At 56.5% G+C, this 695458-nt stretch carries 615 protein-coding genes, 2 tRNA genes, 4 pseudogenes and 3 riboswitches (1 of these 624 only partly in view); of the genes and pseudogenes, 265 read left to right on the forward strand and 356 right to left on the reverse strand.

Annotated features, from left to right (window positions below):
- The 3 genes in view from rnr to dapE are tightly spaced (at most 57 nt apart) and all read right to left on the reverse strand, a layout consistent with a single transcriptional unit that may run on beyond the window.
- Nucleotides 1-458: the 5' portion of a ribonuclease R gene (gene rnr, locus ACR0JG_RS05405; RefSeq protein ID WP_170465552.1), read on the reverse strand. The gene continues 1801 nt to the left of window position 1, outside the view; 458 of the gene's 2259 nt are visible here — the first part of the coding sequence; it begins with the start codon at nucleotides 456-458; its stop codon lies off the left edge, out of view.
- A 57-nt stretch (nucleotides 459-515) separates the two neighbouring features.
- Nucleotides 516-1091, reverse strand: a complete 576-nt coding sequence (locus ACR0JG_RS05410; protein WP_480567960.1) for a TIGR04282 family arsenosugar biosynthesis glycosyltransferase — start codon at nucleotides 1089-1091, stop codon at nucleotides 516-518.
- Between the two features lie 3 nt (nucleotides 1092-1094).
- The gene (dapE, locus tag ACR0JG_RS05415; protein WP_480567962.1) at nucleotides 1095-2234 is read right to left on the reverse strand and encodes a succinyl-diaminopimelate desuccinylase; all 1140 of its coding nucleotides are present in this window, start codon (nucleotides 2232-2234) and stop codon (nucleotides 1095-1097) included.
- A 207-nt stretch (nucleotides 2235-2441) separates the two neighbouring features.
- On the opposite strand from dapE, the gene ACR0JG_RS05420 reads away from it, so the two are divergent.
- Nucleotides 2442-3500 carry a transporter substrate-binding domain-containing protein gene (locus tag ACR0JG_RS05420; RefSeq protein ID WP_480567964.1) on the forward strand — a complete coding sequence of 353 codons (1059 nt, stop codon included), beginning with the start codon at nucleotides 2442-2444 and terminating at the stop codon, nucleotides 3498-3500.
- Here ACR0JG_RS05420 and ACR0JG_RS05425 read toward each other — a convergent pair.
- The 3 genes from ACR0JG_RS05425 to ACR0JG_RS05435 are packed head-to-tail and all read right to left on the reverse strand — an operon-like array spanning nucleotide 3497 to nucleotide 4714.
- The gene (locus tag ACR0JG_RS05425; protein ID WP_170399025.1) at nucleotides 3497-3841 is read right to left on the reverse strand and encodes a hypothetical protein; all 345 of its coding nucleotides are present in this window, start codon (nucleotides 3839-3841) and stop codon (nucleotides 3497-3499) included. The two genes, ACR0JG_RS05420 and ACR0JG_RS05425, sit on opposite strands and share 4 nt — an antisense overlap.
- A gap of 37 nt (nucleotides 3842-3878) precedes the next feature.
- Complete coding sequence (locus tag ACR0JG_RS05430) at nucleotides 3879-4472, reverse strand: TetR/AcrR family transcriptional regulator (protein WP_480567966.1); 594 nt, start codon at nucleotides 4470-4472, stop codon at nucleotides 3879-3881.
- Nucleotides 4472-4714, reverse strand: a complete 243-nt coding sequence (locus ACR0JG_RS05435; protein WP_480567968.1) for a hypothetical protein — start codon at nucleotides 4712-4714, stop codon at nucleotides 4472-4474. The genes ACR0JG_RS05430 and ACR0JG_RS05435 overlap by 1 nt, the downstream gene beginning before the upstream one ends.
- 130 nt (nucleotides 4715-4844) lie before the next feature.
- On the opposite strand from ACR0JG_RS05435, the gene ACR0JG_RS05440 reads away from it, so the two are divergent.
- On the forward strand, nucleotides 4845-6038 hold the full coding sequence (locus ACR0JG_RS05440) for an aromatic ring-hydroxylating oxygenase subunit alpha (protein WP_480567970.1): 1194 nt from the start codon (nucleotides 4845-4847) through the stop codon (nucleotides 6036-6038).
- Nucleotides 6039-6090: 52 nt separating this feature from the next.
- On the opposite strand, the gene dapD is transcribed toward ACR0JG_RS05440, so the two are convergent.
- From dapD to ACR0JG_RS05465, 5 genes are all read right to left on the reverse strand, one after another.
- A complete protein-coding gene (dapD, locus tag ACR0JG_RS05445) occupies nucleotides 6091-6918 on the reverse strand; it encodes a 2,3,4,5-tetrahydropyridine-2,6-dicarboxylate N-succinyltransferase (RefSeq protein ID WP_480567972.1) in 828 nt (275 codons plus the stop codon).
- Nucleotides 6919-7010: 92 nt separating this feature from the next.
- Nucleotides 7011-7976, reverse strand: coding sequence for a biotin synthase BioB (gene bioB, locus ACR0JG_RS05450; RefSeq protein ID WP_170407866.1), 966 nt, complete (start codon nucleotides 7974-7976; stop codon nucleotides 7011-7013).
- Nucleotides 7969-8556 carry a biotin transporter BioY gene (locus ACR0JG_RS05455; protein WP_170663290.1) on the reverse strand — a complete coding sequence of 196 codons (588 nt, stop codon included), beginning with the start codon at nucleotides 8554-8556 and terminating at the stop codon, nucleotides 7969-7971. Before ACR0JG_RS05455 ends, bioB begins: the two co-directional genes overlap by 8 nt.
- Before the next feature lie 122 nt (nucleotides 8557-8678).
- Nucleotides 8679-9278 (reverse strand): GntR family transcriptional regulator, encoded by a 600-nt coding sequence (locus tag ACR0JG_RS05460; RefSeq protein WP_480567974.1) that lies wholly within the window; start codon nucleotides 9276-9278, stop codon nucleotides 8679-8681.
- Nucleotides 9279-9322: 44 nt separating this feature from the next.
- Nucleotides 9323-10234 carry a threonine/serine dehydratase gene (locus tag ACR0JG_RS05465; protein ID WP_170514917.1) on the reverse strand — a complete coding sequence of 304 codons (912 nt, stop codon included), beginning with the start codon at nucleotides 10232-10234 and terminating at the stop codon, nucleotides 9323-9325.
- 78 nt (nucleotides 10235-10312) lie between these two features.
- Between ACR0JG_RS05465 and ACR0JG_RS05470 the strand changes: the two genes are divergently transcribed.
- Together ACR0JG_RS05470 and ACR0JG_RS05475 are read left to right on the forward strand one after the other, a co-directional pair.
- Complete coding sequence (locus ACR0JG_RS05470; protein ID WP_170399048.1) at nucleotides 10313-11155, forward strand: LOG family protein; 843 nt, start codon at nucleotides 10313-10315, stop codon at nucleotides 11153-11155.
- A gap of 3 nt (nucleotides 11156-11158) precedes the next feature.
- Nucleotides 11159-12256, forward strand: coding sequence for a cystathionine gamma-lyase (locus tag ACR0JG_RS05475; protein WP_480567976.1), 1098 nt, complete (start codon nucleotides 11159-11161; stop codon nucleotides 12254-12256).
- Here the strand turns inward: ACR0JG_RS05475 and ACR0JG_RS05480 are convergent, their stop codons facing one another.
- Nucleotides 12257-12640 (reverse strand): hypothetical protein, encoded by a 384-nt coding sequence (locus ACR0JG_RS05480; protein ID WP_170399056.1) that lies wholly within the window; start codon nucleotides 12638-12640, stop codon nucleotides 12257-12259.
- Between the two features lie 157 nt (nucleotides 12641-12797).
- On the opposite strand from ACR0JG_RS05480, the gene ACR0JG_RS05485 reads away from it, so the two are divergent.
- The 3 genes from ACR0JG_RS05485 (at nucleotide 12798) to ACR0JG_RS05495 (ending at nucleotide 15778) form a co-directional block, all read left to right on the forward strand.
- The gene (locus ACR0JG_RS05485) at nucleotides 12798-13715 is read left to right on the forward strand and encodes a DnaJ C-terminal domain-containing protein (protein WP_480567978.1); all 918 of its coding nucleotides are present in this window, start codon (nucleotides 12798-12800) and stop codon (nucleotides 13713-13715) included.
- On the forward strand, nucleotides 13712-14056 hold the full coding sequence (locus ACR0JG_RS05490; protein ID WP_170406831.1) for a hypothetical protein: 345 nt from the start codon (nucleotides 13712-13714) through the stop codon (nucleotides 14054-14056). The genes ACR0JG_RS05485 and ACR0JG_RS05490 overlap by 4 nt, the downstream gene beginning before the upstream one ends.
- Before the next feature lie 63 nt (nucleotides 14057-14119).
- Entirely contained in the window at nucleotides 14120-15778 is a 1659-nt protein-coding gene (locus ACR0JG_RS05495; protein ID WP_480567980.1) for a U32 family peptidase, read from the forward strand.
- A 3-nt stretch (nucleotides 15779-15781) separates the two neighbouring features.
- On the opposite strand, the gene ACR0JG_RS05500 is transcribed toward ACR0JG_RS05495, so the two are convergent.
- The 5 genes from ACR0JG_RS05500 to ACR0JG_RS05520 form a co-directional block, all read right to left on the reverse strand.
- Entirely contained in the window at nucleotides 15782-16405 is a 624-nt protein-coding gene (locus ACR0JG_RS05500; protein ID WP_170425939.1) for a cytochrome P460 family protein, read from the reverse strand.
- A gap of 225 nt (nucleotides 16406-16630) precedes the next feature.
- Nucleotides 16631-17818, reverse strand: a complete 1188-nt coding sequence (gene rlmN, locus ACR0JG_RS05505; protein ID WP_170425941.1) for a dual-specificity RNA methyltransferase RlmN — start codon at nucleotides 17816-17818, stop codon at nucleotides 16631-16633.
- A 77-nt stretch (nucleotides 17819-17895) separates the two neighbouring features.
- Nucleotides 17896-18216, reverse strand: coding sequence for a lysozyme inhibitor LprI family protein (locus ACR0JG_RS05510; protein ID WP_170425943.1), 321 nt, complete (start codon nucleotides 18214-18216; stop codon nucleotides 17896-17898).
- A gap of 157 nt (nucleotides 18217-18373) precedes the next feature.
- Complete coding sequence (locus ACR0JG_RS05515; RefSeq protein ID WP_170399076.1) at nucleotides 18374-18544, reverse strand: hypothetical protein; 171 nt, start codon at nucleotides 18542-18544, stop codon at nucleotides 18374-18376.
- A gap of 176 nt (nucleotides 18545-18720) precedes the next feature.
- Entirely contained in the window at nucleotides 18721-19254 is a 534-nt protein-coding gene (locus tag ACR0JG_RS05520) for an invasion associated locus B family protein (protein WP_480567982.1), read from the reverse strand.
- 179 nt (nucleotides 19255-19433) lie between these two features.
- On the opposite strand from ACR0JG_RS05520, the gene ACR0JG_RS05525 reads away from it, so the two are divergent.
- On the forward strand, nucleotides 19434-20432 hold the full coding sequence (locus tag ACR0JG_RS05525) for an asparaginase (protein WP_480567984.1): 999 nt from the start codon (nucleotides 19434-19436) through the stop codon (nucleotides 20430-20432).
- 3 nt (nucleotides 20433-20435) lie between these two features.
- Here the strand turns inward: ACR0JG_RS05525 and ACR0JG_RS05530 are convergent, their stop codons facing one another.
- The 8 genes from ACR0JG_RS05530 to hutI all read right to left on the reverse strand — a co-directional run bounded on the left by ACR0JG_RS05530 (nucleotide 20436) and on the right by hutI (nucleotide 27723).
- Nucleotides 20436-20756, reverse strand: coding sequence for a YciI family protein (locus tag ACR0JG_RS05530; RefSeq protein ID WP_170406852.1), 321 nt, complete (start codon nucleotides 20754-20756; stop codon nucleotides 20436-20438).
- A gap of 22 nt (nucleotides 20757-20778) precedes the next feature.
- Nucleotides 20779-21207 (reverse strand): SRPBCC family protein, encoded by a 429-nt coding sequence (locus ACR0JG_RS05535; protein ID WP_170399086.1) that lies wholly within the window; start codon nucleotides 21205-21207, stop codon nucleotides 20779-20781.
- Nucleotides 21195-21524, reverse strand: coding sequence for an ArsR/SmtB family transcription factor (locus tag ACR0JG_RS05540; RefSeq protein ID WP_480567986.1), 330 nt, complete (start codon nucleotides 21522-21524; stop codon nucleotides 21195-21197). Before ACR0JG_RS05540 ends, ACR0JG_RS05535 begins: the two co-directional genes overlap by 13 nt.
- A 39-nt stretch (nucleotides 21525-21563) precedes the next feature.
- Nucleotides 21564-22442, reverse strand: a complete 879-nt coding sequence (gene serB, locus ACR0JG_RS05545; protein WP_480567988.1) for a phosphoserine phosphatase SerB — start codon at nucleotides 22440-22442, stop codon at nucleotides 21564-21566.
- Between the two features lie 68 nt (nucleotides 22443-22510).
- Nucleotides 22511-24193 (reverse strand): urocanate hydratase, encoded by a 1683-nt coding sequence (hutU, locus tag ACR0JG_RS05550; protein ID WP_170399092.1) that lies wholly within the window; start codon nucleotides 24191-24193, stop codon nucleotides 22511-22513.
- A gap of 1 nt (nucleotide 24194) precedes the next feature.
- A complete protein-coding gene (hutG, locus tag ACR0JG_RS05555) occupies nucleotides 24195-24986 on the reverse strand; it encodes an N-formylglutamate deformylase (protein WP_480567990.1) in 792 nt (263 codons plus the stop codon).
- Nucleotides 24986-26521, reverse strand: coding sequence for a histidine ammonia-lyase (gene hutH, locus ACR0JG_RS05560; protein WP_480567992.1), 1536 nt, complete (start codon nucleotides 26519-26521; stop codon nucleotides 24986-24988). The genes hutG and hutH overlap by 1 nt, the downstream gene beginning before the upstream one ends.
- Nucleotides 26518-27723: an imidazolonepropionase gene (hutI, locus tag ACR0JG_RS05565; RefSeq protein WP_480567994.1), complete on the reverse strand. Its 1206-nt coding sequence runs from the start codon at nucleotides 27721-27723 to the stop codon at nucleotides 26518-26520. The genes hutH and hutI overlap by 4 nt, the downstream gene beginning before the upstream one ends.
- Nucleotides 27724-27804: 81 nt before the next feature.
- Between hutI and ACR0JG_RS05570 the strand changes: the two genes are divergently transcribed.
- From ACR0JG_RS05570 to ACR0JG_RS05580, 3 genes are all read left to right on the forward strand, one after another.
- Nucleotides 27805-29160, forward strand: coding sequence for a formimidoylglutamate deiminase (locus ACR0JG_RS05570; RefSeq protein WP_480567996.1), 1356 nt, complete (start codon nucleotides 27805-27807; stop codon nucleotides 29158-29160).
- Nucleotides 29161-29166: 6 nt separating this feature from the next.
- Nucleotides 29167-29871, forward strand: coding sequence for a GntR family transcriptional regulator (locus ACR0JG_RS05575; protein WP_170399103.1), 705 nt, complete (start codon nucleotides 29167-29169; stop codon nucleotides 29869-29871).
- A 78-nt stretch (nucleotides 29872-29949) separates the two neighbouring features.
- Entirely contained in the window at nucleotides 29950-31467 is a 1518-nt protein-coding gene (locus ACR0JG_RS05580; protein ID WP_480567998.1) for a malonate--CoA ligase, read from the forward strand.
- Nucleotides 31468-31470: 3 nt separating this feature from the next.
- On the opposite strand, the gene ACR0JG_RS05585 is transcribed toward ACR0JG_RS05580, so the two are convergent.
- From ACR0JG_RS05585 to glyA, 11 genes are all read right to left on the reverse strand, one after another.
- Nucleotides 31471-32199, reverse strand: coding sequence for a metallophosphoesterase family protein (locus ACR0JG_RS05585; protein ID WP_480568000.1), 729 nt, complete (start codon nucleotides 32197-32199; stop codon nucleotides 31471-31473).
- Between the two features lie 124 nt (nucleotides 32200-32323).
- The gene (serA, locus tag ACR0JG_RS05590; RefSeq protein WP_480568002.1) at nucleotides 32324-33919 is read right to left on the reverse strand and encodes a phosphoglycerate dehydrogenase; all 1596 of its coding nucleotides are present in this window, start codon (nucleotides 33917-33919) and stop codon (nucleotides 32324-32326) included.
- A 58-nt stretch (nucleotides 33920-33977) separates the two neighbouring features.
- Nucleotides 33978-35132 (reverse strand): phosphoserine transaminase, encoded by a 1155-nt coding sequence (locus tag ACR0JG_RS05595; protein WP_170406887.1) that lies wholly within the window; start codon nucleotides 35130-35132, stop codon nucleotides 33978-33980.
- A 198-nt stretch (nucleotides 35133-35330) separates the two neighbouring features.
- A complete protein-coding gene (gcvP, locus tag ACR0JG_RS05600; RefSeq protein ID WP_480568004.1) occupies nucleotides 35331-38186 on the reverse strand; it encodes an aminomethyl-transferring glycine dehydrogenase in 2856 nt (951 codons plus the stop codon).
- 111 nt (nucleotides 38187-38297) lie between these two features.
- Nucleotides 38298-38663: a glycine cleavage system protein GcvH gene (gene gcvH, locus ACR0JG_RS05605; protein WP_170393732.1), complete on the reverse strand. Its 366-nt coding sequence runs from the start codon at nucleotides 38661-38663 to the stop codon at nucleotides 38298-38300.
- Between the two features lie 17 nt (nucleotides 38664-38680).
- Nucleotides 38681-39775 carry a glycine cleavage system aminomethyltransferase GcvT gene (gene gcvT, locus ACR0JG_RS05610; protein WP_480568006.1) on the reverse strand — a complete coding sequence of 365 codons (1095 nt, stop codon included), beginning with the start codon at nucleotides 39773-39775 and terminating at the stop codon, nucleotides 38681-38683.
- Nucleotides 39776-39791: 16 nt separating this feature from the next.
- Nucleotides 39792-40214 carry a universal stress protein gene (locus ACR0JG_RS05615; protein ID WP_170393736.1) on the reverse strand — a complete coding sequence of 141 codons (423 nt, stop codon included), beginning with the start codon at nucleotides 40212-40214 and terminating at the stop codon, nucleotides 39792-39794.
- 75 nt (nucleotides 40215-40289) lie between these two features.
- A complete protein-coding gene (locus ACR0JG_RS05620; protein WP_170393738.1) occupies nucleotides 40290-41663 on the reverse strand; it encodes an alanine/glycine:cation symporter family protein in 1374 nt (457 codons plus the stop codon).
- A gap of 25 nt (nucleotides 41664-41688) precedes the next feature.
- Entirely contained in the window at nucleotides 41689-42633 is a 945-nt protein-coding gene (gene lipA, locus ACR0JG_RS05625) for a lipoyl synthase (RefSeq protein WP_480568008.1), read from the reverse strand.
- A gap of 14 nt (nucleotides 42634-42647) precedes the next feature.
- Nucleotides 42648-44027: a dihydrolipoyl dehydrogenase gene (gene lpdA / locus ACR0JG_RS05630; RefSeq protein WP_480568010.1), complete on the reverse strand. Its 1380-nt coding sequence runs from the start codon at nucleotides 44025-44027 to the stop codon at nucleotides 42648-42650.
- 11 nt (nucleotides 44028-44038) lie between these two features.
- The gene (glyA, locus tag ACR0JG_RS05635) at nucleotides 44039-45292 is read right to left on the reverse strand and encodes a serine hydroxymethyltransferase (RefSeq protein WP_480568012.1); all 1254 of its coding nucleotides are present in this window, start codon (nucleotides 45290-45292) and stop codon (nucleotides 44039-44041) included.
- Between the two features lie 147 nt (nucleotides 45293-45439).
- Here glyA and ACR0JG_RS05640 point away from each other — a divergent pair, with 147 nt between their 5' ends.
- The 4 genes from ACR0JG_RS05640 to ACR0JG_RS05655 all read left to right on the forward strand — a co-directional run bounded on the left by ACR0JG_RS05640 (nucleotide 45440) and on the right by ACR0JG_RS05655 (nucleotide 48502).
- Nucleotides 45440-46042, forward strand: a complete 603-nt coding sequence (locus ACR0JG_RS05640) for a helix-turn-helix domain-containing protein (RefSeq protein WP_170393747.1) — start codon at nucleotides 45440-45442, stop codon at nucleotides 46040-46042.
- A 62-nt stretch (nucleotides 46043-46104) separates the two neighbouring features.
- Nucleotides 46105-47064 (forward strand): dihydrodipicolinate synthase family protein, encoded by a 960-nt coding sequence (locus ACR0JG_RS05645; protein WP_480568014.1) that lies wholly within the window; start codon nucleotides 46105-46107, stop codon nucleotides 47062-47064.
- Nucleotides 47055-47987, forward strand: coding sequence for a 4-hydroxyproline epimerase (locus tag ACR0JG_RS05650; RefSeq protein WP_480568016.1), 933 nt, complete (start codon nucleotides 47055-47057; stop codon nucleotides 47985-47987). Before ACR0JG_RS05645 ends, ACR0JG_RS05650 begins: the two co-directional genes overlap by 10 nt.
- Nucleotides 47984-48502, forward strand: a complete 519-nt coding sequence (locus ACR0JG_RS05655) for a putative molybdenum carrier protein (RefSeq protein ID WP_480568018.1) — start codon at nucleotides 47984-47986, stop codon at nucleotides 48500-48502. The genes ACR0JG_RS05650 and ACR0JG_RS05655 overlap by 4 nt, the downstream gene beginning before the upstream one ends.
- On the opposite strand, the gene ACR0JG_RS05660 is transcribed toward ACR0JG_RS05655, so the two are convergent.
- From ACR0JG_RS05660 to thiB, 3 genes are read right to left on the reverse strand one after another with little or no spacing between them, the layout of a single operon-like run.
- Entirely contained in the window at nucleotides 48490-49182 is a 693-nt protein-coding gene (locus tag ACR0JG_RS05660; RefSeq protein ID WP_480568020.1) for a thiamine ABC transporter ATP-binding protein, read from the reverse strand. The two genes, ACR0JG_RS05655 and ACR0JG_RS05660, sit on opposite strands and share 13 nt — an antisense overlap.
- Nucleotides 49169-50716, reverse strand: a complete 1548-nt coding sequence (locus ACR0JG_RS05665; protein WP_480568022.1) for a thiamine/thiamine pyrophosphate ABC transporter permease ThiP — start codon at nucleotides 50714-50716, stop codon at nucleotides 49169-49171. Before ACR0JG_RS05665 ends, ACR0JG_RS05660 begins: the two co-directional genes overlap by 14 nt.
- Nucleotides 50692-51672 carry a thiamine ABC transporter substrate binding subunit gene (gene thiB / locus ACR0JG_RS05670; protein ID WP_170422511.1) on the reverse strand — a complete coding sequence of 327 codons (981 nt, stop codon included), beginning with the start codon at nucleotides 51670-51672 and terminating at the stop codon, nucleotides 50692-50694. Before thiB ends, ACR0JG_RS05665 begins: the two co-directional genes overlap by 25 nt.
- Before the next feature lie 32 nt (nucleotides 51673-51704).
- A riboswitch (TPP riboswitch) is annotated at nucleotides 51705-51810 on the reverse strand.
- A 179-nt stretch (nucleotides 51811-51989) separates the two neighbouring features.
- Between thiB and ACR0JG_RS05675 the strand changes: the two genes are divergently transcribed.
- Nucleotides 51990-52220, forward strand: a complete 231-nt coding sequence (locus ACR0JG_RS05675; protein ID WP_170511663.1) for a type II toxin-antitoxin system CcdA family antitoxin — start codon at nucleotides 51990-51992, stop codon at nucleotides 52218-52220.
- Nucleotides 52220-52519, forward strand: coding sequence for a CcdB family protein (locus tag ACR0JG_RS05680; protein WP_480568024.1), 300 nt, complete (start codon nucleotides 52220-52222; stop codon nucleotides 52517-52519). Before ACR0JG_RS05675 ends, ACR0JG_RS05680 begins: the two co-directional genes overlap by 1 nt.
- A 70-nt stretch (nucleotides 52520-52589) precedes the next feature.
- Here ACR0JG_RS05680 and ACR0JG_RS05685 read toward each other — a convergent pair whose 3' ends face one another.
- The 4 genes from ACR0JG_RS05685 to ACR0JG_RS05700 form a co-directional block, all read right to left on the reverse strand.
- Nucleotides 52590-53000, reverse strand: coding sequence for a universal stress protein (locus ACR0JG_RS05685; RefSeq protein ID WP_170511668.1), 411 nt, complete (start codon nucleotides 52998-53000; stop codon nucleotides 52590-52592).
- A 13-nt stretch (nucleotides 53001-53013) separates the two neighbouring features.
- Nucleotides 53014-54321, reverse strand: coding sequence for a TRAP transporter large permease (locus tag ACR0JG_RS05690; protein ID WP_480568026.1), 1308 nt, complete (start codon nucleotides 54319-54321; stop codon nucleotides 53014-53016).
- Between the two features lie 160 nt (nucleotides 54322-54481).
- Nucleotides 54482-55531, reverse strand: a complete 1050-nt coding sequence (locus ACR0JG_RS05695; RefSeq protein ID WP_480568028.1) for a TRAP transporter substrate-binding protein — start codon at nucleotides 55529-55531, stop codon at nucleotides 54482-54484.
- Nucleotides 55532-55599: 68 nt separating this feature from the next.
- Nucleotides 55600-56100, reverse strand: a complete 501-nt coding sequence (locus tag ACR0JG_RS05700) for a TRAP transporter small permease subunit (protein ID WP_170393772.1) — start codon at nucleotides 56098-56100, stop codon at nucleotides 55600-55602.
- A gap of 616 nt (nucleotides 56101-56716) precedes the next feature.
- Between ACR0JG_RS05700 and ACR0JG_RS05705 the strand changes: the two genes are divergently transcribed.
- A complete protein-coding gene (locus ACR0JG_RS05705) occupies nucleotides 56717-58198 on the forward strand; it encodes an aminotransferase-like domain-containing protein (protein ID WP_170393774.1) in 1482 nt (493 codons plus the stop codon).
- Between the two features lie 310 nt (nucleotides 58199-58508).
- Here ACR0JG_RS05705 and ACR0JG_RS05710 read toward each other — a convergent pair whose 3' ends face one another.
- The 7 genes from ACR0JG_RS05710 to ACR0JG_RS05740 form a co-directional block, all read right to left on the reverse strand.
- Nucleotides 58509-59783: a hypothetical protein gene (locus ACR0JG_RS05710; protein WP_480568030.1), complete on the reverse strand. Its 1275-nt coding sequence runs from the start codon at nucleotides 59781-59783 to the stop codon at nucleotides 58509-58511.
- Between the two features lie 45 nt (nucleotides 59784-59828).
- Nucleotides 59829-60071 (reverse strand): hypothetical protein, encoded by a 243-nt coding sequence (locus ACR0JG_RS05715; RefSeq protein WP_170393778.1) that lies wholly within the window; start codon nucleotides 60069-60071, stop codon nucleotides 59829-59831.
- 144 nt (nucleotides 60072-60215) lie between these two features.
- Nucleotides 60216-61454, reverse strand: coding sequence for an AGE family epimerase/isomerase (locus ACR0JG_RS05720; protein WP_480568032.1), 1239 nt, complete (start codon nucleotides 61452-61454; stop codon nucleotides 60216-60218).
- 161 nt (nucleotides 61455-61615) lie between these two features.
- Nucleotides 61616-62647 carry a putative sulfate exporter family transporter gene (locus ACR0JG_RS05725; RefSeq protein WP_170596697.1) on the reverse strand — a complete coding sequence of 344 codons (1032 nt, stop codon included), beginning with the start codon at nucleotides 62645-62647 and terminating at the stop codon, nucleotides 61616-61618.
- A 69-nt stretch (nucleotides 62648-62716) separates the two neighbouring features.
- Nucleotides 62717-63724 (reverse strand): phosphate acetyltransferase, encoded by a 1008-nt coding sequence (gene pta / locus ACR0JG_RS05730; protein ID WP_480562262.1) that lies wholly within the window; start codon nucleotides 63722-63724, stop codon nucleotides 62717-62719.
- A 193-nt stretch (nucleotides 63725-63917) separates the two neighbouring features.
- Nucleotides 63918-64628, reverse strand: coding sequence for an aspartate/glutamate racemase family protein (locus tag ACR0JG_RS05735; protein ID WP_170509055.1), 711 nt, complete (start codon nucleotides 64626-64628; stop codon nucleotides 63918-63920).
- Nucleotides 64625-65329 carry a GntR family transcriptional regulator gene (locus ACR0JG_RS05740; RefSeq protein ID WP_480568034.1) on the reverse strand — a complete coding sequence of 235 codons (705 nt, stop codon included), beginning with the start codon at nucleotides 65327-65329 and terminating at the stop codon, nucleotides 64625-64627. The genes ACR0JG_RS05735 and ACR0JG_RS05740 overlap by 4 nt, the downstream gene beginning before the upstream one ends.
- Nucleotides 65330-65440: 111 nt before the next feature.
- Between ACR0JG_RS05740 and ACR0JG_RS05745 the strand changes: the two genes are divergently transcribed.
- On the forward strand, nucleotides 65441-67135 hold the full coding sequence (locus ACR0JG_RS05745; protein ID WP_480568036.1) for a thiamine pyrophosphate-binding protein: 1695 nt from the start codon (nucleotides 65441-65443) through the stop codon (nucleotides 67133-67135).
- On the opposite strand, the gene ACR0JG_RS05750 is transcribed toward ACR0JG_RS05745, so the two are convergent.
- On the reverse strand, nucleotides 67096-68016 hold the full coding sequence (locus ACR0JG_RS05750) for a LysR family transcriptional regulator (protein WP_480568038.1): 921 nt from the start codon (nucleotides 68014-68016) through the stop codon (nucleotides 67096-67098). The genes ACR0JG_RS05745 and ACR0JG_RS05750 overlap by 40 nt on opposite strands.
- 96 nt (nucleotides 68017-68112) lie before the next feature.
- On the opposite strand from ACR0JG_RS05750, the gene ACR0JG_RS05755 reads away from it, so the two are divergent.
- The 6 genes from ACR0JG_RS05755 (at nucleotide 68113) to ACR0JG_RS05780 (ending at nucleotide 74381) form a co-directional block, all read left to right on the forward strand.
- Entirely contained in the window at nucleotides 68113-69246 is a 1134-nt protein-coding gene (locus ACR0JG_RS05755) for an enolase C-terminal domain-like protein (protein WP_480568040.1), read from the forward strand.
- Nucleotides 69243-70493 (forward strand): NAD(P)/FAD-dependent oxidoreductase, encoded by a 1251-nt coding sequence (locus ACR0JG_RS05760; RefSeq protein ID WP_480568042.1) that lies wholly within the window; start codon nucleotides 69243-69245, stop codon nucleotides 70491-70493. Before ACR0JG_RS05755 ends, ACR0JG_RS05760 begins: the two co-directional genes overlap by 4 nt.
- 52 nt (nucleotides 70494-70545) lie before the next feature.
- Complete coding sequence (locus ACR0JG_RS05765) at nucleotides 70546-71520, forward strand: TRAP transporter substrate-binding protein (protein WP_010441591.1); 975 nt, start codon at nucleotides 70546-70548, stop codon at nucleotides 71518-71520.
- Between the two features lie 70 nt (nucleotides 71521-71590).
- Nucleotides 71591-72124, forward strand: coding sequence for a TRAP transporter small permease subunit (locus tag ACR0JG_RS05770; RefSeq protein ID WP_170509064.1), 534 nt, complete (start codon nucleotides 71591-71593; stop codon nucleotides 72122-72124).
- A gap of 4 nt (nucleotides 72125-72128) precedes the next feature.
- A complete protein-coding gene (locus ACR0JG_RS05775; protein ID WP_170393803.1) occupies nucleotides 72129-73442 on the forward strand; it encodes a TRAP transporter large permease subunit in 1314 nt (437 codons plus the stop codon).
- Between the two features lie 6 nt (nucleotides 73443-73448).
- Nucleotides 73449-74381 (forward strand): hypothetical protein, encoded by a 933-nt coding sequence (locus ACR0JG_RS05780; protein ID WP_480568044.1) that lies wholly within the window; start codon nucleotides 73449-73451, stop codon nucleotides 74379-74381.
- A 30-nt stretch (nucleotides 74382-74411) separates the two neighbouring features.
- Here ACR0JG_RS05780 and ACR0JG_RS05785 read toward each other — a convergent pair whose 3' ends face one another.
- The gene (locus ACR0JG_RS05785; RefSeq protein ID WP_480568046.1) at nucleotides 74412-75728 is read right to left on the reverse strand and encodes a UDP-glucose dehydrogenase family protein; all 1317 of its coding nucleotides are present in this window, start codon (nucleotides 75726-75728) and stop codon (nucleotides 74412-74414) included.
- Between the two features lie 581 nt (nucleotides 75729-76309).
- Here ACR0JG_RS05785 and ACR0JG_RS05790 point away from each other — a divergent pair.
- The gene (locus ACR0JG_RS05790) at nucleotides 76310-79312 is read left to right on the forward strand and encodes an ATP-binding protein (protein WP_480568048.1); all 3003 of its coding nucleotides are present in this window, start codon (nucleotides 76310-76312) and stop codon (nucleotides 79310-79312) included.
- Here ACR0JG_RS05790 and ACR0JG_RS05795 read toward each other — a convergent pair.
- Complete coding sequence (locus ACR0JG_RS05795) at nucleotides 79309-80970, reverse strand: peroxidase family protein (RefSeq protein ID WP_480568050.1); 1662 nt, start codon at nucleotides 80968-80970, stop codon at nucleotides 79309-79311. The genes ACR0JG_RS05790 and ACR0JG_RS05795 overlap by 4 nt on opposite strands.
- Before the next feature lie 18 nt (nucleotides 80971-80988).
- A complete protein-coding gene (locus ACR0JG_RS05800; protein ID WP_480568052.1) occupies nucleotides 80989-82056 on the reverse strand; it encodes a catalase family protein in 1068 nt (355 codons plus the stop codon).
- A gap of 258 nt (nucleotides 82057-82314) precedes the next feature.
- Nucleotides 82315-82523, forward strand: a riboswitch (cobalamin riboswitch).
- A gap of 102 nt (nucleotides 82524-82625) precedes the next feature.
- Between ACR0JG_RS05800 and ACR0JG_RS05805 the strand changes: the two genes are divergently transcribed.
- Genes ACR0JG_RS05805 through ACR0JG_RS05820 form a run of 4 tightly spaced genes read left to right on the forward strand, consistent with a single transcriptional unit; the run spans nucleotide 82626 to nucleotide 85745 of the window.
- Nucleotides 82626-82982, forward strand: a complete 357-nt coding sequence (locus ACR0JG_RS05805) for a DUF1636 family protein (RefSeq protein WP_480568054.1) — start codon at nucleotides 82626-82628, stop codon at nucleotides 82980-82982.
- Nucleotides 82979-83764 (forward strand): ABC transporter ATP-binding protein, encoded by a 786-nt coding sequence (locus ACR0JG_RS05810; protein WP_480568056.1) that lies wholly within the window; start codon nucleotides 82979-82981, stop codon nucleotides 83762-83764. The genes ACR0JG_RS05805 and ACR0JG_RS05810 overlap by 4 nt, the downstream gene beginning before the upstream one ends.
- An 18-nt stretch (nucleotides 83765-83782) precedes the next feature.
- Complete coding sequence (locus tag ACR0JG_RS05815) at nucleotides 83783-84730, forward strand: ABC transporter substrate-binding protein (protein ID WP_480568058.1); 948 nt, start codon at nucleotides 83783-83785, stop codon at nucleotides 84728-84730.
- A 1-nt stretch (nucleotide 84731) separates the two neighbouring features.
- Complete coding sequence (locus tag ACR0JG_RS05820) at nucleotides 84732-85745, forward strand: FecCD family ABC transporter permease (protein WP_480568060.1); 1014 nt, start codon at nucleotides 84732-84734, stop codon at nucleotides 85743-85745.
- A gap of 54 nt (nucleotides 85746-85799) precedes the next feature.
- Here the strand turns inward: ACR0JG_RS05820 and ACR0JG_RS05825 are convergent, their stop codons facing one another.
- Nucleotides 85800-86693 (reverse strand): LysR substrate-binding domain-containing protein, encoded by an 894-nt coding sequence (locus tag ACR0JG_RS05825; protein ID WP_480568062.1) that lies wholly within the window; start codon nucleotides 86691-86693, stop codon nucleotides 85800-85802.
- A 255-nt stretch (nucleotides 86694-86948) separates the two neighbouring features.
- Between ACR0JG_RS05825 and ACR0JG_RS05830 the strand changes: the two genes are divergently transcribed.
- From ACR0JG_RS05830 to ACR0JG_RS05845, 4 genes are read left to right on the forward strand one after another with little or no spacing between them, the layout of a single operon-like run.
- Entirely contained in the window at nucleotides 86949-89402 is a 2454-nt protein-coding gene (locus ACR0JG_RS05830) for a GcvT family protein (RefSeq protein ID WP_480568064.1), read from the forward strand.
- 15 nt (nucleotides 89403-89417) lie between these two features.
- Entirely contained in the window at nucleotides 89418-90938 is a 1521-nt protein-coding gene (locus tag ACR0JG_RS05835) for a trimethylamine methyltransferase family protein (protein ID WP_170393827.1), read from the forward strand.
- Nucleotides 90939-90998: 60 nt separating this feature from the next.
- The gene (locus ACR0JG_RS05840; RefSeq protein WP_170625709.1) at nucleotides 90999-92012 is read left to right on the forward strand and encodes an Ldh family oxidoreductase; all 1014 of its coding nucleotides are present in this window, start codon (nucleotides 90999-91001) and stop codon (nucleotides 92010-92012) included.
- A gap of 11 nt (nucleotides 92013-92023) precedes the next feature.
- Entirely contained in the window at nucleotides 92024-93268 is a 1245-nt protein-coding gene (locus ACR0JG_RS05845; RefSeq protein WP_170625708.1) for an FAD-dependent oxidoreductase, read from the forward strand.
- Here ACR0JG_RS05845 and ACR0JG_RS05850 read toward each other — a convergent pair.
- Genes ACR0JG_RS05850 through ACR0JG_RS05860 form a run of 3 tightly spaced genes read right to left on the reverse strand, consistent with a single transcriptional unit; the run spans nucleotide 93243 to nucleotide 95821 of the window.
- Entirely contained in the window at nucleotides 93243-94631 is a 1389-nt protein-coding gene (locus tag ACR0JG_RS05850; protein WP_480568066.1) for an MATE family efflux transporter, read from the reverse strand. The genes ACR0JG_RS05845 and ACR0JG_RS05850 overlap by 26 nt on opposite strands.
- A 12-nt stretch (nucleotides 94632-94643) precedes the next feature.
- On the reverse strand, nucleotides 94644-95231 hold the full coding sequence (locus tag ACR0JG_RS05855) for a helix-turn-helix transcriptional regulator (protein ID WP_170393837.1): 588 nt from the start codon (nucleotides 95229-95231) through the stop codon (nucleotides 94644-94646).
- Between the two features lie 11 nt (nucleotides 95232-95242).
- Nucleotides 95243-95821 (reverse strand): carboxymuconolactone decarboxylase family protein, encoded by a 579-nt coding sequence (locus tag ACR0JG_RS05860; protein WP_480568068.1) that lies wholly within the window; start codon nucleotides 95819-95821, stop codon nucleotides 95243-95245.
- A gap of 287 nt (nucleotides 95822-96108) precedes the next feature.
- On the opposite strand from ACR0JG_RS05860, the gene ACR0JG_RS05865 reads away from it, so the two are divergent.
- Genes ACR0JG_RS05865 through ACR0JG_RS05880 form a run of 4 tightly spaced genes read left to right on the forward strand, consistent with a single transcriptional unit; the run spans nucleotide 96109 to nucleotide 99486 of the window.
- Entirely contained in the window at nucleotides 96109-96837 is a 729-nt protein-coding gene (locus ACR0JG_RS05865; RefSeq protein WP_170395038.1) for an amino acid ABC transporter ATP-binding protein, read from the forward strand.
- Between the two features lies 1 nt (nucleotide 96838).
- Nucleotides 96839-97681, forward strand: coding sequence for an amino acid ABC transporter permease (locus ACR0JG_RS05870; RefSeq protein WP_170393841.1), 843 nt, complete (start codon nucleotides 96839-96841; stop codon nucleotides 97679-97681).
- 36 nt (nucleotides 97682-97717) lie between these two features.
- Complete coding sequence (locus tag ACR0JG_RS05875; RefSeq protein ID WP_480568070.1) at nucleotides 97718-98551, forward strand: transporter substrate-binding domain-containing protein; 834 nt, start codon at nucleotides 97718-97720, stop codon at nucleotides 98549-98551.
- 53 nt (nucleotides 98552-98604) lie between these two features.
- Nucleotides 98605-99486 carry an amino acid ABC transporter permease gene (locus tag ACR0JG_RS05880; protein WP_480568072.1) on the forward strand — a complete coding sequence of 294 codons (882 nt, stop codon included), beginning with the start codon at nucleotides 98605-98607 and terminating at the stop codon, nucleotides 99484-99486.
- 7 nt (nucleotides 99487-99493) lie between these two features.
- On the opposite strand, the gene ACR0JG_RS05885 is transcribed toward ACR0JG_RS05880, so the two are convergent.
- The 3 genes from ACR0JG_RS05885 to ACR0JG_RS05895 all read right to left on the reverse strand — a co-directional run bounded on the left by ACR0JG_RS05885 (nucleotide 99494) and on the right by ACR0JG_RS05895 (nucleotide 102023).
- Nucleotides 99494-99811, reverse strand: coding sequence for a non-heme iron oxygenase ferredoxin subunit (locus ACR0JG_RS05885; protein WP_170407016.1), 318 nt, complete (start codon nucleotides 99809-99811; stop codon nucleotides 99494-99496).
- 3 nt (nucleotides 99812-99814) lie between these two features.
- Nucleotides 99815-100759 carry a fatty acid desaturase family protein gene (locus tag ACR0JG_RS05890; RefSeq protein ID WP_170407019.1) on the reverse strand — a complete coding sequence of 315 codons (945 nt, stop codon included), beginning with the start codon at nucleotides 100757-100759 and terminating at the stop codon, nucleotides 99815-99817.
- A gap of 154 nt (nucleotides 100760-100913) precedes the next feature.
- On the reverse strand, nucleotides 100914-102023 hold the full coding sequence (locus ACR0JG_RS05895) for a hypothetical protein (RefSeq protein WP_480568074.1): 1110 nt from the start codon (nucleotides 102021-102023) through the stop codon (nucleotides 100914-100916).
- A gap of 71 nt (nucleotides 102024-102094) precedes the next feature.
- Here ACR0JG_RS05895 and ACR0JG_RS05900 point away from each other — a divergent pair, with 71 nt between their 5' ends.
- From ACR0JG_RS05900 to ACR0JG_RS05930, 7 genes are all read left to right on the forward strand, one after another.
- Nucleotides 102095-103024, forward strand: coding sequence for a LysR substrate-binding domain-containing protein (locus tag ACR0JG_RS05900; RefSeq protein ID WP_170511717.1), 930 nt, complete (start codon nucleotides 102095-102097; stop codon nucleotides 103022-103024).
- 96 nt (nucleotides 103025-103120) lie between these two features.
- On the forward strand, nucleotides 103121-104170 hold the full coding sequence (locus ACR0JG_RS05905) for an aromatic ring-hydroxylating dioxygenase subunit alpha (protein ID WP_480568076.1): 1050 nt from the start codon (nucleotides 103121-103123) through the stop codon (nucleotides 104168-104170).
- A 543-nt stretch (nucleotides 104171-104713) separates the two neighbouring features.
- Nucleotides 104714-105964 carry an FAD-dependent oxidoreductase gene (locus ACR0JG_RS05910; RefSeq protein ID WP_480568078.1) on the forward strand — a complete coding sequence of 417 codons (1251 nt, stop codon included), beginning with the start codon at nucleotides 104714-104716 and terminating at the stop codon, nucleotides 105962-105964.
- 14 nt (nucleotides 105965-105978) lie between these two features.
- Nucleotides 105979-106236, forward strand: coding sequence for a sarcosine oxidase subunit delta (locus ACR0JG_RS05915; RefSeq protein WP_170625702.1), 258 nt, complete (start codon nucleotides 105979-105981; stop codon nucleotides 106234-106236).
- Nucleotides 106223-109093 carry a 2Fe-2S iron-sulfur cluster-binding protein gene (locus tag ACR0JG_RS05920; RefSeq protein ID WP_480568080.1) on the forward strand — a complete coding sequence of 957 codons (2871 nt, stop codon included), beginning with the start codon at nucleotides 106223-106225 and terminating at the stop codon, nucleotides 109091-109093. The genes ACR0JG_RS05915 and ACR0JG_RS05920 overlap by 14 nt, the downstream gene beginning before the upstream one ends.
- A 1-nt stretch (nucleotide 109094) precedes the next feature.
- Nucleotides 109095-109583: an aminomethyltransferase family protein gene (locus tag ACR0JG_RS05925; RefSeq protein WP_170562093.1), complete on the forward strand. Its 489-nt coding sequence runs from the start codon at nucleotides 109095-109097 to the stop codon at nucleotides 109581-109583.
- A gap of 291 nt (nucleotides 109584-109874) precedes the next feature.
- Nucleotides 109875-112667: a bifunctional aconitate hydratase 2/2-methylisocitrate dehydratase gene (locus tag ACR0JG_RS05930; RefSeq protein ID WP_480568083.1), complete on the forward strand. Its 2793-nt coding sequence runs from the start codon at nucleotides 109875-109877 to the stop codon at nucleotides 112665-112667.
- Between the two features lie 198 nt (nucleotides 112668-112865).
- Here the strand turns inward: ACR0JG_RS05930 and ACR0JG_RS05935 are convergent.
- Nucleotides 112866-112982: pseudogene (locus ACR0JG_RS05935) on the reverse strand (IS5/IS1182 family transposase); the annotation flags it as partial.
- Nucleotides 112983-113206: 224 nt separating this feature from the next.
- On the opposite strand from ACR0JG_RS05935, the gene wecB reads away from it, so the two are divergent.
- Entirely contained in the window at nucleotides 113207-114280 is a 1074-nt protein-coding gene (gene wecB / locus ACR0JG_RS05940; protein WP_480568085.1) for a non-hydrolyzing UDP-N-acetylglucosamine 2-epimerase, read from the forward strand.
- Here wecB and ACR0JG_RS05945 read toward each other — a convergent pair.
- Nucleotides 114277-115779 (reverse strand): glycosyltransferase family 4 protein, encoded by a 1503-nt coding sequence (locus ACR0JG_RS05945; RefSeq protein ID WP_480568087.1) that lies wholly within the window; start codon nucleotides 115777-115779, stop codon nucleotides 114277-114279. The genes wecB and ACR0JG_RS05945 overlap by 4 nt on opposite strands.
- A gap of 163 nt (nucleotides 115780-115942) precedes the next feature.
- Between ACR0JG_RS05945 and ACR0JG_RS05950 the strand changes: the two genes are divergently transcribed.
- Nucleotides 115943-116896, forward strand: coding sequence for a Gfo/Idh/MocA family protein (locus tag ACR0JG_RS05950; RefSeq protein ID WP_480568089.1), 954 nt, complete (start codon nucleotides 115943-115945; stop codon nucleotides 116894-116896).
- 232 nt (nucleotides 116897-117128) lie between these two features.
- Complete coding sequence (locus tag ACR0JG_RS05955) at nucleotides 117129-118211, forward strand: DegT/DnrJ/EryC1/StrS family aminotransferase (protein WP_480568091.1); 1083 nt, start codon at nucleotides 117129-117131, stop codon at nucleotides 118209-118211.
- 55 nt (nucleotides 118212-118266) lie between these two features.
- On the opposite strand, the gene ACR0JG_RS05960 is transcribed toward ACR0JG_RS05955, so the two are convergent.
- From ACR0JG_RS05960 to ACR0JG_RS05980, 5 genes are all read right to left on the reverse strand, one after another.
- Nucleotides 118267-119280, reverse strand: coding sequence for an NAD-dependent epimerase/dehydratase family protein (locus tag ACR0JG_RS05960; protein WP_480568093.1), 1014 nt, complete (start codon nucleotides 119278-119280; stop codon nucleotides 118267-118269).
- A 140-nt stretch (nucleotides 119281-119420) separates the two neighbouring features.
- Nucleotides 119421-120869, reverse strand: coding sequence for a phosphonoacetaldehyde dehydrogenase (gene phnY / locus ACR0JG_RS05965; protein WP_480568095.1), 1449 nt, complete (start codon nucleotides 120867-120869; stop codon nucleotides 119421-119423).
- A gap of 41 nt (nucleotides 120870-120910) precedes the next feature.
- Nucleotides 120911-121246, reverse strand: coding sequence for a carboxymuconolactone decarboxylase family protein (locus ACR0JG_RS05970; RefSeq protein WP_480568097.1), 336 nt, complete (start codon nucleotides 121244-121246; stop codon nucleotides 120911-120913).
- Nucleotides 121247-121256: 10 nt separating this feature from the next.
- On the reverse strand, nucleotides 121257-122018 hold the full coding sequence (locus ACR0JG_RS05975) for an amino acid ABC transporter permease (RefSeq protein ID WP_170646909.1): 762 nt from the start codon (nucleotides 122016-122018) through the stop codon (nucleotides 121257-121259).
- Between the two features lie 10 nt (nucleotides 122019-122028).
- Nucleotides 122029-122769: an amino acid ABC transporter ATP-binding protein gene (locus ACR0JG_RS05980; RefSeq protein WP_170407352.1), complete on the reverse strand. Its 741-nt coding sequence runs from the start codon at nucleotides 122767-122769 to the stop codon at nucleotides 122029-122031.
- Between the two features lie 121 nt (nucleotides 122770-122890).
- On the opposite strand from ACR0JG_RS05980, the gene ACR0JG_RS05985 reads away from it, so the two are divergent.
- Nucleotides 122891-123661, forward strand: coding sequence for a transporter substrate-binding domain-containing protein (locus ACR0JG_RS05985; protein ID WP_170393886.1), 771 nt, complete (start codon nucleotides 122891-122893; stop codon nucleotides 123659-123661).
- Nucleotides 123662-123706: 45 nt separating this feature from the next.
- The gene (locus tag ACR0JG_RS05990; protein ID WP_480568099.1) at nucleotides 123707-124444 is read left to right on the forward strand and encodes a creatininase family protein; all 738 of its coding nucleotides are present in this window, start codon (nucleotides 123707-123709) and stop codon (nucleotides 124442-124444) included.
- A gap of 31 nt (nucleotides 124445-124475) precedes the next feature.
- On the opposite strand, the gene ACR0JG_RS05995 is transcribed toward ACR0JG_RS05990, so the two are convergent.
- The 6 genes from ACR0JG_RS05995 to ACR0JG_RS06020 all read right to left on the reverse strand — a co-directional run bounded on the left by ACR0JG_RS05995 (nucleotide 124476) and on the right by ACR0JG_RS06020 (nucleotide 134017).
- Nucleotides 124476-126188, reverse strand: a complete 1713-nt coding sequence (locus ACR0JG_RS05995) for an ABC transporter ATP-binding protein (RefSeq protein WP_480568101.1) — start codon at nucleotides 126186-126188, stop codon at nucleotides 124476-124478.
- A gap of 4 nt (nucleotides 126189-126192) precedes the next feature.
- Nucleotides 126193-127143: an ABC transporter permease gene (locus ACR0JG_RS06000; RefSeq protein ID WP_480568103.1), complete on the reverse strand. Its 951-nt coding sequence runs from the start codon at nucleotides 127141-127143 to the stop codon at nucleotides 126193-126195.
- Complete coding sequence (locus ACR0JG_RS06005) at nucleotides 127140-128117, reverse strand: ABC transporter permease (protein ID WP_170393893.1); 978 nt, start codon at nucleotides 128115-128117, stop codon at nucleotides 127140-127142. The genes ACR0JG_RS06000 and ACR0JG_RS06005 overlap by 4 nt, the downstream gene beginning before the upstream one ends.
- 88 nt (nucleotides 128118-128205) lie before the next feature.
- A complete protein-coding gene (locus tag ACR0JG_RS06010) occupies nucleotides 128206-129771 on the reverse strand; it encodes an ABC transporter substrate-binding protein (RefSeq protein WP_480568105.1) in 1566 nt (521 codons plus the stop codon).
- A gap of 149 nt (nucleotides 129772-129920) precedes the next feature.
- Nucleotides 129921-131501: an ABC transporter substrate-binding protein gene (locus ACR0JG_RS06015; RefSeq protein ID WP_480568107.1), complete on the reverse strand. Its 1581-nt coding sequence runs from the start codon at nucleotides 131499-131501 to the stop codon at nucleotides 129921-129923.
- A 209-nt stretch (nucleotides 131502-131710) separates the two neighbouring features.
- Nucleotides 131711-134017, reverse strand: a complete 2307-nt coding sequence (locus ACR0JG_RS06020; RefSeq protein ID WP_480568109.1) for a Tex family protein — start codon at nucleotides 134015-134017, stop codon at nucleotides 131711-131713.
- A gap of 166 nt (nucleotides 134018-134183) precedes the next feature.
- Here ACR0JG_RS06020 and ACR0JG_RS06025 point away from each other — a divergent pair, with 166 nt between their 5' ends.
- The 4 genes from ACR0JG_RS06025 to ACR0JG_RS06040 all read left to right on the forward strand — a co-directional run bounded on the left by ACR0JG_RS06025 (nucleotide 134184) and on the right by ACR0JG_RS06040 (nucleotide 139682).
- Nucleotides 134184-135650 (forward strand): DUF4153 domain-containing protein, encoded by a 1467-nt coding sequence (locus ACR0JG_RS06025; RefSeq protein WP_480568111.1) that lies wholly within the window; start codon nucleotides 134184-134186, stop codon nucleotides 135648-135650.
- Nucleotides 135628-136305, forward strand: coding sequence for a response regulator transcription factor (locus ACR0JG_RS06030; protein ID WP_480568113.1), 678 nt, complete (start codon nucleotides 135628-135630; stop codon nucleotides 136303-136305). Before ACR0JG_RS06025 ends, ACR0JG_RS06030 begins: the two co-directional genes overlap by 23 nt.
- Nucleotides 136293-137258 (forward strand): sensor histidine kinase, encoded by a 966-nt coding sequence (locus tag ACR0JG_RS06035; protein ID WP_480568115.1) that lies wholly within the window; start codon nucleotides 136293-136295, stop codon nucleotides 137256-137258. The genes ACR0JG_RS06030 and ACR0JG_RS06035 overlap by 13 nt, the downstream gene beginning before the upstream one ends.
- Nucleotides 137259-137468: 210 nt before the next feature.
- Entirely contained in the window at nucleotides 137469-139682 is a 2214-nt protein-coding gene (locus ACR0JG_RS06040; RefSeq protein ID WP_480568117.1) for an NADP-dependent isocitrate dehydrogenase, read from the forward strand.
- Nucleotides 139683-140067: 385 nt separating this feature from the next.
- Here the strand turns inward: ACR0JG_RS06040 and ACR0JG_RS06045 are convergent, their stop codons facing one another.
- From ACR0JG_RS06045 to ACR0JG_RS06100, 12 genes are all read right to left on the reverse strand, one after another.
- Nucleotides 140068-141174, reverse strand: a complete 1107-nt coding sequence (locus ACR0JG_RS06045) for a transporter substrate-binding domain-containing protein (RefSeq protein ID WP_170393909.1) — start codon at nucleotides 141172-141174, stop codon at nucleotides 140068-140070.
- Nucleotides 141175-141217: 43 nt separating this feature from the next.
- Complete coding sequence (locus ACR0JG_RS06050; protein ID WP_170509290.1) at nucleotides 141218-142480, reverse strand: transporter substrate-binding domain-containing protein; 1263 nt, start codon at nucleotides 142478-142480, stop codon at nucleotides 141218-141220.
- 22 nt (nucleotides 142481-142502) lie between these two features.
- Nucleotides 142503-143282, reverse strand: a complete 780-nt coding sequence (locus ACR0JG_RS06055) for a PP2C family protein-serine/threonine phosphatase (protein WP_480568119.1) — start codon at nucleotides 143280-143282, stop codon at nucleotides 142503-142505.
- Nucleotides 143282-144265 carry an FHA domain-containing protein gene (locus ACR0JG_RS06060; RefSeq protein ID WP_480568121.1) on the reverse strand — a complete coding sequence of 328 codons (984 nt, stop codon included), beginning with the start codon at nucleotides 144263-144265 and terminating at the stop codon, nucleotides 143282-143284. The genes ACR0JG_RS06055 and ACR0JG_RS06060 overlap by 1 nt, the downstream gene beginning before the upstream one ends.
- Nucleotides 144266-144465: 200 nt before the next feature.
- Nucleotides 144466-146634 (reverse strand): serine/threonine protein kinase, encoded by a 2169-nt coding sequence (locus ACR0JG_RS06065; protein ID WP_480568123.1) that lies wholly within the window; start codon nucleotides 146632-146634, stop codon nucleotides 144466-144468.
- 340 nt (nucleotides 146635-146974) lie between these two features.
- On the reverse strand, nucleotides 146975-148264 hold the full coding sequence (locus ACR0JG_RS06070) for a dynamin family protein (protein WP_480568125.1): 1290 nt from the start codon (nucleotides 148262-148264) through the stop codon (nucleotides 146975-146977).
- Nucleotides 148261-150303 carry a dynamin family protein gene (locus ACR0JG_RS06075; protein WP_480568127.1) on the reverse strand — a complete coding sequence of 681 codons (2043 nt, stop codon included), beginning with the start codon at nucleotides 150301-150303 and terminating at the stop codon, nucleotides 148261-148263. Before ACR0JG_RS06075 ends, ACR0JG_RS06070 begins: the two co-directional genes overlap by 4 nt.
- Before the next feature lie 68 nt (nucleotides 150304-150371).
- Nucleotides 150372-151235: a hypothetical protein gene (locus ACR0JG_RS06080; protein ID WP_480568129.1), complete on the reverse strand. Its 864-nt coding sequence runs from the start codon at nucleotides 151233-151235 to the stop codon at nucleotides 150372-150374.
- A 22-nt stretch (nucleotides 151236-151257) separates the two neighbouring features.
- Nucleotides 151258-151659 carry a hypothetical protein gene (locus ACR0JG_RS06085; protein ID WP_170511880.1) on the reverse strand — a complete coding sequence of 134 codons (402 nt, stop codon included), beginning with the start codon at nucleotides 151657-151659 and terminating at the stop codon, nucleotides 151258-151260.
- A gap of 25 nt (nucleotides 151660-151684) precedes the next feature.
- The gene (locus tag ACR0JG_RS06090; RefSeq protein ID WP_480568131.1) at nucleotides 151685-153334 is read right to left on the reverse strand and encodes a dynamin family protein; all 1650 of its coding nucleotides are present in this window, start codon (nucleotides 153332-153334) and stop codon (nucleotides 151685-151687) included.
- Nucleotides 153335-153342: 8 nt separating this feature from the next.
- The gene (locus ACR0JG_RS06095; protein ID WP_480568133.1) at nucleotides 153343-155343 is read right to left on the reverse strand and encodes a dynamin family protein; all 2001 of its coding nucleotides are present in this window, start codon (nucleotides 155341-155343) and stop codon (nucleotides 153343-153345) included.
- A gap of 2 nt (nucleotides 155344-155345) precedes the next feature.
- Nucleotides 155346-155759 carry a hypothetical protein gene (locus tag ACR0JG_RS06100; protein WP_170393931.1) on the reverse strand — a complete coding sequence of 138 codons (414 nt, stop codon included), beginning with the start codon at nucleotides 155757-155759 and terminating at the stop codon, nucleotides 155346-155348.
- Between the two features lie 767 nt (nucleotides 155760-156526).
- On the opposite strand from ACR0JG_RS06100, the gene ACR0JG_RS06105 reads away from it, so the two are divergent.
- Nucleotides 156527-156611, forward strand: a tRNA-Leu gene (locus tag ACR0JG_RS06105).
- Nucleotides 156612-156661: 50 nt separating this feature from the next.
- Here ACR0JG_RS06105 and ACR0JG_RS06110 read toward each other — a convergent pair.
- Nucleotides 156662-157279 (reverse strand): TetR/AcrR family transcriptional regulator, encoded by a 618-nt coding sequence (locus tag ACR0JG_RS06110; RefSeq protein ID WP_170393933.1) that lies wholly within the window; start codon nucleotides 157277-157279, stop codon nucleotides 156662-156664.
- Nucleotides 157280-157440: 161 nt separating this feature from the next.
- On the opposite strand from ACR0JG_RS06110, the gene ACR0JG_RS06115 reads away from it, so the two are divergent.
- From ACR0JG_RS06115 to ACR0JG_RS06135, 5 genes are all read left to right on the forward strand, one after another.
- On the forward strand, nucleotides 157441-158370 hold the full coding sequence (locus ACR0JG_RS06115; protein WP_480568135.1) for an AEC family transporter: 930 nt from the start codon (nucleotides 157441-157443) through the stop codon (nucleotides 158368-158370).
- A gap of 102 nt (nucleotides 158371-158472) precedes the next feature.
- A complete protein-coding gene (gene fghA / locus ACR0JG_RS06120) occupies nucleotides 158473-159306 on the forward strand; it encodes an S-formylglutathione hydrolase (RefSeq protein WP_170562027.1) in 834 nt (277 codons plus the stop codon).
- Between the two features lie 3 nt (nucleotides 159307-159309).
- The gene (gene sthA, locus ACR0JG_RS06125) at nucleotides 159310-160770 is read left to right on the forward strand and encodes a Si-specific NAD(P)(+) transhydrogenase (protein ID WP_480568137.1); all 1461 of its coding nucleotides are present in this window, start codon (nucleotides 159310-159312) and stop codon (nucleotides 160768-160770) included.
- Nucleotides 160767-161222, forward strand: a complete 456-nt coding sequence (locus ACR0JG_RS06130; RefSeq protein ID WP_480568139.1) for a YaiI/YqxD family protein — start codon at nucleotides 160767-160769, stop codon at nucleotides 161220-161222. The genes sthA and ACR0JG_RS06130 overlap by 4 nt, the downstream gene beginning before the upstream one ends.
- 142 nt (nucleotides 161223-161364) lie before the next feature.
- Entirely contained in the window at nucleotides 161365-161985 is a 621-nt protein-coding gene (locus ACR0JG_RS06135; RefSeq protein ID WP_480568141.1) for an HAD family hydrolase, read from the forward strand.
- Nucleotide 161986: 1 nt separating this feature from the next.
- Here the strand turns inward: ACR0JG_RS06135 and ACR0JG_RS06140 are convergent, their stop codons facing one another.
- Nucleotides 161987-163228, reverse strand: a complete 1242-nt coding sequence (locus ACR0JG_RS06140; protein ID WP_480568143.1) for an MFS transporter — start codon at nucleotides 163226-163228, stop codon at nucleotides 161987-161989.
- A 148-nt stretch (nucleotides 163229-163376) separates the two neighbouring features.
- On the opposite strand from ACR0JG_RS06140, the gene zapE reads away from it, so the two are divergent.
- Complete coding sequence (zapE, locus tag ACR0JG_RS06145) at nucleotides 163377-164435, forward strand: cell division protein ZapE (RefSeq protein WP_480568145.1); 1059 nt, start codon at nucleotides 163377-163379, stop codon at nucleotides 164433-164435.
- A 31-nt stretch (nucleotides 164436-164466) separates the two neighbouring features.
- On the opposite strand, the gene ACR0JG_RS06150 is transcribed toward zapE, so the two are convergent.
- The 4 genes from ACR0JG_RS06150 to ACR0JG_RS06165 are packed head-to-tail and all read right to left on the reverse strand — an operon-like array spanning nucleotide 164467 to nucleotide 170714.
- Nucleotides 164467-165741, reverse strand: coding sequence for a bifunctional folylpolyglutamate synthase/dihydrofolate synthase (locus tag ACR0JG_RS06150; RefSeq protein WP_480568147.1), 1275 nt, complete (start codon nucleotides 165739-165741; stop codon nucleotides 164467-164469).
- The gene (gene accD, locus ACR0JG_RS06155) at nucleotides 165738-166670 is read right to left on the reverse strand and encodes an acetyl-CoA carboxylase, carboxyltransferase subunit beta (protein ID WP_170393952.1); all 933 of its coding nucleotides are present in this window, start codon (nucleotides 166668-166670) and stop codon (nucleotides 165738-165740) included. The genes ACR0JG_RS06150 and accD overlap by 4 nt, the downstream gene beginning before the upstream one ends.
- Nucleotides 166671-166729: 59 nt before the next feature.
- Complete coding sequence (locus ACR0JG_RS06160) at nucleotides 166730-167629, reverse strand: CPBP family intramembrane glutamic endopeptidase (RefSeq protein WP_223118637.1); 900 nt, start codon at nucleotides 167627-167629, stop codon at nucleotides 166730-166732.
- Nucleotides 167619-170714, reverse strand: coding sequence for an ABC transporter transmembrane domain-containing protein (locus ACR0JG_RS06165; protein WP_170407253.1), 3096 nt, complete (start codon nucleotides 170712-170714; stop codon nucleotides 167619-167621). The genes ACR0JG_RS06160 and ACR0JG_RS06165 overlap by 11 nt, the downstream gene beginning before the upstream one ends.
- 233 nt (nucleotides 170715-170947) lie before the next feature.
- On the opposite strand from ACR0JG_RS06165, the gene ACR0JG_RS06170 reads away from it, so the two are divergent.
- The 3 genes from ACR0JG_RS06170 (at nucleotide 170948) to ACR0JG_RS06180 (ending at nucleotide 173675) form a co-directional block, all read left to right on the forward strand.
- Nucleotides 170948-171709: a DUF6478 family protein gene (locus ACR0JG_RS06170; protein ID WP_170511855.1), complete on the forward strand. Its 762-nt coding sequence runs from the start codon at nucleotides 170948-170950 to the stop codon at nucleotides 171707-171709.
- A gap of 10 nt (nucleotides 171710-171719) precedes the next feature.
- Complete coding sequence (locus tag ACR0JG_RS06175) at nucleotides 171720-172085, forward strand: hypothetical protein (RefSeq protein ID WP_480568149.1); 366 nt, start codon at nucleotides 171720-171722, stop codon at nucleotides 172083-172085.
- A 63-nt stretch (nucleotides 172086-172148) separates the two neighbouring features.
- Entirely contained in the window at nucleotides 172149-173675 is a 1527-nt protein-coding gene (locus tag ACR0JG_RS06180; protein ID WP_223118634.1) for an MFS transporter, read from the forward strand.
- Nucleotides 173676-173723: 48 nt separating this feature from the next.
- On the opposite strand, the gene ACR0JG_RS06185 is transcribed toward ACR0JG_RS06180, so the two are convergent.
- From ACR0JG_RS06185 to ACR0JG_RS06215, 7 genes are all read right to left on the reverse strand, one after another.
- Entirely contained in the window at nucleotides 173724-175067 is a 1344-nt protein-coding gene (locus ACR0JG_RS06185) for a S41 family peptidase (protein WP_170393963.1), read from the reverse strand.
- A gap of 6 nt (nucleotides 175068-175073) precedes the next feature.
- Nucleotides 175074-176207, reverse strand: a complete 1134-nt coding sequence (locus ACR0JG_RS06190) for a peptidase M23 (protein WP_170625670.1) — start codon at nucleotides 176205-176207, stop codon at nucleotides 175074-175076.
- The gene (gene gpmI, locus ACR0JG_RS06195; protein ID WP_480568151.1) at nucleotides 176204-177721 is read right to left on the reverse strand and encodes a 2,3-bisphosphoglycerate-independent phosphoglycerate mutase; all 1518 of its coding nucleotides are present in this window, start codon (nucleotides 177719-177721) and stop codon (nucleotides 176204-176206) included. Before gpmI ends, ACR0JG_RS06190 begins: the two co-directional genes overlap by 4 nt.
- A gap of 86 nt (nucleotides 177722-177807) precedes the next feature.
- Entirely contained in the window at nucleotides 177808-179478 is a 1671-nt protein-coding gene (locus tag ACR0JG_RS06200) for a sulfatase-like hydrolase/transferase (RefSeq protein WP_480568153.1), read from the reverse strand.
- A 15-nt stretch (nucleotides 179479-179493) separates the two neighbouring features.
- The gene (nqrM, locus tag ACR0JG_RS06205; RefSeq protein WP_170393970.1) at nucleotides 179494-179724 is read right to left on the reverse strand and encodes a (Na+)-NQR maturation NqrM; all 231 of its coding nucleotides are present in this window, start codon (nucleotides 179722-179724) and stop codon (nucleotides 179494-179496) included.
- A 15-nt stretch (nucleotides 179725-179739) separates the two neighbouring features.
- Entirely contained in the window at nucleotides 179740-180765 is a 1026-nt protein-coding gene (locus ACR0JG_RS06210) for an FAD:protein FMN transferase (protein WP_480568155.1), read from the reverse strand.
- A 67-nt stretch (nucleotides 180766-180832) separates the two neighbouring features.
- Nucleotides 180833-181018: a hypothetical protein gene (locus tag ACR0JG_RS06215; RefSeq protein WP_170511840.1), complete on the reverse strand. Its 186-nt coding sequence runs from the start codon at nucleotides 181016-181018 to the stop codon at nucleotides 180833-180835.
- A gap of 120 nt (nucleotides 181019-181138) precedes the next feature.
- Between ACR0JG_RS06215 and ACR0JG_RS06220 the strand changes: the two genes are divergently transcribed.
- Complete coding sequence (locus tag ACR0JG_RS06220; protein WP_170393976.1) at nucleotides 181139-181663, forward strand: CBS domain-containing protein; 525 nt, start codon at nucleotides 181139-181141, stop codon at nucleotides 181661-181663.
- A gap of 4 nt (nucleotides 181664-181667) precedes the next feature.
- On the opposite strand, the gene ACR0JG_RS06225 is transcribed toward ACR0JG_RS06220, so the two are convergent.
- The 7 genes from ACR0JG_RS06225 to ACR0JG_RS06255 all read right to left on the reverse strand — a co-directional run bounded on the left by ACR0JG_RS06225 (nucleotide 181668) and on the right by ACR0JG_RS06255 (nucleotide 188442).
- Nucleotides 181668-182447, reverse strand: a complete 780-nt coding sequence (locus tag ACR0JG_RS06225; protein WP_480568158.1) for a metallophosphoesterase — start codon at nucleotides 182445-182447, stop codon at nucleotides 181668-181670.
- A 134-nt stretch (nucleotides 182448-182581) separates the two neighbouring features.
- Nucleotides 182582-183805 (reverse strand): NADH:ubiquinone reductase (Na(+)-transporting) subunit F, encoded by a 1224-nt coding sequence (gene nqrF / locus ACR0JG_RS06230; RefSeq protein ID WP_170393981.1) that lies wholly within the window; start codon nucleotides 183803-183805, stop codon nucleotides 182582-182584.
- A gap of 10 nt (nucleotides 183806-183815) precedes the next feature.
- On the reverse strand, nucleotides 183816-184424 hold the full coding sequence (nqrE, locus tag ACR0JG_RS06235) for an NADH:ubiquinone reductase (Na(+)-transporting) subunit E (protein ID WP_050603817.1): 609 nt from the start codon (nucleotides 184422-184424) through the stop codon (nucleotides 183816-183818).
- The gene (locus tag ACR0JG_RS06240; protein ID WP_152460184.1) at nucleotides 184424-185077 is read right to left on the reverse strand and encodes an NADH:ubiquinone reductase (Na(+)-transporting) subunit D; all 654 of its coding nucleotides are present in this window, start codon (nucleotides 185075-185077) and stop codon (nucleotides 184424-184426) included. Before ACR0JG_RS06240 ends, nqrE begins: the two co-directional genes overlap by 1 nt.
- Nucleotides 185077-185892, reverse strand: a complete 816-nt coding sequence (locus ACR0JG_RS06245) for a Na(+)-translocating NADH-quinone reductase subunit C (protein ID WP_480568161.1) — start codon at nucleotides 185890-185892, stop codon at nucleotides 185077-185079. Before ACR0JG_RS06245 ends, ACR0JG_RS06240 begins: the two co-directional genes overlap by 1 nt.
- On the reverse strand, nucleotides 185885-187093 hold the full coding sequence (locus tag ACR0JG_RS06250) for an NADH:ubiquinone reductase (Na(+)-transporting) subunit B (RefSeq protein ID WP_170393985.1): 1209 nt from the start codon (nucleotides 187091-187093) through the stop codon (nucleotides 185885-185887). The genes ACR0JG_RS06245 and ACR0JG_RS06250 overlap by 8 nt, the downstream gene beginning before the upstream one ends.
- 5 nt (nucleotides 187094-187098) lie before the next feature.
- Complete coding sequence (locus tag ACR0JG_RS06255; protein ID WP_480568164.1) at nucleotides 187099-188442, reverse strand: Na(+)-translocating NADH-quinone reductase subunit A; 1344 nt, start codon at nucleotides 188440-188442, stop codon at nucleotides 187099-187101.
- A gap of 299 nt (nucleotides 188443-188741) precedes the next feature.
- Between ACR0JG_RS06255 and ACR0JG_RS06260 the strand changes: the two genes are divergently transcribed.
- The 3 genes from ACR0JG_RS06260 (at nucleotide 188742) to ACR0JG_RS06270 (ending at nucleotide 190889) form a co-directional block, all read left to right on the forward strand.
- Nucleotides 188742-189857 carry a THUMP domain-containing class I SAM-dependent RNA methyltransferase gene (locus ACR0JG_RS06260; protein ID WP_480568167.1) on the forward strand — a complete coding sequence of 372 codons (1116 nt, stop codon included), beginning with the start codon at nucleotides 188742-188744 and terminating at the stop codon, nucleotides 189855-189857.
- 126 nt (nucleotides 189858-189983) lie between these two features.
- Nucleotides 189984-190060 (forward strand) — tRNA-Pro (locus ACR0JG_RS06265).
- A gap of 121 nt (nucleotides 190061-190181) precedes the next feature.
- A complete protein-coding gene (locus tag ACR0JG_RS06270) occupies nucleotides 190182-190889 on the forward strand; it encodes a hypothetical protein (protein WP_480568170.1) in 708 nt (235 codons plus the stop codon).
- 436 nt (nucleotides 190890-191325) lie between these two features.
- On the opposite strand, the gene ACR0JG_RS06275 is transcribed toward ACR0JG_RS06270, so the two are convergent.
- From ACR0JG_RS06275 to ACR0JG_RS06285, 3 genes are all read right to left on the reverse strand, one after another.
- Nucleotides 191326-192222 carry an EamA family transporter gene (locus ACR0JG_RS06275; protein ID WP_480568173.1) on the reverse strand — a complete coding sequence of 299 codons (897 nt, stop codon included), beginning with the start codon at nucleotides 192220-192222 and terminating at the stop codon, nucleotides 191326-191328.
- A gap of 58 nt (nucleotides 192223-192280) precedes the next feature.
- Nucleotides 192281-192904: an NAD(P)H:quinone oxidoreductase gene (gene wrbA / locus ACR0JG_RS06280; protein WP_480568176.1), complete on the reverse strand. Its 624-nt coding sequence runs from the start codon at nucleotides 192902-192904 to the stop codon at nucleotides 192281-192283.
- Between the two features lie 106 nt (nucleotides 192905-193010).
- Nucleotides 193011-193880: a LysR family transcriptional regulator gene (locus ACR0JG_RS06285; protein WP_480568179.1), complete on the reverse strand. Its 870-nt coding sequence runs from the start codon at nucleotides 193878-193880 to the stop codon at nucleotides 193011-193013.
- A gap of 845 nt (nucleotides 193881-194725) precedes the next feature.
- On the opposite strand from ACR0JG_RS06285, the gene ACR0JG_RS06290 reads away from it, so the two are divergent.
- Nucleotides 194726-199843 (forward strand): RecQ family ATP-dependent DNA helicase, encoded by a 5118-nt coding sequence (locus ACR0JG_RS06290; protein WP_480568182.1) that lies wholly within the window; start codon nucleotides 194726-194728, stop codon nucleotides 199841-199843.
- Between the two features lie 240 nt (nucleotides 199844-200083).
- On the opposite strand, the gene ACR0JG_RS06295 is transcribed toward ACR0JG_RS06290, so the two are convergent.
- Together ACR0JG_RS06295 and ACR0JG_RS06300 are read right to left on the reverse strand one after the other, a co-directional pair.
- Entirely contained in the window at nucleotides 200084-200485 is a 402-nt protein-coding gene (locus tag ACR0JG_RS06295; protein ID WP_480568185.1) for an XRE family transcriptional regulator, read from the reverse strand.
- A gap of 140 nt (nucleotides 200486-200625) precedes the next feature.
- Nucleotides 200626-201081: an Lrp/AsnC family transcriptional regulator gene (locus tag ACR0JG_RS06300; RefSeq protein ID WP_170423874.1), complete on the reverse strand. Its 456-nt coding sequence runs from the start codon at nucleotides 201079-201081 to the stop codon at nucleotides 200626-200628.
- A gap of 115 nt (nucleotides 201082-201196) precedes the next feature.
- Here ACR0JG_RS06300 and ACR0JG_RS06305 point away from each other — a divergent pair, with 115 nt between their 5' ends.
- Nucleotides 201197-202396, forward strand: a complete 1200-nt coding sequence (locus tag ACR0JG_RS06305; RefSeq protein WP_480568189.1) for a methionine gamma-lyase — start codon at nucleotides 201197-201199, stop codon at nucleotides 202394-202396.
- Between the two features lie 14 nt (nucleotides 202397-202410).
- A complete protein-coding gene (locus tag ACR0JG_RS06310; RefSeq protein ID WP_480568192.1) occupies nucleotides 202411-204783 on the forward strand; it encodes a 1-deoxy-D-xylulose-5-phosphate synthase N-terminal domain-containing protein in 2373 nt (790 codons plus the stop codon).
- Between the two features lie 303 nt (nucleotides 204784-205086).
- On the opposite strand, the gene ACR0JG_RS06315 is transcribed toward ACR0JG_RS06310, so the two are convergent.
- The 7 genes from ACR0JG_RS06315 to ACR0JG_RS06345 form a co-directional block, all read right to left on the reverse strand.
- Complete coding sequence (locus tag ACR0JG_RS06315; protein ID WP_480568195.1) at nucleotides 205087-206145, reverse strand: aldolase/citrate lyase family protein; 1059 nt, start codon at nucleotides 206143-206145, stop codon at nucleotides 205087-205089.
- A 12-nt stretch (nucleotides 206146-206157) separates the two neighbouring features.
- Entirely contained in the window at nucleotides 206158-206958 is an 801-nt protein-coding gene (gene hpaH / locus ACR0JG_RS06320) for a 2-oxo-hept-4-ene-1,7-dioate hydratase (protein ID WP_170422690.1), read from the reverse strand.
- Nucleotides 206955-207809, reverse strand: a complete 855-nt coding sequence (locus ACR0JG_RS06325; protein ID WP_170422688.1) for a fumarylacetoacetate hydrolase family protein — start codon at nucleotides 207807-207809, stop codon at nucleotides 206955-206957. Before ACR0JG_RS06325 ends, hpaH begins: the two co-directional genes overlap by 4 nt.
- Before the next feature lie 63 nt (nucleotides 207810-207872).
- Nucleotides 207873-208856, reverse strand: a complete 984-nt coding sequence (hpaD, locus tag ACR0JG_RS06330; protein WP_480568199.1) for a 3,4-dihydroxyphenylacetate 2,3-dioxygenase — start codon at nucleotides 208854-208856, stop codon at nucleotides 207873-207875.
- Nucleotides 208857-208868: 12 nt separating this feature from the next.
- Nucleotides 208869-209720 carry a 3,4-dihydroxyphenylacetate 2,3-dioxygenase gene (gene hpaD, locus ACR0JG_RS06335; RefSeq protein WP_480568202.1) on the reverse strand — a complete coding sequence of 284 codons (852 nt, stop codon included), beginning with the start codon at nucleotides 209718-209720 and terminating at the stop codon, nucleotides 208869-208871.
- A 51-nt stretch (nucleotides 209721-209771) separates the two neighbouring features.
- Nucleotides 209772-211283 (reverse strand): 5-carboxymethyl-2-hydroxymuconate semialdehyde dehydrogenase, encoded by a 1512-nt coding sequence (gene hpaE / locus ACR0JG_RS06340; protein WP_480568205.1) that lies wholly within the window; start codon nucleotides 211281-211283, stop codon nucleotides 209772-209774.
- A gap of 2 nt (nucleotides 211284-211285) precedes the next feature.
- Nucleotides 211286-211669, reverse strand: a complete 384-nt coding sequence (locus ACR0JG_RS06345; RefSeq protein WP_480568209.1) for a 5-carboxymethyl-2-hydroxymuconate Delta-isomerase — start codon at nucleotides 211667-211669, stop codon at nucleotides 211286-211288.
- A 105-nt stretch (nucleotides 211670-211774) separates the two neighbouring features.
- Between ACR0JG_RS06345 and hpaR the strand changes: the two genes are divergently transcribed.
- A complete protein-coding gene (gene hpaR / locus ACR0JG_RS06350; protein ID WP_170394006.1) occupies nucleotides 211775-212215 on the forward strand; it encodes a homoprotocatechuate degradation operon regulator HpaR in 441 nt (146 codons plus the stop codon).
- 34 nt (nucleotides 212216-212249) lie between these two features.
- On the opposite strand, the gene ACR0JG_RS06355 is transcribed toward hpaR, so the two are convergent.
- Entirely contained in the window at nucleotides 212250-213602 is a 1353-nt protein-coding gene (locus ACR0JG_RS06355; RefSeq protein ID WP_480568212.1) for an aminotransferase class III-fold pyridoxal phosphate-dependent enzyme, read from the reverse strand.
- 32 nt (nucleotides 213603-213634) lie between these two features.
- Nucleotides 213635-214414 (reverse strand): IclR family transcriptional regulator, encoded by a 780-nt coding sequence (locus ACR0JG_RS06360; RefSeq protein WP_480568214.1) that lies wholly within the window; start codon nucleotides 214412-214414, stop codon nucleotides 213635-213637.
- Nucleotides 214415-214523: 109 nt separating this feature from the next.
- Between ACR0JG_RS06360 and ACR0JG_RS06365 the strand changes: the two genes are divergently transcribed.
- The 11 genes from ACR0JG_RS06365 (at nucleotide 214524) to ACR0JG_RS06415 (ending at nucleotide 229093) form a co-directional block, all read left to right on the forward strand.
- Complete coding sequence (locus ACR0JG_RS06365) at nucleotides 214524-215453, forward strand: tripartite tricarboxylate transporter substrate binding protein (RefSeq protein WP_480568217.1); 930 nt, start codon at nucleotides 214524-214526, stop codon at nucleotides 215451-215453.
- A gap of 62 nt (nucleotides 215454-215515) precedes the next feature.
- Nucleotides 215516-216052, forward strand: coding sequence for a tripartite tricarboxylate transporter TctB family protein (locus tag ACR0JG_RS06370; protein ID WP_170394014.1), 537 nt, complete (start codon nucleotides 215516-215518; stop codon nucleotides 216050-216052).
- Nucleotides 216053-216062: 10 nt separating this feature from the next.
- Nucleotides 216063-217595 (forward strand): tripartite tricarboxylate transporter permease, encoded by a 1533-nt coding sequence (locus ACR0JG_RS06375; protein WP_480568220.1) that lies wholly within the window; start codon nucleotides 216063-216065, stop codon nucleotides 217593-217595.
- A 5-nt stretch (nucleotides 217596-217600) separates the two neighbouring features.
- Complete coding sequence (locus ACR0JG_RS06380) at nucleotides 217601-219085, forward strand: aldehyde dehydrogenase (RefSeq protein ID WP_480568223.1); 1485 nt, start codon at nucleotides 217601-217603, stop codon at nucleotides 219083-219085.
- Between the two features lie 73 nt (nucleotides 219086-219158).
- On the forward strand, nucleotides 219159-220391 hold the full coding sequence (locus tag ACR0JG_RS06385) for a Tm-1-like ATP-binding domain-containing protein (protein WP_170732663.1): 1233 nt from the start codon (nucleotides 219159-219161) through the stop codon (nucleotides 220389-220391).
- Between the two features lie 331 nt (nucleotides 220392-220722).
- Nucleotides 220723-221091, forward strand: coding sequence for a putative quinol monooxygenase (locus tag ACR0JG_RS06390; protein ID WP_170561940.1), 369 nt, complete (start codon nucleotides 220723-220725; stop codon nucleotides 221089-221091).
- Nucleotides 221092-221299: 208 nt separating this feature from the next.
- Entirely contained in the window at nucleotides 221300-224659 is a 3360-nt protein-coding gene (locus ACR0JG_RS06395; protein WP_480568226.1) for an adenylate/guanylate cyclase domain-containing protein, read from the forward strand.
- Nucleotides 224660-224702: 43 nt separating this feature from the next.
- Entirely contained in the window at nucleotides 224703-225644 is a 942-nt protein-coding gene (locus tag ACR0JG_RS06400; RefSeq protein ID WP_170511785.1) for a hypothetical protein, read from the forward strand.
- Nucleotides 225631-226107, forward strand: coding sequence for a hypothetical protein (locus ACR0JG_RS06405; RefSeq protein WP_170511783.1), 477 nt, complete (start codon nucleotides 225631-225633; stop codon nucleotides 226105-226107). The genes ACR0JG_RS06400 and ACR0JG_RS06405 overlap by 14 nt, the downstream gene beginning before the upstream one ends.
- Nucleotides 226104-228008 (forward strand): GMC family oxidoreductase, encoded by a 1905-nt coding sequence (locus tag ACR0JG_RS06410; protein WP_170611518.1) that lies wholly within the window; start codon nucleotides 226104-226106, stop codon nucleotides 228006-228008. Before ACR0JG_RS06405 ends, ACR0JG_RS06410 begins: the two co-directional genes overlap by 4 nt.
- Nucleotides 228005-229093 carry a ferritin-like domain-containing protein gene (locus ACR0JG_RS06415; protein ID WP_480568229.1) on the forward strand — a complete coding sequence of 363 codons (1089 nt, stop codon included), beginning with the start codon at nucleotides 228005-228007 and terminating at the stop codon, nucleotides 229091-229093. Before ACR0JG_RS06410 ends, ACR0JG_RS06415 begins: the two co-directional genes overlap by 4 nt.
- Before the next feature lie 444 nt (nucleotides 229094-229537).
- Here the strand turns inward: ACR0JG_RS06415 and ACR0JG_RS06420 are convergent, their stop codons facing one another.
- The 7 genes from ACR0JG_RS06420 to ACR0JG_RS06450 form a co-directional block, all read right to left on the reverse strand.
- Nucleotides 229538-229882: a RidA family protein gene (locus ACR0JG_RS06420; RefSeq protein WP_170394035.1), complete on the reverse strand. Its 345-nt coding sequence runs from the start codon at nucleotides 229880-229882 to the stop codon at nucleotides 229538-229540.
- Nucleotides 229883-229998: 116 nt separating this feature from the next.
- A complete protein-coding gene (locus tag ACR0JG_RS06425; RefSeq protein WP_480568232.1) occupies nucleotides 229999-231015 on the reverse strand; it encodes a D-cysteine desulfhydrase family protein in 1017 nt (338 codons plus the stop codon).
- 16 nt (nucleotides 231016-231031) lie between these two features.
- Nucleotides 231032-231784 (reverse strand): TSUP family transporter, encoded by a 753-nt coding sequence (locus ACR0JG_RS06430; protein ID WP_480568235.1) that lies wholly within the window; start codon nucleotides 231782-231784, stop codon nucleotides 231032-231034.
- A 76-nt stretch (nucleotides 231785-231860) separates the two neighbouring features.
- The gene (locus tag ACR0JG_RS06435) at nucleotides 231861-232610 is read right to left on the reverse strand and encodes an aspartate/glutamate racemase family protein (RefSeq protein WP_480568238.1); all 750 of its coding nucleotides are present in this window, start codon (nucleotides 232608-232610) and stop codon (nucleotides 231861-231863) included.
- Between the two features lie 24 nt (nucleotides 232611-232634).
- Complete coding sequence (locus ACR0JG_RS06440) at nucleotides 232635-233873, reverse strand: NAD(P)/FAD-dependent oxidoreductase (RefSeq protein ID WP_480568240.1); 1239 nt, start codon at nucleotides 233871-233873, stop codon at nucleotides 232635-232637.
- A gap of 4 nt (nucleotides 233874-233877) precedes the next feature.
- On the reverse strand, nucleotides 233878-236091 hold the full coding sequence (locus ACR0JG_RS06445) for a TRAP transporter permease (protein WP_480568243.1): 2214 nt from the start codon (nucleotides 236089-236091) through the stop codon (nucleotides 233878-233880).
- A gap of 80 nt (nucleotides 236092-236171) precedes the next feature.
- Nucleotides 236172-237179 (reverse strand): TAXI family TRAP transporter solute-binding subunit, encoded by a 1008-nt coding sequence (locus ACR0JG_RS06450; RefSeq protein WP_170394045.1) that lies wholly within the window; start codon nucleotides 237177-237179, stop codon nucleotides 236172-236174.
- A 127-nt stretch (nucleotides 237180-237306) separates the two neighbouring features.
- Between ACR0JG_RS06450 and ACR0JG_RS06455 the strand changes: the two genes are divergently transcribed.
- The 8 genes from ACR0JG_RS06455 to ACR0JG_RS06490 all read left to right on the forward strand — a co-directional run bounded on the left by ACR0JG_RS06455 (nucleotide 237307) and on the right by ACR0JG_RS06490 (nucleotide 244155).
- Entirely contained in the window at nucleotides 237307-238269 is a 963-nt protein-coding gene (locus ACR0JG_RS06455) for a LysR family transcriptional regulator (protein ID WP_480568246.1), read from the forward strand.
- Nucleotides 238270-238623: 354 nt separating this feature from the next.
- On the forward strand, nucleotides 238624-238860 hold the full coding sequence (locus ACR0JG_RS06460; RefSeq protein WP_480569027.1) for a glycosyltransferase: 237 nt from the start codon (nucleotides 238624-238626) through the stop codon (nucleotides 238858-238860).
- Nucleotides 238814-239536 carry a glycosyltransferase family protein gene (locus ACR0JG_RS06465; RefSeq protein ID WP_480568249.1) on the forward strand — a complete coding sequence of 241 codons (723 nt, stop codon included), beginning with the start codon at nucleotides 238814-238816 and terminating at the stop codon, nucleotides 239534-239536. Before ACR0JG_RS06460 ends, ACR0JG_RS06465 begins: the two co-directional genes overlap by 47 nt.
- The gene (locus tag ACR0JG_RS06470) at nucleotides 239529-241205 is read left to right on the forward strand and encodes a hypothetical protein (protein WP_480568252.1); all 1677 of its coding nucleotides are present in this window, start codon (nucleotides 239529-239531) and stop codon (nucleotides 241203-241205) included. The genes ACR0JG_RS06465 and ACR0JG_RS06470 overlap by 8 nt, the downstream gene beginning before the upstream one ends.
- Nucleotides 241206-241414: 209 nt before the next feature.
- Complete coding sequence (locus ACR0JG_RS06475) at nucleotides 241415-242386, forward strand: glycosyltransferase (RefSeq protein ID WP_170394051.1); 972 nt, start codon at nucleotides 241415-241417, stop codon at nucleotides 242384-242386.
- Nucleotides 242387-242399: 13 nt separating this feature from the next.
- Entirely contained in the window at nucleotides 242400-242804 is a 405-nt protein-coding gene (locus ACR0JG_RS06480; RefSeq protein WP_480568254.1) for a class I SAM-dependent methyltransferase, read from the forward strand.
- Between the two features lie 27 nt (nucleotides 242805-242831).
- On the forward strand, nucleotides 242832-243233 hold the full coding sequence (locus ACR0JG_RS06485; RefSeq protein ID WP_480568257.1) for a hypothetical protein: 402 nt from the start codon (nucleotides 242832-242834) through the stop codon (nucleotides 243231-243233).
- A 4-nt stretch (nucleotides 243234-243237) separates the two neighbouring features.
- Nucleotides 243238-244155, forward strand: coding sequence for a hypothetical protein (locus tag ACR0JG_RS06490; protein ID WP_480568260.1), 918 nt, complete (start codon nucleotides 243238-243240; stop codon nucleotides 244153-244155).
- A gap of 204 nt (nucleotides 244156-244359) precedes the next feature.
- Here the strand turns inward: ACR0JG_RS06490 and ACR0JG_RS06495 are convergent, their stop codons facing one another.
- From ACR0JG_RS06495 to ACR0JG_RS06520, 6 genes are all read right to left on the reverse strand, one after another.
- The gene (locus ACR0JG_RS06495; RefSeq protein WP_480568263.1) at nucleotides 244360-246273 is read right to left on the reverse strand and encodes a heparinase II/III domain-containing protein; all 1914 of its coding nucleotides are present in this window, start codon (nucleotides 246271-246273) and stop codon (nucleotides 244360-244362) included.
- A 432-nt stretch (nucleotides 246274-246705) separates the two neighbouring features.
- Entirely contained in the window at nucleotides 246706-249300 is a 2595-nt protein-coding gene (locus tag ACR0JG_RS06500) for a hypothetical protein (RefSeq protein WP_480568265.1), read from the reverse strand.
- A 354-nt stretch (nucleotides 249301-249654) separates the two neighbouring features.
- On the reverse strand, nucleotides 249655-252549 hold the full coding sequence (locus tag ACR0JG_RS06505) for a hypothetical protein (protein ID WP_170736169.1): 2895 nt from the start codon (nucleotides 252547-252549) through the stop codon (nucleotides 249655-249657).
- Between the two features lie 308 nt (nucleotides 252550-252857).
- Nucleotides 252858-253520 carry a hypothetical protein gene (locus ACR0JG_RS06510; RefSeq protein WP_480568268.1) on the reverse strand — a complete coding sequence of 221 codons (663 nt, stop codon included), beginning with the start codon at nucleotides 253518-253520 and terminating at the stop codon, nucleotides 252858-252860.
- A gap of 322 nt (nucleotides 253521-253842) precedes the next feature.
- Nucleotides 253843-255174: an HlyD family type I secretion periplasmic adaptor subunit gene (locus tag ACR0JG_RS06515; protein ID WP_480568271.1), complete on the reverse strand. Its 1332-nt coding sequence runs from the start codon at nucleotides 255172-255174 to the stop codon at nucleotides 253843-253845.
- A 39-nt stretch (nucleotides 255175-255213) separates the two neighbouring features.
- Nucleotides 255214-256989, reverse strand: a complete 1776-nt coding sequence (locus tag ACR0JG_RS06520) for a type I secretion system permease/ATPase (protein WP_170635766.1) — start codon at nucleotides 256987-256989, stop codon at nucleotides 255214-255216.
- Nucleotides 256990-257289: 300 nt separating this feature from the next.
- On the opposite strand from ACR0JG_RS06520, the gene ACR0JG_RS06525 reads away from it, so the two are divergent.
- A complete protein-coding gene (locus tag ACR0JG_RS06525) occupies nucleotides 257290-258666 on the forward strand; it encodes a sensor histidine kinase (RefSeq protein WP_480568274.1) in 1377 nt (458 codons plus the stop codon).
- On the opposite strand, the gene ACR0JG_RS06530 is transcribed toward ACR0JG_RS06525, so the two are convergent.
- The 15 genes from ACR0JG_RS06530 to ACR0JG_RS06600 form a co-directional block, all read right to left on the reverse strand.
- The gene (locus ACR0JG_RS06530) at nucleotides 258645-259367 is read right to left on the reverse strand and encodes a response regulator (protein WP_170561885.1); all 723 of its coding nucleotides are present in this window, start codon (nucleotides 259365-259367) and stop codon (nucleotides 258645-258647) included. The two genes, ACR0JG_RS06525 and ACR0JG_RS06530, sit on opposite strands and share 22 nt — an antisense overlap.
- A gap of 463 nt (nucleotides 259368-259830) precedes the next feature.
- Nucleotides 259831-260535 (reverse strand): alpha/beta fold hydrolase, encoded by a 705-nt coding sequence (locus ACR0JG_RS06535; protein WP_480568277.1) that lies wholly within the window; start codon nucleotides 260533-260535, stop codon nucleotides 259831-259833.
- Entirely contained in the window at nucleotides 260532-261656 is a 1125-nt protein-coding gene (locus ACR0JG_RS06540) for a cobalamin-independent methionine synthase II family protein (RefSeq protein ID WP_170596434.1), read from the reverse strand. Before ACR0JG_RS06540 ends, ACR0JG_RS06535 begins: the two co-directional genes overlap by 4 nt.
- Nucleotides 261657-261758: 102 nt before the next feature.
- Entirely contained in the window at nucleotides 261759-262721 is a 963-nt protein-coding gene (locus ACR0JG_RS06545) for a cupin domain-containing protein (protein ID WP_480568280.1), read from the reverse strand.
- Between the two features lie 152 nt (nucleotides 262722-262873).
- Complete coding sequence (locus ACR0JG_RS06550; protein ID WP_480568283.1) at nucleotides 262874-263863, reverse strand: nuclear transport factor 2 family protein; 990 nt, start codon at nucleotides 263861-263863, stop codon at nucleotides 262874-262876.
- Nucleotides 263860-264879 (reverse strand): LacI family DNA-binding transcriptional regulator, encoded by a 1020-nt coding sequence (locus tag ACR0JG_RS06555; protein WP_170465610.1) that lies wholly within the window; start codon nucleotides 264877-264879, stop codon nucleotides 263860-263862. The genes ACR0JG_RS06550 and ACR0JG_RS06555 overlap by 4 nt, the downstream gene beginning before the upstream one ends.
- Complete coding sequence (locus ACR0JG_RS06560; protein ID WP_480568286.1) at nucleotides 264879-265646, reverse strand: SDR family NAD(P)-dependent oxidoreductase; 768 nt, start codon at nucleotides 265644-265646, stop codon at nucleotides 264879-264881. The genes ACR0JG_RS06555 and ACR0JG_RS06560 overlap by 1 nt, the downstream gene beginning before the upstream one ends.
- Before the next feature lies 1 nt (nucleotide 265647).
- Entirely contained in the window at nucleotides 265648-266700 is a 1053-nt protein-coding gene (locus ACR0JG_RS06565) for an ester cyclase (RefSeq protein ID WP_480568289.1), read from the reverse strand.
- Nucleotides 266697-268028, reverse strand: a complete 1332-nt coding sequence (gene hisD, locus ACR0JG_RS06570; RefSeq protein WP_480568292.1) for a histidinol dehydrogenase — start codon at nucleotides 268026-268028, stop codon at nucleotides 266697-266699. The genes ACR0JG_RS06565 and hisD (ACR0JG_RS06570) overlap by 4 nt, the downstream gene beginning before the upstream one ends.
- A 4-nt stretch (nucleotides 268029-268032) precedes the next feature.
- Nucleotides 268033-268569: an ester cyclase gene (locus ACR0JG_RS06575; protein WP_480568295.1), complete on the reverse strand. Its 537-nt coding sequence runs from the start codon at nucleotides 268567-268569 to the stop codon at nucleotides 268033-268035.
- A gap of 132 nt (nucleotides 268570-268701) precedes the next feature.
- A complete protein-coding gene (locus tag ACR0JG_RS06580) occupies nucleotides 268702-269691 on the reverse strand; it encodes a nuclear transport factor 2 family protein (protein WP_170663392.1) in 990 nt (329 codons plus the stop codon).
- Between the two features lie 178 nt (nucleotides 269692-269869).
- Nucleotides 269870-270751, reverse strand: a complete 882-nt coding sequence (locus ACR0JG_RS06585) for a carbohydrate ABC transporter permease (RefSeq protein ID WP_170394093.1) — start codon at nucleotides 270749-270751, stop codon at nucleotides 269870-269872.
- 1 nt (nucleotide 270752) lies between these two features.
- Nucleotides 270753-271781, reverse strand: coding sequence for a carbohydrate ABC transporter permease (locus ACR0JG_RS06590; RefSeq protein ID WP_170394095.1), 1029 nt, complete (start codon nucleotides 271779-271781; stop codon nucleotides 270753-270755).
- Nucleotides 271782-271844: 63 nt separating this feature from the next.
- Nucleotides 271845-273071, reverse strand: coding sequence for an extracellular solute-binding protein (locus ACR0JG_RS06595; RefSeq protein ID WP_170394097.1), 1227 nt, complete (start codon nucleotides 273069-273071; stop codon nucleotides 271845-271847).
- An 85-nt stretch (nucleotides 273072-273156) separates the two neighbouring features.
- The gene (locus ACR0JG_RS06600) at nucleotides 273157-274206 is read right to left on the reverse strand and encodes an ABC transporter ATP-binding protein (RefSeq protein WP_480568299.1); all 1050 of its coding nucleotides are present in this window, start codon (nucleotides 274204-274206) and stop codon (nucleotides 273157-273159) included.
- Between the two features lie 157 nt (nucleotides 274207-274363).
- Here ACR0JG_RS06600 and ACR0JG_RS06605 point away from each other — a divergent pair, with 157 nt between their 5' ends.
- On the forward strand, nucleotides 274364-275362 hold the full coding sequence (locus ACR0JG_RS06605) for an ester cyclase (protein ID WP_480569030.1): 999 nt from the start codon (nucleotides 274364-274366) through the stop codon (nucleotides 275360-275362).
- On the opposite strand, the gene ACR0JG_RS06610 is transcribed toward ACR0JG_RS06605, so the two are convergent.
- Complete coding sequence (locus ACR0JG_RS06610; protein ID WP_480568302.1) at nucleotides 275359-276249, reverse strand: SMP-30/gluconolactonase/LRE family protein; 891 nt, start codon at nucleotides 276247-276249, stop codon at nucleotides 275359-275361. The genes ACR0JG_RS06605 and ACR0JG_RS06610 overlap by 4 nt on opposite strands.
- A gap of 200 nt (nucleotides 276250-276449) precedes the next feature.
- Between ACR0JG_RS06610 and ACR0JG_RS06615 the strand changes: the two genes are divergently transcribed.
- The 6 genes from ACR0JG_RS06615 (at nucleotide 276450) to ACR0JG_RS06640 (ending at nucleotide 283452) form a co-directional block, all read left to right on the forward strand.
- Nucleotides 276450-277211, forward strand: coding sequence for an HpcH/HpaI aldolase family protein (locus ACR0JG_RS06615; protein WP_480568305.1), 762 nt, complete (start codon nucleotides 276450-276452; stop codon nucleotides 277209-277211).
- 224 nt (nucleotides 277212-277435) lie between these two features.
- Nucleotides 277436-277645: a hypothetical protein gene (locus tag ACR0JG_RS06620; RefSeq protein WP_480568308.1), complete on the forward strand. Its 210-nt coding sequence runs from the start codon at nucleotides 277436-277438 to the stop codon at nucleotides 277643-277645.
- Nucleotides 277646-277902: 257 nt separating this feature from the next.
- Nucleotides 277903-279999, forward strand: a complete 2097-nt coding sequence (locus tag ACR0JG_RS06625; RefSeq protein ID WP_480568312.1) for a hydantoinase/oxoprolinase family protein — start codon at nucleotides 277903-277905, stop codon at nucleotides 279997-279999.
- Nucleotides 279999-281651 carry a hydantoinase B/oxoprolinase family protein gene (locus ACR0JG_RS06630; protein WP_480568315.1) on the forward strand — a complete coding sequence of 551 codons (1653 nt, stop codon included), beginning with the start codon at nucleotides 279999-280001 and terminating at the stop codon, nucleotides 281649-281651. The genes ACR0JG_RS06625 and ACR0JG_RS06630 overlap by 1 nt, the downstream gene beginning before the upstream one ends.
- Nucleotides 281648-282715, forward strand: a complete 1068-nt coding sequence (locus ACR0JG_RS06635) for a pyridoxal phosphate-dependent aminotransferase (protein WP_480568318.1) — start codon at nucleotides 281648-281650, stop codon at nucleotides 282713-282715. The genes ACR0JG_RS06630 and ACR0JG_RS06635 overlap by 4 nt, the downstream gene beginning before the upstream one ends.
- Nucleotides 282712-283452, forward strand: coding sequence for a maleate cis-trans isomerase family protein (locus ACR0JG_RS06640; RefSeq protein WP_480568321.1), 741 nt, complete (start codon nucleotides 282712-282714; stop codon nucleotides 283450-283452). Before ACR0JG_RS06635 ends, ACR0JG_RS06640 begins: the two co-directional genes overlap by 4 nt.
- Nucleotides 283453-283494: 42 nt before the next feature.
- Here ACR0JG_RS06640 and ACR0JG_RS06645 read toward each other — a convergent pair whose 3' ends face one another.
- The 7 genes from ACR0JG_RS06645 to ACR0JG_RS06675 are packed head-to-tail and all read right to left on the reverse strand — an operon-like array spanning nucleotide 283495 to nucleotide 292266.
- Complete coding sequence (locus tag ACR0JG_RS06645; RefSeq protein ID WP_480568324.1) at nucleotides 283495-285033, reverse strand: trimethylamine methyltransferase family protein; 1539 nt, start codon at nucleotides 285031-285033, stop codon at nucleotides 283495-283497.
- A 4-nt stretch (nucleotides 285034-285037) separates the two neighbouring features.
- Nucleotides 285038-286003, reverse strand: coding sequence for a D-2-hydroxyacid dehydrogenase (locus tag ACR0JG_RS06650; RefSeq protein ID WP_480568327.1), 966 nt, complete (start codon nucleotides 286001-286003; stop codon nucleotides 285038-285040).
- Entirely contained in the window at nucleotides 286000-286548 is a 549-nt protein-coding gene (locus ACR0JG_RS06655; RefSeq protein WP_480568330.1) for a hypothetical protein, read from the reverse strand. The genes ACR0JG_RS06650 and ACR0JG_RS06655 overlap by 4 nt, the downstream gene beginning before the upstream one ends.
- A 2-nt stretch (nucleotides 286549-286550) precedes the next feature.
- Nucleotides 286551-289388 carry a 2Fe-2S iron-sulfur cluster-binding protein gene (locus ACR0JG_RS06660; RefSeq protein ID WP_480568333.1) on the reverse strand — a complete coding sequence of 946 codons (2838 nt, stop codon included), beginning with the start codon at nucleotides 289386-289388 and terminating at the stop codon, nucleotides 286551-286553.
- On the reverse strand, nucleotides 289388-289651 hold the full coding sequence (locus ACR0JG_RS06665) for a sarcosine oxidase subunit delta (protein ID WP_170407402.1): 264 nt from the start codon (nucleotides 289649-289651) through the stop codon (nucleotides 289388-289390). Before ACR0JG_RS06665 ends, ACR0JG_RS06660 begins: the two co-directional genes overlap by 1 nt.
- Nucleotide 289652: 1 nt before the next feature.
- Nucleotides 289653-290894, reverse strand: coding sequence for an FAD-dependent oxidoreductase (locus tag ACR0JG_RS06670; RefSeq protein WP_480568336.1), 1242 nt, complete (start codon nucleotides 290892-290894; stop codon nucleotides 289653-289655).
- Between the two features lie 16 nt (nucleotides 290895-290910).
- Entirely contained in the window at nucleotides 290911-292266 is a 1356-nt protein-coding gene (locus tag ACR0JG_RS06675) for an MmgE/PrpD family protein (RefSeq protein ID WP_170394129.1), read from the reverse strand.
- Between the two features lie 203 nt (nucleotides 292267-292469).
- Here ACR0JG_RS06675 and ACR0JG_RS06680 point away from each other — a divergent pair, with 203 nt between their 5' ends.
- Complete coding sequence (locus tag ACR0JG_RS06680) at nucleotides 292470-293357, forward strand: LysR substrate-binding domain-containing protein (protein WP_480568339.1); 888 nt, start codon at nucleotides 292470-292472, stop codon at nucleotides 293355-293357.
- A 16-nt stretch (nucleotides 293358-293373) separates the two neighbouring features.
- Here the strand turns inward: ACR0JG_RS06680 and ACR0JG_RS06685 are convergent, their stop codons facing one another.
- From ACR0JG_RS06685 to ACR0JG_RS06710, 6 genes are all read right to left on the reverse strand, one after another.
- Nucleotides 293374-295818: a GcvT family protein gene (locus ACR0JG_RS06685; RefSeq protein WP_480568342.1), complete on the reverse strand. Its 2445-nt coding sequence runs from the start codon at nucleotides 295816-295818 to the stop codon at nucleotides 293374-293376.
- Nucleotides 295819-295839: 21 nt separating this feature from the next.
- Entirely contained in the window at nucleotides 295840-297090 is a 1251-nt protein-coding gene (locus ACR0JG_RS06690) for an aminotransferase class V-fold PLP-dependent enzyme (protein WP_480568345.1), read from the reverse strand.
- An 839-nt stretch (nucleotides 297091-297929) separates the two neighbouring features.
- Nucleotides 297930-298874, reverse strand: a complete 945-nt coding sequence (locus ACR0JG_RS06695) for a substrate-binding domain-containing protein (RefSeq protein ID WP_480568348.1) — start codon at nucleotides 298872-298874, stop codon at nucleotides 297930-297932.
- Between the two features lie 47 nt (nucleotides 298875-298921).
- Nucleotides 298922-299929: an ABC transporter permease gene (locus tag ACR0JG_RS06700; protein WP_170394139.1), complete on the reverse strand. Its 1008-nt coding sequence runs from the start codon at nucleotides 299927-299929 to the stop codon at nucleotides 298922-298924.
- Nucleotides 299926-301464, reverse strand: coding sequence for a sugar ABC transporter ATP-binding protein (locus ACR0JG_RS06705; protein ID WP_480568351.1), 1539 nt, complete (start codon nucleotides 301462-301464; stop codon nucleotides 299926-299928). The genes ACR0JG_RS06700 and ACR0JG_RS06705 overlap by 4 nt, the downstream gene beginning before the upstream one ends.
- 29 nt (nucleotides 301465-301493) lie before the next feature.
- On the reverse strand, nucleotides 301494-303047 hold the full coding sequence (locus tag ACR0JG_RS06710; RefSeq protein ID WP_480568354.1) for a UxaA family hydrolase: 1554 nt from the start codon (nucleotides 303045-303047) through the stop codon (nucleotides 301494-301496).
- Nucleotides 303048-303131: 84 nt separating this feature from the next.
- Here ACR0JG_RS06710 and ACR0JG_RS06715 point away from each other — a divergent pair, with 84 nt between their 5' ends.
- From ACR0JG_RS06715 to ACR0JG_RS06750, 8 genes are read left to right on the forward strand one after another with little or no spacing between them, the layout of a single operon-like run.
- Nucleotides 303132-303869 carry a GntR family transcriptional regulator gene (locus tag ACR0JG_RS06715; protein ID WP_170596357.1) on the forward strand — a complete coding sequence of 246 codons (738 nt, stop codon included), beginning with the start codon at nucleotides 303132-303134 and terminating at the stop codon, nucleotides 303867-303869.
- Nucleotides 303866-304918: an aldo/keto reductase gene (locus tag ACR0JG_RS06720; RefSeq protein ID WP_480568357.1), complete on the forward strand. Its 1053-nt coding sequence runs from the start codon at nucleotides 303866-303868 to the stop codon at nucleotides 304916-304918. Before ACR0JG_RS06715 ends, ACR0JG_RS06720 begins: the two co-directional genes overlap by 4 nt.
- A complete protein-coding gene (locus tag ACR0JG_RS06725) occupies nucleotides 304908-305336 on the forward strand; it encodes an RbsD/FucU family protein (RefSeq protein WP_480568360.1) in 429 nt (142 codons plus the stop codon). The genes ACR0JG_RS06720 and ACR0JG_RS06725 overlap by 11 nt, the downstream gene beginning before the upstream one ends.
- The gene (locus tag ACR0JG_RS06730) at nucleotides 305333-306163 is read left to right on the forward strand and encodes an amidohydrolase family protein (RefSeq protein WP_480568363.1); all 831 of its coding nucleotides are present in this window, start codon (nucleotides 305333-305335) and stop codon (nucleotides 306161-306163) included. The genes ACR0JG_RS06725 and ACR0JG_RS06730 overlap by 4 nt, the downstream gene beginning before the upstream one ends.
- A gap of 1 nt (nucleotide 306164) precedes the next feature.
- Nucleotides 306165-307277, forward strand: a complete 1113-nt coding sequence (locus ACR0JG_RS06735; protein ID WP_480568366.1) for a fumarylacetoacetate hydrolase family protein — start codon at nucleotides 306165-306167, stop codon at nucleotides 307275-307277.
- 12 nt (nucleotides 307278-307289) lie between these two features.
- Nucleotides 307290-308792 (forward strand): aldehyde dehydrogenase (NADP(+)), encoded by a 1503-nt coding sequence (locus tag ACR0JG_RS06740; RefSeq protein WP_480568369.1) that lies wholly within the window; start codon nucleotides 307290-307292, stop codon nucleotides 308790-308792.
- Between the two features lie 8 nt (nucleotides 308793-308800).
- Nucleotides 308801-309556 carry an SDR family oxidoreductase gene (locus tag ACR0JG_RS06745; protein WP_480568371.1) on the forward strand — a complete coding sequence of 252 codons (756 nt, stop codon included), beginning with the start codon at nucleotides 308801-308803 and terminating at the stop codon, nucleotides 309554-309556.
- 17 nt (nucleotides 309557-309573) lie between these two features.
- Entirely contained in the window at nucleotides 309574-310416 is an 843-nt protein-coding gene (locus ACR0JG_RS06750; protein ID WP_480568374.1) for a fumarylacetoacetate hydrolase family protein, read from the forward strand.
- A gap of 881 nt (nucleotides 310417-311297) precedes the next feature.
- Here the strand turns inward: ACR0JG_RS06750 and ACR0JG_RS06755 are convergent.
- Together ACR0JG_RS06755 and ACR0JG_RS06760 are read right to left on the reverse strand one after the other, a co-directional pair.
- On the reverse strand, nucleotides 311298-312404 hold the full coding sequence (locus ACR0JG_RS06755) for a ParB/RepB/Spo0J family partition protein (protein WP_480568378.1): 1107 nt from the start codon (nucleotides 312402-312404) through the stop codon (nucleotides 311298-311300).
- Complete coding sequence (locus ACR0JG_RS06760) at nucleotides 312401-313708, reverse strand: AAA family ATPase (protein WP_480568381.1); 1308 nt, start codon at nucleotides 313706-313708, stop codon at nucleotides 312401-312403. The genes ACR0JG_RS06755 and ACR0JG_RS06760 overlap by 4 nt, the downstream gene beginning before the upstream one ends.
- Nucleotides 313709-314298: 590 nt before the next feature.
- Between ACR0JG_RS06760 and ACR0JG_RS06765 the strand changes: the two genes are divergently transcribed.
- From ACR0JG_RS06765 to ACR0JG_RS06775, 3 genes are all read left to right on the forward strand, one after another.
- The gene (locus tag ACR0JG_RS06765) at nucleotides 314299-314862 is read left to right on the forward strand and encodes a DnaA N-terminal domain-containing protein (RefSeq protein ID WP_480568384.1); all 564 of its coding nucleotides are present in this window, start codon (nucleotides 314299-314301) and stop codon (nucleotides 314860-314862) included.
- A gap of 137 nt (nucleotides 314863-314999) precedes the next feature.
- Nucleotides 315000-316748 carry an ABC transporter ATP-binding protein gene (locus tag ACR0JG_RS06770; RefSeq protein ID WP_480568386.1) on the forward strand — a complete coding sequence of 583 codons (1749 nt, stop codon included), beginning with the start codon at nucleotides 315000-315002 and terminating at the stop codon, nucleotides 316746-316748.
- On the forward strand, nucleotides 316738-317667 hold the full coding sequence (locus ACR0JG_RS06775; protein ID WP_480568389.1) for a glycosyltransferase family 2 protein: 930 nt from the start codon (nucleotides 316738-316740) through the stop codon (nucleotides 317665-317667). Before ACR0JG_RS06770 ends, ACR0JG_RS06775 begins: the two co-directional genes overlap by 11 nt.
- Nucleotides 317668-317925: 258 nt before the next feature.
- On the opposite strand, the gene ACR0JG_RS06780 is transcribed toward ACR0JG_RS06775, so the two are convergent.
- The 13 genes from ACR0JG_RS06780 to ACR0JG_RS06840 all read right to left on the reverse strand — a co-directional run bounded on the left by ACR0JG_RS06780 (nucleotide 317926) and on the right by ACR0JG_RS06840 (nucleotide 328334).
- A complete protein-coding gene (locus tag ACR0JG_RS06780) occupies nucleotides 317926-318669 on the reverse strand; it encodes an ABC transporter permease (protein WP_480568392.1) in 744 nt (247 codons plus the stop codon).
- Complete coding sequence (locus tag ACR0JG_RS06785; RefSeq protein ID WP_480568395.1) at nucleotides 318666-319319, reverse strand: TenA family protein; 654 nt, start codon at nucleotides 319317-319319, stop codon at nucleotides 318666-318668. The genes ACR0JG_RS06780 and ACR0JG_RS06785 overlap by 4 nt, the downstream gene beginning before the upstream one ends.
- Nucleotides 319316-320041, reverse strand: a complete 726-nt coding sequence (locus tag ACR0JG_RS06790; RefSeq protein ID WP_170423093.1) for an ABC transporter ATP-binding protein — start codon at nucleotides 320039-320041, stop codon at nucleotides 319316-319318. Before ACR0JG_RS06790 ends, ACR0JG_RS06785 begins: the two co-directional genes overlap by 4 nt.
- Nucleotides 320038-320709 (reverse strand): thiaminase II, encoded by a 672-nt coding sequence (tenA, locus tag ACR0JG_RS06795; RefSeq protein ID WP_480568398.1) that lies wholly within the window; start codon nucleotides 320707-320709, stop codon nucleotides 320038-320040. The genes ACR0JG_RS06790 and tenA overlap by 4 nt, the downstream gene beginning before the upstream one ends.
- Nucleotides 320706-321614 (reverse strand): ABC transporter substrate-binding protein, encoded by a 909-nt coding sequence (locus ACR0JG_RS06800; RefSeq protein ID WP_480569033.1) that lies wholly within the window; start codon nucleotides 321612-321614, stop codon nucleotides 320706-320708. The genes tenA and ACR0JG_RS06800 overlap by 4 nt, the downstream gene beginning before the upstream one ends.
- Before the next feature lie 42 nt (nucleotides 321615-321656).
- Nucleotides 321657-322625: a ThiF family adenylyltransferase gene (locus ACR0JG_RS06805; protein WP_480568401.1), complete on the reverse strand. Its 969-nt coding sequence runs from the start codon at nucleotides 322623-322625 to the stop codon at nucleotides 321657-321659.
- On the reverse strand, nucleotides 322622-323218 hold the full coding sequence (locus tag ACR0JG_RS06810; RefSeq protein ID WP_480568404.1) for a thiamine phosphate synthase: 597 nt from the start codon (nucleotides 323216-323218) through the stop codon (nucleotides 322622-322624). Before ACR0JG_RS06810 ends, ACR0JG_RS06805 begins: the two co-directional genes overlap by 4 nt.
- Complete coding sequence (locus ACR0JG_RS06815; RefSeq protein WP_170625590.1) at nucleotides 323215-323985, reverse strand: thiazole synthase; 771 nt, start codon at nucleotides 323983-323985, stop codon at nucleotides 323215-323217. The genes ACR0JG_RS06810 and ACR0JG_RS06815 overlap by 4 nt, the downstream gene beginning before the upstream one ends.
- Before the next feature lies 1 nt (nucleotide 323986).
- Nucleotides 323987-324184, reverse strand: a complete 198-nt coding sequence (gene thiS, locus ACR0JG_RS06820) for a sulfur carrier protein ThiS (protein WP_170394182.1) — start codon at nucleotides 324182-324184, stop codon at nucleotides 323987-323989.
- Complete coding sequence (locus tag ACR0JG_RS06825; protein WP_480568408.1) at nucleotides 324181-325209, reverse strand: FAD-dependent oxidoreductase; 1029 nt, start codon at nucleotides 325207-325209, stop codon at nucleotides 324181-324183. Before ACR0JG_RS06825 ends, thiS begins: the two co-directional genes overlap by 4 nt.
- Nucleotides 325206-325994 carry a bifunctional hydroxymethylpyrimidine kinase/phosphomethylpyrimidine kinase gene (gene thiD, locus ACR0JG_RS06830; protein WP_480568411.1) on the reverse strand — a complete coding sequence of 263 codons (789 nt, stop codon included), beginning with the start codon at nucleotides 325992-325994 and terminating at the stop codon, nucleotides 325206-325208. Before thiD ends, ACR0JG_RS06825 begins: the two co-directional genes overlap by 4 nt.
- A gap of 79 nt (nucleotides 325995-326073) precedes the next feature.
- A riboswitch (TPP riboswitch) is annotated at nucleotides 326074-326174 on the reverse strand.
- 396 nt (nucleotides 326175-326570) lie between these two features.
- Nucleotides 326571-327266, reverse strand: a complete 696-nt coding sequence (locus ACR0JG_RS06835) for an FkbM family methyltransferase (protein WP_480568414.1) — start codon at nucleotides 327264-327266, stop codon at nucleotides 326571-326573.
- A gap of 72 nt (nucleotides 327267-327338) precedes the next feature.
- Nucleotides 327339-328334 carry a glycosyltransferase family 2 protein gene (locus ACR0JG_RS06840; RefSeq protein ID WP_480568417.1) on the reverse strand — a complete coding sequence of 332 codons (996 nt, stop codon included), beginning with the start codon at nucleotides 328332-328334 and terminating at the stop codon, nucleotides 327339-327341.
- Between the two features lie 588 nt (nucleotides 328335-328922).
- Between ACR0JG_RS06840 and ACR0JG_RS06845 the strand changes: the two genes are divergently transcribed.
- The 3 genes from ACR0JG_RS06845 to ACR0JG_RS06855 all read left to right on the forward strand — a co-directional run bounded on the left by ACR0JG_RS06845 (nucleotide 328923) and on the right by ACR0JG_RS06855 (nucleotide 332944).
- Nucleotides 328923-329681: a glycosyltransferase family 32 protein gene (locus ACR0JG_RS06845; RefSeq protein ID WP_480568420.1), complete on the forward strand. Its 759-nt coding sequence runs from the start codon at nucleotides 328923-328925 to the stop codon at nucleotides 329679-329681.
- 522 nt (nucleotides 329682-330203) lie between these two features.
- Nucleotides 330204-331334: a glycosyltransferase family 61 protein gene (locus ACR0JG_RS06850; RefSeq protein ID WP_480568423.1), complete on the forward strand. Its 1131-nt coding sequence runs from the start codon at nucleotides 330204-330206 to the stop codon at nucleotides 331332-331334.
- On the forward strand, nucleotides 331334-332944 hold the full coding sequence (locus tag ACR0JG_RS06855) for a glycosyltransferase family 2 protein (RefSeq protein WP_480568426.1): 1611 nt from the start codon (nucleotides 331334-331336) through the stop codon (nucleotides 332942-332944). Before ACR0JG_RS06850 ends, ACR0JG_RS06855 begins: the two co-directional genes overlap by 1 nt.
- Nucleotides 332945-333064: 120 nt before the next feature.
- Here the strand turns inward: ACR0JG_RS06855 and ACR0JG_RS06860 are convergent, their stop codons facing one another.
- The 4 genes from ACR0JG_RS06860 to ACR0JG_RS06875 are packed head-to-tail and all read right to left on the reverse strand — an operon-like array spanning nucleotide 333065 to nucleotide 337289.
- Nucleotides 333065-333847, reverse strand: a complete 783-nt coding sequence (locus ACR0JG_RS06860) for a dimethylarginine dimethylaminohydrolase family protein (RefSeq protein ID WP_480568429.1) — start codon at nucleotides 333845-333847, stop codon at nucleotides 333065-333067.
- 3 nt (nucleotides 333848-333850) lie between these two features.
- Nucleotides 333851-335455, reverse strand: coding sequence for a 5-guanidino-2-oxopentanoate decarboxylase (locus tag ACR0JG_RS06865; protein WP_480568432.1), 1605 nt, complete (start codon nucleotides 335453-335455; stop codon nucleotides 333851-333853).
- Nucleotides 335452-336636 carry a pyridoxal phosphate-dependent aminotransferase gene (locus tag ACR0JG_RS06870; RefSeq protein WP_480568435.1) on the reverse strand — a complete coding sequence of 395 codons (1185 nt, stop codon included), beginning with the start codon at nucleotides 336634-336636 and terminating at the stop codon, nucleotides 335452-335454. The genes ACR0JG_RS06865 and ACR0JG_RS06870 overlap by 4 nt, the downstream gene beginning before the upstream one ends.
- On the reverse strand, nucleotides 336633-337289 hold the full coding sequence (locus ACR0JG_RS06875; protein WP_480568438.1) for a TetR/AcrR family transcriptional regulator: 657 nt from the start codon (nucleotides 337287-337289) through the stop codon (nucleotides 336633-336635). Before ACR0JG_RS06875 ends, ACR0JG_RS06870 begins: the two co-directional genes overlap by 4 nt.
- A gap of 77 nt (nucleotides 337290-337366) precedes the next feature.
- Between ACR0JG_RS06875 and ACR0JG_RS06880 the strand changes: the two genes are divergently transcribed.
- The 4 genes from ACR0JG_RS06880 to ACR0JG_RS06895 are packed head-to-tail and all read left to right on the forward strand — an operon-like array spanning nucleotide 337367 to nucleotide 340526.
- Nucleotides 337367-338164, forward strand: a complete 798-nt coding sequence (locus tag ACR0JG_RS06880; protein WP_170561701.1) for an ATP-binding cassette domain-containing protein — start codon at nucleotides 337367-337369, stop codon at nucleotides 338162-338164.
- Between the two features lie 41 nt (nucleotides 338165-338205).
- Nucleotides 338206-338970 carry a transporter substrate-binding domain-containing protein gene (locus tag ACR0JG_RS06885; protein WP_480568441.1) on the forward strand — a complete coding sequence of 255 codons (765 nt, stop codon included), beginning with the start codon at nucleotides 338206-338208 and terminating at the stop codon, nucleotides 338968-338970.
- Nucleotides 338971-338979: 9 nt separating this feature from the next.
- The gene (locus ACR0JG_RS06890) at nucleotides 338980-339732 is read left to right on the forward strand and encodes an ABC transporter permease (protein ID WP_170423024.1); all 753 of its coding nucleotides are present in this window, start codon (nucleotides 338980-338982) and stop codon (nucleotides 339730-339732) included.
- Nucleotides 339729-340526, forward strand: a complete 798-nt coding sequence (locus ACR0JG_RS06895) for an ABC transporter permease (RefSeq protein WP_170625582.1) — start codon at nucleotides 339729-339731, stop codon at nucleotides 340524-340526. The genes ACR0JG_RS06890 and ACR0JG_RS06895 overlap by 4 nt, the downstream gene beginning before the upstream one ends.
- A 182-nt stretch (nucleotides 340527-340708) precedes the next feature.
- Here the strand turns inward: ACR0JG_RS06895 and ACR0JG_RS06900 are convergent, their stop codons facing one another.
- The 5 genes from ACR0JG_RS06900 to ACR0JG_RS06920 all read right to left on the reverse strand — a co-directional run bounded on the left by ACR0JG_RS06900 (nucleotide 340709) and on the right by ACR0JG_RS06920 (nucleotide 345271).
- Complete coding sequence (locus ACR0JG_RS06900) at nucleotides 340709-341695, reverse strand: zinc-dependent alcohol dehydrogenase family protein (protein WP_480568444.1); 987 nt, start codon at nucleotides 341693-341695, stop codon at nucleotides 340709-340711.
- Nucleotides 341696-341777: 82 nt separating this feature from the next.
- On the reverse strand, nucleotides 341778-342623 hold the full coding sequence (locus ACR0JG_RS06905) for an enoyl-CoA hydratase/isomerase family protein (protein ID WP_170394211.1): 846 nt from the start codon (nucleotides 342621-342623) through the stop codon (nucleotides 341778-341780).
- Between the two features lie 91 nt (nucleotides 342624-342714).
- Nucleotides 342715-343503, reverse strand: coding sequence for an SDR family NAD(P)-dependent oxidoreductase (locus ACR0JG_RS06910; protein ID WP_480568447.1), 789 nt, complete (start codon nucleotides 343501-343503; stop codon nucleotides 342715-342717).
- 12 nt (nucleotides 343504-343515) lie between these two features.
- Nucleotides 343516-344481, reverse strand: a complete 966-nt coding sequence (locus ACR0JG_RS06915; RefSeq protein ID WP_480568450.1) for an LLM class oxidoreductase — start codon at nucleotides 344479-344481, stop codon at nucleotides 343516-343518.
- Nucleotides 344482-344494: 13 nt separating this feature from the next.
- Nucleotides 344495-345271, reverse strand: coding sequence for a CmcJ/NvfI family oxidoreductase (locus ACR0JG_RS06920; protein ID WP_480568453.1), 777 nt, complete (start codon nucleotides 345269-345271; stop codon nucleotides 344495-344497).
- 107 nt (nucleotides 345272-345378) lie between these two features.
- On the opposite strand from ACR0JG_RS06920, the gene ACR0JG_RS06925 reads away from it, so the two are divergent.
- Nucleotides 345379-346290, forward strand: coding sequence for a LysR family transcriptional regulator (locus ACR0JG_RS06925; RefSeq protein ID WP_170663445.1), 912 nt, complete (start codon nucleotides 345379-345381; stop codon nucleotides 346288-346290).
- Between the two features lie 287 nt (nucleotides 346291-346577).
- Here the strand turns inward: ACR0JG_RS06925 and ACR0JG_RS06930 are convergent, their stop codons facing one another.
- Nucleotides 346578-347462 (reverse strand): LysR family transcriptional regulator, encoded by an 885-nt coding sequence (locus tag ACR0JG_RS06930; protein ID WP_480568457.1) that lies wholly within the window; start codon nucleotides 347460-347462, stop codon nucleotides 346578-346580.
- Between the two features lie 95 nt (nucleotides 347463-347557).
- On the opposite strand from ACR0JG_RS06930, the gene acdA reads away from it, so the two are divergent.
- Both acdA and ACR0JG_RS06940 read left to right on the forward strand, forming a co-directional pair.
- Nucleotides 347558-348775, forward strand: a complete 1218-nt coding sequence (gene acdA / locus ACR0JG_RS06935) for a 3-sulfinopropanoyl-CoA desulfinase (protein ID WP_480568460.1) — start codon at nucleotides 347558-347560, stop codon at nucleotides 348773-348775.
- A gap of 341 nt (nucleotides 348776-349116) precedes the next feature.
- Nucleotides 349117-349470, forward strand: coding sequence for a hypothetical protein (locus ACR0JG_RS06940; protein ID WP_480568463.1), 354 nt, complete (start codon nucleotides 349117-349119; stop codon nucleotides 349468-349470).
- Nucleotides 349471-350035: 565 nt separating this feature from the next.
- Here ACR0JG_RS06940 and ACR0JG_RS06945 read toward each other — a convergent pair.
- A complete protein-coding gene (locus ACR0JG_RS06945; protein WP_480568466.1) occupies nucleotides 350036-351733 on the reverse strand; it encodes a tetratricopeptide repeat protein in 1698 nt (565 codons plus the stop codon).
- A gap of 293 nt (nucleotides 351734-352026) precedes the next feature.
- On the opposite strand from ACR0JG_RS06945, the gene ACR0JG_RS06950 reads away from it, so the two are divergent.
- The 5 genes from ACR0JG_RS06950 to nadC all read left to right on the forward strand — a co-directional run bounded on the left by ACR0JG_RS06950 (nucleotide 352027) and on the right by nadC (nucleotide 359285).
- Nucleotides 352027-354090: an alkyl/aryl-sulfatase gene (locus tag ACR0JG_RS06950; RefSeq protein WP_480568469.1), complete on the forward strand. Its 2064-nt coding sequence runs from the start codon at nucleotides 352027-352029 to the stop codon at nucleotides 354088-354090.
- A gap of 865 nt (nucleotides 354091-354955) precedes the next feature.
- Entirely contained in the window at nucleotides 354956-355837 is an 882-nt protein-coding gene (locus ACR0JG_RS06955) for an NrtR DNA-binding winged helix domain-containing protein (RefSeq protein ID WP_170509435.1), read from the forward strand.
- Between the two features lie 77 nt (nucleotides 355838-355914).
- Nucleotides 355915-356886, forward strand: a complete 972-nt coding sequence (nadA, locus tag ACR0JG_RS06960) for a quinolinate synthase NadA (RefSeq protein WP_480568472.1) — start codon at nucleotides 355915-355917, stop codon at nucleotides 356884-356886.
- Nucleotides 356883-358421 carry an L-aspartate oxidase gene (locus ACR0JG_RS06965; protein WP_480568475.1) on the forward strand — a complete coding sequence of 513 codons (1539 nt, stop codon included), beginning with the start codon at nucleotides 356883-356885 and terminating at the stop codon, nucleotides 358419-358421. Before nadA ends, ACR0JG_RS06965 begins: the two co-directional genes overlap by 4 nt.
- A 12-nt stretch (nucleotides 358422-358433) precedes the next feature.
- The gene (gene nadC / locus ACR0JG_RS06970) at nucleotides 358434-359285 is read left to right on the forward strand and encodes a carboxylating nicotinate-nucleotide diphosphorylase (RefSeq protein WP_480568478.1); all 852 of its coding nucleotides are present in this window, start codon (nucleotides 358434-358436) and stop codon (nucleotides 359283-359285) included.
- A gap of 289 nt (nucleotides 359286-359574) precedes the next feature.
- Here the strand turns inward: nadC and ACR0JG_RS06975 are convergent, their stop codons facing one another.
- From ACR0JG_RS06975 to ACR0JG_RS06985, 3 genes are read right to left on the reverse strand one after another with little or no spacing between them, the layout of a single operon-like run.
- A complete protein-coding gene (locus tag ACR0JG_RS06975; RefSeq protein ID WP_480568481.1) occupies nucleotides 359575-360231 on the reverse strand; it encodes a sulfotransferase in 657 nt (218 codons plus the stop codon).
- Nucleotides 360232-360243: 12 nt separating this feature from the next.
- On the reverse strand, nucleotides 360244-361527 hold the full coding sequence (locus tag ACR0JG_RS06980; RefSeq protein ID WP_480568484.1) for a glycosyltransferase family 2 protein: 1284 nt from the start codon (nucleotides 361525-361527) through the stop codon (nucleotides 360244-360246).
- The gene (locus tag ACR0JG_RS06985) at nucleotides 361517-362464 is read right to left on the reverse strand and encodes a hypothetical protein (protein ID WP_223118519.1); all 948 of its coding nucleotides are present in this window, start codon (nucleotides 362462-362464) and stop codon (nucleotides 361517-361519) included. The genes ACR0JG_RS06980 and ACR0JG_RS06985 overlap by 11 nt, the downstream gene beginning before the upstream one ends.
- A 339-nt stretch (nucleotides 362465-362803) precedes the next feature.
- Between ACR0JG_RS06985 and ACR0JG_RS06990 the strand changes: the two are divergent.
- Together ACR0JG_RS06990 and ACR0JG_RS06995 are read left to right on the forward strand one after the other, a co-directional pair.
- A pseudogene (locus ACR0JG_RS06990) lies at nucleotides 362804-363518 on the forward strand (IS5 family transposase).
- A 153-nt stretch (nucleotides 363519-363671) separates the two neighbouring features.
- On the forward strand, nucleotides 363672-364628 hold the full coding sequence (locus ACR0JG_RS06995) for a Gfo/Idh/MocA family oxidoreductase (protein WP_170407569.1): 957 nt from the start codon (nucleotides 363672-363674) through the stop codon (nucleotides 364626-364628).
- A 29-nt stretch (nucleotides 364629-364657) separates the two neighbouring features.
- Here ACR0JG_RS06995 and ACR0JG_RS07000 read toward each other — a convergent pair whose 3' ends face one another.
- Genes ACR0JG_RS07000 through ACR0JG_RS07010 form a run of 3 tightly spaced genes read right to left on the reverse strand, consistent with a single transcriptional unit; the run spans nucleotide 364658 to nucleotide 368570 of the window.
- Nucleotides 364658-366175 (reverse strand): hypothetical protein, encoded by a 1518-nt coding sequence (locus ACR0JG_RS07000; RefSeq protein WP_480568487.1) that lies wholly within the window; start codon nucleotides 366173-366175, stop codon nucleotides 364658-364660.
- 5 nt (nucleotides 366176-366180) lie between these two features.
- Nucleotides 366181-367335 carry an aminotransferase class I/II-fold pyridoxal phosphate-dependent enzyme gene (locus ACR0JG_RS07005; RefSeq protein WP_480568490.1) on the reverse strand — a complete coding sequence of 385 codons (1155 nt, stop codon included), beginning with the start codon at nucleotides 367333-367335 and terminating at the stop codon, nucleotides 366181-366183.
- A 2-nt stretch (nucleotides 367336-367337) separates the two neighbouring features.
- Nucleotides 367338-368570, reverse strand: a complete 1233-nt coding sequence (locus ACR0JG_RS07010) for a polysaccharide biosynthesis protein (RefSeq protein WP_480568493.1) — start codon at nucleotides 368568-368570, stop codon at nucleotides 367338-367340.
- Nucleotides 368571-368712: 142 nt separating this feature from the next.
- Between ACR0JG_RS07010 and neuC the strand changes: the two genes are divergently transcribed.
- From neuC to ACR0JG_RS07035, 5 genes are read left to right on the forward strand one after another with little or no spacing between them, the layout of a single operon-like run.
- Nucleotides 368713-369879, forward strand: coding sequence for a UDP-N-acetylglucosamine 2-epimerase (gene neuC / locus ACR0JG_RS07015; protein ID WP_480568496.1), 1167 nt, complete (start codon nucleotides 368713-368715; stop codon nucleotides 369877-369879).
- 12 nt (nucleotides 369880-369891) lie between these two features.
- Complete coding sequence (gene neuB / locus ACR0JG_RS07020; protein ID WP_480568499.1) at nucleotides 369892-370977, forward strand: N-acetylneuraminate synthase; 1086 nt, start codon at nucleotides 369892-369894, stop codon at nucleotides 370975-370977.
- The gene (locus ACR0JG_RS07025; RefSeq protein WP_170422970.1) at nucleotides 370970-371716 is read left to right on the forward strand and encodes an acylneuraminate cytidylyltransferase family protein; all 747 of its coding nucleotides are present in this window, start codon (nucleotides 370970-370972) and stop codon (nucleotides 371714-371716) included. The genes neuB and ACR0JG_RS07025 overlap by 8 nt, the downstream gene beginning before the upstream one ends.
- Nucleotides 371713-372762, forward strand: a complete 1050-nt coding sequence (locus ACR0JG_RS07030) for a nucleotidyltransferase family protein (RefSeq protein ID WP_480568502.1) — start codon at nucleotides 371713-371715, stop codon at nucleotides 372760-372762. The genes ACR0JG_RS07025 and ACR0JG_RS07030 overlap by 4 nt, the downstream gene beginning before the upstream one ends.
- A 2-nt stretch (nucleotides 372763-372764) precedes the next feature.
- A complete protein-coding gene (locus tag ACR0JG_RS07035; protein WP_480568505.1) occupies nucleotides 372765-373784 on the forward strand; it encodes a Gfo/Idh/MocA family protein in 1020 nt (339 codons plus the stop codon).
- Here the strand turns inward: ACR0JG_RS07035 and ACR0JG_RS07040 are convergent.
- The 10 genes from ACR0JG_RS07040 to ACR0JG_RS07085 all read right to left on the reverse strand — a co-directional run bounded on the left by ACR0JG_RS07040 (nucleotide 373781) and on the right by ACR0JG_RS07085 (nucleotide 387162).
- The gene (locus tag ACR0JG_RS07040; RefSeq protein ID WP_480568508.1) at nucleotides 373781-375475 is read right to left on the reverse strand and encodes a hypothetical protein; all 1695 of its coding nucleotides are present in this window, start codon (nucleotides 375473-375475) and stop codon (nucleotides 373781-373783) included. The two genes, ACR0JG_RS07035 and ACR0JG_RS07040, sit on opposite strands and share 4 nt — an antisense overlap.
- 150 nt (nucleotides 375476-375625) lie before the next feature.
- Nucleotides 375626-376261 (reverse strand): acetyltransferase, encoded by a 636-nt coding sequence (locus ACR0JG_RS07045; protein ID WP_480568511.1) that lies wholly within the window; start codon nucleotides 376259-376261, stop codon nucleotides 375626-375628.
- Nucleotides 376262-376628: 367 nt separating this feature from the next.
- Nucleotides 376629-378134 (reverse strand): M81 family metallopeptidase, encoded by a 1506-nt coding sequence (locus ACR0JG_RS07050; RefSeq protein ID WP_480568513.1) that lies wholly within the window; start codon nucleotides 378132-378134, stop codon nucleotides 376629-376631.
- Between the two features lies 1 nt (nucleotide 378135).
- Nucleotides 378136-379779, reverse strand: a complete 1644-nt coding sequence (locus tag ACR0JG_RS07055) for an amidohydrolase (RefSeq protein WP_480568516.1) — start codon at nucleotides 379777-379779, stop codon at nucleotides 378136-378138.
- A 3-nt stretch (nucleotides 379780-379782) separates the two neighbouring features.
- On the reverse strand, nucleotides 379783-380727 hold the full coding sequence (locus tag ACR0JG_RS07060; protein WP_480568519.1) for an oligopeptide/dipeptide ABC transporter ATP-binding protein: 945 nt from the start codon (nucleotides 380725-380727) through the stop codon (nucleotides 379783-379785).
- A complete protein-coding gene (locus ACR0JG_RS07065) occupies nucleotides 380724-381704 on the reverse strand; it encodes an ABC transporter ATP-binding protein (RefSeq protein WP_480568522.1) in 981 nt (326 codons plus the stop codon). The genes ACR0JG_RS07060 and ACR0JG_RS07065 overlap by 4 nt, the downstream gene beginning before the upstream one ends.
- On the reverse strand, nucleotides 381701-382558 hold the full coding sequence (locus tag ACR0JG_RS07070) for an ABC transporter permease (RefSeq protein ID WP_170422952.1): 858 nt from the start codon (nucleotides 382556-382558) through the stop codon (nucleotides 381701-381703). The genes ACR0JG_RS07065 and ACR0JG_RS07070 overlap by 4 nt, the downstream gene beginning before the upstream one ends.
- An 11-nt stretch (nucleotides 382559-382569) precedes the next feature.
- Nucleotides 382570-383508, reverse strand: coding sequence for an ABC transporter permease (locus tag ACR0JG_RS07075; RefSeq protein ID WP_170422950.1), 939 nt, complete (start codon nucleotides 383506-383508; stop codon nucleotides 382570-382572).
- Nucleotides 383509-383594: 86 nt separating this feature from the next.
- The gene (locus ACR0JG_RS07080; protein ID WP_480568525.1) at nucleotides 383595-385160 is read right to left on the reverse strand and encodes an ABC transporter substrate-binding protein; all 1566 of its coding nucleotides are present in this window, start codon (nucleotides 385158-385160) and stop codon (nucleotides 383595-383597) included.
- 25 nt (nucleotides 385161-385185) lie between these two features.
- The gene (locus ACR0JG_RS07085; protein ID WP_480568528.1) at nucleotides 385186-387162 is read right to left on the reverse strand and encodes a CocE/NonD family hydrolase; all 1977 of its coding nucleotides are present in this window, start codon (nucleotides 387160-387162) and stop codon (nucleotides 385186-385188) included.
- Between the two features lie 131 nt (nucleotides 387163-387293).
- Between ACR0JG_RS07085 and ACR0JG_RS07090 the strand changes: the two genes are divergently transcribed.
- A complete protein-coding gene (locus ACR0JG_RS07090) occupies nucleotides 387294-388097 on the forward strand; it encodes a helix-turn-helix domain-containing protein (RefSeq protein WP_170407624.1) in 804 nt (267 codons plus the stop codon).
- Between the two features lie 65 nt (nucleotides 388098-388162).
- Here ACR0JG_RS07090 and ACR0JG_RS07095 read toward each other — a convergent pair whose 3' ends face one another.
- Nucleotides 388163-389200 carry a zinc-dependent alcohol dehydrogenase family protein gene (locus ACR0JG_RS07095; RefSeq protein WP_480569036.1) on the reverse strand — a complete coding sequence of 346 codons (1038 nt, stop codon included), beginning with the start codon at nucleotides 389198-389200 and terminating at the stop codon, nucleotides 388163-388165.
- A 383-nt stretch (nucleotides 389201-389583) separates the two neighbouring features.
- On the opposite strand from ACR0JG_RS07095, the gene ACR0JG_RS07100 reads away from it, so the two are divergent.
- Together ACR0JG_RS07100 and ACR0JG_RS07105 are read left to right on the forward strand one after the other, a co-directional pair.
- Nucleotides 389584-402795, forward strand: a complete 13212-nt coding sequence (locus ACR0JG_RS07100) for a hypothetical protein (protein WP_480568531.1) — start codon at nucleotides 389584-389586, stop codon at nucleotides 402793-402795.
- 18 nt (nucleotides 402796-402813) lie between these two features.
- A complete protein-coding gene (locus ACR0JG_RS07105) occupies nucleotides 402814-403293 on the forward strand; it encodes an invasion associated locus B family protein (protein ID WP_170407630.1) in 480 nt (159 codons plus the stop codon).
- Nucleotides 403294-403466: 173 nt separating this feature from the next.
- On the opposite strand, the gene ACR0JG_RS07110 is transcribed toward ACR0JG_RS07105, so the two are convergent.
- Genes ACR0JG_RS07110 through ACR0JG_RS07125 form a run of 4 tightly spaced genes read right to left on the reverse strand, consistent with a single transcriptional unit; the run spans nucleotide 403467 to nucleotide 409612 of the window.
- Nucleotides 403467-404828 (reverse strand): aminotransferase class III-fold pyridoxal phosphate-dependent enzyme, encoded by a 1362-nt coding sequence (locus ACR0JG_RS07110; protein ID WP_480568534.1) that lies wholly within the window; start codon nucleotides 404826-404828, stop codon nucleotides 403467-403469.
- Nucleotides 404829-404857: 29 nt separating this feature from the next.
- The gene (locus ACR0JG_RS07115) at nucleotides 404858-405961 is read right to left on the reverse strand and encodes a mandelate racemase/muconate lactonizing enzyme family protein (protein WP_480568537.1); all 1104 of its coding nucleotides are present in this window, start codon (nucleotides 405959-405961) and stop codon (nucleotides 404858-404860) included.
- A 13-nt stretch (nucleotides 405962-405974) separates the two neighbouring features.
- Complete coding sequence (locus ACR0JG_RS07120; protein ID WP_480568540.1) at nucleotides 405975-407090, reverse strand: mandelate racemase/muconate lactonizing enzyme family protein; 1116 nt, start codon at nucleotides 407088-407090, stop codon at nucleotides 405975-405977.
- 47 nt (nucleotides 407091-407137) lie between these two features.
- Nucleotides 407138-409612 (reverse strand): FAD-dependent oxidoreductase, encoded by a 2475-nt coding sequence (locus ACR0JG_RS07125; RefSeq protein ID WP_480568543.1) that lies wholly within the window; start codon nucleotides 409610-409612, stop codon nucleotides 407138-407140.
- Nucleotides 409613-409826: 214 nt separating this feature from the next.
- Here ACR0JG_RS07125 and ACR0JG_RS07130 point away from each other — a divergent pair, with 214 nt between their 5' ends.
- Nucleotides 409827-410918 carry an aromatic ring-hydroxylating oxygenase subunit alpha gene (locus ACR0JG_RS07130; RefSeq protein WP_480568546.1) on the forward strand — a complete coding sequence of 364 codons (1092 nt, stop codon included), beginning with the start codon at nucleotides 409827-409829 and terminating at the stop codon, nucleotides 410916-410918.
- Between the two features lie 198 nt (nucleotides 410919-411116).
- Nucleotides 411117-411503 (forward strand): carboxymuconolactone decarboxylase family protein, encoded by a 387-nt coding sequence (locus ACR0JG_RS07135; RefSeq protein WP_480439003.1) that lies wholly within the window; start codon nucleotides 411117-411119, stop codon nucleotides 411501-411503.
- 86 nt (nucleotides 411504-411589) lie between these two features.
- On the opposite strand, the gene ACR0JG_RS07140 is transcribed toward ACR0JG_RS07135, so the two are convergent.
- Nucleotides 411590-411883, reverse strand: coding sequence for a hypothetical protein (locus ACR0JG_RS07140; protein WP_480568549.1), 294 nt, complete (start codon nucleotides 411881-411883; stop codon nucleotides 411590-411592).
- 218 nt (nucleotides 411884-412101) lie between these two features.
- On the opposite strand from ACR0JG_RS07140, the gene phnC reads away from it, so the two are divergent.
- From phnC to ACR0JG_RS07165, 5 genes are all read left to right on the forward strand, one after another.
- Nucleotides 412102-412917, forward strand: coding sequence for a phosphonate ABC transporter ATP-binding protein (gene phnC / locus ACR0JG_RS07145; protein ID WP_170422930.1), 816 nt, complete (start codon nucleotides 412102-412104; stop codon nucleotides 412915-412917).
- A gap of 58 nt (nucleotides 412918-412975) precedes the next feature.
- Nucleotides 412976-413887, forward strand: coding sequence for a phosphonate ABC transporter substrate-binding protein (gene phnD / locus ACR0JG_RS07150; protein ID WP_170509511.1), 912 nt, complete (start codon nucleotides 412976-412978; stop codon nucleotides 413885-413887).
- A 65-nt stretch (nucleotides 413888-413952) separates the two neighbouring features.
- On the forward strand, nucleotides 413953-414828 hold the full coding sequence (phnE, locus tag ACR0JG_RS07155; RefSeq protein ID WP_170509514.1) for a phosphonate ABC transporter, permease protein PhnE: 876 nt from the start codon (nucleotides 413953-413955) through the stop codon (nucleotides 414826-414828).
- Nucleotides 414825-416150, forward strand: a complete 1326-nt coding sequence (gene phnE, locus ACR0JG_RS07160) for a phosphonate ABC transporter, permease protein PhnE (protein WP_480568551.1) — start codon at nucleotides 414825-414827, stop codon at nucleotides 416148-416150. The genes phnE (ACR0JG_RS07155) and phnE (ACR0JG_RS07160) overlap by 4 nt, the downstream gene beginning before the upstream one ends.
- Complete coding sequence (locus ACR0JG_RS07165; RefSeq protein ID WP_480568554.1) at nucleotides 416150-416767, forward strand: DapH/DapD/GlmU-related protein; 618 nt, start codon at nucleotides 416150-416152, stop codon at nucleotides 416765-416767. Before phnE (ACR0JG_RS07160) ends, ACR0JG_RS07165 begins: the two co-directional genes overlap by 1 nt.
- Here ACR0JG_RS07165 and phnF read toward each other — a convergent pair.
- Nucleotides 416764-417483, reverse strand: coding sequence for a phosphonate metabolism transcriptional regulator PhnF (gene phnF, locus ACR0JG_RS07170; RefSeq protein WP_170422919.1), 720 nt, complete (start codon nucleotides 417481-417483; stop codon nucleotides 416764-416766). The two genes, ACR0JG_RS07165 and phnF, sit on opposite strands and share 4 nt — an antisense overlap.
- Before the next feature lie 81 nt (nucleotides 417484-417564).
- Here phnF and phnG point away from each other — a divergent pair, with 81 nt between their 5' ends.
- From phnG to phnN, 7 genes are read left to right on the forward strand one after another with little or no spacing between them, the layout of a single operon-like run.
- Entirely contained in the window at nucleotides 417565-418020 is a 456-nt protein-coding gene (gene phnG, locus ACR0JG_RS07175) for a phosphonate C-P lyase system protein PhnG (protein ID WP_170646972.1), read from the forward strand.
- Entirely contained in the window at nucleotides 418020-418583 is a 564-nt protein-coding gene (gene phnH / locus ACR0JG_RS07180) for a phosphonate C-P lyase system protein PhnH (protein WP_480568557.1), read from the forward strand. Before phnG ends, phnH begins: the two co-directional genes overlap by 1 nt.
- Nucleotides 418583-419671 (forward strand): carbon-phosphorus lyase complex subunit PhnI, encoded by a 1089-nt coding sequence (locus ACR0JG_RS07185; RefSeq protein ID WP_170509529.1) that lies wholly within the window; start codon nucleotides 418583-418585, stop codon nucleotides 419669-419671. Before phnH ends, ACR0JG_RS07185 begins: the two co-directional genes overlap by 1 nt.
- Nucleotides 419668-420519 carry an alpha-D-ribose 1-methylphosphonate 5-phosphate C-P-lyase PhnJ gene (locus tag ACR0JG_RS07190; protein WP_170509531.1) on the forward strand — a complete coding sequence of 284 codons (852 nt, stop codon included), beginning with the start codon at nucleotides 419668-419670 and terminating at the stop codon, nucleotides 420517-420519. The genes ACR0JG_RS07185 and ACR0JG_RS07190 overlap by 4 nt, the downstream gene beginning before the upstream one ends.
- Nucleotides 420516-421286, forward strand: coding sequence for a phosphonate C-P lyase system protein PhnK (gene phnK, locus ACR0JG_RS07195; RefSeq protein WP_170394315.1), 771 nt, complete (start codon nucleotides 420516-420518; stop codon nucleotides 421284-421286). The genes ACR0JG_RS07190 and phnK overlap by 4 nt, the downstream gene beginning before the upstream one ends.
- A gap of 3 nt (nucleotides 421287-421289) precedes the next feature.
- Nucleotides 421290-421973 carry a phosphonate C-P lyase system protein PhnL gene (gene phnL, locus ACR0JG_RS07200; RefSeq protein ID WP_170818200.1) on the forward strand — a complete coding sequence of 228 codons (684 nt, stop codon included), beginning with the start codon at nucleotides 421290-421292 and terminating at the stop codon, nucleotides 421971-421973.
- On the forward strand, nucleotides 421970-422521 hold the full coding sequence (gene phnN, locus ACR0JG_RS07205; protein WP_480568561.1) for a phosphonate metabolism protein/1,5-bisphosphokinase (PRPP-forming) PhnN: 552 nt from the start codon (nucleotides 421970-421972) through the stop codon (nucleotides 422519-422521). Before phnL ends, phnN begins: the two co-directional genes overlap by 4 nt.
- Here phnN and ACR0JG_RS07210 read toward each other — a convergent pair.
- Complete coding sequence (locus tag ACR0JG_RS07210; RefSeq protein WP_170596221.1) at nucleotides 422497-423168, reverse strand: DUF1045 domain-containing protein; 672 nt, start codon at nucleotides 423166-423168, stop codon at nucleotides 422497-422499. The genes phnN and ACR0JG_RS07210 overlap by 25 nt on opposite strands.
- Here ACR0JG_RS07210 and ACR0JG_RS07215 point away from each other — a divergent pair.
- From ACR0JG_RS07215 to ACR0JG_RS07225, 3 genes are all read left to right on the forward strand, one after another.
- Nucleotides 423167-424360, forward strand: a complete 1194-nt coding sequence (locus ACR0JG_RS07215) for an alpha-D-ribose 1-methylphosphonate 5-triphosphate diphosphatase (protein ID WP_480568564.1) — start codon at nucleotides 423167-423169, stop codon at nucleotides 424358-424360. The genes ACR0JG_RS07210 and ACR0JG_RS07215 overlap by 2 nt on opposite strands.
- Before the next feature lie 445 nt (nucleotides 424361-424805).
- Nucleotides 424806-425954, forward strand: coding sequence for a TolC family protein (locus ACR0JG_RS07220; RefSeq protein WP_170732767.1), 1149 nt, complete (start codon nucleotides 424806-424808; stop codon nucleotides 425952-425954).
- A gap of 371 nt (nucleotides 425955-426325) precedes the next feature.
- On the forward strand, nucleotides 426326-426799 hold the full coding sequence (locus ACR0JG_RS07225; RefSeq protein ID WP_480568566.1) for a hypothetical protein: 474 nt from the start codon (nucleotides 426326-426328) through the stop codon (nucleotides 426797-426799).
- A 335-nt stretch (nucleotides 426800-427134) separates the two neighbouring features.
- On the opposite strand, the gene ACR0JG_RS07230 is transcribed toward ACR0JG_RS07225, so the two are convergent.
- Nucleotides 427135-428244, reverse strand: a complete 1110-nt coding sequence (locus ACR0JG_RS07230; protein ID WP_480568569.1) for a zinc ABC transporter substrate-binding protein — start codon at nucleotides 428242-428244, stop codon at nucleotides 427135-427137.
- A gap of 56 nt (nucleotides 428245-428300) precedes the next feature.
- Here ACR0JG_RS07230 and ACR0JG_RS07235 point away from each other — a divergent pair, with 56 nt between their 5' ends.
- From ACR0JG_RS07235 to ACR0JG_RS07245, 3 genes are read left to right on the forward strand one after another with little or no spacing between them, the layout of a single operon-like run.
- Complete coding sequence (locus ACR0JG_RS07235) at nucleotides 428301-428813, forward strand: transcriptional repressor (RefSeq protein WP_480568572.1); 513 nt, start codon at nucleotides 428301-428303, stop codon at nucleotides 428811-428813.
- A gap of 2 nt (nucleotides 428814-428815) precedes the next feature.
- On the forward strand, nucleotides 428816-429562 hold the full coding sequence (locus ACR0JG_RS07240; RefSeq protein ID WP_480568576.1) for a metal ABC transporter ATP-binding protein: 747 nt from the start codon (nucleotides 428816-428818) through the stop codon (nucleotides 429560-429562).
- A complete protein-coding gene (locus ACR0JG_RS07245; protein ID WP_480568579.1) occupies nucleotides 429562-430359 on the forward strand; it encodes a metal ABC transporter permease in 798 nt (265 codons plus the stop codon). Before ACR0JG_RS07240 ends, ACR0JG_RS07245 begins: the two co-directional genes overlap by 1 nt.
- Before the next feature lie 14 nt (nucleotides 430360-430373).
- Here ACR0JG_RS07245 and ACR0JG_RS07250 read toward each other — a convergent pair whose 3' ends face one another.
- The 4 genes from ACR0JG_RS07250 to ACR0JG_RS07265 form a co-directional block, all read right to left on the reverse strand.
- Nucleotides 430374-430955 (reverse strand): XRE family transcriptional regulator, encoded by a 582-nt coding sequence (locus tag ACR0JG_RS07250; RefSeq protein WP_170801715.1) that lies wholly within the window; start codon nucleotides 430953-430955, stop codon nucleotides 430374-430376.
- A gap of 147 nt (nucleotides 430956-431102) precedes the next feature.
- Nucleotides 431103-431882: a carnitinyl-CoA dehydratase gene (locus ACR0JG_RS07255; RefSeq protein WP_170407705.1), complete on the reverse strand. Its 780-nt coding sequence runs from the start codon at nucleotides 431880-431882 to the stop codon at nucleotides 431103-431105.
- A gap of 3 nt (nucleotides 431883-431885) precedes the next feature.
- Nucleotides 431886-433901, reverse strand: a complete 2016-nt coding sequence (locus tag ACR0JG_RS07260; RefSeq protein WP_480568582.1) for an acetate--CoA ligase family protein — start codon at nucleotides 433899-433901, stop codon at nucleotides 431886-431888.
- Between the two features lie 7 nt (nucleotides 433902-433908).
- Nucleotides 433909-435069 carry an acyl-CoA dehydrogenase family protein gene (locus ACR0JG_RS07265; protein ID WP_480568585.1) on the reverse strand — a complete coding sequence of 387 codons (1161 nt, stop codon included), beginning with the start codon at nucleotides 435067-435069 and terminating at the stop codon, nucleotides 433909-433911.
- Nucleotides 435070-435164: 95 nt separating this feature from the next.
- On the opposite strand from ACR0JG_RS07265, the gene ACR0JG_RS07270 reads away from it, so the two are divergent.
- Nucleotides 435165-436082, forward strand: coding sequence for a GlxA family transcriptional regulator (locus ACR0JG_RS07270; RefSeq protein ID WP_480568588.1), 918 nt, complete (start codon nucleotides 435165-435167; stop codon nucleotides 436080-436082).
- An 8-nt stretch (nucleotides 436083-436090) separates the two neighbouring features.
- On the opposite strand, the gene ACR0JG_RS07275 is transcribed toward ACR0JG_RS07270, so the two are convergent.
- A complete protein-coding gene (locus tag ACR0JG_RS07275) occupies nucleotides 436091-438526 on the reverse strand; it encodes a GcvT family protein (protein ID WP_480568591.1) in 2436 nt (811 codons plus the stop codon).
- A gap of 189 nt (nucleotides 438527-438715) precedes the next feature.
- Between ACR0JG_RS07275 and ACR0JG_RS07280 the strand changes: the two genes are divergently transcribed.
- The gene (locus ACR0JG_RS07280; RefSeq protein ID WP_480568594.1) at nucleotides 438716-440233 is read left to right on the forward strand and encodes a trimethylamine methyltransferase family protein; all 1518 of its coding nucleotides are present in this window, start codon (nucleotides 438716-438718) and stop codon (nucleotides 440231-440233) included.
- 14 nt (nucleotides 440234-440247) lie between these two features.
- Here ACR0JG_RS07280 and ACR0JG_RS07285 read toward each other — a convergent pair whose 3' ends face one another.
- Both ACR0JG_RS07285 and ACR0JG_RS07290 read right to left on the reverse strand, forming a co-directional pair.
- Nucleotides 440248-441222: a LysR family transcriptional regulator gene (locus tag ACR0JG_RS07285; protein WP_480568597.1), complete on the reverse strand. Its 975-nt coding sequence runs from the start codon at nucleotides 441220-441222 to the stop codon at nucleotides 440248-440250.
- Between the two features lie 100 nt (nucleotides 441223-441322).
- A complete protein-coding gene (locus tag ACR0JG_RS07290; protein ID WP_170394376.1) occupies nucleotides 441323-442009 on the reverse strand; it encodes a GntR family transcriptional regulator in 687 nt (228 codons plus the stop codon).
- 102 nt (nucleotides 442010-442111) lie between these two features.
- Between ACR0JG_RS07290 and ACR0JG_RS07295 the strand changes: the two genes are divergently transcribed.
- From ACR0JG_RS07295 to ACR0JG_RS07315, 5 genes are read left to right on the forward strand one after another with little or no spacing between them, the layout of a single operon-like run.
- A complete protein-coding gene (locus tag ACR0JG_RS07295) occupies nucleotides 442112-442714 on the forward strand; it encodes an amino acid synthesis family protein (RefSeq protein WP_170394379.1) in 603 nt (200 codons plus the stop codon).
- Nucleotides 442686-443498: an alpha/beta fold hydrolase gene (locus tag ACR0JG_RS07300; protein WP_480568600.1), complete on the forward strand. Its 813-nt coding sequence runs from the start codon at nucleotides 442686-442688 to the stop codon at nucleotides 443496-443498. The genes ACR0JG_RS07295 and ACR0JG_RS07300 overlap by 29 nt, the downstream gene beginning before the upstream one ends.
- On the forward strand, nucleotides 443495-444415 hold the full coding sequence (locus tag ACR0JG_RS07305; RefSeq protein ID WP_480568603.1) for a flavin reductase: 921 nt from the start codon (nucleotides 443495-443497) through the stop codon (nucleotides 444413-444415). Before ACR0JG_RS07300 ends, ACR0JG_RS07305 begins: the two co-directional genes overlap by 4 nt.
- A gap of 1 nt (nucleotide 444416) precedes the next feature.
- A complete protein-coding gene (locus ACR0JG_RS07310) occupies nucleotides 444417-445454 on the forward strand; it encodes an LLM class flavin-dependent oxidoreductase (protein WP_480568606.1) in 1038 nt (345 codons plus the stop codon).
- A 9-nt stretch (nucleotides 445455-445463) separates the two neighbouring features.
- Nucleotides 445464-446930 carry an aldehyde dehydrogenase gene (locus ACR0JG_RS07315; protein ID WP_480568609.1) on the forward strand — a complete coding sequence of 489 codons (1467 nt, stop codon included), beginning with the start codon at nucleotides 445464-445466 and terminating at the stop codon, nucleotides 446928-446930.
- 33 nt (nucleotides 446931-446963) lie between these two features.
- Here the strand turns inward: ACR0JG_RS07315 and hisD (ACR0JG_RS07320) are convergent, their stop codons facing one another.
- The 4 genes from hisD (ACR0JG_RS07320) to ACR0JG_RS07335 all read right to left on the reverse strand — a co-directional run bounded on the left by hisD (ACR0JG_RS07320) (nucleotide 446964) and on the right by ACR0JG_RS07335 (nucleotide 451184).
- Nucleotides 446964-448238: a histidinol dehydrogenase gene (hisD, locus tag ACR0JG_RS07320; RefSeq protein ID WP_170818187.1), complete on the reverse strand. Its 1275-nt coding sequence runs from the start codon at nucleotides 448236-448238 to the stop codon at nucleotides 446964-446966.
- Nucleotides 448239-448246: 8 nt separating this feature from the next.
- Complete coding sequence (cuyB, locus tag ACR0JG_RS07325) at nucleotides 448247-448942, reverse strand: cysteate racemase (RefSeq protein WP_480568613.1); 696 nt, start codon at nucleotides 448940-448942, stop codon at nucleotides 448247-448249.
- Between the two features lie 35 nt (nucleotides 448943-448977).
- Nucleotides 448978-449991, reverse strand: coding sequence for a D-cysteate sulfo-lyase (gene cuyA / locus ACR0JG_RS07330; protein WP_480568616.1), 1014 nt, complete (start codon nucleotides 449989-449991; stop codon nucleotides 448978-448980).
- Nucleotides 449992-450209: 218 nt separating this feature from the next.
- Nucleotides 450210-451184 carry a LysR family transcriptional regulator gene (locus ACR0JG_RS07335; RefSeq protein ID WP_170394403.1) on the reverse strand — a complete coding sequence of 325 codons (975 nt, stop codon included), beginning with the start codon at nucleotides 451182-451184 and terminating at the stop codon, nucleotides 450210-450212.
- A 176-nt stretch (nucleotides 451185-451360) separates the two neighbouring features.
- Here ACR0JG_RS07335 and ACR0JG_RS07340 point away from each other — a divergent pair, with 176 nt between their 5' ends.
- From ACR0JG_RS07340 to ACR0JG_RS07350, 3 genes are all read left to right on the forward strand, one after another.
- Nucleotides 451361-452356 carry a taurine ABC transporter substrate-binding protein gene (locus ACR0JG_RS07340; RefSeq protein WP_170394406.1) on the forward strand — a complete coding sequence of 332 codons (996 nt, stop codon included), beginning with the start codon at nucleotides 451361-451363 and terminating at the stop codon, nucleotides 452354-452356.
- Nucleotides 452357-452430: 74 nt separating this feature from the next.
- Complete coding sequence (locus ACR0JG_RS07345) at nucleotides 452431-453237, forward strand: taurine ABC transporter ATP-binding protein (protein WP_170394409.1); 807 nt, start codon at nucleotides 452431-452433, stop codon at nucleotides 453235-453237.
- Nucleotides 453234-454499, forward strand: coding sequence for an ABC transporter permease (locus ACR0JG_RS07350; RefSeq protein ID WP_170394412.1), 1266 nt, complete (start codon nucleotides 453234-453236; stop codon nucleotides 454497-454499). Before ACR0JG_RS07345 ends, ACR0JG_RS07350 begins: the two co-directional genes overlap by 4 nt.
- A 136-nt stretch (nucleotides 454500-454635) precedes the next feature.
- On the opposite strand, the gene ACR0JG_RS07355 is transcribed toward ACR0JG_RS07350, so the two are convergent.
- The 12 genes from ACR0JG_RS07355 to ACR0JG_RS07410 all read right to left on the reverse strand — a co-directional run bounded on the left by ACR0JG_RS07355 (nucleotide 454636) and on the right by ACR0JG_RS07410 (nucleotide 468805).
- Nucleotides 454636-455562, reverse strand: coding sequence for a carbohydrate kinase family protein (locus ACR0JG_RS07355; protein WP_480568619.1), 927 nt, complete (start codon nucleotides 455560-455562; stop codon nucleotides 454636-454638).
- Between the two features lie 39 nt (nucleotides 455563-455601).
- Nucleotides 455602-457446, reverse strand: coding sequence for a family 1 glycosylhydrolase (locus ACR0JG_RS07360; RefSeq protein ID WP_480568621.1), 1845 nt, complete (start codon nucleotides 457444-457446; stop codon nucleotides 455602-455604).
- Between the two features lie 67 nt (nucleotides 457447-457513).
- Nucleotides 457514-459427 (reverse strand): beta-galactosidase, encoded by a 1914-nt coding sequence (locus ACR0JG_RS07365; RefSeq protein WP_480568623.1) that lies wholly within the window; start codon nucleotides 459425-459427, stop codon nucleotides 457514-457516.
- On the reverse strand, nucleotides 459424-460284 hold the full coding sequence (locus tag ACR0JG_RS07370; RefSeq protein ID WP_170511969.1) for an SMP-30/gluconolactonase/LRE family protein: 861 nt from the start codon (nucleotides 460282-460284) through the stop codon (nucleotides 459424-459426). The genes ACR0JG_RS07365 and ACR0JG_RS07370 overlap by 4 nt, the downstream gene beginning before the upstream one ends.
- On the reverse strand, nucleotides 460281-460886 hold the full coding sequence (locus ACR0JG_RS07375) for a 2-dehydro-3-deoxy-6-phosphogalactonate aldolase (RefSeq protein WP_480568625.1): 606 nt from the start codon (nucleotides 460884-460886) through the stop codon (nucleotides 460281-460283). The genes ACR0JG_RS07370 and ACR0JG_RS07375 overlap by 4 nt, the downstream gene beginning before the upstream one ends.
- Nucleotides 460883-461776 (reverse strand): 2-dehydro-3-deoxygalactonokinase, encoded by an 894-nt coding sequence (locus ACR0JG_RS07380; protein WP_480568628.1) that lies wholly within the window; start codon nucleotides 461774-461776, stop codon nucleotides 460883-460885. The genes ACR0JG_RS07375 and ACR0JG_RS07380 overlap by 4 nt, the downstream gene beginning before the upstream one ends.
- A 4-nt stretch (nucleotides 461777-461780) precedes the next feature.
- On the reverse strand, nucleotides 461781-462548 hold the full coding sequence (locus ACR0JG_RS07385; RefSeq protein WP_480568630.1) for an SDR family NAD(P)-dependent oxidoreductase: 768 nt from the start codon (nucleotides 462546-462548) through the stop codon (nucleotides 461781-461783).
- Nucleotides 462548-464257: an IlvD/Edd family dehydratase gene (locus ACR0JG_RS07390; RefSeq protein ID WP_480568632.1), complete on the reverse strand. Its 1710-nt coding sequence runs from the start codon at nucleotides 464255-464257 to the stop codon at nucleotides 462548-462550. The genes ACR0JG_RS07385 and ACR0JG_RS07390 overlap by 1 nt, the downstream gene beginning before the upstream one ends.
- 54 nt (nucleotides 464258-464311) lie before the next feature.
- Complete coding sequence (melA, locus tag ACR0JG_RS07395; RefSeq protein ID WP_480568634.1) at nucleotides 464312-465652, reverse strand: alpha-galactosidase; 1341 nt, start codon at nucleotides 465650-465652, stop codon at nucleotides 464312-464314.
- Nucleotides 465653-465674: 22 nt separating this feature from the next.
- Nucleotides 465675-466523: a carbohydrate ABC transporter permease gene (locus ACR0JG_RS07400; protein WP_170394442.1), complete on the reverse strand. Its 849-nt coding sequence runs from the start codon at nucleotides 466521-466523 to the stop codon at nucleotides 465675-465677.
- A 1-nt stretch (nucleotide 466524) separates the two neighbouring features.
- Nucleotides 466525-467451 (reverse strand): carbohydrate ABC transporter permease, encoded by a 927-nt coding sequence (locus ACR0JG_RS07405; RefSeq protein ID WP_170394445.1) that lies wholly within the window; start codon nucleotides 467449-467451, stop codon nucleotides 466525-466527.
- Nucleotides 467452-467545: 94 nt separating this feature from the next.
- Entirely contained in the window at nucleotides 467546-468805 is a 1260-nt protein-coding gene (locus ACR0JG_RS07410) for an ABC transporter substrate-binding protein (protein ID WP_170394448.1), read from the reverse strand.
- A 140-nt stretch (nucleotides 468806-468945) separates the two neighbouring features.
- Between ACR0JG_RS07410 and ACR0JG_RS07415 the strand changes: the two genes are divergently transcribed.
- From ACR0JG_RS07415 to ACR0JG_RS07425, 3 genes are all read left to right on the forward strand, one after another.
- The gene (locus ACR0JG_RS07415) at nucleotides 468946-469740 is read left to right on the forward strand and encodes an IclR family transcriptional regulator (protein WP_170611666.1); all 795 of its coding nucleotides are present in this window, start codon (nucleotides 468946-468948) and stop codon (nucleotides 469738-469740) included.
- Nucleotides 469737-470795: a sn-glycerol-3-phosphate ABC transporter ATP-binding protein UgpC gene (locus tag ACR0JG_RS07420; RefSeq protein WP_170732739.1), complete on the forward strand. Its 1059-nt coding sequence runs from the start codon at nucleotides 469737-469739 to the stop codon at nucleotides 470793-470795. Before ACR0JG_RS07415 ends, ACR0JG_RS07420 begins: the two co-directional genes overlap by 4 nt.
- 63 nt (nucleotides 470796-470858) lie before the next feature.
- Nucleotides 470859-471881, forward strand: a complete 1023-nt coding sequence (locus ACR0JG_RS07425) for a trans-3-hydroxy-L-proline dehydratase (RefSeq protein WP_480568638.1) — start codon at nucleotides 470859-470861, stop codon at nucleotides 471879-471881.
- Nucleotides 471882-471918: 37 nt separating this feature from the next.
- On the opposite strand, the gene ACR0JG_RS07430 is transcribed toward ACR0JG_RS07425, so the two are convergent.
- Nucleotides 471919-472500: a YceI family protein gene (locus ACR0JG_RS07430; protein WP_480568641.1), complete on the reverse strand. Its 582-nt coding sequence runs from the start codon at nucleotides 472498-472500 to the stop codon at nucleotides 471919-471921.
- Between the two features lie 98 nt (nucleotides 472501-472598).
- Here ACR0JG_RS07430 and ACR0JG_RS07435 point away from each other — a divergent pair, with 98 nt between their 5' ends.
- Genes ACR0JG_RS07435 through ACR0JG_RS07445 form a run of 3 tightly spaced genes read left to right on the forward strand, consistent with a single transcriptional unit; the run spans nucleotide 472599 to nucleotide 474996 of the window.
- Nucleotides 472599-473123, forward strand: a complete 525-nt coding sequence (locus ACR0JG_RS07435) for an RNA polymerase sigma factor (protein ID WP_255612221.1) — start codon at nucleotides 472599-472601, stop codon at nucleotides 473121-473123.
- A complete protein-coding gene (locus ACR0JG_RS07440) occupies nucleotides 473120-473857 on the forward strand; it encodes an anti-sigma factor (protein WP_480568644.1) in 738 nt (245 codons plus the stop codon). The genes ACR0JG_RS07435 and ACR0JG_RS07440 overlap by 4 nt, the downstream gene beginning before the upstream one ends.
- Before the next feature lie 59 nt (nucleotides 473858-473916).
- Nucleotides 473917-474996 carry a helix-turn-helix domain-containing protein gene (locus tag ACR0JG_RS07445; protein WP_480568647.1) on the forward strand — a complete coding sequence of 360 codons (1080 nt, stop codon included), beginning with the start codon at nucleotides 473917-473919 and terminating at the stop codon, nucleotides 474994-474996.
- Between the two features lie 172 nt (nucleotides 474997-475168).
- Here ACR0JG_RS07445 and ACR0JG_RS07450 read toward each other — a convergent pair whose 3' ends face one another.
- The 8 genes from ACR0JG_RS07450 to ACR0JG_RS07485 all read right to left on the reverse strand — a co-directional run bounded on the left by ACR0JG_RS07450 (nucleotide 475169) and on the right by ACR0JG_RS07485 (nucleotide 486062).
- Nucleotides 475169-476245, reverse strand: a complete 1077-nt coding sequence (locus tag ACR0JG_RS07450) for a DUF2793 domain-containing protein (protein ID WP_480568649.1) — start codon at nucleotides 476243-476245, stop codon at nucleotides 475169-475171.
- 180 nt (nucleotides 476246-476425) lie between these two features.
- Nucleotides 476426-477856, reverse strand: coding sequence for a mannose-1-phosphate guanylyltransferase/mannose-6-phosphate isomerase (locus ACR0JG_RS07455; protein ID WP_480568652.1), 1431 nt, complete (start codon nucleotides 477854-477856; stop codon nucleotides 476426-476428).
- Between the two features lie 77 nt (nucleotides 477857-477933).
- On the reverse strand, nucleotides 477934-478827 hold the full coding sequence (gene galU / locus ACR0JG_RS07460; RefSeq protein WP_170407796.1) for a UTP--glucose-1-phosphate uridylyltransferase GalU: 894 nt from the start codon (nucleotides 478825-478827) through the stop codon (nucleotides 477934-477936).
- 242 nt (nucleotides 478828-479069) lie between these two features.
- Nucleotides 479070-480875 carry an ABC transporter ATP-binding protein gene (locus ACR0JG_RS07465; protein WP_170596175.1) on the reverse strand — a complete coding sequence of 602 codons (1806 nt, stop codon included), beginning with the start codon at nucleotides 480873-480875 and terminating at the stop codon, nucleotides 479070-479072.
- Between the two features lies 1 nt (nucleotide 480876).
- Nucleotides 480877-481806 (reverse strand): ABC transporter permease subunit, encoded by a 930-nt coding sequence (locus ACR0JG_RS07470; RefSeq protein ID WP_480568655.1) that lies wholly within the window; start codon nucleotides 481804-481806, stop codon nucleotides 480877-480879.
- 10 nt (nucleotides 481807-481816) lie between these two features.
- The gene (gene oppB / locus ACR0JG_RS07475) at nucleotides 481817-482740 is read right to left on the reverse strand and encodes an oligopeptide ABC transporter permease OppB (RefSeq protein WP_170394485.1); all 924 of its coding nucleotides are present in this window, start codon (nucleotides 482738-482740) and stop codon (nucleotides 481817-481819) included.
- A 66-nt stretch (nucleotides 482741-482806) separates the two neighbouring features.
- Entirely contained in the window at nucleotides 482807-484435 is a 1629-nt protein-coding gene (locus tag ACR0JG_RS07480; RefSeq protein ID WP_480568659.1) for a peptide ABC transporter substrate-binding protein, read from the reverse strand.
- Between the two features lie 391 nt (nucleotides 484436-484826).
- Nucleotides 484827-486062, reverse strand: a complete 1236-nt coding sequence (locus ACR0JG_RS07485; RefSeq protein WP_170394492.1) for a lytic murein transglycosylase — start codon at nucleotides 486060-486062, stop codon at nucleotides 484827-484829.
- Nucleotides 486063-486194: 132 nt separating this feature from the next.
- Between ACR0JG_RS07485 and ACR0JG_RS07490 the strand changes: the two genes are divergently transcribed.
- The 6 genes from ACR0JG_RS07490 to ACR0JG_RS07515 are packed head-to-tail and all read left to right on the forward strand — an operon-like array spanning nucleotide 486195 to nucleotide 492719.
- Nucleotides 486195-487157 carry a cytochrome ubiquinol oxidase subunit II family protein gene (locus ACR0JG_RS07490; RefSeq protein WP_480568662.1) on the forward strand — a complete coding sequence of 321 codons (963 nt, stop codon included), beginning with the start codon at nucleotides 486195-486197 and terminating at the stop codon, nucleotides 487155-487157.
- Nucleotides 487154-489244, forward strand: a complete 2091-nt coding sequence (locus tag ACR0JG_RS07495; RefSeq protein ID WP_170422823.1) for a cbb3-type cytochrome c oxidase subunit I — start codon at nucleotides 487154-487156, stop codon at nucleotides 489242-489244. Before ACR0JG_RS07490 ends, ACR0JG_RS07495 begins: the two co-directional genes overlap by 4 nt.
- On the forward strand, nucleotides 489241-489873 hold the full coding sequence (locus ACR0JG_RS07500) for a cytochrome c oxidase subunit 3 (protein WP_170422821.1): 633 nt from the start codon (nucleotides 489241-489243) through the stop codon (nucleotides 489871-489873). Before ACR0JG_RS07495 ends, ACR0JG_RS07500 begins: the two co-directional genes overlap by 4 nt.
- Nucleotides 489866-490192: a cytochrome o ubiquinol oxidase subunit IV gene (locus ACR0JG_RS07505; protein WP_255612219.1), complete on the forward strand. Its 327-nt coding sequence runs from the start codon at nucleotides 489866-489868 to the stop codon at nucleotides 490190-490192. Before ACR0JG_RS07500 ends, ACR0JG_RS07505 begins: the two co-directional genes overlap by 8 nt.
- Before the next feature lie 35 nt (nucleotides 490193-490227).
- Complete coding sequence (locus tag ACR0JG_RS07510; RefSeq protein ID WP_480568665.1) at nucleotides 490228-491205, forward strand: HlyD family secretion protein; 978 nt, start codon at nucleotides 490228-490230, stop codon at nucleotides 491203-491205.
- Complete coding sequence (locus ACR0JG_RS07515; protein ID WP_170407819.1) at nucleotides 491202-492719, forward strand: DHA2 family efflux MFS transporter permease subunit; 1518 nt, start codon at nucleotides 491202-491204, stop codon at nucleotides 492717-492719. The genes ACR0JG_RS07510 and ACR0JG_RS07515 overlap by 4 nt, the downstream gene beginning before the upstream one ends.
- Here the strand turns inward: ACR0JG_RS07515 and ACR0JG_RS07520 are convergent.
- A complete protein-coding gene (locus ACR0JG_RS07520; protein ID WP_170465759.1) occupies nucleotides 492716-493078 on the reverse strand; it encodes a fluoride efflux transporter FluC in 363 nt (120 codons plus the stop codon). The genes ACR0JG_RS07515 and ACR0JG_RS07520 overlap by 4 nt on opposite strands.
- Entirely contained in the window at nucleotides 493075-493482 is a 408-nt protein-coding gene (locus ACR0JG_RS07525; protein ID WP_480459525.1) for a fluoride efflux transporter FluC, read from the reverse strand. The genes ACR0JG_RS07520 and ACR0JG_RS07525 overlap by 4 nt, the downstream gene beginning before the upstream one ends.
- A 216-nt stretch (nucleotides 493483-493698) precedes the next feature.
- Here ACR0JG_RS07525 and ACR0JG_RS07530 point away from each other — a divergent pair, with 216 nt between their 5' ends.
- Nucleotides 493699-495279 carry an FMN-binding glutamate synthase family protein gene (locus ACR0JG_RS07530; RefSeq protein WP_480568669.1) on the forward strand — a complete coding sequence of 527 codons (1581 nt, stop codon included), beginning with the start codon at nucleotides 493699-493701 and terminating at the stop codon, nucleotides 495277-495279.
- Nucleotides 495280-495285: 6 nt separating this feature from the next.
- On the opposite strand, the gene ACR0JG_RS07535 is transcribed toward ACR0JG_RS07530, so the two are convergent.
- Genes ACR0JG_RS07535 through ACR0JG_RS07550 form a run of 4 tightly spaced genes read right to left on the reverse strand, consistent with a single transcriptional unit; the run spans nucleotide 495286 to nucleotide 499202 of the window.
- Complete coding sequence (locus ACR0JG_RS07535; protein ID WP_170596158.1) at nucleotides 495286-495942, reverse strand: ABC-type transport auxiliary lipoprotein family protein; 657 nt, start codon at nucleotides 495940-495942, stop codon at nucleotides 495286-495288.
- The gene (locus ACR0JG_RS07540) at nucleotides 495939-497255 is read right to left on the reverse strand and encodes an MlaD family protein (RefSeq protein ID WP_480568672.1); all 1317 of its coding nucleotides are present in this window, start codon (nucleotides 497253-497255) and stop codon (nucleotides 495939-495941) included. The genes ACR0JG_RS07535 and ACR0JG_RS07540 overlap by 4 nt, the downstream gene beginning before the upstream one ends.
- A 5-nt stretch (nucleotides 497256-497260) precedes the next feature.
- A complete protein-coding gene (locus tag ACR0JG_RS07545) occupies nucleotides 497261-498076 on the reverse strand; it encodes an ABC transporter ATP-binding protein (protein WP_480568675.1) in 816 nt (271 codons plus the stop codon).
- 1 nt (nucleotide 498077) lies between these two features.
- Nucleotides 498078-499202 carry an ABC transporter permease gene (locus ACR0JG_RS07550; protein WP_170422810.1) on the reverse strand — a complete coding sequence of 375 codons (1125 nt, stop codon included), beginning with the start codon at nucleotides 499200-499202 and terminating at the stop codon, nucleotides 498078-498080.
- A 396-nt stretch (nucleotides 499203-499598) separates the two neighbouring features.
- On the opposite strand from ACR0JG_RS07550, the gene aspT reads away from it, so the two are divergent.
- The 4 genes from aspT to ACR0JG_RS07570 are packed head-to-tail and all read left to right on the forward strand — an operon-like array spanning nucleotide 499599 to nucleotide 505578.
- The gene (gene aspT, locus ACR0JG_RS07555; protein ID WP_170407834.1) at nucleotides 499599-501284 is read left to right on the forward strand and encodes an aspartate-alanine antiporter; all 1686 of its coding nucleotides are present in this window, start codon (nucleotides 499599-499601) and stop codon (nucleotides 501282-501284) included.
- An 18-nt stretch (nucleotides 501285-501302) separates the two neighbouring features.
- A complete protein-coding gene (locus ACR0JG_RS07560) occupies nucleotides 501303-502919 on the forward strand; it encodes a bifunctional aspartate transaminase/aspartate 4-decarboxylase (protein ID WP_480568679.1) in 1617 nt (538 codons plus the stop codon).
- A gap of 55 nt (nucleotides 502920-502974) precedes the next feature.
- The gene (locus ACR0JG_RS07565; RefSeq protein WP_480568682.1) at nucleotides 502975-504876 is read left to right on the forward strand and encodes a PAS-domain containing protein; all 1902 of its coding nucleotides are present in this window, start codon (nucleotides 502975-502977) and stop codon (nucleotides 504874-504876) included.
- A complete protein-coding gene (locus ACR0JG_RS07570) occupies nucleotides 504877-505578 on the forward strand; it encodes a response regulator transcription factor (RefSeq protein WP_170394537.1) in 702 nt (233 codons plus the stop codon).
- Nucleotides 505579-505652: 74 nt separating this feature from the next.
- Here ACR0JG_RS07570 and ACR0JG_RS07575 read toward each other — a convergent pair whose 3' ends face one another.
- The 5 genes from ACR0JG_RS07575 to ACR0JG_RS07595 form a co-directional block, all read right to left on the reverse strand.
- Nucleotides 505653-506963, reverse strand: coding sequence for an HlyD family type I secretion periplasmic adaptor subunit (locus ACR0JG_RS07575; protein ID WP_480568685.1), 1311 nt, complete (start codon nucleotides 506961-506963; stop codon nucleotides 505653-505655).
- The gene (locus ACR0JG_RS07580) at nucleotides 506947-509079 is read right to left on the reverse strand and encodes a type I secretion system permease/ATPase (protein ID WP_480568688.1); all 2133 of its coding nucleotides are present in this window, start codon (nucleotides 509077-509079) and stop codon (nucleotides 506947-506949) included. The genes ACR0JG_RS07575 and ACR0JG_RS07580 overlap by 17 nt, the downstream gene beginning before the upstream one ends.
- The gene (locus ACR0JG_RS07585; RefSeq protein ID WP_480568691.1) at nucleotides 509076-509258 is read right to left on the reverse strand and encodes a hypothetical protein; all 183 of its coding nucleotides are present in this window, start codon (nucleotides 509256-509258) and stop codon (nucleotides 509076-509078) included. The genes ACR0JG_RS07580 and ACR0JG_RS07585 overlap by 4 nt, the downstream gene beginning before the upstream one ends.
- A gap of 367 nt (nucleotides 509259-509625) precedes the next feature.
- A complete protein-coding gene (locus tag ACR0JG_RS07590) occupies nucleotides 509626-510432 on the reverse strand; it encodes a SapC family protein (RefSeq protein WP_480568694.1) in 807 nt (268 codons plus the stop codon).
- A 64-nt stretch (nucleotides 510433-510496) separates the two neighbouring features.
- Nucleotides 510497-514330, reverse strand: coding sequence for a beta strand repeat-containing protein (locus tag ACR0JG_RS07595; protein ID WP_480568697.1), 3834 nt, complete (start codon nucleotides 514328-514330; stop codon nucleotides 510497-510499).
- Nucleotides 514331-514679: 349 nt separating this feature from the next.
- On the opposite strand from ACR0JG_RS07595, the gene ACR0JG_RS07600 reads away from it, so the two are divergent.
- A complete protein-coding gene (locus tag ACR0JG_RS07600) occupies nucleotides 514680-516593 on the forward strand; it encodes a dockerin type I domain-containing protein (protein WP_480568700.1) in 1914 nt (637 codons plus the stop codon).
- A gap of 20 nt (nucleotides 516594-516613) precedes the next feature.
- Here ACR0JG_RS07600 and ACR0JG_RS07605 read toward each other — a convergent pair whose 3' ends face one another.
- The 3 genes from ACR0JG_RS07605 to ACR0JG_RS07615 form a co-directional block, all read right to left on the reverse strand.
- Nucleotides 516614-517921, reverse strand: a complete 1308-nt coding sequence (locus tag ACR0JG_RS07605; RefSeq protein WP_480568703.1) for an HlyD family type I secretion periplasmic adaptor subunit — start codon at nucleotides 517919-517921, stop codon at nucleotides 516614-516616.
- Nucleotides 517921-519660 carry a type I secretion system permease/ATPase gene (locus tag ACR0JG_RS07610; RefSeq protein WP_480568706.1) on the reverse strand — a complete coding sequence of 580 codons (1740 nt, stop codon included), beginning with the start codon at nucleotides 519658-519660 and terminating at the stop codon, nucleotides 517921-517923. The genes ACR0JG_RS07605 and ACR0JG_RS07610 overlap by 1 nt, the downstream gene beginning before the upstream one ends.
- Before the next feature lie 360 nt (nucleotides 519661-520020).
- A complete protein-coding gene (locus ACR0JG_RS07615) occupies nucleotides 520021-521352 on the reverse strand; it encodes a nucleotide sugar dehydrogenase (protein WP_480568709.1) in 1332 nt (443 codons plus the stop codon).
- A gap of 355 nt (nucleotides 521353-521707) precedes the next feature.
- Between ACR0JG_RS07615 and ACR0JG_RS07620 the strand changes: the two are divergent.
- Both ACR0JG_RS07620 and ACR0JG_RS07625 read left to right on the forward strand, forming a co-directional pair.
- Nucleotides 521708-521921: pseudogene (locus ACR0JG_RS07620) on the forward strand (hypothetical protein); the annotation flags it as partial.
- A 144-nt stretch (nucleotides 521922-522065) separates the two neighbouring features.
- Nucleotides 522066-524045 (forward strand): bifunctional 2',3'-cyclic-nucleotide 2'-phosphodiesterase/3'-nucleotidase, encoded by a 1980-nt coding sequence (locus ACR0JG_RS07625; RefSeq protein ID WP_480568712.1) that lies wholly within the window; start codon nucleotides 522066-522068, stop codon nucleotides 524043-524045.
- Nucleotides 524046-524134: 89 nt separating this feature from the next.
- Here the strand turns inward: ACR0JG_RS07625 and ACR0JG_RS07630 are convergent, their stop codons facing one another.
- From ACR0JG_RS07630 to ACR0JG_RS07660, 7 genes are all read right to left on the reverse strand, one after another.
- Nucleotides 524135-525283 (reverse strand): amidohydrolase, encoded by a 1149-nt coding sequence (locus tag ACR0JG_RS07630; protein WP_480568715.1) that lies wholly within the window; start codon nucleotides 525281-525283, stop codon nucleotides 524135-524137.
- Nucleotides 525284-525391: 108 nt separating this feature from the next.
- Nucleotides 525392-526408 carry a GlxA family transcriptional regulator gene (locus ACR0JG_RS07635; protein WP_170394570.1) on the reverse strand — a complete coding sequence of 339 codons (1017 nt, stop codon included), beginning with the start codon at nucleotides 526406-526408 and terminating at the stop codon, nucleotides 525392-525394.
- Nucleotides 526409-526725: 317 nt separating this feature from the next.
- Nucleotides 526726-527721, reverse strand: coding sequence for a helix-turn-helix domain-containing protein (locus tag ACR0JG_RS07640; protein WP_480568718.1), 996 nt, complete (start codon nucleotides 527719-527721; stop codon nucleotides 526726-526728).
- 96 nt (nucleotides 527722-527817) lie between these two features.
- Nucleotides 527818-530673 (reverse strand): aminomethyl-transferring glycine dehydrogenase, encoded by a 2856-nt coding sequence (gene gcvP, locus ACR0JG_RS07645; RefSeq protein ID WP_480568004.1) that lies wholly within the window; start codon nucleotides 530671-530673, stop codon nucleotides 527818-527820.
- Nucleotides 530674-530784: 111 nt separating this feature from the next.
- Nucleotides 530785-531150 carry a glycine cleavage system protein GcvH gene (gene gcvH, locus ACR0JG_RS07650; RefSeq protein WP_170393732.1) on the reverse strand — a complete coding sequence of 122 codons (366 nt, stop codon included), beginning with the start codon at nucleotides 531148-531150 and terminating at the stop codon, nucleotides 530785-530787.
- Nucleotides 531151-531167: 17 nt separating this feature from the next.
- Entirely contained in the window at nucleotides 531168-532265 is a 1098-nt protein-coding gene (gcvT, locus tag ACR0JG_RS07655) for a glycine cleavage system aminomethyltransferase GcvT (protein WP_480568721.1), read from the reverse strand.
- A 291-nt stretch (nucleotides 532266-532556) separates the two neighbouring features.
- Complete coding sequence (locus ACR0JG_RS07660) at nucleotides 532557-533744, reverse strand: Zn-dependent hydrolase (RefSeq protein WP_480568724.1); 1188 nt, start codon at nucleotides 533742-533744, stop codon at nucleotides 532557-532559.
- 129 nt (nucleotides 533745-533873) lie between these two features.
- Between ACR0JG_RS07660 and ACR0JG_RS07665 the strand changes: the two genes are divergently transcribed.
- The 4 genes from ACR0JG_RS07665 to ACR0JG_RS07680 are packed head-to-tail and all read left to right on the forward strand — an operon-like array spanning nucleotide 533874 to nucleotide 537365.
- On the forward strand, nucleotides 533874-534524 hold the full coding sequence (locus ACR0JG_RS07665; protein WP_170513888.1) for a histidine phosphatase family protein: 651 nt from the start codon (nucleotides 533874-533876) through the stop codon (nucleotides 534522-534524).
- A 10-nt stretch (nucleotides 534525-534534) separates the two neighbouring features.
- Nucleotides 534535-535149 carry a glutathione S-transferase family protein gene (locus tag ACR0JG_RS07670; protein WP_170426208.1) on the forward strand — a complete coding sequence of 205 codons (615 nt, stop codon included), beginning with the start codon at nucleotides 534535-534537 and terminating at the stop codon, nucleotides 535147-535149.
- Nucleotides 535150-535163: 14 nt separating this feature from the next.
- Entirely contained in the window at nucleotides 535164-536219 is a 1056-nt protein-coding gene (locus ACR0JG_RS07675) for a saccharopine dehydrogenase (protein WP_170408473.1), read from the forward strand.
- Between the two features lie 3 nt (nucleotides 536220-536222).
- Nucleotides 536223-537365 carry a saccharopine dehydrogenase family protein gene (locus tag ACR0JG_RS07680; protein ID WP_480568727.1) on the forward strand — a complete coding sequence of 381 codons (1143 nt, stop codon included), beginning with the start codon at nucleotides 536223-536225 and terminating at the stop codon, nucleotides 537363-537365.
- Between the two features lie 66 nt (nucleotides 537366-537431).
- On the opposite strand, the gene ACR0JG_RS07685 is transcribed toward ACR0JG_RS07680, so the two are convergent.
- The 4 genes from ACR0JG_RS07685 to ACR0JG_RS07700 form a co-directional block, all read right to left on the reverse strand.
- Nucleotides 537432-537632, reverse strand: coding sequence for a DUF1127 domain-containing protein (locus ACR0JG_RS07685; RefSeq protein ID WP_223117180.1), 201 nt, complete (start codon nucleotides 537630-537632; stop codon nucleotides 537432-537434).
- Nucleotides 537633-537689: 57 nt separating this feature from the next.
- The gene (locus ACR0JG_RS07690) at nucleotides 537690-537926 is read right to left on the reverse strand and encodes a DUF1127 domain-containing protein (protein WP_480568730.1); all 237 of its coding nucleotides are present in this window, start codon (nucleotides 537924-537926) and stop codon (nucleotides 537690-537692) included.
- A 130-nt stretch (nucleotides 537927-538056) separates the two neighbouring features.
- Complete coding sequence (locus ACR0JG_RS07695; RefSeq protein WP_170408475.1) at nucleotides 538057-538374, reverse strand: DUF3775 domain-containing protein; 318 nt, start codon at nucleotides 538372-538374, stop codon at nucleotides 538057-538059.
- A gap of 87 nt (nucleotides 538375-538461) precedes the next feature.
- Entirely contained in the window at nucleotides 538462-539232 is a 771-nt protein-coding gene (locus tag ACR0JG_RS07700) for a DUF1365 domain-containing protein (RefSeq protein WP_170802569.1), read from the reverse strand.
- Nucleotides 539233-539379: 147 nt separating this feature from the next.
- Between ACR0JG_RS07700 and ACR0JG_RS07705 the strand changes: the two genes are divergently transcribed.
- The 3 genes from ACR0JG_RS07705 to ACR0JG_RS07715 all read left to right on the forward strand — a co-directional run bounded on the left by ACR0JG_RS07705 (nucleotide 539380) and on the right by ACR0JG_RS07715 (nucleotide 541151).
- Nucleotides 539380-540036 carry a sigma-70 family RNA polymerase sigma factor gene (locus ACR0JG_RS07705; RefSeq protein WP_170408600.1) on the forward strand — a complete coding sequence of 219 codons (657 nt, stop codon included), beginning with the start codon at nucleotides 539380-539382 and terminating at the stop codon, nucleotides 540034-540036.
- A gap of 10 nt (nucleotides 540037-540046) precedes the next feature.
- Nucleotides 540047-540697: a ChrR family anti-sigma-E factor gene (locus tag ACR0JG_RS07710; RefSeq protein ID WP_170408477.1), complete on the forward strand. Its 651-nt coding sequence runs from the start codon at nucleotides 540047-540049 to the stop codon at nucleotides 540695-540697.
- A gap of 112 nt (nucleotides 540698-540809) precedes the next feature.
- Nucleotides 540810-541151 carry a hypothetical protein gene (locus tag ACR0JG_RS07715; RefSeq protein ID WP_255611950.1) on the forward strand — a complete coding sequence of 114 codons (342 nt, stop codon included), beginning with the start codon at nucleotides 540810-540812 and terminating at the stop codon, nucleotides 541149-541151.
- Between the two features lie 3 nt (nucleotides 541152-541154).
- Here the strand turns inward: ACR0JG_RS07715 and ACR0JG_RS07720 are convergent, their stop codons facing one another.
- The 6 genes from ACR0JG_RS07720 to ACR0JG_RS07745 all read right to left on the reverse strand — a co-directional run bounded on the left by ACR0JG_RS07720 (nucleotide 541155) and on the right by ACR0JG_RS07745 (nucleotide 548465).
- Nucleotides 541155-542384, reverse strand: a complete 1230-nt coding sequence (locus ACR0JG_RS07720; RefSeq protein ID WP_170426200.1) for a DNA recombination protein RmuC — start codon at nucleotides 542382-542384, stop codon at nucleotides 541155-541157.
- Nucleotides 542385-542436: 52 nt separating this feature from the next.
- Nucleotides 542437-544287 (reverse strand): DNA mismatch repair endonuclease MutL, encoded by a 1851-nt coding sequence (gene mutL, locus ACR0JG_RS07725; RefSeq protein ID WP_480568733.1) that lies wholly within the window; start codon nucleotides 544285-544287, stop codon nucleotides 542437-542439.
- 283 nt (nucleotides 544288-544570) lie between these two features.
- Nucleotides 544571-545500, reverse strand: coding sequence for a metal ABC transporter permease (locus ACR0JG_RS07730; RefSeq protein ID WP_170426196.1), 930 nt, complete (start codon nucleotides 545498-545500; stop codon nucleotides 544571-544573).
- Nucleotides 545497-546702: a metal ABC transporter permease gene (locus tag ACR0JG_RS07735; protein WP_170626787.1), complete on the reverse strand. Its 1206-nt coding sequence runs from the start codon at nucleotides 546700-546702 to the stop codon at nucleotides 545497-545499. The genes ACR0JG_RS07730 and ACR0JG_RS07735 overlap by 4 nt, the downstream gene beginning before the upstream one ends.
- A gap of 2 nt (nucleotides 546703-546704) precedes the next feature.
- Nucleotides 546705-547508: a metal ABC transporter ATP-binding protein gene (locus ACR0JG_RS07740; RefSeq protein WP_480568736.1), complete on the reverse strand. Its 804-nt coding sequence runs from the start codon at nucleotides 547506-547508 to the stop codon at nucleotides 546705-546707.
- A 3-nt stretch (nucleotides 547509-547511) separates the two neighbouring features.
- Nucleotides 547512-548465, reverse strand: a complete 954-nt coding sequence (locus ACR0JG_RS07745; protein ID WP_170408483.1) for a metal ABC transporter solute-binding protein, Zn/Mn family — start codon at nucleotides 548463-548465, stop codon at nucleotides 547512-547514.
- 199 nt (nucleotides 548466-548664) lie between these two features.
- Here ACR0JG_RS07745 and deoC point away from each other — a divergent pair, with 199 nt between their 5' ends.
- The 3 genes from deoC to ACR0JG_RS07760 are packed head-to-tail and all read left to right on the forward strand — an operon-like array spanning nucleotide 548665 to nucleotide 552849.
- The gene (gene deoC / locus ACR0JG_RS07750; protein ID WP_170394626.1) at nucleotides 548665-549663 is read left to right on the forward strand and encodes a deoxyribose-phosphate aldolase; all 999 of its coding nucleotides are present in this window, start codon (nucleotides 548665-548667) and stop codon (nucleotides 549661-549663) included.
- A gap of 11 nt (nucleotides 549664-549674) precedes the next feature.
- Nucleotides 549675-552008 carry an aldehyde dehydrogenase family protein gene (locus ACR0JG_RS07755; protein WP_480568740.1) on the forward strand — a complete coding sequence of 778 codons (2334 nt, stop codon included), beginning with the start codon at nucleotides 549675-549677 and terminating at the stop codon, nucleotides 552006-552008.
- A 25-nt stretch (nucleotides 552009-552033) separates the two neighbouring features.
- Complete coding sequence (locus ACR0JG_RS07760; RefSeq protein ID WP_480568743.1) at nucleotides 552034-552849, forward strand: SDR family oxidoreductase; 816 nt, start codon at nucleotides 552034-552036, stop codon at nucleotides 552847-552849.
- Between the two features lie 69 nt (nucleotides 552850-552918).
- Here ACR0JG_RS07760 and ACR0JG_RS07765 read toward each other — a convergent pair whose 3' ends face one another.
- The 8 genes from ACR0JG_RS07765 to ACR0JG_RS07800 all read right to left on the reverse strand — a co-directional run bounded on the left by ACR0JG_RS07765 (nucleotide 552919) and on the right by ACR0JG_RS07800 (nucleotide 561838).
- The gene (locus tag ACR0JG_RS07765; protein WP_480568746.1) at nucleotides 552919-553068 is read right to left on the reverse strand and encodes a hypothetical protein; all 150 of its coding nucleotides are present in this window, start codon (nucleotides 553066-553068) and stop codon (nucleotides 552919-552921) included.
- A gap of 307 nt (nucleotides 553069-553375) precedes the next feature.
- Nucleotides 553376-554680, reverse strand: a complete 1305-nt coding sequence (locus ACR0JG_RS07770) for a M16 family metallopeptidase (RefSeq protein ID WP_480568749.1) — start codon at nucleotides 554678-554680, stop codon at nucleotides 553376-553378.
- Nucleotides 554677-556017 (reverse strand): M16 family metallopeptidase, encoded by a 1341-nt coding sequence (locus ACR0JG_RS07775; RefSeq protein WP_480568752.1) that lies wholly within the window; start codon nucleotides 556015-556017, stop codon nucleotides 554677-554679. The genes ACR0JG_RS07770 and ACR0JG_RS07775 overlap by 4 nt, the downstream gene beginning before the upstream one ends.
- 85 nt (nucleotides 556018-556102) lie before the next feature.
- Nucleotides 556103-556618: a DUF3035 domain-containing protein gene (locus ACR0JG_RS07780; protein ID WP_170408488.1), complete on the reverse strand. Its 516-nt coding sequence runs from the start codon at nucleotides 556616-556618 to the stop codon at nucleotides 556103-556105.
- A 50-nt stretch (nucleotides 556619-556668) separates the two neighbouring features.
- Nucleotides 556669-557139, reverse strand: coding sequence for a signal peptidase II (gene lspA / locus ACR0JG_RS07785; protein ID WP_170394647.1), 471 nt, complete (start codon nucleotides 557137-557139; stop codon nucleotides 556669-556671).
- The gene (purH, locus tag ACR0JG_RS07790; protein WP_480568755.1) at nucleotides 557139-558728 is read right to left on the reverse strand and encodes a bifunctional phosphoribosylaminoimidazolecarboxamide formyltransferase/IMP cyclohydrolase; all 1590 of its coding nucleotides are present in this window, start codon (nucleotides 558726-558728) and stop codon (nucleotides 557139-557141) included. Before purH ends, lspA begins: the two co-directional genes overlap by 1 nt.
- Nucleotides 558729-558750: 22 nt before the next feature.
- Nucleotides 558751-560490 carry a heparinase II/III family protein gene (locus ACR0JG_RS07795; RefSeq protein WP_480568758.1) on the reverse strand — a complete coding sequence of 580 codons (1740 nt, stop codon included), beginning with the start codon at nucleotides 560488-560490 and terminating at the stop codon, nucleotides 558751-558753.
- Nucleotides 560491-560578: 88 nt separating this feature from the next.
- Nucleotides 560579-561838 carry an RsmB/NOP family class I SAM-dependent RNA methyltransferase gene (locus ACR0JG_RS07800; RefSeq protein WP_480568761.1) on the reverse strand — a complete coding sequence of 420 codons (1260 nt, stop codon included), beginning with the start codon at nucleotides 561836-561838 and terminating at the stop codon, nucleotides 560579-560581.
- A gap of 90 nt (nucleotides 561839-561928) precedes the next feature.
- Between ACR0JG_RS07800 and ACR0JG_RS07805 the strand changes: the two genes are divergently transcribed.
- The gene (locus ACR0JG_RS07805; RefSeq protein ID WP_170394659.1) at nucleotides 561929-562111 is read left to right on the forward strand and encodes a DUF1674 domain-containing protein; all 183 of its coding nucleotides are present in this window, start codon (nucleotides 561929-561931) and stop codon (nucleotides 562109-562111) included.
- Here ACR0JG_RS07805 and ACR0JG_RS07810 read toward each other — a convergent pair whose 3' ends face one another.
- A complete protein-coding gene (locus ACR0JG_RS07810) occupies nucleotides 562112-562972 on the reverse strand; it encodes a LysR family transcriptional regulator (RefSeq protein ID WP_480568764.1) in 861 nt (286 codons plus the stop codon).
- A gap of 99 nt (nucleotides 562973-563071) precedes the next feature.
- On the opposite strand from ACR0JG_RS07810, the gene tmpA reads away from it, so the two are divergent.
- Together tmpA and tmpB are read left to right on the forward strand one after the other, a co-directional pair.
- Nucleotides 563072-564208 (forward strand): 2-trimethylaminoethylphosphonate dioxygenase, encoded by a 1137-nt coding sequence (gene tmpA, locus ACR0JG_RS07815; protein WP_170733900.1) that lies wholly within the window; start codon nucleotides 563072-563074, stop codon nucleotides 564206-564208.
- The gene (gene tmpB, locus ACR0JG_RS07820) at nucleotides 564205-564795 is read left to right on the forward strand and encodes a (R)-1-hydroxy-2-trimethylaminoethylphosphonate oxygenase (RefSeq protein ID WP_480568768.1); all 591 of its coding nucleotides are present in this window, start codon (nucleotides 564205-564207) and stop codon (nucleotides 564793-564795) included. Before tmpA ends, tmpB begins: the two co-directional genes overlap by 4 nt.
- A 72-nt stretch (nucleotides 564796-564867) precedes the next feature.
- Here tmpB and dapB read toward each other — a convergent pair whose 3' ends face one another.
- On the reverse strand, nucleotides 564868-565677 hold the full coding sequence (gene dapB / locus ACR0JG_RS07825; RefSeq protein WP_480568771.1) for a 4-hydroxy-tetrahydrodipicolinate reductase: 810 nt from the start codon (nucleotides 565675-565677) through the stop codon (nucleotides 564868-564870).
- Between the two features lie 90 nt (nucleotides 565678-565767).
- On the opposite strand from dapB, the gene rbfA reads away from it, so the two are divergent.
- Genes rbfA through truB form a run of 3 tightly spaced genes read left to right on the forward strand, consistent with a single transcriptional unit; the run spans nucleotide 565768 to nucleotide 567863 of the window.
- Nucleotides 565768-566163: a 30S ribosome-binding factor RbfA gene (gene rbfA / locus ACR0JG_RS07830; protein ID WP_170408494.1), complete on the forward strand. Its 396-nt coding sequence runs from the start codon at nucleotides 565768-565770 to the stop codon at nucleotides 566161-566163.
- A 14-nt stretch (nucleotides 566164-566177) separates the two neighbouring features.
- Entirely contained in the window at nucleotides 566178-566900 is a 723-nt protein-coding gene (locus tag ACR0JG_RS07835; RefSeq protein ID WP_480569039.1) for a phosphodiester glycosidase family protein, read from the forward strand.
- Between the two features lie 54 nt (nucleotides 566901-566954).
- The gene (gene truB / locus ACR0JG_RS07840) at nucleotides 566955-567863 is read left to right on the forward strand and encodes a tRNA pseudouridine(55) synthase TruB (RefSeq protein WP_480568774.1); all 909 of its coding nucleotides are present in this window, start codon (nucleotides 566955-566957) and stop codon (nucleotides 567861-567863) included.
- 7 nt (nucleotides 567864-567870) lie between these two features.
- On the opposite strand, the gene ACR0JG_RS07845 is transcribed toward truB, so the two are convergent.
- Entirely contained in the window at nucleotides 567871-569319 is a 1449-nt protein-coding gene (locus ACR0JG_RS07845) for a pyridoxal phosphate-dependent decarboxylase family protein (RefSeq protein ID WP_480568777.1), read from the reverse strand.
- Nucleotides 569320-569425: 106 nt separating this feature from the next.
- On the opposite strand from ACR0JG_RS07845, the gene ACR0JG_RS07850 reads away from it, so the two are divergent.
- The 3 genes from ACR0JG_RS07850 to rpsO all read left to right on the forward strand — a co-directional run bounded on the left by ACR0JG_RS07850 (nucleotide 569426) and on the right by rpsO (nucleotide 571473).
- A complete protein-coding gene (locus tag ACR0JG_RS07850) occupies nucleotides 569426-569929 on the forward strand; it encodes a DUF1643 domain-containing protein (protein WP_480568780.1) in 504 nt (167 codons plus the stop codon).
- Between the two features lie 96 nt (nucleotides 569930-570025).
- Entirely contained in the window at nucleotides 570026-571060 is a 1035-nt protein-coding gene (locus ACR0JG_RS07855) for a calcium-binding protein (RefSeq protein WP_480568783.1), read from the forward strand.
- Between the two features lie 143 nt (nucleotides 571061-571203).
- Complete coding sequence (gene rpsO, locus ACR0JG_RS07860) at nucleotides 571204-571473, forward strand: 30S ribosomal protein S15 (RefSeq protein WP_050605082.1); 270 nt, start codon at nucleotides 571204-571206, stop codon at nucleotides 571471-571473.
- Nucleotides 571474-571860: 387 nt separating this feature from the next.
- Here rpsO and ACR0JG_RS07865 read toward each other — a convergent pair whose 3' ends face one another.
- Nucleotides 571861-573108: an MFS transporter gene (locus ACR0JG_RS07865; RefSeq protein WP_480568786.1), complete on the reverse strand. Its 1248-nt coding sequence runs from the start codon at nucleotides 573106-573108 to the stop codon at nucleotides 571861-571863.
- A gap of 449 nt (nucleotides 573109-573557) precedes the next feature.
- Here ACR0JG_RS07865 and ACR0JG_RS07870 point away from each other — a divergent pair, with 449 nt between their 5' ends.
- On the forward strand, nucleotides 573558-573767 hold the full coding sequence (locus tag ACR0JG_RS07870; RefSeq protein WP_480568789.1) for a hypothetical protein: 210 nt from the start codon (nucleotides 573558-573560) through the stop codon (nucleotides 573765-573767).
- 116 nt (nucleotides 573768-573883) lie between these two features.
- Here the strand turns inward: ACR0JG_RS07870 and ACR0JG_RS07875 are convergent, their stop codons facing one another.
- Complete coding sequence (locus ACR0JG_RS07875; RefSeq protein ID WP_170513982.1) at nucleotides 573884-575485, reverse strand: BCCT family transporter; 1602 nt, start codon at nucleotides 575483-575485, stop codon at nucleotides 573884-573886.
- A gap of 268 nt (nucleotides 575486-575753) precedes the next feature.
- Between ACR0JG_RS07875 and ACR0JG_RS07880 the strand changes: the two genes are divergently transcribed.
- The 4 genes from ACR0JG_RS07880 to pnp all read left to right on the forward strand — a co-directional run bounded on the left by ACR0JG_RS07880 (nucleotide 575754) and on the right by pnp (nucleotide 579250).
- On the forward strand, nucleotides 575754-576107 hold the full coding sequence (locus ACR0JG_RS07880) for an ArsR/SmtB family transcription factor (protein ID WP_170426150.1): 354 nt from the start codon (nucleotides 575754-575756) through the stop codon (nucleotides 576105-576107).
- The gene (locus ACR0JG_RS07885) at nucleotides 576088-576510 is read left to right on the forward strand and encodes an SRPBCC family protein (RefSeq protein WP_223117202.1); all 423 of its coding nucleotides are present in this window, start codon (nucleotides 576088-576090) and stop codon (nucleotides 576508-576510) included. The genes ACR0JG_RS07880 and ACR0JG_RS07885 overlap by 20 nt, the downstream gene beginning before the upstream one ends.
- Complete coding sequence (locus ACR0JG_RS07890; RefSeq protein WP_170802591.1) at nucleotides 576507-576875, forward strand: DUF1761 family protein; 369 nt, start codon at nucleotides 576507-576509, stop codon at nucleotides 576873-576875. Before ACR0JG_RS07885 ends, ACR0JG_RS07890 begins: the two co-directional genes overlap by 4 nt.
- Before the next feature lie 224 nt (nucleotides 576876-577099).
- The gene (pnp, locus tag ACR0JG_RS07895) at nucleotides 577100-579250 is read left to right on the forward strand and encodes a polyribonucleotide nucleotidyltransferase (RefSeq protein WP_170515055.1); all 2151 of its coding nucleotides are present in this window, start codon (nucleotides 577100-577102) and stop codon (nucleotides 579248-579250) included.
- Nucleotides 579251-579543: 293 nt separating this feature from the next.
- On the opposite strand, the gene ACR0JG_RS07900 is transcribed toward pnp, so the two are convergent.
- Nucleotides 579544-580044 carry a helix-turn-helix transcriptional regulator gene (locus tag ACR0JG_RS07900; protein ID WP_170394711.1) on the reverse strand — a complete coding sequence of 167 codons (501 nt, stop codon included), beginning with the start codon at nucleotides 580042-580044 and terminating at the stop codon, nucleotides 579544-579546.
- 36 nt (nucleotides 580045-580080) lie between these two features.
- The gene (locus ACR0JG_RS07905; protein ID WP_170802594.1) at nucleotides 580081-580593 is read right to left on the reverse strand and encodes a hypothetical protein; all 513 of its coding nucleotides are present in this window, start codon (nucleotides 580591-580593) and stop codon (nucleotides 580081-580083) included.
- A 250-nt stretch (nucleotides 580594-580843) separates the two neighbouring features.
- Between ACR0JG_RS07905 and ACR0JG_RS07910 the strand changes: the two genes are divergently transcribed.
- Nucleotides 580844-581473, forward strand: coding sequence for a TIGR02466 family protein (locus ACR0JG_RS07910; protein ID WP_480568793.1), 630 nt, complete (start codon nucleotides 580844-580846; stop codon nucleotides 581471-581473).
- Nucleotides 581474-581849: 376 nt separating this feature from the next.
- Nucleotides 581850-582785, forward strand: a pseudogene (locus ACR0JG_RS07915) (Hint domain-containing protein).
- A gap of 39 nt (nucleotides 582786-582824) precedes the next feature.
- Here ACR0JG_RS07915 and ACR0JG_RS07920 read toward each other — a convergent pair.
- On the reverse strand, nucleotides 582825-583475 hold the full coding sequence (locus ACR0JG_RS07920) for a peroxiredoxin (RefSeq protein WP_170408508.1): 651 nt from the start codon (nucleotides 583473-583475) through the stop codon (nucleotides 582825-582827).
- A gap of 218 nt (nucleotides 583476-583693) precedes the next feature.
- On the opposite strand from ACR0JG_RS07920, the gene ACR0JG_RS07925 reads away from it, so the two are divergent.
- Nucleotides 583694-585133 carry an aldehyde dehydrogenase family protein gene (locus tag ACR0JG_RS07925; RefSeq protein WP_480568796.1) on the forward strand — a complete coding sequence of 480 codons (1440 nt, stop codon included), beginning with the start codon at nucleotides 583694-583696 and terminating at the stop codon, nucleotides 585131-585133.
- 55 nt (nucleotides 585134-585188) lie between these two features.
- Here the strand turns inward: ACR0JG_RS07925 and ACR0JG_RS07930 are convergent, their stop codons facing one another.
- Together ACR0JG_RS07930 and ACR0JG_RS07935 are read right to left on the reverse strand one after the other, a co-directional pair.
- Nucleotides 585189-585623 (reverse strand): glyoxalase superfamily protein, encoded by a 435-nt coding sequence (locus ACR0JG_RS07930; protein ID WP_170426134.1) that lies wholly within the window; start codon nucleotides 585621-585623, stop codon nucleotides 585189-585191.
- A 175-nt stretch (nucleotides 585624-585798) separates the two neighbouring features.
- Nucleotides 585799-586650: a bifunctional helix-turn-helix domain-containing protein/methylated-DNA--[protein]-cysteine S-methyltransferase gene (locus ACR0JG_RS07935; protein ID WP_480568799.1), complete on the reverse strand. Its 852-nt coding sequence runs from the start codon at nucleotides 586648-586650 to the stop codon at nucleotides 585799-585801.
- Nucleotides 586651-586770: 120 nt separating this feature from the next.
- On the opposite strand from ACR0JG_RS07935, the gene ACR0JG_RS07940 reads away from it, so the two are divergent.
- From ACR0JG_RS07940 to ACR0JG_RS07960, 5 genes are all read left to right on the forward strand, one after another.
- The gene (locus ACR0JG_RS07940; protein WP_480568802.1) at nucleotides 586771-587220 is read left to right on the forward strand and encodes a MarR family winged helix-turn-helix transcriptional regulator; all 450 of its coding nucleotides are present in this window, start codon (nucleotides 586771-586773) and stop codon (nucleotides 587218-587220) included.
- A gap of 1 nt (nucleotide 587221) precedes the next feature.
- Nucleotides 587222-587863 carry a cysteine hydrolase family protein gene (locus tag ACR0JG_RS07945; protein ID WP_480568804.1) on the forward strand — a complete coding sequence of 214 codons (642 nt, stop codon included), beginning with the start codon at nucleotides 587222-587224 and terminating at the stop codon, nucleotides 587861-587863.
- Between the two features lie 96 nt (nucleotides 587864-587959).
- A complete protein-coding gene (gene nth, locus ACR0JG_RS07950) occupies nucleotides 587960-588604 on the forward strand; it encodes an endonuclease III (protein ID WP_480568807.1) in 645 nt (214 codons plus the stop codon).
- Entirely contained in the window at nucleotides 588601-589590 is a 990-nt protein-coding gene (locus tag ACR0JG_RS07955; RefSeq protein ID WP_480568810.1) for an adenosine kinase, read from the forward strand. The genes nth and ACR0JG_RS07955 overlap by 4 nt, the downstream gene beginning before the upstream one ends.
- Nucleotides 589591-589672: 82 nt before the next feature.
- Nucleotides 589673-591010: a serine hydrolase domain-containing protein gene (locus ACR0JG_RS07960; RefSeq protein WP_480568813.1), complete on the forward strand. Its 1338-nt coding sequence runs from the start codon at nucleotides 589673-589675 to the stop codon at nucleotides 591008-591010.
- Nucleotides 591011-591016: 6 nt separating this feature from the next.
- On the opposite strand, the gene ACR0JG_RS07965 is transcribed toward ACR0JG_RS07960, so the two are convergent.
- A complete protein-coding gene (locus ACR0JG_RS07965; RefSeq protein WP_170426121.1) occupies nucleotides 591017-591502 on the reverse strand; it encodes an RNA pyrophosphohydrolase in 486 nt (161 codons plus the stop codon).
- Nucleotides 591503-591639: 137 nt separating this feature from the next.
- Between ACR0JG_RS07965 and ACR0JG_RS07970 the strand changes: the two genes are divergently transcribed.
- The 3 genes from ACR0JG_RS07970 (at nucleotide 591640) to ACR0JG_RS07980 (ending at nucleotide 594401) form a co-directional block, all read left to right on the forward strand.
- A complete protein-coding gene (locus ACR0JG_RS07970) occupies nucleotides 591640-593667 on the forward strand; it encodes an FAD-dependent oxidoreductase (protein WP_480568816.1) in 2028 nt (675 codons plus the stop codon).
- Between the two features lie 96 nt (nucleotides 593668-593763).
- Nucleotides 593764-594015, forward strand: coding sequence for a hypothetical protein (locus ACR0JG_RS07975; protein WP_170408518.1), 252 nt, complete (start codon nucleotides 593764-593766; stop codon nucleotides 594013-594015).
- Entirely contained in the window at nucleotides 594012-594401 is a 390-nt protein-coding gene (locus tag ACR0JG_RS07980; protein WP_480568819.1) for a hypothetical protein, read from the forward strand. The genes ACR0JG_RS07975 and ACR0JG_RS07980 overlap by 4 nt, the downstream gene beginning before the upstream one ends.
- A gap of 26 nt (nucleotides 594402-594427) precedes the next feature.
- On the opposite strand, the gene ACR0JG_RS07985 is transcribed toward ACR0JG_RS07980, so the two are convergent.
- Nucleotides 594428-594868: a DUF4399 domain-containing protein gene (locus ACR0JG_RS07985; RefSeq protein ID WP_170648822.1), complete on the reverse strand. Its 441-nt coding sequence runs from the start codon at nucleotides 594866-594868 to the stop codon at nucleotides 594428-594430.
- A 228-nt stretch (nucleotides 594869-595096) separates the two neighbouring features.
- On the opposite strand from ACR0JG_RS07985, the gene ACR0JG_RS07990 reads away from it, so the two are divergent.
- Nucleotides 595097-596002: a LysR family transcriptional regulator gene (locus ACR0JG_RS07990; protein ID WP_170394766.1), complete on the forward strand. Its 906-nt coding sequence runs from the start codon at nucleotides 595097-595099 to the stop codon at nucleotides 596000-596002.
- 67 nt (nucleotides 596003-596069) lie between these two features.
- Here the strand turns inward: ACR0JG_RS07990 and ACR0JG_RS07995 are convergent, their stop codons facing one another.
- The 5 genes from ACR0JG_RS07995 to ACR0JG_RS08015 form a co-directional block, all read right to left on the reverse strand.
- Nucleotides 596070-596885, reverse strand: a complete 816-nt coding sequence (locus ACR0JG_RS07995) for a DUF2189 domain-containing protein (RefSeq protein WP_480568822.1) — start codon at nucleotides 596883-596885, stop codon at nucleotides 596070-596072.
- A gap of 148 nt (nucleotides 596886-597033) precedes the next feature.
- A complete protein-coding gene (locus ACR0JG_RS08000) occupies nucleotides 597034-597933 on the reverse strand; it encodes an OmpA family protein (protein ID WP_170514039.1) in 900 nt (299 codons plus the stop codon).
- Complete coding sequence (locus ACR0JG_RS08005; protein ID WP_170394773.1) at nucleotides 597930-598502, reverse strand: peroxidase-related enzyme; 573 nt, start codon at nucleotides 598500-598502, stop codon at nucleotides 597930-597932. Before ACR0JG_RS08005 ends, ACR0JG_RS08000 begins: the two co-directional genes overlap by 4 nt.
- A 10-nt stretch (nucleotides 598503-598512) precedes the next feature.
- Entirely contained in the window at nucleotides 598513-599223 is a 711-nt protein-coding gene (locus tag ACR0JG_RS08010; RefSeq protein ID WP_170426109.1) for a GNAT family N-acetyltransferase, read from the reverse strand.
- Entirely contained in the window at nucleotides 599220-599942 is a 723-nt protein-coding gene (locus tag ACR0JG_RS08015) for a molybdopterin-binding protein (protein ID WP_170394779.1), read from the reverse strand. The genes ACR0JG_RS08010 and ACR0JG_RS08015 overlap by 4 nt, the downstream gene beginning before the upstream one ends.
- Before the next feature lie 51 nt (nucleotides 599943-599993).
- Here ACR0JG_RS08015 and sfsA point away from each other — a divergent pair, with 51 nt between their 5' ends.
- The 3 genes from sfsA (at nucleotide 599994) to map (ending at nucleotide 602275) form a co-directional block, all read left to right on the forward strand.
- Nucleotides 599994-600692, forward strand: a complete 699-nt coding sequence (gene sfsA, locus ACR0JG_RS08020; protein ID WP_480568825.1) for a DNA/RNA nuclease SfsA — start codon at nucleotides 599994-599996, stop codon at nucleotides 600690-600692.
- Between the two features lie 66 nt (nucleotides 600693-600758).
- Nucleotides 600759-601328 carry a proton-conducting transporter membrane subunit gene (locus ACR0JG_RS08025; protein ID WP_170514054.1) on the forward strand — a complete coding sequence of 190 codons (570 nt, stop codon included), beginning with the start codon at nucleotides 600759-600761 and terminating at the stop codon, nucleotides 601326-601328.
- Between the two features lie 134 nt (nucleotides 601329-601462).
- Entirely contained in the window at nucleotides 601463-602275 is an 813-nt protein-coding gene (gene map, locus ACR0JG_RS08030) for a type I methionyl aminopeptidase (protein ID WP_170394785.1), read from the forward strand.
- Here the strand turns inward: map and ACR0JG_RS08035 are convergent.
- From ACR0JG_RS08035 to ACR0JG_RS08050, 4 genes are read right to left on the reverse strand one after another with little or no spacing between them, the layout of a single operon-like run.
- Nucleotides 602263-602442, reverse strand: a complete 180-nt coding sequence (locus tag ACR0JG_RS08035) for a hypothetical protein (RefSeq protein WP_480568828.1) — start codon at nucleotides 602440-602442, stop codon at nucleotides 602263-602265. The two genes, map and ACR0JG_RS08035, sit on opposite strands and share 13 nt — an antisense overlap.
- Nucleotides 602443-602467: 25 nt before the next feature.
- Entirely contained in the window at nucleotides 602468-603103 is a 636-nt protein-coding gene (locus ACR0JG_RS08040; RefSeq protein WP_480568831.1) for an HAD family hydrolase, read from the reverse strand.
- 1 nt (nucleotide 603104) lies between these two features.
- Complete coding sequence (gene rsmD, locus ACR0JG_RS08045; RefSeq protein ID WP_480568834.1) at nucleotides 603105-603662, reverse strand: 16S rRNA (guanine(966)-N(2))-methyltransferase RsmD; 558 nt, start codon at nucleotides 603660-603662, stop codon at nucleotides 603105-603107.
- Nucleotides 603659-604870 carry an NAD(P)/FAD-dependent oxidoreductase gene (locus ACR0JG_RS08050; RefSeq protein ID WP_480568837.1) on the reverse strand — a complete coding sequence of 404 codons (1212 nt, stop codon included), beginning with the start codon at nucleotides 604868-604870 and terminating at the stop codon, nucleotides 603659-603661. Before ACR0JG_RS08050 ends, rsmD begins: the two co-directional genes overlap by 4 nt.
- Before the next feature lie 99 nt (nucleotides 604871-604969).
- Here ACR0JG_RS08050 and ACR0JG_RS08055 point away from each other — a divergent pair, with 99 nt between their 5' ends.
- The 4 genes from ACR0JG_RS08055 to ACR0JG_RS08070 all read left to right on the forward strand — a co-directional run bounded on the left by ACR0JG_RS08055 (nucleotide 604970) and on the right by ACR0JG_RS08070 (nucleotide 606500).
- The gene (locus ACR0JG_RS08055; RefSeq protein ID WP_170408529.1) at nucleotides 604970-605455 is read left to right on the forward strand and encodes a peroxiredoxin family protein; all 486 of its coding nucleotides are present in this window, start codon (nucleotides 604970-604972) and stop codon (nucleotides 605453-605455) included.
- A 103-nt stretch (nucleotides 605456-605558) separates the two neighbouring features.
- A complete protein-coding gene (locus ACR0JG_RS08060) occupies nucleotides 605559-605804 on the forward strand; it encodes a glycine zipper 2TM domain-containing protein (RefSeq protein WP_170466621.1) in 246 nt (81 codons plus the stop codon).
- Nucleotides 605805-605815: 11 nt separating this feature from the next.
- Complete coding sequence (locus tag ACR0JG_RS08065) at nucleotides 605816-606163, forward strand: CREC-EF hand family protein (RefSeq protein ID WP_170566910.1); 348 nt, start codon at nucleotides 605816-605818, stop codon at nucleotides 606161-606163.
- A 28-nt stretch (nucleotides 606164-606191) separates the two neighbouring features.
- Nucleotides 606192-606500, forward strand: a complete 309-nt coding sequence (locus ACR0JG_RS08070) for a hypothetical protein (protein WP_170394808.1) — start codon at nucleotides 606192-606194, stop codon at nucleotides 606498-606500.
- On the opposite strand, the gene ACR0JG_RS08075 is transcribed toward ACR0JG_RS08070, so the two are convergent.
- The 4 genes from ACR0JG_RS08075 to ACR0JG_RS08090 are packed head-to-tail and all read right to left on the reverse strand — an operon-like array spanning nucleotide 606483 to nucleotide 609240.
- Entirely contained in the window at nucleotides 606483-606788 is a 306-nt protein-coding gene (locus ACR0JG_RS08075; protein ID WP_170394812.1) for a 4a-hydroxytetrahydrobiopterin dehydratase, read from the reverse strand. The genes ACR0JG_RS08070 and ACR0JG_RS08075 overlap by 18 nt on opposite strands.
- Complete coding sequence (locus tag ACR0JG_RS08080; protein ID WP_480568840.1) at nucleotides 606785-607972, reverse strand: GNAT family N-acetyltransferase; 1188 nt, start codon at nucleotides 607970-607972, stop codon at nucleotides 606785-606787. The genes ACR0JG_RS08075 and ACR0JG_RS08080 overlap by 4 nt, the downstream gene beginning before the upstream one ends.
- Nucleotides 607973-608017: 45 nt before the next feature.
- Nucleotides 608018-608788 carry a glycerophosphodiester phosphodiesterase family protein gene (locus ACR0JG_RS08085; protein WP_170515125.1) on the reverse strand — a complete coding sequence of 257 codons (771 nt, stop codon included), beginning with the start codon at nucleotides 608786-608788 and terminating at the stop codon, nucleotides 608018-608020.
- Nucleotides 608785-609240: a RidA family protein gene (locus tag ACR0JG_RS08090; protein ID WP_170514071.1), complete on the reverse strand. Its 456-nt coding sequence runs from the start codon at nucleotides 609238-609240 to the stop codon at nucleotides 608785-608787. Before ACR0JG_RS08090 ends, ACR0JG_RS08085 begins: the two co-directional genes overlap by 4 nt.
- Before the next feature lie 297 nt (nucleotides 609241-609537).
- Here ACR0JG_RS08090 and ACR0JG_RS08095 point away from each other — a divergent pair, with 297 nt between their 5' ends.
- Nucleotides 609538-610353 (forward strand): MlaA family lipoprotein, encoded by an 816-nt coding sequence (locus ACR0JG_RS08095; protein WP_170408533.1) that lies wholly within the window; start codon nucleotides 609538-609540, stop codon nucleotides 610351-610353.
- The gene (locus ACR0JG_RS08100) at nucleotides 610343-610951 is read left to right on the forward strand and encodes a Tgt2/MlaC family protein (RefSeq protein WP_170648838.1); all 609 of its coding nucleotides are present in this window, start codon (nucleotides 610343-610345) and stop codon (nucleotides 610949-610951) included. Before ACR0JG_RS08095 ends, ACR0JG_RS08100 begins: the two co-directional genes overlap by 11 nt.
- Nucleotides 610952-611010: 59 nt before the next feature.
- On the opposite strand, the gene ACR0JG_RS08105 is transcribed toward ACR0JG_RS08100, so the two are convergent.
- From ACR0JG_RS08105 to ACR0JG_RS08125, 5 genes are all read right to left on the reverse strand, one after another.
- Complete coding sequence (locus tag ACR0JG_RS08105) at nucleotides 611011-611820, reverse strand: methyltransferase domain-containing protein (RefSeq protein ID WP_480568843.1); 810 nt, start codon at nucleotides 611818-611820, stop codon at nucleotides 611011-611013.
- 106 nt (nucleotides 611821-611926) lie between these two features.
- Nucleotides 611927-613024, reverse strand: a complete 1098-nt coding sequence (locus tag ACR0JG_RS08110) for an ABC transporter ATP-binding protein (RefSeq protein ID WP_480568846.1) — start codon at nucleotides 613022-613024, stop codon at nucleotides 611927-611929.
- Nucleotides 613025-613029: 5 nt separating this feature from the next.
- Nucleotides 613030-613929, reverse strand: a complete 900-nt coding sequence (locus ACR0JG_RS08115; RefSeq protein WP_480568849.1) for a carbohydrate ABC transporter permease — start codon at nucleotides 613927-613929, stop codon at nucleotides 613030-613032.
- The gene (locus tag ACR0JG_RS08120; protein WP_480568852.1) at nucleotides 613922-614794 is read right to left on the reverse strand and encodes a carbohydrate ABC transporter permease; all 873 of its coding nucleotides are present in this window, start codon (nucleotides 614792-614794) and stop codon (nucleotides 613922-613924) included. Before ACR0JG_RS08120 ends, ACR0JG_RS08115 begins: the two co-directional genes overlap by 8 nt.
- Nucleotides 614795-614851: 57 nt before the next feature.
- Nucleotides 614852-616096 carry an ABC transporter substrate-binding protein gene (locus ACR0JG_RS08125; protein ID WP_170514081.1) on the reverse strand — a complete coding sequence of 415 codons (1245 nt, stop codon included), beginning with the start codon at nucleotides 616094-616096 and terminating at the stop codon, nucleotides 614852-614854.
- A 217-nt stretch (nucleotides 616097-616313) separates the two neighbouring features.
- On the opposite strand from ACR0JG_RS08125, the gene ACR0JG_RS08130 reads away from it, so the two are divergent.
- Both ACR0JG_RS08130 and ACR0JG_RS08135 read left to right on the forward strand, forming a co-directional pair.
- On the forward strand, nucleotides 616314-617051 hold the full coding sequence (locus tag ACR0JG_RS08130; protein ID WP_170408540.1) for a response regulator transcription factor: 738 nt from the start codon (nucleotides 616314-616316) through the stop codon (nucleotides 617049-617051).
- Nucleotides 617048-618490, forward strand: coding sequence for a sensor histidine kinase (locus ACR0JG_RS08135; protein ID WP_480568855.1), 1443 nt, complete (start codon nucleotides 617048-617050; stop codon nucleotides 618488-618490). The genes ACR0JG_RS08130 and ACR0JG_RS08135 overlap by 4 nt, the downstream gene beginning before the upstream one ends.
- Here the strand turns inward: ACR0JG_RS08135 and fliP are convergent, their stop codons facing one another.
- The 4 genes from fliP to fliF are packed head-to-tail and all read right to left on the reverse strand — an operon-like array spanning nucleotide 618491 to nucleotide 621681.
- Nucleotides 618491-619219, reverse strand: a complete 729-nt coding sequence (gene fliP / locus ACR0JG_RS08140) for a flagellar type III secretion system pore protein FliP (RefSeq protein WP_170566903.1) — start codon at nucleotides 619217-619219, stop codon at nucleotides 618491-618493.
- Nucleotides 619216-619503 (reverse strand): FliM/FliN family flagellar motor switch protein, encoded by a 288-nt coding sequence (locus tag ACR0JG_RS08145; protein WP_170394848.1) that lies wholly within the window; start codon nucleotides 619501-619503, stop codon nucleotides 619216-619218. The genes fliP and ACR0JG_RS08145 overlap by 4 nt, the downstream gene beginning before the upstream one ends.
- Complete coding sequence (locus ACR0JG_RS08150) at nucleotides 619496-620092, reverse strand: ABC transporter ATP-binding protein (protein ID WP_480568859.1); 597 nt, start codon at nucleotides 620090-620092, stop codon at nucleotides 619496-619498. The genes ACR0JG_RS08145 and ACR0JG_RS08150 overlap by 8 nt, the downstream gene beginning before the upstream one ends.
- Nucleotides 620092-621681: a flagellar basal-body MS-ring/collar protein FliF gene (gene fliF, locus ACR0JG_RS08155; RefSeq protein WP_480568864.1), complete on the reverse strand. Its 1590-nt coding sequence runs from the start codon at nucleotides 621679-621681 to the stop codon at nucleotides 620092-620094. Before fliF ends, ACR0JG_RS08150 begins: the two co-directional genes overlap by 1 nt.
- Nucleotides 621682-621800: 119 nt before the next feature.
- On the opposite strand from fliF, the gene ACR0JG_RS08160 reads away from it, so the two are divergent.
- The 5 genes from ACR0JG_RS08160 to ACR0JG_RS08180 are packed head-to-tail and all read left to right on the forward strand — an operon-like array spanning nucleotide 621801 to nucleotide 626470.
- Nucleotides 621801-622298, forward strand: coding sequence for a flagellar basal body-associated FliL family protein (locus tag ACR0JG_RS08160; RefSeq protein WP_170394857.1), 498 nt, complete (start codon nucleotides 621801-621803; stop codon nucleotides 622296-622298).
- Nucleotides 622299-622307: 9 nt separating this feature from the next.
- Nucleotides 622308-622820: a hypothetical protein gene (locus tag ACR0JG_RS08165; protein ID WP_480568867.1), complete on the forward strand. Its 513-nt coding sequence runs from the start codon at nucleotides 622308-622310 to the stop codon at nucleotides 622818-622820.
- Nucleotides 622817-623410 (forward strand): MotE family protein, encoded by a 594-nt coding sequence (locus ACR0JG_RS08170; protein ID WP_480568870.1) that lies wholly within the window; start codon nucleotides 622817-622819, stop codon nucleotides 623408-623410. Before ACR0JG_RS08165 ends, ACR0JG_RS08170 begins: the two co-directional genes overlap by 4 nt.
- A gap of 46 nt (nucleotides 623411-623456) precedes the next feature.
- A complete protein-coding gene (gene motA, locus ACR0JG_RS08175) occupies nucleotides 623457-624326 on the forward strand; it encodes a flagellar motor stator protein MotA (protein WP_170408548.1) in 870 nt (289 codons plus the stop codon).
- On the forward strand, nucleotides 624323-626470 hold the full coding sequence (locus ACR0JG_RS08180; RefSeq protein ID WP_480568873.1) for a tetratricopeptide repeat protein: 2148 nt from the start codon (nucleotides 624323-624325) through the stop codon (nucleotides 626468-626470). Before motA ends, ACR0JG_RS08180 begins: the two co-directional genes overlap by 4 nt.
- A gap of 680 nt (nucleotides 626471-627150) precedes the next feature.
- Here ACR0JG_RS08180 and betB read toward each other — a convergent pair.
- Nucleotides 627151-628605 (reverse strand): betaine-aldehyde dehydrogenase, encoded by a 1455-nt coding sequence (betB, locus tag ACR0JG_RS08185; protein WP_170514112.1) that lies wholly within the window; start codon nucleotides 628603-628605, stop codon nucleotides 627151-627153.
- Between the two features lie 191 nt (nucleotides 628606-628796).
- Between betB and ACR0JG_RS08190 the strand changes: the two genes are divergently transcribed.
- The gene (locus ACR0JG_RS08190) at nucleotides 628797-629126 is read left to right on the forward strand and encodes a hypothetical protein (RefSeq protein ID WP_170394874.1); all 330 of its coding nucleotides are present in this window, start codon (nucleotides 628797-628799) and stop codon (nucleotides 629124-629126) included.
- A 6-nt stretch (nucleotides 629127-629132) separates the two neighbouring features.
- On the opposite strand, the gene ACR0JG_RS08195 is transcribed toward ACR0JG_RS08190, so the two are convergent.
- Nucleotides 629133-629633: a potassium channel family protein gene (locus ACR0JG_RS08195; protein WP_170394876.1), complete on the reverse strand. Its 501-nt coding sequence runs from the start codon at nucleotides 629631-629633 to the stop codon at nucleotides 629133-629135.
- A gap of 64 nt (nucleotides 629634-629697) precedes the next feature.
- Entirely contained in the window at nucleotides 629698-630603 is a 906-nt protein-coding gene (gene trhO / locus ACR0JG_RS08200) for an oxygen-dependent tRNA uridine(34) hydroxylase TrhO (protein WP_480568876.1), read from the reverse strand.
- A gap of 96 nt (nucleotides 630604-630699) precedes the next feature.
- Here trhO and pncA point away from each other — a divergent pair, with 96 nt between their 5' ends.
- Nucleotides 630700-631293: a bifunctional nicotinamidase/pyrazinamidase gene (gene pncA / locus ACR0JG_RS08205; protein WP_170408552.1), complete on the forward strand. Its 594-nt coding sequence runs from the start codon at nucleotides 630700-630702 to the stop codon at nucleotides 631291-631293.
- Nucleotides 631294-631296: 3 nt separating this feature from the next.
- On the opposite strand, the gene ACR0JG_RS08210 is transcribed toward pncA, so the two are convergent.
- The gene (locus tag ACR0JG_RS08210; RefSeq protein WP_170466668.1) at nucleotides 631297-631827 is read right to left on the reverse strand and encodes a hypothetical protein; all 531 of its coding nucleotides are present in this window, start codon (nucleotides 631825-631827) and stop codon (nucleotides 631297-631299) included.
- 164 nt (nucleotides 631828-631991) lie between these two features.
- Between ACR0JG_RS08210 and pncB the strand changes: the two genes are divergently transcribed.
- Nucleotides 631992-633284, forward strand: a complete 1293-nt coding sequence (gene pncB / locus ACR0JG_RS08215) for a nicotinate phosphoribosyltransferase (RefSeq protein WP_170394888.1) — start codon at nucleotides 631992-631994, stop codon at nucleotides 633282-633284.
- On the opposite strand, the gene ACR0JG_RS08220 is transcribed toward pncB, so the two are convergent.
- The 5 genes from ACR0JG_RS08220 to ACR0JG_RS08240 form a co-directional block, all read right to left on the reverse strand.
- Entirely contained in the window at nucleotides 633281-634732 is a 1452-nt protein-coding gene (locus ACR0JG_RS08220) for an aldehyde dehydrogenase family protein (protein ID WP_480568879.1), read from the reverse strand. The two genes, pncB and ACR0JG_RS08220, sit on opposite strands and share 4 nt — an antisense overlap.
- Before the next feature lie 36 nt (nucleotides 634733-634768).
- Complete coding sequence (locus tag ACR0JG_RS08225) at nucleotides 634769-636367, reverse strand: ABC transporter ATP-binding protein (protein WP_480568882.1); 1599 nt, start codon at nucleotides 636365-636367, stop codon at nucleotides 634769-634771.
- On the reverse strand, nucleotides 636364-637179 hold the full coding sequence (locus tag ACR0JG_RS08230; protein WP_170408556.1) for an ABC transporter permease: 816 nt from the start codon (nucleotides 637177-637179) through the stop codon (nucleotides 636364-636366). The genes ACR0JG_RS08225 and ACR0JG_RS08230 overlap by 4 nt, the downstream gene beginning before the upstream one ends.
- Nucleotides 637176-638123: an ABC transporter permease gene (locus ACR0JG_RS08235; RefSeq protein WP_480568885.1), complete on the reverse strand. Its 948-nt coding sequence runs from the start codon at nucleotides 638121-638123 to the stop codon at nucleotides 637176-637178. Before ACR0JG_RS08235 ends, ACR0JG_RS08230 begins: the two co-directional genes overlap by 4 nt.
- 155 nt (nucleotides 638124-638278) lie before the next feature.
- The gene (locus ACR0JG_RS08240; RefSeq protein ID WP_480568888.1) at nucleotides 638279-639766 is read right to left on the reverse strand and encodes an ABC transporter substrate-binding protein; all 1488 of its coding nucleotides are present in this window, start codon (nucleotides 639764-639766) and stop codon (nucleotides 638279-638281) included.
- Between the two features lie 171 nt (nucleotides 639767-639937).
- On the opposite strand from ACR0JG_RS08240, the gene panB reads away from it, so the two are divergent.
- From panB to glpK, 3 genes are all read left to right on the forward strand, one after another.
- Entirely contained in the window at nucleotides 639938-640777 is an 840-nt protein-coding gene (gene panB, locus ACR0JG_RS08245; protein WP_170515177.1) for a 3-methyl-2-oxobutanoate hydroxymethyltransferase, read from the forward strand.
- Entirely contained in the window at nucleotides 640774-641625 is an 852-nt protein-coding gene (gene panC, locus ACR0JG_RS08250) for a pantoate--beta-alanine ligase (protein WP_480568891.1), read from the forward strand. The genes panB and panC overlap by 4 nt, the downstream gene beginning before the upstream one ends.
- Nucleotides 641626-641695: 70 nt before the next feature.
- Nucleotides 641696-643174, forward strand: a complete 1479-nt coding sequence (gene glpK, locus ACR0JG_RS08255) for a glycerol kinase GlpK (RefSeq protein ID WP_480568894.1) — start codon at nucleotides 641696-641698, stop codon at nucleotides 643172-643174.
- On the opposite strand, the gene smpB is transcribed toward glpK, so the two are convergent.
- From smpB to ACR0JG_RS08305, 10 genes are all read right to left on the reverse strand, one after another.
- Nucleotides 643171-643653 carry an SsrA-binding protein SmpB gene (gene smpB, locus ACR0JG_RS08260; protein WP_480568897.1) on the reverse strand — a complete coding sequence of 161 codons (483 nt, stop codon included), beginning with the start codon at nucleotides 643651-643653 and terminating at the stop codon, nucleotides 643171-643173. The genes glpK and smpB overlap by 4 nt on opposite strands.
- Before the next feature lie 44 nt (nucleotides 643654-643697).
- Nucleotides 643698-644240 (reverse strand): isopentenyl-diphosphate Delta-isomerase, encoded by a 543-nt coding sequence (gene idi / locus ACR0JG_RS08265; RefSeq protein ID WP_480568900.1) that lies wholly within the window; start codon nucleotides 644238-644240, stop codon nucleotides 643698-643700.
- A 144-nt stretch (nucleotides 644241-644384) separates the two neighbouring features.
- Nucleotides 644385-644798 (reverse strand): c-type cytochrome, encoded by a 414-nt coding sequence (locus ACR0JG_RS08270; RefSeq protein WP_170394920.1) that lies wholly within the window; start codon nucleotides 644796-644798, stop codon nucleotides 644385-644387.
- Between the two features lie 112 nt (nucleotides 644799-644910).
- Entirely contained in the window at nucleotides 644911-645924 is a 1014-nt protein-coding gene (locus ACR0JG_RS08275) for a P1 family peptidase (RefSeq protein WP_480568904.1), read from the reverse strand.
- A gap of 82 nt (nucleotides 645925-646006) precedes the next feature.
- Nucleotides 646007-646753, reverse strand: a complete 747-nt coding sequence (locus ACR0JG_RS08280) for an SDR family oxidoreductase (protein ID WP_480568907.1) — start codon at nucleotides 646751-646753, stop codon at nucleotides 646007-646009.
- A gap of 60 nt (nucleotides 646754-646813) precedes the next feature.
- The gene (gene arfB, locus ACR0JG_RS08285) at nucleotides 646814-647233 is read right to left on the reverse strand and encodes an alternative ribosome rescue aminoacyl-tRNA hydrolase ArfB (RefSeq protein WP_170394928.1); all 420 of its coding nucleotides are present in this window, start codon (nucleotides 647231-647233) and stop codon (nucleotides 646814-646816) included.
- Nucleotides 647234-647496: 263 nt separating this feature from the next.
- Entirely contained in the window at nucleotides 647497-648144 is a 648-nt protein-coding gene (locus ACR0JG_RS08290; RefSeq protein ID WP_170648883.1) for a queuosine precursor transporter, read from the reverse strand.
- A gap of 91 nt (nucleotides 648145-648235) precedes the next feature.
- Nucleotides 648236-649120, reverse strand: coding sequence for an esterase-like activity of phytase family protein (locus ACR0JG_RS08295; protein WP_480568910.1), 885 nt, complete (start codon nucleotides 649118-649120; stop codon nucleotides 648236-648238).
- A complete protein-coding gene (gene mepA, locus ACR0JG_RS08300; RefSeq protein ID WP_170515195.1) occupies nucleotides 649093-649956 on the reverse strand; it encodes a penicillin-insensitive murein endopeptidase in 864 nt (287 codons plus the stop codon). The genes ACR0JG_RS08295 and mepA overlap by 28 nt, the downstream gene beginning before the upstream one ends.
- The gene (locus ACR0JG_RS08305) at nucleotides 649953-651320 is read right to left on the reverse strand and encodes an MFS transporter (protein ID WP_480568913.1); all 1368 of its coding nucleotides are present in this window, start codon (nucleotides 651318-651320) and stop codon (nucleotides 649953-649955) included. Before ACR0JG_RS08305 ends, mepA begins: the two co-directional genes overlap by 4 nt.
- A 133-nt stretch (nucleotides 651321-651453) precedes the next feature.
- Between ACR0JG_RS08305 and ACR0JG_RS08310 the strand changes: the two genes are divergently transcribed.
- The 3 genes from ACR0JG_RS08310 to yaaA all read left to right on the forward strand — a co-directional run bounded on the left by ACR0JG_RS08310 (nucleotide 651454) and on the right by yaaA (nucleotide 654663).
- On the forward strand, nucleotides 651454-651741 hold the full coding sequence (locus tag ACR0JG_RS08310; RefSeq protein ID WP_170394943.1) for a YggT family protein: 288 nt from the start codon (nucleotides 651454-651456) through the stop codon (nucleotides 651739-651741).
- A gap of 78 nt (nucleotides 651742-651819) precedes the next feature.
- Nucleotides 651820-653859 (forward strand): DNA helicase RecQ, encoded by a 2040-nt coding sequence (gene recQ / locus ACR0JG_RS08315; RefSeq protein ID WP_480568916.1) that lies wholly within the window; start codon nucleotides 651820-651822, stop codon nucleotides 653857-653859.
- 33 nt (nucleotides 653860-653892) lie between these two features.
- Nucleotides 653893-654663, forward strand: a complete 771-nt coding sequence (gene yaaA, locus ACR0JG_RS08320; protein ID WP_480568918.1) for a peroxide stress protein YaaA — start codon at nucleotides 653893-653895, stop codon at nucleotides 654661-654663.
- Here yaaA and ACR0JG_RS08325 read toward each other — a convergent pair.
- The 6 genes from ACR0JG_RS08325 to ACR0JG_RS08350 all read right to left on the reverse strand — a co-directional run bounded on the left by ACR0JG_RS08325 (nucleotide 654660) and on the right by ACR0JG_RS08350 (nucleotide 664083).
- The gene (locus tag ACR0JG_RS08325; protein ID WP_480568921.1) at nucleotides 654660-655115 is read right to left on the reverse strand and encodes a VOC family protein; all 456 of its coding nucleotides are present in this window, start codon (nucleotides 655113-655115) and stop codon (nucleotides 654660-654662) included. The two genes, yaaA and ACR0JG_RS08325, sit on opposite strands and share 4 nt — an antisense overlap.
- A 9-nt stretch (nucleotides 655116-655124) precedes the next feature.
- Nucleotides 655125-657338 carry a response regulator gene (locus ACR0JG_RS08330; protein ID WP_480568924.1) on the reverse strand — a complete coding sequence of 738 codons (2214 nt, stop codon included), beginning with the start codon at nucleotides 657336-657338 and terminating at the stop codon, nucleotides 655125-655127.
- Between the two features lie 67 nt (nucleotides 657339-657405).
- On the reverse strand, nucleotides 657406-659448 hold the full coding sequence (locus ACR0JG_RS08335; protein WP_480568927.1) for a hypothetical protein: 2043 nt from the start codon (nucleotides 659446-659448) through the stop codon (nucleotides 657406-657408).
- Entirely contained in the window at nucleotides 659445-662207 is a 2763-nt protein-coding gene (locus ACR0JG_RS08340; RefSeq protein WP_480568930.1) for a DUF4159 domain-containing protein, read from the reverse strand. Before ACR0JG_RS08340 ends, ACR0JG_RS08335 begins: the two co-directional genes overlap by 4 nt.
- Nucleotides 662204-663079: a DUF58 domain-containing protein gene (locus tag ACR0JG_RS08345; RefSeq protein ID WP_480568933.1), complete on the reverse strand. Its 876-nt coding sequence runs from the start codon at nucleotides 663077-663079 to the stop codon at nucleotides 662204-662206. The genes ACR0JG_RS08340 and ACR0JG_RS08345 overlap by 4 nt, the downstream gene beginning before the upstream one ends.
- Nucleotides 663076-664083 carry an AAA family ATPase gene (locus tag ACR0JG_RS08350; RefSeq protein WP_170394959.1) on the reverse strand — a complete coding sequence of 336 codons (1008 nt, stop codon included), beginning with the start codon at nucleotides 664081-664083 and terminating at the stop codon, nucleotides 663076-663078. The genes ACR0JG_RS08345 and ACR0JG_RS08350 overlap by 4 nt, the downstream gene beginning before the upstream one ends.
- 64 nt (nucleotides 664084-664147) lie before the next feature.
- Between ACR0JG_RS08350 and ACR0JG_RS08355 the strand changes: the two genes are divergently transcribed.
- Complete coding sequence (locus tag ACR0JG_RS08355; protein WP_255611964.1) at nucleotides 664148-664726, forward strand: DUF1285 domain-containing protein; 579 nt, start codon at nucleotides 664148-664150, stop codon at nucleotides 664724-664726.
- On the opposite strand, the gene ACR0JG_RS08360 is transcribed toward ACR0JG_RS08355, so the two are convergent.
- Complete coding sequence (locus tag ACR0JG_RS08360; RefSeq protein ID WP_480439074.1) at nucleotides 664651-665658, reverse strand: DMT family transporter; 1008 nt, start codon at nucleotides 665656-665658, stop codon at nucleotides 664651-664653. The genes ACR0JG_RS08355 and ACR0JG_RS08360 overlap by 76 nt on opposite strands.
- Before the next feature lie 179 nt (nucleotides 665659-665837).
- Here ACR0JG_RS08360 and ACR0JG_RS08365 point away from each other — a divergent pair, with 179 nt between their 5' ends.
- Complete coding sequence (locus tag ACR0JG_RS08365) at nucleotides 665838-666593, forward strand: hydroxypyruvate isomerase family protein (protein ID WP_480568937.1); 756 nt, start codon at nucleotides 665838-665840, stop codon at nucleotides 666591-666593.
- Nucleotides 666594-666666: 73 nt separating this feature from the next.
- The gene (locus ACR0JG_RS08370; protein ID WP_170408576.1) at nucleotides 666667-666897 is read left to right on the forward strand and encodes a DUF2798 domain-containing protein; all 231 of its coding nucleotides are present in this window, start codon (nucleotides 666667-666669) and stop codon (nucleotides 666895-666897) included.
- A 45-nt stretch (nucleotides 666898-666942) separates the two neighbouring features.
- Here the strand turns inward: ACR0JG_RS08370 and polA are convergent, their stop codons facing one another.
- From polA to ACR0JG_RS08385, 3 genes are all read right to left on the reverse strand, one after another.
- Complete coding sequence (polA, locus tag ACR0JG_RS08375; RefSeq protein ID WP_480568940.1) at nucleotides 666943-669744, reverse strand: DNA polymerase I; 2802 nt, start codon at nucleotides 669742-669744, stop codon at nucleotides 666943-666945.
- A gap of 104 nt (nucleotides 669745-669848) precedes the next feature.
- The gene (locus ACR0JG_RS08380) at nucleotides 669849-670511 is read right to left on the reverse strand and encodes a YrbL family protein (protein WP_480568943.1); all 663 of its coding nucleotides are present in this window, start codon (nucleotides 670509-670511) and stop codon (nucleotides 669849-669851) included.
- 44 nt (nucleotides 670512-670555) lie between these two features.
- Nucleotides 670556-670741, reverse strand: coding sequence for a zinc-finger domain-containing protein (locus ACR0JG_RS08385; protein ID WP_170426216.1), 186 nt, complete (start codon nucleotides 670739-670741; stop codon nucleotides 670556-670558).
- A gap of 87 nt (nucleotides 670742-670828) precedes the next feature.
- Between ACR0JG_RS08385 and ACR0JG_RS08390 the strand changes: the two genes are divergently transcribed.
- On the forward strand, nucleotides 670829-671821 hold the full coding sequence (locus ACR0JG_RS08390) for an ABC transporter ATP-binding protein (RefSeq protein WP_170395098.1): 993 nt from the start codon (nucleotides 670829-670831) through the stop codon (nucleotides 671819-671821).
- Here the strand turns inward: ACR0JG_RS08390 and ACR0JG_RS08395 are convergent.
- Nucleotides 671818-672285, reverse strand: coding sequence for a DUF1203 domain-containing protein (locus ACR0JG_RS08395; protein WP_170566845.1), 468 nt, complete (start codon nucleotides 672283-672285; stop codon nucleotides 671818-671820). The two genes, ACR0JG_RS08390 and ACR0JG_RS08395, sit on opposite strands and share 4 nt — an antisense overlap.
- A gap of 196 nt (nucleotides 672286-672481) precedes the next feature.
- On the opposite strand from ACR0JG_RS08395, the gene ACR0JG_RS08400 reads away from it, so the two are divergent.
- Nucleotides 672482-673420: a DMT family transporter gene (locus ACR0JG_RS08400; protein WP_170408579.1), complete on the forward strand. Its 939-nt coding sequence runs from the start codon at nucleotides 672482-672484 to the stop codon at nucleotides 673418-673420.
- A gap of 54 nt (nucleotides 673421-673474) precedes the next feature.
- On the opposite strand, the gene ACR0JG_RS08405 is transcribed toward ACR0JG_RS08400, so the two are convergent.
- A complete protein-coding gene (locus ACR0JG_RS08405; RefSeq protein ID WP_170408580.1) occupies nucleotides 673475-674587 on the reverse strand; it encodes an S-(hydroxymethyl)glutathione dehydrogenase/class III alcohol dehydrogenase in 1113 nt (370 codons plus the stop codon).
- A gap of 129 nt (nucleotides 674588-674716) precedes the next feature.
- Here ACR0JG_RS08405 and ACR0JG_RS08410 point away from each other — a divergent pair, with 129 nt between their 5' ends.
- On the forward strand, nucleotides 674717-675004 hold the full coding sequence (locus ACR0JG_RS08410; protein ID WP_170394986.1) for an I78 family peptidase inhibitor: 288 nt from the start codon (nucleotides 674717-674719) through the stop codon (nucleotides 675002-675004).
- Between the two features lie 2 nt (nucleotides 675005-675006).
- Here ACR0JG_RS08410 and ACR0JG_RS08415 read toward each other — a convergent pair whose 3' ends face one another.
- Nucleotides 675007-675732, reverse strand: a complete 726-nt coding sequence (locus ACR0JG_RS08415; protein WP_480568946.1) for an SDR family NAD(P)-dependent oxidoreductase — start codon at nucleotides 675730-675732, stop codon at nucleotides 675007-675009.
- Between the two features lie 185 nt (nucleotides 675733-675917).
- Here ACR0JG_RS08415 and ACR0JG_RS08420 point away from each other — a divergent pair, with 185 nt between their 5' ends.
- Genes ACR0JG_RS08420 through ACR0JG_RS08440 form a run of 5 tightly spaced genes read left to right on the forward strand, consistent with a single transcriptional unit; the run spans nucleotide 675918 to nucleotide 680118 of the window.
- On the forward strand, nucleotides 675918-677246 hold the full coding sequence (locus ACR0JG_RS08420; protein WP_480568949.1) for an NAD(P)/FAD-dependent oxidoreductase: 1329 nt from the start codon (nucleotides 675918-675920) through the stop codon (nucleotides 677244-677246).
- Nucleotides 677203-677742, forward strand: coding sequence for a hypothetical protein (locus tag ACR0JG_RS08425; RefSeq protein ID WP_480568952.1), 540 nt, complete (start codon nucleotides 677203-677205; stop codon nucleotides 677740-677742). Before ACR0JG_RS08420 ends, ACR0JG_RS08425 begins: the two co-directional genes overlap by 44 nt.
- A complete protein-coding gene (locus ACR0JG_RS08430; RefSeq protein ID WP_480568955.1) occupies nucleotides 677742-678965 on the forward strand; it encodes an MFS transporter in 1224 nt (407 codons plus the stop codon). Before ACR0JG_RS08425 ends, ACR0JG_RS08430 begins: the two co-directional genes overlap by 1 nt.
- Nucleotides 678962-679579, forward strand: a complete 618-nt coding sequence (locus ACR0JG_RS08435) for a DUF3833 domain-containing protein (RefSeq protein ID WP_170566832.1) — start codon at nucleotides 678962-678964, stop codon at nucleotides 679577-679579. Before ACR0JG_RS08430 ends, ACR0JG_RS08435 begins: the two co-directional genes overlap by 4 nt.
- Complete coding sequence (locus tag ACR0JG_RS08440; RefSeq protein ID WP_170566830.1) at nucleotides 679576-680118, forward strand: DUF3833 domain-containing protein; 543 nt, start codon at nucleotides 679576-679578, stop codon at nucleotides 680116-680118. The genes ACR0JG_RS08435 and ACR0JG_RS08440 overlap by 4 nt, the downstream gene beginning before the upstream one ends.
- A 36-nt stretch (nucleotides 680119-680154) precedes the next feature.
- Here ACR0JG_RS08440 and ACR0JG_RS08445 read toward each other — a convergent pair whose 3' ends face one another.
- From ACR0JG_RS08445 to ACR0JG_RS08455, 3 genes are all read right to left on the reverse strand, one after another.
- On the reverse strand, nucleotides 680155-680943 hold the full coding sequence (locus tag ACR0JG_RS08445) for an ATP-binding cassette domain-containing protein (RefSeq protein WP_170395006.1): 789 nt from the start codon (nucleotides 680941-680943) through the stop codon (nucleotides 680155-680157).
- Between the two features lies 1 nt (nucleotide 680944).
- Nucleotides 680945-682069, reverse strand: coding sequence for an ABC transporter permease (locus tag ACR0JG_RS08450; protein WP_170408588.1), 1125 nt, complete (start codon nucleotides 682067-682069; stop codon nucleotides 680945-680947).
- A gap of 87 nt (nucleotides 682070-682156) precedes the next feature.
- Nucleotides 682157-683107: a sugar ABC transporter substrate-binding protein gene (locus tag ACR0JG_RS08455; protein ID WP_170395010.1), complete on the reverse strand. Its 951-nt coding sequence runs from the start codon at nucleotides 683105-683107 to the stop codon at nucleotides 682157-682159.
- 187 nt (nucleotides 683108-683294) lie between these two features.
- Here ACR0JG_RS08455 and ACR0JG_RS08460 point away from each other — a divergent pair, with 187 nt between their 5' ends.
- A complete protein-coding gene (locus ACR0JG_RS08460; RefSeq protein ID WP_170395012.1) occupies nucleotides 683295-684299 on the forward strand; it encodes a LacI family DNA-binding transcriptional regulator in 1005 nt (334 codons plus the stop codon).
- Here the strand turns inward: ACR0JG_RS08460 and ACR0JG_RS08465 are convergent.
- Genes ACR0JG_RS08465 through ACR0JG_RS08475 form a run of 3 tightly spaced genes read right to left on the reverse strand, consistent with a single transcriptional unit; the run spans nucleotide 684296 to nucleotide 687459 of the window.
- The gene (locus tag ACR0JG_RS08465) at nucleotides 684296-685429 is read right to left on the reverse strand and encodes a Gfo/Idh/MocA family protein (RefSeq protein WP_480568959.1); all 1134 of its coding nucleotides are present in this window, start codon (nucleotides 685427-685429) and stop codon (nucleotides 684296-684298) included. The genes ACR0JG_RS08460 and ACR0JG_RS08465 overlap by 4 nt on opposite strands.
- A 13-nt stretch (nucleotides 685430-685442) precedes the next feature.
- Nucleotides 685443-686336, reverse strand: coding sequence for a TIM barrel protein (locus ACR0JG_RS08470; RefSeq protein WP_480568963.1), 894 nt, complete (start codon nucleotides 686334-686336; stop codon nucleotides 685443-685445).
- Nucleotides 686337-686355: 19 nt separating this feature from the next.
- Nucleotides 686356-687459, reverse strand: a complete 1104-nt coding sequence (locus ACR0JG_RS08475) for a Gfo/Idh/MocA family protein (RefSeq protein WP_170566823.1) — start codon at nucleotides 687457-687459, stop codon at nucleotides 686356-686358.
- 129 nt (nucleotides 687460-687588) lie between these two features.
- Here ACR0JG_RS08475 and iolD point away from each other — a divergent pair, with 129 nt between their 5' ends.
- The 6 genes from iolD to iolG are packed head-to-tail and all read left to right on the forward strand — an operon-like array spanning nucleotide 687589 to nucleotide 693958.
- Nucleotides 687589-689457 (forward strand): 3D-(3,5/4)-trihydroxycyclohexane-1,2-dione acylhydrolase (decyclizing), encoded by a 1869-nt coding sequence (gene iolD / locus ACR0JG_RS08480; protein WP_480568967.1) that lies wholly within the window; start codon nucleotides 687589-687591, stop codon nucleotides 689455-689457.
- On the forward strand, nucleotides 689457-690296 hold the full coding sequence (locus ACR0JG_RS08485) for a phytanoyl-CoA dioxygenase family protein (RefSeq protein ID WP_170395022.1): 840 nt from the start codon (nucleotides 689457-689459) through the stop codon (nucleotides 690294-690296). The genes iolD and ACR0JG_RS08485 overlap by 1 nt, the downstream gene beginning before the upstream one ends.
- Nucleotides 690293-691270, forward strand: a complete 978-nt coding sequence (iolC, locus tag ACR0JG_RS08490; protein ID WP_170425988.1) for a 5-dehydro-2-deoxygluconokinase — start codon at nucleotides 690293-690295, stop codon at nucleotides 691268-691270. Before ACR0JG_RS08485 ends, iolC begins: the two co-directional genes overlap by 4 nt.
- A 12-nt stretch (nucleotides 691271-691282) precedes the next feature.
- Nucleotides 691283-692140: a 5-deoxy-glucuronate isomerase gene (locus ACR0JG_RS08495; RefSeq protein ID WP_170408595.1), complete on the forward strand. Its 858-nt coding sequence runs from the start codon at nucleotides 691283-691285 to the stop codon at nucleotides 692138-692140.
- On the forward strand, nucleotides 692137-692967 hold the full coding sequence (locus ACR0JG_RS08500) for a class II fructose-bisphosphate aldolase (protein WP_480568970.1): 831 nt from the start codon (nucleotides 692137-692139) through the stop codon (nucleotides 692965-692967). The genes ACR0JG_RS08495 and ACR0JG_RS08500 overlap by 4 nt, the downstream gene beginning before the upstream one ends.
- 1 nt (nucleotide 692968) lies before the next feature.
- Nucleotides 692969-693958, forward strand: a complete 990-nt coding sequence (gene iolG, locus ACR0JG_RS08505; RefSeq protein ID WP_480568973.1) for an inositol 2-dehydrogenase — start codon at nucleotides 692969-692971, stop codon at nucleotides 693956-693958.
- Nucleotides 693959-695458 lie beyond the last annotated feature (1500 nt).

Consider the following 695458-nt stretch of genomic DNA (forward strand, 5'->3'; position numbering starts at 1 on the left):
GCCCCTTTGCGGAAAATGCCGACGATCTTGCGCGGGTTGGTGCCGATGCGGCGGATCAAGCGGGCTTCGTAATTGTGATCTTCCTCATGCACCACGGTCAGGCGGGCCAGAATGCGGTCACCCTCACCCAGCGCCGGATCGCTGGCACGCGTTACGAGCAGAACGATGGGCTCGACTCCCTCACCGTGCCATTCCAACGGGCGCGCAAACAGGTCGCCATCTACGTTCGGGGCCTTCACCTGCAACACGCTGACCGGCGGCAGACGATCCGGATCGCGATAGCTGCGGTTGCGTTTTTCCAGATGGCCGTCGGCCTCAAGCTCTTTCAGGATACGCTTCAGATCGATCCGATCCGCGCCTTTGATGCCAAAAGCCTTGGCGATATCACGTTTCGAGGTCAGGGTAGGGTTCGCCGAGATCCAGTCGAGGACCTCTTGCTTGGTCGGAATGCGTGTCATGAGTTTGGCCTAGCACGGGCATGCGACCGCGTCATGACCAAAAAGCGGTCTGTCGGGTCAGCCGTGCAGATCGGCCACGGTATCCACATCGCTCAGGTGATCCAGCAACGTTACTCGGCACCCGCGAACCGAATTCAGTGTGTCTTTCAACGCGTGTTCCGTTGACCAGCGCACATCGCGGAATAACCCCGAAGGCAACGCGCCATAACGCTGAGCACCAACCAACCAATAGCCGCCATCCGGGGATGGCCCGAACACCATCTCAGCCCGGCCCAACGCGCGAAAGGCCCGCGCAATGTGACCCCTTGTGATGCCCGGAATATCCGCACCGATCAGGCACACCGGACCATCGGGAGCACCGCGCAACATCCGCCCCATACGATCGCCCAGATCTCCGCGCCCCTGAGGCTTCCGGGGTAAATCAACAGGCCAGACCCGACTGTTCATTCCCTCCCTATCCGGAGAGACCGCCAGTACAATCTGCCAGCGCGGATCGCGCAAACGCAGGATCAGGGAACGCGTTTGGTGCCGAAACCACCAAGCAGCCCCAACCATGCCGATATCGCGCCCCAAACGGGTCTTGACCCGCCCTGGACGTGGCTCTTTCACCATGATGACCAGCGTTTTCTGCATGGATCAGGCGAAGTAATCCGTCAGAATACGGGTGTAGATCGCCTTGAGTTGATGAATTTGCGCCACTTCGACACATTCATCGACCTGATGCATGGTGCGCCCGACCAGACCAAACTCGACCACCGGGCAATGATCTTTGATGAAGCGGGCATCCGAGGTCCCGCCGGTGGTCGAAAGCTCGGGGCGGATATTTGTTTCTGCTTCGACAGCGCAAGCTACCAGATCAGACAATGTCCCCGGAGGGGTCAGAAAGCTTTCACCCGAAATCTTGACCCGGGTCTCGACATCGACGCCGAACGCCTCGGCAACGGCGGCTGCCTCGGATTGCAACCAATCGCTCAAACTGGCCCCGGAATGCAGCTCATTGAACCGGATATTCACTGTCCCTGAACATTGCGCCGGGATCACATTTGTCGCCGAATTACCGGTGTCGATCGTGACAACTGCCAAGGTCGAGGCGTCAAAGTGATCGGTCCCCTGATCCAGCTCGTGGCTGGCCAGCCGATCCATCAGTCGCGCCATCGCGGGCACCGGGTTCTTCGCCCGATGCGGATAGGCCGAATGCCCCTGCACTCCGCTCACAGTGAACCACGCAGTCATCGAACCGCGCCGGCCGATCTTCATCATTTCGCCCATCGTGTTCGGGCAAGTGGGTTCGCCCACCAGACAAACCGACATCCGCTCATCCGTTGCGGCCATATGATCCAGTAAAGCAACAGTGCCATCCAGTGCGTCGCCTTCTTCATCACCTGTGATCGTCAGGATCACCGCCCCATCCGGGGGCGTGTCACGTACAAAATCGATTGCAGCTGCCGCAAAGGCTGCCACGCCCGATTTCATATCCGTCGCGCCCCTGCCGTACATCACCCCGTCCCGGACCTCAGCGCCAAAGGGAGGCATGGTCCAGGCTGCTTCATCCCCTACCGGAACCACATCCGTATGACCATTAAAGCCAAAGCTGCGCGCGTGACCCTTCTGCCCCCACCGGGCGAAGACGTTGCAGATTCCACCACGATCTACGCGAGTGCAATAAAACCCGGCCTCCTCCAGCACCTGCTGCAGCAAGACCAATGCCCCGCCTTCATCAGGTGTGACTGATGGGCAACGGATCAGATTTGCTGTCAGCTCAACTGGATCGGTCATATTGGGCCTCTTGTCCTTAGGGGTGCCTGTGTTCGTGCACAGATTCAACGAATTGCCCGGATTGCCAACCCCGAATAGTCGAATTCCGAGACCGAATGCCCAAGCGGCTTGATTTTGCACCCCAACAAAACATGAGCGTTGACCCAGCGGCTGCCTTGCCGCGCTGCCCTTAAGTGAGTTAGAGGGCCGCGAAACAGGTGATTCCACATGAAGCGTGTCTTCTTCGCATTGATCTGCCTGACTTTCGCGACTCTTGCGCAGCAAAGCCAGGCCCAGTCTCTTACGGTTACAACGGTAACCCGTCCTCCGTTCTCATTTGTCGAGGACGGTGCCCAGACCGGTTTCTCGATGGATCTTCTGGCGGCACTGTCTGAATCACTCGGCTGGGAATACTCGGTCAACCGCGTCGAGACATTTGGAGAAATGTTGGGCGCGGTTCAGGATGGTTCTGCCGATCTGGCGATCGCTAATATATCGATCACCGCCTTGCGCGAAACCCGAATGGATTTCACGCAACCGATATTTGAGGCCGGATTACAGATCATGGTCCCGTCAGAGGCCGCTCGCCAGCCATCGCTGTTGCACGCTTTGCTGTCTCGGGAATTGTTCATCGCCATCGGGCTGGCCTTTGCGATCCTGCTTGGTGGCGGCATGCTGATGTGGAGTTTTGAGAAACGCGCGCAGCCCTACTTTGATCGCAAATTGAATGAGGCGTGGTTCCCGTCGTTCTGGTGGGCCCTCAACCTGGTGGTGAACGGTGGCTTCGAAGAGCGGATGCCGCGCACCCCGTTTGGCCGCCTGTTGGGTGTAGTACTGGTGGTGTCATCCCTATTCATCGTCTCCGTTTTCACGGCCCGGATCACCTCGGTGATGACGGTGGACGCAATCACCGGCAGCGTCAATTCGGTCAACGACCTTTACGGCAAACAGGTCGGGACGATTTCCGATTCAACCGCCGCCAGTTTCCTGAACCGGCGCGAGATCGACTATACCGGCTATGGCGATCTGCAGAACATGCTGAACGCGTTTGAGAATAAGGATTTGGATGCGGTCGTTTTCGACGCTCCGATACTGTCCTATTATGCCAGCCACGAAGGGCGCAGAATGGCGACAATGACCGGGGGCATCTTCCTGCGTGAAAACTATGGGATCGCATTTCCAACCGGATCACCATTGGTCGAAGACGTCAATCAGGCGCTGCTGTCCCTGCGCGAAGACGGCACCTATGACGAAATCTATCGCAAGTGGTTCGGGGTGAGAAACTAAGCAGTTTCCTCGTCGCCGAAGAATGGTGTCATCTGTGCCACGATAACCGCGTTTTCATCCAGCGCCCGTTGCATCAATGCCCGCTCATCCGGATCGATATCATGTCCTTGCGCCTCACGCTCGGCCAGGGTGCCATAGCCGGTGACATCCAGCGGTGCAGTATCGGCCTGCTTCAGGATCGCTACTGTCTCGCGCACGGCTTCGGCCTCGTCCACGCCGCTGGCAAAACACATCAACGCCGCCCCGGTCGCGCCTTCGGGCAGGCCGTCGCCATCTTTGCGACCGATCTGAACCAACAACGTATAGACTTGCTGGCGCGAAGGTTTTTTCTGCTTTTCCATAGTGCCCGCAATACGCTGGCCCGATGGCACGGTCAACTCAGTCGCAGGTGCTGTCGTGTAGGTGGTCCAACAGCATCTGCGCTGCCACGCGCTGCGTGTCGCGCCATTCCGCCCGGGGTCGCAATGGCATCACAGCATCCGTATTGAAATAAATTGCGGACATACCCGCTGCCACGGCTTGGACCCCTTGCATATTGGCAGCAGGCAGTTCGTTCATGATTTCAGCAGCGATCCTTGCCTCGAAGTCATAGACAAACCCAAGCAAGGGTTCTCGCAAATCCGCGTGTCTTTCTGAGGCTGCGACCAAAGCGGCAAAAACCGCAGCACTTTCCGAAGAATATGTGCCGCGTCCGAACAAAGCGTCCAGCATCGCTGCAACCCGACTAGCGCACGGCAGAGTGTCGAAGAGCGCCTCAACCTGATCCGCGAAGACTTTCAGGACGTGATCCAGCAGCTTGCGAACCATCTCATCCCGGTTGCCCAGATAGTGGCGCAGCAATGGCCGCCCGACGCCCGCCTCTTCTGATATGCGCGCCAGGGTCGAGCCATCCAGCCCGTACCGCGCGACACAACGCATAAATGCGTTCAGGATTTGCTCGGATCTGGCGTCTTTCATACTGGGACGGGGCATCAGAATCCGTTCGAAACTGGTGGAAAAACATCCGCCAGAACGTAGAGAACGCCCAAACCGATCCACAAAACCGTCAGCGACCAGAACAGTGCCGGATCTGTCGCACGGTTTATCGGTTCGATCAAGAAGGCCTGCCCCGAGCGCACCGCCAAGAGCCCCCAAAATATGAACAACAGACCCCAAAGGCCGTAATACCCGGCGAAGGTCGAGACAAGAAGCGCCGCCAGAATTAGCAGTGTCATCCACCTTTGATTCCTCAGGGTTTGAATAAAAGTCATCCTGCCTCCAAGCGGGTTCAGAAAAATCTTAAGGTGAAATCTGGACATTCGAAGGTTTATTGTCAATATTGATGATTATCATTTTTGACAATAAATGGACTCGACAATGCCGCCTGACGCACTTCCGGATCAACCCAAGCAACAACTGCCGCGTGAGGCATATGTCTCTGACAGTTGGTATGAGGCCGAACAGAAAACCCTGTTCAGCAAGTGCTGGAGTTTTGCCGGCGTGACTATGGATTTCACCGAACCCGGCGATTTTAGGACAATTCAGGCCGGGGCCTACGCTCTGATCGTCATACGGGACGCAAATGGCGACTTGCGCGCCTTCCACAACCAATGCCGCCATCGCGGAACCGAGTTGTTGGAAGGTTGCGGCAACGCAGGCAAAACCATTGTCTGCCCTTATCACAACTGGGTCTACAATCTGGATGGCGCTTTGCGCGGAGTACCAGCCCAGCGCGAGTGCTTTCCGGATCTGGACAAGAAGGAAACCGCGTTGTTCGGTGCCTCAGTCGGTGTCTTCCGCAACCTTGTTTTTGTTCACCCAGAACCGGATCAAAGCTTTGACGCGTGGCTTGGCGATCTGGCTCAAATACCTTGGCCTCATGATCTGGCATCAAGCGAGCTACAAGAAAACCCCGACGACGTGGTCTATGAGATCAACTGCAATTGGAAGGTCTTCTTTGAAAATGCAATCGACGGCTATCATCTGGCCTATCTGCACAAAGACACGTTGGGCGGGCCAACCCATGACAAGAATCTTTGGGAGGTTTTTGGCCACAACATGGTTTGGTGGTCGACCGAGCGCGAAGGAGTCAAACACCGTATCCCGCAGTTTGTTGAAAACTCGGCCAAAGGGTCCGGCCTGAAAACGGTACGGAATGCAGACACGCCGGGCTATGGCGGGGTCTACATGCTGTTTCCGACCACGATCCTGACGCCAAACCCCTGGGGGTTTTCGATATCGACCATGGAACCGGTCGACGCCAACACAACACTTCTGCGGGTCAGAAACTGGTCGCCTAAAGGCTGGTTCACCTATACGCATCGCGCGGCGGACATACCCGGATACGACCCGGAATCCGGTCGGATCAAATCCTCTCACTGGACCCAGCACCCACTGGAGACGGGGGATTTTCAGACCGAGGATGTCTGGGTGTGCGAAAAGATGCAGCGCGCCCTTCAATCGCCCCGATATCAAGTCGGCCCTCTGGCCAAAGGGGCCGGAGGTGAGGCGGCGATTGATTTCTTTCAGCAGACAGTGCTGGAGTTCATGCCAAAATAAGAAAGGCCGCAGAGCATGCACTCTGCGGCCTATTCAGACTGAAACGACGGGATCAATCGCGCAGTAGCTCATTGATCCCAGTTTTCGAACGGGTCTTTTCATCGACGCGTTTCACGATGACCGCGCAATACAGGCTTACATTGTTCTTGGACGGCATCGAACCCGCAACAACCACCGAATAGGGCGGAACCTCGCCATACATGACTTCACCGGTTTCGCGGTCCACGATCTTGGTGGATTTACCGATGAACACGCCCATGCCCAGAACCGAACCCTCGCGGACGATGCAGCCTTCGACCACTTCCGAACGCGCACCGATAAAGCAGTTGTCTTCGATAATGGTCGGACCGGCCTGCATCGGCTCCAGTACGCCTCCAATGCCTACGCCGCCCGACAAGTGCACGTTCTTGCCGATCTGCGCGCAGGAACCAACGGTGGCCCAGGTATCAACCATCGTGCCTTCATCGACATAAGCGCCAAGGTTCACGAACGAGGGCATCAGCACCACACCCGGTGCGACATAGGCCGACTTGCGGACCACACAGTTTGGCACGGCGCGGAACCCTGCCGCGCGCCACTGGTTCTCTCCCCAGCCGGCGAACTTGCTGTCAACCTTATCCCACCAGCCGCCGTCTTGCGGGCCTCCGGTCTGGATTTCCATGTCCTTGATGCGGAACCCCAGCAGAACTGCTTTTTTCGCCCACTGGTTCACGTGCCAATCACCACTGTCGAGCTTTTCAGCCACTCGCAGCGAACCGCTGTCCAGCGCGTTCAGCGTATCTTCGATTGCTTCTCGTTGCTCGCCAGTGGTCGCAGGGGTGATTGTGTCACGTACTTCCCAGGCGGCTTCGATGGCGGCTTCCAGTTGCGCATTGGACATGGGGCGTCTCCCTAGAGAATCTGTTCACGTTGATGTGGCCTATACGCAAGCGAGACCCATGGCGCAATGCGACGCGGATACCTCGGTTTGCGTCAATCATCGGTAAGTGCGCTGAGTGCGGCAAACATATCCCGGTCATTTTGGGTTCCGGCATTGGGTGCGGTCAGCAACACATCGCCGTAGAAAACCGAATTTGCGCCAGCCAGAAAGCACAAAGCCTGCTCGGCAGTTGAAAAATCCGACCGCCCTGCGGACATACGCACCCGTGTTTGCGGCATGGTGATCCGCGCGGTCGCAACCATGCGCACCAGATCAAAAATGCCCACCTTTTCTAGATGCGCCAGCGGCGTGCCTTTGATCGGGATCAGCGCGTTTATCGGTACGCTTTCGGGATGCGGGTCAAAATTCGCAAGGACCTGCAACAGCGAGGCACGATCCCGCAGGCTTTCACCCATACCGATAATGCCGCCGCAGCACAGATCAATGCCTTCGTCCCGGCAATAGCTGAGGGTCTCAAGACGATCCTGATAGGTACGAGTTCCAATAATCTCGCCATAGAATTCCGGCGAAGTATCCAGGTTATGATTGTACGCCGTAAGTCCCGCCTCCGCCAATCGTTTGGCCTGATGTGGCTTGAGCATGCCCAGGGTGACGCAAGCCTCCATGTCCAGATCGCGCACGCCCCGCACCATGTCCAGCACATTGTCGAATTCTTCGCCGTCGCGCACCTGACGCCATGCAGCACCCATGCAAAACCGTTCAGCCCCCGCATCGCGCGCCCGTTTGGCAAGCGAGATGACATGCGCAGGGTTCATGAGCTTTTCCTTGGTCAGCTCGACCTCGCGATGATGGGCGGATTGCGGGCAATAGGCGCAATCCTCGGGACAGCTTCCGGTTTTTATCGACAGCAGGCTGGCTTTTTGGATGTCGTTTGGATCGTGATACGTCCGGTGAATTACATTTGCGCGACCTACCAGATCCAACAGTGGGAGGCGCATCAGCGCCTCCACTTCATCCACGGTCCAATCGCTGCGGATATCTTGCCCGGTATCAAGCATCTGGCTGCGGCCCACGGATTTTCTGCATCAGACCCGTCGGCAGGCCAATCACGAGAACGGCTGCCAATGCAATCTTCACGAGATCACCCAGGATGAAAGGGCTGAAACCGTAAACCAGAACCTTGTCTGCAGGCACGAACTGAGCCAACCAACCCAGACCCAGCGCATAGATCACCGCTAGTCCAGCCAGCATCGCCGGAACCAGAAACAGTTTGCGCAGATTGTCCGCGGCCCATCCAACCATGACCGAGGCGACCACGAAACCCAGCAAATAACCTCCGGTTCCGCCCATCATATAGGCCAGCCCGATGCCTTTTTCGGGCGTTCCGGCAAACACGGGCAAACCCACTGCCCCGGCGACCATGTAGCCAATCACGGTTGCAGAACCGAGACGCAGCCCAAATGCCGCGGCGATAGCCATGACAGCGGCGACTTGAAGGGTCATGGGCACAGGCCAAAATGGCACTTGGACCTTGGCGCTGGCGGTCAAAAGAAGAATACCCATCGCGACACGAAGGATCTGACCCGCAGGGGTTATTGCTCCGGCGGCCGGAAGGGTGGATTGCAGAGTGGCTTTCATTGTCTTTCTCTTTTTTATAGATAATATTTCATCGATTCGAAGATGATCATCATTTTTATCTATTAAAAATCAAGTCAAATCTGTACGGGATGCACAGATTGTAGTTTCAAAGGCAGAAAGTATCAGCTTGCACGACGGATATGGCGCACAAGTATCGAGGTTGCGGCGGAAATGTCTTTGCTCTTCAGTGCCTGAATGATCGCAGCGTGATCCGTATCGACGCGCTGCACCCATTTGGGCCGCCAATGTGCAAACAGGTGCCTGGCACTGGCAATGTGCAGATCATCGACGGCATGCAAAAGACGGGGCAACCCGCAAGGTGTCAGGATGGCACGATGAAACACCCTGTTCCGCGCCTCCCACTGAGGCATGCTCTCTGCCTCATCACACGCCTTTCGTGCATCATCAGCGGCCTTCAGAGCAGATGGAGTCATGTTTTGCACGGAATGCTGCATTGCCAGTGTTTCCAGCGCGACACGCATTTCGATCACCTCACGCACTTCGGCAGGGTCCAACGCGGTGACGCGCATGCCCTTTCGCGGCTCGCTTTTGGCCAATCCATGCGCCTCAAGCCGCAGCAGTGCTTCGCGCACCGGAACATGGCTGGTCTCAAAGTCGCGCGCGATATGGTCCTGACGCAGCTTTTCACCGGCAGGAAGATCGCCGGTGATGATTTTCTGGCTCAGGGCATTATAGATTGTGTCGGCAATGGTCGCGGTCATGAATTATAGATAAAATCCATGAACAACATCTACAAGCCGTATTCTCAACCTGTTAGCGGATCTGGCGCGATGTTCCCGCCGCAAATCAGCACTGCGACACGCTCACCCGGCTCCGGCTGGTAAGCGCCCGAAATCAGTGCGGCAAGCGCAGCAGCCCCTGCCGGTTCAACCAGTATTCGATGCGTCTGCCACAGAGCATTCTGGGCTTGCGATATCGCATCGTCAGAAACCAGAACCGAACTCATGCCTTGGGCCAGCCGAAAGCAAATATCACCAATTCTCCGTGCGCCCAGTGCGTTCGCTGCGATGCCCGAAACGGAAACATCAACCGGTTCGCCCGTAGCCAACGCCGCATTCAGCGCGCAAGAGGTTTCCGGTTCGACCGCCACGACTTTGCGCGCACCCTGAAACCATGCCAAAGCTCCGGCAATCAGCCCACCGCCGCCCACGGCCACCAATACTGTGTCCGCCTGCAAGCCCTGCGCGTCCCATTCAGCAAAACATGTCCCCTGCCCTGCCACCGTCGCTGGCGCATCATAGGCATGGATTTGCATGGCGCCGGTGCTTTCCTCATGCGCCTGCGCCATGGTCAGTGCATTGGCGTATTCACCCGAAACAACACTCAGATCAGCCCCGATCCGCTTGATCAGCGCAATCTTGGAGGGACCTGCAAGTTCGGGCACAAAAATCTTCGCTGGATAGCCCAGTGATTGCGCGGCATAAGCCGCTGCCGCACCGTGGTTGCCACCGGAAGCCGCCACGACGCCTGCCGCAGGCACATCCATGCTGAGCAGGGTATTGAACGCCCCGCGCGCTTTGAAGCTGCCGGTGTGCTGCATATGTTCAAGCTTCATTTCAATCGGATAGCCCGGAATATGGCTTTCCATCACCGGTGTGACCTGCGCGTGTCCGGCAATGCGATCCCGCGCTGCCAATATTTCACTTTTCCAATCCATTCTTGTCTTTCCGTGACTGGCACTCTGCCCGCGAACCCTATAGCTGTTTTGGAAACACGCAAGCAGGGAACCCCGTTTATGAGAGAAGATCGCCTCAGCCCCTTTCGCGACGCACAGACCGACCGCTCGACCGCAAGCGAGGTACCAGATACCCCGCAGACGCGGTCTTCGGCCTATCGCCTTGCCTTCGCTGATGATGACTTCCTGTGCCGGGATGAGCTGCGCCCCGTACGACTGCAACTGGAGCTGCTGAAGCCCGAGATGATCATGACAGAGCGTGAGATCACCTCGACCATCGTCATGTTCGGTGGCGCGCGCATTCCGGAACCCGCTCAGAAACACACGGCGCGGACCGAGACCTTGGCCGGGCTGTCGAAATACTACGATGAAGCGCGTGAGTTTGCGCGGCTGATGACCGAGAAGTCAAATCAGACAGGCTGCCGCGAAAATGTGATCGTCACCGGTGGCGGCCCCGGCGTGATGGAGGCGGGTAACCGTGGTGCACAGGATGCGGGCGGGTGTTCGATCGGCCTGAACATCGTGCTTCCGCACGAGCAGGCTCCGAACCTATACGTGACGCCTGATCTCAGCTTCAATTTCCACTACTTCGCCATCCGCAAGATGCACTTCCTTATGCGCGCCCGCGCCATCACCATCTTCCCCGGTGGCTTCGGCACCATGGATGAGCTGTTCGAATCCCTGACCTTGATCCAGACCGGCCGCATGGATCGCGTCCCTTTCCTGCTGTTCGGGCGTGAGTTCTGGGAGAAGGTTATCAACTGGGAGGCTCTGGCTGATGCGGGCACCATCTCGGACGAGGATCTTGACCTGTTCCGCTTTGTCGACACTGCGCAAGAGGCAGTCGAGATCATCGAGAACTGGGAACCCGCGCCCCCACGCGATGAAATACCGGGGCGCTGAGCCATGCGCCCGAAGACCGGAGAAATGTTGCACCTGCGCGGGAATGCTCTGAACAAAGGCGAGCCTGTGGCCCTGCCGTTGACCCAAAGCAGCATGTACCATCTGCCCGGCGCGCCGGATGGGCATGCCAGCTATGGCCGGGTCGATAACCCGACCTGGGTGCATCTGGAACACGTTCTGTCGCATCTCGAAGATGCACCCTGCCTCAGCTTTCCTTCGGGTATGGGTGCGATTTCGGCGGCCTTGTTTGCGACGGTCCAAGCCGGGTCGCGGCTGCTGATCCCGTCCGACGGGTATTATGTGACGCGCCTTTTGGCTGATCGGTTCCTGTCAAATCTGGGCGTCTCGGTTATCGAACGCCCAACCACCGACTTTGCCGAAGGTGGCTTTGATGAATTCGATGCGGTGTTTCTGGAAAGCCCCTCGAACCCCGGTTTGGACATGCTTGATCTGCCAGTAATCGCCGAGGCCGTGCGCGAGGCCGGCGGCATCACCATCGCCGACAACACAACGATGACCCCATTGGGCCTGCGCCCACTGGACCTTGGCATCGATGTGGTTGTGAGTTCAGACACCAAAGCGATGGGTGGGCATTCGGACCTGTTGATGGGTCATTTAGCCAGCCGCAATCCGCAAATCATGGAGCGAGTTGAGGAATGGCGCCGCGTCTCCGGTGCGATCCCGGGGCCACATGAAGCGTGGTTGCTACATCGGGGTTTGGAGACTCTGGATGTGCGGTTTGATCGGATGTGTAGCTCAGCACAAATACTGGCTGAACGGCTGGCGGCGCACCCGGCCGTGAAACAGATCCGCTATCCCGGACTGACCGATGATCCGGCGCACACATTGGCGACGGCTCAAACCACGCGCTTCGGGTTTCTGCTAAGCATCACGCTTGAGACCGAAACCAAAGCCGAACAGTTCATCAACAGCTGCCCACTGCTGCGTCCGGCTACATCCTTCGGCGGCGTCCACAGTTCGGCCGAGCGGCGCGCCCGTTGGGGGGATGCTGTCGATCCTGCTTTCATCCGCCTGTCCGTGGGGTGCGAACCGGTGGACGAGTTGTGGCAGGCCATCGAGGCCAGTTTAGACGCGATATGACTATTTCTTAGGGTCGCGCAGTTCGGGAAACACGTAGATCGGCAGCACAATACTGCCGATCAGAGCGCCCAACCATACCAGCAAGGTTGCGGCCAACAGATTTGAGATACCGCCAATGGTCAGACCGGATGTGATCAGATCGGTGACCAGAAGGCCAACAAAGGTCACGATCAAGGCAATTCCGCCCTTCAGCGCCGGTGCCTTCTTTTCCCCCAGCTTCAGGATCAGCGGTTCGGCTATCACCTGGACCAGGGTGAACACGACTACCACCACGATGAAGGAAATCGGTCGGATCGCAAACTCTGACAGCAGCAAACTGGCCAACAACAGCCCGATGGCGTTCCCAGCCAGCAATGCCAGCACCGATTTGAGCCTGCGCGTCATGGGGTGATCTCCGTCAATGATCAATCTGAAACATCTTAATATTAGCAGAGCTTGACAGATTTACGAGACAATTTAGCCGCCTCTTCTTTTTGACCTGTTGAAATCAATTGATAAAATACCTTCATCAAGGCCAAACCCCACATCGACGAGAGGCAAGATGAGCGACGACCCCTATTCCGTACTTGGCGTCGCCAAAGACGCCAGCGATGCCGAGATCAAGAAAGCCTATCGGAAGATCGCCAAAGAATGCCACCCGGACCTCAAGCCGGGCGATGCCGAGGCAGAGGCCAAGTTCAAAGCCGCTGCTGCTGCTTATGACCTGCTGAAAGACCCCGAGACGCGCAAACGCTACGACAATGGCGAAATTGATGCGTCGGGTCAGGAACGTCCGCAGCAGCAGTATTATCGCGAATATGCCGAGGCTGCTGGCAACCCTTATCGCGGTCACGCGGCTGAACAGGACGATATGTCCGACATCTTTGCCGAATTCATGCGCGGGCGGGGTGGATATGGACAGCGCACGCAGGAGTTCCATGCACCGGGCCACAACCTGAACTACTCGCTGCAGATCAGCTTTCTTGACGCCGTTTTCGGAGCCAGCCAGAAATTGACCCTGCCAGATGGGAACCGGATTGAAGTGAAGATACCTGCGGGTATCACGACCGGGCAAACCATCCGCCTGCGTGGCAAAGGGGCCCCGGGGTACGGCGATGGGCCTCCCGGCGATGCGCTTGTGACGATCTCGGTTGCGGATCACCCGGTGTTCGACCGTCAGGGCGATGACATCCACATGACGCTGCCCATCACCATTGATGAGGCCGTTCTGGGTGGCAAGGTTCCCGCCCCCACCATCGACGGTGGCGTCAATGTCAGTGTCCCAGCGGGGACCAGCAGCGGCAAAACCCTGCGCCTGCGTGGCAAAGGGGTCAAGAAACGCGGCTCGTCCGAGCGGGGCGATCAGTTCATTGAACTGACCGTCGCAATGCCAGACAAGGTAGACGATGAATTGAAGCACTTCATGGAGTCATGGCGCGAAACCCACGGCTATGATCCGCGCAAAGGAATGCCGTCATGAGCCGCACATTGACCGAAGCCGAACTGATCGACGCCATCGCCCGCCTGACTTCGGATCGCCTGACCGAATATCTGGCCGCTGAGATCGTGATCCCCGAGCAATCGGAGCAAGGGCTGCGATATCAGCGTATCGACGTTGCTCGTCTGGAACTGGCATGCGAACTGCATGACCAGTACGACATGGAAGCCGATGCACTGTCGATGATGATCTCTCTGATCGACCAGATGCATGGGCTGCGCGCCGAACTGCGCGAGGTTTTGAACGCGGTCGAGGCGCAACCGGAACCGGTTCGCCAACAACTGATCGAAGTGATCGGAACAGCGCGATTCCGTCGCAGTTAACGGGGTTTTGGGAGCCGGGAATTTGGCGTAGAAGGCGCCCTTGATCCTTAGCCCGGTATCCCCATGACCCAGTCCAGATCCGAATTGCTGATGCCTGCGGGCAATCTGCGTAAGTTGAAACTCGCTATCCTGTATGGCGCGGATGCGGTCTATCTGGGCACACCGGATATGTCGCTGCGCACTAAATCCGAGTTCTCGCTGGAAGAGGTGATCGAGGGGGTCGAGTTCTGCCACAACCATGGCCGGCGCGCGTACCTGACACTGAACCTGTTCTCGCACAATAAGGACATTCCGAAGCTGGACGAATACATCGACACTGTCCGCACGGTGAAACCTGACGGGCTGATCATCGCCGACCCCGGAGTGTTCCAATACGTCCGCGAACGCGCGCCGGAACTGCCGCTGCATATCTCGACGCAAGCCAATATCTGTTCGTGGTTGTCGGTGAAGTTCTGGCAGGATCAGGGGGCCGAGCTTGTGGTTCTGGCCCGCGAAGTCTCATACCCCGAATTGGTCGAGATTCGCGAGAAATGCCCCGATATCAAGCTTGAGGCGTTTGTGCACGGGGCCATGTGCATGACCTATTCGGGCCGCTGCCTACTGTCGAACTTCATGGCCGAACGCGGGGCCAATCAGGGCAACTGCGCCAATTCCTGCCGCTGGAACTATGGTCTGAAACTGCGTCTGAAAGACGGAACGCATCAGGAGCTGCGCATTACCGATGAAAACGCCGACCTATTCGAATTCCTGCTGGAAGAAGGCTGTCGCCCCGGTGATTTGATGCCCATCGAAGAGGATGATCGGGGATCCTACATCCTCAATTCCCGCGACCTGTGCATCATGCCCAAGCTGGATGAATACTTGAAGATCGGTGTCGACAGTCTGAAAGTCGAAGGGCGCGGCAAATCGGAGTATTATGCCGCCATCGTCGCGCGCGCCTATCGTATGGCCATCGACGACTATCACGCCGACCCCGAGAACTGGGACCCGAAGCCCTATATGCGTGAACTCGAAACAGTCGGGAACCGCGGCTACACGCTGGCTTTCCACGAAGGCCGCCTGACCAATTATGCACATGATTACGAACACACAGCCTCGATTGCGCAGTGGGAATATGCCGGGATCGTCACCGAGGTGACCGAGGATGCCTTTCTGGTCGAGGTGAAAAACAAGCTGGAACCGGGGGATGTATTGGATTTCGTCTCTCCGATTTCGCGCGAGACGGTTCTGCTGCGGGTCTATGACTTTGAACGCGCTCATGATGGGGCGCGGCTGAACGTTGTGCATGGCAGTACCAAAACCATAATCCGCCTTCCCTTCACCCTGTTCGATCACGAGGATATCGACGATCTGCGCGCCCGTTTCCCGGTCTACTCCGTCCTGCGCAAAGAACGTGCCCTGACCGACGAACACTGGAGTCGCATTCGGTTTGACAAGCTGGTGCAGGGGCTGGAAACCTCAGGTCGCGACAACCCTAAGGCCTATACCCGCCGTCGTGACGAGCTGGTCGAGAAAATCGGCGAAGACGGCAATGAGCGCCGCTTCAAAACCAATCGTATCGGAACCGAGGGATGTTGCGGCAAAGGCTGCAACGGCTGTTTGATCTTCTGGCAGGATGAGAAATACGCGCTCGCCCGCGAGGTCCTATCCAAACGCAAACAGGGTGAGCAGCTGAGCCGTCAGGAAGCGACTGAGCTGAAGCTGCCTGATCCTGCGGCCTGAAGATCACTCTGCGACACGATACTCTTCGGGTACGTAAAACGTATAGTCCCGGTCCGCGACGGCCTCGTGGCAGACATGGCAATAATCGACCTCTGACGCGCGAAAGCCCATCGTATCACCGAACAGCGAACCGTCCGGCATCACCATGATATAACGCCAATCGGCTGTTTCCGGGTTGGTGCCTTCTGGCAGTTTCTCCATCACGAACAGGGCACCGGGATGGATATTGCCCTCATCTGTGACAGTCATGCTGTCTTTGGCCAGGACCGAGCCCGCAGGCAGCTCTTCGCCTTCTTGCAATGTGCCGTAGTTGTGGGCCATGCGGTTCGCATAGCTGTTGACATAGCGCTGCCCATGCGTGGCCGAGATGTAGGGCGCATCGTTGAACAAAGGCCAGTTCTGATAGTTTCGGATCAAGTCCATCTGTGCCGCCGCATAACCCCGCGACATGCGTCGTATCAATGACTGATAGTGTTTCTGCGCTTGCTCCTTGGTCAGATCGGCTGGGTTTTCAATCGCCAAATGCGCATCCTGATCTTTGGTCTGAGCAGATGCCGCGTGGAGAACAAATCCCGAGATCGCCAGAACAGCTGCAATACCCAAGACTTGCCGGTGACTTACAATCATATTGTGGCCTCCCTGACTGATCAGTTCGCCTAAATGCCGCTTTGCTTCAGAAAAATGGTAGCGGCCTTAATTGGTGTTACCAGCACCGCCCCGGCAATCTCACCACCTTGTGTCTGTCGGTGAGTTCCCCATCCAGAGCGGGTCTGCGCCGAAGATACCAAATTTTGAACAAGGAAACAGCACTCAATTCATTAAGTTTTTCGCGTGAAGCCACGGCGCATGCCCTTAGCGGTTCAGCCCGGCTTCAGCCTCGATCTGCTTTCGCGATTTCCGGGCCCGTTCGGTGGCCGATTTTAACTGGCCGCAGGCCGCCATGATATCCTCACCCCGCGTTTTGCGGATGGGTGAGGCATAGCCCGCCTGATAGATGATGTTGGCAAAGGCGCGGATGCGATTGTTCGAGCTGCGCTTGTAGGGCGCGCCCGGCCATTCGTTGAACGGGATCAGGTTGATCTTGGCCGGGATGTTATGGCGCTTGATATGAGCGATCAGGCGATGCGCGTCTTCGTCGCTGTCGTTCACGCCATCCAGCATCACGTATTCGAACGTGATCCGTTCAGAATTCGAGGCGTTGGGATAGCTGGCCAACGCCTGCAGCAGTTCCTCGATATTCCAGCGCTTGTTGATCGGAACAAGTACGTCGCGAGTTTCATCAGTGGTAGCGTGGAACGAGATCGCCAACAGGCATCCAATTTCTTCAGCCGTGCGCGCGATCTCGGGTACCACACCCGAGGTCGACAGCGTGATGCGGCGACGGGACAGAGAAATCCCCTCGGGGTCCATCGCAATCTTCATTGCGTCACGGACGTTTTCAAAGTTGTAAAGCGGCTCGCCCATACCCATCAGCACAATATTTGACAGCAGGCGTGTTTCATCTTTGGGCGCACCCGGTGTTGGCCATTCCTCAAGATCGTCCCGCGCCATCATGACCTGCCCGACAATTTCGGCCGCTGTCAGGTTGCGCACCAATTTCTGCGTGCCCGTGTGGCAGAAGGAGCAGGTCAGAGTACAGCCCACCTGAGATGAAATGCATAGAGTTCCGCGATCATCTTCAGGGATATAGACAACCTCAACCTCATGCCCGCCCGCGATGCGGCACAGATACTTGCGGGTGCCGTCCTCTGAAACCTGACGGGTCACGACTTCGGGGATTTCGATTACGAACTGCTCGGCCAGTTGCGTGCGATAGGCCTTGGCCAGATTGGTCATCTCACCAAAATCACGCACACCCCATTGGTAGATCCATTGCCAAATCTGCCCTGTGCGCATCTTCGCCTGCTTTTCGGGCGTGCCGTGTTCAATTAGCGCCTCACGCAATTGATCGCGGGTCAAACCGACAAGGTTCATCTTCCCGTCGGGCAGTTTGCGGGGGATGGTCATGACGTCTTGAGTGATCGGCGCTTTGGGCGACATTGGCGTATCTCGGTGGATTCTGGCTTGGGATGCGCCTCTATATAGGAACACACGTAAAGATCAAAAGAATTCGTGCTTCAATTTGCGTAACGCAACAATTCGTCAACCCGCGCCCGGCCAAGGTCAACCCGACAGGCTGTGATGGCGATCCCCGTACCCGATCCTCCGCCGAACGAAGCACCTACCGCTTCGCACTGCGCATCGCGATAGGCCACCCACGCGTTTTGCGAGGCCTCCAGCGCAGGCACAGCCACGACCCGTCCGGTGACCTCGTCCAGTTCTTGTGCGGAGCCGAGCGCTAGCGAATAGCTGGAGTCTATCGCAGCGTTTACCCGCAATTCCATATCCGAAACACAAGATCCAATTTCCACCTGCGAAGCGGCGTCAATACACTCCATAGTTGGATCCGCACTTGCGGATATCGGAAACATCAAAAAAACAAACGCCCATCGCATCCATCAATCCTCCAGACAGAGATATCTGTCTATCACAGATCAAGATGCGCGCCCAATCAAGATGGGCCACTAAAGCAGAAACTTAAGCGGCCCATTGTTGTTAGTTTACTGCGGGCGGGATGTAGCAATCTTCTGCATCCAGGGTCTTTACGGGATCTTCCGGACCACATTGCTCACCCGTTATCGGATAGGTTTCCGATCCTTTCTCACAACCTGCAAGGATCACCGCAGACGCCATCAAGAGCACTGCCAGGTTTTTGCTTAAGTTCATTGCCGACTCCTCAACAAATTCTGAACTAATTAGTTCAGAAAACGGGGACGCAGGCTTTGACACGGATCAAGAAACACCGCTCTACGTGGCGTAAATTTCTGAAAACACACTGGATCGGACCAAACAAATAAAACCCCGCCGGAAAGCGGGGTTTCGGAATTTGATCTGCTTGTGGCTTAGTTCGTGCAGCGCGTTTCCGCGTCTTCAATCGCGGCCGTAAAGCCCAGCAACGAGAAGGTGTCCTTGGTCTGCGTACCACGTTCCGAACGGGCGGTCAGCACCGCCTCACTTCCGCGCTTCATCGCTGTGACGATCTTGGCATCGTCCGAGGCGGTCGCAGGCCATGCCCACTCACCATCGGTGAACAGCTCGAACTCGCTGCCATCGACAACCAGATTGACAGTAGAACCAGACGCAAACGGATAGCCGCCGGTAAAGGTCACCTGCCCTTTAACCTCGGCATTCGGGCGATAGAACACAAACAGCAGGATATCGCTGCGCCGAACGGAAACGACCCGGCCACCGCGTGTGTTCACGGTCTCTTTCGGGGCAGATACGCTCCAGCATTCGGTTGGGTCGTCCTCGACAAACACGCTCCAGTCCGTTTTTGCAGCGACGCGATTGGTACTGGTCGCCTGCTGCGCAATTGCCGTTGTCGCCATTCCTGCCATGCACAGGCCCGCGATCACGCGGACGAGCTTTATTCCCATCGGTTCAGCCTCCTAGCCCGACCTATTACCTCATACCCATCGGAAATACGTGCGAACTCTGCCGGTTCGTCTGTTCAGTTGCGTATTCCGATGATTGTCGACATACACACACTAACGCAGGTTTCGCCACAGGCGAAAGAGCGATTGGCAGATTTTTGCGCATGATTGATGGGGTGGACATGACACAAGCCGTACCGATGACAGAACTCAGGCGCGGGTCACTGTTGGAAAGCCTGCATATGGGCCATGCAGTGATCTGTGACGATAGTGGTCAGATCGTGCGCAGCTGGGGTGATCCAAACGCGGTGATCTATCCCCGTTCCTCGGCCAAAATGATCCAGGCCCTGCCGCTGATCACCTCGGGAGCAGCTGCAAAATACGGTTTGAACAGCGAACATCTGGCCTTGGCCTGTGCTTCACATAACGGGGCGCATATCCATACTGACCGCGTGTCCGCATGGCTCGATCATCTCGGTCTGTCCGAGCCCGATCTGCGCTGCGGCCCACAGGAACCTGCCGACATGGCGGCCCGCGACGGGTTGATTCTTGCGGACGATACACCCTGCCAGATTCACAACAATTGCTCAGGCAAGCATTGCGGTTTCCTGACTTTGATGCAGCATATGGGGGCCGGGCCGGAATACTTGGAAATCGACCATCCAGTTCAGCAGGCCTGCCTGTCCGCCATCGAGGAAACCACTGGCGAGACCAGCCCAACCTATGGGATCGATGGTTGCTCCGCCCCAAATTTTGCGACGTCTCTGGTGGGACTTGCGCGATCGATGGCTTGGTTTGCCTCTGCCGCAGACCGTTCGGACCGCTCCAGCGAAGCAGCGGTGCAGCTCACAGAAGCGATGGTGAAACATCCCGAACTTGTCGCAGGTGAAACTCGCGCTTGTACCGAGTTGATGCGAGCGATGAACGGGCGCGTTGCAATCAAGACAGGGGCCGAGGCCGTCTTTGTTGCCATCATCCCTGAACAGCGAATGGGCGTTGCGCTAAAAATCACTGACGGCACTACCCGCGCCAGCGAATGCGCCATCGCCGCGATTCTAGTGCATTTAGGTGTGCTAGAGGCCGATCACCCGGCCACCCGCAAATTCATGAACGCCACGCAATACAGCCGCCGCAGGTTGGAATGTGGTGTAATCAAACCCTCACCGGGATTCCCCGGCTGAGGCTTACATCTCGATCTCGTGCACCTCGGCCACTTCGACCGAGCCCGAGCCATTCACGACCATCGGGCAGCCTTTGGCCATCTCGGTTGCAGTCTCAATGCTGTCGGCCTTCACCACCGTGAAACCTGAGGCCGGATTTGATCCGCCATTGTCTTCAACCCCTCCGCTGCTGACCGTGTAGGACTGGCCTACAGGATTTCCCGGAATCTCTAATGAGCCGCCGATTTCTTGAAACCAAGCGCCCCAAGCGGCCATGGTCGCCTCGATCTCGGCGGGATCGGTTGGGGTGTGACCCCCGTGATAAACAAACAAATATTGGGGCATATCGCTCCTCCCTGATGAAAACCTATTTGCAAAGTGCTTCGAGTTTGCGCAGCGACGATGTCCAGCCTTCGTTGTGGTTCGTGGCCGATTCGGCATCGACAAGTTCACGGTGATCAACCACCAGTCGTGATCCGCTGTTGGTCGCGGTAACCGAAAAAGTCACATGGCTTTCCGCACCGCGCTGGTCCTGATCGTCATGCCAAGCCCACGTAAATCCAACAGATTTTGGTCGATCGATATGGGTAACGTGACCCGAGACTTTGAACTGCTGACCCTCGCCATTCTGCATAACCGAATACCACGGACCAATGCGCGAAAAGTCGAGATCATGTTCCGGTACATGCAACCCTTCGGGCCCCCACCACTGCAGAAGTTTAGCACCATCGCTGACCCATGCGAACAGGACCTCGGGACTAACGGGAAAATCTCGTTCCAGTTTCAGATCGGCCATGAATTTTCCCTTTCAATAAGCTCTTCCAAACGGTCGAGGCTGCTTTCCCAGAAATGTCGTTTCGAAATCGTCCATTCGGCTATCGCGCGCAGCCCCTCGGGCTGCACCGAATACATCCGTTGCGTGCCGTGTACCCGCTGCTGCACCAACCCGGCCTCGCGCAAAACCTTCAAATGGCGCGAGATCGCGGCCCCTGACATGCCCTTGCCTTCTATCAAATTACCGACGGGCAGTTCGCCTTCGTCCATCAGTTGCTCGACAATCGAGAACCGAGTGGCATCAGACAAGGCGGAGAATGTGACCAGAAGCGTATTCATGGCTTTATTTAACACAATAGTTAAATTAAAGGAAGCCCCTTAAAGGCCTTGAAATTCTGACCTGCCATAGCCCTGCAGATACAACAACGCTGTCAGATCGCCGTGATTTATTCGGACATCACATTCGGCAGCGACCGAAGGCTTGGCGTGCAACGCGACACCCGTCCCCGCCCGACCCAACATTCCCAGATCATTTGCTCCATCGCCGACGGCAATCACGTCAACCTCGGAGATACCTAGGCGTGTTGTGATCTGCTCCAATGCCTCTATTTTGGCCTGTCGCCCAAGAATGGGCCGCTTCACGTCGCCGGTAAGCTTGCCATCCTCAGCCAGCAATGTATTCGCCCGGTTCTCATCAAACCCAAGCGCTTCGGCGACCTTAGCCGTAAAAGCCGTGAACCCACCCGACACCAGCGCTGCATAGGCCCCATTCGCGCGCATCGTGGCAAGTAGCACCTTACCACCGGGCATCAATGTGATCCGTTCATCCAGAACCTTGCCGATCACGCTTTCATCCAGCGCCTTCAAAAGGCCAACCCGCTCGATCAATGCACCTTCGAAATCCAGCTCGCCGTTCATTGCTCGCGCGGTGATATCCTTGACCCGATCACCGACACCAGCCTCATCAGCCAGTTCATCGATGCATTCCTGTTGGATCATGGTGCTGTCCATATCGGCCAGCAGCATCTTTTTCCGGCGACCGTCGGCTTTTTGCACAACCAGGTCCACGCCAATCTGTTGCAACTCGCCCCAGACGTCCCAGCGATTGTCGGGAGTTTCTGGCAGGGAAAACTCGGCCGCCTCATCGAGGCTCAGCCAGTTCGCATCACCCCCGCCCCATGCATTCCGCAACGACTCAACCAGCGTCGCCTCTAAAGAAGGGGCCGCAGGGTTGGTCAGCAGAGTAGCTACATACATATCAGGCCTCCGATTAGCGCACCTGCGGGATATCGCAGGTGCAGCATTTTCACCAGAGGCAGATTGATCTAACCCAGAATACCCGGCAGGCGCAGCCCATGTTCGCGAGCGCAGTCTTTCGCGATCTCATACCCCGCATCTGCGTGACGCCAGACCCCCGAGGCAGGGTCGTTCCACAAAACGCGCTCCAATCGCCGCGCGGCATCATCGGTCCCATCGGCGCAGATCACAACACCCGCGTGCTGACTAAAGCCCATGCCCACGCCGCCGCCATGATGCAGCGAGACCCAGGTCGCACCGCTGGCCGTATTGATCAGAGCGTTCAACAGCGGCCAATCCGACACCGCGTCCGAGCCGTCCAGCATCGCCTCGGTCTCGCGGTTCGGGCTGGCGACCGAGCCCGAGTCCAGATGGTCTCGGCCAATGACAACAGGCGCTTTCAACTCGCCATTGGCAACCATTTCGTTGAAGGCCAACCCCGCGCGGTGGCGATCTCCAAGGCCGATCCAGCATATACGTGCGGGCAGACCCTGAAACGCAATGCGTTCCTGCGCCATATCCAGCCAACGATGCAGATGCTCGTTCTCGGGGAATAGCTCCTTCATCTTGGCGTCGGTCTTGTAGATATCCTCGGGGTCACCCGACAATGCACACCAGCGGAACGGGCCGATGCCCTTGCAGAACAGCGGCCGGATATAGGCGGGTACAAAGCCGGGGAAGGCAAAGGCATTCTCCAAGCCTTCATCCTGCGCCACCTGACGGATGTTGTTGCCGTAATCCAACGTCGGAACGCCCGCGTTCCAGAAATCGACCATTGCAGCGACATGCTGTTTCATTGAGGCACGGGCGGCCTTTTCAACTGCTTTAGGATCAGTTTCGCGCTTGTCCTTCCACTGCGCCATGCTCCAGCCAATCGGCAGATACCCATTGATCGGGTCATGGGCGCTGGTTTGGTCAGTGACGATATCGGGGCGCATACCACCGGCCTGCATCCGCGCATAAATTTCGGGGAACACCTCAGCCGCATTGCCTAGCAGACCCACAGATTTCGCCTCGCCCGCCTTGGTCCAGCGGTCGATCATCTCAAGCGCTTCATCGAGAGTCTCGGCTTTTTCGTCCAGATACTTGGTGCGCAGGCGGAAATCGATAGAATCCGGATTGCACTCGACCGCCAAACAACTGGCCCCGGCGAACACTGCCGCCAGAGGCTGTGCGCCACCCATGCCGCCCAGACCGCCAGTCAGAATCCACTTGCCAGTCAAGTCGCCGCCATAGTGCTGACGGCCAGCCTCGGCAAAGGTTTCATAGGTGCCCTGTACGATGCCCTGCGTACCGATATAGATCCACGAACCGGCCGTCATCTGGCCGTACATCATCAGCCCCTTCTTATCGAGCTCGTTGAAGTGATCCCAATTGGCCCAATGAGGCACGATGTTTGAGTTGGCGATCAGAACCCGAGGCGCATCCTTATGGGTGCGGATGATCGCCACCGGTTTGCCCGACTGGACGATCAGGGTTTCATCCTCTTCCAGATCTTTCAGCCCCGCGACGATCCGGTCGAAATCGTTCCATGTCCGCGCCGCGCGACCGATGCCGCCATAAACCACCAGCTCGTGCGGGTTTTCGGCCACATCCGGATGCAGGTTATTCATCATCATCCGCAACGGCGCTTCGGTCACCCAGCTTTTTGCGTTCAGTTCGGGGCCGGTGGGCGGATAGATATCGCGGGTATTCTTGCGAGGATCGGTCATGTCAAAGCTCCAATGCAGTGTCTTGGATGGCGTCGAGAATATCCACCAACCAGCGACGCAGGCGCTTGGCTTTCGCCTCGTCAAACGCCCACGGAGGGGTTTCGGCGGACAGATAGGTAGATTGCGCCAACTCCATCTGGATCGCGTGTTGGCCTTCATCAGGACGGCCATAGTGGCGGGTCGTCCAACCCCCTCGGAATCGCCCGTTCAGGACGGTGCTGTAAGGGGAGGAATGCGAAAAATCATAGGCCGCGGCCTCAATGCCGGGGGCACAGGTCGCGCCACCATCGGTGCCGATGTTCATATCCGGCAGGGTGCCTTCGAACAGGAACGGGATCTTGCTTCGGATCGAGTGGCAGTCAAACAGGATCGCAACACCGTGTATTGCCCGCACCCTTTCAAGCTCTTGCTCAAGCGCGTTGTGATAGGGCGCGTGGTAGGCGGTTCGACGTACCTCGATCTCATCGACTGAGGGCTCCTGCCCCTCGGTCCAGATCGGCTGACCGTCAAAATCGGTCAACGGCACCAGAGTTGTTGTGTTCTGCCCAGGATACAATGATACGCCCGCAGGGTCTCGATTAGCGTCAATGACATAGCGGTGGATATGGGATTGCACGACCGTCGCGTTGGCAACGAGCCCATCGTAGAGCTGATTGATATGCCAATCCGTATCCGCCAGCGCCTGCCCATTCGCATTCAGTCGCGCAGCAATGTCGTCGGGCACATACGTGCCGCCATGCGGCTGTCCCAGCACGATGGGCCCATCGCCACGCTGAACACTGAAAACCTGCATCACGACAGCTCCGGCATGGGCATTGCAGCTGCCTGCAAAATAGTTCCGCTTTCGACTAGGGACTTCGCGGTTTCCAATTCAGGCGCCAGATAGCGATCATCGCCAAGCGACGGGATATCGTCGCGCAAACGCCCAACCACGCTGGTCAGCGCTTTGCTGGTCGCAAGAGGTGCGCGGAACTCGATGCCTTGCGCGGCGCAGAGCAGTTCGATCCCCAGAATATAGTTCAAATTATCAACCATCCGGCCTAAACGCCGCGCCCCGTGGGCAGCCATCGAGACGTGGTCTTCTTGATTGGCCGATGTAGGTGTGCTGTCGGTCACACATGGGTTGGCCAGATGTTTGTTCTCGCTCATCAACGCAGCCGTCGTGACCTCGGCGATCATCAGACCCGAGTTCAGCCCCGGCTCGGGCGTCAGGAAGGGCGGCAGATCAAAGCTAAGCGCCGGGTCGACCATTAATGCGATCCGACGCTGTGCGATCGCCCCGATCTCTGACAGGGCCAAAGCAATCATATCGGCGGCAAAGCCTACCGGCTCAGCGTGGAAATTCCCGCCCGAAACAATTGCATCCGGATCGGTCAGAACCAGCGGATTATCAGTGGCCGCGTTGGCCTCAGTTACAAGAGTTGCGGACGCCTGCCGGATCACATCCATCGCTGCGCCGGTCACCTGTGGTTGGCAGCGGATGCAATATGGATCCTGCACTCGCGTATCCCCATCACGGTGACTTTCGCGGATCTCAGAGCCCTCCAGAGTGGCCCGCATCGCCGCCGCCGCTTCGATCTGCCCACGATGCCCGCGCAGCGCGTGAATCTCAGGTTGCAGAGGGGCGGTGGATCCCATGATCGCATCAGTTGAAGCCGCCGAAATCACCAGCGCATTTTGTGCTGAACGCCAACCTTCGAACAATCCGGCCAGAGCAAAGGCAGTCGAAAATTGCGTCCCGTTGATGAATGCAAGGCCCTCCTTGGGACCAAGTTGAATCGGCTCTAGCCCAGCTGTTTTCAGAGCCTCTGCACCCGGCATAACAACACCGTTCACTTCTGCCTCGCCCTCACCGATCACCACAGCGGTCATATGGGCCAGTGGCGCAAGATCGCCAGACGCGCCGACTGAACCCTGTGCCGGGATCACAGGTGTCACACCACACGCCAGCATCTGTAGTAGCAATTCGACAAGTTCCCAGCGGACACCCGAAGCACCTCGGCCGAATGACAGCAACTTCAGTGACATCATCAGCCGCGCCAGACGACGCGGCACTGCCGGACCCACCCCGCAACAATGGCTGAGGATCAGGTTGCGCTGCAGGGTTGAGGTATCTTTGGCCGCAATCTTATGACTCGCCAGTTTGCCAAAGCCGGTGTTGACGCCATAGACGGGCTCGGTCCCTTCGGCAGCCTGCGCAATGCGGGCAGCAGCGACCTCAACCTTGGGTTGGCAGGTGGCGTCCAGCGAAATGGCGGCTTCGGTCCAGTAGATCTGAGCAAGCTGATCCAGCGAAACCTGACCGGGGACAAGCAACAGAGGTGTCATTCCTGACCTCCAAAAATACGTTTATGCAGAGGGTTGAAACCGATGCGATAGGACAGTTCTGCAGGATGAGTAGCATCCCAGACGGCCAGATCAGCGCGCAATCCGGGCGCGATCACGCCGGTATCATCCAGACCCAAAGCTCGGGCCGCGACGCGGGTAACACCTGCCAATGCTTCCTCAGGCGTCATGCGAAACAAAGTGCACCCCATGTTCATTGTTAGCAGCAGAGAAGTCAGGGGTGAGGACCCCGGATTGCAATCGGTCGCCAGTGCCATGGGAACATTCTTCTGGCGCAACAATTCAATCGGCGGAGCTTGCGTTTCATGCAGCGTATAAAACGCGCCGGGCAGCAGGACCGCGACCGTTCCGGCCCCAGCCATGGCGGTAACGCCGTCGGCGTCCAAATATTCGATATGATCAGCGGATAGCGCTCCGTAAGCTGCCGCCAGCTTAGCCCCACCTAGATTTGAAAGTTGCTCAGCATGCAGCTTCACCGGTAGGCCAAGCTCTTGCGCGACAACAAAAACCCGTTCGATCTGTGTGGGATCAAATGCAATGCCTTCGCAGAACCCATCCACCGCGTCCACCAGCCCTTCGGCATGGGCCGCGCGCAGTGTCGGAATGCAGATCTCGTCAATATAGGCTTCATCCCGACCCGCATATTCTGGCGGAACGGCATGTGCGCCAAGAAAACTGGTGTTGACCCGAATAGGGCGCTCCCGCGCAATACGGCGCGCCGCGCGCAACATACGCAGTTCGGTTTCGGCATCGAGCCCATAACCCGACTTCACCTCGATGCAGGACACACCTTCGGCCAGCAATGCGTCCACGCGCGAAAGCGCGCCTGCAAGCAGCTCTTCTTCTGTTGCTGCCCGCGTGCCGTTTACGGTCGACAGGATGCCTCCACCCGCGCGAGCAATTTCTTCGTAGGTCGCGCCCTTCAGGCGCATTTCGAACTCAACCGCACGGTTGCCGCCAAACACAACATGAGTATGAGCATCAATCAGAGCGGGCGTGATCAAGCGGTCACCATAGTCGTTCTGCGGCCACTCGGCATATGACGGCGGCATTGCCGACCGAGCGCCAACCCAAACGATTTCCGACCCATCGATGGCAATCGCACCATCCTCGATCATCCCATAGGGTTGGTCGCCCCCCATGGTGGCTACATGTTTGCTACGAAGAACAGTTTTTTTCGTCATGGCGATTCTTTTGGGCTCCCCCTGCGCTTGATTTTTTCGTATACGGCTAAAAATATAAAGTCTACACAAAATGGAATTACGATGACGGTTCATGCCAAAACGGCCCTGTTAGGCTCTGAGTGGGTGCACAACCTACGAGTCGAAATCGAGGACGGTCGGATCGCTGCGCTGAAATCAGGGACCGAGCCAAATCCCGAAGACACTCGGGTCGACGTGTTGCTGCCCGCTTTGGCGAACCTGCACAGCCATGCCTTTCAACGCGCCATGGCGGGCATGACCGAAACGCGCGTAGCAGGGCGCGAAAGCTTCTGGACCTGGCGTACCTTGATGTACCGATTTCTGGACCGCCTCACTCCTGCACAGATCGAGTCCATTGCTGCATTGGTCTATATGGAGATGCAGGAAGCCGGGTATGCTGCGGTCGGGGAATTCCACTACGTCCACCACCAACCCGGCGGCACGCCTTATGCGCAGTTGTCTGAGCTGAGTCAGCGCATCTTCTCGGCAGTCAGCCAAACCGGGATTGGATTGACACATCTACCGGTGCTCTACACCTATGGCGGCGTCGCGCAAGAGCCTCTGACCGGTGGTCAATTGCGGTTCGGCAATGATGTGGAAAGGTTCCTGCAGCTTGTCGAGGACTGTAAGCCGCTGATGCCTTATGCAGACAGCCAGATCGGCATCGCGCCGCACTCTCTGCGTGCGACCTCGCCTGATGATCTACGGCAAGTGCTGAACGCTACCCCGCGAGACCCGGTGCACATCCACATCTCTGAACAAGAGAAGGAGGTCACGGATGTAGAAGCCGCTCTGGGTCAGCGACCGGTAGATTGGCTGCTGAGCAACGTGGATGTGAACGAACGATGGTGCCTGATCCATGCCACTCATATGACAGACGATGAAACCCGCGCTCTTGCCCGATCCGGGGCTGTGGCCGGTCTGTGCCCGATCACAGAGGCCAATCTGGGGGATGGTATTTTTAGTGGTGCCGTTTACATCGAGCAGGGCGGTGCCTTTGGTGTCGGTTCAGACTCGAATGTGCGCATTTCACTGCCCGAGGAATTGCGTACGCTAGAGTATTCTCAACGTCTGCGCGACAAGGCCCGCACTGTGCTGGTACGTGGCGAAGGCTCGGTCGGTCAAACGCTGTATACCGGAGCCGCCCGCGGTGGCGCACAGGCGCTGGGGCGCGACGCCGGAGAGATCGCAATAGGTCATCTGGCCGATCTGGTTGCGATCGATCGAAGTCACCCCACTCTGTGTACTTTGCGCGACGATCAATTGATTGACGGCCTGAGCTTTGCCGCGCCTGACGGAACAGTGACCGACCTTTGGTCTGCCGGGCGACATCAGGTGCGCGGCGGGCGCCATATCGCCCGCGATGCGATCCTGAACAATTATCGTGCCGCGATAAATGACCTTTTGGAAGACATCTGAACTGATATGACCCAAACTAGCGACACAACCAGCTACAAAGACATTAAGCAAACCGTCCTGCGCCGCATCCGCTCGGGCGAGTTGCAGCCCGACGCTCTGCTTCCCAATGAGCAAGAATTAGCGGTCGAGTTTTCGTGCACCCGCACCACAGTCAACAGAGCACTGCGGGAACTGGCGGATGAAGGGTTTCTTGAACGGCGCCGAAAGGCAGGCACCCGGGTTCTTAGCGCACCGCAGCGACAGGCGCGTTTCACAATTCCACTGGTCCGAGATGAAATCGAAGCGGCGGGCGGAACCTATCGCTACGCTCTTGTGTCATGTGAAACGCAGATCGCCCCAGACTGGCTGGCGGCCCGGTTGGCCCTACGTGCTGATCAAAGTGTGATGCACGTGCGATGCATGCATTTCTCCGGCAATTCGCCGTTTCAGTTCGAAGACCGCTGGATCGTGATAGACAGCGTACCTCAGGTCACGCAGGCAGATTTCTCTAGCGTCGGACCTAATGACTGGCTGGTGCAAACTGTCCCGTTCACCAATGTCGAGTTGACCTTTCTGGCCAGCCGCGCCGATACCACTTTGGCCGGTTTTCTGGACGTTCCCGAGGGTGAACCCGTTTTTACTGCCGAGCGTATCACATGGCTGCAGGGTCAGCCGGTAACGTTTGCCAAGATGTATTTTGCGGCCGGATATCGGATGACAACCGAGTTCTGATTGTCCGGGCTTTACGCTTCCCCAATTCCACGACAGATTTGCTGCAGAATGTGCGCGTCTGCTGGAAAGGATATCGGGATGGGCAACCCGCTTTATGATCGTTTGCTGGGCATCCATGCAGGCAAGGATACGCCATTTTTGCACCTTCCGGATGGTCAGACTCTGACCCATGCCACGTTTCTGGACACGGCGGCCCGTCTGGCCAACACCATGACAGGACTGGAAATGGAACCGGGCGACCGCGTCGCGGTGCAGGTGGAGAAATCCGTTGAGGCACTGGCGCTTTATGCCGCCTGTGTCCAAGCGGGGCTGATCTTTCTACCTCTCAATACGGGCTATACGACGCAAGAGCTAAGCTATTTCATCGAAAACAGCGGAGCCTCACTGGTGGTGTGCGATGAGGCAAACGAGGCAGGGCTTGCCGAGATCGTGCAAAAGAACAATGCCCGGCTTGAAACGCTAAACGCCGACGGTTCAGGCAGCCTTATGCGGCGTGCTCTGGGGATGCTTCCGGCCTTTCAGCCGGCCCACCGATCCGAAGATGATCTGGCTGCGTTCCTATATACTTCAGGCACGACGGGGCGTTCGAAAGGGGCAATGCTGACGCAGGCGAATCTGCTGTCGAACGCGGAGACCCTTGTGCAGGAATGGCGTTTCACAGATGATGACGTGCTGTTGCACGCGCTGCCTATCTTTCACACGCATGGACTGTTTGTTGCGACAAATGTCGTCCTCGCATCGGGCGGGTCGATGATATTTCTGCCGAAGTTCGACCTGGAAGATATATTACGCCTGATGCCACAGGCAACGGCGATGATGGGGGTGCCGACGTTTTACACCCGCCTGCTAAGCGACGACCGCTTCGCCCAAGATCTGACTCAGGATATGCGGCTGTTCATCTCAGGTTCAGCGCCTTTGCTGGCAGATACCCACGTTCAATTTGAAGACCGTACAGGTCATCGCATTCTGGAACGCTATGGCATGACCGAGACGAACATGAACACTTCTAACCCCTATGACGGCGAACGCCGGGCGGGAACGGTCGGATTTCCCCTGCCGGATGTTGAACTGAAGGTCACAGACCCCAAAACAGGTCAAACCCTAGCAGATGGTGAGATCGGCATCATCGAGGTACGCGGTCCCAATGTGTTTCAGGGCTACTGGCAAATGCCCGACAAAACCGCCGCAGAACTGCGCGAAGACGGGTTCTTCATCACCGGTGATCTGGGGCGGATCGATGAAGATGGCTATGTCCATATCGTCGGGCGTGGCAAAGACCTGATCATCTCGGGCGGGTATAATATCTACCCCAAAGAGATCGAGCTGCTGCTAGACGAACAACCCGGCGTGCTGGAAAGCGCGGTAATTGGCGTCCCGCATCCGGATTTCGGAGAAACCCCGGTTGGCATTCTGGTCCCTACCCCTGGTCACACGCCAGATATCGAGGCCATCATGGGTGCGGTTCGGGACGCGCTCGCCCGGTTCAAACATCCCCGCCAGTTGATCCTGCTGGACGAGCTCCCCCGCAACACAATGGGCAAGGTGCAAAAGAACATCCTGCGTGACCGCTGCAAAGACCTTTTCACCAAGACCTGATATTCAAGGCAAAAGCGCAACGCGACCCTTGTCCGTCAACAACCAGCAATCCTGTCCTTCGAACACCACAACGCCAACCTGGCGGCCATACCCTGCGCCGCTATCCAGGTTGATGCGATTGCCGTAATGCGTTGATTGATCCACCGGCGTATGCCCATGGACGATCAGTTTCGGATGCGGACCTCGGTGGTTGTGAAAGGTTTGCCTGATCCAGACCAGATCATTTTCCCGTTGTTCGCTCAGGGGAATACCGGGCCGAATGCCCGCATGGACAAAAGCAATCTCGCGCGTTTGATGCATGGCGATGAGCCCTTGCAGAAATATCCGATGCGCATCGGGAACCGCACCCCGCGCCGTTGCATGCAGATCCTCGAGCCGTGTCTGCTGATCGAAGAACACGCCATAGCTTTGTAGTGTTTCGACACCACCCAACCGCTCGTGCAGCCAATGATACCCGACCAACATATGCGGATCGTGACGCGGGACATCTTCGAGGAACCATGAAAACATCCGGTCATGGTTGCCCAGCAGAGTGATCCACCGCTTGCCCGCATCGCAACCAGCGATCAGCCGATCCAGAACGCCCCGGCTGTCGGGGCCCCGATCAACGTAATCGCCCAGATACACGATCTCGGCATCGGGGCCGCCATCGCGTTCGATCAGCGCCAAGGAGCGCTCGAACTCATCCACGCGGCCGTGCAAATCTCCAATTGCGTAGATCGGATTGGTCATCAGCTTCCCCTCGGGCAATGGTGATTGCCGCATTTCTGGCGCAAAATCAGCACTTTGAAAAGGCGATGCCCACGCTTTGGACAAGCGCGGGCATCAATCTGTCACAGAAGTTCAACAGCGACTGTCAGGCCACGTCAAACTCCAACGGTTTGATCTGAGTAAACAGACCTGTCTCGGCGAGTTTGGCGCGCGCCTCGGCTGGTACCGGTTCATCAACATAAAGCAACGCAATCGCCTCACCTCCGGCTTCGGATCGTCCAAGAGTAAAGTTCGCGATGTTCACATCGTTCTCGCCCATGGTCTGTCCTAAAGCACCAATGATGCCCGGCACGTCTTCGTTAGTCGTATAGAGCATATGCGCCCCGATCTCGGCATCGATATTGATGCCCTTGATCTGAATAAACCGCGGCTTGCCGTCGCTGAACACCGTGCCACCGATTGAGCGTTCACGCTTTTCAGTCACCACAGTGACCTTGATATAGCCTTCGAATGCACCCGATTTGTCCTGATTGGTGGTCGAGATCTGGATGCCACGCTCTCTCGCGACAACCGGGGCCGAGACCATGTTCACCTCGGGATTGAATTTCTTCATGATTCCGGCAACGACCGAACAATTCAACGCAGCCAGATTCATGTTCGCAGCGACACCGTCATAAAGGATGTTGATTGCCTTGATCGGCTCTTCCGTCATCTGACCAATGAAGCTGCCCAGATGCCCGGCCAGCTTGATCCACGGCCCCATGACCTTGGCCTCCTCTGCCGTCACACTGGGCATGTTCAGTGCGTTCTCGACCGCTCCGGTCAGCAGGTAATTCGAGATCTGTTCGGCCACTTGCAGCGCAACATTCTCCTGTGCTTCAGTGGTCGCCGCTCCTAAATGCGGGGTGCAGACTACGTTGGGCAAGTTGAACAGTACGTTGTCCTTGGCCGGCTCTTCGCTGAAGACGTCAAATGCCGCCCCGGCCACATGGCCAGATTGCAACGCCTCGGCCAGCGCATCTTCGTCAACCAGGCCACCACGGGCACAGTTGATGATGCGCACGCCTTTTTTGGTCTTGGCCAGGTTCTCACGGCTCAGGATATTGCGGGTCTGTTCCGTGAGAGGCACGTGAAGAGTGATGAAATCCGCCCGCGACAGCAGCTCATCCAATTCGACCTTTTCCACACCCATCTGCGCGGCTTTCTCTTCGCCAAGGTAGGGATCATAGGCGACGACCTTCATCTTCAGACCCAAAGCACGCTCGCATACGATGCCACCAATGTTGCCCGCGCCGATCACGCCCAGGGTCTTGTTGGTCAGCTCAATCCCCATGAACTTGGACTTTTCCCACTTGCCCGCATGGGTCGAGGTGCTGGCTTCGGGGATCTGCCGCGCCACGGCAAACATCATCGCGATGGCATGCTCGGCGGTGGTGATCATGTTACCGAACGGTGTGTTCATCACGATCACGCCTTTTTTCGAGGCCGCATCCTTGTCGATATTGTCGGTGCCGATCCCGGCACGACCAATGACTTTTAACTTGTCTGCCTTCTCCAGAATGGTTGGCGTGACTTTGGTGGCAGAACGGATGGCGAGGCCGTCATACTGACCGATCACCTCGGCCAGCTTGTCTTTGTCCTTTCCCAGATCGGGCATGAAATCCACTTCGATGCCACGGTCGCGGAAGATTTGAACGGCGGTTTCGCTCAGCTTGTCAGAGACGAGTACTTTGGGAGCCATATTTTTGGTCCTTGAACATTGTGGAAGGTCCGGGCCGGATGCGGCCCGGTAGAAAAGGTCAGGCAGCTTCGGTTTGCGCTGCAATCTCGGCTTCAAAAGCCCATGCAAGCCAGGGCAGCATCGCCTCGATATCTGATGTCTCAACCGTGCCGCCGCACCAGATGCGCAGACCCGCAGGAGCGTCGCGATAGGCACCGATATCAAGCGCAATGTTTTCGGCCTCAAGTCGTTTGGCGACGGCTTTGGCAAAAACGGCACCATCTTGAATGCGCGTATCGGTGAACTTCAGACAGACCGACGTATTTGATTGAGTTGTCGAGTCTTCGGCCAGATTGGCGATCCAGTCATTTTGGTCGCAGAACGCATGAACCGCGCCAGCATTGGCATTCGCACGAGCAATCAGCCCCTGCAAGCCTCCGACTGAACGCGCCCAGTCCAACGCGAAAAGGTAATCCTCAACCGCGAGCATTGAGGGTGTGTTGATCGTCGCGCCGGTGAATATCCCATCAATCAGCTTGCCACCTTTGGTCAGGCGGAAGATCTTCGGCAATGGCCATGACGGGGTGTAACTCTCCAAGCGCTCGACCGCGCGCGGAGACAGGATCAGCATCCCATGAGCCGCCTCTCCGCCTAGTACCTTCTGCCAGCTGAACGTTGTCACATCCAACTTGTCCCATGGCAAGTCCATCGCGAACGCAGCGGATGTCGCGTCACAGATCGTCAGACCCTGACGATCATCGGCAATCCAGTCGCCATCTGGGACCCGCACACCCGAAGTCGTTCCGTTCCATGTGAACACCACATCGTTGGCGAAATCGACGGACGCGAGATCGACGATCTGCCCGTACTCGGCGGTTTTCACTTCAGCGTCGATTTTCAGTTGCTTGACCACATCAGTCACCCAACCCGCGCCAAAGCTTTCCCAGGCCAGCATTTCAACTTTGCGCTCACCCAGCAAAGACCAAAGCGCCATCTCAACCGCACCGGTGTCCGAGGCTGGTACAATGCCGATGCGATAATCCGCCGGTATGCCTAGAATCTCTCGCGTGCCTTCAATGGCCGCCTTCAGCTTGTCCTTGCCGACAGCAGCCCGATGCGAGCGGCCCAAGGCGGCATCCGCCAGTTTGGTCAGATCAAATGTGGGGGGTTTGGCACAGGGGCCCGAGGAAAAACGCGGGTTGGCCGGCCGCGTCGCCGGTTGTTCGATAGTCATGTGTATTACCCTTCCAGATACACGCCCCTCGTTGGGGAGGGGTGTCCCACGCACAGAGGTATGGGTCGTTTGCACCTGCAGCAAGCGTAAAAGACGCTTCATCAGCGGAAAACGACACTGGAAATAGGCTCAGATCGGAACACAGGTTTCCGATGGGCGAAAACCCCCGCCAGTTGGCGGGGGTTTATTGATTGAGGTTTATTCAGCTGCGTCCATGTATTCGGTCATTGGCGGGCATGTGCAGATGAGGTTTCTGTCGCCGTATGCGTTGTCGACGCGGTTGACGGGGGACCAGTATTTGTCGACGCCCATGGAGCCTGGGGGGAAGCAGGCCTGTTCACGGGTGTAGGGACGGTCCCAGTCGCCGACCAGATCGCGCACCGTGTGGGGGGCGTTTTTCAGCGGGTTGTTTTCCGCGTCGATCTTGCCGTCGATGATGTCCTGTGCCTCGGAGCGGATGGACAGCATGGCGTCGCAGAAGCGGTCCAGCTCATCCATGGGTTCCGATTCCGTGGGCTCGACCATCAGGGTGCCGGCCACCGGCCAGGACATGGTGGGCGCGTGGAAGCCGCTGTCCACCAGACGTTTGGCAATGTCATCGACGCTGACATGGGCCGCCTCGTCCAGCGGGCGGGTGTCGAGGATGCATTCATGCGCCACGCGACCCGTTTCCGAGGTGTAGAGGATCGGGTAGGCATCCTTGAGCCGCGCCGCGATGTAGTTGGCGTTCAGGATCGCCACTTTCGTGGCCTGGGTCAGACCCGCGCCGCCCATCAGCAGCACATAGGCCCAGCTAACCGGCAAGATCGAGGGCGACCCAAAGGGCGCCGCCGAGACCGGACCCACGGCGGTGCCGTATTCCGGGTGGCCGGGCAGATGCTCGGTCAGATGCGCTTTGACGCCGATCGGACCCATGCCGGGGCCGCCGCCGCCATGGGGGATGCAGAAGGTCTTGTGCAGGTTCAGGTGGCTGACGTCACCGCCGATGTCTCCGGGACGCGACAGGCCGACCATGGCGTTCATGTTGGCGCCGTCGATATAGACCTGACCGCCGTGATCATGAGTGATCTGGCAGACCTCCTGCACGGTGGTCTCAAACACGCCATGGGTCGAGGGGTAGGTGATCATGCAGGCGGCCAGATGATCGGAGTGCTTTTCGGCCTTGGCGCGGAAGTCATTCAGATCAATGTTGCCCTTCTCATCCGCCTGCACAGGCACAACCTGCCAGCCCACCATCTGGGCCGAGGCCGGGTTGGTCCCATGCGCCGAGGTCGGGATCAGGCAGACATTGCGCTGCCCTTCGCCCCGGGCGAAGTGATAGTTGCGGATGGTCAAGAGGCCTGCGTACTCACCCTGCGCGCCCGAGTTGGGCTGCTGGCTGATCGCGTCATAGCCGGTGATCTGGCACAACTTGTCGTTCAGATCATCGATCATCTCATGATAGCCCTGCGCCTGATCTTCGGGGCAGAACGGGTGCAGGTTGCCGAACTCGGGCCAGGTGACCGGGATCATCTCGATCGTGGCGTTCAGCTTCATGGTGCACGAGCCCAGCGGGATCATCGCCCGGTCCAGCGCCAGGTCGCGGTCGGCCAGACGGCGCATGTAGCGCGTGATCTCGGCCTCGGCCCGGTTCTTGTGGAAGATCGGGTGGGTCAGGTACTCGCTTTCGCGCAGCGCGTAATCCGGCAGGCGATAGGCCACGTTCGAGCTGTCATCCTTGCGGTCGATGCCGAAGGCCCCCCAGACCGCCTCGATGGTCTCGGGCCGGGTCTGTTCGTCCAGGCTGATGCCCACTTTCGTGTCGCCGACCTTACGCAGGTTGACGCCCCGGGCCACAGCGGCCTCCATGACCGTTTTCTGCAGATGGCCAACCTCAACCGTGATCGTGTCGAAGAACACTTCCGGCTCCACAGCAAAGCCTGCCTCTTCCAGACCGGCAGCCATACGCGAGGTCTTGCGGTGCACCGATTGCGCGATGGCCTTGATGCCGTCGGGGCCGTGATACACGGCATACATCGAGGCAATCACCGCCAGCAGCGCCTGCGCCGTACAGACGTTCGAGTTGGCTTTCTCACGCCGGATGTGCTGTTCGCGGGTCTGCAGCGCCAGGCGGTAAGCCTTGTTGCCCCGGCTGTCGATGCTGACACCGATGATCCGGCCCGGCATCGAGCGCTTCAGCTTGTCGGTGGTCGCCATATACGCGGCGTGCGGGCCACCATAGCCCATCGGCACACCAAAGCGCTGGGTCGAGCCGATGGCGATATCCGCGCCCATCTCACCGGGCGACTTCAGCAGCGCCAGCGACAGGATATCGGCGGCGACGATGGCAATCGCCTTGTGTTCATGCAGGGCCGCAATCTCGGCGGTGAAGTCGCGCACATGGCCATGGGTGCCGGGGTACTGGAAGATGGCACCAAAGACCGCGCCCGCATCCAGCGTGTCCGGATCAGCCACCTGCACCTCGATGCCCAGAGGCTCGGCGCGCGTTTTAATCACCGCGATGGTCTGCGGGTGGCAGTTCTTGTCGACAAAGAAGGCCGCGTTGTTGGCCTTGGACCGACCGCCGCGCTTGGCCATGGCCATCGCTTCGGCGGCAGCTGTGGCTTCGTCCAGCAAGGACGCGTTGGCCACGTCCAGCCCGGTCAGGTCGCTGACCATGGTCTGGAAGTTCAGGAGCGCCTCAAGTCGGCCCTGGCTGATCTCGGGCTGGTAGGGCGTGTAAGCCGTGTACCAGGCCGGGTTTTCCAGAATGTTGCGCAGGATCGGCGCCGGCGTGGTGGTGCCATAATAGCCCTGACCGATCAGCGAAGTCAGAACCTTGTTCTTGCTCGCCACTTCTTTCATGTGAAAGAGCGCATCGCGCTCGGTCATCGCCGGACCCCAGTCCAGCGGCTCTTTCTGCCGGATCGCCGGCGGGACGGTGGCGTCGATCAGCTCGTCCAGCGTCTTGAAGCCGATCACCTTGAGCATGTCGCGCATCTCGGTCGGGCTGGGCCCGATATGGCGGCGGTTGGCGAAGTCATAGGCTTCGTAATCGGTCAGTTTGAAGGCCATGTGTGCGCTCCTCAAGGATAGGTCAGGCCCGGCGGAGACGGCAGGAGCCTCCGGCGGAAGTATTTGGAAACAGATGAAGGGGCGGGGCCGCGCACGGACCCGCCGCCTGAGTTAACCGATGAAGGCCTTGTAGCCGGCCTCGTCCATCAGGTCTTCGAGCTGCGAGGCGTCCGCGATCTTGATCTTGTAGATCCAGGCCTCGCCTTCGGGGTCTTCGTTCAGCGCGCCGGGATTGTCGGCCAGTGCCTCGTTCACCTCGGTGATCTCGCCGTCGACCGGTGCGTAAAGCTCGGACGCCGCCTTGACGGATTCAATCACGCCGATCTCGCCGCCTTTTTCGAACTCGTCGCCTGCTTCCTGCTGTTCCACGAACACCACGTCACCCAACTGCTCGGCGGCGTGTTTGGTGATGCCCAGCGTGGCGGTGTCGCCGTCAACGCTCAGCCATTCATGCTCTTCGGAATAATAGGTTGCCATGTCTCTCTCTCCTGACTTCAACGCTTGTAATTCTGTTTGACGAAGGGCAGCGCCACGATCTCAGCCGGTTGCGGCTTGCCCCGGATGATCAGGTTCACCTTCTCGCCCGGCTCGCCATGGCCTTTGCTCACATAGCCCATCGCCACCGGTCCACCCACCGTGGGGCCAAACACGCCCGAGGTGATCTGACCGATGCTGTTGCCCTCAAGGCACTGCACTTCCACGCCCTGACGCGCTGGCGCACGGCCTTCGGGCTTGATGCCCACCAGCTTGCGCGCGGGACCTTCGGCCAGTTCCTTCTGCACGCGGGCCGCGCCCGGGAAACCGCCCTCTTCCTTGCGGCGCTTTTGCATCGCCCAGCCCAGCGAGGCCTCGACCGGCGAGGTGCTCTGGTCGATGTCATTGCCATAAAGGCACAGACCTGCCTCAAGCCGCAGGCTGTCGCGCGCGCCCAGACCGGCCGCTTCGCAATCCTCATGCGCCAGGAAGGCTTTGGTGATCTCAATCGCCTTGTCCTCGGGGATCGAAATCTCGTAGCCATCCTCGCCGGTATAGCCCAGCCGCGAGATACGGCACTCAACACCGTTGATATCGGCCACCGTGGTTTCCATGAACTTTAGATCCCGCGCGGCGGGGCACAGTTCGCCCACAACGTTTTCCGCCGCAGGGCCCTGAACCGCCACCAGCGCGCGGTCGAAAATCTCGATCACTTCAACGCCTTCGAGGTGCTCACGCATATGCGGAATGTCCTGATGCCGCAGCGCCGCGTTCACCACCACAAAGTAATGATCGCCCGCATTCGACACGATCAGGTCATCCATGATCCCGCCTTCGGCATTGGTGAAAAACCCGTACCGCGCCTTGCCTTCCTTCAGCGTCGCATAAGCCTGCGGGCACAAAGCTTCCAGCTTCTCGCCCACATTCTCGCCCCGCAAAATCACCTGACCCATATGGCTCACATCAAACACCGCCGCCTTCTCACGGCACTGCTTATGCTCCCCCATAATCCCCAACGGATACTGAACAGGCATCTCCCAACCCGCAAAATCAACCAACTTACCCCCCAACTCAACATGCAAAGCGTGAAGAGGCGTGCGTTTTAATTCGGTCATCAGACTAACCTTTCAATCAGCGGGACTGGTCGCGAACAACCGTGACGGTGCAATGCGCGTTGCGCACGACACGGGCCAGGTTCGGGCCAATCTCGTAGTTCGGAAAATCGCCTTTGGTCGAAGCCATGACGATCAGATCAAAGCCCTCTTTGTAGGCGAGCTTCAGTATCTCACGATAGACGCTGCCTTCTTCGATATGGATCGCCACATCAGATGCACCGTTGTGATCCAGTATGGCCTGCACCGCATTGCGCACGTGGTCTTTTGCGCCTGCGCCATAGTTGGCGGGCAGGTTCGGCAACTGGATGATCTCAGGAATGACGGCAATCGCGTGCAATTCGGCGCCGTAGAACTTTGCCTGTTCCTGTGCGAGCGGCAGGGCGTTCTTCCACGAACGGTCGTCAGTGTGATCAATCGGCAGCAGGATTTTCGTGGCCATCACGTCTCTCCTCGAGAAATGGAATTCTGTTTGAAGCCGGGGGGCCGGGATGGCCCCCCGTATTTTCATCCGAGATTATTCGGCGGGTGTGCCGCCTGGCTCTTCGGACTTGCCACCTGAGGCAAAGAACTCTTTCGTCAGTTTGAAGACGATCGGGCTCAGCAGCGCCAGGGCGATCAGGTTCGGAATGGCCATCATCGCGTTCAGCGTATCAGCCAGCAGCCAGATGAAGCCCAGATCCGCTGTTGCGCCAAAATAGATCATGACGATCCACAGGACGCGGTAGGGCATCAGGGATTTCACGCCTAGCAGGAACTCAACACATTTCTCGCCATAGAAGGACCAGCCTAGAATGGTGGTAAAGGCAAAGATCGACAGAGCGATGGCGATCAGATACCCACCGATACCCGGCAGCGACAGTTCGAACGCGTGACTGGTTAATGCTGCACCGGATTCACCCGATGTCCAGGCACCCGACGAAATGATAGCAAGACCGGTGATGGTGCAGACGATGATCGTGTCGATGAACGTGCCCAACATCGCGATCAGGCCCTGGTTGACCGGACCTTTGGTCTCGGCTGCGGCGTGTGCGATCGGAGCGGAACCCAGACCGGCTTCGTTCGAGAAGACACCACGTGCCACACCAAAGCGGATCGCGGCCCAAACGGCAGCACCCGCGAAACCACCTTCGGCGGCCGACGGGGTGAAGGCGTAGGTGAAAACAAGCGACAGAGCGGAGCCGATGTTACCGATGTTGATCAGTAGAACCAGCAGGCCTGCGACGATGTAGGCAATCGCCATGAACGGAACCAGTTTACCTGCAACCGCACCGATGCGGGTGATGCCGCCCAGGATCACGGCCGCGGTCAGAACCATCAGGACAACGCCGGTAACCGAAGTGTTCAGGCCGAAGTTCGACTCCAGAACCTGTGCAACACCATTGGCCTGTACACCGTTGCCGATGCCGAACGCCGCGATTGCGCCGAACAGAGCAAATGCAACACCCAGCCAGGCCCATTTCGCGCCGAGGCCGTTTTTGATGTAGTACATCGGGCCGCCGACATAGTTACCAAGCTCGTCTTTTTCGCGGTATTTCACCGCGCAAACAGCTTCGGCATATTTGGTGGCCATGCCCACCAGGGCGGTCATCCACATCCAGAACAAGGCGCCCGGACCGCCCAGGAAGACAGCAGTGGCCACACCAGCGATGTTGCCCGTACCGATAGTCGCAGATAGCGAGGTCATCAGCGCGTTGAACGGGCTGATCTGGCCCTCGCCCTGACCTTCGCGGCCTTTGAACAGCAGGCTGAAGCCTGTGCCAATGCGCAGGATCGGCATGAACTTCAGGCCGACCTGCAGGAAGAAGCCAACGCCGAGAATGAGAACCAGCATCAGCGGCCCCCACACGACGCCATTGATGGCCCCTACGATTGAATTTAACGCTTCCATGGTTTCCCTCCCATTTGCGTTAGGTTTATGCCCTGTTCGCCAAAGCCCGCTGGCGGGCCTGCTTGAGGGCGGCAAAGTCTTCGTCCGCGTGGAACGATGATCGGGTCAGCGGCGTTGCCGACACGTGCAAAAAGCCCTTGGAACGCGCGATCTGTTCCAGTTGGGCAAAATCTTCCGGTGTCCAGAACCGGTCAATCGGATGGTGTTTAGGGGTCGGTTGCAGATATTGGCCGACGGTCAGGAAATCGACATTGGCCGCGCGCAGGTCGTCCATGACCTGACGGACATCGTTCAGACTTTCGCCAAGCCCGACCATCAGGCCAGATTTGGTAAAAAGCTCCGGGTTCGCGCGTTTGGCATCATCCAGCAGACGCAGCGAGGTGTAATAGCGTGCACCCGGTCGCACAGTTGGATAAAGGTGCGGCACAGTTTCCAGATTGTGGTTGAAAACGTCTGGCGCCGCTTCAAATACGATCTCTGACGCAGTGCCTTTTCCAAGAAAATCGGGTGTCAGAACCTCGACAGTCGTACCGGCGTTCTGATGGCGCACGGCACGGATGGTCTGAGCGATATGCTCGGCCCCACCATCTGCCAGATCATCGCGATCGACCGAGGTGATCACCACATGACGCAGGCCCAGTTTCTTGGCGGCGGCGGCGACTCGCCCGGGTTCAAACACATCCAGAGCATCCGGGCGACCCGTTGAGACATTGCAGAACGAACAACCCCGCGTACAGACCTCACCCATAATCATCATGGTCGCGTGACGCTTGGACCAGCATTCGCCGATATTGGGGCAAGCGGCTTCTTCGCAGACCGTCGCCAGATCATGCTCGCGCATGAGGCGTCGTGTTTCATAGTATTCAGCGCTGTCGCCCTTTTTCTTGCGAATCCACTTGGGCTTGCGCGGGATGACACTGTCGGCCTTTTTGGCTTTTTCCGGGTGGCGAGGACGAAGCTGGATGGTCATCTGGCTGGTCTCCGTTATGCGTGGATCGCGCGGCCCAGGGCGTCGAGGCAGGCTTCTTTGACGGCCTCGCCCATGGCAGGGTGCGCATGGCAGGTTGCAGCGACTTCGGACACCGTTGCGCCCTTTGTCATCGCCAGAACCAGTTCAGCGATCAGATCGCCGCCATGGGCTCCGCATATATGCGCACCCAGGATCTGGCCGTTCGGGTCTGCCAGAACCTTCACTGCACCGTCTGTTTCACCGGTCGAACGCGCGCGCGAGTTCGCCATGAAGGCGAATTTGCCGACCGAATACTCGGCACCGGATTCTTTCAGTGCTTCTTCGGTCAAACCAACCGAGGCGACTTCGGGGTCGGTGTACACCACGCCGGGGACGGTGTTGTAATCGACGTGGCCAGCTTCGCCTGCCAGCATCTCAACACAGGCGACACCATCTTCTTCGGCCTTGTGCGCCAGCATAGGTCCGGGAACGCAATCACCGATGGCGTAGATGCCCTGGACAGATGTCTGAAATGCGCCATCAACTTCAATGAAACCGCGTTGGTTCACGGCCACGCCCAGCTCTTCCAAGCCAAGGCCACGTGTGACTGGGCGGCGACCCACGGCGATCAACACCTTGTCGGCCTCGATCACTTCTTCTTTGTCCTTGCCGACGCGGTCCACAGTTAGTGTCCGACCAGTATCCGTTTTGTCGACGGATTTCAGTGCCCGGCCCAGCTGGAATTTCAGGCCACGTTTTGACAGCGCGCGTTGCGCCAGTTTGGCAATTTCACCATCCATGCCGGGCAGCACGCGGTCCAGATATTCGACGACCGTAACTTTAGCTCCGAGACGCGCCCAAACTTGCCCAAGTTCCAGTCCGATGACACCGGCACCGATCACCACCAGATGCTCGGGCACACTCTCCAGCGCAATCGCGCCCGTCGAACTGAGGATATCTTGCTCGTCAATCTCAATCCCTGGCAACGGGGTAGGTTCGGAACCAGAGGCAATGAGGATGTTCTTGGCCTCATGGACTTCGTCACCCACCTTGACCTGACCAGCGGCCGGAATTCTGGCCCACCCTTCGATCAGATCTACGCCGTTTTTTTTGAACAAAAACGCAATGCCCTTGGTCAGGTCGCCTACGATCTTGTCCTTGCGTCCCATCATTGCGGGCACATCGATGCTGGCCCCCTCGACCGCAATACCGTGGGAGGAGAGATGTGCAAGTTCGGCATATTTGGCCGAGGAGGTCAGCAACGCTTTGGAGGGTATGCACCCCACATTCAAACAGGTCCCGCCAAGTGCGCCACTTCCTTCGACGCAGGCAACTTTCAGGCCCAGTTGTGCCGCGCGGATCGCGGCGACATAGCCGCCCGGACCGCCCCCGATGACAATAAGATCGTAAGTCATTTGGTCTTCTTTCAGTAGATCGGGTGGCTTGCGCAGAGCGCGCGGACCTTTTCACGGGTTTCCTTTTCGACGGTCTCGTCACCGTCAGACGATTGTGCCAGCGCGTCCAACACATCACCGATCATGTGGCCAATCTGTTTGAACTCTTCTGGTCCAAACCCACGGCTGCAGCCTGCGGCCGTACCAAGACGGATGCCGCTGGTGACAGTGGGCTTTTCGGGATCACCCGGAACGCTGTTTTTGTTGCAGGTGAATCCTGCACGCTCTAGCGCGGCTTCGGCGTCTTTGCCAGTTACGCCGACTGGGCGCAGATCAACCAGCATAAGGTGGTTTTCAGTGCCGCCCGAAACGATGTCGCACCCGCGCGCCATCATCACGTTGGCCAGTGCCGAGGCACTGTCGACAACGCGCTGCATATATTCTTTGAATTCAGGCTGCAGCGCTTCACCAAATGCGACTGCCTTGCCTGCGATCACATGCATCAGGGGGCCGCCCTGCAGACCCGGGAAAACAGCCGAGTTGATCTTTTTTGCCAGCGCTTCATCGTTTGTAAGAATAATCCCACCGCGCGGACCGCGCAGCGTCTTGTGCGTAGTCGACGTAACAATGTGTGCGTGCCCGATGGGCGAGGGATGCAGGCCAGTCGCAACCAAGCCGGCGATGTGGGCCATGTCTGCCAGAAGCCACGCGCCTACTTCGTCGGCAATGGCGCGGAAGCGTGCGAAATCGATCTTTTGCGAATAGGCCGATGCGCCTGCAATGATAAGTTTGGGCTTTTCGGCTTTCGCCAATTCTTCAACCTGATCATAGTCAATCAGCCCGGCCTGGGTCAGGCCATATTGAACCGGACGGAACCACTTGCCGGACTGGGCAGGTTTTGCGCCATGGGTCAGGTGACCCCCAGCATCCAGCGACATACCAAGAATCGTGTCACCTGGGCTGAGTAGTGCCAGCTTAACCGCTCCGTTGGCTTGCGCGCCTGAGTGCGGCTGGACGTTTGCATATTCACAGCCAAACAGCTTCTTCAATCGATCAATGGCTTCGGCCTCAACCTCATCCACATATTCACACCCGCCATAATAGCGGTGACCCGGATAACCCTCGGCGTATTTGTTTGTAAGTACGGAACCCTGCGCATCGATCACTGCCTGAGAGACGATGTTCTCGGAAGCGATCAGTTCGATCTGTTCAGCTTGGCGTATGCCCTCGCGTGCGATCGATGCTGCGATGACGGGATCAGCCTCGGTGAGCGGTTTTGTGAACATGATCTCCTCCTGTAATCTCGTTTCCAGTGTACGAAATTTTGTTTCCTATAGTGGAATTAGTGTACGCAAGGCAACAAAAATTTCATCACAGTAAAGTTGTTTGGCTCGGGGGAAATGAGTAAGCTTTGATAAAACAAGGAGATTCCCATGTCTGAGGACAACCTGAAAGATGGTGCCGGACCGGAAGAACAGGACGAGGGGGCGGCTTTGGGTCGGTCGATCCGGGATGCACGCCGCGCAAAAGGCTGGACATTGGAGGAGGCCGGGCGCGAAGCGGGAATCGGTCGATCAACACTTTCAAAGATCGAAAACAACCAGACACGTCCAAGTTTCGAGATCGTGCGGCGGCTGACACAGGCCTTGGACATGAATACGCCACAGCTGTTCTTGCAGTCCGCCCAATCGGGAATTTCGGGGCGACGTGATTTTACGCCGAAAGGGCAAGGCGAGATAAGAAATACGCCGACCTACATGCACGAATTGCTGTGCTCGGACCTGACCAGTAAGCGAATGCTTCCTTATATCGCGACGATAAAAGCGCGTGACATATCAGAATATGAGAACTGGATCAGGCACACAGGCGAAGAATTCATGTACGTTATCAGTGGCGAGTTGATATTCGTATCCGAGCATTACCGCCCCTTACCGATGAAACCCGGAGATTCTCTGTACTACGATAGCGGTATGGGGCATGGCTGTATTTCTACGAGTAAGGAAGACGCCAGGGTCTTGTGGGTTTCGCTGGAATGACACGTTAGGCCACGGCGCTTTCGCGCAGAATACCAATACCAACCTGAGCAAACGGATATCTCATGGACCGGACTATTTTCACTGGAACTATGCCTGCCCTTATGACGCCGTGTAAGGCCGACAGGACACCTGACTTTGACGCGCTGGTCAAAAAGGGCAAAGAGATGATTGCGGCCGGCATGTCCGCTGTCGTCTATTGTGGCTCGATGGGGGATTGGCCGCTTCTGACGGATGCCCAACGGATGGAGGGCGTGGAACGACTGGTCGACGCTGGCTTGCCGGTTGTCGTGGGGACGGGTGCCATCAACTCGAATTCCGCTGTGGCGCACGCAGCACATGCGCAGAAGGTCGGCGCGGCAGGGTTGATGGTTATCCCTCGGGTTCTGTCACGAGGCTCATCGGTTGCCGCGCAAAAGAACCACTTCAAGGCTATTCTTTCTGCGGCACCGGACGTGCCTGCGATCATCTACAACAGCCCTGTCTATGGGTTTGCCACCCGTGCGGATTTGTTTTTTGCACTGCGGGCCGAGCATCCGAATTTGGTTGGCTTTAAGGAGTTCGGGGGTAAGAATGACCTGCGCTATGCCGCCGAACATATTACATCGCAGGACGATCAGGTCACTTTGATGGTAGGCGTCGATACAGAAGTCTACCATGGGTTTGTGAATTGCGGCGCCACCGGATCGATCACCGGGATAGGAACGGCACTGCCCAAAGAGGCATTGTTGCTTGCGGCGCTTTCGAAAAAGGCAGCAGAGGGACATGCCGAAGCACGGTTGCGCGCGCGGGAGTTGGACGAGGCATTTGGCGTTCTGGCAAGCTTTGACGAGGGCACAGACCTCGTTCTTTATTACAAGCATTTGCTGGTGCTGAACGGCGAAGAAGAATACCGCCTGCATTTCAATGAAACCGACGTGTTGTCTGACGCCCAGCGAAATTACTGCGAGCAACAGTACAACTTGTTTAAGTCGTGGTTTACCGATTGGGTTCGTCAGGGTGGGGTCATTGCGGTATGCATGTGATTGACAGCCATACCGGTGGAATGCCCACACGGGTCATTCTGGACGGGGGGCTTGATTTGGGTTCAGGATCACTGGCTGAACGGGCCAAGCGACTGGCAACGGAACATGAGCGGTTCTACAAGTCTGTTCTACTGGAGCCACGCGGCCAGCCCGGCATGGTCGGGGCGCTCCTTGTCGAACCGGTCAGTGCTGAATGCAAAGCGGGCGTGATCTACTTTGACGCGGATGCGGTACTGGGCATGTGCGGCCATGGGACGATCGGGTTGGGCGTAACATTGGCGCATCTTGGACAGATCGAGGTTGGCGCGCACCGAATCGAAACTCCGGTAGGTGAGGTTAAGATTGATCTGCTGGACGCCAACACCGTGCAGGTCACCAACATTGAAAGCCGCCGCGTACATCAGTCCGTGACGGTCGAGACTGCAGAGTATGGCCCCGTCACCGGCGATGTCGCTTATGGCGGCAATTGGTTCTTCATTGTCGAGCCAAGCCCGATCCCGGTTGCGCCTGAGAACATTCGCCCGCTGACCGACATGGCTATCGCAATTCGCGAAGCCTGCATTGCGCAAGAAGTTGGTGGCGAAAATGGCGAGCCGGTTGATCATGTGATCTTTCAGGGCACCTCACCGAATGCAGGTATCCATAGCAGAAACTTTGTTCTGTGCCCCGACGATGACTATGACCGTTCGCCATGCGGCACCGGCAGCTCGGCCCAGCTGGCCTGCCTCGCGGCCAGTCGGCGCTTGTCCGCTGGGGAAGAAATCGTTCAGGAAAGCATCATCGGAAGTTCGTACAGGCTGTCCTATCAGCCGGGGCAGGGCGGGGGCATTGTCCCTCAGCTAACTGGCCAGGCGCATGTGATGGCAGAGGGTAAGCTTTTCTTTGCGCAGAATGATCCGTTTCAATTTGGTATTGCGCGTTGACGCAGGGAGAGGAGCAAGACGGAATCCCATTCGGGCGTCGTGTTCAGAAAATCGTATCAGGTGGACAAACCGGCGTAGACACTGCCGCATTGGAGTTTGCCCGCGCAAACGGCATCCCTTACGGTGGCTGGGTGCCGAAGGGTCGAACGAATGAGGATGGGTTGATTCCGGCGCATCTCAGCGGGCTTGTTGAAACGAAGTCTGAAGATGTCGCTGAACGGACAAGGCTCAACGTCTTTGCCAGTGACGCCACGCTTGTTTTTATCGACGGATCAGACAGTCCCGGCACGCGGAAAACGGTTGAGTTTGCAGTTGATGCTGAAAAACCGCATCTGGTGGTGGATATAAGAAAAGGAAAGGCCGATTGCGCGCAACAGATGCGGACTTGGCTGAGCGCCATCCCTGTAACTGTTCTGAACATTGCAGGCCCGCGCGCTTCTGAGGCCCTCGAGATTGGTCCGCGTGTGCACGAGGTGCTGGACGCTTGTCTGGATCAGTTCATTCAGCCCAAGTAATCGCGCAGCGCTGGCGGAGGATTGTTGAAGAGTGTCTCAGTCTCAGCAGGTGGATGTGCGATTTGATCCGCAACCAATACGGTTTGGTCGGTTATCCGAAGCGCATCCCGCGGGTCGTGGCTGACCATAAGCAGGGTGGTTTTGGTCTCGGCGACTAATTCAGCGACCAGATCGAGCATCTCTGTTTTCAGGGCAGGGCCAAGGGCGGCGAAAGGTTCGTCGAGCAATAACACCTGACGCTTTTGCACGAGGATTCTGGCCAGCGCCACGCGGCTTTGCTGACCACCTGATAATTCAGCGGGCTTTCTGGCCGCCATTCCCTGCAGGCCAACGCGGCCGAGGGCCGATTGAATGTGGTGTTGGTCGTCTGCAGTCAAACCTCCATTGGGCCTTAGGCCCAGGGCAACATTCTGTTCGGCGCTCAGGTGAGGAAACAGGTTTCCGTCCTGAAACAGCATTGCAATCGGTCGACTGCCTGGTGGTAATGTCGATAGGTCATGATCCTTCCAGTGGATGTGCCCACTTCTCAGGTCTCGAAAACCGGCGATAGTTTCAAGAAGCGTTGATTTTCCCGCCCCCGACGGACCGATGATCGCAACGCTGGATCCGGCCTTGACCTCAAAGTCAGCGCTTAACTGGAAATTGCCATTTGCAATGATGCAATTGTCAAGCTTCAGCATGCCAGCGCCCCCCTCGATCCAGAACCCAGAAAACACCCATCGATAGTATAAGCAGCAGCAGCGCGCCTCCTGCTGCGGCCTGCATCTGGTATGCGCCCATAAGTCGATAAATCTGCAGAGGCAACGTCGCGATCTGCGCATCCGCAAACAGAGCGATCACACCCAGATCACCCATGGACAGTGCCGCCGTCAGGCCCGCGGCAAAACCGATCTGGGGGCGCAGGCGTGGAAGCATGACACGCAAGAAAAAGGACCAGTTGTTCATGTTCAGGGCCAGTGCCAACCGCCCGTGCCGTTCCAACACATCGCGCGCTGCGGGAACCAAAATTCGAAGGGCGAAGGGCAAGGCCATGACCGCGTTCACAAGCGCGGTTACCGGCAACGCAAGAGTTGTAGGATTGGCCAGCGGGCGGATCAGAATAAAGAGACCCGTACCAATGACCAAGGGCGAGGCGGCGAGGCCAAGAAGTCCGCCAAGTTCGACGATGCCGAACCGGCCTGTCGCGACGGCTGTCGCCATGGGCAGGGCCAGCAGTAATAGGAGGATGGTACTGGCGGCGGCAACACAGATTGAAATTATAGCGGCACGGAACACCAAAACCGGCATCTCAAACAGCCCAGCGATACCCGAAATCGTGACGGATGCCAGAGGTAGCAGCAGGAACGCGGCGGCGGTGATAATCCAAAACGCATCCAGCAGCGGTCCTCGGCCATCCCAGCGCCGGATCTCACGATTCAGGCCGGTACCGAACCCGTCGCCGCGCGAGAACTTTAAGGCTGCCAACGCAGCCGCTGCAGTCAGGACAAGTTGCAAAGCGGATAATAAGGCGGCGCGCCCTAAGTCAAAATCATATGTAAAGGCCTGATAGATCGCGAGTTCAATCGTGGTGGCGCGCGGCCCTCCACCCAGCGTCAGGGCAACAGCAAAACTGGTCAGGCAAATGGCGAAGATCACGGCCAACACTCCGGGCAGAATGCGGCGAAGCATTGGCAGTTCGATCAAACGGAACATTGCCATTCCTTCGCACCCAAGTTGGGCCGCTAGCCGGAAACGCTCGGCAGGGATCTCCTGCCAACCCTGCAAGATCAGGCGTGTTGCCAGAGGTAGATTAAAAAATACGTGGGCCAGAACGACACCGTGCAGCCCATAGATTCGAATGGGCGGCAGACCGAAATAGCCCAACGCGTCCGAGATCCATCCTGCCCGGCCAAAGACCTGAAGCAATCCCAGAATGGCGACGATGACCGGCAGGATGAAAGGTGCACCCAACAGCGTGATCAGGACGCGCCTGCCGGTGAACCGGCGGCGGGCCAGCGCGCGGGCGACCGGAATAGCCAGACCAGCGCTGAACACTGCAGAGAGTGTTGCTTGCAACAGGGTGAAGCGTAAGGCTGCCCAGTCGGCTGGACCAAACCCGCCGCCTGCATCTGCCCGCACCGCCACCATGAACAACGTGCCCAATATCAGTGCGGCAACGATGGCCGCCGCACTGACACCGGGGAGTGGGTTTACTGGCTGAGTGCGCCCAACCATTCCGAAAGCGCCTGTTCCCGCGCAATGGCGGCTTGGTCCTGATCAAACAGCAGAGACTTCTGAGGGATCGTTAGAGTTTCAAAACCTTCGGGCAGACCGGAAGATGGAGTTACGGCAGGGTACATCCAGTTGGTCGTTGGAATGATCGTCTGAAACGCGTCAGACACCATGAAGTTCAGAAACTGATCTGCCAGCTCGGGCTGATCGGAATTGGCTAGCTTGGCCGCAACCTCGACCTGCATATAATGGCCTTCGTCAAAGGCTGCCGCTGCTTTGCTGGCATCTTCCTCGGCAATCAGGTGATAGGCTGGCGAGGTCGTATAGCTTAGAACCATGTCGGCCTCACCTTCAAGGAACAAGCCATATGACTCGGACCAGCCCTTGGTCACCGTCACGATATTGTCAGCAAGGTCAGCCCAGATTTCTTGGGCTTCATCGCGATACGCGGCCTTGACCCACAGCAGAAGACCCAGCCCCGGTGTCGATGAACGCGGATCCTGAATGATGATCTTGATGTCACTATCTGCCAACTCTCGGAAGCTGGTAGGAGCGGCAAAATCTGCATTGTGAACAAATGCAAAGTAACCCCAGTCGTAGGGGGCAAAAACTGTGTCGGTCCACTCGATGGGCAGTGCATACTCGGCAGTGACTGAATGAGGTGCAAACAGGCCGGTTTCTTTAGCTGCCGATATCAAGTTGGTATCCAAACCCAATACAATATCGGCGTCGCTGTTTTCGCCTTCCAGCCGAATGCGTGACAGCAGTGCCGCGCCATCTTCGACGCCGACAAGGTTCAGGTCGCATTCGCATTGCGCTTCAAACGCCTCTTCGACCTTCGGGCCGGGGCCCCAGTCCGAAACGAAGCTGTCGTAAGTATACACGGTCAACGTGGGCTTATCGGCTGCCACAGCCGAAGTCGCAGTCAGTATTCCCGCAGCAATTGCCAGATGTTTCATATCATCCTCCAATGCGGCGAGAGGGTAAGGATGGATGAAACCTGTACCTTTCCCTCCGCCGGTTCTAGCCGGTTCAGGTTCAACGGGTTTGCCAATTGGCATCTCAGCGCGGTCTTTAGCGCACCCCGAGGTAGGGTCGTGATTAGGGGGATGAGAGGACGATTTCAACCGAAATCGTTAGGTTCTCGTTCAATAAGCATTGAATGAAATACCATAAGAACGAGCCACGAAGCCAGAGAATTCCTTTAGGAGATATGCGCATATTTGACGCGCATGTAGTATATTGATATTCTCAGGCACATGGAGACCAAGACAGAATGAACGCTCAACCACGCAAACCGACCAATCTATCACTTGATAGCGCTTTGCTCACCGAGGCCAGAGCGCTGAACGTGAACCTGTCGCGTGCCGCCGAAGAAGGAGTGCGTGCCGCCGTTGCCGCTGCGAAGGCCGCGCAGTGGAAGGCTGAAAATGCCGAAGCGCTGCAAAGCTCAAATTCATATGTTGAACAACACGGGTTGCCCTTGGACGGCTTTCGCCAGTTCTGATGCCGAAATACGATGTATTCCCCAACCCATCCGGCGATGGCTATCTTCTGGATGTGCAAACCGATCTTCTGAGCGATCTGAATACCCGCATGGTGGTGCCGCTTTTGCCAAAAGCACATGCGCCGAAACCAGCGACCCGCCTCAACCCTGAGTTCCTGATAGATGGTGAGCTGGTTGTAATGGTGACCCAGTTCATGGCTGCTGTTCCTGTGGGACTCCTCAAATCACCCGTGGGTCATCTGAAAGATGATTTCGAGCAGATCACCGTGGCCGTAGACATGCTGATGCAAGGGTTCTGAACGACAATAGCTGGCCTCATTGGCCAGCCACTTTGCGCGCATAACACCTGTCAGGTGTTATGCTTCTGCTCTACTTGTCGCGCAGTACCACGACACTGCAATGTGCATGACGGACCACACGTGCAGCCGTTGAACCGATCAGATAGTCCGAAAGGCCCGGTTGGTGTGACGCAACCACTATGCAGTCTACTTTATGTTCCTCGGCCCAATCCAGAATGGAATTTGTTGGATGACCTGTAACAACATGAGTGCCGATCTTCGGAGACTCCATCGATGCGTTCAGTTTGTCCTCAAAATCAGAAACGCTTTTCTGAACCTGCTCAGGTGGAAAGTACGACCCGATATACGAAGGTAGTTCTTCGAGAACGGACAGCACCGATACTGTCCCGCCATCCAACAGCAAGCGGCTTGCGGCATCCAGAGATTTGGCACAATCGTTGATGTGATCAGGGGCGACTGGAACGAGGATATGGTTATACATCTGTACCTCCGGATTATTTCAGGATGTTGGGCAACCAGGTGGCGATCTGCGGGAAGATGAAGATCAGGGTCAGGCCAATGAACTGGAGTGCCACAAACGGGCCAACCGAATTGTAGACATCCCCCATGCTGACATCTTTGGGCAGAACCCCTTTGATCCAGAACAGTACAAAACCGAACGGAGGTGTCAGGTAAGCGATTTGGATGTTCACGATGAACAGCGCGCCAAACCACAGCTTGTCGATCCCCAATTCGTCGATAATCGGGATGAACAGTGGTGTGCACAGCATGATGATGGCCCAATCATCCATCACCATACCCAGGACGAGGATGATCAGCATCATCATCAGCAGGATGCCGGTTGCACCGCCGGGCATGGAAAGAACCAGATTGGTCAGCAGGTCCTGGCTGCCAAGCGTGTTGAACACATTAAGATAGACGGTGGCACCAATCAGAATCCAAAGCCCCATACCGCTGAGCTTCAAGGTGGACACCAACGATTCCCTCAGCACCTCCCAGGTCAGTTTGCCGTAGATCAAGTTGATGACAAAGGCGCCTGCGGCACCAAATGCGGCAGCTTCCGCCGGCGTCGCGATACCGCCCCAGATGACGCCCAGAACGATGATGATGAGTAAGGCAAACGGCCAGATGCTGAGAACGGCGGTCAGTTTTTCGGTGCGGGTGAATTTCTGATCGGCGGGCAGGGCGGGGCCCAGCTCGGGCTGGATTTTACAACGTACGCCGATGTAGATCGTGTAGAACGTGGCCAGCATCAGGCCGGGCAGCAACCCCGCCATGAACAGGTCACCGATCGAAACCTTGGCCAGCAATCCATAGAAGATGAACGGAACGCTTGGTGGGATCAGAGCACCCAACGCACCGCCTGCCGCGATACAACCGATCGCGATACGGCGATCATATTTGTAGCGCATCATCGAAGGATAGGCGATCTGACCCATCGTGGTGGTCGCCGGCGGTGTGATGCCGGTGATTGCGGCAAAAACAGTACAGACCTGAACTGTACCCATCGCGAGACCACCATGAATGTGGCCGATCAGCTTGTAAACGGCGTCATAGGCCGTTTCGGCTATCCCCGAAAATCTTATGAGCGAGCCCATGAACAGGAACAAAGGCACTGTGACCAGTACCGAATTCCAAGGCGTTGAATAGAATGCACTGGGTACGGACAACAGCGCGCGAGGTTCGAAAACCAGGGCAAATAGAACCGCTGTTCCGCCCAAGCCGAACGCAACCGGCAGCCCCATGAAAAGGATCCCAAACAGTATTAAGAAATACAGCGCTGTAATTAGTTCGAGGCTCATGATCTTTAGTTTCCCTACCTAGTGGCCGTTCGCGCGGTCTTTGCCGGGTTGTGTGTCAGCAGTGCTTTTAACACTGACATGCGCCCGTCTGGTCCGCTGGCCCGACGATCAGGCCAGCGAAAGAGTTTTAGCTATATTGGAAAGATGACATTGCGCGGGATTATTGCGCGTTCACCTTGTCTTCCAGGAACCTCTTGAAGATTTCCACGCCTTTGGCGTTGCCCTCGGATGCGGCTGCAACCTGCGGCCACACTTCGGCAATGGATTTCTCGCGCATACGAGCAACTTCTTCATCGCTCAGCTCGATTACTTCACCACCGGCATCGCGCAGGATTTGAAGCGCTTCTTCGACACCTTCCGCATGCATGCGGCTGGTTTCGAAATAGGTTTCTTCGAAAACTCCGTTGATCTTTTCGCGCTGCCAGTCGGTCAGGGCGTTCCAGCTCTGCAGGTTGATAAAGATCTCCTGGTGCTGAGCAGGGTTCCAGCCGGGCATGATCGCATAGTCGATAACCTCCTGGAACGACATGTCATCGATGCCGCCTGTATCCCAGTAGGTGCCTTCGATGGTGCCCAGTTTGATTGCGGTGTAAATCTCACCACCGTTCATCGAGACCGGCGCGCCGCCCATGGTCGAGTGGAAGATGGCCTGGGGTCCACCGGCGCGCATCTTGCGGCCTTCCAGATCTTCCAGTTTTTCGACCCGGAACTTGGTGAACATTGCGTTCGGTCCCTGGTTGGTCCAGCCTGCCCATTGCAGGTTCCGCGCGTTGGCGGCCTCTTGCACGATGTCCCCAACGCGGTAGTCGGGGTTGCCCCACATCACTTCCCACGCTTCTTCGGTGTTGTCGGCGCCCATGGCCATGCCAAACGCCAGCATGCCTTCGGGCATGTCGCCACCATAGACTGAACCCCAGCCCGCGTAGCCATCGGTCAGACCAGCCGCCGCTGCGCCAAAGGCCTCTGCACCACTGACCAGCGCCCCTGCGGGCTCAACACGGATTTTGACCGTGCCTTCAGTCGCTTTTTCAACTGCTTCAACCCAAGGGATCAGGCCATTGTCCCAGCCGGCATCGGTCTGGTCAAATGCGGGCTGGAAGGTCCACTCGGTTACTTCATCCGGCGGCCCATCTTGTGCGACGGCAATGCTTGCGGTCACGGCTATGGCGCCTGCCCACATGGTTGTGTGCACAAACCTGTTTGGTTTCATGTTAATTCCTCCTCGTTAGTGGATCAGTCTATTTTCGTTTGTATTTGCGGGCGCCCAGAACAGCGTGTCTAACTGCGCCCGAAGATCGTTTGCAGATCGCGGAGCAAGTGTTTCAGGACCACCAAGAGAACCATTGCGCCGCTGAGCGGGATCGCAAATTTGATCGGATAAATCGGGATCGGAATGGATGTCGGGGTCTTCTGATTAAGCATCAGAGACAGCGATGCGGCTTCGTAACCCTTCCAGATCAATGCGACCAGAAACAGGATTGCAATCGGTGCCGTCAGGACATCCAAAATCGCCTTTGACCGCTTGCTGGCGTTTGCATAAAACAGGTCGAGTTTGACGAAACTGTCATGCTGCAATGCATAGACGCCGCCGGTGCAGGCCAACAACACCATCGCAGCTTGCAATGTGGTGCCGATCCACTGGGAGGGCGCGTTCAGTACATAGCGCATGAATACGTCCGACACGCCAAACGCCATGCAATACAAGATGAGAAACCAGCCGATGCGGCCCATGACTTCTGAGATTGCGCTTGTCAGCTTTTCCAGACCACGCATCAGCATGCCAACCTCGTTGTGTTTTTCATGGATCTGGTTCTCCCTCAAAAAATCTGTGCGCTGAATTGATGTACCGGACCCTTCGCGTCGGGGTTCGGACGGACATCAGAGAAACGTCTGCTGAATCGCTGTTCACAGAGTCGACGCATATCCCACTCCTGCAAAACCATGCGAACGGTCTCCCTCCCTAGTCGCATCGAACGGCCCGGGTGATCCCTAATTTCGACATGGAACTTCCCGGATCGCTACAGCAAACGCGAAGGAGTTCGACTGAGAAAGATACAGTTGTTTGTAATAATGGGTACAGATTTCATCGCGCCAAGTGACTGTTCGATGCCGCGATTCAGTCCCGCGCGTTAAGATGTTTCAAGTTCAACAATGGCAGCGCAGGTTGCTTAAGCACATCTCAGGTCAGTATAAGTACTTTAAAAACATAGCGTTGGCTGAAGTCTCTTTTTTGAGTTATCATCAACCCGCTTTTAGTAAGAGCGCTATTGCTTTCAGCATTGCCAGTACAGAATTAGGGAATTTGGCGTCGTTTCCACTTTGCATGGAGCACTTGAAAACATGGATACAGTTTGCAAATCGCGTCGCAGAATTTGCGACTAGAGCCTGACAGGACATGACACAACGGTTGAGCATCGACAAAACTCAGTCCAGCGGTTTGCGAGATCAGATCGTCTCGCAGATTTCACGACTCATTTTTGAAGGTTTGATGCCGTCTGGACTAAAGCTTGCCTCATGTCGGGGGTTGGCGCGGGATCTCGATGTTTCGATCAATACGGTCGTCGCGGCTTATCGAAAGCTTGAAGAAGAGCAACTGATCGAGGCCCGGCCCCGCTCGGGTTATTATGTCTGCTCTGACGTAGGGATTCGCACGGACGGTGATGCGATTGGGCGAACCAGCACCAGACAGCGCACATCGATTGGCCAGAAACTGAACAAATTGCGCCGCACCGAAGAGATCGAAACCATCCAGCGCCCAAATGACTGGTACAAGTACGACTATCCGTTTGTGTGCAACCAAATCGATGATGGCGCATTCCCGGTTGCGGATTGGCGCGAATGCACTCGGTTGGCCATGAATCGAAAGCACCTGAAAATCTGGTCTGCGGACGGGCTGTACGAGGATTGCTTTGAACTTATCGAGCAGGTCCGGCAGCGCATCCTGCCCCGTCGCGGTATTTTTGAACCCAGCGATTCAATCCTGATCACATTGGGTTCGCAAAACGGGTTATTTATCACCAGCCTGTTGTTCGGCGGGCGCGATAAAACTGCGGTTATGGAGGATCCGGGATATCCGGATGCACGCAAGATCCTTCAGGCAAATTTTGGGAATGTAAGGTTTCAACCCATTGATAGCGAGGGTCTGATCGTCGATGAACGTCTGCGCGAGGCTGACCTGGTATTCGTAACCCCTAACCGCCAGCACCCAACCACCGTTACGATGTCCGAGCGCCGCCGCAAGGCCTTGCTGCAGGCCGCTGAAGAGTATGATTTTTACATAGTCGAAGACGATTACGAATGCGATGTGGATTACCGGCATTCTACTTTGCTGCCGCTGCGCAGTCTGGATGACACGGATCGACTGATCTATTTGGGCAGCCTTTCCAAAGGTCTTTCACCAGGTTTGCGCCTGGGGTATCTGGCGGCTGCGCCAGAATTTATTGACGCCGCGCGCGATTGCCGGGGAATGATGATGCGCCATCCGCCGATGATTCTTCAGCACACTGCTGCCGCGTTTATTAACTTGGGGTACTATGATGGCTTGTTGCGCAGGGTTCGCCAGAATTATGAGCTGCGCTGGCATCTGGCTGATACGACGATCCGTGAAAAGCTACCCCATTTCCTGAAAACGGGCGAATTTGGCGGAACGGTTTTTGTGCTTTCTGATCCCGAGGCCCGGTTGGATGCCATGACGATATGTCAAGCCGCCCTAAAACGCGGTGTTATTGTGGAGCCGATCGGGCCCTGTTTTTCAAATAAAACCGCAGGGAGATACCACTTTCGTCTTGGCGTCTCGTCAATCCAACCCGGTTCTATCCGAAAAGGGATTGAGCTGTTGTCCGAAGTGATTTCAGACCTACGCGCAACAAACTCGTAATGTACCAGGGCGGGAGGCAAACCAATAGTCCGCAAGCTTAAAAAGATTGATCGATGGTTCAATCTCCGACAGCTGAGTTTTCCCCCCACAGCATACGTGACACCAGGCTGGCTAGAAGGCTCAGGACGTACCAAGTCAGCAGAAAGCCGACGCATTCCAGGGCGAATGACCCCCATTTGTAGAATAGGTCAGCAATAACAAAGGCGATAAGTAGCCAGGGGGCTTCCTGCCGCAAGAATGACTTTACGCCTTGTGATTTAATCGCTCTGTGCATGATGTATATCCCTGAATTATAAATGGTTATAATGTTTTAGACGATAACGGGCGGATGGCGACGTGGTGCGTCATAGCGCTGCTGTGCGAACCAGGTCATGGTTGGTTCGATGTCAGTTTGGGTGTTCCCGCCCTGCAGCGTGTACCCGGCTGCCAGCCAGGTGAAGCCATCATCGGCAACCTCGGAACAGTTGGTGTAGTCGCCCCATTTTCCCAGACCCGGAGTGTCTGTGCCACGTCGAGCGAGGGCCAGCCGCCAAGTCAGATCGATATCGTCGTATGAGCCAACAACATGGCTCGGATGCAAATTCCCACCACCCGCAAAGACCGAAAGCCCTACATCACCAACCCGGTTTACAGCTGTTGAGGGGTAGGCGAACGCGATCTGACTGTTCCAGATATCTGGTTCGTCAATCAATGACATGGTTGCTTCGTCAATGCGGACGGTCCTGACGAAAGGGAGTGGCCTGTTGGTCTGACGATTAGCTGTCCACATAAAGCCCAGAACGCCGCGTCCCAGCCAACCAGCCATAATGCGTGGATCAGTGCGCGACATCCAGTCGCCACCGGTGGTCAGCGCGGAATAATTGCCTGCGGACCAAGGCGTGACATCGATGTCGAATTCATCTACGTCCGAGGCGTTCTCGGCCCATCTGAATACGCGGATCTGCGAGTTCGTGTTGTGGCTGGCAAAGTACATCGCGCCGCGTGCGCCTTGTACGCAGCGCAGAGAGAAGTTGTCTTCTGTTTCGAATATGTCGAATGATAGCGTTGCCGCGGTCGCCAGTTCGTCCAGTGAAATCCGCAGAATGACCGAGCGGGTAAACTGGTTAGCCCCGGCCGAGAACACATTGGTGCCCGCATACATATAGTTTTCGGACAACGAAACGTGGTTATAGTCGAACCACTCATTGTTCCACGCGGGATCAAGCCCGGCGGGGGTGAAATCCCAAATGTTCCATGTGTCGTTCCCCAAGGTGCGCCCTTGTTTGACCGCAACCCGCAGTGTGTTGGTGCCCCCCTGTTCGATATATTGAAGCAGCCAGATAAGCAGATCCCGGCTTGGGTCGTAAATCGTGGTCTGGTCGCAGCAAAACCCCCCGTCAACAGGTGGGAACAACGTGAAAGGGCTCATGTGAGACCAGCTTTGGCCGCCGTCCAGTGACCGACTTGCATACCAGTTGCCAGTGGCCAGAATCTGACCTCCGTTGCTGGAAACTGTCGGCTCGCCCACAGTAGAGGTTTGGCCGTTAGTATCGAAATCCGTAAGGTTTATTGTGTTGAAAATCCTGGGCTGATGGGTCGAGGGCATAGCAGCCTCCGTAATCTATTCATGTCAAAAAATGCGCGTAATTGATTAGTAATCCAGTTCTGTCGGATCAGCGTCATTGCCGGATTGATCCGAATTATCTTCTTCCAAAGCAGGCCCGCCCTTTTTGCGAGTTTTTGAGACGCGCTCATCGCGTTCGCTCAGCATTTGCGGGGTCATGAGGCCTGACGCCCCGGCCCGTTCGCTCAGGGCGGAATGGGCCGATGGTTGTGGTCTCACCTCAAGTGTGCCCTTTCGGGTCGTTCGCTTTCCACGTGCTTGATTTGCCATTCAACTCTCCTATCCGTTCGTCAAGAAACGCATCCGAATTCGCAGGTCGTCGGATGGTGTTGAATGTATTTAACATAGCAGATTTGCCCCGACTCTTCAATTGAGCCGGCTCGATGCGGGTCTCGCTTTGCTTGAATACGCGCGCTAAAGCGGCACCATCCGCGATAAGCGCCCCGATAGCGGGAACAGGCAAGCCTGCAATGAATGATAGATATCCGGTTTGCCGCCAAAGATGGATGTCACGATGTCACCGGATTCATCCACCGCCGGGAACCAGCCGCCATGTTGGTGATCCACGAACGTTTCATTCGCAAAGGTCCAGAGTTTTCTGTACCAAATTTCATCCTCTTGCCTTTTATCCAGTGCGATCAGGGCTCCAACCGCACCAATGGCTTCAGCTACTGGCCACCAGAACCGCGACGCATTTGCGACCCGACCCCCAAAATCCAGCGTATATGCCATGCCGCCGCCGGGCAGCCATGCATCCTTGAGGGCCTGCTCAATCAATCGTCGCGATGACTCGGGCGCGCCCGAGTTTGGTCGGCCCGATAAATCCCAATGCTGCAGCTGAAGTCGCCCAAGCTCGAATGAATGGCCCGGGGTCGTGCCTGCGGGACGAAACATCGGGTCACCGGCATAGCCTCGGTCAATCTGCCAATCTGAAGTGAAATGCTCGGGCAAGCGCCAGTTTTCAGCAGGTGCGATCCGGCCGATAAAGAAATCCAGAATACGACCGGCGCGGGTAAGATAGATTTCGTCGCCTGTCGCCTCAAAGGCTGCAAGCAGTGCCTCAACTCCGTGCATATTCGCGTTCATTCCGCGATATGTGGAAAACGGCGTCCAATCGCGGTTCCATTCGTCGCGGAACAACCCGGTCTCATCATCCCAGAAATGTGTATCAAGGATATCCCGGATTTCGGCCAGCAGTTTGTCAGCTTCCGAGTGCCCTAACTGTTTTGCGCTTGAGGCAGCGAGCAGAACAAAGACATGCCCGTAGGCAAGTTTGCGATCATCCTTGATGTTGTCGCCATCCAAAGCCCAAAGGTATCCGGCGTGATCCCGGTCTTTGTGGTGGCTGTTGAGGTAGGCCATACCGTGATCGATGATCCGCTCTGCGCCTTGAAATTCAATCAGATGCCCCAGAGCGTAAGAATGCACTAGGCGTGTAGTCGTGTGCAGTTCCTGCAATGTGTTTGGCAGCGGGCTGCCATCATGGTCGAGGATGAAAAATCCTGGCTCGGTCCGACAACTTGCGCTGAAAAACGCCAACTGTCGCATAGCCTGATCTTTCAACCACGTGCGGTGTTCAGATGTATCAAGCCAAAAGCCCGGTTCGGAATGCGGGCCGGGTGGCAGAGGCAAGGTGTTGTCCATATTCTTCATCTCGCTTGAGGGACCATTCGGAATCGAACGAAAAAGCGCTGCAAAGCGCCAGTCGCCAATGAACCAAACACCGCGCACGAAGGCAATCGGCAAACCCGCACCGGACTGTCAGGGGTTGCCGTTCAGCCGTCGCAGTTGGCGGAAAACTCTTGGTAACTGCTTCAGGTTAATAGGTTAATCCCGGCCAGAATTACCACGGCGATGAACAACGTCTCCACTATGATGAGGGCGATTGCGGCTGCACCGACCGACAGGATCTGTTTAAGGTTTGTCTTCATCCCAACAGCTGCGATCGCAACAAGCAACAACCATCGAGAGCATTGGCTTAGAAATTCTGAAATCGCTGGCGGGATCAATCCGAATGAGGATGCCGCAGCGAGAACCAGAAATCCTAACACGAATCCCGGCAACAGCGGTGGACGTTTCCCGTCTTCGTCCATTTCAGCAAAGCCACGAATAATCAGTGAAGCGACCAAAACCACCGGTGCCAGCATCGCCACGCGGAACAATTTTACCAGCGTCGCTGTATCTCCGGTTTGTTCCGAGATCGAAAATCCCGCGCCGACAACCTGAGCCACATCATGGATGGTGCCACCCAGAAACACACCGCCCGCAATCTCGTTCATCCCCAATGTGCGTACCAGGATCGGATAGGCGATCATGGCGATGGTGGACAAAACGGTCACGCCCATGACCGTAAAAATCAGACGCTCTTCCGAGCGTTCGTCCTTGGGCAGGATTGCACTGATCGCCATTGCCGCCGATGCACCGCAAATTGCAACCGAACCGGCGGTCAGAAAGGCAAAGCGCCATTTGTGGCCAAAAAAACGAGCTACGGACAGGCCAAATCCTATGGTCAACAGCACTCCGACGATCACAAGGGCAATCAGGTCCCAGCCCAGACCCAGCATCAGGGTCATCGACACGCGCACACCCAGCAAGGCCACGCCAAGGCGCAGAAGTGTGCGTGCGGCGAATCCGATCCCCTCAACGGTTTTTCCTTCTTCGCCCAGAAAGCTGACCGCAATCCCCAAAAGAAGGGCAAGCAGCATGGCCGGGGTAGCATAATGCTCGGACAGGAACTTGGCGGCGACGGCAACGGTTACGGCGATCATGACGCCGGGAAAGAGCGTGCGAACACGCTCCTTGCTCCGCTCGGTGAGGGATAGGGCTGAAGGATCGGCGGACGCCATAACGGATGGTCCTTTGTTTGTAATGAATGGGTCGCGGGCCTGCGCGATAAAGCAGGCGGGCTGCCGAGTTTAGGGTTCGCGCGCCTGCAGGATGGTCACCGCGATGATCTGCGTCACATCTTCCGCGCTGCATCCGCGCGATAGATCATTGGCCGGTTTGGCGAGCCCCTGCAAAACCGGACCGATCGCCAGATAACCGCCCAGCCGTTGAGTCATCTTGTACCCGATATTTCCGGCATCCAGATTTGGGAAAATCTTGACGTTCGACTGACCCGCGACCGAGGACCCGGGGGATTTTCGCTCACCAATCGACGGCACGAAGGCGGCATCGAATTGCAGCTCGCCATCCACATTCAACTCTGGGTGTTTCGCCCGCAGTATTTCTGTCGCGTTGACGACCTTGTCCACCGCTGGGTGTTGGGCGCTGCCTTTTGTTGAGAAACTCAACATCGCGATCTTTGGCTCTTCCTGCAGCAATGCCCGCGCGGACACCGCTGAAGCGGCCGCAATGTTTGCCAGTTCTTCGGATGTCGGATCGATCACCAAGCCGCAATCTGAATAGAGCATGGCGCGAGCGCCCTCAGCGGCGGCCTCGGGTGGGTACATCAGGAAGAACGAGGATACCATTCCAACATCGGGCTTCATTCCAATAACCTGGATGGCAGTTCTGACCACATCGCCTGTGGTATGGACCGCCCCGCCCACGGTTCCTGTTGCGTGCCCCATTCGCACCAGCATCGCGGCATAGACCAGCGGCGATTCTGCGGCTTTGCGTGCCTTGGCTTCATCGACACCTTTGTGTTTGCGCAGAGAATAATACTCGGCCGCAAAAGCGTCAGTCAGTTCCGAATGCGCAGGATCATGGATGGCAATACCGTCCCCGGTTGAGCCACCCTCTGCCGCGAGCGCCGCTTTAACGTCGGCCTCAGGTCCAACGAGAATAATATTGGCCAGACCAGCCTTATGGGCGGCTAATCCTCCGGCAACAATGCGGGGATCGGTGCCTTCGCTCAGCGCTACAATTGGGCGGGTTTCCGAGGCACTGGCCGCCAACAGCTCGATCGGTGTTTTCGTCATGCGTCTCGGTTCCTGAACTGTTGTTAATCGGCGTCAGAACAGGTGCCTTGAGGTTAACGATGATCGTTTTGGCGCTGTTCTGATTTCGTTTCTTGATTGCTTGGTTCTGGTTCACCGTCAAGCTGTTGCCGATAGGTCCAGAATCGCCATCTGGCTATAGGCGGCGGCTACTCTGGACTTACTGTTCACTTGATCAGAACCTTGGCGGGTTTAGTCCGGCCTGAAACCAGTTGATGAAAGTAACAATAGAAAACACTGGCAAACCAGTCGCCTGCTGTATGTCCGCCGCGTAAGGGCACATGTTTGTACATTCCAGTACAATTGCACCAAGGTCGGGATTGCCCGCTTGCAGCGCAAGCGCTGCTTCGACATTGTCGTCGCGGGCTTTGTCCACATCCAGCGTCAATGCGTTTTCGAGAATAGCGGTTGTGAATTCGCTGCCGCCTTCGGTGGTGCCAATTGGAGTTCCGTCGGGGACCTGTGCCTTTCGCAGGTGCTCATCCGTAAGTGTTGAGGCGGAGATGGTTAGAATGCCGGCGCGCTTTCCTGCAGGAAGGATACGGTTCACCATATCGACCTGCATCATCGAGGACGTCGCGACCGGAACAGGAACCGCCTCGGCCAGTTCATCCTGAAACAGCGAAAGAAAGCCGCAATTGGTGGTGATCCCGTCTACTCCGTCTTTGACAAGTTCCCGTGCGGCATCGATGAACGCTCCAAGCATTCCTTCAGCACCTTGTCGGACCACAAGATCAGGCGAGGCGTTGCGCACGATGCGATAGAGCACGGGAAACGGCCATGTCCGAGCGTTGCCCATATCACCGGGAATACGTGGAAACTGTGCGTCCAACATCAGGATGCCGACAGATGCGCCGTATATGGATTTTCCGCCCTGCGCGATCATGACTGCGCCTCCTGAATGATGCGGGTCGAGATATCGTCCGACCCTTCCATATAGATGCTTGATATCCCATGGCGCACCGCGTCCTGCACCTGATCCATCCGCTTGTTGATATGGGTGCCCAAAGCCTGCGCGGCCTCATCAGCGTCGCGGTTCATCAAGGCCTGCATGACGCGCTTATGTTCGTCTTTTGAGCGTTGGACCCGGTCCAGACTCATGGAAATCCATCGGATATAGCGAATGCGCTCATTAATCCGCATCAGGGTTTGCAGCAATTCCATGTTGCCAGACAGCCGGGCGATGCCCAGATGAAACGCTTCATCTCGCGTGACGGCCTCTTCAACGGTAAGCCCGGTGATATCGATACCCGTCGCATAAAGCTCATCGCAGAGCGCCTGCAGTTGTTCTGCTGAAGCCTTGGTGCAAGCAGCGCGGACCGCAGCGGTTTCGATGATCTGGCGCAGCTCGAAAAGATCGAACACAGTTTGTGCATCCAGTGGGCGGCAAAAGAAACCCTGACCCGGACGGAAGTCGAACAAACGCTCGGCGACCAGTCTGTTCAGAGCTTCGCGTAGTGGTGTGCGGCTGACACCCAAGTCCTTTGACAGTGCCACCTCGTTCAAACGATCGCCAGGGCGCAGTCGAAATGAAACCGCCATGGCCTTCACCTTTTCATAGATATCATCAACGCGTGGACCCGCCATTGGTACTGCCTTTTGATCGCTTGCTCACAGGTGCCACAGCCAAGTCTTGAAATCAATATACAAAACTGTATACAGATCTGTGTGCAGAGTTAGTTAAAGGAATCGCAGACCATGACGGGAACGAATTATCTGTCCGGCGCCGAGGCAATGGTGCGCATGCTTGAGGCGCATAGCGTGAAGCACATGTTTGGCCTGTGCGGAGATACAACTTTGCCATTCTATGATGCGCTGGCTCGCATGGATCACGGTATTCAACACATTCTGACGCGGGATGAACGTCATGCGGCCTACATGGCGGATGGTTATGCAAGGGTGACAGGTAAGCCGGGTGTCTGCGAAGGCCCGTCTGGAGGCGGGGCGACATACATCCTACCTGGGGTGGTCGAAGCCAACGAAAGCTCGGTTCCTATTCTTGCGATCACCTCGGATGTGGCGACAACCAGCCGGGGAAAGTACCCGCTGACCGAATTGGACCAACCCGCGCTGTTCAAGCCGCTGGCCAAGTGGAATGCGTCGCTGGATGACGCCACACGATTGCCGGCCATGGTTCGGGCGGCATTCCGTGCAATGACCACCGGTACACCTGGGGCCACACATCTTGCCTTGCCCTTCGATACTCAGAAAGCGCCGGTGGACGAGGCAGAGATCTGGGCGGATGCAAGACATCGCAGCTATCCGGCGGAACGTGCAGGCCCCGACATGGATGCGGTCGAGGCGGCAGCAGAGATACTTTCAAAGTCTAAATCCGCTGTAGCCGTTTGTGGCGGTGGACCCGTTCTATCAGGGGCAAGCGACGCACTGCGCCGGGTTGCGGGACTGTTGGATATGCCTGTCGCCACGACCGTGTCGGGGCAGGGCTCGATTGCCGAGACAGACTCGCTCGCGCTTGGTGTTGTCGGATCGAATGGCGGGGTGCCTGCCACCCGCGCTGTGGTAGATGCGGCGGATGTCGTTCTGTTCATCGGATGTCGCGCAGGATCCGTCACGACCGAGCGCTGGAGAAGCCCTGCGCGCGATGCCACCATCATTCATATCGACAGTGACCCGATGGTGATCGGAGCCAACTATCCGACCGAAGTCGCTATTTGTGCCGACGCGCGTCTCGCGCTGGAGGCATTGGCGGACGCATTGGCGGCACGCCAAGACCTGTCCAGGCTGGGCGGGGCGGCCAAATCAAACGCGGCATGGGCGGCCAAATTAGCTGCGTTCGCCCCGCTTGCAGCCAGCCGAGAAACGCCGATCCGGCCCGAGGCTGTCATGGCTTCGCTAATGGATATCCTGGATGACGATGCAATTGTTGTCGCTGATCCCGGCACGCCGTGCCCCTATTTCAGCGCGCACTACCGCTGGCGGAAACCGGGGCGGCATTTCATCACCAACCGGGCGCATGGGGCGTTGGGGTATTCATTGGGTGCTGCAATGGGTGCGCATATTGGACGGCCTTCGGTCAAGACCTTGTCGGTGATGGGTGACGGTTCATTCGGCTTTACCTGTGGTGAGTTCGAAACCATGGTGCGGCACAACATGCCGATCACCTCGATAGTATTCTCGAACTCGGTCTTTGGCTGGATCAAGGCCGGACAGGACGCAGGGTTTGGGCAGAGATACTACAATGTTGATTTCAACCGCACCGACCACGCCGCTGTTGCAAGCGCCTTTGGTGTGAAATCATGGACTGTCAAAGATCCCGAAGACCTGTCCAAAGTTCTGAAACAGGCTATCGAGCATGATGGCCCGACATTGGTCGACATTCACTCACAACCGCTTCACGAGGCCGCTGCACCGGTTTCGGAATGGGTGGCATAAGAGGCGATCGAAGGGGTTAGCTGCGCCAGAAAATCCTGTGCAATCGTTGATAGTGGTCGCCCTTTCGCGGTGATAATGGCCAGATCAAGCATCACAGCCGGTCGGAAGGGGCGGGTTTGATACCCGCTCTCGTCGTCAAAGGTGACAGTGAAGGGATCGATCATCGCGACCCCCATACCCTGCTTGACGAAACTCAGCAGGTTTTCTGACAGATGGGTGTGAATCTGGGTCCGCCAGGCGCGCCCTGCAGATTGGAAGACGTCCCGAGTTCGTCGGTGGGTTTGATGCTCTGGCCCCATCACGATGAATGGTTCGTTTTCTAGAATTTCAGGTGTGAGTACATCATAATCTGCCAAAGGGCTGGTTTCCGGAAAGGTCGCCAGCGTTTCGAACTCAAAGACCTGATAGTTCAGTGTGTCATGCAGAATGGGCATCTCGACAATGCCGATCTCAAACAGGCCAGAGATTACCCATTCTTGAATCTTCGAGGAATACTGCGACTGAAAACTCACCGACAGGTTCGGGCGGCTTTCTGCGAAGCGAGCGATCTCACGCGGCATGAAGCCGAAGGATAGCAGATGTGGTGCGGCGATCTGCAATTGACCCGGATGCTTGTTCTGCAGATCCGTGACCGCCTGCGCTACGTGATCCAGCCCCCGAACAACCGTATCAACCTCGCGGTATAGAAGTTCAGCTTCTGGCGTAGGCAGCAACCGGCCTTTGTTGCGTTCAAACAGCGGCAAACGCGCTTCGCGCTCTAGCTGTGCCAACAGATTGCTGATCCCGGGCTGTGAAATCCCAAGCACCGAGGCCGCACCCGTGACAGTGCCGGTTTCCATGATGGCGTGAAAAGCCTGTAGCTGACGAAATCGCAGGGACATCGCTATAGTATCATTTTTCCTGATGACCTCTAGATAATATAGTATTTGAAATGATATCCTCGTCAAGGCAGGCTTCGGCCATTGGCAGGGGGTGCAATGGGCGATCTGACACAGAAAATCATCGGCTATGATCTCTGGCACCTTGAGTTGCCCGTGACGTCTCGCCGTGATCATGGCATCGGGTCCGTCGAAGGAACATGCGAAGTCGTTGTCCTGCGGCTGAGATCCGAGGACGGCAGTGAAGGATTTGGAGAGGCCTCTCCCTGGTCTGTCTTCACGGGCACCCCAGAGGCCACTTATGCAGCCCTTGATCGCTATTTGCGCCCACTTGTGGTTGGGGCCAGAGTGGGTGACCATTCAGCGATCATGGCACAGGCAGCTTATGCCGTGGCTCATTGCACCGAGGCAAAGGCTGCATTGGAAACCGCTTTGCTGGATCTTGCGGGCAGAATCAGCAAGGTTCCTGTTTGGTCTCTGCTGGGCGGGAAGTGCCGGGGAACCATTCCACTCAGTTGCTCAATTGCGAACCCGGATTTTGCTCAGGATGTTGAGTTGCTGGCACAATTGCAGGCCGATGGCGTTCGGATTGTAAAGCTCAAGACCGGGTTCAAAGATCACGCCTTCGATATCATGCGATTGGAATATCTCGCACAGAACCACCCGGATTTCAGGGTTCGTGTAGATTACAATCAGGGGCTCAGTATCGAGGACGCACCGGCGCAGGTTCGCGATGTTGCGCAATTCGCTCCGGATTTCATTGAGCAACCTGTCCGCGCTCATCAATTCAGCATGATGGGCAAGTTGCGACAGATGATTGACGTCCCACTTCTGGCTGATGAGAGCGTCTTTGGCCCCGAAGACATGGAACGGGCAGCGCGTGACGTTATCTGTGACGGGGTTTCAGTGAAAATCATGAAATCAGGTGGCCCGACGCGAGGCCAGACTGTGGCCCGTATCGCTGCTGCACATGGTTTGACAGCCTATGGCGGTGATATGTTCGAGGCCGGATTGGCGCATCTGGCAGGCACACATATGATTGCTGCAACACCTGAGATAACGTTGGGCTGCGAGTTCTATCAAGCCTCCTACTTCCTGAAAGAAGACATTCTTGAAAGCCCCTTCCAAGTAAGCAGCGGCGAAGTTGTAGTTCCTGACGCACCCGGGCTAGGCAACAGGCCTGATGTAACCAAGCTTGAGCATTATGCAGTGACCAAGGCGGTGGGGGCATGAGCGAGAAGAAGACCATAGCAATCATCGGCGCCGGGATCGTTGGCGTGTCTGCTGCGGTATGGCTGCAGCGGGATGGTCACGAGGTAATCCTGATCGACAAGGCCGGACCGGGAGAGGGCACCTCACATGGCAATGGGGGCGTGCTGGCGTCATGCTCGATTGTTCCGGTGACTGTTCCAGGGCTGCTCCGGAAGGCGCCCAAAATGCTGCTCAGCCCGTCTCAGCCGTTGTTCCTGAGATGGGGGTATCTTCCAAAGCTGATCCCTTGGCTAACCCGCTATCTGAGTCATGCGAATGCATCAGATGTGGAACGCATAGCATCAGCTTTGACGCCAATTGTTGGCGATAGCCTGAACGACCACAAAGCGTTGACCGAGGGCACAGGCGCTGAAAAGTGGATCGTGCCGTCTGACTATCTGTTCCTGTACAAGGACCGCGCGCATTTCAATGATGATGCGTTTGGCTGGGACATTCGGCGCAGGAACGGATTCACATGGGACGAATTGGAAGGCCCGGGCTTTCACGCCTACGACCCGGTCTATAGTGAAGATATCGGTTTTGCGGCGAAACTTTCGGATCATGGCCATATCACGGATCCAGGTCGGTACGTCAAAGATCTGGCGGCGTATGTCGAGGCACATGGGGGCACAATCCTACGTGCGGCGGTCGATGACGTTGTTCAGGAAAATGGTCGCGTAACCGGTATACGGGCGGCAGGCGAAACCATCGCGTGCGATACGGCAATTGTAACTGCGGGCGTTTGGTCGGGGCCTTTGGCCAAGCGTTTAGGCATTTCTGTTCCCCTTGAAACCGAACGCGGCTATCATCTTGAATTGGTGGAGCCTTCTGCCATGCCGCGCAGTCCGGTCATGGTGGTTTCCGGCAAATTTGTCGCCACACCGATGGATGGCCGCATTCGTTTGGCTGGCATCGTGGAATTTGGCGGTCTTGATGCGCCACCCTCACGCGCGCCGTTTGAATTGATGCGCAAGAATGCCCGGATGGCCTTCCCGGGTTTGACATGGAAGGAGGAAGTGGAATGGATGGGGCACCGCCCAGCACCAACCGACTCGATCCCGATTATCGGTGAGGCTCCGGGGATCAGCGGTGCGTATATGGGCTTTGGGCACCATCACATTGGCCTGACAGGCGGGCCGAAAACGGGGCGACTTCTGGCCCAGATGATTGCGGGCAGAACACCGAACACTGACATGAGCGTCTATGCGCCCTCACGTTTCGCAACATAGAAATGACTGGCGAAGAACGCCGGCACCTCAAAACTCAACAGGGAGAAACATGATGAAAAAACTGACAAGCCTTCTGGCGGCAACCGCTCTGACAGCCGCCGCGGCCGCACCTGCAATGGCTGAGAAATGGGACATGCCGATGGCCTATTCGGCATCAAACTTCCACTCAGCCACCGGCGCGGAATTTGCCAAATGCGTGACCACCGGCACAGGTGGTGAGATTGAGATTGTTACGCACCCTTCCGGTTCGTTGTTCAAAGGTGCAGACATCAAACGTGCGATCCAGACCGGGCAAGCCCCGATTGGTGAGCGACTGCTGTCTGGGCACCAGAACGAAAACGCGCTGTTCGGCTTTGATTCCATCCCGTTCCTGGCCACGTCATTTGATGATAGCGCCAAGCTTTGGGATGCCGCCAAACCTTCGATTGAAAAGCTGTTGGCTGAACAGAACCTGACCCTGCTTTATGCAGTGCCGTGGCCTCCGCAAGGGCTTTATTTCAAGAACGAAGTGAACTCGGTTGCGGATATGGAGGGGATCAAGTTCCGCTCCTACAACAACGCCACCTCACGCCTGGCCGAACTGACTGGGATGCTGCCCGTCACCATCGAGGCGGCTGAGATTAGCCAGGCCTTTGCCACCGGAGTAGCGGATTCCATGGTATCGTCCGGGTCGACCGGCTATGACCGGAAGGTCTGGGAAAGCCTGAACTACTTCTATGAAGTGGATGCCTGGCTGCCGCGCAACTACGTGATGGTCAACTCAGACGTCTGGGCCGGTGTCTCGGATGCGAACAAGAACGTCATCAAAGGCTGTGCGGAACTGGCCGAGTATGCAGGTAACTGGCGTGCCAAGGAATATACCGGCTTTACGCTTCAGGGTCTGCGCGATGGCGGCATGACCGTTGGTCCTGCGTCCGAACAGATGACGAATGAGCTTAAAGAAATCGGTGTCACCATGACCAACGAATGGCTTGAGGCCGCCGGTGACGAAGGCAAAGCCATCGTCGACGCGTTTAACTCTCAATAATCGTTCGAATGCGGGCGGCAGTTCATCCTGCCGCCTGCTCCCAATCCACAAAAAGCACAGCGGGGACAGCATGACGGCAATGCGAGGGCTCAGGTCCGTACTGGATTTCATTTATCTGGCAGCAGGGGTTCTGGCGGCGCTCAGCCTGATTGCCATTCTGGTGCTCATTGTGGTGCAAATGCTGGCCCGTTGGACCGGCGAAGTTTTTCCTGGCGCGCCGGATTATGCTGGATACGCGATGGCCGCTGCGTCTTTTCTGGCCTTCGCCAACGCCCTGAACCGAGGCAGCCATATTAGAGTCTCCATTCTCCTGAATGCGGTTCCCGATGGCTTTCGCAGAATTCTGGAAATCTGGTGCTTTGCGATTGGTTCGGCGGTCATGTGGTATTTCTGCTGGTATGCCTATCGCTTTGTGTACTGGAGCTGGAAGTTCAACGATATCAGCCAGGGACAAGACAAAACCGCCCTTTGGATACCGCAATCTACCATGCTGATCGGAGCGGTCATTCTGGCCATCGCGCTGACCGATCACCTGTTCCATGTCCTGTTCAAGGGTGATCACCGCATCACCCGTGATCTGGCCGATCAGAGCCACGGAGAGTAAGAGCATGGAAAATATATCCGTTATTATCCTCTTCCTCTTTGTCCTTTTCACCTTGCTGGGCACCGGTGTCTGGGTCGGGCTGGCCCTGATGGGCGTCGCCTGGGTCGGGATGGAGCTGTTCACGACGCGCCCCGTAGGCGATGTCATGATCACCACGATCTGGTCGGCGTCCTCTTCCTGGACCCTGACTGCCTTGCCTATGTTCATTTGGATGGGCGAGATTCTCTACCGAACGCGATTGTCCGAAGACATGTTCAAAGGCCTGTCGCCGTGGATGGCACCTTTGCCCGGCGGGCTGGTTCACACGAATATCGTAGGCTGTACGGTGTTTGCCGCGGTATCGGGGTCATCTGCCGCGACGTTGACCACGGTTGGCAAGATGTCGATCCCGGAACTGCGAAAGCGCAACTATCCCGAACGCATGGTCATCGGCACGCTGACCGGCGCGGCAACACTTGGGCTAATGATCCCTCCGTCACTGACGTTGATCGTCTACGGCGTTACGATCAACGAGTCCATCACCAAGCTGTTCTTTGCAGGCATCCTGCCCGGTCTTGTGCTGGCTGCAATGTTCATGGGCTATGTCGCCATCTATTCCAAAGTTGGCAAAGACTGGAACCCCAACGATGAGAGCAAGTTGACCTTTTCCGAAAAGGTTAAGAACTCTCGCTTTCTGTTGCCAGTGATCCTGCTGATCATGGTGGTAATCGGATCGATGTATCTGGGTTATGCTACGGCGACCGAGGCGGCGGCTTTCGGTGTGATTGGCGGACTGCTACTGGCAGCAGGGCAGGGATCGTTGAACTGGAAGACCTTCACTGAAAGTTTGATGGGCGCGACCCGCACCAGCGCCATGATTGCCCTGATCCTTGCAGGCGCTGCGTTCCTGTCACTATCGATGGGCTTTACCGGCCTGCCGCGCGGGCTTGCGGATTTGATCGCGGGCTGGGAACTGACCCGGTTCGAGCTGCTCATGGTTCTGCTGGTTTTCTACGTCATTCTGGGCTGCTTCCTTGATGGGATTTCTTCGGTCGTGCTGACTATGGCTGTTGTCGAGCCTATGATCCGGGACGCCGGGATCGATCTGATCTGGTTCGGGATCTTCATCGTGGTCGTTGTCGAGATGGCGCAGATCACACCGCCTATTGGTTTCAACCTGTTCGTGATGCAGGGCATGACTAACCATGAAATGAGCTATATCGCCCGCGCTGCGATCCCGATGTTCCTGATCATGGTGCTGATGGTGTTCGTTCTGATCTGGTTCCCCGAGTTGGCGACGTGGCTGCCCGAAAACCTGCGTCAAAGCCCCGGTGGGTAGACTCCGTTGAACCCTCTTCACCTCGCAGCGCGTCACGGCCCATATGTGTTAGTATCGGGCCTTGCCGCAGGCCTTCTGCTGCCGGGGCTGGCCGCACCGATGCGGCCTCTCTTACCGCCCTTGGTCATGCTCCTGCTGTTTTTGACGCTGCTGCGAATGCAGCCGGGGGCCATTGTGGGTTCGCTGGTTGACCTGCGAAAAGTTGCGGGAACGATTGCCGCCTTTCAATTGGTTTTGCCGTTGTCTGTCGTTGGGATTGGAATTGCCTGCGGATGGACCGGTTCGCCAGTTTTTTTGGCATTGCTTGTCATGGCTGCAGCGCCATCAATATCCGGCAGCCCCAATATGTGTCTGATGATGGGCTATTCTGCGGAACCGGCGATGCGACTGGTCGTGGTTGGAACGGCTGTTTTGCCGCTGACCGCGTTGCCGATCTTTTGGCTGATGCCGGAACTGGGTGATCTCAGGGCGGTCCTGATGACCGCGCTTCGGCTCTTTATTACCATCACAATAGCGATTCTCGCGGCTGTCATATTGCGCCGCACGGTGCTGCGCCAACCTTCAAAGTCTACGCTTTTGAACGTGGAAGGTGCGGCAACGATTACTCTGTCCGTTTTCGTTGTTGGCCTGATGCCATCATTGAGCGCAACCGCACTGGTGGACCCGCGTGTCGCGCTGTTCTGGATCGCGTTTGCCTGTCTGATCAACTTTGGGGCTCAGGTTGTCTCATTCCAATTCACACGAACTCGAATGCCCGGTGCCGAGGCTACGGCGGTGTCTCTGATCGCCGGAAACCGGAACATCGCGATATTCTTCGTGGCACTGCCACCTGAAGTGACCGCGCCGATCATGGTGTTCATCGGGGCCTATCAGATACCGATGTATCTGACGCCGCTGATCATGCGCCGACTGTATCAGACGGCTGCCACAACCAGCTGATTTGGGCCAGAGGCATTGGCGGTGCCAGCCCTAACGCTGATCCCCAACCCCGACGCCGACATAGGTCTCAAATCCCGATCCGAGAACCATCGTGGACGAGTAGATATTACGCAAGTCGACCATGCGGGGGGATCTCATAGTCTCTGCCAGCTCGCTCAGGTTCAGGGCGCGGAACTCGTTCCATTCTGTCAGCAAGACAACAACGTCCGCATCTTTGGCCGCGGCGTAGGGGTCATCCATCCACTCGACGCCGGGTAGTAGGGCTTCGCCTTCGGCACGGCCTTGCGGATCGACAACGCGGACCTGGGCACCGCCGCCGATAAGGGCGGGAACGATGGTCAGGGAAGGTGCGTCGCGCATGTCATCGGTGTTGGGCTTGAAAGTCACACCCAGAACCGCCACGGTCTTGCCATTGAAGCTGTCATTGCAGGCATCCCGGATCTTCTCGATCATCCGCTTCTTGACCTCATCGTTTACACGAATGACGGTTTCGGTGATCTGCATCGGGTGGGCAAAATCCTGTCCGATCCGGGCAAGTGCAGCGGTGTCTTTCGGGAAACACGAGCCGCCATAGCCAGGGCCTGCGTGCAGAAACTTGTTGCCGATCCGCCCATCCAGACCAATACCGCGCGCCACCTCTTTGACATCGCCGCCTGCCCGCTCGCAAAGACCGGCGATTTCATTGATGAACGTGATTTTGGTCGCCAGGAATGCGTTCGCCGCGTATTTGATCATCTCGGCGCTTTCTAGATCAGTGGTCAGGATCGGAAAGTCACGCAGATAAAGCGGGCGGTAAATCTCGGCCATGACATCCGCCGCTCGTTCGCTTTCGACCCCTACAACAACACGATCCGGGCGCATAAAATCATCAATTGCAGCGCCCTCGCGCAGGAATTCGGGGTTCGATGCGACGTCGAATTCCGCCTTCGGATTTGCACCCGAGACAACTTCATGAACCTTGCGGTTGGTGCCGACCGGGACAGTCGATTTGGTTACGACAACCGTATAGCCGGTGATGGCATGAGCGATTTCTTCGGCGGCGGCCATCACATAAGTCAGATCAGCATGTCCGTCCCCGCGTCTCGTAGGTGTGCCAACCGCGATGAACACCGCGTCCGCGCTGTCGACCGCAGCGGTCAGGTCGGTGGTAAAGGTCAGGCGGCCAGCAGCCACGTTCTTGGCCAAAAGCACATCAAGACCCGGCTCGTAGATCGGTACCTCTCCATCCTGAAGCATCTTGATCTTGCGATCGGATTTATCGACGCAAATCACGTCATGGCCAAAGTCCGAGAAGCAAACCCCGGACACCAAACCGACATATCCCGTGCCAATCATCGCAATGCGCATTTATCGAATTCCTTCTTTTAGGTTTAGCCAGTGGCGTATTTCATGGTCTCTTTCAACCGCTGAATTGAGAGCTTTTAGGGCTCGATAGTTACAACCGCTTAGGCATTGCCGGCTTGCTTTCAACAACAGCTCGGCACTTCTGAGGTGTTGCGGGCGATAGGGCAAAATCATCAGACTGTTTCTTGGCGACCGAATATGCTTGTTGTGGTGAATTGTTCAAGTGCTGTTCGTGGCTTGCGTTGAACTGGCTATCTGGTCTCGGCGAAGAAGGGCGTGTTACGATCAAGATTCGTTGCCAGATCGGATTTCCGACGATGACATTCGTTCGACCGCAGGCGCGCATTCTCAATCCTAAACGTAATATCAGGCACTTCTTCGCTTCAGCAGGCGTTGGGCATAGCCAGAATGCGAAGCTTCATATAGTCTCACAATCAGTTTTCGTGGTGTCGAGCGGCGGCGCGTGCAATCTGTTAATTATTTTAAGGCTTCGCGATGGGGGGCATGTTCTCGTTTTTGGGTTCCGGAGAAGGCGTTGGCCTTAAATCTCCACGCCGCATGAGCGCCGGTCGCGGAGCGCGCTGATGGTGCTGCACCCCACCGGCCCGGAAACTGATCTTGGCGCGATGGAGCACCGCCATCTGACTGTCATGATGGTGGATCTTGTCGAGTCCACGGTATTGGCTCAAATGCTTGAGCCCGAAGATTTGCTGTCCACGACATTACGTTATCATAAACTGGTCGAACAAATTGCCGATGAGTTCGGGGGCAGGGTGCTGCAGATCGTGGGCGACGGTATCCTCGTCGCCTTTGGTTGGCCTGCTGCGTCTGAAAATAATGCCGAGCGCGCTCTACGCGCTGCGCTGCGCATCCATACTGATCTGCCTGCAATGGCGGGTCCGCTCAATCTCAGGTGTCGGATTGGGATCGCATCCGGCGTAGTTCTTGTCGGGGACATCGCGCTTGGGACCAATATTCAGCCCGACGCGATTTTTGGATCGACGCTAAATCTTGCGGCACGTCTTCAGTCGTTGGCGATCCCCGGTGGAACAATGGTTTCTGCGGCAACACGGGCGCTTGGGGCCGAGCAAATGGAGTTCGAGCCGCAAGGCGTTCAGAACCTCGCGGGGTTCGACCGGCCTGTTCCAGTTTATCGATTGACCGGTGAAGGCAAGGATCAAGCACGCCGCCATAACCGCACCCCGTTGCTTGGCCGCAAAGCCGAACGCGGACAACTCCGCCGCGCGTGGAAAGATGTGGAAGCCGGAAGAGGGCGGGTGATTCACATATTGGGTGAGGCAGGGATTGGCAAATCGCACCTGATCCGTGATCTGCGTTCGTCGGTCGGGCCGCAGGCATGGGTGACCTATCACTGCAGCCCGTTCCATGTCAGCACACCGTTCTTTCCCTTCATATCACAGGTCGAACGGTGGTGCGGCACCCGCAATCAGGACGATATTGCCGCGCGTCGCAACCGGTTGTCAGAACATCTGAGCGATATTCTGGACGACGCGCAACTTCGCACGCTGTATTTCATTCTTGCCCCGGGCCCTGGCGACAGCGGGACGACCAGTGAGGACGAACTGCGCGCGCAACTGAGTGACATATTCATCCGCGTCTACCAAAAACTCAGCCGAGAGGGGCCGGTGCTTGTCGTGGTTGAGGATATGCAATGGGTCGACCCATCGACCCTTTCGGTGCTGCGCGACGTGGCCGAGCATCTGACATCACTTCCCGTCCTGATGTTGATGGTTTCGCGGATGCCGGCGCCATCAGCGATCAAAGAGAGCATACCGTCTCTTGAGCAATTGTCGCTTCCACCGCTCGATGATGCGACATCGTCAGAACTGGCCAAGGCGGCCTCGGGTGAGCGCCTTGACGACCGCACCACGGCGCAGATTTTGGCGCGGGGCAATGGCGTGCCCCTTTTCATCAAGGAGTGCTCTGCCGCCATCGCTGCGTCGCCTGAACGTATCGTGGACAACATTCCCGCCACGTTGCATGACCTCCTGGCGCAACAGGTGGACGAGGTCGGAGAACTCCGACGCGCCGCGATCGAGGCCGCTGTTATTGGTGGTGCCTTTGGGGCACCTTTGCTGGCTCAGATCAGTGAACTGACTGAAGACGAGTCCGAAGACGCTATCTTCGGGCTCGCCGCCACGGGTATTTTGCAACATCTGCCCGGCGCGAATGACGACGCAGAAATGATCTGGCGGTTCCGCCATGAATTGGTGCGCGAGGCGGCATATCAAAGCCTTGTGCGGGACCGTCGCATTCATTTGCATCGACGCACGGCAGAAGCCCTTGCCGCCCAACCGGAAGCCGCCCGACAGCCTGAACAAATAGCGCGGCACTGGGAACTGGCCGGTGAAACAACGAAGGCGGTGGCCGCCTGGTCGGAGGCCGCGCGGCTGAACCTGAGGCGCCACGCAAATCGCGAAGGGGCTCAGCATGCCCGAAACGGATTGCGGCTGTTGGACGAGTTGCCAGCAGACCAACGCGATGAAGCTGAATTGAACCTGCAATTCCTTCTGGCCGCTGCCGAACGCGTGCATGTCGGTTATGGTGCCAAGCCCGCAATCGATGCCTTTGGGCGCAGTTTTGAACTGGCTGAAAAGCTGGGCGACAGGCGTACTCTTGTGCGCGCGGGCAGGGGTCTGTTTACCGCTGCAATGGTCAAAGGTGATTACCAGAACGCCGAGCAATGGGGGCAAGCGATCATCGATGCGTATGACGATCACCACACCCGAATGGTCGGAAACTACATCTGTGGGGCCGCGCTGTCCCCGCGCGGTCGGTTTCAGGATGCGGCAGCAGCTCTGGAACAAGCGGCGTCTCATGCGGATGCGCATCGCGCCGAAGCTGGAAACAGCCCCGATATTGCAGCCGTGATACAAATCGAGAGTATGAGCGCGCTGGTCGACAGCTTTCAGGGCAAAACTGAAGTGGCACTCGCCAAAGCCAAGCGGGCAGTTGACGCCGCGATGGCGTCGGGCCAGCCCTTGATCATTGCAAATGCAATGCACTGGTTGACCGAAATCCACATGCAGATGGACCACCCGGATTATGCGCGTATGGCCAAGGCGCTGAGCGCGGCTGTTCAGGACAAGGGCGGCCCTTATTACCAAGCTGTTGCGACGGCCCATCTTGCCGGGGCTGCCATCAGAACCGGCGAGGCCACAGAGGGCGTGGCCATGCTGCAGGCCGCTTGGGGAAGGATGCACGCAACGGGTGCCGAGGCGGCTGGCGTGCTCGTCAACGCCGAGCTCGCACGGGGCTATCTTGCTCTGGGTGAGATTCAGAAAGGGTTGGATGCGGTGGAGGCTGGTCTGACATGTGCAGAAAACACTGACGAGCGGAACTATGAGGCTGAAATCCACCGGATCAAGGCAGCCCTTCTACTGGAACAAGGTGGTCCGTTCGACGCGGCTGAGGCGGCTTTGCGTGAAGCTATAGCCGTGGCAAATAATCAGGGCGCGGCGCTGTATGAATTGCGCGCGCTGAGTGATCTTGCCTGCATCCGGCCAGCCGATACGGAAGTTGCCGCGCGGATTACTGAGCTGGAAGAGCGCGCGGTCGCGTCTTAGGTCCCGCCGGGACGTCGACCTAAAGTGCAGTCTTCGGGTTGCAGGTCCAAGCCAACAAAACGCGCCACCTGCGAGAATGACGAAGTTTTCTTCAACAACTGAAAACCTTTCTCTGAAAAAGTCTCAGCTGAGTACAAGTTTTTGGACACCATCGGGTTGTTCATAAGCTGCGTGATCGCGTCATACGCCACCATCGATGTCATCAGATCGCCCATGATCACATCGCCCTTGTGCTGTTCCGCAAAGAGACCAGGGAACAACTCGACCCTATTGACGTCGCAATAGAGCCGGCTCAGGTCGGCAATCAATTCGTCCGCAAACGGCTGATCACCAACCATCTCAGTAAAGCTTGAATGCGGTTTGCGGCAGAAATGATGACGATAAGTGTTCAGCGACGGAAGACGGGCCTTACGCGTCAGGGCAATTGTAGCTTCGACAGGGGCAGGAGCACCGGGCGCAGGCCTTTGGAACAGGAAATCGGGCGTGTTGCGCAGCGACATGCGGGCCGCAGGTTGGCGCGACAAAGATCGGATCATTTCCGCCAAGCCCGTTTGTTCGACCAGTCGTGGATTGAACCTGAAGCCTTCTGGGCCAACCTGTGCGCCGTCGATTATGAATCGCTCGGGGATCATCGAATGCCAGCGGTAGAGCAAATTGAACTCAATCGCGATCTGGTTGGAGTGATGCCAGGGTTGCCAGCGATTTACGCCAACGGGCAGTTTGAATGGCATATTGGCGATGTGGGCGATGTAGTCCTCAAGCACAAGCTTGATCAGCAATGCGATCAAGGTGCAGCGTGTAGTCTGGAACACACGCTCTTTATCCCAGCCCGAAATGCCGCGCTTTTCGCGCCACAACAGATCGGCAAAGGTGTTATGGGCACGCAACATCAGTGTATTGATCGCGATATAGCCTATCGTACCATTGCCATTATCGAGCCCAGTTGCATGAAAATCGAGCAGTAGCTGGTCGATTGCGTGATCGCTGAGACCCGGATGCGCCCGTTTCACCGCATTCCACAGCTTGCAGGGATCGTGCAACGGCTTTCCGCGATTCTCGCCAGTGGCGAGACTGCCATCAAAAGGGGGTGCTAGCTTAACACCACCGGATTGGTTTTTTTGAAACAGCTTCGGAGCCCACATCTCGCCCTGTGTATCCAGACGAAAGGCCAGCCGGTGGGTTAGTTCATTGGTATCGGGATCGCGTTCGCGCAGCATGTCGGTCTGAAAATCGTTCAGCCCGTAGATTTGGCACAGATCGACCTCGTGGTTCGAATCCGTCTGATCAACCGGTCCTTTCGCCCCAAAGGTGCGAAGGAAACTGTCGGTAAACCATTGTGCGGCCGAGATAAACAATAGTGTCGATCCTTGCGGGCACATCAAGGTAAGCGGGCTGCCATCCATTTGTGTCCGTCGGCGAAAGAGATCAGCAACTTCGCTTTCCGACGGCAGGACGGGTGAGAGGTCCTCTGGCGTCGTATGCCGACCGATCCAGCGATGGGAAAACACGCCGGGCCATGTCGTGTAGTCTGCGCCCATTGTATAGGGCCGCGGTCGGTGGATCTTCGCGGCGTTTGCAAGCCTGATCGCGGCCAAATAACTCGTAACGGGTGGGGAGATCTTGAATCCGAGTTTGATCAGATCATCAACGTCCAGCATCAATACATCTCCGTTTGGTCATCGGTTCGGGAACCGGGCGCGGGCCAGGCTCAGATAGGTTCTGAGCCGGATCGCATTAATCGGTCCTAAAGGTTCGTGATCTGCCGTGACACGCCAGGGCGAGAAGCTCATCGCGTCGCCAGTCTGCGGATCAAATTCTGCACCTTTGGGAATCGTGATATCCGCCACGGGCGTGACGGTATGATGGTACGGATCAAGAGGTGCATCTGGTTGCGGATCGCATGCCCACCGGATGCGATTGTCTAGCACATCGAATTCGTCGGCCGGGCGCGGGGGCTCAATCACACACAGCTCGAAGTGATTATCTCCATCGGCCACGTCTTGCCGCAAACACTGCCCGATCCCATCTGGGTCGTCTACCGGATGTGCCGGAATTTTTGGTTTAGCGCTGCGGGCCAGGTATCGGACTGTTAGATCGGGGCCCAGCCGATACGGTGTTGTCGACCAGAAATGGACCTCAAAAGGCGAGTGCATATAGTTCGAGGCAAAATCACTCGCGACGCGAAACTGACGCTTGCCTTCACGAGTTAGGAGGGCGCGAAATCCTGCGCGCAGCCCTTTGGTGATCAACCTAAGGCTCCATTTTCGTCGCCCTTTGATCGCGTGCTGGACCGCTTGTAATGTGGCGACAAGCCTGCCCAATCGCTCATATTCATCGGGGACGTAGCTGGGAAACACATCCTGATCGACCAATACGAAATCGAACTCGTCGCTGAGTTGTGTGGTCCCCAGATGCGCAAGTGCCTCGGCGTCGATCAGCTTGGGGCCTGGCACGTCAAAAAGCTTGATCGCCATCCCGTGGGCATCCGATTTCCGGTCATCCAGATGCGCGCCGTTGGAAAAGCGAAGTGCGGCTGAATAGGCAGCGGGCTGTTCAAACAGGCCGTGACGGAACTGTTCTGGTAGATCGTTTCTGACGGTGAATGTTGCAGCCACGCACCCGTGACTGCGCCCATGCTGAGCCCTTAAGCGATGGCCTTTCCACCGTGCAACGGCCTCGAGATTGTGGTCAATGACATCATCAACAATATCCGGCGGCAATGCGTTTTGCGAAACATGCGTCAAAGAACCGTCTCCTTGGATAAACCCAGGCAATGATCAAACAGGGGTAAGGTGCTGACAAAGCTAAACCTCTAAATTTGTTCAGCTTACCTCAGATTGTCTAATTTCCAAACACACCAACTATGGACAGCCGTGGCCAGACAAATTCGGCGCGCAGCCCAACCCATTCGGTTGGTGCTACGGACACGTGGTTGCCCGCGCTCGATCCTCGACCAGAGTTGAGCGCCTTCGACTTTATCATTGACGTGTCCGGTGTTCTCGGGCACTCAGTCGATTGATGGTTCCCGGTGGCGTTGCCGCGGGATGAAAAGGGAATACGGTGAGGTTTGCCAAAATGGTGCCAATTCCGTAACTGCCCCCGCAACTGTAAGCGGTGAGCAAGGCCAAACAGCCACTGGTCCACAGGATCGGGAAGGTTGGCCGAGCGCGGACCCGCAAGTCAGGAGACCTGCCATCAGATGTTTAACCAACCCGGGGCGGGGCGTCCTGGAAGGAGGCTTTGATGGCGCGTCAATCGCGTGTTTACATTGTCGGCAGCTTCCGCATGCGCTTGGAAACAAGTGGAGTGGACCATGCCAGATACGCCTGATCATTTCATTCTAGTCTGCGAAAGCTGCACTGAAGGGCTGCCCCTTGATGAAATTTGCGATGCGTTGACTGGGAAATTACCTCGCAGTTTTGCGATCCGCGCGTCGTCTTGCATGGCAGGCTGCGATAGTCCCAGAACGGTTGGGTTCCAGGCCGTAGGAAAGGCGCAATACCTTTTTGGTGGCATTCAGACCGCGGATGAGGTGCAGGCGCTGGCTGAGTTTGCAGCGCAGTATCGTGAAAGCCCGGATGGCTGGACAAATGCCACTGATCGCCCGCAGGCGTTGTTCAATAAAACCCTCTCGCGCATGCCGCGGATCGAACACGGGGCATCGCAATGACGTTGCCACCCTTTCTGATTGCCGAAAACCTTGAGTATTATGCCCTTAACGGAGATGTCCTGTTGCAGGGCGTCTCGTTCGAGTTGTACGAGGGTTCCATTCTAGCCATCGCCGGCCCGAACGGGGCGGGGAAAACGACGCTTCTCAATCTGTTGTGCGGCGCTGAGCCGCTGGCACTTGGTGATGTTCGGATCAAAGGACGCAGTCTAAAAAAGCTCACGGCCAAAGCGCGTGCGCGCATGATTGCAGTGGTAGGTCAGCAGGAACTGCCCGATGGACGCTTGGCGTTACGCGATTATGTTGCGCTGGGGCAAATACCCATCCGTGCGGACCGCTCTGCCGAAGGCCACGCGCAAGAGCTGGACCGGATTTTAGACCTGACCGGTCTCGCCAATCTCGCGGACAAGCGCATGGCCCAACTGTCTGGAGGCGAACGTCAGCGTGCCCATATCGCACGTGCTTTGGCGCAGAACCCTTCGTTGCTGTTTCTGGACGAACCGACCAACCATCTGGATCCTGATGCAAAAGGGCGGATGCTGTCTTTGGTCGCCGAGCTTGGGATCACCGTGGTCATGATCGTACACGATCTGGTCATGATCCCCGAATTCGCCACACACGTGGCGCTGATGAAATCGACCCTCATGATCGAGTTTGGGTCGGTGGACAAGGTGCTGACACCCGAAAGAGTCCGCGAAACTTTTGGCGTTGATTTCCTCTGCTTTCTCCACGAAGGCCGCGTGATCCCGGCGCTTGATATTCGAAGAACCACAGTCTCAACTTAGTCGAAGGAACACACTGAGATGAAATACATCTGGCCCGTGGCGTTGGCCACCGCCATGGCAAGCGGTGCTGCTGCGCAAGAAGTCACCGTAGACAACTGCGGCGAACCGCTGGTTTTTGATACCGCGCCCAAGCGCCTGGTTGTGCATGACATGAACATGACCGATATGGCCTTTGCATTGGGTCTGCAGGACAAGATCGTCGGCCTGACCGGCATCACCGGCTGGTACAAGACCAGCCCTGATTTTGATGCCCTGCGCGGCGACATCCCCGAGCTTGCGCCGAAATATCCGACCGTCGAAAACCTGGTGGCGGTTGAACCCGACCTGTTCTTTGCAGGTTGGTACTATGGCATGAAGCCGGGTGGTGATGTGACCCCAGATACATTGGAACCGTTCGGAATCAAGACCTTGGTTCTAACGGAAAGCTGTGTCCATCTGGACAAGGATCGCCCCGAAGCCAGCATGGATCTTCTGTTTGGCGATGTGTTGCGCTTGGGCAAGGTGATGCAAGTCGAAGACAAGGCCGAGGCTCTGGTCTCGGGCTGGAAAGAGCAGCTGGCAGCGATCGAAGCCAAGACTGCTGAACTGCCCAAGCCCCGCGTCTTTCTTCTGGATGGTCCTGCAGATGCTCCGTTTACCGCCGGTAAATTCGCGATTCCCGATGCGATGATCACAGCCGCCGGTGGTGAAAACGTCACTCATGACATGGACACGAGCTGGGGCCGCACCTCGTGGGAAGCCGTTGCCGCATCGAACCCGGAATTACTGGTTTTGTTGGATTATCAGACCGGCAATGGCGCCGAGGACACCTTCAAGTTCCTGCAGGAACATCCCGTCATGTCGCAGACTGATGCCGTCAAGAACGAACGCTGGATCGGATTGCGCTACGAAGAGCTAACGCCGGGACCGGCAAATATCGAAGCGATCTCGAAGATGGCGCGCGCGATGCATCCGGGTCAGAGCTGATATGGGCCGATTGGGCCTGACGTTGTTGCTGGGGGCGGTCGTTCTGACCGCCCTTTTGCTGATTTCCACGATCTACGGCACAACCTCGATTCCTTTGTCCGGCACCTTCACCGCGATATTGCGCGGTACCGGGTTGCAGGACGGAGAGATGTCGCCGCTGCATAGGATCGTATTCGACCTGCGATTGCCCCGCGCGTTGTTTGCAGCCGTGATCGGTGCCGGGCTGGGCATCGTTGGCGTGGTGCTGCAAACGACCACACGTAATGACCTTGCCGATCCATTTCTGTTCGGCCTGTCCTCGGGCGCGGCAGCGGGGGCGGTGTTTGTAATTACAGTGACCGGAGATATTCTGGGTTTCTGGACTCTGCCTCTGGCTGCCTTTTGCGGCGGTCTTGTGGCGTCGGTCATCGTGCTGGCGCTGGTTCATGGGCTTCGCACCAGCGCACCGGAGAAGCTGATCCTTGCGGGTCTGGCTGTGTCGTTTTTGTTTTCGGCCATCACCAACTATCTGATCTTCGCCGGTGATAGCCGCGCCGCCCATTCTGTCATCTTCTGGATGCTGGGGGGGCTGGGCCTGGCCCGTTGGGAGACGTTCCCGCTGGTGTGCATCGGTCTGCTGCTGATCCTGAGCTATTCGCTTTATCGCAGCCGCTGGTTGGATGCGCTGCTGACCGGGGATTTGACTGCCGCTACTCTGGGTGTGCCGGTTCGGGGTCTGCGGTTCAGCATGTTTTTCACCGCAGCTTTGGCAACGGCCGTGTTTGTTTCCGTAGCCGGTGTGATTGGTTTTGTCGGTCTGATGGTGCCGCATATTGCACGCGGGATCGCAGGTCCCCTGCACAAAAACCTTCTACCTACCGCCGCTATGGTTGGTGCTGCCTTGTTGACCGGCTCTGACATTCTCAGCAGGCTTCTGCTGGCTCCGCAGGAATTGCCGGTGGGGATCGTCACAACTTCAATCGGATCGGTGTTTGTGTTCTTGCTTTTATTCAGGACAGCGAGAAATCAACGGTAAGGCCCTCGATCTTCGCTCCCAAGATATTTCGTCCTGATCAGGTCTGAGCCGAGTTTAAACCTTTCCGTCAACCGCTTGGCCGAGCCACTTGAACACAAGCTTGGCTCGGTCGGATGAGGTGTTGTGTAGTTTCACGTAGAAATCCAGTTGCGATGAGATGGTTTGCGGCAACAGTCTGACCAGTTTTCCGGATGCGGTCAGCTCCGAGGTCAGTCCCTCCCATCCCAGCACTGCGCCCATATCGTCCTGAGCGGCCTGAAGCGCGATCGTGTAATTGTTGACCCGATGCGCGGAATTCAGCGGGCCTTCATAGCCGAGTTTCTGGGTCCAGGCACGCCAGTCGGTCCAGCCGGTATCCGGAGCGTCGAGATGAATGAGGGGGACCCTGGCAATATCTTCAACGCGTTCGATGGGATTTTGTTGCGCAAACCTTGGGCTGCAAAGCGCCATGATCTTGTCGTGAAATAGTGTCTTGAAGATGCCCGTTTCGCGACTGGAATCGCCGTAATGGATACTTAGGTCGCATTTTGACGTGTCGATGCCGAGGTCAGTCACGACCTGCGTCACGGAAACATGTCCGTATTGCTTCCAGAATTGCGCAAGGCGCGGGGTGAGCCAAAGTGAACTGACAGCCGTGGTTGAGCGGATCGTCACACCTTTTCTGTCATATTGACGCCGCAACTGCCCAAGTGCTTCGCTGATGCCTTCCAGACCACGTTGAAGGGCAACAAGAAGATAAGCACCGCTTTCAGTAAGTTCCACGCCGCGATGATGGCGCAGAAACAGCGCGCATTGCAGCTCGTTTTCCAGCGCTTTGACCTGATGGCTGATTGCGGCCGGCGTGACGTTCAGCTCTTCTGCAGCGGTCTTGAAGCTTACATGCCGCGCAGCAGCCTCAAAGCTGATAAGCGAACTTACAGGTGGAAGATCGTAGGGCCTATTGAGCAAGGTGATTTGACCTGTGATGGTTTGTACATCCAATATTATATAAGCACTATCCAAAGATTAGGCTTAGCTGATCTTATTCAAAGTGAATCTTTTTGCAATTGCCCGCCAGCAGTTCAATATGAAAATTCGCCACAACCGTTTGAGACATGATCAAGGGATGTGCCAAGGGTCCTCAAGCCCCTTGGACATCATATCGATCTTTCCTCATGCAATGCGATCCCCGGTTGGTCGTGCACAATTTGAAGGAGTTGCAGAATGCAGTCACATGCAAAAGTCGTGGTTGTCGGAGGTGGGTGCGTCGGGGCGTCAATTCTATATGGGCTGACCGAACATGGATGCTCTGATGCCGTTATGCTTGAACGCACCACACTGACCTCGGGTTCGACGTGGCATGCGGCTGGTTTGCTAGTGACCTTTGTGCGGTCGCACAACGTGTCGAAGATGACGATGGAAACCATCCGCATCTACACCGAGGTGGAAGAGAAGATGGGCAGTTCGGTCGGACTGCGTAAGGTAGGACAGCTGCGGGTCGCCAATACCGAAAAGCGCTGGGATGAGTTCCAGTCCTATATCTCGATTGCCGAAGCTGCGGGCGTGCCCTGCCAACTGCTGACGCCGGAGGAGATTGCCGAGGTTCATCCCTTGCTGAACCAAAGTCCAGATATTCGGGGTGGTATCCTGCACACTGAAGACGGCTATGTGAATCCCGCCGACATTACCATGGCATTGGCCAAGCTCGCGCGGGATGCCGGCGCCAAGGTATACCAGAACACCGAAGCGCAGGCTTATGAGAAGCTGGACGATGGCCACTGGAAAGTGACCACCAATCAGGGTGAGATCACCTGCGAGCATCTGATCTTTGCCACCGGCAACTACGCCCGCGAAAACGCGCGCCGCGTGGGGCTGGACCTGCCATGTATCCCGATCGTTCACCAGTATTGGACGACCGAGACGGTGCCGCTGTTGAAAGAGCGCCGGGCGCAAGGCTTGCCCGAATTCCCAATCCTGCGGGATGAGGACTACGGCGCTTATCTGCGCGAAGATGTGGGCGGGATCCAGTTCGGGCCGTATGAATTCACCAAAGACCTCAAACTATTCGCCGAGGATCGTGTCCCGCCCGAGTTCGGGGCCGATCTGTTGCCCGAGGATTTTGATGCCGTGGAAACCCAATGGGAACGCGCCATCGAACGTGTGCCGACCTTGGGTGAAGTTGGGATCAAGGCCAACACCCGTGGCCCGTTCCAGATGACCCCGGACGAGCTGCCTCTGGCCGGACCCGCACCGGGGCATGAGAACCTTTGGCTGGCCGAAGGCATGCCTGGTGGCATCCTCTGGGGCGGCACCGTTGGTAACCGTTTGGCCAAATGGATCGTCGATGGCGATCCGGGCATGGATATGTCGGAGCTCGACCCGCGTCGATTCTCGGACTACGCCTCAAAACGTTGGACCATGGATAAGGTGCGCGAGACATGGGGCACCCATATGGATGCGCATGTTCCGGGTGAGGACTTCCCGGATGCGCGCCCGATGAAGACCATGGGGTCATATGATCTTTTGACTGCTCAGGGCGCGGTTTGGACCAGCTTTAACGGCTACGAATTTCCTCGCTGGTTTGCCAAATCGCCCGAAGAGGCGATCCCCGAACACAGTTTCCGCCGCACCAACCATATGGAGCGTGTTCAGGAAGAGGTGCGCACCACCCGTGAAGAGGCTGGCTTCATCGAAATGTCGCCGATGACCAAGTTCACAGTGCGTGGACCGGGTGCAGCCAAATGGCTGGATAGCCTGATGGCCAACAAGCTGCCCAAGGTGGGCCGCATGACCTTGTCGCTGATGTTGAACGATAAGGGCGGCATGGATGCGGAGTACACAATCGTGCGCTATGCCGACGACGATTTCTACCTGATATCGACGCCGAACTGGCGAGCCTACAATTGGGATCAGTTACAGCGCGTGCTGCCAGGTGATGGCTCGGTGGTGATCGAGGATATCTCAGAACAGCTGGGCGTGATCGCACTGGCTGGACCCAAGGCACGGGACATCCTGCAACCATTGACCGATAATGATTTGTCGAACGAAGCATTCCCATGGCTGTCGGCACAGATGGGCGAGGTGGGCTATGCCAAAGGTGTGCACTTGTTGCGCGTCTCCTACACCGGTGAGTTGGGATGGGAACTGCACCACCCGGTCGGGTACAATCGCCACCTCGTTGATTTGCTGCTGAAATCGGGTGTGAAACCTTTCGGGCTTGAAGCGTTGGAGTCGATGCGGCTTGAGAAATCCTATCGCGCAATCAACCGCGAAATCTGCAAGGACCTGACCCCATATGAGGCCGATTTGGGCCGTTTCGTTGCAATGACCGAGAAGATCGGCGGGCAGGTGGCCGAACGTGATTTCATCGGCAAAGCCGCGTTGCAACAGCAGCAGGAGCAGGGTGGATACAACACACTGGTCACACTGAAACTGCCATTCTGCGACACCTCGGTGATGTTTGACGAAGGCGTCTATGCCGATGGCAAGCTGATCGGACGCGTCACTTCGGGCGGGTTCTCGTATTACTGCAACCACGACATTGCGATGGCGCTGGTTCCACACGAGATGACGGCACCCGGCACCAAAATGCAGGTGCTCATCCACAATGAAATGCGCGAGGCCGAAGTGATCGATACCTGCGCCGTTGATCCCACCAGCGCCCGCGCGCGCGCCTGATCCGGAGGATTTGAGATGGCAGAAGTCAAAGCACGCTCGGGCCGTGGCGGTGGACGTGCCGCGCGGGTCAAGGCTCGCACCAACCCGCCCCCAGTCTACTTGTCGACGCTGAACCGCAAAGTTGGCCCGATTGATCTGCTTGGTCCCGAAGGCGTTGAGAAAATCCACAACGCGGCCATGACTATACTTGAAACCACAGGGATTGAGTTCCGCGATCCGGTGGCATTAGCGGATTGGAAGAAGTACGGTGCGGATGTGCAGGGTGAGCGGGTGCGCATCGGACGCGAGATGCTGATGGACCTGATCTCGGCCGTTCCCTCGGAATGGGGCTATGCCGCGCGCAACCCGGAACGCTCGCTGCGGGTGGGCAATCGGCATTCGGTCTTTGCCAATGCGTATGGTGCGCCGTTTGTCTATGGTCTGGATGGTGTGCGCCGCCCTTCGATGCTGGAGGATGCGCATAACTTCTTCAAACTCAGTCAGATGAGTCAGTCGATGATGGTGCCGGGTATTTTGCCGGTTGAGCCGCAGGATGTCCCCGTGCCGCAACGCCACTTGGAGCTGGTTCATGCCGCGCTGACGCTGACCGACAAACCGATCAAGGGTTCAGTTCTATCCGAACAGGCAGCGTTGGACTCGGTAGAGATGACTCGCATCGTGTTTGGTGAGGAGTTTGTTGACAACAATGTGGTGATGGCAGCCCTGCTGAACTGCAACACACCGTTGGTCTGGGATGAGACCATGTTGCAGAGCCTACGCGTCTATGCCGCCGCCAACCAGCCCTGCCTGCTGTCGCCCTTTGTTCTTGCCGGGGCGAGCACACCTGCAAGCCCGCAGGGTGGTGTCGCGCTGCTGATTGCAGAATCTCTGGCCGGTATGGCCTACAGCCAGATCATCCGGCGCGGAGCCCCGATGGTGCTGGGGGTGGCAATCATGGGCGTTTCGATGAAGACAGGTGCACCGATGATGGGCTCTCCGGAACCCGGGCTGATGAACCTTCTGGTGGGTCAGATGGCTCGGTTTTATGGTGTGCCATGGCGGACCTGTACCATGTGGACCGGATCGAAATCCCCGGATATGCAGGCTGCGTTCGACACCGCAAACACCATGTGGCCGGTGCTGCTGGGTGGCGCAAACTACATCGTACACTCAGCAGGCTTCCTTGAAGGCGCGCTTGGGGTCAGCTACTCAAAATGGGTGCAGGACGCGTTGCAGTTGGAAAACTTCCACCGTTTCTTCAGCGGCCTGCAAGAGGAAAATCTGGACACGTTGCTGGGCGACATTGACAAAATCGGACCGGGTGGGCACTTCCTTGGTACTGACCACACGCGCGAAAACCCAATGCATATGAACCACTTGCAAAACAATGACAGTTTTGAACAGTGGGAAGCAGAAGGTGCTAAAACCGCAGAAACCGTTGGCACGGAAGAGGCGCAGCGTATGCTGAACACCTACGTCCAGCCACCAATGCCGGACGATCAGCGCGGGGCGTTGGATGAGTTCGTCGCTAAGAAGCGGGTGGAATACAGCGCCTAAACAGATCTGCAAGCGGGCACTTATGTGCCCGTTTCCTCAACCAACGACAGGATTAGGCACATGGCCGATAACTCGACGATCGCTCTCTCACTCGACGAAGTAGAGGAATTGGCAAAATCTGTCCTTGTGGCTGCAGGCATGGATGAACATGGCAGCACGGTTCTGGCCGGGCTTGTGCGGATGAGCGAGCGCGACGGCCCGCGTAGCCATGGGTTAAGGATGTTACCTGTTTATGCGCAGAGCTTTTCTTCGGGATATGCCAACCCCGAGGCCGACCCGAGTGTCGAACGGATCGCACCGGGGGTTCTGCGCGGAGATGGTGACAATGGCTATTACCAGATCGTGGCCGCCAAAGCGCGAGACGAGCTTATTGAAATGGCGCGCGCGAATGGTATTGCCGCGTTTACTTGTGCCAATTGCCACCATCTGGGGGCACTACGTTTCGATACAGGTCCGCTGGCGGACGCTGGGCTGGTCGCGCTAGGTGTTGTGAACTCGCTCTCGATGGTGGTGCCGCAAGGCGGCACCCGCCCTGTTTTTGGCACCAATCCGATGTCCTTTGCTTGCCCGCGACCGGGTCGTGCGCCGGTTGTTTGGGATCAGGCCTCGTCAATGGTTGCGCTGATGGACATCCGGATGGCCGCGGCTGAAGGGCACGAATTGCCGCGCCCTGCGGGGCTTGACCCGAACGGTCAGCCAACCAGCGATCCCAACGCGATTTTGGAGACCCGCAGTCTGTTGCCGTTTGGCGAGCACAAAGGCGCGGCGATCGCCTTCCTGATCGAAGTTCTTGGCGCGGCACTGGCCGGTGGAACATTGTCCGTGGACAATGCCAACCGCGAAGCGCACGGTGCCTTGAATATCAAGGGCGGCTCAACGTTGATCGCGATTGATCCGGCGCGTTTCGGGAATGCCGCATTTGAAGGCTATGTCCAACGCATCTGCGCTGAGATTGAAGGTAACGGGGATGCTCGCGTTCCCGGAGATGGCCGCTTGAAGAACCGTGCTGCGGCCGAAGCGGATGGTGTTCGCGTCACGGCGGACTTGATGAAACAACTTCGCGAACTTCTGTAGGGGTCCCAGTAATGGCACGGGTGGTTGTAATTGGCGGCGGCATCGTCGGAATATCCTGTGCGCTGACATTGCAGTCGCAGGGCCACGAGGTCACCGTCGTAGAACCGGGTCCGGTTGGTGAGGGCGCGAGTTGGGCTTCCTGCGGGTGTATCGCAGTCGGTGAGATCGTGCCGTTGTCGCAGCCGGGGATGCTGATGAAAGTGCCGGGCTGGTTGCTGGATGCCGAGGCCCCGTTGACACTGCGACCGGCCTCAGCGGTGAAATTGCTGCCGTGGTTTGCACGGTTTACGGCCAATGCGCGTCGCTCGAAAATGCGCGCAATCGCCTCCGATCTGGCAAGACTTACGTTTGCTGCAACAGCGGATTTCAAGGCTCAGCTTTTAGATGTAGGCCATCCTGAGGTTTTGGTCGAACGGCCGGTAATCAAGTTGTTTGACGACGACAATGACCTTGCGACCATGCGCCCAGCTTTTGAGTTGGCGCGTGAGTTGGGCTGCACGATTGATCAAGTTACAGGTCAGGAAGCGCATGAAATCGATCCTGCAATAGCATCTGATTTCAAACATGCAGCTTTGCTTAGAGACTGGAGTTTTGTGACGGACCCTAAGGTATTGGTTGAAACGCTGACGCAGAGTTTTAGCAGCCGCGGCGGGGCAGTCGTCGCAGGAAGAGCAATCGGTTTTACGCAGGACGGACAACATGTGAAAAGCGTGAAGCTGAGCGATGGGCGATCGATCAGCGCAGATGATTTCGTCATCGCTGCGGGAACGCCGTCTAGAATCTTGGCCAAGACGCTGGGCGTTCAACTGAGGATGGAAGGGGTGATCGGATATTCGACTGCGTTGAAAGATAGCGGGGTCGAGCTCCGCCATACGGTGTTTTATGCCAAAGGCGGGTTTGGCATTACACCGTATCAGCAGGCGCTGGCAGTGGCCGGTACCGCAGAATTTGCCGACCTGAACGCGCAGCCGAATTGGAACCGAGCCGATGTGCTGGTCAGGCGTGCATTCCGCGTATTACCGGGTTTGAAGACCGATAATGCGGAACGCCGGATGGGTCGCCGCCCGTTTACACCGGACACACGTCCGATCATTGGCCGCAGCAGGCGACTGGCTAACGTCGCCTTTGCGACGGGTCACGGACAGCTTGGCCTGACACTAGGCGCGACGACGGCGCGTATAATCGCAGATGTAATTGCTGGCAGATCACCGGACATCGATATAGAAGCCTTCAGTCCAGATCGGTTCTCGTCCTGAGCCAAAGCTCGCCCAGCTCTTTTTGAGCCACATGGGACGTCATCAGCAACGCGATCATCCAGCCAGTCACCACGGCACCTGCGGTGCCGAACCAGACACCAATTTCGTTAAAGCCGAGCAGGCCGACGAAAATCCAGACAAAAAAGGCGACGCCAAATCCTTGACGATATAGGCTGATCCACACGGTCCAGATCGGTCGCTTCAAGGCTTGCAATAGCGAGTTGATGGAAAACAGCATCATGTAGATCGGGAGGATCAGACTATCGACACGTAGATAGCTAAGTCCGACGCGGATCACTTCGGGATCGTCGGTGAAAAAGCCCATCATAAGGCGGCCAAAAATCCACAATATGGGGGCTGCGATGGCGGTCATGATGAACCCGACTTTCCAGCAATAAAACAGTGCCTCGCGTACCCTTTCGTAGTCGCGGGCACCGAAATTCTGGGACGCGATGGGCAGCAGTGCCCCCGTGACCCCCAGCACCGGCAAAAGCAAAATCTGCTCAAGCCGAATGGCAATGCCAAAGCCAGCGATTGCGTGCTCTCCAAAGATCTTCAGGGCGAACTGCATGACGAAACCTGACAGCAGCATCACGAAGAAAGATGTCGCTGTGGGAAGTACCTGAACCGAGATCTCCTTGAACTTCTGTAGACGCGGAATGAAGTTTCGGGGGCGCATGCGCCTCATCCTGCGGCGCCTGAGGACCTGACGGATCAGAAACACCATCACACCGGTCTGGCTGATCACCGTCGATACAGCGAGGCCATCAAATCCGATGCCCGGGATCATGCCCGGAATGCCGTAGATCAAGAGGGGGTTCAGACCGATATTGGCAAAAAACGCCACCATGAGGGCGCGTTGCATCGATACCGCGTCACCATGTGCCTGAAGAATGCCATTGCAACCGAAGGCCAGTAGAAATCCGGGCAAGGCCAATAGGAGCCAGTGGAAATAACGTAAACCTGCATCGCGATAAGGTCCCGGTTCCGAAACCAGATTTATCAGCGCAGGGCCGTACCAGAGACCCGCCGCCGCCAGGACACAGGCTGCAATGAAACCATAGATCATTCCCTGTGCTGCAAAACGCCGCGCTGCGCGAGTGTCTCCAGCGCCTAACGCGTTGCCGACCAGCGCGCTCATCGCGGCACCCAACCCGACCCCGACCGAAATGGCAATGAAAAAAGCCTGAAACCCTAATGCCAATCCAGCCTGTGCGCTGGTCGAGAGAAGGCCGGCGAAGAACATGTCGACAACGTTGTAGAGAGTGTTGAACAACATCCCGATTGCGCCCGGGATCGCCAGGGTTCGGAAATGGGTCGAGATTGGCCCGCGCGTCAGATCAATTTCAGTTGGGATGGCCATATCAACTGGCCACTACGGACGTTCGGCCTGAACGGTCAGGAATACGAACTCTGGCGTTAGGACTTCTTCGAAGCCGTGATTCAGCTCCGCATCGACGCTGATGCTGTCTCCTGCTGAAAGAGTAAATCGGGCCTCGCCATACCGATAGATGGCCTGCCCTTCGAGAACCTGAACAAACACGACGCCATGGCCGACATAAGTGGGTGGCTGCCCCTCGTCGCGCAACAACGTGACACGACGGGCCTGAAAGCGCAGGTCCTTCCGGGAATGCAGCGCAAGGTTGACGTATTCGTGCGAATGGCCGCCCGCCAGTCGCGTAGACTTTAGCCCTTCGCCATGGCGAACCAGCGTATAGTCGGTGTGGTCTGTCCGCGCTTCGCGAAATAGCGATACGATTGGTACCTCTAACGCTTCGGCAAGTGCAGCCAGCGTATCGATTGACGGAGAGACCAACCCGTTTTCGATACGGCTGACCATAGCAGCTGAGATACCAGACTGTTCTGCCAACCGACGGGCGGATTGCTTGCGGCTTTGGCGCAGCTCCCTGAGCGAGGCACCAATAGCGCGATCAATCTGTCTTCCCGGCGTGTCATCGTGCATGATTCAATCCGTCAATCCTCGGCGTAGTAGCCCACCACGTCCCCTTCCGTTGTGACACCCAGACCATTCAGCAATCGGTTGGCATAATTGAAATATCCGACGATCTGGTTGATCTCGAGAATCTCTCCGTCTTCCCAGCCGGCATCTTTCAATGCGCGAACTTCGGATTCCTCCATTGCACCCGGCGACAGGGTCAGCTTTTGCGCATAGATCAGCGCGGCCAGATGCGCACCCTCAAATGCGTCTTGCGGACGATGGGCCTTTAACGCGGCCTCGATTGCGTCGGCGCGTGCGTCGTCACCGATCAGATGTCGGGCGTTTGCCCAGTGGTTGGCATAAGAATAGGGGCAGGTGTTCAACGTCGATACGTAAGAGCTGATGACTTCCTGAAACCACATGGGTATGGAATTGGCTTCATCATGCAGGCACGCGCGATACAAAATGACGTGACCTTTCATGGTGTTGGGACGCAGCGAATGCACACGCATCACGTTGTCCACGGTCCCGTGTGGTGTGCGCGCCAGATCCAGAGTCGCTCTCAGGTGCTCGTCGGCATCTTCGTCAGATATCATCCGAATCCAGGCGGACATTCACGTTTCCTCTCGTGTTTTCTGTTTCTATTTTCGCGGCGTGTGCCGTTCGGCTGAGTTTTTTATTGACGAATATTGCACATTAAGCAACCATATTGAACAGCGCGCAACGAATTTGAGGATTCTGAAGCTTTGCCAGATCTCTCCACACTGCCTGAATCCCCTCGAATGACCTCGTGCCCATGCGTGCATGACCTCATGTTGCGATCGCACCACCACAGCGTCATAGATCAGCGACGCCAGCTGATCCGCATCTTGACAGGTTCGGCATGACACAGCTCTCCCCCATGATCGAAGTGACCAATCTGGATAAGTTCTATGGGACTTTCCATGCGCTCAAGAACATCGATCTGACCGTTCATCAGGGCGAGAAGGTGGTAATCTGCGGCCCGTCCGGATCGGGAAAATCCACGCTGATCCGCTGTTTCAACGGGTTAGAGTGGCATAATTCCGGGCGTCTCGTGATCGATGGGATCGAAGTCTATGAAGGTGCCAAGGAAATCCGTGAACTGCGACAGGAAGTCGGCATGGTCTTCCAGCAGTTCAACCTGTTTCCGCACCTGACTGTGCTTGAAAACCTGATGATCGGACCGATGAAGGTGCGCAAGCTATCCAAGGCGCAGGCCGAGGAAACCGCGCGCAACTATCTTGATCGCGTTCACATCCCCGAGCAGGCCGACAAGTACCCGGCGCAATTGTCGGGGGGGCAGCAACAGCGCGTCGCGATCGCGCGGTCCTTATGCATGGAAACACGGATCATGCTGTTTGATGAACCGACATCCGCGCTTGATCCCGAAATGATCAATGAGGTGCTGGATGTGATGGTTGAACTGGCCGATACGGGCATGACCATGGTGGTTGTCACGCATGAGATGGGGTTTGCGCGCAAGGTCGCCGACACGATGGTCTTTATGGAGTCGGGGCAGATCGTTGAAATCTCGCCGCCCGATCAGTTCTTCACCAACCCGTCAAGCGAGCGCTGCCGTCTATTCCTGAACCAGATATTGGAACACTAACGTGACCGATCTGGGCATATCACAGGGACGCGGGCAAGCGCTGCCGAAGCCACCACTATACAAGCGGTTCTTTGGTTCGGTGTTAGTGTCCGTCGTGATCTATGCGGTTATTGTCGGGTTGATCGCCTACGGGTCATATGTTGGCGCGCAGGGTATGGGCTATAACTGGCAGTGGTATCGCGTGCCCCAATTCCTGTACCGCAACACCGAGATTGGGTTCGAGTGGGGCGAAATCCCCATCGGACTGGTTGCCACGATCAAGCTGTCAGTTACCTCGTTTCTGCTGGCCACAGCTATCGGGTTGCTAGTGGCGTTACTGCGCTTGTCCGGCTTGGTAGTTGGCACTGCTGTCGCGGTTGCCTACCTTGAACTGATCCGCAATATCCCGCTGCTGGTTCTGCTTTACCTGTTCTATTATGTCCTGGGTCCTATCTTTGGATTTGATCGATATACCGCCAGCATCCTGACTTTGGCGGTGTTTCATTCAGCCTTGATTTCAGAAATCCTACGGGCGGGTATCAACGCCATCCCATCTGGTCAGTGGGAGGCGGCCAAGTCTATCGGTATGACCCCCTATCAGACCTACAGATATATAATTCTGCCGCAATCTGTTCGCTTTATGCTACCGCCCATGACGGGCGAGGTCGTCCACCTGATCAAATCCTCGGCTATTGTCAGCGTCATTGCAGTGGCCGAACTCACCACCTTCGGGCGCAACATTATATCCGACACGTACATGAGTTTTGAAATCTGGTTCACCATCGCGCTGGTCTATCTGGTGGTGACCCTGATTCTGTCGATTGGCGTTAGCTATCTGGAGAAGAAATATGCCGTCGACCAATAACCACAAGAACTTAACCGGACAACAAGGAGAACCAAGATGAAGCTATCTCGCAGAATGCTCGGGGCGGCCCTGGGCGCGGTCGTGGCAACAGGCATGGCGACCTCAGGCTGGGCGCAAAGTGCGACTCAGGAACTGTCCCGCGAAAGTGTGATTGAAACGATCAAACAGGATGGGGTAATCCGGATTGGTCTTTCGCTGTTCGTGCCGTGGTCGATGCGCGACAAGAATGGTGATCTGATCGGGTTCGAACTGGATGTCGGTCGCAAGCTGGCCGAGGACATGGGTGTAGAGGTCGAGTTTGTACCGACCGCCTGGGATGGCATCATCCCGGCGCTCGTATCCGGCAATTTCGACGTGATCATCTCGGGCATGTCGGTGACTGCGCAGCGAAACTTGACGATTAATTTCACCGATCCTTACGCGTATTCGGGCCTGGCTATTATGGCTAACAAACAGTTGACCGATGGTATGTCTTTGGAAGATTACAATAAACCTGAGGTCACCTTTGCCGCTCGTCGCGGGGCGACACCAGCTACAGTGATCGCGGAAAACTTCCCCAACGCGACGCTGCTGTTGTTTGATGAAGACGGTGCATCAACGCAAGAAGTGCTAAACGGAAACGCGCATGCTTCGATGGCGGCTCAACCTACGCCGAACCGCGAGGCCGGTCGTCATCCGGAAACTCTGACCGTTCCGTTCGATAACCTCTATGATCCGCGTGGCGAAGCGTTCGGAGTACGCAAGGGCGATCCGGACGCCATGAATTTTTTCAACAATTGGATCGCTCAGAACTGGCGGTCGGGTTGGTTGGAAGAGCGTCACAACTATTGGTTCGCAACTGAAGAGTGGGCAGACCAGGTTGCCCAATAACCAATTAGCCGGGGGCGGGTCAGCCGCCCTCGGGCCTGAAGCGGAGCGCCCAGGTGCCTGAATTTCTTAGAAAACTCAGATGGCCAGATTATCTGATCGTGGCGGTATTGATCGCCTTCTTCGGATATATCTGGCTGTCGATCGAAGGCACGCTGAACTATAAATGGCGGTGGGAATTGATCCCCGGCTACATCGTCGGCTGGCATACTGGGCGAGAAGAGTATTTTGCCAATCTATTGCTGCAAGGCTTGGTGGCGACGGTTCGTATCAGCATCTATTCCGGCATTTTGGCGCTCATTCTGGGTACAATTCTGGGGATCGCGCGCTGTTCCGCGAACCTGACCATACGCATGCTGGCACGCACTTATCTTGAATTTCTGCGTAATGTGCCACCGGTTGTTGTTGTCTTTATTTTCTTTTTCTTCCTTTCGCAGCAACTGATCGACGCACTAAACCTTGAACGCTGGGCGCGTGGAATTGCGCGGCAGGAAGACAACCAGATCTGGACATTTTTCTTTGGTGAGATGCGGCGCTTTCCGTCGCTTGTCTCAGGTGTCATCGTTCTGGCGCTGTTTGAAAGCGCATTTGTCGGCGAAATTGTCCGAGCAGGTATCCAGTCGATCCCGAAAGGTCAGCGCGAAGCTGCACGCTCGATCGGTATGAGCCGCATACAGGAATTGCGCTATGTCGTTCTCCCGCAGGCGATGAAAAAGGTTGTGCCACCGTTAGCGAACCAGTTCATCTCATTGATCAAGGACAGCTCAATCCTGTCGCTGATCTCGGTTCAGGAACTGACCTACAAGACCGTCGAGTTGGTCGCTTCGTCCCGGATGATTTTTGAGGCATGGATCACAACGGCTGCATTCTATTTTGTCGTCTGCTTCGGCCTCAGCCGCATCTTTGCGCGGCTAGAGAAACGATCTGACAAGCGCTAGGTTCAGGTCACATTCGGACCTGAACCATTCCATCCTGAATCCGTGTCTCAAAGACCCGCATTGCTCGGGTCGCAGGCGCTGAAACGGGCTTGCCATCACGCACATCGAACGCGCCCTGGTGCAATGGGCATTCGATAACATGCCCATCAAAATAGCCGTCACACAGATCAGCCCCACCATGGTTGCACAATGCCAGCGAGGCATAGACACCGCTGGGTGTATCATAAACTGCAATCAATCTCGGCCCGATCTGAACCCGCGTGACCCAGTTTTCTTCCAGCTTCGATGCCTCGATCACATCGCGCCAAGATTTGTCTGCCACCATCTCTCAGGCCTCGGCTTTGCGTTGCATGATCTGCCGCAGAATGTCGCGATGCGCAGCCAGATATCCACCTTTCTCGACGAAGATATGATCCTTTAACTTCTCATGCAGACGGGGCAGAGCGTGAAAGGGAACTGAGGCGACATAGTGATGTTCGGCATGATAGTTCATATTCCAGCATAAAAATGACATCGGCTTTGACACCAGATTGGTGCGCGTGTTTTCTGACATCTGCGCCACGGTGGGACGTCCGACATGCTCGGTCATTCGTATGAATCGCATCACCGGCTCACCCAGAAACAGGGGTATGATCCAATACCAGATCAATCCCCACCATCCGGTGAAGGCCATAGCCAGAAAGATCAAAGCGTAAATGGCCAGCATGCGGCGCGCGTCCCAATAGACCGACTGATGCTCCTCTTTGGGAATGAAACTCAACTCGGCCTTGCTGAGCTTCCCAAAGGCATGTCGGAACAGCTCAGTGAACTTACCGCGCCAATAAGGCAGGGCTGACAGGTACAGAAAGTACTCGCGAAGAGATTTGGGCAGCGGGATTAGTTCGGGATCCTCTCCGTTCAATTGCGTATATGTGTGATGATCACAATGTTCGTATCGGAAGAACCGATGGGGCAGAATGATGATCAGCCCGCAAATCTGACCAACCAGATCATTCAACCACCGGGTGCGAAACACGGTATAGTGCACACACTCATGCTGAAGCGAGAAATGATGCACCAAGACGACCCCTTGCAGAAACATCGCGGGCCAAATCAGCCAACTGTTCCAGGCTAGGGTGATCAATGTTGTCGTGCAGGCCAGCACTAAAATCCACATTGCAAGATGACGTAACCCGTGCGCGTTCGAGCGTTGCATGAATCCCTTGAGTTCTTCGCGCGTCAGTTTTCCTTCGGCCAGAGCCTGAGTCAGCGGCGTAACAATAGCTTTTGACATGTGATTTCCATGATTTTGCCGGAGCGGGGGTCTTGCCCTCTGCGCATATTCCGGCACCGGAGACGGGAGTGCTCCGCACCATAGGGCCAACTCGAACAGACCCTATTATCTAAGAGTATTTCCACAGCTCGTGATTCGATCAAGCCGCTATTGATCAGCCAACTGCACGCAGACCGATATCCGGATCGGGATGGGCGAACAGGGCGGCCGCGCAAGGGTGCCGATCTAGGATTGATTGGCCGCAAGGCAACCGTTCGGCATGGAATGTACCGTGGTTCCAATAAGTTACGCCATCGATTTCGATGGAAGGATCAATAACGTTCCAGCTGATTTCACCGGGGGCGTACGCCCCGCAGGTGTGGAAATGCAGGATGCGTGGATTTCCGAAAGCGGAGCCGCCCCAGCGTTCATAGTTTTCGCGCATATCCCAGGGGTAGCCGCAGCCCGGATGGATACCTGCATGCCAAGAGTGCACGAAATTGCGATCAATTCCCAACTGGTTGGCTACCCGGTCATAATGCGCCTCGGCCCGTGCGGCGTTGGCGGGATCGCCGTCAAAACGCTGCAGCCGTCCATTCTCCATCATCGCAAAGACAGGGTGGTCGAATTCGATGGTGTAGTCATCGTAATACTTCGACCCCGTTCCCGTCAGAAAACTGATCGCCACACGGCCCGAGAAACTGTGGGCAGGAACCGGAGTAAAGACTGACATCGGAAAGCGCAGGATCGAGGTGTCGCCCGAGGGTTGCAGGTTCATCACCGGCCGACCGCTTACATCAGTGCCCAACGGGCAGGTGATCCGCACCTCGCTGGCCGCGTCCAAGACCGCGTTGATATCGGCCTTAAGCTCCATGAACGCATCGTGGTGGCCGTTGGAGAAACCAGATCCCAGCATTTCTTTGGTTAAAGCAAAGCTAACGATGACTTTCTTACCCTGCGGCATGTCCGAGAACCGCAACTGATCCCCAAGTCGGGCCAGAAATAGAATGATGTCTGCCGCTTCGAACCGGGCAAGCAGATCGGGCGATAGTTGCGGATTGTCCGGATTGAAGCCCACATCAATCGTGTCGACCCCCAGCCCAAGTTGACGGGCCGCCTGACGGACAACATTCACGCTGTCGGCGTCGAAATATCCAAACTCTGCAGGTTCATAGGCAATCAGCAGCCTTTCACCCGCCGCCGCGCGGGCGCAATTGACCAGCAGATTGTAAGCGCCCCGCTCTGGCGTCATGTCGGACATCGACATCTCCTGATTACTTGACATTATCAACTTACGGCCTAGGGCCGCCGGCAATCCATTTGAAAGTGATAATGGCTGACATTAGGATGACTAATATGATCTTGAATCTGCCATACTCCGCGCTGCGAGCCTTTGAGGCAGTTGTACGCCATTCCGGCTTTTCACCTGCCGCCGAGGAACTGGGGGTCAGCCAAAGTGCCGTCAGCCAGCACGTCAGATCGCTCGAGGAATGGCTTGGGCGGGATTTGCTGGTGCGCGGTGCGCGGCAATCGCGACCTACCCGCGAAGGTGAGCAATTGGCGCAGGCAATCTCGGATGGGTTGGGGCGCATTTCAGATGTGTGTGCGCAACTTCGCGATCGAACGCGTGCGGACCGGACCATCGTGATTTCATGCTTGCCGGGGTTTGCATTCAACTGGCTGTTTCCAAGGCTTCTGCACTTTGATTTGGCCCACCCGGACCTGTCTATTTCGATCGCGACGGATACGGGATACTATCCGTTTTCCGGCGCAGATTCCGATATCGGCATTCGATATGGTCTTGGTGAATATCCCGGGTTTGAAGTGGATTTGCTTATGCGGGAAAGGCTGTTTCCCGTCTGCGCGCCCGCGCTGTTGCCTGAACTGAAGCGCATTGAAGATTTGTCACAGCACACACTGCTGGTAGATGAAAATCTGCACCATGGTACGTCCAGCCCAACATGGGAGTTCTGGGCGCGGCAATCCAATCTGACATTGCCGTCTGGAGTGCGCACGCGCCGATTGGGCCAATCAAACATGGTCATACAGGCAGCGATTGAGGGGCTGGGGGTGGCGCTTGGGCGCGAACCGCTGGTTATTGATGCGTTGTGCGATGGCCGTCTGGTGCGACCGTTTCAGCAACTGACCCAATCGCCACTTTCCTATTGGCTCGTCCGGCGCCCTGATAGCAAAGACAGCCAAAAAGTCAGCGAGTTCCTGAACTGGATCAAGGCCGAAGTTGCTTCGCAGCCCGATCTGCCCCCGTCGGTAATGCTGCCGAATTAGCTTGCCTTATATGTATCATTACAAATCCGGAATGGTGTATTGCACTGACGCTGCCATAATGGCGCTAAGCCAACTGATCAAATTGGAGAGCAAACCATGTACCTCAGAAATTGCTGGTATGTTGCCGCCTGGAGCAAGGATATCGGGCGCGAACTGAAGGCTGAGACATATCTGGGTGAGAACATTGTGCTCTATCGTCAGCAGGATGGGACGCCCGTTGCGCTTGAGAATGCCTGCCCGCATCGCAAGCTCCCGCTATCCGATGGCAATCTGAAAGGGGATCTGGTCGAATGCGGCTACCACGGGCTGACATTCGATTGTTCGGGCAAATGTACGGACAGCCCAACGCAGCGGGGGATGACGCCTCGACGCGCGATGGTGAAGTCTTATCCAGTTGTCGACCGCTATCGCCTGCTCTGGATCTGGATGGGCGATCCTGAACTGGCTGATCCGGACCTGATTTTCCCAATCGAAAACTTTGATGACACGAGCTGGGGCCTGACCGATGGCGGGGTGATGGATATCGATTGCCATTATCTTTGGGTTTGCGACAACCTGCTTGATCCCAGCCACGTGGCCTGGGTACATGTCTCGTCATTCGCCGGCGCGGGAACGGATGAAGAGCCTCTGGACGTCAAAAAGACAGATCGCGGCGTGATTGTCTCGCGCTGGATCGAAAACAAACCACCATCGCCTTACTATGCCAAACTGGTCTCGTTCGACGGCGATTGCGACCGCTTGCAGCATTACGAAATGTGCATGCCCGCAATCGGGCTGAATAAGTCCATCTATACTCCGGTTGGCACGGGTGGATATGACAAAGATCCTGTCGATGAGACATTCATCAACATCTCTTACAACTTCATGACGCCAATCAACGAGGATCAGACCAGGTATTTCTGGTTCCAGCATCGCAACTCTGATCCGGACAATGCCGAGGTTTCGAAATTCATGAATGATGGTGCGCGGATGGCGTTTCTTGAAGACAAAGATGTGCTGGAAAAAGTGCACAAGGGCATGAAAAACGCTCAGACACCGCATATTGATCTAGGTTTGGATGCCGGGGCAAAAACATACCGACGCGTGCTCGACCGAGCGATCGAGGCCGAGGCCGCTGTGCCAGAGGGTGCAATTCGGCAAGCCTAAAACTTGAACAGGGGCCGGTTCTCAACCCCTTATCTTAGGTAGTGCTGTAGATAATAGGGAAGTGCCCTCCGGCAATGGGTACGCTCGGTTTCAGGTCGTCGTCATGCAGCCATTCGGCAACGGTATCGCGCGCTCATAAGCGGCATCTTCAAAGGTAAAACGTAGCGCATACCCGCGCCTGCGACGCGTCGAGGTTCGATTGTCCATCGCCGAATGCTAAGTTATTCCGTCGAAGGCAATGGCATCGCCGGGTTCCATTTGTTCATGGTGGAATATGTCATATTTGGTGCGATCCGCTTCGAAATCAGGCGTAAAGCGACAAGGTCTGCTTGGAGCTAGAGAACGGGTGGGCTACGGCAGTTTAAGATGAAGCATGGCTGACGGGAACGGGCCGACCATTTGCCAGCAAGATTCCAATGAAACTGTTCAATTCAGAAGGACACGTCCCATAGTACCCGAGATCATTGTTTACCCAAGAATTTTTGCTTAACGGTAAATATATTTATTGATGATAGATTACTTTTAGTAAATATTATGATTGCTATGCAAAAATATTCGGCATTCTCACTCGCGCGAAACGCACTTTCGGGCCACAAAAACTGGGCTCGGGCTTGGCGAAGCCCTCCGCTCAAAGATCAATACGAAGTCGTGGTGATCGGGGCAGGGGGTCACGGGCTGGCCACGGCTTATTATCTGGCCAAAGAGTTTGGCATAACCGACGTCGCCGTGCTGGAACGGGGCTGGTTGGGTGGCGGAAACATAGCGCGCAATACGGTTACGATCCGGTCAAATTACATGCGTGACGAGTCGATCCCGTTCTACGTCAAATCCGTCGAGATGTACGAAGGGCTGACGCATGAGTTGAACTTCAACATGATGCATTCCAAGCGCACCATGGTGGATGTGGTGCAGACCTGGCCCAAACTGCGAGAGTTGCGGCGTCGGCAATTGGTCATGGACATCTATGGCTCGACATATGAACAAATCACGACAGAAGAATTGCGCAAACGCATACCTGCGCTAACAGGCGGTGGGCCAGATGCGCGCCTGCCGATCATCTGCGGAATGGTCCACACGGACGCAGGTGTAAACCGTCATGATGCGGTGGCCTGGGGCTATGCCCGCGCGGCGGATGCGATGGGGGTGGAGATGCACCAACAGACCGCCGTGCAAGCATTGATCCGTGGCGCTGATGGGCGCATCGAAGGTGTCGAGACCAATCGCGGCACCGTGCGGGCGAAAAAGGTTGTGGTGGCCGTATCGGGCCATACCACGACATTGACCGAGACAGCGGGGCTCAAGCTGCCATTGCGCACGATGAACCTGACGGCCTTTGTGTCCGAACCAGTGAAGCCCTTGGTGGATGTCATTGTAAATTGCCCGGACAGTGGGTTCTATTTCAGCCAGTCTGACAAGGGCGAGATGGTGATCGGCGGCGCTCCTGATATGGGGCAAAGCTTTCGTCGCGACATCAAGCAACATGTGTTCGAAGACACTGTGACCGCGATGCTGTCGCTTTTCCCGAGCTTCAAGAAACTCAAACTAATGCGCCAATGGGGTGGGCATCTTGATATTGCCCATGATGCCTCGTCCATCATGGATCAGACTGAGGTACCGGGGCTGTTCGTGACCGCTGGCTGGTGGGGCGGATACAAAGCCATTCCTGCGGGCGGACTGACGCTTGCGCATCTGGTCGCCAAAGGCGAGCCGCATCCGCTGATGGCCTCGTTCACTTTGGACCGCTTCCGCCATCTAGAATTTGTGATGGAAGCCGGCACCACAACGGCGAGATAGGAAGGGACAGGATCATGATGCTCATCCCCTGCCCATTCTGTGGCAAGCGCAATGAAAGCGAGTTCGTCTATGGCGGCCCGGTCGGAGCTGCTCGACCCGATACCAACGCCGTCAGCGATGCTGATTGGGTCGAATACCTGACCATAACGCCCAACCCGATGGGGCCTGTGCAAGAGCGGTGGTGGCACGCACGGGGCTGCGGCGAGTGGCTGACAATCTGGCGGGATACCGTGAAACATGACATTGTGGAGGTGCCCGATGGCTCAGATTAATCGCCGCGCAGTGGGTGGTCGTGTTGATCGAAGCCGCCCACTAACGTTCCAGTTCAATGGGAAAACTTACGAAGGGTTCGAAGGGGACACTCTGGCCTCGGCCCTGCTGGCGAACGGGGTGCGAGTAACAGCCCGTAGTTTCAAGTACCACCGCCCACGCGGCATTGTCGGACACGGTCCCGAAGAGCCAGGAACGCTTGTGGAGCTGGAAGGCGAGGACGCCTCGGGCAACCGTCCAGCGACCACGGTTCCATTGCGCGAAGGGCTGAATGCACGCTCGGTCAATTGCTGGCCATCGCCCGAGTTTGATCTGGGCGGGATCAATCAATTGATTGGCCGTTTTATTCCTGCGGGCTTCTACTACAAAACTTTCAAATGGCCTAACTGGCATCTGTTTGAACCATACATCCGCAGGGCGGCGGGGCTGGCAGCAGCGCCTGCGCAACCGCCTTCATCGGGGCATTTCGAAGCGCGCTACGCTCATGCAGATGTCTTGATTGCAGGTGCAGGTCCCGCCGGCCTGCAAGCTGCACTTGAGGCTGGTCGGGCAGGCAAGCGAGTCTTCCTCGCAGACGAGGGAACCGAAGCGGGCGGCAGCCTCCTGAACCGCACCCTGACCATTGGCGGGCGTCCGGCGATGGATTGGGTGGGCGAAGCGATTCAAGAACTAAGCCAAATGGCAAACGTCACCCATCTTCAGAACGCGACCGTATGGGCCTATCGCGAACACAACCTAATGATCGTCAATGAACGCGAGCCGGATCAGGCCAGCATTCTAGAACGCAACTGGCGGGTCCGTGTTGCTGAGGTGGTGATCGCCACCGGGGCTACGGAACGGTCGATAGTGTTTGCCAGTAATGACAGGCCGGGCGTCATGTTGGCCTCATCCGTGCAGGCCTATGTTAATCGTTGGGGCGTGACACCCGGTCAGAGTGTGGTTCTGTTCACCAACAACAACAGCGCTTACGCAGTGGCCGCCGATCTGGTCGCAGCTGAGGTAACGGTTAACGCGATCCTCGATAGCCGCGACACGGTTCCAAGGGAAGCTCTTGATCTGGTGTCGGGGATAACCGTCCATGCCGGAACAGTAGCCGCCGATATCCGAGGGTACAAAAGCATCCGTGCTGTCAAGGCCGTTCCCAAGTCCGGGGGCGCAGGCACCTGGATCGACTGCGACTTGCTGGCTCATTCCGGCGGTTGGAATCCGACGGTGCACCTGTGGTCTCAATCCCGCAGCACACTTCGGTTTGATGAAGAACTCGCTGCGTTTTTGCCCGATCAACCGATTCAATCCTGTCGGGCCGTCGGCGCGGCGGCGGGGGATCTCACACTGGATCGGATCATCGATGACGGTTCAGAGCTGCCTTATTCGATTGAACCGCTATGGCGCGTAGATGTGCCAGGGCAACGCGGAAAGGCATTCCTGGATATTCAGAACGATGTTGCAGTCAGCGATGTGCATCTGGCGCTGCGTGAAGGATATGACAACGTCGAACATGTCAAACGCTACACCACTGGGGGGATGGGCGTAGATCAGGGCAAGACGGGCAATATCAACATTATTGGCACCGTTGCTCTGCAAAAGGGCGTTCCATTGCAAGATGTTGGCACGACGACTTTCCGCTCTCCCTACACACCGGTCTCATTCGGTGCGATTGGGGGGCTGCGCGAGGACTCGGTGTTGTTCCCCTACCGGCACACGCCGGTGACCCAATGGAACAAGGATTATGGCGCAGTGATGTATGAGGCTGGTGCCCGATGGCGCCGTCCGGGGTTTTTTCCCAAACCCGGTGAGGGCCTGCAAGAGGCGGTGAACCGGGAATGCCGCGCGGTGCGTGAAGGCGTTGGCGTATACGACGGTTCGCCGCTCGGCACGTTCGAGCTTAAAGGGCGCGATGTTCCGCGCTTTCTGGATTTTCTGTATTCGAACATCATGTCCAGCCTGAAGCCCGGCGATGGTCGCTATGGTCTTATGTTGTCGGATGACGGTCTGATCATAGATGACGGGGTGGCCTTTCGGCTGGATCAGCACCGCTGGATGATCTCGACCTCAACAGGTCACGCGGACGCCATCAACCAGCACATGGAAAAGCTGCTTCAGACCGAGTTTCCTGACTGGCAAGTCATGATCACAACTGTGACAAGCCAGTGGAACAACGCCACCATTTGTGGTCCCCGCGCGCGCGATGTCATGCACGCGCTGTGTACGGATATCGATCTGTCGCCCGAGGCATTCCCCTTCATGTCGTTCCGGGACGGTACGGTTGCGGGGTTCCCTGCGCGGGTTGTGCGCGTCAGCTTCACCGGTGAGCTATCCTATGAGGTCAACGTTGCCCCACGCCACATGGCCGCCTTGTGGAACAAGGTGATGGAGGCAGGCGCGCCTTTTGGCATTCTGCCTGTCGGATCGGAATCCAGTCATGTCTTACGCGTGGAAAAGGGGTTTCTGTCGCTAGGGCATGAGGTCGACGGCACCGTGGACGCCTATGACCTGGGCATGGGCTGGGCAATGTCGAAGAAAAAGCCCGACTACCTAGGCAAGCGCTCGGTCCACTTGCGCCGTGAAGCGGAAGGGAAACGCCGGGAATTGGTCGGCATCTTGCCCGAAGACCCTGACAAGCAAGTGCCCGAAGGCGCGCCACTAACCCCTGAAGGTCGCAAAGAAGCGACCGAAGGATTGGTTACCGCCTGTGTCTGGAGCGTCGTCAACAATCGCTGGGTTGGCCTGGCGTTGCTGAATAACGGGCAGGAGCGACACGGGCAAACTGCGCATGTTCGGTTGAAAGACGAGGTGATCCCGGTGACCATCACAAAACCTGTATTCCATGACCCCGAGGGTCAGCGCCTGAGGTCCTGAGATGAGCTACGACGTCAAGATCGAACGCCAAACCCTGAATGCACTGCTTGACCTCAAAGGGGATCCCGAGGTCGTTCAAAATTGGGCCGAATTTTCTCTGCCAAACCGGCCCAACACAAGGGCGATGCAGGAAGCGTTTGAGGTATATCACATTGGACGCAATCACTGGATTGTACGTGCTTCGCTGGAACTGGAAGAGGCACTGGAAGCACAGCTCAAACCAACGGATTGCCCTGCGGACATCAGTATAGTGCGGATATCGGACACTCTTACCTTCTTTAGTGTCGCCGGACCCCAAGCCGCTGAAGTGATGGCTATTGCCTGCCCGCTTGATCTGCATGTCACTGCTTTTGATGAAGACGCAGTAACCTATTCCGAGTTGTTTGGCCTAAAAGCACTTGTGATGCGCTGCGAGGCTGGTTTTGAGTTTGCGGTTGAACAGAGTTTTGGCGACATGGTTCAGGATTATCTGACCCGAGCAACTGCCTGACGCAATTCGAAGCAGGGGCGGTTTACGACTTATGGCTATTCATTACCTCGCCGGTCTATATGCATATCGTCCGGGAACAGGGTTCAGATAAGGACATAGCGGACTTATCGAAAGTCATTGGCTGGCACAAAATCCTTTGTGAAGTGTTGCTTTTAGACGGGACATCGCGCCACAGGTGCAAGGCTTGCAAGTTCCGATCATTTAGTATACCGCCGCATACAATTAGGATCCTCGGGCGTTCATAACGTCTTTGAGCCCCTGCTAATCGAGCCACATATACCGGAACGAGCCATGAGCCTTTACACCAACTACCTCGACGAAATTGAAGCCCGCAAAGCGCAGGGTCTGCATCCGAAACCGATTGATGATGGCGCGCTTGTCAAAGAGCTTGTTACACAGATCAAGGACGTCGATCATGCGCATCGTGCGGATTCTCTAAACTATTTCATCTATAATACGCTGCCCGGCACGACCAGCGCCGCTGGCGAGAAGGCACGTTTTTTGAAAGAGATCATTCAGGGCGAAGCGCTGGTTGACGAAATTTCAGTACCCTTTGCCTTTGAACTGCTGTCGCACATGAAAGGCGGTCCTTCGGTTGAGGTTCTTCTTGATCTGGCTTTGGGTGGTGATCCCGAGATCGCAGGGCAGGCGGCTGAAGTGCTGAAAACACAGGTCTTCCTATATGAGGCTGATACGGATCGTTTGAAGGAGGCGCTTTCTGCCGGAAATCCGGTCGCACGCGACATTCTTGAAAGCTATGCGCGGGCCGAGTTCTTCACCAAGCTGCCCGATATCGAGGAAGAGATCAAAGTTGTCACGTATATCGCTGCCGAGGGCGATATTTCGACTGACTTGCTGTCGCCGGGCAACCAGGCACACTCGCGCTCTGATCGGGAGCTGCATGGCAAGTGCTTAATCTCGCAGCAAGCGCAAGACGAGATTCAAGAATTACAGCGCCAGCACCCAGATAAACGCGTGATGCTGATTGCTGAGAAAGGGACAATGGGAGTTGGCTCGTCCCGGATGTCGGGTGTCAACAACGTGGCGCTTTGGACCGGCAAGCAGGCCAGCCCATATGTGCCATTCGTAAACATTGCCCCGATCGTGGCCGGCACGAACGGTATCTCTCCGATCTTTCTGACCACCGTTGGTGTGACGGGCGGGATTGGTATCGATCTGAAAAACTGGGTCAAAAAAGTCGATTCCGAGGGGAATCCGATCCTCAACAATGACGACAGCCCTATCCTGGAGCAAAAGTACTCGGTCGAAACCGGGACAGTGCTCACGATCAATACGAAAGACAAAAAGCTTTATGACGCCGATGGCGCCAATGAGCTTGTTGATATTGCCTCGTCCTTCACTCCGCAAAAGCAGGAGTTCATGAAGGCCGGCGGATCCTACGCCATCGTGTTCGGCAAGAAGTTGCAAACATTTGCAGCACAGACACTGGGAGTCGAGCTGAAGTCGGCATTTGCGCCGTCGAAAGAGATCAGCCGAGATGGACAGGGCCTGACCGCGGTCGAAAAGATCTTTAACCGCAACGCTTTGGGAGTAGCGGAAGGCACGGTCTTGCACGCCGGGTCGGACGTACGGGTCAAGGTCAACATCGTAGGATCGCAGGACACCACTGGCCTGATGACCTCGCAAGAGCTTGAGGCGATGGCGGCGACCGTGATTTCTCCAACCGTCGATGGTGCGTATCAGTCCGGTTGCCACACCGCCTCGGTCTGGGACAAGAAGGCGCAAGCCAACATCCCCAAACTGATGGCGTTTATGAACAATTTCGGCCTGATCACAGGGCGCGATCCCAAGGGTGAATATCACTCGATGACTGACGTGATCCACAAGGTTCTGAACGATATCACCGTGGATGATCGCGCCATCATCATTGGGGGCGACTCGCACACGCGCATGTCCAAAGGTGTGGCTTTCGGGGCGGATTCGGGCACCGTTGCCTTGGCACTGGCCACGGGCGAAGCAACCATGCCCATTCCGGAATCCGTGAAGGTGACGTTCAAAGGCAAAATGGCCGATCACATGGATTTCCGCGACGTGGTCCACGCGACACAAGCTCAGATGCTGAAGGCTTTCGGCGATAACGTGTTCCAGGGGCGTATTATCGAAGTTCATATCGGAACCCTGCTGGCGGATCAGGCTTTTACCTTCACCGACTGGACGGCCGAGATGAAGGCGAAGGCTTCGATCTGTATTTCCGAAGACGAGACCCTGATCGAGTCACTGGAAATCGCCAAAGGTCGGATTCAGATCATGATCGACAAGGGAATGGAGAATGAGGCGCGGACCCTGAAAGGCCTGATCGACAAAGCCGACGCACGTATAGCCGAGATCAGATCCGGCGCAGTTCCAGCCCTGAGGCCGGATGAAAATGCCGAGTATTTTGCCGAGCTGGTCGTTGATCTGGACGAGATCAACGAGCCCATGATCGCCGACCCTGATGTGAACAACGCGGATGTCTCCAAGCGTTATACGCACGATACGATCCGGCCTGTTTCCTACTACAAAGGGGAAAAGAAAGTGGATCTGGGATTTGTCGGATCTTGCATGGTCCACAAGGGTGATCTGATCATCGTATCGCAGATGCTTAAGAACCTTGAGAAGAAGGAGGGCAAGATTGAATTCAAGGCCCCTCTGGTCGTCGCGGCGCCAACCTACAACATCGTTGATGAGTTAAAGGAAGAAGGTGAGTGGAGCATTCTTCAGGAATATTCCGGTTTCGAATTCGACGATCTTTTCCCCAAGACATCAGCGCGAACCGAATATGAAAATACGCTGTATCTTGAGCGTCCGGGCTGCAACCTTTGCATGGGTAATCAGGAAAAGGCTGAGAAAGGTGATACTGTTCTGGCGACATCTACCCGCTTGTTCCAAGGGCGTGTTGTCGAGGACTCGGAAGATAAGAAAGGTGAATCCCTTCTGGCTTCCACACCGGTAGTTGTACTGTCTGCCATCCTCGGGCGAACTCCGAAAATCGAGGAATACAAGGCCGCTGTCGAAGGGATCGACCTGACCCGCTTTGCACCTCCGGTCGCCAAGCCCGCAAATTCCAATTCGGCACATTTCTGATTGGAAAAGGCCGGTCGCCGCTCAGGCGCACCGGCCTTATGCTGTCTAATAGAACCCATTCTGAATCGATAAGTTTGGCAATGCTTGTATTGTGGTAAGAGATTTTGGCCATTTCAGTAGGGTCATGATCCCCAACCAATAGAGACGGTTTCCGCGAGAGCGATGTCTGCGAGAAAGACCTTTGGACAGCCTTCATAGCGCGTTGCGCCAGCGCAAACCATAGCGGGCGAAGAAGACTATTCCGCTCGACACCCACCTGTCATCGCCCCGGGGTTTTCCAGGTGACTTCGGAAAGAAGGGTCCTAGATGTGCCATCTGCTCGTCGGTCAACCAGAAAAGATCACGCGTGTCAAAGCTTCGATATCAGAGGCGCGAAGCATGCAGTACGATTTAGTTCGATAGGTCCGAGCGCTAGCGCGCTGGCATCTAACGCCAAGCTAGTCTGAACCTGCGTGAGCAAAACAGTCACAAGATATCACGTGGAATTTATATTGGCCGTGTGTTAGCGCAGTTTTAGATCATCACTTAATGGAGTTACCGTGAAAATCGCAGTTGTAGTCGGCGCGCGCCCTCAGTTTATTAAATTGGCTCCGGTGAGTAGAGCACTTCGTTCGATGCCGGGTGTAACAGAGCTGCTGATTCACACAGGACAGCACTATGACGATTCGATGTCTAAGATTTTTTTCGACGAACTAGAAATTGCAAAACCCGACATCAACCTATCGGTGAACTCAGGCAGTCATGGTGCCATGACAGGACTGATGATGCAGAAACTTGAACCCGTCATTCAAGAACATGAACCAGATGCGCTACTTGTTTTTGGAGATACGAATTCAACATTGGCGGGTGCATTGGTCGCCTCAAAACTTCATATCCCGGTGGCGCACGTAGAGGCCGGGCTGCGCTCATTTAATCGAAAGATGCCCGAAGAAACGAACCGAGTTCTAACGGATCACATTTCCGACCTTCTGTTCACGACTTCCAGCGACGCTGTGGAAAATCTTCGAAGAGAAAGCATTTCGGAGAGCAAAATTTTTGAAGTCGGTGACGTGATGTTCGACGCAGCACTACACTTTGGTGAAAAGGCCAAGCAGAAATCAACAATTTTGGTTGACATTGGGGTAGACGCAAACGGTTTCATACTTGCGACGATCCATAGAGCTGAAAATACGGATTCGCCAGAAACGCTAACAAACATTGTTGATGGTCTGGAGGCGGTTGCGAAACAACATCCGGTTGTCTTGCCATTGCATCCACGTACTGCCGCAAGGATAAAAGGAATCGGTCGTAAATTCGAACATGTCCAAACGATAGACCCAGTCGGTTACTTGGATATGGTCGCTCTAGAAAGCAATGCGGTGCTGGTTGCTACGGACTCTGGCGGAGTGCAGAAAGAAGCGTATTTCTACGGCGTCCCTTGCGTCACTCTTAGAACGGAAACAGAATGGGTTGAGCTTGTTGAAAGCGGCTGGAATCGTATCGTTTCGCCCATAGAAGGGGATATCGAGGATGGTATCCTCAGTGCGATAGGGACTAGCGGAAATCAGATAGAAATCTATGGTGATGGAACCGCCTCGCAACAAATCGCACAGATACTAGCCGCGCGAGTTTAAATACCTTCATAGAGCGCCGCCAACTTCTTGGCTTGCGCAGACCAGCTGTAGGTCTCCCAAAGCTTCCTTCTGTTGGCAGCGCTTAACGTAAAGCGTTCGGGATGATCCAAGACATCCCGAATAGCTTCAGCAATGCTCAGAGGATCTGTTTCGTCCATTGCTCGTCCGAAACCGAGAGACTCTGCAAACCGACGCATCTCTGGAAGATCTGAAACACAAATTGGTACGCCAGCAAATGCTGCCTCAAAAAGCTTGTTGGGCATTGCGTAGCGGTGATTGAGCGATACGTCCTGAAACGGGCATATAGCGAGGTCTGCTGTACTAATTGCGACTGGTACATCTGGAGCTGCCACAGGTGGAAGCAAGGTAACGCGATCATCCACACCTAGGTCATGAGCGACACTCATGAACCACTTGTCGTTTCGGAGGTGCCGTGGGCCCATCGTAGCTAACTTGACTTCGGGAAGATGAACCAAAGCCTCAAGAACTTTATCTAGCCCACGATGTGACATTTGAATGCCGCCAGTAAAAATAATCAAGGGCGCCCCGTCAGCAACGTTTGCCTGAGCACGGATAGAAAGCTGATCCAACGCCTTTTCTTTACGACTATCCATGTAATCAACATCTATCTCTGGAGCATTGAGGATAAGTGTCGGACTATCTTTGAAGCGTTTGGCATACAAATCTGCGATGGACGACGATACGGTGATCATATAATCGACGAAGGGGAGACAATCGTCTTCTAGGTTTTCTGCAAAGTTCGATCCATCAGTTGGATTCTTCGTCGCCCGCGCTGGTTCGTATTCATGTGCGTCGTATACAAGCTTCGCCCCAAACTGTTTTGCAAGCACAACGCCTGCCGGGAGACAATAGATGTCATGAGCATGAATGACGTCCGGGGTATCATCAAATCTGAGGTTGCAGAGGTTTTCAGCGAATAAGAGAGAGTTTAGTTGATAGAGTTTGAAGAACCCTTCCCTGACCTCTCTGGCGTCAGAACTAAACAGCTTCAGATCTCTCCGAGCGTCACCAATTCCGGATGTCAGCTTAATCTTCCAGAGAAGCCGTTTGTGAGCAAACTTACGTTTCCGTCGTTCTCGGCCACTGTAGTTTTTGTAGTACATCGGGTCGAGCTTCAGAACTTCTTCATCTGACAGAAACTCTCGAAACTTGGATTTGAGTCTATTCAATCTCGCTGCAGACTTAATATAGGGCAGAACGCGCTTATCTACTTCATCCGAAACACGATCCACAAAAAAGAAACGCTTTAGCATGTCGCTGGTAATATGTTCGGAAGATTGCCAATTGAATCGCGTGATCCGAATGCCATCGATGCTGTCTTCTTGCGGCATGCCCCCTGGCCAGTCGCAGAAGATATGTACGTTATGGCCCGCTGCTTGAAGCGCGCGCGCTTCTTTTAGAACGCGCGCATCCGCCGTTATCTCGTGGTAGGTAAGACAGAAAACGGTTTTTCGAGATTTGGGGCGGGTGTCTGACATCGGTCGAAGATCAATCTAGCTCTGACAATTTCGAACCGCTCTAACAGAGGTTGATCGGGGTTTCCAGCATGATCGGCGATGCTTGAAATGCCTTCCTCTCTTGACTTCCCAAAGAAATTCTTGGAAGCGCTGTAGCACAATTTGAGCACTTGGGACGCACCGAATGAGCAACTTTGCATTGATAGGAACCGCAGGATACATCGCGCCGCGCCACATGAAGGCGATAACGGATACCGGAAACACGTTGTTGGCTGCTCTGGACACAAGCGACTCCGTTGGGATTATCGATAGCCACTTCCCCGATGCACATTTTTTCACAGAGTTTGAGCGTTTTGATCGCTATGTTGACATGTTACGTCGCAGCGAAGCGGGCAAAATTGATTATGTCTCGATCTGCTCGCCGAATTACCTCCACGACAGCCACATGCGGTTTGCATTGCGTTCTGGCGCCGATGCGATCTGTGAGAAGCCGCTGGTGTTGAACCCAGAGGAAATCGATGGCCTGGAAGCGATTGAGCAAGCGACTGGACAGACCATAAACACGATCCTGCAGTTGCGCGTACATCCCTCGATCATTGCTCTGAGGGACAAGATTCGAAACAGCCCCAAGGATACCAAGTACGAGGTCGATCTGACTTACATCACATCCCGTGGACGTTGGTATCTGGAGAGCTGGAAAGGAGATGTCCGCAAATCTGGCGGTATTGCCACCAACATCGGCGTGCATTTCTTTGACATGCTGCACTTCCTCTTCGGAGATCTTCAGGCGAACCATGTGCATCTCAATGCCCCGACCAAGGCAGCGGGCTATCTTGAATTTGAACACGCTCGGTGCCGTTGGTTCTTGTCGCTGGACGTAAATGACGTTCCGGCAGAGGCGCGAGAAACCGGAGCCAGAACCTATCGCTCCATCACTATTGATGGGGAAGAGATCGAATTCTCAGGCGGATTTGCCGACTTGCACACGCGAAGCTACGAAGAGATTCTGAACGGGAACGGGTTTGGATTAAATGAAAACCGGCCTGCAATTGGCATGGTCAGTCATATCCGCAATGCCTCGATCGAAGCAAGCAAAGGTGAGCAGCATCCGAAGCTGATGAGCAGCACGGTACTCTGACCAAACGGATTGTCTGCATGTCGTCCCACCACCCATGACGTTTTTGGCACTGGGCAATACAGGGAAACGGTCCGCCCAGTTATTAGTACTGCGGTAATCCGTGCCAAACAGACCCGGTGTATTAAGTCTTTGCCGACGAATAAACATGGTCGAGCGGTGCCGGATTATGTATGGGAAACTGCAGAGGTACAGCTTGCAGAAATTCCTCAAGAACCAATAGGGCGTTTTAGCGATGCAATTTATTGACCTGGCGGAACAACAGAAACGTATTAAGGATCAGCTTGATGCTGGCATTGCCAATGTGTTGGCGCATGGAAAGTACATTCTTGGCCCAGAAGTGGCTGAACTAGAGGCACGGCTGACTGCCTTTACGGGAGCTAAACATTGCATCACTTGCGCCAATGGAACGGATGCATTGCAAATTGCCTTGATGGCGCTTGAGGTCGGGCCGGGGGATGAGGTCATCACGCCCGGATTTTCATATATCGCCACGGCTGAAGCCGTCAGATTGCTGGGCGCAAAGCCGGTTTATGTCGATATTGACCAGACTAGTTATAACCTTGATCCCAACAAGCTTGACGCTGCGATCACACCCCGGACAAAGGCAATTATACCGGTGTCGCTGTATGGCCAACCTGCTGATTTCGAACGAATTAACGAGGTAGCTGTGGCAAACGGCTTACCTGTCATCGAGGATGCTGCTCAGAGCTTTGGCGGATCTTTGCGTGGAAAACGGTCAGGAAACCTGTCAACGATTTCCTGCACCAGCTTTTTCCCATCGAAACCCCTTGGCTGCTACGGCGATGGTGGTGCGATCTTCACCTCGGACGATGATCTGAGCAGCATTCTTCGCCAGATTGCCCGGCACGGGCAGGACCGGCGTTATCACCATATCAGGGTTGGCGTTAACAGCCGTCTGGACACGTTGCAGGCTGCGATCCTGCTGTGCAAGCTGGATATTTTCGAGGATGAACTGGTCCTGCGAGACACCGTCGCGGACCGTTACAAAGTGCTACTGAAGGAAACCAATATCGCCGCTCCAACGCTGATGGAGGGAGCGACTAGTGCCTGGGCGCAGTACACGATACGCGTGGACAATCGTGAGGATGTGCAAGCTAAGCTCAAAGACGCCGGGGTTCCGACCGCTGTGCATTATCCACTGCCGTTGAACAAGCAACCAGCTGTTTCTGACCCAAATGCCGACTTGCCTGTTGGCGATCAGGCCGCCGCAACAGTGATTAGCCTGCCGATGCACCCGTATCTGAAGGAGAATTCGCAAGAGCAGATAATCGAGGCACTGAAAAAAGCGATCTGATCGCGCTGACGGTTTAATCGGTGCTGTGGCCGGCGAATTCAGGTTTAGGCAGGTTCTATTTACCGTAATATACGCGATACCAGTCCACGAAGGCCTGAATGCCGTCCTTGATTTCGGTTTTTGGGCGATAACCGGTCAGGCGGTGCAGCAGATCGGCATTGGCCCAAGTTGCAGGCACATCGCCCAACTGCATCTCCATATAGTTTCGGATCGCGGGTTTGCCGAGGCTTTCTTCGATGGCGTCGATGAAATCCAACAAACGCACTTTGTCTGAATTTCCAATGTTCACTATGCGATAGGGAGCGACCGGGCTCAGGCTGTCACCTTCGGCGATGTCTTCGGGGGCTTTGGGGCGAACAGGCACAACGTCGATCAGCAGAGAGATTGCGCGCACCAGGTCATCCACATAGGTGAAATCACGATACATGTCGCCGTGGTTGTAGATGTCTATCGGGCGGTCGTTGAGGATAGCGTCCGTGAATTTGAAGAACGCAAGGTCCGGGCGCCCCCAAGGACCGTAGACTGTGAAGAAGCGGAACATTGTCGTCGGAATATCCCAAAGATGGGCATAGGAATGCCCCATCGCTTCATTTGCCTTTTTGGTGGCTGCGTACATAGTGAGTTGATGATCTGCTTTTTCGCACTCGTCGAAGGGCATGTCAGGATTTGCCCCGTAGATCGACGAAGTCGAAGCCATCAGCAGATGCCGCACTTTGTGCCGCCGCGCAGCTTCCATCACGTTGAACGTCCCGACAACATTGCTTTCGACATAGGCGCGCGGGTTTTCCAGGCTATATCGGACGCCAGCTTGCGCCGCGAGGTGGATGATCACGTCCGGTTCAAAAGCATCAGCGATCTGGTCGAACTTGGCGGTATCTTCCAGCATCCCTTCATCGCACGAAAAATTTGGGTTCTCCTGCAACAGCGCATGTCGACTCTGTTTGAGGCGGACATCGTAATAATCAGTCATCCCGTCAAAGCCATGAACCCGGCAACCGTTCTCCAGTAAAAGTTTGGCAAGATGGAACCCGATAAATCCGGCAGTACCTGTGATCAGAACCTTTTGCATGAGGTATTTCCTTGTTTCGGGGCATCGCGCGTGCGTTCGAAGGCACATATGACGCCAAGAGCCGAAGGGCTCAAGCGGTCATTTCATGGCTGAGTGAGCATGAATCTCTAGTGGTGTGCATTGCAATCTTCAACAAGTCTTCAACCGGGCCAAGGAAGCGAGTAGGTTTTGACATTCGTAAAGAACCTCATGGCCTCGATGACCCCTTCTTTGACACCATTGCCCGAATCCTTGATGCCGCCAAAGGGGGACATTTCGATACGGTATCCGGGTTGTTCCCAGATATTGCAGGTGCCCACGTTCAGCCCATTGATATAGGCAATTGCGCGGTTCAGGTCATTGGTACATACCCCCGACGACAGGCCGTACACAGTAGAGTTCGAGATGCGCATGACCTCGTCATCGTCGTCGGGCACGCGAATGATGGGAATAATGGGGCCGAAAGTTTCCTCCATCACTAACGCAGAGTCGTGGGGAACGTCGTCGACCACGATCGGCGGCAGCAGCGCGCCCTGACGTCCAGGGTGGTAAAGGACTTCTGCTCCCGCTTTCTGGGCCAAGTGAACACGATCTTCGAAAAGCTTGGCCGCTTCCTCGTGGATTACGCAACCCAGCTCGGTCTCAGGATCCTGCGGATCTCCGAACCTGATCTTTTTGGCCTTCTCCAGCACCAAAGGCACAAAGGTGTCCGCGACACTCTCTTGCACCAGTATTCGCTTGATCGCAGTGCAGCGTTGTCCCGAATTGCCGGTGGCCCCGGCTACGGCGATCGTTGCGGCCCTGTCTAGATCGGCATCGTTGAGGTCATTCAGAACAATCAGTGGATCGTTACCGCCCAACTCCAGCGCCTGACGTTTGTAAACCGCCTTCTCTGCGATCATCTTGCCCACGGGAGCACCACCGGTGAAGGTTATGATGTCGATGTTCTCATTGACGATCATTTCATCCCCAAGGTCCTGTGGCCAGCCAGTGACCACCTGAAACATCTCAGGCGGCAGTCCTGCCTCATAAAGGATATCGGCCAGCGTCAGGCAGGTCAGAGGCGTCAACTCGGTCGGTTTGCAGACCATGCAGTTATTGGTGGCGATCGACGGAGCAACCTTGTGGCTGACCATGTTGAGTGGATGGTTGAATGGAGTGATCGCGCTGATTGCGGTCACAGGCTTGCGCATCGTGAAAATCTTGCGGGCTTTACCGTTTTGGGTCAGATCGCACGCAAAGATTTCGCCGTCATCTTTCAGTGCCTCGGCCGCCGCAAATTGAAAGACATCCTGCGCGCGCTTGGTCTCGTAGATCGCGTGTTGATGGCAGATGCCAAGCTCAAGCACCAGCCATTTGGCGAGGTAATCGCGACGTTCACCAATCAGCTCTCCAGCCCGTTGCAGGATCTGGCTGCGTTCATAGCGGGTCAGTTCGGGCTTGTAGTGGGCCGCAATTTCGAAGGCACGGCGCGCGTGTTCAGCCTGCCCTGCGGGCACATGGCCCACGACCTCATTGGTATAGGGGTAGTGAACCGGGATGGTCTCAGCGGTAAAGATGATCTCGCCACCAATTCGCATCCCTTCATTACGGATTTCGGTGACTGCCATGGCAAGAACCATCCAATGAAATCGGACCGCGTACTGGTCTATTACTCTGAAAACACATCAAACGCCTTCAACGCCTTGGCGCTGTAGGCGTAAGACGGGCCGCCGCCCATATAGGTGGCCATAGCCAGCGCTTCGCACAGCTCTTCGCGGGTCGCACCCAGCCGCACCAATGAGCGGACATGGAAGCCGATGCAGCTGTCGCAGCGCGTCGCGATGGCAATCCCCAACGCCATGAATTCCTTTGTCTTTTCACTCAGCGCACCATCTGTTTTGGCGGTCTTACCCATGATGCCAAAACCACGGACGGTTTCGGGCACTTCTTTCGAGAATGCACCAATATTGGCCTCGGTCTCGGCCATGAAGTCTTTCCAGTCCATCTTATGCTCCTTATCCGCGCTCATCTGCGCCCATCCGGCGCTCGAGCCAACGCACACCGGCGCTGATGATCAGTACCAGCACCAGATACTCGAAGATCAACAAGGTATAGATCTCAAGCGGGCGGTATTCCGTCACTACCAGCTCATTCGCACGGCGTGTCAGTTCTTGCATGCCGATGACGCTGGCGAATGCGCTCATCTTCACGATGTAAATGAACTGGTTGGCCAGCGGCGGCAGAATGCGCCGGATCGCTTGCGGCAGGATCACGTAGCGCATGGTCTGAAAATAGTTCAGGCCAATCGTTTGCGCCGCCTCGCTTTGCCCTTTTGCGATAGATTGTATACCGGCACGGTAGATCTCGGCGGTAAAGGCGCTGTCCGATATCGCAAGGGTGATAATTGCGCCCCAGAAGGGATCGATTGGGATGTCCATACCCATCGACTGAAAGACAATCGGCAACCCGTAGAACACCCAAAACAGCATAGGCAACAGAGGGATCGAGCGGACAAATTCGACATATACCCGGTTTACCAGCCGCCAGCCGCGCTTTTCCGACAGACCCGGCAGGGCGACCAGCAATCCAATGACAATCGACAAAATCGCCGCAATCAGCGAAATCTGAATGGTCGCACCCATGCCCGAAATCAGGAATTTTACATTGGTCCAGCCTGAAGCCGTGGTTGGATCGATGACGTACCAACCCCAGGTCTGCGAGGACGAACAGCCCGTGATCAGCAAGAAAAGGGGGAGGAAGAGAAGTGTTTTTTTCATCGGACCCAACTCAATGCTGCAGAATTTGGCTCAGGAATTTCTGACACCGCTCAGACTTTGGATTGGTGAAGAAATGCTCGGGCTTACCTTGTTCGACAATCTCGCCTGCATCCATGAACACCATGTTGTCGGCCACTTTTCGGGCAAATCCCATCTCATGGGTCACCACAACCATGGTCATGCCTTCCTCGGCAAGTTCGACCATCACGTCGAGCACCTCGGAGATCATCTCAGGGTCGAGCGCCGAGGTGGGTTCGTCGAACAAAAGGACCCGGGGTTCCATGCAAAGCGAACGGGCAATTGCCACTCGCTGCTGCTGTCCACCCGAAAGCTGTATCGGGCGCTTGTCGGCCTGATCGGGTATATGAACACGCTCAAGGTAGTGGCGCGCTTTGTCCTCGGCTTCTTTTCGGCTCAACCCGCGGGCCTTGATGGGGCCAAGGGTCAGGTTTTCCAGCACTGTTAGATGCGGGAACAGATTGAATTGCTGGAACACCATGCCAACTTCTGACCGGATGGTGGCTGCAGATTTGGCATCATCGTTCAGTTCGACCCCATCGATGCGGATGGTGCCCTTTTGATGTTTCTCAAGCTGATTGATGCATCTTACGACCGTTGATTTACCCGATCCGGATGGGCCGCAGATCACAACCTTTTCACCACTGTTTACTGTCAGGTTGATGTTCTTGAGCACGTGAAATGTGCCAAACCACTTGTCTACGTCGACAAGCTCGATCGCTGCGTTTGGCATCTGCTGGCCCACTTGTGATTACTATGAGTTAATTAGTTGCTTGAGGTTATCTTTTTCTTTACGCTTAAATCAAGAAGCAATGTCGTGATAAAAAGACTAACGCCACCAACGGGAGAACCACATGAAACGTTTTGTTAAAGTCGCGGCTGCGGCTGCGCTCGGTCTTGTGATCAGCGGCGCTGCGCAAGCTCAGTCGGCTCTGAATGAGATTTTGGATGACGGCGTGCTGAAAGTGGGGACAACCGGTGACTGGAATCCGATGTCACTGCGCGATCCGGCGACTAACAGCTATAAAGGCTATGATATCGACATCATGAACGCGCTGGCCGCTGATCTGGGTGTTGAGGTCGAATATGTGCCCACCGACTGGAAAACATTGGTCAATGGTGTGGTGGCGGGGAAGTACCACATCACCGGTTCGGCTTCGATCTCACCTCCGCGCATGAAAGTTGCAGGGTTTTCCGACAGTTACATCGCGGTTGAGTTGTTTCCCTACACAACCAAGGAAAAGGCCGACAAATTTGATGGCTACGACTCGATCAACAAGCCGGACGTGAAGGTTGCTACTACTCTGGGCACCACCTTTGAAAAGCGCGTGCGCGAATGGTTCCCCGATGCGGATATCAAAGTGGTCGAAGCCCCCGCGCGTGGTTTTCAGGAGGTCTTGGCCGGTCGTGCAGATGTGTTCATAACCTCGAATATCGAGGGATCGACCCTTGAAGCAAAGTTCCCGGTCGTCCGCGTCAAGAATGCCGGTCCACGTTCTCCTTCTCCCATCGCGATGCTCTTGCCGCAAAGCGATCAGGTCTGGATCAACTATGTGAACAACTGGATTGAAGTGAAAAAAGCCCAAGGCTTCTTTGACGAAAACCGGGAACGCTGGGGCCTCTGATCAGAGGCCCTAGTAACTGGAGCGCCTGCGAGAGTTTTCAAAGTCATGAAACTTGAGCACATGACATGGTACGAGGTTGACACTCGTATCAATGCCGGTACGGCCGTGTTGCTGCCGGTTGGATCGACCGAGCAGCACGGCCCGATGGGTCGCATTGGCACCGACACGATTTGCGCCGAGGCTGTCGCGCTCGCTGCTGCCAGGCAATGCGAGGGTATCGTCGCTCCGGCGCTGGCCTACACGCCAGCGCCTTTTAACACGGGATTTCCCGGAACGGTGTCTATTTCAGCCGAAACCTTTCGCACCATCGCAGATGAGGTGATCCGGGGGCTTTTGCAGCAAGGTTTCGTTGGAGTGTTCATAGTGAACGGACACGGGGCCAATCTGGCGCCTCTTCGGCAGATCGAAAGCGAAATTGCCGGTGGTCAATTGCTGATCCGTAGCTGGTGGGAGCCGAACGCTGTGAACGTTTTGCGGCAGCGGCTCTATGGTGATTGGGAAGGGATGCACGCCACCCCCTCGGAGATTGCCATAACCCAGTCTTTGCTTGGACCATTGCCTGCCAATCAGGCCGCTGAGCCGCCCCAGAAACTCAGCGCCGAATACATCCGGGATCACGCAGGGGATCGCCATGGTCCACCCGACGAGCATCGCGCGGACTTCCCGGATGGCCGCGTTGGATCGCATTCAGCTTTGGCCAATCCTCAGGATGGCGAGCGTCTGCTGGCGATAGCAGCTGCGGCTATCGCTGCCGAGTTCCGGGCATTCGAACAAGGCCTCTAGTCACGGAGCGCCTGCGATGGGTGTCGCGGCCCTATTCTGCTCCGACCCCAAGCCCGTCAGTCGACAGGTCATCGAGTTTCGGCATCAACCGCAACAGCTCTTGCGCGTATTCTGTTTTCGGACTGGCAAACAGATCGCTGGTGTCCTGAACCTCGACGATTTGTCCCTGTTTCATGACCGCAACTCGGTCACACATCTGGCGCACCACAGGTAGGTCGTGGCTAATGAACAGCATGGTCAGGCCCAGATGCTCTTGCAGGTCTTTCAGGATGTTCAAAATCTGCGCCTGGATCGAAACGTCGAGCGCGCTTGTGGGCTCATCGCAGATCAGGAACCGGGGTTGTGTCGCCAATGCGCGGGCAATCGAAATACGCTGGCGCTGACCGCCCGAGAACTCATGCGGATATTTCAGCCCGGCCTCTGACCCCAAACCCACTTGATCCAGCAATTCGTCCACGCGGCGCTTGACGTCGGCACCTTCCATCAGGCGGTGATGGCGGATCGGCTCCGCCACAATTTCATCCACCCGCATACGCGGATTGAGAGATGAGTAGGGGTCCTGAAAGATCATCTGGATGTTCTTGCGGTACTCTTCCTGCACCGTACGATTACTCAGATCGCTTACCAGTTGCCCGTCAAAGGTGATGGCACCACCATCCACAGGATAGAGCCCTGCAATCATCCGCGCGACGGTGGACTTGCCCGATCCGGACTCACCAACAACCCCAAAGACCTCACCTGCGCGAATGTCAAAGCTGACGTTGTCGACAGCGGTGAAGTAGCTACGATCCCAAGGCAGTAATCCACGCTTTTGCAGGAATTTCTTCGTCAGGTTGCGGATTTCAAAGATCGGTTTGCTGGCGTCGTTATCCACCTTGGGCCAGTGGCGTGCCATATCCTCGATCGCGAAACGCGTTTCACGCCCGCCATAGCTGATCTGAGGGAAGCGATGCAGTTTCAGCGTCGGGCGTGGTACGGCGGCGATCAGGGACTTGGTGTATTCGTGTTGCGGCTGGCCCATCACCTGTGCCGTGGTGCCGCTTTCAACCACCTTGCCCGCATACATCACGGTCACGCGGTCAGTTGTATCGGCGATCACGCCCATGTCATGGGTGATCAGGATGACACCCACCTGACGCTCTTGTGCTAGTTCCTTGATCAGGTCCAGAATCTGGGCCTGAACCGAAACATCCAAAGCCGTCGTGGGTTCATCGGCGATGATCACATCCGGTTCGGTGCAAAGTGCCAGAGCAATCACCACGCGTTGTCGCATGCCGCCCGAGAATTGGTGCGGATACTGATCCAGCCGAGTATCCGGGTCTGGGATGCCAACGCGGTCGATCAAATCACGGGCGCGCTTGCTTGCTTCGGCCTCGGAACCACCCAGATGGGCCTGGATCGTCTCGACCAGTTGCTCGCGCACTGTAAATAGCGGGTTCAGCGACGTAAGCGGGTCTTGAAAGATCATCGAGATCTTCTTGCCGCGCAGCCCGCGCATCGCCTCGGCATCGATGCCGCTGATCTTATCGCCGCCCAGCTTAATCTGACCGCTGGCAATGCGACCTGGGCGTTCCAGAAGGCCCATCACCGCAGCGCCGATGGTGGATTTACCTGCCCCGGATTCGCCCACAAGTCCGTGGATTTCACCGGGTTCTACAGAAAGGCTGGCGTGGTCCACTGCGGTAAACAGCTGGCGGCGGGTCGGGAATTCGACGGTGAGGTCTTGGATGGTCAGAAGGCTCATGAAATCACCGCAGTTTTGGGTTCAGCGCGTCGCGCAGCCAGTCGCCCAACAAGTTGACCGACAGGGCGAGTGCCAGAAGCGTGCAGGCCGGGAAGAACAAAATCCACCATTCGCCCGAGAACAGGAAACCCTGCCCGATCCGGATTAGTGTCCCCAGCGACGGCTGGGTCGGGGGAGCGCCCACACCCAGAAAACTCAATGTGGCCTCAGCAATGATCGCCAGCGCCAGCGAGATGGTGGCGATGACCAGAACCGGGCTAAGGACATTGGGTAGGATGTGACGGAACATGATCGGGAACGATCCACGCCCGATCAGGCGCGCGGCTTGTACATATTCTTTGTTTTTCTCGACCAGAGCAGCACCACGGACGACGCGTGCGAACTGCACCCAGTCCGACAACGCAATCGCGATGATCAGAACATAGATTGCCATCTCATCGCGGTATTCCGGCGGAGTGATTCCTTTGGCAATCCCAAAGATTAGCATTGCGACCAGAATGGCCGGGAACGTCAGTTGCACGTCTGCGATACGCATGATCAGCGTCTCGATCCAACCTCCGAAATACGCAGCGATCAGACCGAGGATCACGCCGATGATCAAGGCAAGAAGCACAGCAGAGGCACCTACGAACAATGAAATGCGCAACCCGTAGAGGATGGTCGAGAACACATCGCGCCCTTGGTCATCCGTGCCTAGCAAAAAGGTCTCTTGCGTGAACGCATTGGGCGTACCTGGCGGTGTGAACCCGTTCATCAGGTTCAGTGTTGCTGGATCGAACGGGTTATATGGCGCGATCAGCGGGGCAAAGATCGCCGCCAGCACCAGAACGACCACGACCAAAGATGCGATCATGGCTACCGGAGAGTGCCGGAAAGACCAGGCGAAATCGCTGTCCCAGAATTTAGCCATACGCGATTTAGGCGCGACTTTCGGGGTTTCCATCGTTTCGGTCATGTGGCCCTCGCGTCGACACGCAGGCGCGGGTCAATGGCATAGTACAGAAGGTCGACAATCAGGTTGATTGTCACGAACATCACTGAGATCAGCATCAGATAGGCAGCCATAACGGGGATATCCACGAACTGGATCGCGTTGATGAACAGCAAGCCGACGCCCGGCCATTGGAACACCGTTTCGGTGATGATGGCAAAAGCGATGATCGACCCCAGCTGAAGGCCCGTGATGGTGATCACCGGCACAAGAGTGTTCTTCAGCGCGTGGCGGAAATTGATCACCCGGTCCGACAGCCCTCGGGCGCGGGCAAAGCGGACATAGTCAGCGCGCAGAACCTCCAGCATCTCGGACCGGACAAGCCGCATGATCAGCGTCATTTGATAGAGGCCCAGCGTGATTGCAGGCAATATCAACGCCTTGAGCCCCGAGGTCGTCAGAAACCCGGTGGACCAACTGCCAATCATAACGGTCTCGCCCCTCCCGAAACTGGGCAGTAGGTCAAGTTCAACCGAGAAAACATAGATCAGCAGGATACCTATGAGGAACGTCGGCAGCGAAACCCCGATCAAGGAAACAGTCATGATCACATTGGCAGCGATCCCTTGTCGTCGGATTGCAGTAAAGACACCGAGGGCAATGCCCATCGTGATCGCAAGAAAGCCGGATACAAAGGCCAATTCCAACGTCGCCGGAGCGCGCTCCACCAGGATGGTCGAGACCGGTCGCCCCTGGCGATAAGACACACCGAAATTGCCCTGAACGGCGCCTTGCAGGAATTTGGCGTATTGCACCACAAAGGGTTGGTCCAACCCAAGCTCGGTCCGTAGGCGGTCAATGTCGGCCTGCGTGCGCTCTTGCCCCAGCATGTTGTCGATCGGGTCGCCAACAAATCGGAACATCGAAAAGGCGACCAACCCCACGACCAACAGCACTATGACGGACTGGAACATCCGTCTGACGATATATGCGAACATATGTTTCCCTCGTAGATCGGTCTCTCTAGGCCGACCTTGACCAGATGGTCAAGAGAGTGCTGTCAACCCAACGCGACGTTGCCGCCGATCAATTCACATTCACCCAACGCAGCAGAAAGAAGTTGTCCGGACGCTGCGTGACCTCGACATTGCTGCGTGTGCCCCAAACCAACGGCTGGACATACATCGGCACATAAACGTGTTCGTCCTGATAGATTTGGGTAACCTCGTCCAGCATCGCCTGACGCTTGGCCTCATCCAGTTCTGACTGGATCATCGGCAACAGCTCATCGACACGTGCATTCGAGAAGCCGCCGAAGTTCCAGCTACCCAGCTTTTTCTCTTCGTTCGGGGTTGCGACAAGGAACCGGACCGGATGCTCGGCGTCGAACGTACCGGGGCTCCAGCCCAGAAGGTACATGTCGTAATTATCTTCGCGCAGTTCCGGCCAATAGTTCCGCACTGGCATCGCGTCCAGCTCGGCGGTGATCCCGATCTGAGCCAGCATACCAACGACGGCCTGACAGACGGCCTCGTCATTAAGATAGCGGTCATTGGGGCATTTCAGGCCAAATGAGAAACCATCTGCATATCCGGCCTCGGCCAGCAGGGACTTGGCAGCTTCCACATCAAACGCGGGGCGTCCGGCGTTGGCTTCGGAAAACCCGCTCATGGCTGGGCTGACGAGCTGCGATGCGGGCTCGGCATTTCCGCGCATGATCGTGGCCAGAATGGCGTCGACATTCACCGCTTGCGCAACTGCCTGCCGCACGCGCGCGTCACGGAACGGGTTGGGTTTGCCCGCATCGTCTGTGTATTTCAGCGTGTCAGCCTCGTGGTCGAAGCCCAGCATGATCACACGCGCTTCAATGCCCTGGATGACATCGACCTCTGCGTTCTGCTGCAGCCGTGCGACGTCCTGAATGGGGACCGGGTTGATCATGTCCACATCGCCCGATAGAAGCGCCGCTACGGCCGTGGCAGGATTTTGGATCGGATTAAATTCTGCACGGGTGATGTTGTGTTCAACATCCCCCCACCAGCCTTCATAAGGTTCCAACACGGTCTTAAGACCCGGCTCGCGCTCGGTCACCTTGAACGCGCCGGTGCCGTTGGCGTTGATGGTGGCGTAGTTTCCGGTTTCTTTGTCGGGGACCACGGCGTCGTTGGCCTCAGTCCAGTCTTGATCCATGATCATCCAGTTGGCAATCGATGACGGAAACAGCGGGTTAGGTGCTGTGGTCATGATATCAACGGTGTAGTCATCAACTACAATGACGTCACTGACAGGAGCGAACCAACTGCGCGTGTCCGCCGCCTCACCCGAGGCGCGTTGGTAGCTGAACAGCACATCTTGCGCGTCAAAGCTGCTTCCGTCGTGAAAGGTCACGCCCTGACGCAGATTGAACCGCCATCCTTCGCCGTCGCCGATCGACTCCCAACTGACAGCCAACGCGGGCTCAACGCTCATATCCTTACCGCGGCGGACCAGCCCTTCGTAGACGTTGTTCAGGAACCCGAGAACTGGGGCCGAGTTGACAGCGTGAGGGTCCATGGTCTGCGGATCGGTGGTCGAGGCCCACTTAAATTCGGCCGCCTGCGCGGCGCTTGCAAGCAACATGGTCAGGCCGATTGCACTGTTTCTGAGGATCATGGCGAAATCTCCCTGTTAGCGCTGAAACAATCCAGCTTTTTCGCTGCCACGTAAAGCCGTTCCTGCGCCGAGATCACAGGTCCGTTACCGACGGCGCAAACAAGAACAGGGCGCGTTTCCGCGCCCTGCATACCATCACAGAGGATAGTTTAGTTCATCTCAAAGTATTTGATCTTCGGTGAATCTTCCGGCTCGACGATGGTGCCCACGCCCGATTTCATGCCCCAGTTCAGCACCTGATGGTGGATCGGGATATAAAGCTGTTCATCCTGAACAACCTGCCAGATATCACCGATCTGCTGATCACGTGCGGGTAAATCAGTTTCAGAGGCAAGGGCCACGATTTTGGCATCCAGATCCGGGTTGGAGTAGCGTGTGCCATTCCACGAACCATACTTTTCGCCCTTCGAATGGACGAGGAAGTTGAAGATGTACTCCGAGTCATAAGTCGGAACACCCCAGCCCAGCATGTAGAAATCTGTTTCTAGGTTGTTGATCAACGGGAAGTGCTGGGCTTTCGGTTTGGCGTCCAGGTTAACTGTGACGCCGATCTGGGCCAGCATTCCAACCGCTGCCTGACAGATCGCCTCATCATTGATGTAGCGGTCATTCGGGCAGTTCAGGGTCAGCGAGAATCCATCAGGATAGCCTGCTTCGGCCATCAACGCCTTGGCCCCTTCGATATCGGTTGACGAGGACGCATCCATATCTTCATCCCAACCATTCACAAATGGAGGTGAGATCATGCCAGCAGGAGCAGACTGACCACGCATCACGACCTGTTTGATCGCATCACGATTGATCGCCTTTGACATCGCCTGTCGAACGCGGACATCAGCCAGCGGGTTCTTACCATCCACATTGTCCGAGGTCAGATCAGCATCGCCCATGTTCATGCCAAAGAAAATCACCCGGTTCTGCGGCGCGGTGCGTACGTCCAGACCATCGGTTCCGGCTACACGCTCGAGGTCCTGTACGGGCACGTCCTGAATAAAATCAACCTCACCCGACAGCAGCGCGGCAACACGGGTCGCGGCGTTCTGGATCGGCGTATAGATGATCTCGGTCACCTGCAGCGGGAACTCATCCTTGCCCCAATAGCCGTCATAGGCGGCCAGGACGGTTTTCACGTCCGGCTCGCGGCTGACCAGCTTGTAGGGACCGGTGCCATTGGCGTTCTTGGCCGCAAACGTGTCTTCGCCGCCCTCATAGTCCTGAACCTTGACAGCGTTGTTTGCCTCGGCCCAACCTTTGTCCATCATGAACATGTTGGTCAGGTTGTTGGGCATGATCGGGTTCGGTCCGTCAGTTTCGATCTCGATCGTGAACTTGTCGGGCGCACGCACCTCTTTCACAGAGGCCAACAGTTCCTTGTAATCCGAATCCGGCGTCATCGCGCGATTCAGCGAAAACACGACATCCTCGCTGTCGAACTCGGCACCGTCGTGGAAGGTAACGCCCTCGCGCAGTTTGAACACCCAGACATTCGGATTTTCTTCCGATGGTGCCCATTCGGTCGCCAGCGATGGAACCAGTGCACCTGAGTGATCACGCATCACCAGCGTTTCCATGATCTGGTGCGCCATGGCCGAGGTCGGGCCTTCGTTTTGTGCATGCGGGTCCAGCGTAAGCGCGTCACCTGCACGGGCCCATCGCAGCGTCTCCGCCGAAGCGCCCGCCGCGATCATCGCCGTTGCACTGGCGGCAAGCATCAGAGTTTTGAATGACATAAGTCGTCTCCCCATTTTTTGTTGTGGCCGCATTTTCATACGGTTGGCCGAATTTTTCGGCCATCATGGGCCAGCATCATCCAGATCATGGTGCGAGTTGCAACACCCGAATGTTAGCGCCCTGCTTTTCTTTCTGTCTGCCGGGGCTTAGGTGAATGTAGGTCTTGCAAAAACACGCCTCGTATTTAGCCCTATGACAGGGTTGCCGCCTAACGTTTATTGAAGGCGTCTCTAAGAGCGTCACCAAAGGCCCCGTTCTGGGTGCTCTGACCCCCATGGCTGCGCCGCTGTTCCCCTGGCTTGGGTGTTCGTGCCGGTTTGCCCTTGCCACGGAGTGCATTGCCCTCGCGTGCCGAAGCACCACCGTCCTTGCGCATGGACAGCCCAATGCGCTTACGTGGAACGTCGACTTCGACCACCGTCACTTTGACAACTTGCCCGGTTTTGACCACCTCATGCGGGTCCTTCACGAACCGATCGGCCAGTTGGCTGACATGAACCAACCCGTCCTGATGCACGCCAATGTCGACAAACGCGCCGAAGGCGGCGACGTTGGTGACGGTACCCTCCAGCACCATGCCGGGCTTCAGGTCCGTGATTTCCTCAACCCCGTCCGTAAACGACGCCGTTTTGAAACTGGGTCGCGGGTCTCGGCCGGGCTTCTCCAATTCGGTGAAAATGTCGCGAACCGTTGGCAAGCCGAAGGTTTCACTCACAAACTGCTCGGCGCGCAGGTCTTTCAGCGCGCCTTCATGCCCCATGATTTGGCGAATGTCGCGCCCACATGCTGCCACTACCTGACGGGCGACATCGTAAGCCTCGGGGTGAACCGAGGAGGCATCCAGAGGCTCTGAACCGTCACGAACTCGCAGGAAACCTGCACACTGCTCGAAGGCGCGCGGACCAAGGCGGGCCACCTTCAGCAAATCCTTGCGAGACGCAAAGGCACCATGAATATCTCGGTGCGTGACGATCGCCTCGGCCAATCCCGGTCCCAGACCCGAGACGTGAGAAAGCAAGGGGGCTGAAGCGGTATTCAGATCCACGCCCACAGCGTTCACCACATCTTCGATCACCGACTCCAGTGACTGTGACAAGCGGTGCTGATCCACATCGTGCTGATACTGGCCGACGCCGATGCTCTTGGGTTCTATCTTGACCAGTTCAGCCAAGGGATCCTGCAGCCGGCGGGCAATCGAGACCGCTCCACGTAGCGAGACGTCGAGGTCGGGAAATTCGCGCGCGGCAAGCTCGGATGCCGAGTAGACCGAGGCTCCAGCCTCGGAAACGACGACCTTGGTGGGCGCTTTGACGGTCTTGGGCAGAAGCGACAGCGTATCGGCCACCAAACGCTCAGTCTCGCGGCTGGCTGTGCCGTTGCCGATGGCAATAAGCTCGATTTTATGTGTAGCGATAAGGTTCAGTATTGCCGCTTGTGCACCACGCAGATCATTCTTGGGCTGAAACGGATATAGCGTATCCGTTGCAACCACCTTACCGGTTGCATCCACCACGGCGGCTTTGACCCCGGTGCGAATGCCGGGATCCAACCCAAGCGTCGGACGTGCCCCCGCCGGAGCAGCGAATAGCAGATCCTTTAGGTTGCGCGAAAACACTTGAATTGCCTCGTCTTGTGCGCGGCTGCGCAGGTCGGCCATCAGTTCGACCATCATCGACAGCGACAGCTTGACCCGCCATGTCCAGCCCGCGACCTTGCGTAGCCACTTGTCACCAGGAGTATCACCGCGCGTGTTCAGATGAGCCGCAACCATGGCCTCGGCCCGCGCGGCGCCCGCTTCGGGTTCGGGAGCAATGTCTAGCGTTACGATCCCTTCCTTCGAGGCGCGCAGCATTGCCAGCGCTCGATGCGACGGGGTTTTCGACCAAAGCTCGGAATGATCAAAGTAATCGCTGAACTTGGCACCTTCCTGTTCCTTGCCCTCGACGACCTTTGCGCTCAGCAACGCCTCACGTTGCATGAAGTTTCGGAGCTCTCCCAGCAAAGCGGCGTTTTCGGTAAGCCGCTCTGTGATGATGTCCCGTGCACCATTCAGCGCGTCTTTGGTCGTGGGGACAGCCTCAATCAGATACCCTTCAGCCAGCCCTTCTGGTTCAGCCAACCGGTCCGACAGAATCGCATCGGCCAGCGGCTCCAGACCATTCTCGCGGGCAATCATCGCCTTGGTCCGGCGTTTGGGCTTGTACGGCAGATAAATGTCTTCCAACTGCGCCTTGGTTTCGGCTTGGGCGATCGATTTCACCAGATCGTCCGTCAGTTTCCCCTCATCCTTGATCGAGGACAGAATCGCCTCGCGCCGGGCCTCAAGCTCACGCAGATAATTCAGTCGCTCGGAAAGGGTGCGCAATTGGGTATCATCCAGGCCGCCGGTCACTTCCTTCCGATAACGGGCGACAAAGGGCACGGTCGCACCTTCATCCAACAACCTGACCGCGGCCCCAACCTGTTCCGCGCGGGCGTTAATCTCGGTGGCGATGGTGCGGGCGATACGGTCCAAAGGGGCCTCCTGACTTGCGGTTGGAAGATCGTCTTAGCCACCGGCACGCGCAAGGGGAAGAGGCTGCACCGCTAAAAGCATCTCTGCACAAAAAATGCACGACCCTTACGCGGTGATCTGCAGCTGCCTAGGCCAGACAGAACCAACACAAACAAGGAGCAGTTAAATGGGACAGTTCATCGTGCACGGCGTACCGGCATCAGTTTTACAAGATAGTTGGTGGCTGGACACCCCTGATCGAGGCCCAAACCGTGCCGATGGCTTAGCGGAACCAGGCAATCGCCACGCTTTTTTGGGTTTGGTGTTTCTGGTTGCGCTCGCCGATTTTCTGTTTTTCGACCATTCTCCTGGCCTTTCAATCGCACTCTTTACGTTGGCGGTTTCCGCTGTAGTGTTTGCCTTGCTGCGCCGCCGTGGTGGACTTGTCGGGCCAACCCTTCTTTTGCTGCTTAGCATTCTTCCAGTGGTGGAATATGTTCAGGCCCTGTCCGTAGCTTTCTTGCTGGGTGGATCGACCATTGCGCTGTGTTGGGCCGTGCAGGGCAATCATGAGGTCGCTTCGGTTCGCCGGTTTCTGTCTCTGTTTCCAATATTGGCGCTCAGACACGGGATAGAGGCGGTTCAGAAAGGTCATTCGGTTTCCCGCGTTGACGGGGTTGCCCTTCGTGCACTGCGCAACTGGAGTTTCCCGATCGGAGGCGCACTGATCCTTGCTTCGCTGATGGTTGCGGCCAATCCGGTCTTGTCTGATTGGATCGATCGGGTTTGGCGAATTGATTTGCGGTTCGACCGACTGCTATTCTGGATCGGGGCGGCAATCACGATCTGGCCCTTTCTTGCGGTCACCTTGCGGCCTGACTTGCTTGCCCCCCGATTTGGCCCCGGACGCAAGCGCCCATTGCCTGCTTTTGGCCTGAATGCCCAATCCGTTGCAAATGCGCTAATGGTGTTCAACTTGCTGCTGGCGGTGCAAACGGGGATGGACATGGTTTATCTCTGGGGCAGCGCCAAGTTGCCCGAGGGGATGACCTATGCTGAATATGCTCATCGCGGGGCATACCCACTCTTGGTCACAGCTTTGCTGGCGGGCGCATTTGCCTTGGCCGCGCGACCCTATCTGAACGAGCGGCAGGGGCTGACAAGATGGATGATGCTCTGGCTGGCGCAGAATGTACTGCTGGTGATCTCATCGCTGATGCGCCTGTCGCTTTACGTTGATTTCTACGGGCTGACCTATTTGCGTGTTCATGCGGCAATATGGATGGCGCTGGTTGCTGTGGGCTTGTGTCTGACCGGTTGGCAAATTTTGCAGGGTAAATCGAACCGTTGGTTATTGCTGCGATCTGCGATCCTGGGGATTGGCGTGCTCTATGCATGCTGCTTCGTGAATTTTTCATCCTTAATCGCCCGTTGGAATCTGGAAAATCCGATACGGTTTGATACCTACTACGCATGTCAGCTCAATGAGATGGCGGCGGCAGAGTTGCTGAAGGACAAACGGGTACGCGCTTGCGCAACCCCTCCGGTCGTCGACAATTGGAGGAATTGGGGCTTTCGCGCAGATCGGGTGATCCGTAATCTGGCCGTCGAACCCATGCCGGAGAAGGTAGATGAGAATCCTCGTCGTGGATGATGATCCACGCCTGCGAGAGCTGGTCTCGATCACGCTTGAGCGCGCGGGCTACCAGACGGTTACCGCCCGCGATGGCCAAATGGCGCTAACCCACGCGATGCGGGAAGCGCCTGATCTTGTCGTGCTGGATGTCGGCCTGCCTGAGATCGATGGGCTTGAGGTTTGCCGCCGCTTGCGGGCACGCTCGGACGTACCAATCTTGTTCCTGACCGCGCGTGATGACGAGATTGATCGCATTTTGGGCCTCGAGTTGGGAGCGGATGATTACGTGACCAAACCTTTCAGCCCCCGAGAGTTGGTTGCGCGGATCAAAGCCATCCTGAAACGCAGCAAACCGGGTGCTGCAGAGCTTCTCCTGCGGCATGGCCCGGTTGAAATGGATGTGTCGGCGCATTCGGTTCGGGTCGACGGCAATGCGCTTGCCTTAACCGCAACCGAGCTGTCGATTTTGCGTCGCCTGATGCAAACGCCCGCCGCCATCGTCTCGCGACCACAATTGGTTGATGCGATTTATGGCGCAGGCAGTCCGGTCTCGGATAGGACACTGGATAGTCATTTGCGGAACTTACGACGCAAGTTGGGGGATCAGGGCTGGGCCGGTGCCATCGAAACCGTGCATGGGATCGGATTGCGGATGGGTGCATGGCCGGGCTGAGACACAAGTGGCGCCCTTCGCTGGGTTTTGTTCTTGGCGGAGGTCTCGCGGGTACGCTCGCACTGTCTCTGCTGGGTCTGATAGCGCTGCGCTATCTTGGACCTGAGATCGGGTTTCGAAACGCTGCGGGCCTGCTGGCGATCGTGATCGGTTGTGCGACCGGAGTGGTCGGATACCTAATGGTTCGGCTTCTGCTCCGCCCCATAACGTCGCTGGCGACCTATTCAGTGGCCATTGAACAAGGGCAACGCGCCGAGCCGCCCGATCACTACGGTACACAAGAACTGTCGCGCCTCGCCGGTTCGGTTCTGAGCATGGCGGATACGCTGCAACGGCGCGAAGCTTCGATCCGCGTCTTTGCAGATCATGTCACGCATGAGTTGAAAACCCCTGTCACCGCGATCCGTGCGGCAGGAGAGTTGTTGGCCGAGGCCGAAACGCTCTCGGACCAGGATCACGCATTGCTGCAACAGATATTGGGCGCAAGCGATCAGATGCAAACGCAGCTCAGCGCTCTTAACACGGTTGCACAGGCACGAGTGCCGGAACATCATGGGGAGGCAAGCCTGAACGATCTTGCCGATCAGTTGCGCGCTTCGTTTCCCGAACTGGACATCAGCATAGAAGGCGGCGATCAGGCATTGAACCTTGCAGCCTCTGGCCTGAAAATTGCCCTGCAACATCTTCTGGACAATGCATGCCGTCACGGGGCAAGGCAGGTGGTCCTGCACGCAGAACTCGGTCGATTGGTTGTCCAAGACGATGGTTCCGGCATATCCGACGGTAATCGGGACCGCATCTTCAACCCATTCTTCACAACCGCGCGCGAGAAGGGAGGGACCGGGATGGGCCTGACCATCGTTACAAACCTGTTGGGGGCACATGGCGGGCGGATTTTGCTGGGGCCTTCCAAGACCGGTGCGCGATTTGAGTTGGTGTTTCCGGGTGCGTGATATCACTCAACAGCCCAAACTAATTCGTCCCGTGTCAATTTGCGCCGCTCAATACGATTGATCCCAAGCCAATCCTCATTTAAGGGAGGCCCTGTCAAATCAGAGTCACCCGTGGGGCCGTCATGTCCCCTTTGGGATTGGTGCCTATGTCACGGCGGCACATGCTCTTGGATCGCACGCCCCTGAAAGGCTTAAAAAAGGTAAGGGAATATGGCAGAAAAATCGAACTTCGACGTATTGTATACCATTGTAGACGAAGCGCCCGAGCTGGCGAGCGCCTCGTTCCTGCCCATTATCCGCAAGTTTGCGTTAGCAGCCGGTGTCAGCGTCGGAACCAAAGACATTTCGCTGGCCGGGCGTATTATCGCGACCTTCCCCGAAAAGCTGACAGACGAACAGCGTATTACTGATGATCTGGCTGCTTTAGGTGAGCTGGTGAAAACACCGGACGCAAATGTCATTAAACTGCCCAACATCTCGGCGTCGGTGCCCCAGCTGGTGGCAGCCATCGAAGAGCTGCAATCACAGGGTTATGACATTCCGAACTACCCCGAAGAGCCTTCGACGGACGACGAAAAGGCGATCCGTGCGCGTTATGACGCCATCAAGGGTTCGGCCGTGAACCCGGTCCTGCGCGAAGGCAACAGCGATCGCCGCGCAGCGCGCGCTGTGAAGAAGTATGCCCAGAAGAACCCTCATTCGATGGGAGAGTGGAGCGCGGACAGCAAGACCAAAGTGTCTTCGATGCCGGGCAATGATTTTTACGCCAATGAGAAATCGGCAACGATCACTGCGGCGCAAGCCGGCGATGCCAAGATTGAGTTTGTGGGCAAAGATGGCAGCGTTACGGTTCTGAAAGACGCTTGGCCACTGGCCGAAGGCACCGTGGCCGACGCAACATTCATGTCGGTCAAGGCGCTGTCGTCGTTCCTGACCGAAGCCATTGAGGACACCAAGAAAGACGGCACCATGTTCTCGCTGCACATGAAGGCGACGATGATGAAGGTCAGTGACCCGATTATCTTCGGCTATGCAGTCAAGGCGTGGCTTGCCCCCGTGTTCGAAAAATTCGGTGCAGAGCTGGACGCGCTGGGTGTAAACCCGAACTCGGGTCTAGGGGACCTGCTTGAGCGGGTTCAGGGCAACGCAGACATCGTCGCCGCAATCAATGCGATTAAAGGGGATCGTCCGTCGATGTATATGGTGGACTCGGACCGTGGCATCACCAACCTGCATGTCCCGTCTGATGTTATCATCGACGCCTCGATGCCCGCAGTGATCCGTGCTGGCGGCAAGGGTTGGGACGAAACCGGCGCCAAGGGCGATGCCAACTGTGTGATCCCTGACCGTTGCTATGCACCGGTGTATGATGAGGCCATCAATTTCTTCAAAGCCAATGGTGCACTGAACCCAGCCACCGCAGGAGCCGTCGCCAACGTTGGATTGATGGCGCAGAAGGCCGAGGAGTACGGATCGCACCCGACGACGTTTGAAGCGCCCGCAGATGGTACAATCCGTATCGTTCTGGCCAATGGCGAAACGCTGCATTCCCATGACGTCGAAAAGGGCGACATCTGGCGCGCCTGCACCGTCAAGAAGGCCCCGATCGAGAACTGGATCCAGCTGGCGATGGACCGTCAGCGCCTGACCGGGTCCGAGGCGATCTTTTGGCTGGATGCCAACCGCGCACATGACGCCGAGCTGATCAAGTATGTCAAACCAGCGCTTGAAGCTGCAGGCGTGGCCGACAAGTTCTTGACTATGGCCCCGCGTGAAGCAACCCGCCAGTCGCTGGAAACTATCACGGCGGGCAAGGACAGCATCGCCATCACCGGTAACGTATTGCGGGATTATCTGACCGACTTGTTCCCGATCCTCGAACTGGGGACGTCGGCCAAGATGCTATCAATCGTTAAACTGATGAATGGCGGCGGTCTGTTCGAAACCGGTGCAGGTGGTTCGGCGCCGAAACATGTTCAGCAACTGGTTGAAGAAAACCACTTGCGCTGGGACTCCATGGGTGAATTCTGTGCGCTCGGAGAATCCCTGAACTTCCTTGCTGACAGCAAGGGCAACGCCAAAGCGGGCGTCCTGGGTGCCGCTGCCGAGGCTGCCACGCAGGGAATTTTGGATAACAACAAGTCACCCAGCCGCAAAGTCGGCCAGCCGGATAACCGCGATAGCCACTACTGGTTCGCTCGTTACTGGGCCGAAGCTTTGGCGGGGCAATCCGATGATGCTGGGCTTGCCGCCGAGTTTGCACCGCTCGCGAAAGAGTTGGCGGACAAAGAAGAACAGATTTTGTCCGAGTTGGCGGCAGCGCAGGGCGCACCCGCCGATCTGGGTGGATACTACCACACTGATCCGGCCAAAGCGGCTGCGGTGATGCGTCCAAGTGCGACCCTGAATGCGATCATCGGATAAGCCAAGGGTTGCATAAACGCCTAAAAAGAAACCGGTCCGAAGAGGGCCGGTTTTTTCATGCCCTGAAAAAGAAAAAGGCCAGCCCCCATAGCCAGCCTCTTTCTGAGTGAGTGGCGGGGCTTACGCCTCACCGGTGCAGTTGAGTTCATCCTACGCTTATCGTTCACGCTGAATATTCGGGGATTCCCGTAGACGGCCGCCTTTTATGAGCGATTAAGGATAAAAATAATCATTATGTATGTACAAATAAGACCAAATGCTGACTGCGCCACGTCTGAGGCCTAGTCAGTTGGCTTTGCCGTTATCATTGAAGATTCTGACCCACCGACAAAAAAAGGGCCAGTCCGAAGACCGGCCCCTAAGAAAGGTCATAACGACCGAGGGATTAGTTTGATGCTGCGTTCAGCTTTTCATTTTGTTCGCGCAGCGTGTCGGAAATAATCGCGTACCATTCGCCGGATTCGCGCATCTCGATCAAACCCTTGTTCATCATCGCGATGTACTCGCGCGCGAATGGATTGGTGCGGTGTGCAAGGAAGCTCATCGAAGACAGTGTCGAGACATACGGGTTCTCAACAATATCTGCCGAGGTCAAACCCATGTCTTTCATTGTCGAGGCAAACAGATCGACTTCGAATGCAGCCACGTCTGCCGTGCCGGTCAATACGGCATCGAGACATTCGCGGGCCGAATTGGGTTGGACCACGGTTGTGTTCTCGCGGTTCAGCCCTTGTTCTTCCAGCACCACCATGCTCCAGCCTGCCATGCGGCAAACGGTCGAGCCCTCAAGGTCGGAGAAATCTGTCGCCTTTGCGTATTCGCTTTCAGGCAAAGTGAAGAAACCTCCGACAATGTCATACACCGGAACAGAAGCGACAAATTGGGTACACCGGGCTTCGGTCTCTGCAGACCACTCATAGGAGCGGTTGGTACAATCCGGTACAGTCCACGCGATCGAAATATCAAACGCACCCAATGGCAACAGTGTGTCCAGATGCGAACTCCAGTCATCTACAAAGCTGACCGAGAAATCGCGGCTGTTACCAGCACGCTGAAGGCTTGTCGTCGCCAGACGGGTCATGATGCCACCGCCGCTCAGATCTTCAGTAGTGAACGGTTCCCAACCGTTGCCAGCGACCATCTTGATCGGAGGCGCGTAGACATTCGAGCGCTTGACGCTTGCAGCACGTTGTTCTTCTGCCGCGATCAGTTCTTGCGCGCTCTGACCGTTGGGCAGGCTGCCATCCTCACAGGGCAGCGCCAGTACCAGACCGGGGGTTAGCGAACCGGGATTGGTGATTGCGTTGCGGTTAGCGTTAAAGATCGGCTGATAGTTTGAGGTGCCGTAGGCGGCAATGGCGATGGTCGCCAAGGTGTCACCATCCTGAACCGTATAGTTGGAGCAGGCCTCTTGAGCGGCGGCTGCACCTGCGCTCAGGGCGGTGAAGGCTGATGCCGACAGTACTGCTTTCTTCAATTTCTTGTTAAACATGTCCACTTCCTCCAGACTTTGTTTCGTTGGGCCAATCAAGGCCTTAGCCATTTTCCATTTGATAGCGCAGTGCGGTAGATACGATGTCGCGCCACTCGCCTGATTGCTGCATGATCGCCAGACCCTGGTTGAGCGTCTCAAGGATCGCTTCCCCATCCGGATTATCTTTGTGGGTCATGACGTTAAGCGACTTGATTGCCGCTAGGTTGGGGTTTTCGATGATCTGATGTTCGTAGCCCAGACGCCCGATTGCTTCGACCGCCAGATGCGCTTCGATCGCGACGATATCGGCTGTGCCATCCATGACTGCGCGAAAACAATCATCGGGTGAAACGGGGCGCATAAGATTGATTGCAGGCTCGTAAAGACCAACTGCATCCATATGCGACAGTGACCAACCTTCCGGCCTACAAATCGTTGTGCCCGCGAAATCTGCATAAGTCAGAGTCTCTTCGTAACCCGAACCGCTTTTTGCGAAGAACGTATCAACGACCTCGTAGAATGGGTTTGAGAAATTATAGGTTTCGCACCGTGAACGATCATTTTCCGACAACGTAGCGGCTTGTTCACAGTTCGGCCGCGACCAAGGGAATGTGGCGTCGAAGGCGAGAGTCGGCATCAATAGGTCCAGATGCGACGACCAGTCATTAACGAACTGAATCTTGTAGGACTGCTCGGGCGCGGCCCGCAGCATCGCGGTTTCAACCAGGTTGGTATAAAGCCCACGATTTGGCAGCGCTTCATCCGTAAACGGGGCGTAGTTACCACCCGTGATCAACAAAATCTGACGGTCACGAATTTCAGGGCTTTCGCCACCATCCGCGTTGCGGATCAATGCCGCTCCTTCCGCACGCGCTGCTTCGATCTCTTTCTTGGCCGCAGCCTTGGCCGCGATTACTGCTTCTTCGCTGGTCTTTTTAGCTTCGGCCTCTGCAGCGGCCACGCGGGCTTCGGCCTCAGCAATGGCTTTTTCAGCCCGTTCCTCGGCAGCTTTGACCAGTTCCGAGGCCATTTCGGCAGCCATGCGGCCAGCTTCGGTATCCGGCAGTTGCGCCGCGCGCCCGATATCTTCAAGACAAGGGAAAGTCAGGACATCACCGACGCGAATGATATTGGGGTTCGACCCGATCGTATCCCGGTTCGCATCATAGATGATCCGGTAATCTTCCGTCGCGTAGACGGCAATTGCCAGTTCCCGCAAGCTATCACCGGGCTGGATTTCATAAGTCGAACACGCCTCTTGCGCCGATGCTGCACCTGTTGCAGCAGCAAGAGCGAGGGTGGATATGATAAGATGGTTTCGCATTTTGTCCTGTTTCACTGCCTGTCTAAGTCTGTGCCGGTTTGACCACGGCGATTGAAATGTTGTCCTGATCCGGGTCTGCCTTTGCATGCAGTGCTTGAAGCAGCGCATCAGCAATATCGCGAGCCGGGGAATGAATATGCGTGCGCACCAGCGTTTCGATCTCGGAATTGCCGAGATATTGCAGGCCATCACTGCCAAGGATCAGTACATCTGCCGCAATCAGCGCCAATGGTTGTTCCGGACAATCCACTTTTGGAATCGCAGCCCCCATGATCACCGAAGTCAGTTGGTTGCGATCCGGATGGCCCTGCGCCTCTTCCGCGCTCAGTAATCCTTGTGCGAGCTGTTCGTCGATCACCGGGGCCATCGAGTGATCTTCGTTGACCTGTGACAGGGCATCATCGCGGAACAGGTAAAGTGGACTGTCACCGATCGAGATCCAGAATACGCGTTGATCCAGCATCAACATGCCCAGAAGGGTGGAGCCCAGATTGACCTCGTTTTCCTCACTATGGCTCGCCATAGCGGCATTGGCCTGCATTGCGGCCAACGGCAGAGCGTCGAGCAGTGCGCTCTCAGCAAGGTCGGGCCCATCCAACTGGGCATCCATCGCATCGCGCCAGGCTGAAATGACCAACTGCGAAGCGACTTCACCCGCTTCATGACCACCCATACCGTCGGCAATCACAACATAACCCGCGTCTGCCGCGTCAGAGACCCGCGCAGCAATCGCGTCTTCCTGCGAGTCGCGCTGACCCTGGTCCAGGATCAGGGCAATATCATATGCAGGGGTCGCCAGCATTAATCGGCATCCCGCCAGTCAAAGCCGTCATCACAGAAAGCGGTGAAGCGGATCGAGGTTTCGCTGATCCGGATCAGATCGCCACTGGACAAGGCTATGGTGCTGAGCACAGGCTTGCCATTCAGGCGCACCAAGTTGGCCTTGCCGCCATGGCCCAGATAGCATTTCCGGTCCTCAGGGTCATATGCGATGACGGCGTGATTGCTGCGAGAGATCCCGGTGTCGCCGAAATCCAGCTGAATAGCCTGATCGTCGTTCCGACCGATCTGCATCAATCCCTCGGTCAAGGTAATCGCGGCACCCCGGCCCGGTCCGGCGGTCACAACCAGCCAGCCAACCGGGAATGTCTGTTCGGCCGCTTCTGTCTTTTCAACAGGCTCAGCTGTTTCCATCAGCTCCTGAACATGCGTGTCTGCACGCTCGAAACCCAAAAACGTCGTCTTCACACGAGAACGCCGATCTTCAGCCGGTGCAGGTGCAGGTGCAGGCGCAGGTGCGACCATGGCGGGTTCCGGGGTTACATCAACAGGCTCCGGTTCCGGTGTGGGTTCTGCGGTGATTTCCACCTCGCCCGCAACTTCGGATACGACTTCAGGTTCGATGGCCTCTGGTTCTTCTACGGTGACTTCGGGTTTATCGTCCTGAACCTCGTCTTCCGCAGTCAGATGAAGCGTGACAATCTGTTCATCTTCTTCGACCTCTTGAACCTCGGCCACTTCTTCTTCGGTCGCCTGATCTTCGATCTGGTCTTCCGTAAACTCGGGCATCGGTTCTTCGGGGATCAGTTCGTCTGCTTCCTCGTAGCTGTCCGAGCTAACGTTTCCACCCGCAAGGGCCGCGCGCAGGGCGTTGAAATCCGCAATCGGAGCAGCGCTTTCTGTTTCGACCGCTTCCGCAACGGTTTCGGTTTCCACCGCATCTTCTTCTTTCGGTTTTCCGGCACCTTCTAGAAGCCGGCTCAGAGGGCTTTTGTATTTGAACATGGTGTCGTCACCTTCTTTGATTTCTGATGCGGGGTTTTACCCGCGGGACTGCTACAAACCGCTTCGCCGTAGGCGCAGGGCACTGATGAAGAGGAAACAGAGAAACATTTACGTCGCGACGGGTTGGTCCCCGACGGGGTGGCGCGATGGGCGGCACCCCCAGCACACTGAAACTGGCGATAGTCACATCAACTGGGCGATCACTCCTGCGTTAGTTGCATGACCGCAGTACTTTCAGCTCCGTTGCGCAGAATGCTTAGGCGCGCCTCGGGTTGGTTGTCGGAAACAAGTTGAGCAAGGATGCCGTCCAGACTTTCGGGCTCATTGATCGAGACACCAGTCTGTGTTTCGCGCAGCAGCACATCCCCCCGCTGCAAACTGCCAGCAACTTCTTCCGGAACAGATGCGACGACGGTTTGCCAACCTGCCTCGCCCGCATGAGCCACATCAAACGAATAACCGTTCAGAAGGCCAAAACTGCGGAAGGCGGGCAGGGCCAGCAATCCATTCTGCGCGCGTGTTTCGCCCAGACTGCGATAGCGCGCTGCTACACGGATATACCCGTCTGGATCGACCGAGAAATTATCTAGAACATACGATGCAAGCGTTGTGTCCGGACGAATAGGTTCACCATTCAGAGTAAAAATCGTAGCGCCCCGTTCGACCCAATCCCCGATCACCGACCTATCTTGCCCGGCGTTCAATGCATTGATGGCAATGACACTCCCGGTCGAGCTGCGACGCTTGGACATCGTGAATGGAATCTCAATATCCCAGTGCCCAAATGCGACCTGGTTTTCGGCGAGATTTACCGGCGTCGCAGGTGCGATGGGTGTGATGTCTTCAACCGCAGGTTCCGCCACTTCAGGTTCCACCAAGGCGATTTCTTCGGGTTGCTGCTCTGACACAATGGCGGCTTCCGGCACCTCATTAGCCTGCTCGACAGGTTGTTCCTGCGCCGCTTCTGGTTCTGATGCCAAAGCGACTTCGGCCTGTTGCGGCTCTGTTGTGGCTTCGGCGGTCTGCTCGACGGGTTCCGGAGCTGCTTCTGCGGGCACCGGAGTAGTCGGAGCCTCTGCAGTCACCGGAGTTGCCTCGGGCGATTGCTGATCGCCCGTCATTACGAAGTATCCACCTCCTGCCAGAGCCGCCAATACAATCGCGATACCCGCGATCATCTTGCCACTGCCGCCCGAGCCGCTTTTTACAACGGTGTCGACTGCAGCAACGGCCTCGTCCTGAGGTGCAAATTTAGCAAGAGTGTCTTCCGTTTTTTCCTCGTTCCCGAGGGCCAGATCAGAGTTCCCGGCCAGCAGCGCGGTCACGACGGCCTCCGCATTCTCGCTTTCGGCTTTGATCCGTTCTTTTTCGGCCTCTTCGTCTTTGCGATCCATGCCAACAATGACCGAAACAGGGCGATACGCGAAACTGTCGAACATCACACCGGGACCACGGAACATACGCAGCCAGTCCAATGCGGTTTGTACACGGTCAGTGGCGTGCACTTCCATTGCTTTGTCGATCGCCTCAAGGAACCCGTCAGGATAACCTTTGAATCGCCCTGTCAGCGGTTCATAAGGATCGTCTTGGCCGTTGTTGAACGCATTCAAACGTGTCTGGCCATCAATCGGTCGCTCGCCGCTGATCGCATGATACAGCGTTGCAGCCAGGACATAGAGGTCACTGCTGGGGCCCTGATCCGCGCCACGCACATAAAATTCGTGTGGCGAATACCCGTCCTTAATCACGCGCAGCGTCAATAGCGCCGCTGACTTGTGTGCCGCCTGCTCGCGTGCTGCACCAAAGTCGATCAGGATGGGTTCGCCATTCTCATCGATCAGGATATTGTCGGGTGAAATATCGCGATGTAGCATGCCGCTTTGGTGAATGAACGACACCGCAGACAGCATTTTTTCGGTGACCTGAACGATAAAGTCCGGTCCGCTCTTATTTTCGGGGTTTTCGACATAATCCAGCAGATCGCATCCGCGGATCAGGTCCATCGCGATATAAGCGGTGTCGTTGTCCTCAAACACCTGATGCACGTCGACGATGTTGGGATGAACCAGCCGCGCATGGTTGCGTGCTTCCTGAATGAACAGGTCGATAATGGCGCGCAGGTCTTCTTTGTGGTCAGGGTTGGCAGGTTCGACCAGATCACCATTCCGCTGGCAGAGCGCCCCCGGATAGCATTCCTTGATGACCACATCGCGATCCAGACTATCGCGCGCGAGATAGGTGATCCCAAACCCGCCGTTGCTTAGGAACCGGAGGATTTCATACTGTCCGCGCAGCAGCTTTGCGCCTGGCTGCAATCCTTCGATCTGAGGTTCGTCGTGCGTTGCGCCGACCGCCTGGTTGTGGCTCATTTCTTCCCGCCCATTCTACTCGTTTATTGCGGCATAGATAACCAGGGCTTCAGCCCGCGAACTCACAACCAAACACAACCGCAGGACACTTAAGACGGTTAGACGTTTCAAATTTGACTTTATTGGGGCCGCCTGATGGCTTCACTATGGATCACAAAAATCGAAATCGCCTATATAGTGAGTCCAGACCCTCATCCCACAATATGTTGTGTTTGCCTGATGGAAGAAATGGATTCTATACCGCCGAAATAGACGCTTGGTCCACGAATTCGAAACAATATCGCGCTGATTCCGAACGCTTCGAATCGCTGCGATGCGGCTCAATTCAAGCGGGAAAAACTTATGTGCCGGTTTTTGGGGGCGCCGACGCAACAGAGCTGCCCGCCCAAGCCAGATTGTCGCTGAGTTGTGCGAGAATGCCTATTGCATCCTTCAGCGGTGCGTCCCCGGTTTCAAACTGCAGCAACAGCAACAGGTCAGTGGCCTTTTCAAACTCGGCCGGAACCCAGTCTGCTTTGGGATCGATTTCGGTACCAGATTCTAACCTTTCGGCAAAATCCTCGACGATTTCCTGACAGCTTTGCAGGAAGGCCGCCGGTTCAATATCCGAGCTTTCACGCAGGTCGTTGTAAATGCTGGCGATGGCCGCAAGCCAGTCTTCAAGGATCGGATTGTCCAGGGGGGGCAGGGCGGCCTCTAGGCTTGCCTGCACAGTATTGCCGTCGGCCTCAGCGCCATCTGTCGAAGCCGCACCAGTAAGGTTCTCCAGATAAGGCATAAACTCTTCAGCCAGATCTTTTTGGGCGGCCTCAAGATCATGGCGACGGTGATCAGAGGCTATGTGCAAAACCTGTTCTGCCAAGTTCTGCCCGCCACAGGTTTCCCACAAAGCAAAGTCGGGTTCAGGCTCTTGTTCCATGGCCCGTACCGCTACCGGGGTGCCGATGGTCACAACCGCGCGAAACAAATCGCCCTTCTCCTTGTTCAGGCGTGCGACTACCCGATCCAGAGCATCCCGCACCGGAGGCAAATCGGCATGTGTTACAGCCAACAAGCTGTTATTGCGCAGTTTTTGAGGGACCTGCGACCACAAATGGCGTTCGGTTTCACGCCAGGCGTTGGTGCCATTGGTGCACCAGATCGCACAATCCACATAGTCGAGCAAATTTAGAGTCTGTTTGTAGGTATCATCCAGTGCACCGGCACCGGGCAGATCAAACAGCGAAATCTCCTGCAGGGCAGGGGTGTTCAACCCGACCGAGATGAAATCGGGTTCGTCCGCCGCTGCCTTTTCCAGCGCTATACCCGAATAGACTTTGGGTTCCTTGTCCCACCAACCAACGGTTGTCTCAGGCGTATCAGCATAGGCCACGATCACCAGGGGCAATTTCAGATGCTGCGGCCCGGTGGGCAGAATGTCTGCCCCCGCCAGCATGTTGGCAAGGCTGGACTTTCCGGCTCCAAACTCTCCGGCAAAACCAATGGAAACCGCGTTCGAAAGCCGCTCGGCATGGGCCAGCGCGCGGGCGCGCATATCATCCAGCTCTGCCGATGAGGGAGCATTTTCGGTGGCGGTCAGGAAACGCTCTAGCTGGCGCACTTCCTTCTCGGTTCCGGGGAATTCAATCATTCTGCGGCCTCTGCCTGTCGAGTGTCCACGGGTGCAGTTCCGTGCACCGCCCCTAGTTCATCGCTGATGCGCCGCGCTTGGTCAACCGCACGTTGCGCTTCGGCGCGCGCGTTCGACCCATCGGGGCCTGCGCGATGTTCCAGATGCCCGGCCAGCAGCGCCATATAATGGTCAAGAACGGTTTTCATCCGTTCGATCAGGTCGCTTCTGGCGGTATCTACAAGATCGTCTCCGATCATCTCAAACTCTTGAACGATCATCCGTTCGGCGCGGTTCAACACACTGCGACGCGATATCAGTCGCGACAGCCATGTCACACGCAACTCAACCGTGATGCCACGCGTCAGTGCGCTTGTATTCGGACGGAACCAACGCACCGCGCTGGTATTCATGCGATTGTCCGCGGGTTCCTGCCATCCGGGCAGGGCGCGCAAAGCAGCATTGGTCTGCATATCGATCGCGTAAAGCTCACTAAGCATGCGCTGCCGCACCACCTGGGTCGCGCCCTGGACAAGCTCGCGCATCCGCTCACGCAGAGGCGTAAAGTTCAGCTCGGTATCTCCGTCTTTGGCCAGCAAAGGCGATTGCCCATCAGGTCCGCGCACAACGATCGAGACAGCCTCGGCGACGGTGTCATCCATAACACCCCGCAAATTGGCCAATACATCGTCCATATCATTGGTGATGGCCTTGGATTTATCTTCAACTAGCGCGCGCAACTCAGAAAGCGTTTTGTTGTTTTCTTCGACATCCGCTGTGTCGGGACCATCCTTTTCCTCAATCGCACGAAGCCGCGCAGTGCTGCGCTCAAGCTCACCTTGGGCAAAACTGTTGAGGTGCTGCCACGCAATATTAAGCTGTTCTTGGCGCGGTCCTTCGGTCAGGGCTTTGGTCACATGACGGCGCAGATCGGGCAGGCCCGACGCGATCATCGCGGCAAATCGCAATACACCTTCGCGGCTGATGGGGCCGGGGCCTTGTTTGATCTCTTCGACGCCGTCAAGATATTGCTTCATCTGTTCGGGATGCGCCCTCAGCCACGCCAATATCTGATCATGGTCGATTCCGGTTTCATCCCCGGTCAGCGCATAATGGGCCCATTGGGCGCTGCCCATCAGAACGTCAATCTCCGAGTTGCCAAGCGCCTGTTCGAGCCCGTCCAATACGTCTGTGCGCACCTTGCCGGCATCTTCGGCGCCACCGCCCAACTCGTCCACGCGGTTGATGAAGACCACGATCTGACCAAGCTCTAGCGCTTGCATCAGGCGGAATAGCTTCAGATCAGCCCGCGACAACGCCTGATGCGCAGACAGCACGACGACGAAAAAGTCGGATTCCTTGAGATACTGGCGCGAGATCTCTTCACGGATCAGCAGCGGGTCATTGACACCGGGTGTGTCTGTGACTGTCACCGGATACGGAAAATGGCCAATGTCAAAATAGACCTCGGCCTTACGGGTGATGTCGCTGTAAAGGCCCCGATCTGAACCGGGGTCATACTGGTCTTCATCCGTCGGGTCATCCCCGGCACAGACATAGCGCGCCAGGTCATCCGAGGTCAGTTCATCCAGATCGTGATGCTCGCCAAGAAGGTGTTTGTAGCTTTCCCCCAAGCGTAGCTTGGCGCGGGTTTTCATTGCCTCGACCTGCTCTTCGATCATCTCGCGCTTGTAGCTGTCCTCTTCATCAGGGAACATGTTGCGCAACTCTTCACCTTCGGCGATCAGGGCCTGCCATTGGCGATTGTCGAAGAAATGAAACTCGGCGCCCGACGTCCGACCGGACGGATGACCGAAATGCATGTCGGTGATCACTGTCGTCCATGGGTTCACGTCCGAGGGTAGATATTCTGCATGCCCGGTGAAACCGTTGATCAAGCGCGATTTTCCGGCCTTGATTTGACCTACGAATGCTATCGAAGGCTTGAGGTTCGACAAGTCGTCAACGATGCGCGAGATGAAGTGACGCGTTTCGTCATTGCTCGTCCCGTTCATGTCTTCTGCGATGCGAATAAGCTCGCGGCGATTTAACTCACTCATAAGATTTACCCTGGTAACTCGTATTTTGTTTAACTTTGCAAAGTGGACACTATTTGGCAGGAACGCGGTTATTCAACGGCGCTATTCAATGTTTTCCATAGGTTGACGACAGCGCCCAGCTTGCGGGCGTCATGAACGGCGGCGGCGGTTTCCTGACCGTCGCATAAGATGGCGAGACCCGCGCCTTGTCCACCTGTCGGGCGAATGACGATCAGCTGTGGATCAGTTAAAGCATCGGAACCATCGGCCTGCCATCCCGCCAGATCTCGGGTGAATCGGGCCAATATATCCGTGTCCGGATGTGCGTCTTGGCCCTGCGCACACAACCCGTCAAATTGCATCTCGTCTTCAGTCGACCCAATCAGTATTCGACCTAATGCGAACCGATTCGCGCCCTCAAAGAATTTTCCGGCAATACTGGTGGCGCCTTGTGACGCAGTTTCTGGCTGGGCTTCTGGTTCTAAGGTCTGGTCGGAAACGATGGCCATGCGCGGCTCTTCGATTAGTTCAATCCGCGCGCAGGCCGCTTCGACCTCCGAAAAGGTAACCCCTACGTCATCAGCCTCAAGCGCCGTATCCGGGCGCAGAGAAACCAACTCAAGCGGGCCGGGTGCCGTTGCAATTTCCGACACCACTTGCGCCAGTCGTTCGATCAGTTTTTCGCGTGCTTCGGTTTCAAAATCCGGGACAGGGCCCGAAGCACAGCGGAATACGTCGGTGACCCGAGAGCTGTTGACTTCGATAGCCAAAGTTGCCCCGTCAGCCGCCGTAAATTCCAAACGCCGAGGCAAGATCGTGCCCCGGATGGCCCCCAGCACCTCATTCCGGCGTAACAGTGCGCTGCTACCCGATAGGTAGATTGCAGGCGATAAGCGCGCGATCGAAGTCCGCCCGATCCCTTCGAGCATATCCAGTATTTCACTATCCATCATGCGTGACCCCCTCTGGTCCCGTCTACACCGCGGCCGCCACCGGCCCGAGGCTGAGATGTGATTTCGTAAGCGCCAGCCCGACATTCGCGCTGTCGCGGCAGATATAGCATACCACGTGATCAGGATATTCTGTTGTCCTGAGAAAGATGTGCAGCCGGTCGTTTGAGAACACCGCGATTTCCCCAAATCCGGGGTGTTCAGTATCGTCGATTTTTGCCGCACGCAGGAGTTCTTCGAATCCCTTCATACCGCGTCCCTGAAACAGATTAGCTACTGCAAGTGCGAGATTTTCGAGCGCATCAGCGCTGTCTTGGTCCGCCGCGTCGACGCCCAATAACATGCCGGTCTCCATGTCGACATACCCGGCTGCGATGCAGTCGGGTATGGTTTCGATGGCCGAAGCCAGAGCAGAGTCAATCGACATTCAGATGCCCACCTTCGGGTTTAATCTAAATCGCATGCCACTCCGCTCCGCCGTTCTTGCGAGCCTCAGAAACGGCGCGCGGTATGTCTTGATTCCGCTTAGAGTCATGTTCCAACGCAATCTGGTCAAACTCGGACAAGAATGCTGCAAAGGCGCTTTTCAGGCCATTTGCATCGTCAGGCAGGTTCTCACGCGCCACGATTTCACCCCACATTGCTGCAGCACTGAGTGGCGTTTCTATGAGGCGATCGCCCAAATCATCTGCCTTGTCATCGGCTGCATCTTCAATCTCTTCGGCAACAGCTTCACCCACCATTGATACGACGCGGTTTGGAGCAAGCGCATTCGATTCGGGCTCCGGTTCATATTCGTCTGCCGAGTTTTCCGACTGTTCCGCCAGCAGGGCCGTAATCGACGAAACCGATACTTCGATATCTGATGATTCTTCGGCGTCTTCCGACGGCTCTTGTTCGGTGTCCGCAGCTTCGACTGCTTCCGCTTCGTCCTCTTCTTCACCCAAGACGATCAGTTCGGCATCTTCCTGCTCTTCCTCATCATCGTCATCCATGAAATCAAACTCATCCACGTCGGTGATGGGGTTTGCCAAGAGGTTCAAATCCAGCGGATCTTCCGTCTTGTCAGAGAACAAGGCACGTAAGTCTTCATCAGCAGGCTCCGCTTCGGTCGCCATTTCCGCGCGCATCCGCTCGGCTTCTTCTGCATCAATTCGCGCCTGTCCGGATTCCTCGGTGCGACGCTCCACGCGGGCAGGGCGTACCGGGAAACTTGTAACCACATCATTCTCGGCAGAGTCATCTTCCATCGGCGTGACAAGTTTCAGCGGTGCATCGCCAGAGGTTTTCTCGGGCCGCGATGGCTGAACTTTGGGCGCGTCTGACAGGGATTTGTCAATTTGATAGCGCGACAGCATATCCGCACGGCTGTCCATGATCTGCTCAGTGATCTCAAGGAAACTGTCGACCATCTTGCCGCCGCCGCTGCGTGACCACAGCTCGGCGTCGCCGGTTTTGTCACGGGCCATGATGGCATCACGGGCCGAGAACAGGATCGTGCGATTGAACAAATGACCCGCTTCCCGATTTACACGGCGTAAGACCTTTTGACGGTCTTTCTGATTCAAAGCATCTGCGCGCGTCACCAACAACAGCGACTTGTGCTGCAGACGTTCTGGCAGCGAAACCCAAGTGGCACGTTCAGTCTCCCGCCAAGCTTGGGTCGAGTGCGTGCACCACAACACACCATTGGCCTGGCCAACTGCGCGTTGCCAGACATCCGTCGAAATCTTCGGGTCCGAAATGCCGGGTGTGTCGATCAGGTCGACCGCCTCAAGAATATCGGCTTCAAGGAAGATGCGAATGAACTGGGCGTCGTTGACACCAACCTGTTCAAGCTGATCCAATTCGATATTCTGCGTACTACCATCATGGCGTTTGATATAGGCGGGTCGATTGCCCCAGCTGAACCAGATCGGCGGCAGTTGCGTCGCTGTGACCTGCGTCGGCAGTGCCTGTTTGCGCAGCAGGAAATTCATCAACGTCGATTTGCCTGCACTGAATTCCCCCATGAGCGCAAACACAGGTTTGCGGCGGGACCACTGCTCGATGCGGTTCCAAGCCTTGGGAGAGACGAAGCGGGTTTGTGATTCTTTTACCATAACTCTTCTTATGCTGCTTCGTTACTAAGGTCTTTCAGGATATCGCCCAGAATATCGTCACGTGATTTCTGCGGCTTCTGCTCGGCCATCTGGGCCGCAGCCCTTTCAGGCGATTGCGAGATACTGAGCAGCGTGTCCTTCTGTTCGGCAATAAAGTCGGTCAACGTGGCCCGCACGTTCTCTAGTACGGCGGCGATCTGGTTTTCCTCGATGTCTTTGGTGATCGAGTTCGCCTCGGACGCGATCAGTCGCGTATAATCTGCGGCATAGGCTTCGAACCCTTTGCGGCGTTGCCACCAACGTCGCCACCATGTGCTCTGCAGGTCCAGTGCGATTGTGCGGCCAATCCCTAATGGCGGGGGTACACGAGGCACGATCGGAGCTTCAATGTTGAATTCACCCAAGTGGTTGCCCAGCAGCTTTTGATACAGAGCCTCCACGTCCGCCGCAGCAGCCGAATACAGAGCACCGGCATCCTTACGCATGGATCGGGCAAAGCTGAAATATGCCGCCTTCTGCAAGGTGCGCAGACCTGCCGGATCATATTGCCATGTACCCTGCTCACCATTCTGTTCCAGATGTGAGATCAGAGAATCCGTCGCACGTTTGACAAAATTTGCTTCTGCAGACGCAAGTCGCTCTAATACCTTGCCGCGCAGCTTGGTTGTCAGTTCCGAGGCTTTCTTTTCGTACTCAGCCGAAACCTTTGCGATCGCTTCTTCGGGCGACGCACCGTCCAGATCCCGAACGATACCGTCAGAGTTAGACAGCGTCTTGGCCACTGCAGTAGCCCGGATCTGGCTGGCGATGTTGCGCGCCCGATGGCGAACGCGATCCAAAAGACGCGTTCCTGCACCCTCAGCGATACGCTCATTCATGGCGAGCAGCAGATCAGGCAATCCTGATAGCGCCCAGATCTTATCCAGCGATGCAGCCTGATCGCCAAATCCAGCCGCCAGGTAAAAGGTGTTCAACGCCTCGCGCGATTCCTCAGTTAGAATGTCCGGGTTTCCGGTCAGCGCAGCCTCGGCCCACAGAGCGCTGCCAAAAACAACGCTGGTGTTGGCGTCTATGTTGTTCTGTTTCAGTGTGTCTTGAATACGATCACGTATCTCAGGCACTTGATTGACCGGGTCTGACAATTCATCGATGCGGTTCACGAACAGGATGATCTGGCGGTTCTCGAACTGTGCGATGATCCGCATTAGCGCCATGTCCATCGTGGTCAGCGCCTGGCTGGCAGCCAGAACAACAACACACACCTCTGATCCACGCAGGCTGCGTAGGGTGATTTGTTCGCGTACCATAAAGGTATCGTTCACACCTGGGGTATCGCAGAGCTTGAGCGAGATCGGATATTGCGGGATATCCATGAACAACTCGGCCGATTTAGTCACATCGGCGAAACGGCCCGTCTTGGGGTCGATATCCGGGTCATCCTCATCCCCGAGGCAGACATATCGCTGAATCAGTTCATCGTCGAAATAATCATACTGGTGGCTCTGACCGAGAATCAGGTCAAAGTGCTTCCCAAGCCGCTCTTCTGATTTGGCCTTCATCTCGCCGATTTGACGGCGAATATCGTCCATCTCATCATCGGCACCGGCTCGATTGGCCAACTCGCCCAGACGACCGCCGCCAACCATCAGATTGTCCCATTCTTCCTGCTCGAAGAATGTGAATTTGGAACGGGTGTCGCCTTCTGTGCGGGTGTTGATGTTCAGCGTTGTAACCACCGAGGTCCACGGGTTCACATCCGAAGGCAAAAGATTTGGCCGCCCGGCCAATATGTTCACGATCGAGGATTTGCCGGCCTTCACCTGCCCCACCATCGTGACACTGGCGGTAAAATTCTCCATTTTGGTCTTGAGCGCAGCCAGCCGTGCGGAAGACCGTGCATCCGCCACCTCAGTCAGTTGGTCGATCTGTGTCGTCAACGAGGTCATTGCCTCTGTCATCTCAGACAGGGACTCGTTTCCGACAGACAGAAGGTGGTCGTTACGCGCCATGGTCAGCCTCCGGTACCAGTTGCAGCGATGTGGTTCCCTGCCCCGTCAGGCAGGCTTGCAAGCGTGTCGATTCGTGCGATCAGGTCCAGCGCGTTGCCGAGGATTGCGGCCTCGGTTCGCGGTGAAATCGATTCATATGCGAAAGAATCAGCCAGAACTTCGATTGAACTGAAGCCTTCACCATTTTCCAAACAAGCCACACGGCGTCCGGTCGGAAAATCATCTGTTTTGTTGGCAGGCAGCGGCATGCGGGCATTAGCCAGCAAGTAGCGATTGCCCGAATGCGTACGGAGAGCGACGCCGAATCCTGTGCCAGGGTGCTGACGGTTCAGGGTTTTCAGTTCGCCAATAAAGCTTTCACGCGCAAGGCTGACAGCGTCTTGCTCGGAAGCAACGGATTTGATCTGGTTGGTCACGACAGAGACCCTTGTTCTGGAGTTGAGCAGAAACTCGCACGGTGCCAGAAGGCAAAAAGACTCATTAACTCCTGCGCCCAATCAATTACGATTACCGCGGTGTTATTTTGACGCGAATAGGATATTTTGGCGTTTGAAATGTGGCACAATTATGATGGCGTCTCATAGAAATACTTCAACCTATGAGAGTGTAAGCCACGACGTTGACGAGTTGCCCAAGTTTTTATGGCTTTGATTGCTTGTTAAAAAGTCCGAGATTCCGTGGCGTCAAGGATTTACATGCTGCTTCTTACGTTTTGAAATATATAAAAATAATTTCTATTTCTGTGATCGAAGGAACCTCTGATTGAAATTCAATACGAAACCACTCACCTCAAGTTACACTTTTTTGAAATGTGCCCCACACAAAGTAGTCTTTCAGCGACTCAACGTATGCGAGTTTAAGATAAAGAGAAAAATTGCGATAAATGTTCGCTAAATGGAAACAAAAAGAAGGACCAGAGAACGGGCCTTCACACAGGTGAAATTACGACCAAAACCAGCACCTGAGCACTGTTCGTGCTGGAAAGACTGGCCAAACCGCATTCTCACTGTCCAAGGCACGTTCTTTAACATTTGGCACATGCGAGTTCTGGTTAAACTTACTTGGGCAAAAGATTGTTTCCAGCGAGACGATAATAAACTGCCCTCTCGCTTGATTTTACCTCTCGCACTCATTCAAAAGCTTTGCTATTCAGCGCGTCGTCGCGGTGCTTCGGCATCGGGTTGCGGGTGTGGCGAAATTGGTAGACGCACCAGATTTAGGTTCTGGCGCCGCAAGGCGTGGGGGTTCAAGTCCCTCCACCCGCACCAACACGACTTCTTACCATCAATGTGATTGATCGCCGGCGAACTTACGCAGTTCATACGCCGTAGCGGGCCATAAACATGTCGACGGCCTGCAATGCAACCTCGTCTATCTCGTTCTGGTCAAATCGATTTTGGATACCGAAAGCCGCGCGGCCCCATAGTCGGACTTTGCACAGTTCAGAAAACTGCTCGGCCGCGATGTTGACGTCTTCAACCGCCAACTCACCTTTACCAACCGCCTTGGTCAGATATTCGGCCATCTGGCGTTGGCCGTTCTTCGGTCCTGCTTCATAAAACGCTTTACCAAGCTCGGGGAATCGGTCGCGCTCGGCCACACATATGCGAAAGACTTGCTGCGCGAAGTCCGAGACGAGAAAAGCCGTAAGCTGAGTGGCTGCTATCGTCAGCACCTCGCGGGCTGGCTTGGTCTCATCGATCATCGAAAGGATGCGTTCAGACATCAGGCGACATTCGGTCTGGGCAACCTCGGTGAACAACAGTCGCTTGTCGGGGAAATAGCTGTATAGCGTTGCCTTCGAAACACCCGCCGCACGCGCGATGTCATCGACGCTTGCGCCTTCAAACCCATCCGCCATGAAAACCTCTCGGGCCCCACGTAACACCTGGTCGAATTTACGGCCTGTACGCAGGATGGTGGCGGCTTGGGTCATGGTGTCTCCGGATTGCGATATCCTGCAACACTATAAACCGTTCGGTTCAGTTTCAACGCTTTTCACTCCGATAGCGGTTTTGGCACAACGTTACGGCTTCAATCGTACCGCCGACCGTGCGTCAACCTTGCGAGCCTGACCAGCCATGTTAACACGTTGCCATGGTCGAGATATTTCTGCGCACTCTCCCCTTTTTCGCAATCATCGGCCTGGGGTTCTGGGCCGGACGCAGCCGGTTTTTCCCTCCCGAGGCGACAGCATATCTAACCAAGTTCGTGTTTTTCTTTGCTTTGTCGGCTATGCTATTTCGGTTTGCCGCCACCCTGCCCTTTGCCGAAATTTTCAACGGTCGGCTGGTGATCGGGTATCTGATCGGCACTGCTGGCGTCTATGCGCTGGCGACGGCTATCGCTTATCTCCGAGGGCTGGACATCCCCACCGCCGCGGTCGAGGCGCAATGTGCTGCTATTGGCAATGTTGGGTTTCTGGGCCTGCCCATGCTTGCGCTGTTATTCTCCGAAGCCGCCATTGGTCCCGTGATGTTGGTGCTGACAGTTGATCTGGTTGTGTTTTCCTCATTGATCGTGATTCTGATCAACGGTGGCCGCGATGGTCGGCTCAGCCTGGGGACGATGCGCCTGATCGGGATTGGCCTGCTGAGAAACCCCATGATCTTGTCAATCTCCGCCGGATTGATCTGGTCTGCGTTAGAGGTGCCTGTACCAGCCCCGCTTAATGATTTTCTGACAATTCTGGGCGGTGCGGCTACGCCGGGGGCGCTGTTTGCCATCGGGGCGTCACTGGCAGACAAATCGGCCGAGCGCATCCAGATCGCGGGTTGGTTAAGTTTTTGCAAACTGGTGCTGCATCCGCTTTTCGTGGCACTTATGGTGATTTGGCTGATCCCGGTTGCCTCATTCCCTGCGATGGTCGCAATCGCGGCGGCGTCTTTACCAGTTGCAGGCAATGTTTACATGCTGGCCGCGCACTACGGTGTGGCCCCGCAACGGGCATCTGCTGCCATCCTGTTATCTACCATCGCCAGCATTCTGACCGTCCCGCTGGCGATAGGATGGGTCAGCGGATTCTGATCTTCACCTTTTCGAAAAATGAGCTTTCCAGAGGTGGCTGCACTTTACGCCGACGCTGCAGAGCGGTAGCCATGGCCCGGACACAACGTAAGGATCAGCTTGATGGAAACCCTTTCGGAAAATGCCTGTTTTGGTGGTGTGCAGGGCGTTTATCGCCATGCTTCCTCGGCCTGCAAATGTGATATGACATTTGGCCTTTTTCTTCCAGCCGAAGCCAAGGACGGCCCCGTTCCTGTTCTGTGGTATCTGTCGGGCCTGACCTGCACCCATGAAAACGCCATGACGAAGGCGGGTGCCCAGGGTTGGGCGGCCGAACAGGGCATTGCGCTGGTGTTCCCCGACACTTCACCACGCGGCGAAGGCGTGGCAGATCACGAAGACTATGACCTTGGCCAAGGCGCAGGGTTCTATGTCAATGCCACGCAAGGCCCTTGGACGCCTCACTTCAACATGTGGGATTATGTTGCCGAGGAGTTGCCGGCCCTTCTGGCCGAGAACTTTGCGATTGATCCTGATCGTCAGGCCATCACCGGGCATTCGATGGGTGGGCATGGCGCATTGACGCTGGCGATGAACCTGCCCGGGCGTTACCGGTCTGTTTCGGCCTTCTCGCCGATCTCGAACCCCATGGGGGCGGATTGGGGTCGCAAGCAACTCAGCGCGTATTTAGGCGATGATGAGACCGCATGGGCCAAGCATGATGCGTCGGCGATGATGAAAAGCACAGGCTTTGACGGACCGGTCCTGATCGACACCGGTGCAAACGATCAGTTTATGGATCTGTTGCGCCCGGAGGCACTGGCGCAGGCAATTGCCGAGCGTCGCCAGCAGGCCACCTATCGCCTGCAGCCCGGCTATGACCATTCCTACTATTTCGTGTCCACCTTTATGGAGGATCACATCACCTTCCACGCCGAAGCGCTGTATGGGGACTGAGGCATGAGCAAATATGACTATGACCTGATCATCATCGGCTCGGGCCCTTCAGGCCGGGCGGCGGCGATTCAGGCAGGCAAATTGCAGCGCCGGGTGCTGGTGATTGACCGCAAAGATCGTTTTGGTGGTGTCTCTGTTCATACCGGAACGATCCCATCGAAAACCTTGCGAGAGACGGTGCTGAACCTGTCAGGCTGGCGCGAGCGCAGTTTTTATGGGCGTTCCTACCGGGTCAAGGATCAGATCAGCGCCGAGGATCTGAAAGCACGGCTGCACATGACACTCGATCATGAGGTCGATGTGCTTGAGCATCAGTTCAACCGCAACCATGTTGAAACGCTGAACGGGTTGGCGACGTTCACGGGGCCACACGAGATCGAGGTGGCCACGGATGCAGGCGAATCCACGCGTCTGACAGCAGCCAAATTCCTGATCGCCACCGGCACCAAGACCTACCGGCCAGATTACGTGCCTTTCAATGGCAAAACTGTCGTCGATGGGGATGATTTCCTTGAGATGGAGGAAATCCCGCGTTCGCTCTGCGTGATCGGTGCGGGCGTGATCGGCGTTGAATATGCAACCATGTTCTCGGCGCTTGATGTCCGGGTGACGTTGATCGAACCGCGCGAGACGTTTCTGGATTTCATCGACAAGACACTGATCCACGATTTCACGCATCAGATCCGTGAAAATGGCGTCGATCTGCGGTTGGGGGCAGCCGTCGAGAAAATAGAAGACGCCGGTAGCCATGTTGAGATCACGCTGGACAATGGGCGACACGTCCGGGCCGAGATGCTGCTGTTTGCAGCCGGCCGGATGGGGGCGACCTCGGCGCTGAACTTGGACGCGGTTGGCATTGATACGGATCATCGCGATCGTATCAGCGTGGACCGCAAGACCTATCAGACCTCGGTGCCGCATATCTATGCCACCGGAGACGTCATCGGGCATCCGTCGTTGGCCTCAACTTCGTTGCAACAAGGGCGGGTCGCGGCCTGTCATGCGCTGGAGACTCCAACCCTGCCGGAAAGCCCCTGGTATCCGTATGGGATCTACTCGGTCCCCGAAATCTCAACCTGCGGGATGTCCGAGGAAGAACTGCAGGAGCGTGGTATTCCCTACGAAGTGGGCGTGGCCCGTTTCCGAGAAACCTCACGCGGGCACATCATGGGGTTGGAGCATGGCATGCTGAAAATGCTATTTTCGCTCAAGACCCGGCGGGTTCTAGGTGTGCAAATCGTTGGCGAAGGGGCAACTGAGCTGATCCATATTGCGCAGGCAGTGCTGAACCTGAAAGGCACGGTGGACTACTTCGTGCAGAACACGTTCAACTATCCGACCCTTGCCGAAGCTTACAAAATCGCGGGGCTGGATGCCTTTAACCGGATGCCCATTCCGGACGAATTCAAGGTGCGCAAATCGACCCCAAAGGCAAAGTCAGCGCCAAAGGTCAAAGAGGCGTGACGACGCTATACATCGACGGGGATGCCTGCCCGGTCAAGGCCGAGGCTGAACGGGTGGCAACCCGGCACAAGGTGCCGATGGTTCTGGTCTCAAACGGAGGGCTACGCCCCTCTGCCAACCCGTTGGTGCAGGTAGTGATCGTCGCCTCGGGAGCAGATGAGGCGGATAAGTGGATTGCCGAACGCTGCGGCACCGGCGATATTGTCGTTACCTCTGATATACCGCTGGCCGCCAAGTGTATTGAAGCCGAAGCACGTGTGCTTCGGCCCAGTGGTGAGGCTCTCACTGCGGCCAATATCGGTCAGCAATTGGCAATGCGCGATCTGATGGCGGACCTTCGCGCGGCAAACCCGCTGGGGACAGGTGGCGGGGGAAAACCATTTAGCAAAGCCGACCGGTCGCGTTTTCTAGATGCGCTTGAGCGCGAGATACGCGCTGCCCTTCGCAGGTAGTGCTGCCGCCGGTCAGAGACGCATCAAAGATGCATATCCTTCCGTTGGGCTGGGCAGCGCGTGCCGCGTTGCGGTTGGCGCTTGCATCTCTGACCTGCGCTTGGTTCAGTCGGTGGTGATTGAACTGGTATGGGATTAAGTCATGGCCGTTGAAGCCGTCATCTTTGACATCGGAAATGTGCTGATCGAGTGGCAGCCCGAGCGCTATTATGATCGGGTAATCGGCGAGGATCGTCGTCGCGCCATGTTTGACGAGGTCGATCTGCATGGGATGAATGATCTGGTGGATCAGGGCCATCATTTTACGGATACTATTTACAAATGGGCGGACAAGTACCCGGATTGGCGCGATGAAATCCGGATGTGGCATGACAACTGGATCGAACTGGCCGCGCCCGAGATCCCACATTCAGCGCGACTGCTGCGCGCGTTGCGGACCAAGAAGATCCCGGTCTTTGCCCTGACGAATTTTGGGGTTCAGAATTTTGACTATGCCACTACTGTTTATCCGTTTCTGAATGAGTTTGATCGTCAATATGTCTCGGGTCGGATGAAGACGGTCAAGCCTCATATGCCAATTTACGAAATGGTTGAGGCCGACTGCGGTATTTCGCCGTCCAATCTCTTATTCGCAGATGACAGGATCGAGAATATCGAAACAGCGAAGGTGCGCGGATGGCAAACGCACCACTTCATCGATCCGCAGGGTTGGGCGGATCGATTGGTTTCAGAGGGGCTGCTGACCGCTGAAGAGGCCGCATAGCTCAGGCTGTCACGCTGGTTGGTGATCGGTTTTCGCGGATGGGCAGGTGAATGATGGCGCTGAATGCTCCGATTGCGACGCCGATCCACCAAACCATGGTGTAATCACCGAATTGGTCGTACATGCGCCCGCCTAACCAGATGCCCAGAAAACTGCCGATCTGATGGCTCAGGAATACGATCCCGTAGAGCGTGCCCATGTACCGCAGGCCATAGAGATGTGCGACAAGGCCAGATGTTAGCGGTACGGTCGCCAACCAGAGCGACCCCATCACAAGCGAGAATGCGATCACGGACAAGGGCGTGATTGGGAACACGATGAAGGCACCTGCGGCAAGCGTTCGGCCGGTGAAAACCGCCGCGAGAAGGTACTTCTTCGGAAAGTGATTTCCAGCCCATCCGGCCAAAAGGGTTCCGCCGATATTGGCCAACCCAATCAACGAAATCGCAATCGCCCCCAAGGCTGAAGTTGTGGTGATCCCCATCGAATGTAAGACGCCTCCGGGTTGGATCGGGCCGCACATCTCGGTGACGAAGGCGGGGAAATGGGCTGTGACAAAGCCCAGTTGATAGCCGCAACTGAAAAAGCCGATCGCAATCAGCGAATAAGACGGGTCGCGGAATGCCTTGGACAGGATCTGCCCCATACTCTCTTCTAGCTCCGTCCTGCTGACGGGCTGAGGCGCGCGCATGAATGGCAATGTCAGGATCAATGCAAGGATAGCCACTGCAAAGATCAGGAACACTTGCTGCCAGGGTAAGAAAGTCAGCAACCACTCTGCTGTGGGTGCGCCAATGACTTGCCCGAAACTGCCCGCTGCGGTGACAATCGCCAATGACATCGAGCGGTTCGCATCCGATGAGGCACGACCTACGACCGCAAGGACCACGCCAAACCCCGTCCCAGCGATCCCGAAACCCACGAGCCAGGCATACATCTGATGTTCAAACGGGGTAACGGACCATGCCGTCAGCACCATTCCCGCCGTATAGGTCAGAGCGCCCAGAACGATGGCGCGCCGATCACCTATCTTTTCCGCTATGGCACCAAAGATCGGCTGACCGATCCCCCAAGCCAGGTTTTGTATGGCGATCGCCATCGAAAAATCGCTGCGCAGCCAGCCGAACTCATCCGCAATCGGTATCTGGAACACACCAAAAGAGGCGCGTACAGCAAAACTGACTGTAATTACGATGCAGCCGACGATCAGGATCGGGTTCAGCAAACGGGTGGATTGCGACATTAAGGCTCCGAAGATTGGTTCCAGCAGACGTTAGCGGTACAACTCGGCGCGTCAATTCAGGAGTTTTGTGACGCCAGTTCAGCAAAATTGATGTGTCTGGAAAAAAGGTTTCTTTTCAACCCACGAAGCGATCGGTATGGCTCAACTCATGACGGTTCTAATTTCGCACTATGAAGATCTTATTGCTGATGGGACACTGACCCGGGACGACGCGCAAGAGGCTGTGCTGCCCCGGTTTGAGCGCATTCGAGCAGCCTTGGCCGAACCGGTTAAGCGTGGATTTTTCCGCAAAGCGCCGCCGCCACCCAAGGGTTTGTATCTTTGGGGAGGTGTTGGGCGCGGCAAGTCGATGTTGATGGACATGTTTGTCGAGACATTAGGTGAAATCCCAGTTCGACGGGTGCATTTTCATGCGTTCATGCAGGAAATCCATTCCGGTCTGCACAAGGCGCGTGAAGACGGCGTTGAGGACGCGCTGGTCCCTGTGGCCGATGCAGTCATCAAATGGGCGCGGGTGCTGGCCTTTGATGAGATGCAGATCGTCGATATCACCGACGCGATGATCGTGGGGCGGTTGTTCGATCTGCTCCACAAGGGTGGTGTCGTTATCGTTACGACTTCGAACAGGCATCCGGATGATCTATATAAGGATGGGTTGAACCGGCAGCTTTTTCTGCCTTTCATTCAGCATATCAAAGAGCAACTGGAAGTGTGGGAGTTGGTTTCACCCACGGATTACCGGCAGAACCGACTTGAAGGCTCGTCGGTTTACTTCACCCCCATCGGGCCCGAAGCGCGGGAAAAGATTCGTGAGGTGTGGAATGATCTGTCGGGTGGACCGGCAGAAGAGCTGGCCCTTCAGGTGAAGGGTCGCGAAGTTGTCCTGCCCGCCTTTCGCAACGGCGTTGCACGGGCCTCGTTTTATGACCTCTGCGGACGAATGTTGGGTCCAGGAGATTACCTGGCTATCGCAGAAGCGCTGAAGGTACTGGTTCTTGAAGACATCCCGCGTTTGTCACGCAATAACTTCAATGAGGCAAAGCGCTTCGTCACCCTGATCGATGCGCTTTATGAGGCGAAAGTTCGGCTGATTTGTTCCGCCGCCGCCGAGCCCGAGATGCTCTATGTCGAAGGGGAAGGAACTTTTGAGTTTGAGCGTACGGCCTCGCGCCTGCGGGAGATGCAAGACAAGGATTGGGGCAGATAGGGGCTGCTGCCCTGGCGCAGGATCTTTTTCATCAGGCGTTTTCTCTAAGGATGTTTCCCGCAAGATAAAGCGACCCGCAGATCAGAATGCGTGCATCAGGGGTTTGAGCGGTGATTGCGGCGAGCGCGTCTGTGACGCTGTCTGCTGTCGTGGCGGCCAGATTCACCTTAGCAGCAGCGGCGGCGGTTTCGTCCGCGCTCAGCGTATTCTGCTCACCCGGGATCGATACGGCCGTCAGGCTGTCTGCCCTTTGGGCCAATGGCGCGAGATAACCGGTGACATCTTTGGTATTCAGCATACCACAAATCAAATGCGTGGGACGTTCTGGTAGTGACGCTAAAACCTCGGCCAAAGCAGTGCCTGCAGCCGCGTTGTGACCACCATCCAACCACAACTCAGCTTGAGGGGCCTGCTCAACCAGAGGACCGATTTTTAGCCGCTGCATACGCGCGGGCCATTCGGCCTTGGCCACAGCGGCCTCGTAGGCATCATCGCCCATTTGCAGGTGGCGCAACGCAGCCAACGCCGCGCCTGCATTTTCGATCTGATGAGCACCCAGTAGGTTTGGCATAGGCAGATCGCGCAAACCGGTTTCGTCCTGATAAATAAGGCGACCGTTCTCAGTATGAACATGCCAGTGCTGCCCGTGGACCATTAGCGGAGCGCCCAGACGGGCTGCGGTATATTCGATGACTTCCAGCGCCTCATCCTGCTGCGGGCCGACGATGCAGGGAACGCCCGGCTTGATGATTCCGGCTTTTTCAGCGGCGATCTTGCCCAAAGTGTCGCCCAGGAACTGCTCATGGTCGATCGAGACGGGGGTGATGACCGTCAACTCGGGCCGTTCGATCACGTTGGTGGCGTCCAGCCGCCCGCCCAGCCCGACTTCGAGCAGCGTATAGTCAGCTTTGGTGCGGGAAAATGCCAGCAGCGCGGCGCAGGTGGTGATTTCAAAATAGGTGATGTTCTCACCGCCATTGGCGGCGTAACACTCATCCAGCACGGCGGTAAGGTCGGGTTCGGAAATCAGCTCACCTGCCAGTCGGATTCGCTCGTGAAACCGGGCCAGATGAGGTGAGGTATAGGCATGGACCGCATGCCCTGCCCCTTCAAGCCCCGCCCGGATCATGGCCTGGGTCGAGCCCTTGCCATTGGTCCCAGCGATATGAATGACCGGAGGCAGCTTAACCTGAGGATTGTCTATTGCCGCCAGCAAACGCCATACCCTGTCCAAGGTCAGGTCGATGATCTTGGGGTGCAGCGCCATCATCCGGTCTAGGATGGCATCCGAAGATGGGGAGGTCATTTTTCGACCGCGTCCTCGGTGGGTGCCTCGGTTGGGGCTTCTTCCGGCTCGGGCGCAGGAAGGTCGCCTTTGACCGCAGGGGGCTGCTTCATCAGCATTCGGGTGATGGTGATCAGCTCATCCCGCATCTCGGTGCGTTTGGTCACTCGGTCGAGCATCCCGTGATCCAGCAGATATTCAGCGCGCTGGAATCCTTCGGGCAGTTTCTCACGAATGGTCTGTTCGATCACACGGGGTCCGGCGAAACAGATTAGGGCATTGGGTTCCGAAATATGAACGTCACCCAGCATCGCGTACGAGGCTGTAACGCCGCCTGTAGTCGGGTGGGTCAGGACAACAATATAGGGCAGGTTTGCTTCTTTAAGCATCTCCACTGCGACCGTCGTACGCGGCATTTGCATCAGGCTCAGAATGCCTTCCTGCATCCGCGCGCCGCCGGCTGCCGAAAACAGGATCAGGGGCCGCTGTAGCCTAACAGCCTCCTGTGCTGCAGCAATGATGGCATTGCCTACATACATGCCCATCGATCCGCCCATGAACGAAAAATCCTGCGCGGCTGCCACGATCGGGGTACGGCCGATTTCGCCAACGGCGACCAGCATCGCTTCTTTCTCGCCGGTCTTTTTCTGGGCCGCCTTCATACGGTCAGGGTATTTTTTCTGATCCCGAAACTGCAGGGGATCGTCTTTCGGTGCCGGGACATCAACCTCGGAAAAAATACCGCCATCAAACAGATGTTGGAACCGATCGCGCGGCGTGATTGCCATGTGATGGTCGCACTGGGTGCAGACATTCTGGTTTTCCGCCAATTCGCGGTGGAACAGCATGGTTCCACACTCATCACACTTGTGCCAAAGGTTTTCGGGCACTTCGCGGCGCGAGAAGATCGAATTGATCCGGGGGCGGACGTAGTTTGTGATCCAGTTCATGTCGGAACCTTGATAATGCGGCGTTGACGTCAAATAAGACGCAAAGCCGGGAAATGCAATCAGCGCCTGAGGACCAATCTTGCGGTGAGCCACCCCACGATCATCAGCGCAAAGTCGACTAGCAACCAAGGTCGCAACGCTTCGGCGTCCGATGCCTCATAAGGAAGATGGAACAAGGCCAGGCCACCAAGGTTGTCGGGAAACGAAATGACAAGCAGAGCCGCGATGTTATTGAAAAAATGCAGCGCAATGGCGGGGCCCAGCGTACCCGCTCGCGCGGTCAGATCGGCGGTCAAAAGCCCAAATGTCAGCGCCCAGATGGCAATCAAGACCGCATTGTCTCCGACCGTCGCGGGGCTGTAGTGGCCAGCTGCGAACAAGATTGATGGCAGACCCATCCAGATCAGCGGAGACCGAAACCGCGCGGCCAGGCCCTGTTGCATATAGCCTCGAAACAGGATTTCCTCGGCGCTGGTCTGAATCAGCACCGCAACAGCGGATAAGGGAAGCAGCAAAAGCCATTTGGTTAACGCGAGATTCGCCACCAATGGTGCACCAAGGTCATAGGGGGGGAGTATGAATATGACTGCACCCAGCAGAAGCAATGCACGAACAACGCGCCAAAACTGCCAGATTGCGATGGATTGTTCGCCCAGGACCGAGGCAAGTGACCGGTGCTGAAATAATCGTGCCCCCAACGCCACGCCAATAGTGACAAAAATAAAGCTGGAGAGCACAATAAGGAGCGCTGTTGGCGACGATCCATTCAAGAATGTGACCGCCGACCCTGATGAGCCAAGACTGGCAACGATTGCGAACAAGATTGCATTGAGCGTGACCACAACCACTGAGACCAGCGCAAGACCAGCCAACAAGCGCCATATCTCGGGATATCTGCGGGCGGCACCTAGCAATTGCTGATGACTTGAATAGGCACCGCGCCTTTCGTTAGTGCTCATCGGATTGCTCAGCACTTACCGAAGGCAGGTCATCCCCAATTGGAGTGTTGGGGTCACGCAACCGCTCGGACACCGTGGACAGGTATCCGGCCACGGTTTCAAGCAGCCTCATCGCAACGCCCGCGTCACTTTCAATCACAGCACGCAATTCCTCCGCGCCGATCCGCAGGAACGAGCAATCCGTGAGGGCCACCAAATCCAATTGTCGCGGCTCATTGGTGATAATCGCAAGATCGCCGATAAGGCGCCCGGGTTCTACTATCGAGAGCGAACGCATTTCACCGTGTTCATTCAGCCAATTCAGGCTTGCCGAACCTGAAATACACAAATACGCCGCATCGGGAGCCTGGCCACGTGCGAAAATGGTTTGACCTGCCGCGACCTCGTACCATTGGGCCGAAAACGCCAGAAGACGCTGGTTGCGCCCATCGACTCGTGAAAACAACTCGGTCGAAGAAATGATCTTGAGTTTCCGGCTCAGGTCGTCCGTCCCGGTGTCTTCGGCATCGGTGGACACGCGTGAGACACCATCGATGCGACCGTCCTTTATTTCAACAAACAAATCATAGGCTTCCGGATGGGCAAAATGATCCTCCATAAAGATCATAATCGAGTCGGGTAATAACTCGCGCAGCTTCAGACGGGTCCGCAGGCGGCTTTCAGAGTCGTGGCTGGCCAGTGCCTTGTCGAGTATCAGGATATCGGGGCGTTTGATGCCGGCACGAGAAAAGGCAGCACGCTCCTGAAACACTGTCGGAAGGTTGTTCCCACCTAACCCGGACGGCAGGTCGTAGATGATCGCGGCGGCCCTTCGGCGCAGCCCGGCCTCGTTCAGAACCTCCGCGACCAGATCTTCGATCTCTTCTGCATGAGCACCAGCCATGATGGATACCCGACCATACAGAGCGTTTTCCATTGCTGTCAGGCGGGGAACGTAGACGTCCGGTGACACCGGCACGAACATCGCACCCATAGCGCCCCGCAGCCGTTCGGCCTGACTGTGACGAATGGAAAGGATTTTGTCCTTGTACTCCTCAGGGAAACTTGGGCCGATTTGTTCAGCGGTCAGCATGAATGGGACGGTCAACAGCAGCGCACGTTCCTGATCGCCGATGGCTTCTTCGCCCTTGGTTTTGCGGCGCTCTTCGATATCAAGCAGACGGTGGTACATGTCTTTTGACATGCCAAGCCGCAAGAACAATGGGTGATCGGCCCCATCTCGCCCGAAAGTCTGGTTTAGGGTTTCCAGAACGGCCTGAGCGATGCTGAGCGCGTCATCATCCAGGCCATTGCCCGTAAGCAACGACAGAAAGCGGTGGTCCCCCGCCAGAATGTCCGGTGCGATATCATGCGTCGGTGAAGCGAACAGCAGGTTCCCGCCCAAGGGCACGGCGGGATTGAACTGGTCAGGATCGAACCGATAGACATACTTGTCCAAACCGCGCTCTTGCAGGCGTGTGGCAACGGTATCTCGCAGATCGACTATTTCTTTCGCCAACACCGGGTGTACTTCCGGGTCGAACTGAGAGCGCAAAGTGCGCCGGAACATAAATTCATCAATGCCCATCGCTTCGACAAGCTGGAACCACCAATCGCGAATATCCTCGATGTCATCAAGACCCGCGAGGCTTGGATCGATCCATTCATCGGACAGTGAATCGGGTGGGTTCCCGGCGCGCACGGCTTCGATCTGGCGGCGTGAGGGGGCCTGCAATGCACCACTTTCGTGTTGAGGATGCGTGCGCAGCGGCATTAGCAGGTTATCACCCAATGTTCCGTCGAACAGGTAAGGGCGTGAATAGGCATAGCCGATCCGCGCCGCAATCACCGCCTGATGCAGGCTGTTGAGGTTGTGGCCAGCCATCAGAACCTCGCCTTGAACCGGCAGCACTTCGCGCGTCAGCAACTGCGCAAGCGCACTGCGTTCCGAAGCGTGTTTCGACTGAATCGCAACCCGAGCGCCTTGGGGAATGGTAAGATCAATATCCTCAAGGATGGTCTTGCCGTCATCATCACGAACGGTCACGTTGCGCAGTTCGATATCGCCGGTCAGGTGCGGGATTGCCTCGGGGACGCCCTCAAACAACTGTTCGGGTATCATATTCGATGGGGCAAACCGTTCGGTCACAATTTCCCAGCGCAGTGACATGTCCTGTACTTGGTTGTAGTAGGTCAGAAGATCCTTCCAAGGGCCGCTGAGGTCTTTATATGCGCCCAACGCGGCGACCAATGCGCCTACTGTCACCTCGCCCGTGATCGCCAGATAGCCGCCTACTGAATAGAACAGGAAGGGTGTCATCTGAGTGATCAGATTGTTGAGGAACTTCATGAAGAACTTCTTGTTGTAGATCTTAAAGCGGATCTCGAACAAGGTTCCTAGCCGATGGCTGAATTGCGCCAGACGATAGCGCCAGCCGCCATTGGTGCGCAGATCGCTGATACCAGCAGCACTTTCGCCAATCTCAGAGCTCAGCCGCCGGACCTCCTGAATGCGATCCTTGTTCAGAAGGTTGATCTGACGCTGCAATTTGGGAATCAGCCAAGCCTGCAAAGGGATCAATGCAATACTGGCCAGACCAAACCACACGCTTTGCATGAAAAGAAACGTGACAATCGTCATCATCTGGCCGAACTGAAAAACGGGCTGCGCGATGGCGTCTCCCATCAACCCGCCCATTGGTTCGGCCTCGGACGTGATCATCGATACCAGTTCACCTTGGCTGGTGGTGGCGAAATAGGATTTGGGGAAGCGCATCGAGCGGCTGATCAAGGTAAAGCGCAGGCGACGCAACATCCGTTCAGCGAGAATGCCTTTCATGGTATTGATGCGCATTTTCATCACGCCACTGGCGATGACAGTTGCCAAAAAGGCAAAGCACAGAATCAGCAGGTACTGCACCTGCGTCACGGTGATACCGAGTACCGTTACCGTGTCTGCGGGCGCACCAATCGCGTCATTGATGATCTGCTTAGGAAGCTCCAACGAAGCGTAAAGGAACGGAAATGACAAAACGGTCAGCAATAGCAGGACCAATTGCTGTTTTTTCGAATGCTTCCATATGAATGAAAATAGGGTGGGTTCCATTCCCCTGCCTCATGATGAGCCTGTATGATCCGGGACAAATGCCGATTGTCCGAGCGCCGACGGTAAGCCTCGGCCCGAGCTATTGCAAGAATGGCGGCTCTTTGCGACGCAGAAACCAGCTGGATAGGAGATCACATTTAGGATTCGGGAAGATTTATCCGCTAATCAAGTAAGACTGGTTTGTCCCCTGCCCCGACTTTGACTAAAGAGGGGCTGTCTTGAAAGATGGGGCGATGGGCAGATTACTGGATCGATATGTTCAACTAAAGGCTCTCGGGCGCTGGCAGCGTGCCGCGCAGCAGTCTGACCACCTCGCACTGCCTGAGCTTCGCCGCCAACGTGATGACGCCCGGCGGTTGCGCGGCAAACTTGAACAAGCAATTCAAAAAGCTGATGCTCGCCTGATCCAACCCTTGATTGGGGCGACGCAGTTTCCAAAACCCCTGGGAACGGATTGGTCGTGGCGACCGGACCTGTGGCGGACGCCACTGATCCGCAAAGGTATAGCCTCGGCCCCGCGCAAGGCGCGGATGGATGGGCAGGTCATCCTGTTTCACGATTGCAGCCAGGTCGAGATCGGGCTGCAGCAAATCCGAAATCGGCGAGACAAGGATTTGGCGCCTTTCAGTCTGGCCGTTGAGGTATTTGATTTTCAGGGATCTTTCCTGTCGCTTTCCATTGATCTGCCCACGGATGCCGCCATAAATCTGTCCCGCCAGCATCTGATGAGGGTCGACACTCTGGTTGAGTGCGAGCGTTCTACCGTTGTCTTCGCCCGCCTGAACATTCAGCATGGCCCAAATACCGAGCAGGTTCTGCGCGAACTTGATCTTTCAACACCTGCGGCGACTGTGGATTTTGATCTGGCCCATCTGAACGTGAATGAGCGTCGAATTGAAAAACTCTGGTTGGATCTGATCATTGATCAACCCGCGATGAACCGTGTGGTGTTTCGTGACCTGACATTCTGCCGTTACCACCGGGCTGATCTGTAAAGGGTAATCAATGTCTCATACCACCCTGACACCAATCCGTTTCGAAAACGGCCTGTGGGAAGGCCACGTGACCAGCGAAAGCCCTCCGCAGATCGAGGTTCTGTTTCTTGGTGAGCCCGTGCCTGATGTTGAGCTGGCACCAGAAACGGATGGCTGGGACTTGCGTATCCCGGTGCCGCCCACTGCCCTGTCCGAAGGTGTCCACACCGTCGTGATTCACGATGCAACAACGGGCCAGAAGCTGGGGGATTTCACCATCATCGCCGGTTCACCTGCTGCAGATGATCTGAGGGCCGAGGTCGCTTTGCTGCGCGCCGAGTTGGACATGTTAAAGCGCGCGTTTCGCCGCTCTCAGACATCTCAGAGCGGATCCTGACCACAGCATCGTTAGGCTTCTCTCTATCTTTTCAGGTCCATACGTGCATCATTGAATTGGTCTATGGATCGCAACAGCATCATAAAGGTCATCGCGCTTATGGTGACCGGTTTCGGGATCGGGATCGATTTTACCGGAGCCCTGATGCTGGTCCCGGCGATCGAAAACAGCTTTGACGCCGACATCACCAGCACCCAGTGGGTTCTGAATATTTACGCTTTGTTCTTTGCAATGACGATGGTGGCCGGAGGTCGCCTGGGTGACATGTATGGTCATCGCAAGATGATGATCATCGGTCTTTCGATCTTTCTGTTTGCGTCGGTTTTATGCTTTGTCTCACCCGGTTTGGACTACCTGATCGGCGCACGCGCCTTGCAGGGGATCGGGGCGGGATGCGTGTGGCCCTGCACACTGGCATTTGGAGCCACCAAAGTGTCGAAAGAAGAACACCGCGCATTGGTGATGGGGCTGATACTGGCGGGTGTCACCACGGGTAATGTCTTTGGACCGATGATTAGCGGCGCGGTGGTCAATCTGGGTGATTGGAGGTTGTTTTTCCTCGCCAATGTGGTGTTTTCCAGCATTTCGATGACGACTGCGATCCTGCTGATGGAGCGTGAGACCGAGCATAAGAAAGGTGAACACATCGACTTTGCCGGGATGGGCATCCTGTCTTTTGCAGTTTTGCTCTTGCTTTACGGTTTGGATGTTGGTGCCGATTGGGGCTGGACTTCGCTGCCGCTTTTGCTGCTGTTTTTTGTCAGCGCCGTTTTGTTCTTCCTGTTTCCGAAAGTCGAAAAGAGGGTCAAGGAACCCTTGCTAATGCCTCAGTTGATGCAGAACCGAGAGTTTCTGATTACCTTGGGTCTGAATATGTTCAACGTCTCGGCAGCTTTTGTCGGGCTGCTTTATTTTCCGCAGTATATGCAAAAAGTCTTGGGATGGTCTGTGTTCCAATCGGCGCTGGGTTTGGCACCGCTGACGGTGTTGCTAGCGGTCGGATCAATCGTCTCGGGTACGCTGTATAACGATTTTGGGCCCAAGCGACTGCTGTTTTGGGGGTATATTTGCGCCACAGTCGGGGCGGCAAGCGTTGTCATCATGCCTTCCGGGACCGGATATTTTCAGATTCTGCCCGGAATGGCGCTGATTGGTTTGGGCGCAACGCTGACGGTCGGGCCTTCGGGAACAGCCGCTGTATGCGCGGTTAAGCCGGAACGCGCCGGACTGGTTGGCGGCCTGAGTTTCATGACCCATCTCGTCTATGGGGCAATCGCGGTCGCCTGTGCGACGGCGGTCATGTATGTGACAAGCCTGTCCAGCCTGAAAACCCGATTGACCGCGTCAGGCATCAAAATGTCCGAGGCTGATCAGAAAGCGATCAATGGTGGAACGCTGAACACAGACTCGGCAAAAGCAGTGCTTGAAAAGTTGAATTCAGGTGAAACTGAAAAGGTTCAGGCCGCCATTGCGGCGGCCTTTGATACCGGAATGAATATGGCTTTTGTATTCGCCACGATCTCAGTCGCTGCTGGAATCGTCCTGGCGCTGATGCTGGATGAGAAAAAACTGCACAAGGTCGAAGGGTAACGCTTCAGGGTGCGAGAATAGGGCCGCTGATGGCGGCCCCCCTCCCCTTTATTGTGACGGCCCGGTCGGATTGAACGCGGACAGGCCTTTGAGGATATCGATGGCATATGCCAGTTGATAATCCTCTTCGCGCAGCTCTGCGGTGGCTTCGGCTTTGGCGCGATCCTCTTCGATCTGGCGAATCTCGTCCTCGCTGAGGCTGTCATTATTCAGGCTGCCGCGCAGATCGGCCTCGGACCGGGTGCGGGTGTTTGTATCTTCTTCTTCCTCGTCAACCGGGTTGTTGCGTGGTTGTTCGACGATGATGTCCGGGCTGACGCCAAGCGCCTGAATCGAACGACCCGAGGGCGTGTAGTAGCGAGAGGTTGTCAGACGCATAGCCCCGTCACCCCGAAGCGGCATGACCGTCTGCACCGATCCCTTGCCGAAGCTCTTAGTGCCAACCACGATGGCGCGGTTGTGATCCTGCAAGGCGCCCGCGACAATTTCCGACGCCGAGGCCGAACCACCGTTGATCAGCACAACGATGGGCTTGCCTCCGGTCAGATCGCCGGGTGTTGCGTTGAATCGTTCACCATCTTCGAGATTGCGACCCCGGGTCGAGACGATTTCGCCCTCATCCAGGAATGCGTCAGAGACCTTGATGGCCTGAGTCAACAACCCGCCGGGATTGTTACGCAGATCCAGAACGATCCCATTGACGTTTTCGATGCCCCCGGCCTCTTCAATCTGTTCTTCCAGTCCTTCCTTAAGGTTCGGATAGGTTTGGTCATTGAAGGTCGTGACACGCAACACGACACTTGTACCTTCGGTACGTGCACGAACTGCGGTCAGCTTGATCGTGTCGCGAACGATCGTTACGTCGAATGGCTCTTGCTCGCCTTCACGCACGACTGTGATCACGATTTCCGATCCCACCGGGCCGCGCATCAGGTCCACGGCTTTATCCAGCGTCAGCCCCAAAATGCTCTCGCCATCCACATGAGTGATGAAATCGCCCGCTTCGATACCAGCAGCATCCGCTGGGGTGTCATCGATGGGCGATACAACTTTGACAAAGCCTTCTTCCTGCGTGACTTCGATACCGAGCCCGCCAAACTCGCCACGTGTCTGCACGCGCATCTGCTCGGCATCATCAGGCGACAGGTAGCTGGAATGTGGGTCTAGCGAGGTCAGCATCCCGTCAATCGCAGCCTCGATCAGCTCGTCGGTTTCTACCTCTTCGACATACTGGGCGCGAATACGTTCGAAAATGTCACCGAACAGATCAAGTTGTTCATAAACGCTTGCCTTGTTCTCGGCCTCTTGCGCAAGCAGAGGGCCTGCGATCTGTGTTGTTGCGACTATCCCTGCCACGGTGCCGGCCAGTCCGGCCATCACAAATTTCTTCATACTCGTTTATCCATCCTTGTCCGTCCGGAACCATGATTCCGGGTCCACTGGGCTGTTATCCTGTCTTACTTCTATATAGAGCGTTTCTGACCAGTCAGTTCCAGTGCCATCACCGCTTGTTGACATAATAGCGCCGATTTCCGGAGTTTCACCCGGCATCAAACCTACCGGAGTACCCTCGGGTATCACTTCCCCGGTCAGACCATATACCTCTTGCAGACCTGAGAACACGAATAGCAATCCGGGCTGGGGTTCAAGGATCACAAGATTCCCGAGATCCAGCAAGGGCCCGCGGTAACGGATCGTGGCAGCCGTTGGCGCGGTGACCAATGCGCGGGGTCGCGTGCCCAGCACCAGCCCGGGGCGCGTTACCCCCGCTGCGTCCGTTTCGCCCGCCCGGTGCAGCATGACCCCTTGTGCGGGCAAGGCGATTTGACCTTTCCGGCCCGAGACATCTGCATTTGTATCTTCAATCTCACCATCGGTGATCTCGGATAACCCACTGGCAAACCCATCCAGCGTTTCGGTCGAGGATATCAGGATCGCTGTACGCACAGGATCTTCTACGAAACGGCGCGGCAGATCGGTCCGGTCCGCTATCGCCTCACTAAGCTGCGTGCGGGCATCCTGAACACCCTCCAACCCTTCGGTCAGCGTATTGGCAGCGTTTTGTTGAAGCTGTCGCAGTGTCTGTACCTCTTGCAATTCGTTTGCAAGCGCCTGAGCCTGCGCGTTCAACCCAGGCGTGACTTCGGACAACATCATACCAGTGCGCGCGGCCCCAAGTGGGCCGGACGGGTGCAGCATAAGTACCGGAGGCGCGGTGGTTTCGATCGTCTGCAGAACACCTAACAGCTGCGCCACCTCCTGCTCTTGTACCTGCAATTCTGCAGTCAATTGCGCCTCGCGCAAGGCCGCGCGGCGCAGGCCGTCGCGCATAGCGCTCAGACCGGCCTCGTAGGCTTTTATGGTTTCGGTCAGGGCTTTGACCCGGTCGCGGGCAGATTCGGCCTCAGTCAACGCGATCGAGGCTTGCTCCAGCATCTCGGCCGCTTCTAGTGCCGCCTTTGACGGGCTGGTTTGGGCGACGACAGGGGTGGCCCAAATCAGCGCTGCAGCAACGATCGGGTGCAATCTCATGTCAGCAAGCTTTCCCCTGTCATTTCAACGGGTTTCGGCAATTCCATAAGCTGCAACAAAGTTGGAGCAAGATCGGCCAAGCGCCCATCGCGCAGGCTTGCCCCTACGGGGCCGCCGACCAGAACAACAGGCACGGGATTCAGCGTATGCGCCGTATGTGGACCGCCCGTTTCCGGGTCAACCATCATTTCACAATTACCGTGATCTGCGGTCAAAATCATCGCACCCCCGACCTGCTTCAGCGCTGCAACCACCTGCCCCAGCCCTTGATCAACAGCTTCACAGGCTTCAATCGCAGCTTGCAGATCACCGGTATGACCAACCATATCTGGATTGGCGTAGTTGGTGACGATCAGATCATATCCGCCGTGGATCGCCTCGACGAACTTTTCTGTCACTTCGGCCGAGGACATCTCGGGCTGCAAATCATACGTCGCCACTTTGGGCGATTTGGGCATGAAGCGATCCTCGCCACTCTCGGGCTGCTCTTTGCCACCGTTCAGGAAGAAAGTGACATGAGGGTACTTCTCGGTTTCGGCCAAACGGAACTGGCGCAGGCCTTGCTTAGCAACCCATTCGCCCAGCGTATTCACGCTATCCCGCTTGGGAAATACGGTCGTCATATAATCGTTGTGGCCATCGGAATACTCAACCATGCCCAGTAACGCCGACGACTGCGGGCGCGGACCGGAGTCGAACTCGGCAAAACCGGGCTCCCCAATTGCCCGCAGGATTTCTCGGGCACGGTCGGCGCGGAAGTTCAGGCAAAAGAACCCGTCACCGTCCTTAATACCGGAATAACCAGCAAGAACCGTGGGCGCGATAAACTCGTCGGTTTCGGATTGGGCGTAGGCATGGTCGACGGCCTCATGGGCCGAGGCCACGGTGCGCCCCTGACCTTTGACTATTGCGTCATAGGCCTCGGAAACGCGTTCCCAGCGATTATCGCGGTCCATGGCAAAGTAGCGCCCACAGACGGTGACAACCTTTGCACCATCGGGCAACCGGTCTTCGAGTTCGGCGATGTAGGTAAAGGCCGATTTCGGGGCCACATCGCGCCCGTCGGTGATCGCATGTAGCGCCACGGGCACGCCCGCATCGGTAACCGCTTTGGCGGCAGCCACGATGTGATCCAGGTGCCCGTGCACGCCCCCATCCGATACCAGCCCCATCAGATGCGCTGTCCCGGCTACAGCTTTCACCTTAGCGATGAAGCTCTGCAGCGCCTCATTGTGAAAGAAAGAACCGTCTTCTATGGCCAGGTCAATCTGCCCCAAATCCATCGCAACCACGCGCCCAGCCCCGATATTGGTGTGACCAACCTCGGAATTACCCATCTGACCACTAGGTAGACCCACATCCGGCCCGTGCGTTATCAGTTGCGCATGAGGACCTTCAGCCATGAGAGCATCAAAGGTTGGCGTATTTGCCAGATAAGGCGCATTGGCCTTGGTATCGTCGGATAGGCCCCAACCATCAAGGATACAAAGGACAACGGGCTTTGGGGCGGTCATGAAAGCTCTCCGATTGAGGCGGCGTTGCTGTCTTCTACCCCCTGCCCGCTCAAGGTTGAACCGTCATTAGGGCCGCGAATGAAGAATTAATCTGTCTTGTAGTACCCAAAGGGTCGCGCTTTGCGGTTGCGGTATTTAACGGTCAGCTCAAGCGGCATCTCGTTTTCGTCGTAAATACCGATCACCACGCCTGTTCCTCGGCTTGATCCACGCATGTTTAGCAGTTGTTCTTCCGACCGGGTCGTGCGCTGCGACTGGCGCCGTGTCCAGGTGAACAGGTGATCATACATCTCGGCGATGATGTCTGCATGCTCATCGCTTTCGCCCAGGTCCGTCAGCTCGCTCGGATCATTCTCTAGATCAAACAAAAGCGGGCGATAGCCCCCTTCACAATGGATCAGCTTCCATTTCTCGTTTGCAACCATGAACATGACCGCATACCGAACCGAGGCGTTCAGTGACTGCGCAATGGGGGATGCGGAGTAGTCGTACTCACAAATCACCACATCGCGCGGAGTGCTTTCGGCCTGACCGTGCAGGATGGGCAGCAATGAATGCCCTTCCAGAATGTGCCCTGCGGGTTCACCGCCTGCAACCTCCAGAAACGTGGGCGCTAGATCGATGGATTCGACCAATGCATCGCATGTGGTGCCGCGCGTGGCATCAGCCTCGGGCGATGGATCATAGATGATCAGCGGCATTTTGGTCGAGGCGTCATGGAAGAAGGTCTTCTCTCCCATCCAGTGATCGCCCAGAAAATCCCCGTGGTCCGAGGTCAGCACGATCATCGTGTCCTGCATTCGTCCGGTCTGTTCCATCCAGTCAAACAGCCGCCCCATTTGGTCGTCAGCCTGCTTGATCAGGCCCATATAGGCTGGAATCACGGCCTCGCGTACATCCTGACGCGAGAAGGTCTGGCCGATTTTCGTATCCATGAACGCTTTCAGCACCGGATGAGCGTTCTGCCGTTCAGCTTCGGACCGAATGACAGGCAGAACGTGTTCGGGACCATACATCGAGGCGTAGGGTTCTGGCACAATATAGGGCCAATGCGGTTTGATATAGCTGAGGTGGCAGCACCACGGCCCCTCATGGTTTTCAATGAACTCCATGCCGCGAGAGGTGAGATAAGGCGTTTCGCTGTCTTCCTCGGCGATATTCGCGGCCTCTGACGAATTCTTCAGGAACCAACCTGAAAGTACATTGCCCTCTTCATCCAGCCCCGAATTGGCGAAGTCGTGCCAGGGGTTGTCACTCTCATAGCCTTTGTCTTTCAGATACTCGTTGTACCTTTTGGCGCCATCCGGGTCATAAAACCCATCCGGCCCTTCGGGGCGCATCCCGTCATCGCGCTCAAAGACATCAAACCCGCATTCAGCGACGCGTGCCCCGATCAGGCTGTCGGGCTCAAGCCCCAAACGGGCCATACCCTCGGCATCTGCACGCATATGAGTCTTGCCGACCAACCAGCAATCCATCCCTGCCTTGCGTAAGTGATCGCCCATGGTGATCTCACCAACTTTCAGCGGGATTCCGTTCCATGACGCGCCGTGCGAATGCACATAGCGGCCGGTATAGGTCGACATACGGGAACTGCCGCAGATCGGTGACTGGATGTAGGCCCGTGTGAACCGCATACCCATCGAGGCGAGACGGTCAATATTTGGCGTATGCAGATGTGGATGCCCGTAGCAGCTGAGATAGTCCCAGCGCAATTGGTCGAACATGATGAAGAGGACGTTCTTGGCTTTGTTCATGCCAAGAGGGTTATCCTAGCCTTCCATCTGTTGCAGCATCTTTTTCGCACGCTTGCACTGCAACTGGTCGCGCAGAGGGCTGTCGGGATCGATATCCTTTTGACAGACCACACATTTATCGGCACCCGAGATCGCGTTCAGGCCACCGCAGCTGCCTTTGATGGTTTTGCCCATCAACATCACACCCAGCGCCATGCCAACCATGACGATCAGCAACAGGAAAAAGGCTAGAATAAAGGTGCTCATAGCGGTTCCTACCGGTCAGTTGGTCCCCAGCGCATCCTTGAAGGCGCTGCTTTGTACGGTGATATAGGCTTCTTCTCCGCTTGTCACATCCCGAGAGATGAAGAACACGGCAAGTTTATGCTCTTCGGCCAGTTCCAGACCCTTTTCCAGACCCAATGCTAGCATCGCCGTTGCCCACGCATCCGCCATCATGGCGTTGTCTGCTAAAACAGTAACCGAAGTGGTGCGATGAGTAATCGGGCGGCCCGTCGTCGGGTCAATGATATGCGAATAGCGCACCCCGTCCTGTTCGAAGAAGTTCTTGTAATCACCCGAGGTCGCCATTCCCAGATTGTCGAGCGGCACGATCAACTGGATTGATTGCGCGCCAGTCTCGGGTTTTTCGATCCCGATCCGCCAGCTTTCGCCTTTGTCATTCGCGCCCATGGTCACCAGATCACCACCGATCTCGACCATATAGTTCTCGATCCCGGCCTCGCGCAGCTGTGCGGCAACCGCATCGATGCCATAGCCTTTGGCGATCGCAGACAGGTTGATCCCGACTCCGGCCTCTGACTTGGCCAAAGTGCCCGCTCCGCGATCCAAGTCTAACAGCCGCGCTTGCCCCACTTGCCCAAGCGCTGTCGCGATCTCGTCATCTGCCGGAATTGGGTCTTCAGGTTTTCGCGGCCCAAACCCCCACAATTCGATCAGCGGACCAAGGGTAACATCAAACGTACCACCGGATTTCTCGTGAACCTCATTTGCGGCCTCAATGACGAAGGCAAATTCGTCTGACACTTGCATGGGGTCCGTGCTGCTTGAGGCCGAGAAGGTCGAGACCTCGGAATTCGGGTCCCAGTTGGACATCTTGGCATTGACCTGCGCCAGGGTCTCCTGAATCGCTTGTCTCAGCGCTGCTTCGTCCAAATCATCGCCGATTGCGGTGATGTTGAACGTGGTGCCCATCGTCTCGCCGGACAGGCGTACCACGTCAGGCTCTTTGCCAAACAAGCAGGCCGAAACAGTCAAAAGTAAGGCCAGTGTGATCAGTGGGCGCATGGTGCAATCTCCCGGGAGTGTTCTTGCCCGGCATATGCCAGTGAGCCTGTTCAGAGTCAAACCGGCCTCAAATCTCGAGCGGCAAAAACGCCAATGCGAAAAGCCCGATTGCTGCCGGGACGCCAAACAGCCAAGCGCGCTTTTGCCAACCTTCCGGTTGCTGTTTCCAAGCCATGCGAAAATTATGGCCGCAGACCACCACGATAAAGAATATCAGCGCGGCAACTGGTGGTGTCAAATACAGGTTGCTCAAAAGCAATTTCCTTTTGAAGTGGCCAAGTTACGCCGGTTTTCGAAATTGCACCCTATACAGGGCCGGTCCCTGCGGTAAGGTAGGTTGTAAGGACAATACCGGTGAAAGAGGAGACCGCCCATGGCCCCAAGCTCTTACCAGCCTCCGACACGCGGCGACAAGGCCGCGGCGACAACCCGCAGTCAATCAGTTGAGACCAATCTGTCGCATACCCAGACAACGGTTGCGAAACTGATGGAAGGCAAAGGGGATGCCGTTTTTTCGGTGCGGCCCAACGACACGATTCACTCGGTCGTGGATATCTTGCGCGAAAAACGCATCGGGGCCGTTGTTGTGACGGATCAAAATGGTGCCCTGCAGGGTATCCTGTCCGAACGTGACATCGTGCGCCGTATGGCGGAAACGCCCGGCCAGACCCTACCCCAATCAGTGGCCGATCTGATGACGACCGAGGTCAAAACCTGCAGCCCCGAAGACTATCTGAACGACGTGCTGAAAACCATGACCGAGGGCCGGTTCCGGCATATGCCGGTATTGAGTGATGGGAATCTGCGCGGGGTGATCACCATTGGCGATGTGGTTCATTTCCGCTTGAAAGAACTGGAATACGAAGCACTTAGAATGAAGCAAATGATCGTCGGTTAGCGACTTACGCTGATACGCGCTCGATTCCGGTGCGCGCTGTCGAGATAAATCGGACAAAACCAGGCGAGATTTCCGCAGCCGTCAACTTATCAGTGATGAACGCACCTGTATCGATCGAAATGACATCATGCTCGACCCGAGCTTCGTCGACGATGGTATGGCCATGCACCACCCATTGCTCGTCTTTCCTGCGTTTCTTGCGGAACTGAGGATGCCCCCAAAGGCAAGTTCTGTCCTGTTGCCGATCGACCGGCTGCGAAGGATCAAGCGCGGCATGAACAACCGTTACATTCCCGCTCGTCCAGGTCAGCGGCCGATCTTGTAACCAGTCCAGAAGCGGTTGTCCCATCGCTTGCTGCAGTTGTTCGGCAACGGCTTGCGGGTTGGACTGGTCAATATCCGCAAGCCCAAACGAAGCCAAAGTCTGAGCACCGCCATTATACAGCCAGACACGCGCCATCCGTGTTGGATCGGACAAAAACCCAAGCAGCATATCTTCGTGATTGCCTTTCAGGCAGATCGCTCGGGTTTCGGGGTTCGTGTCGAGGTGATGTAGCTGACGCAACACCTGCGCGCTGTATCCGCCCCGGTCAACATAGTCGCCTACAAACACCACCGGACAGTCGTTATCCAGCGCAGGTAGCAGCCGTTGTAAAAGATCCAACCTCCCATGTATGTCTCCGATTGCGTAGAATTTTTCTGTAGGCGCCAATGAATGCAGAATCACCGTCTGATCAGGCGGTGTTTGAGATGCGATAAGCCTTTTGATCCATCCGGTGAACATAAGACCTGCTGTCCAATGCGGCAAATTATGAAACGGAATTCGCCAAATGCAGACGTTGATATTGGCAGCCTGCCCAACATCAGACCCAAAAATGAAAATGGTCGGCCCCAAGGGTTGGAACCGACCGATTCTGTTTATCCGCCGAAATCGTCGAGCATGATGTCTTCGCGGTCCACGCCCAGATCCAGCAGCATGTTGATGACCGACTGGTTCATGATTGGCGGACCACACATGTAGTATTCGCAATCCTCGGGTGCGGGGTGGTTCTTCAGATATTCCTCGAACAGAACGTTGTGAATAAAGCCAGTGTAGCCTTTCCAGTCATCCTCGGGCTGGGCGTCCGACAACGCAACGTGCCATTCGAAATTGTCGAATTCCTTGGCCAGCGTGTCGAAATCTTCGACAAAGAACATCTCTTTCTTCGACCGCGCTCCATACCAGAAGCTGATCTTGCGGTTGCGGTTTTCAAGGCGTTTGAGCTGGTCAAAGATATGGCTGCGCATTGGGGCCATACCAGCACCACCACCGATGAAGACCATCTCTTTTTCAGTCTCGCGAGCAAAGAACTCGCCAAAGGGACCAGAGATTGTGACCTTGTCGCCCGGTTTCAGGTTGAAAATATACGACGACATCTGACCCGGAGGAATGCCTTCGGATCCAGGAGGGGGCGAAGCCACGCGGACGTTCAGCATGATCATGCCTTTTTCATCCGGATAGTTTGCCATGGAATAGGCGCGTTCGATCGGTTCGGCGACGACGGATTTGTACTGCCATAGATTGAAGCGATCCCAATCCTCGCGGTATTCTTCTTCTACGTCGAAATCCGTATAGGCGAGCTGGTGTGCAGGCGCTTCGATTTGGATGTAACCACCAGCGCGGAAATTCACATCCTCGCCTTCCGGGAGGTCCAGCGTCAGAGCCTTGATAAAGGTCGCCACATTCTCGTTCGAGCGAACTGTGCATTCCCATTTCTTGACGCCGAAGACCTCTTCGGGAACTTCGATGTCCATATCCTGCTTGACTGCAACTTGACAGGATAGCCGGTCACCACAAGACGCCTCTCGCTTGGTGATATGGCTTTCCTCGGTCGGAAGGATCGAGCCACCGCCGGAATGCACGCGCACGCGACATTGCGCGCAGGTGCCACCGCCACCACAAGCGGAGGGCACGAATAGCTTCTCTGCGGCAAGCGTCTGCAGCAGCTTGCCACCCGCCGGAACCGAGATTGTTTTCTCACCATTGATGGTGATGTTCACGTTACCGGTTGAAACCAGCTTGGACCGCGCCGCCATGATGATGGCAACCAGACCAAGAACGATAACGGTGAAAAGGGCTACACCTAAGCCAAAGGTTTCCATTCCGCCCTCCTTACAGTTTCACGCCCGAGAAGGACATGAAGGCCATCGCCATCAGCCCAGCGGTGATGAAAGTGATGCCCAGGCCTTGCAGACCATCGGGAATGTCCGAATACTTCAGCTTTTCCCGAACACCCGCCATCGCGGTAATCGCCAGAGCCCAGCCAAAGCCAGAGGACAGACCGTAAGTCGCCGCTTCGGCAAAATTGTAGTCACGTTCCACCATGAACAGTGAACCACCCAAAATGGCGCAGTTCACTGTGATCAGCGGCAGGAAAATCCCCAGCGCGTTGTAGAGTGGGGGGAAATACTTATCCAGCACCATCTCTAGGATCTGAACCATCGCTGCGATCACGCCGATATACGAGATCAGTCCAAGGAACGTCAGGTCCACATCCGGGAAACCTGCCCAGGCCAGCGCACCTGGTTTCAGCAGATAATTCAGCAGTAGATTGTTGGCCGGCACAGTGATGGCCTGAACAACCATGACCGAGATGCCCAGACCAAGCGCGGTCGAGATCTTCTTGGACACGGCGATGAAGGTACACATCCCCAAAAAGAAGCTCAGCGCAAGGTTTTCGACAAAGATGGCCTTTACGGCCAGTGAGATCAGACCTTCCATCAGTGGGCCTCTACCTGCTGAATTTTGTATTCACGCTCTTCCACCTGGTTCGGCTTCCATGTGCGGAAGGCCCAGATGATCAGACCGATGATGAAGAACGCCGACGGCGGCAGCAGCAACATGCCGTTGGGCACATACCAGCCGCCGTTGTTGACGGTCTCTAGAATGGTCACACCGAACAGTGAGCCCGCGCCGAACAGCTCACGAATGAAGCCGACCAGCAGCAGGATCAGACCATAGCCCATCCCGTTGCCCATGCCGTCGATGAACGAAGCGACCGGGGGGTTTTTCATGGCAAACGCTTCGGCCCGGCCCATCACGATGCAGTTGGTGATGATCAGGCCGACGAAGACGGACAGCGTTTTGGAAATTTCAAACGCATAGGCCTTGAGGATCTGGTCCACCAGGATCACCAGTGAGGCGATAATCACCATCTGCACGATAATCCGGATCGATCCCGGGATCTGGTTGCGCAGGCATGAGATAAAGAAGGACGAGAACGAGGTCACGAAGATCACCGCCAACGCCATCACCATCGACACCTGCAGTGATGAGGTTACCGCCAGCGCCGAACAGATGCCCAGCACCTGCAACGTGATCGGGTTGTTGTCGACAAGCGGGTCGACCAACATCTCTTTCTTGGTCTGGGACATCAGAGCTCTCCTGCTTGCAGTTTGGCCAGGAACGGGGCGTAGCCCGCGTCGCCCATCCAGAATTTCACCAGGTTATCGACACCAACCGACGTCAGCGTGGCACCAGCCAGCGCATCGACATAGAAATCGGGGCCTGCCGCAGGCTGCGACTTGGCAACTGTGATTTGCAGATCGCCTGCATCATCGCGCAGCTTTTTGCCATTCCACAGCGCCTTCCACCGAGGATTGTCCACCTCGGCGCCAAGGCCCGGTGTCTCACCGTGCTGATAGAACTGCAGGCCGTAGATATCGTTGCCGTTGTTTTCCAGCGCGATGAAACCATAAAGCGTGGACCACAGGCCATAACCGTGCAGCGGCAGGATTACCTTATCAAGCGCGCCTGAATCATCACGCAGCAGATAAATCACGCGGTACTTGGACTTGCGCCCGATCCCAGCCGGGTCATCGTCCAAAGCGACGCTCAGTTCTGGATCGCTGGCAGCAGCGATATCATCAAAGGTGGTCGCGTCGAACTGATCGTCAACGAATTCACCTGTAGACAACTCCAGTACATGCGGCTCAAACGCAGCGAATGCCTCGGTCACATCAATGCCCGGTTCGTAGATGCCGGCAACCTGCAGAACGTTGACTTGCTTATCCTTCAAACGGTTGATTTCCTGCACCGGGCGCAGGCTGACCGCAGCAGCAGACACGACCATCGAGGCTACAAGGCAGACGGCAACGGCAACAAAAATAGTCTTGCCAACCGAGTCTGGCGAAGCAGCCAGAAACTTGCCAATCGCTCCCTTGGGTTCATTGGATTGCGTATCAGACATGGCGACGCGCCCTCCGTTTGATGTTTGCCTGGACGACGAAATAGTCGATCAGCGGCGCAAAAACGTTTCCGAACAAGATTGCCAGCATCATACCTTCTGGGAAAGCGGGGTTAATGACGCGGATCATCACAACCATGATACCAATCAGCGCGCCATAGATGTAGCGGCCCATATTGGTGTGGCTGGCCGAAACGGGCTCAGTTACCATGAACGCCAGACCAAAGGCGTAGCCCCCAAGAACGATATGCCAGTACCAAGGCATCGCGAACATCGGATTTGTGTCCGATCCGATCAGATTCAGCAGAAGCGTGAAGCCTATGGTGCCCGCAAGACAGCCCACAATCAGGCGATAATTGGCAATCTTGGTCGTCAGTAGGAAGGCCAGGCCGATCATGCAAGCCAGCGTCGATGTCTCTCCAAAGCTACCCTGAATTTGCCCGAAGAACGCATTGGCCCAGGTGATCCCGTCGGCCGCCAGTGCTTGAACGCCTTCAGCAGCGGAGATGCCCAATGCAGTCGCACCGGAAAATCCGTCCACCGGGGTCCAGACTGAATCCCCCGACATTTGCGCGGGATAGGCGAAATATAGGAAAGCACGCCCGACCAGCGCTGGGTTGAGGAAGTTCTTGCCCGTGCCGCCAAATACTTCCTTACCGATCACGACACCGAAAATGATGCCTAACGCGACCTGCCACAATGGCGCTGTCGCAGGCATAATCAGCGTGTAAAGCATCGAGGTTACTAGAAAACCCTCATTGACCTCATGGCCGCGCACAGTGGCGAAGATGACCTCAAAAATACCGCCCGCAACCAGTGTGGTGATGTAGATCGGAAGGAAATACATCAATCCATGCATCACATTGGCGAAAATGCTGTCAGGGTTCAGCGAGATGCCGAACACCTGCAGGATCGCAATCCGCCATCCTGTTGCCGAATCCGGTCCTAGCGTGGCGATGGCCGAGTTTGCCTGATAGCCGGTGTTATACATCCCCCAGAGGATTGCGGGGATCGTAGCAATCACGACGTAGGTCATGATCCGCTTCATATCCACGTAAGAGCGCGCATGCGGCGCGACGGTCGTGACGGTTTTCGGAGTGTAGATAAAACTTTCCACCATCTCGTAGATGGGGAAATATTTTTCGTACTTGCCGCCCTTGGTAAAGTTCGGCTCGATCCGATCGAAGAAGCTGCGCAAACCCATGTGGATCAGCCCTCCTTTTCAATCTTGGTGAGGCAGTCGCGCAGCGCCAGCCCATATTCATATTTCGCAGGGCAGGCAAAGCCCACAAGGCCCAGATCTTCTTCGTCCAGTTCCAGTGCACCCAGCGCCTGCGCGGTGTCGGTGTCCATCACCAATAGCGCCCGCAGCAATTGCGTCGGCAGATAATCCTGGGGCATAAGCTCTTCGAATACACCCGTCGGCACCATCGCGCGGCGACCACCGTTCAGGTTTGACGTGAATGAATAGAGCTTCTTGGCAAAAGCCGATCCCAAAACAGGCTGTACCGCATATTTCGAAGGCATAGGAAGAATCCAGCCCAGTGTGTGCTGATCATGATCTTCGCGAATAATGCTGATCTGGCGCGCAAAACGGCCCAGATAGGCAGTCGGACCATCGGCATGCTGCCCCGACAAGATCGACCCCGAGATGATCCGCGCGATCCCGTCGACGTTCACTTCATCCCGGGTCAGGTCATCCGTCGACGCGCCCATCACGGTGCGGATCAGGCGCGGCTGGCGCGCGCCCGGTCCAGACAAAGCAATCACGATGTTTGAGTCCAGATGACCGGTCTGCATCAGACGACCGATCGCGATCACGTCCTGGTAGCCAATGGTCCAAACCTGCTTGTCCCCTCCCAGCGGCTCAAGGAAGTGAATATGAGTTCCAGCGAGGCCCGAGGGGTGTGGGCCGGAAAACGCAGCCGATTCTATACCGGGCAGATCGGAACCGGGGATGGATGCCCCCTCTTGCTGGCACAGATAAGTCTTGCCATCGGTCAGATTTGAGACAGCTGTAAGACCAGCCGCAAATGCCTCGCCCGCATCCGCAATAACCAATGCCGCATCACCTGCCAGTGGATCGCTGTCCATGGCTGTCACGAAGATTGCTGTAGGCTTGGAGCCTGGTTCGGGCATCTTTGAATAAGGACGTGTCCGGAAAGAAGTCCACAGCCCGGCCGCGCATAGCTTGGCCGTAACACCTTCGGCGGTCTCGGCATCGCCGGTGCCCGAGAAATCTATGCCGGCGTCATTGGCATCCGAAACCTCGATCACCACGCTCTGCAATACACGCCGCGCCCCGCGATTAATTGCCACGACCTTGCCGGTCAGCGGCGCGACCATCATCGCGTCGGGCGCATCCTTGTGGCAGAACAACGGCGTTCCTCGCTGGACCGCGTCGCCCTCTTGCACCAGCATCTTGGGCTTTAATCCGATATAATCACTGCCCAGAACGGCAACCGACGAGAATTCAGGCCCCGGCTGGATTTTCTGTTCGGGCGCGCCTTCAACCGGCAAATCCAACCCTTTTTTTAGTTTGAAAGTTTGCATGTTGCTACGTTCTTCCAAGCCTTTGTCCTGCGCCTGCTGCGCGCCATCTTACAATGATGCCAGGAAATAACACGAAATTTCCCGTCTGTCCGGTCGCGAAAGCGCCATTATCCGACCAGAATCCGCAGGCGTATTTCCGATCACGGCTCCTTTACGCGGGGATGAGTGCAAACGCAAACCTGTTACCGCCCAAAATCGAAAAGGAATGTCACATTCTTTTGAGCTTACGGTCGTTCAGAACAATTTGCCCATTTAATTTGCGTGTCGCACAGGCTGATCAACCGGTGTAAGCAACCACAATGGACAACAATGATAAATTCGAGATTTTTCTGATTGCCACTCCAGGGCTCGAAACGCCTTTGTGTGCCGAGGTCATCGAGCGCGGATTCTCAGGCGCCAGGATCGTTCCAGGTGGTGTCGTGTGCCGTGGCGATTGGCCGGAAGTCTGGCGCGCCAATCTGGAATTGCGCGGTGCCAACAAGGTTCTGGTGCGACTGGGCAGTTTCCCCGCCGTGCATTTGGCGCAATTGGACAAGCGCGCCCGAAAATTCCCGTGGGCGAGTTATCTCAGTCCAGACATTCCCGTGAAGGTCGAAGCAACCTGCCGCAAATCTCGTATCTATCATGCAAGAGCGGCGCGACAGCGCATCGAACAAGCCATATCCGAGGGGCTCGGCACCTCAGTCTCACCCGATGGCAAAGTCCGCGTGCTGCTAAGAATCGAAAAAGACATATGCACGATCTCCGTCGACACATCCGGCGAGCCCTTGCACAAGCGCGGTCATAAGCCTGCAGTCGCCAAGGCCCCGATGCGGGAAACAATGGCTTCGATGTTCCTGCGTGAGTGTGGGTTTGACGGGTCTGAACCGGTTCTGGACCCGATGTGTGGCTCTGGAACATTCGTTATCGAAGCGGCTGAAATTGCACTTGGTCTGCCCCCAGGCCGCTCACGTCAGTTCGCATTCGAAGATTTGGCAAGCTTCGATCCAGATGTCTGGCAAAAAATGCGCACTCGTACCGGTCGACCCGAAACAGAGCTGAGATTCTTTGGCTCAGATCGCAATACAGGCGCAGTCGAGGCTTCACGCTCTAACGCCCGACAGGCACAAGTGGATCATGCCACCCGATTTCAGCACTGTTCGGTCAGTGATATCAAGCCGCCAGAAGGCCCAGCTGGGCTGGTCATCGTCAATCCGCCCTACGGGGCACGCATCGGTGATGAAAAGCGCCTGCGGTCGCTCTATGGCAGTTTAGGCAAGTTATTATCCAGTCGTTTCCAGCGATGGCGTGTGGGCATCATCACCACCACACCCGGACTTGCCCGCGCAACGCGATTGCCAATGCTTCCCCCCGGCCCAATCGTTGATCACGGCGGAACAAAAATCCGACTGTATCGAACCGATCCGTTGCAGTGACTCAGCGAATTCGCAGATCAGGCGAAGGGTTAAAACCACCCCTCGAATCCAGCGACGACATATGTGTGTACGCCCAAAATCCCTCTTGCACATCGATATGACGAGGTATAGATCACGCGCCACGGTCGGAGTGTAGCTCAGCCTGGTAGAGCACTGTCTTCGGGAGGCAGGGGTCGGAGGTTCGAATCCTCTCACTCCGACCAATAAAACAAGGCGCCCGAGGGCGCCTTTGTTGTATTTAAGACAGTGATCCGAGGTTCGTTGAACCTGCGCGTTAGTCGAACTCCAACGCACTGGCAGCCTTACGCAAGTGCTCGGGGCTATATGCCTCGTTCGACCGCAGCCATCACCGCACAACCTGGTAGTGCTACTACAACTGAATATTTGCCGCCCGTAATGGGAGAAAAGCGTGGGGACTCGCTCACAGTGAGGCCCAGTCCGGAAGAGTTTCGCAGCCCGTTTTTAGATGGCACGATGTATATGGGAGAAAAAGGAACGAGCGGTATGATCCGCATCCAAAACAAGGAGAAAGATCAGCAAAACCCCTCGAAGGGCGCATTCAAGCAGCTGACTGAAGATCAGAAGAGAGCCCGCGTCGAGGTCACGCTCAAATGCCGAGACCTTCACGACCTTGGGCTTTACGAATTGCCCGATCTAAAAGGTTTCAAATATACAAAATTACAGAAGAAATTCTTCCAATTCATGCTGCCTACATTCGCCAGCCTTAACAGTAAACGAAGCCCAGCAATCCACGCAGCTAACGGTCTGGAAGAAGAGAAACGTGCTGAAATTTTCCTAAAATCTGGCTTACTTGCGCTCATGAGAAGAGACGAGGTGTGGGAGGAGCATGTTCGCTCAACAAGACCGGAAGTTAAGAAGGTATTTCGGCGTAATGAATGGCCTATCATACAGAACCGGGTTGGCCGCGGCGCGACTTCTAATATGATTGCATATGAGGCCTTGAATAAGGAAGTCCACACCGCTTTTCGACATCTTGGTGAGCGGGAATACAGAGCGTGGCTTAAAAGGTAGGGTGTTGGCGACGTCTTAGTCATTTGGACTAATGCTGAAGGATACGGTTAACAGTAAGTGCTTACTTATAAGTAATTAGGTATTGTTAAGAGAGAAAACGGTGCCTCCCTATGCCAGCAAAGGTATTGTAGCGATAGGCGCATATCTTCTCGTGACCTGAAATAGTAGAAAAAACTTGTGATTTTCAGATATCGCCCTGCCCGGTCCAACGGCCTGAGTTGGCTTAATTGTTGTTTTGATCGTCTACAATTTCACCATCTCAATAGGAGGATTGGAACACCCAATCACGGTGGCCCCAGAAGGCATCCCATTGATCACTCGGAAGGATACCTAGGACTTCAATACTATAGGGATCCGACGAACAGGCTTGAACGAATTGTTGAGCCATTCCTCGCCCACTTGCGTGATCGGGCCCATTGTTTGCGACTCAAACCCATCAAGCAGATCCAGCTGTTGCTGGTCTCCATTTTTTCAAACTCGAATTGTCCCTTCGACTCACGCTCTGGCCGACCACAACAGAGCCAATAACTATGACTGCTCCTATAGACTGAGTGAGGCTAAGCGTTTGTCCCAAGTATACCCAGCCGAGCACGACAGCTGTAACAGGACTCATCATGCCGAGCATCGAGACCGCACTAGGGTCCAGGCGCGCTATGCCACGAAACCAAAGAGCATAGGTAGCTGCAGCACCAATCAACCCAAGCCAAATCAGGCCGGCGACATTTGTCGCGCTGAGCGCAGGTAGAGGTGGCTCAAGAAACAGAGCGACTGGCAGCAGTATCAAACCTCCGGCTGTTAATTGCCACGCAGTGAAACTCAGCGCCGAGACCGGAGGTTGCCATTTCCGGCTGAGAACGGTGCCAGCAGCCATTGACGCAGCTCCTCCCAAACCCGCTGCTATACCGATCCAATCAAGTTGTGCTTCTGGTCCGATCAGCAGCAGAGACACACCCATTACGCCAGTCGCGGCGGCGCCAAGTGCACCAAGTCGGATTGGGGTTCCCAGCCATCCCCACGCCATCAAAATCACGATCATTGCTTGCAACGATCCTAGGGTGGCGGCCACACCACCAGGTAACCTATACGCAGCAACGAAGAGGAACACCCAGAACAGAGCGAAATTGAGGCTGCCTAAGACGAAAGTTCGACCGAGCCATTCGCGTGGTGGAACGCAGCGCGTCACTGCAAGCAACAACAAGCCAGCAGGCAGAGCTCGTAACGCAGCCAGGGTAATCGGATAGCCAGCCGGGAGCGCTTCCGTAGTTACCAGATAAGTGCTTCCCCATACCGCTGGGGCGAGCGAAGTGAGAAGAATATCGGTTGAGCGTGACATTGTATGTCTCCCGGCTGAGGCGTTTGAGAATTTGAGTGAGACGTCAGAGGCGCGCGGGTTACGCTGCTTCCGCTTGAAGGTTTGATCCAGCGAGGCAAGCTGTAATCGTTGCAACATGAGCACCCTGGAACCGCGCCCCGGCTAGGTCGGTTTCGGTAGGCGTGCGGGAACCATCAGCACCAGCGATCGTTCCGGCACCATATGGTGCGCCGCCAATGATTTCTTCTGATGTAGTCTGGCCAGCAAATGTGTAGGGCATTCCGGCAATCAGCATCCCAAAGTGTTGAAGCGGGACTTGCGTTGTCAGAAGGGTCGCCTCGTGTCCGCCATGTTGCGAACCCGTAGATGCAAAGACCGCCCCGACTTTACCAACCAGAGCATTCCTGGCCCAAAGCCCGCCAGCCTGATCCAGAAACGACTTCATTTGACCGGCCATCATGCCAAATCGGGTCGGCGTTCCTAAAATTATTGCATCATAGTTTTCCAAATCTGCCGGCACGGCGACAGGCGCATCATCCACGACATAGCCAGCCTGCTGGCGGATTTCCTCAGGGACAGTTTCGGGCACACGCCGAACGTCAACTTCGGTGCCGGGAACACTTCTGGCGCCTTCAGCTTCGGCATCGGCCAATGTGCGGACATGGCCATAGCTTGAATAGTAGAGAACGAGAATACGTGACATAGGATACCTCTCAGGGCTGTGACTTGTTTCCTGAGAGAATGGAATTTGTTGCGCCGCCAATTAAGTCGCGCTCTTTGACATCACTCTTTACCTGTATTGAACAATGTCACGACCTGAGAGCCAGGCGCAGATGATCAAGAAAGGCTGTGACCTTTGCATCCATTCCCAAGCGAGATGCTGTAACCGCGAATACTTCTGGCGCGGGCAGTTCGTGGTCAGGTAGAACTCTCACCAAGGCCCCGCTAGCTTCAGGAGCATCAGAAACGAACTCGGGCAGAGTTCCGATGCCTTGCCCGGCTATCAGCAGATCACGCAAAACGAGGCTATTACCAACCCTCACACGCGGATCAAGTTCCAATGATGTGACGCCGTTCGCGGCCGAGAGCTTCCAGCTCGTCAAATGATCAGCAAGCAAAAAGCCGATGATTGCATGGTTTTTCAGATCCGCCGGCTGGGTCGGCGTCCCACATCGCTCCAAATAGTCAGGAGACGCAAATATTCTTTGCCGCATCACGCCGATCCGTCGGGCAACAAGTGCCGAATCCGGCATGGCAGCACGGATACGTATCGACAGATCGAACCCGCCCTCGACCATATCGATCACCTTGTCGTCCATCGAAAGAGTAAATCGCAGATCAGGATAGGTTTTCAAGAACTCTGGAAGCATCGGTGCGATAATGGTTTGGCCGAAGGAACTCGACGCATTCACCCGAAGGTGCCCACGCATCGCTTTTGCACCTTCCCTGATGGTCTGTTCCGTTTTTTCGACCGCGTCGAGAATTCCAATTGCATCTTGGTAGTAGAGACTGCCGGTGTCAGTTAGTGACATGGATCGGGTCGTTCTGGTCAGAAGGACGGTTCCCAGACTTTCTTCCAGAAGCTTGATTTCTCTGCTGAGAAGCGCAGGAGAAACACCAAGGTCTTCCGCCGCACGGGCAAAGCTACCGCGTTCAACGATACGGCGAAAAGCTTGCATGACTGACAGTTTGTCCAAGTTATCACCCTTCGAAAAAGCTGCTTTTGATGTGTTACGCGATAGATCGGGTCTACGACATGCCCAAACTCACATTCTTTCAGGTCGAGCTGATCCAGTTCAATTCTGTTTGCGGAGCATCCACCACACCTCTGAACTTGAGCTCGGGAACAGTTTTCGGTTCTGAGAGCTCCTCCCTACAATCTCCCGTCACCAGCCTCCCTATTAAATTACCAGCTTTAGGACGGACCTAGCACTACTTTGCATATCTAGGCACAGTCAGCTTCTATACGGTGCAGCTCACTTTTCACGACTAATCCCCACTATTAGCAATCGTCGGTTTCTACTCTCCGGAGTAGCTCAATACACTGCCTGGCATAGACGTGTGCTTACGCTCTCAATGTGGTTCTCTCTCAGGAGCGTCGTGAGCAGGCCTGAGTTACGTCCGTTCTCTTATGTGTGTCTGGGTCGTCTGGCCTGTGTTTTGTCGCTTTGCGCGCTTTTCTGGCCTGTCTTCGGATATGTGTTTTCCGAGAACCGTTGTTTTTATGGGTTTGTCTGATTCAAAGGTTTACAATTCTCCGGAAAAATCCCGATTTCGGTTCGGATCTGTCAACTTAATGTAAACTTAGTGTAAACCTTTGGCCTGATTTTGGGGTGTTTTTGAGGTCGAAAGGTTTACATCCGTCGATCCCGCGAGGGGCTGATGTAAACCTTTGTCAACCTTATGCAACCATTGAGGAGTGCGGGGAATCCACATTACGAAGAGCAATTTGAAACGCACCTTCTCTTTTGTCTGTAATCCGGTAGCTATCAAGGAGACACTAAAAGAGAAAATTTGGCGAGCAATGATAACGAACGGTCAGGTGGACATTTCGCGCTTTCTTGAGCGCTGTGTATCGATTGACCTAGAAGTGGACCCTAAATCCGCTCGGATATTCGCATTCGCTGCCACAACGAACGATGACTCCCGACCGGCTCTAGTTGAAAAAAGCAGCTCCGCCTCAGCACTGTCGCAACTCGACACATATTGTAAAGGTTTCGACAGTGTCATCGGCCACAACATCTTGCACCACGACCTGCCCCACCTAGCCGCTGCTGCGCCCCGCTTTGCCGCCTTGGCAGAGGCACCAATCGACACACTCTGGCTCAATCCTTTGGCCTTCCCGCGCAACCCCTATCACCATTTAGTCAAACACTATCAAGACGGACGGTTGCAAACGGGTCATGTCAACGATCCCGAAAAGGATGCACGTCTGGTCTTCGAGGTTCTGCAAAACCAGATCGAGGCGTTCGCCAAGCTAAATACAACGACCCCGGATGCGCTGACAGCCTATCATTTCCTTGCCACACGCCCCCCACGCAGCGGAGGGTTTGACGCACTTTTTACTGCTGTGCGTTGCACTAGCAGACCCAATAAACAAGAAGCCTTTGACGCCGTTCGCCGCCTTTTGGCTGGACAAGTCTGCTTGCATCGGCTCGAACAGACTCTTAGCCGGATGAAAAACCCGAACCTTGCCTGGCCTTTGGCCTATGCATTGTCGTGGATTTCTGTTGCTGGCGGCGACAGCGTCATGCCTCCCTGGGTTCGCATGCAATTCCGCGAAGCTTCTCTGATTGTGCGTCACTTGCGAGAGGCTGCTTGTAATGAGGACTCTTGCCAATGGTGTGTCGAACACAACGATCCTAAAAGGGCGCTGGATCGCTGGTTCGGCTTTCCGTCCTTCAGACCCGAACCCGTGGACGAATTCGGTCAACCCTTGCAGGAACGCATTGTGGCTGAAGCGATGGCAGGCAAAAGCGTTCTGGGCATCCTTCCGACCGGAACTGGCAAGTCAGTCTGCTATCAGATTCCAGCCCTTTCACGGTTCGACAAGACCGGTGCGCTAACCGTCGTTATCTCACCGCTAGTCGCACTCATGGCAGATCAGGTGCAGGGCCTGGCGAGAGCCGGGATATCCTCCGCCGTCACGATCAACGGCCTTCTGTCGCTGCCTGAACGTCACGATGCTCTGGACAAAGTGCGCATGGGCGATGCTGCGATCTTGATGATTTCACCCGAACAGCTTCGCAACAAGTCAGTTCGCAGCGCTCTGACACAACGCGAAATTGGCCTTTGGGTGCTAGACGAAGCACATTGCATCTCAAAATGGGGCCATGATTTTAGGCCCGACTACCGCTACGTCAGCCGCTTCATCAAAGAAAACTCCGGCGATGCCCCCGCTCCGATACTTTGCCTTACCGCCACTGCCAAACCCGAGGTAGTGCGCGATATAAGAGAGCATTTCAAAACACGACTGGATCAGGATCTGATCCTGCTGGACGGTGGTGCGTCGCGCACGAACCTTTCTTTTTCGGTGCGTGAAACCCAGCGCGCGACGAAACTCGCAGATATTCTGAACGCGATCGAGCAGGGCTTGCCCGCCTCTGGGGTCTCCGGAGCCGTTGTCTATTGCGCGACCCGAGGTGCGACAGAACGCGTGGCCGAATTCCTGAAACAACAGGGTGTCAGCGCCGAACGTTTCCACGCTGGCCTACCTCCCGAAGAAAAGCACGAGATCCAGGAGCAATTCCGGACCGGCGAATTGCGCGTGATTGCTGCGACCAACGCCTTTGGCATGGGCATCGACAAACCTGACATCCGCCTAGTAGTCCACGGCGACGTGCCAGGCTCGTTGGAGAACTACTTACAAGAGGCAGGACGCGCGGGACGCGACCGCGACCCCGCTAGCTGCGTGTTATTGTTCAACATAGAGGATGTTGAACGCCAATTCAGCCTTTCGGCCCGCTCCCGCCTTGCGCGGCATGAAATAGGTGCCATCCTTAAAGCGCTGCGTCGCTTGGACATTCGCACTCGAGACGAAGGTAAGATCGTCGCCACTCCTGGCGAGATTGTGCGAGAGGAAAAGGACTTTGAATTTCTGCGCGATAACAACACTGAAGACACGCGCGTAAAAACAGCTATTGCTTGGCTCGAGGAGGCGAGCCTGTTGCGGCGTGAAGAAAACAGCGTGCAAGTCTTCCCCGCCTCCTTACTCGTGCGCGATGTGAATACCGCAGCCGCGTTGTTGGAAAAGGCAGATATCTCGGGCACTCGGCGCAAACAACTGCTGGCAATAGTGCGCCATATCGTAAACACACCAGTGGGAGAAGGTGTTTCCACCGACGAATTAGCAGGAACTAGCGGGCTCTCCTCCGCTGAGTTGCGCAAAGCGCTGACCGATCTGGAGGCGATTGGAATTGCCAGCGACGACACCAATATAACCATTTTTGTGCACTATGGCGTGACCGACGCATCGCAAGCCCGCCTGGATCGGGCCGCGCGACTAGAAGAAGACCTAATCGCCGTGATGCGCGAAATTGCCCCAGATGCCGATCAGGCTGAACCGATTCCGCTCAACCTCTCCATTGCCTGTCAGGAATTGCGAAAGCGCGGCCATGGCGAGGTGCGTCCGGATCTGGTGGAGACTCTGCTGCGCGGTATGGCACAGGATGGACGTGATACGGAGGGAGGGCGTGGCAACCTTTCTCTGCGTAAATCAGTGCACGGTAGCATCCTTGTGCGACTTCAACAGTCTTGGCGCTTTGTCGCTCAAACCGCTGAGTTGCGCCATCAGGGTGCACAACGCCTGCTGGCGCATCTTCTGACCCTGGTGCCAAAAAGCACGCACGGCAAGGACATTCAGGTCGAGACCACTCTGGGAGCGATGCTGTCCACGATTACCGGCGACACGCTTTTGCGCACCAGCATCAAAGACCCAAACCGCTTAATGGACCGAGCACTTTTGTGGATGCATGAACAGCAGGTGGTTACGCTGGGACGCGGACTGTCCATCTTTCGCCCTGCCATGACGGTGCATCTTGGCTCCAAAGGCGGTGGTTTCACCGTCCAGCATTTCGCACCACTCGAGGAACACTATGACGAACAGACCATCCAAACCCATGTGATGGCAGCCTACGCGGAAAAAGGACTGGAAAACATTGAGACAGCGCAGCGCTTGTCCGACGACTATTTCGTGCTGGAGCAAGACGCCTTCATGCGCCGATGGATGCCGGGGCGCGGGACCGAATTCCGGCGTCAGGCCACTGGTGCCACCTATAAGGCAATTGTCGACAACCTGGGCAATCCGGTGCAGCAAAAAATTGTGCGTGACAACCGGGAACAAACCAACGTCCTTGTGCTGGCAGGACCAGGCTCGGGCAAAACACGAGTCCTGGTTCATCGCATCGCTTATCTGCTGCGCATCAAACGCGAGGATCCCCGCGGTATCCTCGTGCTGGCCTACAACCGTCACGCAGCCGCTGAAATACGTGAACGCCTGCGCCGGTTAGTTGGAGATGACTCAACCTTAGTAACCGTCTCAACGGTGCATTCACTGGCTATGCGCCTGATCGGAGCTAGTTTCGCGGGCATTCAAACAGCCGACATCCCCGATTTCAAAGGTCTATTGCAAAAGGCCGCAGCACTGCTACGGGGTGACGGTCTAAGCAAGCAAGAGGCCGAGGCGCTGCGTGAAACACTGATACAGGGGTATCGCTGGATTTTAGTGGATGAATATCAGGATATCGGTCCAGATGAATACGCGCTGATCGCTGCTGTGGCAGGGAGAACTTTGGATGATCCCGATCTGCGACTCAGTCTCTTTGCCGTGGGTGATGACGACCAGAATATTTATGCTTTCTCTGGTGCATCGATCCGCTACATCCGCCAGTTTGAACAGGACTACGCCGCAAAACCGGTTTTCTTAACCGAGAACTACCGCTCTACCCGTCATATCGTCGCCACCGCCAACGCCGTGATCTCAGGTGCCGCCGCGCGCATGAAACTTGGCCATGATATTACCGTAGATCAGGCCCGGACGAAGGCTGACGCTGGTGGATCTCTGGCCAGATTGGATCCAGTAGCTCAGGGCCGTGTGCAGATCATTGAGTGCCCCGCTGGTAATGAAGAGCAGGCTATGGCCGCACTAGACGAGTTGATCCGCCTCTCTCGTCTCGACCCCGATTGGACATGGTCACGCGCCGCAATTATCTCGCGCGATTGGCGAAAGCTGATACCGGTGCGCGATTTTGCCGAAAACCTCGGGATACCGGTTGAAATGGCTAATGAAAACATGCCTAGCCTATGGCGGATGCGCGAGATGCAGACGTTTGTCAAAGCCCTACGCGAGACCCCCTCAGAGCTTTACTCGATCAATCAGTTGACCGAAGTGCTGAACACACTTTCGCATTCGCGCTGGACCGATCGTATTGGTGAAGGACTGGGCCTACTGGCACGCGAGGTTGGATCGCGCAGCCTACCCGTCCCAGACATTGTCGAATGGTTCGCGGAATGGTCCCGTGATAGCTGGGATGAACAAAGAGGGTTAAAGCTGCTGACGGCCCACCGCGCAAAAGGCCTGGAATTTGACGATGTAGTTATACTCGATGGCGGGTGGGAGCGGCCCTCGCGGTCCGAAGATCAGGACGCACCCCGTCGACTGTTCTATGTGGCTATGACACGTGCCCGCCGCAGCCTTGTAGTAATGAGCAACGACAACCATGAATACCTACCAACAGGAGCACCTTCAGTTCTCACCCGTAGCGTGACGCCTGACATGAACGCGTTGCCTGGTCCCCGTCGTTTTTTTCAGGCGGCTGAGGCGCGGATGGTTGATCTTTCCTATGCTGGACGCCTGCATCCAGGCCACTCTTCTCTGAGTGCTGTTAATGCGGCACGCGTCGGCGATGCAGTGTTATTGGTAAAGGACGGCGACCGCTGGTTGCTACACAACGAAAAAGGGCAAGTGCTGAGCCGCATGTCCAAATCCTTCACACCCCCGCCAAATACCAGGTTTGATCGGGGTGAAGTCGCCGCTATCCTTACATGGCGAAAGGAAGACTCAGGTGAAGCCTTCCAGCACACTCTCCGCCGCGATGCATGGGAGGTGGTTTTGCCGGAGCTCGTTTTCGTGTCCGTCAACTAGGACATCACCAACAGTTTTCATGCCTCCAGAGGGATCCAACGAAGCTCAGCACTTCAATCATTTCTCACCGCCGTCATGCTATGGATTTTCATCGAGCCGCCTGAGGCCCGCATAGACGCCGAAGTAACTGCACCCGGTGCAAAGTAATGCCGGGATCACTTTCATTGCTAACATCGCGCAGGAAGCGCAGCCAGGCGAGTTCGTTAGGAGTCAAATCGTCAGTCTTATCACACATGGTTTTTATCTCCCGAAGATCGCGTTGATCGCAGCCTGGGACCTGCTCGTCAGCCTTGGATCGGTATTGTTGGAAGCCTCACGGATCGCTTGCAGCCAGCCAACTTCATTTGCCGTAACGGGCTCCCCGAATACCTCCACGACTGCTTCAGCTGTCGTCCGACCAATTGCCTGCTCCAGAGCGAGCTGCATCACGAAAGCAGGGTCCGCCTCAAGCGCAACCGCCAGCGCCGGGACGCGATCGAGCGCCACTTTGGAGCTACCCTGCTTGATCATCGTGATCATGTTCTGGTTCACATAGCCGGCCAGGGCGGCAATCTCAGCCTGGCTCTTGGTCGGTTTCAATTCGAGCACCCTGCGCTCGACGTATTTTGCCAACCTTGTTTTTTCGTGTGGTTTCTTGGTCATCGCTATCCTCTCAGAAGTGATGCAGCAAGCGCTGCATGTCTTTGATATAGCGACGGTGAGAATGGGAAATTGCGGAGGGAAAAAATGAATCAACTAAAATGTTTAGCCGATTGGCAACAACTCATTCTAACTGGGTCGATCTATCCGGGCGGAAAAATTGCGGTCTTTTTTACCGTTCCATAGACAAAGCTGGTATCGATCGAGGCGATCCCACCGATAGGATGAATTCGGTGACGAATAAATTCCTCGTAGGCTTCGAGATCCGATACCAAAACCCGCAATTGGTAGTCCATTGCACCGGTCAGCACGTGGCATTCAAGAACTTCATCGATCATCCGAACGCGTTTCTCGAAGTTCTGAACGTCCGTTTCGTTGTGTCGCTCCAATCTGATACGCACGAAGACGGTAATGGCCATCCCATAGGCAGCAGCGTCAACGTCGGCGCTGTATCCCTTTATCACTCCGTTGGCTTCTAGGTTTTTGACCCGGCGCAAACACGGTGAGGGAGACAGGTTCACCTCGTCGGCAAGATCCTGGTTCGTCATGCGCCCGTCCCGTTGTAGCGCTCGAATGATCTGCCTATCCTTAGCGTCCATTTATCCCTCTTGCTTAGCAGAATATGCCAATATCAACACTCGTGTTGGTATATTTCGCAACCATTAGCCCAAAGTAAAGGCGCAAACTGGCTTCAACATGAATCAGGAGCTTGCAATGACTCGTTCAACCGGATTTGCCACCCGCGCCATTCACCATGCTTATAACCCTCAGGAAAATGACGGCGCTCTGACACCACCGCTACACTTGACGTCTACGTTTACCTTTGAAACCGCAGAGGCTGGTGGAGAGATGTTCGCGGGCGAGCGTGAGGGTCATATCTACAGCCGTATTTCAAACCCCACTTGCGACCTTCTTGAACAACGCATTGCCGTGCTTGAAGGGGCAGAGGCCGGACTAGCTCTCTCAAGCGGCATGGGGGCGATCACGGCAGTGCTTTGGACCCTGCTGTCGCCTGGTGACGAAGTCATCGTGGATAAAACGCTCTATGGCTGCACCTTCGCCTTCATGCGTCACGGTTTGGCGAAATGGGGGGTCACGATCACACACGTCGACATGACAGACCCTGAGAACTTGAAAGCGGCCGTTTCTGACAAAACCCGCGTTGTCTATTTCGAAACTCCGGCCAATCCGAACATGCGCTTGGTGGACATCGCCGCAAGCGCCGCAATTGCGCATTCGTTTGGTGCAACGGTCGTCGTCGATAACACTTATGCCAGCCCTTATCTGACCCGCCCGATCGAGCATGGGGCAGATATTGTTTTGCACTCCGCCACCAAATACCTCGGCGGGCATGGCGATGTGGTTGCCGGTCTGGTGGTAGGAACCGCCGAACAGATTGCAGAGATTCGCCTTGTTGGGATGAAGGATATGACCGGCGCGGTAATGGCGCCTTTCAACTCGATGCTAATCCTGCGTGGTCTAAAAACACTGAACCTGCGTCTGGATCGTCATTGTGACTCTGCCAAAGTCGTCGCGGACTTCCTCGAAGCGCACCCTGCCGTCGGTGAGGTTTATTTCCCCGGTCTTGAGAGCTTCGCACAGCACGATGTAGCGCAGCGACAGATGTCCCAACCGGGCGCTATGATAGCGTTCGAGATCAAATCCGGTCTGTCCGGAGGAATTGAATTCATGAACCGCCTGAATATGATCCAGCGTGCGGTGTCGTTGGGCGACGCGGAAACACTGATCCAACACCCAGCCTCCATGACTCATTCGACGTATACCCCGGAAGAGCGGGCTGAGCATGGGATAAGCGATGGCCTGATCCGTCTGTCTGTCGGGCTAGAGGATGTCGAAGATATCCTTGCAGACCTAGAGCAGGCTTTGCCCTACCCTGCTCGCAGCGCCGCCTAAACCCGGAGACCACCATGAACATTGATCCCACCCAACTAAAGATCGTCGAACAGCGCTTGCTGTGGTTGTCTCATTGGATGATCCACCATGCCAACCATGTCCGACCAAAGGTGGATGGGATCAAGATTGGTGGCCATCAGGCTTCGTCTGCGTCGATGGTATCGATCATGACCGCGCTCTACTTCTCAGCCTTACGCCCTGAGGACCGGGTTGCAGTAAAACCGCATGCGTCGCCGGTGTTTCATGCGATGCAGTATCTCATGGGTAATCAGACCCGCGAGAAGATGGTGAATTTCCGCGGATTTGGCGGTGTGCAAAGTTATCCCAGCCGGACCAAGGACATTGACGATGTTGATTTCTCGACCGGGTCTGTAGGTTTAGGTGTCGCGATCACCTCGTTTGCCTCGATCATTCAGGACTACATCAAGGCCAAAAGCTGGGGTTCAGACGCCCCGATGGGGCGTATGGTGGCACTTGTTGGCGATGCCGAACTGGACGAAGGCAACGTCTATGAGGCGTTGCAGGAAGGCTGGAAAAACGACCTACGAAACACGTGGTGGATCATCGACTATAACCGACAGTCGCTGGACGGTATCGTCCGAGAAGGACTGTTCGAACGGATCGAGAAAATCTTCGATGCATTCAGTTGGGATGTCGTGCGCGTAAAATACGGAGTTCTTCAACGCGCGGCCTTTGAAGAGCCCGGCGGCAACCGCCTGCGTGATTGGATCGACGCTTGCCCCAACCAGGACTACTCGGCGTTGACTTTCATGGGTGGTGCGAATTGGCGGCAGCGTCTCATGGACGATCTGGGGGATCAGGGGGATGTGACTGCCTTGATTGAAAGGCGGACGGATGCAGAGCTTGCAGCCCTTATGGAGAACCTCGGCGGCAACTGCGTCGAGACCATGGCCCAGACATTTGCCGCCATCGATCATGATCGCCCGACATGCTTCCTGGCCTACACCGTCAAAGGATGGGGCACCCCTATTGCAGGCCACAAGGACAATCACGGCGGGCTGATGAACAACAGCCAGTTCGTTGCATGGCAGTCGCATATGGGTGTGCCGAAGGGCGAAGAATGGGAGCCGCTCGCGACGGTGCAAGATCCAGACGCATTCAAAGATTTTCTGGCCAGCACCCCGTTCTTTGCCAAAGGTCTGCGCCGCTATTTTGATGACAAATTGGATGTGCCGCCAATCGAAATCGACTCCAGTCGCGAAATCTCGACCCAGATGGCGTTTGGCAAGATCCTAGACGATCTATCAAAAGGCGACAGCCCATTGGCTGAACGCATAGTGACAACCTCTCCGGATGTGACAGGCACGACAAGCCTTGGTCCTTGGGTGAACAGGCGCAAACTGTTCGCCCGATCCGAGCAAGCCGACGCCTTCATAGAGCACCGGATCCCTTCGACGGCGAAATGGGAATTCACGCCGGAGGGGCAGCATATCGAGCTTGGTATCGCCGAAATGAACCTCATGTTGCTTCTGGGAGCGGCGGGCCTGTCGCATTCCCTGTTCGGTAAGCGGCTGATCCCAATTGGCACCGTATATGATCCATTCGTCAGCCGCGGTCTCGATGCGCTAAACTACGCCTGTTATCAGGACGCGCGCTTCATGCTGGTTGGCACACCATCGGGTGTCACACTCGCACCCGAAGGTGGAGCACACCAATCCGTTGGAACACCGCTGATCGGGATGAGCCAAGACGGGCTGGCCGCATTTGAACCCGCCTTTTCCGACGAACTGGCGGTGATCATGGAATGGGCCTTTGATTACATGCAGCGCGACGGCGAAGGGCAACCGGATGAGCGCACATGGCTGCGCGATGAAACCGGAGGCTCCGTCTACATGCGCCTGACCACCAACCCGATTGAACAGCCCGGAATACGTGTCGACCAAGAGTTCCGCCAAGGTGCCATTGATGGGGCCTATTGGTTACGAAAACCCGGGCCCAATTGCGAAGTTGTAGTCGCCTATCAAGGAGCAGTCGCGCCGGAGGCAATCAAGGCTGCCGGTATGATTGGTGAAGGCCGTCGCGACATAGGTGTATTGGCCGTGACATCCGCAGATCGCCTGAATGCTGGATGGACCGCCGCTCAACGAGCGCGTTCGCGCGGCAATCGAGCGGCACGCTCTCACATCGAAACCCTGATGTCCGACCTTCCGTCACACTGCAAGCTCGTCACCGTTATCGATGGTCATCCTGCAACTCTATCCTGGCTCGGGGCAGTGCTTGGACATCAGACTATCCCAATGGGTGTCGAGCATTTTGGTCAGACCGGAACAATCGGCGATCTATATCGCCACCACAGCATTGACGCAGACGCAATCTTGGAGAAAGTGAACGGCCTGACTCACGGCAAAGCTCTTCACCGTGCATAAGTAGGCTGGATCTGGGCAATAATGTAGAGAACAAACTAGCACTGAACATAGACCACGATAACTAGCGGACCATGTAGACAGTGCTCTGAGGTTCAATGAACCTGCCGAACCTGAACTTGGCTGGTTTGATTGGCGACAACGCCTAGAAAACAGGGCGCCTTTGACTAAAATTCAATAACTTGGCCCTCTGCACCGGTCTTCGGGAGGCAGGGGTCGGAGGTTCGAATCCTCTCACTCCGACCAAAAACAAAGTTCCTGAAGGGCCTCTTTGTTTTTCTGCGATATCCAGCTTAGCAAAAGTCGCTAGTCATCCCAGTTCAGTTCAAACTCTTCGCGAAAGGCAAACCGTTTCAGGTGATCGGAAATCACTGTCTTCCAACTGTCCAGGTCATCGCGTGGCTGCACCGAGGCGCGAACTTCCAGTGCTACTGGCGTCGCCTTTAGTTCGACGGCATTGCCACTGTCAAAAAAAACGGTTCCAGTATTTGCATCGAACTCGACCTGTCCCTTATGTGACCAATGTTTGCACAATTGCTGTAAGTACTTGCTGGCATTTTCTGTTGTCGCCGATCCGATAGCGTTTTGTCGCGGCAAAAGCGCGAGGCCGTTTTGCGCTTTTGCGCGCATACTCTTTGCGAAAAGGGTGACGTCAATTTCAGTGGCCAGAAAGGTCACGCCGATCTCAAGACACCTACGCTGCATTGCAGGGTCCAGTGTTAGGATACCCGCGGCTTTACCTGCCGCGACGATGCGGGTCAGCGCGTCTTCAATGGCCTCCACAACATCTGGATGCTCGGCGTTGCCGATATGACCCATGTCGGCGGCCAGATCTGCAGGTCCGACAAAAACTCCGTCTACTCCATCAATCGTCAGAATGTCGTCCAGAGCGGCCATGCCCGCGTTGTTCTCAACCTGTAGCAGCAGACAAATCTGCTCATCCGCCGTATCGAGGTAGTCCGGGATCTCGGCAAATTGCGAAGCCCGCGCAAGGGATGATCCCACACCTCGCACGCCGTGTGGGGGGTATTGCACCGCGCGTACCAGTTCGCGCGCCTGATCAGCGCTTTCGACCATCGGCACCAGAATACTCTGAACACCCGCATCGAGATATTGCTTGATCATCCATGTCTCACCAATCGGTAGACGTGCAACTGGCGCGCTGCCCGAACTTTCGATCACTCGCACCTGTTCAAGGGTCGAGCGCAGGTCGTTTGGTGCGTGTTCGCCATCGACCAACAACCAATCGAACCCTGCGGTCGCGGAAATTTCTGCTGCATATGCGTCGGCCATTCCGATCCAGCACCCGACCTGAGGCTTTCCAGCCTTTAATGCGGCCTTAAAGGTGTTCTTTGGTGCGGGCATGTCGCTGCTCCTTTAGGCAAAATTGATGTCGACGGATCCGAACGATCCGAAATCGGCGTGGATTTCCGCACCCGATGGGCATTCGATCGGGCGAATGAAGCTGCCGGACAGGATCACGTGGCCGGGTTCAATGCTCTGGCCGTATTGCGCCATGCGACGGGCCAACCAGACCATACTTTCGACCGGATCATTCAATACGCCCGCACCCAGGCCGGTTTCCTCGATTTCACCGTTGCGGAAGGTTAGGGCCCCTACCCATCGCAGGTCAAACGCATCCGCTGGGTGGCGTTCCGCCCCTAGTACAATGCCGGCATTTGCGGCGTTGTCGCTGATCGTGTCGAATACTGTGCGTGACTTTCCAGTCTCAGGGTCTGCCCGCTTAATACGAGTGTCGAGGATTTCGATGGACGGAGTAACATAGTCGGTCGCCCGCAAAACCTGATCGCGGCTCACATCGGCGCCACCAATGGCCTCCTTCATGACAAAGGCGATCTCGGCTTCGATACGTGGTTGGATGAAACGACCTGCGGGAACGGTCCCGCCATTTTCAAAGGCCATGTTGTCAAACAGGATACCACTATCAGGAATGTCGATATTCAAAGCATATTGCATCGCTTTCGAGGTCAGCCCGATCTTCCAGCCGATGACCTTGCGCCCTTCCGCCAGCTTGGCCCGATAGATGGCATTCTGCACTTCATAAGCGTCATCCATCGCCATTTCGGGATACCGCAATGTCAGTAGACCGATCTGCTGTCGCGTCCTTTCCGCGTTCAGCAGATCGGCGGCAGCGCGCGCATGGTCTTCGGGGGTCATATCTGCTCATCCTCGATGGTGTTGCGCAGGGTGCCTATCCCATCGACGGATACCTCAACCACATCGCCGGGAGCCAAGTATTTTGGCGGATCAAATCGTGCACCTGCGCCGGTTGGGGTGCCGGTAACGATGATATCGCCCGGTTGAAGCGTCATAAAGGTTGATATGTATTCAATCTCGCGCCGGATCGGAAACATCATTCGGTTCAACGTATCGTCCTGACGCAACTCACCATTCACATGGGTCTGGATGCGGGCGCCATCCAGTTGCGCGGCATCAGTGAAAGGGACCAGCCAAGGGCCGATGGCACCCGATTTGTCCCAGTTCTTGCCTTGGGTGACGTTGAACTTGGCGTGCCGAACCCAATCGCGGATCGTACCTTCGTTGCACAAGGTCAGGGCTGCAATATGGCCATAAGCATCGTCCTGCGAAATCCGGCGGCCTGCTTTGCCGATCACGATGGCCACTTCACCCTCGTAGTCCAGAGTGTGATTTTCAGGCGGTCGGATCAGCGGGCGATTATGACCAGTAAATCCGCTGGAGAAGCGCGGAAATAGCGACATGTATTTCGGCTGGGCGCTTCCATCTTTGTATTCCGCGTTGCGATCGGGGAAGTTCACACCAACGCACAGAATGCGACGAACGTCCGGCATCACCATCTCAAAGGTGAAATCCGTATGGGTTACCGGCTTTCCTTCGGCAGCCTCGGCCAATTGGCCAAACGCCCCAGCGGCGACAACCTCGTAGAGGCTTTTGAACTCTGCAAATTCGCTGTTTAGTGCGACCGCGCCTTCATCAGTGATCGCACCAAAAAATGTTTCACCGTTGGCAGTGTAGGTTGCAATGCGCATCAGGCCTCCTCGGCGTTATGGAACCCGCCCATACTAAGATGTTTTAGATCAAGCATACTTTGCTTACGGTGCGATGATGGGAGACGCAGACAGGTCTGGCTCGTTTACATCCACACCGACAAAGGATGTGCCGTGTTCAAACCAACTGCGCGGCGCCGGAGCGCCCCAGAGCGTCTGACGCTGCGGGTCCTTCAGGTCCCATTTGATCGGCTCCAGATCGGGGTCAACGGTCTGATAATCCGAGCAATAAATCTCAATCCGGTGTCCGTCGGGATCGAGTATATACAGGAAGAAAGCATTCGAAATACCATGTCGCCCCGGGCCGCGTTCGATGTTGTCCACATAGCCGGTGGTGGCCATTAGATCGAGCAGATCGATGATGTTCAGCGGTGTTGGCACCCAGAAGGCCACGTGGTGCATACGTGGGCCTTTGCCATTGGTGAAGGCCATATCATGCACCCCACCCTTGCGGTGCATCCACGCGGCCCACAGTTTCTTGCTGTCTTCGTCTTCCGTATACTCGGTCACGCGGAACCCGAAATCACTGTAGAATGCGACACTGTCATCGACATTGGTCGAGAAGCAGTTGAAGTGATCGATCCGCAACGGTTTCACACCACGATAGAGCGCGTATTTCTGATGGATCGGCTCCAGGCGATCCATCTTGTGATAGAACTCTAGCGGTATGCCCATATTGTCCGAAGTTAACAGAGTCCGGCCCTGATAAGGGCGATCAACCCATGAGGTCGGTCGGCCTTTGGATATAAAATACGCCTCGGCCCGATCCAAATCATCCTCGTCGAATGTTTTGAAGCCCATGACCTCGACAGTCGCCGGCTGATCGGATTTCTGCAGGATCACACAATGATGTCCACGTTCCTCCATAGCGCGCAGGTAGACATGTGTGTCGCTTTCGTCCGAGACCTGCAAACCCAGAATATCCGAGTAGAATTTGCGCGAAGCAACAAGATCGCTGACGTTCAGGCAAACATGGCTCAGCCGGATCGTGTTGAAGTCGGGGTACAGGTTGGGGGCTGGAACGGGCATTGAAACCTCCTGTTAAACGGGGAAGATGACGTTGGTCTGACCAGTGCCGGAGCTTGGGAAATACTCAGTCACAACCTCGCATTTCTTGTCATAGGTATCCCACCCCAGCGCGCCGTAAAGCATCGACGTGTCGTGCATCGAGCCTTCGCCGCAGCAGAAATTGGCATAATCGCCCAGCATCTTCAGGAACGTGGCATGATCGCCGTTCTTCCACATCTCAAGCACATGCAAGTCCATCTGACGGTTGAATTCCGAGCTGATGGTGAAAGTGCCGTTATTGGCGGCATAATCCTTGTTCGCCCAGATCTTGTGCGACAACGAGCCTGACGCGACCAACAGCACCTTTTCATTGCTGGCCTCGACCGCTTCACGGATGGCCTCACCAATGACCCGGCTTTCGTCATGGCTATGCACCGTGGCCCAGGCCGCGACTGAGACGACTTTCATATCATGCTCGCGGCTCATGAAGCGCATCGGGACCAGCGTACCGTATTCCAGTTCGAGACTGTCCAAGTGATGCGCTAAAGTGTAGACGCCTTTGTCCGACGCGATCTTTGCGATGGCATCACCCATTTCAGGATTGCCCTCATAGGAATAGGGCAGGTCCTGGATGAACTGCGGGAACTCGTTCGACGTGAACAGACCTTCGAATTTTTCATTGGCGTTGATGTGGAACCCGGCATTGATCACCCAATGCGTGTCGCAGATGATCACCGTGGTCGCCCCCAGCGCTTTTGCACGGCGCGCGATCTCGCGGTGGCCATCAATGGCAGGCTGGCGTTTACCTTTCACCTGGCCTTCCTGCTCGGACATGAGCAATGTCGGCACATGGGTCATTTTGGCGGCAAGAACGATTTCTCCCATGGTCTGCTCCTGGAGTTAAGGTTTTTCGCGCGATTGTCGTCTGAGGGGCCGCTAGAGCTTGCCCAGTTGCATGATCTTGTGCTGGCCCGTGGCAAAGCCGACATGCTTTTGTTCCATATAGAACTCAAAGCTCCAGTCGCCGCCATCGCGACCGATGCCAGACGCTTTGACCCCGCCAAACGGTGTGGGCAGATGGCGCACGTTTTCCGAGTTCACCCAGATCATTCCGGCCTCAAGCTTGTCCGTGAAACGTAACGCGCGGGTCAGATCGTTGGTCCAGACATAGCCGGTCAGACCATATTGCGTGTCATTTGCGATCTGCAGCGCCTCCTCCTCAGTCGAGAACGGGATCACGGTCAGGACAGGGCCAAAGATTTCCTCGCGTGCGATGCGCATTTGATTGTTAGCGTTAGTAAACAGGGTGGGCCGTACGAAGTACCCCTCTTCGCCCACCTTGACGCCACCGGCCGCGACGGTCGCGCCGTCTTCCTTGGCGATGTCGAAGTATGAAGTGACCTTGTTGTAATGCTCTTCCGTTACAAGAGGGCCAATCTCGGTTGCAGGGTCCAACGGGTGGCCGACTTTGATATTGTTCACGCGCTCGATCAGCTTGGCTTCGAACTCTTCCTTGATTGTATCTTGTACCAGCAACCGCGAAGAAGACGTGCAGCGTTCACCGTTGATCGAATAGATCATGAAGATCACCGCATCCAGCGCGCGATCCAAGTCGGCGTCGTCAAAGACGATTACCGGGTTCTTACCGCCCAACTCCAGATGCATCCGTTTCAGCGTATCTGCGCCTTGCTTGGTTATGATGCTGCCCGTACGGCTTTCACCGACAAAGGCAATGGCTTTGATCAATGGATGTTCGGTCAGCCGCTTACCTGCGTCTGGACCAAAACCGTTGACAGTGTTCAGCACACCCTTGGGCAGACCGGCTTCTTCCGCGATTTCGACCAATAGCCGCGCAGACAGCGGTGAATCTTCAGCTGGTTTGTGGACGACCGTACAGCCAGCGGCCAGTGCCGGCGCGATCTTCCATGTCGAAAGCATGAACGGGGTGTTCCACGGCGTGATGACACCAACGGGCCCGATTGGGACGCGGGTGGTTATGTTCATCAGTGTCGGTGATTTCAGGTGTTGACCATCCCGCGCCTGAACCACCTGATCGGCAAAATAGCGAAAATTCTCAGCCCCTCGCAGGGCGGCTTTGGACATAAAGCGCAGGGTCTGGCCGGTATCCCAGCATTCGCACAGCGCGATCTCTTCGGCTCTTGCCTCAATGCCATCTGCAACTTTAAGCAATATCCCGCGGCGCTCCGTAGCGGGCATGTCGCGCCAGTCTGCAAAGGCATTATGCGCGGCCTGTGCCGCCGTATCGATATCTTCCGCCGTGCCATGGGCAACGTCGCAGATCACCGATTTATCCACCGGAGAGATCGACTGAAACACCCCTGCTGACCCATCTTGATCTCCTCCTGCGATCCGGTTCTTTATCCCAGTCCTCTTGAAACGAGCAAGGAAACCATCAAGCCGTTCAATATTCTTGTGTAGGTCACTCATGGTCAGGCCTCCAGATGGTCGCGGATCGTGCCGGTTTTGGGGGAGAGGTCGGGATCGATGTCGCGCATCTCAAGCGACAGCGCGATGGAATGCTGGCTCATGGCGGGCTCCAGATAGGTTCGGGCCGCCTCGAAGATGCGCTGCGTTGCGTCCTTCTTGACGGCCTGCGAACGACCGGCCCGCAGCCGGATCGAGATATCGATGAACCCATGCTTTGGATTTCCGTCTGCGATGGCATAGTGATCAACACGGATCGTTCGGACGCGAATGCCTGCTAGCGGAAAGGTGTCAATCTCAGCGGCCGTTGCACGGATGCAATCGCACAGACCGCCCATGTCGATCCTGTCTTCCAGATTCCCGGAATATTCGACGTGAAAATGCGGCATGATTCCTCCGTTATTAATTAACATGTTTAGCATTATGAGATTATGTCGTCAAGAAGTTGCGTTGTTAATCTTTGCATTTCCTAGGGCAGCACACTAGAAGGCGGCATGAACACTCAAAGCCATACCAAGAGCACCTCAAGGTCGCTTCCCATTGCATTATTGCGCGCCCGCGAAACGATCATGGCCCCCATCAGGGACATGCTGCAGGATATACAGATATCTGAGCAAAAATGGCGCGTCCTGCGCGTACTGGATGAGCTTGGCGAGGTCGAGCAAAGCGCTATCGCCAAAGAAGCTTGTCTGTTACTGCCCAGCCTGACGCGAATATTGCGCAGTATGGAAGCCGATGGGCAGGTCACACGTCGTCAGGACAGCCAGGACAAAAGGCGGACGATGGTGATGATTACAGATGCGGGTCGGCAGATTTTGAAAGACAACCTTCAAGCATCATTGGCCATTTCAAATAGTATTGAGGCGCAGATGGGGCGAGAGAAGCTTGATGAGCTACTGGACCTACTTGAAGAGCTGCAAGCTGTTAAGGTTTGACCCCGCCAGTTGGCAAGCGGGGTCTGCGCGACGACTACAAACTCGACAATCCTGTATCCAGCGCTGACAGGATCTTGGCAACATCGTCGGATGTGACAATCAGAGGTGGGGAAATGATGATGTTGTTGCCAGATACGCGCACCATCACACCATCCTCATAAGCTGCCTTTTGCACCTGTATTGGCAGTTGTTTGGCAATCGGTGCTTTGGTTGCGCGGTCCGAGACCAGTTCCAGCGCGCACATAAGGCCCTCGCCCCCTCGGACGTCACCGATCACCTCGTGCTTTTCAGCCAGTTTCTTCAAGCCCTCGAACAGCTCATCCCCGCGTGCTGCAGCGTTTTCCCAAATCCGCAGACGATTGATTTCCGAAAGAGCTGCCAGTGCCGCCGCCGCGCCGACGGGGTGACCAGAATAGGTGTATCCCTGATCAACGGATGCCAAGCCGGTTGTGTCATTTTCAAACACCTCTGCAACTGCCCCCGAGATCATCGCGGCGCCAAACGGGAAATAGCCATTGGTGATCGCCTTGGCCGTCGTCATAATGTCAGGCTGGACGCCCCAATGTCTCGCTCCGCTTTCACTACCGGTTCGACCAAACGCCGTGATGATTTCGTCTGAAATCAGCAGAATACCGTTCTTCGAACAAACCTCACGCACCATGGGCATAAAGCTTTTGTGCGGCGGAATTACGCCGCCTGCGCCCAAAATCGGCTCCATGATGAAGGCGGCAACCGTGTTGGACCCCTGGAACGCAATCTCGGCTTCAAGCGCTTTGACGCAAAGCTGAGCCAGGCGTTCAGGGTCGGTTTCGTCAAACGGGTTGCGATAGGTCCAAGGCGCAGGCACATGAAAACAGCCTGGCATCATGGGTTCATACACGGCGCGGAACTTCTGATTGCCGTTAACCGAAGCGGCAGCGAAATGGGTGCCGTGGTATCCCTGCTTGAGACTAATGAACTTGGTGCGACCGGCCTCACCCCGAACTTTGTGGAACTGACGCGCAAGCTTTAGTGCGATTTCCACAGAATCCGATCCGCCAGAGGTGAAAAAGGCGCGTGTCAGCCCATCAGGAGCAAAGAACTGTGCCAACTCGTAAGACAGCTCGATCGCCTTGTCGTTGCTCGTACCCCGGAAGGTCGAATAATACGGCAGCGCATTTAGTTGATCAGTGATCGCCTGTTTCACCGGATCGCAGGAATAGCCCAGATTGACGTTCCAAAGGCCACCCACGGCGTCGATGGCCTTGTGCCCGTCCACATCGATGATGCTAACCCCTTCCCCGCCGGTCAGAATGGTCGGAGGGTTGTTCCGGCTGTCGGCCGGGTGCGCCATCGGATGCCAGAAATGGCGGGCGTTGTTCTCCTTGAGAAAGTTGGAGTCTTTCATGTCGCGGTTCTCCGGGGGTTGTCCACTTTCGCTTATGGGTGGAACTCAGTTGGAAAAGTTTCGGGCATCTGGCCGCCGAAATTTGCGGTCAGATCGCGCGAGAGGGATTGAAGGGATTTCAGAATCACGGGCAGGCGTTCACGGGTAGCTCTGATTTCTGGGACCGCGATCGAAATGGTCCCAAGGGCGACTTGGTCGATGCCAAAGATTGGCGTTGCAAAACCAAAAACGCCCTCTTCATAGCTGCCATTGCTGTTGGCCCAACCAGCCTGCTGGATCAGAGCAACTTTTTCCCTTATCAGATCCGGGTCTGTCAGAGTGGATTCGGTGAAACGTACCTGCGCGTCCTGATCCAGACGATCCAGCAGGAAAGGTGGGCCAAAGCTGAGCATACATAGACCCGCCGCAGTCGCGTTGACCGGGATGATCTCGCTTGGATCAAGGCTGACACGAACGCTGTGCTTTGTTGTCTCAACCACGATGGCGGTTTGCAGGCTGCCCTGTTCCAGCAGCGTTAGATGCAGGCTTTCGCCAACCTCCTGCATGGCCAAGTGCATTTTCTGGCGCGCGCCTTCAAGGCCGGGTTTGGCAATCTCGCGCAGTGCCGCAAGCCGCAGCGCAGCCGGTCCGATGGTATAGGTTTTGGACTGCGGGTTTTGTTCGATCAACCCGAATTCTTCAAGCGTTCGTAGGTGACGCAGGGCTGTCGCCTTATTCAACCCTGACAGGCGCGCGGCCTGACTCAGGCCAATTTCGGCCATCGTATTTGAGAATAAGTCCAGCATTTTTAGGGCATTAAGCGCGGCACCCATGTGTTTTGCCTCCTTCCGCTGAGGTTATCCTTGACAGAATGAACTTAACAAAGCAAGATTATTATTGTTAACACGGTTCAAATAATGAACCATACACTGGGAGGTGTAAATGAAAAAGTTTATTGCGGCAGCCGTGATGGCCGCCTCGGCAACGGCCGCTTTGGCAGAATACCCCGAAAAGCCGGTATCCTTTGTGGTTCCTTGGCCTCCGGGTGATCTTGAAGATGTCCTGACCAGAATGATCGCAGATGAATTTCAGGCGATGTACGGGGTACCGGCAGCTGTTGTGAACAAGCCCGGCGGCGGTGGTGGTCCTTTCCCCGGCGCAGTCGAAGTCGCCACAGCACCGGCGGATGGCTATACGATCGGGTCGTTTGTGATTGGTGTTCCGGTCATCGGGCCCGAGATTGGTATTCCTGAATTGAACCCGAACCCGTTTGAACCGGTCGGCATCTTCCTGACCTACCCGTTCGTAATCGCGTCGAGCAAAGACGCCCCGTTCCAAAGCTGGGATGAGTTGGTGGAACACGGCAAGTCAAACGACGTGGCACTCGGCCACTTTGGCTCGGTTCTGCCACCCACGCAGGTTACTTTTGCCGCCGCTGTCAGCAGCGGTTTCGACTTTGCCAGCGAAGCCGCGTTCGATGCGCTGGACTGCAACACCTTGGCGTCCGGTGACGTTGATGTCATCAACACCACGCTCCAGCTTATTCTGCCCTGTCTGGATGAAGTGAACGTGCTGGCCAGCATCGGCGGCGACCGGATCGCTCTGGTACCGGATACGCCGACAGTGGTTGAGCTTAACCCAGACCTGCCATTGGCGCTGTGGAACGGATTGTTTGTTCACAAAGACACGCCGCCCGAGGCTCGCGAAAAAATCACCGCCGCAGCCCAAAAAGCACTGCAATCGGACAAGGCTAAAAAGCTTGCCGAAGAAACCGGTGCGCTGATCTATTGGCAGGATCCCGATGCTTCGAATGCCCAGATCGAGCAAGATAAAGCGTCATTCGCCAAAATAGAAGAGATTCTAGGCGAGTAACACCCCGGATCGAGGCGCGGGCAGTGATTTCCGCGCCTTCTTCATAGGGCTGGGAGGATGAAATGATCGCAAGAACGCTTCAGGACATGTTCAAACGGTATCGCCGTCCGGGTGATATTGTCTTTGCCGTATTGTTCCTGGCTTTCTCGGTGTTTCTGCTGTCTCAGCTTGGGGAGCAGACACAGGTCGTCAAGCGGACCAAATGGTTTGCTCAACCCGGTCTGTGGCCCACCGTTGCCGTGTGGTGCATGGTCTTGTTCAGCTTTTTACATTGGCTCAGCTCTGCCTTATCCGATCGGATCGATGGTCGTTGGGCCGAGGTCGGGTTTTGGGTCCGGTCTCTGGAATATGTGGCTTATTTCCTGATTTATGTCCTACTGGTGCCACAGCTTGGCTATCTGCCGTCCACCATGTTGTTCGCGGTGTTTCTGACGCTGCGCTCAGGGTTTCGAGGCTCGGGCGCGATCGGCATCGCAGCCCTGTTCGGCTTCGTCGTCACCATCGTGTTCCGAGCGTTTCTGCAAGTCAAAATCCCGGCAGGGGCTGTCTATGAATACCTTCCCGACTCGATCCGCGCCTTTGCGCTGACATATTTGTAGGGAGGCACGTATGGATACCCTTCTGTCCGGTGTTTCAATCCTGCTGCAATGGCAGGTCATCGTGGCCTTGTTCATCGGCTCGATCGGTGGTGTCATCATCGGCGCGCTGCCCGGTGTGGGCGCTGCCGTTGCCATCGCCATCCTGTTGCCCGCAACCTTTGCCTTTGAGCCCATCGTCGGTCTGACCTTGTTGTTGGGGATTTACGGATCATCCATGTATGGCGGCGCGATCCCGGCCATCCTGATCAACACGCCCGGCACGGCGGTCAATGCGCTGACGACCTATGATGGCTATCCAATGACCAAGCGCGGCCAAGGCCACAGGGCGTTATCGCTGGCCTATTCAGCTTCATTCTTCGGGGGGGTCTTTGCCATCATCTGCCTGATGGTCCTCTCGCCCGTGTTGGCCATGATCGCCCCGCATTTTGGCAGCCGCGAGATTTTTCTGGCCGCGTTGCTAGGTATTGTTCTGGTCGTTTTAGCCCATCGAGGACAGATCTTTGCAGCAGGTATGCTGGCTGCCTTTGGCATCTTTTTGAACACGGTCGGACTGGAGCCCGTCAAATATACGCGCCGCTATACATTCGATCAAAGTTGGCTGGCGTCAGGCGTTGACCTGATCGTGGTTGTGCTGGGCCTGTTTGCGCTCAGCCAGGCTTTTCTTTTGCTGTTGGAAAAGAACCACGCTCCAGAGGACACCCATGTCAGCGGGAATATCTTTGCAGGTTTGAAGGAACTGTTGGGCCTGAAACGGATCGCTACCGTTTCTTCAAGCATCGGGGTATTCATGGGCATGGTGCCGGGAACGGGTGAGTTCACTTCGCAGTTTCTGTCCTACACCTATGCTCAGAAAAGCTCGAAAAATCCCGACAAATTCGGCGATGGCTCGCCCGAAGGGTTGGTGGCATCCGAAGCCGCGAACAATGCCGTGCCGGGGGCAGCAATGATCCCCCTACTCGCCCTCGGTATACCCGGCGAAGCGCTTACGGCGATGATGCTGTCGGTCTTCTATGTTCACAACGTGATCCCCGGCCCGCAACTGTTTGAGAACCAGATGGATTTCGTCATGGCCCTATATATGGCGCTGATCCTGCTGAATGTGATCGTTCTGGTCTTTCTGCTGTTCTCTACAAACCTGCTGCTTAAGATCATTCAGATTCCCACACGCTTCCTGGGTGTGATGATCCTGATCTTAGCCTTTGTCGGGGTTTATAGTTTACGCAACTCAATCACCGATTGCGCGATCGCTACTGGGTTTGGTGTCTTTGGCCTAATCCTCAAACGGCTTGATCTGCCAATTGTTCCAATCATCCTGGGTATGGTTTTGGGCGGAATCATGGAAACCAAGCTTCGCAGCGCAATGGCTCGGGTCAAGACGCCGCTGGACTTCATCGACCGGCCCATCGCAGCCATTCTGTTCGGCCTGATTGTGCTGATCCTGATCCTGCATTTCCGCACGCTGTACTACGAGTTCAAAAACAAGCTGCGCCCCGAACCCCATGTCCCAGCCGTGGATTCCGACCACCCGAACCAACAAGGATAGCTTTCATGGATCAGTCTTCCATCGATGCCTTGCGCGTGCAGGAGATTGCCCCACGCGGACACTTTATCAATGGCGATTTCCTTGCCGGTGAAACTGGCGCCCTGCATGAGGTGCTGTCGCCCATCGACGGCCAGCCTCTCGCTCAAATCGCCGAGGGCAACCCGGCGGATATTAATGCAGCGGTACATGCCGCGCGGGCAGCGTTTGAGGATGGCCGGTGGTCGCGCATGGCTCCAGCAGGACGCAAGAAGGTTCTGCTGAAACTGGCGGATCTAATCGAATCCCGCGCGCTTGAAATCGCGGTACTGGGTGTGCGTGACAATGGCACAGAGATTAACATGGCGTACAAGGCCGAAGCGCTCTCGGCTGCCGCCACCTTCCGGTATTATGCCGAAGCCATCGACAAGGTTTACGGTCAGGTTGCCCCGACCAGCCATGACGTTCTGGGCCTCGTGCATCATGCGCCTGTCGGTGTTGTCGGGGCGATTGTGCCCTGGAACTTCCCGCTGATGATCGGCAGCTGGAAAATCGCCCCTGCCCTTGCAGCGGGCAACTCCATCGTCTTGAAACCGGCAGAAAGCGCATCGCTCAGCCTGTTGAAAATCGCTGAACTGGCTGCCGAAGCCGGAGTTCCGGATGGCGTCTTCAATGTGGTGACCGGGCGTGGTTCGGTCGCGGGCGAAGCTTTGGCCTTGTCGATGGATGTGGACATCATGGTCTTCACGGGATCCGGCGCGACAGGTCGGCGACTGCTGGAATACTCGGCGCGGTCCAATCTGAAACGCTGCTATCTGGAATTGGGTGGCAAGTCTCCAAATATTGTTTTCGCTGACGCGCCCGATTTGGCGGAAGCTGCAAAGGTCTCGGCCGCCGGGATTTTCCGCAACTCCGGACAGGTCTGTATCGCGGGCTCGCGCCTGCTGGTGCAGCAGGACATCTACGAGGATTTTGTCGCCGAGATCACGCGCTACGCCGCAGCCTTTCGCGTTGGTGATCCGTTGAACCTGAACAGCCAGATTGGTGCCGTGCATAGCCTGCCCGAGTTAGAGGCCAATTTGGAGTTCGTTACCAAGGCCGAAGCTGAAGGTGCCGAACGTCGTACGGGCGGAAACCGCATTCTGCCCGAAACCGGGGGCTACTATATGTCCCCTACAGTAATGGCAGGTGTCAAAGAAACGGATCATCTGTTTCAGAACGAAGTCTTCGGCCCAGTCTTGGCCGTGACCCCGTTCAATGACGAAGCCGAGGCGATCCGGCTTGCCAATGCCACAATCTATGGGCTCGCAGGCGCAGTCTGGACTTCGAACCTCAGTCGCGCGCATCGCATGGTGGCCGAAGTGCGGACCGGGGTCATGCATGTGAACACCTATGGCGGCTCGGACCTGACCGTTCCGCTTGGGGGCGTGGGTCAATCCGGGAACGGGCATGACAAATCTTTGCACGCGCTTGAGAAGTACTTTGAATTGAAAACCGCCTGGATAAAGCTCTGACTGCGGGGTGTCTGTACGACATGTTTTCACCGCTTTGTCTGGGGCCCATAGGTCGCATGAATAGGAGGAACCAATGACCACAAAGACAATCCTGCTGATTGGGACCTACGACACGAAAGAACCCGAGATGCGGTTCATCGAACAGGCGATCAAGGCGCAGGGCGCGGATGTGTTGACGATGGATGTCTCGGTATTGGGCGACCCTTTGGAGCCAACCGACATCTCCAAGCACGACGTCGCCCAAGCGGCTGGAATGACCATCGAAGATGTCATCGCACAAGGGGACGAGAACAAAGCCTTTCGCGTGATGTCAGATGGTGCCTCGAAGACCGTGGCCCAAGCCTATGCGGATGGCCGATTTGATGGGATGCTGGCTACTGGAGGGACCATGGGTACCGATCTGGCCCTGGATTGTGCGCAGGCCTTGCCAATGGGGGTGCCGAAATACATCGTGTCTACCGTCAGTTTTTCTCCGTTGATCCCGCCGCACCGACTGGCTCCGGACATTCAGATGATCCTGTGGGCCGGGGGGCTCTACGGTATGAATTCGATCTGCCAATCTTCGCTTGCGCAAGCGGCCGGCGCTGTTGTTGGTGCCACAAAAGCTGCCACAATACCGGATCGCAGCAAACCGCTGATCGGGATGACCAGCCTTGGGTCCTCGTGTCTGCGCTATATGAAAACGCTCAAACCAGCGCTGGAAGAGCGCGGGTTCGAGGTTGCCGTTTTTCATTCCACCGGAATGGGCGGCATGGCATTCGAAAAACTGGCGGGTGAAGGGGCGTTTGCCTGCGTCATGGACTTTTGCATGCAGGAATTCGGGAACCTGATGGCGGGTTCCGTGGTCTCCAGCGGTGAGGATCGCGTGACAAATGCCGGGCGTGTGGGCACACCACAGCTGGTTGCGCCAGGCGCGCTGGACCTTTTGGACTTTGCCGGATGGCAGGACATCCCTGACCAGTATGCCGACCGTCCATTTCATGAACACAACCGCCTGATAAAAAGCTCGGTCTTCAATGGCGATGAACGCCGTGCCTGGGTGCGGGAGCTTGCCAACCGATTGGAGGCCGCAACTGGCCCGGTTCACTTTTTTCTGCCCGTTCACGGGGTCGAAGCCTGGGACAAGGAGGGTGAAGAGGCGTATGATCCCGAAGCCCTGGCCGAGATGATGGATGAGGCCCGTAAAGTCATGCCCGGGCGCGTTCCTATGACCGAAATAGACGCACATATCAACGATGCCGCGTTTTGCGATCATGTATTGGCCCAGTTCGACGAATGGGTCGCAGAAGGCGTGGTCGCAACATAAATTCGGGATTTACGCCCGTCTTTATGATATACACGCAGGTCAAACACAGCCTCGGTGGGCGTGAGTTCGGGCGCATTCTTCCACGTGCGGCCGACTTGCAGTTGGATGCATAACCATCACCGCTTGGATACTTGTTAAAGACTATTTTTCGGCGGAACCGTGTCACCGGTTCAAGGTGGCCAAAGACCTGCGCAGTAAGTGAAGAATTGAACTCAACAAATGCCCAGGATTAGCGACCCGTTCCGCCGGTGACGTTGCCAATATTGAGCGGCAACCAAACCGTTGGACCCGCATTTAGACGATCGGTCCAACCCATGAAAGGAGCGAGGAAATGCTAACCACGATTGCGATTTGGTATCTGAACCCAGAAACCCGGTCCGAAGGTATTGCTGCACTCCGGCGGCTTGCTAGGGACGTCAAGAAAAACGAACCTGATACCTGGGGTTACCTTGTGCACTCAGGTGGCGCGGACTCGGTCCCGCCATGCGATGACGATAAGATTGTGTTCGTGGAAATCTACAAAAACGAAAAGGCATTCAAAAAACACCTGAGCAAAGGATCGGATTTTTCGAAGTTCCTGAAAAAAAGTGGTCACCTTTTTCTTTCTGCCCCAGGGAGCAAGAGCCCATTCTTTCAGGTCATGAACGTGGATCGCATTCAGGGATTCGTGCGCCCCGAAGCTGGGTCGAGCAACGGCTAAAGGTAGGTCGGGCGATCCCGGCCGCCCCAAGGAAACCCTGTAATTTTGTTGATCCACGGGGCTTTGCGCCGGGTAAAGTTGCAGCCTGGTTCATCCATCAGGAATTGTTGGGCGACGCATTGTTGATATTATGTTATAAGAAGCCGTGATTTCGTTCTATCGTTTCTAATTTTGACCTGATCTATCTAAACTTACGAAGGCGACCATTTTGGTAAGTCCTGACGTTAATTGCCCAAATTGTGGTTCGGCCAATCCTGCCGGATCGAAGTATTGCCAAAGCTGTGGAAACGCCCTGTCCCTTACGTGTACAGCGTGCGGAGCCCCAGCTTTGCAAAAGGCAAAGTTCTGCACGGCCTGCGGTGCGTCTGTGGTCGGATCAGCGCCGGTCAAAAAGTCAGAGCAAGACAATTCACCGCCACTAACGCCCGCACCTGAAAATGTTGCGGAACGGCGGCAACTGACCGTCATGTTCTGCGATCTGGTTGGTTCTACCGCGTTGTCCGAAAAATTTGATCCCGAAGACTATCGTGAGCTTATCACCCAATATCGCGATCTGGTCGGTAGCACGGTTGCGAAATTTGGCGGTGAGATCGCAAACTATGCAGGTGATGGTGTTGTGGCTGTCTTTGGTTACCCCGTCGCGCAAGAGGCGAGTCACTATTCGGCCGCGCTGTGCGCGCTTGAAATTACCCAGATGGCAGAGGGTATTGAAGTTGGATTTTCCAGCCAGCCGGTTGCGACCAACGTTCGCATCGGAATGCATACCGGACCCGTTGTTGTTGGCACCGCCAACAGCTCGTCATTGGACGAAAAGATGTGGCTGTTCGGAGACACACCGAACGTGGCGGCCCGTATTCAGTCCGTTGCCGAGGTCGGGCAAGTCGTGATCTCCGAGGTGACGCGACGCCTGATTGGTGAACGGCTCGACTTTGTGTCTTTGGGCGCGCCGAAATTGGCAGGGATTAGCGCTCCGCTAGAGCTGTTTGAGGCCCGGCAGAAGGTTTTGGGGTTCGAAACGGGGCGCAAAGACTTTTCACACGACAAAACACCAACCATCGGTCGGACGGCGGAAATTGCCTTGGTCCGATCTCGGTGGGAGGGTGCGCTGGAAGGTGAAGGGCAAGTGCTGTTGCTGACCGGCGATGCGGGTGTCGGAAAATCTAAGATCGCCTTTGGGTTGAGCGATGATCTGGCCGAAGAAGATGCGTCGCAATTCATTCTGTTCGGCTCACCGCTTCATCAAAGCAGCGCATTTTACCCGATAAAAAACGCGCTTACGGCGTTGACCGGAATGACACCTGATGAGACTCCAGAACAGAACCGGGCTAAGATCATCGGGTTTTTGTCTGAACTCGGTCTCGATGATCCTGACTGTGTTATGCCCATTCTGCGCCTAGTGGCGCTGGAAGACACTTCAATCCCGGCTGAACCAATGGCGCCTGAACGGGAAAAGGGTGCGTTGATCGAAGCGTTGCTGCGGCTTTGCGCAGGATTAGAACAATCTTCACCGCTAATGTTGTTGCTGGACGACGTACATTGGTTCGATGCTTCCACGCTTGAGTTTGTCGACGGATGGGTTGAACAACTGTCAAACCGGCGCTGCCTGGTCTTGATGACGGCCCGCAGTGAATTCCAGTCACCCTGGCGAAACCAGTCACATGTCACCACCTTGGAGCTGAACCGTCTGGTCCGGCGCGATATCTTCAAACTGGTTGAAAGCATTTCGGGGATCCGGCCTTCGGATGAGGTTCTGACCCAGTTGGCAGACCGAACCGATGGCGTGCCGCTGTTTGTCGAAGAACTGACTAAAATGGCGATGGAATCCGGTCTGCTGGCAAGCCGGGGGCAAAGCAAGGCCGAGTTGTCCATGGCAATTCCGGAGTCTCTGCAGGATTCCTTGATGGCCCGGCTGGACCGGTTATCCGCCAGCCGCGAGATCGTGCAGGTCGCTGCTGCAATCGGGCGCAACTTTGAAAGAAACCTGCTTAGCCACGTTTTGAAATGGAGCGACCAGGAAATCACCAGAGCGTTGGAGCAGCTACTTGAAACAGAGTTGATTGTTCCCGCCGGGCTGAGAGGCGTGGAAGACACATATCGGTTCCGTCACGCCTTGGTACAGGATGCGGCGTATCAATCCATGCTGCGTTCGACGGCGTCCAGATGGCACGGTCAAATCGCGGCGGTTCTTGAAGAGAACTACAAGGAAATTGTTAAACACGAGCCAGAGATTCTGGGCCATCACTATTGGCGGGCCGGTGATTATTTGGCGGCCGAGCTCAACCTTATGCGGGCCGCGCGCCAGGCATTGGATCATTCTGCAAATGTTGAGGCCATCACCCATCTGCAGCACGCCCTGGAATGTCTGCAGGAACTGCCTGCGTCGCAAGACCGCGACCGGCGCGAGATTGATCTGCAAATCACCATCGCGGTTCCTTTGGCGTTTGTACGAGGATACGCACACAATTCGGTCCTTTCCGCATATGCCCGGGCACAAACCTTGTGTCGTGAATACGGCGAAACAGAGCGGTTGTTCAAAGTCGTCTATGGCCAGTTCCGATCGACAATGCTGGGGGGCGAATATGCTGTATCGAAACAGAATGCGGATCGCCTGGTGTCGCTTTGTCAGGATCTGAAAAGCCCTCTTGCCATTGTATCCGCCGAGAGATCACTTGGCTCGCTGCAGACATATCTTGGCCAGCCGCAGGACGCCCTAACGCATCTGCAGGCAGGGATTGATGTCAATCTGTCGCTTGAGCACCGGTTCATGGGGCTGGATTTTGACGTCGTTGATCTATCCGTCGCGCTTCAGGGATATCGTGCGCTGTCTTGCTGGTTGTCGGGCGACACGAAAAGCGCTTTGGACGCGATCGAAAAGGCCGTGCTTCACGCGGAAGAAACAGCGCATCCCTTCAGTCAATCCTTTGCAAATGCATTTCTGGGTTGGATCTCGCAGTTCCGCGGTGATGAAGACCTTGTACTGGAAAGCTCGGCCAATCTGATTGCGCTGTCAGAGGAGTACTCGTTTCAGTTCTGGCGTGGATGGGCGCGGATCATGAACGGATGGGCACGCCGGAACGAGTTGGGCGACGGCGCGCTGAAGGAAATCGAACTTGGTCTTCAGGAATGGCGGGATACCGGCTGCCGGCTGGGGTTGAGTTTCTTTCTGTATCTTTATGCAGACGCGGCCATCCTGCACGGACATCTCGAACTCGCAGAAGAGCTTTTGGACGAAGCCGAGCAGATCACGTTGGGTGGGGGGGAACAATTCTGGATTGTCGGTTTGACCCGGCTAAGAGGACGTCTGGCGCTTACCCAAGGTCATGAAGAAGCGTGTATCGATCATTTCGAGCAGGCTGTCAGTTTGGCGCTGGACCGCGGGCATTTTGGTCCGCTGCTGCGTACGATCAAAGAGCTGGCAAAGCTTGATCCAACCCCCGATTGCCTGAACCGGATCAAAAAAGCGGTTGAAGAAGTCGCCGGGTTCGATGGTCCGGATTTGGCCGAGACACGCTCTATTCTGAGAAAACTTGGAACTGCAAAAACGGAGAGCTCATCACAGGACATTTGAAACATACGAGATAGTCAAAGCCAGTCGGGAGGACATAGCCATTATGACTAAGAAGAAATCAAAAGGTGACCGCTGCCATCAGACGAATGTCACCGGTGTCATGCCAAAACTGCCCAAGCAGTTTGATACGTTTCCCTTCTATTATGCCTCTCTGCAATGCCAATGGATGTATTGGTATACCTCGGTCGAAGCCGCCAAACCCTTCGTCAAGGGTACAGGATTGTGCGTGGCGGAGTTCCCCGATGAAAATGGAAAGAACAAAGCTGTCATTCTATTGAATTTTCAACGCTACACCGCCCACTATGACAATTCCTTGGGCTTTGTGAACGAGGTTGAATTTAACCTTCTGGCTTACCCTTCGAACCGGGTGCCCGGCGTTCCGAAGATGTCCCTGACCGAGTATCTGCACGGCCGCGATCAGACCAAGACCATCGGGCATCTGCGAATACACGTAGCCGCAGACAATGCGGTTGCTGTCAAGGCTGGGCGTCAGGCCTTTGGCGAGCCCAAGTTTCTGGGGCAGTTCAATTACAAAGTGCCGTCGCTGAACGCCAAGATGAAAGGCCATCCGCCAATCTCTCCGAAATCCTGGTGGATTCAATTGGTCAACCCCGACGACCCGCAAACCATCGTCTACGATTTGACCGCCGATTTGGGAAAGCTTAGTGGCAATCAGTGGACGACAACAAATTGCACTCCGATCCCAGAATTCGCGACCGGTCTTGGCCGCACTGTTTGGACCCGCTGGACAATCTCGGGCCTCTTCGAAACTGCAATGCTGGACAACAAGGACGGCAAGCGCATCGCCAAGACATTCAAACTGAAACTCGGCAACAACGATTTCCCGATGACACGGGACATGCATCGGTTGTTCACCGACTTCACCCCTGTCGCCGTACAGGTTTTTGAAAGCCCCCCCGCCTGCTTCGAGCCTCGCGGGTTCTACGTGGATGCCATTGATGGAGACCGCCATGTCACAGCATGACAACAGTCCCGCCCATCAAGCCTTCCTGACGGTCAGCGCGGCATTGACGGGTTACAATAGTGCCGAGTTGCAAGGGACCGGGTGCACCGGGGAATACTGGCATCAATTCCGACAGGTTCTGCCAGAAGAGATTTTGAGCCGGTTTCTGTCTCACGCTCAATCCCTCGGGCAAGGGGACGATGATCAGATTATCCGCCAAACTTATCTGTCGGACAGGTGCCTTGGCCCGATTGCGCGTTCGCTGATTCAGCTTTGGTACACGGGTCAGTGGGTCCCGCTTTCGCAAGAATGGCGCGAAAGCTACGGCGCTTCTCGCTTTGATGTGGTCAAGATCATCTCGACACGCTCGTACAAGGAAGGGTTGGTCTGGGACGCCATCGGTGCCCATCCCATGGGGGCAAAGCAGCAGGGTTTTGGTGCTTGGGCGCTTGAACCTCCTCGGAAACGGGAGGCGGGCCAATGAACGCGATTACAGACGACGACAGAACCTATGATGTGGTCATTGTCGGCGCTGGATTTTCTGGTGCCATTCTGGCGAAAGAGCTTGTGTCAGCAGGGCATACAGTTCTGATCCTCGAGGCCGGTGCAGATCACGGTAAAACGTGGGAGACCTACCGATCCTATCTGGATCAGTACTACCTCTCGTTGGCGAAAACACCGAACTCACCCTACCCGGATCTGCCGACTTTGCCGTCACCTTCGGTGCTGGACATTACGGCGGTTCGCGGCACCGAACCGGACACGAACGGGTACTTTGTTCAACGTGGCCCGTTGCCCTTCGGCAGCAACTATCTGCGTGCCTATGGCGGAACCTCCTTGCATTGGCTGGGCACCAGCCTTCGGATGATGCCCGCAGATTTCGAAATGCAGAGCAGGTTCGGCCAAGGGGTCGATTGGCCATTTGGCTACAAGGATATTCGATCCGACTATGAAAGAGCCGAGTGGGAAATCGGCGTCTCTGCGGACGCCGAGGAACAGACACCCAGAGCATTGGGAATAAAGACCTCGGGCAAGCATGATAACCGGGGGTACTTTGCTAAAGGATATGACTTCCCCATGCACTCGATACCCTCGTCTTATATCGACGGGTTCTTTGCCCGGGCAGACGGCATGCCCATTGAAATTGGCGAAGACCCTAAAGATACAGTTAGACTGAAAGTCTCACGCACTCCACAAGGCCGCAACTCAACCCCGCGCAAGCCAAAAAATGCCAATGGCATACCTGTGGGCCGTAAGATGAGGCCCCAATTCCGACCGCGCGGGTCAACCGGCCCGTTTGCTTATATGGGCCAGCGCTGCGAGGGCAACTCAAGCTGTATCCCGATCTGCCCAATCCAGGCAAAATACAATGCAATGAAAACGCTGGATGATGCCAGGCATCTCCGCAAACATCACATGCAGACAATCACGCAAGCCGTGGCGTCCAAGGTCGAACTTGCCGAAAGCGGTCGCGTTTCGGGTATCGTTTACAAGAAGTACCCTTTCCCCGGCGTCGCGCAATACGAACTGCGCCGTGCCAAGGGCAAACAATACGTCCTTGCTGGTGGAGCGGTGGAAAACGTAACTCTTGCGCTGGCTTCCGAGATTTGTCGGACCAGCGGCGAACTGGGCCGCAACCTGATGGATCATCCCTACATGATGACTTGGGGTTCCGCGCCCGAGCCGGTTGGTCCGTTTCGTGGGCCGGGATCGACGTCAAGCTACGCCAATTTCCGGGACGGGACCTTTCGTGATAGAACTGCCGCACATAGGCTCGAGATCGGAAACTGGGGCTGGAACTTTGCCACCGGGGCCCCAAACACGGATGTGGCGCGCTTTGTTGAACAGGAGAACCTCTTTGGCAAAGCGCTTCGTGACAAATTATATCACGATGTTCAAAGACAGGTTCGCATCGGCACGATGGTCGAACAACTGCCCCGCTCGACCAACCGAGTCACGATTGATCCCGCCTATCGCACACCGATGGGTGAATATCGCCCTGTGATCAGCTATGATCTGGATGACTATTCGCGGGCCGGTTTGGCAACTGCCTATGACACTTGCACCCAGATTTTTCAGCGCCTGGGTATTCGAAACCACACGGCCTACAACCCATCTGACGCCGGATATTTCACCTATGACGGCCGGGGATACACGTTCTTTGGCGCAGGTCATCTTGTCGGAACCCATCGGATCGGAACGCACCCGCGCAATTCGGTGACTAATGACGTAATGCGAACCTGGGATCACGACAATTTGTGGATGGTAGGCGCCGGATCGATGCCAACAATCGCAACATCGAACCCGACACTCACGATGTCGGCAATGGCTTACCGAGCCTCCAGAGCAATATCGGATGCTGTTCGGAAAGGGGGTGCAAAATGACCTCGAAAGACAAACTGGAGAAAGAGCGCGCGACACTGTGTAAACTGTTTCAGGACGCGCTTATTCTTGAACTCACTACTATTCCTCCCTATGCGACTGCGTGTTATTCGATCCTCGAACAAGGCCAGTATGACCGGTCTGAGCCTACAATCGTAAACGCCGAACCCATCGAAGTGATCCGGCAGGTTATGGTCGAAGAAATGCTGCACATGGTTCTTGCGGCGAATGTCATGAATTCGATTGGCGGAACTCCGGAGCTGAACAATCCTAAGCTGCTGCCCAAATACCCCCAGCCACTGCTAAACGGGCGCGGTCCAACTGTTTATCTGCGCAGGTTTACGCCAGACCAAATCAAGAGCTTTCGTGCGGTTGAAACGGCACCAAAAGATGAAAGAGCTGCGAAAAGCGGTGATTATCATACGATCGGAGGTTTTTACATCTACATCCGGGAAAGGTTGCGCAAAGCCTGTGATACTTATGGGGATGCCGCGATTTTTACTGGTAATGAGGCACGACAAATCACCGACGCCGACTATTTCGGTGCTGGAGGTGAGGTGATCGAGGTGATTGGCACCCCGTCGCAGCGCCGTAAGGCCGCGCTGAAGGCGATAAAGAAAATCATGGATGAAGGGGAAGGCGCAGACCTTGGTCACAGAGCTGGCGACAATGACATTATCCCTGGCCCTGATCACCGCGAGGATGTTGCGCACTATTTCAAATTCAACGAAATCCTGCACAGCCGGTATTATAAACCAGATGACAGCATAGACGGCCCGCCCACCGGTGGCGACCTCATCGTCGATTGGAGCGCGGTATCCCCGATGCGGGATGATCCGTCCGAAAAAGACTTCAAGAACGCGCCAGAGATCGAAGAAATATCTGCAGAATTTAACGCGGCCTGGTCCGGCCTGCTTGATGGTCTGCACATTGCGTTTAATACGGACAAGACTGCGCTAAGGTCACTGGTCCCAGCAATGTATGACATCAAGTCTCTGGCGCAGAAATTGATGCGTATTCCTTTGCCGGATGGATCAGGGGAAACCGCCGGGCCAACTTGGACGTATCTTGCAAAGACAAAGAGTTGATCGCTCGTTTCGTTGCAAGTCGATTAATACGCGGCAGCTATTTGGTCAAATTCGGAGAGCAAAAATTTGCTGTATTAGCAGCAGCTTAGCGCAGCCCTGAATTGGCCAAAATGATCTGAAATAGCACTCGAATAGCGCTATTTATCCTGTGTTGTTTCTTGACCCACCCAAGATGCGTAAGGATTTGAATCCACTACAGTGACTTTGGGCAATCGATATGAACCCACCGGGCGCGCATCACATGCCAGTTGGTGGTGAAACTGCGAAACTAACGCATCGCCGTCATCTCCCGTCAGCAATCGCTTTCAGAGACGCAAATGTGGGCACGCGAACGCAGACGCGAAGACCTAGGGTGTTTTCTGGACCGTGAATAGCTCAATCTCCGAGGGATTGGACTTGCAAAGGTCCAGAAAACCTACCCTATTAACCGCAATCAGCCGCCGCTCAGTCGTAAGCTGCCGTCACGATCATTTCGACCTTCAATACATCACGGGCGAGCTTGGATTCTCCGCAGGCGCGGGCGGGCGCGTGGCCTTCGGGCACCCAAGCGTCCCAAACGGCATTCATCTCGGCAAAGTCTGCCATATCCGCCAACCAGATTTCGCATTTTAGGATGCGGGTCTTGTCGCTGCCTGCCTTTTGCAAAAGATCCTCAACCTTGGCCAGAATGTCCTGCGTCTGATCTGCCACGGTCGGCGCGTCCGAAGTCTGACCGCACAGGTAGGCAACGCCGTTGTGTTTCACGATCCGGCTCATGCGCTGACCGGTTTCGATGCGGGTGATTGTCATAACTTGTACTTTCTCATTGTTGAATTTAGCAGTGATTTGAGCTGCCCACGGCACAAGCGTTGAAATGCCAATGGGAGCCATAGATCAGAAGCCGGCACTACGAGGCCGAGTTTCCTTCAAGTCAGATTGTCCGCCAGTTCATTTTGATATCCAAAAAGGGCCGGCAGCCCGCCGGTGTGCAGCAGAATAACTTTCTGACCCGGTTTAATCTTCTGGCTTTCAACCAGATGCATCAAACCGGCGAATGTCTTGGCGGAATAAACCGGGTCGAGGAAAACCCCTTCGGTCCGTGCCATTTTTTCCAGTGCGGCACGCGTTCTTGCGTTCACTTTGCCGTAACCTGGCGGCAATGCATCGTCATAGACATCGATCCGCGCCTGCAATAGAGCGGCATCAACATCCAGCAAGTTTGCAAGTTTCTGTAGAACGATCATCATGCGGGCGTGTTGCTTCTCGCGATCTCTGCGCACGCATATTCCAAATACCGGGGCCGTGCTGCCTTCCAGTGCTAGACCGGTTAGCAAACCGCCATGCGTAGCACCACTGCCTGACGGCACAACCACCGCATCGAAATTGGGCATCTGGGCGCACAATTCCTGTCCGCCAACGACATAGCCCAACGCCCCCAGAGGTGGATGATTCAAGCCCAGATGAATGACGTATGGCGTGCGGCCTTGGGCCTTCAATTCGTCAGCACGCGCGTGCAATGCCGCGTCGGCCCCGGCTTCGTCTTCGCCCTCGGGATAGCTCATATGCTCGGCACCCAGAATCTGTGCCAAAAATACGTTCCCGGACCTGTAATACTCATCGTCCATATCTGGGACACGCTCTTCTAATTGAAGCACGGATTGCATGCCCAGCTTAGCGGCCGCCGCGGCTGCAGATCGGACAAAATTGGACTGAACAGCACCGGTGATTAGAATGGTATCGGCACCTTGTTGCTGAGCATCGCCGAGGTAGAATTCGAGCTGCCGTGTTTTATTGCCGCCAAACACAAGCTCCGTCAGATCATCGCGCTTGAGCCAGAGGTCGATCCCCAATTCCGCCGACAACCTGTCTAACCGTTCCAGAGGTGTCGGGCCCGACAAAAGCCGGGCGCGAGGAAATCTCTCCAGATTGTCGTTTCGTTGCATCGTGCACCTCCCGGGATTATGCAATCATATAGGCGCGCTGGAACAGGACACAGCAAGCGATGAAAGAAACCACGCGGATCGCGGCTATGACGACCGATTGCGGCAAGTAAGGGCCCCCTGCCCGTCCAAGCAGGCTGCCTACCAGCGTGATTATGACAAAGCCGAGCAGTTGCGGCCCGTATGTGATGGCCTGCGTTTCGGACAGGCTGTGCAACAGGAATGCAATGCCATAAGCCACCAGCGCGATGGGTTGCACCAGCTTGGCCACCTCTTTTGCTGAACGGCCCTTTGCGATCAAACCAAACACCATAAGTGGGCCCGGTGTTGCTGCCCAGACTGTCGCAAGCCCGGACAGTCCTGTAATGGCTGAAAACCCAAAACGCCCGATTGTGCCGCGCAAGGGAAGCAGGGTGGTGATTATACCGATCAACAACAAGCAGGCCGTCAAGGCCAGAACAAACGCCTCGTTCAACAACGGATAAACAGTAAGACCGGCAGCTACACCGACACAACATGCGATGATCGCATTAAGAATGAGTGGCTTGTTGTTCTTTAGTACATGACGGTCCGTCGCGACTATCGACACAAGGGTATTCAGCAACAGCAATATGGGAACTGCCGTCGAGGTGCCGAGCAGGATCATCATCGGGGGACCCGCGATGATACTGAAACCGATGCCCACGCCAACCTGCAGCATTGCCCCGAGGCAAATGGCGGCCATCAAAATGGACAGATCAATGGTCACATAGCACTCCTGCAGCTTTGGCATTTTTGCAAGACCTCAGATATCCTGAGGTTACGGCCATGGTCCATGTCATTCCTTCATTCGAATTGATTGGCACGCACTAACGCTGCCAGGGCATCAATCCAGAGTATAGCTCGCGGGCCGCTACGGAATGTGCCATTTGCGCAAGTGTCGTCAGATCATACACGGGAAGGCGCAGTTCTTCCTGAAGGCGCGATGCGTAGGGCGGCAGGTCTGTACACTCCAAAACCAGCGAGCGGATATCAGGGGCATCAAGCATCAGGCTACGGGTCGCGTTCAGGACCTCGGCCTCGATCAGGTCTGTGTCCATACGGGTGCGGGTATTCCGCAAGATCACTTCTGCAAATTCACTAGTGTCCTCCAGTCCCTTCACCGCCACCGGAACACCGGCGGCACCGACGCCTTCAAAATGCCGGGCGGTCAAAGCAGACGCGTCTGCAGTCAAAACACCCACCGGAGCGTTCGCGCCGGTCATGTGATAAGCCAGCGGCACTTGGATCAGGCTGGAGGCAAAGACGGGAACAGAAACCGCTGCCGCGAGTTCCTTTTGAAACAGCGCAAGAAAGCCACAGCTGCCGGTAATGGCGCGCACGCCTTCGGCCTCAAGCCGTCTGGCACCTTCGATGAAGGGTTCAAGCAATTCCGGCGTAGGGTTGTTCAGAAGTGTCGGGACAGTCACCCCGTCGATCATTTCATACAGAACCGGAAATGGCAGGCTGGACGGATTCTTGATATGGCCCGGTGGCTTTGGGAAATAGCTTTCAAGGCAAAGCACACCGATTGAGGCCCCGCAGATATTCTGGCCGCCTTGATAAATTGGCATTGTCATCAGGTCCTTTTTTGATTTGAAAGTTCAAAACCGGGTTGGTGTATACGGTGCTAGATCGATATTCGGGATGCGATCCAAGACGATATCCGCCACTAGCTCGCCGGTTTTCGGGGCCATCATCAGCCCGTAATGAGAATGCCCGAACGCTGCATAGAGCCCCTCTTGGTCCTTTAAATGCCCGATTGCCGGCAAGCTGTCCGGGAATGACGGGCGCCGACCCATCCAAAACCGCGCCTCACCTGTATCAAGCTCGGGCATCATGGCCTTGGCCTGTCGGGACAGGATTTGCTTCTTCCGTGGGTCAGCGGGTGCATCGGCGCTGCCGAATTCAGCCGTACCGGCGACCCTAAGCCCCCCAAGCATCGAACTTGCGACCACCTTTGCATCCACATCCATGACCGAGTTGTTCAGTTCGACCGCAGGGGTTGGGAATTCGACATGATAGCCCCTTTCGGCCACGAGAGGCATAGGCAATCCCAATGGTTTCAACAGGTCGGAAGACCATACGCCTGCCGCAAGAACAACATGGCTGGCGGTTAGCGTATCCTGCGCAGTTGCAATCTGCCAACCACCCTCTTCTGCGGGGGTAAGCTTGGTGACTTCGGTTTGCACAATTTCAGCACCTTGCACTTGCGCCTTTTCGGCCAAAACCGCTCCCACACGTCCCGGAGCGGTTACACGCGCTTGCCCTTTGATCACAATCGCACCTTTGAACGCTTCGGACATAGCGGGCTCCAATCGGCGCAGTTCGTCACCGTCGACGCGTTCCAGATCGCCGCCTTTTTCGCGGCGGATAAGATATCCAAGCCCGTCCAGATCAGCCTGTTCTGGTCGGCGAAAGGCGTGGATGTAATAGCTATCGGTGATCAGGTTCTCGTGCCCGGTACCATGTAAATGACGCCGGTACAGATCGACGGAGGGGCGACAAAGAACCTCCATCGCGTCCGAGACTTCGCGAACAGTTTTTTCTCCTGAGTTTCCGAGAAATCGCAACCCCCAAGGAATCATTTTGGGCCAGAAGCTGGGCCTGACTGACAGCGCGCTCTTAGGGTCTAGCAGCATTTTGGGCAGCATTTTCCAGATACCGGGCATTGCTTGCGGAATGATCGACCAAGGCGAAACCACACCAGCATTCCCGAACGAGGTTTCCTGACCCGGCTCACCTCGATCGATCAGCCGAACCTGAATGCCCCGTTCCTGCAGCGACAAAGCGCAACAGATGCCGACGATTCCTGCGCCGATGATGGTCACTTGTTCTGTCATCAGTTCAGGCCGGAGATTGACTGCGGTTGCGCGCGATCAATTGGGTGACGATGACAGGCGAGGCAACGGCCAGCGCGATCAGGTCTGCCGTCAGGCTGGGCGCGACAAAGATAATCCCCGCAAGGGCCATCAGAATCCGCGCCGCAACATTCATCGGTTTCAGCCAGTAGCCCACAACCGCAGCCGACAGGGCGATGACCCCGGCGATACAGCTGGCGGCGGTGTAAGTGAACTCCCAGAAATTGAAGCCGGTTGAGGATACGAACAGCAGAACTGGCGCATATACGAAAGCCATCGGCGCAATCACCTTGCCCAATCCAAGAGTGAATGCCGACAGGCCAGTGCGGAACGGATTCGAGTTGGCAATTGCAGCAGCCGCGTAGGCCGACGTACAGACCGGTGGTGTGATTTCTGACACCACGCCGTAATAGAGCACGAACAGGTGGCTGGCGATGGGAGGAACGCCGAGCTGCGCCAAAGCAGGCTGTGCGACCGATACCAGCATGATGTACAACGCTGTGGTCGGGATACCCGCGCCCATCAGGATACAGACGATGGCTATGAAGACCAGTGAGATGAATAGCTGCAGGTCTTCCATGGCAAACAGCTGGAAGCTGCCGAACGAGATCATGTTGTAGATATCTGACGCCAGATTGCCCGCGCCCTGTGTCACCATGAAGCCAATGCGAAAGCCGATGCCAGTGGTGTTGATCACTCCGACCACGATGCCAACCGCAGCCGCTGCGGCACCAACGGCCAGCGAGTACTTCACGCCCAGTTCGACCGCCTGCAGCATCTCGGGCACTTCAATCCGTTTCTGTGGATTCAGCGTGGCAATAACCGACAGGCCACAGAGGATTGCGGTCATCGTCAGGTCGAACCCGCCATCCGAGAATTTCCAAAGCACAAAAGCCAGGAAAGCCGCGGCATAGACCAGCGTTGGCGGCTGTTTGATCCGCGACATGCCCGCGATGACCGCCAGAGAAATACCGCAAAAAGCGGACATGAATGGCGTGTAGCCCGTAAACAGCACCACCAGCAGGCCGATCAGTGGCACGATATTGGCCCAGCCTTCCGCCCAGACGGCTTTGAGTTGCGGCAGTTGCTCTTTCGCCAGACCCTTCAGGTTCAGCTTGCGTGCCATCAGGTGCACCACAGCGAAGACGCCGACATAGTGCAGAATTGCTGGGAAGATCGCCGCGATCACAATGGTGGTGTACGGAACCTCAAGGAACTCGGCCATGATGAAGGCCGCAGCGCCCATGATCGGCGGAGTAATCTGGCCGCCGGCCGAAGACGCAGCCTCAACCCCGCCCGCAAAATGGCCCGGGTATCCGAGGCGCTTCATATTGGGGATAGTCAATGCTCCGGTCGATACGGTGTTGGCCACCGATGAGCCCGAGATCGTGCCAAAGAAAGCTGAGGACACGACTGATACCTTTGCCGGACCGCCAGTATAACGGCCCGCAAGTATAGTCGCGTTGTCGATGAACAGCTGCCCCAGACCGGTGCGTTGCGCGATGACGCCGAACAAAACAAAGTGAAAGACGATAGTCGAAACCACCCAGAGCGTGACGCCGTAGATACCTTCCTGCGGAAAATACATCGACGATACGAAGGTTTTGAAATTCACGCCGGGATGCTGCAGCAGTCCGGGGAAGTACGGCCCCAGCAGGGCGTATGAGATGAAAACACAGATGATAAGGGGCAGCACCCAGCCCAGCGTGCGCCGCGCAATGTCCAGCACCAAAAGGATGATGACGACGCCCAGAAATACATCATAGTTGTTGGGGTTGCCCATCCGGAACGTCTGTTCCTCGATCCCAAGGAACGGAATGCCGCGCCAAGCTACGCCAACATAGAGCGCGGCAATGATGCCAAGCGCCATGAAAACCAGATCATAGAGCGGGATGTTACCGATGCGGAACCGGCTGACCTTAAGGGCATAAAGGCTTTTGGCCCCGACAATCGGGATTGTGGCGTAGACCAGAATGAACAGCAGGGCGAGGTAGATGCCCATGTGCCAGTGGTCTGCGGGCAGGCCGAATCCGGCCGTGAAGAATTCGTAGAACGCTAAAATCAGGGCCACAACACGGAGAACTTTTCCTGTGGTGGGCGTCACCTGCCGGACCGCGGCCCCTTCATCGAACTGTTCTTCGATGGCCGCTAGTTCCTCGGCTGTCAATTCGTGGTCATCAAGTTTCTGGGTCTCGGACATGATGGCCTCCCGATTTCGCATAGTTCCAGTGTGCGGTGCCCCACATAGGGGCACCGACGATACGGTTCAGTTTGTTGCGTTTACTGAAGAAGTCCGGCTTCTTTGTAGAACTTCTCGGCACCCGGATGCAGTGGAACACCCAGCGCCTCTACACCATCCAGCGCGGTATCGGGCGTGATCTGCTTACCCTTGGCATGGCCGTTGTCCAGTAGCTTGCGGGTGTTGTCGTTCCACAGGGCTTTGGTCAGCTGATAGACCAGATCTTCAGACAGATCCGAGGACACGACCAACATAGCACTGACCGCAGGGGTCTTGGTTTCCGCGTCTATGCCTTCATAGACACCACCCGGAATGGCCGAAGGGATATAGGCCGGAATGATCTCGTTGATCTTGGCCAGATCTTCATCGCTGAACGAATGCAGGTTCATGCCTTTGGTCGAGGACAGTTGTACCATCGCAGCAACTGGCCAGCCCGCAGCGTAGAAATAGGCGTCTAACTGACCGTCAGCCAAACGCTCGGCGCTTTGACTGTTGTTCAGTTCGGCTTCATCCATATTGTCGCGGTTTACACCCCAGGCGTCGAGCATCTGCAGAACAGCAACCTGCGTACCCGATCCAGCCTGTGCGATACCGACGCGCTTGCCTTCCAGATCACCCAGGTCGTTGATCGTCTGACCGGCGGGCAGCACGAGATGCAGGTCCTCGGGGAACAGATTTGCAACGATGCGAAGGTTGGGATGAGGTTTACCCTCGAACTTGCCTTCGCCCAGATACATTGAACGGGTCACATCGGCTGCGGCCAGACCGGCCTCAAGTTCACCATTCTGCACTGCGGCATTGTTGAACACCGACGCGGTCGTGGATTGCGCGATTGCGATCAGGCCCGGGACGCCACATTGGCCACCTTCTTCGCACGGGCGAGATCCCGGAGGGGCAGAAATTCCGTTGGCGATGGTGCCGCCGATGGGGAAGTAGGTTCCGCCTGCGCCACCGGTCCCGATGCGGAAGAATGTTGGATCCTGCGCCAGCGCAGGGGCGGCAAGCGCGCCTGCCAAGGCCAGTCCGGTCAAACATTTCACGAATTTCATAATCATCTCCGTTGTTGGATCGCTGGATTCGGTTTTCCCGAATTCGATCTCCTCAGCGTAGAGACGATTCGCATAAATGCAAATTTTTTATACTTCACAAAACTAAGGTTTTATTTATACATTAACCATGAACCTTATGCAGCTCACAGTGTTTCGCGAAGTGATGGAGACCGGCTCTATCTCGCAAACTGCCAAGAAACTGAATCGCACTCAGCCGGCGATTAGCCTTGCGTTGAAAAACTTGGAAAAAACGCTGGGACTGACCCTGTTTGAACGCAAGGGAAGACGCCTGGTTCCGGTTCCTGAAGCGCACTACCTTCTGGCCGAAACCACAGGCATTCTGGACCGTCTCGCCACCATCTCCAGCACAATGGAAGGGTTGATCAAAGGGCATGCAGGCAGCCTGAACATCGCAACGATGCCCGGCCCGTCCGCCTTTTTGTTCCCGCGTTTCATCAGCCAGTCGGTCGGAGAAAACCCCGATATTCGCATCACTCTTTCGACCCGCAGTTCACCTCAGATTATGGAGCTTGCAGGGACCCAGAACATAGACTTCGGCTTTGCTGATTTCGAACATTCGGCGGGCAAGGAACCGCAGTACTCTGCCGAACTAATCAAAGCAGATTGCTTCTGTGCCATTGACCGCACCCACCCACTTGCTTCGCGTAAGAGGCTGACACTGTCTGATCTGAACGATACGCCCATGGGCGGCTTGCATGCGTCACACCCATTCCAGCGCAAAATCCGGCAGGAATTCGAGGAGGTCGGTGCTGAGTACAATCCGACAGTGACCTGCCAGTATTTTCAGCCCCTCATCCCCTTCGTCAGCTCCGGGCAATGTTGCAGCATCGTTGATCCGCTGACCGTCGTGACCGAGCAAGAATTGAACCTGTCCGACGGAAAGGTCGCTTTTTTGCCATTCAAGAAACCGCTCAGATATGAATACGCGATCCTTGAACCCAACCATCGGCCGCCGTCTCAACTGGCTTTAAAGATCAAAGCTGGATGGAAAGCCGAGGTCTTAAAAATGTTGGAAGACGTGAAGGCGAACCCTCACACAGAATGGATTTTCCAGGCCGGGCGTGAGTAAAACTGATCGGCCCCAATGAGTTGATCTCTTCATCGCTCGAAGCGATTTACAGCGTCGAGCTGATTTGAGCAGATCGACGGCTGGTCGCAATCCACTGATTTAGAGTAAAGCAGTTTTCGGTCGACTCCGATGATGCCCCAACCATCGAGATTTCATACGAATCGTCTAAAGGAGCGTGCAACCGTTTCAGGTGGCTCAACAATTACCCCTTATAGACACAATTTTGTCCCAAAACAAAATGTAATTGCACTCAATAGTTGTCAATATGGCATGATCAGGATGCTTGTCGTCTAAATACCGGCGCTTAACGAGGAGGAAACCCTTGCTGAAGCGATCGCGGCAATTCCCCGATCGATTCCTGGCGTCAGTAAAGTTGAAGTACTGGTCATCGACGACGGCTCCACCGATCGGACCGTTGAAGTCGCCTGGAACGCCAAAGCTGATCACGTTCTTGAAATGAGCAGCCATGTCGGCCTCGCCCGTGCGTTCAGTGCCGGCATCGAGTATGCGCTTTCATTGGGCGCCAATGTGATCGTCAACACCCATGAAGACAATCAGTATTGCGCTGACGACATTCAGCGCCCTGATTGATCCGATACTGAAGCGTAAGGCACAAATCGTGGTCGGCGCTCGCCCGATCAGAGAGTTCGAGGGCTTCTCGCCGTTGAAGAAAACCCTTCAACGGCTGGGCAGTTGGGTCGTGCGACTGGCTAGCAAGTCAGAAATCCCTGATGCGCCCAGCGGATTTCGCGCCTATTCCCGAGATGCCGCTGCCCGACTCTGTGTTGTCAACACTTATACCTACACTCTGGAAACCATCATTCAGGCCGGACGCAAACATATCCCGATGACCTCGGTGCCTGTTCGGGTCAACAAGGTAACACGCCCGTCTCGTCTGTTCAGAGGTATCGGAGAGTACGTCACCCGCTCAGCAAGAACTATTCTGCGCGTTTTTGTGATCTACGCGCCATTGAAGTTCTTCCTGACGCTTTCGGCAGTATTCGCCTTGCCTGGCTTAATCGGGGTTGGGCGATTTCTCTATTATTACGCGACAGACGGGGGGGCCGGGCATGTTCAGTCGCTGGTTCTGTCCGGTGTGCTGCTGGCAATGGCCACGATACTGTTCGCCGTTGGTATCCTGGCCGATCTTATCGCCACCAACCGTAGTCTGCTGGAAGACATCCGGGCCCGAGAGTTACTGCGCGCGCCGATTAGACCTACTGAAGTAATTACCCTCGACCCAGTCAGGGCGGTAGAGAATGGATAATCCGGCGCTAGGCGATCAGCGAAACGCCGGATTGGTAGGGGCTATCACTCTTGATCGAGTGGTACGAGCGAGCATTGTCGTTGTCTTCGTGTTAATGCTGGTGCTGGCGTATACTCACAATGTGAATTGGGACGAATTCTATTTCCTGTCACATGTCCATGCCTTCCTCGATGGTCGATTGGACCGTCCAATGCAGACCTTCTTCGTGCATGGTTTCACATGGCTCGATGCGCTGCCGGGTCATGAGATGGAACAGATATTTGCAGCCCGGCTTGTGATGGTTGCATGCGTCGGGCTGACCACAATTTCTGTGCACCGTATCGCCCTGTATTTTACCGAACAGCGATTTGCCGATATCGCTGCTCTGGGTTTCCTGACTTCGGGCTACGTTTTGGCCTATGGCGCCAGTTTCCGTGCCGATCCCATTGCTGCGGCATTACTGACTTCTTCGATTGCAATCTTGCTGACCACGCGCCTGTCTGTCTGGCAAACACTGGCGGCAGCGCTTCTGAGCGCTCTAGCCGTACTGGTTACGATCAAATCGGCACTCTATCTGCCCGCATTTCTGGCCGTGCTGATATGGAGGATCGAAGATCGAATAGCGGTACGGCGCATCATTATCACGGGTATATTGGCGGCTGGCATTTGCGTGTCATTCTACCTCTGGCATGCGTCTGGCCTCCGCGTCGCCGAAGGCAACCAGACGGCAAACAATGCAAAGGACGCGCTGAATACGACGCTGTTGAAAAGCGGCATATTCCCACGATCAACTGAATTCATGAGTTGGGCTATGCTCAGTCTCCCACAGATCATTCTTGTGGGGATCGGACTGTGTGCCGGTCGGAATGCTCGGCGGGTTATGTTGATTGCGCTCTTTGCTGCACCGCTCCTCTCGGTGGTGATCTATCGCAATGCCTTTGTCTATTTTTACCCCTTCGCTACCCCACTCCTGATGGTAGCCGTCGCGATCGGAGCACAGCGGCTTGGATCATCACGACGCTCGGCACAACTGGTGATGGTGATGCTTGCGGGGCTTTTTGTCCAGGCAGCCCTAGCACTGCAAGATCGTGCAGGAAACCAGCGCGCCACTATTGCGGAAATTCATCGCCTGTTCCCAGATCCGGTCGCCTATATTGATGACAGCCACATGATCGCAAGTTTCCCGAATCCTGGTTTCTTCATGTCAGGCTGGGGCGTTGCACGCTATCACGCGGCGGGCCAGCCCGTATTTGCCAAAATCATCGCAGAACAACAGCCGCCTCTACTTATCGCCAACAAAACTGCTCTGACGCTGACGATGGACCCAAGTTCGGCCAATGGAGCCGAGCCTGTGCTGCTGCCTGAGGACCACAAGATATTACGCGAGTCATATGTGCACTATTCGGGATCGATCTGGCTTGCCGGTGGATCAGTGACGCTGACCGGCGAACCGGTTGAATTGGCACTTCCGTTCCCCGGACGGTATCGGGTCGAAACCAGCCAGCCAGTACAGATTGATACAAGTGCCGTCGCATCTGGAGACATTCTCAGCATTGGCGCCGAGGCAGTAACAATCAACGGACCGAAAGGTGTTGCTGTCAGGCTGATCTGGGATACTGGTGTGGCTCCGGTTGCGCCAGAAAGCTTGGATCGAGAGGTTTATACCGGCTTCCGGATGCTTTCGCCATGAATGCCGATATGCCTCTTTCCCCTCCGGTGGTCAGCACCACTCCGATACCATCTGAGCCCGGCAACAAGCGTGTGATTTTTTGGGGAACATATGATCTCAGCAAACCGCGTACTCGAATTCTCCGAACTGGATTGCAAGAGCTCGGCGTAGAAGTAATTGAAATCCACGCAGAGATTTGGCCCAAACACGCGGATAAAAGCCAATTGAACATGGCTGTGATGATCCGTGTGTTGTTCAGCGCGCTCTTGGCCTATCCGCTTCTGATCCTGCATTATTTGCGTGCGCCTCGTCATGATGCAGTGATGGTTCCCTATCTTGGCGCGCTCGATACATTGGTGTTGTGGCCCTTTGCCCTGCTACGTCGGCGGCAGATCACCTGGGACATGTTCCTTTCGCTTTACGACACTGTCGTTAACGATCGAAGTATGGTTGGGGCCAAGTCACTGCCGGGCCGGATGCTTTGGGTCACTGAATGGCTGGCTTGCCGGGCAGCGCATCATGTCTTGCTCGATACGAAGGCGCATGCCGAGCATATTGCACGGATCTTCAATTTGCCTGAATCCAGGATTGGAGCAGTGCCGGTGGGAGCTGAGCCGGGATCCTTCCAGCGTCTGCCTCCTCCTGCGCGCCACGACGGTCCCACTAGAGTGTTGTTTTACGGACAGCTCATCCCGCTGCATGGGCTTAAAACGATATTGACGGCAGCTACCTCGGATCGAGGTCGCGATATCAATTGGCACCTGATTGGCACCGGGCAAGAGCGCCTATTGCTCGAGACAGCTCTGGTGGATGCGGGGCATAATCATATCTCCTGGCAGAAATGGGTTCCCTATGAGGAACTGAACGAGGCAATTTCAAATGCCGACATTTGCCTCGGCATTTTTGGCGCCTCTGGCAAGGCTGCGTCAGTGGTGCCGAACAAGGTTTATCAGGCGCTGTTGTCAGGGCGTTCAGTGATCACCCGAAGCTCACCTGCCATGATCGAAACTTTCGGCACCGAAGCTCTCGGGGTGAAGCTTATCCCTCATTCAAATCCCGAAGCGCTGCTGGATGCCATCGCTGAATTGAGGCACGAGGGCTATCCGGTAATGCCTGAAGACAAACTGAAAATGGCCCAGCCACATGAGATCGCGCGGACTCTTTGCGGATACCTGTTTCATTGTGCACCTCAAGCCGGATAAAACTGTGGTCGACATGACTGATACCGCCATTAATTCCGCAGAGCATAGTGCTTCTGCCATCTATCACAGGCACTTTGGCCCGGCCCTGCCGCAATCCAATTGGGTGCCCGCGCCGCGGTATCTTCTAAGGCGTGATCGGGTTATGCGGCATCTCAAAAATCTGATGCCTTGCAGAGTGCTTGACATTGGGTGCGGACCGGCTGCGCTATTGTCAGAACTGGCAGAACAGGGTTTTGAAGCTTATGGCGTAGATCGTTCGCAGCAAGCCCTTGAACTGGCAGATAAACTCAACACTCAAGCCAGCCCTATGACACTCTTGGCCGAGCTTGACCCGGATTGGAAAAACTCCTTCGACCTGATCATGTCATTTGAAGTGATTGAGCACTTGGAGCAAGATATTGAGGCCATGAGAGAATAGCAAACTTATCTGAAACCAGGTGGAACAATGATCTTGTCGACGCCTGCGCACCCATCCCGCTGGAATGCGGCCGACGTTTGGGCCGGGCATGTTCGGCGCTACAGTAGAGAACTTTTAATACACTCGGTTCAGGACGCCGGCTTCACCGTCGAAACTATTGAGTGCTACGGTTTTCCTTTGGCCAATATTATGGAGTATTGGCGTGCTCGGGCCTATGGGCAGATATTGGAAACCAACGCCAAATCTGGTAAAACAGCGAACGACCTTACCAACGAGAGCGGTAGCGATCGTTCCATTGAGCGGCGCTTCTGGCCTGTGTTTTCTTCCATACCCGCAGTCACGGTCATGCGGCTTTTTTTCCGGCTACAACGCCCGTTCCTTAACACCGAATTTGGAAATGGTTTTCTTGTAGTGGCGCGCAAAACGTAAACACATGGCTACCGCCCTGCGCTATATCGGCACCGCTGCTGCCCTGATCTTCATCGGAATCATTCTGGTTCGACACGCAGGAGACATTGCAGTGCTCGACCTCGGGTCAGGCCGCGCCCGTTATGCACTGCTAGGTGGGTTTACCCTTTATGTGCTGTCGCAGCTCGTAGGTGCTGTGGCTTGGGGGGTGACGCTAAACATCTATGACGTTGCCCTACCGCGCACACGCGCTGAAAGTCAGTTAATGGTATCGCAGATCGGGAAATACATCCCCGGCAATGTTGCCCACCTTTTGGGACGTTTCGCCCTCGCACGGAATGATGGAGTGCCATCCGCAATTATTGCGTCATCTCTTTTGCTCGAGATCGGTTTTCTGCTCGCCAGCGGTGCTCTGGTCGTCGGAATTGTGCTCCTGACCATGCCCGATCTTGTCGCCGCAGTAATTGCAGACCTTCCAGGATCCTGGCTCGATGGACAGATGACAATCATCTTCTTCGGAATTCTGGCCTGCATCATGATTGGCCAGATTGTAATCTGGCGCAAAGCGGGAAAACCGAAGCTCACAATTTCAAAATGCCTGATCCTGTTGTTTCTGCATAGCTTCAACTTTTTGATGCTGGGTTTGTCACTTTGGTGTGTCGCACGGGCGATCTACCCTCAGGGTGGTGCCGGTATATTGCAATGCATCGCAATCTTTTCGACAGCCTGGGTCATCGGTTTTCTGATGCCGGGCGCACCCGGTGGTATCGGTATTCGAGACGGAATTATTGCTCTCGGACTTGGCCTTTTCACTGATCAGGGAGTCGGTCTAAGCGCTGCGATCGCGCATCGCGCGCTCTCGGTTCTGGGGGATGTAGCTGTGTTTGGGCTTGGCGTAACCCTGCGCCGATATCTAAGCAGTGGTGAGCACGAAGGTGTATAGGCTTAATAATTTGGATCGGGTCAGCCAGACAACTTGAAACGGAGTCTATCGTATCTGAAGGTCGCCATGCGCTGCTTCAGGCGCTAGGGTGCCGTCTTCTATTCGTTTCCAAACATAGTGCGACTTCTGGTGCGTACTACATTCCTTGAGCGCACCCAGCATCGCCCAAAGCCAGGGTTGAGGTCGTTCAAGTTTGACCCAAACCTATCGTGAGTTTTCAGCAGGCAACCGATCAATGTGCTTTTTTTCAACATCGTTCGAGAGGGTCGCGTTCAATCGCCACTCACCTAACGGGATGACCGGCTTGTTTGCGGCCTGTGCGTCAGGTTCAAAAGTAACGGCAATGATTTCACGCTTGTCGCTTTCATCAAGATCAAGTTGGATCATGAGCCGTGTAACGTTTGAATTCGGATTCTGCATCGCACATTCAGAATTGAATGCCGTTTCGCAAGGATTGGCTGAAAGTTGAGAGAAGGTGGCGTTTGGCGGCGACAGTATGCGCGCGGTTAGTTCTTTCCCATCCTGACGCAATGTGGCCTTGGAGCCATCAACTGTTACCTGCGCTTCGGTATGCATTGCCCACGCCACCCGCCCCCGTTGATCAGGGCTAATTTCATCCTGAACCAACACTGTCGTTCCATCGACAAGAGCTATGCCTCGTCTGACCGTTCCCTTTGGCTTTCCATAGGCGTCTGAAAGATCGGCGATTGCAAAATCGAAACCCGGAAACTGCGCCAACTCCTCAACATAGGCCCGCCCCGTTTCGATTTGATTTGCCATGTCAAAGGTCAGTGTATTCTGCCCGATCGTGGCCGTTCGATAATAGTCAAAACGTTTGTCAATAAAGTAGCCGGGCAATTGGTAATTTCCGAGCCCAAGATCCACCCCCCAACGTACACCGTCGGCTTCAAGCACAAAGGTGCCCGCATCAAGGTCATTGTGATGGCTGCTAAGCGGCCCAGCCTTGAGGCCGATATAGCTGGCCTTAGGGTCATTCCAACCAGACCGCATGGTTACGATCCCAAGCCCTCCAGACCAATAGGATGTTGATCGGGCAGTGATTGATTCACTATTGCGACGCTGCTGCCAGATCAGCTCGAATGCTGGATGGGAAGACCGCATTTTGCTATTTATCTTAGTGCCGTAGCCCGGACGATTGAACCGCGACGCCAACCAGGTCAACACAACAAGGTCAGTGCTTGTATCGCTGTCTCCAAAGTTAAACAGCATGCCAGTTGGCCCAGACGCATGGATCAGGAACTCCCCAAAATCCTCCAACCCTACCATTCTAGAGAGATCAAAATCATGCCCGAGGACGGAAACAAGCGCATCAAACGCCACCGCCGCGTCCCGGGCGGACAAAGCCCCGTACATCGGTCCTTCTGGCCAAGCCCCATCCGGAGCAAACATTGCCAACCCATTTCTAAGTGAAACCTGAGCCTGCTCAATAATATGATCGGCCAGTTCCGGTTCTGTTTCTGACACAACCAGAGCAGCGACGATCATTCCCGCATTGCAAACGATGTTCCAGTTGAAGGATGCAACGGGCCAGGCGATATCCGCAGTAGCCGTCCCATCAGGAAGCGACGCGGGAACAGACACTGGGTTCACCCAGCGTTGGGGGGCGACCCAACCCTTGTCATAATAAAGCGTATCCAGATCGTAGATTTTGGCGGCTTCTTTCAACCCCTTCTCGACAAGTGCCGATCGAATGATTTGATGATCCTCTTCGTCCAGATTGTCACTAATCCAACTGTATCCGAGCGACACCGCCAATGTGACACGGCTTAATCCCAGAAAGTGTGCGGGCTGCCATGTTTCCAGTTCCGAAAATTGCAAGAGTTCGGTTCTGGCGCGATCGGCATAGCGACTATCACCGGTCAATCGCCAAGCCAAAGCCAGTGTGGTGAGGCGTTCGACCGGACGTTGTCCAAATCCACGAAAAGCTTCGTGAAGCTGACCATCTCCATTCCGAACTGCCTCAACAATAGTAGGCGACTGCAAATGCGCTTCTGCACTGTCAATCAATGCCTGATAGTCAGCCGCGAATACCTGATCGGCTGCGCGCTGTGTTTCTATGCGCTGGACGATCTCATCCGTTAGAACGACTTGCGGCACTGAGTTTTGGGACAAAGCGCTTGTAGCGCAAAAACAAGCGAAGGACAAAACGAACAAAAAGAAGGCTTTAATCGGATTCACACTTCTAACGGTTGCGATCATGGGTTTCTTCCGCACTGGAAACGCCTGCAACCCGACTCTGCAGCGGTGGCCAAATTCTGTCAAAGACATCCGATTAGTTTGGCTTAGCAAATTGATATGCTAAACGCTCCGTCCGGCAGCCTATTGGAGTATTGTTTAAGTAGAGCCGGAAGGACAAACGATAAGAAAGCCAGCCACGAGAACCTAGCGCAAGCGATCCGAGCATTAATATTATGGTCGCATGGCTTAATCACGGAACCGAACCGGAAACGAGGCCAGTGTCTATCGATTTTCATGTGTTTGTTTTCGTTCCCGGCCTAGCGCAGACCGGGAACCACTTATTGGAGTGCCTCAGGCGATGGACATGCCGAGCGCTTCAAGTTGGTCTGTCAGGGCGCGTTCTGCTTCGGCAACACTGTTCCAATCATCAGCCGTCAGGTTACCAAGATCTAGATCCTCGGCCTGAACATCCTGAAGTGTAACGGTATGGCCGCCATTTCCGACAACTTCAAAGATAAGATCGCCATCAATTTCGGTGACCGACACATCGCTTTCGCTCAAAGCGTTGAAATCGATGATATCTTCATCGGCATTAAAACCGATGATCTGGGTCTTCACCCCCCAGTTCCAGGTAAGCTCTGCCACATCCGCTTCAGCGCCGAAGGTCACAACTCCTGGTGTTTGGTTGTTTCCGGGTTCGTTGGTTCCACTACCGATATCTGGTTGGGTCGATCCCCCTGTCAGATCTCCGACCCGTGTCTGATGACCGTCTGTCGTCGCCCCGACAGGAGCCTGTGGGGTCAGCAGTATGGTGCGATCAACCAACGTCACATCGTTCTGGTCAAAGCCAAATGGCACCTCGAGATTGTCTTCCATCACCTGATCAAAATGGAATTCGACCAGACCCGGGATCAGGTCAGCCTTGGTCACGCCGGTCAGCGTGATGCTTTGTCCGGTCGGCAAGGATGAGATCACCAGACCATCGCTACTGTCCTCGACGCTAAGCCGCTCGCGGGTTCCGAAATACAGGAAGCTGATCTTCATCGTTGAAGGATCAAAGCCGTCAATAACTTCGTGCACGCCATATTCGTGGCTGCGAACATAGACTGTGTCAGCATCGCGAGGTCCTACGCCCTGCTCCCAACTAAGAACGCCGCCCATATCCTGACGGAGGTGTTCGTTGCCGACCACACCAAAGCTGTCGATGGTCACGTCCTGGAAGGTGACACCTTGCACGATTTGCGCCGCGTCCGACCATGGGCTGTCGATAACAATCTCGCCGGCCTTGGATTTGGTGACGATCATGCCGTGAACCGACGTACCGCCAAAGTCCAACTCGTCCACACCGGGGCGGAATCCGGTTATGTCGTCAGCGTTGCTATCGGCCCGGTATTTCACCCCGCCCGTGTCTGTATTGCCGGTGATCGCGGGCGGGTTTGACCCGTCTGCATCATAACTGACGTCATAGCCCTCTCCGTCTCTCGGCGAGACGATAACTTGCCCCAAAGCTGTGGACACTTCGTTCAACACCGTCTGATCCGTGATAGAGAAATTGCTGAGCGAAAGATCGGACAGGCCAAAGCCAGTGAATACGATCTGCTTGGTTACATTGCCCGAGGTCAGCTCAATTCTAACGGTCTGCCCCAGAGCGTCCCCACTCTCTTCGAAAATCGAGAAGTTATCAGCCCCAATGTCCGGTCCGATTTCAATGACATCTCCCATCGCGGGCAGGAAGCCTTCGACCGTCTGTGCATCGCTGGCAAGGCCCAGCATGATGTGCATATGTTGGTGGCTATGGCCACCGCCACCACCATCTCCGCCACCATCGCCACCGCTGGTCGGCATTGAACCATCAGTGCCTATCAGCCCAAGCACTTCAGCTGCGGCGGTATTGTCCAGAATAGTGAAGTTTGCCGGGCTCAGCTCAGCAAGTGTCACACCGCTGAGGGTCGTGGCCTGTTTATTGGACGGGATCGAGAACACAACCGCGCCATCAACCTCGGCAACCTCCAACGCGTCTGCACCGACCCATGCGATGAAGATCGTATCGGTCGTAGGGTCGAAATCCGGGATCGTTGCATTCGTGCCCCAAGCCCAGTTAATCACCACATCCGCAGTATCTTCTGTGGTGTCAGAAGTCCCGTTGCCGGTTGGTTCCGTGGGTTCCGGATGTATGACCGGTGGGACAACGGGCGGCGACGTATTCCCGTTATCGGTGCCGCCATTTGTATCCGTGGGCAAGACACCGTCGGTGTATACCTTGATAGCGTCTTCGATACTCGGCGCGTCATAACCGCCGAATTGCGAGACATACCGCAGGATCGAAGTACCGTATTCATCGGTGGATACACTTCCACCCTGAAGCAGAGCCAACGTACCCCATGCCCCCCGCAGGTGCGCGGCGGCCATTATGCCAGTAAGACTGAGCGTGACAGAGACGGCCTGGCCATTTTCCAGATAAGTGCGTGTCGTGCCGAGATAGTCGGACAGGCTCTCTCCCTGATAGCCCAGCCCGGTTTCGATGACTTGAAGATTGTAGCCAAACGCTTCTTGAATAGCGCGCTCCTGCGCTTCGGCGGTTGTGAACTCTGCCAGCGAATTCACCCCGTTCTTACCGGTCCATGTGCCATCCCAGGTGTTCGAAGCCGCGCCATTCCCATAATAGACATCATCGGTGTAATACCCGAGGTCAATTAACAGCGCCTCGCCGAACTGATATCCAACAAAACCAAGCGAGTTCATCGAGCGATAGGACATCGCGTCCCATTCATCACTGCTTAGATCAGACCAGCTGGAATAGCTTGGATAGAAGTCGGCAACGGCCCCTCCCGCCCATTGGTTCAGCTGCCAATCCTGAATGATTCCTGCGTCGAATCGATCTCGATCCCAACCAGATTCAAATGCACGCAAAGCGTCGCGAAATTCTTCATATGTTCCATTACTCATCTTGAAACAGTCTCCCATCTTGTCGTTGTTTCAGCCCAAGTATTTCGGCTTTATTAGCCCGATGAATTCAGGCCCAACTTGCGTAACAAGTCAGAAGTTCAGGACACGTTAAGAGTTCATTAACGAATTAATCTGAGCGGATGCGGGCCTAGGCCAACCTTTTGATGCGCTAAAAAACGCTGTACGTCAGTGGGTTATAGCGGGGTTTGAGCAAAAGATCGGTGCAGTTGCGCGAGTCTTCGCCAAATTTGGAATGTCGCAATAATTAACTTTGCATTATTGCCAGATCGAACTGTTAAGAAAGCCTCAGCCGATCCAGACCGGCTGAGGCGTTTTTTGGTAATCAGGCGATGATCAGAGACCCCAATCCTGTGATTGCTGAGCCGTCAGCTCGCTGATGTGCTGCATGACATCGAAATGCTCATCAACACCCTGTACGCTGATCACCTTTTGGCCATTTGCCGTGACCCAGTGAGTGCTGGAACGCCATTCGATCTGAAGTTGATCCAGAGACGAGATCCCGAACCCTTCCAGATCGATAACAATCGAGTCGTCAGCCTCAAAATCCCGGATCACCTGACCACCATACTGGCTGCCCGGGCCGGTAATGACAAAAGTATCGCTGCCTTCGCCACCGAACATATTGGCAAACCCGGCTTCTGAAGACTGGTCTGCATCAAGGATGATGACGTCGTTGCCGTCTCCACCATTTGCATTGGTGATCATCGCGCCTTTGCGGATCACGATGGTGTCATTGCCGTCGCCGCCGTTCAGAGTAGCGAACTGATTGAGCGCACCGCCAACAATGTAGTCATCACCAGCACCACCATTCAGGGTCAATCCACCACTGCCGGTGTCGCCGATCATGTAGTCCCAACTATCGGTGCCATCTACGGTAACGAGCTCTTCGCCGACCTCGGCATCAATCCGGTTGCCATACTTCTCGAACCACTCCAGCGTGTTTGCACCAAAGGGCGGTTCGTAGACAACCTGATAGCCTTCTTCATCGTTGCCAACCAAGCTGCGCAGGTCGATGTATGACGGGTCAAATCCGTTCCCGTCATCGTCATAGCGCACGATGATCTCGTCTGTCAGCTTATTGAACAGAACGATCTGACCGTTTTCGATGCGGTGATCCAAATCGAACCAGCCGGACATCCCGTAAGCGTCGAGGTCGATCTCGATCCGATCGCCTTCGCTGGCGTCGAAATCGGTGATCGTGTTCTCGCCGCCGTTCAGAATGAAGGTGTCAGCTCCTCCGTTACCGGTCAGCACGTCTTTGCCATCACCCGAGGTGAAGACGTTATCGCCGTCGTCGCCGATGATCACATCATCATGGTCGCTGCCATAGATGTTCTCGACGCTCCAGAGCAGATCATAGCCTTCCTTGTCGCGAATCTCGTCATTGAGATCGAACGGATTGGCGCTGTTGCCATGCCAGGCCCAGTAATACTCACCGCTGGCATCTTCCGCCTTGTTGTTCATGTCGACATAGATGCCGCTCAGACTGTCACCATACCAGGCCGTGTCATTGCCTTCTCCACCATACAGCTTATTAAAGCCGCCACCGCCAGCCATGATATCGTCACCGCCAAAGCCGTAGAGAACATCATTGCCGTCATTGCGGATTTCGGCCTCGTTTCCGCCGTGGGTATCGCGCTCGGACGTATAGGCTTGCAGAACGTCGTTGTGGTTTGTTCCCAACTGACGATCCTCGTCATGAAAGCCGACCATCGAAACACCGCCGAACGCCCCGAATGTGACGAACTTGCTGGTTCCAAGACCTGCAAGGTCTTCACTACTCAGGCCAAGGTCGATCTTTTGGCCCAAGCCATAATGCGCACCATCCGGCCCCGTGATCAGAGCAGTTTCTTTCAACCGTTGAATGAAGGCATCTGTGTTCTGCTGCGAGATACTTGTTGCGCCCGGAAATATGTTCGACGCCTCATCCCAATAGAAGGTTGTAATCACCTTGAACTTGTTGTCGGCCGGATCAAGCGCGACCAGATCGAATGCCGCGCCATCAACGATCGATGCTTGCAGGTCCAGCGTTACTGGCCCCTCCACGTTGACTGGTACAATGATCTTGTCTTCAAGCGGGTTGAAGTCGAGGATCTCGACCAGAGACACCTTCGGCGGGTTGACGGTTTCGACAACCTGCTCCTCGGTCTTGAACATGTTCTTGATCCCGTCGATCAGGCCTCTGGCAAGGTTGATGAACAGCTTCGCGCCCGGCAGCATCTTGGCGAGTGCCAGATTACCTGCCTCTTCCAGCCACTCTTCGCCCAGACCATTCGATTGGTTATGGTTGGGATCATGAGTTGTTGGTTCAGGCACAGAGCCAATAACGAACGTGTCGGCCCCTTTTCCACCGTAAAGCGTGTCGGCAGAGGTTTCGTCGATATGCCCGGTAAACAGGACATCATCACCGTCACCGCCGACAAGAAGGTCGTTACCAGTACCACCGTACAGTTTGTCGCCTTCATTCCCGGCAATCAGGATGTCATCGCCTTCGCCGCCAACAAGGATGTTCTTGCCTCCGCCGCCAATGATCTTGTCGTTGCCGGATTCGCCGAACAGCTGATCATCACCTTCACCTCCATCGATGTAGTCGTGGCCGCCGCCGCCGTAAATCACATCATTACCAGCATCACCGAACAACTGGTCGTTCCCACGATAAGCGATGATGATGTCGTCACCGTCACCGCCCGAGATATTGTCCCGATGATGATAGTTGGAATAGTAGTTCTTGATCGAGGTGCCGCCATCATAGTTATCCCAGTTTTCGGGGTTCCAACCGTGGATGACGTTATCCCCATCATTCCCTTCGATACGGGTGTAAAGATATGTCCCCTTGCTTTGCCCACTTGAGAGACGGTGCATCAGGTTTTCAAAGCTCACCTCACCGTCTGCCATTTTGTATTCACCACGGGCTTTGACATCGCGGCCGACATAGGTGCCGCTGGTGTCATGCAGATGGGTCCCATAGTTATCCCACCAACCGCTGTGGCCATCGCCAGGTGATTTACCACCGGTCCAGACGGGAATATCAGGTTTGTTGCTGGCTACAGTCTCGTCGTCCGAGGCTGAATCTTCCCAGACGTAGTCCTGCAATTCGCTGCTTTCTTCCGACAGCAGACTAACCGGCGGGATCACGATAGGATCGTCATCCGTTTCACCAAGACCAACCGATATGTTGAGCGTGCTCGCCGAGTTGGGCTGGAATTTTGATTTGCTAACATGTTTCATTTCTTTCCTCCTGTTTCCTGGATGGTCGACACCCGAGGTTCGGGCCCATACGCATCACAGATCATAGGAAAGATGTGGTTTTTCAGGCTGTTGATCTCAACAGGCGAAAGCCAGTTAAGTTGTTACAAAGTATGACAAAAATGGAATCCACGGCCTGAGAAAACCAGCAATCCGGCTGGCGCCTGTTTCAGGCCCCAGCCGGTGAGTTTGGTTTTCCCTTTGTTTGCCCGGGCGTCCGTTTCAACAGGAACTAAGACGCCCGGATTTTGGTTGTGCAGCGATAGATGATCGCTGAGTTTTCGCCCCACTTAGGCGACCATATCGAAAAAGAAGCTGTCGGTCGGAACGGGGGTTCCGCAGATGTCTTCGCCGCCTGCAGTCGGTACGATCTCGCACAGCGGCGGAGGCGCCATTTCCGTCAGGTCATACTCATCCTCCGGTACTTCGGTGCCGCATTTGGGCAGCGGCAGGATCGGGGGTACAGCGATGACGTCATCACCCTGATCCAGAACGATCGGATCAAAGGGCAGCGGATTCACTGCAATCAGATCTTCACCGTCCTGAGGCACTTCGGTGCCGCAACGGGGATCAGGCATGATCGGCGAAACTGCGGTCACATCGTCACCTTCACCAGCAGGAACCGCTCCATAAGGCAGCGGGGCTACTGCGATCAGGTCTTCACCATCCTGCGGAACCTCGGTACCACACCGGGGGTCAGGCATGATCGGGAAAACTGCGGTGACGTCGTCACCTTCACCGGCAGGAACCGCACCAAAAGGCAGCGGGTTCACGGCAACCAGATCTTCGATGGGATCGGCAACCAGCGGATCAATCGGCAACGGATTTACAGCCACCAGGTCTTCACCATCATTTGGCACCTCGGTTCCGCACTTTGGAAAAGGCTGAATCGGGGGCACGGCGATGACATCGTCGTTGGCTTTCTCGAAGCTCGTAGTGGTTACATGTTTCATTGTATTTCTCCTTGTTACACACTTTGTTTAGCACCCAAAAAATCTTAGAAACTTCCTCCTCGGGTATAACAAAAAGGTGGTTATCCGGCCCCTTCATTACAACGCGAAAAAGGGGGCTAAATTGTTACAAAGTATGACAAAAATAGGCTCCCAAGCCGAACATCATCTCTTTTCACACAGGAGCGCCTCCAAGATGTGAACCAGCACCCGCTCAGGTACCACCAACGCCCCTCCTCGCCTTCAGGATCGAAAAAACCAGCGCCATTTCTGGCGCTGGTTTTAGCTGTTTCTTCCTATTGGGCAGCTCACATCATGCGGTCGATCAGACCTCCCGGAACGTGGTCCGGATTTGTTTACTGAGAGGATCAAGAAGGTACTGGAACAAGGTACGTTCGCCGGTTTCGATGAAGACGTCAGCCGGCATACCCGGCAGCAGGCTCAACTGGCGGTCAGACAAAAGTCCGACAGCCTCCTCGCTTAGTGCAACCCGCGCCTCGTAGTAGGGTAAGCCAGTCATCTGATCTGTTTTCAAATCAGCCGAGACAAACTCAACGTGCCCATCCAACCGAGGGGCAACATGTTGATCGAACGCCCCGATCATCACGCTCGCAGCCTGGCCCAAGGCGACATTGTTGATGTCCTGTGGCATGACACTAGCGGTCACCACCAACCCGTCATCCTCGGGCACGATCTGCATCAGCGTTTCGCCCGGAGACACTACGCCGCCGACTGTATGCACCCCCAATTCATGCACGATGCCATCCGCCGGAGCCCGAAGGTCAACCCGCGCCAGCTGCAACGCGGCCGCGCTCCGACGTTCTTTCAAGCCATCCAGTTCGACCTCCAGCGAGGAGATCTCGTTCATCACCTGCTCGCGGAAAGTCTTTTCCAGTTGCAGGATATGGATACGCGTCTCGCTGATACGACCACGGGCGACTGCGATCCGAGAGGTCAGGCCGCCACTATTACCGACAAGACTGCTTCTTTGACGCTGCAAAGTCGTCACCCGGGTACCAGGTACTAAACCCTTTTCAAAGAGCTGCGTCAGACCCTCCAATTCGCTGTCGATCAGTTTGATCTCTTCTTCGGAAGCTTCGCGCTGCGCCTCCAGGCCCACAATTTCCTGCTCTGCCTGTTCAATTTTCTCTTCCAAGGCCGCGACCTCACCATCCTGCGACAGACGACGTGCTTCCATCACCGCGCGCTGCGTTGCGAGTGCGCGGTCAACTTTGTCTTCGTCTTTTCGGGCCGCAAGCTCCTCGGACAGTACGAGATCGTCCAGACCATCGCGCTCGGCCGTCAGACGAACTAACTGCGCTTCAAGCGCCACGAGCCTGTCATCGACCAAGGCTTGGCTGCCTGACAACAGCTGATCATCAAGTGTCAGAACAACATCGCCAGCCTCAACCCTATCTCCGTTTTTGACGTGAATGGCGCCGACAATACCTCCGTCGGGATGTTGCACAGCTCTGAGGTCGGACGAGACCACCACACTACCAGCCGTCACGACCGCCCCGGACATCGGGGCTTTCATCGCCCAACCACCGAAACCTATGGCGAGCACAGCAATTGCGACCAGACCAAAGCCGATGGATTGGGCAGAACAATCCCTAAACCCTTTGGTGTTCGTGCTGGAATTCTTGTTGGTATTCATGACTTCCTCCATTCATTCTGTTTACAGCGCGGGACTGAGTCAGCCCGTGGCGGCAACGATTTCTGTTTGTTGGGGTTGTTCGACGGTCTTCTGTTCAGCGGCAGGCTGTGCAGCTCCGGCGGCGGCCTGATTGCGTTGACGCAACCGCTCCATCACTTCTGTTCGAGGACCAAAATCTCCGGCGCGACCGTCTTCCATGATCAGAATCTTGTCGACTGAACCCAGCACGCTCGCCCGGTGCGCGATGACGATCACAATCGCCCCGCGTGCCTTGGCGGCGAGAATGGCATGGTTCAGTGCGGCCTCACCCACGGCATCCAGATTCGAGTTGGGCTCGTCCAGAACCACCAGAAATGGATCACCATAAAGCGCTCGTGCAAGGGCAACACGCTGTCGCTGACCACCGGACAAGGCCGCGCCACGCTCGCCAACCGAGGTGGCATAGCCGTCTTTGAAGCTAGCGATCAGTTCGTGAACACCCGCTGCCTTGGCGGCGGCAATCACCAACTCGTCCGTCGCCTCGGGATCAAAACGCGCGATATTCTGGGCGATCGTTCCGTCAAAGAGCTCAACATCCTGCGGCAGAAAGCCGATCTGGGGGCCAAGCTCCTCAGGCAGGTACTGGTCGATCGGCACACCGTCGAGACTGATGCTGCCTTTGGCCGCCGACCATGCACCAACAAGTGTGCGCGCCAAGGTTGATTTTCCGCTGCCGGTCGTCCCAATCACAGCCAGTGCCTCGCCAGCTTTCATATCGAAACCAACACCTTTGAGAACAGCGGCAGTGGCCATCGGAGGGGCAGCGATCAGGCCGTCAACGGTCAGCGACTTCTGTGCCTTGGGCATGGAAATACGACGGACAGCTTCGTCACCAGAAAGAGTTTGCTTCAGCTGAGCCCATGCTTGCCGGGCAGCAACCAGATTGCGCCAACTACCGACCAGAGTCTCGATAGGCTGCAAGCCACGGGACATGATGACCGATGCCGCAACGATTGAGCCAGCCGATATATGTCCATGGATGGCAAGATAAGCGGCGACCGCAAGAACGGCGGACTGAAGTGCCAGGCGGAACACCTTGGTAAAGCTACCAGACACTCCGACAGTAGTGGCCGCCTTAGCACTCGCACCAAGGTGGAGATCGTTCACATCCTGCCAGGTCTTGCCCAGATTGGACTGCATCCCCATCGCGCGAACCATTTCGGCATTCCGGCGGCCGGCTTCTGCCAGACGATTGCGCTTGGCTGAATGCTCAGACTGAACGCACGCGGCAGCGCGGACCTTGATATCCGTAACGATGGCAATGGCAACCAATGCCAGCGCGCCAATTACACCGACCATACCCAGCCACATGTGCATGGCAAAAACCAATCCCAGATAGACCGGGATCCACGGCAGATCGAACAAAGCTCCGGCACCCTGACCCGACAGGAAACCGCGAATTTTTTCGACATCTTGAATTGCCGCCGCAGGGTTGCCACCCGGACGGTTGCGCGACGGCTCGGACAAAGTGCAATCAAACGCTGTGCGGGCGAGCCTTTGTTCAAAGCGATGCCCCATGGCAACCAGCACACGGGTCCGCGCGCCGTCAATCAAGGCCATGAACAAGTACAGACCGGCGACAAGTGTGCTGAGCGCGACAAGCGTATTCACGCTTTGGCTAGACATCACGCGATCATAGATCTGAAGCATGAAAATCGGCCCTGTCAGCATCAATAGGTTCACAACACCGCTGAAAACGCCGGTGGCAATCAGATTGCCCCTCAGCGCGCGCCGGGCGCTGGCAAGTTGTGGATGAACGGATGAATGCTTTGACATAGCTGGCTCCCAATAAAAACTCTGTGGGTGATACTTGGAGACCAGCCGCCGATGCCCCAAGGGCTTGTCACACTTTGATTCAATTGACGAATTTGGCCGGTTGTTTACCGAGCTGGCGAAACCGAGTGCCCCGAAATGCGGTACCGGTGGGTGAAACCCCTTTGCGTCATCAGCGGCATGGTGGTTGCAATTTCCGCTTGGGAATGCGGCGGTATTTGAACTAGCGTCCCAAGTGAGGGGGATGGGACAGGGAGCTTACGCGCAATGCGCTGGAATGATCTGACACTTCGAACACAAGTTATGAGCATCGTGCTTATCAGCTGGACGATTGTCGGCGTGTTCTCGGTAGTCACCGACGTGGTCCAGATCCGAAACTCTCGCGCTGAAGAGATCCGAAACAGGGGCGATGCCTTTCTTGCGCAGGTGGTTTCAACCCTGGCCCGCGTGCCCCCTGACAGCCGCTCCGAAGCAGCGCTTGGTTTCTTTCCTGCAGAATGGAGTGTCAGGGTCGGCACGCAGGATGCAGCAACCACTTTGGCCAATGGCCGCGACCGCCCGAATCTGGCTAACTGGCTGACGGCGCGGCTGGAACACCGTGGGATCGCCGTCGCGGAACTGTCCGTGGCAGACACGGTCGTTGACGCCAAACACGACCAAAGCGCGCTGTTGCAACTGTTCAAGAGCCACTCGGGCGAACCTATCGATGCAGAAAGCGTTGACGCGTTTCTGGTGAGCGTTTTTTCGGTCCGGCTCAAGGATGATGACGAATGGCTGAACTGCTATTTGCTCATGAAAAACAAAAACATTGTACCTTTGGTCATCGTTGGCTCAATCGACAGTCTGGTCGCGCTTACCCTGCTTTGCGCACTTGCGTTTCTTATTCAGAAAGTGATGCGACCGCTGAGCGCGATGGCCGTCAATGCCGAGTTGATCGGCCGGGGTGAAGAAGTCGGCCCACTCGTCGAGGCGGGTGCCATTGATATCCGCCACACAATTATTGCGTTCAATCGCATGGAAGCCCGGATTGTTCTGGCGCTTGAGTACAAGACAACCCTGCTTCGTAGCCTCGGGCATGACCTGAAGGGACCGATTGCACGGATGCACGATGCGATCCAGAAATTGGAACCAACAGCACCCAAAGAGCAACTGCTCAAGCGGTTGGAAACCATCAGCGATATTGTAAACTCCGTCACCAACCTCAACCGCGAAACGCATCACGATGGAGAGCTTGCACGCCTGGATTTGCGCTCACTGGTTGAGGCGTTGGTAGACGAGCAGGTTGAGGCGGGTCGCGATGTGACCTGCACCATCGAACAATCTGCGGTGGTCAAAGGAAGATACAACGCGCTAACCCGGGTTCTTAGAAACTTGTTGGAAAATGCGGTCAAATACGGGGGCCGAACAAGTGTCTCTTTGACCACCTCGAATGATATGGCCGCAATTCACATAGACGATGAAGGACCAGGTATCCCAGCCGAACAACTTGAAACAGCGTTTGAGCCTTTCCAGAGACTTGGAGCCACCGAACCCGGCACAGGCCTCGGCCTTGCTATTGTCCGGGCGATCGTTGTCGATCAGGGGGGCACTGTTACGCTTGAAAACCGCCCTAGCGGGGGCCTTAGGGCTAATGTGCTTTTGCCGCTTGATTCCGGAGTTCAGCCTGGACGAAAGATGTAACCCTGCCCCCAGACCGTTCGAATATATTCCGGATTTGATGGATCGTTCTCGATCTTCGACCGCAACCGTTTGATCAGAGCATCAACGCTCCTGTCCCCTGCTCCGCCATGCTGCCGCGTTCGAGCGACGGCAAGAAGGTCTTCTCGGGTGCACAACACGTCCGGATTTTCAGCAAAAAACCGCATGACGCGCACTTCACTTGAGGTGAGGGTGATGAGGCGACCATCCTCGCTTTTGAGATGCCGCTCGTTTTCAACAAGCTCCCATTCTCCAAACCGGGTAACCCGGGATTTTCCCTGCGTTCCACCAGCACGCCTGCGCAGCACAGCACGCACGCGCGCGAGGAGTTCCAACTCGTTGAATGGTTTAATGATGTAATCATCCGCGCCCAGTTCCAGCAGGGAAATCCGCTCGGCGTCGTCATCAATCGAACTGATCATGATGATCCCGGCATCTATGCGCGAAGCGATCTCGTGACATAACACCTTACCACTAGTTCCTGGCATCACGAGGTCCAGCAGAAACAAGCTGTAGGTTTCATCAGCCATCATCAACCGCGCAGCGGGTACATCTTGCGCGTGTTCGATTTTGTACCCTTTGTCAGTCAGAAATGCACAAACACCCTGAGCAAACTCGATGTCATCGTCACAAATCAGAATGTGCTCATCATAGCCAGCGGATTGATCCGCGACGTCTTGCATAGCTCTTCTCCTCGGGACGATGCCTGTCGTTACGATAACAACATTTGCTATTCGAAGCTGTCAATGTTGCAGAGAACGATCAAACTGTCTGGTACGCGGCGACCGCAATCGCCACTCATGGCTAAACCAGACAATCATCCACCGGGGCATTCCGGACGATTGAATAATTTGTCACTCCAAACAGCAAATTCCTCCAACTTCCGCCACCTTCCGCAGGTGGCTGCGTGCAACAAAGCAATCTTCGTCAGAGACTTGGTAGCAGGCTTTGTATTTGGTGTATCGCGTGTGCCCCGACTTAAGTGCAGTTTTGATCGCGACAGCAGGCTCTGAACCAGATTTGGGTGCTTCTGAAACCCTTAAACGTTACTGCTGCATCCACGCTACGAAAGAGGCTCCAAGTCCGACAGAGTAATATCGTAGTCAGTTTCCGCCAGAGCTATCTACGGCCTTGCGGAAATCCGGCTTAGATTGTTTCGATTGTCTCCAGCCAGCGCAGCAGCGCCGCCGCGGTTTGCCGCGGTTGTTCCAGAGTTGGCAAATGCCCCGCGCGTTCGATGACTTCCAACCGGCTTTGCGGCAACAGGTCATGCATCAATTCGTGGCGTTCGACTGGGCATAACGCGTCATGACGGCCGCAAAGGACCAGCGCAGATCCCTTGAAAGCGCGCAATGTGTGACTTTGATCCGGGCGATCTCGTAGGGCCTTGGATTGATTAACAAAAATCTCCGGCCCCAAGGCCATAGCCATATCCATGCATAGGTCCAGAATTGCCTGTCGATCAGGGCCATCGGTCAGATAGTTGGGCTTCATTTCCTCGGCCATCACATCGCGTAGCCGACCGTTTTTAACCGCCTCAATCTGGGGCTCACGCCTCGCCTTGACCTGATCCACCTCTGCCAGCGGGTTGGTGTCCATCAACGCCATCCCCGCTACACGCCCCGGTGCTTGCCGCAGTATTTCCATCGCAACAATGCCTCCCATGGAAAGACCGGCCAATGCGAACCGGTCGGGCGCATGACTTATAACCTCGGCGGCCAAAGCCTGCATCGTATCATGCGCACCAATGGGGGCGACAAATATCGGATATCTGCCAGACAATGCACCAATTTGCGGCGAGAATAGCCGAGCATCGCACATCATGCCCGGCAAAAAGACAAGTGGTGTCATTTGACCAGAGCAGCCCCTTCGGCCAGCGCGCCCAGTTTGGCATAGGCGATATCAGGATCGACAGCGCCAAACCCCGCAAAAGTGCCAAAACCGCAATCCGATCCGCCAATCACCCGCTCCGCTCCCACGATGTTCACGAACCGCTCAAGGCGTTGCACGACCAGTTCGGGGTGTTCGACAAAGTTTGTGGTGGTATCGACCACACCCGGCACAAGTACCTTGTCATCCGGTATCTCGGACTTGCGGTCGCGGAACACCGTCCATTCATGTGCATGGCGCGGGTTCGAGGTTTCAAACAGCACATAGCGCGACTTGGTTGACATCAAAGTCGAGAACACCTTGTCCATTCCGATATCGCAGCAATGCGGACCTTCGTAATTGCCCCAGCAGATGTGAATCCGAACCTTGTCGGCGGGCACATCCTGCAATGCATGGTTCAGCGCTTCGACATGCATTTCGGCAATACTGACAAATTCCTCGTCAGAAAGGTCGGTGAACAGCATATGGCGCGACAGGGCAAGATCGGGACAATCCAATTGAAGATCCAGGCCCGCCGCGACGATGGTTTCATATTCGGATTTCATCGCATCGGCCAGCGCGGCCAGATACGCCTCGCGCGTCGGGTAATAGTCGTTCTGCAGAAAAAGAGAGATCACACCCGGGCTGGCAGCATTCATAAATCCGCGCTCAATCCCGTGCTCAACCATGGCTCTTTTGAGGTTGTCGATATCCTTCTGCAACTCTCCCTGCCCTTTCGAGCGCACATCGCCTACGCACATGGGCCGCGCGTATTGCGGAGTTCCGCCATCATTCGCCAAACGTTGAAGAAAGCCCGGAAACATCTTCAGATCAGCCGGAGCGTTGCGCGGGCTGTCGCCTGCAAACCCGGTGTAGCGGTCCTTGACGTAGGTCGCGTAAGAGATTTTCGAAGTCTCGCCATCCGATACAATATCGATCCCCGCTGCAGCCTGTTTGCCTACGGTCTCGGACACCGCGTTCGTCATGCAGGCATCAAAATCTGTCTGATCGAACGGTTCCTCCCGCTCACGCGCGAAGATGAAATCGACGACTTCCTGACTACGCGGCAGACTTCCCACATGGGTGGTTGAAATTCGGGTCATCTTGTCATCTCCAATTCAATTACTTCCCTGTGCCGAATCCAAAGTGAAGCACGGGTCACATACTGCGCGCCCCGAAAAAGATCGGAGCGCGCAACTTTGCCTTTATGCTCCGGTCCAGGTAGCACCGGCGGGATCGTCAGTTGCCATGATACGATACAGACCGGCCTCTCCGGTCATTGAGGGCACGATACTGTAGCTTTCACCTGACAGAACCAGCGCTGTATCGCCTGCGGACAAAGTTGTTTCATAGCCATCGACTGTAATCCGCCAATGACCACTCGCAGGCATGAGGACGACGGGCATATGCGCCGCGACGGGTTCGTTCAAACAAGAGCCGCGTCCGAGGAAATCGACCTCAAACCCCGGCTTATCCTTGATCAGGGCATCTTCGCCAATCACTTTGGCTGGCTTGTTAGCGGAAAGCGCCATCAGATCCCAATAGCGTGCCACATATTTGCCGATAACATTTTCGACCGGAACTTCCGGATAGCTCTTAAGCTCTTCTTCGGTCAGCAGCGGCATGGGGCGCACGTTGTGGGGCAGTTCCTGACCCTTCTTGCTGTCATACAGCACGCCATTGTCGCCCAGCATCAGCCCATGCGCCTGCGCGTCTTCGATCACCTGTGGTGCCCAGGTGACACCGCCACCCGCATCATCGCCGCCCAGGATCGACATGATCATCCCATAATCCTGCCCGACATTTTCGAAACCGCGAAAGATGCCAGTTGGAATGTTAAATATGTCACCTTCCTCGGCAATAAACTCACCCGCAGTGCCATAGCGACCCCAGAAGAACCGCCAACGTCCTTTGGCGACAAAGAACACCTCGGCCGTGGTGTGGCTGTGCAGCGAATTCCGGCATTTCGGAGGTTGCCCCGCCGCGCCAATATTGAAGCCGATTTTGTCGGTGATGTGGACATGCTGATCGGGGCTTTCGGATACGCCACCGCCTACGATGGTAAAGTTTTCCTTCTGGTCCGAACCGGGCGTGTGCGCGTCAATAAATGCGGTTTTACAAGGCTGCAGTTCGCCGTAGCGGACAATGCGTTGTTGGATCGTGCTCATAATGGTCTCCGTTCATTGAATTGGTACAAGAGGTCTCGATCCTCATGCACCCGGAGGGCGATTATTCAGCCGCCGCGCCCGCAAGGACGCCCGGTGGCCGTGGTACCGCCGAGTTCCTTCACTGGCATCCAATGCGACGCGCGTTTGAGGCATCAGAGATCCCCGGTTTCCAACAGAAGCTGTTTCCAGACTGCGGTTTCATCGAACAAGGTCCATTCGCGTCGCAGCCTGATGTTGCCTCCAACCAACTCGCCCCATTCGGCATGGCTGATCCCCAACACATACAACTCAGCGCCTGTGGGTTTGCCGAACACGCCCCAACCGTCATGCTTGCCATGCAAGCTCCAGCGCAGGGCCGAGCGGGGTGGCATATTCGGATCATCGCGCCCGATCTGATGATGGATGGTGAAGGTTGCGCTTGGCATGGCTGCACGCAAAGACATCCAGAACCGATCAGCCGAATCCCAGCCATGGCCCGTGACACCGCCGGGATATTCGGTCTGCACGCCTCGGTCATACTCTCGTTCTATCGCGCCCATATCTGCATTCATTATCCGTGTCAGCAGATCCGCGTGGCGGTGTCCCCATTCATTGTCATTGCCGTACCCCTTGTAGGGGCCTTCGATGTCGTTCTTGGGTGACAGAGGCTTCACACTGGCCTCGACCCCACCTTCACGCGCTATCAGATCGGCGGCATATTCCTTGGGATCCCAGCCCATTTGCCGGACAATCGCACCCTGATCTCGGATCAGCCATTCGTCATCGATCATGTTGTCGATGGCGTGGCAGTCGGCCAGAATTCGGTATCGCAAGCGTGTTCCGGTGGCTTTGCCATAGACACCATTGCCCCGATGCGTGGCGGTCGACAGGATACGATGCGAGCTCAGCATGCCTTCTTCCGGGGTGCCCGACCAGATCACATCCTCGCCCAGCAGCTGACGGTCGGGGAACTCGGCCAACGTGGCCATTGTTGCACCAATGACATTCTGGTTACCCAACACAACCGAACCGGGCGAGCGGACGACGATGTCTGGGCTGTAATATTGATGCAGAGTCGCAATGCCACGGTCTTCCCAAATCTCTTTGGTGATGCCGATGATATAATCCGGGAAATCTTTGAATTTGGGATCAAATCCCTTCATGTCTTCCATCCTTCAGGTATGCGGGCGGAGCCGCGAACGATCAAAGGTCCGTCAATCTCGGTGCGGCGCGGGGCAGCAGCGGGATTTTCGATCTTGCTAAGTAGAATATCGACGGTTTCGGCAACCATCCGATTGGCAGGCTGACGAATAGTTGTCAGATTGTAGGCTGGCCAAGAGGCAACGGCGACATCGTCATATCCCAGAACCGAGACGTCGGCCGGAATTTGCAGGCCCAACTCGAACCGCAGCGTGTCCATCACAGAGATCGCCATGTGATCATTGGCCACGAACACAGCGTCCGGTGGATCGGACGCGAACATGCGTAGCGTTGCCTCACGCGCCTGTTCTGCGATGAAGTTTCCGGCTCCACGGGCGTGCAGTTTGACACCCGCCTCTTGCAGGGCCGCTACGAACCCCGCTTCACGATCGCGCTGGGTCGAAGCGCCCTCCCACCCGGCGATATATCCGATCTTCTCATGACCGCCAGCCAGCAGAAACTCGGCTGCCTTTCGGCCACCGGCGACATTGTCGGATGTAACCGATGACATAGTGAGGTCATCCTGTGCCCGATTGAACAACACCATCGGTACACCCACGGTCCGACAACGTTCATACAAGGTCGACGACAGGGCCACCGATGCCGCGATTATGCCGTCGACTTGAAAGTCGAGCAATTCCTCGACTACGCTATCGACGTTTTCGGCTTGGTTCGACGCCATGAATATCATCACATGGTAGCCGCGCTCCTGCAGCGTATTCGTCAACCTTTCCAGTGCTTCAGGATAAAACTGATTATTCAGATACGCCACAACAAGCCCAATGATCCGGCTTTTGCCGGACACTACGGCACGCGCAAGGACGTTCGGCCGATAGCCCAGTTGCTTGGCGGCCTGACGCACCTTTTCAATCGTTTTCTTCGAGGCTGACGCCCCCGGAGTGAACACACGGCTAACGGCAGACTGGCTGACCCCGGCGAGGCGGGCGACCTCCATGGATGTAACTTTTTGCGCCGCCATCAGTCTGCTGTCCAACCTCCGTCTATCATCAACGCGGTGCCCGTCACCAAAGCCGATGCATCCGAGGCAAGATAAACCACTGCCCCCATGATGTCTTCGATCTCGCCCGGGCGGCCCAACTTGATCTTGTCCAATATCCATGCGCGCTTGTCCGGGTCATCAAAAGTCGACCTGGTCAAATCGGTCAGAATAAAGGTTGGGCAGATCGTGTTGACCCGAATTTTTGCAGGACCGAACTCCAGCGCCATCGCCTTGGAAAAGCCTTCGACTGCGAATTTTGACGCGCAATAGACCGCCCTTTCCCGCCCGCCCACATGGCCCATCTGGCTGGAGATGTTCATCAGCGATCCGGGGCGCCCAGCTTCCAACAATCCTTTTGCCACCGCTTGGGTCAGAAAATAGGCCCCCCGGACATTGACATCCATTACCGCATCAAAATCATCGGGCCGCGTGTCCACGGCCCTGCTGTGTCGGGCCAGACCGGCCGAGTTCAGCAGGATATCAAATGGCCCGTTTTGCGCCACCGCATCAGCAGTGCCTGCAACGTCAGAAACATCCAGTTCAAGTATATTCGCCAACCATCCCCGAGCGGTCATCTCTGTTGCCAGATTCTGCAACGCATCCTTGCGCCGCGCCGCCAGTGTCACTTCGGCACCATGCTCTGCCAGTGCTACGGCACAGGCCATGCCGATACCGGACGACGCGCCCGCGACCAATGCGCGTTTGCCGTTAAGATTGAAACTTGGGGTGCTGGGAAATTGGGACATATCAGACCTCGCCAACCGGAAATGGAATGCGGCCCGGAACGCGCGCCTTGTTGAACTCTCGCAAACGGGCAAAGACGTCAACACCTAGCTGGCGATAGGTATCCAGCAGATCAACTAAAACCCAGTTCTCGCGAGTCTTGCCATTTTCAAGCCGCCAGAAATCGAGGCTGCGCAGCGTGATCTTCTTGCCCGACGGTGCGATCCCCATCCAGCCATCATTGGTGACAGTCTGGATCATGTTGGGCCAACCCGTAACAGCCGCATAGTCACCGTCGCCAAAGAAATGACAGGTGATGTTATCTACCTCCTGCCCGCGATCCGGCATTGCGTTGAGGAATGGAATCTGATGCCAATTACGGAACCCCGCAATACCCCGCCCTGTGCCGATCCCCGAGGGGCCGTACCAGTTCATCCGAGGATGCCAGAACCGCTCCATCTCCATCACCTCCGGACCACCTTCTGCGGGATGTTTGGTCAGATGATTCAGCATGTCGACAATGTGCTGGCAAGTCTCTTTGCCCTTGGCCTCGTCATACGGGCCGGGCACCAGCCCGTCCTGCGTCGCGGGTCCCGGAACATGCCATTCCCGCCCCAAACCGGGTGCCATGGGCCAGGCCTGCGCTTGCATCATCACTTCGGGGATATCCCAAAGCGCCTGCACCTCGGCGACTTTGCCTTTTTCGATCCGGTAAAACTCGTGAAACCGCATGGTGACCTGATGGCCTGTCGGCGGAATCTCCAGCCATGGCCCCGCGAAAGTGCCGGTATAGTACCCGCCGCATCCAACCCAATCGGCCCCGAATTCATCAGGTCCAGCCATGACGATATAATCGCGGCGCTCAAGATCGGGCCATGCGGTCAGAAGATCGCGATAGCAACAATCGTAATAAGCATTACTCCCTTTGGTGTCGTCAAACGGATAGCCCAGATGGAACACAGCGTCGGGAGAACAAATCTTATCCAACGCCTGCCGGACACCGGCTTCGGTAAAGTCATACATCGCAGCCCTGACCTGTGCGATCAGGGTCTTGTGCTCAGTATGCCTGTCACTCATTCTGCGGCGTCCCTGTAAGGTGCAGGCGCGCCGTAGGGGACATTGATGCCGCCGTAACGCCGTACGCGGACGTTACATTGCTCGGCGTGCCCCACAAAACCTTCGAGCATACATAGGCGCGAGCCATATTCGCCGATCAAGGTTGCCGCCTCATCAGTCAGAACCTTTTGATAGCTATGTGTTTTCAGATATTTACCCACCCATAGACCACCAGTATAGCGGCCAGCTTTTTTGGTAGGTAGCGTGTGATTGGTGCCAATAACCTTATCACCGTTCGAGACATTGGTACGCGGTCCAAGGAACAATGCGCCATAACAAGTCATGTTCTCAAGGAACCAGTCGTCGCGATCGGTCATGACCTGCACATGTTCAGATGCAATGTCATCGGCGACCTGCAGCATCTCGTCATACGTATCGCAGACGATCACTTCGCCATATTCCTCCCACGACACTTTTGCAGTGCCCGCTGTCGGCAGAATGCCCAGCAGCCGGTCGACCTCGGCCATCGTGTCCTCGGCCAGTTTGCGCGAGTTGGTCAGCAAAACGCAGGGGCTGTTATAACCATGTTCGGCCTGACCCAGAAGATCGGTCGCGCATAGCTCGGCATCAGCGGCGGTCTCATCTGCGATTACCATGGTCTCGGTCGGGCCGGCGAACAGGTCGATACCGACGCGGCCGAAAAGCTGTCGCTTGGCTTCTGCGACAAACGCGTTGCCCGGACCGACAAGCATATGAACCGGATCAATCGTCTCGGTTCCCAACGCCATGGCGCCGATAGCCTGAATGCCGCCCATCACGTAAATCTCATGCGCCCCACCCAAATACATGGCGGCGATCACCGCTGCATTGGGTTTGCCCTGAAACGGAGGGGTGCAGGCGATGATGCGCGGCACGCCCGCCACCGAGGCCGTCGCCACCGACATATGCGCCGAGGCCACCATCGGGAATTTGCCGCCGGGCACATAACAGCCCACCGATTGAACGGGGATGTTCTTGTGGCCCAAAATGACGCCCGGCAGAGTCTCAACTTCGATATCCAGCATCGAATCGCGCTGAGCTTGTGCAAAGTTGCGCACTTGCTCCTGCGCGAATTTGATGTCCGCCAGCTCTCGATCTGTTAGCTGATTGATCAGGTCGTCGATCTGGTCTTGAGACAACCGAAACGATGCTGGCGAATAGTTATCGAACTTCTCGCTTAGCTCGCGTACCGCAGCATCGCCATGTGTTTCGATGTCTTTCAGTGTCGCTTCGACGACAGCGCGTGTTTTGGCGTCATCCTCGGCTCGGTCAGCATCGGACTTACCACGTTTCAGATACTCGATTGTCATTGTCCTAATCCTTAGTTTCAGGCCGGGGCGGAGACTTCTCACCCCGGTCAAATGCTTCCCAGCCTTCGCCGTTAAACAGATCGACACCCAGCTGTGCCGCTACATGCGCGAAATCCACATTCACCCAATTGTCGACGATCTTGCCTTCGACCACTTTCCAGAAATCCATATATCGGATCTCGACCCGCTTTCCGGTGGGGGCGATCCCCAGGAACTCACCCGAATGGGTTGCTTCCTGTCGGCCAAACGCAGCCGCCCATTCGCCCATGTAAAGGCGCGCTTCGTCGATGCAGGTCTTGTCCGAAAAAGCCGCCTGAAACGGGCGTTGCCAATTGTCCTGAAACTGTTTCAGGCCAGTTTTTGTGCCACAGCCCTGATTGCCCATCCAGCGGAAGCCTTCCGAGAAGAATTCGCCGATGTCATCTATGCGGTGATCGTTCAGACCATCCACCATGGTTTCAATCACACGGCGGGTGTCTTCTGTTTTGTCGAGGTCCGTATCACGTGTCAGCACGGCCTGTTCCGGGCGGGAACCCTTCATCTTTCTCATCCTTGTATTGGTGCCAATAGAAATTCTGTCTTCATCGGGTAGCTCAATCAGCTGACAGAAAATCCCTCGGCATCCGGTTGAGCGCCGGGTGGCGGCCAACGGCGTTATGTCTTGCAGAGCTGCTCATGCGGCTTGCTCGGCGATGTCGGCAAAAAGGTCATATCCCAGCTGCAACAACACATGCGGGATGTCGACGAAAACCCAGTTTTCGACCAACAGATCGTCCTCTCGACGCCACCAGTCGCAGACCCGCATGAAGACGCGTTTTCCGCTTGCGGGCTGGTCGAGGAAGGGTTTCACCTGGACACCAGTCAAGGAAGGCCAGCCACCCGAGCATACGTAATTGCCTTCGCCGAAGCGGGTGAAATGCGCAGTCATGCCATTTCCCGCACTACCTCCGGACCAACCTTCGAAGGTGGCCTCGAAAGGCACCTGGAAGCTTGCAAAACTCTCGAGCCCGACGAAAGAACCGAAGGCGCCGGGGCCGTACCAGACCATGTTGTCATGCCAGAACGGGCGCCAGGCCTCGTTCTTGGTGGCAAGCTTGGCCAGCATTTCTGTGACCATACAATAGCTCTTGGCCCCCTCGACTGGGTCTTGCGGCGTGGTCAAGATGCCATCATGGCTTGCTGGACCCTGAATCATCCCGGTGAAGCCACGGGTCTTGCCCGGGCTATCGGTGATCGGCCATTGCCCTGCAGCCAGCATCAGTTCTGGGATATCGAAGAAGATATAGCTCTCCACCGCCTTGCCATCCTGCATGCGGTGGAACTCGCCGAAGCGCAGATAGGCAAGCTCACCTGTGGCGCGGATACCAAGCCAGTCGCGCGAGAACCGACCGACGAAATAGCCGGTGGCGCTGATCCAGCCCTGTCCTTCAAATACACCGGCCATGACGATATCATCGCGCCGAAAAAGCCCATCGAAGGAGGCTGCGAGCGGGGCGATGACGTGATCGTGCAGCCCGAGGCCACCCGCGACCTCGTTGAAAGGATGCACCACGTTGACATGTGCACCGGGGGCGAAGAATCCCTCATAGGCTGGCCGGAAATTGCCTGGATGGCGTTGCGCGGCGGTGAAATTCAGAAAGGGTTTACGGTCGAGGCGTTCCATTAACTTTGTCTCTATAGGATCTGTTCAAGGCGTCTGCGGAGAAACGCCCCGCAAGGCCCTGCGCGCATCAAAGCAAAAGGAATTCGCCCTGGTCGCCTTGCCCGGCACGCAGCCATATTCAGGCTGACTGCGTGCGCATGGGCAAATACGGACTGAGGATGCGTGCGTCCCATCAGCGTCAGCCTTTCACAGCCCCGGCGGTCAAACCGCCCACAATCTGACGCTGGAAGAACATCACCAAGATGAACAGCGGAACCGTCGCAGAAACCACGGCCGCAACGGCGAACATTACGTTGCCCTCGGTTTGCGTTGTACCAAGGAACGCGGCGATGGCTGGAACCATTGTGCGGTTGCTTTCTGACAACAGCATCGCCCCAACGGCAAAGTCGTTATAGGCCAGAAGAAACGAGAACAGCCCCGTGGTGATCACACCCGGCCACATCACCGGAATGATCACGCGGCGGAAGGCCTGAAACTGGTTGCAGCCGTCGACCTTTGCGCTTTCGTCAAGCTCGCTGGGGATGTTCTTGAAGAAGGCGTGTAGCATCCACAGGGTGAACGGCTGGTTGATCGCGACAAGTACGATAATTGTCGTCGGAAGTATCCCCCAGATATTCCATTCAAAGAAGGGCAACAGATAACCCGAAACCAACGTGATCGGCGGCATCGCGCGGAAGATCAGCGCCGTGATCAAAAGCCAGAATGTGTAGTTATAGCTCGACCGCGAAAGCGCATAGCCCCCCAGCGTTCCGATGGTCAGCGAGATGGCGACCACAAAGACGCAAACGATCCCCGTATTCAGAACATTCCGCCAAAATTCTTCCTGAATCCAAGCCCCTTCGTAACCGGTGGTGGTAAAGGGTGAGCCATAAACTGCCTCGGTCCGCGCGCCGGTTAAGGCGTTGGTCCAATCGGCGATCGAGAAGAAATCCAGCTCTACCTTGAACGACCCCCAAACCGTCCAGAGGAACGGGAAAGCGGCCAGGATGAACCAAAGGATCACAAAAAGCGACGAAGCAATCCGAAGGCTTTTGGGCATTCTTTGCGCACGACTGGCCATGTTATCTTGCTCCTTTGAAGTCACGCCAGGTGCGGACAAGCACGGGCGACAACAGAATGGCGACCCCGATAATCGTGATCACAGACGTAGCGGCCGCAGAGGACAGCTGTCGCGTTTCACCGCCGAGGTCGTTGAAGATGAAAGTGCTGAGCGATTGCGCATGGGCACCGGCGCTGAAGCCAATAATCGGTTCAAACACCTTGAAATTATCCATCAACTGGATCAGCGCAACAAACGTAACCAGGGGCATGAGATGGGGAACAACCACGAATTTAACCTGTTGCCAGCGGGTTGCCCCATCGATCTGGGCAGCCTCGATCTGATCTTTGGGTAAAGTTTGCAAACCGGCGTAGAACACCACGAAGGCAAAGGGGGCCGAGCTCCAGACGCCATAAACCATCAGCGCCACCCACATCAGCCCGGTCGAAGCCTTTAGACTGAAATCCGGATCTCCGGCCAAGTTTACAAGGGCGTTGCCGATGACGCCACGACTGTCAATCATCCAAAACAGAATGAGCGAGCCGATCAGCGGTGTCACAATCATGGGCAAGAGCGAGAAGAAGATCATCAAACCCTTGAGGTGCCGGTGCAGTGAGTTGACCGCCAGCGCAATCACCAGCCCCAGAATGATCGTGAGGGGTGTCACAATGAATGTGAAGGTCAGCGTAAAGGCCATGGCCCGATAGAAGGGCAAGTTTCCGACCTCTGAGAAAAGGTCACCCCACGTGTCACTCGCCGCCCAGATTTCGCCAACCTCCTGTATCGCCAGGTGGCCGCGATCAAAGTAGATATCCAGCCCGACAAATCTGCCCAATGGTTGTTCGGCACGAAGCGCTGCGGTGGCTTCCTGATCGATGGTGGTCTCGGTTGTGCACCCGACAAGCGGAGTACAGTTTTCGACTTCCACCAGAACCGCCGGGTGTGGGGCATAAATGGATTGGATCACCACCGAGACGATGGGCATTGCAATGAACAGCAGCATTGCAAGTCCTGTGGGCAGGAAAAACCAAAGGAATGTCTTATGGCGCATGTCGCAATTCCCGTGTCGGCTTGATTGGGCGGGTGCCCGAATTGGGCACCCGCGAGGGGCGTTTTACTGTAGGAAGCCCTGTTCGATTGCCGCGGCGCGATAGGCGGCCTCGACATCGGCCAGCGCCTGTTCAGCGCTTTCCTTGCCCTGCATGAAATCGGCAAGTTCATTGCCAAGTGCACTGTGCATCAAACCCATGTAGGGCAGCATCGGATAAGGCGTCGTGCCCATTTTGGCAGCGTCAAATACACCCTGCGCGTCGTCTGCAGGTTCGTACCCTTCGATCAACCAGACTGCCAGCGGCGTGGTTTCATCGTTCAACATTTCGGGGCGGACGCCATGCGTCATCGCGACAAAAGTCGCCTCAGCCTCTTCATCCGAGATGTTCTTGCCGACGGTCCATCCGTCCCACCAAAGGGTCGAGGCCGGAGTCGTGCCGCCACCCACGGTCAGCGGCGCCGCAATTGCATGGCCATCGATTACTTCCTGCAAGACACCTTCGGTTGTGGTCTGCTGTGACGCCCGTGACCCCCACATATTCATGATCGCCACATTGCCCGCGCGGTATTCCGCGTTGGTGGCATTGGAATCATGGGTCAGAAAGTCGGGGTTCATATACTCGGACAAAGCCTTCATCATGTTCAGCGCTTTGACACCGGCCTCGGTATTGACGTTGGGCTCTGCGCTGCCGGGCTTGAAATGAGTACCTCCATAGCCAAGGAACATGTTGTTGAATTCCTGCGCCAGATTCCATCCCGCAGCGTAAGCACCACCAACCGGGTTTTGCATTATGCCCTGCGCGCGAATGGCTTCGGCCGCCTCGAGCAGTTCTTCATACGTGGTTGGCACTTCGACGCCTGCCTGTTCCAGAACGTCCTTGCGGTACATCAGGTGCTGAGCGTTGGCCATGAAGGCGATGGCCATGATGTCATCGCCGATCTTGATCAACTGTCCCGGCTGCAGGTTCTGACCATGTTTTTCGACCAGGTCATTGAGCGGTCGGATAACGTCTTCATTCATCAACGCCACAATCGAGCTGTTGGCGATGATGGCTGAGGTGTATTCCGACGGATTGCCCGACAGACCGGCCACGTTGATGGTTTGGTGTTCGGATGTCAGGTTGGATTCAACAGATGCGCCCGTGCATTCCTTTGCGGCAGCGGCCACAGCCTGAATGGCGGCAAATTCGTTGCCGACGATGTTGACCCGATCCGTGATCTCGCAGGCATAACCCGCGCTCGCAGCAAAGGCGGTCAGTGACCCGGCCAATGCGATTTTCTTTAGAAACATTTTTGATTCCTCCCTAGGTGATTGGGTGCATCTTCGAAGCCTGCACCCGAGATTGTCCCGTCATTGCGGGATTGGTTTTCGTCTCTCAGATCTCAAGGCGTGCGCCGGTTTGCGCATCGAATAGGTGGCAGTGATCGGTATGGATATGAATCGACACCTGATCGTCGATTTCTGCACGATAGGTTTTGTCGGCCTTGACCGAGACCAGCGCTCCGCCGATCCGAACCGAGACCATGGTGCTGTCGCCCAGCAATTCCTGCGTATAGATGGGCGCGTTAATCTCGCCCCCGCTTTCTACGACACTGGCGTCCTCGGCGCGGAAACCCAAAGTTATTGGGCCATCCGGAGCATTCAGACCATGCACTTCGGTATTCTGCGCGCGGAACACACCGCCCTGAACATCGCCATCAACCAGGTTCATCGCCGGGTTGCCGATAAAGCTGGCGACAAACGTGTTCGCAGGCTCGTCGTAGATCGCCGTCGGAGAGCCAACCTGTTGGACAACACCCTGCTTCATGATCACCACGCGATCGGCCAGTGTCATCGCCTCGATCTGGTCATGTGTCACATAAATCGTAGTCACGGCTAGTTCATGGCTGAGGTTCTTGATCTGCGCGCGAGTCGAAACGCGCAGTTTTGCGTCAAGGTTGGACAACGGCTCATCCATCAGGAACACGTTGGGCTCGCGTACAATCGCACGCGCCAGCGCCACCCGCTGACGTTGCCCACCTGACAGCTCTGCCGGCTTGCGATGCAGAAAGTCGTCCAACTCTACCATCGCCGACGCTCGGCGCACTTTTTCGTCATGGGTGGAAGCGTCGATGCCACGTACCCTCAGCGGGAAACGAATGTTCTCGTAGACATTCATGTTCGGATACAAAGCGTAAGACTGGAACACCATCGCGACGTCGCGGTCTTTGGGCTCCATATCGTTGACGCGGGTACCGTCGATCAGAATATCACCCTCGCTTGCGTCTTCCAAACCTGCGATCATGCGCATCGTCGTGGTCTTGCCACAACCCGACGGGCCGAGAAGCACCAGAAATTCCTTGTCGGATATTGTCAGGTCGAAATTGTCCACTCCAACAAACGAACCCCAACGTTTTCCAACATTGCGCAGTTGAATCTCGGCCATACTGTCCTCCCAGTTGCACCTGAGTGCATACGTTTGCAAAAGCATAGACATCCAAAGGAACATCTGGCAAGTATTTTTTGCAAGCGAATGCAAAAGCGCCCGCAATCTTGCTAAAGACTGACGCTTCCCTCCGGGCAAAGCATTGAAAGTAAAAGATATGTCTTACGAAGCCGAGAAAGAAATTGTCCTGAACTTCTACAAAGCTCTGAGCGATGAAGAGGAATCAGCCCACTCTGATGTGATCGCTGAGTATTGCGACGAGGACCTCCTGTGGCGCGGCTTTCACCCGTTCAACGAGCTGCGTGGCGCTAGCAACGTGGCGCAAAAATTCTGGCAGCCGCTGAATCACAGCCTAACTAACTTGCAGCGTCGGATGGACGTGTTCATGGCTGGTCAAAATGAAATCGACGGGTTCAATTCAGTCTGGGTTGTTTCGATGGGCCATCTCATGGGGCTGTTCGACAAGGACTGGCTGGGCATTGCGCCAACCGGAAAAATGGCCTTGCTGCGCTATTGCGAGTTCAACAGGATTGAGAAAGGTAAGATTGTCGAAACCGCGATGTATTTCGACATCCCGCATTTCATGATGCAGGCCGGGTTGCAGCCCTTCCCGCCGCAGACCGCCGCACAACTTGTCCAGCCCGGGCCCATGACCCATGACGGCCTGATGTTCACGCCTCAACCCGCCGAAGACGGCCAAAAGACATTGGCCGCTATCAACGCGATGATCTCCGATCTTGGGCGGTGGGACAGCGGGCTCAGCCTTGAAGATGAGTTGCGCCGCACATGGTGCGAAGACATGATCTGGTGGGGGCCCTCCGGTATCGGTGCAACCTACACAATCGAACGTTACGCCAAACAACACGCTGGCCCGTTCCGTGCTGGGTTTGCCGACCGGTCAAAAACCAACCATATCTGCCGCATGGCTGAGGGTCACTATGGCGGCTTTTTTGGCTGGCCGAACTTTACCGCTCGACCAACCGGCGGGTTCATGGGGATGCCTGCCACTGACAAAGCCGGTGAGTTCCGGGTGATAGACATTTATCGTCGCAAAGGTGATAAACTGGCCGAGAACTGGATTTTCATCGATCTGCTTCATTTCTGGAAGCAACAGGGTGTCGATATTCTGGACCGCATGGCGCGAGTGGGCCTTTAGATCATGGCCAGACCCGTCATGTTGGTCGGAATACGGTAAACGGACGTGCAGGCAGTGATGTACAGCATGCTGAACCCGGCCCCACCAAAGCAGAAGTTGGTAGATTTCTGCGGCGTCAGAATGACACCAAGGCAGTGCGCTTGGGCATCAAACAGATGTACACCGCCGGGACCATTGCACAAAATCTGGCCGTCGCGGGTGCACTTCATACCGTCCGGTACCCCTTCCCCATCGCCAACAACATCGGCCCAGACCACCCCACCGGTCAGTGAGCCATCAGTGGCGACATCAAAGACGCGGATATGGCCACCCCAACTGTCATTGACAAACAGCCTTGTTTCGTCAGCTGACAAACACAACCCGTTGGGTTGCTGAAAATCATCCGCGACAAGGTGTAACGTGCCGTCGGGATCCAGCCGGAACACGCCTTGCACCGGCAGTTCCTGCTCTCTCAGAATGCCAAGATCCTCTCGGATACGACCAAAACTGGGATCAGTGAACCAAATCCGACCGTGCGAGTCGCAGATAACATCGTTGGGGCTGTTGAGTTCTTTGCCATCAAAATGCGTGGCGATCGAAGTAACCCGCTTGCCGCCGTGATCATGGCGTACCAAATGCGAACTGGCGTGCTCGCAAGAGATCACTGCCCCGCTTTTGTCGAAGCAATTTCCGTTTGCTTGGTTGGATGGGGTGCGAAAAACGCGGACTCCCTCACCCTCGCTCCACTTGTATTGATGGCTCTCCTGAATGTCCGAGAAAACCAGCCAATGCTCTTCGGGGTGCCATATTGGCCCTTCGGTAAACCCCAGACCGCTAGCGATTTCTTCCAGTTGAGCGTCAGAGTGCACCAGATCTGTGAAGCGTTTGGAACGGATATCGAATACCATGAGAACACCTTTTCAGAGTTGCGCCTGCCAACACTAACGGCAAGTCCCGACAAGAACAGCGTTTCGGGCGAAAACGCAATAACGACTGTTCGATAGTCTGGCCCTGCCAACTTCAATGCTCTACGCTATGGCCGATGTTTCCAAACCGCTTGGCTGCCAATTGCCATGTGCCGCCCAAACAAAACCGTCAGGACTTTCCCATGAATTTCAAACAACGCATGCTTTCTGGCGAGCCTCTCGTCGGAACGTTTCTCAAGACACCAGCCCATGAACTGGTCGAGATAATTGCCAAGTCAAAACTGGACTTCTTGTGCCTGGATGCAGAACACGCACCCTTTGACCGGGGTCGGTTGGATGTTTGCCTCGCCGTCGCCCGGGCTCTGGGGTTGCCGACGTTGGTGCGGGTGCCGACTGGGTCGGCGGACGAAATTCTCAAGGCGCTCGACAGTGGCGCGACAGGTATTGTTGTGCCGCATGTCGACAGCGCCGAAAAGGCCCGTCGCATTGCGCGCGAGGGCCGTTTTGGCCATGGTGGTCGCGGCTATGCCGGATCAACCCGGTGGGCAGGGTTTGCGACCCGATCCATGGCTGATGTCCTCAAGCAAAGCGAAGAGGAGACGATTATCATTGCCCAAATCGAAGAACCAGAAGGCGTCGCAGAAGTTGATGATATCGCCGCGACCGAGGGCATCGACGGGATTTTTGTAGGACCTGCGGATCTTGCGGTGTGCTACGGCGTGACTGATCAGTCCGACCCACAGGTTCTTGATGCAATGCGACGCTCGGGCGATGCAGCCAAAGCACATGGCAAGACGCTGATGACCTTTGCAGCCAGCGCAGAAGCCGGACTCAAGCTGCGCGACTATGGGGTGACCATGATCTTCGTCGCTTCGGAACACGCCTTCATGCTTCGCGCTGCAAACGCGGAAGCAGAGAACTTCCATGGCACCGCAGGGACGTGAAACGCACTGGGCCTTTTAGTGGAAAGGGCCTTGGTATCGAAGTGGTTCGCCAACCCTCGGATGGCTACTAGTCGAATGTCTGGAACAAGAAACCCTGGTCATTTTCGTACTGGTCGGGCCGCCCGACCGAGGACTGGATGTTTGCTTCGGCCTATACCAACGACACCAAATTGAACGAGACCGCCTGACGCACAGGCGAAGCCGCCGATCGCTTCAACGCCATCGTGGTCGAGGCCCGTGCAGAGCTGGACGACGCCAAACGCCGCACGCTGTATGCCGAGGCGCAGACATTGGTTCATGATGATGGTGGTGCGATCGTTCCGATGTTCGCCAATCATATCATGGGTGTTGCCAAAACCGTCGCCCAGGGCGAGATCGCCGCGAATTGGGAAATGGTTGGTGCCAAAGCCCCTGAACGCTGGTGGCTTGCCTGATCGCGCGCTCGCCGTCTGACGGCCCGTTTCGGCAGATTTCTGGCCTGCTACGACGATAGATGTCGCTTGCAGGCCTTTCTGTCGCAATCCAGCTTGCTGCGGCTATCTTGAAACTGCACATTTCGCCCATGACACAGACTGATATTCCGAATCCTACGGACCGCCGCGCAACCGGCTGTGATCTTGTGATCCTTGCATAAAGCAGGGCCTCGGGCCTTTTGCTTCACGCTGCGATTACAGAAATTTCGGAAGACCTCATGACAACTCAAACGCTGCGCCTGGCCATCGATATTGGCGGCACCTTTACCGATACGGTCCTTGTCTCTGGCGAAGAGACAATCCTGGCCTCCACCAAGACCCTGACCACCCATCAGAACCCTGCCGACGGCGCCATGGAAGGGGCCGCGCGAGTAATGCAGCAATCGGGCCGGACGCAGGATCAGGTGACCGGCTTTATCCACGGCACCACCCTGGCGACCAATGCGCTGATCGAACGTCGCGGCGCGGTGGTGGCGACGGTGACCACCGAAGGCTTTCGCGACATCCTGGAAATCGCGTATGAGCGGCGTTATTCGCAATACGATATCAACCTCGAGAAGCCTGACCTACTGGTGCCGCGCGAGCGTGCTCTGACCGTGCGCGAACGCATGTCGGCGGGTGGTCAGATATTGATCGAGCTCGAAGACTCGGCCATCGACGCACTGCTGGCCGATATCGACGCGAGCGGCGCAGAGGCCATAGCGATCTGCCTGATGCACGCTTATGCCAACCCCGCCCATGAACGCCGCCTACGCGATGTGCTGGCTGAGAAGCGGCCCGATCTGACCGTCTCGATCTCGTCCGAGGTCAGCCCCGAGGCGCGCGAGTTCGACCGGCTGTGCACCACCGTCGCCAATGCTTATATCCAGCCGCTGATGCAGACCTATCTGGCCCGTTTCGTCGACCGGTTCGAGGCCGAGGGCGTGACCTGTCCGATCCTGATGATGACGGCGGGCGGCGGCATGTGCACCGTGCGCACCGCCGCGCGTTTTCCGATCCGGCTGGTGGAATCCGGCCCCGCCGGAGGGGCCATTCTGGCCGCCCGCATCGCCGCCCGCACCGGGCTGGATCAGGTGCTGTCCTTCGACGTTGGCGGCACCACCGCTAAGCTGTGCCTGATCGACAAGGCCCGCCCGCAGACCTCGCGCCAGTTCGAGATCGCCCGCGCCGCGCGGTTCATAAAGGGCTCGGGCATGCCAGTGCGCATCCCGGTGATAGAGATGATCGAGATCGGCGCGGGCGGTGGATCCATCGCCGGGGTTGACCGGCTGGGACGCCTGACCGTGGGTCCGAAATCGGCGGGGTCTGAACCCGGACCCGTGGCCTTCATGCGCGGCGGCACCGAGCCCACGGTGACAGACAGCGACATTACGCTGGGCTACATCGTGCCCGACACATTTGCCGAGGGGCATATCAAGCTGGACCCCGAAGGCTCCAAACAGTCGCTGAGCCGGGTGATCGGGTCGAAACTAGATCTCGATGCCGTTGGCTCAGCCGACGGCGTCAGCCGCATCGTCGACGAAAGCATGGCCAGCGCGGGCCGGATGCACGCGGTGGAATCGGGCAAGGATCTTGGACCGCGCACGATGATTGCCTTTGGCGGCAACGGGCCGTTGCATGCCAGCCGGGTGGCACGATCCGCCGGGGTCAGCCGCATTGTAATCCCGCCCAATCCGGGCGTGGGGTCTGCCGTGGGCTTCCTGTTCGCACCCGTGTCGTTCGAAATCGTCCGCTCGCGCTATTCGCTGTTGGACAGCATGGACATGGATGAGATCAACACGATGTTCGACGCAATGATTTCCGAAGCCAAAGGCGTGGTTGCCCAGGGCGCGGGCGATGCCCCGACCGAAACACAGCGCACCGCCTTCATGCGCTACAACGGTCAGGGTCACGAGATCGAGATCACTCTGCCCGACCGGCATCTGACGGCAGACGATATTGCACCGCTGACCACCGCCTTTGAGGAAGAATATCGCAAGCAGTTCTCACGCCCGGTGCCGGGGATGCAGATTGAGATTCTCAACTGGGCGGTGCGCGTCGCGACCCTTGACAGCGCCGTGCCACCAGTGCCCGCTACACCTGCATTGACGACCTTCACCGCACCCGACACTCGCCCGATCACCTGCGATGTGGACGGCGCGCTGAAACAGGCCGCCTTCGTGGCGCGGGCCGATCTGAAGTCCGGCGACCATGTGCGCGGCCCGGCGCTGATCCACGAGCCGCAGACCACCACGCTGGTCTCGACTGATTTCTCGGCCCATGTGGACGCCATAGGAAACCTCGTCCTGGTTCAGGACCAGAAAGGAGGCGCATGATGGCGACCGATCTTTCCCCCGCCCGCCTACAAGTGATGTGGAACCGTTTGCTGGCAGTGGTCGAAGAACAAGGCCAAACCCTGATCCGCGCCGCCTTTTCGCCCATCGTGCGCGAATGCGGCGATATCTCCGCCGGGATCTTCGACGTCAACGGCCGGATGCTGGCACAGGCGGTAACCGGCACGCCGGGCCATATCAACACCATGGCCGAAGCGGTGCAGCATCTGCGCGCCGCCTTCCCGGTTCAGACCATGAAACCGGGCGATATCTACATGACCAACGATCCGTGGCTGGCCTCGGGGCATTTGAACGACTTTCTGCTGATGATGCCCGCGTTCAAGGATGGCAGGGTGGTGGGCTTCACCTCATGCACCTCACATCTGGTCGATCTGGGTGGCTTGGGCATGGGGCCCGAAGGGTCCGACATCTATGACGAGGGGCTGCTGATCCCGCCCTGCAAACTGGTCGAGGAAGGTACCCCCAACGCGCTGCTGCTGGACATCATCCGCGCCAACAGCCGCGAGCCCATCGCCAACGAGGGCGACATCTATGCCCTGATTGCCTGTTGCGAGGCCGGGGTGAACCGGCTGGTCAGTATGATGGAAGAGTTCGGCCTGACCGATCTGGATGCGCTGGGGTCCTACATCATCGACACTTCGCGCCGTGGCACGCTTGAGGCCATCGCCGAGGTGCCCAAAGGTATCTACAAAAACGTCCTGAAAATGGATGGCTATGAGAATGAGCTGGAGTTGCACGCAGCCCTGACCGTCAGTAAATCGGGGATGCATGTGGATTTCACCGGCACCTCGGGTTGTTCGCGCAAGGGCATCAACGTGCCGCTGAACTATGCCACCGCCTATACCGTGTTTGCGCTGCGCTGCATCGTCGGCTCGGACATCCCCAACAATGCCGGATCGCTGGAGCCGTTCACCGTGGACGGCCCCAAAGGTTGCATCCTGAACGCACAGCGCCCGGTGCCGGTGGCGATGCGGCACACGCTGGGTCAGGTGACACCCGATCTGGTGCTGGGCTGTCTGCATCAGGCACTACCTGATGAAGTGCCCGCCGAGGGCGCAAGCTGCATGTTCGACCTGCCCATGCGCCACGCCCCCGAGGTGGCCCGCGATGGTGGGCGCGAATTCGCAGTGGAACCGGTACATAATGGCGGCACCGGCGCACGGCCGCATGCGGATGGTCTGTCAGCCACCGCCTACCCCTCGGGCGTGTTCGGTTCGCAGGTGGAGATCACCGAAAGCGTCGCGCCGGTGACCATCTGGCGACGCGAGCTGCGCGCGGATTCCGGTGGCGCGGGCAAGTATCGCGGCGGGCTTGGGCAGCGGATCGAGATGACATCGGCCAACGGCGCGCCCTTCATCGTGTTCCTGTCGGTCGAGCGGCTGAAATTCCCCGCCCTGGGCCGCATGGGCGGTCAGCCCGGCGCGCCGGGGCGCATCCGGTTCCGTGATGGCGACAGCGACATTCCCGGCAAGGGAGAGCTGCGGGTCGAAGGCGGCGATTATCTGATCTTCGACACTCCCGGTGGTGGCGGTTTCGGCGATCCGGGCGACCGCAACTCGAATGCGCTGGCGCTGGACCTCAAACGCGGTTTGGTCAGTGCCGAGGGGGCCAAAGCTTACGGAGGTGACACATGATCCGTCCGGTTTCTTATGTCGGCGCCATGGCCGCCTACGCGCTGGCCGATCTGGGTGCCGAAGGCACAATCTCGCTGGCGCAGAACGAAAGCGCCTTTCCGGCCAGTCCTTCCGCCGTGGCGGCCGGGCAGGCGGCGCTGGCTGATCTGACGCTATACCCCGATCCCGAATGGCCCGACATGCGCGCGGCCATTGCCGAGGTACACGGGCTCGACCCGGCGCGGGTGCTGTGCGGCGCGGGCTCGATGGAGCTGATCGGCTGCCTGATCCGCGCCTTTGCCGGGCCCGGCGATCAGGTGCTGGGCACGCAATATGGCTATGCCTTTGTCACTTCGGCCACGGCACAGGCGCAGGCCGAATACGTGGCCGCGCCCGAGGTCGATCTGACCGTATCCGTCGACGCGGTTCTGGCCGCCGTCACCCCGGCGACCCGTATCGTGTTCGTCTGTAATCCGGGCAATCCCACCGGCACCCTGATCCCGAATTCCGAGATCCTGCGCCTGCGCAACGCGCTACCCGGCGACGTGCTGCTGGTGGTCGATCAGGCCTATGCCGAGTTCGCCGACCAAGCCAACGATCCAGCAGAGATTTTCGCGCTGGCTGATCGGGGGGATACCGTGATCACCCGCACCTTCTCCAAGGCTTACGGGCTTGCCGGGGCGCGCGCCGGGTGGGGCCATTTCCCCATGGGTATCGCCGGAGAGCTGCGCAAGCTGCTGAACCCCAATAATATCTCGATTGCCTCGCAGGCTGCGGCAGCGGCGGCGATGCGCGATCAGGCGCATATGCGGGACGTGGTCGCGAAAACGGCAACCATTCGCGATCGGTTCGCGGAGGACTGCCGCGATCTGGGGCTGATCGTGCCGGACAGCCACACCAATTTCGTGCTGATCCGCTTTGCCTCGACCGAGCAGGCGCAACAGGCCGACGCCGCGCTACGGGCCGAGAAACTGCTGATGCGCGGTATGGGCGGCTATGGTCTGTCCGACTGCCTGCGCGCCACGATCTGCAACACACCGTTGATGGATCGCTGTCTGGCCGTTCTGAGAAAGGTAACGTCATGAGCCACGAAACGCGTACCCGGGCCAAGATCGGCGTTCTGGTGCCCTTCACCAACACCAACCTCGAGGCCGATATGGCCTTGATGCGCTGCCCGAACACCACCGTGCATTTCCAGCGCATGGGTGGTTATGATGTCGATGAAATCCCCGGTTCTGACCAGATGGCGGGGCTTGGGGCCTCGGACATCAGCCACGATCTGCGGATGATTTCGGGCGTGCGGCCAGATGTGGTGCTGTACGGCTGCACCTCGGCCACGCTGACCCATGGACCGTCTTTCGACGCCGATCTGGCGCAGCAGATCAAGGCCGGATCGGGAGCGCAATCGCTGACAGCCGCCGGATCGCTGATCGCTGCCATTCAGGCGCTTGGGGTGACGAAAGTGGGCTTTTCCTCGCCCTATCTGGGCGAGATCAACACGCAGGCGATGGATTTCATGGCCGCAAACGACATCGAAACCGTGCGTTGCGCCGATGTTGGCCGCGAGCTGGGCAATTACGGACAAGGAGAGCTGACCCCGGACGAGGTTTACGACCTCGCCTGTGAGGCAGACCACCCGGACGCGCAAGCCGTCGTGCTCAGCTGCACCGACATGCGCGCAGTCGAGGCCATCGAGCAGATCGAGGACACGCTGGACAAGCCGGTGGTGACCTCAAATCAGGCGATGATGTTCTGCATGATGCGGGCGCTGGGTCTGCCACGCCACGAGGCGCTGCCGGGCCGGTTGTTCGATCTGCTGTAACCGAACCGGGGCAGCGGTCGACCCCCCTGCCCCGATATTCCATCAGGGTTCGCCGCTGCCGATCTCTTCCTTGCGTTTGGCGATATAGGCATCCAGCTCCTCACGCACGGAGGGGTCCATCTCGGGCATCTGATACTCGCGTAGCGCCTGCTGCCAAACCTCGGTGGCGCGTTGCAGGGCGTCCTTGGCTCCGGCCGCCTCCCAGTTTTCATAGTTCTGCCAGTCGGACAGCATCGGTTTGTAGAACGCGGTTTCATAGCGTTCCATCGTGTGATCGACGCCAAAGAAATGGCCGCCAGTGGGCACCGATTTGATGGTGTCCAGGCCCAGTTCATCCGTGTTAAATTTCATCGGTTTGAGGAATTCCATCATGTTCTGGATGATCTCGATATCCATGACGAATTTCTCATAAGATGCGGTCAGCCCGCCCTCAAGCCAGCCGGCGGCATGATAGACGATATTGGCCCCTCCCAGAACCGCGCCCCAGGTGGCCATCATCGTTTCGTATGCCGCCTGCAAATCCACCACGTTGGATGCATTTGCGTTCGATGTCCGGTACGGAATGCCATAGCGCCGCGCCAGCTGCCCGCCGACAATATTCGCCTTGGCATTTTCCGGTGTGCCAAAGGCCGGAGCCCCGGATTTCATGTCCACATTCGAGGTGAACGAGCCATACATGACAGGCGCTCCCGGGCTGACCAACTGCGTCAGCACCACACCGAACAGTGCCTCGGCGTTCTGTTGCGCCAGCGCGGCAGGCAGCGTGACCGGTGTCATGGCCCCCATCAGAGTGAACGGCGTGACCGTCACCGGTTGACCATACTCGGCCATCGCGATCAGGCCGTCACCCATGGCATCGTCGAACAGGCGTGGAGAGTTCACCGAAATGATTGTGATCACCCCCGGATCGCCGCGCATGTCCTCAGGTTTCTGACCGCGCGAAATCGCCATCATGTTGATGCCATCCATCGCCCGCCCGCGCCCGATAGCGGTGCAGTGAAAGCTCAGGTCGCTATAGCTTAGGTTGGCGTTGTAGGTGTCCAGATGACGGTTGTTGGCGGGCATTTCGATCGGGGCCATCACCTGATTGCCGATCAGATGGATAGCGTTGAAATGATGCGCCAACCGGATGAAGTTGCAATAGTCATCATAATTACCCTGACGGCGGCCATTGATACAGTCATGTACGTTCGGCGGCCCGGCAACCAAACCAAAATTCACATGATCGCCGCCCAGCGTAATCTGTTTCGCGCGGTTGCGAGAGGTCAGCGTGAATTCCGAGGGCACCGTTTTTAACGCTTCGGCGACAATGGTTTCGTCCATACGGATGGTCTTGGTGTCGCGGTCTACGATGGCCCCCGCGCGTTCGAAAATGTCCATAACATTGTCGCCCATCACCCGGATACCGGCCTCGGACAGAATGCGCATCGAGGTTGTATGCAGCTGATCCATCTGTTCAGGGTTCAACAGCTCGAACGGCGGATAGCTGTTGCGCACCTGTTGCCAGGGCAGCTGTTCGATTCCCGCCGCCGCGCGCCCGGATTTGCCGCGTCGCCCGCCGCTGCGTCTGTCTCGTGCCATTGACCTAGTATCCCCGTTGTGGATTTACGATGTTGTTCAGCACCTCGCCCTTGCGATAGCGCATCAGGTTCTCGGAAAACATGCGGACCGATTTCAGATCCCAGCCGTCATAGACCGAGCTGCAGTGCGGTGTGACGATCACGTTGTCCAGTTCCCAGAACCTGTGCCCCTGAGGCAGCGGTTCGGTAACGAACACGTCCAGCGCCGCGCCTCTGATCCGGTTCTGTTCCAGCGCGGCCAGTAGAGGTGCTTCGTCAATTACCCCACCTCGCGAGACGTCGATTATCAGCGTCGTCGGTTTCATGGCGGCAAAAGCCTCCGCCCCGACCAGACCGCGCGTGCTGTCCAGCAGTGGTACGCAAACGACGATAAAGTCAGCGCGTGGCCAGAGATCAGGCAAAGCCTCCATCCCGTGTACCTCGTCCACGTTGGGAGTCGGTTTCGGGCGGGCCCGTACACCGATTGTGTTCAGCCCCATAGCTTTGGACCGTGCCGCTACAGCCTCTCCGGTTTTGCCAAGGCCGATGATCAGCACCGTCTTGCTGTCGATGGACTCGACCTTGCCGCCGATCCAGTCCCGCCGCACCTGCGCGGAACGAAAGCCCGGGAAATCCAGCGTGAAATGCAGCATCGCCCCCAGCGCATATTGTGCCATCATATCGGCGGCGACCCCGGCGGCATTTGTCACCGTTACCTCATCAGGGTTCCAAGGGTTCAGGTGATCGGTGCCCGAGCCGCCGACCGAAGCCCATTTGATTTGCGGGTTCTCGACCAGTGCTGCGCGTGGAAAGCCGGGGGTGCCCGCAAAGCGAACGGAATAGACAACCTCAGCTCCTGTATCCTCGATCAAACCCGTGAGCGCCTCATAGCTGTCGCAGGTGTGGATCGGCAGATCGGGATGACCTTCAGCAAGAACCGCACGTGCAGCGTCGGGGTTATCGGTGTGCAAGATCACGGTGGGGGATTTCATGCGGGTACCTCCGGTTGGAACTCGGCGCTTGCAATGGCTACCGCGTTGGCGAAAAAAGCAGTGGCGGCGATGTCGAAAAGGACATCGAACCCCACACCTTTGCGGTCGTTGCGCCATGTGATTGCCTCGACATAGCCCACGCGGGTCTGGGCGATCTTTCCCACTGGAAAGGCACCGGGCGACAGGTCGACCGGGCAAATCTTGGCCAGCAGATCGAACAGGCGCGGGCCGGTCAGGTGCATCATGGCCCAGGTTTCCTCGCGCCAGGAATAATAGCCCTTTGGCGTGGCGGCGACCTGCCACCGGGCATACAGGTCGGCAGGCGCATCCAGTACCACCACCTCTTCCTGACCCAGACGCAGAAGGCCATCGGCGGTTTCGTTGACGTCTGGCACCTTCAGGCCCTGCGATTGCAAAAACGCCACGGTGCCTCGGCCCTTGAGGCCAAAACGCGGCGTATGGGTCAGGTCCTGCACGATAATCTGCCCGGAAACCAGTAGTGTGCCTTCAGCAGCGCCCTTTGGGTCAAGCGGATAGGTTCGCATCATCACACCTCCTGCCGTTTGTTTTCAGGATCAAAAAAGGTGTGGCCGCGCACAGTTGTTACGACACGCTTGCCATTGCGGCACTTCACCGTGACCTGCGATCCTTGCGTAGCGTCATCGCCATGCACATATGCCAGCGCGATATGGGTGTTCAGCGTCGGCGACCACAGGACCGAGGTCAAATGCCCCACCGGTACATCATTCCTCAGTACCAGACAGCTTTCCCCCGGTACATCTGGCCCGTCGAATGTCAGCCCGACCAGCTTGCGCGGCAGGCCTTTGTTTCGGCGCATCTCGGTTGAGCGCTTGCCCACGAAAAACGGCTTGGTCTTCGAGATCGCCCATTCGAACCCCAGCTCATCCGGCGAGGTCAGCGCGTCGGTGTCCTGACCAATCAGGATATGGCCTTTCTCCAACCGCAGAATCCGGCTGGCTTCCAGCCCGTAAGGGCGCAACTCGTGCGCGTGACCCGCCGCCATCACCGCATCCCACAGGGTGTGGGCATAGCTGGTGGGGCAGTGCAGCTCGTAGCTCAACTCGCCGGTGAACCCAATCCGCATGGCGCGCACCGGCACCCCGGCCACCATGCCGCTACGCCCGTCGAGATAGGCAAATCCATCGCGCGAGAAATCGATGTCGCTGTCCAGCGCTTCGACCACGGAGCGCGCCTTGGGACCGGTAATGTTGAAGCCCGAGAAGGCCGAGGTGACGTTCAGCACATCCACATCCAACCGCCACTGCGCATTCCAGAACAACATATCCGAATAAACCCGCGCCACGGCCCCGGTGGTGGCGGTGACATAGAACAGATCCTCGGCCAGCCGATACGCCACGCCATCGTCGATCACCGTGCCCATTTCGTTTGTCATCAGGCAGTACCGGCAGCGGCCCACAGGCTGCTTTTTGTAGGCCATGGTGTAAATGCGGTTGAGGAATTCGCCCGCATCCGGGCCACGCACCTCGAGCCCGCCCAGAGTTGAAACATCCAGCACGCCGACCCCATTGCGCACCGCATGCACCTCTTCTTCGATGAGGCGCTTGGCGTCTTGTTTCGGGCCGTAGAAATAAGGCCGCCACCACGCTCCGACCGGGCGCATGTCCGCCCCCAACCGGATATGTTCGTGATGCAGCGCTGTGCGCCTGTCTGCCGGGTGATGATGACCGGACAGCACGCCCAGCGTTTCGGGGCCAAAGGGCGGACGGGCCGTAGTCACGCCGATCTCCCCGATGGTGCGGTCGGTCGCCTTGGCCACCACCCGGGCGGTGGCCAGCGCCGAGTGCCGCCCTTGTGACGGCCCCATACCAACTGTGGTAAAGCGCTTGATCAGCTCCAACTCGCGATAGCCTTCCTTAACCGCGTTTTGCAGGTCCTTGATCTGAATATCCTCGTCCCGGTCGACAAAATCCTTGCCCTTGGGATGCCCGGCGATTGCCGGTTCGAAATTCGTCAACGAAGCCTCGACATCTTCGACCTGCGCGATGTCGCGGGTTGGCAGCCCCAGACGAGTCAACGCCGTCTGTGCCGCGCGTTGCGCATCGGCCACCACCGCATCAGGCGCAAAGACCCCGGCAACACCCCCGACAATGCCCAGCGGAGCATCTGGCAGAGACAGGGAAAACCGCGTCGCCGTTTCATTGTACCCAAGTTTCGCGCCAGCATGACAGGGCAGTTGCCACATTGGCGCATAGCCGACCGAAATCACCAACAGATCGCAATCCAGCCAGTCGCCGCCGACCTTTACACCGGCGACATGGGTCTTGCCACGCGCCTCGCCCACGGTGCCGTGAATGACACGCGTTCCCCTTGTTGACAGTTGCCGGCCAAGCTCGCCGCCGCTGCCGCCGGGGCGCGGATCAACCACCGCCGCCAGTTCTACGCCTGCGTCCAACAGATCCTGCGCCACCCGATAACCGTCGAGATTGGCGGCCAGTACCACCGCGCGCTTGCCCGGTTTCACACCATAGTGCCGCATAAGCCGTTGCGCGCCAGTGCCCAGCAAGATGCCCGGCAGGTCATTGTTTCGGAAGATCGCGGGCTGTTCGATGCAGCCGGTGGCCAGCAGGACCTCGCGCGCGCGCGTCTTGAACAGCTTGTTGCCCCGGATCAGCGGCAGCCAGTTGTCCTCGAACCAGCCGTTCACCACTGTACCGGTCATGATGCGGAGGTTCGGCAGGCTTTGCACCTTCGCCAGCAGGTCGGACAGCCTGTCGGCATCGCGGCCATAGGTCAGCGCGCCGCCCAAGACCGGCTCCTGCTCGGCCAGAATGACGTCAGCCCCGGCTTCGGCGGCTTCGATGGCGGCGGTCAACCCGGCCAGCCCCGCGCCGACGACCAGCAGATCACAAAACAGGTTGGCCTTTTCGTAGTCTTCATGCGGTGCGTTGATATCCAGAACGCCCAGCCCAGCCTTCTTGCGGATCAGCGGCTCCCACAGTTTCAGCCAGCTATTGCGCGTCGGGCCCATGAAGGTGCGATAATAGAACCCCACTGGCATGAATCGCCCCAGCTTGTCCATGAATGCGTCGCGGTCTCGCGCCAGTGATCCGTTGACGTTCTGCGCCGTAACTTGCAGCCCTGCCGAAATCGGATGCCGGTCGGCCTGCACGTTCGGGTCCGAGGGCAGTTGCACCAGCGTATCGGCCTCGGTGCCCGCCATCGACATCGCACCGCGCGGTCGGTGGTATTTGAACGAGCGCGACAGCATCCACTTTCCCTGCCCGGCCAAAGTCGAGGCGATCACATCACCTTCGTATCCCTGAAACGCCTGCCCTTCAAAGCTGAACGATACCGGCGCATCTCGATTGATCCTGTTGCCCCAGGGTGCGGGAAGTCGGGCCATCACCTTTGCTCCAGCTCTGAGGGGTCAAAAGTGCGGATCACCTCGTTCGTGGTGGCGTTGCGCTCGGCCAGAAAGAAATAGTTCGAGGGCACGTGCCGCCACCATTCCACCAGCGTTCCGCGTGAATTGTCGGCGCGGAACAGGTGACGTGCCCAGTCCTGATCGCTGGTTGCATCCGGGTCGGGGTTGGCGCGCAGAGGGCCGAAGCTCTGGAATTCATTAATATTGCGGGGCCCGTTCATCGGGCAGATCAGGATCTTCATGTCAGTGGCTCGCGGCAGTTGCGCCCATTTCATTGAGCAGATCAAAGGTGGCGAAACGCTCCATTGTGAAGGGTTCGAGTATCGGCGCGACCTTCTGGTTGGCGATGGACTGCGCCATGTACTTGCCCGCCACCGGAGTGGCTTTGAACCCCCAAGTGCCCCAACCGCAATCTAGCCATAGGTTGGACAATGGGCTGGCACCCATGATGGGTGAGTAATCGGGCGTCATGTCGGTAATCCCGGCCCATTGTCGCAGCAGACGCACCCCGTGCAGGAACGGGAACAAATGTACCGCGCCTTCGGCCAGATGTTCTTTCATGTCCAGTGTCGAGCGGGTGGAATACAGCTGATAAGGGTCCGAGCCACCGCCGATCACGATCTCGCCTCGCGAAGACTGCACCAGATAGGTGTGCAGGCTGACCGAGCTGACCAGCGTGTGCAGCCACGGTTTCAGCGGCTGCGTGACCATCGCCTGCAACGGATAGCAACGGATCGGCAATTCTACCCCGGCTTTCATCGCCATATCGTAGTTCATGCCCCCGACAGCAATCATCACCTGCCCGGCACTGATATCACCGCGATTGGTGCGCACTTTTGTGATCTTGCCGCCGGCAGCGTCGAACCCTTCAACCTCGGTACGTTGATGAATTTCCACCCCGCGCCTACCGGCTTGCGCTGCATAGCCCCAGGCCACCGCATCATGCCGCGCAGTGCCTCCATCGGCGTGCCACAAACCGCCGATGATTTCCAGCGGCCCGCCCTCATCCATATTCAGATGCGGGGACAGGTCCTTGACCGTCTGTGCATCAACGACCTCGATCCGGGTGCCCGCGTGTTTACCCATCTCGGCCCGCAGATGGAACAAGCGTAGCGTCGCCTCGGTATGGGCCAGCGTCAGTTGACCGCGCTGGCTGAACATGACGTTGAAATCCAGCTCTTCGCTCATCTCCCCGTAAAGCTGCACACCTTCCTTGTAGAACGCGATGCCCTCTTTGGTGATGTAGTTCGAGCGGATGGTAGTGGTGTTCCGCGCGGTGTTGCCGCCCGCCAGATAACCCTTTTCCAGCACAGCCACATTGGTGATGCCGTGATACTTTGATAGGTAGTGGGCACAGGCCAGTCCGTGGCCGCCACCACCTACGATGACCACATCGTAACTGGATTTAAGCTCTGGCGTGGCCGGAATGTCTCCGGTGACAGGGTAATCGGCGGATAGCCCGTATTTCAGCAGCCTTAGCGGCATTTTTGTTGTCCTGATTTCAGCGGTTGTCAGCGGCGTCATAAATCAGCGCGCCGAGATCCGAGAATTTGGCGTCCGGCGACTGCAACCCCAGAACCGCGTCGCGTATGGCGGCGGCACGGCTGACCCCCAGCGGTGGAGTGGCGAACTCCATGAACTTGGCAATCACTTCGTCACGGTCCATGGGTGCCTCGGGCCCGCCGCGCGCGTGGACGTCGCCCGACGCCAGTTCCCGCCCATCCGTCAAGGTCATGACGACATCAGCAACGCGGCTTTGAGGAAAGCGGTCGGAATGGCGCGCGGTCTCGGCCACCGAGATACGGTCGACAATCGCCGCGACCAGCGGATCGGAGAGGCCCGCGCCGGTGATATGCTCGACCCCGATACGGCCGTGCGCGACCATCGTCGCCACAGCGAAGGGCAGCGAATACTGCGCCTTCGAAGTGTCATCCGGCATACCCTGAAACAGGCAGGCACTTTCGTGGAAAGTGTTCACCTGAATCGCGGCAATGTCCTGATGAGACAGGCCATATTCACGCATCAGCGCCCTAGTGGCGTCAATCGCCGCATGGGCCCAACGACAGATCGGATAGGGCTTCACATATTGATGTTCCATCTGCCAGAAGCTGCCCAGATCCCGCCAGTGATGCGCGACCTCATCCGCCTCTATTGTGATCGCCGGCGCGCCGGTAAATCCCTTCTCGGCCAGCACTGCCGAGGATACACCCACCAGCGCGCCCCAGCCCGAGCCGTCATGCAGCATGGTGGGGTTGGCAATCTCGCGCATCATTTGACTGCGCGGTCCGTGATATTCGGCGATGCCCATGGCCTGCCGCATCTGTTCCGCGCTCAGCCCGCGCAGACGGGCGGCAACGGCCACAACTCCCAACGCGTTCCATGCGCCGGAAGTGTGGTAGTCGCTGACCGTGTCATGCAACGAAATCCCGGCGCGCCCGGCGATTTCGTATCCAATAGTTACGGTCGCCAACGCCTCGGGGCCGGAAAAATCCGCGACCGTTTCCGCCAAAGCCGCCAGAACCGGCACAACGGCAACACCGATATGGCCCTTGGTGGGGTTATAGCCGTCATGGCCATCCAGATTATCGGTCTGAGTCGCAGCGGCATAAGCCGCGCCGGCAACGCTAACCTTGCGGCCATCGAACAGCATCCGTGCGCTGAGGCCCGGATCGCCCGCACCGTAAAGCGCCACTGCGCTGTCACGCGCGATCTGACCGGCCTGCATCGGTCCGGACCCGATGGTGATCCCCATCGTGTCCAGCAGCATCAGTGCCGCTGCTTCGAGCGCGCTGTCGGGGAAATCCTGCACCCTTCGATTTAGCGCAAACTTTGCGATAGTTTGAAATGTGTTGGTCACGATGCCCTACAGATGAGGTTTCGGGTTCGGCCAAAACCTAAGTGTGTTTGCCCATCGCAGCACGAAAACAATACGAGGGCAATGGCCCCGGAAAATTTGTAGCTTTGGCTCCGCTCCATTGTAGCATATGAACCAGATCAATTCCCGCCGCGAAACAGGATTCCCGGCGCACCACCTACCCGCTCGCCCAGGAACCTGTCGCAATGATGAACCTGCCCCACCTGATCTTCCTGCGCTCCTTCGAGGCCGCCGCCCGGTACCTCAGCTTTACCAGCGCGGCAGATGAGCTGAACTGCACCCAATCCGCCGTCAGCAACCATGTGCGTTCGCTCGAAGAGTTTTTGCAGCGGCCTCTGTTCGTGCGCCATGCCCGATCATTGTCGCTGACCGACGTGGGCGAGGCGTATCTGCCTTCAGTGCGGCATGCTCTGCATGAGATTGACGTAGCCACACAATCGGTCATCCAGCGGTCACACACCCGCAAAGTCGTCGTGTCTTGCCCGGTCAGCCTGGCCGAGAATTGGCTACCGGACGTAATCCGGGGCTTTAGCGACCAGCACCCGGATATCGACCTGACGGTACACGGCACCGTCTGGATTGATGTCGAGCCGAAAGTCTCGGACATTTCGATAACGGTCAATCATATTGACGATGTGACGGTGGGCGCGCGGCAGCTGTGGGCCGAAAAGCTTGCGGTCGTGTGTGCGCCCGATTTCACAGTCAAAGGCACGCCGCTGACCGATCCGGCGCAACTGCAAGAGGCGCCTCTGATCCATATTCTGGGTCGTCCAGCTTATTGGGAACGGGTCGCACGTCATTTTGATCTGGCAGACCTGAACCAGAAGGAAGGGCTGCGGACCAACGCTTCAAATCTGGCAATGGAGATGGCGGCGAAGTCGTTGGGCTGCGTCGCCCTGCCCCGCTCTCTGGCCGGGTCTTATGTGGACCGGGGGCTGCTGATCGAACCGTTCGAATTCGATTTGGACAGCCCCTGGGCCTATTTCGTGCGTCTCAAGGAAAAACCCGTTTCACCGTCGGTCAGGCTGTTTCAGGACTGGCTGCTAAACGCCGCCGCCAGCATGAACCGCTGACCTGCAACGGGGCTGCTCAGGCAGCCCCTTCCAGTGCCGGTTTAACATCGCGCAGGCGGTTTCCATCCGGATCAAAGGGAGGCTCGGACAGGATTTTCGCTTTATGGGGCTTGCCAAGGATGAACACTTCGACCGTATCACCAGGTTGTGCGACCTCAGGGTTTATATAGCCAAGCGCTAGCGATTTGCCGACCGAATAGCCGTATGCACCGGATGTCACGCGGCCAACCGGGGTACCATCCGGGGTAAAAATCGGCTCACCGCCGGTAGCGTCGGCATCCTCGGAGACTTCGACCTCGAAGATTGACAGCACTTCGCGCGCGGCGTTGTCCTTGACCGACAGATACGCATCCTTGTGCAGGAAATCCTTGTCTAGCTTGATCAGGCCCGACAGCCCGACCTCTTGCGGCCAATATTCCTGAGAATACTCACGGCCCCAAGAGCCATAACCTTTTTCGATCCGCAACGACCCCAGCGCGCGGCCGCCAACGGGGCCGCCATCCAGCAGCTTGGCCGCATCCAGCAGCGCAGCGTAAAGGCGGGTCTGATCTTCTTCGGCGCAGTGCAACTCCCACCCTAGATCGCCGGTAAAACTGACGCGGATGGCCAGACAGGTGACACCTGCAACCTCGATTGTGGCCGAGCGCATAAAGCGGAACGCCTCGTTCGACAGGTCTGCATTGGTCAGCCGCTGCAGCAGGTCACGCGCTTTCGGACCGGCGACGTTGAACCCTGCTATGCGGTCGGTGGCGACTTCGAAGGTTGTGTCCTTTGGCAGGTCGATCATGCTGAAAAAGCGTTGATGATAGCGCTCGGCCATGCCCGATCCGATCATCATGTATTCGTCATCGGCCACCTTGGTTATGGTGAAATCTCCAGCCACGCCGCCACGGACAGAGATCAGCGGCGTCAGGCAAGACCGCCCGATCACGGTCGGTACGCGGTTGGCGACCAAGCGGTCTAGCCAATCTTGCGCACCGGGTCCTTTGATGATGTAGTTCGCAAAATTCGATATGTCGATGACGCCCACATTCTCCCGCAGCATCTGTACCTCACGTCCCACCGGCTCCCACCAATTCTGGCGTGTGAAGCCGTTGGTTTCCTGTACACCGGGCTGATCGGCGAACCATAGGGGATGCTCCCAGCCGCAGTTCAGACCAAAGACACAGCCCATGTCTTTCTGCATTTCATAGGCAGGGCGGACTCGGGCGGGGCGACCTGCACTACGCTCCTCGTTCGGGAAGTGGATGGCAAAACGGTGGGTATACTGGTCCTCAACCCGCGCCTTGGTGAATTTTTTGTCGGCCCAGTCGCCGAAGCGGGCCAGATCCCATGCGAACATGTCGTATTGCGGCTCGCCCTCGATCATCCACTGCGCCGCCAGCAGGCCCAGACCACCCGATTGCGAGAAACCCGGGATCAGTCCGCCGCAGAGGAAATAGTTCTTCAGTTCGGGCACTGGACCCCACAAGGCGCTGGAGTCCGGAGACCAGATCATCGGCCCGTTGATCACCCGTTTGACCCCTGCGGTGGCGGCAACTGGCACACGTTCGGTAGCGCGGATCACGTTTTCCATGATCCGATCCAAATCGTCGGGGAACAGGTCATGGGCAAAGTCCAGCGGCGTGCCGTCCTCGGCCCAGAACTTCATGTCCTTCTCATAGGCCCCGATCAGCAATCCGTTGCCTTCCTGACGGAAATAGTACTCGCCATCCCGGTCTGCAATTGACGGAAGGCGACGGCCCAGATTGGCAACTTCTTCGATGGATTCTGTCACGAAGTACTGGTGCTCGGTCGGTTGCAACGGCAGAGTCAGCCCCGCCAGCGCCGCAACTTCGCGGCCCCAAAGACCAGCGGCATTCACCACCCATTGCGTGTGAATATCGCCCTTTGCGGTACGCACGATCCAAGACCCGTCGGGTTGCTGATCCGTACCTAGCACCGGACAGAACCGTTCTATGGTTGCTCCCATGGCGCGGGCACCGGCAGCATAGGCGTGGGGCACGCCCGAGGGATCCACATTGCCGCCATCGGGTTCATACATGATGCAGCGGATATCGTCGAACTGCGCCAACGGGTGCAGTTCCTTGGCCTGCTCGCGACTGACCTCGTAGAAGTTCAAACCATAGAATTTAGCCTTGGCTTCCTGCAGGCGCAGCTGATGCTCGCGTTCTTCGGTTTGCGCCAAATAGAGCGAACCTGGCTGGAACACGCCGCAGCTTTGACCGGTTTCCTGTTCCAGCTCTTTATATAGATTCATCGTATAGTGCTGGATGCGGGTGATATTGTTGTTGTCATGCAGCCCATGAATGTTGGCCGCCGCGTGCCAGGTCGAGCCGCTGGTCAGTTCGTCCCGCTCTAGCAGGACCACATCGGTCCAACCCAACCTGGCGAGATGATACAGAATTGAACAGCCGGCTAGGCCGCCGCCGATTACAACCGCTTGCGCATGCGTTTTCATGAGTTTCCCCTCTCAAATGCCTCAGGCGGCGATGGTTTTCATTGCGCCCAGAAACTGGGCCACTTCGGCGACGCTGTTGTAGTGGCACATCGAAACACGAACGCAGCTGTCCATGCCAAGCGGTGTGAGGATGTTGCCCGAATAGTGATCGGCCTTGCGCAAATGCGTACGGATGCCTTGTTCGTTCAGTTGCTTGACCACATCGACCGACGGCACGCCCTCGACCTGCAGTGACACCAGTCCCTCGCGTGCTGGGTTATCGACACCGCCCAGAATGGTCACCTTCTCCATCTCGGCCAGCCCGGGCAGGTTGCCGGTTCCGCGGATCATCGCATCAGTCAACGCTTTTTCCTGCTCATGGATCGCCTGTCCGGCAGCAACGAATTTTGCGCGCCGGTCGGTGGCGTCGCTGACCTGTGCGCCCAACCATTCGAAATAGCTGATTACGTCAGACATTGTAGCGTAAGAGCCGGTATCGCGCGTCCCCATTTCCCAATTGTCGGCGGGGCCGTCGATCAAGCTGTTATGTGGCAGCTTGGTCAGCCGGTCAGAAATCCAGGCCACCCCGTAACCATGACGCGAGAACACCTTGTAGGGCGAGATCACATAGCCATCGACATCATAGGCGGTCAGGTCGATCCGGCCATGCGCGGCGTGCTGGATACCGTCGATTATGATGAAGCAATTGGGCGCAACGGCGCGGATCTCGGCAGCCACAGCCGCTACATCCACGCCCATACCGGTCACCGGCGAGGTGTGCACGATAGTCGCAACCTTTGTGTCCGGCGTTACCTGCGCCGCATAAGCATCTGCGGTGACGGTGCCTGTGGCGTCGTCATGGACCACCAGAACATGATCTTGCCCGGCCACCCCGGCCCAACGCGCGCAAGCGCTTCGGGTCGCGGGATGTTCCAGCGTTGTGCCAAGTACCCGACCGGTGGCGGTGCCCAGACAGGCGTTCATGATCAAACGAAACAGCAGCTCGGTCCCGCTTTCGCCGACAAAGAACTGGCCACCGGGGGCGTTCATGAACACGGCCATATCTTCTTTGGCCTTGTTGATTACCCGCACCAGTTCGTGACTTCCCGGGTTGTCGCGGCCCTGATTGTCAGGGACCGCAGCATAAGCCTGCGAGGTACCCACAACCGAATTCAGCGTCAGCGCCCCACCCGCGTTTTCAAAGAAAATACGCGGTCCCTGCTGCGGGCAGTGGTCAACCTGCGCAAATCGGGCACGGATTTGTTCAAGCAATTCTGGAGTGATCTTGGTCATCGGGAACCATTCCTGCGAAAATGTCATTCTGGCAAGATATATGCGCCCTTTTGCAAAACTACTCACAAAAAAACTTGGGGCATTGTGGGTGGAAATTGAGACCATCGAGCCAAGAGAGCTCAGCCACAAGAACAATATGGTTCGCGAATTTCAATTTCGTCGGCCCGATCACACCCTCACGCATGCCTTCGCTCGGTTGAGAAACCGCTGGTCAGGCCGACGGTTTGTAACCTGAGCGTTGTTCTAGAGACATCGCTTTGCAGGACGGTGTTGAGAGAGTGACGATCCAACCTCATTGGCGCAGCCTGTACCGCCATCACAAACCAGACATCGTAGGAGCGGGCATGCATCCTGCTTCCCAGATATTCCCATATCGGCTGGGGTATTTAGATAGATAGCGATTCATGCATTTGTTTACAGCAGTTTGGGATTTCGTCACGCCTTTCAGACCTGATTAATCACCATTGTAAGAGATCACGAACTTGCCTTCGACGCGGCGATACCGCGAACCACTCACGCGCTGGTGGCGCATTCGTCGATGGTCAATAGCTTGTAACATATTGGTGTATAGAGCTTGCTGATTGAAAGCTGGAAAGTTAATCGCTTGCAACAGGTTAGCTTATGTCCAGACTTCGAGTATTAAATCAATTTGCCAAAATTTCTGCTAATTAGGCTTAAACCCATCATCGACGCACCAAGGACATACGCAGAGCAGCGACAGACCGGTGTTGCGACCCAAACGCCGTTGCGCCGCAAAAACTGACATAATTCACCTGAACGATGAACATTGGTTGTCCGGCCCACCAAAAAGGCAGGCCGAACAGTGTTAATAAGTACTTTTAGTCGTACAGAACGGCCGAGATCTTCGGGTCGTCAATATTCGAGGCATCGTAGTAGTAGAAGCCTGTGTCGATCAGACCTGGAACCTCTTCCCCATTCAGAGCCGCAACCGCTGCTTTCACAGTCTCATAGCCGATGCCTACAGGGTTTTGCGTGATCGCACCCGCCATCAGACCGCTCATGATTGCGTCTTTCTGGGCCTTGCCACTGTCATAACCGATGATCACCAAACCCTCGGTGCCCAGCTCCTGAACACCGTTTACAACACCAATAGCTGAGCCTTCGTTGGTGCCAAAGATACCATTTAGATCAGGGTTAGCAGTCAGGATCGCCTTGGTGACTTCGGTCGATTTCAGGTGGTCGCCCTGGCCGTATTGAACCGTAACAACTTCGATTTCCGGATACTTCTCAGCCATGCGATTGACGAAACCGTCGCGACGATCAATACCTGTGCGGCTTGTCTGGTCATGGGCGACAACAGCAACCTTCCCTTTGCCCCCGATTTTTTCAGCCATCTTGTCTGCTGCCAACCCTGCTGCCGCCAGGTTGTCCGTTGTCGCAGTTGAAAGCGGAATATCGCTATCAACACCACTGTCGAAGGCGATGATCGGAATGCCCTTTTCGTTGGCCTGTTTCAAAAGCGGGATAGCAGCCTGGCTGTCCAGCGCAGCAAAACCGATTGCCTTTGGATTATTGGCCAGCGCCGCAGCCAGCATGTCGATCTGACGGTCCACCATTGTTTCGTTATCCGGACCTTCGAACGTGATGGTGACATCAAACTCGTCGGCTGCCTGTTCGGCGCCGGACTTCACCGCTTGCCAGAACTGATGTTGGAACCCTTTGGATACCAGCGGAATGTAAATCTCTTCGGCTGCCGCCATCGAGGCGGGACCTGCCAGTGTGGCTGCGCTGAGCGCACCCAGAATGAAACGACGTGTTAACATGTTTTCTCCTCCAGTTGGTCGTTTTGGTCTTTAATTTAGTTGCTTGGTCATCCCGATTTCTTGCGTCGCGCCATATCGGCGTAGACGGCCAGGATGATGATTGCGCCGGTCACAACGGTCTGCCATTCCTGCGCGACTGACAGCACGCGCAATCCGTTGGTCAGTACAGCCATGATCAGGGCGCCGATCAGCGTGCCCAGGATCGTGCCGCGCCCACCGGACAAAGACGTGCCACCGATCACCACGGCTGCGATCGCCTCCAATTCGTATCCCAAACCCAATGCCGGTTGCGCCGAGTTCAGGCGCGAGGCGATCAGGATACCGGCGATGCCGCAGATCGCTCCGGCCAGCGCATAAATACGCATCTTCCACATGTCGGTGTTCACGCCTGACAGACGCACCGCTTCCTCGTTAGAGCCAAGCGCAAAGGTGTAACGACCCAGAACTGTGCGCCCCAGAATGTACGAAGCCGCGATGGCCACCAGGAACAGGATAAGCACACCGTTGGGGATGGGTAGCGATGGGAAAACCTCTCCGATCAGCGACCCGCGCGAGATCTGGTCAAAGCCCGGCGTGTCATTGAAGTAGATTGGCCGTGTCCCAGAGATCACCAACGACAGGCCTTTGAGGATCAGCATCATCCCAAGCGTGGCGATGAAGGGCGGGATTTTCATCTTAGCGACGAAAGTACCGGAGCAAAGCCCGCAGAATGCTCCAGCTGCAATGGCTGCAGCCACGCCCAACAGCAACGGCATTCCCAAATACGTCAGCACCACGCCGGCGATCACCGCGCAAAAGGTCATCAGTGTGCCAACAGACAGGTCGATCCCACCGGTGATTATAACCAGTGTCGCGGCGACGGCCAGAACGCCATTGACCGACGTTGCCTGTAGGATGGCAATCATGTTCGACGTCTGCATGAAGTTGGGTGAAGCAATGGAAAAACCGATTAGCAGAACGATCAAACTGGCAAAGGCCAACAGCTTTTGATAGGCGCCGCTGTCCGCGAGGCCCGATAATGGCTTTTTCTTTTCGATGTCGGTTGCTGTGGTCATTGGACTGTCCCTGTTACCTGCATCGCCGCCGCACGTTGCGTGGCCAGATGCATGATGTCTTCTTGAGTGGTGTCTTTTCCGCCGGGCAGAATGCCGGTCAGTCGTCCTTCGCACATCACGGCGATGCGATGGCTAAGACGCATGATCTCGGGAAGTTCGGATGAGATCACGATGATCGTCTTGCCCTGCCCTGCCAGTTCTTCCAGCAACTTGTAAATCTCGGATTTCGCGCCGACGTCGATACCGCGGGTCGGTTCGTCAAAGATCAGAATATCGCAGTCGCGCAGCAGCCATTTGGCGATGACAACCTTCTGCTGATTGCCGCCTGACAGTAGGCGAACCTCCTGCACATCCGATGGCGTTCTAATGCCCAATTGCTGGATGTAGCTTTTGGCGGTGTCGCTGATTTCACCATCGTGCAGAACCCCGCCTGCGCCGGTGAACAGGTCCATCGAGGCAAGCGCGATGTTGTCGCGTACATTCATACCAGTGGCGAGACCGAAGTGCTTTCGGTCCTCGGACAGGTATCCAATCCCCGCTTTGACGGCGTCGGAGGGTGATTTGATCGACACCACCTGACCATGTACCCGGATTTCGCCGCTATCTTTGGGATCGGCCCCGAAGATAGCCCGTGCAACCTCTGTACGACCTGCGCCCATCAGACCGGCAAAGCCCAGAATTTCACCCTTTTGGACCGAGAAACTGACGTCCTGAATTTCGTTGCTCCGGCTCAGCCCGGTGACTTGCAAAGACATCTCCGCATCACCCAGGTCGGGCACGTCCAGCGGTTCTTCCTTGACCTCTCGGCCCACCATCATGGCGATGATCTGGCTGATCGGGGTTTCAGCAGCCCCAACTGTTCCGACATATTCCCCATCGCGCATAACCGTCACGCGATCCGAGATCTGCTTCAGCTCGTCCATCTTGTGGCTAATGTAAACGATGCCTACACCTTCAGCCTTGAGGCGGCGGATGATCACGAACAGCTCAGCAATCTCGGCGTCATTCAGGGCCGCTGTTGGCTCGTCCATGATGAGCACCTTGGACCGAAAGGACAGTGCCTTGGCGATCTCGACCATTTGCTGTTTTGCGATGGTCAGGCTGCCAACCAACGCCTTGGGATCAAGGCTGAGGTTCATCGAAGCAAAGATTTCGGCAGTCTGCGCATTCAGCGCCGCCTCATCCAAACGGCCAAAGCTCTTACGCGGTTCGCGTCCGATAAAAATGTTCTGGGCTACAGTCAGGTCGTTCATCAGGCTCAGTTCCTGATGGATGATCCCAATACCTAGATCCTGCGCCTCGCGCGGGGTTGTCGGACTGACTTCGCACCCTTCTATCTTCAAGGTCCCACCGTCACGTTGATAAATACCCGACAGGATTTTCATCAACGTACTTTTGCCGGCACCGTTCTCGCCCATCAGCGCGTGAACTTCACCCGGTTCAAGATCGAATTGCACGGATTTCAGCGCGTGCACGCCGGGGAAAAACTTATCAATCCCCGTCATTTCGACCAGTCTATTTTTGTTGCCTCCCATTTGCCCTTCTCCCCTTGGGCCAACGCGGTTTACATCACCGCACCAATTTGCCAGGGGACGAATTCAACGCCCCCAAATCCAAGTTCCTCGCTTTTGGTTTTCTTGCCTGAGGCGACACGGATCAGTATTTCGAACAGTTGTTCCCCCTTGCTCTCGATGCTGATCCCGTCTGTCACGATGTCACCGCAGTTCAGATCCATATCCTCGGCCATGCGGGCATACATTTCGGAATTGGTGGCCAGCTTGATGCAGGGCGTTGGCTGATATCCAGACACCGAACCACGCCCGGTGGTAAACACAATCAGGTTAGCACCCGAAGCGACTTGCCCGGTGACCGAACACGGATCAAAACCGGGGCTGTCCATGAAGACAAACCCGCTCTTGTCGATCATCTCACCGAATTTGTAGACGTCTCGCAGTGGCGCGGTGCCTCCCTTAGCTACGGCACCAAGCGATTTCTCAAGAATGGTTGTGAGCCCCCCGCGCTTGTTGCCTGGGCTTGGGTTGTTGTCCATCTCACCGCCGTTTCGGGCCGTGTAGTCCTCCCACCAGTGGATGCGTTCGATCAGTTTTTCACCCACCTCAACAGTCTCGGCCCGCCGGGTCAGCAGGTGTTCGGCACCGTAGATTTCCGAGGTTTCCGACAGGATCGTTGTTCCGCCATGGCGCACTAGTAAATCCGACGCATACCCCAGCGCCGGGTTCGCGGTTATCCCAGAATACCCGTCCGAGCCGCCGCATTGCATACCGACCGTGATGGCACTGATCGGAGCCGGGGCGCGTTCGGCTTGATTGGCCAGATGGGCGATGCCGCGCAACTCCGCCAGCCCCCGTTCGATAGTGCGGCGTGTTCCGCCCTCGTTCTGAATGGTCATATAACGCAGCGCACCGTCAGCGCGGATTGGTCGACCGCCGACAAGATCTGCCACCTGCATGACTTCGCAGCCCAGACCGATCAGCAGAATACCCCCGAAATTCGGATGCTGTGCATAGCCGGCCAACGTCCGAAACAGGGTGGCATAACCCTCATCCTTGCTGGACATTCCACATCCGGTCCCGTGCACAATCGGGACCACACCGTCAACATTGGGATAGCTTTCCAAGAACCCGGTCTTTTCCGCTGCGTCGGCGATAAAACGCGCTACCGAACCCGAGCAGTTCACGGTGGTTAGAATCCCGATGTAGTTTCGGGTTCCCACTTTACCGTCAGATCGATGGTATCCGTCGAATGTACGCTTTTCAGTCAGAACAGGCAGCGAGGTGTTGGCGCTGGCATGTGCATAGTCCTGCTGATGCGCCCCCATGCCAAGGTTGTGCACATGGATATGTTCGCCAGGCGCGATATCGCATTTGGCCTGCCCGATGATCTGACCGTAGCGGACAATATTCTCGCCAGCTTGGATTGATGACACGGCTAGCTTGTGGCCGCGGGTAACGGGCGCAGCCAATTGCACGGGAACATGTGCCGGCTGCTCACCCGCCTGCAAGTCACGCAAAGCAATAACGATGTTGTCCTGCGGATTTAGCTTTACGACATCGCGAGTCGCCTCTTCCAAAACGTTTATGCCGCCGTTCGCTCGCATCTCTTCTCCACTTGCTTGGTCAATGTTGCTAAATCCAATATCTCTACTTGTCAACTAACATGTTAGAATGCTAACTTATGCAGTATGAACAAACACCAAGATATTGATGCCGAACTGTTGCCCGAGATCACAACGATCGAAGGACCGCTCGCTCAGCGGGTTCACCACTCATTGAAGCAGGCGATTCTCTCGCTGGATTTCCCACCCGGAGCGAACCTCAGGAAGGCACCTGTGTGTGAGAGATTGGGAGTGTCGCGCGCACCTGTGGCCGATGCGATTGCGCGTTTGGCCTCGGAAGGGCTGGTGGATGTAGTGCCGCAATCAGGCACTCGCGTATCCTACTTTTCGATGGACGAGATCCGCGAAGGCGTATTCCTGCGTGAAGCGCTTGAACTTGCAACTGTCGCCAAAGTCGCGCGCGACATAACCGACGTTCAGCGTAAAAGGCTAAGCCGCAACATGCGTCTGCAGGAACTGTTGATCATGGATGATGATATCCCGGGCTTTTATCAGGCCGATGAAGAGTTCCACAGTCTTCTGATGGAATTTACAGGCTTCCGCCGCCTCGCCGACGTTGCCCAAACCGTTTCCTTACAGGTCAGCCGCGCACGCATGCTGTTGCTGCCCACACCCGGCAGAATTGCCGAGACACTAGAGGAACATAGGGCCATTTTCGAAGCAATCAGTAATCGCGACGAACAGGCCGCGCAGGTCGCTATGCGCGCCCACCTCGGGCAGTTGATGCCGCGCATTGAGCAGTTGGAGCAACTGAAGCCGCATCTGTTCAACCTCACCCCACAGCTGAATAGCGAGGCAGGATGACCGTTTCCCAAACAGAATTACTGAACAACCGGACCACGCGGCCCGTTCCCCTGACCCGCATGGGGTTCGGCGGAGCGCCGTTGGGGAACCTGTACCGCAAAGTCTCGGACGAGGACGCGCAGGCTGCATTGCAAGCCGCCTATGACGCAGGCATCCGTTTTTTCGACACCGCGCCGCAATACGGGCTTGGCCGGTCAGAGCATCGGTTTGGGCAGGCGATCGACCGGTTCGGTCGCAAGAACATTCAGCTTTCGACCAAAATCGGGCGTTTATTACTGGATTGCAAACCGCATGAAGTGACACCCGAAGCCTTTGTCGATGTGCCGCAGAAACGGATTGTGTTCGACTATACCTATGACGGGGTGATGCGATCCTACGAGGCCAGCCGCGACAGGATCGGCGTGGCAAACTCTGACATTCTTCTGGTCCATGACGTCTGTGTCTTCAGCCAGGGCAGTCAGGAAGTGTCTGATGCCAAGGTGCGGGAACTCTTTGATGACGGGGGGTACAAGGCTCTGATCGAATTGCGCGATGCCGGCGAAATCGCCGCAATCGGGGCGGGCGTAAACGAATGGCAAGTTTGCGAAAGGCTTCTTGGGCTGGGGGATTTCGACGGGTTCCTGCTGGCCGGACGCTATACGTTGCTTGAGCAGGAAGCACTCGACAGTTTCCTGCCGCTTTGTGAGCAGCGCGATGTCGGGATCATCCTCGGGGGACCGTACAATTCGGGCATCCTCGCCACCGGAACTGTGCCTGGCGCCAAGTATAACTATGCAGACGCACCCGAAGATATTCTGGACCGGGTCCGCAAGATCGAAGCGGTCTGCGCCGCGCATGATACCCCGCTGATCGCCGCCGCGCTGCAGTTCGTTTTGGGCCACCCCTGCGTCAAAACCGTGATCCCCGGTGCCGTCAACGCGTCCGAAGTACAGTCCAATGTGGCACTGATGGAGCGTGACATTCCCCCCGGCCTGTGGTCGGATCTGCGATCCGAAGGCCTGATCCGACCCGACGCGCCACTGCCAAGCGAGACAGCTGATGCTGCGTAACATCGACCCGATCCTTTCGCCGGAGTTGCTTTTCACCCTCAGGGCCATGGGCCACGGGGATGAGATTGTTATCGCAGATGCAAATTTTCCGGGCGCCAGCATGGGACCAGACTGCATCCGGGCCGATGGGTCTACGGCCAGTGAAATGTTGAAGGCCGTACTTTCTGTGATGCCTTTGGATACGTTCGTTCCTGATCCGGCGTTGACCATGCAGGTTGTTGGCGACCCGGAGGCGGTGCCTGACTCAGTCGCGGACTTTCAGCACATCATCGACACGTCCGCCGACAACTCTGCCAAGGTGCAGGGCTTGGAACGGTTTGCATTCTACGACCGTGCGGCCAACGCATTTGCCATCATCCAGACAGGTGAACGAAAGCTCTATGGCAACATCATCCTGAAAAAAGGTGTGATCGAATGAGGATCGACGCGCATCAGCATTTCTGGGCTTTGGCGCGGGGCGACTATGGCTGGCTGACGCCCGATCTGAGCGAGATCTACCGGGATTTTGCACCGCACGACCTGATGCCTCTACTCAGCGCCGCCGGGATTGATGGCACGGTCCTTATGCAGGCAGCACCCACAATGGCCGAGACCGAATACATGCTCGCTCTGGCCGATCAGAATGCGTTTATCAAAGGTGTTGTGGGCTGGGTTGACTTTGAAGCCGCTGATGCACCTGCAAAGATTTCCGCGTTGGCTACCCACGAGGCATTTGTCGGTCTACGTCCGATGATACAGGACATCGCCGACCCGCTTTGGATGCTAGGCGACGCGCTAACGCCCGCTTTCGAGGCAGCTCAACGGCATGGCCTGACATTTGATGCCTTGACCTTACCTCAACACCTGGGCCCGCTCAGGCAACTTCTTCAGCATCATTCCGATATGAGTGTTGTCATTGACCATGGATCGAAACCGCTGATCAAAGACGCAATCTTGGGTGACTGGTCCGACAACATGACCGCATTGGCCCGAGATACAAATGCATGGTGCAAGCTTTCAGGCCTTGTGACTGAGGCTGCTACAGACTGGACGATCGACGATCTGCGCCCGTACGTGGATCACCTGCTGAACACCTTCGGTCCATCGCGTCTGATCTGGGGTAGCGATTGGCCAGTTTGCACCTTGGCCAGTAGCTATGAGCGCTGGTGTGAAACCACCGACATGTTGCTGAAACATCTGAGCAGCGCAGAACGACAGGCAATAATGGGTGGCAACGCCGCCCGCGCCTACAACCTCAGGAATTGAAATGACCATAGGTACATTGGATTCGAACGGGCTGTGGCTCGGCCGTATTGAGCGCAGCGGAATCGGCCCCAGCGTGGTGACCCTGCGCAAAGGGCGGATTATCGATATCACGTCAAAAACGGCACCAACTGTCAGGGACATTCTGGAACGCGACGATGAAGCAGATCATGTGCGCAACGCCCAAGGTGAAGATATCGGCCCTTTGGACGCCGACCACCAATGGCTGGCCCCGTGTGACCTGCAGGCGGTCAAGGCCTGTGGTGTAACATTTGCCGGGTCCATGGTCGAACGCGTAATCGAGGAACAAGCCGCCGGTGATCCCGCTAAAGCCGACGCGATCCGGGCGCGCATCGGAGACCGGATCGGCGACAGCCTTTCGAACATCGTGCCAGGATCAGACGCCGCCGCAGATGTCAAAGAAGCATTAGTCGCCGAAGGCCTCTGGAGTCAGTACCTTGAAGTCGGGATCGGCCCCGATGCCGAGGTGTTCTCCAAAACACAAGTTTTGTCTTCGGTCGGGTTTGGTTCAGAAATCGGTCTTCACCCGATTTCGACCTGGAACAACCCCGAGCCCGAAGTCGTTCTGGCCGTTACTTCTAAGGGCGAGATTAAGGGCGCTACGCTGGGGAACGACGTCAACCTGCGTGACGTTGAAGGTCGTTCGGCTTTATTGCTGAGCAAAGCAAAGGACAACAATGCCTCTTGCGCGATCGGACCGATGATCCGGTTGTTCGATGATGGGTTCACACTGGACGATGTACGCCAGGCTGAACTTGCGCTGACCGTGACCGGATCGGATGGATTTGTGCTGAACGGAAGCTCATCTATGTCCCAGATCAGTCGCGATCCCGCAGACCTTGTGAAGCAGACTATCGGGCGCCATCACCAATATCCTGATGGGCTGATGCTTTTCCTTGGCACCCTGTTCGCCCCGACCCAAGACCGTGACACACCTGGCGGTGGGTTCACTCACAAAATTGGCGATGTCGTCACTATCTCCAATACACGCCTTGGAGCGCTGACAAACACCGTGCGCCTGTCGACGGAATGCCCCGAATGGACCTTTGGGGCATCACACCTGATGCGAAACCTCGCCCATCGCGGCCTGCTGTAAGAGAGAACGAATATGTTGACCGGAAAACACCTGATAGCTGGCGAATGGATCGGCGCAGACACCACTTTTGCGTCAGAACCAGCGCATGGACCAAGCCATGACTTTTCTGTGGGGACAGCGGCGATGATTGATAACGCGGTGGAGGCAGCAGAGTCGGCATTTGCCACTTTCGGGTGGTCCTCTCGTACCGAACGTGCCGCGCTGTTGCGCAAGATCGCAGATGAGATTGATGCCCGCGGGGATGCCATCACCGAAATCAGCGCTCAGGAAACCGGCTTGCCCGAGGCGCGCCTGCAGGGGGAACGTGGCCGTACCGTCGGCCAGCTGCGCCTCTTCGCCGATCACATCGAAGCGGGTAATTATCTGGACATGCGCCATGACCCGGCCATGCCGGATCGTACACCCCTGCCCCGCCCCGACTTGCGCATGATCCAGCGCCCGCTGGGTCCTGTTGCGGTGTTCGGCGCGTCGAACTTCCCATTGGCCTTCTCGGTTGCTGGGGGCGATACCGCCGCGGCACTGGCCGCAGGATGTCCGGTTGTCGTTAAAGGCCATTCGGCCCATCCCGGCACGGGCGAGATCGTGGCGCAGGCCATCGACGCCGCCATCAAGGCGACCGGAGTTCATCCCGGAGTGTTTTCATTGGTACAGGGTGGCAAACGGGATGTGGGCACGCGATTGGTGCAACATCCCTTGATCCGGGCGGTTGGCTTTACGGGCAGCTTCGGAGGTGGACGGGCGCTGTTCGATTTATGCGCGCAACGCGATGAACCCATTCCGTTTTTTGGCGAACTGGGTTCAGTCAATCCGATGTTCATACTGCCGCAAGCGGCGGCCGCGCGCGGTGCTGAAATCGGCAATGGCTGGGCCGCGTCCCTAACCATGGGCGCTGGACAGTTCTGCACCAACCCCGGTATCGCCGTGATCATCGACGGTCCTGATGCTGACGCGTTTCAAGCAGCGGCAGAGGCTGGCCTGTCTTCGGTGGCCGAGCAGACAATGCTGACCGATGGAATTGCGGAGGCATACCGAAACGGAGTTTCGCGTGTAGCTGCTGGTACCGGTGTATCGAAGATTATCGGCACAAGCTGCAAGTCACGCGATGCGGCCCCATACCTGTTCACTGTTTCAGGTGATGACTGGCTCGCCAATCGGAAGCTGCAAGAAGAAGTCTTCGGACCATTGGGCATCATCGTACGCGTGAACGACAGCTCTCAGATGCAACAGATCGCGCGGGCCATCGAAGGGCAGTTGACCTGCACACTACATCTGGACGCTGGCGACAAACCCGACGCTCAGGCACTGCTACCGCTGCTTGAACGAAAGGCTGGGCGATTGTTGGCCAACAGCTTTCCGACCGGGGTCGAAGTTTGCGACAGCATGGTTCACGGAGGCCCCTACCCCGCCTCAACCAACTTTGGCGCAACATCCGTGGGAACATTGTCGATACGCCGTTTCCTGCGGCCGGTTTGTTATCAGGACATCCCATCCGAGCTTCTACCCGAGATATTGTGAGGTTGTTCATGTCGACAATCAACCCATCCAACCGGCTTGCAGATAAGACCGCTCTCATCACAGCAGCTGGCCAAGGCATTGGCCGTGCAACCGCCGAATTGTTCGCTGCCGAAGGCGCACGGGTGATAGCCAGCGACATCAACGATGCTGCGCTTGCCGAATTGGGCGGTATTCCGGGTATCGAACCGCTGCAACTGGACGTAATGGACGATAAGGCCGTTACAGATGCAGCGGTCAATCTGCCGCAACTGGACATTCTGTTTAACTGCGCAGGTTATGTAGGGGGGGGATCAATTCTTGAATGCACTGAAAAGGATTGGGATTTCAGCTTTGACCTCAACGTAAAGGCCATGTTCAGACTGATCCAACTGACTCTACCCGGAATGCTGAAAGCAGGCGGCGGATCGATCATCAATATGTCGTCGGTCGCATCGTCCATGAAAGGCGTGCCCAACCGATTTGCGTATTGCGCGTCAAAAGCAGCGGTGATTGGCCTGACCAAGTCTGTGGCAGCCGATTTTGTGACCCAGGGCATTCGGTGCAACGCGATTTGTCCAGGTACGGTGGACAGCCCCAGCCTGCATGACCGGCTTCGCACCACCGGGGATTATGAGCAGGCAATGACTGATTTCATCGCCCGTCAACCGATGGGCCGTATTGGCACAGCGGAAGAGATCGCTGAACTGGCTCTGTATTTGGCCAGTGATGCCAGCAAATACACTTCGGGCCAGCCCTTTGCCATAGATGGCGGCTGGACGATCTGAGCAGGAAGGACCTGACAATGAAACTACTACGCTATGGTCCGAAGGGCGCTGAGAAACCCGGCATTTTGGCCTCAGACGGCTCGGTTCGCGACCTTTCCGGTGTGGTGGATGATATCTCGGGCGATACTCTTGGCGATGTCGTTCTTGAAAAGCTCCGCGCACTAGATTTGGCCAGCCTGCCATTGGTAGACAGCAACCCGCGCATCGGTCCTTGCGTTGGCAATGTTGGAAAGTTCATATGCATTGGCCTGAATTATGCTGATCACGCAGCAGAAAGCGGCATGGAATTGCCTGCTGAGCCCGTGATCTTCTTCAAAGCCACCTCGGCCATCGCCGGCCCCGACGATACCGTAGAAATCCCGCGCGGATCGGTCAAAACCGATTGGGAAGTTGAGCTGGGCGTCGTTATCGGCAAAGAGGCCAAATATGTCTCTGAGGCGGAAGCCATAGACCACGTCGCCGGCTACTGCGTAGTGAACGAATTGTCAGAACGTGACTTTCAGCTTCATCGCTCTGGCCAATGGGTCAAAGGAAAGTCTGCGGACACGTTCGGCCCAATTGGCCCCTGGCTGGTAACACGAGACGAAGTCCCCGACCCGCAGAACCTTCCGATGTATCTTGAGGTAAACGGGCACCGATATCAGGACGGATCAACCAAAACGATGCATTTTGGCGTAGCGACGGTCATCTCGCATCTGTCGCAATTTATGTCTTTGCAACCCGGTGACGTAATTTCTACAGGCACACCCCCGGGTGTTGGTATGGGACAGAACCCGCAGACCTACTTGAATCCCGGCGACAAAATGGAGCTTGGTATTCAGGGTCTGGGCACGCAACGTCAGAACGTCATCCAGGGATGAGATCGCGCTGTTGGCGAATGCCATATGTAGCCTTGAAGCAACAAAAGTAAGCGAGAAGGTTTTGTCTCAGATAACGCCGCCCGTATACTGATTATCTATCAGGCCAGTATATATTCTTATAGGCGCTTCTCGCGCGATTAATCCGGTATTTGTAGTATCGGATCAGGTTACCGAACATCTTTCTGGTTGCTTCGGGCGTTTCAATACTGAGAAGAGTCGTTGTTTTTTAAGCAAGCTTTGACAAAGCCTGTCCTTAAGTCACGATTCAGCATGCCCCTAAGCCGGCAAGATGGGTGCCCTTAGCATTAAAGTAGGCAGACCGATACAGATCTTAATAGTACTTATTAAAGTATTTTGCACACTACGTCCACATGACCTTCTACTCGATCAATCATTCAACTCATCGCTGCCTTTTCTTTGGCAAGCCACAGTACAATCATATCCATCATTGATAAGTACTCACGGCCAATCCGTTATTTGCTCACGCGGCTCGAATATGTTTCGGCACGCTATGTTGGTCTTCCCGATGAAATGTCGTACCGGAGCGCTCGAAGATTGAAGCGATGGCGTCGTCCCTGCCCTGCCGCGAAAACTGTGTAGCTGTTCAGCCGCGACTAACTACATAAATTGTAGATTATCCGCCCTAGTTCCATATCAATACGTTAAGAAACCTTCTACTGATGGCCTGAACTCGTAGTCCTTAACTCTGCTCGGAACGTACCTGCCCGAACTAAAAAACAAGAATTTGAGGCCGGGCGGTAAAAGCTAAGCGTTTAGATGGTCCCCCAGGGTACCGTATTACACGATTGGTCTGTTTGTGCAAAAAAACGGCGCTGAGATTAACCAGCGCCGCGCTTCGGATCTATCTCGCTAAGCCCGCCTTACCCGTGGGTAAGATCGTCTTCTTCTCGCAGATCCTCGATCAAGGTGGCCACAGCACGTTCTAATTTCGCCCTATCGACGCGGGTAAAATCGAGATCATAGCGAAGTTCGATCCTTCCGCTGGATGCAGAACATTTTGCAATCCCTGCCCTGCCCCTTACCTGAAATGTTGTCTTCGCGCGGCGTGGTTTACCTACGGCTTCAGCCTTTGGCTTAGCGGCGGTCGCATTTTCGATTGTGAGAAAATCGCGAAGAATGGCCACTTCGCGCACGCTGTCGCGATCTGGTTCACTCACCAAAGCCGTACTGACTTGTCGGATCAATCCAGGATCAGAGTCGAGCTTTCGTTTGAGTTCAACACCCACATTCCGTGGAATGTCGTTTGGGTGCATAAGAACCTTTTCCAACATGGCCAGCAAACTCGCAAACGCCCGAATATAGCTGCGCTTGGTATAGCTTGCAGATTTGAACAAGGTTGAAACCGCTTTGTCGACATCCGGACAATCATTGGCGGGGTCTTCCGCATAGGCACGCGCAAGCGCGCCCATTTCCGCAAACGAGATATCCTTTCGGATCAGGTTTTCATCGACCATGCGACGATAGCTATCATCCAGCTCGGCAGCGTCAGAAACACCGGCCGGAATCGTCGCAAATCGCGCGTCGCCAGTTTCCACAAGCAATGCGCGAAATGCCGATAATCTGCGCATTCCTTGAATTAACTCAAAGCGTCCATCGTTGCGACGCTCGACTCGGATCGGGTTCGAAAGACCCACATCCTGAATAGAAGCCTTCAACTCATCCAACTCAGGATCAGGGCCAGGCTTGCGGTCGCGCGTCAGGCGCTCGGTAACAACATCCGCCAATGCGATCTGTTCAGTAACATACCCTTCTGAACGTAGTCGTACAAGCTCGTGCGCTAACCTGTCATTTTCGACTCTGATTGCATCTTCGGTAGTTTGCTGGTCGCGTAGCGCATTAGCGTTCTCGGAGATTGCAGTAGCCATCGGTCCGCGCCTTTTCTCAAGCGCTTTATCCGGAATCTTGCCAACCGGTATTTCTTCCATCGCTGGCATATCGATATCGAACATTCTGCGTTTTCGGCTCATACGTCATCCTCCAGCTTGTCCCAGGCCGATAGCATGACGCCCCGGAATTCATCATAAACATTGTCAAATGTCGAACGCGCGCGACGCCAGGTTTCCCTCGTCATCTCACGGTAATCCATCTCATAAACTGAACTCAGGAACCGACCAGATTGCTCGACCGCACGCGTCATCTCGACCGGGTGCTCGGCGAGGTGCTCACCAAAGACTTTGCGGAATGCGTCATACATCGCTGTGTGCAGTGCATTCCCCGGTTCGTAGCGCGTAAGCAAAAACCGAATTTCGGAGAATGTCTTGGGTAAACCAATCTTACCCGTGGGTAAGGTCTTGTCGAAACCATAGGCCAAATCTTCGAGGGCTTCAGCCAACTGTCCAATGAATGAGGTGGTTGAATCGTATTCCCAGTATCCGGGCCCCGACGGGATATACAACATGTCTGCTGCGAACACCGCATTCATCGATTGGTATCCTATCGCAGGCGGGCAATCGAACAGGATCAGGTCATAAGCATCATTCGGTATTTGATCCAGATAGCGGGACACAGCTGCAAAAAAAGACCACTCAGGATTCAGGTGCCGATATTGTGCTGATGCGAATTCGACGAAAGCAGCATTGGCGCAAGAAGGGATCGCATCAATCGTTGACCATGAGGTCTGCTTGATAAAATCAGAAATGCGCAGTTCGCCGAGACCCATATCCGTTATAGAAGGTGGTAATTCTCGGCGGGGCAGGGCGGTTCCTGACTCTGCAGCCGCAGGGCGGTTATTCATGCGATCGGTTTCACGGATCAGATCCCGCGCCATGATACCCCAGACGGTGAAATCTTCAGCGACATCAGTCAGACCCATCGAATGGCTGAGCGTCGCCTGAGGGTCAAAATCCACCACTAATACTCGGTAGCCGTCCAGAGCAGCGGCGTGCGCAAGATGCAACGCCACGGTCGACTTGCCAGCCCCCCCTTTGAAATTGGCAACAGCGGCCCGAACCGCCCGCTTGCCCGCAGGGCGTGGGGGAGTGAGCGCTTTGCGATTAACCTTAAGCCGCCGCCTGAGCTCATTTACCTCTTCCAGACTAAACCAACGCTGCCGCCCATCAGGCTCGACCTCGCCTCCCGGCAATGAAGGATCGGCGGCCAGCTTTCCTCGGAAAGTCGATTGGTTCACCTTAAAGATCAGCTCGGACACCTCCCAGCTTGAGAACCGCCTTAGCGTCTTCTCCATCTCAGGGCTGAAAGTCTGCTGGCGAATCCAGCCCTGCAATTTCAGGGACTGGGTGCGCAATGCATTCAGGTCTTCGTGCGTGTACATGCCTCAGTTCTCATTCTTCTGGACGTTATTTTTCTCTCTTTTGTTATTTACGCCCGATTTGCATATTTGGCAAAAGAAATTATTGTAAGGTTGTGATGTTACCCACGGGTAAGAAAATATGGCCGCATCTAGTGCTGACCGATTCGGGACGCTGCTGCTCTCTGTAATCGTCCTGACGTCGGATATCCTACCAGATTTAGGGGGACACAACTCAAGCAAATACGGCATATAGGGGGACATTATTGCTCTATAAGGGGACACCCAGTATGTCCCCCATCACCATAGATTCACCTATTTCTTTTATTTTTTGATAGCGAATAGCACCTATCAAATAGCGTGATCTCAACGAACTCTTGACAGAATCGAAGTATTGGACGCTAATCAGTGAACAATCACGAAAAGCGTTGGGAAACGGTGCGATTACGGCGGGATCAACCCGCATGAGGCAAAAAAGAGCGGTGAGGAAACGGATGCAGGTTGCGAAACCGATCGGGCGAAATGCGCCTGCACTGAAGTACGATATCTTGTCGGCCCTCGCCGTTCACGCCTTATCAGGTGACAAGCATCGTCATCGCAGTGTTCTACGCATCATGACTTTAATTACTACGCGCTATAACTGGCGCTCCAATGAACTGTCGATTGGCCGGGAAGAGATCGCTCGGTTGTGGTCCGTGAACGAACGCACAGTTAAACGTGAGATGGCTAAGCTGCGCAGCGCAGGCTGGATTGCGGTCAAACGACCCGCCGCTCGAGGACGGGTTGCGGTTTATGAACTCGACCTGAAGCAGATCATGCTGGACACAATGGAAACCTGGCCCGTGATCGGAACGGATTTCCAAGAACGAATGCAGCAAGAGCCAGAGCGCGATACCAATGTTGTGCCATTTCAGTCAAAGCCATCGATCCCGCCGCCAAAGGGTGAAGACGTTTGGGCACAGGTTCAATCGATCCTACATGGGCGTGACCCAGAACTTTGGTCCAGCTGGTTCAAGCATCTAAACGAAGCCGAAAGGGCAGGGGGCCTGGCGACCCTGATTGCGCCATCGCGTTTTATGGCGGATTACATTGCACAGAAATGGTCGGGGAGGGTTTTGGCCGCTTATTCGCGTGTAGACCCTTCGGTTCGAACAATTCGCATTGAAGCGGCAGAATAGGGCGCGGGCTTGCTCAACTGGCAACAGGCGACTATCTAGCGGAAACTGTTTATGAGCGCGTCAGATGTGACTTAGCTCGATCCTGATCACAGTGGACATGTGCATTGCAAAAGATCAAATCAAAATTTGCGACCGTATTGAGTGATTCCGTCCTGTGGCGACTGCTCTCCGAGAATATGCGCGAGCAAGCGGTACCTTATACGATCGCGATCATCGCGATGGTATTTGTTGCGGCAACCACCGCAGGTATCGCCTTTATCATGCGTGATGTGGTGGATTCGCTGTTTGACAGTGAAAACTCAGCCAAGATTTTTGGCGTTTCGATGACCGTGTTCACGATTTTCCTGGTCAAAGGCATTGCAACCTACGTCCAGATTGTGGCCCTTACGCGTGCCGGGAACCGGATTGTCTCGAAACAACAGATCAAGCTTTACGATAAGCTTTTGCGGCAGGGTGTTTCATTCTTCAACCTGACAGAAAGCTCGGATTTGTTGTTGAAGGTGACACAAACGGCCCAGGCAGCGCGCACGGTGATCGAGATAATGGTGACCACGGCAGTTCGCGATATGCTGACCCTGATCGGTCTGCTGGCTGTTATGTTCTATCAGCAACCCATATTATCCCTTTTTACCCTGATCGTCGGCCCGCTGGCGGTTTTAGGGATCAGGATACTGCTCAGAAAGATTCGCGAGATTGCAGATATGGAACTGCAATCGATGGGCGCGATCATGAAAGTCATTCAGGAAACCTCGTCTGGCATTCGCGTGGTTAAGACTTTCGGGTTGGAAGAGCGCATGGCCAATAAGATGAACTCGGCCGTGAAAAGCGTCGAGAAGCGGCGCAATAAGCTTGCGCGTTTGCAAGCTGCGACGAGCCCGCTGACGGATATCCTGGCCGGGTTTGCAATTGCCTCGGTCATCGGGTTGAGCGCTGGTAAGCTGTTTGGCGCTGCAGCGTCCACTCCGGGTGAACTGATGTCGTTCGTGACCGCTGTGATGATGGCCTATGAGCCCGCGAAGCGCCTGACGAAGGTGCGGGTGAAGATGGAGCTGGGTCTGCGCCGGGTGCAGATGTTGTTCAACATGTTGGACGAACCAGAAACCCTGCCGGAAGAGGCCAATCCCAAAAGCCTGCCTGATGGTCCGCGAGAGGTGGTGTTCGACGACGTCACTTTCGGCTACCGTCGTCGCGATCCGATCTTGAAAGGGCTTTCGTTGACGTTCGAAGCTGGCAAGACCACCGCTCTGGTTGGCCTGTCCGGCGGCGGCAAGTCGACCATTCTGAATTTGGCCTTGCGGCTTTATGATCCGACCAGCGGTTCGGTATCGATCGATGGTCAGGATATCAAATACGCCTCGTTCAAATCACTGCGCCAGAACATGTCGTTCGTCGGGCAAGAGACGTTTCTGTTTTCGGCCTCAATCGCCGACAATATCCGATTTGGCCGTGAGGGTGCCTCGCAAGACGACGTGATCGAGGCTGCCAAGGCCGCAAATGCCTATGACTTCATCATGTCGCTTGAGAAAGGCTTTGACACTCTGGTTGGTGAAAATGGTGCCTTCCTGTCCGGTGGTCAAAAACAGCGCCTTGCGATTGCGCGCGCGCTTCTGCGCGACAGCCCGATCCTGCTGCTGGACGAACCAACTAGTGCGCTGGACTCGCGGTCGGAACATCTGGTTCAGGAAGCCTTGGGCCGCCTGACCGAAGGGCGTACGACAATCATCGTGGCTCACAGGCTTTCAACCATCATGCATGCGGACAAGATCGTGGTGATTGAGGCTGGTGAAGTTCTTGAGCAGGGCAGCGCCCAACAGTTGCTGAAGAAACCGGGGCCATTCAAAACCCTATATGACCATCAGTACTCGAACGCCGTCAATGCCGAATGATCCCGACGTGATCCAACGGCCTGACATTACACCGGCGCGTTCGTCCCTGAGCGCGTCAGTGATCATCCCGACCTATCAAAGCTGGGACCAATTGCAGCTTTGTCTGGATGGGCTAGCCTCTCAGACACTGAACACAAACCAGTTCGAGATACTTGCAGTCAACAATGACCCGACCGACCCCATGCCCGACGGGTTTCGCCTGCCCGCAAACGCCCGCATTCTAAGTGAGACAAAACCCGGCTCATACGCAGCGCGCAACCGGGGAATCGAAGAAGCCGCCTCGGAGCTGCTGTTTTTCACCGACTCCGATTGTCAGCCTGACCCGCTCTATCTAGAGGCCGGGTTGAAAATAGCCGAAGACCACCCCGAGGTTAATCGCTTTGGCGGCAATGTTGTGCTGATCCCGAACGGGCAGGATTGGAAGACGACCGAACTCTATGATGTTCATTTGGGATTAGAGCAAAAAAAATGGGTGGAACGTGGGCGCGCGGTTACGGCCAATCTGATCGTTCGGCGGGAGCTTATGGATCGCATCGGTCGGTTCAACGACACGGTGTTGTCCGGCGGGGACATGGAATGGAATGATCGTGCACAATCTGCGGGCGAAGCGATTGTGTTTGCCGAAGACGCCATCGTCCGTCACCCGGCGCGCGACAGTCTTGGGGATCACATCACCAAAGCCCGTCGTATTGAGGGGGCTAGGCTGCGCCGCAATGCCAAGCGCGGCATCGTAAATTACATCCCGCCTTTGCAGAAATTGATCCCTTCCTTCAAGACGTTGAAAAACCTTCTGAGGAATCAGGATCTGTCAACCAAACAGGCTTTTGGTGTGTGGGGCGTTCACTATGTGATCCGCGTTGCAAAAATTACGGAAACCATTCGGCTTCTCTGGCTGCGGAGGCCTGACCAGCGGAAGTAGTGGCCACTGGCAATGATAAACCACTTTCAGACCATGACGCTACGCGTTCTGGTTCGGCTTAATTCAAGTTGATCCTTAAGGTAGGACTCTTGGACAAGTGACTGCGGCACACTCTGTGTTCGCCGCTCGACCAATTAGCTTTGTTTAACTTGGCGCTCTGGAAATCAATGTACTCTAGCTTTGAGCTCTTTCATCACAGCTGGTGGCACGATTAAAGTCGATCTCCGCGTTCGCGTAGATTGATGGTCAGTACTTTGTTCATATCTGATCACGCTGATCCAGGTACCGATTGCACAGGGCGTTGACCGTTGCGTGCAGGATGATGGTAAGTACCGCCAACACAATCAGCGCGGCGAACATCAGGTCGGTTTTGGCACGGCCATTGGCCAACAACATCAGATATCCCAGCCCACGCGACGCTCCGACCCATTCACCGATGACGGCTCCGATCGGGGCATAGACAGCAGCCAGACGCAGGCCGCTGGCAAATCCGGGCAGAGCAGATGGAATACGGATGTGCCACATTGCTCGGGCGGGCGACGCCCCCATGACCCGAGCCAGATCCAGCCAGTCGCGATTGCTGCGCATCAGTGCATCAAAGAAAGACGAAGTAACCGGGAAATAAATGATCAGCAGCGCCATGGCGATTTTGGCCTCGAGCCCGAAGCCAAGCCACAGGGTCAGAATCGGTGCGAGGGCAAAGACGGGGATGGTCTGGGAAAACACCAAAATTGGTCGCACCAGCGCGCGTGCTAGCGGTGAGGCGGCAAGGCCGATGGCCGACAGCCCGCCCAGCACTGCGCCAAGGGCCAGCCCGATCAGCACTTCGGTCGCGGTGACCAGCCCATGCTCCAGCAGAAGGTTGCGGCTGTTCCAAATGGTTTCGGAAACCAGCGCTGGCGGGGGCAAGATAAAACGCGGCAAGCCGGTGGCCCAGACCACCAGTTGCCAAAGCGACACTGCCACTGCGGCTGCAGCGATTCCTGCAGGCCAACCTGTCATCGGGCAACCGGGAATCCTGCCCATGCGGCATCGAAAAAGGCGCGCTCTAGGGCCACGGCTTTTTCGAAGGTGGCGGCAACCTCGGCCTGCGCCTGGTCCGAAAGGGTCGGCCAGATCGCATCCAATTGCTCACGCAGATAGGCCACCACACTTTCGAACCCGTCGCCGGAGTGCAGGGTGATCCATTCACCCAGCCAGAACGGCAGATTATCGGCGCGGTTTTCGACCGGGCCAGCCCAATCCAGATAGACCCATTCCGCGACCACCAACACCGCCAGCATCCGCTCGTAGCGCCCGGATGTGCGGGCTTCGTCCATCAGGGCCTGAAACGCCAGGGTTTCGGGTGCGGCTTCGCTTGCCTGGGGCACGTCCAGCGCGTCTAATGCACGCAGGAAGTACGTGTTCTCTGGCCCGCAGATCTGGCCCAGAAAGCGCGCGCCCGGCACAGCATCGGCGAGGTTGGGTGCATGCGCCACTGCTGAGGCCAGCAGACGCACGAAGCCGTCCACGAAAAGGTAATCCTGCTGTAAATAGCCAGCCATTTTGCCGTGGTCGAGCGTTCCGGTAGCCAGCGCATTGGTAAAGTCATGTATCGTGGCCGCTGTCCAGTTGTCCTGGTTCAGCGCCCTGAGAGTTTCGCTTGCGCTCATCTGTCCGTCCTGAGTTGTTGAAGCAGCGCGGCCTGGATGCCCAGCACGCCCGGATCATCAACAGGGCGCGGGATGCTGCCCATTGGAGTTTCGACCGGGTGCAGCCCGTCGCGCGTCATGATCATGATGTTCTGCCCCAGCCGCGCCACTTCGGCCGGGTCATGGGTGATAAGCAGCACCGTACGTCCCTTCAGCAGCTGTGCGGTGAGGTCCTGCATATGCACCCGAGTCAGGGCATCAAGGGCTGAAAATGGTTCGTCCAGCAACACAATGGGGCGGTCTTCCATCAGGGTTCGGGCCAAGGCCACGCGCTGTCTTTGCCCACCGGAGAGCTTTCCCGGTTTCTTGCCCAGATGTGTGCCTAGCCCAACTTGCTCCAGTACCTGCTCGGCCCGGCCCCGATCGAATTTCTCGCCGCGCAATCGTGCCCCTATTGCCACATTGTCGAGCGCTGATAGCCAAGGCAGCAACAAATCACTCTGCGCCATTAAGGCCACCCGCCCGGCCAGCGCGCCACCGTCCGAGGCCCAGATTTCACCGTCCAAAGAAACATGGTCTCCCAGTCCGGCCAGCAGCTTGAGCACTGTGGATTTGCCCACACCACTGGCCCCCAGAAGACAGGTCCACCGCCCTGCATCAAGTCGCAGATCAATGCCGCGCGCGATGGATGTGTCGCCAATCGACAGTGATCCGCGCAGATATAGGGCGGGGGCCGGGCTCATGGCTGCGATGCCATGCCCCAAAAGCCGACCTCAAGCTCGGTCGCCTTGTGGAAGCGGTCGCAAAGATTTGCCCAACGTGGGCAGTTTTGCGGGTCATCCCCGATGCGCCGCGCTACCACGCCATCGATCAGCGCGCCAACATCGCGGCAAACCTGCTGGTAATCTTCCCCGCCATAAGTGTTGACCCAATCGGCATAGGTTTCTGAGGTCTTTGCCACCGAAAGCTCTGCCCCGATCTCACCATAGCCCATGACGCAGGGGGCCAGTGTGGCCAGAAGATCAAGCATATCCCCGGAATGCCCGGCATCCAGTACATAGCGTGTATAGGCAAGATTAGCCTGACGCTCTTGCGTTGCAAAAAGTTCTTCCTCGGAAATCCCAGCCTTGGCACAGATGCCGATATGCAGGGCAAGCTCGTCATTGATCAGTGCATTCACGGTCCCCGCGGCGAGGCGCATATCCGCGACGGACTCAGCCTTGGTCACCACCAGCGCCCAAGCGCGGGCGAAATGGATCAGAAAGACATAGTCCTGTTTGAGATAGTGCAAAAACGCCGCGCGCGGGAGGGTTCCATCACCCATGCCCCGCACGAATGCGTGGCGGGTATAGGCAGGCCAGGTTTCCCCGGCCGCCGCTCGCCATGCCTCAAATGAGGTGCCGTAGTTCATTGTGCCCCCAGATCGACCGCGATTTTCGATACCGGGCGGGTGCCCACGACCAAGCCGCTTTTGGCCAGAAATTCCTCGAAGCGGATGTAGCGGCCTTCGTCCAGCGCCTCAGGACGCAAGGCAAAGCGGGGTAGGGTGTCGACCCAAGCCTTTGCATTCAGCTCGTCGTCCAGCTCTTCCGCGTAGCTTTTGAAAACCTCCCAGCTTTCATCCGGGTTGTTGACGATGTATTGCGTGGCCAGCTCGGTGGCGCGCAGGAAGCGGCGCACCTTGTCCTCGTCCATCAGCTCGGGGTTGGCGACGTAAATCAACTCGTCATATGTCGGCACGCCTTCTTCTTCGACATAGAAGCATCGGCCTTCGACACCTTCGATTTCCATCTGGTTCAGCTCAAAATTGCGATAGGCACCGATCACCGCGTCGACCTGCCCGGACATGACCGAGGGGCTGAGCGAGAAGTTGACGTTGATCATCTCGATCTCGTCCAGCGCGACCCCATGCTTGCCCAGCATGGCACCCAGCACCGCTTCTTCGACGCCGGCAACCGAGAACCCGATCTTACCACCTTTGAGCTGGCTGATCTCTTGGATCGGGCCGTCCTTTAGTGTCAGAAGACAGCTGAGTGGCGTTGCCACAAGTGTACCTACGCGCATCAGCGGCAGACCTTCGGCTACCTGGAGGTGCTGGTTTGGTTGATAGCTCACGGCGATGTCACCCTGCCCGGCGGCCACCAGTTTCGGTGGGGCCGAGGGATCAGCAGGCGGCACAATCTCGACCTCAAGATTCTGGTCTGCGAAATAACCTTTTTGCTGCGCTACGATGATCGGACCGTGATCAGGGTTTACGAACCAATCCAGCAGCAGAGTCATCTTGTCTTGTGCCAGCGCCGGTGTAGCCATCAGCATCGCCGCTACGGTCAGAAAATGTTTCAATTCGGTTTCCTCGTTTTAGTTGTTGTCACCTAGGGCCAGAAGTTTGATTTCGGGCCCGTTTTTCGTGGAAATCCGCATCGCCGCCTGCCAGGCCCGAAGACCAGAACGGCAGGCAAGGATTAGGCGTCTGTTGTTTTGCAAAAGGGGGGCACGCGGATCGATTTCATCAACACTGAGGCGCTGAGCGCCAGCCAGCTCCGGGCCAGTTTCATCTGCGTCGCGTAGGTCGATTACCAGATCGTCGGCCCGAAGCATCTCTTGCGCTATGAAGTCCGGCTCTGGTGCGGGATCCGGTGCGCCGTCAAAGCGAAAACCGCCAAAGCGCATGCTGGTGGCGTCATAGGTCACCAGACGCCCCATTGGCGTAAGGTCCCCGCTCAGCACCGCAACCGCGATCTGCGCTTGCAGACTGCCGATCACACCCACCGTCGGGCCAAGCACGCCATCGGCGTCGCAGGAACCCAGCCTTGCAGGCAGATCCGGGAACAGCGCGCGCAGACCCGGAGCCTTGTGGCAGAAGCCCCCGACATAGCCCTCCGAGCCCACAACGCTGGCGCTAATCAGCGGCAGATCGGCAGCAAGGCAAACATCCGAGGCCACATAGCTGGCGGCAAAACTGTCGGCGCAATCCAGCACCAGATTGATGCCCTGACAAAGTTGCGAGGCATTGGCCGGATCAAGGCGGGATTCGACCGGTTCGATCCGCACCTCATCATTCTGCGCCATCATTTCACGTGCTGCCACCTGCACTTTGGATTGCCCTATGTCGCGTTCACGGAACAGCGTTTGGCGGTGCAGGTTCGACAGGCTGATCATATCATTATCAACCAAACGGATACGTCCCACACCGGCCCCGACCAGATATTGCAGCACTGGTGCGGCAAGCCCTCCTGCGCCAATCACCAGTACATGCCCGGTGCGCAGGTTTTCCTGCCCCGATGCGCCAAAGCCAGGTACAGCAATCTGGCGTGCATAGCGGCTCATGGGCAGATCCTTAGCCATTCGCGTACACGGGCTTCTGGGTCGTCCTTCAAGGTGATGTCGGTCACGGCGGACACGATGTCGGCCCCGGCGGCGAACGCACCCGGCGCGCGCTCGACCGACATGCCACCTATCGCCACAAGCGGAATAGGTCCGATCCGCGCCTTCCAGTCGGTCAGCTTTTCGACACCCTGCTGGTGCCATTTCATCTTTTTTAGAATGGTCGGATAAACCGGCCCGAGTGCCACATAGTCAGGCCACAAAGCCAGCGCACGCTTAAGCTCTGCTTCGTCATGGGTTGAGACGCCAAGTTTCAACCCGGCGGCCCGGATCGCGTCAACATCAGCGGTGTCCAGATCTTCCTGCCCTAGGTGCACCCAGTCGCAGTCAAGCTCAATCGCCAGTTCCCAATAGTCATTGACCACCAACAGCGCGCCGTGGTCGCGGCACAAATCCCGCGCCTCCGCCAACTGCGCGCGCACCGCATCCAGGGGATGTTCCTTGATGCGCAGCTGCACCAACCGCACCCCGAGCGGCAGCATTCGGCGCAGCCATGAGATGTCATCGAATATCGGGTAGAACGACGGCAGCGTCACAGCATGGCCTTTCCGAAAACAGGTGTTGAGGGCGCGGCCATGTCGCGCGGTTCCATAGCATCGGCACCGAAGGCCAAGGCACCGGCTTCAACCGCGCGGGCAAACGCTTGGGCCATCGCCGCCGGATCACCTGCCTTAACGACCGCCGTGTTCAGCAGCACCGCATCATAGCCGATTTCGATGGCCTGTGCCGCCTGTGATGGCAGGCCCAGCCCTGCATCAACCACAAGAGGCACCTCGGGAAAATGAGCCCGTACCGAGCGAAGGCCGTAAAGGTTGTTCAGCCCCAGTCCGGTGCCGATCGGCGCCCCCCAAGGCATCAACACACGACAGCCTGCCTCGATCAGTTTCTCGCACAGCACCAGATCTTCGGTGCAATAGGGGAAGACGTCGAACCCATCGTCGGCAAGGATGCGCGCCGCCTCCACAAGGCCGAACGGGTCGGGCTGCAGAGTGTCGGCATGGCCGATCACCTCAAGCTTGATCCAGTTGGTCTCGAAAAGTTCGCGCGCCATCTGCGCCGTAGTGACCGCTTCGCGTACTGAGTAGCACCCGGCGGTATTGGGCAACACCTCGACACCCAAATCACGGATCAGAGACCAGAAATCCTGCCCGGCCCTTTCACCACCCGCCTCGCGACGCAGCGACACCGTGGCAATGCCTGCGCCCGAACGTCGAAACGCATCGGCGAGCACTGCGGGCGACGGATACTGCGCGGTGCCCAACATCAGGCGCGACGCTATTTCCTTGCCGTAGAATTCCGGCATGTCAGCCCCCCTGCCGCGGCGAAACCAGCTCGATCCGGTCCCCATCGGAAAGCATTTGCGCCGCACGTGTTGATGCCGGAACGAACACCTCGTTCACCGCAGTGGCCAGTTTGTCATTGCCTTTGCCTAGTTCGACCAGAAGATCGGCAAGGCTGGGGCCTTTGGCCTCGACGGCCTCACCATTCACCATCAGTTTCATGTGGTTCTCCCCGGTGTTTCATACGCGCTTTTCGTGCCTTCGCAGTTCTCGTACCAAAGCGCGGGCTGCGTGCCGCAGGTCACCAGATCTGCCACCATCCCTGCCAACGCCGGAGCAAGCAGATAGCCATGGCGGTACAGCCCGTTCACCATGATGCGATCGTCGAAATGGCGGATGCGTGGCTGATTGTCCGCAAAGGCCGGGCGGGCATCGACTCCGATTTCCAGCAGCTCGGCTTCACCAAAGGCTGGATGCAACGCGTAGGCCGCATTCATTAGTTCCATCACGGATCGCAGGCTTGCGCGGCTGCGCTGCCCACTTTCGATCTGGGTTGCGCCCAACATGAATACGCCATCGCCGCGCGGTACGATGTAGAGCGGGAAACGAGGATGCAGCAGCCGCACGGGACGCGATAGCGACAGGTCCGGGCAGCGCACGATGAGCATCTCACCCTTTACCCCGCGCAAATCGCTCAGCCGATCCTGCGCGGCGAGACCACGGCAGTCGATGACCTGACCCAGCGTTTCGCCTGCAGTCAGAAACTCAACGCCCGAAGCCACCAGGTGTGCATGCAACCCGGTCAACATCGGGCGGGGATTGAGATGCGCTTCATTCGCGATGAACAACACCTTGCCGAATTGCTCGGCCAGATGCGGCTCGTGGAGCGCGATGCCCTCGCGGTCCAGCCATTCCACGCCTTCGGCGCGCCGTGCAAACGTCGTCAGCTCGCTCTGATCCCGGCCCAGAGCAACAACCAAGGTACCGTTCCGGGTCACATCCAGACCGAACTGCGCCCCCTGCTTTTGCCACCAATCCGCTGCTTTACGCCCGTGTTCCACAACGGGCTGTTCGGCGACTGCGCCCTCGCATTCCGGCGACAACATGCCCCCGGCCCACCAGCTGCAGGAATGCGTATTCACGGGACCTGCCGGGTCGATCATCCGTACGGAAACACCGCGTGACACCAGCTCGGCTGCAATGCAAAGCCCGGCAACCCCGGCACCCAGTATGGTGACAGCGCTCATGCCCACATCTCGTGAAAATGATGTACCGGGCCATGGCCTTGTCCAATCTCCAACCCGTCGGCACGTTTTATTGCAGCGTGCAGCCAGCCATGCGCCCGCCGCACCGCAGTTTCAAGATCCATGCCCCGCGCAAGGCAGCCCGCAATTGCTGCGGAATAACTGCAGCCAGTACCATGCGTGTTGCGGGTCGCGATCCGCGGTGCCCCCAGCGTGACAACCAACCCTGACTTTGCCAGCACATCAAGGCACTCAATGCCATCGGCATGGCCGCCCTTGATCAGAACTGCCTTAGGACCTAGCGCCAGCAACGGCGCAACCAGTCCGGCACTTTCACCTTTATGGGTTTGTCCCAGCAGCTTGTCCGCCTCGGGCAGGTTTGGTGTCAGCAGGTCAGCGTGCGGCAGAAGATACTGCTTCAGCGCGGCAATCGCTTGATCCTCAAGCAGGGCGACCCCGGATTTCGCCACCATGACGGGGTCGAGGACTACAGGTCCGGAAAAACCTTCCAATGCACGGGCCACTGTTTCGACCAATGATGGCGTGCCCAGCATTCCGATCTTGATGGCGTCTATGCGGATGTCGTCCAGGACCGCCTTGATCTGAGCCGCGACCACATTGTCGGGTACCGGATGTACTGCGGTCACGTCACAGGTATTCTGCGCGGTTATCGCGGTGACCACGCTGCAACCGAACACGCCCATTGCGCCGAATGATTTGAGATCCGCCTGAATGCCCGCGCCGCCTCCGCTGTCAGAACCGGCAATCGTCAATGCAGTCGCAACCATGGCACATCCTTCGTTGTCATGGTCAGGATGTGCGTGGAAAGACCCAGAGCCTGCGTAGTGACACGAGTTGTGACACGGGGCGCCCGGTATGCCTGTTTCCTCCGCCGGTCCTAACCGGGTCAGGTTCAATGGGTTTGCATGTCTGCATCTCAGCCCCGAGGGGCACCCCAACAGATGGTTACCGATTATTGATGAGATCAGGTCTCGTCAACAGTTTTGTTGCACACCGTATGATGGGTGCGGCTTCGCTTTGAGCTTTGCAGTTAACTCGGGGTGTTGCCGGTGTCGCAAAATGGTGGTGTTTCCAGATGCTATGACCGGAAAACGGCACAATAAGACAGGGACACCCAGCGCCGACATCGTGGTCGTTGACCCAGCCCCGCGATCCGAGATTGAAGGCAGAAACAGTTCTTTGAGGTCCTGTCACAAGTTCCCGTCCGCAGATGCACATAGTTGCAACGAATAAATTGCTATGGGCAAATTCAGGTCACAAGTCGGCTAAACGTTTCATTTCAGGGCGCTCAACTGCCTTGGCCAATTCGCATAGTTCGAAAATGCTCGTCTCAATGACGCGGTTCAGCCAAGATCTCGTGTGCAGGTCCAAACAACCCTCCAGGACAAATCGTCCAGCCGTAGAAAACCCGCGTTCGAAAGAATCCTTTTACAGGCCCGGACACCTTTGTGCCCATAAATGAGGCGATGGAATTCAATAACAATGGCTCGAATGCCCGACAGGTCCACATTCCTCAAGAAATCCAGTTCCGCCCCCTCAACATCCATCACAAGAACCGTCGGAGCGAACTCTCGTTTCACCGCTTCGAAGTCCGCTTTAGCTACGCGCACTGATGTTGTTGATTCACCTTCATTATCAAAAACTGAAGACCCTAGATATGAAGCGTCAATATGAAACGGAATAGAGTCGGGATCCTTTGGATTGGCGCTTAGTATCGCATTCCGGACTTCGATCCGGTCTGAAAGCCCATTTAGGGCATGTAAACGACGGATGTGTGGAATTAGATTTGGATTGGCTTCAAAACTGAGAATAGCCTCTGGTTTGTTCTCGAGCGCGACAACACCACTCACGATACCCAGCCCGGCGCCCATTTCCAGAATACGATCCTCAGGTTGAACGACGCTCAAAGCGCCATCCATTTCCCAGCTTTCATAATTGTCCTGCTCGATCAGATTCATGATCGTTTCGTCCAGAAATGGCGATGAAGGTATCTTCAATCCACGGTACTGGATCGCAACATCAGGGTTCGTTTCGGTCATTCTTGCTCCATTCCAAGGATGAGCGGTCGGTAGAGCATGTTTTGCATAAGGTCAGACTATTTGCATCAAACATCATGTCGGTAATCTCGCATAGAGGTCCGACATATTCATCTTCAGAACATCGTTGAACCACTCAACCGACAAATCAAAATCGTGGTCAGGATAATAGGTATCCAAACCCCGGAAAGGGCGGACCTGCACATCATCGAGAAGACCATGACCCCTTAGTCTTTCTTCGGTGTCCTTGTCGTATTTTCGGATAATGTCATGAAGCTCTTGAACAGCATTCAAAGAAGATGAATTTTTCAGGAATTGGACCTGTTCATAGCGGAAATCGTTGCTGCCCTTAGGTGATTCATATGTGCCCATATCATGATATCTCAGCAATTTGAGCATCCAGTGGATTTCGGTCAGTCCGTCAAAGTGACAAATGACCGATTGTTGAGAAACATGTCGCTTGATGTTGCCTCTCCACCGCTGTGGCGCATGAACACCTAACTTGATGTTTTTCCCCGTTCGGGTGGCGCTTTTTCCGAAACGATGCGCACAAAATCCTCTGTCGCTGTACTTGAGTCGTTCTTCTCCGAATAAGCTTCGGGCGACATAGCCGCGGGTGTGCTTAGGCTTCAGCATAAGACCACCAAAAAGTCCGGGTGTGGTGTCCTCGGTCGAAAACACGCGCTCGCCATTAGGAATTGAAATCGTATCAACATCCGAGGGCAGGTCAGCAAGCTCTTGCGCAAAATCATCGGCTTGCAGATACTCGTCCGCATCGAGGAAAAGCATCCAATCGACCGTTGCTTCTCGATAGGCTTTTGTCGCTATCAGTCTTTGGCGTCTGTTAACGTTCTCCGGATAAGCACAGTCCCAGTTTCTTCGAAAAAACGTGTCATCCATCACTTCACCGCGACAGTTCGGTATCTGAGCCAGAAGTTGCCGCGCTTTCGGATCATCACCATCCAGAAAGATAAAGATCTCTTGCGCGCCGAGTGACGCATAATAGGAAGCAAATATAGCCACCAGCTCTGGCGGCTCTTTGACCATGGTAACGACACCCCAGGTGGCCATCTTTAAAGGAGTCCTGTGTTTGGGAAGGGCCAAAATCCCTGATTGCACGTCTTTAGAGTCACCGGCTTCCTCTATTGCCCAAAAAGTCTGGATTTGTGGCAACCTTGATCGGTGAATTTTCCGCCTTAAGCAAGAGCATCCTGAGGTCTTATTGGACGATCCGATTTAAGACAGTTTGGGTGATCTTGCGACCTTTGTCGGGGAGGACTGAGAAAATTGGATCAAAGTTGAGGTAACCAAACAATTACTGCTTATTGCGAGCCCCTAAAGTTTGATCGTTACCGCTCGTTCTTTTTCGCGAAACACAAAGGTGCGAGAATTCTGACTAGCGGACCTGCGCTACAGACAGTTCATATTGGACGGTTGGGTCACCATCACAATTGCGCTTGTATCGGGATCATTAAACCAGTGGATCGAATTCCGGAGCCATGCTAATGCGGAGCAAGCGAAAAATATAACGGGCATTGATCCAGCATGGAAATTTCTCCAGTAATTTCATCGTTTTGGCATGGATCCAGTCTGACTTTTTTCGAGCAACTCTGCCTCAAAAGCTTTGTGGATCACGGCCATAAGGTCAAGTTGTACTCTTTGAAAGAAATCACGAACACACCACCGGGCGTTGAAAATGCGGATGCACGTATTTTCTTGCCTGACCACCTGAAAATATGGCGAAACGAAAAGCGAAACAGCGCTTATGCCCCGTTGTCGGATTTTTTCAGGATCAACATGCTTCGGGAATCCGACGAAATCTGGATGGATTGCGATATGTTGTGTATGCAGCCGATCCCCGACATTCCGTATATTTTCGCAAAAGAGAAACGCTATTATAACAATGCGGCTCTCCGGCTGCCGCACAGTTCTCCAACATTGCAGGGTATGCATGACTTTATGAACGGGTCTGAGATCGTGATCCCCAATGACTGGCCGTGGAAAAAAAATATTGATGTTTCCATCGGCAAGTCCAATGAAGACGGCTCTTTCTCGATACCGTTGGAAAACCTGTCGCAGCTGCCATTTTATACGTTCGGGCCTCAGGCTATCTCGTATTTTCTGGGCAAAAACGGTGAAGTTAAACACGCCCTGCCACCCGAGTCATTCTATTCCCAAGAACCCACGGCCATGCGCTTGAATTATTTCCGGCCGCGGTTTTCCCGCATATCGCTCGATGAAAACGCGTTGGGGGTTCATCACATTGGCGGCTCAAGCATGCGCAAGAAATACAATATGGACGGTGGGTTTCCTTTGCCGCATCCCAACAGCCAGGTCGCCAAGCTATGCAAGAAACATGACATCGATCCCTCTAAGGCGATGCCACAGGATGTGCTGAAGTCTGTTGACCAAGATTAAAATGTCTGGGCAAGTCAAAAGCGCCAGTCTGTGTCCAGGTTTGGGGCGATCGCAAACAATAACACTAGGTGTCATCTGCTAATACCGTAGTGCTAAGTTGTTTGGCGGACGGTTTCCCAACCGGCCATTGAATTGAGTACAACGGACAACAACTTGGCAATCAAAGCAATGGCGGTCGCTTCAGGCAAGGATGATAAACTGCGACACTGTCAACATATTCGATTGTCCTTCTGCGGATAGAGCCTTTACTTTTTCTAGCGTAGAAATTTCACTACGATTGCTTGCAGCGATGTAGGTCCGGCCATATTAGGATGCTAAGGAGTATAGGGCCGAATGATAAGAAGCCCGAACGCGGGTCTCGGACTAATCTGGGGCCCAGTTTATCGGATAGTCGAATGTCAAAGACGCTGGTTGCAGATCACAAGGATATTCACCGATCATCTATCCCGGCTTCTGACAGCAGAAGACCGACTAGAAGCATGTCTTTGTCGATCCGCTCGCTCTGACCGGGTGTGAATAAAGATGTCTGCGCTTAACGATAATGATCTGAACCAACCTCCTCTGCCTGATCAAGGATGGTCACGAGAACTTGTTGCGCTTGAGCGGGCCATTGTGGTTCCGCCCGCAGTCTCCGATACGGTGCAGGAAGCCGGTGTTCTGACTGAAGACCGGGAATATTGCGCGCATGGGGCGCTTTGGCGGGGAAAGCGTGCCATGACCACCCAGCCGGTATCGCCAACAGACCCCTTGCCGCAATTGTCGGGTCGCTGGCTTTATGCCGGGCTGTTATGGATACACTTTGGTCATTTCCTGGCTGAAAGCACCGCACGTCTTTGGCCGCTGCCGGCAATCGCGAAGGATATTGATGGGGTCCTCTTTACCCCCAAGCGACCCGCCAATGGGGGTGAAACACGCCCCATGCAGCATAATTTTTTTGCGCTTCTGGGTATTGATCTGCCAATCAAAGTGGTGACCGAGCCAACTCAGGTAGAACATCTGCATGTGCCCGGTCAGGGGTTTGGGCTGGGCCCGATTGTGGCGGGAACGCCTGAATATCGTGCCTTGATCCATCAAAATTTTGGCGCCGACGTTTCCCCTGAAGGGCCGGAGCGGCTTTATATCTCGCGCGCGGGTCTTGGAATACGACGGGGTGGCGTTATCGGAGAAGAGTTTCTCGAAGAGAATTTGCGCCAGAACGGGTACGAGATTTTCTATCCGGAACAACACCCGATGGAAAAGCAGATCGCGCGTTACAAAGCCGCCCGTCAGATCGTTGCACTAGACGGGTCGGCACTGCATCTTTTTGCTCTGGTCGGCCGTCCAGATCAGCAGGTTGCAATGATCCCTCGCCGCACTTCTTCGGTGCATCACAATATCTCAGCCCAGCTAGCGGCCTTTTGCGGGCAAGAGCCTTTAGTCGCCAATGCCATTCGCACCGATTGGGTATTGGCTTCGCGCGGTCGTCCCAACCGCCATTCACTTGGAGAGCTTGACATGTCCAGATTGCATAAAATGCTTGCCGATGCAGGATTTGTCTCACCTGATCTGGCCTGGGAAGAAATGTTCTGGCGGCAGCGGCGGCGAACCATCCGAAAACTGGAAAAAGCCCTTGGCGACCAGCTGGTTCCCATCCATCAAGAGCCCGCTGACTAATGCAGCTAATCCTGGATATACGCGACACAGCTCGGGATCAGGCGCGCCAAGCCAATGGGGTTGCGTCTGTTTTGAGTATCGATAATGCGGATTTGCAGCAGCAACTGCTTACGTTTGCGCAGATTACACGGCGAAGACGTGCAAAGGCCGAGCCGCCCGATTTTTTGCCCGCACTCGCCAGTGCGATTGCTAATGAGCGACCGCGGTTCATGCTTTTGGCCATGCCAGGGCTAGCAGAAAACCTCACCACGGAAGTCTCTGTTGGTCGAGTCCACGAAGTTTTGGGGCAATTGGCGGCCGACATCCTGATTTTGACTGATCTTGATTCAGGATCTGATCGCGCCAGAATTTGGGCCACACAATTTGGTGCCGATGCGATAGTTAACCGGATTGAATGGCCAGATGATCTGACTGCGCAGCCTCCTGCATTCTCTACCCTGGCCTCCTCTGCAAAAGAAGAATCCACTCCAAAAGAAGTGCTGCCATTTGCCCGTCGCTTCTTGCCGCGCAATGACCTGACAAGTTTTGACGAAAGTCGACCCATGGGTGACACGGTGCCGGTGGACCTCAGGCCGCCAGAGGGTACCAGCGGCACGGTGCTGATCGGTTGCATGAAAAACGAAGGCCCTTTCCTATTGGAATGGATTGCATACCACCAATCGATCGGGGTGCATCACTTTGTTATCTATACCAATGGCTGCGAGGATGGCACGGATCTGATGCTGGATGCGCTGTCCAAAACCGGTCTGGTCACGCATGTCGACAACAACAAATGGAAGGGCAATTCCCCGCAACAGTGGGCTCTGAACCAGTCTGCAAAGCTCAAGGCGGTCAAACGTGCTGATTGGGTTATTCATATTGATGTGGATGAGTTTATCAACATCCGCTTTGGTAACGGGACACTGCCGGAACTTTATAAGCGCCTGCCCGAGGGGGTCAGCAATATTGCCATGACCTGGCGGCAATTTGGGTCGGCCGGGATAAAGACCTACGAAGACAGGCCGGTCCTGGCGCAATTTGACCGATGCGCTCCGTCATATCTGCCCAAACCGCATACCGCTTGGGGCTTCAAGACCGCCACCAGGAATATTCGTGCCTATCATAAACTAAGCTGTCACCGGCCCAATAAGCTTAAAGAAGCAAAAGTCGAACAGGTGCTATGGGTCAATGGATCGGGTCAGGATATCACGCACAAAGTGGCAAAGAATGGCTGGAGGTCCGATATCAAGACCATCGGCTATGAGCTGGTCCAGCTAAACCACTACGCACTAAGATCTGCGCAGTCTTTCTTGGTCAAGCGCCAACGCGGAAGGGCCCTGCATGTGGATCGCACTGTCGGGCGCAACTATTGGATACGGATGGATTGGAACCAGTATCAGGACGTCACTATCCAACGCAACCTGGCCAGATTGTCAGTGGCGATGGAAGCGTTGCTAGCCATTCCGCAGATTGCGCAGCTACACGAAAAAGCTGTCGCCTGGCACCAGGCTAAGATTGAGTTTTTGATGGATGAGCCCGAGTTTCGCAACCTTTATGACGAAATCACCAGCATCGAACTTGAGGATTTGCAACGGATCCGCGCCATCATAGATGCGGATATGCATAGCTGACTTGTCCTGCCGCGATGAACAGATTCATAGAACGGCCCCGGCTGTCGCAGATAGCGTGCGGCTTGATATTCATTCGCCAACTAAAAGACCGCCGATAACCAAAAGTTGACGAATAACCCTTCAAAATCTTAGCGAGAGACATGACATGCCGCCATCCAGCTTGGCGCAATCGGTGTTGTCAATTTCTACGATCTCATACCCTTCACGATCCAACATGTCAGCTGTGCGTGAGAAGCCAGCAGCCATCAGCACCAGATTGTTGAAGCGGATTGCGTTGGCAGCAGCTTCTTCCCCATCAGCAACATGAAGCACTCGGTAGCCCTCAAAGCAGCCTGATGCATCAAGTCTTCGGGTAGACAGGATTGTTTCGGCATCCATCAGTGAACAATCTGTCTTGAAGTGCAAAACGCCTTCCGGTGTAAACACTTCGCGCAGTTTGTGGCCCCACGCGGAGGTGATTTTAGACAGCTCGGCGACACCTTCAGCGTCAGTGCGGTCTGATCTGCCCACCAAAATTTCGCGGCCGGTTACAAGAATATCTCCGCCCTCGATATGGCCGGGGCCGTTGATTTCCAGAACCGTCCCGTAGCAAGCGCGAAGATTTGGCGCCATTTCTGCCACCTCACCCATCCGCGATGGTGCGCCTGGCCGCATCAGCACAGCGCCTTGCGGCAGGCAAAGGGCCGTATCCTCGACAAACTGCGCGTCGGGGAACGCGTCGAGGGGATCAAGTTCGATTACTTCAGCCCCGGTGCTTTTCAGTGCAGCCACGTAAGCCTTGTGTGCCGCCATCATCCCTTCGAAATCGGGGTTTCCAATATCCTTTGCACGCAAACCGCCAGCAATGGTCGCAGCCGGGCGGCGGGTGATGGCGCGGGAGAACTCAAAGGTCGGGTCTGACATGTTTCAATCTTTCTGAGGTTCACATTTCGGAGCGATGACTTCGATCATTGCAGGCCCATCTAAAGCGACAGTTTCGCGCAACGCCTGCGCGACAGCCTGTGGTTCGGCCGGAACCTTGGTGAATGGAATGCCAAAAGACTTGGCTGATGCAGAAAAATTCGGGGGCGAAGGATCACAACCTATGACGGTCACACCCACATCCCGCATCGACGCGGCAATTTCCTGGTATCCATGATTGTTCCAGATCACGAAGGTGACCGGCAGGTTTTCATCTGCTGCGGCCATGATTTCAGGCAATGAAAACTGTGCACCTCCATCGCCGACAATGCAGATCGCCCTTGCAGTCGGATCGGCGATCGACGCGCCGATGGCAGCGGGTATCCCGTAGCCGAGCGCGCCATATCCCGTTGCTGCGTTGAACCAACCTCCGGCCCGGTCGTGGTCGTAGAAAAGATTGCCGGCATAAATTGGTTGGGTTGAGTCTCCGACCATCAATGCATTCGGAACTGCCGAGCGAATGGCGTTCAGGATTTCGACCTGATGGCGATAGTCCGGACCAATTTCCTCCCAGGCGGCGCGGCGTGTTTTGCTGGCGCGTTCGGCACCGTCGTCTTGCTTTGCCTCATTGGACAATGCCCCAAACAGCGCCGGTACAACCAAATTAACGTCACCTTGAATGGTTAGCGCTGCCTCATGTCGCGCCAGTTGATCGCTGCAGCGATCCACCCGTATCAGGCCTGACCTTCCTGCTATTTGCTCGGTGCCGTACATGTCATAGTCGGTTGGCCCCAATTCGGTACCCAAAGCCAGAACGCAATCAGCGCTTTCTATCAGCTCGCGTACTGCTTTGAGGCTCGGGCTGGCAGGAACGGTCAGTGGATGTCGGTGCATCATGCCCCGTGCGTTGACGGTTTGCACGACGGGGGCATCGAGGGTTTCAGCCAATGTCTGTAAATCGGTTTCCGCTTTTTTCGCGCCACCGCCCGCCAGAATGACAACTCGATTTGCTTTAGCCAGTTGCCTTGCCGCTTGTGAGATTAAATCTGGATTGACCGGGGGTGCTGGATCGAGCGTCTCGACTGGTGTTTTTTGATATTTTTCTGCTGCTACATCCAACGGGACCTCTATATGCACCGGCCCTGGGCGACCGTTGGTGAGGTCGTGAAAAACACGGTCCAAGACCGGGTCCAGAGCGTTGGAGTCGGGAACTTGTTCTGACACCAACGCAACTGTTCTGGCCAGCCCCAGTTGGTCTGGCAATTCATGCAGATGTCCCAAGCCCTTGCCAAGTGAAGCGGTTTTATTGACACCAGAGACCACCAACATCGGAATTGAATCAGCGCGCGCCTGCGCCATCGGTGTCAAGGTGTTGGTCAATCCGGGGCCGGTGATCACAAAGGTCACACCCGGTTTCCCCGAAACACGCGCGTAGCCATCAGCCATGAAACCAGCACCCTGTTCATGCCTGGGCGTGATATGACGAATGCCCGAAGCCGCAAGACCGCGGTAAAGTTCGACCGTGTGAACGCCCGGAATTCCGAAGACGCAGGTCACATCTCTTTGGCGAAGCTTGGCAACCAAAGCTTCGCCGATTGTCATTCCGCTCATGCAACCTCGCGTGATTTGCTGTTGGCGTGATCAATGATGCGAGAAACCGCTGTGGCAAAATCGGCGTCACTAATCGTCAGCGCGACCCGGACCCAGTCTTTCAGACCGTCGCCAAAGGCGGACCCTGGCATGACAGCCACCCCGGCCTGTAACAGATCCCACGCATAAGCTTCACCATCAAACCCGGTGGCAGAAACGTTGATGAGGGCGAACATTCCCGCCTCTGGGCGATGAACCGTCAGATCCGTTTCTGCTTCAAGACGATCAGCCAGCAGGGTGGCGCGGCCAGAGAAACGAGCGGCCATGCCGGGCGCAACCTCGGACCCGTCGCGGATTGCCTTTTCGGTCATGTCCGCGATGAAGGGCTGATTGCCAAAGAGCATTGTTTCGGAATACGGCAGCAGCGCTTCACAAAACGCTGCTGGTCCGACACACCAACCGCTACGAAACCCTGGGGCAGCATGTGATTTCGAGATGGATGATACACCTATGACACGATCCGCCAGTTTCGGGTCTGCCAATGGTGAAGCAAATTCGGCCTCGTCAAAGATCAGTTCTTCATAGACCTCGTCCGAGATGATCCATAAATCGTGCGCCATGGCGAGCTGCCCGATTTCGGCAATTTCCGTGGTAGTCAGAATTGCACCTGTCGGGTTGTGTGGCGTTGTCAGAAGAATGGCGCGGCTGCGTGGAGTGATGCGTGCAGCAATATCTTCGGCTTGCATGCGAAACCCGTGCTCTGGCCGAAGCGGCACAGGCACCATATCCGCCCCGGATGCACGCACGACTCCTTCGTATGTCGCGTACATCGGATCACCAACCAAAACCTCGTCTCCGGCCTCTGCAATCCCGGACATCACTGCGAATAGGGCGGTTTGCGTCCCGGGAAAGCACAAAAAGTTCTCGGGTCCGAAGGGCCGCCCACGAGAGGTTGAATAGCGAGCAGCAAGCGCGTCAAGCAGTCCGGCTTCACCGCGCCCGTTGGAATACCCTGTCCGTTGTGCCCGCAAGGAGGTTACGGTGGCTTCTACCAATGCGGCTGGCACGGGCACATCCGGCTCTCCAATCGTCATTTCGACGATATCCGCTCCGGCTTTGATAAGGTCACGTGCTTTCAGGTGTACACCCCATTTGGCACCACCCAACCCCGCTAAACGCTCAGTCACAGATGTGGTCTTCATGGCTGCTCCGCCTCTTTGTTCAATGGTATCGCTAAGATGGCGCTTACCGAGTCCAAGCCGATCTGCGCCAGTTGCCCTTCGGAAAACGCGTCCGGAAGCGCACCGCCTTCCAGCCAAAGGCCGTCGATTACCGCGTTGCAAGCAATGGCCAGTTGCGTTGCCTCCGTTGCAGCAACTGAACGTCCGGTTTCCAGCAATGCAGCGACGATCAGCTCCTCGAGGTGACCCCGGAAATAGTTATAGGTCTGCTGGTGAATGCGCTGCATTTTTGAATCATGTTGCACCTTGTTCAGAAAGCTGGCCCACAACGCCACAGCGCTTGGATCAACGATTGGTGGTCGCAGCGACGCGTCAACGAAGTTGGTCAACTGAGATACCGCGCTTCCCATTCCTGACGAAGCTGCTGTCTGATCGGTTAGCGTATTCATGTGGTGCTCATACGCCGCTTGAACCAACTCTTCTTTTGAAGAGAAATAATGACGGATCAACCCTTGGGTCACGTTCGCGCGGGCTGCAATCTCACGCACCGTGGCACCGCGGACGCCCATCTCGGCGATCAGGTCCAAAGTCGCCAATATCAGCGCCTCGCGCCGAAACTCAGCAGACTCACGTTTAAATTTGCGGCTGTCGTCCTGCACGTCAGTGTCATCCATGGCATGGAGTTATTATACACTTGCATAATTGCGAGATTCGAGGCTTACTGCAAGCTGAAATCAGAAGATTGTTGGATATGGACACAGCCGAAGCAGCATCACCCACACCCGAAGCCACTGCGTCCATTGAGGCGATAAAGATTGAGGACCTGCACAAATCCTTTGGTGCGCTAGAGGTCCTGAAGGGTGTCTCCCTGACTGCCAACAAGGGGGACGTTGTCGCAATCATCGGGGGGTCAGGCTCGGGCAAATCCACCATGCTGCGCTGTATCAACTTCTTGGAAACGCCGAGCTCGGGAAAAATCACCATAGGCGGTGAATTGGTTGAAATGCACGCCGATGGTAGCCCAGCGAACCGCCGCCAGATCGAGCGTATCCGAACGCGGCTGGCAATGGTTTTTCAGCAGTTCAATCTGTGGACGCATCGCACGCTTTTGGAGAACGTGATCGAAGTGCCGATACATGTCCTCAAGGTGCCAAAGGCAGAGGCTATCTCGCGGGCGCACGACCTGTTGAAAAGGGTAGGGCTTGGTGACAAGGCCGACACCTTTCCGGCCTATCTATCTGGCGGTCAGCAACAACGCGCTGCCATTGCCCGTGCGCTTGCCGTAGATCCTTCGGTGATGCTTTTCGATGAGCCCACATCGGCGCTGGACCCCGAGTTGGTCGGCGAAGTTTTGAACGTGATCCGTGATCTCGCTGGTGAAGGACGCACCATGCTGCTCGTCACCCATGAAATGAAATTTGCGCGCGAAGTTGCCAGCCACGTTGTCTATCTTTTCGAAGGCCGCATTGAAGAGCAGGGTCCACCTGCCGAGGTCTTCGGTAATCCAAAATCAGAGCGGTTGAAGCAGTTCCTCAGCTCGGTCGCCTGATCCAGTCAAAACAAACTAATGAACCAAAAGGGAGTAACAAAATGAACCTTAAGAAACTGCTTGCGTCCGGAGTTGCCGCCGCCATCCTTTCAGCTGGTGTCGCCAGTGCCGAAGAGATCAAGATCGGTATCGCGGCTGAACCTTATCCACCATTCGCTTCGCTTGACAGCTCAGGCAACTGGGTTGGATGGGAGATCGATGTTATCAATGCTGTCTGTGCAGCTGCCGAACTGGACTGTGTTATAACGCCTGTAGCCTGGGATGGTATCATCCCATCGCTGACCGGGCAGCAAATCGACGCCATCATGGCCTCTATGTCGATCACCGAGGAGCGGCTGAAAACCATTGATTTCAGCGATCCTTACTACAACACACCCGCTGTAATCGTTGCGGACAAATCGATGGATATCGAAGCAACACCAGAGTCGCTGGCGGGTAAAGTTGTCGGCATTCAGGCTTCGACCATCCACCAGGCCTATGCGCAGGAATATTTCAAGGATGCTGAACTGCGGGTTTATCAGACACAGGATGAGGCCAATCAGGACCTGTTCGCAGGCCGTATTGATGCAACTCAAGCAGACAGCATCGCCATGGCAGACTTCGTAAACTCGGATGCGGGCGCTTGCTGTGAAATTAAAGGCGCCGTTGCAGATGATCCCGCTATTCTGGGACGCGGCGTTGGGGCTGGAGTGCGCAAAGGGCAAGATGACCTGCGTGAGGCGCTGAACAAAGGCATCGCCGCAATTCTTGCCGATGGCACGCACGAGAAGATCACATCGAACTATTTCTCGGCCAGCATTTACTAAGCCGCTGCTGTGAACGGACTGTTGGATTCACTTGGATTGGCACAGAGCGCAGAGCTTTTGTCGCTCTCGCCGCCGGGATGGGGGGCCAATCTGCTGCGCGGATTGTCCCACTCATTGCAGATCGCTTTCGGCGCTTATGCCCTCGGTCTCGTGATCGGATTGTTCGGAGCTTATGGCAAACTCTATGGCGGGAAGGTCACGCGCGATCTTCTCGCCATCTACACGACGGTGATCCGGGCTGTGCCCGAGCTGGTCCTGATCCTGATCCTGTATTACGTGGGATCTGACATCATAAACAAAATCTCCGCCGCAATGGGCGGGGGTCGGGTTGAGGTCAGTGGTGTTGGCGCAGGCATATGGGTGCTGGGTGTTGTCCAGGGCGCTTACGCGACCGAGATTTTGCGCGGCGCAATTCAGGCGGTTCCGCCCGGTCAGATCGAAGCCGCCAAATCCTACGGGATGCCCGCCTTCATGACCATGCGCCGCGTGACAATCCCGGCCATGATGAGCTTCGCCGTGCCAGGTCTTGCCAACCTGTGGCTGATTGCAACCAAAGATACCGCGTTGCTCGCTGTTGTGGGTTTCAACGAGCTGACACTGGAAACCCGCCAGGCTGCAAGCAGTACACGCGCCTATTTTACTTTCTTTCTGGCAGCGGGATTTCTTTATCTCATGGTTACGCTGTGTTCGGGCGGCATCTTCGCTCGGATTGAGAAATGGGCGCGTCGCGGCCAACCCTCTCTGAAGGGAGGGGGCAGATGATTGATTTCAGATCTTTGATGCAACCACATCGCATTGTGATGATGCTGATATTCGCTGGAATCGTTGTCTGGTGCGCCGTCTCTCTTCAGTGGGACTGGATCCCGAAATATGCGCCGCTCGCCCTTCAGGGCATTTGGACGACAATCTGGCTGTTGGTGGTCACCGTAGTTTTGGGTTTCCTACTCGCCGTTCCTCTTGGATTGGCACAGGCGGTTGGGCCTTGGTATCTTGCCGCCCCGGCCAAGGCATTTTGCACTATCATCCGTGGCACACCGCTGCTGCTGCAACTCTGGTTATTGTATTATGGGCTTGGGTCTTTGTTTCCGCAGTTCCCCTGGATACGCTCTTCCGAGTTGTGGCCCTATTTGCGACAGGCCTGGCCATATGCAGTACTGGCGCTGACGTTGTCCTATGCCGGCTACGAAGGAGAGGTGATGCGCGGTGCCTTCAAAGGGGTCGCCAAGGGTCAGCTTGAGGCAGCCAAGGCATTTGGCATGCCACGTTTCACCATGTTTCGCCGTATCTGGTTGCCGCAGGCTATCCGCAACGTCCTGCCGACATTGGGCGGCGAAACCATATTGCAACTCAAAGCAACTCCATTGGTTGCGACGATCACTGTCGTCGACATTTACGCCGTGTCTTCACGTGTGCGCTCCGACACTTTCATTATTTACGAGCCGCTCATCCTGTTGGCCGTATTCTATATTCTCGTCGCGGGCGTGATCGCATTTGGTTTCCACTGGCTGGAAGTAAAGGTTCTTGGGACTGGAAACCGCAATGGCGGTATCAGTTAGTATCGCCAGCAGCGGAGGGGATCCATGTGCTGCGTCAGCTCCGACCAGTGCTTTGAGTTCATAGCAATCTGAGCTGCAACTTGCATTCAGCTTGGCTGAGTACTGATGGTCGATATCAATATCAGGCCATACTGGATTGGTGCGCAATTACATCTCTGCGCACCAATCCCGACTGGTTCCGTTCACAGCTCTACAACAACTTTTCCGACCGCCGCTCCGTTTGTCAGGTGCTCATAGGCTGCATCGACATTGGTCCACCCAAACCTCTGTTCGTCAACAATTGGTTTGAGTTGGCCCGCGTCCGCCATTTCCGCCAGAGTTTTCAGGATGTCACCATGGGATTGACGCCCGACATCATGCATCATCGGGATCAGCATGAAGACGACGTGCAGAGACAGACCTTTGAAATGCACAGGTGTCAGATCAATCTCGACCATCGCGACGGTTGAGGCGACTTGGCCATTGAGCTTGGCCGCTTCGAACGAGTTCGTCATGTTAGGCCCACCCACGCTATCAAACACCACATCGAAGCCCACGCCATCAGTGTGTTCGGCCACGTAGTCCTCGACCTTTTGGGTTGTGAAATCCAACGGGCGCGCACCGAGACCCTCGATGAGGGCTAACTGATCCGCTCCACGACCTGTTGCCGACACGGTTGCGCCAAGGTGGCGCGCAACTTGAACGGCAACATGACCAACGCCACCGGCACCGCCTTGAACCAGAACGGTCTGCCCTTCGCCGACACCGGCGCGCGTCAATCCTTCGTAGGCGGTGATGCCTACGAGAGGCAGCGCCGCGGCTTCTCGCATGCTCAGCGTCTTGGGTTTGTGTGCAATCAGGCGGGCATCCGCCTTGATGTACTTCGCTAGCGAACCAGGGAGGTCCATCAAACCACCGGCGCAGCCATACACCTCATCGCCTATGGAAAAACCTCTAACACCTTCGCCAACGGCGGTGATTGTGCCAGCAAAATCCATGCCAAGGACCGCGGGCAAATTGGGGGACAGAGGTAGATCCGCGCCCATGCTTCGGATCATTGTATCGACGGTATTGACGCTGGCCGCGGCCACTTTGACGACTACATGCCCAGACGTTGCGACCGGGTCGGGCATTTCCACAAGCTCGAACGGTGCATCGGGTCCGTAGGCGTTCAGAACCATAGCTTTCATTGGGATATTCCTTTTTTAGCGAAGTGTCAGGCGCGGCTTTGAACAGCGCACGCCTGACGTGATCATTGTGTTGGAGGACGGATCAGTTGATATCCTGAACCTGCATAACCAGATCGCCCCACTTGCGCTGGTTTTCGATGTCGTGTTCCAGACCCTGTTCATCCGCGATGGTGAACCGTTTAACCGCCGGGGTTTTGCTTGTGGCCTGATACAGCCAATAGGCTTCGGCCTTCAGCGCTTCATCAATGGGTTTGTCGATGGATTCATAGACCATCTGCTTGCAGGCATTGATCGACTCTGCCGGGAATTTTGCGATCCGCTCGGCCAGAGCCGTCACATACGGGCCAATCTCATCTGGCTCCAAAGCCTTGTTTATGGTGCCCAGACGTTCTGCATCATCCGCATCGTAGTCTTGTGCGCTCAGGATGATCTCAAGCGCTTTTCCAAGGCCGGTTTGACGTGCCATGCGCGAAGCACCGCCGCCGCAAGGCAGGATGCCCATTCCAACTTCCATCTGCATGAACTTGTACTTACCCCGCGCCGCAAATCGCATGTCGAGCGCCAACGCCAACTCGTGTCCGCCACCACGTGCGAACCCTTCCAGCTTTGCGATGGTGGCTTGTGGCACCTTGCTGATCCGCTCGCAGACCGATTGAAGGTCCAAAAGCTGTGCGTCCTCCCGGGATACGGCCTCAGTCGACATATCCTTGAGCAGCTCGGTATCGTAGTGGCAGACCCAGATTTCCGGGTTGGCGGACTGAAAGATCACGACCTTGGTTTCGCGGTCTCGCTCTAGCCGCATGGCCAGACTGTTGAGGTCGGCCAGCATTTCCTGGCCTTGCACGTTTACGGTGCCAAAGTTGAATGTGACTGTTGCGATGCCGTTTTCAACAGCAACGTCAAAGGTTTGAAAGTTCTCATATTTCATCAGACAGTCCTTTCTTGGGCCTCGACGCGGCACACGCGAGGGGTAAAGGAGGTTAAAGTTGGAAGCGCGTCTGGATTTAGCGCAGCGCGGGTCAGTTGGTCTGGTTAATCAAACCTCTGATCGAGTTCATGACGTCGGCAACATGTGCTTTGTCCAGTGCTGCGGCATGTGGATTCGCGAAGGCACCGCTGTCATTGTCAAAATAGGCACCTGACGCATCAGCGAACCGATCACCCAATGCTGCGTCAATCAGGATATCAGCGCCGATGTTCATATCGTTCCCGGCTAGGCCGAATCCTTCTTTCACCATCTTTGAGGCCAACAGCGATCCCGGATTTACCGCGACCATGACGGGTGCATCGGACAGAGATTTGGCCCATTCCCGGGTCCAGATGGTGATCGCCAGCTTGCTTTGCGCATAAGCCTCCATATCAGCCAGCGGGACACTACCCTCCAGTGCATTAATATTCACCGGGGCCTGCGCTGCCGATGACAGGTTCACGACGCGCCCGTCGGCGGGAATGATCGGCATCAGCAATTCTGTGAGCAGATAGGGTGCGAGTGTGTTGACGACAAAGCGGATGTCCTGCCCATTCGCAAGCACGGTTTGCGGAGCTTTCAGCACACCTGCATTGTTGATCAACACGTCCAGTTTGTCATGTTTGGCCTTTACGCTTTCAGCCAGTTCTCGCACTGCGGACAGATCGCTCAGATCAGCGGTATAAGATTCGACATCGCCGCCGACGTCGGTGGCAGCGCTGCCCAATTTGGAGGTACTGCGTCCATGCAGAAGTACTTTGTGTCCATCGGCGGCCAGCTTCTTTGCCGTGAGCAAACCAATGCCGTCGGTTGAACCTGTAATGAGTATAGTCTTGGTCATTGATCTGATCCTTTAGGAAAAGTCGGGCAGTACGGTATCCGCCAAGTGTTCGAGGGTCGTATCGATGGGCGCTTGATTGAACCGTAGGTTCAGTGCAACGTGATTGACCCCAAGCGTTTCTATTTCACGTAGATAGCTACGCAGGAAATCGGTGCCAGACTGAAACCCAAGATGGATCGGGCGCGGTGGTGCGGCGTGATCGGCAACGACATCGATATACAGGGATTGCATGACAGGCTTGTCTGGCTGGCCCGCTTCCTTCCCGCGCCTCCGATAGTCCGCAATAACCTGCCTTTGAGCAGTCGCATTGCGCGGATAGGTCATCCAACCATCGCCGTTCTGCGCCACCCAATCGGGGGATTGCTGGCTACCACCCGTAATAATCATCGGCAGGCGGGTCCCATGCGGCTTTGGCAGCAGGTCAATCCCGCCAGACAGCGTACCCTGTGCACTTTCACGCTCGGGATAGTCCAATCCAACGGCGCGGATGTAGTCAAAGCTGTCGCGGAAACGTGCCCCGCGGTCATCATAGCTCTGGTTCATAGCCGGATACTCCTCAGGCCGGTCCCCGGAGGCTACACCCAAGAGCAACCGTCCGCCCGAGAGCACGTCCGCGCTCGCCGCCGCCTTGGCTACATGAGCGGGGTGACGCAATGGCAAGATCACGCTCGCCGTTCCAAGGGCAATTCGGTCCGTCACCGCAGCAAGCGCACCCAGATAGACAAATGGATCGAAAATCTGTCCTGCATCACCAAAGCTTGGAACGTTGAATGGCACGTCGCGCAGCCAAAGTGATGCAAACCCGAGGTCCTCTGCTTTCCGAGCCGCTTCCAGATGATCCCGAAGCGTCGGCTCTGCACCGACTGCATATGCTTCGAGCGGCAACACAAGGCCAACGCTCAGCCGTCCCGGTCGAAATACCCGGTTATAGGCCACGTTGATTTGGGCAAAATCAGCAGGCTGCATTTTATCCAACATGTCCGGCTCTCCTTTAATAGCGCACCAATGTGCGGCTCTCGATGCTTTTGCGAATGGTGTTGACGTTTGAATCTTCGACCATATCAAGCGCACTATGCGCGATCGACGGAGCACCTTGATTGTCATAGATGTTGAAGATCGCGACCTCATCCGGCGTCATCTTCGATTGATAAATCCATTCATGCCTGGGGTTTCCTACCAGCCCCATTATTTGCCCATTGCGGTCGGGATAAATCAGGTCCAGCAAAATCCAATCAGACGGTTCAACTGATGACGGGCGAACAAAGCCCAGGGGTGCTGAGTTGATAGGATGATCCACAGGGCGCCACACATTAACAAAAGCATAGTGACCGCGCGCCCACTCCGCTGCGGCCTCGGCACCCAAAAGATCGACAAGCCGCTGTTCGGCTCCGTCCTTGCTATAGTCACTGTGGACGTTGCGCGCGGGTTTGCGCGTCGCTCCTGGGTCATCTATCCGAACCGTGTGATCAAAAACCACAACCTCGCGCGCACCTAACTTGTACGAGAGTATTGCCGTTAGTTCCGCATCGTATGTCGGTTTCCAGACCTCGCCGGTAAAATCTTGTACCTGCGTTTCCAGCAGCGCGAACTCAACAGCATCAGACGCAAATGTAACTGTGTTGCTCGTGGTGCGGGCATCTGTCAATGCAACAGCCGTGCTGGCCAGTTCGGGCGAAATCAAATTACCAGCAATCCCGCCTGCATCTAGTTCAAAGGCTTGCCGCCAGGGCTTGTGAACGTGGTAGTTGACTGTGGCTGTCCGCGTCATCTGCATCTCCTTCCCATGCCGAGTTGCATCCATGAAGGGGATTTAACGCTAATCTATTTGCGTATAAACTGCCCATTTATGGATTGATAATTCGGGTTTGCGATATAATGGGGCTTGATACAGACGCGCTGAGATTGTTTGTAGCGGCGGCAGAAAGGCTGAACATCAGTGCGGCGGGGCGCGCTTTGGGCATGGCTCCAGCTGTCTCGAGCGCAAAGCTTGCCAAGTTGGAGCAAAGCCTGGGTTCCGAACTGTTACATCGCACAACGCGCAAGGTGTCGCTGTCTGTTGAAGGTGCCGATTTCCTGCCCTTCGCCCGAGAGATTATTGCGCAGGAAGAGGCAGCACTTACGGCGTTGGGCAAACAAACAGCGACCATCCGCGGTACATTGCGCTTCGCTGCGCCCAGCACCTTTGCTCAGCTCTACATTGCTCCAATCCTGCCGAAATTTCTTCAACAGCACCCCGATCTGACGCTCGATTTGCGCCTATCGGATGTGCAGTTCGATCTTATCGAGGGGAGTTACGACCTTGCACTAAGAAATGCGCCGCTTGTCGACACCAGCCTGAAAGGCCGAAAATTGGCTGATGACCGACGCATACTGTGCGCCGCGCCGCACTATCTTGACACATACGGCACACCTAAAACACCTGCCGATCTGAAAAGCCACCACCTGATCGCTTTCCAAAATCGCCAATTGCGCACGCTAACGGGTAAGGCAGGTGAGAAAACCGCATTTGACCCAGCGATGGCTAAGGGTCAATTGATCATAGACGACGGCCAAAGCCAGGTCTGCGCCACTCTGGCCGGCGCCGGAATATCCCTAAACGCACTATGGAGCGTGTATGATCACCTGAAATCGGGCCGGTTGTTGCAAATTCTGCCAGACTTTGAGGCTACGGAAGACAATGTTTTATGGCTTATCTATCCCAAGTCCAACGTATTATCCCCCAAAGTTCGGGTATTCATGGATTTTCTGATCGCAGAGATTGGCTCAAATCCACCTTGGGAAACATGATCCCAATATTGGTCAAGCGCGCCTTAAGACATCACGGCGCCAGTTTGGAGAAATGCACGAGGCGGACACGCCTTTTACAATTGCAATAGCCTGATCTGTTCCGCGATTTATGAGTTCCCGTGAACGCGGCCATCGCTCCCGTAGCGAGTGGCTAGTTCGACAAACTGCATCGCAGCATCTAAACGGTTTATCCAAGGCCGGTTCCGGTCGTTCTTGCGTGAACCCAAAAGAGGGTTTCAAGACCTTAGTCGATCAAGCCGAAGCCGCGAGTGCAGGAAAGGTGTTTCTTATTCGCCCGCAGCGACGGCCTCGCCTGTCGAGAATAGCGCGGCAAGCATCGCCTCACTTCCAGCCAACGCGCCCTTGCGCACGGTCGCAAGAACAAGTTTCCGAGCCGACGATTGTGGAAGACAAATACTTTTGACGTCGTCAGACCGATACCGCAAAACATCGGGGACAGGCAGAAGCGTAAAACCCAAGCCTGCCGAAACACACTCCATAATCGCTTCAAGGTTATCAAGGACAATGGTTTCGGAACCCTTTGGTCTTTTGTGCTTAAGCATCTCTCCAGCAATGAGTTTTCCGATCCCGGTGTCGGGCATAAAGTGAAAGAAGGGCTGCGCATTCAATAAACCCGCGAGGCCGTCTTTCAGCAATTTCTCATGGGCTGCAAAGGCAAAGGGTTCCACTCGAAGCACCTTTTCCGCAAGCGTGTCGGGAACACCTTCTGCATCTGTAAGAAGGGCGGCATCAAGCTGACCGCTTACAACCTTTTCTTGTAGAACCTTGGACAGGCCGGTTTCGAATGAGAAGGTCGCTTGCGGTGCTTGACGTTTTGCGTTGTTCAGGAAGTTCGGCAGCAAGCGAACGGCAGCAGTTGTGACAAATCCTATTCGGAAATGCCCAAAAAGCGTGTCCGTCGGGCGACAGATTTTGCGAAGGCTGTCTTCGTGCTGCAGGAGCGGGATCGATGCCGCGACGATGCTCCGGCCGATTGGTGTAAGTCGCGGTGGTCGTACGGTGCGGTCAAAGAGGTCGACGCCAAGCTCCACCTCAAGCGCCTTCATCTGCATTGAAAGTGCAGACAATGTCATGTTTTGCTGCTCGGCCGCTTTTGCAAAGGAGCCGACATTCGAGACCCGTATGAGGGTTCTGAGAGAACGTGTCTGCATAACTTAAGGTATATTGGATTAGATATCCAATTTTATTCGATTGTGTTGTATTACTGCAAGCGTATTCTGTTAAGAAACAGAGACGAGGGACACGCATGCCGCATCCGCTTGTGAACGTTGCGAAAGAACTGGCCCCAGAATTTGAGAAACGTGCCGCAGATTGGGACAGATCACGCAGGTATTGCTGGCAGAATGTTGGCGAATTGGCCGATGCTGGCATCATGGGTATGACCATTGCAAAGAAATATGGTGGGCAGGGCGCGAGTTTTCTGGACGTCACCATGGTGGTCGAACAGATCGCGAAAGCCTGCACGCTGACCGCCCGCATCGTTGTCGAGGGCAACATGGGCGGCATCAGTGCGGTCATGGGGTACGGCAATGACGAGCAGAAGGCTTTTTGTGCTCAGCATGTCCTGGCAGGAGATAAGCCCGCGATCTGCATAACCGAACCTGACTCGGGAAGTGCCGCGACCGAAATGCAGACTACCGCGCTGAAACAGGGTCGCACATACATCCTCAACGGGTCCAAGCATTGGATCACTGGTGGAGGGGTCTCGAACCTGCACCTGATCTTTGCCCGCGTGCTCGATGAGGCGGGCGTCGATCAGGGGATTGGCGGTTTCATTCTGTTTGCCGATCCGATGTCAGGAGATATGCCCAAGGGGTTCACCGTGGTGGGTCGCGAATACACGATGGGCCTTTGCGGTATGCCCGAAGCAGAATTGCGGTTCGAAAATGTCGAGATCAACGAGAAATGGCTGGTCAAACCGCCTTCAGGATTGAAGCGTGGCTTTGCCGACCTGATGAACGCTTACAATTCGCAACGCGTCGGTGCGGGAGCAGTTGCTATGGGTGTTGCGGCAGGGGCACTTGAACATGCAAAACGCTACCTCGTTCAACGTGAACAGTTCGGGCGCCCGCTTGCAGAATTCCAGGGGCTTCAATGGATGCTGGCCGATATGGACACGCAAGTTCATGCAGCTAGGCTGCTGCTCCATGAAGCGGCACGATCGCGTGGCCCAAACGGCAGTCAGTATCCCGATATGACCATGGCCGCCCGCGCCAAGCTTTTTGCGTCCGAGATGGCTATTAAGGTGGTCAGCGATGCGCTGCAGATGTTCGGCGCGCGCGGCTACAGCGATCGTGAACCTCTGGAGCGGATGTATCGCGATGTGCGCATGTTCACTATCGGCGGCGGGACTGCACAGATTCTCCGGACCCAAATCGCCGGAAATATTCTAGGCATTAAAACACCACAGACGCGGGACGGATACACGCGCCTTGCCGACATGGAGCGTTACGCGGCTGAATAGAAGGCCCTATAAAAATTGAAAAAGGACTTTCGGGCCGCCGACTTTCTTGTGCCGCAGCCCTACGCGGTTGCGTGCCGTCACGCCTTCGGCATGCTCGGCCGACGGTTTTTTCGCGTTAATCTAGTTGCCTATTTAGCCAACTTAGCTGCGCAAGAAAGACGCTGCATTCATGCGCCAGAGAAGTTTGCGTCCGAGCCAGCGAAACAAATGCAATTTTACGCTGCGTAAAATGGCGGGGCTATTTTTCGACAATCGTAAACTTCCTAAATGAGATTTGCCTAGGCAGGCAAGTTTAGCGTGTACGCCAAGCAATTACTTCGATTCCCGAAAGGAAAACTGCGATGAAAAAGTTCATTTTTGTTGCTCTCATCAGTCTTACCGCATGCACTCAGTACCCGATGCAGAAGCCACTGATGGTTGACGGAACCAGGAATGCGACCTTCTACACAGATGAGGCTGAATGCCGATTGATGGCCGCGAGTTTCAATCCTGGGCAGCATAAAATGGATGCTACGTTCGGCGCTATTGATGGCGCGGTTACTGGTTGGGTTGTTGGCGAGAAGGAAGATGTCATCGGAGGTGCGATCGCAGGTGGCATAGTCGGATCTGTGCGCGGCCAGTACAATGACGAAATGGCGCGACGTCATGTGCTTGTGAACTGCATGCAGGTGCGTGGTCACGGTGTGGTGGGCTAGTAATGGCTGCAGATTACTCAGTGGTTTATCGAACGGGGCCTTGGCCGTGACTCAGAAAAGGGTCTGAACAGAGTTCGTAATTTGGGGTAAATTCTGACCAGAGAAGGAGTGCTCTGATGCCGAATAAACGTTTCAGTTGTAACAGTTAAAGAAACCGGCCTGATTGGGTGGGTGAACAGTGTCGCGCAGATCTTCCAAAGACGCGTTTCGATTGCCTTGCATGTTGGAGCAACGAATTGACATATCCCACCCAGAAGCGCGCTTCTTTCAGGCTACAGGTAATCAACTTCCGCATGTTGAGCACCGATGAGCAAAGTGCTTTGCAATGCCGAAACTACGTAAAAGGCCGTCCCCAAAATGCGCCAACTCTGACAAACCATTCCAGACATGGACCGGCAGCGACCGTTGGCCCGCTTGCGTGAAAGCTAGAAAATCGAACGACGATCTGATGATATAAAGTCAGCCATCTGACGTGGTTTACTTATTGCTGCGTACAAGGGTGATGCGATTCCAGATAACTGTGAAACCCACCGATGAATAGGTGTGCGGAAACTGGATAAGCCGGTCAAGAATCTGACAAACCAGCCTTCTGGAGGCTGGCCAACAGGTTCTCCTTAAATGTGGCGTCAAGTTGCCAAATGGCAAGTATATCCGATGCAACAGATGAAAAATCTGGGCGTAGAACCAACAAGCTGCGTAGAGCCGCCTGGGCCTGTTCCCCATTTCCCAGTTTGCTGTGTAGCGCGGCCTGCCATAGATGGGTCCAGAAGAAACCTGGCATATCGATTTGTTCCAATTGTGCCAGCGCCGCTTCATAGTCGCCCCGGTCGAACTCGTAAAAAACCCGCGGAAACAGATACCACTGAGGATGCACAGGGTTCAGAGCGATTGCCCGGTCTACGATAGCAAGTCCTTTGTCCCATTCGCCACTGAACGCCAGACGCATCCCGTAATGGGCCAGAATGTCGGTGTCATTCGGATTCAGGTCAATCGCCCGTTGCCCGGCCTCGCGGAACCCGGCAAAATCACCGAGCACGAACCGCATATTGGCCATCATCAGATGTCCCGCCGCCAGATTTGGGTCGATCTCGACCGCCCGGCGTGCTGCGGCATCGGCTGCGGCCAGAATCTGTTCGCGATTTCCGCCCAGCCTAAAACGTATCTGTTGCAGATACAGGTTCGACAGCACCGCCCAGGCCTCGGCATAATCCGGAGCCTTCTCGAGCGCGTTCAGGATGCAGGATTTGATTTCGGCATGGCGATCCAGATTGATGGTTACCTGATAGCTGTAATAACCAAGCACACAGTCATAAGCATCGCGATTGTTGGGTGGAATTCTATCGGCATCTCGCATCGCGCCAAGCGTCAGTAGCCCGTATTTCCCGGCCAGTTTACCCATTACATCTCGGATAATGCTGTCCTGTACCGCATAGATTTCCTCGGAGGTATTGCTGACCTCGTAGCTTTGCGACCAGATATATCTTCGGTCTTTCAGATCAATGAGGCGTGCGGACAGGCGCAAGGTGTCGCCCCTGTCCATCACATTGCCTTCCAGCGCGAAATCGGCGTTGAATTCTGTACGCAAGCTCGTCGTATCAATCTCGGTTTCACCAGAATGCAGTGTGCTGCCAAGGGGCAAGACCCAGATGTCCCGGAACCGGATCAACTCGGTCGTCAACTGCCGGGTAAGACCATCGGCGAGGTACTCGGGGCCCTCTCCCAGAGTTTCAAAGGGCAGTACAGCCACGACGGGCCCTTTGGGCAAGCTGTGATTTGCCTGTTCCTCAGGCGTCCCTGAACGGGTCAATCCCCAGATCAGCCCAAACAATGCCAGGCCAAAGGCGACAGCCAGTCCAATCCCAGCGCGTCGTCGCCCTCTGAGCCCGGCATTGGACCGTGCGTCAGCAGGTGCCGGAACAGGGCCGAGCAGTGAAGATTTTTCGAACCGCGGCGCGTATCCTCCTTTGGGCATGGTGAGACGTATCGGATCGCCCCGACCGGGCCCGGCATAATAGGTGTCAATCTCCTGCCGTAGTCGCCGCGCCTCAAGTCGGACAATCGGATCGACCTGCTGGTCGAAGCTTTCGTCGCGGTCAAAGACCGACATGGCAATCGACACGCCTTTGATCTGATCTGAACGACCGGCCAGATATTCCTCGATGATATAGTTCAGAAATGCGCGGCGTTTGGGGCTGGCGGTGAAATCCGGATGATCCAGGATACGTTGCATCTGTACCCGAATTTCGCGCTCGGTAGTATCCACTTCAATATCCCTCTGCCTTGGAAAAACCAAGGAAAACCATTATGTTGGCCTCGTTGATACATGTGTTTTTCGACAGGTGGCAACATGTTTGCACTTCTCGGGAAAAATTCTGCGGATAAGAGGGCCGCACTGCTGGTCGTACAGGCAGGCACCCGGCTTCCAAAAGATCGCGCATCTCGGCACTTCTGGAGGTCAATGCACCGGCGGGACGAATTTCAACCTCGTGGTTCGTCCCGTCAGACCTCCTGCGCTGCGATCTCTTTTGAAGCGTTCATGATAGGAACCGATTATATATGCCACGCCGAACCACCTTACTCTTGACCGTCACCCTTTTGACGCTGACCTCAGGTCTTGCCGTCGCGCAGGATGGTAGTCCTCAGCACTTTGACCCGAAGGGCAAGCTGCCCTCGGATTACACGATCGAATTCCAGCAAACCCAACGCAATAACCTGCCGTTCGATGACGAGCGTGACTTTGAAGAAAGCCGCAAGGGGCTAATTGCGGTTCCAGAATACCGCCAGATCAAAACCGAGGATGGCACCGTCGCCTGGGACATCGGCAGCTATGACTATCTGCTCGAGGGCAAAGAGTTCGACTCGATCCACCCGTCGTTGCAGCGTCAGGCGATCCTGAACATGAATTTCGGCCTGTACGAGATTCTCGACGACAGCATCTATCAGGTGCGTGGCTTCGATCTGTCCAACATCACTTTTATTCGTGGCGATACCGGCTGGATCATCTTTGACCCGCTGGCCTCCAAGGAAACTGCCGCCGCAGCGCTGAAGCTGCTGAACGACACCGTGGGCGAACTTCCTGTCAAGGCGGTTGTCTATTCGCATTCCCACGCCGACCATTATGGCGGTGTGCGCGGAGTGATCACCGATGAGGACGTGGCAAACGGCGTGGAGGTGATCGCGCCCGAAGGTTTCATGGAACATGCGGTTTCCGAAAACGTCTATGCGGGCAACGTGATGAACCGCCGTCTGTTTTTCCAATACGGCGTATTGCTGCCACGCAGCCCGTTCGGTCATGTGGATCAGTCCATCGGCAAGAACATCTCGGCTGGCACCACGGGTCTGATCGAACCGACCCGCTATGTCTCGGACGCGTATGAAGAGATCACCGTAGACGGCGTGCGTATGATCTTCCAGAATACACCGGGTACTGAAGCACCTGCTGAGATGAATACCTATTTCCCCGAGCTCAAGGCATTCTGGGCGGCGGAAAACATCACTGGCACAATTCACAACATCTATACCTTGCGTGGCGCACTGGTGCGCGATGCGTTGAGCTGGTCTAAGCATGTCAATGACGCGCTGTACAAGTTTGGGCAGGATGCCGAGTTGATGTTCGCCTCTCACTCTTGGCCCCGTTACGGAAATGAGCGCATTCAAGAAGTGATGCGTGCGCAGCGTGACACTTACGCCAATCTTAACAACGGGGTACTGAATCTGGCCAACAAAGGCGTGACCATTAATCAGATTCACAACGTCTATGACGTGCCGGAAAGCCTGCAGCAGCAATGGGCCGCGCGCAGCTATCATGGCTCGGTCGAGCATAACAGCCGGGCGGTGATAAACCGTTATCTGGGCTACTGGGATGCCAACCCCACCACGCTGACACCTCTGTCGCCAGAAGACAGCGCGCCGCTGTTTGTCGAGATGATGGGCGGTGCCGAACCGATCCTGACAAAAGGGCAGGAACTGGTGAACACCGGCAAATACCTTGAAGCGACCGAGATTCTGAACAAACTGGTCTACGCCGAGCCACAGAACCAGGCCGCCAAGGACCTGTTGGCCGACGCGTTCGAGCAGATCGGGTATCAGAAGGAAAGCCCTTCGGTCCGCAACTCGTTCCTTGGCGCGGCGTTCGAACTGCGCAACGGTATTCCGCAGGGCGCTACCATCGAGACTACCGGTCCCGATACGATAAGGGCGATGCAGACCACGATGTGGCTCGACTTTCTGGCCATTCGTGTCAATAGCGCCAAAGCCGCCGATATGGAGTTCACCATCAACCTGTCGATCTCCGATCGGGACGAGAACATCGTTGTCGAGATGAGCAATGCCACTCTGACTCATATCGTCGATCAGGTGGCGGAAGACGCCGATCTTTCGATCAGTCTGAGCCGCACGGACCTGGAAAAGCTCATGACCGGTGAGCGCAGATTGACCGAGATGCTCGCTGATGGCACCGCGCAGTCTGAGGGCAACGCCGAGATCGTAGCGCAACTGGCTTCGACCCTGGATCAATTCGATTTGGGTTTCGAGTTGATGCCCGGCACCGGTGCGCAGGATTTGACACCACCCGCCAATGATTTTGCCCAGCCCGGGTTAGCAAACTCGAGTGGCGGCTGAGACGGGACCGTCCGATTGAAAGCTGGCTCAGGGTTTTGCTGCCCTGGGCCTCTCTCTTTCTGACTATTGGACCGGGAGAAGTTTTCGACCAGTAGTGCTGGTATCGGAGCAGCAGAATGCCCCGCCCGAACGACTGCTGGATTGTTACCGCCGTGCGCGGACTCTTTCATCCGTGGTGTCAATGCGGGATCAGAATCTTCAGCCTAAGAAAGCCAAAGCGTATGACGCAAAAATCAAACTGGGATGTTCTGAAACTTGCAATTTGTGAACATCAGCCAAGATATCAAACTACCTAGATGTCCCGATCCGTAGATTTCAATTCACTCCTGGACCTCGTCCCTTACAACGATTCAAAGAACTGGCCGCATAGCGCCGCGGGTCGAATGGGTATCTTCGAACTGGAGGAAGCTTCACAACCCAATTGTCGAATGTGACGTGGTCAGACTTTAGCTGCGACATGCTATGATCGCTTCCAAATTTCGATAAGACACTGTGTGTCGCAAATCAAAGTATTTAGTGCAATCCATAATGTCTTTGCGGAAACGGCAGCCTTTAAAAAGATCGTACGTAAGACCGGTCTGAGAACTACTTTAGCGAAACGAATACCTCAACGGGCTGTTTGGTCAGCCCGAACCCATATCTTGCGACACTTCTCAAGTCGTGAGACGAAACTGTATTTCAGGTTCATTGGACCGAAAGTAGTAACCTGATGTTAGAACAGTGGGACGATTAACTGGGCCAGAAATGCTTGTTCTCTGAAGAAGCACCCGTCACACTGTATTTTTCTTCAAGCCAAGGTACTAAATTTGGGTTAGAACGCACATTCTAACCAACGCTTCGCGACATTCTACAAACAGGAAATTCCTTGCCAAGTGGACTAGCCCCTGCCGAACTGATCGCAATCCTAATCGCCGTGACTGATGATCAGCCGCGTGTCATGACCTTGCGTGGCGGTAACGCGCTACCTTCGGGACCGTTCGAATCTTCACACCGCAGCTTACAAAGCGGCTTGCGGGCCTGGATTGAGGCGCAGACCGGCCATCCGGTGGGATATCTTGAACAGCTTTATACCTTTGCAGACAGGGATCGCGATCCACGCTCGGGTTATGCCGACAACTCTCAGCGTATCTCGATCAGCTATCTCGGTCTGGTGCGGGAGCAGGATACTACCGGTGCTGGACGTCCGGCATGGCGTAGCTGGTATCAGTACTTCCCATGGGAGGATCATCGTGATCGCAGCCCAGAAGAGCTACCGCAAATTATCAAACGTATCTCAGCTTGGGCAGGAAGTGATCCGCTAAAACTGCAGCGTGTGGACTATCTGTTTGGTTTGAATGGGAAGACTTGGAACGAAGAACTGGTTTTGCAACGTTATGAGCTGATGTACGAAGCAGGGCTTGTTGACACTCCTGAATTCGGTCGTCACATGGAAGCGGACAACCGTCGCATTCTCGCCACCGGCATATCTCGCTTGCGGGCCAAGATAAAATACTCTCCGGTGGTGTTCGAGCTCATGCCCGAAAGCTTCACCTTGCTGCAGTTACAGCGCACAGTCGAAGCGCTGTCTGGTCTACACCTGCACAAACCCAATTTTCGCCGCCAGATTGATCAGCAGGAATTGATTGAAGATACCGGCGAAATGTCCAGCGGCACCGGTGGTCGCCCGGCGCGCCTGTTCCGATATAGGCCGGCCATTCTAGAGGCTCGCATGCTGTCGGGCGTCAGATTACCTCTCTCCCGGTCCTGAACCTCGCTTGACATAATCTCGATTCGAGAATAAGCATGACCACAATATACTCGATTCGAGTATAAATGGAGAAGCCAATGAAAGATTTTCGCCTTCCAGACCTCTACGACCGGGTAAAGCAGATCATCCCGCAACCCGAATGGATGCTGTTTGAAGATGATCTGGAAGCCATCCTTGATCTCAAGCGTGAGAGGAATGCGGTCATCCTCGCCCACAATTACCAAACGCCGGAGATCTTCCACGGAGTTGCCGATATCGTGGGCGACAGCCTTGCGCTTGCGCGCGAAGCTGTCGAGGTTGATGCCGATGTCATTGTGTTGGCTGGTGTGCATTTTATGGCGGAAACTGCCAAGCTGCTGAACCCGGAAAAGACGGTGCTGATCCCAGATTTGGGGGCGGGGTGTTCACTGGCAGATTCCATCACACCCGAGGATATTGCGCTTCTGCGCGAAGCCCATCCCGGCGTTCCGGTGATCACATACGTAAACACTTCGGCAGCGGTGAAGGCGGCATCGGATATCTGCTGCACGTCGGGCAACGCAGTAAAGGTGGTGGAATCCCTCGGGGTGCCGCGCGTGTTGATGATCCCGGACGAGTATCTCGCCAAGAACGTCGCCAAAGAGACCGATGTCGAATTGATCGCATGGCACGGACATTGCGAGGTGCACGAACTGTTTACTCCAGCCGATATACGTGAAATGCGCGAAGCGTGGCCGGGTGTTACGGTCCTGGCCCATCCTGAATGCCCGCCCGAAGTGGTTGCCGAAGCAGATTTTTCTGGCTCTACCGCAGTCATGTCGGATTTCGTCGGTGACAGAAAACCGACGCGGGTTTGCCTGCTGACCGAATGCTCGATGAGCGACAACGTGGCGCTGAACCATCCTGAGGTGGAATTCGTGCGCCCCTGTAACCTGTGTCCACATATGAAGCGCATTAGTCTGCGCAACATTCGCAAGGCATTGGAACTGGGTCATCACGAAGTCACCGTCGATCCGGCCATCGCCGAAGATGCGCGCCGCGCGGTAGAACTGATGCTGGCAGTGAAATGATCGGGCTCGAAGGGCTTCATGGTCGAACTGCCATCATCGGTGGCGGCATCGCCGGGCTGACGGCTGCGCTGGAACTGGCTCCACAACCCGTAGTACTAATCACCCTTGCTGGGCTGGGCCAGGAATGTTCCAGCGCTTGGGCTCAAGGAGGGATTGCCGCCGAACTAGGCGCGGATGGTGATCCTGCGCAACACTTGGTCGATACTTTGCGGGCCGGCGACGGGCTGTGCGATGAAACCGTGGCGTCGGCCATTCTCTGCGAAGCGCAAAAGGCGATCACTGTGTTAGAGAAACATGGCGTTCGTTTCGATAGAACCGCCGACGGCACATATGCCTTGGGGCGCGAGGCCGCGCATTCCCGCCGCCGCATACTGCATGCAGGCGGCGACCGCACCGGAGCCGAAATCACATCGGCCCTTGCGAGTGCCGTGTTGCAATGCCAGTCGATCACTTGCTTGACCGGAGTCGAAGCCCGACGGGTGTTGACGCTAGACGGACACGTCACAGGCGTTCATCTGCAAAAAGATGCCCAAGCAGAGGTATTGCGCACATCTCAGGTCGTTATTGCGACAGGCGGTTGCGGCGGTCTGTTTGGTGTCAGCACCAACCCTCCAGGTAATTTCGGCCAGGGTGTCATGATGGCCGCCCGCGCCGGGGCAGCCTTGCGCGATATGGAATTTGTCCAGTTTCATCCCACAGCGCTGGATATCAAGCAGACACCTCTGGCATTGGTCAGTGAAGCCGTCCGGGGCGAGGGCGCAATTCTGATCGACCAAACCGGCAAGCGCTTCATGTCGCATATTCCGGGGGCGGAACTGGCCTCGCGCGATGTGGTGGCTCGTGCCGTGCATCAGGTCATATTGGAAGGTGGGCGAGTGTTTCTTGATGCTCGTGCCGCGCTTGGTGCCGAATTTGTCCAGCGGTTCCCTGGCATCCATGCATTGTGCGCAGCAAGCGGAATTGATCCGGCGCGCGATCCCATACCGATACTTCCGGCTGCGCATTACCACATGGGCGGTATCGCCGTTGATGAGTATGGAAGAAGCACTCTGTCAGGCCTTTGGGCCATAGGTGAATGCGCGGCCACTGGCCTGCATGGTGCCAATCGCCTTGCTAGCAATTCACTGCTGGAGGCGGTGGTGATGGGACGCCGCGCCGCAAATGATGTTGCCAAGGCAGAAATGAGAAACCTGTCATTTGTTCCTACAGTTACCGCTCTGCCTCGTTCAGACCCTAGCTCTGTCCGGCCTTTGGCTACAAAATATCTGGGTTTGATCCGCGACGAGGTGGGATTGCGTCAAGTCATTTCAAAGTTGTCTCCGTTGCTCGAAACCGCTGCCTGCGCTTCTGACCCGGCACTAGTCGCGCTTTCGATCGCGGTCTTTGCCGATCTGCGCCGAGAATCGCGTGGCGGACATTACCGAAGCGACTTCTCCAATCCTGAGGCGAACGCGCAATCTGTTTTGATGACTCTGACCGAAGTACTTGCTCATGCGAGTTTGAACAGTCAGGAACCCTTTCTGAGGACTGCTTGAGAAATGACTATCATGCCCCTAGCCCCGTTGCCCCGAACGATGCTGGAGCCGGTGATCCGCCGCGCACTTGATGAAGATTTGGGCCTCGCCGGAGATGTCACCTCCTCGGCTGTTATTCCTTCGGATCATGTTTCCGAAGTTGTGGCTTGCGCGCGTCAATCCGGATGTATTTCCGGTCTGGACTGCGCTGAATTGGCTTGTGAGCTGATAGACCCGGCGATCAAAGTAATCCGTCATGTCGAGGATGGTGGGACAGTCGCGCCCGGCACAGTGATCGCTACCTTCAAAGGACCATCGCGCAGTCTGCTGATTGCTGAACGTACGGCGCTCAACTTCTTGGGTCATCTATCGGGTATTACAAGTGTGACTGCCGATATGGTTCGCCGCGTCGAAGGCACGCGTGCTGCCATCGTCTGTACCCGAAAAACAACGCCCGGTTTGCGGGCGTTAGAGAAATACGCTGTGCGATCAGGCGGCGGCATGAACCATCGCTACTCCCTAAGTGACGCGGTGCTGATCAAGGACAACCACATCGCCATAGCCGGGGGTGTCCGCCCAGCCTTGAATCGGGTCAAAGAGACAGTCGGTCATATGGTCAAGATCGAGATCGAGGTCGACACGCTGGAGCAGTTGGCCGAAGTACTGAAAATCGGTGTTGATGCGGTGCTTCTGGATAACATGGATCCAAGAACCTTAAGCGAAGCTATAGGCATGATTGATGGTCAAGCCATTGCCGAAGCTTCAGGCGGGATAACCCCAGATAATGTGCGGGCTGTGGCGAACACCGGTGTTGATTTGATTTCTATGGGCTGGATCACCCACAGTGCACACTGCCTCGATATTGGTCTGGATTTTGTGCTCTAACAGCACCAAGAGTAAACCAACAGTTACGACGCTCATTGCCCAAATTGTCGATATCAACGGCCTTTCCAAAAGATTGCCAAAGGCAAGAGCATTGCCGACACAATAGGAAACAAGGCAATCAAAAGATGCGCGGCGGCGCAGCCTGCCTGTTCAGTCTTGTCACTCCGTTAGCCATCCAAGCTGGGCAAGTTTTAAGTCGCATTCATTCGTCAGAGAGTTGGCGACCGAATCTTTCGTTCTCGCCCACACTCGAATTCTTATGCTGCTCAAGTAAGCAAGCCATGACATCTCAATTCGGAGAAACTGCATCGTCGGCGTCATTGCCTCCGGACGTTTTGCCCTCATGGCCGAAGAAAGTCGGATCAGTCTCAAAATCAGGCGCAAGGAACTCGGACATCTGGTCAGGGCTGTCTGTTTCTATATTATATATCAATAATTTAACCGGTTGGTCCTTAAAAAACTCGGGCACCTCCTGATGATGCCGGTCCCATTCTTCTGACCAATGATCAATTACCTGATCAACCGACTCGAAACTCATACCCTTACGATAACGCTCGGCATAAAACCCATTGCCATGGTTTCGGCGACTTGCGATCCACCTGTCTTTGTCTCGAGTGTTCAATATGAAATAGGAATTGGGATAATATGCCGCGAGTTGACGAAAATAACGGCAACCTTCAATCACGCGCGAGCCGCTCACCATCTGCATGTCGGTGTAGCCGACCCAACGGTCGATGCCATTGAGCGGCGCATAGCCATACTTAAGATTGTTAGCGAGCGCGCGGGCCAGATTGCCACGCTTGAAGTGAACCGACGGAATGCCGTTGTTATCTAGAAAGCCGGAAATCGACCTTGTCCCGCACTTGTTGAAACCGACCTGAAATATCCGCCGCGTACGTCCTGCACGGGTGGAGAGATATTCAGGGGCTATTGATGACTGCGGCACGAAGGAAGGCTCCTACTCGGATTCTGCGGCGGCTTTCTGGTTCGCGCGCATGGCAACTGAAATAAGTTGACGGGCCGTATGCTCCGTCAGAGGTGTGGTTTGGCCAGCCATCATCAGGCGAGCAAAAAACGCGCGTTCAGGTTCTGACTCCAAAAGTTCCTTAAATCGCTTGTGCCGCCATTCGCAGGCCTTGTCATGTAGCTTCTTCAGTGTGGCATCTGATTTTAGCTCGGAAACCCGAGCAGCCAGTGCCGATTGGTAGCGGGAAATAGAGACGTCCTGATCGCTGTTAAAGTTGTAATCGACCCAATAATCCATGCCGATTTTCTCTTTGAAATGCACCCCACGTCCACGCGCACGTTTGAGCAGAAAGGAGTCCATCGCGCCCAAAGCATAATGGTTTAGCTGAACCCTCATGGTCGTATCTTGCGTATAGTTGGAAAATACCCGCTGGCGGCGATGATCGCCACCAAGCAAACGGCCTGATCCATCATACCAGCGCGCCTCATCCACGCGGGTCTGATCAGGCGAAATTGGCCGATGAATGCCTGGTTTATGGTAAATCCCGTTGTTGCGATAAAGCGTTTTGAACATCGAGGCGCGCCAGGGCCAAATGATGGGTTTGGGGGCGCACGAAGTGAACTGTTGGGTCACAGGCGCATCTTCAAAATAAACGATCCCTGCATTTCCGAATAGCCGCCAGGTGAGCGTGATCGCATCCGCCTCGGGTAGGCTATGGATGAGCGCGTTTAATGAGCCGTCGCCAATATGGATATTTACAAACTCATCAATATCGAGCGCCAGTATCCAGTCTGCTTCTTTCAATAGAGGATGTTTGGCGGCTTGTTTCATAGCCTGCCACTGTACGCTCTTATCGGGCTTGGCCTCATGGCTGACATGAGTGATTTGCCCCATCTCTTCGAGTCGGTGCAACATCAGATCGGTGCCATCCGCGCAATCATTTGAGAAGATCAGAAAATCAGTGAAACCAACCATCTGATGATGGGCGAGCCATTCCAACAGGAACGCGCCTTCATCTTTGACCGTCAGGATCGCTAGCTTTCGTGTCATTCTATTCCTTTGATCCGACGCTTCAGTCTGGTCATCCGCCAGACCGCATGTCATGTGGTGCTCATTGAGAATAACGGTTTTGCAGATGTTCTGAACTGCTAATTTCGCGTAGGAACGAAAAAAGTACGGCGTGGCATCATGTTGCCAACTTGGGTGATTTCCAACTCGGTGGTAGGTGGATCTAAAAGGCTGAGAGTGAACCGAATAGATGCACTTATTGTTCAATTAGCCGTCTTAGCCCGACAGCTCCGTTTGAAAGTGCAGATCGGCGGTAAGACTTCAGCGCTGCCTGCAGATCGCTGAGTTCTGCATCACTCGCCTCTGAAATGCGGGTCAGGCTTGCCTCTAACCCATTGTCAGCAATCAGCATTGGTGGTCGGTAACAGGCCTCTGACCAGCGGTCCATGACGATCGGCACACAGAATCCACCCGAAGAGGACAGGGCAGATGTGATCTTGATCCGTTGATATTGTTCATAGTCAAATGGCATGAGCGGATGTATCACCTGAGCGCCCGCCAGTGCGTCAAAATACGCGGCATGCCCGACCTGCCCGCTGTTGTCCAAAGGCACGCACGTAAAACGCGCGTCAAGCTTTCGGTCCTGGATCTCACTTTCAACCTTGGCGCGATCTCCGCCTCCTGACGGCAGGATGAAATGCAGATTCTGAAAGGCGTCCGGTCGATTGCCAAGAAGATTCAGCAGGCCAGGGTAATCACGTGTCCGCATGTTAACGTTGCCGGGGATCACGACCTGACGCGGCTGGCCCAATTTTGGTTCCGGATCATCGATCCAATAAAACGGCTCCAACGTCGCGATCCTGTCCATATGGGCTTTGCCCACCCGGCTGATCCATTCAGCCGTGACATGTGCACTCAGGCTGATGTAGCGTGCATTTGGCATCTGAAGCGTCTCGCGCAGGGGTGCCATCTGGCTGAACTGATCCAGATTATGCAGGACCATGATCAATGGCTTCTTCACTCCACGCGCCCAGCTTGCCGCTTTTGGACGACTCAAAGAGGCCATGAGGACGAAGTCATGTTCGGCCGCTTCAATTGCAGCCATAGTAGACTTGATATGTTTTGGTGCATCCGCAGCCCGGTAATCCGGCGTGCTTAAAGGCACATACTCAACATCAAATTCCAATCCCGGGACCAAGGCCATGATATCTCCGCGCAGCTTTAAGATCCGGCGATGCATAAAGATTCGTGGTCGGTACCCGTTGGCATTACAGGCGGCCACCAAGCTGGGGATGACTTCTTCATGGCGCGGTTCAAATTGTACAATTGCACAGCGCTTCATAGTTTCTTCCTGTTGCCTGGGTTGCCTCGGGCCCTCGTTTTCGGTTTGACCCTGTGGAAGTTGTCTATCGATAGCTACACTTGCCGTCTACATCCAACGCCGAACCGGTCGGCTCTCAGACCAGTTTGTTTGAGCGGAGGTATCCGGTGTGATGGTGTTTCCGATCGTTGCGGTTTCCTTCACTATTCTGATTAAAATCTAATGTGGGCAAATCATCACGATCTGAGTCCGCAACTCCGCAGGCCCGGAGTCGACAACATGTGCGTGTTGAGCGAAATAATCTTATTCATCCGCATGGTTTGCGCTGGCGTGAGGCTCCTGTCGCATATGGCCCGCGCAAGACCTTGTACAGCCGATGGAAGTGCTGGAGCAGGAAAGGTTCTTGCGCGGATAATGGCTGAGCTTGGTGCCGAATACGGCGCGCAAAAGGTTGTTATGATCGACGCGGCCTATCTAAAAGCACACTGTACCGCGACCAGAGTGGTTGCCAAAAAGGTAGCGTGATCGTCTGAATGGTCGAGCCAAGGGCGACATGAACTCCAAATCGCACACCATCTGCGATAGCTAAGGGCGCCCGTTCAACCTGCTTGTCACCGCTGGACAGGTGAGCGACGAAATTGGCGCACACACGCTGTCTGGCAGCCTTCCAAATGTCAAAAGATTGCTTGGGGAACGCGGCTACGATGCCGACAGGTTCCGGGAAGCACTGCGAGACAAAGGGATACGTGCTTGCAATCTGGTCCGAAAGTAGCGCAAGACCCCGTTCAAATATGACAAGCGCCGATTCAAGCGGCGAAACCGCATCGAGATCATGTTCGGCACGCTCTAGGGCCGGAGGCGCGTTGCGACGCGCTTTGACTGCTGTCCAAAGGTCTGCCTCGCAGCCATCGCTCTCGCGGAAACCGTAATCCAATAGTTGGGAAACCTGACGCTATGCATCAAATTGTAGCTTGATCATTGGTATTCGAATCCGACCGTAAGACCATTATCACTCTTTGCCTTCAGATTGTAGTTGACCTCATCTGAAGAGACTGATGTGAAACGAACACTCAGTAATCGGAGGTGTATTGTGGACATCGTACTAGTTGGCGCAGGCAACATGGCAATCGCCTACGCCAAGACTCTAAGATATCTGGGCATCTCCTTTCGTTGTTTGGGACGAGGTGTTGACTCTGCAAAACGGTTTGAAGCGGAAACCGGTATAATAGCCGGAACAGGCCTGCTTACAGAGCAGCTCAAGAAAACGGATGTGCGCGGCGCGTCAGCAATTGTGGCGGTAAATTTGAACCAATTGTCTGCGGTTTGCGCCTCACTTCTTGACGCGGGCATAAAGTCAATCCTTGTCGAGAAACCCGGAGGCATAGACCTTGAGGATATGCAAGCCTTGGCAGAGCTTGATAGGCAAGACTGCATTCGCGTTGCGTACAACCGAAGATTCTTCAAATCAACCCAGCATGCATTAGATCTCATCAATGAAGATGGCGGTGCGCAATTGATCCACTTCGAGTTCACAGAACTACCAGACAGGCTCGAATCTTTGGGTGTGCACCCACCTGAGGTTTTGGCGAATCTTCCTTACGCAAATTCGTCACATGTTTTTGACATGGCCTTCTATCTCGGTCAGGCCTCCGAGAATTTAGGTGAGGTCTTAATTTCCGGGGCAGTAAGGCAAGGTGAAATCCCCTGGCATCCGGACGGATCACGGTTCGCTAGCTGCGGGTTAGTCGGAGATCAATCGCTCTTTAGTTGTTTTGCAGATTGGCGGTCTGGTGGAAACTGGAATGTCGAAATAGCTACTGCCAACAGGCGGCTGCGATTAAAGCCACTTGAAACGCTTACAGAGCAATGTCGGGAATCATTCCAAGTGAATCCAATCGAGATTGCGGCGGATCCAGAAGGACTAAAACCCGGGTTGCCTGATATGGTTTCCAACTTTATCTACCATGATGGTCACCGACTTCCCAGCATGCGCAATCAGGTATCGCGCATGAAGGTATTTGCCAAAATACTGTCGCGTGACCACTAGTGTCTCCACACTTTTGAAGGGTCGTTTTCCTATTGGGTGATTCCCAGAGCTTCCAATGCGTCCGAGTACGATTTCCTTGACTGCACTTTTCTAGATCTCCCACGCTCTATTCGTCGTGCCCATTCTAGTACGGCGTAAATCTTTTCATCACCCGCTATGCCGGATTTGATGGTGAGGAGTCCGTCGAGCTCACGCGCGTAGTCTGCCTCCAGAAGGCTAGCATAACTGCCGGTTGCCAACACCGCCACGCCTTTGAGGCATGCTTCGAGGATTACGGCAGAGTATCCCGTTATAACACCGTCAACTGCATCAAGAAGTGACGGAAGCGGTGTCTCAAATGCCAAGGAGCATCCCAGCGCCGCTAGTTGCGTCGCATCCACAAGTTTTTCGGTTTCGTCTTTTCGTAGAGGATGACAACGAAATAATATGTTGAGGCCGGATTGGTGCAATTTTTGGGCCAACAGAATGTCATCAGATTGTTGCGCTGCAAATAGCACTAATGGCCCGTTACGCGATTGAAAGTTGGAAAGGGTTCTGCGGTTGCGGTCAGATTGATCAGGCAAAAACTTGGCAAACTGTTCCCATGTCGGACCAACGACCGCAGCACGGCGTTTGGCGTTCTGCCTCATGAAGCTTTCGGCGTCTGACTCAGTCCAGCACATATGCGCTGTAGGACAAGTCGACCAATCCATTTTTGGCGTTTTTTTGAAATAGTAGGACCCGTTGAAACGTCCCTCGATGCCGTGCTGGATGTCAATGTACGGAATATCGTATAGCCGACAAACGTGTGCCAGTGCCCAACCATAAAACGACGCATAATTGCTGGTAATTATTGCATCCGGCCGCATGGAACGGAAAAGGTAAGTAAAGCAGTTTGCCGCGTGATCAACTCTCCCAATTACTGTGTCGACGAAAGCACACAGTTCGGTGTCACCATGGCCGGTCAGACTGACAACCGACTCTAGTGATTTGAAGTGCTTATACAAAAACGCGTGCGAAAGTTTCGGTACTCGTGCTGTTAGCGCTACATTTTTAATAAACGGGTCTAGCGAAGCATGAGGTCCATATTCCGAGCGAGCTGGCATAGCATCGGGATCGAACCCTGAGTACAGCCCGATGCTCCGGTGCCCATTTTCCATCAACGCGACGCGAAGCGCGTGGTGATGCTGGCTTGCCTTTTCACCATCCAAATCATAAAAACCTGATCCCGAACCAAGACACCAGTATTTGTGGTTCTTCAACTGTTCGATCGGCAGAGTGTCAACGGACCGAAGACTATCGGCTGGCTTTCTACTTAATAGCCTCGAATAAGCGGGTCGAAGCCGGTTGCGCTTGGCGAAATTCGGATATCGCTTGTACCGGTCGGAAGATGAGTAGTTGCGGTTCATCGCAAAAACCATCTGTTTCACAATTACATACTTGACGATTGGCCAGACATGAAAGCCACGATAGCGCCAGCGCGTTACTACACCTTGCTTTTCGAAGTCTTCTATCTTCTCTATCGCGCTGATGAAAAGCTCAAGGTTTTTATCAGATATTGGTGGCACTTAGACTAGATCCGCCCCAGAACAGACCGCACGGCTTCAATCACGCGTTCTTGTTCAAGATCCTCGAGATGGGTGGAGCAGGGCAATGGTTGAACACGTTCCCAGATGGCTTCTGATCTTCCGCTCAACATATGCGGACAGCTCTTATATGGGGCTTGCATGTGAATGGGCTTCCAGAAGGCCCTGCCTTCGATCCCATTGTGCGAAAGCGCTTCTCGCAACTGAGACATTAACGCAAGCGACGCATCCGGAAGATAAATACCCGACAGCCAATTTGAACCGTTGCTGTCATCGGGCGAGGGAAACGAAAGAACTCCATTCAAGTCCTCAAATTGGCTGGCATAAGTTGCGGCGATCTTGGCCTTGTTTCGAAGAAACTCATCAAGACGTTCAAGCTGGGCGACACCCACTGCGGCTTGTACATTTGTCATTCGGTAATTGAAGCCGATGATGTCGTGATCATATGCTGCACCGACGCGCGCAGTCGACGTCAGGTGTTTGATCTCCGCTCCACCGAAGTCTTTTCCCGAGACGATCGCACCTCCCCCTCCTGATGTCACCAGCTTATTTCCGTTGAAGGACAATGCCGTCAGATCCGCACCCATCTGCGCAAGAGGTCGGTCTTTGTAAGTGGCGCCAATAGCAGCGGCAGCATCGACGACGATGGGCAGTTTATGAGACTTAGCTACAGTAACAATCGCATCCATATCTGCGGGCAGCCCCATTGCGAAAACAGGCATGACTGCTTTGACTGCCCCACCTGTCTTAGAATAACGCAAAACTCCACTCGCATCGCGGGTACATTCGCGTGCCAACAACTCAGACAAGAGGCTTGCATCCATACCCCAACGTTCTTCGTCGACATCAATGATGATCGGCGCCGCATGGCAGTGCGAGACTGCGTTTGCCGTAGCAATAAATGTCAGTGAAGGAATGATCACATGATCTCCGGGGCCTACACCCAACGAATGCAAGGCGGTGTGCAAAGCCGTCGTGCCTGCCGAGGTTGCGACTGCCCAGGCTGCGCCGGTTACCTCTTTGGTTCTCGCTTCGAACTGGTCCACAAATGGGCCTACGGATGACACGAAAGTCGAGGACACGCACTCGGCGAGATATTTGCCTTCGTTGCCAGAAATATTCGGAATGCACAGGGGGATCATAGCTATACCCTTTGATCAAGGTTCATGCCAGTTTCCTTGTGGCTGTCGAGGAATGCTGGCTCCGCAAGGGCGATCAGAGCTTTCAGGGATTCCTTAGAGATCGCCTCGGATTCAGCCCTCTTGAATATTTCTTGCAGTTCAGCAAGAAGTTGCCTCATGACGCCCGCGTCTTCGAGCGGTAGGTATTGAACGCCTAAAAGAGCATCGTATCCTAGCTCAACGCAGGTCTCGCCGTTGGCGACGAATTCCTCGTATGGCTTCTCGCCCGAAGTCGACAATGGAGTTAGAAGTAAAGGCCAATGCCCTGTTGCTTTGTCGGCTACTACCGTAACGCAGGCCTGCGCCTCATCAGTGTAGTGCTTTGGCTGATAACCGTTCGCCATCAGAACATTTTCGGCAACGGATTGCATTTCTACAAGCGCAGTTTCTGGGTCGAGATCTGGTACCATAATATGCTTGTGCGGGGCGGTTGTCGCGGCCAATAGGCATAGCTGGCCGCTTTCCTTCAGCGACACAAAGTAACGCCGCGTGCCTTTAGGTGCGGCCAAAGGTTGGTCTTTTTGTAGGCGCTTCTCAAAGCTCTGAAGTAGAGATCCATTGGAAAAGGCGACATTTGCGAAACGGGCAGAAGTGATCGTGCAGTTAAGACCGTCGATCAATCCGTCATCGAACATCACATGTTCCATGACTCGCTTTGAGGCGCCCATCAAAGATGTTGGATTTGCAGCTTTATCCGTGGAGACACTGAAATATCTTCCGTCAAATCCGACATGTTTTAACAGCTCTACGAGGCGCGCCTGCTTCAGGATGTTTGTTTCAAACATCTGAAGCGTTGAGTAGCCGTCCTTCTCGGATCTTACATGTTTAATGGCAGCAAAATTCAGAACAAAGTTATAGGGTCCTTCATTTCTCACAAACGCTCGAAATGCGGGCGAACCATAGTCAAGTGGCAGCGTGCGGAAGTCATTTACGTCTATTGGCGATTCCGCCGACCGTAGATTGCGCACCAATTCTGCCAATTCGTTTTCATTCTGATCGATGACATGCAGTGCGGCCGGCCGAAACGGCAAAATCTCGTTGACTGTGGAACTGCCGATTGAGCCAGCACCGCCGATTACTAGAACGCGCGCGCCATTCATAACACGATGAATCTCGTCGCGTTTAGCCCAGAGATCACTTTGGAAAAGGCTTTCAACTCGCCCCGTTGCAAGGGGTGATAAATCCTTCTGCTCCATAGGACACTCCATTTCTAATGATGCGGCTTTTCCGGTAATTTTGGTCTCTGGTCAAGCAGCAAAAAAGTCTGCAAACAGGTGGCATGGCACGAGCGAATGAAATAGAAACCGAGCAGAAACAAGACATTTTCAGGAGCGACAGGTGCAAGATTCAGACCTCCATGTGACCTGCATCACGACAGGTCGTGCGGATTATTCACTACTACGTTGGCCTATGTACAAAATTGCTGACTGTGATGGGCTGAGGTTGAGTATTATCGCAGGGGGAGGGCACCTCGCAACGTCACAAGGCGCCACGATTTCAGAAATTGAACAAGACGGATTTCAAGTCGATCAGACAGTTGAGATGTACCTTGATAGCAGCACTGCAACTGGCCCGGCAGTTAGTGCAGGGCTTGCAACCATGGGCGTAGCTCAGGCTCTCGGGCGGTTGGCGCCCGATTGGGTCGTGCTTCTGGGCGATCGGTTCGAGGTTCTAGGGGCTGCCACAGCCGCGGCCCTTCATCGAATTCCCGTTTGCCATTTGTGCGGTGGTGATGTCACCGAAGAAGCCTATGACGACGCCTTCAGGCATGCGATTACAAAACTAAGCCATCTGCATTGTACGTCGACCGATGATGCGGCGCAGAATGTGCTTCAGATGGGAGAAGAACCCTGGCGCGTAGTAAATGTGGGCAGCCCGGGGCTTGATGCGTTGCACAACATACCACAGATGTCGCGAGCCGATGTTTTTACAGCATTGGGCTTATCTGATGGTGTCTCTACTTACCTGATCACGTTGCATCCCACTACTTTGAAAGAAGATTTCGGTCGCTCAGAATTGCATGCATTATTGGCGGCATTGGACGAGCTTCCAGACGCGCAGCTAATTTTCACTGGTGCCAATGCCGATACAGGCGGGGCAGAATTCAATGCCGCTTTACAAGCCTATGTTGCTCAGCGGCCAAGTTCCATTTTTGAAAAAAGCTTGGGTCAGACCCTCTACTTCAACACTGTTCGTCAAGTGCAGGCCGTCATCGGCAATTCGTCCAGCGGCCTCTACGAAATCCCTAGCTTGTCGGTCCCAACAATCAATATTGGGGACCGACAAAAAGGCCGATTGCGCGCAACAAGTGTCTTCGATTGTGCCGGTACAAAAGATGAGATCCTGGCATCTATTCACGCAACAACGGAGTATTCGGACAAAGACGTGGTCAATCCGTATGGGGATGGACACAGTGCGGCGAAAATCGTTGACGCTTTGCGATCAGTATCCCGCAATCGCTCGCGCCACAAAATACTGGCGAAGCGCTTCCACAGTCTGCGATAGAAAGTCGTAATCATGCTGAATAGCAAAATAACCCTCATTGCCGAAGCCGGTGTAAACCATAACGGGGAGCTGGACAAAGCCCTTTCGTTGGTCGATGCAGCCGCCGATGCCGGGGCTGACCTGATCAAGTTTCAAACCTTTTCTGCCAAAGCGATGGTATCAAAGTCTGCTGCGTTGGCCGACTATCAAGAGCAACAGATCGGTTCCAGTAAAACGCAGCTTGAAATGCTCATCGATCTGGAATTGAACGAAGCTGCGCATCACACCCTCATTCAGAAGTGTGCGGAACGCGGAATTGGTTTCCTATCGACACCGTTTGATATTGTGAGCCTCGAATTATTGACCAAGGGGCTTGGGCAACGCCTGTTAAAAATTGGTTCGGGTGATCTTAATAACGGGCCATTGCTTTATGCTGCGGCACAGACCGGATGCGATATTATTCTATCGACCGGAATGTCCGACTTGGGGGAAATTGAGCGCGCTCTGGGTCTTCTAGCGTTAGGATATAGTCCGGCACCACCTGCTGCCCCCAGTAGGCACGATATGAGTATGGCGTGGGCGGATCCGGAACTGCGCGAAGTTCTGCAAGACAAAGTGACCATCCTGCACTGCGTTTCAAATTATCCATCCAGCCCAGAAGCTACAAATTTGCATACAATCGGCACCATCCGCTCAGCGTTTGGTTTGCGTGTCGGCTATTCTGACCATACGCTGGGTGGAACCGCTTCAATTGCGGCTGCCGCGCTTGGTGCGTGCTGCATAGAAAAACACCTTACACTCGACAATTCGCTAGAGGGTCCTGATCACGCGGCTTCAGCTGAGCCCGATGAAATTGCCGCTATTTTTACTAGCGTCAGAGAAGTCGAAGCAATGCTTGGCTCTTCTGTCAAATGCTGTACGCCAGAAGAGCGCAGCACGATGAATGCGGCACGAAAACGTCTGGTAGCAAAGGCGGACATTTCCAAAGGAAATCCTTTCACGCTGGAAAATCTATCAACAAAGCGTGCGGCGTCTGGCAAGGACCCGCTGTTGTTTTGGGAGATGCTTGGTACATCAGCTTCAAAAGACTATCGTGAAGGTGACCCGATTAATGACTGAGAGGTTGTGCATCATCCCGGTTAGGGCGGGGTCCAAAGGTGTTCCACACAAGAACATCCGGGATTTTCGTGGCCAACCCTTGTTGGCCCATAGCGTCCAACATGCGGTCGCCGCTGGCATATTTACGGAAGTCGCGGTTTCCAGTGATAGCGACACCTATCTAGCGATCGCAAAGGAGACAGGCGCAACCAGATGTATCAAACGACCAGATGAGCTGGCATCAGATTTGGCTGGATCGATGGATGTTGTATTGCACGCACTTTCCGAATGCGAAGCCCTGTCTGCCAAGAAATACACTACCGTCGTGCTTTTACAGGCAACATCTCCATTACGGCAAAGCCGACATATTCAGGAGGCTGTATCCAGGCTCGAAGACGATAAGCTCGATAGTGTGCTCAGTGTAGCGCGCGCCAAGAATTCTCCGTATTTCAATCTTCTTGAATTTGACGCCGACCAAGGAACTTACTCGCTGTCCAAGCCTCTTAGCGGCGATGTCAAGAGACGGCAAGATGCACCAGAAGTCTTTCAGTTGAATGGGTCTATCTATGCGTGGTCAAGGGAGGCATTGACTATTCAACAAAGGGCAATTTGCCATAAAACAGATATATACGAGATGGACAGCTTATACTCGCTAGATATTGACACGGAAGACGATTGGAGCTTTGCCGAGTTGGCATTCGATCTTCTGGCAAAGCAAGATTTGCAAAATCCTGAGAATAAAGAGGTAAATGAGCATTGAAAGAAATTGCTTCAATTCTTGTCTCTCCGACGGATGATTTTCGCCAAGTTCTTAAGATCATAGATAACTCAGCCGTGGGGTTTGCCCTCGTAGTTGGGCCCGAAAACAAACTGCTGGGTACCGTGACCGACGGAGATCTTCGACGGGCGATGATTCAAGGTCCATTGGTCGACAAGACTGCAGAAGATTTGATGAATAAATCGCCGCGAACAATTGACGCCGGGGTAACTCGCTCGGATCAGCAAAAGTTCTTAATGCGCAACAAAATCACTTTTGCTCCGATCGTTGATCAGACAGGATCGGTCGTGTCGGTTGCTGTTTCCCCACATTTGCCAGGTAGTACACTGGACAATGTAGCTGTTGTAGTCATGGCTGGTGGCCTTGGCTCGCGCCTTGGGGAGTTGACCAAAGACAAACCGAAGCCGCTGCTGGAAGTTGATGGCGAACCCATCCTTGAGAAAATTATCAAGCGGTTCAGAAACAACGGTTTGGAAAACTTCATCTTCTGCGTCAACTACAAGGCTGAGATGATCCGTAATCACTTCGGGTCCGGCGACAAACTGGGTGTACGCATCGAATACGTAGAAGAGCAAGAACGCCTTGGGACCGGTGGTGCACTTTCCTTGGTCGATGCCGGTGTCTTTGATCAGTTCTTTGTCACCAACGCAGATATCTTGTGTTCGACAAACTACCGCGAGATGCTTGAATTCCACTTGGATCAGAAATCCTGCGCGACGATGGCAGTGCGAGAACATGAAATCGAAATTCCCTTCGGAGTCGTGGAGACCGAAGGTTTCGAAATAAAGTCTCTGAGCGAGAAACCCACCTATAAGTACTTCATAAATGCCGGGTATTATGTGCTAGATCGCACTGCCATTGATCACGTTCCAAGCGGAACATTCTTCGATCTGCCATCATTGTTCGATGTTTTGCGCGAGCAAAAAATCAATACGCGCATTTTTCCGACAAGCGGAGATTGGATCGATATCGGTAGGCCCGAGGATTTGCAGCGCGCGCGCAAGATCGTGAAAGATAACGAAGGATAAAGATGACAAAGAGCTTTGGAGTAATTGGCCTGGGGCGCATGGGCTATCGCACTGTGCTTGCTGGGCGCGCAGCTGGCCTTGAACTTGCTAAGATTCTGGACAGTTCTGATGAGCCTTGGGGCGTGACACAAGACGCGACGCTAGTGTCGGTTCTAGTTAATTCGATGGATGCCTTTCTCGCTAACGTTCCAGACATCGTAGCAATTTCGACGACTGCCGATAGCCACGCTGATTTGTTCCGCGCTTTGGTCGACGCAGGCGTGAAAATTGTTCTGGTAGAAAAACCGGTCGCTTGTTCAGTTGCTGACGGTTTGGAGATGGTGCGGATCGCTAAGGAAAATAGTATCAATGCGTTGGTCAATCACAATCACCGGTGCTGGAATGTGCTTCGAACAATACGCCAGTTTGATGGGGATCCTCAATTCGGGAAATTGCAATCCTTTGTAATCACACAAGGTGCTGGTGGATTGGGAAACCTAGGCACACATTATTTTGATCTCGCAAATTGGATGTTCTCCGATACTCCTCTTTACGTTTCAGCGGTTGGTACTCAGCCAGAGTCAACAAACCCACGTGGCCCGCAATTCAAAGACGTGGGAGGTGCCGTTCTTGTAAGTTATCCCAAACAACGACGTTTGCTGTTGGAGATCGGTGATGATATCGGTGTTATCGGCGGATATGAGTTCCGATTTGAACGCGGGCGCGTGCTGATGCCATTCACTTCGGAACCTCCGCAAGTCTTTGTACGTAAACCAGAAACACAAGACCTCCCCAAGCATTTCTATGGTGCTGCCTTACAGGAGATTCCGTGGAAGGATTTTGTTCCCGGCGATGTAGTCAATCATACGCGTGATGTGTTCCTTGATCTGTTAAATGACCGCAGCGAAGGCGGCGCTTCGTTGATCGACGCGACACTAGCTCTGGAAGTTATGATTGCAGCTCGCAAGGCAATCGAGACGACTTCAGTCATTGCGTTGCCGTTAAGTGACGTTGATCGCGCAAGCGTTTATCCATTAGCCTAAAATGTCGATATCTGGTCAGGCGTTTCTGCCCGCCTGATCTCGCACCAATGGCTGATAGGATCGTGAAAACCTGGGGTTTCGTTGATATGTTCACTTGTACCCAGAAATCTGTGAAGATCTTCCAAGTCATTACACAGGTGAATGTGTTGCGAAGCATCTGACAGGTTCAATCCCAAAAGATTTGGCACGGGTAGGCAGACAGCGGTTTTACCCGCCAAAGCAGTTTGTAATGCAACGTTTGAAAACCCGGTTACAACCAGAGAAGTGTTTCGGATGAAGTCCACAAGTGTGCCGTCATCGATTTGGCCGTACCTCCCAAACTGGGCTTTGACCTGAGCCCGGTCTAACCTTGGATGTGGTCGACACAGAATATCGTACCCGGCGTCCCTAATTAGACGGCACGCGGCTTCGAATTCCTTATCATTGATCGGTTGCAGGGCAATACCTATTGGTTTAAGTGATTTTTCCTCGGGTTCTTTTGACAAAGAAACCGCGTAGTCTTTCATGAAATTTGCCATGCCAAAAGATGGTCCAAGCACAACTTTAGTCTTGTGGCTAACGCGGTCAATTTTCTCTTCGATAACCTTCATTGTTGCTGCATCCGAGCAGACAAAGAGATCCATATCAAGGACTTGATATCTGGGATGGGCGCTCCAGAAAAAAGCCTGATATTCTATGGTCTTGACGCCTTTTTGCTTCAGGCCCAACGCGATGGGGACAAAAACTGCGGAACGGCTGGGTGAGCAAACGAGCGTTTCGATATTCTCAAATTGCGGATGGTTCATGAGGCAGTGATAGAACCCTGCTATCCTAGGCAGTCTGGTATTCGTTGCCGCAAGTGTTTCATTTAACAATAGAGCAAACCAGTTCTCTGGGTTAAACCCAAATCTTTGTACCAAAAGCGGGTCGGATTTGGACAACTGCGCATGTACTGTTTTGCTGGTATTCTGTTCGGGTAGTGCGAGTCTTAGTTTTGCGTCACCAAGGGCCGGTTCGGGTGAATTCAGATAGAACTCTGAAGAGTGACAGACAAACTCATCACCCCAATGCAAAGGAGCAATCTTATTAGGGTATCGAACTTCGAAAATCGCATCAAAACGCTTTCCCATCTTTAGTTCGGCGTAGCCGATCGCTTCAGCGGATCGAAGATATGTCGGCTGCCCTGGGTTCCCTAAAAGGAGTGTCTGAGGTCGTGAATCTGGGAAATGCCCAAACCCTGAAGTTTCAATGTCAGGTTTAAAGAAGTTTGGTTCCTTTGCTACTAGATTAACGTGGGCCGGCCATTCCTGATAACGCCCTGGGTACCAAAGGCTCTGGGCATTAAGATTTGTCAAAAGTGAATTCCCAAAATCTTCCCAAAGATCGTTCTTATCGACCTTGCACTTGTCAAATATCGCAAGAAACTGTCTGATTCTCGAATAGAGGTTATCGGCCAGCTGTAACTCTAAACCTGCAGACATATTGGATATGTCTATTCTGTCAAAACTGAACCCGGATTTCGATAGCATTGACGGGGCAATTTTTGACACGATGTACTTTGCCAAAAACTGAGTCTGGATGGCGATCTGAAAGTCCGTTTCGGAGTAGAAACCCGCCAGACCGTCAACCTGGAAAACTTCGATCAATCCCAAACGCTTGTACCGTTTGATCTGTTTTGCATGCTCCTTCGGTATCTGGGTTTGAAAGAACACCAATATCCTACGCCGTGCACGCAATCGAAAGGCAAACTTTCTTAGTTTCGTCCGAGACAATGTTGCCCGCGATGAAGATTGAAACCATATTGTGCTAGATAGTTTACGCATTTACCATTTCCGGGTTAAATAATCCTTTTCATGAGAGTGTTAGCGATCAGTGCGGTTTAGTGGGCGGGCCGGAGTGCCAGCGACTAACTGCTCCGCCGCGACCGTTTTGATCACCGTAGCGCCTGCGCCAACAACCGCTCCGGCCAGGATTGTAATTCCATTTCGCACGCTTGCCCCGACGCCTATGAATACCCGCTCACCCAAAGTAACATCTGCTGCGATCTGAGAACCGGGCGCTACATGGCAAAATGCGCCGACGCTGCTGTCATGGTCGATACTGGCATTTGTGTTTACGATTGTCCCGCGTTCAATCTTGCAGCCGATATTCACAACGGCACCGGCTGAAATCAAACAGCCTGGTGCTACGTCTGCATAACGAGACACGATTGCTTTGGGGTGCACCAAAGTGGCGATAGGCAGATTAAGATCTTCTAGTCGTTCTTGTAAAAATGCACGTTTCTTATTGTCACCTACTCCAACAAAGAAAAAGCTGTCATGAGGCTGACTCATCAGCACATCCGTGCGATCATCGTCGACTACTGGCCAAATACCACTTTGGCGTTGGCTTTCCCAATTGGGGTCAAGAAACACAACCTGTTTCCATCCCGACAGCTCCGCAATTTCAGCGGCAACGCGCCCATTTCCCCCCGCGCCAAGAATAACTAATCGCTGCATTTTTTATGATCCAAACATTTTTCCTGATTGCCATAGGCGCACGGTTGAGACTTCGAACTCGTCCAGACGATGGCTTATACAATCAACGCGCGCAACCGCTTCCATCACGGTGTGTCGCTAGCAAGGTCCGTTCGCTGGGTCGGGATTTGCCGCAGGGTTGCTCTATCAAAGCTTGGTCGTAATGGGCTTGGGTTTCTGCCGAACAGAAGCGGTTTAAGCCCTATCTTCTGTAGGTTTGAAGCGAATGCTGACGCAGCATTGTCAAAACGTGAAGCGAGAAGTTTCCAATCTCTTAGTTTACGAGCGGGATCTCGATGCAGTTTCTGCGCCTGCTATGTCGATTGCGAGCTGCGATGCGGGTGGGAAATCAATGGTTCCTGGTTTTGGGTCCACTTGTTTCGATGCGGCGTTTGCCTGCGATGTTGTAGTAGGGGATCTGGTCCAGATCGCAGAGAAAGGTGCCTGGAGCGGCAACGGCTTTCACGTCGCTTGCGATGGGTTGGAAATCCGCCCGGAAATGTGTGGTGCTTTTGACACAGATCACTGAATAGGATGTGGGATTCAGGCCGATATGGGTGAAATGAGCGCGGTCTAGGCATTGGTTGCGCACACTGGTGACGACCAAGTCTATCTTCGCGCCAGACTCTATCATCCTCAGAGCGGCCGTTTTGCCAAGCGTCGCGATGCCGCCTCCGTACATCTCACCTGAGTATCGGCAGATGCCATCTCCGATGGCCAGAACTTCGAACTTTGCCTCAACGGGGTGGTGCCCGGGCAGACCTGATTTTCCGCCGATGGCCAGGTTCAGTTTTGCGCCTTGGCCTGCACGATGCGCTTTCTCTGCGCTTTCGGCGTCGTGGAAGAGACCCATCAAAACCTCCTGCGCTTCCCCCTCGATCAAAGCGGCCAGAAGTCCGGTGGTATCGGATGTGCCGCCTGCGCCTGCGTTGTCCTGTACATCCGCTAACACGAGCGGTTTGTCGCGATGCGAACGACAGGCCAGAACGGCTTCGTCCAACGACAACATAGAGCAGTCCACATCAGGTTCTCGGGCCAGAAAAAGGTCGACAATTTGATCTACTGCGGCGGTCGCTTGCGCGGCACTGGTCGCGTAGGCAACGCAGGACGGACCAGTATCGGGATAGTCTGCCGCTGTAAAACCCAGTGCGATTTCTGCATAGACATGGGCCTGTTCGAACCGGGTGGGCAACTGATAAATCTCATCAAACGGTGCAGCCCAGGTGTATTGCGCATGTAATGGGATCAGATAGGGCACCTGCCGGAAGGCTTTGTGCAGCTTCTCTCCTGCCAGTAGCCTTTGCAGAACCGGTACGCATCGCGCACCGGTTTCGCCCATATCGAGGTGCGGGTACGTGCGGAAAATTGCCAGATAGTCCGCCTGCGAGATCATCTGGTCAGAGATATTGGCATGCAGGTCAAGGCTCGCCACGACCGGAACATCCCGCCCTACCAGATCACGTACTCGGCGCAACAGTTCTCCCTCACCATCAGCAAGGCTTTCAGTCACCATGGCACCGTGCAGGTCGAGATACACTCCGTCCAGCGGTCCCGCGCCGCGAAGGCCATCCAAGATCATAGTACATATCTTCTCGAACGCGTGATCCGTGACATGAGCGCTAGGTTCCGCCGCACACCACAGGATCGGGAAAAGCTCGAAACCTGCCTGGTTCGCGGCGGAAGAAAACCCGGCGATGGGTAGGTTCATACCTTTGGTGTCTGCGATGACACGCGCGCCATGCAACATTTCGGGCCAGGAATCTGCCATCTCGAACTCGGGCAGACCCGCTTTGGTCGCTCCGAAGCAGTTGGTTTCGTGTTGAAATCCGGCAATGGCAATGCGTTTGGCTATCATTCTAAAATTCCAGTTCTTTTCTGGATTTGGTGGCGCCAAACACAATCTGTCCTCGCCGGATGGTTGCAACAATCGATGTGTCGAGCAGCCGTTCAGGATCATCTAGGGGATTGCGAGAAAGGATGGCGAAATCTGCCAGTTTTCCGGGCTCAATCGAACCGCGCTCATCTTCTTTAAACACTTGCCACGCCGCATCGATAGTTTGTGCCCGGAGCGCAGACAGTACGCTGACCCTTTCCTTTTCACCCAGTTGCCGGCCGGATGCAGTCAGTCGATTCACCGCGCAATGCGCCAGATGGATTGGCCGCGTTGGCGTAACCGACGCGTCATTGTGGATCGTATAGCGTACACCGTATCGTTCCGCAGTTGCGGCTGGCGAAATCCGTTCAGCGCGTTCCGGTCCGAGGAAGGTATCGTAATGTCGGTCCCCCCAGAAATGCACATGTGCTGAAAAGAAGCTGACAGTTATTCCTAGCCGCGCCATGCGGTCCAGTTGATCGTCGCGCAGAACCTGGCCGTGGATGATTGTATGGCGGTGATCGTCTCGCGGATGCGCTAACAAGGCCTTGTCCACCGCATCGATGAACATCTCGGCCCCGGCATCCCCGTTGCAATGGCAATGGATCTGAAACCCCATAGCGTGTAGGCGGAGAACCTCGGAATCCATGTCGACCTGCGTGGCATAGATCATGCCACAGGGGTGATCGGGGTCCAGCGACTTGTGGTAGGGCGCAGACAGATAGGCAGTCTGTAACTGGAATGCACCATCGGTAAACAGCTTGCGCGCACCCAGCGTAAAATGTGGGTTGCCGGGCCAGTTATTGTCGATCCAGCCCTGGCTCAGAGCCGGTTCCAGATCGGCAATTGGCAACAATTCCAAATCAATGCCGGGATCCTGATCGGCAGGAAGGCTGGCAAAGTGGTCGAGCATAAACTGCGATGCCCAAGCGTTCTGTGCATAAGTTACTCCGTGGGACAAATACTCATCACGGCAGGCGTTGAACCCTTGCCAGAACCTGTCCCGGTCGATCAGAAAATCAGTGTCGCCCATTTCGCCCATGGCCGACAGCCCTTCGACCAGCCCCGTCAGGGCGCCGGTATCGGGGTCGCGGCCATAACGCCCTCCGGCCGGGTCCGGGGTGTCGCGATTGACGCCATGCAGCTTCAGCGCCATCGAATTGGCCACGCCATTGTGACCCGAAGCATGCAGAACCCAAATTGGATGCGCCGTTGAGACATCATCCAGTTCGGCCCGGGTAGGCATGCGGCCTTCTGCAATGGCGGTGTTGTCGAACAAAACGCCCATCACCCAATCGCCCTCGGGCGTCTCTTCGGCCCGGCTGCGCAGCTTTTCCAAAGCTTGCGCCATATCCATACACACGCCGCGCGGAGGTGATGCAAGATCAACCCGAAACAGCTGGACGAAGCCGGGATCGGGGAAGTGGCCGTGCGAGTCGAAGAAGGCCGGGATCAGGGTCTGGCCAGCTAGGTCATATACACCCGCATCGGATGACATCTGCCGCCGCAGCGTTGCTTCGTCCCCCACCGCAATGATGACATCGTCCCGCACCAACACCGCCTCGGGTCGGGAATTGTCGGCGTCCATCGTCAGGATGGGACCGCCGAAATAGAGTGTTTCCCTCATCCTTTAGTGACCCTGAGCAGGCGCACCCGACAAGGGTGCGAGACAGCGCAGCCCGTGGCCCGCCGCAACCTCCCATTGCGGTGTCTGTGTGCAGATGTCTTTGGCAAACGGACATCTTTCGCGGAACTCACAGCCCGACGGGCGTTGCAAGAGGCTGGGCGGCTCACCTTTGAGCGCGATCCGTTCAAGGCGCGCATCGGGGTCCGGCTCGGGGTTGGCGCTTAGCAGGCAGCGGGTATAGGGGTGGCGCGGATCGTCGAAGATCGCCTCTGTCGTGCCTTCCTCGACCAGTCGACCCAGATACATAATGCCCATGCGGTCTGCCACGTGGCGCACCACGTTCAGGTTGTGGGTGATGATCACCATCGCCAGGCCCAGCCGTTCCCGCAGGTCATTGAGCAGGTTCAGCAGCTCACCCTGTACCGAAACATCCAGCCCTGCCGTTGGTTCATCCGCCAGGATCAGTTTCGGCTCCAGCGCCAAGGCGCGGGCGACACCAACCCGTCGTGCCTGGCCGCCGGACAATTGATAGGGGTAGCGGTCCGCGAAATGCACCGGCAGGTTCACCATTTCCAGCAGACGCTTGGCTTCGGCATCCAGATCGCGATCTTTCATGCCCTGAATGCGATAGGGTTCCGTGATCAGGCTTCGGATTGTCAGGCGTGGTGACAAGCTGCCCACAGGGTCCTGAAACATCATCGCCATGTCCTTGCGCAGCGGGCGCATGACCCGTTCCGGCGCACCCCGTATCTCCTGCGAGTCAAACACGACCGATCCGGCTTGCGCCGGGGCCAGACCAGCAATCGCACGGATGACAGTTGTCTTGCCCGAGCCGCTCTCGCCGACAAGCGCATAGGTTTCGCCAGCTTCGACCTCAAAACTGACGCCAGCCAGCACGTTGACAGGGCCATAGCTGGTTTGCAGGTCGTGGACGTTCAGCAGGCTCATGTCGCGGCCTCCTCATGGTTCAGCCAGCAGGCGGCGTGATGCCCTTCTTTCAGGAGATCCAAGGGGGGAACGTCCATTGCACAGCGCGGCATCGCCTGGTCGCAGCGGTCGCGGAAGATACATCCACCGGGCAGGTTGGCCAGATCGGGTACTTCGCCCGGAATGGTTGGCAGGACCCGTGCGCGTTCCTTGATATGGCCCGGGTCACAGTCGATTAGACGGCGTGTGTAAGGGTGCTTGGGATTGTGAAAAATCTCGCGCACTTCACCGCTTTCGACGACGGCGCCTGCGTACATCACAACCACTCGGTCGCACAGTTCCGCGATCACACCAAGATGGTGCGAGATAAATAGGATGGCGCAATGGAATTCGCGCTGCAGCACTTGCAAGCGCTCAATGATTTGCACCTCAAGCGTGGCGTCAAGCGCGGTGGTCGGCTCATCCGCGATCAGCAGGTCGGGTTCTGACATCAATGCCATGGCAATGGCGATCCGCTGTCGCATTCCGCCAGAAAACTCATGCGGGAACTGCTTTAGCCGTGCCTCTGGGTCCGGAATGCCGACAGCCCCCAGCATCTTTGCCGCATTGGCCAGTTTTTCCTGCTTACTAGCCTTGGACCGGTGCTGAATATCGACCATCTGCTGGCCAATGGTCAGAACCGGATTGTGGGTCTGCATCGGGTCCTGAAAGATGATCGAGATATCGGCCCCGCGCAGATCACGCATCCTGCGTTCAGGCACTTGCAACAGATCCTGCCCCTTAAAGCGTATTTCGCCTTGCCGGAACCGCGTGTTCGGTGCGGTCAGCCGCAGGATCGACGAGATCAAGGTTGATTTTCCGCAACCAGACTCACCGACAATACCCACGATTTCACCTTTGCGGATGTCAAAGGTGATATCCCGCAATGCCTTGAGATCTCCGCGTGCCGTTTCATAATCGACGCTGAGGTTCTCGATTTCCAGAAGAGTTTCGGTCATCGCTGTTTCCTCAGTTTGGGATCAACCACGTCGCGCAGGGATTCCCCTAAAAACGTAAAGCCCAGGGTTGCCAGAATGATCGGCAGACCGCCGCCCACCACCAGCCAAGGTGTCTGTCGGATCAGGGAATACCCGTCCTTCAGAAGTGCGCCCCAACTGGGGGTTGGGGGCTTCACGCCAAGCCCGAGAAAGGACAGCCCCGCCTCAAGCGCGATTACCGTCGGGATGTCCATAGCAGCCAGGACGGCCAAAACCCCCACGATATTTGGTAGCATGTGCACACCCAAGATGCGGGCCATGCTGGCCCCCATCGACCGCTCGGCCAGAATGTACTCGGAATTGCGCAACGTCAGGGTCTGCGTTCGCGCCACACGGCCATAGGTTGGGATCGAAGTCGCCATCACCACGAACACAACCGTTTGCAAACTGGGACCGACCAGGGCCACAACGGCCAGCGCGAACATCACGGTTGGGAAGGATCGGATGGTGTCAAAGAACAACATCAACAGGTTGTCGAGCCATTTTGGCCCATACCCCGCAATCATTCCCAAGGTTAGGCCAATTACCATCGCACCAAAGACCGCAGGCAAGGCGACTTTCAATGCAACCTGACCGCCGGCAATCACGCGGGAAAACGTATCGCGGCCAAGTTGGTCCGTACCCAGAAGGTGCTCGGCAGACGGGCCTTGCAACCGGGCTTTGATATCCATGGCCACGGGATCATAGGGCACAATCCAATAGGCGAAAATCGCACAGAAGACGATGGTGCCGACAATGACCAAACCAATCAGACCCAGAGGGTCGCGGGCGACGCCGACAATGATCTGACCAAGTTCAGAACGAGATTTTTCCATTTCGGCTTTCCTCAATGCGCTTGTCTAGCGCGTGGGTCGAGCCATGCATTGATCAGGTCCGCCAGTGCGGTCGACACGACGAACAAACCGGTTGAGATCAGAACCGAGCCCATGACAATCGGGTAATTGCGGGTGGTTATGCTGTCGATCACCAGCTTGCCCAGACCCGGGCGCGCGAACACTATTTCGGCGAATACGGCCGAGCTCAGCAGGAAACCCATGCCGACGCCGATCACCGTGACAACCGGAAGAATGGCGATACGCAAGGCATAAACCATCACCACGCGGCGCTCTGCGATACCGAAGGCTCGTGCTGTCCGAACGTGGTTTTCGCCTAAGACTTCCAACATCGAAGCGCGCACCAACCGCGCGATGTAGCCCACCCAGCTTAGCCCGATGGCAAAGGCGGGCAAAACGAGGTGATCAATGCGACCCCAGAAGCCTTCGCCCGCGCCGATGGCTGGAAACCACTGAAGATGCACGGCGAAGACCAATAGCGACAGAAGTGCTACGACAAAGGCGGGCGCTGCAACAAAACTGACCGAAATCGCCGCCGCAATTCGGTCGATCAGAGTGTTTGGATGGGCGGCGGCATATGCCCCAAGTGCAATTCCCAAAGTGGCGGACCATAGGATCGACGCAAAGATCAGTTCCAGAGTGTAGGGTAGCTGCTGAAACACGATATCTGTCACGGACCGGCCCGAGAATACGTCGATTCCCAGATCGCCACGGACCAGGTTTCCATAGAATATGACCAGCTGTTTCCAGATTGGTTGATCCAGCGCCAACGCAGCGGTGAGCTGGGCCTGAAGCTCAGGTGTTGCGCGTGGCCCCAACATGATCTGGACCGGGTCCCCGGGGACGGCGCGGATCATCAGGAACATGACGGTAACCGCCACGAACAGGATAAGCAGCGCTAGCCCGAAGCGGCGGGTTGCAAACTTCAACATGAAAAGCTGGCTCCTTTTGGATGGGTGGCGAGCTGTTTTGTCCGGCGGGCGTCAAACCCCGCCGGACATAACCGACCTTTGGGAGGTCAGGTCGCCTTGCCGAAGTACCGCAGCAGTGCCAGACCGTCGGGTCTTAGCGCGGGGGTGACACGCGCCGAATGAATCACCGGTGTCGCCTCGTGGGTGATAAAGCGGTAGGCACCACTTTCTTCCATCAGATCCTGCGCCCGCTGATACATCTCAGCGCGTTTGGCCACATCCGCTTCCTTGAATGCCGAGTTGTGAATTTCGTCAAATTCAGCGTTGCTGAACCGCTCCCAGTTCCAGATGCCGACCTGTTCGGTGGTGAACCAGGCCGTCGCATAATATGGATCGGGGGTCATCGAGAAGCGGTTCAGAACCAGTTGCAGGTTCTCGTTGTCTCCGCTTGCCCAGAATGCACCGGATTCCAGTACGTTGACTTCGACCGTGATCCCGATCTGCGCCAGAGTTGCCTGAATGATCTGAGCCGTCGTGGTGAAAGTGTTCTTGTTCAGCGTGTCCAGCGTAAGCGTCACATTGGTCTCGCCAGATTCCGCCAGCAATTGCGCCGCTTTCTCGAAGTTTGCCGCCGGAGGGACCAGAGATTGCGGGCGGTGGCCCGCAAGGCCAGGTGCGATGATGCCTGTCGAGGGTTCAGCGGCTCCAAAATAGGCCGCCTCTAGGATGCTTGGTACGTCGACTGCATGTTGAATCGCCTGACGCAGTTTTGGGTTCTGAAGCTTGGGGTGATCCAGATTCATGCCCAACCAGACATAGAATAGTGAGGGTTTCTCGACCAAAGATCCGCCATTCGGAACACCGGCCCGATAGCGTTCGACCGATCCCAGCGAAACCCGAGTCATGTCCAGTTCGCCCGCCTCAAAGGCGATCTCGGCGGTGTTTTCGTCGTCGATCGGCAGGATTTCGATTGTGTCCCATGTTGGTGCGTCACCCTTCCAATCCGGGTTGCGCTTAAGCACGGTTTTTTCTTTGGGTGACCAGCTGTCCCGCAGATAAGGGCCGGATTCAGCGACCGGATCAGCCCCGATGCGGCCCCCTGCGGCCTCGACCGCAGCTTTCGAGACGATGTTGCCGGTTATGTAAGGCAGGGCGATCGACCAAATCGGAGCAAACGGCTCGTTGAGAACGATGGTACCTTCGCGTTCGCTGCTCACTTCGACATGGCTGAACGGACCCAAATCGGGCTTGTTCGGGCTTTCGGTCGCATCGTCCACGATGCGCTCCATGCTGAATTTCACGTCTTCAGCGGTCATCGCACCGAAGCCATTGGTGAAACCGATATCATCGCGTAGGGCGAACTTGATATGGGTCGGGTCAACCTGCTCGATCATCGCCGCCGCATCCAGCTGCCAACCCCATTCCTCGCCGGGCTTGTATTGGATCAACTTGTTGTAAATCGAGGCATGCACTTCTTCTTCGACAACACCGACGGAATGTGCGGGGTCCATGTTCTGGGCATCACCGTAGGCGCGCACCCGCAACACCCCATCATCAGCGGCGAAGGCGCGATTGGCCCAGCTTGCAGGCAGCGCGGATGCCGCCCCAAGCGCAGTTGCCCCTTTCAAGAAGCCCCTGCGCCCGACATTTGCTTTTGTCCATTCGATTTTCATGATGTTCTCCCTTGGGTCAGATCGTTTACAGAAGCCTGCGCGGGATGGTTTCGTTCCATTCCTTTGTCAGAACTTCTGTTTTGTCCGCGCCTTCGGTGGCGCGCAGTTTTCGATGCAGATAGAAATTCTCGACGTCACAGGTCATCGCGTTTTCGGTGCTGATCTCGACCTGCCATTCGTCCCTCTCGAACGTGAAACGCCAGCCCGCCGTGAATTGCGCGGTCGCTGGGTCATCAGGATGGATCGCATAGCGCATGGCGACGTGGCTTCCGACGATCAGGCCGTGGCCGGGGTCCTGTGCTTTGCCGTAGTCGTCGAATGTCTCAAGTATGACGGTTCCGTCCGCTTCGATGCGCCGTTCGGATCGGCCCGACGGCGCGCGCAGCTCGGTGCTTTGCAACGTCGGATAATCCTGCGCTGGTCCGGGATGTGCAGGATCAGCTTCCTCAGACATCGTCCGAACCGGCAAATACAGCGCCGAACCTTGCAGTTGCAACGTCACCTCTGCTGCTTCTGGCGCGGGCCAAACGATTGGCCAGTAAGAGGTAGACAGCGCAAGACGCAGGATATGACCGGGTTTCACGCGATGCGCGCACTCATTTAATGCAATTTCCGCACTGTAGACCTGACCGGGAACCAACGCTTCAGGGGTCTCGTGGCTCTTGTAGTGCGTCAGGTTCAGCGCCCGATAGGTGATCCGCTGAGAAACCCCATCCGGGGCGACATCACACAATCGCGCAATCAGTTGGGCTACCGGTCTGTCCACGGTGAAGGACAGTTTCAGTCGCGCCCGTCCAAGCAGTTCAAGCGGCTTGTCCAGCGGTGCCGTATCGAAACAAAGCGACAGTGCGTCATCGGCTGCTTGATCTTCGGCCAACTCATTGTCGATCCGCATGCCCGGGCAGAAATACCCGCCAGCCTGTCCGATATGGGCCGGATTCGATACGGCTGTCTCGGCCGTAGTGGCGACGTCGGAAAACCCACCCAATCCCAAATGCCAGACTTCATCGCTGACATTGGGCGACGGCCATTCTGTCTCGGCGATCCAGCGGCCCTGCCTGGGTTTGTTCTTTTTGCTCGGGCCAAAATGATCCTGCATATAGGTTCGGTAGGCGGGCAGGTCTTCGGCGCCATTCTGCTGCCCCTTCAGCCAGCGATCAAACCAGCCGATCACCTCGGAGTGGAAATCCCCAGCCTCTAGTTTCGAGATATGCGGATAGCGGTGCTCCCACGGTCCGATCAGCGCTTTTGACGGCACGGCCAGATTTGCTGCCAGCGCTGGCGGAGCGTTGACATATGCATCCGACCAACCCGTTATCGCAAGAACCGGAGCTTGAATCGCCGACCAATCCTCGCAAACCGAGCCATGTTTCCAGAACGCGCTGCGCGTTGGATGGCGCAGCCAATCGGCTGCTGAGAATGGTACATTCTCAAGTCGGGCAAGCCAGTCTTCTCTCCAATCAGATCGCAGCTCGGGGTCTGCGGGCCGTGTCAAATAGGCGAACATCTGACTGCCCCAGTTGATATTGTCGCTTAACAGGCAGCCGCCCATGAAGTGTATGTCATCGGCGTACCGATCCACGGTCGAGGCAACACTGACCACCGCCTTGAGCTCGGGCGGATGGCGAAAGGCCAGCTGCAGCCCATTGAACCCTCCCCAGGAGATACCGATCATCCCAATGTTTCCGTCGCACCAGTTTTGTGCGGCGATCCAACTCAGAACGGCTTCACCATCGCGGAGTTCTTGTTCCGAATACTCGTCGTCGAACTGCCCCTCGCTATCACCGGTTCCGGCAATGTCGACGCGGATGCAGGCGTATCCTGCCTCGGCAAATACTGGATGAGTGGTTGCATCTCGCGGCGCAGTTCCATCCCGTTTGCGATAGGGGAGGTATTCCAGAATGGCGGGTGACGGCCCGGTTTCGGGCAACCAAATTCGTGCAGCCAGTTTCCGACCATCCGGCAGGGGGATCCAGGTGTTTTCGATGATTTTTGTGGACATTCGGAGCGAGGTCCCGTTGTTGCGTTTGGTACAGCCAACCCGCATTCCGAAAATTATTGAACTGAGCTACTTTACGCGCTTTTATTCAATCTTTAGCATTATAGCGTCAAAACGCGAAAGAAATGACGCTTATGTCCGAAAGTTTTTCCGCAAATTTACGGTCTTTGTGCGCCGAGCGAGGCAATATCTCGCAAGTCTGTCGAGAAATCGGCCTGAACAGGCAGCAGTTTAATCGCTACCTCAACGGCGAAAGCTTGCCATCAGCCCACAACCTGCGCCGTATCGCTCGGTATTTCGATCTGCCTGAGGCGCAGCTTTTTGCGCCTCGGACGGATTTTGAAGAAACATTGAAAGACTCGATCGTCCGTCGGAAAGAAACTCCTGCCAGCTTGTTTGTTAAGCCGTACAGTGATCAGGTGAAGAATCTCAGACGCTATGTGGGCTTCTATCATTCTTTCTTTTGCACCCCGTCTTGGCAGGGGCGCATTTTTTGTTCTCTGATCCGACTTAAGGAGGTGGATGGCGTGGTGACGATCCGCTCGCACGAAAACGCCACGTCCCCGGACAAAAGCGTTCGGCAGATTTCGCGCTACGAAGGGCTGGTTGCCCTGCGCGGTAACAGGATCTTCGCCACCGAACATGAATGCGGCAAGGAAGGAAGCATTGCGCAGACCATCCTTTATTCCGCACATCGCCAACAGCTAAAATACTTGCGTGGTATGACAATGGGTGTGGCTTGGCGGCCGTTTCCACACCCTTATGCGGCGAAAACAATCTGGAAACGGCTTGATGAGCGCATTACCGCCCGTGAAGCGCTCACCGCCTGCGGTGTCTATTCAGAACAGAGTAAATCAATCGACCTCGCGGTCCGAAAGTACCTTTTGGGATCAGGCGATGCCCATTTTTCAGCGATACCAACAGAACTTGCCAATTGAGTGATGCATTTTGAAATCGCCGTTTAGTGGCGCCACTTTCGCACGGGGCGGATCCTGTTTGTGACTCAGAACCTTGTGATGACCGTCGCACCGATTGAGGTAAACTTATCCATCCCTATCAAGGCCTTGGGTGCGTCTTCCAGGCTGATTTTTTCCCCTACCAACCGGGCTGGATCCAACTTGCCATTTTCAATCATGTCGAGCATCGCGCCATAGCGATGTGCCTGCATCCCGTGCGAACCAAGCAGTTCGATCTCTTGTCCTACGATCTTTGGCATGGGTACTGCTGGCGAAGCGTGATCACCCAGCATCAGACCGACCTGAATGTGCTTGCCGCGCGGACGCAGGCAGAGGATTGAGTTGGTCATAGTGACGGGATGACCCAAAGCGTCGATTGACACATGGGAGCCGCCTTTGGTGATTTCGCGGATCGCTTCGGGAACATCAGCATCTGTACCGTTAATGATCGCAACTGCACCCAGTTCTTGCGCAAGTTCGAGTCTGGCTTCGTCTAGATCAACCCCGATGACATTGGCCCCGACGGCGGCAGCAATCATAACGGCTGACAGACCGACCCCACCGCAGCCATGCACGGCAACCCATTGACCGGCCGAGACCCTTCCCTGATCGACGACCGCGCGGAATGAAGTGGCAAACCTGCAGCCAAGGCTGGCGGCGGTTGCAAATTCCATGGTTTCAGGCAGCGCGACCAAATTAAGGTCAGCCTGATGAATTGGTACATATTCCGCGAAACTGCCCCAATGGGTAAAGCCGGGTTGCTCTTGATGCAGACAGACTTGCTGATGCCCTGCGTGACATTCGCTGCACGTTCCGCAGCCGCAGACGAAAGGCACGGTTACTTTGTCTCCAACTTTCCAGTTCTTTACATCCCGTCCGACGGCTTCGACCACGCCAGCCAACTCATGACCGGGTATGTGAGGCAGCTCGATATCACTGTCATGCCCCATCCACCCGTGCCAATCGCTGCGACAAACGCCAGTGGCTTCGACCTTCAGAACAACGCCATGAGTATCGGGTGCAGGGTCGTCGACTGTGACAACCTTGGGGGTTTGTTGGAACTTCTCGAACAGGACAGCCTTCATAGTGTGCTCTTTCATTTTTCGAAAAGTAGTGTGTACCTAAACCAACTCAGCCGAACTGATCCAGCCTTAGGGATGAACCCAGGTTGTGGCATTTTAGCACTATTTTAACCAAATCCAGTTTTAGACAAATTTAAGAAATCCACTCTCCTTAAACTTGCGCATATCTTTCTTTAGGTGGTGATGGGGAAATTCCCAAAAGCAATGTGTTGCTTTTGGGTGCAGCTCTTCTTTGCCTTCTGTGCTGGTGAATTGGGTTGTAGGGTCTCAAGGTGTCAAAGTTTTCAAACCTGCTGTTTGCGCTTTCTATTTTTCTATTTAATTCAACACCTTTGATTGCCGCGCCGACTGCAGATTCAATTGTTGGAGACACTGTTAACAACCCTGTGACTGGTCTGGATACGACAGTCACTGCACTGATTGTGGATCCCGCTTCAACACCTACAGCCGGGACGACGGCTTTTGTTGAGACGGCGGATGGCTATGTGTTTCTCGTCAAAGATGCCGGCGATACAATTTACAACTCCGACAATCCCCCACTGGCATTTGAGATTGTATCCATAACGGGAACAACGGCTCAGATCAGTAATTCTGGTGCGACCGGAACGGCCAGCTTGTCCACTCAGCTGACCCTGTCTCAGTACAACAGCAACTTCAACAGTTCGGGTACTCCTGGCTCTGTCACCCCGCCGGTGAACGTCTCCGGACCTAACGGTGTGAGCCAGGTCGTTTACGGGCGAGATGGCAGCAATGGGCGCGATGGTGCGCTTGTTGTGCCACCAAGTTCAGGTGGAAACGGTGCCGATGGCCCAACCCAGACACAAACCCTGAGCGGGAATGTCAACGCAACCAGCAATGTCGGTTGGCAAGTGGGTAGCGTTGGCGGTGACGGTGGTCAGGGCGGCGACTCGTATCTGAGCTTTTGGGACGGGCGCGATGGCGGCGACGGCGGGGAAGGCGGCACGGTAAACGCAACACAATCCTCCAGCAGCACGATCCAGACATCGGGCGACGGCTATGACGGTATATTTGCGTTCAGCCGCAGCGGCGAGGCTGGTGATGGTGGCAGCGGCTTCGCGGCTCCAGGTGGGGGCACCGGTGGCCACTCGGCAGATGGTGGCGATGTAACCGTTACGCAGCGGGGTGACATTTCTACGTCCGGCGACTCGGCTGATGGCATCTATGCGCTGAGCGTTTCGAACAACGGCGGTAATGGTGGGTCACAATGGGGGCTAGTTGGCTCGTCCGGTAACGGAGGCTATGGCGGTAGCGGTGGCACCGTAACGGTAAACACGACCTCAAGCGGTAGCATCTTGACGACCGGCGACTATGCGAACGGTATTTACGCCCAATCCATCGGCGGTTCGGGGGGGTCAGCGGGGACAAGTGGCAACTTGTTGGTTTCGCTCATTGGCGGGGCCGATAATGGCGGAAATGGAGGCAGGGTTAACGTCTCGCATGGTGGCGCGATTGAAACACAAGGTGATTTCGCGCGCGGTATCGTTGCCCAGTCCATCGGCGGCGGCGGTGGTTCGGGCGGAACTGCAGGCGGCCTGGTATCACTTTCTCTTGGTGGTGTGGGCTCGAACGGCGGTAGCGGGGACGCGGTGAATGTCACTGTGCAAGGTTCGGGAAGCATCCTGACTTCGGGCATTGGGGCTGACGGTGTCATGGCGCAATCCATCGGCGGCAGCGGCGGAACCGGTGCAAATTCATATGGGCTTGTTGCGATTGGTGGCACAGGGTCTCGGGGCGGAACGGGCGCTGCAGTGAGCGTCAGCAACTACGGGCGTATTGTAACCGAAGACGACAACGCCCGCGGGATTATCGCGCAATCCATCGGCGGCGGTGGCGGTGACGGCGGCTCGTCCGGTGGAATGGTCTCGGTCGGTGGCAATGGCAGCGGCGGTGGCAGCGGGTCCACTGTGACGATCGTGAATGACGGGATCATCACCACCTCGGGTGATGATGCGATGGGTATTCTGGCCCAGTCGATTGGTGGCGGTGGCGGCAATGGTGGTTCGTCCGGTTCGGTAGGTGCGTTTGTCGGGGTAGCCATCGGTGGTGATGGCGGGGCCGGAGGGACCGGTGGCAATGTCAACGTTACCTTATCCAACACCGATGGCAGCCAGCCGTCGGCTATCCGGACTTCGGGCGCGCGCTCGGCAGGTGTATTTGCACAATCCGTCGGCGGCGGTGGCGGCAACGGTGGCGGAGCGGTCTCGGTTGCGGTTGGCGCATTTGGCGCGGCATCGGTCTCGGTTGGTGGGTCCGCTGGCAATGGTGGCAACGGTGGGACGGTCACGCTTAGCGGCAGCGGTTCAGCTTCTGTACAAACCGGTGGTGACGACTCGGTTGGGGTGATGCTGCAATCTGTTGGCGGTGGTGGCGGCAATGGTGGCTATGCCGTATCTGTCGCAGCGTCAGGCGGCCCGGTATCGGGTTCGCTGGCTGTTGGGGTTGGCGGTGACGGTGGTACGGGCGGCACGGGTGGTCCGGTCACGGTTGGCCAGTTCGATGGTAGTGGCGTCGCAACGGCAGCTGGGTTTGAAGGCACTGTCGTCACGACCGGAAACCGATCGACAGGCATGCTGTTCCAGTCCGTCGGCGGGGGTGGTGGCAATGGTGGTTTGGCGGTCGCTGCGACCGGTGGCGCCTCGGCACTATTTTCGGGCAACGTATCAGTTGGAATTGGCGGCAAGGCCGGCAGTGCGGGCAATGGTGGACTTGTTCAGGTCTATACCAATGCTGACGTGACCACGACTGGCACAAGCTCCAGTGCGATTATCGCGCAATCCGTTGGCGGCGGTGGCGGTAATGGTGGTGGAAGCATCGCGGCCGGTATCAGCGCAAGCGGAGGCGCTGCGGTCGGGATCAACGTCGGTGTCGGCGGAGATGGTGGTGGTGCCGGTATCGGTGGCAACGTCACTTTGCGTGCCGGTGGGACCTCAATCGAAACCAGTGGCGCATTCTCCAGCGGTGTCGTTGCGCAATCCGTTGGCGGCGGCGGTGGTAATGGTGGTTATGCCATCGGTGCCAGCGCCGATATTGCGGGCGGCGCTGCCGGGTCCATCAGTGTAGGCCTCGGCGGCAAAGCTGGCGGTGGAGGTGCGGGCGGTACAGTGACGGCCCAAGTTGATACGGATGTCACCACCCGTGGGGATGATGCCGGTGCGGTCGTGGTGCAATCCATCGGCGGTGGCGGTGGCAATGGCGGCTTCAGCGTCGCTGCTGGCTTAGCGGCCGGCGGTGGCGGTGCCGGAACGATTGGAGTCGGACTTGGCGGCGACGGAGGCAGCGGCGGCATAGGCGGTACGGTAACCGGCGTGCGCGTCAACGGCGAGGTTCGGACCGAAGGTGCACGCTCGACGGCTGTCGTTATTCAATCCATCGGCGGTGGCGGTGGTAATGGTGGTTTCAATGTCACTGCCGGTGTGGCAGCGGCAGGAGCCGGTGCTGGGTCAATTGGCGTCGGGCTCGGCGGCAACGGCGATACAGGCGGCAATGGCGGCGTGGTTGAAGGCCAGGTTGCTGGAAACGTCACAACAGTGTCAGAAGGCTCAGGCGGCGTAGTTTTCCAATCCATCGGCGGCGGTGGTGGCAATGGTGGCTTCAACGTGACGGCCGGTGTTGCTGGTGCGGGGGCAGGTGGCGGTGCCGTCACCGTAGGCCTTGGTGGCGACGGCTCAGGAGGTGGAATCGGTCAATCGGTGACAGGTCGAGTCACAGGCACCGTAAGCACCGGTGGCGCGGACTCTACTGCCGTTCTGGCACAGTCCGTTGGCGGAGGCGGTGGCAATGGTGCTTTTAATGTTAGCGCGTCACTTGCAGGGGCTGGGGTTGCGAGCGGTGCAGTTTCAGTTGGCCTTGGCGGCGACGCAGGTACGGGCTCGACGGGTGGCACAGTTAATCTGACGACTACGAATACGATTGTAACTGTCGGGGACCGTTCTTCAGGCGTCGTCGCCCAATCCATCGGCGGTGGTGGCGGCAATGGTGGGTTTAATATCTCGGGGACTGGGGCCGGTGCAGGTACTGCAAGCGGTGCGGTCAGTGTCGGGCTTGGTGGAACGGGCGCAGGTGGCGGTAATGGCGGGTCGGTTACGCTAAGATCCAGTGGGACAATTCTGACGCAAGGCGACTCGGCGACAGCCTTCCTCGCGCAGTCCATCGGCGGTGGCGGAGGTAACGGCGGGTTTAACGTCAGCGCATCGGTTCAGGGATCGGGCACTGCAGGGGCTGGCGTCTCGGTCGGATTGGGTGGCAACGGCGGCGGTGGCGGCGATGGCAGCACGGTCGATGCCACATCGAATAATGCGGTTGAAACGCAGGGGGATCAGTCCTCGGGCGTCGTAGCGCAATCCATCGGTGGCGGAGGCGGCAATGGTGGGTTCAACGTAGCCCCGGTTCTGTCGGGCGCAGGTACAGCCAGTGGTGCGGTGAGTGTAGGACTGGGTGGTTCAGGTGATACCGGCGGCAATGGCGGCATTGTCACGCTGACCTCGAATGGCACCATCCTGACGGATGGCTTCGCCTCAAGCGGGTTTGTTGCGCAGTCGCTTGGCGGTGGCGGTGGTAACGGCGGATTCAATGTCTCGCCCACCGTGTCCGGGGCTGGAACGGGTGCGGGATCGGTTTCGGTTGGTCTGGGCGGCTCAGGGTCCGCCGGGGGTGACGGCAGTTTGGTGACGGCCAGCACAACAGCTAACGTGGTAACCCGAGGGGATGCTTCGGTGGGTATCCTCGCGCAATCCGTTGGCGGCGGCGGCGGTAATGGTGGCTTCAATGTCTCACCGGCTTTGGCTGGGGCCGGCACCGGATCGGGTGCGATCAGCGTTGGCCTGGGCGGGTCCGGCGGCAGCGGCGGCACCGGGGGTGTTGTTGGCCTGACGGTTGCCAACAGTGTGCAAACTGAAGGCGTGCAATCCAGCGCAGTTGTGGCCCAATCCATCGGCGGTGGCGGCGGCAATGGCGGGTTCAACGTTTCTGCTTCTGTCGGTGGCGCAGGTACGGGTTCTGGCGCAGCGGCAGTTGGCTTGGGCGGTCGTGGAACTGGCGGCGGTGACGCCTCTGCGGTCACGGCGAATGTAACCGGAAATCTGATTACGCAAGGTGAAACCTCTAGCGGTCTGCTGGCACAATCTGTCGGCGGCGGCGGCGGCAATGGCGGCATGAACGTCTCGGTCGCAGTGGCTGCGGCGGGCACCGGATCAGGTGGGGCATCCGTGGGCCTTGGCGGTACGTCCGGCACCGGCGGAAACGGGGGTACAGTTGAAGCCACGCTGAATGGCAACGTCTCGACGCAAGGCGATGAATCCGGCGGGATCATCGTGCAAAGCCTTGGCGGCGGTGGCGGCAACGGAGGCATGAATGTCTCGGCCACAGTCACTGTTGCCGGAACCGGCAGCGGCGGTGCGTCAGTCGGTCTTGGCGGCAGCGGTGGCGACGGGGGCGATGCGGATACGGCCGAAGGCACGGTCGTGGGCAATGTCACCACCACGGGCGATAATTCTGGCGGTGTTCTGGTTCAATCCGCTGCCGGTGGCGGAGGTAACGGAGGGCTGAACGTATCAGCTGCCGTGAACATCTCGGGCACCGGAGGCGGTGCCATTGGCGTTGGTATCGGCGGCTCGGGCGGAGATGGCGGTGCAGCAAGCGCGGCGACGGGCTCTGTCACCGGCGATGTGACCACAAGCGGTGAGAATGCGACCGGCGTTCTGGTTCAATCTGTCGGCGGCGGCGGCGGCAATGGTGGCGTGAACATCTCGGGCGCGCTGAGTATTGCGCGCACGGGATCGGGTGCGGCAGGTATCGGCGTGGGCGGCTTCGGCGGCAGCGGCGGGACCAGTGGTGTGGTCGACAACACATACTCAGGCAATGTGAGCACCTCGGGCGCGCGGTCGGCCGGCATTATCGCACAAAGCCTTGGCGGAGGCGGCGGTAACGGCGCCACGAATGTTTCCGGCGCGATATCTGTAGCCAGCAACTATTCCGGTGGATTGGGGATCGGCGTCGGCGGCTTTGGCGGAGACGGTGGTGCGGCGGATAACGTCACGCAGCGGGTTACTGGCGATGTCATGACAACCGGTGACGACTCGGTCGGTATCCTGACTCAGAGCCTCGGCGGCGGTGGCGGCAATGGCGGCACCAACATCTCGGCAACGCTATCTCTGTCCCGATCGGCCAATGCGGCGGTGGGCATCGGTGTGGGCGGCTTTGGTGGCGGCGGCGCTGATGCCGGAGCGTTGGTGCAATCGACAATCACCGGCGGAGTGACCACGACCGGCGATCGCAGCACCGGGATCCTGACGCAGAGCCTCGGCGGTGGCGGCGGCAACGGTGGCACCAACATCTCGGCCTCGCTGGGTATCAGCCAGGAAAATGGTGGATCGGTCAGTTTGGGCGTTGGCGGCTTCGGTGGCGGGGCGGGTAACGCCGGTGAAGTGAACAGCACATTGCGCTCAAGAACGGACAGCAGTGGCACAACTTCGGTCGTCACCACTGGCGTAGACAGTATTGCTGTGATGGCACAATCGGTCGGCGGTGGCGGCGGTAATGGTGGCCTGAATGTTTCCGGCGCCGTCAACCTCACTGGGCAATCGGGCGCGGCCGTGGCCCTGGGTCTTGGCGGCTTTGGCGGCGGCGGCGGTGATGCAGATGCAGTCACACTGGATGTTCAAAGCGATGTTGTGACGGCGGGCGACGGATCGCATGGTCTGTTTGCGCAGAGCCTCGGTGGTGGTGGCGGCACCGGGGGCGTGAATATTTCGGGCACTCTCGCTCTGACTAAACCATCGGGATCGGACACGATATTCTCTGTTTCGGCAGGTGTTGGCGGCTTTGGCGGGGCTGGCGGTGACGCAAGTGACGTCGATCTGGACTATACCGGCAATTTGCAGGCCGTTCCGATGATCGAGCAACCGGATGGAACATTCGCTGTTGATGAAAGCAAAGGGGCCAGTGGCATCATCGCTCAGTCGCTTGGCGGTGGCGGCGGTGACGGCGGCACGAACGTTTCGGGCGGCCTCGCGATCAGCGGCAAACCCGGCGCGGGCCAGACAGATAGCAGCAAATCTTATGCAGTTGTCGTGGGCGTCGGGGGCTTTGGCGGCGGCGGCGGTGACGCAGGTGATGTCGATGTGAACATCGGCGCGGGCAGTACGATCACAGCCCACGGTACCGGGCAATCCGGCCTGCTGGCCCAATCCGTCGGTGGTGGTGGTGGCAACGGTGGTCTGAACGTATCTGGTGGGATCGTATCCGACAGCTCTCTGATCGTGGGCGTCGGTGGTTTCGCCGGCGATGGTGGCCAGGCCGGAGATGTCACGGTCACCTCACAGGCGGACATAACGGTTACAACGAATCCGGACGATATCTCGATCCCGGACACAACGACATTCGAAGACAAACTGCGCGATTTCCTGGGCGACTCGATCGTTGATGAGACCGAGGAATTGGTGTCGAACTTCGGGTTAGAGCGCCTGTTCATCGACATGGGTGTTTTCAACGAAGAAAAACCCGATACCGACGGCTCGGCGGGCCTGTTGGCACAGTCCATCGGCGGCGGCGGCGGCAATGGTGGTCTGAATGTCTCGGGCGGTATTGCGCTCAGCAAAGATGGCAAGATCCCTTCGGTTACGTTTGGCGTCGGAGGCTTTGGCGGTGACGGCAATGTCTCGGGCAATGTGGGCGTCAATCATGTGGGGACTGTGTCAGTCGCTGGCAACTGGAAACATGGAGTTTTGGCCCAGTCGATCGCAGGCGGCGGTGGCAACGGTGCTTTGAACGTGACCGGGCAGCTGAACTATGGCGACTCCAACAACTCGGACGGCAAAACGGATCTGAGCATTGTGGGCGGCCTTGGCGGCCACGGAGGTACTGGTGCGGATGCGGGTGACGTGTCGGTCACTCAGACCGGCAACATCGCAACAAATGGCTATCACGCGCGCGGAATCTTTGCCCAGAGCATCGGCGGCGGCGGTGGCACTGGCGGCATCAATGCAACCTTTGTTGGTACTAAGGACAGCTCACCGATCGCGATGGGGATCGGCGGCTTTGGCGGCGGTGGCGGCGATGCGGGTGATGTGACCGTCGCGCGTGGCACAGCGGCCCTTGCTGCAGGGACAATCACGACCGATGGCGTTGGATCGCACGGTATCGAGGCGTCGAGCATTGGCGGCGGCGGCGGCGATGCCGGGATCAACGCAGTTGTGGGTATCAGCAAGACCACCGGCAATCAAAGTAACGGCGGCACCGGCGATTCCACGGATCGCAAGACACCGACCAATACCGGCGTCGATGACTCGGTCATCGCCAACTACAACGCGGTTTTGGATGAGCTTGAAGGCAAGGTGAACCCTGCAGATTCCTCGGGCAACAAAACCGGAGTGTCGGCGGTGGTTGCCATCGGTGGCGATGCAGGTACGGCAGGGGACGGTGGCGAGGTCGATGTTGACCACTATGGTGATATCGTCACCTTGCAAGATGGCAGCCACGGTGTGTTTGGGCAATCCATCGGCGGTGGCGGCGGCAACGCCGCCTTGAACCTCGGCATGACCTATGAGCTTGCCTCCGACGCGACCAACAAAGGCTTTGGCTTGGCTATTGGCGGCGGCACGGGTGAGGGCGGCATCGGTGGTTCGGTGGATGTGCGCAATACAGGCGACATCGCGACCTCGGGCGCAGATTCCCATGGTCTGTTTGCGCAGTCAGTTGGCGGCGGCGGCGGCAATGCTGCCTACAATTCGGCATCGACGTCGGTTGATGGCGGCAATGTAAACATCCAGATCGGCCGCACGGGTGGAACCGGGGGCAGCGGTGGGGACGTCTATGCCAGCTCGAACGGCGCGATCAGCACGACGGGCAACCGGTCTTATGGCTTCTTTGCACAGTCCATCGGCAATGGCGGGGGTAACTCGTCATCAACTTCGGTCAGCATCGGCACCCCGAAATCCGGCGACAGCAAAGGCAACAAAGCCAGCCTGTCAGTCGGGCTTGAAGGCGGTACGGGTGGCGCAGCAGGCGATGTGACTTCTGTGGTGGCGGGCACTGTTGTCACGCAGGGCGATGACGCACATGGCGTATTTGCCCAGTCCGTTGGCGGCGGTGGCGGCAATGGTGGCAAGGCCAGCAACTCGGCTGGCAAGGGCACTTCAATTGCCTTGTCCATCGGTGGTACCGGCGGCACCGGAGGCGTTGGTGGCACGGTGGACGTGACCAACACTGCCCAGATCGCAACGTTCGGAGATCGTTCGATTGGGCTGATGGCGCAATCCATCGGTGGCGCAGGCGGAACTGGCGGCATGGTACAGGCCGGACAATCGAACCTCGATACCATCAAAGCTGTGGTCAACCCGTCCACAGTCGGCACCACAGCATCGATCAACATAGGCGGTACCGGTGGGGACGGTATGACCTCGGACATCGTTACCGTAGTGAGTGACGGAATAATCAGCACAGCAGGCACCATGGCCCATGGTATCTTTGCGCAGTCCGTCGGAGGCGGCGGCGGCATGGGTGGTGTCGTGGAAAACCGCATCATCAGCCTGCGTAAAGAGATTGGAAACACCGCGACCTTGTCCATCGGCGGCAACGGCGGCTCGGGTGCGATGTCGGCGGCGGTATCTGTGACCAACCGGGACGTGATCCTGACCACGGGCGACAAGTCGGTGGGTATCTACGCGCAATCGGTCGGCGGTGGCGGTGGTGATGCACAGCAGGTTCGAAACATTATTCTGGGCCGGTCCTCGGAGGGGTCTACGACAAACGCGATCCTTATTGGTGGCACCGGCGGCACCGGTGGTTCTGGCAGTACAACCACTGTTGTGAACGAAGCCGATGGTACGATCGTGACCAGCGGAGCCGAAAGCCACGGTATCTTCGCGCAGTCTGTCGGCGGTGGCGGCGGCAATGGCGGATCGACAATCTCGGTCGATGGTCGCTATGGCGGGGCCGAGGCGAGCACTCGGCGGGCGTTGCAGTTTGGCCTGGGTGGCTCGGGTGGTTCCGGTGGAACCGGAGGCAACGTGGCCGTCACAAATGCGGGTACGATCCTCACCATTGGTGCAGGTGCGCATGGCATCTTTGCTCAATCCGTTGGTGGCGGCGGCGGCAATGGTGGGAGTTCGATTACTGGGACGCTGCGGCTTAAGACTGGGGACAATAGCTCTCCGACCGCGCAGTTGAACATCGGTGGTTCGGGTGGCAGTGGGAATGCTGCCGGAAACGCGGTTGTCACCAATACCGGCGACATCCGCGTTGATGGCGAAGGGGCCTACGGTATCTTCGCGCAATCCGTTGGTGGGGGCGGCGGTAACGGTGGTTTGGCCGTCGCGATGGATGTGAACGACTTCAAAAACACCATGACCGGCCAGTCATACTCGAAGATCGCCATTGGCGGTTCTGGTGGCGACGGGGCGGATGGTGGAGATGTCACGGTCAACCATACCGGTACGATTGTCGTGAACGCTGAAAACGGGTTCGGTATCTATGCCCAATCCGTAGGTGGCGGCGGCGGTAATGCGGGATATTCGGTATCGTCGCCCTTGGTCTCGGCGCTGGACTACACGATCTCTCATGTGTTGGGCGCGCGAGAAGGGACCACCGGCTCGGTGGGAACTGCGACTGTCAATTCAACCGGAGACATTCTGGTGAATGGTGCAGGCAGCGAGGCCATCTTCGCACAATCCGTTAACGGCGGCGGCGGCAACTCTGAAACATCGGTCGACTTTACGACTGCGACGGCAAGCGCGGGTGTAACCGGCACTGTTTACATCAGTGACATCTCGCTGGGCGGTGATGATGTTTCGGGCACGGCGGGCAGCCAGGTTGCCCAGTCGCACGTCGGTAACATAGCGACCACCAGCGACCGCTCGACAGGCCTGATGCTGCAGAGTGTTGGCGGCGGTGGTGGCACATCGGCCAACAACATCAGCCTTCAGGATGGCGACGGTATCGAGATTGATGCGCGCCTGGGCGCGATTGATACGAATGATGCAGCAGGTGGCGATGTGTTCGGCAGCCGGACGGGCGATGTCGGCACTGATGGTGCGTTTTCCTCGGCAGGTACGGCGCAATCTATTGGCGGCGGCGGCGGTAAGCTGGTGCTCAACAGCACGGGCACGGCTGATACCAACAGGTTTGCTTCGGTAATCCTGGGGTCCGATCCAAGCTTCCGCAACAACGGCGGTGATATCGATCTTGATCTGAATGGAGATGTCTTCACTAGCGGTGACCGGTCCTTTGGCCAAAGCGTTCAAAGCATCGGCGCGGGCGGTGGTGAAGCTGTCGTTGCTGGTCTTGGAGGCGTCGATGTGACCCTCGGGGCGCAGGACGATTCAACTGGAGATGGCGGCAACGTCGATTTCACCAATACCGGTGACGTAAACACAAGTGGTACCGGATCGCATGCGTTCGTGATCCAGAGCATCGGTGGCGGCGGTGGTCTTGTCACGACAGACCTGGACCCCAGCCAGGTGACTGTAAATCTGTCAGCTGCAAATGGCGGGGACGGCGGGGACATTCTGTTCTCGCAAACTGGTAACACGGTCACCAGTGGAGAGAACGCGATCGGTGTCGCCGCGCAGTCGTTGGGTGGTGGTGGCGGCATCGTCGATTCCATATTCCGGGGTGCCGCAGGTGGCGCCGGGTCGGGCGGTGCTATCGACATGACCCTGACCGGCAATGTCTTGTCGGTCGGCGACGGTGGCATTGGTGTCTTTGCACAATCCGAGGGCCGTGACGGTGCAGACGCCATTATGCTTGGGTTCGATGGTGTTGTCATGGGCGGCACCGGGCAAACGAACTCGGTTGCCTCGATCATTGTCGAAGGAGGTACCGACAACACGCTGACCCTATCAGAAGACACGGTGCTGATCGCGGGCAATAACCAACTGGTGAACGGCGGCGATGGCAATGAACAAATCACGCTGTCCGGACGCGCGCTTGGGAACCTGAACCTTGGTGACGGGACGAATGGCCTGACCGTGGAAGATGGTGCAACCTTCTATGCATTGGATACCGTGAATCTGGGCGACGCCGGGCTCATGCAGGTGGATGGTAACTTGGTTCTGGGCGCAAATTGGGGCGTCGACGGAGGCCTGACGGCTGCTGTTCAAGCGGATGATTTTTCCTTCACCGAAGATGTCAGCCAGACCACGAACGTGACCGGAAGTCTGGCCTTTGGCGGCACTGCGACTTCAACGTTCGACGTGTATTTCCGAACCACTGGCATATCGGGTGGAGACAGCGATCTGATCAATGTCACCGGGGATGCCACCATTGGTGGTACATTGGTGCCGCGGTTGAACACACTCGAACGCGCGTTGCCGCTTGTCATCATCAATCCCGAAGGTACGGCCGCAGATGCTGGCACGACCATCCAGGACACTGTGGTTCTGGATTACTCCATTGGTTTGAACGGGGCGACGTCGGACGGCAGTTCGATCGATCTGGTGATCACACCAGACTATTCGACGCCCAGGATGAACTCCAACCAGACCGCGATCGGTGACTATATCAATGATGTCCTGAACGGGAGGGGAACGTCCGACCAGGGCGAGCTTTTGGCGCTGATCGGGAACATGCAATCCGAGGCCGATGTGATCGCGGCCATTGAGAGCTTGTCGACAGCGGACTACGCCGCAGATGCGGTGGATGCGTATTTTGGCACGCGGGTATTCGCGGATACGCTGCAAAACTGCGAACGCTACACTAATTATCAAGCCGGGGATGATCCGCGTAACTGTATCTGGTTTACCGGCGGCCGCTATTTCTTCGACCGCGAGCAGACCGGGATTTACAACGATCTGAACGTTAATAACACCAATTGGTCGGCGGGTGTCCGTCTACCGGTGGGGGATGAGTTGTATGCAGGGTTTGCCCTGGGCTACGACCAGATCAGCCTGCAGAACGGATCGCAATACAATGCATCCGGCGATCGGTTCAATCTGGGTGCATCGCTGACCAAATACACAGGCGCGTGGGAGTTTGCGGCCATGCTGTCGGCAGGTTGGTCAAACTACGATACAAGCCGTGCAGGTGGGATCCGGGGCGTTTTGCCCAATGGCACAATTGTGGACACCGTTGGTGTCAGCGAGATCAAGCACAAGATGAACCACCAGAACCTGCGGCTCAGCCTGGCGTATGATCAAAGACTTGGCGCTGGTGGAGCGTACCTGCGCCCCGAACTGGCCGTCGATGCGACGCGGTTGGCGACGGAAAGCAATGGCGATGCCACTTTGTCAGGTATCGTCTTGCAGGACGACAACGAGATGATCTATTCGCTGACGCCGTCGATTGAGATCGGGACCGAGCAGATCCTGAGCGCCTCGCAGAAACTGCGTGCGAGCCTGCGCGCCGGTGCCATCCTCTCGTCTGACGACACGGTGTCGGTAACCGCTGGCTTCAGTGGGGCCAGCGCCGCCGATGGAGGGTTCGTGAATACCAGCTATATCGGTGACGCCCACGGCGTCGTGTCCGCGCGGTTGGGATTGTTTGCTTTGGATGACAGCAGCTTTATCAACCTGAGCCTGGACCATATGTTTGGAGACTCAACCGAAGCCCTGCAGGTTGGCATTGGCCTTGGGATACAATTCTAGTTTATGAGGAACAGCAGTATGAAAACTTGGATCTACGCTTTGGTGGCGTCGTTCGGTTTGACAACTCAACTTGGCGCACAGGAAAACGAAGCGCCATTGTGGTCGGTCAACTGCAGCAATCAGGTCAACGGAACTGAATTGATTTGTGAAATGACCCAGACCATTATCTTAACCGAGAACAATCAAAGGCTTGCCTCGATTGCGTTCGTCAAACCTGCCGGCAGAGACGAGATCGAAGCGGTGCTGACACTGCCATTTGGCCTGCTGTTCTCTGAAGGGCTGATTGCTAAAGTGGATGATGCCGAGATCGCGCGGCTGGATTTTCTAACCTGCGAAGCACAGGGTTGTTTTGCCCGTTCTCCTGTTTCTCAGGACTGGATGTCAAAGATGCGCGCTGGCAATCTGTTGAGTATTGAAAGCGTAAACCGGGTCGGCGATCCGATTTCCTTTGGTTTCGATCTGGCGGGATTTAGCAGAATATCCGATATGCTGCCGTGATTACCTGGCCTTCCTTCCAGAAGGCCGCACAGGCCTTCTTGGTTAGCAACGCGTAGAAGGGTCTGACCAGAGCGTTCATTTTGTGATTGCACTCGCAACGAGCGGAAGCTGCGGCGTAGGGCTATGTGATGGCTTTGGATTTCCGAGATGCGAGCGTTCGCGCCGACTAGTTCTCAGAGACACTCCCGGTCGGCGATGTCGAGGGTGCGGTCCAGAATCGCCAGCCCTGTAATCAGGTCGTCTTCACTGATGTTGAGCGGTGGGGTCAGGCGGATCACGTTCGAGAAGAATGACAGGTAGAGGCCTTCGTTCATCGCAAAGCTCATCATCTCGCTCATGGGTCTGGCGTCTTCGCCTTTGGCGGCAAATGGCACCAGCGGTTCGCGGGTGTCGCGGTTCTTGACCAGTTCGATGCCATTGAACATGCCCTTGCCGCGAATATCCCCGATCGAGGGGTGTTTCTTTGCCAGCTTGTGCAGCTCTGCGCGCATCTTTTCCCCCATCGCGGTGGCATGGGCCAGCGTGCCTTCTTCCTGCATGGCTCGGATCGCGGCAATGCCAGATGCGCAGGCCAGCGGATGGCCGGCATAAGTCAGGCCTCCGGGCAATGGGTAATCGCGCAGCCAGTCATGCAGCTCGGTACTGACGGACATGGTGCCAAGCGGCACGTAACCCGAGTTGATGCCCTTGGCCGAACAAATGATGTCCGGCTGAACACCCCAGTGATCGACGGCGAACCATTTCCCGGTCCGGCCAAACCCGGCCATGACCTCATCCGCGATCAGTAGGATGCCGTATTTTTCGCAGGTTGCCTTAATAGATTGCAGATATCCGTCGGGTGGCACGATGATCCCGTTTGTGCCGACAATAGGTTCCAGAATGACAGCGGCCACGGTGTTGGGGTTTTCATACATCAGGATTTCTTCCAGATGCGGTCCACCTTGGGCGACCGGGCACTGGGCCGGGTCTTTGTGGCCTGTTGGTAACCGATAGACGTAAGGATCAAGCATCCGCACGACGCCCGGCATATCGGCGCGGGTCAGATGGTGACGTGGATCGCCCGTCAGCGACAGCGTGCCTCCGGTTGCTCCGTGATAGGAACGGTAGCGGGCAATGATCTTTGTCCGACCGGTGTAATGCCTCGCCACACGGATGGCGGTTTCGTTGGCGGCTGACCCTCCTGTTGTAAAAAAGGTTGATGAGATGTTGGCAGGTGTGATCTCGGTCATGATTGCCGCGAGTTCTGATCGAACATCCGAGCCCATGGCCGGGCCGATATAACAAAGCTTGTCCGCCTGATCCTTAATCGCTTGTACGATCTTGGGGTGCTGATGACCCATATTGGCGTTCACCAGCTGGCTTTGAAAATCGAGGTAGCGTTTGCCATCGCTGTCCCAGAACCAGCTGCCCTGGGCGCCGGTTATGACGCGCGGGCGGCTGCCCTGCTTTGACCAGCTTTGCAGGTAATGGTCCGCGTGCATGTCTTTGACCCATTCGGGATCATGGGAGGGGTAGGCGTTGCTGAAGTCTTCCATAACAGGCCTCTTGGCGTGCGGGGTTGGGATCAATCGATGATGGTTACTGGCTGGCCCAAAGCGTCTGCATCAGGCCTGACGCCAAGGCCGGGGCCTTCGGGTGGGGCGATGCGACCGTTCCGGCGGCTAGGTGCATTCGGATCGAGACGCGGTTTGACATAGTGGGACAGATCGCATGTATTCATGATGCCGTGCGCTGGGGTTGAGGCCGCAAGATGCAGCGAGGCGGCCGTCGTAACATCGCTGCCCCAGGTATCCTCGATGCACATCTGCGTGCCAAGCGACAGGCAGAGATCGCGGATTTGACGCATCGTCGAAAGACCGCCCATCTTCGACAGTTTCAGCGCAGCAGCATCCATGCAGCCAGCGCGGTGTCCTGCCAGAACCGAATGAATGTCACAGGCGCTTTCGTCCAGCTTCATCGGCAGACCAGTCGCGGCGCGGACCTGGGCGCATTCCTCAATCGTGGCGCAGGGTTGTTCCAGCATTATGTCCAGATGCGAGACAGCGCGGCCAACTCGTGTAGCGGTCAGCGTATCTGACCCGCAATTCCAGTCTCCATAAACCAACGGGCCATCACCTACAGCCTCGCGCACCTGAATCAAACGAGCAACGTCGGCTTCCCAGTTGTTGTCCGCGCCCAGCTTCACCTGAAACTGTCGCATGCCCTGATCAAAGGCATCGCGCGCCATGTGCGCCATTTCATCCGGCGCGATACAGGTGATTGAGTGATACAGCGGTATATCCGCAACCGCCCGCCCACCCAGCAAAGCATAAAGCGGCAGGTCGGCTGTCTGCGCTGTCAGATCCCAGAGCGCTGTATCGATCGCTGACTTGGCGTAGCCATGCCCGATCAGATGCTTGTTGAGGCGCTCCATCAGGGCTTCGGGGCCAACGGGGTTAGCGCCGATAAGAACAGATGCCATTTCCTCAAGCGCCGGAACCACGCCCTTAGCATAGGCGGGTAAATAGTGCGGGATCGGACAAACCTCTCCCCAGCCCGATGCGCCGGTGCCGGTATCCAGGCGGACGACCACTGAAACCGTCGTATCGCAGGTCTTGCCCTCGGCCATGTAATAGGTGTCATGCGAGGTCAGCGGGACTTCCCAGGCGGTGATGCGGGTTATCTTCATCAGGCGGTTTCCATCAGGCGCAGGATTCGTAGGTTGCGACAGGTGGGCCAAGGCTGTCAAAGTCCGGCGTCACCCCAAGCCCCGGAGTATCTGTGGCATAGAGTTTACCGTCCCTTACTGTGGGGCCGCCAATCCCGGTGTTTCGTGTGTTGTAGTTCATCAGATCGGTCGAGTTGATCAGCATCTCTTGGGGTGTTGAGGCCGCAAAATGGGCAACTGCGGCGGTGGTGATCTGCCCACCCCATGTGTCCTCGGAGACAACCGGAATACCGTGATCAATCAGGAAATCACGCACCCGGCGGGCTTTGGACAGCCCACCAAGGTTTGAAATCTTCAGACAGCAAATTTCGGCACTCCGATCGTTTACAATACGCCGGGCCATTTCAATCCCGGTGACGCATTCATCCAGTTTCATTGGTTGCTCGGCTACGCGGCGCACCTGCTGGCACTCGTGGTAACTGTGGCAGGGTTGTTCGAGGATAAAGTCCAGATCGCGGGTTGCGCGGGCCACACGGATGGCGTTGTCAACGCGCCAACCCTGATTGGCATCTGCCATAGCCTTTTCACCGGGTTTCAGCAGGGGCACGCCTTCGCGGATACGGTCGATATCGGTCACCCAGTCGCCACCTACCTTGATCTGGAACTGCCGGTATCCCGCTGCGCGGTGCTGCTCCATCTCGGCGATGGTTTCTTCCAAGACAGGCTTTTGCGGCACAACCCGGTACATCGGCGCACCATCGGTGAGTTTGCCGCCCATCAGCATCCAGACAGGTTGTCCGGTGGACTTCCCCAGAATATCCCAACACGCTGCATCAAAGGGCGCTTTGGCGTAGCCGTGACCTTGGACCGTGCCATCCATCAACCGTTCGATCTTGGACAGCTGGCGGGGATCTTCCCCCAGCAAGCGCGGGGCGGCGAGGCGGGCAAAGGCTTCGACCCCTTCGGAATGGGCGATCATGTAGTTCTCGCCGCATGGGGCAAACTCGCCGCAGCCCTGTAGACCCGCATCCGTGTCGATCACCACTACCGAAGACATCGACGTTGTGATCGCGTTGCCCGCGCCCCAGCCGTATGATCCGCCGACATAGGGCAGGGGGGTTTTGAACACACGGATACGGGTTATCTTCATGGCGTCACCATAGGGCTTCCGCGATGGCCGATGCTCTGGTTTTCAGTTCACGCCAGTTCACGAACTGCGTCCGTGCGTGGGCGTTCGGATTTCGGATCATAGGCTGCTTCGCCGAGGACACGCCCTTTGCGGGGTACACCAGCGATAACTACTTCGATCTCTGTGCCCGGAACATTCACGTGTGGCTTGACGTAAGCAAAGGCGAGGATTTTGCCGACGCTGTGGCCATAGGCGACCGAGGCTGTTGCACCGACAACCTCGCCGTCGATCCGAATAGCCTCGCCCCCATGACCATCTTCGACCCCATCCGGTTCGATCTCCAAATAGGCGCAAATCCAAGGCATCTCGCCCGCCTCAGACTGAGCGGCACTGGCGCGCGTTGCTTCGACACCCAGATACTCTTTGTCCAGCTTGAAGAACCGGCTGACATTGGCCTCTGGCAACGTGACCTCGTTGGTCAGCTCTCCAGCACCGGGGAATGCTTTTTCCATGCGCAGGCTGTTCATCGCAAACGAGCCGTAGTTCTCGATGCCATAGTTCTCGCCCGCAGCCCATAGCGCGCTGTAGACGTCAACGCAGGCTTCATCTGGCATGTGGAATTCCCAACCCAACTCGCCCGCATAGGACATGCGAAAGGCCCAGACCTTGTGCCCCGCGATGGTGATTTCCTGAGCCGACAGCCAGCGGAACCCGGCGTTGGACAAGTCCGCGTCGGCGCATCTGGCCAGCACCTCGCGGGAATTTGGCCCGTTCAGGGACAAAGCCGACCAATCTTCGGAGAGCGTTTTGACAAAGACTGTCTCTCCCGTGAGGTTCTGGTTCAGGTGATCGACAAGGCGTTGTTCGAAGAAGGCGGCACATACAAGGTAGAACCGATCTTCAGCCATGCGAACGATGGTCGTCTCAAGCTCGATCCTGCCTCGGCGATTCAAAAAGTGGGTCAGCGTGATCGAGCCGTCTTTTTGCGGCATCTTGTTGGCCGTCAGACGGTCAAGATAGGCATAGGCATCGGGGCCTGAAACTTCGACTTTGGTGAACGCGGTCACGTCCATGATACCAACACGCTCACGCACGGCTTGGCATTCCAGCGCAACCATGTCGAAGACTTCGTTGCGGCGGAACGAATAGTGGTCACGCTGTTCAACACCATTGCGCGCGAACCATCGCGGGCGCTCGTGGCCAAAAACCTCTTCATAGACCGCGCCCTTTTCCTTGAGGATTTCATACAGCGGCGAGGGTTTGATCGGACGCCCTTCAAGACGATTGAAATGCGGAAAGGGGATCTCGTGCCGCAGCTTGTAATCCTCATGCGCCTTGATGACCTGCCAGTCTTTCTTGGCATAGCTGCCAAAGCGGCGCGGATCATAGTCACGCATGTTGATATCGGCAGCACCGTGTACCATCCATTTGGCCAGTTCACGGGTCAGACCAGGCCCCCAACCGATGCCGATCTGCGTGCCACAGCAGCACCAGTAATTCTTGACGCCCGGTGCGGGGCCGACCATCGGGTTGCCATCTGGCGGATGGCTGATTGCTCCATGGACCTCGCGGGTGATGCCCAGTTCAGCAAAGATCGGCATCCGTTCCAATGAGTTTTCCAGCCATGGCATAACACGGTCATAATCCGCCTCGAACAGCCAGTTTTCGTACTCCCATGGGCATTCATCATGCCAGACAGAGTTTGAGTTCTCTTTTTCGTAGATCCCGATCAGGCCTTTCTTCTGTTCCATGCGGATATAGCCCGAAACCATCTTGTCATCGCGGATCACCGGCAGCTCAGTTGTCAGGTCTTTGAATTCCGGCACATCTTCAGTGACAAAATAATGATGGGTCATCGAGGTCATAGGCAGCTGCAGGTTTGACCATTCGCCCATTTGACGGGCATATGTGCCACCGGCGTTAACCACGTGTTCGCAGGTGATGATACCTTGCTCGGTTTCCACCACCCATTCGCCAGCATCATTCTGAGTGATATTAGTCGCGCGGCAGTGGCGAAAAATCCTCACTCCATTCTGTCGGGCACCAGCTGCCATAGCCATGGTCACGTTCGAAGGGTCGACGTGGCCGTCATCTGGCGTGTAAAGCGCGCCAATGACACCGTCGAGGTTATAGTAGGGGTGCTTTTCAGCTATAAAATCAGGCCCTACCAACTCGATGTTGAATCCCAGCGCTCGGCCAACTGATAATGTGTGGCGCAGCCAGTCCATCTCATCCTCGGTGTAGGCCAGACGGAATGAACCGCAGCCATGCCATGTAACCGCCTGGCCGGTTTCCTCCTCAAGTGTCTTGGAATAAAGGCCAATGTTATAGTCGACCATTTTGCCCAGCCCGTAGGAACTGGTGGAGTGAGTGATCTGACCAGCGGCATGCCAGGTGGAGCCCGAAGTCAACTCGGCCTTTTCCAACAGCACCGTGTCTTCGCCCCAACCTTCATGGCCCAGGTGATACGCCAGTCCGCAACCCATGACGCCACCGCCGACAATGACGACCTTTGCGCGTGCAGGCAGTTCCTTTTTAGACATCGCAACTTCCTGTTTCCGAGACATGGAATTCTGTGGACTTCCTATTGCTACATATGTACCACTGTCAATTAAAAATGGCACAAATGTACATACCGAGGTAAGCAATGTGCGGTACAGATGTTTCAAGTGGTATTCTGACGCGTACGGATGTTACGAATCCTGACGCGATCTTTTTGACTGAAACACCAGCTCGGCTTGTATCAGGAGAAAAAATATGACTGTCCTGCCAACCCACTCGCTCGAGGCCCGGTACTATACGGATCCTGACATATTCGACAAAGAGATGAACGGCCTGTTGTGCAGAACTTGGCAATACGCTGGTCATGCGGCAGATATCCCAAATGTAGGCGATTACTTTGCGTTCGAAATCGCTGGTCAGAACCTTTTTGCCATTCGCGGACGCGACAATCTTGTCAGGACTTTCTACAACGTGTGCCAGCATCGTGCGCATGAAATGGTGACCGGAACTGGGAATACCCGTGTAGTGGTTTGTCCCTATCATCAGTGGACCTATGAGCTTACCGGCGGCCTGCGGTCTGGGCCGAACATCAAGAAAGTTCCCGGTTTTGATCGCGCGAAAATCTGTCTGACCGAAGTACGGACCGAAGACTTCCTTGGGTTCATCTTTGTCAATTTGGACGATAACGCGGCAACGATGGACGAATGGTATCCCGGTGTCCGGGACGAGTTGTCTGAGTTCGTGCCGAACACTAACGCTCTGGCCCCCTTAGAGTGGGTGGAAATTCCCGAGAACTGCAATTGGAAGGTTTCGATCGAGAATTACTCGGAATGCTATCACTGCCCAACTAATCACCCGACCTTTGCAGAAGGCGTGATCAAACCGGAAACCTATGACATTCAGCCCGATGTGTCGGGAGGTTACGTGCTGCGTCACACGACCGAGTGCCAAAGCCTCGAAAAGATGACCTATCCGATTGATCTGGAAAGCAACATGCGCGCGGGCGACTATCAAAGCTGGTTCCTGTGGCCGATGTTCTCGTTCCAATGCTATCCGGGAAATGTTCTGAACACCTATCATTGGCGGGCAAATACAGTGGACAGCTGTACCGTTTGGCGCGGGTGGTACACAGAAGGCGGTCATGAAAGCGACGTGATCCGTGGCCTTGCCACTCAGGATCGCGAAACGACTGTGGCTGAGGATATTCGGTTAGTGGAATCCGTTCACCGCGGCCTGAAATCCAAAGGGTACAAACCGGGACCGCTGGTGCTTGATCCGGCCTGTGGCGTCATGAGCGAGCATTCCGTTGCGAAGCTTCAACAATGGATGCGCGAGGCGATTGAATAACGTTACGTGCTGTGGATGGGCCAGATAAGACATCACCGAAGCCAACGCTGTGCCAAAGGGCACACCCGACCAGAACGACGCGATCGAGCCCCTTGCCTTCGGTGGTGGGGTTGGTTGTAAGACAGGGGCGGCGGCTTTAGCGGAATATCGAGCCAGGACCGACTAAGTTGCAGATCGGTCGTTTCACCTGAGGAGAGAATGATGGACGACAACCTGTTTGAACATGGCCTGAAGCAGCGCAAGTCGACGCTGGGCGACGAGTATGTTGAGAAGAACCTGGCAGCGGCGGATGATTTTACCCGCTCATTCCAAGAGAACATGACTGCTTGGTGCTGGGGCTTCGGCTGGGGGGATGACACGATCGATCACAAGACCCGTTCGATGATGAACCTCGCTATGATTGGGGCACTCGGCAAGATGCATGAATGGGAAATCCACTGTAACGGCGCGTTGAACAATGGTGTCACCAAAGAGGAAATCCGATCAATCATTCATGTGATCGGCATTTATTGTGGCGTCCCGCAGTCTCTTGAATGCTTCCGTGTCGCTCGCAAAGTCCTGACCGAACGTGGGCTGCTGGACTGACCTGATCCCTTCGCGAGATCTTCAGAAGGAACGACACAATCAGCGAGATTGCGCGTCTGCAGTTCGCGCGGTCTGCTGACACCTGCCTAAGCCGGGTCTGGTACCTCACCTTGCCAATGGTCCCCCATCGCGACGATGCATGAAGTACCGTTGGCGTAGTTCTGAACGATCATCCAGTCTCCGCTTGTGCGTTTGACCCAAACCTCCAGCATTGTTTCGGGATCGCGCAAACCCATGCCCTGACGTTCGGCTCCCAAAACCTGTTTCAGTGTCTGTGCCATCCGCGCGCTGTCATCACAGCTGACATCCACCATTTTAGACTGCGCAGTAGAAGGCACCGCAAGGCATAGAAGAAGAAGGCTGGCATGAAGACGGGTCATAGGTGAAGGTTAGTTCTTTCTGCGCTCAAGCGTAACAGTTTTATGACGCCCTGTAGATAAAACTCGCGCAGAGTCCTGCGAGAAACGCCACACACTGCAGAACCAGGCAATCATCGCGCCTGTCACAAATCTTTCGCGTAGATGTAAACGAAACGATTCAAAAGCGTCACGAAGCTTTTGTTTTGACGTTCTATCCGCCTCGCAACGATGGGGGCGATATGCTGAGAATTGAAAAGCTGACCAAAAAGTTTGGTGACAAACGGGCCGTGGATTCGGCGAATATCGTCGTCAACAAGCCAACCATGATCGGGATTATAGGCAGCTCCGGGGCTGGAAAATCCACGCTTTTGCGCATGGTCAACCGTCTGAGCGATGCAACGACCGGCACAATTACTTTTGAAGGCGAAGAGATTTCTGCGCTTCGCGGTGCTGCCAAACGCGAATGGCAATCGCGCTGTGCGATGATCTTTCAGCAGTTCAATCTTGTACCGCGCATGGATGTCGTCTCGAACGTTTTGCATGGCACGCTGAACAGGCAATCGACCTTTTCGACGATGTTCAACCTGTACCCGCGGTCGGATATTCATAAGGCGATTGAAATTCTGGATCGGCTAGGCATTGCCGAGCAAGCACCCAAGCGAGCCGAAGCCTTATCAGGCGGCCAGCAGCAACGCGTCGCCATCGCCCGCGCATTGATGCAGGACCCGAAGATCATTCTGGCGGATGAGCCGATCGCCTCGCTGGACCCAATGAATGCACAGGTTGTGATGCAGTCGCTGCGGGCCATTCACGAAGAAGACGGCCGTATGGTCATTGCTAATCTGCACACATTGGATACCGCGCGTCGCTACTGCGACCGGGTCATCGGAATGCGTGATGGTCGGATTGTGTTCGACGGCACCCCTGCGCAGCTGACCACGGGCGTAGCGCGCGACATCTACGGTGCAGGTGCAGACTTTTCCGAGGCCGCAACCTCGACCGAGATCGAAACACTGGACAGGCCAGAGGTCCGCGAAGCGGAAGCCTACGTCTGAGCCAGTTTCCCCCCGCGTCCGTCGCGGGCCACCTTCATCTAACCGAACGGAGAAAATGATGAAAAAGACCCTCGCACTGGCGTTTGCCGCCACGACCGTTTTGAGCACTGCTGCTCTTGCCGAAGAAATCACCGAGTTTCGCATTGGCATCCTCGGTGGTGAAAATGCCCAGGACCGCATGAACTCGTACCAATGTCTTGCAGACTATACCTCTGAGGCGTTAGGCGTTGAGACCAAGCTATTCGCCCCGGCGGACTACAACGGTGTGATACAGGGCCTGTTGGGCGGTACACTCGACATGGCATGGCTGGGTGCCTCTTCTTACGCGGCCACCTATCTGCAAGACCCCGAAGCAGTTGAGCCCGTTCTGATCAAGGTCAATGTGGATGGTTCAATCGGGTATCACTCGATTGGGTTCGCCCGCAAGGATAGTGGCGTCACCTCACTGGACGACATGAAAGGCAGAGTGTTTGGGTTTGGTGATCCGAACTCGACCTCAGGTTATCTGATCCCATCGATCGAAATCCCGCAATACAAAGAAGGTATCACCATGGAGTCGGGTGAGTATTTCGGTGAGGTCAAATTCACTGGTGGCCACGAGCAGACGATCGTCGCTGTGAATAATGGCGACATTGATGGTGGTGTGACCTGGGCCGATGGTCAGGGCAACTGGGAAGACGGATACAATTCTGGTGCCCTGCGCAAAGCGGTTGACGCAGGTCTTGTCGACATGAACGACATGGTCCAGATCTGGAAATCGAACGTTATCCCCGAAGGCCCTGTGGTTCTACGCAAGGCGTTGCCTGCCGATGTCCGTGCGACCATGACAGATCTTGTCGATGGCCTGCACGAGCGTGACCCCGATTGCGCTTATGGTGTGGCGGCAGGCGAGACGCTGGGTTTCCAGCCGGTATCGCATGACACCTACATCTCGATTGTTGAGGCCCGCAAAGCCAAAATCGGTGGCTAACGCGCGCACATGACGTTTCCGGCAACCCATTGGGGTTGCCGGTCTTTATTCATTCGGGGCTCGGGATGGCAGATCTATCAATCGGTGCGGCGCCAGGCGGCGTTGAGACCATTCAATCCAGCTATATGGCACAAGTTCACAAGCGCAGGCTTTATGGCGGGCTGACGCTGCTGATCTTTGTGGTCCTGATGGTATCAGGTTTCAACATTGCGGATTCCCGAAACGCGGGTGGGTTCTGGGACGGATTGCATCAGATCGGTGATTACCCGGCGGATGTGCTGTCTGAAGCTTGGGAAAAGCGGGCCGATCTGCCTGGCCTGATCGTGAAGTACTTCCCTGCACTGGTTGAGACGGTGAACATTGCCGCAGTTTCCACGTTGATCGGGGCCATCGGTGGTCTGATCCTGTCGCTTCTTGGCACACGCGGGCTGGCGAAATGGCCGGGTTTAATCCCGGTCTTCCGGCGTATCTCGGATGTTATGCGCGCAGTGCCGGAAATCGTTATCGCGCTTGTGCTGATCTTCGTCCTTGGGGGCGGTCCGGTGCCGGCGATGATCGCTATCTCAATCCACACCGCAGGGGCGCTTGGTAAAATGTTCTCGGAAGTATCCGAAAACGCTGACCTGAAACCGGTTGAGGGGTTGGCTTCGACCGGGGCGACTTGGTCGAAACAGATGATGCTGGGTATCCTGCCACAGGTCGCGCCAAACTATATCAGTTACACGTTGCTGCGATTTGAGATCAATATTCGCGCTTCTGCCATCCTGGGCTTCGTCGGCGCGGGAGGGTTGGGTTACGAACTGCGCAATGCCATGGCTTGGGGTCCGGGTCGTTTTGACGAGGCCGGCGCGATTTTCATCCTGCTATTCAGCACCATCGTATTCTTCGATCAGGTGTCCAGCCGCTACCGCAACCGTCTGACCGAAGGGCAGGGCCAATGACCACAATTGATTGGAACTTCGGGCTGGACGAGGCCAAGCTTGACGCCGAAAAGCTATTTCAGCGTAAACGATTGATCGGCTTTAGCATCCCCGTCGTGATCCTCGTTTATCTCACCTACATCTTCTTCGCCTTCGACCTGCCGGGCCTTGCGCAACGTGCCAATCTGGACAACGCCGTTACACTGGCTTCTGATAGCTGGTCACACAAAGTGCATGTCACACGCAATAATCGGAGCGGTGAGGTGACCTATGCGGTTGAGGGCGAGCGTAAGGGCACTTATCCCGAGGGTAAACGTCCCGACTGGGTATCGGGTGAAGAGGTGACGACGATCGATCTGGGCCGCAATCATATCGTGCGGTTCCTGCCTGACAACCGGACCGAGATTGAAATACCCGACTTCCAGCTGATCGAAGTGCAGGCCAAGGGACGCCGCCTGACGACAAATCTGCCCTCTGAACTGCCCGACTGGATTTCCGCATCTGAACGGCGTGTTGGCGTCACAACGCCTGAGGGCCGGATCACCATGACGGGCGCTCGGACTGAAGTGTTCAACTATTTCCCGGGTTGGGAGCTGTTCTGGTTCACGCTTGACAGTCCCTACCACGGCCATGGGATTGGAGAGATTCTGTTTGTCGCGCAGATCGATCCAAGCCGTTCGAATATCGCAGGCGCAATCTCTGACTGGTGGAACAACGCGATGTGGCGGCATAAGGATGTGGCCTGGGCCATCGGAGAAACGATCCTGATGGCATTTCTGGGTACGATGGGTGCCGCGATGATCGCGCTGCCATTGGCCTTTCTCGCCGCCAAACGGTTTTCGCCGATCATGTTGCTTCGCGCCGCAACGCGCCGTCTTTTCGACTTTGTGCGCGGTGTGGACGCATTGATCTGGACTGTGGTTCTGGCTCGGGCCTTTGGCCCCGGACCATTGACCGGCGCGTTGGCGATTCTGATTACCGACACGGGCACGTTTGGCAAGATCTTCTCGGAGGCGTTGGAAAACGTTGATCAGAAACAGATCGAGGGGGTGTCCTCGACCGGGGCCAAACCGCTACAGCGATACCGGTTTGGGGTGATCCCGCAGGTTGTTCCCGTGCTGCTGGCCCAGATTCTATATTTCCTCGAATCCAATACACGTTCTGCGACGATCATAGGTGCGATCACCGGTGGCGGCATCGGACTGATGCTGACGCAAGCCATCCAGACGCAGAAAGATTGGGAAGAGGTCGCCTATTACATTGTCCTGATCATCATCATGGTGATGTTCATGGATTGGGCCTCGGGCTGGTTGCGCGGTAAGCTGATCGGGCGGAAAGACTGATGGCGCGGCTTTTAGCGGAACAACCCTGCATTCACCCCGAATGTGAGATTACCGAAAGTACGTTCGGGGCCTATGTTGAAATCGGCAAGGGCAGCCGCGTCGTACATACAAAAATGGGCGATTACAGCTATTGTGATCGTTATGCCGACATCGCCAACGCGAAGGTCGGTAAGTTCGCCAACATCGCCGCGTTTTCGCGGATCGACGCGACTGATCACCCGCTGCACACGGCGTCCTGTCACCATTTCCTGTATCGCTCGAACGATTATTGGGACGATGCGGATCGGGACGAGGTGTTTTTCAGTCACCGCAAATCCCGAATTGTCCATATCGGGAACGATACATGGATTGGCGCAGGCGCGATGATAAAGCCCGAGGTCACACTGGGTGACGGGGCTGTTGTTGCTGCGGGTGCCTTGGTGACGAAGGATGTAGACCCCTACACAATTGTTGCCGGTACACCTGCAAGACCCTTGCGACTGCGTCAGCCACGACACATCGCCGATCGGTTGATCGCTTTGGCCTGGTGGAATTGGTCTCATGACAAGTTGCGGTTGGCGCTCGACGATTTCCGTGCTCTGAAGGCTGATGCGTTTCTGGAGAAATACGAACCTTAGCTCTCAAGGGTCAGTGTCACCCGATCTCCAACAAACCAGGTACGGCCAAATTCAACCGGTTGTCCCTGTTCGTCAACATTCACTCCGGATGATCTAAGCAGCGGATCACCTTCCGAAACCTGCAGATGCAGAGCTTGAGTGGCCGTTGCGCGCGTGGCCGTCAGACGGGTTGAGGCCCGAGTATAGTCAGTGACGCCCGACCTGTTTAACGCCTCGGTAACGCTGCTGGTCTCTTGCAGCGCAGCAGTGATGCCAGGCAGGCGCTCAAGGGGAAACATGCTTTCGAACACGGCAATCGGGTGTCCATCCGCCAATGAGAGGCCGTGATACGCACAGATCTGATCACCGGGTGAAACGGTCAGTGCGGTGGCCTCGCCCTCGGTCGCTGCCCGTTCTTCAACATGAAGCACCCTCTTTTCTGGTCTGCGACCAGCAGCGATGAGGTTTTCATGGAATCGCACCCGCGAGCCGATGGGGTAATCGGTGGGCGTGGCTGCCACGAAAGCGCCCGCGCCCCGGCGCGTTCGGATTAGGCCCTCATCCACAAGGGCCGAGATGCCGTGACGCACCGTATGGCGGTTCACACCGAACCGCTCTGCCAGTGCCGCTTCGGTTGGCAGCTTATCACCCGGGCCATAGCGCCCTTCGGCCATATCGCTGCGAAGTGCGTCGGCGATGGCCTTCCAGATCGGGGTTTTGGTGGGAGTGTCACGCAAGTTTCACAAAATTCCTCTGTCTGACGGCGGCAAATATGATAAGATGTGTATAGTTGTATAGTATATGGAAAAGTTGTCGAGATGAAAGACACTTTTGATGAAAACGCGGACCGGAAGGCTTGGATGAGCCTGCTGGCCAAAGCGCCGGAGGGACGCGTGGCCGCCCTGTTGGATGCAGCGATGCCTCGCCCCGGCTTCACATGGCTGCGTGCTCCTGAGATTGGCAGCACCATGGTTCGGGCTCGCGCAGGTGGGACTGGTGCGCCCTTCAATCTGGGCGAAATGACGGTAACACGCTGTGCGCTGACGCTGGGCACGGGCGAAGTCGGGCATGCCTATATACAAGGCCGTCGGAAAGAAGATGCCGAAGTCGCCGCGCTGGTTGATGCACTGATGCAGACAGATGTGTCTGATCTGTTGCGCACAAAAGTGCTGACCCCTTTGCGAGATGAGCTGACCAATGCAAAGGCCGCGCGTGCCGCCAAAGCCGCAGCCACTAAGGTTGATTTCTTCACCATGGTACGAGGAGAGGATTGATGCAGTCAGAAGCCCTGATCGGCGGTTTCAAGGATCCCGCGATCCAATCTGCCCACGCCTTTCGCAGCGTGATGGAAGCAATGGCGCGTCCCGGTACCGTGCAAGAGATTTCTGGCGCAGTTCCTCCGGCCCCAATGTCACCAGCAGCGGGTGCGGTGTTGTTGACGCTTTGCGACACTGAGACGCCCGTTTATCTGGCAGGTGCGCTAGATTGTGACGCCGTACGCAGCTGGCTTGCATTCCACACAGGCGCACCGCTGACCGGCCCGTCGCATTGTATGTTTGCCATTGGTGCGTGGTTGGATCTGGGACCATTGAACGCATACCCGATCGGGACGTCTGAATATCCGGATCGTTCTGCCACGTTGATCATGGAATGCCCCGAACTCATCGCTTCAGGGGCGACTCTGACAGGTCCGGGAATCAAGGATAAAGCCGCGCTCTCATTGCCCGAGCTTGAGGCGTTTCAGCATAATCAGACGCTATATCCACTGGGGCTCGACTTAATCTTCACGAATGGCAACCGCCTAGCGGCTTTGCCAAGAACGACCGAGGTGTCCTGATGTATGTCGCAGTAAAAGGTGGCGAGCGTGCTATTGAAAATGCCCACACTTGGCTTGCCGAAGAACGCCGTGGTGATACCGATGTGGCGGAACTGAGCATCGCGCAAATCCGCGAACAGCTGAGCCTGGCGGTCAATCGTGTCATGGCCGAAGGCTCGTTGTTCGATCCGGATCTGGCCGCGCTTGCGATCAAGCAGGCGCGCGGCGATCTGATCGAGGCGATCTTCCTGATCCGCGCCTATCGCACGACGTTGCCACGCTTTGGCGCATCCGAGCCTGTTGATACCGGGGCAATGGCTTGCGACCGGCGCATTTCGGCAACCTTCAAGGATTTGCCGGGCGGGCAGGTGCTTGGGCCGACCTTCGACTACACTCATCGCTTACTGGATTTCAAACTGGCTGCTGATGGTGAGGTGCCCAAAGCCCCAGCGCGCGAAGCAGAACTGGGTGAAGTGCCGCATGTCACGGATTTCCTCAATCGCGAAGGCCTGATCGAGGAAGCGCCGCATGACGATACGCCGCCACCTGATCTGACCCGCGAGCCGCTTGAAATGCCCGCCGATCGCGCCCTGCGCCTTCAGGCGCTGACCCGCGCGGATGAGGGTTTCACCCTCGGTCTGGCGTATTCCACACAGCGCGGATACGCGCGCAATCACGCCTTTGTAGGAGAGCTTCGGATCGGGTCCGTTCCGGTGGAAATGGAGATCCCTGAGCTCGGCTTTGCCATCGAAATCGGTGAGGTCGTTCTGACCGAATGTGAAACGGTTAACCAGTTCAAGGGCTCCAAAACCGAGCCGCCGCAATTCACCCGAGGTTATGGGCTTGTGTTTGGTCAGACGGAACGCAAGGCGATCTCGATGGCTTTGGTCGACCGTGCGCTGCGGTGGGAAGAACTGGGTGAGGATAATGTTGGCGCACCTGCTCAGGATGCCGAGTTTGTCCTTTATCACGCGGACAACATTCAAGCGACGGGGTTTCTAGAGCATATCAAGCTTCCGCACTACGTCGATTTCCAGTCTGAACTGGAACTGGTGCGCAAACTACGCCGCGAAGCATGTGCTGATCAGGTGCAGGAGGCTGCGGAATGAACGCCTATAACTTTGCTTATCTGGACGAGCAGACCAAGCGGATGATCCGCCGTGCAATTCTGAAAAGTCTGGCGATCCCGGGCTATCAGGTGCCGTTTGCCTCGCGCGAAATGCCTATGCCGTATGGCTGGGGTACGGGCGGTGTGCAGGTCTCGGCCGCGGTGTTGACCCCGGATGACACGTTCAAGGTGATCGATCAGGGCTCGGACGATACCACAAACGCGGTCTCGATCCGCACCTTCTTTGAACGCACTGCGGGGGTTGAAACAACCACAACGACAAGCGACGCCTCCGTGATTCAGACTCGCCACCGGATTCCCGAGGAGCCGCTGCAAGAAGGTCAGATCCTTGTCTATCAGGTGCCTATCCCTGAGCCGTTGCGCTTTCTGGAACCGCGAGAGAGCGAAACCCGCAAGATGCACAGCCTTGAGGAATACGGGCTGATGCATGTGAAGCTGTACGAAGATATCAGTCGTCACGGGCATATCGCGACGTCGTATGCTTACCCGGTGAAGGTCGAAGGCCGCTATGTAATGGACCCGTCGCCAATCCCGAAATTCGATAACCCAAAGCTTGGTGATATGGCTGCGATCCAGCTGTTCGGAGCTGGGCGTGAACAACGGATCTACGCGCTGCCACCCTACACGCAGGTTGTCTCACTGGATTTTGAGGATCATCCGTTTGAGGCGTCCAAGGCCGACCAAGCCTGCGGCTTGTGCGGTGCCGAAGACAGCTATCTGGACGAGGTAATCATCGATGACGCGGGTGGGCGGATGTTCGTCTGCTCGGATACCGACTATTGCGAGGCGCGCCAGGCGGCGGGTCACAAAGGAAAGGACGCCGCATGACACCTTTGCTGTCTGTTCGGGACATCACAAAGCGCTATGGCCCAAACATTGGCTGTGCTGATGTGTCATTCGACCTCTATCCCGGCGAGGTCATGGGGATCGTTGGCGAAAGCGGGTCAGGTAAGTCGACACTGCTGAATTGCATGGCCGGGCATCTGACCCCGGATGCCGGAGAGGTTGTGTTCGACACCCGCGCAAAAGGTCCGCAGGACACGGTAACGATGTCCGAGCCCGAGCGCCGGATGCTGAGCCGTACCGATTGGGCCTTTGTCCACCAACATGCACGCGACGGGTTGCGCATGGGCGTCAGTGCCGGTGGGAATGTAGGTGAACGGCTGATGGCCGTTGGAGAGCGTCACTATGGCGACATACGTGACAAGGCCACGGATTGGCTGCAACGAGTGGAGATCGATGCCTCCCGTGTGGATGATCGCCCGACGACCTTTTCGGGCGGGATGCAGCAGCGCCTGCAGATTGCACGAAACCTCGTGACCGGTCCTCGGCTGGTGTTTATGGATGAGCCAACGGGCGGTTTGGACGTGTCCGTTCAGGCGCGGTTGCTCGACTTGTTGCGCGGGTTAGTTCGCGACATGGGCTTGTCGGCGATCATCGTCACGCATGATCTGGCCGTGGTGCGCCTGCTGGCAGATCGGTTGATGGTGATGAAATCGGGCCGCGTGGTCGAGGCAGGCCTGACCGATCAAGTGCTGGATGACCCGCAACACGCCTATAGCCAACTTCTTGTCAGTTCCGTTTTGCAGGTGTGAGCAATGATTGAGCTTAATAACGTCTCAAAGACTTTCACCCTCCATAATCAAGGCGCGGCCGTGATTGAGGTTTTGAATGATGTATCCTTCTCGGTCTCTCCGGGCGAATGCGTAGCGCTGACGGGCGCGTCTGGAGCGGGCAAGTCCACCCTCATGCGTATGATCTATGGCAACTATCTGGCCCGAAGCGGAGAAATTCGCATCGGTGATGTGGATATCGTGCAGGCAGAGCCTCGGACAGTTATCGCCCTGCGCCGCGAGGTTCTGGGTTATGTCAGCCAGTTTCTTCGCGTGGTTCCGCGCGTGCCCACCGTCGATGTGGTGGCCGAGCCGCTGCGGGCTGTGGGCATTTCCGCTGCTGACGCGAAGGCGCGGGCTGAAGCTCTGTTGCGGCAACTGAACATTCCTGAGCGGCTCTGGACCCTTTCACCGACTACCTTCTCGGGTGGTGAACAGCAGCGTGTCAACATCGCACGCGGGTTCGCCCATTCTTATCCCGCGATGCTGTTGGATGAGCCGACTGCCAGTCTGGATGCGGCCAATCGCGAGGTTGTTCTAAGGCTCATCGAAGAGGCAAAGGCGCGTGGTACTGCAATAATCGGCATCTTTCACGACGAAGCGGCTAGGGCGCGCGTTTGTGATCGCGAAATCGACGCCAGTCAGTTTTCACCCGAGGTCGCGGCTTGACCCGGGGTCGCCTCATCGCTGTGGTTGGCCCGTCGGGGGCTGGCAAAGACAGTGTGATGCTAGGGCTTTGTGACTTGTTGCCCGATTTACATTTGGTGCGCCGCGTCATCACCCGGGCACCAGAGTTGGGCGGGGAAGACTATGACGCCGTCGAACTCACCGAATTTGAAGAAATGGCGGCGAATGGTGCCTTTGCGGTGCATTGGGTTGCTCATGGGCTTTGCTACGGGATACCGGTTGCCGTCAAAGATCGGCTGAGTGATGGCGCAGACTGTCTGGCAAATTTCTCGCGCAAAGCTCTGCTCGAGGCCGCAGAAAGTTTCCCGCGCTTCATTGTCCTGAATATTACCGCGAAGCCGGAAACTCTTGCTCGGCGATTGGCAGCTCGCGGCCGAGAAAGCGATAGCGAGATTGCAAATCGGCTTGCTCAGGCAGTAAAACCCTTGCCCGATGGGTTGGATGTTATCACCATTTCCAACGATGGCCCACTGGCCGAGACGGTTGCGCGCGCCGCAGGGGTCCTTCAACCAGCGAGCGCATACCGATGAATAAGCTCGAAACGCCCATCGATGCGCTCGCCGCACAAGGCAATTTGGTCGATGACGAAGGGCTCAGGCAAGGCTGGCAAATGGCGGTGCAGCGCCTCGGTCCACACAGGAATATCGCCATTCGGCAGCCGACCCGTCAGCGTCATGTGAAACCGAAACTCGTCCATCACATAGGGATAACCCCACTCGATCAAAAGTGCGTCTTGACGTGGGCTCAGCCTTGCACCGCGCCGCCGCTCAAGTTCAGCCTCATTGGTTGGGGCGCGAAACGGGTCAAGCTCACGTACACAGGCCGCAGCAATTCTTTGCAAGCCGCTAACATCGCCCTGTGGGGTCAAAGCGAGAAACCGGCCCAGCCTCGTCAGACTCAGCCGTTCACAGCTCGAAGGCGCCAGGCCAGCGGCCATCTCAGACGCCGCCGCTTTCAGGGCTTCAAGCGAATAACCTCCGGCCAGTTGAAAGGGTGGTTTCAGCGTTCCGTGAAAGCCGTATTTGCGCGGTGTCATCGTAACGTCATGCAAATCGGGCAGATCGGGCTGAGGCACCTCGCAGCCCTGCACGACATCCCATCCCAGCCAGCGCGCGCCGAACTGTTCCAATGGTCCTTCGGGCGGCACGTAGTAGATTGCAAATCGAGAGTATGACATGAATTCCCCTTTTCCCGCGCCCTCTTTGGCAAAGGCTTGTGACAGCGATATGTCAGATAATCTGTGCCTTGCGAATGCCCAGCTTGTGATGCCCGATCGGGTAGTAACCGGTTCGGTGACAATCGAACAGGGCGTCATTTCCGAGATCACCGAAGGGGATCATGTTCCGACCGGCGCAGTCGATTGTGCAGGTGATTACATCCTTCCGGGACTGGTCGAGCTGCACACCGACAATATCGAACGTCATATCGAGCCTCGCCCGGAAGTGGACTGGCCTCATCTTCCGGCCCTGATCGCGCATGATAGCGAGCTGGCTTCGACCGGAATCACAACCGTGTTCGACGCCATGCGAGTAGGTTCCATTCACAGCGGCAAGGGCCGTTACATCGACTATGCCCGCAAACTGGCGGACGAACTGTTGTCGGCGCGCGCCGCAGGCTATTTCAAGATCAGCCATTTCCTTCACCTGCGGGCTGAGATCTGCTCGGAGACACTGCTTGAGGAATTGGCGACCTTCGGGCCGGAAGACAGGGTTGGCATTGTCAGCCTGATGGACCACACGCCGGGTCAACGTCAATTCAGCGATCTGAGTGCATTGAAGACCTATGTCGCCAAAAAGCGCGGTATGACCGACGCCGATTTCGTTGCACATGTCGAGAACCTGCGTGGTCTACAGCAGCGTTTCGGAGAAAAGCACGAAGCCGGTGCAGTGATCGAGGCCGCCCGTCTTGGCGCCGCGCTGGCCAGCCATGACGATACCACGGCGCAGCATGTCGAAAAATCGTCCGAAAATGGTGTGGCTTTCGCCGAGTTCCCAACCACGTTCGAGGCGGCCGAGGCCTGCCGTACCCGCAACATCGCCGTCATGATGGGTGCCCCGAATCTGATCCGTGGCGGCTCGCATTCCGGCAATGTCGCGGCTGAAGATCTTGCAAAGGCCGATCTTCTGGAAATTGTGTCTTCCGACTACGTGCCCTCTGCGCTACTGCTGTCGGCTTTTCATCTTGCCAGTGTTTGGGACGACCTGCCTCGTGCTGTGGCCACGGTTACACGCAATCCTGCAATGGCTGTCGGTCTTGATGACCGTGGCATCCTGAATGTGGGTCTGCGCGGTGACTTTCTGCGTGTGCGTCGCATGGGTCAAACACCAGTTTTGCGCGGTGTCTGGAGCCAAGGCAACAAGGTTGGATGAGTTGTGATTGGTTGAATCAAACTTGCCAAACAGAACATGGCTGGCGGCCGAAAGCTCGCGGATTATCAGATGGGATCTGCGCCCTTGCTCCGCTTGATTTTTCTGGACCCGCATCTTGATAAACTGATGTCGTGCCAGAACATTAAACTCGTAAAGAATATGGTTACTTTTTTACCGCACTTTCTCCTGTAACGCAAAATGCGGGCAGCAAGTTCCACGATTAACTGACTGGAAATTTGTTGCTTATCTCAGAGTTGAAATCAGGAGCTTTGGCGGGATGAGGGCATGGTTGTCGGTTGTGATAGCCACTATTATTTTGGCGGGCTGCAGTCAGGATTTACAGGGAACCAAGTCCTTTGATCCCGGGGCGACACCGGCTCTCGCCCCCTTATCGGGGGGGGATAATCTGAAGGGAAATGTCGCACGCACTGAATTCGCTGAGTTGGTGCGAAGGTCTGTCGCGACATCGCCCACCACCGCAGCCGGAGCCGCCAGCGTTCTGGCTTCGAAATCCCGCATTGATGCCGAGCAAGGCGCGTTCCTGCCGCAGATCGAGGCCGAGACATCCCTGACGTCCGATGGGGATACAGTACCGATCCTGCGGCTTAGCCAGATCATCTATGATGGTGGCAAAGTCTCGGGTCGTGTGGGTTTGCGTCAGATTGAAGCCCGGCAGACCTGGTTAAACGAATTGTCAGAGCTGAGCGCGCTGAGCTTCGAGGCCATCGAAACCATAATTGATCTGGATCGAAATCGCCGCCTCGAAGAACAAGCCCAGCAGAATCTGGATCGTACGGACGTTTTGGTCAGCGACCTCCAGTCCCGTTTTGATGCCGGGGCCGGGTCGGTGGCAGATTTGCTGGCGGGGCAGGGGCGGAAGTCTAACGCCGAGACAGAATTAGCGCAGGCTCAGACGGATGTGGAACTGGCGACGGCAACATGGGTCGAAGTCTTCGGAACGCGACCCGGTGCTATTCCGACCATCCCCCCCGCACCCATTCTGGCAGCGGCCACCTCGCAGCAAATGGTTGCACGCAGCCCGCGTCTGCGTACTCAGGTCGCCTTCAGTCAAGTGCGTGCGCAAGAGGTTGTGGTTGCCGAACGAGCGACCCGCCCAACACTCTCTGCGATTCTTGAGACAGATTTCGACCAGGGCAGTATCGACGACGGTGTGCAGGCCCGATTGGGTGTAACGGTCCCGATTTACCAAGGGGGATCCGCGCGCGCCAATGTCGAAACCGCAAGGGCGAATCTTCAACAAAGCCGGGCTGATGAAGAAGAATTGCGGCGCGAGTTGCAACGTAATCTCTCCCAGGCCTTGGAAGAGACCAATTCAATCCAGCGACGGCTCGCCACAGCCCGGCGCGCTGTCGAGATCAATGAGCAAGCGCTGGATGCAGCTCGTGGACAGTTTGATATCGGGCGCAGCACGCTGGTACAGATATTGGATGCGTTGCGCGAGTTGAATCTTGCGCAGGTTCGGGTGATCCAGCTTGAGGCTCAGGCACGTCGTGCAGAATATGCCGTGCTGGCGGTCACGGGCGATATCCTGGACGCGTTGGGTGTTGCACAGCCGACCGATCCAACCTTGTGATATCCGTCGTGAACCCGACTGCGACTAACCCGCTGAATACGCACCTCCGACTACTGACAGAGCATTTGGGTCTTGGGTTGTCCGAGGTGGATATCTTTCGGGTGTTCTAGGGCAATGAAGTCGCCTAGGCGGTCAGCGCAGTGGAAGCGGTGGGCTACAGGCGGGTTTCGGGAAAGCGCGGTTGCTGAAACTGGACCCGAACTTGTTTCTGGTCCTGGCGTTTGACGCAGCTGTGCAATCTTTCGCGTTTCTGGATCGAGAAGACACCAACGCTTTCTTGTGATCGATGCCAGCAGCGGACTCAGCGAACCTCAGATCTGGCGGCGACAGGAAACACGACTGCGCAAGACGCGCTGGATATTGCGCGCATAATGCTCGCGCCGCTGGAACGAGAATCGTTTAGGCCGCAAGGTCATCGGTTTTGGTCCGCGTTCAGCGATCTGCGCGGGGTCTACATTCAGATCCTATTGGCCGCGATGGTGACAAGCGTGCTTGGGCTGGTGACGTCGCGGTTCACCATGGTCGTTCATGACCCCATTCTGCCAATCGAAGTGGTTGATAGCTTGTTGGCTCTGGTCGTCGGGGTTGGCCTTGCACTGTTGTTCGATTTCCTGATCAAGAACCTGCAGACACGGTTCATCGATACAGCGGGAAAACGGGCGGACCTGAAGATCACCGAGCGGCTGTTCAATCAGTTGATGGCGCTTATTATGAAAGCCCGGGGCGGGCAGAATGGACGCATGGCCTCGATCCTTCGGGATTTAAAGGTCGTGAGGGATTTCTTTACGTCTGCCTCGCTGGTTGCTTTGGTCGATCTGCCCTTCCCTTTCGTATTCGTGGCGTGATCTAGGCGATTGGCAGGCCGCGACAGGCGATTGCGATCGCGTCGCGCGCGAGACTTGAGGCTCAGATATCCGGACAAGAATTTGATCTTCCCGACCGTACAGGTGTGGAGGCGGCGTTTCTGGAGGAATAGATTGGCGTGATCCAACCTCTGGTCGAGCGCGGCATCGAAAGTTCGCTGGCGATGATTGACTTGCGCCGGCAGCTTAGCCGCCAAATTGGACAGCTTAGAGAGGCCGGTAGCCGAATACTGATGACTTTGTTGGAACGATGAGCGGAGAACTCTGTCTGATTTCAGCCTGGCCAGAACCAACTCCCAACCAGGCTGTTGATTGATTCAAAGGCACTCAGACAGTGTTTTGGCCAGATTGCGGATGAGTTGCGGGTACAGATTTACTCCGGGTTCCAGATCAGATCCCAGCGGGTCCATGATGCCGGTTTTAGCTTCGGTGCCGTCGAGAACGGTTGCGACAATTCCGGGGTTGAACTGGGGTTCAGCCATGACACAATCCACACCTTCGTCGCGGATACGCCCCTGAATTTCGGCGATCCTTGCCGGGCTTGGATCGGTCGCATCGCTGAGGGAAATTGCACCCGACGCCGGGAAGCCAAAGGCATCTTCGAAATATTGATAGGCATCGTGGAACACGATGAAGCTGCCACCTTTGACCGGCGCCAGCGTTTCGGCCACTTCCGCTGACAAAGCAGCCATTTCTTCACGCGCAGCTGCCGCATTTGCAAAATAAGCACCTGCGTTGTCTGGGTCAGCCGAAGAAAGCTGCGCCGCGATCGTTTTCAGCCAGATTTCTGCGTTGACCGGAGAGAGCCAGGCGTGCGGATCATGTTCGCCATGCGCGTGGCCCTCATGGTCGTCATGTCCGGCGTGGTCCTCATGCTCATCCGCATGCTCTTCGTCATGATTATGATCATCATGCTCTTTGTCCTCGGCATGATCCTCGTGATCGTGGTCATCGTCTTTTGCATGATCGTCGTGGTCGTCGTGATCATGACCATCATCCTCAGCATGGTCGTGATCGTCATGATCGTCATCCCCATGATCTTCGTCGTCGCTATGGTCATGCGCTTCGAACAAAGCACTTTCACGGAAATCGAGCAGAACCGTTCCGTCCGACTCAAGCAACACCGTAACAGTCGCCCCGTCGCTGAGCGTCTCGACAGCGCCTTCCATCCACGGGGTCAGGTCCTCGCCAATCCAGAATACCAGATCTGCCTCTTGCAGTGCGGCTGCTTCTGACGGACGAAGGTTGTATTCGTGTGGCGAGGCACCGGGCTGCACTATCAATTCAGGCGTTCCTACCCCCTCCATCACCCGGGCCACGAGTGAGTGAACGGGTGCGATGTCAACCGCAACCTTGGGTGCATCCGCCATGGCGGTTCCGCCCATCAATGCAGCGGTAATCGATAGTGGGAGCAGCTTTCTGGACATCAGACCCTCTGTGTGATTTTATAACGTTACGAGCGGCATATATGATATGGTATAACATGACAAGTGAGATGCACCCCATTTCGGTTGGTGAAAATGCGCCGGTAGGATTTCAGGAGCATGATCACAAGAATTGCGTCGAAACGGCGTTGGCCACAGCGGATGCTCGGTGCAGGGAAGAAGGGTTGCGGCTAACCCCTGTGCGGCGAAAAGTTCTTGAAATGCTTTTGCAAGACCACAAGTCGCTCGGGGCTTACGCTATACTTGATCGATTGCGCGAAGCCGGTTTTGGTTCGCAGCCGCCGGTGGCTTATCGCGCGCTGGATTTTCTGGTCCAGTACGGGTTCGTCCATAAGATTGAACGTTTGAACGCCTTTGTGGCCTGCTCTCATCCCGGAGAGGTCCATTCCCCGGCCTTCATGATCTGCAGAAAATGCGACGCTGTCGCCGAAGCTCAGTCGGCACCGTCCAATGGCGTCCTCGGCGCAGCCGCGCGCGCGGCGGGTTTCGAAATCGAGCGAACCGTTGTAGAAGCCGAGGGACTCTGCCCAGACTGCACCGAGAAGGCGTAGACATGACCCTGATCACCGTTGAAAACCTCAGCGTGCGTTATGGCGCGAATACCGTTCTGCGCCATGTCGGCATGACGATTGAGGCTGGTGAAATCGTGACGATCGTTGGTCCAAACGGATCGGGAAAGACTAGCCTGTTGCGGGCCGTTATAGGCGCGACCAAGCCTGCGGAAGGTAAGGTTACGCTGAAGCCTGGGCTAAAAATCGGGTATGTCCCCCAAAAACTGCACATTGATCCGACCCTGCCGATATCAGTCGAAAGATTCATGCGTCTGACGGATCGTGTCTCTAGGCTTCAATGTACAGAAGCGCTTGAAACTGCTGGGGTGCCGGATCTGCTAAAGCGCCAAATGTCGCAATTGTCAGGCGGACAGTTTCAGCGCGTTTTGCTGGCGCGGGCGTTGATCAATCGGCCCGACGTTCTGCTTTTGGACGAAGCCACTCAGGGTCTCGACCAACCGGGTTCTGCGGCGTTTTATCGTCAGATCGAAGAGGTCCGGCGTGAAACCGGATGCGCCATACTGATGATCAGCCATGAATTGCACGTGGTCATGAGCGCGTCGGACAGGGTGATCTGTCTCAATGGTCATGTGTGCTGCCAAGGGTCCCCCGCAGTCGTAGCTTCGGCCCCGGAATATCGGGCCCTGTTCGGAACGGGTACCGGAGGCGCACTAGCCCTCTATCGCCATGATCACGACCATGATCACGATCACGATCACTGTGAAACCTCTCAGGAAGCCGCAGAATAATGCTGGATGATTTCATGACGCGCGCGACGCTTGCAGGTGTTGGCGTTGCTTTTGCTGCGGCACCACTGGGGTGTTTTGTTGTCTGGCGCCGAATGGCCTATTTCGGGGATGCCACCGCCCATGCGGCAATCCTGGGTGTCGCTTTGTCGCTGACGTTTCAGTTGTCCGTCTTTACTGGGGCGCTAGCTGTTGCACTTGCGATGGCACTTACCGTGACACTGTTGTCCGGACGTGGTTACGCGATGGATACACTGCTGGGCGTTCTAGCACACTCTGCACTTGCCTTCGGTCTAGTCGCCGTATCTTTCCTGTCCGGTGTTCGCATCGACCTGATGGCCTATCTCTTCGGTGATATTCTGGCCGTGTCACGCACCGATCTGGTTGTGATCTGGGGGGGCGCAGCGCTTGTCGTGGCCCTCATCGTATGGCGCTGGTCGCAGCTTTTGACGGCGACCATGAATGAAGAGCTGGCCTATGCCAGCGGCTTTGACCCCAAGCGAGAGCAGTTGATCCTGACGCTGTCTCTGGCAGTTACAGTGGCCGTGGCGATAAAGGTCGTAGGTGTTCTTTTGATTGCTGCAATGCTGATCATCCCGGCGGCGGCTGCGCGCAGTCTGGCCAGATCACCGGAAGCGATGGCTTTGATTGCGGCGGCGATTGGTGCATTTTCCGCAATCGCCGGGCTACGGGCTGCTTACATATTTGATACGCCTGCAGGGCCATCCATAGTTTGTGTTGCTGCAGTAGTGTTCGCGTGTTTCAGTCTGATCGGATGGCAAACGCGGCGTGGAGCCTAGGGCCTCTGCAAAGATCAATGCGGTCGCGTCGACACGGTCACGAATTCAATTTCGTCTGAAAGGATGACCCGTACCCCATGTGGGAGCTTGGCGTCGAAGCTGAGCGTGTCACCTTCTGACATCTGGAACTCTTCGGTCCCACAGCCATAGATGGCGCTGCCTTCAATCATGTAGATGAAGACGTAGCCTTCGTGCTGATAGTTAGGCAACTTGCGTTGGTCTTGTTTTGAGATGCGGATGCGTGCGGATTGGAATGACCCGCTAGGCCCGCTGTGTTTGCCGAGCAGTAGATAGTCATGGGCATGGTCTGGTGTGATACGCCGCGACGGCAACCCGGTTCCCGCCTGAACGTGATGCACATCCGAGGTCGTGTCGGTATGGCTGAACATCGCCATCAGAGAGACAGATAGTGCATCTGCCAACGCGTGTAAGGTACCAAGGGACGGCGACACATGACCATTTTCGATCCGGCTGATCATGGGCGCGGAAACCTTTGACTGCGCAGCGAGTTCGGTCACCGTGAGCTGACGTTCCTGTCGCAAACGCTGCAGGGTGCGCCCGATCTCAAGTTCTGGTTCTGTTTTCTTGTCCTGCATCGGGCCGCTTTGACATTCCTTCTTCCAGTTAAAGTAGCTGTGGCCTGAATTGCAGGATAGTAAAAGTGTGTTCTGACAAAAAACAAGCTTAGCTGAGCGATTGGAGCAAAACTGCGCCAATGCGATGAAGGCAGCGGTGTTTTGAACTTATTTTCCTTTCCAGACCGGATCACGCTTTTCAGCGAAGGCTTTTGCGCCTTCAAGCTGATCCTCGCTGGAATAGAGGATATCGACGGTGCGCAGCTGGCGCTTGGTGATGCGGTTCATGGCGTCCTGAAATTTGCTGTCTTCAGCTTCGCGCACGACCTCTTTGATCGCAGCATAAACCAGCGGAGGACCCGAGGCGAGCAGACGCGCCAATTCCCAGGCACGATCCATCAGTTGATCGGCAGGCAGGACTTCATTGACCAAGCCCCAACGCTGACCTTCTTCGGCATCGAACCAGCGTCCAGTCAGCAATAGCTCCATCGCGATGTGGTAGGGAATGCGTTTGGGTAGCTTGACGCTCGCCGCATCTGCAACGGTTCCGGATCGAATCTCAGGCAGGGCAAAAGTTGCGTGTTCAGCGGCCAGGATCATATCGGCTGAAATCGCAAGCTCGAGCCCGCCACCACAGGCAATACCATTGATGGCCGCGATGACCGGTTTGTTCAGATCGCGTAACTCCTGCAAACCGCCAAAGCCACCGACACCATAATCTCCATCTACGGCATCGCCTTCGGCGGCTGCCTTCAGGTCCCAGCCAGGGCAAAAGAATTTGTCACCTGCTCCGGTCAAGATCGCGACGCGCAGTTCGGGATCATCGCGAAACTCGGCAAATACCTGCCCCATGATGCGGCTGGTAGCTAGATCGATCGCATTGGCTTTTGGCCGATCCAGCGTCACTTCGAGAATTGCGCCGTCACGGCGGGTCTTGATCGGGTCCATTTCTCAGGCCTTTCTGATAAGCGCATCCACCGCCACCGCCCGGGTGGGCGTGCAGAGAAGCGGGTTGATTTCGACCTCGCCGAGCGTTTCGGCATTTTGCATTACATAGTCTTGAACGGCCTGAAAGGCGGCAACGATTTCATCCATATCAGCCGCTGGTTGGCCGCGATAGCCTGCCAGCAATGACGCGATCTTTAGTTCGCCGAGAGCAGCGCGAATACTGTCGGATGTTGCCGGGACCAGAAGAGAGGTGGTATCGCGCAATATTTCGGTCAAGACACCACCGGCCCCTATTGTCAGCACAAAGCCATGGGCAGGGTCCCGCACCACACCGACTAGGATTTCAGCCACCGCACCCGTGATCATCTCTTCGATCAGAATCTCATCGGTTCCAATATCCTCTGCCACACCTGTCACATCGGCAGCCTGAACCCTCAATCGTACAGCGGAATGTTCGGACTTGTGGGCAAGGCCGACGCCTTTGACAGCAAATGGCGCTTCCATTTCTTGCGCCGCGCTGAGGGCTTCCTTTGCGCCACGAACGGACCTGTTCCGAGGGATGCGCAAACCATAGGCAGCCAGAGCTTGCTTGGCCTCGGCTTCGAACAGCGTATGCTTGACATCAGACGTACCCGGCAAGCAGACTGGCGCGCTTGCAGGTACGGCGACCTGACCCGCCGCACGCGTGGCAGAAAGGGCTTCGCGGAGACCCATGAAGGGTACCACACCGGCCTCCATTAGGGTTTGTGCTACATCCTCAGGTAGCAATTCGGGCAGGGTAGAAACCACGGCAAAACGCGCACCCGTATCTGCCCGCACTTTTTGTGCTGTACGCGTGGCAGCGGCCCAATCTGTGGGATCGGTGGTCGGGTAATCAACGATCGTGAATGTCAGATCTATGTCGTCGCCAGTCATTCCGGCCCAAGCGTTCGCCATCGCCTCTTCATCGCGCCAGATATAGGTGTGGTAATCGAGTGGATTGCTTAGTGCGACCATCGGACCAAGCGCATCGCGCAATCGGGTTTGCTTATCTCTGGACAGTTCTGGAAATCTGAGGCCAGTGCCGATCGCCATATCTGCGATCAGGCTGGCCTCGCCGCCCGAGCAGCTGATCGAAGCAATGTTGCCCCCCGGCAAAGGCCCATAACAATGCAACAATTTCAGGGTTTCCAGAAACTCGGGCAGCGAGGACAGGCGCGGGATGCCCAGCCGGTTTAGCAAAGCCTGCGCACCCGCATCGCTCCCAGCCAGTGAGGCGGTATGAGAAACTGTTGCTGCCTGCGCTTGTTCGGATGCGCCCACCTTAAGTGCGATCAGAGGCACGCCTTTCCGATGTGCCTTGGCAGCAAGGGCCTCCCATTCGCGGATATCCTTGAAGCCCTCGATATGTAAACCGACGGCAGTGACCCGTGGATCATCGATCAGCGACATCGCGATCTCAGCCTGACTGGTCTGCGCCATGTTCCCGCAAGTCACCATATAGGCAATCGGCAGAGCTCGTTTCTGCATAGTCAGGTTGATCGAGATGTTGGAGCTCTGGGTCAGAATGGCAACGCCTCGATTTACCCGAGCGGCTCCATGCTGATCGGGCCACAATAGCGCACCATCAAGCGCATTGATAAAGCCATAGCAGTTTGGCCCAAGAATGGGCATGCTGCCTGCTGCATTGATCAACTCTGATTGCAGATCTCCTCCTGCCTGGTCCTCGGCTGCAGCTTCCGAGAAGCCAGAGGCAAAGCAAACTGCTCCGCCGCTGCCCATGTCTGACAGAACCTGAACGGCCTCAACGGTGGCGTGACGGTTGATGCCAACAAAGGCCGCGTCCGGGGACGATGGCAGGTCCTCAATCCGTGCGTAGGCCTTGTACCCGGCAATTTCATCCGCCTTGGGATGAACAGGCCAGATTTTCCCTGCGTAGCCCATGCGTTCCGACTGCAGGATAACCTGCTGGCACCACGCACCGCCGCCGATCACCGCGATGGATTCCGGGCGTAGAAGACGGGAGATATCCTTGTTCATTCGGGCCTCAGGCACCCAGAGGCCGCAGCAGATCACGACTGATGATATGCCGCTGGATTTCACTCGTACCATCCCAGATACGTTCTACGCGCGCATCCCGCCAGAACCGTTCGATCGGGAAGTCGTCCATCAGACCCATGCCACCATAGATTTGCAGCGTCGTATCCGTGACCTTTGCCAGCATTTCCGAAGCATAAAGCTTGGCCGAGGCAATCTCGCGATTTGAGGGCAAGTCCTGATCCAGACGCCATGCAGCCGCGAGCGTCAGCCAGTCAGCAGCGTCGATCTCGGTGATCATGTCGGCGATCTGAAAGCCAACACCCTGAAACTTGCCGATTGGCTGGCCGAATTGCTTGCGCTCAGCCGCGTAGTTCAGCGCATAATCAAAACAGCGCCGCGCGCGCCCGACCGAAAAAGCAGCAACCGTCAGGCGCGTTGCATAGAGCCACTCGTTCATCACGGCGAAACCGCCATCGACCTCGCCCAGAACCTGTTCATCGGGCAGGCGGCAATTGTCAAAATACAGGATATAGTTCTTATAGCCTTTGTGGCTGACTGAGTTGTACCCCTCGCGCACTTCAAAACCCGGCGTGCCACGATCTACGAGGAATGTAGTGATCCGTTTTTTGGGGCCCTTGGGAGTTTCATCCACACCTGTTGCGATGAATACGATGAAGAAATCCGCGTGCTCCGCGCCCGAGATGAAGTGTTTCGAACCGTTGACGACCCAGTCACCGCCATCGCGAACGGCCTGACATTTCATGCCCCGAACATCTGAACCCGCGTCAGGTTCGGTCATAGCCAGAGCATCCATCTTTTCGCCACGCACGGCAGGCAACAAATAGCGATCACGCTGGTCGGCGTTGCAGGCCATCAGGATATTCTGCGGACGACCGAAGAAATGGGTCAATGCCATCGAACCTCGGCCGAGCTCGCGTTCGACAAGAGTGAAATCAAGATGCGAGAGACCCGCGCCACCAACTTCTTCGGGGAAGTTACAGGCATAAAATCCCAGTTCGATGCATTTCCGCTTGATTTCGTCGCCCAGCTCTTGCGGCACCTGTCCGGTGCGTTCGACCTCAGCTTCGTAGGGGTAAATCTCGTTCTCAACAAAGCTCCGCACTGTTGAGACGATCATTTCCTGTTCTTCGGTTAAGCCAAATTGCATGACGCGTTCCCTTGATGTCTGATTGGCAATGAAACGTAATTGCCTGACACGATGACATGCAGTAATCGTACGATATCATGCCGAGTTAGAAAAATTTGACCCAGATATATAACTTTTTGCTGTTCAACGGGTTCTCGAACCTTTGCCTCGCCAACATGGTCGAGCCTCTGCGCGCGGCGAATACACTGGCGGGGCAGGATCTCTATGCCTGGCAGTTTTATTCACCCCATGGTGCGCCAGTCCAAAGCTCCAGCGGGTTGCAGGTCGCGCCTCATGGAGCGATGGGCATTGAGGCGGGTGATGCTTTGGTTGTCATGCCGTCTTATGGGTATCTGGAACACTCGGTTCCCGATACTCATCGCGCTTTGCGCAGGGCCGCAACCCGTCATCGCAAACTGGCTGGTCTGGACACAGGGAGTTGGTTGCTCGCGCGTGCGGGACTGTTGGAAGGGCATCGCGCGACCATTCACTGGGATGAACTTTCCCGGTTCGAAGAAACTTTTACCGATGTCGAGGTCGTGCAGGAACGTTTTGTGATCGACCGGAACCGGATCACCTGTTCGGGCGCGATGGCTGCTTATGATCTGGCGACTGCGCTGATTCTCGCGGATCACGGGCCGCTGTTGTCGATGGAGGTGGCGCATCTTCTGATGAACCGTGGTGAACCAAGTGCTGCTTCACCACAGATGAAATCCGAAGACAGGCTGGTGAATCGGGTGCTGGGCGTCATGCAGCGCACGTTGGATGCGCCAGTAATGATAAAGGATATCGCTCGTCAGCTCGGGTGCTCTCAAAAGAAGATTGAGACCCGGGTTTTGTCCGAGCTGGGTGTAACACCGCAGGCGCTCTATCGTCGCCTGCGTCTGAATTTGGCGCGTAAACTTGCGGTCGAGACCCAGCAGTCCGTGGCCGAGATCGCCAGCCGCTGCGGGTATGAGAACCCAAGCGCAATGACGCGGGCGTTCCGGATGCAATTCGGGCAGACACCAACAGCCTATCGAAACGGGGAGTAACTTTGGGATTAGCCTCGCACGCGTGAGAGGTCCGGGTCATACGGGGACGGCGCAATCACCTCGGCCGCGATCATTTCTCCGCACAGGTCAAGTTGCATTCGGCTGCCGGGTTCGGAAAATTCCGGATTCACAAAGCCGTAAGCAAGGTTTAGCCCTGTTCTGTGGCCCCAGTCACCTGACGTGATTGTGCCAATAACCATGTCGTCCAACATCAGGGAGGCTCCACCATGCGCCGGTGCTTTGGTTGCATCGATTTTCAGGCTTACCAGTTTCTTTTGAGGCCCGTTCTCAAGGCGTCTCTGCAACGCGTTTCGGCCAATGAAATCGCCTTTGGTCAGTTTCACGAACCGATCCAAATCGGTCTCAAACGGGTCGAACTCTGTGAGCAGATCGGCTTTCCAGTGCAAGAACCCTTTCTCCATCCGCATGGACTCGACGGCGCGAGCACCAAATAATTTCAAGTCATGTGTCTCGCCAGCTTTTCTGAGCGCCAGATAGGCCGCGTATAGTGAGGCGTTCGGGACATGTATCTCGTAGGCCAGTTCCCCTGAGAAGCTGATATTCAATACAGTTGCTGGCGCGAACCCGACAAAGCACTCGCGAACTGACAGCCAGGGAAAAGCTTCTCGCGACCAGTCTCCTCGAGCACAAGCGGACAGCACGTCGCGCGATTTGGGTCCGGCCAGCACTAATATTGTCTGATCATTGGTGAGTGAGCGGATTTGCACATCTTCGCCATCATGCAGATGCGCCTTTAGCCAGTCCATATCATGGTATTCGCTGGCGGCGGCGGACCCGTACCAGACCCGTGCCGGGCCGCGATCACTCACGGGAAGGTTGGCGATGGTGGCCTCGGCTTTGACCATCCCGTGGTGGTTCAGCAGATAACCAAGGCCGACCCGCCCGTCGCGTTTTGTCACCGCGCCGCACATCATCCGATCTAGAAACCGATGCCGATCGGTTCCGGTGATTTCCAGCCGGTTGAAGCCGTTCACTTCGGCCAGTCCGACATTTTTCTGAAGGTTTCTGATTTCCGCCGCGACGACGTCAAAGGCCTCATCAAAACTGAAACTCAGCGTTGGGTGAAAATCAGGCGCAGGCTTGATGTAGTCGACCCGCTCCCAACCGTTGACCACTGTAAATTCAGCCCCTTCTGCTGCGAGGATCGGGGTCAGTGGTGTGGTTTTGGCGGGGCGACCGGCAGGCCGGTGTTCGTGCGGGAAATGAAAGCGGAATTCATTCTGGTAGTCTTCGATGGCTTTCAGCGCGGTCAGCTCCACATTTGTGTGGCCGGTAAACCGACGCGGATCAAGGCACCAGGTGTCATAGCAGGCTTCGCCATGAACGATCTGTTGGGCCAGCAGCCAGCCATGGCCACCCCCTTCGCCCAAACCCGCGCGCAGACCGATGATGCAGAAAGCATTGCGCTTTCCGGGGATTGGCCCGACCAAAGGTGCGCCGTCAATTGTGTAGGTGATCGGACCATTCACCACTGTATGAATGCCGACATCCATCAGTGCAGGCATGCGTGCGAAGGCACCTTCCAGCACATCCGTCACGCGGTCCAGATCGTCAGGGCACAGCGCGTTCACAAAATTCGGATCGATCCCGTCCATGCCCCAGGTTTTGCAATCCTGCTCGTAGAAGCCGACCAGCAAGCCGTTCTTCTCCTGCCGACAATAATAGTCGCTGATGGGACAGCGCAGCAGGGGCATCCGATGGCCCGCGTCGCGGATCGCTGCGATTTCTTCTGTCAGAAAATACTGATGCTCCATCGAAGCGACAGGGTGGTGCACGCCCATCATCGCGCCCACTTCGTTTACCCGATAACCACAAGCGTTAACTACGATATCGCAGTCAATATTGCCGTGTTCCGTGTAAACCGTCCAGGTATCGTCCTTGTGCTGTGTCAGTCCTGTGACCGGAGTATTGCGATATACCTCGGCCCCGGCTTTGCGCGCACGGCGTGCCAGAGCTTGGCACAGTTGAGCCGGATCGATGTCGCCATCTAGCGGATCCCATAGCCCTCCTAAAAGGTTGTCGGTGGAAATCAACGGGTGCCGGCGGGCGCATTCCTCTGCATCTATGACCTCGAAATGCACATCCATTCCGCGCGCCATAGACGCAAAATGGTGGTACCCCTGCATCTGCTCAGGCGTATTTGCAAGCCGGATGCCGCCGTCACCGTGGTGGTAGTTGATAGGATAGTCCGGATCCTCGGCCAGTTCCTTGTACAGGTTGATCGAGTGGGTCTTCAGACCAACCATGGTCTGGTTCATGCCAAAATTGGTCACCTGCGCGGCCGAATGCCAAGTTGTGCCGCTGGTCAACTCATCGCGCTCGACCAGCACCACATCGGTCCAACCTTCACGGGTCAAGTGATACAGAGTCGAGCAGCCGGCGATACCGCCGCCAATAACGACCACTTTAGTGCGCGATTTCATCAAGGACCCTCCGGTAGGTAGTCTTTTGGGGATTAGCCTGTTCTGTCAGTTGGTTCACAAGCGGTTGGATATTGTTACGTAAAAAATCGAAAAAAAAAGCTCATTAACTCGTAGTAATTCGAATGCGGTTGAAATTGGCTTTAGGCGTTTAGTTGAATTGATCAACCTGATGCGGTTGGAGGATCACAAATGGCTGCGCAGCAGGCGAAAAGGTCCGGTCGAAAAGGACGTATCGCACAGCGGGCTGAAAAGCCTGCGCTCGACCCCTGTCCGCCAGGTCAACCGGGAGGCGCTTACAAACCCTTGACTGGGTTTGAGCTTGAGCGGATTTACAACACAGCTCTGGATCTTCTTGAGAAGCTGGGGATCGGCGAGGTGCCGGATCGCTTGCGTTCTGATTTGTTGGCGGTTGGGGCGCAAGATAGCGGGGAGGGGAGGATACTTTTTTCGCCTCAACTTGTGGAACAGGCGATTGATCAGGCCGCCAAGACCTTCGTTCTGCACGGGCGTGATCCAGCCCGATCCATCGAAGTTGGCGGTAATCGCGTCTATTTCGGAACCGGAGGGGCGGCGGTTCAGACGCTTGATCTGCGCAGTGGTCACTATCGGCCTTCGACCTTGCAGGACTTGCATGATTTCACGCGTCTTCAGGATGTCTTGCCAAATGTCAGCTGGTTCACCCGCTGTTGCGTTGCAACCGATCTGGAGGAAACCTTCGATCTGGATGTGAACACCGTCTATGCGCTGTTGAAGAATACCTCCAAGCCCACCGCGACGTCTTTTACATTGGCGCAGCACGTTGCGCCAATTGTTGAGATATTGGATATCGCAGCCGGGGGACCCGGTGAATTCGCAAAACGCCCGTTCATGAAAGCACATATAAGCCCGGTGATCTCGCCGATGCGCTACGGCGAAGACGCGGTGGATGTGGTCTACGCCTGCATCGAACACAATATTCCGATTTCTTGCATCACCGCTGCTCAGGCCGGCGCGACAGCACCAGCGACCTTGGCTGGTTTTCTGGCGCAGTCATTGGCAGAAACTCTTGCGAGTCTAGTAATGGTCCACGCGATCCAGCCCGGGTTTCCTATGGTCTTTTCGAATTGGCCACTGGTGATTGACCTTCGGACCGGCGCGTTCTCAGGTGGCAGCGGAGAGACGGCTGTCCTGAATGCAGCATCAGCACAATTATCAAATTGGCTTGGGCTGCCTTCAGGTGTGGCCTGTTCGATGTCTGATGCCAAGGCGATCGACGCTCAATACGGGATGGAAAAGGGACTGACCTCAATGGCGGCAGCGCTGGCAGGTGGTAATCTGATCTATGAAAGCTCGGGCATGACGGCCTCGTTGCTGGGTGCAAGTTTTGAGGCGTTCGTGCTGGATGATGAGATGCACTCGTACACCTACCGCGCTTTGAGGGGCATAGAGGTGACACACGAGAATCTGGGCTTTGACGCGATCTGCGAAGCAGTTCTGGGCGAGGGCCATTTTCTGGGTGGTCAGCATACTTTTGCGGCCATGGAACGGGATTACTTTTATCCCTCACTTGCAGACAGGGACGAGCCGCGAACCTGGGCAGAAAACGGAGCGCAAGATGCCTGGAGCCGCGCGCGACATCGGGCGCAAGAAATTTTGCAGACCCATACGCCAAGATACCTGTCAGACGAACAGGATCGGCAAATCCGAGATCGCTTCGACATTCTTTGAAGGCTGATCCAGTGCTATTCGATAAGTTTGAAACTATCCGTCAGCCACGGGATATCATCGCGCAGTGGGGAAATGATGCGGTCATTGATCAGTGATCGGGTTTTGGCATCCACAAGCTCAATCACTGATCTTGAACAATCCGGCGTCGCGACCAGCGCCAGTGTGCGTGCAAAGCTCTTGCCCGGAAACGGGTGCATGCACAGCTTTGATTGGAACCGCTTTGCCCGAGAATACAGCAGCGGCGTCGTGATGGTCCAACCCGCACCGGAGGACACCATCGACATCAGCGTCTGATTGTTGCTGCATTCAAACCTGTGAGAGGACGAAATCCCCATCCGGCGTAATTGGGACTCGATCTGGCGCGCGATGATCAGATTGCTGGAATATCGTAGAAACGGCAATTTGGTTCGACCCTCAACAATGTCTTGCAAAGACTTGTCACTCACCGCAGGCAAAACGATCACAAATGGATCGCGCAGAAGGGGGCGATCCTGCAGATCGCGCATTCGTTCGCTAGGAGTAGTGGAAATCCCCAGATCCAACTGCCTGTCGCGCAGCATGTCGATAATCGCGTGGCTGGAATCCGTGTGGTACATGAAATCACAGGCGGGCATATTCGCGTAAAGATAGACCGCCAGCTCTGGAATGATGTCGCTGTCGAAGTCTTCGATCGTGCCGAAACGCAGATAGCTGGCCTCGGTGATGCTTCCTGCAGACGCTTCGGCCTTGGCCTTTCGGATCAGGTGCAGCGCATCTTCGATATTGCGCAGGAAGACCCGGCCCTTTGGGGTCAGAACCATGGGTCTACGGGTGTGGTTGAACAGCTCAATGCCCAGATGGTCTTCGAGATTGCGCAGGTGATGGGAAACGGTGCTTATCGTCAGCCCTGTTTCCTTTGAGGCCGCCTGTAGCGAGCCCTTTTGCGCGCATATCTGAAACAGTTCCAGCCATTTGAGGCTGAGGTCTTTCGGAGTAGACTGACGCGGCATTCCGGTGCTTTCGTGAGATCAGGGCATTCCCGGCAAATCTACGCAGATAATGAGAGCTTTGATATCAGAATCTTGGAATTCTGGCTCAATTGCCGAGCACTCAGGTTTCAGAGCTTTCCAAAAAGCCGCGCGCGGTCTGTGCAGCATCCGCGATATGGCTTTCGACTGCTTTTCGGGCTTTGGCAGGATCACCACTGAGGATGGCATCATGGATGGCAGTCATGTGGCTCATCCCAGAACGCTCTCGATTCCGCGCTGCGAGGGTCAAGGCCCGCAGGCGGCTGATCCGGCCGTTCAGACGTTGCACGACATCCCAGGCGATGCTGTGCCCAGCCTGTAGAAAAATCAGTTCATAGAAGCGAGTTGTGGCCTGTAGCAGATTTGACCATTCGGTGTCATTCTGCGCCGCGCCCACTGCTTTCAATGCCTTGCCCAGATCGTTTGCGAAACCTGTCTCATGCGCTTGTGCACAGGCGGCGGCGGCTGAGCCTTCTAGCTGTAAGCGGATGTCATAGATTTGCCGCGCTTGGTCCCAGCTGAGGGTCGAGACGATTGGCCCGCGGTTGGGGATAATCTCAACCAAACCTTCGGCTTCCAGAAACCGGATCGTCTCGCGGATGACGGTGCGGCTGACACCAAGCTGATCGCAAAGCGGGCGTTCAACAAGCCGCTCACCGGGGGCAAAATGCCCGGCGATGATCGCTTCGCGCAGGCGCGCTTGCACGATATCCCGCAAGGTTTGCGGTGCTTTTTCGATCTTTTGTAGGGTGGAGTCGGTGTTCATCATCGACGCTTTCATATCTGTGGTACGGATCCGGAACAAGTATGATTGACATATCGTATTATGGTATACCATATTCTCGACCAAAGGCTTGCCAAAGGAATCACCATGTCCGCCGAAATTCGAAAAACGCTTCTGCATGTCGAAGACACTCTGATCGAGGGTGGTAAGTTGGCGGACACTCCGCTGAAGCTAATTGCCGCAATAGCTGTCATTCGGAACCCTTGGGCTGGTCAGGGTTTTGTCGAAGATCTTGGCCCCGCGATCCGCGATTGCGCCCCCGGATTGGGGGAGTTGCTGACCAAAATGATTTTGGATGCTTCAGGTGGCGGCGACCGGGTCGAAGCCTATGGAAAATCCGCGATTGTGGGCTTGAACGGAGAGGTCGAGCATGCGTCGGCCCTGATCCACACGCTGCATTTTGGCAATCATTATCGCAAAGCAGTCGGCGCGAAATCCTACCTTTCCTTCTGCAATACGCGCGGCCCTGCCAATGCGCCGCTGCTGATCCCCTTGATGGACAAACATGATGGGGGTCGTCGCTCTCACTACCTTACGATCCAGACTTCGGTCGCAGATGCACCTGCGGCAGATGAGATTCTGATTGCACTGGGTGCATCGATTGGAGGGCGGCCGCACCACCGGATCGGGGATCGCTATCAGGACATCGAGGAACTTGGTCATGACGTTGACAACCCTGCAGCTGTCTAACTCGGGCCGATCAGTCGCGTTCAGAGAGGCGGGCGAAGGGCAACCGGTCTTTATGATCCATGGCGTAGGCATGCAATCTGCGGCCTGGGGCCCTCAGTTTGACACGCTGAGCCAGCATTGCCGTGTAATTGCGGTTGATCTGCCGGGGCATGGAGGCAGTGACCGTCTGCTATCTGGAAGCCAATTGCCGGATTTTGTCGGCTGGATGCATGATGTTGTCGACGCATTGGATCTGGCTCCGGTCGCAATCATCGGTCATTCAATGGGGGCACTGATTGCTGCCGGCTTTGCGGCAGAGTACCCAGATATCACTAGCCGTGTTGCTATGTTGAACGGCGTCTTCTGTCGCGATGCCTCAGCCCGCGCCGCAGTCATCCAACGGGCCGCTGACATCAGCGCGGGTCGAGTTGATCTGGAAACGCCGTTGTCGCGCTGGTTTGGTGACAGTCCGGGTGATCTGGCTGCCCGTGCGCAGGTGGCGTCGTGGCTTGGGTCTGTGGATCAACGAGGCTACGCCATCGCCTATTCCGCTTTTGCGCGGGGCGATGCCACTTACGCCAGCAAGATGAATCTGATTTCGTGCCCGTTTCTGGCGCTCACCGGCGACGGAGACTCGAACTCAACCCCGGCTATGTCACAAGCTATGGCCGCAGCAGTTCAAAACGGTCGGGCCGTTGTGATCCAAGGCCACCGACATATGGTGAACTTGACAGCACCCGATGAAGTAACAGCGCATCTGGTTGAATGGCTCGGCCAGCCGGCCGAAGAAAGGATTGCGCAATGACCTCGATCGATCCCCGCACGCTGCGAAATGCATTTGGAGCGTTCATGACGGGCGTCACCGTGGTTACGTCGCATGATACCCAAGGTAGCCCGATCGGGTTTACCGCGAACTCGTTCACATCCGTCTCACTAGACCCGCCGCTTGTGCTGGTTTGTCTCGCCAACAGTTCAAAGAACTATGACGCATTGATTGCCGCAGACGGGTTTGCCGTCAATATCCTGTCAGAGACACAGATCGAGATATCCAATACCTTTGCCCGGCCCGTCGAAGACCGGTTTGCCAGCGTCGAGTGGCGGCGTGGACCTGCGGGATCGCCGTTGATCGATGGGTCGTCGGCCTGGTTTGACTGCTCTATGCACAAAACCGTCGAAGCGGGGGATCATGTGATCCTGATCGGCGAGGTCAAAGCCTTCGACAATACTCCGGCACCCGGTCTCGGATATGTCAGAGGGGCCTATGTAACACCATCAACAGCTGCTGGTGCCTTGATGCAGGACACCGGCCTGATCGTCTCAGCCTTGATCGAACGCGCAGGTGAGGTTCTGTTGATCGATGCCGGTGACGGCGCGCTTGCACCGCCCGACGCAGTGGTTGGGTCAGAGGGTGTTTCAGCGGCATTGGAACAACTGATTGAGGCAACCGGGCTGACCGCAGAGCCGGGCTTTGTTTATTCTGTTTACGAGGATGCAGAGAAAAAGCGTCAACACATCGCGTTTCTGTGTCAGGCCGCAGATGGTGAGCCGAAGAAAGGTAATTTCGTCCCGCTGGATGTCGTATCCTTTGGCACTGTAACCGACACGGCGACCCGAACCATGCTGGAACGATTGTCCGAGGAATCCCGGCTGGGAGATTTTGGCATTTACTACGGAAACAAGAACAGCGGCGAGGTACGCCCGATTACACGAGGAGGTCACTGACATGCGGTTTTCGCTTTTCGTTCATATGGAACGCACCTCTTCTGATCAGGACCAGCAGGAGCTGTATGAAAACTTCATAGAACTGGCCAAGATCGCTGATGCGGGTGGTATGCATGCGGTCTGGACCGGCGAACATCACGGGATGGATTTCACCATCTCGCCGAACCCGTTCCTGAATATTGTCGATCTGGCACGCCAGACCAACAATGTGCGTCTGGGAACCGGAACCGTTATCGCTCCGTTCTGGCATCCGATCCGGCTGGCCGGAGAGGCCGCAATGACGGACATGATCACGAATGGCCGTTTGGATCTGGGCATCGCGCGTGGCGCCTACAGCTATGAATACGAGCGAATGGTGCCGGGGCTGGACGCCTGGGAGGCAGGCCAGCGTATGCGCGAGCTTGTCCCGGCAGTGCGGGGTCTTTGGGAGGGCGATCATGCGCTGGACGGAGAGTTTCATTCTTTCCCGGCAACCACATCTTCACCCAAGCCTCTGCAACAAAACGGTCCACCGATTTGGGTTGCCGCGCGCGATCCCAATAGTCATGAGTTTGCGGTATCGAACGGTTGTCACGTGCAGGTCACCCCTTTGTGGCAGGGCGACGAAGAGATTACCCGGCTGATGGATACGTTCAATGCCGCTTGCGCCAAATTTCATGACGTCCCGCGCCCCGAAATCATGCTGTTGAACCACACCTACATCGCCTCGGACGAGGCGGATGCCCGTCGCGCGGCGGAAGAGATCAATCGCTTTTATTGCTATTTCGGCGCGTGGTTCAAAAACGAACGCCCTGTGTCGCAGGGTCTGATCCAGACGCTGAGCGATGACGACATCGCTAACCATCCCTTCTATTCGCCCGAGGCGATGATCCGGGACAATGTGATCGCCACGCCCGACAAAGCAATCGAACGTATCAAGGGCTATAGCGATCTTGGATATGATGAGTATTCTTTCTGGATCGACAGTGGGATGAGCTTTGAGCGCAAGAAAGCCTCGCTTGAGCGGTTCATTGCGGACGTCATGCCCGCCTTCGCCTAAGGAGAGAAAATGCGGCAGTTTCAGCACTATATCGGCGGCACGTTTTCGGATGGGACCGCGCATTTCGACAGCCTTGATCCCGCGACGGGCACCGTTTGGGCGAAAATGCCTGAGGCCAGAACACATGATGTGAACGCCGCGGTTGAGGCTGCGTGTTCAGCGCTGAATGCCCCCGAATGGGCGACCATGACAGCAACGGCGCGTGGTAAACTGTTGTACCGGCTGGCCGATCTGGTCGCCGAAAATGCTCAGACCTTAGCCGAGCTTGAAACGCGCGATACCGGCAAGATCATTCGCGAAACCTCTGCTCAGATCGCCTATGTCGCGGACTACTACCGTTACTATGCCGGATTGGCGGACAAAATCGAAGGGGCGCACCTGCCGATCGACAAGCCCGACATGGAGGTTTGGCTGCGCCGCGAACCAGTTGGTGTGGTGGCCGCCATAGTGCCGTGGAATTCGCAACTGTTTCTGTCTGCGGTCAAGATTGGCCCGGCGCTTGCCGCCGGTTGCACAATCGTTCTGAAAGCATCCGAAGATGGTCCGGCCCCGATGCTGGAATTCGCGCGTATTTTCGATCAGGCAGGCTTCCCGCCCGGAGTTCTGAACGTCATCACCGGCTTCGGGCCGGAATGCGGCGCCGTTCTGACCAGTCACCCGGATGTCGATCATGTTGCCTTTACAGGCGGCCCGGAAACCGCGCGCGATATCGTGCGCAACTCGGCTGAAAACCTCGCTTCGACTTCGTTGGAACTGGGCGGAAAATCCCCGTTCATCGTGTTCGAAGATGCCGATATCGAAAGTGCTGTGAACGCGCAGGTTTCGGGGATCTTTGCTGCTACTGGGCAAAGCTGCGTGGCGGGATCGCGATTGGTAATCTCTGACAAGATCAAAGATGAGTTTCTGGCCCGGCTCATCGAAAAAGCGGGTGAGATCGTGATCGGGGCGCCCGATGACCTAAAGACCGAGGTTGGCCCGCTGTGCACTCAGGCTCAGCTTGTGACTGCTGCAGATCTGGTTGCTGAATCCGTCTCGGCAGGGGCTACCGTGATAGCGGGTGGGCAACCTTTGGACCGTGAGGGGCACTATTTTCCACCGACAATCATTGATTGTACGGACGCGCCTGATGCGCCCTGTCTGACGCGCGAAGCCTTTGGTCCGATCCTCTCGGTCGTCAGTTTCGGGACCGAAGCGGAAGCGATACAAATAGCCAACAACACCGCGTTTGGGCTGGCGTCGGGTGTCTTTACCAAAGACTTGACCCGCGCACATCGAATGATCCGCAGAATTCGGGCTGGCATTGTCTGGGTTAACACATATCGCGCTGTCAGCCCGATTGCTCCATTCGGAGGTCATGGACTGTCGGGCCACGGGCGCGAAGGGGGCCTACAGGCGGCGCTTGATTACACGCGGGTCAAATCGGTCTGGTTGCGCACAAGCGACGATCCGATCCCCGATCCGTTCGTGATGCGGTGAATCTGACCAATCAACAGGATCCTTGGGCCAGATTTAGCACACTTTAGACAATCGCATCTCTGCCGCGCGTGCGTGGCCTTCCATGCCTTCCATCCGACTGATCCTGGCAGTGCGTTCAGCAAGCTCGTGCGAGGCTTGCGCTGTGCAGCGCTGCCAAGTCACCGTTTTGGTGAATTTATGCACTGACAGACCGCCGGTATATCGGGCCGCTCCGCTTGTTGGCAAAACATGATTTGGCCCGGACGTCTTGTCGCCGAAGGGCACTGTTGTTTCGGCACCCAGAAACAGCGATCCATAGGTGGTCAGTTGGTCCAGCCACCAATCCAGGTCCTCGGCGATCACCTGCAGATGTTCGGGCGCGTAGTTGTTGGCGACCCTGGCAGCCTCGTCGCGGCTGTCGCAAAGAATGATCTCGGCCCGGTCGCGCCATGCCGTGCGCGCTGCACTAGCGTTTGGCTCGGGAAGACTTTCGATCAGGGCATCGGCGCGTGCGATAACGCCCTGGGCCAGAGCTTTATCAGTGCTGACCAGCCAGACAGGGCTATCGACGCCGTGCTCGGCTTGGCTCACCAGATCCCAGGCGACGGTCTCGATCGATGCTGTGTGATCGGCAATGACCAAGGTATCGGTTGGACCTGCAAACATGTCGATGCCAACCTTACCAAACAGCATCCGTTTCGCCTCGGCGACATAGGAGTTTCCCGGACCGACAAGAATATCAGCTGGCCGCGCACCAAAAAAGCCATGGGCCATCGCAGCAATCCCCTGAACTCCGCCCAGATTCAGGATCAGATCTGCACCGCTAAGGTCCATCGCATAAACTATTGCATCAGGGATGCCCGCACCGGGACGCGGTGGCGAGACCGCCGTGATGTGGGACACCCCAGCCACCTTTGCCGTGGTAATCGTCATCAACGCACTTGCGATATGGCTATACCGACCACCAGGAACGTAGCATCCAGCGCTCGAGATCGGGATCTGTTTCTGACCTGCAATCAGGCCGGGCATCACCTCGATCTCGCATTCGCTCACCGTGGTCATCTGTGCTTCGGCGAATCGACGGATATTGGCATGGGCAAAGCGGATGTCGTCTTTGACCGGTTCAGGCACGCGGTCACATGCGGCTTTGCGCGCTTCATCAGTCAACACGAACTCTCCCGTCCAGCCATCGAGCGTTCCGGCATAGCGCCGAACGGCCTCTTCGCCTTCGCGCTCGATATTGGAGAGCATGATTGCGACGATATCGCGGATATCCGAATTTTCTGCATCGGGGCGGGGCAGGGCGGTTTTCAGATAAGAGACGGCCATGGGAAACCTCAACACGTCAGAGAGTGGGAGTGGATAGCGCCCGCCAGAATATCGACGGTGTCGATGATCGGAACGCTTTTGGGCAAGTCGCGGGTGAGCAGAGAGAATTCGGAGCAGGCCACAAACAAAAGCGCGGCACCCCGGCCCGAAAGGGCGTTAGCAGCGTCGGAAAGTGTGCTGAGTGCAGCGCCGGTTGGCCCTTCAGATTTGATGTGGCGGATCGTGCTGAGCATCCTATCTTCATCCTCGGGCCAGATTGCGGTAAATCCGGCGCGGTTCAGGGGGGCGTCAAAAATTCCGACCTTTCGCAGCGCTGGGGAGGAAAGAATTCCGACCTGGCTGCCAGAAGGCAGGAGCTGCGCCGCTTGATCCACGGACAGGTCTACCATGTTCAGAAAGGGGATCGAGACGGCGTCCTCTATCTGCGCCGCATAGTGGTGTGCGGTGTTACACGGCATCGCAAGCGCGGTTGCCCCTGATTGCTCCAATCCTCTCGCCATATCGGCCAGAACCGGCCCGGGATCAGACCCGTTGCCCTCGATCAGGTGCGCGATGCGGGAAGGCACCTGTGGGTTCATGTCAATCAGTAGTGGCAGGTGATCGGCATCATCCGCCGCCTGTACCGTGGATAACACGCGCTGCTGCAACAGAATTGTCGCCTCGGGGCCCATTCCGCCCAATATGCCGGTGACGCGGGGTTTCATGCGAAGACCTGCTTGCTGGAACTTATCACCGTGATTTACAGATTGACCCAGCGGTCGGTGTGATCGAAGGCGAAATCATAACCGAACAGGCCAACCGAGCCTCCGGTATGCAAGAACACCACACGCTCATCCTTGAACGAGCCTTTGCGCGCCAGATCGATCAGACCGGCGGCCCCTTTGGCGGAATAGACCGGGTCGAGCAGAATGCCTTCCAGTTCGGCAAACATGCGGATCGCCTCAATGCCGCTTTCGGTCGGCAAGCCGTAGCCGTCGCCTACATAGTCGGTATTGGCCATCACATCCTCGCGCCGCACCACGTCTGGGCAACCCAATTTCTCAGCCGTGTTGCAGGCTAGATTATAGACCATCTGCTCTTGCTTGGGCTGCGGTGCGCGGGTGCCAATGCCAAGAACCGGAATGCCCGTATTCATGGCACAAAGCCCGGTGACCAGCCCGGCTTGCGTGCCCGAGGAGCCCGTCGCATGCACCACGCGATCGATTTTGAGACCGGAGTTATTGGCCTGGCTCACAAGCTCTAGCGCGCAGTTCACATAGCCGAGCGCTCCGGTCGGGTTCGAACCTCCGCCCGGAATGACATAGACGTTGTGACCTTCTTCACGCTTCTTCGCGGCCGAACGCTCCATCTCGGCGGGCATGTCGTGGCCGCCGGGAAACTTCTCGGTGGTTGCGCCATGCAGATGATCCAGCAGAACGTTGCCGTTGTTGTTGTAGTTGGCGTTGTTATAGCTGGTGCGGTCTTCCAGTAGGATATGACATTTCAAACCCAGCCGGGCAGCGAATGCAGCGGTTTGACGCGCATGGTTCGATTGCGTTGCCCCTTGTGTCATCACCATGTCTGCGCCTTGTTCGAGCGCTTCGCCGAACAGAAACTCCAGTTTGCGGGTCTTGTTGCCACCCGTCGACATGCCGGTGCAGTCGTCTCGCTTGATCCACAGATCGATTCCCAGAGCCTCGGACATACGATCCATCCGTTCAAGCGGTGTTGGCAGATGGGCAAGAAAAACACGGGGAAAACGGGAAAGATGCATCAAGCTGTCCTGATCTGGGCCCAGCACATGGTTCAAGACCGGTAGGTCTTGCCAACATGGGCCGCTGGGTAGGTTTCTGGGTTTAGAATGCCGCCTGTAGTCAAGCCGCAAGGTCAGGCCTAATCACAGCGGATGGGGCGCGTCGGTCAAGCGCACTGTACCCGGTTTCGAAAAAGCCGGAAAATAACTTCGATATTGCGCTCAGATTACCTGGTTGCTCATTCGGGGGGTGCGGGAATGGTTCGAAAGTCGTCATTCAACCACGGAAACCGCGAATTCATAGGCTCGGTCACATGACGACGGATCAGGTTTTGCAGTGTGTTGTGGATCAGTCGTGTGGTTGTCGACGGATAGATATTGGTCGTGAACAACGATACGGTACGCGCAAAGCTTTTGCCCGGGAAAGGTAATGCGCGTGTATCTTTGTGGAATCGCCGTGCGCGATAGTAGCTGGCGGCAGTCGTGATCGTCCAACCACTGCCCCCGGCGACAAGTCCGATAATTGACTGATTACATTCAAGTTCGAACCGGTTGGGTAGGTTAATCTTGCTGCGGGTTAGCTGAATTTCGATGAGTCTGCCTATGGTGTGATCACGCGAATATCGTAAAAGCGGAAGCGGACTGTCTGATTTGGTCAGTTCCTCGACCGGTCCGTCATATGCAGGCGGAAGAATGACGATAAACGGATCTCGAAGTAGCGGGAATTCGATTAACCCCTCAAAGTGCTCAGGAGGTCGGGTCGCAACGCCTGCATCCAGCTTTTGAGACTGCAGTTTGTCAAGAATCTCATGGCTGGGGCGGGTAAAGTGGCGAAAATTGCACCGCGGCAGGCTTGCAGAGAGATGACGGAAGAGTTCTGGCGCGACCCGGCTGTCAAAATCGTCAATCAGGCCCAGACGCAAATCTGTTGCATGTTGCCAACTGCCCGAGCGAAGCTCGGCCTCGCCCCGTTTCAAGGCGATCAGGCCGTCATGCACATGTCGTGAGAACACCGTGCCTGCGGGTGTCAGACCCATGGGTCTGCGGCTGTGGTCCACCAAATCCACATCCAGCGCCTTTTCAAGACTGCGCAAGTGATTGGAGACCGTACTGATTGACAAACCGGTTTCAGCTGACACCTTTTGGATTGAACCCAACTTGGAAATAAGTTGGAAGACCTCCAGCCACCTGAGACTGAGTGCTTTCTTTGTCATCGGGTGCTCCCAAACCAGCGAACTATCAGTCAAAAGCGAAACAAAGTTTCGCTTTTTACGCAACCAGTATTTTGATTTACTAATTCAACGCGTAAGGACTATGGTTTTTCTACTGTTCCAGAGTTCGGACGTTTCAAGAGCCGACAAGTGGAACCAGCAGGGAGAAAATAGTCAAAATGATCAAGAAATATCTGCTCACAACAGCATATGCCGGGATTGCGGCCGTTACCGCTTCACAAGCCGCCGCGCTTGATGAACTGACGGTTGCATATTTCCTCGAATGGCCGATGCCGTTCCAGTATGCGAAAGCAAACGGAACCTACGAAGAAGAACTGGGCGTCAAGATCAACTGGGTGTCTTTCGACACCGGTACCGCCATGTCAGCTGCGATGGCCTCGGGTGATGTACAGATCGCGGTCAGCCAAGGGGTACCACCGTTTGTGGTAACCACTTCGGCCGGTCAGGACATCCAGATCGTCGATGTGGCGGTCAGCTATTCAGACAACGACAACTGCGTTGTTGCCGAAGCGCTTGAAATCGACAAGGGCAATGCGGGTGAATTGAACGGCAAGAAGGTCGGTGTTCCGATCGGCACAGCTGCGCATTACGGTTTCCTGTCGCAAATGTCTCACTTTGGTGTCGACATCGGTTCAATGGAAATTGTTGACATGGCTCCGGCCGATGGCGCCGCGGCATTTGCGCAGGGCAACCTCGACATGGTTTGCGGCTGGGGTGGCGCGCTTCGTCGCATGACCGAGCATGGCAACATCCTGCTGACCGGTGCTGAAAAAGAAGAGATCGGTATCCTGGTGTTCGACGTCACTAGCGCTCCGGCAAGCTTCATCGAAGAAGAGCCCGAGCTTCTGTCGAAGTTCCTTAAGGTTACCGCAGATGCCAACGCCAAGTGGAACGCAGGCGACAGCAAAGATGAAATGCTGCCGGTGATTGCCAAGGATGCTGGTATGGATCCTGCAGACGCTGAAGCCACAATCGCGACTTTCACCTTCCCGTCAGTTGAAGACCAGCTGTCCGAGAAGTGGCTGGGCGGTGGCGCGCAAGACTTCATGCAGGGTGTTGCAAACGTGTTCGTGTCGGCAGGCAGCATCGAATCCGCTCTGGATTCGTATGATGGTGCCGTTAATGCAGGCCCGCTGACAGCTGCGAATAACTAATCACGCAGGACATTTCATGCGACCGGCCCCGGTTTCGGGCCGGTCGACAGCTATGAAAACAGGAAGGAGGCAGGATGCCTGAACTGGACATCGTAGAATTGTCCATGCGCTTTGACTTACCCAACGGCTCCTCAGTACAGGCCCTACAAGATGTTTCACTCAGCCTTAAAGAGGGTGAGCTGATGTCTGTCCTTGGCCCGTCGGGCTGTGGTAAAACGACGTTGCTGAACATCGTTGCAGGATTTCTGGCGCCGACATCTGGCAAGATTGAACTGAACGGCCATCTGGTCAAAGGCCCTGATGCTGAACGCGGGATGGTGTTTCAGAAGGGCGCGTTGTTCGAATGGATGAACGTGCGGGAAAATGTCGAGTTTGGCCCGCGTATGAAAGGCATGCCCAAAGCCGAGCGTGACCAGATTTCCGACCATCTGCTTGAGGTCGTCGGGCTTCAGGATTTCAAGGACAAGGCGGTTTATGAACTATCGGGCGGGATGCAGCAGCGTGTTGCGTTGGCGCGGTGCCTGGCAAACGAGCCGGACGTCATCCTGATGGACGAACCGCTGGGTGCTTTGGATGCGCTGACCCGTGAGAAAATGCAGGGCCTTGTCCTGAAGCTTTGGAAAGAAACGGGCAAGACGATCATCCTGATCACCCACTCGGTCGAAGAGGCCTTGTTGCTGGGTGAGCGTCTGATTGTCATGGCCCCTAGACCGGGGCGCATTCACCGCGAATATAATCTGCCTTTTGCTGAACGCGGTGTGAATGCCGATCTGCGTGATGTGAAGAAATCCGAAGGTTTTGCGGAAAAGCGCGATGAGATCCTCTCGATGATCTGGGAGATGGAAGAAGAAATTATGGGTCGGACGGAGCAGGCATCATGATTGTACTTCTCTTCTACATCGGCCTGTTCGGTGGCGCGTTTTTTATCGTCTACGCGTTACGCCGCGGTTTGCAATCGCGTCAGGATTTCACAAGCTTGAAAACTGTGACTTTCGGCGACGAAAGTGCCGTACGAGCGGATAGGGCTGCATCGATAATCTCGGTTCTCGTGATCTTTGTAATCTGGGCGGCTTTCACCGGCTCGAAGTTGTTTCCGATCCATGTGCCGGGCCCATTTGTAGGTGATACGCAATTCACCTATACGCTCGAAAACGCGGATGGCAGCACGGATGAAGCCACGATTTTTGTTCGCGTTCCAGCCTTCGGTGAGGAAGCAGAGAAATTCGAGGTCGAGCCCGGCAGCGGATTTGCCAAAGACGATGCGGTTGCTGCTGCTGCGGGCCGCTCATCGACGATCCTGTTCGACAAGAACGATGATGCCAAACGTAATGAGGGTGCAAAGATCGTCGCGATCAACGGCACACCTATAGGTGAAGGCCAAAAGGTTGATACAGGCGATGGTACCGTAACACTGACCGGGAAAGGGGCGATCAGTTTCACCCCCAAACAGGGCTTGCAGATGAACCCCATCTGGCTTCCAGCCCCTGAAACCGTTGTGGCCCGGTTCTTTGAGATTGCGAATGAAGGCTACCAGAACTTCTCGCTTTGGGAGCATCTGGGTTGGTCGCTGTTGCGCGTGATTGCTGGGTTTATCGCAGGTGCGCTTGTGGGGATTCCGCTGGGTTATGCAATGGGCCTATCCGGTTGGTTCCGCGGCTGGTTCGATCCGATTGTCGAGTTCATGCGACCGGTGCCGCCACTTGCGCTGATCCCACTGGTGATCATCTGGTTCGGCATCTGGGAGACCGGCAAGATCGTTCTGCTGTTCCTTGCGGCCCTTTGGATCATGACCATCGCCGCGCGGGCTGGTGTGTCCGGTGTGAACATATCGAAAATCCACGCAGCGTATTCTCTGGGGGCGTCGAAATGGCAGATCATGCGCCATGTGATCGTGCCCAACTCGCTGCCCGAGATTTTCACCGGTGCACGTGTGGCCATGGGTGTCTGTTGGGGAACTGTTGTTGCGGCTGAACTGGTTGCCGCACAAAAGGGCGCCGGCATGATGATCATCGCCGCATCCAAATTCCAGCTGACCGACATTGTCATTATGGGGATCGTCCTGATCGGGGTGATCGGATATGGAATCGATATCCTGATGCGCAAGGCGGAGAACTGGCTGGTGCCATGGAAAGGCCGCAGCTGATCGGTCGTTCCCGATACTGTGGTAACAAAGCGGCCCCCGAGTAATCTCGGGGGCTTTTTGATTTAGCTGCAGGTTAGAAGGCGGCGTTGGACCTTGCTGCTTTTCTAGCTTGAACACGGCATCGGTATGTATACCTTCAGAGCTCCTGTGCCCAAGGCGGGTTTGCCCCCGCTCGGGATACGGTGACGGCAGCGACCTTTGCACCGTATTCAAGCGCGTCGCGAAGACTACTTGCGGGCAAAGTGCGCAAGGCGGGCTTGTTTAGATGACCGGTTTGGCTCAGCGCGGCCAGCACACCTGCGTTGAACGTATCGCCAGCACCAACTGTATCCACGACCTTAACCTTCTGGACGGGCACGGAGACGTCCGTTCCATCTGAAAGATAGCCTGTCGCGCCATCCCCCCCTTTGGTCACGATTGCAATCGCTGGTCCTGCACGAAGCAGCAGGGGAATTTTCTCGGCATGGCTTTCGGGGCCCGGTATAATCCAATCAAGGTCTTCATCGGAAACTTTAATGATGTCAGTCTTTGCGATCATACGGTTCAAGCGGGTCCGGTATCGCGTCTGATCCTTGATAAAGCTGGGTCGAATATTGGGATCCAACATCACTGCGTGATCCGCGCCATGACGATCAAGTGCGGCCGCGTACGCATCAGCGCATGGTTCGCAAGCCAGGCTGATCCCTCCGAAATACAGTGCGGAAACGCCCGGCAGTTGATCCGGTATGTCTTCAGGCCGCAGCATCCGGCCCGCCGTATTCTCATCGACAAAACTGTATGTGGCGTGCCCATCCCGCAACTGCACGAATGCAAGTGTCGTAGGACGGTCCGAGCGGATAACGTGCGAGGTCGCGACATGGCTGATCTGCAAGGCGGCGATCAACTGCTCTCCGAACATGTCGGTAGATAGCCCTGACAGCAGCCCCGTTTGTATGCCCAGACGACCCAGTGCAATCGCGGTGTTGAAGATTGCACCACCGGAATGTGGGACAAACCCTTTGCCGCCAGAAACCGTTGGTTCGGCAATCATATCGATCAGAGCTTCTCCACAGCACAGGATCATTCTGCTATCCCTCGGCCTGCTTGAAAATGCGCGGCCAAATTACCGTGCCAAGGCATTCTTACAGAAATTGTTAGCGCCAACAATGCCAAACTCATCCTGTTCTGACACATACAGGTTCATCGATTGCCGCAATTCATCGAACCGCCCACCCGCGTTGAAGGCACGCAGATAATCCTGACCAAACAGCCAGCGGTTCTTTTCGGCCACCCCGCCAACCAGAAACACACCTCCGGAGGGGATAAGAGCAACAGCAAGATCGCCCATTATGGCGCCCAGATGCTCGGTAAACATTCGCGCCGCTTTGACAGCGCAGGTATCCGAGCCGTCCTGCGCATCCTGCAGAATGTCTTTTGCCGAACGTACCACACCCTCGGGCAGACCCTCGGCCATCCCGATCGCCTGATAGAGGACCGGCAGCCCGGTTCCGCTCAGGAACATCTCGGCCTCGATGGTGAGCGTATCGTCAAAAAAGCACTCGGGTATGATCTGGCGCGCTGCGCTGAAAACTTCGACCTCGTCAAGATGGCGCGGGGACAATCCAACATGGCCGCCCTCGCCGGAAACGGTGTGAAAATGTCCTTCAGAGTAGAGCAGGGCGCCCACGCCCAGCCCGGTTCCCGGCCCAACAACTAGCCGTGTCCCCAATGGTGGAGCGGCTGAGCCCTGCAATACCTCAACATCATTCTCGGTAATCTCGGCGACTGACCATGCGGCAGCAGTGAAATCATTGATGACATAGGTATGGTGCGCGCCGGTCGCTCGGGCCAGAGCGTCTTCGGAAAGATCAAGATTGGCATTGGTCAGGCGAATGGTGCCGTCCTGAACCGGCCCCGCCCCGGCCGCGACCACAGCGCGCGGCTGAGTCCCGACCTCGTCGCATAAACTGTGTAATGCGTCTTGCAGGTCGCTTACGGAGCCGGTGGGGTGTTTGCGAAGATCGGTCAGCGCCCCCTCGGTTACGACGCCCAATCTTGTATTGGTGCCGCCGATATCGGCCACCAGATTCCAATGTGCGTGTAACCCTCCCTTGGGTCTAACCCATGGGGCCGGCTGGGCGTCACTTGTTTGGATTGTCTGCAACGCCTCGACGTCGGTCCCGGACTGAACGAAAATGCCGTGTACCAAGGTGTCGGATTCAAGCGCGTCATGCACGCGCGCCAGCGAATGCACCAAGTCATGACCCGCATCGGCGGCTACGGTCACGAATGAAGGCAGCGATTGCTCATGTGTTGTGCGCATGAGTATGTCTATGTCAGCGCCCTCTTTCACGACTACGCTGCACCAATCAATCGGCTCGGCGATGATGGAAAAATCATCCCGCCAATTTTCGGGAAAGTGGCGGGCCAATCGATCCAGCAAAGACTGCGGGTATTGCCCGTTGGTTATCGTATCAAGGATGAGCGGATCGACCTCTACACCCAGATTGGCCATCCCATAGCTCCGCATTTCCTGACGCGCCGCGCCCTGTGCAAGCAATTGATGGTGCAGGCTGCGGGCATTGGTGCGAGGGTCGCGTTCGATTCCGACGGACGGGTTCAAGGTAGAGATGTTGAATATCCGATCACCCATCCGAGCGACGATTACCTCAGAAAACGCTGCAAAATAGTCGGCCATTACTCGATTGCGCCACCCGCCGATATCCTCCAGCGCTGGGGGGATATCGTTGTGATCCAGCACGATGCATGGCCGAATGCTGTGTGCCAAAAGCTGATCAATCCGCTGCTCGCACTGATCCAATGCGCTTGCATCAGGAATGCGACCGTCTGGCATGATGTGCTGCCAACGAACTGTAAAGCGGTGCATGTCTAGCCCAGTTGCCGGTTCTGCAGGGGAAGCCGCACCAAACAGAAAGCCATTGGGAAAGTCAGAACGGGTATATTTCATTGTCGCAACCTGTTGGAGCCATGACCAGCGTCACGCCATCTAACAGGTTATGTTAGCGGTATCTAGATTAACGTTTATATGAACCGCGCGTCCTGAACAGGACATCACATCCTTCGATCTGCTGGCCGTCCCATGTCACTGAATGCGCATTATAGTTGATCAGCACTTCGTGCGACTGCGTCTCGCGCCGTCGCAGCCCTTCGGGCATCGGATGGAGCGCCAGACCCGTTTTCTGGGCTGCCATGGCTATGACGCGATCCCAAAGGGCCCCATCGGGGAACCCTGCTAGGTACCAAAGACCAGCACCGCCATGCAACGCCGCAGTGCCATCTGCGAAAGAGAGCAAATTTTGGGCAGAGCCTGACAAGCGCTCAACCCAATGTTCCGCACCACCACCCCCTTCGACAATACGGGTTGCGCCGGGTGGCAAAGTTTCGATCAGATCGACATGGCTGCTGAGGCCATCAAGACCTGGGCGCCCCGAATCAGGGATCTGAAAATCTGCGGTGATTGCCCCGCTGCGCGGTCCCAGAACAGCAAGATTACACCCTTGTATTAGCCTTTGTTCAAGATCGCCTAAGGCAGCCAGGCCCGGTGCTAGGATCAGATTATAGTGCTCCTTGCCGACCTCGTCCTGAGGCACGAAATCTACCGACAACCCAGCGCGCCGCAGCGCGCGGTAGGCAGAGAATACGAGCCGGAAATAATCGAACCCCGCGCCCTGAGGCTGCGTTGTCCAGGCCCAATCAGATGCATAATCGAAGACGATAGCAACCTGCGCATGGATAGGCTGAACCGTGTCTATCGCGGCCAGATCATCGGCGGTCTGACGCGCCTCTGCCAAACCGGGTGCTTCGTCGCCATGCGGGGTAAGTAGACCGGCATGCATCTGTTCCTGCCCAAATGGCGCTTGCCGCCAGCGGAAATAGCTGACCACTTCGGCCCCATGGGCCACCGCCTCAAGCGACCAGAGGCGCACCATGCCGGGTAGGGGTGCCGGGTTGTAGGGGGCCCAGTTCACTGGACCGGGTTGCTGTTCCATGACCCACCAACGGCCTCGACCGACGGCGCGGTATAGGTCGTGGTGAAAGGCCTGCATGTCCGGATCACCCTGCTGCAGAAATGCAGTCTTGTGCGGCTCGCCCACTTCCAACCGATCCGACAGGAAGCCAATCGGATAGCTGTCCCACGTCGCGATGTCCAAATCCCTGCCTACATCGAAATGATCGAATTCCAGCACGCGCCCCATGTAATTGTGCAGCAATGGTTGATCCGTTAGCGGCCGCAGCGCATCGACCTGGGCCTTGTTGAACGCCACCACCTGATCCGAACTGAACCTGCGAAACGCCAAGACGTGTGCCGGGTTGGGCTCGGTCACGGTCTGGTTCGGCAGCTCGATCTGATCGAAGCTGTTATATTCCATCGACCAGAACACATTCCCCCAGGCATCGTTCAACGCGTCGATCGAGTTGTATCGGTTCGCCAGCCAGCGGTGAAAAGCATACAACGCCGCAGCACTATAGCTGAGCGTCGTATCGTGACAGCCATATTCGTTATCGATTTGCCAAGCAGCGATATGCGGGTTGCGGCCATAGCGCTGACCCATGATCTTCGTGATCCGCTTGCATTCGTCGATATAGCCGGTGTGACTAAAGCAATAATGTCTGCGTGAGCCGAACTTGCGTAGATTGCCATCAGCATCCACAGCCAGCATGTCGGGATGCTTGTCCAGCATCCATCGCGGAGGTGTTGCCGTCGGGGTGCCCAGCACAATCTTCAGCCCTACCGCACCCAAGGTTTCAATCGCGCGATCCAACCAGTCGAATTGCAGGTCTCCAGCAGTGGGTTCCATTCGGCTCCAGGCGAATTCGCCGATCCTGACCCATTTCAAGCCAGTCTCGACCATGCGCGCGGCGTCCTGAGCCCAGTTTTCTTCGGGCCAGTGTTCAGGGTAATAGCAAACGCCAAGTTCCGGCTTCATAGTATAACTCTGTGTTCAGCTTGACCTTGCGCCACATTTGGCGCGGTGAGTGTCATGCCATTCGTCGGCGTTCTTACAAGAGTGTCCGCGTCCAGCCCTTGGCGGGCGGTGGTGCAGAACAGTGTAGTCAGGTCATCACCACCAAAACTCGGGCACGAAGTGTGTTTGGCATCGAAACCAACCGCTCTCAGGAATTGACCGCCGGGCGTATAGGCTGCAACCCGGCTGGCACCCCATTGGGCGATCCAGATGTTTCCGTCGTGATCAACCACGGCACCGTCCGGGTTCAGATCTTCGCTTTGCAGGTCAAGGAAGACCGCCGCTTTTCCTATGGGCCAGCCTGTCTGCGCGTCCAGTTCCCAACGCATGACCAGCTTGGTGGCGGTATCGCTGTAATAGGCGCAGGATCGGTCCGGCGCAAAGCAAATTGCATTTGAGATGGTGATATCTCGGACCAATGGCCGTAGCTCGCCATTCCAATAGCGATAGATCGAACCTGCGCCTACTTCTGCCTGTTTGCCCATGGTGCCAATCCAGAACCCGCCCCAAGGATCGGCGCGCCCATCATTGGATCGAGTCACCGGATTGTCGACCTCAAGCGGGGCGATCAAATCTTTGGCTCGACTCTCAAGCCCAAATCGCCACAGGCCGGTTTCCGACGCGATCAGCAAAGTGTCACGGTCTACCCATCCTGCGGCTGAGACATGTTCATCGAACGCCCAGCTATGCGCTTGTTCATTTTCTCGCGTCATCAATCGCTTGCCGATGATATCGAACCAGAAAAGCTGTTGCCGTTTAGGGTGCCACAATGGCCCCTCGCCCAATTCGCAGGGGCGGTCGTCATAGACCTGACTCATCCAACGGCCTCATCATAGGCAGCAACGATTTGCCGGGCACGGTTTGCTATATCTCCAACTGACATTCCGGGCTTATAGAGCGCAGATCCAATTCCGAAGCCGTCGGCGCTGGCCTCGATCCAGGCTCCAAAGTTCTCGGGGCCTGCACCGCCCACGGCAAAGACCTGAGCACCCGGCGGCAAAACAGGGCGCAGCGCAGCCAACCCTGCAAGACCGGCAAGCGAACCGGGGAAAAGTTTTAACCCTGTAGCCCCGGCCTGGAGCGCTGCGAAGGCTTCGGTCGGGGTGAACACACCCGGCCAGCTTTGCAGCCCAAGTGCGACAGAGCGTTGGATCACGGACACATCGCAATTTGGCGAAACGATCAGTTTGCCCCCGACATCGGCAACCGCGTCAACCTGATCGGGGGTTAATACAGTGCCCGCTCCGATAAGCGCGCGGTCCCCAATCTCCGAGGCGAGAACTCGGATACTTTCCAGCGGATCGGGAGAGTTCAGCGGAACCTCAATCCGGTCAATTCCCGCTTCCAGCAGGGCGTGACCGACGGGTATTGCCTCGTCAGGGGTCAGCCCACGTAGGATGGCGATGATGGGGCGGCTCATGCGGTTTGCCTCGTTAATGTTCGGGCCTGCGACAGGCCCGCAAGTGTTGCGATTGTGGCGTCTGCGGTTTCGACCATGGCACCTTGTTGCTGCAGGGCGGTCGCGTAGGCCTTGGTCAGACTTTCCGAGCCGATGATCGCCAATTGTTGGCCCAGCCAATAGGGCCGCGATGCGGCAAGCTCGGCGCCAATCAGGAACCCTGAAAGACGGGCGCGTGCAACGCTCTTGCTTTGACCGTGCAGCAAATCAGCGGCCCGTAGCCCGAATAGGCGCGCTGCCAGCTGCTCGGGTTTCGACAGCATGTCGGCAACCGCTTCGGTAAAACTCGCGTCGTCCCAGCCCTCGTCAATTGAATGCTGCAGAACGGATTGCCCGCGCAGCAGATCAAACAACTCGCCGGTCATGAAGGTTCGGAAACTGACCACCTCTCCGGCACTGATCTGGGCCCATTTTGTATGCGTGCCGGGTAGGCAAATCACACCGTCCCAATTCTGATGCGTGCAGAGGAACCCCGCGATCTGCGTCTCTTCCCCGCGCATCACATCGGGGGGGCTGTTCTGTCTCAGCCCAGGAACGACGAAGGCCCGAATACGCGGATCGGTGTTTGGAACGCGGAAGGGTACGACCGGAATAGGCTCGGATGGAACCGCAGAATACGGGGCCTCTACCCAACCCTGTCGTGCCCCAACCATTCCGCAGGCGATCACATCTACCGGTAGCCCGGGCAGCCAATCTTCGATCAAAGCCAGCAGGGCTGCCTGAAATCCTCCGACGGCTGTGCGGGACATACCATCTGACGACGCGGCCTGTGCCAAAACGCTATCACCTTGCATGGCCCATGCCCGCAGATGAGATGTTCCCCAGTCAACAGCGATCCACTCGACATTCATAGCGTCACCCCGTTCCTACCACGCCGCCGTCAACCACCATGCACTGCCCGGTCATTGCACGGCTTGCGCTTGAAGCCAGAAACAGGGTTGGTGCGATCATGTCTTCGGGCGTCAGATGCTCTTTCAGGCTCTGGCGATCCATATGCGCAGCCAGATCTTCGGGTGTGGCCCACATGTCCAGCTGTTTCTGTGTCAGAACCCATCCCGGTGCCAGCGCGTTGACGCGAATTTTATTTGGCCCAAGTTCACGCGCCAACGAGCGTGTCATGCCGGTGATTGCCGCATTTGAACTTGTATAGATTGGATAACCTGCGTTCCCCATCAGGTAACTGATCGAACTGAAATTGATGATCGAACCGCCTTTGTCCTTCATCTGTCGCGCGGCTTCCTGACAGGCAAAATAGTAGGCCTTTAGGTTGACTTCGATCATCCAGTCCCAGAACTCGGTTGTAGATTCTTCAAGTGAGTGCCGCTTGTCATTCGCGGCGTTGTTGACCAGCACTTTAATCGGGCCATGGGCTTCAGCTGCTTTGGCCATGGTGGCGTGCAACAGCTCGGTATCGGTCATGTCACCCTGCAAAAACAAGGGGGCGCGGCCGTGCTTGTCACGCATCTGTTCGACAAATTCACCGGCATCTGACCGACCGATAAAGGCAACTTTAGCCCCTTGGGCCATGAACCCGTCAGTCAACGCTGCACCAACGCCCGAACCGCCGCCGGTGATATAAACAGAGGCTCCGTTGAGGTCTTGAAATGTAGCAGGTTGATCCATCAGTGGCTCTCTCTCGTCACTAAGCGCGTGTCTTTGCCCACAAGGAAATCAAGGTCCGCGCCGCGATCAGCCTGCAACACGTGGTCGATATAAAGCTTCGCATACCCGCGCGAGTAATGCGGATCGTCCGGTTGCCACAGGGCGCGGCGGGCGTCCAGTTCCTTTTCGTCGACCAGCAGCTGCAGCTCGCCCTTGCTGGCGGACACGCGAATACGGTCACCGGTTTTGACCAGCGCCAACGTACCACCGGCCTGAGCCTCAGGGCTGACATGCAGGATAACTGTCCCGAATGCAGTACCAGACATACGCGCGTCCGAGATCCGGATCATGTCGCGTACGCCGTCTTTGACCAGCTTGGCCGGGATCGGCATGTTCCCAACCTCGGGCATCCCTGGATAGCCCTTGGGCCCACAACCTTTGAGGACCAGAATGGTCTCAGGTGTTACTGGTAAGTCGTCGCGGTCAATATTGGCTTTCAGATCTTCGATGCTCTCAAAAACGTATGCTTCGGCCTCGGTTTCCAGCAGTGCATCTGTGGCCGCCGAAGGCTTCACGATGGCACCGTTGGGCGCAAGATTGCCGCGCAGAACCCGCAGGCCTGCGGCGGGTTTTATCGGATCGTCAAATGGGCGGATGACGTCTGTGTTGAAACACTCAGCCCCTTCACAGTGGGCCGAGATGTCCTTGTTCAGAACTGTTCTTGCCGGGCGCAGGAAAGGTTTGAGTTTGCTCAGAACCACTGGCACACCGCCTGCATAACAGAAATCCTCCATCAGGTATTTGCCAGAAGGCATGCAATTGACCAGCAGGGGGATTTCCGATCCGATTTCAAAGTCTTTCAACGTCAGGTCGACACCCACGCGACCTGCAAGTGCCAACAGGTGGACCACTGCGTTTGTCGATCCTCCGACGGCTGCATTGGCGAGGATGGCATTCTCAAACGCCTCCCTGGTCAGGATATCTGATGGCTTGAGGTCCTCGTCCACCATCTCGACAATGCGCTTGCCGGTCAGATGCGCCAGTGCCATGCGGCGGGCATCAACGGCAGGCAGGGCGGCGTTGGTGGGCAGCGACATGCCCATCGCCTCAACCAATGAGGCCATGGTACTAGCGGTGCCCATAGTCATGCACACACCCGCGCTACGCGACATGCCTGATTCAGCGTTCATGAAATCCTGAAGTGTCATTTCTCCGGCACGAACAGCTTCGGAAAACTTCCAGACATCAGTGCCCGAGCCGATATCCTGACCCCGGTATTTGCCGTTCAGCATCGGGCCAGAGCTAACCACGATGGACGGCAAATCGACCGAGGCTGCACCCATCAGCTGCCCCGGGGTGGTCTTGTCGCATCCACCCAGCAGGACAACGCCGTCGATACCATAGGCGCGGATCGATTCCTCGACATCCATCGCCAGCAGGTTGCGAAACAGCATGGCGGTGGGTTTCATCTGGGTCTCGCCCAGCGACATAACGGGGAATTCCACTGGAAAGCCGCCCGCCTCCCACACGCCCCGTTTCACGCCTTCGGCTAGATCACGAAGGCCCGAATTGCAGGGCGTCAGTTCCGACCATGTGTTGCAGATGCCGATGATGGGGCGCCCGTCAAAAGCGTGATCCGGAAAGCCCTGGTTTTTCATCCAGGACCGGTGAATGAACCCGTCCTTATCGAGTTTTCCGTACCAATGCTGTGAACGGCGTTTCTTGGTCATTATTGGCTCTGTCTGTCTGGCGTTGGAATTGAGTGTTTTTTGAGAAGACGAAGATTAAGCTGCGCGGGCGGGGCGGCACCAATCTGGCAGCCAATCGCCATGGGCAGAAAGCAGATCGGTGACGAGGCCGCGAATTTGGCGCAGATCCAGCTCGGCCGCAGTATGGGGATCCATCATTGCGGCGTGATAGATGTATTCGGGGTTTTCTTCGGTCAGCGCGCGAACCGTTAGCTCTTGTACGTTGATCTGGGTCCGCATCAACGCGATCAGTTGTGGCGGGATATCCGTGACCACGGAAGGTTGGACGCCATTCGAGTCAACCAGACACGGCGTTTCAACCGCTGCACCTAGGGGTAATTGCGGAGTCTGACCCGTATTTGGCAGGTTACCGTAGGCTGTGTACGGCGTGTCTGTCACGATTGCGTTCATAAGGTCGGCGGCGAATTCATGGCTTCGGGTTACTTCGATGTTCCGACCATCTGTCAGGGTCTTGGCCTGTTCCTTCCAATTGGCCACCTGCTCGACACAGCGGGTCGGGTATTCGTCCAGCGGTATGCTGAACTGTTCGATCAGGTCATTGCGACCGTCTTTGATGAACCAAGGAACGTATTCTGCAAAATGCTCGGAACTTTCGGTGCAGAAGTATCCCAAATGGTCCATTACCTCATAGCGCACTTTGTTCGGACAGCGCGGCATGAGCAGCGGAGGCTTGGGCAAGTGCCCGGCGCGATAGCCCTGGCGCAGAGCGGGATAAAGATCGCGGCCCTCATGCTCAAGCTTTAGGAAGAACGCGACGTGGTTGATACCTGCGACTTTGTAGCGAATATCTGCCTTGGGCAGATCTAGATCATGCGCCAGTTCCTCGACCGTATTCTGGACAGAATGGCACAGACCCACATGCTTCAGCGCAGGGAAGCGCTCGGCCAGTGCCCAAGTGTTGATCGCCATCGGGTTTACGTATTGTAACAGCGTCGCATCAGGGCAGAGTTGCATCATGTCTTGCGCGACGCCCCACAGGACCGGCACGGTGCGCAAACCGCGCATGATGCCACCCACGCCCAGTGTATCAGCGATAGTTTGGCGCAGGCCGTACTGCTTTGGAATTTCGAAATCGGTCACCGTGCAAGGTTCATATCCGCCAACCTGAAAGGCCGTGATCACGAAATCAGCGCCATCCAGAGCGGAACGGCGATCCGTGTGGGTCGAGACCGTCGCGCCAGCGCCGACTGAGCGGATCATAGCCTTGGCCACGGCCTCACTTTCGGCCAAGCGTACCGGATCGATATCCATCAAAGCGAAGTGGCTGTCAGCCAGAGCAGGGGTGAGCAGGGCATCGCCCACGATATTCTGCATGAAGATCGTGGAACCCGCACCTACAAAGGTGATCTTTGTCATGAGGTAAACCTCTGGTTTGACGTTATTTTACGGCACCGAGGGTCAGGCCCGCGATGAAGTGTTTCTGCATCAGAAAAAACATGGCCACAGGCGGCAGGGCTGCCACGATAGAACCGGCACTCATCAATTGATAGGCGGCGCGGAATTGCGCGTTAAAGCTGGTTATCCCTGCCGTGACAGGTTGGCTTTCGGCCCCTTGGGTCAGCACAACGGCCCAGAAATAGTCGTTCCAGATGAAGGTGAAGATCAGCACGCTGAGTGCGGCAATCGCAGGCTTCATCAATGGCAGAACGACATACCAGAAGATCCGCCATTCGCTTATGCCTTCGACCCGTGCGGCCTCGATCAACTCGAAAGGCAGGGCGCGGATGAAGTTTCGCATGAAGAGCGTGCAGAACCCGGTCTGGAAGGCGATGTGGAATAGCACAAGCCCTGTTTTGGTGTTGTAAAGGCCCAACTCCAGCGTGAGATCGCGCACAGGGACCATCAGGATCTGGAAGGGTACGAAATTGCCCGCCACAAACATGAAGAAGATCCAGAGGTTCGATTTGAATTTGTAGATCCCCAGCGCGAAGCCTGTCATGCAACTGAGCGCAACGGCCCCGATTACCGTTGGTACGGTGATCAGGAACGAGTTCATCAAGTAACGTGGCATATCCGAATTGAAAAAGACCTGACCATAGTTGAACGCGCCCTCAAAACTGGACGGCATCCCCCAGTAATTCGCATTGGTGAAGTCTGCGGCTGGTTTGACCGAGAAAAGTGCGACCGCCAAAAGGGGCCCCAGCCATAGTAGCAGTGCCAGAGGCAACATCGCCTGATAAGTGATCTGTGCCGCACGGGGTTGTTTTTCGATCGGTTTGGGAAACATCTCAGTGCCCCCTTTCTTCGCGGTACATCGACCACAGGAAGTAGGCGATGAAGCAGAGCATAATCAGGAACAGGATCACAGCGATAGCTGCGCCATATCCCATGCGGAAGCCGTATTCGGACAGCGCGACCTCGAACATGTAGTAGGCCAGCACGCGGGACGAGCCAAAAGGACCGCCCTGTGTCATGATCGAGATCAGGTCAAAGCTGCGCAGCGCGCCGATGATTGTCACAACGAATGCGATGAAGGTTGCCGGGCGCAGCTGCGGCAGAATAATGTGCCACAGCATTCGCCCACCTTTTGCGCCGTCCAGACGCCCGGCTTCGATCTGTTCGGGGTCGACGGCGTTAAGGCCGGTGAGGTAGAGGATCATGCAATAGGCCGTTTGTGGCCATAGACCTGCGAAGATGATGCCGTAGGTTACGAAGCGCTCATCCCCCAGCACGTTCAGTGGACCGAGGCCAAAGAGGCTTAGGAATTCGTTTAGAAGGCCAAAGGTTGGGTCGTAGAACCATGTGAATACTAGCCCAACGACGACCTGAGAGATGACGAAGGGAAAGAAGAACAAAGACTTGTAGAGGCGGATGCCCCAGACCGTCTGGTTCAGGAACAGTGCAATAAACAAGCCTGCAGGGATTGCGGCCAGATACAGGATCAGCCAGATCAGGTTGTTCTTGAGCGAGATGTAGAAAGCGTCGCGGTCCACCCATTCCCAATACAGATCTTCATAGTTTCGAAAGCCGACATATTCAGCTGCACCTAAACCGTCCCATTCATAAAGAGACAGATTGAAAGACTGAAAGACCGGGATGATCACATAGACCATGAAGAACAACAGACCCGGAGCCAAAAACAGCCAGGGCGCGATGCGCTGTTGGTTTCTGTGGAACCAGCTTTCTTGCTCGGGGGCGTCAACGGCAGCGGTCATGGGCATCTCGGATCTGGTGGGTGAAGGCGGGCTGAAGCCCGCCCTACTATTGTGCAAGGTGTAGGCCGGGCTTCAGCCCGACCCTGGACAAGATTTAGTTGTCGTAGATGCGCTCGCGCGCACGTTCCAGCTTGGCCAGAATCTTGTCAGCGTTGTCCGGCTTGACCATGAATTCCTGGAAGCCTTCCATCGACACTTTTGCCATTTCCGCTGGTGCGTCGCGGTCCCAGAACTGTGCAACACCGCCGGGGCTGTTAGACGATAGCATGACAAAGCCCTGCTGCAGAAACTTGTCGTCGTCCACTGCGGATTGCGCGTTCACAGGCAACTGGCCGAGGTTTGCACCGTTGTTGATTTCGGTCTGTTCGTCCGCAGAGACTGCGAAACGCAGGAACTCACGCGCGGCTTCCTTGTTCGAGGCATTGGCCGGGATATGGAACGTATCGGTCGGCGCGTCTTCGGCCAGTTCAACATCGGGGTTGATGGCGACAAACTGATAGAAGTCCAACTGATCGTCGGTCAGGCCTGCTTCACGCAGCGGAGCCACAGCGAAGTTACCCATCAGATAGGCGGCGGCCTCTCCGTTGACCATAAAGGGCAGGGCTTCTTGCCAGCTATATGTCTGGTGGTTGTCAATGAATGCGCCCATGTCGATCAGCTGTTTCCAGTTGGCGAAGGTCTGCTTAACCCGGTCGTCTTCCCAGCTGATCTCGCCATTTGCGAGTTGATTGTGAAAGTCGAACCCGTTGGTGCGCATGTTCAGATAGTCAAACCAGCCACCTGCTGTCCACAGGAACTTGGTGCCGATGGTATAACAGGCGCGGCCGGAATCGACGATCTTCTGGCAGTTGGCCAGTTCTTCTTCCCAAGTGGTCGGCTCGGTCAGACCCAGCTCATCAAAGATGTCTTTGCGGTAATAAACGCCCCATTGATAGTAGGTGTACGGAACGCCCCACTGTTTGCCATCAATGGTCATCGCACCTTTGGTCGAGGCCAGATTGTCGGCGATTTCAGGTTCAGCCCACAGGTCCGAGACGTCTTCGAAAAGACCCGCTTCAACATAAGGCTTCATCCGGTTGGCTGCATACCAGGTGGCAACGTCTGGCGTGTCAGCCGTCAGGAAGTTGCGAATCTGGGTCTTGTAGGCCTCACGGTCGATCACGGTGGTTTCGATTTCCAGACCGGGATGTTCGGCCGCGAATCGCTCGATCATCGCTTCCATCGTCGCGCGCGGCGCCGGGTTGGACGTATCGAGGAAGATTCGCAGCTCGCCGGTCAGCTCTGCTGCGACGGGCGCAGCAAGTGCCACACTGGCAGCCAAAGCAGCCGCTGTGCGCTTGAACATGGAATGCATAGTTTCCTCCCTTAAGCTTCCATATTGGTCTCAAATATTGAAACCTTGTTTTATATATTGAAAACTACACATCGACTCGGCTACTCTTGTCAAGACCCTCGTGCCCAAAGCCGAGGGAAAGTGGAGGAGAACAGGCACCCGTGGCAGGTGACGGAACAATAGGAAAAGCATGTGACGTGCTGGAACAGGTCGCGGCCTTCGAACGCCCGGTGCGGTTCGGGGAATTGCTGGAATGCAGTGAATTTCCCAAGGCGACGCTATACCGTTTTCTGCAGTCGCTAACCAATCAGGGCATGCTGCACTACGAACCGGAACGGCAGACCTATTCGCCAGGTATGCGATTGGTGCGATTGGCGCATTCGGCATGGACGCATAGCTCATTAGCTCCAATAGCGCGGCCTTTCCTGGACGCTCTCAGCGCCGAGACAGGGGAGACCGTGCACTTGGCGCAACTTGATTCCGGGCAGGTGCTTTATGTGGATAAGCGCAACGCGCAACGACCAATTGAGATGTATTCCGAGGCCGGCAAGGTCGGCCCGGCCTATTGCACAGGCGTTGGCAAAGCGATGATGGCCTATTTGGACGAGGCACAGTTGGAAAAGACGATCTCGCAACAAAGCTTTCATCGGTTCACTGACAAGACCTTGGCCTCGGAAAAGGCATTGCGGGCTGATCTCGTTAAGATCCGCAGCCGCGGTTACGCAGTTGATGATGAAGAGCATGAGCCCGGCATCATCTGCATTGCCTGCCCGATTCTGACTAACGGGGGCCGCATGTTGGGGGCCCTATCGGTGACAGGATCGACTGGGCGAATGGATTTCGAGCAATTGCAATCTTGGGTGCCGCGCGTCCGGCGCGTCGCTGAACAGATCGGCACAGAAGCACAGGCGTGGCGGTTCCCCGAGGGCCAACAGAATAGGATGCAAGCAACATGACAGGTGTAACCCTGAAAGGCGCGATCAAACGGTATGGCCAGACGCAGGTCATTCACGGGATTGATCTGCAGATTGAAGATGGTGAGTTTTGCGTGTTCGTGGGCCCCTCGGGCTGCGGTAAGTCGACGCTGTTGAGGATGATCGCGGGTTTAGAAGAAACCTCGGACGGGGAAATCCATATCGGCGCACGTGAAGTCACGCATGTGGATCCGGCCAAACGCGGAGTGGCGATGGTTTTTCAAACCTATGCGCTCTATCCCCATATGACCGTGGCCGAGAACATGGGATTTGGTCTGCGGATGAACGGTGTTGCCAAGGCCGAGATCGATCAGAAAGTTCAGGAAGCGTCAAATATTCTGAAGCTCGACCAATATCTGAAACGCAAACCCAAAGCGTTGTCCGGCGGTCAGCGTCAGCGGGTCGCGATCGGGCGTGCCATTGTGCGCGGCCCCGAGGTGTTCCTGTTCGACGAACCGCTCTCGAATCTGGATGCAGAACTTCGCGTGGAAATGCGGGTTGAAATTGCGCGGCTTCATCAGGAAATCGGCGCGACGATGATCTACGTTACGCACGATCAGGTCGAGGCGATGACCATGGCCGACAAGATTGTGGTATTGCGCGACGGTCGGATTGAGCAAGTGGGAGCCCCTATGGACCTGTATCGCGACCCCGACAATAAGTTCGTGGCGGGTTTCATCGGGTCTCCTGCAATGAACTTCCTTGAGTGCGATATCGTGGACGGCATGGTGCGGCACCCTGCACTTACTGATGATGTCCCGGTCACCGAGAGCGTTCCCAAAGGAGCGACGAAAGTAACATTGGGTATTCGCCCCGAGCATATTCAGGTGGATCGAAACGGTGACACCTGCACAGTTGATCTGACCGAAGCGCTCGGTGGTGTTTCATATTCTTATCTGCTGACGCCAAATGGCGATAAGCTGATTGTGGAAGAACGGGAAGACCAACGCAGTACGACCGGTGACCGCATCGGGCTTTCGGTTCGTCCTGAGCGTGCGATGCTGTTTGATCCAGAGTCGGGTCAGCGGCTGCGATAAGGCTTGCCAGACCGGATCTGTTTTGCATGACTGCGCATTATCCATCGGCTTTCAGGAGGCTCAATGCGCAGTTCCAAAACCATCCATGTAATCTCGGCCCATGCTGAAGGCGAAGTGGGCGACGTTATCGTCGGCGGCGTCGCTCCGCCTCCGGGAGAGACGGTATGGGACCAAAGGACCTTTATCGCTGAAGACCAGACATTGCGGGATTTCATGCTGAATGAACCTCGCGGCGGTGTCTTTCGCCATGTGAATCTGTTGGTTCCACCAAAAAACCCCGAGGCCGATGCAGCGTTCATCATAATGGAACCGGAAGACACGCCACCGATGTCAGGCTCCAACTCGATTTGTGTCTCAACGGTTCTGTTGGACAGTGGCATTCTTCCGATGCACGAGCCTGAAACCCATCTGACATTGGAAGCCCCAGGAGGGTTGATCCGCGTCCGCGCCGAATGCCGCAATGGCAAGGCCGAACGTATCTTTGTGCATAATGTGCCAAGTTTCGTCGACAAGCTGGATGCTCGGATCGAGGTTGAGGGCATCGGGACGTTGCGCGTGGATACCGCGTTTGGTGGCGACAGTTTTGCAATTGTCGATGCCGCCGATTTGGGTTTCGAGCTTACCCCTGATGAAGGAGCTGATCTTGCAAGGACTGGCGCGCGTATCACCGATGCCGCCAATGAGCAGCTAGGCTTCGATCACCCCACTAAAGACTGGAGTCACATTTCGTTTTGCCAGATTGCAGACCCGCTCGATCGTCAGGGCGATATTCTCATCGGACGAAATACTGTCGCCATCAAACCGGGTAAGCTGGATCGTTCACCTTGTGGCACCGGTGCTTCAGCCCGGATGGCGGTTTTGCTGGCCAAGGGAGAAATGACGATGACCGATCGCTACCACGCGCGTTCAGTCATCAACAGTGAATTTCGCTGCGGTATCGTAGAGCGGCATGATCTGAACGGCCGCGTGGCGATCACCCCGGAAATCTCAGGGCGAGGCTGGATTACGGGTACGCACCAGCACATGCTCGACCCCGATGACCCATGGCCTGGCGGCTATCGCCTAAGCGACACTTGGGGGGCATAAGCCGGGGCCAAATTCGACCCCGTACTATTCTTTGGTTTCAACCTTTGAGACTGAACATCAATCGTGCGGTCACCGGTACGGTGCGGGTGATGCTGGGTAGTTGTGCCAACTCCATCAGCTTGTCTACGCCTGCCGAAACGCCCGCATCCTCGGTGCTGATGAACACCATGTCGTTGGTTGAAACCATGACGGCATCTTCGGCCACACGCAAGACAAACATATCGGTGTAGAATTCCACCTCGGTCCCCGCCAGAGCCAGCTTCGCATCCACCTCAATCGTATTACTGGCACCCACATCCAGCTTCGACACTTGGTCCATATCAATATTCGCGCTCAAGGTTGCGGTCGCGGCCTTGCGAAACACATACTCGATCATCCGTTCGTTACGGATGTCGATATTCGTTTCGACCGACGACAGATCGATATCGATACTAACCTTGCCATCTTCGCTGACATGACCCGAAAGGTTGGTGAAAGAATTGACCTCTCCAACATCATCGATCTTGACCGTTCCATAAGCCAGATGAGACGCATCCGGGTTTAGTGTCCAATCTGCAGCCAGACCCGGGCCTGCAATAATAGCCGACGCAATCGTGATTGTTTTGAACAGAAGTTTCATTTCTTTCCTCCAGGATCTATGACAGTTCTGACCAAGCGGGCCCGGTCCCATGTCAAAGCAAACACACACAGGTCGCGTTTTATTCGATGAGTGTTGAGATGAGCACCGAACAAGCCGTGCGCGGCGCAATCCAGACCCACTCGAAACGGGTCTGGCGGTTTGGGCTGGCTTTGTCGGGTGCGTCGGACGTTGCGGATGATCTGTTGCAGGCGACGGCATTGCGTGCGTTGGAGAAGCACCACCAGGTCACCTCGTATGAACGGCTGGACAGTTGGCTGATGACGATCTGCCGTTCAATCTGGCTGAACGAGATACGGGCGCGATCCGTAAGAAAGGCGCAGGCGCTTTCAGTCACGCCCGAGGCGGAATTAGTCGCGACAGGGCCTGATTCAGAAACGAATATTTTCGCCGCTCAGGTGTTTACTCAAGTGATGCAGCTGCCAGAGGCGCAACGTGAAACGGTGATGCTTGTGTTTGTCGAAGGCTACAGCTACCGCGAAGCTGCGGATATGCTGGACGTACCCATCGGCACAATCATGAGCCGGCTTTCCAATGCCCGGCAGAAACTGAAAACCGTTATGCAGCACGATGCGGCTGACACCGTGCAACGGAGTGGCAAATGAAGTTTTCCGACGAAACACTTCTGGCCTATCTGGAAGGTAGCCTCGATGAGGCCGAAGCCCGCGCCATCGAAGACGCGGTGGCCGAGGATTCTGCACTCGAACACCGTCTCATGGCGCTCGACCCATTTGCCCAGGTTGTGCAGCAGGCTTTTGAAGGCATTCCAACTGAGGCGCCTTCGATCGATCTGCCCATTCCGAGCGCTCAACAATCCAATGCCGGACCGCTCCGTTTGCTGACGGTCGCAGCCTCAGTTGCTGTTATTGCTGCGTCTGCAACATTCTGGGCCACGCGACCACCGGCATTGGGCTGGGCGGAGCAGGCTGCGATCTATCAATCGCTTTATTCACCTGACACGATTGCCGATCTGGACAATTCTCAGCAAACGCTGGACGCGCAGTTTGTTCAGGCCGAGGCTCAGTTGGGTCGTTCACTGAACCGGGACGTGTTGGAAACTCTGCCGGGCCTTGATCTGAAACGTGCTCAGGTACTGTCGTTCAAAGGTAAACCTTTGGTGCAGGTGGTCTTTGCTGACGCCCAGGGCAATCCGGTGGCGTTTTGTGTGATCCGGCAAGGCGCGGGAGCACCGGTCAAGGATGTGAACCTTGCGGTGCTCAGTGGTCTTGCGACAGCGACATGGGCGAATGATGGCTACGGCTATATGCTGTTGGGTGGAGATGCGCAAACAGACCTGAGTGGAGAACTAAGTGTTTTGACCGAGGCGTTCTCAGGCTGAGCGACAAGAATCCGCAAAACCACTTGTGAACCGCGGTAAATGCCCGAAGAATACCCGACATGAAGCCGAACCCTCAGATACCGGACCCGGATGATGAGGCCTTGGAAGAAGGGCCGCGCAGCATCTATGACGCCGATCCGCCGGAAGACGACGATTTGTGGTTCCTTCCGCCCAACGGCGAAGAAGACCCGGGAGAATTTCTGCCCTCTGTACCGAGACCGGACCAGCGTTTGCTGTTTGACCCAAGGGACTGGCGTGCGGCCCAATCCGAGTTATCGGCTGAACTTGCCGATCTGGCCGTCACATTTGGAGCTCTGGATGAACGTTTGCGCGCGGGTCCCAAGGGGTGGGGTCACCGTCTGGCCCTGATGGAGGTCTCGGATCTGGGCTGGTGGACGGGCGACCGGATCAGCGTCGACCGCCTTGCGCTTTGGACCGGTTTGCGGATCGGAGCAACCGGTGATGATGTGCAGGCTTTGTATCGGGCGGGATGGGCAGTGAGGCGGCTGTCGTCGGGTGCTGCGCCATCAGAGGGCGGCTGGGATGCGGGGCTGACCGCTTTTCTAGACCGTCAGGCCCAAGGTTTCGAAGATACACCCGAAGCAGTGATTGATCTGGCGGAAACCATGCGAAATGTCGCCGGTTTGCACCCGGTTACCCAGGCCGCCATCGGATTTCACGCGTGGCGCGCGTTGTCTCCTGGCATTGGACAAGATACCGAGGCCACGGTCATCGCGGCCCGCCATGCCGCCGCGATGGGTCGAGGTGGCGCATTGTTCATGCCGCTTTCTCTGTCGGGCCCAGGTGCATTGCGGGGGGCAGGATCGTTGGACGAGAAACTTTCGGCCTGGATTCAGGGGGCAGGCCAGGCCTCACTTGCGGCTTTGCTGCATTTGGACCGGATCAGCGCTTGGGAAGGGCGCGCCCGCGACGCCATTTCGGACTTAAGCGGTCGAACCCCACCCGTGCTGATTGATGCATTAACGGCTTGGCCGATGGTTTCCGCCCCGCTGGCCGAAGAACTGACCCATGCCTCGCGTGCAGCGGCACAGCGAAATCTGGACAAATTCAGCGATAGGGGGCTAATCCGCGAAGTAACCGGGCAGGGTCGATATCGCGTATGGACGGCGGCCTTGTAACTGGCCTTGATCTGCCGCTTTCACAAAGAGTGAAATGATAGGGTTGTTAGCTGGGTTCCTGGTATCGATCTTGGGTACAGGATAAGACAGATCTTTGCGTGTTGTCTGGATCGGTCAGAAACTAATTTGCAAGAACGATCACCGTCCGGGCGATGGCCCGAACGGTCTTTATTCAGTACCAACGTCCGACTGCGATCACTGTTGGCGCTATACTGGTAGCGTCCAAGGATGGAGCCATCACCTGATACGTCGCTTGAGTTTCTGAAGGTGCATCAAACCCCATAAATCGGCCAATACCGCCGCCGTTCCCGCTGAGAGCGGGAGAACTGCTGTCAGCAAAGGCAATAGGGAAATCCCAATTGGCGGTGCCGCTGGCGAACATACTACCAGTTGCGGTCGTGCAGGCCACAGCACTTAGAACGGCGGTGCAAATCTGGGTTCCGTCAGCAAAGCGCGTGTAGTCACCATTTGCATTGCTGCCCCTCTCGATCACCGCTCCGCTGGGTACGCCGCTGCTTTCGGATACGGTGCCCAGCACATTGCCCGGTCCGTACCCGTAATCTGCCCGCATCAGGCGACCCGAGGTGGTGTCATCGGCGCTGCTTTGCACAGCCGCTCCGCTGGCTGTTCCGGTTGTGGCGTCAAACCGCAAAGCATCGACCCAGCTTCCGCCATCCTGCGAGACCTTGATTGAAAAATTTGTATCGCCGGATAGGCCCATTTCGGCATGGCCGGTCCAGTTCGATTGAAACAGCAGCGAGGCAGTATCACCGGCACCAGCCTTGTTGATCTTGAGTTGGTGGCCAGCGCCCTCATGCGTCAACAAGGTGGCAGGGCTACGTACGGCCAGACGGTTTGTGCTGTCTGATCCGGTTGCGATGCCGATCCCGGAAAGGTTCTGTGTATTGACCGGCGGGTCGATCCACGCCGACCCGTCCCAGACTTTCAACAGCCCTGCATTTTGATCCCAAGCCCGCCAGCCCATGTCGGGCGTCAAGAAATGCCACCCGTTGTCCAACCAAGCCGCCAGTTTTCCATCCTGTCCGGACCATGCCGCGGTCGGAGACGTGCCCAATGCATAGGTTTCACCCTGATCAGGAGCAGCTGGTGGGATAGTCGCGTTAACGGACGCAACGCTTAGCTGCACCACCAGATCTAGCGCACGCAGCGCTTCGTTATGGGTCACATGTTTTTGGGCCTGCGCGGGTTGCAGATAGGGCAGATTTAGACGGGGAGAGTTCTGTGGCATGGGCATCCTCCTGTGGTGTCGGTCCGATGATGATTGCGCGCCACACTGCCGTGATGTGCGTAAATCCCGCCTGACCTAGCCGAACGCCCAGGTTTCGAATTTTTAAGATTTGGTCTCAGATATATGGAGACATCTGCCTTGCAGATGCCCCAAACTTGGATCAGTTCTTGAAATCAGATCTCAGTCACGCGCGTAGACATCTTCGTAGCGAATAATGTCATCTTCACCCAAATAGGTCCCGGTCTGCACCTCGATAAGAACCATTGGCACTTTGCCTGGGTTTACCATCCGGTGCACGGCCCCGAGCGGCACATAGACGGATTCATTCTCAGACACGAGCTGTACCTTGTCGTCAATAGTCACCTCGGCGGTGCCTTCCACGACAATCCAATGCTCGGACCGATGGTGATGCGATTGCAAGCTCAGCGAAGCGCCGGGATGGACGTGAATGCGTTTGACCTGAAACCGATCGCCGATGACGAGGCTTTCGAACCATCCCCAAGGGCGATGATCAACGGGCAATGCTTCCGCCTGCTTGGCGCCTTTTGCCTTCAATGCTGCGACGGCCTGCTTGACGTCTTGCGCCCGGTCCATGCTGGCGACCAAAACCGCGTCAGGCATAGCCACGGTGATTACGTTCTCTAACCCCATTGCAACAACTTCTTGCGCGGGCGATTCAGAACGCACCAGCACGTTGCGACAATCTATGGCGGTCACTTCGCCGGCAGTTGCAACGCCGTCCGTATCGGGGTTGCTCAGCTCTTGTACGGCAGACCAGCTGCCCACGTCTGACCACCCGGCGGCATAAGGGACAACGCTGAGATTGTCGGCCTTCTCCATAACCGCATAGTCGATAGAGATGTCCTGAACTGTCGCCCAGGCCTCGGGATCTAACCGCAGGAAGCCCAGATCACACTGTGCATGCTCAACCGCCTTCTGAACGGGCGCAATTAGATCATGTGCATGCTGGTCGAAAGCCTCAAGGATATCTCGGACCGCGAACAAAAAGATGCCCGAGTTCCAAAGATAACTCCCTTCAGCCACCATTGCCTTGGCGTTTTCAAGATCGGGTTTTTCAACGAACCGGTCAAGTTGCACAGAAGCGCCTGACGAGTCCGGTGCTTGGGCGAGCTTAAGGTAGCCATATCCGGTTTCGGGTCGGTCGGGTGTGATCCCAAACGTCACCAGATCTCCACGCTCGGCTATTGTGCGGACCCCTTCGGCGACGGCCGCATGAAAGGCCGCACTGTCTGGAATGACGTGATCCGACGCGGCCACCAGCATCATCGCGTCGGGGTCAGTGGATGAAAGGTGCAGGGCAGCGGCCAGCACTGCAGGTGCAGTATTGCGTCCTTCGGGTTCGATCAAGATCGGACCCGGATCGACTCCGATGGCCATTAATTGTTCAGGGACAACAAAGCGGAAAGCCTCGTTGGTCAGGATCAGAGGTTTGGCGTAAGGCGTGTCGGTCGGGCCTTTCAACCGCTCGGCACATTGCTGCAGCAGGCTGGTTTCACCAATCAGCGGAACAAACTGTTTGGGGTAGCTTTTACGCGACAACGGCCAAAGCCGAGTGCCGGATCCGCCACATAAAATTACAGGATAGACCATGCTCACGGTGCCTGCTCCTTCTGAACCTTTTAGCTTAAACTATTGAATTGAAATCGGAATAGCTGACACAACTAGGCCTACTGCGCGGCCCGATCAGAGGCCACGACTTCATGCAGATATTGGTTTAGGTCGTCGCGCAGATCATCGCGAGCCAATGCGAACGAGACCGTTGCCTGCAGAAAGCCAGCCTTTGAACCACAATCGAACCGCTGTCCGTCAAACTTGTAGCCAAAAACAGGAACACCATTGCCAATATCCTCAGCAATTGCGTCGGTCAGTTGGATTTCGCCGCCACTTCCCTTCTTTTTCTGGTTCAGATTGTACAGAACCGAAGGACCCAAGATGTAACGACCGATCACCGCTAGATTGGATGGCGCGTCCTCGGGTTTCGGTTTTTCAACCATTCCTTTGGCACGGACAACCGTTCCAACATTCTGGCCGGTATCCAGAATACCGTAGGAGCTGGTTTTTTCGTTGGGAACTTCCATCGCGGCGACCATGTTGCCGCCGGTTTCCTCATAGGCTTCGACCATCTGCTGTAGGCAGGGTTTGTCGGCGGCAATCACATCGTCGGGCAGCATCACGGCAAAGGGTTCATCCCCGATCAGTCGACGGGCGCACCAGACCGCATGCCCCAATCCCAAAGCCTTGTGTTGACGGATATAGGCAATTGCTCCGCTTTCCATATTGGTTGCGTTCAATACTTCAAGCAGTTCGTCTTTGCCCTTGGATTTGAGGTCCTGCTCCAGCACGAGATTGTGATCGAAATAGTCCTCAAGTGCTGACTTTCCGCGCGATGTCACGAAGATGAATTCAGTGATCCCGGCCGCACGCGCTTCGTCGATGGCATATTGGACCAGCGGACGATCAACCAATGTCATGATTTCCTTTGGCACCGACTTTGTCGCCGGAAGAAACCGAGTGCCCATTCCCGCTACGGGAAATATCGCCTTGGTGACTTTGCGTACCATATTACCTCACTAATTCTATATATTGCCGACGACTCTCGGTGATGCCGGAGCCCCCACATATAATCTAAAATCCTACCAATCAATCACACCCGGCTGGTCTGCTACGGGTTCGCTGGAATCTGCCATTAACTTAAGGGCAGAGTCAAAACGAAACACGACCGAAAGCTTGATCACCGAATCAATCCACTAATCACTTGTTCTATGAAGTTTAAAACGCGCCCCTTAGATCGGGGCGCGTAAGATTATGCATTGGCCATAATCGCCTCAAGCGGATCGTGTTCGGCGACGAAGTGATCCGGGGCAATCTCACTGAGTTGAGGTACATAGTCGGTCTCACCCATAGACAATCTGCTGGGCAAAAAGCGCAAAGCTGCTTTCGGATCCATGGGAGAAGGTAATTCTCCCGGTAGTTTAAGCCTTTGGCGGCTGCGCTCGACATCCGGATCAGGGATCGGAACCGCCGAGATCAGGGACTGGGTGTAAGGGTGTTTCGGCTCGGAACAGATCACTTCACCATCGCCCAATTCAACGATGCGACCCAGATACAGAACCATGATCCGGTTCGAAACCGCACGTACCACAGACAAATCATGGCTGATGAAGATCATCGACAGGCCGAACTCTTGTTGCAATTCACGCAACAATCCTACGATTTGGGCTTGAATGGATACATCCAGCGCCGAGACCGCCTCGTCACAGATAATCAGCTTTGGTTTGTTGATCATGGCACGCGCGATTCCAACACGCTGGTTTTGCCCCCCGGATAGTTCGTGCGGATATCGGTTGATCATGTTGGCCTTCAAGCCAACACGCTCCATCATCTCGGCGACCAACTCTTTGCGTTCCCGCTCGGTCAGATCCGGGCGATAGGTTTTCAGCGGTTCCGCGATCGAGGCCGAGATCGTCATCCGTGGATCAAGGCTCGCCAGCGGGTCCTGAAACACGATCTGCAGGTCCTTGCGGTACTTGTTCAACTCGGCCCGTTTCAGCCCGACGATCGGATGCCCCAGCCAGCTGACATTACCCGCGCTGGGTTCGATCAGTTGCAGCACAGCCCGGGCCAGCGTGGATTTGCCACAGCCGGATTCTCCAACAACACCCAGGGTCTCGCCCTTTCGAATGTCGAAACTCACGCCATCTACGGCTTTCAGCGGCACCTTATGTCCAAAAAGACCGCCCGAGACATGGATCGGGAAATGCACCTTGACGTCATCCACTTTCAGTAACGGTTCTTCCGTCTGCGTAAGAGCTTTCGGAGCATCGCCCGCATCAATTCGCGGCATAGCCTCAAGTAGCGTTCGGGTATAATCATGCTGAGGAGAACGAAAGACTTCGCGCGTGTCACCGGCCTCGACAAACTCACCCATACGCATGACTTGAATATTGTCGCACATGCGCGCAACAACGCCCATGTCATGGGTGATCAGAGCTATGGCCGTACCTTCATCCTTTTGCAACCGTACCATCAGGTCCAGAATGTCGGCCTGAACGGTCACATCCAACGCGGTTGTGGGCTCATCCGCAATCAGCAACTTGGGATTGCACAGCATCGACATGGCGATCATCACGCGCTGGCGCATGCCGCCAGACAATTCATGTGGATATTGATCCAGCCGCCGTTTCGCTTCGGGGATGCGAACGCGATTCAGCCAGTCAAGGCAACGTTGGCGGGCAGCCGAGCCCTGCAAACCTTCGTGAACCTGTAGCACTTCGCGCATCTGCTGGCCGACCCGCAGATGTGGGGTCAGCGCGGTCAGCGGATCCTGAAAGATCATGCCGACGTCTGAGCCACGAATCTTGTTGATTTTGTTCACAGGTAGATTCAGGATTTCCTGACCATTCAGCAAAGCAGAGCCAGACGCATGGCCAGCGGAGGGCAACAGCCCCATCGCTGCCATGAACGTCTGGCTTTTGCCCGAGCCACTTTCTCCGACGATGCCCAGACATTCGCCGGGATTGATGTCGAAACTGATGCCCTTTACAGCTTCAACCACGCCGTCGGGTGTATCAAATCGGACGCTCAGGTCCTTAACGGAAAACAGACTCATATCAGCGATCCTTCGGGTCCAGAGCGTCGCGCAAACCGTCACCGATGAAGAACATGGTGATGATGATGGCGACATAAAAAGTAAGAGGGAACATCAGCTGCCAGAGCGTACCATACGCCATGGTGCCAGCCCCTTCGGCGATCAGGCGGCCCAACGATGTGTAGGGTTCTGAGATTCCGAGGCCGAGGAACGAGATGAAGCTTTCGGTCAGGATCATCTCAGGCACCAGTAACGAAGCGTACACGATCACAACGCCCAACAGGTTGGGCAGAATGTGACGGTACATGATGGTAAATTCGCTGACACCGGCGGCGCGCGCGGCTTCGATAAATTCGCGGTTCTTCAAGGTCAGGGTTTGCCCCCGAACAATCCGCGCCATCGTCAGCCAACCGACCGCGCCCAAGGCTATGAACAGCATGAAAAAGGATCGTCCCGCCACGACAAGCAGCAAAATGATGATCAGCGTTGCCGGAATTGCAAGCAGGATGTCCACGAACCGCATCATCGCACTGTCGGTGCGCCCGCCAATATATCCTGCGGTGATGCCATAGCAGGTGCCGACGATCAGAGCGGTCGCGGCCCCGATCAAACCGACCAGCAGCGATGTGGTGGTGGCCTGAATGACACGGCTGTATAGGTCGCGCCCCAGATCATCGACGCCGAAATAGTGTCCGGTTTCGATGGATGGCATCCCCATGCCGCGCACGTTCCCCATGACGTTCCAATCGATCTCTTCATTGTTCCAGACCGCGAAGTAAGGCCCAACAATCGTGAACAACACGATCAGACCCAAAATGAAAACGCTGGCCATTGCGGCCTTGTTGCGGACAAAACGTATCCGTGCGTCCTGCCAAAGCGAGCGCCCCTGAATGACCGTGTAATCAGTGATTTCCTCGGCCAGATGGGCGGCTTTTTGTGATTTTCCAAGCATTGCCTGCCCCTCAGTATCGGATTTTTGGATCGAACCAGGCATAAGCCAGGTCGGTCAGAAGGTTCACAACCACGGTCAACGCGCCGTAAAGGATGGTAACCCCCAGCAGCACAGCATAGTCGCGAGACAAAGCCGAGCCGACATAGGCCTGCCCCAGACCACCGGTTGAGAAATAGATGTCGACAAAAACCGAACCGGTCAGAACGTAGACAAAAACCGGCCCGAGGTACGAGACCACGGGAAGCAATGTCGGCTTAAGCGCATGGCGCCAGATCACGGTTCTTGTCGGCAATCCCTTGGCCCGTGCAGTTCGAATGAAGTTCGAGTTCAGAACCTCCAGCATCGATGACCGCGTAATCCTTGCGATCGATCCCATGTAGGACGTCGCCAACGCAATCACCGGCATCACCAGATACTGCCATTGACCGCCATGCCAGCCGCCACCCGGCAGCCACCCCAGCCACAGGGTAAAGGTCAGGATCAGGATCGGCCCCATGATGAAGTTAGGAAGCGCCTGAGCGGCGATACCCAGACCCACCGCAAAGTAGTCAATCCAGCTATTGTGTTTGATTGCAGCGGCAATTCCCAGCGCGACGCCAACGGACGTTGCCACCAGAAAGGACAGCGAACCATAGGTCAGCGAAATCGGGAAACCCTGCGCGATGATGTCGTTCACATCCCGATCCTTGAATTTGAAGGACGGTCCGAAATCAAAATGCACCACGATGTTGTACAGATAGTCCCAAAGCTGTTTCCACAGCGGTTGGTCCAATCCATAACGCGCCTCGATATTGGCCAGAACCTGCGGCGGCAATGGCCGTTCCGAGGTGAATGGCCCGCCAGGCGCGATGTGCATGAGGAAAAAGCAGGCGACGATCAATAACAGGATCGTCGGAATAGCGACCAGCAGCCGCTTTATACTGTAGGCAAGCATTTCATGCCCCCGTGTTTATTGGCCCTGCCCCGGATGTCTCCGGGGCAGGGCGTGGTTCAAAGACGATTATTCAGCGAGCTTGTAGAGGTTCTTCGAGTACCAGTTCTGCTCGACGTTGTTCACCGGCCAGTTGCCTACATCGCTGTCCATCATATAGACGCCTGCGTAGTGATAGATCGGGATCACAGGCGTTTCTTGGGCGATGATGCGTTCAACTTCGGTGTAAAGCGGAGCCGGATCGTCCGAGGTTTTGGCCTCGGCCAGCAGCTCATCAACGCGCGCGTTGGCATATTTGCCGTCATTATAGCCCGAGTCCGACTGCAGCAGGTCCAGGAAGGTCGACGCTTCGTTATAGTCTCCGCACCAAGCACCACGTGCCAGCTCAAAGTTTTGGTTGCCGCGCTCCTCGAGGAAGACTTTCCACTCCATATTTGCCAGTTCGGCGTTCACGCCAAGCTTCTGCTTCCACATCTGGCTCAGCGCAACGGCGACCTTCTTGTGGTTTTCCGCGGTGTTATAAACCATCTGGAAGCTCAGAGGGTTGTCAGGCCCATAACCTGCTTCTGCTAGAAGCTCCTTCGCCAACTCGTCGCGTTCGGCTTGGGACATGGATGCCATTTCAACGGCCGGGACGGTGAAGCCTGCGGTTGCTTCGGGGGCGAAAGTGTAGGCTTCGGGCTGACCGCCTGCCATCACTTTTTCGGTGATGATCGCACGATCAACGGCCAGTGACAGGGCTTGGCGGACGTTCGGGTCCTTGAAAGCCTCGGGGCCACCATCAGATAGGTTGAAGGTGTAATAATAGTTGCACAGGCGTGGGAAGCTGATGGCTTCTACAGGGTGCTCTTCCTTCAGACGTGGGTACTGGCCGGCTGGAATTTCGGTGCGGTCCAGTTCGCCAGCCAAATAGCGGGTCAGGGCGACGTTTTCATCATTGATGACCAGCGCCACGACCTTGTCGATGATGGTGTTATCGTTGTCCCAATAGGCGGTGTTGCGTTCACGTACCGAGCGTTCCTGCGGCAGGTGCTCGGTCAGAACATAAGCGCCGTTCGAGACGATGTTTTCCGGTTTGGTCCAGGCGTCACCAAATTCTTCGATCACTTTCTGCGGTGCCGGGAAGGTTGTCGAATGTGTGGTCATCTGCGGGAAATAGGGAAGGGGGGCGCTCAGGCGGACTTCCAGCGTTTTGTCGTCGATGGCTTTGACACCCAACTCATCTACCGGTTTTTCGCCCGCGATGATCTCGGCAGCGTTTTCGATCGACATCAGTTCCATGAACCACGCATAGGGCGACGACAGTTCGGGATCGACGGCGCGCTTCCAGGCATACACAAAGTCACCTGCGGTCACCGGATCACCATTCGACCACTTCGCTTCATCGCGCAGGGTAAAGGTGTAAACGTCCTTTGCATCGTTGACCGAGAATTCGGTGGCGACACCAGGAACCAGGTTACCGTCCTCATCCTGATTCATCAGGCCTTCAAACAGATCGCGAACAATTTCTGCACCCGATACATCTTCTACGACTTGTGGGTCGACCGAGCTGTGTTCATCGAGAATCCGATAGGTGAAGGTCTGATCGTCGGCCAGGGCTTCTCCAGTTTCGGGATGTGTACCGGCAGCAATTGCAGCACCGGTAATGATGGTCGAGGACAACAGTCCTGCCAAAGAGGTTCTGATTATTTTGTTCATGTGTTTACTCCCATTTTGTATGGTTTCGAACGTCCAAACCGCATTCGCGGCGGGCGCTTGTCTGCCATTTTGTCTCCGGCAATTGTCTGGACTTTACCTTGATCTAGATCGTGCCAAGATCGATAATTTCGGCATTCATGCATCAGGCAATGTCGGAGATCCGAATGCGAAAGCTATCTTTCACTGCCCATGAACCTGTCAGTTTTGAAGCAAAGGTAAAGGGTTTTGCGGTGGGTGAAGACCACAAAGGCTGATTAGAACCGCAGCCGGCGGAGGTGTTAAAATTTTATTTTGAAACGCTTCGTGGCAGTGACATTTTCGTGAAGCTCAACATATCACCGTGGGTGAATGTGTTCGCAGTGATGCTCGTAAATGGCGAATCAGTACGCTGCTACGGCTTCAGAACGGCCTTCAATGAGGCATCGGGGAAGCAGGTTGGTGTGCTTCCAGAAGCCTCTTGCCAGCGCCCGATCGAGCGTCGGGTTTTGTATCCGGGCAGGCCATCGACGCCACCGACGTCATGACCCTGTTGAACAAGCACCTGCTGCATGCTGGCGACATCTGAACGATAGAGATTGCCGACATCGCCCCAACGACCCCGAAAATCGCCAACTCCGTATTGGATGCGATCACCGACATGTCCCACAAACAGCGCATAAAGGTCGCTGGTGTTATAGTCTTTGAGGACATAGAAATTGGGCGTTACGATAAAGGCCGGACCGCTACGACCGGCAGGCATCATAAGATAGCCCTCGGCATCAAGTTCATGTGCCGGAAAAGGTTTGCCGGAAACGCGATTTACGCCCATGGCGACCCAATCGCGGATCAACCGCCCCTGATCAGGGCCCTCCAACGCGCAAGAAACGGTCGTGGGTAGGATAACTTCGAACCCCCAGTCGCGGCCTGTCACCCATCCGTGCTCGTCAAGATACGCGCCGATCGATGCAATCGTGTCCGAGGCTGAGCCCCAGATATCAGTTCGGCCATCCCCATCGCCATCGCGCGCGTAAGTCAGAAAATTTGTGGGCATGAACTGAGGCTGCCCCAAGGCACCCGCCCAACTGCTTTTCAGTGCGTGGCCTTGGCCGTGACCGGATTCAGCGATCTGTAGCGCAGCAATCAGTTCAGCCGTGAAATACTCTGCCCGTGTGCTCATGAACCCTTTGGTGCCCAGCACCTGAAACGCATTATGGCGGATCGGGACTTGTCCGTATCCGCTTTCGCGGCCCCAGATGGCCAGTATGATACGGGCAGGTACGCCGGTTTCTTTCTCGACACGTGATAGCGTGTCCGCGTGGCGCCTAGCCATCTTGCGACCGACGGAGGTGGCACCCTGGACTGATCCGGCATTGAAATATCGACCAGGTGAGCCGAACTCGGCCTGCCGTTGTTGCTTGGGTGTCTTTTTGGGGCTGCCCGGCGGAACCAGGTCAGGAAGGTCCCAGTTTAGCGTTACCCCGTCAAAGGCACTTTGGAACGTGCGTTTCGAAACGCCCTTGGCTTTTGCCCGAGGCCATATGGCTTGTTGCAGCCAGTTCTGGAACTGACGTTCAACCTCAGCGCGATCTTGCGCTACCGAGGGGGCGGCAAGACAAACCAGGGAGACTATAGCAAGAACCAAACGCATATGATTGGTCTCGCGCGCGCTTGACCTCATGTCAACAGCGGCGCCGCAGGGTGATTTTGGAAAAGTTCTTGAGAAAATCCGTGACTCTGCCGATAGTTGCCGGGAAACCCCGCCGCAAGAGGATCATCAGGTGTGACCTTGTCTCGGATACATTCAGTCGCTGTGCCAGCCTTGGTGATCTTTGTTGCTCTGTTGTTGACGGCTGAGTCTGCCGGGGCGAGTGATAGCTTCATGGACCCCCAAGGCCCGATTGCAGCGGTGCAAAAGACACACCTTTTGCGCGCGACGGCTCTTATCCTGATCGCTGTGATACCGGTTCTGGCTCTGGTGCCGCTGATTGCCCTGCGTTATCGCCGACGTAAGGGTGGAAATGCAGCATACACGCCGCATTGGGATTTTTCGGCGAAGCTTGAATTTGTGATGTGGGGCGCCCCGGTCGTGATCGTGATGATCCTGTCTTTCTATCTCTGGAAAGCGACACATCGTCTTGACCCTTATTCGGCCCCTTTTGGAGAAGAGCCTGCCCTAAATGTGCAGGTGGTTGGCCTCGATTGGAAATGGCTGTTCATCTATCCAGATCATGGCATCGCAACGGTGGGAGAACTGGGCATACCGATCAAACAGCAAGTTGCGATGACGCTGACCACAGACACGGTGATGCAGTCGTTCATGATCCCGGCGCTGGCAGGGCAAATCTATGCCATGCCGGGGATGACGACTCGGCTACACCTGGTGGCAGACTCGCCTGAGACGATGCAAGGCGAGAACACACAGTATAGTGGCCGAGGATTCACAAAGCAGAAATTCCTGGCGCAAGCGATGCAGCCCGAGGATTTTCAGGCATGGGTCGCCAGTGTTAAAGCACATGGCATACCGTTGACCGAAAGCACCTATCGGACGTTGGCGATGCGTACGGATCGGGATGAGGTGCAGGCGGCATTGGGCACAGAACTCATGCCGCTGAATGCGCTTTATTTCACGCTGGAAGAGGGCGACCTGTTCCATTCGATCCTGCGTCGTTACCACAGCGGAGAGCCTCTGCAGTTGGATCAGCAACCCGGAACGGCTGAATACGGGCAGGAGGCAAGCCAATGACAAATGCCGAGACCGGCTTCTTCGGTCGCCTGAGTTGGGATGCATTTCCCATTGCTGGACTGATCCAGAATCCTGGCGCAAATGAGATCATTGCAAACGCTGCTGCTGCCATTGTGATCGTGGGCGTAGTGGTAGTGATTGGCATCCTGACGTGGTTCCGGTTGTGGGGCCCGCTCTGGCGCGATTGGCTGACCAGCGCTGATCACAAGAAGATCGGCATCATGTACATTGTCTTCGCGATCGTCATGCTGGCGCGGGGCGTCCTGGAAGGTGTGGTGATGCGGGCCCAACAGGCGGCGGGACCGGGGGACGGATTTCTGGAACCCGAGCATTTCGCGGAGCTGTTTAGCACTCATGGCACCATAATGGTGTTCTTCGTCGCGGTACCTTTTGTCTTTGGTGTCGCTAATTACATAATTCCGCTCATGATAGGCGCGCGCGACGTGGCCTTTCCGGTGATGAACCAGATCGGGCTTGGTCTGACCGTCTCGGCCGGGCTAATGCTGATGGTCTCGCTGGTGGTGGGCGAATTCTCAACAGGTGGTTGGACCGCCTATCCGCCCTATACCGGGGCCGCGTTCAATCCCGGCGTTGGGCCGGATTACTGGATCTGGGCCATCGTGGTTTCTGGCGTGGGCACAACACTGACTGGCATCAACTTTGCCGTCACGATCTACAAGCTGCGTGCGCCGGGGATGAAGTTCATGCGGTTGCCTATGTATTGCTGGACGATAATCTGCAGTTCGATTCTGATCATCTTTGCCATGCCCCCCCTTGGCGTAGCTGCATTGTTGCTGGCCGCTGACCGATATCTCGATTTCCACTTCTTCACCAATGACCTTGGTGGCAACATGATGAACTATGCCAACCTGTTCTGGCTGTTCGGTCACCCCGAGGTCTACCTGCTGGTCCTGCCCGCCTACGGCATCTATTCCGAGGTCTTTGCCACCTTTTCGGCCAAGCGGCTTTATGGCTACAACTCACTGGTCATCGCAACAATGTCGATTGCGGTCATGTCCTTCACGGTTTGGTTGCATCATTTCTTCACCATGGGGCAAAGCGCTCTGATCAACGCGGTGTTCGGGATTGCCACGATGCTGATCGCCATTCCGACCGGGGTAAAGGTCTATGACTGGATGGCGACTCTGTACCGTGGGCGGATTCGATTCTCGGTCCCGATGCTTTATGGCCTTGCGTTCTTGATGTTGTTCGTCATCGGCGGCCTCAGCGGAGTGGTTCTTGCCAATCCAACCGTCGATTATCAGGTCCATAATACGCTGTTTCTGGTTGCTCATTTCCACAACGCGTTGCTACCCGGTGTGCTGTTCGGGTTGCTAGCCGGCTATAACTACTGGTTCCCCAAGGCCTTTGGGTTCCGTCTAAACGAGTTCTGGGGCCGCGTTTCGGTTTTCTGTTGGACGGTTGGGTTTCTGCTGACCTTCATGCCGCTCTACTTCGTTGGTCTGATGGGCATGCCCCGCCGGTCGTTCAGTTGGGAGGATCCCAGCTTTCACCCCTACATGATCACCGCCGCCATAGGATCGCTGGTGATTACTTGCGGGTTGCTTTCGATCCTGGTCCAATTGTGGGTCAGTATACGCGACCGAGAACAGACCCGCGCACCGGTCGGTGATCCTTGGGACGGGCGCACGCTGGAATGGTCGATCCCGTCTCCGCCGCCGCCCTACAACTTCGCTATTATTCCGCAGGTTAGTGACCGCGATGACTTTGCTGCAGCTAAGGAGCGCGGCCAAGCCTACCCTGCACCCGCGGCCTACGAAGATATCGAGATGCCGCGCAACACCGGCATCGGGTTTATCCTCTGCGTGCTCAGTGGCATCTGGATGTTCTCTCTGGTCTGGTGGATCTGGTGGCTGGCAGCACTGATGACCATCGCGATGATCCTCGCCATTATCATCTGGAGCTTCGACACCAGCACCGAGGTCATCATCCCCGCCGAAGAGGTCCGCAAAGAACACGAGGCGTGGTTGGCGCTTGTCCACAGCACCGCCGCTGTGGATCGCGATCATGAAAGTACACCGGAAAATCGCGGCCTCGCCCGCCCGGATATGGAGGCCGTGATATGAGGCGCGCACCCAAGCACAGCTATCCGGGGATAAACCTCGGTGAGGACCACGCCAGCGCTCACAAGGCGACCGAGGTCGTCACTTTCGGCTTCTGGGTCTTCCTGATGAGCGATCTGGTCTATTTCGGCCTGATGTTCGCGATCTATATCACCATGATAGACGCGCAGGCCGGCGGTCCGGGCCCGCATGAGCTGTTCGACCTGAAAAGCATCTTTGCCCAGACTCTCATTCTGCTGACCAGCAGTTTGACCGTCGGGCTGGCGATGTTGGCGCTGAAATACAACCTGCCTCGGGCACGGATCGTGCTGTGGTTCGGAGTGACACTGCTGCTGGGGCTCAGTTTTCTGGTTTTGGAAATCCGTGATTTCATGAACATGGCAGCCCAAGGCGGTATCCCACAGCGTAGCGGGTTTTTGTCGGCCTTCTATGGTCTCGTACCGCTCCACGGCTTGCATGTTGCAGCCGGGTGTCTGTGGCTAATCGTGCTGGGTATTCAGCTGCGTGTGTTCGGGCTGACCGATCTGCTGATGTCGCGTATGGTGCGGTTGGCGCTATTCTGGCATTTCCTCGACCTGATCTGGATCGGCATAATAACCATCGTGTATTTCGGAGGGCTGGCCTATGGATAAACGATCCGAGATGCATCACCGCGAACGGCGGCGTTACGTGATTGGCTATGGTGGGTCACTGCTGCTCACGCTGGTGGTATTTGTGATCGCCTATCATTTCGGTATTGAAACACCAGGCGTCTATATGACCATCGGCCTTCTGGGGTTGGCACAACTGGTTGTTCAACTGATCTATTTTCTACACATCGACCGCCGCCGCAGCAGCCGAGAAGATCTGGACCTGGTTCTGTTCTCGACACTTGTTCTGCTGATTATCATCGGCGGGACAGTTTGGATTCTGGGCAATCTGGCCATGCGCATGCATATGCAGGTGATGTGAGGTCGCTCGATTAGGCACCGAAAAGGAAGCTGCTTATGAAGTCATTCAAGGCAATTGCCGCCGCAGGGATTCTGGTCACGATTGCTGTTGGATTGTTCCTTTTCTGGCGGCATGAAGAGCGGTATCCGTCAACAAAAGACGCCTATATCGGCGCGAATATCATCTATGTGGCCGCACAGGTGACCGGGCTGGTTTCAGACGTTGCGGTGGTCGAAAACCAGCCGGTCAATGCAGGCGATTTGCTGTTCTCGATTGATCCGACACAGTTCCAAGCCTCGGTCGATCAGGCCAAGGCTAATCTGGACAGTGCCATTCAGCAGGCTGACTCCTTCTCGAACCAGATTACCGCTGCACAGGCCGCTGTCGAAAGCGCCAACTCTTTCTACGAAACCGCTCAGAGCAATCTTGAACGCGCCCGAGCTTTGTTTTCGGACGGGGACCTCGCGCAGGCCTCGCTGGACCAAACTACATCCGAATTCGCACAGGCTTCGGCCCGGTTGACCACCAGCCGGTCCGAGCTTTCTGCGTTGCAAAGTGGCCTCGCGGCCCGGCAGGACAATGTGTTGTCCTCGCAGGCTGCGTTGGAAATCGCGCAGGCCGATCTTGTCTGGACCAAGGTCTATGCCGCGGCCGATGGCTGGATCGCAAATCTGACGCTGCGGCCAGGGTCGTCTGTCTCGGCCAATGCGCCGCAATTTTCCATTGTCGAGTCGTCTGACTGGTGGGTCGATGCAAATTTCAAGGAAACATCACTGCCACGCATCCGACCCGGTCAGCCGGTCACAGTGCAGGTGGATATGCTTCCAGACACGACCCTGACCGGCAAGGTTGCGTCGATCGGTCGAGGCTCGGGCGATACGTTTTCGTTGTTGCCGTCCGAGAACTCCAGCGGCAACTGGGTCAAGGTCACTCGACGTTTCCCGGTGCGGATTGAGCTTGATCCAACTGATGCTCCGCTGCGTGTAGGAGGCAGCAGCAAAGTTACGGTGGATACAACCGGAACCAGCCAATGACTGATGCCGGCCACATCAATCGCGTGATTGTCGTGGCCGTCGTGCTCAGTGCAATTCTCGAAGTTCTGGACAGTACCATCGTCAATGTTGCGTTGCCGCATATTCAGGCGGCTTTTGGGGCCACAACCGATCAGGCGACATGGATCTTAACCAGCTATATCGTCTCAGCCGTTGTGGTCATGCCGCTGACCGGGTTTGTCGCGCGTCGGGTCGGGCGGCGCAGGCTGATCCTGACTGCGGTCACGGGTTTTGCCACAATGTCTGTCATGTGCGGCCTGTCATGGAGTCTTCAGACTATCGTCGCGTTCCGCCTGGCGCAGGGGATGTTCGGCGCGTTCCTGATCCCGTTGTCGCAGTCCATCCTGTTTGATGCCTTTCCGCGCGAAAAACGGGGGCAGGCCATGGCGGTCTTTGGCTTGGGCGTCGTGGTCGCACCAGTGTTGGGCCCAACTGTAGGCGCAGTCCTGACAGAGTATTTTTCGTGGCGAATGGTGTTTTTCGTCAACCTTCCGGTCGCTGCCATGGCCCTGCTGCTTTTGGCGGGTGAGTTGCCGGACGACAAAACCGAAGAGGTGCGCATCGACTGGAAAGGTCTGGCGCTGCTGGCACTTGGCATCGGATGCCTTCAATTCATTCTTGACCAAGGTGAGACCAAGGACTGGCTGTCATCGAGGATGATACAGCTGGCGCTGATCGCTTCGGTTCTTGGGGCGCTGGGGTTCATAGTCCATTCTCTGACATCCCGGCATTCTGTCGTTGATTTGCGCCTTTTTGCGGATCGCAACTTTGCCCTGTGCAACCTGGTGATAGCGGGGTTCGCGATCTCATTGTTTGGCGGGATCGCCATACTGCCAACCTTTGTGCAAAGCCTGCTCGATTACCCCGTGATCGAATCCGGTCATTTGTTCATACCGCGCGGGATCGCCGCAGGTGCATCGATGGTGCTGACCGGGGCCGTACTGGTCACCCGGTTTGATCCACGAGTTTTAGCCGGGTTGGGGATGCTGTTGACAGCAGTGGGGAATTTCATGTTGGGCACGCTCAACCTCGACGCCGGTTTCTGGCAACTGGCTTGGCCGGGCTTTGTCAGTGGTCTGGGGATGGGGCTGGTGTTTGTGCCGATGTCTATTCTGGCATTCGAGAGCATCAGTAAATCAAGGCAGGATGAGGCCTCGGGCCTATTCAACGTCACCAGGCAGCTTGGCTCTTCGGTAGGTATTTCATTGGTGGGGACTTGGGTCGTGCGAGGCCTGCAAACCAATACGGCAGTGCTCAGCCAGAATGTGACACCCTACAATCCTGCTGCACAGGCTTATCTTGCGCCGCTGGGGCTGACACCCGATAGCGCTCAGGGCGCCGCCATTCTGGGGCAAGAGATCGCACGGCAGGCCGAGATGATCTCGTACCTTACTGTATTCAACAATCTTGGACTGCTGGCGTTGGCCACGATCCCACTGTTGTTCTTCTGCCGCGCGCCCAGGCCCGACCAAAGGGCTGCAGCACCCGTTCACTAGCGCGTCAGAACAAGGCCCAGCCATAGCGCGAACCAGCACAATGCGAGGCTGAGAGCGATGTTCCCGGCGGCAAATACGATCGTCCGTTCACGGTGCAATTGCAGCGATTGATAGGCGAAGCTTGAGAATGTGGTGAAGCCGCCGCAAAACCCGAATACAAGGCGTTTTTCCTCTTCGCCCATTTCTGCAGAGCCACCCAGATAACCAATCCATAGACCCAGCAGAAGGCTGCCCAGAACATTCACGATCAGGGTCGAGTACGGCAGATCATGCGTCACCCGAAGTGCCAGCCAATGCCGCAGTACAGCCCCCAATCCTCCGCCCAATGCGAACATGGCATGCAGATACAAGGTCGTCATTCCGATGTTTCCCGGGAATGATGCCGCCGACCCAGCGCTTCCCCAAGAACCGCCGCCGTAAGACCAAATGCGATCTCCGCGCTTACGGCGATAACCACAAACCAATTCCCGGTTTCTGCCAGTCTTTCCAGCTCGGCAACGAATGAGGAAAACGTCGATAGCCCACCGCAAAATCCGACGGCCCCTAGATGCAGGACGTGGGCGTGGACACGATTTCGAATGGCATAGAGCCAACCTAGAACGAAACAGGCCGCAACATTGATGCCGAAAGTCGCGGTTAGGAACGGAGCGCCAGGGATCTCCAGCGAAAATAGCTCGCGCAGCAACGACCCTGCAGCACCCCCCACAAAGACGGCTGTATACATCAGGGCGCGATGCCCGAATGCAGGCGCTGTTTTCGACACTGCGGTTGATCCTGCTCTGACCAGCGTTTCATTTTGCATACAGACTGCTTTTGCTTGGTTCAACCGGCCTCGCTAACCCAACCGTTATCTTTGTTTGATTAGCAAGGGCTTGCGCAAACAGGTCAATTTGTTCCACGTTCTGGATGAAGAGCAGGGTCATGGACCCAATGTCCATTCAAGGTCACGCTGTCACAGCGCTACTCAGGGAGATAGGAAATGATTGTTCGCAGGCTTTACTATTTCCTCAGCTATGTCTGCTTGCCTTTGACTTTGCTTTGGGGTTTTTTCTGGCCACCCGCCCACTGGTTGCTGATCATACTGATCCCCTATGCGGTTGTCGGTCTCTACGATATGCTGACAACAAAGCATAATGTGCTGAACAACTACCCGGTACTGGGTCACTTCCGATATATGTTGGAGTTTGTCAGCCCTGAAATCCGGCAGTATTTCGTTGAAACCAATGAGAGCGGGCGGCCCTATAATCGGATTATCCGCAGTCTGGTCTATTCCCGCGCCAAGGGGCAGGTGGATACTCAGGCGTTTGGCACTCAGTACGATATCATGACGGTAGGTTATCACCGCGCTGATCACTCGCTATCCCCCAAGCACGTTGAAGAGAGCGAAGAACGGGTGATACTGGGCGGCCCTCAGTGCGACAAACCCTACAATGCGTCGCGTCTGAACGTATCAGCAATGAGTTTCGGTGCACTCAGCGCCAACGCAATCCGTGCTTTGAATGGCGGTTCAAAAGATGGGGGTTTTGCGCATAACACGGGCGAAGGCGGACTGTCCCCCCACCATCTGGCAGAAGGTGGAGACATCATCTGGCAAATCGGAACAGGATATTTTGGATGCCGCACGCCTGAAGGTGGGTTCGATAAGGACCTGTTTGCCGAAAAGGCCAAGAAAGACGTCGTCAAGGCGATCGAGATCAAACTATCGCAAGGGGCGAAGCCGTCTCATGGCGGGGTCCTACCGGCGGCAAAGGTGGATGAAGAAATCGCCGAGATTCGTGGGGTTCCAGTACATCAGGATGTGATTTCCCCACCTATTCATTCGGCTTTTGATGGACCGACTGGATTGATGCATTTCGTTCAGCATCTGCGAGAGATGTCAGGTGGCAAGCCCGTAGGCTTCAAACTGTGCATCGGTCGTCGATCCGAGTTTATGGCGATTTGCAAAGCGATGTTGGAAACTGAGATTCTGCCTGACTTCATCACGGTGGATGGCGCGGAAGGGGGCACTGGCGCTGCCCCGGTCGAGTTCACCAACCGATTGGGGATGCCGCTCAACGAGGCACTGATATTTGTAAACAACTGTCTGCGCGGTATCGGGGTCCGCGACAAGGTGCGGGTGATCTGTTCGGGCAAAGTGGCCACTGGATTCGATATGGTCGAGAAATTCGCTTTGGGTGCGGATATGTGTAACGCGGCGCGGGCGATGATGTTTGCGGTGGGGTGCATTCAGGCGCTGCATTGCAACACCAACAGGTGCCCTTCGGGGGTGGCAACGCAAGATCCGATCCGTGGGCGGGCGGTGAATGTGCCACAGAAACGACAGCGCGTGCATCGGTTTCATGACGCGACGCTTGAAAGTTTCCGCGAGATATTAGGGGCTATGGGCAAAGCAAAAGTTTCCGACCTGCGCCCTGCTGACATCCGGCGCCGAAATGCGGATGAACGAGAGCGGTCTTATGCCGAGCTATACAGCTTTCTGGATGACGGCTCTCTGTTGGGCAAGACCATCCCTGAAGAGTTCGCCGCTGACTGGCAAGTCGCCTCAGCGAGCCAGTTCTAGCGACCGCTAGCTAGGTGTTGATCGAGGGTTATTGAGCGTATGCGTATGGATTTTGCGGATGCTCCATTCCACGGCATCCCGCATTGTCTTGCCCAAGGCGATATCAAAGGCCTCAACCAGTTCGGGTGTTTTATCGCTGGTCGCCAGCACTGCTTCCTGGAATGAGCTTGAAGCGATGATCTTGTCCTCATACTCATCGATAATCTTAATATTGATGCGCACTTCTACGCGGACCGTCTTCGTGTCTTCGGTTTCGCTGATGACGATGCCCTGAAATTCGCGCAGATCAGGCGCGATCACATAGTCCGCTCTCAGGCCTACGGTCGAACGTCCTACCGCCGCGACCTTGCCCGAATTTTCGTAGCTTTCGACCATCAGCGCCTGCACAATTAACGGCGCGCGATCCACCCATCGGGCCCGCGGCAGATACTGTACCTGAAGCAAGGTGGGCTGCACGGCGATCTGATCGGTGTTCACGGCCGCCGTCGCTGTGGGCTCTTCGACAACGATCTGTTTTTGGATTCGCGGCAGCGATGACGAGAACGTGCTTTTGGGTGTCAGCAAATACAAGTCATTGGGCTTAGAAGCCTGCCGCAGCGTGCCCAAGCCCGTGCAGCCCGTCAAAGCGGCCAAAACCAGAGTCAATATTAAGGGCCGTATCATTGACGAAACTCCGATGCTTGGGTGCCTAACAAAAAGCGGGCCGGGTCGCGTTCGACCTTGTCGACCAATCTATCCAGACTGATGACCAGACGCTGTGATTCCTCGATGAACCGGATGAACTGAGGCAACCCAACGCGCAAGAAGTCCGAAACCTGACGGCGGTTGTCCTGAACGATCCCGTCGATGGTTCTCAGCAGATCCGACGCCGATTGGGAGGCGCTGAGAACATCGTCGGAAATCTTGTCAATCTTTTCGGTAATATTCGAGACGGTTTCCGCGACCTGATTGGCCGCCTTACTCACATCTTCAGCGACAGGTGAGATATCCTCGTCCATCACGCGGTTTGCCGAGTCAAACGCCCTCTCTGCTGAATCGAGCGCCCCTTTGGCTGAATCCATAGTCGATGTAACCGATTCAAGGGTGGTGTTTGCATTCAGAACAGTCTCGCTGATTACCTCAAGCGTAACGCTGCCTTCATCTGACAGCCGAGTCAGCCTTTCGGCCAGGATTGACCCGCGTTCGATAAAGGGCCGGATATCTTCCTGAATCACGCTTTCAGCACTGGCAATGGCGTTATTTGCAGTCTCTAGCGTTGTTTTGGCGGATTCTGAGGTCTCTTTGATGCTCTTCAGCGTGTCCGTTCCTGTGCTCAACGTCGTCTCGGCCGTGTTCGCCAACGTATCCAGTCTCTTGGTAAATTCTCCAACGTCTTTGGCCGCACCGCCCAAATCGGACGAGAGCGACTGGAAATCCGTCAGAGTTTTATCCAGCTTGCCCGACGCTTCTGCCAGATTGTTCAGGATATCCGACACCGCCTTTCGGTTTTTGTCATCAACAACCGAATTGAGGTTCTCCAACAGGGTGACCGCCTTTTCCAGAACCTCTGGCGCACCCTCAAGCAAGGATTGAATCGAACTGCGCTTGCTTGGGATGACACTGTTCTGGGCCAGCCTTTCTGCGGTTGGGGACCCGCCGGAAAGCTCAACATAAGCAACCCCTGTCACACCCAGAGATTGCAACTGTGCGATGGTTTCTTTGGTAACAGGGATGTCGGCATCAACCTCAAGCCGCACTCGCACCTTTGACGGGTCATCTTTGTCCAAGTCCAGGGAAACCACCTGACCCACAGGCAAGCCGTTGTAATTTACGCCACCTGCAGCCGACAGGCCCGAGACATTGTCGAACAACACATCATAATAGGCGTATTGCCGGGTCACTTCGAATTTGGCGAGCCACAGAAAGAACCCGAAGGCACCAAGGATGCCCGCCAGGGTGAACGCACCGATCAGGATGTAATTCGCTCGGGTCTCCATCGCCTCTACCTGTCCTGCCCCTTCTGTTGTGCCGCACGGGCGCGGGGGCCTGTGAAATATTCCTGAACCCAAGGATGGTCGACCTTGGTCATCTCTTCTATCGGACCTTCAACCAGCACGCGTTTTTCCGCAAGTACCGCAACGCGATCACATATGGCATAAAGGCTGTCCAGATCATGCGTTACCATGAACACGGTCAGCCCCAACGTGTGCTGAAGTTCCCCGATCAGGTCATCATATGCGGCGGCCCCGATCGGGTCCAACCCGGCAGTTGGTTCGTCCAGAAAAACGATTTCGGGGTCCAGCGACAGGGCGCGGGCCAACGCGGCGCGTTTACGCATTCCGCCGGACAGTTCAGAAGGGAACTTGCTACAACTTAGTTGAGGCAAGCCAACAAGACTGATCTTCAGACCACCCAGTGCGGCCATCAATTTTTCACTGATACCCGTGTGCTCGCGCAGAGGCGCCATCACGTTCTGCAATACAGTCAGTGAGGAAAACAGTGCACCGTCCTGGAATGCCACACCCCAGCTTCTTTCGATCCGCTGACGTTCTTCTTCGGGGCCGTTAAGAACATCGACGCCAAGTACCTCAATACTTCCCGACTTGGGCTGGTTCAGCCCGACGATCGTACGCAAAAGCACGGACTTCCCAGTGCCCGATCCACCGACAACACCCAGCACTTCACCGCGCCAGACATCGAGGTTGAGGTTGTCGTGGACCACTTGCTCGCCGAACTGGTTGGTTAAATTGCGCACACGAATAACGGCCTCGCGTTTCGTGTCGGATTGGGGCTTGTCCTGAAGCGCGGCTCCATCCATGTCAGATCCCCAACTCTGAGAAGAAGATCGAAAACAGGGCGTCGATGGCGATGACCATAAAGATCGATTGCACGACCGAGGCCGTCGTCCGCTGACCAACGCTTTCGGATGAACCTTTGACCTGCATAGCCTGCCAGCAGGCAATGACACCGATCACCAGTGCAAAGAACGGTGCCTTGATCATCCCGACGGCAAGCTGTGCGACGCCGGTATTTTCCTTCAACCGGGTCAGGAACATGCCGGGGCTGACACCGAGGTCGATCCAACTCATCAACGCTCCGCCGATCAGGCCAGCCATATCGGCAACAAAGCCAAGAATGGGCAACATGATCAACAGCGCCAGAACACGGGGAATGACCAAAACTTCAATCGGATCCAACCCCAGGGTGCGCATCGCATCAATCTCTTCCTGCACCTTCATCGAGCCAATCGAAGCCGTAAAAGCCGACCCGGAGCGACCCGCGACGATGATCGCTGTCAGCAGGATACCAAGCTCACGCAGGATCGAGATGGAGATCAATTCGACAACAAAGATCTCAGCCCCGAACTGTTTCAACTGCGTCGCGCCCTGAAAGGCCAGAACGACGCCGATCAGGAAACCCATCAAGGACACAATCGGCAGCGCCTTGAAGCCGACTTGCTCCATCTGTGACACCAACGCAGCACGACGCAGTCGCCATGGCATGATCAGAGTCCGTACCAATCGATGCAGAGTAAGGCCAAGAAAGCCGATGATTGATAATGTGTCCTGCCAGGCGCCAAAAGTTTTTTGCCCAATCCGGGCAACCCAATTCACAAAGCCATGCGGCGGCAGTTCTTCTCCTGTAACCTCGGATATGTTGTGCGATACTGTTTCGATCAATGACGAATGCGCAGGGGCCAACCCTTCGAGCTGGACCTGAGCGCCCTCGCTTCCCATCCGCTGCACCAGATTGGCGACTAGCCAGGCCCCTCCGGTATCCAGCGATTCCACCTGCGACATGTCCACAATGACATCTTGGCCGTTGGGCTTTTGGGCAGCAAAACCCGCTTCGACACGATCCAACGATTGAGTGCGCAGATCTCCGGCAAGGCGGATACAAACGCCGGTTGCGCTGGTCTCGGAAATAATCGTCGGCCGTGTCATAGCGGTATGTGATGGCAAACACCGGGTCGCTGCAATGGATTTGTTCGAACCCCTCAGGATTTTGCGCCCGCGCATTGCGGTAGAGCGACAGTGAAGCCCATGGTTCCGGTTCTAGAGCAGGCAGAGCGGGCGAGCCATGCGTTTCGAGTGTTTGCATTGTGGGGCAGGCTCAGTCGGGGTGTTCTGAATGAGGGCGGACAAGCAGAACTATTAATATTCAGATAATTATAGACAAATGTCCTTTGTAAGGTATCGTGAGACCGAAGTTTTCCTGTTGCGGTTGTGTGTTCGAACAGGCGGCTTGGTCGGGCAGCAAGTGGGCCAATTGGGCGCTTCTTCACCTTGTCTCCGGCTTTTGCCTCAAATGCCTGTCAGGCGCGGATTGAGAGGTGATTGATGGTCGATTGGCTGGTGCATATTCTTCAAAACTACCCTGAACTGGCGGTGTTTCTGTCCATCGGTATCGGCTTTCTCGTTGGTCCCTGGAAACTGATGGGGTTCAGTCTGGGCACGGTCACGGCAACGTTGTTGGCGGCGGTGGTGATCGGGCAGGCCCAGATTGAAATCGACTCGGCGGTCAAATCGACTTTCTTCATCTTGTTCATCTTTGCTGTGGGCTACGGTGTCGGACCTCAGTTCATCCGCGGCCTGAAAGCAGACGGCGCGCGCGAGGTGTTCTTTGCGCTCAGCGTGCTCGCACTTTGCCTTGTAATCCCGATCATCGCAGCCAAGGTCGCGGGTCTGGAACTTGGCTATGCCGCGGGGCTTTATGCCGGATCGCAGACGATTTCAGCGGCGATCGGCGTTGCCACCGACCAAATCGGCCAGCTGGGCCTGTCGGCGGAACAGGCCAAAACCTATGCGAACCAGATTCCGATTGCCTATGCGGTGACCTATATTTACGGCACAATCGGGTCGGCCATCATTCTGGCCAAGATCGGCCCGCGTCTGATTGGCGTCGATCTGGTCGCGGCCTGCAAGGAATATGAGGCTAAGCTGGGTGGCACGACGTCGGTTGAAACCGGTGATGGCATCGTCTCGGCATATCGCGCGATCGAGGCGCGGGCCTTTGAGATCCCAGAAGGTAGCGATTTGCTAGGGCAACCGGTCAAAGATCTGATGCCCGGTATCCGCATCTATGCCGAACGCCTGAGACGCGACGGGAAGATCATAGAGGTAGATGATAACACCGTATTGCAGGCCGGAGATGTTGTGATGTTCTCAGGCCGCCGCGCTGATCTGGTGAGTTTGCTTGAGACCAATCTTACAGAAGCTGACGCGCCTGATCTGCTGAGCATACCGTCGGAAAAACTGGATGTTCTGATCACCAGCAAAGAGGTTCATAATAAGACGCTTGAAGAGCTAAGCAAACTGTCGATCGCGCGGGGCATTTATGTCTCGAAACTGATGCGAAACATGCAGGATTTGCCGCTGCTACCCGGGACAGTCGTGCATCGTGGTGACATCGTCACAATTCAGGGTAGCAAGCGTCATGTCGAGGCCGCAGTTGCCCAGATTGGCTATGCCGACCGCCCGGTAGACACCACGGATCTGGCCTTTGTAGGCTGGGGGATTTTCATCGGCGGCATCATTGGAACACTGTCAGTCATGATGGGTGGTTTCCCGATCAGCCTTTCCACCACCGGAGGCGCGCTGCTGGCTGGGCTGGTGCTGGGTTGGCTGCGTACGGTGCACCCGACCTTTGGGCGCATCCCGGGTCCGGCGCTTTGGTTGATGAACACTCTGGGTCTGAACGTGTTTATCGCGGTGATAGGGATCACCGCAGGGCCGGGATTTGTCGCGGGACTGCAACAGGCCGGTATTGCGCTGCTGCTATGGGGAATCGTCGCGACTTCGCTACCAATGATCTTTGCAGTTTACGTCGGGCATTACGTGTTCAAATTCCACCCGGCCATTCTGTTTGGTGCCTGCGCAGGTGCGCGCACCACGACAGCGGCGTTGGGTATGATCCAGGAAGCCGCGCAAAGTCGCATCCCGGCGCTTGGCTACGGAATGCCGTATGCGATTGGAAATACATTATTGACCATCTTCGGGATGGTCGTTGTTTTGATCCTAAGCTGATTTGGAGAGGTTCACGTTATGGATAGAGTAACGCTGCACGATTACGAAGCACTCAGCCCGTTTCAGATCAAGGATGAGCTGATCAAACTGGCCTCGGCCGAGGCGCGTAAGGCCAATAGCGCTTTCCTGAACGCGGGGCGTGGCAATCCTAACTGGGTTGCCACCCGTCCGCGTGAAGCGTTCTTTGCCCTTGGTCAATTTGCCATAACTGAATCCAAACGTGTGATGGATCACCCCGCTGGTTTAGGCGGAATGCCGGCGCAAAAAGGTTGCCATGGGCGGCTGCAAAGCTGGGCGTCTGATAATTCCGAAACGCCGGGCGTCGATACGCTGCTTGAGCTCGTGGCGCATGCCATATCCGCATTTGATTTCGATGCGGACGAGTTTGTGCATGAACTGACGGATTCGATCATCGGTGATAACTATCCGGTGCCTGACCGCATCCTGAAACACAATGCCACCATTGCCCATGAATACCTGATGTGGTCCATGTGTCGGGGCCACCGGCCTGACGCTCAGTTCGATCTGTTCGCAGTCGAAGGCGGCACGGCGGCGATGTGCTACATCTTCAAGACGCTCAAAGCCAACCGATTGCTGAACCCGGGTGACACGATAGCTCTGTGCACTCCGATCTTCACGCCTTACTTGGAAATGCCTGAGTTGGAGGATTACAGCCTTGAATCCGTGCATGTGGAAACCGATGAAGAGGATGGTTTTCAACTGACCGACCAAGCAGTGGAAAAGTTGAAAGATCCCAATGTAAAAGCGTTCTTCCTAGTCAATCCCGGCAATCCGTCTTCGGTCGCGCTCAGTACCGCGTCACTTCGCAAACTAGCGGATTTGGTGGAGAATCACCGGCCTGATCTGATCGTGCTAACGGATGATGTTTACGGCACCTTTGTGCACGATTTTACCTCGGTCATGGGCCATCTGCCGCGCAACACAATCGGTGTGTATTCCTACTCGAAGTATTTTGGCTGCACCGGCTGGCGTCTCGGCGTGATTGCCGTGGCGCAAGACAACATCTTCGATCTCAAGCTGGCGGATCATCCGGATGAGATCAAACAGGCCCTGGACAAGCGCTATGGCACGCTTAGCCTGACACCACGTGACATTCGCTTTATCGACCGGCTTGTGGCCGATAGCCGCGATGTGGCCCTGAACCACACAGCAGGCCTGTCGCTGCCGCAGCAGGTGATGATGACGCTGTTTTCACTCAGTGAATTGGTCGACAGCAAGAAAATCTATCAGACCGCCTGCATGGAGCTGGTTCATCGCCGTTTCAAACTGCTGACCGAAGCGATGGGCGTCGAGGTGCAGGCAGGTGAGCATTACGACGCCTATTACGGCATCATCGATTTCGAATATTGGTTGCGAAAATATGTCGGTGAAGATGTCGTGGCTTGGATCAAGCAGAATGTTCACCCATTGGATATTGCGTTCAAATTGGCGGAAGACTATGGGATCGTTCTGCTGAACGGCAGCGGATTTGATGCTCCGGGCTGGTCGGCTCGCGTGTCCTTTGCGAACCTGCCGGACGAGGCGTATTCGCAGATCGGGACAGCCGTTCGATCAGTGGCACGCGGCTATGTTCAAGCCTACCGTGCCGCGAACAATTTGCCGCTGCACGGATAGGTAAATCTCCCTACACCTGCGCCTGAACTGGTGATACCCATGGGCGCAGGGGAGGATGAATTTGGACATTTCCGAACAGCGCATCAAGGCGATGACCACGGCTGGCCTGAACCTGATCGGTCAGGCGCTGTCAATTTATGACAGCCAATTGCGTCTCGTGGTCAGCAACCTGCGGTTTCAGGAAATGTTCGACCTGCCAAACGAACTTGTCGAGCCGGGGGCTCTGTTTCGCGACACCATATATTTTCTCGCTAGCCGCGGGGAATACGGTTCGGTCGGTGATGTTGACGAGATGGTCGAGCTACGCGTTTCGCAGGCCCTCGCGTTCGAGCCGCACTATATGGAGCGGACCCGGCCCAATGGTCAGGTGATCTCGGTCGAAGGTGCACCTTTGCCCAATGGGGGTTGGGTGGCCGTCTATACCGACATAACTCGCACGAAGCGGGTAGAAGATTTGCTGCGTGCCCGTTCAGAAGAACTGTCTGGCCAACTTCTAAGCCATGCCGAAGAGCTTTCCGCAACCAACCGCAAACTGGCCGCAACCATCACCGCGCTGGAAGAAGCCAAGCGTCAACTGACCGAGATCGAGGCCCGCACGCGGATGACGACCGAGATGATGCCGGCTCATATCGCGCATCTGGATGCCGATGGACGATACGATTACTCAAACCGCCGCCTCAGTTCGGTCATGCCCGGCCGTCCGTCTGACATTCTAGGCCTTCATATATCAAAGGCTTTGGGGTCATCTGCCTATGACCGAGTAAAGCCACATCTGGAACAGGCCTATGGAGGCCAACCTTCGGTTTTCGAGTTTACCGAAGATCAGGATTCACGCCGCATTCGGGTATCATTCACCCCGGATAAAGCGGGTGGTGTTTATGTCATGTCGGTGGATATCACCGAAGAAACTCAAGCCCGTGTCGCCCTTCAGCAAACGCGGCGCAGAGCCATGGCGGCGCAGATGACAAGCGGGCTTGCCCATGACTTTTCTAATTTGCTGACCATCATTCTGGGCATGCAGGCGCGATTAGAGAGGATGGATCTACCCGAGGAAGCCGATCAGCTAGTCACGGCTACGCAACAAACTGCCCGACGCGGGGGGCAACTGCTGAATCGCATCGCAGACATGACCGGCAATCGCACGCCGCAACCTCAGGCGACGGATATGCGCGGTTTACTTGAGGATTTGCGAATCCTCGCCACCCCGTCCTTGCCGCGGGGCATGGGGTTGTCGGTGGTCAATACTCTACCCAACAAGGCGCTGATGCTCGATCCCGGCATGGTTCAGGATGCACTGCTGAACCTGGTTCTGAATGCGCGGGATGCTTGCGGCACATCGGGCCAGATCACGATCACTGCGCATGCAATCGGGACAATATGGGTTGAGATCACGGTGTCGGACACTGGCCCGGGGTTTACCGGGGAAGCATTAAAGAAGGCGTTAAACCCATTCTTTTCCACCAAAGGCAGCGATGGCTCGGGGTTGGGACTTCCAATGGTCTACGACACGGTAAAGCTGGCGGGCGGTGACCTTAATTTGCGCAACACGCCTTCTGGTGCTTCGGTCGTGATACGTTTGCCCTACCGTCCTGCCCCGTCCGCGCAAGCGGGTCTCGTATTGTTGGTTGAAGACAGCGATGACCTGCGCAGTCAGTTCCGGGACATGCTGGTCGATTTGGGGTGTTCGGTGATCGAGGCAAGCTCGGTCGATGAAGCTTTGACCTTGACGTCGGAAATCGGTGATATCGCGCTGGTTCTATCAGATATTAAGCTGGAGGGCGAAGGCACTGGGATCGACATTGTCGACCGCCTGAATGGTGCGTTGCCCTGTATACTGATGACGTCGCTGCCGCTAAATGACCCGCTACATCATCAGGCATTGACCCGTGCACCTGTCCTAAGCAAACCATTCACATCGTCGCAATTGTCGGCGTTGATCCGAACCGAGGCCGCCTGAATGACACAACCTTTGGTGACCATTCTCGATGACGAACCTGAAATCCGCCGTATCCTAACGGAAGCGCTGGAAGATGCCGGGTTTCAAACTCAGAGCTTTTCACGTGCCCGTGAATTTGAAGCTTCGCTGAAAAGGGTCACTCCGGATCTGTGTTTGGTGGATTTATCATTGCCGGATACTGATGGACTTGCACTTGTGCACAAACTTGCGCTTGAGCAAGGTGCTGCCGTCATCATCATATCAGGCCGCGCTCAGGTGCAGGACCGGGTAACGGGATTGGAGCTTGGCGCAGATGATTACATCACCAAACCATTTGATCCAGCCGAAGTAATTGCTCGGGTCCGCGCCCGGCTACGCTCTACTGGACCAGCAACGCCGAATTCAGACATAGCCGAATTCAATGGTTGGACCGCACAGTTTGATCGATATGTCTTGATCAATGCCGATGGCGTCGAGACACCTTTCAGTCATGCCGAAGGTGAGGTTCTGCGATTGTTTCTTGAAAGTCCCAAACGCCTGATCAGCCGCGCGCGCATGCAGGACATGTTGGGTGGCGGGGCAGGTGACAGCTTTGACCGCGCTATGGATGTTCGGATTTCCCGCTTGCGAACGAAGCTGGGCGAAGATCCCAAAAACCCGCGCCTTATTAAAACGATATATGGTGCGGGATATATCTTTCTTGGTGACGTGACCTGGTCTTAGTCGTCGGTCCCCCCCGACGCCTAAGATGTCTATCGGCTGGCGCTTTGCTATCTGCTGCCCATCTGTCGTTTTCTTCAATCGCGCAGCGCCTCGTCTTTTATCTTCAGAACAGGTTGGATCAGATAATCCAGAACTGACTTTCGCCCCGACAGAATATCGACCTGAGCGATCATTCCTGGGATGATTTCAACCGCTGTACCACCCGCATCCAACATCGTGTCTGAAGTCTGAATTTCGACGACGAAAACCTCTTCCTCACTTCGTTCCGAGCGAGTGATGGTGTCGGCACCGATGCGAACGATCTCACCATCCAGACTGCCGTACCGCGAAAAATCGTAGGCCGTGATCTTGATTTTGACCTTTTGCTCTGGGTGCAGGAAGGCGATGTCTTTGGGTCGAACATAGGCTTCCACCAACAATCGGTCGTCCAACGGAACAATCTCAATCAGTTCCTCACCGCTTCGGGCCATCCCGCCGATCGTCGTCCGGTGAATCCGGTTTACGACACCCCGTACGGGGGCCCGGATCAGCGCGCGAGACGCACGGTCACGCAAAGAGGGCAGGGCAGGTTGCAAGGCGGCAAGCTCTGCCGAAACCAAAGCCAGATCAGTTAGTGCGGCACTACGAAACCGACTGCGCGTCGCGCGGACCTTGTCACCCACTTCATCCAGCCCGGCCTTCAACCGGTTGATCATCGCCTCTGCTCTGACCTTGCGGCCTTTCCATTCCGCCTCGCTACGGCGCAGGGCCAAAAGGGTTGTTGCCGGTTCCATCTTCTGTTCGACCAATGGCACCATCATAGCGCGCTCATCGGCCAACACATTCAGGGTCTCGGTTGACGTGACCTGGTCAACCAATCCCTCTTCGTACTCGCGTTGCCGCTGTTCGCGCTGTCGAGAGAGAATTGCAATCTCCGCTTCAAGTTCTGCTTGCCGACCGTGGTACAGCGCAGTCTCCGACCGCACGACGTCTGGCGCGCCAGTCAGAAGATCGTCGTCGAACTCAAGCTCAGCCCCATCGATTTCGGCACGTAGTCGTTGTGCGCGGGCCATCAAACCAAAGGCACGCTGTTGCTCTTGGCTCAACTCTCGTTCGATCTGAGTAGTATTCAGCTCCATCAGCAATGTACCAGCCTCAACCACCAGACCCTCGCGCACGTGAACGGACCGCAAAACACCGGGTTCGGTCGCTTCGATCACCTGAATATCGCCGGATGGCACGATACGCCCATCTGCCCTCACGACATCGTCGAGTTCAGTTAAATGAGCCCAGGCGACGGCGCTTATCAAACAACTGAGTATCAGGAGCAGCAGCAATGATCCCCGCAGCGGTGACCCTCCACGCATTTCACGGGCGAGGCTTTTCAGATCAGGATGCCGCGACATTCAGATGCCTCCCGTGTTTGCGAACTGTCTGCGTCAGGATGTTTTTGGGTCCGTCCATCGCAATTTTGCCATCCTCAATCACTATGACCCGATCAACCAGTTCCAACAGGCTGGTTCGGTGCGTCACGATGATCATCGTGGTATCTGGCGTGGTCTTTTTAAGGCGGCGTATAATTTCGGATTCGGATTTGACGTCCATCGCGCTCGTAGGCTCATCCAGCAGCAGAACAGGAGGATGCCCGATAAGCGCCCGGGCCAATGCAATCGCCTGCCTTTGACCACCTGACAATCCTTCTCCTCGTTCGGCTACAGGCTGATCATAGCCCCGTGGGTGCCGCGCGATAAAATCTTCGACACCTGCAATGCGCCCTGCACGGATCAGTTCATCATCACGCGGGCGCACCGACCCGCTGGCAATGTTTTCCCGGACGGTACCGGAAAACAGCCAGATGTCTTGCAAGACTGAACCAATATTTCGCCGCAAGTCACCGGGATCAATCTGGCGAATGTCCAGCCCGTCCAACATCACCGAGCCCACGCGCGGTTGGTAGAGGCCCAACAGCAGTCGCGCAATCGTACTCTTGCCCGACCCAATCTGGCCCAGGACAGCGACTTTTTCACCGGGTTCGATTGTAAATGAAACACCTTTCATCGCGTCTTCCGTTTGATCAGGATATGCGAAATGAACATTGTTAAACGTTATCCGCCCGGAAAACTCGGATCTGCTGATCCAAGATTTGCCTTCAGGCCGCTCGTTGCTCGCCTGCATTAACGTGTCCAGATTGCGGTAGGCACTGCGTGCCTGATTGACACGTGTCAGGGTTTGCGCCAATTGTCCCAGCGGTGCCAGGGCACGGCCGGTCAGCATCACCGACGCAACAAGTGCCCCCATGCTCGTCTGGCCATCCGTGATCAGAAATACACCATAAAAGACGATAAGAACTTGCGCGGCCTGCTGAGTAAATCCAGTTAGGTTCAGGGCAAATTGAGTAACGGCCCTGCTGCGTGATCCGTAGTTTGACTGGCGTGCAATTGCACCTTCCCACCGCATTCGCATCTGCCGACTGGCGGCGGTTGTCTTGATGGTTTCCAAGCCTGATACAGCCTCAACCAGAACAGATTGCTTGGATTGTCCGTCTGCAAAACTTTGTTCAGCAAGACGCGACAGGATCGGTTGAACAGCCAGTCCGCTGAGAAGAACGACTGGTACAGCGAGTGCCGGAACAAGCGCCAGCGGGCCGCCCACCATATAGATCGCGAATATGAATACCGCGATGAATGGCAAGTCTACGACAGCGACGAGTGTGGCAGAAGTAAAGAATTCACGCAAAGTTTCGAATTCGCGGATGGTACTGGCCATTGCACCCGTTGAGCCCGTTCGGGACGACATGCGAATATTCAGCACCTGGTCAAATACTCGCCGTCCCATGGACATGTCAGCATTCTGGCCGGCGCGATCTATGAACCCCGCGCGAAGGAGCTTCAACGCGAAGTCAAAAAGAAGCGCCAACCCCACGCCAAGCGTCAAAGCAATCAGCGACTCGGTCGCCTCGTTGGGCAAGACCCGGTCGTAGACGATCATGATAAAGACTGAGGTCGTAAGTCCCAGAACGTTTGCCATCGCCGCAGCCAGCGCCACCTGAACGTAAGACCAGCGGTTTGCGGAAAGGGCCGACCAGAACCAATGACCCCGCTGATCCGCTTGATCTGCGTTAACCTCGTCGCGGTGCAAGGGTCGAAACAACAATGCATAGCCCGTGTAGACTTCGCCCACGCCGCTTTCGGGAACCTCTCCGATACCGTCATCCAAAGCGGGGTCGTAAAGCAATAGATCGCCATTGCGCGTGCGCCCGTGGTACACAACGGCGCGATCGCCTTCCAACAACAAGATCGCAGGTGCCAGCGATGCATCAAATGCCGATAGCTTTCGCGCACCAAACCCGACCTGCAGGCCTGCTCGTTGTGCCGCGTGCATCGCATCGCGCACGGTCAACTCACCTGTATCACCAGATTGGCAGGCGTTCAATGCTGCAACTGTCAATGGCCGCTCAAGTGTCGCCGCGACATTCAACAAGCAAGCTTCCAGTTCGGTCAGAGTTGCACGATCAACATTCATAGCGACTTATCCAGCGTGTCCATCGTGAACCCCGGAAAATCCAGAATGTTCTCGGTTAGGCTCGATGAGGCGTAATTGGCCAAAGCGAAGTTCTGTTCTGCCAGAATCAGCCGTTCCTGTAGCTGCATGTAGTTGCGTTTCGTACCCGACACTCGGGATTTCGCGGTCAATACACCCATTCTAGATTCATGACCGTTTGATACCCGCAAGTAAGACGGCAATTCACTACTATTGGAGTTCGTCTGAACAGGCTGCGCTATCAACCCCAATATGGCCTGAGCCAAAAATGCACCGCCAGCGGCATTCTGGGAAGCTTGGATTGTCCTTGTTTTGGACCCACTTCGTGCCACAATCGAACTGCTCTGAACAACCTGTCGCACTGGTTGGTCAAAAGCGTTCTTTGAAAGTTGTTTTGACCGTGCTGTTGCGCTTGCTCCGGTCGTTCCTCGCGTTAAAGATGTCTCGACATCGGCTAGGTTGGGCGTTGAGGTGCAGGCTGAAACTGACAGTAACCCCGCTGTTATGCCAAGGATTCCAAGCCCGAACTTAACCCATTGCATGGATCGCGCCCTCCTTGCATTGTCCGTGCCGAACCTCTTCAGCAAGTGCAGTCATGAATCCGCCAAAGGTGTCGTTTTGTTCTGAACTCCTCGTGCCTGATTGGCTCTGCGCACTGGACAGCCACACGCAATGCGACAGGGATACTTGATGAGCGTGAATCAACTGTAGCGCGTCGCTAGAAAGTAGGGCCAATTTATTAGACTCGGGCAATTGTTCCAGCAGAATTGGATCAACGCCCCAGTAACCCTCGGTCAAAGTGATGCCATTCTGTTCGCCCAGTGGTACAAGCAGACCCATTTCAGCGATCAAAGAGCAGACTTGGTCCGTTTTGTTTGCCGAGGCCAGGCGATTTTGCAGAAAGCGGCGCACACGGCAGAGATCCTGCGTCAAAAGTCCGTCCACTGTAAAAAATGGTTGGTCTTTAGGGTCATGTGTAACCAACCCTGAATCCTCGTCGACAAACAGACGTGACCGAGAGTCGCCCTTTTTCATAGCTTCTGCCTGGAATGGAAAGCAACGCAACGCTGAGGGCACATAAGGCGCAAGCCAGCGACCGTTTTGGTCGACGAAGGGCGGTGCCATTTCCGGGATGACTGAGAATAGTGCGACGGGAGAAAAACCTGTTTGGTTTGACAGGAACACAATCGGAAAAGATGTGGCAATTTGCGGAACTTCTGAGATGACGATGGGACAGGCGTCCATCTCTGCAACAAATTGGTATGATGTGAACCGGCGCCAGAATCGATTCCTGTGCCGTACAAGGCTAACTGGGAAAAGGCCGTTCTCTGCCATGTGATCCTCTTGTTTTGAAGAGGCGAGGCTACATTTGTGCATCGCCCCAAGCTACGAGCGCCGTTTAGGCTGAAGCGCCAGTTGGGTCAGTGATCAGGATGTTGTCGTCGGACAAACTGCTCAGATCGGAAAGGCCATCGAACTGTGCAAGCGCTTCGACCGACGCCGAATCTGGGCCAGAGTAGTCAACCTTCACCAGAATGCTGTCAGTGCCGTCCGTTGCCAGCAGATACATCTCATCACCTGATTGAGCACCATTCAGGTTTTCAGCTGCGCTAGTGATTGTATCCAGATCAAGGTCCGAAAGCGTGGTCTCCAGCCCGACGAACCCGGTGTTGGCACCAATTGTGCCGCCGGCCACCAAGGTCTCCACACCGGTCCCGTCGCCGCGAAGCGATGTGGTATTCAACCCCTGGAACATCAAGGCGTCAGAAACGCTGGCTGCTGGGCCCAGTGTGAACCCATTGATCGTATCAATGCCATTTGAAGATGGGTCAGCTTCGAAAACGATGACGTCTCGACCCGCCCCGGACACATCTATGGTGTCGTCGCCCTGGTTGCCGCGGATGACATCATCAACATCCGAGCCCGTAATGGTATCATTCCCACTGGTGCCGAGATGGAGCTGTGATGGCCCTCCGTCTGGAGTGGTCAACGTCAAGACGATGGGTTGGTTCGCGTCCTGAACTGTCATAGTAAATGTCACCACAGGCTGCGATAAATCCCCATAGCTCGTGGCCGCGCCCGCGAAACTGATTGCGGAACCTCCATTCGGGTTAGCCAGAAAGAGATTGAAGTCAGGGTTTTCTGTCTCGGAGCCGCTATCGTAGGTCGCCACCGAAGGATCGAACCCCAGCTCGGCGGTAAAGGCCAGACCGCTTGAGATATCGCGATCGGAATCTGCGTAGACCTCGAACGTCACTGTCGTTCCGCTGCGACCAGCTTCAACGATGGTGTAGGCCGCCGGAACATGAGCAATTGCCTGTTCGGACACCGGATCAGGATCGGGGCCGCCTGCGACTGTCGCCTGTGCCGCGAAATCGAGGGCGTCTCCCGCTTCAATCGAGGCAAAGCTTGCAGCAGGCGCGGACAGGGTCCAGCTCCCATCGGCTGCAACTGTGGCCGAACCAAGCGAGACCGAGTTAAGCGTGAGATCGACCGCTTGTCCGGCAGACAGGCCTGCGGAACTGCCTGATACGGTCATTCCAGTGTTTTGTGCATCGATCAGCGACACGGCACTATTGGCACCCACATCATCGATGTAGAGGATAGGTTTGAAATCCGTGGCCAACATGGTTGTCGCATCGGTTGCCGGGTTTCCTGCGGCGTCTTGAACCGATGCCGTGACCGCAAAATTGCCTCCATCGGCCAAACTGACCAAATCCGCCGAAGGAATGCTTGTGCTCCACAAGCCACCAGAAACCACCGCACTGTAGGTCTGGCTATTAAGGCTAATCGTTACAATCTGCCCGTCCTCGGCATTTGTTGTCCCCGACACATTGAGGTCTGTTCCCTGTTCAACGATATCCAGAACCCATCCAACCGAAAGCGGGTTCAATGCAATTGTTGGTGCGCTGAGGTCGGTGCTGAAACTGGTCGTCGCAGCATTCGTGTTGCCAGCCGCATCCGTGATTGAGGCGTTCACGTCATACGTTTGCCCGTCCTGCAGGCCGCTCAAGTCTGCAGCCGCAGCTGCGAATGTCCAGATGCCACCGTTTACTATGGCGATTCCGCCGGTCAGAGCCGCACCTCCGGACTGGACGATCTGTACCGAAACTTGCGTACCATTGGCCGCATCAGAAGTTCCTGAGACCACCAGATCCGTTGCTTGTTCGGTCAGGTTGACTACTGCTCCATCTGACAGTGATGATATGGCGAGCGACGGGGCGGAGAAGTCCGTGTAGAAGCTGTTGGTCGCCTGTATCGCCAGATTACCGGCGGCATCCGATACATCCGCTGTCACGCTGATCGTAGCCCCATCGGGCAGCGCCGCCAAATCCGCCGAGGGGACACTTACCGACCACCCCCCGGTTGAGGCCTGTCCAGTGTAGGATTGGCCGTTCAGATTTACGGTGATTGTCTGACCATCTTCGGCGGATGTAGTGCCCGTAATGGTCAAGTCCGTACCACGTTCCGCAGCATTCAAAACCGCTCCGTCCGAAAAACTGTCGATACTCAGAGTTGGGGCGGTGACATCTTTGGATAAGTTGACGCTGGCTTGCGGGGCGACAAGGCCGTCGGCGTCCGTCACGTCGCCTGTGATATTGAAATCTCCGCCATCGGCAAGCGCAATGAGATCGGTGCTGGGGATTGTCACACTCCAACTGCCGCCCGAGACCGAGTCGGTATAAGTCTGCCCATCAAGTGTTACTGTTACCTGCTGCCCGTCGGTTACGTTCCCTGTTGTCCCGCTTACGACCAGGTCAGATCCGGCTTCGACCGCATTCAGGATAGCCCCGACCGACAAGGGAGTGATCGCAATTGATGGGCCCGTAAGATCGACCGGAACGGATACCGATATCGGTGTTGCCGAATTGCCTGCTGTGTCGCTGACGGCAACTGAAACGGATGCGGGCACACCGGTAGTCAAACCAGACAAATCGGCATTCGGGATCGTCACTGACCAACTGCCGCCCGATACAGAACCCGTGTAATCCTGACCGTCGAATGATACATTGACCATCTGGCCGTTTTCAGCTGTGGTCGTGCCCGACAAGACAAGATCCCCAACGACATCGGCCAGATCTATTGAACCGCCACCCACTGGGTTTAGTGTCAGATCAGGCGCGGTCAGATCAGTGTCAAAACTTCCATTGGCCTGAGCTGCTGGGTTCCCAGCGCGATCCGATACATCAGCCGTCACCGTGACGCTTGACCCGTCTGGCAGCGTGGTAAGATCTGAAGCGGGCACCGAAACGCTCCAGCCGCCGCCCGAAACGGTGCCACTATAGGATTGTCCACCAATCGCTACCGTTACGGTCTGCCCATTCTCGGCATCCGTTGTGCCAGAGATTTCGAGATTTGTGCCTTGTTCTGCAGCATTCATTACCGCACCCGCCGAGAATGTATCGATGGTCAGGACCGGCGGAATGGTATCAACATCGAACCTTGCGGTTTCAGCCGATAGCTCCATCCCGCTACCATCCAGATGGCGCACGGAAACATCCGAGATCCCCTGAGGCAGGGCCGCTGCCTCGGCCTGCGTCAGTGAAACGCTCCAGCTTCCGTCGCCTGCAGGAGTGACTGATTTTGTCACCGATCCGATGGTAACTTCGACAGTCGTTGTTCCATCCGGCGCTGTTGTTTGGCTGCTGAGATTGCTCAATGCGTTTGATTGCAGCTCAGCCAGGTTCAGGCTGGGCGGTCGAGGAGGTGAGGGGGTAACGGTGGGTTCGGCATCAGTTTCATCGTCGCTGTCTCCACCGCCGCCGCCTCCGCCACCGGCAGCTGCAGCACCGGCTATTCCCAACCCGCCCAAGGCCAGCCCGGCACCGCTTACGCCACCTGCGGCCTCTGCGGCTAGACCTAATTGTGCAATTTCGCCGACGACTTCATCTGCAACCATTATGGTGCCGTTTTCCAGAATCTGTACGTTCTCGGCAGAGACAACAATCGTCCGCCCATCTGTCAGTTTCAGCTGCACGTCGCCATTCGAAAGCAGCTTTGCCACCCGAACGCCCGGAATTGACTCAGCAAACTGATGAGACGCAAGCTGTTCATTGGTGGCCTGCGCAAGAGCTGGTAATGCGAATAGTGTCGAGCCAAGGCCGCCAGCAACCCCGCGTCCTACCCATCGCTGAAGTTTTTTGTCGAACCATTTGCGGATATGGCGCGTACGTTGCGCATCGGGCCCGGCGTCCGTGGTCGATTTATTGGTCGAAACGGTATCTTTGGTCATTTTGCCCTCTCATTAGATGGACGCTGGTCGTTGCGTGATATGCTGTTTTCGGCCGATCTGGTCTGTGGTTTGATCTTCTGAGCCATTCGACCGCTGCGAAAAATTTGAGTTAATCTGGAACTGAAGTCCTTGTTTTCACCACATTTCTGTTCTGGTTCAGAACCGAACATCGTTTCATCCTGTATGTGTTGCCAGGGGTGGCAGGGGGTAACGGGCGATGATGCTTCAGTTCGAAAGAGTGGTGGCAACGGGGACCGCAGCGCTCGATTCAGGTATCGGCGATACGGCTTTAAAAACGTTTAACGGGGAAACGTATCTTTACAGCACGAGCGGATCCGGGGGAGGGCTCGTGTCTTGGCGCCTTGTGGAGGGGGCTGGCCCACAAGAACAGGACCAACAATATTTCGATGCCTCGATTGCCCATCAGGTCGGGCACAGCGGAACCCCGATTCATCTGGCGGGCAATGATCAACTGGTCCTCGACGTCGATACTGCCACAGGGCTTGTGGGTTATCAACTAAACGCGGATGGCACTATCGGTGCCTTGCAAGAAACCAATGCCTTGACGGGCGGCGGGGATATCGCTGCAGCGGTTCAGGTGACGATTGGCGCTGGCGACTTGCTTGCGCTTGCGCATGAGGACACAGGCCAGATCGGCACCTACAGTATTAATGGTGATGGATCGCTGAGCCCGGCGCATAGCATCAACGCGTCTGCCAGTACGCTTCAGACCCTGCAATCGGGGTCGAATCATTTCATAGTCGGCGCAGATGCAACCAGTGGAACAATCTCGTCATATTCGATCGATCAAGGCAGCGGCGTGCTCTCTGAGGTTGCCGGTAATGACGATATCCAAACGCTGGGCATCAGTTCTCCTACGGCGGTTGAGGCAATTCAAGCCTATGGAAAGTCATGGATTGTTGTGGCCGGATCGCAAAGCAATTCGCTAAGCGTTATGGAATTGGGCGCCAGCGGGCAGTTAAAACCGACGGATCATATTCTGGACACCCTGCATACCCGGTTTGGGGCCGTACAGGATCTTTCAGTCCTTGAGGTTGATGGTCGGGTTTTCGTGGTGGCTGGGGGCGGGGATGATGGGATCACGCTGTTTACAATGACGCCGGACGGGCAGCTCATCCATATGGATAGTTTTGCTGATACCCTGGACAGTGGATTGCAAAATGTCCAAACGATCAGCGTTGCGCATATGGGGGATGAGCTGCAGATATTTGTATCATCTCAACAGGATGCAGGGCTCACTCAGTTGAGCGTATCGATTGCCGACCTTGGAATTGTTGTCGAAGGCTTCGGTACAGTAACCGCTACCGCGCAGGACGACATGCTAAAAGGCGGTGTACTGGACACTATTCTGGACGGCGGAGCAGGGGACGATATGCTGATTACGGGCACTAGTTCCACGACCATGACGGGTGGTGCTGGCGCGGACATCTTTGTGATCCGTCAAACAAGTGGCCCGACTGTGATCACGGACTTTCAGGCCGGCACCGATCGTTTGGATCTGACCGATTATCCTTTTCTGCGCACCCCAGCGCAGTTGGATTTCACTTCCACCGCTCGAGGCGCCCAAATCGCTTATCGCGACGAAACGATAGAACTTGTTTCAGCTAATGGCACCTCCCTGACAACTGAGCAGGTATTCGGCGCAGGGTTTGGTGGTCCCGATCATATTCCTGTCAATCTGGGTAGCGGGCCGGATAACAACTCATCAGACGGGGTAGCTGGTGGGTTCACGCTGAATTCGACGACTCCAAACGCAGCGTTGGGAAATGCTGAAATCCGGTTCACCCCAGACGGAGGGTCTGCAGTTGTTGCGCAGGCAAATGCACAAGGTGAATTTGATCTGGATCTACCTGACGGCGCGTTTTCCGGCCAATTGGACATCATCAAATCGTATTCAACGGCAAACAGCGAGATAACAGCGCTGGATGCATTGCAGGTTTTGCGCATGTCGGTTGGACTTGATCCGACATGGGGTCCGGCAACGGCCGAAAATTACATTGCGGCCGATATCACCCGGGACGGATCGGTAAATGCGTTGGATGCACTGGCAATTCTTCAGGTTGCGGTTGGCCAGCCTTCTGCGCACAACGCTGAGTGGGTTTTTCTGGATGCAAATGCGGATCTATCCGGAATTTCACGCAGCAATGTCACCTACGAAACCGGAGCAGAGGTCACAATTGTTGATAGTGATCTGTCGGTCGACATGACCTCAATACTGCTTGGCAATATCGAGGCAGTTTGAATGAGACTGCGTGACCGGTGCTATTCTCGAAACGCGCGGTAGAAGTAATCTGCCAATGGTTTGACCAGGTAAGAAAGCGGAGTGCGTTCATCAGTTTTGATCATGGCTTCGACAGGCATACCTGGCAACAGTTCCTGACCATTCAAACGGTCCAGTTGTCCTTCGTCAGGCACAACTTCAGCACGGTAGAAGGTAAAGCCGCTTGTCTCATCTGTGAATGAATCTGCTGATACATTGATCACACGGCCATTCAGCTCAGGTGTGTCGCGTTGATTGAATGCGGGAAAGCGCAGGGCGACTTCCTGTCCGCGATGTAACTGATCCACATGCAACGCATCCACCCGTGCTGCGACCAACAAGGGCGTATCCTGCGGCACTACATACATCATCGGCTCGCCCGGCTGGATCACAGACTGGATGGCAAAAACCTGACTGTCGTAAACGGTGCCAGCGACGGGTGCACGGATGTCTAGACGCGACAAACGCTCGGAAAGGGAAAGACGACGTTCTGCCAGTTCTACAACGCGAGACTGCACATCCCGAAGCTCGGTGATGGCTTCTTCGCGCCGCGTGGCCTGCAATTCAACAATTTGAATTTCGGTCGTAGCGATCTGGCCTGTCAGTCGCGCAACTGTGGATTCGAGGCTGCCGATTTGCCCTGTTAGATTTGCCTCTTCCCGCTGCAATGCAGAAACGCGGCTGGCCTGTGTCAGGCCGCGATCAAGCAAACCTTGCTGATCTTCGAGCTCCGTTCTGATCAATTCGACCTGAGTATTCAGTGACGCCAATTGCGCCTGCGTCCCCTCAATCTCGTTCTGGATCTGTATCTTCTGTTTCCCAAGCTGGTCGATCTGCTGGGTCAGCGTTTCCAACCTGGCGTTGAACAGACGTTGTTGGCCTTCCAACAGATCGTCGTCGATCGATTCGCGGGCTTTGAGCTCTTGCAGATTTTGCTTTAACGTATCTGCGTTCGCACCATCCCGTTCAGCCTCTAGCCGGGTCTTTCGGGCAAGTAACTCAAATAGCTGAGATTCCACGATCGTTTGTTCCGAGGCCAAAAACGTATCGTCAAGCCGCAGCATCATCTCCCCACGCGCCACTGCATCACCGTCACGTACGAATATCTCGCCTACAACGCCACCATCGGGGTGTTCGATGACCTGACGATTGCTCTGAACTTCGATCACACCTTGCGAGATAATAGCTCCGGCCAGCTCAGTGCGGACGCTCCATAATCCCAGTCCCAGGATCAAAACTGCCAGAGCCAAAAGGCCGACAAAAGCGGGCGCTTTAATACTCCAAACGGGACGTGAACTCTTGTCTGCCATTATTCACCCACCTTATTCAGGTGCCTTTTGATAACGTTGGCGTTTTGGACCATCGTGTTCAAAACTTCATCGCGCCCACCGGATTTGACGATCTGGCCCTTCTCGACAACGACAAGATCGTCGCATTCCGAGATCGCCTGAGGCCGGTGCGTCATGATGATCGTGGATTTGCCCGCGCTCTTGAGCTCGCGGACCGCGTTGTTCAGGGCGAGGGTTCCGTCTGCATCCAGGGCCGAGTTTGGCTCATCCAATATCAACAATACCGGATTACCATAGAGAGCGCGCGCCAATGCGATCCGTTGTTTCTGCCCACCGGAAAGCTGGCTGTCATTGCCCTCAAGGAACGTATCGTATCCTTTCTCAAGCCCCAGAATCAGCTCATGCGCATTGGCTGTTTTCGCTGCGGCAACTACCGCTTCAGGATCAGGGGTTTGTGACATCCGGGCGATGTTTTCAGCAACCGTTCCGTTAAAGAGGGTCACTTGCTGGGGCAAATAGCCAATATGTTGCCCAAGATCATCAGGGTCGTATTGATCAAGTGTAGCGCCGGCCAAACGGATTTCCCCTGCCGCCGGTTGCCAAAGGCCCAACAACGCCTTGGCTAGGGTCGTTTTGCCAGACCCACTTTTACCAATCACACCCAGAGCTGTGCCGGGGCGCAACTCAAGTGCCGCATTCCGTAGTGTCGGTGTCTTCGCGCCCGGAGGGATCACCGTCAGGCCCTTTGCGACAAGATGTGCTTTGGGAACGGGCAGTTTGGTGCGCGACGCCTCGGGGGGCGTTGAATCAAGAAATGTGTTCAGGTTAATCCATGCCGTGCGCGCGCGTTCGATCATCGACCATTGACCCACCGCCATTTCGACCGGAGCCAAAGCGCGACCTAGAAGGATCGTGCCAGCAATCATAGCACCGGGCGTCATTTCGTTGCGCAGAACCAGCAACGCGCCAAGCGCCAGCATGGCGGATTGCAAAAACAGCCGCAGAGACTTAGTCAACGAAGTAAAGCTGCCGGTCCAGTCGCTTGCGGATATGGATTGAGAAAGCGCCTCGGTGCGTTGGTTCAACCAGCGTTTTGAGACATCTTCCTGCATGCCCTGAGATCTGACGACCTCGGCAGCTTGTCTGGCGTGTTCAGAAAATGCATTTGCTTTGGCAGAGGCGATTTGAGCATCTGCCACTTTGCGATGGGTCAACGCTTGGTTCAGTAGGGCGATAACAACCAGAAGCGTTCCGCCTGCGACGGCCAACCAGCCTAGCAACGGGTGGAACAGGAAAATTGCAGCCACAAAGATTGGAGTCCAAGGGATGTCCATTACCGCCAACAAAACGGGCGAGGCACATAATGCACGGATCGATTCCAGATCTCGCAATGCAGTCGCAGGCGCTGATCGAACCTGTGGGAACAATGCGCGTCGCATGGTCCCTTCAAACACGCGTTCATCGAGTGCCGATTGAAATCGCGCTCCGAACCGAGCCACAATTCGGCCGCGCGCATAGTCCAACATCGCCATCAGCGCATAAAGCAGCGCGACAAGCAGAAATAGCGCTGATAAAGTCTCGACCGAGCGTGAACCAAGGACCCGATCATACACTTGTAGCATGAACAGCGGTCCGGTCAGCATAAGCAGATTGACAAAAACGCTGAAAATGAAGGCAAGCGCCAGGAAACTGTTCCCCTGATTACGCACCTTTCGCAGCTCTTGACGCTGAGGCGGGGTGTTGCGGTTTTTCAAGCTCACGCGTTTTGGCCCTTGATTGCTCACAATTGGAACTCGTCAACAGCCAATCTTCCTGTACCCGAAGGCGGCCTGACATTTCCCGCAACTATATCTGCCTACCTGCACCGGAACAACGCGCGTTTCATGCGCCGCCAGTTGTTTAGGCGGTGTTCGTACCTATGAATTGATTGGAATGGCAGGAAAGTGCCGACATTTTTGCCTTGCGGGTCCAATACTCAGCGCATTCATCCAGCGCTTAGGACACCGTCAAACCATTCAGAGATTTGGTCCCGCGTAAGCGGTCATACGAGCGACAGCCGTTCCTAAGTACCATCCGCCAGGTGTTCCGGCCCTGCTCGGCAAAGCCGGTCGCAGTTTCATTTAAGCACGAACAATATTTTGCTCAGAGGTACGGTATTTACCGCGGGTGTCGATGAGGAGCTTCGCGTGATTTTTGATCAACTCATAATCAAAGGCATCGTGATTGGTCGCCAGAATAACTGCATCCTGCTCCGACAGAACCTCAGGGGTAAGGGTTTCAGATGACAATTCAAAGAAGTGTTCCCGCATCGTGGGAAATTCGGGCACATGGGGGTCCGAGTAGCTGAGGTCTCCTCCATTGTCTCGGATCAGCTCCATCAAGGTGACAGAAGGGCTCTCACGCATGTCGTCGACATTTTTTTTGTACGCGATGCCCAAAACCATAATTTTACTGCCACGAATCGCTTTGCTGCGATCATTCAGCGCATTGGCGAGTTTGCCAAACACATATTCCGGCATCGCCGTGTTTACTTCACCGGCCAATTCGATGAAGCGTGTGTTGATGCCGTATTCACGTGCTTTCCAGGTCAGGTAAAATGGATCGATAGGGATGCAGTGCCCTCCAAGTCCCGGACCCGGATAGTAAGGCGTGAACCCGAAGGGTTTGGTCGCGGCCGCGTCGATAACCTCAAAAATATCGATCCCCATGCGGTCAGCAACGATTTTCATCTCGTTCACCAGGCCAATGTTTACCGCCCGGTGGATATTTTCCAGAAGCTTTGTCATCTCGGCAGTTTCAGTCGAGCTTACTGGTACGAGTTTATCAATTGCGTGTTCATAAAGCGCGATACCCGCTTTCAGGCAGGCGCCTGTATGCCCGCCGACAACCTTTGGGATGGTATTGGTGGTAAAATCCGGGTTGGCTGGGTCTTCCCGTTCAGGTGAGTAGACCGCAAAAATATCCTCGCCGACCTTGAGGCCGTTCTTCTCAAGCCGAGGCAAAACTTCTTCTTTGGTTGTGCCTGGATAAGTTGTGCTTTCCAGCGCAATAACCTGACCCGGACGCAAATGATCTGATATTTGGTCACACGTATCGGTGACAAAGCTCAGATCTGGCTCGCGATATTTGTTGAGTGGCGTTGGCACGCAAAGCATAATGCCATCCGCCTCAGCGATACGCGAAAAATCCGTGGTAGCCTCGAACCCATTTTCCCGTGCCGCTGTGATGCGGGCATCGTCGATATGCTCAATCGAACTGTGACCGGAGTTTAAGTCCTGCACCTTTGTGGCATCCAGGTCGAAGCCAATGACCCGGTATCCAATTTCGGTATATCTGAGGGCCAGGGGCTGTCCGACATATCCCAGTCCAACAATCCCGATCACAGCCTGCTTCGCATTAAGTTTGTGTAGCAGGTTGTCCAGTGATGTCTGTGTCATGACAAAATCGCTCATTATCTAAGTCTGCGCAGGAAAGTCAGAGGGGGCCCGAATACGAAGTCGCGTCTCTACTAGTTGCTTTGGTGGAAAAGGCAATGGGTATTTGCTTTGCGAACAGTTTTGGCCATTGTAACTTCGTCAAGTTCGGAAGCCATTGACTTGCAGCTTTCACTTTTTTCCCGATTGGAAAATTGAACTGAAATCATGATTGAGTTCATCGGCTGGCTGACGCGCAGATAGCACGCCTAGACCCTTCATCCCGAAGTCGCCTAGAAAGCCCCGGTTCGACGATAGGTGTGTACTGAGAGAAATAGTCTTTTTCATTCACAATGATATGCGCTGACGTGCCGCTCCTGCCGATTATGGTCCGCGCAAGACCCCGGTCAAATATGACAAGCGTCGGTACAGACGGCAAAACCGCATCGAGATCATATCCGATAGGCTTAAGGGTCTAATGCGCGTTGCGACGCGCTTTGACCGCTGTCTGTCACTCAGCCATCGCTCTCGCGGAAACCGCCATCCATCGGTTGGAAGGCCTGACGATGGGGGCAGTTCGCTGCAATCGCCTTTGGTGCGTAAAGTGACTTGGACTGTGCAATTCAATACAATAGGCTTTTAGGATCCTACCCCCAAGTTCGACATGTTTGATGCAAAGATCTTCACTGTCATACCCTTGTTGTGAAAAGCATCCAGAACACGCGTCGATCCACAAACCTGAGAGGTGCCTTATGTCCTATTCCAATCGTAGTTTGATTTCGCGCCGTCAGTTTCTTGCCACTACGACCGCCAGCGCAGCTGCCATCACCTTGCATCCCTTTTCGGCGGCGGCGGCCAACAATCAGGCGCATCTGAGGATCATGGAAACCACTGACATCCATGTTCACGTGTTCCCATACGATTACTATGCGGACAAACCGCGCGATACTGTCGGACTGTCGCGGACCGCTTCGATCATCAATGAGATTCGTTCCGAGGCGACAAATTCGCTGCTCGTCGATAATGGAGATTTTCTGCAAGGCAATCCGATGGGCGATTACATCGCCTATGAGCGTGGCATGAAAGAAGGCGACAGCCATCCGATCATCACTGCCTTCAATACTGTTGGTTATGACGCTGCCACTTTGGGCAATCACGAGTTCAACTATGGTCTAGATTTCCTTGAAAAGGCGCTTGCTGGTGCAGAATTCCCTGTTGTTCTGGCCAATGTTGCAAAAGAGACTGGGGCGTCCCCCCGCGATGATACGACTCTGGTAAAGCCCTATGCCATCCTTGAGCGTGAGGTTGAAATGGGGGATGGCAGCAAGCATCCGATCAAGATTGGTGTCATCGGTTTCACGCCACCGCAGATCATGAACTGGGATCGCAAGCATCTGGAAGGCAACGTGCAGGCGCGTGACATAGTCGAAACGGCGCAGGCTTACGTACCCGAGATGCAAGAACAAGGGTGCGACCTGATCATCGCCTTGTCGCATTCCGGCATTGGGGATGCGGATCACGCTGATGGAATGGAAAATGCTTCAGTCGTTTTGGCAGGGGTCGATGGCATCGACGCGCTGGTGACCGGGCACAATCACCTCGTATTCCCGTCCGCTACCTTTGCTGATCGTCCCGGCATTGATGTCGACAAGGGGACCTTGATGGGCAAACCGGCGGTGATGGGCGGATTTTGGGGGTCACATCTTGGCCTGCTGGACCTGCTGCTTGAGCGCGACGGAAACGAATGGCGGGTTGTGACGACAACGTCCGAGGCGCGCCCGATTTCAAAGCGAAACGAAGACCGTTCGATCACCGCACTTGTTGGCGACGATCAGAAAGTGCTGGACTCGGTGGCGAAAGATCACGACGAAACACTGGCCTATGTGCGCCGCGCGGTCGGCAAGACTTCGGCTCCGCTGCACAGCTACTTCGCGTTAGTTGCGGATGACCCATCGGTGCAAATCGTCTCGAACGCGCAGAAATGGTACGTCGAAGAGATGATGAAGGGCACCGAACATGAAGGTCTGCCCATTCTATCGGCTGCAGCGCCGTTCAAGGCCGGGGGTCGCGGCGGCCCGGACTATTACACAGATGTTCCGGTGGGCGATGTTGCGATCAAAAACGTAGCTGATCTTTACCTGTATCCCAATACCGTGCGCGCGGTACGCGTGAACGGTGCTCAGGTTCGGGGTTGGTTGGAACGCTCGGCGGGTATGTTCAACCAGATCGAGGCGGGATCCGAGGATGCGATTTTGCTAAACCCGGACTTCCCTTCCTACAATTTCGACGTGATGGACGGTGTGACCTACCAGATCGACTTATCGCAACCGTCGCGCTTTGGACCCAAGGGGGAAGAGATCAACCCGGATGCAGCCCGTATCGTAGATTTGGCCTTCAACGGTGAGGCGGTCACGGATGACATGGAGTTCATCATTGCCACCAACAACTATCGTGCTTCGGGCGGCGGCTCTTTCCCGGGCGCAATGGGTGATACCGTCGTGTTCGAAGCCCCTGACACCAACCGCGACGTGATCGTGCGGTATATCGTCGAGCAAGGAACAATCGATCCCAAGGCCGATGCAAACTGGTCGTTCGCGCCGCTTTCTGACACTACCGTGTTGTTTGAAACTGGTCCAAAAGCGCGCGACTACATGGGCGAAGTCAAAGGCGTCACCATCGAGGATGCCGGTGAAGGCGCTGATGGGTTTGCGGCATTCCGCATCAGGCTCTAGCAAGGGTAAGGTCCAAATTATAGTGTGAGCGGCCGTCTTAGATCATTCATCTGACGGCCGTTCGAAGGTGCTATGTTGCTGGGCCCCGTTCAGTCTTCGTCTTGAAGCGGAAGCCTATCGCGCACGAGATTTGCCCAGAATTCCGCGCCGATCGGCAGTAACGCATCGTTGAAATCGTAGTCGTTCGAATGCAGCGGTTGACCGTTGGGGCCGGATTCACCGTTGCCCAATAGGATAAAGCAGCCGGGTACGGCTTTGCAAAAATGCGCGAAATCCTCTGAAAAGCTCATCGGTTGACGATTGGGAAGTGTGTCCAGCCCGGATAGCTGCGCGACGCGGATGGCAGCCTCGGTCGGGGTCGGTGCGTTGACTGTTTCGATGAATTCGGTTTTGAAATCCACTTGGACTTCGACGCCATGGGCGGATGCGATGCCATGTGCAATCTTGCGCATGTGTTCTTCGATCTTGTTTCGATCTTCAGGGCTGCGAGCCCGCGCATCACCCTTTAGCGTTGCCGTTCCAGGTAGAACGTTGCGCTGCCCGTCGGTCAGAAATTCGGTCACTGACACAACCGCCCCGGCGCCCGGGGCCAGCTTGCGTGCGACAATTGTCTGAAGCGCCAGAACGATTTCTGCCCCCACGGTTAGCGCATCACGTCCAGACTGCGGCATGGACGCATGGCCGCCTTGCCCATTGATCGTAATTTCGAAAAGGCTTTCCGATGTGCATATTAAACCGGTTCGGGTCGACATCTGCCCGACGGGTGCCCCGGGCAGGTTATGTATGGCGTAGACTTCTTCGATTGGAAATCGCGTCAGGACATCTTCGTCCAGCATCGCTTTGGCCCCCAGGCCAAGCTCTTCATTCGGTTGAAACAGGAACACCACCGTGCCGCTGAAACCGGGATCCGAGGACAAAGTCTTTGCTGCGCCCAACAGCATCGTCATGTGACCATCATGGCCACAGGCGTGCATAATGCCGGTATTTTGTGACACGTAATCATGATCGCTGGCTTCCTGAATGGGTAGCGCGTCCATATCTGCGCGTAATCCGATCGCGCGGTTGCCTTGACCGGCCCTGAGGATACCCACCACGCCCACGCCTTCATGAACTTCAAGCCCGTATTGACGTAGCAGCGCCGCAACTTTGGCTTTGGTTTTCGTTTCATTGAAGCCCAATTCGGGGTGTCTGTGGAATGACCGCCTAAGTTGGCGAAGTTCGGGTTGGTTCAATTCCATGGCGGTTATTGTTCCCAGATTATAGGTGCTATCCGAGCGGGGCGAACTCGGACTCTAGCCCTGATTGGTAGAGTACGATGGCAGACGGGTCCACCGGCACGGCATCTCTCAATCGTTCTGTCCCGACCAGCCCCGCCTGAATGAAGTCGGCGCTGCGCCGTATCGTTTCTTGAACCGAACTGTCAGTTGGGTCGCGCTGCCAAAACCCGTGGCGGCCGCAATTTCAGCAACGGTCATTTCTGTTTCGCTTAGCAACGCGTAGGCGCGCGCCACACGCAACTCGATGTAGAATTGTACCGGGGAAACCTCGACATACTTTTGAAACAGCCGCTCCAACTGTCGGCGAGAAATCTGAACGATCTTGGCGATCTCAGAGATATCCAGAGGCTCTTCCAGATTCTCATGCATGATCTGGATGGCGTTGATCAGGTATTGGTTCCGACTGCCCAACGCGACAGAAAACGCGGATTTCTGGAGCGTTTTTTGATTGTTGGATCGTGAGTGGATGCACATGTCCGAGACGATGATGGCCAGATCCTTTCCGAAGTCGGTTTCAATCATGTCCAGTACCATGTCGGTTGCCGCGTTACCTCCACCGCAGGTCATCAGATCATTGTCAATCTCATACAGGTTAGCCGATGGTGTCAGGTGTTCGAAGTGTTCAACAAAGGCGGGTTGGTTTTCCCAATGCAGTGTGAACCTCTTGCCGGTCAGCATGCCTGCCTTGGCCAGCGTAAATGCGCCGGTACAAATTCCACCAAGCTTGCAGCCAAACGCTTTCTGACGGCTGATCCACGAAAGGATCGTTGAATTAATGCTTTCCGATGGTTCGATCCCTGAACACACAAACAATCTGGATGATCGCGGCAAATTATGCAGAGCCAAGTCAGCTGCTATTTCGACTCCATTGGAGCATCGAACAGGGTTCCCATCCTCAGAGATCAGAAACCACTTGTAGAGCTCTTTGTTGGTGACCTGATTGGCGATCCTCAGCGGTTCAACCGCTGCGCTAAAGGCAAGCATGGTGAGTTTCGGCAGCAACAGAAAATAGATCTCGTTGGATGATCCGTCATAATCGATGTCGAACGTCGCGGCCCCTTTCGGAACGAAATTCCTAGGTTTCATGCTCTCTTTTCCCAGTGCGGACCTGGATGGATAACCGGCCCGTACAATATCGTATCGATCGAAACACCAGCGTATCAACTTCGCAGATCACAAGCGAGTGGTCCTACGACAACAATTGGCCAGCGAGTAGCTGCGAGCTTGTCTGTAAGACGGCAATTGAGGATGTGGCCGGGTCATTAATTGAACCGGTGGCAAAGCATTGTTAACTGGACTAACAATCGTATCTGTCGTCAACCTCATGAATGGTGAATGCCAAAAGTTCAGGCCCAGTGTGGTATCAACCGCATTCGACTGCGCTGTCGATTCACACGATCAAGCTAAACAGCCTGAGTTTTGCCTTCAAATCGCCGATTTCGTACACTTTCAGGCGATGCATCATAGTGATCCCGGAACGCACGCACCAATGCACTTGTGGAAGAAAAGCCCGTAGCGGTCGCCACTTCAAGATAGGTCATCTCGGTAAATTGAAGCAGGCCATAGGCCCGTTCTAGGCGAAGTTCCCGATACGTTGTCAGCAGTTTTACACCCGTTCTGTCCAGAAACCGCCGCTGTAACTGGCGCGTTGATGTACCAAGCGCCATCGCAAGTTCCGGTATCCTAAGCGGATCCTCCAGATTGTTCTGCATCTTTTCAACAACCTGTCGCACCATTGGGTCGGCTTTTGAACGTCTGATCAGTCGAGCTGCCAGTTGGCTTGCGCATGTAGTTTGCCTGTCGGCCAACCCGATATAGCTGCGTACTGACTCGGCCAGATGCTCACCGTGATCAAAGGCAACAAAATCGGACAACAAACGCAACGTGCCCAATCTGGTTGATGCGCTATGGGTGCGGCTATCTGAGGACCAGTATGTACCCGAACCGACGTCGATCAGTCCAACCTCTTGCGCTGCGGCAGAAAAGTTGGGGTGAACCGATGCAATCCGCTCGGTTGCGCGACTAGTCTGGGCGAGAAGAAACACTGCACCGCCAACGAGAATTGATCGGTAGGACAGGTTCAATACTTGGGCGATCCAGGTTTTGTCCGACGGCGTCAGAGGCCAGCTTTTGTAGATATCCCCCCAGAAAATCGCGGTTCGCCCGGCCCAGTGCAAGGGTCCACCCGCCGCGCCGTCGGCAATGGTGCGGATATTTGTAATGTATGTATGGCCTTCGTTCAGTTCATTTAGGGCACAATAGAAATCAACCAGCATATCTGCCGATGCTTCCGCTTCGGCCTCGCAAAGAATGATCTCGATATGATGATCTCGTTTAGGTCTTGCCAACGTGGCTTCGGTCAAATGCGCATGGTCATTTGCAGGCACATAATGCTTCATTTCTCCTCCACCTTCTTTAGCGCTTCGGCCGCGAGCAATCGTTCCCGAACTCGGATTGAAACCCCCGCCAGTTGGCGGGGGTTTATTGATTGAGGTTTATTCAGCTGCGTCCATGTATTCGGTCATTGGCGGGCATGTGCAGATGAGGTTTCTGTCGCCGTATGCGTTGTCGACGCGGTTGACGGGGGACCAGTATTTGTCGACGCCCATGGAGCCTGGGGGGAAGCAGGCCTGTTCACGGGTGTAGGGACGGTCCCAGTCGCCGACCAGATCGCGCACCGTGTGGGGGGCGTTTTTCAGCGGGTTGTTTTCCGCGTCGATCTTGCCGTCGATGATGTCCTGTGCCTCGGAGCGGATGGACAGCATGGCGTCGCAGAAGCGGTCCAGCTCATCCATGGGTTCCGATTCCGTGGGCTCGACCATCAGGGTGCCGGCCACCGGCCAGGACATGGTGGGCGCGTGGAAGCCGCTGTCCACCAGACGTTTGGCAATGTCATCGACGCTGACATGGGCCGCCTCGTCCAGCGGGCGGGTGTCGAGGATGCATTCATGCGCCACGCGACCCGTTTCCGAGGTGTAGAGGATCGGGTAGGCATCCTTGAGCCGCGCCGCGATGTAGTTGGCGTTCAGGATCGCCACTTTCGTGGCCTGGGTCAGACCCGCGCCGCCCATCAGCAGCACATAGGCCCAGCTAACCGGCAAGATCGAGGGCGACCCAAAGGGCGCCGCCGAGACCGGACCCACGGCGGTGCCGTATTCCGGGTGGCCGGGCAGATGCTCGGTCAGATGCGCTTTGACGCCGATCGGACCCATGCCGGGGCCGCCGCCGCCATGGGGGATGCAGAAGGTCTTGTGCAGGTTCAGGTGGCTGACGTCACCGCCGATGTCTCCGGGACGCGACAGGCCGACCATGGCGTTCATGTTGGCGCCGTCGATATAGACCTGACCGCCGTGATCATGAGTGATCTGGCAGACCTCCTGCACGGTGGTCTCAAACACGCCATGGGTCGAGGGGTAGGTGATCATGCAGGCGGCCAGATGATCGGAGTGCTTTTCGGCCTTGGCGCGGAAGTCATTCAGATCAATGTTGCCCTTCTCATCCGCCTGCACAGGCACAACCTGCCAGCCCACCATCTGGGCCGAGGCCGGGTTGGTCCCATGCGCCGAGGTCGGGATCAGGCAGACATTGCGCTGCCCTTCGCCCCGGGCGAAGTGATAGTTGCGGATGGTCAAGAGGCCTGCGTACTCACCCTGCGCGCCCGAGTTGGGCTGCTGGCTGATCGCGTCATAGCCGGTGATCTGGCACAACTTGTCGTTCAGATCATCGATCATCTCATGATAGCCCTGCGCCTGATCTTCGGGGCAGAACGGGTGCAGGTTGCCGAACTCGGGCCAGGTGACCGGGATCATCTCGATCGTGGCGTTCAGCTTCATGGTGCACGAGCCCAGCGGGATCATCGCCCGGTCCAGCGCCAGGTCGCGGTCGGCCAGACGGCGCATGTAGCGCGTGATCTCGGCCTCGGCCCGGTTCTTGTGGAAGATCGGGTGGGTCAGGTACTCGCTTTCGCGCAGCGCGTAATCCGGCAGGCGATAGGCCACGTTCGAGCTGTCATCCTTGCGGTCGATGCCGAAGGCCCCCCAGACCGCCTCGATGGTCTCGGGCCGGGTCTGTTCGTCCAGGCTGATGCCCACTTTCGTGTCGCCGACCTTACGCAGGTTGACGCCCCGGGCCACAGCGGCCTCCATGACCGTTTTCTGCAGATGGCCAACCTCAACCGTGATCGTGTCGAAGAACACTTCCGGCTCCACAGCAAAGCCTGCCTCTTCCAGACCGGCAGCCATACGCGAGGTCTTGCGGTGCACCGATTGCGCGATGGCCTTGATGCCGTCGGGGCCGTGATACACGGCATACATCGAGGCAATCACCGCCAGCAGCGCCTGCGCCGTACAGACGTTCGAGTTGGCTTTCTCACGCCGGATGTGCTGTTCGCGGGTCTGCAGCGCCAGGCGGTAAGCCTTGTTGCCCCGGCTGTCGATGCTGACACCGATGATCCGGCCCGGCATCGAGCGCTTCAGCTTGTCGGTGGTCGCCATATACGCGGCGTGCGGGCCACCATAGCCCATCGGCACACCAAAGCGCTGGGTCGAGCCGATGGCGATATCCGCGCCCATCTCACCGGGCGACTTCAGCAGCGCCAGCGACAGGATATCGGCGGCGACGATGGCAATCGCCTTGTGTTCATGCAGGGCCGCAATCTCGGCGGTGAAGTCGCGCACATGGCCATGGGTGCCGGGGTACTGGAAGATGGCACCAAAGACCGCGCCCGCATCCAGCGTGTCCGGATCAGCCACCTGCACCTCGATGCCCAGAGGCTCGGCGCGCGTTTTAATCACCGCGATGGTCTGCGGGTGGCAGTTCTTGTCGACAAAGAAGGCCGCGTTGTTGGCCTTGGACCGACCGCCGCGCTTGGCCATGGCCATCGCTTCGGCGGCAGCTGTGGCTTCGTCCAGCAAGGACGCGTTGGCCACGTCCAGCCCGGTCAGGTCGCTGACCATGGTCTGGAAGTTCAGGAGCGCCTCAAGTCGGCCCTGGCTGATCTCGGGCTGGTAGGGCGTGTAAGCCGTGTACCAGGCCGGGTTTTCCAGAATGTTGCGCAGGATCGGCGCCGGCGTGGTGGTGCCATAATAGCCCTGACCGATCAGCGAAGTCAGAACCTTGTTCTTGCTCGCCACTTCTTTCATGTGAAAGAGCGCATCGCGCTCGGTCATCGCCGGACCCCAGTCCAGCGGCTCTTTCTGCCGGATCGCCGGCGGGACGGTGGCGTCGATCAGCTCGTCCAGCGTCTTGAAGCCGATCACCTTGAGCATGTCGCGCATCTCGGTCGGGCTGGGCCCGATATGGCGGCGGTTGGCGAAGTCATAGGCTTCGTAATCGGTCAGTTTGAAGGCCATGTGTGCGCTCCTCAAGGATAGGTCAGGCCCGGCGGAGACGGCAGGAGCCTCCGGCGGAAGTATTTGGAAACAGATGAAGGGGCGGGGCCGCGCACGGACCCGCCGCCTGAGTTAACCGATGAAGGCCTTGTAGCCGGCCTCGTCCATCAGGTCTTCGAGCTGCGAGGCGTCCGCGATCTTGATCTTGTAGATCCAGGCCTCGCCTTCGGGGTCTTCGTTCAGCGCGCCGGGATTGTCGGCCAGTGCCTCGTTCACCTCGGTGATCTCGCCGTCGACCGGTGCGTAAAGCTCGGACGCCGCCTTGACGGATTCAATCACGCCGATCTCGCCGCCTTTTTCGAACTCGTCGCCTGCTTCCTGCTGTTCCACGAACACCACGTCACCCAACTGCTCGGCGGCGTGTTTGGTGATGCCCAGCGTGGCGGTGTCGCCGTCAACGCTCAGCCATTCATGCTCTTCGGAATAATAGGTTGCCATGTCTCTCTCTCCTGACTTCAACGCTTGTAATTCTGTTTGACGAAGGGCAGCGCCACGATCTCAGCCGGTTGCGGCTTGCCCCGGATGATCAGGTTCACCTTCTCGCCCGGCTCGCCATGGCCTTTGCTCACATAGCCCATCGCCACCGGTCCACCCACCGTGGGGCCAAACACGCCCGAGGTGATCTGACCGATGCTGTTGCCCTCAAGGCACTGCACTTCCACGCCCTGACGCGCTGGCGCACGGCCTTCGGGCTTGATGCCCACCAGCTTGCGCGCGGGACCTTCGGCCAGTTCCTTCTGCACGCGGGCCGCGCCCGGGAAACCGCCCTCTTCCTTGCGGCGCTTTTGCATCGCCCAGCCCAGCGAGGCCTCGACCGGCGAGGTGCTCTGGTCGATGTCATTGCCATAAAGGCACAGACCTGCCTCAAGCCGCAGGCTGTCGCGCGCGCCCAGACCGGCCGCTTCGCAATCCTCATGCGCCAGGAAGGCTTTGGTGATCTCAATCGCCTTGTCCTCGGGGATCGAAATCTCGTAGCCATCCTCGCCGGTATAGCCCAGCCGCGAGATACGGCACTCAACACCGTTGATATCGGCCACCGTGGTTTCCATGAACTTTAGATCCCGCGCGGCGGGGCACAGTTCGCCCACAACGTTTTCCGCCGCAGGGCCCTGAACCGCCACCAGCGCGCGGTCGAAAATCTCGATCACTTCAACGCCTTCGAGGTGCTCACGCATATGCGGAATGTCCTGATGCCGCAGCGCCGCGTTCACCACCACAAAGTAATGATCGCCCGCATTCGACACGATCAGGTCATCCATGATCCCGCCTTCGGCATTGGTGAAAAACCCGTACCGCGCCTTGCCTTCCTTCAGCGTCGCATAAGCCTGCGGGCACAAAGCTTCCAGCTTCTCGCCCACATTCTCGCCCCGCAAAATCACCTGACCCATATGGCTCACATCAAACACCGCCGCCTTCTCACGGCACTGCTTATGCTCCCCCATAATCCCCAACGGATACTGAACAGGCATCTCCCAACCCGCAAAATCAACCAACTTACCCCCCAACTCAACATGCAAAGCGTGAAGAGGCGTGCGTTTTAAGGATGAAGTCATGGTGGCCACCTGCTTTGTATCAGTTACCCAGAAACGTTCCTGTCAGTCTGACCCAAGCTGCACAGATTGCAACGATTCAGCCCAGGATTTCAGCAGATCGCCTCGATCACGGCAGAACAGTATACGGGTGCATGCATCAATAATGTTCCTATAGGAAACTTTTTTCCGTTAGGCAACACTCCTTGTTCGGAGTCAGTAAAACTGTGCCGAGCACCCACCCATAGCTGGTGGACATCCCCGATAGTAACTTGGTTTAGCGTGGAAAATCGTGAAATGGTCTTCAACTTACCTTCATTCCTCAAGGGAATGGACTGCGCGATCAAGCACCCTGAGACCTGCAACCAAATCCTCTTCGGCTGTGTCTTCGGCAAAATCGTGGCTGATTCCGTCAATCGACGGGACAAAGAGCATCGCAACCGGCATCAGGCGCGAGACATTGGTGGCATCGTGGAGCGCTCCGGATGGCATATTGCTCCAACGCCCAGGCGCAATGGCCTGCGCGCCGCTTTCCAGCGCACCGCGCAAAACCGGGTCCATGCTGACGGGCTCTAACCCCAGCATCGGGCCGTAGGTTAGTGTTACGCCCTGCTCTTCGGCAATCTGCTGTGCGGTCGCGCGAATGATGTCTTCCATACGCACCAGACGCTCAGGATCGCCGTCGCGCCATTGCATCGAAAACCGCACCCGTCCCGGCACGATTGAGGACGCATTGGGGTGAACATCAACACGCCCGATGGTCCAGACGGTTTGCGGCGTGACCACATTACGGAACCGGTCATTGAGGCGCGTGTTGAACAGCGACAGGGCCTGAAACGCGTCACGTCGCAAATGCATTGGCGTGGTTCCAGCATGGTTTTGCTGGCCTTGGAAGGTGATGACCATATCGCGGATGCCGACGATATTGGTAACAACGCCGATCTCTTCACCGGCTGCATCCAGTGCCGGGCCCTGTTCGATGTGCATTTCGATGAAACCGCTGAACCGGACAGGATCAACAAAGCCTTGCGACTTCTTTGCCATTTCAGCCCGCGCGCTGCCAAAGGTGACGCCTGAGCCATCAGTCAGCACGTCCGCCTGTTCCAAAGATAATCCACCTGACCAGACCGCCGATCCGGTGGTGACGCCGAACCGCCCCTCTTCGTCCTGAAAACTGACGACCGAGATGGGTCGGTCACTGGAGCGCGCGATTTCCAGTGCCGCAATGACGCCCAGCGCTCCGTCCAGCCAACCGCCCTCGGGCTGGCTGTCGGAATGCGAGCCCATCAGCAATGATCGGCCTTCGGCCAACCCGAACATGTTTCCAACCGGATCGACATGCGGGGTCAGCCCAGCCTCGGCCATGCGCGCGGCGAGCCACTGGCGCGCGGCGATGTCAGCTTCGGAATAGGCGGGACGGATGACGCCCTTGCCGACGCCCGAAGCCCCGAATGAACGCAGCGTGTGCAGATCGGTCAGAAACCGTGTGTGATCGACAGCCATGGGTCCTCCTTGTCGGGGTGACCATAGCGGTAAACTTCGACTGATATAGGAGTTTTTTCGGGCCCGCGTGAAAGCCCTCTGGTCCCGGCCCCGAACCTGCCCTAAGACGTCAACGCAAGAGGGATCATCATGTCACATATCACATTAGTGCGCCACGGGCAGGCCAACACAACCGCACGGGATGAGCTGAGCTATGACCGGCTGAGCGAACTGGGTCACCAACAGGCCCGTTGGCTGGGCGCGCATTTGCGCGATACCCGCCTGCATTACCCTCGGGTTTATTGCGGCACACTCAACCGGCACGTGGAAACTGCGGCCAGCATGGGGCTGCCGCAGCCAACTCGGGATGCGCGGCTGAATGAGATCGAGTATTTCACCCTTGCCCAGTTATTCCAACAGCAGCACGGGGTTGAAATACCAACCGACCGCGAAGGCTTTGTCGAGCACTTGCCCCGCACCTTTGCCGCCTGGTCCCGGGGCGAGATCGAAGATACGCCGGAATCCTTTGAAGAGTTCGAGACTCGCGTTCGCGATGCTCTGCGTGAGATAGGCACCGAAGGCGGTCCGGCAATTGTCGTGACCTCGGGCGGGCTGATCTCGATGGTGGTGCGGCAGGCGATGGGCTTGGATATCCCATCGATGGCGCGGGTGGCGCTTGCCATCATGAACACGTCGATGCATCGTCTGCACCCGATTGGCGCGCAGTTAAGTCCGGTTCTGTTCAACGCAGTGCCCCATCTGGAAGCGCCAGACCGTCAGTTCGCGCAGACCCATCTGTAAGGAGGCTACAATGCAACTTTATTATGCCCCCCGCACAATCTCGGTCGCCGTGGCAATTGCGCTGGAAGAGGCCGGGCTTGAGTATGAGGCCATCCAACTGGACTTTGCCGGAGGTGAGCAAACCAAACCCGCCTATAAGCAGATCAATCCAAAAGGTCGGGTCCCGGCACTGGTTGTGGATGGCGGCATTCTGACCGAAACCGGAGCGTTGTTGGAATACATTGCCGCTAAAGCGCCCGAGGCGGGATTGGTGCCATCAGATTCGGTTATGGCGGCGCGGATGCGAGAGGTGATGTTTTATCTCGCCTCGACCATGCATGTGAACCATGCCCACAAGATGCGCGGGCCCCGTTGGGCAGACAAGAAATCCAGCTGGAAAGACATGAAGGACAAAGTCGCGCAAAACATGACTGAGTCCTGCGCATATATCTCGTCGAACGGGTTGCGTGGGCCGTTTGTTTTGGGCGAGGCGTTCTCGCTGGCCGACGCGTACCTGTACGTGGTTTGCAGCTGGCTGGAGGGCGACGGTGTTGACGTCTCGGCCTTTCCAAAGATCATCGCCTTCCGAGAAGCGATGGAGGCGCGTCCCTCGGTACAGGCGGTACGCGCTGCCGGTATGCTCTGACAAAAGGAATTGGAATGACACATCTCTGGGTCCGGGCAGAACAGCGCCCGAACGAGGAACGGGTCGGGCTGACCCCCGAAGGCACTGCCGCGTTGATCGCGGCAGGCATCCGCGTGACGGTCGAGGAAAGTTCCGTCCGCGCCATCGCAATTGATGGCTACAAGGACGCGGGCTGTGAAATCGCGGCTGAGAATTCCTGGCCCAATGCCCCGCTGGACGCGATCATCTTTGGCCTCAAGGAGCTGCCCGAGGACGGCACGCCCCTGCCCCACCGCCATATCATGTTCGGCCATGCCTATAAGGGGCAACATGCAGGACGCGCGCTTTTGCAGCGGTTCAAGGCTGGCGGCGGCACACTTTATGATCTGGAGTATCTGGTCGAGGAAAACGGCCGCCGGGTTGCCGCTTTCGGCTATTGGGCTGGGTACGCGGGGGCTGCCGTGACGCTCAAGACATGGGCGGCCCAGCAACGAAATGAAGAATGCCCGCCGGTTGGTGTTTATAAGAACAAAGACACGTTGAACGCCGAATTGCTGGCCGAGCTGGACTCCACCGGCGCCGACCGTCCCCGCGCCATCGTCATCGGTGCGTTGGGCCGTGTTGGCACAGGCGCGGCTGATCTCTGCGAGGCAATGGGCGTCAGCGTTACCAAGTGGGACATGGCCGAAACCGCCCGCGGCGGACCATTCCCAGAAATCCTCGACCACGACCTGTTCCTGAACTGTATCTTCGCTCGTCCCGGCACACCGGTCTTTGTCCCACGGTCAGCGCTGACCACCTCGCGGAACCTTACAGCTATCGGCGATGTGGCCTGCGACCCGGATAGCGATTACAACCCGGTGCCGGTCTATGACCGCGCGACCACATGGGATGCCCCCGCCTTGCGCGTGGCCACCGATCCGGTGATGGATGTTATGGCGATCGACAACCTGCCGTCGATGCTGCCTGTCGAAAGTTCCGAGGACTACGCGGCGCAATTACTTCCGTCGTTGTTGACCCTCACCGATCTGGATAGCGGCGTCTGGGGCCGGGCAGAAGCAACTTACAAAACTCATATTGAAGGGATCTGAGCGATGACGATTCACTGGTGCGGCACCGGCCTGTCGGCCATCCCCGGCCTGCGCCGTCTTATTGAAGGCGGGCACAAAGTCACTGTCTGGAACCGGACCATTGAGAAGGCCAAGACAGAGGTCGGTGACCTCACCGACGACATCCGCGCCTTCGACATCGACGCATTGGGTGCGGTGCTGGAAAAAGGTGATGCCATCGTATCGATGCTGCCTGGTGACTGGCATGTACCTTTGGCAGAATTGGCAATCTCGAAAGAAGCCAACTTTGTCTCTTCCTCATATATCGCACCTGAGATGCGCGCGCTGGACGGCAAGGCCCGCGAGGCCGGGGTTGCACTGGTTAACGAAGTTGGGTTGGACCCGGGCATCGACCATCTGATGGCGCATGCGCTGGTTGCCGATTACCGCGCCTCGGACGCGTTTGATCCGCAAAACCACCTGAGCTTTATCTCTTATTGCGGAGGCGTTCCCAAGAATCCCAACCCGTTCCGCTACAAATTCAGCTGGTCGCCTCTGGGTGTGCTCAAGGCGCTGCGCTCTCCTTCCAAGTCAATCCGGGACTACGCGCCGCTGGATGTCGCCCGACCTTGGGACGCGATCACCAGCTACATCGCACCGCTGCCCACTCCGGAAAGCTTCGAAGTCTACCCGAACCGCGACTCGATCCCCTTCAAGGCCGAGTACCAGTTCGAGGATCACTGGCCGGTCAAGCAATTTGTCCGTGGCACCCTGCGCCTGAACGGCTGGGCTGAGGCGTGGTCGGATGTGTTCACCGAAATCGAAACGCTGTCCGGCCCCGAAGGCGATGCGCGCTTGAAAGAGATGTCGGATCAGTTCTGGGCCGAGAACGCCTATGACGAGGGCGAGCCTGACCGCGTGGTTTTATGTGTGGGCCTGAAGGCGGAAAAGGACGGCGTCGAAGTTTGGCACAAAACCTATGTCATGGATGCCTGGGGCGACGCGCGCGGGACGGCGATGGCGCGGCTGGTTTCGATCCCGGTTTCACTGGCCGTCGAGGCCGTGCTGAACCGCGCTATTCCCGCAGGAGTTCACGCTGCACCCAGCGACCCGAAGCTGGTGCAGGACTGGATGCACGAGATCGACAAGCTGGCGCAGCACCTGCAGATCGTGGACCACACGGCCTAAATCACAAACAGCCGCTCCGGTATCTTCGGAGCGGCTGCGTTCTTAATGCGGCTTAACCCGCCATCGTCAGATGTATTGCGCAATCACCGCTTCAACATCGCAGCGATTGATGCCCAGTTCTGACAGATCGGAATCAGAAAGCCGGTTCAGTTCCTGGGCGGCACAAACGATATCCGCCCTGATCGCGTGTATTCTCATCGCCCGGTCAAACAGCATCAATGCGCTTTTTGAAGGGGTTTGTTTCGGGATTGGGTTGGCATCCAGCATACTTGTTACCTCAGCAAAATTTACAATGGACCGCTGTCCGTACAGCGCCGGAAAGGCTTAAACGCCGTTCAGATAGGGTATGTTCTGATAGACGTTTCGATATACGCGCCGCCTGATCTCACCACGCGGAATGCCGATATCAAAAAGCTGACGATCGCTGAGTACTTCAAGCGCCCGGATCGTGTTCTTGTAGACCTTGCGGCGCTGCCATCCTGACTTTGGCACTGTTTGGTTCACAAGTTGGCCAAAAAGCAGATCCCGATGATCTGCTCCGGTTGCATTGACATGTGCCATGACGGTTCCTCCTAGATTCATCGCTGTGTTTGATGAACCTGATCAAAGAACTCGACATTAACCCCGACGGAAGGCCGCATTAATTTTGCTTCATACGCTAGGATAAGCTGACCCGTCGCCAGATCACCGACTACATCAGATCGTTTTCAACGTCCTCGGCTGAAATACCCAGCGCGTCCAAACCGTTTTCCAGATGGTCCGACAAATGCGGTGTTCCGATCAGATAATCCGCGCAAGGCGTCGAGGCTTCGGACTTAGCCGTCGCAATCGCTTCGGCCAAATCCTCGGCAAAAAAGCTTTCTCGACCGATCCACATGACGGCCACCAGTTCTGCTTGCTCATCCTCACCCATACGGTCGATGAATGCGCGCAATTCGCCCTCGGCCCGGTCCAGTTCACGCCCCATCATGGCGACCTGGGCGATCTTTCTTGCCGAGATTTCCAACATCTGTCTCAACTCCTCGTGTTCGCGGTCCAGGCATTTCTGCACGATCCCGCAGGTGACCGTCTTTGATCTTGCGCAAAGCGGAGGGCTTTAGTGCCGCGACCGGGATACAGGCTGATCGGGAACCGGCGCGGTACGAAACGGGCTGAACCGCGCCCGTTTGAACCACAGCTTCACCGCCTGCCAGTGGATCAGAAACACCGCCCGGCGCGCGCCGAACGGACGCCGCCAGAGAGACTTTAGAATGATCCGGTTGCTGTACGGCTGGCGCGGACCGGTCAGCGTGGCAATCAAACCGCCTCGGGCACGCCCATAATCGATCCAGACACCAACACGTTCGTCCTGATAGTCAAAGCGGAAGGTATAGGTGCCCTCGATCTTCTGAAACGGAGAGACATGCATCAGCTTGTCCGCAAGTATCCGATCGGTAGGTGCAATCGGTGAAAGATCGGGTTTGTGGCACAAGTAGCTATGGCGTGTGCCATAAGTGTTGGTCACCTCGGCCACCACAGCATAAAGCTGGTTATCTTTATCAAAACAGAACCAGAAACTGACCGGATTGAACACATGCCCTAACACACGGGGTTGTGTCAGCAAGGTCATCCTGTCCGGTTGTGGAATATCTTGCGCCTCAAAGCACTCACGCAGCCAGATCGCCCCGCGACCCTGACCAGGTTCACCCCCATGATCGCAATCTCGCCAGCTTGTCAGGTTCGCGCCATTGATCGAAAACAGGGATGGGGTCTTGGGGTGGGCCTCGGGGTCTAGCAAGATGTAATCGACGGAATAGCGAAACGCATTCTCGACCGCACCTTTGCGCCCGTGAAAGGTATGGCCCGCGATATAATCAATTCTGTTCATGAAACAGATTTTCCGCCCTGCCCGCAAATCATTCAATTGACATGCATTTCCGCATATCTGGTATCTCACAGTACGATATTCAGCCGGTTTTGGATGAAATTTATCCAACCGACTGATCCACCTTGGGTGTCCCCACGTAATGTGGTTATGTTTACCGAGACTGACACCGCGACATTGGACGAACCGGCGGCAGAAGCTGCTGGAAGAATCGTTTGGCGCGGACCTAAGCGTTTTAAGGGCAACTCGGTGAACGGACAGAATAATACTTGTGGCGCCAGAAAGGATTGGGTCGAACACGTCCGTCGAATCCGAGACGCTCAGGATCAGGCGGCCTTCGCCGAACTTTTTCAGCATTTCGCGCCTCGTATCAAGGCGTTCCTGATCAAGTCCGGTTCGGATGCCGCCCTGGCTGAAGAATGCGCGCAGGAGGTCATGGCGACCTTGTGGCACAAGGCTCATCTGTTTGACCCGACAAGGGCAACGGTTGCGACCTGGGTGTTCACGATCGCAAGGAACAAGCGCATTGACGTATTGCGCAAGCAACGCCGCCCCGAACCCGAAGACCTCGGGTGGGGGCCGGAGGCGGAGCCGGAACAGGAAGACGTTCTAGCTCTGCAACAGGAAACCGCGCAGCTGCGTGATGCCATGGCGGCATTACCTGAGGCGCAAAGACAGCTGATCGAGAAGGCCTACTTCGGAGATCTGAGCCATCGAGAAATCGCATCTCAGACCGGGTTGCCCTTGGGAACGATCAAATCACGGATACGGCTGGCGCTGGACCGCTTGCGCCACGCGATGAACTGAGATGACGAGCATGAAAAACGAGATTAAACATCACCTGACAGACGACCTGCTGATGGCCTATGCCGCAGGCAATCTGCCCGAAGCGTTTGACCTGATGGTCGCAACGCATCTGTCTCTGTGCGACCACTGCCGCGCCCGCGCTGAAAGCTTTGACGCAGTTGGCGGATGCGTTTTGCAGGAACAAGATGCGTCAGCAAGCATGAGTGACGGCTCACTGGCGGCAACAATGGCATTGATTGCTCAGGGCGCACCAAAGGTGAAACCCGCGCACCCGTCTTGTGCAGTTCTTCCGACACCGCTGCAGGACTATGTCGGCGGCGACGTGAACGCGATCAAATGGAAGCCCGTCGGCATGGGTGTCAAACAGGCAATCCTGCCCACGACCAGCGAAGCCACCGCCCGGTTGTTGTTTATCCCCGCCGGGGCAGCGGTGCCGGATCACAGCCATAAAGGCATAGAACTGACGATGGTCCTGCAGGGTGCATTCTCTGACGAGATCGACCGCTTCGACCGCGGCGATGTCGAAATCGCTGACCAGTCTATCCATCATACCCCTACGGCAGATATCTCTGAAGACTGCATTTGCCTGGCCGTCACTGATGCTCCACTGAAGTTCAGCAAGCTGATGCCGCGCCTGTTCCAGCCATTCCTTCGAATCTGATCCGTTGTGGTAGGGTTGTTTATCGACGCTAACTAAATCGGGGTTTTCAATGTTCTTAAGGATGGCAGTCACAGCGCTTTTGCTGACTTTTGGGGCCAGCGTTTCCGCACAGATGTCCGCAGACGTTAAATTCCAACCGGGCAATTTCGGCACGATGGTGAACGGTACTGTCACCGGCGACGAATATTTCGACTATAAACTCGGAGCCAAGGCTGGGCAGGAGATGTTCGCCGACCTTAAGGTCAGTGACACCAATGGCAACGGCGTGATCTATTTCAACATCTTGCCGCCGGATAGCGACGGCGTCGCAATTTACAACGGCTCAATCGATGGAAATACCGCCCGGATCGAGCTTCCCGATGATGGCGACTACACCATACGTGTTTATCTGATGGGTAACGATCGCGACACAGGCAAGACGGTTGGTTACAATTTGGACCTGTCGATCCAATAACGCTTACCCTTCGGTTTTGCCCAGCGGCACGACGTTTGTTTGGTCATCCGGCGCAAGCTCTTCGAAATCGAAATTATCCAACCGTTGCGCCCGGCGACCCGCCTTTTCCGCGCTGATCTTGATTTCCGAGATATCCTTTGCAGCCTGCCCGAAATGACGGTCGAGGTTCGACACCCGGTCGCCTAAACGTTCCACATCCTTATGCAGCAGCCCCAATTCCTTGCGGATCGCACCGGCCTGTTCGCGCATGCGCGCATCTTTAAGGATCGCCCGCATGGTGTTCAGCGTCGCCATGCAAGTTGTGGGTGAAACGATCCAAACGCGTTTCGAGAAACTCTCTTGCACCAATTCAGGGAACTTGGCGTGCAGCTCGGCATAGACTGCCTCAGAGGGCAGAAACATCAGCGCACCATCTGCAGTTTCACCGTCTAGAATGTACTTCTCGGCAATATCGTTGATGTGCTTACGCACGGTACTGCGGAACATTTGTACCGCTGCTTTCAGCTCCATATCATTGGTCGATCCGATCAGCGCCTCATAGGCTTCCAGCGGAAACTTGCTGTCGATCACGATCGGTCCGGGAGGGTTCGGCAGGTTGATCAGGCAATCAGCGCGCCGTCCGTTCGATAACGTGGCCTGCAGCTGAAAACTATCTGATGGCAGCGCCTTTGAAACGATATCGTTCAGCTGGATTTCCCCGAAAGCCCCGCGCGTCTGCTTGTTCGACAGAATATCCTGCAATGACAGCACGTCGCCTGAAAGCTTGGTGATATTGTCCTGCGCCTTGTCGATGGCTGCCAGACGTTCCTGCAATTGCGTCAGCGAGGTCGCCGTCTGTTTCGACGAACCATGCAGCGATTCCTTCATCCGCTCCTGCATCTCAGCCAGGGCGCGTGCCGATTTCATCGCGTTATCCGCCAGCCGGTCATTCATCTGCTGTTGCACCGATGACAGGCGGGATTCAACGGTCTGGATCACCTGCACCTGCGCGTTGGCTTGCGTGTCCGAGACATGCTGTAGGCCACCCCGCAGTTGTTCCTGCCCCTGGCCCAGTTGCTGCACATGCTGCCCAAGGTGCGCCATCTGCCGGGCCAGCGGCTCCGCCATCCGAGCTGAACGCTGTGACGCTCGAAGTGACAGAAACAGAAGCAGCAGAATCAATACCACCACCCCGCCTGCTATCAGGATGATAGGGTCATTCAACGCATATTGGGTGCCAGCAATCTCGATCATGATGCCTCGGATGTTCTTGTTTTATTCTTCATAGCCCGAGCGGGCCAGCGGATCAACTGCGGCCGAACAGGCGTTCGATATCGCTCAGCTTCAGTTCCACATAAGTTGGCCGCCCGTGGTTGCACTGCCCGGAATGGGGCGTCGCCTCCATCTCACGCAGCAGGGCATTCATCTCTTCGGCCCGCATCCAACGGCCAGACCGAACCGAGCCATGGCAGGCCACGCGGCTCAGGATCGCCTCGATCCGCGCTTGCACCATCTGGCTTTCGCCCTGATCGGCAAGCTCATCAAGGATATCGAGGATCATCGCGCGGGCATCGACCTCGCCAAGAATGGCCGGAGTTTCGCGCACGGCGATTGCTCCGCCACCAAAGGATTCGATGGTCAATCCAAAGCGCGACAGGTCCTCTGCAACGGCCATCAGACGTGCGCAGTCACCGTCTGTCAGTTCGACGATTTCGGGGATCAACAACGCTTGTGCGGCAACGCCATTTTCGGCCATCTGGGACTTGAGCTTTTCGTAAACCAGCCGTTCATGTGCAGCGTGTTGATCCACGATCACCATGCCGTCTGCCGTTTGGGCGATGATGTAATTCTCGTGCACCTGCCCGCGCGCCGCCCCCAAGGGCAGGTCTTGCGGCTCATCCACCGGTGCAGTTTCGGGCACCGGTTCCATGATGCGTCCGCTATAGTCCTGCGACAGTTCCGCAAAGCCCGGAGACTGCGCCCGATAGGCCGCCTGACGCGCCGCGGGTGACGGGCGATCCATTTGATACACCCGCGCCGGGGTTGCAGGTGCGAGCTCGGGCCGCATCGCACCCAAGGTTGCGTTGGCCACGGTCGAAGATGCCCGGTGCCCGGCCTCGGCCAACGCGTGACGCAGGCTGGACACGATCAAGCCACGCGCGAGGCCCGGATCGCGGAACCGAACCTCGGATTTTGCCGGATGTACATTCACATCCACCAGCGTTGGATCGCAATCTATGAACAGCGCCGCCGCCGGATGCCGGTCGCGGCTGAGGAAATCGAAATAGGCCGCTCGCAGCGCACCGGTCAGCATCTTGTCCCGCACGGGTCGCCCATTGACGAACAGATACTGCGCCACTGCAGCCCCGCGCGAATAGGTCGGCAGCGCGGCATAGCCATAAAGCCTGAGCACTTCGCGTGTGGCATCGATCTGCAAAGCATTCTCAGCGAACTCACGGCCAAGAACGCGCGCCAATCGGGCATGCAGCGCATCAAACAGATCGCCATTCTCGCGGTCGGCGCGGAAGGTCACGCGCCCCTCTCCCCCGCCCGAGACATCGCGCAGGGTGAACGCGACCGAAGGCTCGGCCATCGCCAAACGTTTCACAATGTCTGAAATCGCCTGCGCCTCGGCCCGGTCCGTGCGCATGAACTTCAGCCGTGCCGGGGTGGCGTAAAACAGGTCTCGCAACTCAACCACAGTCCCAGCGCGCAAGGCTGCTGGCTTCACTGCATCCATTTTGCCACCGGACACCTGGATCGAGGCCGCATCAGCACCCGAGACACGGCTGGTGATGGTCAAACGCCCGACAGCCCCCAGCGAGGGCAGTGCTTCACCGCGAAATCCAAATGTGTGGATATTCAACAGATCTGACCCGTCGATCTTCGATGTCGCATGGCGCGACAGCGCCAGAGGCAAATCCCCCGCTGCGATCCCACACCCATCATCGGTGACACGAATCAGGGTCTTGCCGCCATCCGCGACCTCAATAGCGATACGTGTGGCCCCGGCATCGATGGCGTTTTCGACCAGTTCCTTGACGGCAGAAGCAGGCCGTTCCACGACTTCACCCGCTGCAATCCGGTTGATCGCTGCGTCGTCAAGCTGTCGAATGACCGGCCGATCGTCGCTGATATTGGGGTTAGCATACACCATACCGCTAGACCTAGCATATGTGCACGCGATTCGACCACTGGTTTGAATTGTGAAGAGCGGGCTTTAAACGAGGTATCCGGCCAGTTTGACCGCGCCGTTAAGGGGGTAGCGACTAAGGTCAGAACTGGCCGGATATACCAGAGTGAGTGGTGGTCTTGTGGTTTCCAATTGAAAGTTTGGTATCACCGAAAATGGAATAAATCTTGTTAAGAATTCGTGATTGTTTCCACTTGGCGAAGTTCAGCCGAAACTGCGTGATGGGCGTTGGCGTGAATACGCCAAGTCAAGCCTGACTGGGCGCTCCGCTGCGGGTTCGGCATGGGCCAAAAGCAGCGGTCAGCGCCAGAATCAGGCCTGATATCGTGGCGATCATTCCAGCGGCGCTGACAGCATCCGCAGCCCCCAACCACAATGGGCCATAGCCCGCTAAAACATAACCGGACACGGCGGAAAGGGTTGCGAACAGGACACTCCAGACGATCTGGACTTCCAACCGGTTGGTCATCATCCGTGCCGCAGCTGGCGGGCAGATGAACATTGCAATCACGATGATCGAACCCACTGCATCAAATGCCGCGACAGCAGCAATCGCAGCTATGATCACCAGAGCCATCCCTAACGCACCAGTGCGGATACCAATTGTGCGCGCAAAGCCTTCATCGAAGGTCGATATCTTGAGCGGTCGCCAGAACAACCACGTGAACAGCAAGACCCCCGTCAGTGTCAGCGCAATGCGCGGCAATTCAGGTGGCAACCCTGCCAATGCCTGTAGATCCAGCAGCGACGACCAGTCCGTTGCATCCAGCCAGATCAAGCTTTCCAGATTGCCGTAAAGCGCATGTTCAACGTCCAAATGGACGGTCGAAGTGTCAGTCTGCTCAAGCAGTAGGACACCACCGGCGAACATGGTCGTGAATACGACACCCATCGCTGCCCCCGGCTCGATCTGACCCAATCGCCGGATCGCTTCGATCATAACCACGGCGACCACAGCAGCCCCTGCTGCGCCAAGCATCATCGGCCATGTTGAAATTGCGCCTGTCAGCAGAAACGCGACGACAATACCGGGCAACACCACATGGCTGATCGCGTCGCCAATCAGCGCTTGCTTGCGCAGCACCAGAAAGTTACCGGGCAGAGCACATGCGATGGCCGCGAATGTCCCAATCAACAAAGGCGTCAGCGACAGGGGTACGAACTCTTCTCCGCTCATGGCGTGACCTCCTGCGGGCCGCCGATACGGCGATCGATCTCGGCGATCTGATCGCGAGTCAGCACAGTCTCGATATCGCGCAGCCCATCGTACAGCGCCGCAGTGGCCTCATGCGCCTGATCCGCGCGGACGATCTCCCACCGCTTTTCGTCTCGTAGGGCCTTGGCCGCACGCGCCCTCCCTTCCTCCGTTGCAACTCCATCGGCGCGCACAAGGCCGGTGCGGCGTAACAGGCGAATGGTTAGGGGTTCATAGATTTGCTGCCCCTGCGCCAGTGCCAGCAGTCCCTGCCGAATGTGCACTCGACGCTGGAACCGAAGGTGGCTGAGAATAGCTGCCAACACACCCCGAACCGGCGCGAGCAGGAGCGACAAGGCAAAGAACCCAAAACTGACCAGAACGATGATCGGTCCGGTCGGCAGGTTCGGAGCCGAGGCCGAAACACCTGCCCCCAGATACCCTGCAAGACCTCCGGCCAAACCGGCCAGAACGACCACGCGGTCGGATCGCTCCGTCCAGAACCGCGCTGTCACAGGCGGGATGATCAGCAGAGCAACAATCAGGATCAGACCAACGATCTTTAACCCGACCACGGTCACCGCCATCACGAGCCCCATCATCGCCAGATCAATCCGATGCACGGGCAACCCGCGCGCGGCGGCATATTCAGGATCGAAGGCGACCATCGTCATCGGGCGGCGGATGATCATCACCAGCACCAAAGTTGCCGCGCCCCCGATCGCGATGACCAGAGCATCCGCCCACAGCATCCCCGCAGTAGAACCCAGCAAGAATCCTTCCAATCCTGCCTGGCGTCCAACCCCCATGGTTTGAATAACCGTCAGCAGTACGACACCAAAACCGAAGAACACCGATAACACTGCGCCGATCGCTGCATCTTCTGCCAAACGTGTGCGACTGGTCAGCCAGTTCATACAGAGCAAACCAACCCATGCGGATATTGCCGAACCTGCAAGTAGTCCGATCAAGTTACGCCCATCACCACCGAGGGCCACCAGCACCATGAAGGCAAGGCAAACGCCCGGTAGGGTCGCGTGGCTGATGGCATCGCTAACCAGCGCGCGTTTACGCAGGAATAAGAACGTGCCCGTCACACCTGCCGAAACGCCCAGTAACGTCGCACCAATGGCAACCAGCGTGGCGTTATAGCCAAGCTGTAAGGTCAAAGCCTCCCAAAGCATGATTACCCCAGCGCGCGCGAAATCTGATCGATTTGAGCCGTTGCAAGACGTCCGCCATAAGCGGTTTGCAGCGTTTCAGCGGTAAAGGCCTGTGCAACCGGACCTTCGGCCACTTTGCGGGTGTTGATCAGGAACACATGATCGAAATAGTCGGTGACCGTGGCCAGATCGTGATGCACTACAACAACGGTCTTGCCAGCCTCTTTCAACGATTTCAGCACGGCGATGATCGCCTTTTCAGTCGCGGCGTCCACGCCTGCAAAAGGTTCGTCCAACAAATACATGTCGGCATCCTGTGCCAAAGCGCGCGCAAGAAAGACCCTCTGTTGCTGACCACCAGAAAGCTGCCCGATCTGACGGTTGGCAAATTCCCGCATCCCGACACGGTGCAGACAGTCCATGGCACGGGCGGTATGGCGGGCACGAACACGACCCAGCAGGCCCAATTGACGCGACAAGCCCATCAGCACCACATCAATCACGCGCGTCGGGAAATCCCAGTCCACGCTGGCGCGCTGTGGTACATAGGCGATGCGTGCCCGCTGGTCCTCGAGCGGCTGACCAAACACGGTCACCTGACCCGACAACGGAGACACGATCCCCAAAGCAGCCTTTAGCAAGGTTGATTTGCCCGCCCCATTTGGCCCGATAATTGCCGTCATGGCGCCGGGCTGCACCGTCATATCGACCGAGAAGACTGCGGGTTTCTGACCGTACGAGACGGTCAAACCCCGTATGGCGAGAGGACAGAGATCAATGTCCTGCCCTTCGATAGAAACCCCTTGAACTGTGGCGAGTTCAATCATGGCTCAAAACCCCGCCGACAGTTTTCCGTTCATGCCGCGTTCGGGCACATCCGCCCCCAACGCGCCGGCAATCACGGTAATGTTGTGATCGAGCATACCGATATAAGTACCCTCATATGTGCCCGGCTCGCCCATCGCGTCGGAATACAGCTCTCCGCCAACACCCACTTTGTGACCTTCGGCCGAAGCTCCCTCGATCAAGGCACGCATAGACCGATCTGAAACGGAACTCTCCACAAACACGGCGTTCAGCTGACGCTCTACCAGAGTTTCGACCAACTCACCGATCCGGTTCAACCCTGCCTCGGATTGGGTTGAGATGCCCTGAATACCCAGCACCTCATAGCCATATTCATCACCGAAATAGCCAAATGCATCATGCGCAGTCACCAACACGCGGTTGTTTTCGGGAACGGCCGCCAAAACCTGCTTGCCATAGGCGGCCAGCAGATCGATCTCGGCCAGAAAAGCTTGTGCGTTGGCTGCGAACTCATCTGCCGCTTCGGGTCGGGCTTCGGTCAGAGCTTCCTGCACTTCGATCACGACATCGCGCCACAGAACCGGGCTCATCCAGACATGCGGGTCAAATTTGTCAGCGTAATCGTCATGGGCGCGCAGTTTCGATGTGTCGATGCCATCCGCCACGGCAACCACTGTCCGCTTGCGGCCCAGATCGTCAAAGAAACCTTCCATCTGAGCCTCTAGATAGAGGCCGTGCCACAGCACCAGATCAGCGCGGGTCATCGCAACAATATCGGTGCGGGTCTGGCGATAGGCGTGCGGGTCGACACCGGGTCCCATCAAGCCCTTCACGTCGACCTGTTCACCGCCGACCTGGCGCGCAGCATCTGCAATCATGCCGGTGGTGGCGACGACTTTCAGCGGCGCTTGAGCGATTGCGGCAACGGGCCACACAAGCACGAGAGCCAATGCCGTAAGTAGCGATCGACGAATCATTTCAGACTCCGAACGGTTATCCTGTTAAGTCAAAATATGAGAACCATTCGCAACTAAGTCAATGCAAATGCGAATTACTCGCAAGAAAACGACTATATTTGTCCATTTGGTCAAAAATTTGCCCTTTACGACGCTGGCACACCTTCCCTTTCGCTGCGACCCATGCGATTTTGACACGAACCTCCAAAAGGACGGAATAATGGAAACGCAGAGCTCAGAAAGCACCGTGCGCACCCCGCATCTGCCGCAAGTGACCGAGCCCCGGAACCCAGGAATGGATCTGGATCTGGATTGGGTGCGGGCCGTGCAGGCCAACACTTCGGCCATCGAGCGCCGCGCAGCGACGCTGCCCGGTCGGCGGTCGGTGAAAAAAGAATACCAGGCCGCATGGCTGCTCAAAGCGATCACAATGATCGACCTGACCACTCTGTCGGGCGATGACACGGTTGGGCGGGTTCGTCGCCTGTGCGCAAAGGCTCGTCAACCTGTCGCGTCTTCAGTTCTGCAGGCGCTGGACATGCCGCCGATCACAACCGGAGCGGTGTGTGTCTACCATGACATGATCGAAACGGCTGTGGACGCATTGGAAGGCACTGGTATTCCGGTTGCGGCGGTATCCACTGGCTTCCCGGCCGGGCTCTCTCCGTTTCATCTGCGTGTGGCAGAGATCGAAGAAAGCGTGAAGGCCGGAGCCGAGGAGATCGACATCGTCATCTCGCGCCGTCATGTGCTGTCTGGCGACTGGCAGGCCCTGTATGATGAGATGAAGGCCTTCCGCGTCGCCTGCGGCGATGCACATGTCAAAGCCATTTTGGCGACCGGAGAGCTGGGCAGCCTGCGCAACGTCGCCCGTGCCTCGCTGGTGTGCATGATGGCAGGGGCAGACTTCATCAAGACCTCGACCGGCAAAGAAAGCGTCAACGCCACCTTGCCTGTGTCGTTGGTAATGATCCGAGCCATTCGCGACTATTATGACCGCACCGGCTATCGCGTAGGCTACAAGCCTGCGGGTGGGATTTCGAAAGCCAAGGATGCGCTGGTCTATCTGTCGCTGATCAAGGACGAGCTGGGCGACCGCTGGCTGGAACCTGATCTGTTCCGCTTTGGCGCCTCATCACTGCTGGGCGACATAGAGCGGCAGTTGGAACACTATGTTACCGGCGCTTATTCCGCCGGTTACCGTCACTCCATGGGCTGAGGACAAAAACAATGACAGTCAAAGAGATTTTCGAGACCATGGACTACGGCCCTGCCCCCGAAAGCGCAGCCGAGGCATTGGCCTGGCTGGTTGATCAGGGCGACAAGTTCGGCCACTACATCGATGGCGCATTCACCAAACCCGGCAAAGGGTTCGACAGCCGCAACCCAGCAACCGGAGAGGTGCTGGCCAAACTGACACAAGCCAAACAGGCTGACGTAGACGCCGCCGTTTCTGCAGCGCGTAAAGCGCAACCGAAATGGGAGAAGCTGGGCGGTGCGGGTCGTGCGCGCTACCTCTACGCGATTGCGCGCCTGCTGCAGAAGCACTCGCGTTTGTTTGCTGTGCTCGAAAGCCTCGACAACGGTAAGCCGATCCGAGAATCCCGCGACATCGACATCCCCCTGGCACAGCGGCATTTCTACTATCACGCCGGCATGGCGCAGTTGATGGAAAGCGAATTGCCAGATGCCGAAGCACTGGGTGTTTGCGGCCAGATCATCCCGTGGAACTTCCCGCTGCTGATGCTGGCGTGGAAGATCGCGCCTGCAATCGCAATGGGCAACACGGTGGTTCTGAAGCCGGCCGAGTACACCTCGCTGACCGCGCTGCTGTTTGCCGACATCTGCATGCAGGCCGGGTTGCCGAAAGGCGTGGTCAACATCGTCACAGGTGATGGTGCCGTTGGTGAGATGATTGTGTCTTCGGACGTCGACAAAATCGCCTTTACCGGCTCGACCGTCGTGGGCCGTCGCATCCGTGAAGCGACCGCTGGCTCTGGCAAAGAACTGACGTTGGAACTGGGCGGCAAGTCCGCCTACATCGTCTTTGACGACGCCGATATTGATTCAGCGATCGAAGGCTTGGTCGACGCGATCTGGTTCAACCAGGGCCAGGTCTGCTGTGCGGGCTCGCGCCTTCTGGTGCAGGAGGGTATCGCTGATCGCTTCCACGACAAATTGCGTGCCCGGATGGACAATCTGCGTATTGGTGATCCGCTGGACAAGTGCATCGATGTGGGCGCGGTTGTGGACCCGGTTCAGTTGCAAACCATTAAAGGAATGGTCGAGAGCAACACTGCGGGTCACGTGCATCAGGCGGCCTGTGAGCTGCCCTCGAATGGCTGCTACTATCCACCAACGCTGATCTCTGGGCTCGAAACCTCCGATCCGCTGATGCAGGAAGAAATCTTTGGCCCGGTTCTGGTTTCTTCGACCTTCCGCACCCCGGAAGAAGCGGTCGAGTTGGCCAACAACACCCGCTACGGGCTGGCCGCGACTGTGTGGACCGAGAACGTGAACCTCGCGCTGGATATCGCGCCCAAGCTGGTTGCGGGCGTGGTCTGGGTGAACGCAACTAACCTGTTCGACGCTGCTGCCGGGTTCGGCGGTGTACGCGAAAGCGGCTTTGGCCGTGAAGGCGGTTGGGAAGGGCTGACGGCCTATACCAAGCCCAAAGCCAAGGCCAAACCGCTGACGAAGATTGAGGCGGCAATGGGCGAAGGCGCTCCAGTCGATCCTATTGACCGCACCGCCAAGATGTATGTCGGCGGTAAGCAGGCGCGACCCGATGGCGGCTATTCGAAACCCGTCTGGGGCAAATCCGGCCAACTTGGCCATGTGGGTCTGGCCAACCGCAAGGACGTACGCAACGCGGTTGAGGCTGCAGCGGGTGCAAAAGGCTGGTCCAAGACCACCGGCCATCTGCGGGCTCAAATCCTGTATTACATCGGTGAAAACCTCTCGGCACGTGCGGGCGAGTTCGCTGCTCGTATTGATGCGATGACCGGTAAGAAAGACGGCGCGAAAGAGGTTGAGGCCTCGATCCAGCGACTGTTCACCGCCGCCGCCTGGGCGGACAAGTATGATGGTCAAGTACATGGTGTTCCGATCCGGGGCGTCGCCATTGCCATGAAAGAGCCGGTTGGCGTGATCGGCGCCCTGTGTGCGGACGAAACACCCCTGTTGGGTCTAGTTTCGGCCATGGCGCCAGCGATTGCGATGGGCAACCGGGTGGTTCTGGCGGCAAGTGAGCCCTACCCGCTGGCAGCAACGGATTTTTACCAGATCCTAGAAACCTCGGACGTGCCCGCCGGTGTGGTCAACATCCTGACCGGCAGCCACGCAGAGCTGGCAAAGCCGCTGGCCTCGCATCTGAACGTGGATGCGGTCTGGTCGTTCTCGTCCACCGATCTGTCTAAAGAGATCGAGATCGTCTCGGCCGGAAATCTGAAGCGGACTTGGGTCAATAACGCGACGGCATTTGACTGGAGCGTGGACCATTCGCGCCGCTTCCTGCAGGCTGCGACCGAAGTGAAAAACATCTGGGTGCCCTACGGAGAGTAAGGCCCCCGTACCACCGGAGGCCTAAATGGATTTTTCAGGTAAGACCGTCATCGTCATTGGTGGCACCAGCGGTATCAATCGCGGCATTGCCGAGGCCTTTGCGGCCTCGGGTGCTAATCTGGCTGTCGCCAGTCGGTCGCAGGAAAAGGTCGATGATACCGTGGCTGCGTTGAAAGCAGCAGGCGCATCCGACGCGACCGGCGCGGCGTTCGACGTTCGCAATCCAGAGGCCGTAGCCGAAGGCCTTAAGCAATTCCACGACGCTTTTGGAGATTTCGATGTCCTGATTTCTGGTGCTGCCGGCAACTTCCCAGCGCTGGTATCTGAAATGTCGGTCAATGCATTCAAGGCGGTCGTAGATATCGATCTGATGGGCACGATCCACGTCATGAAAGGGGCCTACCCCTATCTCAAACGTCCCGGTGCCAGCATTATCAACATTTCGGCCCCGCAATCCTATCTGCCTTACGAAGGGCAGGCCCATGTTTGCGCCGCCAAGGCGGGCGTTGATCAAATCACCCGAACCCTTTCAATGGAATGGGGCGTCGAAGGGATTCGCGTGAATTCGGTCGTTCCGGGTTTTATCGAAGGAACCGAAGGCGCAAAACGGCTGGCCCCTACCGAAAACGCCCATGAAGAGCTGCGTCGGGACGTCCCGCTGGGTCGCTGGGGTCAACCCCAGGATGTGGCAAATGCCTGCCTGTTCCTTAGCTCTGATATGGCGAGCTATATCAGCGGAACAGTCATGGCCGTCGATGGGGCTTTGTATCAGCGCGGCTCGGGCAAGTTTGGCCAGATGATGGGTCAGATGCTGCGCGCAGCGAAAAAGGACCAAGCTTAGGTTAGAACACAGGGATCCGATTGGTGGCAAGCTTTTCAGTCGCTGGGCTTTATTTCCAACCTACCAAATTCAAGAGCTTCTGAAATAGATACCCGCTGCTACCAAAAGCGATGTCAGCGTACCGGCCACCACGTAAAGTGCGAAAGCGCTGAGCAGAGATTGACCGACAATCAAAGCGGCATCAAAGGTTAACAACCCTGCAAGTATTCCCAATCCCATTATCGCAACTATCATGGTGCCGCTATCCGTCCCAAGCCTCGTCTCAGGAGATGTTGATCTTCTGAATCCCATCTCCGCTCCCGACTAACATAGAATTCTCGACATTTCTGGCCAAAGTATGGCCAAGGCGAGTTAACGATTACTTAAGGCGGAGAATCGCCGATCTTCTGTCTGGCGCTGCGCCCTGCAAGAGGTCACAAACTCGTTGCTTTCGCCAGTGGTTCGCATCACCCACTGCCGTCAATTCCAAGAAAAATTATTCAATAACAACGAATAATTCTGTTCGGCAGCGGGTAAATGGACGACGTCAGCCGTCCACCCCTTCCGGTTTGCCGACGATGGTGAAATGCAGACCCTCGGGGTCCAGCAGTTCAGACGCCACCCGGTTCACATCCTCCAAGGTCACTGCATTCACCTTGTCGTTGCGAGTCGCAATGTAGTCGATAGGCAAATCTTCCATCTGCATCCCGACCATGATTCCGGCAATCTGGCCATTGCCGTCAAAACGCAGCGGATAGGCCCCGGTCAAATAGGTCTTGGCGTCATCCAATTCTTTCTGCGTCACACCTTCCGCAGCCGCGCGCGCCCATTCCTGTCGGATCACTTCGACCGCTTCGGCGATGCGGTCATTGGCAGATGAGACCGAGCCCAGATACACTGACGCCAGATCCTTGGGCACCAGATAGGTCGCCACGCCATAGGTCAGGCCACGTTTCTCACGTACTTCCTGCATAAGGCGACTTTCGAATCCGCCGCCGCCCAGAATGTGATTCAGGATATAGGCCGCAAAGAAATCGGGATCGTCGCGATCAATGCCACTTTGCCCGAACAGGGCGACGGATTGCGGAGTGTTGAAGTCCACTACGCTGACACCGCCGTCAATGGTGACCTTCGCCTTGTCTGGAATGGGTTTCCCGGTTGCTGGCAGATCCAACAGCAATTCGTCCAACAGTACGCCCAACTCTTCTGCCGTGATGTCGCCAACAGCCCCGACATACAGTCTGTCCTTGGCAAAGACATTGTCGTAGGCAGCGACGATGTCGTCGCGGGTCAGGCTTGAAACGCTTTCAATCGTACCTTTACCGTCCGACGCATAAGGATGATCCCCATATGCCATTTCAGCAAAGCTACGTCCGGCAATATCGCTTGGATCAGTCTGGTCGGACTTCAGACCCGAAATCACCTGAGCGCGCACCCGATCGATGGCATCCTCATCGAAACGCGGTTCATGAATTGTGGTCTGCAGCAAATCAATCACTTCATCCCGGTTCTCAGTCAGGAACCGCGCCGAAATGGAGACCGTATCATCTGTTGCCCTGTAGCTGAAGGACGCAGCCAGAGATTCAAGTTCGCGCGCATAGGTGCGGGCATCCATGTCGCCGGCGCCTTCCTCAATCAGGCCGCTCATCAGATAGACCGCGCCGCGTTTATCGGGATCATCCAGCGACGTTCCTCCACGAAACCGCAGTTCCAGCGCAGTGAAGGGGATCGAATGATCTTGGACCAGCCAAGCGGTAATACCACCGGGCGAGTTTACCTCTTTGATCTTAATCTCGGCCCAGGCGGGAAGGGCAATGATCAGCGCAATCAGCGTTGCGGCAAACCGTTTCATTGTGTCACCTCATCGTCACGCATCAGCCAGCCAGTGACCGAGGTTTCAGGTTGCAGCACTTCACGGGCAGCCGCGATGATCTCGTCACCCGTCACAGCCTGCAGGATGTCGGGCCAGGCCTGCACATCTTCGACCGTCAACCCGCTGGTCAACGCACGACCATAGCGGTTTCCAATACCGTCCACGTTATCGCGCGCATAGGTCTGCGCGGCGCGGAGCTGCATCTTAATGCGCTCCAGGTCTTCATCCTTGACACCTTCCGCGATGAAATCCGCAACGGCCTGATCCATGGCATCCTCCGCATCCTGAAGCGAAACGCCCTCAGCCGGCACAACGATCAGATCAAAGGTCGTGTCATCCAATGAGACCCCCTTGTAGAACGCACCGGTATAGACCACCTTCTGCTGCTCAAATTGCAGCTTTTCATTCAGATATGAGGTTGTGCTTCCTCCCAGCAATTCCGCCAAAAGAAACAGGGCAGCGGCCTTCTCCTGCTCACCGGCGTCCCGTTCAGGGGCCAGATAGCTGCGCTGCACGTAGGGTTGTGCCACACGCGCATCCTTGAAGGTCAGGCGACGTTCGGCAGTCTGGGGTGGTTCTTGCGAGCGTACCCGCTCGGGCAAATCAGGGTTGGCTGGGATAACACCGTAGTACTGATCGGCCAACGCCCTGACTTCGTCGGGGTCAACATCTCCGGTGACGACCAATATGGCGTTATTGGGTGCATAATGGGTCTGGTAGAAGGACAGGGCGTCGTCCATATCCAACGCCTCCATCTCGTGGCGCCAGCCGATAATCGGCGCTCCGTAACGGTGGTTCAAATATTGCGCTGCATTCATCTGTTCTCCGAACAGAGCGCGTGGATTGTTTTCGGTCCGCTGATTACGCTCTTCCAGAACCACGTCGCGTTCGGTGATGATATCATTCTCAGTCAGGCGGATGTTGCGCATGCGATCTGCCTCCATCCGCATCATCAGTTCCAACCGGTCAGCGGCGACGCGCTGAAAATAGGCGGTGTAGTCGTAAGAAGTGAAAGCGTTGTCATTGCCGCCATTGGCCGCGACAGTGGCTGACAACTCGCCCGCTTCCATTGTGTCGGTGGCTTTGAACAGGAGATGTTCCAGGAAATGCGCAACGCCAGAGGATCCAATCGGTTCATCGGCGGATCCGGCCCGGTACCAGACCATATGCTGAACAACAGGCGCGCGATGATCCTCGACCACTACGACGTCCATGCCGTTTTCCAGCGTAAATGCGGTGACAGCCTCTTGCCCCTCTTTCGCGAACAAGGGGGTGGCGGCGATCAGGGCAGCCGACAATGCCAGGGCCCGAACCATGGGGCATCCTCCGTTTCATTTCTGATATTCAAACTACGGTGGTGCCGCCGGGGTTCAAGGCCAATGACGGAAAGTTAAGAAGAATTCATTCCAGCGGCGGGGCCGACGGCGTTTCGATCCCACGACGACGCGCCGCTTCATTGGTCGCGTTCGCATCGATTGACTGACGTTCATAGACCTGCGAGTACCGATCAACCGGGAACAGGCGCAGGCGGGTCCAGCGACCGCGATTTTTGCGGAAAGCCGCATCCTCTTCGGCCGTTACCTGACGCGTATTGGCAGGAACGCCATATCTGCTTGAGGCCGTCACAAGCGCGGCATCGCTGGCCGGTATTGAGGTATTCGGGTTCAGCGCTGCCTCACTACCACCCAGCGCCACAACGGCATCCGCTTTGGGGTTAGGATCGGTCAGGTTTGCACCGCCGGGAGTCGGCGCTGGAAGAAAGGCGTAGTCCTTGGGCTGGGTCAGCGGCTTGACGGGCAATACCGAAAATTCATCCGGCCCCGCTCCGGGCGGATCAAGATTGCGCAAACCAATATCGGAACAGCCCGCAACGACAACGGCGAGTGTCAGAACAAGAATGGCGCGTGGCATACGCATCAGTGTCTCCAGCCAGTTTCAGGCGCTTTTATCGCATATCGTCCGGCAGGTCACGAGGGCTTTTTGCCATCGAACAGGACCAATCCCAAAGCTCCCGCAAATATGAACACATCCGCCAGATTGAACACAAAAGGGTTGCTGATCCCGCAGCAGGACATGTTCAAAAAATCCAGAACATAGCCGTAAAGCACCCGGTCCACGACATTTCCCAGCGCCCCGCCGATAAGAAGACCGCCGCAGAATTGTTGAAGCTTCGTAGGAGCGATGCGGCCCAGCCAGATCAGGACGCCCAGGCAGATCGCCACGGAAACCCCGATCAGCACCCATCGGGCGGCGTCACCGTCGCCCTGAAACAGGCCAAAATTGATGCCGCGATTCTCGCCGTATCTGAAAACCAGAAGCGGTGGCAGCACGTCGATATCGCCCTGCGCTACGCGCATTACGTGAACGACCAGATACTTACTGATCTGGTCGATCAAAAACGCCGCCAAACCGGCCCATAGGATGAACGAACCGCGCATCAGTGACGGAAATGCCGCATGCCGGTGAAGATCATGGCCAGACCGGCCTCATCCGCCGCCGCGATCACTTCATCATCACGCATCGAACCGCCGGGCTGAATAACGCATGTTGCGCCTGCCTCGGCGGCCTCCATAAGCCCATCGGGGAAGGGGAAGAATGCATCAGAAGCTACGGCCGAACCGATGGTCAGCGGCTGGGGCAAGCCCAGCGCATCAGCCATACGCTCGGCTTTCTTTGCCGCGATCAGTGCCGAGTCAACGCGGCTCATCTGCCCCGCGCCGACACCCACGGTCGCGCCGTCTTTGACATAGACGATGGCGTTGGATTTGACATGTTTCGCCACTTTCCACGCGAACAGCAGGTCGCGCATCTGCTCCTCAGATGGCGCTTTTTTGGTGACCACCTTCAAGTCATCCATACCAACAAAGCCGTTATCTTTGTCCTGTACCAGCAGGCCACCTGCCACCTGTCGCAGAGTTTTACCACCGGCGGTCACATCCGGTAGAGCTTCGGTCGTCAGCAGGCGCAGGTTCTTCTTGGCGGCGAAGATCGCCTTGGCCTCGTCTGACGCCCCTGGAGCGATCACAACCTCGGTGAAAATCCCCGTGATCTCCTGCGCGGTTTCCACGTCCAGCGGTTGATTCAACGCCACAATACCGCCAAATGCCGACGTCCTGTCGCAGTCGAACGCGGCTTTATAGGCCTCAAGCAACGTCGCACCTTTCGCTACACCACACGGATTGGCATGCTTGATAATCGCACAAGCTGCCCCTTCGACCGGGTCGAACTCAGCGACCAACTCAAAGGCGGCATCGGTATCGTTGATGTTGTTATAGCTCAGTTCCTTGCCCTGATGCTGTACCGCCGTCGCCACGCCCGGACGACCCGAGCCATCTACATAGAACGCTGCCGACTGGTGGCTATTCTCGCCATATCGTAAGGTCTGTTTCAGCTCACCGGCAAAGGCGCGGCGTTTGGGGGCCTCAAGCTCCAGCGCATCGGCCATCCAGTTAGACACGGCTGTGTCATAAGCGGCAGTGCGGGCATAGGCCTTTTGCGCCAGCCACTGACGGAAGCCCAGGGAAGTCTTACCGTAATTCTCTTCCAGCTGATCCAGCAGTGACGAGTAATCTTCGACATCCACAACCACGTTTACAAAGGCATGGTTCTTGGATGCCGCCCGGATCATGGCTGGGCCGCCGATATCGATGTTCTCGATACACTCATCATAGGCAGCGCCCTTGGCCACGGTCGCTTCAAATGGGTAGAGATTTACCACAAGCAGATCGATTGCGCCGATACCATGTTCGTTCATCGCGGCGACATGGGTGTCATTATCGCGCAGAGCCAGCAGCCCGCCATGGACCATCGGGTGCAGCGTTTTGACCCGGCCATCCATCATCTCGGGGAAGCCGGTGATCTCGCTGACATCTTTCACCTCCAACCCCGCATCGCGTAGCGCCTTCGCGGTACCGCCGGTCGAAAGCAGTTCAACCCCGCGTTCGGCCAACGCCGTTCCCAGCTCGATCAGCCCGGTTTTGTCGGAAACGGAAAGCAACGCGCGGCGCACGGGGTGAAGGTCGGTCATGGGTCCAAAGGTCCTTTTGGCGTCAGTCGAAAACGGGCTCGTCCCGGTGCGTATCCCGCACGGCATAGGCTGTATCCTGAGCCTTGCTGAGCGTCCACCGGATGCGCGTCGCATACTCCATTGCGCGCCCAGATAGAACGATCTGTTTTGTCGCGCGTGGCTTCAAACGGCCTTTTTCAAGGTAAACGCTTGGTTCAACTGACAACTTTCCAACGCCATCATGGCGGAAAACCCATATCTCACCGCTTTTGAGCGCCATCGACACCGCAGCGCCACCCAGATCAAGTGCTGCATCAACGTCAGGATGCAGGTGAAACCGGATGTCAAAGGCTATCCCCTGCAGACCTGCCCCGTCCATCGCGCGATCGAACTGCCGTTTGGCTTTGTCGGTTGCGGTCAGCAGAATATCCTCGCCCACCAGCTCACGCCCGTCAAAGCGCAGTTCAAGCGTGCGGGCATGGGTCAGGCCAAACACTTTGGCGTAGCCGTCATGACCCACCATAAAGCGGGTGCCTTCGAATGCATCCTCGAAATCCACGGGCACATCCTGCGGGCCATCCACCAATGCTTCCTGCGACGACCCATTTGCGCCTTCTGCAAGCCGGGCGCTGGAATACCCTTCGACGCATAGGGTCGAATGCGACGGGGTCGCGCGCCCTGCCCTGCGCCATTCCTGCCCAAAACTGCCGCCTGATCCACAGTTCACGATCAGAGGACGGCGCCCCGAGGTCAGCTCAAACGCAAGCGAGGATGCGTGGGCGTTGAACGACGCAGCACCTTTGGGAGGCGCGCTGGCATCCACCAGAACCGTGGTTCTGGAGGCGGCCAATCGTGCATAACCCATTGACAGGTCCGAATGCTGCTGCGGCTTGATACCGCTTTGTGCCAGTGCCTGATCCAGCCGCCCTTCAAGCCCACGCCCGCCCCCGTGAAATCTGGCCAGAGATCCATCTGCATGACGCAGATTTCGCAGAGTAGGTGCAATGCGCTTGATCGCCCCGGTCTGAGAGGCAGGCGTGCCTCGGCCAACTTCACCAAGTGCAGCAGAGGTCCAGGCCAGCAGAGTGAAGACCTCCAGCAATTCCTCAGGGTTGCGGGTGAGAATGCCGCCCTCGGCATCGATCTGGCGGTCGCATTCCCGGGCCAGTGCGCGCAATGCGGGATCAGCCAGTTGCTCCAACCCCTCCAGGGCCAAACCAGCCTGAACCAGCCCTGCGAGCGCTTCGAATCTCGGCAATCCTGGTGTTGCTGCTGTCCAGCGTTTGGAAAGAAACCATGTTTGTTGTGCCAAGGTGCGGAAGAAAGCTCTGCTTTGCGCTTCGTCAGCGCCACTTAGCAGAAATTGCGCGTGGTTGATCCAGCGCATCACCCGACGCCCGGTCAGGTCCGGTGCCCAACCGGGGCCCTTCCCACGCCCATGTGCGGTGATCCAGCCCCAGACCCATCGCTGCGCCTTTTCACGGGCGCGCATATCGCCGACGGCTGCCAGATCATCCAGCCAGATGAAACCGTGGCGTTCATCATCAAAATCCGGACTGGGTGCAGCAACATCCCAGAGATCGGTGTCATCCGCCTCGACTAGATATCCAGCGAAAAGGAGATTCCCGGCCACCAGTTGTCGCCCGCGTGCAAACGAACCCACGGTGCGAGGCTCAGGCTGGCTGACGAATCCCGAAACCGCCTTCCGCCTTTGGCTCAGGCGCGCGTAAAGGCGGTTCTGAAACCGCATCCAGCGATTGGCCATTGTGTCCGATTCTGACATGACGCTTGCGACTCTGCCCCTTGCGCTCTGCGGGCGCTTGAACACACGATAGACCGGTCCGCGCGTCAAGTCATCGAAAAGCGTCGCCTCAAGCGGATTTGTTCAGACAGGCGATATAGAACCCGTCCATGCCACCCTTGTCCGCCCAGAAATCCGGGCGCAGACGCAAGCCACCTTCTTCTGTAATCCAGTCCGGTTCAACGCCCGCAATCTCAAGCGCCGCACGGTCAATCTGCATATCCGGGTATTGATCCAGCGCCTCTTCGATCTGCACCTCTCCTTCGTCCGGCAACAAGGAACAGGTGCAATATACCAATCGGCCTCCGGGTTTGAGCAGGGTCCAGGCATGGGCCAGCATCCGGGCCTGTAGTTCGATCAATCCCCCGAATTCCGAGCCATCCTTGGCGAAGGGTAAATCAGGATGGCGGCGAATCGTGCCCGTCGCCGAACACGGCGCGTCGAGCAGGATGGCATCATACTGGCCCTGATGGTCCAGCGCATCACCAGCGATCACCTTGGCCTTCAAACCTGTCCGTTTCAGGTTCTCGCGCACCCGCTCCAACCGTGTTTCGGAGATATCCAGCGCCGTGACCTCTGCCGCTACCACAGCCAATTGCAACGTCTTGCCACCGGGCGCGGCGCAAAGGTCCAACACCTTTTCCCCGGCTTTCGGGGCCAGCACGCGCACAGGCAGCGCCGCTGCCGCATCCTGAACCCACCAGTTTCCACGCTTGTAGCCCGGCAAAGCCGACACCTGCCCCGCATCCTGCAAACGGACTGAGCCGGTGGGCAGGGCTTTTCCGCCCGGCGCCTCGGCGCCCGGTTTCAGCGTCACGTCCAGCGGTGCACCATTGAAATGGGCCTGTTCCATACCCTTTACTGCGTCATCGCCCCACGCCATGATCAGAGGATCGCGCAGCCAGTCGGGCAGACGGGGCACGCGCATCTTGGGCCAAGCATCCGGTCCATCGGCGGCAATCTTGCGCAAGACTGCATTCACCAACCCCTTGAGCCGCCCATGCTTGCGCGAGCGTCCCACGATCTCGACCATCGAATTGACCACGCCATGCGCGGCCTCGCCCTGACACAGCTCGACCGTTCCAAGCCGCAGCGCGTTGTGCACAGTCAGCGCGGGCGTCTGCCGCAAGTGATCGGCCAACAGCCGGTCGGCACGCTCAAGCCCGCGTAGGGTTTCAATCGTCAGACGCTGCGCGCGCGCGCGATCCTCGGGTACCAGACGATCCAATGCGCCCGCCGCCAGACATTCAGGTAACAGCCGCCCCTCGCCCAATATCTGATCCAGCAGATAGATTGCACTGCGCCGCGCGGCGGTTGCAGAGTTTGACATGATGCTGAGTGCCTCTCGTGACCTTTGCCGCATTGCCTTGGGCGGACGAGGGCGTATATCAAGGCCCTGAACAGAAAGGAACCCGATGTCATGAGTGACGAGCGCAAAGACCTGCCCCCCGCCGCTCAGCGCGCATTGGCCGAGGCTGAGGAACGTCGCAAAAAGGCCGAAGCGGAAGCCAAGGCGCAGCCCAAGGAACTGGGTGGGCGCGACGGTCCTGATCCGGCCCGCTATGGCGATTGGGAGAAAAAGGGCATCGCCATCGACTTCTGATCAGGCCCCGCCCCGCAGCGCTTGCAGAAAGTCGTCTATCAACGCCCTTTGCCGTTTCGACCTTGCCCGATCCTCGGGCCATGTCAGCCAATAGCCATCCTTTGTCCTAAGCTCGGGCATATCCAATCTGTGTAATTGACCAGTCTTTAAGCTGCCCGAAGCCAACGGTAGTGAACCCAACGCGATCCCCATGCCCTGACGCGCGGCCGTGATCGCGTGACCTACCGAGTCAAAACTGATCCGGCCAGCCGGTAATTCATCAACCCCCGCGACCTGCGCCCAGTCCTTCCAACCCGGGCGTTCTCCGCGCAAATCAATCAGCGGCGCACCCCACTTGATGCCAGATGCAGCCATCGGTGCCAGAACTTCAGGCGCAATTACCTTTGCCTTTCGTCCAGGCCAAACGCCTCTGCCATAGCGGATCTGCAGCCAGGTACGCTCTTCCTCCAGCGAGGCGCGGCGGGCCATCGAGTCTGTCATTACACGCACATTTGGCTGCGCCTCAAGGAACGTGGGCAAGGCTGGCAGAACCAGCGCGTAGATATGCGACGAAAGTCCCGCGACCCGAAGCTCGCGCGGGGATTTGCCGAACAGATCCTCGGTATTGCGTTCCAGTGCTTGCAGGCTGTCCTGCACCAATGGCAGATAGCTTTCGCCTTCGATGGTCAGCGACACGCCCCGCGCCTCGCGCAAAAATAATGACCTGCCCAGCCATGCCTCAAGATTTCCGATCCGTTGACTGACTGCCGCCTGGGTCAGACCAAATTCGCGCGCGGCAGCAGAAAAACCGCCCAATCGCCCGGCGGCTTCGAACACGCGCAGCCAGTCCAAAGGAGGTAAACCGATCTGCTTCTTAGCCATAAGTATTTCCAGCCCTCAGTGGCAATAAGGTTTAATTGTAGTAATGCCACGGAGCGCGTATCTCCTCAAGCAAAGTCCGCGCCGAATAGGAGAGACCCCATGCTGCGCTCAGCCACTTTCGACCCATCTGTGGTCACTATCGCGTTTTCCGATGGTACCGAGGCCCGCTTCCACGCCATTTGGCTGCGCGACAATGCGCTGGACCCCGAGACCCGCGCACCCGGAAACGGGCAGCGTCTGATTACAATCGGCGATATCCCCACCGATATCTCGGTCAGTACCGCCGAGATCCAAAATGGCGATCTGAGTGTTACCTTTCAGCCCGAAAACAAATCCGTGATGTTCCCTGCCGATTGGCTGGCCGATCACGTTTATGACCGCGAACAGGCGCAAGACGTTGGCCGCACCGCATCCGGCGTCACCACATGGGAGCGTGGTATCAGCGCCCCCAGCGGTGACTGGGAAAGGGTGCACACCGACCCGGAGGCTAAGCGCAGCTGGCTGGCTGCCGTCGCGGAGTACGGCTTTGCCAAGCTGACAGGTGGCCCGACCGAGCCGGAATCGCTGCTGAAAGTGGCCGATCTGTTCGGCTACGTGCGCCAGACAAATTATGGCCCTTATTTCGAGGTTCGGACCGAGGTGAACCCGACCAACCTCGCCTATACTGGGTTGGGGTTGCAGGCCCATACCGACAACCCTTATCGCGACCCGGTACCGACACTGCAAATCCTCTACTGCCTTGAGAATTCGGCTGAAGGCGGCGATTCCATCGTTGTCGATGGTTTCCGCGCGGCTGAGCGTCTGCGCGATCTGAACCCCGAGGGCTTCGCCTTGCTTGCAGGCTATCCGGCACGGTTCGAGTATAAAGGTTCGGACGGGGTCTGTTTGCGGTCACGTCGCCCGATGATCGAGCTTTCCCCCGATGGCGAGTTGATCGGCATTCGCTTCAACAACCGCTCGTCCGCGCCGTTCGTGGATGTGCCCTTTGACAAGATGGAAGCCTACTATGCCGCCTATCGCCAGCTGGGCGAGATCATAGACGATCCCGCCATGGGCGTGTCTTTCAAGCTGGAACCGGGCGAAAGCTTCATCGTCGACAACACACGCGTAATGCATGCACGGCTGGGCTATTCCGGGGCCGGGTCTCGCTGGTTGCAGGGATGCTATGCTGACAAGGATGGGCTGCTTTCGACACTGGCCGCCATGCAGATGACACAACCGGAGGCGGCGGAATGAAACCCGATTTCTCGACCCTGAACCGCGACAATATCGTGGCTTTTATCGGTGACATCTTCGATCGTCGGGGGGGTGAGGAATATCTGGGGGAACCCGTCACCATGGCCCAGCACATGCTGCAGGGTGCCACGATTGCGGAACAGAACGGACAGTCTGAAGAGATCATCGTCGGTGCGCTGTTGCACGACATTGGCCATTTTACGTCGGAATTCGGCACTTACCATCCGAACGATACCGAGGACCGGCATCATGAAGATGCGGGTGCAGAGGTGTTGGAGCAGTTCTTTCCGTCGGTCATCACCGATTGCTGCCGATACCACGTGGCAGCCAAGCGGTATCTCTGCGCCACCAAGCCGGAGTATTTCAATCGCCTGTCCGCAGCCTCAGTCCATACGCTGGAACTGCAGGGTGGTCCGATGAGTGCCAAGGAGATAGCCGAGTTCGAGGCAAATCCGAACCTGAAAGAGATCATTCAGGTCCGTTATCTGGACGAAGCGGGAAAACGCGCTGATATGGAGACTCCGGATTTCGCCCATTTCGCACCGATGGTACAACGGATGGTCGACCGGCAAATTCAGGCAAGCTGAGACAGCTTTCATCCGCCCGATCGATAGAGCCAAGAAAATTCGTCGAATTTTCTTGGCTATTAATCCTGAAGCCTACAGCCCCAGAACATCCACCATGTCATACTGGCCCGGCGCCTTGCCTTGACCCCACAACGCGGCTTTGAGCGCCCCACGGGCAAAGATCGCACGGTCAGTAGCCAGATGGCGCAACACGATACGCTCACCGGGGGCCGCGAACAGGACATCGTGTTCGCCGACAATGTCTCCGCCACGAATCGCGTGGAAGCCGATGTCGCCGCGTTTGCGCGCACCGGTAATACCGTCGCGGCCCCTATCGGCCACATCCGCCAACTTGACACCGCGCCCTTCTGCGGCAGCTTCGCCCAGCATCAAAGCCGTGCCCGAAGGCGCATCGACCTTGTGATGGTGGTGCCCCTCGATGATCTCGATATCGAAATCTTCATCCAGCGCGGCGGCGACCTTCTTGGTGAGCTGCACCAACAGATTTACCCCAAGACTCATATTCCCGGCCCGCACAATCACGGCATGGCGCGCGGCGGGTTCCAGCGCGGCGATCTGTTCGTCACTCATGCCGGTCGTGCCAATCACGTGAACGCACCGCGCCTGCGCGGCCAGTGCGGCAAATTCCAGTGTCGCTTCGGGCGCAGTAAAGTCGATGACGGCCTGCGCCTGTGCAAATGCCTCCAACGGATCGACAGTGACGGTGACACCGAGCGCCTGCCCGCCCATCGCCTGACCCACATCCTGACCGATCCAATCATGGCCCTTACGCTCGACCACACCAACCAGACGCGCCTGATCGCTCTCAGACACGGTCTTGATCAGCATCTGCCCCATACGGCCCGAAGCCCCTGTGATGACGATCCCCGGAATATGGGTCATTGCGCTGGTCCTTTCTAAAGTCGGCTCAAAGCCTCCTAACCCGTTCGCGCCCGCTTGGCAAAGCCCCGCTTTGGGCTTAGATCGGGGGGCATGGCAAAGAACAAATTCCACGATGGCCCCGGCCCATCCCAACGACAGCTGCGCGTCGGCGAACTGATCCGCCGCACCCTGTCCGAAGTTTTGGCGCGCGGAGATGTCCACGACCCCGACTTGAACCGCATGTCGATCACCGTGGGTGAGGTGCGCACCTCGCCCGATCTAAAGATCGCCACCGCCTATGTGCTGCCCTTGGGCGGCAAGGGGCAGGAGGACGTGATCGAACTGCTCGCTCGAAACAAGGGTGAGCTTCGGCGCGCAGTGGGCAAGAAGGTGGGCCTGAAATTCTCACCCGACCTGCGGTTCCGTTTGGACGACACGTTTGATCGACTGGACGACACCCGCCGTATGTTTAATCAGGACGCGGTACGCCGCGATCTGGACGAGTGATCCGTACCCTTGTCATGCTGTGTGCTGTCCTTTGGGCCGCGCAAGTTTCTGCAGTCACTTGCGAGAAGCTGACTCATGAGGACAAGCGATATACGGTTTGCGAGGTCGATGCCTCGGAAGATTTGCGCCTGTTTCTGAACGATGAAAATGGCGATCTGCTGGGTCATTTCTCTTCGGTGAATGAGGCGTTGGAGCCTCTGGGGAAAAGGCTCGTCTTTGCGATGAATGCGGGCATGTACCATGACGACCGCTCGCCCGTCGGCCACTATGTCGAAGACGGGCAAGAGCAGATGCGCGTGATACCGAATGCCGGACCCGGCAATTTCGGCCTGCTGCCCAACGGTGTGTTCTGCATCCGTGAAAACCGTGCCGATGTGTTCGAGACTTTGGATTTCGTCGATCAGGCGCCGCAGTGCCGCTTTGCGACACAATCGGGCCCCATGCTAGTGATCAACGGAGAGTTACACCCTCGCTTTCTGCCGGATTCAACCTCGCGCTACACCCGAAACGGAGTGGGCACCAGCGCCGATGGCACGCGTGCGGTGTTTGCGATCTCGGACGATTACGTCACTTTCTATGAATTCGGCAGCCTATTCCGCGATGTATTGAAAACACCGAATGCGCTGTTTCTCGATGGTAATATTTCCCGCATGTATGATCGCGCCAGCAACCGATCGGATATCGGGTTTTCGCTGGGACCCATCGTGGGTGTCGTCGAGGACGTTCCGGCAAATTGACAGCATCGAAACGATCCGCTAACTCGCGCGCCTCAGCAAGACTCAAGGTGTAGAATGGGACGCAAACGCAAGGGCCGCGACATTTCCGGTTGGCTGGTGGTGGACAAGCCCGCTGGCATGACTTCGACCGCGGTGGTCAACAAGGTGCGTTGGGCGATGGACGCCAAGAAAGCGGGCCATGCGGGCACGCTGGACCCCGAGGCGACCGGCGTTCTGGCCGTTGCGCTGGGTGAGGCAACCAAGACCGTCCCCTACATCACCGATGCGCTGAAGGCCTACACCTTCACCGTGCGGCTGGGGCAGGCCACCAACACCGATGATGCTGAGGGTGAAGTCATCGCTGAGAGCATTGCGCGCCCCTCGGATGAGGATATCAAACATGCGCTCGGCCCGTTTCTGGGCGATATCAAACAGGTGCCGCCCAAGTTCTCGGCCGTGAAAATCGACGGTCAACGCGCCTATAAGCTGGCCCGAGATGGCAAGGATGTAGAACTGACCGCCCGCCCTCTTTGGGTAGAGGAACTGGTGCTGATCGACCGCCCCGACGAAGACCACGTCGTGCTGGAGATGACCTGTGGCAAAGGTGGCTATGTCCGTTCCATTGCGCGTGATCTGGGCGAAGCGCTCGGCTGCCACGGCCACGTGAAAAAACTGCGCCGCATCTGGTCCGGCCCGTTTGAGGCCGAAGATGGCCTGACCATCGAACAGATCGACGAGATGGCCAAAACCACCGCTCTGGATGATTATCTGCATCCGCTGGAAACCGGCTTGTCGGACCTACCCGAGCTGAAATGCACCTCTGAAGGAGCCAACCGTCTGCGGAATGGCAATCCGGGCATGGTGCTCGCCTCTGACGTGGAATACGGCGACGAGGCCTGGGCCTCGCTGGATGGCAAGGCCGTGGCCGTAGGAATTTACAAGTCGGGCGAATTGCACCCAAGCCGCGTCTTTGCCGCCAACTGATGACTGTTCAGGCGGCGATACGCAATTTGTGACCCAGTCGAAGTATCTCGGAAACCAGTAGATCCAGATCCTGCTTTTGCGTGCGGTGATTGTTGACCGCCACCCGTAGGCAATGCGCTCCCTGAACCGTTGTATCCGATAAAACCGCTGTGCCTTCCTCTTGCAGGCACAACATGATTTCGCTGTTAATCGCACGCAGAGTTTCGGGGCTGAGACCGCCCGGGTCATAGCGGAAACAAACGATGTTTATGTTGGTGGGGAACATCAAGGTGAGGTCATCCTCTGCCTCGATCAGCGAAGTCAGATAACGCGCCTTTTCGATATCCTGATCAATGAGCCTGCCGAATTTCTGAACGCCGTGCTCCTTCAAGGACATCCAGACCTTGAGCGCTCGAAACCCACGCGAAGTCTGAATGCCGTAATCGTGCAAAAACGCCGCCCCGGCGACGCCTCGGGATTGCGGTTCCAGGTATTCCGGGGTCAGAGTAAATGTCGCGTGGTGGGCATCATGGCTTCGCACCAATGCGCAACCCACTTCGAAAGGCGCATGTAACCATTTGTGTGGGTCGAGCGCGACGGAATCCGCGCGTTCGATGCCGGACACGCGCCAACTGTTATCATGGGCGATTGCAATTAACGCACCGATACAGCCGTCAACATGAAACCACAGGCCTTCCTCGCGGCAGAAATCGGCAATCGCCGACAAGTCGTCGATGGCGCCTGTGTTCACGGTTCCGGCGGTGGCAATCACACAAGCGGGTTTAAGGCCGTCTGCGCGATCCTGCGCGACCATGCCGGCAAGCGCTTCAAGATCCATCGTCAAATCGTCTTGCGTAGGAACACGCCGCAGCGCCTTGTTGCCCAGACCCAGTGTTTCGAGCGACTTTTGGTGACAACTGTGCATCTGATCCGATCCGTAATACCGCATCGGCTTATCCATGGCGGCGATGCCCTCTTCGCGCATGTCGATCCCGGATTTAACGTTGCGGGCCACCGTCAGCCCGATCAAGTTTGCCACGCTGCCGCCGCTGACCAATGTCCCACTGGCTCCTTCCGGCAGACCGATCATCTCGCGTAGCCAGTCGACGACTTGTCGGTCGATCAGGGCTGCCGCATGATTCCCTCCCCCTAGGTTCGATCCCTGAACCGCAGCCAGAAAATCCGCCATCGCGCCTGTGAAATTGCTCGCGCCCATATACCAGCCCCAAAACCGGGGATGAATATTGCCCATTGGATACTGCATGACCTGAGACTGGACATCATCCATCAAATCACCCAACGGCATACCCTGCTGCGGCGCGGGCGTTTCGAACCCGTTGCGTATGGCAATCGGCATATCTTTCCAAATCGACCTATCACGCACATCACGCGTATGATCCAACGCCATATCCAACATTTCATGTGCTAACTTGCGGGTCTGCTCCCAATCCGCCGGATCCAATGTCTCGAATGTCATGTCTTCCCCCAGAATAAGCCGTTCAAATGAAGGCAGGTATAGCACAAGTTAAGGATCAGGACATCGCCCCTTGTAAACGGGCCTAATTCCAGCCAAACCCGACTGCATGATCACCCGTTCTCATACCAAGGGCGACGCGCCCTCGACTGCCATCTACTCCGATTGCGAAAAATACCGCTATAGCCTGACCCGTATCTGGAACCCGGCGGGCCGCAAGGCGTTGTTTGTGATGCTGAATCCGTCGACGGCGACCGAGGTGCAGAACGACCCCACGGTGGAACGTTGCGAGCGTCGCGCACGCACACTGGGTTTCGGAGCTTTTCAGGTCACCAATATCTTTGCCTGGCGCGACACTGATCCGCGCAAGATGCGAGCATCTGCAGATCCGGTGGGGCCTGAGAATGACGCAGCCATCCTGGACGGCGTGGAATGGGCGGATCAGGTCATCGCCGCCTGGGGCACCCATGGCGGACATCTGGAACGCGGCCCCGCAGTTGAGGACTTGCTGCGCGGCACGGGCCAGCCCTTGTTCCACCTTGGGCTGACCAAGGACGGTCATCCGAAGCATCCTCTCTACATTGCGTACACTCAGCAGCCCGAACCCTGGTGATAAAGGGTTAACCACGCTCTCAGCTTCGCTTTGACCAAGCCATTGTTTGCATGAGATGTTTTACACTCGGAGCCATTGTGCTTGCGGAGGGTAGATATGTTTCTGATCGGATTATTCGGAATGGCCGCCATGGGTGGTGCCGCCTACGCAATCAGCGACGTACTTGTGCCAGAAGACAAAGGCGATGACGAGGAGGAAGACGATCGCATCGAGGAAACGGCCGACGACGACCTGTCGGAAGGCAATTTGCTTGACGCGGACGAGAATGTCGACGAGCCCAGCTCTGCCGAGGAAACCGACTCTGACACTGGTGAGATTGTGTCCGAGTATGAAGGCGATCTGGTCATTGCGGGCGATGAGGATGCGGATGTTCTGACCGGGCAGGAAGGCAACGATCAGATCAACGGATATGGCGGGGACGACTGGATCGACGGCGGCGCTGGCAACGACGTGTTGTATGGTGGTGGTGGCGGGGACGTCCTGTTTGGCAACCTCGGGAATGATGTGCTCCATGGTGAATATGGTGACGACGCGTTGGACGGAATGTCAGGAAATGACGACCTGTATGGTCATTTCGGAACAGATGATCTGAGCGGCGGTGATGGGAATGACCGGCTTTTTGGTGGTCAGGGCGATGACACGTTAAGCGGCGATGACGGCGACGACGCGCTACAAGGCGGAGATGGCGACGACTACCTTGTTGGGGGTGCCGGTGAAGACGCCCTGTTTGGCGGAGATGGTGATGACATCTTGTCCGGAGAAGATGGCCTGGACGAGCCTGCGCGCGACTTCCTGAACGGGGGCTCTGGGGACGACGTCATTCTTGCCGAAGACGGCGATGTGGTCACAGGTGGAGAGGGTGAGGACGAGATCGTTGTGCAGTCCGACCCCGAGCAGGAAGCCACGACAATCATGGATTTCCAGATCGGTCACGACAAGCTTCTGATCACCTGGGACAACCCGGAAGAACCGGAATTGACGATCGAACAGGACAGTCAAAACAACAGCTTGACCCATGTTCGGGTCAATGGCGAAGACGTCGCTCAGCTTTTTGGCGCAGAGGGTCTGACTGTTGAAGATATTCAGTTTGTGACCGAAGCCCAGTTGGAGCAGTACGCCTTCACTAGTTGAGCCTGCAGAATCCCTTTGCCATTTGCGGTGAATGCGCCTATACGCGCCCATCCGCATCGGAATCGGTGCGGTTTTCTCCATGGGCCTGTGCTGGACGACATCCCGGCCTGCGCCATCAACTCTAACCTTTAAAGGAGACCCCGATGTCGATTACTGCCGCTGATAAAGCACGCGTCATGAAAGAATTCGCAACCAAGGACGGCGACACTGGTTCGCCTGAAGTCCAGGTTGCTATCCTGACCTCGCGCATCAACACCCTGACCGAGCACTTCAAAACCCACAAGAAAGACAACCACGGGCGTCGTGGTCTGCTGAAGATGGTTGCTCAGCGCCGTAAGCTGCTGGACTATCTGAAGGGCAAAGAAGAAGCACGCTATCAGGACCTGATCAAAAAGCTGGGCATCCGCCGCTAAACGCGTTTTGTTCATGTTGTACAGGCGCTGAGGCCCTGTTCGTACAAATTGTACATCTTGTACGCCCGCCATTTGGTGGGCGTATTTGTTTTGGTCACTGTCTAATCTAGTGAACTGTGCGGCGCGCGAATTTCCCGTCATGTTCATGAGAGACGGCACACACATACCTGCGGCCCAAACCTTACCGCTACGCAAAGAAGCGCAAACTTTTTTTAACTTCCTGTGAACCACTTCACTGAACGCGGTCAAAGATTGCGCCATTCTGAGGATGTTAGTGAGTAGGCGCTTCTTTTGTTTCGAGCGTCAGGTTTTTCATAGTCCTCCCTTTTTTACTGGGCGTGCCTGTAGCGGGCGCGCCCATTTTCGTTCGGGACACACTGATGAAACCTACTTGCCTTTGGTATCAAGCGCCTGAACGCCGGGATGGCGAAACAGTTTCGCCATCGCAATCAATGCCAGTACACCGCAGATGACCGCGAGCACGAAAGGCATCCGCAAATTGATAGCCATGAGGGACCCGCTGAGGGCCGTAATGGTCCCGGAGCCCAACGCGTAGATGGCGACTGTCACACCCATGACCCAACCTTGCTCGGTTGGGCCGACGCTCGCGGAAAACAACGAAAGCATGGTCGGGTACATGATCGCGAACGCGATGGTTATCGGAACAATCAGGACATAGGTCAGATCGGCCATGGGGTTCAGCATGAAGGCCAATATCCCAAGTGCCATCGCTGCAATGGAGACATACAGAATCGGAAACTTTTTGTACCGCTCGTGCAGCGGCGCGGTGAGGTAGGCACTGCCAAAGGCCATGGAGACTCCGAACACGGCGAGGGCCATGCTGTTTTGAAGCGTACTGAACTTGAACCGGGTCAGCAGATACGTGTCGATGAAGAAGAAAAACGCATTCAGGCACATCAGCGAGAACAACATGACGACCGAAAGCCGCAAAACGACCGGGTGCGAGAAGACTTTCCACAAGTTCAAAACAACATCTAAAAGCCCGAAGTCAATTTTTTGTCTTTTGAAACCGGGTTCGGAGAAGAAGAACAGAATCAGCGCCATGTTGATCAGGATCAGGGCAATGGCGACGTAGAAAGGCAGTTCCAGTGACGCAAATGATCCCATCAGGTTTTGGTCGCTGAGCAATCCTGAAATCAGTGGCCCACCGAGCAGGCCCAGCGCGGATGCCGCAACAATCATCCCGAGGTTTTTTGATTTCTCCTGATCGTCATGGCTGATGTCGATCAATGCGGCCTGCGCAATGGGTTGATTGGCCGTCGTAAACCCGGAAATGGCGCGCCCCAAAAGTAACAGCCAATAGCTGGACGTCATGATCGCGGCCACAGTCAGAACATAGCCGATCAGGGCACCGGTAAGGCAGATCATGATGCCTGTTTTACGCCCGATATAGTCCGACAACTTGGCGATGAAGGCCGCCCCGAAAAAGTAGAACAGAAAGAAGACGACAATCAGAATCGTATAGTCGAGCTGGCGGATATTCGTCGCTGTTCCATGTGCGAGGAAAGCCTGGTGTGGATCCAGCAGGATCGTGTTGAAAATCGGCACGATCAATCCAAAACCCATCACGTCAATGAAAACGACCAGCAACAGAGACAATCGTGAAAGGTTCATAACAGCATCCTCATTACGGTCCCGGAATAATCCAATTTCAAAACGTCGAGGGGGCCGGCCACATCACAAGAAACACGCGCTGCGCCAAGATTTGCCCGGAGTCAGGGTATGGGCTCTTTTGTTTTCTGTCCAATTTGGCGTGGCGACGGGCGGTATCCGGGGCGCTGACCTTGGGTTTCGAATTGTGACGCCGCGTCGCGAAAGCCGGGCCCTAGGTTAGAAGGTTGACGTAAGCGTAAGCAGTGCCGTGATTTTTTTCCAAGCGGTCAAAAAAATGATGCAAACAGCAGATTTCTTCCCCCTTTCTCGGCACCCCATTTTTCTTACATGGACGGTGTCGCTGCGGGTTCACACTCACGGAAGTTGGTCTTTGAGCCCTTCCCTCAAGTGGCTTGGACCTGACCCGCAGCGGCAAGGATTTGATGACCATATGTTGCGGGAGTTGAATGATGCCATTGAAGTCAATTCTGAGCCGGGTGTTTGCAACCAAGATGTCTGAGACGTCCAACGCCACAAATGCGCGGTCGATTTTGAATAATCCCTACGACCATAAGAAGGCAATTTCGAAGGTCGAGACAGCGGCGGTTCTTCGCGGGATCCTAGAAGATGAAAAGATGGAATATCCAACCCAAGGCAAACGCGAGGATTCGCTGCACTGACCGCCGTTTGGTACGCTCCCGACGACTGCTGCATGGGCACGCGCTACAGGGGCCGCTCCGGACCAAAAACGCCCGCCGAATTGGCGGGCGTTTCGGTTTTCTCAGGATAATCCCAGTTACATCTTGGCCTTTTCTGATTTAAGCGCCAGCCACAGGCAGTAGCACATGATCAGAACCACCAAGGTAAACGGAATTCCAGTCGACACCGCTGCCCCTTGCAAGGCAGAGAGACCTCCGCCCAGCAGCAGTGCGATTGCGACGAGGCCTTCAAGCGTGCACCAGAACACGCGTTGCACAACCGGTGCGTCCATCTTTCCGCCTGCCGTGATCGTGTCGATCACCAGCGAGCCTGAGTCCGACGATGTGACAAAGAATACAACGATCAGGATCAGAGCGATCGGGGCAATGATGCCGTAAAGCGGCAGTTCCTTCAGGAACCCGAACAGCGCACCTTCTGGGGCGTAACTGTCGATCACCGTGGCGCGGACGCCCTCTGCTCCGCCTGCGTTCAGCATGTCAATTGCGGCGCCACCAAAGGTCGACATCCACAGGGCGCAAACCGCAGTGGGTGCCAACAAGGCGCAGATCACGAACTCACGCACCGTACGACCTTTGGAAATGCGGGCGATGAACATGCCCACGAAAGGTGACCACGCAATCCACCAGGCCCAGTAGAAGGTTGTCCAGCCGTGGAAGTAGCTGGTGTCTTCCCGACCGAACGGATTGGACAGGGCCGGTAGATGGGTCACGTAATCCACCATAACGTTGAAGTACCGTGCAATGGCGGTTCCGACACCGGTAACTACGATGACGAAGATGAACAGTCCTACGGCCATGATCATGTTGATCTCACTCAACCGTTTGACACCTGCATCCATGCCCATCAGGACCGAGCCCAGTGCGATCATCGTAATGCCTATGATCAGCAGGACGGTGACGGTGGGGCTGGGTTCGATGCCAAAGACCTCATACAGCCCGGCGGCCACCTGTTGTGCGCCCAAACCCAATGATGTGGTCAGGCCGAAGAGGGTCGCGAATACTGCCAGAGTATCGATGATGTGGCCCCACCAGCCCCAGACGCGCTCGCCCAGGATCGGATAGAAAGCCGAACGCAGGGTCAATGGTAGCCCGAGATTATAGCTGAAGATTGCAAGCGCCAGACCAACGGCCGCATATACCGCCCAGCCTTCGAGACCCCAATGATGGATCGTGCCGACAATGCCGATGTATTCGTTACCCGGCACAGCGATATCGATGCCCAGCGGGCGGGCGTTGCCGTCTTCTGCAAAGTTGTAATAGACCGGCTCCATCACGCCGAAGAACAACAGCCCGATGCCGATCCCGGCCGCGAACATCATCGCGATCCATCCGGCGTAGGAATAGTCGGGTTTGGCGTCCTTGCCGCCGATCCGCACCTTGCCCACCGGCAAGATGATCAACACCAGACAGAACAGGGTGATTGCGTCAACCGACAGCACCAGAAACCAGTCAAACGTGCTGGTCAGCCATGGTCGGAGCCAGCCAAAGAACGTGGCTGCGGATTCCTGATTTGCCAGCGCGATCAGGACGAACGCAAAGATCAGGATACTAGAGATCAAAAAGACCGGGTTATGGATGTCCAGACCGAAAGGCCGGACATTGTCCTGCCCCAGCTCATATTCGGTCTCAAAGTCATAAATCCGGGGATCCGGATCCAGCATTTTCTTGGTTTGTGCCATGCGTCTGCCCTTCTGTTCGCTACGTGCAAACGCCAAGGTATTCGACCGGCGGACGGAGGTGATATTCGTATTCCCTTGGCGCGTTTCCGTCGTTTCGACCGCAGGTATGGTGGTTTCAGCCTATACGGATACTAAATTTTCACCAAATATATTCGATTTCGCGAATAATTAGGCGGTGGGAGCGACCGAATTAGCTTTCAGAGCTGCAAGTATCCTGTTATTCAACCAAATGGTTGACTGAAGCAGAAAAGGCATGTAATTCATCCAAATGGTTGAACGAGAGAATCGCTATGACCTAAGCGCTATATTGAAGGCCGCGTCCGACCCAACCCGCCGCGTGATCCTAACGATGCTCGCGCAGCAGGGCCCCTTGCGGGTGACGGATATTGCGCGGCAATTCGATATGAGCCTCAACTCGGTTTCCAAGCACATCAAGGTGCTCGAGAATGCCGGGCTGGTGCGGCGTCGGACGGAATGGCGCGAGCATCTGATCGAGGTGCAGATGGCCCCCTTGTCAGCCGTGGATGACTGGTTCGCCGGGCTGCGTTCGATCTGGGCGCTTCGGCTGGACGCCTTGGAAACTGCTTTGGAGGACCCAGAAGATGACGGAACTGTCCCTTGAAATAACCCGCGCCATTCCGCACCCGCCGGAAAAGGTTTTTGATGCTTGGCTAGACCCGGAAATGCTGGCCAAGTTCATGCTGCCCGGTCCCAACATGTCAGTGCCCGAAGCTTATTCTGACGCCAAGGTAGGGGGCCGGTTCAAGATCATCATGCGCGCGCCCGAGGCCGGGGACCTTCCGCATGAGGGCGAATACAAGGTGATCGACCGGCCCAATCGGCTGCAATTCACTTGGAATTCTCCTTACAGTCAGGACGATTCCACCGTGACGCTGGATTTCACTCCAACCGATAAGGGCACGGAATTGCGCCTGCACCACATCCGCTTCCCTTCGGAAGAAAGCCGAGACAATCATGAAGGCGGCTGGACCCGAATCCTTGAGACGCTGGAGGGTGCGCTGTGATCAACTGGCTTGCCCTTGGCGCGGGAGTCACCGCCGCCTTTCTGCTAGGGTGGCTGGTCTACGGACCCGTCGGCTTTCAGAAACGCTGGGCCGAAGGTACTCGGATCGATCCGACACCGCCTGACACACCACCTCTGCCTCAACTGGCAGCCCAGATCATATTTCTGATCCTGCTGGCTGCTGTGATCGCCGTGACCGAGACCACCAATAGCCTTGGCGTTGCAGTTCTGGCCATCCTCGCAGTGGCTGCTCAGGCCGCATCGGTCGGGGCATGGGCGCAGAAAAGCGGCTTCGCCATCGCAGTCGACACCGGATATGCGCTGGGCTGCGGCGTGGTGATGATATTGGCGCACGCTATCCTTTGATACATCGGCCCCTGCCCAGCTTGGGCGGGGGTTAGGCAATCCCCTGCCCCCCAAAAACTCCCGACTTTCCAAAGCTTGCAAACTGATGTATGGGCCTGTCATCTGAGACGTTGTGCCCTGACCCCGGCACTCGAATGGAAGATAAAGTGGGGTCGGCGGCAATGGGGCCGCCATGCAAACCGGAGACCCGCAGGGGCGGGAGTGCTCCGTTCTAGGATACGCATATGTTTGATGTAACAAAGAAATCGATTCAGTGGGGCGAAGAGACGCTGACACTGGAAACCGGCAAGGTTGCCCGTCAGGCCGACGGCAGCGTGATTGCCACGCTGGGCGAAACCAGCGTCATGGCAAACGTGACCTTTGCCCGTGCTCAAAAGCCCGGTCAGGATTTTTTCCCGCTGACCGTGCACTATCAAGAAAAATACTATGCCGCCGGTAAGGTTCCGGGTGGCTTCTTCAAGCGCGAAGCGCGCCCGACCGAGAAAGAGACGCTGACCGCGCGTCTGATCGACCGTCCGATCCGCCCGCTGTTTGTTGACGGCTTCAAAAACGAAGTTCTGGTGATGTGCACCGTGCTGTCCCACGATCTGGTCAACGACCCCGACATCGTTGCGATGATCGCGGCATCCGCTGCTCTGACCATTTCCGGCGCGCCGTTCATGGGTCCGATCGCCGGTGCCCGCGTTGGTTTCGAGGATGGCGAATACGTTCTGAACCCGACCGTCGACGACATGCAGGACCTGCGCCTGAACCCTGAACAGCGTCTGGACCTGGTTGTTGCCGGTACCAAAGACGCCGTGATGATGGTGGAATCGGAAGCTTACGAACTGTCCGAGGCGGAAATGCTGGGCGCGGTAAACTTCGCGCATGAGCAAATTCAGCCCGTGATCGACCTGATCATCTCGCTGGCCGAAGAAGCCGCGAAAGAGCCGTTCGAATTCGTCGCCCCCGATTACTCGGAGCTGTCCGCCGCTGTTTCGGCTGCCGGTGAAGAGAAGATGCGCGCCGCGTTCGCGATCACCGACAAGCAAGAGCGCACCGCCGCTGTTGCCGCGGCCCGTGAAGCGATCAAGGAAGCGCTGACCGAAGAGCAGCTGGAAGACGGCAATCTCGGTTCCGCTATGAAGAAGCTGGAAGCAGGCATTCTGCGCGGCGACGTCGTCAAAGGCGGCAAGCGTATCGACGGTCGTTCGACCACCGATATCCGTTCGATCGTCGCAGAAACCTCGATGCTGCCGCGGACCCACGGTTCTGCCCTGTTCACCCGTGGTGAGACTCAGGCATTGGCCGTGACCACGCTGGGCACCGGCGACGATGAGCAGTTTATCGACGCACTGCACGGCAACTTCAAATCGAACTTCCTGCTGCACTACAACTTCCCCCCCTACTCGGTGGGTGAAGTTGGCCGCGTGGGTGGTCCGGGCCGTCGTGAGATCGGCCACGGCAAGCTGGCATGGCGTGCCCTGCAGGCGGTTCTGCCTGCGGCGACCGACTTCCCCTACACGATCCGCATCGTGTCGGAGATCACGGAATCCAACGGCTCCAGCTCGATGGCGTCGGTCTGCGGCGGTTCGCTGTCGATGATGGATGCGGGCGTCCCGCTGAAAGCGCCGGTTGCCGGTGTGGCCATGGGCCTGATCCTGGAAGATGACGGCAACTATGCCATCCTGTCGGACATTCTGGGTGACGAAGACCACCTTGGCGACATGGACTTCAAAGTAGCTGGCACCGAAAACGGCATCACCTCGCTGCAGATGGACATCAAGGTTGCGGGCATCACGCCTGAGATCATGGAGAAAGCCCTGGCGCAAGCCAAGGACGGCCGGATGCACATTCTGGGTGAGATGGGCAAAGCCCTGTCCGAAACCAACGAATTCTCGGTCCACGCGCCGCGCATCGAGACCATGAACATCCCCACCGACAAGATCCGCGAAGTGATCGGCTCGGGCGGTAAGGTCATCCGCGAGATCGTCGAGGTTTCGGGTGCCAAGGTCGACATCAATGACGACGGCGTCATCAAGATCGCGTCGCCCGACGGTGAATCGATCAAGAAGGCCTATGAGATGATCCACTCGATCGTTGCTGAGCCGGAAGAGGGCCAGATCTACACCGGTAAAGTGGTCAAGATCGTCGACTTCGGTGCCTTCGTGAACTTCTTTGGCAAGCGCGACGGTCTGGTGCACGTGTCCCAGATCGAAAACCGACGCCTGAACCATCCGTCGGATGTTCTGAAAGAAGGTCAGGAAGTAAAGGTCAAGCTGCTGGGCTTTGACGATCGCGGCAAGGTGCGCCTGTCGATGAAAGTTGTCGATCAGGAAACAGGCGAAGAGATCGTTCCCGAGAAGAAAGAAAAGAAAGAGGAAAGCGCAGAGTAATCTGCCTCTTTTGCAAGAACGAAGGCCCCGGTAATCTGCCGGGGCCTTTTTCTTTGGGCGAATGTCGAGTGCCGTAGCGATACTGTGGAATGTGCCGATCATCAGCTGGTGCTGGGGTAGGCTTCAATTTAGATGAGGATACAGTTTTAATCGCTGAGTGCATTGCCCTGAAACAGAGCCTCGCAACCACTTAAAACGTTGGCTTACAGGCCCGAGGCATCTACTTGGGCGTTCTTTTCTACTCATTGCCGATAAATGAATGAATTTACGACGATATCCGATCGTTTCTTGGTTTATTTCTTTTCTTCGATCAAAAGCTCTTCTATGAGCGCGCCTAACAGTTGCGTCCTCGATTTGACCTTAGCTTTTTTGTAGATTGAATTGTTCTGGGACTTGATTGTTCCCTCGCTGGTCTCGCGCAGTTTAGCTATTTCTGCGAGGGACAGGCCCTTTACGGTGAGCAGTGCAACATCTCGTTCCGCAGCACTAAGGCCCCAACGGTCGAACTGTAGTTCCAGCATCCGAAAAAACTCGCCTTGAGCCTTTCGCAGGTTCTGTTTGACTTCTTGGTGACGTCGCAAAAACAGCCTGTGGCTTTGCCAAATCAAAAGCCCCCCAAGAATAAACCCAAATAGGGTGATGAGAGCCGTGATTTCATGGACCACCCAACTCGCGGAAAAAATGTAGTACCCTGTTATTTCGCCAATCAATTCGATCACGAACGTCAAAGCAGAGATCGCATATACAGCGATCCCCGCTTTGAACATGGCTTCTTTTTTAAACCATTTGTTCAAACCCCAATCTCGCTTGGGCTCAAGTTGGAAGCTGAATTAATCATCGTCGCCTTCGTCATCCCCTTCGCCATCGTCGCCTTCGCTATCGCGCTCGCCATCGTCGCCTTCGCTATCGCGCTCGCCATCGTCGCCTTCGCTATCGCGTTCGCCGTCATCGCCTTCGCTGTCGCGCTCGCCATCGTCACCTTCGCTATCGTTTTCCCCATCGCCTTCGTCATCGTCACCTTCGTCATCAAATCCTTCGTCGTCATCTTCGTCGTCATCTTCGTCATCAAAATCTTCGTCGTCATCTTCCTCATCGTCGAACTCATCGTCTCGCTCTGAACGATCCCGAACGATGGTTCCGTCTTTCCCCAGCACCACTTCTCTCTCGATTCCAGGTCCAGTTGCTTCAAAGCGAAGATTCCCAAACAGCGTGTTGGTTATTTCGATTCGTTGGAAACCTTGTTCTGTGAGTTCGTCGATGATGTCTTGCTTGGTGGTTTGCGAAAGCGCCGTGGTGGCCATCAGAACGAAAGTTGATGTCAGACCGATAGTTTTCTTGTTCATGTTCCCATCCTCAAAGGAATTGCCAATTGAACTAAAACATCGGCGCTTTGCGATGGGAATATAACTTAGGTTGGTTAGGCCAGACTTGAACCAAAGAACTATATCCTCAACGGTACTGGGTAATGCGCGCAATGTGCGGGAACGTGGATTTGGAGAGCGCCGAAGAATTTATCAGGAGCAAATTCCTGAATTTGATCTCGGACCGATCTGAATTTACAGCCATGTAGTTTTTGAAGGTGACACCGAGGATATGCCCGAAGCCAAGAAATTCGAAAAGCTCTTCTCTACTCCAATGATGCGATTTGTGGTGCCTAACAGTGCAGCGCTTAATGCGGCGATTCTGTTTGAGGCCGAAAAGATGCGTGAGGAAGACGAGGGTGCCTCAAAATCCAATCGCGGCGGATGGCACTCAAACGGAAACCTCTTTGATCGCGATACGCCCGCTATTCAGAATTTGCGAGACGCGGCCGAAGATGCGGTGTTTCAAATAACGCGAAAGGTCTCAGACAAGGTTGAACTGGATAAACTTCGCCTGAAACTGTTCGGGTGGATAAACGACAATCCTTCCGGCGGGTACAATGCGCCGCATACTCATCCCGGCGCGCATTGGTCTGGAGTGTACTATGTTTCTCAACCCGAGATCGAAGAAGGTTCGTCTGGAATGATTGAGTTTCTCGACCCTCGAAACGAGTTGCCTCACTGGCGCATACTTCAGGCGAGTGCTTTTCGGAACAAAAAGAAGCTGCGCCCGGCAGCCGGCGAAATGATCCTTTTTCCATCCTATCTGACCCATTGGGTCCACCCAAACCAAAGTATAGAAAGCCGCGTCACGGTTGCCTTCAACGCAACCTTTCGACGCCCAAAATCGAATCCCAGTTAATCGCCTCGAGATACGCAGCCTCTGTGGTATCGAACATCATGGCAATGTTTCGCCTGGTCAGCGCAGTCAGCGCGGCTTTCAGTTTCCATCAGAAGATACAATCCTTTGGCAGCGAGACCGCGTTCAACTGACGTATCCGATCCCAACCACCGCCTCGGCAGGCGTGCACACAGTCGATCCAACCATAGCCAATCTGCCTTTTTCGATCAGTGCCGCTTTCGAGCCCTGCGAGTCACGGTAAACGATATGTTAACACTTCTAAGTTGAGTTAGCTCAAAGTTAAGGAAATCCAAATCATCTGGGACGTCGCCGCGCTTTGGCCTCTATCACCATCTTTGAGATCGACGGAGATCCGTTTGGCAACCCCAGTGTGACGGTGACCCAGGGGTTTCAGGTCACCATTACTGATGATGATATTTTTCTCGAAAATCCGGACAACAACGGCAGCCAACAGTTCGATACCCTCCCAATCCCCGGGCTGAGCAGCTCCGGCAGCTTTCAGATATTTGAAGGCTACAGCGCGACGGTCGGAGGTGCACCAGTCACCTACACACTGCTGCAATTCTCGGGTACGCAATACATCGTTGTGACCTCGGGAAACGTTGCCGTTAACGATGTACTGACAGGCAACTCACTGGCCCAGAGTACTGCACCTGCGGTCGAATATGATAACCTTCCCAGCTTTGTCTGCTTTACTTCGGGGTCACATATTCTGACACCGTCGGGCCAGCGTCTGATCGAAGAAGTCAAAGCAGGCGATCATGTGATCACCGCAGATGGCACCGGTCGGGCCGTGCGCTGGGTGGGTCAGCGACGGCTGAGTGAGGCGGATCTGAGATAGACCCCTAAGCATTGCCCGATCCGGATCAGTGCGGGCAGTCTTGGGCCGCAGACACCATCGCGAGATCTGCTGCTGTCACCTCAGCATCGGGTTGTCGTGTCCTCACCTGCATTGGAATTGCATCATAGTCACCCGATGATGTTGGCGACGGCCAAGTCTCTGCTCAACGGCAAGTCTATCACGCAAGTACCGCCAAGCGGGGGCGTCGAGTACATTCACATTCTATTCGACCAGCATGAGCTGGTGAATGTCGAAGGATTGTGGTCGGAATCGTTTTATCCCGGCGGATATACGCTGGACGCGATGAGCAGTGCAGTGAAGGAGGAACTATTCGAGCTGTTCCCTGAGCTTCATTCCGACACAGGCGGCTATGGTGATACGGTGCTGCCGGTTCTGAAACCGTACGAAGTGCAGATGCTGCGCCCAGAGCTATCTGCCCCTTGCGGCGTAACCACGGCGTTTGCGCATTAGAAGAAGGCGGGGGCTTTCGCCCCCTGCCCGTTGATCCGATTACGACGGCGCTTTGGTTTTGCGCAGATACGGGAAGATCGTCTCGAACTCGCCGAACTTCTCTTTTGCCTCATCGTTGGAGACCGCAGGTGGAATGATCACATCCTCACCCGGCACCCAATTTGCGGGGGTTGCCACGCCCTTGGCGCTCATCTGCAGGCCATCCAGCGCACGCAGAATCTCGGCAAAGTTGCGGCCCACGGTCATCGGGTAGGTCATGGACAGTTTCAACTGCTTATCGGGTCCGATGATAAAGACAGAGCGTACAGTTGCGCTGTCGGCAGGCGTGCGGCCGTCGGGCAGATAGGCCTCGGCCGGCAGCATGTCGAAGGCTTTGGACACAGCCAGACCGTCATCGGCGATGATCGGGAAGCCGGGGTTGGCGTTGCCATAGGCCTCGATATCTTTTTTCCACTTCTTATGATCTTCGACACCATCGACCGACACGCCGATCACTTTGGTGTTCCGCGCCGCCCATTCATCGTTCAGCTGCGCAACTGCCGAAAACTCGGTCGTGCAAACAGGAGTGAAGTCCTTGGGGTGTGAGAACAGGATGGCCCAGCTATCGCCAATCCAGTCATGAAACTGGACGGTGCCCTGATCTGTCTCTGCGGTGAAATTCGGGACCGTATCATTGATGCGCAAACCCATTGGGAAACTCCTTTCCTGTGAAAAATCGCGAGTCGATTGCTGCCAACCTAATCACTTTGCGCAGAGGTTAAACCATTCATGTTGCGCTGTCAGAAGATTCAGTAGGTAGATAATTTGATCAAATTATGTTTTACCCTTGCCCGACACCCGGGTGGGTGACAGAGTGCGAATGAAAACCGACCGTTCGGTCGATTGATTCCTGATCCGGAGGATGAGCCATGATCGAAAAACGCGATTTCTATATCAACGGCAAATGGGTCGCCCCATTAGAGCCGAATGATTTCGAAGTGATCGACCCGTCGACCGAAGAACCATGCGCGGTAATCTCATTGGGGTCAGAGGCTGACACTAACGCAGCGATCGCCGCGGCCAAAGCTGCTCTGCCTGGTTGGATGGCAACCCCGGTGGACGAGCGCATCGCTTTGGTAGAGAAACTGGTCGATATTTACGCCACCCGCTCAGAGGATCTGGCCCAGGCGATGTCGATGGAGATGGGTGCACCGATCGAAATGGCGCGCAGCCAGCAATCGGGCGCGGGGATCTATCACCTGAAAAACTTCATCCGTGCCGCCAAGGCGTTCCAATTCGAACGTCCGTTGGGCGATCATGCGCCGAATGACCGGATCATCTATGAAGCGGTGGGTGTGGCAGCCCTGATCACCCCATGGAATTGGCCGATGAATCAGGTCACGCTCAAGGTCGGCGCGGCGGCGATTGCGGGCTGCACGATGGTGCTGAAACCGTCCGAGCAAAGCCCGCTGAACGCGATGATCTTTGCTGAGATGATGGATGAGGCTGGCTTCCCGGCTGGTGTTTTCAACCTGGTGAATGGCGATGGCGTGGGCGTGGGCTCTCAGCTCTCGGGGCACGCAGATGTTGATATGGTCAGCTTCACCGGTTCGACCCGCGCGGGCACTGCGATTTCCAAGAATGCGGCGGATACACTGAAGAAAGTGCATCTGGAACTGGGCGGCAAAGGGGCCAATGTGGTCTTCGCCGATGCCGACGAAAAGGCGGTAAAACGCGGCGTCCTGCACATGATGAACAACACCGGTCAAAGCTGTAACGCGCCCAGCCGGATGCTGGTGCAGCGTCCGATCTATGATCAGGCGGTTGAGACAGCCGCCGAAGTGGCAAACAAGGTCACCGTCGGCAGTGCCGCCGAGGAAGGCCGACATATCGGACCGGTGGTGAACGAAGTGCAGTGGACCAAGATTCAGGACCTGATCCAGAAAGGAATTGATGAGGGCGCGCGTCTGGTGGCAGGCGGTACCGGTCGCCCTGAGGGACTGAACAAGGGCTACTATGTGCGTCCTACGGTCTTTGCAGATGCCAACAACCAGATGACCATCGCGCGCGAGGAGATCTTTGGCCCGGTTCTGACTATGATCCCCTTCGACACCGAAGAAGAAGCCATCGAGATTGCCAATGACACACCTTACGGGCTGACCAATTATGTTCAGACCCAAGACGGTGCACGCGCCAACCGAATGGCTCGCGTCTTGCGGTCGGGCATGGTTGAGATGAACGGCCAGTCGCGCAGCGCTGGGTCCCCGTTTGGTGGGATGAAACAGTCCGGCAATGGCCGCGAAGGCGGGGTTTGGGGACTGGAGGACTTCCTTGAGGTCAAGGCCGTTGGCGGTTGGGCCGCCAAATAGTCAATCTTGGCGCTATCAAAATGTGAGGCACCCCAAGGGTGCCTCGCTTTGTTTCTTACGCAGGTCGGACGATAAGCTGCGGCTCTCCGTCCGACGTGTGACGGGTGGATCGACCATCCCAGCCAATCTCACCTGTCACCCGCTGGCGAAGGGACGAAAAACTGTCGAACCGGACCACATCTACGGGCACGTCGAACTGAAGGGTCACCCGGCGATGTCCGCCATCCCCAATCATGGTCAGACCGCGGATTTCGGCGGTGAAGGGCTGACCCAGATATCGGCCCTCAACCCGGTCACCAACGCGCAGCTGCACTCGATTTCCTGCCATCGCGTGCAACGTGTTCCAATCCCGCGCACCGAGTTGATGCGCCAACAGTTCCAGCGCCTCGCTATGTGATAGCTTCACTCCGGCGTCCTGCAGGCGTTTGCGCAGGCGTTTTGCCTGCTCTTTCAGCTCCGCAACCGGAGCGATGTTCTGAATATGTGTCATGGTGTGCCTCGTTTCCTGAAACGGGCGCGAAATCTGGACGGGGTTCGCATTGCCATCCGCGCGCCTGGAAAGGGCAACAGATGTGATTCAATCGGGTTTCACCAAAGCCTAAGGCCGCGAACGGCAGGGTACCCGAACCTGCCGTGCATATGGCAACGACGCGCCAGAATGTCAATCAGGCGTCGGCCTGCGCCGCCTCATAGGCCAGCATGGCGCGCTTGACGGGCAGTCCCCAGTGGTAGCCACCCAGGCCGCCCGATTTGCGTAGGGCACGGTGGCAGGGGATCAGCCAACTGACCGGGTTCCGCCCAACTGCGGTGCCCACGGCGCGCACCGCTTGGGGTGAGCCGACCCGCTGCGCGATCTCGGAATAGGTGGTGACCTGCCCCGAAGGGATGTGCATCAGCGCTTCCCATACCTTGATCTGCAGTGGTGAGCCGATCAGGTAGAGTGGGGTCGGCTCCAACCGGTCGCTGGCCGCATCGAAGGCGCTGAGCACCCAAGGCCGCAGGCGCATCGGGTCCTCGACAAAATCAGCATTGGGCCAACGAGAGATCATGTCTTCCATCGCCGCCTCCTCGCCTGTCTCGGCCCCAAAGGCGATTCCACAGATTCCCTTGTCAGTTCCCATGACCAGCGCAGGGCCAAAGGGGCACTCGAACCAGCCCCAGTAGATCGTGAGACCTGCGCCTTTGCGGGCGTATTCACCGGGGCTCATGGATTCCCATTTCAGGAACAGGTCATGAAGCCGCCCACTGCCGGACAGCCCCACATTATGGGCGGTTTCCAGCGTGGTGAAACGCTCGTGCAACAGAGCTTTGGCATGGCCAAGGGTCAGGTATTGCTGGTATCGCTTCGGTGAGACCCCGGTCCAGCGTGAGAACAGACGCTGAAAATGGGCAGGGCTCATATCCATCTGGCGAGCCAACTCATCAAGACTGAGACTCTCTCCGCCTTGATCGATCAATTCGATCGCGCGCCGCATGACGTTATAATGATATCCGCTTTCTGCTGTCTGGACGTTCATCGGTCACCTCATCAGTTACAGGAACAGTAACTTGCCCCTGTCGATCTTGCGACCCGGAACCTGCGCTTTATCTTGTCAACTGAGTTGACGAATCAAATCGATTTCTCCTACCATTCAGGTATGGGACACAGGTTGGATCAGCTTTATCAGGCAGTTCAGGCCACCCGGCCTTTGCTGCGGAACATCACGGCAGCAGTTGAGCAGGGCAGCCAGCGCAAAGGCGTGACCGTCGGGCAACGTGCCCTTTTGGAAGGTCTGTCGCTATCTCCCGGCGCGACAGCCCCGGTGCTATGCGCCGAGTTGCAGCTGAAACGACAATATGTCTCGCGCATCTTAAAAGAGCTGATGGGCGCACAGCTGATCGAAAGCCAGCCCAATCCCAAACGTGCAGGCACCTACTGCTACCGGCTGAGCCCAGCGGGCGAAGAGACGATCACGGCAATCAGAGCGGATGAGACGGCCAAGCTGACACGCTTTGCACAGGATTTTTCTGCGTCAGAGCTTGTCGCCTATCACAAGGTTCAGCTGGCCCTGACCCGCTATTTCGCAGAACTCGCCAAGGAGGCCTGACATGACCGTCCTTTGGATAATGGCGGCAAGCATCATGATCGCCGTGTTGTACATCCTCTTGCAAATCCGAAAGATTGGCACTCCGACAACCGGAGCCAAAATAGACCTGGCATCGCGGCCTGAAACGGCGCTGCTGGTGATCGATATGCAAACAGATTTTACCTCGATACCCACCTGGGATGACGCGCAAATTGAGGGTACCTTGTCGACGATCCGGTCAACGACGGACAGCGCCCGCCAGTCTGACTGGTCCGTGATTGCCATCCGTCATGAATTCAAGGGACGGCTGGCGAACTTGCTGAACGGGTGGTTCAATCAGGGGCGCGGCAACGCAGGTTCCGACGGAGTTGGATTGGATCCGCGTCTTGCGCTGAATCCCGATGCCGAGTTTGTAAAATCCGTAGGTGACGCCTTTTCTTCGCCTGGCTTTGAACGGTTCCTGCAAGACAAACGGATCGGAACGCTGGTTCTGACAGGGTTGGACGGGTGTCATTGCGTGAATAAGACCGCGCAGGGCGCGCTCAATCGAGGATACCGGGTTCAGATCAATTCGGCAGCCGTTCTGGCGGCTGATCCGAACCGGTGGCAGGGGATCAGGGATCAACTTGCAACGGCGGGGGTGGATTTCCGACTGCAGACGTGAGGCATAGGGATAAATCGACCAAGACCCGCGCCTAGGCAAAATCAAAACGCACCTTTTCAATTGCGACCGCTTGTCTGGCAGGGCATTAAGGCTCGGATGGCCAAACAACTCGGATACCACAAGATCCGCGAGATCTTTACGCGTTTTCACGACGCCGACCCTGAACCCAAGGGCGAGTTGGAGCATGTAAACGTCTATACTCTGGTCGTTGCCGTCGCACTGTCAGCGCAGGCGACCGATGCCGGCGTCAACAAGGCTACGCGCGCGCTATTCAAGATCGCCGACACGCCGCAGAAGATGCTGGAACTGGGCGAAGAAGGTCTGATCGAACACATCAAGACCATCGGCCTGTTCCGCCAGAAGGCCAAGAACGTAATCAAGCTGAGTCGCATTCTGGTCGAAGACTATGGCGGTGAGGTGCCCAACTCCCGCGCGGCGCTTCAATCGCTACCGGGTGTGGGGCGCAAGACAGCCAATGTTGTCCTGAACATGTGGTGGCGATATCCGGCGCAGGCCGTGGACACGCATATCTTTCGCGTCGGCAACCGCACAGGCATTTGTCCGGGCAAGAATGTGGACGCCGTCGAACGCGCAATCGAAGACAACATACCGACCGACTTTCAGCTGCATGCGCATCACTGGCTGATCCTGCATGGCCGCTATCACTGCAAGGCACGCAAACCGCAGTGCCCGACCTGTATCATCCGCGATCTCTGCGAATTTGAGGACAAAACCGAATGAAAACCTACCAACTGACCGGCATCGGAAACGCCGTTGTGGACGTGATTTCCCAAGCCGATGACAGTTTTCTTGAGCTGATGGGCATCGAAAAGGGCATCATGCAGCTGATCGAACAGGAGCGCGGCGAGGTGCTGTATGCCTCTATGGAAGGCCGGGTGCAGACTCCGGGTGGCTCGGTTGCCAACACCATCGCCGGGGCGGGTGCGTTAGGTCTGGATTCGGCCTTTATCGGGCGGGTGCATGATGACGCTCTGGGCCGGTTCTATGCGGATGCGATGAACGAGGATGGGGTGGATTTCGTGAACCCGCCGGTGCCGGGGGGCGAGCTGCCGACCTCGCGTTCGATGATCTTTGTCTCACCAGATGGCGAGCGGTCGATGAACACCTATCTGGGTATTTCGTCCGAGCTGTCTTCTCGGGATGTCTCGGAAGACGTCGCGGGCAACAGCCAGATCATGTTCCTCGAGGGCTATCTGTTCGACAAGGAAAAGGGCAAGGCGGCATTCCTGGAGGCCGCGCGCAACTGCCACAAGGGTGGCGGCAAGGCGGGCATCGCCATTTCTGACCCGTTCTGTGTAGAACGGCACCGGGTCGATTTCCTGCTGCTGATCGAGAATGAGCTGGATTTTGTAATCGGCAACGAGGCCGAAATCAAATCGCTGTTCGAAACCGACGATCTTGAGGAAGCACTGGCCAAAACCGCCGAGATTTGCCCTCTGGTCGTCTGCACCCGGTCTGGCGACGGGGTGACCGTTCTGAACGGCAACGCGCGCATCGATGTACCGGTTGAAAAGGTCGTACCCGTGGACGCGACCGGCGCGGGTGACCAGTTCGCTGCCGGGTTCCTGTTTGGCATGGCCACAGGTCGCGATTACGAGACATGTGCACGGATCGGCAATGTCTGCGCCCGCGAGGTGATCAGCCATATCGGCCCGCGCCCTGAGGCGAACATGCAGGAGTTGCTGCAGGCTGAGGGATTGCTCTGATCCCGCGAAACGCAACGTAACGCTGGTGCGTCACATTTCGGAATGGCTACCCTTTTTTTGGATGTAAGGGGGGAGCCAATTCATGTTGGGCAGAGCACTCAGGATCACCGCAGGAACATTGGCGTTGGGGCTTGTGGCCGGCGTTGGGTACTTGCTGATCTCTCCGCCCGACCTGTTGCGAGTCGGGACCAACTATTCGGCCAAGATCGTCTGTTCTAACGTGTTCATCGCCGGGCGGGATGCGCAAGAGGTTCTGGCGGTTGATGTGCAGGCGCCCGGGCATCCGTTGCTGAAACACGTCTCGGTCTCGGTTGACCCCGAGGCGCAATCAGTATCTGCAAAGCTACTCGGGATCTTCGCCCCTGCGACCAGCCAATATCGCGAGGGGCTGGGATGTGCGAATACGCATGAGGCCCAACCGGTCAACGCCCAGCTAAACACTCTGCCCGCGCTGTCTGATGCACTTTGGCCGGAAGGCACCACAGTGGCTCCAGCGCAGAACTCCAAATTGGCAATGGTTCTGTCGGACCCGACCATTCTGGGAGAGGGCTTCCGCGCCGTTGTTGTGGTGCATGATGGCCGGATCATTGGTGAGGCTTATGCGGATGGATTTGACGAAAATACCCCTCTTCTGGGCTGGTCAATGACCAAAACCATAACCTCTGGATTGATTGGAACGCTGATAAAATCCGGTCAGATGAAGTTGACGGATACACTGGTCGATTCATTTCCCGATTGGGCAGAGGACAACCGGCAGCACATTACCGTCGAGGATATGTTGACCATGTCCAGCGGCCTGCGATGGAACGAAGGCTATGGTGACGTCTCGGACGTGACTCGGATGTTATATCTGAGCGACGACATGGCGGGGTTTGTCACTTCACTTGAGGCCGAGGCTGAGCCAAATACTGAATTCAACTATTCGTCGGGCACATCCACCGTCTTGGCGCGGGTCTGGCAGGATCAGGTCAAAGATGACAGCTTGTCCTATCCGCAGCGCGCACTCCTGCTGCCACTGGGCATGACCTCGGCCATACTTGAAACTGATGTTTCTGACACCTTTGTCGGCTCAAGCTATATGTACGCCACAGCGCGGGATTGGGCACGATATGGGCAATTCCTGCTGCAGGGCGGCACATGGGACGGGCAGCAAATTCTGCCCGAAGGGTTCACTGACTGGATGTTCGAACCGGTTGCTGTCTCGGGCGGGGCATATGCCAAAGGTCACTTGTGGCGCGACGTGCCGGGTGGAGAACCCCCGTTCGAAGATGCGGTCTGGATGGCCGGACACGATGGGCAATCGGTCGGGATATTCCCTTCGCGTGATCTGGTGATCGTGCGATTGGGGCTTACACCGTCCGATACCGGTTATTCCCCGCTGCCGCTGGCCAAAGCGGTGATTACGGCGCTTGGTTCCTAACCCGAACTACCCGAGATGCGGCTGAAACGCAGAAAGCACCTGCTGGTAGACGTCCTTTTTGAACGGCACGATCTCATCGACCAGCCGCGTCGTGGTCTGCCATTTCCAATGGGTGAACTCGGGGTGCTCGGTGGCGATGTCGATCTGATCATCCCGGCCCAGAAACCGCATCAGGTACCATTTCTGCTCCTGCCCGCGATACCGGCCCTTCCAGATTTTCGGCACAATGTCATGCGGTAGGTCATAGGGCAGCCAGCCGTCGGTCTCGGCAATGATGTCGACCAGATCGCTGGTTACACCAGTTTCTTCCCAAAGCTCGCGCAGGGCCGCATCGCGCGGGTCTTCGCCCTTGTCCACGCCGCCCTGAGGCATCTGCCAGGCGTCCTTGTGACGATCATTGCGTTGGCCGACAAAGATCAGACCCTCGGCATTCATCAACATCAGTCCCACGCAGGGGCGATAGGGCAGTTTGGCGATTTCATCAGGGGTCATGCGCGGCCTCGTGATTAAGCTTTGCTGCGTCTCTAGCAAGCGCCGCGGTAAAGGCAAAGGGAATGACGTTAGGTTTCGCGTGACAAAGGTGACGCGAAGGTCAATCTGACGGTCGAAGTCGGGAGGGAGAGTTTGCCATGACTGCGTACCCAAATATGCTGGCCCCGCTGGATCTGGGCTTTACCACGTTGAAGAACCGCGTGCTGATGGGCTCGATGCATACCGGGCTGGAAGAGACTGGCGATTGGAATCGGGTTGCTGAATTCTACGCAGACCGGGCGCGCGGCGGTGTGGCGCTGATGGTGACCGGTGGGATTGGCCCAAACCTTGAAGGCTCGGTGCTGCCGGGGGCTTCGATGATGACCAACGATACAGAGGTGGCGAACCATTCCATCGTCACCCGACGCGTGCATGAGGCTGGCGGCAAGATCGCCATGCAAATCCTGCATGCGGGGCGGTACGCCTATGGGCCGAAATGCGTCGCCCCCAGCCCGGTGAAATCTCCAATTTCTCCGTTTCCGCCGCATGAGCTGGACGAAGAGGGCATCGAGAAGCAGATCGGCGATATCGTCAACGCGGCTGTTCTGGCCCAGAAGGCGGGCTATGACGGGGTCGAGATCATGGGCTCCGAGGGGTATTTCCTGAACCAGTTCCTCGTGACCCACACCAACAAGCGCGAGGATCGCTGGGGTGGGTCATACGAGAACAGGATGCGTCTGCCCATTGAGGTGGTGCGCCGCACGCGGGAAGCCGTGGGGAGCGATTTCATCATCATCTATCGCCTTTCGATGATTGATCTTGTGCCCAATGGGTCGACCCATGATGAGGTTGTGGAACTTGCGCAGCGGATTGAGCAGGCCGGGGCAACGATCATCAACACCGGTATCGGCTGGCACGAGGCGCGGATTCCGACGATTGCTACCAGCGTTCCCCGTGCTGCGTTTGCGTGGGTTACCAAGAAGCTGATGGGTAAAGTCGGGATTCCGGTGATCACGTCGAACCGGATCAACACGCCTGAGGTTGCCGAAGAAGTTCTGTCGACCGGTTGCGCCGATATGGTGTCTCTGGCGCGGCCGATGCTGGCCGACGCGGATTTCGTGAACAAGGCGATTGCGGATGAGGCCGCGAAGATCGCGCCGTGTATCGCATGCAATCAGGCCTGTTTGGACCACACTTTCAGCGGTAAGCTGACCTCATGCCTGGTCAATCCGCGCGCCTGTCATGAGACCGAATTGGTGATCGGCAAGGCCGAGACACGTAAGACCGTGGCCATTGTCGGCGCTGGCCCTGCAGGTTTGTCCACCGCGATGACAGCTGCCCAGCGCGGCCATGATGTAACCCTGTTTGATCGCGCGGCCGAGATAGGCGGGCAGTTGAACATGGCCAAACAGGTGCCAGGGAAAGAAGAGTTCTGGGGACTGGTCGACTGGTACCGTACCATGATGGACGACCTAGGCGTGACGGTCGAACTGAACCGCGAGGTCAGCGCGGATGATCTGACCGGTTATGATGAGGTGGTCATCGCCACCGGTGTCACTCCACGCGATCCGCAGATTCCCGGCCAGGATCGGGACAATGTGCTCAGCTACATCGACGTGCTGCGCGACAAGGCCGAGGTCGGCAGCACCGTCGCCGTGATCGGGGCCGGAGGCATCGGGTTCGATGTCTCCGAATTCCTGCTGGAAGACGGTCACAGCCCAACCACGGACCTTCCATTGTGGATGAAGGAATGGGGCGTGACCGACCCCGCAGAACACCGCTCGGGCCTGGCCCCCGAGGGCCCGCAGCCCGAAGCACCAGCACGGCAGGTCACGCTGCTGCAGCGCAAGGCGCAGCGTCACGGCAAGGGGCTTGGAAAGACAACGGGCTGGATCCACCGCGCGACATTAAAGATGAAGGACGTCAGTTTCGTTGGTGGTGTGAATTATGAGCGCATCGACGAGGACGGCCTGCATGTCAGCTTTGGCGAAACCCGCGATGATCCAACCGTGATCGCAGCCGAGTCGATCGTCCTATGTGCCGGGCAGGTCTCGGACCGGTCGCTGGCGGATGAGCTGATCGAACGTGGAATCGCCTGCCATGTGATTGGTGGCGCAGATGTGGCAGCTGAGCTGGACGCCAAACGTGCGATCAATCAGGGCACACGTCTGGCGGCAGCGTTCTGACGTTGTAATGCCAGTGCGCTGGAGAAAGCCGCCCCGGAAGAGGCGGCTTTTTTAGTTCCTCTTGACTCATGTGGTACTTAAGTACATATGTACCACATGAGTCAGAATATAGAACGCACCCAAACAGGAATTCGAATCGAGAAGCGACTTTTGAAAGTTCTCAAAGGGCTGGCAGAATCGCTGGACATGACCCTTGGCGACCTGATTGAGGGCATCGCGCTGCACAGCTTTGAGAACAAGCCAGCCTTCTCTGAAGAGACGCTGAAGAAGATCAAACAGCTCAAAAGTGTCTACGACTTCGATTGGACAGCTGAAGACAGCCACCGTTTCAAGGAGGATGAAGAATGAGCGCATCTCGATACGCAGACGTCACCATCGCATTTGAAGCACACGCAATCGACAACGCAAGGTTCGGACACGCCGAACATGTGCAAGTCGCTTTTGACCTGCTACGCAAGTATGATTTCATCGATGCCGCAGCGATCTACGCTAAGGGAATTCGCACGTTAGCAGCGAACGCAGGCGCACCGGACAAGTTCAATCTGACAATCACCTACGCATTCATGAGCCTGATCGCAGAGCGGCTGGCCAACACGCAAGCTACTGACTTTAAGAGTTTCGCACAGGAAAATTCCGACCTGATGGCCAAGTCAGTACTCAACCAATGGTATTCTGCGGACCGTCTCAACACGCAGCTTGCCCGCGATATATTCCTGCTGCCTGCCGCCGCATAATCGCGTTTTGCGGCGGAGGTGAATTGTTACTCCACTGTGATCGTAATCACCTCGGACACAATGGGCGTCGCATGAGGGACGTGGCCTGCATCCCCAAGTACCAGCTGCAAAGTATGCTCACCCGGAGCAAGTTCCAAAGTCACCTCAGTCTGACCGCCACCGAAATGAATGTGATTGTCGTCTGCGGGCAGACCGTATGACAGTTCGTCCGCACCGTCTTCTCCCTGCCCAAGTGGTGGGCGATCAATCAGGAGGTGATGGTGCCCTGTATTTTCCTTCTCGGTTCCAGCGGGGGCAACGCCCATGCCGCTGAGGCCAAAGACTACGGTCACAGGTGATTGCACGGTGTCACCGTCAGACAGGTTGACGAAATAGACCTTCGCATCTGGATTCGATGGTGTTTCCCCTCCGGCCCACGCAAGGCTGGCGGTCAGACACAGGGTAATGACAGCAAATAGGGCTTTCATAGTCTCCTCCGTGGTCACAAAAATGCCATTCTCATCATAGCACGATTGGAAAAAAGTCCAGAAAACGGGGTTTTGTATCGAAAGGCATGGTCCGCGGCATATAGGCCCGGGCGTTTCCTAGTTGCAAACGATCCGATTCAAAACCCTGATATTATCCCATGTCTGCCCAGTTCTTGCCCAGATTGATCGCGATAAAGAGACAACGAACGGAAGACCTGGGGAACGAGAATGGATCGACTAACTGAAATGGAGGCCTTTTCCAACGTGGTGGACCAGGGTGGTTTCACCGACGCGGCCAAGAAAATGGGCATCTCCAAATCAGCCGTGTCTAAACACGTCTCGAGCCTTGAGGCGCGGTTGGGGGCAAGGCTTTTGAACCGGACAACGCGCCGGGTTTCGCCAACCGAGATCGGGTTGGCCTATTATGATCGCGCCCGTCGCGTGCTGAACGACGCAGGCGAAGCGGATGCGCTGGTGACTTCGATGCAATCTGCGCCTTCTGGTCTGCTGCGGATCTCTGTGGCAACAGATTTTGGCGTCAATCACCTGTCGCCGGTCCTGTCGGACTTCCTGTCGGCCTATCCGGACATCACCGTGAACATGGTTCTGAACAACCGCTATGTTGAGCTGATTTCCGAAGGCTTTGACGTGGCCGTGCGCATTGGCGAGCTGGAAGACAGCACGCTGCGCGCCCGCAAGCTGACCGAAACAGTGAAACGCATGGTCGCGTCGCCGAGATATATCGAGCAGTTCGGACGCCCGCAGAAGATCGACGATCTGAACGAACACAAACTGCTGCATTACTCCAGCCAATCCTCGGGCAGCGTGTGGAAGCTGACGGCGCCTTCGGGCGAGAAGCGTCAGGTCCGCACTGCTGGCTGGCTGAGCGTGAATGACGGGCAGTCGCTGCTGAACGCCGCGATCTCGGGGCTTGGGATCGCGCATCTGCCCAGCTATCTATATGCCGAAGCACTGAAATCGGGCGAGGTGGTAGACGCCATGCCATCGCTACCGGATGAGGTTCAGGGCGTCTATGCGGTCTACCCGCCGGGCCGGTTCACCCAGCCCAAGGTGCGGGCGTTCATTGATTTTCTTGTCGAGTCCTTTGCTGAAAAGGGTCCGATGGATTGGTAGAATTCTCCCTGTGGCACCTAAACGGCCCGTGCTGAATGGCACGGGTCTTTTTTTGTCTAGCGATGCATCAGTTAGTCTCTGGTGATACGGCCCGCTGATACAGGTGCCATGTGGTATGGCCCAGGATCGGCAGCATGAAAATCAGCCCCAGAAACGCCGGAACCAGCGACAACAGCATGGTAACCGAGATGATCGCCGCCCAACTGAGCATTACCACCGGGCTTTCAGCGACCACGCGAATGGAAGTGAGCATGGCGGAAACAAAGTTGGTTTCCCGATCCAGAAGCATGGGCATGGCCACCACAGTCACCGAGAACAGGACCGCCGACAAAAAAGCGCCGATACAGGTGCCGACCGCCAGAAAGGTCCAGCCTTGCGGTGTGAAGAAGATGGTGTTCATGAACCCTTCGAAATCCGAGAAGGACGCCTTTTGCAGGATGATCGCCAGCCAAAGGCGGATTTGGTAGGTCCATACCCAGAAAATGAACAGGGTGACAAAGGCCATCCAACCCATCTCGCGCTTGCGTTGATGGGCCATGACGCTGAGGATTTCGGACCAACCGAAGCTTTCCCCTTTCTGCATCCTACGGGACATTTCATAAAGCCCGGCGGCCGCAAATGGGGCAACCAGCGGAAAGCCTACGGCGGCAGGAATGATCATCCAGATCTTGCCAAGCCCGACCAGGCACCAAACGAACAGGATGCCGAAAACCGCGTAGAACAGGCCGAAAAAGCCGCTCATGACCGGGTGTGCGAGGAAGTCGGAAAACCCGGCCTTCAGCGATGCGGTAATATCCTCGGCCGTCAGCCTGTTAACCTCGGGCATGGATTGCTGTGGGACCGTGTTATCCGGCGGAGTGGTATCTTCGGTTTTGGATGCCATGACGCATTCCTCCCAAAGCATGGTGACTGGTGGGACTGCCTGCCAACAGGCCTGATGGCAAGACAGACGCACCGATTAGCTGCAAGTGTGCATCAGGCCGCGCCATCAGGGCAAGAGGGACACAGGGCGTCCGCGGTGCTCGCGCCTGCTAGTTGACCAGCAACACCGCCTCGACCCGGCGATTGAGATCGCGGCCCTCGGGCGTAGCATTAGAGGTAATGGGCGCAAGATAGCCTACGCCCTGCGCCTCGATCCGGTCGGCGGCAACACCGTGCGCTTCGATCAGGCGCGCACGCACGGCTTCCGCCCGTTTGGTGCTGACCGCAATATTGGCCTGCAATGCGCCCGTATCATCCGTGTGCCCTACCAGCGCCAAACGGGTCGAAGGATTGTCGGCCAAATAGCCCGCAAGCAGCGCCAGCGAGGCAAACGGCCCTTCGCCCAGCGCGACTTCGCCGGTGCGAAAGTGCAGGTCATCAAGGATGACATGTCCGGTACTGCTGAGATCGTTTAGCAACCCGGCAGGGCCCTCAACAGTTTCCTCGATCACAAGTGGCTGCGCAGGCTGCGTACCTTGCGGGGTTACCCGGATCATCTGCACATAGCCATCCGGCGGGTTGCGGCTGACCAGCAGGCTCAGCACTTCGTCACCGCGGGAGGCGGATAGAAAACGGTAATCGTGGATCGCCACATACATGTCAGGCGTCGGCACCACTTCGGTGCCAAAGCGGAAATCGAACCCGCCACAATTGCGTGCCTCGCATTCAAACGCGATCTCGAAACCTTGCGCCTGAAGCTGATCCCGAAGCGGTGCAAGAATTTGCAGCGTCGTGCTGGACCCGGCCTGCAGACGCCATGTTAGCCGCTCGACACGCCCTTCGACAGTGCGGGATGGAACTGCGCCGTCGGCAAACACGCCGGTTGGCAGGTCGTAGCTGTCCAATGCACTGGTGCGATCCGAAATCTGCCGGGCGCTAGCGGGCAACGTCAGTTCCTGCGCCTGCACAGGCACGGCCAAAAGGAGGCTAAGGAACAGGAAACGGATCATCGAAACTGTGCGTGATACTCGGGGTTCGGGACCATGGCAGTGGCACTGGCCACGCGGTTGGTCATATTGAAGAAACCGGTGACATTGGCAATGTCCCAGATATCGCGATCCGAAAACCCGACATCACGTAAAAGCTGGCGATCGGGCTCTTCGATTGTGGTGCTGGCGGTAGTCATCTTGGCTGCGAAATCCAGCATTGCACGTTGGCGCGCGTCCAATTTGGCGACGCGGTAGTTCATGACCAGCATCTCACCCAGCTGCGGATCGCCCGAAAGCTGCCGCACCGCTGCGCCATGAGCCACGAGGCAGTAGAAGCATTTGTTGATCGAGGACACCACGACCGCAATCATCTCGCGTTCCAGCTTGGTCAGCCCGCTATCGGCCAGCATCAGATCATTATACATCGAAGTGAAGGCATTCAGCTTGTCGATATCGAAGGCATAGGCGCGCAGGACATTCGGCACCATTCCCAGTTTCTCAACACAGATATCAAAGTATTTCTGCGTCTCTGACGGTAGTGGGTCCACCATTGGCAGATCCAGCGCAGTGGGCATGTCCTGTTTTGTCAATTCGTCCTCCTCAGACGCGCTGGCGATAGTGGTATTCTCCGACGATCTTCATCCCAAGCGAGTGGTAGAGGCCATTGGCCCCCGCGTTCGCCTTGGTACAGATCACGCTAAGCGTCTGCGCGCCATTGTCCAGCGCCCAAAAGGCCGCGGCGCGCATGGCCCACTGGCCCAACCCCTTGCGGCGGTGATCCGGCAGGATTTCCAGCGCGTGAACCATCGCGATACCTTCATGGATCGCCACGAAGCCTGTTCCTGCGGGCTGATCGCTGTGGCGCAACAAAAGGCCGGTCTTTGGGCCCGGTGCCCGGTACATGATCGCAATCCGTTCGGGGCCGATACCGCCCTGCGTCCAGATCTCACGCATGATGGCCAGCGGTTCCCAGATGTTGAAAACAGTCACGCGCGGGATCGGGATATCGGTCAACTGCTGCGCCGGGCAGGAATAGATATTAACCGGATCAAGGATGTCGTAGCCGCGTTGCGCAAGCATTGCATCCAGCGCCTCATCTCCGGGCCGCAGGCAGAAGATGCGTTTTTGACCCATCGCCTGCATGGCGCTTTCGGCCGCATCGATATCGGCGCTGGTGACGTCCCCGGTGCGATTGGCGGCAGAAACGCGTGAACCTCCGCCCTGTCCTTGCCGCAGTCGAAATGGGCCTTGCGTTTGATAGCCGGCGGCAGGCCATGTGCCATCGACAACGGCGGCCCAATCGGGATTCAAAGCTCGATCTCTTTCGCAAGGCGGGTCATAGCGGCATCGATCCGTCCACCCTCGGTGCCGCGCACGACGACGTTGGCTCCGAAGACGCCATTCGTCTGAAACGGATAACAGCCGATCGAAAGATCGCCGAAGTCTTTGGCCAGTGCGGCCAAAGTTGCTGCAATATCGCCTTCACCCCGATCCACACGCAGCGTCTGCGACAAAAGCGGGCTACCTCCGATGAGCGAAGGCAGAACACTCGCAACCATGGCCTGAAAAACCAAAGGCACCCCGGCCATGACATGGACGTTGTTGATGGTAAAGCCGGGCGCGGTCGAGACCGGGTTGTCGATCAATTCGGCCCCTTCCGGAATACGCGCCATGCGCAGGCGAGCGTCGTTCAGTTCCAGCCCGGATTTCTCGTAATGCGCCTCAAGCAATGCACGCGCGTCGTCGCGAACATCGATATGCACGCCAAAGGCACGGGCGATGCAGTCAGCGGTGATGTCGTCATGGGTCGGACCAATACCACCACTGGTAAACACATGGTCATGGGCCTCTGATAGCGCCCTTACGGCTGCCTCAATCGCGGGTGCATCATCGCTGACAATGCGCACCTCTTTCAGGTCAATGCCGTGTTTGGTCAGCTCTCCAGCCAGATAATGCATATTGGCATCGCGGGTGCGGCCCGAAAGGATCTCATCCCCGATCACCAACATTGCAGCGGTTGGATTGGCCATGACGCGCCCTCCCTCTTGATCGACCGTTAGGGCAGGTATAGGCCCTTGGCCATGCGATTTGAAACCCCCCTTGTCCCCGCTCGACTGATCCGCCGCTACAAACGCTTTCTGGCAGACTGCAGGCTGGAAGACGGGCGCGAGGTGACAGCCCATTGCGCCAATCCGGGCTCAATGATGGGGCTGGCAGAACCGGGTGAGAAAATCTGGCTGGAGCCCAACGACGATCCGAAGAAAAAGCTGAAATACGGCTGGCGGCTGGTCGATCATGAGAACGGGCATTTCACAGGGGTCGACACATCAGTCCCCAACAAGGCGCTTCGGGTGGCGCTCGAGGCGCGTGAAATCCCCGAGCTGGCCGCCTATGAAACCGTGCGCCCCGAGGTCAAATACGGTGAAAACAGCCGTATCGATTTCCTGCTGACTGGGCCGGGCCTACCCGATGCTTATGTCGAGGTCAAAAGCGTCACCCTCTCACGCCAACCCGGCCTAGCTGAATTCCCCGACAGTGTGACCGCCCGCGGTAACAAACATCTCGGCGAACTGGCGGCTATGGCGGCACAAGGGCATCGGGCGGTGATGCTGTATCTGGTTCAACGGACCGATTGCGACCGGTTTGCGCTGGCTACCAATATTGATCCGGCTTATGCGGCGGCGTTTGAGGTGGCGCAAGCGCAGGGGGTGGAGAAGCTGGTTTACGGGACGCAGATTTCGCCAAGAGGTGTTTTGGTCAACTCGTCAATCAATTTTTGAGAAAAAATTCAGATGAACCCGACTATTTCTATCGAATTTGCTTAGAGATTCTCAAAGGACAACTTAATGACGGCACTACCGAAGACCGAGAACACCCGTTTAGAAAAGCGTATTCGAACAATCTCAGTGACCCTAATGATTTTGGGAGGGATACCTGTATTGGCTAGATTTTTTGGCGTAGCGTTTGTTCCCTCTCCGATTTGGGTTTCCTGGGCTTTTTGGCCTGCATGCGTAGTGGGAGCAATTTCGGGAGCGACAGCACTTTGGGCGGTTCACCTTAGCTTATCCGAAGGCATCCAATTCTCAGAGCCAATAAAAACAACATTGTCTATATTGTTCATGCCTTTGGTAAGTGCGCTTGCGGGCTTTCTTATAGTGGCGGCGACGATCCCGATGGTTGTTTCTCTTCCCTCTTTTCGCACGGTAGAAATAACATTTGTTGTTAGTGATCCCAATATGGGAGATTATCGGAAGTGCCCTAGGCCAATCGCTCTTAAAGACACGGCGCGTGCTGTTAACGTCGTTTGTGATGTCCCGAACAGTATTCGCAGACGTCTGCGAACCGGAAGACAGATTATTCTTGTTGGCCCAGGAAGCGGTGTCGGCGTATTCCCAACTCACTTTCGTCTGCCTTGATCACCAAGAGCCCTTATCAGTCTACGTGCTAAACCAAATCAACTGAAAAACATTCACCACCGCGCACCCTCTGGTACTTTCTGCACAAGCAGCGTAAAAGAAGTGCTGCGTGAAATATTTGGAGTCCCGCACCGATGAAAGAACATCGTGGCCGTCTGACCAAAGACGGTATCCGCATCTATGAACAGAGTGACTTTGCCGGCATGCATGCGGCAGGGGCGCTGGCTGCGCGGATATTGGATGACATTGCTGAACATGTTTTTGTCGGCCAGACCACCGGTGCGATTGACGGGCTGATCACTCAGATGGTCGAGGATGCAGGTGCGGAATCGGCAACCATTGGCTACAAGGGTTATCAGCACGCCAGCTGCATCAGCGTGAACCACGTGGTTTGTCACGGCATTCCGGGTGACAAAAAGCTGAAGGATGGCGACATTCTGAATATCGACGTGACCGTCATCGTTGATGGCTGGTTCGGTGATACGTCGCGCATGTATGTGGCGGGTAAATTGCCGCGCAAGGCCGAACGGCTGATTCAGGTGACCCACGACGCACTGTTCAAAGGTATCGAGATGGTCAAGCCGGGCAATACCTTCGGCGATATCGGCCACGCCATTCAGGCCTATGTCGAGGCGCATCGGATGAGCGTTGTACGCGATTTCTGCGGCCACGGTCTGGGCCGGGTGTTCCACGCGCCACCAAATGTCCTGCACTATGGTCGTCCGGGTACCGGAGCTGTGTTGGAAGAGGGCATGTTCTTTACCATCGAGCCGATGGTCAATCTGGGGCGTCCCGAAACCAAGACTCTGTCCGATGACTGGACTGCCGTGACCCGCGACAAATCGCTGTCGGCGCAGTTCGAGCATTCGGTCGGTGTGACCGCAGATGGGGTTGAGATTTTCACCTTGTCACCGGGCGGCAAATATCACCCGACCTATTCGTCCTGATCGGTCGCCTGATCGCGTAATAGCTTCAGCAGTAAGGTTTCATCCCGCCACGGGATGACCGCGTCGTGAATGAACACCGGCGCGCGCATCGGTTTGGGCGGAGGCCCAGTTGTGGTGTCGGCGTCTTTCGAAAAAGCCCAGAGCGGAGGTGTGACAGTGCGGTCCATGGACCAAGCATAACACGTTTATGGCTCAAAGTCCCAAAAGCTTGGGCGCATGTAACATGTCGGAGAACACTTCGGCCCCTAGTTCTTCCAATCGCGCACCATCATCATGGGCCGCATAGCCCAGGCAGCGCATATTGGCGCGCATTGCTGCGGTGACACCGTTTTCGCTGTCTTCGATCACAACCGGCACCGTTGCGCCGAAATGCTGAGCAGCGGTCAGGAACAGGGTCGGGTCGGGCTTGCCCGTTCCAAGCACCTGAGCCGAAAACATCACATCTTGAAAACGCTCCCAAAGACCATTCTGGCCCAAAGTAATCTTCATTTTCTCAGGCCGCCCATTTGAGGCGACACAATAGGGAATGTCGCTTGCATCCAGTTGCGCCAGCAATTCACGGATACCCGCGACCAGAGGCGTGCCTGCTTTCAGCGTCTCGTAGATTTCCCCATAGATTTGATCAGTCCAGTCATCCGGCAGATCAGCCCCCAGCTCGCGCGCCTTGTCGCGCACACCGGTCATGGTGCCGCCAACAAACAGGGACATGCATTCGGCTAAGGACAAGTGCAGGCCATGGCCAGCGAGATTGTCGACCATGACCTGATTGGACAAAACCTCGCTATCGACCAGAACGCCGTCGCAATCAAAGATAACCAGATCGTGCATCTCAGCCCCCTGTGCGCCACATTAGCGAGATATGCGTGTCGCCATATTTCCGCGTGTCGTGCAGCGTAAAGCCCTCGGGCGCAGTCATTGGGGTGCTTTCTTCCCAGACGATCAGAGCGTCATCAGACAGCCAACCACCTTGGGTAGCCGCGGCCAGCGCCCTTTGACCCAGAGCTTTTCCGTAAGGCGGATCCAGAAAAACCAGATCACAAACAGTGCCCGGGTTTTCGCCCAAACGGGTCGCGTCCCGCCGGATCAAAGTGGCCTGGCTAGCGCTTCCGGTCAGGCCGATATTCTTGCGGATCAGACCCTGCGCGACCCTCCCATCATCGACAAACGTGACGTGGGACGCGCCGCGAGACAGCGCTTCTAGTCCCAATGCACCGGTGCCCGCAAAAAGGTCGAGAACCTGCAAGCCGTCGAAGTCGATCTGATGATTCAAAACGTTGAACAGGCTTTCCCTTACCCGGTCAGTGGTTGGGCGAAGATGCGCACCGACATCGCCTTTGCCAACCGAAGTCAGAGCCCGGCCCCGGAAGTCTCCGGCGATGATCCTCACGCTTTGAGCAGCGGTTTCAGGTCCGCTTCTGGGTCGGCAACAACTGCCGGATCAGCGGTCTTGCCGGCATCAATCAGGCGTTTGCCAACCATATAGGCGCGCGGGTCATTCATCGCGTCGACCGCGATCAGCTGATCGCCCTTGTAGTACCAGAAGGACACCGTCGCGCCCTCACCCTTGCGAGTCACCACACGGTCATAGCCGGTATTCAGCCCGGCGATCTGCAACTTGACGTCATACTGATCGGACCAGAACCATGGCGTTGCAGTGTAATCCTTAGCCGCGCCCAACATGTTCTGGGCCACGATCTCGGCCTGATCAATGGCGTTCGGCACGCTTTCCAGGCGGATACGGCCTTCGCCATGCGGGAACGACGCGCAATCGCCCGCCGCCCAGATCGACGGATCTGAGGTGCGGCCATGGGCGTCGGTCTTGATGCCGTTATCCAGCTCTAACCCGGCTATTTCAGCCAATTGAATCGACGGCGCGATGCCGACGCCAACCACGACGAAATCCACCTCAAGCTCGGTGCCGTCGGTCAGAATAGCACCCTTCACTTTGCCGTTTTCACCAACCAGACGATCCAACCCGACGCCCTCACGAATGTCGGCCCCGTATTCGGTGTGCAGCGTGCGAAAGTAGTCGCTTGTCTCTTTGGCCGCGACACGCTGAAGGATGCGGTCGGCCATCTCGACCAAGGTCACCTTGACCCCGCGCTTGGCACAAACGGCGGCGGCTTCAAGCCCGATATAGCCGCCACCAACGATCAGCGCGCGGGCGCCATCCGATACCCGAGGTTCCATCTCGTCGATATGGGCGAGATCTCGCACCACATGGACACCCTCAAGATCGCCCCCGATCGCTGCGGGCAGGCGGCGTGGGTCGGACCCAGTGGTCAGCGCCAGTTCATCATAGGTGATCACCTCATCGCCGAGAGTCACCGTCTTGGCCTTTGGATCAATCGCCGTCACACGTTGACCCAACCGTAGGGTGATATTGTTTTCGGCATAGAAGCTCTCGGGCCGCAAGAACAGGCGCTCCAGTTCCATCTCGCCCAACAGGTAAGCCTTGGACAAGGGCGGGCGTTGGTAGGGCAAATGCGGCTCGGCACCGATCAGGGTGATGTCACCTTCGAACCCGTCCTTGCGCAGCCGTGCTACCAAAGAAGCACCGGCCTGCCCTGCCCCGATCACGACAATATGGCTCATGTTTCGCTCACCCTGCAGAATTCACGTGGTTACTTTGTTTCGACCACCTATATTGCGGCAAAGCCCGACTCTGCAAATCCAAATGACAGGAGCGTAAAAATGATTGCAACAGGTGACATGCTGCCCGAGGCCACGCTGATCCAGATGGGTGCCGAAGGCCCCGAGGAGGTTCGGATTTCAGACAAGACCAAAGGGCGCAAGGTTGTGATCTTCGCTGTACCCGGTGCGTTCACCGGAACCTGCACAACCGCTCATGTACCAAGCTTCATGCGGACCAAGGACCAGTTCGATGCCAAGGGTGTAGAAGAAATCATCTGTATCTCGGTCAACGACCCTTTCGTGATGGGCGCCTGGGGAGAAAGCACCGGTGCAACAGCGGCCGGGCTGACCATGCTGGCCGATGCAGCGTCCGAGTTTACCAAGGCCATCGGCATGGATTTCGACGCCCCGCCCGTAGGCCTGATTGCACGCTCCAAACGCTATGCAATGCTGGTTGAAGACGGCAAGGTCGTGGCGATGAATCTGGAAGAAAACCCCGGTGTCTGTGAGGTCTCGGCTGGTGAAGGCCTGCTTGATAGTATCTGATCCCTGTCGGCCCCGGTTTGACCGGGGCCACGTGAAACGCATTTAACTTGATGCAACGCCCCGATGCGCCAATACTTGGCCCATACAACTGGGGAGTTCATTGATGCGACTGAAATTTCTTACATTGTTTCTTGGCACCGCCGGGGCCCTGGCGGCGTGCGGACCTGCACCCACACCCCAACAACAGGCTGCGCGACAGCACGAGATCGCCTGCCTGAGTGGTACCATAGGCGGCGCCCTGATCGGTGGAGTGATCGGCAATCAATTTGGCGGTGGTTCAGGCAAGACCATCCTGACGGCGGCGGGCGCCGCTGCGGGTGGCGTGTCTGGCGAACGTTACGCGTGCTGAGGAGATTTGAGATGAAACGAGTATTGATTATCACCACCGTATTCGTGATGGCTGCTGCTGCAAACGCCGAGACTGTCGCAGAACTGCACGAGGCCGAGTTGAACAACATCGACACCAACAATGACGGCTTCCTGTCCAAGGACGAATTCAACGCCTTCTCGGACTATGCATTTCAGGCAATGGACGAAGACAAGAACGGCACTCTGGGCCTGAGCGAAGCAAAACCGTTCTTGGATATCAAACAGTTCGAAGCCGTTGACCGGGATGGCGACAGTCTTATCTCAAAGGCAGAGTATGTCAGCCAGATGCAGAGCGATTTTGACGCTGCGGATAAGGATGGCAACGGTCTCTTAGATTGAACGCCAACTTGGTTGGCAGGAGCGTGTCATGAATAAATGGATCTGCCTCGGTAGCCTGGTGGCTTTGGCCGCATGTGACGTACAGCAATCCCCGGTGATCAGCGGCCCTGATGGTCAGGTGCAGATTCAGATTAATACCAGCGGTCTGACCTGTTATGAAAATCGGTGTCTCGACATCAATCCGTCGGCCCGCAGCGTGCGGTCCGTCGGCACCCGTACGATCAGAATTCCGGGCAATATCAATGTCAGCGACGGCACGATCACCCCGGCAGAATTCAAGCAGCTGGGAACGGCAACATTGCTGGCCGGTGGGACGGGTTCACGCGGAGACCGTTAGCAGGCTGTCCATCTTACGCGCCAGCTTGGCGTCTTGTGCAGACAGACCGCCAACATCATGGGTCGACAGGACCACCTCGACCGTGCGGTATACATTCGACCATTCGGGGTGGTGGTTCCATTTCTCGGCCCAGATCGCCACCTGCGTCATCCAGCCAAAGGCAGCGACAAAATTATCGAAGATGAAGGTCTTGGTGATCGCATCGCGGTCTTCGACCATGGTCCAGCCATTTCTGAACAGCGGGTCCAGCAGCGGGCCGCGGGTCTCGGTTGACAGAAGTTCGGTCATTGCTGTTCCTCCGGGTTCGATTTCCTGAACGGACCATAATCCGTCAGAATCTCGATCTCTTCTCCCACTGCGTGGGACTCGGCGTCCAGATATTTCTGAACCGCATCAGCAAAACCCGGATCGCCAACCCAATGCAAGCTATGCGTGCGGGTTGGCAGATAGCCGCGCGCCAGCTTGTGCTCGCCCTGCGCACCGGCCTCAACCCGCGCCAGACCTTCCGCAATGGCAAAGTCGATCGCCCTATAATAGCACAGTTCGAAATGCAGGCAGGGGTGATGTTCGACACAGCCCCAATACCGGCCATACAGCGTTTCCCGCCCGACAAAATTTAACGCACCGGCGGCGGGGTATCCATTACGTTCGGCCAACACCAAGGCGATGTCATCCGTCATGGTTTCCTGAGCGATATCAAAGAATTGTCGCGTCAGGTAGGGTGAGCCCCATTTTCGCGCGCCGGTATCCTGATAGAACCGCCAGAACGCGTCCCAATGCTCGGGTCGCAGATCATCGCCGGTGATTGTTCGAATCTGCCCACCGAAATCACAGGCCTGCGTGCGTTCCTTCTTGATATTCTTGCGTTTGCGCGAGGACAGCGCAGCCAGAAACTCGTCAAAATCGGCGTAATCATCATTGAGCCAGTGAAACTGCTGCGAGTGGCGGACCATCAGGCCCATCTGCTCACCTGCCAGCGCTTCGGCCTCGGTGCAGAACGTAGCGTGCAGCGATGAAATTCGATTCTCGGCGGCCAGTTGCACCGCTCCTTGCACCAGCGCCGAGATCCCGACAGCATCGTAGCCGGGTCGCACCAAAAAACGCCTGCCAGTCGCGGGTGTGAAGGGCACCGCGATCTGCAGCTTGGGATAATATCGCCCGCCCGCGCTTTCATAGGCATGAGCCCAGCTATGGTCGAAGATGTATTCACCCTGGGAGTGCGACTTGGCAAACATCGGGGCTGCCGCAATTAGCATCCCGTCCAGATAGGCTGTCAGGTATTGCGGCTGCCAGCCAGTACCACGCCCGACCGAGCCGCTTTCTTCCAGGGCATGCAAAAACCGATGTGTCGTGAACGGATCAAGCGGTCGCCCGCCATCGGCAACCTCAGGGCAGGCGCAACTGTCCCAGTCGCTCGCGGAAATCTGCGAGATCGATGTCAGAACCCGAACCTCAATCTGTGCCTGATCCATATCCCCTCCGCGCTGCACCTTTATCTGTGATCGCGCGCGCCGGGATCAAGCGGGATGTTCGGCCAGATAGCCTTCGAACGTAACATTATCGGCAACCTTGCGTGCCTCTGCTTCTTGTTCAAGCGAGCGCACGGTCCAGCACAGGATCGGCACACCCTGTGCCTTCAACTCAGCGACCCGGGGGCGGTCAAGATCGATGACTTCATGGCTGATAAAGCTGGCTCCAACGCGGTCGAAATCCGGGATGTTGCGCAGATGATCGCAGACGGCTTGCGGCAGAAGCTCGACTTTGGGCTCGTAAGAACTGGTAACGAGACCGCGCGGCAAATGTGGCGCAAGGCGTGCAATCTCTGCGACTGAATGCGGGTTGAACGACATCAGCGCGACCGGGCCTTCATAGTCTTTCAGTGCGCTTACAACATCTGCTTCCAAAGCGCCGATATCGGGGCCCATTGCACCATCTTGATCCTTCAGCTCGATGAGCAAGGGCACCCGTCCTGCAACAATGGCCAGCACCTCTTCCAGCGAGGGGATACCTTCACCGTCAGAATGCAGAAGCGTCTGGGCCCGCGCTTGTGTTTCGGTGATCTGTTGGATCGGTCCGGGCTGCCCGGTCAGACGTGTCATGTCATAGTCGTGAAACACCATGGCCCGATTGTCACGGGTGCGTTGCAGATCAATCTCGACCCCATAACCGGCGTCTATTGCGGCACGAATGGCGGCCCGGCTATTCTCGGGCCGCTGATCAGAAATGTCATGCAGCGCGCGATGTGCTATCGGGCGCTGCAGGAACTCAGACGGAAGGGACGGTTTCATTGAACCTCGAAAATACCCTCGATTTCAACGGCAACACCCAAAGGCAATGAGGCTGCGCTGACGGCCGAGCGCGAATGACGACCGGCGTCGCCCAGCGCTTCGACCAGGAAGTCGGAGGCCCCGTTGATCACCTTCGGCTGTTCTGTGAAATCAGCGGTCGAGTTTACAAAACCGGTCAGCTTGATCACGCGCACCAGCTTGTCGATATCGCCACCACAAGCCGCTTTGACCTGAGCCAACAGGTTGATGGCGCAGACTTTGGCTGCAGCGGCGCCTGCCTCAACATCCATATCATCACCGAGCTTACCAGTGATCAGATCATCCGCCTTGGAGATCTGGCCCGACACGTAGACAATGTTGCCGATGCGCACGAAAGGAACGTAGTTCGCTGCCGGAGCAGGTGCGTCCGACAGGCTGATACCCAGGCTGTCCAGTTTTGCTGCGATGCTCATGTGGATTATCCTCATCTCATAGTGATTCCGCGCGGACGCTAACCGGGAAAACCTGTTTCCGAAAGCGTGAAAGCGGGATTTTTCCCATTGCCTGCAAACTGGGCAGGTCTTCTCTTATTCAGGAAGTGTTGAATTCGTGTCACTTTACGTCGCCCCATCGGCTGAGGTAAACGCGAGTTGTTGTTTCAAATCCTGCGCGAAACCTCTATGTGAGACCAATTGCGCCACCAAGGGTGCAAAGGCTGTATTGATTGAAGGCCCGGATACCGCTGGGCAATTTTCGGAGTAACGAAGACAGTGCCAAGTTACATTCGTCTGAAGCACCTGATCATATTCGGCATCCTGACGGTCCTATCGGCATGCGCGACGCAGCCTCAGGACGCAGCGGCGCGGGGTGAGATTTTTGACCCCTATGAAGGGACCAACCGGGGCATTCACAAGTTCAATCTGGGTGTGGACCGATTCCTGTTCCGACCGGCCTCGAAAGGCTATGTGAAGATCGTACCAGATCCGATGGTTACCAGTTTCAATCACTTTGCCGAAAACCTGACGATGCCCGGGCAGGCGCTGGACTATCTGCTGCAAGGCAATCTGAAACAGTCCGGCAATGCGCTGCTGCGCTTTCTGATCAACTCGACCGTGGGCGGCTTTGGCCTGTCAGCCCCGGCCGATGAGCTGAACCTGCCGCCTGTTGATACTGATTTCGGCGAAACCCTGCATGTCTGGGGCGTCGGCGAAGGTGCTTATGTGGAACTGCCCTTCTACGGCCCGTCCACCGCGCGCGATGCGGTCGGCGTCGTGGTCAACCTGTTCTCGAATCCGATCAACTTTAGCCCGACCCGCCCGGTCGACAATATTGGTGTCTATGCCGAAGTCGTGCGGCGGATGGGAGATCGCGGTCGGTTCTCGGATACAGTTGATTCGATTCTGTACGAAAGTGCAGACAGTTACGCGCAAGCGCGCACGATCTACCTGCAAAATCGCCGCTTTGAACTGGCAAGGGATGATGAAGACGCCTATCTGGGTCTGTATGACGATCCCTACGCCACCACCGGGACCGACCCTGTCAGAGACCCCTATCTTGACCCGTACGAGGACCCCTATGCCGAATAACCTGTTGAACCGACGCCGTTTTGTGGCCACCGCCCTTACCGGGATGACAGTTGCCGCATTGCCTCTGCCCGCGTTCGCGCTGACCGAAGAGCAGGCCAAACAGCTGGTCAACAGCGTTGTGGCCGATATCACGCGTATCATTGACTCGGGTAAATCCGAAAACGCCATGCTGCGTGATTTTCAGAAGATTTTTGTGCAATACGGTGATGTGCCGATCATGGCCCGCTATGCGTTGGGGGCGGATGCACGTACAGCCTCATCCGCACAGCTGCGTCAGTTCACCAAAGCGTTCGAAGGCTATATTTCGCGCAAATATGGTCGCCGGTTCCGCGAGTTCATCGGCGGTGAGGTCACCGTGCGTAACGCGCGCAAGATCAAGACCGGATACGAGGTCAGAACCTCGGTCAAATTGCGCGGCTCATCCCCGTTCGAAGTGACATTCCTGGTGTCCGACAAATCGGGCCGTGGCAAGTTCTACAACATGTTCATCGAAGGTGTGAATTTGTTGCTGACCGAGCGCACAGAGATTGGCGCAATGCTGGATGCGCGCGGCGGCGACCTGAACCGCCTGATCAAGGATCTGAAAAAGACTGGCTGATCAGAGGTATTACCCTACGCCGGCCACCGCTCGACCCGTTCGCGCGGTGGCTTTTTTGTTCAGGTTGCAGGCTTGCGCGCGATCTGGCTGACATAAGACATGTAGCCAAAAAACGTGTTTGCAGACACACGCGCCCGGGCCTCGGATTTCAGCGCCTGTGCCGTTTCAGGCGCCAACAACCCGGTCTCGGCCATTCGATCCGCACCACGGTCGATAACGGTCAGAAAGTAAGTCGCCTCTCCTTCGGCTACATAACCGTGTCCCCTGCGACGGCCCAGCTCAAAACCTGCCTGAGAGAGTACACCGCCAATCTGGCGCATGATCCAGAGGTTTGTGACGTTCTGATTGATCATGAACCGTATGAGTTGATCCAGAGGATCAAAATCGGCAATCTGCGCTGTGGCGGTATCGTAGTCCCCATCGCAAATCGCGAATATCCCGCCCGGTTTCAGTATCCGAAAGGCCTCGGAAACCACATCGTCGGGGCCGGGTACATGGCACAACAGTGTATGCGCCAGAACAAGGTCTGCTGAGCTATCTTCAAGCCTGGTTGCCTTTGCATCGCCGGTTTCAAAAACAAGATTGCTCTCGCTGGCGAAGCTGTTTCTCGCACGTTTGACCATAACCGGTGAGGGCTCAATGCCGAGCGCGCGCTCCACCCCGCCGACAGAAAGCAGCTCTTGCGTGATGTGCCCGGTGCCTGAACCCAGCTCAACCGCGAACCCGCCCTCAGGGACAATCAAATCACTTAGATAGCTATCCCTGATCTCTTTCTGCGCTGGCTCCAGACACCGCGCTTCCATAGCTTCGGCGATACGCTCCTGAACCGAGATTTCCTGCCCGGCCAGATCAGAATACGGATCGGACATAGCGCGCCTCCCTTCGCTATGTCCCAGGATAGCACACTCAAATTAACCGGCCAAAACCGACAGGCGTTGCCGTGGCCCACACCAAGGCGGCGCGGGCCATCCGGCGCTAGTTCAGCCGTTCACCGGTTTCCTTGGCGAAATACGACACCTTGCTCATATCAAAGGCCAGGTTCAGCATCTGACCGGCCTGCGCGCTGGTTTCCGCGTGCAGCCGTGCCGTGACCTGCTTGCCACCCAGTTCCGAGACCACATAGGTATCGGCCCCGGCAGGTTCGACCATATCGACCATGCAGGTGGCCTCTTGCACACCTGCCCCGGCGCGGAAACCGGCCTCGGCGATATCTTCCGGGCGTAGGCCAAGGATCACATCCTGCGGCAACGACAGGTCGCGTGCATCGCTCAGAACCAGCGTTTCACCGGATTCGCGAGCGATCGAGATCTGCGTTCCCGAGCCATTGTTCGACGCCTGTGCCGGGATCAGATTCATCGCCGGAGAGCCCATGAAATCCGCCACAAACAGGTTGGCCGGGTTGTTGTAGATCTCGGCCGGGGTTCCGATCTGCTGTACAATCCCGCCTTTCAGCACGACGATCTTGGTCGCCAGCGTCATCGCTTCGATCTGGTCGTGGGTTACGTAAACGATCGAGGCATCCAGCGTCTGGTGCAGCTTCTTGATCTCGGTCCGCATCTCGACCCGCAGCTTGGCGTCAAGGTTCGACAGCGGTTCATCGAACAGGAACAGCTTGGGGTCGCGCACCAACGCCCGGCCCATCGCGACCCGCTGACGCTGACCACCCGACAGTTGGCTGGGGCGGCGGTTCAGCAATGGCTCGATCTGCAGCAAGGAGGCGACGTCTTTCAGCTTAGCTTCCTGCGTGGCCTGATCGACCCCGCGCACTTTCATGCCGAAGGTGATGTTCTTGGCCACCGACATGGTCGGGTACAAAGCGTAAGACTGGAACACCATCGCGATGTCGCGATCCTTGGGGCTGACATGGGTCATGTCGTTGCCGCCGATGGACAATGTGCCACCGGTGATCTCTTCCAGTCCCGCAATGCAGTTCAGCAGCGTAGACTTACCGCAGCCCGAGGGGCCGACAAGCACCAGGAAGTCGCCCGGTTCAATCGAGATGTTGATGTCTTTCAGAATCTCGGTCGCGCCGTAATTCTTGTAGAGTTTGTTGATATCAAGGATGGGAGCCATGGGTCTTATCCCTTCACTGAGCCAGCGGTCAGGCCGCGGATGAAATACTTACCGGCAACGACATAGACGAGCAGCGTCGGCAGCCCCGCGATGATCGCGGCAGCCATGTCGACGTTGTATTCTTTGACGCCGGTGGTGGAGTTTACGATGTTGTTGAGCGCAACAGTCACGGGCTGTGTCCCCGCCTGGCTGAACGACACGCCAAACAGGAAGTCGTTCCAGATCTGCGTGAATTGCCAGATCACAGTCACCACGATGATGGGCAGCGACAGCGGCAGGAAGATCGACCAGAAAATCCGCATGAACCCAGCCCCATCAACCCGCGCCGCCTTGGTCAGCTCGGCCGGAATGGTGACATAGTAGTTGCGGAAGAACAGCGTGGTGAAGCCCAGCCCGTAGATCACATGGACAAAGATCAGGCCCGGAATGGTTCCGGCAATCCCCATCATACCCAGCAGACGTGCCATTGGCAGCAGAACAACTTGGAACGGGATGAAGCAACCGAACAGCATCAGCGAGAAGATGATATTGGCCCCTTTGAACCGCCATTGCGCCACGACATAGCCGTTCAGCGCACCCAACAGGGTCGACAAAAATACCGAAGGCACCGCGATCAGAACCGAGTTCCAGAAATAGGGTCGCAAACCTTCACACTGGATACCGGTACAAGCGCCGGACCATGCGGTTTTCCAGGCGTCGAAGCTGACCTCTCGCGGCAGCGAAATCAGGCTGCCGGTGCGGATTTCCTCAAGGCTTTTCAATGAAGTCGTCAACATCACGAAGAGCGGCATCAGGTAATACAGTGCAAACAGGCCAAGCAGGATATAAAGCAACCAACGCAGGGCAATCTTGCCCGTAGCGCTTTGGGTGCGGGTTTGTGTTTGGGGCATCGACAGATCAGTCATTTTTCGCCCTCAGCTCTGAGTAAAGATAGGGAACCACGATGGCAAAGACGACCAGCATCATGATCATCGCGGACGAGGCCGCTTGACCAATATCGCCGCGCGAAAAGGCCATGGCGTACATGTAAGTAGCGGGCAGATCGGTTGCGTAGCCCGGACCGCCACCAGTCAGGGCGATGACAAGGTCGAAGCTTTTGATTGCGAGGTGCGCCAGCACGATGAAAGCAGACAGGAAAATCGGGGCCATCGAAGGGATGATGATCGCCGTATAGATGCGCCACGTGGGGATACCATCGACCTGTGCGGCCTTGATGATCTCGCCATCGACCGAACGCAAACCGGCCAAAAACAACGCCATGACGAAGCCGGAACTCTGCCAGATCGCGGCGATCACGATAGTGTAGATCGCATAGTCAGGGTTCACCAGCCAGTCGAATTCGAAATTCGGAAAGCCCCACCCCTGCACCATGGATTCGATGCCCAGGCCCGGGTTCAAAATCCACTTCCACGCCGTACCGGTCACGATCATCGACAACGCCATCGGGTACAAGTAGATCGTCCGGATCGCGCCTTCGACGCGGATCTTCTGATCCAGCAGGATGGCCAGCAACAGGCCCAGTACCATCGCGATCACGATGAACAGCGTGCCAAAGATATACAGGTTGTTGATCGCCGTATCCCAGCGGGGTGAGTCGAACAGGCGTTCATACTGAATGAAGCCTTTGATCTCGTATTTCGGCAGTAGTTTCGATCGGGTTAGCGACACCCATGCGGTCCATCCGATAAATCCGTAGACAAAGATCAATACGGCGATGAACGACGGTGCCAGCACCACCTTGGGCAGGTGGTTTTCCAGCCATTCGGACATTTTAGCCTCCGGGGAAAGATGCTCTGCCCCTCACTATAGGGGGCAGAGCGTATTGGATCAGTAGCTGTTTGCTACCGCGTCCGCCAGTTGCTGAACCGCGTCAGCCGAGGACATATCCGAGTTGAAATGTGCGGTCACAACATCCGTAATCGCACCGGCCTGCGACCCGCGCAGCGCCATGCCATGGGCATAAGACGGCAGCAGCGAACCGCCTGCCGAGGTCGAACCCATATCTTCGGCCGAGATTTGCGCGCAGATGTCGAACGCATCCAGCGCCACATCAGTCCGCGCAGGGATCGAGCCCTTGTTCAGGTTGAACACTTCCTGGAATTTCGGCGCGACGATCAGCTTGGCCAGCAATTCCTGACCAGCGCGGTTGTCGTCACCTTCCACTTCGAACATGGCGAAGCTGTCGACGTTGTACAGATATCCGTCGCCGGGGGTCGAGGCACACAGGAAGTCTTCGCCGGGCTTCTTGCCAGCCGCCAGGAATTCGCCCTTGGCCCAGTCACCCATGATCTGGAAAGCTGCCTCGCCATTCATAACCATAGCGGTGGCAAGGTTCCAGTCGCGGCCTGAGAAGTTTTCGTCCACATAACCGCGCAGGGTGCGCATCTGGTCAAAGACCTGCACCATGGTGTCCGAGGTCAGCGCCTCGGGGTCGAGATCGACAAAGGCTTTCTGATAGAACTCGGGGCCACCCAGACCCAGCGCAACCGCTTCGAACACTGTGGCGTCTTGCCATGCCTGGCCACCATGGGCCAAAGGGATCACTCCGGCAGCCTGCAGTTTTTCGGCAGCGGCGTTGAACTCTTCCCATGTTGTGGGCATTTCAATGTCGTTGGCGGCCAGAACGTCAGCATTGGCCCAAATCCAGTCGATGCGGTGCACGTTCACAGGTGCTGCGCACCACGTACCTTCGCACATCATGTGGCCTGCAATCGATGCTGGCAGCACATCGGCCCAGCCTTCGGCTTCTGCCACGGATGAAATGTCTGCCAAAACGCCCTCTTCATACCATTCCTGAATGGCAGGTCCTTTCAGCTGAACAGCAGTCGGCGCGTTACCCGCAAGAACCCGGGCCCGCAGCGCAGTCATGGCCGCATCGCCGCCGCCACCTGCGACCGGCATATCGGTCCATGTGCCGCCGTTCGAGGCGAACTCTTCCTGCAGAACCGCGACCGATTTCGCCTCACCACCGGACGTCCACCAGTGCAGAACTTCGGCCTTTGGTTCAGCCACAACAGCCGACCCGGCCACTACGGCCAAGGTCGACACGGTGGCAAATGCAAAACGCTTCATTTTTTGTTCTCCTCCCTGAGAATTCGGTGCCACCCCAAGGGCGGCCATAGGTGATATAGCGCTAACGGATTGCCGCATGGCAACGCAGAATGCGATGCAATATCCTGACAAGGTGGAAATTTTCACCGCTTTTGTTACCCCGTGTTACGTTGACCTTGAATCCGTTTCCATTCGTTACAATTGGCGGCGACGGAGAACCCTGAGGAGGAGAAACAGAGTGGGCATTCCCCGGCTCCTGGTGGTGGACGACGATTCGGAGATGCGGTCGATGATGACCCAGTTCTTTCAGCAGAACGGGTATATTGCTCTGCCTGCCAGTTCCGAAAGTGAAATACGCACGCATCTAACCTCGGGGCGGATCGACCTGATCCTGTTGGACGTGATGCTGGGCGATGAAAACGGCGTCGAGATCTGTGCCCGGTTGCGGGCCGAACAGGATGTACCGATCATTCTGGTCTCGGCCCTGTCGGCGGATCATCAGCGCATGGCAGGATATGAGGTTGGAGCAGACGATTACATCGCCAAACCATTCAACCCGCAACTGTTGCTGGCCCGCGTCCGTGCGGTGATGCAACGCGCCCGACGCACGCCTTCGCTGGCATACCGCCGCCGCACGCGCACCTTTCACTTCGACGGCTGGGTCTTTGACGGCAAACGGGACGAGGTGCATTCGCCCGAAGGCTATCTGGTTTCCCTGTCCCAACGGGAGACCGCCCTGCTGAAGGTTTTGCTGGCGAACCCGCATATTCCGCTGACCCGTGATGAGATCGCCGCCGCACTGGATGTAACCGGTGAGGCCGACAAGCCCGAGGCGCAAGGCCGTGCCATAGATATGCTGGTGGGGCGGTTGCGGTCGAAAATCGAGGCCAACCCGAAAGACCCCCAGATGCTGCGCACCGAGCGCGGTGTTGGCTATCTGTTTACCGCTGACGTTATGGTGGATGAGGACGCATGACCCTGCGCCTGCGCAGTTTTGGGTGGCTCTGGACCCTGTCCGCCTTTGTCGCGGGGCTGGTGGCTGCCGGGATGTGGTTCACCTCGGCACAGGCTTGGAACCGGTATCAGACCGCAGCATTTGTTGCTGGTTTCACCATATACGAAGATTTGCGAACGGGGATGGCGCCGCCACCCGGCCTATTGATCAACCCATTGCCAACCGAGGCAGCCGCGCTTGCTGACAGGGGAGCGTTCCAGCAAATGCCCGGCTTTGCAGATCGCCGCTTTGTCACCAATCTTTCGATTCTGACCGACAGTTCAGCCCCCCTGAGTGGCCGCGAATTGACGCTTGCGGTGTTATCGGATCGACTGGTCTATCCGGTTTCAGACATCGTATCCGGCAGCGATCAGACCGGCCCCGAGAAGATGGGGAACCTGACCCGTCTGTTGGCCACATATTGCAGCGAACCTATCCTGATCGCACAATTCGGGCGCGGGGTCTGGCAGCAAGTCGACGGCACCGAAATCTGGGGCTGTAAGGCTGCGCCGGTTGATCTGCGTTTGCCCGCAATATTGCTGGGCATTGTGTCCTTGGCGGTGCTTCTGACCTCGGTCGGGAATGTTTCTGACAGTTTCGCACGCTTTGCTCAGGCACTTGGTGACCGCCGACGTCGCGGCGGGCCGCAAAGCTATGACGCGGACGGGCCTGAAGAGCTGCGCGATATCGTGACTGCGGTGAATGATCACCTCGATGCCGAACGAGCGCAGCTTGAGAAACGCGCCATTGTACTGTCGGGTGTCAGCCACGATCTGGGGACCCCTGCAACCCGCGTCCGGCTGCGTGCGGCGCTGATTCCCGATGGCGAGTTGCGCGAAAAGCTCGAGGCCGACGTGGACCAGATGACCGGCATGATAGAAAGCGTGCTTACTTACACGCGATCGGAACTCAGCGTCGAGGAACCGCGCCAGATATCGTTGACCTCGCTGGTTGAATCGCTTGTGGCCGATTATCAGGATATGGACCGGCCTGTGTCGTTGAAAGCCGTTGATCCCGTTGCCGTCGAAAGCGCGCCGTCTGTTTTCATGTCACGCCGTGGGTATGCGTCGCTGCCGGAAACGCGGCGCATCCTGGTGACGGGTCAACCGATCGCATTGAAACGAGCGTTGTCCAATCTGATCGACAATGCCCTGAAATACGGTCGTCACGCCGAGGTTGAACTGGAAACTGATGCTCAGACCGCCACGATCATCGTCGAAGACAAGGGCACCGACCTATCGGTCGCGGATATCGAGGCGCTGTTGGCACCGTTCCAGCGCGGATCAAACATCGGATCTTCGGACGGGTTCGGATTGGGCCTGACAATTGTCAGCACCGTTGCCGAACAACATGGCGGAACGCTGAGTTTCGAGGCCGGAGATCAGGGTCTGCGCGCCCGACTACAGATCACACGGCAATAGTCATGGCGCATAGCTGCGCACCAAGGCGCTGGCGATCAAGGCCCAGCCATCAGCGATGACGAAAAACGCCAATTTGAACGGCAGCGAGACCGTAGCCGGGGGCACCATCATCATTCCCATCGACATCAAAACCGCTGCGACAACGAGATCGATTATCAGGAAAGGCAGGAAAATCAGGAACCCGATCTGAAAGGCCCGCGCGATTTCCGACAACATGAAGGACGGCATCAGCACGGATAACGGGGCCTCGGGCGATAGTTGGATCGCAGCATCATCTGGGCGCAGGTCTGCCATGGCCTGAAACGTGTCGGCATCAATACGCGCTGCCATAAAACTGCGAAACGGCACCAGCGCGCGTTCCAGCGCAGGCTCTACGTCAAGCGTTTCCTCGACCATCGGTTGAATCCCGGTCTCCCACGCCTCGGTAAAAACCGGCTCCATGACGAAATAGGTCAGAAACAGCGCCAGACTGACGATCAGCATGTTTGGCGGTGACTGCTGCAAGCCGATTCCTTGCCGCAGGATCGCCAAAACCGTGATCAAAAACGGGAAACAGGTGATCATGATCGCCAGTCCCGGTGCCAGGCTGAGCACCGTGATCAGCAAAATCAACTGGATGGTCCGGGCCGAGATCGACCCGCCCTCGCCCAGGGACAGCGACAGTTCTTGCGCCGCGCCACCGGAGGGTATGACCAGCAAAAATGCCAGCCAAAACAGGTGGCGCATCATCCGATCCCGTTCTGCAGATCCGAGATTTCGGTCAGCCGTACAGCCAGTTGCCCGGACTGATCGCCCTCCATCTCTTCCAACAAACCGCGCGCGACCAATTGGTCCCCGACATAGAGGTCAACCGGATCCTCGATCCGCTTGTCCAGTGTCAGTACGGCATTTTCGCCCATGCTCAACAGGTCACGGATCAAAGGCCGCGCACGCCCGACTGAGACGGTGACTTCGATCGGAACAGTCTCGAACGGGTTGGGTTTTTCGGGTTTCGGTGGTTGAGGATCACTCATTTGACAAAGCCTCTTTTGCTTCAAACAGATATGCGTCGAGCGCTGCAGCAATGGATGAGAGCAAGGCAGCGCAGTCCACCTCGCGTTGGGCGATCCCCACCTGCAATCGCGCCTGTCCCGGCTGGAGCGAGACATCCTCGATGACCTGGGGACGCGGCGAGATATCCTGCGGCAGCATCGCCTCGACCTGATCCGAAGTGCCCGCCGGAACAGTCAGCTGCAGTGGCTGGTCGACCTGCTCACGCGCCATGTCGCAAAGCTGCTCGGTCAATCGCTTCGCAAAGCCATGCTCGATCGTCTCAGGCAGAATAGTCTGAACCAGGCTCTGGAACATCGGTTCCAGCGACAGGGTCATGCGGGTCAATGCTTCTTGATAGGTAAAAGACAGGTCGGATAACGTCGCCGACAGATCGGAGCTTAGCTGTGTGCCGGTCTGCTCCTGCGCCTGAACCGCATCTTCCCAGCCCGCCCCATAGCCTTGTTCAAATGCAGCAAGCCGCTGTTCTTCCAGTGCGTCTTCATCCAGTAGATGTACGGCCACCCCAGCCGCAGGGGCGGTGAAGTCTTCAAGAAGATGAGCGATCGACATCACACCTTCTCCTCGCCTTCTTCAAGCCAGCTGCGCAGGATCTCAACCGTCTCTTCCTGCTTGTCGCCGATCATGGCGCGCAAACGGTCAATGGGATCCTCGCCGCGGGCAGCGGCAATCGCCGGAACACTCGGCTGCGCTGCATCCGGGAGCGGCGCAAAGTCCTGCACATCTGCGGTCGCAATTTCCCCGGTCAGGGAAGGCGTTGGGGCGACCTCGACCGGTGCACCTGCTGGCAGCAGCGCCGATGCCGCAGATTTCGTCAGAATTGGCCGTATGACAAACAGACCCAAAACAAGGGAAACCAGCGCCAAAACCACCATCTGGATTAGCGACATAGCGTCGATATGCATGTTCTGCCAGATCGACCCGGACACCAACTCGCCCTGGGGTTCAACCATGGGCAAGTCGAGCGATTTCAGTGTGATGACGTCGCCGCGTTCAGCATCAAACCCGACCGCAGAAGCCACAAGCTCTTGCAGTGCATCAAGCTCGGGCTGCGGCATGGGTTCAAAAATCTCGACGCCATCTGTACCTGCCGCTCGAACACCATTGACCAGCACCGCGACAGTCAGACGTTTGATCGCACCTGGCGCGCGATGAACTTCCAACTCGGTCTCTGACACCTCATAATTCACCCGTTCGCGGGTCTGAGTGGCATTCGAATTGGATTCATCGCCTCCTGCCCCGTCGCCATCCGGCAGATTCGACGCCACTGTCACATCCGCCGACTGATTACGCGCGCTGTCCGACCGTTCTTCAACATCCGTGCTGATCGCAACACGGCCTTTGGGGTCAAAGCGACGTTCCCGGATAGACTCGGTTTCGGTCACCGTATCTACGCTGACCTCAACCACCGCGTTGCCGACCCCGACCCGGGCTTCGACCAGACGTAGAACTTTCTCACGCAATTGGCGCGCCTTATCATCTGCAGTATCGGCTGCCACCGCCGTGTCCTGCGCGCCAATCACGGCCCCATTCGAATCAATCACAGTGACGTTTTCCGGTGCCAGCCCGCTAACCGCCGACGCCACTAAAAACCGGATCGCCTTTGCCTGATCTCCGTTAATCGGTGCACCCGACGGGACCAGATAAACCGAAGCGGTTGGCGCTATGCTGCGCTGAAACGGGTTGGAGGAGCTGTTGGCGATGTGCACCCGGGCCTTGCTGACATGCGGGCTGCCCACAATCGTGCGCGCCAGCTCTCCTTCTTTTGCGCGCCAATAGGCGGCATCAAACATCTGCGACGTAGTGCCAAAGCCGCTGAGCGAATCCAGCAGTTCGTAACCGCGATTGCCGTTCGCAGGCAGGCCCTCGCTGGCCAAAGTCATCCGCAACTCATCCCGCTGAGCGCCGGGGACGTAGATCGAGCCACCCCTTATTTCATAGTTCACACCACGCTGGTCCAGCGCCCGCACGATATCCCCGGCTGCACCGCTTTCGAGCCCCGCATAAAGCAGCGTCATCGACGGCGCTGTCACAATCCGTGACATCGCAAGCACACCCAGAAACACCAGTGCCACGGCACCGGCCACGATAATTTGTTTGCGCCTGTCCAAACTTGCCCAGACAGTTCCGATCTGCTGCACGCTTACCTCCGACTCACCGACATTCTGTGCGGCTCTGCCCTTGTTTGGACGATTGCCCTTAACAATCGGTTAGTCCCTGAGGGGTTATGACGGTTGCCGAACAGATTCATGAGGACGGCATGACCGACGCAACTGCAGATGAGGCGGAAGCCCCTAAAAAATCAGGGAAAAAAGGCTTTATGCTTGGGCTGATTCTGGCTATCGCGGGCGGTGTTGGCGGCTATTTCATAACTGCATCCGGCCTGCTTCCCATAGGTGGGTCCGAGATGGTGAAAGAGGCCAAAAAGAAAGGCGAAGACGCTTCCGTAAAGGCACTTCCCGATGTGAAATTTGTCGATCTTCCGCCGGTGATAATCTCGGTCAAGTCAGATGATTCGCGACATTTGAAATTTCACGCGCAGCTTGAAGTGAACGCGGGCTACGCCGCCGAGGTTGAAAAGATGCAGCCGCGAATCATGGACGTTCTGAACAGCTATTTGCGCGCCCTTGAGTTAACCGATCTGGAAGATTCTCTGGCTTTGATGAGGATCCGCGGACACCTGCTACGACGCATTGGGATCGTCGTTGGCGAAGGCCGCGTGCGTGACGTTCTGGTCATGGAATTTGTACTGAATTAGGAGGCGATGGTGGAGTTGATTGCCGATATTCTGCTGGTTGCGGGCGCTCTTGGGGCTGGTCTGTATTGTTTCGTTCTGTCGCGACGCCTGAAGCGGTTTACCGATCTTGAGAAGGGTGTGGGTGGCGCCGTTTCTGTGCTGTCCTCGCAAGCAGAAGAGTTGCGAAAATCGCTGGATAGCGCGCGTCAGGCTTCGGATGATTCCGGCACCGCGTTGCAGACGCTGACCGAACGGGCAGAAACCGTCGCACAACGGTTGGAGCTTATGATGGCCTCGATGCACGATGTCGTTCAGGAAGAGCCCTCTGAGCCAGACGCTCCCATGGATCAGCCAGATGACGCACCTGCTGAGGACAGGTCTGAGCAGCCCGGCGAAGCACAAGAAACTGCATCCGGTCCGTCTGGTGAACCAACTGAGGTCTCGACTGAGCCATCGGAAGCACCTCCAGAGCCGCCCGCAAAGAAACCAGAAGGCCTGATGTTCTTTCGGCACGCCGCTCCATCTGGCGGAGCAGCGAAATGAGTCGCAACCGGGCAAAAGCGCCTGATCGCCGAGCGCGCGGCGGTGTTCTGACCGTCATTTCCTTGCTGATGGTCGGCTCTGCGATTATTCGCATCGGGCTTGAGGCCGGGCCTGCACTTGCCCGCGGCGCGGAACCAAACATGGCCTCGCCCGCCGGTGGTGAACGCAAAGAGGCGAATGCGGCAGATCTACAATTGCTGCTTACGGAACTATTGCGCCGTGAAAAGACTCTAAACCAGCGTGAAAGCACGATTTTGGACCGGGAACGGGCGCTCGACATTGCCGATCAGGCCATCGAAACCCGGCTCACCATGCTGGAGGACGCCGAGAACGCTCTGCGTGAAACGGTGGCGATTGCCGAAAAGGCCGCCGAAAACGATCTGACACAACTGACAGACGTGTATCGGAGCATGAAGCCCAAAGATGCCGCCGCGTTGTTCGAAACGATGGACGCGGTATTCGCCGCTGGCTTCCTGTCTCGCATGCCACCGGAAGCTGCCGCTGAAGTTATGGCCGGTCTCAGCCCCGAGGCTGCTTACACCATCAGCGTGATCATGGCCGGGCGCAATGCACGTGCCCCACAGGAATGACCCTCATGGCCATATCTATCTGCACCCTCAACGCTGGAGACCTTTCATGATCGGGCTCATCGGAATTGCCGTCATCTTTGTCATGGTATTCGGCGGCTACCTTGCCGCAGGCGGTAAGATGGCAATCATTATGAAATCACTGCCCTTCGAGATGATGATGATCGGAGGGGCCGCAGTCGGCGCATTTCTGATCAGCAATGATATCGGCGGCGTAAAACACACCGCCAAGGATATCGCGAAAGTTTTTAAAGGACCCAAATGGAAGCCCGAGGATTATCGCGATCTGTTATGCTTGTTATTCTCTCTGATCCGGATCGCACGCGCGAACCCGGTCGAGGTAGAGCAGCACATTGAAGAGCCAGGAAGCTCATCGCTATTTTCCGCATATCCCAAGATTCAAGCCGACAAAGAAGCGGTGGACCTGATCTGTGACACCATGCGCTCGGCGGCGATGAACTATGACGACCCGCACCAGGTTGAGGAGGTGCTGGAGAAGCGGATGGAGGCGAACTTCCACCATGCCATGCATTCAAGCCACGCGCTGCAAACCGTTGCTGACGGGTTGCCCGCTCTGGGGATCGTGGCCGCCGTTCTGGGTGTGATCAAGACGATGGGATCAATCGACCAACCACCGGAAGTCCTAGGTAAGCTGATCGGCGGCGCGTTGGTTGGGACGTTTCTGGGGGTTTTTCTGGCTTATGGATTGGTGGGCCCTTTTGCGGGCAAGCTGAAATCTGTTGTCGAAGAAGACAACCACTTTTATCAACTCATCAAAGAGGTTCTGGTGGCTAATCTTCACAACCACAACGCGGCCATGTGTATAGAGGTCGGCCGCCAGAACACACCGACCCACAACCGGCCCGGTTTCTCGGAACTTGAAGACGCGCTTAAGGAACTCAAGCAGGCTGCAGCATGATCCGCGCATTGTCTTTGGTCTTGCTCACATGGGGCACAAGCGCGTCAGCACAGGCTTTGTCCGTGCGATCGGGCGAGCATGAGGGATACACGCGTCTGGTGGTACAGGTCCCCTCTGGCACCGGTTGGATGTTGGATCCGGTCGAGAACGGCGCGCGGCTGAGCATTGGCATCGATAATGCGACATTCAACACTGCAGCTGTCTTCGACCGCCTGTCGGGGAACCGTCTGCAATCGCTTCAACAGGTCGGGCCAGGTGCAGCGTTGGAGATGACATTTGGGTGCGACTGCGTGGCAACGGCATTTCTGCATCGCCAAACTATGGTGGTCATAGATATCGCACCCGACCAGGGTACACCTGCAAATGACCCGGTAGAGCCAGAGGCGCCTCCCAGGACTGCAAGTATCCCGGCCCCAAAACCCTTACCTACTGATATTCCAGCCACCGAACTGGCCTTGCCTTTGCTGCAGTTAAATCAACGAAATTTTGAGGAGCAGTTGGCATCACGTATATTGCAAAGCGCTGATCGAGAGGTTGTTGATCTTGAACTGGCAGGTGTCGGACGCAGGGAATCGTCCAGTTTTGGTCCGCTGCGATCTTCGGAAAAGCTGGTGCCAAATCTGCGACTGTCTTCAGTGCTCGATGGGGTTTCGGGGCTGGGCAATCTGGCAGTTCCTCAGATTGATAGCAAACCGGAATGTATCACGGACAGCGAACTGGGTTTTGAGACATGGTCGGGCGCTCGATCATTTTCCGAGGATGTGGCCGAATTGCGGGTCGGGCTATTTCAGGAATTCGATCGTGTCGACCAGGCGTATGCAATGGATTTGGCGAAGCTCTATACGTATTTCGGGTTCGGTGTAGAAGCGCACCAAGCCCTGTCTTTGTTGTCGGAGACCTCGGTTGAGCAGCGCAGAGTAGCGGCCATCGCATCAGTGATGGACGGGTTGCCTGCACCGACGCCGAACCCTTTGGAAGGGCAGCAAAGATGTGATGGTGCCGCCGCACTCTGGGCGCTTTTGAGTGAGGGTAAACTTCAATCCGATGTGCATGTGAAAGCGATCGAACGCAGTTTTGGTCGGCTGCCGTGGCATCTCAGGCAACATCTCGGCCCGGATATCGCCGAGATGTTTGTCTCGGCAGGCCGGCTTGAAGCATCGCGACGGATCTTGCGTGCGGTCGAACGGATCTTAGAGGACGAACCCGCTGATGTAACCTTTGCTCAAGCCAGAATCGCGGATGCTGCAGGGGATACCGATACCGCGGAAACGCTGTTGACCGAGGTCATATCGGCGCCCGATGCCGCAACCGATGCGCCGTTAGCACTTGCGCGGTTGATCGAAAAGCGGTGGTCGGACCGGGGTACGGTCTCGCCCCGCGACCTCGATTTAGCTGCAAGTTATGCGCGCGAGCTTCGGAAGTCCGAACTTGGCCCGATGTTGGCGCGTGCTCACGCTTTGGCGATGGCTTTGTCCCAGGATTTTACCGGAGCTCTTGCCGGTTTTGAGGATGTCTCAGATTCCGACGAATGGCAGAGGACACGAGATCAGGTGTTCCAATTGCTGGCGGAGCGGGCCGACGACATTACTTTCCTGCGCCATGTGATGGAATTGAAGGACAGGCGACGCAACGCGCTGGCGGTCGAAACTGCCGTGTCCATGGCAGAGCGATTGGCTGACCTTGGGTTTTCAGCGCAGGCTTACGCGCTGGCAAACCGACCGCAAGATCGGGAACGCAGCCGTGATCGTGCTCGGCTTCGGGCAAAGGCGGCTCTGATGGACAACCGTCCCCGTCAGGCGCTGCTGGAAATCGCGGACGATTCCTCGGACACCGCGCAAGAGTTGCGCGCCCAGGCCATGATGCAAACACAGGATTTCGATGCCGCCGCGCGCGCATTGCAGGCAGGCGGGAAGCACGAGATGGCCGCTCGATACAACTGGTTGGCGGGCTCCGGCGGTGCGGATGAAGCGAGGTCAAACACCTTCACCGATTTGTCCCGCATCCAAACGTCCCTGATCAAGCCGGTTGCGCGACAGCCGGACAAGCCATTGTCGGACGCCGCAATGCTAATACAGGACAGCACCATCGCACGCGCGCAGATCATTGAAATGCTTGAGACAGTGCGCACAATCGACCCGAACTGAACCTTGGATGTCTGTTCTTGCAGAGACAGTCGTAACTGCTTTGACCTGTAGGCTGATAGACGCCAAAATCAGCCTCTAACAAAGGTATTGAATTCATTTGGCCTTCCTGTGCACCAATCCATGATGCCCATAGGACAGTGGCGGTAAACTCAGTGAACGTGTCGAAGATCTACAGCTGGCTCAATGATCATTCAGGACCACCGCACGCGTTCAAGTGTGCTGGTTCTTGGACAACTCTATCTGAAATTACGATCACCACATCTGCCCTTGGTAAACCAGGCCGAGTGACTCAGACTTTCTGAAACCGTATTCCAGGGCATTACGGTTGCCACATCGGGATCCAGCAGACCCGCCCCAGAAATGTGTTCAGCCCAGATGCGAACATGCACCGCGAAAACAATCGCTACAATTGGCATTGCGTATTGTGCCGGGGACATGGTCTGGGGTTGGCCCGAAGATAGCTCGCCCTTTCCAGCATCGCCACGTCAATCCAACCAAACTTGGCCAGATGATAAAGGATCAAACTGCACCGATCACAAAAGCTTGGGCGTGTGTTTTCACAGGCTGATCTCCGGTTTGCGGACGAGTCGTCTTGAGGAATTTAGCCATATGTACGAACCGGCATGTGCTCTGCCCCCGACGTGAACTGTCAAGAACAGAGACTATTTAACCGGATTTATTCAGTATGGGGCCTCCACATCATTCATCGAGACGTAGACTGTCTTCATCTCGCTGAAGTGGTTGATTGCCAGTTTCGAGTTCTCGCGACCGACACCCGACATCTTAGATCCGCCGAACGGTGCCTCTACCGGGGCCAGGTTATAAGTGTTGATGTAACAAGTCCCCGCCTCAAAACCTGCCACGATGCGGTGGGCGCGGGTCAGGTCGTTGGTGAAGACGCCGGCGGCCAGACCGAATTCGGTGTCATTGGCACGGGCCAAAACCTCTTCTTCGGTGTCGAAGTCCAGCACCGACATCACGGGGCCGAAAATCTCTTCGCGCGCGATTGTCATATCGTCCTTAACATCGGCAAAAACCGTGGGCTGCATGTAGAAACCATCGCCTTCGACCCGTTCGCCGCCATAGATCAGCCGCGCGCCTTCGGCCCTCCCCTTTTCGACATAGCCAAGCGCGATATTCATCTGGTTTTCGCTGACCATCGGGCCAAAGTTGACCTCTTCATCCATCGGGTCGCCGATTTTCGCCGTAGCAAGGCGTTCAGACAGGCGCTTAAGGAACGCTTCCTTGATTCCCTTTTGCACAAAAACTCGAGTGCCGTTGGAACAGACCTGTCCCGAGGAGTAGAAATTTCCCAGAATGGCGCCTGACACGGCATTTTCGATGTCGGCGTCGTCGAACACGATCATCGGGGACTTGCCACCCAATTCCATGGTGACATGTTTCATGCCATCGGCGGCAGCAGCGTACACCTTGCGGCCCGTTGGAACCGACCCTGTTAGCGAGACCTTGGCCACTCGGGGGTCGGTCACCAGGCTGGCGCCTACATCACCGTAGCCCTGAACAACGTTATAGACGCCTTTGGGTGCACCTGCCTCGATCAAAATCTCGGCTACTTGCAATGCCGACAGCGGAGTAGTCTCGGAAGGCTTGAAGATCATTGTGTTTCCGCACGCCAACGCCGGGGCACCCTTCCAGCAAGCGATCTGCGTCGGGTAGTTCCATGCCCCAATGCCCACACAAACGCCCAGCGCCTCGCGGACGGTATAGACAAAATCCCCGTCTGCCAGAGGGATATGTTCGCCGGTCAGCGAGGCCGCCAGACCGCCAAAATACTCCAGCGCATCCGCGCCGCTGGTAGCGTCGGCCACCAGCGTTTCCTGCAGAGGTTTGCCGGTATCATGGGTTTCGATAATCGATAAGTCACGATTGCGATCCCGCATGATGTCGGCCGCGCGTCGCAGCACACGGCCTCGCTCGGTGCCCGATAGGGCAGCCCAGGCCGCTTGGGCCGATTTTGCGCTGTTTAGAGCCTTTTCAACAATCTCAGGCGTGGCGGAATGCAGCCGTGCGATGACCTCTCCGGTGGCGGGGTAGATAACGTCGATGGGCGCGCCATTGGTGTCCTCGACATACTCGCCATCGATGAAATGGCTGGCCTTAGGTTGAAACTTCATGCCGGTACCCTCTGTGTTCAGAAATCTCTTTAGGCAAAGAGATCGCGTGCGTTGAGGATCGAATTATCGATTATTGACTGATCAGTCAATCAAGCCGCAGATTGGCAGGTTCTCGCCTAATCCAAAGGGTCTTCCCTTGAAACGAAAGGTTAATGTTCTATTTATGTTCTACATAGTCAGAGGATTACCCGATGGCCCAGAACATGCGAAATTCCGCCCTGAGCGGCCCGACAAACGACTATCATCTGCTGCCAGTTACAGATCGGCAGATGCGCTTTGCCCGCGCCATCGCGCAACAATCAGCGCTTGAGATTCCGGTCGAGGCACAGCGTGACCGCAAATCCCTGTCGGACTGGATTTCAGCCCATAAACCGCATGATCCGTCGCCCTTTGCAAACTACCCAACAGGTAAGCAGGTTGCTTTTGCCGAACGTATCTCGCGCAGCAAGCGCCGCCCGATCCCGTCCGAATGTTTCCGCGACAAGCAAATGATGTCGCGCTGGATCGATCATAATAAATAGATCGCTCTATTTGCCGTGGTTGCGCGCGTATAGCGCGACGGCGGCGGCCACAAACATGCCCAACAGGATGTAACCCGTCACAGCCTCGGCCACAGCCAGCCCACGGCAAAAGCCAGTTGGGGACATGTCCCCATATCCGACCGTTGTGAAGGTGACGTATGAGAAATACAGAATATCGGCTGGCCCTTCGGCGCCGATCACACAATGGTCGTTATATCCAAACGCGCCGTAGACGGCTGCGAACAGGAATGGCACGACCTGGATGAAGGACACCCCCATCAGGAACAACAACCTCCGGGGGGATTTCACCTGGGTCATGTAGTACCAGGACTGCGAGGCGATCCAGATTAGAAGGCCTACCGAGGAAAGCGTGCCAATGGTGTCGCCTGCAGTGGCTTCGTTCAGGCGCGACAGACCGTACCACGCAAGAAAGCTTGCCAAGACCAGCCCAAGCGCCGCCAGCAAAGTTGATTTCCATTCTTCCAGGGTTCTGGGTTCGTGGGTCATGAGCGCTCCGTCGGTTGGGCTTGCGCACAATCATCCGATTTCAAACGCGGCCTGCAAGCTGATTTCAGTCAGAGCCCAGATGTTCCTCGCCCCGCGCGCGGGCCAGCTGTATCTGCTTTTGCCGCTCGCGAAACCGCGCCTTGTCCTGTTCTGAAGTCTCATTGATACACCGATGGCAGGATACGCCATGCTCGTATTCAGGGCGTTTCACATCTTCGGGCAGGATCGGGCGACGGCAACCATGGCATAGCTTGTGCGGCCCCTCGACCAGACCATGACCAACTGAGACGCGGTTGTCGAAGACAAAACACTCACCCTGCCAAGTGCTGTCTTCGGGTGGCGTTTCTTCCAGATACCGCAGGATGCCACCTTTCAGGTGATAGACATATTCGACCCCTTGCCCCAGCAGGTAGTTGGTGGATTTTTCGCACCGGATGCCACCGGTGCAGAACATCGCAACGCGTTTGTTGTGAAAGCGGTCCTTGTTCTGTTCCCACCACGCCGGGAAATCGCGAAAACTGGCTGTATTAGGGTCTATTGCACCCTCAAACGTGCCAATCGCCACCTCGTAATCGTTGCGGGTGTCGATCACCACCACATCATCTGATCTGATCAGCGCGTTCCAGTCCTCAGGCTCGACGTAATTCCCGACATTTGCGCGGGGATCGACATCGGGCTGGCCCATAGTCACGATCTCTTTCTTCAACCGCACCTTCATCTTGCCGAAGGGCGGATGGTCCGAGGTCGCCTCTTTCCACTCAAGATCAGTGCATCCTGGCAACGCACGGATATGCGCCAGAACCGCGTCAATCCCGGCACGAGGACCGGCGATGGTGCCATTGATCCCTTCCTGCGCCAGCAGCAGGGTGCCTTTCACCGACTGCGCGCGGCAAAGCTCCTGCAAGGCAGGGCGTAGCGCATCGGGGTCGGGAAAACGCGTGAAATGATAGAGGGCAGCGATTGTGTACATGTGGGCGATCTAATGCCCTTGGCAAAAACACACAAGAGACCGCATTGACGATACCCGCTGCGCACCATACCGATAACACGACTTTAGGAGGCCAGCATGTCCCACGCCCTGCTCGTTATCGATGTTCAAAATGACTTCTGCCCCGGCGGCGCGCTTGCCGTTGCCGGAGGGGACGAGATCGTCGCACCGATCAATGCGATCATGGATACCTTCGATACGGTGATCCTGACACAGGATTGGCACCCGGCGGGGCATTCTTCATTCGCCAGTTCTCATACTGGCAAAGCGCCGTTCGAGATGATCGACATGCCTTATGGCCCTCAGGTCTTGTGGCCCGATCACTGTGTTCAGAGCAGCGCAGGCGCGAACTTCCATCCGGATTTGCGAACAGATGGCGATCTGATCATCCGCAAGGGATTTCGCAGCGCTATCGACAGCTATAGCGCGTTTTTCGAAAACGACCATTCCACGCCCACTGGTCTAAAAGGCTATCTTGAGACGCGCGGGATCACGCAGCTGACCATGGTCGGTTTGGCGACAGATTTCTGCGTGCATTATTCGGCGGTAGATGCGGCACAGCTGGGGTTTGATGTCACTGTCTTAAGCAACTTGTGCCGCGCCATTGATATGGACGGATCTTTGGCTGTCGCAGAACAGGCAATGCGCGCAGCAGGTGTGACACTGGCCTGAGGATCAAAGCGCAGCACCATGCTCGGCCAGCAGTTTCAGAAACACAAACAGGATCACGGCAAGACCTAACGCGAAACCGATACGCCCAGAAACCGTGCGACGCTTTGGACGCACTGGTCTTGGGCGTGGCGCTTGCAATGGTCGCTCGGGCATTTTCCGGTTCACGGTCCCGGGCTTTGCGGTCCTGATATGGCCCAAGAAGTGATGGAAATCGAACTCACCACTATACTCTCCCTGGACACCCATATTCCGGATATTCGCAAAAAGCCGCTTTAGGATCAGGAGGCGATCTTCAGCGTCTTCTGGCCGAAAATAACCTCGGGCAAGATGCCCATCCGACTCGTCCAGGCTAAATCCTGATTCCAGAAATATTCTGCGAATCTTGGGCGATGCAGCGCGCAAAGCGTCTGCCGTCTTGATATCCCTGAACCGCGCCCGCACCGGGGGCCGCCCAGTTATCGATGTTTGCCCATGCTCAGGATCAACCTCATCCGGAGCTATTGCAACAATGTCAAAATCGTACTCGAGACTCATTCACTAACTTCAACCTTCAGTTCCATCCCCACCCCTCACTAAAGCGTGAAGGAAACCCACAATAAGCCCGTAATGTGTTCTGTCGTGGGCATTGTTCCCAATTCCGCGACTCTTGCCATTTCGTGCTCCGATTGATCTAACAACGGAAATTGCAGGAGGTCCCCATGGTCGATATCGCGACGCGGGTCTACAATCATAAATGGAAGATTGACCCGATTATCCGGTCATTGATCGACACAGATTTCTACAAACTGCTGATGTGCCAGTCAGTGTTTCGAAATAAGCCCCAAACCGATGTGGTGTTTTCGCTGATCAACCGGTCGAATCACGTGCCATTGGCCCGTTTGATCGATGAAGGCGAGCTGCGCGAGCAGTTGGATCACATCCGCTCGCTAAGTCTGAGTCGTGGGGAAAGCACGTGGTTGCGGGGCAATACATTCTACGGCAAGCGTCAGATGTTCCGCCCGGATTTCATGGAATGGTTCGAGAACCTGCGCCTGCCCCCTTACCACCTGGAGCGTAAGGGTGATCAGTATGAGCTGACCTTTGAGGGTAAGTGGCACGAGGTCATGCTATGGGAGATCCCGGCGCTAGCCGTACTGATGGAATTACGCTCACGCGCGGTTCTGAACGATATGCGCCGGTTCGAACTACAGGTGCTCTATGCCCGTGCAATGACACGCGTATGGGAAAAGATAGCCCAGCTTCGCACTATTGAGGGGCTTGGGATCGCGGATTTCGGCACGCGGCGGCGACATTCCTTCCTTTGGCAGGACTGGTGTGTGCAGGCCATGATTGAAGGTTTGGGCTCGTCCTTTACCGGAACGTCCAACTGTCTGATCGCAATGCGACGCGAAGTTGAGGCTATTGGCACCAACGCACATGAACTACCTATGGTGTATTCTGCGCTCGCCGAAGACGACGCCGCGCTTGCCCAGGCGCCCTATGACGTCCTTAGCGACTGGCACGAGGAACATGATGGAAATCTGCGCATCATTCTGCCCGACACGTATGGCACCAAAGGGTTTCTGGACCGCGCGCCTGACTGGCTGGCAGGCTGGACCGGCATTCGCGTTGACAGCGGCGACCCCGCAACCGGCGCAAAAATCGCAATAGACTGGTGGAAATCACGCGGCGAAGACCCGACGCAGAAGCGGGTTATTTTCTCGGACGGGTTAGATGTGGACAAGATACGCGAATTGCACGCTCAGTTCGCGGATCAAACCAATGTCTCGTTCGGCTGGGGTACGTTGCTGACCAATGACTTCCGCGAACTTGTACCGAATGACGCATTGGCTCCCTTTTCGCTAGTCTGCAAGGCGGTCTCGGCCAATGGCTACCCGACGGTCAAACTATCTGACAACCCGGAAAAGGCGATGGGACCCGCCGAGCAGATTGAGCGGTACAAGCGCGTCTTTGGCGTTGGAGCGCAGGAGCCGATCGAAGTGATCGTTTAGCCGTGGTAGGCCGCAACCGTCTTGAGCTGCGAGAACCCATAAAGCGCCTCGAACCCTTTTTCGCGGCCATGGCCGGATTTTCCAACGCCGCCAAAAGGCAGCTCGACACCTCCGCCCGCGCCGTAGTTGTTAATGAACACCTGCCCCGAACGCAAACCCTTGGCCAGCCGCATCTGCCGCCCACCATCTCGAGTCCAGACGCTGGCAACAAGGCCATATTCGGTGCTATTTGCTATGGTTAGAGCCTGTTCCTCGGTGTCAAACGGGATCAGAACCTGTACGGGGCCAAAGATCTCATCCCGCGCCAAGGCATGATCGGGCGGCACATCCGAGAACAATGTGGGCCGGACATATGCGCCGGATTCGGGTGCGCCAGCCGCAATCTGGCCCTCGGCGGCAATCGCCAAGTCCGAGCCTTGGTGAAGGAAACCGGTCACGATTTCTTTTTGCCGTGTTGAGATCAGCGGACCGACGCGCAAATCCTGGATCGCCGGTCCAACGGTGAGTTCTTGGTATGCCAAGGCCATACGGGATTTCACCGCATCATATACACCGCGCTGCACCAGAATGCGCGACGAGGCCGAGCAGGTCTGGCCCGCATTCTGTACACCCGCATTCACCAGATACGGCAGCGCGGCATCCAGATCGGCGTCTTCGAAAACCAGTTGCGGCGACTTGCCGCCCAGTTCCAGTGTCACCGGAACAACGTTTCGTCCCGCCGCCTGCTGAACCAACGCGCCTGTCGCGACCGAACCGGTGAATGAGATGTGATCCACACCCGGGTGTTCCGACAGGGCCGCGCCCGCCTCAGCCCCCAGGCCGGGCACCACATTCAGGGCACCAAGCGGAAGGCCCGCCTGTATCGCCAGATGCGCGAAGGCCAGTGCGGTCAGGCAGGCCTCTTCCGCCGGTTTCAGAACACAGGCGTTACCCATTGCCAGCGCCGCCCCGACAGAACGGCCAATGATCTGCATCGGATAATTCCACGGCACGATGTGGCCGGTCACACCGTGCGGCTCGCGCAACGTGTAGACGGTATAGCCATCCAAATAGGGAATGGTCTCGCCCATCACTTTATCCGCAGCACCACCATAAAATTCGCAATACCGCGCCAATGCTACCGCATCTGCCCGCGCTTGGGTCAGCGGTTTGCCGACATCCATCGCCTCTAGCTGTGCCAGTTCATCCACTCGGTCCAGAACAAGTTGCCCCAGTCGGGTGAGGATACGCCCTCGCTCCAGGGCCGTCATGCGACCCCAATCGCCATCGCACGCGGATCGGGCGGCCTGCACCGCAGCGTCGATATCGGTTTCGCCACCTCGAGCGATCTGGCAGATTTCGGAACCGTCCGAGGGATTCACCAGCGGAAAGGTTTGACCTGACGCGGGCATTTTCCATTCTCCGCCGATCAGGCAAAGGTTGGGATCGAACCAGAGGGGATTAGTCATCGAAAGCTCCAATATCAGGCTCTATACAAGCGTTTTTCATGCAGCGCCTCGTCCAGTCTCCGGCAATTTCGGTGCCGCATTGATCAGAGTTCTTGTGTAAGGATGCTGAGGCTCTGTGAAGACTTGCTCGGTTTCACCCTGTTCCACAATCTTGCCGGCCTGCATCACCAACACACGGTCGGTGATGGTTCGAACCACGCTCAGGTCATGGCTGATGAACAGGTAAGTCAGATCGTAAGCCGCACAAAGCTCGGCCAGCAGGTCGAGAATTTGGGCGCGGACCGAGACATCCAGCGCCGAGACAGCCTCATCAAACAGGATCAACTCGGGTCGAATAATCAGAGCGCGCGCAATAGCTATACGTTGCCGCTGCCCACCCGAGAATTCGTGAATGTAGCGGCCCGCATCATCGGGGCTTAGGCCAACGGCGGTAAGCATCTCAGCGACGCGATCCCGCCGTTCAGAACCGGTTGGCGGGGTGTCCAGCAAATGAAATGGCTCGGTGATCAGGCGCGCGACCCGGAGGCGAGGATTGAAGCTGCCATAAGGGTCCTGAAACACCACCTGCATCTTGCGTCGCACTGCCAGATTGGGTTTGTGGCCGGTGAAAACAGGCTGGCCATCAAGGGAAATGCGGCCTTGCTGCACCTCCTCTAAGCCTAAAATGGCTCGTGTTAGGGTCGATTTCCCACAACCGGACTCTCCAACCAGCCCTAAACGCTCCCCCCGATTCAGGGTAAAGCTGACCTGATCGACGGCCCGATGATGACCGGGCGTGGCGAACAGGCGCGTTCGGGGCAGACGGTAGTCCCGCACCACGTTCTCGACCTCAAGCAACGCTCGCGGTGCAGGAGAGATCGGCAGGTTGACTTGATGCCCCGAAGCTTCGAACAGCATACGGGTATAAGGGTGCTGCATATGGCGCAGGAGATGATCTGTTGCGCCCGTTTCAACAACCTCCCCATGCCGCATGACCACAATCTGATCCGCCATGTCTGCAACCACCGCCAAATCATGCGTGATCATCAGCAGACCCATGCCATACTCCGACACGAGCCCTTTAAGCAGATCAAGGATTTGCGCCTGCGTGGTCACATCAAGCGCCGTTGTCGGCTCATCCGCGATCAACAGTCGGGGGCGCAGTGCAATCGCCATGGCGATCACCACTCGCTGGCGCTGACCGCCTGACAGTTCGTGAGGATAACGCTTCAACGGAAACCTGTCGGTTGGCAATCCAACCCGGGCTAGAACCTCTTCGGCCCGAGCGCGCGCTTTGGCCGGGGGCATGGCCTTGTGGATCAGGATAGTCTCCATAACTTGATCGCCGATGGTCTTCACCGGGTTCAGGGCAGTCATCGGCTCTTGGAAAACCATTCCGATCGCAGCGCCCCGCAACGCACAAATCTCGGCCTCAGACCGGTTCAGCAGGTTCTGGCCCTCTAACTCTAGCACCCCATCTACTTCGGCATCGTTTGGCAGCAACTGCATCACGGCAAAGGCTGTCATTGATTTGCCCGAACCGCTTTCTCCGGTCACAGCCACGATCTGCCCAGGGGCAATCGACAGGTTGATCTTCTTTAAAATCGGCTTGCCATGGATAGCCAACGAGAGGTCCTTGATTTGCAAAAGACTCATGCGCGGGCCACCCGTATCCGAGGGTCCAACCAATCGCGCAAGCCATCACCCAGAAGGTTCAGGCCCAGAACCGTCACGATGATGGCAAGACCTGGAATCAGAGCCAAATGCGGGGCAAAACTAACCATCGTCTGCGCATCGGCCAGCATTCTGCCCCAGCTTGGCGTAGGCGGTTGCGCACCAAGACCGACATAGGACAGCCCAGCCTCGGCCAGAATGCCAAGTGAGAACTGGATTGTTCCCTGAACAATCAGCAGATTGGCGACATTGGGCAGGATATGTTCAGCCGATATCCGTGCCGCGCCTTTGCCTGACACGCGGGCGGCAAGGATAAACTCGCGCTCCCAAAGAGACAAAGCCGCGCCTCGGGTGATGCGGGCAAAAACGGGGATGTTGAAGATACCGATGGCGATGATCGCGTTAATGGCCCCGGCACCAAAGACGGCAGTGATCAGAATGGCGATGACGAGAGAGGGGAATGCAAAGACCAGATCATTGCCGCGCATGATGAATTCATCTAGCCACGATCCACTGCGCGCAGCGGCTGCCAGACCCAAGGGAACGCCCAGCGCCATACCAATCCCGACCGCGACCAGCGCCACCGCAATCGAGGTGCGCGCACCAACCATGATCATCGAGAACATGTCGCGCCCGAAATGATCGGTACCGAACCAGTGCTGCGCGCTGGGTGGCTGCAGCTTGGCCGGAATGCTCAGCGCGGCGTGGTCGTATGGGGTCCAGACAAAGGACACCAGCGCTGCCAGCACCACCAGTGAGGACAGCGTCGCGCCAAGGATCAGGTTGCGGCTCATGTCCTGCTCCTCAGCCTTGGATCGACTGCGGCATAGGCCAGATCGACAAAAAAGTTCACCATGATGACGGCAAAGACCAGCAGCATAACGACCGATTCCACGACGATCAGATCGCGCGCCGATATGGCCTGAAAAACCAGCCGCCCGAGGCCGGGTAGATAAAACACCTGTTCGATGATGATCGAACCCGCCAGCAGGAAGGAAAATTGGAGTCCAATGATCGTTAGTATCGGGATCAGAGCATTCCGCACTCCGTGTCGCCAAAGCGCCTGACGACGCGAAAGGCCCTTGGCGCGTGCAGTGCGCATAAAATCCTCGGCCAGAACATCCAACAGAGCCGAGCGCATAACCCGCGCAAGGATCGCCGCTTGCGGCAGGGCCAGGGCGATGGCTGGAAGGGTCAACGAATGTAGACCGGTCCAAATGCCGTTCTCCCAACCCGCGAAACCGCCGGCATTGAACCAGCGCAAATTGATGGCAAAGACCAACACCAGCATCATCGCGAACCAGAAATTTGGCACCGCGATACCAAGCTGAGTCGCACCCATCACGGTCAGATCACCCGGTTTGCCGCGCCGTGAGGCTGCGTAGATACCGGCGGGGAAAGCAATCAGCGTGGACAGGGTCAGCGCGTACAAAGCCAGCGGCAATGACACCCACAATCGATCTGCGATCATCTGCGACACGGGTGTGCGATAGGTGTAGGACGTACCAAAATCCCCAACCAGCATCCCGCCGACCCAGTTGAAGTACCGCTCGATCTTCGAGACATCGAGGCCCAGTTCAGCTCTCAGCGCAGTCAATGTATCGGCCTGCGCGTTCACGCCCAGCATGAACGACGCCGGATCGCCGGGCGCGACCTCGATCACTGCAAAGATGACAACCGAGGCGACGGCCAGGCTCAGGATCAGCGACAGCAGACGTTTGAGGGCGTAGCGGAGCATTTGGAAACGTTAGGGTCACATCCCGTGTGGGTCCAGCGCCTAAGGCACGAGAAGATAGACAAAAAGAAACCCGCCAAACCAGAATCCTTGTGGGTTTCATGGTGCAACAGTTCGCGCCGGGGCGCTGGCCATCGCCCCGGTCCAACTCTGTTCTTCTATTCGGACCAACTGATCCCGGTCAGATCGATCGCTGCCGTGGGTGCGTTTTCCCATAGCCCCTTAACACCGGCCTTGGCCACGCCAAGTTTGGCAAGTTGAAACAGGTACCCGTTGACGTAATCGGTCGAAATCAAGCGCTGTGCCTCACCCAGCAAACGTGTGCGCTCATCAGGGTCCGTGGTCGAATTCAGCGTGTCCATCAATGCCTGAAAGTCGGTGCTGTCATATTGGAAGTAATAGTCGGGCCGGGCATAAATACCGATATCCATCGGCTCGGTATGGCTGACGATGGTCAGGCCAAACTCCTTGCCCTTGAACACGCTTTCCAGCCACTGCGCCCATTCCACATTGATGATCTCGGCGGTGATGCCAATATCGGCCAGTTGCGCAGCGATGATTTCACCCCCGCGTCGGGCGTAGGAAGGCGGCGGCAAGTGCAGCGTGGTCTCGAACCCATCGGGATACCCGGCCTCGGCCAGCAGCGCCTTGGCTTTTTCCGTGTCATAGGCCGAATTGCCGGTCAGATCGACGTAAGCCGGATTATGCGGAGCAAAATGCGTACCGATGGGTGTGCCATAGCCGAACATAGCCCCATCAATGATTGCCTGCCTGTCAATCGCGTGGGCCAATGCCTGTCGGACCAATATGTCATCAAACGGGGCTTGTTTGTTGTTGGTCGACAGAATGGTTTCCCCCTCGGTCGAGCCGACAAGAACCAGAAAGCGCGGATCAGCCTCGAATTGCGGCAGATTCTCGGGTGCGGGGAAGTTGTCGAACACGTCTACATCCTCGGCCATCATGGCGGCAAAGGCGGCGGTCGGATCCGAGATGAACTTAAACGTTGCGGTCTCTAGCGCAGGCTGTTCGCCCCAATAGTCGGGGTTGCGATTCAGGATGATGCTGTCACCCTGCAGCCAGTCAGAGAAGGTGAAGGCCCCCGTGCCAACCGGATTGGTCTTGATATTCTCGATGCTTTCGGGCGCAACGATCACCGCGTCACCCCAGGCGAGATTGAAAAGGAAGTTCCCGTTCGGCTCATTCAACGTCACCTGAACGGTCAGGGGGTCCACTACCTCGACACTTTTAATGCCCGCAAACAAAGCCTTCTGCGCATTGGCGCTGTCTTCTGCCGTGGCGCGATCAAGGGTAAACTTGACGTCCTCGGCATCCATCGTTGTGCCATCGTGAAATGTCACACCGTCGCGCAGCTTGAATGTGTAAACGGTACCGTCATCCGAGATTTCCCAGCTTTCGGCCAGCCCCGGCACCACCGAGCCATCCCCCATGAACCGGGTCAGGCCTTCGAAGATATTGGTGTAGACAACCGAATCGATAGCCTGCGCCGCAGCGCTGGTCGGGTCCAGATGCGGTGGCTCAAGCTGCATGGCGATGGTGATGTCAGATTTGGCCATGGCCTGCGTGGCAAACAGGCCCGCGCCAAGGACCAGGGCCGACGCGAACGAGCGAAAGCGCTGCTTTGTCATGAAAATCTCTCCCCACTGAAATTGGCTAGCCCTGCTTTTTTCGGGCCGATCTGCGACCAATGTCCTCGCAAACCCGGGGTCAATCAAGGAATTGTTGGCGCAACCGGGGTTTCTTTGCGCCTGCCGCATCTGCTATGCCGCGCTGCAACATGAACCCTGCGAGGAGCGAGCATGAGCGCCACCGCCCGCAAGAAAGCCCCGAACGCCGAGGATATCCGCGCCCGGAAAGGTACTGATCCACTGGTCTCGTTGACCGCCTACACAACACCGATGGCGCAGTTGATGGATGCGCATTGTGACTTCGTTCTGGTCGGTGACAGCGTCGGCATGGTGTTGCACGGGTTGACGTCGACTCTTGGTGTGACGATGGAGATGATGATCATGCACGGCCAGGCCGTTGCCCGTGGTCTGGACAAGGCAATGATGGTGATCGACATGCCTTTCGCCAGCTACGAGCATGACCCGGCTCAGGCATTCCGCAACGCAGCCCGGCTGATGTCGGAAACAGGAGCTGGGGCGGTTAAGCTGGAAGGTGGCGTCGAGATGGCTGAAACCATCCGGTTTCTGGTCAAACGCGGGATCCCGGTGATGGCACACATTGGCCTGACACCGCAGTCGATAAACACTTTGGGTGGCTATAAGGTACAAGGGCGCGACGAACAGGCCGATGCCGTATTGGCCGACGCCCAGGCCGTCGTCGAAGCAGGCGCGTTTTCGGTCGTGTTAGAGAAAGTTCCGCAGGGTTTGGCAAACCGAATTACCGCTGAGATTGCGATCCCCACAATTGGCATTGGTGCCTCGGCCGGGTGCGACGGGCAAATTCTGGTGGTGGACGATATGCTTGGCTTTTTCACCGCCTTCAAACCGAAATTCGTCAAACGCTATGCTGATCTTGGCCCGTTGGCCGAAGCCGCCATTGCTGAATACGCAGCCGAGGTTCGTGCGCGAAGCTTCCCGGCAGACGAACATGTCTTTGCCGATGCCGTACCCGTCAAAGGACCCAAGTCATGACCGCGCCTATTCTGCGTCGACTGGCAGACTTGCGCGCTCTGACCCGTGATTGGCATCTGAATGGTGAGGTGATCGGAGTTGTCCCCACCATGGGTGCGCTGCACCAGGGGCATCTGTCGCTGGCCGAAGCCGCGAAGACGGCTTGCGACCGGGTGATCGTGACGATCTTTGTAAACCCCAAGCAGTTCAACAACCCCGAAGACCTCGCCAACTATCCGCGCACCGAACAAGAAGACGCGAAAAAGCTCGCGCCTTACAACGTCGATGCGATATACGTGCCCGACCCGGATGAGATTTACCCTGATGGCTTCGCCACCACAGTCTCGGTCTCGGGTCTGACCGACGCGATGGAGGGAGAATTCCGCCCGGGTCATTTCGATGGTGTGGCAACAGTTGTCGCCAAGCTGTTCCTGCAAACGCAAGCGGATCGAGCCTATTTCGGGGAAAAAGACTATCAGCAGCTTATGATCGTCCGCCGGATGGCCCGCGACCTCGATATCCCGATCGAGGTGATTGGTTGCCCCACGGTGCGTGAACCTTCGGGCCTCGCAATGTCTTCGCGCAATCAAAGGCTATCCGAGGATGGTCTGGCCATCGCAGCCGAAAAACATCGTATCATGTGTGCAGTTGTTCAGGCGCTGGAAAGCGGTGAAGAATTCGAAGCTTTGGCTTCTCAGGCACAGGCCGATCTTTTGGCCGCCGGCTTCAACGAAGTGGAGTATCTGCAACTACGCTGCGCTGAAACGCTGGAGCCTATGACCCATGCCAAACGACCCGCACGACTGTTTGCGGCAGCCTTGGTCGACGGCGTGCGGCTGATCGACAATCTACCGGTGTCTCCGGTCTGATTTCCCCTCTGGCACGTTTGGTTGTGTTTGCGCTAAAGTCCTGCAAAACCAAAGCGGGAGGGGCGCAGGAATGACCTATATTCTGGCAATCGATCAGGGCACCACATCGTCTCGTGCAATCCTGTTCAACGCGCAAATGCAGCGCGTCGGCACTGCGCAGCACGAGTTTACACAGCATTTCCCACAGGAAGGCTGGGTTGAACATGATGCCGAGGAGATATGGGACAGCGTTCTGACGGTTTGCCGTGAAGTGATGCAAACGACAGGTGTATCCGCGGCACAGATCGCTGGTATCGGGATTACCAACCAACGCGAAACCACTGTCATCTGGGATCGCGCCACTGGGGCCCCCATTCACAACGCAATCGTCTGGCAGGACCGTCGCACCGCAGAGATTTGCGAGCGTCTTCGCAAAGCCGGATGCGAGGATGACGTAACTGCCCAGACCGGTCTGCTGCTAGATCCTTATTTTTCAGGCACCAAGGTCAAATGGTTGCTTGATACCGTCCCCGGCGCACGCGACCGTGCCGCCGCCGGAGAGCTGCTGTTCGGCACAATCGATACCTTCCTGATCTGGCGACTGTCAGAAGGGCGCGTGCACGCCACCGACGCCACCAATGCGGCCCGCACATTGCTATTCGATATTCACAAAGGGGAATGGAGTACCGAGATCTGCGACTTGCTGGACATCCCCCAAGCTTTGTTGCCCGACGTGCGCGATTGCGCCGCAGACTTCGGATCGACCTCCCTGTTTAGCGGTAATATTCCAATTCTCGGCGTGGCGGGGGATCAGCAAGCTGCCACCATCGGACAGGCCTGTTTCCAGCCGGGCATGATGAAATCCACCTATGGCACGGGCTGTTTCGCACTACTCAACACCGGTACGCAGCCAGTTGAATCGAAAAACCGGCTGCTAACGACAATTGCCTATCAGTTGGACGGGCAGAAAACCTATGCGCTTGAAGGCTCGATTTTCATTGCTGGTGCGGCGGTGCAATGGCTGCGCGATGCGTTGCAAATCATCGAAACCGCACCGCAAAGCGGTGAACTGGCCGCCAAAGCTGATCCGAACCAGCACGTTGTTCTCGTCCCTGCCTTTACTGGGCTGGGCGCGCCTTATTGGAAACCCGATTGCCGGGGCGCAATCTTTGGCCTGACTCGCAATTCAGGCCGCGCCGAAATCACGCGCGCCACGCTGGAAAGCATCGCGTTCCAGACCCGCGACCTGTGGCACGCCATGCAAGGCGATTGGGGCGCAGAGACTGACGTGATCCTGCGCGTCGACGGCGGAATGAGCGCCTCGGACTGGGCCATGCAGGGGCTTTCCGACATTCTGGGCGCCCCGGTCGACCGCCCGGTGATGCAGGAAACCACCGCGCTTGGTGCCGCATGGCTGGCGGGCATGAAAGCGGGCGTCTACCCGGATCAGGCCGGATTCGCCGAAACCTGGGATCTGGACCGGCGGTTTGAGCCTGCAAAACCCGTAGCTGACCGAGACGCGGCCTATGCGCGCTGGCAACGCGCGGTTCAGGCGGCCATGGCGTTCTAACTGTGGTCCTTAATCAAGCGCTGTTTCTGCCGTGACCAGTCGCGCTTGGCCTGCGTTTCGCGCTTGTCGTGCAGCTTCTTACCTTTGGCGATGCCGATCTTCAGCTTCGCCCGACCCTTGTGATTAAAATAAAGCACCAGCGGCACCAGCGTCATGCCTTTGCGTTGGGTCGCGTTCCACAGGTTCGACAGTTCCTTGCGTGACACCAGCAGTTTACGGCGGCGGCGTTCTTCATGTTTGAAGACCTTGGCCTGCTCATAGGGCGCGATATAGCTGTTGATCAGCCATAGCTCTCCGTCATCAACCGACGCATAGCTTTCAGCAATGTTCGACCCACCGGCACGCAGGGATTTGACCTCGGACCCTTCCAGGACAATACCGCATTCGAGATCGTCTTCGATCGCATAATCGAAGCGCGCACGCCGGTTTTCGGCGATCACTTTGTAATTCGGGTCAGTGTTCTGCTTCTGCTTGGCCATGACGCGTTGATGTATGCCGCTTGCGTCCGCCTTGCAAGGCAGGGTTATGAATTGGCCGAGATTATCAGGTCAGGTCCAAATATCGTGTCAGCGTGATTGTGCAGATAAATCTTGAGCCACGGGGTAAAACGGTCGGGGTGCCGCTTCACCTCGGCCAGCAGATCGTGGTAATCGACCCAGCGGATATCCATCACTTCTTCCGGGTTAGGCTCGATTATCAGAGCCCCACGCACATGGGCCAGAAAGACGTCGACCACCTCGTTCTCGACCATTCCGTTGCCGACATCGGCGTGATACTCCAATCGATGCCGGTATTCGGGATAGAGCCCGGTGATGCCCAATTCTTCGCGCAGGCGCCGGACGGCACAATGCGAAGCGCTTTCGTCCCAATCCGGATGCGTACAACAGGTATTCGCCCATAGACCCGGCGTGTGGTATTTGCCCATCGCCCGGCGTTGCAGCAATATCTCGGTCCCGCGCACGGCAAACACGGACACAGCCTTGTGTCGCAGCCCCTTTTCATGCGCCTCCAGCTTGTCGACGGGTGTCAGTTCGCCCTCAACCCAAGCCGGGATCAAGATTCCCATCTGTCGTCTCCTGTTGGCGATCTCCGGTGCACATGGCCTTACCGGTTTTCACCAAAGTGGCGCTGATTACAATGTCAATCAATCGCACGAAAGGCCGCAGGGGCTGCGGCATTTCGAAGTTCGTCTGTAAACCTGTTGGCGGAGTTACTCTCCCGAAACGCTCACGATATAGGCGTAAACGTCTTCGGCGCCTTTCTTCAGCTTGAAGGTCATTTTCGACTTGGCCGAGGTTTCCCCCAAATAGTCTTTCAAGAATGCTTTGGGGTCTTGGGCGTAGGCCACGAAAGTCTCTTCATCCCAGACCAGCCCATTTTCGCCCGCGGCCACGATGCTATCGCCGTATCTGAAGCCTTCTTCAGTGCCGGCAGTGCGGCCTGCGATTCCGTACAGGTTCGGACCCGTCTTACCGCCCTTAACGATAACTTCACCCGCAGGGTCAGCAATCATGTGACAGGATTTGCATTTGTTGAAGGTCTTCTTACCCGCTTCGGCATCACCTTCTGCATAGACAGGAAGGGCCAGCAGACCGGCAATTGCGGTGGCAAGGATACGATTCATAGCTTTTGCTCCGATATGAATTGGCTGCACCGAATGGATCGCTGGCACAGCAGAGAGTCAACGCGCAGATTGCCGCGCGACGGCACTGTGTCACAGGCGATCGGTGTCGTACTTAACCGAAGTCATGTAACTGCGACCAGCAGGGCAGCAGGTCGCCAGCGCGGGGGGAAGCCAGATAGATCGCCCGTGCAATCGCGCGCGCAAGACAGATCGAGGCCGCATGGCCGATCATCGCCATCGCCTCGGGGCCAACCGTGCGCGCGCCGGTGCTGAGACCGAATACCAGATCTCCATCGCCAGGCGTGTGCGCAGGTACGATGGCGCGGGCGATGCCGTCATGGGCTGCTACCGCCAGACGCTGGCATTGCGGTTTGGTCAGCGCTGCATCAGTTGCAACTATAGCAATCGTGGTGTTTGCGCGATCTGGCGGAGCAGAATGCATCATTTGCGCCTTACGGCTGACAAGAGAGAAACCAAGGCCCGAGGCCGGGTCTGGCCCCAATCCACCGAACTCGTCATCTATCTCGAACGGCGCAGCCCAAAAATGCCGATCACCCGGTGTGGTTACGCTGCCAAGCGGATTGGCCGCAACCAGCGCGCCGACGGTTACGCCACCCTCAAGCTTTAAAGAAGCCGAGCCTAAGCCACCCTTGTGCATCGCGGCCAATGCGCCGGTACCAGCCCCCACCGAGCCCAGTTCAAATTCTGGTGAGGCGGTGAGATACGCAGACTTCCCCAGATCGCGATAAGGATTTTCGGTCCAGTTCTTATCTCCACCATTGAGTAGATCGAACAGAATCGCGCCCGGTACGATGGGCACGACGGCCGAACCGACCTGAAATCCGCGCCCCTGAGCGCGCAATGCGTCTGAAACGCCCGAGCACGCATCCAGTCCAAAGGCCGAGCCGCCGGACAAAGCAATCGCGTCGACCCGATCAACAGTTTTGTCGACCGCCAGAAGGTCGGTCTCACGCGTGCCGGGGGCGCCGCCCATCACATGAACCGAAGCTGTGAACGGGTTGTCCGCCGTCAGGACAGTTGTGCCTGATTTAAGCGTATCATCGTGCGCATTGCCAACCTTGAGGCCAGCGACATCAGTGATCAGGTTTCTGGGTCCGGGGTTCATTTACGTCTCGCGCACTGGGCCGGAAAGCGCGCCGGGGCGCGCTGCCTCCGACGGAGATATTTATGGCCAGATGAAGGGCGGATCAAATGCATCGGCCTCCGTCCACTTCCAGGGCTGTGCCGGTGATCATGCTGGCCTCGTCCGAGCAGAGGAAACAGGCGGCGTTTGCCATGTCTTCGGGAGTTGAGAAGCGGCCAAGCGGGATCGTCGACAGGAATTTGGCGCGGATTTCCGGGGTGTCTTCACCCATGAAGGATTTCAGCAGCGGGGTTTCACCCGCCACCGGGCAGATCGCGTTGACGCGCACGCCCGAAGGGGCAAGTTCGACGGCCATCGTCTTGGTCGCGGTGATCATCCATCCCTTGGAGGCGTTGTACCAGTTCAGATTGGGCCGCGGCGACAGGCCTGCGGTCGAGGCCACGTTCAGGATCGTCCCCGCGCCGCGTGTCTTCATCTGCGGAACAAAGGCGCGCGCAGTCAGGTAAACGGATTTCATGTTCACGGCGAAGACGCGGTCGAATTCATCGTCATTGACTTCCTCAAGTGGGGCCGGCAAGTGCGTCACGCCCGCATTATTCACCAGAATATCAAGCTTTCCGAATTCTTCCGACACCGCATGTGCCATGGCCTGAACCGATGCCGCATCCGAGACGTCAACGCGCTGTGCGATGGCATTCGTGCCGACCGCAGACGCCATGTTGGAAGCCGCTTCGCCATTGATATCTGCGATCATCACGCGGGCACCTTCGGCCAAGAATTTTTGCACAATCCCTGCGCCGAACCCGGATGCGCCGCCGGTTACGATGGCGGTTTTTCCCTCAAGCCTCATGGCTTTACCTCCCCTGCGTCTTGCACCGGCAGAGTAGCAACGTGCAGCGAAACTGCCAGATCAATCTTCGGACACTTTGCCTCGCAGGGCTTTGACATCCGCGCGGGCTTTTTTAGCAGCAAGCCTTCGCTTGACCGAACCATAAGTGGGTTTGGTCGCGATCCTGCGCTTGGGATTGACCAAAGCCCGCGTGATCAGTTCAGCCAACCGGGCGCGCGCGATGTCGCGGTTGCGGGCCTGAGAGCGTGTTTCTTCACATTGAATGATGATGGCGCCGTCCTTGGTCCAGCGACGTCCGGCCAGCCGTTTCAGACGTGTCTTGACCGGATCAGGCAAGGAGGGTGAGCGCGCGGCCTCGAACCGCAGCTCAACGGCGGTGGAGACCTTGTTGACGTTCTGCCCACCCGGACCAGAGGACCGCACGAAGCTCTCGGTCATTTCCCAGTCTTGCAGGGCGATATCGTCGGTGATGCGCAACATGGATCGAACCTTACAGGGCGCAGTTGAAAACAAAAAGGGCCGCCCCGGCGGGACGGCCCTTCGAAAGTTCAGGAGGTTGGGTCGGTTAGATCAATCGACCAGCCGGAGCGAGCGCTCCGCCAAGGGCTGCCTTAACAGGCGATCCCCCCGGTTGTTCCAACACCTCTCTCCAATCTCTTTCTCGACACTGGATCACCTCCTTTTCTATCTGTTGCGGTTAACTCTGAGCCTGGCACAAGATGCGCCAATCTCAAAGCACTTTTTTATGCAGGCTGCGCGGCGGTCAAACGGGCAACAATCACCTTGAACGGAATCAGGGCGATTAGCGCCAGCGACAGTTTCACCAGCCAGTCGGCGAAGGCCAGCGTTACCCAGAGCGGGGCCATCGGGCCGCTTAGCATAAACGGCACAGGCTCCCACGCCCAGTTGATCGCTGAATCTGCATTGGCACCAAAGACGGTAACCGAGGCCGAGAACGCCAGGGTAAAGAAGATCGCGGTGTCCAGCGCCGAGCCAACCAGTGTCGACACCAGCGGTGCGCGCCACCAGCGGCCACCACGCAGTGAGTTGAACACAGTGACGTCGGTCAGTTGCGCAATCAGGAAGGCGGTGCCCGAAGCGACTGCGATGCGCAGCGGCACGGCGGCATAGGTGAAGCCGTCACCCTGCAGCATGATCTGGCTGCCGATCAGCGAGCAGATGATACCGGTGACAAAACCGGCGAATACGACCTTGCGGGCCGGACCCACGCCGTAGACGCGGTTCATGATGTCGGTGACCAGAAAGGCCAGCGGATAGGTGAAGGCACCCCAGGTCAACAGACCGTCAAGGATCAGGAACTGGACCAGAATGTTTGAGGCCACGACGATCGAGGCCATGGCAAGGATGCCGGGAATAAAATTGCGTTGCATTTTCAGATGCCCGTTTTGACAAGGTAGCGGCGACTTGGCCCCAGGCTCATCCCGAGGCAGGCCGTGCGTTTAGACCTTTGTCTGCGGCCTGTCAATCAGGCAGCAAGTATTCCACCAACTCGGTACGTTGCAAGGAACGAAAATTGTCGTCCGATACCATGGTTGCGCGCAACCGCCCGTTCTGATCGCGCCAGACCGAAAGACCCTCCAGATTGTCATGGGCCCCGGTAGCGGTTTCAAACAGCGTTTCTTCGGCCTTGGGCACGTCGCCAGAGATCACCCAGCGTCGCAGGCGTGAGCGGAAGCCGATGAAAGCCACCGCACGCTCTAACACATAGAGCCTCCCGTCGGGCCCGAAATCCGCTGCAACCGGTAGGAACTTTCCACGGGGCGGCAACACAAAAGGCGCTGACCAGCGTGCGCCATCCCAGCGATAGACCGGTATATCGCCTCGAACAGTGCGGGTCTTTTCGGTCAGCGTATACAACTGCCCGCGACCATCTATCGCCAGCGCTTCAAATGAGCCGTTGAGGTCCATATTCAGGAACTCTCGCGGGCGCGGCAGAACCCGTCCATTGGCGTCGGGGGCAGTGTAATGCACGACTCGGTGAACGCCTTCGAACGAGACGTAAACGCTGCCATCTGCAGCAACGGCGAGCCCTTCGGAATCCCCTGCCCTCCCCTTCAAGATACGGCCTTTGCTGGACAGGATCGGCCACTGGTCAAGGATTTGGATGTTTCTGATCGTATCTTGATCTCGTTCAATCCGCGCGGTGATCAGTGTTGACCGGTCACTGATAGCGACCATGTTCCGCCCGTTTTCTGAGATATGAATCGCCGAAAATCCACCGAACCAGTTGGCGTTGTCGCGCCAGACATAGCTGTCCAGCAGCGAAGCCTGCTTAAGCTCCACCGCCTGAACAGTCCCTGCCAGCAGAAGCGCCGTGATCAGTTGGATTGCAGAACGGCGGTACATTGCTGGGGTAGATCAGCCAGACGAAACTCACGACGCTTTTTCGGTGCTGGTGCATTTGGATCAGGTGGCGGTGGGTTCAGAATATTGCGCACCCATTGCTGTGCCTCGGCGCAACCATCACCCTTGGGTGGTGGGTCCTGATTTACACAACCTTTCGATCCTTTCGGGCATTTCAGCCGCACGTGGAAATGATAGTGATGTCCCCACCACGGCCGGATCTTGCGCAAGTAGGCTTTATTGCCCTTCTCGTCATTGCACATCTGCACCTTCGCACCCGGGAATACGAAGATCCGTGCAACGCGCTTGTCCTTGGCGGCTTCGCGCAATACCGCATGGTGCTGCTTGGTCCAGTTGCCGTTTACATACGCGCCGTTCGCGCGGCGCAGGGATATAGACGAGATATTCTCGCGTGCTTTGCGGCTTAGGCGCATGTTATCGCCCGGCAGCATCCAGATATCGATATCCAAACCCAACTGGTGCGAACGATGGCCCGAGGTCATCGGCCCACCCCGCGGTTGGCTGATATCCCCGATATAGAGACCATTCCACCCCGGTTGTTTCGCGGCAAACCGGCTGAGATCCTGCACATAGTCGATCGCCTGAGGATGCCCCCAATTGCGATTGCGCGACAGGCGCATGGCTTGCCAAGTTGGCCCGGTTTCAGGGAGTTGCACCGACCCGGCGGCGCACCCGCGCGAATAACTGCCGAATGCGGCGGACTTTTGCTGCGACCCCACCTTCTGGGCTCCGAATAACTGTTTGGCCAAGGGCTGTGCCGTGGCCACGCCTGCCAGTGCTATTGCGGCCAGAACGGCCAAAAAACGTAGTAAAATCATCTGCTCTGATCCCCTTCCGGTTTCACCCAGCGCATCAGGACTAGGCCCAGAATAAACAACAGAATGATCGGTGACACCCCCAGTCTTGCACTACCGGTCGCTGCTGTTGCTAGTCCGATCAATAGCGGCGCCGCAAAGGCGGTCGCCCGACCCGAAAGCCCGTACAGCCCAAAACTCTCGACCGGGGTGGCGGGATCAGTATGGCGTACCATCAATGAACGGCTGGCGGATTGCAGAATACCTCCCATGCCGCCGATCAGAACTCCGCACCCGAAGAACGCCATGTCCGGCAGACCCGAGCCTAAGGGCAATGAAATTCCGTAGATCTGTGTTCGATCCATCGACACAACCGTTACGCAGACAAAGATCAGAACCCAAATCGCAACCAATATCACCGGTTTAGGGCCGTATTTACGATCCATCTTGCCTCCGATCCACGCAAAGATGGCCGAGGCCAGAACGCTGACAATTCCGAACACGCCGATCTTGATCAAATCCCATTCAAGCACCAGCCGTGCATAGACGCCTCCGAAACTGTATAGCCCGTTCAACGCGTCGCGATAGAACATAGAAGACCCCAGATAGGTCGCCAGACTGACCCGGTGACGCAGCGCCGCCACGGACTTGCCCAGCAAGCGCAGCGCCTCACCCACGCTACCCTGTTTGTTGGTCTCAGGATCATCCCGAACCCACAGGAAATACGGCACCATGAACAACACGAACCATCCCGCGGTGAAGGGGCCGACAAACCGCGTCCCTTCACGCGTTGCCGCATCCAGCCCGAACAACGGATCCATACCAATCAAGGTCTTGCCGTTGGGCTGTTCAACAAACAGCGCCAGCATGATGGCCAGCGACAACAGGCCTCCGAAATAGCCGAAGGCGAAGCCCGAACCTGAAATCTCGCCCACTTCTCTATCGTCACCCAGATCGGGCAACTGAGAGTTGATGAAGATCAGTGCATATTCTGCGCCCACAAAGCCCAGACCAAAAGCCGACAGCATCAACCACATGTTCGAGCCATCGGGCATCGTATACCACAACGCGGCAGACCCCACCGCGTACATCACCGAAAACCCGAGAATCCACGGGATGCGCCGACCCGAAACATCCGCCATCGCGCCCAAAAGGGGCGCTCCGAACGCGATGATCAGCCCAGTTATGGTCAGGCAATTCGCCCAGACGGTCTGCGCCTGCGCCGCCGCAGCATCGGTGTCTAATCCGGTATTCGCATAGTATTGAGCCGCCACCCCGGCGAAATAGGGGCCAAAGACAAAGGTCACCAGCAATGTATGGAACGGCTGGCTGGCCCAGTCGAAAAACCACCAGCCCCAGATGCGCTTACGCTTGGAAATCTCCGCCATCTCTGCCCCATATTATTATTGTTGCGATCATAAGACGGGGCTTTGGGTCAATTCGCAAGCGTTCTGTTGGGGCGCACTTGCTCTTTGCGGCTGTGACGCTTAGGTCTCAGGGCAATTGACGAACGGAGTGCCCATGCTGTCGCTGATCCAAATCCTTCTGCTGATCCTGGACATTGTCTGGTTCATCATCCTTGCCCATGTGATCATGAGCTGGCTGATCAACTTCCAGGTGCTGAACCTGCACCAGCAACTGGTGGCGCAAATCTGGTACGGACTGAACCGTTTGTTAGAGCCGATCTACGGCCCCATTCGCCGCATTCTGCCCGCCATGGGCGGTCTGGATCTGACCCCTCTGGTGGTGCTGATCGGGGTCTATGCGTTGCGGATCATCCTGATCAACAACGCAGTCTATTTCTACTGACCTCTTGTTCACCGAATCTTAGTATGTGATGGTCCTGTCTTAAGAGCAGATAAACCATAAAACAGGATCCTCCGTCGCATGTTCGACTCCGCACCCTTGTTGCGAGACGTTTTCGGATTCGACGACTTCCGCCCCGGTCAGGAAGAGATCGTCGACGCCGTGACCGCAGGTGAAAACGTGCTGGCGATCATGCCCACTGGTGGGGGCAAGTCCTTATGTTTCCAATTACCTGCGTTGCTGCGAGACGGCGTGACTGTTGTGATCTCTCCGCTGATCGCCTTGATGCGCGATCAGGTGCGTGGGCTGCAGGAAGCCGGTGTCGAGGCGGGCGCGCTCACCTCGGGCAACACCCCCGAAGAAACTGATGCGGTGTGGGACGCATTAGAGGCTGGACGGCTCAAGCTTCTGTATATGGCGCCCGAGCGTCTGGCCGCCGGGTCGGCGCTGGGGATGCTGCGCAGGATCAACGTCAATCTGATCGCGGTGGATGAGGCCCATTGTGTCAGCCAATGGGGCCACGATTTCCGCCCTGATTATCTGCGGATCGGAGAGCTGCGGCGCGCTTTGAATGTTCCCCTCGCCGCGTTCACCGCGACAGCGGATGCGGAAACGCAGGACGAGATCGTCGAAAAACTGTTCGACGGTGTCGCGCCGCGCAAATTCCTGCGGGGGTTCGACAGGCCCAATATCCATCTGGCTTTTGCCGCCAAGGATGGACCGCGCAAACAGATCCTCGATTTCGCTGCCGCGCGCAAAACCCAGTCCGGCATCGTCTATTGCGGGACCCGCAACAAGACCGAGGTGCTGGCGCAAGCCCTGCGCGCCGAAGGTCACACGGCCTGCCACTATCACGGCGGGATGGAGGCCGAGGATCGCCGCATCGTGGAAGCTCGCTTTGCGCGCGAGGACGGACTGATTGTCGTCGCTACGGTCGCCTTTGGCATGGGTATCGACAAGCCGGACATCCGCTGGGTCGCCCATGCGGATTTGCCGAAATCGATCGAGGCCTATTATCAAGAAATCGGTCGCGCCGGACGCGATGGTGGACCAGCCGAGACCCTGACCCTGTTCGGGCCTGACGATATCCGACTACGACGCTCACAGATCGACGAAGGGCTAGCCCCACCTGAACGGCGCATGGCGGATCATGCGCGTCTTAACGCGCTGCTGGGATTGGCCGAAGCACTGAAATGTCGCCGCCAGACCTTGCTGGGGTATTTTGGGGAACAGGCTGAACCCTGCGGCAAGTGCGATCTCTGCGACAACCCGCCCGAGGTCTTCGACGGCACAACGCCCGTCCGCATGGCTCTGTCCGCCATTCTACGCACCGAGGAATGGTTCGGCGCAGGTCATCTGATCGACATTCTGCTTGCCAACGACACCGATAAAATTCGCGCACGGCGACACGACAATCTGTCCACCTACGGCATCGGCAAGGACTGGTCGCGCCCACAATGGCAAGCGATCTTCCGGCAGATGATGGGCCATGATTTGGTGCGCCCCGACCCTGAACGCCACGGCGCGCTGCGTATGACAGAAACCGCCAAACCCATCCTGAAAGGAGAGGCGCAGATCGATCTGCGCAAGGATACCATCCGCAAAGCCACCCGACGACCCGCTGTCAAATCGATGGTGTCCGAGGAAGACGCGCCGCTGCTCTCGGCGCTCAAGGCCAAGCGGCGCGCACTGGCCGAGGCCGCTCGGGTCCCGGCTTATGTCATTTTTCCTGATCGCACCCTAATCGAGATGGCAGAAACCCGACCTGCAAATCTGGATGACATGGCGCGGATCAGCGGTATCGGGTCAAAGAAACTGGAGCGCTATGGTTCCACTTTCCTTGAGGTGCTGACCGGCGCGGTAGAAGAATTGCACCCGGCGCGGCGCAAGCTTGCCGGCCGCAATCAGGGCGACATTTACGATCAGTTGCTTGAGGTTCAATCGCAATTGTCGCGTGGCCCCGACGGGATCGACAAACCGCTAAGCTGTACGGCCTCGCAACTGGCGAAAGTGGCGCAACTGCACCCGGATGATCCACGAGCGATGGAGCAGGTTCTGGGTGACCGTCGTCACGAAAGGTTTGGCGCGGCGTTTCTGGACGTGCTGCAACAGGCGGGCTAGATACGCCTGAACAGGCGAGAAACGAGGGCGGATATGCTGGTAGTGATTTCCCCGGCCAAGCGGCTGGATTGGGCAGAACGAAACGTCGAATTATCCCAACCCGATTTTCAGGATGATGCGATCCGCTTGTCGAAGACCGCACGCAATCTGACATTGGGCGATCTGAAAAAACTGATGGACCTGAGCGATGATCTGGCCCGCCTGAACCGCGACCGGTATCGTATGTTCTCGGACGCGCCCGATGCGGAGACGACGCGCCCTGCCGCACTGGCGTTTGCGGGCGATACCTATCAAGGGCTTGAAGCCGCATCGCTGGATGCCGACGAAATGGCCTGGGCACAGGATCACCTGCGCATTCTGTCCGGGCTTTATGGCGTATTGCGCCCGCTGGATGCCATACAGGCCTACCGGCTTGAGATGGGTAGTAAACTGAAAACCAGACGCGGAAAAAACCTGTACGAATATTGGCGTGATCAGCTAAGCAAGGTGCTGAACGCGCAGGCCGCCGAAACTGACAGCAAGGTTCTGGTGAACTGCGCCAGTCAGGAATACTTCGGCGCGGTCGACCTGAAGGCACTGAAGCTGCCCGTTGTGACCCCGGTCTTCATGGAGGACAAGGGCGGCACCCCCAAGATCGTCAGCTTCTTCGCCAAGAAAGCGCGCGGTGCGATGGCACGCTACATCATCCAGCACCGCCTGACCGATCCCATTGGCCTGTTGGATTTCGACAGCGGTGGTTATGAATACAGGGCAGATCTGTCTGACGACTACAAACCTGTGTTTGTTCGCCCCTATCAGGCCTAATCGAGCAGTGAAGAGTCGTAGGCTACAAGCTCAACGGTGTTCCCTTCGGGGTCTTGGGTGAAGATACCGCGCCAGCCGATCCAGCCAAAATGCTCGACCCGATAAGGCTGGTCGATCTGGTCGTACCAGCGCATGACAGCATCCTGTTCGACAAAGGGCAGCGACAGCGCGATATGGTGCAGGGCCGAGGCGCCCCCTGTTACTGGCACTGCCGCGCCAGTCTGGCCCGATCCACGCTCAGAGCCAACAGACTGGTGAAACAGGGCCAGCACCTGTGTATGTCCACCAAACCCTTCGGCAATCCGAAAAAAGGTGATGGCGCTGTTATGGTCGCCTTGCAATCGCTGCAACCCGATCACCTTCTCATAGAAATACACCATTGCCGCCATATCGGCGCAGCGAATTGCAATCTCACCCAATCCCCGGGGGCGAAAACCGCGCTCATCTGACATAAATCGATCCTATTCCGTACTTTCACCTTCTGCACCGACCAATTGGGCATCGGCTGGACGATGTTCCAGTATCATCTTGTGGATCAGTTTCTTGTGCAACGGTTTGGTCAGATAATGATCAAGCCCGGCTGCCAGTATGCCCTGATCATCCCCTGTCATGGCATGGGCCGTCAGGGCCACTATGGGAACATGTCGATCCGTTCCGATCTCGCGCCGCCGGATTTCACCCGTCGCCTCTTTCCCATCCATCTTGGGCATCGAGATATCCATGAAAATCAGGTCCGGGTCGAAACTGGCGAAGGTTTCGATCGCCTCCAACCCATTGGAGACGAATTTCAAATCGATCTTCAGATCTTTGGTCATCTTTTGAAGGATCAGTTGATTGGTTCGATTGTCCTCGGCTGCCAGAACCCGCATCAGCCTCTGATTCTGCGGAACTTGCGCATGAGTCTCGGGTTCAGCGACGCAGTCGTCACTGCGATCCGACTTGAATACAGGAGCACCCAGCGCCATCAGCCGTGAATACAGCTCGGCGCGAGGAATGGGCTTTTGCAACACGCCGTCAATCAGGCGATGGGCCGGGTCGGCATGAATCACACCCGGATTGGCCGACATCACCACAATTGGCAGATCACCCCATCCTTTGTCGCGCAGTGTTGTGGCGAGTTCCAGACCGTCCATGTCCGGCAGATCGTGATCGCACAGCACCAGATCAATAGTTTTGCCCATTGCAGAAAGCGCTTCAGCCCCTGTTGAACAGGTGAGCGCCTGAGACCCAAGGCGGCTCAGTTGCTTGGTCAAAATGGCGCGGTTGACGGCCATATCCTCGACCACCAGAACCTGGCCCAACTGCCCCGCCAGATCGGGCGGAACGGGCTGCGGACCTTCGGCCGTGGGCAGCGTGATACGAAAACCAAAGCAAGATCCTTTGCCCGCGTCGCTTTCGACCCAGACGGCACCGCCCATCATCGAGATCAGCCGCTTGGTGATTGCCAGCCCCAAACCCGTGCCTTCGAATTGGCGGTTCTGAGCATCCTCAACCTGATTGAATTCACCAAAGATGTGCGGGACCTTGTCGGCTTTGATTCCGATACCCGTATCCTCGATGGCCACGTGGATGTCGCAGGTTTCAGTTGTCGCGTCGGGAACGCCGGTCACCCGAATAAGGACATGGCCCTGCGCGGTAAACTTCACTGCATTGCCGACAAGGTTGGTCAGAATCTGCCGAATCCGCCCCGGATCCCCCACAAAAAGCGTCGGCAGGAACAGGTCATAGTCCACCAGCAAGGTCAGGCCCTTGTCGCGTACGCTGGGTTGCAACAGCATCGCGACCTCAAGGATACAGCGCTCCAAATCGAACTGTTCGGGGTGCAGCGTCAACTTGTCGGCCTCGATCTTGGAATAGTCGAGAACATCGTTGATGATGACCAGCAAAGCCTCGCCCGAATTGCGAATTGTGCTTACATAGAGCCTTTGTTCTTCGTTCATCGGGGTTTCGGTCAGCAATTCGGTCATACCGACGATCCCGTTCATCGGCGTGCGAATCTCATGGCTCATATTGGCCAGAAAGGCGGATTTGGCGCGGTTTGCGGCCTCGGCCCGTTCACGTGCAGCGTTTAGCTCGGCCTCATGCCGGACCGAGGCTGTGATGTTCAACGCCAGGCTCAGCACGTCACCGCCGTGGCCCCGCTGATCAATCAGCCGGATATATTGGCTGTTCCACAACTGGATCACCTCGGGTTCGGGGTGCGGTTGCGCCCAGCGTGCAAGCATACGCGCCTGCCAGTCCGCGATATTCTCCGCGCCGATGTCCACGATCCCTTCATGGGTCAGAATTTCGAGAATACGCGTGTAGCTGATCCCCAGCGCGACCTCTTCCAGCCCATCGAAAACGCTTAGGTAAGCGGCGTTGGCACCGATCAGTGTGTTGTTGCCGTCGAAAAAGGCAAACCCGTCAGGGATGGTCTGGATCGAATGCCACAGGCGGCGTTCAGCCACTTCGATCTTGGCATTGGCTACGGTCAGATCGGATTTGACCTTTTCGTTTTCATCGCGAACCGTCGCAACCTCGGCCTGAGTCTCATCGATCTGACGTGTCAATGCGATAGCATGACGTCCCAATTTGCGGTTGGCAGCAGACAACTCGGCCTGTTTCAGATGCAACAACCGCTCGGCCGCCAGTCGTGCGCGCCGTTCCTGCGCCAGTTTCTCAGCAAGACTCATGTAAAGTTTTCCCGCGATAATCTGCTCAGAGCATCGCGGTAGAGCATGAAAAAGTGCTTAAGCAGCGTTAGCGACGTCCCTCGCGCAACCAACCGGCCAAGAGGAACCCACCGGCCAGCAACAGCACCAGCCAGGGTGGAAGCAACCCGGCCTGTGTAACATCGCGGGTTTCATAGGCGTCGCGCGGGGTCAGACCGATCCAGCCCCGACCTGCTGCCGGTCGGCCCGCACGGACATTCCGGATTGAGGGCAGACCCTCTTCCAACCGGATCGTTCCTCCGCGCAGGCTGGCCAGAACGGGTCTTAGAATCTCATCGGTCGCGATCGTGCGCTCGAATTCCTTTGGTGCAGCAGGACCAAGACCGATCACGGCAGAATGCGCACCCTCTTCCAGACGGTACAGGCCAATTTCAGGGCCGAAGTACTGCGCCTCGAACCGACCGGGCGAGACTTCGTTTAGCGTAATCTCCAAGGTGTCGCCATTGGGGGGGGTGACGGTGACTGGGCCAACCTCATCCTCCAGCGTTTGACGGATAATGCGCATGGACTGGCCGTTCGCTTCGGCCCACAGCGCCTCTTCCTCAAGCTCGGGTTCTTTCATCATCCAATGCGCCAGCCTGCGGAGTAGTTCCAACTGCGGGCCACCGCCCTCAAAGCCGCGGCTCCATAGCCAGGCGTGGTCTGATGCCATCAGCGCCACACGGCCTTCACCCACGCGATCCAACAGCAGCAACGGACGATCATCCACGCCGGTCATGAGCATATTGCCGGACAGCTGGCTGACATCGATCTGGCGCAGCCAAGCGCCCCAAGTCTCAGCATCGCCCAGATCAGCGGTAACCGGATGACGCTGGCCCAGATCGGTGACCATGGGCACGTACCGTTCCTCGTAAACCCGCGCACTGGGTTTTGCGGGCAGGACCGGCCCAAGCGGGGATCGGTACAGGCTGTCAGCCGTGGCAAAATCAGGGCCAGCAGCGACCAGCACCGCGCCACCATTGACGATATAGTCGCCAACATTGTCCAGATAGATCGCAGGCAGGATGCCGCGCCGCTTGTAGCGATCAAAGATGATCAGGTCGAAATCATTGATCTTCTCCAGAAACAACTCTCGCGTTGGGAAGGCAATCAGTGAGAGCTCATCCACCGGTACGCCATCCTGTTTTTCCGGCGGCCGGAGGATGGTGAAATGGACCAAATCAACCGAGCTGTCAGATTTCAGCAGGTTGCGCCAAGTACGCCCGCCCGGATGCGGCTCGCCCGATACCAGCAGAACACGCAGGCGATCCCGCACACCGTTCATCTGGATCAGAGCCGTGTTGTTGCGGTCAGTCAGCTCACCCTCGGCCTGCGGGACCGTGAACTGGATGACGTTCCGACCACCATGCGGCAGCGTGATCGGGAGCTCGACGTCCAGACCGATTGGAATGGTGAACTGCTCGGGTTCACCTCCATCGACGGATATCTCAAGCGGAGCGTTAGTAACTCCAGCAGGCGCAGCGCCAGTATCTTCGACGCGCAGGGTCAGGGTCACGGGCTCACCGATAATGGCGAAGGCTGGGGCGTTACGCACGATCAGGCGCCGATCCCAATCGCCTTCGCGCCCGGTCTGCAACAGATGCATTTGAGCAGGTAGGTCGGGTGCCAGGTCTGCATCATGAACGATGCCGTCTGACACCACGACAATGCCCGCAATCCGCGCACGGGGTTCTTCGGCCAGCGCCGCGTTCAGCGCAGCCATGACCTGCGTGCCCTCGTCACCATCGCCGTCACCAACCTGGATGCGGCGCAGCTCGGTATTATCTCGGGCTTCGATCTCGGTCGCGAGGTCGTTGGCAGCCTGAGCAGTCTGTTCGGCACGATCCGATAGGGTTTGACTGGCGCTTTCATCTTCGATCATCAACACGATGTCGGTAAGCGGCGCACGATCTTCGACCTGATAAACAGGACCGCTAAGCGCCCCGAGGATGACCAAGGCCGCCAAGCCGCGCAGGGCCCAGCCCGACAGACCGCGCCAAAGCGCCAGAACCACACCTGACATGGCAATCAATGCCACGGCTGCCAGAAACGGCCACGGGATTAGCGGGTCAAAGATGACGGTTCCGGTCATTGTCCCAACCTGTCCAAAAGCGCGGGCACGTGAACCTGATCGGATTTGTAATTCCCGGTCAGCACATGCATTACCAGATTAACCCCAAACCGATTGGCCAACTCGCGCTGTCGTTCTCCGGCATAACCGCGACCCACGGGCAACAGGGACTGACCGTTGCGATCCACCGCCCAGGCCCCGGCCCAGTCATTACCGCCGATCACCACCGGGGTCACGTTATCGTTGAGGTTTCGGAAGGGCATTCCTTCGATCTGCTCGGCATCGGGTGGCGCGGCTTCGACCCAGACCTCGGTGCCAGAATATCGTCCGGGGAAATCCTGCAGCAGATAAAAGGCGCGGGTCAGGACATGATCACGCGGGACAGGCTCTAATGAGGGGATATTCAACGGGGCGGCCAGTTGTTGCAGCTTGCGCCCATTGGGGCTGGACGTCCCGAAACCGGCGATATCGGCGTCGCGCGTATCAAATAAAATCATCCCGCCCGAACGCAGATAGGCGTTCAGCTTTGCATAAGCTTCAATCGAGGGCTGCGGCTGGTCCGGAGTAACAGGCCAATAGAGCAGCGGAAAGAATGCAAGCTCATCACGTTCAAGGTCGATGCCAATCGGGTCGGCGGGTTCGACCGAAGTGCGAAAATGCAGCGTCTGCACCAACCCGCGCAGCCCGGCCAGCGCGATATCGTCGACCTGAGCATTCCCGGTAAGTACATGGGCCAGCACAAGCTCATGCGTCGCGTTCAATGCAAAATCGGTGTCTTCAGGGGTCTGTGCCCGCACCTCGGGGGCAAGGAACAGGGCAGCAAGCGCAAATGCAACAGGGGCTGCCTTGGCCAAGCGCCCCGACAACGCCAAAGACGCAATCACATCGATTGTCAGCAACAACAGTGCAAGGCCAAGCAACAGCCCTTCCAACGGAGTCTCATTGCTGATCTCCTGACCCCGGATTGGGACGTCAGACGGCCAGATCACCGGGGATAGTACAGCATCCTCGGCAAGAACATTCCGCGCCAGTTTCTGCTTGCCGTTTTCATAAAGCCCCGGGCGCAGGTCCGGCCCGATTTGCCCAGAAACCAGTTCGACTCCATCGACACCGGGCAGCGTTCCTGCGTCAGTCAAAACACCGAAGCCATCCATTATTTGAATCGGCTCCCATACGGTGCCCTGCATCTGAGCCTCTTGACGCGATTTGGCAGCAGAGGCAACGGCAAGCCGGTCGAGCATTTCGACAAACAGCCCGGACAGCGGCAGGCTGGACCATTCCGCATCAGCCGTGACATGGAACAGAACCACCTGCCCCAGCCCCAGCGGTTTTCGGGTCACCAATGGTGTGCCATCCGACAGTGACGCAATGACCCGATCCGCCAAATTAGGGTCTGGTTGTGCCATGACCTGAGTGGTCACAGAGACGTCCGCAGGAATCTCCAACCCATAGAACGGCGAGTTTTCAGTGAACGGAGCAAGCCCCTTCGCTTCACCCCAGCTCATGGCGCCGCCGACCGAGCGGCCACCGCTACGAAGTCGAACCGGCAACAGTGCATCCTCAGTATCGCGCCCCAGATCGCTGGCGGCCATGCGTGGGCCGGCAAAGCGCAGCAATAGGCCGCCCTGTTCAACCCATTCGACGACTTCAGCCTGTTCCGACTCGGACAGCTTGGCCACATCCGCCAATACGATCACATCCGGGTTAGCGGGGAGAACCTCGGCCAGGCCGCCTTCGACAAAATCAGCGGTCGGAATCAGCACCTGTGTCAGGTAGTGAAGCGGCGACAGTAACTCTAACCCTTCGCGGTTCAGGGTACCTGCGATCAATGCCACTTCGCGCCGACGCAGGCTGTCATCTGTCAGTGTAATGGCGCCGGCAGAGCGCTGGCCTTGAATCTCGAACCGTGTAATGCGTGCGCGCAGTTCCGATGGAAGCGCAAGATCAATTTCCGCCTGCGTAGAGCCGTTTTCGAACTCAAGATTGGTCGATTGCAGCACCCGCATTGCTCCTGCCGGGTCGCGCCCTTGCGCCAGAACGGTGACTCTTTCCTCTGGTCCTGGATTAGCGCGCTGTACGCTGAGTCGGATTGCGCCGTCCTGATAGGTGGCGGGCAAGATCGCGGTAACGGGTGCAGAGGATTGGTAGACAATCACGTCCCCACGCGCCTGAAGGGCAGAAGTCAAACGATCATGGCCGACATAGGACAGACGGTCGCTGAACCAATGGGTGTCGAAGCCACCTTCAACCTGTCCCAACGCGATCAGAGTTTGGTCAATCTGCGCTTGGGTTGGTTGCCACGGCATCGGTGTAAGGCCCGGCAGACGCCCACGCCACGCCTCGGCGGCCTGAAACACAGGTGCCTCAGGCTCAGTCAGACGCAAGATCGACACAGGACGACCCGCCCGCCCGGCTTCCGTCAATTGCGCATCAATCTGATCAAGTGTCGAGGACCAACGTGTCGCGCCCCCCCAGCTTGCATCCAGCACCAGCAGAAGCGGCCCAGATCCGGTCTCATCGCGTGAGGGGTTCAACACCGGCCCTGCCAGCCCGATGATGATCGCTGCGGCTGCCAGCATCCGCAGTAGCAGCAACCACCATGGTGTACGGTCCGAAACGCTTTCATCATCCTTAAGGCCCAGCAACAAGGTAACCGCAGGGAACAGTCGGCGGATCGGCGCAGGCGGAACAGCGCGCAGGATCAGCCACAGGATCGGCAGGGTCAAAAGGCCCAGCAGCACCCATGGCGCGGTAAAGCCGATGCCTGCAAGAACCGTCATTGCGCACCCCCATCTAAGGCGCGATAAAGCCACAACAGAGCCGATTGAGCACTGTCACCGGTGTGATGGAGCCCCATCTGCCATCCGGTCGCACGACAAAGCTGCGTCAGCGCGTCCTTGCGCGCCGCTAAGCGATCCAGATAACGATCGCGCAAATCAGCGGCCTTCAAGGTTTCATGTCGAGCAGTGCCACCAACACTTTCAAAAATGGTACGCCCCGAATAGGGAAAGGACTCCTCGCTGGGGTCCAGAACCTGCAGCAACACGCCGCGCACGCCCCGGTCAGCGGCTTTGGTAAGGGCCAGCTCGACCTCGTCCAGCGGCCCAAGAAAATCCGAGATAAACACCGCACGCGCATGCGGGATCATGGCGCGGTGTTCGGGTGGCGCGTAATCGGTTTGCGCATCTTCAGACCAGGCTTGGGCCAGCCGAATGATCTGAGCATTCCCCCTGCGCGGGGGCAGCGTCGTGCCAGTCAGACCAACGCGCTCGCCGCCACGCACAAGCAAGATAGCGGTCGACAGCCCCAGCAGGCGCGCACGATCGGCCTTGGTCGGCAAGTTCTTGTCCGAGGCAAACCGCATCGACGCGCCCTGATCGACCCAAAGCATGATCGACTGTGCAATCTGCCATTCGCGCTCACGTACAAACTGCTGATCACCACGGGCCGAACGGCGATGGTCGATCAACCGGCGACTGTCGCCAATCTGCGCAGGGCGGTACTGCCAGAAATCATCCCCCAGACCCGAGCGTCTCCGCCCGTGATCGCCCAATAACACGGTTCCGGCCAGATGCTCGGCACGCGCCAATAACGGCGGCAACCGGGACGCCTCGGCCTCGGAGCGTTCGCGTAGGGTCTGGGCGGCGCTCACGCCGCGGCCTCTGTTCGGACCAGCCCAGTAGCGGTGGACTCAATCAGGTCAGAGAGACTGTCACCACGTGCCCGCGCCGCGAAGTTCAACGCCATACGGTGGCTGAGAACCGGACGGGCCATGGTCAGAACATCCTCGGCATTGGGGGCCAAACGGCCTTCCAGCATCGCATTTGCGCGCACGGTCATCATCAGAGCCTGCGCAGCGCGCGGTCCGGGACCCCAGGCAACAGTTTCCTTCACCCGCTCTGACACACCTGCCTCATCCGGGCGGAAGGCGCGGACCAGATCGAGGATCAGTTCGACAACCGACTCTCCTACAGGCATCCGGCGCAACAGAACCTGTGCGGCCAGCAATTCTTCTTTGGTGAAAATCTGATGCGCCTCGGCTTCCTCAACACCCGTGGTAGCCAGCAGAATATCACGCTCGGTCTGGCGATCCGGATATTCCACGTCGACCTGCACTAGAAACCGGTCCAGTTGAGCTTCGGGCAATGGATAGGTCCCTTCCTGCTCAATCGGGTTCTGCGTTGCCAGCACATGGAACGGTACGCCCAATTCGCGGTCTTCGCCCGCGACTGTCACCGTACGCTCTTGCATCGCCTGCAACAGTGCCGATTGAGTCCGGGGACTGGCACGGTTGATCTCATCCGCCATCAGCAACTCACAGAAAATCGGGCCGGAGATGAACCGGAAATGGCGGCTGCCATCTTCGGCAGTATCCAGCACTTCCGAGCCCAGAATATCAGCGGGCATCAGGTCCGGCGTGAACTGGATGCGGTTGCCATGCAGGCCCATCACGGTCGAAAGCGTCTCGACCAACCGCGTCTTGCCCAGCCCCGGCAGACCGATCAGCAGCGCGTGACCGCCGCACAAAAGCGCGGTCAGGGTCAGGTCCACGACCTTCTCCTGCCCGATAAAGCGGCGGGTGATCGAGGATTTGGCCTCTTGCAGCTTGTTTTCCAGCGCTTCGATCTCGGACACGAGGTCGGCAGGTTCGGACATGAGGTTCCCTTCCGTGGACTGTTATGATTGAAGTGTATCGCGCTGAGAGGAAATGGCAAAAGCAATGAGCGGACAAAAACCCGTGACCCCTTCACCAGACGGTCTGGCGGCTTCGGTCAAAGCGGCCAAAACGCGGGGTTTGCCGCCCGTTCACCTATGGAATCCTCCGTTTTGTGGCGATCTGGACATTCGGATCGCCAAAGATGGTACTTGGAGTTATCTAGGGTCACCGATCAACAGGGTCGAGCTTGTTAAGCTATTTTCCTCAATTCTTAAGAAAGAAGAGGGTAGGTACTTTCTCGTCACTCCCGCTGAAAAGGTGGGAATCACCGTCGAGGATGCGCCGTTTGTTGCCGTTGATTTTGAGCATGAGGGACAAGGCGAAGCCCAACGTCTGACTTTTACGACGCAAGTGGGCGATACAGCCATCGCCGGGCCCGATCACCCGATTCGCATTGTCCTAAATACGGAAACTGATGAGCCTTCACCCTACATATTGGTGCGCGCGAATCTTGAGGCGCGCATTGACCGCAAGAGCTTTTACCGGTTGGTCGAGATCGCCAGACATCACGACGGTTGGTTTGGTGTCTGGTCGGACGGCCAGTTTTTCCCACTGATCGCATCCGATGTGCTAGAGGATTGAACCGGTCGCGGTTTGCGGTCCTGCGCCAGCACGACCGCAAGCGCCACCAGCGACGCGCCCAGCGCGCGGGTCCAGTTCCAGTCCTCGCCCAGCGCCATCATGATCACCATCACATAAAATGGCGCGATATTGATGTGGAATGACGCCAGGGCGACCCCTAGTTTTCCCACTGATGCTATGAAGAAAAATTGGCTCAGGCCCAGTGAGAACAGTGCGTAGAACACCAACATACCCATCTGCGCCACATCTACGGGGCGTGTAGGCAAGACCTCTAGCCCCAGCAATCCGGCTAACGGCACCAGAATGGCTGCGGTCGACAATCCTCCGACCAATGTAATGGTGCTACGGCCCAACTGGCTAAGCTCGGGGAAGTCGCGCGCAGTGGCCATGCTGGCCCAACAGAACAGCGCGGTAGACACCACTGCGCACATCGCGCCCAGTCCTAATTGTGCCGGTGCCACCGCGCTGGTGGCAATCAGGCCGCCAATGATTGAAATCACCAATCCCAGCGCAAAGCTCCAGCGCAATCGCCGCGTTCCCGCCACAAGCTCCATGATCGTAGCGATCAAAGGCGCACACGAGGCGATAATGGCAACGGTAACTGGGTCGGTCAGCTTCTGCGCTACAAGGATCAGGAACATCCCCGACCCTAGCCCCAAACCGCCGACCAGGAGGGCATGGCCCCAACGGGCGCGCAATACCTGAGCCGGTCCGTCCAGAATCAGCCAGATTGGTACCATGACCAACACCGCAAGAGACATCCGTGCCGCGAACAGTGCGATAGGTGGCCAGCTTTGCAATAGGATCTCAGCCGCCGGGAACCCCGCCGCCCACGTCAGCATCGAAGCCACCGCCAGCGTATTTCCGGTGAACGCGGTCTGTCGACCGTCAGATACAGCTATAGCGGTCCCGCGCGCGGGTTCAGGGCTCATGGCCATCGTGATCAGACCTTATTGTTGGCGCGGCCCTCGCAACGGGATACCGCTTGAGCCTGATGGTCCCTGATTCGAAAGCCTTTATCTGGCCGATTTTCGACAATCTGTCGTTTTCAGTCTCTTTCACGTGGCCGTCGTGATCGCTAGGCTCTGCAAAGTTCGACACCGGATGCCCGATGCCCAGATTTGCCGCCAATCTTTCACTGCTGTTTGCAGAACTGCCCTATCTCGACCGGTTTCAAGCCGCCGCGCAGGCCGGGTTTACGGCTGTTGAAATTCTCTTCCCCTACGACCTCGCAGCCAAAGAGACCCGCCGCGCGCTGCTGTCCAGCGGGCTTGATCTGGTGCTGATCAACGCCCCGCCCCCGAATTATACCGGCGGTGAACCGGGTTACGCCGCCATGCCCGGCAGCTCCGACCGGTTTAAGTCCGATATCCGGCGCGTTCTGCGCTACGCGGATGTGCTGCGGCCAGAGATGATTCACGTTATGTCCGGATTTGCTTCTGGTCCCGATGCCCTGCGTTGTTTTGTCGAGAACCTGCAATGGGCGGCAGATCTTGCGCCGGCACAGCGGTTTACAATCGAACCGCTCAACCCCGTATCGCAACCTGGTTACTTCTTGAACAATTATGATCTGGCCGCCGAAGTGCTGGACCGCGTCGACCGCGCAAATGTCGGCCTACAATATGACAGTTTTCATGCACAGATGATCCACGGCGATGCGCTGGCGATTTGGCACCGTTTTCAGCCCCGTATTGTCCATGCACAGATCGGGGCTGCGCCGGATCGCTCGGAACCCGGGCTGGGTACAATGGACTTTGCCGCGTTGTTTGCTGCGATGGACCAGTCGGATTACAGCGGCTGGGTCAGCGCCGAATACAACCCCTCAACTCGGCGGACTGAGGACTCACTGGCTTGGATACAGTATTAAACCCTATATGAACGCTGGATTTTCAGACTGAAATGGCGCAATTGAGGGCATCGACACGCCAAGGATGCCCCGCATGATATCTGCCCGCTATGCCAATGCCCTGTTCGCCTTGATCATGTCCGGCCTGATGTCCTGCGTCGTCACCGGCATTGCCACGCTCAAAGCTATCGGCTTCAGCCCTTCAACACTCGGAGACTGGATGGCCTCTTGGGCCTTTTGCTGGCCTATCGCCTTTACCGTCATCCTGACGCTGGGCCCTTTCGTAAAACGCCTGATCGCCCGCCTGGTCAGGCCAGAAGCCTGACCCGCTGCAAAGAGGGCCCGCAGGGCTTGATGAGCAGCGCCGCCCCTAATGGGCCTCGGCCCAGTTCGCGCCTTGTCCGGCATCCGCGACCAGCTTGATATCCAGCTTCACTGCCGGATCAGCCGCCCCTTCCATCACCGCGCGCGCGACCGAAATGGTTTGATCCACAGCCTCTTCAGCCACTTCGAACAGCAGCTCGTCATGCACCTGCAACAGCATCTTGGCGGGCAAGCCGTTGATCGCATCCGGCATCCTCACCATCGCGCGCCGGATCACATCTGCTGCCGTCCCTTGGATCGGAGCATTGATCGCAGCACGACGCGAGAACCCCGCATGCGGCCCCTTGGCATTGATCTCGGGTGTATGGATTTTCCGGCCGAACAGGGTCTGGACATAGCCATTCTCTTTGGCAAACGCGATCGTGTCGTCCATATAGCGCCGGATGCCGGGGAAACGTTCGAAATAGCGATCGATGAAACCCTGCGCATCCGCCCGGGGAATGCGCAGATTGCGCGCCAGCCCAAAGCCCGAAATGCCGTAGATCACACCAAAGTTGATCGCCTTGGCCTGACGACGGATATCCGGCGTCATCTCGTCCAACGGAACATCAAACATCTCGGACGCCGTCATTGCGTGAATGTCCAATCCATCCGCAAACGCCTGTTTCAGGGTCGGAATATCGGCGATATGGGCCAAAATCCGAAGCTCAATCTGGCTGTAATCAAGGCTGACCAGCACATTGCCCGGCTCGGCAATGAACGCCTCACGTATGCGCCGACCTTCCTCAGTCCGCACCGGAATGTTTTGCAGGTTCGGATCGGTCGAGGCCAAACGGCCCGTATTCGCCCCCGTAATCGAATATGACGTATGCACCCGGCCCGTATCAGGATTGATATGGGTCTGCAGCGCGTCCGTATAGGTCGATTTCAGCTTGGAGAGTTGCCGCCAGTCCAGCACCCGGCGCGGCAGTTCATGTTCGGTCGCAAGGTCCTCAAGAATGTCCGCCCCGGTCGAGTACTTACCGGTCTTGCCCTTCTTGCCGCCCTCAAGCCCCATTTTGTCGAACAGGATTTCACCCAGTTGCGCTGGCGAACCGACGTTAAAGTTCTCACCCGCCAATTCGTGGATTTCAGCCTCTAATCCGGCCATCTTCTGCGCAAATGCATTTGACATTCGGCTGAGAACATCGCGATCGACCTTGATGCCATGCATCTCCATTTCTTTGAGAACCGGCACCAATGGACGTTCAAGTGTTTCATACACCGTCGTCACCTGCACCTGATGCAACTGCGGCTTGAACAATTTCCACAGGCGAAGGGTGATGTCCGCATCCTCGGCAGCGTAGGCCGTGGCCTCGTCAATCGGCACCTTGTCGAAAGTGATTGCAGACTTGCCCGAGCCAAGCAGAGGTTTGATGGGAATCGGCGTATGGCTCAGATAGCGTTCAGATAGCGTATCCATGCCATGCCCATGCTCACCGCCATGCATGGCGTAGGACATCAGCATCGTGTCGTCGATGGGGGCGACGTCGACGCCATATCGCTTAAAGATTTTGGCATCGTATTTCATGTTCTGTCCGATCTTCAGGATCGACGGATCCTCAAACATCGGTTTCAGCAAGTTTAGAGCCGCATCCAGCGGCATCTGTCCATCGGCCAGCGCATCCGATCCGAACAGATCATCGGTCGCGCTTTCACGGTGAGTCAACGGGATGTAACAAGCCTCACCCGCCTCGACACATAGCGAAATCCCGACCAAATCGGCGATCATCTCATTCAAGCCGGTGGTCTCGGTATCCACCGCAACCCAGCCGCGCTCGTAGGCCTGATCGATCCATTTCTGCAATGCCGCAGCATCGCGCACGCATACGTATTTCGATGCATCAAATGGGACGTCTTCGGCCTGTGACTCCGCCTCAGGCGTGGATATCTCGGGGATGACGGGGGACTCGACGCCCAGCTTGTCAGCAATGCGTTTGGTAAGCGTACGAAATTCCATCTCTGCCAGAAACTTCATCAAAGTCTCAGCATCGGGATCCTTCACCTCAAGGTCATCCAGAGTGAAATCCAACGGTGTGTTTTCGTCCAATTGCACAAGTTTCTTCGAAAGCTCGATCTGGTCGCGCTTTTCGATCAGAGTCTGGCGGCGCTTGGGCTGTTTGATCTCTTCAGCGCGATCCAGCAGGGTTTCCAGATCGCCATATTCATTGATCAACAGCGCCGCCGTCTTCACACCAATGCCCGGAGCGCCCGGTACGTTATCCACCGAATCCCCGGCCAAAGCCTGCACATCGACAACCCGCTCGGGCCCGACGCCGAACTTCTCAACCACCCCATCGCGATCGATCCGCTTGTTCTTCATCGCATCCAGCATCTCGACACCGCCGCCCACAAGCTGCATCAGGTCTTTGTCAGAACTGACGATGGTCACCCGCCCACCAGCCTCACGCGCCTGAACGGCGAGGGTCGCGATAATGTCGTCGGCTTCATAGCCTTCAAGTTCTTTGCAGGCGATGTTGAACGCCCTGGTGGCTTCGCGAGTCAGCGGCATTTGCGGGCGCAAATCTTCGGGCATCGCTTCACGATTGGCCTTGTAGAGATCATACAGATCATTACGGAACGTATGCGAGCCCTTGTCGAAGATCACCGCAACATGGGTCGGCGCATCCGGCCCGGCGTTCCCTTCGACATATTTCTGCAGCATATTGCAGAACCCCGATACCGCCCCAATCGGTAGCCCATCCGATTTCCGCGTCAACGGCGGTAAAGCGTGATAGGCGCGGAAGATAAAGGCTGATCCATCAATCAGATGCAGATGGCAGCCTTTTCCGAATTGGGTGGTGGTCATATTAGGCTCCTGCGCTGGGTTGCGCCAAGTTGTACAGAAGGGCTGCACGAAAGACGAGGCCACCTGGCCAATTCGTTGCGACCTAATTTGCCCGTGGTCTGGTCTTAGCTATTCGAAAAAGTGCGCTTATCCGCATTCCAAGCCAAACCTGCTTTTTGCGCGATCAACGCGAACTGTTTGTTCAGCGAGCGATCATTCAGACGTTGGGACAGGCTGCGTAGTGGGATGAGGTTCCGCTCACCATATCCATCGATCAGGAAACAGGCTGGGCCCGCCCCCCGCGTTCCATAGACGATGTTCGAGCTTTTGACGTCGCGCGCGACGATGTGAAGGTCAAACATCTGCCCAACGAATGCATTCAACGCTTCCAAAACCGGGGCGTCCAATCCACTGCGGCAGACTTCATACAGCTTTGGTGCAAGCCCGCCATCAAGGCCAGAAATGCGCTCAACCACAACCCCCGCCCCATGCGTCGTCTGAACCACGCCCAACATCCTGGACAGGGGTGAACGCTCAATTTCCGTCCCGAGTTTCAGCGATACCCGCAGTTCGCATTCCAGCTCTTTTAGCGTGCTGCGATACTGCGCCTCGGGGAACAGTTTCCATGCCAGTCGCTTGCCAAGCCTGTGCGAGACACGATCTTGGGACCGGGTAAAAACTTTGATCAGTAGGTCAGGATGACCGGGAAAGTCATAGACACTGCGCACAGTCCCGTTCGCGATTGGCTGGCTGTCGGAAAGGTCAATCGTTTTGGCTGTGAACAGCATTATCCATCCTCGCCAGTTACGACCGCCTGCCGTCCTGGTCGCCCTTACGCGTCCTGACCAGAGTCCTCACCACGCAGCACGTATTTGCAATCGCAATAGGGGCACTCGACCCAACCAGTGTCTTCGGGAATCTGCAGCCAGACGCGCGGATGACCCAGCGCACCCTCGCCACCATCGCAGGCGACGCGGGTATTTTCGACAATCTTGGTTTCCGGCGCTTCGATGGTCACGGCTGGCGATCCTTCTTTGGTTGTCGGCCTCGCGGGCATGTATTAGGTGCGTTTATGGGCGATGAGCAAACCGGGGGCAAGGGCCACATGTCCGATGCGGCAATCACAATCAGATCACTGCGCAAGACCTATCGCGGCGGCAAGGGCCAGCCCGAGAAACAGGCTTTGAAAGGGATCGACCTGACGGTACCGCAGGGGTCCGTTTTCGGTCTGCTTGGCCCGAATGGAGCCGGCAAATCGACCCTGATCAACATTCTGGCGGGGCTGGTGGTCAAAACGTCTGGCAGCGTCTCGATCTGGGGGTTCGACCAGGATCAAAACCCGCGCCAATCCCGCGCCGCCATCGGCGTGATGCCTCAGGAATTGAACCTTGATCCGTTCTTTACACCTCGAGGCGCATTAGAAGTTCAGGCCGGGCTGTACGGTGTTCCCAAGTCTGATCGGCGAAGCGATGAGATCCTCGACCTCGTTGGCCTTGCCGACAAGGCCGAGGCCTATGCGCGCACGCTTTCGGGCGGAATGCGGCGGCGCCTGCTGCTGGCCAAGGCGCTGGTGCACCATCCCAAGATTCTGGTGCTCGACGAACCCACGGCGGGTGTGGATATCGAACTGCGACAGATGCTTTGGGCCAATGTGCGCAAGCTGAACGAACAGGGCATGACCATCATCCTGACCACGCACTATCTGGAAGAAGCGCAAGAGATGTGTGACGAGATCGCCATTATCAATCACGGCGAAAAGATCGCACAAGACAGCACGGCCAATCTGCTGGGCCGCATGGACAGCCGAACCATGGTGATCGTGCCGGATAGCCCCATACAGACTCTGCCTGTAGCGGATAACGTGATTGCAGCGCAACGTGAGAACGGCGACCTTGTGCTGCAATACCACAGCAACCTAACTACAGCCGAGCAGGTGCTGGAATCTGTACGTCAGGCCGATATTCGCATCCAGGACGTCCGCACTGAAGAAGCTGATCTTGAGGATGTGTTCCTTGCGTTGACCTCCAGTCGGGTCGACGACGCAACTGTCAACGACCCGAACCAACCACATCGGGGGATGCACCGCGTCAAGCTTTAGACACGATCGATCCGTGCGTGATAACAGTTGTTCAGAGCAGATCGGATGTGGATGTAAGCGACATCAGCGCGGGAGAAGATTTTTTTAGCCGCCTCATGCAACTGCGCCTGTGGGGTGATGATCCCGGTTCCATAGACAATTCGGTCGTCCGGACCATACCCTTTGATCAGGTAGTTGGGCGAGTCGGTCAACGCCTCGGGCAGCACATCCTCACTTTCATAGCGTGCGCAGGGGTCGGCACAAAGGAAGATCGGTCCAGTCTCTGCATAAGGCTGCGTTTCCGGGAAGGGTCGGTGCGCCAACACCAGCATCTCTTTGCCTTCCGGTATGTATTTCAAACAATGACGGCATGGGTTGCCCGCCCCATTGGAAATCGCACGCTCTGGTGGGTTTCCATATCCATCCGGCGCACCGGCGCGATATGCCTGAACCTGCTGTGTTGGTAGGGCTGAAATTCCGTGCATGATGTTTCTCCTTGATTTGAGATGATCATGGCAATCGCTTGTTTTGGACTCGACCCGTTTCCTGCGTATTGCAAAATCTGCAACCCTGCCTGCAAAAGAATGTTAGCGATAAAATAAGGGCTACCCGTCAGACCAATTTGGGTCTAAGCAAACATCAAACACCCCAAACGATCCATCTATGATTGAGGCTTTTGTCATGAGCGCTCAGAACTCCACCCTTCGTGGGCTTGCCTTTGCGTTCTTAGGCTTTGCCGTCTTCGCGACGCATGACGTGCTGATCAAGGTGCTGGGTGGCACCTATTCGGTTTTGCAGATCATCTTCTTTGCGACGCTGTTTTCCTTTGTCCCTATGGCAGTAACAATTCTAGCCGATCGGACCACTGGGAATTTCCTGCCGCGGCATCCGTGGTTGGTGCTGTTGCGATCAGCGACGATGATCATGGCCATGTCTTGTGCCTTCTACGCTTTTTCGGTGCTGCCGCTGGCCGAAGTCTATTCCCTGCTATTTTCCTTTCCGCTGATCGTAACTGTTCTGTCGATTCCGATTCTGGGTGAGGTGGTCCGTGCCCAAAGGTGGGCGGCCGTGGGCGTCGGCCTGATCGGCGTCCTGATCGTCCTGCGCCCTGGCGCGACCGAAATCACCCTGGGCCATTTAGCGGCTCTGGCAGCAGCCTTCTGCAGCGCATTTGCTTCGGTTCTTGTCCGCAAAATCGGGAATGAAGAACGCTCTGCCGTCCTGATCCTTTATCCTATGCTGCTGGCCATCGCCGTCATGAGCGTCGCCCAACCGGCAGTTTATCAACCACCATCATTGCTGCATCTGGCGATGATGGCGTTTGTCGGGGTGTTCTCGGTAATCGCACAGCACCTGATCATCCTTGCTTATCGCGCCGCCCCCGCCGGCGTCATTGCCCCTAGTCAATACAGCCAGATCATCTGGGCCACGATCTTCGGCGTGATTTTCTTTGGCGAGCACCCGGATATCTGGGTCGCCGTTGGCGCAAGTATCATCATCGCATCAGGTGTTTTCGTGGTTTGGCGAGAGAGCCGATCAAACACTACCTCTGCTAATACGCCTGTGCTGCGCGTCAGGTCGCCCCGGTCAGATACTGGAGCGACGAGGCCCGGAGAATAAGAAACGGCGCGCATTGCAGCGCGCCGTGCAATCCATTTCAGCCCTTATAGAGCCTTAGTAGACGACCACTGATCGGATACTCTCGCCCTTATGCATCAGGTCGAAACCGTGGTTGATGTCATCCAGGCCCATGGTGTGGGTAATCATGGGGTCGATCTCAATCTTCCCGTCCATGTACCAATCCACGATTTTCGGGACGTCGGTGCGTCCACGCGCTCCGCCAAACGCGGTGCCACGCCATGAGCGGCCAGTAACCAGTTGGAACGGTCGAGTCGAGATTTCAGCGCCCGCAGGTGCCACACCGATGATGATCGATTCACCCCAGCCCTTGTGAGCCGATTCCAGTGCCGCTCGCATTACGCCGACATTGCCTGTGGCGTCAAAGGTATAATCCGCGCCGCCCTTGGTCAGGTTGACCAGATACGGCACCAGATCACCTTCGACCTCAGAGGGGTTCACGAAATCCGTCATGCCGAACTTGGTCGCCATTTCCACCTTGGCTGGATTCAAATCAACGCCCACGATCTGATCCGCGCCAGCCAGACGCAGGCCCTGAATCACGTTCAGGCCGATACCGCCCAAACCGAACACGATGGCACGGCTGCCAATTTCTACCTTTGCAGTGTTGATCACCGCGCCAATTCCGGTGGTCACGCCGCAGCCGATATAGCAGATCTTGTCAAAGGGCGCGTCCTCACGCACTTTGGCGAGCGCGATTTCAGGCAGAACCGTATGGTTCGAGAAGGTCGAGCAGCCCATGTAGTGCAGGATCGGATCGCCATCCAACGTAGAAAAACGCGAGGTGCCATCCGGCATGAGGCCCTGGCCTTGGGTTTCGCGAATTGCCTGGCACAGGTTGGTCTTGGGATGCAGGCAGTATTCGCACTCACGGCACTCGGGCGTATAAAGCGGGATGACGTGATCGCCGGGTTTCAGGCTGGTTACACCCGGGCCGATCTCAAGCACGACACCTGCGCCTTCATGGCCCAGAATGGCGGGAAACAAGCCTTCAGGGTCGGCGCCCGACAGGGTGAATTCATCGGTATGGCAAATGCCTGTCGCCTTGATCTCGACCAGAACCTCGCCCGCTTTGGGGCCTTCAAGGTTTACGTCCATCACTTCCAAAGGTTTGCCTGCCTGAACGGCGACGGCGGCACGGGTACGCATGGTGCTTGTCTCCCTGTCTGTTTTGCCCGACCCTGCGTCAAATACAGGGTTTTTTCAACTGCGCTTTCATGACAGGTTGGCTAAATCTTTGATATTTCAGAAACGACATCACCAGAAAGCCCTGCGCCAATGTACCGTTTATTTCCGATCCTAATTCTTCTGACCGCATGTTCTGAGACCTCTGCACCGCAGGACGCGGCGCTTGAACTAGAGGAGGCACCGGTTGATCTTGCATTTTGTAAGGGAGAACCGTTTGCGAACACCATTGGTGAGCCGGTTTCAACCATACAAGCCCAACTGCCTGAACGGTCGCGCGTTCTGGGCCCGGATGATATTGCCACGCAGGATTATCGCATCGACCGGCTGAACGTTTATGTGAACGGCGCAGGCACAATTCAGAGGCTTACCTGCGGATAGGGTCACTTTCCCCGGTACACCAGAATATCGGGCAAATAATCGATCAGGCGCACAACCCATGAGAACGGTGCCGGGAAATCGGTTCGAAACCGGCGACGGGACATGGCGCGCACTACGCGATCGGCCGCATCTTCGGGTGTCATCAGCATCGGCATTTTGAAACTGTTCTTGTCGGTCAGACGGGTCTTGATGAACCCCGGATTGACAATGCGCACCGTCACGCCTGACCCTGCCAGATCGTGCCGCATGGTCTCGGCCAGCGAGATCAGCGCAGCCTTGCTGGCCCCGTACGAGATCGCATTGGGAAGCCCATGATACCCGGCAAGCGACCCGATCAGCGTGATATCACCACTGCCTGAGCCCACAAATCCTGGGACGGTTTCACCCAACACCCGAAGCGCACCGGAATAGTTCACATCGCTGATCGCCAAGGCGGCATCGGTGTTCCAATCTGACGTACTGATCGGCTCATAGGCGCCTGCGTTGTAGACAAGCGCGTCAATTGAGCCAGCCTCCACCACAGCGCGGCGCACAGTGTCGAGATCAGTCACATCCATCGGTACAGCACGTGCATTAGGCAAGGTGCCACAGATTTCATCCAATCGCTCGGCATTGCGAGCAGAAAGGATCAGATGCGCGCCTTCGCGGCTCAGCTTTTCGGCCAAGCAACGGCCCAGCCCTTCGCTGGCGCCAATGATCCAATAGGTTTTTCCGTCAAAACTGCTCATGCGTAAGTCTTTTTTCGTACTAGTAGATCGAATACGTTCTGTCAGCAGCAATGGATCACGCCCAGCGCTCGTAGCATTCGGCCAGATAACACTACATAGCGCGTCGGAAAAAAACTTCTAACGCGGTTGATCCAAAGGCTCATTCCCTGCGTATCTTGTTGTAAATACCGAATAACGAGGATGGAATGTTCGACGAAACCCGGGGCGTACGCAAGAAAATCGCAGTCATAGGCGCAGGCATTTCAGGTCTCTCCGCAGCTTATTACCTTTCCGAAGACAACGATATAACCGTGTTCGAGGCTGAACCTCGACTGGGCGGCCACGCCCGCACGGTGATGGCCGGAAAGAACGGAGATCAGCCGGTAGATACCGGTTTCATCGTCTTCAACTATGTCACATACCCCTATTTGACCCGGCTGTTTGATGAGCTGAACGTGCCGGTCACCAAAAGTGAGATGAGCTTTGGTGCAACTATCGACAATGGCCGCATTGAATATGGGTTGAACAATCTGCGCACTTTGACCGCGCAAAAGCGCAACCTCGCGCGTCCAGCCTATTACAAGATGATCGCCGATATCCTGCGGTTTGGCAAAGAGGCCCCCGAAGCCGCGCAGGACGACGACACCACGATCGGTGAGCTTGTGGATCAGCTGCGTCTCGGCCACTGGTTCCGGCACAATTATCTGATGCCGATGTGCGGCGCGATCTGGTCAACTCCGGTCGAGTTCGTCGATCAGTTCCCAGCCCGCTCGCTGGTGCAGTTCTTCCGCAATCACGCGCTGCTGGCCTCGGGCCGTGCCAATCAGCACCAGTGGTACACCGTGAAAGGCGGCAGCATCGAATATGTCCGCCGGATCGAAACTGCGCTACGTGCGCGCGGTGCTGACATCAGACTGTCCGCACCCGTGCAGCGGATCGAGCGGCATGATCTGGGCGTCACCGTCCATGCAGGAGGTGAGGCCGCTCTGTTTGACGAAATCATTCTGGCAACCCATTCCGATCAGTCTCTCGCCATCTTGGGTGATGCAGCGACCGAAGCGGAAAAAGCGGCGCTCGGCGCGATTAGATATCAACCGAACAAAGCTATCCTGCACTGTGATCCCCGCCAAATGCCCAGGCGGCGTGCTTGCTGGTCCAGTTGGACCTATCGATCGCAAAAGGGCAATGTTGGGGTCACATATTGGATGAATCGGCTTCAGAATATCCCCGACAGTGACCCACTGTTTGTGACCCTGAACGCCGCATCAGACATTCCCGCGGACAAAATCTATGACGAGGTCGAGTTCGCCCATCCGGTTTTCGACAAAGCCGCCCTGCGCGCGCAAGGGCAAATCCGCGAGATGCAGGGACAGAACCGAACCTGGTTTGCCGGGGCGTATAACCGGCATGGTTTCCACGAAGACGGGATTGCCAGCGCAATGCATGTTGTCGAGCGCCTCACCGCCATCCCGCAGAGCATCGGAGCTGACAATGGTATCCCTGAAACGGACCTCGCTGTTTCGGCCAACATATAGAACCTGTTGCGCTGCGCTGCTGTCACTGGCGCTGATGGTCCCCGGCGGACTGGCGGCTTCGCCTTTGTCGGATGCAATCAAAGACCCTAAGCTGCGCGGCACCGGGACATTCCGTTTTCTGGGGCTGCCGCTCTATGACGCCAAGCTTTACACGCCCGGCGGTGCCGCATTCAGCTGGAACGAGAATTTCGGCCTACAATTGACCTATCGGAAAAACCTGAAACAAAAAGCGCTGGTCGAGTCGACACTGGAAGAGATGGCCCGACAAGGCAATTCTGCGCCGACGGAAGCCCAATTGCAGGGCTGTTTTCAGGCGGTCAGCAAAGGCGATAGCTATCTGGCCATCGCGCAAGGCCCCAACAGCGTCAGCTTCTGGCGCAACGGAAGCAAAACCTGCACCCTGACAAATCCGGGTATCACACGCAGCTTCATGTCAATTTTTCTGGGTAACAATACACGATCCGCCTCGTTCACACAGCAGTTGAAGGGGCAGTGATGCTGTACCCGCGTGTCAGCCTCTATGCGCTGATGCTTGCTGCAGCAGGTATCCCGCTTTACATCCACCTGCCGCGCTTTGCCGCCGTGAATCTCGGTATCGGGCTGGGGGTGATTGGCACCATTCTGCTGGTCATCCGGCTGGTCGATCTAGTGCAAGATCCACTGATTGGCTGGGCAATTGATCGCTGGCCCGGAGGGCAAATGTTATTTGCCGCCGCCTCTGCGCTGGGTCTGGCGATTGGATTCCCATTGCTGTTTGGTTTGCCAGAAGGGGCAAGTATCGCCGCATTAGTGTCTATTCTGATCCTGTTATTCTCGGCCTACAGCCTTGGGACCATCTTGCTTTACGGCCGCAGCGCCACGCTGGCGAAACAGGCTAGCGCGAAGGAACTGATGACACTGGCCGCCTTCCGCGAAGGCGGACAACTGACCGGAGTTATCATAGCAGCCGCAGCACCCGCTGTGTTCGTGGCGCTTGGCGCAGCCGCGCAGGGGTATCCGGCCTTTGGAATGTTTCTCGGGCTTCTGAGCGTTGTGACTCTGGCTGTTACCCTGCCAATGTGGCGACGCACGCCGATCACCGGTCAAGGGCTGTCCTTTGCAGGCCTAGGACAGGCTGGGGCTTTACGTCTGCTTGCCCTTGCGTTGGTCAACAGCCTGCCCGTCGCCATCACCTCGACCCTGTTTCTGTTCTTTGTTGAAGATCGGCTGCAACTGCCAGGCAAAGCGGGGCCATTGCTGATCCTGTTCTTCCTCAGCGCCGGGCTCAGCGTTCCGTTCTGGGCCAAGCTCAGCAACCGAATTGGCCCGAAGCAGACTCTGATGATCGCCATGCCGCTGGCCATTCTCGGCTTTGTCGGGGCCGCTCTTCTAGCCCCTGGGAATCTCGTCGGTTTCGCCATCATATGCCTCGCATCCGGCGCGGCGCTTGGGGCGGACATGGTTGTCCTGCCAGCAATGTTCTCGGTCGTTCTGACCCGGGCCGGGCTGAACGCATCTGCTGCGTTCGGCATCTGGTCCTTCGCAGGCAAGCTGGGTCTAGCTCTGGCCGCCTTTTTCACACTGCCGCTACTGGAACGCAGCGGCTTTACACCTGGACAGGCCAATTCTGCCGAGGCTTTGAATACACTCACCCTCGCCTATGCGGTGCTGCCCTGCATCTTGAAACTCGGAGCGTTTGGCATGGTCCTGACCCTCCCGACAGAGGTCTCTGCCAAATGAAAACGCTCCTGATCTGTCTGCTTGCGATTTTTGCGCTGTTTGCTGTGAAGAACCGGTTCCTCAGTTTCCGCTCGCAATCACCCTCCGACTACAGCGGAACCGGACCTGAGTTTTCACTCAAAAAGAACCTGAATGGCGAAATCCTGTCCGAAGGATTGATCTATGGCCCGAATGGCAAGATGTCGAACAGCTTTGTCGCGCGTATGGTGGGCGAATGGGACGGCAACACCGGTACGCTGTCCGAGTATTTCACCTATTCCAACGGCAAACAGATGACCCGCAAATGGCATCTGACGTTGGGCACGGGCAACACTTTCACCGCAACAGCGGCCGATATTGTCGGCGAGGGCAAAGGCGTGATTTCGGGCTCAACCGTCAAGCTGACCTATCGCATCATCCTGCCCGAGGACGCGGGCGGGCATACACTGGATGTGACCGACTGGATGTATCTGACGGAGAACGGTGTAATCATAAACCGGTCCGAGATGCGAAAATTCGGGATCAAGGTGGCCGAGCTGGTCGCCACGATGCGCCCTGCGCCTGAAGTGAAATCCACCCATCTGCATGGCGCAAACGGCCACGATGCAGACTCTGAGCTGAGGGTTTTGCAATGATCGCCCGCCGTACCCTTATTGCAGGTGTCGCGATCGCGGGGTTGGCCATCCTCGCCGCATGCTCGGCCAAACCGCGTATACCAAAATCGTTTCTGTCAGATCGTCAGCTGAACCTTGAAGAGTTCTTCGAAGGTAAGACTGTCGCTTATGGTCAGTTTCAGGATGTACTAGGTAATGTCCCGCGTCGCTTCCAGGTCGATATTGACGGCACATGGGACGGAGAGACTCTGACGCTTGTCGAAGATTTCGTCTATGACGATGGTGCGACCGAACAACGGATCTGGACCCTGACCAAGACCGACGATGACACCTGGACCGGCACCGCTCCCGGTGTGCTGGGCACAGCCAGTGGGGTCGAAAGGGGCGATACGTTTAACTGGAAGTACAAAATCGACCTGCCCGTCAAAGACGGCACCATGCGTGTCAATTTTGATGACTGGATGTGGTTGTTGTCGGATGACCGGTTATTGAACCGAGCCTATGTTTCGCGTTTTGGCGTAAGGCTGGGTGAAGTCATATTGTACTTCGAGAAGAAGTAGTCACCCCGCCAGCACAGCCAGCGGGGCAAAAAAGTATCAGACGGTTCCGCCCAGACTGCCTTCAAGCTCGACCATCTCCTGACCACCGGCCATCAGGTCCTGCAGCTCTTCCGGGGTGATCTGGCCACGCTGCGCCGTACCCAGCGTTTGACCGCGGTTGAGTACCGTGAACCGGTCCCCCACTGCCAACGCATGGCGGACGTTATGAGTAATAAAGACCACTGCAATACCCTGCTTGCGCACCTTGTCGATGGTCGCCAGAACGTTGGCTGTTTGGCGCACCCCAAGGGCCGAGGTCGGTTCATCCAAGATCAGAACCTTCGCCCCGAAATGCACCGCCCGCGCGATGGCGACGGTCTGGCGTTCACCACCTGACAGCGTGCCCACCGCCTGATCAGGGCCGCGCAGGTTGATCCCCATTTTCTTCATCTCTTCCATCGTGACCTTGTTGGCATAGTCATGATCAAAGAAGTGAAGAGGTCCGACCTTCTTTACCGGCTCATTGCCCATGAAGAAGTTGCGCGAGACCGACATCAACGGGATCATGGCCAGATGCTGGTGCACGGTTGCGATCCCGGCCTCGATGGCATCACGCGGGTCGGCGAAATGCATGGGGTGGCCTTCGAACAGGATTTCTCCGTGGGTGGGCTGGTGCACGCCCGACATGGTCTTGATGAAGGTCGACTTTCCCGCACCGTTGTCGCCGAGAAGGCAGTGGCATTCACCGGGGAACACGTCCACCGAGACACCCGCCAGCGCGATCACGCTGCCGAAGTGCTTTTCGATGTTTTTCATCTGGATGATGGGTTCATGTTCGGGATTCATATCAACGCTCCCCCGTGATGATGCGGCGGATATAGGTGTTGAGGATCACAGCCCCAAGCAGGATCACCCCTAGGAAGACCCGGAACAGCGAGCTTTCGACACCGGCAAAGAACAACCCCTGTTGCACCACGCCAAAGATCAACGCGCCCAGCGCCGCGCCCAGTACCGAGCCGTATCCTCCGGTCAGAAGCGCGCCGCCGATGACCACGGCGATGATCGCCTCGAACTCTTTTAGCAGACCCCGGTCAGCACCAGCCGATCCGAACTCCATCACCTGGCAGACAGCGAAGACAGTGGCGCAGAAGGCCGTGAACATAAACATCAGAATCTTGACCCGGTTCACAGGCACACCCGAGTTGCGCGCCGCCTCAGCATCCCCGCCCGAGGCGAAGATCCAGTTGCCGAACCGCGTTTTGGTCAGCAGCACGTGACCAAAGATGATCAGTGCGATCGCCCAGACGATCAGCATTGGAATACCATCCACAACTGGCTGACCGGCGCGGGTGCCACGCTCGAATACGGCGATGATCCCGGCATCCCCGAGCCATTGGAACAATCCCTGCAAAATTTTACCACCAAAGATCGGCGCCAGCCAATCGCCTTCGGCTGCGTCTTTCACACCGCCGATAATAGTTTTGCGCTCGATCACCTGCGGCAGGAAGATTGTAAAGCCGCGCAAAATAAACAGAAAGGCCAGCGTTACGATAAAGCTGGGCAAACCAGTCCGGATCACGATCCAACCGTTCAGCGCGCCGATTGCCACCGCCATTGCAAACGTGACGAGAATTGCCATCCAGACCGGCCACGCCAGCGTGACCGAAAAAATTGCGATCATCATGCCCGAAAAGCCAATCATCGACCCGACTGACAGGTCAAACTCACCGGCAATCATCAGAAGGCACGCACCTACGGCGATGATCATGAACTGCGCCGAGACAACCGACCAGTTCATCATGCCCTGTGCGTTGAACATGCCGCTGTCAAAAGCGAACAAAAGAAAGAAGGTGAAGACGGCAACGGTGCCAACCATCCCGCCGAGTTCAGGCCGGATCAAGGCCTTGCGCAGCGGCGATATTTCTTTAATCCGTTCGTCGGTTACAGCAGTGTTTTGAGCAGACTCGCTCATTAGAACGCCCCTCCGAGTTAAGCAGTGATTTTGCGTCAGATAGTTGTTGGCGGGCGCCGCTTTGGCGGGGCGCCCGCGCTGTAAGAATCAGCGGTACTCGCCAGCAAATTCTTCGATCTTGGTCAGACCATCAGCAGTTACGAAGCCGGGACCCGAATTGATATTGTTGCCCGGCAAAACGCCATAGCGGTGATAGTTGGTCATCACAACAACCGGCAGGTAAGCCTGCAGGAAGGGCTGCTGATCAATTCCCCACTGGATCACGCCAGACTTGATGCCTTTGACAATCTCACCACCCAGATCGAAGGTGCCGAAATAGATGTCACCGGCCATACCATTTTCTTCCAGCGCCAGAATTGTCGGATCAGCCGAGGTTGGACCCAGTGTCAGAACCGCATCAGTATCCGGGTTTGCCGACAGATAGGCCAGCACGCGGTTCTTGATCTCGGCTGGGTCCTGGCCGGCGTCGATCATCTGATCCCCCAGTTCAATGCCCAAGCCGTCTGCAAAGCCCTGACAACGTTCCTGGCTTGAGGGCTGAACGATATAGTGGTTCACACAAAGGAACGAGCCGATGCCGTCACCCTTGGCGCGCTGGCCTGCAGCAAATCCGGCATCATATTCGGGCTGACCCACATACATCAGGGCACCAACTTCCCGGGCCTGATCCGGCGTACCAGTGTTCATGATGATGACATCAACGCCCGCATCGACCGCTGATTTGATCGGTCCGCTCAGCACATCATAATCCGCCAACGTGGTAATGATCCCGTTCGGACCCGAAGCAGCCGCCTGATCGATAATCCGCGCCATATCAGCAAGGTCGCCAGTGGGCGGATTGCGGTATTCTACTTCGACACCCATCTGGTCGCCTGCCAGCGCGATGCCGTTCTTGATCGTGTTCCACCAGCTATCGCTGTCTGGCGCGTGGCTGACCAGAATGTATTTCTCACCTTCCGCCGCAGCGCCCGTGGCTGCGATCAGAGGCGTCGCAGCTACCGCCGCCGCCAGCGCCAACTTCTTCGTCAGTGAAGTCATGATGTCCTCCCAAAACTCATGTTATCGCGGATTGAGGCAGTCCTTCGCACCTCTCCGACTCGAGTTAGAGCATATCTGTCAAAATTTTGCAACCGGTTGCAAACGGTGTCAGATGTGTTTCATACTGTATCTGCCAAAGAATACAGGTAAAAGGACTGCCACTAAACGCAGGAAGGTCAGACGGATCATGGCTGTCACATTGAAAGAGGTTGCAGAACGCGCCGGCGTTTCACGCTCGGCGGTGTCGCGCACTTTCACCGATGGGGCCTCGGTTTCCGACAAGATGCGCCGAAAAGTCGAGAAGGCCGCGCGTGAGCTGGGATACAGCCCAAATGCACTGGCTTCATCTCTGACCACAGGCCGAACTAAGCTGATCGGGCTGGTCTCGAACAACTTCCACAACCCGATATTTCTTGAAGTTTTCGACCTCTTTACCAGGGGGCTGCAGGACCGAGGCCTGCGCCCATTGCTGGTGAATCTGACCGACGAGGTTGAACCCGAAAATTCGGTACGAATGCTGCGCCAATATTCGGTCGATGGCGTTGTCGTAGCGTCGTCGACCTTACCGCCCGGGTTCGCAAAAGCGTTTCGGGATGCTGGCGTACCAGTGGTGCACAGCTTTGGCCGGTCATCCTCTTCACCGCAGGTTCATGTGGTCGGGATTGACAATGTGGAATGCGGACGCATGGCGGCCCGCGAGCTGGTCGCGCGTGGTTATACGAAAGTAGCCTTTCTAGGCGGACCCGAAGCGGCGACCTCGACCCAGGATCGCCATGCAGGCTTCATGTCAGAGATGGCCCGGCATCCTAGCATTGATGTGACCTGCTCGTTTGCTGAGGCTTACTCATTCGATGCAGGTCGTCAGGAAATGCTACGCTTGCTCCAATCTGAGCGGGCTGATGCATATTTCTGCGGCGATGACGTGTTGTCCATCGGGGTGTTGTCCGCAATTCTGGATAGTGGCCTAAAGGTGCCCGAAGACATCGGCATCATCGGCCTGAACGACATGGAAATGGCACGGTGGGAGAATATTGATCTCACCACCATCCATCAGCCGATCCGGCAAATCGTGAGTTCTTCGATCGAGCTGATGGTGGCAACCCTGAACGAACCCGACCGATATCCGGAGGCGCGGATATTCCCATGTTCGGTGGTGGAACGGGGCACATTGCGCCCCGTATCTGAGAGTTAACGAAACATCGGTGGCCGGGCATCCATCCACGCGCTGCCCTGTTTCGCCGACTCGACCGCTGTATGCACAGCCGCCATCGACCGCACGCCGTCGGCCGCATTGGGCAAGCCGTCGCGGGTTTCCCCGGCAATTGCATCTGCGAGATCGCAATAGATATTCGCAACCGCCAACGGGAACCCTTCGGGATGCGCAATCGCCACCCGGCTGAGACGTTGCGCGTCTTCATGGAGCCCGCCTTCGCCTTTTTCTATGATCTGCAGGCGACCACCAACAGGCGTGTAGATAAGCTGGTTCGGCTGCTCCGACGCCCATCGCAGACCGCCGGTTTCTCCGAACACCTGAATGTCGAACCCGTGCTGCCGACCGATGGCCACCGAAGAGGTCCACAGCCGGCCAACAGTGCCTTTTGTCGTACGGAAGTTGACCATGGCATCATCTTCAAGTTCACGGCTGCCAATGGTTGAAGCAAAATCTGCAGACAGGGTCTCAACCTCATCATCCGCAATGAATCCGGCCATGTGCATCGCGTGGATACCGCAATCAGCGAACTGCCCGGAAACACCCGCCATCGCAGGATCATAGCGCCAGCGCACGCGTGGATTGTCAGCATCGGTGGCGTCTCCGTGATGGCCGTGACTGAAATTGGTAACGACCAGACGGACTTTGCCGATCTCACCTGCGCGCACCATCGCACGTGCCTGACGCACCATCGGATAAGCCGAGTAACAGTAGTTTACCGCGCAAATCTTTCCTGATTTCTCGGCGACTTTGACAATCTCTTCGCCCTCTTCCACCGTCATGGTCATGGGCTTTTCGCACAGCACGTTGAACCCGGCCTCAAGGTACGCTTTGGTGATCTCGAAATGCGTCGCATTTGGAGTGGCTACAGTGACCAGATCAATCCGATCCTCGCGCCCGCGCTCACCTTCCAGCATCTCGGTCCAGTCGCCGTAGGCTCGGTCTGCCGCGATACCCAATCGTTGGGCGTATTCGCGACCAATGTCAGGCCTGTGATCCAGCGCTCCGGCGGTGAATTGGAAATGCCCGTCCGCCAGCGCCCCCAACCGGTGCGCCGGTCCGATCTGGCTACCTTCGCCGCCTCCGATCATGCCCCATTTCAGCTTGGTCATGGTCTGGACCTCCTTAACTGAAACCAATTGATTCAAGGTATTCACGATTCTTCCGCGCGTCCCCTACAGGATCAGGGTCGAGCGTTGGGTCGCAATCCTGCTCGACCGTGCACCATCCTGTGAAACCTGCGTCCAGCAGCACCTGGCGAACGGTTGGAAAGTCTACGTCGCCTTCGCCCAGATTGCAGAAAATCCCCTGCCCGCAAGCATCATAGAAGCCCGTCCGATTGGCAATTACATCCGCTTTCACTGTCGGAGAGATATCCTTGAAGTGCATGTACGAGATCCGATCAACGTAGCGATTCATGAAGCCGACCGGATCGAACCCGGCATAAGAGTGATGCCCCGTATCGAAGCAAATTTTAAGAAGGCTTTCATCGACCTCGTCCAGCAAACGGATAAGTTCAGGTTCAAAGTCCATGAAGCCCGCAGCATGAGCGTGCATCCCAACGGTCAGCCCGTATTCCTCGGACCCGATCCGCGCGCTTTCAGAAATCCGATCCCGGAACGCCGTCCACTCGGCCTTGTCCATCTGCTCAGCCTCATCGGCGCGACCAGCGGTTGGCGCGCGGCGGGGTGAGATCGCATCGATCAGCACCATGTGCTGCGCCCCATGCGCTTTCAATGCGCGAGCGGTGCGGTGGGTGGCGTCCAGCACGTCTTCCCACGCGTCGGGGTCGTGATAGTTGCGGAACACAACGCCGCCGATCAGTTCAAGATCATGCTCGGCCAGCGCATCGGCCAGCACCGCAGGGTCTTCGGGCATGAAACCCACCGGGCCGAGTTCGATACCCTTATACCCGGCCGCAGCGCATTCGCTGAGAACGGTTTTCCAATGCGGATTGCGCGGGTCCTGCGCAAATTCCACGCCCCAGGAACAGGGCGCATTGCCAATTCTGATGCTCATCTTGTCTTGTCTCCGATGCTCAGAAATCTTCGATATTTTTCCAGCTTTCATCCGCTGACGATGCCAATGCCGCAGCGACGACCCGGTTGACCTCATGCCCGTCGTGGAAGGTCGGCCAGACCGGTTTACCTGTCTCGATCGCGCGCAGGAAATCTCGCGCCTCGATGATGATCTGATCCTGATAGCCCGTGCCATGGCCCGGCCCTTGACAGAACGGCTCATAATCCGGGTGCGCAGGGCCGGTCAGGATCTTACGAAAGCCACGCTCAGCTTCGGGACCCTCCATACGGTAGAGCCACAAAACGTTCTGGTCTTCCTGATCAAAGCGGATCGCACCCTTGGTGCCACTGATCTCATAGGCATAGCCCATCTTGCGCCCAGTCGCGATTCGACTGATATAGATCGATCCCATTGCTCCGTTCGCGAACCGCACCATCATCTGAGCGTGGTCGTCATTGTCAACTTCGCCACCCGGGCGGCTATTGTGCACGGTTTCGACCTCGGCCATCACGCGTGAAATCGGGCCGATCAAAGCCAGTGCGGCATTGATCATATGAGGCGCAAGATCACCCATCGTTCCGTTCGACATTCCTGTTGTACGCCAGGTTGCCGGGGCTTGAGGGTGCGCGTAGAAATCTTCGGTATGCTCACCCCGAAACCATGTGATGTCGCCGATCTCTCCTTCGGCTATCAGAGCGCGAGCGTATTGGCTGGCCGGGGTGCGGATATAGTTGAAACCAACCATGTTGGCCAAGCCCGAGGCCTCGGCCGCTGCTGACATCGCCGCACCATCCTCCAGCGACGCGCCCAAAGGCTTTTCACACAGCACAGGTTTGCCCAGCGCAAACGCTGCCTGAGCGATCTCGCGATGTGTTTCCGGAGGCGTGGCGATCACAACGGCCTCTACCTTCGGGTCGTTCACCAACACACGCCAGTCATTCGTCGAGCGCGCGAATCCATAGGCCTGACGATACCGCTCAGCGCTTTCCGGTGACGAGGCGCACACCATCTCTAACCGTGGTCGCAAGGCCGTGTTGAACACCGCCCCAACCGAGGACATGGCGACCGCATGGGCCTTGCCCATATATCCGCCGCCTAGAATGCCAATGCCGATCTCTGCCATTCCGACGTCCTCCCTCGCTTTTTCTTGAAAACCATTTGCAACCGGTTGCAAAACTTGTATCGTGAGAATAGGACTCTCGCAAGCTGCATTCGGCACTGCATCATAATTTTCCTAAAGGAGCCCGCAGACATGTCCGCGCAACACGACACTGTTTACCTGACAACGGCGCAGGCGATCATTCGCTGGCTGTCGAACCAGTTCATCGAGATCGATGGTCAGGAATATCGCCTATGTGGTGGGGGCTTCGGGATTTTTGGTCATGGCAATGTGACCTGCCTGGGCGAGGCACTGAATACTGTCCGGGATGAGCTGCCGTTGTATCGCGGGCAGAATGAACAGAGCATGGGGTTCGCCGCCGCGGGCTATGCCAAGCAATGGCTGCGTCAGCGATTCATGTTCTGCACCGCTAGCGCAGGCCCCGGCACTGCGAATCTGTTGACTGCTGCTGGACTGGCCCATGCGAACCGGCTGCCAATGCTGATGTTGTGCGGGGACACGTTCATCACCCGCTTACCGGATCCGGTTCTGCAGCAGATGGAGAACTACTATGACCCGACGTTTGGTGTGAATGACGCCTTCAAACCGGTCAGCCGCTATTGGGATCGCATCACGCATCCGGCACAGGTCATTCAATCTCTGCCCGCCGCTATAGCGACAATGCTGGACCCGGGCGATTGCGGGCCGGCGTTCCTTGGGTTGCCACAGGATGTGCAGGGTTGGACCTATGACTTCCCGGTGAAGTTCTTTGAGAAAAAAGTGCATCGCATTCGCCGCCAATCTCCCGATGCGGATGAAATCGCCGATGCCGCTGCCGCGTTGGCAAGCGCGAAACGCCCGATGATCATCGCGGGTGGGGGCGTGCAGTATTCCAAAGCCGTGACCGAGCTGACCGAATTCGCCGAAAAGCTTCAGATCCCGGTCGTCGAAACCATCGCGGGCCGCGCCAATATGCTGGCGACCCACCCGCTGAACATTGGCCCGATCGGCGTCACTGGATCGGACAGTGCCAACGCAATTGCGGAGCAAGCCGATATGATCGTCGCTGTTGGCACGCGCTTGCAGGATTTCACGACCGGCTCGTGGACTGCCTTTGCCAAGGACGCTCAGTTCATCTCGATCAATGCTGCGCGGCATGATGCGGGTAAGCACATGTCCTTGCCAGTTGTTGGGGATGCCAAGCTTTCAATTCAGGCTCTAACACAGGCAATTGACTACACGGCTGCATCCGATTGGGTTTCACTGGCGCAAGACGAGCGCCGCAAGTGGGATGCCTACGTGGCCGAGAATGTGTCTTACGGGAACCGTCCGAATTCCTATGCTCAGGCCATCGGCGTTGTGAACGAACTCTGTGACCCGCGTGACCGCGTGGTCGCCGCTGCCGGAGGTCTGCCCGCTGAAGTCACCGCCAACTGGCGCACGCTGGATATTGGCACCGTTGATGTTGAGTTCGGATTCTCCTGCATGGGCTATGAGATCGCAGGCGCTTGGGGCGCGCGCATTGCCCAATCTGAGCGTGAGCCGGATAAGGACACAATTACCTTCTGCGGTGATGGCTCATATCTGATGCTGAACTCGGACATCTATTCCTCGGTTCTGAGCCGCAAGAAGATGATTGTTTTGGTGCTGGACAATGGCGGTTTTGCAGTCATCAACAAGCTGCAGAACAACACAGGCAACGAAAGCTTCAACAACCTGCTGGAAGACTGCCCCACCATCCCCGAAGCCTTTGGCGTTGATTTCGCGGCCCACGCGGCCTCGATGGGGGCCACCAGCGAAAAGGTCGCGAACCCGGCGGAACTGGCCGAAGCGTTCAAGCGCGCCAAGGCCAGCGATAAGACTTATGTGATTGTGATGAACGTGGACGCCTATGAAGGCTGGACCACTGAAGGCCATGCATGGTGGGAGGTTGGAACACCCCACACTTCGGCTGACGAGAGGGTTCGTGATGCCCATGTCGAATGGGAATCGACCCGCGAAAAACAACGCAAGGGCATCTGATGAAACGGTTCAAGGCAGAAACGGCTGACCCAGACGTCATTGTGGATGAATTGCTGAACGGTGATGGAGTCGTCGCAATCTCGGGCCTTTTCACCCCTGAAGAGATCGCCGAGGCACGTGCCATCGTCATGGCCGAATCCGAAACGGCGGCCGAGAAAGTGACCCATTTCCAAGGCGCTGCGGAAGAAGATGGCAAACTGAACCTGCAGCGGCGGGTCTGGAACCTGTTGGCCAAGGGCGACGTGTTTTCACGCATGGCTGCACATCCGGTTCTGATGAAGATCCTCCGCAAGTTTCTGGGGACCGAGTTCATCATGGGCTCGATCGCTGCCAATCGCATCCTGCCGGGCGGGCCGGGGCAGGAGCCGCATGTCGACTATCCCTATTGGGACTTTCACAGCCCCGAAACGCATCCCGTCGGTCTGAATGGATCATTTCCAATGAATGCACAGGTCTCGGTTTTGCTGGACCCGTTCACCAAGGAAAGCGGCGCGACCGGCTATGTACCCGGATCGCAGAAAGAGCTTCGTTATCCCACGCCCGAAGACAAGTTCTATGACAAATGCGAGCAGATGACCGGTGAGCCTGGCGATGTTGCTCTGTTCTATGGCGTGACGTGGCATTGCGCGATGCCGAACAAAGCGGATCACGACCGCAGCGCGATCCTGATCCAGTATCTGCCCAAATGGGTTAAACCGATGGAAGATATGCCCGCTGCGCTACCGCAGGATTTCCTTGATCAGGCAAGTCCCGATCTGCGGCAGTTGCTGGGCCTGAATTATCCCTACCCCGAGGTGCTGGATGCCGCGCGGGCAGGCAATACCGAGGGGCGCACGTGACTCTGATCGAAGGTATAAAAGGTAACCGCTTTGCCGTGTTCGGCAGGGCCGGAATGGACATGTTTGCGGATCCGGTCGGAACCAAAAGCGAAGACGCACAAGTGTTTCGCGCCGATCTGGGCGGATCAAGCGCCAATATCTGCGCCGGACTGGTGAAGCTGGGATCGCAAGCGGCGCTGGTCACCTCGGTCTCGGATGATGCCGTGGGGCGGTTCTGTGTGAACCGGCTGCGGGACTATGGCGTTGAAACGAGATATGTCCGAGCTGTGGGTGGCGAGGCACGTACGTCCTTGGCTGTCTACGAAAGTTGCATTGAAGACTTTCAGAATGTCATCTACCGCAACGGCGCCGCTGATTTCCAGGTAACCGAGGCGGATATGGATGAGGTCGACTACAGCGCCTTCTCAGCCCTGATCACGGCGGGCACGGTGTTTGCTGCGGAACCCTCACGCTCGGCCACCTTCCGCGCATTTGAAAATGCGCGCGCCTCAGGTCTGCCGGTGATCTTCGACATCGATTACCGCCCCTATAGTTGGCCATCACCCGAAGTCGCCTCAGAGGTTCTGACCCGCGCAGGGAATGAAAGCGATCTGATCGTTGGCAATGATGAAGAGTTCGGCTTTATGGCGGGCGGCATCGAAAAAGGTTTAGACAAGGCCCGCGAATTGGCGGCCAACGGCAAGATGGTGATCTACAAGATGGGCCATGAGGGGGCCATTACGCTGGCAGACGGGCAAGAGGTCCGCACCGGCATCTACCCCGTTACCGCCGTGAAGCCCAACGGCGCAGGCGACAGTTTTCTGGCCGGACTGCTGGCCTCGATCGCTGCGGGGCATGACCTGCGCGATGCGGTGCTGCGCGGTTCGGCCTGCGCGTCGATCGTCGTGTCGAAACCCGGCTGCGCCGGGGCCATGCCGACGACGCCCGAACTTGACGAATTTCTGGCCCAACACCCGGGCCCAACCGATACCTGAAAGGAGCCGCAGATGCATATCGCGCCCCATGACAACCAGAACAAACCTATCGTCGATGCCGACCATGATCTGGTGCCGCTAAACTATTTCAACATCGTCAAACTGAAAAAGGGCGAGGTGTTCGAATATGCCGTACCGGGCTATGAGACCTGCATCGTGCCCGCCACCGGTACCGTGGATGTCGATGTGGACGGCGCGATCTATACCAACCTTGGCAACCGCGCCATCGACGTCTGGGATGGCGAGCCCGAGGGCGTATACGTTCCCGTCGGCGCCAAGGTTCGAATAACCTGCATGACGGATGAAACCGAAACCTTCATCGCGGGCGCAAAATTCGACCGTGTGCTTGAACCCTTTGATGTCCGCGTACCCGAACTGGATCTGGTGCAGTATGGATCGGACGACACCAAAACCCATCGAAAAATCAAACACATTCTGGGCGCGAACCATCACGACAAGGTCGGCCGCTTGCTGGTGTCTGAACTTTATACCGTGGGTCAGGGCGGCTGGTCTGGCTTTCCCAGCCACAAACATGACACCGACCGCAAAAGCGACGATGGCGAAATGATCGAAACCCGCCATGACGAAACCTATAATTTCCGCTTCCGGCCCAACTATGGTTCTGGCGTCCAGATGCTGCAGCGCGAAGACAACAAGCCGGGTGATGCCTATCACATCATGGATGGCTCGACGATCCTGCTGGACAAGGGCTATCACCCCTGCGCAGTTTTGCCGGGGTATGAAATGTACTATTTCACCATCCTCGGCGGGCTCAGTCAGCGCTCGCTGAAGCAGTATTTCCAACCGACCCATGCAGCCCAGCTGCATACGATCCCGGGCATTATGGACATGGTGGCCAAGTTCAAATGAGCCTTGTGACATTATCGGACGTGCTGCAACCCGCGCTGCGCGACGGCTATGCCGTGGCCGGGTTGGTGACGCTGGGCTGGGAGGATATGCGTGCCTACGTGGCCGCTGCCGAAGCCGAAGGCGTACCGATCATCCTGCAAGCCGGCCCATCATGCCGCGAACACACGCCGCTGCCGGTTCTGGGCAAGATGTTCCGCCATCTGGCCGAATGTGCCAGCGTGCCCGTCGTGGCGCATCTGGACCATGGCTACACCCATGACGAATGCCACATCGCCATCGACAGCGGCTTCACCTCTGTCATGTTTGACGGCTCACGCAAGCCTTTGGAACAGAATATCGCCGAGACCACTGCAATTGCCGAGATGGCCCATGCCGCTGGTGTCTCCTGCGAGGGTGAAATCGGTTTTGTCGGCTATTCGGGTGGTGAAGGTTCGGACGGAACCGACCCGGCGGAAGCCGCGCAATTCGCCCGAGAGACCAGCGTGGATGCAATGGCGATCTCGGTCGGCAACGTCCACTTGCAGCAGAACAAAGAGGGCGGTCTGGACGAGACCCGTATCCGCGCCATCGAAGCCGTGACCGAGATACCTCTGGTGATCCATGGCGGCTCGGGCGTGCCGGTTGCGCAACGTGCTGCGCTGGCGCGCGGATCGAAAATCTGCAAATTTAACATCGGGACCGAGCTGCGAATGGCCTTTGGGAATGCCCTGCGAACGGCCGTGAATGCCGATCCGGACAGGTTCGACCGCGTTCAAATACTGAAAGATACACATGAACCGGTGGTCGAGGCGACGCGCCGAGTACTGAAAGCGTTCAAAGGGGCATGACATGCTGAATATTGGGCTATTGGGATGCGGGCGGATCGGTCAGGTTCATGCGCGCTCGATCGGGCAGATTGATGGCGCACGAGTGAGCGCAGTGGCGGACGCATTCACAGAACCGGCTCAGATGCTGGCCGACAAAACTGGCGCACAGATCCTGTCGGCGGACGAACTGATCGAAAGCAAAGATGTCGATGCTGTCGTCATCGGTACTCCGACCGACACCCATTACGATCTGATCCATAAAGCGGCGAGTGCCGGCAAAGCGATCTTCTGCGAAAAGCCGGTGGACATGTCCGCTGACCGCATCCGCGACTGCATCAAGGTGGTCGAAGCCACCGGCGTGCCCTTCATGACGGCCTTCAACCGCCGCTTTGATCCGAGCTTTGCCAATATTCAATCCCGCATCGCCGAAGGTGAGATCGGCGCGGTCGAAATTGTCACCATTCTGTCCCGCGACCCCTCGCCGCCACCGATCAGCTATATCGAAAGCTCGGGTGGGTTGTTCCGCGATATGATGATCCATGACTTGGATATGGCACGTTTCTTGCTGGGCGAAGAACCTATCAGCGTTTACGCTGTTGGATCATCGCTCGTCGATCCCGAGATCGGCAAAGCCGGAGACGTCGACACCGCAGCCGTAACCCTGACGACAGCCAGTGGCAAGATTTGCCAGATCTCCAACTCGCGCCGCGCCAGCTATGGCTATGATCAGCGCATCGAGGTGCATGGCGAGAAGGGCATGTTGCGGGCCGAAAACATGTTGGAGAATGCGGTTGAGGTCGCGACTCCGTCGGGTTTCCGCAAAGCCCCCGCCCGGCATTTCTTTCTTGAACGCTACGAAGGCGCCTATCAAGCCGAGATGGCCCATTTCACTGCCGCTGTGTCCGGATCAGGACAACTTGCACCAGGTATCATCGATGGGCTGCGGGCTCAGTTGCTGGCCGATGCGGCGGACGCGTCCTTGAAGCAGGGCATCGTTATCAGCCTCGCTTGAGGTTTTTGGGAAATCATCGCGGTTCAAGGTACGACGCGCCAAACTCGTACCCCCTCAAGAAATCATCAGACATCTTCTAGGCGCGCCGTATCGTTTTGGTATCTGGGCGAGATGTCCGGAATGTGTCTGAAAGATTAATTTTCCCAACTACGGGGAACCCCCAATATACGGGCCTACACGCATCGCATAACCTGAGCTCAACGGACCACTTTCACTGATCCGTGTATCCCCTTCAGAGGGGTTGGCTCGACCCCCTCGCCAACCCCTCTGCTAGGTGGAATACGAGGCAACGCTTTCAATCTAATACCGCTACCGCGAGATTTGGACGAAGCGGGCTTGTTTTCGGGCCCTAGACCTGTTCACTTTGGGTGACGACGGCGTCAACGATGAACGAAAAAGAAGTACATGGTGTTTCTTTAATTTTTTAGTTTCAATGTCTTACTACAAAGCCACCGACACCCCGAGAGAACAGTTGTCACGAGCGCGACAACATGCGCCTAAAGGCCCTACAACTTTGCGGTGCTACATTAGATCGCTGAAACAAGCGCATTCACGGCTCCGGCAAAACCAGCCACTGCCACAACACTTGCCAAAATGACGCAAAGGATTTCCAACGCACTAAGTTTCATATCGGCCCCCACCGGAATGCTGCACCCGGCATAGAGCAAGTCTTGAAAGGCGAAAAGTGAGCTTATGTTTACGTTGCGGAAACTTGCTATCCAGGCAGCGCTTACTTGCTCAGATACCGCTCTCAGGACGTTAGTTGGGGTCGTTCTGATGGCATTTCTATCTTGACCTGTTGCACCTCTGCATCGCCGATTGCACATCATTCGGCGCGCAACGATCAATGGAAAGATACCTGAAACTGCGCCCATAGAATCTAATGGCGCTGTCGAGGTACGCCATAACTACACCCAGATGCGCGATACAAAAGGTTTGAACGCGCATTGTATCAACGCCACCGAAAATGCGCTTCATTCATTGGACGATCAGAAGACTGCTCGTGGGGCGGCATATCGAACTAGGTAACCCCCTCAAATCCAGTTGGAAAAACTAGAAAGTGCTAAAAATAAAGACATGCCGCCCACAGTGCCAGGATGGCATTATGGCAAAAATGTGTCCACGGCTAAATTCGAAACTCTTAGTTCGCGAATTGGAAACAAGATGTTTCGGAAAGATTCTCGGGACTACGGAAAAACCTGCACTTCGAAAGCGTCCAGTGACGAAAGTTTGAATTTAACTGATAACTCTACTACATTGCTCACTCTTCTAAGAGGCATGCTGACAAGCGGATCGTCGTTGTCTTTTTGTCCTTCTCAGCAGAGACTACGATACTACGACCTTCATGTTATGAGCCTGGCGAGGTTTGATCGTTAAGCAATTGATCGGGGTGATCAATTGTAGTCTGCACGGGCTGTGTTTGGATTTTCTAAAGTTGGTTGCGGGAGCAGGATTTGAACCTGCGACCTTCAGGTTATGAGCCTGACGAGCTACCGGGCT

This window comes from Ruegeria sp. AD5 (assembly GCF_056542345.1).

Bases quoted from the DNA above. Each gene is read 5' to 3' on its own strand.
- ACR0JG_RS07125 (WP_480568543.1), bottom strand. From the start codon at position 409,612: ATGTCTAAAAAGGAACTGCCTGCACGCGCAAAGGTCGTCATTGTCGGC.
- purH (WP_480568755.1), bottom strand. From the start codon at position 558,728: ATGACCGACCTTCACCCCGTGCGCCGCGCGTTGCTTTCCGTTTCCGAC.
- ACR0JG_RS08080 (WP_480568840.1), bottom strand. From the start codon at position 607,972: ATGGATCAGGCACAGATTGAGGTTCGGGTTCTGACATCGATCTCGCAG.
- ACR0JG_RS07290 (WP_170394376.1), bottom strand. From the start codon at position 442,009: ATGATGAACACCGACTCCACCCTACAAAAGATCGAAAAAGCACCGCAA.
- ACR0JG_RS06565 (WP_480568289.1), bottom strand. From the start codon at position 266,700: ATGAGTGACAGGCATACTGAGCACAAGACCCTGATCGCACAGGTCAGG.
- ACR0JG_RS07765 (WP_480568746.1), bottom strand. From the start codon at position 553,068: ATGGGATTGGGAATACTTGCAGGGTTGTTAACCTTTGATGCCGCTTTG.
- thiD (WP_480568411.1), bottom strand. From the start codon at position 325,994: ATGGTTGCGACTGCATTGACGATTGCCGGTTCTGACAGCGGAGGCGGC.
- ACR0JG_RS06410 (WP_170611518.1), top strand. From the start codon at position 226,104: ATGAACGCGATTACAGACGACGACAGAACCTATGATGTGGTCATTGTC.
- ACR0JG_RS07135 (WP_480439003.1), top strand. From the start codon at position 411,117: ATGATGGACGACAACCTGTTTGAACATGGCCTGAAGCAGCGCAAGTCG.
- ACR0JG_RS06115 (WP_480568135.1), top strand. From the start codon at position 157,441: ATGGTCGAGATATTTCTGCGCACTCTCCCCTTTTTCGCAATCATCGGC.
- ACR0JG_RS06700 (WP_170394139.1), bottom strand. From the start codon at position 299,929: ATGACCACAGCAACCGACATCGAAAAGAAAAAGCCATTATCGGGCCTC.
- ACR0JG_RS08035 (WP_480568828.1), bottom strand. From the start codon at position 602,442: ATGGACCGCACTGTCACACCTCCGCTCTGGGCTTTTTCGAAAGACGCC.
- ACR0JG_RS07185 (WP_170509529.1), top strand. From the start codon at position 418,583: ATGTATGTCGCAGTAAAAGGTGGCGAGCGTGCTATTGAAAATGCCCAC.
- ACR0JG_RS05740 (WP_480568034.1), bottom strand. From the start codon at position 65,329: ATGGCGGGTCCACGCGTTGATGATATCTATGAAAAGGTGAAGGCCATG.
- ACR0JG_RS07025 (WP_170422970.1), top strand. From the start codon at position 370,970: ATGACTGAGAGGTTGTGCATCATCCCGGTTAGGGCGGGGTCCAAAGGT.
- ACR0JG_RS05475 (WP_480567976.1), top strand. From the start codon at position 11,159: ATGCGCCCGAAGACCGGAGAAATGTTGCACCTGCGCGGGAATGCTCTG.
- ACR0JG_RS06135 (WP_480568141.1), top strand. From the start codon at position 161,365: ATGGCCGTTGAAGCCGTCATCTTTGACATCGGAAATGTGCTGATCGAG.
- ACR0JG_RS07225 (WP_480568566.1), top strand. From the start codon at position 426,326: ATGCTCGCGCCGCTGGAACGAGAATCGTTTAGGCCGCAAGGTCATCGG.
- map (WP_170394785.1), top strand. From the start codon at position 601,463: ATGAAAGAACATCGTGGCCGTCTGACCAAAGACGGTATCCGCATCTAT.
- gpmI (WP_480568151.1), bottom strand. From the start codon at position 177,721: ATGACCGCCCCAAAGCCCGTTGTCCTTTGTATCCTTGATGGTTGGGGC.
- ACR0JG_RS07980 (WP_480568819.1), top strand. From the start codon at position 594,012: ATGAGCGCATCTCGATACGCAGACGTCACCATCGCATTTGAAGCACAC.
- ACR0JG_RS08430 (WP_480568955.1), top strand. From the start codon at position 677,742: ATGCTGTACCCGCGTGTCAGCCTCTATGCGCTGATGCTTGCTGCAGCA.
- ACR0JG_RS05895 (WP_480568074.1), bottom strand. From the start codon at position 102,023: ATGTCAAGTAATCAGGAGATGTCGATGTCCGACATGACGCCAGAGCGG.
- ACR0JG_RS06520 (WP_170635766.1), bottom strand. From the start codon at position 256,989: ATGTCAAAGCATTCATCCGTTCATCCACAACTTGCCAGCGCCCGGCGC.
- ACR0JG_RS08340 (WP_480568930.1), bottom strand. From the start codon at position 662,207: ATGACGGTTCTTGCAGGCATCGGCTTTACCGCGCCATGGGTGCTGCTG.
- ACR0JG_RS08405 (WP_170408580.1), bottom strand. From the start codon at position 674,587: ATGCGTACCCGTGCCGCCGTCGCCGTTCAGGCAGGCAAACCTTTGGAA.
- ACR0JG_RS06090 (WP_480568131.1), bottom strand. From the start codon at position 153,334: ATGGTAAAAGAATCACAAACCCGCTTCGTCTCTCCCAAGGCTTGGAAC.
- ACR0JG_RS06345 (WP_480568209.1), bottom strand. From the start codon at position 211,669: ATGCCGCATTTTCACGTCGAATATTCCGGGAATCTGGAAGACAGGATC.
- ACR0JG_RS05900 (WP_170511717.1), top strand. From the start codon at position 102,095: ATGATCTTGAATCTGCCATACTCCGCGCTGCGAGCCTTTGAGGCAGTT.
- ACR0JG_RS06875 (WP_480568438.1), bottom strand. From the start codon at position 337,289: ATGGATGACACTGACGTGCAGGACGACAGCCGCAAATTTAAACGTGAG.
- ACR0JG_RS06540 (WP_170596434.1), bottom strand. From the start codon at position 261,656: ATGACCCGAATTTCAACCACCCATGTGGGAAGTCTGCCGCGTAGTCAG.
- hpaD (WP_480568202.1), bottom strand. From the start codon at position 209,720: ATGGGAGAAATCGTTCTTGCCGCCAAAATGACCCATGTGCCGACATTG.
- ACR0JG_RS06010 (WP_480568105.1), bottom strand. From the start codon at position 129,771: ATGATCCTCAGAAACAGTGCAATCGGCCTGACCATGTTGCTTGCAAGC.
- ACR0JG_RS07850 (WP_480568780.1), top strand. From the start codon at position 569,426: ATGATCACCCGTTCTCATACCAAGGGCGACGCGCCCTCGACTGCCATC.
- ACR0JG_RS07485 (WP_170394492.1), bottom strand. From the start codon at position 486,062: ATGCGTTTGGTTCTTGCTATAGTCTCCCTGGTTTGTCTTGCCGCCCCC.
- ACR0JG_RS05970 (WP_480568097.1), bottom strand. From the start codon at position 121,246: ATGGACTGGAAAGACTTCATGGCCGAGACCGAGGCCAATATTGGTGCA.
- ACR0JG_RS08410 (WP_170394986.1), top strand. From the start codon at position 674,717: ATGTACCGTTTATTTCCGATCCTAATTCTTCTGACCGCATGTTCTGAG.
- ACR0JG_RS08355 (WP_255611964.1), top strand. From the start codon at position 664,148: ATGAGCGGACAAAAACCCGTGACCCCTTCACCAGACGGTCTGGCGGCT.
- ACR0JG_RS06915 (WP_480568450.1), bottom strand. From the start codon at position 344,481: ATGTTGGATAAAATGCAGCCTGCTGATTTTGCCCAAATCAACGTGGCC.
- ACR0JG_RS06025 (WP_480568111.1), top strand. From the start codon at position 134,184: ATGGGACAGTTCATCGTGCACGGCGTACCGGCATCAGTTTTACAAGAT.
- ACR0JG_RS08015 (WP_170394779.1), bottom strand. From the start codon at position 599,942: ATGGCCAATCCAACCGCTGCAATGTTGGTGATCGGGGATGAGATCCTT.
- ACR0JG_RS08420 (WP_480568949.1), top strand. From the start codon at position 675,918: ATGTTCGACGAAACCCGGGGCGTACGCAAGAAAATCGCAGTCATAGGC.
- ACR0JG_RS07630 (WP_480568715.1), bottom strand. From the start codon at position 525,283: ATGGAATTGAACCAACCCGAACTTCGCCAACTTAGGCGGTCATTCCAC.
- ACR0JG_RS08065 (WP_170566910.1), top strand. From the start codon at position 605,816: ATGAAACGAGTATTGATTATCACCACCGTATTCGTGATGGCTGCTGCT.
- ACR0JG_RS07695 (WP_170408475.1), bottom strand. From the start codon at position 538,374: ATGTTGGAAATCTCGGCAAGAAAGATCGCCCAGGTCGCCATGATGGGG.
- trhO (WP_480568876.1), bottom strand. From the start codon at position 630,603: ATGTACACAATCGCTGCCCTCTATCATTTCACGCGTTTTCCCGACCCC.
- ACR0JG_RS06805 (WP_480568401.1), bottom strand. From the start codon at position 322,625: ATGAGCCGCTATGCACGCCAGATTGCTGTACCTGGCTTTGGCGCATCG.
- phnE (WP_480568551.1), top strand. From the start codon at position 414,825: ATGACCACAATTGATTGGAACTTCGGGCTGGACGAGGCCAAGCTTGAC.
- ACR0JG_RS08125 (WP_170514081.1), bottom strand. From the start codon at position 616,096: ATGAAGCGTTTTGCATTTGCCACCGTGTCGACCTTGGCCGTAGTGGCC.
- ACR0JG_RS08500 (WP_480568970.1), top strand. From the start codon at position 692,137: ATGAGCCTTGTGACATTATCGGACGTGCTGCAACCCGCGCTGCGCGAC.
- ACR0JG_RS05885 (WP_170407016.1), bottom strand. From the start codon at position 99,811: ATGGTGGCAGACAAATCTTGGCGCGATGTGATCGAGGCATCGAAGCTG.
- wrbA (WP_480568176.1), bottom strand. From the start codon at position 192,904: ATGTCACGTATTCTCGTTCTCTACTATTCAAGCTATGGCCATGTCCGC.
- ACR0JG_RS07565 (WP_480568682.1), top strand. From the start codon at position 502,975: ATGAATTTGGACATTTCCGAACAGCGCATCAAGGCGATGACCACGGCT.
- ACR0JG_RS05535 (WP_170399086.1), bottom strand. From the start codon at position 21,207: ATGGCCGATCTGAAACTGGAACGAGATTTTCCCGTTAGTCCCGAGGTC.
- gcvT (WP_480568006.1), bottom strand. From the start codon at position 39,775: ATGACCGAATTAAAACGCACGCCTCTTCACGCTTTGCATGTTGAGTTG.
- ACR0JG_RS07265 (WP_480568585.1), bottom strand. From the start codon at position 435,069: ATGCAATTTGGCTTAACCGAAGAACAGGAAATGATCGTCTCAACAGTG.
- yaaA (WP_480568918.1), top strand. From the start codon at position 653,893: ATGCTGGTAGTGATTTCCCCGGCCAAGCGGCTGGATTGGGCAGAACGA.
- ACR0JG_RS08305 (WP_480568913.1), bottom strand. From the start codon at position 651,320: ATGGCGGAGATTTCCAAGCGTAAGCGCATCTGGGGCTGGTGGTTTTTC.
- ACR0JG_RS05585 (WP_480568000.1), bottom strand. From the start codon at position 32,199: ATGACCAATCCGATCTACGCAATTGGAGATTTGCACGGCCGCGTGGAT.
- pncA (WP_170408552.1), top strand. From the start codon at position 630,700: ATGTCCCACGCCCTGCTCGTTATCGATGTTCAAAATGACTTCTGCCCC.
- ACR0JG_RS06560 (WP_480568286.1), bottom strand. From the start codon at position 265,646: ATGTCCCAATTTCCCAGCACCCCAAGTTTCAATCTTAACGGCAAACGC.
- ACR0JG_RS07720 (WP_170426200.1), bottom strand. From the start codon at position 542,384: ATGATCGAGATTGCTGGCACCCAATATGCGTTGAATGACCCTATCATC.
- ACR0JG_RS07045 (WP_480568511.1), bottom strand. From the start codon at position 376,261: ATGCAGCGATTAGTTATTCTTGGCGCGGGGGGAAATGGGCGCGTTGCC.
- ACR0JG_RS06615 (WP_480568305.1), top strand. From the start codon at position 276,450: ATGAATTTCAAACAACGCATGCTTTCTGGCGAGCCTCTCGTCGGAACG.
- ACR0JG_RS06165 (WP_170407253.1), bottom strand. From the start codon at position 170,714: ATGGAACCCACCCTATTTTCATTCATATGGAAGCATTCGAAAAAACAG.
- ACR0JG_RS05430 (WP_480567966.1), bottom strand. From the start codon at position 4,472: ATGCCCCGTCCCAGTATGAAAGACGCCAGATCCGAGCAAATCCTGAAC.
- ACR0JG_RS05615 (WP_170393736.1), bottom strand. From the start codon at position 40,214: ATGGCCACGAAAATCCTGCTGCCGATTGATCACACTGACGACCGTTCG.
- ACR0JG_RS06435 (WP_480568238.1), bottom strand. From the start codon at position 232,610: ATGACAATGCCAATTTATCAAGGCGGCCAGAATATCTGCGGGGCCTCA.
- hpaE (WP_480568205.1), bottom strand. From the start codon at position 211,283: ATGAGTGACCTACACAAGAATATTGAACGGCTTGATGGTTTCCTTGCT.
- ACR0JG_RS07940 (WP_480568802.1), top strand. From the start codon at position 586,771: ATGGGACACAGGTTGGATCAGCTTTATCAGGCAGTTCAGGCCACCCGG.
- ACR0JG_RS06755 (WP_480568378.1), bottom strand. From the start codon at position 312,404: ATGAGCCGAAAACGCAGAATGTTCGATATCGATATGCCAGCGATGGAA.
- ACR0JG_RS05955 (WP_480568091.1), top strand. From the start codon at position 117,129: ATGCAATTTATTGACCTGGCGGAACAACAGAAACGTATTAAGGATCAG.
- ACR0JG_RS06310 (WP_480568192.1), top strand. From the start codon at position 202,411: ATGAACATTGATCCCACCCAACTAAAGATCGTCGAACAGCGCTTGCTG.
- ACR0JG_RS08370 (WP_170408576.1), top strand. From the start codon at position 666,667: ATGATATCTGCCCGCTATGCCAATGCCCTGTTCGCCTTGATCATGTCC.
- ACR0JG_RS08195 (WP_170394876.1), bottom strand. From the start codon at position 629,633: ATGACCCACGAACCCAGAACCCTGGAAGAATGGAAATCAACTTTGCTG.
- ACR0JG_RS07715 (WP_255611950.1), top strand. From the start codon at position 540,810: ATGTCCGCAGACGTTAAATTCCAACCGGGCAATTTCGGCACGATGGTG.
- ACR0JG_RS05760 (WP_480568042.1), top strand. From the start codon at position 69,243: ATGAGCGAGAAGAAGACCATAGCAATCATCGGCGCCGGGATCGTTGGC.
- ACR0JG_RS08180 (WP_480568873.1), top strand. From the start codon at position 624,323: ATGATCCGCGCATTGTCTTTGGTCTTGCTCACATGGGGCACAAGCGCG.
- ACR0JG_RS07375 (WP_480568625.1), bottom strand. From the start codon at position 460,886: ATGAGCCGCCCCATCATCGCCATCCTACGTGGGCTGACCCCTGACGAG.
- ACR0JG_RS06745 (WP_480568371.1), top strand. From the start codon at position 308,801: ATGTCGACAATCAACCCATCCAACCGGCTTGCAGATAAGACCGCTCTC.
- ACR0JG_RS07585 (WP_480568691.1), bottom strand. From the start codon at position 509,258: ATGGGTGTATTGACCGCGAAATCCCGAGTGTCGGGTACGAAACGCAAC.
- ACR0JG_RS07865 (WP_480568786.1), bottom strand. From the start codon at position 573,108: ATGAACCTTTCACGATTGTCTCTGTTGCTGGTCGTTTTCATTGACGTG.
- ACR0JG_RS06600 (WP_480568299.1), bottom strand. From the start codon at position 274,206: ATGGCCGAGATTCAACTGCGCAATGTTGGAAAACGTTGGGGTTCGTTT.
- ACR0JG_RS06505 (WP_170736169.1), bottom strand. From the start codon at position 252,549: ATGAAACATGTTAGCAAATCAAAATTCCAGCCCAACTCGGCGAGCACG.
- ACR0JG_RS06575 (WP_480568295.1), bottom strand. From the start codon at position 268,569: ATGAAGGGTTCCCGCCCGGAACAGGCCGTGCTGACACGTGATACGGAC.
- ACR0JG_RS08470 (WP_480568963.1), bottom strand. From the start codon at position 686,336: ATGAGCATCAGAATTGGCAATGCGCCCTGTTCCTGGGGCGTGGAATTT.
- ACR0JG_RS07190 (WP_170509531.1), top strand. From the start codon at position 419,668: ATGAACGCCTATAACTTTGCTTATCTGGACGAGCAGACCAAGCGGATG.
- polA (WP_480568940.1), bottom strand. From the start codon at position 669,744: ATGACCACCACCCAATTCGGAAAAGGCTGCCATCTGCATCTGATTGAT.
- ACR0JG_RS06710 (WP_480568354.1), bottom strand. From the start codon at position 303,047: ATGCGAGCGAACGGCGGCATAAACGTTTTGGAAGAGGCGACTCGCGAT.
- ACR0JG_RS08330 (WP_480568924.1), bottom strand. From the start codon at position 657,338: ATGAGTCTTGCTGAGAAACTGGCGCAGGAACGGCGCGCACGACTGGCG.
- ACR0JG_RS05980 (WP_170407352.1), bottom strand. From the start codon at position 122,769: ATGCCAAACGCAGCGATCGAGCTTGTCGACGTAGACAAGTGGTTTGGC.
- phnE (WP_170509514.1), top strand. From the start codon at position 413,953: ATGGCAGATCTATCAATCGGTGCGGCGCCAGGCGGCGTTGAGACCATT.
- ACR0JG_RS06285 (WP_480568179.1), bottom strand. From the start codon at position 193,880: ATGCAAGCTTTTCGCCGTATCGTTGAACGCGGTAGCTTTGCCCGTGCG.
- ACR0JG_RS07775 (WP_480568752.1), bottom strand. From the start codon at position 556,017: ATGGTTCGGGCCCTGGCATTGTCGGCTGCCCTGATCGCCGCCACCCCC.
- ACR0JG_RS06455 (WP_480568246.1), top strand. From the start codon at position 237,307: ATGAACCTTATGCAGCTCACAGTGTTTCGCGAAGTGATGGAGACCGGC.
- ACR0JG_RS07345 (WP_170394409.1), top strand. From the start codon at position 452,431: ATGCCTGAACTGGACATCGTAGAATTGTCCATGCGCTTTGACTTACCC.
- ACR0JG_RS06325 (WP_170422688.1), bottom strand. From the start codon at position 207,809: ATGCGCATTGCAACCTACACTGCCAACGGTGAAACATTTTTTGGTGCG.
- ACR0JG_RS08060 (WP_170466621.1), top strand. From the start codon at position 605,559: ATGCGACTGAAATTTCTTACATTGTTTCTTGGCACCGCCGGGGCCCTG.
- ACR0JG_RS06535 (WP_480568277.1), bottom strand. From the start codon at position 260,535: ATGACACCACTTGTCTTTTTGCCGGGCATGATGTGCGATGCTCGGCTA.
- ACR0JG_RS06490 (WP_480568260.1), top strand. From the start codon at position 243,238: ATGGCTACCGCCCTGCGCTATATCGGCACCGCTGCTGCCCTGATCTTC.
- ACR0JG_RS06815 (WP_170625590.1), bottom strand. From the start codon at position 323,985: ATGCCGGAATTCTACGGCAAGGAAATAGCGTCGCGCCTGATGTTGGGC.
- ACR0JG_RS08100 (WP_170648838.1), top strand. From the start codon at position 610,343: ATGCCGAATAACCTGTTGAACCGACGCCGTTTTGTGGCCACCGCCCTT.
- ACR0JG_RS08230 (WP_170408556.1), bottom strand. From the start codon at position 637,179: ATGAGCCGCAACCTGATCCTTGGCGCGACGCTGTCCTCACTGGTGGTG.
- ACR0JG_RS07990 (WP_170394766.1), top strand. From the start codon at position 595,097: ATGGATCGACTAACTGAAATGGAGGCCTTTTCCAACGTGGTGGACCAG.
- ACR0JG_RS07780 (WP_170408488.1), bottom strand. From the start codon at position 556,618: ATGCGTATGCCACGCGCCATTCTTGTTCTGACACTCGCCGTTGTCGTT.
- ACR0JG_RS07855 (WP_480568783.1), top strand. From the start codon at position 570,026: ATGTTTCTGATCGGATTATTCGGAATGGCCGCCATGGGTGGTGCCGCC.
- ACR0JG_RS08040 (WP_480568831.1), bottom strand. From the start codon at position 603,103: ATGCACGATCTGGTTATCTTTGATTGCGACGGCGTTCTGGTCGATAGC.
- ACR0JG_RS06050 (WP_170509290.1), bottom strand. From the start codon at position 142,480: ATGCGAAACCATCTTATCATATCCACCCTCGCTCTTGCTGCTGCAACA.
- ACR0JG_RS06640 (WP_480568321.1), top strand. From the start codon at position 282,712: ATGAGCCACGAAACGCGTACCCGGGCCAAGATCGGCGTTCTGGTGCCC.
- ACR0JG_RS06885 (WP_480568441.1), top strand. From the start codon at position 338,206: ATGAACCTTAAGAAACTGCTTGCGTCCGGAGTTGCCGCCGCCATCCTT.
- ACR0JG_RS07515 (WP_170407819.1), top strand. From the start codon at position 491,202: ATGACTGATGCCGGCCACATCAATCGCGTGATTGTCGTGGCCGTCGTG.
- ACR0JG_RS06545 (WP_480568280.1), bottom strand. From the start codon at position 262,721: ATGAGCACGATCCAACAACGCATTGTCCGCTACGGCGAACTGCAGCCT.
- ACR0JG_RS07070 (WP_170422952.1), bottom strand. From the start codon at position 382,558: ATGGAAAAATCTCGTTCTGAACTTGGTCAGATCATTGTCGGCGTCGCC.
- dapB (WP_480568771.1), bottom strand. From the start codon at position 565,677: ATGACCCATATTCCGGGGATCGTCATCACAGGGGCTTCGGGCCGTATG.
- ACR0JG_RS07340 (WP_170394406.1), top strand. From the start codon at position 451,361: ATGATCAAGAAATATCTGCTCACAACAGCATATGCCGGGATTGCGGCC.
- ACR0JG_RS05485 (WP_480567978.1), top strand. From the start codon at position 12,798: ATGAGCGACGACCCCTATTCCGTACTTGGCGTCGCCAAAGACGCCAGC.
- ACR0JG_RS08350 (WP_170394959.1), bottom strand. From the start codon at position 664,083: ATGTCCGAACCTGCCGACCTCGTGTCCGAGATCGAAGCGCTGGAAAAC.
- ACR0JG_RS05845 (WP_170625708.1), top strand. From the start codon at position 92,024: ATGGCACGGGTGGTTGTAATTGGCGGCGGCATCGTCGGAATATCCTGT.
- ACR0JG_RS05435 (WP_480567968.1), bottom strand. From the start codon at position 4,714: ATGACACTGCTAATTCTGGCGGCGCTTCTTGTCTCGACCTTCGCCGGG.
- ACR0JG_RS07365 (WP_480568623.1), bottom strand. From the start codon at position 459,427: ATGAAGCCGGAACTTGGCGTTTGCTATTACCCTGAACACTGGCCCGAA.
- ACR0JG_RS06015 (WP_480568107.1), bottom strand. From the start codon at position 131,501: ATGTCATTCAAAACTCTGATGCTTGCCGCCAGTGCAACGGCGATGATC.
- ACR0JG_RS06385 (WP_170732663.1), top strand. From the start codon at position 219,159: ATGACCACAAAGACAATCCTGCTGATTGGGACCTACGACACGAAAGAA.
- ACR0JG_RS07445 (WP_480568647.1), top strand. From the start codon at position 473,917: ATGAAGCCGAACCCTCAGATACCGGACCCGGATGATGAGGCCTTGGAA.
- ACR0JG_RS07110 (WP_480568534.1), bottom strand. From the start codon at position 404,828: ATGGAAGACTTCAGCAACGCCTACCCCTCCCATGATCCCGAATGGGTC.
- ACR0JG_RS05945 (WP_480568087.1), bottom strand. From the start codon at position 115,779: ATGTCAGACACCCGCCCCAAATCTCGAAAAACCGTTTTCTGTCTTACC.
- ACR0JG_RS05815 (WP_480568058.1), top strand. From the start codon at position 83,783: ATGAAATACATCTGGCCCGTGGCGTTGGCCACCGCCATGGCAAGCGGT.
- ACR0JG_RS06370 (WP_170394014.1), top strand. From the start codon at position 215,516: ATGATCGCAAGAACGCTTCAGGACATGTTCAAACGGTATCGCCGTCCG.
- recQ (WP_480568916.1), top strand. From the start codon at position 651,820: ATGTTCGACTCCGCACCCTTGTTGCGAGACGTTTTCGGATTCGACGAC.
- ACR0JG_RS05410 (WP_480567960.1), bottom strand. From the start codon at position 1,091: ATGCAGAAAACGCTGGTCATCATGGTGAAAGAGCCACGTCCAGGGCGG.
- hpaH (WP_170422690.1), bottom strand. From the start codon at position 206,958: ATGACCCCCGAAGACCATGCGCGCGCTGCCGCCGATCTGCTGAACGCG.
- gcvP (WP_480568004.1), bottom strand. From the start codon at position 530,673: ATGGCCTTCAAACTGACCGATTACGAAGCCTATGACTTCGCCAACCGC.
- rlmN (WP_170425941.1), bottom strand. From the start codon at position 17,818: ATGTCGCCCAAAGCGCCGATCACTCAAGACGTCATGACCATCCCCCGC.
- nadC (WP_480568478.1), top strand. From the start codon at position 358,434: ATGCCCCTAGCCCCGTTGCCCCGAACGATGCTGGAGCCGGTGATCCGC.
- ACR0JG_RS07800 (WP_480568761.1), bottom strand. From the start codon at position 561,838: ATGTCAAACTCTGCAACCGCCGCGCGGCGCAGTGCAATCTATCTGCTG.
- arfB (WP_170394928.1), bottom strand. From the start codon at position 647,233: ATGTTGCGCATCACCGACGATATCGCCCTGCAAGACTGGGAAATGACC.
- ACR0JG_RS06850 (WP_480568423.1), top strand. From the start codon at position 330,204: ATGTCTGCGCTTAACGATAATGATCTGAACCAACCTCCTCTGCCTGAT.
- ACR0JG_RS08135 (WP_480568855.1), top strand. From the start codon at position 617,048: ATGACCCTGCGCCTGCGCAGTTTTGGGTGGCTCTGGACCCTGTCCGCC.
- ACR0JG_RS06055 (WP_480568119.1), bottom strand. From the start codon at position 143,282: ATGCTGGCGACCCCTGCATATGATATTGCCCTGATCCTGGACCAGGGT.
- ACR0JG_RS05650 (WP_480568016.1), top strand. From the start codon at position 47,055: ATGCATGTGATTGACAGCCATACCGGTGGAATGCCCACACGGGTCATT.
- ACR0JG_RS05525 (WP_480567984.1), top strand. From the start codon at position 19,434: ATGACACAAGCCGTACCGATGACAGAACTCAGGCGCGGGTCACTGTTG.
- ACR0JG_RS07795 (WP_480568758.1), bottom strand. From the start codon at position 560,490: ATGTCAGAATCGGACACAATGGCCAATCGCTGGATGCGGTTTCAGAAC.
- ACR0JG_RS07410 (WP_170394448.1), bottom strand. From the start codon at position 468,805: ATGCATTCCATGTTCAAGCGCACAGCGGCTGCTTTGGCTGCCAGTGTG.
- ACR0JG_RS07250 (WP_170801715.1), bottom strand. From the start codon at position 430,955: ATGCAGGACAAGAAAACAGAACCAGAACTTGAGATCGGGCGCACCCTG.
- motA (WP_170408548.1), top strand. From the start codon at position 623,457: ATGATCGGGCTCATCGGAATTGCCGTCATCTTTGTCATGGTATTCGGC.
- ACR0JG_RS06590 (WP_170394095.1), bottom strand. From the start codon at position 271,781: ATGCGCCATAAGACATTCCTTTGGTTTTTCCTGCCCACAGGACTTGCA.
- ACR0JG_RS06085 (WP_170511880.1), bottom strand. From the start codon at position 151,659: ATGTCGATTGACTCTGCTCTGGCTTCGGCCATCGAAACCATACCCGAC.
- ACR0JG_RS05835 (WP_170393827.1), top strand. From the start codon at position 89,418: ATGGCAGAAGTCAAAGCACGCTCGGGCCGTGGCGGTGGACGTGCCGCG.
- ACR0JG_RS08090 (WP_170514071.1), bottom strand. From the start codon at position 609,240: ATGAGCATCGCAGCAAAACTGGACAGCCTGGGTATCAGCCTGTCGGAC.
- hpaD (WP_480568199.1), bottom strand. From the start codon at position 208,856: ATGCCCGTTCCAGCCCCCAACCTGTACCCCGACTTCAACACGATCCGG.
- ACR0JG_RS05710 (WP_480568030.1), bottom strand. From the start codon at position 59,783: ATGCCCTCGACCCATCAGCCCAGGATTTTCAACACAATAAACCTTACG.
- ACR0JG_RS05805 (WP_480568054.1), top strand. From the start codon at position 82,626: ATGCCAGATACGCCTGATCATTTCATTCTAGTCTGCGAAAGCTGCACT.
- ACR0JG_RS07305 (WP_480568603.1), top strand. From the start codon at position 443,495: ATGACCTCGATCGATCCCCGCACGCTGCGAAATGCATTTGGAGCGTTC.
- ACR0JG_RS05875 (WP_480568070.1), top strand. From the start codon at position 97,718: ATGAAGCTATCTCGCAGAATGCTCGGGGCGGCCCTGGGCGCGGTCGTG.
- ACR0JG_RS05750 (WP_480568038.1), bottom strand. From the start codon at position 68,016: ATGTCCCTGCGATTTCGTCAGCTACAGGCTTTTCACGCCATCATGGAA.
- hutU (WP_170399092.1), bottom strand. From the start codon at position 24,193: ATGACCGATCCTCGCAAGAATACCCGCGATATCTATCCGCCCACCGGC.
- rpsO (WP_050605082.1), top strand. From the start codon at position 571,204: ATGTCGATTACTGCCGCTGATAAAGCACGCGTCATGAAAGAATTCGCA.
- ACR0JG_RS06150 (WP_480568147.1), bottom strand. From the start codon at position 165,741: ATGACCTCCCCATCTTCGGATGCCATCCTAGACCGGATGATGGCGCTG.
- smpB (WP_480568897.1), bottom strand. From the start codon at position 643,653: ATGGCCAAGCAGAAGCAGAACACTGACCCGAATTACAAAGTGATCGCC.
- ACR0JG_RS07970 (WP_480568816.1), top strand. From the start codon at position 591,640: ATGACTGCGTACCCAAATATGCTGGCCCCGCTGGATCTGGGCTTTACC.
- ACR0JG_RS07920 (WP_170408508.1), bottom strand. From the start codon at position 583,475: ATGGGTTTGCGCATCAATGATACGGTCCCGAATTTCACCGCAGAGACA.
- ACR0JG_RS05860 (WP_480568068.1), bottom strand. From the start codon at position 95,821: ATGTCCGCCTGGATTCGGATGATATCTGACGAAGATGCCGACGAGCAC.
- ACR0JG_RS05420 (WP_480567964.1), top strand. From the start codon at position 2,442: ATGAAGCGTGTCTTCTTCGCATTGATCTGCCTGACTTTCGCGACTCTT.
- ACR0JG_RS05960 (WP_480568093.1), bottom strand. From the start codon at position 119,280: ATGCAAAAGGTTCTGATCACAGGTACTGCCGGATTTATCGGGTTCCAT.
- tmpA (WP_170733900.1), top strand. From the start codon at position 563,072: ATGCTGCGCTCAGCCACTTTCGACCCATCTGTGGTCACTATCGCGTTT.
- ACR0JG_RS05745 (WP_480568036.1), top strand. From the start codon at position 65,441: ATGACGGGAACGAATTATCTGTCCGGCGCCGAGGCAATGGTGCGCATG.
- ACR0JG_RS08225 (WP_480568882.1), bottom strand. From the start codon at position 636,367: ATGAGTCTTTTGCAAATCAAGGACCTCTCGTTGGCTATCCATGGCAAG.
- ACR0JG_RS06375 (WP_480568220.1), top strand. From the start codon at position 216,063: ATGGATACCCTTCTGTCCGGTGTTTCAATCCTGCTGCAATGGCAGGTC.
- ACR0JG_RS07455 (WP_480568652.1), bottom strand. From the start codon at position 477,856: ATGGTCTATCCTGTAATTTTATGTGGCGGATCCGGCACTCGGCTTTGG.
- ACR0JG_RS06860 (WP_480568429.1), bottom strand. From the start codon at position 333,847: ATGTCAGACCCGACCTTTGAGTTCTCCCGCGCCATCACCCGCCGCCCG.
- ACR0JG_RS07540 (WP_480568672.1), bottom strand. From the start codon at position 497,255: ATGGAGACCCGAGCGAATTACATCCTGATCGGTGCGTTCACCCTGGCG.
- ACR0JG_RS06295 (WP_480568185.1), bottom strand. From the start codon at position 200,485: ATGACCAAGAAACCACACGAAAAAACAAGGTTGGCAAAATACGTCGAG.
- melA (WP_480568634.1), bottom strand. From the start codon at position 465,652: ATGACAAAGATCACCTTTGTAGGTGCGGGTTCCACGATCTTCATGCAG.
- ACR0JG_RS05620 (WP_170393738.1), bottom strand. From the start codon at position 41,663: ATGGAAGCGTTAAATTCAATCGTAGGGGCCATCAATGGCGTCGTGTGG.
- ACR0JG_RS07400 (WP_170394442.1), bottom strand. From the start codon at position 466,523: ATGTTTCCCAAACCGATCGAAAAACAACCCCGTGCGGCACAGATCACT.
- ACR0JG_RS05705 (WP_170393774.1), top strand. From the start codon at position 56,717: ATGACACAACGGTTGAGCATCGACAAAACTCAGTCCAGCGGTTTGCGA.
- ACR0JG_RS07245 (WP_480568579.1), top strand. From the start codon at position 429,562: ATGCTGGATGATTTCATGACGCGCGCGACGCTTGCAGGTGTTGGCGTT.
- ACR0JG_RS06245 (WP_480568161.1), bottom strand. From the start codon at position 185,892: ATGTCTGATACGCAATCCAATGAACCCAAGGGAGCGATTGGCAAGTTT.
- iolG (WP_480568973.1), top strand. From the start codon at position 692,969: ATGCTGAATATTGGGCTATTGGGATGCGGGCGGATCGGTCAGGTTCAT.
- rbfA (WP_170408494.1), top strand. From the start codon at position 565,768: ATGGCAAAGAACAAATTCCACGATGGCCCCGGCCCATCCCAACGACAG.
- ACR0JG_RS06465 (WP_480568249.1), top strand. From the start codon at position 238,814: ATGAAGACAATCAGTATTGCGCTGACGACATTCAGCGCCCTGATTGAT.
- ACR0JG_RS06680 (WP_480568339.1), top strand. From the start codon at position 292,470: ATGATGAACCTGCCCCACCTGATCTTCCTGCGCTCCTTCGAGGCCGCC.
- ACR0JG_RS07165 (WP_480568554.1), top strand. From the start codon at position 416,150: ATGGCGCGGCTTTTAGCGGAACAACCCTGCATTCACCCCGAATGTGAG.
- ACR0JG_RS07505 (WP_255612219.1), top strand. From the start codon at position 489,866: ATGGATAAACGATCCGAGATGCATCACCGCGAACGGCGGCGTTACGTG.
- ACR0JG_RS06930 (WP_480568457.1), bottom strand. From the start codon at position 347,462: ATGCAGACACGTTCTCTCAGAACCCTCATACGGGTCTCGAATGTCGGC.
- ACR0JG_RS08325 (WP_480568921.1), bottom strand. From the start codon at position 655,115: ATGTCAGATGAGCGCGGTTTTCGCCCCCGGGGATTGGGTGAGATTGCA.
- ACR0JG_RS06225 (WP_480568158.1), bottom strand. From the start codon at position 182,447: ATGTTCACCGGATGGATCAAAAGGCTTATCGCATCTCAAACACCGCCT.
- ACR0JG_RS05905 (WP_480568076.1), top strand. From the start codon at position 103,121: ATGTACCTCAGAAATTGCTGGTATGTTGCCGCCTGGAGCAAGGATATC.
- ACR0JG_RS06685 (WP_480568342.1), bottom strand. From the start codon at position 295,818: ATGAAAACGCATGCGCAAGCGGTTGTAATCGGCGGCGGCCTAGCCGGC.
- ACR0JG_RS07470 (WP_480568655.1), bottom strand. From the start codon at position 481,806: ATGCTTGGAAAATCACAAAAAGCCGCCCATCTGGCCGAGGAAATCACT.
- ACR0JG_RS07335 (WP_170394403.1), bottom strand. From the start codon at position 451,184: ATGACAAAGAAAGCACTCAGTCTCAGGTGGCTGGAGGTCTTCCAACTT.
- ACR0JG_RS06720 (WP_480568357.1), top strand. From the start codon at position 303,866: ATGACCGTTTCCCAAACAGAATTACTGAACAACCGGACCACGCGGCCC.
- ACR0JG_RS07385 (WP_480568630.1), bottom strand. From the start codon at position 462,548: ATGGATCAACCTGCTACATTTCAAGACCTCAACGGAGCCTCTGTTTAT.
- glyA (WP_480568012.1), bottom strand. From the start codon at position 45,292: ATGTTCACAAAACCGCTCACCGAGGCTGATCCCGTCATCGCAGCATCG.
- sfsA (WP_480568825.1), top strand. From the start codon at position 599,994: ATGCGATTTGAAACCCCCCTTGTCCCCGCTCGACTGATCCGCCGCTAC.
- ACR0JG_RS06740 (WP_480568369.1), top strand. From the start codon at position 307,290: ATGTTGACCGGAAAACACCTGATAGCTGGCGAATGGATCGGCGCAGAC.
- ACR0JG_RS08335 (WP_480568927.1), bottom strand. From the start codon at position 659,448: ATGACCGGAACCGTCATCTTTGACCCGCTAATCCCGTGGCCGTTTCTG.
- ACR0JG_RS07545 (WP_480568675.1), bottom strand. From the start codon at position 498,076: ATGGATGGAGCCGCGCTTCAGGACAAGCCCCAATCCGACACGAAACGC.
- ACR0JG_RS05660 (WP_480568020.1), bottom strand. From the start codon at position 49,182: ATGCTGAAGCTTGACAATTGCATCATTGCAAATGGCAATTTCCAGTTA.
- ACR0JG_RS07690 (WP_480568730.1), bottom strand. From the start codon at position 537,926: ATGGCACATGTCAATGCAACCGGAGCAGATCATCGGGATCTGCTTTTT.
- ACR0JG_RS06985 (WP_223118519.1), bottom strand. From the start codon at position 362,464: ATGGCCTTGGTCCCGGGATTGGAATTTGATGTTGAGTATGTGCCTTTA.
- ACR0JG_RS06240 (WP_152460184.1), bottom strand. From the start codon at position 185,077: ATGTCCCAGACCAAGAAAGAGATGTTGGTCGACCCGCTTGTCGACAAC.
- pta (WP_480562262.1), bottom strand. From the start codon at position 63,724: ATGACGAAAACACCGATCGAGCTGTTGGCGGCCAGTGCCTCGGAAACC.
- ACR0JG_RS05950 (WP_480568089.1), top strand. From the start codon at position 115,943: ATGAGCAACTTTGCATTGATAGGAACCGCAGGATACATCGCGCCGCGC.
- gcvH (WP_170393732.1), bottom strand. From the start codon at position 38,663: ATGGCAACCTATTATTCCGAAGAGCATGAATGGCTGAGCGTTGACGGC.
- ACR0JG_RS05975 (WP_170646909.1), bottom strand. From the start codon at position 122,018: ATGAAAAAAACACTTCTCTTCCTCCCCCTTTTCTTGCTGATCACGGGC.
- ACR0JG_RS06630 (WP_480568315.1), top strand. From the start codon at position 279,999: ATGGCGACCGATCTTTCCCCCGCCCGCCTACAAGTGATGTGGAACCGT.
- ACR0JG_RS06800 (WP_480569033.1), bottom strand. From the start codon at position 321,614: ATGCTGATGGCTACACCGGCGCTGGCACAAGACAAGATGACTCTGCTG.
- ACR0JG_RS07120 (WP_480568540.1), bottom strand. From the start codon at position 407,090: ATGAAGATAACCCGTATCCGTGTGTTCAAAACCCCCCTGCCCTATGTC.
- ACR0JG_RS08115 (WP_480568849.1), bottom strand. From the start codon at position 613,929: ATGACTGATCTGTCGATGCCCCAAACACAAACCCGCACCCAAAGCGCT.
- ACR0JG_RS05465 (WP_170514917.1), bottom strand. From the start codon at position 10,234: ATGGATTGGAAAAGTGAAATATTGGCAGCGCGGGATCGCATTGCCGGA.
- ACR0JG_RS06275 (WP_480568173.1), bottom strand. From the start codon at position 192,222: ATGTCACGCTCAACCGATATTCTTCTCACTTCGCTCGCCCCAGCGGTA.
- ACR0JG_RS08400 (WP_170408579.1), top strand. From the start codon at position 672,482: ATGAGCGCTCAGAACTCCACCCTTCGTGGGCTTGCCTTTGCGTTCTTA.
- ACR0JG_RS08190 (WP_170394874.1), top strand. From the start codon at position 628,797: ATGGCCCAGAACATGCGAAATTCCGCCCTGAGCGGCCCGACAAACGAC.
- ACR0JG_RS06925 (WP_170663445.1), top strand. From the start codon at position 345,379: ATGGGGCTTGATACAGACGCGCTGAGATTGTTTGTAGCGGCGGCAGAA.
- ACR0JG_RS07905 (WP_170802594.1), bottom strand. From the start codon at position 580,593: ATGAACAAGAAAACTATCGGTCTGACATCAACTTTCGTTCTGATGGCC.
- ACR0JG_RS05720 (WP_480568032.1), bottom strand. From the start codon at position 61,454: ATGAAGAATATGGACAACACCTTGCCTCTGCCACCCGGCCCGCATTCC.
- ACR0JG_RS08465 (WP_480568959.1), bottom strand. From the start codon at position 685,429: ATGACCAAGCTGAAATGGGGCATGATCGGAGGCGGCGAAGGTAGCCAG.
- ACR0JG_RS07500 (WP_170422821.1), top strand. From the start codon at position 489,241: ATGAGGCGCGCACCCAAGCACAGCTATCCGGGGATAAACCTCGGTGAG.
- ACR0JG_RS06045 (WP_170393909.1), bottom strand. From the start codon at position 141,174: ATGTTTAACAAGAAATTGAAGAAAGCAGTACTGTCGGCATCAGCCTTC.
- ACR0JG_RS06950 (WP_480568469.1), top strand. From the start codon at position 352,027: ATGCCACGCCGAACCACCTTACTCTTGACCGTCACCCTTTTGACGCTG.
- ACR0JG_RS08455 (WP_170395010.1), bottom strand. From the start codon at position 683,107: ATGACTTCACTGACGAAGAAGTTGGCGCTGGCGGCGGCGGTAGCTGCG.
- ACR0JG_RS07080 (WP_480568525.1), bottom strand. From the start codon at position 385,160: ATGAAAATCGAATGGACAAAAGCAAATGTCGGGCGCAGGGGCTTCTTG.
- ACR0JG_RS07285 (WP_480568597.1), bottom strand. From the start codon at position 441,222: ATGCCGCGTCAGTCTACTCCGAAAGACCTCAGCCTCAAATGGCTGGAA.
- ACR0JG_RS05855 (WP_170393837.1), bottom strand. From the start codon at position 95,231: ATGCACGATGACACGCCGGGAAGACAGATTGATCGCGCTATTGGTGCC.
- ACR0JG_RS06500 (WP_480568265.1), bottom strand. From the start codon at position 249,300: ATGAGTAATGGAACATATGAAGAATTTCGCGACGCTTTGCGTGCATTT.
- mutL (WP_480568733.1), bottom strand. From the start codon at position 544,287: ATGGTGTATGCTAACCCCAATATCAGCGACGATCGGCCGGTCATTCGA.
- ACR0JG_RS07295 (WP_170394379.1), top strand. From the start codon at position 442,112: ATGTCCGCCGAAATTCGAAAAACGCTTCTGCATGTCGAAGACACTCTG.
- ACR0JG_RS07300 (WP_480568600.1), top strand. From the start codon at position 442,686: ATGACGTTGACAACCCTGCAGCTGTCTAACTCGGGCCGATCAGTCGCG.
- ACR0JG_RS06305 (WP_480568189.1), top strand. From the start codon at position 201,197: ATGACTCGTTCAACCGGATTTGCCACCCGCGCCATTCACCATGCTTAT.
- ACR0JG_RS06425 (WP_480568232.1), bottom strand. From the start codon at position 231,015: ATGCAACGAAACGACAATCTGGAGAGATTTCCTCGCGCCCGGCTTTTG.
- ACR0JG_RS07275 (WP_480568591.1), bottom strand. From the start codon at position 438,526: ATGAAATCGCGCACTAAAGTGGTCGTTATTGGCGGCGGTATCGCCGGC.
- hisD (WP_170818187.1), bottom strand. From the start codon at position 448,238: ATGGCCGTCTCTTATCTGAAAACCGCCCTGCCCCGCCCCGATGCAGAA.
- ACR0JG_RS07085 (WP_480568528.1), bottom strand. From the start codon at position 387,162: ATGTCCACAAAAATCATCGAAAACACCTGGATCCCCCTGCCGGATGGT.
- ACR0JG_RS06170 (WP_170511855.1), top strand. From the start codon at position 170,948: ATGGGCAGATTACTGGATCGATATGTTCAACTAAAGGCTCTCGGGCGC.
- ACR0JG_RS05470 (WP_170399048.1), top strand. From the start codon at position 10,313: ATGAGAGAAGATCGCCTCAGCCCCTTTCGCGACGCACAGACCGACCGC.
- ACR0JG_RS05580 (WP_480567998.1), top strand. From the start codon at position 29,950: ATGGGCAACCCGCTTTATGATCGTTTGCTGGGCATCCATGCAGGCAAG.
- ACR0JG_RS07685 (WP_223117180.1), bottom strand. From the start codon at position 537,632: ATGCTGGATGCCAACCCAATCCCGAAACAAACCCCTTCAAAAAGCGCA.
- ACR0JG_RS08445 (WP_170395006.1), bottom strand. From the start codon at position 680,943: ATGAATCCCGAACATGAACCCATCATCCAGATGAAAAACATCGAAAAG.
- ACR0JG_RS05685 (WP_170511668.1), bottom strand. From the start codon at position 53,000: ATGTATAACCATATCCTCGTTCCAGTCGCCCCTGATCACATCAACGAT.
- ACR0JG_RS08070 (WP_170394808.1), top strand. From the start codon at position 606,192: ATGAATAAATGGATCTGCCTCGGTAGCCTGGTGGCTTTGGCCGCATGT.
- ACR0JG_RS07755 (WP_480568740.1), top strand. From the start codon at position 549,675: ATGACAGTCAAAGAGATTTTCGAGACCATGGACTACGGCCCTGCCCCC.
- ACR0JG_RS08425 (WP_480568952.1), top strand. From the start codon at position 677,203: ATGGTATCCCTGAAACGGACCTCGCTGTTTCGGCCAACATATAGAACC.
- ACR0JG_RS07215 (WP_480568564.1), top strand. From the start codon at position 423,167: ATGAATTCCCCTTTTCCCGCGCCCTCTTTGGCAAAGGCTTGTGACAGC.
- glpK (WP_480568894.1), top strand. From the start codon at position 641,696: ATGACCTATATTCTGGCAATCGATCAGGGCACCACATCGTCTCGTGCA.
- ACR0JG_RS06420 (WP_170394035.1), bottom strand. From the start codon at position 229,882: ATGACAATCACCCGCATCGAAACCGGTCAGCGCATGAGCCGGATCGTG.
- ACR0JG_RS07605 (WP_480568703.1), bottom strand. From the start codon at position 517,921: ATGGCAGACAAGAGTTCACGTCCCGTTTGGAGTATTAAAGCGCCCGCT.
- ACR0JG_RS06730 (WP_480568363.1), top strand. From the start codon at position 305,333: ATGAGGATCGACGCGCATCAGCATTTCTGGGCTTTGGCGCGGGGCGAC.
- ACR0JG_RS07010 (WP_480568493.1), bottom strand. From the start codon at position 368,570: ATGGAGCAGAAGGATTTATCACCCCTTGCAACGGGGCGAGTTGAAAGC.
- ACR0JG_RS07955 (WP_480568810.1), top strand. From the start codon at position 588,601: ATGAAAACCTACCAACTGACCGGCATCGGAAACGCCGTTGTGGACGTG.
- fliP (WP_170566903.1), bottom strand. From the start codon at position 619,219: ATGATGCGCCACCTGTTTTGGCTGGCATTTTTGCTGGTCATACCCTCC.
- ACR0JG_RS06910 (WP_480568447.1), bottom strand. From the start codon at position 343,503: ATGACCAAGACTATACTCATTACAGGTTCAACCGACGGCATTGGTTTG.
- ACR0JG_RS05755 (WP_480568040.1), top strand. From the start codon at position 68,113: ATGGGCGATCTGACACAGAAAATCATCGGCTATGATCTCTGGCACCTT.
- ACR0JG_RS06550 (WP_480568283.1), bottom strand. From the start codon at position 263,863: ATGAAGGGATTTGATCCCAAATTCAAAGATTTCCCGGATTATATCATC.
- ACR0JG_RS06440 (WP_480568240.1), bottom strand. From the start codon at position 233,873: ATGACAGAACAAGTGACCATCATCGGCGCAGGAATCGTCGGCATCTGT.
- ACR0JG_RS07875 (WP_170513982.1), bottom strand. From the start codon at position 575,485: ATGGCACAAACCAAGAAAATGCTGGATCCGGATCCCCGGATTTATGAC.
- ACR0JG_RS06220 (WP_170393976.1), top strand. From the start codon at position 181,139: ATGGCCCCAAGCTCTTACCAGCCTCCGACACGCGGCGACAAGGCCGCG.
- ACR0JG_RS07885 (WP_223117202.1), top strand. From the start codon at position 576,088: ATGACGGAACTGTCCCTTGAAATAACCCGCGCCATTCCGCACCCGCCG.
- thiS (WP_170394182.1), bottom strand. From the start codon at position 324,184: ATGAAACTGATGGTGAATGGTGAGGCCGTCGAGGCCAAAGGCCCCAGC.
- nqrM (WP_170393970.1), bottom strand. From the start codon at position 179,724: ATGAGCACCTTTATTCTAGCCTTTTTCCTGTTGCTGATCGTCATGGTT.
- ACR0JG_RS08365 (WP_480568937.1), top strand. From the start codon at position 665,838: ATGCCCAGATTTGCCGCCAATCTTTCACTGCTGTTTGCAGAACTGCCC.
- ACR0JG_RS06855 (WP_480568426.1), top strand. From the start codon at position 331,334: ATGCAGCTAATCCTGGATATACGCGACACAGCTCGGGATCAGGCGCGC.
- ACR0JG_RS07310 (WP_480568606.1), top strand. From the start codon at position 444,417: ATGCGGTTTTCGCTTTTCGTTCATATGGAACGCACCTCTTCTGATCAG.
- ACR0JG_RS07640 (WP_480568718.1), bottom strand. From the start codon at position 527,721: ATGAAGCATTATGTGCCTGCAAATGACCATGCGCATTTGACCGAAGCC.
- ACR0JG_RS08210 (WP_170466668.1), bottom strand. From the start codon at position 631,827: ATGAGTCTCGAGTACGATTTTGACATTGTTGCAATAGCTCCGGATGAG.
- ACR0JG_RS06870 (WP_480568435.1), bottom strand. From the start codon at position 336,636: ATGAAGACCACATCTGTGACTGAGCGTTTAGCGGGGTTGGGTGGTGCC.
- ACR0JG_RS06625 (WP_480568312.1), top strand. From the start codon at position 277,903: ATGACAACTCAAACGCTGCGCCTGGCCATCGATATTGGCGGCACCTTT.
- aspT (WP_170407834.1), top strand. From the start codon at position 499,599: ATGGTCGATTGGCTGGTGCATATTCTTCAAAACTACCCTGAACTGGCG.
- ACR0JG_RS06185 (WP_170393963.1), bottom strand. From the start codon at position 175,067: ATGAAGAAATTTGTGATGGCCGGACTGGCCGGCACCGTGGCAGGGATA.
- ACR0JG_RS06470 (WP_480568252.1), top strand. From the start codon at position 239,529: ATGGATAATCCGGCGCTAGGCGATCAGCGAAACGCCGGATTGGTAGGG.
- ACR0JG_RS07660 (WP_480568724.1), bottom strand. From the start codon at position 533,744: ATGGCTGTCGATCACACACGGTTTCTGACCGATCTGCACACGCTGCGT.
- ACR0JG_RS07975 (WP_170408518.1), top strand. From the start codon at position 593,764: ATGAGTCAGAATATAGAACGCACCCAAACAGGAATTCGAATCGAGAAG.
- ACR0JG_RS06965 (WP_480568475.1), top strand. From the start codon at position 356,883: ATGATCGGGCTCGAAGGGCTTCATGGTCGAACTGCCATCATCGGTGGC.
- ACR0JG_RS05570 (WP_480567996.1), top strand. From the start codon at position 27,805: ATGACGGTTCATGCCAAAACGGCCCTGTTAGGCTCTGAGTGGGTGCAC.
- ACR0JG_RS06110 (WP_170393933.1), bottom strand. From the start codon at position 157,279: ATGACCCAAGCCGCCACCATCCTGCGTACAGGCCGTAAATTCGACCAG.
- ACR0JG_RS07430 (WP_480568641.1), bottom strand. From the start codon at position 472,500: ATGAAACTTCTGTTCAAAACAATCACGATTGCGTCGGCTATTATTGCA.
- ACR0JG_RS08380 (WP_480568943.1), bottom strand. From the start codon at position 670,511: ATGCTGTTCACAGCCAAAACGATTGACCTTTCCGACAGCCAGCCAATC.
- ACR0JG_RS07880 (WP_170426150.1), top strand. From the start codon at position 575,754: ATGGTTGAACGAGAGAATCGCTATGACCTAAGCGCTATATTGAAGGCC.
- ACR0JG_RS05810 (WP_480568056.1), top strand. From the start codon at position 82,979: ATGACGTTGCCACCCTTTCTGATTGCCGAAAACCTTGAGTATTATGCC.
- gcvT (WP_480568721.1), bottom strand. From the start codon at position 532,265: ATGACTTCATCCTTAAAACGCACGCCTCTTCACGCTTTGCATGTTGAG.
- ACR0JG_RS07535 (WP_170596158.1), bottom strand. From the start codon at position 495,942: ATGATACGGCCCTTAATATTGACTCTGGTTTTGGCCGCTTTGACGGGC.
- ACR0JG_RS07280 (WP_480568594.1), top strand. From the start codon at position 438,716: ATGGCTGCGCAGCAGGCGAAAAGGTCCGGTCGAAAAGGACGTATCGCA.
- phnC (WP_170422930.1), top strand. From the start codon at position 412,102: ATGCTGAGAATTGAAAAGCTGACCAAAAAGTTTGGTGACAAACGGGCC.
- ACR0JG_RS05890 (WP_170407019.1), bottom strand. From the start codon at position 100,759: ATGTCAAAAGCTATTGTTACGCCGCTGACTCAGGCTCTGGCCGAAGGA.
- ACR0JG_RS06040 (WP_480568117.1), top strand. From the start codon at position 137,469: ATGGCAGAAAAATCGAACTTCGACGTATTGTATACCATTGTAGACGAA.
- hutG (WP_480567990.1), bottom strand. From the start codon at position 24,986: ATGCAGGTTTTCAGTGTTCAGCGTGGCGATGGGCCCATCGTGCTGGGA.
- ACR0JG_RS08220 (WP_480568879.1), bottom strand. From the start codon at position 634,732: ATGACTAATCCCCTCTGGTTCGATCCCAACCTTTGCCTGATCGGCGGA.
- ACR0JG_RS07680 (WP_480568727.1), top strand. From the start codon at position 536,223: ATGACGATTCACTGGTGCGGCACCGGCCTGTCGGCCATCCCCGGCCTG.
- hisD (WP_480568292.1), bottom strand. From the start codon at position 268,028: ATGACAATCGAGTATCTGAAACGTGGTAAGTCCGATGCTGACCGAGCC.
- ACR0JG_RS06690 (WP_480568345.1), bottom strand. From the start codon at position 297,090: ATGACCAAGATCACTCCAGAATTGCTTGAACAAATCCGTGCCCGATTT.
- pncB (WP_170394888.1), top strand. From the start codon at position 631,992: ATGGTCGATATCGCGACGCGGGTCTACAATCATAAATGGAAGATTGAC.
- ACR0JG_RS06510 (WP_480568268.1), bottom strand. From the start codon at position 253,520: ATGAAACATGTAACCACTACGAGCTTCGAGAAAGCCAACGACGATGTC.
- ACR0JG_RS07235 (WP_480568572.1), top strand. From the start codon at position 428,301: ATGACAAGTGAGATGCACCCCATTTCGGTTGGTGAAAATGCGCCGGTA.
- dapE (WP_480567962.1), bottom strand. From the start codon at position 2,234: ATGACCGATCCAGTTGAGCTGACAGCAAATCTGATCCGTTGCCCATCA.
- ACR0JG_RS07835 (WP_480569039.1), top strand. From the start codon at position 566,178: ATGCTGTGTGCTGTCCTTTGGGCCGCGCAAGTTTCTGCAGTCACTTGC.
- ACR0JG_RS07360 (WP_480568621.1), bottom strand. From the start codon at position 457,446: ATGAAATATACCCGTTCTGACTTTCCCAATGGCTTTCTGTTTGGTGCG.
- ACR0JG_RS07230 (WP_480568569.1), bottom strand. From the start codon at position 428,244: ATGTCCAGAAAGCTGCTCCCACTATCGATTACCGCTGCATTGATGGGC.
- ACR0JG_RS06555 (WP_170465610.1), bottom strand. From the start codon at position 264,879: ATGGCGGCGCAAAAAGTTACATCCATGGAGGTCGCCCGCCTCGCCGGG.
- ACR0JG_RS06750 (WP_480568374.1), top strand. From the start codon at position 309,574: ATGAAACTACTACGCTATGGTCCGAAGGGCGCTGAGAAACCCGGCATT.
- ACR0JG_RS08435 (WP_170566832.1), top strand. From the start codon at position 678,962: ATGAAAACGCTCCTGATCTGTCTGCTTGCGATTTTTGCGCTGTTTGCT.
- ACR0JG_RS07730 (WP_170426196.1), bottom strand. From the start codon at position 545,500: ATGAGCGGAGAAGAGTTCGTACCCCTGTCGCTGACGCCTTTGTTGATT.
- ACR0JG_RS06260 (WP_480568167.1), top strand. From the start codon at position 188,742: ATGGACAACAATGATAAATTCGAGATTTTTCTGATTGCCACTCCAGGG.
- ACR0JG_RS08475 (WP_170566823.1), bottom strand. From the start codon at position 687,459: ATGGCAGAGATCGGCATTGGCATTCTAGGCGGCGGATATATGGGCAAG.
- nadA (WP_480568472.1), top strand. From the start codon at position 355,915: ATGAAAGATTTTCGCCTTCCAGACCTCTACGACCGGGTAAAGCAGATC.
- ACR0JG_RS08310 (WP_170394943.1), top strand. From the start codon at position 651,454: ATGCTGTCGCTGATCCAAATCCTTCTGCTGATCCTGGACATTGTCTGG.
- ACR0JG_RS05990 (WP_480568099.1), top strand. From the start codon at position 123,707: ATGAAACTTGAGCACATGACATGGTACGAGGTTGACACTCGTATCAAT.
- ACR0JG_RS06175 (WP_480568149.1), top strand. From the start codon at position 171,720: ATGTCTCATACCACCCTGACACCAATCCGTTTCGAAAACGGCCTGTGG.
- ACR0JG_RS07210 (WP_170596221.1), bottom strand. From the start codon at position 423,168: ATGTCATACTCTCGATTTGCAATCTACTACGTGCCGCCCGAAGGACCA.
- ACR0JG_RS05695 (WP_480568028.1), bottom strand. From the start codon at position 55,531: ATGAAACCAAACAGGTTTGTGCACACAACCATGTGGGCAGGCGCCATA.
- ACR0JG_RS06905 (WP_170394211.1), bottom strand. From the start codon at position 342,623: ATGAAATATGAGAACTTTCAAACCTTTGACGTTGCTGTTGAAAACGGC.
- ACR0JG_RS06365 (WP_480568217.1), top strand. From the start codon at position 214,524: ATGAAAAAGTTTATTGCGGCAGCCGTGATGGCCGCCTCGGCAACGGCC.
- ACR0JG_RS06645 (WP_480568324.1), bottom strand. From the start codon at position 285,033: ATGGCACGAGACAGACGCAGCGGCGGGCGACGCGGCAAATCCGGGCGC.
- tmpB (WP_480568768.1), top strand. From the start codon at position 564,205: ATGAAACCCGATTTCTCGACCCTGAACCGCGACAATATCGTGGCTTTT.
- fghA (WP_170562027.1), top strand. From the start codon at position 158,473: ATGGAAACCCTTTCGGAAAATGCCTGTTTTGGTGGTGTGCAGGGCGTT.
- ACR0JG_RS05460 (WP_480567974.1), bottom strand. From the start codon at position 9,278: ATGACCGCGACCATTGCCGACACAATCTATAATGCCCTGAGCCAGAAA.
- ACR0JG_RS07925 (WP_480568796.1), top strand. From the start codon at position 583,694: ATGATCGAAAAACGCGATTTCTATATCAACGGCAAATGGGTCGCCCCA.
- ACR0JG_RS05520 (WP_480567982.1), bottom strand. From the start codon at position 19,254: ATGGGAATAAAGCTCGTCCGCGTGATCGCGGGCCTGTGCATGGCAGGA.
- ACR0JG_RS07910 (WP_480568793.1), top strand. From the start codon at position 580,844: ATGCCCGAAGCCAAGAAATTCGAAAAGCTCTTCTCTACTCCAATGATG.
- ACR0JG_RS07510 (WP_480568665.1), top strand. From the start codon at position 490,228: ATGAAGTCATTCAAGGCAATTGCCGCCGCAGGGATTCTGGTCACGATT.
- panC (WP_480568891.1), top strand. From the start codon at position 640,774: ATGACCGCGCCTATTCTGCGTCGACTGGCAGACTTGCGCGCTCTGACC.
- ACR0JG_RS05790 (WP_480568048.1), top strand. From the start codon at position 76,310: ATGGTGCTGCACCCCACCGGCCCGGAAACTGATCTTGGCGCGATGGAG.
- ACR0JG_RS07065 (WP_480568522.1), bottom strand. From the start codon at position 381,704: ATGACCGAAACTCTTCTGGAAATCGAGAACCTCAGCGTCGATTATGAA.
- ACR0JG_RS05915 (WP_170625702.1), top strand. From the start codon at position 105,979: ATGATGCTCATCCCCTGCCCATTCTGTGGCAAGCGCAATGAAAGCGAG.
- ACR0JG_RS06160 (WP_223118637.1), bottom strand. From the start codon at position 167,629: ATGAGCACTAACGAAAGGCGCGGTGCCTATTCAAGTCATCAGCAATTG.
- ACR0JG_RS08485 (WP_170395022.1), top strand. From the start codon at position 689,457: ATGAAACGGTTCAAGGCAGAAACGGCTGACCCAGACGTCATTGTGGAT.
- ACR0JG_RS06765 (WP_480568384.1), top strand. From the start codon at position 314,299: ATGACTTTAATTACTACGCGCTATAACTGGCGCTCCAATGAACTGTCG.
- ACR0JG_RS06445 (WP_480568243.1), bottom strand. From the start codon at position 236,091: ATGTCCGAGACCCAGAAACTTGATGACCACGAATTGACAGCCGAGGAA.
- ACR0JG_RS06670 (WP_480568336.1), bottom strand. From the start codon at position 290,894: ATGCCGCTAAGGCTGCTGAAATACGGGCTATCCGCCGATTACCCTGTC.
- ACR0JG_RS06430 (WP_480568235.1), bottom strand. From the start codon at position 231,784: ATGCCAAAGCTGCAGGAGTGCTATGTGACCATTGATCTGTCCATTTTG.
- galU (WP_170407796.1), bottom strand. From the start codon at position 478,827: ATGGTACGCAAAGTCACCAAGGCGATATTTCCCGTAGCGGGAATGGGC.
- ACR0JG_RS07260 (WP_480568582.1), bottom strand. From the start codon at position 433,901: ATGAACAAGGATATCTCCCGTCTTCTACGCCCGGAATCCATCGCGGTG.
- truB (WP_480568774.1), top strand. From the start codon at position 566,955: ATGGGACGCAAACGCAAGGGCCGCGACATTTCCGGTTGGCTGGTGGTG.
- ACR0JG_RS06485 (WP_480568257.1), top strand. From the start codon at position 242,832: ATGATCTTGTCGACGCCTGCGCACCCATCCCGCTGGAATGCGGCCGAC.
- ACR0JG_RS05425 (WP_170399025.1), bottom strand. From the start codon at position 3,841: ATGGAAAAGCAGAAAAAACCTTCGCGCCAGCAAGTCTATACGTTGTTG.
- bioB (WP_170407866.1), bottom strand. From the start codon at position 7,976: ATGCTTGATACCGGGCAAGATATCCGCAGCGATTGGACCGTGGATGAA.
- ACR0JG_RS07060 (WP_480568519.1), bottom strand. From the start codon at position 380,727: ATGAGCCTGCTGAACGTCCACGACCTGCAAACCAGCTATGGCCCTGTC.
- ACR0JG_RS07945 (WP_480568804.1), top strand. From the start codon at position 587,222: ATGACCGTCCTTTGGATAATGGCGGCAAGCATCATGATCGCCGTGTTG.
- ACR0JG_RS07495 (WP_170422823.1), top strand. From the start codon at position 487,154: ATGACAAATGCCGAGACCGGCTTCTTCGGTCGCCTGAGTTGGGATGCA.
- ACR0JG_RS07635 (WP_170394570.1), bottom strand. From the start codon at position 526,408: ATGAAACCTAGGAATTTCGTTCCGAAAGGGGCCGCGACGTTCGACATC.
- ACR0JG_RS08145 (WP_170394848.1), bottom strand. From the start codon at position 619,503: ATGAGTGATCCTCAACCACCGAAACCCGAAAAACCCAACCCGTTCGAG.
- ACR0JG_RS08495 (WP_170408595.1), top strand. From the start codon at position 691,283: ATGCATATCGCGCCCCATGACAACCAGAACAAACCTATCGTCGATGCC.
- deoC (WP_170394626.1), top strand. From the start codon at position 548,665: ATGGAAACGCAGAGCTCAGAAAGCACCGTGCGCACCCCGCATCTGCCG.
- ACR0JG_RS05715 (WP_170393778.1), bottom strand. From the start codon at position 60,071: ATGGCAAATCAAGCACGTGGAAAGCGAACGACCCGAAAGGGCACACTT.
- ACR0JG_RS06360 (WP_480568214.1), bottom strand. From the start codon at position 214,414: ATGGGTGCCGCGCTTAATGCCCTAAAAATGCTGGACTTATTCTCAAAT.
- ACR0JG_RS06525 (WP_480568274.1), top strand. From the start codon at position 257,290: ATGAGCATCGTGCTTATCAGCTGGACGATTGTCGGCGTGTTCTCGGTA.
- ACR0JG_RS07520 (WP_170465759.1), bottom strand. From the start codon at position 493,078: ATGACGACCTTGTATCTGCATGCCATGTTCGCATTGGGCGGAGGATTG.
- ACR0JG_RS07700 (WP_170802569.1), bottom strand. From the start codon at position 539,232: ATGAACAGAATTGATTATATCGCGGGCCATACCTTTCACGGGCGCAAA.
- ACR0JG_RS08050 (WP_480568837.1), bottom strand. From the start codon at position 604,870: ATGAGCCATATTGTCGTGATCGGGGCAGGGCAGGCCGGTGCTTCTTTG.
- ACR0JG_RS08415 (WP_480568946.1), bottom strand. From the start codon at position 675,732: ATGAGCAGTTTTGACGGAAAAACCTATTGGATCATTGGCGCCAGCGAA.
- ACR0JG_RS05480 (WP_170399056.1), bottom strand. From the start codon at position 12,640: ATGACGCGCAGGCTCAAATCGGTGCTGGCATTGCTGGCTGGGAACGCC.
- ACR0JG_RS05675 (WP_170511663.1), top strand. From the start codon at position 51,990: ATGAACGCTCAACCACGCAAACCGACCAATCTATCACTTGATAGCGCT.
- ACR0JG_RS07595 (WP_480568697.1), bottom strand. From the start codon at position 514,330: ATGACCAAAGATACCGTTTCGACCAATAAATCGACCACGGACGCCGGG.
- ACR0JG_RS05680 (WP_480568024.1), top strand. From the start codon at position 52,220: ATGCCGAAATACGATGTATTCCCCAACCCATCCGGCGATGGCTATCTT.
- ACR0JG_RS08170 (WP_480568870.1), top strand. From the start codon at position 622,817: ATGAGTCGCAACCGGGCAAAAGCGCCTGATCGCCGAGCGCGCGGCGGT.
- ACR0JG_RS05765 (WP_010441591.1), top strand. From the start codon at position 70,546: ATGAAAAAACTGACAAGCCTTCTGGCGGCAACCGCTCTGACAGCCGCC.
- ACR0JG_RS05700 (WP_170393772.1), bottom strand. From the start codon at position 56,100: ATGCTGATGCGTGGTCTGGAAAAGCTGACAAGCGCAATCTCAGAAGTC.
- ACR0JG_RS07615 (WP_480568709.1), bottom strand. From the start codon at position 521,352: ATGAGCGATTTTGTCATGACACAGACATCACTGGACAACCTGCTACAC.
- ACR0JG_RS07450 (WP_480568649.1), bottom strand. From the start codon at position 476,245: ATGCCACAGAACTCTCCCCGTCTAAATCTGCCCTATCTGCAACCCGCG.
- ACR0JG_RS06825 (WP_480568408.1), bottom strand. From the start codon at position 325,209: ATGAGCGCTGTCACCATACTGGGTGCCGGGGTTGCCGGGCTTTGCATT.
- ACR0JG_RS06070 (WP_480568125.1), bottom strand. From the start codon at position 148,264: ATGATTGAATTCCCCGGAACCGAGAAGGAAGTGCGCCAGCTAGAGCGT.
- ACR0JG_RS07035 (WP_480568505.1), top strand. From the start codon at position 372,765: ATGACAAAGAGCTTTGGAGTAATTGGCCTGGGGCGCATGGGCTATCGC.
- ACR0JG_RS07735 (WP_170626787.1), bottom strand. From the start codon at position 546,702: ATGCTTTGGGAGGCTTTGACCTTACAGCTTGGCTATAACGCCACGCTG.
- ACR0JG_RS07405 (WP_170394445.1), bottom strand. From the start codon at position 467,451: ATGACCGCTGCCGTTGACGCCCCCGAGCAAGAAAGCTGGTTCCACAGA.
- ACR0JG_RS08450 (WP_170408588.1), bottom strand. From the start codon at position 682,069: ATGAGCGAGTCTGCTCAAAACACTGCTGTAACCGACGAACGGATTAAA.
- ACR0JG_RS06180 (WP_223118634.1), top strand. From the start codon at position 172,149: ATGGATCGCAACAGCATCATAAAGGTCATCGCGCTTATGGTGACCGGT.
- ACR0JG_RS06210 (WP_480568155.1), bottom strand. From the start codon at position 180,765: ATGCGCCCACTGATCACACTGGCCTTACTTTTGACTGTTTCGGCCTGC.
- ACR0JG_RS07590 (WP_480568694.1), bottom strand. From the start codon at position 510,432: ATGGCAGAGAACGGCCTTTTCCCAGTTAGCCTTGTACGGCACAGGAAT.
- ACR0JG_RS08150 (WP_480568859.1), bottom strand. From the start codon at position 620,092: ATGTCGATCGCTCATCTTCTTGAAGACTTCACCGCCCCTGCGGCTGGG.
- ACR0JG_RS07390 (WP_480568632.1), bottom strand. From the start codon at position 464,257: ATGACCAAGAAACGCCGTTCACAGCATTGGTACGGAAAACTCGATAAG.
- ACR0JG_RS06780 (WP_480568392.1), bottom strand. From the start codon at position 318,669: ATGACAGGTTGGCCTGCAGGAATCGCTGCAGCCGCAGTGGCAGTGTCG.
- ACR0JG_RS08160 (WP_170394857.1), top strand. From the start codon at position 621,801: ATGACCGACGCAACTGCAGATGAGGCGGAAGCCCCTAAAAAATCAGGG.
- idi (WP_480568900.1), bottom strand. From the start codon at position 644,240: ATGGGAATCTTGATCCCGGCTTGGGTTGAGGGCGAACTGACACCCGTC.
- gcvH (WP_170393732.1), bottom strand. From the start codon at position 531,150: ATGGCAACCTATTATTCCGAAGAGCATGAATGGCTGAGCGTTGACGGC.
- ACR0JG_RS07370 (WP_170511969.1), bottom strand. From the start codon at position 460,284: ATGAGTCAGGTCTATGACGACCGCCCCTGCGAATTGGGCGAGGGGCCA.
- ACR0JG_RS06380 (WP_480568223.1), top strand. From the start codon at position 217,601: ATGGATCAGTCTTCCATCGATGCCTTGCGCGTGCAGGAGATTGCCCCA.
- ACR0JG_RS07355 (WP_480568619.1), bottom strand. From the start codon at position 455,562: ATGATCCTGTGCTGTGGAGAAGCTCTGATCGATATGATTGCCGAACCA.
- ACR0JG_RS06695 (WP_480568348.1), bottom strand. From the start codon at position 298,874: ATGTTAACACGTCGTTTCATTCTGGGTGCGCTCAGCGCAGCCACACTG.
- ACR0JG_RS07760 (WP_480568743.1), top strand. From the start codon at position 552,034: ATGGATTTTTCAGGTAAGACCGTCATCGTCATTGGTGGCACCAGCGGT.
- ACR0JG_RS05985 (WP_170393886.1), top strand. From the start codon at position 122,891: ATGAAACGTTTTGTTAAAGTCGCGGCTGCGGCTGCGCTCGGTCTTGTG.
- ACR0JG_RS05455 (WP_170663290.1), bottom strand. From the start codon at position 8,556: ATGAAAGCCACTCTGCAATCCACCCTTCCGGCCGCCGGAGCAATAACC.
- ACR0JG_RS06775 (WP_480568389.1), top strand. From the start codon at position 316,738: ATGCCGAATGATCCCGACGTGATCCAACGGCCTGACATTACACCGGCG.
- panB (WP_170515177.1), top strand. From the start codon at position 639,938: ATGAGCGCCACCGCCCGCAAGAAAGCCCCGAACGCCGAGGATATCCGC.
- ACR0JG_RS06515 (WP_480568271.1), bottom strand. From the start codon at position 255,174: ATGAATACCAACAAGAATTCCAGCACGAACACCAAAGGGTTTAGGGAT.
- ACR0JG_RS08360 (WP_480439074.1), bottom strand. From the start codon at position 665,658: ATGAGCCCTGAACCCGCGCGCGGGACCGCTATAGCTGTATCTGACGGT.
- ACR0JG_RS07050 (WP_480568513.1), bottom strand. From the start codon at position 378,134: ATGATAGCCAAACGCATTGCCATTGCCGGATTTCAACACGAAACCAAC.
- ACR0JG_RS07710 (WP_170408477.1), top strand. From the start codon at position 540,047: ATGAAAAACGAGATTAAACATCACCTGACAGACGACCTGCTGATGGCC.
- ACR0JG_RS06735 (WP_480568366.1), top strand. From the start codon at position 306,165: ATGACCATAGGTACATTGGATTCGAACGGGCTGTGGCTCGGCCGTATT.
- ACR0JG_RS07075 (WP_170422950.1), bottom strand. From the start codon at position 383,508: ATGTTGAAGTTTGCAACCCGCCGCTTCGGGCTAGCGCTGCTTATCCTG.
- ACR0JG_RS06250 (WP_170393985.1), bottom strand. From the start codon at position 187,093: ATGGGTTTGCGCAGCTTCTTCGATCGGATCGAGCCGAACTTTACCAAG.
- ACR0JG_RS05830 (WP_480568064.1), top strand. From the start codon at position 86,949: ATGCAGTCACATGCAAAAGTCGTGGTTGTCGGAGGTGGGTGCGTCGGG.
- ACR0JG_RS05910 (WP_480568078.1), top strand. From the start codon at position 104,714: ATGCAAAAATATTCGGCATTCTCACTCGCGCGAAACGCACTTTCGGGC.
- ACR0JG_RS06480 (WP_480568254.1), top strand. From the start codon at position 242,400: ATGACTGATACCGCCATTAATTCCGCAGAGCATAGTGCTTCTGCCATC.
- ACR0JG_RS07770 (WP_480568749.1), bottom strand. From the start codon at position 554,680: ATGAAACGGTTTGCCGCAACGCTGATTGCGCTGATCATTGCCCTTCCC.
- ACR0JG_RS07995 (WP_480568822.1), bottom strand. From the start codon at position 596,885: ATGGCATCCAAAACCGAAGATACCACTCCGCCGGATAACACGGTCCCA.
- ACR0JG_RS05640 (WP_170393747.1), top strand. From the start codon at position 45,440: ATGTCTGAGGACAACCTGAAAGATGGTGCCGGACCGGAAGAACAGGAC.
- ACR0JG_RS06060 (WP_480568121.1), bottom strand. From the start codon at position 144,265: ATGTTCAAATACAAAAGCCCTCTGAGCCGGCTTCTAGAAGGTGCCGGA.
- ACR0JG_RS06405 (WP_170511783.1), top strand. From the start codon at position 225,631: ATGTCACAGCATGACAACAGTCCCGCCCATCAAGCCTTCCTGACGGTC.
- ACR0JG_RS08085 (WP_170515125.1), bottom strand. From the start codon at position 608,788: ATGAAACCGTCCCTTCCGTCTGAGTTCCTGCAGCGCCCGATAGCACAT.
- ACR0JG_RS07480 (WP_480568659.1), bottom strand. From the start codon at position 484,435: ATGAACAAAATAATCAGAACCTCTTTGGCAGGACTGTTGTCCTCGACC.
- ACR0JG_RS07805 (WP_170394659.1), top strand. From the start codon at position 561,929: ATGAGTGACGAGCGCAAAGACCTGCCCCCCGCCGCTCAGCGCGCATTG.
- ACR0JG_RS05690 (WP_480568026.1), bottom strand. From the start codon at position 54,321: ATGAGCCTCGAACTAATTACAGCGCTGTATTTCTTAATACTGTTTGGG.
- hpaR (WP_170394006.1), top strand. From the start codon at position 211,775: ATGAACACTCAAAGCCATACCAAGAGCACCTCAAGGTCGCTTCCCATT.
- ACR0JG_RS06660 (WP_480568333.1), bottom strand. From the start codon at position 289,388: ATGGCCCGACTTCCCGCACCCTGGGGCAACAGGATCAATCGAGATGCG.
- ACR0JG_RS06000 (WP_480568103.1), bottom strand. From the start codon at position 127,143: ATGACCGAAACGATGGAAACCCCGAAAGTCGCGCCTAAATCGCGTATG.
- ACR0JG_RS07550 (WP_170422810.1), bottom strand. From the start codon at position 499,202: ATGACACGGCCGACGATTATTTCCGAGACCAGCGCAACCGGCGTTTGT.
- phnG (WP_170646972.1), top strand. From the start codon at position 417,565: ATGAAAGACACTTTTGATGAAAACGCGGACCGGAAGGCTTGGATGAGC.
- ACR0JG_RS06610 (WP_480568302.1), bottom strand. From the start codon at position 276,249: ATGGTATTCGATATCCGTTCCAAACGCTTCACAGATCTGGTGCACTCT.
- ACR0JG_RS07005 (WP_480568490.1), bottom strand. From the start codon at position 367,335: ATGATCCCCCTGTGCATTCCGAATATTTCTGGCAACGAAGGCAAATAT.
- ACR0JG_RS08390 (WP_170395098.1), top strand. From the start codon at position 670,829: ATGTCCGATGCGGCAATCACAATCAGATCACTGCGCAAGACCTATCGC.
- ACR0JG_RS07530 (WP_480568669.1), top strand. From the start codon at position 493,699: ATGATTGTTCGCAGGCTTTACTATTTCCTCAGCTATGTCTGCTTGCCT.
- ACR0JG_RS06290 (WP_480568182.1), top strand. From the start codon at position 194,726: ATGATAACGAACGGTCAGGTGGACATTTCGCGCTTTCTTGAGCGCTGT.
- lpdA (WP_480568010.1), bottom strand. From the start codon at position 44,027: ATGACTTACGATCTTATTGTCATCGGGGGCGGTCCGGGCGGCTATGTC.
- ACR0JG_RS07985 (WP_170648822.1), bottom strand. From the start codon at position 594,868: ATGAAAGCCCTATTTGCTGTCATTACCCTGTGTCTGACCGCCAGCCTT.
- ACR0JG_RS08055 (WP_170408529.1), top strand. From the start codon at position 604,970: ATGATTGCAACAGGTGACATGCTGCCCGAGGCCACGCTGATCCAGATG.
- cuyB (WP_480568613.1), bottom strand. From the start codon at position 448,942: ATGAAACCCCGCGTCACCGGCATATTGGGCGGAATGGGCCCCGAGGCG.
- ACR0JG_RS06140 (WP_480568143.1), bottom strand. From the start codon at position 163,228: ATGTCGCAATCCACCCGTTTGCTGAACCCGATCCTGATCGTCGGCTGC.
- ACR0JG_RS06270 (WP_480568170.1), top strand. From the start codon at position 190,182: ATGCCTCGTTCGACCGCAGCCATCACCGCACAACCTGGTAGTGCTACT.
- ACR0JG_RS08440 (WP_170566830.1), top strand. From the start codon at position 679,576: ATGATCGCCCGCCGTACCCTTATTGCAGGTGTCGCGATCGCGGGGTTG.
- gcvP (WP_480568004.1), bottom strand. From the start codon at position 38,186: ATGGCCTTCAAACTGACCGATTACGAAGCCTATGACTTCGCCAACCGC.
- ACR0JG_RS07105 (WP_170407630.1), top strand. From the start codon at position 402,814: ATGAAAACTTGGATCTACGCTTTGGTGGCGTCGTTCGGTTTGACAACT.
- ACR0JG_RS05440 (WP_480567970.1), top strand. From the start codon at position 4,845: ATGGACTCGACAATGCCGCCTGACGCACTTCCGGATCAACCCAAGCAA.
- ACR0JG_RS05795 (WP_480568050.1), bottom strand. From the start codon at position 80,970: ATGCTGGACGTTGATGATCTGATCAAACTCGGATTCAAGATCTCCCCA.
- ACR0JG_RS06835 (WP_480568414.1), bottom strand. From the start codon at position 327,266: ATGACCGAAACGAACCCTGATGTTGCGATCCAGTACCGTGGATTGAAG.
- ACR0JG_RS06665 (WP_170407402.1), bottom strand. From the start codon at position 289,651: ATGAAGATCCTGATCTGCCCGATGAACGGGCCCCGCAATATTAATGAA.
- ACR0JG_RS08000 (WP_170514039.1), bottom strand. From the start codon at position 597,933: ATGATCCGTTTCCTGTTCCTTAGCCTCCTTTTGGCCGTGCCTGTGCAG.
- ACR0JG_RS06865 (WP_480568432.1), bottom strand. From the start codon at position 335,455: ATGAGCGGAATGACAATCGGCGAAGCTTTGGTTGCCAAGCTTCGCCAA.
- ACR0JG_RS07115 (WP_480568537.1), bottom strand. From the start codon at position 405,961: ATGAAGATAACCCGCATCACCGCCTGGGAAGTCCCGCTGACCTCGCAT.
- ACR0JG_RS08275 (WP_480568904.1), bottom strand. From the start codon at position 645,924: ATGAACCCCGGACCCAGAAACCTGATCACTGATGTCGCTGGCCTCAAG.
- ACR0JG_RS05490 (WP_170406831.1), top strand. From the start codon at position 13,712: ATGAGCCGCACATTGACCGAAGCCGAACTGATCGACGCCATCGCCCGC.
- ACR0JG_RS06415 (WP_480568229.1), top strand. From the start codon at position 228,005: ATGACCTCGAAAGACAAACTGGAGAAAGAGCGCGCGACACTGTGTAAA.
- ACR0JG_RS08290 (WP_170648883.1), bottom strand. From the start codon at position 648,144: ATGCAACGCAATTTTATTCCCGGCATCCTTGCCATGGCCTCGATCGTC.
- ACR0JG_RS07845 (WP_480568777.1), bottom strand. From the start codon at position 569,319: ATGACATTCGAGACATTGGATCCGGCGGATTGGGAGCAGACCCGCAAG.
- lipA (WP_480568008.1), bottom strand. From the start codon at position 42,633: ATGACCATCCAGCTTCGTCCTCGCCACCCGGAAAAAGCCAAAAAGGCC.
- dapD (WP_480567972.1), bottom strand. From the start codon at position 6,918: ATGTCCAATGCGCAACTGGAAGCCGCCATCGAAGCCGCCTGGGAAGTA.
- ACR0JG_RS06790 (WP_170423093.1), bottom strand. From the start codon at position 320,041: ATGAGCCCGGCCCCCGCCCTATATCTGCGCGGATCACTGTCGATTGGC.
- ACR0JG_RS05820 (WP_480568060.1), top strand. From the start codon at position 84,732: ATGGGCCGATTGGGCCTGACGTTGTTGCTGGGGGCGGTCGTTCTGACC.
- thiB (WP_170422511.1), bottom strand. From the start codon at position 51,672: ATGAAACATCTGGCAATTGCTGCGGGAATACTGACTGCGACTTCGGCT.
- mepA (WP_170515195.1), bottom strand. From the start codon at position 649,956: ATGATTTTACTACGTTTTTTGGCCGTTCTGGCCGCAATAGCACTGGCA.
- accD (WP_170393952.1), bottom strand. From the start codon at position 166,670: ATGAACTGGATCACAAACTACGTCCGCCCCCGGATCAATTCGATCTTC.
- nqrE (WP_050603817.1), bottom strand. From the start codon at position 184,424: ATGGAAGGTCTGATCTCACTGGCCGTAAAGGCCATCTTTGTCGAAAAC.
- hutH (WP_480567992.1), bottom strand. From the start codon at position 26,521: ATGACACCTCTGTTGCTTGTCCCCGGTCAGGTTTCGCTGGATCAGCTT.
- ACR0JG_RS07440 (WP_480568644.1), top strand. From the start codon at position 473,120: ATGAAGTTTTCCGACGAAACACTTCTGGCCTATCTGGAAGGTAGCCTC.
- ACR0JG_RS07745 (WP_170408483.1), bottom strand. From the start codon at position 548,465: ATGATTCGTCGATCGCTACTTACGGCATTGGCTCTCGTGCTTGTGTGG.
- ACR0JG_RS06400 (WP_170511785.1), top strand. From the start codon at position 224,703: ATGACTAAGAAGAAATCAAAAGGTGACCGCTGCCATCAGACGAATGTC.
- ACR0JG_RS06585 (WP_170394093.1), bottom strand. From the start codon at position 270,751: ATGGCCAGTCGTGCGCAAAGAATGCCCAAAAGCCTTCGGATTGCTTCG.
- ACR0JG_RS08075 (WP_170394812.1), bottom strand. From the start codon at position 606,788: ATGACCGAACTTCTGTCAACCGAGACCCGCGGCCCGCTGCTGGACCCG.
- ACR0JG_RS06940 (WP_480568463.1), top strand. From the start codon at position 349,117: ATGAAAAAGTTCATTTTTGTTGCTCTCATCAGTCTTACCGCATGCACT.
- ACR0JG_RS07870 (WP_480568789.1), top strand. From the start codon at position 573,558: ATGCCATTGAAGTCAATTCTGAGCCGGGTGTTTGCAACCAAGATGTCT.
- ACR0JG_RS07465 (WP_170596175.1), bottom strand. From the start codon at position 480,875: ATGAGTCTGTTTTCCGTTAAGGACCTGAGCGTCCGATTTGATACACCC.
- ACR0JG_RS08235 (WP_480568885.1), bottom strand. From the start codon at position 638,123: ATGCTCCGCTACGCCCTCAAACGTCTGCTGTCGCTGATCCTGAGCCTG.
- ACR0JG_RS07665 (WP_170513888.1), top strand. From the start codon at position 533,874: ATGTCACATATCACATTAGTGCGCCACGGGCAGGCCAACACAACCGCA.
- ACR0JG_RS07090 (WP_170407624.1), top strand. From the start codon at position 387,294: ATGTCCGAAAGTTTTTCCGCAAATTTACGGTCTTTGTGCGCCGAGCGA.
- ACR0JG_RS05575 (WP_170399103.1), top strand. From the start codon at position 29,167: ATGACCCAAACTAGCGACACAACCAGCTACAAAGACATTAAGCAAACC.
- ACR0JG_RS05920 (WP_480568080.1), top strand. From the start codon at position 106,223: ATGGCTCAGATTAATCGCCGCGCAGTGGGTGGTCGTGTTGATCGAAGC.
- nqrF (WP_170393981.1), bottom strand. From the start codon at position 183,805: ATGGAAACCTTTGGCTTAGGTGTAGCCCTTTTCACCGTTATCGTTCTT.
- phnL (WP_170818200.1), top strand. From the start codon at position 421,290: ATGATTGAGCTTAATAACGTCTCAAAGACTTTCACCCTCCATAATCAA.
- ACR0JG_RS06200 (WP_480568153.1), bottom strand. From the start codon at position 179,478: ATGAACAAAGCCAAGAACGTCCTCTTCATCATGTTCGACCAATTGCGC.
- ACR0JG_RS08270 (WP_170394920.1), bottom strand. From the start codon at position 644,798: ATGAATCGTATCCTTGCCACCGCAATTGCCGGTCTGCTGGCCCTTCCT.
- ACR0JG_RS06635 (WP_480568318.1), top strand. From the start codon at position 281,648: ATGATCCGTCCGGTTTCTTATGTCGGCGCCATGGCCGCCTACGCGCTG.
- ACR0JG_RS06315 (WP_480568195.1), bottom strand. From the start codon at position 206,145: ATGCCCGCACCAAAGAACACCTTTAAGGCCGCATTAAAGGCTGGAAAG.
- ACR0JG_RS06450 (WP_170394045.1), bottom strand. From the start codon at position 237,179: ATGAAATTCGTGAAATGTTTGACCGGACTGGCCTTGGCAGGCGCGCTT.
- ACR0JG_RS05540 (WP_480567986.1), bottom strand. From the start codon at position 21,524: ATGAATACGCTTCTGGTCACATTCTCCGCCTTGTCTGATGCCACTCGG.
- ACR0JG_RS05785 (WP_480568046.1), bottom strand. From the start codon at position 75,728: ATGCGCATTGCGATGATTGGCACGGGATATGTCGGTTTGGTGTCCGGG.
- ACR0JG_RS05865 (WP_170395038.1), top strand. From the start codon at position 96,109: ATGATCGAAGTGACCAATCTGGATAAGTTCTATGGGACTTTCCATGCG.
- ACR0JG_RS07380 (WP_480568628.1), bottom strand. From the start codon at position 461,776: ATGAATGTCGAGTGGATCGCTGTTGACTGGGGAACATCTCATCTGCGG.
- ACR0JG_RS07055 (WP_480568516.1), bottom strand. From the start codon at position 379,779: ATGAGGGAAACACTCTATTTCGGCGGTCCCATCCTGACGATGGACGCC.
- ACR0JG_RS07960 (WP_480568813.1), top strand. From the start codon at position 589,673: ATGTTGGGCAGAGCACTCAGGATCACCGCAGGAACATTGGCGTTGGGG.
- ACR0JG_RS05995 (WP_480568101.1), bottom strand. From the start codon at position 126,188: ATGAGCCTTCTGACCATCCAAGACCTCACCGTCGAATTCCCGACCCGC.
- ACR0JG_RS06760 (WP_480568381.1), bottom strand. From the start codon at position 313,708: ATGTACACGCACGAAGACCTGAATGCATTGCGCACCCAGTCCCTGAAA.
- ACR0JG_RS08025 (WP_170514054.1), top strand. From the start codon at position 600,759: ATGACGGCACTACCGAAGACCGAGAACACCCGTTTAGAAAAGCGTATT.
- ACR0JG_RS07935 (WP_480568799.1), bottom strand. From the start codon at position 586,650: ATGAACGTCCAGACAGCAGAAAGCGGATATCATTATAACGTCATGCGG.
- ACR0JG_RS06880 (WP_170561701.1), top strand. From the start codon at position 337,367: ATGGACACAGCCGAAGCAGCATCACCCACACCCGAAGCCACTGCGTCC.
- ACR0JG_RS07965 (WP_170426121.1), bottom strand. From the start codon at position 591,502: ATGACCCCTGATGAAATCGCCAAACTGCCCTATCGCCCCTGCGTGGGA.
- ACR0JG_RS06900 (WP_480568444.1), bottom strand. From the start codon at position 341,695: ATGAAAGCTATGGTTCTGAACGCCTACGGACCCGATGCACCGTTCGAG.
- ACR0JG_RS06530 (WP_170561885.1), bottom strand. From the start codon at position 259,367: ATGCAAGACGTCGCGGATCAATCCGCTGGCTATGATGAGCACATTCTG.
- ACR0JG_RS05665 (WP_480568022.1), bottom strand. From the start codon at position 50,716: ATGGTTGGGCGCACTCAGCCAGTAAACCCACTCCCCGGTGTCAGTGCG.
- neuB (WP_480568499.1), top strand. From the start codon at position 369,892: ATGCTGAATAGCAAAATAACCCTCATTGCCGAAGCCGGTGTAAACCAT.
- ACR0JG_RS05595 (WP_170406887.1), bottom strand. From the start codon at position 35,132: ATGACTATCGAACAACCGGCGACGCGGCCGGCCAACCCGCGTTTTTCC.
- ACR0JG_RS06920 (WP_480568453.1), bottom strand. From the start codon at position 345,271: ATGACGCGGACAGCCACAGTCAACTACCACGTTCACAAGCCCTGGCGG.
- serA (WP_480568002.1), bottom strand. From the start codon at position 33,919: ATGGCTCCCAAAGTACTCGTCTCTGACAAGCTGAGCGAAACCGCCGTT.
- serB (WP_480567988.1), bottom strand. From the start codon at position 22,442: ATGTATGTAGCTACTCTGCTGACCAACCCTGCGGCCCCTTCTTTAGAG.
- ACR0JG_RS07570 (WP_170394537.1), top strand. From the start codon at position 504,877: ATGACACAACCTTTGGTGACCATTCTCGATGACGAACCTGAAATCCGC.
- ACR0JG_RS08295 (WP_480568910.1), bottom strand. From the start codon at position 649,120: ATGTACCGCCGTTCTGCAATCCAACTGATCACGGCGCTTCTGCTGGCA.
- ACR0JG_RS06065 (WP_480568123.1), bottom strand. From the start codon at position 146,634: ATGAGCCACAACCAGGCGGTCGGCGCAACGCACGACGAACCTCAGATC.
- ACR0JG_RS07740 (WP_480568736.1), bottom strand. From the start codon at position 547,508: ATGATTGAACTCGCCACAGTTCAAGGGGTTTCTATCGAAGGGCAGGAC.
- ACR0JG_RS05495 (WP_480567980.1), top strand. From the start codon at position 14,120: ATGACCCAGTCCAGATCCGAATTGCTGATGCCTGCGGGCAATCTGCGT.
- ACR0JG_RS06190 (WP_170625670.1), bottom strand. From the start codon at position 176,207: ATGAGATTGCACCCGATCGTTGCTGCAGCGCTGATTTGGGCCACCCCT.
- ACR0JG_RS05645 (WP_480568014.1), top strand. From the start codon at position 46,105: ATGGACCGGACTATTTTCACTGGAACTATGCCTGCCCTTATGACGCCG.
- ACR0JG_RS06705 (WP_480568351.1), bottom strand. From the start codon at position 301,464: ATGGGAGGCAACAAAAATAGACTGGTCGAAATGACGGGGATTGATAAG.
- ACR0JG_RS07240 (WP_480568576.1), top strand. From the start codon at position 428,816: ATGACCCTGATCACCGTTGAAAACCTCAGCGTGCGTTATGGCGCGAAT.
- ACR0JG_RS05775 (WP_170393803.1), top strand. From the start codon at position 72,129: ATGGAAAATATATCCGTTATTATCCTCTTCCTCTTTGTCCTTTTCACC.
- ACR0JG_RS05530 (WP_170406852.1), bottom strand. From the start codon at position 20,756: ATGCCCCAATATTTGTTTGTTTATCACGGGGGTCACACCCCAACCGAT.
- phnH (WP_480568557.1), top strand. From the start codon at position 418,020: ATGCAGTCAGAAGCCCTGATCGGCGGTTTCAAGGATCCCGCGATCCAA.
- ACR0JG_RS07140 (WP_480568549.1), bottom strand. From the start codon at position 411,883: ATGACCCGTCTTCATGCCAGCCTTCTTCTTCTATGCCTTGCGGTGCCT.
- ACR0JG_RS05510 (WP_170425943.1), bottom strand. From the start codon at position 18,216: ATGGAGTGTATTGACGCCGCTTCGCAGGTGGAAATTGGATCTTGTGTT.
- ACR0JG_RS07095 (WP_480569036.1), bottom strand. From the start codon at position 389,200: ATGAAGGCTGTCCTGTTCGAGAAGTTCCAACAAACCCCCAAGGTTGTC.
- ACR0JG_RS06300 (WP_170423874.1), bottom strand. From the start codon at position 201,081: ATGGACGCTAAGGATAGGCAGATCATTCGAGCGCTACAACGGGACGGG.
- acdA (WP_480568460.1), top strand. From the start codon at position 347,558: ATGCCGCATCCGCTTGTGAACGTTGCGAAAGAACTGGCCCCAGAATTT.
- ACR0JG_RS06390 (WP_170561940.1), top strand. From the start codon at position 220,723: ATGCTAACCACGATTGCGATTTGGTATCTGAACCCAGAAACCCGGTCC.
- ACR0JG_RS08395 (WP_170566845.1), bottom strand. From the start codon at position 672,285: ATGCACGGAATTTCAGCCCTACCAACACAGCAGGTTCAGGCATATCGC.
- ACR0JG_RS06255 (WP_480568164.1), bottom strand. From the start codon at position 188,442: ATGCAAACTTTCAAACTAAAAAAAGGGTTGGATTTGCCGGTTGAAGGC.
- lspA (WP_170394647.1), bottom strand. From the start codon at position 557,139: ATGCGCGGTTCGTTCATCCTATGGGCCGGTTTGGCGGCGTTTTTGATC.
- nth (WP_480568807.1), top strand. From the start codon at position 587,960: ATGGCCAAACAACTCGGATACCACAAGATCCGCGAGATCTTTACGCGT.
- ACR0JG_RS08240 (WP_480568888.1), bottom strand. From the start codon at position 639,766: ATGACAAAGCAGCGCTTTCGCTCGTTCGCGTCGGCCCTGGTCCTTGGC.
- ACR0JG_RS08280 (WP_480568907.1), bottom strand. From the start codon at position 646,753: ATGAGGCTTGAGGGAAAAACCGCCATCGTAACCGGCGGCGCATCCGGG.
- zapE (WP_480568145.1), top strand. From the start codon at position 163,377: ATGACGGTTCTAATTTCGCACTATGAAGATCTTATTGCTGATGGGACA.
- ACR0JG_RS07670 (WP_170426208.1), top strand. From the start codon at position 534,535: ATGCAACTTTATTATGCCCCCCGCACAATCTCGGTCGCCGTGGCAATT.
- ACR0JG_RS06725 (WP_480568360.1), top strand. From the start codon at position 304,908: ATGCTGCGTAACATCGACCCGATCCTTTCGCCGGAGTTGCTTTTCACC.
- ACR0JG_RS06030 (WP_480568113.1), top strand. From the start codon at position 135,628: ATGAGAATCCTCGTCGTGGATGATGATCCACGCCTGCGAGAGCTGGTC.
- ACR0JG_RS08460 (WP_170395012.1), top strand. From the start codon at position 683,295: ATGGCTGTCACATTGAAAGAGGTTGCAGAACGCGCCGGCGTTTCACGC.
- ACR0JG_RS05850 (WP_480568066.1), bottom strand. From the start codon at position 94,631: ATGGCCATCCCAACTGAAATTGATCTGACGCGCGGGCCAATCTCGACC.
- ACR0JG_RS07560 (WP_480568679.1), top strand. From the start codon at position 501,303: ATGGATAGAGTAACGCTGCACGATTACGAAGCACTCAGCCCGTTTCAG.
- phnD (WP_170509511.1), top strand. From the start codon at position 412,976: ATGAAAAAGACCCTCGCACTGGCGTTTGCCGCCACGACCGTTTTGAGC.
- ACR0JG_RS05930 (WP_480568083.1), top strand. From the start codon at position 109,875: ATGAGCCTTTACACCAACTACCTCGACGAAATTGAAGCCCGCAAAGCG.
- ACR0JG_RS06580 (WP_170663392.1), bottom strand. From the start codon at position 269,691: ATGGAACGCCTCGACCGTAAACCCTTTCTGAATTTCACCGCCGCGCAA.
- ACR0JG_RS07350 (WP_170394412.1), top strand. From the start codon at position 453,234: ATGATTGTACTTCTCTTCTACATCGGCCTGTTCGGTGGCGCGTTTTTT.
- oppB (WP_170394485.1), bottom strand. From the start codon at position 482,740: ATGCTTGCCTACAGTATAAAGCGGCTGCTGGTCGCTATTCCGACGATC.
- ACR0JG_RS05500 (WP_170425939.1), bottom strand. From the start codon at position 16,405: ATGATTGTAAGTCACCGGCAAGTCTTGGGTATTGCAGCTGTTCTGGCG.
- ACR0JG_RS05770 (WP_170509064.1), top strand. From the start codon at position 71,591: ATGACGGCAATGCGAGGGCTCAGGTCCGTACTGGATTTCATTTATCTG.
- ACR0JG_RS06035 (WP_480568115.1), top strand. From the start codon at position 136,293: ATGGCCGGGCTGAGACACAAGTGGCGCCCTTCGCTGGGTTTTGTTCTT.
- hutI (WP_480567994.1), bottom strand. From the start codon at position 27,723: ATGACGAAAAAAACTGTTCTTCGTAGCAAACATGTAGCCACCATGGGG.
- ACR0JG_RS07580 (WP_480568688.1), bottom strand. From the start codon at position 509,079: ATGAATGTTGATCGTGCAACTCTGACCGAACTGGAAGCTTGCTTGTTG.
- ACR0JG_RS05925 (WP_170562093.1), top strand. From the start codon at position 109,095: ATGAGCTACGACGTCAAGATCGAACGCCAAACCCTGAATGCACTGCTT.
- sthA (WP_480568137.1), top strand. From the start codon at position 159,310: ATGAGCAAATATGACTATGACCTGATCATCATCGGCTCGGGCCCTTCA.
- ACR0JG_RS06655 (WP_480568330.1), bottom strand. From the start codon at position 286,548: ATGCGAACCTATCCGCTTGACCCAAAGGGCGCTGCTGAAGGCACACTA.
- ACR0JG_RS08120 (WP_480568852.1), bottom strand. From the start codon at position 614,794: ATGTCCGAATGGCTGGAAAACCACCTGCCCAAGGTGGTGCTGGCACCG.
- betB (WP_170514112.1), bottom strand. From the start codon at position 628,605: ATGAAGTTTCAACCTAAGGCCAGCCATTTCATCGATGGCGAGTATGTC.
- ACR0JG_RS07575 (WP_480568685.1), bottom strand. From the start codon at position 506,963: ATGTCGCGGCATCCTGATCTGAAAAGCCTCGCCCGTGAAATGCGTGGA.
- ACR0JG_RS07315 (WP_480568609.1), top strand. From the start codon at position 445,464: ATGCGGCAGTTTCAGCACTATATCGGCGGCACGTTTTCGGATGGGACC.
- phnY (WP_480568095.1), bottom strand. From the start codon at position 120,869: ATGGCAGTCACCGAAATCCGTAATGAAGGGATGCGAATTGGTGGCGAG.
- ACR0JG_RS06785 (WP_480568395.1), bottom strand. From the start codon at position 319,319: ATGAGCGCAAGCGAAACTCTCAGGGCGCTGAACCAGGACAACTGGACA.
- ACR0JG_RS08110 (WP_480568846.1), bottom strand. From the start codon at position 613,024: ATGGCTCCCATCCTTGATATCAACAAACTCTACAAGAATTACGGCGCG.
- ACR0JG_RS07930 (WP_170426134.1), bottom strand. From the start codon at position 585,623: ATGACACATATTCAGAACATCGCTCCGGTTGCGGAGCTGAAAGAGCAG.
- ACR0JG_RS06355 (WP_480568212.1), bottom strand. From the start codon at position 213,602: ATGAAAGACTCCAACTTTCTCAAGGAGAACAACGCCCGCCATTTCTGG.
- ACR0JG_RS06475 (WP_170394051.1), top strand. From the start codon at position 241,415: ATGGCTGTGATGATCCGTGTGTTGTTCAGCGCGCTCTTGGCCTATCCG.
- phnK (WP_170394315.1), top strand. From the start codon at position 420,516: ATGACACCTTTGCTGTCTGTTCGGGACATCACAAAGCGCTATGGCCCA.
- ACR0JG_RS06005 (WP_170393893.1), bottom strand. From the start codon at position 128,117: ATGTTCGCATATATCGTCAGACGGATGTTCCAGTCCGTCATAGTGCTG.
- ACR0JG_RS06715 (WP_170596357.1), top strand. From the start codon at position 303,132: ATGAACAAACACCAAGATATTGATGCCGAACTGTTGCCCGAGATCACA.
- ACR0JG_RS07425 (WP_480568638.1), top strand. From the start codon at position 470,859: ATGCGCAGTTCCAAAACCATCCATGTAATCTCGGCCCATGCTGAAGGC.
- ACR0JG_RS06595 (WP_170394097.1), bottom strand. From the start codon at position 273,071: ATGTTTCTAAAGAAAATCGCATTGGCCGGGTCACTGACCGCCTTTGCT.
- ACR0JG_RS05735 (WP_170509055.1), bottom strand. From the start codon at position 64,628: ATGATCGCGCAGGGCGGAAAATCCATATACGGCGCATCTGTCGGCATC.
- ACR0JG_RS07625 (WP_480568712.1), top strand. From the start codon at position 522,066: ATGTCCTATTCCAATCGTAGTTTGATTTCGCGCCGTCAGTTTCTTGCC.
- ACR0JG_RS07420 (WP_170732739.1), top strand. From the start codon at position 469,737: ATGACAGGTGTAACCCTGAAAGGCGCGATCAAACGGTATGGCCAGACG.
- ACR0JG_RS08105 (WP_480568843.1), bottom strand. From the start codon at position 611,820: ATGTCCGATCCGTATTCTGATCTGGCCGGGCAGGAAATCTCGGTTCAG.
- ACR0JG_RS05725 (WP_170596697.1), bottom strand. From the start codon at position 62,647: ATGGCGTCCGCCGATCCTTCAGCCCTATCCCTCACCGAGCGGAGCAAG.
- ACR0JG_RS06080 (WP_480568129.1), bottom strand. From the start codon at position 151,235: ATGATGGATAGTGAAATACTGGATATGCTCGAAGGGATCGGGCGGACT.
- ACR0JG_RS05515 (WP_170399076.1), bottom strand. From the start codon at position 18,544: ATGAACTTAAGCAAAAACCTGGCAGTGCTCTTGATGGCGTCTGCGGTG.
- ACR0JG_RS07705 (WP_170408600.1), top strand. From the start codon at position 539,380: ATGTTTACCGAGACTGACACCGCGACATTGGACGAACCGGCGGCAGAA.
- ACR0JG_RS07810 (WP_480568764.1), bottom strand. From the start codon at position 562,972: ATGGCTAAGAAGCAGATCGGTTTACCTCCTTTGGACTGGCTGCGCGTG.
- ACR0JG_RS06840 (WP_480568417.1), bottom strand. From the start codon at position 328,334: ATGGCCACCTGGGGTGTCGTTACCATGGTCAAAGAGCCGCCAGAGCTG.
- iolD (WP_480568967.1), top strand. From the start codon at position 687,589: ATGTCCGCGCAACACGACACTGTTTACCTGACAACGGCGCAGGCGATC.
- ACR0JG_RS07255 (WP_170407705.1), bottom strand. From the start codon at position 431,882: ATGGACCCGATCAAGACCCGCCGTGACGGCGCAATTCTCGAAGTGACG.
- cuyA (WP_480568616.1), bottom strand. From the start codon at position 449,991: ATGCATCTTTCCCGTTTTCCCCGTGTTTTTCTTGCCCATCTGCCAACA.
- ACR0JG_RS07675 (WP_170408473.1), top strand. From the start codon at position 535,164: ATGACACATCTCTGGGTCCGGGCAGAACAGCGCCCGAACGAGGAACGG.
- ACR0JG_RS05840 (WP_170625709.1), top strand. From the start codon at position 90,999: ATGGCCGATAACTCGACGATCGCTCTCTCACTCGACGAAGTAGAGGAA.
- ACR0JG_RS06605 (WP_480569030.1), top strand. From the start codon at position 274,364: ATGTCTTACGAAGCCGAGAAAGAAATTGTCCTGAACTTCTACAAAGCT.
- ACR0JG_RS06895 (WP_170625582.1), top strand. From the start codon at position 339,729: ATGATTGATTTCAGATCTTTGATGCAACCACATCGCATTGTGATGATG.
- pnp (WP_170515055.1), top strand. From the start codon at position 577,100: ATGTTTGATGTAACAAAGAAATCGATTCAGTGGGGCGAAGAGACGCTG.
- ACR0JG_RS06075 (WP_480568127.1), bottom strand. From the start codon at position 150,303: ATGAGTGAGTTAAATCGCCGCGAGCTTATTCGCATCGCAGAAGACATG.
- ACR0JG_RS07435 (WP_255612221.1), top strand. From the start codon at position 472,599: ATGAGCACCGAACAAGCCGTGCGCGGCGCAATCCAGACCCACTCGAAA.
- ACR0JG_RS06095 (WP_480568133.1), bottom strand. From the start codon at position 155,343: ATGGCGCGTAACGACCACCTTCTGTCTGTCGGAAACGAGTCCCTGTCT.
- tenA (WP_480568398.1), bottom strand. From the start codon at position 320,709: ATGAACTACGGCACCTCATTTGAGGCATGGCGAGCGGCGGCCGGGGAA.
- ACR0JG_RS07130 (WP_480568546.1), top strand. From the start codon at position 409,827: ATGACTGTCCTGCCAACCCACTCGCTCGAGGCCCGGTACTATACGGAT.
- ACR0JG_RS06650 (WP_480568327.1), bottom strand. From the start codon at position 286,003: ATGAAATCCCCCACCGTGATCTTGCACACCGATAACCCCGACGCTGCA.